748 protein-coding genes, 10 tRNA genes, 20 pseudogenes and 1 other annotated feature (2 of these 779 only partly in view) are annotated in these 922,746 nt (G+C 61.2%); of the genes and pseudogenes, 407 read left to right on the top strand and 371 right to left on the bottom strand.

Annotated features, from left to right (window positions below; all coding sequences use genetic code 11):
* Together A0257_04185 and A0257_04190 are read left to right on the top strand one after the other, a co-directional pair.
* On the top strand, window positions 1-842 hold the final stretch of the coding sequence (locus A0257_04185) for a sugar hydrolase (GenBank protein AMR26379.1). 1,462 nt of this gene lie to the left of the window's left edge; 842 of the gene's 2,304 nt are visible here — the last part of the coding sequence; the start codon falls outside the window, past its left edge; its stop codon occupies window positions 840-842.
* Window positions 843-1,499: 657 nt separating this feature from the next.
* Window positions 1,500-1,808, top strand: a complete 309-nt coding sequence (locus tag A0257_04190; GenBank protein ID AMR26380.1) for a hypothetical protein — start codon at window positions 1,500-1,502, stop codon at window positions 1,806-1,808.
* Between the two features lie 641 nt (window positions 1,809-2,449).
* Here A0257_04190 and A0257_04195 read toward each other — a convergent pair.
* The gene (locus A0257_04195; protein ID AMR26381.1) at window positions 2,450-3,367 is read right to left on the bottom strand and encodes a hypothetical protein; all 918 of its coding nucleotides are present in this window, start codon (window positions 3,365-3,367) and stop codon (window positions 2,450-2,452) included.
* A 141-nt stretch (window positions 3,368-3,508) separates the two neighbouring features.
* On the opposite strand from A0257_04195, the gene A0257_04200 reads away from it, so the two are divergent.
* Together A0257_04200 and A0257_04205 are read left to right on the top strand one after the other, a co-directional pair.
* Complete coding sequence (locus A0257_04200; GenBank protein ID AMR26382.1) at window positions 3,509-3,787, top strand: hypothetical protein; 279 nt, start codon at window positions 3,509-3,511, stop codon at window positions 3,785-3,787.
* A 609-nt stretch (window positions 3,788-4,396) separates the two neighbouring features.
* Complete coding sequence (locus tag A0257_04205) at window positions 4,397-5,569, top strand: hypothetical protein (GenBank protein AMR26383.1); 1,173 nt, start codon at window positions 4,397-4,399, stop codon at window positions 5,567-5,569.
* 152 nt (window positions 5,570-5,721) lie between these two features.
* Here A0257_04205 and A0257_04210 read toward each other — a convergent pair whose 3' ends face one another.
* On the bottom strand, window positions 5,722-6,159 hold the full coding sequence (locus tag A0257_04210) for a hypothetical protein (protein AMR26384.1): 438 nt from the start codon (window positions 6,157-6,159) through the stop codon (window positions 5,722-5,724).
* Window positions 6,160-6,391: 232 nt separating this feature from the next.
* A complete protein-coding gene (locus A0257_04215; GenBank protein AMR26385.1) occupies window positions 6,392-6,586 on the bottom strand; it encodes a hypothetical protein in 195 nt (64 codons plus the stop codon).
* 196 nt (window positions 6,587-6,782) lie between these two features.
* Between A0257_04215 and A0257_04220 the strand changes: the two genes are divergently transcribed.
* Window positions 6,783-8,501, top strand: a complete 1,719-nt coding sequence (locus tag A0257_04220; protein ID AMR26386.1) for a peptidase M28 — start codon at window positions 6,783-6,785, stop codon at window positions 8,499-8,501.
* Window positions 8,502-8,584: 83 nt separating this feature from the next.
* On the opposite strand, the gene A0257_04225 is transcribed toward A0257_04220, so the two are convergent.
* A complete protein-coding gene (locus A0257_04225) occupies window positions 8,585-9,322 on the bottom strand; it encodes a hypothetical protein (protein AMR26387.1) in 738 nt (245 codons plus the stop codon).
* 216 nt (window positions 9,323-9,538) lie between these two features.
* Window positions 9,539-10,588: a DNA polymerase III subunit delta gene (locus A0257_04230; GenBank protein AMR26388.1), complete on the bottom strand. Its 1,050-nt coding sequence runs from the start codon at window positions 10,586-10,588 to the stop codon at window positions 9,539-9,541.
* Window positions 10,589-10,802: 214 nt separating this feature from the next.
* On the opposite strand from A0257_04230, the gene A0257_04235 reads away from it, so the two are divergent.
* Entirely contained in the window at window positions 10,803-12,974 is a 2,172-nt protein-coding gene (locus A0257_04235) for a dipeptidyl carboxypeptidase (protein ID AMR26389.1), read from the top strand.
* A 122-nt stretch (window positions 12,975-13,096) separates the two neighbouring features.
* Window positions 13,097-14,401 carry a tyrosine--tRNA ligase gene (locus tag A0257_04240; protein AMR29616.1) on the top strand — a complete coding sequence of 435 codons (1,305 nt, stop codon included), beginning with the start codon at window positions 13,097-13,099 and terminating at the stop codon, window positions 14,399-14,401.
* 230 nt (window positions 14,402-14,631) lie between these two features.
* Here A0257_04240 and A0257_04245 read toward each other — a convergent pair.
* A pseudogene (locus tag A0257_04245) lies at window positions 14,632-14,814 on the bottom strand (histone H1).
* Between the two features lie 258 nt (window positions 14,815-15,072).
* Complete coding sequence (locus tag A0257_04250; GenBank protein AMR26390.1) at window positions 15,073-16,311, bottom strand: 8-amino-7-oxononanoate synthase; 1,239 nt, start codon at window positions 16,309-16,311, stop codon at window positions 15,073-15,075.
* Window positions 16,312-16,600: 289 nt separating this feature from the next.
* On the opposite strand from A0257_04250, the gene A0257_04255 reads away from it, so the two are divergent.
* Both A0257_04255 and A0257_04260 read left to right on the top strand, forming a co-directional pair.
* A complete protein-coding gene (locus tag A0257_04255; protein ID AMR26391.1) occupies window positions 16,601-18,112 on the top strand; it encodes a biotin carboxylase in 1,512 nt (503 codons plus the stop codon).
* A gap of 185 nt (window positions 18,113-18,297) precedes the next feature.
* Complete coding sequence (locus A0257_04260; GenBank protein ID AMR26392.1) at window positions 18,298-18,480, top strand: hypothetical protein; 183 nt, start codon at window positions 18,298-18,300, stop codon at window positions 18,478-18,480.
* 286 nt (window positions 18,481-18,766) lie between these two features.
* Here A0257_04260 and A0257_04265 read toward each other — a convergent pair whose 3' ends face one another.
* On the bottom strand, window positions 18,767-19,468 hold the full coding sequence (locus A0257_04265) for a hypothetical protein (GenBank protein ID AMR26393.1): 702 nt from the start codon (window positions 19,466-19,468) through the stop codon (window positions 18,767-18,769).
* Window positions 19,469-19,483: 15 nt separating this feature from the next.
* Complete coding sequence (locus A0257_04270; protein AMR26394.1) at window positions 19,484-20,206, bottom strand: pirin; 723 nt, start codon at window positions 20,204-20,206, stop codon at window positions 19,484-19,486.
* A 404-nt stretch (window positions 20,207-20,610) separates the two neighbouring features.
* On the opposite strand from A0257_04270, the pseudogene A0257_04275 reads away from it, so the two are divergent.
* Together A0257_04275 and aspA are read left to right on the top strand one after the other, a co-directional pair.
* Window positions 20,611-22,107, top strand: a pseudogene (locus A0257_04275) (hypothetical protein).
* 480 nt (window positions 22,108-22,587) lie between these two features.
* Window positions 22,588-23,997 carry an aspartate ammonia-lyase gene (gene aspA, locus A0257_04280; GenBank protein AMR26395.1) on the top strand — a complete coding sequence of 470 codons (1,410 nt, stop codon included), beginning with the start codon at window positions 22,588-22,590 and terminating at the stop codon, window positions 23,995-23,997.
* 136 nt (window positions 23,998-24,133) lie between these two features.
* On the opposite strand, the gene A0257_04285 is transcribed toward aspA, so the two are convergent.
* Window positions 24,134-24,706 carry a hypothetical protein gene (locus A0257_04285; protein ID AMR26396.1) on the bottom strand — a complete coding sequence of 191 codons (573 nt, stop codon included), beginning with the start codon at window positions 24,704-24,706 and terminating at the stop codon, window positions 24,134-24,136.
* Window positions 24,707-24,855: 149 nt separating this feature from the next.
* On the opposite strand from A0257_04285, the gene A0257_04290 reads away from it, so the two are divergent.
* From A0257_04290 to A0257_04300, 3 genes are all read left to right on the top strand, one after another.
* Window positions 24,856-27,102, top strand: a complete 2,247-nt coding sequence (locus tag A0257_04290) for an ATP-dependent DNA helicase (GenBank protein ID AMR26397.1) — start codon at window positions 24,856-24,858, stop codon at window positions 27,100-27,102.
* A 122-nt stretch (window positions 27,103-27,224) separates the two neighbouring features.
* Window positions 27,225-27,941 carry a hypothetical protein gene (locus tag A0257_04295; protein AMR26398.1) on the top strand — a complete coding sequence of 239 codons (717 nt, stop codon included), beginning with the start codon at window positions 27,225-27,227 and terminating at the stop codon, window positions 27,939-27,941.
* Between the two features lie 85 nt (window positions 27,942-28,026).
* Window positions 28,027-29,334 carry a UDP-N-acetylglucosamine 1-carboxyvinyltransferase gene (locus A0257_04300; protein AMR26399.1) on the top strand — a complete coding sequence of 436 codons (1,308 nt, stop codon included), beginning with the start codon at window positions 28,027-28,029 and terminating at the stop codon, window positions 29,332-29,334.
* 80 nt (window positions 29,335-29,414) lie between these two features.
* Here the strand turns inward: A0257_04300 and A0257_04305 are convergent, their stop codons facing one another.
* Window positions 29,415-29,753 carry a hypothetical protein gene (locus A0257_04305; GenBank protein AMR26400.1) on the bottom strand — a complete coding sequence of 113 codons (339 nt, stop codon included), beginning with the start codon at window positions 29,751-29,753 and terminating at the stop codon, window positions 29,415-29,417.
* Window positions 29,754-30,092: 339 nt separating this feature from the next.
* Between A0257_04305 and A0257_04310 the strand changes: the two genes are divergently transcribed.
* Window positions 30,093-30,392, top strand: a complete 300-nt coding sequence (locus tag A0257_04310; GenBank protein AMR26401.1) for a hypothetical protein — start codon at window positions 30,093-30,095, stop codon at window positions 30,390-30,392.
* A gap of 170 nt (window positions 30,393-30,562) precedes the next feature.
* Window positions 30,563-30,994: a hypothetical protein gene (locus A0257_04315; GenBank protein AMR26402.1), complete on the top strand. Its 432-nt coding sequence runs from the start codon at window positions 30,563-30,565 to the stop codon at window positions 30,992-30,994.
* Between the two features lie 120 nt (window positions 30,995-31,114).
* Here A0257_04315 and A0257_04320 read toward each other — a convergent pair whose 3' ends face one another.
* Window positions 31,115-32,536, bottom strand: coding sequence for an RNA-splicing ligase RtcB (locus A0257_04320; protein AMR26403.1), 1,422 nt, complete (start codon window positions 32,534-32,536; stop codon window positions 31,115-31,117).
* 1,300 nt (window positions 32,537-33,836) lie between these two features.
* On the opposite strand from A0257_04320, the gene A0257_04325 reads away from it, so the two are divergent.
* Window positions 33,837-34,502: a hypothetical protein gene (locus A0257_04325; GenBank protein ID AMR26404.1), complete on the top strand. Its 666-nt coding sequence runs from the start codon at window positions 33,837-33,839 to the stop codon at window positions 34,500-34,502.
* A 130-nt stretch (window positions 34,503-34,632) separates the two neighbouring features.
* Here the strand turns inward: A0257_04325 and A0257_04330 are convergent, their stop codons facing one another.
* The 4 genes from A0257_04330 to A0257_04345 form a co-directional block, all read right to left on the bottom strand.
* Window positions 34,633-35,205, bottom strand: coding sequence for a glycerol acyltransferase (locus A0257_04330; protein AMR26405.1), 573 nt, complete (start codon window positions 35,203-35,205; stop codon window positions 34,633-34,635).
* A 266-nt stretch (window positions 35,206-35,471) separates the two neighbouring features.
* Entirely contained in the window at window positions 35,472-36,227 is a 756-nt protein-coding gene (locus A0257_04335; GenBank protein ID AMR29617.1) for a hypothetical protein, read from the bottom strand.
* 304 nt (window positions 36,228-36,531) lie between these two features.
* Entirely contained in the window at window positions 36,532-37,380 is an 849-nt protein-coding gene (locus tag A0257_04340; GenBank protein ID AMR26406.1) for an MBL fold metallo-hydrolase, read from the bottom strand.
* A 282-nt stretch (window positions 37,381-37,662) separates the two neighbouring features.
* On the bottom strand, window positions 37,663-38,610 hold the full coding sequence (locus tag A0257_04345; GenBank protein AMR26407.1) for an acetyl-CoA carboxylase carboxyltransferase subunit alpha: 948 nt from the start codon (window positions 38,608-38,610) through the stop codon (window positions 37,663-37,665).
* Window positions 38,611-38,897: 287 nt separating this feature from the next.
* Between A0257_04345 and A0257_04350 the strand changes: the two genes are divergently transcribed.
* The 3 genes from A0257_04350 to A0257_04360 all read left to right on the top strand — a co-directional run bounded on the left by A0257_04350 (window position 38,898) and on the right by A0257_04360 (window position 40,196).
* A tRNA-Asp gene (locus tag A0257_04350) sits at window positions 38,898-38,974 on the top strand.
* A 468-nt stretch (window positions 38,975-39,442) separates the two neighbouring features.
* Window positions 39,443-39,697 carry a hypothetical protein gene (locus A0257_04355; protein ID AMR26408.1) on the top strand — a complete coding sequence of 85 codons (255 nt, stop codon included), beginning with the start codon at window positions 39,443-39,445 and terminating at the stop codon, window positions 39,695-39,697.
* Window positions 39,698-39,812: 115 nt separating this feature from the next.
* Window positions 39,813-40,196: a hypothetical protein gene (locus A0257_04360; GenBank protein AMR26409.1), complete on the top strand. Its 384-nt coding sequence runs from the start codon at window positions 39,813-39,815 to the stop codon at window positions 40,194-40,196.
* Between the two features lie 1,169 nt (window positions 40,197-41,365).
* Here A0257_04360 and A0257_04365 read toward each other — a convergent pair.
* On the bottom strand, window positions 41,366-42,034 hold the full coding sequence (locus A0257_04365; GenBank protein ID AMR26410.1) for a hypothetical protein: 669 nt from the start codon (window positions 42,032-42,034) through the stop codon (window positions 41,366-41,368).
* 152 nt (window positions 42,035-42,186) lie between these two features.
* On the opposite strand from A0257_04365, the gene A0257_04370 reads away from it, so the two are divergent.
* The 4 genes from A0257_04370 to A0257_04385 all read left to right on the top strand — a co-directional run bounded on the left by A0257_04370 (window position 42,187) and on the right by A0257_04385 (window position 47,600).
* On the top strand, window positions 42,187-43,308 hold the full coding sequence (locus A0257_04370) for a hypothetical protein (protein ID AMR26411.1): 1,122 nt from the start codon (window positions 42,187-42,189) through the stop codon (window positions 43,306-43,308).
* A gap of 87 nt (window positions 43,309-43,395) precedes the next feature.
* Entirely contained in the window at window positions 43,396-44,328 is a 933-nt protein-coding gene (locus A0257_04375) for a hypothetical protein (GenBank protein AMR26412.1), read from the top strand.
* Window positions 44,329-44,471: 143 nt separating this feature from the next.
* Window positions 44,472-45,455: an ATPase/protein kinase gene (locus A0257_04380; GenBank protein ID AMR26413.1), complete on the top strand. Its 984-nt coding sequence runs from the start codon at window positions 44,472-44,474 to the stop codon at window positions 45,453-45,455.
* Window positions 45,456-46,004: 549 nt separating this feature from the next.
* Window positions 46,005-47,600, top strand: coding sequence for a hypothetical protein (locus A0257_04385; GenBank protein ID AMR26414.1), 1,596 nt, complete (start codon window positions 46,005-46,007; stop codon window positions 47,598-47,600).
* 230 nt (window positions 47,601-47,830) lie between these two features.
* Here the strand turns inward: A0257_04385 and A0257_04390 are convergent, their stop codons facing one another.
* The gene (locus A0257_04390) at window positions 47,831-48,487 is read right to left on the bottom strand and encodes a hypothetical protein (protein ID AMR26415.1); all 657 of its coding nucleotides are present in this window, start codon (window positions 48,485-48,487) and stop codon (window positions 47,831-47,833) included.
* A gap of 74 nt (window positions 48,488-48,561) precedes the next feature.
* Here A0257_04390 and A0257_04395 point away from each other — a divergent pair, with 74 nt between their 5' ends.
* Window positions 48,562-50,031: a lignostilbene alpha-beta-dioxygenase gene (locus A0257_04395; GenBank protein AMR26416.1), complete on the top strand. Its 1,470-nt coding sequence runs from the start codon at window positions 48,562-48,564 to the stop codon at window positions 50,029-50,031.
* A 170-nt stretch (window positions 50,032-50,201) separates the two neighbouring features.
* On the opposite strand, the gene A0257_04400 is transcribed toward A0257_04395, so the two are convergent.
* Window positions 50,202-51,671 carry a pectate lyase gene (locus tag A0257_04400; GenBank protein AMR26417.1) on the bottom strand — a complete coding sequence of 490 codons (1,470 nt, stop codon included), beginning with the start codon at window positions 51,669-51,671 and terminating at the stop codon, window positions 50,202-50,204.
* 153 nt (window positions 51,672-51,824) lie between these two features.
* Here A0257_04400 and A0257_04405 point away from each other — a divergent pair, with 153 nt between their 5' ends.
* Window positions 51,825-52,475: a hypothetical protein gene (locus tag A0257_04405; GenBank protein AMR26418.1), complete on the top strand. Its 651-nt coding sequence runs from the start codon at window positions 51,825-51,827 to the stop codon at window positions 52,473-52,475.
* A gap of 123 nt (window positions 52,476-52,598) precedes the next feature.
* On the opposite strand, the gene A0257_04410 is transcribed toward A0257_04405, so the two are convergent.
* The 8 genes from A0257_04410 to A0257_04445 form a co-directional block, all read right to left on the bottom strand.
* Window positions 52,599-53,414 (bottom strand): hypothetical protein, encoded by an 816-nt coding sequence (locus A0257_04410; protein AMR26419.1) that lies wholly within the window; start codon window positions 53,412-53,414, stop codon window positions 52,599-52,601.
* A 112-nt stretch (window positions 53,415-53,526) separates the two neighbouring features.
* A complete protein-coding gene (locus tag A0257_04415) occupies window positions 53,527-56,121 on the bottom strand; it encodes a hypothetical protein (protein ID AMR26420.1) in 2,595 nt (864 codons plus the stop codon).
* 99 nt (window positions 56,122-56,220) lie between these two features.
* Entirely contained in the window at window positions 56,221-57,090 is an 870-nt protein-coding gene (locus A0257_04420) for a hypothetical protein (protein ID AMR26421.1), read from the bottom strand.
* Window positions 57,091-57,264: 174 nt separating this feature from the next.
* Window positions 57,265-58,038, bottom strand: a complete 774-nt coding sequence (locus A0257_04425; GenBank protein ID AMR26422.1) for a hypothetical protein — start codon at window positions 58,036-58,038, stop codon at window positions 57,265-57,267.
* A 165-nt stretch (window positions 58,039-58,203) separates the two neighbouring features.
* Window positions 58,204-59,088 (bottom strand): hypothetical protein, encoded by an 885-nt coding sequence (locus A0257_04430; GenBank protein ID AMR26423.1) that lies wholly within the window; start codon window positions 59,086-59,088, stop codon window positions 58,204-58,206.
* A gap of 49 nt (window positions 59,089-59,137) precedes the next feature.
* Window positions 59,138-59,647, bottom strand: a complete 510-nt coding sequence (locus A0257_04435) for a hypothetical protein (GenBank protein AMR29618.1) — start codon at window positions 59,645-59,647, stop codon at window positions 59,138-59,140.
* A gap of 258 nt (window positions 59,648-59,905) precedes the next feature.
* On the bottom strand, window positions 59,906-62,290 hold the full coding sequence (locus A0257_04440; GenBank protein ID AMR26424.1) for a hypothetical protein: 2,385 nt from the start codon (window positions 62,288-62,290) through the stop codon (window positions 59,906-59,908).
* A 22-nt stretch (window positions 62,291-62,312) separates the two neighbouring features.
* Window positions 62,313-62,741 (bottom strand): transcriptional regulator, encoded by a 429-nt coding sequence (locus A0257_04445; protein ID AMR29619.1) that lies wholly within the window; start codon window positions 62,739-62,741, stop codon window positions 62,313-62,315.
* A gap of 262 nt (window positions 62,742-63,003) precedes the next feature.
* Between A0257_04445 and A0257_04450 the strand changes: the two genes are divergently transcribed.
* Together A0257_04450 and A0257_04455 are read left to right on the top strand one after the other, a co-directional pair.
* Entirely contained in the window at window positions 63,004-63,873 is an 870-nt protein-coding gene (locus A0257_04450; GenBank protein ID AMR26425.1) for a hypothetical protein, read from the top strand.
* Window positions 63,874-63,972: 99 nt separating this feature from the next.
* A complete protein-coding gene (locus A0257_04455; protein AMR26426.1) occupies window positions 63,973-64,872 on the top strand; it encodes an NAD-dependent dehydratase in 900 nt (299 codons plus the stop codon).
* Window positions 64,873-64,874: 2 nt separating this feature from the next.
* Here the strand turns inward: A0257_04455 and A0257_04460 are convergent, their stop codons facing one another.
* The 3 genes from A0257_04460 to A0257_04470 form a co-directional block, all read right to left on the bottom strand.
* Window positions 64,875-65,240 carry a dihydroneopterin aldolase gene (locus A0257_04460; GenBank protein AMR26427.1) on the bottom strand — a complete coding sequence of 122 codons (366 nt, stop codon included), beginning with the start codon at window positions 65,238-65,240 and terminating at the stop codon, window positions 64,875-64,877.
* Between the two features lie 162 nt (window positions 65,241-65,402).
* A complete protein-coding gene (locus A0257_04465) occupies window positions 65,403-66,467 on the bottom strand; it encodes a hypothetical protein (GenBank protein ID AMR26428.1) in 1,065 nt (354 codons plus the stop codon).
* Window positions 66,468-66,559: 92 nt separating this feature from the next.
* On the bottom strand, window positions 66,560-67,483 hold the full coding sequence (locus tag A0257_04470; protein ID AMR26429.1) for a hypothetical protein: 924 nt from the start codon (window positions 67,481-67,483) through the stop codon (window positions 66,560-66,562).
* Window positions 67,484-67,690: 207 nt separating this feature from the next.
* Here A0257_04470 and A0257_04475 point away from each other — a divergent pair, with 207 nt between their 5' ends.
* Both A0257_04475 and A0257_04480 read left to right on the top strand, forming a co-directional pair.
* A complete protein-coding gene (locus A0257_04475; GenBank protein AMR26430.1) occupies window positions 67,691-68,377 on the top strand; it encodes a hypothetical protein in 687 nt (228 codons plus the stop codon).
* 41 nt (window positions 68,378-68,418) lie between these two features.
* Complete coding sequence (locus A0257_04480) at window positions 68,419-69,006, top strand: hypothetical protein (protein ID AMR26431.1); 588 nt, start codon at window positions 68,419-68,421, stop codon at window positions 69,004-69,006.
* Window positions 69,007-69,096: 90 nt separating this feature from the next.
* On the opposite strand, the gene A0257_04485 is transcribed toward A0257_04480, so the two are convergent.
* The 3 genes from A0257_04485 to A0257_04495 all read right to left on the bottom strand — a co-directional run bounded on the left by A0257_04485 (window position 69,097) and on the right by A0257_04495 (window position 76,360).
* Window positions 69,097-69,972, bottom strand: a complete 876-nt coding sequence (locus A0257_04485; protein ID AMR26432.1) for a hypothetical protein — start codon at window positions 69,970-69,972, stop codon at window positions 69,097-69,099.
* Window positions 69,973-70,590: 618 nt separating this feature from the next.
* On the bottom strand, window positions 70,591-72,771 hold the full coding sequence (locus A0257_04490) for a hypothetical protein (GenBank protein AMR26433.1): 2,181 nt from the start codon (window positions 72,769-72,771) through the stop codon (window positions 70,591-70,593).
* A gap of 13 nt (window positions 72,772-72,784) precedes the next feature.
* Window positions 72,785-76,360 carry a hypothetical protein gene (locus A0257_04495; GenBank protein ID AMR26434.1) on the bottom strand — a complete coding sequence of 1,192 codons (3,576 nt, stop codon included), beginning with the start codon at window positions 76,358-76,360 and terminating at the stop codon, window positions 72,785-72,787.
* A 148-nt stretch (window positions 76,361-76,508) separates the two neighbouring features.
* On the opposite strand from A0257_04495, the gene A0257_04500 reads away from it, so the two are divergent.
* Window positions 76,509-77,522 (top strand): hypothetical protein, encoded by a 1,014-nt coding sequence (locus A0257_04500; GenBank protein AMR26435.1) that lies wholly within the window; start codon window positions 76,509-76,511, stop codon window positions 77,520-77,522.
* Window positions 77,523-77,846: 324 nt separating this feature from the next.
* Window positions 77,847-79,805, top strand: coding sequence for a hypothetical protein (locus tag A0257_04505; GenBank protein AMR26436.1), 1,959 nt, complete (start codon window positions 77,847-77,849; stop codon window positions 79,803-79,805).
* On the opposite strand, the gene A0257_04510 is transcribed toward A0257_04505, so the two are convergent.
* Together A0257_04510 and A0257_04515 are read right to left on the bottom strand one after the other, a co-directional pair.
* Window positions 79,793-80,350, bottom strand: a complete 558-nt coding sequence (locus A0257_04510) for a hypothetical protein (protein AMR26437.1) — start codon at window positions 80,348-80,350, stop codon at window positions 79,793-79,795. The genes A0257_04505 and A0257_04510 overlap by 13 nt on opposite strands.
* Before the next feature lie 2 nt (window positions 80,351-80,352).
* Window positions 80,353-80,742, bottom strand: coding sequence for a hypothetical protein (locus tag A0257_04515; GenBank protein ID AMR26438.1), 390 nt, complete (start codon window positions 80,740-80,742; stop codon window positions 80,353-80,355).
* 48 nt (window positions 80,743-80,790) lie between these two features.
* Here A0257_04515 and A0257_04520 point away from each other — a divergent pair, with 48 nt between their 5' ends.
* The 5 genes from A0257_04520 (at window position 80,791) to A0257_04540 (ending at window position 88,085) form a co-directional block, all read left to right on the top strand.
* Entirely contained in the window at window positions 80,791-81,243 is a 453-nt protein-coding gene (locus A0257_04520; protein ID AMR26439.1) for a hypothetical protein, read from the top strand.
* Between the two features lie 24 nt (window positions 81,244-81,267).
* On the top strand, window positions 81,268-82,731 hold the full coding sequence (locus tag A0257_04525; GenBank protein ID AMR26440.1) for a hypothetical protein: 1,464 nt from the start codon (window positions 81,268-81,270) through the stop codon (window positions 82,729-82,731).
* Window positions 82,732-82,926: 195 nt separating this feature from the next.
* On the top strand, window positions 82,927-83,514 hold the full coding sequence (locus A0257_04530; GenBank protein ID AMR26441.1) for a hypothetical protein: 588 nt from the start codon (window positions 82,927-82,929) through the stop codon (window positions 83,512-83,514).
* A complete protein-coding gene (locus tag A0257_04535) occupies window positions 83,498-86,938 on the top strand; it encodes a hypothetical protein (protein ID AMR26442.1) in 3,441 nt (1,146 codons plus the stop codon). The genes A0257_04530 and A0257_04535 overlap by 17 nt, the downstream gene beginning before the upstream one ends.
* Complete coding sequence (locus A0257_04540; protein AMR26443.1) at window positions 86,931-88,085, top strand: hypothetical protein; 1,155 nt, start codon at window positions 86,931-86,933, stop codon at window positions 88,083-88,085. Before A0257_04535 ends, A0257_04540 begins: the two co-directional genes overlap by 8 nt.
* A gap of 97 nt (window positions 88,086-88,182) precedes the next feature.
* Here A0257_04540 and A0257_04545 read toward each other — a convergent pair whose 3' ends face one another.
* The 4 genes from A0257_04545 to A0257_04560 are packed head-to-tail and all read right to left on the bottom strand — an operon-like array spanning window position 88,183 to window position 90,905.
* The gene (locus A0257_04545) at window positions 88,183-88,911 is read right to left on the bottom strand and encodes a hypothetical protein (GenBank protein AMR26444.1); all 729 of its coding nucleotides are present in this window, start codon (window positions 88,909-88,911) and stop codon (window positions 88,183-88,185) included.
* Window positions 88,901-89,299: a GntR family transcriptional regulator gene (locus A0257_04550; GenBank protein ID AMR26445.1), complete on the bottom strand. Its 399-nt coding sequence runs from the start codon at window positions 89,297-89,299 to the stop codon at window positions 88,901-88,903. The genes A0257_04545 and A0257_04550 overlap by 11 nt, the downstream gene beginning before the upstream one ends.
* Before the next feature lie 3 nt (window positions 89,300-89,302).
* Window positions 89,303-90,055, bottom strand: coding sequence for a hypothetical protein (locus A0257_04555; protein ID AMR26446.1), 753 nt, complete (start codon window positions 90,053-90,055; stop codon window positions 89,303-89,305).
* Entirely contained in the window at window positions 90,039-90,905 is an 867-nt protein-coding gene (locus tag A0257_04560; protein ID AMR26447.1) for an ABC transporter ATP-binding protein, read from the bottom strand. The genes A0257_04555 and A0257_04560 overlap by 17 nt, the downstream gene beginning before the upstream one ends.
* Before the next feature lie 324 nt (window positions 90,906-91,229).
* Here A0257_04560 and A0257_04565 point away from each other — a divergent pair, with 324 nt between their 5' ends.
* Entirely contained in the window at window positions 91,230-92,543 is a 1,314-nt protein-coding gene (locus A0257_04565; GenBank protein ID AMR26448.1) for a glycoside hydrolase family 1, read from the top strand.
* Between the two features lie 31 nt (window positions 92,544-92,574).
* Window positions 92,575-93,312: an oxidoreductase gene (locus tag A0257_04570; GenBank protein AMR26449.1), complete on the top strand. Its 738-nt coding sequence runs from the start codon at window positions 92,575-92,577 to the stop codon at window positions 93,310-93,312.
* Between the two features lie 90 nt (window positions 93,313-93,402).
* Here the strand turns inward: A0257_04570 and A0257_04575 are convergent, their stop codons facing one another.
* Entirely contained in the window at window positions 93,403-93,807 is a 405-nt protein-coding gene (locus A0257_04575; GenBank protein ID AMR26450.1) for a hypothetical protein, read from the bottom strand.
* A gap of 166 nt (window positions 93,808-93,973) precedes the next feature.
* Here A0257_04575 and A0257_04580 point away from each other — a divergent pair, with 166 nt between their 5' ends.
* The 7 genes from A0257_04580 (at window position 93,974) to A0257_04610 (ending at window position 100,958) form a co-directional block, all read left to right on the top strand.
* Window positions 93,974-94,957, top strand: a complete 984-nt coding sequence (locus A0257_04580; GenBank protein AMR26451.1) for a hypothetical protein — start codon at window positions 93,974-93,976, stop codon at window positions 94,955-94,957.
* 163 nt (window positions 94,958-95,120) lie between these two features.
* Window positions 95,121-96,812 carry a cytochrome ubiquinol oxidase subunit I gene (locus A0257_04585; protein ID AMR29620.1) on the top strand — a complete coding sequence of 564 codons (1,692 nt, stop codon included), beginning with the start codon at window positions 95,121-95,123 and terminating at the stop codon, window positions 96,810-96,812.
* A complete protein-coding gene (locus tag A0257_04590; GenBank protein ID AMR26452.1) occupies window positions 96,802-97,374 on the top strand; it encodes a hypothetical protein in 573 nt (190 codons plus the stop codon). The genes A0257_04585 and A0257_04590 overlap by 11 nt, the downstream gene beginning before the upstream one ends.
* Window positions 97,375-97,550: 176 nt before the next feature.
* Window positions 97,551-98,402 carry a hypothetical protein gene (locus tag A0257_04595; GenBank protein AMR26453.1) on the top strand — a complete coding sequence of 284 codons (852 nt, stop codon included), beginning with the start codon at window positions 97,551-97,553 and terminating at the stop codon, window positions 98,400-98,402.
* A 152-nt stretch (window positions 98,403-98,554) separates the two neighbouring features.
* Window positions 98,555-98,773 carry a hypothetical protein gene (locus A0257_04600; GenBank protein AMR26454.1) on the top strand — a complete coding sequence of 73 codons (219 nt, stop codon included), beginning with the start codon at window positions 98,555-98,557 and terminating at the stop codon, window positions 98,771-98,773.
* A 115-nt stretch (window positions 98,774-98,888) separates the two neighbouring features.
* Window positions 98,889-99,359, top strand: a complete 471-nt coding sequence (locus A0257_04605) for a (2Fe-2S)-binding protein (GenBank protein AMR29621.1) — start codon at window positions 98,889-98,891, stop codon at window positions 99,357-99,359.
* Between the two features lie 207 nt (window positions 99,360-99,566).
* Window positions 99,567-100,958 (top strand): cytochrome B6, encoded by a 1,392-nt coding sequence (locus A0257_04610; protein ID AMR26455.1) that lies wholly within the window; start codon window positions 99,567-99,569, stop codon window positions 100,956-100,958.
* Between the two features lie 5 nt (window positions 100,959-100,963).
* Here the strand turns inward: A0257_04610 and A0257_04615 are convergent, their stop codons facing one another.
* The 4 genes from A0257_04615 to A0257_04630 form a co-directional block, all read right to left on the bottom strand.
* On the bottom strand, window positions 100,964-102,124 hold the full coding sequence (locus A0257_04615) for a hypothetical protein (protein ID AMR26456.1): 1,161 nt from the start codon (window positions 102,122-102,124) through the stop codon (window positions 100,964-100,966).
* Between the two features lie 644 nt (window positions 102,125-102,768).
* Window positions 102,769-104,397 carry a methylcrotonoyl-CoA carboxylase gene (locus tag A0257_04620; GenBank protein ID AMR26457.1) on the bottom strand — a complete coding sequence of 543 codons (1,629 nt, stop codon included), beginning with the start codon at window positions 104,395-104,397 and terminating at the stop codon, window positions 102,769-102,771.
* A gap of 93 nt (window positions 104,398-104,490) precedes the next feature.
* Window positions 104,491-105,510 (bottom strand): hypothetical protein, encoded by a 1,020-nt coding sequence (locus A0257_04625; protein ID AMR26458.1) that lies wholly within the window; start codon window positions 105,508-105,510, stop codon window positions 104,491-104,493.
* Between the two features lie 139 nt (window positions 105,511-105,649).
* On the bottom strand, window positions 105,650-106,381 hold the full coding sequence (locus A0257_04630) for an N-acetylmuramoyl-L-alanine amidase (GenBank protein ID AMR29622.1): 732 nt from the start codon (window positions 106,379-106,381) through the stop codon (window positions 105,650-105,652).
* 244 nt (window positions 106,382-106,625) lie between these two features.
* Between A0257_04630 and A0257_04635 the strand changes: the two genes are divergently transcribed.
* Complete coding sequence (locus A0257_04635; GenBank protein ID AMR26459.1) at window positions 106,626-109,646, top strand: hypothetical protein; 3,021 nt, start codon at window positions 106,626-106,628, stop codon at window positions 109,644-109,646.
* Between the two features lie 167 nt (window positions 109,647-109,813).
* Here the strand turns inward: A0257_04635 and A0257_04640 are convergent, their stop codons facing one another.
* Both A0257_04640 and A0257_04645 read right to left on the bottom strand, forming a co-directional pair.
* On the bottom strand, window positions 109,814-110,353 hold the full coding sequence (locus A0257_04640) for a hypothetical protein (GenBank protein AMR26460.1): 540 nt from the start codon (window positions 110,351-110,353) through the stop codon (window positions 109,814-109,816).
* Between the two features lie 347 nt (window positions 110,354-110,700).
* Entirely contained in the window at window positions 110,701-111,660 is a 960-nt protein-coding gene (locus A0257_04645) for a hypothetical protein (protein AMR26461.1), read from the bottom strand.
* A gap of 242 nt (window positions 111,661-111,902) precedes the next feature.
* On the opposite strand from A0257_04645, the gene A0257_04650 reads away from it, so the two are divergent.
* A complete protein-coding gene (locus A0257_04650) occupies window positions 111,903-114,017 on the top strand; it encodes a hypothetical protein (GenBank protein AMR26462.1) in 2,115 nt (704 codons plus the stop codon).
* A gap of 62 nt (window positions 114,018-114,079) precedes the next feature.
* Here the strand turns inward: A0257_04650 and A0257_04655 are convergent, their stop codons facing one another.
* The 4 genes from A0257_04655 to A0257_04670 form a co-directional block, all read right to left on the bottom strand.
* Window positions 114,080-116,521, bottom strand: a complete 2,442-nt coding sequence (locus A0257_04655; protein AMR26463.1) for a hypothetical protein — start codon at window positions 116,519-116,521, stop codon at window positions 114,080-114,082.
* A gap of 316 nt (window positions 116,522-116,837) precedes the next feature.
* Entirely contained in the window at window positions 116,838-119,381 is a 2,544-nt protein-coding gene (locus A0257_04660) for a peptidase (protein ID AMR26464.1), read from the bottom strand.
* A 163-nt stretch (window positions 119,382-119,544) separates the two neighbouring features.
* Window positions 119,545-120,192 (bottom strand): hypothetical protein, encoded by a 648-nt coding sequence (locus A0257_04665; protein ID AMR26465.1) that lies wholly within the window; start codon window positions 120,190-120,192, stop codon window positions 119,545-119,547.
* 142 nt (window positions 120,193-120,334) lie between these two features.
* Complete coding sequence (locus A0257_04670; GenBank protein AMR26466.1) at window positions 120,335-120,781, bottom strand: hypothetical protein; 447 nt, start codon at window positions 120,779-120,781, stop codon at window positions 120,335-120,337.
* A 132-nt stretch (window positions 120,782-120,913) separates the two neighbouring features.
* Between A0257_04670 and A0257_04675 the strand changes: the two genes are divergently transcribed.
* From A0257_04675 to A0257_04690, 4 genes and pseudogenes are all read left to right on the top strand, one after another.
* Window positions 120,914-121,147, top strand: coding sequence for a hypothetical protein (locus A0257_04675; GenBank protein ID AMR26467.1), 234 nt, complete (start codon window positions 120,914-120,916; stop codon window positions 121,145-121,147).
* Window positions 121,148-121,279: 132 nt separating this feature from the next.
* On the top strand, window positions 121,280-122,455 hold the full coding sequence (locus tag A0257_04680; GenBank protein AMR26468.1) for an efflux transporter periplasmic adaptor subunit: 1,176 nt from the start codon (window positions 121,280-121,282) through the stop codon (window positions 122,453-122,455).
* Between the two features lie 185 nt (window positions 122,456-122,640).
* Window positions 122,641-125,784 (top strand): annotated as a pseudogene (locus A0257_04685) (multidrug transporter AcrB).
* A 159-nt stretch (window positions 125,785-125,943) separates the two neighbouring features.
* A complete protein-coding gene (locus tag A0257_04690) occupies window positions 125,944-127,485 on the top strand; it encodes a hypothetical protein (protein ID AMR26469.1) in 1,542 nt (513 codons plus the stop codon).
* Between the two features lie 5 nt (window positions 127,486-127,490).
* Here the strand turns inward: A0257_04690 and A0257_04695 are convergent, their stop codons facing one another.
* Both A0257_04695 and A0257_04700 read right to left on the bottom strand, forming a co-directional pair.
* Window positions 127,491-127,748 carry a hypothetical protein gene (locus A0257_04695; GenBank protein AMR26470.1) on the bottom strand — a complete coding sequence of 86 codons (258 nt, stop codon included), beginning with the start codon at window positions 127,746-127,748 and terminating at the stop codon, window positions 127,491-127,493.
* Window positions 127,749-127,786: 38 nt separating this feature from the next.
* Window positions 127,787-128,053 (bottom strand): hypothetical protein, encoded by a 267-nt coding sequence (locus A0257_04700; GenBank protein AMR26471.1) that lies wholly within the window; start codon window positions 128,051-128,053, stop codon window positions 127,787-127,789.
* 470 nt (window positions 128,054-128,523) lie between these two features.
* Between A0257_04700 and A0257_04705 the strand changes: the two genes are divergently transcribed.
* From A0257_04705 to A0257_04715, 3 genes are all read left to right on the top strand, one after another.
* Window positions 128,524-129,531: a hypothetical protein gene (locus A0257_04705; GenBank protein ID AMR26472.1), complete on the top strand. Its 1,008-nt coding sequence runs from the start codon at window positions 128,524-128,526 to the stop codon at window positions 129,529-129,531.
* A gap of 130 nt (window positions 129,532-129,661) precedes the next feature.
* Window positions 129,662-130,237 carry a hypothetical protein gene (locus A0257_04710; protein AMR26473.1) on the top strand — a complete coding sequence of 192 codons (576 nt, stop codon included), beginning with the start codon at window positions 129,662-129,664 and terminating at the stop codon, window positions 130,235-130,237.
* Window positions 130,238-130,552: 315 nt separating this feature from the next.
* Window positions 130,553-131,677 (top strand): hypothetical protein, encoded by a 1,125-nt coding sequence (locus tag A0257_04715; protein ID AMR26474.1) that lies wholly within the window; start codon window positions 130,553-130,555, stop codon window positions 131,675-131,677.
* A gap of 330 nt (window positions 131,678-132,007) precedes the next feature.
* On the opposite strand, the gene A0257_04720 is transcribed toward A0257_04715, so the two are convergent.
* From A0257_04720 to A0257_04735, 4 genes are all read right to left on the bottom strand, one after another.
* Window positions 132,008-132,316, bottom strand: coding sequence for a hypothetical protein (locus A0257_04720; protein AMR26475.1), 309 nt, complete (start codon window positions 132,314-132,316; stop codon window positions 132,008-132,010).
* Between the two features lie 149 nt (window positions 132,317-132,465).
* On the bottom strand, window positions 132,466-133,080 hold the full coding sequence (locus tag A0257_04725; protein AMR26476.1) for a hypothetical protein: 615 nt from the start codon (window positions 133,078-133,080) through the stop codon (window positions 132,466-132,468).
* A gap of 181 nt (window positions 133,081-133,261) precedes the next feature.
* Window positions 133,262-133,717 carry a peroxiredoxin gene (locus tag A0257_04730; protein ID AMR26477.1) on the bottom strand — a complete coding sequence of 152 codons (456 nt, stop codon included), beginning with the start codon at window positions 133,715-133,717 and terminating at the stop codon, window positions 133,262-133,264.
* A gap of 241 nt (window positions 133,718-133,958) precedes the next feature.
* Window positions 133,959-134,909: a 1,4-beta-xylanase gene (locus A0257_04735; GenBank protein AMR26478.1), complete on the bottom strand. Its 951-nt coding sequence runs from the start codon at window positions 134,907-134,909 to the stop codon at window positions 133,959-133,961.
* A gap of 85 nt (window positions 134,910-134,994) precedes the next feature.
* Here A0257_04735 and A0257_04740 point away from each other — a divergent pair, with 85 nt between their 5' ends.
* Entirely contained in the window at window positions 134,995-136,863 is a 1,869-nt protein-coding gene (locus tag A0257_04740) for a peptidase (GenBank protein ID AMR26479.1), read from the top strand.
* A gap of 251 nt (window positions 136,864-137,114) precedes the next feature.
* On the opposite strand, the gene A0257_04745 is transcribed toward A0257_04740, so the two are convergent.
* Together A0257_04745 and A0257_04750 are read right to left on the bottom strand one after the other, a co-directional pair.
* Complete coding sequence (locus tag A0257_04745; protein ID AMR26480.1) at window positions 137,115-138,470, bottom strand: oxidoreductase; 1,356 nt, start codon at window positions 138,468-138,470, stop codon at window positions 137,115-137,117.
* 105 nt (window positions 138,471-138,575) lie between these two features.
* Window positions 138,576-139,958, bottom strand: a complete 1,383-nt coding sequence (locus A0257_04750) for a hypothetical protein (protein ID AMR26481.1) — start codon at window positions 139,956-139,958, stop codon at window positions 138,576-138,578.
* Between the two features lie 132 nt (window positions 139,959-140,090).
* Here A0257_04750 and A0257_04755 point away from each other — a divergent pair, with 132 nt between their 5' ends.
* Window positions 140,091-141,245, top strand: coding sequence for an oxidoreductase (locus tag A0257_04755; GenBank protein AMR26482.1), 1,155 nt, complete (start codon window positions 140,091-140,093; stop codon window positions 141,243-141,245).
* A 276-nt stretch (window positions 141,246-141,521) separates the two neighbouring features.
* Here the strand turns inward: A0257_04755 and A0257_04760 are convergent, their stop codons facing one another.
* The 3 genes from A0257_04760 to A0257_04770 all read right to left on the bottom strand — a co-directional run bounded on the left by A0257_04760 (window position 141,522) and on the right by A0257_04770 (window position 144,581).
* On the bottom strand, window positions 141,522-142,400 hold the full coding sequence (locus A0257_04760; GenBank protein ID AMR26483.1) for a 3-beta hydroxysteroid dehydrogenase: 879 nt from the start codon (window positions 142,398-142,400) through the stop codon (window positions 141,522-141,524).
* A 109-nt stretch (window positions 142,401-142,509) separates the two neighbouring features.
* On the bottom strand, window positions 142,510-143,439 hold the full coding sequence (locus A0257_04765; GenBank protein AMR26484.1) for a transcriptional regulator: 930 nt from the start codon (window positions 143,437-143,439) through the stop codon (window positions 142,510-142,512).
* A gap of 92 nt (window positions 143,440-143,531) precedes the next feature.
* Window positions 143,532-144,581 carry a hypothetical protein gene (locus A0257_04770; protein ID AMR26485.1) on the bottom strand — a complete coding sequence of 350 codons (1,050 nt, stop codon included), beginning with the start codon at window positions 144,579-144,581 and terminating at the stop codon, window positions 143,532-143,534.
* 252 nt (window positions 144,582-144,833) lie between these two features.
* Between A0257_04770 and A0257_04775 the strand changes: the two genes are divergently transcribed.
* The 10 genes from A0257_04775 (at window position 144,834) to A0257_04820 (ending at window position 158,916) form a co-directional block, all read left to right on the top strand.
* Window positions 144,834-146,288: an FAD-dependent oxidoreductase gene (locus A0257_04775; protein ID AMR29623.1), complete on the top strand. Its 1,455-nt coding sequence runs from the start codon at window positions 144,834-144,836 to the stop codon at window positions 146,286-146,288.
* Between the two features lie 195 nt (window positions 146,289-146,483).
* Entirely contained in the window at window positions 146,484-147,020 is a 537-nt protein-coding gene (locus tag A0257_04780) for a hypothetical protein (GenBank protein AMR26486.1), read from the top strand.
* 42 nt (window positions 147,021-147,062) lie between these two features.
* A complete protein-coding gene (locus A0257_04785; protein AMR26487.1) occupies window positions 147,063-150,122 on the top strand; it encodes a hypothetical protein in 3,060 nt (1,019 codons plus the stop codon).
* A 203-nt stretch (window positions 150,123-150,325) separates the two neighbouring features.
* Window positions 150,326-151,405 carry an ATPase gene (locus tag A0257_04790; protein ID AMR26488.1) on the top strand — a complete coding sequence of 360 codons (1,080 nt, stop codon included), beginning with the start codon at window positions 150,326-150,328 and terminating at the stop codon, window positions 151,403-151,405.
* Window positions 151,406-151,532: 127 nt separating this feature from the next.
* Complete coding sequence (locus tag A0257_04795) at window positions 151,533-152,045, top strand: hypothetical protein (protein ID AMR26489.1); 513 nt, start codon at window positions 151,533-151,535, stop codon at window positions 152,043-152,045.
* Between the two features lie 530 nt (window positions 152,046-152,575).
* Window positions 152,576-154,879 carry a hypothetical protein gene (locus tag A0257_04800; protein ID AMR26490.1) on the top strand — a complete coding sequence of 768 codons (2,304 nt, stop codon included), beginning with the start codon at window positions 152,576-152,578 and terminating at the stop codon, window positions 154,877-154,879.
* Between the two features lie 18 nt (window positions 154,880-154,897).
* Window positions 154,898-155,584, top strand: a complete 687-nt coding sequence (locus tag A0257_04805) for a hypothetical protein (GenBank protein AMR26491.1) — start codon at window positions 154,898-154,900, stop codon at window positions 155,582-155,584.
* 39 nt (window positions 155,585-155,623) lie between these two features.
* Window positions 155,624-155,983, top strand: coding sequence for a hypothetical protein (locus A0257_04810; protein AMR26492.1), 360 nt, complete (start codon window positions 155,624-155,626; stop codon window positions 155,981-155,983).
* Between the two features lie 127 nt (window positions 155,984-156,110).
* Window positions 156,111-157,211, top strand: a complete 1,101-nt coding sequence (locus tag A0257_04815) for a hypothetical protein (protein ID AMR26493.1) — start codon at window positions 156,111-156,113, stop codon at window positions 157,209-157,211.
* Window positions 157,212-157,494: 283 nt separating this feature from the next.
* Window positions 157,495-158,916: a Tat pathway signal protein gene (locus A0257_04820; GenBank protein AMR26494.1), complete on the top strand. Its 1,422-nt coding sequence runs from the start codon at window positions 157,495-157,497 to the stop codon at window positions 158,914-158,916.
* 137 nt (window positions 158,917-159,053) lie between these two features.
* On the opposite strand, the gene A0257_04825 is transcribed toward A0257_04820, so the two are convergent.
* Entirely contained in the window at window positions 159,054-159,713 is a 660-nt protein-coding gene (locus tag A0257_04825) for a hypothetical protein (GenBank protein ID AMR26495.1), read from the bottom strand.
* Between the two features lie 206 nt (window positions 159,714-159,919).
* Here A0257_04825 and A0257_04830 point away from each other — a divergent pair, with 206 nt between their 5' ends.
* From A0257_04830 to A0257_04855, 6 genes are all read left to right on the top strand, one after another.
* Entirely contained in the window at window positions 159,920-160,168 is a 249-nt protein-coding gene (locus tag A0257_04830) for a hexulose-6-phosphate synthase (protein ID AMR26496.1), read from the top strand.
* 17 nt (window positions 160,169-160,185) lie between these two features.
* Window positions 160,186-160,527, top strand: coding sequence for a hypothetical protein (locus A0257_04835; protein AMR26497.1), 342 nt, complete (start codon window positions 160,186-160,188; stop codon window positions 160,525-160,527).
* Window positions 160,528-160,556: 29 nt separating this feature from the next.
* On the top strand, window positions 160,557-160,826 hold the full coding sequence (locus A0257_04840) for a hypothetical protein (GenBank protein ID AMR26498.1): 270 nt from the start codon (window positions 160,557-160,559) through the stop codon (window positions 160,824-160,826).
* Between the two features lie 90 nt (window positions 160,827-160,916).
* The gene (locus tag A0257_04845) at window positions 160,917-161,210 is read left to right on the top strand and encodes an addiction module toxin RelE (GenBank protein AMR26499.1); all 294 of its coding nucleotides are present in this window, start codon (window positions 160,917-160,919) and stop codon (window positions 161,208-161,210) included.
* A complete protein-coding gene (locus A0257_04850; protein ID AMR26500.1) occupies window positions 161,207-161,566 on the top strand; it encodes a hypothetical protein in 360 nt (119 codons plus the stop codon). Before A0257_04845 ends, A0257_04850 begins: the two co-directional genes overlap by 4 nt.
* Before the next feature lie 77 nt (window positions 161,567-161,643).
* Entirely contained in the window at window positions 161,644-163,635 is a 1,992-nt protein-coding gene (locus A0257_04855; GenBank protein ID AMR26501.1) for a DNA-binding protein, read from the top strand.
* A 105-nt stretch (window positions 163,636-163,740) separates the two neighbouring features.
* On the opposite strand, the gene A0257_04860 is transcribed toward A0257_04855, so the two are convergent.
* Window positions 163,741-164,883 (bottom strand): hypothetical protein, encoded by a 1,143-nt coding sequence (locus tag A0257_04860; GenBank protein ID AMR26502.1) that lies wholly within the window; start codon window positions 164,881-164,883, stop codon window positions 163,741-163,743.
* A 256-nt stretch (window positions 164,884-165,139) separates the two neighbouring features.
* On the opposite strand from A0257_04860, the gene katE reads away from it, so the two are divergent.
* The gene (gene katE / locus A0257_04865; GenBank protein ID AMR26503.1) at window positions 165,140-167,329 is read left to right on the top strand and encodes a catalase HPII; all 2,190 of its coding nucleotides are present in this window, start codon (window positions 165,140-165,142) and stop codon (window positions 167,327-167,329) included.
* Window positions 167,330-167,499: 170 nt separating this feature from the next.
* Entirely contained in the window at window positions 167,500-168,015 is a 516-nt protein-coding gene (locus A0257_04870; GenBank protein ID AMR26504.1) for a peptidylprolyl isomerase, read from the top strand.
* Window positions 168,016-168,088: 73 nt separating this feature from the next.
* Here the strand turns inward: A0257_04870 and A0257_04875 are convergent, their stop codons facing one another.
* Window positions 168,089-168,712, bottom strand: a complete 624-nt coding sequence (locus tag A0257_04875; protein ID AMR26505.1) for a hypothetical protein — start codon at window positions 168,710-168,712, stop codon at window positions 168,089-168,091.
* Between the two features lie 131 nt (window positions 168,713-168,843).
* On the opposite strand from A0257_04875, the gene A0257_04880 reads away from it, so the two are divergent.
* Both A0257_04880 and A0257_04885 read left to right on the top strand, forming a co-directional pair.
* Complete coding sequence (locus A0257_04880) at window positions 168,844-169,356, top strand: general stress protein (protein AMR26506.1); 513 nt, start codon at window positions 168,844-168,846, stop codon at window positions 169,354-169,356.
* A gap of 179 nt (window positions 169,357-169,535) precedes the next feature.
* Window positions 169,536-170,240 carry a spheroidene monooxygenase gene (locus A0257_04885; GenBank protein AMR26507.1) on the top strand — a complete coding sequence of 235 codons (705 nt, stop codon included), beginning with the start codon at window positions 169,536-169,538 and terminating at the stop codon, window positions 170,238-170,240.
* On the opposite strand, the gene A0257_04890 is transcribed toward A0257_04885, so the two are convergent.
* Window positions 170,191-171,849 carry a hypothetical protein gene (locus tag A0257_04890; protein ID AMR26508.1) on the bottom strand — a complete coding sequence of 553 codons (1,659 nt, stop codon included), beginning with the start codon at window positions 171,847-171,849 and terminating at the stop codon, window positions 170,191-170,193. The genes A0257_04885 and A0257_04890 overlap by 50 nt on opposite strands.
* A gap of 289 nt (window positions 171,850-172,138) precedes the next feature.
* Between A0257_04890 and A0257_04895 the strand changes: the two genes are divergently transcribed.
* Window positions 172,139-173,677: a hypothetical protein gene (locus tag A0257_04895; protein ID AMR26509.1), complete on the top strand. Its 1,539-nt coding sequence runs from the start codon at window positions 172,139-172,141 to the stop codon at window positions 173,675-173,677.
* A gap of 116 nt (window positions 173,678-173,793) precedes the next feature.
* On the opposite strand, the gene A0257_04900 is transcribed toward A0257_04895, so the two are convergent.
* Complete coding sequence (locus A0257_04900; protein AMR26510.1) at window positions 173,794-174,912, bottom strand: DNA topoisomerase I; 1,119 nt, start codon at window positions 174,910-174,912, stop codon at window positions 173,794-173,796.
* A gap of 352 nt (window positions 174,913-175,264) precedes the next feature.
* Complete coding sequence (locus A0257_04905) at window positions 175,265-175,636, bottom strand: HxlR family transcriptional regulator (protein ID AMR26511.1); 372 nt, start codon at window positions 175,634-175,636, stop codon at window positions 175,265-175,267.
* A gap of 151 nt (window positions 175,637-175,787) precedes the next feature.
* On the opposite strand from A0257_04905, the gene A0257_04910 reads away from it, so the two are divergent.
* From A0257_04910 to A0257_04945, 8 genes are all read left to right on the top strand, one after another.
* Window positions 175,788-176,774, top strand: a complete 987-nt coding sequence (locus tag A0257_04910; GenBank protein AMR26512.1) for a hypothetical protein — start codon at window positions 175,788-175,790, stop codon at window positions 176,772-176,774.
* 357 nt (window positions 176,775-177,131) lie between these two features.
* Window positions 177,132-178,268 carry a hypothetical protein gene (locus A0257_04915; GenBank protein AMR26513.1) on the top strand — a complete coding sequence of 379 codons (1,137 nt, stop codon included), beginning with the start codon at window positions 177,132-177,134 and terminating at the stop codon, window positions 178,266-178,268.
* Window positions 178,269-178,327: 59 nt separating this feature from the next.
* Window positions 178,328-179,044: a monofunctional biosynthetic peptidoglycan transglycosylase gene (locus tag A0257_04920; protein AMR26514.1), complete on the top strand. Its 717-nt coding sequence runs from the start codon at window positions 178,328-178,330 to the stop codon at window positions 179,042-179,044.
* A gap of 155 nt (window positions 179,045-179,199) precedes the next feature.
* On the top strand, window positions 179,200-179,616 hold the full coding sequence (locus tag A0257_04925; GenBank protein ID AMR26515.1) for a DUF4440 domain-containing protein: 417 nt from the start codon (window positions 179,200-179,202) through the stop codon (window positions 179,614-179,616).
* Window positions 179,617-180,066: 450 nt separating this feature from the next.
* Entirely contained in the window at window positions 180,067-180,705 is a 639-nt protein-coding gene (locus A0257_04930) for a hypothetical protein (protein ID AMR26516.1), read from the top strand.
* Window positions 180,706-180,861: 156 nt separating this feature from the next.
* Window positions 180,862-181,407, top strand: coding sequence for a hypothetical protein (locus tag A0257_04935; GenBank protein AMR26517.1), 546 nt, complete (start codon window positions 180,862-180,864; stop codon window positions 181,405-181,407).
* 85 nt (window positions 181,408-181,492) lie between these two features.
* Window positions 181,493-183,463, top strand: a complete 1,971-nt coding sequence (locus A0257_04940) for a potassium transporter Kup (GenBank protein ID AMR26518.1) — start codon at window positions 181,493-181,495, stop codon at window positions 183,461-183,463.
* Between the two features lie 373 nt (window positions 183,464-183,836).
* On the top strand, window positions 183,837-186,176 hold the full coding sequence (locus tag A0257_04945) for a hypothetical protein (protein ID AMR26519.1): 2,340 nt from the start codon (window positions 183,837-183,839) through the stop codon (window positions 186,174-186,176).
* A gap of 324 nt (window positions 186,177-186,500) precedes the next feature.
* Here the strand turns inward: A0257_04945 and A0257_04950 are convergent, their stop codons facing one another.
* Entirely contained in the window at window positions 186,501-188,384 is a 1,884-nt protein-coding gene (locus tag A0257_04950; GenBank protein ID AMR26520.1) for a peptidase M61, read from the bottom strand.
* 134 nt (window positions 188,385-188,518) lie between these two features.
* On the opposite strand from A0257_04950, the gene A0257_04955 reads away from it, so the two are divergent.
* From A0257_04955 to A0257_04990, 8 genes are all read left to right on the top strand, one after another.
* Window positions 188,519-189,079, top strand: coding sequence for a hypothetical protein (locus A0257_04955; GenBank protein AMR26521.1), 561 nt, complete (start codon window positions 188,519-188,521; stop codon window positions 189,077-189,079).
* A gap of 627 nt (window positions 189,080-189,706) precedes the next feature.
* Window positions 189,707-190,150: an SIGNAL peptide protein gene (locus tag A0257_04960; protein ID AMR26522.1), complete on the top strand. Its 444-nt coding sequence runs from the start codon at window positions 189,707-189,709 to the stop codon at window positions 190,148-190,150.
* Window positions 190,151-190,310: 160 nt separating this feature from the next.
* Window positions 190,311-190,946 (top strand): hypothetical protein, encoded by a 636-nt coding sequence (locus A0257_04965; protein AMR26523.1) that lies wholly within the window; start codon window positions 190,311-190,313, stop codon window positions 190,944-190,946.
* Between the two features lie 337 nt (window positions 190,947-191,283).
* Window positions 191,284-193,014, top strand: coding sequence for a hypothetical protein (locus tag A0257_04970; protein AMR26524.1), 1,731 nt, complete (start codon window positions 191,284-191,286; stop codon window positions 193,012-193,014).
* Window positions 193,005-193,586 (top strand): hypothetical protein, encoded by a 582-nt coding sequence (locus tag A0257_04975; protein AMR26525.1) that lies wholly within the window; start codon window positions 193,005-193,007, stop codon window positions 193,584-193,586. Before A0257_04970 ends, A0257_04975 begins: the two co-directional genes overlap by 10 nt.
* A 259-nt stretch (window positions 193,587-193,845) precedes the next feature.
* Window positions 193,846-195,288, top strand: a complete 1,443-nt coding sequence (locus A0257_04980) for a hypothetical protein (GenBank protein AMR26526.1) — start codon at window positions 193,846-193,848, stop codon at window positions 195,286-195,288.
* A 60-nt stretch (window positions 195,289-195,348) separates the two neighbouring features.
* Window positions 195,349-197,535, top strand: coding sequence for a peptidase S9 (locus A0257_04985; GenBank protein ID AMR26527.1), 2,187 nt, complete (start codon window positions 195,349-195,351; stop codon window positions 197,533-197,535).
* Window positions 197,536-197,745, top strand: a complete 210-nt coding sequence (locus A0257_04990) for a hypothetical protein (GenBank protein AMR26528.1) — start codon at window positions 197,536-197,538, stop codon at window positions 197,743-197,745.
* Between the two features lie 8 nt (window positions 197,746-197,753).
* Here the strand turns inward: A0257_04990 and A0257_04995 are convergent.
* The 3 genes and pseudogenes from A0257_04995 to A0257_05005 form a co-directional block, all read right to left on the bottom strand.
* Window positions 197,754-198,347 (bottom strand): annotated as a pseudogene (locus A0257_04995) (cytochrome c oxidase subunit III).
* A 140-nt stretch (window positions 198,348-198,487) separates the two neighbouring features.
* Window positions 198,488-198,835: a hypothetical protein gene (locus A0257_05000; GenBank protein ID AMR26529.1), complete on the bottom strand. Its 348-nt coding sequence runs from the start codon at window positions 198,833-198,835 to the stop codon at window positions 198,488-198,490.
* The gene (locus tag A0257_05005; GenBank protein ID AMR26530.1) at window positions 198,828-199,082 is read right to left on the bottom strand and encodes a hypothetical protein; all 255 of its coding nucleotides are present in this window, start codon (window positions 199,080-199,082) and stop codon (window positions 198,828-198,830) included. Before A0257_05005 ends, A0257_05000 begins: the two co-directional genes overlap by 8 nt.
* A gap of 154 nt (window positions 199,083-199,236) precedes the next feature.
* On the opposite strand from A0257_05005, the gene A0257_05010 reads away from it, so the two are divergent.
* On the top strand, window positions 199,237-199,470 hold the full coding sequence (locus A0257_05010) for a hypothetical protein (protein AMR26531.1): 234 nt from the start codon (window positions 199,237-199,239) through the stop codon (window positions 199,468-199,470).
* Window positions 199,471-199,630: 160 nt separating this feature from the next.
* Window positions 199,631-201,646, top strand: coding sequence for a DNA ligase (NAD(+)) LigA (locus tag A0257_05015; protein ID AMR26532.1), 2,016 nt, complete (start codon window positions 199,631-199,633; stop codon window positions 201,644-201,646).
* A gap of 92 nt (window positions 201,647-201,738) precedes the next feature.
* On the opposite strand, the gene A0257_05020 is transcribed toward A0257_05015, so the two are convergent.
* From A0257_05020 to A0257_05045, 6 genes are all read right to left on the bottom strand, one after another.
* A complete protein-coding gene (locus tag A0257_05020; protein AMR26533.1) occupies window positions 201,739-202,941 on the bottom strand; it encodes a hypothetical protein in 1,203 nt (400 codons plus the stop codon).
* Between the two features lie 435 nt (window positions 202,942-203,376).
* Complete coding sequence (locus A0257_05025) at window positions 203,377-205,452, bottom strand: transketolase (protein ID AMR26534.1); 2,076 nt, start codon at window positions 205,450-205,452, stop codon at window positions 203,377-203,379.
* A gap of 171 nt (window positions 205,453-205,623) precedes the next feature.
* Entirely contained in the window at window positions 205,624-206,940 is a 1,317-nt protein-coding gene (locus A0257_05030) for a xylose isomerase (GenBank protein ID AMR26535.1), read from the bottom strand.
* Between the two features lie 297 nt (window positions 206,941-207,237).
* Complete coding sequence (locus A0257_05035; GenBank protein AMR26536.1) at window positions 207,238-208,743, bottom strand: carbohydrate kinase; 1,506 nt, start codon at window positions 208,741-208,743, stop codon at window positions 207,238-207,240.
* Window positions 208,744-208,849: 106 nt separating this feature from the next.
* Complete coding sequence (locus A0257_05040) at window positions 208,850-209,122, bottom strand: hypothetical protein (GenBank protein AMR26537.1); 273 nt, start codon at window positions 209,120-209,122, stop codon at window positions 208,850-208,852.
* A 240-nt stretch (window positions 209,123-209,362) separates the two neighbouring features.
* Window positions 209,363-210,304: a polysaccharide deacetylase gene (locus A0257_05045; protein AMR26538.1), complete on the bottom strand. Its 942-nt coding sequence runs from the start codon at window positions 210,302-210,304 to the stop codon at window positions 209,363-209,365.
* 80 nt (window positions 210,305-210,384) lie between these two features.
* Between A0257_05045 and A0257_05050 the strand changes: the two genes are divergently transcribed.
* The gene (locus A0257_05050; GenBank protein AMR26539.1) at window positions 210,385-211,248 is read left to right on the top strand and encodes a 4-hydroxy-tetrahydrodipicolinate synthase; all 864 of its coding nucleotides are present in this window, start codon (window positions 210,385-210,387) and stop codon (window positions 211,246-211,248) included.
* A 197-nt stretch (window positions 211,249-211,445) separates the two neighbouring features.
* On the opposite strand, the gene A0257_05055 is transcribed toward A0257_05050, so the two are convergent.
* From A0257_05055 to A0257_05070, 4 genes are all read right to left on the bottom strand, one after another.
* Window positions 211,446-211,841: a hypothetical protein gene (locus A0257_05055; GenBank protein AMR26540.1), complete on the bottom strand. Its 396-nt coding sequence runs from the start codon at window positions 211,839-211,841 to the stop codon at window positions 211,446-211,448.
* A gap of 59 nt (window positions 211,842-211,900) precedes the next feature.
* A complete protein-coding gene (locus tag A0257_05060) occupies window positions 211,901-212,278 on the bottom strand; it encodes a hypothetical protein (GenBank protein ID AMR26541.1) in 378 nt (125 codons plus the stop codon).
* A 115-nt stretch (window positions 212,279-212,393) separates the two neighbouring features.
* Window positions 212,394-212,753, bottom strand: a complete 360-nt coding sequence (locus A0257_05065; GenBank protein AMR26542.1) for a hypothetical protein — start codon at window positions 212,751-212,753, stop codon at window positions 212,394-212,396.
* Window positions 212,754-214,101: 1,348 nt separating this feature from the next.
* Window positions 214,102-215,658 (bottom strand): 3' terminal RNA ribose 2'-O-methyltransferase Hen1, encoded by a 1,557-nt coding sequence (locus A0257_05070; protein AMR26543.1) that lies wholly within the window; start codon window positions 215,656-215,658, stop codon window positions 214,102-214,104.
* 131 nt (window positions 215,659-215,789) lie between these two features.
* On the opposite strand from A0257_05070, the gene A0257_05075 reads away from it, so the two are divergent.
* On the top strand, window positions 215,790-216,416 hold the full coding sequence (locus tag A0257_05075) for a hypothetical protein (GenBank protein ID AMR26544.1): 627 nt from the start codon (window positions 215,790-215,792) through the stop codon (window positions 216,414-216,416).
* A 149-nt stretch (window positions 216,417-216,565) separates the two neighbouring features.
* Here A0257_05075 and A0257_05080 read toward each other — a convergent pair whose 3' ends face one another.
* From A0257_05080 to A0257_05090, 3 genes are all read right to left on the bottom strand, one after another.
* Window positions 216,566-217,966: a beta-galactosidase gene (locus A0257_05080; GenBank protein ID AMR29624.1), complete on the bottom strand. Its 1,401-nt coding sequence runs from the start codon at window positions 217,964-217,966 to the stop codon at window positions 216,566-216,568.
* Between the two features lie 177 nt (window positions 217,967-218,143).
* Window positions 218,144-219,163: a glycosyl transferase gene (locus tag A0257_05085; GenBank protein AMR29625.1), complete on the bottom strand. Its 1,020-nt coding sequence runs from the start codon at window positions 219,161-219,163 to the stop codon at window positions 218,144-218,146.
* 222 nt (window positions 219,164-219,385) lie between these two features.
* Window positions 219,386-219,631, bottom strand: a complete 246-nt coding sequence (locus tag A0257_05090; GenBank protein ID AMR26545.1) for a hypothetical protein — start codon at window positions 219,629-219,631, stop codon at window positions 219,386-219,388.
* Window positions 219,632-219,807: 176 nt separating this feature from the next.
* On the opposite strand from A0257_05090, the gene A0257_05095 reads away from it, so the two are divergent.
* Window positions 219,808-220,383 (top strand): hypothetical protein, encoded by a 576-nt coding sequence (locus A0257_05095; protein AMR26546.1) that lies wholly within the window; start codon window positions 219,808-219,810, stop codon window positions 220,381-220,383.
* 129 nt (window positions 220,384-220,512) lie between these two features.
* Here the strand turns inward: A0257_05095 and A0257_05100 are convergent, their stop codons facing one another.
* Window positions 220,513-221,028 carry a GDP-mannose pyrophosphatase gene (locus A0257_05100; GenBank protein ID AMR26547.1) on the bottom strand — a complete coding sequence of 172 codons (516 nt, stop codon included), beginning with the start codon at window positions 221,026-221,028 and terminating at the stop codon, window positions 220,513-220,515.
* A 209-nt stretch (window positions 221,029-221,237) separates the two neighbouring features.
* Between A0257_05100 and A0257_05105 the strand changes: the two genes are divergently transcribed.
* Both A0257_05105 and A0257_05110 read left to right on the top strand, forming a co-directional pair.
* Window positions 221,238-222,686, top strand: coding sequence for a DEAD/DEAH box helicase (locus tag A0257_05105; GenBank protein AMR26548.1), 1,449 nt, complete (start codon window positions 221,238-221,240; stop codon window positions 222,684-222,686).
* A gap of 193 nt (window positions 222,687-222,879) precedes the next feature.
* Window positions 222,880-223,353 (top strand): hypothetical protein, encoded by a 474-nt coding sequence (locus A0257_05110; GenBank protein ID AMR26549.1) that lies wholly within the window; start codon window positions 222,880-222,882, stop codon window positions 223,351-223,353.
* A 1,285-nt stretch (window positions 223,354-224,638) separates the two neighbouring features.
* Here A0257_05110 and A0257_05115 read toward each other — a convergent pair.
* Window positions 224,639-225,418: a hypothetical protein gene (locus tag A0257_05115; protein ID AMR26550.1), complete on the bottom strand. Its 780-nt coding sequence runs from the start codon at window positions 225,416-225,418 to the stop codon at window positions 224,639-224,641.
* Window positions 225,419-225,743: 325 nt separating this feature from the next.
* Entirely contained in the window at window positions 225,744-227,498 is a 1,755-nt protein-coding gene (locus A0257_05120) for a hypothetical protein (protein AMR26551.1), read from the bottom strand.
* A gap of 324 nt (window positions 227,499-227,822) precedes the next feature.
* On the opposite strand from A0257_05120, the gene A0257_05125 reads away from it, so the two are divergent.
* From A0257_05125 to A0257_05135, 3 genes are all read left to right on the top strand, one after another.
* Window positions 227,823-229,643: an aminopeptidase gene (locus tag A0257_05125; protein ID AMR26552.1), complete on the top strand. Its 1,821-nt coding sequence runs from the start codon at window positions 227,823-227,825 to the stop codon at window positions 229,641-229,643.
* Window positions 229,644-229,703: 60 nt separating this feature from the next.
* On the top strand, window positions 229,704-230,591 hold the full coding sequence (locus A0257_05130) for a cyanophycinase (GenBank protein ID AMR26553.1): 888 nt from the start codon (window positions 229,704-229,706) through the stop codon (window positions 230,589-230,591).
* 260 nt (window positions 230,592-230,851) lie between these two features.
* Window positions 230,852-233,257, top strand: a complete 2,406-nt coding sequence (locus A0257_05135) for a hypothetical protein (GenBank protein ID AMR26554.1) — start codon at window positions 230,852-230,854, stop codon at window positions 233,255-233,257.
* 192 nt (window positions 233,258-233,449) lie between these two features.
* Here the strand turns inward: A0257_05135 and A0257_05140 are convergent, their stop codons facing one another.
* Window positions 233,450-234,391: an isoaspartyl peptidase gene (locus A0257_05140; GenBank protein AMR26555.1), complete on the bottom strand. Its 942-nt coding sequence runs from the start codon at window positions 234,389-234,391 to the stop codon at window positions 233,450-233,452.
* Window positions 234,392-234,661: 270 nt separating this feature from the next.
* On the opposite strand from A0257_05140, the gene A0257_05145 reads away from it, so the two are divergent.
* Both A0257_05145 and A0257_05150 read left to right on the top strand, forming a co-directional pair.
* Window positions 234,662-235,093, top strand: coding sequence for a hypothetical protein (locus tag A0257_05145; protein AMR29626.1), 432 nt, complete (start codon window positions 234,662-234,664; stop codon window positions 235,091-235,093).
* Window positions 235,094-235,261: 168 nt separating this feature from the next.
* The gene (locus tag A0257_05150; GenBank protein ID AMR26556.1) at window positions 235,262-235,891 is read left to right on the top strand and encodes a transcriptional regulator; all 630 of its coding nucleotides are present in this window, start codon (window positions 235,262-235,264) and stop codon (window positions 235,889-235,891) included.
* A gap of 1,073 nt (window positions 235,892-236,964) precedes the next feature.
* Here the strand turns inward: A0257_05150 and A0257_05155 are convergent.
* Window positions 236,965-237,786: pseudogene (locus A0257_05155) on the bottom strand (esterase).
* A 114-nt stretch (window positions 237,787-237,900) separates the two neighbouring features.
* Between A0257_05155 and A0257_05160 the strand changes: the two are divergent.
* From A0257_05160 to A0257_05185, 6 genes and pseudogenes are all read left to right on the top strand, one after another.
* A complete protein-coding gene (locus A0257_05160; GenBank protein AMR26557.1) occupies window positions 237,901-238,608 on the top strand; it encodes an esterase in 708 nt (235 codons plus the stop codon).
* An 82-nt stretch (window positions 238,609-238,690) separates the two neighbouring features.
* Window positions 238,691-239,629 (top strand): annotated as a pseudogene (locus A0257_05165) (glutathione synthase).
* Window positions 239,630-239,952: 323 nt separating this feature from the next.
* Window positions 239,953-241,056, top strand: a complete 1,104-nt coding sequence (locus A0257_05170) for a carboxylate--amine ligase (GenBank protein ID AMR26558.1) — start codon at window positions 239,953-239,955, stop codon at window positions 241,054-241,056.
* 71 nt (window positions 241,057-241,127) lie between these two features.
* Window positions 241,128-241,952 (top strand): GMP synthase, encoded by an 825-nt coding sequence (locus A0257_05175; GenBank protein ID AMR29627.1) that lies wholly within the window; start codon window positions 241,128-241,130, stop codon window positions 241,950-241,952.
* Between the two features lie 79 nt (window positions 241,953-242,031).
* Window positions 242,032-243,222, top strand: a complete 1,191-nt coding sequence (locus A0257_05180; GenBank protein ID AMR29628.1) for a hypothetical protein — start codon at window positions 242,032-242,034, stop codon at window positions 243,220-243,222.
* 90 nt (window positions 243,223-243,312) lie between these two features.
* On the top strand, window positions 243,313-243,804 hold the full coding sequence (locus A0257_05185) for a hypothetical protein (protein AMR26559.1): 492 nt from the start codon (window positions 243,313-243,315) through the stop codon (window positions 243,802-243,804).
* A gap of 436 nt (window positions 243,805-244,240) precedes the next feature.
* Here the strand turns inward: A0257_05185 and A0257_05190 are convergent, their stop codons facing one another.
* Window positions 244,241-244,477, bottom strand: a complete 237-nt coding sequence (locus tag A0257_05190; protein AMR26560.1) for a hypothetical protein — start codon at window positions 244,475-244,477, stop codon at window positions 244,241-244,243.
* A 641-nt stretch (window positions 244,478-245,118) separates the two neighbouring features.
* Window positions 245,119-245,991, bottom strand: a complete 873-nt coding sequence (locus tag A0257_05195; GenBank protein AMR26561.1) for a short-chain dehydrogenase — start codon at window positions 245,989-245,991, stop codon at window positions 245,119-245,121.
* A gap of 305 nt (window positions 245,992-246,296) precedes the next feature.
* Here A0257_05195 and A0257_05200 point away from each other — a divergent pair, with 305 nt between their 5' ends.
* From A0257_05200 to A0257_05210, 3 genes are all read left to right on the top strand, one after another.
* Entirely contained in the window at window positions 246,297-247,007 is a 711-nt protein-coding gene (locus tag A0257_05200) for a hypothetical protein (GenBank protein ID AMR26562.1), read from the top strand.
* A gap of 39 nt (window positions 247,008-247,046) precedes the next feature.
* Window positions 247,047-248,333 carry a flavoprotein gene (locus tag A0257_05205; protein AMR26563.1) on the top strand — a complete coding sequence of 429 codons (1,287 nt, stop codon included), beginning with the start codon at window positions 247,047-247,049 and terminating at the stop codon, window positions 248,331-248,333.
* Window positions 248,334-248,456: 123 nt separating this feature from the next.
* The gene (locus A0257_05210) at window positions 248,457-248,909 is read left to right on the top strand and encodes a hypothetical protein (GenBank protein AMR26564.1); all 453 of its coding nucleotides are present in this window, start codon (window positions 248,457-248,459) and stop codon (window positions 248,907-248,909) included.
* Window positions 248,910-249,180: 271 nt separating this feature from the next.
* Here A0257_05210 and A0257_05215 read toward each other — a convergent pair whose 3' ends face one another.
* Both A0257_05215 and A0257_05220 read right to left on the bottom strand, forming a co-directional pair.
* A complete protein-coding gene (locus A0257_05215) occupies window positions 249,181-251,172 on the bottom strand; it encodes an RNA helicase (GenBank protein AMR26565.1) in 1,992 nt (663 codons plus the stop codon).
* A gap of 470 nt (window positions 251,173-251,642) precedes the next feature.
* Complete coding sequence (locus tag A0257_05220) at window positions 251,643-251,840, bottom strand: cold-shock protein (protein ID AMR29629.1); 198 nt, start codon at window positions 251,838-251,840, stop codon at window positions 251,643-251,645.
* A 154-nt stretch (window positions 251,841-251,994) separates the two neighbouring features.
* Between A0257_05220 and A0257_05225 the strand changes: the two genes are divergently transcribed.
* From A0257_05225 to A0257_05265, 9 genes and pseudogenes are all read left to right on the top strand, one after another.
* Complete coding sequence (locus A0257_05225; protein AMR26566.1) at window positions 251,995-252,420, top strand: hypothetical protein; 426 nt, start codon at window positions 251,995-251,997, stop codon at window positions 252,418-252,420.
* 431 nt (window positions 252,421-252,851) lie between these two features.
* Window positions 252,852-256,463, top strand: coding sequence for a hypothetical protein (locus tag A0257_05230; GenBank protein AMR26567.1), 3,612 nt, complete (start codon window positions 252,852-252,854; stop codon window positions 256,461-256,463).
* A gap of 684 nt (window positions 256,464-257,147) precedes the next feature.
* Window positions 257,148-258,884, top strand: coding sequence for a hypothetical protein (locus tag A0257_05235; protein AMR29630.1), 1,737 nt, complete (start codon window positions 257,148-257,150; stop codon window positions 258,882-258,884).
* Between the two features lie 129 nt (window positions 258,885-259,013).
* Window positions 259,014-260,759, top strand: a pseudogene (locus A0257_05240) (hypothetical protein).
* 2,085 nt (window positions 260,760-262,844) lie between these two features.
* Complete coding sequence (locus tag A0257_05245; protein ID AMR26568.1) at window positions 262,845-263,069, top strand: hypothetical protein; 225 nt, start codon at window positions 262,845-262,847, stop codon at window positions 263,067-263,069.
* 470 nt (window positions 263,070-263,539) lie between these two features.
* Complete coding sequence (locus tag A0257_05250; GenBank protein AMR29631.1) at window positions 263,540-265,102, top strand: peptidase S8; 1,563 nt, start codon at window positions 263,540-263,542, stop codon at window positions 265,100-265,102.
* 220 nt (window positions 265,103-265,322) lie between these two features.
* A complete protein-coding gene (locus tag A0257_05255) occupies window positions 265,323-266,210 on the top strand; it encodes a hypothetical protein (GenBank protein AMR29632.1) in 888 nt (295 codons plus the stop codon).
* A gap of 111 nt (window positions 266,211-266,321) precedes the next feature.
* The gene (locus A0257_05260) at window positions 266,322-267,146 is read left to right on the top strand and encodes a hypothetical protein (GenBank protein AMR26569.1); all 825 of its coding nucleotides are present in this window, start codon (window positions 266,322-266,324) and stop codon (window positions 267,144-267,146) included.
* A gap of 118 nt (window positions 267,147-267,264) precedes the next feature.
* Window positions 267,265-267,939: a hypothetical protein gene (locus A0257_05265; GenBank protein AMR26570.1), complete on the top strand. Its 675-nt coding sequence runs from the start codon at window positions 267,265-267,267 to the stop codon at window positions 267,937-267,939.
* A gap of 12 nt (window positions 267,940-267,951) precedes the next feature.
* On the opposite strand, the gene A0257_05270 is transcribed toward A0257_05265, so the two are convergent.
* Window positions 267,952-268,575 (bottom strand): deoxynucleoside kinase, encoded by a 624-nt coding sequence (locus A0257_05270; protein AMR26571.1) that lies wholly within the window; start codon window positions 268,573-268,575, stop codon window positions 267,952-267,954.
* Between the two features lie 77 nt (window positions 268,576-268,652).
* On the opposite strand from A0257_05270, the gene A0257_05275 reads away from it, so the two are divergent.
* Window positions 268,653-269,099, top strand: coding sequence for a hypothetical protein (locus A0257_05275; GenBank protein ID AMR26572.1), 447 nt, complete (start codon window positions 268,653-268,655; stop codon window positions 269,097-269,099).
* 238 nt (window positions 269,100-269,337) lie between these two features.
* Here the strand turns inward: A0257_05275 and A0257_05280 are convergent, their stop codons facing one another.
* Window positions 269,338-269,832, bottom strand: coding sequence for a hypothetical protein (locus tag A0257_05280; GenBank protein AMR26573.1), 495 nt, complete (start codon window positions 269,830-269,832; stop codon window positions 269,338-269,340).
* Between the two features lie 136 nt (window positions 269,833-269,968).
* Here A0257_05280 and A0257_05285 point away from each other — a divergent pair, with 136 nt between their 5' ends.
* Window positions 269,969-270,493: a GCN5 family acetyltransferase gene (locus A0257_05285; GenBank protein ID AMR26574.1), complete on the top strand. Its 525-nt coding sequence runs from the start codon at window positions 269,969-269,971 to the stop codon at window positions 270,491-270,493.
* Between the two features lie 118 nt (window positions 270,494-270,611).
* Window positions 270,612-270,842 (top strand): iron-binding protein, encoded by a 231-nt coding sequence (locus tag A0257_05290; protein AMR26575.1) that lies wholly within the window; start codon window positions 270,612-270,614, stop codon window positions 270,840-270,842.
* Between the two features lie 86 nt (window positions 270,843-270,928).
* Here the strand turns inward: A0257_05290 and A0257_05295 are convergent, their stop codons facing one another.
* The 4 genes from A0257_05295 to A0257_05310 all read right to left on the bottom strand — a co-directional run bounded on the left by A0257_05295 (window position 270,929) and on the right by A0257_05310 (window position 273,639).
* Window positions 270,929-271,285, bottom strand: a complete 357-nt coding sequence (locus A0257_05295; protein ID AMR26576.1) for a hypothetical protein — start codon at window positions 271,283-271,285, stop codon at window positions 270,929-270,931.
* A gap of 27 nt (window positions 271,286-271,312) precedes the next feature.
* Complete coding sequence (locus A0257_05300) at window positions 271,313-272,359, bottom strand: hypothetical protein (GenBank protein AMR26577.1); 1,047 nt, start codon at window positions 272,357-272,359, stop codon at window positions 271,313-271,315.
* A gap of 92 nt (window positions 272,360-272,451) precedes the next feature.
* Window positions 272,452-272,706 carry an acyl-CoA-binding protein gene (locus A0257_05305; GenBank protein ID AMR26578.1) on the bottom strand — a complete coding sequence of 85 codons (255 nt, stop codon included), beginning with the start codon at window positions 272,704-272,706 and terminating at the stop codon, window positions 272,452-272,454.
* 66 nt (window positions 272,707-272,772) lie between these two features.
* Entirely contained in the window at window positions 272,773-273,639 is an 867-nt protein-coding gene (locus A0257_05310) for a hypothetical protein (protein AMR26579.1), read from the bottom strand.
* Between the two features lie 212 nt (window positions 273,640-273,851).
* On the opposite strand from A0257_05310, the gene A0257_05315 reads away from it, so the two are divergent.
* On the top strand, window positions 273,852-275,150 hold the full coding sequence (locus tag A0257_05315; GenBank protein ID AMR26580.1) for an amidohydrolase: 1,299 nt from the start codon (window positions 273,852-273,854) through the stop codon (window positions 275,148-275,150).
* Window positions 275,151-275,279: 129 nt separating this feature from the next.
* On the opposite strand, the gene A0257_05320 is transcribed toward A0257_05315, so the two are convergent.
* Window positions 275,280-276,005, bottom strand: a complete 726-nt coding sequence (locus A0257_05320) for a hypothetical protein (GenBank protein AMR26581.1) — start codon at window positions 276,003-276,005, stop codon at window positions 275,280-275,282.
* A gap of 144 nt (window positions 276,006-276,149) precedes the next feature.
* Window positions 276,150-277,289 carry a hypothetical protein gene (locus tag A0257_05325; GenBank protein ID AMR26582.1) on the bottom strand — a complete coding sequence of 380 codons (1,140 nt, stop codon included), beginning with the start codon at window positions 277,287-277,289 and terminating at the stop codon, window positions 276,150-276,152.
* Window positions 277,290-277,740: 451 nt separating this feature from the next.
* Between A0257_05325 and A0257_05330 the strand changes: the two genes are divergently transcribed.
* On the top strand, window positions 277,741-278,220 hold the full coding sequence (locus tag A0257_05330) for a hypothetical protein (protein AMR26583.1): 480 nt from the start codon (window positions 277,741-277,743) through the stop codon (window positions 278,218-278,220).
* A 267-nt stretch (window positions 278,221-278,487) separates the two neighbouring features.
* Here A0257_05330 and A0257_05335 read toward each other — a convergent pair whose 3' ends face one another.
* A complete protein-coding gene (locus A0257_05335) occupies window positions 278,488-278,790 on the bottom strand; it encodes a hypothetical protein (protein AMR26584.1) in 303 nt (100 codons plus the stop codon).
* 31 nt (window positions 278,791-278,821) lie between these two features.
* Between A0257_05335 and A0257_05340 the strand changes: the two genes are divergently transcribed.
* A complete protein-coding gene (locus A0257_05340) occupies window positions 278,822-279,676 on the top strand; it encodes a modification methylase (protein ID AMR26585.1) in 855 nt (284 codons plus the stop codon).
* A 15-nt stretch (window positions 279,677-279,691) separates the two neighbouring features.
* Here A0257_05340 and A0257_05345 read toward each other — a convergent pair whose 3' ends face one another.
* The 4 genes from A0257_05345 to A0257_05360 form a co-directional block, all read right to left on the bottom strand.
* Window positions 279,692-280,498, bottom strand: a complete 807-nt coding sequence (locus A0257_05345; GenBank protein AMR26586.1) for a hypothetical protein — start codon at window positions 280,496-280,498, stop codon at window positions 279,692-279,694.
* 39 nt (window positions 280,499-280,537) lie between these two features.
* Window positions 280,538-281,107, bottom strand: a complete 570-nt coding sequence (locus tag A0257_05350; protein AMR26587.1) for a hypothetical protein — start codon at window positions 281,105-281,107, stop codon at window positions 280,538-280,540.
* 238 nt (window positions 281,108-281,345) lie between these two features.
* The gene (locus tag A0257_05355; GenBank protein ID AMR29633.1) at window positions 281,346-283,397 is read right to left on the bottom strand and encodes a peptidase M13; all 2,052 of its coding nucleotides are present in this window, start codon (window positions 283,395-283,397) and stop codon (window positions 281,346-281,348) included.
* A gap of 258 nt (window positions 283,398-283,655) precedes the next feature.
* A complete protein-coding gene (locus tag A0257_05360; GenBank protein AMR26588.1) occupies window positions 283,656-285,713 on the bottom strand; it encodes a peptidase M13 in 2,058 nt (685 codons plus the stop codon).
* Between the two features lie 258 nt (window positions 285,714-285,971).
* On the opposite strand from A0257_05360, the gene A0257_05365 reads away from it, so the two are divergent.
* Complete coding sequence (locus A0257_05365) at window positions 285,972-287,342, top strand: hypothetical protein (GenBank protein AMR26589.1); 1,371 nt, start codon at window positions 285,972-285,974, stop codon at window positions 287,340-287,342.
* A 170-nt stretch (window positions 287,343-287,512) separates the two neighbouring features.
* Window positions 287,513-287,713: pseudogene (locus A0257_05370) on the top strand (exodeoxyribonuclease VII small subunit).
* Window positions 287,714-287,897: 184 nt separating this feature from the next.
* Here the strand turns inward: A0257_05370 and A0257_05375 are convergent.
* The 3 genes from A0257_05375 to A0257_05385 all read right to left on the bottom strand — a co-directional run bounded on the left by A0257_05375 (window position 287,898) and on the right by A0257_05385 (window position 290,019).
* A complete protein-coding gene (locus A0257_05375) occupies window positions 287,898-288,437 on the bottom strand; it encodes a hypothetical protein (protein ID AMR26590.1) in 540 nt (179 codons plus the stop codon).
* A 129-nt stretch (window positions 288,438-288,566) separates the two neighbouring features.
* Complete coding sequence (locus tag A0257_05380) at window positions 288,567-289,445, bottom strand: hypothetical protein (GenBank protein AMR26591.1); 879 nt, start codon at window positions 289,443-289,445, stop codon at window positions 288,567-288,569.
* Between the two features lie 13 nt (window positions 289,446-289,458).
* Window positions 289,459-290,019: an RNA polymerase subunit sigma-70 gene (locus A0257_05385; protein AMR26592.1), complete on the bottom strand. Its 561-nt coding sequence runs from the start codon at window positions 290,017-290,019 to the stop codon at window positions 289,459-289,461.
* Between the two features lie 207 nt (window positions 290,020-290,226).
* Here A0257_05385 and A0257_05390 point away from each other — a divergent pair, with 207 nt between their 5' ends.
* On the top strand, window positions 290,227-291,618 hold the full coding sequence (locus A0257_05390) for a succinate-semialdehyde dehydrogenase (protein ID AMR26593.1): 1,392 nt from the start codon (window positions 290,227-290,229) through the stop codon (window positions 291,616-291,618).
* 133 nt (window positions 291,619-291,751) lie between these two features.
* Here A0257_05390 and A0257_05395 read toward each other — a convergent pair whose 3' ends face one another.
* Entirely contained in the window at window positions 291,752-292,102 is a 351-nt protein-coding gene (locus tag A0257_05395) for a hypothetical protein (GenBank protein AMR26594.1), read from the bottom strand.
* A gap of 74 nt (window positions 292,103-292,176) precedes the next feature.
* Complete coding sequence (locus A0257_05400) at window positions 292,177-293,934, bottom strand: hypothetical protein (GenBank protein AMR26595.1); 1,758 nt, start codon at window positions 293,932-293,934, stop codon at window positions 292,177-292,179.
* A gap of 216 nt (window positions 293,935-294,150) precedes the next feature.
* Between A0257_05400 and A0257_05405 the strand changes: the two genes are divergently transcribed.
* The 6 genes from A0257_05405 (at window position 294,151) to A0257_05430 (ending at window position 304,595) form a co-directional block, all read left to right on the top strand.
* Entirely contained in the window at window positions 294,151-294,609 is a 459-nt protein-coding gene (locus tag A0257_05405) for a hypothetical protein (GenBank protein ID AMR26596.1), read from the top strand.
* 187 nt (window positions 294,610-294,796) lie between these two features.
* Window positions 294,797-298,657 (top strand): hypothetical protein, encoded by a 3,861-nt coding sequence (locus tag A0257_05410; protein ID AMR26597.1) that lies wholly within the window; start codon window positions 294,797-294,799, stop codon window positions 298,655-298,657.
* Between the two features lie 445 nt (window positions 298,658-299,102).
* Window positions 299,103-299,807: a hypothetical protein gene (locus A0257_05415; protein AMR26598.1), complete on the top strand. Its 705-nt coding sequence runs from the start codon at window positions 299,103-299,105 to the stop codon at window positions 299,805-299,807.
* A gap of 275 nt (window positions 299,808-300,082) precedes the next feature.
* Window positions 300,083-301,378: a hypothetical protein gene (locus A0257_05420; protein AMR26599.1), complete on the top strand. Its 1,296-nt coding sequence runs from the start codon at window positions 300,083-300,085 to the stop codon at window positions 301,376-301,378.
* 253 nt (window positions 301,379-301,631) lie between these two features.
* Window positions 301,632-302,942, top strand: coding sequence for an NADH dehydrogenase (locus tag A0257_05425; GenBank protein AMR26600.1), 1,311 nt, complete (start codon window positions 301,632-301,634; stop codon window positions 302,940-302,942).
* Between the two features lie 168 nt (window positions 302,943-303,110).
* The gene (locus tag A0257_05430; GenBank protein AMR26601.1) at window positions 303,111-304,595 is read left to right on the top strand and encodes a hypothetical protein; all 1,485 of its coding nucleotides are present in this window, start codon (window positions 303,111-303,113) and stop codon (window positions 304,593-304,595) included.
* A 4-nt stretch (window positions 304,596-304,599) separates the two neighbouring features.
* Here the strand turns inward: A0257_05430 and A0257_05435 are convergent, their stop codons facing one another.
* From A0257_05435 to A0257_05475, 9 genes and pseudogenes are all read right to left on the bottom strand, one after another.
* Complete coding sequence (locus A0257_05435) at window positions 304,600-305,607, bottom strand: hypothetical protein (GenBank protein AMR26602.1); 1,008 nt, start codon at window positions 305,605-305,607, stop codon at window positions 304,600-304,602.
* 186 nt (window positions 305,608-305,793) lie between these two features.
* Window positions 305,794-307,425 (bottom strand): peptidase M28, encoded by a 1,632-nt coding sequence (locus A0257_05440; protein AMR26603.1) that lies wholly within the window; start codon window positions 307,423-307,425, stop codon window positions 305,794-305,796.
* A gap of 632 nt (window positions 307,426-308,057) precedes the next feature.
* A pseudogene (locus A0257_05445) lies at window positions 308,058-308,441 on the bottom strand (HIT family hydrolase).
* 135 nt (window positions 308,442-308,576) lie between these two features.
* Window positions 308,577-309,050 (bottom strand): transcription elongation factor GreA, encoded by a 474-nt coding sequence (locus tag A0257_05450; protein ID AMR26604.1) that lies wholly within the window; start codon window positions 309,048-309,050, stop codon window positions 308,577-308,579.
* A 129-nt stretch (window positions 309,051-309,179) separates the two neighbouring features.
* A complete protein-coding gene (locus tag A0257_05455; protein AMR26605.1) occupies window positions 309,180-309,716 on the bottom strand; it encodes a hypothetical protein in 537 nt (178 codons plus the stop codon).
* Window positions 309,717-309,861: 145 nt separating this feature from the next.
* Window positions 309,862-310,800: a phosphoglycerate dehydrogenase gene (locus A0257_05460; GenBank protein ID AMR26606.1), complete on the bottom strand. Its 939-nt coding sequence runs from the start codon at window positions 310,798-310,800 to the stop codon at window positions 309,862-309,864.
* A gap of 11 nt (window positions 310,801-310,811) precedes the next feature.
* Window positions 310,812-311,360, bottom strand: coding sequence for a hypothetical protein (locus A0257_05465; GenBank protein AMR26607.1), 549 nt, complete (start codon window positions 311,358-311,360; stop codon window positions 310,812-310,814).
* Between the two features lie 129 nt (window positions 311,361-311,489).
* The gene (locus tag A0257_05470; protein ID AMR26608.1) at window positions 311,490-312,275 is read right to left on the bottom strand and encodes a 16S rRNA (adenine(1518)-N(6)/adenine(1519)-N(6))-dimethyltransferase; all 786 of its coding nucleotides are present in this window, start codon (window positions 312,273-312,275) and stop codon (window positions 311,490-311,492) included.
* Between the two features lie 135 nt (window positions 312,276-312,410).
* Window positions 312,411-314,072, bottom strand: coding sequence for a peptidase M1 (locus A0257_05475; GenBank protein AMR26609.1), 1,662 nt, complete (start codon window positions 314,070-314,072; stop codon window positions 312,411-312,413).
* A gap of 120 nt (window positions 314,073-314,192) precedes the next feature.
* Between A0257_05475 and A0257_05480 the strand changes: the two genes are divergently transcribed.
* The 15 genes and pseudogenes from A0257_05480 (at window position 314,193) to A0257_05550 (ending at window position 327,318) form a co-directional block, all read left to right on the top strand.
* Window positions 314,193-315,650, top strand: coding sequence for a peptidase M17 (locus A0257_05480; protein AMR26610.1), 1,458 nt, complete (start codon window positions 314,193-314,195; stop codon window positions 315,648-315,650).
* Between the two features lie 147 nt (window positions 315,651-315,797).
* A complete protein-coding gene (locus A0257_05485; protein ID AMR26611.1) occupies window positions 315,798-316,835 on the top strand; it encodes a 4-hydroxythreonine-4-phosphate dehydrogenase PdxA in 1,038 nt (345 codons plus the stop codon).
* Window positions 316,836-316,982: 147 nt separating this feature from the next.
* Window positions 316,983-318,372, top strand: a pseudogene (locus A0257_05490) (amidohydrolase).
* Window positions 318,373-318,600: 228 nt separating this feature from the next.
* Window positions 318,601-319,590 carry a hypothetical protein gene (locus tag A0257_05495; GenBank protein ID AMR26612.1) on the top strand — a complete coding sequence of 330 codons (990 nt, stop codon included), beginning with the start codon at window positions 318,601-318,603 and terminating at the stop codon, window positions 319,588-319,590.
* 97 nt (window positions 319,591-319,687) lie between these two features.
* Window positions 319,688-320,227, top strand: coding sequence for a hypothetical protein (locus tag A0257_05500; GenBank protein AMR26613.1), 540 nt, complete (start codon window positions 319,688-319,690; stop codon window positions 320,225-320,227).
* Window positions 320,228-320,276: 49 nt separating this feature from the next.
* Entirely contained in the window at window positions 320,277-320,510 is a 234-nt protein-coding gene (locus A0257_05505) for a 50S ribosomal protein L32 (GenBank protein AMR26614.1), read from the top strand.
* 122 nt (window positions 320,511-320,632) lie between these two features.
* A complete protein-coding gene (locus A0257_05510; protein ID AMR26615.1) occupies window positions 320,633-321,574 on the top strand; it encodes a phosphate acyltransferase in 942 nt (313 codons plus the stop codon).
* 57 nt (window positions 321,575-321,631) lie between these two features.
* On the top strand, window positions 321,632-322,624 hold the full coding sequence (locus tag A0257_05515; protein AMR26616.1) for a 3-oxoacyl-ACP synthase: 993 nt from the start codon (window positions 321,632-321,634) through the stop codon (window positions 322,622-322,624).
* A gap of 101 nt (window positions 322,625-322,725) precedes the next feature.
* Window positions 322,726-323,289 (top strand): elongation factor P, encoded by a 564-nt coding sequence (locus A0257_05520; protein ID AMR26617.1) that lies wholly within the window; start codon window positions 322,726-322,728, stop codon window positions 323,287-323,289.
* A gap of 135 nt (window positions 323,290-323,424) precedes the next feature.
* Window positions 323,425-323,898, top strand: coding sequence for an acetyl-CoA carboxylase, biotin carboxyl carrier protein (locus A0257_05525; protein ID AMR29634.1), 474 nt, complete (start codon window positions 323,425-323,427; stop codon window positions 323,896-323,898).
* A 150-nt stretch (window positions 323,899-324,048) separates the two neighbouring features.
* The gene (locus tag A0257_05530) at window positions 324,049-325,392 is read left to right on the top strand and encodes an acetyl-CoA carboxylase biotin carboxylase subunit (GenBank protein ID AMR26618.1); all 1,344 of its coding nucleotides are present in this window, start codon (window positions 324,049-324,051) and stop codon (window positions 325,390-325,392) included.
* A gap of 240 nt (window positions 325,393-325,632) precedes the next feature.
* A complete protein-coding gene (locus A0257_05535; GenBank protein ID AMR26619.1) occupies window positions 325,633-326,250 on the top strand; it encodes a hypothetical protein in 618 nt (205 codons plus the stop codon).
* 67 nt (window positions 326,251-326,317) lie between these two features.
* Window positions 326,318-326,593 (top strand): hypothetical protein, encoded by a 276-nt coding sequence (locus A0257_05540; protein ID AMR26620.1) that lies wholly within the window; start codon window positions 326,318-326,320, stop codon window positions 326,591-326,593.
* Window positions 326,593-326,961, top strand: a complete 369-nt coding sequence (locus tag A0257_05545; GenBank protein ID AMR26621.1) for a hypothetical protein — start codon at window positions 326,593-326,595, stop codon at window positions 326,959-326,961. Before A0257_05540 ends, A0257_05545 begins: the two co-directional genes overlap by 1 nt.
* 12 nt (window positions 326,962-326,973) lie before the next feature.
* Complete coding sequence (locus tag A0257_05550) at window positions 326,974-327,318, top strand: hypothetical protein (GenBank protein AMR26622.1); 345 nt, start codon at window positions 326,974-326,976, stop codon at window positions 327,316-327,318.
* Between the two features lie 138 nt (window positions 327,319-327,456).
* On the opposite strand, the gene A0257_05555 is transcribed toward A0257_05550, so the two are convergent.
* Together A0257_05555 and A0257_05560 are read right to left on the bottom strand one after the other, a co-directional pair.
* Window positions 327,457-328,827 carry a signal recognition particle protein gene (locus A0257_05555; protein AMR26623.1) on the bottom strand — a complete coding sequence of 457 codons (1,371 nt, stop codon included), beginning with the start codon at window positions 328,825-328,827 and terminating at the stop codon, window positions 327,457-327,459.
* Between the two features lie 69 nt (window positions 328,828-328,896).
* Window positions 328,897-329,406, bottom strand: coding sequence for a hypothetical protein (locus A0257_05560; GenBank protein AMR26624.1), 510 nt, complete (start codon window positions 329,404-329,406; stop codon window positions 328,897-328,899).
* A gap of 160 nt (window positions 329,407-329,566) precedes the next feature.
* Between A0257_05560 and A0257_05565 the strand changes: the two genes are divergently transcribed.
* From A0257_05565 to A0257_05590, 6 genes are all read left to right on the top strand, one after another.
* Window positions 329,567-330,823 (top strand): hypothetical protein, encoded by a 1,257-nt coding sequence (locus A0257_05565; GenBank protein AMR29635.1) that lies wholly within the window; start codon window positions 329,567-329,569, stop codon window positions 330,821-330,823.
* A gap of 55 nt (window positions 330,824-330,878) precedes the next feature.
* Window positions 330,879-331,901 carry a UDP-N-acetylglucosamine 4,6-dehydratase (inverting) gene (locus A0257_05570; GenBank protein ID AMR26625.1) on the top strand — a complete coding sequence of 341 codons (1,023 nt, stop codon included), beginning with the start codon at window positions 330,879-330,881 and terminating at the stop codon, window positions 331,899-331,901.
* A 39-nt stretch (window positions 331,902-331,940) separates the two neighbouring features.
* Window positions 331,941-333,122 carry a UDP-4-amino-4,6-dideoxy-N-acetyl-beta-L-altrosamine transaminase gene (locus tag A0257_05575; GenBank protein AMR29636.1) on the top strand — a complete coding sequence of 394 codons (1,182 nt, stop codon included), beginning with the start codon at window positions 331,941-331,943 and terminating at the stop codon, window positions 333,120-333,122.
* A 212-nt stretch (window positions 333,123-333,334) separates the two neighbouring features.
* Window positions 333,335-334,276, top strand: a complete 942-nt coding sequence (locus A0257_05580) for a hypothetical protein (protein ID AMR26626.1) — start codon at window positions 333,335-333,337, stop codon at window positions 334,274-334,276.
* A gap of 20 nt (window positions 334,277-334,296) precedes the next feature.
* Window positions 334,297-335,064 carry a gluconate 5-dehydrogenase gene (locus A0257_05585; GenBank protein AMR29637.1) on the top strand — a complete coding sequence of 256 codons (768 nt, stop codon included), beginning with the start codon at window positions 334,297-334,299 and terminating at the stop codon, window positions 335,062-335,064.
* A gap of 6 nt (window positions 335,065-335,070) precedes the next feature.
* Window positions 335,071-335,823: a hypothetical protein gene (locus tag A0257_05590; protein ID AMR26627.1), complete on the top strand. Its 753-nt coding sequence runs from the start codon at window positions 335,071-335,073 to the stop codon at window positions 335,821-335,823.
* Between the two features lies 1 nt (window position 335,824).
* Here A0257_05590 and A0257_05595 read toward each other — a convergent pair whose 3' ends face one another.
* Complete coding sequence (locus A0257_05595) at window positions 335,825-337,720, bottom strand: hypothetical protein (protein AMR26628.1); 1,896 nt, start codon at window positions 337,718-337,720, stop codon at window positions 335,825-335,827.
* 195 nt (window positions 337,721-337,915) lie between these two features.
* On the opposite strand from A0257_05595, the gene A0257_05600 reads away from it, so the two are divergent.
* From A0257_05600 to A0257_05630, 7 genes are all read left to right on the top strand, one after another.
* Window positions 337,916-339,391, top strand: a complete 1,476-nt coding sequence (locus tag A0257_05600) for a hypothetical protein (GenBank protein AMR26629.1) — start codon at window positions 337,916-337,918, stop codon at window positions 339,389-339,391.
* Window positions 339,392-339,400: 9 nt separating this feature from the next.
* Complete coding sequence (locus A0257_05605) at window positions 339,401-340,450, top strand: pseudaminic acid synthase (GenBank protein ID AMR26630.1); 1,050 nt, start codon at window positions 339,401-339,403, stop codon at window positions 340,448-340,450.
* Window positions 340,451-340,541: 91 nt separating this feature from the next.
* Entirely contained in the window at window positions 340,542-341,480 is a 939-nt protein-coding gene (locus A0257_05610; protein AMR26631.1) for a hypothetical protein, read from the top strand.
* On the top strand, window positions 341,467-342,180 hold the full coding sequence (locus tag A0257_05615; protein AMR26632.1) for a hypothetical protein: 714 nt from the start codon (window positions 341,467-341,469) through the stop codon (window positions 342,178-342,180). The genes A0257_05610 and A0257_05615 overlap by 14 nt, the downstream gene beginning before the upstream one ends.
* Before the next feature lie 55 nt (window positions 342,181-342,235).
* Window positions 342,236-343,504 (top strand): hypothetical protein, encoded by a 1,269-nt coding sequence (locus A0257_05620; protein AMR26633.1) that lies wholly within the window; start codon window positions 342,236-342,238, stop codon window positions 343,502-343,504.
* 13 nt (window positions 343,505-343,517) lie between these two features.
* Window positions 343,518-344,903: a hypothetical protein gene (locus A0257_05625; GenBank protein AMR26634.1), complete on the top strand. Its 1,386-nt coding sequence runs from the start codon at window positions 343,518-343,520 to the stop codon at window positions 344,901-344,903.
* Window positions 344,904-344,932: 29 nt separating this feature from the next.
* Window positions 344,933-346,423: a hypothetical protein gene (locus A0257_05630; protein ID AMR26635.1), complete on the top strand. Its 1,491-nt coding sequence runs from the start codon at window positions 344,933-344,935 to the stop codon at window positions 346,421-346,423.
* A 188-nt stretch (window positions 346,424-346,611) separates the two neighbouring features.
* Here the strand turns inward: A0257_05630 and A0257_05635 are convergent, their stop codons facing one another.
* The 3 genes from A0257_05635 to A0257_05645 form a co-directional block, all read right to left on the bottom strand.
* Window positions 346,612-346,893, bottom strand: a complete 282-nt coding sequence (locus tag A0257_05635) for an RNA methyltransferase (GenBank protein ID AMR26636.1) — start codon at window positions 346,891-346,893, stop codon at window positions 346,612-346,614.
* Between the two features lie 98 nt (window positions 346,894-346,991).
* The gene (locus A0257_05640; protein ID AMR26637.1) at window positions 346,992-348,449 is read right to left on the bottom strand and encodes an amino acid transporter; all 1,458 of its coding nucleotides are present in this window, start codon (window positions 348,447-348,449) and stop codon (window positions 346,992-346,994) included.
* Between the two features lie 224 nt (window positions 348,450-348,673).
* Window positions 348,674-348,806, bottom strand: a binding site (SAM riboswitch class I).
* Window positions 348,807-348,871: 65 nt separating this feature from the next.
* Window positions 348,872-349,519: a hypothetical protein gene (locus A0257_05645; GenBank protein AMR26638.1), complete on the bottom strand. Its 648-nt coding sequence runs from the start codon at window positions 349,517-349,519 to the stop codon at window positions 348,872-348,874.
* Between the two features lie 672 nt (window positions 349,520-350,191).
* On the opposite strand from A0257_05645, the gene A0257_05650 reads away from it, so the two are divergent.
* Both A0257_05650 and A0257_05655 read left to right on the top strand, forming a co-directional pair.
* Entirely contained in the window at window positions 350,192-351,199 is a 1,008-nt protein-coding gene (locus tag A0257_05650; GenBank protein AMR29638.1) for a hypothetical protein, read from the top strand.
* A gap of 9 nt (window positions 351,200-351,208) precedes the next feature.
* Window positions 351,209-352,087: a hypothetical protein gene (locus A0257_05655; protein AMR26639.1), complete on the top strand. Its 879-nt coding sequence runs from the start codon at window positions 351,209-351,211 to the stop codon at window positions 352,085-352,087.
* A gap of 227 nt (window positions 352,088-352,314) precedes the next feature.
* On the opposite strand, the gene A0257_05660 is transcribed toward A0257_05655, so the two are convergent.
* The 3 genes from A0257_05660 to A0257_05670 all read right to left on the bottom strand — a co-directional run bounded on the left by A0257_05660 (window position 352,315) and on the right by A0257_05670 (window position 356,244).
* The gene (locus A0257_05660) at window positions 352,315-353,040 is read right to left on the bottom strand and encodes a hypothetical protein (protein ID AMR26640.1); all 726 of its coding nucleotides are present in this window, start codon (window positions 353,038-353,040) and stop codon (window positions 352,315-352,317) included.
* 127 nt (window positions 353,041-353,167) lie between these two features.
* Window positions 353,168-354,703, bottom strand: a complete 1,536-nt coding sequence (locus tag A0257_05665) for a hypothetical protein (protein AMR26641.1) — start codon at window positions 354,701-354,703, stop codon at window positions 353,168-353,170.
* A 107-nt stretch (window positions 354,704-354,810) separates the two neighbouring features.
* A complete protein-coding gene (locus A0257_05670; protein ID AMR26642.1) occupies window positions 354,811-356,244 on the bottom strand; it encodes a hypothetical protein in 1,434 nt (477 codons plus the stop codon).
* A 190-nt stretch (window positions 356,245-356,434) separates the two neighbouring features.
* Between A0257_05670 and A0257_05675 the strand changes: the two genes are divergently transcribed.
* From A0257_05675 to A0257_05700, 6 genes are all read left to right on the top strand, one after another.
* Window positions 356,435-356,896 carry a hypothetical protein gene (locus tag A0257_05675; GenBank protein ID AMR26643.1) on the top strand — a complete coding sequence of 154 codons (462 nt, stop codon included), beginning with the start codon at window positions 356,435-356,437 and terminating at the stop codon, window positions 356,894-356,896.
* Window positions 356,893-357,765: a hypothetical protein gene (locus A0257_05680; GenBank protein AMR26644.1), complete on the top strand. Its 873-nt coding sequence runs from the start codon at window positions 356,893-356,895 to the stop codon at window positions 357,763-357,765. Before A0257_05675 ends, A0257_05680 begins: the two co-directional genes overlap by 4 nt.
* On the top strand, window positions 357,765-358,448 hold the full coding sequence (locus tag A0257_05685) for a hypothetical protein (GenBank protein AMR26645.1): 684 nt from the start codon (window positions 357,765-357,767) through the stop codon (window positions 358,446-358,448). The genes A0257_05680 and A0257_05685 overlap by 1 nt, the downstream gene beginning before the upstream one ends.
* 24 nt (window positions 358,449-358,472) lie before the next feature.
* The gene (locus tag A0257_05690) at window positions 358,473-359,495 is read left to right on the top strand and encodes a hypothetical protein (GenBank protein ID AMR26646.1); all 1,023 of its coding nucleotides are present in this window, start codon (window positions 358,473-358,475) and stop codon (window positions 359,493-359,495) included.
* 131 nt (window positions 359,496-359,626) lie between these two features.
* On the top strand, window positions 359,627-360,445 hold the full coding sequence (locus tag A0257_05695; protein ID AMR26647.1) for a hypothetical protein: 819 nt from the start codon (window positions 359,627-359,629) through the stop codon (window positions 360,443-360,445).
* A gap of 48 nt (window positions 360,446-360,493) precedes the next feature.
* A complete protein-coding gene (locus tag A0257_05700) occupies window positions 360,494-361,081 on the top strand; it encodes a hypothetical protein (protein ID AMR26648.1) in 588 nt (195 codons plus the stop codon).
* 54 nt (window positions 361,082-361,135) lie between these two features.
* Here A0257_05700 and A0257_05705 read toward each other — a convergent pair whose 3' ends face one another.
* The 4 genes from A0257_05705 to A0257_05720 form a co-directional block, all read right to left on the bottom strand.
* On the bottom strand, window positions 361,136-361,981 hold the full coding sequence (locus tag A0257_05705) for a hypothetical protein (GenBank protein ID AMR26649.1): 846 nt from the start codon (window positions 361,979-361,981) through the stop codon (window positions 361,136-361,138).
* Between the two features lie 142 nt (window positions 361,982-362,123).
* Window positions 362,124-362,591, bottom strand: a complete 468-nt coding sequence (locus tag A0257_05710) for a hypothetical protein (GenBank protein AMR26650.1) — start codon at window positions 362,589-362,591, stop codon at window positions 362,124-362,126.
* 50 nt (window positions 362,592-362,641) lie between these two features.
* On the bottom strand, window positions 362,642-363,778 hold the full coding sequence (locus tag A0257_05715) for a hypothetical protein (GenBank protein AMR26651.1): 1,137 nt from the start codon (window positions 363,776-363,778) through the stop codon (window positions 362,642-362,644).
* An 83-nt stretch (window positions 363,779-363,861) separates the two neighbouring features.
* Window positions 363,862-364,584, bottom strand: a complete 723-nt coding sequence (locus A0257_05720) for a hypothetical protein (protein ID AMR26652.1) — start codon at window positions 364,582-364,584, stop codon at window positions 363,862-363,864.
* Here A0257_05720 and A0257_05725 point away from each other — a divergent pair.
* A complete protein-coding gene (locus tag A0257_05725) occupies window positions 364,583-364,825 on the top strand; it encodes a hypothetical protein (protein AMR26653.1) in 243 nt (80 codons plus the stop codon). The genes A0257_05720 and A0257_05725 overlap by 2 nt on opposite strands.
* Window positions 364,826-364,828: 3 nt before the next feature.
* Entirely contained in the window at window positions 364,829-365,971 is a 1,143-nt protein-coding gene (locus A0257_05730; protein AMR26654.1) for an acyltransferase, read from the top strand.
* A gap of 171 nt (window positions 365,972-366,142) precedes the next feature.
* Here the strand turns inward: A0257_05730 and A0257_05735 are convergent, their stop codons facing one another.
* Window positions 366,143-368,446: a hypothetical protein gene (locus A0257_05735; protein AMR26655.1), complete on the bottom strand. Its 2,304-nt coding sequence runs from the start codon at window positions 368,444-368,446 to the stop codon at window positions 366,143-366,145.
* A 447-nt stretch (window positions 368,447-368,893) separates the two neighbouring features.
* Between A0257_05735 and A0257_05740 the strand changes: the two genes are divergently transcribed.
* The 3 genes from A0257_05740 to A0257_05750 all read left to right on the top strand — a co-directional run bounded on the left by A0257_05740 (window position 368,894) and on the right by A0257_05750 (window position 373,104).
* On the top strand, window positions 368,894-370,450 hold the full coding sequence (locus tag A0257_05740) for a hypothetical protein (protein AMR26656.1): 1,557 nt from the start codon (window positions 368,894-368,896) through the stop codon (window positions 370,448-370,450).
* A gap of 208 nt (window positions 370,451-370,658) precedes the next feature.
* Complete coding sequence (locus tag A0257_05745) at window positions 370,659-371,807, top strand: hypothetical protein (GenBank protein AMR26657.1); 1,149 nt, start codon at window positions 370,659-370,661, stop codon at window positions 371,805-371,807.
* Window positions 371,808-371,970: 163 nt separating this feature from the next.
* Entirely contained in the window at window positions 371,971-373,104 is a 1,134-nt protein-coding gene (locus tag A0257_05750; GenBank protein AMR26658.1) for a hypothetical protein, read from the top strand.
* Between the two features lie 148 nt (window positions 373,105-373,252).
* On the opposite strand, the gene A0257_05755 is transcribed toward A0257_05750, so the two are convergent.
* The 3 genes from A0257_05755 to A0257_05765 form a co-directional block, all read right to left on the bottom strand.
* Window positions 373,253-374,323, bottom strand: coding sequence for a hypothetical protein (locus tag A0257_05755; GenBank protein ID AMR26659.1), 1,071 nt, complete (start codon window positions 374,321-374,323; stop codon window positions 373,253-373,255).
* Window positions 374,324-374,488: 165 nt separating this feature from the next.
* Window positions 374,489-377,188, bottom strand: a complete 2,700-nt coding sequence (locus tag A0257_05760; protein AMR26660.1) for a hypothetical protein — start codon at window positions 377,186-377,188, stop codon at window positions 374,489-374,491.
* On the bottom strand, window positions 377,178-378,074 hold the full coding sequence (locus tag A0257_05765; protein ID AMR26661.1) for a hypothetical protein: 897 nt from the start codon (window positions 378,072-378,074) through the stop codon (window positions 377,178-377,180). The genes A0257_05760 and A0257_05765 overlap by 11 nt, the downstream gene beginning before the upstream one ends.
* A gap of 241 nt (window positions 378,075-378,315) precedes the next feature.
* Between A0257_05765 and A0257_05770 the strand changes: the two genes are divergently transcribed.
* Together A0257_05770 and A0257_05775 are read left to right on the top strand one after the other, a co-directional pair.
* Complete coding sequence (locus tag A0257_05770) at window positions 378,316-378,633, top strand: hypothetical protein (protein AMR26662.1); 318 nt, start codon at window positions 378,316-378,318, stop codon at window positions 378,631-378,633.
* Window positions 378,634-378,735: 102 nt separating this feature from the next.
* Window positions 378,736-379,350 (top strand): hypothetical protein, encoded by a 615-nt coding sequence (locus A0257_05775; GenBank protein AMR26663.1) that lies wholly within the window; start codon window positions 378,736-378,738, stop codon window positions 379,348-379,350.
* A 13-nt stretch (window positions 379,351-379,363) separates the two neighbouring features.
* On the opposite strand, the gene A0257_05780 is transcribed toward A0257_05775, so the two are convergent.
* Window positions 379,364-379,624: a hypothetical protein gene (locus tag A0257_05780; protein ID AMR26664.1), complete on the bottom strand. Its 261-nt coding sequence runs from the start codon at window positions 379,622-379,624 to the stop codon at window positions 379,364-379,366.
* A 64-nt stretch (window positions 379,625-379,688) separates the two neighbouring features.
* Between A0257_05780 and A0257_05785 the strand changes: the two genes are divergently transcribed.
* From A0257_05785 to A0257_05795, 3 genes are all read left to right on the top strand, one after another.
* Window positions 379,689-381,359, top strand: coding sequence for a hypothetical protein (locus A0257_05785; protein ID AMR26665.1), 1,671 nt, complete (start codon window positions 379,689-379,691; stop codon window positions 381,357-381,359).
* 265 nt (window positions 381,360-381,624) lie between these two features.
* Entirely contained in the window at window positions 381,625-382,173 is a 549-nt protein-coding gene (locus A0257_05790; GenBank protein AMR26666.1) for a metal-dependent hydrolase, read from the top strand.
* The gene (locus A0257_05795) at window positions 382,170-382,703 is read left to right on the top strand and encodes a metal-dependent hydrolase (GenBank protein AMR26667.1); all 534 of its coding nucleotides are present in this window, start codon (window positions 382,170-382,172) and stop codon (window positions 382,701-382,703) included. The genes A0257_05790 and A0257_05795 overlap by 4 nt, the downstream gene beginning before the upstream one ends.
* 212 nt (window positions 382,704-382,915) lie before the next feature.
* Here the strand turns inward: A0257_05795 and A0257_05800 are convergent, their stop codons facing one another.
* Entirely contained in the window at window positions 382,916-383,770 is an 855-nt protein-coding gene (locus tag A0257_05800) for a hypothetical protein (protein ID AMR26668.1), read from the bottom strand.
* 211 nt (window positions 383,771-383,981) lie between these two features.
* Between A0257_05800 and A0257_05805 the strand changes: the two genes are divergently transcribed.
* The gene (locus A0257_05805) at window positions 383,982-385,376 is read left to right on the top strand and encodes a dihydrolipoyl dehydrogenase (GenBank protein AMR26669.1); all 1,395 of its coding nucleotides are present in this window, start codon (window positions 383,982-383,984) and stop codon (window positions 385,374-385,376) included.
* A gap of 278 nt (window positions 385,377-385,654) precedes the next feature.
* Here the strand turns inward: A0257_05805 and A0257_05810 are convergent, their stop codons facing one another.
* Window positions 385,655-386,293, bottom strand: a complete 639-nt coding sequence (locus A0257_05810; GenBank protein ID AMR26670.1) for a lipid-binding protein — start codon at window positions 386,291-386,293, stop codon at window positions 385,655-385,657.
* 85 nt (window positions 386,294-386,378) lie between these two features.
* Window positions 386,379-386,834: a transcriptional regulator gene (locus A0257_05815; GenBank protein ID AMR26671.1), complete on the bottom strand. Its 456-nt coding sequence runs from the start codon at window positions 386,832-386,834 to the stop codon at window positions 386,379-386,381.
* A 184-nt stretch (window positions 386,835-387,018) separates the two neighbouring features.
* Here A0257_05815 and A0257_05820 point away from each other — a divergent pair, with 184 nt between their 5' ends.
* A complete protein-coding gene (locus A0257_05820; GenBank protein ID AMR26672.1) occupies window positions 387,019-387,588 on the top strand; it encodes a hypothetical protein in 570 nt (189 codons plus the stop codon).
* A 351-nt stretch (window positions 387,589-387,939) separates the two neighbouring features.
* Here A0257_05820 and A0257_05825 read toward each other — a convergent pair whose 3' ends face one another.
* A complete protein-coding gene (locus A0257_05825) occupies window positions 387,940-388,944 on the bottom strand; it encodes a hypothetical protein (protein AMR26673.1) in 1,005 nt (334 codons plus the stop codon).
* Window positions 388,945-389,073: 129 nt separating this feature from the next.
* Here A0257_05825 and A0257_05830 point away from each other — a divergent pair, with 129 nt between their 5' ends.
* The 7 genes from A0257_05830 (at window position 389,074) to A0257_05860 (ending at window position 397,999) form a co-directional block, all read left to right on the top strand.
* Window positions 389,074-390,483 (top strand): sodium:dicarboxylate symporter, encoded by a 1,410-nt coding sequence (locus A0257_05830; protein ID AMR26674.1) that lies wholly within the window; start codon window positions 389,074-389,076, stop codon window positions 390,481-390,483.
* Window positions 390,484-390,825: 342 nt separating this feature from the next.
* Entirely contained in the window at window positions 390,826-391,344 is a 519-nt protein-coding gene (locus tag A0257_05835) for a hypothetical protein (GenBank protein ID AMR26675.1), read from the top strand.
* A gap of 120 nt (window positions 391,345-391,464) precedes the next feature.
* Window positions 391,465-392,055, top strand: coding sequence for a hypothetical protein (locus A0257_05840; protein AMR26676.1), 591 nt, complete (start codon window positions 391,465-391,467; stop codon window positions 392,053-392,055).
* A 72-nt stretch (window positions 392,056-392,127) separates the two neighbouring features.
* Window positions 392,128-394,539 (top strand): hypothetical protein, encoded by a 2,412-nt coding sequence (locus A0257_05845; protein AMR26677.1) that lies wholly within the window; start codon window positions 392,128-392,130, stop codon window positions 394,537-394,539.
* A 44-nt stretch (window positions 394,540-394,583) separates the two neighbouring features.
* Window positions 394,584-395,348: a hypothetical protein gene (locus A0257_05850; GenBank protein AMR29639.1), complete on the top strand. Its 765-nt coding sequence runs from the start codon at window positions 394,584-394,586 to the stop codon at window positions 395,346-395,348.
* Between the two features lie 177 nt (window positions 395,349-395,525).
* Window positions 395,526-397,268 (top strand): GMC family oxidoreductase, encoded by a 1,743-nt coding sequence (locus A0257_05855; GenBank protein AMR26678.1) that lies wholly within the window; start codon window positions 395,526-395,528, stop codon window positions 397,266-397,268.
* Window positions 397,269-397,372: 104 nt separating this feature from the next.
* The gene (locus A0257_05860) at window positions 397,373-397,999 is read left to right on the top strand and encodes a transcriptional initiation protein Tat (protein ID AMR26679.1); all 627 of its coding nucleotides are present in this window, start codon (window positions 397,373-397,375) and stop codon (window positions 397,997-397,999) included.
* A gap of 80 nt (window positions 398,000-398,079) precedes the next feature.
* On the opposite strand, the gene A0257_05865 is transcribed toward A0257_05860, so the two are convergent.
* Together A0257_05865 and A0257_05870 are read right to left on the bottom strand one after the other, a co-directional pair.
* Complete coding sequence (locus A0257_05865; GenBank protein AMR26680.1) at window positions 398,080-398,790, bottom strand: hypothetical protein; 711 nt, start codon at window positions 398,788-398,790, stop codon at window positions 398,080-398,082.
* Window positions 398,791-398,918: 128 nt separating this feature from the next.
* Window positions 398,919-399,000 (bottom strand) — tRNA-Leu (locus tag A0257_05870).
* 202 nt (window positions 399,001-399,202) lie between these two features.
* Between A0257_05870 and A0257_05875 the strand changes: the two genes are divergently transcribed.
* The 3 genes from A0257_05875 (at window position 399,203) to A0257_05885 (ending at window position 402,636) form a co-directional block, all read left to right on the top strand.
* Window positions 399,203-399,961 carry a hypothetical protein gene (locus A0257_05875; GenBank protein ID AMR26681.1) on the top strand — a complete coding sequence of 253 codons (759 nt, stop codon included), beginning with the start codon at window positions 399,203-399,205 and terminating at the stop codon, window positions 399,959-399,961.
* Window positions 399,962-400,140: 179 nt separating this feature from the next.
* The gene (locus A0257_05880) at window positions 400,141-401,928 is read left to right on the top strand and encodes a hypothetical protein (GenBank protein AMR26682.1); all 1,788 of its coding nucleotides are present in this window, start codon (window positions 400,141-400,143) and stop codon (window positions 401,926-401,928) included.
* Between the two features lie 69 nt (window positions 401,929-401,997).
* Window positions 401,998-402,636: a hypothetical protein gene (locus tag A0257_05885; protein AMR26683.1), complete on the top strand. Its 639-nt coding sequence runs from the start codon at window positions 401,998-402,000 to the stop codon at window positions 402,634-402,636.
* Between the two features lie 69 nt (window positions 402,637-402,705).
* On the opposite strand, the gene A0257_05890 is transcribed toward A0257_05885, so the two are convergent.
* Window positions 402,706-403,365 (bottom strand): hypothetical protein, encoded by a 660-nt coding sequence (locus A0257_05890; GenBank protein ID AMR29640.1) that lies wholly within the window; start codon window positions 403,363-403,365, stop codon window positions 402,706-402,708.
* Between the two features lie 196 nt (window positions 403,366-403,561).
* Between A0257_05890 and A0257_05895 the strand changes: the two genes are divergently transcribed.
* The 5 genes from A0257_05895 to A0257_05915 all read left to right on the top strand — a co-directional run bounded on the left by A0257_05895 (window position 403,562) and on the right by A0257_05915 (window position 409,803).
* The gene (locus tag A0257_05895; protein AMR26684.1) at window positions 403,562-404,575 is read left to right on the top strand and encodes a hypothetical protein; all 1,014 of its coding nucleotides are present in this window, start codon (window positions 403,562-403,564) and stop codon (window positions 404,573-404,575) included.
* A 146-nt stretch (window positions 404,576-404,721) separates the two neighbouring features.
* The gene (locus A0257_05900; GenBank protein ID AMR26685.1) at window positions 404,722-406,224 is read left to right on the top strand and encodes a sodium:solute symporter; all 1,503 of its coding nucleotides are present in this window, start codon (window positions 404,722-404,724) and stop codon (window positions 406,222-406,224) included.
* 46 nt (window positions 406,225-406,270) lie between these two features.
* The gene (locus A0257_05905; protein AMR26686.1) at window positions 406,271-406,777 is read left to right on the top strand and encodes a hypothetical protein; all 507 of its coding nucleotides are present in this window, start codon (window positions 406,271-406,273) and stop codon (window positions 406,775-406,777) included.
* Window positions 406,778-406,917: 140 nt separating this feature from the next.
* Window positions 406,918-408,747: a multidrug ABC transporter ATP-binding protein gene (locus A0257_05910; GenBank protein AMR26687.1), complete on the top strand. Its 1,830-nt coding sequence runs from the start codon at window positions 406,918-406,920 to the stop codon at window positions 408,745-408,747.
* An 840-nt stretch (window positions 408,748-409,587) separates the two neighbouring features.
* Window positions 409,588-409,803 carry a hypothetical protein gene (locus A0257_05915; protein ID AMR26688.1) on the top strand — a complete coding sequence of 72 codons (216 nt, stop codon included), beginning with the start codon at window positions 409,588-409,590 and terminating at the stop codon, window positions 409,801-409,803.
* A 1,020-nt stretch (window positions 409,804-410,823) separates the two neighbouring features.
* Here A0257_05915 and A0257_05920 read toward each other — a convergent pair.
* Complete coding sequence (locus A0257_05920) at window positions 410,824-411,771, bottom strand: hypothetical protein (protein ID AMR26689.1); 948 nt, start codon at window positions 411,769-411,771, stop codon at window positions 410,824-410,826.
* Between the two features lie 1,023 nt (window positions 411,772-412,794).
* Between A0257_05920 and A0257_05925 the strand changes: the two genes are divergently transcribed.
* From A0257_05925 to A0257_05935, 3 genes are all read left to right on the top strand, one after another.
* Window positions 412,795-413,667, top strand: coding sequence for an aldo/keto reductase (locus tag A0257_05925; GenBank protein AMR26690.1), 873 nt, complete (start codon window positions 412,795-412,797; stop codon window positions 413,665-413,667).
* Between the two features lie 142 nt (window positions 413,668-413,809).
* Window positions 413,810-414,913, top strand: a complete 1,104-nt coding sequence (locus A0257_05930) for a hypothetical protein (protein ID AMR26691.1) — start codon at window positions 413,810-413,812, stop codon at window positions 414,911-414,913.
* A gap of 47 nt (window positions 414,914-414,960) precedes the next feature.
* Complete coding sequence (locus A0257_05935) at window positions 414,961-415,329, top strand: hypothetical protein (protein AMR26692.1); 369 nt, start codon at window positions 414,961-414,963, stop codon at window positions 415,327-415,329.
* Here A0257_05935 and A0257_05940 read toward each other — a convergent pair.
* The 4 genes from A0257_05940 to A0257_05955 form a co-directional block, all read right to left on the bottom strand.
* Window positions 415,282-416,097, bottom strand: a complete 816-nt coding sequence (locus A0257_05940) for a hypothetical protein (protein AMR26693.1) — start codon at window positions 416,095-416,097, stop codon at window positions 415,282-415,284. The genes A0257_05935 and A0257_05940 overlap by 48 nt on opposite strands.
* Before the next feature lie 172 nt (window positions 416,098-416,269).
* A complete protein-coding gene (locus A0257_05945) occupies window positions 416,270-417,484 on the bottom strand; it encodes a hypothetical protein (protein AMR26694.1) in 1,215 nt (404 codons plus the stop codon).
* A 191-nt stretch (window positions 417,485-417,675) separates the two neighbouring features.
* The gene (locus tag A0257_05950) at window positions 417,676-418,104 is read right to left on the bottom strand and encodes a transposase (protein AMR26695.1); all 429 of its coding nucleotides are present in this window, start codon (window positions 418,102-418,104) and stop codon (window positions 417,676-417,678) included.
* 221 nt (window positions 418,105-418,325) lie between these two features.
* A complete protein-coding gene (locus A0257_05955; GenBank protein AMR26696.1) occupies window positions 418,326-419,303 on the bottom strand; it encodes a hypothetical protein in 978 nt (325 codons plus the stop codon).
* A gap of 243 nt (window positions 419,304-419,546) precedes the next feature.
* Here A0257_05955 and A0257_05960 point away from each other — a divergent pair, with 243 nt between their 5' ends.
* Window positions 419,547-420,638: a magnesium and cobalt transport protein CorA gene (locus A0257_05960; GenBank protein AMR29641.1), complete on the top strand. Its 1,092-nt coding sequence runs from the start codon at window positions 419,547-419,549 to the stop codon at window positions 420,636-420,638.
* A gap of 92 nt (window positions 420,639-420,730) precedes the next feature.
* The gene (locus A0257_05965; GenBank protein ID AMR26697.1) at window positions 420,731-420,961 is read left to right on the top strand and encodes a hypothetical protein; all 231 of its coding nucleotides are present in this window, start codon (window positions 420,731-420,733) and stop codon (window positions 420,959-420,961) included.
* Window positions 420,962-421,078: 117 nt separating this feature from the next.
* On the opposite strand, the pseudogene A0257_05970 reads toward A0257_05965, so the two are convergent.
* Window positions 421,079-421,849, bottom strand: a pseudogene (locus A0257_05970) (5'/3'-nucleotidase SurE).
* Between the two features lie 175 nt (window positions 421,850-422,024).
* Between A0257_05970 and A0257_05975 the strand changes: the two are divergent.
* Together A0257_05975 and A0257_05980 are read left to right on the top strand one after the other, a co-directional pair.
* Window positions 422,025-423,752, top strand: a complete 1,728-nt coding sequence (locus tag A0257_05975; protein AMR29642.1) for a hypothetical protein — start codon at window positions 422,025-422,027, stop codon at window positions 423,750-423,752.
* Between the two features lie 187 nt (window positions 423,753-423,939).
* Window positions 423,940-424,428, top strand: a complete 489-nt coding sequence (locus A0257_05980; protein AMR26698.1) for a hypothetical protein — start codon at window positions 423,940-423,942, stop codon at window positions 424,426-424,428.
* A gap of 272 nt (window positions 424,429-424,700) precedes the next feature.
* On the opposite strand, the gene A0257_05985 is transcribed toward A0257_05980, so the two are convergent.
* Window positions 424,701-425,921 carry a bifunctional 3,4-dihydroxy-2-butanone 4-phosphate synthase/GTP cyclohydrolase II gene (locus tag A0257_05985; GenBank protein ID AMR26699.1) on the bottom strand — a complete coding sequence of 407 codons (1,221 nt, stop codon included), beginning with the start codon at window positions 425,919-425,921 and terminating at the stop codon, window positions 424,701-424,703.
* Between the two features lie 312 nt (window positions 425,922-426,233).
* On the bottom strand, window positions 426,234-427,421 hold the full coding sequence (locus tag A0257_05990; GenBank protein ID AMR26700.1) for a hypothetical protein: 1,188 nt from the start codon (window positions 427,419-427,421) through the stop codon (window positions 426,234-426,236).
* Between the two features lie 149 nt (window positions 427,422-427,570).
* Here A0257_05990 and A0257_05995 point away from each other — a divergent pair, with 149 nt between their 5' ends.
* Window positions 427,571-428,302, top strand: a complete 732-nt coding sequence (locus tag A0257_05995) for a hypothetical protein (GenBank protein ID AMR26701.1) — start codon at window positions 427,571-427,573, stop codon at window positions 428,300-428,302.
* A 93-nt stretch (window positions 428,303-428,395) separates the two neighbouring features.
* Here A0257_05995 and A0257_06000 read toward each other — a convergent pair whose 3' ends face one another.
* The 5 genes from A0257_06000 to A0257_06020 form a co-directional block, all read right to left on the bottom strand.
* Window positions 428,396-429,616 (bottom strand): hypothetical protein, encoded by a 1,221-nt coding sequence (locus A0257_06000; GenBank protein AMR26702.1) that lies wholly within the window; start codon window positions 429,614-429,616, stop codon window positions 428,396-428,398.
* A gap of 93 nt (window positions 429,617-429,709) precedes the next feature.
* A complete protein-coding gene (locus tag A0257_06005) occupies window positions 429,710-430,735 on the bottom strand; it encodes a hypothetical protein (protein ID AMR26703.1) in 1,026 nt (341 codons plus the stop codon).
* 150 nt (window positions 430,736-430,885) lie between these two features.
* On the bottom strand, window positions 430,886-431,926 hold the full coding sequence (locus A0257_06010) for a hydroxyacid dehydrogenase (protein ID AMR26704.1): 1,041 nt from the start codon (window positions 431,924-431,926) through the stop codon (window positions 430,886-430,888).
* Window positions 431,927-432,039: 113 nt separating this feature from the next.
* A complete protein-coding gene (locus A0257_06015; GenBank protein ID AMR26705.1) occupies window positions 432,040-432,936 on the bottom strand; it encodes a hypothetical protein in 897 nt (298 codons plus the stop codon).
* Window positions 432,937-433,050: 114 nt separating this feature from the next.
* Window positions 433,051-435,114: a DNA primase gene (locus A0257_06020; protein ID AMR26706.1), complete on the bottom strand. Its 2,064-nt coding sequence runs from the start codon at window positions 435,112-435,114 to the stop codon at window positions 433,051-433,053.
* Between the two features lie 562 nt (window positions 435,115-435,676).
* On the opposite strand from A0257_06020, the gene A0257_06025 reads away from it, so the two are divergent.
* Window positions 435,677-438,619, top strand: a complete 2,943-nt coding sequence (locus A0257_06025; protein AMR26707.1) for a leucine--tRNA ligase — start codon at window positions 435,677-435,679, stop codon at window positions 438,617-438,619.
* A gap of 61 nt (window positions 438,620-438,680) precedes the next feature.
* Here A0257_06025 and A0257_06030 read toward each other — a convergent pair whose 3' ends face one another.
* The 3 genes from A0257_06030 to A0257_06040 all read right to left on the bottom strand — a co-directional run bounded on the left by A0257_06030 (window position 438,681) and on the right by A0257_06040 (window position 441,576).
* Window positions 438,681-439,013: a hypothetical protein gene (locus A0257_06030; protein AMR26708.1), complete on the bottom strand. Its 333-nt coding sequence runs from the start codon at window positions 439,011-439,013 to the stop codon at window positions 438,681-438,683.
* A complete protein-coding gene (locus A0257_06035) occupies window positions 439,003-439,245 on the bottom strand; it encodes a hypothetical protein (protein ID AMR26709.1) in 243 nt (80 codons plus the stop codon). Before A0257_06035 ends, A0257_06030 begins: the two co-directional genes overlap by 11 nt.
* A gap of 87 nt (window positions 439,246-439,332) precedes the next feature.
* Window positions 439,333-441,576, bottom strand: coding sequence for an ATP-dependent DNA helicase RecQ (locus A0257_06040; protein AMR26710.1), 2,244 nt, complete (start codon window positions 441,574-441,576; stop codon window positions 439,333-439,335).
* A 177-nt stretch (window positions 441,577-441,753) separates the two neighbouring features.
* Here A0257_06040 and A0257_06045 point away from each other — a divergent pair, with 177 nt between their 5' ends.
* Window positions 441,754-442,218, top strand: coding sequence for a hypothetical protein (locus tag A0257_06045; GenBank protein AMR26711.1), 465 nt, complete (start codon window positions 441,754-441,756; stop codon window positions 442,216-442,218).
* An 81-nt stretch (window positions 442,219-442,299) separates the two neighbouring features.
* Here A0257_06045 and A0257_06050 read toward each other — a convergent pair.
* Window positions 442,300-443,442, bottom strand: a pseudogene (locus tag A0257_06050) (hypothetical protein).
* A gap of 104 nt (window positions 443,443-443,546) precedes the next feature.
* On the opposite strand from A0257_06050, the gene A0257_06055 reads away from it, so the two are divergent.
* The 7 genes from A0257_06055 to A0257_06085 all read left to right on the top strand — a co-directional run bounded on the left by A0257_06055 (window position 443,547) and on the right by A0257_06085 (window position 449,162).
* Window positions 443,547-443,756 (top strand): hypothetical protein, encoded by a 210-nt coding sequence (locus A0257_06055; protein AMR26712.1) that lies wholly within the window; start codon window positions 443,547-443,549, stop codon window positions 443,754-443,756.
* On the top strand, window positions 443,743-444,084 hold the full coding sequence (locus tag A0257_06060) for a PemK family transcriptional regulator (protein ID AMR26713.1): 342 nt from the start codon (window positions 443,743-443,745) through the stop codon (window positions 444,082-444,084). Before A0257_06055 ends, A0257_06060 begins: the two co-directional genes overlap by 14 nt.
* Window positions 444,085-444,096: 12 nt before the next feature.
* Window positions 444,097-444,687: a zeta toxin gene (locus A0257_06065; GenBank protein AMR26714.1), complete on the top strand. Its 591-nt coding sequence runs from the start codon at window positions 444,097-444,099 to the stop codon at window positions 444,685-444,687.
* A gap of 157 nt (window positions 444,688-444,844) precedes the next feature.
* A complete protein-coding gene (locus tag A0257_06070) occupies window positions 444,845-445,486 on the top strand; it encodes a hypothetical protein (protein ID AMR26715.1) in 642 nt (213 codons plus the stop codon).
* Window positions 445,487-445,554: 68 nt separating this feature from the next.
* The gene (locus A0257_06075; protein ID AMR26716.1) at window positions 445,555-446,952 is read left to right on the top strand and encodes a hypothetical protein; all 1,398 of its coding nucleotides are present in this window, start codon (window positions 445,555-445,557) and stop codon (window positions 446,950-446,952) included.
* 145 nt (window positions 446,953-447,097) lie between these two features.
* Complete coding sequence (locus tag A0257_06080) at window positions 447,098-448,009, top strand: hypothetical protein (GenBank protein AMR26717.1); 912 nt, start codon at window positions 447,098-447,100, stop codon at window positions 448,007-448,009.
* 244 nt (window positions 448,010-448,253) lie between these two features.
* The gene (locus A0257_06085) at window positions 448,254-449,162 is read left to right on the top strand and encodes a hypothetical protein (GenBank protein ID AMR26718.1); all 909 of its coding nucleotides are present in this window, start codon (window positions 448,254-448,256) and stop codon (window positions 449,160-449,162) included.
* Between the two features lie 165 nt (window positions 449,163-449,327).
* Here the strand turns inward: A0257_06085 and A0257_06090 are convergent, their stop codons facing one another.
* Window positions 449,328-450,971, bottom strand: coding sequence for a hypothetical protein (locus A0257_06090; GenBank protein ID AMR26719.1), 1,644 nt, complete (start codon window positions 450,969-450,971; stop codon window positions 449,328-449,330).
* Window positions 450,972-451,113: 142 nt separating this feature from the next.
* Here A0257_06090 and A0257_06095 point away from each other — a divergent pair, with 142 nt between their 5' ends.
* Window positions 451,114-451,662, top strand: a complete 549-nt coding sequence (locus tag A0257_06095) for a hypothetical protein (GenBank protein ID AMR26720.1) — start codon at window positions 451,114-451,116, stop codon at window positions 451,660-451,662.
* Window positions 451,663-451,813: 151 nt separating this feature from the next.
* On the opposite strand, the gene A0257_06100 is transcribed toward A0257_06095, so the two are convergent.
* Window positions 451,814-452,362 carry an RNA 2'-phosphotransferase gene (locus tag A0257_06100; GenBank protein ID AMR26721.1) on the bottom strand — a complete coding sequence of 183 codons (549 nt, stop codon included), beginning with the start codon at window positions 452,360-452,362 and terminating at the stop codon, window positions 451,814-451,816.
* Between the two features lie 126 nt (window positions 452,363-452,488).
* Here A0257_06100 and A0257_06105 point away from each other — a divergent pair, with 126 nt between their 5' ends.
* Window positions 452,489-453,535 carry a UDP-N-acetylenolpyruvoylglucosamine reductase gene (locus A0257_06105; GenBank protein AMR26722.1) on the top strand — a complete coding sequence of 349 codons (1,047 nt, stop codon included), beginning with the start codon at window positions 452,489-452,491 and terminating at the stop codon, window positions 453,533-453,535.
* A gap of 14 nt (window positions 453,536-453,549) precedes the next feature.
* Here the strand turns inward: A0257_06105 and A0257_06110 are convergent, their stop codons facing one another.
* On the bottom strand, window positions 453,550-456,393 hold the full coding sequence (locus tag A0257_06110) for a hypothetical protein (GenBank protein ID AMR26723.1): 2,844 nt from the start codon (window positions 456,391-456,393) through the stop codon (window positions 453,550-453,552).
* 229 nt (window positions 456,394-456,622) lie between these two features.
* On the opposite strand from A0257_06110, the gene A0257_06115 reads away from it, so the two are divergent.
* The gene (locus A0257_06115; GenBank protein AMR26724.1) at window positions 456,623-457,762 is read left to right on the top strand and encodes a hypothetical protein; all 1,140 of its coding nucleotides are present in this window, start codon (window positions 456,623-456,625) and stop codon (window positions 457,760-457,762) included.
* 173 nt (window positions 457,763-457,935) lie between these two features.
* Here the strand turns inward: A0257_06115 and A0257_06120 are convergent, their stop codons facing one another.
* From A0257_06120 to A0257_06130, 3 genes are all read right to left on the bottom strand, one after another.
* Window positions 457,936-458,313 carry a hypothetical protein gene (locus A0257_06120; protein ID AMR26725.1) on the bottom strand — a complete coding sequence of 126 codons (378 nt, stop codon included), beginning with the start codon at window positions 458,311-458,313 and terminating at the stop codon, window positions 457,936-457,938.
* A 70-nt stretch (window positions 458,314-458,383) separates the two neighbouring features.
* Window positions 458,384-458,956: a hypothetical protein gene (locus tag A0257_06125; protein ID AMR26726.1), complete on the bottom strand. Its 573-nt coding sequence runs from the start codon at window positions 458,954-458,956 to the stop codon at window positions 458,384-458,386.
* 174 nt (window positions 458,957-459,130) lie between these two features.
* Entirely contained in the window at window positions 459,131-461,569 is a 2,439-nt protein-coding gene (locus A0257_06130; GenBank protein ID AMR26727.1) for a DNA mismatch repair protein MutS, read from the bottom strand.
* A gap of 223 nt (window positions 461,570-461,792) precedes the next feature.
* Here A0257_06130 and A0257_06135 point away from each other — a divergent pair, with 223 nt between their 5' ends.
* A complete protein-coding gene (locus A0257_06135) occupies window positions 461,793-463,445 on the top strand; it encodes a hypothetical protein (GenBank protein AMR26728.1) in 1,653 nt (550 codons plus the stop codon).
* Between the two features lie 442 nt (window positions 463,446-463,887).
* On the opposite strand, the gene A0257_06140 is transcribed toward A0257_06135, so the two are convergent.
* The 4 genes from A0257_06140 to A0257_06155 all read right to left on the bottom strand — a co-directional run bounded on the left by A0257_06140 (window position 463,888) and on the right by A0257_06155 (window position 466,594).
* Window positions 463,888-464,574: a hypothetical protein gene (locus A0257_06140; protein ID AMR26729.1), complete on the bottom strand. Its 687-nt coding sequence runs from the start codon at window positions 464,572-464,574 to the stop codon at window positions 463,888-463,890.
* Window positions 464,575-464,800: 226 nt separating this feature from the next.
* The gene (locus A0257_06145) at window positions 464,801-465,559 is read right to left on the bottom strand and encodes a TIGR02757 family protein (GenBank protein AMR26730.1); all 759 of its coding nucleotides are present in this window, start codon (window positions 465,557-465,559) and stop codon (window positions 464,801-464,803) included.
* 142 nt (window positions 465,560-465,701) lie between these two features.
* Window positions 465,702-466,046 (bottom strand): hypothetical protein, encoded by a 345-nt coding sequence (locus A0257_06150; protein ID AMR26731.1) that lies wholly within the window; start codon window positions 466,044-466,046, stop codon window positions 465,702-465,704.
* Entirely contained in the window at window positions 466,043-466,594 is a 552-nt protein-coding gene (locus A0257_06155) for a hypothetical protein (protein ID AMR26732.1), read from the bottom strand. Before A0257_06155 ends, A0257_06150 begins: the two co-directional genes overlap by 4 nt.
* Before the next feature lie 199 nt (window positions 466,595-466,793).
* Between A0257_06155 and A0257_06160 the strand changes: the two genes are divergently transcribed.
* A complete protein-coding gene (locus tag A0257_06160; protein AMR26733.1) occupies window positions 466,794-467,543 on the top strand; it encodes a 3-deoxy-manno-octulosonate cytidylyltransferase in 750 nt (249 codons plus the stop codon).
* A gap of 188 nt (window positions 467,544-467,731) precedes the next feature.
* Here A0257_06160 and A0257_06165 read toward each other — a convergent pair whose 3' ends face one another.
* From A0257_06165 to A0257_06180, 4 genes are all read right to left on the bottom strand, one after another.
* Window positions 467,732-468,310, bottom strand: a complete 579-nt coding sequence (locus tag A0257_06165) for a hypothetical protein (GenBank protein ID AMR26734.1) — start codon at window positions 468,308-468,310, stop codon at window positions 467,732-467,734.
* 324 nt (window positions 468,311-468,634) lie between these two features.
* The gene (locus A0257_06170; protein AMR26735.1) at window positions 468,635-469,057 is read right to left on the bottom strand and encodes a hypothetical protein; all 423 of its coding nucleotides are present in this window, start codon (window positions 469,055-469,057) and stop codon (window positions 468,635-468,637) included.
* A gap of 3 nt (window positions 469,058-469,060) precedes the next feature.
* Window positions 469,061-469,561, bottom strand: coding sequence for a hypothetical protein (locus A0257_06175; protein AMR26736.1), 501 nt, complete (start codon window positions 469,559-469,561; stop codon window positions 469,061-469,063).
* A gap of 152 nt (window positions 469,562-469,713) precedes the next feature.
* On the bottom strand, window positions 469,714-471,135 hold the full coding sequence (locus tag A0257_06180) for a tRNA nucleotidyltransferase (protein AMR26737.1): 1,422 nt from the start codon (window positions 471,133-471,135) through the stop codon (window positions 469,714-469,716).
* A gap of 278 nt (window positions 471,136-471,413) precedes the next feature.
* On the opposite strand from A0257_06180, the gene A0257_06185 reads away from it, so the two are divergent.
* Together A0257_06185 and A0257_06190 are read left to right on the top strand one after the other, a co-directional pair.
* Complete coding sequence (locus A0257_06185; protein AMR29643.1) at window positions 471,414-472,871, top strand: glycoside hydrolase; 1,458 nt, start codon at window positions 471,414-471,416, stop codon at window positions 472,869-472,871.
* A gap of 99 nt (window positions 472,872-472,970) precedes the next feature.
* On the top strand, window positions 472,971-473,951 hold the full coding sequence (locus A0257_06190; protein ID AMR26738.1) for a hypothetical protein: 981 nt from the start codon (window positions 472,971-472,973) through the stop codon (window positions 473,949-473,951).
* 61 nt (window positions 473,952-474,012) lie between these two features.
* On the opposite strand, the gene A0257_06195 is transcribed toward A0257_06190, so the two are convergent.
* Both A0257_06195 and A0257_06200 read right to left on the bottom strand, forming a co-directional pair.
* A complete protein-coding gene (locus A0257_06195) occupies window positions 474,013-474,585 on the bottom strand; it encodes a translation factor Sua5 (GenBank protein ID AMR26739.1) in 573 nt (190 codons plus the stop codon).
* 16 nt (window positions 474,586-474,601) lie between these two features.
* The gene (locus A0257_06200) at window positions 474,602-475,009 is read right to left on the bottom strand and encodes a methylmalonyl-CoA epimerase (protein AMR26740.1); all 408 of its coding nucleotides are present in this window, start codon (window positions 475,007-475,009) and stop codon (window positions 474,602-474,604) included.
* 192 nt (window positions 475,010-475,201) lie between these two features.
* Here A0257_06200 and A0257_06205 point away from each other — a divergent pair, with 192 nt between their 5' ends.
* The 3 genes from A0257_06205 to A0257_06215 all read left to right on the top strand — a co-directional run bounded on the left by A0257_06205 (window position 475,202) and on the right by A0257_06215 (window position 477,417).
* The gene (locus A0257_06205; GenBank protein ID AMR26741.1) at window positions 475,202-476,416 is read left to right on the top strand and encodes a cysteine desulfurase IscS; all 1,215 of its coding nucleotides are present in this window, start codon (window positions 475,202-475,204) and stop codon (window positions 476,414-476,416) included.
* Between the two features lie 99 nt (window positions 476,417-476,515).
* Window positions 476,516-476,932, top strand: a complete 417-nt coding sequence (locus A0257_06210) for a scaffolding protein (protein ID AMR26742.1) — start codon at window positions 476,516-476,518, stop codon at window positions 476,930-476,932.
* A 158-nt stretch (window positions 476,933-477,090) separates the two neighbouring features.
* On the top strand, window positions 477,091-477,417 hold the full coding sequence (locus tag A0257_06215) for a heme biosynthesis protein HemY (protein AMR26743.1): 327 nt from the start codon (window positions 477,091-477,093) through the stop codon (window positions 477,415-477,417).
* Between the two features lie 80 nt (window positions 477,418-477,497).
* Here the strand turns inward: A0257_06215 and A0257_06220 are convergent, their stop codons facing one another.
* The 4 genes from A0257_06220 to A0257_06235 all read right to left on the bottom strand — a co-directional run bounded on the left by A0257_06220 (window position 477,498) and on the right by A0257_06235 (window position 482,538).
* Window positions 477,498-478,784, bottom strand: coding sequence for a hypothetical protein (locus tag A0257_06220; protein ID AMR26744.1), 1,287 nt, complete (start codon window positions 478,782-478,784; stop codon window positions 477,498-477,500).
* Between the two features lie 1,669 nt (window positions 478,785-480,453).
* Window positions 480,454-481,281 (bottom strand): glutamate racemase, encoded by an 828-nt coding sequence (locus A0257_06225; protein ID AMR26745.1) that lies wholly within the window; start codon window positions 481,279-481,281, stop codon window positions 480,454-480,456.
* A gap of 40 nt (window positions 481,282-481,321) precedes the next feature.
* On the bottom strand, window positions 481,322-481,855 hold the full coding sequence (locus A0257_06230) for an acetyltransferase (GenBank protein AMR26746.1): 534 nt from the start codon (window positions 481,853-481,855) through the stop codon (window positions 481,322-481,324).
* The gene (locus A0257_06235) at window positions 481,855-482,538 is read right to left on the bottom strand and encodes an arylesterase (GenBank protein ID AMR26747.1); all 684 of its coding nucleotides are present in this window, start codon (window positions 482,536-482,538) and stop codon (window positions 481,855-481,857) included. Before A0257_06235 ends, A0257_06230 begins: the two co-directional genes overlap by 1 nt.
* 231 nt (window positions 482,539-482,769) lie before the next feature.
* Between A0257_06235 and A0257_06240 the strand changes: the two genes are divergently transcribed.
* The 4 genes from A0257_06240 (at window position 482,770) to A0257_06255 (ending at window position 488,056) form a co-directional block, all read left to right on the top strand.
* Window positions 482,770-483,456, top strand: coding sequence for an ABC transporter (locus A0257_06240; GenBank protein ID AMR26748.1), 687 nt, complete (start codon window positions 482,770-482,772; stop codon window positions 483,454-483,456).
* Between the two features lie 63 nt (window positions 483,457-483,519).
* Entirely contained in the window at window positions 483,520-486,054 is a 2,535-nt protein-coding gene (locus tag A0257_06245; protein AMR26749.1) for an ABC transporter permease, read from the top strand.
* Window positions 486,055-486,458: 404 nt separating this feature from the next.
* Window positions 486,459-486,845, top strand: coding sequence for a hypothetical protein (locus A0257_06250; protein AMR26750.1), 387 nt, complete (start codon window positions 486,459-486,461; stop codon window positions 486,843-486,845).
* A gap of 212 nt (window positions 486,846-487,057) precedes the next feature.
* A complete protein-coding gene (locus A0257_06255) occupies window positions 487,058-488,056 on the top strand; it encodes a carbohydrate kinase (protein AMR26751.1) in 999 nt (332 codons plus the stop codon).
* Between the two features lie 113 nt (window positions 488,057-488,169).
* On the opposite strand, the gene A0257_06260 is transcribed toward A0257_06255, so the two are convergent.
* The 9 genes from A0257_06260 to A0257_06300 all read right to left on the bottom strand — a co-directional run bounded on the left by A0257_06260 (window position 488,170) and on the right by A0257_06300 (window position 493,078).
* Window positions 488,170-488,379 carry a hypothetical protein gene (locus tag A0257_06260; protein AMR26752.1) on the bottom strand — a complete coding sequence of 70 codons (210 nt, stop codon included), beginning with the start codon at window positions 488,377-488,379 and terminating at the stop codon, window positions 488,170-488,172.
* Between the two features lie 7 nt (window positions 488,380-488,386).
* Window positions 488,387-488,602, bottom strand: a complete 216-nt coding sequence (locus A0257_06265; protein ID AMR26753.1) for a PhnA protein — start codon at window positions 488,600-488,602, stop codon at window positions 488,387-488,389.
* 239 nt (window positions 488,603-488,841) lie between these two features.
* Window positions 488,842-489,273 (bottom strand): hypothetical protein, encoded by a 432-nt coding sequence (locus A0257_06270; protein ID AMR26754.1) that lies wholly within the window; start codon window positions 489,271-489,273, stop codon window positions 488,842-488,844.
* Between the two features lie 170 nt (window positions 489,274-489,443).
* Entirely contained in the window at window positions 489,444-489,743 is a 300-nt protein-coding gene (locus A0257_06275; GenBank protein AMR26755.1) for a hypothetical protein, read from the bottom strand.
* 296 nt (window positions 489,744-490,039) lie between these two features.
* Window positions 490,040-491,065 carry a uroporphyrinogen decarboxylase gene (gene hemE, locus A0257_06280; GenBank protein ID AMR26756.1) on the bottom strand — a complete coding sequence of 342 codons (1,026 nt, stop codon included), beginning with the start codon at window positions 491,063-491,065 and terminating at the stop codon, window positions 490,040-490,042.
* Between the two features lie 91 nt (window positions 491,066-491,156).
* Window positions 491,157-491,351 (bottom strand): iduronate sulfatase, encoded by a 195-nt coding sequence (locus A0257_06285; protein AMR29644.1) that lies wholly within the window; start codon window positions 491,349-491,351, stop codon window positions 491,157-491,159.
* Window positions 491,352-491,522: 171 nt separating this feature from the next.
* Window positions 491,523-491,801 (bottom strand): hypothetical protein, encoded by a 279-nt coding sequence (locus tag A0257_06290; GenBank protein ID AMR26757.1) that lies wholly within the window; start codon window positions 491,799-491,801, stop codon window positions 491,523-491,525.
* A 14-nt stretch (window positions 491,802-491,815) separates the two neighbouring features.
* Complete coding sequence (locus tag A0257_06295; protein AMR26758.1) at window positions 491,816-492,418, bottom strand: hypothetical protein; 603 nt, start codon at window positions 492,416-492,418, stop codon at window positions 491,816-491,818.
* A 51-nt stretch (window positions 492,419-492,469) separates the two neighbouring features.
* Window positions 492,470-493,078 (bottom strand): hypothetical protein, encoded by a 609-nt coding sequence (locus A0257_06300; protein AMR26759.1) that lies wholly within the window; start codon window positions 493,076-493,078, stop codon window positions 492,470-492,472.
* Window positions 493,079-493,276: 198 nt separating this feature from the next.
* Between A0257_06300 and A0257_06305 the strand changes: the two genes are divergently transcribed.
* Window positions 493,277-494,035 (top strand): hypothetical protein, encoded by a 759-nt coding sequence (locus A0257_06305; protein ID AMR26760.1) that lies wholly within the window; start codon window positions 493,277-493,279, stop codon window positions 494,033-494,035.
* Window positions 494,036-494,173: 138 nt separating this feature from the next.
* Window positions 494,174-495,106, top strand: a complete 933-nt coding sequence (locus tag A0257_06310) for a hypothetical protein (GenBank protein ID AMR26761.1) — start codon at window positions 494,174-494,176, stop codon at window positions 495,104-495,106.
* Between the two features lie 89 nt (window positions 495,107-495,195).
* Here the strand turns inward: A0257_06310 and A0257_06315 are convergent, their stop codons facing one another.
* Together A0257_06315 and A0257_06320 are read right to left on the bottom strand one after the other, a co-directional pair.
* On the bottom strand, window positions 495,196-495,645 hold the full coding sequence (locus A0257_06315; protein ID AMR26762.1) for a hypothetical protein: 450 nt from the start codon (window positions 495,643-495,645) through the stop codon (window positions 495,196-495,198).
* A gap of 214 nt (window positions 495,646-495,859) precedes the next feature.
* The gene (locus A0257_06320) at window positions 495,860-496,570 is read right to left on the bottom strand and encodes a hypothetical protein (GenBank protein AMR26763.1); all 711 of its coding nucleotides are present in this window, start codon (window positions 496,568-496,570) and stop codon (window positions 495,860-495,862) included.
* 380 nt (window positions 496,571-496,950) lie between these two features.
* On the opposite strand from A0257_06320, the gene A0257_06325 reads away from it, so the two are divergent.
* Together A0257_06325 and A0257_06330 are read left to right on the top strand one after the other, a co-directional pair.
* A tRNA-Ala gene (locus A0257_06325) sits at window positions 496,951-497,027 on the top strand.
* A 109-nt stretch (window positions 497,028-497,136) separates the two neighbouring features.
* Window positions 497,137-497,526, top strand: coding sequence for a hypothetical protein (locus A0257_06330; protein AMR26764.1), 390 nt, complete (start codon window positions 497,137-497,139; stop codon window positions 497,524-497,526).
* Window positions 497,527-497,628: 102 nt separating this feature from the next.
* On the opposite strand, the gene A0257_06335 is transcribed toward A0257_06330, so the two are convergent.
* A tRNA-Lys gene (locus tag A0257_06335) sits at window positions 497,629-497,704 on the bottom strand.
* Between the two features lie 64 nt (window positions 497,705-497,768).
* Window positions 497,769-497,844: transfer RNA gene (locus tag A0257_06340), tRNA-Lys, on the bottom strand.
* A 37-nt stretch (window positions 497,845-497,881) separates the two neighbouring features.
* Between A0257_06340 and A0257_06345 the strand changes: the two genes are divergently transcribed.
* Window positions 497,882-498,697: a hypothetical protein gene (locus A0257_06345; GenBank protein ID AMR26765.1), complete on the top strand. Its 816-nt coding sequence runs from the start codon at window positions 497,882-497,884 to the stop codon at window positions 498,695-498,697.
* 163 nt (window positions 498,698-498,860) lie between these two features.
* On the opposite strand, the gene A0257_06350 is transcribed toward A0257_06345, so the two are convergent.
* A complete protein-coding gene (locus A0257_06350; protein AMR26766.1) occupies window positions 498,861-499,664 on the bottom strand; it encodes a short-chain dehydrogenase in 804 nt (267 codons plus the stop codon).
* Window positions 499,665-499,917: 253 nt separating this feature from the next.
* Between A0257_06350 and A0257_06355 the strand changes: the two genes are divergently transcribed.
* From A0257_06355 to A0257_06390, 8 genes are all read left to right on the top strand, one after another.
* Window positions 499,918-502,197, top strand: coding sequence for a hypothetical protein (locus A0257_06355; GenBank protein ID AMR26767.1), 2,280 nt, complete (start codon window positions 499,918-499,920; stop codon window positions 502,195-502,197).
* Window positions 502,198-502,559: 362 nt separating this feature from the next.
* Entirely contained in the window at window positions 502,560-506,282 is a 3,723-nt protein-coding gene (locus A0257_06360) for a hypothetical protein (protein AMR26768.1), read from the top strand.
* A 555-nt stretch (window positions 506,283-506,837) separates the two neighbouring features.
* Window positions 506,838-508,265: a 23S rRNA (uracil-5-)-methyltransferase RumA gene (locus A0257_06365; protein AMR26769.1), complete on the top strand. Its 1,428-nt coding sequence runs from the start codon at window positions 506,838-506,840 to the stop codon at window positions 508,263-508,265.
* A gap of 307 nt (window positions 508,266-508,572) precedes the next feature.
* A complete protein-coding gene (locus tag A0257_06370; protein ID AMR26770.1) occupies window positions 508,573-509,697 on the top strand; it encodes a hypothetical protein in 1,125 nt (374 codons plus the stop codon).
* Window positions 509,698-509,964: 267 nt separating this feature from the next.
* A complete protein-coding gene (locus A0257_06375; GenBank protein ID AMR26771.1) occupies window positions 509,965-510,180 on the top strand; it encodes a hypothetical protein in 216 nt (71 codons plus the stop codon).
* Window positions 510,181-510,183: 3 nt separating this feature from the next.
* Entirely contained in the window at window positions 510,184-510,537 is a 354-nt protein-coding gene (locus A0257_06380; protein ID AMR26772.1) for a hypothetical protein, read from the top strand.
* A 21-nt stretch (window positions 510,538-510,558) separates the two neighbouring features.
* Window positions 510,559-510,756 (top strand): hypothetical protein, encoded by a 198-nt coding sequence (locus A0257_06385; protein ID AMR26773.1) that lies wholly within the window; start codon window positions 510,559-510,561, stop codon window positions 510,754-510,756.
* Window positions 510,757-511,131 (top strand): hypothetical protein, encoded by a 375-nt coding sequence (locus tag A0257_06390; GenBank protein ID AMR26774.1) that lies wholly within the window; start codon window positions 510,757-510,759, stop codon window positions 511,129-511,131.
* 147 nt (window positions 511,132-511,278) lie between these two features.
* Here the strand turns inward: A0257_06390 and A0257_06395 are convergent, their stop codons facing one another.
* Window positions 511,279-512,307, bottom strand: coding sequence for a thiamine-phosphate kinase (locus tag A0257_06395; GenBank protein ID AMR26775.1), 1,029 nt, complete (start codon window positions 512,305-512,307; stop codon window positions 511,279-511,281).
* Between the two features lie 227 nt (window positions 512,308-512,534).
* On the opposite strand from A0257_06395, the gene A0257_06400 reads away from it, so the two are divergent.
* Window positions 512,535-513,137 (top strand): hypothetical protein, encoded by a 603-nt coding sequence (locus A0257_06400; GenBank protein AMR26776.1) that lies wholly within the window; start codon window positions 512,535-512,537, stop codon window positions 513,135-513,137.
* Between the two features lie 440 nt (window positions 513,138-513,577).
* Here the strand turns inward: A0257_06400 and A0257_06405 are convergent, their stop codons facing one another.
* Entirely contained in the window at window positions 513,578-514,675 is a 1,098-nt protein-coding gene (locus tag A0257_06405; protein AMR26777.1) for a hypothetical protein, read from the bottom strand.
* A 205-nt stretch (window positions 514,676-514,880) separates the two neighbouring features.
* Here A0257_06405 and A0257_06410 point away from each other — a divergent pair, with 205 nt between their 5' ends.
* Window positions 514,881-517,841: a hypothetical protein gene (locus A0257_06410; protein AMR26778.1), complete on the top strand. Its 2,961-nt coding sequence runs from the start codon at window positions 514,881-514,883 to the stop codon at window positions 517,839-517,841.
* Between the two features lie 155 nt (window positions 517,842-517,996).
* Here A0257_06410 and A0257_06415 read toward each other — a convergent pair whose 3' ends face one another.
* The 10 genes from A0257_06415 to A0257_06460 form a co-directional block, all read right to left on the bottom strand.
* Window positions 517,997-518,848 carry a hypothetical protein gene (locus A0257_06415; GenBank protein AMR26779.1) on the bottom strand — a complete coding sequence of 284 codons (852 nt, stop codon included), beginning with the start codon at window positions 518,846-518,848 and terminating at the stop codon, window positions 517,997-517,999.
* Window positions 518,849-518,976: 128 nt separating this feature from the next.
* Window positions 518,977-519,780, bottom strand: a complete 804-nt coding sequence (locus A0257_06420; GenBank protein ID AMR26780.1) for a hypothetical protein — start codon at window positions 519,778-519,780, stop codon at window positions 518,977-518,979.
* A gap of 119 nt (window positions 519,781-519,899) precedes the next feature.
* Window positions 519,900-520,613: a hypothetical protein gene (locus A0257_06425; protein ID AMR26781.1), complete on the bottom strand. Its 714-nt coding sequence runs from the start codon at window positions 520,611-520,613 to the stop codon at window positions 519,900-519,902.
* Window positions 520,614-520,666: 53 nt separating this feature from the next.
* Complete coding sequence (locus A0257_06430; protein ID AMR26782.1) at window positions 520,667-522,766, bottom strand: hypothetical protein; 2,100 nt, start codon at window positions 522,764-522,766, stop codon at window positions 520,667-520,669.
* Between the two features lie 361 nt (window positions 522,767-523,127).
* A complete protein-coding gene (locus A0257_06435; protein AMR26783.1) occupies window positions 523,128-523,517 on the bottom strand; it encodes a hypothetical protein in 390 nt (129 codons plus the stop codon).
* A 72-nt stretch (window positions 523,518-523,589) separates the two neighbouring features.
* On the bottom strand, window positions 523,590-525,911 hold the full coding sequence (locus A0257_06440; protein ID AMR26784.1) for a hypothetical protein: 2,322 nt from the start codon (window positions 525,909-525,911) through the stop codon (window positions 523,590-523,592).
* Between the two features lie 134 nt (window positions 525,912-526,045).
* Window positions 526,046-526,441 carry a hypothetical protein gene (locus A0257_06445; GenBank protein AMR26785.1) on the bottom strand — a complete coding sequence of 132 codons (396 nt, stop codon included), beginning with the start codon at window positions 526,439-526,441 and terminating at the stop codon, window positions 526,046-526,048.
* A gap of 161 nt (window positions 526,442-526,602) precedes the next feature.
* Window positions 526,603-527,235: a hypothetical protein gene (locus A0257_06450; GenBank protein AMR29645.1), complete on the bottom strand. Its 633-nt coding sequence runs from the start codon at window positions 527,233-527,235 to the stop codon at window positions 526,603-526,605.
* Between the two features lie 166 nt (window positions 527,236-527,401).
* The gene (locus A0257_06455; GenBank protein ID AMR26786.1) at window positions 527,402-528,733 is read right to left on the bottom strand and encodes a hypothetical protein; all 1,332 of its coding nucleotides are present in this window, start codon (window positions 528,731-528,733) and stop codon (window positions 527,402-527,404) included.
* A gap of 135 nt (window positions 528,734-528,868) precedes the next feature.
* Window positions 528,869-529,123 carry a hypothetical protein gene (locus A0257_06460; GenBank protein AMR26787.1) on the bottom strand — a complete coding sequence of 85 codons (255 nt, stop codon included), beginning with the start codon at window positions 529,121-529,123 and terminating at the stop codon, window positions 528,869-528,871.
* A 355-nt stretch (window positions 529,124-529,478) separates the two neighbouring features.
* Here A0257_06460 and A0257_06465 point away from each other — a divergent pair, with 355 nt between their 5' ends.
* Entirely contained in the window at window positions 529,479-531,371 is a 1,893-nt protein-coding gene (locus A0257_06465; protein AMR26788.1) for a heat-shock protein Hsp70, read from the top strand.
* A 171-nt stretch (window positions 531,372-531,542) separates the two neighbouring features.
* On the opposite strand, the gene A0257_06470 is transcribed toward A0257_06465, so the two are convergent.
* Both A0257_06470 and A0257_06475 read right to left on the bottom strand, forming a co-directional pair.
* Window positions 531,543-531,890 carry a hypothetical protein gene (locus tag A0257_06470; protein ID AMR26789.1) on the bottom strand — a complete coding sequence of 116 codons (348 nt, stop codon included), beginning with the start codon at window positions 531,888-531,890 and terminating at the stop codon, window positions 531,543-531,545.
* A gap of 234 nt (window positions 531,891-532,124) precedes the next feature.
* A complete protein-coding gene (locus A0257_06475; GenBank protein ID AMR26790.1) occupies window positions 532,125-532,514 on the bottom strand; it encodes a hypothetical protein in 390 nt (129 codons plus the stop codon).
* Between the two features lie 288 nt (window positions 532,515-532,802).
* Between A0257_06475 and A0257_06480 the strand changes: the two genes are divergently transcribed.
* The 3 genes from A0257_06480 to A0257_06490 all read left to right on the top strand — a co-directional run bounded on the left by A0257_06480 (window position 532,803) and on the right by A0257_06490 (window position 538,928).
* Window positions 532,803-534,065, top strand: a complete 1,263-nt coding sequence (locus A0257_06480) for a hypothetical protein (protein AMR26791.1) — start codon at window positions 532,803-532,805, stop codon at window positions 534,063-534,065.
* A gap of 465 nt (window positions 534,066-534,530) precedes the next feature.
* Window positions 534,531-535,052, top strand: coding sequence for a hypothetical protein (locus A0257_06485; GenBank protein AMR26792.1), 522 nt, complete (start codon window positions 534,531-534,533; stop codon window positions 535,050-535,052).
* Window positions 535,053-535,190: 138 nt separating this feature from the next.
* Window positions 535,191-538,928: a hypothetical protein gene (locus A0257_06490; protein ID AMR26793.1), complete on the top strand. Its 3,738-nt coding sequence runs from the start codon at window positions 535,191-535,193 to the stop codon at window positions 538,926-538,928.
* 384 nt (window positions 538,929-539,312) lie between these two features.
* Here the strand turns inward: A0257_06490 and A0257_06495 are convergent, their stop codons facing one another.
* The gene (locus A0257_06495; protein AMR26794.1) at window positions 539,313-540,404 is read right to left on the bottom strand and encodes a hypothetical protein; all 1,092 of its coding nucleotides are present in this window, start codon (window positions 540,402-540,404) and stop codon (window positions 539,313-539,315) included.
* Window positions 540,405-540,454: 50 nt separating this feature from the next.
* The gene (locus A0257_06500) at window positions 540,455-540,712 is read right to left on the bottom strand and encodes a restriction endonuclease (protein ID AMR29646.1); all 258 of its coding nucleotides are present in this window, start codon (window positions 540,710-540,712) and stop codon (window positions 540,455-540,457) included.
* 268 nt (window positions 540,713-540,980) lie between these two features.
* On the opposite strand from A0257_06500, the gene A0257_06505 reads away from it, so the two are divergent.
* Window positions 540,981-541,430, top strand: a complete 450-nt coding sequence (locus tag A0257_06505; protein AMR26795.1) for a hypothetical protein — start codon at window positions 540,981-540,983, stop codon at window positions 541,428-541,430.
* Between the two features lie 15 nt (window positions 541,431-541,445).
* Here the strand turns inward: A0257_06505 and A0257_06510 are convergent, their stop codons facing one another.
* The 4 genes from A0257_06510 to A0257_06525 all read right to left on the bottom strand — a co-directional run bounded on the left by A0257_06510 (window position 541,446) and on the right by A0257_06525 (window position 545,946).
* Complete coding sequence (locus A0257_06510; GenBank protein AMR26796.1) at window positions 541,446-542,003, bottom strand: hypothetical protein; 558 nt, start codon at window positions 542,001-542,003, stop codon at window positions 541,446-541,448.
* Window positions 542,004-542,402: 399 nt separating this feature from the next.
* The gene (locus A0257_06515) at window positions 542,403-543,554 is read right to left on the bottom strand and encodes a hypothetical protein (GenBank protein AMR26797.1); all 1,152 of its coding nucleotides are present in this window, start codon (window positions 543,552-543,554) and stop codon (window positions 542,403-542,405) included.
* A gap of 38 nt (window positions 543,555-543,592) precedes the next feature.
* Window positions 543,593-544,525, bottom strand: a complete 933-nt coding sequence (locus A0257_06520; protein ID AMR26798.1) for a hypothetical protein — start codon at window positions 544,523-544,525, stop codon at window positions 543,593-543,595.
* 23 nt (window positions 544,526-544,548) lie between these two features.
* Window positions 544,549-545,946 (bottom strand): hypothetical protein, encoded by a 1,398-nt coding sequence (locus tag A0257_06525; protein ID AMR26799.1) that lies wholly within the window; start codon window positions 545,944-545,946, stop codon window positions 544,549-544,551.
* A gap of 169 nt (window positions 545,947-546,115) precedes the next feature.
* Between A0257_06525 and A0257_06530 the strand changes: the two genes are divergently transcribed.
* Entirely contained in the window at window positions 546,116-547,189 is a 1,074-nt protein-coding gene (locus A0257_06530; GenBank protein AMR26800.1) for a hypothetical protein, read from the top strand.
* Window positions 547,190-547,346: 157 nt separating this feature from the next.
* Complete coding sequence (locus tag A0257_06535) at window positions 547,347-548,786, top strand: hypothetical protein (protein ID AMR26801.1); 1,440 nt, start codon at window positions 547,347-547,349, stop codon at window positions 548,784-548,786.
* A gap of 59 nt (window positions 548,787-548,845) precedes the next feature.
* On the opposite strand, the gene A0257_06540 is transcribed toward A0257_06535, so the two are convergent.
* The 6 genes from A0257_06540 to A0257_06565 all read right to left on the bottom strand — a co-directional run bounded on the left by A0257_06540 (window position 548,846) and on the right by A0257_06565 (window position 556,999).
* A complete protein-coding gene (locus tag A0257_06540) occupies window positions 548,846-550,096 on the bottom strand; it encodes a serine/threonine protein phosphatase (GenBank protein AMR26802.1) in 1,251 nt (416 codons plus the stop codon).
* A gap of 104 nt (window positions 550,097-550,200) precedes the next feature.
* Window positions 550,201-550,833 carry an ABC transporter permease gene (locus A0257_06545; protein ID AMR29647.1) on the bottom strand — a complete coding sequence of 211 codons (633 nt, stop codon included), beginning with the start codon at window positions 550,831-550,833 and terminating at the stop codon, window positions 550,201-550,203.
* A 473-nt stretch (window positions 550,834-551,306) separates the two neighbouring features.
* A complete protein-coding gene (locus A0257_06550) occupies window positions 551,307-551,564 on the bottom strand; it encodes a hypothetical protein (protein AMR26803.1) in 258 nt (85 codons plus the stop codon).
* Window positions 551,565-551,643: 79 nt separating this feature from the next.
* Window positions 551,644-554,370, bottom strand: a complete 2,727-nt coding sequence (locus A0257_06555; GenBank protein ID AMR26804.1) for a glycogen debranching protein — start codon at window positions 554,368-554,370, stop codon at window positions 551,644-551,646.
* 179 nt (window positions 554,371-554,549) lie between these two features.
* Window positions 554,550-555,794 carry a 3-phosphoshikimate 1-carboxyvinyltransferase gene (locus A0257_06560; GenBank protein AMR26805.1) on the bottom strand — a complete coding sequence of 415 codons (1,245 nt, stop codon included), beginning with the start codon at window positions 555,792-555,794 and terminating at the stop codon, window positions 554,550-554,552.
* Window positions 555,795-555,955: 161 nt separating this feature from the next.
* Window positions 555,956-556,999, bottom strand: a complete 1,044-nt coding sequence (locus tag A0257_06565; protein ID AMR26806.1) for a 3-dehydroquinate synthase — start codon at window positions 556,997-556,999, stop codon at window positions 555,956-555,958.
* Between the two features lie 150 nt (window positions 557,000-557,149).
* Here A0257_06565 and A0257_06570 point away from each other — a divergent pair, with 150 nt between their 5' ends.
* Both A0257_06570 and A0257_06575 read left to right on the top strand, forming a co-directional pair.
* Window positions 557,150-557,623 carry a hypothetical protein gene (locus tag A0257_06570; protein ID AMR26807.1) on the top strand — a complete coding sequence of 158 codons (474 nt, stop codon included), beginning with the start codon at window positions 557,150-557,152 and terminating at the stop codon, window positions 557,621-557,623.
* Between the two features lie 22 nt (window positions 557,624-557,645).
* Window positions 557,646-558,053, top strand: a complete 408-nt coding sequence (locus tag A0257_06575) for a hypothetical protein (GenBank protein ID AMR26808.1) — start codon at window positions 557,646-557,648, stop codon at window positions 558,051-558,053.
* Between the two features lie 15 nt (window positions 558,054-558,068).
* On the opposite strand, the gene A0257_06580 is transcribed toward A0257_06575, so the two are convergent.
* Window positions 558,069-559,202 carry a 3-deoxy-7-phosphoheptulonate synthase gene (locus A0257_06580; GenBank protein AMR26809.1) on the bottom strand — a complete coding sequence of 378 codons (1,134 nt, stop codon included), beginning with the start codon at window positions 559,200-559,202 and terminating at the stop codon, window positions 558,069-558,071.
* Window positions 559,203-559,386: 184 nt separating this feature from the next.
* On the opposite strand from A0257_06580, the gene A0257_06585 reads away from it, so the two are divergent.
* The 8 genes from A0257_06585 to A0257_06620 all read left to right on the top strand — a co-directional run bounded on the left by A0257_06585 (window position 559,387) and on the right by A0257_06620 (window position 571,847).
* Complete coding sequence (locus tag A0257_06585) at window positions 559,387-560,598, top strand: proline dehydrogenase (protein ID AMR26810.1); 1,212 nt, start codon at window positions 559,387-559,389, stop codon at window positions 560,596-560,598.
* Between the two features lie 232 nt (window positions 560,599-560,830).
* Window positions 560,831-561,217, top strand: coding sequence for a hypothetical protein (locus A0257_06590; GenBank protein AMR26811.1), 387 nt, complete (start codon window positions 560,831-560,833; stop codon window positions 561,215-561,217).
* Between the two features lie 520 nt (window positions 561,218-561,737).
* Window positions 561,738-562,304 (top strand): hypothetical protein, encoded by a 567-nt coding sequence (locus tag A0257_06595; GenBank protein ID AMR29648.1) that lies wholly within the window; start codon window positions 561,738-561,740, stop codon window positions 562,302-562,304.
* 605 nt (window positions 562,305-562,909) lie between these two features.
* The gene (locus A0257_06600; protein AMR26812.1) at window positions 562,910-566,272 is read left to right on the top strand and encodes an RND transporter; all 3,363 of its coding nucleotides are present in this window, start codon (window positions 562,910-562,912) and stop codon (window positions 566,270-566,272) included.
* A gap of 273 nt (window positions 566,273-566,545) precedes the next feature.
* The gene (locus A0257_06605) at window positions 566,546-567,697 is read left to right on the top strand and encodes a hypothetical protein (protein ID AMR26813.1); all 1,152 of its coding nucleotides are present in this window, start codon (window positions 566,546-566,548) and stop codon (window positions 567,695-567,697) included.
* A 203-nt stretch (window positions 567,698-567,900) separates the two neighbouring features.
* Window positions 567,901-569,442 carry a hypothetical protein gene (locus tag A0257_06610; GenBank protein AMR26814.1) on the top strand — a complete coding sequence of 514 codons (1,542 nt, stop codon included), beginning with the start codon at window positions 567,901-567,903 and terminating at the stop codon, window positions 569,440-569,442.
* Between the two features lie 163 nt (window positions 569,443-569,605).
* Complete coding sequence (locus A0257_06615) at window positions 569,606-569,974, top strand: hypothetical protein (protein ID AMR26815.1); 369 nt, start codon at window positions 569,606-569,608, stop codon at window positions 569,972-569,974.
* Between the two features lie 91 nt (window positions 569,975-570,065).
* Window positions 570,066-571,847, top strand: a complete 1,782-nt coding sequence (locus tag A0257_06620) for an ABC transporter ATP-binding protein (GenBank protein AMR26816.1) — start codon at window positions 570,066-570,068, stop codon at window positions 571,845-571,847.
* Here the strand turns inward: A0257_06620 and A0257_06625 are convergent.
* The 3 genes and pseudogenes from A0257_06625 to A0257_06635 all read right to left on the bottom strand — a co-directional run bounded on the left by A0257_06625 (window position 571,787) and on the right by A0257_06635 (window position 573,634).
* Complete coding sequence (locus A0257_06625; protein AMR26817.1) at window positions 571,787-572,176, bottom strand: hypothetical protein; 390 nt, start codon at window positions 572,174-572,176, stop codon at window positions 571,787-571,789. The two genes, A0257_06620 and A0257_06625, sit on opposite strands and share 61 nt — an antisense overlap.
* A gap of 149 nt (window positions 572,177-572,325) precedes the next feature.
* Window positions 572,326-572,706 (bottom strand): annotated as a pseudogene (locus A0257_06630) (AraC family transcriptional regulator).
* A gap of 22 nt (window positions 572,707-572,728) precedes the next feature.
* Entirely contained in the window at window positions 572,729-573,634 is a 906-nt protein-coding gene (locus A0257_06635) for a band 7 protein (GenBank protein ID AMR26818.1), read from the bottom strand.
* A gap of 169 nt (window positions 573,635-573,803) precedes the next feature.
* On the opposite strand from A0257_06635, the gene A0257_06640 reads away from it, so the two are divergent.
* From A0257_06640 to A0257_06655, 4 genes are all read left to right on the top strand, one after another.
* Window positions 573,804-574,565: a hypothetical protein gene (locus A0257_06640; protein AMR26819.1), complete on the top strand. Its 762-nt coding sequence runs from the start codon at window positions 573,804-573,806 to the stop codon at window positions 574,563-574,565.
* A gap of 150 nt (window positions 574,566-574,715) precedes the next feature.
* Entirely contained in the window at window positions 574,716-575,039 is a 324-nt protein-coding gene (locus A0257_06645) for a hypothetical protein (protein AMR26820.1), read from the top strand.
* Window positions 575,040-575,334: 295 nt separating this feature from the next.
* Window positions 575,335-576,564, top strand: coding sequence for a hypothetical protein (locus A0257_06650; GenBank protein AMR29649.1), 1,230 nt, complete (start codon window positions 575,335-575,337; stop codon window positions 576,562-576,564).
* Between the two features lie 66 nt (window positions 576,565-576,630).
* On the top strand, window positions 576,631-577,437 hold the full coding sequence (locus A0257_06655) for a hypothetical protein (GenBank protein AMR26821.1): 807 nt from the start codon (window positions 576,631-576,633) through the stop codon (window positions 577,435-577,437).
* Window positions 577,438-577,511: 74 nt separating this feature from the next.
* On the opposite strand, the gene A0257_06660 is transcribed toward A0257_06655, so the two are convergent.
* A complete protein-coding gene (locus A0257_06660) occupies window positions 577,512-577,940 on the bottom strand; it encodes a transposase (GenBank protein ID AMR26822.1) in 429 nt (142 codons plus the stop codon).
* Window positions 577,941-578,321: 381 nt separating this feature from the next.
* On the opposite strand from A0257_06660, the pseudogene A0257_06665 reads away from it, so the two are divergent.
* A pseudogene (locus tag A0257_06665) lies at window positions 578,322-579,221 on the top strand (phosphatase).
* Window positions 579,222-579,655: 434 nt separating this feature from the next.
* Here A0257_06665 and A0257_06670 read toward each other — a convergent pair.
* Window positions 579,656-581,764: pseudogene (locus A0257_06670) on the bottom strand (RNA degradosome polyphosphate kinase).
* A 236-nt stretch (window positions 581,765-582,000) separates the two neighbouring features.
* Between A0257_06670 and A0257_06675 the strand changes: the two are divergent.
* The 3 genes from A0257_06675 (at window position 582,001) to A0257_06685 (ending at window position 583,853) form a co-directional block, all read left to right on the top strand.
* Window positions 582,001-582,354 (top strand): hypothetical protein, encoded by a 354-nt coding sequence (locus A0257_06675; GenBank protein ID AMR26823.1) that lies wholly within the window; start codon window positions 582,001-582,003, stop codon window positions 582,352-582,354.
* Between the two features lie 106 nt (window positions 582,355-582,460).
* Window positions 582,461-583,105, top strand: a complete 645-nt coding sequence (locus tag A0257_06680) for a hypothetical protein (protein ID AMR26824.1) — start codon at window positions 582,461-582,463, stop codon at window positions 583,103-583,105.
* Window positions 583,106-583,109: 4 nt separating this feature from the next.
* Complete coding sequence (locus A0257_06685) at window positions 583,110-583,853, top strand: hypothetical protein (GenBank protein AMR26825.1); 744 nt, start codon at window positions 583,110-583,112, stop codon at window positions 583,851-583,853.
* Window positions 583,854-584,046: 193 nt separating this feature from the next.
* On the opposite strand, the gene A0257_06690 is transcribed toward A0257_06685, so the two are convergent.
* Together A0257_06690 and A0257_06695 are read right to left on the bottom strand one after the other, a co-directional pair.
* A complete protein-coding gene (locus A0257_06690) occupies window positions 584,047-584,661 on the bottom strand; it encodes a restriction endonuclease (GenBank protein ID AMR26826.1) in 615 nt (204 codons plus the stop codon).
* A gap of 24 nt (window positions 584,662-584,685) precedes the next feature.
* Window positions 584,686-586,371, bottom strand: coding sequence for a ubiquinone biosynthesis protein (locus tag A0257_06695; protein AMR26827.1), 1,686 nt, complete (start codon window positions 586,369-586,371; stop codon window positions 584,686-584,688).
* A gap of 80 nt (window positions 586,372-586,451) precedes the next feature.
* On the opposite strand from A0257_06695, the gene A0257_06700 reads away from it, so the two are divergent.
* Window positions 586,452-587,102 carry a hypothetical protein gene (locus A0257_06700; protein ID AMR26828.1) on the top strand — a complete coding sequence of 217 codons (651 nt, stop codon included), beginning with the start codon at window positions 586,452-586,454 and terminating at the stop codon, window positions 587,100-587,102.
* A 46-nt stretch (window positions 587,103-587,148) separates the two neighbouring features.
* Here the strand turns inward: A0257_06700 and A0257_06705 are convergent, their stop codons facing one another.
* Window positions 587,149-587,559, bottom strand: coding sequence for a hypothetical protein (locus tag A0257_06705; protein ID AMR26829.1), 411 nt, complete (start codon window positions 587,557-587,559; stop codon window positions 587,149-587,151).
* 10 nt (window positions 587,560-587,569) lie between these two features.
* Window positions 587,570-588,340, bottom strand: coding sequence for a methyltransferase (locus A0257_06710; protein ID AMR29650.1), 771 nt, complete (start codon window positions 588,338-588,340; stop codon window positions 587,570-587,572).
* A gap of 283 nt (window positions 588,341-588,623) precedes the next feature.
* Here A0257_06710 and A0257_06715 point away from each other — a divergent pair, with 283 nt between their 5' ends.
* Complete coding sequence (locus A0257_06715) at window positions 588,624-589,019, top strand: hypothetical protein (GenBank protein ID AMR26830.1); 396 nt, start codon at window positions 588,624-588,626, stop codon at window positions 589,017-589,019.
* A gap of 69 nt (window positions 589,020-589,088) precedes the next feature.
* On the opposite strand, the gene A0257_06720 is transcribed toward A0257_06715, so the two are convergent.
* The 15 genes from A0257_06720 to A0257_06790 all read right to left on the bottom strand — a co-directional run bounded on the left by A0257_06720 (window position 589,089) and on the right by A0257_06790 (window position 604,563).
* On the bottom strand, window positions 589,089-589,988 hold the full coding sequence (locus tag A0257_06720) for a transposase (protein ID AMR29651.1): 900 nt from the start codon (window positions 589,986-589,988) through the stop codon (window positions 589,089-589,091).
* Between the two features lie 236 nt (window positions 589,989-590,224).
* Entirely contained in the window at window positions 590,225-591,091 is an 867-nt protein-coding gene (locus tag A0257_06725; protein ID AMR26831.1) for a hypothetical protein, read from the bottom strand.
* Window positions 591,092-591,119: 28 nt separating this feature from the next.
* Window positions 591,120-591,830 (bottom strand): thiosulfate reductase, encoded by a 711-nt coding sequence (locus tag A0257_06730; GenBank protein ID AMR26832.1) that lies wholly within the window; start codon window positions 591,828-591,830, stop codon window positions 591,120-591,122.
* 239 nt (window positions 591,831-592,069) lie between these two features.
* Window positions 592,070-593,320 carry an amidohydrolase gene (locus tag A0257_06735; protein ID AMR26833.1) on the bottom strand — a complete coding sequence of 417 codons (1,251 nt, stop codon included), beginning with the start codon at window positions 593,318-593,320 and terminating at the stop codon, window positions 592,070-592,072.
* Between the two features lie 258 nt (window positions 593,321-593,578).
* Window positions 593,579-593,998, bottom strand: coding sequence for a hypothetical protein (locus tag A0257_06740; GenBank protein AMR26834.1), 420 nt, complete (start codon window positions 593,996-593,998; stop codon window positions 593,579-593,581).
* A gap of 105 nt (window positions 593,999-594,103) precedes the next feature.
* Entirely contained in the window at window positions 594,104-594,640 is a 537-nt protein-coding gene (locus A0257_06745) for a hypothetical protein (GenBank protein AMR26835.1), read from the bottom strand.
* A gap of 86 nt (window positions 594,641-594,726) precedes the next feature.
* A complete protein-coding gene (locus A0257_06750) occupies window positions 594,727-596,481 on the bottom strand; it encodes a hypothetical protein (GenBank protein ID AMR26836.1) in 1,755 nt (584 codons plus the stop codon).
* Window positions 596,478-596,714 carry a hypothetical protein gene (locus A0257_06755; GenBank protein AMR26837.1) on the bottom strand — a complete coding sequence of 79 codons (237 nt, stop codon included), beginning with the start codon at window positions 596,712-596,714 and terminating at the stop codon, window positions 596,478-596,480. The genes A0257_06750 and A0257_06755 overlap by 4 nt, the downstream gene beginning before the upstream one ends.
* Before the next feature lie 9 nt (window positions 596,715-596,723).
* On the bottom strand, window positions 596,724-597,626 hold the full coding sequence (locus tag A0257_06760; GenBank protein ID AMR26838.1) for a hypothetical protein: 903 nt from the start codon (window positions 597,624-597,626) through the stop codon (window positions 596,724-596,726).
* Between the two features lie 354 nt (window positions 597,627-597,980).
* On the bottom strand, window positions 597,981-598,238 hold the full coding sequence (locus tag A0257_06765) for a hypothetical protein (protein ID AMR26839.1): 258 nt from the start codon (window positions 598,236-598,238) through the stop codon (window positions 597,981-597,983).
* A gap of 85 nt (window positions 598,239-598,323) precedes the next feature.
* Window positions 598,324-598,875 (bottom strand): hypothetical protein, encoded by a 552-nt coding sequence (locus A0257_06770; protein ID AMR26840.1) that lies wholly within the window; start codon window positions 598,873-598,875, stop codon window positions 598,324-598,326.
* A gap of 126 nt (window positions 598,876-599,001) precedes the next feature.
* A complete protein-coding gene (locus A0257_06775) occupies window positions 599,002-601,221 on the bottom strand; it encodes a penicillin amidase (GenBank protein AMR26841.1) in 2,220 nt (739 codons plus the stop codon).
* Window positions 601,222-601,409: 188 nt separating this feature from the next.
* Window positions 601,410-602,300 carry a xylose isomerase gene (locus A0257_06780; protein AMR26842.1) on the bottom strand — a complete coding sequence of 297 codons (891 nt, stop codon included), beginning with the start codon at window positions 602,298-602,300 and terminating at the stop codon, window positions 601,410-601,412.
* A 15-nt stretch (window positions 602,301-602,315) separates the two neighbouring features.
* Window positions 602,316-604,040, bottom strand: a complete 1,725-nt coding sequence (locus A0257_06785; GenBank protein AMR26843.1) for a GMC family oxidoreductase — start codon at window positions 604,038-604,040, stop codon at window positions 602,316-602,318.
* Window positions 604,027-604,563 (bottom strand): hypothetical protein, encoded by a 537-nt coding sequence (locus A0257_06790; protein ID AMR26844.1) that lies wholly within the window; start codon window positions 604,561-604,563, stop codon window positions 604,027-604,029. The genes A0257_06785 and A0257_06790 overlap by 14 nt, the downstream gene beginning before the upstream one ends.
* Window positions 604,564-605,069: 506 nt before the next feature.
* Between A0257_06790 and A0257_06795 the strand changes: the two genes are divergently transcribed.
* Window positions 605,070-605,522, top strand: a complete 453-nt coding sequence (locus A0257_06795; GenBank protein ID AMR29652.1) for a tRNA-specific adenosine deaminase — start codon at window positions 605,070-605,072, stop codon at window positions 605,520-605,522.
* A gap of 9 nt (window positions 605,523-605,531) precedes the next feature.
* On the opposite strand, the gene A0257_06800 is transcribed toward A0257_06795, so the two are convergent.
* The 5 genes from A0257_06800 to A0257_06820 form a co-directional block, all read right to left on the bottom strand.
* Window positions 605,532-606,056: a GNAT family acetyltransferase gene (locus tag A0257_06800; protein AMR29653.1), complete on the bottom strand. Its 525-nt coding sequence runs from the start codon at window positions 606,054-606,056 to the stop codon at window positions 605,532-605,534.
* 176 nt (window positions 606,057-606,232) lie between these two features.
* Window positions 606,233-608,254, bottom strand: a complete 2,022-nt coding sequence (gyrB, locus tag A0257_06805; GenBank protein AMR26845.1) for a DNA topoisomerase IV subunit B — start codon at window positions 608,252-608,254, stop codon at window positions 606,233-606,235.
* Between the two features lie 194 nt (window positions 608,255-608,448).
* Window positions 608,449-608,523 (bottom strand) — tRNA-Arg (locus tag A0257_06810).
* 387 nt (window positions 608,524-608,910) lie between these two features.
* Window positions 608,911-608,984, bottom strand: a tRNA-Pro gene (locus tag A0257_06815).
* A 93-nt stretch (window positions 608,985-609,077) separates the two neighbouring features.
* Window positions 609,078-609,165: transfer RNA gene (locus A0257_06820), tRNA-Ser, on the bottom strand.
* A 254-nt stretch (window positions 609,166-609,419) separates the two neighbouring features.
* Between A0257_06820 and A0257_06825 the strand changes: the two genes are divergently transcribed.
* The 5 genes from A0257_06825 to A0257_06845 all read left to right on the top strand — a co-directional run bounded on the left by A0257_06825 (window position 609,420) and on the right by A0257_06845 (window position 616,541).
* Window positions 609,420-610,430: a hypothetical protein gene (locus A0257_06825; protein ID AMR26846.1), complete on the top strand. Its 1,011-nt coding sequence runs from the start codon at window positions 609,420-609,422 to the stop codon at window positions 610,428-610,430.
* Window positions 610,427-611,473, top strand: coding sequence for a hypothetical protein (locus tag A0257_06830; protein ID AMR26847.1), 1,047 nt, complete (start codon window positions 610,427-610,429; stop codon window positions 611,471-611,473). The genes A0257_06825 and A0257_06830 overlap by 4 nt, the downstream gene beginning before the upstream one ends.
* A gap of 120 nt (window positions 611,474-611,593) precedes the next feature.
* Window positions 611,594-612,775 (top strand): acetyl-CoA acetyltransferase, encoded by a 1,182-nt coding sequence (locus A0257_06835; protein ID AMR26848.1) that lies wholly within the window; start codon window positions 611,594-611,596, stop codon window positions 612,773-612,775.
* 153 nt (window positions 612,776-612,928) lie between these two features.
* Window positions 612,929-614,362 (top strand): hypothetical protein, encoded by a 1,434-nt coding sequence (locus A0257_06840; GenBank protein ID AMR26849.1) that lies wholly within the window; start codon window positions 612,929-612,931, stop codon window positions 614,360-614,362.
* A 223-nt stretch (window positions 614,363-614,585) separates the two neighbouring features.
* Entirely contained in the window at window positions 614,586-616,541 is a 1,956-nt protein-coding gene (locus A0257_06845; GenBank protein AMR26850.1) for a hypothetical protein, read from the top strand.
* A gap of 35 nt (window positions 616,542-616,576) precedes the next feature.
* Here the strand turns inward: A0257_06845 and A0257_06850 are convergent, their stop codons facing one another.
* From A0257_06850 to A0257_06875, 6 genes are all read right to left on the bottom strand, one after another.
* The gene (locus tag A0257_06850; GenBank protein ID AMR26851.1) at window positions 616,577-619,141 is read right to left on the bottom strand and encodes a DNA topoisomerase III; all 2,565 of its coding nucleotides are present in this window, start codon (window positions 619,139-619,141) and stop codon (window positions 616,577-616,579) included.
* A gap of 147 nt (window positions 619,142-619,288) precedes the next feature.
* On the bottom strand, window positions 619,289-619,807 hold the full coding sequence (locus tag A0257_06855) for a hypothetical protein (GenBank protein ID AMR26852.1): 519 nt from the start codon (window positions 619,805-619,807) through the stop codon (window positions 619,289-619,291).
* Window positions 619,808-620,118: 311 nt separating this feature from the next.
* On the bottom strand, window positions 620,119-620,616 hold the full coding sequence (locus A0257_06860) for a hypothetical protein (GenBank protein ID AMR26853.1): 498 nt from the start codon (window positions 620,614-620,616) through the stop codon (window positions 620,119-620,121).
* A gap of 178 nt (window positions 620,617-620,794) precedes the next feature.
* Window positions 620,795-621,655 carry a hypothetical protein gene (locus A0257_06865; protein ID AMR26854.1) on the bottom strand — a complete coding sequence of 287 codons (861 nt, stop codon included), beginning with the start codon at window positions 621,653-621,655 and terminating at the stop codon, window positions 620,795-620,797.
* Window positions 621,656-621,835: 180 nt separating this feature from the next.
* Window positions 621,836-623,839 (bottom strand): hypothetical protein, encoded by a 2,004-nt coding sequence (locus tag A0257_06870; protein AMR26855.1) that lies wholly within the window; start codon window positions 623,837-623,839, stop codon window positions 621,836-621,838.
* 116 nt (window positions 623,840-623,955) lie between these two features.
* Window positions 623,956-624,858: a hypothetical protein gene (locus tag A0257_06875; protein AMR26856.1), complete on the bottom strand. Its 903-nt coding sequence runs from the start codon at window positions 624,856-624,858 to the stop codon at window positions 623,956-623,958.
* Between the two features lie 227 nt (window positions 624,859-625,085).
* Between A0257_06875 and A0257_06880 the strand changes: the two genes are divergently transcribed.
* On the top strand, window positions 625,086-626,228 hold the full coding sequence (locus tag A0257_06880) for a hypothetical protein (GenBank protein ID AMR26857.1): 1,143 nt from the start codon (window positions 625,086-625,088) through the stop codon (window positions 626,226-626,228).
* A 19-nt stretch (window positions 626,229-626,247) separates the two neighbouring features.
* Here the strand turns inward: A0257_06880 and A0257_06885 are convergent, their stop codons facing one another.
* From A0257_06885 to A0257_06910, 6 genes are all read right to left on the bottom strand, one after another.
* Window positions 626,248-626,919 (bottom strand): carbonic anhydrase, encoded by a 672-nt coding sequence (locus tag A0257_06885; GenBank protein ID AMR26858.1) that lies wholly within the window; start codon window positions 626,917-626,919, stop codon window positions 626,248-626,250.
* Between the two features lie 62 nt (window positions 626,920-626,981).
* Window positions 626,982-627,824: a hypothetical protein gene (locus tag A0257_06890; GenBank protein ID AMR26859.1), complete on the bottom strand. Its 843-nt coding sequence runs from the start codon at window positions 627,822-627,824 to the stop codon at window positions 626,982-626,984.
* A 14-nt stretch (window positions 627,825-627,838) separates the two neighbouring features.
* Window positions 627,839-630,187 carry a collagen-binding protein gene (locus tag A0257_06895; protein ID AMR26860.1) on the bottom strand — a complete coding sequence of 783 codons (2,349 nt, stop codon included), beginning with the start codon at window positions 630,185-630,187 and terminating at the stop codon, window positions 627,839-627,841.
* A 78-nt stretch (window positions 630,188-630,265) separates the two neighbouring features.
* Entirely contained in the window at window positions 630,266-631,537 is a 1,272-nt protein-coding gene (locus A0257_06900) for a hypothetical protein (protein AMR26861.1), read from the bottom strand.
* 150 nt (window positions 631,538-631,687) lie between these two features.
* Window positions 631,688-632,365 carry a DNA-binding response regulator gene (locus A0257_06905; GenBank protein AMR26862.1) on the bottom strand — a complete coding sequence of 226 codons (678 nt, stop codon included), beginning with the start codon at window positions 632,363-632,365 and terminating at the stop codon, window positions 631,688-631,690.
* Between the two features lie 212 nt (window positions 632,366-632,577).
* A complete protein-coding gene (locus A0257_06910; GenBank protein ID AMR26863.1) occupies window positions 632,578-633,369 on the bottom strand; it encodes a hypothetical protein in 792 nt (263 codons plus the stop codon).
* 352 nt (window positions 633,370-633,721) lie between these two features.
* On the opposite strand from A0257_06910, the gene A0257_06915 reads away from it, so the two are divergent.
* The 5 genes from A0257_06915 to A0257_06935 all read left to right on the top strand — a co-directional run bounded on the left by A0257_06915 (window position 633,722) and on the right by A0257_06935 (window position 640,699).
* On the top strand, window positions 633,722-635,413 hold the full coding sequence (locus A0257_06915) for a glycoside hydrolase (protein AMR29654.1): 1,692 nt from the start codon (window positions 633,722-633,724) through the stop codon (window positions 635,411-635,413).
* Between the two features lie 184 nt (window positions 635,414-635,597).
* On the top strand, window positions 635,598-637,514 hold the full coding sequence (locus A0257_06920) for a glucuronyl hydrolase (GenBank protein ID AMR26864.1): 1,917 nt from the start codon (window positions 635,598-635,600) through the stop codon (window positions 637,512-637,514).
* Window positions 637,515-637,694: 180 nt separating this feature from the next.
* Window positions 637,695-638,546, top strand: a complete 852-nt coding sequence (locus A0257_06925; GenBank protein AMR26865.1) for an ureidoglycolate lyase — start codon at window positions 637,695-637,697, stop codon at window positions 638,544-638,546.
* A 159-nt stretch (window positions 638,547-638,705) separates the two neighbouring features.
* Window positions 638,706-639,656, top strand: a complete 951-nt coding sequence (locus A0257_06930) for a pectin esterase (GenBank protein AMR26866.1) — start codon at window positions 638,706-638,708, stop codon at window positions 639,654-639,656.
* A 122-nt stretch (window positions 639,657-639,778) separates the two neighbouring features.
* Window positions 639,779-640,699 carry a pectin esterase gene (locus A0257_06935; GenBank protein ID AMR29655.1) on the top strand — a complete coding sequence of 307 codons (921 nt, stop codon included), beginning with the start codon at window positions 639,779-639,781 and terminating at the stop codon, window positions 640,697-640,699.
* 249 nt (window positions 640,700-640,948) lie between these two features.
* On the opposite strand, the gene A0257_06940 is transcribed toward A0257_06935, so the two are convergent.
* Complete coding sequence (locus tag A0257_06940) at window positions 640,949-641,977, bottom strand: LacI family transcriptional regulator (protein ID AMR26867.1); 1,029 nt, start codon at window positions 641,975-641,977, stop codon at window positions 640,949-640,951.
* A gap of 419 nt (window positions 641,978-642,396) precedes the next feature.
* Here A0257_06940 and A0257_06945 point away from each other — a divergent pair, with 419 nt between their 5' ends.
* The 16 genes from A0257_06945 (at window position 642,397) to A0257_07020 (ending at window position 664,813) form a co-directional block, all read left to right on the top strand.
* The gene (locus A0257_06945; protein ID AMR26868.1) at window positions 642,397-645,705 is read left to right on the top strand and encodes a hypothetical protein; all 3,309 of its coding nucleotides are present in this window, start codon (window positions 642,397-642,399) and stop codon (window positions 645,703-645,705) included.
* Window positions 645,706-645,756: 51 nt separating this feature from the next.
* On the top strand, window positions 645,757-647,277 hold the full coding sequence (locus tag A0257_06950; GenBank protein AMR26869.1) for a hypothetical protein: 1,521 nt from the start codon (window positions 645,757-645,759) through the stop codon (window positions 647,275-647,277).
* Window positions 647,226-647,588 (top strand): hypothetical protein, encoded by a 363-nt coding sequence (locus A0257_06955; GenBank protein ID AMR26870.1) that lies wholly within the window; start codon window positions 647,226-647,228, stop codon window positions 647,586-647,588. Before A0257_06950 ends, A0257_06955 begins: the two co-directional genes overlap by 52 nt.
* Window positions 647,589-647,749: 161 nt before the next feature.
* Complete coding sequence (locus A0257_06960) at window positions 647,750-649,282, top strand: altronate oxidoreductase (GenBank protein AMR26871.1); 1,533 nt, start codon at window positions 647,750-647,752, stop codon at window positions 649,280-649,282.
* 311 nt (window positions 649,283-649,593) lie between these two features.
* Window positions 649,594-651,243, top strand: coding sequence for an altronate hydrolase (locus A0257_06965; protein AMR26872.1), 1,650 nt, complete (start codon window positions 649,594-649,596; stop codon window positions 651,241-651,243).
* 160 nt (window positions 651,244-651,403) lie between these two features.
* Window positions 651,404-652,849, top strand: coding sequence for a uronate isomerase (locus A0257_06970; GenBank protein ID AMR26873.1), 1,446 nt, complete (start codon window positions 651,404-651,406; stop codon window positions 652,847-652,849).
* Between the two features lie 189 nt (window positions 652,850-653,038).
* Window positions 653,039-654,055, top strand: coding sequence for a 2-dehydro-3-deoxygluconokinase (locus tag A0257_06975; GenBank protein ID AMR26874.1), 1,017 nt, complete (start codon window positions 653,039-653,041; stop codon window positions 654,053-654,055).
* A 164-nt stretch (window positions 654,056-654,219) separates the two neighbouring features.
* Window positions 654,220-654,876: a ketohydroxyglutarate aldolase gene (locus A0257_06980; protein AMR29656.1), complete on the top strand. Its 657-nt coding sequence runs from the start codon at window positions 654,220-654,222 to the stop codon at window positions 654,874-654,876.
* 148 nt (window positions 654,877-655,024) lie between these two features.
* A complete protein-coding gene (locus A0257_06985) occupies window positions 655,025-656,395 on the top strand; it encodes an MFS transporter (protein ID AMR29657.1) in 1,371 nt (456 codons plus the stop codon).
* Between the two features lie 66 nt (window positions 656,396-656,461).
* Complete coding sequence (locus A0257_06990) at window positions 656,462-656,938, top strand: hypothetical protein (GenBank protein AMR29658.1); 477 nt, start codon at window positions 656,462-656,464, stop codon at window positions 656,936-656,938.
* Window positions 656,939-657,101: 163 nt separating this feature from the next.
* The gene (locus tag A0257_06995) at window positions 657,102-658,118 is read left to right on the top strand and encodes a fructose-bisphosphatase (GenBank protein AMR26875.1); all 1,017 of its coding nucleotides are present in this window, start codon (window positions 657,102-657,104) and stop codon (window positions 658,116-658,118) included.
* Between the two features lie 138 nt (window positions 658,119-658,256).
* On the top strand, window positions 658,257-659,801 hold the full coding sequence (locus A0257_07000; protein AMR26876.1) for a dehydrogenase: 1,545 nt from the start codon (window positions 658,257-658,259) through the stop codon (window positions 659,799-659,801).
* Between the two features lie 379 nt (window positions 659,802-660,180).
* Window positions 660,181-661,080, top strand: coding sequence for a transposase (locus A0257_07005; protein AMR29659.1), 900 nt, complete (start codon window positions 660,181-660,183; stop codon window positions 661,078-661,080).
* Between the two features lie 102 nt (window positions 661,081-661,182).
* Window positions 661,183-661,401, top strand: a complete 219-nt coding sequence (locus A0257_07010) for a hypothetical protein (protein ID AMR26877.1) — start codon at window positions 661,183-661,185, stop codon at window positions 661,399-661,401.
* A 409-nt stretch (window positions 661,402-661,810) separates the two neighbouring features.
* On the top strand, window positions 661,811-663,862 hold the full coding sequence (locus A0257_07015; protein AMR26878.1) for a hypothetical protein: 2,052 nt from the start codon (window positions 661,811-661,813) through the stop codon (window positions 663,860-663,862).
* A gap of 594 nt (window positions 663,863-664,456) precedes the next feature.
* Window positions 664,457-664,813, top strand: a complete 357-nt coding sequence (locus A0257_07020; GenBank protein AMR26879.1) for a hypothetical protein — start codon at window positions 664,457-664,459, stop codon at window positions 664,811-664,813.
* A gap of 141 nt (window positions 664,814-664,954) precedes the next feature.
* On the opposite strand, the gene A0257_07025 is transcribed toward A0257_07020, so the two are convergent.
* Together A0257_07025 and A0257_07030 are read right to left on the bottom strand one after the other, a co-directional pair.
* On the bottom strand, window positions 664,955-666,364 hold the full coding sequence (locus tag A0257_07025; protein AMR26880.1) for a hypothetical protein: 1,410 nt from the start codon (window positions 666,362-666,364) through the stop codon (window positions 664,955-664,957).
* Between the two features lie 4 nt (window positions 666,365-666,368).
* Window positions 666,369-666,926: a hypothetical protein gene (locus A0257_07030; protein AMR26881.1), complete on the bottom strand. Its 558-nt coding sequence runs from the start codon at window positions 666,924-666,926 to the stop codon at window positions 666,369-666,371.
* Between the two features lie 279 nt (window positions 666,927-667,205).
* On the opposite strand from A0257_07030, the gene A0257_07035 reads away from it, so the two are divergent.
* Window positions 667,206-667,496 (top strand): Clp protease ClpS, encoded by a 291-nt coding sequence (locus tag A0257_07035; protein AMR26882.1) that lies wholly within the window; start codon window positions 667,206-667,208, stop codon window positions 667,494-667,496.
* A 132-nt stretch (window positions 667,497-667,628) separates the two neighbouring features.
* Window positions 667,629-668,243 carry a recombination protein RecR gene (locus A0257_07040; protein ID AMR26883.1) on the top strand — a complete coding sequence of 205 codons (615 nt, stop codon included), beginning with the start codon at window positions 667,629-667,631 and terminating at the stop codon, window positions 668,241-668,243.
* Between the two features lies 1 nt (window position 668,244).
* Here the strand turns inward: A0257_07040 and A0257_07045 are convergent, their stop codons facing one another.
* Genes A0257_07045 through A0257_07060 form a run of 4 tightly spaced genes read right to left on the bottom strand, consistent with a single transcriptional unit; the run spans window position 668,245 to window position 672,628 of the window.
* On the bottom strand, window positions 668,245-668,895 hold the full coding sequence (locus A0257_07045) for a hypothetical protein (protein ID AMR26884.1): 651 nt from the start codon (window positions 668,893-668,895) through the stop codon (window positions 668,245-668,247).
* Between the two features lie 30 nt (window positions 668,896-668,925).
* Window positions 668,926-670,527 carry a hypothetical protein gene (locus A0257_07050; GenBank protein ID AMR26885.1) on the bottom strand — a complete coding sequence of 534 codons (1,602 nt, stop codon included), beginning with the start codon at window positions 670,525-670,527 and terminating at the stop codon, window positions 668,926-668,928.
* Window positions 670,528-670,559: 32 nt separating this feature from the next.
* On the bottom strand, window positions 670,560-671,525 hold the full coding sequence (locus tag A0257_07055) for a hypothetical protein (GenBank protein ID AMR26886.1): 966 nt from the start codon (window positions 671,523-671,525) through the stop codon (window positions 670,560-670,562).
* A gap of 11 nt (window positions 671,526-671,536) precedes the next feature.
* Window positions 671,537-672,628: an aminotransferase DegT gene (locus A0257_07060; GenBank protein ID AMR26887.1), complete on the bottom strand. Its 1,092-nt coding sequence runs from the start codon at window positions 672,626-672,628 to the stop codon at window positions 671,537-671,539.
* A gap of 480 nt (window positions 672,629-673,108) precedes the next feature.
* On the opposite strand from A0257_07060, the gene A0257_07065 reads away from it, so the two are divergent.
* From A0257_07065 to A0257_07075, 3 genes are all read left to right on the top strand, one after another.
* Window positions 673,109-674,494 carry a hypothetical protein gene (locus A0257_07065; GenBank protein AMR26888.1) on the top strand — a complete coding sequence of 462 codons (1,386 nt, stop codon included), beginning with the start codon at window positions 673,109-673,111 and terminating at the stop codon, window positions 674,492-674,494.
* On the top strand, window positions 674,491-675,384 hold the full coding sequence (locus A0257_07070) for a hypothetical protein (GenBank protein AMR26889.1): 894 nt from the start codon (window positions 674,491-674,493) through the stop codon (window positions 675,382-675,384). Before A0257_07065 ends, A0257_07070 begins: the two co-directional genes overlap by 4 nt.
* Window positions 675,385-675,449: 65 nt before the next feature.
* On the top strand, window positions 675,450-677,429 hold the full coding sequence (locus tag A0257_07075; protein ID AMR26890.1) for a hypothetical protein: 1,980 nt from the start codon (window positions 675,450-675,452) through the stop codon (window positions 677,427-677,429).
* A gap of 24 nt (window positions 677,430-677,453) precedes the next feature.
* Here A0257_07075 and A0257_07080 read toward each other — a convergent pair whose 3' ends face one another.
* Complete coding sequence (locus A0257_07080; protein ID AMR26891.1) at window positions 677,454-677,690, bottom strand: hypothetical protein; 237 nt, start codon at window positions 677,688-677,690, stop codon at window positions 677,454-677,456.
* Window positions 677,691-677,994: 304 nt separating this feature from the next.
* Here A0257_07080 and A0257_07085 point away from each other — a divergent pair, with 304 nt between their 5' ends.
* Entirely contained in the window at window positions 677,995-679,233 is a 1,239-nt protein-coding gene (locus A0257_07085) for an aspartate aminotransferase (protein ID AMR26892.1), read from the top strand.
* Between the two features lie 144 nt (window positions 679,234-679,377).
* On the opposite strand, the gene A0257_07090 is transcribed toward A0257_07085, so the two are convergent.
* Window positions 679,378-679,983: a hypothetical protein gene (locus A0257_07090; protein ID AMR26893.1), complete on the bottom strand. Its 606-nt coding sequence runs from the start codon at window positions 679,981-679,983 to the stop codon at window positions 679,378-679,380.
* A gap of 44 nt (window positions 679,984-680,027) precedes the next feature.
* Here A0257_07090 and A0257_07095 point away from each other — a divergent pair, with 44 nt between their 5' ends.
* Window positions 680,028-681,941 carry an ABC transporter gene (locus A0257_07095; GenBank protein ID AMR26894.1) on the top strand — a complete coding sequence of 638 codons (1,914 nt, stop codon included), beginning with the start codon at window positions 680,028-680,030 and terminating at the stop codon, window positions 681,939-681,941.
* 135 nt (window positions 681,942-682,076) lie between these two features.
* Here the strand turns inward: A0257_07095 and A0257_07100 are convergent, their stop codons facing one another.
* From A0257_07100 to A0257_07110, 3 genes are all read right to left on the bottom strand, one after another.
* Entirely contained in the window at window positions 682,077-682,700 is a 624-nt protein-coding gene (locus A0257_07100; GenBank protein ID AMR26895.1) for a restriction endonuclease, read from the bottom strand.
* A 184-nt stretch (window positions 682,701-682,884) separates the two neighbouring features.
* Window positions 682,885-683,304, bottom strand: coding sequence for a hypothetical protein (locus tag A0257_07105; GenBank protein ID AMR26896.1), 420 nt, complete (start codon window positions 683,302-683,304; stop codon window positions 682,885-682,887).
* Window positions 683,305-683,786: 482 nt separating this feature from the next.
* The gene (locus A0257_07110) at window positions 683,787-684,407 is read right to left on the bottom strand and encodes a hypothetical protein (protein ID AMR26897.1); all 621 of its coding nucleotides are present in this window, start codon (window positions 684,405-684,407) and stop codon (window positions 683,787-683,789) included.
* A gap of 415 nt (window positions 684,408-684,822) precedes the next feature.
* Between A0257_07110 and A0257_07115 the strand changes: the two genes are divergently transcribed.
* The gene (locus tag A0257_07115) at window positions 684,823-687,522 is read left to right on the top strand and encodes a hypothetical protein (protein ID AMR26898.1); all 2,700 of its coding nucleotides are present in this window, start codon (window positions 684,823-684,825) and stop codon (window positions 687,520-687,522) included.
* A gap of 102 nt (window positions 687,523-687,624) precedes the next feature.
* On the opposite strand, the gene A0257_07120 is transcribed toward A0257_07115, so the two are convergent.
* Window positions 687,625-688,002: a hypothetical protein gene (locus A0257_07120; protein ID AMR26899.1), complete on the bottom strand. Its 378-nt coding sequence runs from the start codon at window positions 688,000-688,002 to the stop codon at window positions 687,625-687,627.
* Between the two features lie 176 nt (window positions 688,003-688,178).
* On the opposite strand from A0257_07120, the gene A0257_07125 reads away from it, so the two are divergent.
* From A0257_07125 to A0257_07155, 7 genes are all read left to right on the top strand, one after another.
* A complete protein-coding gene (locus A0257_07125) occupies window positions 688,179-689,129 on the top strand; it encodes a peptidase (GenBank protein AMR26900.1) in 951 nt (316 codons plus the stop codon).
* Between the two features lie 166 nt (window positions 689,130-689,295).
* Window positions 689,296-690,054 carry a hypothetical protein gene (locus A0257_07130; GenBank protein AMR26901.1) on the top strand — a complete coding sequence of 253 codons (759 nt, stop codon included), beginning with the start codon at window positions 689,296-689,298 and terminating at the stop codon, window positions 690,052-690,054.
* Between the two features lie 235 nt (window positions 690,055-690,289).
* The gene (locus tag A0257_07135) at window positions 690,290-690,577 is read left to right on the top strand and encodes a hypothetical protein (GenBank protein ID AMR26902.1); all 288 of its coding nucleotides are present in this window, start codon (window positions 690,290-690,292) and stop codon (window positions 690,575-690,577) included.
* A gap of 146 nt (window positions 690,578-690,723) precedes the next feature.
* The gene (locus tag A0257_07140; GenBank protein AMR26903.1) at window positions 690,724-692,169 is read left to right on the top strand and encodes a hypothetical protein; all 1,446 of its coding nucleotides are present in this window, start codon (window positions 690,724-690,726) and stop codon (window positions 692,167-692,169) included.
* A 399-nt stretch (window positions 692,170-692,568) separates the two neighbouring features.
* Complete coding sequence (locus tag A0257_07145) at window positions 692,569-694,590, top strand: peptidase S9 (GenBank protein AMR26904.1); 2,022 nt, start codon at window positions 692,569-692,571, stop codon at window positions 694,588-694,590.
* A 112-nt stretch (window positions 694,591-694,702) separates the two neighbouring features.
* The gene (locus A0257_07150) at window positions 694,703-695,191 is read left to right on the top strand and encodes a hypothetical protein (GenBank protein AMR26905.1); all 489 of its coding nucleotides are present in this window, start codon (window positions 694,703-694,705) and stop codon (window positions 695,189-695,191) included.
* A 194-nt stretch (window positions 695,192-695,385) separates the two neighbouring features.
* The gene (locus A0257_07155) at window positions 695,386-695,874 is read left to right on the top strand and encodes a hypothetical protein (protein ID AMR26906.1); all 489 of its coding nucleotides are present in this window, start codon (window positions 695,386-695,388) and stop codon (window positions 695,872-695,874) included.
* A 78-nt stretch (window positions 695,875-695,952) separates the two neighbouring features.
* On the opposite strand, the gene A0257_07160 is transcribed toward A0257_07155, so the two are convergent.
* A complete protein-coding gene (locus A0257_07160) occupies window positions 695,953-696,342 on the bottom strand; it encodes a cysteine methyltransferase (GenBank protein AMR26907.1) in 390 nt (129 codons plus the stop codon).
* Window positions 696,343-696,551: 209 nt separating this feature from the next.
* On the opposite strand from A0257_07160, the gene A0257_07165 reads away from it, so the two are divergent.
* The 5 genes and pseudogenes from A0257_07165 (at window position 696,552) to A0257_07185 (ending at window position 704,133) form a co-directional block, all read left to right on the top strand.
* Window positions 696,552-697,565, top strand: a complete 1,014-nt coding sequence (locus A0257_07165; protein ID AMR29660.1) for a hypothetical protein — start codon at window positions 696,552-696,554, stop codon at window positions 697,563-697,565.
* A 203-nt stretch (window positions 697,566-697,768) separates the two neighbouring features.
* Window positions 697,769-700,879, top strand: a complete 3,111-nt coding sequence (locus A0257_07170; GenBank protein ID AMR26908.1) for an acriflavin resistance protein — start codon at window positions 697,769-697,771, stop codon at window positions 700,877-700,879.
* A 41-nt stretch (window positions 700,880-700,920) separates the two neighbouring features.
* Window positions 700,921-702,267: a hypothetical protein gene (locus A0257_07175; protein AMR26909.1), complete on the top strand. Its 1,347-nt coding sequence runs from the start codon at window positions 700,921-700,923 to the stop codon at window positions 702,265-702,267.
* Window positions 702,268-702,413: 146 nt separating this feature from the next.
* Window positions 702,414-702,986, top strand: a complete 573-nt coding sequence (locus A0257_07180; GenBank protein AMR26910.1) for a hypothetical protein — start codon at window positions 702,414-702,416, stop codon at window positions 702,984-702,986.
* A gap of 404 nt (window positions 702,987-703,390) precedes the next feature.
* Window positions 703,391-704,133, top strand: a pseudogene (locus A0257_07185) (hypothetical protein).
* 445 nt (window positions 704,134-704,578) lie between these two features.
* Here the strand turns inward: A0257_07185 and A0257_07190 are convergent.
* Together A0257_07190 and A0257_07195 are read right to left on the bottom strand one after the other, a co-directional pair.
* Window positions 704,579-705,616 carry a ketoacyl reductase gene (locus A0257_07190; GenBank protein AMR26911.1) on the bottom strand — a complete coding sequence of 346 codons (1,038 nt, stop codon included), beginning with the start codon at window positions 705,614-705,616 and terminating at the stop codon, window positions 704,579-704,581.
* A 95-nt stretch (window positions 705,617-705,711) separates the two neighbouring features.
* The gene (locus A0257_07195) at window positions 705,712-706,419 is read right to left on the bottom strand and encodes a hypothetical protein (protein AMR26912.1); all 708 of its coding nucleotides are present in this window, start codon (window positions 706,417-706,419) and stop codon (window positions 705,712-705,714) included.
* A 501-nt stretch (window positions 706,420-706,920) separates the two neighbouring features.
* Between A0257_07195 and A0257_07200 the strand changes: the two genes are divergently transcribed.
* Window positions 706,921-709,401: a TonB-dependent receptor gene (locus tag A0257_07200; GenBank protein ID AMR26913.1), complete on the top strand. Its 2,481-nt coding sequence runs from the start codon at window positions 706,921-706,923 to the stop codon at window positions 709,399-709,401.
* A gap of 88 nt (window positions 709,402-709,489) precedes the next feature.
* Here A0257_07200 and A0257_07205 read toward each other — a convergent pair whose 3' ends face one another.
* Window positions 709,490-710,272, bottom strand: a complete 783-nt coding sequence (locus A0257_07205; GenBank protein AMR26914.1) for a hypothetical protein — start codon at window positions 710,270-710,272, stop codon at window positions 709,490-709,492.
* Between the two features lie 271 nt (window positions 710,273-710,543).
* A pseudogene (locus A0257_07210) lies at window positions 710,544-713,108 on the bottom strand (replicative DNA helicase).
* A gap of 343 nt (window positions 713,109-713,451) precedes the next feature.
* Between A0257_07210 and A0257_07215 the strand changes: the two are divergent.
* Together A0257_07215 and A0257_07220 are read left to right on the top strand one after the other, a co-directional pair.
* Window positions 713,452-714,777 carry a peptidoglycan synthetase gene (locus tag A0257_07215; GenBank protein AMR29661.1) on the top strand — a complete coding sequence of 442 codons (1,326 nt, stop codon included), beginning with the start codon at window positions 713,452-713,454 and terminating at the stop codon, window positions 714,775-714,777.
* 387 nt (window positions 714,778-715,164) lie between these two features.
* Window positions 715,165-715,917 (top strand): hypothetical protein, encoded by a 753-nt coding sequence (locus A0257_07220; GenBank protein ID AMR26915.1) that lies wholly within the window; start codon window positions 715,165-715,167, stop codon window positions 715,915-715,917.
* Window positions 715,918-716,112: 195 nt separating this feature from the next.
* On the opposite strand, the gene A0257_07225 is transcribed toward A0257_07220, so the two are convergent.
* Complete coding sequence (locus tag A0257_07225; GenBank protein ID AMR26916.1) at window positions 716,113-716,301, bottom strand: hypothetical protein; 189 nt, start codon at window positions 716,299-716,301, stop codon at window positions 716,113-716,115.
* An 809-nt stretch (window positions 716,302-717,110) separates the two neighbouring features.
* Here A0257_07225 and A0257_07230 point away from each other — a divergent pair.
* The gene (locus tag A0257_07230; protein ID AMR26917.1) at window positions 717,111-718,079 is read left to right on the top strand and encodes a hypothetical protein; all 969 of its coding nucleotides are present in this window, start codon (window positions 717,111-717,113) and stop codon (window positions 718,077-718,079) included.
* A 459-nt stretch (window positions 718,080-718,538) separates the two neighbouring features.
* Here the strand turns inward: A0257_07230 and A0257_07235 are convergent, their stop codons facing one another.
* Together A0257_07235 and A0257_07240 are read right to left on the bottom strand one after the other, a co-directional pair.
* On the bottom strand, window positions 718,539-718,838 hold the full coding sequence (locus tag A0257_07235) for a hypothetical protein (GenBank protein ID AMR26918.1): 300 nt from the start codon (window positions 718,836-718,838) through the stop codon (window positions 718,539-718,541).
* Between the two features lie 170 nt (window positions 718,839-719,008).
* Window positions 719,009-719,308 carry a hypothetical protein gene (locus A0257_07240; protein AMR26919.1) on the bottom strand — a complete coding sequence of 100 codons (300 nt, stop codon included), beginning with the start codon at window positions 719,306-719,308 and terminating at the stop codon, window positions 719,009-719,011.
* Between the two features lie 618 nt (window positions 719,309-719,926).
* On the opposite strand from A0257_07240, the gene A0257_07245 reads away from it, so the two are divergent.
* The 4 genes from A0257_07245 to A0257_07260 all read left to right on the top strand — a co-directional run bounded on the left by A0257_07245 (window position 719,927) and on the right by A0257_07260 (window position 725,105).
* Window positions 719,927-720,301 (top strand): hypothetical protein, encoded by a 375-nt coding sequence (locus A0257_07245; GenBank protein AMR26920.1) that lies wholly within the window; start codon window positions 719,927-719,929, stop codon window positions 720,299-720,301.
* Window positions 720,302-720,491: 190 nt separating this feature from the next.
* Entirely contained in the window at window positions 720,492-722,411 is a 1,920-nt protein-coding gene (locus A0257_07250; protein ID AMR26921.1) for a glucosamine-6-phosphate deaminase, read from the top strand.
* A 388-nt stretch (window positions 722,412-722,799) separates the two neighbouring features.
* The gene (locus A0257_07255; GenBank protein ID AMR26922.1) at window positions 722,800-723,930 is read left to right on the top strand and encodes a hypothetical protein; all 1,131 of its coding nucleotides are present in this window, start codon (window positions 722,800-722,802) and stop codon (window positions 723,928-723,930) included.
* A gap of 275 nt (window positions 723,931-724,205) precedes the next feature.
* The gene (locus A0257_07260; protein ID AMR29662.1) at window positions 724,206-725,105 is read left to right on the top strand and encodes a transposase; all 900 of its coding nucleotides are present in this window, start codon (window positions 724,206-724,208) and stop codon (window positions 725,103-725,105) included.
* A 125-nt stretch (window positions 725,106-725,230) separates the two neighbouring features.
* Here the strand turns inward: A0257_07260 and A0257_07265 are convergent, their stop codons facing one another.
* Together A0257_07265 and A0257_07270 are read right to left on the bottom strand one after the other, a co-directional pair.
* Complete coding sequence (locus A0257_07265; protein AMR26923.1) at window positions 725,231-725,800, bottom strand: hypothetical protein; 570 nt, start codon at window positions 725,798-725,800, stop codon at window positions 725,231-725,233.
* 141 nt (window positions 725,801-725,941) lie between these two features.
* Complete coding sequence (locus A0257_07270) at window positions 725,942-726,739, bottom strand: peptidase M48 (GenBank protein ID AMR26924.1); 798 nt, start codon at window positions 726,737-726,739, stop codon at window positions 725,942-725,944.
* A gap of 196 nt (window positions 726,740-726,935) precedes the next feature.
* Between A0257_07270 and A0257_07275 the strand changes: the two genes are divergently transcribed.
* From A0257_07275 to A0257_07285, 3 genes are all read left to right on the top strand, one after another.
* Entirely contained in the window at window positions 726,936-727,550 is a 615-nt protein-coding gene (locus A0257_07275) for a 2-hydroxyhepta-2,4-diene-1,7-dioate isomerase (protein AMR26925.1), read from the top strand.
* A gap of 112 nt (window positions 727,551-727,662) precedes the next feature.
* Window positions 727,663-729,699: a hypothetical protein gene (locus A0257_07280; protein ID AMR26926.1), complete on the top strand. Its 2,037-nt coding sequence runs from the start codon at window positions 727,663-727,665 to the stop codon at window positions 729,697-729,699.
* 110 nt (window positions 729,700-729,809) lie between these two features.
* Window positions 729,810-730,262: a peroxiredoxin gene (locus A0257_07285; protein AMR26927.1), complete on the top strand. Its 453-nt coding sequence runs from the start codon at window positions 729,810-729,812 to the stop codon at window positions 730,260-730,262.
* Window positions 730,263-730,342: 80 nt separating this feature from the next.
* On the opposite strand, the gene A0257_07290 is transcribed toward A0257_07285, so the two are convergent.
* Window positions 730,343-731,314, bottom strand: coding sequence for a zinc-binding dehydrogenase (locus A0257_07290; GenBank protein AMR26928.1), 972 nt, complete (start codon window positions 731,312-731,314; stop codon window positions 730,343-730,345).
* A gap of 411 nt (window positions 731,315-731,725) precedes the next feature.
* Here A0257_07290 and A0257_07295 point away from each other — a divergent pair, with 411 nt between their 5' ends.
* Window positions 731,726-737,800 (top strand): hypothetical protein, encoded by a 6,075-nt coding sequence (locus A0257_07295; GenBank protein AMR26929.1) that lies wholly within the window; start codon window positions 731,726-731,728, stop codon window positions 737,798-737,800.
* Window positions 737,801-737,905: 105 nt separating this feature from the next.
* Window positions 737,906-738,133, top strand: coding sequence for a hypothetical protein (locus A0257_07300; protein ID AMR26930.1), 228 nt, complete (start codon window positions 737,906-737,908; stop codon window positions 738,131-738,133).
* A 31-nt stretch (window positions 738,134-738,164) separates the two neighbouring features.
* Here A0257_07300 and A0257_07305 read toward each other — a convergent pair whose 3' ends face one another.
* Complete coding sequence (locus tag A0257_07305) at window positions 738,165-738,779, bottom strand: antibiotic resistance protein MarC (GenBank protein AMR26931.1); 615 nt, start codon at window positions 738,777-738,779, stop codon at window positions 738,165-738,167.
* 118 nt (window positions 738,780-738,897) lie between these two features.
* On the opposite strand from A0257_07305, the gene A0257_07310 reads away from it, so the two are divergent.
* Window positions 738,898-739,995: a hypothetical protein gene (locus A0257_07310; protein ID AMR26932.1), complete on the top strand. Its 1,098-nt coding sequence runs from the start codon at window positions 738,898-738,900 to the stop codon at window positions 739,993-739,995.
* 224 nt (window positions 739,996-740,219) lie between these two features.
* Here A0257_07310 and A0257_07315 read toward each other — a convergent pair whose 3' ends face one another.
* Together A0257_07315 and A0257_07320 are read right to left on the bottom strand one after the other, a co-directional pair.
* Window positions 740,220-740,897, bottom strand: coding sequence for a hypothetical protein (locus tag A0257_07315; GenBank protein AMR26933.1), 678 nt, complete (start codon window positions 740,895-740,897; stop codon window positions 740,220-740,222).
* Between the two features lie 650 nt (window positions 740,898-741,547).
* Entirely contained in the window at window positions 741,548-743,485 is a 1,938-nt protein-coding gene (locus tag A0257_07320) for a molecular chaperone DnaK (protein AMR26934.1), read from the bottom strand.
* A 343-nt stretch (window positions 743,486-743,828) separates the two neighbouring features.
* Between A0257_07320 and A0257_07325 the strand changes: the two genes are divergently transcribed.
* The 4 genes from A0257_07325 to A0257_07340 all read left to right on the top strand — a co-directional run bounded on the left by A0257_07325 (window position 743,829) and on the right by A0257_07340 (window position 748,610).
* Window positions 743,829-744,350, top strand: a complete 522-nt coding sequence (locus tag A0257_07325; GenBank protein AMR26935.1) for a hypothetical protein — start codon at window positions 743,829-743,831, stop codon at window positions 744,348-744,350.
* A 144-nt stretch (window positions 744,351-744,494) separates the two neighbouring features.
* Window positions 744,495-746,981: a peptidase M1 gene (locus A0257_07330; protein AMR26936.1), complete on the top strand. Its 2,487-nt coding sequence runs from the start codon at window positions 744,495-744,497 to the stop codon at window positions 746,979-746,981.
* A gap of 132 nt (window positions 746,982-747,113) precedes the next feature.
* On the top strand, window positions 747,114-747,974 hold the full coding sequence (locus A0257_07335; GenBank protein ID AMR26937.1) for a hypothetical protein: 861 nt from the start codon (window positions 747,114-747,116) through the stop codon (window positions 747,972-747,974).
* Window positions 747,975-748,136: 162 nt separating this feature from the next.
* Window positions 748,137-748,610 carry a hypothetical protein gene (locus A0257_07340; GenBank protein AMR26938.1) on the top strand — a complete coding sequence of 158 codons (474 nt, stop codon included), beginning with the start codon at window positions 748,137-748,139 and terminating at the stop codon, window positions 748,608-748,610.
* A 6-nt stretch (window positions 748,611-748,616) separates the two neighbouring features.
* On the opposite strand, the gene A0257_07345 is transcribed toward A0257_07340, so the two are convergent.
* The 3 genes from A0257_07345 to A0257_07355 are packed head-to-tail and all read right to left on the bottom strand — an operon-like array spanning window position 748,617 to window position 754,160.
* Window positions 748,617-749,933 carry a hypothetical protein gene (locus tag A0257_07345; GenBank protein ID AMR26939.1) on the bottom strand — a complete coding sequence of 439 codons (1,317 nt, stop codon included), beginning with the start codon at window positions 749,931-749,933 and terminating at the stop codon, window positions 748,617-748,619.
* A gap of 6 nt (window positions 749,934-749,939) precedes the next feature.
* Window positions 749,940-750,671, bottom strand: a complete 732-nt coding sequence (locus A0257_07350; GenBank protein AMR26940.1) for a hypothetical protein — start codon at window positions 750,669-750,671, stop codon at window positions 749,940-749,942.
* 45 nt (window positions 750,672-750,716) lie between these two features.
* On the bottom strand, window positions 750,717-754,160 hold the full coding sequence (locus A0257_07355) for a pyruvate carboxylase (GenBank protein AMR26941.1): 3,444 nt from the start codon (window positions 754,158-754,160) through the stop codon (window positions 750,717-750,719).
* A 410-nt stretch (window positions 754,161-754,570) separates the two neighbouring features.
* On the opposite strand from A0257_07355, the gene A0257_07360 reads away from it, so the two are divergent.
* The 4 genes from A0257_07360 to A0257_07375 are packed head-to-tail and all read left to right on the top strand — an operon-like array spanning window position 754,571 to window position 757,270.
* On the top strand, window positions 754,571-754,771 hold the full coding sequence (locus tag A0257_07360; GenBank protein AMR26942.1) for a hypothetical protein: 201 nt from the start codon (window positions 754,571-754,573) through the stop codon (window positions 754,769-754,771).
* Between the two features lie 9 nt (window positions 754,772-754,780).
* On the top strand, window positions 754,781-756,382 hold the full coding sequence (locus tag A0257_07365; protein AMR26943.1) for a hypothetical protein: 1,602 nt from the start codon (window positions 754,781-754,783) through the stop codon (window positions 756,380-756,382).
* A gap of 1 nt (window position 756,383) precedes the next feature.
* The gene (locus A0257_07370; protein ID AMR26944.1) at window positions 756,384-756,578 is read left to right on the top strand and encodes a hypothetical protein; all 195 of its coding nucleotides are present in this window, start codon (window positions 756,384-756,386) and stop codon (window positions 756,576-756,578) included.
* A 2-nt stretch (window positions 756,579-756,580) separates the two neighbouring features.
* Window positions 756,581-757,270 carry a hypothetical protein gene (locus tag A0257_07375; protein ID AMR26945.1) on the top strand — a complete coding sequence of 230 codons (690 nt, stop codon included), beginning with the start codon at window positions 756,581-756,583 and terminating at the stop codon, window positions 757,268-757,270.
* A gap of 167 nt (window positions 757,271-757,437) precedes the next feature.
* Here A0257_07375 and A0257_07380 read toward each other — a convergent pair whose 3' ends face one another.
* The 3 genes from A0257_07380 to A0257_07390 all read right to left on the bottom strand — a co-directional run bounded on the left by A0257_07380 (window position 757,438) and on the right by A0257_07390 (window position 760,699).
* Window positions 757,438-758,748, bottom strand: coding sequence for an argininosuccinate lyase (locus A0257_07380; protein AMR26946.1), 1,311 nt, complete (start codon window positions 758,746-758,748; stop codon window positions 757,438-757,440).
* Between the two features lie 110 nt (window positions 758,749-758,858).
* Window positions 758,859-759,926, bottom strand: a complete 1,068-nt coding sequence (locus A0257_07385) for an acetylornithine deacetylase (protein AMR26947.1) — start codon at window positions 759,924-759,926, stop codon at window positions 758,859-758,861.
* Complete coding sequence (locus tag A0257_07390) at window positions 759,914-760,699, bottom strand: acetylglutamate kinase (protein ID AMR26948.1); 786 nt, start codon at window positions 760,697-760,699, stop codon at window positions 759,914-759,916. The genes A0257_07385 and A0257_07390 overlap by 13 nt, the downstream gene beginning before the upstream one ends.
* Before the next feature lie 404 nt (window positions 760,700-761,103).
* Here A0257_07390 and A0257_07395 point away from each other — a divergent pair, with 404 nt between their 5' ends.
* From A0257_07395 to A0257_07430, 8 genes are all read left to right on the top strand, one after another.
* Entirely contained in the window at window positions 761,104-761,664 is a 561-nt protein-coding gene (locus tag A0257_07395; GenBank protein AMR29663.1) for an acetyltransferase, read from the top strand.
* 77 nt (window positions 761,665-761,741) lie between these two features.
* On the top strand, window positions 761,742-762,926 hold the full coding sequence (locus A0257_07400; GenBank protein ID AMR26949.1) for an argininosuccinate synthase: 1,185 nt from the start codon (window positions 761,742-761,744) through the stop codon (window positions 762,924-762,926).
* Between the two features lie 102 nt (window positions 762,927-763,028).
* Window positions 763,029-764,039, top strand: coding sequence for an N-acetyl-gamma-glutamyl-phosphate reductase (locus A0257_07405; protein ID AMR26950.1), 1,011 nt, complete (start codon window positions 763,029-763,031; stop codon window positions 764,037-764,039).
* Window positions 764,040-764,620: 581 nt separating this feature from the next.
* Window positions 764,621-765,766, top strand: coding sequence for an acetylornithine aminotransferase (locus A0257_07410; GenBank protein AMR26951.1), 1,146 nt, complete (start codon window positions 764,621-764,623; stop codon window positions 765,764-765,766).
* Window positions 765,767-765,938: 172 nt separating this feature from the next.
* Window positions 765,939-767,021: a carbamoyl phosphate synthase small subunit gene (locus A0257_07415; protein ID AMR26952.1), complete on the top strand. Its 1,083-nt coding sequence runs from the start codon at window positions 765,939-765,941 to the stop codon at window positions 767,019-767,021.
* 973 nt (window positions 767,022-767,994) lie between these two features.
* On the top strand, window positions 767,995-771,231 hold the full coding sequence (locus tag A0257_07420) for a carbamoyl phosphate synthase large subunit (protein ID AMR26953.1): 3,237 nt from the start codon (window positions 767,995-767,997) through the stop codon (window positions 771,229-771,231).
* Between the two features lie 71 nt (window positions 771,232-771,302).
* The gene (locus A0257_07425; GenBank protein ID AMR26954.1) at window positions 771,303-771,632 is read left to right on the top strand and encodes a hypothetical protein; all 330 of its coding nucleotides are present in this window, start codon (window positions 771,303-771,305) and stop codon (window positions 771,630-771,632) included.
* An 8-nt stretch (window positions 771,633-771,640) separates the two neighbouring features.
* Complete coding sequence (locus A0257_07430) at window positions 771,641-772,084, top strand: hypothetical protein (GenBank protein AMR26955.1); 444 nt, start codon at window positions 771,641-771,643, stop codon at window positions 772,082-772,084.
* A gap of 830 nt (window positions 772,085-772,914) precedes the next feature.
* Here A0257_07430 and A0257_07435 read toward each other — a convergent pair.
* The 4 genes from A0257_07435 to A0257_07450 form a co-directional block, all read right to left on the bottom strand.
* Entirely contained in the window at window positions 772,915-773,340 is a 426-nt protein-coding gene (locus tag A0257_07435) for a hypothetical protein (GenBank protein ID AMR26956.1), read from the bottom strand.
* Window positions 773,341-773,568: 228 nt separating this feature from the next.
* Window positions 773,569-773,988: a hypothetical protein gene (locus A0257_07440; GenBank protein ID AMR26957.1), complete on the bottom strand. Its 420-nt coding sequence runs from the start codon at window positions 773,986-773,988 to the stop codon at window positions 773,569-773,571.
* A gap of 591 nt (window positions 773,989-774,579) precedes the next feature.
* Window positions 774,580-774,933 (bottom strand): hypothetical protein, encoded by a 354-nt coding sequence (locus A0257_07445; GenBank protein ID AMR26958.1) that lies wholly within the window; start codon window positions 774,931-774,933, stop codon window positions 774,580-774,582.
* Window positions 774,934-774,966: 33 nt separating this feature from the next.
* Complete coding sequence (locus A0257_07450; protein AMR26959.1) at window positions 774,967-775,572, bottom strand: hypothetical protein; 606 nt, start codon at window positions 775,570-775,572, stop codon at window positions 774,967-774,969.
* Window positions 775,573-775,734: 162 nt separating this feature from the next.
* Between A0257_07450 and A0257_07455 the strand changes: the two genes are divergently transcribed.
* From A0257_07455 to gltD, 7 genes and pseudogenes are all read left to right on the top strand, one after another.
* Complete coding sequence (locus A0257_07455; GenBank protein ID AMR29664.1) at window positions 775,735-776,679, top strand: acetylornithine carbamoyltransferase; 945 nt, start codon at window positions 775,735-775,737, stop codon at window positions 776,677-776,679.
* Window positions 776,679-777,170 carry an acetyltransferase gene (locus A0257_07460; GenBank protein ID AMR26960.1) on the top strand — a complete coding sequence of 164 codons (492 nt, stop codon included), beginning with the start codon at window positions 776,679-776,681 and terminating at the stop codon, window positions 777,168-777,170. The genes A0257_07455 and A0257_07460 overlap by 1 nt, the downstream gene beginning before the upstream one ends.
* A gap of 67 nt (window positions 777,171-777,237) precedes the next feature.
* Window positions 777,238-777,438, top strand: a complete 201-nt coding sequence (locus A0257_07465) for a hypothetical protein (GenBank protein ID AMR26961.1) — start codon at window positions 777,238-777,240, stop codon at window positions 777,436-777,438.
* 125 nt (window positions 777,439-777,563) lie between these two features.
* Window positions 777,564-777,944 (top strand): hypothetical protein, encoded by a 381-nt coding sequence (locus A0257_07470; protein ID AMR26962.1) that lies wholly within the window; start codon window positions 777,564-777,566, stop codon window positions 777,942-777,944.
* Window positions 777,945-778,082: 138 nt separating this feature from the next.
* A pseudogene (locus A0257_07475) lies at window positions 778,083-779,090 on the top strand (hypothetical protein).
* Between the two features lie 557 nt (window positions 779,091-779,647).
* Window positions 779,648-784,150, top strand: a complete 4,503-nt coding sequence (locus tag A0257_07480) for a glutamate synthase subunit alpha (protein AMR26963.1) — start codon at window positions 779,648-779,650, stop codon at window positions 784,148-784,150.
* A gap of 665 nt (window positions 784,151-784,815) precedes the next feature.
* On the top strand, window positions 784,816-786,285 hold the full coding sequence (gltD, locus tag A0257_07485; GenBank protein AMR26964.1) for a glutamate synthase: 1,470 nt from the start codon (window positions 784,816-784,818) through the stop codon (window positions 786,283-786,285).
* 1,464 nt (window positions 786,286-787,749) lie between these two features.
* Here the strand turns inward: gltD and A0257_07490 are convergent.
* The 3 genes from A0257_07490 to A0257_07500 form a co-directional block, all read right to left on the bottom strand.
* Window positions 787,750-788,505 (bottom strand): hypothetical protein, encoded by a 756-nt coding sequence (locus tag A0257_07490; GenBank protein AMR26965.1) that lies wholly within the window; start codon window positions 788,503-788,505, stop codon window positions 787,750-787,752.
* Window positions 788,506-788,707: 202 nt separating this feature from the next.
* Window positions 788,708-789,535: a hypothetical protein gene (locus A0257_07495; protein AMR26966.1), complete on the bottom strand. Its 828-nt coding sequence runs from the start codon at window positions 789,533-789,535 to the stop codon at window positions 788,708-788,710.
* 220 nt (window positions 789,536-789,755) lie between these two features.
* Complete coding sequence (locus A0257_07500) at window positions 789,756-790,169, bottom strand: hypothetical protein (protein AMR26967.1); 414 nt, start codon at window positions 790,167-790,169, stop codon at window positions 789,756-789,758.
* A 371-nt stretch (window positions 790,170-790,540) separates the two neighbouring features.
* Between A0257_07500 and A0257_07505 the strand changes: the two genes are divergently transcribed.
* Window positions 790,541-792,325, top strand: a complete 1,785-nt coding sequence (locus A0257_07505; GenBank protein ID AMR26968.1) for a 1,4-alpha-glucan branching protein — start codon at window positions 790,541-790,543, stop codon at window positions 792,323-792,325.
* A 92-nt stretch (window positions 792,326-792,417) separates the two neighbouring features.
* Here A0257_07505 and A0257_07510 read toward each other — a convergent pair whose 3' ends face one another.
* Entirely contained in the window at window positions 792,418-793,047 is a 630-nt protein-coding gene (locus A0257_07510; protein ID AMR26969.1) for a hypothetical protein, read from the bottom strand.
* Between the two features lie 148 nt (window positions 793,048-793,195).
* Between A0257_07510 and A0257_07515 the strand changes: the two genes are divergently transcribed.
* The 4 genes from A0257_07515 (at window position 793,196) to A0257_07530 (ending at window position 797,637) form a co-directional block, all read left to right on the top strand.
* Entirely contained in the window at window positions 793,196-795,034 is a 1,839-nt protein-coding gene (locus A0257_07515) for a glycogen synthase (protein AMR26970.1), read from the top strand.
* Between the two features lie 133 nt (window positions 795,035-795,167).
* Window positions 795,168-796,046 (top strand): hypothetical protein, encoded by an 879-nt coding sequence (locus A0257_07520; GenBank protein ID AMR26971.1) that lies wholly within the window; start codon window positions 795,168-795,170, stop codon window positions 796,044-796,046.
* A 127-nt stretch (window positions 796,047-796,173) separates the two neighbouring features.
* A complete protein-coding gene (locus tag A0257_07525) occupies window positions 796,174-796,548 on the top strand; it encodes an anti-anti-sigma factor (protein AMR26972.1) in 375 nt (124 codons plus the stop codon).
* A 171-nt stretch (window positions 796,549-796,719) separates the two neighbouring features.
* Window positions 796,720-797,637 (top strand): ribonuclease Z, encoded by a 918-nt coding sequence (locus tag A0257_07530; GenBank protein ID AMR26973.1) that lies wholly within the window; start codon window positions 796,720-796,722, stop codon window positions 797,635-797,637.
* Between the two features lie 76 nt (window positions 797,638-797,713).
* Here the strand turns inward: A0257_07530 and A0257_07535 are convergent, their stop codons facing one another.
* The gene (locus A0257_07535) at window positions 797,714-798,838 is read right to left on the bottom strand and encodes a hypothetical protein (GenBank protein AMR26974.1); all 1,125 of its coding nucleotides are present in this window, start codon (window positions 798,836-798,838) and stop codon (window positions 797,714-797,716) included.
* A gap of 290 nt (window positions 798,839-799,128) precedes the next feature.
* Here A0257_07535 and A0257_07540 point away from each other — a divergent pair, with 290 nt between their 5' ends.
* From A0257_07540 to A0257_07550, 3 genes are read left to right on the top strand one after another with little or no spacing between them, the layout of a single operon-like run.
* Window positions 799,129-799,875: a hypothetical protein gene (locus tag A0257_07540; protein AMR26975.1), complete on the top strand. Its 747-nt coding sequence runs from the start codon at window positions 799,129-799,131 to the stop codon at window positions 799,873-799,875.
* Window positions 799,876-799,905: 30 nt separating this feature from the next.
* Complete coding sequence (locus A0257_07545; GenBank protein ID AMR26976.1) at window positions 799,906-800,556, top strand: hypothetical protein; 651 nt, start codon at window positions 799,906-799,908, stop codon at window positions 800,554-800,556.
* Window positions 800,557-800,569: 13 nt separating this feature from the next.
* Entirely contained in the window at window positions 800,570-801,544 is a 975-nt protein-coding gene (locus A0257_07550; GenBank protein ID AMR26977.1) for a tryptophan--tRNA ligase, read from the top strand.
* 140 nt (window positions 801,545-801,684) lie between these two features.
* Here the strand turns inward: A0257_07550 and A0257_07555 are convergent, their stop codons facing one another.
* A complete protein-coding gene (locus tag A0257_07555) occupies window positions 801,685-802,752 on the bottom strand; it encodes a hypothetical protein (protein ID AMR26978.1) in 1,068 nt (355 codons plus the stop codon).
* Window positions 802,753-802,922: 170 nt separating this feature from the next.
* The gene (locus tag A0257_07560; protein AMR29665.1) at window positions 802,923-803,597 is read right to left on the bottom strand and encodes a hypothetical protein; all 675 of its coding nucleotides are present in this window, start codon (window positions 803,595-803,597) and stop codon (window positions 802,923-802,925) included.
* Window positions 803,598-804,008: 411 nt separating this feature from the next.
* On the opposite strand from A0257_07560, the gene A0257_07565 reads away from it, so the two are divergent.
* Window positions 804,009-804,350 carry a hypothetical protein gene (locus A0257_07565; protein AMR26979.1) on the top strand — a complete coding sequence of 114 codons (342 nt, stop codon included), beginning with the start codon at window positions 804,009-804,011 and terminating at the stop codon, window positions 804,348-804,350.
* 36 nt (window positions 804,351-804,386) lie between these two features.
* A complete protein-coding gene (locus A0257_07570; protein ID AMR26980.1) occupies window positions 804,387-804,776 on the top strand; it encodes a hypothetical protein in 390 nt (129 codons plus the stop codon).
* 79 nt (window positions 804,777-804,855) lie between these two features.
* On the opposite strand, the gene A0257_07575 is transcribed toward A0257_07570, so the two are convergent.
* The 6 genes from A0257_07575 to A0257_07600 form a co-directional block, all read right to left on the bottom strand.
* Window positions 804,856-808,986: a hypothetical protein gene (locus A0257_07575; GenBank protein AMR26981.1), complete on the bottom strand. Its 4,131-nt coding sequence runs from the start codon at window positions 808,984-808,986 to the stop codon at window positions 804,856-804,858.
* A gap of 709 nt (window positions 808,987-809,695) precedes the next feature.
* A tRNA-Ser gene (locus tag A0257_07580) sits at window positions 809,696-809,783 on the bottom strand.
* Between the two features lie 71 nt (window positions 809,784-809,854).
* Window positions 809,855-809,944 (bottom strand) — tRNA-Ser (locus A0257_07585).
* Between the two features lie 109 nt (window positions 809,945-810,053).
* On the bottom strand, window positions 810,054-811,010 hold the full coding sequence (locus A0257_07590) for a ribonuclease bn (GenBank protein AMR26982.1): 957 nt from the start codon (window positions 811,008-811,010) through the stop codon (window positions 810,054-810,056).
* Window positions 811,011-811,150: 140 nt separating this feature from the next.
* Complete coding sequence (locus tag A0257_07595) at window positions 811,151-811,639, bottom strand: thioesterase (GenBank protein ID AMR26983.1); 489 nt, start codon at window positions 811,637-811,639, stop codon at window positions 811,151-811,153.
* A gap of 433 nt (window positions 811,640-812,072) precedes the next feature.
* Window positions 812,073-813,113 (bottom strand): aminodeoxychorismate lyase, encoded by a 1,041-nt coding sequence (locus A0257_07600; protein ID AMR29666.1) that lies wholly within the window; start codon window positions 813,111-813,113, stop codon window positions 812,073-812,075.
* Window positions 813,114-813,366: 253 nt separating this feature from the next.
* Here A0257_07600 and A0257_07605 point away from each other — a divergent pair, with 253 nt between their 5' ends.
* Window positions 813,367-813,999, top strand: coding sequence for a threonylcarbamoyl-AMP synthase (locus A0257_07605; GenBank protein ID AMR26984.1), 633 nt, complete (start codon window positions 813,367-813,369; stop codon window positions 813,997-813,999).
* 109 nt (window positions 814,000-814,108) lie between these two features.
* Here A0257_07605 and A0257_07610 read toward each other — a convergent pair whose 3' ends face one another.
* Together A0257_07610 and A0257_07615 are read right to left on the bottom strand one after the other, a co-directional pair.
* A complete protein-coding gene (locus A0257_07610) occupies window positions 814,109-814,969 on the bottom strand; it encodes a lauroyl acyltransferase (GenBank protein ID AMR29667.1) in 861 nt (286 codons plus the stop codon).
* A gap of 50 nt (window positions 814,970-815,019) precedes the next feature.
* Window positions 815,020-815,895: a hypothetical protein gene (locus tag A0257_07615; GenBank protein AMR26985.1), complete on the bottom strand. Its 876-nt coding sequence runs from the start codon at window positions 815,893-815,895 to the stop codon at window positions 815,020-815,022.
* 147 nt (window positions 815,896-816,042) lie between these two features.
* Between A0257_07615 and A0257_07620 the strand changes: the two genes are divergently transcribed.
* From A0257_07620 to A0257_07630, 3 genes are all read left to right on the top strand, one after another.
* The gene (locus A0257_07620) at window positions 816,043-816,681 is read left to right on the top strand and encodes a hypothetical protein (protein ID AMR26986.1); all 639 of its coding nucleotides are present in this window, start codon (window positions 816,043-816,045) and stop codon (window positions 816,679-816,681) included.
* Window positions 816,682-816,835: 154 nt separating this feature from the next.
* Window positions 816,836-819,466, top strand: coding sequence for a Clp protease ClpC (locus tag A0257_07625; GenBank protein ID AMR26987.1), 2,631 nt, complete (start codon window positions 816,836-816,838; stop codon window positions 819,464-819,466).
* A gap of 242 nt (window positions 819,467-819,708) precedes the next feature.
* Window positions 819,709-820,320 carry a hypothetical protein gene (locus tag A0257_07630; protein AMR26988.1) on the top strand — a complete coding sequence of 204 codons (612 nt, stop codon included), beginning with the start codon at window positions 819,709-819,711 and terminating at the stop codon, window positions 820,318-820,320.
* Window positions 820,321-820,417: 97 nt separating this feature from the next.
* Here the strand turns inward: A0257_07630 and A0257_07635 are convergent, their stop codons facing one another.
* Together A0257_07635 and A0257_07640 are read right to left on the bottom strand one after the other, a co-directional pair.
* On the bottom strand, window positions 820,418-822,913 hold the full coding sequence (locus A0257_07635; GenBank protein AMR26989.1) for a hypothetical protein: 2,496 nt from the start codon (window positions 822,911-822,913) through the stop codon (window positions 820,418-820,420).
* 278 nt (window positions 822,914-823,191) lie between these two features.
* A complete protein-coding gene (locus tag A0257_07640; GenBank protein ID AMR26990.1) occupies window positions 823,192-824,475 on the bottom strand; it encodes a hypothetical protein in 1,284 nt (427 codons plus the stop codon).
* A gap of 87 nt (window positions 824,476-824,562) precedes the next feature.
* Between A0257_07640 and A0257_07645 the strand changes: the two genes are divergently transcribed.
* The 4 genes from A0257_07645 (at window position 824,563) to A0257_07660 (ending at window position 831,841) form a co-directional block, all read left to right on the top strand.
* Entirely contained in the window at window positions 824,563-825,369 is an 807-nt protein-coding gene (locus tag A0257_07645) for a hypothetical protein (protein ID AMR26991.1), read from the top strand.
* Between the two features lie 354 nt (window positions 825,370-825,723).
* Window positions 825,724-826,800 carry a hypothetical protein gene (locus A0257_07650; protein ID AMR26992.1) on the top strand — a complete coding sequence of 359 codons (1,077 nt, stop codon included), beginning with the start codon at window positions 825,724-825,726 and terminating at the stop codon, window positions 826,798-826,800.
* 2,134 nt (window positions 826,801-828,934) lie between these two features.
* Window positions 828,935-829,366, top strand: a complete 432-nt coding sequence (locus A0257_07655; protein AMR26993.1) for a hypothetical protein — start codon at window positions 828,935-828,937, stop codon at window positions 829,364-829,366.
* 192 nt (window positions 829,367-829,558) lie between these two features.
* The gene (locus A0257_07660) at window positions 829,559-831,841 is read left to right on the top strand and encodes a hypothetical protein (GenBank protein ID AMR26994.1); all 2,283 of its coding nucleotides are present in this window, start codon (window positions 829,559-829,561) and stop codon (window positions 831,839-831,841) included.
* 9 nt (window positions 831,842-831,850) lie between these two features.
* On the opposite strand, the gene A0257_07665 is transcribed toward A0257_07660, so the two are convergent.
* The 4 genes from A0257_07665 to A0257_07680 all read right to left on the bottom strand — a co-directional run bounded on the left by A0257_07665 (window position 831,851) and on the right by A0257_07680 (window position 835,408).
* Entirely contained in the window at window positions 831,851-832,441 is a 591-nt protein-coding gene (locus tag A0257_07665) for a hypothetical protein (protein AMR26995.1), read from the bottom strand.
* Window positions 832,442-833,019: 578 nt separating this feature from the next.
* Window positions 833,020-834,069, bottom strand: a complete 1,050-nt coding sequence (locus A0257_07670; protein AMR26996.1) for a hydroxyacid dehydrogenase — start codon at window positions 834,067-834,069, stop codon at window positions 833,020-833,022.
* 84 nt (window positions 834,070-834,153) lie between these two features.
* The gene (locus A0257_07675; protein AMR26997.1) at window positions 834,154-834,840 is read right to left on the bottom strand and encodes a hypothetical protein; all 687 of its coding nucleotides are present in this window, start codon (window positions 834,838-834,840) and stop codon (window positions 834,154-834,156) included.
* Window positions 834,833-835,408 (bottom strand): hypothetical protein, encoded by a 576-nt coding sequence (locus A0257_07680; protein ID AMR26998.1) that lies wholly within the window; start codon window positions 835,406-835,408, stop codon window positions 834,833-834,835. Before A0257_07680 ends, A0257_07675 begins: the two co-directional genes overlap by 8 nt.
* A 173-nt stretch (window positions 835,409-835,581) precedes the next feature.
* Between A0257_07680 and A0257_07685 the strand changes: the two genes are divergently transcribed.
* Both A0257_07685 and A0257_07690 read left to right on the top strand, forming a co-directional pair.
* The gene (locus A0257_07685; GenBank protein ID AMR26999.1) at window positions 835,582-836,271 is read left to right on the top strand and encodes an endonuclease V; all 690 of its coding nucleotides are present in this window, start codon (window positions 835,582-835,584) and stop codon (window positions 836,269-836,271) included.
* Between the two features lie 229 nt (window positions 836,272-836,500).
* Window positions 836,501-839,194 carry a hypothetical protein gene (locus tag A0257_07690; GenBank protein ID AMR27000.1) on the top strand — a complete coding sequence of 898 codons (2,694 nt, stop codon included), beginning with the start codon at window positions 836,501-836,503 and terminating at the stop codon, window positions 839,192-839,194.
* A gap of 1,683 nt (window positions 839,195-840,877) precedes the next feature.
* Here A0257_07690 and A0257_07695 read toward each other — a convergent pair.
* From A0257_07695 to A0257_07730, 8 genes are all read right to left on the bottom strand, one after another.
* Window positions 840,878-841,159: a hypothetical protein gene (locus tag A0257_07695; protein ID AMR27001.1), complete on the bottom strand. Its 282-nt coding sequence runs from the start codon at window positions 841,157-841,159 to the stop codon at window positions 840,878-840,880.
* A gap of 1,508 nt (window positions 841,160-842,667) precedes the next feature.
* Window positions 842,668-842,856, bottom strand: a complete 189-nt coding sequence (locus A0257_07700) for a hypothetical protein (GenBank protein AMR27002.1) — start codon at window positions 842,854-842,856, stop codon at window positions 842,668-842,670.
* A gap of 33 nt (window positions 842,857-842,889) precedes the next feature.
* On the bottom strand, window positions 842,890-843,090 hold the full coding sequence (locus A0257_07705) for a hypothetical protein (protein ID AMR27003.1): 201 nt from the start codon (window positions 843,088-843,090) through the stop codon (window positions 842,890-842,892).
* Between the two features lie 827 nt (window positions 843,091-843,917).
* On the bottom strand, window positions 843,918-844,241 hold the full coding sequence (locus A0257_07710) for a hypothetical protein (protein AMR27004.1): 324 nt from the start codon (window positions 844,239-844,241) through the stop codon (window positions 843,918-843,920).
* 812 nt (window positions 844,242-845,053) lie between these two features.
* On the bottom strand, window positions 845,054-845,941 hold the full coding sequence (locus tag A0257_07715; GenBank protein AMR27005.1) for a hypothetical protein: 888 nt from the start codon (window positions 845,939-845,941) through the stop codon (window positions 845,054-845,056).
* Window positions 845,942-846,075: 134 nt separating this feature from the next.
* Window positions 846,076-847,137 carry a selenide, water dikinase gene (locus A0257_07720; GenBank protein ID AMR27006.1) on the bottom strand — a complete coding sequence of 354 codons (1,062 nt, stop codon included), beginning with the start codon at window positions 847,135-847,137 and terminating at the stop codon, window positions 846,076-846,078.
* 14 nt (window positions 847,138-847,151) lie between these two features.
* A complete protein-coding gene (locus A0257_07725) occupies window positions 847,152-847,541 on the bottom strand; it encodes a glyoxalase (protein ID AMR27007.1) in 390 nt (129 codons plus the stop codon).
* Complete coding sequence (locus tag A0257_07730) at window positions 847,538-848,554, bottom strand: tRNA 2-selenouridine synthase (protein ID AMR27008.1); 1,017 nt, start codon at window positions 848,552-848,554, stop codon at window positions 847,538-847,540. Before A0257_07730 ends, A0257_07725 begins: the two co-directional genes overlap by 4 nt.
* Before the next feature lie 190 nt (window positions 848,555-848,744).
* On the opposite strand from A0257_07730, the gene A0257_07735 reads away from it, so the two are divergent.
* The gene (locus A0257_07735; protein AMR27009.1) at window positions 848,745-850,223 is read left to right on the top strand and encodes an NADH dehydrogenase; all 1,479 of its coding nucleotides are present in this window, start codon (window positions 848,745-848,747) and stop codon (window positions 850,221-850,223) included.
* A gap of 123 nt (window positions 850,224-850,346) precedes the next feature.
* Window positions 850,347-851,768: an NADH dehydrogenase gene (locus A0257_07740; protein ID AMR27010.1), complete on the top strand. Its 1,422-nt coding sequence runs from the start codon at window positions 850,347-850,349 to the stop codon at window positions 851,766-851,768.
* 42 nt (window positions 851,769-851,810) lie between these two features.
* On the opposite strand, the gene A0257_07745 is transcribed toward A0257_07740, so the two are convergent.
* Together A0257_07745 and A0257_07750 are read right to left on the bottom strand one after the other, a co-directional pair.
* On the bottom strand, window positions 851,811-852,572 hold the full coding sequence (locus tag A0257_07745; GenBank protein ID AMR27011.1) for a hypothetical protein: 762 nt from the start codon (window positions 852,570-852,572) through the stop codon (window positions 851,811-851,813).
* Window positions 852,556-854,382: a hypothetical protein gene (locus A0257_07750; protein ID AMR27012.1), complete on the bottom strand. Its 1,827-nt coding sequence runs from the start codon at window positions 854,380-854,382 to the stop codon at window positions 852,556-852,558. The genes A0257_07745 and A0257_07750 overlap by 17 nt, the downstream gene beginning before the upstream one ends.
* Window positions 854,383-854,655: 273 nt before the next feature.
* Here A0257_07750 and A0257_07755 point away from each other — a divergent pair, with 273 nt between their 5' ends.
* From A0257_07755 to A0257_07775, 5 genes are all read left to right on the top strand, one after another.
* Window positions 854,656-855,246, top strand: a complete 591-nt coding sequence (locus A0257_07755; protein ID AMR27013.1) for a hypothetical protein — start codon at window positions 854,656-854,658, stop codon at window positions 855,244-855,246.
* A gap of 530 nt (window positions 855,247-855,776) precedes the next feature.
* A complete protein-coding gene (locus A0257_07760; protein AMR27014.1) occupies window positions 855,777-855,998 on the top strand; it encodes a hypothetical protein in 222 nt (73 codons plus the stop codon).
* A 489-nt stretch (window positions 855,999-856,487) separates the two neighbouring features.
* Window positions 856,488-857,747, top strand: a complete 1,260-nt coding sequence (locus A0257_07765; GenBank protein ID AMR27015.1) for a hypothetical protein — start codon at window positions 856,488-856,490, stop codon at window positions 857,745-857,747.
* 33 nt (window positions 857,748-857,780) lie between these two features.
* Window positions 857,781-859,730 carry a hypothetical protein gene (locus A0257_07770; protein ID AMR27016.1) on the top strand — a complete coding sequence of 650 codons (1,950 nt, stop codon included), beginning with the start codon at window positions 857,781-857,783 and terminating at the stop codon, window positions 859,728-859,730.
* A gap of 62 nt (window positions 859,731-859,792) precedes the next feature.
* Window positions 859,793-859,993, top strand: a complete 201-nt coding sequence (locus tag A0257_07775) for a hypothetical protein (protein ID AMR27017.1) — start codon at window positions 859,793-859,795, stop codon at window positions 859,991-859,993.
* A gap of 405 nt (window positions 859,994-860,398) precedes the next feature.
* Here the strand turns inward: A0257_07775 and A0257_07780 are convergent, their stop codons facing one another.
* Window positions 860,399-861,778, bottom strand: coding sequence for an NADH dehydrogenase (locus A0257_07780; GenBank protein ID AMR27018.1), 1,380 nt, complete (start codon window positions 861,776-861,778; stop codon window positions 860,399-860,401).
* An 87-nt stretch (window positions 861,779-861,865) separates the two neighbouring features.
* The gene (locus A0257_07785; GenBank protein AMR27019.1) at window positions 861,866-862,519 is read right to left on the bottom strand and encodes a hypothetical protein; all 654 of its coding nucleotides are present in this window, start codon (window positions 862,517-862,519) and stop codon (window positions 861,866-861,868) included.
* 133 nt (window positions 862,520-862,652) lie between these two features.
* Here A0257_07785 and A0257_07790 point away from each other — a divergent pair, with 133 nt between their 5' ends.
* From A0257_07790 to A0257_07815, 6 genes and pseudogenes are all read left to right on the top strand, one after another.
* Entirely contained in the window at window positions 862,653-863,051 is a 399-nt protein-coding gene (locus A0257_07790) for a transcriptional regulator (protein AMR27020.1), read from the top strand.
* 14 nt (window positions 863,052-863,065) lie between these two features.
* Entirely contained in the window at window positions 863,066-863,383 is a 318-nt protein-coding gene (locus A0257_07795; protein AMR27021.1) for a hypothetical protein, read from the top strand.
* Window positions 863,384-863,419: 36 nt separating this feature from the next.
* A complete protein-coding gene (locus A0257_07800) occupies window positions 863,420-864,118 on the top strand; it encodes an HAD family hydrolase (GenBank protein AMR27022.1) in 699 nt (232 codons plus the stop codon).
* 169 nt (window positions 864,119-864,287) lie between these two features.
* Complete coding sequence (locus tag A0257_07805) at window positions 864,288-865,952, top strand: 1-pyrroline-5-carboxylate dehydrogenase (protein ID AMR27023.1); 1,665 nt, start codon at window positions 864,288-864,290, stop codon at window positions 865,950-865,952.
* Between the two features lie 537 nt (window positions 865,953-866,489).
* A complete protein-coding gene (locus A0257_07810; protein AMR29668.1) occupies window positions 866,490-867,362 on the top strand; it encodes an ABC transporter permease in 873 nt (290 codons plus the stop codon).
* Window positions 867,363-867,545: 183 nt separating this feature from the next.
* A pseudogene (locus tag A0257_07815) lies at window positions 867,546-868,394 on the top strand (methyltransferase type 11).
* An 18-nt stretch (window positions 868,395-868,412) separates the two neighbouring features.
* On the opposite strand, the gene A0257_07820 reads toward A0257_07815, so the two are convergent.
* From A0257_07820 to A0257_07830, 3 genes are all read right to left on the bottom strand, one after another.
* Window positions 868,413-869,720 carry a hypothetical protein gene (locus A0257_07820; GenBank protein AMR27024.1) on the bottom strand — a complete coding sequence of 436 codons (1,308 nt, stop codon included), beginning with the start codon at window positions 869,718-869,720 and terminating at the stop codon, window positions 868,413-868,415.
* Window positions 869,721-870,206: 486 nt separating this feature from the next.
* Window positions 870,207-870,830, bottom strand: a complete 624-nt coding sequence (locus A0257_07825; GenBank protein AMR27025.1) for a hypothetical protein — start codon at window positions 870,828-870,830, stop codon at window positions 870,207-870,209.
* 3 nt (window positions 870,831-870,833) lie between these two features.
* Window positions 870,834-871,031: a hypothetical protein gene (locus tag A0257_07830; GenBank protein AMR27026.1), complete on the bottom strand. Its 198-nt coding sequence runs from the start codon at window positions 871,029-871,031 to the stop codon at window positions 870,834-870,836.
* Between the two features lie 491 nt (window positions 871,032-871,522).
* On the opposite strand from A0257_07830, the gene A0257_07835 reads away from it, so the two are divergent.
* A complete protein-coding gene (locus A0257_07835) occupies window positions 871,523-871,930 on the top strand; it encodes a hypothetical protein (protein ID AMR27027.1) in 408 nt (135 codons plus the stop codon).
* A 115-nt stretch (window positions 871,931-872,045) separates the two neighbouring features.
* Here A0257_07835 and A0257_07840 read toward each other — a convergent pair whose 3' ends face one another.
* The 6 genes from A0257_07840 to A0257_07865 all read right to left on the bottom strand — a co-directional run bounded on the left by A0257_07840 (window position 872,046) and on the right by A0257_07865 (window position 875,238).
* Window positions 872,046-872,441: a hypothetical protein gene (locus A0257_07840; protein AMR27028.1), complete on the bottom strand. Its 396-nt coding sequence runs from the start codon at window positions 872,439-872,441 to the stop codon at window positions 872,046-872,048.
* The gene (locus A0257_07845; protein ID AMR27029.1) at window positions 872,438-872,623 is read right to left on the bottom strand and encodes a hypothetical protein; all 186 of its coding nucleotides are present in this window, start codon (window positions 872,621-872,623) and stop codon (window positions 872,438-872,440) included. Before A0257_07845 ends, A0257_07840 begins: the two co-directional genes overlap by 4 nt.
* A gap of 242 nt (window positions 872,624-872,865) precedes the next feature.
* A complete protein-coding gene (locus A0257_07850) occupies window positions 872,866-873,600 on the bottom strand; it encodes a hypothetical protein (GenBank protein AMR27030.1) in 735 nt (244 codons plus the stop codon).
* Window positions 873,600-873,800, bottom strand: a complete 201-nt coding sequence (locus A0257_07855) for a hypothetical protein (protein AMR27031.1) — start codon at window positions 873,798-873,800, stop codon at window positions 873,600-873,602. The genes A0257_07850 and A0257_07855 overlap by 1 nt, the downstream gene beginning before the upstream one ends.
* 141 nt (window positions 873,801-873,941) lie before the next feature.
* A complete protein-coding gene (locus tag A0257_07860) occupies window positions 873,942-874,859 on the bottom strand; it encodes a hypothetical protein (GenBank protein AMR27032.1) in 918 nt (305 codons plus the stop codon).
* A gap of 109 nt (window positions 874,860-874,968) precedes the next feature.
* Window positions 874,969-875,238, bottom strand: coding sequence for a hypothetical protein (locus tag A0257_07865; GenBank protein AMR27033.1), 270 nt, complete (start codon window positions 875,236-875,238; stop codon window positions 874,969-874,971).
* Between the two features lie 120 nt (window positions 875,239-875,358).
* On the opposite strand from A0257_07865, the gene A0257_07870 reads away from it, so the two are divergent.
* Both A0257_07870 and A0257_07875 read left to right on the top strand, forming a co-directional pair.
* The gene (locus A0257_07870) at window positions 875,359-875,538 is read left to right on the top strand and encodes a hypothetical protein (protein AMR27034.1); all 180 of its coding nucleotides are present in this window, start codon (window positions 875,359-875,361) and stop codon (window positions 875,536-875,538) included.
* Between the two features lie 31 nt (window positions 875,539-875,569).
* A complete protein-coding gene (locus A0257_07875) occupies window positions 875,570-876,139 on the top strand; it encodes a hypothetical protein (protein AMR27035.1) in 570 nt (189 codons plus the stop codon).
* Window positions 876,140-876,190: 51 nt separating this feature from the next.
* Here A0257_07875 and A0257_07880 read toward each other — a convergent pair whose 3' ends face one another.
* Together A0257_07880 and A0257_07885 are read right to left on the bottom strand one after the other, a co-directional pair.
* Window positions 876,191-878,809: an ATP-dependent chaperone ClpB gene (locus tag A0257_07880; protein ID AMR27036.1), complete on the bottom strand. Its 2,619-nt coding sequence runs from the start codon at window positions 878,807-878,809 to the stop codon at window positions 876,191-876,193.
* Window positions 878,810-878,943: 134 nt separating this feature from the next.
* Window positions 878,944-879,513 carry a hypothetical protein gene (locus A0257_07885; protein ID AMR27037.1) on the bottom strand — a complete coding sequence of 190 codons (570 nt, stop codon included), beginning with the start codon at window positions 879,511-879,513 and terminating at the stop codon, window positions 878,944-878,946.
* 1,619 nt (window positions 879,514-881,132) lie between these two features.
* On the opposite strand from A0257_07885, the gene A0257_07890 reads away from it, so the two are divergent.
* Complete coding sequence (locus tag A0257_07890; GenBank protein AMR27038.1) at window positions 881,133-881,465, top strand: hypothetical protein; 333 nt, start codon at window positions 881,133-881,135, stop codon at window positions 881,463-881,465.
* A 323-nt stretch (window positions 881,466-881,788) separates the two neighbouring features.
* Here the strand turns inward: A0257_07890 and A0257_07895 are convergent, their stop codons facing one another.
* The 11 genes from A0257_07895 to A0257_07945 all read right to left on the bottom strand — a co-directional run bounded on the left by A0257_07895 (window position 881,789) and on the right by A0257_07945 (window position 887,063).
* Window positions 881,789-882,064, bottom strand: a complete 276-nt coding sequence (locus A0257_07895) for a toxin YoeB (protein AMR27039.1) — start codon at window positions 882,062-882,064, stop codon at window positions 881,789-881,791.
* Entirely contained in the window at window positions 882,049-882,276 is a 228-nt protein-coding gene (locus A0257_07900; GenBank protein AMR27040.1) for a hypothetical protein, read from the bottom strand. Before A0257_07900 ends, A0257_07895 begins: the two co-directional genes overlap by 16 nt.
* A 286-nt stretch (window positions 882,277-882,562) precedes the next feature.
* Window positions 882,563-882,907, bottom strand: coding sequence for a hypothetical protein (locus A0257_07905; protein AMR27041.1), 345 nt, complete (start codon window positions 882,905-882,907; stop codon window positions 882,563-882,565).
* 68 nt (window positions 882,908-882,975) lie between these two features.
* Entirely contained in the window at window positions 882,976-883,215 is a 240-nt protein-coding gene (locus A0257_07910) for a hypothetical protein (GenBank protein AMR27042.1), read from the bottom strand.
* 86 nt (window positions 883,216-883,301) lie between these two features.
* Window positions 883,302-883,577, bottom strand: a complete 276-nt coding sequence (locus A0257_07915; protein ID AMR27043.1) for a hypothetical protein — start codon at window positions 883,575-883,577, stop codon at window positions 883,302-883,304.
* A 107-nt stretch (window positions 883,578-883,684) separates the two neighbouring features.
* Window positions 883,685-884,104: a DNA-binding protein gene (locus tag A0257_07920; protein AMR27044.1), complete on the bottom strand. Its 420-nt coding sequence runs from the start codon at window positions 884,102-884,104 to the stop codon at window positions 883,685-883,687.
* Window positions 884,101-884,340, bottom strand: coding sequence for a hypothetical protein (locus A0257_07925; GenBank protein AMR27045.1), 240 nt, complete (start codon window positions 884,338-884,340; stop codon window positions 884,101-884,103). The genes A0257_07920 and A0257_07925 overlap by 4 nt, the downstream gene beginning before the upstream one ends.
* 394 nt (window positions 884,341-884,734) lie before the next feature.
* A complete protein-coding gene (locus tag A0257_07930) occupies window positions 884,735-885,013 on the bottom strand; it encodes a hypothetical protein (protein ID AMR27046.1) in 279 nt (92 codons plus the stop codon).
* Window positions 885,014-885,109: 96 nt separating this feature from the next.
* Window positions 885,110-885,364, bottom strand: a complete 255-nt coding sequence (locus A0257_07935) for a hypothetical protein (protein AMR27047.1) — start codon at window positions 885,362-885,364, stop codon at window positions 885,110-885,112.
* A 97-nt stretch (window positions 885,365-885,461) separates the two neighbouring features.
* On the bottom strand, window positions 885,462-886,388 hold the full coding sequence (locus A0257_07940) for an NmrA family protein (protein ID AMR27048.1): 927 nt from the start codon (window positions 886,386-886,388) through the stop codon (window positions 885,462-885,464).
* 99 nt (window positions 886,389-886,487) lie between these two features.
* Entirely contained in the window at window positions 886,488-887,063 is a 576-nt protein-coding gene (locus A0257_07945) for a hypothetical protein (GenBank protein AMR27049.1), read from the bottom strand.
* Window positions 887,064-887,188: 125 nt separating this feature from the next.
* Here A0257_07945 and A0257_07950 point away from each other — a divergent pair, with 125 nt between their 5' ends.
* Both A0257_07950 and A0257_07955 read left to right on the top strand, forming a co-directional pair.
* The gene (locus A0257_07950; protein ID AMR27050.1) at window positions 887,189-887,866 is read left to right on the top strand and encodes a hypothetical protein; all 678 of its coding nucleotides are present in this window, start codon (window positions 887,189-887,191) and stop codon (window positions 887,864-887,866) included.
* A 121-nt stretch (window positions 887,867-887,987) separates the two neighbouring features.
* Window positions 887,988-888,998, top strand: a complete 1,011-nt coding sequence (locus tag A0257_07955; GenBank protein ID AMR29669.1) for a glycoside hydrolase — start codon at window positions 887,988-887,990, stop codon at window positions 888,996-888,998.
* Between the two features lie 78 nt (window positions 888,999-889,076).
* On the opposite strand, the gene A0257_07960 is transcribed toward A0257_07955, so the two are convergent.
* The 4 genes from A0257_07960 to A0257_07975 all read right to left on the bottom strand — a co-directional run bounded on the left by A0257_07960 (window position 889,077) and on the right by A0257_07975 (window position 897,337).
* Window positions 889,077-890,588 carry a hypothetical protein gene (locus A0257_07960; GenBank protein AMR27051.1) on the bottom strand — a complete coding sequence of 504 codons (1,512 nt, stop codon included), beginning with the start codon at window positions 890,586-890,588 and terminating at the stop codon, window positions 889,077-889,079.
* Window positions 890,589-890,673: 85 nt separating this feature from the next.
* The gene (locus tag A0257_07965; protein AMR27052.1) at window positions 890,674-892,353 is read right to left on the bottom strand and encodes a hypothetical protein; all 1,680 of its coding nucleotides are present in this window, start codon (window positions 892,351-892,353) and stop codon (window positions 890,674-890,676) included.
* 258 nt (window positions 892,354-892,611) lie between these two features.
* Complete coding sequence (locus A0257_07970) at window positions 892,612-894,159, bottom strand: carbohydrate-binding protein SusD (protein AMR27053.1); 1,548 nt, start codon at window positions 894,157-894,159, stop codon at window positions 892,612-892,614.
* Between the two features lie 142 nt (window positions 894,160-894,301).
* A complete protein-coding gene (locus A0257_07975) occupies window positions 894,302-897,337 on the bottom strand; it encodes a hypothetical protein (GenBank protein AMR27054.1) in 3,036 nt (1,011 codons plus the stop codon).
* 309 nt (window positions 897,338-897,646) lie between these two features.
* Here A0257_07975 and A0257_07980 point away from each other — a divergent pair, with 309 nt between their 5' ends.
* Window positions 897,647-899,020 carry a beta-glucosidase gene (locus A0257_07980; GenBank protein ID AMR27055.1) on the top strand — a complete coding sequence of 458 codons (1,374 nt, stop codon included), beginning with the start codon at window positions 897,647-897,649 and terminating at the stop codon, window positions 899,018-899,020.
* A gap of 45 nt (window positions 899,021-899,065) precedes the next feature.
* Here A0257_07980 and A0257_07985 read toward each other — a convergent pair whose 3' ends face one another.
* Both A0257_07985 and A0257_07990 read right to left on the bottom strand, forming a co-directional pair.
* The gene (locus tag A0257_07985; GenBank protein AMR27056.1) at window positions 899,066-899,974 is read right to left on the bottom strand and encodes an AraC family transcriptional regulator; all 909 of its coding nucleotides are present in this window, start codon (window positions 899,972-899,974) and stop codon (window positions 899,066-899,068) included.
* Window positions 899,971-900,945, bottom strand: a complete 975-nt coding sequence (locus A0257_07990; protein ID AMR27057.1) for an alcohol dehydrogenase — start codon at window positions 900,943-900,945, stop codon at window positions 899,971-899,973. The genes A0257_07985 and A0257_07990 overlap by 4 nt, the downstream gene beginning before the upstream one ends.
* 567 nt (window positions 900,946-901,512) lie before the next feature.
* Between A0257_07990 and A0257_07995 the strand changes: the two genes are divergently transcribed.
* Window positions 901,513-903,720: a beta-glucosidase gene (locus A0257_07995; GenBank protein AMR29670.1), complete on the top strand. Its 2,208-nt coding sequence runs from the start codon at window positions 901,513-901,515 to the stop codon at window positions 903,718-903,720.
* A gap of 188 nt (window positions 903,721-903,908) precedes the next feature.
* Here A0257_07995 and A0257_08000 read toward each other — a convergent pair whose 3' ends face one another.
* From A0257_08000 to A0257_08010, 3 genes are all read right to left on the bottom strand, one after another.
* Window positions 903,909-906,359 (bottom strand): aminoacyl peptidase, encoded by a 2,451-nt coding sequence (locus A0257_08000; GenBank protein AMR27058.1) that lies wholly within the window; start codon window positions 906,357-906,359, stop codon window positions 903,909-903,911.
* A gap of 166 nt (window positions 906,360-906,525) precedes the next feature.
* Window positions 906,526-908,475 (bottom strand): NADH-quinone oxidoreductase subunit L, encoded by a 1,950-nt coding sequence (locus tag A0257_08005; GenBank protein ID AMR27059.1) that lies wholly within the window; start codon window positions 908,473-908,475, stop codon window positions 906,526-906,528.
* A 96-nt stretch (window positions 908,476-908,571) separates the two neighbouring features.
* Window positions 908,572-908,910 (bottom strand): NADH-quinone oxidoreductase subunit K, encoded by a 339-nt coding sequence (locus A0257_08010; protein ID AMR27060.1) that lies wholly within the window; start codon window positions 908,908-908,910, stop codon window positions 908,572-908,574.
* A 303-nt stretch (window positions 908,911-909,213) separates the two neighbouring features.
* Here A0257_08010 and A0257_08015 point away from each other — a divergent pair, with 303 nt between their 5' ends.
* Window positions 909,214-909,828 (top strand): hypothetical protein, encoded by a 615-nt coding sequence (locus A0257_08015; protein AMR27061.1) that lies wholly within the window; start codon window positions 909,214-909,216, stop codon window positions 909,826-909,828.
* Window positions 909,829-909,964: 136 nt separating this feature from the next.
* Window positions 909,965-910,333 (top strand): hypothetical protein, encoded by a 369-nt coding sequence (locus A0257_08020; protein AMR27062.1) that lies wholly within the window; start codon window positions 909,965-909,967, stop codon window positions 910,331-910,333.
* Window positions 910,334-910,493: 160 nt separating this feature from the next.
* Here A0257_08020 and A0257_08025 read toward each other — a convergent pair whose 3' ends face one another.
* The 3 genes from A0257_08025 to A0257_08035 are packed head-to-tail and all read right to left on the bottom strand — an operon-like array spanning window position 910,494 to window position 914,248.
* Window positions 910,494-911,390, bottom strand: coding sequence for a rhomboid family intramembrane serine protease (locus tag A0257_08025; protein ID AMR27063.1), 897 nt, complete (start codon window positions 911,388-911,390; stop codon window positions 910,494-910,496).
* A gap of 14 nt (window positions 911,391-911,404) precedes the next feature.
* Window positions 911,405-912,205 (bottom strand): hypothetical protein, encoded by an 801-nt coding sequence (locus A0257_08030; protein ID AMR27064.1) that lies wholly within the window; start codon window positions 912,203-912,205, stop codon window positions 911,405-911,407.
* A 48-nt stretch (window positions 912,206-912,253) separates the two neighbouring features.
* Window positions 912,254-914,248, bottom strand: coding sequence for a DNA mismatch repair protein MutL (locus A0257_08035; protein ID AMR27065.1), 1,995 nt, complete (start codon window positions 914,246-914,248; stop codon window positions 912,254-912,256).
* Window positions 914,249-914,519: 271 nt separating this feature from the next.
* Between A0257_08035 and A0257_08040 the strand changes: the two genes are divergently transcribed.
* From A0257_08040 to A0257_08055, 4 genes and pseudogenes are all read left to right on the top strand, one after another.
* On the top strand, window positions 914,520-917,492 hold the full coding sequence (locus tag A0257_08040; GenBank protein AMR27066.1) for a glycosyl hydrolase: 2,973 nt from the start codon (window positions 914,520-914,522) through the stop codon (window positions 917,490-917,492).
* 53 nt (window positions 917,493-917,545) lie between these two features.
* Window positions 917,546-918,340, top strand: a complete 795-nt coding sequence (locus A0257_08045; GenBank protein AMR29671.1) for an adenine methyltransferase — start codon at window positions 917,546-917,548, stop codon at window positions 918,338-918,340.
* A gap of 6 nt (window positions 918,341-918,346) precedes the next feature.
* Window positions 918,347-918,589, top strand: a pseudogene (locus A0257_08050) (DNA mismatch repair protein).
* An 18-nt stretch (window positions 918,590-918,607) separates the two neighbouring features.
* Window positions 918,608-918,985 carry a hypothetical protein gene (locus A0257_08055; GenBank protein AMR29672.1) on the top strand — a complete coding sequence of 126 codons (378 nt, stop codon included), beginning with the start codon at window positions 918,608-918,610 and terminating at the stop codon, window positions 918,983-918,985.
* 3 nt (window positions 918,986-918,988) lie between these two features.
* Here A0257_08055 and A0257_08060 read toward each other — a convergent pair whose 3' ends face one another.
* From A0257_08060 to A0257_08070, 3 genes are all read right to left on the bottom strand, one after another.
* Window positions 918,989-920,854, bottom strand: a complete 1,866-nt coding sequence (locus tag A0257_08060) for a peptidase (protein AMR29673.1) — start codon at window positions 920,852-920,854, stop codon at window positions 918,989-918,991.
* Window positions 920,855-921,094: 240 nt separating this feature from the next.
* On the bottom strand, window positions 921,095-921,421 hold the full coding sequence (locus A0257_08065) for a hypothetical protein (GenBank protein AMR27067.1): 327 nt from the start codon (window positions 921,419-921,421) through the stop codon (window positions 921,095-921,097).
* 170 nt (window positions 921,422-921,591) lie between these two features.
* Window positions 921,592-922,746 carry the 3' portion of a peptidase M28 gene (locus tag A0257_08070; GenBank protein AMR27068.1) on the bottom strand. It continues 330 nt past the right edge of the window, so the window shows 1,155 of its 1,485 coding nt (coding positions 331-1,485); its start codon lies off the right edge, out of view; its stop codon occupies window positions 921,592-921,594.

Consider the following 922,746-nt stretch of genomic DNA (forward strand, 5'->3'; position numbering starts at 1 on the left):
AAAGCGGGGCCTCGGTGTCGAAGACCCTGGAGTATGCTTTCGATGACTACTGCATCGCGCAGGCCGCGCAGAAGCTGGGCCGGAAGGATATTGAGCAGGAATTCCGGCAGCGGGCCACCAACTGGCAGCACGTGTATGATGCCCGCATCGGCTTCATGCGCCCGCGCCTGAGCAGCGGCCAGTTCCGCGACAAGTTCGACGTGCTCACCACCAGCGACCCAGCCTACATCGAGGGCAACGCCTGGAACTACAGCCTCTACGTGCCGCAGGACCCGGCCGGCCTCATCGCCAAAATGGGGGGTAGTAAAAAGTTCGTGCCGCACCTCGATTCGCTCTTCACGATGCCTCTGCCCGACCGGTTCTTCGCCGAAACCGAGGACATCACCCGCGAGGGCATCATCGGCAACTACGTGCACGGCAACGAGCCGGCCCACCACGTGGCCTACCTCTACAACTGGACCGACCAGCCCTGGAAAACGCAGCCCCGCATCCGCATGATTCTCAATAAGATGTATCACCAGGGCGCGGACGGCCTCGGCGGCAACGACGACTGCGGCCAGATGTCGGCCTGGTACATCTTCTCGGCGCTGGGCTTCTACCCCGTCGCCCCCGCCTCGGGCGAGTACGCCCTCGGCAGCCCGGCGGTGTACGGCGCAACGCTGCAAGTGGGCGGGGGCAAAACCTTCGTGGTAACCGTTAAAAATCAGTCTGATAAGAACGTTTACGTGCAGTCGGCCCGCCTGAACGGGCAGCTGCTGACGCGCCCGTTTCTGCCGGTGCAGGCGGTGCGGCAGGGCGGCACGCTGGAATTTGTGATGGGGGGTAGGCCGGCGCGGAAATAGGTTGCGCCTATATTTGCCGCAACGCACGGTTAAACCACCTCACCTCGGCTGTCTTGAAAAAGATGAAGCCCCGGTCGGTTGGAACGGCCAGGGCTTCAAGAAGCAGGTGGTAAGAACACCTAACTTCTCCCTCAAATGAGAAATAAGCGTGTGCTAAAACTATTACGGGCAGTCGCAGAGGCTGTTTTGTTGGGTTTAGCGAGTGGTGCAGCGAAGGCCGGTGGCCTGCTGCTGTTTACTCGCTTCTTCCAGCGATAGTTTGGTAAGGGGCCGGGCCGATAGGTTCGGTCCCTTATTTTTTCACGTTAACGCCGCAAACTTACGCTAAGTTGAGCACTTTTCATGAAAATCCGCGAACGCAACGCGCACTTTTCGTGAAAATTCGTGAACGCAACGTGCATTCTCTGTGACAATTCGCGAACTTGACGTGCATTTCTGTGAGCCAGCGAAATAGCAGCTTTTAGCGCCACTATACGAATGACTTACCAGATAGACACCACCACAGAATTATTTTTTTGGTAACAAAATTTCTGTTTTGGTAATTTTGTTACCTATTTTTGATGTATAAAATCTGTAAGGAGGAAGCACGGGCACATGCTTACCAGCCCCTACCCGCTAGTTTTGGTGTGCGTAACTTAATCGCCAGTAGCTACTTAAATGAGGATTTTTAGCCGAAGCGCGATTACTGAGTACGGAAAAAGCAATGCCCAAGCCCGTGAAGAACTAGCTATCTGGTACGCTAAAGCGGAAGCTGCCGACTGGATTGATTTCAATCAGCTGAAGGCCGATATGCCCGCTACGGATTACGTAGGAAACGACAGGTTCGTGTTCAACATAAAGGGTAATCACTACCGCTTGATTGCCATGCTATTCTTTACTACTAAACGTCTTTATATCCGGGGAATTTTTACCCACGCCGAATACAGCAAGTTAAGTAAAAACCAAAAGAAGCTGCTGAATTTATAGCTCCTATCTCGTCGCTGGCCGCGTTACAGCTATCCAAGCTATTATGACTTTATTAAAGAAGCCGGCATCTGTCGAAGCACCCATTGCCCAGCCTTCAATAGCTATCACCAACGCTGCTGAACACGCAGCAGCTATCGACCAAATGATAAGTTGGGAGCAGCAGCCTGGTGCCGCTACGAATAAGAATCTGGATGCGCTGGCCGCTGCCGTTGAGGCATACGAACTAGCTGCTGGTCATACCCCAAGCCCACCAAGTACCCTTCGGGGCATCCTGGAAGTGGAGATGTTCCGGCTCCGAATGCGCCAGAAGCAGTTTGCCAAGCTACTGGGCGTGAGCGAGTCGCGCCTGAGCGAAATCATGAACGGCCGCCGCGCACCCAACCTGGATTTTATCAAGCGCCTGCATTCGACCCTGCACGTCTCGGGCGACAAGCTGCTGGAACTGGTGTAGCAGCAGTTTCCTTCGAGAAATAGGCAAAGCTCCGGCCGGTTAACTGAAGCTTTTTTCGTTACTTGTAGCCACGAATTCCGGCTCCGTCTCACCTGCCCGCCCTACTACCCCCCACCGCCGCCCTGCTCCAACGGACGCAAGGGGCGCTTAGGTTGCAGGGGTAGTAGCAGTCTGGTTAGAACTGCACTTCTTAAGCCTTGATTTTATCGAAAAACTTTTGATATACACCAGATTCATCCACAACAATAAGGTTTTTACGTGCTCGCGTTAATGCTGTGTAAACAAGCTCATCGCCATTTGCATTAGTAGAATCCCGAATAATGAGTACGAGAGTATTAGTTTCCCATCCCTTAAACGAGTGTATTGTTGAAAACTTTATTGTTCCAGCATTAGCCCAAAAGTGAAGTTTTCGTCCACGACGAATGTGATTTATAGCCTGCATGAAAAGCAAGTTACTTTCCGGCTTTTCTACAGCCTCTAACTCATACTCTTTTAAAAGCCGAGAGTATTCTTGTTGTGTTTCGCCTGCAAGTGTAGTTAGTTCGTGAGCAACATACCTAAACCGATGCTCTAAGCCTCTAATAATATCGTAATTAGGTGCAAGTACTACAACATCGTTAGGATGGACTTGTAGGTTAATAATTTCACGTCGAATGAGATTATAGAGAAATATTTGGTCATTAACAGATTCTTTATAATACACTATTTGTCCAGGAGTTTCAAATAAATCTCCTTGCTGCAACTCTACGTCTGCATCAATCTGATATTTACCCTCGAAATAGAAACTTTGAAATGTTTGCGCCACTTTCAGAGTACCCGCATTCATTCGAAATGAATCTTTCAACTCATTCCACCTTCCAGGAACATTTGGAATACCTATTAACTTATCAGCCCCAATCGAGCGATTATAAATGTTTTGTTTTTCGTCGCCGAAGACAACAAACTCTCCATCATTCAGTAAAAAATAACGTTGCAGCATCCTTAACCATTCTGGTTCATAGTCCTGAACTTCATCTACTAAAATCGCTCCGTAACGGGTAATACTATTTTTAACAGACTCAAAGAAGTGCTCGTCGTTAGCATCAACAATAAGGGTATCGTATTCCAAGCCGTAGTTATTAGCTTGAATTTTGAAAAAATGATGATAATTTAGAATCTCAAATTTTGCCCACGGAAAATTCGCTCGAACCTCACTAATTTTATCGTGAATATAATTTCTTAAGGTAATATTGAATGTAAGTACTAAAATTTGACCTTTAGTACGTTCATAGGCATTTACAGCCCTTTTTGCAAGCACCTTTGTTTTACCACAGCCCGCAACTCCCCGTACTTTCTGGCGAATATTTGCGCGGCTTTCAATAAGCTCCTGCTGGCGCTTCGTATATTTGATAGGTTTTCCCATATCCATAGCATGGTCTGGAGGACGAAGAAAACGCAAGAAACTTTGGTACAGTCTTACGTCAAAATGGTAGGATGGCTTATTAAGGCGCGCTTTTTTCAGAATTTCATCCAATCCGTTTTCGTTTAACTTGTCACGACCAAATACATGAGTAAAATGTACATTATGGCAAAATTCATGCGCTCTTAATGTCGTTTCCTCATGAAAATAGACAGCTAATTGGACAGCCGAAAAATATCGTTTATCACGTATATTATATTCAAAAAGTTGGTCTATCTGCAATGAGTATAAGTTACTTTTATACTCTTCTACCTGTGCTATCGGTGAGCGAATAAAAGCGTTATTTTTATTAAGTATCCAAGCGGAAAGTCCTCCCTTAGCATTTGAGTAATGACGAAGATGCCAATCCTTAACTTCAATAATTAGAACTCCCGCATCGGGACGAACAATTACAATGTCTGGCCTATCACCGTTGAGGAAAGGCTGCACATAGATTTCATAATCATCACTCAAGTTCCCGACCAAGAAATCTACGAGGAAGCGCTCACCAGGCTCAAGTGGCACGGGAAGCCTTTCTATCTGTTCGAGCGGGGGAAAAAGTAATGCCATTAGACTATTTGTTAACGCCTTGATTTCGTCTGCAATCTAGGCTATTTCATACTGACGCGCGACGAGCACCACATCAATTTTCAGCCGGGCGGGCTGCCCTTTGCCGAGCTGGAAGCGGCCGGCGGGCGCGTGACGGTGGTCGCCGACCGGCTGATGCACCACAAGTTCTGCGTCCTCGACGGGCGCGACGTGCTCACCGGCTCCTACAACTGGACGCACCGCGCCGCCTACCACAACGAGGAAAACCTGGTGCTCACCACCGGCGATGCCGAGCTGGCCCGGCACTTCCTGCGCGAGTTTGCCCGCCTCACCGGGCAGCCCGACGCGCCGGCCGCCGACCCCTCCGTGCAGCGGGTTCTCAAGCGGCTGGCCGTCATCGAGTCGCTGTTGACGCTCTCCGAAACCGAAGACCTGCCCAAGCACCTCGACCGCCTCGCCGCCGAGCCGCTGGCCGACCCGCGCCTGGCCGCCGTGCTGGCCGCCCTGCGCGCCCACCGCTACGCCGAGGGCACGGCGCTGCTGCGTGCCTTCGTGGCCGCTCACGCGCAGGTGCGCCGTTGGGAAGACCCGCAGCTGGCGGCCTTGCAGCTCGAAATCCGCCGTCTCGAAGCGGAGCTGCTGGCCCTCGAAGCCGAGCGCGCCGAAGCCGGCCGCCTGCTCCTGGCCTTTGAGCAGTGGCACCAGCGCGAGCTGGGCGCGCTGCTGCAAGCCGTGCTGGCCCTGCGCCGCGACGTGGCCCGCTGCCACCGCCAGGAGTCGGCCTATTCGGAAAGCGAGTACCAGCGCGCCGAGCAGCGCTACCAGCAGCAGGCCCACGCCCGCGAGCAGGCCCAAACCACGGCCGCCCACACCTTCGCGCTCGATGCCGACGGCCGCGCCACCCTCAAAAAGCTCTACCGCGAAGCCGCCCAGCTTTGCCACCCCGACCGGATAGCGCCCGCGCACCAACGCGCCGCTACCGAGGCATTTCAGCAGGTACTCAGCGCCTACCAGCGCCAGGACGTGGCCGGGTTGCGGGCCCAATTACTGGATTTGCGGCGCGGCATTTTTACGGCCGATACTACTGCCCCTACCTCCTTGGAAATGCTGCAAGCCCGCCGCGACGCGCTGGCCGCCACACACGCCGCGCTGCTGCACGAGCTGGCCGAACTGCGCGGTAGTGAGGCGTTTGCGTTGGCCCAGGCTGATGAGGCGACGCGCGCAACGTATCTCGCTACCAACCGCGCCGCGCTGCTGGCCGAGCTTCACCGGCTGCAAAGGCAGTACGCGCAGCTCACGCCGCAAGCTGAGGCGGCCGCATGATAACCGGGCGGCGATAAGTAGCGCGAACTTTCCAGTTCATGCGCGAGCGCCAGCGAGCAGGCGGAACTGCGTGGCGCGAACGCCCCTGCTCGCTTCGCTCGCGCACGAACTGGAAAGTTCGCGCTACTACCCCCTCATTTTCTGAGCAGCGTTTAAACAGCCTCCGCAGGTCCGACTGCTTCGCTCGGCATCAGGCGCGTATCGCGCGTATTCTTCTGCACGGCGATGGCCCCGAACAAACTCAGCAGGAAGGACATGGCATAGAAGCCTTTTTCGCTGAGCGTGAGGACAGCATTCCAGAGCCCCACGAGCAGCAGCAGGACGGTCAGCAGCGTGGCAAACCACGCCAAGCCGTAGTAGAGCCCCGTGACGGGGATTTTTTCCAGCTGGTCACGCACGGTTTTTTGCAGGGAGATGACGGCGAACAGGCCGAATGTAAGCACGGTGAAGTAGTAGCCTTTTTCATTGAGCGCCATCGTGGCGTTCCAAAGGCCTACTAAAAAGCCGCCCATGCCCGCGAGCAGGGCAAACCAGGAGGCGGCAATGAAGGCGGCGGAAGGACGGGAGGTAGTAATGGGAGTAGGTGACATGGTTGGAGAGGAGTGAAGTATGGGCCAAAAGTACTAGGCCATCTCACATGGCTGAAAACCAATTTTTTACCTTGTCGGACTTTACAATCGACAAAAAAGCTCTCTTTTTACGACACAAATCCTTATAAACCAACGATAAAACTAAAGTTAACATCTGACATTACAAAGCCCTGCTGCAGCTGGTACGATAACCAGCCACAACAAGGCTTGTAATTTGGGTGGCTTGCGCCACTTAACTTCCGAGAGAAGCTTGCTTATTTTTGCTGCGCTTGTAGAGGTAGGCGACACCGGCGGCTAACAGCGCGCCGCTCAGTACTTTATGCGTGGAAGTGAAGCCGCCGCTGGTGGTGCCGTCGTCGTTGGTTTTGCTGCGGAACAGGCTGGACAGCATGCCGCCCAGGGTGCCGCTTGGTTGGTTATCGCTCATGAGTGAAATCAGGTTGAAGGTGAATACCCGCTTTTTACGGGGGTAGGACGGGCGGTGTTTCCTCACCTACTGCATAAGAAGCCGCAGTGGCTGGCGCAAAAAACCTGCTGCCAAGCGGGCGAGGCTCAGACTTTCACCACTTTTTGCGCCCTACTTTCGCGGGCGCACCCGTTGCGTTTCACTTTAGCTGTTTCCTATGCGTTTTTCCTCCCTACCCCCCTGGCTGGCACCGGTCGCGGCCGGTCTGCTGCTGGCTAGCTGCCAGAGCCATTCTACCTCTTCCGAGACCGCTGCCACTGGCCAGCCCACCGAGGCCGCCCCCACTGACACGGCCAGCGTGCCCACGCCGAATGATGGCATCACGCCGGCCCTTATTGCCCAGCATATCAAGGTTTTGGCCTCGGATGAATACCAGGGCCGGCGGCCATTTACGGCGGGCGAGGAAAAAGCTACTACCTACCTGGCGGGCGAGTTTAAGAAGCTGGGGCTGAAACCGGGTGATAACGGCAGCTACTTCCAGCCGGTGCCGCTGGTGGAGATTACCGGCCGGCCTGACTCCACGGCCACCATTGCCGGCCACGGCAAAAGCCTGACGCTGCACTACCGCACCGACTACATGTTTCTGACCGAGCAGGAAAAGCCGACGGTCGAAATAAAGAATTCGCCGCTGGTATTTGCCGGCTACGGCGTAACGGCCCCCGAGTATAAATGGGACGACTACGCCGGCCTCGACGTGAAGGGAAAAACGGTGGTCGTGCTCATCAACGACCCCGGCAACGCGGGCAACGACACGACGATGTTCAAGGGCAAGGCCATGACTTATTACGGCCGCTGGATGTATAAATACGAGGAAGCGGCCCGCCACGGGGCCACTGGCCTGGTCATCATCCACGACACCAAGCCGGCCTCCTACCCCTGGTCGGTGGTGCAGAGCAGCAACGGCGGCAGCAAGCTGCACCCGCAAACGCCCGACCACGGCGCGGGCAAAGTGGCCCTCGAAGGCTGGATGACCCTCGACGCGGCCAAGCGCATGTTTGAGGCCGCCGGCCAGAACTATGACGCCTTATACGCCGCCGCCAACAAGCCCGGCTTCAAGGGTAAGGACCTGGGTCTGAGCCTGACGACGACGCTGCACAATAAAATCACCTACAAAACTTCCAAGAATGTGGTGGCCGTGCTACCCGGCACCACCCGGCCCCAGGAGTACATTATTTACTCGGCGCACTGGGACCACCTCGGCATTGGCCCGGCCATTGCGGGCGACTCTATCTACAACGGCGCGCTCGACAACGCCAGCGGTTGCGCCGGCCTGCTGGCCATCGCCACGGCTTTCAAGCAGGCCAAGGAGCAGCCCCAGCGCAGCATCGTGTTTCTGGCCGTGACGGGCGAGGAGCAGGGTTTGCTGGGCTCGGACTATTACGCCCAACACCCGATTTTTCCGCTCAAAAACACGGTGGCCGACATTAACATGGATGAGCTGCTGGCCTTTGGGCCGATGCGCGACGTAACCATCACCGGCTACGGGCAGTCGGAGCTGGACGACTACGCCCGCGCCGCCGCCAAGGAGCAGAACCGCTACGTCATCCCCTACCAGCACCCCGAAACGGGCAGCTTCTACCGCTCCGACCACTTCAGCTTTGCCAAGGTGGGCGTGCCCGCGCTCTACGCCAGCGGCTCGTTCGATAGCCGCCTGCACGGCAAGGCTTTCGCCGAAAAAGAGCGTGAAGAATTTGAGGCCAAAAATTACCACCAGCCCTCCGACCAGTTCAACCCCAAATGGGACCTGCGCGGCGCGGCCCAGGATGCCCGCCTGCTCTTCCGCATCGGCCAGAAGCTGGCCGCCGAAACCACCTTTCCGCAGTGGAAACCCGGCTCGGAGTTTCTGGCCGTGCGCCTAAAAAGCCGGCCCCAGTAAAAGCCAGCCCCACGCAAAAGAGCCCCCGGCGAAATCCAGAGATTACGCCGGGGGCTCTTTTTTGAGTCTAACTCCCTACCCCCTTATTTTTGGGCAGCCGTCAGTTCCTTGAGCTTCTTGTAGGTCTTCTTCGACTCGGCAAACTGCTTCTCCACGGCCTTGCGGATGTCGCCTTTTAGGGCTTTGCGGCGCAGGGCTTTTTTGTAGGCCTTAATGGCCCACCGCTCGCCATAGACGTTGGCCGCCAGGATGGTTTTTTCGTCGCGGGCCGTTACCACGGCCTGCGCATCCATCAGCTTGCGGTAGAGTTTGCCTTTCAGCGTAGTACCGGTTTCGCGCTCGCCCCCTTTTTTGGTCAGGTAGTCGTTGAGGGTGCCGGCAAATTCCTTGCTTTGGGCCACCAGCTTCTGGTAGTAGCTTTTGAGCTGGGCGTCTTTGCTTTCAGCCACGGCGCGCTTATAGCCCTCGATGCGGTCATTGACGAAGAGTAGCAACTCGTCCAGCGCTTTGGCAGCGCGCTTGGCCTGGCCTTTTTTCTTGGGGGCTATGAGGTAGGCCAGGCCGGCAGTCAGCAGTGCACCACCCACTACTTTTTGCGTGGTAGTGAGGTTGTTGAAAGCCTGGGTCGTTTTGACACCGGCATCTTTGACGGGGGTAGGCACCTTGTCGAGCAGGTCTTTGCTTTTGTCGGCCGCCTCCTCATAAAGGTCTTTTACTTTATCGGAAGCATTGCCATACAGGTCTTTTGCTTTGTCAGAAGCATTGCCATACAGGTCTTTCGCCTTGTCGGCAGCATCGGATGTAGGTTCGGGCAAGTTCATTGCGTTGGAGTCGAATTAATGGAAAACAGGTGTTTTACGGTAATTCTACCCAATGTGTTAGGCCACCGGTACGACAAGCGTAGTGTTTTAGGCCTTATTCGGTCGTAGAGCGCCGTTTTCAGACTCAAAAATCACCCTGGCCTTCCGCATCGTTCATCTGCGACCGGCGCGCGAACTTCCAGCTTTGCAGTTGTTTAACAACGTAGGGGGCGGCCCCTACCCCACCGCCGCCACTGGCACGGGGTGCAAAATAAGCCACACCAGCTCGCGCAGAATTTCGCCCTCGTCCATGCTGCCGCTTTCGATGCCTTTGCTCTGCGCGTCGGCCCTTCGAATGAGGTGGATGAGGTCGATGGTGCGCTCGGGGCTGAACTGGCGCTGGGCCAGTTGGTATTCCTTTTGGGCAAATTTATTGATGCCCATTTTCTGCAGGTCGGTGTCCGAAGGGTTCGTGGCCTGGTGCAGCATCAGCAGGCGCGTGAAAAAGTTGAAGAGCAGCGTGAGGTTGGGAATCAGCGGGTTGGCCTTGGGGTTGGCGGCGAAGTGCGTGAGAATGCGGTTGGCCTTCAGCACGTCGCGCTGCACCAGGGCCCGTTGCAGCTCAAAAATGTTGTATTCTTTGCTGATGCCCACCAACCGCTGCACCAGGTCCTCATCAATGGCCTGGCCAGCTTTCACATTGAGCAGCAGCTTATTGACCTCGTTGGCCAGCCGGCTTAGGTCCGCTCCAATGTATTCGGCCAGCAGGGCCGTGGCGCCGGGCGTAATCTGCTGCTTGCGGCTGCGCACGTAGCCGCCCAGCCACTGCGGCACCTGGTTGTCGTAGAGCTTTTTGCTCGTCATCAGGGCCACGCCGGGCGCGGTGGCCAGCAGTTTGCCCAGCTTCTTGCGCGAGTCAAGGGTTTTGTGCTTGTAGCAGAAAACCAGCACGGTGCTGGCGGGCGGGTTTTTGAGGTAGGCTTCCAGAAACGGCCAGGCCCGCTCGCTCTCCAGGTCGGCCACGGCCTGCGCCTCCTTCACGATGACGACCGTGTGGGCGCTCATCATCGGGAAGCGCTTGGCCTGGCCCAGCACGCCCGTCACGTCGGTATCCTTGCCGTAGAGCACCGTCTGGTTGAAGCTGCGCTCACTCTCGGGCAGTACCGTAGCTTCGAGCGAATCGGCCACCAGGTCAATGAAATACGGCTCCTCGCCCTGCAAAAAATACACCGGCTGAAACTGCCGCTGCGCCACGGCTTTGAGAATGGTATCGGTATCTTGCTGCAAGAGGGGTAGGGGGCTGCGTGAAGGGGCGGCTGACGCCAGGGGTCAGGGGTCAGGCCCCCGTCAGCAAAGATAAAACCGCTCGGCAGCAGACCTGCGTGCCGGAGGTCCGGGCGCTGGCGCTGGCGGCGGGTAACGTTTCGACCTGGGCGACGGTATAGCGAGCCACCCGACCAGGTTCGCGCCACCGCGAGACCCGTCGGCTCTTGTCTATCCTATGGCTAATTCCTTGTTTTCCCGCGCGCTGGCCGTAGCCCTGGCGGCCCTTACGGGGGCGTGCGGCAGCCCGGACGCCCCCGCTGCGCGGGCCACTACGGCCGGCCGGCCGCAACCGGCGCGGGGCAATCCGTTGCTGGCTGCCAGCTCCCTACCCTACCAGGCCCCGGATTTTGCGCACCTGACGGACCGCGATTTTCGGCCCGCGCTCGCCGCGGGGCTCCGGCAGCAACGGGCCGAGCTGGCGCGGCTGGTGGACAATCCCGCCGCCCCGACTTTCGACAATACCTTGGTCGCCCTGGAGCGCAGTGGCCGCTTGCTAAACCGGGTAACGCTGATTTTCAACCAACTGCTCGATGCCCAAAGCACCCCTACCCTGCGCCGGACGCAGGAAGTGATGGCCCCGAAACTGGCGGCTAGCCAGGACGCTATTTACTTGAATCCTAAGCTATTTCAGCGGGTAGAAGCCGTCTACGCCCGGCGCGGCGAGCTGGCCCTGGACTCCGAGTCGGCGTTCCTGCTCACGTATTATCACCAGCAGTTTATGCTGGCCGGAGCCGCCCTGCCCGCCCCGGCCCGGCAGCAGCTCCAACAACTCAACCAGCAGGAAGCCCGCCTGATGGCCCGCTTCTCCCAGAAAGTAAGCGCGGCCTCGGCGGCGGGCGCGGTGCGGCTGCGCGACTCGGCCAGCCTCGCGGGCTTGTCTGCCAGCGAGCGGCGGGCGGCGGCGCGGCCGGCCCGCGCCCCCCAGGCGGCGGGCACCTGGCTGCTACCCCTGGAAAACTTCACGCAGCAGTCCGTATTGCAGTCGCTCACCAATCGGGCCGTCCGGCAGCGGGTATTTGCTGCCTCCTGGACCCGCGCCGAGCGGGGAGATTCCAACGACACGCGGACCACGATTGCCCGCCTGGCTGCGTTGCGGGCGGCCCAGGCTCACTTGGTGGGGTTTAAAAACTACGCCACCTGGAAGCTGCGCACCCAAATGGCGCAGAATCCCGCCGCCGTCGCTGCCTTTCTGGGGCAGCTGGTGCCGGCCGCCACGGCTAAAGCCCGCCAGGAAGCCACCGCGCTTCAGGCCCTGGTCAGGCAGCAAAGAGGGGGCTTCCCGCTCCAGCCCTGGGACTGGCAGTTTTACGCGCGCCAGCTGCGCCAGCGGCAAGCGGCCGGCCTGTCGGACGACGCGCTAAAACCCTATTTGGAATTAAATAACGTGCTGCGGAATGGCTTGTTCTACGCGGCCAATCAGCTGTACGGCATTACTTTCCGCGAGCGCCCCGACTTGCCCGTGTACCAGCCCGACGTGCGCGTATTTGAGGTCCGGGAGGCGGACGGCCGGGGCCTGGGACTTTTCTACTGCGATTTATTTCAACGCGACAATAAGCGCGGGGGCGGCTGGTCCAACAGCTTTGTTGACCAATCGACCCTCTGGGGCACCAGGCCGGTCGTCTACATCTCGTGTAATTTCCCCAAGCCCCCGCCCGGCCAGCCGGCTTTGCTGACCCCGGACAACATCACGACCCTGTTTCACGAGACGGGACACGCGCTGCACCGGCTGTTTTCCAACCAGCGCTACCGCAGCCTGTCGGCAGCCAACGTAGCCAGCGACTTCGTGGAATTTCCGTCGCAGTTCAATGAGCACTGGGCCTTTTACCCCGCGGTAGTCCGGCACTACGCCGTTCATTTCCAAACCAAAGCCGCCCTACCCCCCGCCCTGCTGGCGCGGCTCACGCGGCCCCCGACGTTCGGCCAGGGCTACGCCTTCACGGAAGCCCTCGCCGACGATGAGTTGGATATGCAGTGGCACACGCTGGCCGCCGGCCAGCCAGTCCAGCCCGTGGATAGCTTCGAGGCGGCCGCCTTGCGCAACACGCACGTTTACCTGCCCCAGGTGCCGCCCCGCTACCGCTCCAGCTACTTCCGCCACATCTGGGCCGATGGCTACGCCGCGGGTTACTACGCCTACGCCTGGTCCGAAATGCTGGACGACGACGCCTACGCCTGGTTTCGGGCGCACGGCGGCCTGACCCGCGCCAACGGGCAACGCTTCCGCGACTTGATTCTGGCGCGCGGCCACACCCGGCCCTACGGCGAGCTGTTCCGCGCCTTCTGCGGCCACGCCCCCACCCTTGCGCCGCTGCTGGCAAACCGGGGGCTAGCCGGCGGTTCGCGGTAGGGCTTGCCAGAGTTTAGTAGCCAGCCAGCAAGTTTAGGAGCTGGCCTACCTTTGCCCTTTCGCCGCGTAGCCACTAAGCTGGCCGAGCGCAGCTTTTCACCCTTTTGCCGGCTATTTTCCGCTTGAACCTCCTTGAAGAACTCTCCTGGCGCGGTATCCTCCACGACGCCATGCCGGGCACGGCCGAGCACCTGGCCACCGCCCGGCCCGTATCGGGCTACGTGGGCTTCGACCCCACCGCCCCCTCGCTGCACATCGGCAACCTGGCCGGCATTATGCTGCTGGTGCATTTGCAGCGTGCCGGCCACCGCCCTGTGGCCCTGGTGGGCGGGGCCACCGGCATGATTGGCGACCCCAGCGGCAAGAGCGCCGAGCGCAACCTGCTCGACGAGCCTACCCTGCGCGCCAACCAGGAAGGCATCCGGGCACAGCTCGAAAAATTTCTGGAATTCAACGACTCGCCCACCGGCGCGGTGCTGGTCAATAACTACGACTGGTTCAAAGACTTTGGGTATTTGCACTTTCTGCGCGACGTGGGCAAGCACCTAACGGTGAACTACATGATGGCCAAGGACTCGGTGAAGCGCCGGGTGGGCGGCAACGAGGAGACGGGCGCGGAGGGCATCAGCTACACCGAGTTCAGCTACCAGTTGCTGCAAGGCTACGATTTCTACCACTTATATAAGGAGCTGGGCTGCACCCTGCAAATGGGGGGTAGCGACCAGTGGGGCAACATCACGACCGGCACCGAGCTGATTCGTCGCCTGGGCGGCCCCGAGGCCAAAGCTTACGCCCTCACCGGCCAGCTCATCACCAAGGCCGACGGCACCAAGTACGGCAAGAGTGAGAGCGGCGCGGTGTGGCTCGACCCGGCCCTGACCTCGCCCTACCAGTTCTACCAGTTTTTTCTCAATAGCACCGATGCGGACGCGCCCCGGCTCATCCGCGTGTTCACCCTGCTCAGCCAGGCCGAAATCGAAGCCCTCGAAGCCGAGCACGCCCAAAACCCCGGCCGCAAAGCCTTGCAAAAAGCGCTGGCGAAGGACGTGACCATCCGGGTGCATTCTGAGGCGGCTTGCGAGGCGGCCGTGGCGGCTTCCGAGGTGCTGTTTGGCAAGGGCGACCTGGCAGCGCTGGACGAGGCGACGCTGCTCGACGTGTTTGCTGGCGTGCCACACCTGCGCGTGCCCCGCGCCGCGGCGCAGGCCCTACCCCTCGCCGTGCTGCTGAGCGAGGCCACCGACAAGAAAATTCTGCCCTCGCGCGGCGAGGTGCGCAAGCTGGTGCAGGCCAACGGCCTGAGCATCAACGGCCAGAAAGCGACTTCCCCCGATTCCTTAGTGGCCGAAATGCCCCTGCTGCTCGACCGCTACCTGGTGGTGAAGAAGGGTAAGAAGGACTACTTCCTGATAGAATTAACTACCTGACCAACAGACCGGAACGCAGGCCAGCCCACAACGCAAAGAGCCCCGCCAATTGGCGGGGCTCTTTAATTAAAGCCGTCCACGAAATCCGATTAATCCGAAAAATCCGGCCGAATCCGTGGTCCAGACTACTTCTTCTTGGCAACGGGAGCAGCCTTTTTGGCGGCGGCCGGCGCGGCTTTCTTCGCAGCGGCGGGAGCAGCCTTTTTAGCGGCGGGGGCAGCGGCAGCACCATCTTTCGACGAGTTCTTCTGGTTCTGCACGGTCAGGCGAATTTCCTGCGCCATGTTCTTAAGCTCCTGCATCCCTTTGCGGACGCGGGTACCAGCGGCCGCGTTTTGCTTGTCGTACGACTTTTCGAAGTCGTCTTCCAGCGACGTAACGAGGTCCTTCAGTTTGTTGAATGGGTTGGCCATGAAAGAAAGTTGAAAATGGGTGAGAAAAAGGGGAATTGTGCTTACGCGGCCCTAATATACAGGGACTTTCTACGTAAGCAACTTTTTCTGGTTTTTTTAAAACCCCATTTCTAGCCTCACAGGGCAGTTTTTAAGTAAAAAATATCGGTTCGGTGAATTTTCAAGCTGGCATTCATCCCTTTAAAATACAAAAACCCTACACAACCAGCGTTGATAACTGGGTGTGTAGGGCTAGTAGTCGGGGTAGCAATCAGCCTCTTAGGCAGCGGCGGGCTGCTTGCTGTAAAGCCCCTTGTCGAGCTTGGCGGCAATGGCTTCGAAGGCAGTGATTGTTTGGCGAACATCTTCGAGTGTATGCACGGCCGTGGGGATGAGGCGCAGCATAATTACGCCCTTGGGCACCACCGGATACACCACGATGGAGCAGAAAAGGCCGTGATTCTCACGCAAATCGAAGGTCAGGGCCGTAGCGTCGGGAATCTGGCCGTTGAGGAACACGGGCGTCACCGGCGACTCGGTGGTGCCGATGTTGAAGCCTTTTTCGCGCAGGCCGCTTTGCAGGGCGCGCACGATGGTCCAGAGGTTTTCGCGGTATTCGGGGTGGTTGCGAATCAGCTCCAGGCGCTTGATGGCACCCACCACCAGGGGCATGGGTAGGGATTTGGCGAATATCTGGCTACGCATGTTGTAGCGCAAATATTCAATAACGCCCTCCTGGCCCGCCACGAACGCGCCGATGCTGGCCATGCTCTTGGCGAAGGTGTAAAAAATAAGGTCTATGCCCTCCTGCACGCCCAAATGCTCGGCCGTGCCGGCACCCGTGGGGCCCAGCGTGCCAAAGCCGTGGGCGTCATCGACGAAGATTCGAAAGTCATATTTTTCTTTCAGCTTCACGATTTCGCGCAGCTTACCGAGGTTGCCCGACATGCCAAACATGCCTTCGGTAATCACCAGGATGCCGCCGCCGGTTTCGTCGGTGAGGCGCTTGGCGCGCTCCAGCTGCTTTTCGAGGTTCTCGATGTCGTTGTGCGGAAACACGAAGCGCTTGCCCTGGTGCAGGCGCACGCCATCAATGATGCAGGCGTGCGACTCGGCATCGTACACGATGGCATCGTGGCGGCTCACCAGCGCGTCGATGATGCTTACTACCCCTTGGTAGCCAAAATTGAGGAGCAGGGCAGCGGGCTTCTTCACGAAGTCGGCCAGCTCATTTTCGAGTTGCTCGTGCAGAGTCGAGTTGCCGCTCATAATGCGCGCGCCCATTGGGTAGGCCATGCCGTACTCGGCCGCGCCTTCCAGGTCAGCCTGCCGCACTTCGGGGTGGTTGGCTAGGCCGAGGTAGTTGTTCAGGCTCCAGGTCAGCACCTCTTTCCCGCGAAAAATCATGCGGGGTTTAATCTCGCCTTCGAGCTTGGGAAAGGTGAAATAGCCGTGGGCGTAGTGCGAGTGCGAGCCCAGCGGGCCCCGGTTGGCCGTAACGCGGTCGAAAATATCCACTGAAAACTAGGGGGGAATAGGTTAAGAGGGCGAAGGCGGCGAACCCAGCCGGCGCGCACGTCTTAAGATTAGCTAAACGACAAAGATAAGCCTACGCAGCCGTTGTACATAATTTGGGCGTAGCCGCAAGATAGGGATTACTTCTTTATTACCGGAGAAGTGATTTAAGGTTTTCTTTGTGGCGATTAAGTAGCGCGAACTTTGTAGTTCGCGTCCTAGTGCCACCACAACGACCGTCGTTTTAAAACGCGATTTACAAAAATCGCGCTACTGCCTTCCCCACCCCTACATGAAGAAAATAGCTAAGCTCCTGGTTGCCAATCGGGGCGAAATTGCGCTGCGCGTGCTGCGCTCGGCCCGCGAAATGGGCATTGCCACGGTGGCCATCTACTCGGAGGCCGACCGCCTCTCGCCCCACGTGCGCTACGCCGACGAGGCCGTGTGCGTGGGCCCGCCCGCCTCGAAGGACAGCTATTTGCGGGGCGATAAAATTATTGAAATCTGCAAAGAATTAGGCGTCGATGCCATTCACCCCGGCTACGGCTTCCTCTCGGAGAATGCCGGCTTTGCCCGCGCCGTGCGCGAAGCGGGGCTCATTTTTGTGGGCCCCAGCCCCGAGGCGATGGAGCTAATGGGCGATAAGCTCTCGGCCAAGCAAACGGTGAAGGCCTATAACATTCCGCTGGTGCCGGGCACCGACGAGGCCATTTCCGACGTGGAGGCGGCTAAGCAGATTGCGGCGGGGGTAGGGTTTCCAATTCTCATTAAGGCCTCGGCCGGCGGCGGCGGCAAGGGGATGCGCCTGGTGCACAGCGTCGATGAGTTTGAGGAGCAGATGCAGCTGGCTGTGAGCGAGGCCACGTCGGCGTTTGGCGACGGGGCGGTGTTTATTGAGAAATTCGTGACTGGGCCGCGCCACATCGAGATTCAGGTTTTGGGCGATGAGCACGGCAACATCGTACACCTGTTTGAGCGCGAGTGCTCCATTCAGCGCCGCCACCAGAAGGTGATTGAGGAAGCGCCCTCGGCGGTCCTTACCCCCGAGCTGCGGGCCGAGATGGGCCGCTGCGCCGTGGAAGTAGCCCGCGCCTGCCAGTACGCGGGGGCCGGCACGGTGGAGTTTTTGCTCGACGACCAGCATCGCTTCTACTTCCTCGAAATGAACACCCGCCTGCAAGTCGAGCACCCGGTGACGGAGATGATTACGGGCCTCGACCTGGTGAAGGAGCAGATTCGGGTGGCCGAGGGCCAGCCCCTACCCTTCCGCCAGGAAGATTTGACCATCAACGGCCACGCCCTGGAGCTGCGCGTGTACGCCGAAGACCCGCAGAATAACTTCCTGCCCGACATCGGCCGCCTCAGCACTTACGTGCGCCCCCAGGGTCCCGGCGTGCGCGTGGACGATGGCTTTGAGCAGGGCATGGACATCCCGATTTACTACGACCCCATGATTGCCAAGCTGGTAGCCTACGGTGCCACCCGCGCCGAAGCCATCGCGCGGATGCTGCGTGCCATCGCCGAATACCAGATTACGGGCATCGAAACCACGCTGCCCTTCGGCACCTTCGTGCTCCGGCACCCGGCCTTCGTGAGCGGCAACTTCGACACGAATTTCGTGCGCGACCATTTCAGCGCCGCCGTGCTGGCCCCCACCATGCCCGACGAGGGCACCGCCCAGGTAGCCGCCGCCCTGGTAGCCATGCTGCTGAGCGAAAAGCAGGCCCCTACCCCCCCAGCCACGGGCGAAGCGCCGGGCGCGCCGGCTTCGGCGTGGCGAAGGAATCGACTGGGGGTAGGGTAGCTGTTCTTAAAAGTATTTTTTTACCATTCTAGGTGCTGATATATTTATATGCACTACTATATCGCCCGCCACATTCTGCACCAGGGCCCGCACGCCACCAACTACTATGGCAGCCGCAACTGGCGCGTAGTGCTAAAAGAAAAGACCGGCGAGGACCTCTCAGCCCGCGCAATGGTCGAGTACCGATGCCCGCCATCCGGCAGCGCTACCGCACTACCCCCGAAACGGCCATCGTGAGCGAGTCGCTGGCGGGCCTCTTCGTGGTCGAAACGTTTTTGCTGGAGCACGATTTATTTCCTACTTGCCTGGCCTTCGGCCCCAGTTTAGGGTGGAACACTAATTACCTGACGTTACGCAGTGAACAGTAGCGCGATTTTTGTAAATCGCGTCCCCGCGCCGTTGGAATGGCTGTAACGGCGCGGGGACGCGATTTACAAAAATCGCGCTACCCCCTAGCGGCGCTTTAGCGAAGGAACCGCGTAACAGCAGTAACTACCCGACCAAGCACGCCAGCATGGGTGCGGCTTCGGCCGGCCATTACGTGGCACTACGCGCCGCTGCCCGCCGGAACGCACCGAGCCATCTACCATCCGGCGGCGCTCCAGGCGTTCCAGACATTCTTTAAGTGTCCCCGGCCCCAGCCGGCAAGTAGTGCTACTTCAGCCGCCGCTCCAGGACCTGCGCTACGCTTTCGAGCCGGCGAATAAGGGGCTGCGTTACTTCTTCATTGCTGAAATCGATGCCCTGGCCGCGCGAGGCGAGGTAGCGGGCCAGGGCCGAGTTTTCGTCCAGGGCTTTGGTGAGCTCCTGCTGGGCGTCGTCCCACTCGGGCACCTGGTCGGTGGCCAGGTAGTGGTAGCGCAGCTCGATGGTTTGGCTCACGAGGTGGGCCAGGCGCGTGAGCAAGTGCGCCTCGGCGGCCGTGAAGTCGCGGACCTCGCGGGCAATAATGGCCAACATGCCCAGGCGGGCCCCGTCTTGGGCAATGAGCGCCGCCCCGGCGTAAAAATTGAGGCCGATGGCCTGCGCCACGTCGGGCTTGATGAGGCGGCAGCTTTCGGGCTTATAATCAGACACTACTACCTGCTCGCCAACCAGAATGGCGGCCGAGCACATGCTCTCGTTGCGCGGTAGGCCCGGAATATCCGAGGCCCCGGTCAGCGCCTTAAACCACACGTAGTCGGCATCGACAAGCGAGATGAGCGAGATGGGCACGCCAAAAAGCTGCGCCGCCCAGGCCACGTAGTCGTCAAAAATCTGCTCCGGCGTCGTGTTCACAATCTGATACTGGTGCAGCGTGCGCAGCCGGGCAGTATCGTGCGCAGGTAGCAGAGAATCAGGAAAATGGGTGGTCATACCGGACATTACTACTCAATAATTTGCCTCACTGCCGGGCAGGTCTATCAAAATGAACTGGGCATCCTTGGTAGCTTCTATTTCCAGCACGTTTTCGGCGTCGATACGCGCCTGGTCATTGGCACCCAGCTCCGTGCCGTTGACCATAATGCTACCCTGCTTCACGTAAATAAAGGTAAGTCTGATTGGGAAGGTTTTAAACGTCAACGCCTTGCCACACTCCAGGTTGCTCCAGTAGATGGTGCTGTTGGAATTCATGTAAACCACGTCTTCCAGCACGCGCTGGCCGGTCACGAGCGGCACCAGCTCGTTGTTTTTGCCTTTCAAAAAGCCCAAATCTTTTTGCTCGTAGCTTGGGGCCAGGCCTTTTTGGCTGGGCATAAACCAGAGCTGGTAGAGGTGCAGGGGCTTATCCTGGCGGTTCATCTCGCTGTGGGCCACACCGGTGCCGGCCGTCATGCGCTGCACCTCGCCAGCCGTGATAGCGGTGCGGTTGCCCATCGTGTCTTCGTGGCTCACTTCGCCTTCGAGCACCAGCGTCACAATTTCCATTTCGGAGTGCGGGTGCTGTGGAAAGCCGTTTTGCGGTGCCACCGTGTCGTCATTGAACACCCGCAACGGGCCGAAGTGCATATTGTGCCGGTCGTAATAATCGGCAAACGAAAACAGGAAATACGAGCTGAGCCAGGCGGTAGGGGCGGCGTGGTGGCGGTCGGCGGCGAGAATGGGGGCAAGCATGTGGAAGGAAGCGTTAAGGAGCAAAAATTGAATGTGGTGAGCAAGGTAATGGCACCAGCAGCCACCGGGCAGTTATGGAGGCCGCGCTGGCCGGAATATCCAGCCCAGGGCTGGTTAATACGTTGCAAACGGCCTGCCGTTTATTATCCAATTTCCAGCGCTGTTGTGGAGCAGACGGAATCCGCAAACGTTTGCGATTTTATTTTTGATTGCAACGTCGGTTTTAAGCCATTCAGGCACTCTAAATAGCTACCTAATTGTTATTAACCGCTTTCTGAATTACGTTCCGGCCAACGAATGCTCATCTTATCTTCACTTAAAAAAATATAAATTTTAGCGCAGTAAAAAGCGCGGGCTCCGGCTTAACATTGCAGCAGCTTTTTCCCACCTTTCTCTACCATACCATGTTGCATTCCCTACCCGGAACCACGCGCCTTGCCGGCGCGGCGGCGCTTTTATTGCTGGCCGGCTGCGCCAAGGAAGTCGCCATTCCAAGCACCAGCCCTACCCCCTCCCCTGCCGCCAACGCCACCGCGACCACCGCGAACGGCGTGCTGATGCAGGGCTTTTACTGGGACGTGCCCCAGACCACCAGCGGCCAGACGTGGTGGCAGGTGCTCGGCGGCAAAGCCAGCGAACTGAAAAGCGCGGGCATCACGGCCCTCTGGCTACCCCCCGCCTACAAGGGCAGCGGCGCGAACGACGTGGGCTACGGCGTGTATGACCGCTACGACCTGGGCGAGTTCAACCAGAAGGGCACCGTGGCCACGCACTACGGCACACTGGCGCAGCTGCAAAGCTGCGTCGCGGCCCTGCACGGGCAAGGTGTGCAGGTGTATGAAGACATGGTAATGAACCACTTGACTTCGGCCGATGCGCAGGAGCAGTTCACGGTGGGCGGCACGAGCTATAACGTGTACACGAGCTTTACCTACCCCGGCCGGGCCAATAAGTACAGCACTTACCAATGGCATTATTATAATTTCAACGGCACTCAGCAGGCCCCCAACAACGGCTGGTACCAGTGGAATGCCTGGGATTTTCAGCCCTACGCCAACGGCGACGCCTACGACAACCTGCTGGGCTCGGAAATCCGCTACGCCGACCAGAACCAGGTAAATGAAACCATTAAGTGGGGCAACTGGATGACGACGACGCTGGGCCTCGATGGCTACCGGCTCGACGCGACCAAGCACATGCTCACCTCGTTCGTGAATTCGTGGCTGGATAACGTGAAGGGCAGCAGCGGCCGCTTCGCGGTGAGCGAGGCGTGGTTCCGCAACCTGAGCGACCTCAACAACTACGCCGCGGCCACGGGCGGCCGCACGAGCTTGTTCGACGTGCCGCTGCACTACACTTTTGCCGATATGAGCAACGGCAACGGCACCTGGGACATGCGGGGGCTACAGTTCGCGGGCTTCACGGAGGCCAACGGCGCGCTGTCGGTTTCGTTTGTGGACAACCACGACACCGACCAGACGGGCGGCGCGCTCTATTCGCCGGTGGCCAACCTCAAGCTGCTGGCCTATAGCTACATCCTGACCCGCGAGAAGGGCTACCCCTGCGTATTCTACAAAGACTACTACAACTACGGTCTGGGCGCGCAGATTAAAACGCTCATCGGCATCCGGCAGGCGCACGGCTTTGGCTCGGGCTACGAGTACACCAGCGCCGACGATGCCGACGTGTATGCCTACTCGCGGGCCGGCGACGCGGGCCACACCGGCCTGCTGGAGCTGCTCAACGACGGCAGCAATGCCGCCAGCAAATCCCTCGCTACCCCCTTCAAAAACGCCATCCTCACCGACCTCACCGGCAACACCACCGGCACCGTCACCACCGACGCCAACGGCCTCGGCACCTTCCCCGTGAATGCCCGCTCGTATGCCGTGTGGGTACCCGGCGGCAGCGGCACGGGCACCACCGGCACCACTTCGGTAACGTTCACTATTAATTACAGCAACACCGTAAGCGGCCAGAACCTGTACCTGGTGGGCAGCACCGCGCAGCTGGGCTCCTGGAACACGGCCAACGCCCTTCAGCTCAGCGGCGCGGCCTACCCCAACTGGACCGTGACCGTGCCCCTGACCACTGGTACTAACGTGCTGTACAAGTACTTCCGCCGGGATGGCTCGGGGAATATTCTGTGGGAAAACGACCCCAATAACTCGCTTACGCCCAGCAGCAGCACGCAGAGCGTGACCGATACCTGGCACTAACCGCGCCGGTAGCTTCCGCGTTTCTTCCGCGCCCTTCGCGGGCAATTTCGTCCGCGCCATCCCCAAAGCCTGCCGCTAACCCGGCAGGCTTTTTTGCCTTGAAATCCTCCCTATCGCAGTCGGCACCGTAAGATTAAGCTCGCTCATTTTTTCCTACCCCCCATGCCGACTCCCACCCGCCTCGAACACGATTTCCTGGGCGAACTGCCCATTCCGAACGACGCCTACTATGGAATTCAGACCCTGCGGGCGCTGGAAAACTTTCATATCACCGGCATTCCGATTAAAGTCGAGCCGTTGTTCGTGCAGGCGCTGGCCTTCGTGAAAAAAGGCGCGGCGCTGACCAATAAGGAGTTGGGTGTACTCGACCCCCGCATTGCCGACTACATCGCGCAAGCCTGCGACCGCGTGGCCAGCGGTGAGTTCGACAATCAGTTTCTGACCGACATGATTCAGGGCGGGGCCGGCACGTCGGTGAATATGAACGCCAACGAAGTAATCGCCAACGTGGCCCTGGAAATGATGGGCCACCAAAAAGGCGAGTACCAGTACTGCCACCCCAACAACCACGTAAACTGTTCGCAATCAACCAACGACGCCTACCCCACCGCTTTTCGCATAGCGCTGAATAATAAGCTGGCCGGCTACCGCGACACGCTCTCGCAGCTGGCCGACGCGTTTTTTGCCAAGGGCCAGGAGTTTGAGAACGTGCTCAAGATGGGCCGCACCCAACTCCAGGATGCCGTGCCAATGAGCATGGGCGACGAGTTCAACGCTTTTGCCACCAACCTGCGCGAAGAGCTGCTGCGCATTGACGACTCGCGCCGGCTCATCGCTGAAATCAACATGGGGGCCACCGCTATTGGCACCGGCATCAACACGCCGCCCGGCTACGCGGGCCTCGTAACCAAGCACTTGCGCACCATCACGGGCCTCGACCTGAGCCTGGCCGGCGACCTCATTGAGGCCACTTACGACACCGGCGCTTACGTGCAGCTCTCGGGCGTGCTCAAGCGCACGGCCGTGAAGCTGAGCAAGATATGCAACGACCTGCGCCTGCTCAGCAGCGGCCCGCGCTGCGGCATTAATGAAATCAACCTACCCGCCTTGCAGCCCGGCAGTAGCATCATGCCCGGCAAAGTGAACCCGGTGGTGCCCGAAGTGGTGAACCAAACGGCCTTCTACGTCATCGGTGCCGACCTCACCGTGACGATGGCCGCCGAGGCCGGCCAGCTGCAACTCAATGTGATGGAACCGGTTATCTCGTTCGCGCTCTTCACCAGCATCTCCTACATGACTAATGCCTGCCGCACGCTGCGCGAAAAGTGCGTGCTCGGCATCACCGCCAACGTCGAGCACGCCGCCAACCTGGTTTACAATAGCATCGGTATCGTAACCCAGCTCAACCCCGTGCTCGGCTACGAAACCAGCGCCAGCATCGCCAAGGAGGCGCTGGCCACCGGCAAATCAGTCCACGACATCGCTGTGACCGAGCGCCAGTTGCTGAGTCAGGAAAAATGGGACGAGATTTTCACGTTTGAAAACCTCATTCGGCCGGTATTTATACAGTAGCCTGCTCTCTGTCATTGCGAGCGTAACGAAGTGGAGCGCGGCAATCTTTCCTTCACGTCAGAATTGCTATCCCAACGACAAAGGAAAGATTGCCGCGCTCCGCTTTGCTACGCTTGCAATGATAAATGACTGATAGTTAAGATATTGTTGGGTTTTCAATCTCCCGGGCCAGCTCGGCGTACCATGCTGCGCCATATTTGCGTTCAAGTGGCTCCTGCAAAAACTTATACACCGGCACGCCCAGCTTGGCCCCAAACGAGCAGGCCGGCGAGCAGATGTCCCAGCGGTCGTAGTTGAGGGCCTCAAAACCTTCGTATTTCGTGACGCGGATGGGATATAAGTGGCAGCTAATCGGCTTCTTGAAGGTTGTAGCCCCCGCCAAGTGCGCCTGCTCGATGCCGCATTTCAGGATGCCGCGCTCGTCGTAAAGCGCGTAAGCGCATTCCCGGTCGTTGATGGTCGTGGTGCTATAATCGCCCTCCCAGTCTTCGATGTAAAGACCTTGGGTCGCAATGGCTTGCTTGCCGGCTTCGGTCAGGAAAGGCTCAATTTTCGGGTATTCGCTCTTCAATATTTCCAGCTCTTCCAGCTCCAGGGGCGCGCCGAGGTCGCCTTCCACGCAACAGGCCCCTTTGCAGGCATCGAGGTTGCAGACGAAGAAGTTCTCGGCCACATCGTCGGAGATAACGGTATTCTGGATGACAATCATGGGATAGGGCGAATTTATCGGTGCTGAAATACGGTTAGCAAAGGACCACCAGGTGGTAGTTCTGCCTAAAAACGGTAGCACAAAGATACCGCCCTACCCCCCTCCAACTTATCTTTGTCAGCTAGCCGCCTTCGGGGCGGCCTTTTCGTATGGCTTTAGATTATCACGCGCTTTTAAACCCCTCGCAGGCCGCCGCCGTCCTCCAAACGGAAGGCCCCTGCATGATTATCGCCGGTGCCGGCTCGGGCAAAACCCGGGTACTCACGTATCGCATCGCGCACCTGCTGGAGCAGGGTGTGGACCCGTTCAACATCCTGGCGCTCACCTTCACCAACAAGGCCGCCAAGGAGATGCGCGCCCGCATTGAAAAGGTGGTCGGCCCCAACGCCAAAAACCTGTGGATGGGCACTTTCCACTCCGTTTTTGCCAAAATTCTGCGCTCCGAGGCCGATAAAATCGGCTACCCCCGCTCGTTTACCATCTACGACACGCAGGACACGAAAACCCTCATCGGGCAGATTGTGAAGGAGTTGGAGCTGGATGACAAGCTCTACAAGGCCAGCACGGTGCTGGGCCGCATCTCGGCCGCTAAGAACAAGCTCGTGTCGGTGCAGCAATACCTCAACGACCCGGTTATCAAGCAGGACGATGAGGCGGCGATGCGCCCCAAAATCGGAGTGCTGTATCAGCAGTACCAGCAGCGTTGCTTTAAGGCCGGCGCGATGGATTTTGACGACCTATTGTTCCAGACCAACGTGCTGTTCCGCGACCACCCGGATATTCTGAATAAATACCAGAATAAATTTCGGTTTGTGATGGTGGACGAGTACCAGGACACGAACTATTCGCAGTATTTAATTACCCGTAAGCTCGCGGCTAAAGAGCGGAATATCTGCGTAGTAGGCGACGATGCGCAGAGTATCTACGCCTTCCGGGGCGCGGATATTACCAATATTCTGAATTTTGAGAAAGACTACCCCGAGCTAAACGTATTTAAGCTGGAGCAGAATTATCGCTCTACCAAAAATATCGTCTGGGCGGCTAATTCAGTTATTAAAAATAACCAGGCGCAGTTGCGCAAGGACGTTTTTTCGGACAACGAGGACGGTAATTTAATCGAGGTGATTAAGGCCGCTTCCGACAACGAGGAAGGCAAATTAATTGCCCAGTCTATTTACGAGGACAAGATGAATCTGCATCTGTCCTACGACAATTTTGCCATTCTTTACCGCACCAATGCCCAGAGCCGGGCGATGGAAGAGGCGCTGCGCAAATTAAATATTCGCTACAAGATTGTGGGTGGCCTGAGCTTTTACCAGCGCAAGGAAATCAAGGACTTAGTGGCGTATTTGCGACTCACGGTGAACCCGAATGATGAGCAGGCATTGCGCCGGGTAATTAATTATCCGAAGCGCGGCATCGGCGACACGACGATTAGCAAATTAATTAATTCGGCCGAGGAAGCCAACCATACGCTCTGGGAGGTAGTGAGCAACGCCGAGCAGTTTTTGCCGGCCCGCGTATCAAATCCGGTGGTGGGCTTTGCCGAAAAAATCAAGAGTTACACCGCCGTTGCGGCAAAGGAAGATGCCTTTGAGGCGGCCAAGTTTATTGCCAAAAACTCGGGCATGATTGAAGAGTTGTACGCCGATAAAAGCATCGAAGGCTTGTCGCGCTACGAGAATATTCAGGAATTGCTCAATGGCATCAAGGAATACGTGGACGACCACGAGCGCGAGGACAAGTCGCTGGGCGCGTTTTTGCAGGATATCGCGCTCGTTACCGACTCCGACCTCAAGGACGCCGCCCAGGAAGGCGAGGCCGTGACAATGATGACCATTCACTCGGCTAAAGGACTGGAATTCCGCAATGTGTACATCGTGGGTATGGAAGAAAACCTCTTCCCCAGCCAGATGATGATAACCTCGCGGGCCGACCTGGAGGAAGAGCGCCGGCTTTTTTACGTGGCCATTACGCGGGCCGAAAAGAAGCTGACGCTCAGCTACGCTACCTCACGCTACCAGTGGGGCACCCTGCGCTCGTGCGAGAAGTCACGCTTCCTGGATGAGATTGACCCGCAATATCTTAACGTGAAATTTGCGGCGGGCCCGGCGGTGAGCGAATCGCCGTTTCAGCACGTATTTGAGCGTCGCTCCAACCTGGTTGCTACCCCCCCTCGTAAGACGGTAGCGACCAAGTACGTGGCACCCGCCGACTTCCAACCCTCCGACACGAGTAACTTGCAGGCCGGCCAGCGCGTGGAGCACGCCAAATTTGGTTTTGGCAAGGTGGCCACGCTCGAAAAGCAGAACGGCACCGTGAAGGCCATCATTCAGTTTGAGGAAGTTGGCGAGAAAACGCTGCTGCTAAGCTTTGCGAAATTGCGCGTGCTATAATTTTTTCGCACAGAGTTCACGGAGTTTCACAGAGTTTTTACTCCGCGTAATTCTGTGAACTCTGTGCGAAATACTCTGACCTACACATGACTCCTACCCCCCCCCTGCCCTTCCATCTGCAATTGCTGGTGCGCGAATATGGGCAAAGCACTTACCAGCTCATTCAGGGCCTGGCTCAGATTGAGGACGTGGCCGAGCGCACGCGCCGCGCTGCCGGCATTGTGCAACTCATGCTGCGCCTGCGGCCCAGCCTACGCGACGTGCCCGAGATTCAGACGCGCCTCTGGAACCACCTGCACGCGCTGGCCGGCACCGACGTGGCCCTCGACGCGCCCGTGCCCCTGGCACCACCGCGCCTGTATCAGGCCAAGCCTCAGCGCCTGGAATATCCGCGCCAGGCACCCAAGCTCAAAGCCTACGGCCGGGGCATTGAGGCCCTCATTGCCAAGGCATTGACCTTGACCGACGCGACCGAGCGCGAACAGGCGGCGGCGCAGATTGGCCGCACGATGAAGTTCTTGTACCGCCAGCATAACAAGGAAAACGCCAAGGACGTGACCATCATTCGGCACCTGAGCGAGCTATCGGGCGGGCAGCTGAAGCTGGACGCGCAGGTGGTGGCCGACCAAGAACTATTTGAATTGGCAGCGCTGCCGGCCACGGCCCCCGCCCCTACCCCCCGCGCCAGTGGCCAAAGCAGCAGCCGCGACGCCCGCGACCGTCGCATCGACCGGCCCGAGGGCAGCACGAGCTTCGGCAACGGTGGTGGCAACGGGAAAAAGCGCGATAAAAAGCGCGGCAAGAAATTTCGCTCCGAGCCTCAGCAGCCACCGCAGTAGCTTATTTTGAGCTGCTAGCTGTTGGCTTTTTTAGCGGCGGCAAAACATTAATCAGAAATCAAAAAAGCTAACAGCTCAAAAAAAAATGGCTGCATTTGAAGTGCGTGGCGGGCGGAAGCTCCACGGAGAAATTGTTCCACAAGGAGCTAAGAATGAGGCGCTCCAGATTCTGTGTGCGGTGCTGCTCAGCGCCGAGCCGGTTACCATCAGCAACGTGCCCAATATTCGGGACGTGAATAAGCTCATTGAGTTGCTGCGCGACATGGGCGTGAAAGTGGGCCGCCTGGCCCCCGACACCTACCGGTTTCAGGCCGAAGATGTGCGCCTCGACTACCTCGATACGCCCGAATTCGTGGCCCAGGCCCGCGAGCTGCGCGGCTCCGTAATGATACTCGGGCCGCTGCTGGCGCGCTACGGCCGCGCCCAGCTGCCCAAGCCGGGCGGCGACAAAATTGGCCGCCGGCCCCTCGACACGCACTTTGTGGGGCTCGAAAAGCTCGGTGCTCACCTCACGATGGAAGGCACCGATTTTTACCGCCTGAGCGTACCCGGCGGCAAGCTGCAAGGCGCCTCGATGCTGCTCGACGAAGCCAGCGTAACCGGCACCGCCAATATCGTGATGGCCGCCGTGCTGGCCGAGGGCACTACTACTATCTACAACGCCGCGTGCGAACCCTACTTGCAGCAGCTGTGCCGTATGCTGGTGCGCATGGGCGCTAACATTCAGGGCATTGGCTCCAACCTGCTCACGATTGAGGGGGTAGGGAGCCTGGGTGGCACCGAGCACCGCATGCTGCCCGACATGATTGAAATCGGTTCTTTCATCGGCCTGGCGGCCATGACGGGCTCCGAACTCACCATCAAGGACTGCCAGATTCCAGAGCTGGGTATCATCCCCGATACGTTTCGCAAGCTGGGCATTCAGCTGGAGTTTCGGGGCGATGACATCTTCGTGCCGGCGCAGGAGCACTATCAGATTGGCACCTACCTCGACGGCTCCATCCTCACGGTGAGCGACCACACTTGGCCGGGCTTCACGCCTGATTTGCTGAGTATTATTCTCGTAACGGCCACGCAGGCCCGCGGCACGGTGCTCATTCACCAGAAGATGTTTGAGTCGCGCCTGTTCTTCGTGGACAAGCTCATCGACATGGGCGCGCAAATTATTCTCTGCGACCCGCACCGCGCCACGGTTATCGGCCTCGACCGCCACAAGCAGCTGAACGGTATTACTATGTCGTCGCCCGATATTCGGGCGGGGGTAGCGCTGCTCATCGCCGCCCTCAGCGCCGAGGGCACCAGCAAAATCCTCAACGTGGAGCAGATTGACCGCGGCTACCAGAACATCGACGAGCGCCTGAACGCGCTCGGGGCCGATATCCGGCGCGTGTAGCGCAGCATAGCTTAACCAAAAAAAGGCCCGCGGTTGCAACCGCGGGCCTTTTTTTTATTGGCTGAGAGTAGCCGGGTAAGCTAGTCGATTACCATGTCTATTACCGTTGTTACCAGCGACAGGGCCAGGCTGAAAATCAGCGTGCTCACCAAGCCAGTCACGGAAAAGCTACTCATTAGAAAGTCGGCCAGCTTGACGATGATAACGTTGATAACCAGCAGGAAAAGTCCCAGCGTGAGGACCGTAATAGGGAAGCCGATTATCTTGAGAATTGGTTTCACCGTGGCATTTAGCAGGCCCATCACGATGACCAGAATGGCCGCGCTACCCACGCCATCGAGGCGCACGTTGGGGAGCACCTGCGCCAGGCCATAGGTTAGGACAGCCGTAAGAATAAATTTGATAAGAATTTTACCCATTTTTATTGTATTGATTTGCTGATTAAGTAGTCAATCGAAATTGATTTCACCTTTTATTCTGACCTAATTCAGGATTTTTGTCAGTAACGTCGCCAGTAGGTCGTGGGTCAAGTAGTCTGGCAAAATTAAACAAATTATCAGAACGTCCTGCTTACTTGATGTCCGCTGTCTAAGTACTCGGCAGTAAATAGTTTATGTTACGTTGATTAGTTTTGCACCATGTCAAGAGTCAACACCCCCTTATTGAGTGAATCCGCTAAATCAGTATTGGAACAAGGCGCAAGAACGGGAAAAACACCCTGTTTTCGAACCAGATGCGAAGTAATTTTGCTAAAAGCGATGGGTCTTACTTCGGAGGAAGTAGGTAAGTTTACGGCGATGACTTATGTGAGTGTGAATGCATGGACAAAACGTTATAAAGAGGCAGGTATTGACGGGCTGAAAACAAAGCCTGGACGCGGGCGCAAAGCCCTCTTAGCTGTTGAGACAGCTAAAGAATCTATTTTAGAAGCTATTAAAGCAAACAGACAACGTACCCAAACGGCCAAAGCGGAATGGGAACAGGAAACGAACAAGTCGGTTAGTCTACGCACATGCAAAGCTTTTTTAAAAGTCTTGGCGGACGATATAAACGCATAAGGAAACGGTGCAAAGGGGAACCCTGCCCGGAGATATACGCGCTAAAAAAAGAGCAACTGGCTGAACTAGAGAATCTTTACGAGCAAGGTTTTGTGGACTTATTGTACGGAGATGAAAGTCATGTTTGGAGTACGGGTTATGTTCCTTACGGCTGGCAATTTCCGGGAGAAGTGGTTTCAACAGGTGTTGAGAAGGGCTATAAAATAAATATCTGGGGACTCCTCAACCGACGCAATGAAACGCATTGGGTAATGACCGAAAAGAATATTAACGCACAGTTCATATTTACGCAATTAGAAGAGCTATCCTTTCAACTTAAAAAGCCAACGTTCAGTGTATTGGATAATGCAAGTATGCACAAAGCCCAGCTTATCCAACAGCAACTACCCTTTTGGGAAGAACGAGGCTTGTACCTATTTTACTTACCTACGTATTCACCGCACTTGAATCTGGCGGAAACGCTTTGGCGCAAATTAAAAAAAGAACAGCTTGACCCAGCTGATTATCATACGAAAGATACCCTGTTCTATGCAGTTAATCGTTGCTTAGCACAAGTAGGAAATTTATGGAAGATAAATTTCTCCAAATTTAACATAATCTAATTAGCGCCGGCTACTTAATCATCTTTACTACAACCAAACCAATCGTTCAACGATGCGAGCGAGATGCTTCGGCAAGCGGACACCAGATGAGCAGGACGTTCAATTAGTACCTATTTCTACCTACGTCGTCACGAACTGCTCCTCGCCGCCCGGCTCCCTGGCCGCCAGTTTGGCCCGGCGCTTGACTTTCCAGGGCGCGTCGTGCTCCCAGTCGCCGGCCATGAGGCAGCCGTAGGGGCGGATTTCATCCACCACGCGGGCCAGGCCGAACTCGGCAATCTGGCGCTTCACTTCTTCGGCGTCTTTGTAGGCGCTGGGCAGCTCCGACACGTCGATGCGGTTGAAGAAGAAGCGGGCGTCGATGCCCTGGGTTTCCTGGCGGTAGATTTCCTCGTCGGTTTGGCCGGCTTGCTGGCGCTTGTGCTGGGTGCGGCTCAGGTTGCGGCCGGCCCCGTGGGGCGCGAAGCCCAGGTTGCGGGCCGTCACGTCGCCCTCCACGATGAGGATGGGCTGGGCCATGTTCAGGGGGATGATGCGGCGGGCATCCTGGGCATCGGGCAGGAAGTGGGCGGCCAGCGGGGTCGCGCCCTTGGCGTGGTAGTACACGTCGCCGTCGCGGAATACGAAGTTGTGCTCGTTCCAGAACCGGGCGGGGGCGGCCACGCCCAGCTGCGCGGCCAGGGCATCGTGCAGCACCTCGTGGTTGAGCTTGGTCCAGCGGCGCACGGTTTGCAGGGCAGCCCAGTACTGCTCGCCCTCGGGCGTATCGGCTGGAATCCAGGCATTGGCGGGCGCGGTTTCGGGCGAGCGCTCCTTGCGGAACTGCTCGGCCAGGTGCATCCCCGTTTTGTAGAGCAGCGCCCCTACCCCCCGCGAGCCGTGGTGCGTCACCAGCACCGTGTCGCCGGTGCTGGCCTGCGTGCCCACGTACAGGAAGTGGTTGCCGTCGCCCTGCGTACCCAGGTGCTCCTGGGCCATTTGCAGGCCGCGCACCGAGTTCAGGTAGGGGTTGGCGGCCAGCTCGGCGCGCAAGTCGGGGGGTAGGGCAAACTGCCGCTCGGGCGGCCGCCCCCCTGGCCCGAAGTGCGTGAGGGCCTGCGCCGCGTCGAGTACGGCGCGCGGGTCCTGCCGGCCCAGGTTGCTGAGCATCACCGAGCAGCAGATGTCGGCCGAGTGCATGCCGGGGTGAATGGCCCGCAGAGCCGCCACCACGCCGCCCACCGGAATGGTGCCCACCGGCCCGGCCGGGCAGGCATCGGGCATCACCGCGCCGGCCACCACCGTGGGCACGCGCATGAGCTGCTGCATCGAACGGCGCACCTGCTCCACGTTCTGCTGCTCCACGGCCGAGCTGGCGCGGATATTCTCGTAAAACGGCAGCGGCTCAGCGCGCAGCGGCAGCGGCGCGGGCAGCTGCCACGGGGCCACGTAGGCGGCCAGCGCTTCGCCCGCCAGGCCGTGGGCGTTGGCGTGGGCCAGGATTTCGGGGAAGTGTTTGCCAGGGCGTAGGCCGAGGGCCAGCAGGTCGTGGCCGGTGAGCATGGGGGTAGGGAGTAAGTTTAAGAGGCGTAAGGATACAAAAAAACCGCGACTTTGGAAGCGCGGTTTTTGGGGTGTGACTGACGAGCAGCTTGGTTAGTCTAATCAGCGGCCTTCTGTGGCTTGAGCTTGGTTTTGTCAAGATATTCCTGCAACTGCTCAAAGGTCATACCCTTGATATCATTGGAAATTTTGTTCTTAATTTCTCTAAAGGTTGCAACGGTGTCAAAATCTTTGACGATTTTATTCTTCGTTTCCATTATTGACAATTTCTTTTGGTGAATGAATTTCTAAAGTTTCATAGTGCAAGTTCGTTTTTAAAGAATTATCCAATTTCATGATTTATCTTAATCGTCTTAGCAAGCGATTCTAAATCATGAAATATATTAAAGTTGTCAACTCCCAATACTTTTAATTGACTCCTTATGTTTTGTTTGTTACCAGCTGGTATTTGATAAAGTTTTAGACTCTTGTTCTGTTTATCTGATAATATCGGATGCTCTGGCACATGAAATGTAAAGCAACCTTTTTGCTGATTTATTCTTATATCTGTTAAATCAGGTCTGACCGGAATTATATAATCAGGGAGCCTGTCTACAGTTAACCATAAAAATATTGCATTTAATGCTTTATCAAAAATTGGGTGCCTGCTAGTTATTACTCCTTCAAACGCATTTTTTGCATTTTGTGTAGCAGAAAGTTCGAAAGCATCCATCATATAGAATTCTCCGTCTTCATCATCATCTGAAAGAGTAGCAAAATATAATGCTGCAAGCGGGCTTGTTGACCAGTCCAACAATCTCGTAGGCATCCCATAATGTTGTTGCACAAAATAACGCTCAACATCTGTTACAGGATTTTTAAATAAATTAGCAGACTGAACTCTAAAATCTTGTGACAGATGTTGTTCTTTTCTTAATCGTTCTTCTTCATTAATAACGTTGAATCCTTTACGGTAAACTCCAGGCTGTAAATCAAAATGACTTGTTTGACCTCTAAACCAATTTCTTAAATACGAATGTGGGCTTTTGTAAATACCAGCCTTGTCGATGATATTTAGTACGTCCTGTATCGATTTTATTGTTCCAGAATAAGAAATTAACATATTTTTAATGAACATTTTTGTAAAAAAAATAATTAAATTAATTATATTTTCATAAGTATTTAAAGCTTCGCGTAGTACACCACTTGCGGCATGTTTGACGAAAGTAGTACTCAAACCCAATACTTCCCCCTACCCTCCCGAACTTTCCGCCCCACCCGTTCCTTTGCAAAACCAGCTGGCCTACCCGGCTGCCCGCCCATGCTGAAACCGCTGCTGCTCGCCGCCTCACTGCTGCTGTCCACCGCCTTTGCGCCGCCCGCGGCCCCCAGCTTCCAGCTGGCCAAGCTGCACTACGGCGGCGGGGGCGACTGGTACGCCAACAAAACCAGCCTGCCCAACCTCATTGCCTTCTGCAACCAGACGCTGCACACCGCCATCGCGCCCGACGAGGCTACCGTGGAGCTGGACTCGCCCGAGCTGCTGACCTACCCCTTCGTGCACATGACGGGCCACGGCAACGTGACCTTCACTGCTGCCGAGGCCCAGAATCTGCGCCGCTACCTCATCGGCGGCGGTTTCCTGCACATTGATGATAATTACGGGCTGGATAAATTTATCCGCCCCGAGATGAAGAAGGTATTCCCCGAGCTAGAATTCGTGGAGCTGCCCTTCTCGCATCCCATCTACCACGAGAAGTTTCAGTTCCCCAACGGCTTACCCAAGGTGCATGAGCACGACGGCAAGCGCGCCCAGGGCTTTGGCCTGGTATATAAGGGCCACCTGGTGTGCTTCTACAGCTACGAGTGCGACCTGGGAAACGGCTGGGAAGACGTGGGCACCTACCCCGAAGATAAGCCCGCTATCCACGAAGCGGCGTTGCGCATGGGCGCTAATCTGGTGGCGTATGCACTGACGCAGGACTGAGTCCGTTTGTCATTGCGAGCGAAGCGCGGCAATCTTTCCTTGTCGTTCGCTTCATAGGGTTAGTAACCCTCGCGTGAAGGAAAGATTGCCGCGCTCCACTTCGTTGCGCTCGCAATGACAGGCGATTGAATTACCGCACGCCCTGCGCCGGGAAGCGGCCGGTCTTGGTGCGGTAGAAGGCTTTGATTACTTCCAGGTCTTTTTCGTAATCGCCGGTGGGCCACACCACCGGCCCTACCCCCGCCTCGCGCTTCTTATAATCGAGGAAGCCGAGCACGATGGGCACGCCGGCTTCGAGGGCGGCGAAGTAGAAGCCCTTGCGCCACTTGGGCTGGTAGGCGCGGGTGCCTTCGGGCGTGATGAGGATAACCAGCTCCTGGTACTGGTCGAAGAGCTGCACCATGCCGTTCACGAGGCTATTGTTGCGGCTGCGGTTGACGGGCAGCGCGCCAATCGCCTTCACCAGCCAGCCCAGCAGCGGGTTTTCGGTCCACTCGCTTTTCACGGTGAAGCGCACGTCCACATCCATGATGTAGAAAGCGGCGCGGGCCATAATGATGTCCCAGTTGCTGGTGTGCGGGGCCGCAATCATCATGCACTTCTTGATTTCGGGCGGAATCTGGCCGGTTTGTCGCCAGCCGGTCACGCCAAAAATGGCTTTTGCGATATAATACCAGAAAGTAGAGGTTTTGCGGGCGGCCATGTATGCAAGGCAGGTTTTGGAACCCCAAAGCTACTTAATTAATGACGAATGACGAATACTACTTGTACTCCCCAGGAAGGGGTGTCTGAAGAGGAACGTCATTCCGAGCTTGCCGGGGAATCTCGCTCGCGTCGTTGCACGCTACCCAAACGATGCGAACGAGATTCCTCGGCAATCTCGGAATGAGGTTCTTTTTCGCAAATGCTTAGCGCCTCCTTCGTCATCCCGGCCGCTGAGGCAAGCTCGGAAACGTTCTTTTTCGCACCCTACCCAAGCAGCGCCCGCAGGGTAGCGGCCTGCGCCAGCGTGTGCCGGTAGCCAATCTCGAACAGCTCGCCGGCTTTGCGAAAATCGAGTGGGCGATATTGTTGCAGCTGCGGCGGCTCCAGCAGCAGCGTGCACTGGGCCTTGCGGGCCGTGGTGTTGGCGCTCAGGGCCAGCTGCAGCGTGCGCTCCATCACGCGGCGCAGGGTAGGCAGCTTGGCCTCGCGGTTGATGGGGTTGCAATGCACCCCCACGATGGGCGCCCCGAGCGGCAGCAGCGGCTCCACGGGCAGGTTATTGAGCAGGCCGCCATCGACCAGCCGCCGCCCCTGGTACTCGACCGGCCGGTACACGATGGGCACCGCCGACGATGCCAGCAGCGGCGGCAGCAGCGGCCCCTGGCTAAAATACACCGATTCGCCCGCCTCCAGGTCGGTCGCCACCAGCGTGAGGGGTAGGCGCAGGTCTTCGAAGCGCAGCGCCGCCCCCAGGTGCCGGGCCAATAGCTGCTCCACGGCCTCCAGGCCCAGCAGCCCGTTGCGCCCAAACAGCGGCCGCGTGAGCCGCGGAATGCTCGTAGTCTGCAACAGCCGCAGCACATCGCGCGGGGCAAAGCCCGCCGCGTAAAACGTAGCTGCGATGGCCCCCGAGCTGGCCCCCGAAAGCGCGCCTACCGGCACTTCCAACTCATCGAGCGCCGCCAGCACGCCCAGGTGCGCAATGCCCCGCGCCCCGCCGCCCGACAGCGCCAGGCTTATTTTTTGGTTCCTGGTTTCTGGTTCCTGGTTCCTTGTTTCCGGTTCCTGGTTGCTGGTTGTCGGTTGCTGATTATTGGTTGCTGACGGGAAAGCCATAGCTTGTACTTCGTAAACTAAGCAGTCAATCAAAAGTAATGGTATAAAAAGAACGTCATTCCGAGCTTGCCGAGGAATCTCGCGTGCGTCGTTGAACGAGGCCCGAATGATGCGAGCGAGATTCCTCGGCAAGCTCGGAATGACGTTCTTTTTATACTTGTCTACTTCTGCACGAGTACTTAAGAACCAGAAACTAAGAACCAGGAACCTATAACTCGCTGATGCGCAGCGTATCGGCCAGCCGCACGCCTTTGTCGGTCAGCTGCACGGTGCAGGCCTCGTGCAGGGGGTCGTGCTCCAGCAGCAATATCCAGTTTTCCTCGGCGGCGCGGCGCAGCACGACCTCCTTTTCGCTGAGGGTAATGAGCGGGCGCACGTCGTAGCTCATCACGTAGGGCAGCGGCAGGTGCGCCACGCTGGGCAGCAGGTCGGCCATGTAGGCCAGGGTGCGCCCTTTGTAATGCAGCACCGGCACCATCATCTTCTCGGTGTGGCCATCGGCGAAAATCAGGTCGCTGAACTGGGGTAGGGCATCGGGCACGCCTTGGGCGGGGTCCACAAATTTCAGCTGCCCGCTTTCCTGAATGGGTAGAATATTCTCGCCCAAAAAGCTGGCTTTTTCGCGCGCGTTGGGGTGGGTAGCCCAGTTCCAGTGCGCCTCGTTGCTCCAATAGGTCGCGTTGGCGAAGGCCGTTTGCAAGGTGCCATCGGGCCGCCGCCGCACCGAGCCGCCGCAGTGGTCGAAGTGCAGGTGCGTCAGAAAAACATCCGTGATATCGGAGCTGCTAAATCCCAACTGGCGCAGCGACTTCTCCAGCGTGTCGTCGCCGTGCAGATAGAAATGCCCCCGGAATTTCTCATCCTGTTTCTCACCAATGCCATTATCGACAAGCACCAGCCGATTGCCATCTTCCACCAGCAGGCAGCGCATGGCCCAAGTGCACATATTGTTGGCATCGGGCGGGTTCAACTTCTGCCACATGGCCTTGGGCACTACCCCAAACATGGCTCCCCCGTCGAGCTTAAACAAGCCGGTATCAATCGCGTGGATTTGCATAGAAGATATGATTTGCACAAAATAGTTTGTCATTGCGAGCGCAGCGCTCGCAATGACAAATGGTGTTAATTATTCACTGCTGTTACGCACTACCTTATTCGAGATGGCAACGGGGAGTAGCGCGAACTTTGTAGTTCGCGTCCAGCTCTGGATTGAATATACTGACTAGATATACCTAGGAGTAGCGCGAACTTTGTAGTTCGCGTCCCCGCGCCGTTATACTGGCTTTAACGGCGCGGGGACGCGAACTACAAAGTTCGCGCTACTCCCCGCTGCGTAACATCAGTTATTAAACACGCCCATTGCCGAGAACTTATCGATGCGCTGCGAAATGCGGTCCTCGGCCGGCACGGCGGCCAGCTCTTGAAGCGTGGCGAGCAGCGTCTGTTTCAGCGTCTCAATCATGCGCGGCGCATCGGTGTGCGCGCCCCCGAGCGGCTCCTGAATGATGCCGTCGATGAGGCCCGCGCCTTTCATGTCAGTGGCCGTGAGCTTGAGCGCCTCGGCAGCCTGCTCCTTATAATCCCACGAGCGCCACAGAATACTGCTGCACGACTCGGGCGAAATAACGGAGTACCAAGTGTTTTCGAGCATCAGCACCCGGTCGCCAATGGCGATGCCCAGCGCCCCGCCGCTCGCCCCTTCGCCAATGATGACGCAAACAACGGGCACTTTCAGCATAAACATCTCCTTGAGGTTGCGGGCAATGGCCTCGCCCTGCCCGCGCTCCTCGGCCTCCAGGCCCGGAAACGCGCCCGGCGTGTCGATGAGCGTCACGATGGGCACGTTGAATTTCTCGGCCAGCTTCATCAGGCGCAAGGCCTTGCGGTATCCCTCCGGGTTGGGCATCCCGAAGTTGCGAAACTGGCGCTGCTTGGTGTTGTGGCCCTTTTGCTGGCCAATAAACATCACCGGGTGCCCATCAATCTCGCCAAAGCCGCCCACCATCGCCTTGTCGTCGGCCACGGTGCGGTCGCCGTGCAGCTCCACAAACTTCTCGGCCATTCCCTGAATGTAGTCGAGGGTGTAGGGCCGCTCGGGGTGGCGCGAGAGCTGCACGCGCTGCCAGCGGGTGAGGTTGGCGTAGGTTTCTTTTTTGAGGGCGTTGATTTTGGCCTCCAGGGCCGTCACCGCCTCCGTTACGTCCACTTCGCTATCGGCGGCCAGCTTCTGCATTTCCTGCAGCTTGCCTTCCAGAGCGGCAATGGGTTGTTCAAAATCAAGCAGCATAGTTCAGGGAGAGAATTCCTGGTTTTGAGAATAAAAAGGCAGTATTCAGAAAAAGGCCGAGGCGATTTACATCGTCCCTACCCCCTCTCAAAAGCCGGGCGACAAAGGTAAACCCAAACCCAGCAGCCCGCTTTGCGAAAATTTTTCAGCTTGAGAAACAACGCGCAAGCTCTCGTTTGCCTTCGGCAAGCAAGAAAAATCGGCCCTATGTTTGCACACGCCGGTTTTATTGCCCTACCTTTGCATCACCAAAAAGGAAAAGCGCATCGCTTTCCGGCTTGGTAAACGGTTTGGTAGTTCAGTTGGTTAGAATGCCGCCCTGTCACGGCGGAGGTCGCGGGTTCGAGTCCCGTCCAGACCGCGAATCGTTTATAAAAAGGGCCTTCCCGGTATCGGGAAGGCCCTTTTTCTTTGACCTAACCGGAAAGAGTGGCACGCCCTTACGTGATTTGGCCGCAGTTTCGGTCGTTGGCAAGGTCGCTGGGTTACTATCCAGCTCCAACGCATCAGCTTGGCTGAGGTAGAGTAACTGGGGTAGGCGGCATTCACGGCGCTGATGGGCAAGTCCTCCCTGACGATGAACAGCAACCGCCGGCACTTCTGGCGTTCAGTCATGGTTCGTGTTTGGTACAGTTCGCCCGGCGTGCGCTTACTTGCACTCGCTCAGCACTGTACATGCCACCAACACAAGCTAATGCCGCCAAGATAGTAGTGCTTCCTGGTTTAGGGAGCAATAGACCTTCACCAATAGGCGGCCCGCCAGTGGCAGCGGCGCTTCTACGTTTCCCCTTATCACTCCCCTGCTGCACGTCAGCTATAACCGCCCTAATCAATGAAAACGTTACCAGCCCTTACCAGTAGTTTCGCGCTGTCAGCACTCCTGCTCACCGCCCAGGCCCAAACACCCGCCAAGCCTCACCACAACCCTACCCCCGCCAAGCCAAGCCAAACGGCCGACCACCGCGCCGCCACCTACCAAGGCCCCAAAGTGGTCAAGGACAGCAAAGGCCTGGGCCAGAAAATGGTGCAAAAAAGCAAGCCTACTGATATGCTGATGCGGGTGCCGACACGACCAATAAAGAAGTAACTCTACGCTACTGCGCGCCAGCGGTAACCCCCAAAACTAAATGGAAACAGCTTTCCTATCTGCCTGCTTAGGTTTCTGCTTATTGACAGGAGTGCAGCGTCCCTTAGTACATGATATGGGGCGCTACACCATAGCCGGTCGCACTAGGCTTGTTCCAGCCGAGGCTAACCTGGTGCCGAACAGGTATGGCAATGGCCGCGACTGGCTAACCGTACGCGTGGGTGAGCGGCATCCCGCTATTGGGGAGGGAACATTTATACTGGATTACGTCAAGCCCTCCAGGGCACCTGAGTCGGCCTACCAGCTCCAACTGCTCTCCTATATCTACTTGCTGAACGACTCCGTTTCGTACAACATCAATTGCACCCACCACTTAACTGGCACGCTCCACAAACTGCGGAAAGGGGGCTATTCAGGCACCTTCGCGGGGACTAGCCAAGCGAAGGAAGGTGAAAAGTATCCTGTGCAAGGCAGCTTCACTAACGTGTTCAGCCAATAGTATTCCAGTAATCAGCTGCGTAACATCAGGGAATTAGTACTTTTTATTCATAACTGAGATGAGCACAATTCTAGATTCTTACCAGAAATTAGCTGAATCAGGTTTCTTTGAGCACTTCGCGACAAAGGTAGAAAAGAGACTCAAAGAATTATTTCCTAATACACTGATAAATTACAGAATTAAATCCAAGGAGAGTCTAGCAGGTAAATTAGAAAGAAAAAATAATAAATATAACTCAATCGAAGAGATAACAGATTTAATAGGATTCAGAATTATTTCTTACCACGCTGAGGAAATACTTCAAATCCAGCGAATGCTGGAACATTTTTTTAAAAAAGATAATGAAAATAGCATAGACAAACGCACCCATATAAATTCAGAATTTGGCTATGCATCATTGCACTTAATTTTATCTATCGCTGAATACAGACCAAATCCGGAAGAAATTAGAAAAGACTTCTCAACCTTTCTAAATCAAAAATTCGAGGTTCAAGTGAGAACAATTCTAGAACATGCTTGGGCAGAAAGTGAGCATGACTTAGGATATAAGCCAGAACTAGTGGCAGGCTTGCCCTTACAGTTGAGACGCAATTTTGCAAGAATAGCTGCCTTATTAGAAACTGCTGATTATGAATTTACAAGATTACGTCAAGATTTAAGAGATTATCAGGCTAGAATAGACGCAAGTGTTGATACTAAAGATTACTCTGCACTACCAATTCAACAACAAGACCCAAGGTCACTAAGGGATTTTTTTTTAAAGAGTAAATTTGTGAGAAGAATTGAGGAAGAAATTAAAAGTGCAACTGGGTTGACGTCGAGTAATGTGCCCGGTGACATTCTAGCAAGTGATGCAGATTTTATGATTGATTATGAAATAACAAGCATTGAACAATTAAGAATTCTTATTTCAAAACACGAAAACGATATTATTAAGACCGCGATAAAATTTGCCGGAACAAATTATGCAAAAATTGAATCAAAGGGAATGAGCATTAGCCTTCCGAGAGATTTCTTATTGCCGTATGTACGCAAATTTATTACTGAAACAATGAAACCAATTAGTAATACTGGGGAGTCATATTGACTGAGGGGGATGAGGTGGTCTGATTAACTGCTGTTGCGCAGTACCTGCTACCGGCTGCGTAGCGTCAGTTAGTCACTCGTCATTAGTCCTTAAAACCCAGCCACTCGCAAAACGGCCGCAGCGCTTGCAGCGCGGCCAGAATGTGTGCCCGAAAGGCCTCGGGTGAGAGGCGGCGCACCTCGGCGTCGGGGAGGCTATGCACCAGCAGAAACTGCTTGTGGCGCAGCCAATTGGCTTCGGGGTGGGTAGGGTCGTAGCCGGGCGGCATTTTCTTGAGCTGCTCACCGGCCAGGCCTCGGGGGAAAAACTGTTGGGCCGCCGGGGCCGCCAGCAGCGCGTGCAGGCCGTCGGGCGCGTAGTCGATTTCCTGGCGGATGGCGGCCAGCTGCTCCTTGGTGGGCTCGTAGATGCCGCCGGCTATTATGGTCTGGCCGCTGGGACCAATTTGTATATAGCGGCCGGGGCCCTCGCTTTGCTTGCCGCCCACGGCGAAATAGGCCGAGAAATGCGTTTTGTAGGGCACTTTCACTTTGGAGAAGCGCACGTCGCGGTAGATGCGGAAGATGCACTTGCGGGGCTCCAGGCCAGCCAGGGCGGGCTCATCGGCGGTCAGCTCGCGCAGCCAGTAGGCCACATCCTGCTCGAAGTCGGCGCGCAGCTGGTCGTAGGTGGGTTTGTGGGCCTGGAACCAGTCGCGCTCGTTGTGCTGGGCCAGGTTTTCGAGGAAAGTGAAGAGGACGGCGGGGTTCATAGCCGCAAAGATGCGAGGTTATTGTCCGCCGAAAATTCCCGCTAACGCGGTGTCGAAGGTCTGGGCTAGCTGCCGGCTGGCGGCAATGAGCGCAACAGACTTAACGGCATGGTTTTTTCGTTTAGGCTATCCCTACCCCCTCTTTTTTATCCATGCGCTACCTTCCGCTACTGGCCTTTTTCACCCTGCTTTTCCTCGCTCAACCCGCTGCCGCCCAGCGCCCTACCGACCTCTGGTATTTTGGGCAGCAAGCCGGCCTGAGCTTCGCCGCTGGTGCCCCTACCCCTCTGCTCAACGGCAGGATGACCACCTATGAGGGCTGCGCCGTGGCCACCACCAAGCGCGGCGAGCTGCTTTTTTATACTGATGGCCAAACCGTGTGGAACCGCCTGCACCAGCCCATGCCCAGCGGCCGCCACCTCATGGGCAGCGGCAGCAGCACGCAGTCGGCGCTCATCGTGCCCGACCCCGGCTCGGGCAATATCTTCTACGTCTTCACGGTGGCGGCGCAGGGCGGGCACGACGGCCTGCGCTACTCAGTGGTGGACCTGACCCGCGCCAACGGCCTGGGCGACGTGCCCCGCGCCAACCTACTGCTGCTGACGCCGGTAGCCGAGAAGCTGGCCGCCGTGCGCCACCCCAACGGCCGCGACGTGTGGGTGGTGGCCCACCGCTGGAACTCCAGCGCCTTCGTGAGCTACCTCGTCACGGCCGAGGGCGTGCAGGCCGGCAAGCCCCTGCTCAGCAACGTGGGCAGCATGAACGCCGGCCCCGGCGGCAACGCCATTGGGGCGCTCAAATTCTCGCCCGATGGCACCCGGCTGGCCGCCGCTTTGTGGCGCGACAACAACAAGTTTGAGGTCTATGACTTTGACCGCAACGCCGGCAAAGTGAGCAACCCGCGCAGCTTCGGGCCCTACGCCGAGGCCTACGGCGTCGAGTTTTCGCCCGATGGCACCAAGCTCTACGGCACCTGCAACGGCAACAGCGCCGGGGCCATCGGCCGCGCCCAAGCCAGCGAAACCCAGATTATTCAGCTTGACCTCAAAACGAAGAAAGCCGAGGTGGTAGGCCATTCTTCCAACCACAAAATCGGGGCCTTGCAGCGCGGGCCCAATGGCAAAATCTACGTGGCCCGCGAGGATAATTCCTTCCTGGGCGTCATTCAAAATCCCAATGCCAGCGGGCCGGCCTGCGGCTACGTCGATGATGGCCTGAACCTGGGCGGCCGCCGCAGCAAGCTCGGCCTGCCCGCCTTCATCACCGAGCCATAGGGTAGGGCGTTCATTTGAGCAATCATTATTCGGCCGGCCACGGAACCTACGGCCGGGTGGGGTTAGTTTTGCACAAAAAAATCACGTATGAAAACATTTTTTTCGGGAAAATCGCGCCGCTTGCCCGTGGCGCTACTAGGGCTGCTAACGGCCGGCCTGCTCACTACGGCTTGTAAGAAAGACGACACCACGGCTACCCCTGACTACGCCGCCGCCGATGACGCCACCATTACCAAATACCTGGCGGCCAATTCTATAACCACCGCGCAGAAGCAAGCCTCCGGACTGTACTACGTGCCACTGGTTACCAACGCATCGGCCACCAAGCCCGTAGCTGGCAACACGGTATCGTTGCTCTACACGGGTAAGCTACTCGATGGCACCACGTTCGATGCCTCCTCGCTGCATAATAACGCGCCCGTTAGCTTTCAGCTTGGCGCGACGCCCCCACAGGTTATTTCGGGCTTCGACGAGGGCGCGTCGCTGATGCACCTGGGCGACTCGGCCGTGTTCGTGATTCCGTCGGGGCTGGCGTATGGGCCGGGCGGCAGCGGGTCGGCCATTCCGGCCAATGCGGTGGTGCGCTTCAATGTGAAGCTGGTGGACATAAACTTCGTTCTCACCGACGACAAGCTCATCAAGAACTACCTGGCCGCCAATTCAATAACTACCGCTCAGAAGCAGGCCTCGGGGCTGTACTTCGTGCCGGGCATCACTAATGCTACTGCCGCTACTACTCCCGGCAAAACGGTATCGGTGCTCTACACGGGTAAGCTGCTTGATGGCACCGTGTTTGATGCCTCGTCGCAGCACAACAACACGCCGCTCCAGTTCGTGGTAGGCGCCACACCCAAGCAGGTCATTCCGGGCTTTGATGAAGGTATCTCCCTGATGCATAAGGGTGATAAGGCCACGCTACTCATCCCCTCCAACCTGGCCTACGGCTTCGCCGGCGCGGGCACCAGCGTGCCAGCCAACTCCGTACTGCGCTTCGACGTGGAAGTTACCAACGTGCAATAATCCCTTGTAGCATTTCCCGCAGAAGGCGCGGAGGAAGGCGCAGAAGCCGCTGAGCGAACGACTCAGCGGCTTCTGCGCCTTCCTCCGCGCCTTCTGCGGGAAATTTCGTTGGGTACGGGGCGCTTCACCCGTATTTTGCGGCCGTGCCCGCTCCTACCCTCTCCGCCGCCGACTATGCCCAGGGCCTCGCTGCCGGGCAGCGCGGCACCCTGGCCCGCGCCATCACCCTAGTAGAAAGCACCTTGCCCGCGCACCAGGCGCTGGCGCAGCAGGTGCTACAAGTGGTGCTGCCCCGCACGGGCGGCGCGCTGCGGCTGGGCATCACGGGCGTGCCGGGCGTAGGCAAAAGCACGTTTATTGAGGCGCTGGGGCTGTACCTGGTTGAGAAGCTGGGCAAGAAGCTGGCCGTGCTGGCCGTGGACCCCAGCTCGCCGCGCGGCGGCGGCAGCATTTTGGGCGATAAAACCCGGATGCCGCAGCTCACGCTGCACCCGCGGGCGTTCATTCGGCCCTCGCCGGCTTCGGGCAGCCTGGGGGGGGTAGCGCGCGCCACCCGCGAGGCCCTGCTGCTGTGCGAGGCAGCTGGCTATGACGTCATCTTCGTCGAAACCGTGGGGGTAGGCCAGAGCGAAGTGGCCGTGCACGGCATGGTCGATTTCTTCCTGCTCCTGATGCTGGCCGGTGCCGGCGACGAGCTGCAAGGCGTGAAGCGCGGCATTATGGAAATGGCTGATGCCCTACTCATTACCAAGGCCGACCAGGGCAACGAGCAGGCCGCCCGCCGCGCCGTCCGCGACTACGCGGGCGCGCTGCACCTTTTTCCGCCCGCCGCCTCGGGCTGGACGGTGCCCGTGCGCACCTGCTCGGCCCTGAGCGGCGCGGGCCTGCCCGAAGCCTGGGCACTGGTAGAGCAGTACGCCGCCCAAACCCAGGCCAGCGGCTACTGGCAGCAGCGCCGCGCCCAGCAGCAGCTTCAGTGGCTGGAAGAAGCCGTGCGCCAGGCGCTGGAGGCACAGTTTTACGGCCGGGAGGGCGTGCAAAGCGCGCTGCCGGGCGTGCGGGCGGCCGTGGCAGTAGGGCAGCTCACGCCGTGGGCGGCGGCGGGGCAGCTGCTGGGGAACGGTTAGCGGATACCTGCTTTAATTGGAGCAATCAGTTTTCATAGTAGGCTTAGCAACACTGCTGCTTTTAGCTGGCTTATTTTTTAAGGGGCGCTACACCGCTTCAACGCCTTTACAAGAATATCCAGAGGCAGTCAGGCGGCTACTGCTTGTTGCACTATTGTAAAGTCCTTTTATTTGTGTACAATTAATTGTCTTTCAGATAATTGTACGGTATAAGATGGTTTTTTTGACATCTAATCTGAGGGACTTTTCTGCTTGTGGCATGCCAGGGGAAGCGTACGTTTACACCACAACAAGCAGTTTTTCTCCACTTTCTTCTTGCTTTGACCTATGGTTGCGCCGCCACGCTACTTGCCTTCCTGTCAAGGAAATAGACTGTTCGCCATTCGAGGTGGGGGCGTGGATTCACTCCGGGTAGCCTGGGCTAATCGGTGGGCAAATGGTAAGTGGGGCTGGGTAGGGCGAAACATAGCACTGGTCTTGCTGCTGCTACTCGGCCGGCTCAGCGCTGGCTCAGCGCAGCCAGCGCTCCCGGTTCCATCCTGGCAGCTTGTGACGGCGCTTGGCGACCCAGTTGCTCCTTTCGCTACGGCTACGGATGACCAGGGCAATGTTTATGTGGCCGGCTCATTTTATGACTCGCTGCGCCTGGGGCCTTTTAGGCTGCGTAGTGCTGGGGGAGAGGACGGCTTTGTGGCCAAATGGCGGGCAGATACGAAGGCCTTTGAGTGGGTGCAGCAAGTAGCAGGACCAGCAAGCGAACAGGTCCTGGCGCTGGCAGTAGCCCAAAACCGGGTGTATATCGTCGGGAGCTTTAGCAGTGCCCAGGCCCAATTAGGTACCCTTTCTATGCCCTATCAGGGGATGACGGGCAACGATAATTTGTTTGTGGCCCGGCTCACGACGACTGGCCCAACGAGTACCTGTACCTGGGCCCGGACGCTGGGTAGCAGCGTCACCACGGCCAGTACGGTGGCGGTGCTCGACAGCAGCATCTACGTGGGGGGGAGCTTTTACGGAACCGCCACCTTTGGTCGCTCCATGCTGCCCGACCGCCACGCCAATCAGCTTGGGCGCGATAATGGCTTCCTGGCTAAATTCACCGACACCGGCCGCACAGCCCGCTGCGAATGGGCCCAGCCCGTTGGGGTGGGCGTCGGTGCGCTGGCCGTGACGACGACGGGCGTGTACCTGGCGGGGCCTTATCAGGGAGGAAAGCCGGAATTTGACAACCTAACGCTGCCCAGTTACGGGGCGGGAAATATGTACATCGCCAAGCTCACGGATGCGGGCCCGCAGGGCAGTCTTACCTGGGTGCAACAGACCGGCGACGTGGAGCTAGCCTGGATAGGTGGGCTGGCAGTAGTGGGCAACAACGTGTACGTGGGGGGAACATTCTTTGGGAGAACAGTACCCTTTGGGACAACGCTTGTCACGAATGTCAACCACGGGCATGGGACGGACATTTTCGTGGCGAAGCTTACGGACGCGGGCCCAACGAGCAGTTTTAGCTGGGCGAAGCAGGCCGGCGGAAACGGGCAAGATGAATGCCACGGCTTGGCCGCCAATGAAACGGGGGTCTATCTGACCGGTACGTTCAACTCTGCCCCAGCAACGTTTGGCGCCTGCCAGGTACGCAATCAGGGCGGAGCCGATGTGTTTGCGACCCAGCTGACGGATGCGGGCACCACGGCAAGCTTCAACTGGGCGCAAAGCGTAGGCGGTCCCGCGAATGATAAGAGTTGGTCAATGGCCCTGAGTGGGACGCGTATATATATAGCTTCTACTTTACTAACCCCGGTTCAGCTGGATGCCGGGGTGGTGGCGCAGGGGGCTTTTCTCGGCGTGCTGGAGTCGCCCTCGGCCAGTACAACCGTGGCCAGCGCTTCGGCGGCCTGGGCCGTAGCGCTCTCCCCTAATCCGGCCCAGGGAATGGTTACCGTGCATCTACCGCCACAACCTAAAGGCCTCGACGCTACCTTTCAACTCTACGACGCGCAAGGCCGCGTGGTGCGCTCGCGCACGCAAGCCGTACCGGTCACGGGCTTGGACCAAGCGTGGTCGCTGGATGGCCTGTCGAGCGGGCTGTATATACTGCGCGTGCAAGCAGGGTCCGCGACAACCAGCCAGCACTTAATCGTAGAATAAGCCTATATAAGGACAAGATGGCCCGCGCGGCAGGAAGGAGGATTGGTGGAGGCAGCACATAGCGAAAGACAGCATCAGCTGAGCCAGTGCAGCTCTTCCCAAATCGCTAAAAAGCTCAGTATAGCCAATCAAAAGCAGAGGGCAGGCAGTAATCTCCTTCTGAAATAAGCCAGCTAAAAGCAGAGGCAGTTATTTGATAATATGAAGTCAACTCTTCCTACCCTGCCTAACTACTGGTCGAGCGTAGCAGGACTAGCCAGCAGGGCGTTCAGCCGCTGCTTCCAAGAACTGGACAAATACGGCGTTGCCAGCAGCGCCCGCACCTTATCTAAGTCGTGCGGGCCGGGCGCGAGGCAGTCCACCATATCCTGAATGGTAACAGGGTAAGGCGAGGCCTGCACCAGCGTAATAGCATCACCCACCTGCAACGTGCCGGGCTGCTGCACCCGAAAGTAGATACCGCTGCGGCGCGCTAACTCAAATTCGCGCACGATGCCCGGCCGCGCCAGGCGAATACCCAACTTGAAGCAGGGCTGGCGGGGCTGCACGGCCATGAGCACGGCCGTGCCGAATTGGAAGCAGTCGCCCACGCGCACCTCCGTTTCTAGCAAGCCCCGCGTGGTCAGGTTTTCGCCGAAGGCAGCGGGCACCAGCTGGGCGGGGGGTAGGAGCTGCCGCCAGTAGTCCCAGTGCTCCTGCGGGTATGCGTATACCGCTTTGTCGGGGCCGCCGTGCACGCGCAGGTCGGCCTGGCCATCGCCGGCCAGGTACTCAGCCAGCACGGCTACCGGCCCCGCGACGGGCTGCTTAAACATGCTGGTGCGCACGGTTTTTCCCTGCCAAGGCACGTCTTGCGGCAGGGCGATATTAACGGAGAGAAGCTGCATGGCGCGAAGTACGGGCGCGGGTGTCACTTATTGCGGCCGGCGCTCGTTAGCCGCGCGCACCTTGTTTCGTTTCCATGCCCGTTCGCCACTACCCTACCCTGCTCACGTACCTGGAAGGCAACCGCCGCCGCACGCCCGAATTTGACGACGTGGCGCTGGAGCTGGTGGAAGGCGCCCTACCCCCCGATTTGGTGGGTACGCTGCTGCGCAACGGCAACGGCCACTTTGAGCAGCACGGTGTACTCTACGACCACCTCTTCGACGGCGATGGCATGGTGGCGCGCTTTCGCTTTGATGGCCAGCGCGTCACGTACCGCAACCGCTACGTGCGCACCGACGAGTTTGTGGCCGAGGAAGCCGCCGACCAGATGCTCTACCGCAGCTTCGGCACCAACCTGCCGGGCGGGCTGCGGGCCAACTTTGGTAAAACGCAGTTCAAAAACACCGCTAATACCAGCCTCATCGCGCACGGCGGCCACCTGCTGGCGCTGTGGGAAGGCGGCTGGCCCCACGCCATTAACCCCGAGTCGCTGGCCACGCTGGGGCGCTTCGACTACGGCGGGGTGCTGCGCAATCCGTTTGGCTGGCTCGACCGGCGCATTACGCCCGAAATGCCCTTTTCAGCCCACCCCAAGGTACATCCGACCACCGGCGTGCTGCACAATTTCGGTACCGTGGCGGGCCGCAAGCACCGGCTGGTGCTATATGAGGTGAGCCCGGCCGGCGCGGCGCGGGTGGCCCACGTGCTGCCGCTGGCCGACGCCCACTTTGCCCACGACTTCGTGCTGACGGCCAGCGGGCACCAGATTTTCTTCCTCACGCCGGTGGCGTTCGATGTGTTTCGGGCCTTCGTGGGGCTGACCTCGCCGGCGGCCTCCATCAAGGTTGATACGGGCCAGCCGACCCAGATTGTGGTGGTGGCCCCCGATGGCACGGTGCACCGGCTGCACACCGATTTTGGCTTCGCGTTCCACTTCGTGAATGGCTACCAGGACCCCGCCGACGGCACGCTGGTGGTCGATGCGCTGCTGCTCGGCAACTACCCCGATTCGGCCAGCATAAAGGCATATCTGGCCGGCAACCTGCCCGACGACCAGCCGCAGGCGCGGTTCGTGCGCTTCCGCCTCGACCTGGCGGCTAGTACCGTAACCCGGCAGTCGTTGGGCGACTGCGAGGGCGAGTTGCCCGAGATTCACCCCGACCACCTGGGCCAGCCCTACCGCTACACTTGGACCATCGGGCGGCCCGCCAGCTCGCCCCTACCCCTGCTCGACCACCTGCTTAAGCTCGATGTGCACACCGGCGAGGTTCGCCACGCCTCCGCACCCGGCACGCTGTGCAGCGAGCCCGTGGTGGTACCGCGCCCCGGCGCAACCCGCGAAGACGATGGCTACCTGGCCTATCTGCGCTTCGACGCCACCACCAACACCACCGACCTGCTCGTGGCCGCCGCCGCCGACCTGCGCCCGCTGGCCCGGCTGCGGCTGCCGCACAATATTCCGCTGGGCTTTCACGGGCTGTGGCAGGGGGGGGTAGGGAAGTAAGGAGAAACAGTTTGCAAAAAAGAACGTCATTCCGAGCTTGCCGAGGAATCTCGCTCGCGCCGCCTGCGACCCGTTCAGGTATCGTTCCACGACGCGAGCGAGATTCCTCGGCAAGCTCGGAATGACGTTCTGCTTACTCGGCTATTTATCCAAGCACTACTTAAATTGAGCTACTTCCCAGCCAATTCAGTCAAATACACTTCCAGCATGGGGTAGCCGCCAGGGCCGATTTTGCTGCGGTCGGCCGCGTCTTTGGGGTTCAGCTGGTGGGCTGTTTCCCAGGCGTCGGGCAGGCCGTCGTGGTCGGTATCGGGGGGGGTAGGGCCAGCGGCCAGCACGGGCCAGGCGTGCTGCGACACGCTGTAGGGCGTGCCGTGGGGATAGCCGCCCTGCACGTCGATAATGCGACCGGTGCGGGTGCGCACCTCGCGCACCATGCGCTGGTCGAGGGTGTCGCGCCGGGGGCAGCTGGCGCCAGCGCCGGCCAGCACAAGGTCGTAGGCTTGGGCGGCGGTCTGGGTCGTGACGGGGCCGAGGTCGAAGGGGGCAGTGACTTTGGAGAGAGCCGTGTCGGCCGGGATGCCCTCGTTCATCACCACGCCACGCCAGTTGTGGGCGGTCACTTCGGCGCTGGCATCCTGGTAGTTGCCGCTGAGGTAGAACTTGCCGTAGGGCAGCGGATTGTTGCCTTTGGTGAGCTTGTAGGGGTTCAGCAGGCGGGCGTGCACGGCGGGCTTGGTGCTGGGGCCGGCCTTGTAGTAATTGTTGACAATGTTGTAGTTACCGCCCTCACCAGCATACACGTTATTCTCGCCCCAGTCGTAGATGACGTTGTTGCGGAAGTCGCAGTTTTCGAAGCCCGCCGGGTGGGTGTAGCGGCTGCCGTTGAAGCGCGGCGTGCGGCTGTTGCAGTGCACAAACAGGTTGTGGTGCATGCTGGCGTGCTGCCCGCCCCAGATGCCGCCGAAGCCGTGACGCTCATAGTCTTTGTCGCCTTCCTCAAAGTGATACGAGTAGTTGAGCGGCGGCCCGATGAGGTTCCAGCTGAGCGTGGTGCTGTCGCCCTCATACACCGAAAACGCCTCGTCGGTGCTCCAGCTCATTGAGCAGTGGTCGATGACGAGGCGGTGGTTGCGGTTGCCGCCGAAGGCATCGTCGCCGCCCGCGCCATCCTTAAAGCCCTGGTTCTGATTCTTATCACCCAGCCGAAACCGCAGGAACCGCACAATCACGTTGTTGGCGTGCACCGTCACGGGGTAGTCGGCCAGGCAGATGCCGCCGCCGGGGGCCGTCTGGCCCGCAATGGTCGTGTTGGCTTTGCTAAAACTCAGCGGCGCGAGCAGGTGAATGGTGCCCGCCACCCGAAACACGATGGTGCGCGCCGGGGCCTTTTTCTCGCTCAGCTGCACGGCGTAGCGCAGGCTACCGGGCAGGTTATCGTCGCGCAAGTTGGTGACTTCGAGCACCGTAGTGGGCACGGCCGCCGTGCCGCGCCCGCCGCTGGTGAAGCGCCCAGCGCCCTCGGCGCCGGGGTAGGCCAGCAGCGGCGCGGGCGCGGGGGGCGCGCCCAGGCGCAGGGCCCAGCCGGAGGCCATCGTGGTCAGCAAAAACACGTGGCGCAGTCCAAAACCCAGCAGCATATAATTCAAAACAAAGAAGGTGGGAAGCAGCAGATAGACTGCAAATACGCCCCACTCGCTCCGCGAATGCGCCCATGCCCGCGCTTTTCTTTGCGCAATCGTTGTCGGCAACGTTGCCGAGCGGCCGCGTCGGTGCGCTACTTTTTTCTTCCCATGCCTATCCCCGCCCCTACCCCGCGCGCGCTCCCTTTGCCGGCGCTCAGCTTCACGCTGGCGCTGGTGGCGCTGGCTGGCTACGTCGATGCCGTGAGCTACCTGCGGTTTGCGGGGCTGTTCGTGTCGTTTATGAGCGGCAACACGACGGCACTGGGCGTGGCCGTGGCTCATGAAAACTCCGCCAAGACTGGCGAGCTGATTGGCGTGGTGGCGTTGTTTGTGGCGGGCGTGGTGGGTGGCAGCCTGCTGCATCGCCGCGCCGGCCGGTGGGGCAACACCTTGATTCTGCTATTAATAGCTGCCTTGCTCTTGTTAGCCCACTTCCTACCCCCCGCCGCCATCGCCAGCCTCGTGCTGGCGATGGGCGCGCTCAACGCCAGCGTGCACCAGGTGGGGAGCGTCAAGGTCAGCCTCACCTTCGTGACGGGTACGCTCGTGCGCTTCGGCACCGGCCTGGCCGACTGGCTCAGCGGCGCGGCCCCGGCCCAGAACTGGCTGTGGCCCGTGGCGCTGTGGCTGGCGTTTGGGGCCGGGGCGCTGGGCGGCGGCGCGGCCTGGCTGCACTGGCTGCCGGGCACCCTACCCCTCGCCGCCACCCTGAGCCTGACGCTGGCGGCGCTGGCGCGGCGCGTGGGCGGCGTGCGGTAGCCGGGCGCTCCCTACCCCCGCTCAAGCAATCAAAGTGATGTAAGACATTAATGAATAAGTTGTTATCATGAGGCGTGTTGGCTACATTAATGAGGTTATCAAAGTAGAGGGAGGTGGCGAGACTTACTCAAAATCTCCCTTCAAGTAGATACCACCGTAGCCCACCCGCATATTATTTTGCTGAAAATCAGTGCCGTAATCACTAATATTTCCCGATGACGACCGATAGTAAGGTATGTACGACGACGTGAGCAGGTAGATGGTACCGTTCGCGTCCTGCTCATATATCTCTAGACCGTAGCCCACGCCCGTGTAGCCCAAGCTGTTCCGGACGGTTGGCAACGTATAGGACTTCAGGGCCGGGTAGTTGATTATCAGGGGCGTAGGCAGCGCGAAAGTATAGGGCAAGCTAGCTTGCGTCAGCGTCACTTTCGGGCTTTGGTAGAGAATGGGCGCCTCGAAGCTGGGGTTGCCACTGGCAGGCCGGGGGTATTGCACGTTGTTCTCACCCAGGCGCACCACCACCCAATACGTCCCGTTCACTAGGTTATGCTGGGGCGAGTTCGCCTCGTCATTCAAGTTTTGGATGACTACCTGCTTAGCTACGCGTTCCAGCACGTGCACGCGCCGGGTGGCGGTGGCCGTTTGCTTAGTGGCATCCTGCACGGTAAGCGTGATAGTGTAGGTGCCCGGCTTCGCATAATGAAAGCGCGGCGCGGCGGTAGTCCGTACACTGTCATTGCCAAGCGTGTAGCGGTACGACGAGGCGCGCGCAGAGCGGTCGATGAGCTGCACGTCGTCGTAGGTGGCCACCGTTACTTCATTAGGGCTGCTGCCAGCAAAAGCAAAGTCGGCAGTGGGGGCCGGGCTGCTGGGGCTGGGGGCTTTCTGGCAGGCTGCCAGGGCCAGCAGGCCGAGGGCTAAGCAAAAAGTTTTCATAAGCAGGAAGTATTAGGCGGGCGGCTATAGCAAGCCGGGCGCACCGAGCTGGCCGCCAGCTCAAATATAGCCTATTCGCCCACTCGCCACTAAGTCTCAGCCACAAAATTCCCTACCCCCTACCGCGGGACCGCAGGCTGAGGTAGTCGAGGTAGTACAAGACCTTAACAGACAGATTGTTATTATGCGGGGTGTTGGCCACGTTGGCGAGGTTATCGAAGTAGAGGGGGGTAGCCGCGTTGCCGAGCAGGTATGAGGCGGTGGCATCTTTATACACCAGGCTTACCTGCGAGCCGGGCGCAAACCACCACACCAAGGAGGCATCGACGTTGAAGGCATTGAAGCTAGTGTCGTGGCTGCGCTGGTAGCCGGGCAGCAGTTCTTCGACCCCGCCGGGGTGCAGGCGGGCAAAATCAAGGTAGTGCACCGTGCTCACGTAGTGCCGCACGCGCATCGTGAACGAGAGCCGGTTGGTGAAGGTGTAGTTGGTAGTCAGCGTGTTGGTGAACGTGGACACGCGGCGGCGGCCCAGCAGCACGTCGGGGCCCAGCAGGCTGCTGTAGAGCTGGTCGATGGGCTGGTTCAGGTCAAACCCATCGTTCACGTAACCTATCTGATTCACTTTCAGGCCATAATCAAACGTGTAGCGGAAGTTCAGCTTGTCGCTCACACGGTAGCGCGGGCTCAGGGTGAGGCCGAAGCCGTAGCGGCGCGGGCGCTCAAACCGGTCGTCGAGGGCGTAGGGCCGAATGCCGAGATTGACGTCGTAGGCCAGCTTCTTGCGGTAGTCCGACGACACGAACGTGCCCAGGTTGAAGCTGGTGGGCACCTGCACGAAGTAGCCGCCCAACGGCGCGGTGCGCGGCTCGTAATAGTCGTGCTTGGCCAGGTCGAGGTTCACGTTAAATCCCGTCGTTAAGAAGCTCTTGGTGAAGGTAGTATTGGCGCTGCCGTAGATGCCCGCGTCCTGGTAGAGCAGCGGCCGGAACAGCAGCGACTGGTACGCGCCCAGCGTGGTGGAGAGGTTATTGACTTTCCAGAAAGGCTGGTATTTATTGTAGTTCACGGTGGCCGACTGGCTCACGTTGTTATTACCAAATAAAATCCCTAAGTCGTTGGGATTATAGGTATTCGACTCGATGCCGTGGTCCACGTTCCAGGTCCAGTTGCCCGAAATCTTGCCGTAGTTGAGGTAGTACTTGTAGCCGTTCTGGTCGCTCACCGGCGTTTCGGAATACATATTCTGGCCGCGCCGCTGCGAGTAGTTGAGCTGGCCATTGAAGGCATACTGGTTCTTTTTGTCCACAAAGCGGAAGAGGCCAGCCGTCACGTTGGCATCGTAGGCGGTGCCGGCGCGCGTCACGTTGGTGTTGATGAGCGACACGTAGGAATTGTGCGGCAGGCTCTGGTCGAGCACCAGGATGTTGTAGTTGGTCAGCGGCTGGGTCAATAGCTGGCGCTGGCGGCCGGTGGCCGAATCCTGCACCGTGGCGTAGCTGGCCGCCGACACGGCATTGAACACCCCGATACCCAGGCCCTTGCTGGTGCGCCCCGATACCTTGGTAGCGTTCAGCAGGCGCGTCACGCCGGGGTTTTGGTACAGAAATTCGCCCTTGCCCAGCTGCCCGGCCGCGTCGCCAAAGCCCAGCGGCTGGGCCCCTACCCGCCGCGAATAAAACAAGCCGCCCTTATTGAACAGCTCGGTGCCCTCGGTGAAAAACGGCCGGTTTTCCTGGTACTGCACCTCGAAGGGCGACAGGTTAAGCACCTGGTTATCACTGATAGTCTGGCCAAAATCGGGTATCAGCGTGGCGTCCAGCGTGAAGCTCTCGTTGATGCCCCACTTGATATCGGCGCCAGCGTTGAAGCTGGTGCTCGTGTTGCGCTTGCCCTCCACGTTGTAGGGGTAGTGATTGGCGTAGGTGCTCACATAGGGCGTGAGGGAGAGGCGCAGCGGCGGGTGCAGGTTTTCGAGGTTACTGAGCTCACCCCACTGGTTCACGAAGCCATCGACGCTGGGCTGAATCGCGTTCCAGAAAAACTGCTGGTTGCTGGCCTTGCGCTGGCGCATAAAGTTGACGCCCCAGGTTTGCACCGGTGCCTGCGCAAAGCGAATGGCCGAGTACGGAATCCGGATTTCAACGCTCCAGCCCCGGCCGTCGGGCAGCGGGGCCACGTGGCTTTCCCACACCGCGTTCCAGGCGCCGTCTTCGCCGTTGGCGGGCGAGTAGCGGGTGTCCATCTGCACGCCGGTGCTCATCACGAAGAACCCGTAGCCATTGAGATGGTCGCGATACGGGTCCAGAAACAGCGCGAAAAAGTAGGTGTTGCCCACGTTGTCGCGCTGCGTCAGCTCGCGCCTGATGCTGTCGGGCCGAATCTCTACCATCTTGGCACCCACGTACATGGCCGCGTCGTCGTAGAGCACGCGCACCTCGGTAGGCAGGCGCTCGGGCCGGCCGGGGCTGGGCCGCCGCTCCACAAACTGGCTGGCCACCGGGGCGCTGGCCCAGGCCGCATCGTCGAGCAGGCCGTCGAGTTTGAGGGGGGTAGCGGGGCGCTGGGCCGCCAGCTGGCGGCGCGCCCCGGCGGGCGCGGGCGGCGCGCCCGCCGGGCTTTTTTGGGCGGCTACCCGCGGGGGGCCGGCCAGATACAGGCAGCTAAGCAGCAGGCCCAAAAGCAGCTGCTTAGCTCGAAAAAATAACATGATGAGTAAATGAAGCAGGGATACAATCGGGCCATAGACGCCCGGCCGGGGCCGGCCGTTGTCTGGCTCCGCGACTATTTTTTTATTCTTGCGTAAGTCCTATTTATCCTTCCTGAAAAACACGTCGCCGCTCACCGATTCCAGCTTCACCAGCGGGCCGCTGCCGCTGCCGTAGCTGCCGTGCAGCTCGTAGCCCACGTAGCTGCGCTGCTTCAGGTTGCTGAAGCTCACGGCCGGGTCGGCGTACACCTCGCCCGTCACGGTGTGCAGGCTCAGTTCGGCGGCTTGGGCGGGCGGCCAGGTCAGGTCCACGTCGCCGCTCACCGATTTGGCTTCTATCGCGTTGCCGCTGAGGTTGTTCAGCTTCACGTCGCCGCTCACGGTGCGCACCGTCACGGCGCCGGCGAGAGCGCTCAGCAGCAGGTCGCCGCTCACGGTTTTGGCCGCGATAGTCCCGCTCAGGCCGCTCAGGTCGATGTCGCCGCTGAGAGTGTTGATGCGCAGGGCCGCGCCGGCCGGCACGGTCACTTCGTAGTCGATTTTCAGGCAGTAGCTGTACTCGCCCTTGTGGTAGCTCACGGTGGGCCGCAGCCCGCCAGTTTTGCCTGAGCGGGTGTAGCCGCCATGCACGCCGCCGCCAGAATTATTGCGGCTACCCCCCTCGCAATCACCCTCGTAGTGGCTTTCGCGCAGCTTGTCTTCGTCCAGCTTCTCCACGACGCTCAGCTCCGTCCCGTCTTTTTCCAGCACCAGGCTGTAGAGGTCATTCTGCTGGTTGTCATTAATGCTGACCCTGGCCTGCACGCTGAGGCTGGCCCCCGGCCGCACCCGGATGGTGTGGGCAAATTTCAGGTCCAGAAACACGCTCTGCCCGGCGGCCAGGGTAGCGGTTTGGGTTACGAGGCGCTGGGCCAGGGCCGGGCGCAGGCCGCTCAGCAGCAGCAGGGTAGCAAGTAGAAAGCGGTTCATAGCAGTAAATTTTTGAGTTGCTGATTATTATATTCTTAGCGAAGTGGACTGCGAGCAAGAACGTCATTCCGAGCTTGCCGAGGAATCTCGCTCGCGGTCGTTCGGGCCTCGTTCACCGATGCGAGCGAGATTCCTCGGCAAGCTCGGAATGACAGATGCCTTCAGCCAGGAACCCTATTTGGCTTTGCGCACGAAAATGTCGCCGCTGATGGTCTTGAGCGAGAAGGTGGCGCCGCCGCCGTTGGCGCGGCCTTCCACGGTTTGGCCGCCCACGTGGCGCAGGCCGTTGCCACCGCCCAGGTTGAGGTCGAAATCGGTGTAGATTTCGCCCGAAATCGAGCGCATCGACAAGCTCACCTTAGCCGAGGGGGGTAGGGTCACGTCCACGTCGCCGCTCACCGAAGCCACGGCGCTGGGCTGCGTAGGCGTGGCGCTAAACTGCACCTTAATGTTGCCACTGATGGTGTTGGCCACCACCGGGCCGCTCACGTTCAGCAGCCGGATATCCCCCGATTTGAGGCTCACCTCGATGCGGCCGGCCAGGTCGCGCAGCGTCAGGTCATCGGAGCCGCCCCAGGTGGCCTGCTCAAACGACACGTCGGTCTGGCGCGGCAGGCGCACCGTGTAGCGGTCGTCGCCGTGCGTGAGGCCCGTAATTCGAATGGTATTATTATCGCCCGGCACCACCGACACGCCCAGGCGGGTGTTGTCGCTGGCCCCGCCGCTATAAATGGCGCGCAGGCCATTGGCCAGGGCGGGCGGCGCATCGTAGTGGCCCGAGCCCCGAATCTGCAGCTCGTCACCGTCGTAGCCCTCCACCGTCACGTCGGAGCCGCGCATGTCGAACACCACCTTGCGGTTGGTCGAGCTGTTGAATTTCATTTTGAATTCCTGGGCGCGCAGGGCGGCCGGCAGAGCCAGCAGGAAGAAAAGAGCTATTTTTTTCATGATAAAGTAAGAGCGAAGGAGAAATTTGAGTAGCAACGGCGGGGATGTAATAAGCAGTTGTCCTTGCGAGCGAAGCGCGGCAATCACACCAGAGCGATGGCCGAACGACCGGCGCGGGTGTCGTTCCGGTGCGATTGCCGCGCTTTGCTCGCACGGACAAATAGGTTAAATCAATTGCCCCAGGCCGCTTTCGGCCTGCTGGCGCACGGCGGGCAGCGCATCGGGCTTCTTGGCCAGCTCTTCGAGGCCGGGCACGGCGCGCTTTTCGCGCAGCGTCACTAAGGCGTCGATGAGGGTAATCTGCACGTTGGGGTCGGTTTGCAGGGGTAGGGCCTCTACCAGGGCGGGGCCCACGCGGGGGTCGGCGCGCAGGCGCACCAGGGCCTCGCAGGCAGCCAGCCGCACGCTGGGGTTGGGGTCGGTGTCGAGGGTATGAATGAGGGTGAGCACGGCCGGGTCGTTGGGCTCCGTCACCAGGGCTGGGGCCTGGCTCACCAACTGCAAGCGCTGGCTGGCCGTGGCTGGCTGCTGCCGCGCGGCGGCCAGCTTCATCGAGAGCGTGGGCTCTGCTGCCGGGGTATTTTGGGCCAGCGACACCGCGGGCTGGCCGCCGCGCAGCAGCAGCCCCAGCACCGCCCCAATGGCCACCAACGCCACGCTGGCCGCCAGGCGGAGCCAGGTTTGGGTTCCTAGTTCCTGGTTCCTGGTTTTGAGGGGGGTAGCAACTGAAACCGGCAGCAACTGGCCGCCGCGCTGGGCCGTTAGGCCGGTGGGCGAAGCCGCGGCCAGCTTCGCCTTTTCCTGCTCCAGCATTGCCTGAAAATCGTCGCGCATTGCCAACGGCGGCAGCTCGGGGGGTAGGGCGTCGAGGTCGTTGAAGAGCTGGCGCAGCTCGGCCAGTTCGGCCTGGCAGGCGGGGCAAGTGGGCAGGTGCGCGACCAGGTGAGTCGCCTCGGGCGGTAGCGGCTGGCCCTCGGCCAGCTCGGGGAGCCAAAGCCGCAGCTCGGCGCAAGTCGGGTCGGTAAGCGGAAGATTATTAGCGGAAGGCATTTTTATAATGATTAATAAGTATTAACTAGTCAGCGGCTTAGTCTAATTCTCAACTCAGGTAAATCTTACGCAGCGCATCCAGCGCGCGGTGGGCTTTTACGCGGGCGGCACCGGCGGTGCAGCCGAGCTGCTCGCCTATTTCGGCGTAGTCGAAGCCCTGGAAGCGGTGCAGCACCAGCACTTCGCGCTGGGCGGCGGGCAGCAGGGCCAGGGCTTCGTGCAGGGCCTGGTGCTGGTCGGTGGCGGCGCGCTGGGCCTGGGCGGCGCGGCCGTGGCTGGCCGTTTGTTCCACCTCCTCCAGGTCAGCGGTGGGGCGCTGGCGCTGGTAGTGGTCGGCCCACACGTGGCGGGCCAGCTGGTAGACCCAGGCCCGAAACGGCTGGCCCGGCTGGTAGCTAGCGCGGTAGCGCAGCACCCGTACAAACACATTCTGGGTCAGGTCCTGGGCCAGGTCGCGGTCGCCATTAGCCAGGCGGGCCAAAAAGCCAAACAACGGCCCGTGGTAGCGCTCAAACAGCCCGGTTAGCTGGTCGAGGTCGCCGGCTTGCACCTGGGCCATCAGGGTTTCGTCGCTGAATGTAGGAGCGGAAACGGCAGGCATCCGGGCGGCGGTAAGGTGGTCGGTAATAGTGGGGTTTGTAGGGAGTACCGGCGGGGTAGCCATACGTTACAGCGGGGAATAAAATAATTTATTAAAAAGACAGCAGGCGGGCGTGCCGGGCACAAAAAAGCGGGCCGGCACACTGGTTTCCCAGGCAGCCGGCCCGCTTTTGAGGTATAATACTGCGGCGCAATAGGGCTCTTGCAGAGCCTCGAATTAGTGTTCGTTGATAGTAGCGTTGTAGGTTGAATTACCGTCGGCTGGCTGGTGCAATAACTGGCGATACTTGGTCAATTGGGCTGGCGTAAGCGCCTTACCATTCACCCATCCGCCTTGCCCGGTTAAAGAAAAGGAAAAGTTATGGTCAGTAGCCCCAATTAGTCCATCGCGACGCAACGTCTTACGCAGTTCGTCGGTGCTAATAAAAAAAGGGGTTGGCGGAGCCGCCCGAGGAAAGCGCGGCACGGCGGGCGCGGGCGAAGCCTGCTGCATCATCGGCGCGCGGGGCGGGCGTGGAGGGGTAGGCAGGCGGGGGCCCCGGCTCTCACTGTGCTCGAGCGCTCGCAGCTCGGCGGCATCGGCGGCCAGGCGGGCGCGCAGCTCGGCGCGGCGGGCAGCTAGGTCGGAACGGTCGCCTTCCAAGTCGGCTTGGGCAGCGTCGCGGTCGGCTTGGGCGGCATCGCGGTCGGCATCGCGGTCGGCCTGCTCAGCGGCCCGGTCAGCCTCGGCTCCTTCTTGAGAATCAGATTTATAGACTTTCATCTTGCCATTTTTTATATAAAAACGGGGATGAGTCGGATGGGCAGCGTCGCCACTGGTCAGCACGCGGGCCCGCACGTCGTAGCGCAGGTGGCGGCGGGCGGTGTTGCGGTCGCTATCAGCCAGGCCATCAATATCCAGGTGCAGCTCGCGCAGCATGGGGCGCACAGCTACTTTCACGCCCTGCTTTTGCACGCGCGCTAGCTCGCGCTCTATTTCGCGGCGCTGCTCGGCGTTGAGGTTAGGGTCGCGCAGGGTTTCGCGCAAGGCCTGCTCAGCTGTCCGGCGCGCCTCGCTATTCAGGCCGGTAGCGGAGAAATTGAAGCTGAACGACCGCTGCTCGGGCCGTTCAGGGCGCTCCGGCCGTTCGGGCATTTCGATGCGTTCCAACCGTTCAAAGCGCTCCGGGCGCTCCGGGCGCTCGGGCACAGTCACTACTTCTACGGTGCGCACGGCCTTGGCACGCTTGGCTTTTTTGCCGGGGGTAGCGGTTTCGATGGGTTGGCCATCCACGCTCAGGCGCACGACGCGACCTTTCTTGTCTTTCTCAATGACTACCGTGCTGGCCTTACCACGGCGCGGCGGGAACGGGCGCAGGCGCGGCGCGGAAGTAGCGTCATCTACTTCCACTTGCACCGTGCGTTCCTGGCGAACCGGCGCGTCGGCCGGGGCGGGAGGTAGCGGGGGAGCGGCGGGCAGCGGGGGCATTGCCACCATACGGCGCGCCGTATCGGCCGGGCTAGCGGCCGGCACCGTTTGGCCGGGCACCGTTTGGGCGGGCCGGGCCGCCAGCACTACCCCGGTGCTCAGGCCCAGCAAGCCCAGCAGCGTGAGCGAGCCGGCCAGCAGCCGCTCGTTCAGCGTGGGCGCCTGGGGCCGGCTCAGCACCAGCCGGCGCACCCGCGCCAGCAGCGAGCCGCGCCCGCCACCCGCCGCGGCCAGCGCTAGGCGCGGCACGGTAGGGATAGCGGCGGTTTCCAATTCGGCCAGGGCGGCCAGGGCACGGGCCACCCGCAGGCGGTCGCCGCCGCAGAGGGCGGCGGCCTGGTCGTCGCAGCAGTTTTCGCGCTCGGCCCGCAGGCAGTGGGCCATAAACCACACCGCCGGGTGGTAGAAAAACAGCACCTCGGCCACCGCCAGACCCAGGTTTAGCAAATAGTCACGCCGCACGATGTGGGCCAGCTCGTGCGCCAGCAGCGCTTCCAGCAAATGGGGGCTAAGGCCGGCCACTGCACCCAGCGGCAGCAAGATGACCGGGCGCAAGTGCCCCAGCACCAGCGGCCCCGCCACCCGCGCCGATTCCAACAGCGCTACCGGCCGGCGCAGACCCGCGCGGGCCGCCAGCGCCGCCAGGCGCTGCTGCCACTCGGCACCCAATGCCTGGGTGCCCGCCCGGCGCAGCCGGCCCGCGTAGAGCAGGCCGCCCGCCAGCCGGCCACTCATCAGCAGCAGGCCCAGCAGCCAGGCCACTACCACCAGGGGCAGATAACGTTCTACTTTATCGCCAGCTACTCGCAGCCAGGCCAGCGGCCGGACCGGCGCGGCACTGGCCGGCAGTGCGGCCACGGGGGCCGCCCCTACCCCCTGCATAGGGGCCGAAGCCAGCTGGCCAGCCACGTAGGCCGAGGCTACCGGCGCAGCCCCGGTGGGCGGCGAGCTGCGGTAATACCAGCTAAACGTCAACCCCACCACCAGCACCAACGTGCCCAGCGCACCGGCCGATAGGGCATAGCGCAGCTCGGCGCGCTGGCGGCGCAGCAGCGGCAGCGCGCCCGCCAGCAGCAGCGCCAGCACCGCGCCCTGCCACAACGAATGCAGCAGCGCAAACCCTACCCCCCGCACCAGCGCGGGCGATACGACATCTCTAAACAGCGGGAACGTTGTCATCAGAATTGGAGGGGGTAGGGTTAGCATTTTGAATCTCAATGTCATTGAGCAGGCGGCGAATCTGGGCCACCTCATCGGCCGAGGTTTTGCGGTTGCCCAGCGCCTGCATCACCAGCTTCAGGGCCGAGCCGCCGAAGGTGGCGGCCACAAACTTGTCGAGCAGCAGTCCCTGGGTATCCTGCTCGCGCACGGCGGCCCGGTACACGTGGCTGCGGCCTTCGTCGTCGCGGCTTACCAGGCCCTTTTCCAGCATCAACTGCATGATTTTCAGGGTCGTGGTGTAGCCGATTTCGCGCAACTGGCCCATCTGCTCGTTCACGGTGCGCACCGTGGCGGGGCCGTGCTGCCAGAGCACGTGCAGGATTTCCAGTTCCGAATCCGTAGGTTTGGGGGGCGCTTTGGGCATGATTTGGGCGAGAAAAAGTTCAGTACGAATTATTTCGTAGGTCAATAGTAGTACGAGAGCCTTCGTAGTTGCAAAAGCAATGTACGAAATTTATCGTATTTCTGCTTAATAGGCTGTTTATCAGCTGAATTATTTTAACCTCCCGCGCAAGACAACTATAGCAGTTCGATACCCGGTATATCATCTCCGCAAAGGCTATGGCGAGCGGCCCTTTCTATGAGCCGCCGCCGGGCGGCCAACCTTTGCTGTTTCTGCCAGATTCATGAACGCGACCATTCCCGTTTTTCCACTAACTGCCCTGACCGAAGCGGAGGCGAGGCCGGCGGTGTTCTTTGTGGGGCCTGATTCTCCGCCGACGCCCCAGCTGCCCCTCGACCGGCCGTACCGCAGCGATTTTTACAAAATCGGCCTCTGCCGGCGCGGCAGCGCCCGCCTGCAAGTCAACCTGGAAACCTACGCCCTGGCCCCGGCTTCGCTGGTCGTGCTCTCGCCCCACGGCATCAAGCAGTGGGGCTTTCGGTCGGCCGACTGCGCGTCGCTCAGCCTTTTTTTTACGAAGGCGTTCGTGGCGGCGGGCGGCGGGCTGAACCCGGATGACTTCGCTTTTTTTGAGCGCGATGCCCGTCCCGTGCTCACCCTACCCCCCGCAGCCGCCGCGAGCCTGGCGGCTCTGCTGCAAACTATCGGGCAGAAATACGCAGCCCCCCACGTGTACCGGGAGGAAATTTTGCGCAGCCTCCTGCATGTTCTGCTGCACGAAACGGCTCCGCTCTACGCTGCGCAGCACCGGGCCGCGCCCGCCGGGCGGACGCGCGGCCAACTGATTGCCGCCGGGTTTAAGCAGCTGGTCCACAGGCACTACGCCACCGAGCGAAGTCTGGCTTTTTACGCCGACCAGCTGTGCATCACCCCCAAGCACCTCGCCGAAACCGTGCAAGCGGCCACCGGCAAAAGCGCCGGGGCGTGGCTAACCGAAGCCGTGCTGCTGGAAGCCCGCGTGCTGCTGCAAAACCCCGCCCTACCCATCGGCCAGATTGCGGCGGCACTGCACTTTGCCGACTCGTCCACGTTCGGGCGGTTTTTTCGCCGCCACACCGGGCTGACGCCGGCCCGCTACCGACAGCAACAGTAGCGGCCACACCACCAGCCGCCGCGCGTTTGCCGCACTTGGGCCTGCTTTTTCCGCCGTTCGGCCCTTTCGCGCCGGGGTGGGCGGGCGGACCTTTGCGCCATGAAAATTATTGTTACTGGTTCCCTCGGGAACATCAGCCAGCCGCTGGCCACCGAGCTGGTGCGGCAGGGCCACGCCGTCACGGTTTTCAGCAGCAGCCCCGCCCGGCGGGCTGCCATCGAGGCCCTGGGCGCTGCCGCCGCCATCGGTTCGCTAGAGGACGCGGACTTTTTAACCGCCACCTTCGCCGGGGCCGATGCCGTGTACGCGATGGTGCCGCCCAACTTTGCCGCGCCCGATTTGCGGGGCTATTTCCAGCGCATCGGCCGTCACTACGCGCGGGCCATTCGGCAGGCGGGTGTGCCGCGGGTGGTGCAGCTCAGCAGTTGGGGGGCCGACCGCGACCACGGCACCGGCAATATCCTGGGCCCACACGACGTGGAGGAAATTCTGGCGGCGGTGCCCGGCCTGGCACTGACGCACTTGCGCCCTACCACCTTCTATACCAATTACTACGGGTTTCTGGGCATCATAAAAAACGCCGGCTTCCCGGGGGCCAACATCGCGGGCGGCCACCGGGGAGCGCTGGTGCACCCGCGCGATATTGCCGCCGTCGCCGCCGAAGAGTTGACTAACCCCGCTGCCGCGCCCGGCCGCACCGTGCGCTACGTAGCCAGCGACGAGCGGACCTCCGACGAGGTGGCGCACGTGTTGGGGGCTGCCATCGGTCGGCCCGACCTGCATTGGGTGGAATTTTCGGACGAGCAAATGCGCGAAAATCTCCTTCGGAACGGCCTGCCCGCGAGCACCGCCGACGGCGTGGTGGACATCTACATCAGCCTGCGCACCGGCCAGTTGGGCGAAGACTATGAGCGCCACAAGCCCGCTCTGGGCCAGGTGAAGCTGGAAGATTTTGCTCAGGAGTTCGCGGCCGCCTACCAACGCGCCGGCCAGCAGTAGCCCTACCCCACTTTGCGCTTGCGCACCAGCGTCACGCGCGCGCGCTGGCAAATGCCACCCAGCGGCGGGTTGAATTTGGAGACGCTCACCTCGGCCCGGCGCACCTGCCCGAACTCCTGCATCACGCGGTCGAGGATGCGGTGAGCCAGGTGCTCCAGCAGCCGCGCCGGGCGCTGCATTTCTTCGAGCACCACGCGGTAGAGCACCTCGTAGTTCACGGTTTCGGCCAGCTTGTCGGAGGTGCCGGCGGCGTGCAGGTCCGTCTTGAGGTACAGGTCAATACCGTATTTATTGCCGATTTTCTGCTCCTCGTCGTAGTAGCCGTGGAAGGCAAAAAACTCCAGTCCTTCGAGCGCAATTTGTCCCATAGCATTATATCTGAACCACGGATTCCTCCGGATTTTTCGGATGAATCGGATTTTGTGGACGATTTTTTATCGTGCTGGCAAAAGTAAAGGGCTGCCCGTTGGGCAGCCCTTATTACGTCCACAAAATCCGATTAATCCGAAAAATCCGGAGGAATCCGTGGTCTAGATATCATCAAAAAACGACTTCTCCCCTACCGTTTCCGGCTGCGCTGCTGGCTTTGATTCAGCTTCAGTAGTCATGCCGGGGTGGGTCATGGGCTCGGGCTGCTGAATTTCGGGGCGGCTGGGGCCGATGGGCTGAATCTCGGGGCGCGCCGGCTCCACGTAGGGCGCGGGCGGCGACGGCACGGTTTCGGGGCCGGGCTGGTCGATGCGCGGGGCGGGCGCGATGCCGGGGTTTTCGCGCGGGGCCTGCGGGCGCTCGATGTCGGGCGTGGGCGACTGGCCGGGGTCGGGCTGCTGGCCGGGCTTGGGGTTGTAGGCCGCGGGGCTGGCGGCCGCGCCGGGGGTAGGCTGCGCGGCGCGGGCCGCGGGGGCGGGGCCGTTGGGGGCCGCGGGGGGGGTAGGCGCCACGGCGGCGGCCGTGGGGCGGGCAGAATCGGTAGTGACGTGCATGGCGGGGGCGGAGCTAGGTTCGGGCGCCGGCACCTCGGCCGGCCGCTTTACCTGTACGCTCGCCGCCCGCGAAAGGATGGCCGCCGGCGCGTTTTTGGGACGGGCGCGGGCGCGCTCCACTTTTTCCAGCGCATCGGAAGCCAGGTGGTGCAGGTCGCGCACCAGGCTGTCGAGCTGCTGCTCCAGGCGCTGGCACTCCTGGCCCAGGCCGGTGACTTCCGTCTGCATGTCGGCCACGGTCTTTTCGGCCGTTTGGTAGGCTTCCTCCACGATGGCGCGGGCGCGCTGGCGGGCTTCGGCCAGGGTTTGCTCGGCCAGCAGCTGGGCCTCGCGGCGGCGCAGGTCGGCATCGCGCTGGGCCTGCTCCGTGATGGAGTTGCCGGTATCCTCGGCCGTTTTGAGGGTGCGGTAGAGGGAAGACTCCACCTCGCGCATCTTCTGCACGTCCTGCTGGGCGTGCTCCAGCTTGAGGCGCAGCTCACGGTTTTCATCGCCCAGGCGCTCCCACTGCTGCGAAACCATGTTCAGGAAGGCCTGCACCTCGTCCTTGTCCACGCCCCGAAAGGACTTTTCAAACGTTTTCTGCCGAATATCGAGGGCGGTAATTTTCATCTTTTCTGGTTCTTAGTTTCTGGTTCCTGGCTCCTGGTTTCTGGTTCCTGATTTCTATTATATGAGTAAACGAAAAACTAGAAACCAAGAACTTAAAAAGTAACCTGCCACACGGCCAGGCTGCGGTCATCGCTGCACGAAACTAGCCGCTGCTGAGTGCCTGGCCAAACCAGCTTATTCACCGACGTGCCGTGGCCGGCGGCCCGCGCCCGGTCCAGCACGCGCAGCAGCGCCAGGCTGGCAGGGTCCCAGAGCTTGATGCTTTTATCCAAAGAGCAGCTGGCCAGATAGCGCCCATCGGCGCTGAAAGCCAGGTGGTTGATGGCGTACATGTGGGCCACTACGCTGTCGAGGAGGGGGTAGCCCGCTTGGGCGGCGTAGCGGCGCAGGTGGGCATCGCGGCCGGCCGCCAGCAGGTGCCGGCCATCGGGCGAGTAGGCCACGGTAAACACGGAGTTGGTGGCGTCGGTGAGCGTGGTTTTTATGGCCAGCGAGTCGAGGTCCAGCACGTAGGTTTTCCAGTCCGACGCGCCCACGGCCAGCTCGCCCCGGCCCTCGTGCAGGGCCAGGCAGCGCAGGCTTTTATCGCTGAGGCGCAGCAGGTTTTCGAGCCGAAAATCGTCGCCGTGCAGCACGGCCAGCGTGCCATCGCCCAGGGCGCAGTACAGCCGCTGTCGGCTTTCCGAATACACGAGGTCGAAGATGGCGACCGGGGGTAGGGCCGTGGCAAAAGCCAGTTTTTTGGTCTGCAAATCAAGGGCCTGCACGCCCTGAAAGTTGTGCCCCAGCAGCAGCAGGCCGCGCGCCGGCAGCTCGCGCAGCGCGTACACCGAGTTTTCGACCCGCGCCAGCAATTCCCCGTCCGCCTCGGGATGGGCGCTGTCCCAGGCCACCACCATGCCGTCGGCGCTACCCGAAAAAACCTGGTCGGAACCGGCCCGGCCGGCCAGCGCGTACACCGCGTCGGAGTGGCCCGCCAGGGTGCCGAGGCGGGTGGCAGTTGGGCGGTGGAGCATAGTAAAGAAAGTGCGGTAAGCTTTAGCTTGCCGGAAGTAGCGTAGGGTAGGCTTTGCCGGCAGCCACGAAGGTAATACCGACCTTTGCGGCAATGGGCGGCGTAGGGTAAGCTTTAGCTCGCCGGATTTGGTAAAAGCCGCCTTGCGCCCAGCAGGCTAAAGCCTACCCTACCCCTGCCCGGCAAGCTAACGCATCCCGCACATCTCATGCCGCTTCATTCGCTTACGCCCCTGCCCGGCGGGGTCACGCTGGGCCGCTGGCACCTCACCGAAACGCCCGCCGACCTCTGGCTCCAGCTCGCCGATGCCCCCGCCTACGCCCCGCTGCTGCCCGCCCGCGCCGATGGCCCGCGCCAGGCGCAGTGGCTGGCCGGCCGGTTGCTGGTGCAGCGGCTGCTGGCCGCGGCCGGCGCGCCCCCGCTGCGCCTGCGCAACGACGCGGCGGGTCGGCCCTTTCTGGAGGGGGTAGGGCCCGCGCCAGCCGTGTCGCTCTCGCACTCAGGCGAGTGGGTGGCGGCGCTGCTGGCCCCGCCCGGCACGGCCCTGGGCATCGACGTAGAAGTGGTGCGCGACAAGGCGCAGCGCATCGCCCGCAAGTTTCTCAATGAGCGCGAATTAGTCGATTTAGAGGAAATTATCCTACCCCCCCTGCCCGGCATCGAGCCGCGCCAGGAGCTGTTCAGCCTGCTCTGGAGCGCCAAAGAAACGCTCTTTAAGCTGGCCGGCCGGCGCGGCATTCTGTTCCGCGAAAACCTGCTGCTCGACCTGGCCCCCGGCACCTGGCCCATGCCCGGCCCGCTGCCCGCCCGGTTGCAGCTGGCGGGCCACGGTTCCCGGCACCAGGTTTGCTATCTTCGGCCGGCAGCGGGCTACGTGCTCACCTACTGCTACTAGTTTTTACGTAGTATTATCGGCGGGCCACCCGCTTTTTTTCCTTGGTTTTTTTTACCCTTGCCATGTCTTTTCGCAAACTCCCGGCTCTGCTGGCGGCCGCCCTGCTGCTGGCTACCGTCACGGTGGGCATCGCCCGCGCCCAGGGCACGGTAGGCGATTTTACCGTGCAGAAAGCCGGCGGGGGTAGCACCTCGCTCAGCGCCTACAACGGTCACAAGGCCGTGGTAGTGGTGTTTATGAGCCCCGCCTGCGCCTACACCCGCCTCTACCAGGAACGCCTGGCGGCCTTGCAAAGCGCCTACAGCGGCCGGGGCGTGCAGTTTATGTTTGTCAACGTGCCCATCAACCTCGACGCGGCCGAGGGCAGCGGCGGCGGCTCGCTGGCCACCTTCACCGACGATGGCGCGGCCAGCGCGGCCCTCGGCGTGAGCAAAACCACCGAGGCCGTGGTGCTGCAGCCAGCTGGTTCGGGCTTCGCGGTGCGCTACCGCGGTGCCATCGATGACAACCCCCAGATTGCCAGCGGCGTGCAGCAGCACTATCTCCAGCAGGTGCTCGACAACGTGCTGGCCGGCCGGCCCGCCGGCGTAGCCGACAAGCGCGCCGCCGGCTGCCTGATTAAAAGGTAAGTGAGTAGCTGATAAAGGGGATGGGTATAAGAGCGAGATGCTTCATCTGGCGTCCGCCTGTCGAAGCATCTCGCTCGCTTTTAGCACGTGCTAGTCTTCGCCTTCTTCCTCTTCCTTCTGCTCCAGCAAAATGGCTAACAACTGCGCAACCTCTTCGGCCTTAGCGGGTTCCTGGAGCTTTTCGAAGCCCACCTGCAGATTGCGCATGGCGCGGCGCAAGATGTCGAGGTGCGTGCAGGGCTCGTAAAAGCTATCCTGCGAGGTGATGCCGAGCTGGCCGATGTAGTGCTCAATATCGGACTTCGACAGGATAATACCCCGGTTGTAGCAGTTGATATAGAACGGCAGCACGGCCTTGCCTTCGTCGTCCTTCTTCACTAAGTAGGTCAGCACAAACAGGTTGGGCAGGTTCACGCCAAACACCGGGAGGTGGAGCCGCTGGGCCACCAACAGATAGATAACGCAGAGCGAGAGCGGATTACCGCGCTTGGTTTCCAGCACCCGGTGCAACATGGAGTTGGCCGGCGAGTGGAAGTGCTGGGTGTTGGCCGCGAACTTATGGGCGCGGAAAATGACGTGGTTCAGTACCTGCACCTGGTCGGCGGGGTGCATTTCGGGGCGCAGCAGCGTCCAGGCTTCAAAGCGCAGCTGCTCAATGGCGCGGTTAAGCGCCTGAAGGTCAGCGTCGGGGTACTGATACGAGTTCAGCAGCCACATGCCTTCGAGCAGGTCCTGCGCCCCGGCGTCGCGCCACACGCGCAGGCGGTGCTGCAAGCCCTCAAACTGAAGCTCGTGAATCAGGTTTTCGAGGCGGCTTTGCTGCTGCGGGTCCAGGGTTTCCTCCCAGGATTCTTCCAGAAAGGGGATAATAGCCTCGCCCAGGTTCTGAATTTCGCCTTGAATCTGGGGAGCGATTTCCGGGTCATCGAGCAGGGAAATAAGGGCTTTGATTTCAGTCGTAGTCATAAATCGCAGATTTTGCGGATTAAGCAGATTTCGCGGATTTTTAGTTGCGGCGGTCAGCGCGGAGTCGCGCGTCGGCTTTACTACTAAACAGCCGATGCCCAAATCGTTCCCGCTGCTGCGAGGAAGCGGTTTATAGAGGCCCAAAAGTCCTCTGCAAATCTCGCCAAGCCGTTTGCAATCAGCGAAATCTGCTTAATCTGCAAAATCTGCGATTTTAGCGCAGCAAGTTGGTTTTGGTTTAGCTCAGCGGCTCGCTACCCCAGCCATTCCTCAGTGCTTTCCCGGCATAAATACCGGAGCCCTTGGCTTGCGCGGCCTTGAAATAAGGCATCATACCCAGTTCCTCGCGGCTGATGATAGCATCGCCAGTTCTTTGGGAGGCGGGCCAGCAACTAAGCGGCCCACATGGCGTTGGGCTTAGTGATTTGCTGGTACCGCCAGGCGAAGTACAGGGAAATCATACCCCGGCGAGGCGGCGGGGACAGTTTGGATGATGAGGTGGCTACTGGCATAGTGTTCCATTACAGCGGAGATTCTGGCCTGGAAACTAGCTGTTTAGCGCCAAAAAGAGGACGAGTCTATTGACTCGTCCTCTTTTTAATTTCTTATTTCTACCCATTATTTAGCGACCATTTCCTGGTGTAGACGGAGCAAATCGAAGGGGTAGGGCCAGACGGTGAATTGCTTATGCCGCACAAACGTGACCGTGAGCAATGCGCGCAGCGTAGCCAGCTGCGCCGCCGACACGGGGCCATACGGATGAATCTGATAGAGGTGATGGCCGCGGGGCTCGGCCAGCTGGCTGGAGCTGGCCCCGCTCACGAGGTAGCGGTGCCCCTGGGGCGTGGCCCACACGCCGCCCGCGTACACGCCCAGCGCGGCCAGCGACTTGGCCGATGCGCCGGGCTCGGCGGCTTTTATCAGCTTGATAACGGGCCAGTTGGGCAGGGCGATGGCTTCGGTCTGCTCGATTTCCAGCGTGGTGCGGCCCACCAGCACGAAATGGGCCTTGCGCAGCGCCGATTTGGCTTTGTCGTCGGTGGGCTCCAGGGAAGCGTACTTCGGCTGGCGGCTCAGGAAACGCTGCCTAATCTCGCTCCAGGGAGCGAAGCGGGCTTTGAGCAGCTGCTTGCCTTCAAGCGTGTCCAAATCGGCAAACTGCAAGTCGCCTTGCTCGAAATAAAGCAGCCAGTTGTTGGTAATGAAGCCCCAGTCGGCGGGTAAATCGGCCAGCAGGGGTAGGCTGGGGCTGCCATCGGCAGCGGCGGCTTTGCCGGCAATTACCCATTTCAGCCACAGCTCGCTCAGGCACACATCCAGCTTAATGGCCAGAGTTTTTGCTTGGCGGACCTGCCTGGCCAGGTGCAGCCGGGCCTTTTTTTCCGCCTCCGATTCGGGCGGCGCGGGCTCGGTAGCTACTGGTTCCATGATGGTTGGCTCGGTTACGGCTTCATCAGCAACCGGCGGCTGGGCCGGGGGCGAAATTGGCGAGGCATACGCTAGAAAATCCGCGGCTACCGTGTATTCCTCCACCTCGTTCGGGTTGACATTCAGCGACTGCTTGACCACGGCCGGGAGGTTTTGGTAGAGAATCCGGTACGGGTCCTGGTAGCCGGCCAGGGCCAGCAGGGCCAGCTGCCGGTCGGTGGTTTCAAAGGCCGGGCGGTCGGCATCGAGCAGGGCCAGCACCGGGCGGGCAGCGTCCACCTTAGCGGCCGCTACCAGCTCAAACGCCAGCGCGTGCGCCGTTTTACCCTGCCTGAACTGGTGGCCGTTTAGCCACGTCAGGTAGTCATCAATGGGCACGGCAGTTGGGTTGAGGCGGTTGTCAACTACCTGCACCACGGGCAGGCGGTGCAGCGGCAGCGTTTCCGGACTGGGTTTCTGTCGCTGCATGGTTTCTTCGGCCAGCGCCACCCGAAAGCCGTAGCGGCCCAGGAAGCTGCTCAGCCGCTCCTGCACGTGCCGCACCTGGTACGAGCGGCTTTCCTGGTATTGCTGCGGGTGTTTGAGGCTGCCGTTGTGGTGCCAGTCGGCCTGCGTGTGCTTGCCCGGAAAAGTCCGCTGCTGGTACAGCTCCCGCGTAAACGTAGCGACCTGGCTGGGCCGCAGCTGCCGCAAATACGTGTGCCCCTGGCTTTCAAACAGCTCAAAAAAAGCCCCCAAATGGGCGGAGTTGCTGGCCTGGGCCGGCTCAATGCGCTCGAAAGTGTTGGCTTCGACTTTCAGCGTTAGCGTGTAGGTTCCGGGCTGTTCCTCCACCACGGGCTGAATTTCAACGGCTGTTAAAAACTTGCCGCTTGGCTGGCCTTTCACCCGCAGGTAAAACTTGCTTTGGCACACGCGTCGGTCTTTGTCATTAGAGCCATTTTCGTAGAAGCACAAGGCCAACATTAACTTCAGCAGCACGTGCGGCTTCAACTCGTCGGGGCTTATCGACTCGGCAATTATTTCTTCGGGCTGCACTTCCTGGGGCTTTCCAAATGAGTAGAGCCAGGGGCGCGGCACCTCGTCGGCGGGCAGCAGCGTGTAAAGTGCCGCGCACGGCTCATCGAAGGTGAAGAAGTAAAAGGGCTGGTCAAATTTGTTTTTGTAGTCGTTGGTGAAGCGGCTGTAAAACCGGGCATCGGCAAAGCGCCGGAACCGGTTTTGCGTCTCCGACAGCCGGTAGCACCAGATGCTATACTTGCGGAGCAGCGCCGACCAGTCGGCCGGCAGACCAATATGCAGTTGGTTGGTGAGAACCTGTATTTCTTTGGTAGCCAGGCGCTTGGGTTGGGAAGAAACGGAAAGAGACATGCGTAAAAGGGGGTTAGAAGTAAAACTTAATGGCTTTCGTTAGGTCCAGACAAGCCTGCGTGAGCAGGTGCTGGGCGTTGGGCGGGTGGGGTAGCAGCGCCCCGGTGAGCACCACGATGCGGGCCGCCGCCCAGTCGGCCACCGGCTCAAATTGCGCATCGTAGTAGCGCAGGGCGGCCTCGTCTTCTTGAACTAAGTTGATGATGAGCAGGCGGCAGGGCTCGGGCTGGCCGGGGGGTAGGGCTTGGTTCAGGCGCTGCCACTTGCGGGCCATCTTCTCCTTAAAGTGCGGCTCGTTGAGCTTGGGGTGGTAGAGGCGGTCGTCGGGGGGTAGGGCGAACTGGCGCTGGGTGCGGATGCCGTAATTTTTGCAGTCGATGAAGATGGGGCGGTTCTGCACCCGCAGGTCGGCCACCTCAAATACCGCGTCGGGAATGCCGTCGCCGCTGGCCGCGATATCCTCCATTTTCAGCACGGCCACCACGGCCTCTTCGCCAATGGCCGCGGTCAGAATGGCCTGCTGCACGTAGGGCAAAAAGTACGCGCCCGCCTCGTGAAACGCCAGCTCGAAGCCCTGCCGCCGGAAGTGGCTGGCCAGGGGCGAATCGAGAAAGCGCGTGAGCGGCCGGTACACCGCGTTCACGTCCCAGGGCTCAAACTCGGCGCTGCGCACCGCAGGCGGCACCAACTGGTAGTCGCGGTTCATCCAGAGCTGGCCACCCTTGGCGTAGCCGGTTCGGAATACGCCCTGGATGGCTTGCAGCTCCCGGCCGTTCAGGTTGTGTTTCAGCACGTCTTCGCGCAGCTGCTGCCAGCGGGCGCGGGTGTTGGCGGGCTGGCCGGTTTGCTTGAACTGCTCAATATCGAGCAACAGCTGCTGAATGTGCTGGCGGGCGGTTTCGTTGGGGCGGTGCAGGTCCTGCAACTCGTCGTCCAGCGCCTGGCGCTCGGCGGGGGCCGTGCGGGCAATGCCGGCCAGCAGCGTTTGCATATTTTTAGAGGCGTAGCGCTCGTAGTTACGGCACGCGCCGGCCAGCTCGGGCTGGGTCGCAAACCGCTCCAGCGCCCCGTACACCGCATCGTCGAGCCACAGCTCCTGGGCGGGCATGGGCTGCCACACGCGCTCGATGCGCCCCAGCGCCTGCACCACCACGCTTACTTGGTTCAGCACGCCATCGGCCAGGGCCAGGTAGGTAGCATTGAAGCGGTTGAGGTGCCGCACGTGCCCCAGCTCGGCGGTGGCCTGGGCCTCTGATAGCAGCTTGGCATACAGCAGCTTCATCACCCCGTACACGTCACGCTTGATGGCGGCCGGCTCCTGGTCCGCTGCTTCGAGCTGGCGGGTGCCGCTGAAGTAGAAGTAGGGCGCTTCGAGCAGATGCAGGTAGCGAAAGTCGCGCTTGCCAGCCTCGTCCTCCGCCTCGTAGCCGGCCGCCGTCGGGTAGTATTGCAGGTTCACGCCGTTGCCGGCCGAGGGGTAGGTGGTGGCCACCAGCACCGGCCGGCCCTGCCAGAACAGCTCATTGTATTGCCGGGCCAGCGTGGGGTCGGCGCGCTTCGCCTGCCCAAACCGCGCATCGTACAGCACTACGTAGCAGGCCAGGCGCTCGTCGGTGGCCTCGTCGCGGTACCACACCTCGTAGCAGGGCAGCTGCGCCGACGAGCCGGGCAGCGGCGCGGCTCCGTACCAGCCATCTTCGTCGCCGCCCTTTTGCAGCAGCAGCGCCACCTGCCGCACCGAGTTCAGGAATAGCAGATGGGTTTGGTCGGCGGGGAGTTCGCCGGCGGCGCTTTGGCAAGCCAGCCGGGCCAGCAGACCGAAAAAATGCCGTACCCGCCGCAGCCGGTGACCAGTGGGGCCGCTCTCGCCAAAGTTGTCGTGGTTGCGGGCAATGGCCGCCAGCTGCGGGCCGAAAGCCACGTCCATATCCAGCGGCGCGGCCTGGTGCAGGGTAATGGTGTTGCCGCGCGCGGCGGCTTTGGCTGCGTTAGCCCGCTCGATATCCTGCTGGTCCTCCGCAGTAGTATCCAGGGGCTGAAAAGAGCTGGTGGGGTCCGAAGGGTGCGCCAGGCCGGCCCAGTCGAAGTTGCGCAGCACCCGGCCAATGTGCGCCGTAGCCGACAGCCCGAACACGAGGTGCGCCCGGCCCATCTCGCGCATCAGCGCCTCGGGGCTGGTGGGCAGCGAGCGGTAGCTGATGGCTACCTCGTGCGGGTCGGTGAGGCGGCTGCGGTCGGCCTCAATTTCGTACAAGCCAAAGCCATTGGCCAGCAGGTTGCCGTAGTTGGTTTCGTAAAACTCGGTCTGGTGGCTGACCGGCCGAATGCGCTGCACCTCGGCCCGGTAGTCGGTGTTGCCGAAGCATTGGCGCAGCAACTCGGGGTACACATCTTCGTGCTCGGTTTTCAGCCAGCTGAATAGCCGGATAATATCCTTTACGGCCCGGTTCACCACGTCGAGCAGCACGAAGGCTTTTTGGCCGTTTTTGCTGGTTGTCAGCTCAAAGGTATTCGGGCGGCTGGGGGTGCGGCTCAGGTACACGGGCTGCTGCACCAGCGAGTAGTTCGACTGGAAAATTGCCTTGCCCCGCAGCTCTTTGTCCTCACTCACGAAGTGCGTGATATTGGGGAAATCAATGTCGTGCTTCTCCCTCAGCACTTCAATCTGAGCGCAGATTTTCGCCAGCCGGTCGCGGATGGGCTGCCAGCGGGCCTCGCAGGCCAGGTAGCCGCTGTAGGCCAGCTTTTGTTCGCTGATGCGCCGGTAAAACGTCTGCACCAGGCCGAAGGGGTCGCGCACCTCGCGGTCGTCGGCCAGCATGGTCAGCAGGTCGTTTTCCAGAAAATCGAATTCATCGAACACGAACACGTAGCGGCCCGTGGCCGGAGCCGCCCACTGGCCCAGCCGCTGGGTCTTTTCGCCATCAAACACCCCGTGGAAAGCCTTCTGCACCGTCAGCAGCAGCAGCCGGCAGGCGGGCGTTTCCCGAAAGTGCAGGTAGGGAAACAGCGCCCGCCACAGCGGCAGCTCTGCCAGCGTGCGGGCTTCCTGCTGGGTGGTCCTTTGCCCCTCGGCCGGGGTAGCGGTGGCGGCCAGCCGGGCCAGGGTCAGCAAGCCCTTGAGGGGCCGCAGCAGCTCGCGGGCCAGCTCGGCCACGTCAAACAGCCCCGCCAGCGCGGCCTCCTCCATTGCCTGCACCCGCGCTAGCCGGGTGGCCCGGCCCCGCAGTCGTTCCAGGGTGGTGGCGGTGAGCGGGTTGCGTTGGTTGTAGTCGGCGAGCAGGGCGGGGGCGGCCGGGTGGTCGAGCAGGCTGGCCAGCAGCCCTTGCGCCAGGGCTTCGCGCAGCTGGTCGGCATCGCGCTTTTGCTGCACGTGCAGGCCCTGGTCTTCGACCTGGGCGGCCATCTCGTCCAGCAGTTGAATGCGGTTAGCGACGTAGATGAACTTGGTATCGGCCGGGAAGTCGCCGGAGCGGAGCAGCGCGGCCAGGCTACTGGTTTTGCCCAGGCCGGTGCCGCCCAGCACCAGCTTCAGGCCCGTATCGTGGGCCAGCAGAGTGCGGCAGTAATAATCAGTGTAAGAACTCATTAGCGAAAATAAGGTGAGTAGACCAGCAGAAAAGCACGGGGTAGCCACTGCTGGTCTCCGGCGTTTTTTCCATCTTGTGTTCGCAAACCTCCCCCACCCCAGTCCAGCCTATCAAAACTGGTAATCTGACTCGAAAATATTTTTCCTGATGCCCGTTACTAAGTTGGCATACCTCCGCTACCAGACCATCGACCACTGCCTGAGAAACCGCCAGCGCATCTGGCAGGAAGCAGACTTGTTGCAAGCTCTTTCGCACGCGCACCGCGAGCACACCGGCTCGGACAAGGGCATTAGTCGCAGCACGCTTTTCACGGATTTGAAGGCTATGAAGCCGGGCGGGGCCACGGGCTTCGAAGCACCTATCGCGCACACCAAAGACAAAGGCTACCATTACACGCGGCCAGGTTATTCCATTTCCCAGTCGCCCGTTTCCGCCCCCGATGTAGTGGTGTTGCACCAGGCATTGCTGGCCCTGCGGGCCATTCGGGGCGTGGGGCTGGCCACGGCGCTGGACGACATTATTCGGCGGGTGGAAAGCCGGCTAGCCCTGACGGGCAGCACCAGCCCAATACCCACCGCCCTGCAATTCGAGGCCGCTCCCGACTACACGGGCACGCAGTGGCTACAGCCGCTCTACGAAGCCATTCAGCAGCGGCAGCCCCTGCGGCTGGCTTATCGGTCTTACCGGGCAGCGGAGGCCTCCCTGCATATCGTGCATCCGCACCTGCTGAAGGCGTATCTGCACCGCTGGTTTCTGGTGGGGCACTCGCCTACGGAGGCTGGCCCGCGGGTTTTCGCCCTCGACCGCATTACTGGCAGTGCGCCTACCCCCCTACCCTACGTGCCGGCGGCCGTGGATTTTGAAACCTATTTTCAGCACGTCATCGGCCCCACAGTGCCGCTTGGCGAAGTGCCGACTACCGTGCATCTGCGCTTTTCGGGGGGCCGCGCGCCCTACGTGCACACCAAGCCGCTGCACCGCAGCCAGTGCCTGGTGGCCGGCACGGCGGGCCTGGAACTGACGCTGCATGTCATTCCCAACCCGGAGCTGGTCACGCAGCTGCTCAGCTTTGGGGCTGATGTGGAGGTGCTGGCTCCCGCCAAGCTACGGGCTACTATGCAGAAGCGGCTAGGGGCTGCTTTGGCCCGCTACGGTAGCTAAAGCTGACACTTAGGCGGCGGCCGGTTTAGTTTAGGGTTTCAAAACAGCATCCCAGCGCTTCGGGAGTCTGTTTTCTTTTTTCCATCTATTCGCATCCTGCTGTGAGTCAATCCTTACCAATTTCTTCTGTATCACCCGCTTTTCAAAACCCTAATGCGGAGCTTGCCGCTGAGATAGCACGGGCCTTTCAGCAGGCGGGCCTCATCAATGCCGACGACCAAGCCCTTTGTGAGCAGATGCTGAATGGCACGGTCCCGGCCAATGCCAACGCCTGGCAGCAGTTGCTGGAAATTCTGCCCTACCCCCCTACTTCTACTCAGCCCGATGCCCTCTAGAATTGCGCAGCTAAAGCTGGCCAACTACCGGGGGGCATCTCAGCCCCTCACAGTCGCGTTCGACCAGCACAAAACCATCATCCTGATTTTTGGTGAAAATGGCACGGGTAAAAGCACCTTGGTTGATGCCATCGACGCGGTAGCAAACGAATCGCTGGGCTCCATCGCGGGGCGGGGGGCGGGGCAGGGGGTTCACCAGTATCTACGGTCTTTAGTGGCGGCGGGTCAGCCAGAGGTTGAGCTTGTTACCAAGGCCGGCCATAGCTGGCGGGCTACCCTCAAAGGCCGCCATATATTCGTGCAGGCCATTGGCAGCCACGGCTTGGCCCGGTCGCCGGTGCATGTGCTGCGCCGCGGCAAGCTGCTAAAACTGTTGGAAGACCGACCGGCCGACCGCTACGCCGCCATGAAGCACTTCCTGGACGTGGCCGCCGTGGAAGCCAGCGAAGCCGTTTTGCGCGCCAGTTATGCCGTTTTAGAAACTGATTATAAACAGCAGGAAACCACGCGCAAAAGCGATGAAATCTTATTGCGCGAAGAGTGGGAGCGCCATAAACTGCCGCACGAAACGGCTACTACCCCCCTGGAATGGGCGCAGGCCCGGCTACGGGTGAATATAGATACTTTACGCAAGAATGCCGCGCAGCTGGGAGCCATCCGGCAACTGCTCCTGAACCTGGCCACCACGACCGACCACACCCTGGCCCGCGGTAAAGAACGGCAGGCGGCCCAGGATGCTTACCAACAAACGCAGATTCAGCTCGCGGCCCTACCCCCCACTACGCAGCCGGCCGCGCTGGTGGCTGTGTTGCGCGATACTCTGCACTACTTGCAGCAACCGGGCAGCCACTCCGCTACCTGCCCGGTTTGCGCCGCTGCTACCGACGAATCTCAGTTGCGCACGCACCTCACCGAGCGCCTGCAAGCCCTGCAAACTACGGCTACCGTGGTAGATGCGGACCTGAACGCTGCCCAGGCGCTCCGGGTAGCCAATGACCGCTTGCAGCAGGCCAGCCGCAGCCTCACCAACCAGCTTGACCAGCTGGCTACTTTGCTGGCAATACGTACTCCTACCGCCCTGGCCACCTGCGCGCCAGCGTGGGCCACTTACCACGCGGCGGCCCCAACCGCCACGAAGCCGAACCTGAAGACGCGGGCCGCTTATAAATTAGCCTGCCAGCTACAAACCCAGCTAGGTGACCTGGAGGCTGAAAGCCAGGCACTGACCACGCAAGTCGGGTTATTCGATTCATTGAAAAGCCGAATTGCCAACTCGGAGCATATTTCGCGCAAGCTGTCCGGGACCGATGCCAGCCGCCGCCGTCTCAAGCAGGCTTTGGACATCGTAACCGAGCAACGCAAACAGTTTACCCAGCGCGTGCTCAACTCCATCACGGCGGAGGTTAATCGGCTTTACGCAGCCATTCATCCCGCTGAAAATATCGGGCTCGACCGGCTCGAAATGGACCCCAATCGCCGGGCTTCGCTTACGCAACGGGTTAATTTCGTGGGCCATAGCGCCGACGTGCCCCCGCAAGCCTATTTCAGCGAGTCGCACCTCGATACGCTGGGCTTTTGTATGTGGCTGGCACTGGCCAAGCTCAGCGGGGCGCAGGAAGCCATTTTGGTGCTGGATGACGTATTTACCTCCGTTGATTTGGAGCACTTTCACCGCATTAGTGACTTGCTCGATGCCGAAGCGCCCTACTTCAAGCAGGTCATCATCGCCACCCACAGCCGCCGCTGGTATGACCGCTACCAACGGCACCGCGACAACGTGCAACTACTGCGCCTGGAGCGTTGGTCGCTCGCGCAGGGCATTCGGGTATTCAGCGAAAAAACCTTTGTGGCCGAGCTGGAAACTTCTTTGGCCCAGGTGCCCCTCAACCGGCGCGATGTAGCCACGCAGGCGGGCATATTAGAGCGGTTTCCAAATCACTGTACATGATAGCCACAATGGTCAAACCAGTTTTTGGCATCCTGTTCGGTTACCCACTCGGCGGCGGCCCGGATAGCTTCCTCCAGCAGGTCGCGGGTGCGGGCCTGGGCGGTGCGCAGCCACGTCTTGAGTTTGCTAAAAGCTAGTTCAATGGGGTTAAAGTCCGGCGAATAAGGCGGCAGGTAGCGTAGCCGCGCCCCGTAGCTTTTCACGATTTCATCCAAGCCTTCCACCTTATGCACCGACAAATTATCGAGCACCACCACGTCGCCCGGCCGCAGGCTGGGGCCGAGCACCTGGTCGAGGTAGGCGGCAAACACGTCGCCGTTAACGGCCCCGTTGACGCTGAGCAACGCCCCGAGCCCGTCCGGGGTCAGGGCGGCGAGGAGTGTCACGTTCGGGCCGTTGTGCAACGGCACAGCTTGGTCCAGGCGCTGGCCGGCCGGGGCCCGGCCGTAGCGGCGGCAATAAGTAAGGTTGGTGCTCGTCTCGTCCACGAACACGAAACGGGTAACATCCTCTTGCTGAATATCTTCCAAAAATAAGCGACGCAAGGCTACGACGCGTTCGGTGTCGCGCTCGGCAGCGTGGATGCTTTTTTTTTGCGGCCCCAGCCTAGGCTTTCCACTGCCCGCCATGTGCTCGTACGGCTCAGGACGGGGCCGTTGGCGGCGAGCAGGGCGGTGCCCAGTTCGGCCAGTGTCGCGTCGGGCTGCGCCACCAGGCAGGCCTGCAATAGGTCCCGGCCCGTCGGGTCCAGGCGCGGTGCCGCGCCGCCGCTCGCGGGCAGGGCCGCCAGTGAACCGCTCGTGCGCTGGCGGCGCAAAAGCTTGTCCACGAAGGAGATGGAAACGCTGAATTGCGCCGCCACTTGATAAATTCGGGCCTGCGGCACGGCACACGCCGCCGCTACCCGTTCTCGCAAATCAATCGAATACGCTTTCATGCACAAAAGGTACGTGAGATTCTGTACACTGACTTGGAAACCGCTCTATTGGAGGAACTACTGCAATCAATTGCTGCCCTGTACCGATGCCTCATGCCGCTGTACGAGACCCCAAAGTTTGTACTTCATGAATTACTAAGCGGCACCACTAAAGTGCTGAAAATAGCAAAAGTGAAGCGCTTGAAACTGGTGCCAACCGGGCTGCCACTCCTCGACCCCAATAGCGTGGATGCGTGGGAAACCATTGAGATTTGGCCCTTATTTGCAGCGGTGAGCCGCCACAGTACCAACCCCCGCAATGCCGGAGTTCACTATAGCCAGCCAGGGCTGGAATTAGCAGATGAGGAAATGGAGGCTTTCGCCACTGCGGCCTTGGCACTGGCGAAAGCCCTGACCTGCCCGATATGCTTCGAGCTTCCCCGCAAAATAGTAGCTGGCAGCTACTTAGGGTGCAACTGCCGAGTGAATAAAATGCAGTTGCTTCCTATTCAACGGCCTTAAGTGAGCTACCCAATAACTTTCCCCATGTCCTACCCACTCTACCGCAGCCTCTTCAGCGCCGACCGCGCCCCGGCAGCGGTGCGGGTGCTGCGCAGCCACGAGGCGGCGCTGGTGCTGTGCTTTTTGCAGGAGAATTTTAAGGCGGGCAGCTACGCGCCGGTGCGGGCCAACGACTGGCTGGCCGGGCAGCTGGCCGACTTTCTGGAAACCTGGGACGTGCGCGGGGACGACGACGCGGGCGACCTGCCGACGCTGGGCCTCTCGTGGGCTGAGCGGGCGGCCCGGCTGCTGCGCGACTGGGTGCGCAAGGGCTACCTCACGCTCTACACTGATGAGCAAGGCGCTGACCAGCACACTCTTACACCCGAGCTAGAGAGTGTGCTCGATTGGGTGCAGTCGCTGCTGAACAAGCCCACGTTCGTGGGTACCGAGTCGCGGTTTCTGGATATTTTGCAGAAGCTGCGCGAGCTGGTGCAAAACTCGGCCGACGACTGGCAGGCCCGGCTGGCCGAGCTGGAAAAGCAACGCAGCGCCCTCGACGCGCAGATTCGGGAGCTGAAGCTGACCAAAACCGTGCGCACCTACGAGAACTACGAAATCGCGGAGCGCTACCAAACGGTGAGCGGCGTGGCGCGGGGCCTGCTGCGCGATTTTCGGGAGGTGGAGGGCAATTTTCGGGACATTACCCAGCGCATCTACCAGCAGCAGGCGGCGGCCGGCCACACCAAAGGCGGCCTGCTGGGCCTGGCCCTCGATGCCCTCGACGAGCTGCGCCTCACGGCCCAGGGCCGCAGCTTTGAGGCATTTTACCGGCACCTGAACGACCCCCGGCAGCGCGCCGAGCTGGATGCGCTGGTGCGCCAGGTGTTTGAGCTACTGACCGACCGGGGCCTGGCAGCCGGCGACGAGTTTCTGCGCAAAATCCGCCCGTACCTGCTCGGCGAGGGGCGCAAGGTGAATGACTCGTTTTATGCCCTGGCCCGCAAGCTGGAAAAGATACTTTCGGAGAAAAACCTGCGCGACCGGCGCAAGTCGCTGGCGCTCATCCACGACATTCGGGCGCTGGCCTTCGCCGTGATGGACAGCCCACCCACCGACCCGGCTTTTCTGGAGCTGGAGGGCCGCGCCGATTACCTCGCCACCGAAAGCACGGTGGCCCTCAAGGAGCGCGAAAGCGCCATTGTGCCCCGCGTGCTGGCCGTGGCCCGGCCCGAAGAGCCCGAGCTGGCGGCCCTGGTAAGCCCCCGCGTGGTGGACAAGGCCCGCCTCGCCGCCAACATCAGCGCCCTATTGCGCGACCAGAGCCAGGTAACGCTGCGGCAGGTGGTGGCCGCCCACGCCCTACGCCACGGCGTGCCCGAGCTGATGGCCTACGGCAGCATCGCGGCCAATTCGCCCAAGCACCTCATCAACCAGCAGCAAAAGGATATTTTTGACCTCGGCGACGGGCGCTGGTGCAAATTTCCCGAGGTTATTTTTTGCCGATAAGGCGTAAGAATAATCAGCTAAAATCTTCATTACCTAAGACTTAAGCAAATCGTCTGTCATTGCGAGCGCAGCGCGGCAATCGCCCCAGAACGAAATCGTTCGGGTGTCGTTCCGGGGCGATTGCCGCGCTGCGCTCGCAATGACGGACGATTTGCTTAAATCATATACTATCACCCTACCAAAATCCCTACCCCCTTGCCCGCTCCCTACGCCTCCGTCATTATTAAGCTGCTGCAAAGCCACGCTCTTTACGACACCGACGACCGCGCGCACTGGCAGCAGCTGGAGACGCACGAGACGGCCGTGCGGGCGCACTTTGCGCAGTTGGGGGTGGTGCTCGACCTGAACCGGGCCGATGGCTACGCCCGCCTCACCCAGCCCGAACCGGCCGACGACGACCCCGCCCCGCCCCTGCGTCTGCTGCGCCGAGTGCCACTCAGCTACGAGCAGGCGTTGCTGGGCGTGGTGCTGCGCGAATGGCTGGAAGAGCACGAAAGCAGCGCCCACGCCGCCAGCCCGCGCCTCTACGCTACCCGCGAGCAGCTGCGCGAGCGGGTGGAGCTGTTTTTTCGGCAGCAACCTAATCAAAAGGCTTTTTTGAGTAAGCTGGACACTATTATTGAGCGCCTGACGGAGCACGGCTTCCTGAAAATAACGCACAAGGACGACCTTCATCCCGACCAGACGCGCTACGAGGTGAAGCCGCTGCTGAAGGCTAAAATCAGCCTCGAAAAACTGAGCGAATTTTTAGAAAAACTACGAAACCATGCCGAGTCTGTTTGAGGCGGTGGCCGGGCCGGCGGGCTACCGGCTCAAGCTGCTGGAGGTGTTCAACTGGGGCACGTTTCACGAGGGCGACGGTGGCCAGGACATCTGGCGGCTGGTGCCCGATGGGCAGAATACGCTGCTGACGGGTAGCAACGGCTCGGGCAAAACCACCCTCGTGGATGGCCTGCTGGCGCTGCTGGTAAACCCCACGAAGCGGTTTTTCAACCAGTCGTCGGGGGCCGAAAGCCGGAGCGGCCGCAGCGAAGAATCTTACGTGGAGGGCCACTACGGCCGCACCCAGGACGAGGAAAAGCAGAACACCAAGCCCGAAAAGCTGCGGCCCAACCAGCGGCAGACCTACTCCATCCTGCTCGGCGTGTTCACCAATCCGCACAGCTTGCCTATCACGCTGGTGCAGGTGCGGTGGTTTGGCACAGGCGGGATGCAGCGCAAGTTTTTGGTGGCCAAAGCCGAACTGAACATTGCCGACCACATTCCCTTTGGCACTAACACGCCCTGGGTGAACGGGTTGAAGAAGCGGTTCGCGCCGGGCGTGGTGGAGGACTTTCCCACGTTCGCGCCCTACGCGGCGGCGTTTCGGCGGCTGTTTGGCATGAAGGAAAAGGCCCTGACGCTGTTCAACCAGACGGTAGGCATGAAGGTAATCGGCAACCTGGACGATTTTATTCGGACCAATATGCTGGAGGAAAGCACCGCCGAAGCCGAATTCAGCAAGCTGATGGGCAACTACCAGACCCTGCTCGTGTCGTACCGGGCGCTGGAAAAAGCCAAAACTCAGCTCGCGCTGCTGCGCCCGGTGCATGAGCGCAACCACGAATACGAGGACTTGCAACAGCGGCTGCGCCAGACGCAGGAGGATAAACGGCGGCTGGAACCGTGGTTTGCCCAGCAGCAAATTCGCCTCTGGACGGCCGAAACCGCCCGCCTCGACCGGGAGCTGGACCGCCTCGGCGGGCTGCTGGCCCAGCAGGAAGCCGACCTGGAAACCGCCGATGAGCAGCGCGTTCGGCTGGCCGGGCAGCTTGACAACGACCAGATTGGCCGCGAAATAAAGGAGCTGGAGCGCCAGATTCGCGAGCTGGAAAAGAGCAAAAGCACCAAAGAGCAAGCCCTGAACAGCTACAACCGCCTGGCCCGGCAGCTGGAGCTGGTGGCCGACCCCGACGCGGGCCTATTCGAGGCCAACATTGCCCAGGCCGGGGCGGCCCGCCAGGCCACGCAGGCGCTTCAGCAGCAGCTCGCGGAGCAGAAATACGCCGCCCGCACGGCCCGCGACGCGCAAAAAGCTGATTTTGAGCGGCTGGAAGCCGACGTGACGCAGCTGCAAAAAAGCACGGGTAAGGTAACGGGCCGGGTAGCCGATATCCGGCAGGAAATCCTGGACGCGGTGGAGGCCAGTCCGGTCGATATTCCGTTCGTGGCCGAAATCATGCAGGTGAAAGCCGAGGAAAAAGCCGTGTGGAACGAGGCGATTGAAAAGCTGCTGCACAGCTTCGGGCGCGACCTGCTGGTGCCGGAGCACCTGTACGCGGCGGTGCGGGCGCACGTGCATCACGAGCGCGACCTGCGTGGCAAAGTCGTGTTTCATCGGGTGGATAACAAAACGCCCCGGCCCATTTTCCCGGATGCGCGGACGGTGGTGGCTAAGCTCGATTTCAACCCCAAAAGCCCGTTTGCGGCCTGGGCAGAAAACGCCGTGGCGGCGCGGTTCGGCTACGTCTGCACCGAGGATTTCACTACGTTCGAGCGGGCGGAAAAGGCAGTGCTGCCGTCGGGCCTTATTCGCAACAAAAACCGGCACGAGCGCGACGACTCGGCCGCCCACCGCCACATTCTGGGCTGGGACAACCGCGAATTATTGCGCGAATACCAGCGTCGGGGCCGCGAGTTGAGCACGGCTATCAGCCAGGCGGAAAGTAATTTGCGGCGAATAGACAAAGAACTGGAACGCGCGGCGAAACGCGAAAAGGACCAGGATGCTTTCCTGCTTTTCAACCAGTTTCCGAAGCTGGACTGGCAGGCCGACGCGCACCACGTTACGCAGCTGACGCGGCAAAAAGAGGCGCTGGAACACGAAAACGCTTCCCTCAAAACGCTGAAAGAGCAGCTGGCCGCGCTCCGGCAAGACATTGATAAACTGAGTAGAGACCGGGAGCAGACCCGCGACGAGTTCAAGGACGCGGAGAAGAGCCTCCAGGCCCTGGCGGCGGAGCAACGGGAACAGCAGCACCTGCTCGAAACCTTCGACGCGGCTGACCTGGCACCGCCCGCCGCCGGCCTGGCCGCGCTGACGGAGCCCGTGCGCGAGGCGCTGACGTATGGGCAGTTTTTCGTACAAAAGGAGCAGCTGGAACGCATGGTAACGCAGCAGTTGGCCGCCCTGCACCACGACAAGGAAACGCAGAAAAAAGCCATTCGGGAGGCCATGCGGGGCTTTTTGCTGCCGGGCGAGGAGGTGCTGCGCAAGTTTGCGGACTGGCACAGCGACACCCGCGAGCTACGCAATGAAATGGACCAACTGGCCGAATACCTGGACCGCTATGCGCAAATCCGCAACGAGCAACTGGCGGAGCTGGAAACCCGCTTCCGCGATGAGTTCAACCGGGGCGTGACCAAGGCGCTGACCGACTACTGCCAGTCGCTGGAGACGCAGCACGAGGCCATTTGCGACACGATAGACGAGATAAACCAGTCGCTGCGCGACATTGATTTTAACCTCAACCCGGATACCTATATCGAGCTGGTCCGCACCGACTCGCGCACGCCCAGCATCCGCGCCTTCCGCGAGGAGCAGCTCAAAAGCTGGGTGCCCGACCTGACGCTACTGGATTTTGCCGCCGACCCCAAGGAGGCGCAGCTGGCGCATTTCGTGGCGCACATTCAGCCCTTCATCACCGAGCTGCAAGCCAGGGAAAACGAGAAATGGCGGCAGCAGGTAGCCGACGTGCGCAACTGGTCCACCTTCAAGGCCCGCGAGTATTACCGGGCCGACAAAAGCCTGAAAAGCGTGTACGAAAGCTCGGGCAGCCTCTCGGGCGGCGAGGGCGCGCAGCTGGCCTACACGGTGCTGGGCGCGGCCATCGCGCACCAGTTTGGCATTGGGCGGCGCGCGGCGCAGGTGGCCCGCTCGTTCCGTTTTATCGTTATTGATGAGGCTTTTAGCAAGCTTGATGAGGACAAGTCGAAGTACCTGCTCAACCTCTGCCGCAGCCTGGGCTTGCAGCTAATGGTGGTGACGCCGCTTACTTCCCTACCCCTGCTGGAGAAGGATGTCGAAGTCATTCACTGGGTAACCAAGGGCAAGCCCGACACCCGCAAGTCGGTGGTCGTGGACGTGCCCATTGGGCGCTACGCGGAGCGGAAAGAAGCCTTGCTGGCCGAATCGGAAGCCGAAGAAGCCGCCGCCGCCCATGATTAGCCTGCCCGAGCTGCGCGCCAAAGCCCTGCGCCGCTACCCCCGCGTGCTGCGGGCGCACCTGGCTGGCGAAGTCCTTTTCCCGCTGCTCATCCCAACCGACAAAACCCTGGACCGCGGCCAGGGCCACGAACACATTCATGCCCAGCAAAGGGAGCTGCTAGCCCACGCGAAAAACCGCACGGGCCACGGGTACTGGCTCACTACCAGGCTAAACCGCAAAACCGGCCAGAGTGAAATCAAGCGCGTTGAGTTTGAAACCCTAACTGACTACCTATCCTTTATGGATAAAACGGCCGAGTTCGCGGTTTTTGAAAGCAACGCGGCCCTAACGGCGGCTACCGTGCCCACGCTGCTCCCGCTACCCGCCCTACCCCCCCTGCTGCTCGACTACGCCGCCGCATGGCCCGATTTGCTGCTGGTGTGCCAGTATTTTCAGCAGCACCCGCAGCCCAATCAATACGTGCGCAACTTGCCGCTGGCGCTGCCTACCAAGTTCATTGAGCGGCACCAATCGGCCTTGCGCCCGCTGCTGGACGCGCTGATTCCCGCACCACTTCGAGCCGACGAAAGCGATTTTTTCCGGCGCTTTCACCTGCTGCTGGAGGAGCCCGGCATCAAGCTGCGCTTCCTGGATGCGGCGCAGCGGCTGCACCCGGCCGTATCGCAGTGCAGCCTGTGGGTCAGCGAGTTTCGGCAGCTAAACCTAGCCAGCCAGCGAATATTTATCGTCGAAAACCTGACGACTTTCCTGTCCTTTCCGCCCGTGCCGGAGGCAGTTGCTATCTGGGGCGGCGGCTTCGCGGTGAGCCTGCTGGCCGGGGCCGACTGGCTGGCAACCAAGCAGTTGTTTTACTGGGGCGACATCGACGTACACGGCTTCCAGATTCTGGCCCGGATTCGGACGCACTACCCGGCCATTCGCTCCTTATTGATGGATGAAGCCACCTTTGCCGCGCATCACCGGGGCGAGCAGGGCGACCAGTTTCAGGCGGCCGCCCTACCCCAGCTCACGGCGGCCGAGCAGCCGCTCTATGATTCTTTGCTGCGCACCAACGCGCGCCTGGAACAGGAAAAACTGCCCCTGGCTTACGTAATGGCGGCCATCGCGCAAGCCACCGGCCACCCTACCCGGCGCGGCGCACCTTAACTTGCGGTGGCCAGCATTTCGTTTGTTTTTATGCCTAACGACCCCGCCGCCGACTCCATTATTGACGTAACGGGTCTTCTTCTGCCCTACCCCCTCCCTACTGCCGCAGGCCCACCAGCGCGGCACCGGTCAGGATGGCTTTGGCACTGTCGGCGAAATGGTACTGTAGCTGCGGAATGGCCAGGTTGTAGAGCTGCAATTCGCTCTGGTGGTTGAGGGCCAGATTAGCCGCCGCGATGCGGTTGTCCTGGCCCATTTGCAGAATGGAGTGGCTGCCGGGGGTAGCGCCCGCCACGACCCGCAGAAACTTCAGGTTATTCTTAATCAGCTCGATGTGCGTCGCATTATCTTGCTGCACACTCAGGCTATCCTGCGTGAAGCCTTCCACGACAACCGGGCTGGCCGCGAAGAAAATCTCCTGCTTATCGCGGTGGCGCGCGCCGTTGAGCGCGTAGTCCGCATTGGCCGTGAGCTGGGTGAGCTGCGGGCAACTGATGACCACCGCCGTCTGCCCCAGCGGCACGCGCTGGTCGGGAAACGCGGCCGTAATTACCAGGCGGCTACCCTGCTGATGCACTTGCACATACTTGGCCGCCCGCGGGCTGATGCGCACCCGGTAGGGGCCGGCGATAATCTTAATGCCCACCACACCGGCGGCCGGCGCTTCTACTTCGGTAAAGTTGCTAAACTTGAGCGTGGCGTAATCGTGCAGCGGGTCTTTGAAGGCGCCCGAGCGATACTCGGCGCGCAGGGCCATGTTGTAGGCCGTGAGCGAGGCCAGCAGCACGAGCAGCGCGGCCAGCAGGAAGGTGGTGCTAGTTTTCATGGGGGGTAGGCGCAAGGGTTGCGGCTTGCGCCGTTTTGAAAGCTTCGTAGCGCTGGGCCAGCTCGGCAAGGCTGATGTCGAGCAGCGAAATAGTGTTGAAAAACGCGGGCAGCTCGTGCTGCAAAAACCGCTCGCGGCGGTGGGCGCGCACCTGCGCCGCGCCGGCCGGAGCCACGAACAGGCCCAGGCCGCGCCGATTATACACCACGCCCTGGCTTTGCAGCAGCTCGTAGGTGCGCATCACGGTGTTGGGGTTGACCTGCAGCTCGGCGGCCAGCTCGCGCACCGACGGGATTTTGTGGTCGGGCGGCCACTGCTGACGCAGCACCTGCTCGCCCACGTAGCTGGCTATCTGGAGATAAATCGCCTCATTATCGTTGAATTCCATGCGCTAGAGCTGTTTTTCGGTGAGGCGGGCGTAGGCCGCCGCCCACAGCAGCGCGGCCAGCACCAGGGGCACCAGCGCCAGCCACTGGAGCTGGTGGTCGGGCACGCTCACTACCCCCGCATCGAGCACCGCCGCGCCGAAGGGAAAAGCCTGGTGCAACTTGCCGCCCAGCATCCGGGCAACTACCTGATAATTAAGCACCCCAGCCAAGAGAGCCAGTCCAAAGCCCAGGAAGGCGACCCTGACCGGCTGGAGGCGCTGGAAGAAAATACTACCCCACAGCGCCAGCCCGTGCAGCACCAGATATAGGCGCACCACCCGATAAATTGGCTCCGAAAACAAGGGCACCAACGTCTTATCCTTCACCCCCATAGCGTTTACTACCAGCCAGTCGGCCAGGTAAAACGCAATAGTAAAAACCACCAGAAAAACCGGCAGCGAAAACAGCCACGCCACCCCAAACTTTTCTAGCTGCGAGGCCGGCAGCGTGAGCGCCAGCGCGGCCTGCCGCCCCGCGCCATACTGCCCCAGCACCGTGCTTGTGAAGAAGCTGCCCGCCGCCAGCACGAACATCGTGAAAAAGACACCCTGCATCTGCTGGTTCAGGCGGCCACTATTGAGATAGGTGATGAAGCCCAGCACCAGCACCATGCCGCCCAGCAGCACGGCCGCGCTCATGAGGTAGGTCTTCCAATGCTCGGCGGTGTGCTTGCGCAGTAGGCGGCCAAAGCGCGCGAGGTTAATGTACTGGCTCATGTTGCAATTGAAGTTGGGTGAGGTAAGTGGCCAGGGTAGTATCGGGGCCGGTGAGGGCGTTGAAGAGCAATTCCAAATCGACTTTGCTACCCCCTCCGCCGTCGTGGTTGGGCCGAATAACTTGCCGACCGCGCACCGACGGCTCGGCGTAGAGGGCTTCGGGCGCGGCCACGCCCACCGGCGCGGTGCCGAAGCTGAGCTTACCGGCCAGCTCGTCGATGCTGGCGTTCAGCACGATGCGGCGCTGGTGCAGCACCAGCACGGTATCAATCAAGCTGTCGAGGTCGCGCACCTGATGGGTCGAGATGATGACGCAGCGGTCCGCGCCGAGCGCGCCGGCCACGAGCTTGCGAAACTGCGCCTTGCTGGGAATGTCGAGGCCATTGGTGGGCTCGTCGAGCACCAGCAGGCCGGTATTGGTGGCCAGGGCGAAGGCGATGAGCGCCTTTTTCTGCTGGCCGTAGGAGAGCGCCGGGAGCTTGGTGAGCGCCGGCACGTCGAGCTCGCGCAGGTATTCGTGGAAGGCTGCCGCCTCGAAGCGGGGGTAGAAAACGCCCGTGCTGGCCGCCAGTTGCGTGGCCGACACGGGCGGCACCTGCACGTCTTCGGGCAGAAAAAACAGGTCTTCGAGCGTGGCGGGCCGGCGCAGAGCGGCAGCGTGGCCCTCCACCTCGCAGCTGCCGCTGAGCGGGAAAGCCAGCCCCACGATGTTTTTGAGCAGCGTGGACTTGCCCGCGCCGTTCTTGCCCAGCAGGCCGTAGATGTGGCCCCGGCGCAGGTCCAGACTGAGATTTTCGAGCTGAAGTACCCGGCGCGAGTACCCGAAGTGCAGGTTACGGATGCGGACCATAGGATAGGTGGTTTGGAGTATTAGGTTTCTAGTACACTACAAATGTATAACACCTGCCGCTGGTTGGCTCACATTCGGCGAAAAATATTCTCAGCCCCCTTTGGCGGGGGTGGCCCCTACCCCCCCTCGGCGGCCGGATGGCGCTGGGACCCCCGACCGCAAAGCAGCACGTGTTATTCATAAATGCTTCATAAACAAGCAAAAAGCTCGGGGATTTTATCGACCGATGGGCAACTTTTGTGCGCATTGCCAGTAAACCCCAAACAGTAGCTGCCCCTACCCCCGCCGGGGGAATCACCTTCCTTTTCCACTTTTCTCCTTCTTATGCCAGCCCAGTTTCTTTTTGCCACCGGCATTGAAAATAGCTACCCTACCATCCACAACGGCAAGTTTCGCCAGGACGAGATGGAAAAATGCGGCCACTATAAATTCTGGAAAAAGGATTTTGACTTGGTGCAGGAGCTGGGTATCGAATACCTGCGCTATGGCCCGCCCATTCACAAGACGTGGATGGGGGTAGGGAAGTACGACTGGTCGTTTGCGGACGAGACGTTTAACGACCTGCGGCGGCGCAGCATCATTCCCATCGTGGATTTGTGTCACTTTGGGGTGCCCGACTGGATAGGAAATTTTCAGAATCCCGATTTTCCAAAGCTGTTCGCGCAGTATGCCGCCGACTTTGCCAAGCGCTTTCCGTGGGTGCAGCTCTACACGCCGGTGAACGAGATGTATGTCTGCGCCGAGTTTTCGGCCCTCTACGGCTGGTGGAATGAGCAGCTGGCCAGCGAGAAATCGTTCGTGACGGCGCTGAAGTACATCGTGAAGGCCAATGTGCTGGCCATGCATTCCATTCTGGCGGTGCGGCCCGACGCGCTCTTTATTCAGAGCGAATCAAGCGAATATTTCCACGCCTCGGACCCGGCCGCCATCAAGCCCGCCGAGCTGCTGAACGCCAAGCGCTTTTTGTCTTTGGACCTGAACTACGGTCAGCGCGTGGACTCCGACATGTATGAATACCTTATGGACAACGGGATGACCCGCGACGAGTATCATTTCTTTTTGCAAAATGACCTGCGTCACCAGTGCATCATGGGCAACGACTACTACCGCACGAACGAGCACCGCGTGCGCGACGACGGCAGCACCGTGGCCTCGGGCGAAATATTTGGCTACCACGTCATTACCACGCAGTACCACAACCGCTACCAGCTGCCCGTGATGCACACCGAAACCAACCTCTGGCAGGGTCCCAACGGCGACGAGGCCGTGAACTGGCTCTGGAAAGAGTGGGCCAACGTGCTGCGGGTGCGCAATGATGGGGTACCCATTCTGGGTTTCACTTGGTATTCGCTCACCGACCAGGTGGACTGGGACACGGCCCTGCGCGAGAACAACGGCACCCCGAACCCGCTGGGTCTCTATGACTTAAACCGCAATATCCGGCCGGTGGGCGAGGCGTATAAAAAGCTCATCAGCCAGTGGAAAGAGGTGCTGCCCACCCAGACCGCGTGCCTGCAAATACCCCTGGTGATGCCCAACCAAGCCGGCCAGAACTGGGTCCAGCAGGCGCATGTCGAAGCGCAGACGCTGCAAGCCGACCAGGCAACCGTCGATGCCAACGATAGAAAGCAAGACTAGCATTAATCTTCGCACCTTTTTATTTAACTCCATGAGATTCAAGGACAAAGTTGTTATTATCACCGGCGGGGCCGGCGGCATTGGGCTGGCCACGGCCCAGCGCCTGGCCTCGGAAGGCGCGCGCATCGTACTGGCCGATATCAGCCAGGACAACCTCGATAAGGCATTGCCCGAGGTGCAGAAAGCCGGCGCGCCCGAAGTGCTGCTCAGCATTTGCAACGTGGCGAAGGAGGACCAGGTGATTGCCACCGTGAAAGCCACGCTTGACAAATTCGGCCGGCTCGATTCCATCGTGAATAACGCGGGGCTGATGCGCTTCAAACCGCTGGAAGAACTAACGGCCGACGACTGGATGGCCACGCTGAATGTGGACTTGCTGGGCGCATTCTACTTCGTCAAGCAGGCATTTTTGAACATGAAGCCTGGCGGCACGGTCGTCAACGTATCGAGCATTCACGCCATCGAAACGGAGGCGCTGGTAACGCCCTACGCCGCGGCCAAGGCGGCGGTGCTCTCGCTCACGCGCTCGGCCGCTATTGAAGGCAAGCCTAAAGGGTTGCGTATCAACGCAGTGCTGCCAGGCGCGATTGACACGCCCATGCTCTGGGACAACCCCAACGTGAAGTCAGGGGTAGAAAAAATCAATCCCAGCGACGTGGGCAAGCCCGAAAACGTGGCTGCCCTCATCGCCTACCTGGCCTCCGACGAGTCGGAGTTCGTGCAGGGCACGATGGTGCGGGTAGATGGTGGCCGATTGGACCATTTGTAGAATGCGGGGCTTGCCCCCGCCCGTCGTTGAACTACTCCTACGTTCGTTCAACGACGGGCGGGGGCAAGCCCCGCACCCTACCTAGGAGCGTTAAGCTGACTGATATACCTGCTTGGTCGCCAGCTTGGCGGGGTCCGCACCCAGCGCCCAGCGCAGGGCTTCGGCTTTCTGGTCGGTCGGAAAGTGCTTGACCTCGGCCGGGGTGATGGTATTCATCACGGAGGATGCGGCGCTGAGCAGCGTGCTGTCGTCGCTGACCACGGCGGCGCGGTTGAAGTCGCTGAAGTGTTTCGCGTCCAGCTTCACTTCTTCCCAAAGCGCAGGCAGCGTTACCGCATCGAGGCTGGCGACTTCCAGGTACACGTTGACCTTGCCGAATCGCTGCACTTTCGCATTCAGAATGGGCACCACGCTGGCGTAGTCTGCTTTGGTGAGCTTGCCGGCGATGGTGAAGCTTAATAGGTTTTGGTCGGGATAATCAACGGCGTTGAACATGAGAAGGGGGGTAGGAAATAAATTGAAAAAGAGAGCGACCAGTCGGCCTACCGGCTTTCATACCCGGAAATCCAATGGGAGGTTGCCTCTTAATGAGCACTAAAGCATTAATTCACAAAGAGTTCATGTGCTTTTTTTAAGCTGGCAGGCTTAACTTAGGAGGCCGGTGATTGCCCCAGCGGGCGGCAACCCCTGGCCTTCGCACTCCCTCTCCGCTATGCGTTCTATCTTTTCCACTTCTACCGTCGAGGCCGAGCGGCTCCACACGCTCGACTTGTATTTTATCATCGCCGCAGCGGTGGTGTTCCTGACGGTGTTTGGGGCCACCACGTATTTCTCGTGGAAATACCGCCACCGCGACCACGACGACCAGGCCGAGCCGCAGCAAACCTCCAGCAACCTCAAGCTGGAATCGGTGCTGGTGGGCGTTCCGACGCTGCTAATCGTGGCATTTTTCTTTCTGAGCTTCAATACGACCAGGGCCGTGCTGCCGCCGGCCGGCGATACCGTGCCGACGGTGCGCATCACCGGGCATCAGTGGTGGTGGCAGGCCAGCTACCCCGGCACCAACGTGCAGACTGCCAATGAGATTCACTTACCCATCGGCCGGCGCTTACTCATCGAGGGCACTTCGGCCGACGTGATTCATGACTGGTGGGTGCCTTCGTTTGGCGAGAAGATGGATGTGGTGCCGGGCCTGCGCAACCACGTGTGGGCCACCATCAAAGAGCCCGGCATCTATGAAGGTGCCTGCAACGAATTTTGCGGGCAGCAACACGCCTGGATGCGCATCCGGGTAGTGGCCCATACCCCGGCCGACTACGCCCGGTGGCTGGCCGCCGCCGCCCGCCCCGCCGCCGAGCCGGCCGACCGGCTGGCGCAAGCCGGCGCGCAGGTTTTCGCGCGGGCCGCGTGCAGCAGCTGCCACCAGATTCGGGGCACCGCCGCCCAAGGTCAGCAAGGCCCCGACCTCACGCACTTCGGCAGCCGCGAAACCATGCTCGCCGGCCTGCTTCCTAATAACCAAGTCAACCTGGCCAACTGGCTCCGCAACCCGCAGGCGCTGAAACCGGGCGCGCATATGCCGCGGTTCATTTTCGCGCCGGATACTATTCGGGCGCTAACGGCTTATTTATCAGGACTTAAATAGTTGAGAAGAACGGTCATGCTGAGCTTGCCGAAGCATCTCTGCCGCGTAAGTAATCCTGACGTTTGAAGTTACTTACGCGGTAGAGATGCTTCGACAAGCTCAGCATGACGGTCTGCTAAAAACTTTCAATAGCTCCTTTATCAAAAATCAGCACCTCAAACCCATGTCTCCGCCCCCCGTTCTCGTGCCCGAACCCGTGGAGGTCCTACCCGGCCTCAGCCTGGATACTGACCAGGGGCTGCTCCAGTGGATTTCGTCCGTGGACCACAAGCAACTGGGTATTATGTACTTGTGGACCGCACTGCTGTTCATGCTGGTGGGCGGGGCTGAGATTCTGCTGATACGCGTGCAGCTGGCGGTGCCACGCAACACGTTTATGGGGCCGGAAACGTATAACGAGCTGTTTACGATGCACGGCACCACGATGATATTCTTCGTGGCCATGCCGGCCATTTTTGGCTTCGCTACCTACTTCGTGCCCCTCATGATTGGGGCCAACGATATGGCCTTTCCGCGCCTGAACGCGCTGAGCTTGTGGCTCACCGTGTTTGGCGGCCTGCTGATGTATTTCAGCTTCGTGGCGGGCGGCGCGCCCAACGCGGGCTGGTTCAACTACGCCCCGCTCAACGGCTACAACTATTCTCCGCAGCCAGGCATCGACTATTATTGCGCGGGGCTGCTGCTGGCCGGCATCGGCACAGTTTCGGCTTCTATCAATCTGATAGTAACCATCTTGCACTACCGCACGGCGGGCATGACGCTGCGCATTATGCCGGTGTTCGTCTGGATGATGCTCGTCACGGCCGGCCTCGTGATAGCCGCTTTTCCGTCCTTGAACGCGGCGCTGGCCATGCTGCTGCTCGACCGCCGGCTGCACGCCCACTTCTTTGACGTGCATGATGGCGGCTCGGCGCTGCTCTGGCAGCATTTGTTCTGGCTGTTCGGGCACCCGGAAGTTTATATCGTAATTCTGCCCGCCTTCGGGATGCTGTCGGAAGTTTTCTCCACGTATTCGCGCAAGCCAGTGTTTGGCTACGCCTTTATCGTGGGCTCGGGCATTGTCATCGGGCTGCTGGCGTTTGGGGTGTGGGTCCACCACATGTTTGCGGTGGGACTGGGCAACACGGCCAATAACTTCTTCGCGGCCAGCAGTATGCTCATCGGCATCCCGACGGGCGTGAAGGTTTTCAACTGGCTGGCAACGATGCACGGCGGCTCCATCCGCTTCACGACTTCCATGAAATTCGCGACTGCCTTTTTGGTCGAGTTCACCATTGGCGGGCTCAGCGGCATTGCCTTCGCCATCGTGCCGATTGACTTGCAGCTCACCGACACCTACTTCGTGGTGGCGCACATTCACTACGTGCTTATCGGCGGCACGCTGTTTGGGCTGCTGTCGGGCTTGTTTTATTGGTTTCCGAAGATGAGCGGCCGGATGCTGAACGAGCGGCTGAGCAACTGGTTTTTCTGGCTGTTCACGATTGGCTTCAACGTCACGTTTATGATTCAGCACGTGCTGGGCACCATCGGGATGCCGCGCCGCGTGTACACCTACCCCGACCTGCCGGGCTGGGGCACGCTCAATCTGCTGTCCACCATCGGTAGCTTTCTGATGGGCGCGGCCACCCTGCTACTGGTCTATATCGTTTTGCGGGCGCTGCGCAGCGGCCCCCGCGCCGGGGCCGACCCCTGGGATGCCTACACCCTGGAATGGACCACGACCTCGCCCCCGCAGCTGCAAAATTTCGACCGCGTGATTCCGGTGGCCAGCGTGCGGCCGTTCCGCGACTTCAAGCGGCCCGATGATGCCGACCACCTAAAACCTGGTAAAAAGAAAGGAGTACATGGCAAATAGCGCCCCCAGCACCCGGCTCCTGATGCAGTTAGTCGTCTTCACCGAATCCCTGTTTTTTCTGGCCTTGCTCATGGCCTTCGTGTTCTTCTCGCTCGCGCCGGGCTTTCGGCAGCAGCAGTTGGCCGCGCTGGATTTGGGCCGCACCGGTGCGTTCACGCTGGTGCTGTTCAGCAGCAGCTTTACATATTGGCGGGTGGAGGTCAGCGCCCAGCGCGGCGCTACCGGCGCGCTCAAGTTCTGGCTGCTGGCGACCATCGCCCTGGGCGTGACGTTTTTGCTGGGTCAAGCCTGGGAGTTTCACGGCCTTTTCGGCCGCCACATTGACTTGGCCAGCAACACCTTCGGCACCAGCTTTTTCACCCTCACCGGCTTCCACGGCCTGCATGTATTCGTAGGGCTCGTCATCCTGAGCATCCTCGCGGGCCTGGCCTTCGCGGGCGATTACAACCGCCCGGCTTCGTCCGTTTTTCACTCCATCGGCATTTACTGGCACTTCGTGGACATCGTGTGGGCGGTCGTGTTCACGGTCGTGTACGTGCTGCCGCACTTTAGCAGGTTTTGATGAGTAGTCGTTCTAGCGTGCGCCTCACGAGACCCCTTTGGGGCCGGCCCCCTCTCCGAAAAAGGAAAGGGGGAGCCAGACGCAAGCGCAAGACCGGTGCCCCTCTCCTTTTCGGAGAGGAGGTCAGGGGGTGAGGCGCTCGTTGAACGATTAAACACTGGTAATCAACTACAACTATGAATCCTTCTTCCATCTGGCTGCAATGGGACCTGAATCCGGCGGCGCTGCTGCTGGCGGCGGGGCTGGCAGCGGCGTATTATGGGCTGGCGGGCGGGCGCTGGCAGCCGCGGGCGGGCTACTATGCAAGCGGGCTGGCGCTGTTTCTGCTGGTGGAGCTGTCGCCGCTGCACTATTTGGGGATGCACGCGCTGTTCAGCGCCCACATGGTGGTGCATATCGTGGTGCTGCTGCTGAGCGGGCCGCTGCTAGTGCTGGGCCTACCCCCCCGGCCCACGCCGAAGGCCGCCCGGTGGCTGGCCGCTTTTTCGCGCTGGCTGGGCGCGCACGTGGGGTTGGCCTGGGCGGCGGGGGTAGGGATTATGTGGCTGCTGCACGTGCCAGCCGTGTTCGATGCGTCTTTTGAGGGGATGCACCAGGCGTTCAGCGCCTGGCCGCTGCTGCACGCGGGCGGGATGCTGCTGGCGGGCGTGCTCTTCAGCTGGCCGATATTCGGGCCGGTGCCAAAGTACCGGCTGCACCCGATGGCGGGGGTAGTGTACCTGTTTACGGCCTGCGTGGGCTGCTCGCTGCTGGGCCTGCTCATCACCTTCGCCCCGGCCGATACCTACCAGCACTACGCCCGTGCCGCCTGGTGCGGCACCCCCGGCCTCGCCCCCGATTTTGCCGCCAACCCCCTGGGCCTCAGCCTGGCCGAGGACCAGCAGGCGGCCGGCCTCATCATGTGGGTGCCATGCTGCTTCATCTACCTCACCGGCTGCCTGGTGCTGGTGGCCCGGTATTTCAGCGAGTCGGAGCCAATTGAAGAGTTAGTTTCTGAGCGGACGGAATTATCCCAAATGAGCCATTGAAAATCGTCCGTCATTGCGAGCGAAGCGCGGCAATCGCACCCGCACGACACCCGCGCCGGTCGTTCGACCATCGTTCGGATGCGATTGCTTCGCAAGCTCGCAATGACGAATGATAATTCATAACTCATCATTTATAATTCATAATTAAAAAAATGCCTACCCCCAATCCCCGCGCCGAACCGCAGCCCGCCGACTGGGCCAAGGCCCGCCCCGAGAAGCTGCCCGAGCCCACCTACTGGCCGTTCGTGCTGGCGCTGGGGCTGACGTTTATATTCTGGGGCCTGCTCACGACCTGGATTATCCTGGCGGCGGGCGTTATCATTTTTATCATCGCCCTCGTGGGCTGGATTAACCTTTTGCGCCATGAGTGAGGAAACGCTCCCTACCCCCCCCACCTCTACCCCCTCGCCCGCGGCGCAGGCCAGTGACCCCGGCGCGGACGCGGATGCCCGCGCCGAGCGCGAGGGCGAGCCGCGCCGCGATTTTCTGGTCAAGCTCACTTTTGGGTTAGGCGGCGTGGCGGCGCTGGCCATCGGCGTGCCCGTGGTGAGTGCCGTGCTGGCCCCGCTGCTGGAGCCCGCCCCCCAAACCTGGCGCAAAGTGGGCACGCTGGCCGATTTCGCAGTGGGCTCCACACATTTGGTCAAGTTCGAGAATGCTAATGCCAAAGCTTGGTCAGGCATGACGAGCGAGTCGGCGGCCTGGCTGCGGCGCGAGTCGGAAAAGGAGTTTATCGCCTTTTCGGTCAATTGCGCGCACCTGGGCTGCCCCGTGCGCTGGGAGCAGGGCGCGGGCCTGTTTATGTGCCCCTGCCACGGCGGCATTTATTACAAAGACGGCACCGTGGCCGCCGGCCCGCCGCCCCAGGGCCTCACGCAGTACCACATCCGGGTGGCCGGTAATGATGACGTGGAGCTTTTGACCGCGCCGATTCCGATTACGAATATGACGAGCTGAGCGGTCTGTTGCAGCTTTATGGTTGGGACCTGGGGCGGGCTGCCGGCTTTTCGCCGGCTGTCCGCTCTCTAAAAGAACAATGGCGCGAACGATGAGCGGACAGCCGGCGAAAAGCCGGCAGCCCGCCTCAACGGCTCCATTAGCGCAGCGTTCCGACGCTTCCTCCCCGAATCCCTACCCCCCTATCCTTATCCTATCCCACAGTCTATGAGTTTTTTACGAAAAGTCGGGGCCTGGCTCGACGACCGGCTGGGCATCTCCGATACGCTGATGCCGCTGGCCCGGCACCTGGTGCCGCCGGGGGCCAAGTGGAGTTACGTGTTTGGCAGCGCCACGCTGTTTTGCCTCATCCTGCAAGTAGTGACGGGGGTAGCGCTCACGCTGCTCTACCAGCCGACTTCGGAGTCGGCGTATAAGTCGCTGGAATTCATCACGCACCAGGCAGTTTTCGGGCGCTTGCTGCGGGGCATTCACTACTTCGGGGCCTCAGGTATGATAGTGCTGGTGGGCATCCACATGCTGCGGGTTTACATCACGGCCTCGTACAAGTTTCCGCGCGAGATGAGCTGGATAAGCGGGGTTTTCCTGCTGTTTCTGACCCTGGCGATGGGCTTCACCGGGCAGCTGCTGCGCTGGGATTCCAATGGCGTGTGGTCGGCAGTGGTGGCGGCCGAGCAGGCAGGTAGGGTGCCGATTATTGGCACTTACGTGGCCCGGCTGTTGCTGGGCGGCGACACCATCGGCGGGCAGTCGCTGAGCCGGTTTTACTCCTACCACACGCTGCTGTTTCCGGCCATGCTGTTCGGGCTGGTGGGCTTTCACCTGTATCTGGTGTTTCGCAACGGCGTGTCGGAGCCGACCAAAGTCGGCCAGCTCGTGGACCCCAAAACCTACCGCAAGTGGTACCAGGACATGCTCGATAAGGTGGGCGTACCGTTCTGGCCCTACGCCGCCTGGCGCGACGTGGTATTTAGCGTGGCCGTGGTAATGGGCATTTTCACGCTGGCCCTCGTCTTCGGCCCGCCCGAGCTGACGCAGCCGCCCTCCCCGGCTACCATCTACACCAACCCGGCCCCCGATTGGTATATGCTGCCCATCTTCGCGCTCTACGCCCTGATGCCGCCGGCCATCGAGTCTTACCTCATCATCATCGCGCCGCTGCTAACCATACTGGCGCTGCTGGCCCTACCCTTCATCTCCAACGCCGGCGAGCGCAGCCCCCTGCGGCGGCCCTGGGCGGTGTTCGGCGCGGGCACGGTGGTGACGCTGGTTATCGCCCTGCTCGTGCTAGGCGAGCAAGCGCCCTGGTCGCCCAAGTTCGATGCCAAGCCCCTGAACACCAAGCTCATCAACTCAAACAACCCGCAGATAGTGGCGGGCGCGGGCTTGTTTTACAATAAAGGCTGCATCTACTGCCACCTCCTGGACGGCCACGGCGGCCACCGCGGCCCCGAGCTAACGGAAGTCGGCCGCCGCCTCAAAACCGACGAGCTGCGCATTCGCATCGTGAACGGCGGCGGCAACATGCCCGCCTACGGCGGCGTAATTTCCGAAAAGGAATTGGCCGACGTTATCGCCTTTCTGGAAACGCGGAAGTAGCGCAATTATAGCTGAATAAACATCGGCCCCGGCCCTTCCTTGGGTATCCGGTAGGTTTTCAGAAATGCCTTCACCGCCGCCGGGTCGTGCTCGAAGGCCAGCACTTCGGCCGCCAGCTGCTTAATTTTCTGCTCTAATTGCTGCTTTTGCAGCCGGTAGTCGTAGTCCAGCGCGGCGGGGGTAGGCGTGAAGTAATACGGCTTGCCGGTGAAGCCCGACAGCTCTTCCTGCTCCTGAAACATGGCTTCGTCCAGCTCGCGCACCTGCTCCTTGAGCAGCTTATTGTAGTAACGCAGCTGGTCTTCAGCCAAGTTTTCGAGGTGGGCCTGGTCAATGCGCTGCAACTCCAGCTGCAAGCGCAGCAGCGTCAATAGCTCGCCAGCCTCATAGGCGGTCGTGACCCGCTTCATCAGCTCGGTTTTGCGGATTTTCTCGGTCTCGTCGGGTTCCAGGTCGGGGTGCAGGGCTTTTACCAGGTCGCGGTAGAGGGTACGCACGGCCTGGGTAACGTTTTGTTCCTCAGCCTGCTTTTTATCGGCGGCGGCCTGCTGCTTAGGAGTTTTTTTACGCTGGGCGCGGCGCTCGGCGCGTTCGGCTTCCTGCTGTTCGTGGGCTTCCTGCTCGGTCGCCAGTTGCCGGTGCAGGTACGCCTGGAATTTCTCGGGCGTGCTCACGTCGGCATCAGCATCGAACTTGATGCCGAACTGCTGGCTGAACATTTGCTTCATCATCTCGGCGGTTTCGGCATCAGCCGCCGCCGCTTCCTCCGCCGATTCGGGGTCCTCGTACTTGTCGAGAATAGCCTGAATTTCGGGGTGCCCTTGCTGGGGCAGGTCGTAGCAGCCATCGAGCAGAATGGACACGATTTTGGCGCGCTCGCCCTTGGTCAGCTTGTAGGTATCGTGCGCGCGGTCGAGCACCCGCGCCAGGCCGGCGCGCGTGTCGTTGTGCCGAGCTTGCAACGGCCGGTACTCGGTTTGCACCCGCTGGCGCAAGTGGGTAGCGGCCTCTCGAAAATCGTGCACGTCTTTTTCGAGCTTGGCAATGCGTTTGGTGAGGCGGTTAAATTCCTTCTGAGCCTTGGAGAGCGCTGAGTTATCGGCGCTGGTAGCAGCAATGTGGACTACTTGCGCTTGGGAAACAACTGTTTTTTTGGCCATGAGCATGCGGGGTAAGAGATGCCGCAAAATAACGCCGTTTCGGCGTTCTATTACGTGACACAGCCTAGCCGAAAAAACAGCAATAGCAACACTGCGCTAAACTCGCGTCTATTATGAACTCAATCCATAACTAACGCCACTAACCCCTGACTACGCCAATTATCAGATAATTGTCGTAGCGCTTGCAATTCGCTGTCTGACTCAATTTTTATTAGATATTTGCTTTCTTCGCTAGTGCCTTTATACACAACTATTACTGTACCATTCCCTGAATGAGGACCACCTCTACCTATTTTTTCTTGACCGCTATAGCCATCTACATTAAATACAATACTTTTAAGTTTAGACATGGGTATCATTTGCATTCCAATTAGCAAAGACTGCTCATTAAAACCGATAATCTCCACATTTCTAGGATAATAAAGGTTTGCGCCTTTTACATAAGACAACAGAGCTAGACTGACCTGAACAAACACAAAAAAGCCAAAAATAATTAATGAATATTTAAAAATAAAGAAATTATTTATTACTCGGCCGAGGAAAGCACCAAAACAAGCCAGTAAATTAATTACTAGACAAGCGATATTCACTTTTCTGACCCACTCCTTTTTTTCTAGGCGGGTAGGCAGGAAAATAGTTGTACTCATATTTCACACCTGAATAACCCCCACATTATACGCCCGCTCAATCGGCGCATGATTCGCCGCGCTTATTCCCTCCGCAATCACTTTCCGGGTTTCCAGCGGGTCAATTACCGCATCGACCCACAGCCGCGCCGCGGCGTAGTAGGGCGATAATTGCTCCTCGTAGCGGGCTTTAATACGGTCGAGCAATTCCTTTTCGGCTTCGGGGGTAATGACTTCGCCTTTCGCTTTCAGCGAAGCCACCTGGATTTGCAGCAGCGTATTGGCGGCCGCCGCGCCGCTCATTACGGCGAGCTGGGCGCTGGGCCAGGCCACGATGAGGCGCGGGTCGTAGGCTTTGCCGCACATGGCGTAGTTGCCCGCGCCGTAGCTGTTGCCGATGATGACCGTGAACTTCGGTACCACGCTGTTGGCCATTGCGTTGACCATCTTCGCGCCGTCCTTGATGATGCCGCCCTGCTCGCTGGCCGAGCCCACCATGAAGCCCGACACGTCGTGCAGAAACACCAGCGGGATGCGTTTCTGGTTGCAGTTCATGATGAAGCGGGCCGCCTTGTCGGCCGAGTCGGAGTAGATGACGCCGCCCATCTGCATCCCGGTTTTCTTGCTTTTCACGATTTTGCGCTGGTTGGCCACGATGCCCACTGCCCAGCCCTCGATGCGCGCCAGCCCGCAAATGAGCGTCTGGCCGTAGAGGTCCTTGTAGGGCTCAAACTCCGAGTTATCCACCAGGCGCTTGATGATTTCCATCATGTCGTAGGGCTTGGCGCGGTCGCTGGGCAGCTGGCCATATAGCTCGACTTCGGGTAGCGCGGGGGGGGTAGGCGCGGCGCGGCTGAAGCCGGCAGTGGGGGTAGCCCCCAGCTTGTCGAAGATGTTGCGGATGTGGTCGAGCGCCTCCTCATCGGTGTCGAACTTATAATCCGTCACGCCCGACACTTCCGAGTGCATGGCTGCGCCACCGAGCGCCTCATTATCAATGGTTTCGCCGATGGCCGACTTCACCAAATACGAGCCGGCCAGAAACACCGAGCCAGTGCCGCTCACTATCATCGCCTCGTCGCTCATGATGGGCAGGTAGGCCCCGCCCGCCACGCACGGCCCCATGATGGCCGAAATCTGCACGATGCCCATACTCGACATCACCGCGTTGTTGCGAAAAATGCGGCCGAAGTGCTCCTTATCCGGGAAAATTTCGTCCTGCATGGGCAGATATACGCCCGCCGAATCCACAAGGTAGATAATCGGCAGCCGGTTTTCCAGGCTGATTTCCTGGGCGCGCAGGTTCTTTTTGGCCGTGATGGGAAACCACGCGCCGGCCTTCACAGTGGCGTCGTTGGCCACCACCACGCACTGCCTACCCTGCACGTAGCCCAGCACGACGACCACGCCGCCCCCTGGGCAGCCGCCTTCGTCCTGGTACATGCCCTCGCCGGCGAAAGCGCCGATTTCGACCTGCGCCGCGTCCTTATCCAGCAGGTAGTCAACGCGTTCGCGGGCGGTGAGCTTGCCCTTGGCTCGGTGGGCGGCGATGCGCTTCTCGCCGCCGCCGAGGGCCACGCGGGCCAGCTTCTGGCGCAGCTGAAAAGTAAGTTGCTTGAGATGGTCTTCGTTGCGATTAAACTCGATATTCATACTCGGTTAGCTGGGTGGGAGGGGGTAGGGAGAACAAAAAACCCACCCCTGTTCGGGGCGGGTTTCAAAGATACTAGGCAGGGTAGCGGCGGCTTAGTTAGTGATGGCCGGGGTAGTGCTCACTTTTTTGGTTTCGGTGGTTACTGAGCCGTCGGGGTTTTTGGTGGTTTCCTGCTTGGTTTTGTCTTTGCCGCCGCCAAAAACCGAGAAATGCACGTAGCGCTTGGGATTGGCCTTCATGTCTGAAATCAACTCATTAGAGCTGGCGGCCGTGGCGTTGAGGTTGCGGTAGAGCGTCGAGTCATTGATGAGCTTGCCGAGCGAGCCCTTTTTGTCGTTCAGCGCCGCGCTCACGCCCTTCAGCGAGGTCTGGGCTTCCACCAACGTCGAGTTCAGGTTGCGCAGGGCCGGGCCCACGGGCGCGGTCTTGAGCGAATCGGAAAGCTGCCCGAAATTGCTGACGATGCGGTCGAGCTTGCCGGTGGTCTTGTTCAGCGCCTTGCTCATCTGGGCAAAATTGCGGGTTATCTCGTTGATATTGGCCTGGTTGGCCACGATGAGCTGCTGCAAGGCCACCGTGCTTTCGCGTGCGCCGACTAGCGTTCCCCGAATGTTAGTTTCGGCATCCTTGTTAATAATACCGTTTACATGTTGCAACGTGGAGTCTAGGCTGGAAATCAGGGGTAGAGCGCGGGCCTGCAAAGCCGCCGCGATGCCAGCGATGCCCGCCGAGGAAGTCGTTTGCAAATCTTCGCCGCCACTGAACTTCTTGGTGTCGCGGCCCAGCGTCAGGTTAATGGTTTTGGAGCCCAGCAACGAGCCACCCAGCGAGGCCACGGTCGAGTCGCCGAGTTGCAGGCCTTTTTGCAGCTCCAGCGCGGCGCGCACGGTATTGTCGTGGGTGGGTTGCAGCTCCAGGTTTTTTACCTGCCCCACTTTGATACCGTTGAGGATAACCGGAGCCCCCACGTTAAGCCCATCCACGTTCGGGTACACGGCGTAGTACGTGCGGTCGCTGGACAGCAAGTTGCTGCCCCGCAAGAAGTTAAACCCAATGGCCAGGGCCACGAGTGCTACCACGGCCAACAGGCCGACTTTTATTTCTTTAGACACAGGAAGGTAGATTTAAGCTGATGTTAGCCACTTAGGGGAGGGGTAGGCGGCCCGCATGGTTGCAGCGGGCGCGCGGAATATTGCTTTTAACGGCAAACGGGGCCCTTATGTTGGGGCGGTGAGTAAGCGCGGCCGTAGCTTACCCGGCCGGCGTGCCCTCCAGGTCGCGCTTATACGCGCGAAAGGCGCGGTAGATGCCATTGGCAATGGCGTGCTGGCCGGCGCTGCTATTGAGGTAGTTCTCCTCAGTGGGGTCGGTTAGAAAGCCGGCCTCGACCAGCACGGAGGGCATGGCAGATTTCCAGAGCACCAAAAAGCCGGCCTGCTTCACGCCGCGCGAGCTACGGCCCACGCTGGTGCGAAACTGCCGGTCAATGCGCTGGGCCAGGCGCAGCGAGTTGGTGATGTAGGCGCTCTGGAAAAGGGAAAACAGGATGTGCGACTGCGGCGAGCGCGGGTCGAAGCCGTCGTAGCGCTGCTTGTAGTTTTTCTCTTGCAGAATAACCGAGTTTTCGCGCTGGGCCACGCCCAGGTTGGCGGTAGTTTTGTGCAGGCCCATCGTCCAAACCTCGGTGCCGCGCGAGCCGCGGGGGCCGGCGTTGCAATGCACCGAGATGAAGAGGTCGGCATGGTTGCGGTTGGCGATGGCGGCGCGCTCATCGAGCCGGATAAACACGTTGGTTTTGCGGGTGTAGATGACCCGCACGCCCGGCATGTTCGTCTCAATCTGGTGGCCCAGGTCTTTGATAATGGCCAGGGCCACGGTGGCTTCGTGGGCGTCGGCCCCGTTGCAGCCAATGTCTTTGCCGCCGTGGCCGGCGTCGAGCACCACGGTGCGCAGGCGGTAGCGGGTGCGGTCGTAGCCGGGCAGGCTATCGGGAGTGCCTTCCTGGCTGAGCGCGCTATCCGGCGGCACCGTTTGGGGTGGCCGGCGTTGGGTAGGCACCGGCCGCTCAGCGGGTGAGCTGGCGGCGAGCAGCTGGCAGCTTAGCGCGAGCAGGAAGGGTGCAATAATCCGCACGTTGGTCGTTGGGGAAAAAACCAGGCCCCTGGCAACCCTTTGGAGGGTAGGCGGCCTCTTATCTTTGTAGGAAGCCTCAAAAGTAATTCACCCGGTGGCTTTAGCTAACTTGCTCCTCTTCAACACGCTGTTTTCGGGTCTTTTTTGCCGCGGCCGCTCGGGCCTGGTGGCCGGGCTGGCGCTGTGGCTGCTGGCGGGCCTGGCGCCGGCCCTGGCCCAGACGACTACGCCTACCCCCACCAGCTCGCCGGGCATCGACCCCGGCAACACCCGGCGGCCCGGCTCGGTGCCGACCCAGCCGCTGCGTAACCTCAACTATGACCGCAACGCGCCCCAGAGCCCGCCGCCGCCCGGCGTGTCCAACCCCGGCCAGCCTTCCATGCCGGGCGTGTCGCGCCGGCCCGCGCCCAGCCTCACGCCCGACAGCACCGGCCTGCTCGCCGACACCAGCCGCCGCGTGCGCGACTCGCTGAACCTGGTGGTGCTGCGCCGCCGCAGCCAGGTCGAAACCAAGGTCAACTACTCCGCCAAAGACTCGATTCAGTTTGACGTGACGGAGAAGATTGCCAAGCTCTACACTAAATCGTCGGTGGACTATGGCAAGATGAGCCTCAAGGCGGCGCTCATCACCGTGAACTACGGCAACAGCACGGTGCAGGCCGTGGGCCGCCGCGACTCGGTGAAGCATAAAATGGCCGACCAGCCGTTGTTTAAGGACGCGGAGGGCACCTACTCGGCGGGCAGGATTAACTATAATTTCAAAACCAAGAAGGGCAAAATCGCGGAGGTCGTGACCCAGCAGGGCGAGGGCTACATTCACGCCGAAGTGGTGAAAAAGCTGCCCGACAACGACTTCTACGGCCTGAACGGCCGCTACACTACCTGCAACCTGGAGCATCCGCACTTCTACATTCAGGCGGGGCGCATGAAGGTGATACCGGGCCAGAAGGTAATAACCGGGCCGTTTCACATGGTCATTATGGACGTGCCGCTGCCCATCGGGCTGCCGTTTGGCTACTTCCCTACCCCCCACGCGGGGCGCGGGTCGGGCTTCATCATCCCCACGTTTGGGCAGGGCGCGCAGCGGGGCTACTCACTCACGAATGGCGGCTACTACTGGGCACCGAACGACTACATCGGCTTGCGCGTGACGGGCGACATCTACGCCGGCAACGCCGACCGCTTTGGCGGCTGGGGCTTATCAACGGAGCTGACGTATCGCAAGCGCTACAAGTACCAGGGCAGCTTCCGGTTTACGTACGCGCAGCAGCCGGTGTCGCCGCTGCTCAGCACCTCAACTATTACGAATACTGATTATCTCTACGCCAACTCTATTAATACCTTTTGGATAAGCTGGAGCCACTCGCCTACCCCCCTGCCGGGCGGCGGCGTGTTCTCGGCCAGCGTGCAGGCGGGCAGCAGCTCGTATAACAAGGTGAATACGCTGAACTCCCGCCAGCTGCTGTCGGCCGCGTTCAACTCGACGGTCAGCTACAGCAAAACCTCGCGGCGGCTGCCCATCAACTACTCCATTCAGCTGGCGCAGAGCCAGAACGTGCAGACGGGCGTGATGGCCTTCACGCTGCCTTCGGTGAACGTGGGCCTGGCGCGGCAGTACCCGTACCAGCTCTTCAAGAAGCAATCGACGGGCGCCTGGTACGAGCAGTTCGCGGTGAGCTACAACCTGGTGGCCCAGAACCAAATCAGCAGCCTGGTGCCGGCCCGCTCGCTCGCCGGCAACATTCCGCTGCTGGGCGGCAGCAGCACGGCCTACAACATTCCGGTTGGCTTTAAGAGCATCACCCAGCTGCTGCGCAATGCCCAAAACGGCATGCAACACCAGTTTCAGATTACGCTGCCCTCGGCGGCGGTGCTGAGCCGCCACGTGCAGATTACGCCCTCGGTGAACTACGGCGAAACCTGGTACTCGCAGCGGCTGGGCTACTCGTTTGTGCCGGCCCCGGTGAATGCCGTGCGGGTTGATACCACGTTTGGCTTTAGCCGGGCTTATTCGTATTCGGCCAACCTGTCGGCCACTACCAACTTTTATGGCCAGGTGACTTTCAAGGGCGACCACTACGTGAAGGCCATTCGCCACAAGGTGACGCCCAGCCTGAGCTACGCCTACTCGCCCGACCTGGCCACCAGGTCGCAGTACGCGGCCTTCACGGGTGGGCAAGCGGACTTCAACAACCTGCAGAGCGCCTACTCGACGCAGTTTCTGGACCCGCGCCAGTTCACGCGCTACCAGGGGGCGTATAACAACTCGGCCTCGTCGCGCGTGAGCCAGGTGTCGCTGAGCGTTCAGAACAGCATCGAAATGAAGGTGCGCAACAGCCGCGACACCACTGGCACCGACCCCTACCGCAAAGTGAGCCTGGCCGACGGCATCGACCTGAACGTGGGCTACAACTTCGCGGCCGACACGCTCAAGCTCTCAAACCTGAACCTGGGCTACCGCGTGCAGATTGCCAAAAAGCTGAATGTGGTGGTGAGCAGCTCGTTCTCGTTTTACCAGCGCGACTCAACCGGGCGTATTCTTAATCGGTACCTGCTTGACCTGGAAAAGAACCAGAATGGTGTTAGAAACTACCGCCTGGCCCGCCTGCTGGCGGCCAACCTGAGCCTGGGCTACCAGTTTAACCCCGCCGCGCGGCCCAAGAGCAAGGCCAATATCCCCAGGACCACGGCCCCCAGCAACGACCCGATACTAGGTTCGCCCCTGCAGCAGCAGATTTACGCCGACTACCTCGACTTCGACATTCCGTGGGAGGCCAATTTGCAGTACACGGCCAGCTACACCACGGCCAACGCGCCCATCCGGCCCATTTTGTACGGCTCATTGCCGCTGCTCTCGGGCAGCTCCGTCACGGCCAGCGGCTCGGTCAAGCTCACGCCCAACCTGCGCCTGAGCACCAGCCTCAACTACAATTTCACCCAGAACACGCTGGTGTACCCCACCGTCAACTTCACCCGCGACCTGCACTGCTGGCAGATTTCGGGCCTCTGGATACCCGTGGGGCCTTATCGGGGCTACAATTTCACCATCGCCGCCAAAAGCAGCCTGCTGCAGGATTTGAAGCTAAACCGGAACAAGACGATTTTGAACCGGTAGGCGGGTAGATAGGTAGCGTGACAAACAAGAACGTCATTCCGAGCTTGCCGAGGAATCTCGCGCGCATCGCTGGACGAGGCCGGACGATGCGAGCGAGATTCCTCGGCAAGCTCGGAATGACGTTCTTGCTTGTCTGTTATTCTGGTAATAAACGCTTCCCTACCCCCCTATCTCCCGCCGAACTCAAACACGTCTTCGCGCACGAACATGTCGCCTTCGGGGCGCAGGATGGCGATGTTGCTGATGGCCAGTTCTAGGTTAAAGGTCTGATTATTCAGGAATTGCAGCACCGGACCCAGCAGCTCGGGCGTGGTGTCGTGCAGGGCCAGTGACACGTGGGGCAGCCACAGGTCGGGGGCGCTGAACTTGTCGGTGCGCGAGCACAGCGGGCCGGCGATGTTGAATATCTGGTGGTGAAGCTCGTTGAGGGCATCGGAGCGCAGCACGGGGATGTAAATCACGGGGCTGTCGCCCGGAAACATGCCCAGCCCGGTGGTGTGCGCGATGAAGGAGGGGGTAGTGGCCGCGATGTCGCGCAGGGCGGCTTTGAGCGTTACCAGATTGGTGGGCTCCACAATCTGGTAGGTGAGGTGCGGCTCGGGCGTGGCCTGCACATCGGTCAGGCCGAATTCCGTTTCCAGGCTTTTGATGAGGGCATTGATGTGGTCGGAAGCCGGCGAGGGCAGCAGCGAAGTGATGGCGAGCATGAGGCGGAGGACGGGGCGAAAACGAGAGGCGCGGGCGCGGCCCTAAAGCTACGGAGCCGAGATTTTGCAGGGGGGTAGGCCGCACGGGAACTTGCACGCGGCCCACGTCCTACAGCTGTTTTAGGGTTGGTATGCAGAATTAAAAATTTAGGGTTTACGCAAATCACCAGTAGCGCTCTGCGCACCTCCGCGTTTTCCTCTGCGCACTTCTGCGGGAACCTAACGTTGAAAGCAATTTGCGTAAGTCCTAAAATTAAAAATGATAAATGATAAATTTGACCGTCGGGTTTTTAATTTATCATTTTTAATTCAAGCAGCGTACGCGGCCCCTACCCCCTCAAATATCCTTAAAACGACACTTTGATGAGGGCAAACTGCGACACGGGCGGCGTTTGCATGGCCTGCAGCGCGTCGAGGTGCGAGGCGAGCACGTAGCTGGTCACGCCGGCGCGCCGGGCCAGCGTGGTGGGATACACCGCGCCGGTGGCGAAACTGCCCAACGCGCTCACGCTGGCAAAATCGTCGGTCGTGACAACCCGGTACACCTTGCCCTGTGAGTTGCAGGAGGCCAGCAGGGTCGTGTTGTCGATAAGCTGCAAGCCGTCGTCATTGGTGAGGTCCACGCCGGTGAGGGTCACTTTGCTAAAGCTCGCGGGGTTGGCCAGCGGCACTTTGAGGAGGGCGCCCTCATCGGACTTGGCCACGAGCAGGTAGCCATTGGGATGGTACACGATGCCGTTGAGGCCAAACTTGCCGGCGGGCGCGGCCAGGGCGATATTTTCCAGAAAAACCGTGGCAACTCCTTGCGCATCAACCTTGTAGATAATGGGTGCATAGCTATCGGTGACGTAGGCATTGCCCTGGGCATCGACGGCAATATCATTGGCGAAGTGGGCGGCGTAGGCGGGGCGCAGGCCGCCGAGGTCCACGTAGCCGGTTTTGGTGCCGGTGCCGCGGTCGAAGCTGGCCAGGGCGGCGAGCTTGCCCTTGGTGGCGGCGGTAGTGCGGGCGGCGTTGTAGCCGGGGTCCGACACGGCCACGAGCAAGCGATTGCGGGCCGCATCGAGGTGGAGGCCGATGGTCGAAATCAGCAGCGGGTCGTCGGCGAAGCTGGCGTAGGTGCCATCGTCCGTTACCTGGCCGATGCGGCCGGCGGTTTGGGAGCTAACCAGAAAGTGCGCCTGCTGGTCGTCGTACTGGGTGCCTTCGGGGTAGAGGCCGGCCTGGGTGAAGGTGACGGCGGCCGGCAGCACGGGCACGTTGGGGCTGTCTTTGTCGCAGGCCGCGAGGGCCAGGCTGCCGCCCATCAGGCCGAGGCAAGCCAGGTGAGAGAGGGAGAATCTGCGCATCGGAAAAGGAAATTTTTGGATATACGAAAGGCTGAGGCTGGCTCCTGTACGGGCTGCCGGGGGGGCAGGGTTGGGTAATGGGCAACCCCTACCCCCCGCTTTTCCGTTTAACAGTACTTCATCTTGACACCTTGGCTGAATCTCCTACCCCCTCCCTTTCGCCCGCCACCCACCACTGGGGCCGCTGGGTACTGCTTGGTTTGGCACTGCTGGTGCTGGCCGCCTTAGGCTGGCTGAAATGGGGCCTCGACCCCTGGCTGCGCGGCAAGCTGGAACGAGCAGTGACCACCCAAACCCACGGCCAATACGCGCTGCACGTGGCCGGCTTGCGCACCAAGCTGCTGGCGCGCAGCCTGCACCTGCGGGGCATTCTACTCCGCCCCTCCACCGAGCAGCTGGCCGATACGCTGCCCCACCTCACGGTCCACCTGGCCCGCCTCGACCTGAGCGGCGTGGGCCTGCTGGCGCTGCTGCGCGGCCGCACCGTGCCCATCGACAGCCTCTCCCTCGACTCACTGCACCTCGACGTGGCGGCCCTGGCCCGGCGGCCCGCGCCGCACCCTACCCCCCCCTTTTACCAGCAACACCCGCTGCGGCTGGGCTACCTGGCCCTGCGCCACGCGGGCGGCAGCTTTGGGCCAGCCGAAACACCTACGGGCCAGCTGCGCGAGGCCACGGTGAGCGCCCGCGACCTGCTCCTTACCAGCGCCGGCGCGGCCGATACCCAGCGGCTGGCCTTCGCGGCGGGGTGGCGGGCGGTGCTGCGGCAGCCCGCGGGCAAGCTGGGTGGGCACACCATCTCGGCGCGGCTGGTTGATTTTTCCAGTGATAAGCAGTTTTTTGGGCTCGATTCGCTGCGCATTGCGCCGCCCGCGCCGGGGCAGGGCAAGCCGGGCGCGGCGCGCGTGTCGTTCGCGGTGCCCAGCCTGTGGGTGCGCGGGCTGCGGGCGGCGGCCTGGCAGCATTTGCACCGCCTGCGCGCCGACTCGGTGCGGCTCACTACCCCCCGCCTCACCTTCGAGCCGCCCGCGCAGGCCCCGCCGCCGGTCTGGAAGCTGCTGAAGCCGCTGTTTGACCAAGCCGATGTGCGGCAGCTGGCCATCGGCGACGGCTACCTGGCCGTGGGGGGCGTGGCTGAAAAGCCGGCGGTGCGGCACCTGTTTGGGGTGGCGCGCGGGCTGCGCATCGACTCGGCGGCGGCCCAGCCGGGCGCGAAACGCGTGCTCTACGCCCGCGGCTGGACGGGCCGCACCGGGCGCATTACGGCCACGTTTCAGCCGCCGGTGTACCTGGCCAGCATCGAGCACGCGCTGCTGAACACGGACGAAAAAACGCTGCGCCTCACGGGGCTGGCGCTGCGGCCCACGCTGTCGGCGGCGCAGCTCAACCGCCGCAGCGGCTACCAGACTACCCTGCTGCGCGTACTTATGCCGGAATTGCGGGCGGAGGGCTTCGATTTTTACCGGCTTTCCGACGACAGCCACCTCCAGATTGCGCGCGTGGTGGCCGAGCGGCCCTACCTCGCCACCCACAGCGACGGCCGCGGGCCCATCAATAAGAGCCCCTCTATCATTACCCCCGAGAATATGCGCAGCCTGCGCGCCCACCTTGACGTGCGCCAACTCGATGTGCGCGGCGGCACCATCGCGGCCGTGTACCGCGGCCCCCGCACGCCGCTGCCGGGCACGTTTACGCTTAACCGCCTGAATATTACGCTGCGCAACGTCAGCAACGACCCGCGCCGCATGAGCCTGGCCCACCCCCTCACCGGCGAGGCCACGGGCTACTTACAAAACCAGTCCCGCGCCGAAATTCACCTCACCACTTCGCTGCTCGACCCGCAGGGCCGCCAGCACCTGTGGGGCACGTTTGGGCCGGCACCGCTCAGCCTGCTCAACTCCATTACTACCCCTACCCGCCTCATTACTTTCAAAAGCGGCCAGGTCCAGCGCATCACTTTTGATGAGCGCCTCGACCGCCAGCGCGTCAGTGGGCCTATCCAGGCCACTTATACCGATTTGAAAATCAATTACCTGGGTTATAAAGATGGCCAGGTGAAGAAGACATTTCTCAACCGCGTCAAGAGCGGGCTGGTCAACGGCCTAGTCATTCGTGACCAGAATCCGCGGCCCGGCGGGCGCTTCGTGGTGGGCCAGATGGCTTCGCGGCGCGAGCTGCAGTTTTCGACCTTCACGGCGTGGCGGCAGGGGCTGCTGTGCGGGCTGCTGCAAAGCGTGGGCGTGCCCGACAAGCTGGCCCAGCAGTTCAGCCAGTCATCGGACCCCACGCCCCTACCCCCCCCCGACGCGCGCTAGCTCTTGAGTCTGAATATTTTGGGGAAATGGCTTTCCATCAGGCTGCACTGGCGCGCGCGGGCCTAATCGTCGTCGTCTTTGCGCTTAGGGGTAAGCTGCAAAAACGCGCCGCGCCGGGGCGCGGGCATGGTCGAATTTTCGCCCTTCACCGACTTCCAGACTACCTCGTTCAGGTCTAAATCGGGCACGGCATCTTCGTGGGCGAAGTCGAATTTGGCCGAGCGCTCGGCGCTGTGGTTCCAGGCGGTGTTGCGGGTGTCGAGCGGAATCTGGTTGGGCTTGGCTTCGTACTTCGCCAGGTTGGGCGTGGCCTGAAACACGCCGAACAGCGGCCGGGCGGCGGCATCGTACTGGCTCATGGGGGGTAGGCCGAGCAGCAGTTCCATCGTGCGCATCACGCCGGCCGTGGTGTAGAGCGTGTGGTCCACGAAATTGTGGCGCACGTGGGGGCCGATGACATAGGCCGGCGAGCGGTGGGCGTCGATGTGGTCGGAGCCGTTCTGGGCGTCGTCTTCGAGCACGAAAACCACCGACTCGCCCCAGATGCTGCTCTGGGCCAGGTGCTCCACGAGGCGGCCCAGGGCCAGGTCGTTGTCGGCCACGGCGGCCGTGGGCCGCACCTTACCCAGGCGCTGACCGCTGGTGTGGTCGTTGCTGAGGCGGATGGTGCTGAACTGCGGCACCGCGTTTTTAGCGAGCAAAGAGTCAAAATCCTGCGCCCAGACGCGCTCACGCTCCTGGTCCGTCACGTCCATATTGAAGCCCGGCGATTTCGGGCAGACGTGCCCGCGCAGCGACTTAAGGGGCGTTTTGCCATCTTCCGCAAACTCGCCGTAGGTGCGGTACGTGAGGCCCGCGCGCTGGCAGTAGTCCCAGATGAAGCCGTCGCGGGGGTAGGCGATTTTGCGGGTGCCCTCAAAGTCGTAGGTGCCGCCGCGCCCGCCGTAGCTGATGGGCCACGACTTCTCCACGTAGTCGGTGGCGTAGGCGGCGGTGCTCCAGTTGTGGCCGTCGGCGCTCACCTCGGCGTTCACGTAAAAATTATCGAGCAACACAAACTCGCGGGCCAGCGCGTGGTGGTTGGGCGTCACTTTCTGGCCAAAAATGCACAGCGCCGTGTCGCCCTCGCCCTCGCGCACATCGCCCATAATCTGGTCGTAGGTGCGGTTTTCCTTGATGATGTAGAAGACGTGCTTGATGGGCGACTTGTCGCCTACCCGGCGCGGCACGGGGTTGCCGGCCTCGCCCAGCGCCAGTTTTTCGCGGGCGGGCGTGAAGGGCGTATTGTCATACACCTGCCGGGTATAGGCCTTAAGGCGCGCCGCGTCGGGACTCGGAATAAAGAGCAGCGTGCCCTTAAACAGGCTGCCGATGTACTGCACCTCGCGCTGCTCAGCGCTGCCCAGCTGGTAGCCGCTGTCGTCTTTTTTGCGCAAGGGCTGCGGGCCGTTGGGATTGGCCAGGCTGGTGAGGCCTTTGCCGCTGGCCACCAGTATTTTACTGCCCTGCACGCGCACGCAGGTGGGGTACCAGCCCGTGGGGATAAAGCCCCGGCTGGCGCTGTGGCCGGGCTGGCGCACGTCGAACACGGCCAGGCAGTTGTTGTCGGCGTTGGCGATGTAGAGCGTCTTTTGGTCGGCCGACAGGGCCAGGCCGTTGGTGGTGGAGCCGGTGAGGCGCGTGGGGTAGAGCGAGGTGGAGATGGTTTCGAGCACCTTCCAGGCCTTCGCGTCGATGACTGACACGGAGTTGTCGTTGGCATTGGCCACGAACAGATAGCGGCCGTCGCGGCGCTGAATCACCTCGTTGGGGTGGCTGCCGGTGGGTAGGCCGGGGCGCAGGCGGCCGGTGGCGCGGTCGTAGGCCAGCAGCTTATCGCCGCCCCAGAGCGTGATATACACCACCTTGCCATCGGCCGACAACAGGCAGCCGTAGGCTTCGGCGCCCAGCTTCACCTTGCTCAGCGTGCGCTTGCTTTTGAGGTCCACGACGTAGAGCGCGCTGTCCTCCTTGGTCACGGTGTAGAGGCGCTGGCCGGCCGCGTCCACGGCCAGGCCGGTGGGGCTGATTTTGGCCTTGGGCCAGGGCCGGCCGAGGCGCAGCGTATCGGGCGCGCCGAGCTTGCGCCCGGCCGTGGGATAGGCCAGAATAATATTGTCGTTGCCGCCCGAGGCGTAGAGCCGCTCGCCCTTCGCATCGAAAGCCAGCCCGTACCACGCCTTGCCGATGGGCCGCTCGTCGAGCAGCTTTTCGGTGCCGGGGTCAATAAGCTGAATGCTCTGCTTGCCCTGCCCGTTGTTGGTGACGGCCAGCATGTTGCCGCCCGGCGCGAGCTGCATATTCAGCGGCAGGTCGCCGAGCGGCAGCGGCCGGCCGGCCGGCGTGAGGCTCCAGCCATTCGGCAGCAGGATTTTCGCCGCCTGCGGGTCGTTGGTAGGGCGTTGGGCGTGGGCCGTGCCGGTGAGCAGGGCCAGGGCCGCCACGGCGGAAAGCAAGCGTTTCATACGTATTCGGAGTAAAATCAGAACGCGGCAAAGGTCGGGCGGGCGCGCGGCTTTGGTGTTACGCGGAAGTTACGAAGCAGGAGACACCTTGCGGGTGCCTCCCATACCTCTCGCTAAAAGAGTGGAAGACGCTGAACTGCTGTTACGCCCTCCACGTCAACCTCACCCCCTAGCCCCCTCTCCTGCGGAGAGGGGGAACTAGCTCTAGCTCTAATTTCAACTTAACTATTTGATTTACAGTCTAAAAATAAACTAGAGCTAGTTCCCCCTCTCCGCAGGAGAGGGGGCTAGGGGGTGAGGTTAACGCGAGAACGACCTACCGCACCACGTCATCCCCCAAAAAACCCATTCCCGGCATCCCAATAGGCGCGCCGGGCGGCTGGTCCAGCGCCGGGGCGGGCGTGAATTTGTTGGGGTCGTCCTCGAACTTTCTGATTTGCGATAAGCCGAAGAGCAGGTTGGCTTTTTGGCGGGGCTCGGCGGTGGGTAAGCGGGTGGTCATCCACTGCTTGAGCTGGTCCAGTTCGAGCAGGCTTTCACCGCGCACGCTCTCCGAAAGGTCGGGGGTAGCGGCCAGCCGGAGCAGCGATTTCAGGGTGAGATTATTCACGACTACCTGAATTTCACCGGGGTAGCCGGCGGCCAGCGGCGTTTTCCAGGTTTGGGCTAACACCTTATCCACCACCGGCATAAAGCCCGGCTGCTGGGCGTCGCGGGCGTGGTACTCAATGAGGCGCGCTGCCCGCTCGGCGTTCAGCAGGGCCGCCAGGGTAGGCGCGGCGGCGGCCTCGGCGGCGGCTAGCGGGTCGAAGGAGATGCCGGTGTGGCTGTCGAAATCCTCCATCGTGCTGGCGTAGCCGGCGGGGTGAGGCGGGAGTTGGGTGAGCAGCTTTTCGGGCAGCGCCAGGGCGGCGGGGGTGATGGTGGCCAGCAGCGCATTCAGGGCGCGCCACTGGTCGGCGGGGGGCACCAGGCGGGTCGGCACCTGGCCGTCATCCTTCACGGCGGGCGTGAAGTAGAGGCCGCCCAGGGTTTTGGCGGTGGCGGCCACCTGGTAGCGGTGCAGCAGGTATATCGGCACCAGCACTTCCTCCAGGGTGGCGAGGGGCGCGCCGGGCGGCACGGCATTAGCCGAGAACGTGTCGAGCACGTGCCGCCGCACGGCCATCAGCTGCGTAAGCTGGGCCACGGGGTCGGCGCCATCGTCCCACTGGCTCGACAGCGGGTGTAGCGCGATGGTGGGGTCGTAGGCAAACAGGTGGCCCTGCGCCAGCGTTTCGCGCATAATGGCCGCCAAGCCAGCCGCTTCGCTAGTGCCCTTCGGGAAGTCCTGGTAGCCCCACAAAATGGCCCGCTTGTCCCAGCTGCCGATGCCGGCGGCGTAGGCCTGCGACACATCCACGGTGCCATCGGGCTTCAGCGTGATGCGCGGGAAGGGGTAGTCCATCACGGAGGTGCGGCCGCGGACGCTAGCAGCGAAGTTGTGGTAAAGCCCCAGCGTGTGGCCGATTTCGTGGGCCGAAAGCTGCCGGATGCGGGCCAGCGCCATTTCCTCCATCGCCTTGGGCACCGGCTGGCCCGGTTTGTAGGGCTGAAGCAGGCCCTCGGCCAGCAGGTAGTCCTGGCGGTGGCGGTCCGAGCCCAGCGTCACTACCCCCTTAATAATCTCGCCAGTGCGCGGGTCGATGTACGACGAGCCGTAGGAAAACGCCCGTGGGTTGCCAGCGCGGGCCACCCAGTTTACCACGTTGTAGCGAATGTCCATCGGGTCAGCCCCCTCCGGCAGCTCCTTTACCACAAACGCATTGCGGTAGCCAGCCGCCTCAAACGCCTGGTTCCACCAGCCGCCGCCCTCGATGAGGGCCCGTTTGATGTCGGGCGGCGCGCCCCGGTCCACGTAGTACACAATGGGCTCGACGGGGTCGCTGATTTTGGCACCGGGGTTTTTCTTGGCCAAGCGGTGCCGCCGGATGGAGCGTTGCGTCAGCGACTCGGTCATGGGGGCCGAAAAATCAAGGTAGGTGAAGGGATTGAAGCCGGCGCGCGGGTCAAAAGGCCGCATTTCGAAGCCGGGCAGGGGCAGCTCCACCAGCGACTGATGCATCCGCACGGTCACGGCATTGGGGTCGGGCGCGAGGCCGGCGCTGCCCTGGCCAAAGTCGAGCCCCCCCGCACCAGGCCCGCCCACGAAGGTGATAAGCGCCTCAAACTCGGTGTTTTTTGGAAAATTCCTGGTGCCATTCGGGTCCACCAGCGAGCGGGTTTCGTCGAAGCGGTAGGGGGTAGGCGGCGGCCCGCCCGCCCCGCTGCGCAGCCCCGCGAAGCTGCGCCGACCCAGCTGGTCGGTCAGCTTCTGGCTGTCGCGCACCAGAAAGGGCGTGAGGTCGAGCAGCACCTTATTGCCTTCCACGGCCACCGGCACGAAGCCCCAGATGACGGACTTGGCAAAGGCGCTTTCCACCGCGCGCTGCTCGTCGGGGTTTTTGCCGGTGGCGCGGTAGCTTAGGTTGGGCTCCAGCAGCAGCACCTTTGGCCCCATTTTCACAAACCGAACCAGGCTGGCGGCCGCCGCGCCGCGCTCCGGCCCGCCCAGCCCTACCCCATCGGTGAGGGAGCTGAAGTAGAGAAAGTCCTGGTCAAAGCGCTCGACCTCCAGGTATATTTTGCCCGTCTTCTCGTCGTAATAAAACGGAAAATAGCCGTCGAATTTCTTCAGCCCCTGCGTAATAGCGCTGAGCGAGGTGGCCACCGGCCTGACTTCGGCGCGGGGGGTAGGGGCCGCGCCGGGCGCGGTGGTTTGGGCGGCGGCCAGCTGGCTGGCCGCCAGCAGCGCCACCAACGCAAGGGAGAGGTGCTTCATGCGGAGAGTATCAGGGTTTAGCTGCCGCAGTATAGCACCTAAATCAGATTCTGTCTGCTTTTTCGAAGAAGTCCTGGTGGTTGGCAGCAGTAGGATGCCCGAAAACACCAAAATTCGGCACTGCTGGCGCAGGCCGGGTAGTGCAATGCCAGGCCGCGCGCGGCTAGCGGCGGCTGCGGCGGCCTTTGGCTCGGCTGCCGGGGGTAGGCAGCAGCGTCACGTTCAGGGGCTGGGCGTCGCGGCTCACAGCCGTTTCGTCCTCATAGCCGCCGTAGCCCACTACGAAGGTATTTTCGCCGGTGGGCACTTCGAGCGAGTAGCTGCCATTGGCGTCGGTGCTGGTGCCTTTGGTGCTGCCGCGCAGCATCACGGTAGCCCCGATGAGGGGGTGGCCGCTCTCGTCGAGCACCCGGCCGGCCTGGGTGCGGGTGGTGGGCGCGGCGGGCACCGGCTCGGGGGCTGGGGCTGCGGCAGCGGGCGCTTCACTAGGGGCCGGTTCGGCTTCCGCTACGGGCAGCGAAGCCACCCGCAACTTGGCAGGGCCTACTTTGGGTTTGCTTACCACCGGAATAGCTACCGGCGCGGACGCTTCGGGGCTAGCAGCAGCGGCTGGGGTAGCCGCCACCACGGGCGCGGTGGCAAGGATAGGCGTGGCGGCCGGCGGGGCGGCGGTGGCTTCCGGCGTGTGGCTGCAACCGGCCAGCGCGGCCACGAGCAGCAGCCCGGCAAGGCCCCGAGCGATAGGTAAAGGAATGGCGGCGGGCGGCGGAGCAGTAGCCAGCAGTTTGCGGAGCGTAGAAAGGGAATTCATAAGAATACTTGGAAAACAGCGCAGCAAGATAAGCGGCTATCGCCTAAGCGCCAAGCGTCCTACCCCCCATACGCGAAATAGCCTCCCGGCCACCGGCCCAAGGGCAGTGGCCGGGAGGCTACTAATAGCCAATAGGGCGTGCTTAGTTGCTGGTTTCGTCCTGGGGCTTGCGGGCGGGGCCGCTGGTGTGGTCGTCGCCGAGCTTCTGGTCGTGCATCCGAATGCCTTCGCCCAGCTCATAGCTGCCCTCTTCGGTGAAGCCGGGTCCCTGGGCCTGCTCGCCGGCGGTGCTGTGGTTGTTGCCGCCCTGGGGCTCGGTTTCGGAGCCGCCGATGTGCAGGTTTTCGAGCTGGTCTTTCTGGTCGCTGCGCTGCGTGTAGCCGTTGGCACCTACGTTGCGGTGGGCGCTGGCGTCGTCGCTGCGCTTGTTGTTGCTCTGGTCTTCCTGGTAGTCGCGCTGCTTGGCCAGCTCCTCGTTGTGGCCGGCCGGAATGCTGTTGGTCGGGTTCTGGTTGGGCGCGTCAACCTGCTGGCCCGGCTTTTTGGGCGTGGTGCCGTCTTCTTCGAATAACTCGTCGCTGAGAATCATGTGGGAGGGTTTACGTAGTTACTAGTTTAGGGTGTAGCCTGCCCGGTGTACGCGCCCCCCAGCCCGAAGTTTGGCCCGCAGCCGCCGGCCTGGCTTTTTCTTTGTCTTTTGATTCACCTCTCCCCTACCCCTATGGATTTCGCCAAGCTCTACCGCCCCACCCTGTTCAACTCCTGGCAGTTCATCGCCTTCGTGGGCTTGCTGATGAGCGGCGGGGCCGAAGTGCTGCTGCGCTACGTGGTGCGGCGGCCGCTGCCGGCCGGCTACGGCTGGCTCTACGTGTGCTGGGTGGCGCTGTTTGTGGTGGGCGCGCTCGTCAACCTATTTGGCAAGCCTACCCCGCCCGGCCACCATCACCACCATTAATACGGCTGTTGCCGGTCCTTAATTACTCACTCAGCAGCGGCCGGATGTGGGGGTTGGCCGGGATAATCACGGGCTTCGTCTCTTTTCGGCCCCAACCCCGACCCTACCCCCCCGCCTTTGCGTTATAAGGCGATGCGAACTCGATTACCAGGCCTCGCGGCCGGGCTCCTGGCCCTTCTCAGCACGGCTGCCTGCGGCTCTAAGAAAGACGCCACCGCCGACGGAAAAGGCGGCAAGGGCGGCCCCCAGGCCGTAAAATCTTACCCCGTGCTGGTGGTCCGGCCCGATACGGTGACGCTCTTTCAGGATTATCCAGCCACTATTCAGGGCCAGCAAAACGTGGAAATCCGGCCCAAGGTGGATGGTTCCGTGGCGGCTATTTACGTGGATGAGGGGGCCAGCGTGACGAAGGGCCAGAAGCTCTTCCAAATCTCGGCCCCGCAGTATGAGCAGGCCGTGCGCACGGCCGCGGCCGGCATCAAAACGGCCCAGGCCGACGTGGACGCTGCCCTCATGGGCGTGAAAAAAGTGCAGCCGCTGGTGGCCCGCGGCATCATCAGCAAGTATGAGTTGGAGGGCGCGCAGTACACCCTGGAGGCCAAGCAAGCCGCCCTGGCCCAGGCCCGCGCCGCGCTCGTCAACGCCCAAACCAACCTCGGCTACACCACCATCTACAGCCCGGTTACGGGCGTGATGGGCACGATTCCGAACAAAGTCGGCTCGCTGGTGAGCAGCACCTCGACCGACCCGCTGACCACGATTTCGAGCATCGGCAGCGTGTACGCCTACTTTTCGCTCAGCGAAAAGGCGCTGCTCAGCTTTGCGCGCCGCCGGGCCGGCAACACCTTGCAGGACAAGCTCGCGCACGTGCCCGACGTGAGTCTGGTGCTGGCCGACGGCAGCCTGTATGGCTACAAAGGCCGGGTCGAAACGGCCATTGGCCAGATAAATACCGAAACCGGGGCCAGCAGCTTCCGCGCCACGTTTCCCAATCCGCAGGGCCTGCTGCGCAGCGGCAGCAGCGGCTCGGTGCGCACCTATCAGCCCATGAAAGATGCCATCATCATCCCGCAGAGCGCCACGTATGAGCTTCAGGGCAAACGCTTTGCCTACGTGGTGGGTGCCGACACGGCCGCCCACGCCCACCTGCTCACCGTGGTGCCTACCCCCGACGGGGCCTCCTTCGTGGTGCAAAAAGGCCTGAAAGCTGGCCAGGAAGTGGTGCTGCAAGGCATCAGCGACCTGAAGGAAGGCATGAAAATCCGCCCAAAAATGACGACCGATGACAAGACGAGAATGGAGGGGTAGCACCGTTTGTCCTTGCGAGCATGTTGCGCATCAAGCAAGGGCGAAGTGGAGCGCGGCAATCTTTCCTGCACGATAGGATTACTAATCTAAATTAAGCGAACTACAAGGAAAGATTGCCGCGCTTCACTTCGTTGAGCTCGCAATGACAAATGCCTTTTAATTAGTATGTTATCTGAAAAAACCTCATGCTGAAAATATTCATTGAGCGGCCCGTGCTCTCCACCGTTATCTCGGTTATTTTGGTGCTGCTGGGCGTGCTGGGGCTGCTGTCGCTGCCCATCGCGCAATACCCGGATATTTCGCCGCCTACCGTGCAGGTTTCGACCAGCTATGCGGGGGCCAACGCCGATGTGGTGCTCAAGAGCGTGATTGTGCCGCTGGAAGAGCAGATAAACGGCGTGGAGGGCATGACCTACATGACCTCCTCGGCCACGAACACTGGCTCGGGTAGCATTCAGGTGTATTTTAACGTGGGCACCGACCCCGACCAGGCGGCCGTGGACGTGCAAAACCGGGTGGCCAGCGCTACCAGCCTTTTGCCGCAGGAGGTGACGCTGGCCGGCGTGACGGTGCGCAAGCAACAGAGTAGCAACCTGTTAATTTTCGCGCTCTACAGCGACAACTCGGCCTACGACCAGACGTTTTTGCAGAACTACGCCCTCATCAACATCGTGCCGCAGCTGCAACGGGTGAACGGCGTGGGCGCGGCCAATGCCTTTGGCTCGCGCAACTACGCCATGCGCATCTGGCTCAAACCCGACGTGATGGCCATTTACGGCCTCACGCCGGCCGATGTCACGGCCGCGCTGGCCGACCAGAACGTGGAGGCCGCGCCCGGCTCGTTCGGCGAAAACTCGGACCAGAGCTTTCAATACGTCATCAAGTATACCGGCAAGCTAATTTCGGCCGAGCAGTTTGGCAATATCGTGCTGCGGAGCACGGCCCAGGGCCAGCTGCTGCACCTGCGCGACGTGGCCCGCCTGGAGCTGGGCGCGCAGTCGTACAGCAGCAACAGCGCCACGTTTGGCAAGGCTTCGGTGGGTATTTCGGTGAACCAAACGCCCGGCTCCAACGCCCGCGAGGTTATCCAGAAGTCTATCGCGGTGCTGGAAACGGCCAAGGCCGACTTTCCGGACGGCATTCACTACACCAACCTGGTGAACATCAACGACTTCCTGGATGCTTCGATTGATAAAGTGCTGCACACGCTGCTGGAATGCTTCGCGCTGGTGTTCCTGGTTATTTTTATCTTTTTGCAGGATTTTCGGTCCACGATTATCCACGGCGTGTCGGTGCCGGTGTCGATTATCGGCACGTTTTTCTTCCTGAAAGTTTTCGGCTATAGCATTAACTTATTGACGCTCTTTGCGTTGGTGCTGGCCATTGGCATCGTCGTGGACGATGCCATTGTGGTGGTGGAGGCCGTTCATGCCAAGCTGGAACACGGCTACACCTCGCCGCGCCGCGCCGCCATCGATGCCATGAGTGAGATAACCGGGGCCATCGTGAGCATCACGCTGGTGATGGCGGCCGTGTTCCTACCCGTCACGTTTATCACGGGCTCGGTGGGCGTGTTCTATAAGCAGTTCGGCATCACGCTGGCGGTGGCCATCCTGATTTCGGCCGTCAATGCCCTCACGCTGTGCCCGGCGCTGGCCGCCCTTTTCCTGAAGCCGCCGCACCACGAGGAAGACAAGCAGGCAGAGAAAAAAACCCTCATGCAGCGTTTCAGCGTGAGTTTTAATGCCGCCTACGACGCGCTGGTGGCCAAATATACCCGCGTGGTGGAGTTTCTGATGAGTCGGCAGTGGGTGGCGCTGCTGGGCGTGGCGGGCTTCGCGGGCGGGCTCTACTGGCTGATGAGCAGCACGCCGAGCAGCTTCGTGCCCAACGAGGACATGGGCACCATTTTCGTGAACGTGTCCCTACCCCCCGCCTCCACCCTGGAGCGCACCACGGCCGTGAACACGGAGGTCGATAGCCTAATTCGGACCATTCCGGCGGTGCAGGGCACGCTGCGCATCTCGGGCCAGAATTTTCTGGCCGGGCAGGGCAGCGCCTACGGCCTGGTGGTGGTGCGCCTCAAGCCCTGGAGCGACCGCCCGGACATGAACAACGAGCAGGTTATCAAGAAAATAACCCAGCTCACTTCCCACATCCGGGCCGGCGACATTCGTAGCATTTCGCAGCCTACCATCACGGGTTTTGGGGCCACGGGCGGCTTCACGTTTCAGCTTCAGGACCGGGGCGGGCACACCACGGCCGAGTTTTACAAAGTGGCCCAGAACTTCCTGGCGGCGCTCAACAAGCGGCCCGAGATTCAGTACGCCAGCACGGCCTTCAACCCCGGCTTTCCGCAGTACCAGATGGCCGTGAACGTGGCCAAGGTGAAGCAGGCCGGCCTGACGGAGGCCAACATCCTGAACGCCATGCAGGTGTATTACGGCGGCTCGTATGCGTCTAATTTCAACCAGTTTGGCAAGCAATACCGGGTGATGGTGCAGGCCGACACGTCCTACCGCGCCAGCCCGGCCGGTCTGAGCCAGATATTCGTGCGCAACGCCAGCGGCGCGATGGCCCCGATTACCGAATTCATCACCATGACGCGGGTTTTCGGCCCCGAAAGCCTGTCGCGCTTCAACCTGTTTACGGCCATCGCCGTGAACGGCTCGCCCCAGGAGGGCACCAGCTCGGGGCAGGCGCTGGTGGCCATCGAGGAAGTGGCCAAGCAGCTGCCGGCCGGCTACGGGTTCGAGTTTTCGGGCATCAGCCGCGAGGAGCAGGGTAGCGGCCGGCAGTCGCTCTACATTTTTGCGTTGTCCTTAGTATTCGTGTATTTGCTGCTGAGCGCGCAGTACGAGAGCTACCTGTTGCCCTTCGCGGTACTGCTGTCCCTACCCATCGGCCTGAGCGGCACGTACTTATTCGCCAAGATTTTTGGCATTGACAATAATATTTACCTCCAGATTTCGGTGATTATGCTCATCGGGCTGCTGGCCAAGAACGCGATTCTGATTATCGAATTCGCGCTGGAGCGACGGCGCGACGGCGGCATGAGCATCGCGGAGGCGGCCTTGGAAGGAGCCAAAGCCCGCCTGCGCCCGATTCTGATGACCTCGTTTGCCTTCATATTCGGACTCCTACCCCTGCTGTTTGCCAGCGGCGCGGGCGCGCACGGCAACCGGAGCATCGGGGCCGGGGCCATCGGCGGAATGCTGTTTGGCACGCTGCTGGGGGTGTTTTTCGTGCCGGCGCTGTTCGTCATTTTTGAAGGCTTGCAGGAGCGCATCAGCGGCCCGCCCAAAACGCAGGCGCAGATTGAGAAAGAGGAAGCCGACGGCGGCCCCCAGGCCCCACCCAAGCCCGGCGAGCCGCAGCCGAAGGAAGGGCCGCAATCGCGCCCCGAGCCGATTGAAGAATTGCTGAATGAGAAGGTCTGAGGGTGGCCCTACCCCCCGCTGCCGCGTACAAGCCTTAAATTTAGTGAGATGACCGCCAGTAATTTATCCCGGTTTTTACTACCCCTGCTCCTGCTCGCGGCCGGCAGCGGCTGCGGCGTGCTGCATCCCTACGGCCGACCCAACACCGCCACCACCGGCCTCTACCGCGACGTGGCCACCACCGACACCACGACCCTGGCCACGCGCCCCTGGCAACAGCTCTTTACCGACCCCTTTCTGCAAAAGCTCATCGCCGAAGGCCTGACCAACAACCGCAACCTGCAAGTGGCCGACGCCCGCATTGCCCAGGCCCAGGCCCTGCTGGCCCAGAGCCGGGCCGCCTTCCTGCCCAGCCTCAACGGGCGCGCCACTACGACCCTCTCGCGGGTGGGCGGTACCCTGGTGAGCACCGGCACGGGCGGCAGCACCACCACCACGGGCGGCACCGGGGGCACGGGCACCCCTGGCACGCCCACTACCCCTGGCACGCCCACCACGCCCGGCACACCGGGCACGCCCACCACGCCCGGCACGACGACCACCGACCAATCGAGTATCGTGACGGGCGGCGCGGCCCACCAGTACTTGCTGGGCCTGAGCAGCAGCTGGGAGGCCGACGTGTGGGGCAAGCTGCGCAGCACCAAGCGCTCCTACGCCGCCAACGTGCTGCAAAGCGAAGCCTACCGGCGCGTGGTGCAAACCCAGCTCATCGCCGACATTGCCGACAATTACTACTCACTGCTGGCCCTCGATAAACAGCTCGAAATAACCAGCCAAACGGTGCAGAACCGCATTAAGGACGTGGAGGTGCTGAAGCTGCTGCTGGAAGGCGACGTGGTGAACGGCGCCGACGTGGCCCAGAGCGAGGCCCAGCGCTACGCCGTCGAAGTCACGGTTCCGGACTTGCAGCGCAACATCCGGCAGGCCGAAAATCTGCTGGCAACGCTGCTTGGCCGCTCGCCCGGCCCCATTGAGCGGAGCACGCTGGCCGCCCAGGCCCCGGCGCCGGCCCTGCTCACGGGCGTGCCCAGCCAGCTGCTGCGCAACCGCCCCGACGTGGTGCAGGCCGAGTACGTGTTTGCCACGACGTTTGAGCAGAGCAACGCGGCCCGCACCTATTTCTACCCCAGCTTCACGGTCACGGCCAACGGCGGGCTGACCAGCACCACGATTCAGAACCTGTTTTCGCCCACCGCCATTTTTGCCAGCGTGGTGGGGGGCCTCGCCCAACCCATTTTCAACCAGGGCCTCAACCGCCTGCGGCTGAACCGCTCGCTGGCCTTGCAGCAGGAATACCTCGCTACCTACCAGCAAACGATGTTTACGGCCGGGCAGGAGGTGTCGAATGCCCTATTCTCTTACCAGAGCGCCGCCGATAAAATTCGGATTCGCGCGCAGCAGCTCGAAGCGCTGGAGAGGGCCGTAGATTATACCCACGAGCTGCTGCGCGCCGGCTTCACCAACTACACCGCTGTGCTCACAGCCCAGCAAAGCCTGCTGCAAGCCCAGCTCAACAGCGTGAACGACGAGCTTCAGCAGCGCCAGGCCGTGACGGACCTCTACCACGCGCTGGGCGGCGGCTGGCGCTAGGCAGCTTAGCCGGGCAGTGCCAGCGCATCGGGGTCGCGGCGCGCATCAACTACGCCCACTATTTCAATAGCCACAGGCTGCACGCGGTAGTAGAGGCTGACCGTGGCCGACACCACGCAGCGCCGCAGCAGCGGGCGCAACGGGGCCACCGGATACATTTCCGGCATCTGCTCAATCAACCGGACTTTGTCGGCAATGGCTACCAACAAATTCGTGCGCGCCGCTGGCGAGTACTGACCGGCCTGGGCGGCCAGCGCCTCCACATTTTCAATCGCACTCGGTGAGAAAAAGATAGGTAAGCTCATACCTTGTCTTCTTGTTGTAACCGGGCGAATACCTCTGCGGCCGGAATGCCCTGCCCAGCATCCAACTGCTGCATACTCTGGTCTAACCGCCTGAGCCAGGCCGGGCTAAGCTCCGGCTCCGGCGCTTCGAGGGCCGTTTGGGGGAGCAGCAGCAACAGGGCCGCCCGTAGCACGGCCTCATCCTGAATCTGGTCGATAACCTGGTGCAGCTGGGCGCGGGAATCGCCCTGGGCAAGCGAGGGGTAAGCAGAGAGGGTTTCCATAGACCTAAAGTAAGCGCCAACTGACTGATTGCAGGCCGTGACTATTTTGCGGCTTTTTTATGGGTCGGAGTTTTCAGTAACCCCATGCAAAAAATCACTTCGAAATCTCTATCTTGACTAACCAAACATTCTGAGTGGCGGTTAAAATGCGGCTAAGGCCAACTGTGTGTTGCATGGCTCAAGATGCATGGCTCACAAAGCCAGCTTTACGAGCCTACTTTTTGAGCCATGTTAGCAGCTAGGAATAGGCGCTTACAGCAGTGGCTCAGCCAGGTGCGCCTTTTTGGCGCAGCTAAGACCTTAAACTGTCTATTCTCTCCCACCCATCTCCACCGTGCTAGTTGTAGTTTTGACTTTCCCTCATTCCAAGGTCAGCTAGCCTTATGCCATCCTCCCGATTACGCACTAGTCGTGTGGCCTCCCTCATGCTTGGCAGGTGGTTAGCGGGGCTCTTACTTGGCGCACTAGGAGTGGCCGGTTTTCTGCCGGCCGTCGGCCAACCCATCACCCCGCCGACTACCGCCCTGCCCTATACCTCCGTCGAGCAGCGGCCCCAACTACCCGGTGGCGGCGGCCTGACCGCGATGGTAGATGCCGTACAACAGCGCATCGTACTGCCCGCCAATGCCCCGCTAGCTGACCGCTCCGTATCCACGCAGTTTGTAGTGGGTACAGCTGGCCAAATTGAAGATGTCGAGGTGGTATCAGGTACCAACCCTATCGTTGATGCGGCCGTGCTGGCGGCCGTACGGCGACTGCCGGCCTTCGTACCGGGTCGGCAGCATGGGCAGCCCGTGCGGGTGTTGTGTACGCTGAGTATTACCCCGCCGAATCGCACGCTAGATGCGCCCCCACCACCGCCCCAGACCACGGACGAACTCGTCGAAACCCGCACGTTGCTGCTGGGCGAGGCTAACCGCCAACCTGGGGAGGCCGACATTACGTTTGTGCAGCGGGTGCTCCCGCTCGCTTTTATTGAATCCAAGGACTTGCTAGCCGCTATGTGGCGGCCGAGCGCCTATGGCAAGCAACTGTTTTTCGCCAGGCCCAGCACGGGAGAGGATGAGCAATCGCTCGATTTAGTGCTGCTGGACCCGTTTGTTCCAGACCACTACGCAGTACACACCTTCACTATCCCCGCGCTGTCTCACTTTATTATTGCCTCGCAGGGCGAGGCGACCAGCCTACTAGCTATTTTCTTTGCCGACGTCAATCAGGATGGTCAAAAAGAGCTACTAATCTTGAGCAAGGGTAGCCAGGTCGAGCCAGAAGGCTGGACAACCCATTACCAAACGCAGGTTTTTCAGTATCTGGGGTTCACTAGTACGGGTCGGCCCCAATACTGCGAAGACACGGCTCCTCATGACTACCTCGATGAGCTCTCTACCGTCAGCGCCGTGCGGCGGGCCTTGGCTCAGCATCAACTCCGCCGCAAAGCTCCGCCTCGCCCAGCCACGGCTAAGTTACCGCGGAAGTAAGAGCTGGCCCGAGTCATTACTTGAACGTTCGTTTAGAAAACGTGACAAGGATAAAAGAGACATTTCTTAGTCGCTCTTTTAACAACTGACTCACTAGTTAGCATCACGGCGCAGCCCTATCTTCAATCCTATGCAGCTACTATTGCTCGAAGATATTAGACGCTTTCTAGAGGAAGAATTTGTTGGCGTTGAGCCGGAGTTCGTGGACGGGTTGCTTCTTAATTCCTTTTGCCTTAGCACCTTCGAAATTCAGCGCGTTGAGCACTTGCTAGACATGGGGGAATTACCGGCCAGTTTCACCGACCTGATTCAGACCTATGATTTTGGGAATTTCTCCCTGTTCAATGCGGAATTTGGCGTTGGCTGTACGGGTTCGCTAGACTGGCTGCTTGCTCATAATGACTTAACACAGTTTGGCTTTGAGTCCTTTTTAGCTGAAGCACACCAGCTAGGCTTGGTCCTCATAGCTAATGGTGACCCCTTTGCCTTTTTTATGCAGGTGCGAACCGGCATTATCACTGCGATGACTTCTGAGCAGTCTTTCGCTACCCTATTGCCGGTTGCTGGTTCCTTTCCGCACTTCATCCAAGGTCTGGGCACAGCCTATCAGGCGCTTAGAAGGAAGCAATTGCCCGGGTTTAGAGAATTAGCTCGCCAGGAGTTTGGAGAAGCTGCTTACCCTTTCTGGCACGAGCTCACGTTGTAATTAATGAGACCAGATGAATAGAACTTTGGAGCTGTAGGGCGGTAATCCTTTTCCCTTTGGTTTCTTGGAAAGGTCGAATTACATAATCCAAGTTACAAGCGCAGTCTTGGAATCGGTATGGGTTTTGGGCCAGCTGGCCGCTATGGCCAGCGTGGTACTTTTATGGGTTACGAGTGCCAAGAGCCGTTAACTATTCTCTTCAAGAGCATGAGCTTTGTAGAAAAATATCCTAGACTGTGGAATTTCTTTGCAGCTTACTTCCCTGATGCTGATTCAGGGCAAAAGCACCAAAAGGTAAGTTAGCGACCTTTGGGGATGGAAGAAGAAGTAGCGGATTTCTTTTGGCAGGTAACGGACTATCGGGTGGAGGGGCGCTGTCTACACGAGCTAAGCGATATTATTTGGCTGGTGCTATGCGGCTTACTGGCTGATTGCGAAGATTTTGAGCAGATTTATGATTACGCCTGCGACAAACAGGCCGTGCTCGCTCAGTTTCTGAGCTTGCCCGCCGGCATCCCCTCGTCTTATACGTTGCAGCGCGTGTTCAGCCGCCTGAATCCCGTCGAACTTGAAGCCAGCCTCACCCACTGGGGGCAGGACATTATGCGGGTCCTGGCTGGGCAGCAGCTGGCCATCGATGGCAAGCAGGTGCGCGGCACCTGCCTGCCCGGCCAGCGCCAGGCCAGCGTGCAGCTGGTCAGCGTCTGGGCGACCGAACAGCGCCTATGCCTGGCCCAGACCCAAGTGGCCAGCAAAGCCAACGAACTCGTGGCCATCCCCCAAGTGCTCGACCTGGTGGAGGTAGCCGGCAGCGTGGTGAGCATCGATGCCATCGGCTGTCAGCGCGCCATTGCCACGACGCTGGTCGAGCGCCGGGCTGATTATGTGCTGGCCCTCAAGCAGAACCAGCGGACCCTCTTCGAGCAAGTGCAGGCCCACCTTGCCCCGCTACTGCGGCAGGAGCCGGCCTTTGTGAGCCGCGAAAAAGACCACGGCCGCGGCGAGGAACGCCGGGTATGGGTGAGCCGGAACCTGAATCTGGTGGAGGAAGCTGCCGAGTGGGCGGGCCTGGCGGCGGTGGTCTGCGTGCAGACCCGGCGCTGGCAACAGGGGCGGGAGCAGCACAGTACGCGCTACTACCTGAGCTCGCTGGCGCAAGCGAGTGCGGGCGAGTTGGCGGGCTATGTGCGCGGGCACTGGGGCATCGAAAACGACCTGCACTGGCACCTGGATGTCACCTTTGCCGAGGATGCCTGCCGGGTGCGCCAGGGCCACGCCCCGCGCAACCTCTCTACCCTACGCAAGCTGGCTCTCACCCTCTTACGACGTGAGCCAACGAAGATGAGTCTGCCACGCAAGCGCAAGAAAGCGGCTCGCGATGATGACTACCTCCGACAATTGCTCCGCCAGCTAGCTCCACAGCCCCCAGACGCTAACTAACCGTTTGGTGCTTTTGCCCTGGATGCTGATTTGGATAATCTAACTGATGAGGTTGTTGTGGCTGAATACAAAGCGGAGATACAAGAGGATGATTTACAGCAAGTAGTAGCGGAATTAGATAAGCTGATAGTCGATACTTCGTGCTGGGAGCAAGCAGCTGATGACGCAAACCGCTATTTTGCTACTCAAGAGGAAAATTTAGCTTGGTTACGAATGGTCAGAAGAGAACTAGCAGGCTAGTGCCGGCTATAGTATCTCGATTTTACGTTCTGGAAACGGTCGTTTACAACACGTAAAACTCGCCTCAGTCAAAATAATCCCATTTCCCCACTACCCCTTCGGCGTGGGCACGGGTTTTTCGGGTTCACCCAGCTGCTTGAAGTGGTGCTTGAAAAACACTAGCAGCAGCGTAAAAAACAGGTTGACGCCGTTGCCGAACAGGATGGGCAGGTTGTGTTCGTAGGCGCCATAGACCAGCCACAGCACCATACCGCTGGCCCCCACCGCCAGCATGGGCCCACTCAGGCCGTTGGAGGAGCGGGTGCGCCAGGTCTGCACCACCTGCGGAAAAAACGTGAGGGCCGATAGCGCGGCGGCTACCAGCCCAATGTCACTGACGAGGCTCGGGGAAAGTTGCATAACTGCCTGATACGCGAAACGGCGCGGGCGGTAGCGCCTACCCCCCACCTTGTTTATAAGCAGCGAATAGGTAGCGTGGACGTTGCGAGTCCGCGTGTGCGAACGGCGAGTTGCCCGCACGCGCGGACTCGCAGCGTCCACGCTACCCGTTAGCGGTACATGAATACCGTGAAATCGCCCTGCCAATAGCCTTGGCGCAACACTACTTTCGGTGCCAGCGTTTCGCAAAAAGCAACGATATCGGCCGGGTCGTAGGCGGCCAGCGGGCCGCCGCCCGGCGGCTCCCAGTCGAGCAGGTTGAAGCCCAGACCCAGGCGGCAGCCCGCAAACAGCAGCTCGATGGCCTGGTACACGAAGCGGGGCTCGCGGTGGCGGTAGCTGAGCGCGCCGCTGGCCAGCACGTAGTCGCTGAGGGGCAGCGGCCCGCGCAGGAAGTCGCCCTGGCTCAGGGTGATGTCCGGGGCGTGGTAGTAGCGGGCCTGGGCCACGGCGAGCAGTTCGGCCATTTGCTCGATGCCGCTGTAGCGCACGCCGGCAAAGCGCTGTTTGAGAAAGGGATACAGGTCGGAGTAACCACTACCCACGTCGAGCACCGAGCAGTGCGCGAGGTCGCCAATCTGGGCCAGAATCTGGAAGCGCACCTGCTGGCCCTCGGGGTGCCAGCCCAGCGCGCCGGGGCTGCCCGCGCCATACTCAGCGATGCGCCCCCGGTGGAAGCGGGAAACGGCGGCATTATCGAGCAGACGGCCCAGGCGTTTGCGCATAAGAAAATGGGGTGAACTGGGGTGGCGGGTTTCATTTATTCGGCCCACAAAGGAAACGCAAAAGAGAACGTCATTCCGAGCTTGCCGAGGAATCTCGCTCGCATCGTTTGGGTATCATCCAACGAAGCGCGCGAGATTTCTCGGCAAGCCCGGAGTGACGTTCTGCACTCCCTACCCCCCTTTAGTTAGCCAACCCGCGCAGCACCTCCTTGGTCTTGCTCACGTGGTTGGTGGCACCGCTCATCGAATCGAAGATGTAGGCGATTTTGCCATCTTTACCAATCACGAACGTGACGCGGCCGGGCAGCAGGCCCAAGAACGCGCGCGGCACCTCGTACTGCTTGCGCAGCTGCCCACCCGTGTCGGCCAGCAGCGGGAAGGGTAGGCGGTGCTTCTGGCTGAACTTCTGGTGCGAGGCCTCGCTGTCGGAGCTGACGCCCACTACCACCGCGCCCAGGTCCAGGAAATCAGCGTATTGGTCGCGAAAAGCGCAGGCCTCGGCGGTGCAACCCGGCGTGTCGTCCTTGGGGTAGAAGTACAGCACCACGGGCTTGCCGTGCTGGTCGGCCAGGCGAAAAGTGTCGCCCTTGTCGGTGGGCAAGGTAAAATCGGGGGCAAGGTCGCCGAGCTGGAGCATTGGTGAACTGGTGAGTTAGTGAGATGGTAACTGCTGTTAGGCACTATCTTATTCGAGATGGCAACGGGGAGTAGCGCGAACTTTGTAGTTCGCGCTACTCCCCGCGCCGTTCTACTGGCTTTAACGGCGCGGGGACGCGAACTACAAAGTTCGCGCTACTCCCCGTTGTGTAACAACAGTTAGTAAATTAGTGAGAAGTGAACAGGCAAGGCTGCATTTGTTCTCCATCTCACCTCCTCCCCTACTTCGTGAGCCAGCCGTTGGCATCCATCCAGTTTTGGAGGAGGTCCATCCACTGGGTCTTGGTGGTTTGGTTGTTCAGGCCGAAGCCGTGGCCGCCCTGGGGGTAGATGTGCATCTCGGCGGGCACGTGGTGGTGGTGCAGCGCCTGGTAAAAAATCAGGCTATTTTGCACGGGCACCGTCTTGTCATCTTCGGCGTGCACGAGGAAGACAGGGGGCGTTTGGGCGCTCACCTGCAGCTCGTTGGAATACTGCCGAATCTGCTCGGCGCTGGGGCTGGTGCCCAGCAAATTATCGCGTGAGCCCTTGTGCATGATGCTGTCGGCGAAGCTGATGACCGGATACAGCAGCACCAGAAACGCTGGCCGCACCGAAGCCGGGCCGGGGTTGTCGCCCACCGGCCGGGCAAAATGGGTGCCCGCCGAAGAAGCCAGGTGCCCGCCCGCCGAGAAGCCCATCATGCCAATGCGCTCGGGATTGAGGTTGTATTTGGGGGCCAGCTGGCGCACCAGGCGCAGGGCCTGCTGGGCATCGAGCAGCGGCGCAATGGATTTGTCGGTCTGGCTGTGGTCGTTGGGCAGGCGGTATTTGAGCACGAAGGCGGCCACGCCCATTTCGTTGAGGCGCTTGGCCACGTCGTAGCCCTCCTTATCAATGGCCAGCCGGGCGTAGCCGCCGCCGGGGCAAATGATAACCGACGTGCCAGTAGCTTTGGCGCGGTCGGGGATGAAGACCGTGAGCGTGGGCTGAATGACGTTGGAGATGCGCACGCCGGCCGCCTCCGTCACGCTGGCTTCCTGCACCTGGCTGGGCTTGGAATCGGGGATGACGCCCGAGTAGAGGGGTAGCACGGGCGCGGCCGTGCCGGCGGCTGTGGTTTGGGCGCGCAGGTGGGCGGGCAGGGCGAGGCTAAAAATCCCCAGGGCGAGCAGCAGGATGGTTTTTTTCATAAATTTCAGGTTGTGGATAAAAGTGCGGGGGTAGGGCGACCAAGGAGTGCGGCCGCACGGCCGGCGCGCCGCCTACCTTTCGGATATGAAAACGCGCTATTCCGAATTTCGTTTTGCCCGGCCCTGGCCGGTGCTGGCCGCGCTGCTCACCGCCTGCGCCCCCACGGCAAAGGTTCCGGTGGCTACTGCCCCCGCGCCGCCGGCCGCCGCGGCCGCCCCTACCCCTCCCGATTACCGCGCCCAGGCCGAGGCCTTTCTGGCAACTTATACGGCTGAGTATGTGCGCCTCTACACGCAGTCGAGCGAGGCCGAGTGGACCAGCAACACGCACATCGTGCCCGGCGACACCACCAACGCCGGCCGCACCGCCCGCGCCAACGAGCGCATGGCCGCCTTCGCCGGCTCGGCCGCAAACATTGCCCGGCTGCGCGAATTACTGGCCCACAAAGACCAGCTGACGCCGCTGCAAACCAAGCAGCTTGAAACGGCGCTCTACAACGCCGCCAACTCGCCCCAGACCGTGGCCGACCTGGTGAAGCGCCGCATCAAGGCCGAGGCGGCGCAGACCGAAAAGCTCTACGGCTTCGACTATAAATACGCGGGCAAGAGCGTCACTACCAACGACATCGACGCGCTGCTGCGCACCGAAACCAACCCGCGCAAGCGCCAGCAAATCTGGGAGGCCAGCAAAGAAATCGGCCCCACGCTCAAGCCGGGTTTGCTGAACCTGCGCGACCTGCGCAACCAGACCGTGCAGGCGCTGGGCTACCCCGATTTTTTCTCGTACCAGGCCAGTGACTACGGCCTCACCCGCGAGGAAATGATGCAGCTCGTGCGCAAGCTCAACGACGAGCTGCGCCCGCTCTACCGCGAGCTGCACACCTACGCCCGCTACGAATTGGCCAAAAAATACCACGCCAAACAGGTGCCCGACTACCTGCCCGCCTCCTGGCTGCCCAACCGCTGGGGCCAGGACTGGGGCAGCCTGGTGACCGTAAAAGGCATTAACCTCAACGCCGCCATCGCCAAAAAAGGCCCCGAGTGGCCCGTGCGGCAGGCCGAGCGTTTTTACGAAAGCCTGGGCTTCCCGGCGCTGCCGCCCAGCTTCTACGAGAAGAGCAGCCTCTACCCCCTACCCCCCGGCGCGGCCTACAAGAAGAACAACCACGCCTCGGCCTGGCACATGGACCTGAACCAGGACGTGCGCAGCCTGATGAGTGTGGAGCCCAACACCGAGTGGTACGAAACCACCCACCACGAGCTGGGCCACATCTATTACTACCTCACTTACACTAACCCCGACGTGCCGCCGCTGCTGCGCCAGGGCGCCAACCGCGCCTACCACGAAGCCATCGGCAGCATGATGGGCCTGGCGGCCCAGCAAAAGCCCTTTTTGGTGGGCCTGGGGCTGGTGGATGCTAAAACCCAGACCGACCAAACCCAGCAGCTGCTGAAGGAGGCGCTGCAATACGTGCCGTTTATCCCGTTTGCCTCGGGCGTAATGAGCGAGTGGGAAAACGCTTTTTATGCCGAAAACCTGCCCGCCGACCAGCTCAACGCCAAGTGGTGGGCGCTCTGCAAGCAGTATCAGGGCATGGTGCCCCCTACCCCCCGCGGCGAGGAATACCTCGACCCGGCCACCAAAACCCACATCAACGACGACCCCGCGCAGTACTACGACTACGCCCTGAGCTACGTGCTGCTGTTTCAGCTGCACGACCACATTGCCCGCCAGATTCTGCACCAGGACCCGCACGCCACCAACTACTACGGCAGCCGCGAAGTCGGCCGGTTTTTGCAGGATATCATGCGCCCCGGCAGCAGCCGCGACTGGCGCGTGGTGCTGAAAGAAAAGACCGGCGAAGACCTCTCAGCCCGCGCGATGGTGGATTATTTTCAGCCCCTGATGACCTATCTGCAAGCGCAAAACAAGGGGCGCAACTACACGATGTAACCGGCTGGTAGCCCGCGCGAATAATAAATTCAGCCCAAGTAGCAAGACAAAAGCAATGCGTGGCGAGGCTGATGTTTCTACTTGATTATCAGCCTGCTACGGTCTAGCTATTGGCTACTTACCTACTTCTACTTTAGCAGGTTAGCGTGTTTTTATCGCAGAAAACACCTGCATTGGAAGCCGTTGCGAGCAGCAGTTTATAGCCTACCAAAGCCAGGGCTTAAAACGTGCGGGGAATTTACTGGACCTCTTCAATACGTGAATGCCCTACCCCCTACCATCACCTCCTGCGTCTGCGCATCGAAAGTGGCTTTGAGGCCGGTGTGGGCGGCTGCCGTGGTCATGATGTTGGCGATGGAGTGGCTGTAGCCGGCCTCCACGGGCGCGTGGGGCGGTTGGCGGCTGCGTATGCACTCCATCCAGTTGCGGATGTGGTTGGAGGTGAGCACGTCGCCGCCGGTATTGGCCGAGGCTACTACGGTTTCGGTGCTGGCCAGGCTGAATTCGGGCAGCAGGTTGGGCGGCAGGTGCATGGCGTCGGCGAAGGGCTTGGTGAGGCCGCCGGTGGGCGACACGCGGTTGGTATTCAGGTTCAGCTCGCCGCCGTTGGAGTAGTAGATTTCGGCCGGATGCTCGTCGCCGTTGTCCATGCGCGAGGCAAACGTGACCTGGAAGCCGGTGCTCGGGTCGGCGGCCGGGCCGTAGTCGAACACCGCCGTGATGGTGTCCCAGTTGCGGCGGCCGTCTTTCCACATGTAGATGCCGCCGTTGGCCACCACGCTGCGCGGGTGGGGTAGGCCCGTAAACCAGTGCACGGTGTCAATCTGATGGCTCATCCACTGACCCGGCAGGCCCGACGAGTAGGGCCAGAACAGGCGGTATTCCAGGTATTTGCGCGGGTCGTAGGCTTCGGCAGGGCGGTTCATCAGGTAGCGTTTCCAGTCCACATCGGCTTCGCGGAGCTGGGCCACCAGTTCGGGGCGGCGCCAGCGGCCGGGCTGGTTCACGTTCCAGGTCAGCTCCACCATCGTGATGGGGCCGAATTTGCCCGACTTGATGAACTGTTCGGCAGCCATATAATTGGCCCCGCTGCGGCGCTGCGAGCCGATTTGCACAATCTGCTTCGACGCCTTGATGGCCTTGAGGGCGGCCCGGTTGTCGGCCATCGTTTCGGCAAAGGGCTTCTCCACGTAGGCGTCGCAGCCGGCCTGCACGGCCTCGATGGCGTGCAGCGCGTGCTGAAAATCGGCGGTGCCCACGAACACGGCATCCACGCTTTTGCTGGCGTAGAGCTCGTCGTTGTTGCGGTAGGCAGCCACGGGGTGGCCGAGCTTTTCCCGCCACAGGGCCACGCCTTCTTCGCGGCGCTTGCTCCAGATATCAGACACCCCTACCACGTCGAAATTCAGCGCTTTATAATGCTGCAAAAAGCAGGGCATGTGCGTGTTGCGGTGGCGGTCAGAAAAGCCCACTACCCCCACCCGCACCCGGTCATTGGCCCCGATGATGCGTTTGTAGCTGCTGGCCGACCAGCTCACGCGGGGCAATAAAGCGCCCGCGCCGGCCAGGGCCACTTGTTGAAGAAACTCACGACGGGGCTGCGACATAGCAAAGGGAGATTAAAAAAAACAGGGTGCGGGGCTTGCCCCCGCTCGGCGTTGCACGATGCGCGCCGGGATTGTTCAACGCCGGGCGGGGGCAAGCCCCGCACCCTACAATTCCTTGAGCTTGATGCTGCGGAATGACACGCGGTTGCCGTGGTCTTGCAGCAGCAGGTGGCCGGTCGGGGCCTCGCCAAAGTTGGGCCAGATGTGGTATTTGCTCTGGGCTACCAACTCGCGAAAGGCGGGCGAACCGCGCTCATATTCAAGCACTTTGGCACCGTTGAGGTAGTGCTCGACGTGGTTGTTGGGATAGACCACCACGCGGCCCACGTTCCACTCGCCGATGGGGTGCACGAAGCGGGCGGGCTTGTCGGCCGTTTTCAGGTCGTAGAGCGAGGCCAGGGTGCGGTCGCCGTCGCGGCCCAGCTTAGCGTCGGGGTGCAGGGCATCGTCGAGCACCTGATATTCGAGGCCGATGGCCGACATGTCGGTTTTTTCGGCCAGCGTCACAAAGTACTTCACCCCGCTGTTGGCGCCCGGCGTCAGCTTAAACTCAAAAGACAGGTCAAAGGCCTTGTACTCCGCATTCGTCACGATGTCGCCGCCGTTGGCCGCCTCCTTGCCTTCGGAGGGCAGCACGCTTATCGTGCCATCGGCAATCTGCCAGCCCTGGGCGGGGAAGGCAGTGCCTTTGGCGCTGCGCCAGCCCTGGCTGGTTTTGCCATCAAAGAGCAGCCGCCAGCCGTGCTGCTTCTCGTAGGCATTCAGGTAGTTGGGCACGAAATTGGCCACGTAGATATCGGCCGGAAACGGGCTCGGCTTCAGGTCTTTGGTCTTGATGCGGATATTCTTGAAATAGACCTGGTGGCCGGCCTGCGCCGCATCGGTTACGGCGTGCACCTGCAAGCCGATGAAGCCTTTGGGGTCGATGGGGTCCACCACGTAGGCTACGGGCACGCCGTTGACCCAGGTTTTCATCTCGTTGCCGAGGCACTCCACTTTCATGTGGTTGTACTGGCCCACTTTGAAGGCCGTTTTGGCCTGCGGGTGCAAATCGAGGGGGTAGAGCCACTGCCGGCGCGCCTCGTCGTAGATGCCGCCCGACCAGCTCCGCGCCGAGGGGTCGATTTCGACCTGCCGACCGTAAACCTTGCCGGGCGTCGCGGCCGCGTCGAAGTGACTGCGCGTCTGCACGCCCGAGTTGCTGGCCGGGTCGTCAATTTTGACATCCAGCTCCAGGTCAAAGTCGCCGTATTCCCTTTCCGTGACCAGAAACGTGTTGCCCGAACCAGCCACGCTCGTGCCCACGATGGCCCCGTTTTCGACCTTGTATTCGGCCGTGCCGCCCAGGCGTTTCCAGCCATTAAGGGTTTTGCCGTCGAAGAGATTTTGCCAGTCATCGGCCACCGGGGCCGGCCGCAGCTGAAACGAGGTGAGCAGCATCAAAGCCGCGCCGGCGGCCCGCACTACAGTCTGGCGAGAAGAATTCATGGGGGAAGGGGGTAGGCAAACTGTAGTTGAGAGGCTAAAAGTAAGCGAAGTTGTTTGTATTTTTCGCGAAGTGAATTCATAATTCACTTCTTCACGAACCTAACTTGCCACCGAATTTTTCCACCTCCTCCCATGTCCAAAACCCTGCTTTCGCTCGTCGTGCTGCTCCTGTTGGGGCTGGCCAGCCATTTGGCCACTGCCCAAGCCGCGCCCCCTACCCCCTTGCGGGTGGGCATCGCCGGCCTCACGCACACCCACGTGCATGGCATTCTGGGCCGGGCCAAGCGCGGCGATATCGTGATTGTGGGCATTGCCGAGCCCAACCGGGAGCTGGCGCGGCGCTACACGCAGCAGTATGGCCTGAGTATGGACTTGGTGTATAACTCCCTGGAAGAGATGCTGGCCAAGACCAAGCCCGAGGCCGTGACGGCTTTTGGCAGCATTTATGAGCACCTGGGGGTAGTGCAAGCCTGCGCGCCCAAGGGCATTCACGTGATGGTGGAAAAGCCCCTGGCCGTGAATATGGACCACGCCCGCCAGATGGCCGCCCTGGCTCAAAAATACCACATTCACCTGCTCACCAACTACGAAACCACCTGGTACGGCTCCAATCGCGAGGCGTATAAGTTGGTGGACCAGGACCACGCCCTCGGCGATATCCGCAAGCTGGTGGCCCACGATGGGCACCAGGGACCCAAGGAAATCGGGGTGAATAAAGAGTTTCTGGATTGGCTCACCGACCCGGTGCAGAACGGCGGCGGGGCGCTGCCCGACTTTGGCTGCTACGGCGCCGACCTGATGACCTGGTTTATGCACGGCGAGCGGCCCTTGTCGGTGACAGCCAGCGCCTTGCATATCAAGCCCGATGTGTACCCCAAGGTGGAAGACGACGTGACCATCCTGCTCACCTACCCCAAAGCCCAGGGCATTATTGAGGCGTCGTGGAACTGGCCCTACGCCCGCAAAGACCTCGAAGTGTACGGCCAGACCGGCTCGGTCATCGCCCTCGACCGCGACCACCTGCGCGTGCGGCGCACCGAAAAAGAGCCCGCTAAAGACGAAACCGTGGCCGCGCCCCCCGCGCCCTACGACGAGCCCTTTGCCTACCTGGCCGCCGTGGTGCGCGGCACCGCGCCCGAAGACGTGCTCTCCTCGCTCCCCACCAACATGCTGGTAGTCGAGATTCTGGACGCCGCCCGGCAGTCGGCCAAGGAAGGCCGCACGGTGCCGCTGCCCCGGCAGGGTGGGCCGCAACTCCCGGCCGGGGGTAGCAAAAGCAGCCAATAGCGCGAGCGGCTTCGTTGCGCTGGTTGGCTGCATTTCCTACCCCCTGTCAAAAGCCTCACTATGATTGCATAGTGAGGCTTTTGACAGGGGGTAGTATTAAAGCTGTTCAGGAAGTCATTAGCCCGTCGTTCCGAGCTTGCCGAACGTCATTCCGAGCTTGCCGAGGAATCTCGCCCGCGCCGTTCGGGTATCATTCAACGATGCGGGCGAGATTCCTCGGCAAGCTCGGAATGACGTTCGGCAAGCTCAGCTAAACAAGCAGTCGCACAACCTACTTTAGCTTTCGAAATAATGCGCCTCCAAATCGGCCAGCAGGCCCGGCTGGGTGGGGTGCCAGCTCAGCCGCTGCTGCGTGAGGGCGCTGGTAGCGGGCATATCGAGGCCCACGAAGCGGGCCATCCAACCGAAGTGGGCGGCGGCTTCCTCGGGCGTTTTGGAAACGACCGGCAGGTTCAGGTGGCGGCCAATGACGGCGGCGATGTCGCGCATGGGAATGCCCTCGTCGGCCGCGCCGTGGTAGCTGACCCCGCCTACCCCCTGCTCCAGCGCCAGCCGGAAAAGGCGGGCCGCATCGAGCCGATGCACGGCGGGCCAGCGGTTATTTCCGTCGCCCACGTAGGCCGCCACGCCCGTTTGGCGGGCAATGTCGATGAGGACCGGCACGAAGCCGTGGTCATTGCGGTCGTGGACGGAGGGCGCCAGGCGCACCACCGACGCGCGCACGCCTTTTGCCGCCAGGGCCAGCGCCGTGGGCTCCGACAAGCGGGGCGAGGTGGGGGCCGGGTCCTCTTCCGTGGCGGCGCGGCCGAGGCTGAAACCCGCCAGCCCACCCGTGACGAGCATAGGCCGGTCGGAGCCGGCCAGCGCTTCGCCGAGGGCCTGAATGGCGAGCTGGTCCGTTTGGCCGGCGGCCTCATATTCGGCAAAGTTGTGATTATAAGCCAGGTGGATGACGCCATCGGCGGCGGCCGCGCCGCGGCGCAGGCTGTCGAGGTCGTCGAGCGAGCCCCGATGGGCCTCGGCTCCGGCCGCGATTAGCGCCTGGGCCGCCTCCTCCGAGCGAGCGAGGCCGAGCACCTGGTGGCCCGCGCCGAGTAATTCCTGCACCACGGCCGAGCCGACAAAACCCGAAGCGCCGGTTACGAAAACACGCATAGTATGGTCCTTTAAATGAAGTAAGTTAGTACCCTACAAAAGTCCGGCAAGTAGCGGCCAGAAGCATTGCGCGGGTCAAACCATCTGCTGAAGAAATCAAACAATTTTCCTACCCCCGGAAATCGCCCGGCGTCAGGCTGGTGTGGCGCTTGAAGAAGTTGCAGAAGTGCGCCACGTCGGCGAAGCCCAGGCCGTCGGCAATTTCGGAGACGGTCCAGCTTGTTTGCTTAAGCAGGATTTTGGCTTCCTGCGCCACCCGGCTACTAATCAGGGCCGTGGTGGTGTGGCCGGTGGTTTCTTTGAGCACCCGGTTGAGGTGGTTGACGTGCACGGCCAGCTGGCCGGCAAAGTCGGTGGCCGTGCGCAGGCGCAGGCGCTGCTGCGGCGATTCCAGCGGAAACTGCCGCTCCAGCAAGTCGGTGAACCGGGCCGCTACCCGCCCCGATGCCGAGTGCGCGGGCACCAGCGCCGGGGCGGGCTGAAACTTCTGCACCAGGTGAATGAGCTCCAGCAAGTAGGCGCGCAGCAGGTCGTATTTGTAGGGGTAGTCGGACGCGATTTCCTGGGTCATCTTCTGAAAAATCGACCCAATAGCCGCATATTCGGCCTCCGTCACCGGGAACAAGGGGTAAGCGCCGGGTTGAAAAACCGGCAGCTCATCCACCACCGTGCGGCCCCTGGCGGGCAGCAAAAACCCCTCGGTGAAGAGGCAGAAATAGCCGGTCTGGTCCTGGTCGTGCGGTAGCCAGCGATAGGGCACGCGCGAGGAGGCAAACCACAGGGCGCAATCGGCCACGTCCACCACCTGGTCGGCAAATTCTATCCGGCTGCGGCCGCGCATGAGGCTGATTTTATAGAACGCCCGCCGGTCGAAGGTCATCGGCGGGCGGTCGCGGTTGGCCAGCATCAGGTCGGCCACGTTGAAGACGTTGAACAGGCCGACTTCCCGCTGCTGGTCGGTCGGCAGCAGGGTATTTGGGGCGCTGCCGGCCTCGGGAGCCAGTTTGGCACGCAGCTCGGCGAGCGGGCGAGAAGTCATAAGGAATTATTGTAAAAATCAAAGGTAAAGCCTTCTGCTCTTCCTTAAGACCCGTGCCTACCCCTCCCCCACCGCCGCAACGCCGGGGCCAGCTAAACCCTAACCGCCAGCTGGCTTTCGGCCTGCGGCACCACTGCGCCGCGCAGCGCCTCGGCCAGCAGCGCGTAGGAATGCACGCGGGCCTCGTGGCTGAAAATATTGGTAACGGCCATGATTTCAGCCACCTGCGTTTGGTCGATAAAATCCTGGAGCTCCTGCCGCAGCGTGGCCGGGCCGCCAACGAACGCGTAGGCCAGCATGTGCTCGACCATTTGCTGCTGAGCGGGGCTCCAGAGCGCGGCCATCGACTCGACGGGCGGGGGTAGCGGGGCCGGCCGGCCCGACACCACGCCCAGCATAAACTGCTGGAGCGACGTGGACAGCCACTGCGCCTCGGCATCCGTGTCGGCGGCCACCACGTTGACGCAGGCAATGACGTAGGGCGCGGCCAGCACCGCCGAGGGCCGGAAATTCTGGCGATAAATCTGTAACGCGTCCATCATCTGGGTGGGCGCGAAGTGGCTGGCAAAGGCGTAGGGCAGGCCCAGGGCCGCCGCCAGGTAAGCGCTGTCGGTGCTCGAACCCAGGATGTAGATAGGAACATCGAGCCCCTCGCCGGGGATGGCGCGCACGGCGCTGGTGCTGTTGCTGGCCGAGAAATATTGCTGGAGCTGCTGCACATCGCGCGGAAAATCCTGCGGCCCGCCAAAGCGGCTGCCCCGGATGGCCTGGGCCGTTATCTGGTCGGAGCCGGGGGCGCGGCCCAGGCCCAGGTCGATGCGGCCGGGGTAGAGCGTGGCCAGCGTGCCCAGCTGCTCGGCCACCACCAGCGGGGCGTGGTTGGGCAGCATAATGCCGCCCGAGCCCACCCGCAGCGTGCTGGTTCCGCCCGCGATGTAGCCAATGAGCACCACCGGGGAGGCGCTGGCCACGCTGGCCATGTTGTGGTGCTCGGAAAGCCAGTAGCGGGTGTAGCCCAGCTTTTCTACCTGCCGGGCCAGGTCGAGGCTGTGGCGGAAGGTATCGGCGGGGGTAGCGCCGGCCACGATGGGGGCTAAATCAAGAACGGAGAAAGCGACAGAAGTAACAGCGGCTGACGACATGGATATGGAATAGCAAAGGGCGATAAGGAGTTGGTATAACCCTTTCCGCAGCAAATTGATTGCTTTTTGCCCCACCCCCCGTTAAGCAGCCAAACACCCGCTCTTGGTCAGGTTTATAAGGAGTGCCGGCTGAGTACCCTCCCGATGCGCCGGCCGCAGCCGGGCATTAACCCGTGCAACACTGGAATGCGCGGCGAATAACCTTTTCCTACCTGTTGATTTTTTCCTTTGATTTTTTCCTACCCCCTGCTTATGAGCACTCCCACGTATGATGCCGTCGTCGTCGGCTCGGGTCCGAATGGGCTGGCCGCCGCCATTGTGATGCAGCAGGCGGGCTTGTCGGTGCTGCTGCTCGAAGGCAAGACGGAGCTGGGCGGCGGCCTGCGCACGGCCGAGCTGACGCTGCCCGGCTTTCGCCACGACATCTGCTCGGCTATTCACCCGCTGGCGGTGGCTTCGCCGTTCTTCCAGACCCTGCCGCTGGCCCAATATGGGCTTGAATACGTGACGCCGCCCGTGGCCGCTGCCCACCCTTTTGATGATGGCACGGCCGCCTTTGCAGCCGCTTCGCTCGCCGACTCGGCGCGCAGCCTGGGTCCCGACGACGCGGCCTACCAACGCCTGCTAGCCCCGCTCATCGAGCGGTGGCCGCGCATTGCGGACGACGTGCTGGCCCCGCTGCACTTCCCCAAGCACCCGCTGGATATGGCCCGGTTTGGCAGTCTGGCGCTGCTGCCGGCTACCGTGCTGGCCCGGCGCTTTGGGGGCGAAAAAGCTAAGGGGCTGCTGGCCGGCATGGCGGCCCACACCATTCAGCCGCTCAGCAACCTAGCTACTTCGGCCGCGGCGCTGGTGCTGCTGGTGGCGGCGCACCGGCGCGGCTGGCCCCTGGCCAAGGGCGGCTCGCAGTCGCTGGCCGATGCGCTGGTGGCGCACTTCCGGGCGCTGGGCGGCCACGTCGAAACGGGCACCTACGTGCGTTCGCTGGCGCAACTGCCGGCGGCGCGGGCGGTGCTCCTGGACGTGACGCCCGCCCAGCTGTTGCAGATTGCCGGGCACCAGCTTTCCAGTCTCTACCAGTGGCAGCTGCGGCGCTACCGCTACGGCATGGGCGTGTATAAGGTCGATTGGGCGCTGGCCGAACCCATTCCGTTCACGGCCGCCGAGTGCCGCCGCGCGGGCACGGTGCACCTGGGCGGCACGCTGGCCGAGATTGCCGCTGGCGAGCAGGGCGCATCGCGGGGCCAGCACCCGGCCCGGCCCTTCGTGCTGCTGGCCCAGCAAAGCCAATTTGACCCCACCCGCGCGCCCGCCGGCCAGCACACCGCCTGGGCCTACTGCCACGTGCCCAACGGCTCGCGCGTGGACATGACGGCCACTATCGAGCGCCAGGTGGAGCGCTTTGCGCCCGGCTTCCGCGCGCGGATTCTGGCCCGCCACACCTTCGACACCGCCCAGATGGAGGACTACAACCCCAACTACGTGGGCGGCGATATCAACGGCGGCTTGCTCGATATCGGCCAGCTATTTACCCGGCCGGTGCTGCGGGCGTCGCCCTACCGCACCTCGTTGCGGGGGCTGTATTTGTGCTCGTCGGCGACCCCGCCCGGCGGGGGCGTGCACGGCATGTGCGGCTACTACGCCGCCCGGCGGGCGCTGCGCGACGTGTTTCGGCTGCCCGCGCCGCCGCTTTACGCAGAACGGTGAGGCAAGCTATACTCGTCGCGAAGTGATTTGCAGGAAGGGCGCGCGACTCGTGCCACGACGGGCGGGGGCAAGCCCCGCACCCTACTTCGCGATAAAGCATTTCGCCGCTGCTGCTAATGCCTGTTTTAGAAGCAGGAATTTATAAGTTAGCGCATAGCGAGGCAGGCTACCTTTGCGACTCATTTTTTCCGTTGAATGACTGCATTTACCGGCCCGCGCGGCCTCGTTTTCTGGTTGGTAGTGCTGCCCGGCGCGGTGCTTGCCCAGGCCCAGCCTGCCCCCGACTCGCCCCTGACCCACCTGCTGGCCGAGCGCCGGGTGCTCACCGAGCGCTACGCCGCGGCCAATGCCCAGCGCCACGGCTTGTTTGGGCTCAGCAACAAGCCCAGCAAGCAGGACTTGCAGGCGGTGGTGGATGCCCTGCAAGGCATCGTGGATAAGGATGAGCAGATTGTGGCGGTGCTCAACCAGACCACCCAGCAGGCCCAAACCACTGCCACTACCCTCCAGAATACGGGCCGCGACGACCGCAACCTCACTGCCCAGCGTCTCAGTGAGCTGCAAAATGAGCAGTTGAACCAGCAGGAACGCCTGCGCCAGGCCACCGAGAAGCAGCGCGCCCTGGCAGCCGAGCTGCGCGAAGCCCAGCAGGGCCGCACCGGGCGCGACGCGCTGCTGGTGGCGTTGGCGCTGGCGTGCGGCGGGCTGTTTTTTTGGCGGCGACGGCGCTAGGCGAGGCCGCGGCAGGCAGTATCTTGGGGGCACTAAAAGCCGTTGACCGCGTTGCTGCGCATGATTTCTTACACCGAAGACCAGGCCACGGCGCTCGTGCCCGATGCGGGCACCCTGAAACGCGGCCATGAGCTGGCTGCGCCGGCCAAGTGGGCGGGCCTGGGCCGCACCGACACGGCCGCCTGGGGCGAGTGCGCGGGCAGCGGCACCAAGCCCTACCTCACGGGCATCGACCTCATGGTGCCGGCCTTCAAGTGCTCGTGTCCGAGCCGGGTGTTTCCGTGCAAGCACGGGGCGGGGCTGCTGCTGTTGCTGGCGCGCCAGCCCGAATTGCTACCCCCCGCCGCGCCGCCCACCTGGCTGGCCGAGTGGCTGGATAAGCGCCAGACCAAGCAGGAAGAACAAGCTGCAAGGCCTGCCGCGGCCCCGGCGCTCAGCGCACCTGCCGCCGACTCCGCCGCGCCACCGGCCGCGCCCGACAAAGCCCGCCTCAAGCGCGAAGCCCAGCGGCAGGCGCGCATGGCGGCCGGGGCAGCGGACCTGGAAACCTGGCTGCTCGACCTGCTGCGCACCGGCTTGGCCGACCTACCCGGCCGGCCCCGCGACTTCTGGGAAACGCCGGTGGCCCGGCTGGTCGATAACCAACTGCCGGGCCTGGCGGCGGTGCTGCGCGAGCTGGCCGCCTACCCCGGCACCGGGGCCGACTGGGCCAGCCGCCTGCTGGGCCGCCTGGGCGAGCTATACCTGCTGCTGCGCGCCTGGGCCAACCGCGCCGCCCTACCCCCCGCCGCCCGGCTGGAAGTGGCTCAGCAAGTGGGCATTATTTTGAAAAAAGACGAGCTGCTGGCCGACCCCGCCGCCCTGGCCGTGGCCGATACCTGGCTGGTGCTGGGCCAGCACACCTGGCCCGAGGACCGCCTCACGGCCCGGCGCAGCTGGCTGCACGGCCAGCACTCGGGGCGGCGGGCGCTGGTGCTGGAGTTTGCCTTTGGGGGCCAGCCGTTTGCCACGGCGCTGCTGCCGCAGGAACGCTACGCGGGCGAGCTGGTTTTTTACCCTGGTCTGCTGCCGTTGCGGGCAGTGGCCAGCGCCGGGCTTGCGCGCCGGGCCGATGCGCCGGGCCCGCGCCCTACCCCCCGCAGCTTGGCCGCCATGCTCGATGCCTACGCCGCGGCCCTGGCCCTGCAGCCCTGGCTGCGCGAGTTTCCGGCCAGCGTGGGGGCCGTGGTGGGGCGCGATGCGGCGGGCGGCTGGCTCCTGCACGACCCCGAATCGGGCGCGGCCCTGCCGCTGCGGCTGCCCGACGAGCGGCGCGGCTGGCAGCTACTAGCCCGCAGCGGCGGGCAGCCTTTGGCCTTATTTGGCGAGTGGGATGGCCGCGAGTTTCGGGTGCTCAGCTACTGGCCGGCAATGACTGACGAGGCTTTGGCGGCGACTGGCGAAGAGCCGGAGCCGGCCGCGGCACCAGCGCCAATAGCCGTTATCCCTACCCCCGCCGCCGAACCTCAAGCCGTCCTACCCCCACCCGCGCCCGCCACCAACCCCTGGCCGGCGCTGCTGCGCGTGGCCCTGCTGGGCACGCGGCAGACAACCGAGACATTGCCAGAACTCCACTTAGGCGAATTTTCGGCGGCGGCCACCCGCGAGCAGCAGCTGTTGGGCGATGCCGGCACGCTGGCGCTGATGCGGAAAGCTGGCTTTCAGCCGCTGACTAGCGCCCTACCCCCCGCGGCTCCGCCCGAAGCCTGGCCGCTGCTGGGGCCGACGGGCCAGGCGCTGCTGCGCCAGCTGCTGAGCCGCCCGCACTACCGGACGCTGCTCAGCAATTATTTAGAGCAACTGGCTCAGCACCAGCGGGTGGTGCCGCCAATATTGCTGGCGGAAGTGCTTAGTTGGCTGCAAGACCAATCCTGGGCCGCGCCCTTTGTGGAGGGGGCACTTGGCGCGCGCGGCCAGTGGCTGGCGGCCCAAAACCCCAACTGGCTCTTTGCCGTGGCGGCGGCGGCCCGGCACGCGCCCACCGAGGCCGACTGGCACACCGGCCCTACCCCCCGTCGCCGGCTGTTCCTCGAAAAATTGCTGCTCACGGACCCGGCCCGCGCCACCCACTTGCTGGCCGACGCGCTGCCCCAGGAAGCCGCCGCCACGCAGGTGGCCCTGCTGGGCGCGCTCGATACCCTGCCCCTGGCCGCGCCGCTGCCCGCCGACTTTGCGCCGACGCTGGTGCCCTTGCTGGCCGCGCGCGGCAAAGAGGTGCGCCAGGCCGCCGCCCGCTGGCTGGCCCGCGTGGCCGACAGCCCCTTGCTGCCCCGCCTGTGGGCTCGCGCCGCGCCGCTGGTGCAGGTGAAGCGCAAGCTGCTGGGCCGCGCCAAGCTCACCATTTCCCTACCCCCTGCCTGGTCGGCGGAGTGGCAGCGTGACGGCATTGAGCAGCGGACCAGCGACTACGCCGGGGGCGAAAAAGCCGGCCAGCTGGGCCAGCTGCTGGCGCTGCTGCCGCCCGGCCGCTGGGCCGCCGCCTGGGGCGTGCCGGCCGCCGAGGCCGTGGCGCTGGCGGCGGCGTCCGACTGGGCGGCCGTGCTGCTGCCGGCCTGGCTGCGCGCCGCCCGCCTGCACCACGACGCCGATTTTGCGCTGGCCCTGCTGCTGCACGAGGCCGGCCAGCCCAGCCTGCCGCCCAAGTCGCGGCTGCTTGTGGAAGCCTCCTGGGTGCTTTCGCCGGCCCAGAAAACCGCCTGGCTGCTGGCCGCGCTGCCGGCCTCGGCCGCTACGCTGCCCGCCAGCAGCGCCTGGGCCAACTGGCTGCCGCTGGCCGGGCAGCCGTGGCCCGCCGCGCTGGGGCAGCGGGCGCTGCCGCTGCTACGCGCGGCCCTGCGCCAGCCGCCTTCGTGGGCGCCCGAGCAAACGGAGCGCGACGCGGCCGTGCGCAGCCTACTCTTTTCATTGGGCGACAGTCCCGACCCTGATTTGCTACCCCTGCTCACCGCTGGCTTAGGCGACTTGGCTGACTTGGAGCCCCGTTTTGCCGACGAGGTAGCCCAGCTGCTGGAGCTGCTGACGTTGCGCCCGCAACTGGCCGCCAGCCTTGCGGAAGCGGCTTGAAATATTTTTATCATACTCACTATCAGATAACAATCAAATAATCCACTCAAAACACCCGAGCAAAGAGAACGTCATTCCGAGCTTGCCGAGGAATCTCGCTCGCATCGTTCGGGTACCGTTCAGCCATGCGAGCGAGATTCCTCGGCAAGCTCGGAATGACGTTCTTTTTCTGCTAATTGCTCCTTACTAACTGCTCCTTGAAAATGACTGCCCTCCGACCCCACGCCGAAGAACTATATGCCGAAGAGCTGGCCGCGCTGCGCGCTGATGACGACCGCCCCAAGCCGCCGGGCTGGCAGCTGTCGCCCTGGGCGGTGGTCACGTATTTGCTGGGGGGTAGGCTCGACAATGGCTTTGAGATTGAGCCTAAGTACATTGGTCAGCGGCGGCTGATGGAAATTGCCGTGGCGACCCTGGCCACCGACCGCGCGCTGCTGCTGCTGGGCGTGCCGGGCACGGCCAAAAGCTGGGTTTCGGAGCACATTGCCGCCGCCATCAGCGGGCACACCAACCTGCTGGTGCAGGGCACCGCCGGCACCGCCGAAGACAGCCTGCGCTACTCCTGGAACTACGCGCGCCTGCTGGCCGAGGGGCCGTCGCTGGCCGCGCTGGTGCCCAGCCCGCTCTACCGCGGCATGGCCGAGGGCCAGCTCGTGCGCATCGAGGAGCTGACCCGCATCCCGTCCGACGTGCAGGATACGCTGCTGACCATGCTCTCCGAAAAAGTGCTGCCGATACCCGAGTTGAGCACCGAGATTCAGGCCACGCAGGGCTTCAACGTGATAGCCACCGCCAACGACCGCGACCGGGGCGTGAACGAGTTGAGCAGCGCCCTGCGCCGCCGCTTCAACGCCGTGGTGCTGCCCCTGCCCGCCACCCTGGCCGAGGAAGTGTGGATTGTGCAAACCCGCGTCGAGAAGCAGGGCCGCACCCTCCAGCTGCCCGCCGAAGCGCCCGCCCTGGCCCAGATTCAGCGCCTCGTAACCGTGTTTCGGGAGCTGCGCCAGGGCCGCACCGACAACGGCAAAACCAAGCTCAAGAGCCCCAGCGGCACGCTCAGCACCGGCGAGGCCATCTCGGTGATGAACGCCGGGCAGGCGCTGGCCGCCTACTTCGGCGATGGCACCCTGCGCGCCGCCGACCTGGCCGCCGGCCTCACCGGGGCCGTCATCAAAGACCCCGCCCCCGACCGCGTGGTATGGCTCGAATACCTCGAAACGGTGGTGAAGGAGCGCGAAGGCTGGCAGGATTTGTATCGGGCGTGCCGGGAGGTGGTGGAGTAGGAAGGTACCACCATATCTACAGAAGCTCCGTACTTTTAGCATAACATTAAACGTACTGAAGCAAACTATCCTACTCATGAGCAAGCAAGACTTTGACCTCTATTTGCGAAGCACCCCAAATTCCTCAATGCCTAATGTGGATTGGAAAAGCGAGTTAGACTTCTGGCTGAGCCAGTTAGAGGTACTTTACTCGAACGTTCAGGGTTGGCTGGAAGATTACATTCTTGAGAAGCAAATCGCTGTCTCTTTCAAAACAGACTTTCTCCAGGAGGATGTTCTTGGTATTTACGCAGTACGTCAGCTAGCAATTTATATAAAGGAGCAAGTTATTAAGTTAGAACCTATTGGAACCTACTTAGTTGGTACAAAGGGTAGAGTCGATATTACAGGGCCAACTGGCACTGTGCGATTACTGTTGGTTCAAAAAGACGCTCAGTCTCCACGCATTGTTTACCGAAAAAGATTGTATGAATCAGCAGACGATGAAGCGCGGGATAAAGCTTTTTTTGAAGATAAAGGACTAAATATTGAGGCTGATTGGGTATGGAAGATTAGTACTAATCCACCTCATATACATTTTTTTGAGCTTAATCAGGAATCATTCCTTGATACTTTACTACGTGTAATTGATGGTCATTAATAGACAATGGCAACAACTCTCAGTTGAGATAGATATCATTGCGGACCAATACAACTATCGCACTGAAGCGTTCAGACTTCTTTTTAGTCAAACGAATCCTGATTATTTCACTAGATTTGGTGCATTCTCTACCGAAGAGATACGGGGAGTTTATGATGAGCTTACTGCACAGAACGAGCATGATAATGGGTTCCGGCTACTGGCAGCAATTGAAGCAGCCTTTAGAGTTGATTACAAAACCAGATGCGTACAAAAGCTGAAGGATAACCTTTCCAAAACTTTTCGCAAGCTTTACCAGGAAAAAGAGAATCAGGTATCACTAACAGATGAATTATTTGAACACTGGAAAAATAGCAGCCTTGTAAGACCCAGTGCATTATCTGAATTAAAATCGGCTTTCAATTATCGCCATTGGCTAGCACACGGAAGATATTGGACGCCAAAATTTGGTCGTAGATACGATTTTTTTACTTTGTACACTTTGGCTAAGGAAATAGAGAGTTTTCCACTTCTAGTTCCTTAGCCGTTAAATGATTAGCCCTCCCACCGACCTACGCCTATTCGGCATTCGCCACCACGGCCCCGGCAGCGCCGCCAGCCTCGTGGCGGCGCTCGACGCGTTTCGGCCCGATATCGTGCTGCTGGAGTGTCCCGCCGAGAGCGAGACCGCCCTGGCCACCCTGCGCGACCCGGCGCTGGTGCCGCCGGTGGCGCTGCTGCTGCACAACCCCAAGCAGCCGAGGCAGGCCACGTTTTTGCCGTTTGCCGAGTTTTCGCCCGAGTGGCAGGCCGTGCGCTGGTGCCAGCGCGAGGGGGCGCACGTGCGCTGCTTCGACCTGCCAATGGCTATTCGCTTCGCGCAGGAAGAGTTGGTGCCGACGGCGGCTGGCTCGGCAGAGGAAGCGGTTGCGGAGACGGCTTCAGAAGTGGCAGCGGAATCCCTACCTCCCGATACTTCTTCCTTCCTCCTGCCCAATTCTCACTTAACCCAGGACCCCGTGGCGTACCTGGCGCGGCTGGCGGGCTACGCCGACCCGGAGCAGTGGTGGGAAACGCACCTGGAGCACGCGCCCGGCAACGCCGACACGTTTGCCCTGGTGCTGGAACTGATGACGGCCCTGCGCGCCGAATCGCAGCGCCCCGAAACCGCCGAAACCCTGCTGCGCGAGGCCTACATGCGCGAAACGCTGCGCGCTACCCTGGCCCAGGGCTACCCCCGCGTGGCGGTGGTGTGCGGGGCCTGGCACGCGCCGGTGCTCACGGACCCCGATTTTCAGCAGAAAGAAGACAAAGCCTTACTTAAAGGCCTGAAAAAGGTGCCCGTCGAGGCCACCTGGATTCCGTGGACCTACGAGCGGCTCTCGACCAGCGCGGGTTACGGGGCGGGTGTGCTGTCGCCGGCCTGGTACGAGCTGCTCTTTACTACCCCCCGCGCCGAGGTCGTGACGCAGTGGATGGTGCGCGCCACCCGCCTGCTGCGCGCCCAGGATTTGGAGGCGTCGTCGGCCCACGCCATTGAGGCGGTGCGGCTGGCCACTACGCTGGCCGCCGTGCGCGGGCTGAGCCTGCCGGGCATTGAGGAGCTGCAGGAAGCGGCCGTGGCGCTGCTGGGCGGCGGCTACGCCGACGGCCTGGCCGTGGTGCGGCGCGCGCTGGTGCTGGGTGAAAAGCTGGGCGAAGTGCCGCCCGGCCAGCCCGCTACCCCCTTGCAGCAGGACCTGAGCCAGCAGCAGCGCGCCATGCGCCTCCGGCCCGAGCCGGAGCGCCGGCCGCTGGCCCTCGACCTGCGCCAGGAAACCCACCTGCGGCGCAGCCACCTGCTGCACCGGTTGCGCCTGCTGGCCATCCATTGGGGCCGGCCGCAGCGCGTGGCCGGGGGCAAGGCCGGCACTTTCCACGAAGAATGGGAGCTGGAATGGCCGCCCGAAATGGCCCTGGCCGTGCTCGATGCCGGCCGCTGGGGCAACACCGTGCTGGCCGCCGCCGCAGCCCGCGCCACCGCCCGCGCCGCCGAGGCCCCTACCCTGCCCGCCGTGAGCCAGCTGCTCGACGAGGCCCTGCGCGCCGACCTGGGGCCGGCCATCGGGGCGCTGGTGGCCCGCCTCGAAACCCTGGCCGCCGACACCCGCGACGTGACGCACCTGCTCGCCGCCCTACCCCCCCTCGCCCAGGTGATGCGCTACGGCAACGTGCGGCGCACCGATACCGGGCAGGTGGCCCAGGTGGTGGCGCAGCTGGTGCCGCGCCTGGCCATTGGCCTGCCCGCCGCCTGCATCGGCCTTGACGCCGAAGCGGCCCAGTCTTTACTAGAGCAAATCGAGGCGACCCACGCCGCCATTCGCCTGCTGGAAGACGCCCGCCACGCCGCCGACTGGTACGCCGCGCTGGCGGCCGTGGGCCGCGGCGCGGCCAGCAACGGCCTGCTGGCCGGTGCCGCCACGCGCCTGCTGTTCGATGCCCAGCAGGCCACGGCCGACGACACGGCCACCGCGCTGGGCCTGGCGCTGGCCCCCGCCCAGCCCACCGCCTACGCCACCGCCTGGATTGCGGGCTTCCTGCGCGGCTCGGGCCTGGTGCTCATTCATCACCGCCCGTTGTTCGACCTGCTCGATACCTGGCTGGGGAGCCTCGCCGAGGAGGTTTTTCGCGAAATCGTGCCGCTGCTGCGCCGGGCGTTTGCCGAGTTTTCGGCGCCCGAGCGCCGGCAACTGCTGGAGCTGGCCGGGGCCGGGCCGGCCGCGCCACGCGCGGCGGCCGAAGCGCTGGCCTTCGACTGGGCGCGCGGCGCGCGGGTGCTGCCCGTGCTGCGCCAATTGGTGGGGGCGTATATTTAGGCTAGCACTACCCCTGCCATGTCCCTGCAAGCCACTTATGATGCCCTGCGCCAAGCGGCTCTACCCCGGTTGGCGCGCGGCGAGGCCGACCTTGACCTGCTGCTTGACTCGCCCCAGGATACCCGGCGCGGCCTTACGCTGCTGGCCCGGCCGCCAGCGGCCATTGCCGCAGCCCTCGTCGAAATGATGGCCGAATTTCAACTTATCGAGCCCGCACAGTACTATTATCCACCCGCTGATATCCACCTCACAATTTTATCACTTATTTCTTGTTATCCGAATTTTAAGCTGAGCGAAATTAACCCCATAAGTTACTGTTCCGCCCTAAGCCGAATTATTCAATTTATTCCTATTTTCAGGCTAACTTATCAGGGACTAACGGCCTCGGCGGGCGGCATTCTGGTGCAGGGCTTTCCGCAGGGCGATGGGTTAGATGAACTACGCGCGACCGTTAGAAGCTTATTTCAACATACTGATTTACACCATTCTATTGACAAACGTTACCGCATTCAAACGGCGCATTCGACCATTATTCGCTTTACAAGCCCGCTGCAAAACCCAGCTAAGCTACTGGCAAACCTCCAAAAATACGAGTGTCACTTTTTTGGCGCTTTTGAGGTAAACAAGCTGGAATTAGTTTATAACGATTGGTACCAGCGCGCCGAAAATACCGTTGTACTGGACGAGTATTTGCTAAGCAGGTAATACCTTTCAACTCTAACCTTTTATTCTTTTTTTTGTCCTATGTCGTCCACTTATCCTTTTAAAGTCGCCACCGCTAAGTCCGATGCTGACTCGACCCGGCAGTTCGTCATTTTGGCGGAGGTGAGCGGCCTCGACGATTATTATCAGCTATTCGAAGACTACGGCTACGGCGGCGATGGCCTGTCGTGGCGCGAGCATATCGAGACGATTATCGAGGAATTTCAGCCCGAGCTGCTTGACCAATTGGAATTTGCGGAGGAAGATACCACGTTCGTGGCCTACGCCGAAAGCCCCGACGCGGTGCGCGATTTTATGACCCTGGTGCTGCCGTATTTCGGCGATTTGGGTAAGCTGAAAAAGTATTTCGCGCAGGCCGACCCGGAGGATTTCTTCGCGTAGCATCCGCTGGCCCGCCCGCCAAAATCACCGCCGCCGCCAGGACAACACGCCTACCAATGCGTATTGTCCTGGCGGCGGCTGTACTTTAGCCCAGCCACATTTTTGACTACCCCTACCCCCGCCGCTCATGGCCAACGCGCCCCGCTGGAAACTGGTACTCGGCGCGGCCGCCGACGCTGATAATAGCATCGAAATGCCCGCCGACTACGGCCCGCTCGACCAGGCCCTGACGGCCCTCTACGATGGCGAGCGCCGGGGCGGCCTCGGCGGCTCGGCCCCGCGCGTGAGCCGCTGGCTGGGCGACATCCGGCAGTATTTTCCGGCCGACGTGGTGGCCGTGATGCAGCAGGACGCGATGGACCGCCTGGGCCTCAAGCAGTTGCTGCTGGAGCCCGAGATACTGCGCACCGTGCAGGCCGACGTGCATCTGGTAGCCACCCTGCTTTCGCTGAGCCGCGTGATGCCCGCCAAGGCCAAAGCCACCGCCCGCGAGGTAGTGGCCAAAGTGGTGCGCGAGCTGGAGCAAAAGCTGGCCCAGCCGCTGCGCCAGGCCGTGCAGGGCGCCCTGAGCCGGTCGGTGCGCAACCCGCGGCCGCGCTACCACGAAATTGACTGGGGCGCTACCATTCGGGCCAATTTGAAACATTATCAGCCGGCTTACCGCAGCGTTATTCCGGCGCGGCTGGTGGGCCACGGCCGGCGCGGCCAGGCCCTAAAGGAAATCGTGCTCTGCCTCGACCAGAGCGGCTCGATGGCCGAATCGGTAGTGTACGGGGGTGTGTTTGGGGCGGTGCTGGCCTCGCTGCGCGCCGTGAAAACACACTTGGTGGTGTTCGATACGGCCGTGGTAAATCTCACCGAAGAGCTGCGCGACCCGGTGGACCTGCTCTTTGGCGTGCAGCTGGGCGGTGGCACCGATATTAACCTGGCGCTCAGCTACTGCCAGCAGCTCATCACCCGGCCCGCCGATACGATTCTGGTGCTCGTGACCGACCTCTACGAGGGGGGTAGCGAAGTGGAGATGGTGAAGCGCGCCACCGCGCTCCAGGCCAGCGGCGTGCAGTTTATCGTGCTGCTGGCCCTGTCTGATGAGGGCGCGCCGAGCTTCGACCGGCGCGTGGCCGAGCAGCTGGCGGCGCTGGGCATTCCGAGCTTTGCCTGCACGCCGGGCCGGTTCCCGGAGCTAATGGCGGCCGCTATTCAGGGCCGCAAGATGACGGTGGACTGACTAAGCCGGGCAGGGAGTTTTCGGCCTGCGAGCGAGCGGCGGGGTAGTAGCGCGAACTTTCCAGTTCGCGCTACTACCCCGCCGCTCGCTCGACGTGCCTGGCCAAGAAATCCGACAACCAAAGTTTCTGACTATCAACTTATTGATTAACCCCGGAATGGCCGGGCACTGCTGGATGTTTTGAATAATGCACGGGAACAGCCACCGTCTCTACCCCCTTTTGAAAGGTCGATGGTGGTGGTGCCGCAGGTATCTTTGCCCAGCTTTTTTCGCTGTGCTACTTATGAATCGTCGCCTGTTTGTGCGGGATGCGGGCCTGTTGGCCGCTGGCTCCTGCCTCGCCCTACCCCCCTTGCTCGCGGCCACGGTGCCGGCCTTTCCGGTGGTGCGGCCGGCGGCGGGCCAGCGCCGCTTCCGCAGCCGGGCGGTCGAAAACGCCATCGCCGAGTTTCAACGGAATGTGAAAGACCCGGAGCTGGGCTGGCTATTTGGCAACTGCTTTCCGAACACCCTGGACACGACCGTGACTTACGCCGAGCGCCAGGACCGGCCCGATACCTACGTCATCACCGGCGACATCAACGCCATGTGGCTGCGCGATTCCTCAGCCCAGGTGTGGCCTTATCTCCAGCTCGTGGCCCAGGACGCGGCCCTGCGCCAGTTGGTGGCGGGCGTGATTAACCGCCAGGCGCAGTGCATTTTGAAGGACCCCTACGCCAACGCGTTTTACAACGACCCGACCAAAGTAAGCGAGTGGAAAGCGGACCACACCGCCATGCAGCCCGGCATTCACGAGCGCAAGTGGGAGGTTGATTCGCTCTGCTACCCCATCCGGCTGGCGTATCACTACTGGAAAACGACCGGCGACACGCAGCCCTTCGACGCCGACTGGCGTCGGGCTATCGCGCTGATTGTAAAAACCTTCCGCGAGCAGCAGCGCACGACCAGCCCCGGCCCTTACCACTTCCAGCGCGAAACGCTGACCTCGGCCGACACCCAGCCGCTGGCCGGCTACGGCTACCCGGTGCGGCCCTGCGGGCTCATTGCCTCGGCTTTCCGGCCCAGCGACGACGCCACGCTGCTGCCTTTTCTGGTGCCCAGCAACTTCTTCGCCGTGGCCAGCCTGCGCCAGGCCGCGCTCATGCTCTACGACATCTACCACGAGCAGGCCGGCTACGACGAGCTGATGGCCTTCGCCGATGAAATCGCGGTGGCCCTGCGCCAGCACGCCGTGGTGACGCACCCCGAGTTTGGGCAAGTGTATGCCTATGAGGTCGATGGCTTCGGCGGCCACATTCTGATGGACGATGCCAACGTGCCCAGCCTGCTAGCCCTCCCCTACCTCGGGGCCATTCCCCTCAACGAGCCCATTTACCAAAACACGCGCCGGCTGGTGCTATCGGCTGCTAACCCGTTCTTTTTCAAGGGCTCAGCGGCCGAAGGCATCGGCGGGCCGCACGTGGGCCTGGACATGATTTGGCCCATCGCCATTACCATGCGCGGCCTCACCAGCACCGACGACGCGGAGATAAAAGCCTGCATCCAAACCCTCAAAACCACCCACGCCGGTACCGGCTATATGCACGAGTCGTTCAACAAAGACGACCCGGCCAAGTTCACCCGCGCCTGGTTTGCCTGGGCTAACACGCTCTTCGGTGAGTTTTTGTGGAAGACCTACCGGGAGCGACCAGAGCTGCTGGGGTAGGCCAGCGTAAGGTAGGCTTCAGCTTGCCGAATGAGGTGTAATTGCCACGCATTTTACCACGTACCCGTTAAACAAAATCGGGTTGCCTCCCTGGCAGGAAGCAACCCGATGAACAGTTGGCGCTAAGCCTTCCGCCCTTAGCTCGGCTTTACCGGGGTGTATGGAAATTTCTTGGAAGCGTTGCGCATCAAGGCATTAACCATGCCTTCGGGCGAGCTGCCCACCGAGCCCGAGGCCACGTAATCGTATTTCCAGAGCAGTTTGCCCGCCGGGCCGTCGTGAATATTGACCGTGATATTGGCCTGGTTGGTGGCTCCCCAGGCTCCTACCAGCACGCCGAGGGCCACGGCGGCGCCGTCGCTCATGGGCTTGCTGGTGTGCACGCTGGTCGTCAGCACGGCATCTACCCCCAGCAGTTTGGCCAGGTCCTGGGGCGACAGCGTGCGCATGTCCTCGTCGGTCAGGTTGGCTTTGCGCAGCATGGAATTGGTCAGGGAAACGTCCTGAAACTGGACCGTGTAGTGCTGCTGCTGCTGGCGGCGCAGCAGCCAGGCATAGATGCGGGACTGAAAATCGAGGGCGCTCTGCTGCTGCATCGTGCGCAGCTGCTCGGCGCTCGTGTTGCGGGCCTGGTTGGGCCGCATGCCAATATTGACGCTAGCCGGCAGAATGGCCACGGTTTTGTGGTTAGGCGCGTAGGTGCGAAAGTCCTGCGCCAGGTAAATGCTCGGCCCGCACGACGAGCACAGCAGGGTTAAGGATAGAACGGCCGCGAGGCCCAGCGTACGAATGCGCATAAAGTGCTAAGTTTTTTTACAGAGAATTGGGAGAGAAAACGTTGGTCGCTCGTTAGCAAAACCGGGGCCACAGGAAACTACTCCAATCAAATTCTTGCTTATTTACCAAATATTCTTAGATGATATTCTACTTGTTTCGTTAGCGGCGGACGCTGATGGGGTAGAGCAACGTATATTTGGCAACTAAATTTCAGGTGCAGTAGTTTATGGCTCAGCTCGACAAGCTCAAAGTGCGCATTTGTGCGAAGCCTAAGAATTTCACCTGGGATGAGCTGGTGAAGTTGCTGACCGCTTACGGTTTTGAGGCCCTGACCAAGGGTAGGACGGCCGGTAGTCGGCGGCAGTTTTATAATCCGGCCACGCAGGTGGCTATTAGCTTGCACAAGCCGCACCCTGGTAACATTCTCAAGGAATACCAGCTCAAGGAAATCATCACCCTATTAGGTATTCGCTAATTTCCCCCTTGCTACTCATGGAAAACGCGCTCTTCTATAAAGGCTACGTCGGCTCGGTGCAGTACAATGCGACCGACGAGGTTTTTCACGGTAAAATCGCGGCCATTACCGACCTCGTGACGTTTGAAGCCGACTCTGCCAAGCAGCTGCGCCTGGAATTTGAGCAAGCCGTGGACGACTACCTGGCGCTGTGCGCGGCCGTGGGCAAGGAGCCCAGCAAAACCTTTACCGGCAGCTTCAACATACGCATTGGGGCCGAGCTGCACCGCAAGGCAGCGCTGGTTTCAACTAGCCGAGGTATTAGCCTTAATCAGCTGGTGAGCCAAGCCGTTAGCCAGTTTGTGGCGCAGGCAGAATAGGCGGTAATTTTTCTAATCCCTTGAATTCTATGACTGAAGCTTGGGTATTTCACGGGGCCGGCGGCCGGTTTACCAGCGGCGTTTTTACTTCGCAGGTGCAAGCCGAAGAATTTATCCATCGCTACCGGCTGACCGGCTGCCTGACCAAATATCCCGTTGGAATAAGTGCCTACGATTGGGCCCTGCAAGAGCAATTATTTGAGCCTAAGAAGTCTGAGCACTACGAAGCCGGCTTTATTCAACGCTTCACCACCGCCAGCCAGGAGCATTATCATTATGACCCTGACGACTTGGGCTGACATTCAAATATTTGTTACCCCAACTATTTAGTAAATCTACTTGCTATTATACTTCCCAATTTGGGAATAATTGCGTATCTTTGCCAGCCGATGCGCATTATTAGCAAAGCCCCTCTTCGGAGTTTTTGGGAACGCTACCCGGCAGCCGCCCTACCGCTGCAAGCCTGGTACAAGGAGACAACCGCCGCCACCTGGGCCACGCCCAACGATGTAAAAGCCCAGCACCGTAACGCCAGCATTATCCCCAGTAGCCGTCTGGTTTTCAACATCAAAGGCAATGACTTTCGGCTGATTGTAGCGATAAACTACGCGGCGGCCATCGTCTATATCCGCTTCATTGGCACGCACGCCGACTACGATAAACTTGACGTCGCCACGATATGAACGCTATCAAACCCATTCGCACTGAAGCTGATTACCAGGCCACGCTCGCCCGCGCCGAGGTTATTTTTCAGGCGCAGCCCGGCGAGCCTGAATTTGACGAGCTGGATATTCTGACGACGTTGATTGAGGCTTATGAGGCCCGCCACTACCCAATCCCGGAGCCCGACCCCATCGAGTACATCAAGTATAAGATGGCCGAGCAGGGCCTGCGCCAACGTGACCTGGCCGTGTGGCTGGGCGGCGAAAACCGGGTCAGCGAAATCCTTAACCGCAAACGTAAGCTCACGGCTAAGATGATGAAGGCGCTGCACGATAACCTGGGGTTGTCGGCGGAAGTGCTGTTGGCTGCGGCGTAGCGGCATTTCTCCTTTATTCGGCCACCTATTTCCCCTTTTCGTTGTTACCCCTCACAACGAAATCAATCCGCTTTCTTTTGTCAACTGAACTCCCTACCCCCCCCGCCGAGCCTTACGCCATCGAGCAGGAATTGCGCCGCGTGCAGGCCATGCTTAAGCTGGAGCAACAAGAAGATTTAGAGCAGTTTAAGCTTAAAAATGCTAAGGCCACTGTGCAGGAGCGCCAAAAGCGCGGGCTGACCTGGTACCCGGTCACGATTACCAAAGAGGACGTGGGCTTCGGCGGCAAGGTGGTGATTGAGCTGGAGCGGCCGGCCGGGCAGCAGGGGCTGCACTTGTTTCAGGTGGGCAAAAACGCGGCGCTGTTTGGCAACATTCCGGGGCGCTCGGCTACCGACCGGCCGACCCTTAGTGGCGTCATTACCAGCGTGCGGCGCAATAAACTGCTGCTGGCCACCACCAAGGAAGACCTGCCCGACTGGGTGCACGAGGGTGGTAAGCTGGGCATCGACCTCACCTTCGATGAGGTGAGCTACCGCGAGATGGACTACGCGCTGGGCAAGGTGATGGGCGCTTACGGCGACCGCCTGGCCGACCTGCGCGACATCTTGCTCGGGGCCAAGCCCGCCCGCTTCCGAGCCGAAAAGGCCGACGATATTTTCTACCCCAGCCCACTCAACGACTCGCAGCTGGCGGCCATCCGGCACGTGATGGCGGCGCAGGATGTGGCCATTATTCACGGGCCGCCCGGCACCGGCAAGACGACCACGTTGGTGCAGGCCATTCTGGAAACCATCCGGCGCGAGCGGCGCGTACTGGTGTGCGCGCCCTCCAACACGGCCGTGGACCTGCTGACCGAAAAGCTGGCCGAGCGCGGCGTCAACGTCATTCGGATGGGTAACCCCTCGCGGGTGTCGGACCTGCTGCTGGAGCATACGCTCGATGCCCAGGTCATGGCCCACAAGCGCTACGGCGAGTTGCGCTCGATGCGCCAGACGGCCGAGCAGTACCGCGAAGAAGCCAGCAAGCACACCCGGCAGTTTGGCTGGGAAGAGCGCGAACAGCGCCGCCTGCTGAAGGAAGAAGCCCGCGCCCTGCACCAGGAAGCTGATGGCCTGGAGCGCTACATCACGGAAGACTTACTCGAACAGGTTCAGGTGATTACCTGCACGCTGGTGGGTGCCAGCAACCGCAATATTCGGCACCTCACCTACGAAACGGTATTTATCGACGAGGCCGCCCAGGCCCTGGAGCCAGGCTGCTGGATACCCATCGCCAAGGCGGGCCGCGTGGTGCTGGCCGGCGACCACCAGCAGCTGCCGCCCACCGTGAAGAGCGAAAAAGCCGCCAAGGAAGGCCTGCGCGAAACGCTGTTCGAGAAGTGCATAACGCGCCAGCCCGCAGCCAGCCGCATGTTGACCGTGCAGTACCGGATGCACGAGCAGATTATGCAGTTCAGTTCCGAGCAGTTTTACGAGGGTAGGCTGGTGGCCGCGCCCACCGTGGCCCACAGCGGCCTCGATGCCTACGACATTCGCTTCGCACCCGACCTGCCAGTGGAGTTTCTGGACACGGCCGGCTTTGGCTTTGAAGAGATTACCATCCCCGAGAGCCGTTCCACGGCTAATCCCGAGGAGGCTGACCTGCTGCTGCGCCGCCTGGCCCAATTGCTGGAACCCTACGACGCACCCGACCACGAAGCCGACCCGCTTAGCATCGGCGTTATTGCGCCCTACCGCGCCCAAATCAACTATTTGAAGGACGCGGTGGAGGAAAATGACGAGCTGAGCGGACTCATGCTGCACCGCCAACTGAGCGTGGGCACCGTTGATTCATTCCAGGGGCAGGAGCGCGATATTATCGCTATCTCCTTGACGCGCAGCAACTCGCACGGCGAAATCGGCTTCTTATCCGACATTCGGCGCATGAACGTGGGCATGACGCGGGCGCGCAAAAAGCTGCTGCTCGTGGGCGACTCGTCCACGCTGGGCTCGCATCCTTTTTACAAGGCCTTTCTGGCGTATGTGGAGGGGGTAGGCGGCTACCGCACGGCCTGGGAATTGCAGTAAATTAGTAGCTGACTGCGTAGTATCAGTGAATAAATAGCTGGGGAGTTATCATTGCGAGACGTGCAAAGCAATGATAACTCCCTAGCTATTTATTCATTTACCCATTTACTCCCCGCGCGGCAGGTCAATCGCCGACTCGGTGTGCGGGGCGTCGGACTTCGTGTTCACGAAGTGCTTGTTGGGGTTGTCGTAGTTGGAGATAATCAACTGCCGACCTTTGAGCAGCACCTCGGCGGGCTGGTCGAGGCGGCCACCCGCGCCGTTGGTATCGCCGTTGCGGGCCAGAATGGTGTGGGCGTTGGTTTTGAGGTCCACCACGTCAATCGAGTTGAGGCGGGCGCTGGTGATGTAGGCCTTGTCCGTTTTGCGGTCAATCACGAACCCGTCGATGCACGGGATTTTGGGCGCGGCTACGGGCACTACTTCCTGGCTGGCATAGCTGCCATCGGGCTTGAGCGTGACGCGGTACAGGTTGCCATCGCCAAAGGAGCCGGTGTAAATGCGGCCCTGGCTGTCGTAGTCGATGCCATCGGCCCCGTTATCGACGCCGGTTTCGTTCACGGTGGTCGTGAACATGGCCAGCACGTGCGGGTCCTTGGTTTTGGGCTTGAGGTGAATGGTGGTGCCGGGCTTCAGCTCGGCCAGCGTGAAATGCATAATGGCGCTGCCCTTGTCGTTGTCGGGCAGGTCCCACTGGCTGTCGGTCACGTAGAGGTCGTTGCCCTTCCACACCGTGCCGTTGGCCAGGGCAAAGTTGTCCACGGCCGTTTCGATGGTGCCGGTGGGCTGGCCGTGCTTCATCAGCACCCGCATCAGGCGCGACTTGAAATTCTTATTGTTTTCGTATTGGTTCTCAGCGTAATATACATTACCATCGGGACCCATCGCCAGGTCCATCGGGGCGGCGTGCTTGGTGGTGGGCTCCACGGGCAGGTGGCGGAGGAAAGGCTTGTAGCCATTGGCCGTCAGCTCCACGATGCGGGCCGGATACTGATTATCGGCCATATTGGGGATAGATAGCAGCACCCGGCCATCGGGCAGCAGGGCCAGGCCGTCGGGCGTGTTCATCGAGTCGGGGAAGGTGGTAATTAGCCGGGGCTTGGCACCCTGGGTGGCGGTATCGGCCAGCTCAATGGCCTTATCGGGGGCCTTCGCAACATCGGTTTTTTCGGCCGTCTGCTGAGAGCCGCAGCCACCGAGCAGGGTAGCGCCAGCCAGCGCGGCCAGCGGCAGGAAATGAATTTTCATGTGGTTTTCAAGGAAGTAGGAGTGCCGGTTTACGACCAGGCGCAAACCAGAGTTGTGCGGCCGCACGCCAGTAACGCGCCCTTTTCAGAGGCCGACTTTTTTTGGAGTATTAGCTCTTCCTTGTTAAAAATATAGGTTTTGACTATCAGTTGATAACTCATCTGAGTGTCCTTGCTTAAGGAAAAATTAAGCCAACCCCGCGGCTTAAAACCCGTTGGTAAAAATCCATTCCCTTTTCCCTATCCAATCTTTGTTTATGAAACAAAAACCACTGGCGAAGCAAAACCATGAAGACATGGTAAGCAACCCCAAAACCGATGAGTTGGCCAAAAACCGCGAGGATGGCTACGGCCAGTTCCTGACCACCAACCAGGGCTTGCGCGTCAACGACGACCAGAATTCACTGAAAGCCGGCGACCGCGGCCCGACGCTGCTGGAAGACTTCATCTACCGCGAAAAGATGACGCACTTCGACCACGAGCGCATCCCGGAGCGCGTGATACACGCCCGCGGCGTGGCCGCCCACGGCTATTTCGAAGCCTACGGCAATGCTACGGACCTGACCCGCGCCGCCTTTTTGCAGCCGGGGGCAGTGACGCCGATTTTCACGCGCTTCTCGACGGTGGCAGGCTCGCGCGGCTCCTCCGACATGGCCCGCGACGTGCGCGGCTTCGCGGTGAAGTTTTACACGGAAGAAGGTGTGTACGACTTTGTGGGCAACGATATGCCGGTATTCTTTATTCAGGATGCCATCAAATTTCCCGACTTCATTCACGCCGTGAAGCCCGAGCCGCACAACGAGATTCCGCAGGCCGCCTCGGCCCACGACACGTTTTACGACTTTATCTCGACCAATCCCGAAAGTATACATATGTTACTGTGGGTGATGTCGGACCGCGGCCTGCCGCGCAGTCTGCGCATGATGGAGGGGTTTGGCGTGCACACCTACCGCATGATTAATGCCGAAGGCAAGTCGCGCTTCGTCAAGTTTCACTGGAAGCCCAAGCAGGGCGTGCACTCGGTGGCTTGGGAAGAGGCGCAGCAGATTTCGGGCAATGACCCCGATTTCCACCGCCGCGACCTCTGGAACTGCATCGAATCGGGAGCTTACCCCGAGTGGGAGCTGGGCGTGCAAGTGATTGAGGAAGAAGACGAAATGAAGTTTGGCTTCGATATTCTCGACTCTACCAAGCTCATTCCCGAAGAGCAGGTGCCGGTGCAGCTCATTGGCAAGATGGTGCTGAATCGCAATGTGGATAACTACTTCGCCGAAACCGAGCAAGTAGCTTTCTGCCTCAGCCACATGGTGCCGGGCATCGATTTTTCGAACGACCCGCTGCTGCAAGGCCGCATCTTCTCGTACCTCGACACCCAGCTCAAGCGCCTGGGCGGCCCCAATTTCCACGAGATTCCGATTAACCGCTCGCTAGCCCCCGTGCATAACAACCAGCGCGACGGCCACATGCGCCAGACCATCAACAAGGGCAATGTTGCCTACGGCCCCAACCTGCTGAACGACAACTTCCCCAAGCAGGCCAAGCAGAGCGAGGGCGGCTTCACCTCCGTTTATGAGCGCATAGATGCCCCCAAAATCCGGCGGCGCAGCAAAAGCTTTACCGATTATTACAGCCAGGCCAAGTTGTTCTGGAATAGCCAGACCGAGCCCGAGAAGATGCACATCGTCAAGGCATTGCGCTTTGAGTTGAGCCACGTGCAAACCGCCGACGTGCGCACCCGCACCGTGTTGCAGCTAGCGCAGGTGGACCACGACCTGGCCAGCCGCGTAGCCAAGGGTCTGGGCATGGAAGTGCCCTCGGCCGATGGCGTAACGCTGAACCTGGGCAGTGCCGGCGCCGACGCTAATCTGGCTGATTATCAGTCTGCTGCGGCTAAAAACACGGACAGCTCACCGGCCCTGAGCCTGTCGGCCGACAGCCCCATCAACGCCGATAAAACCGACATCAAAACCCGCCAGATTGCCATTCTGGCCACCGATGGGGCCGACGTGGCCGCCATCACCGACCTGATGCGCACGCTAATGGAGGCCGGTGCCCAAACCGCCCTCATAGCCACCCACCTAGGTTCGGTGAAGGGCAAGGGCGGCGAGGAGATTATGGCCAACTGGACGTTCCAGACCACTTCTTCGGCTTTGTTTGATGCCGTGTACGTGGCCGGCGGTGCCGACAGCGTGAACATGCTGAAGCAGGACGCCGACGCCGTGCGCTTCGTGAATGAGGCGTTCCGGCACTGCAAGCCCCTCGCAGCCGCGGCCGAAGGCGTGGAGCTGCTCGAAGCCGCCGCCTACCCCGGCGCTACCGACATTATGGAGGCCGAGGGGGTAGTAACCAGCACCACTGCGAAGGGTGCCGACCTTACCAAAAGCTTCATTAAAGCCATCGCGCACCACCGCTTCTGGAGCCGCGAGCTGAAGGCGATGCCTGCTTAGTAAACTGAGCATCGGATAACCTGATTCCCCCGTCGCCCGTTGGGTAAGGCGGGGGAATCTTGTTTTTTATTTGCGTGAGTTGGCGGCAAAAACCGGCTGGCGGCGCTTTAATCAGTCATTTCCGGTCGCCCTACCCCTACCTTTGCCGCCAACATCAACCCACCCTTCTTATGGCCGCCATTGCCCAGAACTCCGTCGTTACGCTGACCTACGACCTCTCCGTGACCGACGAAAATCAGCAGAAAGTATTAGTAGAGCAAGCCGAAGCCGATGAGCCGATGGTGTTCCTGTTCGGCCACAGCGGCTTGCCCGAAGAGTTTGAGAATCAGCTTGATGGCAAGAATGCCGGCGATGATTTCAACTTCTCCCTCACGCCCGAGCAGGCCTATGGCGACTACGACGACCAGGCCGTAGTGGAGATTCCGAAGCAGGTATTTGAAATCGATGGCCAGCTTGACGACCAGATGCTGCAAGTGGGCAACTACCTGCCGATGGCCGACAACGAAGGCAACCACATGCAGGCCAAAGTAATCGAAATCGGCGACGAGCAGATAAAGATGGATTTCAACCACCCGCTGGCCGGCATGGTCATGCACTTCGATGGCAAAGTGCAGGACGTGCGCCCCGCCACCGCCGAGGAGCTGGCCCACGGCCACGCCCACGGCGAAGGCGGCCACCAGCACTAAGCTTCCTTTTTCGCTGGCTTTTTTACGCGGGCCGCACTTGCAACAGCAGGTGCGGCCCGCTTTGCGTAGGTCCCTATCCCCCCTCGCCGGGCTGAGCTTCGGCGGCGCGCCGGGCCGCCACGGCGGCCACCAGTTGCGGCCAGAACTCCTGAAAATCAGCCTCATAGTCGGCATAGTGGCGCACCAGCTCAGTAGTGGCCTGGTCCATGCCCGAGCCGGGGCTGGCGCGGCGACTCAGGCCCAGCAGGGCGCGCCCTACCCCCTCTATTTCGGCGTAGTGCAGCAGCCAGTCGTGCTGCACCAGGTGCGGAAAAAAGCGCTGCACGGCGGCCGGAAATTCGGCTTGCTGAGTCGCCAGCAGCGCGTAAATACGCTGGGTAAACCCGGCCAGGTCTTCGCCCGCGAGCGCCCGGAAATGGCGCGCCAGAAAGTGGTCGTAGAACATATCGGCCACCACGCCTGCGTATTTGCCGGCACTGGCCGCGCGCAGGCGGGCCGTGCTGCGACGCACCACCGGGTGCTGGTCGGTGAAGGTGTCGATGGCGCGGTGCGCCCCAATGCCGGCCCGCACGGCGGCCGGGTAGCGCTCGGCCGGCCGGCCGGGCACCGAGTCGGCAATGAGCTGGCCCACGAGCTGGCCCAGGTAGTCGGGCGCGGTGGGTGGGCCAGCCAGATAGAGATGAGCCAGGAAGTTCATGGCGGCTAAAACGGGGGGTAGGAAGGCCCCGACTTTCCAAACCGGAAAACCAGATGCGGGTTCGGCCGTAAGCTAATGCCACCGCGGGCCGCCAGCCGGGCCGCGCTAGTTTATCCTAACGTTTCCTTCCCATGTCCGATACGAAAACCCCGGTCACCCACGACCTGAATAAGCTTTTTGAAAAAATCAAGGATGTGCGCATCGCTATGCTCACCACCTTCGACGAGGAGCACGCCCTGCACAGCCGCCCGATGGCTACTATTAAGCCCGAAGCCGATGGTTCGCTGCTGTTCTTTACCGATAAAGACTCGGCTAAAGTCTATGAGGTAAATAAGGATAACAAGGTGAACCTGAGCTACTCCGACCCCAGCGGTAACACCTATGCTTCTATCACGGGCCAGGCCAGTACCTACCGCGATGAGGCTAAGATTGCCGAGTTGTGGAGCGAGCCCATGCGTGGCTGGTTCCCGAAAGGCAAAGAAGACCCCAACATCATGATTCTCAAGGTTGAGATTGACAAGGCTGAGTACTGGGACTCGCCCAGCAGCCTGCTGGTGCAAGCCTACGCCTACGCCCGCGCCGTAGTAACGGGCGAGCGCAGCAAATCGGACGACGTGAACGAGCACGCCCAGGTGAAGGTGTGAATAAAATAGAACGTCATTCCGAGCTTGCCGAGGAATCTCGCCCGCGCCGTTCGGGCTTTGTTCCACGATGCGGGCGAGATTCCTCGGCAAGCTCGGAATGACGTTCAAAATAACGCTAAACTAAAAAAGGCCGGACGCGATTCCGGCCTTTTTTTGCGCCCGCTTGTTTGCCTGCTTGAATGCTTACTACCCTCACTATTATTACCCTGAAGCCCGGCGCGGGGGTGGCCCGCTGGGCGCTGGCCCAGATGGCCACGGCCCCGCCCCGGCTGCGCCGGGTGGCGGGCCTGCGCTTTTTCCAGCTGCTGGGCAGCGGGGCCGCCAATGGCTTCGGCTTCTGGCCCAACCTGCGCCGCTACGGCTTTATCGCCACCTGGGACCGGGCCGAAAACGCGGCGGCCTTCTTCGCCGGCCACCCCGTGTGGACCGCTTATACTCAACGCAGCCACGAAACCTGGACCGCCGAGCTGGCCCCCATGCAAGCCCACGGCGCTTGGAACGGCACCAACCCCTTTGCCGATGGCGACCTGACCGCGCCGGGGGGGGTAGGGCCGGTGGCGGTGCTCACCCGCGCCAGCATCCGGCTGCGGCGGGCACCGCGCTTCTGGCGCTTCATAGAGCCCACGAGCCGGGCGCTGGCGGGGGCTGAGGGGCTGCGGCTGGCCATCGGGCTGGGCGAATTGCCGCTGGTGCGGCAGGCCACGTTCAGCGTCTGGGACTCGGCGGCGGCCATGCAGCAGTATGCCTACCGCGACGTGCGGCACCGCGAGGTTATTCAGCTCACACGCAGCGAGGGCTGGTATTCGGAAGAATTATTCGCCCGCTTTCGGGTGCTCAAAAGCAGTGGCACGGTGGATGGCGTTGACCCGCTGGCGGGGGGGTAGGCGCTATCTCTACCCCCCTTATTCTGCCTCTTCGCGGCGGCTGCCCAGCTGCAAGCGGTACTGGCTGCCGACCCAGGCGGCGGCCAGTACCGCTTGCAGCGGAGCCGGGCACCACGCGCACGGTATGGCTCACCTGCACCAGGTCGTCAGCCGGGCCGGGGTAAATGGTAAAGCCATCGCCAGCAGCCGGCATCATATCTTCCTGCAAAAACACGTTGCGCCCCGCCCCGCCGTAGAGATGCACCGCGAAGCCGGGCGCCAGCCGGCCGCGCAGTGTAAACGCATCCTTCCCCCCCAGGCCGTAGATGGACAGCCGCACGGTGCGCCGCACGTCGTAGAGCTGCTCGCCCAGCAGGCTGTCGGGCCGGGCCGGGCGGCGGGCAAACACGCGCAGGCGCAGCTGGCCCGGCCCCAGGCCCGTGAGCTCGAAGTGCTCAGCGGCATCGGTGCCGGTTATTACGGCGGCCTCTTGCAGCACCTGGTAGTAGCGGCGGGCAGCGGCGGGCAGCGCGTCGCGGCGCGCGCGCAGGGCGGGCAGCAGCTCGCGGGCCATGCGGGCGCGCGCCTCGGTGGGCACGGCTTGCAGGGCCTGGGCCAGCACGGCATCGGGCAGGCGGCGGCGCAGCGAGTCGGCCCCGGCCACGAAGGCGGCCTCGGGCAGCAGGGCCAGGGCGGTGTGGTCGAGGGCGCGGGCGGTGGTGGTGAGCGGGCCCACATCGGCGGGCACGAGGTCGGGGTTGAAGGTCTGGTAGCGGGGCCGGAACCAGGAAACAACCCGCGTCAGCCACCCGTCATCAAAGCGAAAAAACGCCTGGTCGCGGTCGCGCGGAATGGGCCGAAACACGGGGCCGCCTACTCCCGCAAATTCGGCCCAGCGCCACTGGTCGGCGCGCCGGCTCCAGTCGCCCACCAGCAGGTCGAGCAGGCGCGCCCGCAGAAAAGCGTGGGGCGCTACGTGCGCCGTCGGGCTGCCCAGCACCTGGCGCAGCATGTTCTCAGAACCCACGACCCGGCCCGCGCCGCCAAAGCTGATTTCGTGACTCTGGTCGCGGTCGGGCCGCTCTTCCAATAGATACAGCGCGGGCTGAAACCGCCCGCGCCACTGGCCCAGCGCGGCGTCGGGCAGCAGGTACACCAGGTGCGGATTGGTGTGAAACACGCCGGCGGCGCGGGCTAGCCGGGCGGCCACGTAGGCCCCGTAGGGCGGGGCGACGCAGGTTTGGTCGCGCAGCACCGGGGCGGCGGCGCGAGCCAGCCAGCTATCATTTATACTGCGGCTCAGGTCTTTATCAACCGAGCGCAGCACGAAATCGCGGCCATCGGGCGAGCGCAGGCGCAGCGAGTTGGTCTGGAAGCTGCCGCCTGCCTTGAGGGGCGTGAGGCCCACCGCGCCTAGGCGCAGCACGGGCACCGTGACGGGCGTGGCCCACAGCAGGCGGTAGTGGCGGCCCCACAGGTGCTGCCACCACCAGCCGCGCCGGGCGTAGTGCGCCCCGGCCGCCACGCGTACCACGCTCGAATCGACGCTGAATACCGGTTCGGCTGCGCCGGAAACGGGCGTGGCCGGCTCGGCGCAGCCGCCCAGCAGTCCCGCCAGGGCGACCAGCAAGGCCCACCTGGTATTTCCCAGTCCTTTAGTAACTACTAGCACGGATACATCGAAGACAGCCGCTGGCGGCCTTCCTTACTGAATATAATAATAGAGATTAAGAAACGGCCACTCGCCCCCATATAGCGCAGGCCGGGCCAGTGGGGTTGCCGCCCGTTGGCACTGAAACAGGACTTATCCTTTCCGGTTAAGCTACGTTAGGGAAGTTGGATTGGCTTTTGCCACCTTGCACCCGTTATTCCGGCCCATCTTGCGCACTGTTATTATACTATTACTTTCCGGGGGGCTGGTGACGGGCCTGAGCGCGGGTTGTGCCCGGCGTCATTTTTTTCAGCCTGATGCCCGGCTGCCCACCGCAACGGGCCAGCCCCCTCCCCCCCCCGACAGCGTGTGGACCACCGCCGGCCGCCAATACAACCACCACAGCGGGCTCTACAAAGTTTTTATGGGGCCGCACCACCGGGCGGTGTGGGCAGCGGCGGTGCGGGTGCCGGTGCTGCGCCTGGCTTCGGCCGTGCCCCAGGCGGGGCCGCTCACGGCGACCAAGCTGGGCGGCGGTTTCCAGAGCACCAGCCTCACGCTGAAAGCCAGCGATGGCCGGCTTTTCGTTATTCGCTCGCTCGATAAAGACCCGGCCAAAATTTTACCAACGTTTTATCAGAAGACCTTTCTGGCCAATGGCTTGCGCGATGGCACTTCGGCCGGCAACCCGTATGGGGCGCTGGTGGTGTCGCCGCTGGCCCAGCAGCTGGGCGTGCCACACACGCACCCGCGCATTTTGTACGTGCCGCTTGAAGAGAACAACCTGGGCTCGGAGGAGGCTAACGAGCGCCTGCGCGGCAAGCTGGTGCTGCTGGAAGAAAAATATACCGGCGACGTGGTAGGTTCGCCGCTCGTGCCCGAGGCGCGGAAGTTTATCGACGATGAGGCTATGCGCCAGCACCTCTACGCCGACCCGCGCAACCGCCCCGACCAGCCTGCCCTGCTGCGCGCCCGCTTGCTCGATGTGCTCATCGGCGACTGGGACCGCCACTCGGGCCAGTGGCAGTGGGGCGAGCTGCCCGACCCGCGGCGGCCCGGCGGCCGGGTGTTCGTGGCCGTGCCCAAAGACCGCGACCAAGTGTTCTTCCGCATGTCGGACGGGGTAGTGCCGTGGCTGATGACGCGCAAGTTGCTGGTGCGTCACCTCGTCACGTTCAAGCGCCGGTTTCACGACCTGCCGGCCCTCACCGGCCAAGGCCGCTTCGTGGACCAGCGCGGCCTGAATGCGCTGACCCGGCGCGACTTTATTGCGGCGGGCCGCTTCGTGCAGGCCCGGCTGCCCGACTCCACGCTGGCCCGCGCCGTGCGCCAGCTGCCGCCCGCCGTGTACGCCCTCGAAGGCCCTACCCTCCTGCGCAACCTGCAAGCCCGCCGCGATGCGCTGCCCGCCGTGGCCGCGCGCTATTACGCGCTCAAAGCCGAGCGCCCCGTGGTGGCCGGCACCGAGCTGCCCGACCATTTCGCGGTGGCTCGCACCCCCGACTCCACCACCGTGCGCGTGTATAACCGCACGCTCGGGGCCGACTCGCTCTTCTACCAGCGCACCTTCTACACCCGCGAAACCGAGCGCCTCACTCTCGAAGGCCTGGGCGGCAACGACACGTTTGAGCTAACCGGCCACGGACTTAAAATCGTCATCCATGCCGGGGCAGGTGACGACGTGCTGCGCGCCACCTCGCCCCGCCGCCTGCGCTACGAGCCCGAATCGAACGGCACGCTCAATATTCCCGCTCCGACCAGGAAAAAGGAGCGGTTTGCGAACTACGACCGGCTTACGGATGAGTAATCGTTTGTCATTGCGAGCGTAACGAAGTGGAGCGCGGCAATCTTTCCTAATCGTCGGGATAGTAATCCTAACGTGAAGGAAAGATTGCCGCGCTTCGCTTGCAATGACAGGTTGCCTCACATCTCCGCCAGCATTTCCAGCACCAGGTGCTCGGTGGGCGACAGGGCATCCTGGTCCTTTGGGTCGGCGTCGTGGCGGCGCAGGTACTCGATGAGGCGGCCCGATTTGAACAGCTCCGTCACCTGTGGATGAATATAGTATTTGGAGCACACCGTGGGCGTGTTGCCCAAGTTGGAAGCCACTTCCTTCGTAGCCTGGCGGATGGCTTTTTCGGGGGCTAATTCCACGTCGCCGTTGAGCGCGTGCTCGAGGCACTCCACCATTTTTACGGTGCCGCCCCAGGTGCGGAAGTCTTTGGCCGAGAGCGCGATGCCGGTGTGCTGGTGCAGGTAGTCGTTCACGTGGCCCGACTCCAGCGGGTGGCGCTGGCCATCGGTGCCATAGAACTGAAACAGGTGCTGGCCCGGAATCTCCTTGCACTTGCGCACCAGGCCGGCCAGCTTGCGGTCGTGAATGGTGACGTCGTGCGCTACCCCCTTCTTGCCCACGAACGCGAAGCGCACGTCGCTGCCCTCAATCTGCGCGTGCTTGTCGAGCAGCGTGGTGAGGCCGTAGCTCTTGTTTTTCTTGGCATATTCCTCGTTGCCGATGCGAATAAACGACTGGTCCATCAGCGTGAGCACCAGCGCTACTACCTTGTCGCGGTCGAGGGCGGGGCGGGCCAGGTCCCGGCGCAGCTGGGCGCGCAGCTCGCCCAGCTTCTGGCCAAACGCCAGCAGCCGCGAAAACTTGGTGAGCGAGCGGGCCGTGTCCCAGGCCGGATGGTAGCGGTACTGCTTGCGGCCGGCCGCGTCGTGGCCCGTCACCTGGAGGTGAAAGTTGGGGTTGGGCGCAATCCACACGTCGGTCCACGCCGGCGGAATCACGAAGCTGTGAATGCGGGCCAGCGTTTTCTCCTCCTCAATTTTATCCCCTTTTGCATTGAAATACACAAAATCGCCTTCGCCGTGGGCCTCGCGGCGCAGGCCGGGGCCGGCGTCGGTGGCGTAGAGCAGGCCCGCCAGCTCGGCCTGCCGGGCGGGGTCTTTATACAGCTCGTGGGCGGCCAGCTCGTGGAGGGGGGGTAGGCTTTTCTTGCGGGTTTTCGGGCGGGGCAGGGCGTGGGTAGCGGTCATGGGAAGAGCGGGGAAAGGTGCCTTCTACGCAAATTTCAGCCGGAGGGAGGTACAGCTTTTTTGGCGGCTACCTGATATATTTACGCAGGGAGTGGAACGTTTCGGACGCTTAAAAAAGGGATGCGCTTACCAGCGCGGCGCATTGTTCGCCACTCGAAAGGTGAAAGGTCAGTTGCTCAGGTAGCTGACCTTCTTTGCTCGCTTATTGAAGCTATTTGGGGCCCGCTCAGAAAACGGAAATATAGCACGTTAAGGAAAGTGCATCAATAGAAAGGTGATTGGCTCGGGTGAAAGGGTAATCGATAGATTTAGTGGCGGTTTTCGGTGGGCGTGAGTTGCTGCTGGTCACCGGCTAAGGTACCGGTTCAACTACGGCCGCAGCCGGGCTCCTTTTGCCGATAATCGTATCGTGGTGCAGGATGCCCCAGGTGCGCATGGCCTGCACTACCTCGTGCAAAGTCCGGCTGTGGTCGGTCAGCTCGTACTCGACCGTAATCGGCCGGGTGTCGCAAACGGTGCGCTTCACCAGCCGGTTCATTTCCAGTTCCTGAAGCTCTTTGGACAGGATGCGCGGCGAAATCTTAATCTCGCGGCTCAACTCCCGAAAGCGCATTTTCTGCTCCATCAGCGCCGTCAGGATGACGAGTTTCCATTTGCCGCTGAGAACTTCGAGGGTATCGCGGACGGCCCGGTGGGCGCTCTTGCATTCGGGACGGGTGGGCATTATGCTATCCTTTTGGTAACCGGTATCCTTTTTGTAATTGATAACAAAGGTAGTTGAGCAGGCCGGTAGCTTTGTCCCACTCAGCCAGAAAATTCATCCCGCTGTTCCCGGCGGGTAGCTGGGCTACCCCTCATTCCCCCCCGTCAAGTACATGACTACCCTGCAGCCCAGCGGCATCGTTCGCATCGAACAACCCGGCCCACCCAACGCCTTGCGCTACCAACTGGAAACGCTTCCGCAACCCGGACCGGGCGAAGTGTTGCTCCACCAAAAAGCCATTGGCGTAAATTTTCTGGATGTTTTCTACCGAAACGGCACGTTCCCGCAGGCGGCCTATCCGGCGCCCATCGGGGTCGAAGCCGCCGGCCTTATTGCAGGCGTCGGACCCGACGTAACGGCGTTTGCCGTGGGCGACCGGGTGGCTTACCAGACCATGAGCCTGGGTGCTTACGCCGAAAAAAGGGTGCTGGCAGCCCATGACTTGTTCAAGCTGCCCGCCGACATCTCGTTTGAGCAGGCGGCTGCCGTCCTAGTCAAGGGGCTGACGGCGCACATGCTGCTGCATCAAGGCCACGCCATCAAGGCCGGGCAGGTCGTGTTGATTCACGCCATGACCGGGGGAGTGGGCACGTTGTTGAGCGACTGGGCCCGCTCCTTGGGCGCGACCGTTATTGGAACCGTCGGGAGCGCCGCTAAAAAAGACCTCGCGCGGGGGCGGGGCTTTGCGCACGTCGTCAATTTGCAAGCCGAAGACGTGGCGGCCGAAGTGCGGGCGCTCACCCACGGCCAGGGCCTGGACGCGGTGTATGACGGTATCGGGGAATCGACGTTCCAGCAATCCGTTGCGCTGGTAAAAGAAGGCGGCAGCGCCGTCTTATACGGCTGGTCCTCCGGGATGCCCGTCGTCGACCAGGAGCTACTGGCACAACGAAAGATTCACTTTGTCCGCCCAGCGCTCAAAAACTACTTGCCCGAACGAGAAAAAATGGACCGGGCGATTGCCGAGGTGTTCGACTTGGTGCGAAGCGGCATCCTGGAAGTGCAAAAACCAACTGTTTATTCCTTGGCTGATGCGGCCACGGCCCACGCCGACCTCGAAGCCCGAAAAACCACGGGCAGCATCATTCTCCAGCCCTAAGCATTGGCTGGAGATACCGCGATGCAGGGAATCGGTTTTCTTATCAATGGCCCACCTTATTTGGCATCAGCTGATTCCTTAACGTGCTGTATTTTCCGTTTTCTGAGAGGGACCCTATTTAGGTAGGGTAGCTAAGCGCCGTTCGGGCGGGCTGCCGGTTTTTGGCAGAACGAGCGGCGCGCCTGACGAGCGGACAGCCGGCCCAGAAGCTGGCAGCCCGCCAACAAGCCCACTTCCGCAACAACTTCATTCTCTCAAGGCTATCTGAGGACGTAACGGGTAGCTTTGGTGGCCAGGGTATAAACCCACCCACGAAATCAGTGCCCGATAATACCCCGACAGCCGTAGGTTTGTCGGATGGATGCAGGGCAATGGTTAGCCGATGGGTGGGAATGGGTCGATGCGGCCATTACGCGCGTGGCGGCGCGGCTGGGGCGCCTGCGCCCGCTGCACCTCGACGTGTACCGCAGCTACGGCACGCCGCACCGCTTCTATGTGAAGGGCCGCCTGCTGGCCGACCGCGGCCTTACCCCCCAAACCAACGCCGACTCGCCGTGGCGCAATTTTCAGGCGATGTACCGGCGCTTCAACAGCCGCGAAATACCAGGGGCCGAGATAGTTATCTCCCTATCCCAGCACCTCGACCTACCCGTGACTACCGGCCCCACCGGCTACTTCACGCTGCGCATCGACCCGCCCGCGCTGCCGCCGGCCGTCGATTATCTGTGGCACCCGGTGCCGGTGCGGCTTAGCCGGCTGCCGCGCCGGTTTCGGGGGCTGCTGGGCCAGGTGGAGGGCACGGCGCAGGTGCTCATTCCGCCCCCCACGGCCGAGTTTGGGGTGATTTCGGACCTCGATGATACCGTGATTGTGACCCGCGCCACGCACCTGCTGCGCATGTTGCGCACGGTATTGCTGCGCAATGCCTACTCGCACGAGACGCTGGCGGGGGTAGCAACTTTTTACCAGGCGCTGCTGCGCGGGCAGAGCGGCCGGCCCGACAACCCCTTTTTCTACGTTAGCTCCTCGCCCTGGAACCTGTACGACGTGCTCGACGATTTTCTGCGCCTGCAAGGCGTGCCGCCCGGCCCGCTGCTGCTGCGCGAAACGCTGCTCGGCCGCACACCCGGCTCGGAGGGTCGCACGCCAAAATCGTCGCCCCATCACGGGCATAAGCTCAAGGAAATCAATCAGATACTTGATACGTATCCTGACCTGACGTTTATCCTGCTCGGCGACAGCGGGCAGCAGGACCCTGACATCTACGCCGAGGTGGTGCGTACGCATCCGGGGCGCATTCGGGTGGTGTATATCCGCGATGTGGGCGTGCCGGGCCGCGCCACCCGCGTGGTGCCCATCGCCGATGCTCTGCGCCGCGACACGGGCGTGGAGCTGCTGCTGGTGCCCGACTACCTGGCCGCCGCCACCCACGCCGCCGCTCACGGCCTCATCCTGGCCGAAGGGCTGGAAAAAGTGCGCGCGGAGCACAGCTAACCTACTTTTGCCCCGTGGCGCAGTCTCTTCAAACCCTCCTACCCCCCTGGCGCACGGTGATGCGCGTGGCGCTGCAAACCGGGGCGGCGCTGTTTCTGCTCACCGTGACCTGGGTGCTGCTGTATCGCTGGCTGGCCCCGCCCGCCACCTGGCTCATGCTCGACCGCCGCGCCCACGCGCCGGTGGGCCTGGGCTACATCGGCATTCAGGCCGACCCGCGCCACGCGCACTACGATTTCACTTCGCTCGATGAGGTGTCGCCGAGCGTGCCGCTGGCCGTGGTGGCGGCCGAGGACCAGCGGTTTCTGATTCACCACGGCTTCGACGTGGATGGCATGTGGCGGGCCGCGCAGTATAACTGGCACCGCGCCGAGGGCAAGCCCGTGCGCGGCGGCTCCACCATCTCGCAGCAGGTGGCCAAAAACGTGTTTCTCTGGCAGGGCCGCTCCTACGTGCGCAAGGCCGCCGAGGCGTATTTCACGGTGCTCATCGAGCTGCTGTGGAGCAAGCGCCGCATCATGGAAATGTACCTGAGCGTGGCCGAGATGGGCGACTGCACCTTCGGCGTGGAGGCCGCCAGCCAGCGCTATTTTCATAAGTCGGCCCGCAACCTGAGCGCCCCGGAGGCCGCGCTGCTGGCCGGCGTGCTGCCCAATCCGCTGCGTTTCCGGGCCGGCCAGCCGGGGCCGCAGGCGCGCGCCAAGCAGCTGCGCGTGCTGCGCAACATGCGTGCGCTGGGCGGCACCGCCTACGTCGCTACCTTGCTGAACCGCTGACCGTAGCATAAGCTAATCGCCTGTCATTGCGAGCCTGCGAAGCAATCTTTCCCTTCCGTTGGGGGTAGTAAACCCAATCATGCGGACAACAAGGAAAGATTGCTTCGCAGGCTCGCAATGACAACCGGGTTTATTATTCCTCTGCTTCTACTCTTATGCTCCTGACTTTCGCCCTTGCCTGCGCGCTGACCGCGCTGCCTACCCCCCGCCAAGCCATCGCCCAGGTGCTGACCACCCAAACGGCGGCCTGGAACCGGGGCGACATTCCCGGATTCATGGCGGGCTACTGGCACTCCGACTCGCTGGTGTTCATTGGCAAAGGCGGCGCTACCTACGGCTGGCAGCCTACCCTCAACAACTACAAAAAGCACTACCCCAACGCGGCCGAGATGGGTAAGCTCGATTTCAGCCAGCTGCGCATCACGCCGCTGGGCACCGAGGTGGCGCAGGTGGTGGGCCACTGGCACCTGGCCCGCCACGGCGCGGCCACCGGCGACGCGCAGGGCCAGTTTCTACTGATTTTCAGGCGCTTTGGCGGGCAGTGGGTCATTGTGGCCGACCATTCGAGCTAGGAGGGGGTAGGATAAGCTTTAGCTTGTCCGTCGTTGCACAGCCAGGCGCCGGACAAGCTAAAGCTTATCCTACATTTACTCGGCATGCCTAACATATTCCGGCGCGCTGGCGTATCTTTGCGCTGCGTTTTTATTATTTAACCACCAGTTCTCATGAAAAAGACCACTGCCCTACCCTCGCTGCTGCTGTTGCTCGGCAGCCTGGGTTCGCTCCGCTACCTGAGGGCGCAGCTGGCTACCCTTAACCTGACCTTCCATCTGCACGGCGAAGAGGACCAGTATTACCTCTAGCTGTTCAGGTTTCCCACCATACTGTTGCCCGAAGCCCCGCCCCCGGCGGGGCTTTTTGCGTAAGAAGCCAGCAGTAGTGCCGACCTTTGCGGCCGGCACTGCCCATTTCTCACGCTGGGCCGGCTCTGGCGAGCCGGCCGCATTATCCTCATTTTTTCCGTGACTCTCGACACCAATCAGCAGCAGGTCAGCTACATCATTGGCCGCGACCTGGCCCGCAACTTCGCCCAGCAGGGCCTGGAGCTCGACATTGACACCCTGGCCGCCGCCCTCCGGGAAGGCCTTTCAGGGCAGCCCAGCCGCCTCAGCCAGGAGCAAATGCAAGCCGCTATGCAGCAGCTGCAAGAGCAGCTCGGCGGCGGCGAAGAAGACCAGGACAACGACGAAACCCCCAACCCCAACTCGATGAACAACAAAGCCGAAGGCGAAGCTTTCCTCGCCGAAAACCAGAACAAGCCGGGCGTGACTACCCTGCCCAGCGGCCTCCAGTACGAGGTCCTGACTGAGGGCACCGGCCCCAAGCCTACCCCCCGCTCGTCGGTGACGACGCACTACCACGGCACCCTGATTAACGGCACCGTGTTCGACAGCAGCTATCAGCGCGGCCAGCCGGCCACGTTCGGCGTAAATCAGGTAATCGCGGGCTGGACAGAGGCACTGCAATTGATGCCCGAAGGCTCGAAGTGGCGCTTGTACATCCCCTCGGACCTGGCCTACGGCAAGCGCGGCGCGGGCCGCGACATCGGCCCCGACTCGGCGCTGATTTTCGACGTAGAGCTGCTGAAAGTAAACAACTGAGCCGGGTCGTCGGCCGGGGCGCTGACGGCGCCTACCACCCCGACTACCACGGCCGCACCCGCCTGGGTGCGGCACAGTACGGCCGTGCCTGTGGCTAGCCCGCAGCCGCCTCCCGCTACGCTTGCATCTACTCCGCCATCGGTTGCTCCCGCGCCGGTGGCGGTTTTGGCAGCCGCCGTTATAGAGGCTGCACCAGCCCTACCCCCTCCGCCCGCGGCCACCGTGGGCAGCACCGATGGCCGCCTCACGCTGACAGCCACTTCGCTCACCGTGCTCGGCCAAACGTTTGGGTTGCGCGAGCTGGAGCGGGCCGAGGTGCAGCTGGTGCGCTGGCTGCTGTGGTACCTGCTGGGCGGGCTGGGGCTGGCAATTGTGCTGATTCTATTTTTGAATAACTGGCTGCGCACCCTGCCCACTATGGCGGGCCTGCTGGCCACCACTCTCATGCTGCTCTACGGCAACCGGGGCACCAACCGGCTGCGGCTGTGGCTGCTGGGCCGCGAGGCGGTGCATTTTGCGCTGCCCGGCGAGCTGGCCAGCTGGCAGCGGCTGGTGAGCGAAGCGAACCGCCGCGTGGCCCGTGCCCACGACCAGGCTGCCGCCGAGGCCTCGGCGCTGCTGGCGGCCCTGGCCGCTGAGCAGGCAGCGGCGGCGGCCGAGGAGCCTGCGGCCAGCCCAGCCATTCCCGACACGCTTGCGTAGGGTTGGCCGTTTTCCTCTCGTATGTTTACCACGTCACCGGGCTTTACTCACTGCTACCTGACCAAGCAATTACTCCGTTATCTCAATGAGTTCTAAATCCTCGCACACCGCCATTTCCGGGGCTGGACTGCTTATCGCGCTGGGCATTATCTACGGCGACATCGGCACTTCACCGCTCTACGTGATGTCATCCGTTTTGAAAAGCGGCCGGGTGCCCGATTACATTGACCCGCTACTGGTGCTCGGGGCCATCTCGTGCGTTATCTGGACGCTGACGCTCCAGACCACCATTAAGTACGTGATAATCACCCTTAATGCGGACAATAACGGCGAGGGCGGCATTTTCTCGCTCTACGCGCTGGTGCGGCGGCGGGGGGCCTGGCTTTCGGCGGTGGCCATCATCGGCGGGTCGGCGCTGCTGGCCGACGGCGTGATTACGCCGCCCATCTCGGTGGCCTCGGCCGTGGAGGGCCTGCGGGCCATTTACCCCACTATTCCCACGGTGCCCATCGTCATTGGCATCATAGCCGGGCTCTTTTTACTACAAAGCTTTGGCACTCAGATTGTAGGCAAAGCCTTTGGGCCGATTATGCTCCTGTGGTTCAGTATGCTGGGCATACTGGGCGCGGCATGGGTAGTGCATAACCCTACTATTCTGCGGGCCATTAATCCCTACTATGCCTACAAGCTGCTGGTCGATTATCCGAGTGGCTTCTGGCTGCTGGGCTCGGTATTTCTCTGCACCACCGGGGCCGAAGCCCTGTACTCTGACCTGGGGCACTGCGGCAAGGGCAATATTCGCATTAGCTGGTCTTTTGTAAAGACCACGCTGCTGCTCAATTACTTGGGCCAGGGCGCGTGGCTGCTGGCCCACCAGGGCCAAACCATGAGCAAGGGCGCGCTGGCCGACGTGGCCAACCCGTTTTATGCGCTCATGCCGCCGTGGTTTCTGCTTTTCGGCATTGGGCTGGCTACGGTGGCGGCCGTCATTGCCTCGCAGGCGCTCATCACGGGCTCATTTACGCTGGTTTCCGAGGCTATTCGCCTCAATATGTGGCCTAAGGTGAAGCTCAACTACCCCACCGACGTGAAGGGTCAGCTCTTCGTGCCCAGCATGAACCGGCTGCTGCTCCTTGGCTGCATCGGGGTAGTGCTGTTTTTCCGCGAAAGCTCTAATATGGAGGCGGCCTATGGCTTGGCCATCACCATCACCATGCTCATGACCACGGTGTTGCTAACCGTGTGGCTGCGCAAAGTGCAGCGGGTAGCCCTGCCACTGGTAATCTTTTTCGCAGTAACCTATGGCATTATCGAGGGTTCTTTTCTGATTGCCAACCTGGTGAAGTTTCCGCACGGCGGCTGGGTATCGCTGGCCATTGGCTCGGCGCTGATGACCGTTATGTACGTGTGGTTCAAGGCTTTCTATATTAAACGACGCCTCACCGACTTTGTGAAGATGGAGCCCTACATCGAGCCGCTCAAGCAGCTCAGCAACGACGACTCGATTGGCAAGTATGCTACCCACCTCGTGTTCCTAACCTCAGCCGAGCGGGCTAGCGAGATTGAGCAGAAAATCATCTACTCCATCTTCCAGAAACGCCCCAAACGCGCTGATATCTACTGGTTTATCCACGTTGATACCACCGATGAGCCCTACACGATGGAGTACACCGTGACCGAGCTGGCCCCCGACGACGTGTTCCGCATTAACTTCCGGCTGGGCTTCCGGGTGCAACAGCGCATCAACCTGTTTTTCCGCAAAGTGGTGGAGGACCTGGTGCGCAATAAGGAGGTAGATATCACCTCGCGCTACGCTTCGCTCAGCAAGCAGCACGTCACGGGCGACTTTCGCTTCGTGGTGCTGGAGAAGTATCTGTCGGTCGAAAACGACTTCCCTACCCAGGAAAAACTGGTGATGCAGGCCTACTTCTACATCAAGCAGTTCATCTCGGGCGAGGCCCAGTATTTCGGCCTCGACACGTCGTCGGTGAAGATGGAGAAGGTGCCGCTGGTGATTTCGCCGGTGCGCGAAGTGGCGCTGACGCGGGTGAAGTAGGGGTTAGTTTTTGGTTGCGATGTAGTTCGCCCGCCGGGTACCTCTATCGAGGTACCCGGCGGGCGAAGTTGTTTTTTGTCTGGAATGACCTACACTATCTTGCGTAATGTTATTTGCTGAATTACCGGCTACTGTTGTGAAACATTCAGTGGCCAAGCCTATCTATCCATCCGAGAAGCCAAGCTCAGTTGCAGCTACACTCAGCGAGCAATACGCTCGCCAGAATACGGGGAGCCACAAAAAGGAGCTAGGGCAATTTTTCACACCAGCATTAATAGGCGAATATCTGGCTGGCTGGGCTACCCCCCCCACTGGCTCAGTAGTAAGAGTACTGGACCCAGGTTTTGGTATGGGTATGCTTAGTTGTTGTCTCTTGGAGCACTTTGCGACCGTCGCGCCTACGCTCCGGCGTATTGAGTTGGATGCCTACGACTTAGACAAACAAATTCAACCTTTCGCCCAAATTATCCTAGCGCACTTAACTACGTGGCTGGCTGAGCGCGGCATTGAGTTGGTTGCCCGCTTGCACCTAACTGATTTCGTACTGGCTCATGCTCTTGTTTGGCAGTTTCCCTTGTCGCCACCGGCTGTTTACGATGTAGTTATTTCCAATCCACCTTACTTCAAACTCGGTCAACACGACCCACGTAATGCGCTGGCTGGTTCAGAGCAAGCACAGCCTAATATGTACGCGTTGTTTGCGGTATTAGCCGCCAAGCTTACCCGGCCAGGCGGCGAGCTATTGTTTTTGGTGCCCCGTAGCTTTAGTTCCGGGCCATATTTCAGCCGGTTTCGGCGTTTTGCGCTGCAACAGTGGCGCTGGACGCACTTTCACCTATTCCATTCGCGGCGGTCAGCCTTTAAGAAGGATGCCGTGCTTCAGGAAACGGTTTTATTTAAGGCGGTGCGCCACGCGGGTGGGGTGCCCACCTCTGCGGTAGCTGAGTCAGTACTTATCACTGCCTCAACCGGCTTGCACGACCTGGCCGAAGCTACCGTATTTCAGCCCCCGCTCGCGGCCTTACTCGGTCCCGAACGCCAAGGCAGTCTGCTTTTCTTGCCAACTGATGCCGATGAGTACGCTTTATTGGCTCGTTTTCGCGCCTGGACGCATCGGCTCGTTGACTTAGGGGTAGGCGTGTCCACCGGGCCAGTCGTTGCGTTTCGGGCGGCCGATTGGCTCCGCGATGAGCCGGCCCCCAATACCTTACCACTATTGTGGATGGATAACGTAGCGCCCACGGGCGGACGGCTGCGCTGGCCGATTGCCGCCCGCACCAAGCCGCAGTATTTAGCGGCGGATACGCCACTGGCCCAGCTAGTACCCAATCGTAACTATGTGCTAATGCGCCGCATCAGCGCTAAAGACGATGCCCGCCGCATTGTAGCCGCGCCTTACCTGGCTGCCAACTGGCCGGCGTCACACGTAGGACTTGAGAATAAGCTTAACTACCTCTACGCTCGCCGTGGCGACTTAACGCTAGTTCAGGCTATTGGCTTGGCGGCACTACTGAGTAGCCGCCCCTACGACCAGTTTTTCCGGCTTTTTAATGGCAATACGCAAGTCAGTGCTACTGAAGCCCGCGAGCTACCAGTACCAGCTTGGCCAGACATTGAAGCATTGGGCACGCACGTCCAAGCGCAAGGCTGGGAGGCGGCCGACGAGTTAGTTGAGCAGTTGCTACACATGCCCTACGTTTCTCATCCTCTTCCTGCCAACCTGATGGCTGAGCCTACTACCCCCTACGAATTACCTACCACTGAGCTGCCAGTTAAAGTCCGCGAAGCACAGGCAATTCTGTCGGCGCTGAGCATGCCAACCGCACAGCAGAACAAAATTTCGGCTTACACACTACTGGCACTGGCCAGCCTCGGACCAGATGATGCCTGGAGCACTGCCAGCGGCGAAAGCAAACGCATTTCACGCGGTATCAGCGACTTTATCGCGGCGCGCTATGGGCAAGTCTACAAGGAGAATACCCGCGAAACATTTCGTCGCCAGGTGTTGCATCAATTTGTGCAAGCCGGTTTAGTAGCCTACAACCCTGACACTCCCAGCCTACCCGTCAACAGTCCAAAGGCTCATTATGCCCTTACGGCCGAAGCCGTCGCGTTGGTACAAGCATATGGCACAGCTGGTTGGCCTGCCCAGCTAGGGTCGTTTCACGCGCGGCATGAGGCGCTGACCTCGCAGTACGCAGTTGCGCGCGACCAACAGCGCATTGCCCTCGCGCTGCCCGATGGCCGAACCGTGGCACTCTCCCCAGGGCTGCATAATGAAGTTCAGCGGGCTGTACTTGAACAGTTTCTTCCTGTCTTTGCGCCTGGTGCTCAACTACTATACCTCGGCGACACAGAGCACAAGCACCTGTTTGAAGCCACTGATACTTTGCAGCGCCTGCGCATCTCACTAGGTCAGCACAGCAAGCTACCCGATGTAGTACTGCTCCAGGCCCGCCCCGATGGCAGCGAGTGGCTCTTTCTCATTGAAGTTGTGACCAGCCACGGTCCAGTTTCGCCCAAGCGTAAGCTAGAGCTGCAGGACATGCTAAAAGACTGCCCCGCCGGCCCAGTTTACGTCACTGCCTTTCCTGATTTTAAGCTATTCAAAAAATATAGTGCTACCCTGGCTTGGCACACCGAAGTCTGGATTCAGGAAATGCCTGATAACATGATTCATTTTAACGGCGACCGGTTTTTAGGGCCGCGGTGAGACTGCCCATTTGATAAGCAGGTTTATTTTAATCAAGTTACTAGAATCATGTCTCGCAGCCGCATCAAAAACCCGTATTTCGGGTGGACCACTGCCGCTTCGGAGAAGCAGGATAAGCGCCAAGCCAATCGCCGACTACGGCGTAATGTACGGGCAGGTAATTGCTACCTGACGCTGCGAGAAGTATCCAATGTGTGGGCTTTTGCTAAGGACGGTAAACGCTATTTACTGGATTGTCCACATACAAACGCAAATAGCTTCCTACTAAATAAAAGCGCCCCGACCTATTGGCCGGGGCGCTTTCGTTTATGAGCTTCCCTACTCCTACTTACCCAGCCACTTAGCCAGCAGCTTCTGCTGCTCGGCCGTAGCCGAGACCACGGGCTGAATCTGGTAGGTGCGGTCGGGGTCGGGTTGCAGCGTCAGGCTCAGGTCGTGGAGGTAGGCGTTGTGCTTGACCTGCATTTTGACGACCGTGCCGGGCGCGGTGGCGAAGAGCACCTGCTTCACCGCCTCGTCGGTGGGGGCGGCGCCGTTGAGCTGCATGATTTCGTCGTTCACGTTGAGGCCGCCGTTCCAGGCGGTGCCGTCGCGCTTCACGTAGGTCACGAGGTAGTGGCCGTTGCGGTTGGTGAGGGTGGCACCCAGGCTGCCGTTGAGGCTGGCGGGCGCGCTGGCGAGGTTCAGGCCCACGTAGCCAAGGGCGGTGGCGTAGTCGAGGGTGCGGGTGCTGTACACGCAGTTCTGGAAAAAGTCGTCGAAGCGGCGGCCGGCCACCTCGGCCACGGCATCCTGGTATTCCTGGTCGGTGAAGCCGCGCTTCAGGCCCTGGTAATATTTAGCGTAGAGCAGGCGAAAAACGTCGTCGATATGCTTCTGGCCGTTAGTGGCCTGCACAATCATCAGGTCGAGCACCATGCCAATCATCTCGCCCTTGTCGTAGTAGCTGATTTCGGAGTTGCGCGAGTTCTCATCGGGCCGGTAGCCGCGAATCCAGGCGTCGAAGCTCGACATGGCGGCGGGCTGGAACTTGTTGCCGGGCTGGTTCTCTACCCCCGTCAGCACGGTCGCCAGCTGGTCGAAGTACTGCTGGGCCGTGTAGAAGCCCGCGCGCTGGGCAATTTGGTTGGCCATGTACTCGGTCTGCCCCTCGCTCACCCACAGCATGTGCGTGTAGTTCTCCTTGTCGTAGTCAAACGGCCCCAACGCGATGGGCCGGATGCGCTTCACATTCCAAAGGTGAAAATACTCGTGGGCCACCAGGCGCAGGAAGTTCTTGTAGCCCACTTCCGACGAATACGTGCCCGGCCGCGCGCCCAGCGTGGTCGAGTAGAGGTGCTCCAGGCCGCCGCCGCCCGCCTCCAGGTGATGCACGATGAAGAGGTAGTGGTCGATAGGATTTTGGCCCACCACGCGCTGGGCTTCCTCCGTAATCTTCTTCATGTCGGCCAGGAAGCGGGGCTCGTCGGGCAGCGTGAAGGGGCCATACATGGCCATCTGGTGCGGCGTGTTGTTGGCGGTGAAATTCAGCACCCGCTGGTTGCCGATTTCGATGGGCGAGTCGGCCAGTTCATCGTAATTAGCTGACTGATAGACGAATTTTTGCATGCCCGGCGCGGCGCGCAACGCCGTGCTCACGGTGGCCCAGCCGGTGGCGGGCTGCACCGTTACCTGGCTGGCCATGTTCTTGGCCGCGGCCGGATACATAAAGATGCTGCTGCCCAGCGCGAAGCCGTGGTCGGCGTCTATATAGCTGGTGCGCACGCTGATTTCGTAGGCATACACCCCGTAATCGACCCGAAACGTGGCCTGGCCGGGGTGATACACGCGCCAGGTATTCTTGTCGAGCTTTTCCACACGTAGGGCCTGGCCGCCGGCCGCCTGGGCCTGGAGGCGCTCCACGTGCCGCTCAAACTCGCGAATCAGGTACGAGCCCGGCGCCCACACCGGCATTTTGAGGTCGGTATATTCCTGGCCGAAGCCCTGCAAATCCATCCGCACCTCGAAGTAGTGGGTTTGGGGCGCGGGCATGGCCAGCGTGTAGCGCAGGCTGCCCCCGGTGACGCTTTCGGCGGCGGCCGGGGCGGCAGCAGCGCTGACGCGGTGCTTTATCTTGGTTTTGACTTTGACTTGGGCGATGGCGGGCCCGGCCGCCAGCAGGCCGGCCACGGCGGCCAGGCGGCAAAAAGCAGTAGTAGATGCGAACATGCGCGCAAAGTAAACGCCCCGGCTGGGCCGGGCAGTCAAATTTTTGTCCTCACCCCACGTTAACCTCTACCGGGCACCCGCCGTTAAGCGGGCCAGGCCCCTGGCTTTACCCTTGCTTTATGCGTAGTATCTGGTTGATTTTTGGCGGCTTACTCATTATTCTGCTGGCGTTTAGGTTCTATCCGCACCAGCCAGCCAAGGCCTTTGTAGCCAGCCGCCCTACCCCCTCCAATCCCGTCATACTGGTGAGCGAGCGGCGGCCGGCCGCCTCGGCGCGGCCCACGGCCGAGGAGGCGCGCCGCGATAGCGTGGTGCGTTATGCCATGCGCCAACTGGGTGTTCCGTACCTCTACGCGGGAATTAGCCCAGTCAGCGGCTTCGACTGCTCGGGCTTTGTGTACTTCGTGTTCGCACATTTTGGCGTGCCTACCCCCCACTCCACGGCCCTGCTCATTGATGTGGGCCAGCCGGTGGCGCGGGCCGACGCCCGGCCCGGCGACATCGTGGTGTTTACCGGCACGGCACCCACCAGCACCACGCCCGGCCACGCGGGCATCGTGATTTCGGCACGGGGCGAAACGCCGCTGCGCTTCGTGCACGCTTCCTCGGCCCAGCGCGAGTCGGGCGTGAAAGTCAGCCAAGTCGAAAACTCGGGGTATGAGCGCCGCTTTATGCAAGTGCGGCGGGTGCTTTGATGAGGGGTAGGGAGGAGGAATTGAGGTAAAAAAACGATACCCGGTTGGCCCACCGCGGAACGCTCACGCGCGCCGTTGGGCCAACCGGGTATCTAATCCTTCAAATCTTACCAAGCGGCAGCGCTGGGGTACAGCGCCGGCGTCTTACAGTAAGACCTGTCCAACGAAAGGGACCACGATACCGCGGTGCCCTCCGCCGAGCTGTGTGTTTTAGGCGAGTACGGCGGTGAGGCGTACTACATTGGACAGGCTCGGCAGGATTTGGTTGGGACTACTAGACATTTTGTACCTCCTTTCTTTATGGTTCCACATAACCCCAGACGCGCTTCCCAGCAATTTAGGGCGGCTTGTAAGGGGCCGTAGCACTCGCTACTGAGGGTTAAAGTTAATTGCTGGCGCGCAGGTTCAAAACTTTCGCCAATAATTCTGGGGCTTCGGGCCAGTCTTGTTAGCATTTAACTGATAGTCAAGCTACTTATTTTGCGAGTGGTGCCTGACTAGTCTTTACTTTTCCGGCTGATGGGCGGCGCGGGCCGCGCTGCACGGCAGAAGTAGGCAGCTAACTTTTCTGGCCGTATAATTGCCCTACCCAATCCATATTTTTCACCACACCTTCACATTTTGACGATGTACAAGTATCTGGTCTTTTTTCTAGCTCTTTGGCTCGGTATGGCAGCCCAGCAGGCGCAGGCGCAAACCTCATCGCCGCTGGGCGTGTGGACCAACGCCGAAAAGAAAGCGACGTTTGAGATTTATAAGTGCGGCGACAAGCTCTGCGGCAAAATCATTACCCTCACCGTGCCCAACGACCCCAAGACCGGCAAGCCTAAGCTCGACACCGAAAACCCTGACCCTAAGCTGCGTACCCGCCCCCGCCTGGGCCTGGACTTCATGCAGGGCTTCAGCTACGACGGCGACAACAAGTGGGACAACGGCAAAATCTACGACCCCGAAACCGGTAAAACCTACTCATGCTACATGAAGATACAATCGGCTAACACGATGGAGGTGAAGGGCTATATTGGCTTTTCGCTCATCGGCAAATCGCAGACCTGGACGCGGGTGAAATAAGCCCGACGGCGGCCTCGTTCCCTCTTAAAAACAGCGTTTCTTCCAGCAGGAAGGGACGCTGTTTTTTGGTCCCTACCCCTCGCCTTTAGGCCCATGCCGCCCGAAACTATTTGCTGAAACCAGTGTTTTTGCCCTGTTCAGCTTGACCGGACTTTCCCTAGTGCTTCAGTTTATTCAACAGCTTTTTCAGCGAGGCGGCGAGGCGGCGGCCGGGTGGCAGCCCGCCGCCGAGCCCACGCCTTCCCAAGTCCAGCGCCACGTGGCCTGGGTGGAGGAGCGCGTGTACCGCAACTGGCTGGGGCCGTACTTCAAAGTCTATCACCTGCGCAAGGTGGGGATAAGGAGCCGGCGGGATTTTCGCGTCGATTTGCTGCACGAGGATGGCCGCCAGGGGGCGCTGTTTTTTTATGACCCCAGCATCGGGCCGGGCAACTTTGGGCACTTGTTTCAGCTGCTGGGTGAGCGCGTTACGGCCCTGGGCTACCACCGCGCCTGCCACGATAGCCGCCTGCGCCGCCACCAGCAGCTGCGCGAGCACACCACCAAGCAGTTTTTCAAGCCCAACCCCACCGACTGCACCGAGAGCGGCCGCTGCGACCAGCGCTACGGCCTCATCACGCTCGACCTGGTGACGGTGAACGACCGGCCGCTGTTTATCCGCCTCAGCACCAACCCGGTGCATGAGCCGCACTTCACCAATCCGCAGCCGTTTGAGGCGCTTCTCCAGACCGTATTTGATGAGCCAATGGCTGACGAAGCCATCGCCCACAAAATAGTGGAGTACTACGAAGAGTAAGGATTACGCATTCCGCTATACTAGCCCAAACCGGCCGGCGTTGGTTTCAGTAATTGAAGCTGTTTAGGAAGTCAGCCGTGTGGCGGGCTGCCGGCTTTTCTGGCGGTTGTCCGCTCGTCGCCAGAATAAGCGGCGCGTCCGACGAGCGGACAGCCGGCCCAAGAGCCGGCAGCCCGCCGCGAGTGCCGCCTACCTGCACTTCCTAAATAGCTTCATTATCCGATGGGTAACCGACTGAGGCAGACTACCTCGGGGCGGTGGCTTTCGGAAAGCCCATTGCCGCACTTATCTTCACCCAGCTGCCCCACACCAGGGGGGTAGTCGGTTTCTTTTTATGATGAAAACTTACTACTGCCGGCTGCTGAGTTGGGGTTGCCTTCTGCCACGGGCCGGGCGGCGGGTGCTGGCCGCGCTGCTGCTGGGCCTGCTGGCCGCGCCGGCCGCGCGGGCTACCCACATCGTGGGCGGCGAGATGGACTTGCAGTACCTGAGCGGCAACACCTACCAGCTCACGATGAACCTGTATTTTGATGCCGTGAATGGTGCCCCCGGTGCGCTGGATGCCTCGCTGACGGCCGGCATTTTTGATAAAGCGACTAACCGCCAGCTGGCCTCGGTTAACCTGCCGCTTGTCAGCAACACGTTCGTCAGCTACACCATTCCGGCCTGCGCGATTGGCGCTCTCAGCACCAAAGCCCTCGTGTATCGCAACACCATTGAGCTGCCGCCGGGCACCTACAATGGCAGCCAGGGCTACTACGCGGCCGTGGAGCGCTGCTGCCGCAATATTTCCATCAGCAATATCGTGGCTCCGCAAGATGCGGCTCAGACCTTCTACCTGGAGTTTCCGGCCGTGGTGCGGGGCGGGCAAACGTTTCGGGATTCGACGCCGCGCGTGTTTCCGCCGGTGAGCGACTATGCCTGCTTGGGCGAGCTGTTTACCTACGATTTTGCCGGCCAGGATGCCGACGGCGACTCGCTGGCCTACGACATGGTGACGCCACTCAACGGCCACGCTACGGCCGTGAATCCTATCCCGAATGTGAGCAGCGCGCCTTACACGGAGGTAATCTGGCAGAGTGGCCGCAGCCAGGCCAGCCAGATTCCGGGCGCGCCGGCGCTCGGCATTGGGGCGCGCACGGGGCGGCTCACGGTGCGGCCGTCGGCCACGGGGCTGTTTGTGTTTGGGGTGCGCTGCCAGGAATTTCGCCAGGGCGTGAAGATTGGCGAAACGCGGCGCGACTTCCAGATTTTCGTCACTACCTGCCCCAAAAACAACCCGCCCAGCCTGCTGCTGCTGCCCAGCCCCAGCGGCAACGTGGCCTACCGGCCGGGCCGCGACACGCTGCGCATCGTGCCCGGCGGCGCGCACTGCGTGCGGCTGCGCTTCACCGACCCCGACCCCAACTCGCGCCTCACCCTGAGCCTGCGCAACGTGGACTATGCCGGCGCCCTACCCACCTTCACCACGGCCATCGTGGGCACGGTGCGCACGGCCGGCCAGCCCGATACGCTGGTGGCCTCGCTCTGCTTCACCGACTGCGTGAATACCAGGGGCAAGGTGGCTCACATCGACGTGCTGGTGGCCGATAATGGCTGTTCGCTGCCCAAGCACGATACGGTGCACGTGGCCTTTATTGGGATGCCGCCGCCCAACGCGCCCCCTACCCTCACCAGCACGGCCGGCCCTACCCTGCCGCTGCATGTGCGGCCGGGCCAGACGCTGGCCTTCGACCTCATCGGCACCGATGTGGAGAGTGACCCCATCCTGTTTACGCTGGGGGGCAGCCCTGGCTTCGCGCCCGCTGCGTTGGGGGCCGTGCTGGTGCCGCAGGCCCAGGTGGGGCCGGTGCGCCGCGCCCGCTTCACGTGGCCCGTGGACTGCCGGGCCATCACGACCCCGCCGGGGCAGGTGCAGCAGCTGCTTTTCACGGCCAGCTCGACCACGCCCTGCGGCGACACGCAGCTTTCGGCCCCGCTCAACATTCCGGTGATTGTGGACTACAGCAACACGCCACCGGTGCTCACCACTTCCCTACCCCCGCCAACGGCACCGTCGTGCCGCTGATTCGGCTGCCGCTGGGCCAGCCTTATTCGGCCACCCTCGCGGGCTTCGATGCCGACACGGACGTGCTCACGCTGAGCGCCGCCGGCCAGGGCTTCGACCTGGCGGCGGCGGGAATGCGGTTCGTGGTCGCGGCCAGTCCGGCGGGCCGGGCCAGCGCCACTTTTGAGTGGCTGCCGGGCTGCGACGCGGCCAGCGTGGTGGGCGGCCAGCCGCAGCCGCTTACCGTCACGTTTCAGTTGCAGGAAGCCACTTGCCGGCCCCAGCCCCAGACCCGCACCGTGCGCTTTGAGGTGGTGAACCCCGACAGCTCGGCCTTCACGCCGCCCAATATTATCCTGCCCACCGGCTCCAACCAGGCCAACCGCGTGCTGACTATGAGCAACTTGCCAGCCGATTTTTGCGACGCGCGCTTCGCGGGCATTAAGATATTCTCGCGCTGGGGCCGGCTGGTGTATGAGTCGGCCGACCGCAATTTCAGCTGGGCCGGCGAGGGCACGGCCGGCACGTATTATTACTTATTAACCTACACCACCGGCCGCCGCTACAAGGGCTGGGTAGAAGTAATGCAGTAGCGCAGTAGCGCGAACTTTCCAGTTCGTGCGCGAGCAAAGCGAGCAGGCGGCCCTGCGCGGCGTGAACGATACTGCTCGCTTTGCTCACGCGCGAACTGGAAAATTCGCGCTGCCGCCCGCTTGCTGAACAGCGGGCCGAGCGGCCGGCCTCCTCTACGAAACGTTTCGTGCAACCTAGGGCGAAGTGGAGGGCTCTTTCTTATCCCCTCCGCTTTTTTGCCGTTTGATGCGAAACGTTCTTTTCCTCTTAGCTGGTCTGTTGAGCAGTGGCACCGCTGACGCGCAGGCTTTTGCCCAGCCACCAGCTGACGCGCCTGTGGTTTATTCCGTGCCGCAGCTGCGAGCGGACCTCACCTTTCTGCGGCAGGCCCTGGAAGAAGTGCATCCCGGCCTCTACTGCTACACGCCCAAAGATTCACTCGACCAGGCGTTTGCGCGCGCCGCCGCGCAGCTTACCCAGCCGCTCGATGAGCCGGCGTTCTGGCGCATTCTCCAGCCCCTGGCGGTGCGGGTGCGGTGCGGGCATACGCGCGTGCAGCATTCGGCCACCTACCGGGCCTGGGCGCGGCGGCAGCCGCACTACTACTTCCCCTTCACCGTCGCGGTGCGCCAGGACCGCCTGTTCGTGGCGGAAAACCAGAGTGCCGACCCTTCCCTGCGGCCCGGCACCGAGCTGCTGGCCATTGAGGGGCACTCCGCCCGCGAGGTGCTACCCCGCCTGCGTGCGCTCATCTCGGCCGATGGCTACGGCACTGGCTTTCAGGATAAAGAACTGGAAGCGGGTTTTTTTGATGACTACTACGCGACGCTCTACGAGGCGAAACCCACCTACCGGCTAACCGTGCGGGATAGCACGGGCCAGGTACGGGAGCTGATTCCCCTACCCCGGCCCGCGCTCTCACTTGGCGCTAGTGCTGCTAGCCAACCAGTTGCGCCCCTACCTGCCGCGCAGGTAGCCGCCCGCCGATTAGCCCGGCTGCATTCAGTTGAGTACCCGGCCAACTTACCCGCGACGGCTATTTTACGCCTGCGCAGCTTCGACTACGAAGCCGACTACCAGGCGTTTCACGCGGCCTTTTTTACCGAGCTGGCGCGGCGGCGTACGAAGCGATTGGTCATTGATTTACGCGGCAACCCTGGCGGCAGCAATGCCCTGGCGGTGGACCTGCTCAAGTACCTGCTCCCGTCGGCTTTCGTGCTGACTAAGAGCGCGCGGGCACGGGTAGTACTGCCGTCCTTTATGTCGGCCGATTCCGGCAGCCGCGCGTATTTCGATACGACGCAGGTGCGGCGCTTGCCGGATGGCACCCTAACGCAAGCCTCGGCGGCGGTGGGCCGGCAGCTGCCTTATCAACAGCACCGGTTTCGGGGGCAGGTGGTGCTGTTAGTCGATGGCGGCACCTTCTCGGCGGCCTCCAGCTTTGCCGCCAGCCTGCGGGCGCAGCGGCGCGTGCTCATCGTGGGTCAGGAAACGGGCGGGACGGAAGCGGGCCTCAACGGGGGCGTCATCTCCCGCGTGGAGCTGCCGCAGACGCGGATGGTTTTGCAACTACCTCATTTTCGGCTGCTAACGGCCTGCCGGGCACCGCACCTGGGCCGCGGCGTGCGGCCCGACGTGGAAGTAGTGCCTACGCCCCGGCAGGCCGCTACCCACGCGGATGCTATTCTGAGTCAGCTTCCCGCGCTGCTGCGTTGCCTATAAATGGGGGGGTAGGGAAAATAGAATCGCCTTTTTCACCGGCAGCGGGGTAATTTCGGCCCCGTGAATTATCCCTCCCTACCCCTGCTCTCACCCGTGGCCTGCCTCGTGGGCGCGGCCCTGCTGCTCACCGTTGCCACCGCCGCGCGGGCACAGGTGGGCCCCGGCACCCAATGGACCAAAGATGGCTACGGCTACTACCAGGTGCGGCAAGACGAAATCGTGCGGCTCGACGCCCGCAAAGCCGGCCCGCCGGTTGTCCTGCTCAACAAGGAGCAGCTGACGCCCGCCGGAGCCACCGCGCCGCTGACCGTGCGGCGCTTTTCGCTCTCCGATGATGGTAAGCAGGTGCTGCTCAACACCAATACCCGCAAGGTGTGGCGCTACGACACCCGCGGCGACTACTGGGTTTATAATCTGACTACCAGGCAGCTAGCCCAGCTGGGCCACGGCCGGCCCGAGTCGTCGCTGATGTTTGCCAAGTTCGCGCCCGATGGCCGCAAGGTAGCCTACGTGAGCGAGCACAACCTGTACGTGGAAAACCTGGCCGACCACGCCATTACCCAGCTCACCCAGGACGGCACCGACCGGCTTATCAACGGCACGTTTGATTGGGTGTACGAGGAGGAGCTGGATTGCCGCGACGGCTTCCGGTGGAGCCCCGACGGGCAACGCCTCGCCTACTGGCAGCTCGACGCTACTAAGACGCGCAACTACCTGATGCTGAACACCACTGCCCAGCTCTACCCCTACACCGTGGCCGTGGAGTACCCGGTGGTGGGCGAAGACCCCAGCCGCTGCCGCGTGGGCGTGGTGCCGGTGGCCGGCGGCCCTACCAGGTGGATGGACATCCCCGGCGACGCCGTGCAGCACTACCTGCCCCGCATGGAGTGGGCCGACAACGGCGAGCTGATACTCCAGCAACTCAACCGCCGCCAGAATGAGAGCAACATCATCGTGGCCAATGCCGCGACCGGCGCGGCCCGGCCCATTTTCAGCGAAACCGACAAGGCCTGGATTGACGCCAAGGACGGGGCCGTGGGCTGGAACTGGGTCGATAAGGGCAAGAGCTTCGTGTGGAGCAGCGAGAAGGACGGCTGGCGCCACCTCTACGCCATCGACCGCGCGGGCCACGAGCGGCTGCTGACGCCCGGCAGCTACGACGTAATCAGTGTGGAGAATATTGACGAGGCCGGGGGCAAAATCTACTTCATGGCCTCGCCCACCAACGCCACTCAAACCTACCTCTACCAGGTGCCGCTGAAGGGCGGCAAAGCCACCCGCGTGACGCCCGCCAACGAAGCCGGCACCAACAGCTACGACATTTCGCCCAACGGCAAAATTGCGCTCCACACCTACTCCAGCGCCGCCAGCTATCCGGCGACCGACGTGGTGAGCCTACCCGCCCACCAGCGCCTGAGCAGCGGCGAAGCCCCCGCGCCGGCCCGCGCCATGAAGCTGCCCAAAACCGAGTTTTTCCAGGTGAAAACGGCCGATGGCGTGACCCTCGACGGCTGGATGGTGAAGCCCACCAACTTCGACCCCAGCAAGAAATACCCCATCGTATTTTACGTGTATGGCGAACCGGCCAGCCAAACGGTGGTGGACCGCTTCGGCACGGGCGCTAACCGCCTCTACCAGGGCAACATGGCCGACGATGGCTACATCTATGCCTCGCTCGACAACCGGGGCGCGCCCGCCCCGCGCGGCCGCGAGTTCCGCAAGGCCATCTACCACAATATCGGTTCGCTCAACATCCGTGACCAGGCGCTGGGCGCGAAGGAAGTGCTCAAAAACAGCTTCGTCGATACCAGCCGCGTGGCGGTGTGGGGCTGGAGCGGCGGCGGCTCCAGCACGCTCAACCTGTTATTCCAGTACCCGCAGATTTACAAGACGGGCATCTCCATCGCGGCCGTGGATAATCAGCTTAATTACGACAACATTTACCAGGAGCGCTACATGGGCCTGCTGCCCGAGGACCGGCGTTTTTTCGTGGATAACTCGCCGCTGGCCCACGCCAAAGACCTACGCGGCAACCTGCTGCTCATCCACGGCACCGGCGACGATAACGTGCACTACAACAACGCCGAGCAAATGATAAACGAGTTGGTGAAGGACGGCAAAACCTTCCAAATGATGTCATACCCCAACCGCACCCACAGCATCTCGGAGGGCGAGGGCACCAGCCGCCACCTCAGCGCCACTTATACCAAATTTCTCAAGGAAAACTGCCCGCCCGGCGGCCGCTAAATGTCGGTTGGCTTCAGCCAAAAGGGAGGGGGTAGGGAACGCAAGTCTGCGTTCCCTACCCCCTCCCTTTTGCCCCAAGCCGGTCGATGGCGCGAACAGAACGTCATTCCGAGCTTGCCGAGGAATCTCGCCCGCATCGTTCGGGCCTCGTCCAGCGATGCGAGCGAGATTCCTCGGCAAGCTCGGAATGACGTTCTGTTCGTCTTCTGAAAACAGCTCTAATACAGGAACAAAAACATGCCGAACAACCCCAGCCACAGCACGTCGATGAAGTGCCAGTAGGTGAGCAGCGCCCGCAGCTGGCGCAGGTGATAGGGGTTGCGGATGAAGACGAGCGTGCGCACGCTGTCGCGGCTGGCGTGCAGGGTGCGCAGCATATTCACCAGCAAAAAGATGAGTCCTGCCACGATATGGGCCACGTGCAGCCCCGAAATAACATAGACGAACGTGCCGCTGCGCTCACCCGTGAACAGCACGCCCTGCTGCACGAGCTCGCGCCAGCCCTGCACCTGCAAGCCGCTAAAAATGCAGCCCAGCAGCAGCGTGGCACCCAGGCAGCGCACCAGGGCGTTGAGGTCGTCGGCGCGGTACAGGCGCGGGGCCTGCGCCAAAACGTAGGACGACACCAGCAGCACGATGGTGCTCAGCGAAAAGTAGCGCGGAAACGGGTGCAGCCCGGTTGGCACGCCGCTTTGGGCCCTGGAAGCCACGTACATAGCCACCAGCGTCACAAACAGCATCGTGATGCCCACGAGCGCCAGGTAGAGCAACATGAGCAGCGGCGGCAAGCGCTCGATGCGGCTAAAAGCCGAGTCGCCGGCCGAGCGGCGGCCAGTGCCGGGAGGAAGATTGCGGTCGTCGCGGGGGACTTGCACGGGGAAACGGATTACGACAAGAGGAACTGCTGGTTTAAGGCGAAAGGGAAGATTTTTGTTCGGCCAAAGGCGGAAGCTTACTTAAAAAAAGAGCCGATTTTACCCAGCACCGCATTCAGCGTAATCTTGGGGCCGCTGCGGTCGGGCAGGCCGAAGGTGACGTACGTTTTGCCGGCCACCCGCAGGTCGAGCACCAGGCCCAGGCGGCGGGCCAGGTGGTGAATCTGCGCCAGCGGGTCGGGACCGGGCTTTTTGGGTGGCTTAGGCGTGCCCGGCGGCTGGGGCGGGCCGCTCGTAATCAGATCGAGCACCTGCTGGCTGGGCACGTTGAGGATGAGGTAAGAGCCCGCCGCCGCTAGCTGAATTTCGTGCCCGCCCGGCCAAGTAAGCGTCAGCCGGGCTTCTACCTCAATGGCGCTAGCCACGCGGCGCGTTGGGGTCGGGCAGGGGCGATACGATGGGCGCGGCGCTGGCCACCGGCGCTTCGCTGCGGGTGCGGATGCGCAGCGCGCCGTTGAGCTTCCAAGTGGCGGGCAGGCCGGCGGGGTTGGCCTGGTTGGGCACTTGCAGCTCAACCTGGTCAAAATTCAGGTTCAATTCGACGCCGCCCGAGAGCTTGGTGAGCAGCGAGGCGGCAGTGTCGGCCCAGGAAGTGGCGGATTGGTCAGGCATATTCTTTTGGAGTTAGAGTTAGGGTTCCTGGTTCCTAATTCGAACGTCAACTAGGAACCAGAAACCAGAAACGAAACTAGCGGGCCAGGGTTGCCGTTGGGCCGGCGGGTGTATTTTTGCCGCAGTTACTTGACTTTGCCGTTTTCCTTCGCTCATGAAATTCTTCCTCTGGTTCGCCGCCGCTACCATCCTCTTCCTGCTCGTTGCCCGCTTCAAGCCCCAGGCCCCGGCCGAGCCCATCATCCCCACCGGCGCTAAAGAGGCTCAGGGCCGCACGGGTGAGGAAAATGCGCCGCCCGCCCGCACCGAGCAGCAAGGTGAGCGCGACGCCCAGAAAGCTGGCAGCACCTACGTGCTGCCCGGCCTGCGCTTATCGAGCGTAGCATAAGGTTTTTTCGATTTCGGATTACAATAGAACGTCATGCTGAGCCTGCCGAAGCATCTCGCTCGAATCGTTGGGCAACTATCCTAACGATTCGAGCGAGATGCTTCGGCAAGCTCAGCATGACGTTCTGTTTATCAGTTAGCTCTTCTGCCCCTACCCCCCTATGAACCCGCAAGCCCGCATTCAGGCCCTCGCCCAGCGCCTGCACCACCTCAACCAGCAGTATTACCAGCACGACATTTCGGAGGTGTCGGACCAGGAGTTTGACCAGCTGCTGACCGAGCTGAATCAGCTGGAGCAGGCCCACCCCGACCTGGCCCAGCCCAACTCGCCCACCCAGCGCGTGGGCGGCACCGTCACCAAGCAGTTTGCGCAGGCCACGCATCGCTACCCCATGCTGAGCCTGGGCAATACGTATTCGGAAGACGACCTGCGCGAGTTTGATGAACGCGTGCAAAAGGGCCTCGAAGGCGCGCCTTATTCGTATGTGTGCGAGCAAAAGTTCGACGGCGTGGCCATGAGCCTGGCTTATGAGGGCGGCAACCTGCACCAGGGCGTGACGCGCGGCGACGGCACCCGCGGCGACGTGGTGACGGCCAACGTGCGCACCATTCGCACCCTACCCCTGCATTTGGCCGGCAACTTCCCGGCCGAGGCGGAAGTGCGTGGCGAGGTGTTCATGCCGAATCAGGTTTTCAACGACCTCAACCAGGAGCGCGAGCAAAACGGCGAAGCCCTGCTGGCCAACCCGCGCAACGCCGCCAGCGGCGCGCTCAAGCTCCAGGATTCCAGCCAGGTAGCGGCGCGGCGGCTGCGGTTTTATGCGTATTCGGTGCTCACGCCGGGCCGGCATTTCGCCAGCCACAGCGAAAGCTTGGAAGCCGCCACGGCCTGGGGCCTGCCGGTGTCGCCCACCTGGCGGCGCTGCGCCAATTTGCAGGAAGTGCTCGACTACATCCACGAGTGGGAGCAGAAGCGCTTTACGCTGCCCGTGAACACGGATGGCATTGTGATTAAGGTCGATAATCTGCGCCAACAGGACCAGCTGGGCCTCACCGCCAAAAGCCCGCGCTGGGCCATTGCCTACAAATACCCAACGGCGGCGGCCCGCACCCGGCTGCGCGAAATCATCTACAACGTGGGCCGCACCGGCGCCGTGACGCCCGTGGCCCTGCTCGACCCCGTGGCGCTGGCCGGCACCGTAGTAAAACGCGCCACTCTGCACAATGCCAATCAGATAGCGGCGCTCGACCTGCGCCTCGGCGACCTGGTGTTCGTGGAGAAAGGCGGCGAAATCATCCCCAAAATTACGGGCGTGGATTTATCGGCCCGACCAATTCATGCGGTACCTATTGAGTATCCGCTTGCTTGCCCAGCTTGTGGTACAATATTAGAACGTCCCGAGGATGAGGTTCACTTCCGCTGCCCTAATGAACGCGGTTGCCCACCTCAGCTTAAGGCACGGCTAGAACATTTTGTGAGCCGTAAAGCGCTGAATATAGATGGCTTGGGAGCTGAAACCGTAGGACGGCTATTTGATTCAGCACTGATACAGACCCCCGCTGATATCTACGACCTAGTAATGCGTAAGGGGGAATTAATAAGAGTAGAGCGGTTAGGCGAAAAATCTATTGATAATATGCTAGCCGGCATTGAACAAAGTAAACAGGTCCCTTTTTCGAGAGTGTTATTTGGCTTAGGTATACGTTATGTAGGCGAAACCGTAGCTCAAAAGCTTGCCGACTATTACCGCAATATTGATACGCTCATGGATGCTGCCAAAGCAGGGGCAATATCCACTGTACCAGAGGTAGGAGGCGTTATTGCAGTGGCTGCTATGCACTGGTTTGAGCAACCTTATAATCTAGAACAAATAGAACGTCTACGGGCTTCCGGCGTGCAACTCGCAGCCAGCGGCGAGCCGCCGCTGGCCGCCAGCGACCGCCTGGCCGGCCTCACCTTCGTGCTCTCGGGCGTGTTTGAAAATTACAGCCGCGAGCAGCTGCAAACCCTCATCACCTCCAACGGCGGCAAAATCACGGGCTCCATTTCCAAGAAGCTGAGCTACTTAGTGGCTGGCGACAACATGGGGCCGGCCAAGCGCGAGAAGGCAGTTGGCTTTAAGGTGCCGATTATCTCGGAGAATGAGCTGCTGGCGCTGCTGCCGGTGAGCGAATAGCGCGCAAGGTTTCGCAGGGTAAAAAGAGGTTTCGCAAGGTTGGTAGAACGTCAACCTTGCGAAACCTCTTTTTACCTCGCGAAACCTTGCGCTTACTTCGTAAAATCCGGCACCACCGCCACACACATGGGCGTGGGTAGGCTCACCGACTGCCCGGTAGCGGTTAGCTTACCCGACTGCTTATCAACCCGATACGTGAAGATATTATCCGAATTCTGATTAGCTACCAGCAGCAGGCGGCCGCTGGGGTCGAGGGCGAAGTTGCGGGGCGTTTTGCCCTGGGTGCTCACGTGCTGCACCAGCGTGAGGCGGCCATCGGCTGGCACTATACTATAGACCATCAGACTGTTATCACCCCGGTTGGAGGTGTAGAGGAAGCGGCCGTCGGGCGACACGTGCACGTCGGCCCCCGAGTTTTCGCCCGTAAAGCCCTCGGGCAAGGTACTGAGCGTCTGGATTTCGCGGAACGTGCCAGTAGCCGCGTCGTAGGCCAGGGCCGTCACGGTCGAGTTCAGCTCGTTTTCGAGGTAGGCCCAGCGGCCATTGGGGTGAAACGTGAGGTGGCGCGGCCCCGCGCCCGGCTTGGCCACAAAGGCGGGGGTAGGGAGCGGCCGCAGCTGCCCGCCGGCCGCATCGAGCTGGTAGCCATATACCTTATCGGTACCCAGGTCCACGGCAAAGGCGTAGCGGTTGGCCGGGTCCGGGATGAAACAGTGGGCGTGGGCGTGGGACTGGTTTTTGTGCGGGCCCAGGGGCGGCTCGTGCTGGTCGGTGGCGGCGGGCGGGGCCAGCTGGCCATCGGCGCGCAGCGGCAGCAGCGCCACGTTACCACCTACATAATTGGCCACCAGGGCATTCCTACCCGTGTGGTCGAGGCTGATGTAGCACGGCGACGCACCCAGCGAGGGCTGCTGGTCGAGCAGGGTGAGCGCGCCGGTGGAGGCATTTACCGCGAACGCGCTCACGCCGCCGCTGTTGGTGCGCCCCTGGAAAGTGCCGGTTTCGCTCACCGCGTAGAGGTGGTGCAGCGAGGCATCCATCGTCAGGTAGCTGGGCTGGCTGCCGCCGTGCTGCACGCTCACGGGCGTGAGCGCGCCGGTAGCCGAGTGCAGGCGGTAGAGATAGATGGTGCTGGCCTGGTCGCCGCTCACGTTGGTGCCCACGTACACGAGGTAGCTGCGGTCAGCTTTGGTACCAGCGCCGGGGCTGGTGCCGGCGCAGCCGCTGAGGCAGGTGGCGAGGGCGAGTCCGGCGAAAGGAGCAAGGAAAAACCGCGAGGCAAATGGCTTGGACATACTGGTAAAGAGTTGGTAGCCGCAAAGATGCCCTTGCCGATTGAAAAACTATTATGGGACTTACGCAAAAGACGTTTGTCATTGCGAGCAAAGCGAAGTAATCGCACCTGAACGAGTCGTGCGCATATCGTTCTGGGGCGATTGCCGCGCTTCGCTCGCAATGACAGACGATTTGCGTAAGTCCTATATTACCAACGGCAAATTACTTACCCGGTAGAGATACTACCCCTACCCCCCGCCCGTGCGGGATGTGCAGGCGGCGCAAATTACTTACCCGGTAGAGATACTACCTCTTGTCATTATGACGTGTTTTTTAACTTTTAGAAATTCCTGAATAGCCTCAAAACCAAAAGATGATAAATTAAGAACCTGGCCGCCAAGTTCTTAATTTACCATCTTTTGGTTTTGAGGCCACCCTCGGCGCTACACCGACCCTTAGTTGCCCTTGGCTACGATTTGCTTCTTCTCTTCTTCCTGGCCTTGGTCTTCGGGGTGGCCGGCGAGCACGCCCTGGGCGCGCTTCACCACGTTCTCCACCGTGAAGCCAAATTTTTCGAACAGCTCCTCGGCCGGGGCCGACGCGCCAAAGCGGTTCATGGCGATGATGCCGCCCTCGTCGGTCGTGTACTTGTGCCAGCCAATGGGCGAACCGGCCTCAATGGCCAGGCGCTTCTTGATGGCCGGCGGAAATACCTGTTCGCGGTAGGCTTTATCCTGATGCTCAAACAGTTCCCAGCTCGGAAAGCTCACCACGCGGGTAGGCGTGCCGGCTTTTTGCAGCTCTATTTGCGCGCCCATCGCCAGCTTCACTTCCGAGCCGGTGGCAATGAGAATGAGCTGCGGCTGGCCGCCCTCCGCTTCGCTGAGGATATAGGCACCCTTGGCCACGCCTTCGCGGGCCGAGCCGAACTTGGTCTGGTCCAGAATCGGTAGTTTCTGGCGCGAGAACACGAGCACGACCGGCGACTTGGGCGTGGTCATGGCGATGCGCCAGGCCTCGGTGCTTTCGTTGGCGTCGGCGGGGCGCAGCACCACGATGTTGGGGATGCTGCGCAGGGCCAGCACCTGCTCCACCGGCTGGTGGGTAGGGCCGTCTTCGCCCAGGCCAATGCTGTCGTGGGTGAACACGAACGTGGCGGTGCTCTCGGCCAGGGCCGTGAGGCGGATGGCCGCGCGCATGTAGTCGCTGAACGTGAGGAACGTACCGCCGTAGGTGCGCAGGCCGCCGTGGTGCGCGATGCCGTTCATGGCCGCGCCCATCGCGTGCTCGCGCACGCCAAACCATACGTTGCTGCGTTCCCGGTGCAGGGGCTGAAACGAGTCGTCGCCCGACTTGTCCATTTCGTTTGAGCTAGCCAAATCGGCCGAGCCGCCGAACATAAACGGCACCGTTTTCTTGATGGCGTCTAGGGCTTTGCCCGATGCCTGGCGGGTAGCCAGCTCGCCATCGGCGGGCGTGTACACCGGCAGGTTCTTGTCCCAGCCCTCGGGCAATTTGCCGTCGAAGGAGAGCTTAAACATATCGGCCTCCTCTTTAAAGGCGGCGGCGTAGTTAGCGAAATCCGTTTCCCACTGCTTTTGCAGCTCGGCCCCTTTCTTACCGGGCTCGCGCAGGTGGTCATACACCTCCTGCGGCACCTGGAACGACTGCTCGGGGTCGAAGCCGTAGAACTTCTTGGTAGCCTTCACGTTATCAACGCCCAGCGGCGAGCCGTGGGCCCTGCTGGTGCCGGCCAGCGGCGAGCCGAAGCCGATAATGGTGCGCACCGCGATAATCGAGGGCCGGTCCTTCACCGACTGCGCCACCCGAATGGCATTCTCGATTTCGTCGAGGCTGTTGCCATCCTGCACGTGCTGCGTGTGCCAGTAATAGGCATCGAAGCGCTTCATCGGGTTCTCGGTGTAGGCGAAGCTGGTAGGCCCGTCGAGTGATATTTTATTATCGTCGTACAGGTAAATCATCTTGTTGAGCTGCAGGTGGCCGGCCAGCGAGGCCGCCTCCGAGGCGATACCTTCCATCAGGTCGCCGTCGCTCACCAGCACGTAGGTGTAGTGGTCCTGCACCGGCGCGTGGCCCTCCTTGTTGTACATCGCGCCGAGGTGCGACTCGCTCATGGCCATGCCCAGGCCGTTGGCGAAGCCCTGGCCCAGCGGACCGGTCGTCACTTCCACGCCGGGCGTAATGTGCGACTCGGGGTGGCCCGGCGTTTTGGAATCCAGCTGCCGAAACTGCTTGAGGTCGTCAATGGTCAGGTCGTAGCCGTAGAGGTGCAACAGGCTGTATAACAGCGCCGAGCCGTGGCCGGCCGACAGCACGAACCGGTCGCGGTTGGGCCACTTGGGGTCCTGGGGGTTGAAGCGCAGGAAGCGCGACCACAGCACGTAGGCCATCGGGGCGCAGCCCAGGGGTAGGCCGGGATGACCCGAATTGGCCTTCTGCACCATATCTACCGACAGCAGACGGATGGTGTTGACGCTCAGTTCGTCAATCGAAACTTGGGGGTTGCTCATGGGGTAGTCGAAATTGGTTGGTAACGCAAAGGAAAGCGGCCGGGCCGCTTTCTATCCTACGAATTTTTTCGCGGAATGTAGGGGCGGGGCTTGCCCCCGCCCCTCGTTTGCGCAATACCGCTGGGCCGGCGCAAACGACGGGCGGGGGCAAGCCCCGCCCCTACTACCCGGCTAAATGTACTGGTTGATGATGCTCTCCAGCCACTCCTGCTTGCCGCTGCGGGGGGTAGGCTCGCCCGATTCATGCGCGATTTTGCGCAGGTCTTCCAGTGTGAGGCTGCCCTTGGCGAAGTCCGCGCCTTTGCCGGAGTCGAACGAGGCGTAGCGGTCGGCGCGGAATTTCTTGTAAGCCGACTTCTCTAGAATGGCATCGGCCGTCACCAAAGCGCGGGCAAACGTGTCCATGCCCGCGATGTGGGCCACGAAAATATCCTCCAGGTCGGTTGAGTTGCGGCGCGTTTTCGCGTCGAAGTTGATGCCACCCGGCGAGATGCCACCGTGCTCCAGAATGATGAGCATGCTCTCAGTCAGCTCATTAATGTTATTCGGGAACTGGTCGGTATCCCAGCCGTTCTGGTTGTCGCCGCGGTTGGCGTCGATGCTGCCGAGCAGGTCGGCATCGGCGGCCACCTGCAGCTCGTGCTGGAAGGTGTGGCCGGCCAGCGTGGCGTGGTTCACCTCCAGATTCAGCATGAAGTCATTCTCCAGGCCATGCGCCCGGAGGAAGCCGATGACGGTGGCCGCGTCGAAATCATACTGGTGCTTGGTGGGTTCGGCCGGCTTGGGCTCGATGAAGAACTTACCTGTGAAGCCCTGCTTGCGGGCGTAGTCGCGGGCAATGCTCAGGAACTGCCCCAGGTGCGCCTGCTCGCGCTTCATATCCGTGTTGAGCAGGGTCATGTAGCCCTCGCGGCCACCCCAGAACGTGTAGCCCTCGCCGCCCAGCGCGATAGTCGCGTCGATGGAATTCTTCACTTGCGTGCCGGCGTAGGCCACCACCGCGAAGTCGGGGTTGGTGCTGGCGCCGTTCATGTAGCGCGGGTTCGCGAACACGTTGGCCGTGCCCCAGAGCAGCTTCACGCCGGTTTCCTGCTGCTGCTGCTTCGCGTAATCCACCAGGGTAGCCAGGTTGCTTTCATACTCGCGCAGCGAGCTGCCCTCCTCCACGAGGTCGGTGTCGTGGAAGCAATAGTAGGGCGTGCCGAGCTTGGTGAAAAACTCAAACGCGGCGTCGGCCTTGTCCTTGGCGCGGCCCACAATGTCGCCCTTGCTGTCCCAGGCAAATTTTTTGGTGCCGGGGCCAAACGGGTCGCCGCCCGTGCCCACGAAGGTGTGCCAGTAGGCCGTAGCGAAGCGCAGGTGGTCCTTCATGGTTTTGCCGGCCACCACGCGGCCGGCATCATACCATTTGAAAGCCAGTGGGTTATCAGATTCTCGGCCTTCGTAGTTAATCTTATTAATGCCTTTGAAATACTCGGAAGTTGCCATGTGGAGAGCTGGTTGGGAGGGTAAGGGGAAATTAAATTCATCTGTCATTGCGAGTGCAACGAAGTGGAGCGCGGCAATCTTTCCTGCACGCATGGGGTAGTAACTCACTGCTGTTACGCACTACCTTATTCGAGATGGCAAGGGGGAGTAGCGCGAACGTTGTAGTTCGCGCTCCTCCCTGTTGCGTAACAGCAGTAACTCAATAAAGCGAACGACCAAGGAAAGATTGCCGCGCTCCACTTCGTTGCGCTCGCAATGACAGACGCGAGGTTTTTATTTTTTATACTGGGTAAGGCTTTACGCCAGCAGCCATGCCGCCGGCCGGGTTTCGCGAGCCAGCAGGGTTTGCCAGTCGCTATACATTTCCTGGTATTGGGCCTGCAAGGGGGGGGTAGGCTCTTCGGTGCTGATGCGGACCAAGCCAGTAAAAGCCTCCCGCGGGCTGGCGTAGATGCCCGCGCCGATGCCCGCGCCGCGCGCCGCGCCCTGGGCCGCGTCGGTGTCATAAAGCTCCAGCGTCACGTTGCCGCAATTCACGAAGGCCTCGCGGAACACGGGGCTCAGGAACATGTTGGCGTGGCCGGCGCGCACGGTTTGCACCCGCACGCCCGCACCACGCATGATGTTCAGGCCGTAGTTGAGGGCGTACACGATGCCCTCCTGGGCCGCCCGGATAAGGTGCGGCTGGCCGTGACTATTAAACTGCAAGCCGTGGAGGCTGGCGGCGGCCGGCCGGTTTTCGAGGATGCGCTCGGCCCCGTTGCCGAAGGGCAGGAACAGCAGGCCCCCGGCCCCGACGGGTGCCTGGGCGGCCAGCGCGTTCAGCTGGTCGTAGGAAATAGTACCCACCATTTTGCGCAGCCAGCTATTGAGAATGCCGGTGCCGTTGAGGCACATGAGCACGCCGTTTTTAGGCTGCTCGGGGGTGCTGTTGACGTGCACGAAAGAGTTGACGCGCGAGCGCGGGTCGGCCGTGGCGGTTTCGTTGATGCCGTAAACTACACCGCTGGTGCCGGCCGTGGCGGCTACCTCGCCCGCATTCAACACATTGAGCGAGAAGGCGTTGTTGGGCTGGTCGCCGGCGCGGTAGCTGATGGGCGTGCCGGCCGCCAGGCCCAGCGCCTGGGCCGCCTCGGCAGTGAGGTGGCCCTGCACCGAAAAGGTATCAACCACCTCGGGCAGCAGGTCGGCGCTGATGCCGTAGTAGTCGAGCAGTTCCTGGGCGATGGCCTGCCGCTTAAAATTCCAAAAAATTCCCTCCGACAAGCCCGACACCGTGGTCTGCATCCGGCCCGTGAGCTGGTAGGCGAGGTAATCGCCGGGCAGCTGAATCTTGTGGATTCGGGCATAAATCTCGGGCTCATTTTCCCGCACCCATTTCAGCTTGGAAGCCGTGAAATTGCCCGGCGAATTCAGGAAATTTTCCAGGCAAAAGTCTTCGCCCAACTCAATAAACGCCTGGTTGCCAATAGCCACGGCGCGGCTGTCGCACCAGATAATAGCCGGGCGCAGCACGTGGCCGGCTTTGTCGAGCAGCACCAGGCCGTGCATCTGGTAGGTGATGCCGATGCCGGCCAGCAGCGCCGGGTCGAAGGGGCAGCTGGCTTGCAGCTTTTTGGTGGCGTTGATAACTTCCTGCCACCAGCGCGCCGGGTCCTGCTCGGCCCAGCCGGGCCGGGGCGCGGCCATCTCCATCTCGGTGCCGGGCGAGGTGGCGGCGGCCACGCAGCGCCCGGTGGCAATATCGAGCAGCGAGGCCTTGATGGAAGAGCTACCAATGTCGTAGCCGAGCAGGTATTTCATTAGTTTATAACTTGTTAACGAAGTAGGGTGCGGGGCTTGCTCCCGCCCATCGCTGCGCAATTCAGGCGGGTTTCGTTCGACGGCGGGCGGGGGCAAGCCCCGCACCCTACTTCACCATCAGCACTGCCGAGGCGGGCCGGGCCGCGCCCAGCGCTTCGTTCCACCAGCTATAAGCCGGAATGCCCAGGCGCGCAATGGCCGGGCTCTGGTCGAGCATCTGCTGGGCTTTTTCTTCCAGCGTGAGTTGCTTGATTAAGTCGTTCACGCGCACGCCGAGCGGCGGCTTCGAGTCGCGGAAAACGGGCGTGGTTCGGGCCTGCGCATTCAGGCTGGCCAGCAGCCCGAGGCCGGGCAGAAAGTGTTTCAGCTTGACAATCATCAGGGTGGGAGATAGAAGGAAGCTGAATTTCAGCAATTATTAAGAATAGAACTTACGCAAAGGACGCTTTTCCTTGCGAGCATATTGCGCATCAAGCAAGGTCGCGGCAATCGCATCAGAACGACTAGCGCAAGTATCGTTCGGGTGCGATTGCTTCGCTTTGCTCGCAATGACAAGCGTCTTTTGCATAAGTCCTAAGGAATCAAAAAAGGGGCATCGTGCTCGCCAGGCCAATCTGCACTAAAAGCTCTGCACCATGTTGTTGTGCAGCGTGCGGGGGCTCCAATAGCCGCTGGCGATGATGCGCCGGATGGTGAAAAGCGGGTCCTGGTGGTCGCGCTTTTCGGCCAGCGAAAAGGCGGCCACGAAGCCGCGCTGCTTCAACTCGGGGAAAGCCTGGGTATTCCAGAGGCCGAAGGGGTAGGCGAAGTACTTGATTTTCTTGCCCGTAATCTCTTCGAGCGTCTTGGTTGGCTTGTCGATTTGGGTCACCCAATCCTGGCCCTGGTACTTTTTCACGTTGTGGTGGTCCCAGGTGTGCGAGCCAATTTGGTTGCCTTCGTCGGAGAGCTGCTTCACCATCGCCTTGGTCATGTAGTGCGGCCGGCCCAGGCTCACGGTCATCACAAAATACACGCCCTTGTAGCCATACTGCGCCAGCGTGGGGCGGGCGATGGTAAACTGGTCGAGGTCGGTGTCGTCAAACGTCAGCATCACCGGCTTGGGGGGTAGGGGCGCGCCGGTGGTGAGGTAGGCGTAGAGCTGGTCGGGCTGAATGCTGTGGTAGCCGCTGTCGGCCAGCATCTTCATCTGGGCTTTGAACGCCGCGATGGGGATAATATAGTCCTTGGCACCCTTCGAGTCGCGGGCCGTCCAGTCGCGAATCTGGTGGTAGCACAGAATCGGCACCTGCGGCCGGGCGTAAATGGCGGCGGCATCGCCAGCCTTGGCGGCCGGGATGGTGCTGGGGTCGGGGCCGGGTTTGGCGTTGGCTTCTTCGGCGGCTACGGCGGCGGTGCCCGAGGTGGGTGCCGCTTCATTGGTTTTGGCCGCGGCGGCCTGGCCGGCTGCCTCGGCGGTAGAGGGCATTTTGGCTTCGCCGGTGGTGGCGGTTTTGGAGTCGCAGGCAGCGAGCGCCAGGGTAGCAGCCACCAGGCTGGCCGCGGAGAATAGGGTTTTCAAGAATGCAGAAAAAAATGCCGGCGGAGCGCGACGGCGGACGAGGAGCGTACTTTTGCACAAAGCAACAACTTCCACAGCGGATGAACAAACTACACGGCACCGGCGTGGCCCTGGTGACCCCCCTCACCCCCACGGGCGCGGTCGATACGAACGCCTGGCTACGGCTCCTCGACTTCACCATCAACGGGGGGGTAGAGTACCTGGTTATCAATGGCACCACGGGCGAGTCGCCCACCGTCACGCCCGACGAAAAGACTGACTTACTGCAAGTTGCGCGCGAGCACGTGGCCGGCCGCGTGCCGCTCGTGTACGGCATTGGCGGCAACGACACGGCCGCCGTGGCGCGCCAGCTGCGCGAAACCGACCTGACGGGCGTAGTGGCCATCCTCTCAGCCAGCCCCGCCTACAACAAACCCAGCCAGGCCGGCCTGCTGGCGCACTACCAGCACCTGGCCGACGCCTCGCCCCTACCCCTGCTCCTATACAACGTGCCCGGCCGCACGGGTTCCAACCTCGCGGCCGACACCACGCTCCGGCTGGCCCGGCACGCCAACATCATCGGCATCAAGGAAGCCAGCGGCAACCTGGAGCAGTGCCTGGCCATTTTGGCCAGCAAGCCGGCCGATTTTCTGTTTTTAAGCGGCGACGATATGCTCACGCTGCCGCTCATTGCCTGCGGCGGCCAGGGCATTATCTCGGTGATGGCCAACGCGTTTCCGCGTAAATTCAGCGACATGACCCGCGCCGCGCTGGCCAGCGACTTTGCCCGCGCCCAGCAGCTGCTCTACGGCCTGGTGCCGCTCAATTCGCTTATGTATGAGGAGGGCAACCCCGTGGGCGTGAAGGCGGCCCTGGCGCTGCAAGGCGTGTGCGGGGCCGCCGTGCGCCTACCCCTGGTCGCGGCAAGCGAGGGCCTGACGGCGCGGATTCAAGCTCTTCTGTAGTCATTTCCTCCTCCCGCTGGCAGAGCGCCGCGCGTGCGGCCCGGCGCTCTGCCAGCGCCGGGCAATTACCTGCGTTTACCAGCTGGTTTCTCCATTAGCTTACAAAGCATCCCCAGCGTCGTAGCGATGCCGGTGGCGGCGGCGGCCCGTAGCCTGTTCCTACTGGCCGCGTAATCGTACATAACCCAAGTTGCGAGCTATAAGCCGGCTTGGTGTAAAGCGTGAGCAAAAACAAAGAGGGCGATTTTCAACGCAAATCCGGCCGCTGTCACGGCATGAATCTGCTTAGGAAAGCGGGCCGTGAGTTGACTAAAGCACGTCTCGATGCCTTTGCGAAAGTACTGTAGCAGAAAGCTTTGCGCCGGATGATGCGGACGTTTGCTGTTTTTCCGACGCGCCGTCTGCTGCTGACTACCGCTGGCCTCGTTGAATAGGTCTTCCGCCACATAGTCCGTGTAACCGGCATCGGTGTAAAGGACACTGCCCGTGGGCAGGTCCAGCGGCAGGCCGCGCTGGCCGGTTTGCTCCGACTCGGCCCCGGCATGGATATAGAACTCGACCGGAATCCCGTCACTGGTGGCCACGACCTGCACCTTCAGGCCGTAGAACCAACTGCGCTTGCTGGCACAACGACCATGATAAGCCTTGCCTCTCAGTAGCTTACAGCGCGGGATGCGCGGCCCAAATGCTTAAAGCGCATTTTATGACACACGGCTACCGGAAAGGAATCGAGCACGTAACGCGCCTCGGTATGCACGTGTTTGAGCAAGTCACCGAAGGTGGCGAACAGGGAGAGCAGCGTGTCGGTGAGGGCGTGCAGGCGGCGCGTGAAGCCACTCTTATCCAGCCGGTTCTGGCCCCAGTGCTGCTCCATGTAGTGCTTGGCCACCACCAGGTTGCCGCCAAAAAAGCGAGCCGCCACCAGGGCCGTGGTCAGTACCTGGGCATCGGTCAAGCGCCGACTGGTCGCCGGCGGTAGCGTGCCGGCGGGGCGAGAGAAGCGGATTAAATCATCGAGTACGCAGTACATTGCAACAGTCTGTTCGCGCATGGTCAGTAGGGCTTGAAGGGGTCAGATACTTCAAACCTAGTCCGCTCACGCCGAACAGACTTTTTTCGGCCCTGCTGATACGCCGCAACTTGAGTTACATATCCTTTTTCCAGGCCTGAAAATTATGGCGGTTCAACTGGTCAAAAATCAGGGATATATTATGGCTGGCCGCGACGGTCGTGTGCCAGATGCCGTTAGGAATAACTATCGTTTCGCCGGGCTTAAGCACTACGTGAAGGGGAGTAGCCGCCCGGTATTTAGGGGATTTTTCGTAATCAGGCTTCAGAATATTTATGGGCGAAAGAAAGCCCAGGCCTTCTGGATAAAGTAATTCTTCCTGCTCCCTGGGAAATAGCACGAATTCTTTTTCTCCGTACAATTGCGTTATCCAGGCGTTTGTGTGGTAAATGTCTTTGTGCAGCGGATATTGATTGCCCGCGCCCCCAATGAACAAGTGAATATTAGACTTGCTAACAACTGATTAGCAAGTTTTTACGTACATAACTAGACTTGCTAACAACTGATTAGCAAGTTTTTACGTACATAACTAGACTTGCTAACAACTGATTAGCAAGTTTTTACGTACATAACTAATAAATTCTACTTACAACAAGCATTTTCTATGCCATCCAGCATTTATCACAACGCTATCAATGATAGGCAGTACAAAGCAGCAACTGGTCTTTCGCTAGTAGAGTTTTCGGCACTTTATGAGCATTTCGCTCCTTTATATATTCCCAAGGAACCCCCACGTTATGCCCGGCAGGTGCAACCTGTTTTAACGGACAAAAGAGAGGCACTTTTTTTGTTTTGCACTATCATAAAGCGTATCCCACTCTTCAAAATATGGGCATGTATTTTGGTACTTCAGACGCAGCCGCCAGCATGTATCTGGAACTCCTTAAGCCTCACTTACAAGCGGCTTTACAACAGCAAAAAGTACAAAATACTTTTATGGAAAGGAATCAGGAGGCCGTTAATGAGCAATTTGCAGGCATAACTGACCTGGTGATTGATGTAACCGAAGTGCCAATCGAACGCGCTGTTAATCAGCAAGTTCAAAAAGAGCATTACAGTGGTAAAAAAAATTTCACACCCTAAAATGGCTAATTATTTGCACCCTTGATAAGCGAATTTTATTCATTAGCAAGGCCTACCCTGGGCATGTACATGATTTTACTATTTTTAAAGATATTTTTGGCGGACTTGATTTGAGTGCGTATCGGCTGCATGTCGATTCTGGCTTTACAGGCATAACAAAAGCAGTCAAATGCAAAGACGTTTGGATTCCGTATAAAGCGAGCAAATATCATCCCTTAACTAAGCTACAAAAAGCAATTAATTCGCTCTTTTCACAGGTAAGAATAGCTGTTGAAAATGCCATTGCTAAGGTGAAATCATTCTTTATATTACGCATCGAAAACCGAATGAGACAAAAGGCTAAGTTTACCGATGCCATACGAATTTGCACCGCATTAGCAAATTACAAAATGACAGGTTTATAAGTCAAGTAATTGATAATAAGTAGTTAGTAACTCTAGTCAAGAAGTACAAAAAATTAGGCAAAAAAGTGGAGGAAGCAGGATTAATTTCAGCTAGAACATTCTACACCAAATTTGGAGGATTCATCAGTGATTTCGGCACAAGCAAGGTAATTCATCCGGTTGAATCAGGTGATTTGCGGAAGCAATTCAACTCAATTAAATTAGAAGGTGAATTTGCTGGTTTTGCAGAGAAGATGCCATTTGAAAAAATGGTAAACGTAATCCCAAAGTCTGACGAAGGTGGTTTTACGCAAAAGATTACGACAGAATTAAAGTAAACACCGCCATCTGCGAGGGCGCCCCTACCCCCTCCATTTCCTCCCCCATGCCCACCAGCCGCACCTGATACCCGTGGCGCGCGGCCACGGCGGTGGCCCAGGCCGCAAACTCGGCGCGCGACCACTCGAAGCGGTGGTCGGCGTGGCGGAAGGTGCCGGCCGCCAGGCGCTCGTAGCGCTGGTTGTAGTCGGCGTTGGGGGTCGTGACGAAAACGTGGGCCGGGCGCGCGTGGCCAAACACCACGGCTTCGAGGGCGGCGAGGCGGCCGGGGTCGAGGTGCTCGATAACTTCGACCAACGCCGCGGCGTCGAAGCCGGCCAGGCGGTCGTCGCGGTACAGCAGCGAGCCCTGGATGAGGTTGAGGCGGGCACGCTGGCGCGGGGGCATCTCGGCCAGGTGCAGGCGGACCGCGGCGCGGGCCAGCGCCTGGTGCGACACATCCATGCCCAGGATGTATTCGATTTTGGGCTGGCGCAGCAACAGGCGCAGGAGTTTCCCCTCGCCGCAGCCCAAGTCGAGCACGCGCTTGGGGGCCAGCTGGTAGATTTCGTGGGCCACTTGCTGGAGGCGCTGGTCGTGGAGGCTCAGGCGTTGGTCGCCCTCCGTGGGGACCTTCCCCCCGGCCGGCACCTCACCCCCTAGCCCCCTCTCCTGTGGAGAGGGGGAACTAGCTTCTAGCTTTAGTTTTTCTAGCTCTGACTTCTGTTCGGTTAGCTCTTGCGAATCGTCCGGCTCTCCCTCTCCACGGGAGAGGGGGTCGGGGAGTGAGGGGTCTGCGGAGGGGTCGTCCACCACCTCTTCCGTCTCCAGCAGCCGGGCCAGCGCCGGGTTCACGTACAGCGCCCGATAGCGCAGATACCGGCGGGTGATGAAGCCGCGCTCGGGGTGGCGGGGTAGCCAGTCGCCGCCGCGGTGCAGCAGTTTTTCGGCCTCGTTCTGGTCCACGTAGTAGTGCTTGTCGTTGTCGAGCACGGGTAGCAGCACGTAGAGGTGGGTGAGCACGTCTTGCAGGCGCAGGCCGTCGTGGCGCAGGTGCAGAGTATAGTATTGGCTGTCGCCCCATTCGGGTTGGGTGGGGTCGAGGGGGTAGGCGTCGGTTTCGACCTCGTAGCCCAGCGGCTCGAAGAGGCGACGCGGCCAGTCGGGGCCGGGCGCGGAAACAACGGCCACCGTGATGGCGAGGGGTAGGGCTTCGGCGGGCAGGGCGGGGCGGTCCTTGCAGGTGCCGTTCATGGCGGTGCCGAAGGCCTTGCTCAGGGCCACACTCAGGAATGAAGAGGCCACGTAGGGCCGGTCGTTTACGTATTCTTCCAGGGCGAAGCCTTCGCCGGGCGCGCCGTCCCGGCCGCGCACCAGCCCGATGGGGTCGAGGTCGAGCAACAGGGCGGCGGTGCAGCGCTCGGCAGTGGCTTCGGGGTAAAACACGTGGGCCTGACCACCGGTGATTTCCACGCTTTGCAGGCGCGCGGGGTTCTTGTGCAGCAGGTAGCCCAGGTCGGTGGCGGGCTGGTGGGTGGTGGAGATGGTGAGCAGCATAGCAGAAAACAGGAGGCCGAAAGTAGCCCGCCGCCGCGCAAGTTCCGGCCCCGGCCGGGACCGGGCACGTGCGGATAAGGCGGCGGCGGGCCAAATTTGCGGATGTATTGTCTTTTTGCGTTTCCTTACTTATGCCGGCCCCTACCCCCTCCCTGCCGCCGCTTACCGAGTTTGCCAGCTTTTACCTCTACGGCCTCAGCCCCAATCCCTATTTGCAGTCCGCTGACCGCGAGCAGTTTGGCCGGCTCTACGCCCTGGTTATCGGCCCGCACGGCGGCGTGAGCCTGGGCAGCTCGTTTCACCCCTACCAGCTCGTGAACCCCTCGGGCATCACGGTCTGGTACGCGGCCTACGCCCAGCTGTACGCGCAGCCCAACCGCGCCGCGCTTTTTGAGGCGATGACCGACGAGCAGGCGCGCTTCCTGGTGGCCCCGCCGGCCTCGTTCGCGGAGTTTCACGTGTGGCCCGACACCCGGCTGACCAGCGCTGAAAACCCGGTTTTCAGCCACTACATCCCGTTCGTGCTGCCCTTCCTGGTGCGCAAAGGCCCCGCCGCCCTGCGCTGGGACGCCCAATTTGCCACCGCCGGGGACGACGCCGCCCGCATTCAGCCCTACCTGGAGGCCGTGACGGCGGCCATCCGCTTCGTGCAGCCCGCGCCGGCCTTCGTGCTGGGCTTTGGGGAGTTCGACGGGCAGCAGCCCGAGCGGTTGATGGAAGAATTTATGAGCTGCCGTGCTATGCTGCTGGTGCGGTAGGCAAACCTCACCCCCTAGCCCCCTCTCCTGCGGAGAGGGGGGACTAGCTCTAGTTTTAAAACTAAAAGTCAAGATTTTAGAGCTAAGATTAGAAACTAGTCCCCCCTCTCCGCAGGAGAGGGGGCTAGGGGGTGAGGTTGACGTTGGCGCTACTGCCCCACCCGCACTTCGGCCCCGCCCAAAAACTCGCCGTACCACCGCCCCGAGTCCTTCACAATCCGCGCCTGAGTTTCGTAATCGACGTGTACCAAGCCGAAGCGGGGGCGGTAGCCTTCGGCCCACTCGAAGTTGTCGGTGAAGCTCCAGGGGAAGTAGCCGTTGACCCGGATGCCCTCGCGGCGGGCGCGCAGCACCTGCCCGATAACCGCCTGGAAATACGCCCGGCGGGCCGCGTCGGCCACGCGGCCGCCTGCCGGCTCGTCGGCAAAGGCCGCGCCCGACTCTGTTATATAAAGCTCAGGCGCGCCGGGGTAGGCGGCGTATTGCTTTAACATTTGGTAAACCGACTCGGGGTAAACCTCCCAGCCCATTTCGGTGGCGGGCACGCCGCGCTTGGCGGCCGGCACCAGAGCCGCGCCTAGCAGCGGCAGCCACGGGGCGGGGCGCACCACCTCGCGGGTGTAATTCTGAATGCCCCAGAAGTCGAAGTCGAATTTCAGCCGCGCGGCGTCGCCGGGCTGGTGGTAGCGGCGCAGCAGCCAGCCCAGCGTGGGCAGTTCGGCGGTGGGGTAGCCCAGGCCCAAAAGGGGCTCCACGAAAAAGCGGTTGAGCAGGGCATCGACGCGGCGCGCGGCGGCCTCGCTGCCCGCGTGGCCGGGCCGGGCGGGCGTCACGTACGAGCACGAAAACGTGGTGCCGATGCGCGCCGCGTCGGGCAGCGCGGCCCGCAGCGCCCTACCCCCCTCGGCCTGGGCCAAGGTGGCGTGGTGGGCCGCCGCCAGAAACGCCGGCAAGCTGCGCCGCCCCGGCGCATGCACGCCCAGCAGGTGCCCGGCCCCCACAAAAACCATCGGCTCATTGAGCACCATCCAGTGCCGCACACGGTCGCCGAGGCGGCGGGCCAGCACCTGGGCGTAGTCGGCCAGCCAGCCCACGGCGGCGCGGTTGGTCCAGCCGCCGCGCTGCTGCAGGGCCAGCGGCAAATCCCAGTGGTACACCGTGAGCCAGGGGCGCAGGTCGCGCTCCAGGCAGGCGTCCACGAGGCGGTCGTAGAAGTCCAGCCCGCGCCGGTTCACGCTGCCGGTGCCCTCGGGCAGCACCCGCGCCCAAGCTGCAGAGAAGCGAAAATCCGTCAGCCCCAGGCCCTGGGCCAGGTCCAAATCAGCTTTGTAGCAGGTAAAGAAATCAGTGCCGACCCGCGCGTGCTCGCCCCGCGCAATGGCCTTGGGCCGGCGCGTAAACTCGTCCCAGATGCTCGGACCCTTACCCTGCTGCTGCCAGGCGCCCTCCACCTGATAGGCCGCGCAGGCCGCGCCCCAGTGAAAATCAGGCCCGAAATCGGCCCGCGAATACGTGGCCGGCGTGGTGGCGGGGTAGAAAGCCGGCGGCAGCACCAGCGGACGCCGGGTGGAAAGGATAACGTCGTCGGGCATCAAATCAGACTACTATATACGTGCGGCAGCGCGACTCCTCGCGCCGCTTGGTCAAATGGCCAGCCAACTTGCTGGCTGGCAACTGGCAACTGGCAAAACAACGACAAGCCGCGAAGGGTCGCGCCGCTACGCCGTTCAGGCCATTTTTATTCCTAATTGCTCGGCCAGCAGCTGGTCGAGCACCGCGCCGGTGCGGTCGGGGTAATCTACGGGCACGGGCTGGCCGCAGTGCAGCCAGTCGTCGAGGCGGTCGAGGTGCTTGTCGCGGAGGCCGCGCACCACGGGCACGCCCATCTTGGCCAGGGCCGCGGCGTTGCACTGCTGCTCATATTGCTGCTTCATGGGCACCACGAGCAACTTTTTGCCCAGGTACAGCGCCTCGGCGGGCGTCTCGAAGCCCGCGCCGCAGAGCACGCCGTGGGCGCGGGCCAGGCTTTGCAGAAAGTCGCCGCCGCTCACCGGCCACACCCGCACGTTGCCGTAGTCGGCCGGCTGCGGGCTGTGCTTCGAAAACACCTCCCACCGCACCGTGCGGCTAAGGTAGCGCAGGCGCTCCACGAGCATCTGCTCCTCAAAAGCTGGCAAATACACCGTGTAGTGCCCCTCGTCGGTGGGCGCTAGCGCGCGCACTTGCCGCCGAATGACGGGGGTAGCGATACTGGGCGCATACGCCTGAAAATGAAAGCCATACTGCGCCGTGTGGGGCGCGTAGTGGCGCAACACGGCGCGGCCGGCGGGGTCCTCGTCGGCGGGCCGCGGCGCGGCCGGGTGCAGCACGGCGCTCTGGTGGCTCAGGGCCACGCAGGGGCGGTGGCGCAGCCGGCAGGCCCAGGCCGACACCGGCTCAAAGTCGTTGATAGCCAGGTCGTAGCTCTCTACCGGCAGGTGGCGAATGTCGTGCACGAACCCGGCCGAATTAAACTGCCGGAAGGTCTTCACGAAGTTGATGTCGCCCTTCTTGCCAAATAAAAACCCCATGCCCCCCACCCGGTACTTCACCGCAAACGGCAGGGGTAGGTCGGCCGGCGGGCCGCTCACCAATATATCGAGCTGCCCGCCCAGCGCCGCCACGCGCGCTTGCAGCAGCGGCACCACGTCGAGGGCGCGCATCAGGTGGCCATTGCCCGTGCCCTGAATGGCATAGAGAACCTTCATTTTTTGCTTGTTGGTTGTTGGTTGCATCGAGGGTACAACGAAGCTATTGCAAGAAGTGGATAAATAGAACGTCATTCCGAGCTTGCCGAGGAATCTCGCTCGCGTCGTTCGAGCCTCGTTCTACGACGCGAGCGAGATTCCTCGGCAAGCTCGGAATGACGTTCTATTTATCCGCTTCTTAAACAACCTCAACTTCAACAGACCATTATAAAACCGACTTCCTCACGCGGCGGAGGGGTAGGCCAAGTGCGCGAGGCCGGAGCGCGGGCGGCCTTTGGGCCGCCGGGGCCTGGTGGGCGGGCCGGCGGTGGAGCCGCCTGCCACTGCGCCGCCCAGGGCCGAGCGCAGATTCCGCCGCAGCGGCCAGCTTAGCACCAGCCACCAACCCAGGGTTAGCAGCCAAGCCAGCCCCGCACCCGAGGGCTGCCAGTCCAATAAAAAGCGCTTGGAATCAGCTAGTTTTAGCATGCCCCAAAGCTCGCCGCTTAGTATTATGCCGGGGTTACGGCAGGCTTACATTTTTGTCAATTTTATACGCTGGCGTGGGTAATTTCGCCGTTAATGCCCGGCATGTGGCGCGACTTACCGTTCTTTGTAGTGGTTCTATACCTGTTCTTCTTACCCTTATTCAACTTCTCTTTATAATGCAATTTTCTACCACGCTACGCATCGGTTTGCTGGCCCTGCTGCTGGGGGGCGCCACGGCCGCGCACGCCCAAAGCCCCAATGGCCCGGCGCGCAAGCGCTATATGTTTGCTCAGAAAAACCCCGAGTGCCCGGTAGTCGCCAACATCACCAAGAATACCGACGAAGACGCCGATATCACCGGCACGTACACCCACGTTTGCTACCGCTCGCCGGCCGAAATGCTATTTGAAATCAGCGAGTTGCGCAAGATTCACAACTGGGCCGACTCTACTTTTCAGCGCCGCCTAAAAGCCCTACCCCCCAACGGCGCGCTGGTGCTCAACATTCGTCGCCAAGGCCCGAAAAACGCCGACCCGTCGCTGCTCACCCTCTCGGCTCGCACCAAGGATGGCAAGGAGGTTTTCACGGCCACGCCCAAGCCCGGCACCGGCCGCTTCTACGGCCGCGATTTATATCAGTCTCAGCAGCTTATCCCCTTCATTAAGCTCGACCCGGCCGTGGGCCCGCTCACGCTTGTGATTACGGACACGCGGCTGCGCCAGCAGTTTGAGTATCAATTGACGCCGCAGTAAAGGCTAGTGTAGGGTAAGCTTTAGCTGGGCGGTTAATTTCTGCTTAGCATTCATAATTAGCTATTTAAGGCACGCTAAAGCTTATCCTACACTACTCACGGCAAGCTAAAGCTTACCGCACAGCCCTTCTTACTTGTGCAGTTGCGCCCATTGCACGGCAATCAGGCTTTTGGCGTCCTGCAATGGCTCTTTGACCAGAGCTTCCCGCGAGAGGCGCACCATTTCAATTTGCTCGTTTTCAGCGGCCAAGCCGCCGCCGGGGCCGGTTTGGCGGCTCACTTCGGCGTAGTACACGGCGATGGTTTCGGCGCTGGTGCCGGGCGAGGGCCACATGGTTACGATGGGCGTGAGCTGGTCGATTTCGTAGCCCAGCTCCTCGTGAATCTCGCGGCGCACGGCAGTTTCGGGGCTCTCGCCTTTGTCAATCATGCCGGCCGCGATTTCGAGTAATTCGCGCTCCGCACCAAATCGAAACTGCCGGGTGAGCACGTATTGCCGGGCCTGGGTGTCGAAGACGAGGGCAGCCACGGCGTGGCCGGGGGCAAACTGCTCGCGGAGTAATTTCTGGCCTTCCGAAGTTTTAACAGTGAGCTTATTGAGCTTAAAATGGCCGTCGTAGGCGCGCTCGCGGTGAACTATCTGCATGGGTTGAGGATTTAAGCGGTACCTTTGCCGCCGAAGGCAGCTTGGCAATCGGACCAGCTGCTGGCCGTGCATATACGGCCAACCGGCCCGCCGCGTCGTCATTCTGGCACCAGGCAAGGGCCTTATTCCTCTTCTTTTCTTGTATTCGCGTGGGCAGCCGATGGCCTCCGCCCCAGCCACTCCCCACCGGGCGGGTGGCTCCTACCCCCATGACTTTCAACGAACTCAACCTGATTGAGCCCATCCTGCGCGCCCTGAGCGAGGAAGGCTACACGACCCCCACGCCCATTCAGCAGCAAGCCATTCCGCAGGTGCTCGAAGGGCATGACCTGCTGGGCGTGGCCCAAACGGGCACCGGCAAAACGGCCGCTTTCTCGGTGCCGATTCTCCAGATTCTGCACCAAACCTCTCTCACCCAGAAGGCCGGCCAGGGTCCCAAAGGCCGCATTCGCTGCCTCGTGCTGACCCCGACCCGCGAGCTGGCCATCCAGATTGGCGAGAGCTTTAAGGCCTATGGCCGCCACCTGCCGCAGTTGCGCTCGACCGTCATTTTTGGGGGGGTAGGGCAAAACCCGCAGGTGCAGGCGTTGCAGCGTGGCGTCGAAATCCTGGTGGCTACCCCCGGCCGCCTGCTCGACCTCATGAACCAGGGCTACGTGCATTTGCAGCACCTCGAAGTGTTCGTGCTCGACGAGGCCGACCGCATGCTCGACATGGGTTTCATCCACGACATCAAGCGCATCCTGCCCAAGCTGCCGGCCGGCCGCCAGAGCCTGTTCTTCTCGGCCACCATGCCGAACGTGATTAAGGAATTGTCGGCCACCATCCTGCGCCCCAACCCGGTGCAGGTGGCCGTCACGCCCGTGTCGAGCACCGCCGACACGGTGACGCAATCGGTGTTTTTAGTGGATAAAAACGACAAGCCCGCCCTGCTCCGCCACGTGCTCAAGGACCCCGCCATGAAGCGCGTGCTGGTGTTTACCCGCACCAAGCACGGCGCCAACAAAGTGACCGAGACGCTGGAAAAAGCCCAGATTAGCGCCGAGGCCATCCACGGCAACAAGAGCCAGAACCACCGTCAGCGGGCGCTCAGCAACTTCAAGGCCGGCACTACCCGCGTGCTGGTCGCCACCGACATTGCCGCCCGCGGCATCGACGTGGATGAGCTGACGCACGTCATCAACTACGAAGTGCCCAACGAGCCCGAAACCTACGTGCACCGCATTGGCCGCACGGGCCGGGCCGGCGCGTTCGGCACCGCGTTTACATTTGTTGAGGAAGAAGAACGCGCGTATCTGCAAGATATTCAGAAGCTTATCCGCCGGCAGCTAGACATTGACAAGGAGCACCCCTTTACTACAAACAGCGTGGCACCGGTTTCGCTGACGGGCAATGAGCGCATTGTGCGACCCAAAGGCCCGGCTGGCCGCCCAGCCCGCGACGGGCGTGGGGGCAGCGGCAGTAGCCAGGGCCGTAACGGCGCGGCGCGCGCCAGCGGTTCTACCTCGGGTGGTGGCCGCAGTGAGCACCGCGGGGGGGGTAGGCCGCAGTCGTCGGGCGGCGGCGAGCGGGCTGCTTCCGGCGGTGGCCAGCGCGGCAGCCGGCCCTTCCAGGCCGGGCGCGGGGGTAGCGAAGGTGGCAGCCGCCGCTCCAGCTAGTCGCCGGGCACAGCTCGTTGCCGGGCGTGGCACATGCCTACTTATAGGTAACTCTTCTATTTTCGAATGCCCCGCGCCGCACGGCACGAGGCATTCGTTTTTTTTAGCCCACCAGGAAACAAATACCCTGTGGACTGGCTTCTCAAGGTAGCTCTCTGGTATTACTTTAACGCCACTTTCGTGGCTCACTAGTATGACATCCCGCGTTTCCTTACCCCTCATTCAGGCCCTGCGCGACACTGCCCGCCGCCTGGCCGCCGAAGCGCCCTACCAGTGGGGCCACATGGGCAGCTGCAACTGCGGGCACCTGGCCCAGACGGTCACCAGCCTCACCAAGGCCGAGATTCATACCCAGGCCCTGCAGCGCTACGGCGACTGGGAGCGCCAACTCGTGGACTATTGCCCCACCAGCGGCCTGCCCTTCGACCAGACTATCGACGAAATGCTGGCTATGGGCTTCTCGCGCCAGGACCTCACGCATCTCGAAAAGCTCGGCGACCCGGCCGTGCGCCATACTATTCCGTTTGAGCGGCGCAACGCCATGCGCCATAATCAACGCGACGACGTGGTGCTTTACCTACGAGGCTGGGCCGACCTGCTGGAGCAGCAGCTCGTGGCCGCCCTACCCCTTCCCGCTTTCGCCGAATTGGCCCTGGCCGAAGCTTAAGATTTTTATAGCGCAGACGCTGAGAGTACGCGCTATCGCACTTTAACGACCAAGCCCCGGCTACGCAGCGCGCGTGGCCGGGGCTTGGTCGTTTTAGATTGGTTGGTGCGCCAGCAAGCGGCTGGCTACTGCTTAATAACTGACGTTGCTGCGCTGGGCCTCGCGGTACTCAGCGGGTCGGTGGTCCCGCTTGTAAGCGGCGTCGGCGCTGGGGTCTTTCTCCGCGTCGGGGGCCGTAGAGCAGGCAGCGGTCAGAAACAGGGCCGCGCTGGCGGCCAGCAGCAGGGAGTAGGTGCGCAAGCTTTTCATACCGCGAAGGTAAGGCTTGGCGGCCTAAATCTGAAAGCTAATGGCCGCCTATTTTATTGTATTGGCCTCGCTTTTGCTACTACCGCCTGGCTACCATCCGCGTAGCGCTTCTTATCATATTCCTATCGTCTATCCCCAACTTGCCACTTCCAATTATTGGCTTATTTACATTTGAAGACGCATGCTTTCAGGTGGCTAAGAAGCCATTGGCAGCAGAGCCAGCAGCGCTGCTTAGTGCGCTTTTTTACCAGGCTACTCCGCTTCGTTCAGGTACGCAAATTTTTAGCAGCTTCGGTTAGGCAGCACCGTTAAATTGGTCACAATCCCTCACTTCAGTGCCTATTATGTTAGCGCGGCTTTTTTAGCTTTTAGCAAGCTTCAGCGCTGGCAATATACTTAGCAAGAATCGGTTGGCTATGGCGCACATTATGACCATTACGGCAGTAGCACTTAAATTATAAACGCGGCAATAAAAATTCAACTTCTTTACCTTTCACAGACTCTTAAATAGGTGATGGATTGTTGGCTGAATAACAATAACATAAGCGTTAAATAACCCCCTGCATAAAAGCTTTCACCTGGTATGATATGGCTTGTAATTAAACCACTTAATGTCGCACACTAGAACCAAGCCGCCGACAACCTAAACGGCACTTTACTGCTGGCTTAACGTGCGATTGTAAGCCCCAGCTGAGATTGAACTTTGCTACTGTACCAGTAGCAAAATCTATTAGTTTAGACCTCGCTAGCGTGAAGACAGCTAATCCCCGCCTTATCTCTAGCAGCGCTACTAAATTTAGCTGACATTCGAGGGACCCGGCAAGCTGGTTTAGCAACGCCTCCCAGGCAGTAGCCAGCGCAGTTGCGCAGCTACCAGCAGCGATACGAGACTAACCTGGGAAAGCCCATAAAAGCCAAAATCCCGCCTCACCGCTCGGCGGCAGAGGTCGGGATTTTACAAGATGCGGAGGGATTACTACTCGGGTTGGTAGTCGGCAAAAGAGCCATCCCGGTAAAAAATAACAATGCGCCGGATAGCTTTGCCTGGCTCCGGCAAGAAGGGAAGCACTGCGGTTTCGACCGGGCTATTGGCGGGGGGTAGGCCGGCCGCTGGCACCTCCGCAGCAGGGGAAACAACCGGAACGGCCACGGCAGCCTTGGCGGGGGGTACCAACGGTAGCGACTCGCTTGGGGGCAGCGCCGGTACCAAGGGGGCAGTTGCCGCCGCAGGGGTAGGAGCAGCCGTAGCCGTCGGCACGAAGCGGGCGGCCCGAAAAGGCTTGGCTAAGGCCACTTCCGCCCCAACAGGAGCCGCTACGGTATTAGGGGCAAGCCCTGTTACTGGCTTGGCGGGCGCTACGGGCGGGGCGGCCGCCGCAAGCGGTGCCTCAACCGGGCTGGCGGGTGGGCTAAGGGGCAGTTCGGCCGCGGGTGGGGGGGTAGGAGCGGCCGGGGCAGGCTGGGAAGCTGGTACGGGCTTCGGAGGGGAAGTAATAGCGGAGTCGTTTTCGCTGGTCGTGCCAGGGCTAGGAGTCGGTGCAACGGCTTCATCCAGCATATCGCCGGTGCCGCTGAGCAGCCAGGGCAGCGAAATCTCGGGGAAGGCCCCGATAATGCGCTGTACTACGTCCAGGCTCGGCTTATTGCGCTCACTCAGGATGTGGCTCACCACCGGCCGGCCAACCCCGATAAAGTCGGCAAACTGAGTAGGCGAAAGCTCTTTGCTGTCCAGCAGCTGCCGAATGCGCGTTATCATAACAAGTCTATTTATTTCACAAATGTGCGAAACAAAATTGAACTACTGGCACCACTAAGTTTAGATAAATCTGTTCACAAAAGTTATCAAAAGGCGTTTACAAGGTATTTACAATTGAGTTGAAGCGGATTTCGCTGCTTATGCCCACCCTTTATTTGACAAGTTTAACACATTTGTAACCAATTTGATTTGAGTACATTTGTTCGCTGCCCTGCTAATAGAGGCTATTTAGGTGCATAAAAAGGCCCCTGCCATCCATGATGGCAGGGGCCTTTTTTAGGTGAGCGGCACTAGCTTGCACTGGGGGTGCGACCCTGGCGGAGCGCTATTCAAAATACTCTTTCGCGAGTGCTTTATCGTGGCCGTAAATGTCATCGCGGAAGTGGGCGTGGCCATCGGCGTCGGCCCAGGCAGTGAGATATACCAGGTACACCGGCAGCTTTTCCTTGAGCGTGATGTACTTCTCGCGGTGCTCGGCGATGGTATCCTGAATGCTGGTCAGGTCCCAGTTGGGATTATTGCGCAGCAGGTAAGTAGCTAGCTTTATAGGCTCTTCCACCCGCACGCAGCCGTGGCTGAAGCTGCGCTTGGTTTGGGCGAACAACTCGTCGTGGGGCGTGTCGTGCAGGTAAATATCGTTTGAGTTGGGGAAGATAAACTTCACGTCGCCGAGGTCATTTTTCGGGCCGGGGCGGCGGCGCAAAGTATACTTGAAGTTATCCTGCGTGACGCCGGCCCAGTCGATAGTAGTAGGGTCAATGACCGTGGCTTTGCGGCCGTAGCCCTTCACCACTTCCATGTCGAGGCGGTCGAGGTAATTGGGGTTAGCTTCGAGCTTCGAGCGTAGCTCCTTGTCGATAATGCTGTAGGGCACGTTCCAGTAGGGGGCCAGCACGACGTACTCCATCTTGTCGGAAAAGACGGGCGTTGCGGTGAGTGCCTTGCCCACGATGACGCGCATGGTGAGAGCTTCCTTGCCCTGCTCGTACACCCGCAGGCGGTACTCGGGGATGTTCACGATAAGATAGTCGGGCTCAAATTTTTTGGGCAGCCAGCGCCAGCGCTCCATGTTCAGGATAACCTGGTTGATGCGCGCCTGGATGGGCACGTTGAGCTGGTGCAGGGTTTCGCCGGTGACCAGGCCAGTCGGCGGCAAGCCCAGGTCACGCTGAAAATTTTTGACGGTCGTCACCAGCGTGGGGTCATAGACGGTGCCGGCGGGGGTAGTAATATTAATTACCGGCTTGGCCGTGGCAGCCGTCGTAGCGGGGGTTTGGCCGGTGGACTCGCCGCCCAGCAGGCGCTGGCGCAGCAGGTTCACCACGGGCAGGTTGTCGCCGGGCTTGAGGTGGGTAGTGCCCGGCAGCGCGGGCCAGCCGCCCGCCGCCTGCCGGGCGCGCAGCAGGGCCAGCGCCTTTTTGAGGTGCTCGTATTCGGGGTGCAGCGGCGCGAAGTCGTAGTAGGGGTACGTGCTCTCGCGCTCCCGCAAAATCGTCATCAGGGCATGGTCGAGCTTGATTTTATTGCGCTTGACTTTCCAGGCGTCGTTCTTAGTATCGCGGGGGTTTGCTACCCCCCGGTAATAGTCCGAAGCCCAGGCAAAATAGCTGCCCGACAGGGTCACGTCGAGCTTACGCTCCAGCTGGTTGCGGCGCGCGGTATCCTGGCCCACGCTTTTGAGCGAGGCTAGCATATCGGTTATCTGCTTGATATCATAGTGCTTAGGGTCCAGGCCATCATCTTTCGCTTTAGCTACTACGCTCAGGAAGGTATTGGCCTGCGGCACGAGCTTGTGCTCCCGGAACCAGCCCAGCCGAAACTGCCGCTCGCGGTAAAACTTGCGGGCCCAGCGCTCCTGCGTCTTAAAGCGGGCGTTGGCCTGCATGGCCCTAATGACAAAAACGCTGTCGAGGTGCGGCTCGGGGCCACTGGTATTGTCGGTGACGACCGTATCGTTTTTGGGGTTCGTCTGCTCGATTTGGCTGCCCTTGCTGCCGCACGAGGCCAGCAGCCCAGGCAGGCCGAGCAGCCCTACAAACAGGGCAAACGAAAGAAAGTGTAGTCGAATTTTAAAAGGCATTTAGAAGGGGAAAATGGCGGGGCCGGGCAAGCTAACGTTAACTGACCAGTGCCCGGCCCCGTGCGAAGCTGATGGCAGGAAATGCTCGTTTTACTGAGCAGCTGCCGGGCGGGTTGCTCCCGGCGCATAACATCGATGCAAATTCCGCTCCTAAAAGTAATCTAAAAGCCCGGACTAAAAGGGGGTAAGTCGCGTACTTTTTAGGCGGGCCTGTTTGCCAATGCCAGGTCCGCTTACCTGGGCTTGCTGCTTCCAAGCGGGGGAGCCCAGGCAATTTTAAAAGTATGTAGCATTTCATTATTTCTGATTTTTCACTTTTCACTTATGCCCACTACTCCTTCCTCTACTCCCCCTCCCGCCAGCGACCCGCACAGCTTCGCGCAGGGACCGGCGCTGGCTCACCTCACCCTGGCCCTGGCAGTTGACTTTGCCCGCCAGACCCTGGCGGGCGCGGCAACCTGGCAGCTGGCCGCCCCACCGGCCGAGCCCACCGAGCTGGTGCTCGACACCCGCGACCTGATTATTGAACAGGTCTGGACAAACGCCGCGGGCACTGGCCCCGAGGCCGCGCACACGCTGGACACCCCCAATGCGACGCTGGGCCAGGCGCTGCGCATCGCGCTGCCTGCGGGCACGGCGGCCGTGCGCATTGCGTACCGCACGAGCCCGCACGCGGCAGCGCTCCAGTGGCTGGCCCCGGCCCAAACAGCCGGCCGGCACCCGTTCCTGTTCACGCAGTCGCAGGCTATTCTGGCGCGCACCTGGCTGCCTTGCCCCGACTCGCCGGGCCGGCGCTTCACCTACGCGGCCGAGGTGGAAATTCTGGGCGAAGAGCGCGGGCAGCTGCTGGCCCTGATGAGCGCCGAGAACCCACAGGCCACCGCCGCCGATGGGCACTACCACTTCCGGCAGCCGCAGCCGGTGCCGGCCTACCTGCTGGCGCTGGCCGTGGGCCGCCTCGACTTTGCCCCACTCAGTGAGCGCACCGGAATCTATGCCGAACCCGCTACCCTCCCCCGCGCCACCCACGAGTTTGGAGAGCTGGACCGCATGGTGCAGGCTGCCGAACAATTGTATGGACCCTACCGCTGGGGGCGCTATGATTTACTTGTGTTACCAGCAAGTTTTCCATTTGGTGGCATGGAAAACCCTTGTTTAACATTTGTAACACCTACTATTATAACTGGCGACCGCAGCCTGACCAGCCTGGTAGCGCACGAGCTGGCCCACTCGTGGAGCGGCAACCTGGTTACAAATGCAACCTGGAATGATTTCTGGCTAAACGAAGGCTTCACGGTCTATTTCGAGCGCCGCATTATGGAGCAGCTCTACGGCCGGCCCTACGCCGACATGCTGCAAGTGCTGGGCGAAGCCGACCTGCACCACACCTTGCAGGAGCTGGGGCCGGCCAGCGCGGCCACTCACCTGCGCCTGCACCTGGCGGGCCGAGACCCTGACGACGGCCTCAACGACATTGCCTATGAGAAGGGCTGCCTGCTGCTGCTGACCCTGGAGCACCTGGTGGGCCGGCCCCGCCTCGACGCCTTTATTACGGAGTACTTCACCCGGTTCGCGTTTCAGAGCATGGACACCGACCGCTTCGCCGCCTACCTCACCCAAACCCTGCTGACACCTGATGAAGCCGCGCGCCTCGACCTGCCGGCTTGGCTCGATGGCCCCGGCCTGCCGCCCGGCGCTCCCGCAGCTACCTCGGCCCGCCTGGCCGGCGTGGATGCGGCCCTGGCCCGGCTGGCCACCGGCACGCCGCCCACCGAGCTGCACCCTATAACTAAGGAGTGGAGCAGCCAGGAGTGGGAGCACTTCCTGCGTGGCCTACCCCCCACCCTGCCCACTGAGGCCGTGGCCCGGCTCGACGCCGCTTTTCACTTCACCAACTCGGGCAATGCCGAGCTGCTGGCCACCTGGTTTCCGCTGGCGCTGCGGGCAGGCTACGCGCCGGCCGATGCCGCGCTCGAAAACTTTTTGCGGCACGTGGGGCGACGCAAGTTTTTGGTGCCCCTCTACCGGGCGCTGCTGGGCACGCCCGGCGGCCGGGCACGGGCGCAGCGCCTCTACCAGCTGGCGCGGCCCAACTACCACTCGGTGGCCACGAGCAGCCCCGATGCGCTGCTGGCGGGGGGGTAGGGCGGGCCGCCCTATCATCCTGCCGTACTTTTGCCTGCTTACAACATCTATCGGTTACCGTTGAAAAATCTTATTCCACGCGGCAAGCTCATTGCCATTGGGGGCAACGAGGACAAAGGCACCTACCCCACCGTCCGCAGCAAGCGCCAGTACTACCTGAATTTTTTCGAGCTGGGCATTCTCAAGCGCGTCGTTTCGGAGTCGGGCAAAACTGACCCGCGCATTGAAGTAATCACCACGGCGTCCATGATTCCGCAGGAGGTGGGTCCGATTTACATCGGCTCGTTTGCCATGCTCAATTGCCACAATGTGGGCATCATGGACATTCGCACGCCCGAGGATGCGCGGCAGCCCGAGTACCTGGCGCGCCTGCGGGCCGCCGATGTGGTCATGTTTTCGGGCGGCAACCAGTCGCGCCTGCGCGATATGTTTGGCGACACCGATTTTCTCGACACCCTCACCCGCCGCTATTTTGCCGAGGAGCATTTCGTGATTGCCGGCACCAGCGCCGGCGCAATGGCCATGTCGCAGCACATGATTCGGGGCGGCTCGGTGCCCGATGCCTTGTTAAAGGGTGCCGTGAAAATGGGCACCGGCCTCAGCCTGTCGCCGCCAGCCATTATCGACTCGCACTTCGTGAAGCGCGGGCGCTTTGGCCGGCTCATTGAGGCGGTAGCGCTCTACCCCAAGCTCATTGGCATTGGCCTGGGCGAGGACACCGGCGTGCTCATCACCGACGGCCACCTGGTCGAAACCATCGGCTCGAACCTGGTCATCATTCTCGACGGCTTTGATATTATGCACAACAACGCCGCCGCCATTAAGAAAGGCACTACCCTCTCCATCGAGAATATCAAGATGCACGTGCTGGCCAAGGGCAACGTGTACTGCATGACCGAGCGCAAGTTTTACGTGAGCAAGGAAGCGGCTAAAAGCGCCGTCTGCTAGCACCAGTTGCTGCCCTACCCCTTGCTAAAAGCGTGGCTTCCCGTTTGGGAGGTTACGCTTTTTTTAGGCCGCTGCTCTATGATATATACCATTTTCCTGGCTAATTGTGCTTATTCTATAAAAAAATGTAATTTATAACTTTTAGCGTATCAACAGCCATTATTGGCCCTAATTTCGAGGTGATTTTAGCTTATCCTTAGTCCACACGATTAAAACCAATCGGCTTTATGAAAAAAAGTTATACTTATCTTCTACTTCTGATGGCTGGCCTGCTGGCGGGGCCGGCGCGAGCACAATATACTTTCAGTGATGCAGCCGGGGGTCTCAATCCTTATAAGCAAGATTTCAACACGCTCTCCGGTAACGTTGCGCTCACAAGCAACCACCTCAGTTCCTTGCCCGAGATATATGCCGAGGCCGAATTTCCAGGCTACCCGGCAGGCTACAATTATTATGCGCCGGGTACCATCTCGGCCAACGACGGCTCCAATGCCACGGGTGATTACTACCACTTCGGCTACGCCAGTGGCATGGGCGCTAGCGACCGTTCTTTTGGGGGTATCGCCTTAACAACCACCGCGAATGGCATTGGCTACGTGGGGATTCGCTTCAAGAATGCGACGAGCGTTACTATCCAGAACCTGGAAGTGCAGTACGCGATGGAGCAATGGTATAACTCGGGCCGCCAGGATGCTGCCCAGGTAGATGTATCGTACCTGACTGGCTCCTCGGTAGCCAGCCTGCTACAGGCTACCGGCACCTGGGTAAGCGTGCCCGCCCTGCAAGTGAAGGCGCCTTCTACCGCCACGGTTATCGCCAGCCGCGATGGCAACTCGGCCGCCAACCGCCGCCAGGTTTCCACCACCATCACGGGCATCAACCTGGCTCCGGGCCAGGAAGTGATGCTACGTTGGGCCTACGCGCTCAACTCCACTACGAATGGCAATGGTCTTAGCATTGATGACGTGGTAGTGACCCCGGAAACGGGTATCTTTTATTCTAACGCGACCGGCGACCTGAGTGCCCTAGGTACCTGGGGCCAGAATACGGATGGTTCGGGCACGGCTCCTACCAGCTTTAGCGCTGATAATCAGATTTTCTACGTCATGAGCGCCAACCCTGGCACTAACCCGACTTACATTTCTGGCACCACCGCCGACCGCATTGGCGGCATGGCGTCGCCGACCACGGCAAACTGGACTATAGGCGGCGCGAACTCTAAAATAGTTGTGGGCACCGCTGGCGCGCCAGCAACGCTGCTGGTAGATTACACAAAGAATATTACTGGTACAATTGATGTTTCGCCGGGGTCATACTTGGTACACTGCCATACTGATACTTCTCCCTATGGTCCGGCTGGATTCACCCTTGGAACGTTGGCTAGCACTAGCACAGTGGAATATAACAGCAGTTCTACCCCCCATTCTATTCAACCCAATCAATACGGCAACCTAAAGGTTACGGGTAGCGGTTCTAACCCTAGTGAAAATCCTAAGAATTTATTTAATACGACTATCGTGACTGGCACGCTCACGGTAGGTGCCGGCTCGAACCTGGTGCTTGGTAATAACGACCTGACAATCATCAGCTCAGGTAGCATCACAGGTTCGGCTACGGGCTACGTAGTAACCAACGGCACGGGCCGCCTGCGAATGTTGGTGCCGCGCGCCAGCTCCACAGCCTTTGGCCCGCAGGTAGCCTTCCCGGTGGGCAGCAGCTTTACTTCCTACACCCCCGTGACGCTGCAACAAACAACGGCCAACAGCGACGACGTGTTTGAGGTGCGGGTTATTGATAACGTGTACGGCAGCTATGATACCAGCAACAACTACGCGCCGAACGGCCCAGCTATTACCAACCAGGTAGTGAATAAAACCTGGCTCGTGAGCAAGGAAGTGCCCGACAATGCGGCCAACGTGACCATGACCACGCAGTGGAACACGGGTGAGAGCAGCAGCAACTTCATCAATGCTACGGCCCATATCAACCACTATACCGGCGGGGCCTGGGACAGCTACAACACCGAGGTAGGCGTCACGGGTCCCGCTGGCGGGCCCTTTGTGGTGAAGCGCTCCAACATCACCTCCTTCTCGCCGTTCGGGGTTTCTTCGCAGCCCGCCGGCCCCCTACCCGTCGTGCTGACGGCCTTCACCGCGGAACGCAACGGCGCGGGCGTGCGCTGCGCCTGGACTACTGCCAGCGAGGTCAACAGCCGGGGCTTCGACGTGGAGCGTAGCCTCGACGGCCACACCTTCACCACCCTGGGCACGGTAGCCGCGGCAGGCACTTCGGCCACGACGCACGCCTATGCCTTCCTGGATGCGCACGCCCCCACTACCACGGCCTACTATCGCCTGCATCAGCTCGATTTGGATGGTACGGCGGCATACTCGCCCGTAGTAGCCGTAGGGCCACTAGCAGGTGTAGCCCCAGCGGCCGGCGCGGCTTTCCCGAACCCTACCGCAGGGCCGCTAACCATCTGGGCCGGGGCCAATGTTACCCAGGCCGAGGTACTAAACGTGCTGGGCGCTTTGGTGCTGAAGCAGCAATTGGCTGAGCCTACCCCCCAGGTAGCCCTCGACCTCAGCAACTTACCCGCCGGGGTGTACCTGGTGCGCCTGGCCACGGCCAACGGGGCGCAAGTTGTGCGCGTCAATAAGCAGTAAGCTTGATTTTCGGACAAAGGCCAGGGCCGGTCAGCAGTGCTGACCGGCCCTTGTCGCGTATGAGCACAGTAGCGCGAAGTTTCCACTTCGTGCGCGAGCACCAGTGAGCATCGTCGTTCGCGCCGGGCGGTGCCGCCTGCTCGCTACGCTCACACACGAAGCGGAAACTTCGCGCTACTGCGCTCCGCGTGCTCAGTCGCCGTAGATGGCAATTTGCTCCTCCCCGGCCGCGTTGCGGCTGGCCCGGTACATGCCTTCCGAATTGAAGGGTAGGGCCAGGTTGCCAGCCGCATCCACCGCGATGAGGCCGCCCTCGCCGCCCACCGGGGCCAGCTTGTCGTGCACCACCACGCGGCAGGCCTCGGCCAGGCTCAGGCCCTTATACGCCATCAGGCAGGCCACGTCGTAGCCCACCACGGCCCGGATAAAATACTCGCCGTGCCCGGTGCAGCTAATGGCGCAGTGGTCATCGGCCCAGGTGCCGGCCCCGATAAGCGGCGTGTCGCCGATGCGCGCGTAGCGCTTGTTGGTCATGCCGCCGGTGCTGGTGGCGGCGGCCAGGTGGCCGCGCAGGTCGCGGGCCACGGCACCCACGGTGCCCTTCTTCCAGTTGGGGTCGGCGGGGGGGGTAGGGCTGGCGGCGTGGTCGAGCTGCATGCGGCCGGCCGCGATGGCTTCCTGAAGTTGGTCGAAGCGCGGCTGGGTGAAAAAATACGCGGGCGGCTGCATCGGCAGGCCGTGTTCGCGGGCCAGCTCGTCGGCACCGGGGTAGGCCAATAATACGTGCTCGGTCTGGTCCATCACGAGGCGGGCGGCGCGGATGGGGTTTTGCACTTCGCGCACGCCGGCCACGGCCCCGGCCCGGCGGGTGGTGCCGTCCATGAGGGCGGCGTCCATCTCGTGGTGGCCTTCGTGGGTGAACACGGCCCCGCGCCCGGCGTTGAAAAGCGGGCAGTCTTCGAGGCTGCGCACGGTAGCCTCTACCGCATCGAGGGCCGGCGCACCCTGGGCCAGCAGCGCCGTGCCCGTAACCAAGGCGGCGGCCAGTGCTGCCCGATAGTCGGCCTCAAGAGCGGGGGTAAGGGTAGCGCGGGCGATGGTGCCGGCACCCCCATGCAAGGCAAGAGCAAACATATTGTGATTAGCTAATTAATTAAGTTTCTGCCGCAAGAACGTCATTTTCCAGCCTTAGCGGCAGTTTATAACCAGAACTCAAGTGGCAATTTGTTCAGGCTCAAAAACTTGCCGCGTGGGTACCAGCCGCTTTTTTTAGCTTGGCTCGCGCCTAACTCGCACAAAATGTCGCCGCCCTACCCCCCACTGCGGCACCCAACGTCAGCTTTCTTCGGTTTTTTTTCGTAGGTTTGGCCTTTGGTTTTCTTCATTTTAAAATTCCCCTTTCTGATGGCATACGACGTAACCGGCCGCCTGCACGAAATCTTTGACGAACAGCAGGTAAGCGACAAGTTCCGCAAGCGCGAGTTCGTCCTCGAAGTACAGGATGGCCAATATCCTGAGCAAATCAAGTTTCAGCTGGTGCAGGACAAAACCGCCCTCATCGACCCCTTCAAAATGGGCGACGAGGTGAAAGTGACCTTCAACCTGCGGGGCCGCGGCTTCAACAAGAACGGCCAGATGCTGTACTTCACCAACCTCGAAGCCTGGCGCATTGAGCCGGCCACGGGTGGCACACCCGCCGGTGGCAGTGGCTCGTCTTACAGCCAGCAGCAGCCCGCTGCCCGCCCGGCGGCGGCCCAAAATCAGAACCCGACCCTGCGCGCGCAGCCCACGGCCCAGCCCATCGCGGGCGACGACGACAACGACCTGCCATTCTAGACCGCAGATTTGACTAATTAAACGGATTGCGCGGATACGCCTGCCTGCGGTGGGCTGCCTGTGCTTTTCGATGTAGTGCGAGCTTTGTAGTTCGCTTTACGAATGCCGATTGTGCCGCTTCCTTTATCGGGGGCGGCACATTTGCGTTTTACCCTGCGTTAAAGCCCCATGAACTTACGCGCACTTATTAGCCAGGGCGAGGGCGAGCGGCTTGAATTCAAGACGAAGACTACCCACCCTACCCGCATCGCGCGCACGTTGTCGTCGCTGGCCAACACGCACGGCGGCCAGGTGCTGGTGGGCGTCGATGACGATGGCCGCGTGGTAGGCGTGCGCGACGCGGAGGAGGAAATGTTTGTGCTGCGCGAGGCCGCCGCGCACTACATCGACCCGCCCCTGACGCTGCACTTTCGCGAAATTGAAACAGATGACGAGCTTATCGTACTGATAGTCGGTGTGCCCGAAAGTCAAAATAAGCCCCACCGCGCCCAGATAGCCCCCGGCGAGTGGCGCGGCTACGTGCGCGTGCGCGACGAAAGCGTGCAAGCCAGCAGCCTCACCGAAAAAATCCTGGCGCGCCAGCAGCCCGAAGCCCACCTCGAAAAACTGCCTCTCAACAAAGACGAGCTGCGCGTGCTCGACTACCTCCAGACCAAGCAGCCGCGCATCACGGTGGCCCAGTTTACCCAACTCATCAACGTGAGTCGCCGCCGCGCCTACCGCACGCTCATCAAGCTGGTGTTGCACGGCTACCTCCGCTACCACGACAAGGAAAAGGAGCCGTATTATACCCTCTAAATCACGGATTACGCAGATTTTAGCGGATTTCACGGATTTCGTGGACGACTAATCAATCATTATTCAATCCAAAAGAGCTGCCTTAACAAGCAGCTCTTTTTGGTAAATAGTGAATCGTCCACGAAATCCGTGAAATCCGCTAAAATCTGCGTAATCCGTGATTTAGTCTTGCTTGCGGGCGCGGGCGACTTTTTTCTCGTCTTTCTCGGCCTTCTTTTCTTTGGTCGATTTAACAGGCTCTTTTTTCTTCTCTTTGCGGGCGTCTTGAGCTTTGGCCATGAGTGAAAATGGTTAGGAATGGAGGGAATAAAAAGAGGATGCTGCGTCAAACTAACGCGATTTCCTGGGTTAATGTTGTGCAATTTCCCGACCTATGCGGGGGGTAGGGCGGGCCAGTAGCGCTCGCGCAAAATGCGCAGGTGATGCTGCTCGTGGCCAGCCACGATATAGAGCAGCGACCGCACCGCCACGGGGCCACCATTGGCACGCCCGGCCCGGTCGAGCTGCCCGCCGTTGAGGCCGCCAAAAAACGCCAGAGTAGCCGCCCGCACGGCGTGATACTCCGTTAGCAAGTCGCTTAGTGGGCGGTCGTTGGCCTCGCTGTTGGCGGCAAATTCATTCTCGTCGAAGCCAGGCAGCTCCTGGGCATCGGCGCGGGCAAAGCGCAGGGCGCGATACGTAAAAATGCGCTCGGCATCGGTGAGGTGCATCAGCACTTCCTTGGGCGTCCATTTGCCGGGGGCGTAGCGCATCAGGGCCTGGGCTTCGGTGAGGCCGGCCAGCTCGCGGTGCAGCTCAGCGGCCTGCTGGCGCAGCTGCGCCAACGGCTCTACATCGGCCGGCACCAGGTCAATATACGCCTGGGTATAAGGCAAGTACGTTCCGGGCGAGGGGCGAACCAGGGTAATAGCGGGGGTAGCGGGCATAGCGGCAAAGGTAGCGGCTCGCCGCAGATACGTAAACTTCCATTTGGCGGCTCCGTGGGGGCGGCGCAGCAGCGGGCGGCTGCCCGTGCGCCAGCGCAAGGGCAGCTTTTCAGTGGCTGCCACAGCAGGCGCGGCCAACTCGCGGGAACCGAAGGCCCAACGCAAAAAATCGGGAAAAATGGCCGCCCAGGTATCGAGGTGGTGGTGGCCGCCGGGTACTTCCACATAGCGCGCGGCGGCGGGGGGTAGCCCCTGCGCGGCAAGAGTAATTAGTAGGTCGAGGGTGTCGTCGATGGCGTCGATAATACCATTTTGGTTGCGGTCGGTGGTTTCGTCGTCGGTGCCGGCTTGCAGCCAGAACTGCTGCCCCGGCCGGGCCGGGCGAGCCAGTACCAGGGTGTGCATCAGGCGGTCGGCGTCGGTGTAGCCGTCGTGCAGCCCCCTACCCCGCCACCAAAACGAGCCGCTGAATGCGCCCGCCCGCAAAAAAGCCTCCGGGTGGTGCCAGGCTAGGTCAAATGCCAGCAGGCCGCCCAGCGACATGCCGGCCACGGCCGCCTCGTCGGGCTCGGCGCTGGCGTGGTAGTGGGCCTGCACGTAGGGCAGCAACTCCTTAAGCATGAAGTCTGTGTAGCGGCCAGCGCGACTGCCGCGGCCCAGGTAGTCGGGGCGGGCGGCCACGCCGTATTCCTGCAAGCGGTCGGCGGCATGAATGGCCACCAACACGAACGGCCGCACCTCGCCCCGCCGGTACAGCCGGTTGAGAGTGGCCGGCAGGCGCAGACGCGCCAGGTCCTGGCCGTCTTGCAGATACAGCACGGGGTAGGGCACGGCCGCGCGGGCCGAAAAGCCCGGCGGCAGCACCACGTCGAGGCGTACTATCCGGCCAAGCGCCACTGAAAATAAATACTCGTCACGCCGCACCACTACGGTGACCCCGCGCGGCGACTGAAACCGGAAAACTTCCATTTCCTCGCAAAGAAACACTTGCGGCTTCATTTCGAAGATATTTGGCCGTTCGGATTTCTTGCTTAGTTTGCGGCCGGTTCCGGCGCGCGCGCCTCCCCCGTCGGACCCTGCCTTTTGCACGAAGAATACCGCCGCTTCTACTCCCATAACCTGGGCACCGACCTCGAAATGATGGTTTTTGGCGACTATGGCTACCCCGTCATCGTTTTCCCCACCTCCAATGGCCGCTACTACGAGGCCAAAGACTTTAAGCTGGTTGACTCGGTGCGCTGGTTTATTGAAAACCGCCTGCTCAAGCTCGTCTGCATCGATAGCGGCGATAAGTGGAGCTGGTATGCCAAGCACCTGCACCCCGGCACCCGCGTGCACAACCACAACCTCTACGACCGCATGGTGAGTGAAGAGCTGGTGCCGCGCTTGCAGCACGAGTGCCAGGTCGAAAAGGTGGGGGTAGCAGGCTGCTCGCTCGGTGGCTATCAAGCGCTTAACTTCGCTTTTCGACACCCTGACCAGGTGGCGCATCTCTTTTCGATGGGCGCGTCCTTCGATATTCGCATGTTTTTGAATGGGCACTACGACGAGCAGGCATACTACCAGAACCCACCCGACTACATGCCTAATGCTCAGAACGATAACTTCTACAAAATGAATATCATCCTGGGTACAGCCGAGCACGACTTCTGCAAAGACGCCAACTACCACATGTCCGATGTCCTGGCGCGCAAGGGCATTCCGCATCGGCTCGACGTGCGGCCCAACGGCACCCACGACTGGCCCGTGTGGCGTGAGATGTTCCCCGAATACGTCTCGACCATCTTTTAGGCGGCCATTCCCGTAAAAGCTTCAGTGCTTTCGCACATCCTACCCTCTCTAAACCCTTAGAACACACGTTCTTCCTACTACCATGAAAAAAATCGGCATCTTGTTCGGCCAGGAGAATTCTTTCCCCCAGGCCTTTGTGGACCGCGTCAATCAAAAAGCCGTAGAGGACATTACGGCTGAGTTTGTTACTATCCAAGAAGTTGAGCAGGCAGTAGCCACCAACTACGCCGTCATCATCGACCGCATCTCGCAGGATGTGCCCTTCTACCGGGCCTATCTCAAAAACGCCGCTCTCATGGGTACGGCCGTGATTAACAACCCATTCTGGTGGAGTGCCGACGAGAAATTCTTCAATAATGCCCTGGCGGTGCAGCTGGGCGTGCCGGTGCCCAAAACACTGCTGCTCCCCAGCAAAGCCCGCCCCGACGACACCAACGAAGGCTCGTTCCGCAACCTCGGCATGTTCGACTGGGAAAAGGCGTTTGAGAAAATCGGCTTCCCGGCCTTTATGAAACCCCACTCGGGCGGCGGCTGGAAGAGCGTATACAAGGTTGATAACCCCTACGAAGCTTACCGCGCCTACGACGAAACCGGCCAGCTGGTAATGCTGTACCAGGAAGCCGTCGATTTCACCGATTACTTCCGTTGCTACTGCCTCGGCGGCAAAGACGTGCTCATCATGCCCTACGAGCCGCGCAACGCCCCGCACCAGCGCTACCAAACGGAAATGAAAACGCAGGGCGAAGCCGGCGAAAAGCTGCTCGCAACGGTGAAGGACTACGTGCTGCGTCTGTGCCAGGGCTTGGGATATGACTTTAACACCGTAGAATTTGCGGTACGCGACGGTATTCCGATTGCCATCGACTTTGGCAATCCCGCCCCCGACGCGGATATTAATTCGGTTGGTCCCAAGAATTTTGAGTGGGTAGTGGAACACGCTGCTAACCTCGCCATTGCGCGCGCCCAGGCCCAAAAGCCCGGCCACGACAACCTCACCTGGGGCACGTTTGTGCAGAAGTCGGCCCCTATACCCACTGCTCCTGGCTCGGCCACGGTTGGCAATGCCATACACGAAACCAATGATTTAGGAGCAAATCCGCCTAAACCCGCTAAAAAGGCCGCTCCCAAAAAAGCCACCGGCCCAAAGCCTGAGCCTATTACGGGGGCTCTACCCACTGACAAAGCGCCGGCCAAGGCTAAAAAGCCCGCTGTTAAAACCAAAGAATAATATGACTTTGCCCGCACCAAGCCAGTTCCACTCGGACTGGCTTGGTGTTGCTGGCATTCTGGCTCGCTGGTTAGGATTTTAGCTTTTCTTTGAACATTACGCGTCTCATCTGCCCTATGTCCCAGCCAGTTTTCACCCTCGGCATCGAGGAAGAGTTTCAAACCATCGACCCCGTCACGCGGGAGTTGCGCTCGCACATGTCGAAAATAGTGGAGGACGGCAAAATAACCCTGCATGAGCAGGTAAAGGCCGAAATGCATGAAGCGGTAGTGGAAGTAGGCACCAATATTTGCAAAAATATTCAGGAGGCACGGCAGGAAGTCAAGCATTTGCGCCGCCAGGTTATTGAGCTAGCCGACCGGGTAGGGCTGAAAATAGCCGCGGCGGGCACACACCCGTTTTCCCGTTGGCAGGACCAGCCCATCACGCCCGACGCCCGCTACGATAAAATAGTGGAAGAATTGCAAGAAGCCGCGCGCTCCAATCTGGTTTTTGGCATGCACGTGCATATCGGCATCGAAAACCGCGATTTGGGCGTGTATATGATGAATGCGCTCCGGTATTTCCTACCCCACCTGTTCGCGCTGAGCACCAACTCTCCTTTCTGGGAAGGCCGCGAAACTGGCTACAAATCTTTCAGAACCAAAGTATTCGAGCGGTTTCCCCGCACTGGTATTCCCGATTATTTTACCAGTGCTTCAGAATATGATGAATTTATTGCGCTGTTAATTAAAACCGGCTGCATCGACAATGGCAAAAAAATATGGTGGGACTTGCGCTTGCATCCGTTTTTTGACACCATCGAATACCGCATTTGTGATATGATGATGCGCTCCGATGAAACCATCGCCGTGGCAGCTGTTATGCAGGCGTTGGTTGCCAAAATTTATAAGCTAAAGTGCCAAAACCTGAATTTTCGGCTCTATCGAAGCGCGCTTATTAAGGAAAATAAGTGGCGGGCCGCCCGCTATGGTATTGATGGCCAATTAATTGACTTTGGCACTGAAGAAGAAAAGCCCGCTCGGCAACTTATTCTGGAGCTTCTGGATTTTGTTGACGACGTACTCGACGACTTGGGTAGCCGCCACGAAGTTGAATACGTGCTGAAAATGCTGGAAATGGGCACTGGCGCCGACCGCCAACTGGCCGTATTTCACCAAACCGGCGATTTAACCAAAGTAGTCGATTATATCCTCAGCGAAACTACGCACGGCCTATAAAATTTGTCTTGAACTATTATTCGTATTTTTACAAAAATCTTGAAAATAATCAATGGCTTAACAGCATTTTTATGAGTGAACTAAAGATTGCTATTTTGGACATGTATGACAATTTCCCGAATGAGGGGATGCGTTGTATTCGGCAGCTATTACGCCGCGCTAGCCAGGAAAACCAGGTAAAATTCTTGGTTGACACCTTCAATGTGCGCGGACAAAACGAGTTGCCTGACCTCACCTATGATATTTATATTTCCAGTGGCGGGCCAGGCAGCCCCCTACCCTCCGCTGAGCCTTGGGAGCCGTTGTATTTCGGTTTTATTGACGCGCTTTTTAATTTTAACAAGCAAAATAAGCGCAAAAAGCATCTGCTATTAATTTGTCACTCGTTTCAATTAATTAGCCGCCACCTTGGCTTGGGTGAAGTCGGTAAACGCAAGTCTACTTCTTTCGGAGTTTTGCCCGTTCATCTCACCGAAGCCGGCCATGCCGACCCGGTCTTCTCACAACTACCCGAGCCTTTTTTTGCCGTCGATTCACGTGATTACCAGCTTATTGACTTGCATCCTGAGCGACTCCTTGAGCTTGGCATAACTATTTTAGGCATGGAAAAAGAACGGCCGCATGTGCCGTTAGCCCGTGCGGTTATGGCCCTGCGCTTTTCAAATGAGATAATGGGTACGCAATTTCATCCTGAAGCTGATGGCGAAGGCATGCTACGCTACATGCTTACCGATGAGCGTAAGCAACAGGTAATCACGGCCTACGGTGAGGAAAAATATCACGAAATGGTGCGTCTTCTTGCCGACCCCAACACGATAGAATTTACCGGGTCCGTTATCGTTCCCGCGTTTTTGCGCCGGGCCGTAGAAGCGCTCCGCGAGCCAGCGCTTGTTTAGCACCAGGCAAAAGAGTCTTTAATTTACCGAAATGGCGCGAATCCCCGAGGTTCGCGCCATTTCTTTACCAATTCCGCTCATGATTTTCGCGCCTCGCCAGTTATTCAATAGCGCCTTTACCCCAGCGCGCTACCAGGAAATGCTAGCTGATATTAGCCGGCAACTGCCTGGCCAGCTCGACTTTAGAGTGGCTGAGACTCCGGTTTTTGTGCCGGCTGGGCTGCGAGATAAATTAATTAAAGCGGGGCAGGATATTATTGACGTACTGCAAAAACCCAATTTCAAAGAATTAACTGACGGAGCTATTCCCAACGGCCAACGCGTACCCAATGAGGATGCCCACGCCGAATTCCTAACGTTTGACTTTGCCGTCTGCCGCGATAAGGCCGGCGAGTTAGAGCCGCAACTCATTGAAATGCAAGGTTTTCCGTCATTATATGCCTTTCAGGCATATCTGCCGGGCATTTTCAGTAAACACTTCCCAATTGACAAATCTGTTTCGCCTTTTTTAGGTGTTGCCGACGAAGCAGCTTATCTGGCTGAAGTGGGAAAATTAATTCTTGGTGACGAGGACCCAGAGAATGTTATTCTCCTGGAATTATTCCCTGAGCAGCAAAAAACCCGAGTCGATTTTGCGCTAACCAAGAAATTCTGGGACATTGATGCTGTTTCCTTGCCAGATATTATTAAAAAAGGGCGGGAATTATTCTACATAAAAGATGGTCGGGAAATTCAGATAAAACGAATTTATAACCGTATTATTTTTGATGAATTAGCTCGCTATCCCAACCTACATCCCGCGTTCAGCCTAACCGATGACGTAGATGTAACCTGGGTTGGCCACCCCAACTGGTTTTTTAGAATCAGTAAATACACCCTACCCCTGGTAAAAAGCGAATATGCCCCGGCTAGTTATTATTTGCAGGATTTGAAGGAATACCCGCAGGATTTAGAAAATTACGTATTAAAGCCTCTTTTCTCTTTTGCCGGAGCGGGCGTGCGGCTGCACGTGACCCGACAGGATTTGGAAGCAATTTCTGACAAGGAGAACTATTTATTGCAGCGTAAAGTCACGTATGAACCTGTTGTGCAAGCGCCAGATGGCTTGATTAAGTGCGAAATCCGCCTACTTTATATCTGGCCCCATTCGGCATCGCAACCCACACTGCTAGCTGGACTGGCCCGGCTGAGCCGAGGCGAAATGATTGGCGTCGATTTCAATAAAAACAAAGATTGGGTAGGTGGCACTACCCCGCTGTTTGAGCGATAAGTATTTTGGCTTTCGAGTTTATGAGAAGGGGTAGGGAACCAAGTTCCAAGCGTATTCGTAACAGAACACCCACTACTTTTCCTGCTTTATATGACAAGCTTAAAGCAACGCGGTCTTAAAATCTCCAAGAACGCTATTTTCAATTTATTTATTAACCGTGCTACTAAGCTATTAGGGCGTCCGTTCAAAGTCGTTACTATTTTGAATGAAACGGCTACTAAATTAGCAGATGAAGAGAGCAGAGACAACAAATTCAAGCAGCTTTTTGACGTTGCACTCACCTTAGTGCGATTAGTACGTAGCTATGCGACTGGCGAGTACCGCGACATAAAAAACAGCACGGTTATTTCGGGCTTCGCTGTCTTGCTCTATATTCTCTCACCCGTCGATTTAATTCCGGACTTTATTCCGGTCGTAGGGTTTTTAGATGACCTCAGTTTGGTGAGTTGGTTTATGGGAAAATTTCAAGGGGAGGTAGTTCGCTTCAGGGAATGGGAAGTGCGTATTGCTCAGCTTCCTGTCCCCGGCTCGGCAGATGGCGACCCCACCCTCCCCGCCGTAGCGGAGCTGGGGCATTCCTAACTACTAAGTAGCTCATCGCTGTTTATCGAATCTACACAGTCATTTTTTTGGTATTAAGTACCTGTTAGTAAACAATTTATGTTGAAATGGATGGTCATGCTCATCTGGTGTCCGCTTGTCGAAGCATCTCTACTGCGTAACTAACTCTAAACTTTTAAATTACTCTCGTGGTAAAGATGCTTCGACAAGCGGACGCCAGATAAGCATGACATGCTTTATAGCAAACTAATTAGCAACGGGTACTTAGCTTAAATTAATTTTAAAGATTTATCACTCGTATTAATTCAATTTTTTTGTGAATTTCCGCTATTTAGTAATTACTGGCTTCTTCTCAGCAGGTGGTGTAGCACAGGCTTTTTCGCGTGAGCCAGTTGAGCCAATTTCTACTCAGCAGTTGGTTAACCGGTTGTTTTCGGCTATTCAATCTTTAAAGACTTTACGCTGCCTTGTTGATACGCAGGAGCGCATTGGCCGCAGCTATACGCCTGGGCGCACGCTGATGAAGTTGTCTTTCAGCCCATTGAAAATATACATAAAAAATCAGAAAAACGTTGAAATACTCTACGTTACTGGCCAAAATAACAATGATGCCTGGGTTTATCCTGGTGCTTTTCCATACATCACGCTCAGTCTCAATCCTACTGGGTAGCTCATGCGTAAGGGCCAACATCATACAGTGCTTCAGGCTGGGTTTGGTACCATAACGGATTTGCTTAGTAATGCAAATGGGTCGGGTAGCACCGTTTTTACCCATTCGTTTCGGTACGCTGGCGATACGCTCGCGCAGGGTCAGCCCGCTTATATTTTACGCTCTGACTATCCTCAATTTCAGTATATTGCCTATAAAGCTGGTCGTAACGAAACCGTTCATTCCATTGCCAACTACTTCGGTTGTGGAGAATACCGGATTATGGAACGCAATAATTTGGAAGTAGCTAGTAAGTTGACGGAGGGGCAAGTTTTACAAGTGCCTAATTCGTATGGGCGGCGTACGATTTTAGTAGTAAACGCCAAAACTTATCTCCCATCATCTGTTACGGTGTATGATGACCGTGGATTATACGAGAAGTATACCTTTCTGAACGTCGTACCCAATCAGCTAATTGCCACCCCTGAATTTACCAAAGATTACCAAGGATATAAACTTTGATTACGACTTATCAGCTAAGCAAACGTAATAGGCATAAAGTTTATTCATAGCTACGCACAAAAGGAGGAGTGGAAATGATTCCACCCCTCCTTTCGCGTAATAAAGCATCGTATAGGCAGGCCCGATTGAGCTTTTCTTAATTCAACGCCTCTCAGCCGTTGCTTTTAACGGCGCATTGTTTTTTCAATTTGGTCCCACATATTCGGGGTCAGGGCTTGGAGCTTATTGAATTCACCGGCACCGTTTAGCCATTCGCCCCCGTCAATGGTTACGACTTCGCCATTGATGTAGGCCGAAAAATCTGACACGAGATAAGCGGCCAGGTTCGCTAATTCCTGATATTGGCCGACGCGCTTGAGCGGCACGCTGGCAGCAGGGTCGAGCTGACTGGCCAGAGGCTCGGGAAACAGTCGGCTCCAGGCACCTTCAGTTGGGAAGGGGCCGGGGGCGATGGCATTGGAACGAATACCGTACTTGGCCCACTCCACGGCCAGCGAGCGAGTGAGCGCCAGCACGCCAGCTTTGGCGGCCGCCGAGGGTACCACAAAAGCCGAGCCCACAGAGGCATACGTTGTAACAATATTAAGAATAGTGCCGGGCTGCTGAGCGGCTATCCAACGCTTCCCCACGGCTAAAGTGCAATTATAAGAGCCCTTTAATACAATATCTACTATCACATCGAATGCTTTATGACTAAGGCGTTCGGTGGGGCTGATAAAGTTGCCGGCGGCGTTGTTGAGCAGGACATCCACCCGCCCAAATTCGTCGTATGTGCGCGCCAGCATGGCTTCTACTTCGTCGTATTTGCGCACGTCGCAGGCCAGAGCTAAAATCCGCCCACCCGTTTGTTGACGTAGTTCAGCCGCCGTTTGCTCCAGTACGGCCAGTTTCCGACTAGTAATAGTCACATTGGCCCCTAATTGCAGAAAATAGGTAGTCATAGCACGGCCCAGGCCAGTGCCCCCCCCAGTCACAATGATAGTTTTACCAGCCAAGGCATTGTCGCGGAGCATGGGTTGCGCGAAGGGATTTGTCATTTTATGGAAGGATAAGCCAGCTCAGACTGGCATGATGAATGCCCTAAGGTAAGTGCCTGCACCTAGTGAGCCCTGATAGTACTGCGTAGCTTTACTCATTCATGTGCAACTTGCAGCTTTGTAACATAGAAAACTAGCGTTCGAAAATACTTTTTATGTCCTCTACTTCCAGTACAAGTTCGGCCGCCGGGCCTTCTACGGTAGCCGTAGTAGGATGTGGCTGGCTGGGTCTGCCTTTAGCCCGCAAGTTATTAGCGCAAGGCTACCGCGTACTAGGCACCACGACTACTGCCGAGCAGCTGCCGTTGTTGGCTGCGGCCGGCATTGAACCCCGCCTGCTTCAACTGGGTAGCGACTTTTCGGCGGCCGATGAAGCCGAGTTGGTGCAATGGCTGCAACAAGCCGATACGCTGGTCATCAACATTCCGCCTCGGGCGGCCGTGGCGGGGGGCTACCCCCAGCTGTTGCGCCCACTGCACCGGGCGGTGGCCGCAGCGCGTATCAAGTCGGTATTGTTTGTATCTACCAGCGGCGTATATCCCGATGAGCCCCGGCTAATGCACGAAACGAACGCCGTGAGCACCCGCGATGCGGCCTCAGACGTGCTGCGTACCGAGGGGCATTTTGTGCCGCGCTATGGCCAATGGCTCAGCACGGTAGTGCGCCTGGGTGGCCTCTTTGGCCCCGACCGGCCGCCGGGGCGCTTCCTGGCGGGCCGCCGCAACTTGCCGCAGGGCGATGCCCCCACCAACCTGCTGCACCTCACCGACGCGGTTGGCGTGCTCAGCGCCATTATTACCCAAAATATCTGGGGGCATACCTTTAACGTGTGCGCGCTTATGCACCCCACTCGGCGCGAATTCTACCCTGCTGCGGCTGCCTACCTGGGTATGGAGCCGCCAACCTTTCAGGCTGAAGGCGCTGGTGGAAAGGTCATTGAATCCACGCTGGTGCGCAGCCTGGTGCCTTATAGCTTTCAGCACGATGATGTGCTGGCTGCCCTGCCTTACTGCTAAAAGTGGGGGGTAGGGATGGCAGGCTGATTATCTTTGTGCATGCCTTTGCCAAACGACTCTCCTACCCCACTGCCCGCCGTAGCTGTGCTGGGCGGCGGGGCGGCGGGCTTCTTCGGGGCCATCGCCTGCGCCGAGGCCAATCCGCGGCAGCTGGTTTATTTGCTTGAAAAAAGCCCCAAGCTGCTGAGTAAGGTGCGGATTTCGGGGGGCGGGCGCTGCAACGTCACGCACGCCTGCGAATCGGCGGCGCAGCTGGTGCAGCACTACCCCCGCGGCGGCCGGCAATTGAAAGAGGCCTTCCGGCAGTTTGGCGTAGCCGATACCATTGCCTGGTTTGCCGAGCGTGGCGTGGCGCTCAAGACCGAGGCCGATGGCCGCATGTTTCCGACCACCGACAGCAGCGAAACCATTGCGCGCGCCCTCGAAGATGCCGCGCGCCGGGCGGGCGTGCGAGTGCTATCCCGCACCGCGGCCGACGAAATTACAGCTCTGCCCGAAGGGGGATTCAGCCTCAGACTCAGCGGGGAGGGTAGCGCCGCCATCGGCCCCGAGCTGCGCGTGGGCCGCCTGCTGGTGGCTACCGGCGGCAACCCCAAGTCGGCGGCCTACGACTGGCTGCGGGCGCTGGGCCACAGCGTGGCGGAGCCGGTGCCCTCGCTCTTTACGTTCAACGTGCCGACGTCGCCGCTGCGCGAGCTGCCCGGTGTGAGTGTGCCGCACGCCCGCGTGGTGCTGGCCGGCGAAAAACTGCAATACGAAGGGCCACTGCTGGTTACGCACTGGGGCGTGAGCGGGCCGGCGGTGCTCAAGCTCTCGGCCTGGGGGGCGCGCCGCTTGCACGAGCTGGGCTATCACGGCACGGCTCTTATCAGCTGGGTACCAACCTATACCGACGACACATTGCGCGCCTGGACGCAGGCTTTCCGCCTCGACAACGGCAAGAAACAGGTGGCGGCGCACCCACAGTTTGGGCTGCCTACCCGCCTCTGGCGCACGCTGGTGGCCGAGGCCGGCATCGGGGCCGAGGCGCGCTGGAACGAGGTGCCGGCCAAAGCCCAAAACCGCTTGCTGGAGCTGCTATTGCGCACGCCATTGCAGGTGCAGGGTAAGACCACGCACAAGGACGAATTCGTGACCTGCGGCGGCATTCCGCTAAATGAAGTGCACTTGGCTACGATGGAAAGCCGCCGCGTGCCGGGCCTGCACTTCGCCGGTGAGGTGCTGGATATTGACGGCATTACGGGTGGCTTCAATTTTCAGGCTGCCTGGACTACGGGCTTTTTGGCGGGAGTAGCGCTGGCGAAAGCGGGGCAGCCGGTAGGTTAGCAACCTGCTCATAGTGCTTGGAAACGGAACAAAATCGGGGCATTCTAATGGCCGGCTGTAACCCTGCGGGCAGTTGGCTAGTAAACTACCTTACCTTTCCAACTTAAATTTCCTTTTCCAATCATGGAAGCCAAAGTCACCCAAGCCGCCCTCAACGAACTTATCACCGTGCTCAAAGATGGCCAGAAAGGCTACGCCGACGCAATGGTCGACGTAAAAGACGCCCACCTGAAGGAGCTATTCAAAAAATACTCGGCCCAGCGTGCTGGCTACGTTACGGAGCTGGAAGACCAGATGTTCAAGCTGGACCTCAAGCCCGACACCACCGAAGGCTCGTCCGTAGTAGGCGCTATCCACCATGTATGGATTGACTTGAAATCGGCCGTTACCGGCCACAATAACCACGCTATCCTCGCTGAGTGTGAGCGCGGTGAGGACGTAGCCAAAAAGGCTTATGCCGAAGCAAGCAAAGCTCAGGACCTGCCTAGCGACCTCAAGTCGATTATTGAAAAGCAGTCGGCTGGCGTTCTCGCTGCCCACAATGAAATCCGCGGCCTGCGCGACTCGTCTAAATAGACCGCAGATTAAACGGATTTCGCAGATACGCTTGTTGCACAGGCTGACTACTCAGGTTTAGAAATAGACTTTGAGAATAACTCGAAAAACCTGCAATAGAAAAGGCTGCCCTCACGAGCAGCCTTTTCTATTGCAGGTTTTTCGAGTTATTCTCAAAGCTTAAAAACGACGACTTAAAAAAGGCTACTCATATGAGTAGCCTTTTTTAGTGTGGATTTCTTTAATCAGCCCGCTTGCAGGCGTATCTGCGAAATCTGTTTGAATCTGCGGTCTATTCGCCTGATTCGCGCTTGCCTTTGTAGCCGCCGCCGTAGCTGCTGCCACCGCCTTGGCCACCTTTGTAGCCACCACGCTGGTAACCACCGCCCTGGCTACTACCACCTCGGTCGCCGCCGTAGCTGCTACCGCCACCTTCGCGGCGGTCACCGCCTTTGTAACCGCCACCATAGGAACTGCCGCCTTCACGACGGTCGCCGCCGTAGCTGCTGCCACCGCGGTTGCCACCACCAAACGGCGGGCGGCCACCTTCGCGGCGGTCGCCGCCGCCGAAGCCGCCGCGACGCTCACCGCCGAAGCCACCTTCGCGGCGCTCGGGACGGTTGGTGCCTTCTTCCTTGGCGGCCGCGTCCTGCACCGGGGTAGCGATGCTGAACGTAACCGGCTGGCCCTGAATGCTGCTGCGACCAAGCTGGCCCACAATCTCTTCGGCAAACTCGTTTGGCACTTCTACGAAGCTGAATTTGTCGTACAGGGCGATGTCGCCCACTTTGTTGCCGGGCAGGTTGGTACTTTCACCAATCAAATCGACTACATCGCGGGGATGCAGGCGGTCCTTCTTGCCCATGCTGATGAACAGGCGGGTGTAGCCGGGGCGGGTAGCACCTTTCTCGCGGCTGGCGTCGAGGCTTTGCTCGTTGCGCTTATCCTCCTTCATGTTCATCTTGAGCAGCGCAGCAGCGATGTCCAGCGAGGTGGTTTCCTCGCTTTGGTCGAGCAAGCGCTGCACGCGGCCGATGTACTTGTCTAGGTTGCCCTTCTCTACTACTTCCTTAATCTGGTTGAGGAAGAGGGTCGTCTTCACTTCCGACACGTCGGCGAACGACGGCACTTGCGCCAGCTTGATGTCGGCTTTGGTGAAGCGCATGATGTCGCGCAGCTTATAGATGTCGCGGCCACTCACGAAGGTGAAGGCGCGGCCACTCTTGCCAGCGCGGCCGGTGCGGCCGATGCGGTGCACGTAGTACTCTTCGTCGGCGGGCAGGTCGTAGTTGAATACGGCCTCCACGTTGTCTACGTCGATACCACGGGCGGCTACGTCGGTAGCAACCAGGATTTCAAGCGTGTTTTTGCGGAATTTATCGAGCGTGTTCTGGCGCTGGACTTGGCTCATGTCGCCGTGCAGGCCGTCGGCGAAGTAGCCTTTGGCTTGCAGGTCGGCCACAATTTCGTCCACCATGCGCTTCGTATTAGCGAAAATGATGGTCGATTTCAGGTTGTACATGTCCATGACGCGGGTCAGGACGTCCTTCTTCTGCGGGCCACGCACTTCGAAGTAGCTCTGCTCGATGTTGGACACCGTCATTTGCTGATGGTTGACCTTCACTACCTGCGGGTCGCGCTGGTACTTCTTGGTCATATCCATAATCGGCTTGCTCATCGTGGCCGAGAAAAACACCGTCTGGCGATTCTCGGGCATCTTGCTGAGCACAAACTCGATATCCTCCCGGAAGCCCATGTCGAGCATTTCGTCGGCTTCGTCGAGGATGATTTTGGTCGCCTTATCGAGCTTCAGCGTGCCGCGCTCGATGTGGTCCATTACGCGGCCGGGCGTGCCGATTACAATTTGCACACCGCGCTCCAGAGCGCGAAACTGCCGGTCGTACGACGAGCCGCCGTAAATGGGCACTACGGCCAGGCCTTTCTTATACTTACCCAACTTCTGGATTTCGCCCGAAACCTGCACGGCAAGCTCACGGGTAGGGCAAAGCACAATCACTTGTACGTCACGGCTTTCGCCGTCCACACCTTCAATGGCGGGAATGGCAAAAGCAGCCGTTTTGCCGGTACCCGTCTGGGCCTGGCCGATAACGTCTTTGCCAGCGAGCAGTACCGGAATGGCGGCTGACTGAATGGGCGAGGCTTCCTCGTAACCCATTTCAGTAATGGCGCGCTGCACTTCGGGCGAGAGGTTGAGCTCGTCAAAACGAACTTTAGGCTTCTCGGTGTTTTTAGCGGGGGTATTTTCTACTTGTTCGGTATCCATGATGGAACGGAATAGGTTGATTTGCTACCTGGTTTATCCAAAACCTGGGCAGCTTGTGGGGGAAAAGAGACTACGCTCTGAAAACAGCCGGCTCAACAGCGGCGGCGCTTCTTCCCCCTCAACCTTCCTGACTAACGACAAGGCGGAAAAAATACGACCGATAAAACGGGAAACTACTCGGCAGCCACTTACTTAACCTGGGCCACCCCGGCCACTCAATGGGACCGTTCTCAAATGCGGGTGCAAAGGTACAAATTTTTTATTGAAAAAGCTAATTTTATTCATAGTTTCAGGTCTTACCCCAGTAGGGAGCGGGGCTTGCCCCCGCCCGGCGTTGAACGAAGCTAGTACAAATCGTTCAACGCCGGGCGGGGGCAAGCCCCGCTCCCTACTGGGGTAAATTCGACATGAAAAGAGCGCCTTCCCGCGGGGAAAGGCGCTCTTTGGGTAGCACGAAAAGCGGCAATTGCTTAGAGCAACGACACTTTTACTGCGTTCGGGCCTTTACGGCCTTGGGCTTCTTCGTACTGAACCTTGTCTTTCTCTTGTAGCGCCTTAGCATCTACGAGGTCGGTGACGTGCACAAAGATATCTTGGCCAGTCTCGTCGTTTTTGATGAAACCAAAGCCTTTGGTCTCATTGAAGAATTTTACCGTTCCGGTCGGCATAATAAAAAAAATTTTGGGTGTCTTCAAAGCCCGGCGGGAAGCTGGGGACCTAAGATGCAAATACACCGGAGCGGACCGGAACAGCACCACAGGGCCTTGAGTTGCGCCAAAGATAAACAAAATTCCCGAACTTCGCCTCGCTCAAAAAAAAGTTATGGACACGCCCGCCGCCCCTACCCACGCTTATGCTCACCTCTTTACTGTGGAGGCGAGCGACATCGACCAGCTCGGCCACGCCAACAATGTAGCCTACGTGCGCTGGGTGCAGGACGTGGCGGCGGCCCACTGGCACCACTTCTTCCCGCCCACCGCCGCCCTACCCCCCCAGGTGTGGGTGATACAGGAGCACCGCGTGCGCTACCTGCGCTCGGCCTACGCCGGCGATGAGCTACGCGCCAGCACCTGGGTCGCCGACGTGAAGGGTGCCAGCTCCCAGCGCCTCACCCGCATCGAGCGCGTGGCCGATGGGCAGCTACTGTGCGCCGCCGAAACACAGTGGGTGCTGCTGGATGCGGGCAGTGGCCGGCCGGTAAGGGTGCCGGGGGAATGGGCGGAAATACTGATGCCAAGTGGTGAGTAGACTTGTTAGCCGTCATTGCGAGCATGCGAAGCAATCGCACACGAACAAAATCGTTTGAATGCCGAGTAGGTGCGATTATTTCGCGATACACATAGCAATTTAACTTCCAATGAATTAACTCAAGCTAAAGCTTGGTCTATTTGGCTCTGCGTCGTTCCACAATCAAGACAAACAAAGACGTTTATTACGCAACAATCCGCTATATCATAGTCATCACCTATTGAGTCTATTGTCGCGTAGCAAGTCATTAGCTGTTTGCATTCTGTACAATTAGGATATTCTACTCGCTCCCCAGTGGCTATTCCCCCAAGCTTGTGCCTAGTGCCAGCGACATCATTCCATTTATAACCGACAGCAGCTTTCGCTTCTTCAGTTTCTGGAACTGTAATTAGTTTAATTTCCGGTATCAGCGCCATATTCTCAAAAAGTTAATGCCTGCCCCCTTCCGCATCTATTCCGCCTCGGCCGGCTCCGGCAAGACGTACCAATTAACGAAAGAATACCTGAAGCTGGCGCTGGGCTACCCCCAGCCAGCCGACCCATCGGGCGAGCGGCTGTATAAGGCTGATTATTTTAAGAGTATTCTGGCCATCACCTTCACCAACGACGCGGCGGGCGAGATGAAGGAACGCATTGTGGGCGCGCTGCGGCGCTTCGCGCAGGACGGGGGGGGTAGGGAGGATGCCTTATTAACGGAGGTGGCGGCCGAGCTGGCGCAGGAAGGGCAATTGCCGAAGAGCCTGCGCACGCCGGCCGAGTGGCAGCGGGAAGTGCGGCTGCGGGCGCAGGCCACGTTTCGGCTGGTGCTGTACCACTACGCCGATTTTGGGGTGAGCACGATTGACTCGTTTGTGCAGCGCATCGTGACGGCCTTTACGCGGGAGCTGGGCCTGCCCGCCACGTTTGAGGTGGAGCTAGATACCGATAGCGTGCTGCGCTCGGCAGTGGCGGCGCTGATTGACAAGGTGAACCGCGACGCCGATAGCAAGCTGCTGAGCCAGACGCTGGCCGACTACGCGCTGGGCCAGGCCGAGCAGGGCCGCAACTGGAACAAGCTGCCCGATGAGCTACTGGACTTCGGCCGGGCCTTGTTTAACGAGAGCGTGCACGAGGCGGTGGCGCAGCTGGGCCAGAAAACAATGGCCGATTTTCGGGCGCTCGACCAGGATATTCGGGCCCGGCAGCGGGCGGCTGAGGAGGCCGTGCAGGCCCAGACCACGCACGCGCTGGACTTGCTGGCGGCGGCCGGCATTGAGGCCGAGCACCTGGCCAGCGGCAGCGGCGGCATCTACGGGCACTTCACGAAGTGGGAGCGCTGGCTGAGTCCGCCCGACAAGGACGCGCTGTTTCCGACGGCCACGGCCCGCAAGACCATTGAGAGCGGCAAATGGTGGAGCGAGAAGGGCAAGAAGGCCGGCCTGGTGCCCGCCATTGAGGCCGCGCAACCAGCGCTGGAAGACGCGTTTGGCGAACTTCTGGCGCTGCGCGAAAAATATCTACCGGGCTACGTGCTGCTGGGCGCGGTGCAGCCGTTTTTATTTCACGCTTCGCTGCTGAGTGAATTAAATAAATTGGTGGAGGAAATCAGCCGCGAGCGCAACGTAGTATTGATTTCGGAGTTTAACCGGCGCATCGCAGCCATTGTGCTCACCGAGCCAGTACCGTTTATCTACGAGCGAATGGGCGAGAAATACCGGCATCTGCTGATTGACGAGTTTCAGGACACGTCGGTGTTGCAGTGGAATAACCTCCTACCCCTCGTGGAAAACGCGGTGGGCAATGGCGGCCTGTCGCTGGCCGTGGGCGATGCCAAGCAGGCCATTTACCGCTGGCGCGGCGGCGAGCTGGAGCAGATTCTGCGCCTCTACCAGGGCGACACGGATGCGCTGGCCGCGCGGGCGCGCGAGCCGGCTATGCGCCGGCTGCTGAACGAGCGCTACCAGACGTTGCAGCAGAATCTGGAGCCGCATTCGCTCGCCATTAATTACCGCAGCGAGCCGGCGATAATTGAGTTTAATAATGAGTTTTTTACTTATGTGCGGGAGCGGAGTGGCGAGCATGAGGTGGTGCAGGGGATTTTTGAGCCGGGGTTTCGGCAGCAGGTGCCCCCAACGCTCACCTCACCCCCTAGCCCCCTCTCCCGTGGAGAGGGGGAACTAGTTTTTAGCTCTAACTCTAGTCTAGAGACTAGTTCCCCCTCTCCACGGGAGAGGGGGCTAGGGGGTGAGGTGCCCGCAGAGGGCGATGCGCTACCCGGCCACGTCGAGCTACTTTTTACCAAAGACGACGCGCCGGCCCGGCGCTACGCCCCTACCCCCGGCCAGTACCTCGAAGCGCCGCTGCCCGGCTACCTGCCCGACTCCGTGCTCGACTATGCGGAAAGCACCTGCTACCTGGCCTTGCAGCTGGTAGAGCAGGCCCTGGCCGATGGCTACCACCTGCGCGACGTGGCGCTGCTGTGCCGCACCCGCCGCCAGAGCCGGCTGCTGGCTAAGTTTCTGAAAGAGCGCGGCTTTCCGATTATTTCGGCCGATTCGCTGGCGTTGCAGTTTGCGGAAGTGGTGAACCTGCTGGTGGCCGTGATGCGGGTGCTGCACCAGGGCAGCGACACGCTGGCGCGGGCCGAAGCGCTGCTGCTCGTGGACCGCGTGGTGCGCCGCCTACCCCCTACCCCGGCGCGGGCGCGCCACATTGCCGACGTGGCCAATGATACGGAAAGCAGCCGGCCGTTTTTTGACGAGCTGCGCGGCCTGGGCTTCGACGTGGTGGAGAAGAGCACCGGCAACCTGGGCTTGTATGAATTGACTGAGAAGCTCATCGGCACGTTTGGGCTGCTGGGGGCCAACGCGGAGAGCGACTACCTGTTTCGGTTTCTGGATTTGACCTTGGAATTCAGCCTGAAATACGGTAATAATTTAGGCAATTTTCTGACGCACTGGGACGAGCGCAAGGGCGTGCTCAGCATTAACGCGCCGGGCGGGGCCGATGCCGTCACTATTACGACCGTGCACAAGGCCAAGGGCCTGGCGTATGGCGTGGTCATTGTGCCGTTTGCCGATTGGGCGCTGGTGCCGCACGCCGGCGAGCTGCTGTGGGGCCGCCTCGACGCGGCCGACAAACCCCTCCCCGAGCTACCCGACGTGGCCGTGGTGCGCCTCAACAAAACGCTGACCTACACGCCCCTGGCCGACCAGGATGCCGAGGAGCGCGAGAAAACGCTGCTCGACGGCCTCAACACGCTCTACGTGGCTTTTACGCGGCCGCGGCACCGGCTCTATATTCTGAGCAAAGCGCCGGCCGAGACCAGGAAAACGACCGGCGAACTGCCGCTCAGCCCTACCCCCCTGCCTGCGGCCGAACAGGGCCCGGCCCGCGACGTGGCCGACCTGCTGGCCGGCTACCTGCGCCAGCTCGGCCGCTGGCAGCCCGAGGCCACGAGCTTCGTACTGAACCCAGGCGCGCCCCACAACCCAAGCACCAGGCACCAGGCACCAAGCATCAACTTCCCCCTCACTAACCTCACGTCCACGGCCTGGCCCGAGCGCTTGCAGCTGCGCCGCCACGCCACGACGGTGTTTGATTTTGATGAGCAGGAAAAGCTGGGCGAGCTAAACCGCAAGCTGCACTACGCGCTGCGCCGCCTGCTCTCGGCCCGCGACCTGGGCCGCACCTTGCGCCAGCTGGTGACCGAAGGCCTTATCAATCAGCAGGAAAGGCCCGCGCTGGAAGCCGGCCTGGCCCGGCTGCTGGCCGACCCGCGCCTGGCACCCTACTTTGCCGACGACCTGGCGGTGGAGACGGAGCGCGAAATCCTGATTGGCGGCCACACGCAGCGCGCCTACAAGCCCGACCGCATCGTGTTTGGGCCCGGTGCCAGCCGCGCCGAGCAGACCGTGACGCTGCTTGATTTCAAGCTGCCGCCGCCGCAGGATATTCATAAAATCCGGCTGCGCGACTACGCTCGCCTATTTCGGGAGTTGGGCTATGCCGACGTGCGCGGGATTGTTTACTACTTCGGGTCGGGCGAGGTGGTAGTGTTATAGCTGGGCGGCGCATAGGGCAGCGGGTGCTCCGACAGGGGGGGGTAGGCACCGCCGATTGGCTGAAAACCTGGGTAGCCCAACGCGTGGCGGCACCTTCGTTTGGCAGGGCGCGGCCGGCTCAGATAGCGCAGCAATTTCGGGTTTTAAGTGCTTGAAACACTAATCAGTTGAGGGTGGGAAGTTTATTTTCAAAATAGTTCCCTTTCGTAAGTCCGAAGCGTACCAATCCGCGTACCTGAACAAAAGACCGTGCCGGCTGGCACGGCCTATTTACCGAAGTCAGCTTTTGACTACCCGACACGCTCGTTTTAAAGACCCACCATTTGACCTGGTTTTTCACTCTCTATTCATGCTGTCGGTGCCTTTGGTAGCCTCTATCTTTAGGTGGGCTACCCCCTTCGCCGTCCCTGAGACTCTCTGCCGCGCTTTTCCGACGGTAGCCGCATCTCTCCCTTTCTAGCTATTTCCTGATGCACCAGCATTTTTTTGCTGGGCTGGCTGCTCTTTGCCGTTTTTCTACAAACTAGTGGCTGGCAGCCTATTGCGCGTTTTCTTCGGTCACCCATTTCCTTTCCCCTTTTTCATTTTCTCATGAAACACCTGTTAACCAAACCATCGCAGTGGTTGGTGGCGGCTTGTGCTGTCACCGCGCTCTCGGTCTGGGGCGCCACGCGCTACACGCCCCTGGAGGCCAGTAGCCACCGCGAAGCCCCACTCATTGCCGACGACCCGTTGGCCGACAACACCGACGTTTACGCCTTCGTGGACCCCAACGACGCGACGCGGGTCGTGCTCATTGCCGACTACATTCCATTTGAGCTGCCGCAGGGCGGGCCTAACTACAACACGTTTGGTGAGAATATCCGGTACGAGATTCACGTCAAGAACAAGACGGCCTCGAATGCCGATGATATCACGTACCGCTTCGTGTTTACGCGCACCAACCAGGACGGCAGCACGTTTTTCAACGTGCGGCTGGGCGCGCAAAACCTGAAAACCACCTATACCTGCTCAAAAAGCACGGATGGCGGCAACTCGTTTACCAACATTGTGACCAATGGCGTGGTGCCCGCCTACAATATCGGGCCGCGCTCTATTAATACGGCTGTGGGCCTGAACCAGGCCTCGTACACCGCTTACCGCCAGGGTGCGGTGACCACTGCCACGGGCGCGGGCGGCGAGCAGGTGTTCTGCGGCTCGTCGGACGACCCGTTTTTCGTGGACCTGGGGGCCATATTTGACCTGGCTGGCCTGCGCCCCAACAAGGGTAGCCGCGACGGCCTGGCCAAGTACAACGTGCATTCGATTGCGCTGAGCGTGCCGATTACTTCCCTGCAAAAAGACGGCAAAGCGGCCTCGGCGGCGAACACCATCCTCGACCCCGACTACGTGATTGGCGTGTGGGCCTCGGCCAGCCGCCCCACCATGCGCACGCTCAGCAGCACGGGCGGCGCTACTACCGACAACGGCACCTACACGCAGGTTTCGCGCCTGGGCATGCCGCTGCTGAATGAGGCCATCAATCCCATCGGGGCCAAGGATGCCTGGAACCGCGCCATGCCCGGCAGCGAGGCCCCCGCTACCGATGGCTACCTCCAGAACCCCGAGCTTGGCCTGTATATGGCCGACGATGTTCCCATGAACGGCGCGGCTCCCAAGCCCGCCGGCCAGACGTATTATGGCGGAGCGGTGCCGGCCCTCACGGCTCTGCGCATCCAGACCAAGTCGCTGGCGGGCCAGGCGCTGCTAGGCGGCGCCAGCTTCGCGGGCTTTGACTTCCGCGACGGTGCCAATGGTTTATATGGCCTGAAAGGCAATGCCGTCTTGGCCGGTACGGCCCTGGCTGGCCCTTATGCCGACTACCTGCTGCCCGGCCCCGGCCAGCCGCGCTCGGTCGATATCAAGCCTATTTTCCATACCGGCGTGCCCAACCAGGCACCTTACCAGCTGGCTACTGGCAAAGCGGGCAACCCGCTGGCGCCTGGCAAGCCGTTCATCAGCAACTTTTTGCCGGTGGTGGGCGACATGCTGCGCCTGAACATGGCCGTGCCCCCTACCCCCCGCAATTCGGCTGACTTCAGCAACCAGGGCCTGCTGGCCGCCGCGGTGCTGGGCCTCACTGACCCGCGCTTCAACAAGAACGCGACTTTGCAGAATATCCCTAATATGGACGGCTTCCCTAACGGGCGCCGCCTCGAAGACGAAGTAGTGAAGATTGAGTTGCAGGCCGTGAGTGGTGCCGTGCTGGCGGCCATTGGCCTGTGGTACGACGACTACACGCCCAGCAGCACCTCGCCGGTGACGCCGCAGTTGAAGGGCGTGCTGAATTTCACGGCCGGAGTCGAGAAAAACGACACGACATTCCGCGCGTCCTTCCCCTACGTGCAAACGCCGTGGCAGGGCTTCCGCATTCGTCGCTAACTCATTGTCTCATTGTTGCTATCTTCTACTCAAATGACTCCCCAACGTTTACGTACCTATGTCGCGCTGCCTGCCATCGCGGCAGCGGCGGTCGGCCTCTCCCTTTGGAGCCAGACTCGCTACACGCCCCTGGAGGCGTCCTCGCACCGCGAGGCCCCGCTTATTGCCGACGACCCGGTGGCCGACAATACCGACCTCTACGCCTTCGTAGACCCCAACGATGCCACCAAGGTGACCATCGTGGCCAACTACATTCCGTTTGAGCTGCCGCAGGGCGGGCCCAACTACTCGACCTTCGGCGAGAACGTGCGCTACGAGATTCACGTCAAAAACAAGACGACAACCACGGCTGATGATATTACTTATCGCTTTGTCTTCACGCGCACCAATGGCGACCCGACCACTTTCTTCAATATCCGGCTGGGCGCGCAGAATCTGAAAACCACCTATACCTGCTCGAAAAGCACGGATGGTGGCGCTACGTTCACAGATATTGTGACTAACGGGGTGGTGCCGGCCAACAACATCGGGCCGCGCTCCATCAATGGCGGGGCGGGCCTGGCCAAGGCTAACTACGAAACCGACGTGCGCGAAAGTGCCATCACCACGGCTTCGACGGGGGAGAAAATGCTGTGCGGCCCGGTCGATGACCCGTTTTTTGCCGACCTGGGAGCCATTTTCGACCTGGCTAATATTCGGCCCACCAACGCCACCGACGGCCTGGCGCGCAAGAACTGCCACTCGATTACGATGAGCATTCCGATTGCCAATCTGCAAAAAGATGGCAAAGCCTTAGCGAGCGCCACTACCATCCTGGACCCCGACTACGTGATTGGTGTGTGGGCCTCGGCCAGCCGCCCCGCCGTGCAGACTTTCTCGGCGGCCACGGGCCCCGGCACCAGCGGTGCCTGGGTGCAGGTTTCGCGCCTGGGCATGCCGCTGACCAACGAGGTTATCAGCCCCATCAGCGACAAAGACGCCTGGAATGCCCGCTCGCCCTACAACGAGTCGGCCCTGACTGATGGCTACCTCCAGAACCCCGAGCTGGGCCTGTATATGGCCGACGACAGCCCCATGAACGGCGCGGCTCCCAAGCCCGCCGGCCAGACGTATTACGGCCAGGCTATTCCGAACCTGGTGGCTCTGCGGATTCAGAGCAAGTCGCTGGCGGGCCAGCCGGGCTTCGGCAACGGCTTCGACTTCCGCAACGGCGCGGCGGGGCTGAGTGCCTTGTATAATCCGGCGGCGGGGTCTAATGCGGGCACGGCTTTCGCGCCGCCCGTTGACGGCGGCTACGGCGCATACCTGCTGAACGGCGGCAACGCGGGTTCGCCGCGTTCGGTTGACATCAAGCCGATTTTCCACACTGGCGTGCCCAATGCCATCCCATATCAGCTGGCCACGGGCAAAACGGCGCTGGTCGCTGGCAAGCCCGCCGTTAACCCGCTCACGGCCGGCAAGCCGTTCATCAACAACTTTTTGCCGGTGGTAGGCGACATGCTGCGCCTGAACATGGCCGTGCCCCCTACCCCCCGCAATTCGGCTGACTTCAGCAACCAGGGCCTGCTGGCCGCCGCGGCGCTGGGGCTTGCTGACCCGCGCTTCAACACGAGCGCGGCCTTGCAGAATATTCCCAACATGGATGGCTTCCCCAATGGGCGCCGCCTGGAGGATGCCGTGGTTCAGATTGAGCTGAAGGCCGTGAGTGGCGTGGTGCTGGCCGCCATTGGCCTGTGGTACGACGACTTTACTACTGCCGCCCCCACCCCTTTAACACCGCAGCTGAACGGGGTGCTGACCTTCACGACGGGGGTAGAGACAAACGACACGACCTTCCGGGCCGCGTTTCCGTTCCTGCAAACGCCGTGGATAGGCACTGGCTCGGCCAGCGGCCCGACCAATACGGTGATTATCCCGGACCTGACGGTGAGCACGGCGATGCCCGTGGAATCGGGCACGTATAACAACGTGACCATTACCGGCACCGGCGTGGCTTCCTTTAATGGCCCCATCGTGGTAAATGGTACCCTGACCGTGCAAACCGGCGGCGTGCTGAGCACCCGCGGCGTGCTGGCGACCAACTGCCTGCCCATCACCGGCCCCGGCAGCTTTGTGCTCCAGCAAGGCGCTACGCTGCGCATTTGCAGCCCCGATGGCATTTCGGCTTCGGGCGCCACGGGCTCGATTCAGTTGGCCGGCACGCGCACCTACGCCGCCGATGCCAGCTACGAGTATAATGGCCTGGAAGCCCAGGCCACTGGCACGGGCCTGCCCAGCATGGTGCGCAACCTGACGGTGAACAACGCCGCCGGCCTGACCGTGAACAACGGGGGGATAAGTGTATCGCAGCTGGTGGCCCTGACCAATGGCAACCTGACGACCAGCGCCAACCAGATGCTGACGCTGCTCTCGACCCCCACCAACGGCACGGCCCTGGTAGTGAACACCAACGGCTCGGTAACGGGCCCCGCTACTATGCAACGCGCCATCGACCCCACCTTCAACGCCGGGGTAGGCTACCACCACTACAGCTCGCCGATGGTGAGCACCACGCTGGGCGACCTGACGACCACGCCGGGCTTCTCGCCGATTTTCAACACGGCCTATAATACCGCCGCCATGCCGAAGGCCACGACGCCCTTCCCCAACGTGTTTGCCTATGACCAGGCCCGCGTGACGACCAGCGGCAACCCCGGCTCGCAGGACTTCGACCTGGGCTTCTTCGTGCCGGCCGATGCCAACACGACCATGACGCCGCTGGTGGGCTACGACCTGAACATCGCGGCCAGCTCGACGGTGGACCTGATGGGCACGCTCAACAACGGCCCGGTAGCCATCAGCAACCTGAACCGGGGCACCCAGACGCAAAGCGGCTGGCAGCTGCTGGGCAACCCCTACCCCTCGCCGATTGACTTCAGCCAGACGGTGGGCGTCGCCAGCACCAACATGGACAACGCCGTGTACGTGTACCAGAGCACCGGCCAGTACGTGGGCCAGTACCGCAGCTACGTGAACGGCATGGGCGGCAGCTCGCAAGTGGCCGCCATGCAGGGCTTCTTCATGCGGGCCACTACCCCCAACCAGATGGCCAGCCTGGCCCTGACCAACGATTCGCGCGTGACCACGTTCGCCACCACGCCGAGCTTCAACCGCACCGCCGCCGACACCCGGCCCCAGGTGCGCCTGCGCCTGCAAGGCAGCACGCCACTCATCGACGAGGCATATGTGTACTTTGAGAAGGGGGCCACGGCCGACTTCGACTCGCGCTTCGATGCCTACAAGCTGCCGAACTCTTCGGGCCTGAGCGTGGGTAGTCTTATTACCAGCAACGAGCTGTCGGTGAATGGCTTGCCACCGATTACGGGCAGCACCACCGTGTCGCTGAACGTGCAGGTGCCCGCCGTTGGCACTTACGCCCTGAACGCGCTGGACCTGCTCAACTTCGACGCCAGCACCCAGGTGTATTTGCTTGACAACCAGACCGGGGCGCGCATCGACCTGAGCAAGCAGCCGCTGTATAGCTTCACGGCCAGCGCCACGGCGCTGCCGGGCCGCTTCGTGCTGCTGTTTGGGCCCAACACGCCGCTGGCGGCTACCCCCTCGGCCCTGGCCCAGCAGGTGCAGCTGTTCCCGAACCCGGCCCACGACAGCTTCACGCTGGTAGTGCCCGCCGAGTTGGGCCACGGCTCGGTGAGCGCCACGCTCTACAACCAGCTTGGCCAGGTGGTGACCAAGCAGACGCTGCCCCTGACCGCCGCCGGTGCCACGGCCCAGTTTGACGTGTCGTACCTCACGGCGGGCGTCTATACGCTCCAGCTGAAGACGGGCGAAAACCAGGTGGTGAAACGCGTGGTAGTTACCAATTAATAAACCGACCGGCAACGCACCCCAGGCCTACTTTGCAGCGCCTGGGGTGTAGCCCGACCGCTTTATCCCTCTCACTCTCAAGTCTCTTCTCCGATGAAAAAATATACCATTGCCAGCGCCGTCGCCACCGTGGCGGTGTGCCTGCTGGGGGCCGCTACCCCCGCCCTGGCCCAGGCCGGTGCCCCCGGCTCGGGTGGCCCTACCCCCACTGGCCCCAGCCCTACGCAGGTGCCCATTGATGGCGGCGCTTCGCTGCTGCTGGCCAGCGGCGTGGCCTTTGGCCTCAAAAAGCTGCGCGACCGCCGCCGCGCGCGGTAGCCACACGCTTTTTTTCCGCTCTAAACCTTACGCCGCGCTAACCACCCGTGAGTTTAAACCGGCCCCTCCTTAGTAAGAGGGGTCGGTTTTGCGTTTGGGCAACTGGCGTTAGCTGGCAGTGAAAGGAACAAAAAGGCCACCGCATTCTTTGGGTGAATTGAGCCTGGCCCGCCCGGCTGCCCACTGTGGCGCAACACCGGGCCGCCCGGCCTCGTCTATAGTTCCCGCGGCCGACCTTTGCGCCGACTCATTCTCCACTGATGCTCCTCACCCAACCTGCTGCCTGGCCGCGCCTGGCCCTGGCTTCCTCTCTTTTGCTGGCTACCGGCTGCCGCGTAGCCCAAACCACTACCCCCGCCCAGGCCGTGGCCGCCACCGTGACCAGCGCGCCCGCCGCGCCGGTGGCCCCCGTGGTGCCCGACGTACCCGCGCCGGCCAGCACTGCCCCTACCCCCCCCGCCGGCCCCACCGTGGCCGAAGCCGCCCAGGCGCAGTGGTACCTGCGCGACCCGCAGCTGGACAAAACGCCCGGCACCGGCACCACCCGCACCTATGCCGAGCTGTTGAAAGGCCGCACGCCCGCGCCCGTTATCGTGGCCGTGATTGACTCGGGCATCGACACCGCGCACGTGGACCTCAAGCCCATGCTGTGGCGCAACCCCGGCGAAATTCCGGGTAATGGCATTGACGATGACCACAATGGCTACATCGACGACGTGCACGGCTGGAATTTTCTGGGGGGTAAGGACGGCCGTAATATCTCGGTCGAAACCCTCGAATCGACGCGCATCGTGGCCAAGTACGGGCCGCGCTTCGCAGGCAAAACCAGCGCCCAGATTAAGCCCACCGAGCGCGCCGACTACTCACTCTATCTCAAGGCCAAGAAGGCCTACGACACCAAGCGCAAGGAGCTAACCGGCGAGGTGAGCCAGTATGACCAGACTAAGGGCTTCATTACGCAGCTTAGCTCCGCTATCAAGGAAAAAGCGGGGGTAGCGAAAGTGGACACGACCACCCTGCGCGTAGCCGCCGCCAACATCCCGAGTGAGGACCTGAAAGGCGCACTCATGAGCCTGTACCAGAACATGAAGCAGGGCGGCATTGGCGACACCGATGCGCTGCTGGCCGAGCTCGATACGGAGATGAAGGACCAGCGCGAACAGCTCGACTACAGCATGAACACCAAGTCCACTGCCCGCGCCGAGATTGTGGGCGACAACCCCGACGACGTGAACCAGCGCAACTATGGCAACAACGACGTGATGGGCCCCGACGCCCTGCACGGCACGCACGTGGCCGGCATTATTGCGGCCGTGCGCAACAATAACATTGGTATTCAGGGCATTGCCGCCACTCCGGTGCAGATAATGAGCGTGCGCACCGTGCCCAACGGCGACGAGCGCGACAAGGACGTGGCCAACGCCATCCGCTACGCCGTGGACAATGGCGCGCAGATTATCAATATGAGCTTTGGCAAGGAATTCTCGCCCCACCGCGCCGCCGTGGAAGCGGCCTATAAATACGCCGCCAGCAAGAACGTGCTGCTGGTGCACGCCGCTGGCAATGAGGACGATAACCTCGACGTGACGGCGCACTACCCCTCCTCGTTCTACCTCAACGGCGCGGTGCCGCCCAACCTGCTCACCATCGGCGCCTCCGGCCCGCAGGACGATGAGAACCTACCCGCCAGCTTCAGCAACTACTCCAAGCGCCAGGTCGATGTGTTCGCGCCCGGCGTGGGCATTTATTCTACCTTGCCCGGCAATAAATACGGCATGGAAAGCGGCACCAGCATGGCGTCGCCCGTCACGGCGGGGATAGCGGCGGTGCTCAAGTCATACTTTCCCAGCCTCACGGCCGTTGACCTCAAGCGCATTATCCGGCAGTCGGCCCAGGTGCACCATACCCAGGTGCTGGTGCCCGGCGAAAATGGTAAGAAGGCTGATTTCAGCACCTTATCCGCCAGCGGCGGCATCGTGGACCTCTACGAGGCCGTGCGCCTGGCCAGCCAGGAAGCCGCCGCCAAGAAATAAATTAAAAAGTAAAAGTGATGAATTAAAAATAGTGGATTCAGCGACTTAAAATGCTGAGCCCACCATTTTTAATTCATCACTTTTACTTTTTAATTCCCTACTTGCGCCAGCTATGGTTCCTCAATTATTCATCCTGGAGCGCCTGCGTCGGCTGCGGGCGGCCCAAGCCGCTGGCCCTACCCGCTCCCTGGCCGGCCACCCCGCCCTTGCCGATGCGTCCCTGGTCGCCGCCCCTCACCCGGCCCGGCCCGCGTGGCGGCGGCAGGCCGGCGGCATTTTATACCTGATAGCCGGCGTTTTTTCGGCGGCCCTGGGGCTGGAGTCCTTCATTCTGCCTAATGGCCTGTTCGACGGCGGGGTTACCGGCATCTCGCTGCTGGCGGCGCGGCTGCTGCCCAGCCTGCCGTTTTCGGTATTTCTGGTGCTGCTGAATTTACCCTTTATCTGGCTGGGCTACCGGCAGTTGGGTAAGACGTTTGCGGTGAAGGCGCTGGCGGCCATTCTGGGGTTGGCGCTGGTGCTGGTGGTGGTGCATTTCCCGGTTATTACCCAGGACAAGATGCTGATTGCCGTGTTTGGCGGCTTCTTCTTAGGAGCGGGCATTGGGCTGGCCATGCGCGGCGGCGGCGTGCTCGACGGCACCGAAATCCTGGCCGTTTACCTGAGCCGCAAGGCCAGCCTGAGCGTGGGCGATTTTGTGCTGGTGCTCAATATCTTAATCTTTCTGGTCGTAGCCCTGGTCATATCAGTGCAAACGGCGCTCTACTCCATTCTCACCTACCTGGCCGCTTCCAAAACCATTGAGTTTGTGGTCAATGGCATTGAGGAATACACCGGCGTCACCATCATTTCAGCGCAGAGCGATGCCATTCGGCGCGCCCTCACCGAGCGCCTGGGCCGGGGCGTGACGGTCTATGCCGGGCACCGCGGCTACGGCTCGCACGGCGAGCAGCCCAGCCCCATCGACATCGTGTTCACCGTAGTCACCCGCCTCGAAGTTAGCCAGGTTACTACCGAGGTTAATCAGCTCGACCCCAAGGCGTTCATCATCATGCACAGCGTCAACGACGCCAAAGGTGGCATGGTGAAGAAGCGGGCGTTACATTAAAGAAGACAGGCCTTGGCCGCGCTAAAGGGGGGTAGGGAGGATTACGCGGGCCGTGGTTTTTCATACCCCCTTCGGTAGGGTCAAATTCTCACCTGGGCTACCTTTGCGGGTATGTCCGCACCCTCTACGCCGCTTACGCTCGCTGGCCTTTTTATTTATCCGGTTAAGTCATTGGGCGGCATCAGCCTGCCGGCTGCCGACCTCACGCCGCAGGGCCTGCGCCACGACCGCCGCTGGCTGATAGTGGACGAGCGCAACCGCTTCCTGACCCAGCGCGAGCACGCCGAAATGGCGCTGCTGGTCGTCGAGCCGGCCCACAACGGCTTTTTGCTGCGCCACCGGCAGCGGCCCGCGCTGCTACCCCTCTACATTCCGTTCGAGGCCACGCCCAAGCGCACGCTTTTCGTCACCATCTGGGATGATATGGTGTTTGCCTGGCGCGGCACCAAGGCCGCCGATGAGTGGCTGAGCGAGGCCCTGGGCCAGCCTTGCAAGCTGGTGTATATGTCGGACATGGCCCGCCGCGAGTGCGAGCCCGAGCGCAACCCGGCCGGCACGCTCGTCAGCTTTGCCGACGGCTACCCCTACCTGCTGGTCACCGAAGAGTCGCTGGCCAAGCTAAACACGCAGCTCACCGAGCCCGTGCCGATGAACCGTTTCCGCCCCAACCTGATACTACGCGGGGCCGCCGCCGACGCCGAAATGGCCTGGTCTAGCCTGCGCATCAACGACTTGCACTTTCGGGCGGTGCGCGGCTGCGGGCGCTGCATAGTCACGACCATCGACCAGGCCACGGCCCATAAAAACCCGGCCGGCGAGCCGCTGCGCACGCTGGCCACCTACCGCAAGCCCGACCAAAAAGTCATTTTTGGGCAAAACGTGACCGGACCCGTTGCCGGCCACCTGCGGGTGGGCGATGAGGTAGTAGTGAGCTAGCTGCTGCCCTTTGGCCCGTTACGTTTTGGCGCCCGCCAGAACGACGCGCCAAAACGTAAAAGCCCTACCCCTCCCATTTTGGCCAACCTCCGGCCCGGCGCGCCGTTTAGGAGGAGCTATGGAAATAGCCTTTGTTCTGGATTTTTTGCGCCGCCTGGCGGCGAATAACAACACGGTTTGGATGCAAGAGCATCGCGCTGACTACCTGCGTGCCCGCGACAACTTCGTCAGCCTCGTGGCTGATGTGCTGCGCCGGGCCACGCCCGCCCTGCCCGAGCTGGCGGGCCTCACGCCGGCGCAGGCCATGTTCCGACTGCATAAAAATGACCGCAGCCAGCGCGACCCCGAGCCCTACAAGGGCCGCTTGGGCGCGGGGCTGGTGCCGGGCGGGCGCCACGCGCTACGCGCCGGCTACTCCGTGGCCCTGATGCCGGGCGGCGGCTCGTGGCTGCGGGCCGGACGCTTCCGCCCTATCCCCGCCGAGCTGGCCGCCATCAGGCAGGAGATTCAGTATGATAGTGCTGACTTTCACCGCATTATTACAGATACGCACCTGCTCCAGCACTTCCCTGCCGGCCTGGACAGGAGTGTAGAGCAGCTTAGCCGACCACCGCGCGGCTACGCTGCCGACGACCCCGACCTGGCCTATCTCAAGCTCAAAAGCTTTGGCATGGTCCGCCTTTTTTCGGATGAAGAAGTGGTTGCCCCGGATTTTATTGACCGCCTGGTGGCGGGAATGGTGGCCGCCCGGCCGTGGGTAGCATACCTCAACCAAGCCCTCCTTACCGAGTAGCGGGCCCGCCGATTAAAACAACCCGAACAGCTTGCCCTCAATGCGCTCGATAATAGTACCCAGGTCCTCGGGGCGCTTCACATAGTCCAGCTCGTTGACATCCACGATGAGCAGCTTACCGTATTTGTAGCCGGCAATCCACTGGTCGTAGTGTTCGTTAAGGTTTTTCAGGTACTCAATGCTGATGGAATTTTCGTATTCGCGGCCCCGTTTTTCAATCTGCCCGATGAGCTTGGGCAGGTCGGCGCGCAGGTAGAGCAGCAGGTCGGGTGGGTTCACCAGGCTGATGAGGCTCTCGAAGAGGGCGTAGTAATTAGTGTAGTCGCGCTCGGCCAGCAAGCCCGACTGGTGCAGATTGGCCGCGAAGATGTGGGCGTCTTCGTAGATGGTGCGGTCCTGAACAACGCTTTTGCCCTGCTGCACTAAGGTCTTGATGTGCTGCGTTTGACGAAAGCGGGCGTTCAAAAAATATACCTGCAAATGGAACGCCCACCGGGGCATATCCGCGTAGAAGTCTTTGAGATACGGATTATCATCAACTTCTTCTAAAAATACTTCCCAACGAAAATGCTGGGCCAGCTTGTGAGCCAGCGTCGTTTTGCCGGCTCCGATATTGCCGACGATAGCAATGTGCATACACTAAAAAACAGTTGGCGGACGAAATGCGGACGCCAAAGGTAAGCTACTACTCTCTCCTACCCCTGCTTCTAGCTATGATATCCCTGCCTACTGACAATACCCAGCTGCTGAGCCTGCCTGACCAACACGGGGCGCTGCTGGCCGATTACGACTTTTACCCGCACCTCGACCTGCTGCACGTGCGCTGGCACGGCCACCTCACGGCCGATAGCCTGGTGCGCGGCATCAAGGCTGGCATGCGCCTGTTTGAGGGCCGCGACCTGCCTCAGCGGGTGCTCAGCGACCACAGCCTGGTATCGGGCGAGTGGAGCGAGGCCCTACCCTGGCTGCACTACGAATGGCTGCCAGCGGCCACCTACAAAGGCCTGCGCGCGGTGGCCCACGTGCTCTCGCGCGACCCCGCCAGCCGCCTCACCAGCTACCCCGGCAACCCCGAATTTATGGCCGCTGTGCAGCAACAGCTCCGGGCCCGGCCGTTTCGCCACGTGGGGCCGGCCTGGCAGTGGCTCACGCACCATTAAGCCTTTAGCTATTGCTGCACAAGGCATTGAATAGTAGGGGGCGGTGAAAGCAGCGCGAACTGGAAAGTTCGCGCTACCAAGTACTCGTGCAAAAGCAAACAGGCATAAAAAGCACGTCATTCCGAGCTTGCCGAGGAATCTCGCGTGCGTCGTGGAACGAGGCCCGAATAACCCAAGCGAGATTTCTCGGCAAGCTCGGAATGACGTTCTTTTTACTCCATTGCTTTTGACTGACTACTTAGCGGTTGCCCTTGCTTTCGTCGATGCGGTCTTTGACGCGGCGCGCGCCTTGCAGAGTGCGGAATTCGCCCTGGTAGCTGCGCACCGTGAGGCGGTCGTCGAGCGGCAGGTCGAGGCGCACGGCTTCGTAGCGGGCGTTGAGGCGGGTGAGCGTGGCGCTAGCCTCGTCCCATTCCTTGCCGTCCCAGCTGCGGCGCTGGTCGCGGGTAGCATCCAGAAAGCGGCTGTATATATCCAACAATTGCGGGGCCGACAGCTGGTTCACATCCACGCTCTCGTGCATGAATTTGGTCAGGCCGGGGTCGGCGTTAGCTACGAAGCGGGGGGTAGGCGCGGCGGGGCGCGGGGCCGGGGCCGCGGGGCGGCCACCGGCCAGGTCGCCCCGGCGCAAAAGGCTGTCTTGGCGTGCGTTTTGAGCCGTGGCCAGCAGCGGCAGCGCGGCAGCCAGCAGCGTAAAAGTGGTGGGGCGCAGGTAAAAAAGAAGCTTATTCATGGGCTTTAATACGGAATCTGGCACTAAACGCTTGGCTAACTCCGGGCCAACCTAACGTGCCGGGGCAGCGTTGCGTATGCCTACCCGGCGTAGAAGTCGGTTTTTTGGCCGACCTTCGCCCCCTCACCCGTTCGTTATGCCCACTCGCGCTACCCCGGCCATTCCGGCCACGCCCCTGCACATTCAGCCTGCCACCGAGCAGGATATTCCTACCATCATCGAGCTGGCCGAAGCCACCTGGGAACCCACCTACCGCTTCATTATCTCGAAGGAGCAGATTGACTACATGTACCGCGTCATCTACACGCCGGCCTCGCTGCAACGCCAGATGCGCGACCAGCACCACCAGTTTTTGCTGGCCTACGTGGAGGGGCAGCCCAGCGGCTTCGCGTCGTTTTCGGAGAAGCCGGAGGGCGTGTATCACCTCAATAAAATCTACGTCCTGCCCTCGCACCAGGGCCAGGGCCTGGGCCAGAACCTGGTGCAAGCCGTGGTGGGTGCCGTGCGCGAAGCCGGCGGCAAAGCCCTGGAGCTGAACGTGAACCGCCACAACCCGGCGCTGGCTTTCTACGAGCGCCAGGGCTTCGCCCAGCACCGCGAGGAAGATATTGCCATTGGCCCGTACTGGATGAACGACTACGTGCTGCGGAAAGAATTATGAATTGATTCGGCTGTTTCGGCAGTGGGCAAGTCAACTCGTTTTCATAGTCTCTTTTTCTTTCATCCGCAACTCCAGTAACAATTCATAATTTCTAATTTCTCATTCATAATTCCCCAAAATGGCCACCAAACTAACGGTTCTTTCCAACGGCTCGCTGCGCGTAGAAGGCAAAGACATTCAGCTCATTGATGCCCAGGGCAATGCCTACGGCCTCGGCGGGCGCGAGCGCATCAGCATTTGCCGCTGCGGGTTAAGCAAGCAAAAGCCCTTCTGCGACGGGTCGCACAAGGGCCATTTTGAGCACGACGCCACGGCGTTTGACCTGCCCGCGCCCAAGCCAGTGGTGTAGCGGCGGGCTCCTGCCACTCACGATGGCACGTCAGGCTGCGCGGTGCGCGGCCTGACGTTCTTTTTTATTTAGCTGATGGGAATTTCCTACCCCTGCCCCAGCAGCCTGATAACCGCCGCCGGGTCTTCGACCTCGATAATGAGGCGGTTGAATTCTTCGGCTTCGAGGTCCACGACCAGCGTGTGGTCGCGGTGCTGCACGTCGAAAAACGTGGGCTTGTGGTCGGGTATGTTGTCGAGGAAGAACGTGCCGGCCGTTATCAGCCCCGGCACGTAGGTGCCCGCGGCCCGAATGCCCGCCAGGTGCGCGGCGGCGGCCGGGTCGTAGCGCACACCTTTGATGTGCACGCGCGGAATGCGCAGCTCGCTGCGAAACGACCAGAGCTTATGCCAGCCCTCAACGGTGAAAACAATGTCGGCGTCGTGTTGGTGAACGGTGACCATGAGAACGGGGGGTAGGGCTGGCGTGAGCTAGGCCGCAATATTACCCAAGGTTTTGGGTCCCAGCATCAGCCAGAGGTTTAGGCGCACCACGTCGCCCATCGAGTCGCAGTGGTCGAACTTTTGGGTGCGGTGGTAGCGGTTGAGGGCGGCTTTGAGCTCATCTACTTTGTCGGGCGGGGCCAGCTCCTGGCGGCGCATCACGTCTAACAAAGCCTTGAGGCGGTGGCGCTCGGCGCGGGCGCGGCGGGCCATGAGGGTGCGCTCCTCGGCCTGGTACTGGCGCAGCGTAGAGGGCTTGAGCAGGCGGGCGCACAGCGCCACCACGGCGTAGTTGTCCTGGAACGACTGGGGCACGTACATGGCCCGGCGGCCCTCGTAGCTCTGCTGGTCGAAGTCGATGGCGCGCACCCGATATTGCTCGTCTTCAAAGTCGGGCGTCACATCAATAACGTAGTTGTAGGCCCGCATATCGCCCAGCAGCCGGGCAAAGCAGCGCTCGTTGAACTTGACAAACTCCTTAGCGATGCGCACCTGGTTGAGGTGCGGCTGGTTGAGCCGCAGCCTGATAAAATCATCGCCCGGAATGCCGGCAATGTGTTCCTCAATGAGCGTATTGCCGGTATCGACGAGGTAGTTCATCGAGTTGGGCGACAGCAAATGCTCCAGCTCCAGGCCGTAGAGGCGTGAGGCATCGGCCTGCTTCACGTAGAAGTAGTCGTAGTTGTCGTTGAGCTGATTGAGGATGCGCACCCGAAACGGGTGCGAGTTGCCGAAGCGGCAGTAGTCAATGCGGTCGGCCAGCAGGTCATCGGCAAACGACAGGTCGCCGGCCGTTTTGAGCAGCGCGTACACCTGCACCAGGCCCTGGCTGAGCGCCAGCAGGTCGTGCGGCTCGTAAAAAACCGTTTGCCACAGCGTGTCCTTCCCCGCCCGGTCGAGCAGCGGAAATGAGTTGCTGAAGCGCAGCAAATCGGCGTAGCTCACCGGTAGCGGTGTCGCGCGGTCGTAGTCGCGCAGGTACTGGCGCAGCGCCGGCGTGAGGGGGTAGCTCGGCTTTTTGCGGGAGATATCCATGTTGGCAACGGGTGACTGGGTGAGTGAGCGAATGGGTAACTGATTTCGGCGGGCATTCACTCATTCGCTCACTCACCCATTCACCCATTGGCCTATCCCGCCAGCTCGGTCACCAGCTCCACGTATTGCTGGCGGGCGGCGTCTTTGCTGAGGCCGGCGAGCTGATGCCAGGCATCGTGTTTGGCGATGGCCTTGAAGTCGAACCCACCGGGGCGCGGGGCGGTAACGTCGCCCTCGGTGCCCTGCTTATAAAGCGCATAAAGCTGAAGCAGCACCGTGTTGGCGGGCTTGGCCGGGAGCTGCTGGGCCTGCTGGGCCGCAGCCTCAAAATCTTGTTGGGTAGTCATGGGATTGGGTAATGGGTAATGGGTAGTGGGTAGTGGGTAAAGAACGTCATTACTTCTCATTACCCATTACCCAGCCAGCGTAGTGAGGGGGGTAGGCGGCGCGGGCCGCGTGGGCACCGAGCCATCGGGGCGGGCCCAGGGCAGCCGCGGGGCCAGGGGCAACGCCAGCAGCCGGGGCACGGTCTGGGCCGCCGGGTCAGGGTAGGCGGGCACGCCGATAGTTACCTCGGCCTGCGGCACATTCAGGCGTAGCGTGCGGTGTAAATAGTCCCATATACTGAGCACTACGCCGAAGTTGCTGTCCGTTTCGCGCCGCACCTGCGAGTGGTGAATGCCGTGGGCGCGGGGCGTGATGAGCAGGCGCGCCAGGGGCGCTTCCACGGCCAGCGGCAGCCGCCAGTTGCTGTGCTGAAACGCCGTGCAGGCCTCAAACACGGCCTCGTAGCTCAGCACCGTGGCCGGGCGCACGCCCAGCAGCGCTGGCAGCGCCGCCCGGTATGGGATGCTGGCCAGCATCTCGCCAAAGTGAAAGCGCCAAGCGGTGGTCAGGTCCATGTCGAGGTCGGCGTGGTGCACGCGGTGCAGACGCCACAGCAGCGGCGCGTGCAGCAGCCGGTGCCAGGTGTAGGCCAGGTAATCGAGCAGCAGCACTTCGGCGGCGGTGCGCAGCGGCTCGGGCAGGCGGGCGAGGGGTAGGCGGCGCGGGGCCAGCGCGGGCGCGAAATGGACCATTGCCGGCAGCAGCGTGAGGCGCATGGCGGGCAGCGCGGGCGCGGCCAGCAGCACGTTGCGCGGCCAGCGCTCGGGGCGCGGGCGGGTGCGGCGGCGCAGCGGGCGGCGGGTTTCGAGCAGCAGCAGGCCCAGGCCCAGCACGGCCAGCGCGGGGCCAGCCCAGCGGTCGAAACGGCGGAGTAGTGTAGCGGGAGTAGGCATGGGAGTTAAGAGTTAAGAGTTGAGAGTTTAGGACTTACGCAAATCGTTTGTCATTGCGAGCAAAGCGAAGCAATCGCACCCAAACGAGTCGTGCGCCAATCGTTCTGGGGCGATTGCCGCGCTTCGCTCGCAATGACAAACGATTTGCGTAAGTCCCAGAGTTGAAAATTCAACCCTACCTTTTAACTCTTAACTCTCAACTCTCAACTCCCATGCCTACCCGTCCGCTGCTACTCCTTGCCGCGCTGAGCCTCACCGGCCCGGCGGCTTTCGCCCAAAAAACGCTGCTGCACTGCGGCCACCTGCTCGACGTGCGCGGCGGCCGCACGCTCAGCCAGCAAACTATTGTGGTGGAAAAGGGCCGCATCACGGCCGTGCAGAGCGGCTACACCGCCGCCGCCGGGCCGCAGGACCAGGTTATTAACCTGGAAGATAAAACGGTAATGCCCGGCTTCATCGACTGCCACGTGCACCTCGAAGCCACGCCCAGCCGCAACTCCTTCCGCGAGCGCTTCACCCTCAACCCGGCCGACGTGGCCTACCGCGCCGAGGTCAACGCCCTCGTCACCCTGCGCGCCGGCTTCACCACGGTGCGCGACTGCGGGGGCTCGGGCGTCAACATCGCGCTGCGCAAGGCCGTGGCGCAGGGGCTGGTGCCGGGGCCGCGCATCTACACGGCGGGCACGGCCATTTCGAGCACCGGCGGGCACATGGACGACACCGACGGGCTTAGCGACTTTATGATTGAAAAGCTGAACCCCGGCACCGCCGAGGGGGTAGCCAACGGCCCCGACCAGTGCCGCCAAGCCGTGCGCGAGCAGTTCCGGCGCGGCGTGGACCTCATCAAAATCGCCAGCACCGGCGGCGTGCTCGACCTGAGCAAGGACGGCAGCGGCGCGCAGTATTCGGAAGAAGAAATCCGGGCCATCGTGAGCACGGCCCGCGACCTGGGCCTGCCCGTGGCCTGCCACGCCCACGGCGCGGAGGGCATCAAGCGGGCTATTCGGGCCGGCGTCACGAGCATCGAGCACAGCTCGCTCATGGACGCCGAAGCCATCCAGCTGATGGTCAAAAACCGCACCTGGTACGTGCCCACCATCATCGCCGGCAAGTCGGTAGCCGACACCACGCGGCGGCACCCCGACTACTTCCCGCCCGTTATCGCCGCCAAGGCGCTCAACATCGGTTCGCAAATTCAGGCCACCTTCGGGCGGGCCATCAAGCAGCATGTGCGCGTGGCCTTCGGCACCGACGCGGGCGTGTACCGCCACGGTCAGAACGCGCTGGAATTCGGTTACATGACCGAGGCCGGCATGGCACCCATCGACGCCATTCGCGCCGCCACCGTCAACGCCGCCGAGCTGGTCGGCGACCCCCAGAATCTGGGCGCGCTCGAAGTTGGGAAGTATGCTGACGTGGTGGCCGTGGAGGGCGACCCGCTGAAGGATATTTCGACGCTGACCCGGCCGAAATTCGTGATGAAAGAAGGCCAGGTGTACGTGGGTCAGTAGCGCGAACTTTCCAGTAACGGGGCGGGCTGCCGGCTTTTTCGGCCGGCTGTCCGCTCGTCGGGCGCGCCGTTCGTTCTAGCAGAGAGCGGACAGCCGGCTGAAAAAGCCGGCAGCCCGCCCCATTGAACGCTACTTCACCACCTCCACTTTCATCCCCACCTCCTCCACCGGCCACTTGTCCTGGGGGTCCACTTTCACCTGGGAGATTTTATCCACCACATCCAGCCCTTCGATTACCTCGCCAAAAACCGTGTATTTGCCATCGAGCGAGGGCACGCCGCCCTGGGTGGCGTAGGCCCGCACCTGGGCCGGGGTGAGGGGCCGGCCGGCGGCGGCGCGGCTCTGGTAGGGCGTCAGCTTTTCGCCCACCACGAAGTAAAAATCGGTGTTTGACGACAAATGGCCGGGGTTCTGGTCGTCGTCGTAGCGGGCCATGCCCAGCGCGCCTTTCACGTGGAAGTGATTGGGCCGCATTTCGGGGGGTAGGCGGTAGCGGCGCAGGCGAATGGTGCGCGGCCCCGTGGTTTGGCCACCCTGCACGGCAAAGCCCTTCACCACGCGATTAAACACCGTTTCGTCGAACACGCCGCGGCGGGCCAGCAGCAAAAAATTGGCCTTGTGCAGGGGCGTATCATCAAACAGCCGCACCCGGATGTTGCCCAGGCGCGTCCGCACCAGCACCTCCGAGCCGGGATATTGGCGGCCGTAGGCCAGCAGCGCGGCCGGCGCGGTGCTGTCGGTGAGGGCCGCGATGTCGGGGCCGGGCGGCTTGGGCGGCGGCGGGGGCGCGGTGGCGGCGGGCTGGTCGGCCGGGCCGCAGGCGGCGAGGAACGCCAGGGGCAGGAGGTAACGCATAAGGTTTAATGACTGATGCGGTGGCGGGGCGGGCTGCCGGCTTTTTCGGCCGGCTGTCCGCTCTCTACTAGAACGAACGGCGCGCCCGACGAGCGGACAGCCGGCTGAAAAAGCCGGCAGCCCGCCCCGCCACCGCATTAAGCCCTACTTCTTCACTTTTATTTTGACCTTCACCCCGGCGGGGGCAGCGGGGGTAGGGGCGGCGGGCGCGATGGGCTCGGGCGGGGGCGGCGGGGCGGCCTCGCCGTCGGTGGCCTTTATCTCGTCGGGGGCGATGACCTTTTGCTGCTTTTGCTGGGCTATGAGCAGCTGCTCACTGGCCAGGGTGTTGTCTTTCCAGGCCTTGAGCTGGGTGGTCAGGTGCTCCTTTTCGTCCTTGCTGAGCTTGGGCGGGGCCATGAGCTTGCTGAGGTCGGGGCGGCCGCCCTCCTGCCAGGCCGTGAGCCACATGGAGGCCACCATCGGCGAAGCGCCCTTGAGGCGGAAGGCCACCTGGCCGCCCACCTCCTTCTCATAAGCATCGGCGAAGGCGTCGGAATAGCGGCGCTGGGTTTTGCCAAAGCGGTGCGAAAACGTGTACTTGGTCTGGGGCGTGAAGCCCTTGCTCACCTTGCTTTCGAGGTCATACGTCTCCGTGAGGAAGCCGTAGCTATTCTGAAGAACGCCCCAGATGCTGGCCAGCGGGTCTTTCAGCACCTTGCCTTCCTCGCCATTAAGCTTGTAGTCTTTCAGAAAACGCTCGGGCAGCTGGCTCTCCCAGAGGGCGTGCAGGCCGGTCTGGCCCGAGAGCTGGCCGTCGTAGTTGACGGTGGTGTGCAGCGGCACGAACGCATCGGCGGTGTAGTGGCTCAGCTCGGCCGAATACTTGATGATGGCCACCGTGTCGAGCGCGCTGAAGGCGGCGGCCAGCTTGTTCTTGGTTTCGATGACCACCCACGGCACGGTGCCGTACTTTTTGAGCGTGTCGGCCGAAAATTTACTTACCGCCTCGTCGTAGTTGCGCGGCACCTTGGCAAAGGGATTATCCTCCGAGTAGTGGTCCAGGTCGATGAAGTGCTTGGGGCCTTCGGTGGGGTCCTGGTTGCGGCGCTCGTCGGGGGCGGTGCTCAGGCGCACCAGCTCGGCCATGTGCCGAAAATAGAAAGCCTGCATGCCGGCCGGCAATTCATAAACGGCCACCTGCGTGATAACGCGGTGCCCCAAAAAGCCCCAGGCGCGCGCGGCGGGGGCGGCTGGGCCCAGCAGCAACGCCGCTAGCCCCAGGCTCAGTACTAGTTTTTTCATACGCAATAAGCGCCGGCCCTACCCCCCTCGGGCACGGCCGGCGGCCCCGAAGGTCGGGCCGGGCGGGCATATTTCCACCGGCCGGACCGCCCGCGCGGCCCAGCGGCCGGCCCGGCCCAGCGCAACTTCCCGAAATGCCCCAATCTTATACTATTCCGGCCCAACCCCCGGCCCGGCAGTTTGCGTACACAGGGTATCTTTCCCACCCACTCCCCCCACGTATGATTTCCTACCCCCCCGACACGGGCTAGCGCCCGCCCTCCCCCCGATAGTTCGTTTCGAAGCTTCGTAAAGCTTCTGGCTGTAGCGGTTACCAAGCCCGGCTTCCTACCCAGGAGGCCGGGCTTTTTCGGGGGGGTAGGCCCGCCGGCCCGGCTTCACCTGATCCTCATTCGGCTCTTTACCCTATATTTAGGCGCGGCAACGCTGCCGCCTATTTTTTTCTGGTTAAATGCCCAACGAGTTTCACCAAAACATTCCGGCCAAAGTGCTCACCGACGTGCAGCAGCACCTCGACGCCATTAAGGCCGCGCTCGCGCCCTACCTCATCTCCCTCACCCCCGACGAGCGCCGCACCATGCTGCGCATGGCCGACAAAACGGTGGCCTTCGTGCAAAAAACCAGCGACTACGCCACCACTACCCCCGCCTTCGTGCCGGCCTTCGTGGACCTGGCCGAATTGCAGCAGGACGTGGCCGGCGTGAACACCCTCACGCCCCTGCGCCAGCAGTTCGAGCAGCTCGCCACCGACACCGACAGCACCGTGATGGTGGCCGGCGGCGAGGCCTACGCCAACTCGCTCACCATCTACAACAACATCAAGTTTATGGCCAAAAACAAGCAGCCCGGCGCGCAGGCCGCCTACGACGACCTGAGCCAGCGCTTCCCCGGCCGGCCCACCAAGGCCGCCGCCGCCAAAACCAAGGCGTAAGCTTCCCAACAAGCAGGTGGGGGGTAGTAAAAAGTGGGTCGGACCTACTTTTTACTACCCCTCACTTACTTTTTAGACCCTCGGTGGGTGCTTTTTGGGCGCGGCGGGCACCTTTTGGGGCCGCGCTGCTACTTGTTAGAGCCTCGCCAGCACCTTTTGGAGCCGGGCTAGGTGCTTTTAGTCCGGCGCGGGGTGCTTTTGCGGGCTCGGCGGTACTTTTTAGGGCCTAAGTGGCACCTTTTAGACCCACGCGGGCTCCAAAAGCCCCTACGCGGGGCGGCGCGGGGCGCGCTGGGGCTTGGCGGGGGGGGTAGGGAGCAGGGGGGCTTGCAGCTGCCGGTAGGCCTGGAACAGAAACTCTAGCCGGCTCAGCTCGGTGGGGAAGGCGGCGGGGCGGCAGCAGGCATCCACGGCGCGGTCGAGGGCGGCGTGGGCGCGCACCAGCGCCGGGGGCATCGTGAGCGGGTCGTAGAGGGTGGCCAGGCTCTCGGTGCCGAACTCGGCGCGGGCCGCCAGCACCGCCTGCGCCGCCGCTTCCACGTTGGCCGTTTGCTTGGGGGTAGGCAGCATTCAGGCGTTAACTTGCTAAAAAATCATTTTTATGCTCTCTTACCAAGAAGACCAAACCAGTACCTGCGATATTATACTTGGCGATGCCCGGACGGTAATGAGCAGCTTGCCAGCTGATTCATTTAATACCTGTGTGACCAGCCCTCCCTACTGGGGCCTGCGCGACTACGGCATAGCCGACCAGATAGGGGCCGAAATGGAGCTTGCAACCTACATTGAGAACCTTGTAAACGTATTTCGGGAGGTCCGGCGCGTCCTACGCCCAGATGGAACGCTCTGGCTGAATATTGGTGATTCCTATACCAGCGGCAACCGCACCTGGCGCGATACAGATAAGAAGAATCCCGCGCGTGGGATGTCTTATCGCCCCCCTACTCCCGATGGTTTGAAACCGAAAGACCTGATTGGCGTGCCTTGGCGCATTGCATTTGCCTTACAAGCTGATGGCTGGTATTTACGCTCAGATATTATCTGGCATAAACCGAATTGTCAACCAGAGTCGGTGAAGGACCGCCCTACCCAAGCGCACGAATACATTTTTCTTTTTACCAAATCAGAAAAGTATTATTACGACTACCTGGCTGTTCAGGAGGCCACGAATGATAATACTACAAAGCGCAATAAGCGTAGCGTGTGGTCTGTAAACACAGAACCCTATAAGGAAGCGCACTTCGCCGTTTTTCCGCCTAGCTTGGTCGCTCCGTGTATTCAAGCGGGCAGCCCGGTAGGCGGACAAGTACTTGACCCCTTCTTTGGCTCTGGCACGGTAGGCGAAACCAGCTTGCGCCTACAACGCAACTGCACTGGCATTGAGCTTAACCCCGAGTACGCGGCCATTGCAAACAAACGCCTGAACAAGGTGCGCCAACCGGCGCTGCATTTGTAAAGGCTGGCCGACAGCCTACGCCTCGTCTAACTCCTTGATAATAAACCTCCACTCGGCGTGCACAAAGCATAATTCCTTGCGAATTTTATGCACCTGTAATTTACGCTCGGTTCCCCCATCAAAATAGAGCCGAAACGCTAATTGACCATCGGGCGTGGTAACCCGGCAGTAACCTGGTTTTGGCATTTGCTTACTGTCAGTCATCATCTCTAACTCTCCTTGCGCCGCTTGCTCAAATAATGCCACAGGAATTTCTACCAGCTCGTAGCACCAATAAGGTGAAGCAGGAGCGGGGTTACTAGTATTACGCAAAACCAAGATTCGGTCGTAGCCAGTTAAATGGCGCATGAACTGGTCACGCAGAAGCATTAAATCCGCTGGTTTATCCGTCCAGTTTCCTTTGCCTAGCTCCATGAATTTGTGCAGGCGGATTTCAGTTAGTCGCAGGTTTCGGTCAGCTTGCGTTTTCAAAGATATTCGCTCGCCCGCTACACTGATATCATGCCCAGGATTGCCGCGTGGAGCCATTGCGGCCACTACACCACACTGTTGCCACACGCGCACTGCGGTATACTCAAATTTATCCTTCGCAAAAGCATCATCCGAAAAGCAATGGTGCAAGCGCAAGGCATCACCAAAGTCTTGCAGAAAGCATTCTGTTATCAATCCACTCATAGGATTGACCCAAAATTCCTTTGGCCGGCGAAATTGCAAAACAATACGCTCCACCCAAATTAATTGCCCTTCGCGCAATTCAGGCAGATAGGTAATAATGCGTTCAATCCGTCTGGTTATTGAATTTGAAGTGCTTTCAGGTTCCATTGCTCAGCTATCAGAGTTGCTACGTTATACCAAAGCTACTTATTCACCTGCCACGAGCAGCACTTCCAGCTTGTGGCCGTGGTAGCCGCCGTGGAGCAGGGCATCGTGCAGCTCGCCCATCAGCTCGGCGGCCTGGGTGTTGGCGGGGTCTTCGGGGCGGTACGCGCGCTTCTGGTAACCCGTGAGAAAGGCGAACAAGTGCAGGTGCTCATGCAACTGCGCCAGCCCGAATTCGTGCTCGGTGCCCTCATCGAGGTCATAAAGCCGAAACCGGGCGAAGTCGGAGACCAGAATATACTTGGGCAGCTCGTGGTCTTTGAGGCCGGGGAAGTAGTCGCGGGCCTGCTGCCCGGCGCGGTTGAGGCTCCTACCCCGGCTTTTGTGCTCCACCAGCAGCGTGCCCTTCCACAAAAGGTCGATAAAGCTCTGCTTGCCATCGGCCTTCTTAATGGGCACCTCAAAGGAGGCGACCCGGCGGCGCTTCACGTCGAAGACGTGGAAAAAGTCAATCCAGAACGATTGGGCATCGGCGCGCTCATCGCCGGCATCCTGCCATTCCTGGGCAAAGCGAATGGCGCGGTCTTTTAATTCGGAGAGGGAAAGGGGCATGGTGGGGGATTTGGGGGGAAGATAAAGCCCTCCGCGTGACCCCACCCCCCGGCCCCCCTGGCCCCTACCCCCTTCGGGAGAGGGGGAGCCGAGGCGGGTCGTTCAACGGCGCACCCCACGAGACCCCTAGGGGGCCGCCCCCTAGGGGTCTCGTGGGGTGAACGCCAGGGGGCAACCCCACAAAAAAAGCCTGGCCGCAGGGCCAGGCTTTTCGTCGGTTAAGGCAGTTGCAAAGACCTTACCAAATGCGCGACCGGTCGGCCGTGGCGCGCACCATCTTGTTGCCCTCCTTGCAGCCAAAGGCTTCGTAGAACTCGGGCATGTTCATGAGCGGGCCGTTGGTGCGGTACTGGCCGGGCGAGTGCGGGTCGGTCTGGATTTGCTGGCGCATGGCCTCGGGGCGTTGGTTAGCGCGCCAGATTTGGGCAAAGCCTAGGAAGAAGCGCTGGTTGGGCGTGAAGCCGTCAATTTTCTTGCCTGCCTTGGCCTCAGCCGTTTTCTGGAACGCCTGGTAGGCGATGGTCAGGCCGCCGATGTCGGCCAGGTTTTCGCCCATCGTCAGCTTGCCGTTCACGTGCACCGAGTCGAGGGGCGAGAAAGCGTCATATTGCTTGCCCACCATGTCGGCCTTGGCGTTGAACTTGTCGTTGTCCTCCTTGGTCCACCAGTCGCGCAGGTTGCCCTTGGCGTCGGAGCGGCGGCCCTGGTCATCGAAGCCGTGGGTCATTTCGTGGCCAATCACGGCGCCGATGCCGCCGTAGTTCACCGCGTCATCGGCCTTGGGGTCGTAGAAGGGCGGCTGCAAAATGCCGGCCGGGAACACGATTTCATTCATGCTCGAATTGTAGTAGGCGTTCACCGTGGGCGGCGTCATGCCCCACTCGCCGCGGTCAATCGGCTTGCCGAATTTCTGGAGGTTGTCCTCGGTGCGCCACTCGGAGGTGGCAAACAGGTTTTGCAGGGCACTCTGGCGCGTGATTTTCAGCTTCGAGTAGTCCTTCCACTTATCGGGGTAGCCGATTTTCACCGCGAAGGCATTGAGCTTCTGAATGGCTTCCTTCTTGGTGTCGGCGCTCATCCAGTCGGTGGCCATAATGCGCTCGCCGTAGGCGCGACGCAGGTTTTCGACCATCTCTTTGGCCTTGGCCTTGGCGGCGGGCGAGAAGGCCTTGTCCACGTAGAGCTGGCCGAAAGCCTCGCCCAGCGCGCCATCGGTGGCGCGCAGGGCGCGCTTCCAGCGGGGCTGCTGCTGCTTGGCCCCCGTCAGCACCTGCTGAAAGCGGAAGCTGGCGTCGCCGTAGGCTTTGGGCAGAGCCGAGGTCACGCCCTCCACCAGGTGCCAGCGGAAATACTGGCGCTGGTCGGCGATGGGCGTGTTGGCCATCAGGTTGCTGGCGGCGGCCAGGTACTCGGGCTGGCCCACGATGATGTCCTGGGCACCGCTCAGGCCGCTGTCCTTCAGCACCAGCGGAATGTCCAGGCTGGGGTAGTCTTTGGTGGCCTGGGCCACGGTCATCTTGTTGTAGTTCTTGATGCGGTCGCGCAGGTCCACGCGGCCCCGACTGGCCTGGGCCATCTTGGTTTCGAGGGCCAGCACGGCGTCGGCGTTGGTGGCGGCCAAGCTCGGCGCGTCGCCCAGCAGCCCGAACACGCTGGTCATGTAGGTCTTGTAGGCGGCCCGGATGGTCTTCGAGCGGCCATCTTCCTTGAGGTAGTAGTCGCGGTCGCCGAGGCCGAGGCCGCCCTGGCCCATGCTCACGGCATACTGGGTGCTGTTTTTGCTATCCTGGCGCACGCCAAAGCTGTACCAGCCCGTGCCGTACGACTTGCGGTCGGCCATGTACTGCTGAATCTCGCCCAGGTTTTTGAGGTTATTAATCTTATCGAGGCGCGGCTGCAAATACTTGAGGCCGGCGGCCTCGATGGCCGTCGTGTCCATCGCGGCGGCGTAGAAATCGCCCACCTTCTGCTCGTTGGTGCCGGCCTTGGCCGAGCGGTCGGCGGCGGCCTTCACCAGGATGCCTTTTTCCACGGCAACGTTGCGGTCCTGCAGCTCATTGAAAGCACCCCAGCGGGTTTCGGCGGCCGGCACGGGGTTGTTTTTTATCCAGTTGCCGTTGGCATAATGGTAAAAATCCTCGCACGGCGACACCGACTGGTCAATATTGGCGAGGCTGATGCCGACGCCTTGCTGCGGGGGGGTAGGGCGCTTGGCCGGCGGCCCAAAGGCGGTGGTAGCAGCCAGGCCGCCGAGGCCCAGCGTCGCCAGCGCCAACCGGGAGAAGGTAATGGTGGTGGACATGAAAAAGATTGGTTAGGAGAAAAAGAAGAAAAGCGAAAGTAAGGGTAATAGATGAAACCGCCGCCGCCTGGTTGCATCAAGTGCGAAGTAGGGTGCGGGGCTTGCCCCCGCCCGGCGTTGAACGAGACGGCCCATATCGTTCAACGCCGGGCGGGGGCAAGCCCCGCACCCTACACAACGAACATAAGAAAGCCCACTCCGGGCCGGAGCGGGCTTTCTAAGCAACGTGGGTTATCCCTACCCCCCCTACCAAATGCGGGCTTGCTCGGCCGTCGGCCGCTCCATCTTGTCGGTGGGCGAGCAGCCGAAGGCTTTGTAGAACTCCGGCATGTTCATGAGCGGACCGTTGGTGCGGAACTGCGCCGGCGAGTGCGGGTCGGTCTGCACCTGCTGGCGGGCCGCTTCGGGGCGAATGTTGGTGCGCCAAATCTGGGCCCAGGCCAGGAAGAAGCGCTGGTCGGGCGTAAAGCCGTCCAGGCTGGTGCCGCTTTTGGCTTCGGCCGTTTTCTGGAACGCTTGGTAGGCGATGGTCAGCCCGCCGATGTCGGCCAGGTTTTCGCCCATCGTCAGCTTGCCGTTCACGTGCACCGAGTCGAGGGGCGAAAAGGCATCATATTGCTTGCCCACCATCGCGGCCTTGGTGTTGAATTTCTCGCCGTCTTCCTTGGTCCACCAGTCGCGCAGGTTGCCCTTGGCGTCGTACTGCCGGCCCTGGTCATCGAAGCCGTGGGTCATTTCGTGGCCGATTACCGCGCCAATGCCACCGTAGTTCACCGCGTCATCGGCCTTGGGGTCGTAGAAGGGCGGCTGCAAAATGCCGGCCGGGAACACGATTTCGTTCATCGGCGGGTTGTAGTAGGCGTTCACCGTGGGCGGCGTCATGCCCCACTCGGTGCGGTCAATCGGCTTGCCAAACTTGCCCAGGTTGTCCTCGGCGGCCCAGGTGCGGGCGGCCAGCACGTTTTGCAGCGCGCTCTGGCGGGTGATTTTCAGTTTGGAATAATCCTTCCACTTATCGGGGTAGCCGATTTTCACGGTGAAAGCATTAAGCTTCACCAGCGCCTCTTTCTTGGTGGCGGCGCTCATCCAGTCGGTGGCCATAATGCGCTCGCCGTAGGCTTTGCGCAGGTTCTCAATCATTTCCTTGGCCTTGGCCTTGGCAGTGGGGCTGAACGCTTTGTCCACGTAGAGCTGACCAAACGCCTCGCCCAGCGCGCCGTCGGTGGCGCGCAGCTCGCGCTTCCAGCGGGGCTGCTGGAGCTTGGCCCCGCTCAGCACCTGCGAGAATTTGAAAGCCGCGTCGCCATAGGCTTTGGGCAAAGCCGAGGCTACGCTATTCACCAAATGAAAGCGCAGATACTCGCGCTGCGTGGCCAGCGGCGTGCTGGCCAGCAGCTTGCTCACTTCCTGCAAAAACTCGGGCTGGCCCACGATAACCTCCTTGGCCGTGCCGAGGCCGCTCTCCTTGAGCAGCAGCGGCACATTCAGGTTCGGAAACTCTTTGGTGGCCTGAGCCACGGTCATCTTGTGGTAGTTGGCTTGCGGGTCGCGCAGGTCCACGCGGCTCTTGCTAGCCTTGGCGAGCTTGGTTTCGAGGTCCATCACGGCGGCGGCGTGCTCGTTGGCCTGGGCCTCGGTGTCGCCGAGGCGCGTGAAGGTGCCCATCAGATAGGTCTGATAAGCGGCCCGGATGTTCTTGGAGCGCGCGTCCTCTTTCAGGTAGTAATCGCGGTCGGGCAGCGTGAGGCCGCCTTGATAAAACTGCACCGCGTACTGGGTGCTGATTTTTTCATCCTGCCCTACCCCCGAATTAAACCACACGCTACCGGCGTGGGCGTGCGGGTCGCCCAGGAAAGCCTGCATCTGGGCCAGCGTCTTGAGGCCCGCGATGCGGTCGAGGGAGGGCTTGAGGTAAGTCAGGCCGGCCTTTTCGATGGCCATCGTGTCCATCGCGGCGGCGTAGAAGTCACCCACTTTCTGGATGTTAGAGCCCGGCTGGGCCGTGGCGGCCTTGCCGGCCAGCTCCTCCAGAATAGACTTCTGGGTGGCGTAGTTGCGGTCGGCCAGCTCATTGAAGCTGCCCCAGCGGCTTTCGGCGGCCGGCACGGGGTTGTTTTTGAGCCAGGTGCCATTGGCATACTGGAAGAAATCGGCGCAGGGCTGCACCGACTTGTCGATGTTGGCCGGGTTGATGCCGACACCCGATTGGGCGGTGGTTTGCGCCAGGGCCGGCGGGCCGGCGGCCAGGCCCAGCGCCGCCACGGCCAGCGCCGCGCCCCGCTGGTAACGAGAGATTTTAGACATGAGAAAGGGAGAGTGGATGAGTTAGGGGATGGGAGTTAGCGCCGGCAAGTTAGGGACGCCCGCCAATTTTGGCACGTCGGCAAGGTACTTTTGCATTCTGAAGTGAAGCGCTTAGAGCTCATCCAAAATCGTTTGTCATTGCGAGCAAAGCGAAGCAATCGCACCAGAACGTCGTCGTTCGGGTGTCGTGTGGGTGCGATTGCTTCGCTTTGCTCGCAATGACATACGGTCTTACCTGATTGTTTCCTACCCCCTCCCATGCCGCTCTACCCCCGCCGCGCCGCCCCTACCCCCACCGAGCCGGCCGCCCCGCTCAGCCTGGGCGCGCTCCTGGCGCAGGTGCGCGCCGCCCTGCACCACCGCTTCCCCGATAGCTACTGGGTAGTGGCCGAGGTGGCCGAAATGACGCGCCCACGCCAGGCCGGCGGCCACTGCTACCTCAGCCTCACCGAGCCGGCGGCCGGGTCCGAGGCCCTGGGCTTCACGGCGCAGGCGCGGGCCACGCTCTGGGGCAGCCGCTATGCTCAACTGGCGCCCGCCTTTGCCGAGGCCACCGGCCAGGAGCTGCGGCCCGGCCTGCGCCTGCTGCTGCGCGTGAAGGTGACGTTTCACGAGCAATACGGCTTTTCGCTCGACGTGCTGGCCCTCGACCCCAGCTACACCGTGGGCGAGCTGGCCCGCCAGCGCCTGGCCACGCTGCGCCGCTTGCAGGAGAAAGACCTGCTGGAGCGCCAGCAGGAGCTGGCCCTACCCCTCGCCCCGCAGCGCCTGGCGGTCATCTCCTCGCCCACCGCGGCGGGCTTCCAGGATTTCGTGCGCCAGCTCGAAGAAGCGCCCTATGACTTCGCCCTCACGCTGTTTCCGGCGCTCATGCAGGGCGAGGGCGCGCCGGTCAGCATCCGGGCGGCGCTCGATGCCATTCGGCCGCGCCGGGGGCAGTTTGAGGTGGTCATTATTATTCGCGGCGGCGGGGCCAAAACGGATTTGCTGGCCTTTGATGAATACGGCCTGGCGGCGGCGGTGGCGGCGTTTCCGCTGCCCGTGCTCACCGGCATCGGCCACGAGCGCGACGAGGCGGTGGTGGACCTGGTGGCGCACAAGGCCCTCAAAACGCCCACGGCGGTGGCGGCGTTTCTGGTCGAGCGCCTGGCCCGGCTCGAAGGCCTGCTGCTCGACCTGGCCGAGCGCGTGGCCGAGCGCAGCCGCCAGCACCTGGCCCGGCACCACGCCCAGGTGCAGCGCCTCGCCGACCACTCGCGCGAGGCCGCCCGCCAGCAGCTGCGCCGCGCCACCGACCAGCTGGGCCAGCGCGGCCGCCAAGCCACCCAGGCCCCGCGCCAGCACCTGCGCCAGCTCGGCCAGCACCTCGAAAGCTTTCGCTACACCCTGCCCCGCGCCGCCCGCCAGGCTGTGGCCCACGAGGCCCAGCGCCTGCGCCGCCGCTTGCGCACGGTGCTTCAGCGCTTTGCGCGCCACCACCAGCGCCGCCGCGAGCAGTTGCTGCGCCAGCAGCTCACCACGCGCTGGAAATTCGAGCTGATACTTAAAAATCGTGAATTAAAAACCGTGAATTATGAGGTGAATATTTTGCGACAAGAAAATAAATTATTGAGGCAGTCCGGGAAGTAGAAAGAATTATCGGAACGTCATTCCGAGCTTGCCGAGGAATCTCGCTCGCATCGTTTGGGCGTCGTTCAGCGATGCGAGCGAGATTCCTCGGCAAGCTCGGAATGACGTGCTGATAATTCCCGAACAGCTTATTTATCAACTCCATTCTTAATTTCCCTACCCCTACCCCCGTGACGTACAACGAAGCCATTCAGGAATTAGAAACCATTTTACGCAGCCTCGAAACCGACCAGGTTGATGTGGACGACCTCACGGCCCGCGCCGAGCGCTCGGCAGAATTAATTCGCCTGTGCCGCCACAAATTGCGCCACGCCGAAACGTCGCTCGACCGCGTATTTGACTCGCTCGACGAGGAAGAAGCAGAGGAACCAGAAGACGCTGAACCAGAAGAGGATGCGCCAGATGAAGAAGACGAAGATGACGCCGATGAGTATCAGTCCGGTGGACCGGGACGGCCCGTTTCTCCGCGCTTATTTTAGAAGGATTAATAGGTGCTAAAAAAACGTCATGCTGACAAAGGAAGCATGACGTTCAGAATTAATTAGTACCCATTTCTCAATTTCGGCGCACGTGAATTTGCACGCGCTCGCCATCTTCGCTGGTAGTAGGCATCACGTCGATGCGGTCGGCCTCGTCGTAATAAATAGCCAGGCCCCGCACGATGCCGACGGCCAGGCCGCCCATGCGGCGCGGCGACACATAGTTAATTAATAACTCACTATCATTCAGGCGCGTTACCTGGAGCACGGGCGGCGCGTTTTCGGGGTGCTCCCGGCGCACCTGGTCGTGCATAGTGTGCTCGGTATTTTCCAGCATTTCGAGGGTGCGCCAGTCGGGGTCCACGTATTTCTGGTACATATACATGAGGTCGGGCACAAGGTATTCGCCGAATTTTTCGTGCAACTCACCAGCCGGAATACCCGTCTTTTCGGCGGCCTGACCAATTAAAGCGTACATATGCGCATCGGGATAGACCTCGCGGTGACTGAAATCGCCCGAATCGATGCCCGCCGCCTCTACCAATTTCAACCAGGTGCTGTGGTCGTATTGCGTCTGAACGTAGCGCTTGAGTAGAGTAAAAATGGTGCCGTGCATAGAAGGAGAAAAGTGCTGTCTGCCTGGGTACAACGCACGGCCCGCCGAAAGGTTGAGTGACCTGACCAAAGCCAAAAAAGGCGTCCGCTTCGGGAAGCGGACGCCTTTTTAAGTGGTTTTCATAACACGCTAAATATTACCACTAACCGTCATGGTGGTGAGGGTAGGCCCGGCGCTGCCGCCGGTGGGCTCCACGGTCATGGCGAAGGTCTGGGCGCTGGCGATGTCCTTCATCTGCTGGAGGTCGCCGCCGGCGGCGGTGGTGGCGGCAAGCAAGCCCGCATCAATAGGCTTGCCCTTATCCAGAGCCCAGAGTTGGTATTGCTTGCCGGCGGGCAGCGGGGGTAGCTCCTGCACGTCGAGGTACACGCGGTGATTGACGCGGTTGAACAGCACGCGGGCGTGGGCCTGGGGGTGGGCCGGCGTGCCCGCCAGGGCCACCGTTTTGAACTGCGGCGACCGGAATACCTGGAGCTGGCTCTGGGTATTCTGGAGGCGGTGCTCCACTACCTGCGAGGTCTGGGCAAAGCGCGCCTGGTTGTTTTGAGCGGCTACCAATTCAGAATTCGCGTTCTGCCAGCGGCTGTACAACAGCGCGTTACCGGCCAGACTCAGGAGCAGCGCCACGGAGGCGGCAATGGCCCAGCCGCTGCTACGCTGCGCCACGGGGGCCGGGGCGTAGGTTTCGGCGGGGGGCGGGTTGGAGGCCGACACGCGCATGACAGGCGGGGCCGCGAACGGCGCGGGGGTAGCAGCTACTGGAGCCTCCTCCACGCTGATTTGGGCCAGCACGCGGCCCAGAACTCGTTCGCGCGCCCCGGCCGGCGGGGCTACGGAGTGGGCTTCGGCATACACGGCAAGGCCGTTTATCAACTCATCTAGCTCCTGGCGAACCTCGGGGGAGCGCGCCGCCCACGCTTCTACCTCGGCCTGGTCGGCCGGGTTTAGTTCGCCCAGCGCATATTGCTCCAGGCGACCTGATTCGATATAAGTTTGAAAATCTTCCACTGACGTAACTATTTTAGCGAATAAGTTTGGCTAGCACTTTCAGAGCGGTGCGGGCGCGGGTTTTCACCGTGCCCAGCGGCAGATTTAGTTCTTCGGCCGCCTCACTCTGCGTGAAGCCACCGAAATAGAGCAGGTCGATAATCTGGCGCTGTTCGGGCACAAGCTTGCGGGTTATTTCCTGCAAGCCAACGTGCTCAGGGCGAAAACTATCCGGGGCAGCCTGGCGCTGAGCGGCCAGACTATCGTCGAGGCCCTGGGTGCGAGAACTTACGCGGTGCTGTCGCGAGCGGATTTTATCAATTGCTAAATTTCGGCTGATATTCACTACCCAGGTAAAAAGCCGTCCGCGGGTAGTGTCGTAGCTGGCCATCGAGTGCCAGATTTTGACCAGCGCTTCCTGCAGCACGTCCTCGGCCTCTTCCTCATCTTTGACGATGCGGTTGATGACGCCGTAGAGCGCCGCCGAGTAGCGGTCGTAGAACTCGGTCATGGCCGACTGGTCACGGTCGCGCAGGCGCCCGACCAGTGCCGCTTCGGCGGCAGTTGGGGTTGATATGAGAGATAAGTCGGACACGAGTGAAAAAGCAGAGGAATACACCAACCGAACTAACCGAAACGAACGACTATTAGCGGCGAATGTAGCCCACATTTAGGGTATGGCGCATACTGCTTCCGCAATACGCACAAATTGCCGGTAAGGGTACGGACTGTAACCCACCGGACCGCGGGGCAGTTTTAAGAAGCAGCCGGCCGCGTCGCGTTTTTCCTACCCCCCTTTCTCATGGCTATCGAATCAGTGAACCCCTACACCGGCCAGCGGCTGCGGCGCTTCCCGGCTTTTTCCTGGGCCAGGACCGAGCGCATTTTGGCCCAGGCCCACGGCGCGGCGGCCGCCTGGCGCGCCACTTCGTTTGCTGAGCGGGCGGCCGTGCTGCGCCGCACCGCCGCGCTGCTGCGCGAGCGCCAGGACGAGCTAGCCTACCTCATGGCCGTGGAAATGGGCAAACCCCTGCGCGACGGCCGCGCCGAAGCCCAGAAGTGCGCCACTTGCTGCGACTACTATGCCACCCACGCCGAAGGCTTTTTGGCCGATGAAGTGGTGCCAACCGATGCCGGCCGCAGCTTTATCAGCCACGCGCCGCTGGGCGTGGTGCTGGCCGTGATGCCCTGGAATTTCCCGCTGTGGCAGGTGGTGCGCTTTGCCGCGCCCGCTCTCATGGCCGGCAACGTGGGCCTGCTCAAGCACGCGGCCAACGTGCCGCAGTGCGCGCTGGCGCTGGAAAATATTTTTCACGATGCCGGCCTACCCCCTGCTGCGTTCCGCACGCTGCTCATCGAAGCGGAGCTGGTAGCGCCGCTGATTGCCGACGACCGGGTGCGGGCCGTGACGCTCACGGGCTCGGAGCGGGCGGGCGTGGCCGTGGGCACCGCCGCGGGCCGCGCCATCAAGAAAACGGTGCTGGAGCTGGGCGGCTCCGACGCGTTTATCGTGCTGGCCAGCGCCGACCTGCCGCTGGCCGCCCGCACCGCCGCCCAGGCCCGCATGCTAAATGCCGGCCAGAGCTGCATCGCGGCCAAGCGCTTTATCGTGGAAAAATCGGTGCAGCCCGAGTTCGTGCGGCTGCTAAAAGGCCACCTGGCGCAGCTGCGCTACGGCGACCCGCTCGCCGACACCACCGACTATGGCCCGCTGGCCCGCCCCGACCTGGCCGATGAGCTGAGCCGGCAGGTGGCCGACTCGGTGGCGCGCGGCGCGCGGGTGGCACTGGCCGGCGGGCAGCCCCGGCCCGGCAGCACGCGGTTTGACCCGATTATTCTCACCAATGTCAAAAAGGGCCAGCGCGCTTACACGGAAGAGTTTTTTGGGCCGGTGGCGCTGGTGCTCACCGCCCGCGACGCGGCCCACGCCGTGCGGCTGGCCAACGACTCGCCCTTTGGCTTGGGCGCGGCCGTTTGGACGCGCGACGCGGCCCAGGGCGAGGCAATGGCCCGCGAGCTGAACTGCGGGGCCGTGTTCGTCAACGGCCTGGTGAAGTCGATGCCCGAGCTGCCCTTCGGCGGGGTCAAAAAATCGGGCTACGGCCGCGAGCTGTCGTATCTGGGCATTCGCGAGTTCGTGAATCAGAAGTCGATTTGGATTGCCAGGGCCGCGCAGTCCGAACCGAGCCTGTGAGCAGCACCGCCGCGCCGGCGGGGGGTAGGGCGGCCAGGGTCACGGACGGCGAAATTCAGACCCACCAGCCACGAGGTGGGCGAAAGCAGGAAGCACATCGTCTGGGGTAGGGTGCGGGGCTTGCCCCCGCACCCTACCCCAACTCAAACGCCCGCAACCGCGCCAATTGCGCCACTACCTCGCTTTCCTCCGTCAGCGCGTCGCACTCCAGCAGGCGGCCCTGGCAGTAGCTGACGAAGAAGGGCGCGACGCGCTCCTTCATCAGTTGCTGGGCCACCGGGTTCTGGTCCGAGTCGAGGCGCACGAAGAGGATGCCCGCGTTGTCGGGCGCGTCCACGAACTTGGCGAAGGGCGGGGCCAGCGCGGCGCACGCGGCGCAGTTGTCCGATGTGAACTTGGCGAACACCTTCAGGTGCTCGTGGATGAGGCGGCGCAGTTGCTCGTCATCGGCATCTACGACGGGCTGGCGGGCTTCTATGGTCATACTTAATGCAGAAGGGGGGGTAGGGAATCAGCGGCTGAAACCAGCCGCCCGGCCCAAAGGTTCGGCCCGCCGCGCTACTTCTTGCGGTTCAGCATTAGCTGGCGAATATACTTCACTGGCGCGCTGCCGTAGCTCAGGAATTGCTCGTTGAAGTTCTTGAGATTAAACTTGCTACCCTCCTTTTGCTTCACCTCTTCGCGCAGGGCCATAATCTCGGTGTAGCCCGTGAAATACGAGCTGAGCTGCACCTGGCTCAGCGTGGCGCGGTGCCACTTGTTGCGGGCCTCGGCCTCCTCCTGGAAGCCCGCGCCGGTGAGCAGCTGCACCACGTCGGCCTCGCTGGCATTTTGGGTTTGGATGAGGTTGTCGGCCACCGCGTTCAGGGTCGAGCGCATGTTCCACTTGTCCCACAGCAGCCACAGCTCATCGGAGTTGTTGCCGTAGCCGCTTTCCAGCATCATGCGCTCCGCGTACACGGCCCAGCCCTCAATCATGGCCCCGTTGCCGAAGATGCTCTTCACCAGCGAGGGCGAGCGGTTGGCGTACACGAGCTGCGTGTAGTGGCCCGGAATGGCCTCGTGGATATTGAGAATCTGCAAGGTGTAGTCGTTGTACTCGCGCAGGTAGCTCTCGGCCTGGGCCGCGGTCCAGGTGGGGGGTAGGGGCTCCACGTTGTAGTAAGTGTTGGCCTTGGTATCGTAGGGGCCGGGCGCGCTCACGCTGGCCCCCGCGCCGCTGCCGCGCATGTAGCCCGGCGTTTCGCGCACCACCAGCGGCTTGCTGGGGTCCTGGGTTAGCAGCTGGTGGTCGTTCACGAATTTGATGAGGGTCGGAATCTGGCGCTTCACCGCGTCCACGAAGCCGTCGCGCGGGGCGTGCTTCAGCGTCAGTTGGTCAATGACTTGCCGGATGAGCCGCATCGTGTCGGTCGGCATCGTTTGGCCGGCGCAATACTTGGGGAAGAGCCGCGCCGCCCGCCGGCCCATGTCGTGCAGCAGCTCGGCTTTGTGCTTTTGGGCCAGCTCAAACACCTGGTCGGCGGAGTAGCTGGACTGAATATCGAGGGCAAATTTTCTATCGAATAATGCTTTGCCAATGCGGAACGAGCGAAAGTCTTTCCCCCCCGCCAGCACGTCCTTCTGCAAAAAATCGAGGTAGCCGCGCACGGCCTGCTGCGCCCCCGCGATGCGCGTGCTGGCCAGCCGCTTTTCATCGGCGCTCAGGGTGGACTTCCGCACCGAGTCGGCCAGCGTGCCGAACACGGCCAGGCCGCCTTCATTCTGCTTCACGGCCAATTCCGTGTGCTCGCGGGTGGGCCGCGCGATGTTGGCCCGCGCCGCCTGGTAGTACGCCTGCGCCCCGGTTATTTTATCCGAAATGTTGCGCAGGCGGCGGTCGAGGGGGTAGTAGCGGCCATTGAGCAAGTCGCCCACGCTGGCCCCCAGGTTGTAGCTGGCCGGGTTCCACTGCCAGTTCTGGAGCGTGTCGGCGTACCAGCGCTCCGAGCGCAGCTCATTCGTAAGCAAACGCAGGTCAATCTGGTTGCCGGGCGACAGGCTATCCAGCCCAAAGCCGCCCAGCGCGCCCAGATTGCGGGCCACGAACGCGGCATCGCTGCGCCGCTGCGCCTCGTTGGGAATCACCAGCAGCGAGTCGTATTTGTGAAAGCCCACCGACGACGCATACTCCGGGTTCTGCCGCCAGAAATCCTGGATGAACTGCCGCTTGAAGCGGTCGAAGCGCGCATCGGCGGCGGGGGCGGCGGTTTTGGAGTCGGGGCTGGTGCAGGCGGGGAGGGCCAGGGCCAGCAGGGGGAGGTAGCGGAGCTTCATGGGGGATGGGGATGGGAATCGTGAACGATGGGCGGTGTAGGGTGCGGGGCTTGCCCCCGCCCGTCGTTGCACGATAACGGCGGGTGTCGTTGAACGATGACGGTGGGCCGAATAAACGACAATAATCCGTTACTTGCGCCCGATACGTTGTTCAACACCGCCCGCCGTCATCGTTCAACGACGGGCGGGGGCAAGCCCCGCACCCTACTTCGTTTTATGGACCGCCGCAGCATTCGCTACGAGGGCTTTGATTATAGCATGGCAGGTTATTATGCCCTCACACTTTGCGCCCGCGATAAAGCGCATCTGTTCGGGGTGCTGCCGCCTGACGAACCCTTGCAGCCTTCACCGTTGGGCGAGCTTATCTCGCACGAGCTGCTGGCTATCCCTATCCACTACCCCACCGTGCGGCTCGATACCTGGCTGCTAATGCCCAACCACCTGCACCTGATTTTGACGCTCACGCGCAACCAAGTGGTGGCGGTGAGCCAGGTAATGGGTAGCTTTAAATCGCGGTGCTACGGGCAGTGGCGGCGGGCGCAGCTGGCGGCCGGGCAGCCCGCGCCGCCTTCGTGCTGGCAGCGCAATTATTACGAGCGCATCGTGCGCGATGCGGCGGAGCTGGACGCGCACCGCCGCTATATCCTCGATAATCCCAGCCGCTGGAATCATTAATTAGCATTGTTCAACACCGGATGTAGGGTGCGGGGCTTGCCCCCGCCCGTCGTTGAACGATGCGTAATAGGTTCGTGCAACGACGGGCGGGGGCAAGCCCCGCACCCTACATCGCTCGTCGCTGAACGATTGGTGCTCGATTCGTTCAACGACGGGCGGGGGCAAGCCCCGCACCCTACTTTCGTTTATGCTTACGCTCTGCCCCGAAACCCCCACCCAAGCCCTCGACCTTGCCTTTCGCCGCCAAAAGCCTACCCGCGCCCAGCTCGACGACTTCCAGCTGGCCCGACAAACGCTGCTGGCCGCCATCAACCCCGACGAAAGCGAGGAGCACCTCAAGAAGCCGCTCATGGATTTTCTGGCCCACCCTGGCGTGCTGGGGCCGGATTATTACCTCAACGTGCGGAAGAAGCGCGACCTCGTGGTGCGGACCGGCCCCAAGGAGGCGGCCCCGGTGGGCGTGCTGCTGGAAGTGAAAAAGGCCGCCAACAAGGCCGAGATGGTGACGCCCCACGACCTCAACCGCAAGGCGTTTCACGAGCTGCTGCTGTACTACCTCCAGGACCGCGCCGACAAAACGGCCGACAACCTGCGCCGCCTCGTCATCACCAACGGCTACGAGTGGTTCGTGTTTGATGCCCTGGATTTTGACCGCCTCTTCTGGCGCAACACCGCCCTCAAAAACGACTTCCTAGCCTGGGCGGGGGGTAAGAAGGACAGCAAAAAGGCCAGCCACACCACCGACTACTTCTACCAGGAAATTGCCTACCCCTGCCTGGCGGGCCTGGCGGCCGAGCTGCCCTTTGCCTACCTCGACCTGCGCACGGAGCCCGCTACCGAGCGCGACCGCATTACGCTGGCCAAGCTCTTTCAGGCTCCGCATTTGCTCAAAGCGCCCTTTGCCCAGGATGCCAACACCCTCAACCGGGCTTTTTACGAGGAATTGCTCTACCTCATTGGCCTGGAGGAGGTGCCCGAGAAGGGCCGCAAGCTCATTAAGCGGGTGGCCCCGGCCGAGCGCGAGCACGCCGGCTCGCTGCTGCGCAATACCCTGGACGTGCTGCGTGGCGAGGACCTGCTGGCCAACCTGCCCGCCGCCGAGCGCACCCCCTACGGCGACACCCCCGCCGACCAGCTCTTCGGCGTGGCCCTGGAGCTGTGCCTTACCTGGATAAACCGCCTCCTGTTTCTGAAGCTGCTGGAGGGCCAGCTGCGCCGCTACCACGCCAGCGGCAACCCGGCCGCCCTCACCGACAAGTTTCGCTTTCTTACCCCCGAGCTGCTGCCCGACTTTACGGCCCTCAACGACCTGTTCTTTCAGGTGCTCAACACGCCCGCCGACCAGCGCACCCCCGCCGTGCAGGCCGCCTACGCCCACCTGCCCTACCTCAACTCGTCGCTCTACGAGCCCAGCGAGCTGGAGCGCCGCACCACCCGCATCCGGGGCCTCAACAGCGCCCGCACCCTACCCCTCTACCGCAAGTCGGTGCTGCCGGCCCAGGCGCAGCCGCCCGCCACGCTGGCGTATCTGCTGCGCTTTCTCGATGCCTACGACTTTGCTTCCGAGGGCGACGAGCAGGTGCAGGAAACCCACAAGCCGCTGATTTCGGCGGCCGTGCTGGGCCTCATCTTCGAGAAGCTCAATGGCTACCAGGACGGCTCCTTCTACACCCCCGGCTTCATCACCATGTACATGGCCCGCCACACCCTGCGCCGGGCCGTGGTGCAGCACTTCAACCGCCGCTCCGGCTACGGGGCCGCCGACGTGGCGGCTCTGGCCGACGCCCTACCCCCCCACAGCCGGGTGGCCGACAGTGCCTACTTCAACACCCTCACTGTGCTGGACCCCGCCGTGGGCAGCGGCCACTTCCTGGTGAGCGCCCTCAACGAGCTGCTCGCCATAAAGGCCGAGCTGGGCCTGCTGCTGGATGAGGACACCGGCAAGCGCCTGCGCTACCGCCTCACCGTGGCCCGCGATGAGCTGGTGGTGGTGCACGAAGACGATGACCCCCACGACCCTAACGCCCTCTTTCAGTACCGCGCCCGCCTCGACCCGGCCACCGGCCTGCGCACCGTGGCCCCGGCCCACACGGCCTTGCAGCGCGCCCTGTTTCAGGAGAAGCGCCACCTCATCGAGCACGCCCTGTTTGGGGTCGACCTCAACCCCAACTCGGTCCGCATCTGCCGGCTGCGCCTCTGGATTGAGCTGCTCAAGCACGCCTACTACCTGCCCGAAACCGGGTTTGCCCAGCTCGAAACCCTGCCCAACCTCGACCTCAACATCAAAGCCGGCAACTCGCTGCTCGCCCGCTTCGACCTCGGGGCCGACCTCTCCGACGTGTTCCGGCAAAGCAGGTTCACGCTCGCTACCTACCGCGATGCCGTGCACGCCTACTTCAACACCCGCGACCGCGCCGCCAAGCAAGAGCTGCAAAAGTTTCTGGGCCAAATCAAGGAGCAGTTCACCCAGGCCCTGCACAAGCGCGACCCCCTGCGCGAAAAGCTGCGCCGCGCCCGCAACGAGCGCACCGTGCTCGAAACCCAGGGCCAGCTGCTGCCCGAAACCCCCAAGCAGCGCGAAAGCCGCGACTTCGACATCCGCCGCCTCACGCTGCTGGTCGAGCAGTACGAAAAGGAGGTGGAGCGCTACGAGCAAGGCCAGCTCTACCGCCACGCCTTTGAGTGGCGCTTCGAGTTTCCCGAAGTGCTGGATGAGAAAGGCCAGTTTCGGGGCTTTGATGTGGTGATTGGCAACCCGCCGTATATCCGGCAGGAAGAAATAGGAGATTTAAAAAAGCACCTCAAAATCCGCTTCACCACATTCATCAGTACGGCTGACCTGTATGTGTATTTTATAGAATTAGGGGTTAGTTTAATTCGTCCAGAAGGAGAATTGTCATTTATTACTCCTAATAAATGGCTACGCTCTAATTATGGCTTACCGCTACGAAATTGGCTAGCAACTCAGCAGCTTACAGAACTTATAGATTTTGGTGATTTACCAGTTTTCCCAGAAGCTGCTACATATCCGTCTATTCTCACGGTACGACGTGACGCTCCAGTAGACACTTTCCGAACTGCTACTTTCTCAATCTTACCTGCACCTGCCAAGTTTGATGAAGAAGTAACCGCGTCTTTAATAGATTTTGATGTCTCTCGCTTAAATACAGAAGGCTGGAATTTAGGTAGAGCTGACCAGCATCTATTGCTTGAGAAAATTCGCGCTTCTGGAACACCTCTAGAGCAGTACGTAAAGGAAAGAATTTATAGAGGCATTTTAACCGGACTAAATCCAGCATTTGTTATCGACAAGACAGTATACAATGAAATATTAACTGCTGACAAAAACTCCGCTCAACTCTTAAAACCCTTCTTAGCTGGCCGAGAAATCAAAAGATACAGACAAGCTCATGCTGACAAGTATCTTATACTAATTCCTAGCGGCTGGACTCGTTTTGCCTTGGGTTGGCAACAAGATGCGAAAGGCCGTTGGCATTCACCTATTCAGGAAAACTATCCTACCCCTTGGGACGCCTTGCGAACAGCCTATCCAGCTATTGCCGCTCATCTCCTACCCTTTGCAGAACGAGCCGAAGCACGTCATGACAAAGGACACTTCTGGTGGGAATTAAGGTCTTGCGATTATTATGTAGATTTTGAGAAACCTAAAATACTGTTAGCAGAAATTGCGGCTAACAATGAGTTCACTATTGATACGCAGGGATTGTATGCTGACACAACTGCCTTTTTTATTGATTCTGATTCTCTCTTTTTACTAGGATTATTAAATTCAAAGACAACTCTTTTCTTCGTTAAACAAACAGGTTCAGAAATAAGAGGTGGTTTTTCAAGATGGAAAAGGCAGTATCTAAATCCTATCCCCATCCCCCACGCCACGCCCGAGCAGCAAGCCGAAATCGCGGCCCTGGTCGAGCAGGTGCTAGCCGCCAAAGCCGCCGGCGCGCCCACCGCCCCCCTCGAAGCCGCCATTGATGCCCTGGTAGCCGCCCGCTACGGCCTCACCCCCGCCGAGGTGGCCCAGCTGTAGGGTGCGGGGCTTGCCCCCGCCCGTCGTTGAACGATGGGCAACGGGTTCGTTCAACGACGGGCGGGGGCAAGCCCCGCACCCTACTTCGGCCTCATGGCAGTCGTCCGGGGTGCGTGCGCGGTCGTCCGGGGGGTGTGCGCGGTCGTCCGGGGTGCGTGCGCGGTCGTCCGGGGGGTGTGCGCGGTCGTCCGGGGTGCGTGCGCGGTCGTCCGGGGTGCGTGCGCGGTCGTCCGGGGTGCGTGCGCGGTCGTTTGGGGTCGTGCGCAATCGTCCGGGGGATAGTCGCGGTTATTCGGGGTGCGTGCGCGGTCGTCCGGGGTGCGCGGTCGTTCGTTCGGGGGATAGTCGCGGTCGTCCGGGGTGCGTGCGCGGTCGTTCGGGGTATAGTCGCGGTCGTTCGGGTATTTGGTGTTAGTTTCACGCTTTCTTCATTTTTTCCTCTCCCATGCTGACTGCCAACCAAGACAATCGCCTCACCGCCGCCGAAAACCTACTCGCCGCCCTGCGGCAAGACCCTACCCCCTACGCTACTGATAAGGCCCTGCAAACCGGCATCGCCCGCCTGGCCGAAATCATCGCCGACATGCAGCCCCTGCGCCAGCAGGCCCAGCGCAGCAGCGCCACCCGCGTGGCCGGCCAGCCCTCCGACAAGCAGCAGGCCCGCCAGCACCTGACCCAGGTGGCGGGCGAAGTGGCCGGCGATGTCTTCGCCTACGCCTCGGAGCAGCACAACGCTACCCTGCAAGCCGTGGCCGATTACAGCCAGAGCGACCTGGCCAAGCTGCGCGGCTCGCGCCTCACCGACGCGGCCACCGCCCTCTACCAGGCCACCCAGGATGCGGCGTATAAAAAGGCGCTGCAAGCCACCTACGCCCTCACCGATGCCCGCCTGCAAGAGCTGCAAGACGCCCTGGCCGCCTTCCACGACCTCAAAACCGAGCCCCGCCAGGCCGTCATCGCCGGCAAAACGGCCCGCGCCAGCCTGCGCGTCGAGTTTTCGGAGCTAAGCACCTTGCTGCAAGACCGCCTGATGCGCCTGCTGCGCAAGTATGAGCGCCAGGCCCCCGCCTTTTATGCCCGCGTGGTGGCGGCGCGCCAGGTGGTGGACCGGCCGGGCTCGGTAACGAGTGCGCCGGTCGGGGCTTTGTGATAACGGCGCGGGCGTTCACCCCACCCCCTAGCCCCCTCCCCTTCGGGAGAGGGGGAACTAGTTCTAGCTCTAATTCTAGAAACTAGTACTAGAGCTAGTTCCCCCTCTCCCGAAGGGGAGGGGGCTAGGGGGTGGGGTCACGCGGAGGGCGACCCGCTGCGCCGCTAGAACGTAACAACTCTACCCCTACCCCCCGAGCCGCTGCCCAGGTAGTGGCTCTTTTTTTGTGGAGACGCGTAAGCCCATTTCGCTTACTTCCGCGCCCGCTGCTTCCGATGAACCTCCTTGCCACCTTCCGGCCCTTGCTGCTGGGCCTGGGCCTGCTGCTGCCCACCCTGCTGCACGCCCAAACGACCACGACCACAGCCACCGCGCCGGCCCCTACCCCCCCTCGCCCGGCCGACGAGACCACCGCGCAGGCCCAGGCCACGGTGCTGCTCCTGACGCGGCGCGTGGACAGCCTGCGCCTGGCCTACCGCCAGCAGCAGCGCCTGTATAGCGACCTGGGCGGCAAGTTCACGAGCTTTCTGGCGGGGCAGCAGCTGAGCCGCAGCACCCGCTTCGCGCTGGCCAAGGGCAACGTGCGGGCCACCGCCGACCTGCTGCTGGTGTGCCACAGCCGCCTCGCGCAGCTGCGCGCCCTCACCCAGGCCCTGCGCAATGCCAACGAGCAGGCGGCCCTCAGCTCGCCCACCGACAGCAACCCGCTGGGCATTTCGCTGGTCGAATACACCAAAACGCTCGTCACCAACAAGGCCGTGGACAAGAGCAAGGGCCGCCGCCTCGTGGACCTGGCTGCGCACCTCAGCCAGAGCTCCTACGTGACGGCGCTGCCCACCGTGGGGCCGATGCTGAACGCCGTGGGCGAGCTGCTGAGCAGCGTGCGCGCCAGCAGCCTGAGCAGCGACGGCTTCACGGCCGCCCAGGTCAGAATTATTGAGGATGGCCTGCGCCCTACCGTCCATTTTTTCGCGGCCCTCGACGCGGCGCGGGCCGACAACCAGGCCTCGCTGCTGACGCTGGATAACGAGCTGCTGGTGCTTCAGCACCAGCTCAGCCAGCTCTACCGGCCCTACGTGCAGCTGGTGGCTTACCAGGAGGATATCGGGGCTTATTACACGGCCCCGTCGCCCGGCCAGTCGGCCACCAATACGTTGGACGTAAGCAATATCAGCCGCATGAGCAACTACGTGGCGAGGCAGCTCAACGCGCGCTTCACCTCGCTCGACCAGTCGTTTGCCCGCGCCCAGAACCAGGGCGACATCCTGGACCCCGACGGCTACCTCACGCCGGCCAACAATTCGGCCGAGGCCGCCGTGCAGCTGGCCGCCCAGCTCCAGAGCCTCACCGACCGCCTGCCCGTTATCACCACTCAGTACAGCGCCGCCATTCGGGCGGCCATCGCGCAGGGCCAGCAAGATGGCCTCATCAAAAGCGACCGCGCCAACAAAGTAATTGCCGACGAAACCGCCCGCGCCAAAGCCGCCGCCGAAACCTACCAGCAGGCCCGCGCGTCCGAGCGCTTCGGCGAGATTCTGGGCAACGTGAAGCCGCTGTTCAAGCTTTATTAGGTAGGTGGTCAAAAGCCATTGAGCAAAGAGAACGTCATTTCGAGCTTGCCGAGGAATCTCGCTCGCATCATAGGATGCTACCCAAACGGGGCGGGCGAGATTCCTCGGCAAGCTCGGAATGACGTTCTTTTATTACCTGAGCACTTCCTCAACAGCGTACCTGAGGGGGGTAGGGAGCCGGAAATAAACCGCGGCGGGCGTGGCGGCCGGGGGCGGCGGCCCGTATAGCCGGGCAGCATTAACCCTTCTTGCCATGTCCGCTACTTCTGAGCTTACCTTGAACATTCCTGCTGCTACCAAACCCCGCGTGGTGGTGGTCGGGGGCGGCTTCGGGGCCGTTAATTTTGTGCAGAGCCTGCCCGGCGACCAATACCAGGTCGTGATGCTGAGCAAGACCAATTACTTCGGGTTCTGGCCGCTGCTCTATCAGGTGGCCACGTCGGGGTTGGAGTCGGAATCCATCGGCGAGCCGCTGCGCCAGCTCTTTGACGGGCACCAGGACTTTCACTTCCGCAGCGTGGGCGTGAACAGCCTCGACCCGGACCAGAAACTGGTGCATACGGCCGTGGGCGACCTGCCTTATGACTACCTGGTGCTGGCCACGGGCACCAAATCCAATTATTTTGGCAACGCGGAGATTGAGAAAAACGCTTTTCCGCTCAAGGACATCGGCCAGGCCGTGGACCTGCGCAACCAGCTGCTGCGCAGCTTCGAGCTGGCCAACCTGACCCAGGACCCGGCCGAGCGCCAGCGCCTGCTCAACTTCGTGATTGCCGGGGCCGGCCCCACGGGCGTGGAGCTGTCGGCCTCGCTGGCCCAGATGCGGGCGCACATTTTGCCCGAAGACTACCCCGACCTGGACATCACGAAGATGAACATTTACCTGGTGGAAGGCGAGGGCCGGGTGTTGCCGCCCATGTCGGACTACGCCGGCGAGCACGCCCTGGCGTACCTGAAGGAGCTGGGCGTGGAGGTCAAGCTCAATCAATTGGTGGCCGCTTACGACGGGCAGACGGTGAAGCTCAAGGCCGGCGAGGCCATCGAAACCCACACCCTGATTTGGGCGACCGGCGTCACGGGCAACCTCATTCCGGGCCTGCCCGATGACCGCGTGGAGCACAACCGCTACCTGGTGAACCAGTTCAACATGGTGAAGGGCTACCAGAACGTGTTTGCCATCGGCGACATCGCGATGATGAAAAGCAAGGACTACCCCAAGGGCCACCCCCAGGTGGCGCCGCCCGCCATGCAGCAGGGCACGCACCTGGCCCAGAACCTGGCCCGCGAGCGCCGGTCGGAAGTCTGGGTGCCGTTTTCGTATTGGGATAAGGGGATGCTGGCCATCGTGGGCCGGGGCCGCGCCGTGGCCGACCTGCCGGGCGGCCTCCACCTGGGCGGCCTGCCGGCCTGGATTACCTGGCTCACGGTGCATATTTTCTACTTATCAGGCTTCCGCAACAAGGTGGTAGTGATGGCCAACTGGGCCTACCGGTTTTTCACGCATCAGCGCGGCACCCGCGTGATTATCGAAACCAACAGCGCGCGCGGGGTAGGAAGGAGTTGAGAGTTAAGAGTTAAAAAGAACGTCATGCTGAGCCTGTCGAAGCATCTCCACCGCGCAAGTAAACTCAACGTCAGGAGTTAGTTACGCGGTAGAGATGCTTCGACAGGCTCAGCATGACGTTCTTTTTAACTCTTAACTCTTAACTTTTAACTCTCAACCCTCAACTCTATGCGTTTCCCCCTCGGCCTGCTGGCCGCTTTCGGGCTGCTGGCCTGCTCTTCTTCGCCTCCGGCGAATACGACCACGGCCGCCGCGCCTCCGGCGAATACGACCACGGCCGCCGCGCCACCGGCGCAAACCCCCGCCAGCGCCTTCCCCGAAACCTTCGAGACGGGCCGCAAAGGCGCTTACGAAACCGCCGACGAGCAGCTGGCTACTGGCCCCTGGCTCTTTACGAATGCCTTAATCGGCAGCACCGAGCAAGACCATAAAGACGGCGCGCACGCCGCCCGCCTGCGGGCCGGCGGCAAGCTCACGATGCAGTTCGACGCGCCGGCCGGGGTGCGCAGAATTAGCCTGCTCGCGGCTGCCTACGGCCAGGACGGCCCCAGCACCTGGGAGTTGTGGGTGAGCCGCGACCACGGCAGCACCTGGCAGCGCAACGGCCAGCCCCAAACCACGAGCGGCCCCACCCTGCGCCCGGCCACGTTTGAGGGGGTAGCCGCCGAACCCCTGCGCCTGGAAATCCGCAAGACGGACGCGGGCAAGGGCCGCCTGAACCTGGACGACATCAGCCTCGAAACGGCCGGCGGGCCGGTGGTGGCCGCGCCCACCCCTACCCCCCCCGCCCCGGCCAATGACTACTTCAAGAACCGGAATAACCCGACGACCAGGAACCGGGAACGAGGAACCAGGAACCAGGAACCGATAACCAGCAGCCAGCAATCAGGCACCGCCGACAACTTATTGCTCGGCAACCCCAGCGGCGCGACTTCGGACCCCGGCAACCCGACCAATTACCTCTATATCCACCCGCAATACACGACGGGCTACAACGCCCAGCGCGGCATCCCGGTCTGGACGAGCTGGCACGTGGGCCGCGGCGACCTCACCAAGAACGCGCCCCGCCAGAACGACTTTCGCCCCGACCCCGGCCTACCCCGGCAGTTTTACCAGGTGACGCCCCAGAGCTACACCGGCTCGGGCTTCGACAAGGGCCACAACTGCCCCAGCGGCGACCGCACGTCCTCGCTGGATGATAATTCGGCCACCTTCCTCATGAGCAACATGGTGCCCCAGGCCCCCCAGAACAACCAGCAAACCTGGGCGCACCTCGAAGAATACACCCGCGCCCAGGTCGAAAACGGCCAGGAAGCCTACGTGATAATGGGCAGCTACGGCCGCGGCGGCACCGGCAAAAACGGCCCCGCCAGCACCCTCGACCAAGGCCGCGTGTCGGTGCCGGCCCGCATCTGGAAGGTAGTAGTCTTCCTGCCCGAAGGCGACAATGACCTCCAGCGCATCATCGCCGGCCAGGCCCGCATCGTCGCCATCGACACGCCCAACGACAACAGCATCAATCCGCAGTGGACGCAGTACCTGACTTCGGTGGATAAGATTGAAGCCGCCTCGGGCCTGGATATTCTCAGCGCCCTACCCCCCGCTACGCAGGCCACGCTGCAACGCGTGGTGGATAGCGGCCGGGCGCGCTAGGACATTAGGGAGCCGCCGCAAACAGCTTAGCTAAAATGCGGCTATCCACTTGCACGCCGAAGAAAAATCCCACTCCAACACTCGTATAGAGCTTGTTGGGAAGCTTACCCGTGAATCTGGATTCCCCAAACGTGAAGTCGTGGTAATCAATACCGAGTATTCTTTGGCGGCTGGCAATATCTGCCCCCGCTACCACCGAGCCACCGATTGCGAAATCGTATTGCAGACCCAGGTAAAGGTTTTGAAAATTCTTGGTGCTCGACGCGATTGTCGTGCCTACCACAATGCCCGCCCGGTCCCGAAAACGCCAACTAGGCATCAGCAAACTGTTCCTCCCCCACGGATATAAAGTAGCCATCAGGGTCAGCGTCACCTTGCCAGTCGCATTATCAGCTATCAGAGTAGAATCCTTGCTGGAGTTAACCAAGGGCACCGCGCGAATATTAGTCGGATTTTTGAGGGTAGAGTAAACGAACCCACTGCCAATGCTGGCGTGAATAGAATTTGCAATACTTATCGTGTGCGTAGCGAGCGGCGGGGTCATTCCATTGCGTTTTACCGTAAATACTACTTGCGTGGTATAAGGTCCGACAAGTGGAAAGTCAAGCCATTTTATTTTTATGTATATCTTCTTCTTATCAGCTTTTGTTAATTTGCCAAAGGCTGTGTCTATAGTAAAAATAGGTTTGTACTCACCATCTGCTTCAAACGAATAAGAGCTTGTATCTGACTCCTCAGTGAGTACGTGTAATTCGAAAAAGTTCTTATCAGTAGCCGTCGTTGGATATCCCTTAAGTAGCAGGCCTCCATCACTGAGCATGAACAAATGAATGGTGTTGGTTTTTTTATTGATAAAAATGTTTCTTTTTGGGTCTTCTTTTATGCCGTTCGTATTATCTGCTACATAATTCCTAACTGTCTGCTCAGCAGCCTCCCGCAAGGCCTGGCCATAGGCCATGCGGATGATTGAGCAGAGTATTACAAAGACGGCGCAGGAGCAGCGTGTTTTCATAAGTGCGCGAACTAGAATATTAGACCAAGCAGCCGGGGCGGGGCGTAGTTATTACTGCCTACCACGTGGCTTCGCTCACCCTCCTTCCTGTTGGACACTGCAAAGGTTCTTTGCTGCTGGCTTTAACGCATCAGTGCCAGCACTGAATTTGAGGAGCGCCCTGACCGCGCCTGCTACGTCCTACCCCTACCGCCCAAACCGCACCCCGAAAAAGTCGCCCTTGTTCCAGTTCGGCCGCCCTACCCCCTGCGCCACCTGGTAGCCGATAAGAAAGTTGAGGCGCACGTATTGCGCGCCCGCTGCCCAGTCGAACGTGCCGCCCTCGAAGTTATCCTGCGGCTTGTGGTAGGTGAGGGCGCGCCACTGCTGCACGGTTTCGCTGAGGTTGTTCTTCCCGTCGGCGGTCCGGTTGCCGTATTTGAGGTGCAGCGCCGGCACGCCCTGCATCACGAAGCTGTACTGGTCGCTGCGGATAAAGCGGTTCTGCGCCAGCTCGGGGTCGGGCTCGATGCTGATTTTCAGGTAGTCGGCGGCCGTTTTCACTTCTTGCATCAGGGAAGAATGGTCGGCCCCGAGCGGCACCACGCTCAGCAGCGGCGCGATGAGCGTGGGCATGTCGGTGTTGATGTCGGCCACCAGCGCGCCCGGCGGCACAGTCGGAAACTTGGCAAAATAGGCCGAGCCGAGCAGGCCCATTTCCTCGCCCGTCACCAGCACGAACAGGATGGAGCGCTTCGGCTTCACCTTCAAACTAGCGTAGAGCCGGCTGATTTCCAGCACGCTGGCCACGCCGGTAGCGTTGTCGTGCGCGCCGTTGTAAATCGAGTCGCCGTTGATGGCCGGCCCTACCCCCAGGTGGTCGAGGTGGGCGCTGTGCACCACATATTCGCCTTTCAGCTTGGGGTCCGAGCCGGTGATTTTACCCACCACGTTGTAGCTGTCCACGTCGTGGTAGCGGCTGGCGTAGCGGGCGCTCAGGCGGCCGGGCAGGGGTAGGGACGCGGGCTGGCCAGCTCGCAACGCACTCAGCACCTGCCCCGTATCGCGGGCCGCGCCGGCGAAGAACTGCTGCAAAGCCACCGCGCTAAGACTACCCACCAGTTGCGCCGAGCCCGCCGCGTAGCTCCTGGACACCGCCACCTGGCTCTCGGGGTTGAGCGCGCTCACGAGTCCCTTGGGAAACTCCGGCAGCTTGGTATCGGCGTGGGCGGCCAACAGCACGCCCGCCGCGCCGTGGCGGGCGGCGGTTTCGAGCACCGTGCGCAGGTCGGCGAAATACTGCCGCTCGTTGTCGGCAAACTGTCGGGCGCGCTGGCGCGTGACGACCACCACTTTGCCGCGAACATCGAGCCCGGCGTAGTCGTCATATTTCAGCTCCGGGGCCGAAATGCCGTAGCCGGCAAACACCAGCGGCGCATCGGCCACGCGCACTTCGGCCTGGCCCGGATTGGGGTAAAACGTAATCTCCGGCCCCACGGCCAGCGGCTGGGCCGCGCCGCCCGCTGGCTGGTAGCTGGCCGCCGCGCCTGCCTCCATGAAGGCGCGGCGCAGGCGCACGGCCTGGATGTAGGTGCCACGCTCGCCGGCCGGCGCTACCCCGTTCTTTTTGAGCTGGCTCACCACGTAGTCCACGGCCAGCTGGTAGCCGGGCGTGCCGGGCAGGCGGCCGCGCAGGCGGTCGTCGGCCAGGTAGCGCACGTGCGCTTCGAGCGCCGTGGGCTGCACGGTGGGTAGGACGGCCAGAGCGGCCGGGTCGATAGTTTGGGCCAGGCTAGCTTGGGCAAGTAGCAGGCCAGCGGCAAAAACAAATTTATTCATCAATCTCCTTTTCAACTGTTTACCACTCTCTAAATTGCTTTCACAAAGTAGCGCGAACTTTCCAGTTCGTGCGTGAGCGCCAGCGAGCATCGTCGTTCGCGCCGCGCGGTTCCGCCTGCTCGCTACGCTCGCGCACGAACTGGAAAGTTCGCGCTACTATGTTACGTCGCCGTCAGCACGGTTTTGAAGCCAGCCAGCCGGCCGGCCACGTCGCGGCCCAGGGCGTAGGCACGGATTTGCGTTCCCTTGCCCACGCGGTACACCTGCGTGCCATCCAGCTCCTGCTTCAGATACAACTGCAAGGCTTTGAAGCGGTTGGCAGTGGCCAGGCTGCCCGTCACGCCGTGGTCGGCGGTGTGGTTGCTCAGGAAGTCGGTCAGCTCCACCTTCGCGACGGGCGTGCCGGCGGGCTCGCCCAGCGCTTGCAGCAGCTGCGCGTTGGAGAGGTCGCCGGTGGGCGCGGCGTAGCTCACGGCCTGGAGCGGCGCGTCGGACTCGCTGATGAAATTCAGGCCCTGCGTCAGCTTTTGCAGCTGGGCCAGGGTGGCATCGTTGGGGTCGGCGGCGGGCGCGGCGGCGCGGGCATCGGGTGCAGCGTCGGGGGTAGGCAGGCCGCTACCCCCCGGCACCTGGGCGGCGATGGCAGTGGCCAGCGCGCGCATCCGGTCGTCGGGCACCTTGATTTTGGGGTTGGCGAAGTTCATGTCGCTCACCTTGTTCAGCGGAATGAGGTGGATGTGGGCGTGCGGCACTTCCAGGCCAATCACGGCCACGCCGACGCGCTGGCAGGGCACGGCCGCCCGCACGCCCTGGGCCACGCGCTGGGCAAACACGGTGAGCGCCGCCAGCGCCTGCGGCGTAAGGTCGAAAATGTAGTCAATCTCCTGCTTGGGAATGACCAGCGTGTGGCCCTCCACCAGCGGCGTAATATCGAGAAAAGCCAGGTGGTCGGCGTCTTCGGCAACTTTGAAGGCGGGCAGCTCGCCCGAAACGATGCGGGAAAAGATGGAAGGCATAAGCGGGTAGGATAAGCGTTAGCTTGCCGGAAGTGGCACCTTGCAAAGAACGCGAAAAACGCAGAAAGGCGAGCCGAAACCGACTCACCTTCTCTATCAATTCCGGCAAGCTAATGCTTACCCTACCCTCCCTGGCTAGCGGCTTACTTCGAGAATCTCGAACTGGAGCTTGCCGGCGGGCACCGTGATTTCGGCCACGTCGCCGGCCGACTTGCCCAGCAGCCCCTTGCCGATGGGCGACTTCACGGAGATTTTGCCGGCGGCCAGGTTGGCTTCTTCTTCGGCCACCAACAGGTAGTCGAGCACCATGTTGTTTTTCAGGTTTTTTAGCTTCACCTTGCTCATAATGAGCACTTTGGTGAAATCCATATTTGTCTCGTCGATGATGCGGCCGTTGCCCAGCACTTCTTCGAGCTTCGAGATTTTCAGTTCCAGCAGGCCTTGAGCATCCTTGGCGGCGTCGTACTCGGCGTTTTCGCTCAGGTCGCCCTTGTCGCGGGCTTCGCGCAGGTCTTCGGCCGCCTTGGCGCGCCCCCGGACTTTGAGGTCCTGGAGTTCGTCTTTCAGCTTTTGCAGGCCCTCGGCGGTGTAATAATTGATGGTAGCCATAAGATTCAGGACTGTTTTCGCGTAGCGGGTGGGTCAGGTAAAAAAGAAAGAGAACGGCTGGCACACTGGCCAGCCGTTCTCCCTCATTGGTCAGGCAAAGATACGGCGTAAATTGGTTTGGCAAGCGCCTTACTTCGCCGGCTTCAAATACCGGAGGGCGACGGCCACTTGCGCTTGCACCTGGGGAATTCGCTCCGCTTGCCTGAGCAGGCTGACCGCTAGCGTCCAGGGAGTGCCGGCCAGCTCATGCGTGGTGTCAGACCAGCCGAGCTGCTGCGGTCCCCGCTGGTCGCTCAGCCAGAAGGTTATGCCCAGGCCATCGCGCCCGCTGCCGAGGGCGGGCCAACGGCTACTTTCCAAGGCATCCAGCTGCGCCCGCAAGGCTCGGAGGACTTTGGTAGCCAAGGGTTTGGTAGTGTTCAAGGTCGTGTGGCACCACGTCAGCGGCGCTACCTCACAGGGCACGGCAGGGTCGTTGGCCCACCACGCCATCACGTGGTTAATCAGCGGCAGCTCCAGCACTGCTACCGATAGTTTGGGCGCTTCGCCCAGGTCGAGCAGCTCGATGAGTAAAGGCGCGTGGTGGGCTGGCCAAAACAGCGCGAGTAGGTGGCGGCCGTTGGCAGGCCGGTAGCCTGGTATTTGCACCCCCAGCAGCTGCAACAAAGCCTGGTCAAATGCTTCTCCCCAATCACTATTTCGCATCGCGTAAGCTATTGACAGTAAATTGATTCGGGACTTCCTCCTAAACGTATCTTACATTTTCCTGCCCAACGTGCAAGTTGCGCCGGTTCGCCAGCGGCGGGCTTGCTCAACCAAGGAGAAGCTTGATTTTCGCCACCAGCACCTCGTTGATGCGCTGGTAGCTCTGGTGCGTCCAGCCGCCGATGTGGGGCGAGAGCACCACGTTGGGCGCGGCGCGCAGGTAGTCGAAGCTGGTCTGCTGGGGGGGGGTAAGGGTGGTGAGCTTTTCGTTGGCGAGCACGTCGAGGGCCGCGCCGCGCACCTGGCCGCTTCGCAGCCGGGCCACCAGGGCGGCCTGGTCCACCACTTCGCCGCGGGCCGTGTTCATCAGCCAGATGCGGTGCTGAAAAGCGGCCAGAAACTCCTCATTCACAACCTCATGATTCGCCTCGGAGTACGGAATATGAATACTCAAAATTTCGGCGCGGGCCTGCAGCTCGGCCAGCGGCACCAGCTCGGCGTGGCCGTCGGTGACCACGGCGGGGTCATTATCGTGGGCCAGCACGAGGCAGCCGAAGCCGCGCAGCCGCCGGGCGAAGGCCCTACCCATGTGGCCGTAGCCGAGCAGGCCCACGGTTTTGGTGCCCAGCTCCTCGCCCCGGTTGGCCTCGCGGTGCCACTCGGCGCGGCGCACCTCGGCATCGGCCGTCACGGTGTGGCGCAGCAGGGCCAGCAGCTGGCCCACCGCGAATTCGCCCACCGCGTCGCGGTTGCCCTCGGGCGCGTTCACGAGCGTGACGCCGGCCGCCGCCAGGGCCGCTTCGTCGATGTTATCGACGCCCGCCCCGGCGCGGGCCACGTAGCGCAGCTGCGGGCCGCGGGCCAGCAAGCTGCTGGTTATCCGCATTTTGCTGCGCACCATCAGGCCGGTGTAGGGCCGGGCGGCCAGCGCGGCGGGCACGTCGGCGGCGAGCAGCTTGGGTTGATAGTCGCCCTCCACGCCGATGCCGCGCAGCATCGGCAAGAGCGAGGGGTGCATGTCGTCAATTATCAGGCAGAGGGACATCACTAAAAAAGCTACCGCGCCGGGGCGACAGTGGTAAAATCAGTAGGTATGAGCAGCATGGGCCGCACGGCAATGGCTTCCCTGGTGGCGGTAATGTCGTGCTCGGCATCGACCAGGATGGTGCGCAGGGGTAGGGTGCCATCAGTGGCTTGCAGCAGCGCGTACCAGCCCCAGGAGGGGCACTTGCTCAAACCAGCTAGGTCAATGCGTAGTTCAGGCGAATAAAAAACCAGGGTCGAAACGCGGTCCTGCGTCAGTTGCAGCACGTGGCAGCGGTAGCCAAGAATGGTAGCGGTGGTGGGCAGGCACTTCAGCGCGGCCCCGGCGGGACGCCGCCGGGCGGTGTCGGCCAGCAGCTTGGACTGGCCCTGCGGAAACGTGTACAACTCATTTTTATCACCCAGGTAAAGCTCGTTCAGCTTTTTATTTTTGTCGTAAAGCTTGTAGTTGCGGCCCTGCACGTAGGGCCAGCTCTTGGGCTTCACAGCGTAGTAGAGAGTTTCGCCGGCCGCCGTTTGGTACTCGCTTTCAAACTCCAGGCTGCCGCTGAAATAGGGCACCTGTTGGGCCGGAGCGCAGCTTATTCCCAATAAAGCACCTACTAGCAGCAACTGACGCAGCATATAAAAAATGTAAGGAGGGAGTTAGAATTGCCGACTTTTTGGCCAGCCGCCACGTTCGGCAGAAGCTCAGGACTGGTTGGCCGTCACGAGCTGCGTCAGCCGTACAAACTCCCCTACCCCCAGCTGCTCGGCGCGCTTGTCGAACAGCTCGCCCGCCATCGCCTCGCTCGACAAGCCCAGCGGTTTGAGCGCGTTGCGCAGGGTTTTGCGGCGGGTGGAAAAGGCCTGCTTCACCACCCGAAAAAACAGCTTCTCGTCGCAATCCAGGCTTTCGGTTTGGTTGCGGGTGAGGCGCACCACGGCCGACTCAACTTTGGGCGGCGGCACAAACACGTGGGCGGGCACCGTGAACAGGTATTCGATGTCGTAATAAGCCTGCAAAAGCACGCTCAGGATGCCGTAGGTTTTGGAGCCGGGCGGCTCGGCCAGGCGCTCGGCCACTTCCTTTTGCAACATGCCCACCACCTCGCGCACCTGCTGGCGCTGGGCCAGCACCTGGAAGAATATCTGGGTGCTGATGTTGTAGGGGAAATTACCGATGATGGCCAGTGACTTATCGGGAAATAACTGCCCCAAATCCTGCTTCAGAAAATCGGTGGCGTAGATGCGGGGCGTCAGCGCCGGGTAGTGCGTCGTGAGGTAGGCCACCGACTCGGTATCAATCTCGACCACGCTGGTCTGGTAGGCCGGGTTTTCAAGCAAATACTGCGTGAGCACGCCCATGCCGGGGCCGATTTCGAGCACCTCCCCGAGTCCCTCGGGCAGGCGCAGGCTCTCCACGATGCGGCGGGCAATGTTGGGGTCGGCCAGGAAGTGCTGGCCAAGGTGCTTTTTGGGGCGAACGGCGTTCATTTTTTAGTACTTGGTTTCAAAGCCTGTCATTGCGAGCAACGCGAAGCAATCGCATCAGAACGAGTCGCTCGGGCATCGTTCCGGTGCGATTGCTTCGCGTTGCTCGCAATGACAATCGCCTTTAATAATGCTTGGTTAATCCATCAGCACGCCGATGTGGTAGTTAAACGTATCGACCTCCACGTTGTCGCGCGTCGCACCGGGCAGGTCGAGGGGCTTGAACTTGGTGGTGGGGGTAAGGAATTTATACTCGCCGCCTTTCAGGCGCAGGCGCACGGGCAGGTCAAAGGCCGGCACGTTGGCCACCCAGCGGCCCAGCAGCTGGCCTTTTTCGACGCGCGTTTCGAGCACCGGCAGGCTGGGATACTGCAAATACTGTGCAAACACGGGGCTGAAATCGCGGCCCGCCTCGCGGCTGATATAGTCGATTACCTGCTGGCCGGTCACGGTCTGGTGGTAGAACGTTTGGCCCAGGCCGCGCAAGATTTGCCGCCATTTGGCGTCGTCGTTGAGGGCCGTGCGCACCATGTTGAGCAGGTTGCTGCCCTTGTCGTACATATCGCTGGAACCCTCTTTATTCACGCCGTAGGGGCCGATAATGGGGCCGTCGTTCTGGATGTTGCGGCGCTGGCCGTGCAGGTATTCCTGGCCGGCCTGCTTGCCATACTGGCTTTCCACGAACAGCGCTTCCGAGTAGGTGGTGAAGCTCTCATGCACCCACATATCGGCAATGTCCTTGGCCGTGATGTTGTTGCCAAACCACTCGTGGCCGCTCTCGTGGATGATGATAAAATCCCACTTCAGGCCCCAGCCGGTGCCCGAGCGGTCGCGGCCCAGGTAGCCGTTCAAGTAGTGGTTGCCGTAGGCCACGGCGCTCTGGTGCTCCATGCCGAGGTGGGGCGTTTCGACCAGCTTGTAGCCGTCCTTATAGAAGGGGTAGGGACCGAACCAGTATTCCATGCTCTTGAGCATGGGCTTCACGTTGGCGGCAAACTGCTTTTTGGCCTTCGCCAAATTTTGGGGCAGCACCCAGTAGTCGAGCGTCAGCGGGCCTTTCTCGCCCTGGTACACGTCCGAAAAATGCGCGTACTTCGCCACGTTCAGGGCCACATCGTAGTTGTTGATGGGGTTGGTCACGGCCCAGTCGAAGCGCGTGTAGCCGCCGGGTAGCTTGTGGGTGCCGCGCAGGCGGCCGTTCGACACGTCGGTGAGGCCCTTGGGCACGGCCACGCTGATGAGCATACTGTCCACTTCGTCAGCCTGTTGGTCCTTGGTGGGCCACCAGATACTGGCCCCTACCCCCTGGCAGGCGGTGGCTACCCAGGGCGCGCCGGTGGTGTCCTGCGCAAACACGAAGCCGCCGTCCCAGGGCGCTTTTTTGGCGATGGTGGGCTGGCCCGAATACGTAACCGTGAACTCGTCGCGGCTGCCCGCCTGGAGGGGGGTAGGGAAGGTCACGAACACCGCGTTGGCCTCGCGGGTGAAGGGCACGTCGCGGCCGTGGTAGGTCACCTTATCCACCGCCAGGTTGGCGAAAAGGTCGAATTGCAGCCGCGTTAAATCGCGCGTGGCCGTGAAGCGAAACAGGTTGGTGCCGCTGATGAAGCGGCGGGCCACGTCGAGCTTCACGTCGAGGTGGTAGTAGTTGATGTCGTAGCAAGTACGCTCGGCCGGCTGGCCGCCGCGCAGCGAATCGGCGCGGGTAAACGTCGTTTTGGGCTGCATAAGCTGGGCCGAGGCCAGCAGCGACGAGGCGAGCAGCGGCAGCAACAGCCGCAGAGTTTTTCGCAGAATCATAACACCTTGTAAAACGAAGTGGCACTCCATTTCCGGTTGGGTCGCTTGCGCAATAGCAAAACGGAGTGCCACTCCGTTCTACATACCTTCACGCCAAAGTTACGCCCCTGCCCGCTCCCTATGTCCCTCATGCTTGCCCACGCCGCCGCCGTGCCGGCCCACGCTACCCAGGTTTTCGTGCTGCCCCTCGGCACCACCGCTCTACCCCCCCTTGCCGCCACCGACCTGCCTGAGGCCGCCCGCCGCTACGTCGAAACGGCCCTGGCCGACGACCAGAAGCTCATTACGCTCAACCACTTTTCGCACCAGCACTACTTCGTGGTGCTCGAAAAAAAGCCTACCCCCGGCCTCCAGCTCGAAGCCCTGCGCAAGGCCGGCCACCAGCTGCAAGGCTTGCTGAAGCGGGAAAAAACGGCCGAGGTTTTCGTGCAGAATCTCAGCGACAACCCCGACGCCGCCCGCACGCTGGCCGAGGGCTTATTCCTGGCTGCCTACCAGTTTGAGGGCTACAAAACGGATGAGAAGTCGCGCGCGGCGGCCGCGCTCACCACGATTAACCTCGTCGGCAACGCGGCCACCGAGGCGCAGGTCACCGAGTTGCAGCACGTGCTCGAAGGCGTCGCCTTCGCCCGCGACCTGGTAAATGCGCCCCTTAATAAGCTCAATGCCCAGCAGTTTGCTGAGCGCTTGGCCGAGGCTGGCGACGACGCCGGCTACACCACCGACATCCTCGACATGGCCCGCATCGAGAGCCTGCGCATGGGTGGCCTGCTGGCCGTGAACCTGGGCTCGCCCGAGCCGCCCACGTTCAGCATTCTGGAGTGGAAGCCCGCAGGTGCTAAAAACGAGAAGCCCTACGTGCTCGTGGGCAAGGGCGTAGTCTATGACACCGGCGGCCTCAGCCTCAAGCCCACGCCCAACAGCATGGACCTGATGAAGTGCGACATGGCCGGCGGCGCGGCCGTGGGCGGCGTACTCTACGCGCTGGCTAAGAACAACATCCCGCTGCACGTTATCGGCCTGGTGCCGGCCACCGACAACCGCCCCGGCGGCCTGGCCTACGTGCCCGGCGACGTGCTCACCATGCACTCGGGCCTCACGGTGGAGGTTAAAAACACCGACGCCGAAGGCCGCCTGCTATTGGCCGACGCGCTGAGCTTCGCCAAAAAATACCACCCCGCGCTGGTCATTGACCTCGCTACCCTCACCGGCGCGGCCGTGCGTGCCTTGGGCACCGAGGCCGCCGCCGTAATGGGCACCGCCGCGCCCGACACCACCGCCCAATTGCTGGCCGCCGCGCACCGCACGCACGAGCGCCTGGTCGAGTTTCCGCTCTGGGACGACTACGCTGACCACATGAAGTCAGATATCGCCGACCTTTCCAACCTGGGCAAGGCCGAGGCGGGCCACATCTCGGCCGCCAAGTTTCTGGAGCGCTTCATCGAAGGCACGCCCTGGTTGCATCTGGACATTGCCGGCCCGGCGTTTTTGACGGCCGCCGACTCGTATCGCGGCAAGGGCGGCACGGGCATGGGCGTGCGGCTTTTGTATGAATTTCTAACCAAGCAGGTAGCTTAATTTCTCAAAAAAGAACGTCATGCTGAGCTTGCCGAAGCATCTCGCGTGGGGTAGTAACTCAATCGTTCAACGGCATTGATTACTACCCCACGCGAGATGCTTCGGCAAGCTCAGTATGACAGACGATTAGGAGCGTCCCTATTTATCATGTCCAAAACCCTACCCCGCCTCGGTTTTTCCGTGGGCGACCTGGCCGGTATCGGCCCCGAAGTCATTTATAAAACGCTGCGCGACGAGCGCATTTTGCAGCAGTGCACGCCCGTGGTGTACGGCACGGCCACGGCGCTTTTCGACGATTTTCCGGTGGAAAAAGGGGCCGAGCCGCTCATGTTTCGGCAGCTGCGCGACGCGGCCGACATCGCGCCCGGCCGCCTCAACGCCGTAACGTGCTGGGACGAGGATTTTCACCTCACGCCCGGCCAGCCCTCGGCCGCCAGCGGGCAGGCCGCCCGCGAAAGTCTGCTCGCCGCCAGCCGCGACCTCAAGGCCGGCCTGCTCGACGGCATCGTGACAGCGCCCATCAGCAAGGAAAATACCCAAGCCGACGACTTTCGCTTTCCCGGCCACACCGAGTTCTTAGCCAGCTACTTCGGCGCGGCCGACAGCCTCATGTTTTTGGTGGATGAGGGGCAAGACCTGCGCGTGGCCACCGCCACCGGCCACATTCCACTTAAGGACGTTTCGACCCGCGTGACCAGCGACTTGCTGCGCACTAAAATTCGCTTGTTGCTCAAGTCGTTGCAGCAGGATTTTGGTATTCTCAAACCCAAGATAGCCGTGCTGGGAATGAACCCCCACGCGGGCGAAAACGGCCTGATTGGCCGCGAGGAGGGCGAGGTGATAACACCCGTCGTCCGGCAGTTTGCGCACGATGGCCACCTCGTGTTCGGCCCCTACCCCGCCGATGGCTACTTCGGTACCGGGCAGTTCCGGCAGTTCGACGCTACCCTCTCCATCTACCACGACCAGGGCCTGATTCCGTTCAAGCTCATGGCGTTTGAGCGGGGCGTGAACTTCACGGCCGGCCTGCCGGTGGTGCGCACCTCGCCCGACCACGGCACGGCCTACGGCATCGCGGGCAAGTTTTGCGCCGATGAGTCGTCGTTTCGGGCCGCCGTGTTTCTGGCCTGCGATGTGGTGCAGGCCCGCCGCCTCGGGGCCGCCGACCCGCGCTCGGTGCGGTGAGTCACTTTGGGGGTAGGGGGTGGGGGGACGTTTGTCATTGCGAGCCTGCGAAGCAATCGCACCCGAACAACACCCACGCCAGTCATTCATCCATCGTTCTGATGCGATTGCTTCGCAGGCTCGCAATGACAAAAACCAATCAATCTTATGCGCCTACCCCTCCTCTTGCTCCTCATCGGCTGGCTGGGTAGCCGGCCGGCCCTGGCGCAGCAGCTGACGCTGACGCACGCCAACGTGGTGGACGTGCGGACCGGCCAGATTCAGGCCGACCAAACGGTAGTTATTGCCGGGTCGCGCATCGTGCGGGTGAGGCCGTCGGCGCGCCCTACCCCCCCTGGGCCGGGCCAAGTGGTTGATGCCCAGGGCCAGTACCTCATTCCGGGGCTCTGGGACATGCACACCCACGTGTATTTCGACGGCACGGCCAGCGCGGGCACCGACCTGATTTTGCCCTTGCTGGTAGCCAATGGCGTAACCGGCATCCGCGACATGGGCAGCGAGCTGGACAGCATCCTACGCGCCCGGCAGGCCGTGGCGGCGCATCAATTGCTGGGGCCGCGCATCGTGGCTGCCGGCCCAATGCTCGACGGCGGCAAGTCGCCCTACAAGGCGGCCATCGCTATTGCGACCCCCGAGGAAGGCCGCCGGGCGGTGGATAGGCTAAAGGCGCGCGGCGTTGATTTCATCAAAGTGCAGTCGCTGGTGCCGCGCGGCGTATTTCGCCATCATGGCCGAGGCCAAAAAAGTGGGCCTGCCGGTCGATGGCCACGTGCCCGACGCCGTGCGCGCCACCGAGGCCGTGGCCGCCGGCCAGCGCACCTTCGAGCACCTCATCGGCATTTTTGAAGCCAGCTCGCCCGACGAGGCGAAGTACGTAGCGGGCGGCCCGAAATCGCCGGGCCGCTTCCTGGCCACCTACGACCTGGCCCGCGAGGCCACTATCATCAAGCTGCTGGCCGCGCGCCAGGTGTGGCAGTGCCCTACCCTCTTCTGGGAGCGCGGCCAGTGGCTGGTCGATGCCATCGACTGGCGGCAGGATTCGGCCCTGGCCTACGCGGGCCGCAGCTGGGTCGAAACGCGCTGGCCCAGGGCCCAAAAGAGCATCGCCCAAAGCCTGGATACCGAGCCGCTGGCGGTGCGCGAAAAGTTCGTGGCCCATGAGCTGGACCTCGTGCGCCGACTGCACGCGGCGGGAGTAGGCTTTCTGGCGGGCACCGACATGCCGGCGGGCGTCGATTTGATTCCCGGCGTGAGCCTGCACCTGGAGCTTCAGCGCTTCGTGGCGGCCGGCTTCACGCCCCTGCAAGCCCTGCAAACTGCTACCCTCAACCCGGCGCGCTTCTACCACCGCCTCCAGGACTTTGGCACCGTGCGGCCCGGCCGGGTCGCCGACCTGGTGCTACTCAGCGCCAACCCGCTCGTGGATATCGCCAATACGCGCCGCATCGCGGCCGTCGTGGCCGATGGCCGCTACCTGTCGCGGGCCGCGCTGGACGAGCTGCAAGCGAAGCTGAAACGCGTGGCGGCGAGGAAGTAATCAGCCGCTGGGGCAGATTACTCGCAACGGACTATCAGACATCTCATTAGAACGTCCTTCCAAGCTTGCCGAGGAATCTCGCCCGCATCATTGCACGCTACCCGAACGGCGCGAGCGAGATTCCTCGGCAAGCTCGGAAGGACGGGCTAGTGAATTTTCATCGGAATGACGTTCTAGCGAATTTCCAACTATCCTCTCTATCTCCAACTACTAGCTTCTCCTTTCATCATGCGCACCTACCGTTGGGGAATTCTGGGCCTGGGCAACATTGCCCGCAAGTTTGCCGCCGACCTGGCGCACGTGCCGGGGGCCAGTCTGCACGCCGTGGCCTCGCGCAGCCCGGACAAGGCGCGGGCGTTTGCCGCGGAGTTTGGGGCCGCCCACGCCGTGGGCAGCTACGAGGCGCTAACCGCCGTGCCCGACCTCGACGTGGTGTACATCGCTACCCCCCACTCCGAGCACCACGCCCACGCGCTGCTGTGCCTGCGGGCCGGCCTCGCCGTGCTCTGCGAAAAGCCCTTTACCGTGAATGCCGGCCAGGCGCGGGAGCTGATTGACGTGGCCCAGGCCCAAGGCGTGTTTCTGATGGAAGCCTTCTGGACGCGCTTTTTTCCGGCCGTGAACCACGCACTAGAACTACTTGAGTCAGGTGCAATTGGCGAGGTGAAGCACCTGGTAGCCGACTTCGGCGGTTTTATGCCTTACGAGCCGCTGGAGCGAATCTTCAACCCGAACCTGGCCGGGGGCTCATTGCTCGATATCGGCGTGTATCCGCTCTTTCTCAGCCAGCTTTTTTTGGGCCCGCCCACGGCGGTCGAGGCCGTATCCGTGGCGGCGGGCACTGGCGTTGACCTGAGCTGCGCCATGAGCCTGGCCTACGCCGGCGGGGCCACGGCCAGCCTGGCTTCTACGCTGGCCGCCCCGCTCGCCAACCAGTGCGTGCTATATGGCACCGGCGGGCAGCTGCGGCTGCTGGGGCCGCTGTATGCGCCGCACGGCGTGCGGGTGCAGCCGCTGGGCCAGGCGGCGCAGGAATTTTCCTACCCCCCGCCCGGCGACGGCTATCACTACGAGGCCGCGCACGTGCAGGAGTGCCTGGCGCAAGGCCGGTTCGAAAGCCCGCTCCTACCCCTCTCCTCCAGCCTGGCGCTGATGCGCCTGCTCGATGCCGTGCGCCAGCGCATCGGGCTGCGCTATCCGGGCGAGGCAGGGGGGTAGGGGGCAGCCTGGCTCGCCTTATTGGCTGGTTGTTGGGTTTGTTGCTTGATAAAGCCAACTAAAACCCATACCTTTGCCCCCCGTTATTCGGCTTACTGTGAAAAAGGACCCGCAATTTGATTTGCCCATCGCCCGGCTTTCCCTCAAGACGCACCACTTCGCGTTTGAGCTGGGCCGCGCCTTTTTTGAGGAGTTCGACCCGCAAGGCGAATTTATTGCCGATGGCAACCTGAACGCCGACGTAACGCTCATTAAAACGGAGCGCGTTATTACTATCAACTCGCACATCGTGGGCACCGTGCGCCTCACCTGCGACCGCAGCCTCGACGAGTTTGACCACCCGCTGGACATCGAAAACCGGCTGCTGGTGCGCTACGGCGACGAGCCCAAAGAGCTGGACGATGACGTGCTGCAAGTGACGCCCGAGACGCTGACGCTCAACCTGGCCCAGCACCTCTACGATTATATTGGCCTGGCTTTGCCCATGAAAAAGCTGCATCCACGCTTCCAGAACGAAGCCGATGACGACCCCGATGCTACTACCAAGCTCATTTTCTCGACTCGCCCGCCGGGCGAAGGCCCGGATGATGACGAGCCAGCCGACCCGCGCTGGGCGGCCCTCAAAAACCTGAATTAGAGGGTTATCTAATTCATAATTTCTAATTCAACCTTCATAATTTTCAAAAATGGCCCATCCTAAACGCCGGACCTCCTCCGCCACCCGCGACAAACGCCGTAGCCACCACAAACTCACCCCTAAGGCCGTAACCATCTGCCCCAACACGGGCGAGCTGCACCTGCGCCACAAGGCCTACGTGGTGGATGGTGACCTGTACCACAATGGCCAGCTGGCCGTCAAGAATTATACCTCCGTAGCTGCCCCCGCAGGGGCCGGCGACACGGACGCGGACGAAGAATAGCCGAAAGCGTTGTTATTTCGCGGTACCATCGGGCCGGACTGCTCTTTTGAGATTGGCAGTTCGGCCCGGTTTGGTTTCCTGCGCTTACGCTTTATGGCTGATTCTATACTTTTTTCGCGTTCATGAAAATTGCCCTCGACGCTATGGGCGGCGACTTTGCCCCCCAGGCCGCTGTGGCTGGTGCCGTGCTGGCGGCCCAGCGCCTGGCCGGCAAAGCGCAAGTGCTGCTTATCGGCTCCGAAGCCGAAGTGCGCCCGCTCTTGCAACAATACGGCCCCAGCGCTGCTGCCCTCCAAGTAGTGCACGCCTCCCAGGTTATCGCAATGGGAGAGCATCCTGCCAAAGCTTTTCAGCAAAAGCCGGATAGCAGCATTGCCGTCGGCTACCGCATGCTGCAGAGCGGCGAGGTCGATGCGTTTTGCTCGGCCGGCAACACGGGCGCTATGCTCGTGGGTGCCATGTTCACGGTGAAGGCCGTGCCCGGCGTGCTGCGCCCGGCCATCGCCAACTTCGTGCCCAAGCTGGCCGGGGGCTACGGCATCCTGGTCGATGCCGGTGCCAATGCCGACTGCAAACCCGAAATGCTGGAGCAGTTTGGCGAGCTTGGCTCGCTCTACGCGCAATATGTGCTGGGCATTGCCCGGCCCAAAGTGGGTCTGATGAGCCTGGGCGAAGAAGAGGGTAAGGGTGCCGTGGTGACGCAGGCCGCGCACCAGCTCTTCAAGGTGAACCCGCACGTGCATTTCATCGGTAATATTGAGGGTAGGGATTTGTTTAACGACAAAGCCGACGTCATTGTGTGCGATGGGTACGTGGGCAACGTGATGCTGAAAATGGCCGAGTCGATGTACGACATTATGGTGACCCGCAACCTGAACGACGAATTTTTTGAGAAAGTAAATTACGAAACCATTGGCGGCTCACCCATCCTGGGCATCAATGATAATGCGCTTATCGGCCACGGCGTTAGCACGCCGCTGGCCATCTGCAACATGATAATCCAAGGCTACCAGATGGCTCAGTCGGGCATCGTGGACCAAATCAAAGACTCTTTCAAATCCTAACTCGCAAAAGTCTGGCCTGGGGCCAGACTTTTGCGTTCGGGCCGCACCTTTGCGCTCATGAAGATTACCGCCGCCATTACCGGAGTCGGAGGCTACGTGCCCGACTACGTGCTCACCAACAAGGAGCTCGAGCAACTGGTCGATACCACCGACGAATGGATTACCTCGCGCACCGGCATCAAAGAGCGCCGCATTCTGAAGGGGAAGGACCAGGGCAGCTCGGTGATGGGCATTAAGGCGGTGCGGCAGCTGCTGGAAAAAACCAATACCGACCCCGCCGCTATCGACCTGGTTATCTGCGCCACCGTGACGCCCGACGTGCTGTTTCCGGCCACGGCCAACATTATTGCGAACGCGGTGGGCATCAAAAACGCTTTTGGCTACGACCTGAACGCGGCGTGCTCGGGCTTTTTATACGCGCTGGCCACCGGCGCGCAGTTCGTGCAGAGCGGCATGTATAAGAAGGTAGTGATAGTGGGGGCCGATAAAATGTCGGCCATTGTGGATTATACTGACCGCTCCAACTGCATCATCTTTGGCGATGGCGCTGGGGCCGTGCTCCTGGAGCCCAGCACCGACGGCTACGGCATCCTCGACCAGGTGCTGCGCGCCGATGGCAACGGCGAGCAGTTTCTGCACCAGAAAGCGGGGGGTAGCCGCCGCCCGCCCACGGCCGAAACCATCGCCAACCGCGAGCACTTCATTTACCAGGAAGGTGCCACGGTTTTCAAGTTTGCCGTGACCAACATGGCCGACGTAGCCGCCCAGGTGATGGCCCGCCAGGGCCTCAGCCACGACGACGTGGCCTGGCTGGTGCCCCACCAGGCCAACAAGCGCATTATCGACGCTACGGCCCACCGCATGGGGGTAGGGCCCGAAAAGGTGATGCTCAACATTCAGCGCTACGGCAACACCACCAACGGCACCATTCCCCTGTGCCTCTGGGACTACGAGAAACAATTGCACAAGGGCGATAACCTCATCTTCGCGGCCTTCGGCGGCGGCTTCACCTGGGGCGCCATGCACATCAAATGGGCGTACGATTCTTAAGTTATGAGTTAAAAGTTATGAGTTAAGAGTTGGCTCCATTGGCCGCCAAAACTCATAACCGTAACTCTTAACTCATAACTCTTAACTCTTAACTGAAACCAATGGCAACCACCGCCGACTTCCGCAATGGGCTCGTGTTGATGTACAACAACGACCTGCACGTTATCACCGAATTTCAGCACGTGAAGCCCGGCAAAGGCCCGGCTTTCGTGCGCACCAAAATGCGTAATATCAAGACTGGCCGGGTCTTGGACAATACTTTTAATGCTGGCGTCAAGATTGAAACGGCCCGCGTGGAGCAGCGCCCGCACCAGTATTTGTTTAAGGACGACTACGGCTACACGTTCATGGACACTGACACGTTTGAGCAGATTGTGCTGAACGAGGCGATGGTACCTTTCGCCGACCTCATGAAGGAAGGCCAGGCCGTGACCATCCTCATGCACGCCGAAACCGAGCAGCCCCTCACCGCCGAGCTGCCCACCACCGTGGACCTGCTGGTGACCTACACTGAGCCCGGCCTGCGCGGCGACACCGCCACCAATACCCTCAAGGCCGCCACCGTCGAAACCGGGGCTCGCATTCAGGTGCCGCTGTTCGTAGATACGGACACCAAAATTCGCATCAAAACCAGCGACTACTCCTACGTAGAGCGCGTGAAGTAAGGTTGTTGCGCGGGTTCGCCGAGTCCGCGCGCGGTAGCAGCCAAACGTTCCAACGCGCGGACTCGCTGAGCCCGCGCTACTTCCCCTCCGATGTCGAAAGATTCTCATAAAACCCCGCCTAAAAAAGACGCTGCCATGAAAGCCAAAGAACTCCAGGAACTGCTCGACTTCATTGCCAAGTCGGGCCTCAATAAAGTCAATATTGAAACCGAAGAGTTTAAAATCTCGGTGCAGCGCGAGCCCAGCACCAAGCAGATTGTGAGCATGAGCGCGGCGCCCGCTGCTCCGGCCCCGCAGCCAGCGGCGGCACCAGCGCCCACCATCGCGGCGGCCCCTACCCCCCCGGCCCCGGCCGAACCCGCCAGCGCCGCCAGCTACACGCCCCTCAAGTCGCCCATGATTGGCACCTTCTACCGCAGCAGCGGCCCCGATTCACCGATGTTCGCGCAGGTAGGCGATATGGTGGAAAAAGGGCAGGTTATCTGCATCATCGAGGCCATGAAGCTGTTCAATGAGATTGAAGCCGAGCAATCCGGCCGCATCGTGAAGGTGCTGGTGGAGAATGCTACCCCCGTGGAGTACGACCAGCCGCTGTTTCTGATTGAATAGTTTTTCTACGTTGGTTTCCAAAAGAACGTCATGCTCATCTAGCGTCCGCTTGTCGAAGCGGTAGAAATGCTTCGACAAGCGGACGCTAGATGAGCATGACGTTCTTTTAATTTTGATTTTCCTTTTTTATAGATTCCGCCACCTTCGGCCATGTTCAATAAAATCCTGATTGCCAACCGGGGCGAAATTGCCCTGCGCATTATCCGTACCTGCCGCGAGATGGGCATCAAAACGGTGGCCGTCTATTCGACCGCCGACAAGGAAAGCCTGCACGTGCGCTTTGCCGACGAGGCCGTGTGCATCGGCCCGCCCCCCAGCAGTCAGAGCTACCTGAACATCCCTACCCTCATCGCGGCGGCCGAGATTACTAACGCCGATGCCATCCACCCCGGCTACGGCTTTTTGAGCGAGAATGCCGAATTTTCGCGCATCTGCCAGGAAAACGGCATCAAGTTTATCGGGGCCTCGCCCGAGATGATAAACCAAATGGGCGACAAGGCCACCGCCAAAGCCACCATGATTACGGCCGGCGTGCCCGTGGTGCCCGGCTCGGTGGGCTTGCTCGAATCGGTGGAGCAGGGCAAGCAAATCGCCCACGAGATTAAGTATCCCGTTATCATTAAGGCCACGGCCGGCGGCGGCGGGCGCGGCATGCGCATCATCAACGGCGACGACGAATTCCAGAAAGCCTGGGACGACGCGCGCACCGAATCCAAGGCCGCCTTCGGCAACGATGGCATGTACCTGGAAAAATACGTGGTGGAGCCGCGCCACATCGAGATTCAGATTGTAGGCGACCAGTTCGGCCACGTGGCGCACCTCTCGGAGCGCGACTGCTCCATCCAGCGCCGCCACCAGAAGCTGGTGGAGGAAGCGCCCTCGCCCTTCATGACCGACGACTTGCGCGAGCGCATGGGCGCGGCGGCCATTGCCGGGGCCTCGGCCATCGGCTACGAGGGGGTAGGGACCATCGAATTTCTGGTCGATGCCAACCGCGATTTCTACTTCATGGAAATGAACACCCGCATCCAGGTCGAGCACCCGGTCACGGAGGAAATCATCAACTATGACCTTATTAAAGAGCAGATTAAGGTAGCGGCCGGCATCCCGATTTCGGGCAAAAATTACTTCCCTAAAATGCACGCGATGGAGTGCCGCATCAACGCCGAGGACCCGCGCAACAACTTCCGCCCCGCGCCCGGCCGCATCACTACCCTCCACATTCCCGGCGGCCACGGCGTGCGCGTCGATACCCACGTCTATGCCGGCTACCAGATTCCGCCCAACTACGACTCCATGATTGCCAAGCTCATCACCGTGGCCCAAACCCGCGAGGAGTGCATTGTCAAAATGAAGCGCGCCCTGAGCGAGTTCGTGGTGGAAGGCGTGAAGACTACTATTCCGTTTCACCTGGCGCTGATGGACAGCGAGGATTTCAAGGCTGGCAATTTCACCACGAAGTTTTTGGAATCGTTTGATTTCTCGGTAGTGTAACTCAATATGCTGCGTAAATTCAGACATTTCAAAGCCGAATCAACAGGTCATTTCAGGATACTCATTGTTCTTATTGTTTTCTCGTGGATTGCGGCTACATCATATACTAGTTATAATTCATCTAAAATCAACGAAATACAAAGTGGTCTAGCAGCAACTTTTTGGGTCAGCTTTCTCTACTGGCTTATCGTAAGAGTAGCACTGTGGATACTTGATGGATTTAATAATCGCTCATAACTTATGCCCGCAGCCCAATCTGCTTATCAGAGCCACTACACCGTCGAGGAGTATTTCGCCTTTGAGGAGCAGTCGGATATTCGCCACGAATACTACCACGGCGAAATCTTTCCGCTCGAAGGACCGGCTTCGGCAGAAGGAATGGCTGGCGGCACCAAGCAACATAACCGACTGATTCAAAACTGTGCGTTTGGATTACGGTTAGGTTTACAAGGGCGAAGCTGCGAGATTTACGCGGAGAATGTGCGGCTTGCTATTGAGGCCGGAGAGCATTATAGCTATCCAGACGTGATGGTAAGCTGCGACCCGCACGATGACGACCCGCGCACGGCGCATTCTCCGTTACTGATAATCGAAGTATTGTCGAAGAGCACGGAGGCCCGCGACCGCGGCTGGAAGTTTGAGCAAAGCCAACTTATTCCCTCTTTACAGCAATACGTGCTGGTATCGCAGTATCGCATCCTAGTGGACAGCTTCGTTCGTACCGACCACGGCACCTGGGAATTGACTAGCTTGCGGAAGCTCACGGACGTTTTGATGTTGCCGTCATTACAGTGTCAATTGTCGCTGGCGGATATTTACGAGCGCATCAACATTCCGCCTTTGCGGTTGGCGGATTGAAAAGAGAGTTCAACTGTTCACGCGTAGCCGAGCAGGTTTTTGTTAATCACGCAATACTTTTAGCGTTATGCAACCGCACATCCTCACCATCCCCGACGACAATGTGTACCAGGAGTTAGTACGGCTGGCGGCAGCGGCCGGCCTGCATATTGCCGATAATGGCTTGGTATCAAAGTCGGTAAGTTTAGCGGCCGAGCACGCCCTACGCCCTGTTTTATCGGCAAGTGAGCGCGAATATCATTTAGAGATTATCAAAAAAGGGGGCGATGGAAAAAGTATTTCCGACCCGCTCGCCTGGCAGCGCGAGGAACGGCGGGACCGCTCACTTCCCGGCCGCGACTAATGGCCTATCTACTCGATAGTAACCTGCTCATCTATTCGGCCAATCCCGACAGTGCTTTTCTGCGGCCATTAGTACTAAATCCTACTAACTTTGTTTCGGCTATTTCTCAGGTAGAAACGCTCGGGTTTCATAAGCTGACGGCAGCTGACGCGGCTTACTTCAATTCAGCATTTACCATCCTGGGTATCCTACCCGTGAGCCAGGCAATTATATTGCGAGCGATAGTTCTACGTCAGCAGCGGCGCATGTCGCTTGGTGATGCGCTCATCGCGGCTACCGCTTTAGAATATAATTTGGAGGTAGCAACTCGCAATACGGCTGATTTTTCGTCAGTTTCAGGCTTATCCGTTTACAATCCATTCGAGTAATAATTTGTAAAGATGAAGCTCCTGGTTTTTATCTATTTTTCTATTATTGCGCTTGCCAGCTGCTCCGCGCCCTGCAATGGCCACATTGAGAGCTCGGTGCTTTATTTTAAGCAAGCGCCGCAAGGCCAATTCGTTTACGCTAATGTGCTTAATGACCCAAGCCTTGGCAACCAGCAAACGCTGATGCGCGAGGACAAGGAATATGGCACGTTTCCGCACGTCATTATTATTAATGACCCGCAAATGAAATACAAAGGCCAAAGCACTATTTGCTTCGATGAGTTTACGAAGCAGCCTTTGCCGGTTGATATTGATTTGCGAGAAAAAGATATTCCGCGCATTTTAATTACCAAGTAGATTCTCACACAAACAAGAAGAACGTTATGCTGAGCTTGCCGAAGCATCTCTACCGCACCGCTGGCTTACCAATGGCGTGGTAGAGATGCTTCGACAAGCTCAGCATGACGTTCTTTTTTACCCGTTTTTCGCGCTGGCTTACCGGCGGCCCATGCCGGGCATTCCGCCGCCTTTCATGCCGCCCATCATTTTGGCCATTTGGGCCATACCACCTTTGGTCTGGCTCATTTTATTCATTTGGCGCATCATTTTGCGCATGTCTTCAAATTGCTTCATCAGGGCGTTCACCTGCTGAATATCGGTGCCGGAGCCGGCGGCGAGGCGGCGGCGGCGCGAACCGTTGATGAGGTCGGGCTGGGCGCGTTCCTGCTTGGTCATGCTCTTGATGATGCTCTCGACCGGCTTGAAAGCGTCGTCGTCAATTTCGACGTCTTTCATCATCTTCGAGGCACCCGGAATCATGCCCACCAGGTCCTTGAGGTTGCCCATCTTCTTGATTTGCTCGAGCTGGCCGAGAAAGTCGTTGAAGTCGAACTGGTTTTTGCGAATCTTGGCGTTGATGCGCTTGGCTTCTTCCTCGTCGAACTGCTGCTGGGCGCGCTCTACGAGTGAAATCACGTCGCCCATGCCCAGGATGCGCTGGGCCATGCGGTCAGGGTAGAAGAGGTCGAGGGCCTCCATTTTTTCGCCCGTCGAGATGAATTTGATGGGCTTTTCGACCACCGCGCGAATCGAGAGGGCCGCGCCGCCGCGGCTGTCGCCGTCGAGCTTGGTGAGCACTACCCCGTCGAAATTGAGGCGGTCGTTGAAGGTCTTGGCGGTGTTCACGGCGTCCTGGCCGGTCATCGAATCCACCACGAACAGTGTTTCGCTGGGGTTGATGGCGCGCTTGACAGCCTCGATTTCGCGCATCATCTGCTCATCCACCGCCAGGCGGCCGGCGGTGTCCACGATGACGACTTTCTTGTTGTTTTGCTTCGCGTAGGCGATGGCATTTTGCGAAATTTCGACCGGATTTTTGTTGTCCGGCTCCGAGTACACTTCGACCCCAATTTGCTCACCGAGCACCTTGAGCTGGTCGATGGCGGCGGGGCGGTACACGTCGCAGGCCACCAGCAGCACGGTGCGGTTTTGCTTTTTGATAAAGCTGGCGAGCTTGCCGGCGAAAGTCGTTTTGCCCGAGCCTTGCAGGCCCGAGAGCAGCACCACGGCCGGGTCGCCCTTGATGACGATATCCTGCTTTTCGCCGCCCATGAGCTGGGTCAGCTCGTCATAGACGATTTTGACCATGAGCTGGCCAGGGGAGATGGCCGTGAGCACGTCGCGGCCCATTGCCTCGTCCTTAATCTTATCGGTTACTTCTTTGGCAACCTTGTAGTTAACGTCGGCATCGACCAGCGCCCGGCGAATTTCTTTGACGGTGGCGGCGACGTTGATTTCCGAGATGCTACCCTGCCCTTTGAGGGTCTTGATAGCCTTATCAAGCTTGGTGGAGAGATTGTCAAACATATAATCGCGGATTGAGCAGATGGCGCGGATTTCGCGGATGCGAACGGCGCGGCTGGTTAAGAGAATGCGCTAGGAAGCGCGGCGTAGCTGGGTTTCGAGGTTGGCAATGCGCTGAAGCATGTCGGCGCTGGTCGTTTCGAGCGTTACCAGCCGGGTTTCCTGCCCGGTATTTTCTTCGGTGAGATGGCCCGCCTGGTCAAAAGTGGCTTGCAGGCGGCGATTGGTGGTGCGCGCTTCGGTTTTCAGGTCCCGTACTTCATCGGTGAGCGTGTCCACGCGTCCGGTGAGCGTGTCCAGGCGGTCGGCGAGCGTATCCACGTGGTCGGTGAGCGTATCCACGTGGTCGGTGAGCGTATCCACGTGGTCGGTGAGCGTGTCCACGCGTCCGGTGAGCGTGTCCAGGCGGTCGGCGAGGATGTCGGTTTTCTTGTCAAATTTATCTTCCAGGCGCACGAAGCCGTTCAGCATGGTTTCGTTAAGCTGCGTGAAGCGGCGCTCGAACGTTTCGCCCAGCCGGTCGGTGGCCTTAATCTGGTCGGCAATCAGAACTAGCAGTTCGTTGGCTTGGTCGTTGGTCATGGCCACAGGGAGGGGGTAGGAAAGCCAAAGTTACGACCGGCGGGCCGGTGCCGGAAGCCGTAGCTTTACCCACCAAATTGCCCTGCCCACCGTGCCCCGCCCTACCCCCCTGCGCCTGCTAGTGCTCACGTATTACTGGCCGCCTTCGGGCGGGGCGGGCGTGCAGCGCTGCCTGAAATGGGTGAAATACCTGCCCGGCCTGGGCGTGGAGCCCACCGTGGTGACCGTGGACGCCGACCAGGCGACCTACCCGGTGCGTGACGAAAGCCTGCTGCGCGAAGTGCCGCCGGGCGTGCGCGTCATTCGCACGGCCACGCTGGAGCCGTTTGGCTCGTACCAAAAGCTGACGGGCCGGGCCGTGCCGCACGGCGGCTTTGCCAACGAGGGCGCGCCGACGCTGACCCAAAAAGCCCTGCGCTTCGTGCGGGGCAATTTGTTTATCCCGGACCCGCGCCGGGGCTGGAATGCCTACGCCCTGGCGGCCGTGGATAAGCTGCTGGCGCAGGGCGAGCAGTTTGACGCGGTGCTGACTTCCTCGCCGCCGCACTCGACGCAACTCATTGGTTTAGAATTGCAACGCAAGCACGGCCTGCGCTGGCTAGCCGACCTGCGCGACCCCTGGACGGATATTTATTACGCCAAAGACCTGCACCGCACGCCCGCCGCCGCCTGGCTCGACGCGCGCTACGAAAGCCAGGTGCTGCGCGCCGCCGACGCCGTGCTGGTGACCTCGCCCGAAACCGAGCGGCTGTTCCGGCGCAAACTGCCCGACCTGGCCAAAGGTAAAATCGTGGTGCTGCCTAATGGCTACGATGAGGCTGATTTTCAGGGCGATTCCCTACCCCCCCCCGACTGCCTGCGCCTGACGCACACGGGCACCATCACGGCGGGCTACCGCATCGAAAACCTGCTGCGGGCGGTGGCCGACTGCGCGGCCGCCTACCCCCTAGTGCCGTGGCGGCTGCGCTTCGTGGGGCAGGTCGATGCGGGCGTGGGCGCGCAGGTGGCGGCGGCCGGGCTAGTCGGGGCCACCGAGTTTATGCCCTTTGTGCCGCACCAGGAATCGGTCGATTTTCTGCTGCAAAGCAGTGCGTTGCTGATGGCTATCCCGGACGTGGCCTTAAATAAAGGCATTCTGCCGGGGAAGGTTTTTGAATACCTGGCGGCGCGCAAACCCATTCTGTGCGTGGGGCCGGCCGGCTCCGATGCCGACAAGATTTTGCGGGAAGCGGACGCCGGGCAAGCGCTGCCCTACGATGACTACGCCCTGATGCGCCGCACCCTGGACGCGCTGGCCGAGCGCTGGCAGCAAAATTCGAACCTCGACCTGCCCCCTACCCCCCTCGTGGCGCGCTATTCGCGGCAGGCGCAGGCGGCGCGGCTGGCCGAGCTGGTGCGCGCCGCCCGGCGGGGGTAGGACCGCGCCAACGCGGCGGGGCGTATTTTTGTGGTTTCAACCCGATAGTAGTTTCATGGCCCTCGACCTCAACGGCAAGTCTTTGCTCATCACCGGCGGCACCGGCTCGTTTGGTAAGCAGTTTGTACGCACCATTTTCAAGCTCTACCCGGAGGTGCGGCGGCTGATTGTGTTTTCGCGCGATGAGCTGAAGCAATACGAGATGAGCCAGGAGTTTCCGCACAGTAAGTACCCGGCCATCCGGTTTTTTATCGGTGACGTGCGCGACTCACAGCGCCTGCAACGGGCCTGCGAAGGCGTGGATATCATCGTTCATGCCGCCGCCCTCAAGCAGGTGCCCGCCGCCGAGTATAACCCGATGGAGTGCATCAAAACCAACATTTTCGGGGCCGAAAACGTGATAAATGCCGCCCTCGACTGCGGCGTGAAAGACGTGGTGGCGCTGAGCACCGACAAGGCCGCCGCGCCCATTAACCTCTACGGTGCTACCAAGCTTTGCTCGGATAAGCTCTTCGTGGCGGCTAATAACATGAAGGGTAGCAGAGACTTGCGCCTGTCGGTGGTGCGCTACGGCAACGTGATTGGCTCGCGCGGGTCGGTGGTACCGTTCTTTCTGCAGCAGCGGCACACGGGCGTGCTGCCCATCACGCACCCCGACATGACGCGCTTCAACATCTCGCTCGAAGAGGGCGTGGATTTGGTGCTGTATGCGCTGGAACACTCGTGGGGCGGCGAGATTTTCGTGCCCAAAATCCCGTCGTATAAGATTACGGAGGTGGCCCGTGCCATCGGCCCCGACTGCGAGCAGCGCATCGTGGGCATCCGGCCGGGCGAGAAGCTGCACGAGGAGATGATAACGCAGACCGACGCGCTAAGCACCGTGGAGCTGGACCGCTACTACGTCATTCTGCCCACCACGTCGCCGGGCTGGAAAGAAGCCGATTTTATCCAGCATTTCAACGCCAAGCGCGTGCCCGAGAACTTCCACTACGACTCGGCCAACAACAGTGAGTGGCTGAGCGCCGAGCAGATTCGGGAGGAAATCCGGCTGCACGTGGACGCTGCTTTTGAGGAGTAGCCCTCCCATTTTTTTCTCGTCTTTACGCCACTTTTGAGCTTGGAAACCGCGCCTACCCCCCTACTGCCCTATGGCCGCCAGCACGTTACGGACGAGGATGTGGCGGCGGTTGTCGCCACGCTCCGCTCCGATTTCTTGACCCAAGGGCCGCGCGTGGCGGAGTTTGAGGAGAAATTCGCGGCCTACGTGGGAGCGAAATACGCCGTGGCGGTGAGTAACGGCACGGCCGCGCTGCACCTGTGCGCGCTGGCCCTGGATGTGCGGCCGGGGAAGCGCGTGATTACGAGTCCCATCACCTTCGCGGCCTCGGCCAATTGCGTGCGCTACTGCGGCGGCGAAGTGCATTTCGCCGACATCGACCCGACTACGGGGCTCCTTGATTTACATGCGGTTAGAAATTTGCTCGAAGCTCACCCGAAAAGGTATTTCGCTGGCCTTATTCCGGTCGATTTTGCCGGGCTGGCCGTGGATATGGCGGCCGCGCGGGCGCTGGCTGACGAGTTTGGCCTCTGGCTGATTGAGGATGCCTGCCACGCGCCGGGCGGTTATTTTATTGACCAGCAAGGCGATAAATACCACTGCGGCAGCGGGCAGCTGGCCGAGCTGGCCATTTTCAGCTTTCACCCCGTCAAGCACATTGCCACTGGCGAGGGCGGCATGATTACCACCAACGACGAGGCGCTTTATCACCGCCTGCGCCGGCTGCGCACCCACGGCATCGAGCGCGAGGCAACGGGCTTGTTGCGCCAGGACGAGGGCGGCTGGTACATGGAAATGCAGGAGCTGGGCTACAATTACCGCATCTCGGACATTCTGTGCGCGCTGGGCATCAGCCAGTTGGCGCGCGCCGAAGCGGGCCTGGCGCGCCGCCGGCAGCTGGCCGCGCAGTACGATGCCGCCTTCGCGGCCATGCCCGGCGTGGCGGTGCTGGCACCCGGCCGCGAGGGCCACGCTTATCATTTGTACGTGATTCAGGTGGCCAACCGGCGCGGCTTGTACGAGTTTTTGCGCACCAAAAATATCCTGGCGCAGGTACACTACGTGCCCGTGCATCGGATGCCGTACTACGAAAATCTGGGCTGGAAATTCGGCGATTTTCCGCACGCTGAGGCTTATTATGCCCGCTGCCTCAGCCTGCCACTCTATCCTATTCTTACTGACGAGGAGCAGGCTTACGTAGTTGACTGCGTGCGCGATTTTCTGGCCCACAACCCAACCTAAAATAATTAAAAATGATAAATTAAAAATCTGTCTGTCTAATTTTTAATTTCTTTAGGACTTACGCAAATCGTCTGTCATTGCGAGCAAAGCGAAGCAGTCGCACCCGAACGATACTCGCGCCAGTCGTTCTGGGGCGATTGCTTCGCTTTGCTCGCAATGACAAACGTCTTTTGCGTAAGTCCTGTTATCATTTTTAATTATTTTTCAAAAAGGTGTTCTGCCTTAAATACGGCCATATCTCCAACTCGGTGAATCCTGCCCCTACCCCCCCCGAAACGGCGGACCTGGCCCGGCGGCTGGTGCTGGGCACCGCGCAGTTTGGCTTGGCCTACGGCATTAATAACACGGCCGGCCAGCCTACCCCCGCCGCCGTGGCCGAAGTGCTGGCCGCCGCCCGCGCCGCTGGCCTCACCCTGCTCGACACCGCCGCCGCCTACGGCAACAGCGAAGCGCGGCTGGGTGAGTTTGATGAAGAAATTGCTGATTTTCAGATTATTACTAAAATAAGTGCCGGGCCGCCCATGCTGGTAGCGCAGCACCTGGCCGAGTCGCTGGCCCGGCTGCGGCGAACGCGGCTGTATGGGATGCTGTTTCACGCCTTTGGGCCGTTGCAGGCCGAGCCGGCAGCCTGGGCGGCGCTGCAAGCGGCGCGGGCCGCCGGGCAGGTGGCGCGCATTGGGGTGTCGCTGTATCACCCGCACGAGGCCGAGTGGCTGCTGGCGCAAGGCTGGGATATTGACCTGGTGCAGGTGCCGTATAATGTGCTCGACCAGCGCTTTGCGGCGGTGCTGCCCCGGCTGGCGGCGCGGGGCGTGGAGGTGCATGTGCGGTCGGCATTTTTGCAGGGCTTGCTGCTGCGCGAGCCAGCATCCCTACCCCCCCTCTTTGGGTCGTTGGTGCCCAAGCTAACGCGGCTGCGGGCGCTGGCGGCCGGGGCGGGCGTGCCGCTGCCGGCCGCGCTGCTGCTGTTCGCGGCCTACGCGCCGGGCGTGGCGCGGGCGGTTATCGGCGTCGATTCAGCTGCGAATCTGCGCGAAAATCTGGCTGCCTCGGCTTACGTTCGCGCCGCCGAAGCGCTGCGCCCGGCCCTCACAGCGCTGGCCGAAACCACCGACACTTTTATCCTGCCCTACACATGGCCGCCGCGCCCCTGACCGACACTTTTTACCACACGATGTTTGACCTCACGGGCCAGACGGTGCTGCTCACGGGCGGCTACGGGCACCTGGGGCGCGCCGTCGCGGCGGGCTTGCTGGCCCACGGCGCGCGGGTGGTGGTGCTGGGCCGCAGCGCCGACTCGTTCACCAAAGCGTTTGGGGAAGGGGTAGCCAACCTGCATTTCGTGTGCTGCGATGTGTCGGAAACGGCCTCCGTGCAGGCGGCTTTCCGCCAGAGCTTCGACCAGTATGGGCCGCCCGGCGTGCTTATCAACAATGCGTTTTATAGCCGGGGCCAGCAGCCCGATGCGCTGCCCGACGCCGATTTCGCGCTGGGTCTCGACGGCTCGGTGGGCACCGCTTACCGCTGCCTGCGCGAGGTGCTACCCTACTTCCGGCAGGCGGGCGGCGGCAAAATCATCAACGTGGCCTCCATGTACGGCGTAGTGGCCCCCGATTTCGGGGCCTACGCCGACGCGCCGCAGTTCCTGAACCCGCCGCACTACGGCGCGGGCAAAGCGGCCATAATTCAGCTAACCAAGTACTTCGCTTCGTATTTAGGTCCCGAGAATATTCAGGTTAACTGCGTGTCGCCGGGCGCGTTTCCCTCCGATAAGGTGCGCGAAAACGCGGGCTTCGAAGGCGAGCTGCAACGGCGCATTCCGTTGGGCCGAGTGGGCGAGCCGCAGGATTTGGCGGGCGCGTTCGTATTCCTCAGCTCAAAAGCCGCGAATTTCGTGACGGGCCACAACCTGGTCGTGGACGGCGGCTGGACCATTCGCTAACTAACTATGCTCCCTGAAACCCCGCGCGTGCTCGCGCTCATCCAGGCGCGGCTGGGCTCGTCGCGGCTGCCGGGCAAGTCGCGGCTGCCCCTACCCCTCGCCGCCGCGCCCGAGGCGCACACGCTGCTGGGCCACGTGGTAGGCCGGGCCCGGCGGGCTACTTCGGTGCAGGAAATCATGGTTGCCACCTCCAGCGAAGCGATGGATGATGAGCTGGCCGCGTTGGCCGCCCGGCTGGGGGTAGGCGTGTTTCGAGGGTCGGAAAACGACGTGCTGGGCCGCTTCGCGGGCGCGCTGGCGCAGACCGGGCCGGCCTGGGCGGTGGTGCGCCTCACGGCGGATAATCCGGCCATTGACCCGGCATTTATCGATGCGGCCGTGGCGCACCACCTGGCCACCGGGGCCGACTACACGCACACCACCGGCCTGCCGCTGGGCACTAATGTAGAAGTACTTAGCGCCGCCGCCCTGCGCCGCGCCCACGCCGGGGCCACGCAGCCCGACGAGCGTGAGCACGTGACGCCCTACCTGCGCCGCCACCCCGAATTATTCCGGCTCGAAACCCTGGCGCTGGTCGTGCCGCCCGCCGTAGCCGGGCTGCGCCTCACCATCGACTATCCCAGCGACTACGCCCTGCTGAGCCTGCTTTTTACGGAGCTGGGGGCCGATTTTTCGCTCACCGACCCAGCCGGGTTACCCGCGCTGCTGGCCCGCTACCCCTGGCTGGCGGCCGTGAACGCGGCCAACGTGCAGCGGTAGCTCAGCTGCCGCGCATCACCTCCACCCAGCCCTGGTAGCGTTCGCCGGTGCTGGCGTTGCTGAGCCGGTAGTAGTAGATGCCGGCCGCCTGGCCAGCTGCATTCCACCCATTGTCGTAGCGGGCCTGGTCATACACCTGCCGGCCCCAGCGGTCGAAAATACTCAGGTGCCAATCGGCTGGCGTTAAGCCCTTCAGCGTAAAAAATTCGTTTTGCGAGTCGCCGTTGGGGGTGATGATGTTGGGAATGAGCACCGGGCAGCTGGCCGCCGCCGCCATCCGCGTGGCCGTGGCCGCGCAGCTGCTGGCCGAAGCTCTTACCTGCACCGCATACTGCCCCGGCCCGTGGGCCACGTAGGTGGGCGCGGTAGAGCCATCCTGCCAGCGGAAGAGGGTGCCAGCCGGCTGCGGGTTGGTGCGCAGCGTCCACACCGCGTTGGCGCACACCAGCGTATCGCCCCCCAGGCTCACCTGCGGCAACGGAGCCACCGTTACGGCCTGAGTCACGGTAAGGGGCGTGGCCAGCCCCGGATACGACACCGCCAGCGTTACCTGGTAGGTCCCCGCCTGGCTATACACGTGCGTCGGCGTGAAGCCAGTAGCCGTGTTGGCACTGCCCGAAGCCGGGTCGCCGAAGTTCCAGGAGGCAGTGGCGGTGGGAAGCACGGGAGTAGTGGTGCCGGCAAAGCTAACGGCAGAATTCGCGCAGCTGGCAGTGCTGGTGAAAGCGGCGGTAATAATTGGGGCGGCAAATGCATTCGGCATATTGGGCAACCCATTTTGGTCTATTTTGCCTCCAAGCAACACTGCGTTAGCCTGGTAGCCACAGGCTGTACCTAATGCGTTAGGATTCGAAATAACATCGAGGTAATTACTGGTGTAAGCCGCTATGTAGATACGGTCGTCGGGTCCCCGTTGCAGGCTGCCAAATCGAAATTTACCCGTACCAACTACTGTGGCTGAAGCCCGTATGGCCGCCGCCGACCCCGCTTGCAAGTTATATTGAACTACCTGCCCATCCAAAATCAAGGAAACATATAGCCGCGAATTATCCGGCGAAAACTCTACTCCGTAGTTATAGTAGCTTGCTTGCAGCGGCATATAATTTGACACCTGCCCCGTGGCATTATCAAAGTCGTAGAGTTCGGTTAAATCATCGCGCTTGGCCAGGGCCAGGTGCTTGCCATCGGGCGACACCTTCATGCAGCCTATCGCATTGCCATCACCGAAGAAGCTACCCCCACCTTGATGAATGGAGCCAACAGCACTGGTTATCGGAGCCGCGGCTATGCCCGTGGGTGAAAGCAAAAAGCTATAGAATGCGTTTGACTGCCAGCCATGCACCACTATCCAATAATCGCGCCCATTGGCGTGGCGCACGGCCGCCATTTTTTCCGTCACCCTACCCCCTACCGCAGGCGTTGGCAGTATAATTCCTTTCGTAGTAGTAACGTCACCTAACCCACCGCGCAACGCAAAATCCAGCACGGAGTAGCGCAATCCGCCCACCAGGTTGTTATCAATGGCATCCTGACAAAAAAGATATACCTTGGTCAGGCTCCCAGGCATAGGCAGCAAGATGGAGCTTTGCGAAGTTGAGTTATGGCCGCCCAGGCCGCTGGCCCCGTTGGGCATAATCTGGTGCTGACTATCCCAGACAGCCTCCCCATTAGAATACGCCAATAGCTGGCCGTTGGGGTCCGACAAAGTGGCGCAGCCCTCATAGCTTACCATCGCGCCATTGGTAAGGGCCACCGGACCGGTAGCGTTGAAGCGCACGGCCGCATGGTCGCCGAAGTACCAATTTTGTGCCTGGCCCTGGGCTCGGCTGACGCTGGGCGCTACGCAAGCAAGCCAGCCTAGCAACATCATGGTAACCTGAAAGTAGGCGTTCTTCATAGATATAAAATAAGCTGCTCACTCACGGCAGCTCAGCAAAATTACGCTGCTACCATCCTTCGTTTTACAATTTTGTGTCTGTTAATTTTTCTCGTAACTTTTCATCTTTCAGTACGATTTCAACGGGAATAATATTCTACCCTACTTTCGCGCCTGGTGTCAGTTTTTAATTCTTTATTTCCTGGTAGCCGCGTAGTGTTTAGGGCTGATGGCAATCCGGCTACCGGTCTGGGCCACGTGGTGCGCTGCCAGGCGCTAGCGCAGGCGTTGTCGCCGGCGGTTGAGAAGATTTTTGTGCTGCGAGACCCCGCGCCGGCACTACAACAGCAGTTAGCAGAAGCGGAATTGGCCGTGCAGCTAGTGCCGCCAGCCATTTCGGCCGGCTTGCCCGAGGCTGGCTGGCTGGCTGGCTGGCTGCGCCCCAACGATATGGTGGTGCTCGATGGCTACCACTTCTCGCCCGCCTACCAACGCCTACTGGCCGCGACGGGGGCGGCTCTGGTTTGCCTGGATGATTTAATTACGCCGCCCAATTGGGCTTCGGTAGTGCTCAACCAAGCGGGGGGGGTAGGGCCGGCCGCCTACGACCGGGTGCCGCTAGCCTGCCTTTGTCTGGGGCCGGCTTACGCGCTGCTGCGCCCGGCTTTTTGGCAACGCGCGCCAGCCCAGTCCACTACCTCGCCGCCGCGCCTGTTTCTTAACATGGGTGGGGCCGACCCTACTGACCAAACGCTGGCGCTGCTGCCACGCCTGCGGGAGCAATTTCCGACCCACCACCTGGAGGTTGTGACGGGCGCGGCCTACCCCCACCAAGCTACGCTGCAAGCCGCGGCCCATACTTGCGGGCCGCTGATATCCCTGTATCAAAATCTGGCTGCCAGCGAGTTAGCTGCCTTGCTGCGGACCTGCCAAGTATTCGTTTGCCCACCCAGCGGCGTGGCCTACGAGTGCTGCGCGGCGGGCGGCGCGGTGCTGCTGCACCCGACGGCTGACAATCAGCGGGCGCTGTTCGACTTTTTAGTGCGGGGCGAAATAGCCCTACCCCTGGCCGAAGGCCTGACGCTGCCCGAATCCGAGTTGGCCGCGCTGGCTGCCCGCCAACTGCCCCGGCAGCGCGCCTTGTTTGATGGTTTGGCCAGCCAGCGGCTGCAAGAAGTTTTCACCGAACTCGCAGTTCGTCAGCGCTATACCGTGCGTCGGGCCACCGCTGCCGATGCAACGCGTTACTTCGAGTGGGCTAATGACCCGGCGGTGCGCCGGCACGCCATTAACCCGGAGCCCATTAGCTGGCCTACCCACATGGCGTGGTTTGGCCGGCGGCTGCAAGATGCTGGCACTTACTTGTATATACTAACTGATGCGGCTGGCGAACCAGTGGGCCAAGTTCGAATTGAGTTTGAGGCACCTGGCCAGCCCGGCCTTATCGACTATTCGGTAGCCGCGGCTTATCGGGGTCAGGGCTTAGGCGGCGTGCTGTTGGCGCGGGCCTTGCAACGGCTGCGCCACGAGCGACCGGCGCTGGCGGGTGGGGCCGTGGTAGGCCAGGTGCAGGCCGGCAACGGGGCCTCAGCGCGGGTGTTTGAGCGGCTGCGGTTTATGCGGCAGGCGGCCGTTACTTTGCACGGGAAAGTATACGACGTATTTCAGCTCGACTTTCCGCTTGATTTTTAACCAGCTAGTATGCAAGAAATTACGTTGGGAGGCCATCGCATCGGGGCCGGCCAGCCGCCATTTATTATTGCGGAGATGTCGGGCAACCACGGCCAGTCGCTGGAACGCGCCCTGGCCATCGTGGATGCGGCGGCCGATGCGGGCTGCCAGGGCCTGAAAATCCAAACCAGCACTCCCGATATGCTGACGCTCGACAGCCGGGAGCCGGATTTTGTGGTGCGCGGCGCCAATCAGGATTGGGAAGGCCATTCGCTCTACGAGCTGTATACCACTAACTTTACGCCCTTCGAGTGGCACGCCGCCATCTTTGCCCGCGCCCAGGAGCGCGGCATGGTGGGCTTCAGCTCGCCATTTGGCATCGAGGCCATTGAGTTTTTGGAAAGCGTGGGCTGCCCGGCCTACAAAATCGCGTCGTTTGAGAATAACTGGCCCGAACTTATTCGGCGGGCGGCCCAAACGGGTAAGCCCATTATCATCTCAACCGGCATGGCCAATTTGGCCGATTTGGAGCGCATGGTCAGCATCGTGCGGGCCGAAGGCAACGAGCAGCTAGTGTTGCTGAAATGCACCAGCACTTACCCCGCCGAGCCCCACAACACCAACTTGCGCACCATTCCGCACCTGCGCGAATTATTCGGCTGCCAGGTGGGCCTCTCCGACCATACGCTGGGCACTGGCGTGGGCGTGGCCGCTACCGTGCTCGGGGCCACTGTTATTGAGAAGCACCTGACCCTAAGCCGCGCTGATGGTGGCCCCGACGCCTCCTTTTCGCTGGAGCCCGCCGAAATGGCCCGCCTCGTGCAGGAGTGCCGCCAGGCGCATCAAGCACTTGGCGACGTATTCTACGGCCCTACCCCCGCCGAGCGCAAGTCGCTGGCTTTTCGGCGCTCTATTTATGTGGTGCGGGAGGTGGCCGAGGGGGAAGTGCTCACCCCTGATAACGTGCGGGTTATCCGGCCGGGCCACGGCCTACCCCCCCATTTACTGCCGCAGGTGCTGGGCCGCCCCGCCCGGCGCGCCCTACGCCGGGGCACCGCCCTGGGCTGGGATATGCTCTAAGAGCCGCACTCGTTGTAGCGCTTAGCCTGCTCAGCGGCTGCCAAATGCTCTAAATTTGTGCCACCTACCCCACTTTAAGCTATCGTACTGCATGCAGATTCACCGCTTTGAAAATGGCAGCTATATCATTGCTAAACACCTCGAACTGGGCCACAACGTCCAGGTTGGCCCACATACCACAATCCGGGCCACGGAATGCGTTATCGGCGATGATGTAACGATTGGTGCCCATAATACCTTTTTGGTAGGGCAGCGCCTCGAAATTGGCGCGCTCACCACCATTGGCAGTCACAATACGCTGACGGCCCGCACCATCAAGCTCGGCGAGTACGTGTTCTGGGACTCGCACGTGACGGTAGGGCACGGGGGTAAATTCAGCCCCGATGCCCATCTTACTGTAGGCTCCTACTCGATGATTTGCGCACGTATTACCCTCAACACCAACCATCGCATTGATATTGGCGAGCACGTGGGCATTGGCGAAGACGTGGCGGTGTGGACTCACGGCTCGTTTCTGCCCATTCTGGATGGCTTTCCGGCTGACTTTGGCCCCGTCAGCATCGGGCACCACGTGTGGCTGCCGGCGCGCTCTACGGTATTGCCCAATCGCCGCATCGGCAACAACGTAGTTATTGGCACTAATACGCTTATCAACAAAGACTTACCCGATGGCTGCCTGGCCGGTGGTATCCCGGTTAAGGTCTTGAAAGAAAACGTGTATCCCAGCTTGGACCCGACCCGTAACGTAGCGCTGATGCAGCAGGTGCTGCACGACTACGGTGAGCTGGCCGCTTACAAAAACCTGCACACCGAACTTCATTACGAGGAAGATAAACACATTATCCGGTGCAATGAGGTGATTTTCAACCTGGTGACGATGAAAACCTACGGCACCTTTACCCGCACAGAAGAAGATTTTCGGGATTACTTGCGGCGGCGGGGCATCAAATTCTTCACCGGCAAACCGTTCTCGTCGGTATTACCCGAGGAATATCGCCTCTTGCTTTATTCGCCTGATGACCTGCCTTAGCCTTGATAGCCAACGCGTTCTGGTGGTAGTGGCCCACCCCGACGATGAGCTGCTGGGCCTGGGAGCCAGTATTCACCGCCTAGTGCAGCGCCACGGCTGCGAGGCGCGGGCGGTTATTCTGGGCGAGGGCCTCACCTCGCGCTCCACCACCCGCGATACCGAGCGCTGGGCGGCCGACCTGGCTACTCACCGCGCCAACATCGGGCGGGCGGCGGCGGCCATTGGCTATGCTTCCACGGGCATCTACGACTTTGCCGACAACCGCTTCGATTCGGTAGATTTGCTGGATATTATCAAAGTGGTGGAGCAGGAGAAGGAATCCTTTCAGCCCACGCTCATTTTTACGCACCACGGCGGCGACACCAACATTGACCACCGCCGCACCTTCGAAGCCGTAGTGACGGCCTGCCGCCCGCTGCCTGGCGAACCCATGCGCACTATTCTGGCCTGCGAAACGCCCTCTTCTACCGAGTGGCAGGCGGCCAGCTACCCGCAGCCTTTTCTACCCAATTTCTTTCTAGCGGTAACGGAAGAAGACGTAGCGGCCAAAATCGCGGGCATGGAGGCTTATGAGTTTGAAAAGCGGCCCTACCCCCATCCGCGCTCGCCGGAGGCCCTGCGCCTATTGGCCCAGCGCTGGGGCGTAGTCACGGGTCAGTCGCTGGCAGAAGCCTTTATGCTGGTTCGGCACATTGGATAGCCCGGCCGCTACTACTCGCCTGGCAACTGACCAACCAGCCGGTTATCTCACCCGTTTGCGGGATATTTTATACGTTCGCTTCACTGACCATTTTGCCAATTTTCCGGCAGCACTGTTAGAAACCATCTCGCCGGCTAGCCCGCTCAGGCGACTGGAGCGGGTGGCTGGCTACGCGGTGCTGCGGCTGGTGGGCAATGTGTTTCAGCCCATCCGCAATCCCGACCAGCTGGCCGGCAAAACATGGCTCTACGTGGTGAGCGCCAATAATTATGAGGCGCTGCGTTTTATTGCCGAGGCGCGGCCCGACGCGGTGCTGGTGGCGGGCCAGGGCAAGAATATCGGGCGCTACGGGGGGGTAGTAAACCGGCTCTCACTGCGGCGCAAAATCCTGTACTACGGGCAGTACCTGGCGGCGCTGCGGGGCCTGCGGCAACTGGTGGGCGGCCGGGCGACGCGGTTTTTCGACCTGGTTTTCTACGCTATTGGCTACTACGAGGTGTACCGGCGGGCCTTGCGGCACTACCGGCCGCGGGCGGTGGTGTTTGCTAACGACCACAACGACGACGCCCGCGCCCTGCTGCTGGCCTGCCGCGCCGAGGGCGTGCCCACGGCTTACGTGCAGCACGCCAGCGTGAGCACCAATTTCCCGCCCCTGGGCTTTGATTTGAGCCTGCTCGAAGGCCAGGATGCGCTGGACAAATACCAGCAGTGCGGCCCCGTGCGCGGCCATGTGGCGCTGGTGGGGATGCCCAAGGCCGACGCTTTTCTGAGCCAGCGCAACACCGCGCCGCAGGTGCGCCGCGTGGCCGTGGCCTGCAACCTACTCGACGAGCTGCCCGCCGTGGCCGACACGCTAACCTACTTGCTGCGCGAGCTGCCGGAGCTGACCTTCACGCTGCGCCCGCACCCCGGCGACCGGCGCGATTTCAGCGCGTTGCGCCAGGCCCTACCCCCCCTGCACTGGTCAGACCCGCAGCAGGAAAACGTGTTTGAGTTTCTGCAAACCCACGATGCATTGGTGGCCGCCGACACCAGCACTCACCTCGAAGCCACGTTGCTCAACGTGGCCAGCGTGTACTACCGCTTCTCGCCGAGCCCCACCCTGGCCGACTACTACGGCTACGCCGCCCACGGCCTCAGCGAGTGGGCGCACGACTACGCCGAACTGGCCGCCGCCCTCGCCCGCCTGGCCCGGCACAAGCCCCTCGACCTCTACCGCCGCGCGGCCTACTACAACGCCAGCCTCGGCACGCCCGACGAGGGCCACAGCCGGGCGCTGGCCCTGCGCCGCCTGGGCGAGTGGTTGGTGGCCGATAGGACGTAAATTCACGGCTATAATGCCAGCCTCCACGTTGCCGTCGCCTGCCCCCGCGCCCGTTTCGGCCGAGGTGCGCCTGGCCTACGTGCTGCGTCACTTCGCCCTGGCCTACCCCGGCGCGCAAGCCGTGACTATCGGCTACGCAGGCTCGCAGCCGCAGGTAGAAATAGCGGACCTGAGCGGCAGTTTTTTCAGCGGTATAAATCCCTACCCCCCCGCTCCACGCTGGCGTGAGTGGCAGGGGCGGCAGATACCCTTTTTTTTCGATAATTTCCCGGAAAAACAATTACTCGTTTTTGGAGAGAATAAAGCAGTTATTTCAGTCGATATTATTTCGGCGGCATTTTATTTATTGAGTGGCTGGCAGGAATACTTTTCCTCCGAGCGCGACCGGTACGGTCGGTTTCCCTACGCGGCGAGCGTGCAACAAAAATATAATTTTGTGACGCTGCCAGTTGTCAATTATTATTTCGACGTGTTGAAAACGGCGGTGGAATACGTGAGCGACCAGCCGCTGCAGCCGCGCCGCTGGGGCAGCCGGCAAGCGACATTTGCAGCCTTTATTTCGCACGACGTTGACAACCTGCGCAGTGCCTGGAAAGCCCCCGCCAAAGCTGCGCTCAAGAGAGGAAAGGCGCGCCTTTTCAGCAAGTTGCTATGGCAGCACGTCACGCAGCCCGATGCATGGAACAACCTCGAAGCCGTGGCGGCGGCCACGGCGCACTATGGAGCCAAGTCAACGTTTTTTATTTTACCAGTAAATTCCCCGGCCACTAACGGCACGCCCAACGCCGACTATCCCATGACTACCAAACTGTGGCAGCGCCTCGATGCGTTGCGCCGGCAAGGCTGCCAGATAGCGATGCACGGCAGCCTGGGCTCAGCTACCAACGCGGAAAAGCTGCACGTCGAATCGGAAGCTAATTATTTAATTGGGGGTATTCGCTTTCATTATCTGTGCTGGGAGCCTCAACTGACCGTTTGCGTAGTAGAAAATACTGGTTTTAAGTACGATAGCACCCTGGGATTTGCCGAGCACATTGGCTTTCGCCATAGCTATTGCCAACCGTTTTACCCGTTTAATTTCCTGGATAGTCGCGCGGCTAAATTCCTGGAAATTCCGCTTACTATAATGGATACGACCTTGCACCACCCGGCGTATTTGCAGCTCGCCCCCGACGAAATTCTTCCCACGCTTCAACCAGTTTTTGCCGAAATAAAACGCTTCGGCGGCGTGGCTTCCGTGCTCTGGCACAACCAGAATTTTGACTCCGCCAACACGCAAAACGGCCCCCGGCAATTTCACGAAATAATGACGCACCTGCAACAGCAAGGCGCGGCTTTTTTAACGGGTCGCGAAATTTGGGAGGAATTTTCGCCAGAAGCTCCCGCGCCCAATTTATAATTCATAATTTTTAATTCATACTTAGAAGCTTGGGTATCGTTCAGCGCCAAAGTCTGCGCAACACTATTATTTCCTACGCCGGGCTGGGCATTGGCTTTGTCAATACCACGCTGGTGCTGCCGCGGCTGCTGGCGCCGGCGCAACTGGGGCTGCTGTCGGTGCTGGTGTCGCTGGCCACGATGGGCGCGCTGGTGTCGGCGCTGGGCTTTACGAATACCACGCTGCGGTATTTTCCCTATTTCCGCAACCGGGAGACGGGGCATTCGGGTTTTTTGCCGCTGCTGCTGGGCGTGCCGCTGGCGGTGTTTTGCCTCGTGGGGCTGGTGCTATGGCTGGGCCGGCCGCTGGTGCTGCGCTGGTACGCCCACGACGCGTCCCTGCTGGGGCCGCACTACGGCGTGATGCTGGGCTTGGCGCTGTGCATTCTGCTCTACAACCTGCTAGAAGCCTACACTAAGTCGCTGTTTCACACCTCGTTCTCCTCGTTTCTCACCGATGTGCTCCAGCGCCTGCTCATCGTGGGCGCGGCGCTGCTATATGGCGCGGGGTTTTGGTCGTTTGATGCGTTTGTGCTGGCCTATCTGGGCAGCTACGCGCTGATTTCGGCGCTGCTGCTGGGGTATCTGGGTTTTATTGGCGAGCTGCATTTGCGGCCCACGCGGGCGGTGCTGCGGGTGCGGCCGGTGGGCGAGTTGGTGCGTTTTGGGGGCTACGCGCTGCTGGGCAATATTTCGGGCACGCTGCTGGTCACCATCGACTCGCTGATGCTGGGCTCACACAGCTTTGCCGACGCGGGTATTTATAACATCGCGCTCAATATCAGCACGGCGCTGGCGGTGCCGTTTCGGGCTTTATACAAAACCGCCTACCCCCTCATCGCGGAGTATTGGAAGGAGGGCGCGGCGGATAAGATGCAGGATTTTTACCGCCGCACCACGCGCCTCACCACGGCGCTGGGTGCTTATTTGGCGCTGGGCATCGGGCTCAATCTGCCGTTCATCTACAGCCTCATTCACCGGCCCGAGTACGCGGCCGGGAGCGTGGCGGTGCTGCTGCTGCTGGCCGGCCGCCTCACCGACGGCATCACGGGCGTGAACGGAATTATTGTGGTCACGAGCCCGCGCTACCGCTACGATTTGCTGTTTAACGTGGGGCTGGCAGTGGGTATTATTGGGCTCAACGCGCTGCTCATTCCGCGCTACGGCCTCACCGGGGCGGCTATTTCCAATGCCCTGGCGCTGGCCAGCATCAACCTGCTGCGCACCTGGTTTGTGTGGCGCAGCTTCGGCTGGCAGCCGTTCGACCGGCGCATCTTGTATATTCTGCTGCTGGCGGGCGGCGCGGCGTTCGTGGCCTGGCTGCTCCCTACCCTCCCCAATAGCTGGCTAACGCTGCTGCTGCGCGGCGGCGTGCTCACGGGGCTCTACGGCACGGGGCTGCTGCTCAGCGGCTGGGTGCCGGAGGTGTCGGCGTTGGCGCGCAAGGTGGGGGTAGGGAAACAGAGGAAATTCGGGGAGTGATAGGAATGTCCTGAAAATTAGTTTGCAATAAAAAGAACGTCATGCTGAGCTTATCGAAGCATCTCGCTCGCCTCGTTGGATGAAGCGAGCGAGATGCTTCGACAAGCTCAGCATGACGTTCGAATGAGTTAGACTAATTTTCTAATTTTCGCGACCTACTTAACAACCCCGAAATTTAGTTTATCTCCTTACCCCCGCTTCGAGATTTTATTGCCCGTTATTACCCGCTGCAAAGTTGATTTAAAGCGGGCGCCTTCTACGGCACTTTTGGCTTGGTGCTTGGTGGCGCGGCCTTGCACGCGGGCACGCCAGCGGCGCCAGGAAGCAGGTTTCAACTCGCGGCGCATGAGGACAATAACTGCCGGTTCGGCCAGACCAAACTGCGCCTGAATGGCCTCGAAGGGCGTGCGGTCTTCCCAGGCCATTTCAATGATGCGGTCAATTTGCTGGGTGGTGAGGGACTCGGTCATGGAATGCTGAAATAGCCGCATCGGCAAACTACCGGGGCGGCTATTTTATAAGGTAATCGGGCGCGTAAATGTTCGCCAGCGGGCTTTTAACTGGCGCTTTATTCCAGTATTTTTCTTTCGGCTGCCTGCCGCAATTTACTGTGTTTTTTTCCGTAGCCATAATAAATAGCCAAGCCGATGGCCAGCCACACGGCCAGGCGCAGCCAGGTTTCCCAGGGCAGGCTGGCCATCATTATCAGGCACGTCATAATGCCCAGAATAGGCACCAGCGGCACCCACGGCGTGCGGAAGCTGCGCGGCGCGTCGGGGTCGGTTTTGCGCAGAATAATAATTCCCAGGCACACCATCACGAAGGCCAGCAGCGTGCCGATGCTCACCATTTCGCCCACAATGGTGATGGGCACGAAGCCCGCGAAAACGGCAATGAACGCGCCCAGCAGGAGGTTGGACTGCACCGGCGTGCGGAACTTGGGGTGGATGCGCGAAAAAGCGGGGGGTAGGAGGCCGTCTTTCGACATGGAGAAAAATACCCGCGACTGTCCCAATAAATCAACCAATATTACCGACGTATAGCCGATGAGAATGGCCAGAATAATAGCCCCGCTGAGCCAGGCGTAGGGCGTTTTTTCGATGGCAATGGCCACCGGCGCGGCGCTGTTTTTAAACTCGGTATAGTTGGCCAGGCCGGTGAGCACGTAGCCGAAAAGCACGAATAAAATGGTGCAAACCACCAGCGAACCCAGAATACCAATTGGCATATTACGCTGCGGATTTTTGGTTTCCTGCGCCATCGTGGCCACGATATCGAAGCCAATAAAGACGAAGAAGATAACCCCCGCGCCGCGCAAAACACCGCTCCAGCCAAACTCGCCAAACTTGCCGGTATTTTCTGGAATAAATGGGTGATAATTGGCCGGGTCAATATATTTCCAGCCCAGGGCAATAAATACTAAAACTACCGCCACTTTCAGGGCCACCACCAGCGCATTAAACCACGCTGAGCCCGAGGTGCCCCGAATGATAACCGCCGTGATGGCCAGCACCACTAGCATGGCCGGCACGTTGGCGTAGCCGTGCACCACCGAGCCATCGTGCAGGGTGGCCGACTCGAAGGGCGACATCACGAAGCGGGCGGGCAGGTGCAGGCCGTATTTTTCCAGGAATTTCAGGAGGTACTGCGACCAGCTGATGGCCACTGTGGCGGCGCCCACCGAGTATTCGAGCACGAGGTCCCAGCCGATTATCCAGGCAAATAATTCGCCCATCGTGGCGTAAGAATAGGTGTAGGCCGAGCCCGCCACCGGCACCAGCGCCGCAAACTCGGCGTAGCACAGGGCCGAGAACGCGCAGCCCACGGCCGCTACCACGAAGGAGAGCGTCACGGCTGGCCCCGCGTGGTTGGCCGCCGCCAGGCCGGTGAGCGAAAACAGCCCCGCACCAATAATAACTCCAATCCCCAGGGCAGTGAGGCTCAAACCGTTGAGCGTGCGCTTGAGGGTACCCGCGCCCGATTCGGCTGCTTCCTGCCGCAGCAGCTCCAATGATTTTTTCAGCATAAACTAACGTAGCGCGGAGGGTTGTTCCGGGCTTGTAACAACCAGCCCGCCCGGTACGCATTCGCGCCCGGCCAGCCTCGGTCAACCCTCTAAAAAATGAATAAAACGTGCCGCCGCACTGCTGGCTTTCAGCAACAACAGCCTACCCCCCACTGCCGGCTCCACGGGGCAGCAACGATAAAAAAGCTACTAAAAACGGGCGAAATAGCAGAAGGAGCCACTGGCTTTTATAGGGGCCGCCATAGTTTGGCAGCCGGTTCGGTTGGCACCGTTCCGCGCGGGGCGGGGGTTGGCTAACGCCTTCTTACGGGTGCCGGCGCGTCGCAGAGCCTATCTCTCAGCGCCTCTTTATAAAAACAAGCGGGACCGGGTAGGCCTGCTCGACGGGGCAAAGGTAGGGCCGGATGAAGGTTTGCTGGTGCTCAGGCGGGCAGCCTACCCTCTTCCCAGGCCGTTAGCTCGGCTTGCAGGTTGCGGCGGGCGGGCGCGTCGAGCTCGGCGCGGAGACTCGGCGTGTGAAAAAGCACCGGCGCGGCGAGCAGCTTGGCCAGCACCTGGCGGCGGCCGGGGCGGTAGAGCAGGTCGGGCACGAGGCGGTACTCGCGGCGCACCTGGCGGGCGTAGGCCCCATACGCCGCTTCGGGCGCGCCCAGGATGCTGAGGTCGGCGTCCAGAAACAGCAGCAGGTCGGCATCGCCGGGCGGCTGGGGCTGGGTGTGGTCCTGGGTGCGGCGGATGAGGTCAGCCACGCGGGCCTGGCGGGCCGGTTCTAGGCTGGTCGCTTGCAGAAACTGCACGGCCCAGTCGGCGCTTTTGGCCTCGTTATCGTGCCGCAGGGCGTTGTACACGGCATCGTGGTACCAGATGGCCAGGTTGAGCACCGTTGCATCCTGCACCGGGAAGCGGGCTATTTGCTGTTGCAGCTTGGCTACGTGCGCCAGGTTGTGGTAGTGTCGGCTGGCGTCTGAGTAGGCGGCAACCAGCTGCTGATACTCGGCTTCGCGGCGAGCGTAGTCGGGTAGCAGCGGGGTAAGGAGAGCGTGCCAGTTAGCGGCCAGGTCAGCGTTCATGCGGCAAGTTAGCGCAGGGCGTAAATGCGCTCGATTATCGCTGCTATTTTCAGGCCTTCGAGCGCGTTGGTGGTGGCGAAGCTGCGCTTTTGCAGGGTATATACTACGTTGTCAACTACCTGCACGTGGGGCCGGTAGCCGTTGCCTGATTTTGTGTCTTATGCCTTACAGTTTAGCTCTACTTTGGCAGGTTAACGTGTTTTCACCGCGGAAGACGCAGCGGGCTTCGCGGAAGAGTCGCAGAAGAACGACCTCTGCGACTCTTCCGCGAAGCCCGCTGCGTCTTCCGCGGTGAAAACACCTGTACTAGAAGCCGTTGCAAGCAGCAGTTTATAACTTGCCAAAGTAGAGTTAGAATGGCTCATTGCCAAGATTGAAAAGAAAGAGCGGGTGAAATTCCTGTTTTTCTGGGGCCACCAGCGAAGCAAAAACGGTGACCTTACGGCGGCTTGTTTTAGCCAGTGGTGGGCAGCGCCGTTTGTTGTGGACAAGGTGCGCTACCCCACCACCGAGGCGCGGCTAGTAGCCAGGCAAGCTCCAGAGCCGTAATTTTGCCCTATGCCTAGCTCCAACCTCCCCACTTCCCTGCTGCTCAACGGCCGCGAATTCAGCTACGAAAGCCTGCAACAAAGCCCTACCCCCCACGCCAGCCTCAATGGCTACGAGGCCAAGGTGCTGGAGCTGCTGCGCCAGTGGCTGACGGGCGCCCAGGAATTTGGGCTGCGCACGTCGGGCAGCACCGGGCAGCCGCAGTTGATAGTGCTGAAGCGGCGGCAGCTGGCGGCCTCGGCGGCCCGCACCGGCGACTACTTCGACCTGGGGCCTGGCGACCGGGCGCTGGTCTGCCTCAACTGCGATTTTATTGGGGGCAAGATGATGCTGGTGCGCGGGCTGGTGCGCCACCTGCACCTGACCATCGTGGAGCCGCACGCCGACCCGTTTGACTTTGTGCCGGCCGACGCCGAGTTCGACTTTGCGGCCTTCGTGCCCTTGCAGCTGCGGGCCGTGCTGGCAGCGGGCCGGGCCGGGCGGCTGGATAAAATGCGGGCCATTTTGGTGGGCGGCGCGGGCGTGGAGCCCAGCTTATTGACGGAGATTCAGAAGCTGAGAGTGCCGGTGTACCTGACGTATGGCATGACCGAAACCGCCTCGCACATGGCCCTGCGGCTGCTGAATACGCCCAAAGCCAGCGCGCACTACCGCGTGCTGCCCGGCCTGCACCTGGGCCAGGACGAGCGCGGCTGCCTCACGGTGCGCGGCGACGTGACCGACGACCAGCTTATCACGACCAACGACCGCATCGAGCTGCTGGATAAACATACTTTTGACTGGCTGGGCCGGGTCGATTTCGTCATTAACTCGGGCGGCGTGAAGGTGCAGGCCGAGAAAGTGGAGCAGGTGCTCGACGTGGCCCTGGCCGAGCTGGGGCAGACGCGCCGCGCCTTTGTGGCCGGCCGGCCCGATGAGCGCCTGGGCCAGGCCGTGACGGCCTACGTGGAGGGCGCCGCCCTACCCCCCCCCACCGAGCGCAACCTGCTCGGCCTGCTGGCCGGGCGCCTCGGCAAATACGAGGTGCCCAAGGCGGTGCTCTACGTGCCGGCTTTCAAGTCAACGGCCTCGGGCAAGCTCGACCGGGCGGCCACGATGCGGGGTGTGGAACCGCCCCGCCGTAAACCTTAATTATTGTTGATGAATAGATTAGCCAGCTTTTTTGGGCAGCGGCGGCGCTGGCGGGCCGGCCTGCTGGCCACCACGAGCCTGGCGCTGCCGGCCCTGGCCCTCGCCCAAACGCCCGACTCGACCAGCACGCACAGCGAGGCCGATACTACGGCCGCGCCGGTGGTGGCGCCCAGCGCCAGCGCGGCCGGTGGCCTGCCCTCCTCCGGGTTTGAAACGTACAATGTGAGTAGCCAGGGCATTCGCTACACGGCGGCGCTCACGGGCATTTATAGCTCGGGCACGGTAGAGCGTATCTACTTCACTACCAGCCACACCGGCAACCTGGCCCTGGGCAAGCACTGGCTGCTGCCGGCGGCCCTCAACTACAGCTACGGCAAGCAGGATGGCCTGCTGCGCGAGCGCGAATTGATGGGCCTGTTCACGCCGGCCTACCGGCGCGGCCGCCTCAAATACTACGCCCTGGCCGAGGGCGAGCAGAGCAACCTGCGCGCCATTGCGCGGCGCTTCGTGGTGGGCGCGGGGGTAGGCTACCAGTTCTACCTCGATACGCTGCGCAATGAGGTGACGGTCAGCCAGATTTTTATCTATGAGCACACCGAATACCTCGAAGGGCTGCGGCGGCAGGTGCCCCGCTCCTCCACGCGCCTCAAGCTGCGGCTCAGCAAGGGGCCGGTAGTGTTCACGGCGCTGGGCTTCTACCAGCCCTCGCTACAGGATTTTGCCAACGACTACCGCATCAATACTACTAGCAGCCTGGGCTTTAGCGTGAGCCGCCACCTGGCCCTCACGGCCGCCTACACGTATTCTTACGAGAGTATCGCGGTTGAAAACCGCAGCTCCCTCAACACCAACCTCACGGTTGGCTTTACTTATTCGACCGGCAAGTAGGGGCGGTGTTCAGTTAAGAGCTGCTGTTACGCAACGGGGAGTAGCGCGAACGTTGTAGTTCGCGTCCCCGCGCCGTTTGGTTGATGCTAACGGCGCGGGGACGCGAACTACAAAGTTCGCGCTACTCCCCCTTGCCATCTCGAATAAGATAGGGCGTAACAGCAGTTAAGAGTTAAGAATCAGTCCACAGGGGGCTTAACTCCTAACTCTTACCTGAATGGCGGGGTTTAGCGCAGGAATTTTTGGCGGGTCTGATTATTTATGCCGTGAATACGCAGGTCTTTTTGCGAAAAAAGCGGCTCGCGGCGGCGCACTACCCGAATGAGCGGGCCGATGAGCAGCTTGGCCCGCACGTAGAAAACGGGGCCGCTGATTTCGCGGCGCACCACTTCGGGCACGAACAGCGGCTGCCGCCAGCCCGCGCCCGCGCCCAGGCTGGCCCACGAGAAAAGCCGCATCTGGGCCGCCATCGAGGGCTCGACGAGCGCGATAAAGTCGCGCGGCGAGCGCACGCGGTTGTAGTCCTCGTTGGTATACTCGATGCGCACCGCGCCCATGCCGCCCTGCAGGTTAGCGCCCAACTCCCAGCGCGGGTTTTCGAGCACGATGTACTCGCCGTAGAGGGCCACGTTGTAGAAGCGCAGGGTGGCATCGGCCTCGTCGGCGGCGTTGTCGGGCGGTTCGAGGCGGGTAGGGATGCGGCTGCTGAGGAAATAGAACGCGGCCCCGGTGCGCACGCGGCCGCGCCATTCCAGCCCCAGCTTGACGCCGTTGATGATGGAAAACTTGCTGTTGATGATGGAGTAGCGCGAGTCAATCTGCACGACCAGGCGGCGGCGGGCAAACACCGGGGCGGGCCGCGCGGTATCGCGCGGGGCCAGGGCCGGCGCGGCCCCGGCCGGCGATGCCAAGGCCGCCAGCAGCCCCAGCACGAGCCAGCTGCGCGCTCCCAAGCAAGCCCGAACTAGCTGATTAGTAAACGTAAACAAACAAATCAATCCTTTCACGAGGCCCATACGCAACGCGCGGCCGGGCCGTTAAAATAGTAATAATATAGAGGAGCTTAACCGGGCGGTGCCCCTAAGGTTTCAACGCCTGCTCGAGGGCGTTATCGATGGCTGGGCTGGTAGAAGGCCGCAACGACGGGTTAGCAAGAATGCGGCCATCGCGGCCAATGAGCCAGTAGCTGGGAATGGACTGCACCGCGAAGGCCCTGGCGGCCGCCCCGTCGAAGGCCGCGCCGTCGTGCAGCTGCACGGCGTTGGGGCTGGCGGGCTGCTTGGTGGCCAGGTAGCGCTGCCAGTCGGCGGCCTTGCTATCGAGCGACACGTAGAGAAACACCACGTCGCGGCCCGCGAATTTCTGGCGCAGGGCCAGGCTGGCGGGCATTTCGGCCAGGCAGGGCGCGCACCAGGTAGCCCAAAAGTCGAGGTACACTACCTTGCCGCGCAGGCTGCTGAGCGCTACCAGCCGGCCGCTGGCATCGGGCAGGGTGAAGTCGGGCGCGGGCTGGCCGGTGGCCAGGCCCAGGTGGGTGCGCACGGCCTGACGCAGGGCGCGGGCAATGGTCGAGTCGTGATTATGAGCCCGAAAATCGGGCAGCAGCGGACGAATGTCGGTGTGCTCGCTTTCCACCTTGCCCAGCAGATACTGACCCACGGTCACGTCGCGCACGCGGCCATCGCCGAGCACGTCGGTGGCCCGCTGGTAGAGGCGGGCACCGGCGTCGCGGCCGGTGGGCAGGTTGCCATCCGGGTCGTTAAACTGAGTGAAGCCGTAGGTCATCAGCACGCTCTGGAAGGCGCTTTGGGTGAGGGCCGAATCGCGCCGGTCGAGCTGCAAATCGCGCATAAACTCGTAATAATCAACGGGCAGCGTAGCATAGCCATCGCGCCGCCGCTGGGCCGACTGCCGCGAATAGTAGCTCAGCAGCGAGCTGGCCCACTCGTAGTCGAGGGCCTGCTGCTGCTGGCGCAGAAAAGCCGCCGGCAGCGGGTGCGCCGCCGCAAAAGTGGCCAGCGCCGCCCGCCGCTGCTGGCGGTAGGCATCGGCGGCGCGGCGCAGCTCGGCGGCGCTGAGGGTGGCGGCGCGGGCGTCGGGCGTGCGGCGGGCCTCATCGTCCTGGCTGGCCAGCAGGTAGCTCTGGGCCAGGTAGTTATTGGCACCGGCCCCGCCGCCGGTGAAGGCAATAGTCTGGTCGAGGCGGCCGGGGTCGAAGGCCAGCCGCAGCTCGTCGCCGGGTGTGAGGTAGAGGGTCGCGAACTCGCCGTCGTAGCCCAGGCGCGCCTCAGTGGGCGCGGCCAGGGGGGGTAGGGCCAGCCGAAAATCACCGGCCGGGCTCACCTTGGCCGTCACCGTCTGGGTGGGGCGCCCGCGCCAGTCGGGCGCGTAGCTGAGGCTGATGGTAGGGGCCGTCACGGCATCGAGGTGGCCGCTCACTACTACGCCATTGCCAATGGCCACTGCGTCCGGGGCCGCCCGAAAAGGCGGCGCCTTGAAGGGCGGCGGGGGGGGTAGGGCGGGCCGGCGCGCCGGCGGCGCCCGCCGCGCCAGCTGGGTTTGGGCAGCGGCGACCAGCGGCCAGGTGCTTAGCAGCAGCCAGGCCAACGTTTTCATTAGCAACCCGGTACGCCTGGCAGCGCGGCAACTCAACGCCATAAGGCAGCGGCCGGGGATGGGGACCGGCTCCGCAAAGATAACCCGCCCTACCCCCGGCCGGGCGGCTAGCGCGCCAGCGCGGCCTCAATGGCGGCCACGGTTTTGGCACCATCGGAGGGGCGCGGGGCGTGCATTTTGATAAAGCGGCCATCGCGGCCCACGAGGTAGTAGCTGGGGTAGCCATTGACCTGGTAGGCCACGGCCTCGCTCGGGCCGGCCGCGCGCAGATGCACGCTGTTGGCGCTGGTAAAGTGCTTATCAGCCAGGGTTTGCTGCCATTTGGCTTCCGGGTCGCCCACTGAGATGTAAAGAAATACGACGTCGCGGCCCTCAAACTGCTTTTTCAAAGCCGGCGCGAATTCGGTCATCTCTTTCAGGCAGGGGCCGCACCACGTGCCCCAAAAGTCGAGGTACACCACTTTGCCCTTGAAATCGCCGAGCGACACTGGCTTGCCCGTATTATCAACCAGCGTGAAATCGGGCGCGGGCTTGCCATCGCCTACGAGCTGCCGGCTAGCGATAGCCTGGCGCAGGTCGCTGGCCACCGTCGAATCGGCATTATGCAGCCGAAAAGTGGGGTAGAGCGCCAGCACGCCCGGCAGGTCGTCGCTCAACTTATTGAACATCAGCATCTCCATCGACATCTTGCGGGCTCGGGTAGTGCCCAGCTCCCGCGTGGCCAGCTGGTAGATACGCGGACCTTCGGCGGGGTCGGTGCTGAGCTTGCCCGAGGGCACCAGGCGGTCCTGGTAGGCATTAAGAAACCAGCCCACCACCGTATTCTCATCCAACCCCCGAAAATGCTGACTAAGCTCGCTCAGCGGCACTTCTTTCAGAAAGCTGAAATAGGCTTCTGACAAGGGCGGCGGCGGACTTGCTTCACTAGGCTGCTGGCCCCGGCGATACCCCACGTAATCGAGTAGCTGCTTGCCCCACTGCACGTTAATCAGAAATTTGGCATCGTGCCGGAAGCTGGCCGGCAGCGGGTGCGCCTGGGCGTAGGCCGCCAGAAAAGCCAGCTGCTTCTGCCGAAACGTGTCGGCATTATGGCGCATTTCGGTGGGGGCAAGGCCGGGATTTTGCCGGAGCTGGTCCATCGGCCGGGGCTCGTCGCCGGGCGGGCTGTACTCAAATTTCCACTGCGCCTGGGCCAGGTAGTTGTTCACGTCGGCACCCTGGCCACTGTAGACCACACTCTTATCGAAATCCTTGAAATCGAGCGTCATCCGCAGCTGGTCGCCGGGCAGCAGGTAGAGGCGGGTGCTTTGCCCGGCGTAGGTAAAATGCACCGGGGTAGTGGCTTGCAGGTCTTTAAACTCAAACTGGAAGTCGCCGCCGGGGCTGAGGGGCGTTTTCACGCGCTGCTCGCCCACGAACAGACGCACCGTATCGCCGGCCGGCGCGTGGTTGAGGTGGCCGCTGAAGCGGGTGATGGGCGGGCCGGGCGCGGCTAGCAGGTGGAGCGCGGTGCCCAGCGTGAGGGCGGGTAGGAGCAGCATTCGCGGCAAATGGCTGAGGTGGAAACAGGTAGGGAAATATACAGAGTCCGGGCGGGTGCTGGTGGTTGCTTCGCCCCGTGCTTTTGGTGAAGTGGCCACCGGGATAGGCGGCTTCACCCCGTTTGGGCTGGCGAGGGGGGGTAGGGAACCCGTAGTTTTGACGCAGCTCCTACCCCTTTCAAACCACCCCATGCCAACGCCCGACTTCCTGTTTTCCCTAGCCAACCCGCTCGCGATGGTGGGTTGGGCCTTGCTGGTGCTGGCCCCGCGCTGGCGGTTTACCAAGCTGCTGGTGCTCAGCGGGGCGTGGCCGCTGGGGCTGGCGGTGGCCTACGCGGCGCTCATCACCACGCACTACCTCAACGGCCACGGTGGCGAGGGCGGCTTCGGCTCGCTGGCGCAGGTGGCGGCCTTGTTCCAAGACCCGTGGGCGCTGCTGGCGGGCTGGGTGCATTACTTGTGCTTTGACCTATTTACCGGGGCCTGGGAGGTGCGCGATGCCCAGCGGCGCGGGGTGCCCCACGGCTGGCTGGTGCCGGCGCTGGCGCTCACGTTCCTGTTTGGGCCGGTGGGGCTGCTGGTGTATTTCGGCGTGCGCCGGATTTTTAGCGACAAATCTTCTGATTCACTCTCAACCGCTTACGCCTCATGAAAACGCTGATGCTTTCCCAATCCCTACCCCCCTCTCTCTACCGCAATGCCGCCGCGCCGGCCGCGCCTGGCCTGGGGCAGCGTCTGGCCGAGGCATTGCGCGTGCTGCACCGCGCGAACCCTGCCCTGAGCTACACCGGCTGGCTGCACGTGGGCCTGGTAGTGGCGGCGCTGGCGCTGCTGCCCCTCGACCACCGCCACGTAACTGGGGCGCTGGTGTGGCTCAAGCCGCTCAAATTCGCAATTTCGGGCTTGGCCTATACCTGGACGCTGGCCTGGCTGCTGGCCGACCTGCCCGCCCCGGCGCAGCGCAGCGTGCGCCGCCTCAGCGGGGCAGTAGCCCTGAGCATGGTGGTCGAGATAATCGTTATTTTCATTCAGGCCGGGCGCGGCGTGGCCTCGCACTACAACGTGAGCAGCCCGGTTAATGGCCTTTTATTCGGTTTGATGGGGATTTTTATTCTTGTCAATACGGTCATGACCATCTGGGCCGGGTACCTGGCCTGGCGCTACCGGCCGCACGGGTCGGCGGGCTACGTGTGGGGCCTGCGGCTGGGGCTGCTGGTGTTTCTGGTGGGCTCGGTGCTGGGCAGCTTCATGATTCATAATCAGCAGCATACGGTGGGCGCGCCCGACGGCGGCCCTGGCCTGCCCGGCCTGGGCTGGAGCACCGTGGCCGGCGACTTGCGCGTGGCGCATTTTATGGGCTTGCACGCCTTGCAGGCGCTGCCGCTGCTGGGCTGGGCGCTGGGCCGCTGGGTGCCGCGCCGGGCGGTGGCCCTCACCTGGGTTGGCACGGCGCTGTACGCGGCGGCGGTGGCCGGGCTGCTGGCGCAGGCGCTGGCGGGGCGGCCCCTGCTGATTTTTTAATGCTTTTAGCTGGTTTTATGGAAGCGTTGCATCGCCTCAACATCTTCACGCACATTGCCTTTGGCACCCTGGCCCTGCTGGTGGGACTAGGCCCGCTACTGGCGCGCAAGGGCGGCCCGGCGCACGGGCGGCTGGGGCGCTGGTTTCTGGGGCTGGTAGTGGTGGTGCTGCTGTCGGCCGGGCTGGGCCTGGCGGTGTTCAACTTCCGGCCTTTCCTCACGGCAATTGTGCTGCTGACCACTTACCAGGCCTACGCGGGCTACCGCACGGTGCCCATTCGGGCCAGCGGCCCCACCCGGCGCGACGGGCTGGCGGCGGCGGCGTTTCTGGCGGGCGGGCTGGTGTTTCTGCTGGCCCTGCCCCGCATCCGGCTGGTGTGGTCGCCGGTGGTGATGTACAGCACGCTGGGCCTGCTGCTGGGCATAACCAGCTATGATTTAAGCCGGTATGCGTGGCTGCCGCGCTGGCGGCGCGGGGCCTGGCGCTACGAGCACATCTGGAAAATGGTGAGTACCTATGGGGCGCTGCTGTCGGCTTTTTCGGGCAATGTGCTGGTGAATTATCAGCCCTACAGTCAGTTTCTACCATCGGTGCTCGGCGTGAGCCTGGCGCTGGGCTTCATGGGGCGCACGTATTGGCAGCGCCGCCGGGTGCCGGTGGCTGCCGGGGCCGTGGTAGCTTAGGGGCCACTTTCTGGCCAGCGCCGCATGAACGACCGCCGCTTTCAGCTCATCGGCATTCCGGCGCTGAGCTTTTTGATTACCCTGCTGACGAGGCCGCTCCGCGGCTTCGGGGCCAACCCGGAGTTTTTTATTAGCTGGGGCATTTCGCTTTATTTCACCACGGCCCTGTGGCTCGGAAACCGGGCGCTGTGGGCGTGGCTGCTCGGCCGGCTGCCCCAGGCCGACCAGACGGCCCGGCGCTTGTCGGCGCTGGTGGGGCTCTCGGCCTTGTTTACGGCCCTGGCCACGGGGCTGCTGCGCGAGCCGTTGCGTCTGCTGCTGCCGGCTTATTTCCCGTTGCGGTGGTCCGACGAGCTGCTGGCCATTGGCTTCAACTTGCTGCCCACGCTCCTGGTCAATATCCTTTACGAAAGCAGGTATTTCTTCGAGCAGTGGCAAGCTAACCTGCGCCGGGCCGACCACCTGGCCCAGGCCCAGCAACAGGCCCAGCTCGACGCCCTGGCCCAGCAGCTCGACCCGCACTTTTTGTTCAACTCGCTCAATACCTTATCGGCCCTCATCGACCCCGAAAACGAGTCCGCCCAGCGCTACGTGGAGGGCCTGGCCGATGTGTACCGCTACGTGCTGTTGAGCCGCGAGCGCCCCACCGTGCCGCTGGCCGAGGAGCTGGCCTTCGTGCAGACCTACGTGGCCTTGCAAAAAGTGCGCTTTCGCGAGAATGTGCAGGTGAGCTACGACCTCCCTACCCCCTTGCTGGCCCGGCACGTGGCCCCGCTCAGCGTGCAGATGCTGGTCGAGAACGCTTTCAAGCACAACGAGGCCTCGCGGGCGCGGCCGCTACACCTGCGCCTGGTGGCCGAGGGCCACACCCTGCGCGTCGAAAACACCTGGCAGCCGCGCGCCGCCGGCCTGGTCCCCGGCACCGGCATGGGCTTGGCCAACGTGCGTCAGCGCTATGCCCTGCTCGGCGCTGCCCGGCCAGTGGCGGTAACGCAGGCGGGCGGCATCTTTGCCGTGGCGCTGCCCCTGCTGCCGCCCGGCCCGTAGTGCGAACTTTCCAGTTCGTGCGCGAGCACAGCGAGCAGTCGGGACCGGACGACCATGCTCGCTGTGCTCGCGCACGAACTGGAAAGTTCGCGCTACTAACTGGCGTCCTTTTATTTCCATTCCAGTCCGCCATGCCCCCGCTGCACATTCTCCTTCTCGAAGATGAATACCCGGCCGCCGAGCGGCTGCAGCGGCTGCTGGCCCAGGCGGCGCCCACGGCGCAGGTGCTGGCCGTGCTCGACACGGTGGCCGGCGCGCTGGCCTGGCTCGACAGCCACCCCGCGCCCGACCTCATCCTCAGCGATATTCAGCTGGCCGATGGCCTCAGCCTCGACATATTTGCCCAAACGCTGGTGCGCAGCCCGGTCATCTTCACCACCGCCTACGACCAGTACGCGCTGCAAGCCTTCCGGGCCAATGGCATCGATTATTTGCTGAAGCCCCTCAAGCTGGCCGACTTACAGGCCGCTTTGAGAAAGTTAAGAGTTAGGAGTTCAGCGTTAAGAATTGGGTCAGAAAGCCCATCTGAATTAACTCCTAACGCTGAGCTCCTAACTCTTAACTCCCCCCTGGAGCGCCTGCTCGATGCCCTGCCCCGGCCCCAGCAGCCGTACAAGACGCGGTTTCTGGTGCGGCAGGGCGAAACGCTGCTGCCCCTGCCCGCCGCCGAAGCAGCCTGGTTTCAGAGCCGCCACGAAACCACCACGCTCGCCACCCACGACGGCCGCCGCTTCGTGGTCGAGTACACCCTGGAGCAGCTGGAGAAGCTACTCGACCCGGCCCACTTCTTCCGGCTCAATCGCCAGCTGCTGGCTCAGTTGCCGGCCGTGCGCCGGCTGGTGCCCCACTTCGGCGGCAAGCTGCTGGTGGAGCTGAGCCCCGCCCCTACCGACGAAATTCTGGTGAGCAAGGAGAAAACCAGCGCCGTGAAGAGCTGGCTGGAGGGGTAGGCACGGGCTCATTTTTTACGTATCTTGGGGCCTGACCCTAGCTTAATTATGGACGCTATCAAACTAAAAACCGCCGTGCTGGACCGCCTCACCGACGCGGAGTTCTTCGAGTTTTGCCAGGACCACCGCGACCTGCGCATCGAGCGCGATACCAACCACCAAATCACGATTATGCCCCCCGCCAGCTCCGAAACCGGCTCTACCAATAGTGAAATCTCGCGCCAACTGGCCAACTGGAATGTTGAGCACGAGTTGGGCATCACCTTCGACTCGTCGGCTGGCTTCACGCTTTCGACCGGGGCCATGCTCTCGCCCGATGCCAGCTGGATTGCGCGGGCTCGCTGGGATGCCCTTAGTGCCGACGAACGGCGGGGCTTCGCCCGCATCTGCCCCGATTTCGTGGCCGAATTGCTCTCGCCTTCCGACCGCCTCACCGACACCATGCGCAAGATGGAGCACTGGCTCGAAGCCGGCGCCCGGCTGGGCTGGCTGCTCGTGCCGGCCAGCGAATCGGTGTACGTTTTTGAGCCCGGCCAGCCCGTGCGGCCCCTGGTGGGTTTCGACCAACTCTTAAGCGGTGAGCCGGTGCTACCCGGCTTTGCGCTGGAATTGAAGAGATTACGCAAAGCAGCGTAAGCTTTAGCTCGCCGCAGCATTCGGCTCCCTACCCGCCCATTTTTATTCCTACCCCTATCTATCGAGCCAGCTTTTGAAGACGCTTACTTTTTCGCGGCTCACCAGCACGGGGCCTTCGCTCGCGGGTGGGACGGGCTTGAGGATGGTTTGCAGGCGCGAGTTGGTGTAGTGAATGATGTCGGCGATGGCGGACTGTTGCGCCAGGAAGGCCCGGTTGAGGCGGAAGAACCGGGCCGGGTCGAGCAGGCTTTCGAGCTGCTCCATCGTGTAGTCAACCACGTACTTACGGCCGTCGGTGCTTTGCAGCAGGGTAGTCTTTTCGAGGCTGAAAAAGTAGGCGGCCTGCTCCACGGGTACCACTTTGAGGTGCTCGCCCACGCGCACCACGAACTGCGTTTTGTAGCTGGCCGTGGGCGCGGGCTGGCGCAATTGCTGAAGGAGCGCCGCCAATGTCGCGGCATCCAGGCCGGGTACATCGGCGAGTTTTGTGCTGGAAACCGAACTTTTTATACTAAAATCCGGGGTTTGAGCGGCAGATGCGCCCAGTCGCCGCGTCAGCTTGTCCACCGCGCCGCGCAATTCTCCCTCGTCAATGGGTTTGAGCAGGTAATCAACGCTGTTGACCTTGAAGGCGCGCAGGGCATACTGGTCGTAGGCGGTGGTGAAGATGACGGGGCAGGTGATTGGCACTTGCTCGAATAGCTCAAAGCTGAGCCCATCGGCCAGGTGAATATCGAGAAAGAGCACGTCGGGCGCGGGGCTGGCTTGCAGCAGGGCCACGGCCTGCGCCACCGACTCGGCCGGCCCGAGTATCTCAAACGGCACGGCTTGCTTGTGCAGCAGATTGGAGAGGCGGCGGGCGGCCAGCGGCTCATCTTCCACGAGTAAGGCTCGGAGCATGGGGTAGGCTTGATGGTTGGGTAACTAGCTGAATCAGTTGTCATTGCGAGCGAAGCGAAGCAATCGCACCAGAACAAAATCGTGCGAGTGCCGTGCGGGTGCGATTGCCTCGCAAGCTCGCAATGACAGACGATTTTACTTCTCAATTGGCCGCATCCACGCTGTCGCGCAGCTGCCGCACGCGCCGGTTGAGCGCGGTGCTTTGACACACGACCGAGCTGTAGGCCCGCAGCGCCACGTCGCCCTCGGCGGCCAGCGCCAGCCGCCAGATGATGGCGCGGCTGTGCAGATGCCACGCCGACGCCAGCTCCGGCCGCAGGCGCACCATCACCGTAGTTTCTATCAGGGGGTTAAACGTCTGTTTATCAACAATAACTGGCCGCATCTGCCGCAACGCCCGCAGCAGCGGGGCAATGGCGGCGGCCGTGCGCAGCTGAAACGGGCGGGCTGGTCGCCCGCGCCGGTCGGGCAGCAGGGGGTAGCAGGTGATGCTTTCCACGTCGGCGGGGCGGGCCTGCCGCAGCGCCCCAGCCACGTCGGGGTAGGCATCGGGGGTAGCGGCCCAGCTGGTGAACAGCCAAATCAGGCCCACTAGCAGCGCGGTGGCCAACCCTAGCAGCGCATACGTCCTTTCTTTTACCATGCTACACAGCCCCGCGCTTACAGCGCCAGCAGCGGCAAAGTAACCACGAACTCGCCGCCCACCGGCCCGGCCGCCACCGGCCGCGGGGTGAGAAAGCCGTAGCGGGCGCGCAGGTTGGCCAGGCCGCGGCCCGAGGCTTCGTTGGCGGGCAGGCGGCGGGGGCGCAGCGTGTTGCGCACGGTGAGGGTCGCGGCGGCGGCATCCACGGTCACGCGCAGGCGCAGCGGGTCGGCCTGGTAGGCAGCGTTGTGCTTGAGGGCGTTTTCGAGCAGCAGCTGCAAGGCCAGCGGCGGCAGGTAGAAGTTGGGGCCTGGTGCCTGGGGCTTGGTGCTTGGGATAGTGAATTCGACTTGCAGGGCTTCGTCGAGGCGGGTTTTCTGCAGAAAAACGTAGGCCTCGGCAAATTGCAATTCTTCCGCCAGCGGCACCAGCTCCTGGCTCTGGCTGTCGAGCACGTAGCGGTACACGCTGCTGAGCTGGCGGATGAAGCGCACGGCGCGGGCCGGGTCGTTTTCTTCTACTAACGAGGTGAGGGCGTTGAGTGAGTTGAAGAGAAAATGCGGGTCCACCTGCCGGCGCAAGGAGTCGAGGCGGGCCACGGCCGATTCTTTTTCCAGCCGCTCGGCCCGCACGGTGGCCTCGCGCCAGGCCAGCAAAAACGAGCGCGAGTGCATAAAGAGCGAGATAATCACCGTCATCAGCAGCGAAAAGGCCGACTCGGACCAGAAGCGGTGCCGCAAGGAGTAGCCCAGCGCGCGGTGGCTAAGCAACATGGAGAAACTCTCCCGCACCACCACTATCACCAGCAGCGAGGCCAGAAACGAAAAACCCACCGTGACCAGCAGCCGCCGCATGGGCTGTTCGCTCCAGCCGGTGCGCACGTTGAGCAGGTCGGCGGTGTAGGCGTTGGCAAACCACAGCCCCGCCGCGAAGCTGAAGGCAATGACCACCGAAATGGCGTAGCTCTTCGGGTCGCGCCAGGGCGGCGGCGCAAACATGGCCGCCGTGCCGAAGCTGGCCAGCACTATCCAGCCCAGCACCCGCCCAAAGGCCCGCACCTGCGAGCGCTCCACCGTGGTGACCCAGGGCGTGCCGGCCGGGGCCGGGTCGGCGTAGGGCGGGGCAGCGGGGGCGGGCGGCAAAAAGGAGGGCACGGCAGGCAGCTAAAAGAATGAGGAGGCCATAAAAATAACGCTTGCCGGGGCGAAGCGGCCCGGCGAGGGGGGGGGGTAGGCGGCTACTTGCTGGTGGCCGTGGCCGCTATCTCGTATTTTTTGAGGCGGCCCAGCACCTGGCTTTGGCCCCAGTTAGGCGCGAGCGGCCCGGCCGGCTGGAAGGCGACAAACCGGGCTTTGGCCTCCTCATAAAGTGGCTTGGCAGCCTCGGCCCCGCCCCCAAACATACTTGGTGTGTAGTACACGTTGTTGGCCCCCACCAGGTAGGGGCGCGGGTTAGCGGGGTTCTGCGCTTTGGCCTGGGCCACGGCTTCGGTTACCAGGCGCGAATATTTCGCGCTGCGCGGCATGGGCGCGATGCCCAGCCGGGCCTGGTACGCGTAGGCTTGCAGCGTTAGCAGCTCGCTTTCGTCGCTCTGCAGCAGGTGGGCCTGGGCCAGCGCGGCCTCGGCCTGGTCGAGGGTTTTGTCCTTGGCATCGCCGTTTTCTTTGCTTTGGAAAACGTTGATGACCAAGGCATACGCCTGGTAGTAGCGCGGCAGCCAGTCGGCGGGGGCCACGGTGGCGGCGCGCTCCAGCTTGGCGGCCAGGGCTTTTAGCTCGGCCGGGTCGCCGGTGCTCATCACCTGCGTAATGGTCGCGCCCAGCAGTTCGGCGTAGCCGGCAGGGGTAGGGGCCGCGGTGGCCACCGGAGCGGGCAAAACCGGGGCGGCGGCGGGCGTCGTTTGGGCGAGGGCGGCCAGGCTAGCGGCGGCGAGGGCGAGGGTAAGCAGCGACTTTTTCATGACTCAGAAAGGGGGCAAGGTGGTTGGTGGTGGAGAATGCGTCAAAGGTGCCGCCGCCCGCCCGCCGCCAAAAATGCCCGTTGCCGAAGCGTGCGGAGCGCCCCCCGAAACCGCCGAAACGCGCGCGGAAGCGTTAGCCGCCGCGCCGGGCCGCCGCCTGGCCTATACTTTTGCCTACCCCTGCCTGGCCAGCCAGGCGCTTGCTCATCGCCCTCCAAACAGCCCCAACTCTTCACCTTAACTCATGCAGGCTCAGCTACTTTCCAATCCCTACCCCCCTACCCTCAGCCCCAAGCCGCACTACGCCATTCTGGACGGCCTGCGGGGCGTGGCCGCGCTGGTGGTGGTGGCGTTTCACCTGGGCGAGGCGCACGCCACGAGCTACCTCGACCAGGTTATTAACCACGGCTACCTGGCGGTCGATTTCTTCTTTCTGCTCTCGGGCTTCGTCATTGGCTACGCCTATGATGACCGCTGGAGCCGCCTCACGCTCAAGGGGTTCGTGCGGGCCCGGCTCATCCGGCTCCAGCCGATGGTGGTGCTGGGCATGGTCGTCGGGGCCCTGTGCTTCTACTTTCAGGCGGGGCCGCTGTGGCCGGGCATCGCGCAGGTGCCGGTCTGGAAAATGCTGCTGGTCATGCTCATCGGGTTTACGCTGCTACCGGTGCCGGTTTCGCTCGACATTCGGGGCTGGCAAGAAATGCACCCGCTCAACGGGCCGGGCTGGTCGCTGTTTTTCGAATATATCGCCAACCTGCTGTACGCGCTCGGCGTGCGCAAGCTTTCCAACGCCGCGCTGGCGGGGCTGGTGGCGCTGGCGGGCGCGGCCCTCGTGCAGCTGGCCGTGACCAGCCCCGACGGCGACGTGGTGGGCGGCTGGTCGCTCACCAGCCTCCAGCTGCGCATCGGGTTCACGCGGATGCTGTACCCGTTTTTCGCGGGGCTGCTGCTGTCGCGCGTGGCGGGCCTGGGCCGCGTCAAAAACGCCTTCAGCTGGTGCAGCCTGCTGCTGGTGCTGGTGCTGGCCTGGCCACGCGTGGGCGGGTCCACTCATTTGTGGGCCAATGGCTTATACGATTCGCTCAGCATCATTTTTGTCTTTCCGCTGCTGGTGTGGATCGGGGCCAGCGGGCACATTGCCAGCGCCGGGGCCGCCCGGCTGAGCAAGTTTTTCGGCGACATTTCCTACCCCCTCTACATTACCCATTACCCGCTCATCTATATTTACACGGGCTGGGTGAGCGCCCACAAACTATCCGGCCAGCAGGGCTGGCCGGTGGCCGTGCTCACGTTCGGGGCCGCCGTCGCGCTCGCCTATGTTAGTTTGAAATTCTATGACGAGCCCGTGCGGAGGTGGTTGAAAAAGCGGCTGCCCGCCACGAGTTGAAGACTATTAAAGCTGCTTAGGAAGCAAGAAAAGTCACCTAAGTGTCATTCCGAGCTTGCCGAGGAATCTCGCCCGCATCTTTCGGGCCTCGTTCGGGCCTTGTTCAATGATGCGAGCGAGATTCCTCGGCAAGCTCGGAATGACGTTCTATCTATTTCCTAGACAACGCCCTTAGTCCGGGGCTACTGACGTGTCGCCGGGCGTCTTTTTATTAATCGAAATAAGCAACGCGGCCACCACCATTTGCGGCGTCAGCGAGCGCACCGGCACGGCGGCGTACTGGCCGCTGGCGTCGAGCGCGGCGGCGTACCGGTAGCCGTAGAGGTTGTCGCGGCCCAGCACGTTGGTCACGGCCAGGTGCATGATGGTGAACTGCCCGGCCAGGTGCGTGAGGTAGCTCAGGCTAAGGTCGAGCTGCTGAAAGCCGGGCGTGCGGCCCTGGTTGTAGCCGGGCTGGTTGGGGTCGTAGTAGGCGCGCGGGCTGCCGTAGCTGAGCGTGCCACTGAGCTGAAGGTGCTGTTTCTCAAACCAATACTTGCCCACCAGGCTCAGGCTGTGGCTGGCGGCAAAGGTGGGCACGGCCGGCGCAAGGTCGCCGCGAAACTGCCGGCGGGTGTCGAGCAGGCCGTAGCTCACCCAATAATCTACCTTTTTGAAGGTCTGGTAGCGGTCGCGCCAAAACACGTCCAGGCCCCGCGCGTAGCCGCGGCCGCTGTTGGCGTAGGCGCTGGCGTTGAGCGGGTTATAGCCGTCGAAGCGCACCAGCTTTTGGTAGTCCTTATAATAGAGCTCGGCGTGCAGGGTGCGGGCGGCCGTGGTGCGCTGGTAGCTGAGGATGTAGTGGGCGGCCTGCTCGAAGCCCAGCCGGGGCTGCACGCGCAGCAGGTCGTTGGTAGGGTTTTGGTAAAATAGCCCGCCGATGGCCGAGAGCTGGCCGCTGGCCCCCAGCTGCCAGGCCAGGGCCAGGCGCGGGGCCAGGCTGGCCCGGCCGAGCAGCGCCGAGTACTCGCCCCGCAGCCCTACCCTCCCCGTGAGGCGCGGGGCCAGGCTCAGGTCGCTTTCGCCAAAAACGGCGGTGCGCTTTTCAAGAAAGCCGGGCGTGTAAACGGGCGCATCGGGCGTGGCCTGGTAGCGCAGGTCGTAGCGCTGGGCGGTGGTTTCGGCCCCCAGCTTGAGATTAAACCAGGTGCTGGCCGAGTCGTTGGTGAGCACCAGGCGGGCGGTGGCGGTTTGCTCGCGCTCGTCAATAGTCTGCGGCTCGGGGCGCACGTCGTTGTGCTCGCGGGCCAGGGCCAGGCCGGTGTTCAGGCTCCAGCCGGCGCGCAGGGCGGTGCGGTAGGTGGCGTTGAGGTAGGCGTTGTCGTTGCGCAGGCCGGTGAGGCGGCCGGTGGCGGCGTAGGCGGCCTCGGGGTCGGGCTGGCGGGTGGCTACCTGCTGGGCGGCGTAGGTGGCGTATATTTTCAACATGCCATACTGGCCGGTGCGGTGGGCCAGGCGCACGGCTCCGCCCAGGCTGCGCGGAGCTTCTTCCCAACGCTGGTCAGGCGCGGTGAGGCCGAAATACGGGGCCAGGTTGGTGTAGTCCACGTTGGCCGACACGGAGGTGCGCGCCCAGCGCTGCGTGCGGCTCAGGCTGCCGCCCACGCTCAGCAGCGAAATGCCGGTCTGGGTTTCGGGGGCCAGGTCCACCGAGTTCAGGCCCACCACCGCGCTCAACGCCTGCCCGTATTCGGCCGAGTAGCCGCCGGTGCTGAAAAGCGTGCCCTTAAAGAGGGTCGGCGAAAACCGGCCCCGCGCCGGCACGCCGCTCACGGCCCCGCCGTAGGGGCTTTGCACGGGCAGGCCGTCGAGGTAGATGCGGGTTTCGGAAGCCGCCCCGCCGCGCACGAACAGCTTACCCTCCTCGCCCACCCGCGTGGTGCCGGGCAGGGTGTTGAGGGCGGCGGCGATGTCAGCGTTGGCCCCGGCCGTGGTCAGAATATCGAGCGGCTTGAACACCGCCGCCCGCCGCTCGTCGCTGGCCTCGAAGGCCCCGCCCGTAATCACGACCGCGCCCAGCGAAGCCCGGCTCGCGCGCAGCCGGCGGGGGGGTAGGGCCAGCAATCCGCCCGGCAGGGCCAGCGGCGTTTCCTGCATTTCGTAGCCAATGAGCGTAGCCACGAGCGGTAGCGTGCCCGTGGCCGTCGTGCTAAAATCGAATTGTCCCAGCGAGTCGGTCGTCGCGCCGTCGAAGGTCGTTTTCAGAAACACGTTGGCACCCGGCAGCGGGCGGCCCGCCGCGTCGAGCACGGTGCCGCTGAGGCGCGTGGCGGCCGGCACTGGGGCTTGGGCCGCAACCGGGGGGGTAGGGACCTGGGCCAACGCCCCGGCGGCGGGGCCGAAACTGAGCAGGGCGGCGAGGAGCGAGTTTTTCATGGGGCCGGGGATAGCAAAAGCGATGGCCCAAAGGTGCCCGCCCCGGCCGGGGTCCTTCAACTAAAAGCTGCCGAAACCGCCAAACCCGCCGCTGAACCGTAGGCAATCGCGCCAGCCGAACAAGCGGGCTATTGGCTTTCTAGCCGGCTGTCCGCTTGTCGTCAGAACAAACGGCGCGAACGACGAGCGGACAGCCGGCCAAAAAGCCGGCAGCCCGCCCATCGTTCCAGTCAAGTAGTCCGAAAGCGCGCCGGCCGCTATTCAAGCAGCTTTCGCGGCCCGCTTAAATGATTTCCAAAGTCTGACTCCCCGGTGTCTTTTTGTGGCTTACGGCAGCATTTGGGGCGGGCTGAAAACGGGTAATTTTTTCAGGCAAATTTCTTATTTACAACTACTTAACTATCAATTCTGTCCTACCTCCTCCAGCTAGCCCAGCCGCCCCAGGGCGGGCAAAACAGCGCGCCGTAAAGTCTGACGCGGGCAACTATCGATTAGCTTCTTGGTGAGTTGAAAACGCACCTTTGGGCCACCTCCCCGCCGCGACCGTCGCGGCCGGGTTTTCCGCCCCTCGCCATGCATCCCAATTTCGCCGAGCGCCTGTTTTCGAGCCTGCTGGCCGACCCGGCGCGCACCGTGCTGCGCTGGCCCGACCCGCGCCCCGGTGCCTCAGCCACCACCCTGAGCGGGGCCGAGCTGCTGGGCCGGGTGCGCGCCTGGCAGCAGGCCCTGGAACGCGCCGGCCCCCTACCCCCCGGCGCGCCCGTGCTGCTGGCCCAGCCCGGCAGCCCCGAGCTGGTGGCGGCCCTGCTGGCAGTGCTGGGTCTGGGCGCGGTGCCGGTGCTGCCCCCCGCCGGCGCCACTGCCCGCCAGCTGCTGGCGCTGCTGCGCGCCGAGCGCATTGGGCACGTGGCCACTACGCCCGGCGCCCGGTGCTGGCTGGCCGGGCCGGGCCGCCTGCTGGGCTGCCGCTGCGTGGCCGCCGCGCCCGCTGCGGGCGAACTAGTTGGCCCGCCCCTACCCCCCCTGCTGCGGCCGGTGCCGCCGGGCCAGGCGGCACTGGTGTCGCACAGCTCGGGGTCGGCTTCGGGGCGGCCCACGGCGGTGCGGCGCAGCCACGCGGTGTTGCAGCAGCAGCACGAGGCGCTGCGGCGGCAGTTTCCGCCGTGGGCGGGGCAGCGCGATTTTCCGCTCTTTCCCAACGTCATTCTGCACAACCTGGCGGTGGGTGCGCTCAGCGTGGTGCCCGACCTGGCACGCGGCCTGGCGCGGCTGGCCCCCGGCCGCGTGCTGGCCCAGCTGGCAGCCGAGCAAGTGCAAACCCTCACCGGCAACGTCTTTTATTTCAATGCCTTGCTGACTGAATTGCACCGGCAACCGGCTACTTTCCCGGCGGTGCGGGCGCTGGGCGTGGGCGGCTCGCCGGTGCCCGAGCAGCTGCTGGCGGCCCTGCGGCCGTGGTTCCCCAGGGCCACGCTGCACGTCATCTACGGAGCCTCCGAGGCCGAGCCCATCGCGGTGCGAAATGTGGTTGATACTGTGCTCGACCCGCGCCGGGGCTACTGCGTGGGGCCGCCCGTGGCGGGGCTGCGCGTGCGGCTGCGGCAGCCCGCGCCGGTGTGGCTGCCCGCCCCTACCCCCCCGCTGCCGGGCGGCCCACTCCCCACGCCGGTGGCGGGCGAAATTCTGGTGGCTGGCCCCCACGTGGCCCGGCCCACCGGCGCGCCCGAATACCTGGCCACCGGCGACTACGGCTACTTCGACGCGGCGGGGCAATTGTGGCTGGTGGGCCGGCGCGGGGCGGCCGGCCTGGTGCGCGGCGTGGGCCACTACCAGCTGGAGCACTACCTGCGCCAGCTACCCGGCGTGGCCCAGGTGGCGGCCCGCCCGCTGGCCCACGGCGGGCAGTTTGAGCTGTTCGTGGTGGGTAGCCGGCCGGCCGCTGCGCTGCGCGACGCCGTGGCCGAGGCCTTTGGCGAGGGCCTGCTGGGGCCGGTGCGCTACCGCCCCCGGCTGCCGGTCGATGGCCGGCATCTTTCTAAAATTCGCTACGACTTGTTGGGTTGATTTTTAATTAGTTGTCATTAATAGCGCAGCGCCGCAATCCTTCCTTAGCTATTTGCGCAGTCTGTCCTTGCGAGCGCAGCAATCGCCCCCGAATGATGGACGAACGAGCTAGCGGAACGAGCGGCGCAGGTGTCGTTCTGGGGCGATTGCCGCGCTGCGCTCGCAAGGACAAAAGCCTCCTACCCCCTCCCACCCTCCTACCCCCGCTATGCACTCCGAATTTGCCCAGATTCCGCTCGACCGCCTGCGCTACGGCCTGGTGTGGGAAAGCGCCGCAACGCTGTACGAGGCCCTCGACTTGCAGCCCGACGACCACGCACTCATCATCACCTCGGCGGGCTGCAATGTCCTCAACGCCCTGCTGGCCGGCCCGGCGCGCGTCACGGCCATCGACCTGAACCCAGTGCAAAACCACCTGCTGCGCCTCAAGCTGCACGTCATTGCCCACCACCCGCCGGCCGTGCTGCGCGGCCTGCTGGGCCTCGATGGGCCGGCCGCCGTGGCCGCCGCCGGGGTGGCCCTGCGCGCCACCCTACCCCCCGCCGAGGGCGCAACGCTGGCCGAATGCCTGCGCCAGCACCCGCGCGGCCTGCTGCTGGCCGGGCAGCTCGAAGGCTACGTCACGGGCTTCGTGCCCAGCCTGCCAGCCGAGTGGCAGCATCGCCTGAACGGACTACTGGCTTGTGAATCAATCCGTCAGCAGCAGGCTTATTTCGCGGGCGAGCTGGACCAGCCGGCGTTTCGGCGGGCATTTGTTGCTTATTTCGACGCGACTAATTTGAGCCGGGGGCGCGACCCGCGCCTGTTTCGCTATGCCACCGACGCGGGCGGGGCTACTTTTTACGAGCGGCTGCGGCAGCACCTGGGCCGGCAGCTGGCCCGCGACAATTTCTTCCTGCGCTTCTTTTTCTTCGGCCCCGAGGGCCTGCCCGAACACCTCCTACCCCCCTGCTACCAGGCGGCCCACCACGCCACCCTGCGCGCCCACCTGCCCCGGCTGCGGCTGCGCACGGGCGAGGCCACGGAGTTTCTGCTGTCGGCGGCGGGGCAGCGCGTGAGCAAGGCGAGCTTATCTAATATTTTTGAATACGTGAGCCCCGCCGAGTTTGCGCGGGTGAGCGCGGCCCTGGCGGCCCGGCCCGCGCCGGCCCGGCCCCTGCGCGCCGTGTTCTGGAACCTGCTGCAAGCCCAGGCTCCCCTGCGCACGGCCGCCGTGCCGCTGCTGGCCGCTGCCTCGGCCCACCTCAGCGCGCGCGATGCCTGCTTCTATTTCGGCGGCGTGCGGGTGCTGGAATATCCCGCGCCGGTTGGCGAAGTGAGCAAAATGGAGTGTCGTGGCGAGTTGGCTTGGCGTTAGAATCGTCCGTCATTGCGAGCGCAGCGAAGCAATCGCACTCGAACGACACCCGCGCCGGTCGTTCAGCCATCGTTCTGGAGCGATTGCCGCACTGCGCTCGCAATGACAAACGTCTTTAGGTAAATTCTTAACTCTAAATTCTTAACTCTTAACTCCCTACCCCATGCTCACGCCCGCCTTTACCCAAAAGCTGCTGCGCCAACACGCCCCCGCCCAGGCCGCCGAGGTGCGGGCCGTGCGCCCGCGCGCGCTCGACAGCTCGGCCAGCATTCTGGCCAACCTCACGGCGGGGCGCACGGCCCGGCCAGTGGGCCTGTTTGGGCTCGATGCGGAACTGCGCACGGCCGGCACCGGCTGGCGCACCGAGCGGCTGGTGCTCAAGGCCAAGCCGCCGGGCCGCGCCATCTGCCAGATGCTCACGGGCCTGGCCCAGGCCTGCGACGGCGCGCTGGCCGAGGTGTATCCGGCCTTCGAGCTGCGCACCGGCTTTGCCGATACGCACTGGCGCGAGCTGGCCGTGTACGCGCCGCCCGCCCCCGGCGCGGCCCCCGCGCCGCTGCTGCCCACCGTGTGGGCCACCCACGCCGACGAGCTCGCCGAAAGCTACCTGCTGCTACTCGAAGACCTCAGCCAGCACGAGTTGCTGAACTCGGCCCCTACCCCCGACCTGTGGACCGATGCCCACCTGCGCGCCGCCCTGCGCCAGCTGGCCGCCTGGCACGCCCGCCACCTGGTGGCCGCCGCCGCCGCGCCACCCGCCGCCGCGCCGTGGCCCGAGCTGCTGCCCCTCTGGGAAGCCCTGCTGGCGAACGCCGCCGCGCGGCTGCCGGCGCTCTACCCCCCGGCGCGGGTGCGGCAGCTGCGCGGGCTGCTCGGCACGGCCGCCGCCAACTGGGCCACCGTGCAGCGACTCCCCAAAACGCTCATTCACAACGACCTGAACCCACGCAACACCTGCTTCGAGCGGCGGCCCGACGGCGCGTTGCGCTTCGTGGCCTACGACTGGGAGCTGGCCACCTGGCACCTGCCCCAGTATGATGTGGTGGAGCTGCTGAGCTTCGTGCTGCGGCCCGCCCGCTACGAGCAGCGCGCTGCCTATATGGAGTTTTATCGCCAGGAATTAGACGCGCTGACCGGCCAGTTTGCCGACCGCGCCGCCTTCGCCGAAGGCTACCGGCTGGCGGCCCTGGAGTTTGGCCTGCACCGGCTCGGGCTCTACGGCATGGCGCATTCGCTCAGCCCCTACCCCTTTCTGCCGGGGGTTATTGCTAGTTATTTTGATGGGTTGACTTTGTGAATTGGGACTTACGCAAAATCGTTTGTCATTGCGAGCGCAGCGCGGCAATCGCCCCGGAACAATGGCCGAACGAGCGGCGCGGGTGTCGTTCGGGTGCGATTGCTTCGCAAGCTCGCAATGACGGACTATTTTGCGTGAAATAATATCACTAAACAGCCTGCTCAAACAGCGCGTAGTGCGCCGTTTCGGCGGGCAAGCCATCGGTGAAGCGCAGGGAAAAATTATCGCTTCGCATGAGGCAGAAAATAACGTCGTCGTAGTGCGCCAGGAAGCTGCGCATGGCGTAGGCGGCCAGCTGCGCCTGCAAGCCCTGGCCCCGAAAATCGGGATGTACGCCCACGGTTTTGGCCAGCAAAGTGCGCGGCGCGGGCAGCTGCGGGTAGTGCCGCGCAAAGTTCGGGGCCGTGGTAAAGGGCAGATTTAAGGGCTGGTAATTGGGCTGGCACAGGCTGAGGGCCGCCAGCCGCCCGCTGGCCCGGTGCCGAAACAGCACCGACGAGCGCGGACACAGCCCGGCCGCGTACTCCGCGTTATACAGCAAATCGAACTGCGCTCGGCTCACGGCGCGGTAGGCCGGGTTTTGACCAAAAACCTGCTGGATGAGCCCGAAAATCTCACCTTGCAGCACCTGCCACACACTGGCATTCAGCGAAATGAACTCGAAGGGTGAGTTGGCCAACTGGCGCAGGGCGGCGGCCTGCTGCCGGTACACGGCGGGCACGATAGCGGCCCGCAGGCGGCGGCTCTCGAAGGTGAGCGCGGGCCGCAAGCCGACCTCGGCCAGCAGTTGGGGGTAGTAGGGCGGGTTCACCGGCTCGCGGTCGAACTGCCCCCACGCGGGCACCGCGCCCAGCCGCAGCCGATAGCGGAAATACGTGCTGAAATGCAGCGGCCCCCGCACCCGGCTAAAGCCGCGCGCCGCCGCCTCCTGCCGCAGCATTTCAAAAGCCAACTTGTTGACTGCTAAATCATCCTTCGTTTCCCAAAAGCCAAAATAAGCCGTGCCGTCCGCCGCTTCTTTGGGGAAAATACCCATTAGCCGCACCGTGCGGAAGTCGTCGGAATAGACCACGATGTCGTGCGTGGCGGCCATTTGTTGGCATAGCTGCTCGGCCTCATGCTCCGCTTCGGGATAGTAGGGCTGGCCCGCGTAGAGCTGCCGGGGCAGCTCGAAAAAGCCGTTAGGGAGTTGGTCAGTGTATTGCCAGCGGTTTAGCATAAGTACAGCAGATAAATTGTCATTGCGAGCAAAGCGAAGCAATCGCACCCGAACGACACCCACGCCAATCGTTCGTCCATCGTTCTGGTGCGATTGCCGCGCTGCGCTCGCAATGACAGACGGGTTCGCAGTGACAGCCACGCCCAAGCACTAAGCACCAAATCCCTACCCCTCCACCACCACCTCACCAGTGCGGCCATCAACCGCCACCACTTGCCCGGTTTGGAGCTGCTGCGTGAGGCCGGGAATATTGATAATGGTCGGAATGCCCAGTTCGCGCAGCAGAATAACCGAGTGCGAGAGCGCCGAGCCGCGCTCGATGAGCACCGCCCGGCACCCCGGAAACAGCGCCGCCCAGCCGGGGTCGGTGCGCAGGGCGGCCACAATACGGCCGCGCACGGCCCCCACATCGGCCAGCGCGGGGTCGGTGATGACGACGACCTCGCCGCGCACTTCGCCGGGGTAGCAGCCAGTGCCGTGCAGGCGGCCCTCGGCGGGCAGCGCGATTTCGGGCGCGGCCGGGCGGGCCGGGTGCAGCAGCCGGCCCGCCGGGGCCGGCGCGGCGCGGGCGGCGGCAAACTCGACCTGCCGGGCGGCTACCAGCGGAGCCCACGCGGGGCCGCCGGCCAGGGCCGCCCGCACTTCAGTTTCGGTGAGAAAAAATACGTCCAAGGGCGCGGCCAGGATGCCGGCTTCGGCCAGGCGCTGGCCCAGGGCGCGGTAGGCCGCCCGGTACATGCCGAAGAGCCGGGTGCGGGCCAGCCGCAGCTCCTCGCGCCGGGCCACGGCCTGCCGCAGCGTGGCCAGGGCCGCCCAGGTGCGGCGGGCGGCGCGGCGGCCGTGCCCGGCCAGCCGGGTGGTTAGCTCGGTGGCGGCGGCGGCGGCCAGCGACCCGGCCGGGGGCGGCAGCGGGGCCGGCGCGCCTTCGTCGGGGGCGGCCAGGTAATTTTGCAAGTACTTGTACACCAGTAAGTCATCGGTGCGCATGGTTTCGGTTTCGAGCTTTAATTCGCCGATGGTGCGGTCACCGTAGTGGGCGATATAGTCCTGCACTTGCTGGTGCAGGGCGGGGGCGAGGCGGGCCACGTCGGCGGGCAGGCGGGGGGTAGGGGCGCGCAGGTGGGGTAGCAGGGCCGGGTGGTCGCGGCGCGCCCAGTCGGCCAGCGCGCGCAGGGCCAGGGCGGGGCGCAGGCTGGCTAGCGGAGCTTCGGCGGCGGCCGGCGCGCCGCCGCTGAGGTAGCGGCTCAGCCACTCCTCGGGGTCGGGCAGGCCGGCTTGGCGCAGGCGGCGCACGGCCGCGCCGTTGGCCATCATCACCCGGAAGTCGTTGATAATGGGGGTAGTCCAGCGGTTGAGCAGCGCGTCGTCGAGGCGTTCTATGGCGGCCAGCAGCGCGGCGGGGGGTAGGGCCGCCAGCGGCTGCTGATAAAAGTGCCGATACTCCTGCTCCACGTGCTGCTCGAAGGCTGTCGCCCGGCGCGGCAATTGCCTAAACGCCCACAGCAGCCGGCCCAGGTTGGCGGCCAGCCGGGGCAGCAGCGCCAGCCGCTGGCGCGGGGTTTTGCGCTGGTCGCGCACGAACTCAACGGGCTCCAGCACGCCCATCATGCGCTCCATATCGGCCTTGCTCTGGCGGAAGTTGGGCAGCAATTGCAGGCCCCGGTACCAGTTATTCAGGTTATAATAAATGCGGCCTTGCTGCAACGCCAGCAGGTTGGTAATCACGGTTTCGTGGGCGGCGATGGTGGCGGCGGGCAGGCCCAGCGTCCGCATCGTTTGGCGGTACACGGTGGCGTAGGCGCGTTGCGCGAAGCTGAAGGTGAGGGGCGTGGTGACCCCGCAGTAGCTCTCCTGAATATTGGCATTGTCGTACACCACCACTTCGGGCACCACCTGGGTCAGCGGCCGGGCCTGCACCAGCCAGAGGCGGCCCGCGGCATCCTGGGCAAACTCCACGTCCTGCGGCTGGCCCAGCGCGGCTTCGAGCTGCTGGCTGAGGCGGTGCAGCTCGGCCAGGGCATCGGGGCTGAGCAGGGGGGTAGGGACTCCAGGCGCGGCGGCAGGGGGGTAAGCGACCAAGGTAACAGCCTCAACCCCGGCACTGCGTGACGATAAATCCCCTTCGCCATTCAACCCTATTAAAGCGTCATCATCGGCTAGCGCTGAGCTTTCATGCCCCGGCTCTTCTGCGGGCAAAACCGAGTGGACCACCGCCCCGCTGGCTTTATTCAAATAATACTCCTGCGGCACGCGCTGGCCGTTCACCAGCCCCTCCCCCAGCCCGGATACGGCGTGGATGGCCATTTCTTGCGGGTACTCGGGGAAAGTGCTGAACAGCACGCCCGCTGCCCGCGCCGCCACCTGGTGCTGCACTACCACGGCGGGCCGCGCCGCCAGCGGCAGGCCCAGCCGGCGGCGGTAGGCCAACGCCCGCTCCGAATAGGCGCTGGCCGCCACCCGCGCCACGGCGGCGTGCAGCTCGGGCCAGGTGCTGACGCTCAGCACGGTATCCATGAGGCCCGGAAAGGCGGCCGCCGCGCCGTCCTCATCGGCCACCGATGAGCGCACGGCCACCGGCTGGCCCGGAAAGCCCCAGGCCGCCAGCACCGGCCGCAACACCATCAGCGCATCGGCCGGCAGTTCGAAGGCCGCGAGGTGAGCGCGACGCTCGGCCAGGCCGGTGGGGGTAGTGGGGCAGCCGGCCAGGACCGGCGCGAATAGGGCGGCGGGCAATACCACGAACTCGGGCACCGGCAGGCGGAGCGCCCGCAGGCGCAGCAGGCCGGCGGCTTTGCCGCCGTAGTGGCGGGCGGCGGCGGCGGGCACGGCCAGGCCGTCTGGGATAAATAAATAGTTAGTTTCCACGGCTGTAGAGTTCGGCCAGCACGGCCAGGTAAGAGGTGAGCATGACCAGGGAGACTACTTTTTCGGCTTGGCGCAGGCGGGGCTCGCGGGGGTGGCGGGCGGCCGTGGCGTAGAGGGCCAGGCCGGCGGCCAGCAGCAGGGCCAGCGCGGCGTAGGTGGCCGGGCGGGCGTGCAGCAGCCGCAGCAGCAGGGCCTGCGCCGCCCCGCTGGCCAGCAGCACGCTCCCCGTGAGGGCCAGCGCCCGGCCGTAGCCCAGCGCCCGCGAATACGAATCGACGCCTGCCCGCTCGGCGGCCGGGGCGTGCAGCTTGCGCGCCAGCTCAAAGCTAAAGCCACCCAGCAAACTCAGCAAAAGCAGCGCCCCGAAGGCCCGGCCAAAGACGGGCGCGGCGCTACCCGCGCAGTAAAGCCAGGTAATAATCAGGGGCATGATGAGCATGTGCGACAGCGCGTAGAGCACTAAATGCCCGCGCAGCCAGCGGCCCACGCCAAACTCGGCGCGCATCAGCAGGCTATACAGCAGCGCCGCGAGCCACGCCAATAGTGCAGTTTGGCCGCTCAGCAGCGACCAACTCAGCTCCAGGGCCGCGCCGGCCCAGGCCAAGCGGCGCAGCTGGGGGAGGGTCACGCGGCCGGTTTGCAGCACCCGGCCGGGGTGGGTAAGCAGGTCCTGGGCGAAGTCTTTTTCTTCGTCGAAAACCCGCAGGCGGAAGAAAAATGACACCGTAGCCACCGCGCCCAGCCCGGCCAGCGGCCAGCCGCCCGGCGGCGGCGGGCCAGCCGCCGCCGCCACGGCCCGCACCGTCAGAAATACCACCCCGAACAGCGCCATGTTGACGGGCGGAAACCGCTCGCGCAGGTAAGCGCCCAAATCCTGAATTTTCATGGGCCGAAGTAACGGCGGCTCACCGGGCTTTCCAGCTAAAGTTTTGCCCGTGCGGGACTTTGGCTTTGATGCGGGCTTTATTTCAATAAACTTTATGCCAATTACTTAACCTAGACCAAAACCAACTTTAGGGCCTCGCTCCACCGGGCTTGCATCTGGCGCGGGCGGCCCTTATTTCGCAGCCGCTGCGGCGGGCCGGGCTGGTATTCTGCCGACATTTTCCCGCCGTGAACTCTCTCTGATGATAACCTTGCTGCACCGCTTGCGCTACCCCCTGCTGGCCGCGCTGGCCCTGGCGATGGCGCTGCGCTGGCCCGGCATGCGCGCCGCCGTGGACAATAACCTCAGCATCTGGTTTTTGGAGGGCGACCCGGCCTTGCGCAGCTACCGCGCCTACCAGCAGCGCTTCAGCAACGACGAGGTAGTAGTGATTGTCGTGCGCGATTCGGCTCAAACGCTGCTCACGGCCGCCAACCAGCGCCGGCTGGGCGGCGTGGGCGTGGTTTATGCCCGGCTCAATGAGCTGTCGCAGCGCGACTTCGGCTTTTTTCTGGGGTAGGCTATTTGCTGATGTTCGGGGTGCTATGTTTGGCGAACTGATTATTCTCCCGCTCCTGCTGGCGCGCTTCGACCCTGAGCCCCAGTCCCCTCCGCCCGCTTTATGATTTTTTACGGCACCAACGGCAAGCACTACGCTACCCACGCGCTGCCCGCTACTTCCTGCCCCGCCTGCCGGGCTCCTAATTTGCTCCAGGTGAGCCTTATCAGCCGGTATGCCCACGTGTACTGGATTCCGCTTTTTCCCTACCAGAAGATAGCCGTGACGCAGTGCCTGAATTGCCAGACTGCCTGGACCGAAAAGGAATTAACCCCAGCCCTGACCCCGGCCGTGCGGGCCGTCAAAAAGCAGAGCTACGCCCCATACTGGAACTGGGCGGGGCTGCTGCTTATCGCGGCGCTGAGCTTGTGGGGCTACCTGCACGGCATCCGCGACAGGCGCACCGATGAGGCCCTGCTGGCTAGCCCCCGCGCCGGCGACATCTACACCGTGCGCTCGGATAGCAGCCACCTGTATTCGCTGCTGAAAGTGAAGCAGGTGGGCGGCAACGTGGTGGAACTACTGCCCAACGAGTATGAAACCGAAGACGCTACCCCCATCAATTCGCTCAACGCCCCGGCCCGCTACGGCAAGAATTCCTTTACGCTCACCTTTCTCGACCTGCAAATTATGCGGCGCAAGGGCCAGCTTACGGATGTGGACCGGCTGGAGGAATGAGGTCGTGGAGACGCTACCCCTCCACTCCTCCCTGGTAGTCCCGAATTGAAATCAGGGGTAGGTAATCGCTTAGCCCGCTGGCTTTTTCAAAGACGTGGATGAAGAGAATGGCCTCCTCGCCGCGGCTGCGCCACACTTCGGCGTAGAAGCTGCCGACGGCGAACAGGCGCAGCTCGCAGCCGTCTTCGTGGCGCTCGGCCAGGGGCTGGCCGTGCCGGGCGAGGTGCTCGGCCTGCAGGCGCTGGTGCAGGTTTTTGAAGGCGGAAAACGTCATAGTGCTTATTCGAAGATACAGCGGCCGGGCTTATCTGCGGCGGCGCGGACGCACCTTTGCGGGCATGAAGTCGCTTCGCTTTCCGCACCCGCTGGTGCTGCTGACCCTGTTTATCATCCTGGCCGCGGGCCTGAGCTACGTGCTGCCGGCCGGGCAGTTTGACCGCCGCCTCAACGCCGCTACCGGGCGCGAGGTGGTGGTGCCCAACTCGTATCACCGGGTGCCGCCTACCCCCGTGGGGCCGCTCGAAGTGGCCGTGGCCGTGCCCAAGGGCCTGGCGGCGGCGGGCGCGGTGGTGTTCATGATTTTTCTGGCCGGCGGGGCCTTCACGGTGGTGGACCAAACGGGCGCGCTGCGCTTCGGCGTGGACTGGCTGCTGCGCCACGCCCACGGCCGCGAGGTGGCCGTGATTCCGGTGGTGGGCCTGCTGTTTGCCACAATGGGCGCGCTCGAAAACATGGGCGAGGAGATTATTGCGCTCGTGCCGGTGCTGCTGGTGCTGATGCGGCGGCTCGGCTACCCGGCCCTCACGGCGGTGGCGGCCAGCCTGGGTATGGCGCTGGTGGGCGCGGCCTTCAGCCCGATAAACCCGTTTCAGGTGGGCATCGCGCAGCAGTTGGCGCAACTGCCGCTGCTGTCGGCGGCGGGCTACCGGCTGGTATTTCTGGTGGTAGCGCTGGGCATCTGGCTGGCGGGCACCCTGCGCCACGCCGTGCGCTACCGCGTGGCCCCTGACACGGGCCTTGCGACCGCCGACATGGGCCTTGGGATTGCTGACGCGGAGCTTGGGAACGCTGACGCAAGGCTTGGGAACGTTGACACAAGGCTTACCCCCGCCGACCCGACCCTTACTCCCGCTGACCCGACCCTTGCCCCCGCCGACCCGACCCTTGCCCGCGCCGACACGACCCTTATCCCCGCCGACACGACCCTTACCTCCGCCGACACGACCCTTACCCCCGCCGACCCGACCCTTACCCGCGCCGACACGACCCTTACCCGCGCCGACACGACCCTTACCCCCGCTGACCCGACTCTTACTCCCGCTGACCCGACCCTTACCCCCGCCGACCCGACCCTTGGGAACGCTGACGCGGGGCGGCACGGCCTGGTGCTGCTGCTGTTGCTGGTGGCGTTCAGCGTGTTTGCCTACGGGGTGGTGCGCCTGGGCTGGGATTTTGACCAGATGTCGGCTTTGTTCTTTATCCTGGGGGTAGGGGCCGGGCTGGTGGGCGGGCTGGGTTTCACGGGCACGGCCGAAGGCTTCGTGATGGGCTTCCGCGACATCGCGTTTTCGGCCATTCTGGTGGGGTTCGCACGGGCCATTTTCGTGGTGCTGGAGCAGGGGCACATCGTGGACACCATCGTGCGGGGCCTGGCCGCGCCGCTGGCGCACCTGCCGGTGGCGGCGGCCGCCCTGGGCATGATGGGCGCGCAAGTGGCCCTGCACCTGCCCGTGCCCAGCGTGAGCGGCCAGGCCGTGCTCACCATGCCGCTGCTGGTGCCGCTCTCCGACCTCATCGGCCTGCCCCGGCAGGTAACGGTGCTGGCCTACCAATACGGCGCGGGCCTCACCGACCTGCTCACGCCCACCAACGGCGCGCTCATGGCCATGCTGGCCGCCACCGGCGTGCGCTATGACCAGTGGCTGCGCTTTGCCGGCCCGCTCTACGGCCTGCTGCTGGCGCTGGGCGCGGCGAGCGTGCTGCTGGGCATCTGGCTGAAGCTGGCGTAGGCGTTAGAACAATTCCCAAGTTGGTGTACGGGGCGGGCTGCCGGGGTTGAGTCGGCTGTCCGCTTGTCGTTCGCGCCGCTCGTTCTTCCGAAGAGCGGACAGCTGATTCAACCCCGGCAGCCCGCACCAGCCAAGCGGTACGCCGACTTGGGAACCGCTCTAAAATGTGCGGTAAGCTTTAGCTTGCCGTTCCAATCAACTTCTTCTCATCTTGCCATTTCAATTGACTTCTTCTCAACGGCAAGCTAAAGCTTACCCTACCCCTATGCCCGAACCCGACGACCACCTGCGCTACCCCATTGGCCGGCCCGCGCTGCCCACTACCCCCCTCACGCCCGCCGAGCGCGCGGCCTACTTGCAGCAACTGGCCGAGCTGCCGGCCCAGCTCACGGCCGCCGCCCGGCAAGTCGGCGGCGAGCGCCTGCAACTCCCCTACCGCCCCGGCGGCTGGACCGGCCGCCAGGTGATTCACCACGTCGCCGACTCGCATATCAACGCCTACGTGCGCTTTCGCCTGGCATTGACGGAAGACAACCCCACCATCTGCCCCTACGACGAGGCGGCCTGGGCCAAGCTGCCCGACGTGGCCGCCACGCCCATTACCGTGTCGCTCAGCCTACTGGGGAGCCTGCACAGCCGCTGGCTAACCCTGCTGCACCACCTCGATGAGGCGCAGTGGCAGCGCACGTTTTACCACCCCGGCAACCAGAAAACGTCCACGCTGGAACAAACGCTGGTGCTCTACGCCTGGCACGGCCGCCACCATTTGGCGCACCTCAACTTATTGGCCGCGCAGGCGGCTGCTGGCGCATGACCACTATCCCTCCCGACGACCCGCTGCGCTTTCCGATTGGGCGGCCCGTGCTGCCCCCTACCCCCCTCTCGCCCGCCGGGCGGGCACCCTACCTCCAACAATTGGCCGAGCTGCCGGCCCGGCTAGCCGCCGCCGCCCAGGCCGCCGGGCCGCGCCTGGAGCAGCCCTACCGCCCCGGTGGCTGGACGGGCCGCCAGGTGATTCATCACCTGGCCGATACGCACCTCAACCTGTATTCCCGCTTCCGGCTGGCCCTCACGGAGGATAACCCAACCGTGCGGCCGTTTGACGAAGCGGCCTGGGCCGAGCTGCCCGACGTGGCCAGCACGCCCATCGAAGTATCGCTGAGCTTGCTGGAAAGCCTGCACGCGCGCTGGGTAAGCCTGCTCCAGCAACTCACCCCCGACCAGTGGCAGCGCACTTTTTATCACCCGCGCTACGACACTACCTCCACCCTCGACCAGGCGCTGGTGCAGTATGCCTGGCACGGCCAGCACCACCTGGCGCATTTGTTAATGATTAATGACTAACTGCTGTTCCGCACTACCCTATTCGAGATGGCAAGGGGGAGTAGCGCGAACGTTGTAGTTCGCGTCCCCGCGCCGTTAGAATGGTTTTAACGGCGCGGGGACGCGAACTACAACGTTCGCGCTACTCCCCCTTGCGTAACAGCAGTGACTAATGAGTGAGTTGGCGCTACCCGATTCTGCCAACTCACTTATTAGTCACTCGTCATTAATCATTACTTCCTCCCTCCCCGCACCATGCTGTTGCTTTTGCCGTAGCGGCGCAGGCTTTTTTCGGCTTCGGGGTTTAGCTTGGCGGCTTTGGTCAGGTCTTGGCGGGCCTCTTTCACGTGGTCGAAGCTGGAATAGCTGATGCCGCGATATTCCAGCGCGTCGGCGTAGAGCGAGTCGATGGCCAGGGCGCGGGTGAAGTCCGACACGGCCGCTTTGTATTGGTACATCTGCATCTTGGCCACGCCCCGGCCGAAGAAAGCTTCCTTGTCATCGGGCCGGAATTTTACGGCCCCGCTGAAGTCGTTGGACGCCGCTTTGTACTCGCGCAGCATCAGCTCGTTCACGCCCTTATTATAGTACACGTCGGGGTTGCCGCGCATGGTGCGCAGGGCGGCCACGTAGTCGAGCTTGGCGTCTTTGTAGTTTTTGAGATTAGAATACGCCTTGGCGCGCTCCAGGTGGGCGCGGGCGTCTTTGGGCTTGGTCTTGAGTACCAGGTTGGCGCGGGCCAGCTGGTATCGATAATCGGCGGCGCTCATTTTGCGGGCGGCGGCGCGCTCGGCGGTGGCGGCGGCGGCCGAAAGCGCCGTGGGGTCGGCCGTGGCGATGGCCGCTTCGGCCGAGGGCGCGTCCAGGGCTTCGACCGAAGCGGGGGGGGTAGGGGCGGCCGTGCCATCGGGGGCGGGCAGGGCCGCCGGGTCGGGAGTGGCGACGGACGCCGTGGTGGGGGCGCTGCGCTGCACGTTGGCCGACGAGCCGGCGCTGGGCCGGTCGGTTTCGGTGGTGGTGGCGCAGCTGCTGGCCAGCAGCAGCAGGGCAAAAGCGGCAGGGTAGGAAAGGGTAGAAACCAGTTTCATCGGACGGAGATAAATAGGAGCTAACTCGGCTGGCAAAAACAGTGCCCGCCGGGCTCTCTACGAAAAACCCGGCGTTGGGTAACACCCCACGCGCCATTTCCGGCCCCCTACCCCCCGCCGAACCGCCAGCCCGGCAGCGGGGTTATCTTTGCCGACCCCGGCCCGCCCGGTGGTTTTTTCCTTAGTTTAATCCTCCGTACAAGTTAACCTCATGGCATTGCAATTTGACCTGGTAGTAATTGGCTCCGGCCCCGGTGGGTACGTAGCCGCCATTCGCGCCGCGCAGCTCGGGCTGAAAGTGGGCGTGGTGGAGCGCGAAAGCCTCGGCGGCATTTGCCTCAACTGGGGCTGCATCCCCACCAAAGCGCTGCTCAAAACCGCCCAGGTATATGAGTATCTCCAGCACGCCCAGGACTATGGCCTCACGGTGAAAGAGGCGGGCTTCGACTTCGAGGCCGTTATCAAACGCAGCCGGGGCGTGGCCGATGGCATGAGCAAGGGCATCAACTTCCTGTTCAAGAAGAATAAGATTGAAACCGTGATGGGCACCGGCAAGCTGCTGGCCCCCGGCAAAGTGGAGGTCACGAAGGCCGACGGCACCACCGAAACCGTGGAGGCCAAGAGCATCATCCTGGCCACCGGCGCGCGCGCGCGCCAGCTGCCCAACCTGCCCATCGACGACAAGAAAATCATCGGCTACCGCAAGGCCATGACCCCCGACAGCCTGCCCAAGAGGATGGTTATCGTGGGCTCCGGGGCCATCGGCGTCGAGTTTGCCTATTTCTACCGCGCGATGGGCACCGAAGTGACCGTCGTGGAGTACCTGCCGCGCATCGTGCCGGTGGAGGACGAGGAGGTGTCGCGCCAGATGGAGAAATCCTACAAGAAACTGGGCATCAACATCCTCACCAACGCCGAAGTAACCAAAGTCGATACCAGCGGCGCGGGCTGCAACGTGTTCGTCAAAACGGCCAAGGGCGAGCAGCAAATTGCCTGCGACGTGGTGCTGAGCGCCGTGGGCGTGCAAACCAACCTCGAAAACCTGGGCCTTGAAGAGCTGGGCATCAAGACCGAAAAAGGTCGCATTTTAGTAGATAATTTTTACCAGACCAACGTGCCCGGCATCTTCGCCATCGGCGATATTATTCCCGGCCCCGCGCTGGCCCACGTCGCCTCGGCCGAGGGCATTATTTGCGTGGAGAAAATCACGGGCCACAACCCCGAGCCGCTCAACTACCAGAACATCCCCGGCTGCACCTACGCCCAGCCCGAAATCGCCAGCGTCGGCTACACCGAGGCCGAGGCCAGGGCCAAGGGCTACGACATTCGGGTGGGTAAATTCCCGTTCTCGGCCTCCGGCAAAGCCGCCGCGGCCGGCGTGAAAGACGGCTTCGTAAAAGTCATCTTCGACAAGAAATACGGCGAGTGGCTCGGCGCCCACATGATTGGGGCCAACGTGACCGAGATGATTGCCGAAGTGGTAGTAGCCCGCAAGCTCGAAACCACCGGCCACGAAATTATCAAGTCGGTGCACCCCCACCCCACCATGAGCGAGGCCATTATGGAGGCCGCCGCCGCCGCTTACGACGAGGTGATTCATTTGTAAACAAACTGTTATTTGCTGCATTCATCAGGAGAGCAATTGTAAAAAAGAACGTCATTCCGAGCTTGCCGAGGAATCTCGCTCGCCTCGTGGAACGACACCCGAACGATGCGGGCGAGATTCCTCGGCAAGCTCGGAATGACGTTCTTTTTTGCGCCTTACTCCACAAAGAATATATTTCTTTTCAATTTCTTATAACAATACCTAACAAAAAAGGTCCCGCTTATCGCGGGACCTTTTTTGTTAAACGAAAAGCTAATCGCCAGTAAATCAGCCAATAATTACTGCTTAGCAACCACGTTGAAAGCCAGCGTAAACTCGTCGTAGATGGCTTTGTCGCCGATGCTGTCGAAGAAAGTTTTCGAGCCGTACTTGAGGCCGAACTTGGTGCGGTCGATGGTCACTTTGCCGGTGGCGGCGGCTATCCCGTCCTTCACGCCCACTTTGGCCGGGAAGCTGATTTGCTGCGTCACGCCCTTAATAGTCATCTCGCCGGTGATGGTGGCGTTATCCACGTCGCCTTTGGCGCCGGCGATAGGCTTCACGCTGGTGATTTTGAAGGTCGAAGTGGGGTACTTCTCCGAGCTGAAGAAGTCGTCGCTGCTCATGTGGCCCACGAACTTGGCATGGTTGGCGGCGTCGGTGATGTCGGTGGCCTTCAGGGTCTTCATGTCCACGATGACCGTGCCGCCTACTACCTGGTTACCATTCACTTGCAGGTCGCCGCTGGCAAACTGCATGGTGCCGGTGTGGCCGTGCGTCACGGCTTTGCCTTCCCAGCCCAGGGTGCTGAGCTGCGGCTGAAGCTTATAAGTTACGATGCCTTTGGCGGCCACCTTGGTGGGAGCTTTGTGGGCGAAGGTGGCGGGAGCAGCGAACAGAGCAGCGCCAAGCAGGGCAGGAAACAGAAACTTTTTCATCAGTACCGAAAAGAAAAAAGGGTATGCGGATAGGAAAGGGGGGTAGGAAAATCCCACGCCAGTTTGGCGGGGCAGGAACCGGTTGTTAGGACCGGATTTTATCGAGGAGCAGATTTAATTGCCGCAATTCGGCTTCGCTGAGCTGGTTGAAGCCGTTGCGGGTGGGGTCGGCCGTGCCCTCGTCGTCAATCTGGCGCAACAGGCGCAGGCCGCTTTCGGTGATGCAGATGTCCACGGCGCGGCGGTTGGCGGGGCACACGTTGCGCGTTACGAGCTTCTTTTCTTCGAGCTTATCCACGATGCGCGAGGCGTTGCTGGTCTTGTCCAGCATCCGCTCAATGAGCAGCGCCACGGTGGCGGGCTTGGGATGCTGCCCGCGCAAAATGCGCAGTATGTTAAATTGCGGCAGCGTGAGGCCATACGGCCGAAACGCCGCAGTTTGGCGGCCCGAGAGCCACCCCGCCGTAAATGCAAGGTTGATGTGAGCTTTCTGGCCCTCATTTTGGAAGGCAGGCTGCTTAATTTCTTCTTCGAGACGCACGGCGGATGGGAATTACGATTGCAAATTTAGTGTACCTACATCAATTATCCACTACATCGTTCCACTTTTTTTACTATTTATTTTTCAGACCGTCCAAAACGGCATACGTTTCTTAGTTCTTAGACTTGTTGTTGAATTACGTTTCTTACCTTCCCTACCCCCCTCCTTCCCTTCAAAACACCTTATGCGTACGTTTCACTTTATTGCCGTAGCTCTGCTCGGAACTGGCTTTTTGCTGACCCCGCACACGGGCGCGGCCCAATCGGGCGGTGAGCCCATTCGCCCCAACCGCAACGCGCAGTTCGTGTTTCGCAACGGCGAGGTAGTGCAGCGCCTCGGCACGCAGGTTACCCCGCTCGCGAAGAATATTCGCCTGCCCAACGGCACGAAAATCAACGTTAAGAGCGGCATCGTGGAGTTTCCGGGCGGCAAAATCACGAGCCTGCACGAGAACGACTACATCAATGCCGAGGGCGGCATCGTGTTTGCCACGCCAGCCAGCGCCGCCGCCGCCCGCGGCGATAACTCGGTGGACCCCACTACCAAGTTCAATAAATACGTGCAGGTGGGCACGGCCCCGACGACCATTCTGGGCAACGCGCCCAACGAGCGCGAGCAGTTGCTGATGCACGAGATTGAGCTGCTCAATCGCAAGGTGACGCTGCTGCAACAAACGCACCCCAACCCGCCCAACACCGAAGCCGTCGATAAGCAGCTCCAGGAATTGGATGCACAGCTCAAAACCGTTAAGTAGCTCTTAGAGCGGTTCCCAAGTCGGCGTACAGCTTGGCTGGTGCGGGCTGCCGGCTTTTCGCCGGCTGTCCGCTCTTTAAAAGAACGAGCGGCGCGAACGACAAGCGGACAGCCGGCGAAAAGCCGGCAGCCCACCCCGTACACCGACTTGGGAACTGCTCTAAGTACTCGTGCAGAGGTAAACAGGTACCAAAAGAACGTCATTCCGAGCTTGCCGAGGAATCTCGCGTGCATCGTGGAACGAGGCCTGAATAAGGCGAGCGAGATTCCTCGGCAAGCTCGGAATGACGTTCTTTTTACTCCATTACTTTTAACTGACCACTTAGTTCCTAGTTGTCGTTCAAAGCAGGGACTAAGAACCCGAAAGAAAGCCGTCTTCCTCGCGTATCAGGCCGAAGGGCTCGTCGCGCACGATGAGCACGCCATCGAGGTCGTGCACGTCGGCCAGAGCGCTCACTTGCAGCGCCGACCAGATGCCGAGCGACGTTTCGACCATGCAGCCCAGCATGGGCAGCAGGCCGTGGGCGCGCGTTTGGCGCAGCAGCTCGATGCCGCGCTGGTAGCCGCCAGCCTTCATCAGCTTCATATTCACGCCGTGAAACTGCCGGGCAATCTCCTCAAAATCAGCCTCATCGGTCACCGACTCATCGGCCAGCAGCGGCACGCTGCTGCGGGGGCGCAGGTAGCGGTAGTCGGCGGCGCGGGCGGCGGGCAGGGGCTGCTCCAGCAGTTGCATGCGCAGGCCGGGCACGGTGGCGGCGGCCTCCAGGAAACGGAGCACACTGTCGGCATCGGGCCAGGCCTCGTTGCCATCCACGAGCAGCGCGCGGCCGGGCAGGGCCGCCGCCACGGCGCGCAGCAGCTCCAGGCCGCCCTCCTGGTCGACCTTGACCTTCAATAAGCTAAACCGCTCGGCGCGCTGCGCCTGAATAAAATCCGCTACCTCGCCCGGCTCCATAATGGGCAGGGTGAAGGCCGTGGCCACGCGCGGGGCGGGCGGCGGCACGCCCAGCCACTGCCACACCGGCTGCCCCGCGCGGGCCGCCAGGCAGTGCGTGAGGGCCGACTCCAGGCCAAAGCGCAGGGCGTGAGCCACGGGCCGGGCGGCCAGCAGCGCCGTGAGGTCTTCGAGGGTGTCGGCGTGGGGCAGGCCGTGGGCCAGCAGGTCGTCGAACTGGGCCTGGAGCAGCGCGGGCGTTTCGCCGTAGCGCACGTTGGGCGCGGCCTCGCCCCGGCCGCTGGCCCCCGCCTGGCTGGCGTGCAGCACGAGGTTGGTTTTGGTGGCGGAAGCGTTGCGCGAGATTTTCCAGAGGTAGCGCAGCGGCAGCTCGTGGGTGGTGAGGGTCCAGGCAGTCATGGGGGGTAGGCGGGCAAATAGGCGGCCGCAAAGGTGGCGCGGGCGCGGGCAATTCGCCCGGCCCGGCGGCAGGGTTTCGGCGCGGCCTGCCGTTCTTTGAACCCCCGTTTATTTTTTCATCTATCGTACATGAAGTTTTCGCACGTTTTTAAGTTGGCCGCGGTGCTGGCGGCCCTGGCCATTATTTTGACGGTACTGGCCGAGTTGGGCACGCTTTCCCTACCCCCCGCCCTGCCCCCGGCCGCCCGCTGGCTGGCCCTGGCCGCGCTGGTCGCCGCCCTGGTGCCGCGCCGCTCGCTCACGCTCTGGATAGTATTCAGTATGCTGGTGGGCATTGAGCTGGGCCACGACGCGCCGGCCGTGGCCATAGACCTGAAGGTGCTGAGTGACGCGTTTTTGCGCTTGGTTAAGACTATTATCGCGCCGCTGGTATTCGCCACGCTGGTCGTTGGCATCGCCGGCCACGCCGACCTCAAGCAGGTGGGCCGCATGGGCATTAAGGCACTGATTTACTTTGAGATAGTGACCACGTTCGCACTCTTTATCGGCCTGGCGGCCATCAACCTCACCAAGGCGGGGGTAGGCGTGGCCCGCAACGCCACCGGCCCGGCCGAAGTGCTGGCCCCCGCCGCCAAGCAAACGGCGGCCGACATTATCCTGCACATTTTCCCCGAAAACATTGCCAAGTCGGTGGCCGAGGGGCAGGTGCTGCAAGTGGTCATTTTCGCCATAATCTTCGCTATTAGTCTGGCGCTCACGCCCGAGCACACGCGCCGCACCATGCTCAATTTCTGTGAGAGCCTGTCGGAAGTGATGTTTAAGTTCACCAACGTGGTGATGTACTTCGCGCCGCTGGGCGTGGGCGGCGCGCTGGCCTACACGGTGGGCAAAATGGGCTTTGCTCCGCTGCTCAATGCCTTTCACTTATTGCTCACGCTCTACGGCGCGCTCACCGCGTTCATTCTGCTGGTGCTGCTGCCGGTGGCGCTGCTCATGCGCATTCCGGTGAGGCGCTTCGTGGCGGCGGTGGCCGAGCCGGTGAGCATTGCCTTCGCCACCACCAGCAGCGAGGCCGCCCTACCCCGCGCGATGGAGGCAATGGAAAGCATCGGGGTGCCGCGCCGCATCGTGGCCTTCGTGATGCCGACGGGCTATTCGTTCAACCTCGACGGCACCACGCTTTACCTGTCGCTGGCAGCCGTGTTCGTGGCGCAGGCGGCGGGCATACCGCTCACGTTCGGCCAGCAGCTGCTCATGGTTTTTACCCTGATGCTGACCAGCAAGGGGGTAGCGGGCGTGCCGCGCGCCTCACTCGTTATACTACTGGCTACCGTGGCGTCGTTTAACTTACCAGCCTGGCCGGTGTTTATTATTCTGGGTATCGACGCGCTGATGGATATGGCCCGCACGGCCGTGAACGTGCTCGGCAATTGCCTAGCTTCGGCCGTGGTGGCCCGCTGGGAAGGTGAGTTTGTGGATAATTACGTGGCCCCGCCCGACCTGCTTACCGCCGAAGCCGCCGTACCAGCTCACCACTAGCCAACTGAGTAAGGTCCTATTTCTTTATAAGTCACTAAACAAAATGATTATCCGGCTCTTAGTAAGTAAAAAGCCAGCTGTCAGAGTTGTAATTGCTCATTATCCAGTAACTTTAGTGCAGATTTAGCCCATTGTGAATTCTTTGTGTATTTAGCGTATAAAGATTTCTCAGCATAATTCAATTACACCCTCGTACACTATCCCTCTATGACCATTAATTTCGGTAGCAGCCGCGTTCTTTGGCTGACAACTTTTGCACTAACGGGCCTCGGCGCTTGTAAATCGGTAAAGGGCACTTTTACTGCGACGCCAACGGCGGTAATTTCCAAGCGCCTACCCCCGATGGAAATCACGGCCGACCCCGGCCCGCTCGCCATGAACGACGGCGCGCTGCCCGAAGACCCCCTGCGCCTGTTCAAGTCCGAACTGCAGCGCAACGTGGTGGAGCCCACCGACACGGCCACCTACGGCTACGCCCGCCTGGTCGTGACGAAGGTAAAAACCGTGCGCACGGGCCGTAGCCTGCAAGCCGCGCAGGTGCTTACCTTCTTGGTGCCCAGCGTCTTTGGCGCGCCGCTGGAGTGGTATAAGACGGATATTCAGGCCGAGGTGCAGATGATGAACTCCAACGGCGAGCTGCTGGGCACCTACACCGGCAAGGGCACGTCCAACGTGAAGGTGGCCATGTACTCGGGCTACTCGCAAACCGAGGCCCCGCGCCTGGCCGACGTGCTGGCCCTGCGCGAGGCGCTGGCCCAGATTCGGCCGCAGCTTGACACGGCCGCGACTCGCCTGCGCCCGCTGCTGCTGGCCGGCGGCGAGGTCAACAACCCGACCTTGCCCGGTTCTAGCAGCCGCTAGCCCTACCGCCGTATTTTTGTCGCCCGGCTCCGGTGCCGTGCCTCCTTGGGCACTGCCGGGGCCGGGCTTTGCGTTACCCCGGTTATGAAGAAATTGCTGCGTTTCCTACCCCTCTCTCCCTTGCTGGTGCTGGCCGCCGGCTGCTGCGCCAACAACGCCTGCAACTGCCAGGATACGCTGGAAGACTCTATCTACCTGACGCTTAACGACGACCCGTCGAAAGGCAAAGCCTTCACGGCGGCGGAGCTGGATACGGTGTACTTGCTGCGCTACAACCCGCTCACGGCGGGCCGCAACTACGATTCCATTCCGCTGACGCGCGCGCTGCTGCTGCATCAGCAGCGGCACACGCCACTATTGTCTTCTAAGCTCGGGATAGCGGGCGTTGACACTAGTAAAGGCAATAATAATCATCCTCTTACAACCCCTAACACCATCGTGCTGAGCAATACTTCGCCCTTTGCCCCCGGCACTACTAGCGGCAAGCTCAGCAGCTACTACTACTCGCTGGTGGTGAAGGATAAATCGGTGAAGCAGACGCAGACGTACACGTTCGCTATCAGTCAGATAAACCTCAAGGGCCAGTACAACGCCGATGGCTGCTGCACGTGTTACAAGAATATTCTGAAGCAGGCGAACATAAATGGCGTAGCAAAGGGCCTGACCGAAACCGGAGGCAACCCAATCCCCGTTATTCTTTACAAGCCTTAAGCCAGCTACGCCGCGCGACTAGCTAGCGTACATTGGCTGGCTATTGCCTATTTTTTTGCTACCCTGCCGGTTATGTCTGGTCCTGCCCCGCTTATTGCCCCGCCCGCTCTCGAAGCGCTGACCCACGCGGCCATCGCCGCGCCCGAGCCGGGGGGTAGCGTGCCGCACCGGTTTCCATTCGCCACGCACCTTAGCCTGGAGCCGCTGATTAGCTATTGGCTGGAGCGCGAGCACGATGCCAACCCCGGCGTGGCCCGCCTGGCCCGCGCCGTGGTGCGGCAGGTGCACGAAACCGATTGCTGCCGCGGCGACCTGTCGTCGCTGCACGTGCTGGACGAGCACCCCGACCTGGTGGCTACCCTCATGCTGGCCGTGTTTCCGCCCGCCACGGCCGCTACGGCCATCGCGGGGGCCGTGGCCCCGTTTCAACGCCAGAGCTTCTACTATACTCCGCGCTTCGCGGAAGTGCTGCTGAACAAGGACCGCATCCTCAAGCAGCCGCTGAATCTGGACCTGGCCACGCTCGAAACCCAGCTGACGCGCATGGCCTACCTGCTCATTCTGGGCCGCGAGTACGCGGCCGAGCTGCGCGAGTACGGTTCCAAAACGCCCGAGCAGAGCAGCTTCATCTTCACCGTGCCCGACTACAGCATTGGGCTCTACCGGCACTACGGCGTGAGCCTCGACTCGACCTTCGTGCGGGTGCGGGTGGTGGGCGAAAAGCCCGTGCTGAGTGCCGGGCAGGTTCAGGTGCTGGTGCGCAACCGCCACCGCCTCGACCTGTGGCAGGAGCTGCTGCCGCCCGAGCACTTCGTGCTCGAAGGCTTCAACCTGCTGCAATTGCTGGACGTAACGACCCAAGAAATATTGTCGGAGCTGAAATATGACCTGCTGGAGCGCGACGTGCTGCAGGCGTCCGACCGGCTGGAGCAGATTCAGGAAAAGCTGCGGGTGCTTTTTGCCCGGCCGGCGCTGCAGGTGGGCGTCGCGGCCTACGACGAGCGCAAGAAATCCTTCGTAGATTTCGGGCGCAAAATCAACCACAGCTTTCTGGCCAAGCAGCTGCAGGGCCAGCAGCTTGAAAGCGAGTTTCGCCAGCTTTATGAGCGGCTGATTGCCGAGCGCCGGCCGCTGGTGCTCGAAGACGTGGCTACCGAGCCGGGCATTCCGGAGGGCCTGCGCCAGCAAATGTTGCGCCTGGGCATCAACTCGGCCATTTTGGCGGTGCTGCCCTACGGCCCCGACACGGTGGGCCTGCTGGAGCTGGGCTCGCCCGAAGCCAACAGCTTCGATGAGTTTGATTTGGAGCTGGTTAATCAGTTCGTGCCGCTGTTTGCGGTGGCCGTGAAGCGCAACGCCGAAGACCTCGAAACCCGCATCCAGGCCATTATCAAGGAGAAATTTACCGCCATTCATCCCACGATGGAGTGGCGCTTCAATGACGCGGCCCGGCGGCTGCTGGCCCGCCAGGAAGAGGGCAACCGCAACGCCGAGATGGAGCCCATCGTGTTTGAAGAAGTGTATCCGCTACACGGCTCCTGCGACATTCGGGGCAGCAGCACGGCCCGCAACGAGGCCGTGCAGGGCGACCTCATCGAGCACCTGACCCTGGCCAACCGCGTGCTCAAAAAGGCTTCGGACGTGCAGCAGCTGCCCATTCTGGACGAGCTGAAGTTCTACGTAACCAAGCACTTGCGCCGCCTGCGCCAGGGCATCATCAGCGGCGACGAGGTGAATATCTACGACTCGCTGCGCACCGAAGTCGAGCCGCTTTTTGAGTACCTGGCCCAGAATAATCCCGAGCTGCGCCCCACCATTGCCCACTACTGGCAGCACATCGACCCGCGCCTGGGCATTCTCTACAACCGCCGCCGCGACTTTGAGGAGAGCGTGACGCGCCTCAACGACACCATCAGCGACTACCTCGATGAGGAGGAGGACAAAGCCCAGCTGATGTTTCCGCACTACTTCCAGCGCTTCAAAACCGATGGCGTCGAGCACAACATCTACGTGGGGGGTAGCCTGGTGCAGGGCAAGCCGTTTGACCTGGTTTTCCTGAAAAACCTGCGGCTGTGGCAATTGCTGGTGATGGTCGAAATCACGCGCCGCACCCACGCCCTCAAGGCCGAGCTATCCGTGCCGCTCGACACCACCCAGCTCATCCTCATCCACTCGCAGCCGCTGAGCATCCGCTTCCGGCAAGACGAGCGGCAGTTCGACGTGGATGGCGCGTATAATATTCGCTACGAGATAATTAAGAAGCGCATCGACAAGGCCACCGTGCTCGGCACCGGCGAGCGCCTCACGCAGCCCGGCCAGCTGGCGCTGGTGTATGCCCAGCCCCGCGACGCCACCGAATACCTCGAATACATCGATTACCTGCAAGACCGCAACCTGCTGGAGCCCGACGTGGAAGAGCTGGAGTTGGAAGAATTGCAGGGCGTGAAGGGCCTGCTGGCCCTGCGGGTGAAGGTGCGCCTGTAGCCGGCCGGCGGCTCCCTACCCCCTCGGATTTGGTAAAGCCGCGCCTGGCCCGTACTATTGAAGCACTTACCGCGTTCGGTTTGGCCGGGCGTGGCTTTCTGCTTTCTTTGAATTCTCCCCAGATGAAGCCTTTCCTCCCTACCCTACTCGCGGGGTTGGCGCTCAGCGCGGCCGCGCCGGCTCCCTACCCCTCCGCCAAAGCCAAGCCCGAGGCGCTGTTTAACGGCAAAACCACCCAAGGCTGGCACACTTATCTGCAACCCACGGTCACGCCCGCCTGGTCGGTAGTAGATGGCGCGCTCCAGCTGGACCCGGCCGCGGCCGGCCAGGGCGACCTGGTAACCGACGGCGAGTACGAAAACTTCGAGCTGGCGTTGGAATGGAAGATTGCCGAGGGCGGCAACAGCGGCATCATCTTCGGTGTGCATGAGGACCCGGCCTTCCAGGCCACCTACGACACGGGCGTGGAGATGCAGGTGCTGGATGATAAAAGCGCGTCCGACAACAAAAAGCCCTCGCGCCGCGCCGGCTCGCTCTACGACATGCTACCCCCCGCCCACGATGTGGTGAAGCCCGCCGGCGAGTGGAACCGCGTGAAGCTACGCAAGGACCGCGGCCACCTCACCTTCTGGCTCAACGGCACCCAAACCGTGGACGTGCAGATGGGCAGCCCCAAGTGGCAGAAGCTGCTGGCCGACAGTAAGTTCAAGGACTGGAAAAATTTCGCCGCCTACCCCAAAGGCCACATCGCGCTGCAAGACCACGGGGCCAAAGTGTCGTACCGGGATATCATGCTGACGCCGCTGTAGGTGGCTGATTGTTAATTGCCAACTGCAAACGCTTGTCATTGCGAGCAAAGCGAAGCAATCGCCCCAGAACGGTAGCCGAACGACTAGCGCGGGTGTCGTTCGGGTGCGATTGCTTCGCTTTGCTCGCAATGACAACTGCCTTCAACCAGAAACCAGAAATCAGGACCCCTAAAGAAAATGGCAGATTTCAAACTCCACCAGCCGGGCACGGTGTACGATGCGATTGTGGTGGGCTCGGGGGCGGGCGGGGGCATGGCCGGCTACGTGCTGGCTCACGCCGGCCTGAAGGTGCTGATGATAGAAGCCGGGCCGTTTTTCGACCCCGTGAAGGACGCTTTGCAATTGAAATTTCCGTATGAGTCGCCGCGGCGCGGCGCGGGCACCGTGCGGCCTTTCGGCGATTTTGACGCGGCCTACGGCGGCTGGCAGCTCGATGGCGAGCCCTACACCACCACCTCCGGCACGGAGTTCGACTGGTTTCGGGCCAGAATGTTGGGCGGGCGCACCAACCATTGGGGCCGTATCTCGCTGCGCATGGGGCCGCTCGATTTCAAGAGCCACCAGCTTGACGGCCTCACCGACGACTGGCCCATCACCTACGCCGACGTGAAGCCGTTTTACGACAAGGTGGACCGGCTCATCGGCGTGTACGGCACCATCGAAAACCTGCCAAACGAGCCGGACGGCATTTTCCTACCCCCGCCCAAGCCGCGGCTCAACGAGCTGTTTATCAAGCGCGGAGCCGAGAAGGCGGGCGTGAAAGTGATTGCCGGCCGGGGCGCGGTCCTCACCGAGAGCCTGCCCGGCAACACCAGCCGCGGGGCCTGTTTCTACTGCGGACAGTGCGGGCGCAGTTGCAAGGTCTATGGCGATTTTTCGGCCTCGTCGTGCCTGGTTATTCCGGCCCTCAAAACCGGCAACCTGCACCTGCTCACCAACGCAATGGTGCGCGAGGTGCTGACCGGCCCCACCGGCCTGGCCACCGGCGTTTCCTACGTGGATAAGAATGACCTGCAGGAATATCAGGTCAAAGGCAAAATAGTTATTCTGGGGGCCAGCGCCGGCGAAACGGCCCGGCTGCTGCTCAATTCCATCTCCCCGAACCACCCCAACGGGCTGGCCAATGGCAGCGGGGTAGTGGGCAAGTACATCCACGACTCGACCGGGGCCGGCGTAGGCGGCTTCCTGCCCCAGCTGCTCGACCGCAAGCGCTATAACGAGGACGGCGTGGGCAGCGTGCACATTTACACTCCCTGGTGGCTGGATAACAAGAAGTTGAATTTTCCGCGCGGCTACCACATCGAGTACGGTGGCGGGATGGGGATGCCCTCCTACGGCTTCGGCGGCGACGTGCCCACCATCAACGGCCTGGTACCCGACCGCGCCGGCCAGATGAAAACGGCGGGCGGCTTCGGCAAGACGCTCAAGGACGATTATCGCCGCTTCTACGGCTCGCAGGTGGGCATGGCTGGGCGCGGCACTGCCATTGCCAGGGTCAGTAACTACTGCGAGATTGACAACAAAGTGGTGGATAAATACGGCATCCCGGTGCTGAAATTCCACTACAAATGGTCGGATGCTGAGGTCAAGCAGGCCAAGCACATGCAGGAGACGTTCCAGAACATCATGCACGAAATGGGGGCCATTGTGACTTCCAAAATTCACGGCCTGGAGACGAATTACGGCCTCGAAGCGCCGGGCCGTATTATCCACGAGGTGGGCACGGTGCGCATGGGCGACGACCCGCAGAAGTCGGCCCTCAACAAGTGGTGCCAGGCCCACGAGTGCAAAAACCTGTTCGTGGTGGATGCCGCGCCCTTCGTGCAGCAAGGCGACAAAAACGCCACCTGGACGATTCTGGCCCTTTCCATGCGCACCAGCGAATATATTCTGGACCAGCGAAATAAATTAAATGTTTGATTATGTGAATAAATTTTTTCATTGCGAGTATGTTGTCCTTGCGAGCATGTTGCGCATTAAGCAAGGACAAATGGCTTCAACCAGAAATCAGAACCCATGAACCCATGAAAAGACGTGAATCACTGAAAGCCATTGGCTTAGGGGCTCTTTCGACCGGTTTGTTATTGGAGGGCTGCCAGCCGGAAACGGCTAAGGTCAAGGTGGCTGACCAGCCCGCGCTGGCTGCCGCCGACCACGCCGGCCGCGAGCCGTTTGAGGTGGCGCGCAACAAGGAACTGGAGGCCGCCACCTTCTTCACGCCGCACGAGATGGCTACTATTACCGTGCTGGCCGATATCATTATTCCCAAGGATGAGCACTCCGGCAGCGCCTCCGATGCCAAGGTGCCGGAATTTATCGAGTTCATCGTCAAGGATATGCCCGACCATCAGGTGCCGATGCGCGGCGGCCTGCGCTGGCTCGATTTGCAGAGCCTGAACCGCTTTCAGCAGCCGTTCGTGGCGTGCGCCACCCCGCAACAACTGGAGTTGATAACCGACATCGCCTACCCCACCAAGGCCCGGCGCGAGATGCTGCCGGGGGTAGCCTTTTTCAACCGGATGCGCAACCTGACCGCCTCGGGCTTTTTCACCAGCAAAATGGGCATCGCCGACATCGGCTACGTGGGCAACGTGCCCAACCAGTGGACCGGCGTGCCGCCCGACGTGCTCCGGCAATACGGCTTCGCGTAGGGCACGGGGCTTACCCCCGCCCGTCGTTGAACGAACGAAACTGGAATCGTTCAACGACGGGCGGGGGCAAGCCCCGCACCCTACAAATTGCTTTCTTCCTTCCAGAACAGCCGGATGCCAGTGCGCAATAGCACCAGCCACGCCGCGCCACCGCAGAAGCCCGCCACGACATCGGTGGGATAGTGGACATGAAAATAGATGCGCGTGCAGCCAATGAGCAAGGCGAAACTGATGAGCGCCGCGGCCACGCCCCAGCGGTGGCGGTGCTGCACCACCAGCCAGGCCAGGCAGCCGTAATAAGCCATGCTCATCATGGCATGGCCGCTCGGAAAGCTGAGGCCATATTGGTAAAAAAGGGCCGTGGTGGGGCGGTCGCGGTGAAAATAAAATTTCAATAACTCATTGAGGGCCAGCCCGCCACCCATCGAGAGCAGCAGCTCCGCGGCGTAGCGGCCGTAGCCGCGCCGGTGCAGCAGCAGCGGCACCAGCAGGCTGGCCGGCACGAAGAACTTGACTGACCCGAAGAAGGTAATAAACTTCATTACCCCGTAGGTCCAGGGTTGGGCGGCCCGCAGGCGGTCCATTTGGGCGAAGCCCCAATTGTCGAAGGTTTGAGAATGCTCCTGAAACACAACCCGCGTGAGGTAAAAAAACAGCCCGAACGCCAGCACGAACAAGATACCGCCCGCGATTACCTCCGTAGTCAGCAGCCCGGCCAGGCCGGCGGCCCGCGTCGCGGGCGTGGAGGTAGGCGGGTCGGGCGGCACGGTGGGAACGGGCATGGCGGACATTGAGCTAGCTGCTGGCTGATAGGCGGACGGAAAGCTGTCAACCAAAAGCTAACAGCTGATTATAAGGCAGTGCGGAGGAGCAAAAAAAAAGCCAGCCCGAAACCGGACTGGCTTTTTAAGCAAAAACGTGCGCTCGGAGAGACTCGAACTCTCACACCTTGCGGAACTGCCGCCTGAAGACAGCGCGTCTACCAATTTCGCCACAAGCGCAAACGTGGGCTCAAAACCCGCTCACCCAGTCGGCGGTGGCTTTTGATGGTGCAAAGATAGGCGATTCGGCGGCCTTCGCACAAACAAACGACGTCAATTTTAATTAGGCAGGCCCCTTCCAGAGCGTCGAAAAATTGTTTGTCAGTTACTTGCGCTGTTGTTTTTTTCTGAAATTTCGCTTTTGCCTGTCGCAAAAACTCGTTTGGACGGAACTTACCGGCGCTTTTCCATCTTCATGGCCTCCTTCTCCGACCTCCCTACCCCCCCCGCCCCCGGCCAACTGCCCGGCATGGACTTTAGCCCGGTCGCCGGCTTCTACGACGCGCTGGCGAGCGTGGCCTTTGGGGGGGCGCTGCGGCGGGCGCAGCGGGCAGCGCTGGCGGCGGGGCTGCCGCCGGGCCCCGGCCCGCGCCTGCTGGTACTGGGCGGCGGCGCGGGCTGGGTGCTCAGCGAAATCTGGCGGCAGCGGCCCCAGGCGCAGGTGCTGTACCTGGAGCTGTCGGCCGCCATGCTGGCGCGCACCCGCGCCCGGCTGCGGCGGGTGCCGCCCCCGCCCGGCGCGGCAGTGGAGCTGCGCCAGGGCAGCGAGGCCGCCCTGCTGCCGGGTGAGCAGTTCGATGCCATCATCACTTTTTTCGTGCTCGACTGCTTTACCGCCAGCGCGCTGCCCGCGGCGCTGGCCCGGCTGGAGGCCGCGCGCCGGCCGGGCGCCCCGTGGCTGATAGCCGACTTCCGGCCAGCGCGTCGGGGCTGGCGGCGGTGGCTCCTGGGAACCATGTACCTGTTTTTTCGCCTCACGGTGGGGCTGCGCACCCGGCAGCTGCCGCCCTGGCCCGCCGAGCTGCGGAAGCTGGGATTACACCCCAGCCATAAACAGTATTTTTTCAAGAAATCAATTGCTACGCTGGTGTGGCGTGATAATAGCTCCGCAGCGCCTGAAGAGAATAAATTCAGCGGGTAAACTGGTTTTCTATTTACTTTGCATCGATTAAATCGCATCCATTCCATTAGTAGATACCTGGTAGTATTATTCAATTGGTTTTTATGAAAAAACTTCTTCGTAAGGGATTGTTAACAGCGCTTGGCAGCGCGGGAGTGCCTATTTTGATTCTGGCACAGGGGGTAGGGGCCGGGCCGGCAGTGCGTTACGCCGTCACTTTTCCCAACGCGGTGCACCACGAGGCCCGCATTGCCGCCACCTTCGCGGGGCTCACGCCCGGCCAAAAGCTCACGGTGCGGATGGCGCGCTCCTCGCCAGGCCGCTACGCACTGCACGACTTCGTTAAAAATGTGTATTATACCGTGGCCACCGATGGCACCGGCAAGCTGCTGCCCGTCAACCGGACCGACCCGTATTCCTGGGAAGTGACGCCCGGTGCCGATGGCACGGTGCAGTTCAACTACACGCTGTACGGTGACCGCACCGACGGCACGTTCGCGGGCATCGACCAGCAGCACGCGCACCTCAACATGCCGGCCGTTTTTTGCTACGCGCAGGGACTGGAGAACCGGCCGGCGGAGGTGAAATTCGACTTGCCCGCCGGTTGGAAAGTAGCTACCCAACTGCGGGCTACCGGCGAGGACAAAACAACCTTCACCGCGCCCAACCTCCAGTATTTTATGGATAGCCCCACGGTGCTGGGCAGTTCGCAGCTGCTGCACACCTGGCAGGATGGCGGCCGCAACTTCGAGATGGCCACCTACTACACCGGCCCCGCCACCGAGGTCGATGCCTTTGTGAAGAAGACCCAGAAAGTGGTGCGTGAGGCGGCCGGCGTATATAATGGCGAGTATCCGGCGTTTGATTTTGGCCGCTATACTTTCCTGGCCGACTACCTGCCCCAGGCCAGCGGCGACGGCATGGAGCACCGCAACTCGACCTCGCTGACCTCGCCCCTACCCCTGCACGACGAGGGCGCGCTGCGCAACCTGGGCACCGTGGCGCACGAGTTTTTCCACTCCTATAACACCGAGCGCATTCGCGCCCAGGGCCTGGAACCGTTTGATTTCCAGCGCGTGAACATGAGCGACGCGCTCTGGTTTGGCGAAGGCTTCACGCAATACTACGGCGAGCTGGTTCTGCGCCGGGCGGGCTTTTACGATGATGAGCAGTTCTTCGCAAAAGTGAGCTCCTGGGTCAATGCCCGCCTCAATTCGCCGGGCGCGCGCTACGCGTCGGCCCTGGAGATGAGCCGGCAGGCGGGCTTCGTGGACGCGGCCGTGTCCGTGGACCCCACCAACCGCAGCAATACCTACCTCTCCTATTATATTCAGGGCGCGGGGCTGGCCCTGTGCCTCGACCTGCAGCTGCGCCAGCGCTACCACACTTCGCTTGATAAGTATATGCAGGCGATGTGGCTGGAGTTTGGCAAAAACCAGACGCCCGCGCTGGCCCCGGCCAAAACCTTCACGGTGGCCGACTTGCAGCGCGTGCTGGGCACCGTGGCAAAGGATACGGCTTTCGCGGGCACGTTTTTTCGGCGCTACGTATATGGGCACGAGGCCCCGCGCTTCAGCGAAAACCTGGCGACGATGGGCCTGGCCGTGGTGCCGGTGAAGGCGCTGGCCGCCGCCCTACCCCGGCAGGTAGAATTTGATGAGGAAGGTCGCTGCATTTTGAACCGCAACACCACCATCGGCTCGGGCCTCTACAAAGCTGGAATTGACCGGGGCGACCAGATTGTGATGCTCGACGGTGAGAAAATCGACAACATGGCTACGCTCGAAGGCATTATGCGCAAGCACACGCCCGCCGACCTCGTGCCGGTGCGCGTGCGCAACCGCGCCGGCCAGGAGCGCAACGTGCAAGTAGTACTCACCGAGGACACCAACGTGCAGGTGCAGGCAATGGAAAGCGTGGACAAAATGACGGCTACCCCCACCCAAAAGGAGCAACGCGCCGCCTGGCTGGCCAGCGCCGCGAAGTAGCAGCGCCGAAAGGTGTATCTTTCGTCAAACTAACGAGTTATGCATCCCGAAACTGCTACTTACCACGTTTTGTATCCGCGCCGCTACCGCCGGTCGGGGCGGGCCAAAGCCCTGGCGCACCTGGTGCCGGCCGTGCTGCTGGTCAGCGGTCTGCTGCCGCTTCTGATGGGGCAGGAGCCGCTGACCGCTTTCCTGCTCCTGGAGGTGCTGATTGGGGCTTGCTACCTGGCCCTGATGGCGCGTGAGCTACGGCACCTGCGGCACCCTACCCCCCACCACGAGCGGGTAGCCTTGCTGGAGCTGGCCGCCGCCGGCATTCTGGGGCTGGAGGGCTACCACATCTGGCAGCGCCACCATGCCCACAACCTGGCGGCGGGCACCCATACGTTCCACGTATTGCCGTGGCTGTATATGGGGGTAGCCCTGGTTTTTGTAGGCTTGGCTTTCGGAATGAGACAGCTGCTGGAACGGCGCTTCCTGGACCTGCACGCCGACGGATTCGCGGGCCGTCTCCAATTGCTGGGCGCGCCGTTCAGCTACCGCTGGGCCGACGTGCGCGCCGTGGAGCCGGCCGACCCCGCGCGGGCGCTGGTTTGGGCCACCGGCGACCAGCCCGCCCGCCCGCTGGCTTTCGGCCACCTGCTGGACGGGCCGGCCTGGCGCGACCGGCTGGTGGCGCACGCGCAGGCTCACCTGCCCTCTTTGTAAGAAACAAAAAAGTCCTGCCCGACGAATCGGGCAGGACTTTTTTTTATGCTTGATTTTCAGCTCCCTACCCTAGCGGCGGCGGCCGAAGAAGCGCAGCAGGAACAAAAACAGGTTCACGAAGTCAAGGTACAGGGTGAGCGCGCCCAGGATGGCGGCTTTGTCGTGCGTCTCTTCGCCCTCCGTTACGCCCAGGAAGGCTAGCTGCTTGAGCTTCTGGGTGTCGTAGGCGGCTAATGCGGTGAAGAGAATAACGCCGACAAATGACACGAGCAGGTTAAGGGTAGAGTTACCCCAGAACATATTGACTATCATGGCGATTACCAAGCCGATGATAGCCATGCTCAGCAGCTTGCCCCAGCCCGAGAGGTCGGCCTTGGTGAAGTAACCGAACGCGCTCATCACCCCAAACATGAGGGAGGCAATAAAAAACGTGGATGCGATGGAATCAAGCTTATAAACTAGAAATATGACGCTCATCGTGAGGCCGTTAAGTAAGGCGTAACCAATGAATGCGGCTTGCGCCTGCGCCCGGCTCCACTTAAAAATGCGGGCCGATAGAAACCCGACTACTACCAATTCGGCAACGATGAGGCCAAAGAACACGAAGCGGCTGCCAAAGATGAAGTCCTTCAGCGTGGGCGAGGCGGCGGCAAACATGGCTACCCCCCCGGTGAGGCCCAGGCCGGCGGCCATCCAGCCATAAACCTGCGCAAAAAACTGCCCCTGAATGCGGGCGGCATCTTCGGCCGAGAGTTGATGGGCAAGGGACCGGTCGGGACCGGATGAAAACTGATTATCGCTCATGGAAAAAAGGTGCTTAACGGGATGACGAACGTTGTGCCTGGCAACTTACGAACTTTGGCCGACAACGTCGGTAGTATAACAACTTTGCGGCCTATTTAAGTTACTTGTTTTCCCTGCCTTTATGTCCGCTCCCGTTCACTACCGCCGCAATGAAGCGTTGCGTACCATTCGCCCCGGCTACGCTGGCAACAAGCTCATCGGTACCGAATTTTGCAACGGCAATGCCCTGTTTGAGCCCCAGATGAGCACCGTGCTGCGCTGGCAGCTCACGACCAACCCGCAGAAGGAGGAAAAAAAGCGCGATACCTGGACGCCCGCCGTAGTGCCCTGCGACGAGGCCTTTTTTTCGACCGACGATATGCTGGTGTGGTTGGGACACGCGTGCTTTTTGCTGCGCATCCAGGGCGTGAGCCTGCTGTTTGACCCCGTGCTGTTCTCATCATTGGGCCTGCGCCGCCGCCACCCCCTACCCTGCCGCCCCGAGGACGTGCGCAATATTGACTACCTGCTACTCTCGCACGCGCACCGCGACCACCTGGATGAGCAGTCTATCAAGCTATTGGCTCGGCAAAACCCGCGGATGAAAGTGCTTTCGTCGCTGGGCATGGCGGGGCTGCTGCGCGGCATTGCGCCGGGCCTGCCCGTGCAGGAAGCCGGCTGGTGGCAGCAGTACGACCTGGGGCCGGACGCGCCGTTTGAAATTTACTACCTGCCCGCCAGCCACTGGAGCCGCCGCGGACTATTTGACCTGAATAAAATTCTGTGGGGCAGCTTTTTGATTAAAACTGCTGACCGGCTTATCTACTTCGCGGGCGACACGAGCTACGCCGACCACTTCGAGCAAATTGAGCAGACGTTTGGTCCGATTGATATCGTGTTGATGCCCATTGGGGCTTACAAGCCGGCTTTTATGATGAGCAAGAGCCATGTGAACCCTCACGAGGCAGCCAAGGCGGCTAACGTGCTGCGCGCCGGTCACGTGGTGCCCATGCACTACGGTACCTTCGACCTGAGCGACGAGCCGGCTTCCGAGCCGCTGCGCCTGCTCACGGAGGTGGCGGCCGGCGGCCTGCTGCGCGGCACGCTGCACGCGCCCGCCGTGGGCGAAATCATGCGCTGGCCGGCCTGGGAGTGAGTTTTTAGGGTAGGAGGGTAAGAGGGCGTGGGGTAAGACAATGTGGGTTAGGAGGATGTGGGGGTAGGAGGGTAGGAGGTATTCTAGCGACCTTTGCCTTCCTACCCTCTTGCCCCTACACCCTCCTACCCCCCTACCCTGCTTGCATGTCGCCTACCCTTATCCTGAGCCTGGTTGCGGGCTACTTCGTTGTTCTCATCATCATCGCGCTGCTCACCTCGCGCGGGGCCACGAGCGAAAGCTTCTTCGTGGCCAACCGCAATGCGCCGTGGTACATGGTGGCGTTTGCGATGATTGGGACTTCGCTCTCGGGCGTCACGTTCATCTCGGTGCCGGGCAACGTGTATAGCAAAAGCTGGAGCTATCTGGCTGTGGCATTGGGCTTTGTGGCGGGCTACCTGGTCATTGGCACGGTGCTCCTACCCCTCTACTACCGGCTGAGGCTGGTGAGCATCTACTCCTACCTGGAGCAGCGCTTTGGCTACTGGAGCTACAAGACGGGCGCGCTGTTTTTCCTGATTTCGCGCTCGCTGGGCTCGGCGCTGCGGCTGTACCTGGTGGCGGGCGTGTTGCAGCTAGCGGTGTTCGACTCGATGGGCGTGCCGTTCTACGTCACGGTGATGGTCAGCGTCTTCTTCATTTATCTCTACACGTTTAAGGGAGGGCTCAAGACCATCCTCTGGACCGACACTTTCCAGACGCTGGCCATGCTGAGCTGCGTGGCGCTGAGCATCTACTACATGGCCGATGAGCTGAACTACTCGTTCAAGCAGCTCATTTCGTCGGTGCGCGCGAGCCCGATGTCGCAGGTCTATTTCTCTGATTTTCGGGACGATAAGTTTTTCTGGAAGCAGTTTGCCTCCGGCATGTTCATCACCATCGTGATGACGGGCCTCGACCAGGACCTGATGCAGAAAAACCTGAGCTGCCGCAGCCTCGGCGAGGCTCAGAAAAACCTGTTCTGGTTTACGCCGGTCATTGTGGGCGTCAACATTTTATTCCTCACGCTGGGCGTGCTGCTCTATCAATATGCCGCCGCCAAGGGCATTGACCTCGCCCACCTGCCGCAGTTGCTCAACGTGCGGGGCACGCTCGATACCGACAAGGTTTTCCCGTATCTGGCCACCACGCAGTTTTCGCTGGCGGCGGGCGTCATCTTTATTCTGGGCATTATCGCGGTTACGTATGCCTCGGCCGATTCGGCGCTTACGGCCCTCACGACGTCGTTTTGCGTCGATTTTTTGAATATCAAACAGTATTCCGAGGCGCGGCAAACGCGACTGCGGCAGCTCACGCACTTGGGCTGGTCGGTGGTACTAGTGGTGATTATTCTCATCTTCCGCGCCCTCAACGAGGAGAGCCTCATTGATGCCGTGTATAAGGCGGCGGGCTTCACCTACGGGCCGCTGTTGGGCTTGTTTGCCTTCGGTATTTTCACCACGCGGCGGCTGCATGAGCGGCTCGTGCTGCCGGTGTGCGTGGCGGGGGTAGGGCTCACGCTGCTCATCGTGTCGCACTCCGTGGAGTGGCTGAACGGCTACAAGTTTGGCTTTGAAATCCTGCTTCTTAACGGCGCGCTCATCTACCTGGGCCTACTCTTGATATCACGGCCCGCCGACCGAACCGAAGCGGCACCGATTTTGTCCTAATCCGTGGCAATGGCCGCCAGGTGGGCGGCGCTTGTTTTTTCGCTCTATGCGCCTTTATATTCTCCTTTTAGCGCTGGCCGCGCCCCTGGCTGCCCTGGCTCAGGCCCGCCCTACCCCCCCCAAAGCGCCCGTAGTGCTCGCGCCCGGCAACATGCAGCTGCAAGCCGGCGGCGGTGCCGAAAATCGCCCCGACCACCCGCCCACCTTTCCCGGCGGCGCGGAAGCAATGGGTGAGTTTTTCAGCCAACACGTGCAGATTCCGGTGAAGGCCAAGCAGGCCCGCGTGACTGGCGACGTGCTGGTGACGGCCACCGTAGGCACCGACGGCAAGCTCATTAACCCCAAGATTGCCAAGGGCCTGACGCCCGAGTGCAACGCCGAGGCGCTGCGCGTGGTGCAGGCCCTACCCCCCTGGCAGCCTGCCACCCGGCGCGGCGTGCCGGTGCCCGTGCTGGTGCAGGTGCCCGTGCCGTTTAACAATGCGGGCGTCACCAAATTTGAGAACGACCGCAAAGTGCCCCGCTCAGCCAAAGACGCGCCGGGGCTGAATTAAAGAAGTTAACTCAGCTGAGTATGACGTTCTTTTCGTGCATATTTAAGCGGACAACCCAAAGCAATTTGGTCTTATTCGCGTTTAGTAGATAAGTGGGCCGGCCCCTAGTCGGCCCCGATTGAATTATGGCCCGTAGTGGAATGAATACCAGTGGCAGCGACGCCACTGCCGACCTGCCCAAACCGAAAGTAAATAAAGAGTCGCTGAAGCGCAGCCTACGGATTTTCCGCTTCGTGCTGCCCTACCGCGCCAAGTTTCTGGTGGGCTTGTTGATGCTGGTGCTCAGCAGCAGCACGTTTATGGCGTTTCCGTGGGTAGCCGGCAAGCTCGTGGACGCCGCCAACCACAAGGCCGTGCTGCTGCCCGGCGGCCTCACGCTCGACATCAACCGCATTGCGCTGCTGCTGTTCACAGTCATCGTGTTTCAGGGATTTTTCTCGTTTGGGCGCATCTGGTTTTTCACGCAGGTGAGCGAGTACACGGTGCGCGATATCCGGCAGGCGCTCTACGCCAAGTTCGTGCAGCTGCCCATTCCGTTTTTTGAGCAAAACCGCGTGGGGGCCATCACCTCGCGCATTACTAGCGACGTGGCCCAGATTCAGGACACATTTTCGCTGACGCTGGCCGAGCTGTTTCGGCAGGTATTCACGCTGCTGGGCGGCATCGCGTTCATCATGCTGGTATCGGTGAAATTGTCGCTGTTTATGCTGGTCACGTTTCCGCCCATTGTGCTGGCGGCTGGGCTGTTTGGGCGCAAAATTCGCACGCTGGCCCGCACCACGCAGCAGGAGTTGGCCCACACCAACACCATTGTGGAGGAAACCTTGCAGGCTATTAATTCGGTGAAGGCGTTCACCAACGAACGGTTTGAAACCGCCCGCTACCAGGTTTCGCTGAACAAGGTGGTGCGGGCCGCGTTGCAAAGCAACCTGTATCGTGGTGGCTTCGTGTCGTTCGTGATTATCGGGCTGTTTGGCGGTATCATTCTGGTACTGTGGCGCGGCGCTACCCTCGTGTACACGGCCGGCCCCGGCCACCTCGAAATCGGCCAGCTGGTGTCGTTTATTATCTACACGGCCTTCATTGGAGCGTCGGTAGCCGGCCTGGGCGAGATGTACGGCAAGGTGCAGAGCACGCTCGGCGCGAGTGAGCGCATCCTCGAAATTCTGGACGAAACACCCGAGCCTACCCTGCATGAGCCGGCTATTGGCCTAGTGCCGGCCCAGATTCGGGGCGACATTCGCTACGAGCACGTGGCCTTTCGCTACCCCACCCGGCCCGACGTGCCGGTGCTGCAAGACATTGATTTTCACATTAAATCGGGCGAAAAAATCGCGCTCGTTGGCCCCAGCGGCGCGGGCAAAAGCACCATTGCGGGCCTGCTCATGCAGTTCTACCCCCTCAGCGGCGGCCGCATTGTCATCGATGGCCACGACGTGCGCGACTACGACCTGACGGCCCTGCGTCGCCACATCGGCATCGTGCCGCAGGAAACGCTACTCTTCGGCGGCACCATCCGCGAAAACATCGCCTACGGCAAGCCCGGTGCCAGCGACGCGGAAATCATCGAAGCCGCCCAGCGCGCCAACACTTGGCAGTTTATCAGTGCCTTCCCCGAAGGCCTCGATACGGTGGTCGGCGACCGGGGTATCAAGCTCTCGGGCGGGCAGCGGCAGCGCGTGGCCATCGCCCGCGCCATCCTGAAAAACCCCGCCATCCTCATCCTGGACGAGGCCACCTCGTCGCTCGATAGCGAGAGCGAAAAGCTCGTGCAAGGCGCGCTCGACGAGCTAATGCAGCACCGCACCAGCCTCATCATCGCGCACCGCCTCAGCACCATCCGCAAGGTGGACAAGATTCTGGTAATTGATGGGGGTAGGATTGTAGAAGCTGGCTCGCACGAGGAGCTGAGCGACCGCGAGGGCGGGCTTTATGCTAACTTGTTGAGGTTGCAGTTTGAGCTGGCGTAATTATGCGCAAGATTATTAGTCTCGCTTATGCAACCAATAATTATTGCTGCTTCTCCGCTGACTTATACTGAGTATCGAAGGTTAAGCTTTGCTGATTTTCGTACTAGATACCCTTTTTATTACATCGGCCTACCTGCTTTTACACTCTTTATACTGCTGATTATCGTAGTAGTGGTTGCTGATGCAGGTATCGCCTCTGTAGAGTGGAAGGATTTACGCGCCACTACCCTGATGTTTGTAGTAGCGGTTATTATTTGGGTGGGTACATGGTATAGTCTGCGGCAGAATTACCGTAAGTCTAATATACTAAGAAATGGGACTGTTTACTACCTTAATGAACAGGGAATAATTCAAGAAGGAAGCCTTTCTGACTTGGTATTGTGGTCCAATATTGCAAGAACGGCAGTACAGTCTGGCCAATGGATTCTATTACGCCAGGCTTCTCCAACTTCAAAAGAAGTCTATTTCTTAAATGCGGCCGGCGTTATGCCCCCTGCTACTCGCGCCGAATTACTTGCTCTTTTAAAGAGCAAGCGTATTAAACCTGTATAACTAATAAATAGAGTTGCTAATAACTAACCAGCAGGATGTTACGTAAAAAAATTATTTTTCAGCTATGGCATCCAGCATGTATCAAAATGCGCGCACGGACTGGCAATATAAAGCAGCAACTGGCTTATCACACGTAGAATTTGCGGCGCTCTACGAACGATTTGCGCCTTTATACAGTCCAAAAGCGCCCCCCCCGTTATGTCAAGCAAGTACAGCCCATTTTAACGGATAAAAAGAAGCATTATTCTTTATTTACATTATCTTAAAGCGTATCATACGTTGCAAAACATGGATACTTACTTCGGTATCTCGGATGTAGCAGCCAGCGCATACATAGAGCTATTAAAACCACTTCTGCAAGCAGCTTTGCACCAGCAGGAAACAGCCAACAAATTGTTAGCTAAAAACCAGGCAGCGGTTGATGCGCAATTCGCAGGCGTAACAGATTTAGTCATCGACATCACCGAAATATCTATTGAACGAGCTGTCAATCAAGTAGTTTAGAAAGAGCATTACAGTGATAAAAAAAATTCCACACCCTAAAATGGCTCCTCGTTTGCACGTTAGACAAACGAATTTTATTTGTCAGTAACGCGTATAGTGGGCATATACATGATTTCACTATTTTCAAAGATACTTTTGAAGGTCTTGATTTAAGTGCCTATCGTTTGCACGTGGATGCCGGGCTCATGGGCATTAAAAAAGCAGTTAAGTTTCAGGCTATTTAGATACCATACAAAGCGAGCAAAAATAAGCCCTTAAATGAGTGGCAAAAACTGATTAATAAATTGTTTGCTCACGTAAGGATAGTCATTGAAAATGCAATTGCTAAGATAAAATCATTTTTTATTCTACGCATTGAGAACCGCACAAGGCAAAAGATAAAGTTCGCCAGTTCTTTCCAGCTTTGTGCCGCTCTAGCAAATTTTAAAATAATGATTTATCAATTAAGTCATTGATTATAAGTTATTAAGTATCCGTTGCTAATTAGTTTGCTATAAAAGAACGTCATGCTGAGCTTGCCGAAGCATCTCTACCACGAGAATAATCTCAACGTTTAGAGTGAGTTACGCAGTAGAGATGCTTCGACAAGCTCAGCATGACCGTCTACTTTAACATAAAGTATTTGCCAACGGGTACTTAGCAACTCTAATGTAATCGATTTAAAAGAGAAAGGTCAAGTAATCGGGATTGAACTTAATGGCAACCCAGAATTATAAAATTCTTGTATTATCTTTTAAAGATAACAATCTGTTTCTCTAACATTGGGAGGACAGAGTGTAATGTGGAGGACCCCCAAGCTGGCGCGAGTTTAGGCGAAGCCGTAACTCGTGATTAACCTTGGCGTGGAGGCTGCGCCTCCACTGCCGCGAAGCGGCAAGGCGGAATTGCGCGCCAGTGTCGTTTTGCTTTCATCGTTCTGATGCGGGGCACAGTCTCGCCCGAAGGGTAGGCACGCGCTACGGCTGCGCCTAAACTCGCGCCTACCCTTCGGGCTCGGTTTTACCCCACCGCCCGCGTCTGTTAGGCCCCATGACATTTCTTGTATTTCTTACCGCTGCCGCAGGGGCACGGGTCGTTGCGGCCAATTTTGGGTTGTGCCGGCCGGGGCTTCGGGCGGGCCATGTCGCGCCGGGCCTGGGCGTATTTCGCCTCCTGCTGCGCCCGGCGCCGGGCGATGCCCACTGCGTCGGGGTGAAAAGCCGAGTAACTATCGGGGTCTTCGCGCAGCTCCTGGTAGCGGGTAAAGATGTCGGGGGTAGGCAGCTGCGGATACGACTCGGTGAAGTCCATATCGTTTTCCCCACCGCTGATGCTCTCATCTACAAAGCCCAGGCGGTGCAGTTCCCGCATCTCAGGCTCCAGCTCGCGCAGGCCCGCTTCCTGCACATCGGCTAGCAGCATTGCCAGGTAGTCTTCCAGCTCGTAGCCATACATACCCGTATCGGCCGTAAAAAACTCCTTTGCCTGGTCGGCGTGCGTAATGATATGGCGCAGGTATTGCTGCAAAAACGCGCTGATGGCGGGCCGTAGCTCGGGCTGCTCTCTGGCTAGCCGCGAAATAGCGCTGGAAACTACCAGCCGGTGCTTAAGAAGTAACGCCTTGTCTTCCAGCATGGCCAGCAGCTCGGGCAGGCGCGTTTGGGCGGCGTGGGCCAGTAGGTTCGGCACGTCCTCAAACAAATCATCCCCAAACCAGAATTCGGTGCTCTCCGAGTCGAGGCGCAGCAGGCGGCGGTACACGTCCAGGGCCTCGGGGGCCTGCAGCTCGTGCAGCAGGTAGAGGGCATGCAAGAAGTGGTAATTTCCCAGCCAGTTATCGCCCAGCAGCTCATCGTTGAGGAAGCCGTCCAGCGTGGTGTCAGTTATCCTCAGCAGCTCGGGCACGGCCGTTTCCGGCCCCAGCGCCAGTAGCTCGCGCAGCACCGCATCGTCAATAAAATAGTCGCGCTCATAGAGTCGCTCGAACATCGGGTGGGCAAAAGTGGGTTGGGTCATTGGTAAAATCTGGTTTGGGGGAAGGGGGCCGGCGCGGCAGCGCGGGCAAATAGCAGTTGTGGAAGCTGGTACTGAAAAGCGGATGGCAACGAGTGCCTTAGCGGCGGGCCGCGTATCCCAGGCGCTAATTTAGGGGGTAGTCCAAACTGTTTACTTACCCTGACGGGAAGGCCCCACCTTCACGGCCGCGAGGCTAGCAAGCAGCAGCACCCAAACCAGGGCGTATTCAGGCATCACCCGTCGGCACTGACCAGCATGCGCGCCAGCAGCTTTTTGGGTGTTCTCAGCCCTGGCCACCCTGAAAAAAGCTGCTCGCCACTGCTTTTCTTCGCTGTCACACTGCCCAGGCGTAACAGCTTACCGCTACGGAGCGCAAAATCGGGACCTCGGTGCGGCAGCATCTGTCGCAGACCGCGCGGCTGCCGGAGCAGGTCGTCAACATCAACAGCGGCCTGCTCAGCGTTTTTGTAGCTCGCGTGTCCGCGTCATTAGGCTGGCCTCGACAAAGCACCTGCGTAACAGCAGCTAAGCAAGCAAAAGGTGAGCCGCACCGTGGCCAAAATCAGGGACAATAGCACGCCCGCGCGGGAAATATACAGTGCGCCGATGGTGGAAGTGGCGGGGCGTATGGAGGCGCATCAGCGGGGTAGGGCGGCGCGCAAGCGGGGTGCCGGCGCTTTGCCCCTACCCCCCCACCCAGCGGCGAGGCGGCACTTTATCCGCGTTTATTTTAGTTTGCGCACTGCGAAACTCCGCAGTCTTTCCCCGCGAAACACTGCGCGAAATGTCCTTTGCTTAAGCCCTCAAAAATAATGGACACTAAGCAGGTTGGCCGGGGGTAGGGCCGTTGGCTGGCCGCGCGGGCGGCTCAACATTCACCCCGCCGGCGGGTTACGCTTGCAGTATTTCGGCCCGAAATACGTCATCTACCGAACGCCATACCAGCCTAACGGGTGGCTCCCGTCAGGCTGACTTTTTTCGCCCTACCCCCTACCCATGTCCACCATCACCATCGCGCCAAATTCGGCCCAGCCGCTCACCGTCAACCGCCTGGGCTACGGCACTATGCGCCTCACCGGCCCCCAAATTTGGGGCGAGCCGGCCGACCGGCCCCAGGCGCTGGAAATTCTGAAAACCGCCGTCGAGCACGGCGTCACGTTTCTCGACACGGCCGATTATTACGGCGACGACGTGACTAACCGCCTGATTTTTGAGGCCTTGCATCCCTACCCCCAGCAGTTAGTTATCTGCACCAAGGTGGGTGCCACGCGCAGGCCCGATGCCAGCTGGGTGCCCTTCAACACGCCCGCCAACCTGCGCACCAGCATCGAGCGCAACCTGCGCACGCTCAGGCAAGAGCAGGTGCAGCTGGTGCATTTGCGCCTGATGGGCCACAGCCAGGTGCCGCTGGCCGAGCAGCTGGGTGCCATGTTTGAGCTGCAAAAGGAAGGCAAAATTCAGCACGTGGGCCTGAGCAACGTGAGCCCCGAGGAGCTGGAAGCCGGCCTGCAGCTGGGCGAAATCGCGACCGTCGAGAACATGTACGGCTACGCCCAGCGCACCACCCTGCGCGACGACCACGGCGAAACCCGCGGCGGCGAAGAGGTGCTGGCCCTGTGCGAGCAGCACGGCATTCCGCTGGTGCCGTTTTTCTCGCTCGTTCACGGCCTGCCCAAAGCGGGTGATAAAATGGCCGAGCTGGCCCGCCGCCGGGGCGTGTCAGCGGCTCAGCTCAACATTGCCTGGCTGCTGCACAAGTCGCCCCTGCTGCTGCCCATACCGGGCACGTCGTCGCTGGCGCACCTGCGCGAAAACCTGGCCGCCGCCGACATTGAGCTCAGTGCCGAGGAAATGGCTTATCTGGGGTAAGGAAAATAACCGCTGAGCGGAGAGTTCAGCGGTTATTTTCCTGATGCGCGAATATGCTCGTCCGAAAAAAGTAAGGCGAGTGCCTGACCCTTGAACCAGGCACTCGCCTTGCTTTTTCGGCCGGTGGCTTATTTTCGCTTTTATGAAACGTAGCTTTTGGTATGGGTTTGGGGCGCTGCTGCTGGCCGGGCCGGGGCAGGCGCAGTCGCTGGCGGGTGCCTGGCAGGGGGTCGAAGACCCCGGCCAGGCGCGCTACTACCCCTCCGTGCTGCGGGTGCAGCGCGGGGCGGGCGAGGCGCTCTTCGGCATTCTCTATGAGCAGGTGGGCGACGTGCCTGCCATCACGGTCACGTTTCAGATGGAAGGTCCGCGCACGGCCGGCGGCTTGCGGCTGCGCCACGTGCGCAAGCTGAATGAGACCGGCCGCACGCTGTCCAACTACTGGTGCGGCAATGGCGAAATCACGTTTACCTACGACGCGAAGGAGGAAAAACCGACCGGCCACGCCACCTACGCCCCCGTGGGCAACTGCGACACGGGCGAATTCACGTTTTACCGCGTCAAGCTGAAGTCGGCGGCCACGGTGCGGGCGGGGGCGCTGAGCACGCTGCGCGTGTCGGGCCGCGAGGTGCGCTGGTTTGCCGACGCCGAGCTGAAACGGCCCGTGGCCAGCGGCAACACCTACCCCACCCGGCTGCGCCGGACCACCACCTTTTACCTCACCCAGGGCTACTACCCCACGCCGGAGAGCCCGGTGGTGCCCATCACCATTCAGGTGAAAGGCACGAAGCCCGCGCCCCGCCCCGCGCCCGTAGCGGCGGCCCCGCCGGCCCCACCGCGCCCTACCCCCCCCGATTCGGCCAGCCGGCCGCAACCGCCCGTGGCCAGCAGCCCCGCCCCGGCCCCTACCCCCCCGCCCGCGCCGGTCGTGCTGCCCACGGTGCTATTCAAGAAAGGTGAGGCCGAATTATTGCCCGAAGCCAGCCCGGCCCTCGATGAGCTGGCGGCCACGCTGCGGGCCCGCCCCGGCCTGCGCCTGCGCGTGGCCGGCCACACCGACCGCGTGGGCGAGCCGGGCAAAAACCAGGTGCTTTCGGAGCAGCGCGCCACCGCCGTGAAGGGCTATCTGGTGCGAGCCGGCATCGGCCCCGCGCGCCTCGAAACCGTGGGCTACGGCGATACGCGCCCGCTCTACCCCTCGCCCAACGTGCGCAACCGGCGCGTGGAGGTGAGCGAAATTCCGTAGGCCGCGCCCGGCAGCCCGGCTTTATCTTTGCCGGCCACCTTCGCTGCATGACGCTTCCTTATCTTTTATCCCTTCCCGCCCACGGCGCGGCCGACAGCGGCTGGCTCACGGTGGCCGAAGACGCCAGCCTACCGTTTGCCGTGCAGCGGGCTTATTGGATAACGGCGGTGCCCGCCGGGCGGGTGCGCGGCCGCCACGCCCACCACACCCTGGAGCAGCTGCTGGTGGCCGTGCACGGCAGCATTCGGCTCACTATCAAGGTAGAAGGCCAGGAAACCGTCCACTTCTGCCTCGACCAGCCCACTCAAGCCCTGTACCTGCCTCCCCACTGCTGGCCCGAAATTCAGTTTGAGCCGGGCGCGGTGCTGCTATGCCTGGCCTCGCAGCCCTACGACCCGGCCGACTATATCCATTAGCAGCTGCCAGGCCGTGCGGGCGGCGGCCCACTGGCGGCGGCGCAGGGCGTGGCGCAGTTCGGCCCGCAGGCGGCGGGCCAGGGCGCGGGTTTCGGCCGGGGTGCGGCACAGGGCCAGGGCCTTGCGGCAAACTTTCAGGGTGTCAACCGTATAGGGGTCGTGGCGGGTAGTCACCTGGGCGCTCATGCTGCGCGGGTGCTTGCGCTTGCGGGTCGTTACGGCATTCTGATACTGAAAGCGCCAGTCGCGGCTGGCCCGCACCCAGAAGTCAAAGTCCTCGTAGCTCAGGGTTTCGTCGTAGCCCCCCAGGGCCAGCAGCGTGGCCCGGCGCATGAGCATGGTGGGCGTGCTGATGAAGAAGCGCCCCAGCACCTCCCCAAACACCCAGCCGCTGGCCGGGCGCGGGTGCAGCCGGCCGCGCGCATCGGGCCGGTGGTGCAGGCCCAGCGACTGGCCCGCCTCGGTGAGCAGCTCGCAGTTGGAATAAACCATGCCGTAGTCGGGCGGCAGGCCCTCAAACAAAGCCACCTGCTGGCTGAGGCGCTGGGGCAGTAGCACATCATCGGTAGCAAAATCTACCACGAACTCGCCGCGGCTTTGAGAAAAAGCCTGGTTGAAGGCCCGGCAGTTGCCCACGTTTGTGGGCAGCAGCAGCAGGTGCCAGGTCGGGTTGGCCTGGGCATATTGCCGCATAATGGCCGGGCTGCCGTCGGTGCTGCCATTGTCCACGAGCCAGACTTCTAGCGGCGCGTAGTCCTGCGCCAGCACGGAATCCAGCGCCTCCCGCAGGTAAGATGCATGGTTATGGCACAGCGCGATAACAGTAACGAGCGGAGCGGAAAGCGCAGGCATCGGAGCGGCGGTTTAAACTTATGAGTAACTTGTAAATTCCCTGCCAGCAGCTTCTTAGTAGTACCTGAAACACTACTACCCAAAAGGGTTAGTTCCACTTCCATTTGTAAAGACCCCCGCAAATAATCAGCAGCAGCAGGTAGTGGAGCGCATGGGCCCACACCACCCCCTGCAGCCCGAAGGCTGGTACAAGCCCAACCAGCGAAGCAATATAGAGCCCGGCCCCTACCCCCTGCATAGCCAGGTAGGGCAGCGGCCGGGCGCGGGCCAAAAGGTAATAGAGCAACACCCAGGCCAGGAACTTGGCCCAGTCGCCGAGCAGCTGCGGGGCCAGCAGTTCGCGGGCGGCCAGCAGGCGCGGCGCAAACAGCAGCGGCAGCAGCACATCGCGCAGCGCATAGACCAGGCCCAGGGCCACGGCCAGCCCCGCCGCCAGCAGGCCCAGCACGGCCCCTAGATAGCGCCGGGCCAGGCCGGGCGTGGCCTGCAGGGCGGCCAGGCGGGGATAAAAAACGGTGTTGAGCACTGCCCCCATCACCAGCGTGTAGTTATCCGAGAGCTTGGCCACGGCCTGCCAGAGGTCGGTGCGGGCGGGTGGGAAGTGGGCGATGAGCCAGGCCCGCAGCGCGTAATCGATAGCCCGGCCGCAGAGCAGCGAGCCCGCCGCCATCAGCACGAAAGGCAGCAGGCCGCGCCAGGCGGCGGCGCTGGGCCGGGGCCAGTGCCAGCCAGGTAGCAGACCCGCCCGCGCCGCCGCCCAGCCCGCCAGCGGCAGCGTGAGCGCCTGCCCGGCCAGGTAAGCCAGCAGCACGCGGGGCAGGGGCCAGCCTACTGCCAGGGCCACCGCCACCGCGCTGGTGCCCACCAGGCTCAGGGCTATGGCCTGGGCCACGTAGGGGCCGCGCCGCCCGGCAGCCAGCAGGGCCGTGCTGAGCAGGGTTTGGGTGGCAAGCAGCAGCATGCCGAGGGTAAAAAGCGCTACCCGGCGGGGCGGCCACGCCGCCCCGCCGGTGGCCAGCAGCACCAGGCCTGCCCCCACAATGGCCACGAGGGTGAGCAGCGCGGCTGCCCCCAGCCATGCCCGGTGCCGCCCCGAGCCGGGCCGCAGCGGGGCCAGCCGCGTGGTGGCTCCCACCTGCACGCCATCGGTGGGCAGGGCCCCAAACAGCCCCATCAGGTTTTGGAACTGGGCCAGTTGGGTGAGGCCGCCCAGGCCCCCGTAGAGCGCAACCAGCTTGTTGAGGGTAAGCGCCCCGGCCGCCCGCGCCACGATAGCCACGCCCGTGGCCAGCGACCCGCGCACAAAGCCTTGCCAAATAATACGAACGGGAGTAGCCATTCGGCAAAGGTCGGGGTGCGGGGCAGCTGACGAGCTAGCTGAGACCTTACAAACAAATGACTAAAAGACTATGGACTGTAAGTCCATAGGTTTAAGGGCGAATGAAATTCGGCGGTTTCGGCTAAAGCCGACTGAAAGCCAGCTACTAAAGTAGGTTATTCCAGAATGAAATTCTCGTCCCCGTTGGGCTGGTCTTTGTGATGGTTTAAATACGCCTCCAAGATGTCATCCGTGATATTTCCTACGCTCCACGCTCCGTAGCCAATACCCCAAAAATGCCCGCCCCAATACCGACGCTTGAGTTCGGGAAATTCCTGCAACAGGAGCTTGGCGCTTCGTCCTTTTAGCCGGCGCATGAGGTCACTCACACTCAAGAAAGGCGGATACGACACATGTAGATGAATATGGTCTTTGCTCACCACCCCTTTGAGAATCTGCACATCCAACGTATTACAGGTTTGCCGCAACAAGTCCCGACAACGCAGTTGCACCTCCCCCACCAAGACTTTGTAGCGGTACTTCGTGCTCCAGACCAAATGCACATCTAGCTTATGAACCGAGTGACTACCTGTGCGCTGCTTCATGCCGCAAAGCTACCCAACTGCCAAAAGGGAGTAGCAACTAAAGTCTTGCCCTAAAGGGCATAGCTTTAACTAGCGTACCTGAAAAGTAAAGGCAAGTTTATTTCAAGCCCAAATGAGTAACATCCCACTCAGCAGTTACCAGGCGTGTTAGCCCGGCATCACGGCGCTCAACACGCCTGGGCTCGCCCTTGGCTATACTACCGCTCTGCCAGCGCGCTGGCTCACAGCTCCTTCGCCCAGCTTAGCTTGAGGCCGGCCACGCCGCCGAGGTGGCGCTTGAAGCGCAGCAGGGAGGCGTTGGGGCCGGCGGGCAGCGTGGAAGTACCCAGGTCGACCAGGGCCAGGCCCGAGGCGCGGGCGTAGGTGTGCAGGCTCTCGTTGAGCAGCACCACGGGGCTGAGGTGGTTGTCGGCCAGCGGGCTGGCGGGGTAAAAATTGTACAGCACCCGGTCGCTCACTTGAATGGCGATGGTGAGCGCCGCCCACTCGCCGCCCGGCTTGCGCACCGAAAACAACAGGTGCTGGCGCGGAAACGCCCGAAATAGCTCCTGCAGCCGCGCCAGGGGCAGCGACAGCGCCTGGCCCCGCTCCTGCCGGCACCGGGCAATGAACTCGTAGGCCCAGGGCAGCAGAAGCGGCGGCTCCTGCTCGGGCACCAGGCCCAGCTGGCGGCAGCGGCGCAGGCGGCGGCGCTCGGAGGGGTGCAGGTGCTCTTGGTAAGCGCGGGCGGGGTCGAGGTGGTAGTTTTCTTCGGCCAGCACCACTTGGTAGTGGCGCTGGCGCAGGGCTTCGGCCAGCTGGGCCGCCCCGGCCGCATCGTAGCAAAACGGGTAGCCGCGCAGATGCAGTCGCCGCTGGCCGCGCTGGCGCAGGGTATTCTCCACTGTTTCGAGGAAAAAAAGCAGCGCGGCCGGGGGCACGCCGGCCGCCAGCTGCACGGCCCCAAACGGGGCCTGGCCGGGCGAGCTGGCCTGGCCGGGCCCGTCAAAACCAAGCACCACGGCCAGCTGAGCCACGGTCAGGCCAGCGGCCGCATCTTCCAGGTAAAAGCTGAGCACCGGCTGGCCGTGCGGCTGCAAGGCCTGGTGGGCGGCCGTCAGGAACAGGAAGGGCGCAAAGGCCAGGGGTAGGCGCGGCGCGGCGGGCGGCTGGCCGGGCGGGGTTTCGACACTATAAACCCGTAGCGCGGCGGGCAACAAGCTTGCTACTGGGGACATTCCGGGAGACTTGAAAACGGCGGAAGCCAAGCCCCCAGGGCAAAGTACGGAACTACCGCCGCACTACCCCCACCTTTGCGGGCAGCCCCGGCCGACGCTGTCTCCGTATCAGGCTTCCGTATGAAGCATCCTTCCCCTACCCCCTCGGCCCCGTCGAACCCTTTGGAAGCACCCACCCGCGATTCCCTACCCCCCGACCCTGACCGCGAGGCGCGCCGCCAGGCGCTGTATGAGCACGTGGGCCAGCACCCCGGCACGCTGCACGTGCAGCCCAATGCCCTCAAGCCGCGGCTGTTTTTGATGTCGTATGACGAGCACACCCACGAGGAAGCCGAATATACTGACCGCTACGACGAGCTGCTCGGCTACCTGCGCGACCACCCCGAATTGAAGCACTGGATTGACGTGCGCGGCTACGGCGACCTCGACCTGATGGAGCGCCTGATGCAGGAATTTGGCCTGCACCCGCTGCAAATGGAAGACGTGCTCGGCGACTACCAGCGGGCCAAAGTGGAGGTGTTTGACGACAACCGGCTGTTTCTGGTGTCGCGCATGACCGAGTTTACGGCCCAGCTCACGGTGCACGACGACCAGCTTTCCATCTTCACCGGGCCCAATTACGTGCTCTCGTTTCAGGACACCTACGACGACTGCCTGGAGGTGCTGCGCAACCGCATCCGGGCCAATTTCAGCCAGCTGCGGCGCAAGCCCGTGGGCTACCTGGCCTATGCCCTCACCGACGTGGTGCTCGACCACTACTACCCCACGATGGCGGCCATTGGCGACTATATTGAGGAGCTGGAGCTGAGCATCTTCAGCGAGCAGCGCGAGCGGCGGCTCCTCACCCGCATCCTGCGCATCAAAAAGGACGTGGTGCGCTTCCGGCGGCTGGTATATCCCGAGCGCGACAAGATGTCGGAGATTCTGCGCCTGCCCGAGGAGGTGGTGCCCGAGGAGCTGAAGGTCTTTTACCGCGATGCCTACGACCACGCCATTCAGGCCCTGGACCTGGCCGAGAGCTACCGCGACAACATCTCCTCGCTGGCCGACCTCTTCCTCTCGGACCAGAGCAACCGCATGAACGAGGTGATGAAGGTGCTCACCATCATCAGCTCCATCTTCATTCCGCTTAGCTTCGTGGTGGGCCTCTACGGCATGAATTTTCAGCACGAAGACGCCCACGGCCACGTGCTGCCCCTCAACATGCCCGAGCTATACTCGCCGGTGGGCTACCCCGTCTTGCTGGGGGTGCTCACGCTCATCGTGCTGGGGCAGCTCTATTATTTCTGGCGGAAGGGCTGGCTCAGCCGCGACTGAGCCGCCGGGCCACTCGCGGGCGGGGACCCGCGCTGGCATTCACGGGGGCTTCACTGCTGGCGTACGAACTTGAAAGCAAATATGTACGCCTTATGAAAACCAGGGTGCTTATATGGAGCCTGAGCCTGCTGCTGCTGATGCTGCTGATGCCACCCGCCGGGCACAGCGCGCACTATCGGCAATCCTACCTGGCAGGTGCCCGCAGCCGCAGTAGTCGGCTGCGGCTGCTGCCGCTACGCGTGGTGCGCACGCCGGCCGTGGCCGAGCAGCATCGACTGGTGCAAACCGTAGGTTCCGACCAAGGTGGTGCTTTTCTCAAATGAGTAATCTTTAGCTTCTACTCATTTGAGAAAAGCGCCGGCCTACTGGTTGGCAAGGCCGTAATCCTTGCCGTTGACGGGCTGAGGGGGGGTAGGCGCTGGCCCTGCGCCAGGCAGCGCGAGCTGCCAGGCCTGGGCCATTTCGCCAAGCGCCTGGTAGCTGGTGAGGTCAAACTGGCAGGGCACCACCGACACGTAGCCTGCGGCCAGGGCGGCCTCGTCGGTGTCGAGGCCGTGGTCCTGGTTCACGAAATCGCCCAGCAGCCAGTAGTAGGGGCGCTGGTAGGGGTCGTGGCGCTGCTCAAAAGTTTCCTGCCACTTGGCGCGGGCCTGGCGGGCCAGCCGGATGCCCCGAATGGGGCCGGCCGCGTGCTTCGGAATGTTCACGTTCAGGGCCGTGCCGGCCGGAATGCCGTGGGCCAGCGCCTGGCGGCACACCGCCAGCACCCAGGGCCCCACGTGCGAAAAATCGGCCTCGTCGCCGTATTCGCAGAGCGAAAAGCCGATGGCCGGCAGCCCCTCGATGGCCGCCTCAATGGCCGCCGACATGGTGCCCGAGTATAGCACGTTCACCGACGAGTTGGAGCCGTGGTTGATGCCCGACACCACGAGGTCGGGGCGGCGGTCTTTCAGGATGTAGTGCTTGGCGATTTTCACGCAGTCGGCCGGGGTGCCGGAGCAGGCGTAGGCCTCCACGTCGGGGCCGAAGCGGTCCGACTTATCGAGCCGCAAGGGGTGGCCGATGGTGATGGCGTGGCCCATGCCCGACTGCGGGCTGGCGGGCGCCACCACCACTACTTCGGCCCCCAGCTCCCGCATGAGTTGCACCAAATGGGCGATGCCGGGCGCAATGAGGCTGTCGTCGTTGGAAATGAGAATGAGGGGACGCAAGGGTTTTGAGTTAAGAGTTAAGAGTTTTGAGTTAAGAGTTGAAAGTTAGGAGCAGCAGGCCAAAAGTTGGGAGTTGGAACTCCTAAGCCCTAACTCTTAACTCTTAACTCAAATCTCCCCCAAAGGTACCTTCGCCCCTATGTTCTTCGCCTCGCTCCTGCTCGCCGTTTCGCTCATGACCTCTGCCCCTACCCCCCCGCCGGTGCTGCTTACGCCCTTCGAGCGCGACCCGCAGCACAACACCACGGCCACCTATGCCGAGTGCCTGGCCTATTATAAAGAGCTGGCCGCCGCCTACCCCGCCACCATGCGGCTGCGCGAGGCGGGTCCCACCGACAGCGGCGAGCACCTGACCGAAGTCGTGCTCTCGGCCGATGGCACGTTTGAGCCGGCCGCCAGCCGGGCCAAGGGCCGGCCCGTTTTGTTTATTCAAAACGGCATCCACCCCGGCGAGCCGGAGGGCATCGACGCCAGCATGATGCTGGCCCGCGACCTGCTGCGCGACCAGCATCTCCTACCCCTGCTGCGGCAGGTGACGGTGGTCGTCATTCCGGCCTACAACATCGGCGGGATGCTGAACCGCAACTCGACCACCCGCGTGAACCAGAACGGGCCGCGCGCCTACGGCTTCCGGGGCAATGCGCGCAACTTTGATTTGAACCGCGATTTCGTGAAGCAGGACTCGCGCAACGCGCGCTCGTTCGCGGCGCTGTTTCAGAAGTGGCGGCCCGAGGTGTTTGTCGATACGCACACCTCCGACGGGGCTGATTATCAGTACACGATAACGCTCATCCCCACGCAGCCCGACAAGCTGGGGCCGGTGCTGGGCAAGTATCTGCAAGACCAGCTCCTACCCGCCCTCTACGCCGGCATGGCGCAGAAAAGCTGGCCCATGACGCCCTACGTGGACTTTGAGGGCGAAACGCCCGAGAGCGGCCTGCGCGCGTTTCTGGAAAGCCCGCGCTACTCGACGGGCTACGCGGCGCTGTTCAACAGCATCGGTTTCATGCCCGAAACGCACATGCTCAAGGCTTTCGGGCCGCGCGTGCGGGCCACTTATGACCTGCTGCTGACCTACGACCAAACCCTGGCCGCCCAGGCCCCTACCCTGCTCGCCGCCCGCGCCGCCGCCGACCAGGCGCTGGCCACCCAACAGACATTTCCGCTGGCCTGGGCGCTGAATGAGCAGCCCAGTGGCACGGTGGAGTTTCGGGGCTACGAAGCCGGGCACCGGCCCAGCGGCGTGAGCGGCCAGCCGCGCCTCTACTACGACCGCAGCCGGCCCTACGCGCGGCCGGTGCCTTTTTATAACGCGGCCCACGCCACGGCCACGGCCACCGCACCGGTGGCCTACGCCATTCCGGCCGCCTGGGGCGAGGTGCTGGCCAACCTGCGCCGCAACGGCGTGGTGCTGCGCCAACTCACCGCGCCCCTCACCGGCCCCGCCGAAACCTACACTATCGAAGACTATAAAACCGCCCCCAAACCCTACGAAGGCCACTACCTCCACTCCCAAGTCAAACTTTTAACTCTCAACTCAAAACTCTTAACTCTTAACTCAGATACCTGGCTGGCCGTGCTGGCCGAGCAAGGCCCCGCCGCCCGCTACCTCGTGGAGGCGCTGGAGCCGCAGGCCACCGACTCGTTCTTCGCCTGGGGCTTTTTCGACAGCGTGTTGCAGCAAAAAGAGCATTATTCTGACTATGTGTTTGAGGATTTAGCCGCTGAGTATCTGACCCAAAACCCCGCTGTGCGCCAGCAGCTGGACGCCGCCAAAAAAGCCGACCCGGCGCTGGCCGCCAGCGGCCCCGCCCAGCTGGAATGGGTGTACCAGCACTCGCCCTACGCCGAGCCTGGGTATCGGCGCTACCCGGTGGTGCGCTGGCTGGGGAAAACGCAGTAGGGTGCGGGGCTGGCCCCCGCCCGGCGTTGAACGTCTCGTTTGGGAATTATTCAACGCCGGGCGGGGGCCAGCCCCGCGCCCCGCCTTTATGAGGAAAAGATTAAGTCAAATCGAGAGGGGGTACGCTATATTGCGGGCGGCTTATGTCACTACCCCCTTTTTCTTTCCCTCTTTTTTCTCTTTTCTTATGCTTCCCTCCGTTCGTATTCTCGACCCCAAGGTGCAGGCCGAAGTCAGCAAGCACCTGCTGGCCGCCCTCGAACTGCTGCAACCCTACCAGCCCGACCTGACCAGGGAGGAGCAAAAAAGCCTCGCCTCAAAGGGCATGGGACGCGAAAGCATCCCCTTTGCGCAGCAGGCGGGCCTGGTGCTCACCAGCTTCAAGCAGGTGCTGAGCCGCACCATCACGGACGAAACCATCGCGGCCTACCCCGACCAGCTGGCGACCTTTGACGCAGCCAGCGAGCTGCAGGTGCCCGCCCAGGCCCTCGTGGACCTGCTCGCCAAAGTGGGCCTGGTGGCCGGCGCGGAGGTGATGGACGTGGCCCGCCTGGTCTATAAAAACGTGCAGGACGACAACGGCTGCACCCCCGGCCTGCGCGACCTCGAAGCCAAGATGGCCGAGCGCTTCAAAGCCAACGGCGTAGCCAAAACTCCCCAGCCCGCTAAAAGCTAGGTACCCGCCCGCCCGACCGCTGTCGTTAAAAATATAACCCCGGCCGTGAGTTTCACGGCCGGGGTTATATTTTTAACGACAGCGGTCGGAAAATTCACGACTGGGATTGTGCGTTTGCCGACCGGGGTCGGGCATTTCTCGACCGCTGTCGTGTTTTTGCCGACTCTACGGGATAATTTCACGACCGGGGTAGGGTGCGGGGCTTGCCCCCGCCCGGCGTTGAACGAAAGCCGACCAAACCGTTCAACGCCGGGCGGGGGCAAGCCCCGCCCCTACGCCGCATCGGGCTTCATGTTACCCAGAATGTCGTGGCCCATCTTGTCGCGCTTGGTGGTGAGGTAGGTTTGATTGTGCTGGTTGGGCGCGATTTCGATGGGCACGGTTTCGACCACTTCGAGGCCGTAGGCGAGCAGGCCGGTGCGCTTCTTGGGGTTGTTGGTGAGCAGGCGCATCTGCCGGATGCCCAGGTCGCGGATGATGGCCGCGCCCACGCCGTAGTCGCGCTCATCGCCCCGGAAACCCAGGTCCTCGTTGGCCTGCACGGTGTCGCGGCCGGCCTCTTGCAGCTTGTAGGCTTTCAGCTTATTGAGCAGGCCGATGCCCCTACCCTCCTGGTTCATATAGACGACCACGCCGCGGCCCTCGCGCTCAATCTGCTCCATTGCCTGGTGCAGCTGGGGGCCGCAGTCGCAGCGGCACGAGCCGAAGATGTCGCCCGTCACGCACGACGAATGCACGCGCACCAGCACTGGAGTCGGCCCGCTCACGTCGCCCTTCACCAGGGCCAGGTGCTGCGCGCCGTTCGAGCGCTGGGTGTAGGCGTAGAGGTCGAAATCGCCGTGAGCGGTGGGCAGCTTCACGGTGATTTCGCGCTGGATGAGGCTCTCCTGCGCCAGGCGGTACTTGATGAGGTCCTGCACCGAAATCAGCTTCAGGCCCCACTGCTCGGCCACTTTGCGCAGGTCGGGCAGGCGGGCCATCTCGCCGTCTTCCTTGAGGATTTCGACCAGCACGCCGGCCGGCTCGAAGCCCGCCAGGCGGGCCAGGTCCACGGCCGCCTCGGTGTGGCCGGCGCGGCGCAGCACGCCTTCTTTGCGCGCTTTGAGGGGGAAAATGTGGCCTGGCTTGCCCAGGTCCTCGGGCCGGGTGGCGGGGTCGATGAGGGCCAGGATGGTCTTGGAGCGGTCGGAGGCCGAGATGCCGGTGGTTACGCCGTTGGTCAGCAGGTCAACGCTCACCGTGAAGGGCGTGGCGTGCAGGGCCGTGTTGCGGCCCACCATCAGGTCGAGGCCCAGCTCATCGCAGCGCTCGGCCGTGATGGGCGCGCACACCAGCCCGCGCCCGTGGGTGGCCATAAAGTTGATAACCTCGGGCGTGGCCGAGCGGGCGGCGCAAATAAAGTCGCCCTCGTTTTCGCGGTCCTCATCGTCCACGACGATAATGACTTTGCCGGCGCGAATGTCTTCAATGGCGGATTCGATGGAGTCAAGCATGATACTAATAGTAAGTCGTTGTCCTTGCGAGCGCAACGAAGTGGAGCGCGGCAATCTTTCTTTCACGCTAGGATTACTAACTGCTGTTACGCCACGGGGAGTAGCGCGAACGTTGTAGTTCGCGTCCCCGCGCCGTTCTACTGGCTTTAACGGCGCGGGGACGCGAACGACAAAGTTCGCGCTACTCCCCGTGGCCATCTCGAATAAGATAGGGCGTAACAGCAGGTACTAACTCAACGATATGGACGACAAGGAAGGATTGCCGCGCTCCACTTCGTTGCGCTCGCAAGGACAGATGGGGTTCAATAAGCTTTAACAATTATCCCGAAACAAGTTCTCTAACCGGGCCGTGGCGGCGGCCCAGTCGTAGGTTTCTGCTACAAAGGTGCGGCCGGCGGCGGCGAGGCGGGCGGCCCCGGCGGGGTCGGCCAGCAGGTCGTCTAGGGCGTCGGCGAGGGCGGGGGCGGTTTCGGCCACCAGCAGGTGGCGGCCGGGCGTGCCGCCCAGGGCGTTGTGGGCGAGGGGGGTCGTGACGCAGGGCAATTGCATGGCCATTGCCTCCAGCAGCTTGTTTTGCAGGCCCGTGCCGACGCGCATGGGCGCCACAAACACCCGCGCCTGGGCGTAGGCGGTGCGGATATCAGGCAGCCAGCCGCTGACCCCTACCCCCGGCCGGCGGGCCAATGCCAGCACGCGGGGCGCGGGCGTGGTGCCGGCTATCAGCAGGGTGGCCTGGGGGTGGCGGCGCTGCACGAGGGGCAGCATTTCTTCGACCAGCCAGCAGGCGGCATCCACGTTGGGGTGGTAGCCCATGTTGCCGCAAAAGAGCAGGTCGTGGGTTTTGGGGACGGCGGGCTGGGGTTGAAAATAGTCAAAGTCGATGCCGTTGGGCACAAGGGTAATGGCCTCGTTTTGCGGGTGCGCGATGAGCTGGCGGTCCTGGTCGCTGATGATGGTGTGGTGCCCAAACCAGCCCCAGGCCGCCGCCTCGTAGGTGGCCAGGCGGCGGGCTTCCAGGGCCAGCACGGGGCGCTGCCAGGCCGGGGCAATAGCTGCCCGCCGCGCCATGCCGGCCGAAAACACGTCCATGTAGTCGAGCGTCATCGGCACGCGGCCGGCGTGGGGCCGCAGGTACTCGGCCATGCGGATGAGCTGGCAGTACACGTGGTCGGGCCGAAAGTCGGCTAGTAGCTTATCGACCAGGCGCTGGGCGGCGGCTTCGTAGAAATAGCCCACTTGCAGGGGCCGGCCGGCGGTGGCCAGCGCCCGCGCCAGGCCCCTACCCTGGCCCAGGCGGCCCAGGCGGTGCAGGTGCAGCCCGCCGCGGCACAGCGGGCGCACGGCCGCCAGCTCGGCCGCGCTCACGGGCACGTCGCTGAGGGCCAGCAGGCACACTTCATGGCCCTGCCCGGCCAGGTAGCGCAGCTGGTGGTAGGCCCGCAGCTTGTCGCCTTTGTCGAGGGGGTAGGGAAAGCGGGACAGGAGCACCAGCAGTTTCATGCGGGCGCAAAGGTAAAGTGTAGGGTGCGGGGCTTGAACGACGCCCGGCGCTTGAACGAAACCGATACGCATCGTTCAAGCGCCGGGCGGGGGCAAGCCCCGCACCCTACTATACCTTTGGGGCCGACTGCCCCTCCGAGGTATTTGTAATGAAAGAGTTTCTCAAGAAAATAGTTAAGAGCTTACCCTTCGCTTTCACCCAAAACCAGCGCTACGACCACCAGACGCGGCAGGTGCTGCGGCGGGTGCTGGGGCCGCAGTCTAACTGCGTGGACGTGGGTTGCCACAAGGGCGAGGTGCTGGAACAGATGCTACGCTACGCGCCCCAGGGCGAGCACGCTGGCTTCGAGCCCATTCCGGTTCTGTATCAGCAGCTGACCATCGACTTTGCCAACCGGCCCAACTGCCATTTCTACCAGTTGGGGCTGGGCGCGGCCCCCGGCGAGGTGTCGTTCAACTACGTGGTGAGCAACCCGGCCTACAGCGGCTTCGTGAAGCGCAGCTACGACCGGCCCAACGAGCAGGATACGCTCATCCTGGTGCGGCGGGCGCGGCTCGACGACGTGCTACCCCCCGGCACGCGCATCGACCTTATGAAAATCGACGTGGAGGGCGGCGAGCTGCAAGTGCTGCAAGGCGCGCAGGCGCTGCTGGCGGCCAGCCGGCCGGTCATCATTTTCGAGCACGGCATCGGCGGCTCGGACCACTACGGCACCCGCCCCGAGCAGATATATGACCTGCTGTGCGGCCCGGCCATTGACCTGCGCATCTCCACGATGGTGCGCTGGCTGGCGGGCCAGCCGCCGCTCAGCCGCGCCGAGCTGGTGCGGCAGTTTGAGCAGAAGCTTAACTACTACTTCATCGCCTACCCCGCCCAGTAGCGCGAACTTTCCAGTTCGTGCGCGAGCGCAGCGAGCAGGCGGGACCGAGCGGCGCTGCTCGCTGGCGCTCGCGCACGAACTGGAAAGTCCACGCTACTGCCCGGCCCCGAGCCGCGCGTATAGCGCCTCGAAGCGCTCGGTGACGCGGGCGTTGGCGTAAACGCTGGCGGCCGTGGCGGCGGCGGCGGCCCCGATGGCGGCCACCGGCAGGCGGCCGTGGTAGTAGTCGCGCAGAGCGGCCTGCCAGGCGGCCACTTCATCGCGCACCACGATATCCCGGCCGTCCACTACTTCGATGCCTTCGGCGCCGATGCCGGTGCTCAGGATGCACTTGCCCAGGGCCATGCCCTCGATGATTTTGACGCGCATGCCGCCGCCGCTCAGCAGCGGCACCAGCATCAGGTCGTACTGCCGCATGAAGGCGGCCGCCGACTCCACGAAGCCGTGGATAAACACGTTATCCTGGCGCGGGGCCAGCAGGTGGGCGGGCGGGCGCAGGCCGGCCACGTGCAGCTCCAGCTCGGGCAGCTCGGCGTGCAGAGCGGGCCACACCTCGCGCAGCAGCCATTCGAGGCCTTCGAGGTTGGGCAGCCAGTTCAGGGAGCCAATCATGAACACGGTGCGCGGCTGGGGCTGCCCGCCGGGGTCGGGCTGGAAAGAGGCCATTTCGACGGCGGCTGGCACCAGGGCAATGGGCTCGGGGCAGCCCAACTCTTTAAGGCGCACGATGTCTTCCTGGGTAATGGCCGCTACCCCGTCAAAGCACCACAGGTATTTTTTCTCAAAGCGGCGCAGCCTGTTAGCCAGGTGGCTTAGGTAGCGACGCCGGGCCAGATTTTTCTCGCCCTGCGCCAGCCGCTCCCAGATGACGTACTCGATATTATGCGCCCGCAGCACGCTCACGGTTTTCTCAGGCGTCAATTCTTCCGAATCCAGCCACTCATGGTACCAGGCTACGTAGGTGCCTTCGTACTGGATTACGTCAAAGTTTTCGGCCTGAATTAATGGCACCAACGCACCAGTAACTTCCGAATTAATAAACCGCGCGATGTTGTATGGCTGACGTGAGAAAAGCAGATTCCACAGCGCCTTCAGCGGCTTGGCGGTGGTGTCCACGTCCACCGTTACGAGCCGGAAATTTGGGCCCAGGTGGTCGAGCACGTCGGCCGGCTGGTGGTGCTTGGGCGTATTGATGGCCAGCATCGTGACGCGGTGCCCCGCCCGCAGCAGCCCCGCCGTGATGTTGTAAATGCCAATCGCGCCGCCATCGTGCAGGGGGTAGGGAACGCGCGGGCTTACTTGAAGGATGTGCATTAGTGGGTTCCTGGTTCCTGACTTTTATAAGTTCCTGGCTCCCGGTTCGAATGTCAACCAGGAATCAGGACCTTGTAAAAGTCAGGGGCTCCTTTACTTGTATTGTTGATGCACGGCCTGAATCTGCTCCTCGTTGCCGAGCACCAGCAGCACGTCGCCGGCCTCGGGGCGGTAGTCGGCGGCGGGGCTCACTTCCAGCTCGCCGCCCTGGCCGCGGCGCAGGGCAATGACCGTGGCCCCGGTGCGCGAGCGCACATCGAGCTCCCGGATGCTTTGGCCGCGCAGGCTGGGCCGCATTTCGCCAAACGACAGCTCTTCGAGGCGCAGCTTATTGGGGTCAAGGCCCGAAATCATATCCAGAAACCGAATGACTTCGGGCCGGATGACGAGGTTGGCCATGTGCGAGCCGCCGATTTCATCGGGCAGCACCACTGAATTGGCCCCGGCCGACATCAGCTTGCTGACGCTGCTGCGGAGGCTGGCGCGGGCAATAATGGTGATGTGCGGGTTCAGCTCGCGGGCCGAGAGGGCCACGAACACGTTATCAGCATCTTTGGGCAGGGCCGTGATGATGGCGCGGGCGTGCTCGATGCCGGCCTGGCGCAGGGTTGCGTCGAGAGTAGCGTCGCCAAATACGGCCGGAATCTGCTGGTCGCGGGCCAGACGCTCGTTGGCGGCGGCTAGCAGCGACTGGTTTTGCTCCACCACCACGGCGCGGGTGCCGCTGTGGCGCAGCTCGTCGTAGGCCTTATAGCCATTGCGCCCGAAGCCGCAGACAATGACGTGGTTACGGAAACTCTTGATTTCCTGGTCGGTGCGAATCATGCGAAAAAGGTGGCGCAGCTCGCCGTCAAAAATATAGGTCGTGAGCACCGACACGAGGTAGGCCACCACCAGCAGGTTGAACAAAATGTAGAAGGCGACAAAGATGCGGCCCCCATCCGAAAGCGGGTGGACCTCGCCGAAGCCCACCGTGGAGGCGGTTATCACCGTCATGTAGAAGGCGTCGATGAAGGAGTAATTCTCCAGCAGCATGAAGCCCCCTACCCCCACCGAAAAGCTGAAGACCAGCAGCCCCAGCGCCAGCCAGAGGCGGGAAAGGTTTAGTTGTTTAAGCATCCGCCAAAATTGCCACTAAAAACCGAAAGCCCGCCGGGCTGAGCCGTGCTCAACCCGGCGGGCCGGTCAGCGCCCCTACCCAGGGCGCGAAGTGGCAGCTAGCCGGCCCCGGCCCAGCCGCGCAGGCCGGGCCGGGGCCACGCCTGCGGCCTAAAGTGTCGCCATATCAATGACAAAGCGGTAGCGTACCTCACCTTTTAGCATCCGCTCGAAGGCCGGGTGAATATCCTGAATGGCAATCAACTCAATGTCGGACACGATGTTGTGCTCAGCGCAGAAGTCCAGCATTTCCTGCGTTTCGGGCAGGCCCCCGGCCCCCGAACCAGTTACCGTTTTATTGCCGTTGGCCAGCGCGAACGATGACACCTGCAACGGCTCAAGCGGCAGGCCGACGTTGATGTAGGTGCCGTTGGTGCGCAGCAGCGGCAGGTACAGGTTGACGTCGTGGCTGGCCGAAACCGTGTCCAGAATAAAATCAAACGCGCCCGTGACGGTCGCCACCTCGGCCGGGTTTTTCGTGACCACGAAGTGGTGGGCACCCAGCACTTTCGCGTCTTCGCGCTTGTCTTCCGAGGTGCTGAGCACCGTTACGTCGGCTCCAAACGCTACGCCGAATTTCACCCCCATGTGGCCCAGGCCCCCCAGGCCCACTATGGCTAGCCGGTGGCCCGGCCCCACCCGCCAGCGGCGTAGGGGCGAGTAGGTAGTGATGCCCGCGCACAGCAGCGGGGCTACCGCCGCCAGGTCGAGCTTTTCGGAAATGCGGTGCGCGAAATCTTCGTGCATCACGTTGTGGTTGCTGTAGCCGCCGTACGTGGGCAAGCCGTCATGGCCCACGCTGTTGTAGGTCTGCACCGGGCTCACCTGGCAAAACTGCTCCTGGCCGTCGCGGCAGTCGGCGCAGTGCCGGCACGAGTCCACCATGACGCCTACCCCGGCCAGGTCGCCTACTTTAAGCTTGCGGGCTTCGGCCCCCACGGCCACTATCCGGCCCACCATTTCGTGGCCGGGCACCATCGGAAACTGGCCCGGCCCCCATTCATTGTTGAGCAGGTGCCAGTCGGTGTGGCACACGCCGCAGTACAGAATTTGCAGCTGCACGTCGTGCGGCCCCAGGTCGCGGCGCTCGAAGTTCCAGGGTCCTAGCGGAGTTTTCGCGGCTGGCGCGGCGTAACCTTTGGCAGGTAACATAAGCAGGTATCAGAAAAGAGGGTGAAGGCAAGTTGAACGCCACAAAGGTCCTCTTTCGACCCGTCGCCGGCCAAGCGCATACCAAACCGGTAGTTGCACAATTCAAACCACCCTTAGCCTGGAGAGCAGAGCGGGGTAGCCCGCTGGCGAAACGCGGCCGGCGACGTGCCGGCGTGCTTGCGAAAGAAGTGGTTGAAGTAGGTAGGGCCGGCAAAGCCCAGGGCTTCGGCCACGTCGGCGATGGGCCAGCTGGCGTGGCGCAGCAACATCTTGGCCTCCTGCGTGATGCGGGCCGCCAGGTGGGCGCTGGTAGGCTTGCCGGTGGTTTCGCGCAGCACCCGGCTCAGGTAGTTGACGTGCACGCCGAGGTGCGCCGCGAATGCTTCGGCGGTGTGCAGTGCCAGCGGGCGGGCGGGCGACTCCACCGGAAACTGCTGCTCCAGCAACTGCAAGAACTCCGTGGCCAGCCGCCTGGCCGCCGGGGAGCCGGCCGGCTGGGGTAAGGCAGGCTGCATCCGCAGGGCCTCGTGCAGCAGCAATTGCACGAAAGTGCGCAGCAGGTCGAGCTTGTAAGGGTAGGTGGAGTCCACTTCCGCCAGCATCTGCCGAAACAGGTGGGTAAGAAACGTCCGCTGCTCGTTGGTGAGCAGGTACGCCGGGTTGGCCCCAAGCTGAAACAGCGGCGTTTCCTGCCACGGGGCCGCGTAGCCCGGCCCGGCCAGAAACTCGGCCGTAAACAGACAACAGAAGCCGCTCAGGGGCGTGAGCTGGTCGCAGGAATACGGGGCCAGGGGATTGCAAAGCAGCAGGGCCGGGCTTTCTACCCGCAGCGTGTGCCCGGCGTAGCGCAGCTCGGTAGTGCCGCCGGTGTAGAGGCAGATTTGGTAGAAATCGCGGCGGCCGTAGGGCAGGCGCGGCGGCGGGTCGGTTTGCTCAATGGGAAAGACCGTAAACGACCGCGGCTCTTCTAGGGCATACGCCTGCAAATGCGCGTGTTGAAACTCCGGCAAAGACTCACGTGGCTGCATAAGAGAAATAGGGCTTACGCCGTTAGACGGTCAAGTATTTGTTAGTAGCGTACTACCTAACCGCGTAAGTTCTGACAAAGTATAAGCTAGCATTGGCTACGCGTTGCGGGCCACCACGGTGCCCAGCATCTGGGCCAGCTGGTTGTCGAGCTTGGTGAGCTCGTTGTAGCGCAGCAACGAATTTAGCTTCTCGTTCTCGTCCAGGCGGGCATCATTAAGCTGGGCCAGACACTGCTGGCGCTCGCGCTGCACGTGGCACTTATTGAGGCGCAGAATGGCATTGTCGCAGGCTAATTGAATGAGGTTCAGCTCGGTGGGCACGTAAATATCCTTGATGCGCCAGTTGGGGCTGAGGTCGTAGCGCTCGGTGGCAAAGTCGGCCAGCAGGCTGCGAATGGCGGCATCTTCGTGGTGGGCCAGCAGGCGCAGGTCGGGCAATTGGCCCTGCAAAAACTGCGCGCGGCACTCGGCCCACAGCTGCGCGTAGAGGGGCGTGCGCAGCGGCGTGCCGTCGAGCTGGCTCAGTAGATAATGCGCCACCGTGATTTCGGGCTGCACCTCGTGGGGGCCATACAGCACCAGCAGGCGCAGCACGGCCTGCTCGCATTGTTGCAGCACGTCGAGGGGCGCGGCCAGCTCCTCAGTGCCCGCGGTGGGGCCGGCCAGCTGGGCTTTTTCCGCCTCCGAGCCGTGGATGGAGCCGTACATGGCCATCTCAATCTCCTCCTCCGGCGTGAGGAGCGCGCCGGGCGCGGTGGGGGTAGGGGCCGCCGCCGGGCGCGGGCTGGCCGCCCTACCCCCCTCGTCGGGCCGGGCCTTGCCGGGCGGGCTGGTCCTGAGCAGCTTGTTGTATTCGGTGATAATCACCTGCTCCTCAAAGCCGAACACGCTGGCCGTCTGCTGCAAAAACACCTGGCGCTTGAGGCCATCGGGCACTTTGGCCACGCTTTGCAGCACTTCGCGAATGGCCTCGGCTTTCTTCACCGGGTCGGCGGCCGCGTCGCGGGCTACCAGCGTGGTTTTGAAGGCGATAAAGTCCTGGCTCTGGTTTTCGATGTAGTCGGCAAAGCGCTGGTCGCCCACCTTGCGGATGTAGCTGTCGGGGTCGTCGCCGTCGGGAAAAAGCACCACGCGCACGTTCAGACCGCCTTCTAGCAGCAAATCGATGCCGCGCAAACTGGCCTTGATGCCCGCCGCGTCGCCGTCATACAGCACCGTCACGTTGTCGGAATACCGCTTGATGAGGCGAATCTGGCCCTCGGTGAGCGAGGTGCCCGACGAGGCCACCACGTTTTTGATGCCGCCCTGGTGCAGGCTCAGCACGTCGAGGTAGCCCTCCACCAAGTAGCAAAGCTCCTGGTTGCGAATGGGTTGCCGGGCCTGAAACAGCCCGTAGAGCACGTCCGACTTATGGTAAATCTCCGACTCGGGCGAGTTGAGGTACTTCGCCATCTTGTCGTCGCGCTTCAGCGTGCGCGCTCCGAAGCCCACCACCCGGCCCGATACATTGTGAATCGGGAACATCACGCGGCCCCGGAAGCGGTCGTAGCGCCGGCCGGTGTCGTGGCCCTGGTCGTCCTGGCGCTGAATGACGAGGCCGGTTTTTTCGAGGTATTTCTGCTGGTAGCCGGCGGCCGAGGCTGCTTTCAGCAGGTCGTCCCACTGGTCGAGCGAGTAGCCCAGCTCGAACGTCTGGATGGTCGTCAGGTTCAGCCCGCGCTCCTTGAGGTACGCGTAGCCTACCCCCATACCTTCCTCCGTATTCTGGAGCAGGCGGTGGTAATGGTCTTTGGCCCAGTTGGATACGATGTACTGCGAGTCGCGCTCGTTCTGGGCCAGCTGCTCTTCGGGGGTGCGCTCCTCTTCCTCGGGTACCGCTACCCCGTACTTTTTGGCCAATGCGCGCAGGGCCTCGGGGTAGCTGCTACCCTCCACGTCCATCACGAACTGGATGACGCCGCCCGCCTTGCCGCAGCCGAAGCATTTGTAGAGGCCCTTGCTCGGGTTTACCGAGAACGAAGGCGATTTTTCGTTGTGAAACGGGCAGCAAGCCCAGTAGTTCTGGCCCTGGCGCTTGAGCTGCACGTAGTCGCCCACCACCTCCAGAATGTCGGCGGAGTGGATAATCTGGTCAACGGTTTCTTTGGGGATGCGGGCCACGGGTTCAGCTTAGAAGCTCAAATTTACGCTTGCTCACGCCCCCATCCCCGCCGATTATTTTCGGTAAAAATGTTGCATCTTTGCGTAACTCCCGGCGGCTGAACCTAGTATCAGCCCCAAGCGGGAAGGGCGCGAACCCTCCCCGCCGGCTGTTGGTTAGTGACGCAGTAGCAAATACATGCTGCCCGCTACTAGCAACCACCGGCTAAGCCGCGCAAGCAGCTTTACCGGGAGCCTGACGGTGATTACTACGTAATCACCGCCGCTGTTTGGTTTTTTCTCCATGACGTGTGGGTCTAATGGGGGAGAAAGAAATCACCCACTTCGAAGCCCGTGGTTTGCCGACCACGGGCTTCACCTTTTTCAGCCGTGGCTGATAAAAGGCACCGTGGTTGGCGGGAGACTACCCTAGCAGTGCGGTAAAAGTAGCGCGGACTTTGCGAGTCCGCACGGCGCGCCGTTGAACAATGGGTTGAATAACGCTCCTATGCGCAGACGCGCGGACTCGCAGAGTCCACGCTACCCGTCTGCTTACCTTTACTTGATTCAACCAGCCAACAAAATGCCCGCTTACCGCCCGCAAGACCTCGAAAAAAAGTGGCAAGACCACTGGCAGCAACACCAGACTTTCCGCGCCGACAACAATTCTACGAAGCCCAAATACTACGTGCTCGATATGTTTCCCTACCCCTCCGGGGCGGGGCTGCACGTGGGGCACCCGCTGGGCTACATCGCCTCCGACATCGTGGCGCGCTACCAGCGCTTGCGCGGCCATAACGTGCTGCACCCGATGGGGTTTGACTCGTTTGGCCTGCCCGCCGAGCAGTATGCCATCCAGACCGGCCAGCACCCGGCCCTGACCACGGATAAGAACATCGAAACCTACATCCGGCAGCTCCAGCAACTGGGTTTTAGCTACGACTGGGAACGCGAAATCCGCACCTCCGACCCCGACTATTACAAGTGGACGCAGTGGATTTTTCTGAAGCTGTTCAATAGCTGGTACAACCTCGACACCAACTGCGCCGAGTCCATCCGCACCTTGCAGGCCAAGTTTGCCGAAGGGGGTAGCGCCGGCATCCGCGCCGCCGGCGACGAGGCCGACCGCCACGACTTCACGGCCGGGCAGTGGCAGGGCTACACCGAGCGGCAGAAGCTGGCCGCCGTTCTGCCCTACCGCCTTGCCTACCAGCAGGATACCTACGTGAACTGGTGCCCCGCCCTGGGCACGGTGCTCAGCAACGATGAGGTGAAGGACGGCCTTTCGGAGCGCGGCGGCTACCCCGTGGAGCGCCGCCTCATGCCGCAGTGGAACCTGCGCATCACCGCCTACGCCGACCGCCTGCTGGCCGGCCTCGACACCCTCGACTGGCCCGATGCCGTGAAGGAGATGCAGCGCAACTGGATTGGCAAGAGCATCGGGGCCGAAGTCACCTTCCCCGTGCAGCACCACCAAGGCACTGCTATTAAGGTCTATACCACCCGCGTGGACACCATCTACGGGACTACGTTCCTGGTGCTGGCCCCGGAGCACGAACTGGTTGACCAGCTCACTACCCCCGCCCAACGCGCGGCAGTGGACGAGTACATCGCCGCCACCAAGCGCCGCTCGGAGCGCGACCGCCTGGCCGACGTGAAGCACGTATCGGGCGTGTTTACGGGCGCGTACGGGCTGAACCCGGTCAACGACGAGCCGGTGCCCATCTGGCTGGCCGACTACGTGCTGGCCGGCTACGGCACCGGGGCCGTGATGGCCGTGCCCAGCGGCGACCAGCGCGACTACCTGTTTGCCCAGCACTTCGACCTGCCCATTCCGGCCATCTCAGATGCGCAAACGGACCTCGACCAGCAGGCCGACCCCACCAAGGAGGGCCGCTACATTAACTCCGGCATCATCAACGGCCTCGGCTATAAAGAGGCCACCGCAAAGCTAATTGCCTTTCTGGAAGAAAAGGGGCTGGGTAAAGGCAAAGTCAATTTCCGCCTGCGCGATGCCATTTTCGGCCGGCAGCGCTACTGGGGCGAGCCGATTCCGATTTACTACAAGGACGGCACCGCCTACGGCGTGGCCGAAGCCGACCTGCCGCTGGTGCTGCCCGAAATTGACGAGTACCGGCCCACCGAAACCGGCGAGCCGCCCCTGGGCCGCGCCCAAAACTGGCTCTACAAGGGCCAGTACCCCTTCGAGCTGAGCACCATGCCCGGCTGGGCCGGCTCCAGCTGGTACTACCTGCGCTACATGGACCCGCACAACGCTGACCGCTTCGTATCGGAGGCGGCCGAAAAATACTGGGGCCAGGTGGACCTCTACATGGGCGGGGCCGAACACGCCACCGGACACTTATTGTACTCGCGCTTCTGGTATCTCTTTTTGAAGGATTTGGGGCTGGTGACGCACGGCGAGCCGTTCCAGAAACTGATAAATCAAGGGATGATTTTGGGCCGGTCGAATTTTGTGTATCGGCTGAATGCTGACACGGGAGGAATTACTAATACAAATTCATTTGGTCCATTTCCACCGGTTTTCGTTTCCAAAAACATTGTAGACGACCTATCTAAATCTCACTCGAAAGGCGATTCCATTATTAAACATTTTGATTTGGCACTTAAAAAAATAGGCAATAAAAATGGAGGACGGGTTCGCCCAGCTAATCATGGTGAAAACTATGCTTATTTCACTCCTTTGCCTGTTGATGTGAGCATCGTCAACAATGACGTATTAGATACCGAAGCTTTCAAGAAATGGCGGCCGGATTACGCCAATGCAGAATTTATTCTAGAAGACGACGGCCGTTATATCTGCGGTTCCGAAGTCGAAAAAATGTCCAAGTCCAAACTGAACGTCATCAATCCCGACGATTTAATTGACAAATACGGCGCGGATGCGCTGCGCCTCTACGAAATGTTTCTCGGGCCACTGGAGCAGTTCAAGCCCTGGAATACCAACGGCATCAGCGGCGTGGCCAGCTTCCTCAAGAAGTTCTGGCGGCTCTTCCACCCCGAAGACGGCCCGCTGGCCGTGACCGACGAGGCCCCGAGTCCCCCGGAATTGAAGGCCCTGCACAAAGTCATCCAGAAGGTGGCGCAGGACGTGGAGAAGTTCAGCTTCAACACCAGCGTGAGCACCTTCATGATTGCCGTGAACGAGCTAACGGCCCTCAGCACCCGCAAAAGGGCCATTCTGGAGCCGCTGGTGCTGCTGCTATCCCCGTTTGCCCCCCACCTCGCCGAGGAGCTGTGGGAGGAGCTGGGCCACGAGTCGGGCAGCATCAGCCAGGCCGCCTACCCCCCCTTCCACGAGGAATACCTGCTGGAAGCCAACGTCACCTACCCCGTGGCCCTCAACGGCAAGGTGCGCGACCAGCGCCAGTTTGCCGCTACCGCTACCCCCGCCGAAATCGAAGCCGCCGTGCTGGAATCGGATTTCCTAAGCCGCTTTGGCGAAGGGAAATCGGCCAAGAAAGTGGTAGTCGTGCCGGGACGCATGGTAAACGTGGTGGTGTAATTAATTCGGAATTAATCGGGCACGAAAAAGCCCCGCTGAAATTAAATTCAGCGGGGCTTTTTTAGTTAATTCCGGCGCTACTTAAAATCGCGTCAATTTCTTTGTCTGATAAGGTAGCCTGGTCTGATTTATCATAAATAGCCAGCAAATAAATTACCTCGCCAACCAGTTTCACGCAAGTAATTGCGCGTGCTCCATCACGTTTGCCAGCATTTTTCGACTTAATTTTTACTCTGACTTTATAACAGCTTCTGCCCAGGGATTCGCCACTTTGCGGATGTTGCTGCAATTCAGCCAGCAACACGGCCAGGTCGTTACGAGCCGAAGCATATTTCTTTTTTAACTCCTTGAATTGCCGATTAAAGTCATCGGTGAAAACTATGTTATACTTCATCAAGCAAATCGTAAGCCGAGCGCAACTGAATTTTGCCTTGCTGATGCAACTCCACTTGCTGGAGCGAGTGCGTTAGCTCAGCCGCTAATTGCTGCTGAGCCGCAGTAAGAGCGAGCGGCATAGCCACCTCCGCACTACGAGGCTTGCTCGCCTTAACTGGAAAATTCATTTTGCTTAGCACTTGCTTCACAAATTCTACTTCGTCGTCGGGCACGGTTACAATCAGGTCCATAGCTTCAAAGTTAGGGGGTAGGGCACTCGCAATAACTACGCTGGCCGGCGGAGTTTTGGCCACTGAATTCAGCGCGGGTGGCACCTGCTACCGCCCGCGCTGCGCCCGGATGCCCGCCAGCCGCAACTGAAAATAGTCGTATTTCTCGCGCAGGTGGTCGAATAAATCGCGCAGGCCCGCGCCGGGGCCAAGCTGGGCACGGGCGGCGGCAATGGCGGCCAGGTCAGAATCGCTCAGAAACTCGTGCAAGCGCAAGTCGAGGCCCTTGGCGTAGGCCCGCTCCAGGTGGCCTTGCACGGTGCTCAGGGCCAAGCCGCGCTGCTGGGCTATCTGCGCCAGATTCAGGCCCTGGCGGTGCAGCTCCACGGTGGCTTCTTCGGTCGCGCCCTTGGCGGGAACCGATTTATCCTTTTTAGGCGCGTAGTCATCGGTGAAAGGCGGAATGCCGGGCAAGTCACCAGCCTCGTCTTCGGTGGGCACCGGGCGCGGCGGGCCGTGCTGGATAATGGCCTCCATAAATGCCTCGCCATAGGTTTCGAATTTCTTCATCCCTACCCCCGACACCGAGAGCATGGCCACGCGGCTGGTGGGCTGTTCGCGGGCCATTTCCTGGAGGGTCGTGTCGGTGAAGACCACGTAAGGCGGCACGCCCTGCTCGTCGGCAATCTGCTTGCGCAGCTGGCGCAGGCGCTCGAAGAGCCGGGCTTCGGGCGTGCCGGCGCCGGCCGCAGCGGCATCGGCGGCGGCTTTTTTAGTGGCGCGGGTTTGCTTCTCGGCCTTTTCGGCTACCTGGAATTTCTTGAGCGACACGGGCAGCTGGCCCTTCAATACCTGCTGGCCGCGCTCGGTGATTTTGAGGGCGTAGCCTTCCTCGTAGGCAATGTAAAAGAGGCCGTCGTTGAGCATCTGATGCACGTAGCTGTGCCAGTCGAGGTAAGGCAAATCCTGGCCCGCGCCGTAGGTTTTGAGCTGGTCGTAACCGCCCTGCAGCACGGCCTGGTTGCGCATGCCGCGCAGAATATCAATGAGCAAATTAATGGCGACCCGCTGCTGGGCGCGGGTGCTGGCCGAGAGCGCCTTTTGGGCCAATAGCGTGCCGTCGAAGGTGGTGGGCGGGTTGCGGCAGATGTCGCAGTTGCCGCAGTCGTGGCCCAGGTCTTCGGAAAAATAATGCAGCAAAATGCGGCGGCGGCAGCTGGCGGCTTCGGCAAACTGCTGCATCCGCTCCAGCTTGGCGGTGTTGAGCTGGGCCTGGCGGGCGGGCACGTCGCGGGTTACCATATCGCGCATGGACATGACGTCGGCGAAGCTGTAAAACAGCAGGGCCGTGGCCGGCGAACCGTCGCGCCCGGCGCGGCCGATTTCCTGGTAGTAGCCCTCGATATTTTTGGGCAAATTATAGTGCATCACCCAGCGCACGTTGCTCTTGTCGATGCCCATGCCGAAAGCGATGGTGGCCACAATGACCTGCATATCGTCCTGCAGGAATTTTTCCTGGGCTTCGGCGCGCTGGTTGGGGCTCATGCCGGCGTGATAGTAGCCGGCCTTAATACCCTTCTGCTGAAGCTTTTGCGCAATTGTTTCGCAGCTCTTGCGCGAGAGGCAATAGATAATGCCCGCCTCGGTGGGGTGGCGCTGAATGTAGTCGAGTATCTGGCCGATGCGGTCCTGGCCGGGGCGCACCACGAGGTTGATATTGGGCCGGTCGAAGCTCGACAGAAATACTTTGGGCTCGTGCAGGTTGAGCTGGGTGCGAATGTCGCGCTGCGTGAGGCGGTCGGCCGTGGCCGTGAGCGCGATGATGGGCACGCTCGGAAAGTGCGTGCGCAGCGCGCCGAGCTGCGTGTATTCGGGCCGAAAATCGTGGCCCCAGCTCGAAATACAGTGCGCCTCATCAATGGCAAAAATGCTGATATTGACCCGCGTCAGAAACTGCAAAAAGCCCTCGCTCAGCAGCTTTTCGGGGCTCACGTAGAGCAGCTTGAGGTGGCCGCTCACGGCGGCGCGGGCAATGTCGTTGGCCTCGCTCTGGCCCACGCTGCTGTTGAGGTAGGCCGCCACGATGCCGTTGGCTTTCAGCGCTTCCACCTGGTCTTTCATGAGGGCGATGAGCGGCGACACCACCACGCACACGCCCTCGCTCACCACGGCTGGAATCTGGAAGCAGACCGACTTGCCGCCGCCGGTGGGCATGAGCACGACGGTATCCCTACCCCCCAGAATATGCTGGATGATGTCGCCCTGCATGGGCCGGAAATTATCGTAGCCGTAGTAGCGCTTGAGGGCCTGGTGGGCGGCGGTGAGAGCAGGAGCAGGGGCGAGTTCGGGCATAGTAGTAACCTCACCCCCCAGCCCCCTCTCCCGTGGAGAGGGGGAGCCTGACGATTGTAACATGGGGAGGTTGGGAGGAGTTAAGTGTTTTTGGATAGTAGCCAGCACCTGTGGCAGGTGGTGGAGCACTTGGTGGTTCGTAAAACGCAGTTCGCGGTAGCCTAATTCCGTTAAGATATGGGTGCGACCCTGGTCGTACTCAGCCTGGCCGGCTTCGGCGTGTACTTCGCCGTCCAGCTCAACGGTCAGAAGGGCTTGGATGCAAATAAAGTCAACGATGTATGTCCCGATGGCGTGCTGGCGACGAAACCGAACGTTAAGCTGCGAGCCGCGGAGCGCTTGCCACAAAATAGCTTCGGCCGGGGTAGCATGCTGACGATTGTGGCGGGCGTATTCCTTCAGGTTTTTACGCCAGGGTTTTGCCTCAGTAGTGAAGACATGGGCAGTGACTTCACCAGGGCTAAGGGGATTGGCAGGCTTTTGCATGATGCAAATTACATTAGCAAAGGGCAGATGAGGGCAGCATGCCCCCGACTGGTTCACCTCACCCCCCGGCCCCCTCTCCCGTGGAGAGGGGGAGCCACGGCGGCGTTAGCATTTACTCACTGGCTTTTTGCTACGCAAAAAGCGAAGTCTTTTTGACTATTCGCTAACGCCGCCGTGGCTCCCCCTCTCCACGGGAGAGGGGGCCGGGGGGTGAGGTAAGTCGCCTGGGGGCAAGCTGCGCCGCGACCCCCGATACAGCTCGTACTTCAGCAGTCGGCAGTCAATCGGCCCATTAAAGAGCGGAATGCGCCGCGACACCTTCAACCCAATCGACTTGGCTGCCTCTAGGTTACCCGTAAAAATAAACGCATCGTAGCCCTGAAAATTCGTCTTGAGCGCGTCGCCGATGGTTTTGTAGAGGGCGTCCATCTGGGCCTCCTCGCCTATGCGCTCGCCGTAGGGCGGGTTCGTGATGACGAGGCCGGGTGGCTGGTCCGGGGGGGGGTAGGCGTCGCGCACGTCGCGCACCGCCAGGCGGATGCACTCGTCGAGGCCGGCGGCTTCGACGTTGGCGGCGGCATCGCGGATAACTTTCGGGTCGAGGTCGGAGCCGGACAGGTAAGCCTGGGGCTCTTCGATGCGCTGGGCCTCGGCGGCGGCGTGCAGGTCGGCCCAGAGCTGGGCGTCGAAATCGGGCCAGTTTTCGAAACCAAATTTGCCCTGGTGAAACAGGCCCGGCGCGATGCGCTGGGCAATGAGCCCGGCCTCGGTAAGGATGGTGGCCGAGCCGCACATGGGGTCGATGAGCGGGGATTTGCCGTCCCAGCCGCTGAGCAGAATCAGGCCAGCGGCCAGCACCTCATTCAGCGGGGCCTCGTTGGTGCCCCGGCGGTAGCCGCGGCGGTGCAGCGAGTCGCCGGCCGCGTCGAGGCTCAGAATCACGTCGTTTTCGAGCATGCGCAGGTGCAGGCGGATGTCGGGGTTGCGGGTGTCCACACTGGGGCGCTCGCCGGTGCGCTCGCGGAACTGGTCCACGATGGCGTCTTTGGTGAGCTGGGCCACATACAAGGAGTGCTCGAAACTCGACTTATTGACGACGGCCGTGATGGCAAATGTCTGGCCGGGCTGGATAAAGCGGCTCCAGTCAATCTGAAAAACCTCGTCGTAGAGGGCGCGCTCGTCGCGGGCGTAGAAATCGGCGAAGGGGCGCAGCAGGCGCATGGCGGTGCGGCTCCAGAGGATGGCATTGTAGAGCAGCTTTTTGTCGCCGCTAAACTCCACGGCGCGGCTGCCCACGTAGTCGATGGTGGCGCCGAGCTGGCTCAGCTCTTCGGCCAGTATTTCTTCGAGGCCAAACTGGGTGGTGGCGGTAAGGTGCATCCGGCAAAGGTCGGGACGAACGGCAGTACCCGCCTACCCCCGCTCATCCTGCCCAAAGCAAAAGCTGCGGTTATCTTGCCCCGTCTCCTGCGTAATTTTAAGCCATGACTCCTACCAGCATTCTGCGTGAGCTTGAACGGCTCCCGCTGAGCGACCAGCTCTTCGTCATTGAGCGAACATTAAAATCCATCCGCACCGACAAGGAAAAGCGCCTCAAGGCCGCCGTTGACAGTTTGTACGAAGATTACAAATCCGACCCGGAGCTGACTGCCTTTACCCAACTCGACACCGAGTCTTTTTATGAGGCAAAGTGAGATTTGGCTGGTTTCGCTGGACCCAACCGTGGGCGCTGAAATCAAAAAGACCCGGCCCGCCATCATCGTCAACGATAACACGCTCGGCAAGCTTCCTTTGAAGATTATCGTGCCCCTCACCGATTGGAAAGACCGGTACGCCATCGCGCCGTGGATGGTCAAGCTCGTGCCCGACAAGCAGAATAAGCTAACTAAAGAATCCGCCGCCGACTGCTTTCAGCTGCGGTCCGTGGCCGAGGAACGCTGCGTGAAAAAAATCGGACAGGTTGATGCTGATACGCTGGACAAGATTCGCCGAGCGTTGGCCTTGGTTCTCACCATTGAATAGCATTGCTCGGCCATGCCCGAAAAAAACCTCTACATCATCGCGGGCTGCAACGGGGCGGGTAAAACCACGGCCTCATTCACCATTCTACCCGAAATGCTGGATTGTAAAGAATTTGTCAACGCCGATGAGATAGCCCGCGGCTTATCCCCATTTCAACCGGGAAAAGTAGCTTTTGAGGCGGGCCGCATCATGCTGCACCGCGTAGAGGAACTGCTGCGCCGGGGCGAAACCTTCGCGCTCGAAACCACCCTGGCCACCAAGATTTATCAGCAAAAAATCCGCGCCGCGCAGCAGCAAGGCTACACCGTGATTTTGCTGTACTTTTGGCTGAACAGCCCGGCGCTGGCCCAGGAACGGGTGAAAACGCGGGTGCTGGAAGGTGGGCATTATATTGCGCCTGAGGTAATTGACCGCCGGTATTGGCAGGGAATTGAACGACTTTTTACGAATTACTTGCCGCTGGTGGATGAGGCGTCACTCTATGATAATTCAAGCGGTGAGCCGATTTTAGTAGCCCGCAAGCTGGTTGACGGCTTTCATGTACTCAACGAAAATCTATACAATCAATTAATAGAATGCTATGAATCTGGAAAAGCAGCTTGAGCGCCAAGAGAAGATTGCAGCTGGCTTAAAAATCGCTTACGAGCGAATGCTGGAATTTAAGCGGCAGAAAAATAGCGTGGTCGTAGTGGCGCGAGATGGGAAGATTGTACGGCTAAAACCGTAGAAATAATCACGAAATTTTAGTAATTGAAATATAATGACAACTGAGCAAAAAATACAGATTAAAGCAGATAACGAAGCGCTAATTAAACAGAAGGGCTACCGTGTTAATGATTGGCTACCGATTCTAGAAGTATCAGAGCTAAGAACAATTAGTGAAATAAAAGGTCGCATGTCCGTTATGAACGCGCTATTAAATATTGCATTTGGAGCACCTATTCCTATTATTAAAAAATGGGTAGAGACCAATAACTTAGGAAACCATTTATCAAATACTGAGAAGGAAATACTCAAAAAGAGCAACGCTAAACTGACCGCGTTAGAAGTTAACTCACTCAATTGGTATTTGGAGGCCTTATGGGGCTTTATGTGGTTGACTGAAATGATTGATACTCTTAGTCCAGAAGAGTATGTGGGAGATAATATGGCGTCCCTTCTACCTAATTTGAAAAATGGTGAGAACAACAAAAAGCTGGAGATTTTATCAGTTACTCGTCCCGTAATTGGAGTCTACAAAACACTTGACTACTACTACCGGCTCCATTGGTATTGCGTGGACGAAAGGCTTAATGGGAGGCAAGCCAAATTAGACGAAGGTCTGATATATCAACGGCGCAAATCTTTAGAGTGGGCTTGCAACAAAACCAATAGTTGGGATGAGGTAGAGATGGGCACCTAGACAATCTTGATAGTAATCCTCTCCCAGCCGGCCCCCCAAGGCCGGCTTTTTTGTACCTTCCGCCCCGTATGGCTACTCCTATTATTACCCCTACCCCCGCTGCGCAAGCTACTAGCACCCGCTCCTACGCCGGGCCGATGGGGCTGATGACCCTGCTGTTTTTGCTATTCGGGGCCGTCACCAATTTCAACGACGTGCTCATGCCCTACCTCAAGGACGTGTGCCAACTGACTGATTTGCAGTCGTCGGCGGTGCAGTCGGCGTTTTTTGGGGCGTATTTTCTGATGTCGCTGCCGGCGGGTAAGGTGCTGGAGAAGCTGGGCTACCAGCGCGGCATCGTGACGGGGCTGCTCGTGATGGCGGGCGGGGCGCTGCTGTTCGTGCCGGCCGCCAATACGCGCCAGTTTCCGCTGTTTCTGGCGGCGCTGGCGGTGCTGGGGGCGGGCATCACGCTGCTGCAAGTGGCGGCCAATCCCTACGTGAGCGTGCTGGGGCCGGCGCGGCGGGCGGCGGCGCGGGTCAGCATCGTGGGGGTCGCCAATAATTTTGGCGGGGCGGTGTCGCCGCTGGTGGGCGGGCTGCTGCTGTTTGGCGGCTCGGTGGCGCTGAAGGCGCAGCTGGCGGTCCTACCCCTGGCCGAGCGCCTCACGCGGGAGGCGCAGCTCGTGAAAGCGCCTTACCTGGGCCTGGCGGCCTTTCTGGCGGTGCTGGCGGGCGTATTTTTTATGCTGCGGCTGCCCGATATTGACGCCCTACCCCAGGAAGAAGCGCTGGTGGCGCAGCCCGTGGCGGCGGGCCGCACGTCGGCCCTGAGCTACCGGCACCTAGTGCTGGGCATCGGGGCCATTTTCGTGTACGTGGGCGTGGAGGTGGGCCTCGGCTCGTTCCTCATTCGCTACGGCGAGAGCCAGGGCATCCGGGCGCTGTCGCCCTTCACCCAGAGCCTGGTGCGGGGGCTGAACGTGGCGACCAACTTCGCGGGCGAATTATTCGGCCAAAGCCCGGCCCCGATTGATACTCAAGCGGGCTTCACCAAGGCGGTGGGCGCGGTGCTGGTATCGTCGTACTGGTTTGGCTCGCTGACGGGGCGGCTGCTGGGCATCCCGCTGCTGCTGCGGTTTAATAACCGAGCCTTGCTGGTGGGAGTGTGCGCGGCGGGCGCGGCGCTAGTGAGCGCGTCGGTGCTCAGCCAGGGCGAAACGGCGCTGTGGCTCATCGTGTTATGCGGGCTGATGAACTCCATTATGTGGCCCGTCATCTTCCCGCTGGCCATCACCGGGCTGGGGCCATTTACCAAGCAGGGCTCGTCGTTTTTGATAATGGCGATTGTGGGTGGGGCCATTATTCCGCCGCTCATGGGGTTGATTTCGACCAGCGGCGGCGGGCTGAGGGGGGCTTTTTTGGTGCCGGCACTATGCTATGCGTATTTGCTTTTTTACGCGCTGCGCGGGTATCGGGTGCGGTGAGGGGGGTAGGGATTATTCCGCTCCACTCTATAAATTAATTAAAAATGATAAATTAAAAATTAAAAATTTGACAACCCAATTTTTAATTTATCATTTTTAATTTTTAATTACCTCTACTGCTTCGCCAGCAAAAGCCTACCCCCCTATGCCCGCCACCTGGCCCAGCGCCCCCGTCATTCCTACTTATTCCCTGGCGCAGTGCAACGCGGCGGGCCACGGAGATTTTTACATCGTACCAACCGATGCGGCCGGGCCGGTGCCGCGGGCGGAATTTCTGACCCCGCACCGCAAAAATTTCTACTTCCTGGTGCTGCTGCGGCGCGACGGCGGCCGGCACTGGGTGGATATGCAGCCCCACGACCTGCGGGCGAATACCCTCTACCTCACGGCCCCGCACCAGGTGCGGCTGCTGGAAACCGAAACCCCCGTGGCCGGCACCGCGCTGGGTTTCACGACCGAATTCTTGGGCCTCGACCACCCGGCCGGCTTCGCGCCCCTACCCCTGCTGGTGCCCGGTGCCCCCGGCTTCGCCCGGCCGCTGGCCGCCGCCGACCTCGCCTTTCTGGAACCCCTGCTGGCCCACATGCTGGCCGAGTACGCGCAGCAGCGCCCCTGGCACCTCGATATGCTGCGCGCCGACCTGCGGGCGCTGCTCATCTACCTCAGTCGCCTACCCCCGCTGCCGCCCACCGGCCCGCCCACGCCCGAGCCGGGCCTGCTCGCCGAGTTTGCGGCCCTGGTCGAAACTCACTACGCCACCCACCACCAGGTGGCGCAATACGCTGAGCTGCTGCACCTGAGCCCCGGCTACCTTAACGAGCGGGTGCGCCAGCTGAGCGGGCAGCCGGCCCTGGCCCACATCCGCGCCCGGCTGGCGCTGGAAGCCAAGCGCTACCTGTTTCACACCCAGCTGAGCGCGGCCGAAATCGGCTTCGCGCTGGGTTTTGAAGACCCGTCGTACTTCGGGCGCTTTTTCCGGCGCGACGCCGGCCTCGCGCCGCTGGCCTACCGGGCGGCCACCCGCGAAATGTACCAGCCAAACGCGGCTGCGTCCTAAGGGTAGAAGGGGGTAGGGCCGGACCTTTGTAGGGTTGTTGGCTGGCGGCGCTCTATCCATCGTTCAACGAGCGCCTCACCCCCCGGCCCCCTCTCCGAAAAGGAGAGGGGGAGCCGAGCGATTACGTTCACGCAAGGCCGGTGTCCCCTCTCCTTTTTCGGAGAGGGGGTCAGGGGGTGAGGCGCTCGTTGAACGATGGATAGAGCGCCGCCAGCCAACAACTAACCCTTAAAAAATTCTACTTATGTCTCAGCAGCAGCTAGTTATTACCGGGGCCACGGGCCACATCGGGACCAAGATTGTCCATGCCCTACTCAGCCAGGGGCACCGCGTGGTGGCCGTGGCCAACCCTAGCCCGCGCCTCGACGCGCTACAACAGGCCGGGGCCGAAATCGCCCCCGGCGACTTCACCAACCTCGATTTTCTTACCCAAATCCTGCGCGGGGCCGAGGCTGCTTTCCTCATGGCCCCGCCCGACGTGAAAGCCGCCGACGTGCTGGCCCACCACGCGAAGGTGAACGAAACCCTGGCCCAGGCCGTGCAGGCCGCCGGCCTGCGCCGGGTAGTGAACCTGAGCAGTGCCCGCGCCGACCAGCCCGCCAACAACGGCCCCCTGTTTCTGGCGCAGGAAAAGCGCCTCAACGGCATCGTCGGCCTCACGGTGGCCCACCTGCGCCCGGCGTACTTCATGGAGAATCTGCTCAACAACGTGCGCCCGATTCAGATGCGGGGAGCCGTGGCCTCGCCCATGAATCCAGATATTAGCATCCCGATGGTGGCGACCAAGGACATTGCCGCCAAAGCCGCTGAGCTGCTCGGCGCGGCCACGTTCGAGAACCACGCGGCGCACTACCTGCTCGGCCCGCGCAACTACTCCATGCAGGAGGCCACGACCATTCTGGGCCAGGCCATCGGCCAGCCGGAGCTGCCCTACCAGCAGCTCAGCTACGATGAGTCCCGCGCCGGCCTGCTGAAAGCCGGTATGAGCGCGAGCATGGCCGACCTCTTCGACGACATGATTCAGCGCCAGAACAACGGTACGGCCCTACCCGACGAGCGCCTGCCGGAGCGCGCCACGCCCACTACCCTCGAAGAATTTGCCCGTACCGTGTTCGCGCCCGCTTTCCAAAAAGCGAGTGAGAAGGCTGGTTAAAAGAGGTTAAAGGACAAAAAAAGGCGGTCATGCTGAGCTTGTCGAAGCATCTCTACCGCGTAACTAACTCCTGACATTGAGTTTACTTACGCAGTAGAGATGCTTCGACAAGCTCAGCATGACCGCCTTTTTTCATCACTTCTAATTCAAGAATAAGAATAAAGGCTACCGCACCAGCTTAACCCCCTTGCTCTTAGGCCGAAGCACCGGCACCGGCTGCTCCGGCCGGTCCCCAATATACTTATCGGTGCGGGCAGCATCCAACAACGTCAGCAGCACGCCATTGGTCCAGCCGAAGCCGTCTTGCAGCGGGTATTCACCGCCCCCGCCGGCGGCGGGGCCGGTGGCTTCCACGTTGTATTTTTCCAGGAGCTTGCCGGTTTGCTGAAAGCCGCGCACGTTCACGCGCACCCAGCGGTGGACTACGGTATCGGCCAGGGCCGTTTGCTGGTAGCGGTTCAGGCCCAGAATGGCCAGGTATTCGAGCGGGGCCCAGGCGTTGGGGGCATCCCACTGCTGGCCGCTGGCGAGGGGGGTAGTGAGCAGCCCGCCAGGTCGCAGAAATTCGCGCCGCAGGTGCCCGGCCACCAGCACCGCCTGCACGGGCGTAGCCACGCCAAAGGCCAGCGGAAACACGGCCGCCAGCGAGCGGGCGGGGGTAGGCCGCCGGGCGTCGAGGTCATAATCCGAATAAAAACCGGCCTTATCATCCCAGCAGTAGCGGCGGATGGCGGCGGCGCGGCCCCGCGCCAACTGCCGGAACCGGGGCGCTTCGGCCGAATCGCCGGCCTGGCGCGCGGCCCGGTCCAGGGTTTGCTCTAGGCTCAGCAGCAGGCAGTTGAGGTCCACCGGCACGAGGCGGGTAGTACGGATGGTACCCAGGCCCTGGCCGGGCGCAAACCAGCGGGTGCTGAAATCCCAACCCGACGCGGCGGCGGCGCGCACGTTGCGGTAAAACTCGGCGAGCGGCTGGGCGCTGGTTTTGGCGGCTTCCACATCCTCGCGGTACGACTCCTCGCGGGGCTGGTCGCTGTCGTCCCAGTAGCGGCTCAGCAGCTCGCCGCCGGGCATCCGCACGGCCAGGCGCTCAGCGGTGCCGGGCGCGGGACGCGCGCCGTTGGCGGTCCAGTAGGCATATTCTTTCAAAAGCTGGGGCCGAAACTGCATATACGCTTGGCTGCTACCCCCTTCGGCCTGCGCCAGCAGCTGCACCATGAGGGCAAAAAACGGCGGCTGCGAGCGGGTGAGGTAGTAGGTGCGCGTGCCGTTCGGAATGTGCCCATAGCGGTCAACGAGCGAGGCAAAATCGGCCACCATATCGCGCACCATTGCCGTGCGGCCGGCTTCGCGCAGGCCCAGCATCGTGAAATACGAATCCCAGTAATACATCTCGCGGAAGCGCCCGCCCGGCACCACGTAGGGCCGCGGCAGCGGCAGCAGCGACGAATAGGGCTGCGCGCTACCCTGCGCCGGCCGGCTCAAAACCGTCCACAGCGTGTCGAGGTGCGCCCGGATGCCGGCTTTAATATTGCTGTGATAATTGCCGCCCACGGCGGCGGGCGGCACAAAATACTGGCCCGCGAAGGCTTTCAGGTCGAAGCCCGGCTGGGTGCGCAGGCGCTCGTAGGCGGCGACAATCTCGGTGGGCGGTGCCGTGGGCAGGGCATCCACGAAGGTCTTGCCGTCGGCATACACGCGCTGCGTTTGGATGGCTTCGAACAGGCCGGGATAGAGCTGGCGCGGCGTGGGCTGGGCCCCGGCGGCGAAACCGGCCAGCAGCAGGCCAGCGCCGAATACGAAGTTTTTCATGGGGGTAGGACGGCGGGTGGGAAGCCACAAAGTTGCTGATTATTGGGCATGTAGCGGACCGGCGTGGTCGTTGGGCGGAGTAAATATTATTGACGCCGCCCGCTTGCTACACTTGTGCACGACTATTGCTAGGGCCTTTTTTATGAAAAATATCCTATCGCCCAAGATGCGGCTCGTCCTACCCCTGTTGCTGCTCGCGGCCATCAGCTGCCAAAAGCTCGTGGGGCTGCTTAATTTCAAAATCAGCGACTCTACCAATTTCACTATTCCAGCCACGGGGCCGCTCGTGAATACGGCGCTTGCGCTGCCCGGCATTCCGGTGTCGTCTAATTCGTCGAGCACCTACGCGGGCAATAACACGACCGCCGACTACGTGCAGGACGTGACCCTCGACCAGCTCACGCTTACCACCACCGACCCCAGCACCCAAACGTTTGATTTTCTGAAGAGTATCAGCATTTATATTGCCACCGATGCGGCCGGCAGCAACAAGGTGCTGCTGGCTTCGCTCAGCCCCGTGCCCACCGGCCAGACGTCTATCAGCCTCACGCCCAGCGGCAACAAGCTCGACCTGTACCTGCGCACCGGCAACTACACGCTCTTCACCACCGCCGAGCTGGCCAAAGCCCTACCCCAGGATACCAAGGTGCGCGCCGACTCGCAGTTCAACGTAAAGGCGAACGTGAAGTAGCAGCATAAACTGCACAGAACGTCCTTCCGAGCTTGCCGGGGAATCTCGCTCGCGTGGTGGAACAACACCCTAACGGCGCGGGCGAGATTCCCCGGCAAGCTCGGAATGACTTTTTTTGTAACGTCTTTCTTGATGTTCTTTTCTTAACCTGCTATTCCGTTTCGCGCACATACTGCGGCGGCACGGCCTCGGTGAGCCACACGCCGTTGCCAGAGCGAAAAAACACGCCGCCGGCCGCGTGTAGGCCCGCTGCATCAATGGCCAGCAACAGGGGGCGGCCGCGGCGCTGGCCCACGCGGCGGGCGGTGGCTTCGTCGGTGGTGAGGTGCACATGGTGGCGGGTCATCTTCTGCAAGCCCGCGGCCCGGATGGCGGGTAGGGCGGCCGGCGCGGTGCCGTGGTAGAGCACGGCGGGCGGGGTAGCGGGCGTGAGCTGCAAATCAACCTCCACGCTGTGGCCCTGCTGGGCCCGGATGCGCAGGCCTGTCTCATCGAAGGCAAAGCGCTGTTTATCATTATCTTCAACAATATCCTCCAGCTCGTCGCGAGTGAGAGGGTGGCCGTAGGCGGCGCAGGCGGCCAGCAAGTCGGCCACGGCTACCCAGCCGCCGGGCACCAGGCGCAGGCCAATGGCTTCGGGCTGGTGACGCAGGTGCTGGCTCAGAAATTTACTCAGGCGGGTGGTGGCTTTGGAGTCCATACGGGTTAAGGTAGCGCGAACTTTGTAGTTCGTGTCCCCGCGCCGCGAGATTGCAACACCGACGGCGTGAAAACGCGAACTACAAAGTTCGCGCTACAGTCCGCCCTACATCCCGACCTTTGCGCCATGCCGCACCTCGAAGAACACGTTTCGCTCCGCCCTTTCAACACGTTTGGCCTCGACGTGATGGCCCGCTATTTTGCCCGCTTTGCCTCGGCCGAGGAGCTGCGCCAACTGCTGGCCCTACCCCTCGTGCAGGCGGGGCCGCTGCTGATTCTGGGCGGTGGCTCCAACCTGCTGCTGACCCAGAACTTTGCCGGCGTGGTGCTGAAGAATGAGATTAAAGGGCTGGAAATCATTAGCGAAGAGGCCGGCACGCACACGGCCCTGGTGCGCGCCGGGGCCGGCGAGAGCTGGCACGGAATGGTGGAATACGCCTTGGACCAAGAGCTGAGCGGCATCGAAAACCTGTCGCTGATACCGGGCACGGTGGGCGCGGCACCGCTCCAGAACATCGGGGCCTACGGGGCCGAGCTGCAAGACACCTTCGAGCGGCTGGAGGCGCTGGCAATCGGCACCGGCGAGCTGCGGGTTTTTACTAAAGAAGACTGCGGCTTCGGCTACCGCGAAAGCGTGTTTAAGGGGCCGCTGAAGGGGCAGTTCGTGGTGACGGCCGTGGTGCTGCGCCTGCACCGGGCCAGCGCCGGGCGGCCGGTCAACGTGAGCTACGGCGCCATCCAGGACACGCTCACTGATTTGGGCATCGAAACCGAGCCTACCTCCCGCCACGTGAGCGACGCCGTGGTGCACATCCGGCGCTCGAAGCTGCCCGACCCGGCCGAAATCGGCAACGCGGGCTCGTTCTTCAAAAACCCCGAAATCTCCCAGCATAAGTTTGACGAGTTGAAGAGTCGCTACCCCTCGCTGCCGGGCTACCCGGTGCCGGGCGGCGTGAAAGTGCCCGCCGGCTGGCTCATCGAGCAGGCTGGTTTTAAGGGCTTGCGGCGCGGGCCGGGCGCGGGCACCCACGGCGTGCACGAGCGCCAGGCGCTGGTGCTCGTGAACCACGGCGGTGCTACGGGCCAGGAACTTCGCGAATTGGCGGAAGAGGTTATTCGGGCCGTGGGCACGCAGTTTGGCATTGAATTACATCCCGAGGTGAACATTCTGTAAAGAGAAACTTCGCACTATGTGGCAAGTCGGGGTGCGCGCCGGAGCCGCCGCCAGCCCAGCCCTACCCCCAGCAGCAGCAGCCAGGGCGCGTAGTCGTCGAGCGGCACGGCCGTCACTTCATTGGGTGCCTCCTGGGCGTCGAGGTTGGCGTTAGCGGCTAGCGTTTGCGCCTGCTTGCGGCGCAAAGCGGCTTTTTGCGACGCGTTTTCGAGGGCTAAAAATGACGTCAACGGCGTGAGAATTCGGTAGGTGAAGCTAGCCTGAACCCAGGCCAGGCGCTGGTCGTCGGCCGCGGCGGGATGCAGCGTTTGCCACTGGTCGTAGCCGCGCAGCAGCAGGCCCGCCAGCCAGCGCGAAGACGAGCCGGCCGGAGCCGGCAGCGCCGCCGCGGGCTCGCGCAGCACCACGGCGGGCTGGCCGGTGGCCGGCAAATAAGCGCGGGCGTGGGCGGCACTCGGCCAGGCCCGCACGGCCAGCGTGGGCAGCGCGGCGGGGGGTAGGGACTGGGCTGCCGCCTGCCCCAGCGCGTGCCGCTCGGCCCGGCCATCGGCGCCCAGCACCAGCCAAGTGTCGCCTTCGGGATAGGCCGGGGCAAAGGCCGCGAAATCGGGCGCGAGCACCGTGGCGGCCAGCGTATCGGTCACGGCCACCAGCACGGGGTAGGTGGGCGCGGGGTGCTGCCAGGCCTCGGCCAGCACGCGCTGCACAGCGCCGGTGAGGTAGCAGCCGCCCGCATTGGGAAAGGCGTCGAGCGCCGCCTGCCAGTCGGCCCCGGCCGGCACGGGCGTGGCATAGGTGTTTACCAGGGTGAAGCGCGGCGGCCCCAGCGCCGCGTGCTGGCGCAGAAAAGTGGCTACCCGTGCTTTGTAAGCCACTTTGCGGCCGGCCTTACCAGCCGATACATCAAGCAGAAAATGATAGTAGGGCTGCCGCCGCACCAGGGGCAGCCGCTGCTGGGCGGCAGCGCTCAGGTACACTACCCCCCCGCCGGGCGTGGCCACGGGCCCGGCCGGCGGGGGAACCTGGGCAGCCGTGCCCAGCGCCAGCGAGCGGCCGTCGATGGTCAGCGTTACGGGTTCCTTGTGCAGCACCTGGAAGCCGGTGCGGCGCTCGGCGGCCAGCGCCACGGGGTACACGCGCAGGCGCAGGCGGTCGGGGCCCACGTAGGTGAGCAAGCCGGGGTCGCGGCGGTCGGTTTGGTGAGTAATCTGGGCATATACCCAGTCAGCGGCTTTTTTTTCGGCCAAAATCCCTGGCTCACGGCGGCCGTTGAGGTCAAGGTAGTAGCCGCCCACCCAGCAGCCGGGGGGTAGGGCAAAGGTGGTCGTGTACTCGGCCGCAGGTTGGGTAGCACTTGGGTTGGCCACGGCTAAGTCAACCCAACTCACCCAGGCTTGCTGGCGGGCATCGTAGGTGCTGCGGGCCGTGAGCTGCCGCAAAGTAGCGGTGGCTGGCGGGTTGCCAAATCCCGCGCCGCCTACTCCCTCGGGTCCGGCCGGACTACTCACAAAAATTCGCTCCAGCGCGTTTATCTTGTCCGCGGATAACGTTAAGTTGTCCAGCACCAGCCAGTTGTAATACGTCGAAAGATAGGGCTGCTGCGAGTTGGTGTAGAACTGCCGGCTGTTGTCTTTGTGCTGGCGCACCACGGCCAGGGTTCGGGCGAGGGCGGCCGCGTCGAGGTCATATTTGCGGGTAAAATCGGGGCTGTAGGCGTAGGCCAGGGCCGCGTGCAACACCCGGCGGTCGTGGTAATAATCGGCCGTGAGCAGCAGCGGCAGCACGGCCGCGCCGCCCAGCAGCGCGGCCCGCGGCACCCAGCGCGGGTAGTGCGCCCGCAGCGCGGCCACATCGTCGGCCAGGGCGTGCAGGTGCACCACCAGCAGCACCAGCGGCGTCAGCATTAGAAAGCCCACGCCGATGGCGACAACGGCCAGCAGCGACAGCGGCAGAAACGGCAGGAACACCACAAAGAAGTAGCCCGTGTAGCTCAGCAGCACGCTGCGGCCCAGCAGCAGCGCCAGCCGCCCGCGCGGCGCGGCGGGGGTAGGCCAGCACAGCAGCACCCCGTTGAGTGCCGCCAGCCCGTAAAACCACGGCCGGTTGAAGTCACCGAAAATGTTGGTTTCGCCAAACTGATTAAGCCATAGTCCCGCGTTCACGGCCAACCCCAGGAGCGGTAAGAGCAAGGTGATGACGACTTTCCAGATTATGCTTAGCTCATCAGTGGCCCGGCGCAGGGTCATAATATAGGCCCCCCGCACCAGCAGAAACAAGAAGAGCAAGGTGCCGGCTACCGCTAAAATCAGTAAAACTGTTTCCGTTACCGCGTTATTCAGCCAGCGCCAGCTACCAAGCGAACCCAGGATTCCACCCATCAATAACCCTCCCAGCGGCACCGCGGCAGCCAACCCCCAGGTGAGCGCCAGGCTGTGCGGCGGGCGGGCCGGGGTAGCGCGCATCACCAGCACCAGCACCGAGTAAGCCAGCGTGGGCATGACGAACGTCCAGATGGCTAGCAGGATATCCGTCGGCAGCAGCCAGCGCGGAATCTCGAATGGCACCAGCGTGCGGTCGTTGCCCGTGCATAGCAGCAGAAATGCCCCGTAGGCCAGCAGCGCCGCGCCCGCGTACCAGGCGCTCACCGGCCGGCCGCGCCGCCCGGCCCAGCCCGCGTAGCTCAGGGTGCCCAGCAGCAGCCCGGCCAGCCCCAGCGCCAATTGCCCCCACAGCGCCACGCTGGCCGGCGGCAGCAGCGTCTTTATCACCCCAAACTCGCCCCAGCACAGCAGCGCCAGCAGCCCCAACGGCAAAACGGTAACCAGCAGTAGCCAGTTGGGTTTGAGTAAGTTGCGCATAGCAGAAATAGGGCGAAGCAGAAGAGTAGCGGTTCCTACCCCACTGGGCAGGCATCAGCCGCAGTTCTGCAAATGTATTGCGAAGAACTTTGCAATTCAAAGCACATTCGCTAAAAAGTTAGCGTCGCGTCAATTGCGAGTTTGTTTTGAACAATGACCAAGCACTATCCGGCTTTTGCTGTTGTGCTAATCGTGCGGTAGCGGCCAGCGCGCCGCACCGCTTTTTTCTATGCTTTCCGAACCTACTTACCTGGGAGCCCGCATGGTGGCCCCGGCCCTCGAAGTCCATTTTGCGCAGCACCGGGCGGCGGCCACCCAGCACTGCGATTCCCTACCCCCCACCCCACCGGCGGCGCTGCTCGAAGCCATTATCGACGTGGCCTTTTGGGCCAGTCTGCGCCGCGAAGAGGGCCGGCCGCCGCGCATTTCGCTGGCGCTGCTCACGCCCGAGGAAGCCGGGCACCCGCTGCTGTTTGGGCACCGGCTGCGCCTTACGCCGCAGGTACTCATTAAGTTAGCGCCGGCCGTGGAGCACCCTGGCATTCACCTGGGGGTAGGGTTTGATGAGGAGGGACTCTACATCTGGGGCACGGCCACGCAGGTGCCGCCGGTGTGCTTCGTGCTCGAAGTGGTGGAGCCGGGCCTGCTGGTGGCCAAGCACCGCCGGGCCGATGGCTTCGGCAAATTTTTGAACGTGGCCGTGCTGCGGGGCGACCACATTCGGGTGGTGGACGAGGACACGCAGGGCCTGGCCGACTACCCTACTTTGCGGGCCGCCCTGCCGGCCATTGCGCAGCCCGCCACGTCCGGCACCGGCCCGGCCGTGGATGTGCGCCTGGAGCTGGCCCGCGCCATGCGGGCGCACGGGCGCGGCGGCTTGCTGCTGGCCGTGCCGCCCGGCTCCGAGGCCTGGCGCGCGTCCATTGTGGCGCCGCTGGGCTACCCGGTGGTGCCGGCCTATGCCAGCATCTCCGATTTGCTGGCCGAGCCCGACCACAGCCGCCGCGACTGGCAGGACGACCTGCTCGAAGCCATTGAAGTACTGGGCGGCTTCACGGCCGTGGACGGGGCCACCATCGTCAACCGGCGCTTCGAGCTGTTGGGGTTTGGGGCCAAGGTGACGCGCCGCGCCGACGGCACCGCCGTGGAGGAAATCCTGCTCAGCGAGCCCGTGGTGGGGTCGAGCCCGACCCGCCTGCACCCGGCCAAAAACGGCGGCACCCGCCACCTGGCCGCCGCGCAGTTCGTACACGACCAGCCCGATGCCCTGGCCCTGGTGGCTTCGCAGGATGGTAACTTCACCGTCTTTTCGTGGTCGGCGGAGCTGCAACTGGTGCACGCGCACCGCATCGACGTGCTGCTGCTGTGAGCCGGGCCTACCCCGCCCGCGGCAGTTGCAGCTGGCTAAGTATACTGTCCAAAAGGGCAGTAGCGCGAACTTTCCAGTTCGTGCGCGAGCGCTAGCGAGCAGGGTCGTTCGCGCCGCGCGGTGCCGCCTGCTCGCTAGCGCTCGCGCACGAACTGGAAAGTTCGCGCTACTCTTCAGCCGGCCACGGCCACCGCGACCGGCGGCTTGCCGACGCGGCCCAGGTGCGTATCCTGAAAGCCGGAGGTGTACTTGAGGCCGTAGCCCAGCACGCGGTCGAGGCTGATGTGGAACAGCAGCACGGTGCCGGCCAGCAGCAGCGCCGGGTGGCCCAACTCCCAGCCGGCGGCGGCCAGCGCCAGGGCCAGCAGCTTGTGGTGCGCAAAATTGTAGCAGTAGGCCCCAACGTGCGGCCCGGCCAGGTAGCCCAGCGCGCTTAGGTCGGGCACCAGAAACAAGGCCGGTAGCCACCACCAGGCGTAGGGCAGGTGGGCAAACACGAGCAGGGCCAGCAGCAGCGAGGCGGCTTCGTCCAGGGTCAGCAGGGTTTTCATGGGGAATTTGAGTTGGTCGATTGACCCCACAAAATTCCCCTACCCCCTCCCCTTGCGGCGATAACAAAAGCTAAGAAATGCCGCCGCCCTCGGCCGCCACCCGCGCCCGGATGCGGCTCAGCGACACCGCCGTAATGCCCAGGTAGTTGGCTACCAGGTGCTGCGGAATCCGTTCCAGAATCTTGGTTTTGCCGCTGCGCAATAGCTGTCGGTAGCGCTCCTCGGGCGAGAGCAGCAGCTGCTCGACCAGCCGCGCGTCGGTGCCCAGCAGATGGTACTCGGCCACCAGCCGGCCAAAGCGTTCGTACACCGGCCACTCGTCGTAAAGCCGGCGCAGCACGGCGTAGTCGAACACCACCAGCTCGCAATCGGCCAGGGCCTGAATGCTGAACTGGCTGGGCTGGCCCGTCAGGCAGGATGGGTAATCGGCCAGCAAGTGATTTTCAAAGAAAAAATACGTGGTGCGCTCTTCGCCGCTGGGGCGGGGGTAGTAGAGGCGCAGCGCCCCGCTGAGCACCAGCCCCATTGCAGCGCGCCGCTGGCCGGCCGCCACGAAATGCGCGTGGCGGGCCAGGTGCACCGGCCGCAACGCGGCGGCCAGCGGCGCCCACTCCGCATCGGTAAGCGGCACGAAACGCTGGATGTAGGCGCGGAGCGGGTGCGTAGGTAGGGAAGGAAGTGAGGTGCGAAAAGAACGTCATTCCGAGCTTGCCGAGGAATCTCGCTCGCATCATTGAACGAAGCCCGGACGATGCGAGCGAGATTCCTCGGCAAGCTCGGAATGACGTTCTTTTCGCACCTCACTTCCTTCCAAATTCTACTTCAGCACGGCCAAGGTCACGCCGTCGCCGCCGCGGTCGGCGTGTTCGTCGCCCACGCTGGCCACGGCGCGGGTCTGGCGCAGGTAGTCGCGCACCACCTGGCGCAGCACGCCGTTGCCGCGCCCGTGCAGAACCCTCATTTCCGGGATGCCAAACATCACGGCATCATCCACATACACCATGAGCTTGGTGAGGGCATCTTCGGCGCGTTCGCCGCGCAGGTCGAGGGTAGGGCTGAAACCGGCCATGCGGCCCGTGAGGTTGAGGCTCGGGCCGCCGTTGTTGGCGGCGGCCACCTTGCGGGCGGTGGCTTCGCGTTCGCGCACTTCGGCCCGACTCAGCTTTTCGAGCTGATTGACTTTGACCAGCGTTTTCATACCGCCGAAAAGGACCTCGGCCGTTTTGCCCTTCACGCTCACGACCTCGCCGTGGCCGTCCTGGCCCAGAATCGCTACCCGGTCGCCGGTCGCCAGCGAGCCGGCCTCGGCCAGTTCGCGGGTGGGGCGGGCCTTGGGCGGCTCCACTTGCAGCTTTTCCCGCACGAAGGTATCGAGCTTCTCGCGGGCCTGCTTGGTCACGTCCTTGTCGGCCTGCGAGCGCCGGATTTCGCCGATGGTGGCCTCGATTTGCTGGTTGGTGTTCTGGAGCAGCTTCTTGGCCTGGTGCTTGGCCTCGCGCAGAGTTTCGGTGCGGGTGTCTTCGAGGTGCTTTTTGAGGTCCAGGTATTCCTGGGTGAACTTGCGGAGGCCGTTTTGCAGCTTTTCGGTGTCGCGCAGCTTGGTTTCCAGCTCGGTTTTGTCCCTTTCGAGGCCTTCGAGCAGCTGGTCGTAGCGGATTTTATCCTTACCCACGAGCTGGGTAGCGCGCTCCACGAGCTGCCGGGGCAGGCCAATTTTGCGGGCAATCTCGATGGCAAAGCTGCTGCCCGGCTTGCCGATTTCGAGGCGATAGAGCGGCTGCAAACGCTCGGGGTCGTAGCGCATGGCGCCGTTCACGAGGCCGTCAGTTTTTTCCGCGAAATTTTTGAGGTTGGTGTAGTGGGTCGTAATTACCCCAAACGCCCGCGCCTGATTGAGCTGCTCTAGCACGGCCTCGGCAATGGCGCCGCCCAGGCTGGGCTCGGTGCCGGTGCCGAATTCGTCAATCAGCACCAGGCTTTTTTTATTGGCCACGGTCACGAACTGCTTCATGGCCAGCAGGTGCGAGGAGTAGGTCGAGAGGTCGTTTTCGAGGCTCTGCTCGTCGCCGATATCCAGCAAAATATCGGCAAACATGCCGGCCTCCGAATAGTCATCGCACGGAATGAGCAGGCCGCATTGCAGCATGTACTGCACCAGGCCCACCGTTTTGAGCGACACCGACTTGCCGCCCGCGTTCGGCCCCGAAATGACGAGAATGCGCTGCTCGGGCGTCAATTCGATATCGAGCGGCACCACTTCGCGCTTCACGGCGTCTTTGCCGGCGGCCTTGTTTTGCTCCTTGAACGTGAGCGCCAGCACCGGGTGGCGCACGCCGCGCCAGCGAATGAGCGGGCGGCTACTCAGCTCGGGCAGCTGGGCATCCAGCTCGCGGGCCAGCCGGGCTTTGGCCCGAATGAAATCGAGCAGACCGAGGTAGTTGTAAGCCTTGCGCAGGTCGGGCAGGTGCGGGCGCAGCTGGTCGGTGAGGCTGGTGAGCAGGCGAATCAGCTCGCGCTGGTAGGCATTTTCGAGGTCCTTGATGTCGTTGTTCAGCTCAAAAACCTCGGACGGCTCAATAAAAACCGTCTGGCCCGAGGCCGACTCGTCGTGAATGAGGCCGCGCACGCGGCGCTTGTGCTCCGCCACGACGGGCAGCACCAGCCGCCCGCCCCGGATGGTGGGCTCGGCATCGCCAGGAATCCAGCCCTCACTTTTGGCGTGGCGCAGCACGGTGGCAATCTGCTTGCGCAGCTGGCCCTGGCGCTGAATCAGCTCCTGGCGCACCTGGCGCAGCAGCGGCGAAGCGTCGTCGCGCACCTGGCCCTCATCGTCCACCACTTTGTCGAGGGCGGCCAGCAGGTTGCGGTCGGCCTGAATGCCAATGCCCAGCAACCGGAGGGTAGGGTACAGATTCTCCGGCGCGTTGGTGAAAAACGTGAGCGCCGACCGGATGGTGCGCAGGCTCATCTTGACCTCGAAGAACGCGGCCACGTCGAGGTAAGCCCCCGGCAGCGAGGCGCGCTTGAGATGCACGCTCACATCGTAGTAGTGCGCGCCCGGAAACTCGCTGCCGCCGGCCAGCAGCTGCCGAAACTCGTCGGTCTGGGCCAGGAGCTTGCTGAGCTGCTCGTAGTCGGTAGTAAACTGCATGTTGGCCACATACTGCCGGCCCAGGGCCGAAAGGCAAAGCTGCTCCAGCAGCTCGCGCAAGGTGGCGAAGCCGATTTTGGCTTCAAAATTCTGGGGTACTAACAAATCGACTAACTGCGGATATAATTGGCTGACTGGCCGCGAAGGTAAAACAGCGAACGGGGCCGGAAGATTCGGCGGGGCAACAGTTGCTTTCTTTTGTAAGTGCCCACGCTTGTAGCCACGGGACAGATTATATCTTGTACGAAAATCAGGCCGAGTCACTATGAGGCATCATTTTGGCTGACCGTTGTGCATGAAACACTTATTACCTTCTACTTGGCAGCTAGTGGTGGCCAGCCTGACTATGCTAACGGTCAGCCAAGCCGGAGCACAGAGCTTTGACGCAGCCAGCCACTACTCTACCGGCACCGACAGCCGGCCGCTGTCCGTAGCCGTGGGCGACGTTACTGGTGACGGTGTTGCCGACTTGCTCACTGCCAACGAAGGCAGCAATACGCTAGGGGTGTTGCCCGGACGGGGCGACGGCACCTTTGGCACGGCCAGTACATACCCGGCCGGTCTGGCCCCTCAAGCCGTTCAATTAAGCGACCTTGATGGTGACGGGTGGCCCGATGCAGTGCTGGCCGGTGTTGCTGGCGTAGCCGTACTAAAAGGGCTGCCTAATGGAAAGTTTGGGCCGGCTACCACCTACCCGGCCAGCATGTCGGACTACCCCGGCTCACTCACGGTAGGCGATGTGAACCACGATGGCCGCCCTGATGTAGTCACGGTGTGCCAGTCCAATAGCACGGCCTATGTCCTGCTTAATCAACCTGATGGCACGCTGACCATAGCTACTTACTCGCTGGGCTATAGCCAGCCCCAAGGCGTAGTGCTAGGCGACGTGACGGGCGACGGACATCCAGACTTGGTAATTTCCGACTCTGAAAGTATTCTGGTGGCTAAGGGCACCGGCACCGGCAGCTTCGAGCCGCCGCAGGCTTACCTGGCTAGCACAGCGGGCATATCGGACACCCTGATAGGCTTAGGATTAAGTGACCTCGATGGCGACGGCTTACTGGATGTAGCCGCCGTTCAGACGGTGGGGGCAACGGTGAATGTGCTGCATAACCAGGGCGGTGGCGTTTTTCACCTCGTGGGCCGCTACCCTACGGCAGGTTTACGCCCTCTCTCACTTGCCTTGGCCGATGTGACGGGCGATGGGCTGCCCGATGTAGTCACAACCAACTTCGCTTCCGCTTCCGTTTCGGTACTGCCGGGCCTGGGCAATGGCCTGCTGGGCAGCCCAGTAGTCTATCAAACCAGCCCAAACGGCTCTCCCATTGTCCTGGCACTGGGCGACCTCAATGCAAATAGCCTACCCGACATTATCGTAGCTAACTTCACCGACTACTCGGTTGAAGTGTTACTCAACTCATTGCCTGCCCTCTATCTCAACAGCCCCCATAATGGCAGTGCGGGCAGCGCCCTCACCCTGCGCGGCAATAAGTTGACCGGCGCAACAGCGGTGGTTTTTTCCCAAGGTTCCCGGATGTCCGCCTCCGTGCCAGCTAGCAGCTTTACGGCCACTAATTATTCGGCAGCACCCCAAACCATCACGCTACCAATCCCGACCATCCTGGCACCAGGACCCTACACAGTGGGCGTGATTACACCAGCCGGGACCACCAGCACATTGCCATTTTCGGTATCAACGCCGCTGGCACAGGTCAGCCCAGCGCCAACGGCTACCGTAGAAATTACTCCCAATCCGGCCCACGGGCTCGTGAACGTGGTTGCGCCGGCCATAGCAGGCGTAAAAGAAGTTGAGGTACGCTTGTATGATGCGCTGGGCCGCGAGGTATTTGCCCGACAGTTACCACTTCCCCTCTCGGGTCTATGCTTTCCTCTGAACGTAGAGGGACTGCCAGCCGGCCTGTATTTATTGCGCACCCAGGCCGGAGAAAAGCAAATCATAAGCCGACTGCTACTTAACTAAAGTCATCTTTCGCCCAAAACAGCTTGATGACTCCGCTGGTTACAAACTTCTAAAGGCACTGCATAAAATTATCTTATTTTTAATAAAATACATAATATTATAATTTCTCCGTAAACAGCGCAAAGTTGTATTTCACCGAGTCATTTGGGTCTAGCAACCACAAGTTAGCCGTCAGTGCCGCCGCCGCTTGCCAGGCTACTTTTTCGCGCTGCAATAATCCCAGCATCCACGCCTGGCGCTCGACGGGCACGTCGGATGGGACAGATTAATTAGCTGGGCGAAAGGCGCGTTCAGAGGCCGAAATCGACGCCGTTAGTGTCGCGTCGCCCCAGCCAGCGCCGGTACGTTGCCGAAGATGCCTTGCTACCGATGGTAACGGGGGTGGCCTCCCTAAATTAAAGGTGCTGCACCAAGGGGTAGTAAGGTGCGGAGCATGCCCCCACTAAGGCGCGTTGCGGCGGGCGGCGGCGGCCCGCCAGGCCACCACGTAGGCCGCATAGCCCCCAATCACCCCAGATACGTTGCCATGAATGCCGCCCCCGTTGCCAAAAATCGCCAGGGCCAACGCGCCTATTATCAGCGTAAAAATCACGAGCAGATAAGTGGAAACAGGCCTCTCGAAGAAGCTTTTTTCGCGGCGCACAGCCACGCCGGTGGGGTTAGGCGCGGCCCCCATCGCCTGCTCGAAGGCGGCCAGCAAGGCACTCAGGTCGGCACCCTTTGCCAAAGCCCCGGCACCACGTAGCTTGAGGGGCGGGGCATCAGCGCGATTCAGGCGCAGCTCTTCGGTGTTGTTGAAGTTGGAGTAGCGGTAGGTGCTGATGTCGGCCAGGCGCAGCGTCTGGGTGAGGCGGGGTTCGGGGCGCAGGTCTTCGATGCGCAGCTCGTTGGGGGTGAGGGTGATAACGGCGGGCACTATGGCCGCTCGCCGGTACGCTCGCCAGCCCAGGTAGCCGCCGCCGCCCACAAGCAGCGCAATAACCAGTAGCTTCACCACATCGTCGGCAATGGTCACCGCCGCCCAAATACTCGCCCCAACCATCGCAAAAAGACCCAGCATCGTCAGCGTCATAATTTGCCCGGTGCGGGTGGTGTCGAAGAGTTTCAGCTCGAAGGTTTGGCTAGGCATGGGCAGGCGACAAAAGCGGCACAAGCTAAGGTGGCAGCCAAAGCTACTGTGGCACTTGCGTAGGCCCGTCCTCCCCTACCGCTGGCAGCGCCACATCAGCCCTGCTACTACGGCCACGGCCAGCAGCGAGCCCAGGCGCAGGGCCAGAAATACCCAGGCGGGTAGCTCGGGGCCTTTCGAGTTTTCCATAAAAGCATGTACGGCAAGCCGCTTACTCGGGATGCCTCTACCCTACCCCCTCTCCAAACAACGCAAAGTCGTACTTCACCGGGTCATTCGGGTCCAGCAAACGCAAGTTAGCCGTCAGCTCCTCGGCCGCCTGCCAATCCACTTTTTCGCGTTTTAGCAGGCCCAAAATCCGCGCCTGGCGCTCGACATGCACGTCGATGGGGCAGATGAGCTCGCTGGGCGAAAGGCGCGTCCAGAGGCCAAAATCGACGCCGTTCTGGTCGCGGCGCACGAGCCAGCGCAGGTACATATTGAGGCGCTTGCAGGCCGAGCCGCAGGCGGGCGTGGCCACGTGCTTGCGGGTGCGGGCGGGCGCGTCGGGCAGGCTAAAAAACAGGTCGTGGAAGTTTATGAGCCGCTCGCGCGTGGTGGTGCCGGGCAGGAAAGCGTCTTCCAGAGAGTTGTGCTCCCCATAAAACCAGCGCAGCCAATGCACGAAATATAGCAGGTCGGTATCGCAAAAAGTGCGGTGGCAGAAGCCGAGCAGCTTTTTCAAGTCGTCGTCCTGGTGCTGGGTGATGAACTGGTAGGGCGCATCGTCCATGCGCGCCAGCAGCTCGCTGGTTTTTTTGAGGATGGTAGGGCGCTGGCCCCAGGCCAGCAGCGCGGCAAAAAGGCCGCTGATTTCAATATCCTGCCGCTGCCGGAAGCGGTGCGGAATGCTCACCGGGTCTTTGGCCAGGAAGGCGGGCTGGTTGTGGCGCTCGGCGCGCTCGTCGAGCAGGGCGCGCAGTTGGGCTAGGTTCAGCTTAGACATTGGTTGGTAAGAGAGGTAAAAAAGAACGTCATGCTGAGCTTGCCGAAGCATCTCTACCACGCCGTGAGGATTACTATTCCAACGGCGCGAGCGAGATGCTTCGGCAAGCTCAGCATGACGTTCTTTTTAGTTAAATTCGGCCCTACGGCACGTAGCTCGTCTCGACCCGAAACTTGCTGTCGGTGGTGCCGAGCTTCTGCACGGCGCGGGGCGAGAGGCGCACCAGGATGTTGTCGTTTTCGCCGGTATCAGGCAATACGCCGATGACGCGCACGTACACCGACTGGCCATTCATCTGGTTTTTGACCTGCATGATGGTGCCAATGGGCGCCGTTTTGTGCAGAGCCAGGTACTTATCGGTACCGCTGCTGGCAATGGGGGCCGCGATGCCCACTTCCGTCCGGCGGCCCGATAGCTCGCTGGCGCGGGTGGGCGATTTAGTTTCGGCTACCTCTTCACGTTTTTCGGCGGGGGTAGCAGCGGTCACGGTGGCAATCTGGGCCTCTTTGGCGGGGTTGATTTTGGGGGCGGCCGGCTCGGGCGCGGCGGGGGGGTAGCGGCCACGGGCGGCGCGCCCGCCTCAGCGTCACGCAATTGCAGCTGCTGGCCCACGCGCACCGCGCCGCCGGCCGGCAGGTGGTTGAGCAGAATCAACTCGGCGGGCGAAACACCAAAGCGCCGGGCAATGCCGAACAGTGTTTCACCCTTGGCCACGGTGTAGCGCTCAGGCACGTTGGCCGGGGCGGAGGGGGTAGGGACCGTCGAAATGCGGGCGGCGGTGGTTTTGGCCGCGCCGCCGGGCCGCGGAATAAGCACGATTTCGCCAATGCCCAGGCCGGCTTTCAACTGCGGATTGGCGGCCGTAATCTGGTCAACCGACACGTGGTAGTGGCGGCTGAGGCCAAACATGGTTTCGCCCTGGGCCACGCGGTGGCGCACGAAGCGCTGGCCGCCGCGCATTTCCTGGCCAATAGAATCGGTGGGTAGGCGGTGGGTGGGCATCTGCGCGGCCACCGGACCGTGCAGCGAGTTCATAATCAAGAAGGAAGCGAGCAGACTCATGCGTAAACCAAAGCTAAAGATGTACCAAAACCCACCACCGGCGGGCCCCGGCGCCAGGCCAGCGGTAGGCAAAGTAACTACGTAGCGGCCGGGCGGCGCTAGTTTCGGGCCAACGAAAGGTTCCGAACTCCCGGTTTTGAGCCCCTACTCCTTGCTCACTGCTCCTTATCCCATGTCTGCCCTCGGTATTATCCCGGCCCGCTTTGCCTCTACCCGTCTGCCCGGCAAGCCGCTGGTGGACCTGGGCGGCCAAACCATCATTCAGCGCGTGGTGGCGCAGGCCCGGCTGGCGGGCCTGGCCCGCGTGGTAGTGGCCACCGACGATGCGCGCATCCTGGACCACGTGCGCGGCTTTGGGGGCGAGGCCGTGCTCACGCGCGCCGACCACCCCAGCGGCACCGACCGCGCCTGGGAGGCGTTTGAGCTGCTGGGCAGCCCGGCCGAAGTTAGCTGCATCGTTAATATTCAGGGTGATGAGCCGTTCATTCAGCCGGCCCAGATTAATGCGCTGGTGGGGCTGTTTACCCAGGTGCAGCCGCCGGCCATTGCCACGCTTATCAAGCCCGTGCTCACGGAGGAGGAGCTGTTCAGCCCGCACCTGCCCAAAGTCGTGACCGACTACCGCGGCCACGCGCTCTATTTCAGCCGCCACCCCCTACCCTACCAGCGCCAGCACGCGCCCGCCGAGTGGCTGCGCCACCACCGCTACTACCGCCACTTGGGCCTGTACGCCTACCAGCCCGACGTGCTGCGCCAGCTCACGCGCCTGCCCCCCTCGCCGCTGGAGGTGGCCGAAAGCCTGGAGCAGCTGCGCTGGCTGGAGGCCGGCTTCACGATTCAAACGGCCATCACGGAGCTGGATGCCTTCGGCATCGACACGCCCGAAGATGTAGCGCGAGCCCGCGTAAGATTGGGGATTTAGTAGGGCGCGGGGCTTGCCCCCGCCCGCCGTTGAACAGCTCGGACTGGCTTCGTTCAACGACGGGCGGGGGCAAGCCCCGCACCCTACTCCTTCCAAATTACCTTACGGCTGCGGCTGCATTCCAAACCACTGGCTTCGTTCAACGACGGGCGGGGGCAAGCCCCGCACCCTACTCCTTCCAAATTACCTTACGGCTGCGGCTGCATTCCAAACCGGATGCGCAGCGTGCAGGCCGAGCGCACGGGTTTGCCGCCGGCGCGGCCGGGGTTCCACCAGGGCATGAGACGCACCACGCGCAGGGCTTCTTCGTCGAAGCCATTGCCGCAGCCCTTCAGCACTTGCGCGTCCAGGATTCGGCCGGTTTCATCGACTACGAAGCTCACGAAAACCGCCCCGGCTATGCCGGCTTGCTGGGCTTTTTCGGGATAATGGGCATTTTGGCGCAGGTAGGCGGTGTAGGCAGTTTCGCCACCGGGAAAAGAAGCTATTTCTTCGGCGTACACTACGCCGTTGCTGCCGGCGCCCACGGCTGGCTCTACGCTGGAAGGCGGCGCTACCCCCACTGCGTACAGCGTAACGGCCACACCACTACGGGCTTGCACGGCTAGCGCCTGCGCCTGGTACCCGGCACAGGTGAAGACCAGTACTGGATTAAGGGCTTCTACGGCAACCAGGAAATTACCGGTCGAATTGGTCGTAGTGACGGTGGACGTGCCTTTCACGGCTACCACTACGCTAGGCAGAGGTAGGCCCTTGTCGTTGAGCACGCTACCAGTAATAGTAACAACGGCCGGGCGCGCCAGTTGGGATGCGCTACCGGGGGCACACCACCCGGCGCGGCTGCCGCCGAGGAGCATAGCTGCCTGCAGCAGTAGCAGCAGGACGGAAGAAGGTAAATTTTGTACCATAGCAAGAAAACAAATAAGATGGGAATGCGCTGGCAAGTTTACGAGACCGCGCGCGAAATCCTATCAAATTTTCAGCCTAACTTACTACTAATCTGCATTCGGCAAGCAAAAACGTTTGTTGCAACACGTTTGCGCTGAATTTCTGTTTTAGGAGAATATTTTTTATGATTATTCTCCTAATTATCAGGTATCAGCTGACTTGCGGGCTGTGTTCACAGTTTGCTGCTCGTCGCCGCTTTCGCGGCGCTCCTGCTGCATCTCCTTAGAGAGAAAGAAATTGAGCGCCGTCCGAATCACGGCAATGGCCCCGAGCTTGCCAATCTGCTCCCAACTCGGCGCGATGGCCGTGGAGAGGATGTCGGCTCCGAGCTGAAACTCCAGCGCCAGGGCCAGGTAGCGCGCCAGCGTGAGCCGGATGGCCGTGAAATCGGCCGTGCGCCGGGCCAGCAGCGCCCGCACCAGCAGCCCGCCCGCCACCAAGATGCCCAGCGAAATAATGAGCGCGCCCACCACCTCCACGCCCAGCTTCAGCCACTGCACGCCGGCTACTACCCCCTCCTCCGTGCGCGAAAAAACAGTGGCGGGTATTTCGGGAATTGGAAGCATGGCTCAAAGAACGGTGGTAAAGCGCCGCAGCAAGTAGGCCGAGCCGCGCTGCACGGCCAGCAACACCAGCACCAGCCCCACGGCCAGCCCAAACAGCGCCAGGCTGCCCTCGCCGCTGCCCGCTCGAAACGCGAAACTGAGCGCCGTGCCCACGGCCGGCGGGTGCATGGTATTGGTGCTTATCATCAACCCGATGATGCCGACCAGGGCCAGCGCGGCGCTCGGGTAGCCGGGACCCAGCCAGGCGTGCAGCCCGTAGCCCAGCACCGCCGCGCCCAACTGGCTCACTACCAGCGTGCGGACGCTGTTGGCTGGGTGGCTGGGGTCGAGGTAAATGAGAAAGCAGCTGCTGGCCAACGAGGCAAACAGCAGCTGCTGGTTGCTGAGCAGCTTGAGGAGCCACAGCAGCCCCAGCACCGTGAGGGTGGGTAGCAACGCGAGGAGCATCTCGCGCTGCCAGCTCAGGCGCGGGCGGCTGAGCGGCGCGCCGGGGGTAGGGAGCATAGGTAAGGGGTAGAAGGGTAAGGGTTTGTCATTGCGAGCACAGCGAAGCAACCGCATCAGAACGACCCGTCTGCGTAACGTCACTTACTGAAACGACTAGCGTGGGTTTCGTTTGGGTGCGATTACTTCGCTGTGCTCACAATGACAAACGCTTACCCTCCTACCCTACTCAAGCCCAGCGCCGCGCCGCGCCGGAGGAGGAGCGCATAAGCGGGCTCCCACTCGTTGGGCACTTCGCCTTCCAGAATAGCCTCTAAGACAGCCTCTTTCAGCTCGCCCACCTGGCGCGAGGGCTTCAGGCCGAAGGTTTCCATGATAACCTCGCCGGTGATGACGGGCTTGAAATTGCGCAGGTGGTCTTTGGACTCGATTTCGCGCAGCTTTTCTTCTACCGTATCGAAGTTTTGGAGGTAGCGGGCTTTGCGCTGGTGGTCCTTGCTGGTGATATCGGCCCGGCACAGCAGCATAAGGCGGTCAATGTCGTCGCCGGCTTCGAAGAGCAAACGCCTTACGGCCGAGTCGGTTACGATGTCCTTGCTGAGCACGATGGGCCGCAGGTGCAGGCGCACCAGCTTCTGCACCAGGCGCATTTCCTCGCCCAGCGGCAGCTTGAGCGCCGTGAAAAGGCCCGGCACCCAGCGCGCGCCCTTGTCCTCGTGGCCGTGGAAAGTCCAGCCCACTTTAGGGTCGTAGCGCTTGGTGGCGGGCTTGGCGATGTCGTGCAGAATGGCGGCCCAGCGCAGCCACAGGTCGCCGCCCGCGGCGGCCACGTTATCAAGCACTTGCAGGGTGTGGTAAAAATTGTCCTTGTGGGCATGCTGGCCCACTTTCTCTACCCCATACAGTTCGGCCATCTTCGGGAAAATGAGTTGCAACAAACCTGTTTGAAACAGCAGCTTGAAGCCGTAGCTCGGCAGCGGCGACTCGATTATCTTATTCAGCTCAATCGTAATCCGCTCCTGCGACATGATGCCAATCCGCTCCTTGTTGCGGGCGATGGCGTCGTAGGTATCGGGCTCGATATCGAAGTCCAGCTGGCTGGCAAACCGGATGGCGCGCAGCATCCGCAGCGGGTCGTCGCTGAAGGTGATATCCGGCCCCAGCGGCGTGCGAATGGTCTTGGCGGCCAGGTCTTTCATGCCCTCGTAGCGGTCCACGAGCGCGCCGAAATCGGCGGCGTTCAGGCTCAGGCCCAGGGCGTTGATGGTGAAGTCGCGGCGGGCCAGGTCGTCGTCCAGGGTGCCGGCCTCCACCTCGGGCTTGCGGCTTTCGGCGCGGTAGCTTTCCTTGCGGGCACCCACGAACTCGATTTCGCCGGCCTCTTCGGTGGGCAGCATGGCGGTGCCGAAGTTCCTGAACACCGTGACGCGGCCCCGCCCCGGCAGCCGCCGGCCCACGGCCTGCGCCAGCCGGATGCCGTCGCCCACCGTCACCACGTCAATATCCTTGCTGGCCCGTTGCAGCGCCAAATCGCGCACGTAGCCGCCGATGACGTAGGCCGGCTGCCCCAGCTCCTGGGCGGCGTCGGCAATGGTGCGGAAAATGGGCAGGTCGGGCAGCGTGGGCGTAGTCATGGGGGGTAGGGCAGTTTTGGTAAAGCGCGGCCCGCAACGGTTAGGCGGCGTGGGAACGCGAGCCGCAAAGTTCGCGCTACTTGGTGCTACTGCCCCGCGCGCCCCAGCCAGGCAGCCTCATTGCTGATAGCGTCTTACCAAAAAATGCGCAGATTCTCAGTGCCCGCCCTGTTGCTCGCAACCGGCCGCGCGTTCCGAAATACCTTGTGCGATTGGCCACGCACCCAGCGGCCTCCTCAATTTATATGCGTATCGCGCTCTTATTCTGGCTACTTGGGCTGGCCGGCTTTATAGCTGGCTGCCGCACGGCACCGCCCACCGCCGCCCGCGCGGCCCCTACCCCCCCTCGGGAGTTTGACGTGCGGGCCTACGGGGCCGTGGGCGACGGCCGCACCGACGACGCGCCCGCCCTGCAACGCGCGCTCGATGCCTGCGCGGCAGCCGGGGGCGGCCGGGTGCTGGTGCCGGCCGGCGGCACCTTCGTGGCCGGGCCGTTTGCGCTGCGCTCGCACGTGGAGCTGTGCGTGGCGAGCGGGGCCACCATCCGGGCCAATCCCGACCCGAGCCGCTACACGCAATCGGCTTTCGCCGCCGACAACCACGGCGAGGGCAGCCGCTGGATTAGCGCCGACAACCTGGAGCAGGTGACGCTGTGCGGCGGCGGCACCATCGACGGCAACGCCCCGGCCTTTCTGGGACCCGAAAGCGGCGACGCCTTCACCGTGAAGCGTGGCCCCAACGGCGAAGACATGCGCCCGCATGTGCTCACGCTGGTGGGAGTTAAAGGCCTGCGCATCCGCGACTTAACCATCGGCAACGCGGCCTACTGGAACATTCACCTGGCGGGCTGCGACGACGTGGCCATTGCTGACCTCACGGTGCGCAACGACCAGCGCGTGCCCAACAGCGATGGCATCGACGTGGACCACAGCCGCCGCGTGCGCATCACCAACTGCCACATCGAGTCGGGCGACGATGCCATCTGCCTCAAAAATCGCCGCGAATTTGCTGACCGCGGGCCGTGCGAAGACATCACCGTGAGCAACTGCACGCTCAGCTCGCGCTCCTGCGCCTTCAAAATCGGCTCCGAAAACGTGGACCACATTGGCCGGGTGGTGGTCGATAATTGCGTGGTGAGCAGCAGCAACCGGGGCCTGGGCATTCAAAACCGCGACGAAGGCACGGTATCCAACGTGCTGTTTTCCAACATCATCGTTGAGTCGCACTACTTCTCGGATACCTGGTGGGGTAAGGCCGAACCGATTTACGTCACCGCCTTTCGCCGGCCCGACCACGGGGCCAGCCGGCGCTACGCCCCCGGCCAGACCGAGGGCCGCGCCGGAGCCGTGCAAAACATTTATTTCAGCAACATAAAGTGTCAGAGCGAAAACGGCATCTACGTGAGCGGCGAAACGGCCGGCCTGGTCAGCAATATTTTCTTTGACCAGGTTGACGTGCAGCTCACCAAAACCACCGACCGGCCCGGCGGCGTGTATGACCAGCGCCCCGCGCCCGGCCCCGGCCTGGTGCCGGGCAACACTTCCGCCTTTTACCTCGACCGGGCCAGCAACATTACGCTGCGCAACTGCTCGGTGCGCTGGGGCGCGAGCCCGCCCGCCTACTTCGCCCACGCTCTGGAAAGCCACGGCGTAACGGGCCTGCGCCTGACGAATGTGGTGGGTGAGTCGGCCTTTCCGAAGCGGTTGCAGGCGGTGCAGGAGTACGCGGCTAAGTAGAGACGCACTATTTTGCGTCTCCTCGCAGACGCTTCGTTCAATGAAGAGACGCAAAATAGTGCGTCTCTACTCCAACTTTCCCTACCCCCCCACCGCGCCATGCTCCGCTTATTGATTTTTTGGCTGGCGCTGCTGCTGCCCACGCGGCCGGACGCGCCGCCGCGCCTGCTGCGGGCGCTGACCTCACCGGTGCTATTACGTGGCGATGCCAAAACGGCCTACCGCGACCCGGCCGTGCTCTACGAAAAGGGCACGCTTTACCTCTACTACACGCTGGTCGAAACCGAGGCCGACGGCCGGGTGTACTCCTACGTGGCCTTTAGCACGAGCCGCGACCTAAAAGCCTGGACGCCCGCCCAAAAGATAACGGAGCGGGACCAGAATCTCGATTTTTCGAGCCCCGGCAATATCATTCGCGTTAAAAACGAGTGGGTGCTGTGCCTCCAAACCTACCCGCGCCCCAATTACACCGCCGACCAGATGCCGCGCTTCGGCACCGGCGACGCCCGCCTGTTCCTCATGCGCAGCCCCGACCTGCGGCACTGGTCGGCCCCCGCGCTGCTGCGCGTGAAAGGCCCCAACGTGGACGAAAAAAGCCTGGGCCGCATGATTGACCCCTACCTGTTGCCCGACCCTAGGCAGCCGGGCCAGTATTCCATCTTCTACAAGCAGAACGGCGTGAGCCGCTCCACCTCCACCGACCTGGTTAACTGGACGTTCGCGGGCTCGGCTGAGTCGGGCGAAAACGTGTGCGTGCTAGCCGAGCCCGATGGCTACTACCTCTTCAACTCGCCCCACAACGGCATCAACATCAAGAAATCCAGCGACTTGCAACACTGGGTAGATTGGCAGCTGCTCATCACCCTGGGCCAGGGCCAGCCCGGCTGGGAATGGGCCAAAGGCCGCCTCACGGCCGGCGCCGCCCTCGACCTGCGCCACGTGCCGGGCATCCGGCGCTACCTGCTATTCTTCCACGGCTCCGGCCCACTCACCGAGGAGCAGGGCGACTTCGACAAAAATGCCTCCATCGGCCTGGCCTGGAGCACCGACCTGCGCACCTGGCACTGGCCGGGCGAGTAATGAGCGGTTGGCCAGTAGCTGATAGGTAATAGCTTGCACCTTAACAATTAGCAGCTTAAACCTACTCCCGCACCACTTCGAGCGCGCCGTTGGCTCCCAGGCGCACGATGCGCGAGGGCGCGGCGCGCGTCTGGTCATTCTGCCGCCAGCTCACCACGTAATCGACTTCGCGCACGATGGCCGGGTCCACTTCGGCGTAAATGGTGGGGGTAGGCTGCCCGGTTTTATTGGCCGAAGTGCTCACCAGGCCGTGGCCCAGGCGGCGCACCACTTTGTGGCAAAATTCATCCTGCACCATGCGCAGGCCCACGGTGCCATCCGGCCCTACCAGGCCGGGCGCCACGGCGCGGCTGGCCGGCAAAATATAGGTAGTGGGCCGGGTCTGGGCGGCCAGCGCTGTTTCCAGCTCGGCGGGCACCTGGGTCACGTAGCGGCTCAGCATGGCCAGGTCGGCCACCAGCACGATGCTGGGCGTGCCTGCGGGACGGCCTTTTAGCTGGTATAATTTTTCGACGGCGCGGGGCACTTCGGCATCGCAGCCCAAGCCCCACACCGTGTCGGTGGGGTAGAGAATAACCTGCTGCGTGAGCAGCACATCAACGGCGGCATCTACTTCCTGGCGAAAGAAATTCATTCGTTTTAACTACTAATCAAAGTTTTATCTCCTGACACAGCTCCACTAATACACCGCCCGCGCTTTTAGGATGCACAAAGCAAACCAGCTTGTTATCGGCCCCGCGCTTGGGCGTTTCATTCAGTAACGTAAAACCCTCGGCGCGCAGCCGGGCCATTTCGGCTTCAATGTCATCGACTTCGAAGGCGACGTGGTGAATGCCCTCGGGCTTCTTTTCTAAGAATTTGGTGATGGCGCTTTCGGGGCCGGTGCCAGCCAGCAGCTCAATCTTAGAACTGCCGATTTGGAAGAAAACCGTGTCCACGGCTTCACTGGGCACGTGCTCCGCTTTGTAGGGCGGCTGGCCCAGCAGGCGCGTGTAAAGGTCGGTGGCGGCGGCTAAGTCGCGCACGGCCAGGCCCAGGTGTTCGAGATTGGTGAGCATAGGGGTAGGAAGCTGGCCCGGCCAGCAACGCAAAGCTACCGGCCACGGTTTGGAGCAAACAAGGTCATACTGTTTTTTAGACAGATTCCAGCTATTTTTGTGGATTCGAAAAAACTGTTTAGGCCAAAATTCTGTTTCAAAGGCAGTCAAAGCTTAACTTTAGACCTTACTAGCAACATCCAGCCCAGCGCCATGCTTAAGCTACCTATCTATTTGGACAATAACGCCACTACGCCGCTCGACCCGCGCGTGCTGGAGGCTATGATGCCCTATCTGACCGACGTATTCGGCAACGCCGCCTCGCGCAATCACCCCTTCGGCTGGGCCGCTGAGGAAGGCGTGGATTATGCCCGCGAGCAAATCGCGCAGCTCATTAGCTGCGACCCCAAGGAGATTATCTTCACCAGCGGCGCTACCGAAGGCGACAACCTGGGTATCAAGGGAATATTCGAGATGTATAGCCAGCGCGGCAACCACATTATCACCACTACTACTGAGCACAAAGCGGTGCTCGATACCTGCAAGCACATCGAAAAGCTCGGCGGCAAGGTGACCTATTTGCCGGTGAACGACAAGGGATTGATTAGCCTCGACGAGCTGGAAGCCGCCATGACGCCCCAGACTATTCTGGTCACCATTATGTACGGCAACAACGAGACGGGCACCATCCAGCCCATCCGCGAAATTGCCGCCATCGCCCACAAGCACGGCGCGCTGTTTATGACCGATGGCACTCAGGCCGTGGGCAAGATTCCGGTGGATGTGCTGGCTGATGGCATTGACCTGATGGCCTTTACGGCCCATAAGATGTACGGCCCCAAGGGGGTAGGCGCGCTGTACGTGCGGCGCAAAAACCCGCGCGTAAAAGTAACCGCCCAGATGGACGGCGGCGGTCACGAGCGCGGCATGCGCTCGGGCACGCTCAACGTGCCTGGCATCGTGGGCTTCGGCAAAGCCTGCGAATTGGCCCGCCTCGAAATGGCGGCCGACACCGAGCGCCTCAGCAAATTGCGCGACCATTTGGAGCAGTCGCTGCTGCCGCTGGAAGAAAGCTACGTGAATGGCTCGGTGGAGCACCGCCTACCCCACGTCACCAACATCAGCTTTAAATACGTGGAAGGCGAAGGCCTGATGATGGGCGTGAAGGACCTGGCCGTATCAAGTGGCTCGGCCTGCACCAGCGCCTCGCTGGAGCCCAGCTACGTGCTTAAAGCCCTGGGCCTGAGCGACGACCTGGCCCACAGCAGCCTGCGCTTCGGCCTCAGCCGCTTCACCACCCAGGAGCAAATCGACTATGCCATCAACCACGTAAAAGAGGCCGTAACCAAGCTCCGCGAAATGTCGCCGCTCTGGGAAATGCACAAAGAAGGCGTGGACCTCAGCACCATTGAGTGGGCCGAACATTAAGGAGTTAAGAGTTAAAAGTTATGAGTTAAGAGTTTTTACTCCTCATGCTTTTAACTGCTTTAACTCATAACTTTTAACTCTTAATTCTTAACTCAACTCATGGCTTACTCCGATAAGGTAATCGACCATTACAGCAACCCCCGCAACGTGGGCACGCTCGACAAAAACAAAAAAACGGTGGGCACCGGCCTCGTTGGCGCGCCTGAGTGCGGCGACGTAATGCGCCTCCAGATTGAGGTGGACGAAGCCACCAACACCATCACCGACGCCAAATTCAAGACTTTCGGTTGCGGCTCGGCCATCGCCTCGTCGTCGCTGGCGACGGAGTGGTTGAAAGGCAAAACCGTGGACGAAGCTCTGGCCATCGACAACATGGAAATCGTGGAAGAGCTGGCCCTACCCCCCGTTAAAATCCACTGCTCGGTATTGGCCGAAGATGCCATCAAGATGGCCATCAACGACTACCGCGTGAAAAACGGCATGCCGGCCCTGGAATTGGAAAAGTCGCACCACTAGGTTAACCTGACTTTCTGCGAAAGACGACCCTTGAAAAAGGGTCGTCTTTTTTTGTTATTTAGAATCCTTCTTAGCGGTATCTTTGTTGTATTATTGCCGCTGGTTTTCGATACGCGGCTGGCCCCTGTTCTTTCCCAGCACCTCAGCTACTTACTTATATGATAACCGTTTCGGATAAAGCCAAGGAAAAAGTGGAGCACCTGATGCGCGACTCGCAGCTCGATGCTACCTATCGCCTACGGGCCTCAGTAGCCGGCGGCGGCTGCTCGGGCCTGAGCTACAAGCTGGACTTCGACAACGAAACCCGGCCGATGGACCAGGAGTTTGAGGACAAAGGCGTGCGCGTGGTGGTCGATATGAAAAGCTTTCTCTACTTGGCCGGCACCGAGCTAGATTTCTCGGATGGCCTGAACGGTAAGGGTTTCCAGTTTCACAATCCCAATGCCTCGCGCTCCTGCGGCTGCGGCGAGAGCTTCTCGGTATAAGGCGAGTAAGCGAATACTTTTAGCCAGCAAAGGCCCGGTGCAAGCTGCACCGGGCCTTTGCTTTTTCCGGCCCTACCCCCCTATTCTTTGCTAAACCGCAGGGTTTGCGCGCCTTCGCTCAGTCGCAGCAGGTAAGTGCCGGCGGGCAGGCTGGCTACGCTCACCTCGCCCGAGGGGGGTAGGAACCCGGTTTGCAGCACGCGGCCCGTGAGGTCGAGCACGCGCACCTGCGTGCCCGCTGGGGCGGGCACTACCAGCCGGTCGCGGGCTGGGTTGGGATACAGTGCGGCGGTAGTGGTGCCAGCCAGTGCTACTGCCGGACTAAAGGTGGTATGGCCATCCGTATCTACCTGCGCTAGGCGGTAATAGAGAACGGCGGCGGGGGCAGCTTGGTCGAGCGCGGTGTACTGGCGTGCTTGCGCGGTGGTGCCCTGGCCGGCCACGATGGCTACCGTTGTAAATAGCTGACCATCAAGGCTGCGCTGCACCTCAAACCGAGCATTGTGCAGCTCAGTGGCCGTGGCCCAGCTCAGCGCCACATTGGCGGCCTGGCGCCGGGCCGTAAAGCTGGTGAGCGCGACGGGCAGCGGATTAATAGTCGCGTCGGCGCTGGTGCTGGCCAGGGCGAAGGTGCTGAACGAGGTGAACGTACCCGACGTGATGGTGCCGCTGGCGTAGCCACCCGTGGGCGCAGCAGTTGTAACGTTTATGGCCGAGTTGCCAATATTTTGCCAGCCGCTACCGCTGTTTTTGCCAATAACAAAACTGGCGTCGTTGGGCGCGTTCACCTGGTCGTCAGCTTCAAAACTCAGCTTAACATTACCACTGAAATTATTGGCCGCCGGCGTGGGCGTGATAGTGTACGACCGCGCTCGCGACACGCGCGTGAGCTGGGGTAGGGCCAACGCGCTGGCTGGCAGGTTGTTATAATCAGGAGCCGGCCCTTCGTTCTGGATTACGAGGTAGGTGGTCGCGTCCTGGGCGGTGGCATTGAGGGTAAGCGGGCGGTAGTTCGTGCCGCTACCGATGGGAAATACCAGAGCAGAGAGCGCGCCGGCATCCGTTTTGCGGGCCAGCGGGCCGTTGACAAAGCTGGTGGGGCTACCCCCTACTATCGAAGCGGTTGAACTTAGCGTAAGCAGGCTAGTCGCCGTGGTGGTGAGCAGGCCGTTGGTGAGTGCGAACGGACCGCTGAGTGAAAGCGGGGTAGCCAGCGTAACGCCGGCGGGGTTGTTGACTGTCAGGCCAATTCCAGGCTCAAAAGAGATATTGCCGCCGATGGTTTGCGAACTGGCTCCGGCCGCTAGTACTTGGCTAGGCGCTCCGCTGCTTCCATTCTTAAATAGCAGTGTCCCTTGCACTTGCACGTTACCCAGTAGCCGTACTTCATTAGTAGTATTTATGGTTGCGGTAACTACCGCGCCAGGACCAATAAGTAAGTTGCCTCGCACAACCAACGAGTTGGCGGAGCCGGGATAATTGGTAGATGTTTGTCCCGGACGGTTTCGAAAAATTAATGTTCCGTAAGTGCGGTTTGCGACAGATAAGGTATAAGAACCTGTGACGTTGCCGGGCAGTCGGAAATCAAAAATTCCTTGTTCCGTTCCCGCTATTGCACTCAGATTTTCCGCTACTTGCTTATGCCCAGCACTACTTGCCTGCCGATAGCTACCACCATTGTATAGGAAAAACGTAGCGGCTGTACCAATTATATCAATTCCTGCATTAGAAGTAAGCCCGCTGGCATTCGTCACTACTCCTTTATTATAGATTTTCAGAGCCGGGGTTGCATCAGTACTACCGAGCGTCAAGGCCGCTGGTGATACGGTATTCGCAGCCGGCACCACTACAAAAATAGAATCCCCTGCCCCAGGGTTCACCGTCAGTGACTTAACACTCACGGCCGTGTTCTGGTCAAAGCTCACGGTGTAGCTGGTGGTGATAACGCGGTGGTCAAGCAAAACGTCATCGTTAGTGCCAGGCACCGCATTGGTGCTCCAATTAGCGGGGTTGAACCAGCTCATGGAACTACCGCCGCCCGTCCAGCGCAACAGCGCAGGCGTGACGGTGAACGTCGTGGCAGGCGACGCTATTCCGCCCGGATTAGTGACGACTACCGAATAGCTACCAGCCGTGGCGACGGCCGCAGCCGGCACCGCAGCCACGAGCGAAGTACCTGAATTATACGTAGTAGCCAGGGCCTGACCGTTGAAACTAACCACCGCGCCGGGCTTAAAACTGCTACCCGTCACCGTGAGGTCGAAGCCGGGCGTACCGGCTTCTATTGTGCTGGGCGAGAGGCTGCCGATGAGCGGGTCCACGGTATTGATGGCCTGCACCTGGAAGTTGTCTATCCGCAGGGTACCGCTGGTATTAATGCTGGTGAGAAGGCGAAAGCTCAGGTTGCTCACGGTACTCAGCACCGGCACTCCCGACAAGTCGTAGCTGACTTCGGTGAAATTACCCGCCCCAGGCGTGTAAACTGTACCAAAACTGGTATAGTTTGTCCCATCGAGGCTGTATTGCAGCATGAGTGTAACTGCCGCTGCTGGTGAGCGGTAGCCTTGAAAGTAAATCTTAAAGGCAGAATACTTTGGCAGCGTCGCTCCCGCCAGCGAAAACTGGAAGTAGCGGGCATTGGACCCACTGTAACTATTCATCGCCAGCGCCAGGCCCGGTGCGTTAGTGGCGTAGGCTCCCGCACCTGTGGGGCTGCCGGTTCCCGTCGTAAACATCTCACTGCTGGTAGCAGCGGAAGTTATACCAGTGGCCGTGGCAGCCGGCGAGGCCGGGTAAGATGCCGCCGTATTAAAATCGTAGTTGACAAGGGTAGTTTGCCCTCGACTCAGTATCGGCAAGCTGACTAGCAGCAGTAAGTTGATGAGTTTATTTTTTAGGCTGCGGGTAAGGAGCGTAGTCATAATTCAGGGAAGAAAAGTTGTAATAAGCCATACTTCGGCGACCCGAAGCTACGACTTCATCTTTTTTTCACCAAAATTTATCCTAAAAAAGATTAGTAATCTGCAAGTTGCTCCCTTATTCCCACAGCGGATAGTGTTCCAACTGCACTTGCTGCCCAAAAAATAATCGCGTGCTTTCCTCGAATGAGCGCGTGAAATCGCTCACGTAGAAGTGGTGCGCCGGCCCTACCCCCCCGGCCGGGGCCAGCAGCTGCCGGGCCGCCAGCGCCTTGGCCACGGCGGCGGCCACCACGTCGGAGGGGTCGAGCACGGCCACGCGGCCCTGGTAATAATCCTCCATCTGGGGCTTGATGAGGGGAAAATGGGTGCAGGCCAGCACCAGGCTTTCGATGCCTTGCAGCTCCTCGTGGGCCAGGTAGGCGCGGATGATTTCCTCCGACACCCGGCCGTTGAAAAAGCCTTCCTCAATCATGGGTATCAGCAGCGGGGTGGCGAGCGAGTGCAGGTCCACGCCGCAGTCGAGGTCGTCAATTTTCTTGCGGTAGCTGTTGGAGCCCACCGTTTGCTTGGTGCCGATGAGGCCCACCGACCGGCCGGCGTAGTGCTGGCCGACGTACTCGGCCACGGGGTCTATCATGCCCACCACCAGTGCTTTAGAGCCTACATACTCGCGCACTAGTTCATAAGCGGCGGCCGAGGCTGAGTTGCAGGCAATGAGAATCAGCTTGCAATGCTGGCGCAGCAGCACATCGCAGATTTTAACGGAGTAAGCCTGGATGGCAGCCGTGCTTTTTTCGCCGTAGGGCAGGTGGGCGGTGTCGCCGAAGTACACCAGCCGCTCGTGGGGCAGGCGCTGGGCCACGGCGCGGGCCACGGTAAGGCCGCCAATGCCGGAATCGAAGATGCCAATGGGCCGGGCGGCCGGGTTGGGAGGAGTCGTCATAGGTGGCGGCAAAGGTCGGGGCGGCCGGGCGTTTTGTGCCCTATCCCCCTGCCGGCCGCCAGCGCTCCAATAGCACGATGGAATGGCCCTTATACACCGTGCGGTCAAACTCCTGGTAGCCACACGTAGCCGCCAGGGCCAGCGATGCCTGGTTACCCACATTGATAAGGCACACCGTGCGGGGCTGCGTAAAATGCGCGTCGCCCCAGGCCAGGGCGGCCCGCGCGGCCTCGGTGGCGTAGCCCCGGCCGTGGGTATGGGGAGTTAGCACCCAACCTATTTCTGGCCAGCCTTTTAGCGAAGGAGTAAGGTCGCGCTGCCAGGCCCCAAAACCGACGGCCCCGATGAACACGCCGGTCGCTTTTTCCTCCACCGCCCAGTAGCCATAGCCTTGCAGGTACCATAGGCCAGCGTGGCGCAGCATCTTGGTCCACACTTCCTCTTCGGGCAGCGGCGCGCCGGTCAGGTGCTGGTAGAACGCAGGCTGCTGCCACATGGCCAGGAAGGCGGGCAAATCAGTGGGGTAGTGGCCGCGCAGGCGCAGCCGCGCCGTTTCCAGAACGGGTATTTCCATTATAAAAGTGGCTGCAAGGTGTGCCACACGGTGCGCGCCACGATTTTGTGGCCCGCGGGCGTGGGGTGAATGCCGTCACGCTGATTAAGCCGGGCGATGCCGCCCACGTTGGCGAGCAGGAAGGGAATGAGGCCGAGGTGGTTCTTCGCGGCCAGCGCGGGGTATATTTTGCGAAACTCGGCCGTGTACTCCGGCCCCATGTTGGGCGGAATCTGCATCCCGGCGAGCACGATTTTGGCCTCGGGGGACTTTTCGCGCACCGTATCAATGATGGCTTGCAGGTTCTGGCGGGTGTCGGAGAGGGGTAGGCCGCGCAGGCCGTCGTTGCCGCCCAGCTCCAGCACGAACACGCTCACCGGCTGGCGGCTCAGCACCCAATTAATGCGCGAACGGCCGCCGGCGCTGGTTTCGCCGCTGAGGCCGGCGTTCACGACGGTGTAGGGCAGGTGCAGGGAATCCACCTTATCCTCAATCAAAGCGGGATACGCCTGGTCGGGCTCCACGCCGAGGCCGGCCGTGATGCTGTCGCCGAAAAACAGGATGGCCGCCTCACCCTTCTTGGCGGCGGGCGCTTCGGCCGTGGCGGGGGGGGTAGGGGCCGATTGGGTTTTGGCCTTGTCGGAGCTGCAGCCAGCGGCGAGCAGGGCCAGCAGCAGGGCACTGGCGGGCAGGTGATAGTTCATGGGAAAACAAAATCAGGCGAAAGTATGAGCCGCCGGAGCGCGTCCTTACGTAGCGATAACCGACGAGGGGACGTTTTTCTTCCCAAAAGGCTTTTGAACGTGAATCGTTTGTCATTGCGAGCGCAGCGTGACAATCGCCCCTAAACGACACCCGAACGATTTCGTTCGGGTGCGATTGCTGCGCTTCGCTCGCAATGACAAACGATTTTAGGTAATTTATAATCAAATTAAATGACTAGTTTACAAGTCGAAAATCTCACGAAAACCTACACCAGCGGCGGGCGCGAGCTGACGGTGCTGCACGAGGTCAGTTTCAGTCTCCAGCCGGCCGATACGTTTGCCATCGTGGGGCCGTCGGGCAGCGGCAAAACGACGCTGCTGGGCCTGTGCGCGGGCCTCGACCGCGCCACCAGCGGCAGCGTATGGCTGCAAGGTATTCAGCTGGATAACCTGAATGAGGACCAGCGGGCGGCGGTGCGCAACCAGCACGTGGGTTTTATTTTCCAGAATTTCCAGCTCCTACCCACCCTCACGGCCCTCGAAAACGTGCAGGTGCCGCTGGAGCTGCGCGGCGAGCGCAACGTGGCCCGCCAGGCCCAAACCCTGCTGGAGCGCGTGGGCCTGGGCGCGCGCGGCCACCATTACCCGGCGCAGCTTTCGGGCGGCGAGCAGCAGCGCGTGAGCCTGGCCCGCGCCTTCGCCAACCGCCCCCAGATTCTCTTCGCCGACGAGCCCACCGGCAACCTCGACCCCGACACCAGCGACACGGTGGTGCAGCTGCTCTTCGACCTCAATAAAGAGGCCGGCACTACCCTCGTGTTGGTGACGCACGATTTAGAATTGGCCGCTAAAACGCAAAGAATCATGCGGATGCGCGGCGGCAAGGTAGTGGAGGAAACCGTAGCGCGGACTTTGTAGTCCGCGCCCGCGCCGCTCGCTTTATATCTCAAACGCGGATTACAAAGTCCACGCTAATTTTCTATGAATTTCAGTTGGTTAGTAACAATGGCTTGGCGCGACTCGCGCCGGAGCCGCTCGCGGTTAGCGCTGTTTATGTCGAGCATCGTGCTGGGCATCGCGGCGCTGGTGGGCATCAATTCGTTTGGCGACAACCTGGCGCGCAGCATTTCGGCGCAGGCCCGCGAGCTGGTGGGGGCCGATTTGGTGCTCTCGTCGAGCCAGCCGTTTGACTCCACGCTGCGGCCTGCCCTGCGGCAACTGGGGCAGCGACGTACCGATGAGGTGTCGTTTGCGTCGCTCGTATCGTTTCCGCGCACGCAGGGCGTGCGGCTGGCGCAGGTGCGGGCGCTGGGCGCGGGCTTCCCCTACTACGGCGAATGGGAAACGCAGCCGGCCGCGGCAGCTACCGATTTTCGGGGGGGTAGGGCACGCGGCGCGTTGGTGGACGACGTGCTGCTCGACCAGTTCAACGCCCGCGTGGGCGACTCGGTGAAGGTCGGCAACCTGACCGTGCCCATTGTAGGGCGGGTGCTGAAAACGCCCGGCCAGAGCGGCTTCAGCGCGGCCATCGCGCCCAAGGTGTTTATTCCCATCGACTTACTGAATAAAACCGGGCTGGTGCAGCGCGGCAGCCGGGTGCAGTACCGCACCTACTACCAGTTTGCGCCCACCGCCGACGTGGCCGCCATCCTCAAACCCTACCAGGTGCGCTTCGACCAGACCGGCATTGATACCGACACCGTGGCCAGCCGCCAGCAGGCCACCGGCCGCGCGTTTAAGGACCTCACGCGGTTTCTGAGTTTAGTGGCCTTCGTGGCGCTGCTGCTGGGCAGCGTGGGCGTGGCGAGCGCGGTGAGTTTATATGTAAAAGAAAAGCTAGCCAGCGTGGCCGTGCTGCGCTGCCTGGGCGCGAGCGGCCGGCAGGCGCTGCTTATTTATCTCATTCAGACTTCGGGGCTGGGGCTGCTGGGCGCGGTCATTGGGGCGGCGCTGGGCGCGGTGGTGCAATTGCTACTACCCAGGGTGTTGGGCAATTTTTTGCCCGTCGAGGTGGAGATGAGCGTGTCGCTGGCTTCCGTGGGGCTGGGGCTGCTGACGGGGGTAGCAATGGCGGTGCTCTTCGCGCTGCTACCGCTGCTGAGTATCCGGCGGGTGTCGCCGCTGCGGGTGCTGCGCGCCTCGCTCGACGAGGACACCGCCACGCCCGACCCGCTGCGCGGGCTGGTGCTGGCCATTATCGGCCTGTTTGTGCTGGGCTTTTCCTACGCCCAAACCCGCGACTGGAAGCTGGCGCTGGGCTTTGCGGCCGGGCTGCTGGCGGCGCTGGGCGCGCTGGCGGCGTTGGGCCTGGGGCTGCGCTGGGCCTTGCGGCGCTTCTTCCCCACCGGCTGGAGCTACGTGGCCCGGCAGGGTCTGGCTAATTTGTTTCGGCCCCAAAACCAGACGGTTACGCTCATTCTTTCGCTGGGGCTGGGCACGTTTTTGCTGGCTACGCTCTACCTGGTGCAGTCGGTGCTGCTGGGCCGGGTGCAGCTGGCGGGCGGCGGGCAGCAGCCTAATTTAGTGTTGTTCGATATTCAAACCGAGCAGGAAAAGGGGGTAGAAAAGCTGCTGACGCAGGAGCATTTGCCCATCGTGCAGCGGGTGCCCATCGTGACGATGCGCCTGGCCGCCATCAACGGCCAAACCGTGACGCAGCTCAAAAAAGACACCGCCAACGGCATCCCGCCCTGGGCGCTCACCCGCGAGTACCGCGTGACCTACCGCGACACGCTCAGCAAAACCGAAAAGCTGACGGCCGGCACCCCGCCGCGCCCGGCCCTGCCCGGCGGCCTACCCTGCGTGTCGGTCGATGCCAGCTACTTCGAGCGCGTCAAGCTGAAACTAGGCGACACGCTGACCTTCAACGTGCAGGGCGCGCCGATTGCCGTGGTCGTGGGCGGCACCCGCGAGGTGGACTGGGGCCGGGTGCAAACCAATTTCCTGGTCGTGTTCCCGAGCGGCGTGCTGGAGCAGGCCCCGCAGTTTCACGTCATCCTCACCCGCACGCCTACTAATGCCGTGCTCGCCGCCGCCCAACGGGCGCTGGTGCGCGATTTCCCCAACGTGTCGGCCATCGACCTAGGCCTGATTCTGCAAACGGTGGACGAGATTCTGAGCAAAATCTCGTTTGTCATCCGCTTCATGGCGGGCTTCAGCATCCTCACCGGCCTGCTGGTGCTGGCCAGTTCGGTGCTCATCAGCCGCTACCAGCGCACCCGCGAAAGCGTGCTGCTACGCACCCTCGGGGCCAGCCGCAGCCAGATTCTGCGCATCACGCTGCTCGAATACGCCCTGCTGGGCTCGCTGGCCGCGCTGGCGGGGGTAGTGCTGGCCGGCCTCGCCGCCTGGGCGCTGGCCTTCTGGGTCTTTGAAACGCCGTTTGCGCTCAGCGCCCTGTGGCCGCTGCCGGCGCTGGTGGTGCTGGTGGCCGGTCTCACGGCCCTCATCGGCGGGCTCAACAGCCGCTCGGTGCTCAGCCAGCCGCCGCTGGCGGTGCTGCGGGCGGAGGGGTAGGGTTGTGAGTTGCCTGGTATCTGAGTGATGGCTAAGTGCTTAATCTTAAATTTAACGTACTTTGCAGTAGGCTGTAAGTACATTACAGCTTGTATCTGAGATTATAAATTATTTTTAAGCCATGACAAAGCTAGTAAAGTACTCGACCTTCGAGGCGTTAAAAGTAGTTTCTAAAGACGCCAAAAAACCAGCTAAAGCAGGTAATAAGGGGCTTTCAGAATTTGAGCAATTATTTAGTTTAGTGAAGAATAATAGCGCCTTGCAAAAAAATACCAAAGCTTCTCGTGGAGAATAATTTAGCCAGTAGTATTCTTCATATTTGCCAAGTTCTCAACCAGCATGATATTCAGTACATGGTGGTTGGGGGCGCGGCGGTAGCGCTGCACGGTTATTTCAGGCATTCAGTGAATTTAGCCGGAATAGTTGCTGACAAGCCTGATTTAGATTTTTGGTATAATCCGACTTACGGCAATTATTTCAAGCTTCTGGATGCCTTAGGCGCTCTTGGTCAGGATGTAGCGCGATACAAAAAGGAAAAATCGCCTGACCCAAAAAAGTCTTTTTTCAAATACGAATTTGAGCAATTTACCCTCGACCTACTTCCTACATTGAAGGCGCCTTTACAATTCACAACAGCTTTTTCTAAAAGAGAATTTGCCACGCTGAACGATATCAAAATTCCCTTTATAAGCTACGCCGACCTGCTTCTTGACAAGCAGGCAACTGCCAGACCAAAAGACCTGACCGATATCGAGCAGTTGAAAAGAAGAAGAGGGCTAAACGATGAGTGAGCTGAAAATTGTTCTCTTATAATAGGACTTACGCAAAAGATGTTTGTTATTGCGAGCGTAGCACGGCAATAACAAACATCTTTTGCGTAAGTCCTATATTCTTTACGTCGGCTTTTATTTTGTTGATTTCTGACTTTAAGCCAAGAGCCCTAAGAGGCCGTCAAAAATATGTTGCTAACAGGCACATCCCCGGCCAGGCCTAATTTTGCCCCATGCCTGCCCCTACTCTCCTTACCAAGCTCTTTACCGATTTCAATAACCTCCAGGTGCTCATCGTCGGCGACGTGATGGTGGATGCTTACGTGTGGGGCCGCGCCAGTCGGCTTTCGCCCGAGGCGCCGGTGCCCGTCGTGAACGTGGACCGCACCGAAAACCGCCTCGGCGGGGCCGCCAACGTGGCCCTCAACGTACAGGCGCTGGGCGCTACCCCCCTGCTGTGCGCCGTGGTGGGCAATGACCCCGGCGGCGACCAGCTGCTCCAGCTACTTCGCGACCACCACCTGCCCGCCGAGGGTATCATCCGCAGCGCGCACCGGCCCACCACGTTCAAGCAGCGCATCCTGGCCCACGGCCAGCAGCTCGTGCGCATTGATTCGGAAGTGGAAACCGACCTCAATGCCGAGGAAGCCGCCCAGCTGCTAGCCGCCTACGACGACCTGCTACCCCGCGCCGACGTGGTGATTTTTGAGGATTACGACAAAGGCGTGCTCAGCGAATCCATTATCAAGGAGTGCATTGCCCGTGCCCGGCAGCGCAATATCCCGACGGTAGTAGACCCCAAGAAAAAGAACTTCCTGGCCTACCGCCACTGCACGCTCTTCAAACCCAACCTCAAGGAATTGCGCGAGGGCCTGAAGCTGGAATTCGGCGCGCCCGACGCTGACCGGCCCGGCTTTGAGGCCGCCGTAGCCCGCCTGCGCGAGGTGCTGATGCCCGAAATTGTGTTGGTGACGCTCTCCGAGCACGGCGTTTTTGCCCAGCAGGGCGAGGAGAAAACTTACCTACCAGCCCACCTGCGCACCATTTCCGACGTGTCGGGCGCGGGCGATACGGTTATCAGCATCGCGGCCTGCTGCGTGGCGCTGGGCCAGCCGGCCGCCTTCACCGCCGCGCTCGCCAACCTCGGCGGCGGGCTGGTGTGCGAGCAGGTGGGCGTGGTGCCCATTGAGAAACAGCGGCTACTGGCCGAAGCGGAGGCGGCAGGGCTGTAGGGTTTTTTCGCACGGAGTTAAAGGAGGAAAAAGGAGTTTCACGGAGTGCGTCGAACATCCGTGAAACTCCTTTTTCCTCCTTTAACCTCGTGCGAAAAACCAGTGCGCAACAGTTATTTCTTAAGCTGCTCGAGCAGCAAGAGCAACGCCAGCAACACTACCGGCGTGGTGATAATGGCGGCCATCGCGGTGGCAAGGACTACCCAGTATTCGGTGCGAAACACGCGCCGAAACAACCGCCGCCACCCAAAAAACAACACGCCCGAGACCACCAGCGACACCACGTAGAAGCCGATACCAAATCCTGTTTTTGCGATTTCCATCGGGTGGCTAGGCTTTCTTAAGAAACTCGGTTTTCAGCACCATCGTGCTACCCCCGGCGCGGCCCTCCACCTCGGCGGGCGAGCTGGTGAGGCGGATATTCTTGACCAGCGTGCCGCGCTTGAGCGTCTGCGACGAGCCTTTTACCTTGAGGTCTTTGATGAGGGTGACCGCGTCGCCTTCGGCGAGCAGGGTACCGTTGCTGTCTTTTACGTCCATATGCAATTAAAGCAAAGGTTTGCTCTATTTATCTGTATTACGGTCGTTAACATACCCAAGAGTTCCAGCACATATTCCCACTAGTAGTGCTCCAAAGAGTGAATTTGCGAAAAATGCCCTATGCATAACCGCAGCAATAAAAGTCGAAAATATGATGAATATTACAAGAAGCCTGATTAAACCCAAAATTGTGATTTTTCCCGATTCTTTTCGTTGTTTTCTTCCAATTAAGTAGCCGGCGCTAATTAGATTATGTTAAATTTGGAGAAATTTATCTTCCATAAATTTCCTACTTGTGCTAAGCAACGATTAACTGCATAGAACAGGGTATCTTTCGTATGATAATCAGCTGGGTCAAGCTGTTCTTTTTTTAATTTGCGCCAAAGCGTTTCCGCCAGATTCAAGTGCGGTGAATACGTAGGTAAGTAAAATAGGTACAAGCCTCGTTCTTCCCAAAAGGGTAGTTGCTGTTGGATAAGCTGGGCTTTGTGCATACTTGCATTATCCAATACAATGAACGTTGGCTTTTTAAGTTGAAAGGATATCTCTTCTAATTGCGTAAATATGAACTGTGCGTTCATATTCTTTTCGGTCATTACCCAATGCGTTTCATTGCGTCGGTTGATGAGTCCCCAGATATTTATTTTATAGCCCTTCTCAACACCTGTTGAAACCACTTCTCCCGGAAATTGCCAGCCGTAAGGAACATAACCCGTACTACAAACATGACTTTCATCTCCGTACAATAAGTCCACAAAACCTTGCTCGTAAAGATTCTCTAGTTCAGCCAGTTGCTCTTTTTTTAGCGCGTATATCTCCGGGCAGGGTTCCCCTTTGCACCGTTTCCTTATGCGTTTATATCGTCCGCCAAGACTTTTAAAAAAGCTTTGAATGTGCGTAGACTAACCGACTTGTTCGTTTCCTGTTCCCATTCCGCTTTGGCCGTTTGGGTACGTTGTCTGTTTGCTTTAATAGCTTCTAAAATAGATTCTTTATCTGTCTCAACAGCTAAGAGGGCTTTGCGCCCGCGTCCAGGCTTTGTTTTCAGCCCGTCAATACCTGCCTCTTTATAACGTTTTGTCCATGCATTCACACTCACATAAGTCATCGCCGTAAACTTACCTACTTCCTCCGAAGTAAGGCCCATCGCTTTTAGCAAAATTACTTCGCATCTGGTTAGAAAACAGGGTGTTTTTCCCGTTCTTGCGCCTTGTTCCAATACTGATTTAGCGGATTCACTCAATAAAGGGGTGTTGACTCTTGACATGGTGCAAAACTAATCAACGTAACATAAACTATTTACTGCCGAGTACTTACATAGTAAATCACTACAATAAGAGCAAGAATAAATTGTATAAGCGCGTTAATTAATAACTTGTCAAGGTTAATATCAAAGAAGCTTGTTAGCAACACCATAAACATAGATACTAAAGAACTACTAAACTACCCCCGCCACGCCTTTACCGTTTCCACAAATACCTTCACGTTGTCGGGGTTGGTATCGGGATAGACGCCGTGGCCGAGGTTGGCGATGTGGGGGCCGCCGGCAAATTCGGCCAGCATGGCTTCGGTGGCGGCTTTAACCTGGGCGGGCGTGCCGTAGAGGGCGCAGGGGTCGAGGTTGCCTTGCAGGGTTTTGCCGGGTGCCTGTTGGCGCACTTGGCGCGGCGACTGGTTCCAGTCGAGGCCGATGGTGCGGCAGGGCGAGTGGGCAAAGTCGGGCACGGCCCACCACGCGCCCTTGGCAAAGACCGTGACGGGCACCAGCGGGGCCAGCGCCGCGCTGATGCGGTTGATGTAGGCCACCGAGAACTCGGCGTAGTGGGTGGGGGGTAGGATGCCGGCCCACGAGTCGAACACCTGCACAAGGTCGGCCCCGGCGGCCACCTGCGCCTGCAGGTAGGCGATGGTCGTGACCGTGATTTTCTCCAATAATTGGTGGGCCAGCGCGGGCTCTTGGTAGAGCATCCGGCGGGCTTTGCTGAAGGTTTTGGAGCCGTGGCCCTCCACCATGTAGGCCAGAATGGTCCAGGGCGCGCCCGCGAAGCCGATGAGCGGCACCCTACCCCCCAGCTCGCGCTTGGTGATGCGCAAGGCTTCGAGCACGTAGCTGAGGTGCTCTTCGGGGTCGGCTACGCGCAGCTTGGCCACGTCGGCGGCGTTTTTGATTACCTCGGGGAAGAGCGGGCCTTTGGCCTCCAGCATCTCGTAGGTGAGGCCCATCGCCTCGGGCACCACCAGGATGTCGGAGAAGATGATGGCGGCATCGACATCGAGCGCATCGACGGGCTGGATGGTGACTTCGGCGGCCAGGGCGGGCGTTTCGACCAGCTCCTTGAAGCCGGAGAGGCGGCCGCGCAACGCACGGTATTGGGGCAGAATGCGGCCGGCCTGGCGCATGAGCCAGACGGGGGTGCGTTCGGTGGTTTCGCCCTGGGCGGCGCGGAGGAGAATATCGTTTTGGAGCATGAGGCGGGGCGGAGCCGCGGCCCAACGTCGGGGCCTAGGCGGCCTGCAAAGGTAGCAGCCGACCAGGCCGGCCCGGCCGCCCTACCCCCCCCTACTGCCGCCGCACGGCGCGCAGCAGCTCTTCTTGCCGGCGGCGGGCGCGGTCCTCATTGAGCGAGGCTACCCCCCAGATAGCGGCCGGAATCCAGCCGATGAGCGTGAGATGCAGAATAAAGCACAGAAAAGCCTTGAGGATGTGGCCATTGAGCAGCATTGAAAGGCTGGGAAGCAGGATGGCGAGGAGCATGGCGATGGGCAGGCTGGTGGCGGGCAGCAAATTACCAGCAATTTAAAGAACGTCATGCTGACGAAGGAAGCATCTCCGTCACGTAAGTAATCCTGATGTAAGGAGTTAGTTACGCGGTAGAGATGCTTCCTTCGTCAGCATGACATTCTTTGAATTCTTCCTTCTTATTCCCTACCCCTGCTCGGGGCCGTGGGCGTCGAATAGCTGCTGCATGCGGGCGCGGGCGGCGGCGGGCAGGGCCAGGTTGGCGGGCACGGCGGCCTCGGCGGCGGGGCGGGCGGCGTGCGCGATGCGGGTGCTTTGCAGGGCGTAGCGGCGGCACTGCGGACACAGGTGCAAATGCGCCCACAGCTGCACGCGGGGACGCAGGGGCAGCGGCGCATCGGCCCGGCGCTCGACGAGCAGCGTGGCCTGCTGGCAATTGAAGAGGGGCGACGGGATGCGACTCATGCGACGGCGGGGGCTTAAAGCCAGTTTTTTTCGAGGCAGCGGCGCAGGTGCAATTTGGCCCGGTGCACCAGCACCCAGTAGTTGGCCGAAGTCAGGCCCAGCTCGTTACAAATATCTTCGGCCGGCAGTTCCTCCACGAAGCGCAGCACGAACACGGCCCGCTGCTGGGCCGAGAGCCGCTGCTGGCACAGCTGCAGAATATGCTGAAACTCCTGCTGCTCCAGGGCCAGGTCGCCGCGGCCTTCGTCGTGGCCCGCGCCGGGCCACTCGGCGGGCATTTGCTCCTCGCGCCAGTGGCCATCGGCGGGCCGAAAAAACTCGGCTTCGGGCGCGTGCTCGGCGCTGGGGTCGAGCGGCACAAACGGCGAGCGGGCCTCGCGCCGGTAATGGTCAATTATTCTGCGCTTCAGAATAACAAACAGCCAGGTGCGCTCCGAGGCCTGGCCCCGAAATGAGGCTAGCGCACCCAGGGCACTCACGAAGGTGTCCTGCACCAGCTCGGCGGCCGCGTCGGCATCGGCCACCCGGCCCAGCGCGAAGCGGTACAGCTCATCGCCAAAACGGGCCAGCCACTGCTGCGGGTCGGGGGCGGGGGTAGGGAGAACGGGAAGGGACATGCGCGCTGGAAACGGACCAGCAAGGTACTAGCGGGCCTACGCAGTCGGCGGCTAGCGGGCCGCCAGAGCCTGGGCCACGGCGCGCACGCTGGCCCGGTGGCGGTAGTCGGGATTGAAAAAGGCGTACTGAATTTTGCCATCGCGGCCGATGACGTAGGTGGCGGGCACGGGCAGCACGTTGGTGGTCGCGCCGTTGGCGGCCTTCAGGTCCACGCCAAAGCCCTGGTATTTCTGGGCAGTGGCATCATCCACGGTGAAGGCCGTTTTGTAGGCTTTCATAATGGCAAAATCCTGGTCGTGCACGATGGGAATGCTGAGCTTGGTCTTGGCCACCGTTTTGTCGATGTTGGTCGGCAGCTCGGGCGTGATGACGACCACCTGCGCCCCTTTACTGGTGAGCGTTTGCAGCGAATCCTGGAGCTGGCTCAGCTGCTTGTTGCAATACGGGCACCACTGGCCCCGGTAAAAATACAGCACCACGGGGCCTTTTTTCAAGAGCTGGCGCAGCTCAACGGGCCGGCCGGCGGCATCCTGCCCTTTGAAGGCGGGCGCGACGGTGCCCACGGCCAGGGCCGAGGCGGTGAGGGGCGTGGCGGGGGTTTGGGCGTGGGCTGAACCAGCGAGCAGCAGCGCGGCGGCCAGGGGGAAGATTTTAAGCATGAAAAAAGAGTTGGGAAAGGTGATGGTTCAGCGGCAGACGCCGGCCGGAGCGCTGCCTTACAAGCCAGGTCATTTTTTATTCCCTACCCCCGTGGCTATCTTGTAACAAGCAGCGTGTAAGGCCGGTCAGGCGGCCGCGTCTGGCTACCCACGCGGCAACCCCGCCGCCCTACCCCCTCCGTTTTTATGAAACTTGCCTTGCTGGCTTTTGCGCCTTTAGTACTGGCTGGCCTGGCGGGCAGCCGGCCGGCCGCCCTGCCCACGCCGCCCCCGGCCGCCGTGCCGGTGGTGGTGGAGCTGTTTACCTCCGAAGGCTGCTCGTCGTGCCCGGCCGCCGACGAGGTGGCGCGCACCCTCGAAGCCACGCAGCCAGTGCCGGGCGCCGAGGTAATCGTGCTGGGCGAGCACGTCGATTACTGGAACCGCCTGGGCTGGAAAGACCCGTTTTCGGCGGCCGGGTTCAGCGAGCGCCAGCGGCAGTACGCCAGCGTGTTCACCGAAGGCAGCTACACGCCGCAGGCCGTGGTGAATGGCCGCTACGAGCTGGTGGGCAGCCGCCGCGCCGAGCTGGGCCAGCGCATTGCGGAGGCCGCCCGCGCGCCCCGCGCTGCAGTGGCCCTCAGCCGGCCCACCGCCACTACGCTGGCGGTGCGCGTGGGCAGCCTACCCCCCGGCACGGCGGCCACCGAGGTGCTGCTGGCCCTCACGGAAACCGGCCTGGCTACCCAGGTGGGCCGGGGCGAAAACGCGGGCCGGCTGCTGCACCACGCCGCCGTGGTGCGGGCCCTGCGCCCGCTGGGGGCCGTGGGGGCCGATGGCACCTTTGCCGTCACGGTGCCGCTGAGCCTGGCCGCGGGCTGGCAGCCGGCGCGCCTGCGGGCCGTGGTGCTGGTGCAGGAGCGTGCTTCGCGGCGCATCGTGGGGGTAGGGACTTTGCCGCTGGCGCTGGCCAACTGAGCGCGTAGCGGCGCGCCGGGGCTTGCTTTTCTTCGTGCCTGAGCAGCAGTGCGGTGAAAATATTTCGGGAGCACGGGGGCTTAAGTGGGTGTGGCCGTTTCTATTTTTACGGCCGCACCATTCTTTTCCCTTTTCCTGATGAAAACACTTTTCCGCACTAGCCTACTGGCTGGACTTTTCTGCGCGGCCCTGAGCGCGGCCCAGGGCCAGGCGCTCGCCAATGGGGACTTCGAAACGTGGGCGGCCCGCAACGGGGTAGATTCGCCCACCGGCTGGCTCACCACCGACGATGTAGTAACGGCCCTGAGCCCTATCGCGTTTGCTACGGGCACGTTCACGAAGACCACCGATGCCCACGGCGGCACCTATGCCGCCCGGCTCGAATCCAAGACTACTCCGCTCGCCGTGCTGCCAGGGGCCGTGGCGGTGGGCACCAAAGTGGGTTCCAATGTGGCGCTGCCCGGCGGCATTCCCTTCACGGGCCGGCCCACTATGCTTCAGTTTTATTATAAGCTTTCGGGACCGCAGCCGGTGGCGGCCAGCGACGGGGCATTCGCGCAAGTGGCCCTCACGCGCTACGTCAACCATACGACGCAAATTCTGGCCACGGGCAAGCAGGTGTTTACCACCCTCACCTCGACCTACGTGCTGGCGCAGGTGCCGCTGACCTACACCTCCTCGGCCACGCCCGACTCGGTGCGCCTGGTGCTGAGCTCGGGGGCCATTATAACGGCCACGGCCGGCCCGGTATCCGGCACCGTGTTTCAGGTCGATGACGTTAGCTTTCTAGGTACGGCTACTGCCACCCGCAATGCCGCCCTGAGCGCCACTCTTACTGTGGCCCCCAACCCCAGCCCCGACGGCCGCTACCTGCTCCACGCGCCCCCTGCCCTGCTGGCGGCCGCCCTGGCCGTCACCGACGCGACCGGCCGCGTGGTGCACCGCGAAGCGGCGCTGACTACCAGCGCCGCCACCCGCGCCCTCGACCTGTCGGGGCTGGCGGCGGGCCTCTACACCTTGCAGCTGGTGGCCGACCAGGGCCTGGTGACCAAAAAACTGGTGGTCGAGTAGCGCCGATTATTCTGCTAAGCGACCCGCAAAAGCGCCCCGTCCAGCTGGCTGAACGGGGCGCTTTTTTTATACCCCGCGCCTACCCCCCGCTACCGGGCCAGCCGGCGGCGCGCCGCGTCGTGCTGGCGGTACAGGTTCATCTCTTGCGAATAAGGGTCGGTGTTCCAGAAAGGGTTGAAAGTTTCGAGGTTGGTGCGCAGGCGGCTGAATTCTTTTTCCTGGGCCACGTCGAGCAGCACGGCGGTCGAATCGGCTTGCAGGGCGGCGAAGCGGCCAGCTAGTAGCTGCTCCAAGGCCGCGATTTCGGTGCCGCCCTTATCGGGCCGGGGCAGCTTTTTGGCGGGCGTGCGCTTTTGCGGAAACGCGTGGGCCTGGTAGGTGGCGGGCGTCACGAAGAGCGTGGCTTTTTGCTGAGGCGCATCGCGGTTGCTGAGCGCCCGCACGCCCAGCGTAACGAGGCTCGCAGCACCGGGCGCATACTGGGCCCGCACCGAAAAAGTGAAGCCAAGCGCGCCAACCAGTAATAAAGTAGATTTCATAAAATTAAAAAAGTTAATTAACTACTTATATAGGAATTATGCAAAAGACGTTTGTCATTGCGAGCAAAGCGAAGCAATCGCACCCGAACGAGTCGTGCGCATATCGTTCTGGAGCGATTGCCGCGCTTCGCTCGCAATGACAGACGCTTTGCGTAAGTCCTATTATAAAAAATCCAGCTCATGGCCGGGCACTACCCAGCCAGCTCGTGGCTACTTAATCAGCGCTTTCGTCTAGTAGCAGTTGCACATCCCGGAGCCGCCGCTCCATCAGGTGCAGCACATCGTCGGGCACGGGCACCAGCGCGCCGTAGCGTTGCAGCAGGTAGCGCATGAGTGTGCTCAGGGAATGGATTTCCTCGCGCACCAGGTCGCGCACCCGCCGCCAGTGGGCGGCACCCAGCGCGGGCGTGTGCAGGCAGCGCTGCCGCACCACCACCAGCCCGGTCACCACGGTGGCCAGCTGCTCCAGCACCTGCTGCTCCTGCGGGCTAAAAGAGCGGGGGGTAGGGCCAACCAGGCACAGCGTGCCAATAGCGTGGTCGGCTGCCGTGCGCAGCGGGGCTCCCACGTAAAAGCGCGCCTGCTGGGCCAGCGCGCTGGCAATGGCCGGCGCATCAACCGGCGTTTGGGTCGCGGCGTTCAGGTCGTGGTAGAGCACCACCCGGTTGTGCCGCACCACCTGGGCGCACAGCACATCCTGGCGCGGCGCGGGCGGCGGCAGCGGCAGGCCGTAGCTGGCCTTGTAGTGCAGGCGGTCGGTATCGAGCAGGGTGATATACGAAATAGGCAGTCCAAACAAGCGGGCGCTCAGGGCCACCAATTCATCAAAAACTTCTTCCTGCAAGGAATGCAAAATATCAGTCTGCCGCAGCGCGTACAGGCGCTCTAGCTCATTAACGGGCGAAAGGTCAGCTAAAATGGGCATCGTCCAATTCAAAATAAGTAGTGTACCAATAAGTTATACAATTATCTTTTCACAGTTTCAAATATAGAAGGCTCCTGCCTTGTTGGTGCTTTTTCTTACGTTTTGCTGGCTGCTCACCTTTAATAATACCGGGGAAATCTCATTTAGCGCAAGCTCAGGATTGGCGTCACGGAATAGCGACGCGCTCCTTCGCGCCGGGCCGCTAAAGCGATATATGCCAGCAGGAAACGCGAAGGGTCACCGCCCTACCCCCTGCATGCTGACTGAGAAACCGCGCTGGCTCTTGCCTCCCGCCACGCCCTACCCCCCCGCCGGGCCGGTAGCCGGCCGCGGCCCGCGGGCGGTAAGTTGCCGAAAATCTGTTATGTTTGCGGTCTCTTGGGGGATTAGCTCAGCTGGCTAGAGCGGTTGCTCCGCAAGCAACAGGTCATCGGTTCGACTCCGATATTCTCCACCAAGCAAGCCTCGGCCCCAGGGTTCGGGGCTTTTTTTTGCGCCGTTGGCTGAAGCGTGCTGGCGGCAACGCACGCTGGGGGCGGGGGTAGGCGCGAATTATATTCGCTGGCATGAAGCTTTTTCTGTTTGCCGCATTGCTGCTTAACGCCCCCGTGGCCTGGGCTCAAACTGCGCCTGCCGCCCCCCCAACCACTGCCCCCGCGCCCTACCGCTATTGCGCGCTGGTGGTTGACGACCGCTATTTCTCCATCCCGGACCGCCTGGCGCTTGACTATGGGCAGGGAGCACCAGGAGCGCTGCCTGACCCCGAAATGGCCGAGATGGCCACCAACATCCGGGGCTCGCGGTCGGTCATCGACGCCCTTAACTACCTCACCCGGCACGGGTGGGAGCTGGTGCAGGTCACGACCGTGCCCTCCGAGACCACTGGGTCCGGGACTGATTACCGGCACTACGTCAGCTCAGAAACCCGGTACCTGCTGCGTCGCCGCAGCCAGTGACGGAGGCCGCACGCGGCGCTGCCGACGCAGGGCCACGATGCGCGTGAATTGGGTGCATGGGGACAAAAAAGCACCCTCGCTCCAGTGGGGCTAGGGTGCTTTTGGTGGCTCCGCTGGGATTCGAACCCAGGACCCGTACATTAAAAGTGTACTGCTCTACCAGCTGAGCTACAGAACCGGCACTCATTCTTGTGTTGCGACCTTGATAAAAAATCCTCCCTAGCAACACGCTCAGGAGGACCTAGTGGCTCCGCTGGGATTCGAACCCAGGACCCGTACATTAAAAGTGTACTGCTCTACCAGCTGAGCTACAGAACCGATAACTTTGTGCTACAATCGCGGTGTGTTACCGTTTTTGTGGGTGCAAAAGTACGGCGCTATTTTGAATCTGACAACCCCGCTGCGAAAAGAAACGCGCGCCTTGCCCTGGCTGGGCCGGCTGGCGTGGTTTATCCGGCTGCCTTTCTGGCTGTTGGCAACGGCCTGCGGCCCGATTAATTTTTCGGCAAGCCCTACCCCTCAGGCCACTGCCGAGCTGCGGCAGGCCGATTTATTGTTTGAGCAGGGCAACTATGCTGCGGCGGCCCCGCGCTACCGGACCCAGATATGGCAGCAGCGGCAGATTTCGCCGCGCCTGCTGCTGCGCATGGCTTACGCCCAGCACCAGCTGGGCCACTACCCCGCCGAGCTGCTGTATCTCAACCTGGCCCAGGCCCAGCAGCCCCGCCTCAGCACCTGGCGCCAGCTGGTGGCCGTGGCCCAGCGGCAGCGGCTGGTGGGCTACCCCAGCACCTGGCAGCAAGAGTTGCGCGTGCAGGCCCTGCGCTACTACTACCCCGGCCTGCAAGGGCTGCTGACCGGGGCCGTGGTGGCGGCCATGCTGCTAGTGCTGCGGCGCGGGCGCAGCGGCCGCGGCACCTGGCTGGCCTACGCGACCTACCTGCTCGGCACCGGGGCCTACCTAGTATTGCTGCGGCCCGAGCCCGTGGGGGTAGTGACGCGCGCCGGCTCGGCCCTGATGGCCGGCCCCGGCGCGGGCGCTACGTGGCTGAGCACGGCCGCGCCCGGCGACCGCCTGCCCGTGCTGGGCCACGACGACATCTGGCTGCGCGTGCGCTGGCAGGAGCGCGTGGCCTACCTGCGCGCCACCGACGCGCTGGTGGTGGAGTGACAAGTGGCTACTGATTAATAGGACTTACGCAAAAACGGTTGTCATTGCGAGCATAGCGAAGCAATCGCACCAGAACGGAATCGTTCGAGTATCGTTCCGGTGCGATTGCCACGCTCCACTTCGTTGCGCTCGCAATGACAATCGTTTTTTGCGTAAGTCCTAATTAAAATTCTCCTTCCTCTTTGCGGAAGTTATTGAGCACCAGCTTATCCATCACGGAGGCGGGCAGCCACTTGTTGAGAAACACCGTCAGTTTGCCCTGAGCCGTGAGCACGAGGGTGCGCTGGCGGCGCGCCACGGCCCGGCGCAGGTGCTGGGCTACTTCCTCGCTGGTCATCATTTTGCCCTCGTCGCGGGGGGAGTCGTTTTGGGTTTGGCCGTTGGCGAGCAGGGCGGTGTGGCGGATGTTGGAGGCCGTGAAGCCGGGCGCGGCCGTGAGCACGTTCACGCCCTCGGGCAGCAGCTCGGTGCGCAGGGCTTCGAGAAAGCCGTTCATGGCAAACTTGGAGGCCGAGTAGCCGGTGCGGCCCGGCAGCCCCCGAAAGCCCGCAATACTGCTGATACCCACAATGGTGCCCTTGCTGGCCAGCAGGTGGGGTAGGGCAGCCTTGGTGACGTACACGGTACCGAAAAAGTTGGTTTGCATGAGCTGCTCGATGACCTTGACCTCTACATCGGCAAACTTGGCCCGCATGCTGAGGCCGGCGTTATTGATGAGCACGTCGAGGCGGCCGAAGGCGGCGAGAGTATCGGCCACGGCGCGGTTAGCGTCGGCCACAATGCCTACGTCGCCCTGCACGGTGCGGTGCTCGATGCCGGCGGCGGCCAGCTCGGCGGCGGTGGCGGCCAACTTGGCGGTGTCGCGGCCCGTGACGACGACGCGGGCACCCGCCCGACCAAACTCCAGGGCGCAGGCCCGGCCAATGCCCGAGGTGCCGCCGGTGATGAGAACTACGCTGTTTTTCATGACAAGTAATGAGGAATAAATGAGCGGCGGGGTGGTGCCCTACCCCCCTACTGGGCCGCAAACCTACGGCCTTGCCCCGGCCCGGCGACGCCAGCCCGGCAAATTTCCGGCAGCGCCCCGGATTAGTCGATTATTCACCAAAAAATGCCAGCTGAGGAGCTTGCTTTGTCTTTACCTTTAGGGGCTTCCCAAGAGTGAGCTGCACTTTACCGGGGTGCGCTTACTACCATTTTTTCCTGCCCCGGCCTTTCGCATGCTTCTACCGCTACATTCGTGGGTTACCAAACTGGCCGGCCTTAGCTTGCTGCTCGCGCCGGCGCTGAGCCAGGCGCAGTGTCCGATTGCCGCGTCCTGCACGCCCGGCAAGGCCACCAGCGCGCTGGCTTCGGCCTATGGCATGGGCATTTTTAACGTGACGCTGGGCAGCATCAATAATTCCAGCGGCAACTACACGGAGGGCTACAAGGACTTTAGCTGCGTGGCTACTGGGGCGGTGAGCACCAGCCTCACGGTGAGCACCTCTACCCCTCTCAGCATCACGAACGGCCCGCTGGCCAACGAGAACGTGCGGGTCTGGATTGACTACAACAACGACGGCGTGTTCTCGACCGACGAACTGGCGTTTACTTCTGACAACAAGAAGCTGCACACGGGCAGCATTACGCCGCCGGCCACGGCCGTGACGGGCCGGCCGCTGCGCCTGCGCGTGGCCTCCGACTTTGCCGATATTCCGGCACCCACGGCCTGCTCTACGCCCCAATACTCGCAGGATGAGGACTATACCGTGACGCTGGTGGCCAATACCGACCGGCCCACGGCGGCCTTCGCGGCCAGCACCACTACGGTGTGCGCGGGCGCGGTGCAGTTTACGGACCAGAGCACGGGCGCGCCCACGGGCTGGCTCTGGAATTTTGGCGATGGCACCACCAGCACCGCCCAAAACCCGGCGCATACTTTCGCCACCGCCGGCACCTACCAGGTGACGCTGACGGCCACCAACGCGGTGGGCAGCAGCACCAGCGCCGCCACCGCCATCACCTACAATGCCAGCGTGCCGGTGGCGGCCAGCTGCGCGGGCCTGGCGGCCACCGCCAATTGCTGCAACTACGGCCTCACGCGGGTGCGGCTCAACACGATTGACAACCCCTCGGCCGACGGCAGCGCGGGCTACCAGGACTTCACTTGCCCGCAGCGCACCAGCCTGATGGTGGGCAAGCAATACACGCTGCTGCTCACGACCGGCGGCACCAACGCCCACGACACCCGCGCCTGGCTCGACCTCAACAACGACGGCATTTTCAGCGCCAACGAAAAAGTGGCCGAGGCGCTGAACACGGTCAGCCCCAGCTTCAGCCTGACGCTGCCCGCCACGGCCGTGCTCAACCAGCCGCTGCGCCTGCGCCTCGTGGCCGATGGGGTGGGCACCAACCCCCAGCCCTGCGTGGCTCCTACCCTGGGCCAGGTGGAAGACTACACCGTGACGGCCATTCCGAACACCAGCCCGCCCACGGCGGCCTTCACCTCGACCTACGTGGCGGGCGTGTGCACCAGCCCGGCCAACACGTTCACGTTCACGGACCAGACTACCGGCTCGCCGACGGGCTGGGCGTGGTCGGTGAGCCCGAGCACGGGCGTGACGTTTGTGGGCGGCACCTCGGCGGCTTCGCAAAATCCGCAGATTGCCTTTGCCACATCCGGCTACTACACCGTGACGCTGCGGGCCAGCAACGCCAACGGCAGCACCACCGCCGCCAGCCCTACCCCCCTGCTGATACAGGCACCCTGCCTCACGTACTGCGCCTCCAATGGCGGCTACGCGGCGGCCACCAGCTCGCTCTGGATTACGGGCGTGAGCGTGAGCGCGGCCACCGGCGCGGCGGCGTTCAGCAACGCGTCGGCGAACTCGGCGGGCGGCTACACGTTTTATGCCGACCAGAGCGTGCCCCTGGTGGCGGGTGCCACCCAGACGATTGCGGTGACGACCAACCAGACCTATACCCACCGCATTCTCATCTGGATTGACTATAACCACGACGGGGTGTTTTCGAATACCACCGGCACCGGCGGCGAGCTGGTGTACAATACTCTGGTGGCCGGCGCTACCAACTCGGTGGCGGTGACCGTGCCCGGCACCGTGGGCAGCACCCGGATGCGCATCGCGGTGAACATCAGTAACAACACGCCCAACGCCTGCGCCACCTTCCAGGGCGAAGCTGAGGTGGAGGACTACCCCGTGAACGCCGGCCAGCCGCTGGCCGCCCGCGAGGCGCTGGCCCTGCCCGCCCTCACGGTGAGCCCCAATCCTACCCCCGATGGCAGCCTGCGCGTGCAGGTGAGCGACGCCCTCGCCGGCGGCCTCTACGACCTCGAAGTGCTGAGCCCGCTGGGTGCCCGCCTGCTGGCCCAGTCGCTGCGTCTGAGCCCCACCGCCCCCGCTGCCCTCGACCTGAGCGCCCTACCCCCCGGCCTGTACCTGCTGCGCCTCACCAACGCCCAGGGCCAGTCGGCGCTGCGGCGCGTGGTGCGGCAGTAAATGAGTAACTACGGTTACGCAACGGGGAGTAGCGCGAACGTTGTAGTTCGCGTCCCCGCGCCGTTCTACTGGCTTTAACGGCGCGGGGACGCGAACTACAACGTTCGCGCTACTCCTCGTTGCCATCTCGAATAAGGTAATGCGTAACATCAATGAGTAAATACCGCCAATGTAGGATAAGCTTTAGCTTGCCGCCAGCAGTGAAAAAACGCGCCCCTTTCTAGTTGTTTGCCGGCTCGTTTGCTTAAAGCCGAGCGAAATCAGCTTACCATTTTATTGCCTGCAACATCTTGTTAGCCAACACAAACCCTTACTGCCTGGTGAATACTACGGCAAGCTAAAGCTTACCCTACACTTTTATTATGCTTGCACTTTTATTCCGCCGCTGGCCGCTGTTGCTGCTCCTGCTGGGGCTGGCGGCCGGGCCGGCCCAGGCTACCCACCTGCTGGGCGGGGAGATGACCTACCGCTACCTCGATGCCAACGGCCCGGCGGCTGCGCCCGTGCGCTACGAGATTACGGTTACGATTTATAACAACTCGAACCCCGGCGCGGCCCAGTCCAATACCAATGCGGAGGTGGGAATTTACAACCCGACGACGGGTGCCAAAGTCCAGCTGGTGCAGGGCACCAACGTGCTGGCGGGCTCGGGCGCCTCCGTGACCGGGGGCTCGATGAATATTACCAGATACACTATTTCGGGCGTGCTCCAGCCGGCTATTCCGGCGGGCTGCACGGTGAGCGGGCCGGCGCAGCCCTTTCGGCTCCAGAAATTTACCGGGGTAGTGAACCTGCCGGCCACGCTCGACGGCTACTACGCCGTGTTTACGCGCAGCGCCCGCAACGTGGACGTGACCAACCTCAACACCTTGGGCAACAACCAGCCGCTGACGCTGTACACCACGCTGGCCCCGGCCCTGCGACCCAACCACTCGCCGGTGTTTTCGGATACGGCCGTGGCCATTGTGTGCCAGAACGATACGACCATTTCGCTCAATAACGCGGTGGACGCCGACGGCGACCGGCTGGTGTACTCGTTTGGCTCGCCCTATGGCACCTTCCCGTCGTCGGGGGGCAACCTGCCGGCGACTTTTCCGCCGCTGCCCAACGCCATTGGGTATTATAACGGCTACTCGATGGCCGCGCCGTTTGGCACGGGCGCGGGCAACTTCGCCCTTCTGAATGCTTCGACGGGCATTGCCACGTATGGGGCCACCACCCAGGGCAAGTACGTGGTGGCGGTGGACGTGAGCGAGTACCGCACCATTAACGGGCGCGAGGTGCTGATTGGCACTACTAGGCGCGATTTGCAGCTTATCGTGGCGCTGTGCCCCTCGACCAAGGCACCGGTGCTGCCCTCGGCGGTGGTCACGCCGCGCAGCTACACCATCGAGGCGGGGCAGGTGCTGAGCATCCCGATTACGGCGACCCAGGCCGACGGCCACCCACTGATAATGACCCTGAACAGCGCCCTGCTCGACGGGCCGGGCGGCTTCGCGGCCACCTTCAACAACAGCCCTGGCAGCGTGGCCACGGGGGCCCTCACGGGCACGGCCACGGCCAGCGGCAACGGCACCGTGACGGGCACGTTCGTGTATAACTCGGCCTGCGCCGATGCCCGCCCTACCCCCTACGATATTGCCCTCACCGTGAAGGACGTGGGCTGCGGCGGCAAAACCGTGGCCGACGTTATTCGGGTGACGGTGACCAAGCCTTCGGGGCCCACGGCCATTGCCGGCGACGCGCTAATATGCAACTTGAACACGGTGAGCACCTACACGGCCAGCGGCGGCACGGCCCCCGGCATCAGCTGGCGCGTGGTGGGCGGCACCTTTGTGAATGGCCGCACCAGCAACCCGGTGCAGGTGAAGTGGGCCACCATCGGCACCGGCCTCCTCGTGGCGCGCGGCGTATCGAGCTACGGCTGCCTCACCGACTCGGTGGCGCAAACGGTGTCGGTGGCGCCGGCGGGCGCGCTGGTCGTCACCGGTGCCCTGAGCGTGTGCCAGGGGGGTAGCACTACCCTCACCGTGGCGGGCGGCACCGGACCCTTTATAGTGACGGGCGGCGGAGCCACCCAGACCGGCCCCGGCCCCTTCACCGTGACGCCGACCCAGAACACGACCTACACCATTACGAGCACCGTTGCCACCGGCGGCTGCAACGGCGTGGGGCAGGCCACCGTGACGGTGCTGCCCCTGCCGGCTGCCGATGCGGTGGTGGGGCCGCAATCGGTGTGCCCCACCATTATGGGCGTGGCGTATGCCATTCAAAAGCCGGGCAGCACGGCTTACCAGTGGGCCGTGACGGGCGGCACCATCGCCAGCGGCCAGGGCACGGCGGCCATCACCGTGAACTGGGGCGCGGCCGGCGCGGGCGCGGTGAGCGCGTATGCCACCAACGGGCAGGGCTGCCCTTCGCAGGTCTTCACGCTGCCCGTGCGCATCAACCCGGTGCTGCAAACGGCCCGGCCCACCGGCCCCGTCAGCGTGTGCCAGGCCGACGGCCCCTACCCCTACCAAACGCTACTGACCAACGGCTCGTCCTATGCGTGGCAGCTTTCTGGCTCGGCGCGGGGCACGCTGGTTAATAGCTTGAATACGACCAGCATCACCTTCACCCAAGCGGGCCTGGCCAAGCTGGTGGTGACGGAAACCAGCAACCCGACCGGCGGCATTTGCCGCGGGGTGAGCGACACGCTCTACATCACCGTGAAGCCCTCGCCGGCCGCCAACCTGGCCATTCAGGGGCCCGACCGCTTCTGCGTGAACAGCGGCGCGCAAACGTATTCCCTACCCGGCGCGGCGGGCTCGACCTACGTGTTTCAGCTCAACGGCATCCCCATCGCCAACGTGAATGGCTCGGTGAGCATTCCGGCCAGCACGGCGGTGGGCACTTACACCCTCACCGCCCGCGAAACCAACGCCGGCGGCTGCGCGGGCATCCTGTACACCCGCACGTTTATCGTGGACCCGCGGCCCGGCGCGCTCACTATCAGCGGGCCGCGCTTTGTATGCCCGTCCACGTCCAGCCTCACCTTCACGGTGGCGAACCCTACCCCCTCCTCCACCTACCAATGGACCGTGACGGGCGGCACCCTCACGGCGGGCCAGGGCACGACCACTATCACGGTGGGCTTCGCGGCCGGCACCACTGCCAGCGCCACGGTGAGCGTGCTTGAAACCTCGCAGTACGGTTGCGCCGGCGCGCCGGTGGTGATTACGATAGTGCCCGACAATGCCCAGGCCCCGCAGCTCACGCTGGCCTCGGTGGAGCCGACTGATAATACGAAAGTGACCCTCACCTTCAGCGTGGCCAACTCCGGCGCTACCCCCAACCCGGTGCGCGTGCTGCGCCGCGACGCGGGCAGCACGGCGGCTTTCGTGCCGGTGGGCACGGTGGCGGCCACGGCCACCACCTACGTCGATGCTACCGCCAACGCCGCCCAAACGGCCTACGAGTACAGCCTGGCCCTCACCAACGGCTGCGGCGACGTGTTCACGGCCCCTGCATCGGTCACCACGGTGCTGCTAAAAGCAGTGGCCATGCCCGGCCCCGGCGGCCGCAACCAGGGCTCCACCAGCCTGAGCTGGTCGGCCTACCAGGGCTTTGCGGTGGTGAGTTATGGTATTTATCAGCAGAATGACAACGCGGGCTATAAGTTACTGGCTACCGTGAGCGGCAGCACGTTACAGTATAATGTGCCCAACACGGCGCAGGGCTTCAACCAGTGTTTTCGGGTGGTGGCTTTGCAGTTCAACGGCGGCGGCAGCTTTTTGCAGCTGCAATCGAACTCCAACACGGCCTGCGTTGATTTTGCCAATAAAACCGCCTTCTACAACATCATCACGCCCAACGGCGACGGGCAAAACGACCTGCTCATCATCGACAACGTGACGCTGTACCCTGGCAATTCGCTCACGATTTTCAACCGCTGGGGCCGTGAGGTTTTTGCCACCACCAATTATAACAACACGACCAATGCCTGGGGCAGCGACCCCAGCATCGCGGCGGGCATTTATTACTACCTCTTCAAGCTGGCCGATGGCACTAGCACCAAAGGCTGGGTGGAGGTAGTGAAGTAAGGAGCGGCGCGGGGCAGGCAGGGTAGGCTGCCGCTTGGCGTTACCGCTAAAAAGTAGCTGCCGCGCTCTAAAAGCTCCCGCCGAGGCACTAAAAGGTGGCTCTTTGGCAGAAAAAGCAGCTGGGTAAAGCTCTAAAAGGTGGCTCAGCAGGAGAAAAAGCTGCTTCGCGGGGAGTAAAAGCTCCTGGCATAGGTCTAAAAGGTGGGTTGGAGGGAGAAGAAGCTCCTTCGGAGGGTGTAAAAGGCAGGTTGGGGGGAGAAAAAGGTGGGTCCGACCTACTTTTTTCTCCTTCTGACCTACCTTTTAGGGCGGGCGGCGCGGGTGTTCACCCCACCCCCTAGCCCCCTCCCCTTCGGGAGAGGGGGGACTAGTCTCTAGCCCTAGTAAACCAGTTATTAGTAGTCTAAAACTAGGACTAGTCCCCCCTCCCCTTCGGGAGAGGGGGCTAGGGGGTGGGGTGAACACCCGCGCCGCCCGCCCTAACCAAAACCTAAAAGGCAACCCGCGGAGGGCGAAAACAGCGTCCGTACCTTTGCCCTACCCCATCAGAAAGCCATGCCCAGCAAAGCCACCAAGCTCGCCAACTCTATCCCGCCCGAAGCCCTTCAGCACGTTGAAATTCAAGACATGGTGGCCGAAGGCAAGTGCCTCGTGCGCATCAATAACCTCGTGGTTTTCGTGAACCAGGTGGCCCCCGGCGACGTCGTGGACCTGCGCATCAGCAAGGCCCACAAGCGGTTTATGGAGGCCATGCCCACCAGGTTTCACACGTATTCGGAGCTGCGCGCTACCCCGTTTTGCCAGCACTTTGGCACCTGCGGCGGCTGCAAGTGGCAGCACATCAGCTATGACGCGCAGCTGCACTACAAGCAGCAGCAGGTGGCGGACCAGCTCGGCCGCATCGGCAAGGTGGCGCTGCCCGAAATAGCGCAAATCATGCCCTCGCCCGAGCGCACCTACTACCGCAACAAGCTCGAATACACGTTCAGCGGCAATGGCTGGCTCACGGAGGAGCAGATAAAGGACGAGGGTGCGCAGTACGACCGCCGCGTGCTGGGCTTCCACACGCCGGGGCGGTTTGATAAGATATTGGACGTGGAGCATTGCCACTTGCAGCCCGAGCCGAGCAACGAAATCCGCCTGTTCATCCGCGACTATGCGCGCCAGCACCGCCTGCCCTTCGGCGATATGGTGCGGCAGACCGGCCTGCTGCGCAACCTCATCATCCGCACCGCCGCGAGCACCGGCGAAACGATGGTGATTTTGCAATGCTACCATGATGACGAGGCCCTCCTACCCCTGCTCGACGCGGTGTACGCGAAGTTTCCGCAGATAACATCGCTCAACTACGTGCTCAACAACAAAGGCAACGAAACCTTCCACGACCTGGAGGTGGTATGCTACCAGGGCAAGCCCTACATCGAGGAAGACATGGAAGGCCTGCGCTTCCGCATCGGCCCCAAGTCGTTTTACCAAACCAACTCGGCCGGCGCCCACAACCTGTATAAAGTGGCCCGCGACTTCGCCGAAATCAAGCCCACCGACCTTGTGTATGATTTGTACACGGGCGCGGGCACCATCGCCAATTTCGTGGCCCGCCAGGCCCGCCGCGTAGTCGGTGTGGAGTACGTGGAGCAGGCCGTGCTCGATGCCCGCGTCAACTCCGAAATCAATGGGGTAGGGAACACCGAGTTCTTCGCCGGCGACATGAAGGACCTGCTTACCGAGGCCTTCACCAGCCACCACGGCCACCCCGACGTCATCATCACCGACCCGCCCCGCGCCGGCATGCACGAAGACGTGGTGCAGCGCCTCGTGGCCCTGCGCGCCCCCCGCCTCGTCTATATCAGCTGCAACCCCGCCACCCAGGCCCGCGACCTGGAACTACTGGACGAGGTGTATAAAGTGACGCGGGTGCAGCCGGTGGATATGTTTCCGCACACGCACCACGTGGAGAATGTGGTGTTGTTGGAGTTAAGGTAGGATTAGCAGATTGTATATAGTATGTTTGAACGTCATGCTGAGCTTGTCGAAGCATCTCTACCACGCAGTTCTGATTGTTCGGTAGAAATGCTTCGACAAGCTCAGTATGACGTTCTAAATTGTTTCAATACGTATCTCAAGATGAGCAAGAATCAAGTGTTTTGGATTTGGTTATTTGCTACGCTAGTAATAGCTATCCGGCTAACCACTGCTGATGCTCACTCCGGTTTGTATGCGGCAGTTGGCTTTTCATTGATATCAACAGCCAGGGCAAAAGCACCAAAAGGTAAGTTAGCGACCTTTGGGGATGGAAGAAGAAGTAGCGGATTTCTTTTGGCAGGTAACGGACTATCGGGTGGAGGGGCGCTGTCTACACGAGCTAAGCGATATTATTTGGCTGGTGCTATGCGGCTTACTGGCTGATTGCGAAGATTTTGAGCAGATTTATGATTACGCCTGCGACAAACAGGCCGTGCTCGCTCAGTTTCTGAGCTTGCCCGCCGGCATCCCCTCGTCTTATACGTTGCAGCGCGTGTTCAGCCGCCTGAATCCCGTCGAACTTGAAGCCAGCCTCACCCACTGGGGGCAGGACATTATGCGGGTCCTGGCTGGGCAGCAGCTGGCCATCGATGGCAAGCAGGTGCGCGGCACCTGCCTGCCCGGCCAGCGCCAGGCCAGCGTGCAGCTGGTCAGCGTCTGGGCGACCGAACAGCGCCTATGCCTGGCCCAGACCCAAGTGGCCAGCAAAGCCAACGAACTCGTGGCCATCCCCCAAGTGCTCGACCTGGTGGAGGTAGCCGGCAGCGTGGTGAGCATCGATGCCATCGGCTGTCAGCGCGCCATTGCCACGACGCTGGTCGAGCGCCGGGCTGATTATGTGCTGGCCCTCAAGCAGAACCAGCGGACCCTCTTCGAGCAAGTGCAGGCCCACCTTGCCCCGCTACTGCGGCAGGAGCCGGCCTTTGTGAGCCGCGAAAAAGACCACGGCCGCGGCGAGGAACGCCGGGTATGGGTGAGCCGGAACCTGAATCTGGTGGAGGAAGCTGCCGAGTGGGCGGGCCTGGCGGCGGTGGTCTGCGTGCAGACCCGGCGCTGGCAACAGGGGCGGGAGCAGCACAGTACGCGCTACTACCTGAGCTCGCTGGCGCAAGCGAGTGCGGGCGAGTTGGCGGGCTATGTGCGCGGGCACTGGGGCATCGAAAACGACCTGCACTGGCACCTGGATGTCACCTTTGCCGAGGATGCCTGCCGGGTGCGCCAGGGCCACGCCCCGCGCAACCTCTCTACCCTACGCAAGCTGGCTCTCACCCTCTTACGACGTGAGCCAACGAAGATGAGTCTGCCACGCAAGCGCAAGAAAGCGGCTCGCGATGATGACTACCTCCGACAATTGCTCCGCCAGCTAGCTCCACAGCCCCCAGACGCTAACTAACCGTTTGGTGCTTTTGCCCTGTATCAACAGCGGCTTACTCTACCTTAACAGTATTTATTCGTTTTAAAAAATAGGATGGACTACTTCAACGACCCCGAGCTAAACGGCAAATACCTGGGCACGATTACTACCAATTTCACCCCCACCCCTACCCCCCGTAAATCAAGCAAGAAGCAGGCACAAACCAAAAGCCGGGGCAGCGCGTTACTTTTGTCACGCGCTGCCCGGACTGCGTAAGCATCTCCGCTACTTCAATCTTTGCTACTCATGGATATTGCCACCGTTTTTGCCGGGAGTATGGCCGTTGCCAGCTTGGCGCTGCTGACGTGGAAGGTAACGCGGGCGCTCAGCCGGCCCACCATCCGCGTCACCCGCGCCGATACCGGCGCGTCGGTGGTGCTCGACCGGCCGACTGCCAATCAGTCGCGCAACGAGCGCTCGGCGCAGGTGCATAAGCTACTGGAACTGGTGAGCGCCGCGTAGCGCATGGCCGACGAATCGCCCAAGCCCGAAGCCACGCCCAGCCCGTCTTTTTCTTCTTATGAAGGCTTAGGCAGCACGGTATTGGTAGCCCTGGCCAACCTGATACCCAGCTCCCAGGGACGCATTGTCGCCACCATCGTGGCCGCGCCGCTGGGAGCCGTCATTGGCCGCTTCATCAATTGGAAAATTCAGCAGCGCAAGCGCGCCGATGTCCGGCTCATTATCAACGAGGAAATTGACGACGTGCGCAAAGAATTGGCCCGCGCTGACCTTACTCCCGAACGGCGCGAAAAGCTCAATGATGAGTTGGAGCGCCTGCGCGGCGTTCGGTTCAAACAGTTGCTACTGGATTCCTGATTAAACCGTTTTCTACTACCTATGGCTACTTCCCCTACCCCCAGCAGGCTGGGCTACGAACCGCCCGGCGTTGACCTTACTATTTATTCCCGTCCCCGTACCGAAGCGGAGGAAAAGGAAATCAGCGCTTTCTTTCAAAAGCTGCGGGCCGAAAACGATAAAAACCCCGAGATAGTGGCCCTGCGCGAAAGACTGGCCCGGCGCTACCCCAAACCGTAAATGGACTACTTCAACGACCCCGAGCTAAACGGCAAATACCTGGGCACGATTACCAAGGATTTTGCCACCGCCTCCGACACGATTCGGGAAGCCTCCTACCAGATTCGCAAAAGAGATATTTCGCGGTATCCGGTGTTCGTGTTTGCCCGCCAAACGGTGCAGCTCGGCAGCCTGCTCATCAACGGCGACGAGCTGGATTTGCAGTGGCACGTCTTCGCCAGCTACCTCGAAATCCTGGCCCAGCAAGGCATCGTGGACCCCGAGAAAATCGCAGATTTTCAGGAAACATGGAAAAACCCCGACGAGTTTTGCTGCCTGTTTGTGGTCGATGAGGAGTTTACGAATTTCGTGTACATTCCTTACCCGGAGGACTAAATCACGGATTACGCGGATTTTAACGGATTACACGGATTTTGTGGATGCAAGAAAGGCTGCCTGAACGGGTGGCCTTTTTCACTAGAACACAGCGTAAGCGCCTTCCACAAAATCCGTGTAATCCGTTAAAATCCGCGTAATCCGTGATTAAAAGTGGTTGAAGCCCTGCGCCCGCAGCGGCACGGCCTGGCCGGCTTTCGTTATCAGGTTCACCGCGTCGTCGTGCTCGGTGAGGTGGCCGATGACGGTGATATCAGGGTGGTTTTTAATCTTGGCGTGGTCGGCGACCGGGATGGTGAAGAGCAGCTCGTAGTCCTCGCCGCCGTTGAGGGCGGCCATGATGGGGTCGAGGTTAAACTCGGCGGCGGCTTCGAGGGTAGGGTTGGCCAGCGGCAGGTATTCGCTGAACACGCGCGCGCCGGTGCCGCTGGCGGCGCACAGGTGCATCACCTCCGAGGCCAGGCCGTCGGAAATATCAATCATGGCGGTGGGGTGAATGCCCAGCTCGCGCAGCTCGTGCACGATGTCGAGACGCGCCTCGGGCTTGAGTTGGCGGTTCACGATATACTCGTAATTATCTAGCTCGGGCTGGGTTTCGGGGTCGGCCAGGAAGGCTTGCTTTTCGCGCTCCAGCACTTGCAGGCCCAGGTACGCGCCGCCCAAGTCGCCGCTCACGCACAGAATATCGGTGGGCCGCCCGCCCGAGCGGCGCACGGCCTGGCCAGCCGCCACCTGCCCCAGCGCTGTCACGCTGATGACCAGGCCGCCGCGGCTGCCGGTGGTGTCGCCGCCCACCAGGTCCACGCCGTAGGCTTCGCAAGCCAGGCGCATCCCGACGTACAATTCTTCCACGGCCTCCACCGTAAAACGGGGGGGTAGGCTCAGGCCGACGATGATTTGAGTAGGGGTAGCGAACATGGCCGCCACGTCCGACACGTTCACGGCCACCGCCTTGTAGCCCAGGTGCTTGAGGGGTGAAAACGACAAGTCGAAATGCACGCCTTCGACCAGCAAATCGGTGCTGACCACGATTTCCTGCCCGGCCGGCGGGGCCAGAATGGCCGCGTCGTCGCCAATGCCCAGGATGGTAGAAACCTGCGTGAGGGTGATGTCGCGCTGCAAGCGGCGAATGAGCCCAAACTCGCCGAGCTGGGAAAGGGGCGTTAAATCAGCCATTTATAGTTAATTTTTGGAAACGTTTGTCATTGCGAGCAAAGCGCGGCAATCGCACCCGAACAATGGCTGAACGACTGGCGTGGATGTCGTTCGGATGCGATTGCCGCGCTTCGCTCGCAATGACAAACGTTTTCTATTACTCCTCACAAAGGTACCCCACCTTTCAGCGGCGTAGCTTTGCGCGCCCGCCGGCATCTTATTATCGCCGGGTTATTCGTTTGGTCGTCATGAAAGCCGTTCTCTTCGCCAGCTTGCTGACCCTCGCCGTGCTGCCCATGTGCAAGCCCGACGCTACTTCCACCACCGCCACTACCACCGAAAGCCCCGCCTCGCCGGCGGCCGTGCGGGCGCAGTTCGATATTCTGCGCGACTCGGCCGATGTGAACTGGCAGCGCATGACGGCCAGCGACGACAAGACGCTCGGCAACCTGCGCGAGCTGCTGCAAGACCTCAGCAAGTATCCGGGGGCAAACCAGCCGAAGCTCGCGGAGCTGCGCGGGGACCGCGCCCGCATCCAGAAACAACGCTACACCCGCGAAACAATGGCCTCCTCGGCGCTCATCGACCGCTACGACGCCGCCCAGGACTCGCTGCTGAAGGCCGTGTACGCCGTGGCCGCGCCCGGCGGCAACGCCCCTTCCGAAGGCGTGCGCGACCGCGTGGAGGCCGTGCAGCTGGCCGATAACAACGTGGTGGGCTACCGCGCGCACTACGACGCGGCCGCCAAAGCTTACAATAATTATTTGCAGCTGCACCGCGAGGAGTTGGATAAAATGGGCGGCAACTACGCCAAACTCCGGCCCCTACCCCTCTTTGAGCTGAGCCAATAGGCTGAGCAGGTTGAAGTTTCGCAGAAAGGTGGTATCTTTTCGGGCAGTACCGGCCAGCCCTCGGGCTTGGCTGTGTTTCTGGTCCCTACCCCCTCTTTTTCCTTCAACCCAGCCCACGTTATGTCCAAATTTTTTACCTACCTACGCCTGCCGCTGCTGGCACTCGCCACGAGCTTTGCGCTCACCTCGTGCTTCGACCACGATAAAAAGTGCGACCCCAAGCCCAAGCCCACCATTTGCCCCAAGCCTACGACTACTATCCCCGCGGGCGGCGCCAACTAGTCGTTGACCATAACTGCGTTAATAGAAAAAGAACGTCATGCTGAGCAAAGCGAAGCATCTCTACCGCTTCATCCAACGAGGCGGTAGAGATGCTTCGCTTTGCTCAGCATGACGTTCTTTTTTATTGACTGACGTTCTTTTCTTTTTTCCTACCCCCCTTATTTTTCTTCCACCGGGCCGGGGTTCAGCTCGCGCACGTCGGGGTGCTGGTAATTGACGAGGATGACCGAGAAGGGATGCGGCTCGCCCTCGCGCTTTTCGAGGCGCACGGCCCCGGCATCGCGGAGCTGGCTCAGGAGCTGGCGGCGCTCCCAGTCGGGCAGCTCGGGCAGCACATCGGTGAGACGCCGCAGGAAGGGGCTGGCCCATATTTCGGGCGTACCCTGCTGACTGCCAAAGCGCTGCACCTGCTCCAACAAAAACTCCAGGCAGCGCCGTTCCGCGTCGCGCGTGATGCGGCGGATGGGCGCAAACGTGGCTGGCGGCTCTTGCAGCAGCTGCTCCATGAGGTTGGGGCGGGCGGCGGGGGTAGGGCGGGGCGCGGGCACCACCGGGCTGGGCGCGACCTCGGCCGGGGTGCCGCCGGTGGTGGCCGCCGCATCCTGGGCGGCCTGCCGGGCGGCGGCCGACTGCACGCCCACCATGCCTTGCTCGCGGAGGCGGCGCAGGTCCTGGCCCAGGCGCAAGCGGGCCGTGCGGTGGTCTTCGAGGGCTTGAAGGCGCTCGGCGGGCATTAATTCGCGGGCATCGATGAAGTGCTCCTGGCCCAGCATCTGGAGCAAGTCGCCGGACACGCTTTCGCGGAAGCCCACCACTTTCACCTGCCGGGCCTGGCGGCGCAGGTGCTGGAGCACGGGAATGTAGTCGCGGTCGCCGGCCACGAGCACAAACGTGCCGATGGCGGGCCGGGTGTAGAGCACCTCCAGCGCGTCGATGCAGAGCTGCATATCGGCGGCATTCTTGTGGTCGGTGCCCAGCACGTTGCGCGTGCTCACGCCCATGAGGTAGAGCGGGCCTTGCGGGCCGGTCGGAATTTTGTCGAAGTCGGCGTAGGCGTTGAGCACCAGCGAGTCGAGCCCTTGGTCGCGCTTGAGCGAGTCGCGCAGGGCGCGCACCAGGTCGAGGGCGTAGTCGTGGGGGTCCTGGGGGTCGAGGTAGTGATTTTTGAGAAAATAATACACGTTCTCAAAATCAATAAACACCGCTGCGTAAGGCGAGGCCGGGGGCGCGGCGGCGAGGGGGGTAGGGGTCAACATGCGTACTTGATAGGAGGATGGCGGCCGGCTGACTAGCCCAGCAAGCGGCGTAGAAAAGAGCGGCTCGGGCAAAGGTCGGGCGTAATCCGGGAGCAGCTACTGCGCGGCCCACCAAAAAATTCAGACCCGCCAGCCGGCGCTGAATCGGACAAATGTGGTCGTTGGGGCTGGGGTGCTGACCTTTGCCGCTTCCTACCCCTGCCTTATGCGTACGTTGTTTTTCTGGCGAGCCGGCTGGCTGCTGCCCATTTTGGTGCTACTTGCTGCCCCGGCCCACGCCCAGCGCGAGGCCGACCAACTGCCCACCCAGGACCCGTTTGCCCGCCGCCCGGTGCTGGCGCGCGAGGTGCCGGGCGGGCGATATTTGTCGCACTCATTTGATGCTGAAAAAAATATTCTCACCATTCGAGCTACCGATGGCAGCACCCGTCAAGTGCGGCCGTGGGCGGATGGCGTGTTGAAAATCAGCTACTTTGCGCCGGGTCGGGTGCCGGTGGCCGACTCGTCGGTGAGTGTATTAGATAATATATTACCTCACGCAGACCGAGCAGCGGCAGCAGATGGGAAACACGTCATGCTGCTGGCCAACCCCTCATCAGTTACGGCGGGTACGGTTCGCTTACGCACCAACCACGGCACTGTTATTATCCAAAAAAACTCGCTGCAAGTCAGTTGGGAATATGGAGGTGATGTTCTGTACAGTGAGGCCAGCGCTGCCTTTCGCCGCCAGCCCCACACCTCCCAATTGCCCCCACGCTCGGACTCGCAGAGTCCGGGCTACAGCGCCGATGAGCTGGCCGGCACGGGCGTGCGGGTGCGCCTCGCGCCGGGCGAGCGGCTCTACGGCACGGGGGCCCGCGCCCTACCCCTCGACCGGCGCGGCTACCGCCTGGAGCTGTATAACCAGGCGCACTACGGCTACCAAAACGGGGAGCAAAACCTGAACGTAGCGCTGCCCGTGGTGCTCAGCAGCCGGGGCTACCTGCTGCTTTTCGACCACTACGCGGCCAGCTACCTCGACCTGGGCAAGAAGAACCCCGACGTGCTCGAATACGGCGCGCTGGGCCTCACCAGCCTGAGCTACTTTGTAATAACGGGCCAGAACCAGGCCGAAATCCTGGACCGCTACACGGCGCTCACGGGGCGGCAGCCCCTACCCCCCCGCTGGGCGCTGGGCCTCATTCAGAGCCGCTTTGGCTACCGCAGCCAAGCCGAGATGCTGGCCGTGGCCCGCCGGATGCGGCGGGCCGATTTTCCGCTCGATGCGCTGGTGCTGGATTTGTACTGGTTTGGCGGCACCACCCGGCAGGGCGATTTTCAGTGGGATAAAACCAATTTTCCCGACCCGGCCGGCATGATGCGCGAACTTAAAACGCAGGGCGTCAACACCATCCTCATTTCGGAGCCTTATGTGATGCGTACCTCCCTGAACGACAGCCTCGTGCGCACGCAAGGGCTGGTGGGCACCACGGCGGGGGGTAGGCCGTTCACGGTGGGCTCGTTCTGGGCGGGGCCGGCGAGTATTTTGGACGTGTTTAAGCCCCAGACCCGCACCTGGCTGTGGGCGCAGTACCGCCGCCTGCACGAGCAAGGCGCGGCCGGCTGGTGGAGCGACCTCGGCGAGCCCGAAAACCACCCGCTGGCCATGCACCACGCGCTGGGCCTCACGCCGCAAGTGCATAACGCTTACGGTATTACCTGGGCCAAAATCTTTCGGGATAATTACCAAAAAGAATACCCGAATGAGCGGCTTTTCAATCTGGCGCGCTCGGGCTGGGCCGGGATGCAGCGCAACTCGGTGTTTCCGTGGAGCGGCGACATCAGCCGCAGCTGGAGCGGCTTGCAGGCGCAGGTGCCCATCATGGTGGGCATGGGCCAAGCGGGCGTGGGCTACATGCACTCCGACGCGGGCGGCTTCGGGGCCAATGCCATTCAGGACCCCGAACTGTACACGCGCTGGCTGCAACTGGCGGCGCTCTGCCCCATCATGCGCCCGCACTCCGACCAGGTGGTGGCGCCCGAGCCCTACACCTACCCCGAACCCTACCAAAGCATCGTGCGCAAGTATGCGCATTTGCGCTATCAGCTCCTACCCTACCTCTATACCCTGGCCGCGCAGAACACGCTGACCGGCGCGCCACTGGCGCGCGCAATGGATTTTGAAGACAGTTATGAGTTAAGAATTAAGAGTGAAGACTTAGCTCAGCCGACAAAATTCTTACCTCTTACCTCTCCACTCTTAACTGAAGACGACCAATACCTGCTCGGTCCCAACCTGTTAGTGGCGCCCATCAACCAACCCGGCCAGCGGCGGCGCAACGTGGTGTTGCCCCCTACTCCCGGCGGCTGGGTTGATTTCGTCTCGGGTCAAACGCTGCCTAGCAGCCGCACGGTGGGCCTGCCCGCGCCGCTGGGCCATATTCCGCTGCTGGTCCGCGCCGGCGCTTTCGTGCCCATGACGGCCTACCAGCGCAGCACGGCCGCCTTCCGGGCCGACACGCTGCAAGTGCGCTATTTCCCCGATTCGGCCGTGCCGGCCTCTTTTTTCACCGTGTATGAAGATGATGGGCATTCAGCCCAAGCCTTAGCGCAAAAGCAATATGCTACTATTCAGCTTACTGGCAAAACAACAGCTAATCAAATCCTTATCACCACTACGGTAGCGGGCTCTTACCCCGGCGCACCAACCCAACGCCTGGTACGATTGCGTGTGGCGCGGGCTGCCGCTGCGCCCACGGCCGTGCTGCTCGGGGGCCAGCCGCTGGCTGCTTCGGCGTGGCAATTCGATGCGGCGCGGCACGAAATCAACCTGGAATTTCTGGTTGAAAAGCGGGCGGTTGTTACGCTAACCGGCTTGCGCCTGCTCACTACCCCCGCCGCCCAAACCGACCCCGAAACGCTGACGCTCACTGCGCCCGACAGCCGCACCTTTTCCGGCTCGGTGGGGCTGCGCTATGAGCGCTACGTGGTGGCCGCAGCCCCTACCCCCCTGCTTATTCGCAACGTGCGGGGGCAGGTGGTGCGCGAGCTGCCTACGGTAGCCGAAGTGGGCGCGCATGCAGTGCATTGGGATGGGCTGGATGCTGCCGGCCGGCCTGTTGCGCCCAGCTTATACGAGGTAGAACTGGGCGGGCAGCACCAGCGACTGGTGCGACTGCCGCAGTAGTTTTTTCACCGCGGAAGACGCGGAGGGCTTCGCGGAAGAGCGCGGAGGTCGTTACTTCCGCGCTCTTCCGCGAAGCCCTCCGCGTCTTCCGCGGTGAAAACAAAAAAGGGCCTTCCAGCGGTGATGGAAGGCCCTTTTTCGCAGGAAGTAATTCTCTATGAATTCGTAGCCGGCTTCAATAACAACGCCGCCAGCGCCACGTTCTGGTTCAAAAACTTCGAGGTATAACCAGCGTTCGACTTGCTCAAAAACAGGCAGCTACCGCCTTGCACGGCATCAATAATCTGCGAATACTGGGCGAGCGGCAGGGCGGGGCAGCCGAGGCTGCGGCCCAGGCGGCCGTTTTGTTTGATGAATTCTTCGCTCACGTAATCAGCGCCGTGCATCACGATGGAGCGAGCGAAGGCGTTGGTATTGAAGCCTTCATCCATTCCTTGCAAGCGCAGCGAGTGACCATGCTTGCCCTCATATTCCTGGCCCGTCACGTAAAAACCCAGGCTGCTCATGTTGCTCTGGTCGGTGTTGGAAAACTGGTCGGCCCCGTTTTCACCCGAGTTGTGGCCGTGAGCTACCAAGGTGTGAAACAGAATCTTATTGCTGTTCAGGTCGAGCACCCAGAGGCGTTTTTCGGTCGAAGGCAGGTCGAAATCCACTACCGTCAGGTGCTGCTGGCTGGCGGCCAAGTGGCCGGTTTCGCGCAGGTTGAGGTAGCCGGTCATGGCCTTTTGAAACACCTCGAAGCGCAAGCCTTGCTGGGCGGCCCCGAGGCGGCTGTACGTTTCACGCAGGGTAGCGTCGAAGCGAGCCAGGGGGGTAGCGGCCACGACAACCCTGGCAGTAGCCGTAATCTTGGCTGGCACGTGCGCCGATGATTTCATTAGCGGGCCAGCCAGCGGCGTAGCCAGAAACAGCGACGCCACGAAGGGCAATACCCGCCGAACCAAGCGCCGCGAGCGGCGACGGCTATCGCGCTGACGCTGCACGACACTGCAATGATGATGCTTCATAACACTTGCGGCTAATTGAAGGGGGGTAGGCGCTCGCCGGGGCGGGCTGCTTAACTTAGTGGTTATTATACGCGGTACACCACGCCAAGGTAGGGTGAAATGGTTTACGAACCAAAAAAATTCCTCACCTAGCGCCAGCCGCGCCGCAGGAAGCGCCGCCCGGCGGCCGGCCCATCGAGCCAGCGCGAGGCCAGGCCCGGCCCGCTCACCAGCAGCATACTACCCGTGCGCAGCGTGCTGATAATGGCTTTATACTGGGCGGGCGGCAGGGCCGGGCAACCCTGACTGTAACCCAGGTGGCCGTGCTGGCGCACGTAGGCGGGGCTGGCGTAGTCGGCGGCGTGCAGCACGATGTAGCGGTCAAACACGTTGGTATTCTCACCCTTATCGTAGCCCTGGAGGCGGCGCGAGTAGCCGTGGATACCGTCGTAAGTGCCCGAAGTGCGATAAAAACCCAGCGAGGTGCATTTCGAGCTTTCGACATTGGAGAAGCGCCGCGCGCGCAGGTGGCCCGAGCCCTGGCCGTGGGCTACCAGGCTGCGGTGCAGCACTTTGGCATTCTGCAAGTCAATTACCCAGAGGCGCTCGGCGGTGTTAGGCAGGTCCATGTCGGCCACGGCCAGCACGCCGGCCCGCTCAATGCGGCCGGTGGGGTGCAGCGTGAGGTAGCCCACGCAGGCCTGCGCCAGCACGGCCGGCCGCAGCCCCACCGTGTCGGCCCCGAGGCGGGCGTAGAGCTGGCCGATGGCCCGCCGCAGTGTATCGGGCACGCCGGCCACGGGCGGCACGGGCGTGAGGCGCAGTGAGTCGGGCAGCGGGGCGGGGGTAGGGAATTGGGCGGCGGCCGGGCGGGCGGCAGCTGGCCGCGCCGGGTGCTGGCAGGCGGCCAGTATTATCCCTACCCCTACAAGCCAACTTAGGCGGCCACCCATCAGCCCCCGAAATACTACAGCCCACCTCATACCCAAAAGTAGGCGCGAAAAGGCCACCCCAGCGCTTTTTTCTGCAAAAAAAAGACGCTGGAGTGGCCTGATTCCGGCGGCCCTACCCCCTACTCGGCCACGAAGACGAGCGCGGCGGTGAGGCTGAGGCGGGTGGCGTCGGGGTCGGCCAGCTGGTTGATGTCGAGGTCATTGGCGAGGCGGTTGATGCCTTTGACCAGCGTCACGGTTACCTCGCCACTGGCGTCGGTGCGGGGGCCTTCCTCGTTGCTGTTGTTTTCGACCATCGCGTTGGCCACGGGCTGGCCATCGAGCAGCAGGCGCACTTTAAAGGACTGGCCGGCCTGGAGCGCGCCGGTGAAGGCTTCGGGCACAAACTCGAAGCGCTGGCCCACGGGCTTGAACATCCAGGGCTGCCAGCTGAGCACGGTTTTGGAGAACTTGAGCGGGTGCGACCCTACCCCCCCCGCGCCGGCCGGCTCGGTGGTCAGGCGCACGTTGCGGCTTTCCTGGTCCTGGGGCGTTTTGGTCCAGTAGCCGTTGTCAAAATCGAGCACAAACATGGCCGGCTTGCCAGTGGGCTTGATGCTCAGGCCCTTCGCCGTTGGCTGGCGAGTATAGGCCAGGAAATGCTGCTGCGCATCGAGCACTTGCAGGGTCGTGACCTTGGCGGCGGGGTAGGCTTCGGGTATTTTGTGGCCGTAAAAAACCTGGTACACGGGGCCGCCAAACGGGTCCACCCAGGCATCGTGGGCCAGCAGGGGTAGGGCGAGCAGGGCGGTGGCGGCCGCCAGCAAAGCCGGTTTGCGGAAAGAGTTTTTCATGCGGAGTAACAGATTAAGCAGAAGATAATCAAGCAAGTAGTAGTTTCAAAAACTCAGAAAGGGATTTTCACGCCGGCCGTGAAGGTGGCTTTGGCCTGGGGCGCGGTCAGCAGCACGCCGCCCGAGACGAAACTCATCTCGTCGAGGCCGTGGCTGCCGTCGGGGTAGATGGTGGTTTCGGCGAAGAAGCGGAAATTGGGCCAGGCCGGGCGGATGTAAATGGCTTTGGCCGAGAGCCGCTGGAAGGTCGGGCTTTGTACGGAGCCGTCGCTGACCAGGTATTTGCGCCCGATAAACTGGTCATAGACCGAAAGCGTCACCTGATTGGCGGCTTGGTTGGCCGCCCCGAAGGTGTAGTCGAAGCCCAGCGTGGCCAGGTCGCGAGGCACGGTCGTCACGTACATGGGCTGGGCGTCGCCGTTGCGCAGCTCGGCCAGCACGTGGGTGTAGTTGCCAAACACGGCCAGGCCGCCAACATTGTCGCCGAAGCGATAGCGGGCCTCCACTTCCACGCCCTGGCGCAGGGTGCGGCCGTAGTTGAGGAGCGCCCCCGACACGGGGTCGTTCTGCACCTCGCCGGTCTGGGTAGAGCGGTACACCGAGGCCAGCATGTGCGTGCGGCCCGTGGCGTCATCCACGGCGATACCCGCCTCGTAGCTCGTCAGTTTTGATACGCCCAGACCCGGATTATCAATAATTTCTTCGTAGCCACTGGGGCCTTTGAAGCCCTGCGCGTAGTTGGCAAACACCCCTACCCCCGGTGTTATGGCGTAGGCCAGGCCCACCTTGGGGCTGAACGCGGCGGGGTGCACCTGGATGTTTTTGTTGGGGTAGTCGGTGTCGAGGGCCAGGCTGTTGATGTCGTAAAACAGCAGGTCGTAGCGCGCCCCGGCCGTCAGCTTCAACTGCTCGGTCAGCTTGAGCTGGAGCTGGGCGTAGGCAGCGGGCGTGTAGGTATGCACCCGGCGGCCCTGCACCTGGGTTATCTCCCGGCGGGCCACCGTCACGAAGCGGGTGGTATTAATGTTATCGCCCCGAAAATAAATGCCGCCCGCGTACTCGGCCGGCAGGCCAAACAGCGTGCTCTGCACGGTGCGGCGCAGGTCGAAGCCCGCCCAGGTGCGGTCGCCTTCCTCGCGGCGCTGCGGGCCGTTGGGCGCGCCAAACTTGGCGGGCTGGTTCACGCGGATGCGCACGAAATCGTGGTGCTGCACGTAGGCCGTGGCCTGCCAGTAGGCCGCGTCGTTGGCCCCGCGGTAGTTGAAAACCAGGTTTTGCTGGTTGGTATTGCCGCCGTCGGTGGGGTCCAGGGCGGCGCGGCGGCTCAGCAGGCCGGCATCCACGGCGGCGCGGTTGAGGTAGTTGGCCGAGCCAAAGGCATTGCTGAACACCTGCGCCCGCACCGAAGCCGTGCCCGCCAGCAGCGGAAACGAGTATTTGGCCAGCCCGTTCAGGCGCTGGTAGCGGTTGTTGTCGCGGTAGGCATCGGAGTAGTTTTCCTCCAATGCCACGTAGCCGCCGGCCTTGCGAAAGTCGCGGCTGCCGAAGCCCGCGATGGCCACGCCGCGTATCGTACCGTAGGTGCCCGCCGAAAACGTGACGCTCGACGCCAGCCGGTCTTCGGTATCGAAGCGGATGGAGCCGCCCAGCGCGTGGTCGCCGTAAAACGGGCTGTTCGGCCCGCGCACCACCTCAATGCGCCGCAGCGTTTCCGGAATGAGCGGATTGAGGTCGGTATAGCCGTTGGTTTGAATATCGGAGCCCTGGTTCTGCGGCACGCCATCGATGCTGAAGGCGATGTCGCGGGCGTGCTCGGTGCCCACGTAGCCGCGCATCTGAATGCCGTAGCCCACCCCGCCCAGCTGGTAGTTGGTCACGTTGAGGCCGGCCAGCGGGCGCAGCAAATCGCCGTAAGACGTAACCGCCTGCTTGGCCACGTAGTCGCGCCCCACCAGTGTCACGGAGGCCGGGCTGGCCGTGGCCTCGCCCGAAAGCGCGGTTTTGCTCGTGGGGGTCAGGGTGCCGCGCACCTCCACGCTGCCGAGGCGCTTGGCTGTGGTGGTGTCGGCGGGCGGGGTGCTCGACTGGGCCACGCCCAAGCCGGGCAGCAGCACGCTCATGGCGGCGGCTGCCCACTTTAGGTAAGTGTTCATTAAGCTGATTGTCAGACGACAATTAACTTAAAACGACATCGCTACCCGGCACTGCGCCTGGTAGCGCGACTGGTCGGCACGCTGCCGGGCGCGCTTATCGACCGGGGCGAGGGGGGTAGGGCGAGCGGCTTTAGCGGCCAGAACTGGCAAGCTGACAGCGGAAGAAGCCAGTTGGGGCAGACACACGGCTACGGGTGCCGCAGGCACGCCCGCGGTCTTAGAAGACAAGAGAAACATAAAAAGTCGGGGGTAGCAGCGGCCGCCCGGCGCACGCCGGGGCCGCGGGTTGCTGAATAAGACACGGCCGGCCCGCGCAACGCGGGCCGGCTACCGGCCGCCGGGCGGGCGGCCAGCGAGTGGCTTATCCCCGACGGGGAGGGGCTTCAATGCGGCCACGCACGCCAAGCGGCACGGCGGCCATAGCCGCGGCCAGGGGCCGGGCAGCGCGCCACCCCACGGGGAGGGCCGCCACTGCTGCCACCAAGGGTAGGCAGTGCAGGTCGAGGCCCTTGAGGGTGGTGAGCAGCTGCTGCAACGGCAGGGGCTTGTGGCCCTTGTGCACGTGGTATTGCACGCCGTTGCAGTCATCGAAGCAGACGCCGCCGCGCCAGGCGTTTTTCAGCTGGCAGTCGGGGCTGTGCACGTAGTCGAAAGGCCGCGCCGCCGCGATGCCGGCCTGCGGGGCCACGCTTGCGCACACTACCAGCAGGTAGTTGAGCAGCAAGAGCAACACGAGTAGCGAACGGGGCATAAGCGGACGAAGGTAGGGAAAGCTACGCAACTAAGCAGCAAGCGGTTTGCCGGAGCCACCGCTCAGGCCAGCTTAGAAAAAAATACTGGCATTGGCCCGCAGATTAAATGGGGTGCCCGGCGTGAAAGTCCGCTCGGTAACGGGGGCAGGCTCGCCGCGCAACTGGGTTTCGGTGGCGTATTGAGCCTCGTTCCAGGCCACGTTCAGCAGGTTTTGCACCGTGAAGCCGAACTGGTAGCGCGGCCGGGTATAAGCCAGCACGGCATCGACTACAAAATAAGGCAGGGCCCGCACGGAGTTGTCTTCATTGGCCGGGCGGCCACCGAGGTAGCGGTAGCGCAGGCTGGCACTCAGGCCACTGGGCTGCTTATAAGTGATGCCCGCGATGCTGGTAAGGATGGGGCCGAGCGGCACGAAGTTTTCGCCCTCCGGTGCGTCGAGCAAGCGCGCGTGGCTGTAATTGCCGTCAAAATCGAGAAAAAAGCGGCTCGTGAGCTGATAGCGGGCCGACAGGTCGAAGCCGAAGCGCTGGGTCGGGCCCACGCTGGTGGTAGTGCCCTCGTCGCCGTTATACACCAGTTCATCCTGAAGGCGCAGGTACCAAAAGGCCGTATTCACGACTAAGTCCGGCAGCGGCTTGAACGTGCTGCCTGCCTCCGCTCCCGTGGCGCGGGGCAGCGCCTGCACGGGGTTAGTACCCCGAACAACTGCCCGCGCATCATTGGAGTGGAAGCCCATGCCAGAGCGCAGAAATAGCTGCACGTTCGGCGACGCCTGATAGTAAAAGTTGAGCTTGGGCGAAATGCGGCCGGCCGTCACGCGCCCCCGCAGCGGCCCGAAGGCACCAGCAGAGTCCGCTATCTGCCCCCGAAAATCGAACACGAACAAGTCGGCCCGCACGGCAGCATTCACGCTCAGCCGCTCGGTCAGCTCCAATGTCTCATCGAGGTAGGCGTTCAGGTTTTGCTCGTGCAGGCGGCCCACGTCAACCGTATCGGTGATAACCCGCTTGGTGGCGTGGCGCAGGGCCAGGTTGGAATCATCAATGCGGGTGCCCACGCCCAAAGTGCTGTGCAGGTTGCGCACGCCCAAGCGGTTATCGCGCTCGTAGGTGCCGGTGTAGCCGTAAAGGTTGCGGCCGGTATCGGTCTGGTTTATCTCATCGCCGTTCACCGGATTTACCTTGAAGAACGTAAAATCAGAAAACAGGCTAAAGTTGTAGCGCGTGTAGTACGCCTGTTGGCGCAGCACCGCGTCGTGGCCTAGCCCAGTCGTGAGAATGGCGTAGGCATTAGCGCGGTTGGTCCTACCCCCCTCGCTGGGGTCAATGCTGCCGAAGCGCGTGATTTGGCCATCTTCCACGGCGCGCGTCGGAATTTCGCCGCTGGCATTCCAGTTAGACGTAAAATAGGAGCCAAACAGCGTGAGCGAGGTTTTATCAGTGAGCTGGCCGGTGTATTTGCCCATGCCATTAAATCGCTTAAAGCGCTGATTATTAACAAACGGCGAGGCGCTGTAATAATACTCACTGGCCACGTAGGCGCTTTCCGGCTTTTTAGAAAACAGGTGGTGGGTACCCAGCAAATCAAGCATCACCAAGGCGCGGTAGGTGTTGTACTGGCCCGCTTCCACCTTCACCTGGTTATGGTCAAGGCTGGTTTTGGTCAGAAACTCGCCTGCGCCGGCCGTGGCCAGGTCGCCGAAGCGCGCCGTGTAGGGCCCTTTATACACCTTGAGCTGCTCCACCGTTTCGGGTATCACGAAGTGAAAATCGGCGTAGCCCTGGCCGTGGGCCTGGCTCACCATGTTCACCGGCAGGCCATCCACACTCACGGCAAAGTCGGTGCCGTGGTCGGCATCGAAACCCCGCAGGAAGATTTGCTCGGCCTTACCGCCCCCGGCGTGCTGCGCAATGAACAGGCCCGGCACCAGCCGCAGCAGGTCCTGCGCCGAGTTAATGGGCCGCAACGTCTGGTCGATGTGGGTAATAGCCGCCAGGTTCTGGTTGAGGTCGCGGGGCTGGTTCACGGTCACTTCAGCCAGGTTGAGGCTGCTGGGAGCCAGCACGATGGTGCGGCCGCGGCTTTCGCCGGCCAGCAGCGTCAGCGGCTGGTTAATCGGCCGGTAGCCCATCGCCGCCACGCGCAGCACCACCGCGCCGGGCCGCAGGTTTTTAAGTTGAAATTGCCCTAGCGCATCGGTAGCCGTGCCCGCCGGCTGGCCCACCAGCCCCACGCTCACCCCCGGCAGCGGCTGCCCCGAAAGCGAGTCCACGACCGTGCCGCGCAAAGCGGCCGCGCCCTGCGCCCGCGCGCTGCCAGCCGCCAACAGCAGCACCAGCAGTAGTCCCCAAGACTGCTGCTTAACCTTCACCCACAAGTAATTAATTGACATACAACTACCTAAAACCCCAGGCCGGGCGTAGCAGCGCAGCCACCGGCGCGGGTGTGAACTCACCAGCCCCCGCGCCGGCCAGCCGGCCGCACGAGGGCACCCAGCGGCCGGGCGGCCACCGGGAGCGGGTAGTTTCAGCCGCGTTGGGGCGGGGGGTAGTCGCGGCCATTGGTACCAGCGAGCAGCCGCGCCGGGACTAGTTCCGGGCGCGCAGCCGCTTGCCAACCAGCCGCTAACGTCGCTTGCACGGCCAGGGGGGGGGTAGGGAAATGCACGTCCAGCCCCTTGAGCTGGGCCAGGTAGTGCAGGCCGGTGCCGGTGGGCAGCTTGTGGTGCAGTTCGTGCTGGTCGCCGTTGCAACGCTCAAAGCAATCGAGGCGCAGGTAATTGCGCTGTTGGCATTCCTTGCTATGCACGTAAGGGTGCGCAGCGGTAAAAAGCGGCTCCGGCGGCCGGCTCACGAGCAGCCCTACCCCCACCACCAGCAGGTAGTTGAGCAGCAAAAGCCAAGTGAGCAGCGTGCGGAGCATTATGTTTTTAAAATTTTATGTAAAAGTAGTTTGTCATTGCGAGCAAAGCGAAGCAATCTTTCCTTCCGTTAGGGGTAGTAAATCCAACGATGCGAATGATAAGGAAAGATTGCTTCGCTTTGCTCGCAATGACAAAGCACTCGCAATGACAGGCGTAGTTTTCAAGCCATTAGCCGGTCCACCGTCCAGTAAGCTGCCACCAGCCCAATGACTACCGAAACCGGGATGACGACCCGCGCCCGGTACCAGGGCCGGTCGGCGGCCCAGCGGCCGATGGCGGCCCAGCAGAGCAAAATTATCGTAATCTGACCCAGCTCGACGCCCACGTTGAAAGAAATGAGCGAGCCAAAGTAGTCTTTGCGCGGCAGCCCCAGCCCGGTGAGCGCGCTGGCGAAGCCCATGCCGTGAATCAGTCCGAAGCCAAACACGATAACTAACCGCCACGGACTCAGCTTAGTAGTGACAATGTTCTCAATGGCCACGAACAGAATGGAGAGCGCGATAATGGGCTCCACCACGCTGCCCGGCGGCTTGATGATGCCGTACATAGCCAGCCCCAGCGTGATGGAGTGCGCCACCGTGAAGGCCGTGGCCTGCCACAGCACCGGCCGCAGGCGCGGCTCCAGAATGTAGAGGCTGACAATGAACAGGATATGGTCGAAACCCAGCGGAATAATGTGCGTGAAGCCCAACTGGATATAAGTCCAGAAAATCTGGGTGCGCGAGAGCTTGCTCAGGTCGGCGTCGATGACGTGGGCGGCGGCGGGTAGGGCCAGCAGTAGGAGAGCGAGGATGAACCACCACCGGTTGTCATTGCGAGCGAAGCGCAGCAATCGCCCCCGAACGATACCCGCGCCGGTCGTTCTAGTGCGATTGCCGCGCTCCACTGCGCCCCTTGCTTGATGCGCAACATGCTCACAATGACTACTTTTTTTCATACTGCTTATTGTCAGTTAGTTTCTACCGCGTAGCCAGCATTTTCCTACCCTCGGCTTCCACCTCGGGGTTGAGGTAGGGGGCCGTGTTCAGGGCTTTGGTGATGAGAGCCTGGCCCTCGGCCACCTGGCCGGTTTTGGTGAGGATGAGGCCGGCGCGGCACAGCAGCACGGGATTTTGGGAATTGGTGCGGCGGGCCACGGTCATGTACTTGGCGGCCTCCTTATAATCGCCGCGCTTGTAGTAAACCCAGGCCAGGGTTTCATTCACGTCGATGTTGTCGGGGCGGCGGGCATATTCGATTTTGGCGTGCTCCAGGGCCTTGTCCATCTCGTTGGTTTTGAGGTAGGCGTAGGCCAGCTCGCGGTCGGTGTAGTGGCCCAGCGCTTCGTTGTTGTTGGCATCTTTGGCGGCGGCGGCCAGCATCTCCACCGATTCGCGGGCCATTTTGTCGGCTTCTTCAGGCTGATTATTAAGCCGGTACACGTCCACCAGCTGGTCGGTAAAGGCGTAGTCCTTGACCGTGGCGCGGGCCAGGTTCAGGTCTTTGATGGCCGTGGGGTAGTCGTGGCGGGCGGCCGCCACCCGCGCCAGCCCGGCCAGGGCGTAGGCGTAGTTGGGGCGCATCACCAGCGCCTGCTGGTAGTAGCCTTCGGCCTTATCGAGCTGCCCGCTCACTTCGTAGAGGTGGCCCAGGGCCACGCGGCTCCACTCAGTTTGCTCCAGCCCGGAGAAACCAGCTTTCACGGCCATATCCATCGCCTGAATGGCACCGGGCACGTCGCCATAAATCTCGCGCAGGTAGCTCACGCGGGCGTAGGCCGTGAGGTCGGGGCGCACCTGATTCATCTTATCGGCCATTTTCACAGCCTGGTCGTAGTGGCCCAGCTCCACGTTGGCATCGGTGAGCAGCCCATAAACATAGCCGCTGTTGGGGTTGACTTCCTGGGCCTGCTGCGCCAGAACCAGCCCCTGCGAGAAGTGGTGCTGCGTGAGGCTCAGCGACGCTTGGCAGCACAAAGCCTCGAAGTTATCGGGGTTGGTCCTCAGCACTTCCTGCAAAAGCTGCATGGCGGCCGCGTCGTAATACGGGTGGTTGCCGGTGATGCGGCCCTCCTGCATGTAGGCCTCGGCCAGCAGCAGGCGGCTTTTCTGGTCGTTGGGATTGGCGCGGAGCTTGGCCAGCAGGCCCTGCATCGCAGCTTTGGTGTTGACCCACTCGCCGCCCAGCGCCAGGCGGCCGATGCGGTCCTTAGGCTCGGGCAGACCGGCCGGGGCTTGCTTTTTGAAAAAAAGAATAGCAGCTACGGCCAGCCCAAAGGCGACCAGCAGCAAAGGGTAGAGATTTTTGCGCACGGCGTAAGTGGAAATGAACAGGTGAAGCTACGCAGCAAAGGCGCTTGCCGGTTTTTAAGCCTAGCCGGCCGGAAGGCAGAGAAGATAAAAGAGCCGCCGCCAGCTCTCTCAGCTAACCGGCGGCTCCATTATAACTCACTCAGCCAGGGCAGTGCTAACTGCGCGATAGGCAGTGCTTAATTGCCGTTCGATGTGCAGCGATTGCAGCCGCATCTTGCCCGCGTAGCGCGCGGCAATGTACTGGCCGGGCACCACCGAAGCAGTGGGCTGCCACGGCATCTCGGTTGCGACCGCCCGCGTCAGCATGAATCTGCGCGCTCCGGCTGGTCGCCAGTCGCGGTGGCTGGCCCAGGCCAGCAGGCCGCCCACGGTAGTGGCCGCAAGCGCCACGTGGAGGACGGGACGAGTAAGCAGTTTTTTCGTGGAATAGGGAAGATAGCAATCGAGCGAGGAATATGTGGAATTACTTCGAGAAATACAAGCAGGAGTCTCGAAAAGGTATATCATTCATAAATCTTTGATAAACAATCGAATGACAGTTATTTTAGGGTTCTGGTTAAACGCACGCGCTACCCGGCCCGCCGGTCCTGATTATCTTCCATAATGTCAGATTTTTGTGCGTTGGCCAGCCTGCCACGCGGCGGCCAACGCAGCCCGCCGGCCCGTGAGGCTACTTTTGCCGGGCCTTTTGGCGCGCATACTTGTTAATTTATTTTTAGCCGCCCGCTTCCCTCCCCCATTCCTTATGGCTAAAGTTGCCATCAACCTCGCCACTGGCGCCATTCAGCAGGAAGAACTCATCGTGGGTATCGACCTGGGCACCACCAACAGCCTCGTGGCCTACGTGCATCCCGAAACCCGCCAGCCGGCCGCCATCAACGACCTGGGCCGGGGCACCATCGTGCCGTCGGTGGTGCATTTCCCAGCCGATGGCAGCTCACCGCTGGTGGGCACCGACGCCCAGGATTTCCTGCTTTCGGACCCCGCCCACACCATTTATTCAGTAAAGCGCCTGCTGGGCAAAAGCTACCGCGACCTGGGCGAGCACGCCGGCCAGCTCGGCTACAAGGTCATCGACGACGACTCCGAAGGCTTGGTGAAGGTGCGGGTGGGCGAGCGGTTTTATTCGCCCATCGAGCTGTCGGCCGACATTCTGCGCGAGCTGCGCCAGCGCGCCGAGCACGCGCTTAAAACGCCGGTGCGCCGCGCCGTGATTACGGTGCCGGCGTATTTTAACGACTCGCAGCGCCAGGCCACCCGCGACGCCGGCCGCCTGGCCGGCCTGGAGGTGCTGCGCATCGTGAACGAGCCCACCGCCGCCGCCCTGGCCTACGGCATCGGCCTCGATCCCGAAGAGGAAAAAACCGTGGCCGTGTATGACCTCGGCGGCGGCACCTTCGACGTGAGCATCCTGCGGCTGCACCAGGGCATTTTTGAGGTGCTAAGCACCCACGGCGACACCTGGCTGGGCGGCGACGACATGGACCGCGCCATTGGCGAGCACTGGGTGGCGCGGGCTTCCCTACCCCCCTCGTTTCGGTCGGTGCCGGGCCAGCGGCAACAGCTGCGCCTGGCCGCCGAAATGGCCAAGCGCTACCTCAGCCAGCACGACGATTTCACGACCCAACTGCTTGACAGCGAAGAAAATGTGTTTGCCGTGACGCTGACCAAGGCAGCATTCAACGCCCTCATCGCGCCGCTCGTGGCGCGCACCATCGACGCCTGCCGCCTCGCCCTCAGCGACGCCAAGCTGACCACCGACGGCCAGTCCGCCACCGCCAAAATCGACGCCGTGCTGCTGGTGGGCGGCTCCACGCGGGTGCCGCTGGTGCAGGAAGAAGTGTCGAAATTCTTCGGCCAGCCGGCTAATAATTCGCTTAACCCGGATGAGGTAGTGGCGCTGGGCGCGGCCATTCAGGCTGATATTCTGGCCGGCAACCGGCGCGACGTGCTGCTGCTCGACGTGACGCCGCTCACGCTGGGCATCGAAACGCTGGGCGGGCTCATGGACGCTATTATTCCGCGCAATTCCAAGATTCCGACCAAGGCCGGCCGCCAGTATACGACCAGCGTGGACGGGCAGGTAAATTTGAAAATTGGCGTCTATCAGGGTGAGCGTGACTTAGTTAGCGAAAATCGTAAGCTGGGCGAATTCGTGCTCAGCGGCATCCCAGCCATGCCCGCCGGCCTGCCCAAGATTGACGTTAATTTCTTTCTCAACGCCGATGGCATTCTGCGCGTGGAGGCCGTGGAGCTGCGCTCCAACACCCGGCAGCAAGTTGATATCAAGCCCCAATACGGCCTCACCGACGACCAGGTGGAGCAGATGCTGATGGACTCGCTCCTCAACGCCAAGCAGGACGTGGCCGCCCGCCTGCTCATCGAGGCCCGCACCGCCGCCGAGCAGCTGCTCTACCAGGTCGGGCGCTTCCTAAAGAAGAACGCCGAGCACCTGGAACCCGCCGAGGTAGCCACCACCACCGGCCACACCGACGCGCTTCGCCAGGCCCTCACCGGCAACAACCGCGACCTGATTCTCAAGCGCATGGACGAGCTGGATGAGCAGACCCGCCCCTTCGCCGAGCGCGTAATGAATATTTCCATCAAGCAGGCCATGAGCGGCAAGCAAATCGGCTAGCCTTACCCCCCTCTTTTCACGGCAAAGCCCCTGGCCGCTTCGCAGCAACCAAGGGCTTTGCCGTGTAGGGTGCGGGGCTTGCCCCCGCCCGTCGTTGCACGATTCGCAGTTGTTTCGTTCGGCGACGGGCGGGGGCAAGCCCCGCACCCTACTAAAGGTGTAGTAAGCGTTTTAGGGCTGGGTGGCGGTAGTCGTGGTAGTACTACGCTTGCGGTTAATACTACGCGTGTTGTAAGAGCCCGACACGGCCGCCTTACCCCCGTAGAGCCGGTTGATGTGTTGCGGGCCAGCATCGACATCGCGGGCCGGCACCCCGTTGGTATATAAAGGCCGGGCCGTTTCGGGCGAGGTGGGGGACGTGGCGCTGGTTGGCACGGGGTTAACCATGATGGTGCGCGGCGCGGTGCTGGGGACCGGCGACGCGGTTGGCCGGCTGCCGGCTGCCGGCGTTTGGGCACGGGCCGGGATAAAGCTGGCCAGTCCCAGCAGGGCGGCTCCAAAGAGAATCTGTATTTTCATAAGTAAGCGGCTAAGCCAGGAGTGGGTGGGTAGGCCGGGTGTAGGCCGGACCAGTAGTTATCCGCTTTTACGGATGAGGGACTAATCCGGTAAACCCTCGACCTGTAAGGAGGCAAAATAATTTCTCTGTTCGCTGGGCCGGCCGGCTATGAAGGTATTCAGTGAATTAAAAACTACACCAAAAAGCCTGGCTACTTGCTGAGTAGCCAGGCTTTTTGGTGTTAAAAACCGTCCTTACGGACGAGCCTTGGTGGTCGAAGTGCGTCGGCCGGTAGTGGTGCGCCGCGTGGTGCTGCCCGGCGTGGCAGCGCCTGGGGTAGTTGACATGGTGCCCGCATGCGTGTTGGTGGGCAGCGGGCTGCTATACAGCGTGCCACCCGTTGGGCTGGTAGTCGTAGTGCCCAGGGGCACCGCGGCACCGCTCGGAGCTACTCCCCCGGAGGGCAACACGCCCGTAGTGGCCCCCGGCACGCCCGGCGCGACGGTCCCGGTGCCGATGGGCGCGGCCACGCCGCCGGGCGTGGCAGGCATGGGCGTGGCGCTGGGCACTGCCACCTGGGCATTGGCCGAAAAGCTGTAAGCCAGGCCCAGCAGGGCGGCTCCCAAGAAATTGCGGGTTTTCATACAGAGTATAAGCTGGTTGAACATTGACCGCCCGACTGGGGGTAGGACGGTTGCGAGCGCCGTTATACGGAATGAGGCTCGGCGCGAACGTGAATTTTCAGTAAAGGCCCCGCGTTGGGCAAGTGCGAACTCGTCTTTCGGGGCCGGTATATTTTTTGTTATCAGGCAGTTGGCGCAAACGATTACAATCGCAAAGAATACTCATCCTCAGCTTGTTGAACTTCTCCGGGAGCCTGGCGCGCGCCGCGCGCGGGCGAGTGGTAATTTTGCGGCTTCCTTTCCGATTCTATGCGCGTACTGCACACCGCCGACTGGCACCTGGGCCAGCATTTTCTCACCGGCCACGAACGCCTGACCGAGCAGCGCGCCTTTCTCGACTGGCTGCTGACTACGGTGCAGGCCGAGGGGGTAGGGGCGCTGGTGCTGGCCGGCGACGTGTTCGACACTACTACCCCCTCGCATGCGGCCCAAGAGCTATACTACGATTTTTTAGTGCGGATGCAGGGCACCGGCTGCCGCGACATCGTGGTGGTGGGCGGCAACCACGACTCCCCCACCCTGCTCAACGCCAGCCGACGGCTGCTGCGGGCGCTGCGCATCCACGTGATTGGGGGCGTGCCCGCCGACCCGGCCGAGCAGATTATCACGCTGGCCGGCCCCGATGGCCGCGCCGGGCTGGTGGTGTGCGCCGTGCCCTTTTTGCGCGACCGCGACCTGCGCCTGGCCGTGGCCGGCGAAACGCCCGACGAGCGCCAACTGCGCGTGCGCGACAGCATCGCGGGCCACTATAAGCTACTGAGCGAGCACGACTTAGTGCGCGGCCTGCGCGAGCAGGACGTGCCGGTGCTGGCCACCGGCCACCTCTATGCGGCCGGCGGCGAGGCCCGCGAGGGGGCCGAGCGCGACGTGCACATCGGTGGACTGGGCGTGATAGCCGCCGAGCACTTCCCGGCCGCCTTCGACTACGTGGCGCTGGGCCATTTGCACCGGCCGCAAGTCGTGGGCGGGCAGGCGCGCATCCGCTACTCGGGCTCGCCGGTGCCGCTCTCCTTCACCGAGGCCGACGACAAGCAGCAGGTGCTGCTGCTGGACTTCGCGGGCGCGGGGCCGCCCGTTATCACGGCGCTGGCCGTGCCGGTGGCGCGCCGCTTGCAGCGCTTTCATGGCGAGCTGGAGGAGGTGGAAGCCGCAATTTTAGCTTTTGATAACGAAGCCTTTAGCCTGGTGGCCTGGGCCGACGTGCTGGTGCGCTCCGACGAGTCGCCCGCCGAGGTGCAGCGCCGCGTGCAGGCCGTGCTGAAGGAGCGCAGCGCCCACGTGCTGGCCCCGCGCGGCGCGCGCCACCAGCGCCTCACTGACGCGCCCGGCCTGGCGGCCGAGGCTGCCGCGCCCATCGAGCACCTGCACGAATTGACGGTGGAGGAGGTTTTTGGCCGCCGCGTGGCGGGCCTACCCCCCGAGCGGGCGGCGGCCCTCACGGCCACCTTCCAAGAGCTGCGCCAGCTGCTGGCCGAGGCCGACCCGCAGGCCTGGGGTGGCGACGCAGCATAAGTAGCTGTTCGGGAATTTATAAGAACGTCATTCCGAGCTTGCCGACGAATCTCGCTCGCATAGTGGAACGAAGCCCGAACGGCCACGAGCGGGATTTCTCGGCAGGCCCGCAGTGACGCGCTTTTTCGCAACGCCCTGCGTGAGGACTGCAAATGCGGGGTTTTGGGTCACCAGACAGCTTATGCCAGATAATATTCTATTTTAGGACTTACGCAAATCGTCTGTCATTGCGAGCAAAGCGCGGCAATCGCACCAGAACGACACCCGCGCCAGTCGTTCTGGTGCTATTGCCGCGCTTCGCTCGCAATGACAGACGTATTTTGCATAAGTCCTATATTTTTTATATATTCATCAGGAAATTAGTTGCGAAAATTGGGCGGAAGCAGAGTCCCACTTCGGGATGGGTATATCTTACCGAAGTTTTGTATTCTCCATTCATTTATAACGCTCAATCATTATTTTAACATGAAAAAATTGGCACTTTCCGTGGCCCTGGCGATTGGCCTGAGTGCGGTGCATCCGGCGCAGGCACAGGTGGGGCCACTGGTCAATTTACTTGGGGCGGGCCTGGGGCTGGGAACCCGCCTGGCGCTGCAACCCAAGCTAACGCCGGAGCAAAAAGCGGCTCAGCAAGCTGCCGCCGACAAAGAGGTTGCCGATAGCAAAGCAACCGAGCGCGTTGGCACGGCGGAACCCGCCGAGCTGGTGATGCATCGCACTCTGGCCGACAAGCTACCCAAGCAGGCTGCCGCCCAAATCACCGACCTCGAAACGCAGCTCGAACAATGCCACGCCGCCATGCTGGCCAGCCCCGCGGGCACCGTGTGCACGGCCGGGCAGCGGGCCGCCATCCAGACTGCGGTCATAAGCGTGGCCCGCGCCAAACCGGGCTTCAACCTATCGCCTTACCAGCAGGAAATGGCCTATTACCTGGCCGAAGACGCGCGCCGCCAGCAGGCTACTACCCCCACTGCGCCCGCCAACTAGCGCGCCCGGCCTCCGCCCTACCCCCGCCCGCCTCCGCCAACTGCGCGGGGGCGAGCGTACTTTTAGGTACCGGCTTTGGCCGGGGAATTCACTAAAACGAAAGCTACAGGCTACCCGCTAAAAGCTAACAGCTAGGAAATGAAGATTATCAGCCTGCGCTTTGCCAACCTCAACTCGCTGCCGGGTCCTTACCTGATTCGCTTCGACGCGGCGCCGCTGGCCGACACGGGCTTGTTTGCCATTACGGGGCCGACGGGCGCGGGCAAAAGCACGCTGCTCGATGCCATCGCGGTGGGCCTGTATGGCCGGGTGCCGCGCCACGACCGCCAGGTGGGCGAGATGGTGAGCCGCCACGCCGACGACGCTTTTTCGGAAGTGGAGTTTGAAGTGCATGAAACCAACCCCGACACCGGCCTGACCTGCCGGGTGCGCTACCGCTCGCGCTGGGAAATCAAGCGCAAGACGCGGGGCAAGGACAAAGGCGGCCTCAACCAGGACGCGATGACGCTGGCGCTGAGCGCTTCCGGCCAGACGTTTTTGAGTGGCAAGGTGGCGGTGCCCGACAAGGTAAGTGAGCTTTCGGGGCTCGATTTTGGGCAGTTTGAGCAGGCCGTTTTGCTGAGCCAGGGCAAATTCGCACGCTTCCTGCACGCGCCGGAGCCCGAGCGCAGCGCCCTGCTCGAAAAGATGACCAACGTGGGCATCTACTCGCGGCTGTCGGTGGCGGCGTTTGAGAAAGCTAAGGCCGAAAAGCAGGCGACCGAGCTGCTGGCCGCCCGCCTCGACGCGACCCGCCTGCTGCCTGACGAAGAGCGCGCGGCCCTCGAAACTCAGCTCGACGCCCTGCACCAGCAGGCCGAAGACCACCACCTGGAGCAGCAGGAGCTGACCGTGGGTCTGACTTGGCGCACCATCCTGGACCAGCTCGATAAGCAGCTGCGCGACACGACCCGCGAGGTGGAAAGCCTGCGGCTGGCCGAAAGTACTTTGCAGCCCGAATTCGTGCGGCTGGCCGGCCACGAGCGCGCCAATGCCCAAGAGCTTGCTACCCCCCTCGCCCTAGCCGAAGTGGCCCGGCAAACCCTGGAGCGCGGCACCGGGCAGCTAACCCGGTTAGCGGATGACCTGCCCCACCTGACGGCCGCCGCCGAGACCGCCGCCACGGCCTCAGACGCCGCCGCTGACGCCCACCTCACCGCTCAAACCAAGGAAAACGACCGGCGCCCGATTCTGGAAAGCGCCCGCGACCAGGACGCGGCCCTGGTTATCACGCGCCAGGAGCTGAGTAAAAAGCAGACGGCCCACGCCCAAAATTTCGGCGCGCACCAGCGGGCGCAGGCGGCCTGGGATGACCAGGCACGCGCGCTGCAAGGGCTGGCCGACCAGCAGACCACGCTGGATAGCTGGCTCATTGACCACAGCCACGAAATTGACCTGAAAAGCCAGCTCAACGAGCTAGGCCGAGAAATTATCGACTTGCAAGGAGCCCAGCGCGAGGTGGCGACCCGTGAGGCGCGCCGGGGAGAATTACTTAAAAATCAACGCCTTGCGGCCGCCGACTTTAGCCGCCAGCAGCAGCTCGAAACCGAGGCCAGCGCCCGCCAGCAAGCTATTAAGGACGAGGGCCAGCCCTGCCGCACCGAGCGCGACGCGCTACTGCGCGACACTACCCCCGCCAATCTGGCCCAGCGCGCCGACGACCTCACCGCCCACTTGCAAGGCCTGCAACAGCTGCTGCCCAAGGCCGAAGCGGCCCACGAGCGGCAGGCGCGGGCGGCGGACTTAGCTGCTCACATCCAGGCAGAAGCGCCGTCCCTGACCACGGCCACTACTGCCGTGGGCCACCTCGAAACCCGGCGTACCGATGGGCAGGAGCTGCTGGAAAGCTACCGGCGCGAGCTGCGCGCCCAGCAGGCCCTGGCCGACCTCAACGCCCACCGCCAGCACTTGCAAGCGGGCCAGCCGTGCCCGCTGTGCGGCGCGCTGGAACACGCATTTGCCGCCGATTTTGCCCCCGATGCCGACGCGCAGGAGCTGCGCGTGATGCGGCAGCAAAAAGCCCTGGCTAACCTCGAAGAGGAGCTGCGCGCCGCCGCCCAGGACCTCACGCGCCGCCAGACCGAGCAGCAGCAGCGCCAGCAGCAGCAGCAAGAAGCGCTTGATGCCGCCGACGCGGCCCGCCGCCAGGCCCAGGAGCTGGCCGCCGCCCTGGCCCCTACCCCCCCCGCGCCGGCCGACCCGGCCGCCGTGCGCGCGCTGCTCCTTGATGCGGCCCAGGCCCAAAATACGGCCGTAACTGACCGCCGCCGGCTCGCCGAGCTGGATGAGAAGCTGGCCGTTTTGCGCGAAAAATATTTGGCTGCTGGCAAGGAAGCTACCGATGCGCAGGGCGAAATGCGCCTGCTAACCCAGCGCCAGGACACCACCGCGCAGGAGCTGCGCCAGCTGGCCGCCGACCTGGAGCACGAGCGCGAACAGGCCGAAATCTACCAAAGCACTATTCGGGAAATCTTGCGGCCTCACCAGCTGGCGCTGCCCGCCCGGCCGCCCTACGACGGCGTGCTGGCCACGCTGGCCGAACGCGCGGCCACCTACGAAGCGCGCCGCGCGGCGCTGGCCGAAGGGCGCGATAAGCTGCTGGAAAGCCGCGTGCAGCACAAAGCCAAGGGCGAAGAATTGCAAAACCGGCAGCAACAGCTGGCGGCCGATAAAGACTTGCTCGACGCCGAGCAGTTGGCCCTGGACGAGCAGCAGGCCGCCCGCCTGGCCCACTACGCCGGCTCCGACCCCGCCGCCGAAACCGAGCAGCTGCGCCGCCTCACCCAGCAGCTGGCCGAAGCCGAGCGGCTCGCCCAGGCCCACCACGCCCAGCAGCGGCAGGCGCTGGCTATCGGGCAGAGCGCCCACGCGGCGCTGCAAGACCAGCTGACCACCGACCGCACGGCGCACGATGAGCGCCAGACCGAGCTGGCCGCCGCCCTGGCCGCCGCCGGCTTTGCCACCGCCGCCGAGGCGCGGGCGCTGCTGCTACCCCCCGCCGAGGCCGAGCGCCTGCACCAGCGCCGCCAGGAGCACCTTACGGCAACTGCGGCCGCCGACCGCCGCCTGGCCGACCTCACCGCCGAGCAGCAGCACCACGCCGAGGCCGGCCTTACCCCCCTCCGCGCGGCCGAGCTCACGGCCCAGCTCACCACGCTCTCCAATGCCGACGATATTTTGCAGCAGAAATTGGGAGCCGTCAGCAACCAGCTGGTGCAGGATGATAGTGCCCGCCAGCAGCTGGCCGAAGGCCTGCGCGAGCTGCAAGCGCGCCGGCAGGAAGAGCAGCGCTGGCAGGACCTGGCCGAGCAAATTGGCTCGGCCAAGGGCGATAAGTTTAGCCGCTTTGCGCAGGGCCTGACGCTCAGCCACCTGGCCCGCCTGGCCAACCTGCGCCTGCGCCAGCTCACCAACCGCTATTCCATTCTGAAAACCCCGAACCAGGACCTGGAGCTGCAAATAATCGACCACGACCAAGCCGACAGCAAGCGCCCAATGGCCTCGCTTTCGGGTGGCGAAAGCTTCCTGGTTAGCCTGGCGCTGGCGCTGGGCCTGAGCGAATTAGCCGGCTACAAGGCGCGCATCGAATCCTTGTTTATCGACGAGGGCTTCGGCACGCTTGACCCCGACTCGCTCAACACGGCCCTCGACGCCCTGGAACGCCTTCAGCATTCGGGCAAGATGATTGGCATCATCTCGCACGTGGCCGACCTCAAGGAGCGCATCGGCACCCAGATTCGGGTGCAGCCCGGTGCCGGCGGCAACAGCACCGTGCGCGTGGTGGACGTAGTAGGCACCGAAACCAGCTGCGAGGTGAGCCGTGAAGTGGTGAAATAGTGACTAAACGACTATGGACTGTAAGTCCATAGGTTTGAAAGCGAATGGAATTCGGCGGTTTCGGCTAAAGCCGACTGAAAGAAGCCACTGAAAGTGGGTCGCTTTAGAATAAAATTCTGCTGGCTAAACGCTGGCGTCGGTCATTGAGCAAATAGCAATAACTAACTGACAATCAAAAATTAAACAGCCTTGCCTGAACAAGACCGGCAAAAGTGAGTAGCAACTAAAGTCTTGCCCTAAAGGGCATAGCTTTAACTAGCGTACTTGAAAAGTAAAAGGAACGTCATGCTGAGCTTGCCGAAGCATCTCGCGTGGGGTAGTAAATCAATCGTTCAACGATGCGGTAGAGATGCTTCCTTCGTCAGCATAACGTTCCTTCATCGCTCACTGCTCATTACTCACCGCCCGCACCTCGGCCCAAGTCCAGTATTTTTTGAGCTGAACGCCGGCGTAGCCTTTTGCCAAAAAGGCCACCACTTCCGCTTCTACTACCCCCGGTGCCAGGCTGGAAGCGTAGATGGGCCGGCCGTCGGGGTCGGCGTAGCGCTCGGCTTTGGAGAGGCGGCGGCCGGCCAGGCGCAGTAGCGGGCCGGTATCGGTGAGCGGGTCGGCAGCCCAGCGGTAGTTGCTCGTTTCCAACTCGTTGAGACGGTTAGCGAGCGCGGGCAGGGGTAGGCGCGGCAGCGTGGGCCGGCTAGCCAGGTCAATCCAGGTGGTGTATTTGCATTCCACTTCGTAGCGCTGGCCATCGTATAAACTCAGCACCCAGTCGAGGCCCGCCGTGGGGCCAAATAAGGCGTAATACGGCACCGGCTCGGGCGTGCGAACGACCACCAGGCCAATTTCGGGGTAGTTGGTGCGCTGCGTGAGCGGGCTTTGCAGCGCGGCCACGGCGGTTTTCACCCGCTCATATTCGGGCTGCCAGGCGGCGCGGCCGGCTTCCGGGTTCAGCAGGATTTCCGCGAAGCGCGGCAGAAACCAGGCAAATTTTTCGGCCGAGGCTTCATCTTCGCGCCGCCGCCGGGCGGGCGCGCCAAAGGGCTCGTAGAAGCGCATTTTCTCCTCCGCGCTCAGCCAGCAGGCCAGCTGCAGGGCGTGGTCGGCCAGCGGGTGTTGCCAGTCGATTTCACGAAAATCGCCCAGCGTGGCCACCAGGCGCAGCATTTCTTCCTGGGCCAGCGCCAGCTCGGGGTTTAGCAGCGCCCACACGCCCACGAAGCCGTCAATATCGAAGTGGTTGGCCGTGACGGCCTGCGCTGCCAGGCCCGGCGTGGCGGGTGCGCGCAGGGCGCGCAGGCACGAGCCGGCGCTGGTATCGTCGCGCAGAACGAGGGGGGTAGGGGCCGCGCGCCAGTGCGCCAGCGTGAGGGCCGCGCCTAGCCCGGTGCTGTCCACCACTATCGTGGGCTGCCGCCGCAACTGCCCAAACGGCACGAAATACCGCTCCGGTTGGTTATTTAACACGCTTTCAATCATTGTTTTACGACTTTTTTTACACTTAAGCAGTTGTTATTAGTCACTCGTCATTACTCCCTGCCGCCCCGCCGGTTACAGATTTTCTCCACTTTGTTTTTACGAATCCAGCCGAGGTAGCCTTGCAGGGCTTCGGCGGCGCGCAGAGCCTCCACGGTGGGATATTGGCGCGCCAGCTCGCGGTTGCTTAAAAAACGGTGGACGCTGCTGTGGCAGGGCTGGCACAGCTCGACGGTGGCGCCGTAGCGCCCGCCCTCTTCGCGAGGCACCAGGTGGTGGCGGGTGGTGTGTTGCACCGTGCGCTGGCACAGGCTGCAACTGGTAGCAGCTGCCGGGCAGGCGCGGGCAGTAGCTTCGGCGTCAGCCTGCTGGCGTTGTTGACGACAGCGCATTATTTAGGATAAAACGAATGATAAATAAACCTATTGCGTAGCTATTGGGAGTACTTAAAATAATTTTTTATTGCTAAAATTTGCGCGCTTGCAAGCAGCATCCTTATCTTGACCCCCGTTTACCAACATTTAAGTACCAGCAAATCAATTTCATCATTTATTCTTTCAAAATTATAATTTTTTTACGATGGCCTTGTTTTTTACTCCGTTCCCTATCCCCACTTGGCTGCGGCCGCTCGCCGGGGGCACTTTGTTAGTAGCACTTTCGCTGGCGGCCCCCACGGCCAAGGCCCAAACCTGGATGGTATCGACTACCCCCTACATCAAGCTTGGGGTGCTCGACAAGTATAATGCGTTGGGCGGCTACACGGCCGTATTCATTGTAACCAGCGAGCGCACCGGGCAGGATTTTATGCTTACCAAGCAAGTGCCCAAGGGCGAGAGTGGCCTCGACATCCTGTTTCCGACCGAGCCCAGCGACCCCGAATATTTCAAAAATCTGCAGGGCCTGTCCGCGCAGCCCGCGCCGGGCCGCTACACCTGGGAGTGCCGCGTAAATGGCAAAAAGGCCGTGAGTGGCCACTTCACTTTCCCGGAAGTGGGCAACGACGTGACGGTAATTGGCAAGAAGGAGTAATGCCGCTTGGGGCCGCTACTCCCGCACGACACGCATAAAGGGCACGTCATCGGGCAAGGGGCCCAGCAGGTCGGCCAGGGCTTGCAGGAAGCGTCCGGCGGTGTCGGGCCGGCCTGCGGGCGGGCCGGCGGCGTGGTGGCGGTGGTGCTCGCCGCGTAGCTCGCCGAGCACGGTGGGCGTGCCGGCTTCGTCGGGGCTGCGGCCCAGGGTGGCTTCGAGCAAAAAATAGCGTGGCACCGCGTCATCGGGCTCGGCGTCGGGGTCGTCGTCTTCCTCATCCTCGTCGGGAATGCGCGAGTGGTCGTTGGGGTCCAGCTCGGCTTGCTCGTACACGATGGCGACGAGGTGCGCCTCACCGGTGGCCTGCGGCGACGGCAATTGGAGCAGGGCGGTGGCCCGCCCGGCCACCCGGTGCCAGCTCAGGTGCAGGCCGCGCGGCGGCACGCGCTCGCGGGGGGGTAGGCTTTCGGCGGCTTTGTCCCAGATGTAGAGCAGCAGCTCGCGGGCCAGCAGCGGGTCGGTTAGCTCGCGGCGCACGGCGGCCGGGCGGCGCCATACCAGCTGGGGCAGCATCGTGCAAGCAAAATGGTATGGGTGCGGACGAGCCATAAATTTTAGTGACGAGTGATTAATGACGAGTGACTAATCGCGGTCTGCCAGAATTGGGGGCGCAAATTAGACTCGTTACGAGGTAAGATGCGAAAAAGAACGTCATTGTGAGCTTGTAGAACGTTCTTCCGGGCTTGTAAAACGTCATTCCGAGCTTGCAGCACGTCATTCCGAGCTTGCCGAGGAATCTCGCGCGCGGTCGTTCGGGCCTCGTTCCACGATGCGAGCGAGATTCCTCGGCAAGCTCGGAATGACGTTCTGCAAGCTCGGAATGACATTCTGCAAGCTCACAATGACGTTCTTTTCGTACCCTATTTCACATTGGACATTAGTCATTAGTCACTCGTCATTAGTCACTTGTCATTAAAAATTAGTCACTGCTACCACTGCCTGCCATAGCACTGCGGCACTATGAGCCCAGCTGTAGCGGGCGGCGTTGGCCAGGCCGGCGGTGCGCAGGCGGGCGCGCAGGGCCTCATCGTGCGCCAGCTGGCGCAGGCCCTCGGCGATGGCGGCCGGCTGGTGCGGGTCGCAGAGCACGGCAGCGGCCGGCCCGCCCGACACCTCGGGCAAGGACGATAGATTAGAGGTGAGCACCGGGCAGCCGCTGGCCTGGGCTTCTATTACGGGCAGGCCAAAGCCCTCGAAAAAGGGCACGTAGGCGGTGGCCAGCGCCGCCGCGTAGAGGGCCGCCAGGTCGGCCTCGCTCACGCGGCCCGTAAACTGCACGGCGGCCCGCACGGCGGGCGGCAGCTGCTGATAGGCCTCGAAGATGGGACCCGTTTGCCAGGCCTCGCGGCCCACCAGCAGCAGGCGCACTTCGGCCGCCCTACCCCCCCCCGCGGCCCGGAACTGCCCGAAGGCTCGCAGCAGATTTGCCAGATTCTTGCGCGGCTGCAACGCCCCGACAAACAGAAAATACGGCTGCCCCTGGCTGAAGCGCGCCCGCGTGGCGGCTTGCTGGGCGGCCGTTTGGGGCGCGAAGTGCGCGGCCGGGGCGTTGGGTGCCACCCGGATACTGGCGGGGGGCAGCCCGTAGTGCCGGGCCACGTCCTGCCGCGTGGCATCAGACACGGCCACCAGCTGCGCGGCGGCGCGGGCCCAGCGTGGCAAAAACCAGGCATAGTAGCGCCGCACCAGGCCGCTCACGTCCTGCGGGCGGTGCAGGTAGGCCAGGTCGTGCAGCACCAGCACGCGCGGCACCCGCGTATTGAGCACCGTGAAGCCTTCGGGCGAGAGCAGCACGGCGGGCCGGTGCTGCCGCAGCCACCGGGCCACGGCTACTTCGTACCAGGCCACCAGCAGCAGCACGTGGCGGGCCGGCGGGGCTAGCACGTGCGGCACTACGTTGGGCGCCAGCAGGTAGCGCGGGTCATATTGCCGGTCAAAGAGGAAGTGAAACGTGCATTCGGGATGCTGCCGCACCAGGCAGCTCAGCGTTTCGAAGGTGTAGCGACCCAGCCCTTCGAGGTGGCCGCCGGGGAGCAGAAAGCGGGTCGTGACGGCGAGGTGCAAAGTGGCCAGCAGGTAGGGCAGGAGAAAAAATGCGGCAGCTACGCCTTTACGAAAACAAAATTATCTGAATCGATGCCGCTTGCCTGAAGATAGGCATCGAGGTCGGGGCAGGCGATGAGCCGGCCCTCGGCACTGATGCGGTGGGGCTGGTAGTTCAGCGCTGCCAGGAGCGCCGCAGCCTGCCGGTGCGCGGCGTTATGGCGCTTGGGCTCCAGGTATTCAAGCACCACGACCGGGGCCGCGCGGCGCAGCAGTTCTGTGGCACCGCTAACGACCTGAAACTCAGCGCCTTCTACGTCAATTTTAATAATATCCGGGGGGGGCGCGGGGGCCGCGAAGCAGCTATCGAGGGTAATGGCGGGCACTTCAATCCTGGTCGCAGGCTCGTTTTGAAACCATTTTTCCTGGGCAAACTGCTCGATACTGAGCGAGTTGTATTCATTATAATGCACCGGAAACTCGTAGAATGCCAACTGCCCCGGCGCGTCGGACACGGCGCAGTGTCGGGCGCGCACGGCGGGTACGGCGGCCACATTGGCCGCCAGCACCGCATAGGTAGCCCGCGAGGCTTCAAAGGCCAACACCTGCCCGGCTTCCCCCACGAGACGGGCCGCCAGCAGGGAAAAATAGCCGAAGTGCGCGCCTACGTCCGCGAACACGTCGCCCGGCGCGAGGTGCTGAATCAGGAAGCGGGCCAGTCGAATTTCGGAGTCGTGCGACTTACCCCCGGTCAGATAAATGTCGGTGCCGGCGGGTAGCACCACGGTCATGGGCGCGTCAAAAAAGGTGCGCGTTTGCCGGGCTACGCCCCGCTTGGTGCGGGAGTAGCGCAGGAGCCGAAACCCAATGGCGTAGATATATGGTCCCGGCCGCCGCAGTAGCCGCCCTAGTTTGGGCAGCGCTGCTAACTGCTCGACGCGCCGTAAAGACCGCAGTAACTCAGCATTTACCAGGGGAAAGGAGGGCAACATAGGAGTAGAAAAAAACAGCCAACTCAGGCTTTGGCTGGTCGGATAAAGGCCCGAATCTCGGCCAGCGGCACCAGCCCCAGCGCCAGACTGATGCCCGCGAAGGCTGCCGTGGCCAGGGCGCTTTCCAGCAACCAAGGTAGCGCCAGCAGGTGCTGCAAGCCGTACCAAACGGCGCAGAGCAGCCCGAAGGCCAGGCTTAGCCGGCCCAGCCAGCCCCACGGCACGGCCACCTGCGCCCGGTGATGCACCAGCCACAGGTAGCCGGCCGCCACCAGGGCCGCACACAGCAGCGTGTTCCAGGCGGCCGCCAAGGCCCCGTAATGCGGCAGCAGCAGCAGGTTCAGCCCCACGTTGAGCGCCAGGCTACCGGCCACGAACCGGCTGACAATGCCCACGTAGTGCGTGCTATTGAGCAAGGCGCTGTAAATAGCAAAAAAAGCTTGTATCAACACGTTAAGAAATAAAATCTTGAGGCAACTCGTCATCACCGCCAACTGGGCGGGAGTGCTGTGCGTGAATTGCCAGAACAGCAACTCGCCCCGAAACAGTACGAACGCGCAAGCCAGCAGCAGCGGCAAGGTTACGACCCGCTGCCCGAACCAGAGCAGCGCCTGCTGCTCGGAGGGGCTGTGCAGGGCCGCCGCGAAGCGGGCAAAAAACAGTGGCATCAGCGTCCAGACATACATCATCACGGCATCAACCCAGCGGTAGGCACCGGCGTAGTAGCTGGCCTCGACCGGTGAAGCCAGTCGCTCCAGCATCACCATATCGACCCGCTCGTTGGCCCCGTAGAGCAGCGTAATGAGTGCGAAGGGCAGGGCTTCGCGCACTACTTGGCGCGCCTGGCCCCAGTGCCAGCGGTAGCGCACCCGCCCAAACAGATACGTCATCAGCCCGTAGAGGAGGGCGGCCGTGAAGGCCGCCGCCACCAGGCGGACCCCCACGTAGGCCCAAAGCGAGAGCCCCGTCGGCAGCAAGACCAGCACCAGGGCCAGCAACAGCACTTTTTCAACTACCGAGAGCAAGGCGTCAGTATTGAATTGCTGGTGCGCCTGGAAGGTGCCCCGCAAAAACTGCCCGTATTGCGTCAGCAGCAGGCCAGCGCCGATGGCGGCCAGTAGCCCCAGCTGCGCCCCCCCATAGCCCAGCAGGCGGCCCAGCGCCAGCAGCACCAGCAGGGCTACCCCGTTGAGCAGCCCGCGCAGGGGCAGGATGGTCGGAAAGTGCGTGGCCAAATACGTCGGCTCGGCGGCCAGGCGCTTCACGCTGTAGTGCGTCAGGCCCATATCGGAGAGCGTGACGAGGATGAGCGCCAGCGAAGAAAGGGCCGTGAACGTGCCGAAGGCGACGTGGCCGATGCGGTCCTGCACCAGGCTTTCCACCACCACCCAGCCGGGCTTCACCAACAGGCTCAGGGCCACGGCCAGACTGATATTTCCAAAAAAGCGTTTGATGCGGCAGGCGGGCAGCGGCCCGTGAGGTAGGCAAAATGAAAACGCAAAGGTAAAGCAGGGCCAGGGCGGGCAGCGGTTTATCTTTGCCCGTTGCCGCGCCAAGCTTCGGCCCACGGTGGGCCTCTTTTCCGCTTCTATGTCGCCCGATTTGCTACCCCCCTTCTCCGCTGCTGGCCTGCGGGCCATTTTTCACCGTTGGAAATATCTGCTGGCCCTGGCCGTGGGCCTGGCCGCCGTGGTGAGTGCTATAGTAGCCTGGACATTGCCCAATATTTATAGCTCCACGGCCATTTTCCTACCCACCTCGCCCCAGAGCACCGACCCCGACCGCCTGGTGGAGGGCTCGAAGCTGGAAGTGGGTGCCCGCTCCGAAGACCTAGACCGCGTGCTCACCATTGGCCAGTCGCTACCCCTGGCCGAGCTGATGATTAAGCGCTTCAACTTCTACCAGCACTACAACGCCGGCCAGCCGGGCTCCGATGTGGTGGAAAACGCAGTGCTGGGCGAGTTTAACAGCAACCTGAGCATTGTGCACAACGAGCGCGACGCCATCGAGCTTACGTTTCAGGACTACGATAAGAAGCTGGCGGCGGCCGTGGCCAATGCGATGGTGGCGGCCATCGACTCGGTGAACCAGCAGCTTACCCTTGGAAACCGCCGCAACGTGCTGGAGCTGTACCGGCAGCGCTCGGCGCAGCTGGGCCGCAGCTTCACCCGCACCCGGCAGCAGCTCGTGGCCGCGCGCCGCCGCTACGGCGTGTTTGGCCTGGAGCAGCAGGAGCGCTACCTCACCAAGACCGTTATCGAAACTGAAAAGGAGCTGCGCGTGGCCGAAGGCGGCGGCCCTGGCAGCGCAGCTGGCCTGCGCCGGGCCCTGAGCGGCCTCACCCACACCCGCGCCGAGGGCGGCAACGTCATCAACCTCGAAGGCTGGAACCAGGGCCTCGACTCGGTGAAGCTGCTCACCGCCCACCTGGCCGACCTGCAGGGCCGCTTCGTGGGCTCGCAGGCCGCTTATGAGCAGGCCGAAACCTCGCTCACCAGCCGCGTTTCGTCGCTCTATCAAATTCAGAAAGCCTACCCCGCCACCCGCAAGAGCAAGCCCTTCCGCGCGGTTATCGTGCTGGGCTCCATGCTGCTGACGCTCGCGCTGTGTAGCTTTTGCATTCTGCTGCTGGAATTATACCGCCGACCAGTGAGCAGGGGGTAGTGTTGTCCTTGCGAGCCTGCGAAGCAATCTTTCCTTCACGCCTTGAGGACGTTCGCGACTGATTAGGAAAGATTGCTTCGCAGGCTCGCCATGACAATACTACCCCATCCCAATTACTCAATTACCCATGCGTCAACTTCTGCTTCGCCTACGCCCCGTGGATGCCAGCCAATGGCTGTTTGTGGGGTTTGTGGGCTTGCTGCTGGCGGGCGGGGCGCTGGCGGGGCTACGGCAGCAGCCGATGCTGCTGCTGCCCGCGCTGGGCGTGTTGGGAGTAGGGATGCTGCTGCTGCGCTGGCAGTGGCTGTATTATTTTTTATTTCTGACGCTGCCCTTTTCGCACGAAATCAAGCTGCCCGGCGGCCTGAGCATGGATGTGCCCTCCGAGCCGCTCATGCTGCTGCTGCTGGGCTGCGTGCCGCTGGCGCTGCTGCTGGGGCCGGGCAGCTGGAGGCAGCTCACGCGCCGCGAGTGGCGGCACCCGCTGCTGGTGCTGCCGGTGCTCATGCTGGTGTGGGCAGCGCTGGATATCTGCTTTTCCGTCAATCAGACCCGGTCCTTTAAGTACGTGCTGGCCAAGTGCTGGTACTTGGTGCCGTTTCTGCTGGGCAGCCTGCTGCTGGTGCGCCGGCCCGCTGACTTCTGGCGGCTGGCGGCTTGCTACGTGGTGGCGGCGGCGGTGTCGCTGGCTTGGGTGCTGCCGCGCCACGCCAGCACCGGCTTCAGCTTTGCGCGCACCAACTGGGCCATTCAGCCTTTCTACCGCAACCACGTTACGTATGCCACCGTGCTGGCCTTGCTGCTGCCGCTGGCCTGGGGGCTGGCGCGGCAGGCCCCTACCCCCCTGCGGCGGCGCATGTGGTGGGTGGCAAGCGGCCTGCTGCTAGTTGGATTGATTGTGTCGTACACCCGCGCCTCGTGGCTGTCGCTGCCGGTGGCGGGCATTTTTTATTGGGTGGTGCGGCTGCGCCTCATGCGGGTAATGCTGCTGGGAATGGCGCTAGCGGCGGCGGGCGGCATGGCGTACTTCGTGCACGGCGACAACTTCATGCGCTTCGCCCCCGACTACGAGAAGACCATCTGGCACGGCAACAACCTCCAGGCCCACCTCGAATCAACCTATACCCTGGAAGACGTGTCGGGCATGGAGCGGGTATACCGCTGGGTGGCGGCCGCCCGCATGATTGCCGATAAGCCCCTGGTAGGCAGCGGCCCGGCCACGTTCTACCCCGAGTATAAGCGCTACACGGTGTCGAGCTTCCGCACCTACGTCAGTCAGAACTTCGAGCAGTCCACGGCCCACAACTACTTCCTGCTCACGCTGGCCGAGCAGGGTATTCCGGGCTTCCTGCTCTTTTGCGCGCTGGTGGCCACGGCCCTGCTCACGGCCGAGCGCCTCTACCACGCCAGCGCCGGGCGGCCCGAGGTGCGCCGGGTGGTGCTGGCCGTGAGCTTATCGCTGGTAATTATCCTCTTTCACTTGTCTCTCAATGAGTTGATAGAAGTTGATAAAATCGGCTCGGTCTTTTTTGTGGCGCTGGCGATGCTCATTCGCAGTGAAACGTGGTTAGAGGTTAATGATGAGATAGTAGGGTAATCGTTTGTCATTGCGAGCGCAGCGCGGCAATGACAAACGATTATTCACCCCCTACCCCCCTACTTCACCCGCAAGCTCAGCATCGTCACGTCGTCGGCGAAGCGGTCGTCGTCGGCGTTGAACTCGTGAATGCAGCGCAGCAGCTCCTGGTGCAGGCCGGGCAGGGGCAGGTAGCGGTTGCGGGTGAGGGCGCGCAACACGCCGGCTTCGCCAAACTCTTCCTGCTGATTATTAAACACTTCCGTGAGGCCGTCGGTGTAGGCGAAGAGCAGCGAGCGCGGCGGCATGGTCGTCAGGCCCACCTTGAGCATGGGCAGCTCGTCCATGATGCCCAGCATCACGGTGCCGTCGTGCAGCAGCTGGGGCGGGCCAACATCGGGCAGCAGCAGCGGGTCGTTGTGGCCGGCGTTCACGTATTCCAGCACCCGCGTGCGGCGGTCGTAGATGGCCAGGAAAGCCGTGATGAACTTCTCGCCGCCCGAATTGCGAAACAGCAGGTAATTTAGCTCGCGCACCGTGGTGGCCAGGTTGGTGCCCTGGCGCAGCAGCGTGCGCAGCCCCGCCTGGAAGTTGGACATCAGCAGCGAGGCGGGCACGCCCTTGCCGCTCACGTCGGCCACGCACACAAGCAGGCGGTGGGCGTCAATCTCCACCACGTCGTAGTAGTCGCCGCCCACCTCCGTGTGCGGCTGGTAGGTGGCGTGCAGGGCATAGTGGGCATTGTTGGGCAGGTGCTGCGGAAACAGCAGCTGCTGCACCTGCTGGGCAATCTCGATTTCGCGGCGCGTAGCAGCTTCGGCCACCAGCAGCGCTTCGCGCTGGCGGGCCAGGCGCAGGTTGGCCACGGCCCCGAGCAGAATGTTGCTCAGCGTTTCCAGAAACGACAGAGCCTCGCTGCTGGCGTAGTCGCCCTGCACGGTGCCCACGAACACCAGCGCCTGCACGCTATCGCGGCGGCGCACCGGCACCAGCAGCTCAAACTGCTGCCAGGCCGGCCCCAGGCCGAGGCTCTGCACGGGGCAAGGCGCATTGGGGCACCAGTGCGCCACCTCGGCGGGCATCAGATGCGCATCGGGGGGTAGGGCGGTGCCGAAGTTTATTTTCAGCTTGAAAGCGCCTTCCTCCAGCACGTAGAGCGCCAGCCGGCGCACCCCCAGCTGCCCAATCAGCGTGAACTGGTAAATCTTGTATAAATCAGCCTCCAGCGAGTCGTGGGTGATGGCTTGCGTAATTTCCAGCAGCGCCCCCAGCTCCCGCTCCTTTAGGAAAAGGCGTTTTTCGAGGCCCGCGACTTCAGCGGTTTGGGGCATAAAAGCAGCGCGAAAGAGTAGTGATTCGGTAATAGGAAGGGCGGCTGAAAAGGCAGCGACAACCACAATAATACGCCCGGCCGACCAACTTTCGTACCACTGTTCTAAGTCAGCTGCGTTTTGGGGTCGAAGGCATCGCGCAGGCCATTGCCCAGCACATTAAAACTCAGCACTAATAAGCTGATGGCCAGTCCAGGTAAAGCAGTTAGCCACAGGCCGGCCTCGGTGCCGAGCAGGTCGTAGCCCTCCTTCACCATGAGGCCCCAGCTGGGCGCGGGCGGCTGCACGCCCAGCCCCAGAAAGCTCAGGCCCGCCTCCAGCAGAATTGCGGCCGCGAAATTACTGGTAGCCAGCACGATGAGCGGCCCGCGCAGATTGGGCAGCAGGTGCACGAAGATGAGCCGCCAGGTGGGCAGCCCCAACACCCGCCCCGCCTCAATAAACGTGGCCGAGCGCAGCCCCAGCACCTGCCCGCGCACCACCCGCGCCACATCGACCCACATAGTCAGGCCCACCGCTACGAAGCTGACCCACACACCCTTACTATCCAGCGCTAGCGAAATGCCAATCACCAGCATAATGCCGGGAATGCTCCAAACCACCGTCATCAAGCCCAGCAGCACGCTGTCTATCCAGCCGCCGAAGTAGCCGGCCACGGCCCCTACCCCCACGCCCAGCGCCAACGAGATGAGCACCGCCACCAGCCCGATGCCCAGCGAGATACGCGTGCCCAGCAGCAACCGGCTCAGCTCGTCGCGCCCGGCCTTGTCGGTGCCCAGCCAATAGTGGCGGGTTAGTGAATAAATGAATGGGTGAATGGGTGAATGGGTGGGAGCAGCAACCTCGTCCTTGAGCTGCGGGGGGCGGCCGTGCAGCCACATCTCCAGAGCGTTGCCGGGGGGTAGGGCATTCGGGTCGGGCTGCTGGCGGATGGCGGCCACGAAGCCGGGCGGCTGCTTTTGCAGCTGCACCAGGCCGTTGTTGGCATCGGGCGAATTGTCGGGCAACACCCAGTAGCCGAGCAGCGCCACCAGCGCGCACAGGCCAATGAAGGCCAGGCCGGCCACCGCCGGTCGGTTGGCCCACAGGCGCTGGCGCACGTAGTAGCCGGGCGTGCGCACCGGGGGCGGCACCACCACCGCCGAGTCGAGGCCGCCGGGCACGGCTTCGGGGTCGTAGCCGACGGGGGCCAGGGGCGCGGCGGCCACGGCTAGCGGGTGTTGTGTTGCAGCAAGCCCTCTTTCGAGGCCAGGTAGCTGGCATCCTGGCCCAGCGCGCCGAACGAGGTGGGCTCGTAGGCCAGCTCAGTGTCGGGGTCGGGCCAGTAGTAGCGCACCAGGCCGCGCTCCAGCAGGTGGCCCAGCACCGGGAGGAGCTCGGCGGCGGGCCGGCCGGTTTTTTCGAGCAATACCCGAAATGGCGTTACGAAATATAGTTCGTCAAGCAGGTCAAATTCAGCGTCCGTCATGGAGAGCAAAAGTAGGAACAAACCCTGGCTGTCTTGTCATAGCTGTCATGGCGAGCCTGCGAAGCAATGACAGGAGATTTTACTTGCCTACCCTTCGCAGGCGCAGGTAGTCGAGCATGGCCTGGTTCACGGCGCCGTTCATGTTGGTATTGGCCGGCTCGTAGGCGAGGGTGAGGGTAGTCGTGCCTTTGGGCAAATGCACCCGCACGGCGTTGGTAAAGCCCCAATTCGACCATTCCTCCACGCCGCGCTGGGGCAGCACGAGGATGCCGAGCTGGGTAGGGCCGTTGCGCAGCGTGCGAATGGCGCACCTGTTATTGGTGTTGATGGGACCGTTGCCGTTGGCGTAGCGAAAATCCACGGCGTAGATACCATCCTCAGCCACCGTCACCGGGATGCGAAGGACGGTATTTTTAGTGGTGCTCGTTTCCACAAAACCCTTGCCGCTGAAACCTTTGTAGGGGTAGGCGGCGGCCGGGGCTACGGTTTCGAGCTGCACCTCTGTAGTGGTCGCGGCCACGGCCAGCGGCTCGCTGGCGAACGACTCCAGGCCCTTGCTATCGATGGCTACTACCTGATAATCAGCATAGACTGGGCCATCGGCCGGCACGGCGTAGGTGAGCGCGCCGGTGGCGTTCACGGGCTGACCATTCAGTAGCACGCGGTAAGTTTGGGCGTCTTTGATGGCGGGCCAGCTGAGGTGGCCGTTGGCGAAAGTCACCTGCGGTGTTTCAGGCGAGTAGGCGTTAGCGACGCGGTTGACTTTGGCCGCGGCCGGGGCCTGGCTGCTGAGCACAATGCGCACCTGGTGGCGGCCGGTGAGCGTGGCCGGCACGGCCGCGCCGGCCAGCTCTTGGCCATCGAGGGTAATTGTTTTTATCATATTGCCAAAGCCTTGCAAATCAATATCCAGCACCGCTTTTCGGTACTTGAAATTGGTGAGCGAGCGGCGGCCCTGGAACGCCTGCGGCACGAAGGGCTGGAACACCAGTCGGTCGGCTTCGTAGTGCATCCCAAACAGGATTTTATACACCAAACCCAAGCTGCCCGACAAGCTCCAGAGCATGTTGCTGCTGTTGATTTGGGTGCCCGCGAAGTCGCCATTGCCGGCCACGAAGTTCTCTTTATTGGTCAGAAATAATGCCGCTGGACGGTAGATGGCGGCGATGCTTTCCGTAAGCGAGGCCTCGTTGCCGGCCCTGGCGGCGGCCAGCGCCCAGAAACTCTGCACGAAGGGCCACACGGCGTCGTTGTGATAGGGCGGAATGCCGGGAATCTGCGGGTAGATGCACGAGATGCCGAAGGGTACGGTCGGCGTGCTGGCCACCACTTGCTGCGCCCGCGTCCCCTCCGCCACGCCGAAGTACACGCTCAGCGCCTCGCCCAGCGCCTCGGCGCGCGGCGAGAGCACCGGAAACAGCCGGCCGTAGCGATACTGCGCATAATAGCCCGCCTTTTCCTGCCATAAGTGTTCGTTAATAGCGGTTTTCAGCCGGGCGGCCGTTTGCTCGTGCTGTGCGGCCACGTCGGCGTGGCCGAGCTGCCGGGCCATGAGCGTCAGCACGGTATTGGCCTGAAAATGAACGGCGTTGGTGCCTAGGTTTTCACTCTCGTAGATGTCGGCCGGCTGCATCCAGCGAGGGTAGGTCTGCTCGCGCCAGTCTAGAAACGACGACTCGCCGCGCGCCAGGCCGGTGGTGGGGTCGTACACGTTTTGCGCGTCGTCGGCCAGCGAGTGCTGGATAATCGGGTACACTTTATTCAGCCAGGCCGCGTCGCCGGTTACCTTGTAGATTTCCCAAGCCGCCACGGCCCAGATAACCCGGTCGGTGGAGCAGGGGTAGGCCCCGCCGGTGCCCGTGTCCTGGATGATGCGGCCCTCGGGGCTCACCTTGCGCAGCAGGCTTTTCATGGCCGAACGCGGCTGCAACGTGGCCTGCGCCAGGATAATAGAGTAGCTGATGTCGCGCGTCCAGACGCCCGCCCACTCCTTGCCGGTGCGAAAAGTGCTGTCGGGCTCCACGGCGCGGCGGGCTTCTTCCAGGGCCAGGTTGTAGAGCGCGTCGGCCAGCGGATAGTCCGATTTATACTGCGGAAAATCGTCGGTTTTGAGAGCTTTTTGCCACTGCTGGGCAGTAGTTTTGGCAGTGGCCGGCGCGTTGAGCGTCAGCGTCACCTCGTAGATGCCGTCGCCGTCAGGGTCGTGCATTTCCAGCTCGGGCTTGTTCACGAGGTTGTCAAAATCCCAGCTCAGCGGGGCCTGCTCGCCGGCCACGAACACCTTTTTAAAGTCTTGTTTATAAAGCTTTTCACCCTTATAAGTGGTGTAAAAGCCTTGCTTTTTGAACGCGTCCAACACCGGCCGCAGGTCCAGCCGAATTTTCAGGGGCATATTGGGGGACAGGTACACGCCGCCGGGCACGGGCCGGGGGTCCACGGAGCGTTGGCCGAAGACGATAACGGGCGTTTCGAGCGTGGTGCCGGCGGCGGAGGATAGGGCCAGAAACGTGTTGTTCTGGCCGGGCAGCAGCTCGTTGTCCTTGCCGTTGAGGCTGAATTTGAAGGTGATAAGCGGGCTCTGCGTCTCGTTGGCCGGGCTGCGGTAGTTCGACGTGAGGGCCGTGGGCAAAAGGGCGCGGGCGTGATTGGTGCCCTGCGTCACGCTGTCGCGGTACAGCGTGTAGGCATCGGAATGCCACACGGCTCCGGCCGGGGCTTCGGCAGTTTCGCCGGTGCCAGGCTTCGACTGGCAGCTGGCCAGCAGCAGGCCGCTGGCTAGCAGCAGGGCAGCAACTTCGTAATTCATTTTGAGAAGATTATAGCTTTTAAACTTCTGTCCTGGCGAGGGTTCAGGGACGGTGTAAAAACGGGTAGTAGCGCGAACTTTGTAGTTCGCGTCCCCGCGCCGTTTGGTCAGTGCCAACGGCGCGGGGACGCGAACTACAAAGTTCGCGCTACGGCCCGCCGCTGATGAAACTGCCCACGCTACTCTGCCATCCCCACGGCTGCTAATGCGCGCCAGAAGCTGGGGTAGGACTTGCGCACCACCAGCGGCTCCTGCACGGCCAGCGGCCCGCGCATGGCCAGCGGCGCGAAAGCCATTGCCATGCGGTGGTCGTCGCAGGTATCAACTACCTGGCCATCAACTTTAAAACCAGCTGATTGCACCTCGAATATATCGGGCTCCACCTCGGGCATATCGGCCCCGAACTTGCGCAGCTCGGTCTGGATGGCCGCGATGCGGTCGGTTTCCTTGATGCGCAGGCTGTGCAGGCCCGTGAGGCGCAGCGGGCGGCCGAGGGCGGTGGCCACCACAGCCACGGTCTGGGCGAGGTCGGGGCAATCGGTGAAATTAATAGTGGGCGCGTGGGCCGGCACCGGGTGGGGGGGCACCTGCGTGAGGCGCGCCCCGCTGCCATCGGCCAAAAACTCGGTGGCCACGCCCAGCGGCCGCATAAGATGCTGGATAATGTGGTCGCCCTGCCACGATTTTTCGCGCAGGCCGGGCAGCACCAGGCTGGAGCCCGCCGGGGCCAGCGCCAGCAGCGCGTACCAGTAGCTGGCCGCCGACCAGTCGCTTTCCACCTGGTAGTCGGCCGGGCGGTAGCCGCCGGGCAGCACCTCAATCTCATCGTGGCCCATCTCGGTGGCAGTAGCGCCAAAGTGATGCATCTGCTTGAGGGTCATCTTAATATACGGCCGCGAACCGACCTCGCCGGTAAGGCGCAGGCGCAGGCCGCCGGGCAGCATGGGGGCCACCATTAGCAGCGCCGAAATGTACTGGCTACTGATGTCGCCGCGCACGGCCAGCTCGGCTGTGGCCGCCGCCCTACCCCCCCCGGTGAAGCGCAAGGGCGGGTAGCCTTGCTTTTCAACATACTCAATATCAGCCCCTAGCGTGCGCAGCGCATCGACCAAAACACTGATGGGCCGCTGCTTCATGCGGGCCGCGCCGGTGAGGGTGCCGCGCCAGCCGGTCACGGCCAGGTAGGCCGTCAGGAAGCGCATGACAGTGCCGGCGTCTTCGGCGTCGAGCAGGTCGGTGCCGGCGGCCTGGCCTAGCAGGCGCTGCATCAGCACGGTATCGTTGGCTTCGGAGAGGTTGGTGAGGGTGCCGCCGCCGGCCAGGCGCTGGAGCAGCAGGGCGCGGTTGGCTTCGCTTTTGGAGGCCGGTAGGTGGGCCGTGCCGCTTAGCGGGCCGCCCGGCCAGCGCAGGTGTTGGATGGTCATGAAAAAAGTGTGGGGTAAGCTTCAGCTTGCCGGGAATGTGCGGTAAGCTTTAGCTTGCCAGATTTAATATAAACCCTTCTTTAAAATAGATTAACTAATTATTAAGTACTTACTTACGGCAAGCTAAAGCTTACCCTACACTTTTACCGGCAAGCTAAAGCTTACCGCACATTCCTATAAGCCCGCAGCGCGGCGCTGATTTCGGCGATGGTGATGGCCTGGTCAAAAATGCCGTGGCCCAACCCGTGCAGCAGGGTGCATTTGATGGTTGTACCGTGGTTTTTCTTGTCGTGCAGGGCGTAAGCAGCGATTTCCGCAATCTCATTTTCCCCAAATTGCAGCGGCTCGAACGACGCATTTACTACCCCCCGCACCTGGGCCAACTCGCCGGCCGTGAGCAGGCCGCGCTCGGCCGAGAGCCAGCTTTCGGCCACCAGGCCCGCCGCCACGGCTTCGCCGTGGCGCACGGCGCGGCCGGGCTGGGCCAGCAAGTAGCTTTCGAGGGCGTGGCCGATGGTGTGGCCAAAGTTGAGCAGCTTGCGCGGGCCGCTTTCGTGCGGGTCCTGGGCCACGATGGCTTCTTTAATAGCCACTGAGTGGCGGATAATGGGCGTCCAATCAGGCACATCCGACACGCGCAATTCGCGCAGCCCGGCGAAGACGGCGGCATCGGCGATGAGCGCGTGCTTGACGACCTCGGCGTAGCCCGAGCGCAGCTCGCCGGCCGGCAGCGTGGCCAGAAACGCGGGCTCCATGAACACCGCCTCCGGCTCCTGAAATACGCCGATGTGGTTTTTAAAGCCCTGAAAATCAATGCCTGTCTTACCCCCCACCGCCGCATCGACCTGGGCCAGCAGCGTGGTGGGCACGCCCACGCAGCGCAGGCCGCGCTTGTAGGTGGCGGCGCAAAAGCCGCCGAGGTCCGTTACTACCCCCCCGCCCAGGCACACGAGCAGGGCATGGCGGTCGGCGTGGTAGTTGGTGAGCCAGGTCCAGACTTCGGTGCAGGTGGCCAACGTTTTATGCGCTTCGCCGGCCGCGATGGTCAGCAGCTCGTGCGGCGGCAGTTGGGCGCGCAGCAGGGGGTAGCAATCGCGCGCCGTGTTGGTATCGGCCAGCACGAAGAGGCGGCTGGGCGGTGCCTGGCGCAGCAGCTCGGCCAGGGCGGGGAGGGCGGCGGGGCCAATGGTGGGCGGATTATTCAAGGCAAAAATGGCGCGGGTGAGCTAAACAGTAAGCAGGTGCAAATAAACGACGGGCCGGCCCAAGCATTTTTTATGGCACGCCGTGCAACGATTTTTGGCCAGTGATGCTCTAGTATATATATCCCGCGCGCTCCTTACCACTGATTTCCTATGAACAAACTTTTGCGCTATGCCACCTTGCTGGCCGTGTCGCAGCTAGCGGCCGGCTGCCAGCACGACGCCGACATTCGGCCCAGCAACTACGATGAGCTGGCGCTGGGCACCGGGCATTGGGAATGGGACCACTCGACGCTGGGCTGGGCCGGCAACCGCAGCCCTGCCACCGAGGGCTACACCCGCCAGCTGGTATTTGGCACGGGCGGGCAGCTGCTATTGCGCCGCAGCGGCCAAAGCGACTACCGCACCAGCTACCAGCTTTCGATGGGACCGCTGCCGCGCTGCGGCTACAAGCAGGCCAGCTTTCCCCTCATCACGTATTCGACCAGCGAGGAAAAACTGCCGAATAACGAGCGCAAAACCTACGCCATCAATCAGCAAAGCGGCCAGCAGGTGCTTAGCATCACGGGCGAAGACGCTTGCGTCGATGGCGGGGCATATGAGACGTATCATTGGGTTGCCGAGTAATTTTCCCTACCCCCCCTCTTTTATGAACAAACTGCTCTACACCAGCCTCTTGCTAGCAGCCAGCCTCAGCGGCTGCCGCCACGACAGCGACTCACCCGCGCCCTCCGATGAACTGGCGGGCACCTGGCGGCTCACCAATGTACAGTGCTACTGCCCTGCTGGCCAGCCCGTGCCCAACGAGGTGCTGACGCTCGATGCAGGCCAGCATTTTCAACTCTTCCGCAACGGCGCCCTGGCGGCCGAGGGCAGCTATGCCACCAGTCAGGGACCCAGCTGCTCGGCCAGCGTGAGCGTGCCGCTTATCACGCTCACGGCGTCGGTGCCCAGCGTGTACGTGCCTAAAGGCGCCTACAGCATCCAGAATAATATGCTGGTTATCGACCAATGCAGCGCGGCCGATGGCCCTAAGTACACCTACCAGCGCCAGTAGCCGCCCTACCCCCGCCTACAGGCCCGGCCCCAGGTTCACGGGGCCGTCAACGGGGCGGCCGTTGAGCACCTCGGTTTGCTGGCGAATGCTTTCGATGTGAATGAGCTTGTAGAGCTCGCCCACGAAGTGCTCGTCGATGTTGAGCTTTTTTCCCCACTCGGGACGGGTTTTGAAGATTTCCTGCCAGCGTTCGAGCTGCAGAATCTTCACATTATTCTCCTTCTTATACTCGGCCAGCTCCTGGATGAGGGCCATGCGGCGGGCCAGCATTTCGAGGATTTCGTGGTCGGCGGTGTCCATTTTCTGGCGCAGCTCCTCGGCCTTGTTGCGGTAATCGACATTGTCGGAGCTGCGGTAGCGGTATTTCAGCTCGCTCAGGATTTCTTGCAGGCGGGCGGGCGTCACCTGCTGGGCGGCGTCGCTCAGGGCGTGGTCGGGGTCGGGGTGCGTCTCGATGATAAGGCCATCGTAATCGAGGTCGAGGGCCTTTTGGGCGATGGGCAGCAGCAAATCGCGGGCGCCGCCGATGTGGCTGGGGTCGTTGATAAGCGGCAGCTTGGGGTAGCGCGTTTTCAACTCAATCGGGATGGCCCAGGTGGGCGCGTTGCGGTAGCGCGAAGGCGCAAACGTGCTGAAACCCCGGTGAATAGCCGCCAAATCGGTAATGCCAGCGCGCTCCAGCCGCTCCAGCGCGCCAATCCAGAGCGCGAGGTCGGGGTTGACGGGGTTTTTGACCATCACGGGCACGCCGGTGCCGGCCAGCGCGTCGGCCAGCTCCTGCACCGCGAAGGGGTTGACGGTGGTGCGCGCGCCAATCCAGAGCACATCGATGCCGTGCTTCAGGGCTTCTTCCACGTGCTTAGGGGTGGCCACTTCAATGCACATGGGCAGGCCGGTTTCGGCGCGGGCGGCTTGCAGCCAGGGCAGCGCGGCGGTGCCGCGGCCTTCGAAGCCGCCGGGCTTGGTGCGCGGCTTCCAGATGCCGGCGCGGTACATGTCGGCCTGGCCGGCCGCCTTGAGGGCACGGGCCACCGTCAGGACTTGCGCTTCGGACTCGGCCGAGCAGGGGCCGGCAATAATGAGGGGTTGACCTTTGGCCGCCAGCAGGCGGGTGAAATACGTGTCGGCGGTAGCGGTACTTTTTTCCATTTATGACTTGTGGCGCGGGCTCTGCGAGCCCGTGCTTAGAACGACTTACGCGCGGCCTCGCAGAGCCCGCGCCACTTTATAACCCTAAAAGTAACCTACGACCGCCGAACGAGGTTTTAGCGGGGGGCGTTACCTTCGTCCTACCCCCTCTCCTCCCCCTCTCACCCGCAGCTTCCTGGCCCCCATGTCTATTATCCCCACCGCGTCGGCCCCGCCCGTGGCCCCCGTCTCGTTTGAAGATACGCGCATTGCCTTCGAAGCCAAGTCGGATGGTGAGCTGCGCAAGATGTACGCCCTGTTCGCGGCCATGAACAATGGCAGCTTGGTGCAGGTGGGCAGCGGCCTGATGCAGTCGGCGCTCAAGCTGGGCTTTCCGGGCACCAAGTTTCTGATTAAGAACAGCATTTTCAAGCAGTTTTGCGGCGGCGAGACGATTCAGGAATGCCAGCCGGTGATTGCCGAATTGGGCCGCTACCGCATCGGCACCATCCTCGACTACTCGGTGGAAGGCACCGGCAATGACCACAGCTTCGACCGCACCCGCGACGAGATTCTGGCCACCATCGCAATGGCCGCGACCACGCCGAATATTCCGTTTTCGGTATTCAAAGTGACGGGCCTGCTACCCACGGCGCTGCTCGAAAAAACGCAGGCCGGCACCGCCCTCACCGCGCCCGAGCAAGCGGCGTTTGAGCGCGGCCAGCAGCGGCTCGATGCCTTGTGCGCCAGCGCCCATCAGCATGGCGTGCGCCTGTTCGTGGATGCCGAGGAGAGCTGGTTTCAGCACACCATCGACGAGCTGACCGAAACCATGATGCAGCGCTACAACCAGGAGCGGGCCATCGTGTGGAACACCTACCAGCTCTACCGCCACGACCGGCTCGAAGCCCTGCAAGCTGCCTACGACCGCGCCACGGCCGGCGGCTACTACCTGGGTGTGAAGCTGGTACGTGGCGCTTACATGGAGAAGGAAGCCCGCGTGGCCAAGCAGCGCGGCCAGGCTACCCCCATTAATTCCAGCAAGCAGGCCACCGACGACTTATACAACGAATCGCTGCGCTACTGCGTAAACCATATTGACCGCATTAGCCTGTGCGCCGGCACGCACAACGAAGCCAGCTCCTTGCTGCTGACCCAGTTGATGCAGCAGGCCAACCTGGTGCCCGGCGACGAGCGCGTGTGGTTTGCCCAGCTCTACGGCATGAGCGATAACCTGAGCTACAACTTGGCCCACGCCGGCTACCGCACCGCCAAGTACGTCCCCTACGGCCCCGTAGAAGCCGTGATGCCCTACCTGCTGCGCCGCGCCAACGAGAACACCGCCATCGCCGGCCAGAGCAGCCGCGAGTTTTTATTGATTCAGAACGAACTGCGTCGGCGCAAGGGCCGCAGCTAGCTCTACCCCCTTGAAAATAGTGGGTGAGGCACCGGCCCGCTTGCAACGTCGGCGCGGTTTTTGGGCTCTTCTGGTGAGTAGTGGTGCGGCCAGCCACCGTGGTTCAGGCAGTAAGTAGTCTGGGGCCGGACGGGCCGGGTAGCAATCCACCCACGTGCTCACCTTCGTATTATATAACGTTGATTACGCGCCTGGTGCGGGTTTTCAACGTTGCCTATCCCCTATATTCTCCATGATTAGTCGTCTTCGCCATTACCTTATTCGCTATGCCCGGCAGCAGGCCGGTACGGTCAGCTACCTCACCCTGGTGCAGGAAACCGAGCTAGGCTTGAATCTGGATATTTCGCACGAGAAATCGCGCCTCAACGAGTTGCTCGCCGAAATCTCGACCGAAGAATACGCCGCCGGCCGGCCCCTGCTGAGCTGTCTGGTGCGCGTGCCGGGCTCCAAAGGGCAGGGCGATAATTTTTACAAGCTATGTGAGCGACTAGGCCTGGGCGAGTGGCGCACGCTGAAGCAAGATGAAAGTTTCCTAAAGAATTTATTAAAAGATTGCCGCGAGTTTTGGCAGGAGGAAGATAACTACGCGCAGTACGGATTAAACCTCGCGGAGCGCTAGCCACCAGCTAACTCGCTCTTAGACTGACTATAAGACCCTGGCCGCCGCCAGGGTCTTTTTTTATGCCCTACCCCCGGCGGCGAGCTAAGCGCAGGCTTATATTTCCTTGGCTCGTAACCAACATTCGGCTAGCACCGTTAAGATGCGAGAAGCCGAACATCTGGTTCTGGCGACCCTTAATCTAATTTCCCCCTTTCCGATGAGCACCAACGATGCAAACAACCCGATGAACTCTGGCACCGGCGCCGGTGCCAATTATGGCACCAGCAACACCGGCACTGGCCTCGGCAACAGCGGCAATCTGAGCAGCGAAAGCACTAGCTACGCAGGCACTGACGAGTACAGCAAGACTGCTGCTTTGGACGGCACTACCCCCACCAACGCGGCTGATACTGGTTCGCGCCCCGGTGATGACTACAGCGCTACTGCCAAGGGTGCCGCAGTAGCCGGCACTGCCGGTGCCGCCGTAGGCCGTGGCGTTGATGCTGTGCAGAACACCACTGACCGCGCTGCTCACGCTGTGAAGGACGCTTTCACGGGCCAGAACGATAGCTACGACTACCAGGCAGGCAGCACGACCAGCGGCATTTTCCGCGACCGCGACAGCGCCGAGAAGGCCTACCAGTCGCTACACGAGCGTGGCTACGGCAAAGACGATGTGAACCTGATGATGTCGGATGACACGCGCAAAAATCAGTTTAACGACCAGTACGATGCGCAACGCACTGAGCTGGGCGACAAGGCTATGGAAGGCGCGGGCGTAGGCTCGGCCATTGGTGGCACGGCCGGCGCTATTATTGGAGCCATTGCCGCCATCGGTACTTCGGTAGCGCTGCCGGGCCTCGGTCTTATCATCGCCGGCCCGCTGGCCGCTGCGCTGGCTGGCGCTGGTGCCGGTGGACTCACGGGTGGCCTGGTAGGCGCGCTGGTAGGCTCGGGTATTCCCGAAGAGCACGCTGCTGAATATGAGCAAGGCATCAAGAATGGCGGTATCGTGATGGGTGTAAAGCCTCGCAATGCTGAAGATGCCAAGTATTTCGAAGAGCAGTTCAAGACCAATAATGCCGATAAGGTGTACCGCTATTAATAGCTGCCTTTAGGTTTTGGAAAAGCCTCTCCCAGCCGGGAGAGGCTTTTTTTGTGCGCGAAGCAGGTGATATAATCTTGATAATCAAAAAGACAAAGACCAAGCGAGCAGGTTCACACCTCTATATCCTGTGCATCGACGCTGAAACTGCCGAAATTAGCCTGTTTACTGCAACGCTGCCGGGGTTTTGGTGTCAATGAGCAAGTCGGCGCGTAGCGCGGCGCACTTAAATTACTGGCCTACCCCGTCTTTCGCATCCCACCCAGCTTACTCGCCCTGGCTAACTCATCTGCTTGCGCTAATGAATTATTAATGAAGTAATTATTGAGTAACTGCTGTTACGCCCTACCTTATTCGAGATGGCAACGGGCAGTAGCGCGAACTTTGTAGTTCGCGTTCCCACGCCGTTCTACTGGCTTTAACGGCGCGGGGACGCGAACTACAAAGTTCGCGCTACTGCCCCTTGCGTAACAGCAGTGAGTAATTTTATCTGGTCGTTGCGAAGCAACTATTTCGAGCCCGAGCGGTTTTAGTGCTCGATTCGGAAGGGAAGGCAGGATATTTTACGTTGAACGAGTGACCTGGGCGCGGCCTGGGGACAACCTATGTGGATAGTAAGACTGGCGCTGGCGCGGCCCTACACCTTCGTGGTGATGGCGCTGCTGATTCTCATTGGCGGAGTGCTGACGATTCAGCGCATGGCAGTGGATATTTTCCCCGATATCCCGATTCCGGTGGTGGGCATTGTGTGGACGTATTCGGGCATCGCGCCTGAGGAGATGAACCAGCGCGTGGTGGTGCCCGTGGAGCGCGCCATTACCACGACCGTGAGCAACGTGGAACACTTGGAAAGCCAGAGCCTGAAGGGCATCGGGCTGATAAAGGTGTTTTTGCAGCCCGGCACCAACCCCGATGGGGGGGTAGCGCAGCTCACGGCCATTTGCCAGACGCTGTTGCGGGTGCTGCCGCCGGGCATTACACCACCGCTCATTATCCGCTACTCGGCTTCTAACGTGCCGATTGCGCAGACCTCGCTCAGCTCCGAAACTCTGGGCGAATCGGACCTCTATGACGCGGCCAATGCCTTCATCCGGCCGGGGCTGGCGGTGGTGCAGGGCGCCTCGGTGCTGCTACCCAACGGCGGCAAGCCCAAGCAGATAATGGTGGACCTCGACCCGCAGAAGCTGGCCGGCAAGGGCTTGAGCGCCGACGACGTGGTGAACACCCTCACGAGCCAGAATATCATTATTCCGGCCGGCTCGGCCAAGATTGGTAACCGCGAATACGACGTGAAACTTAACTCCAGCCCGGAGGCGGTGGCTACGCTCAACGACCTGCCTATCAAGACGGTAAATGGCGTGACGACCTACATCCGCGACGTGGCGTTTGTGCACGAGGGCTCGGCGGTCCAGCAGAATATCGTGCGCCAGAATGGACGGCGCACGGCCATTATTCCCATTCTGAAAAGCGGCGCGGCCTCGACGCTGGACGTTATTGACAAGATTAAGAAAGCGCTACCGAATATCCAGGCCAATGCCCCGGCCGGCCTGAATATCAAGCTGTTGTTTGACCAGTCGTTTTTCGTGCGGGCCTCCATTAAGGGCGTAATTGTGGAGGCTAGCATTGCGGCGGCGCTCACGGCGCTCATGATTTTGCTGTTTCTGGGCTCGTGGCGCTCCACGCTCATTATCGCCATCAGCATTCCGCTCTCGATTCTGGTCAGCATTATTGTGATGAATATTCTGGGCCAGACCCTGAATATTATGACGTTGGGTGGCCTCTCGCTGGCGGTGGGCATTCTGGTGGATGACGCGACGGTGGAAATCGAGAATATTCACCGCAACATGGGCCAGAAAAAGCTGCTCAAGCGCAGCATTCTGGATGGAGCGCAGCAGATTGCTACCCCCGCGCTGGTGGCTACGCTGTCCATTTGCATTGTGTTCGTGCCGGTGTTCTTTTTAGGGGGGGTAGCGTCGGCCATTTTCGCGCCGCTGGCTACGGCCGTGATTTTTGCCATGCTGGCCTCGTACATTCTGAGCCGGACGCTGGTGCCCACGATGGTGATGTACCTGCTGCGCAACGAGTTGCCCATTTACCACGCGCAGGAAGAGGAGCAAGTGCCGAGTGCGCACTTCCGCAACGGCCGCGAGGTGACGCAGGGTGAGCGCGACCTGGCCCGCCTGCACCGCGAGCAGTTTGAGCGCGAGCATCCCAGCGGCACGGCCGAGGAAGAGGCCGAGCGGGGCATTACCGACGAGGAGCGCCAAGCCGGCAAAGCCATTACTAAGACGTGGGTGTGGCGCCTGCACACGGGTTTTGAGCATCATTTTGAGAAATTCCGGCACGGCTACAAGGGCGCGCTCGACTGGGCGCTCGGCAACCGCGGGTTGGTGGTGACGGCCTTCGTGGTGCTGTTCGTGGGTTCGCTGGGGCTGTTTCCGCTGATTGGCCAAAACTTCTTTCCGACCGTGGATGCCGGGCAGCTGCGCCTGCACGTGCGGGTGCCCACCGGCACGCGGATAGAGGAAACGGAGCTACGCTTCCGGCAGGTAGAGGGCGTGATTCGGCAGGTGATTCCGGCCAAGGAGCTGGATTTGGTGCTGGCTAACATTGGCCTGCCGGTAGTATCTATCAACCTGCTGCTGAGCGACAACCCGACCATTGGGGCCGGCGATGGCGAGATATTGGTGAGCATGAAGGAAAAGCACGGCCCCACGGCCGGCTACATCCAGGAAATCCGCCGCAAGATTCACCAGCAGTATCCCGACCTGATTGTCTTTTTTCAGCCGGCCGATATCGTGAACCAGACGCTGAACTTTGGCCTGCCCGCGCCCATCGACATTCAGGTGACGGGCCGCAATACCAAGGCCAACCAGGAAATCGCGGCGCAGCTGAAGAAGCGGATAAACAACGTGCCGGGGGTAGTGGATGCCTTTATATACCAGGCTTTTGACCAGCCGCAGCTGCGCCTGGACATTGACCGGGTGCGCGCCCAGCAGGCCGGCCTGGCCCAGCGCGACATTGCCAACAACCTACTCGTGAACCTGAGCAGCAGCACCCAAACCAACCCCAACCAGTGGCTGAATCCGCAAAATGGCGTGAGCTACACCGTGGCCGTGCAGACGCCGCCCAGCAAGCTCGCTAACCTGAATGAGGTCGGCAACATCACGGTGACGGGCCCCGACCAGCCTACCCCCCAGCTGCTGACCAGCTTCGCCCAGATACGCCGCACCCAGACCTCGGCCGTGGCCTCGGACTACAACATTCAGCGCACCGTGGACCTCTACGCCAGCGTGAGCGGCCGCGACCTGGGCGGCGTGAGCAAGGATATTCGCCGCATTATTGCCGACGCCGAGAAGCACCTGCCCAAGGGCACGACCATCGTGATGCGCGGGCAAGTGGAGTCGATGCGCACGTCGTTTATCGGCCTTGGGCTTGGTCTGGCGGGCGCTATCGTGCTGGTTTACTTGCTGATGGCGGTGAATTTTCAGAGCTGGCTCGACCCGCTCATCATCATCACGGCTTTGCCGGGCGCGCTAGCGGGCATTTTGTGGATGCTGTTTGTGACCCAGACCACGCTGAGCGTGCCGGCCTTGATGGGTGCCATTATGTGCATCGGGGTAGCCACGGCCAACTCCATTCTGCTGGTGACGTTTGCTAATGAGCGGCGCGAGGAAGAGCCCGACCTAAGCCCCCGCGACGCGGCCCTGGACGCCGGCTTCACCCGCCTGCGGCCAGTGCTGATGACGGCCCTGGCCATGATTATCGGTCTGCTACCCATGTCGCTGGGCCTGGGGGAGGGCGGCGAGCAGAATGCTCCGCTGGGCCGCGCCGTAATCGGCGGGCTGATGCTGGCAACCGTTACCACGCTGTTTTTCGTGCCGATTATGTTTTCTTACCTGAAAAAGAAGGAAGAGCAGCCGGCCGAGGCTGAAGCTCAGCCTGAACCGCAGGCGCAAGCCGCTTAATTAGTTACTAATAAGGAAGTTATTATTCCGTCAGTCCGTCAGCCCGTCATTCCGAGCTTGCCGAGGAATCTCGCTCGCCTCGTGGAACGAAGCCCCAACGGCCCGAGCGAGATTCCTCGGCAAGCTCGGAATGACGGGCTGACGGACTGACGTTCTAACGAGCTTATGGACTGACGGGCAGCCCTTTGCCACTTCCCAAACTGCTTTACTTTTTACATGTCAACTGACTCAACTGCACCTACTTCCTCTGGCAAGGGCCGCTTCTGGCTGGTTATGCTGGTTTTGCTGATTGTCTTCGGAATTCTGTTTCTGGTAGGCTTCCTACCCCGCCTCAAGCACAACAAGGCCCGCGATGAAGAATCGCAGACCCAGGCCAGCGCCAAGCCCGTGGTGACGGTGCAGCGTGCCAAGCTGGCCCCCGACACCACCACCATAACCCTGCCCGCTGACCTGCGCTCGAACCACGAAACGTTCGCCTTTGCCCGCGTCAATGGCTTCGTGCAGAGCTGGACCAGCGACATCGGCCAAAAGGTGCGCAAGGGCCAGGTGCTGGCCACCATCGCTACCCCCGAGCTGGACCAGCAGATTGCCCAGGCCCAGGCCAACCTGGCGCTGGCCCGCACCTCGTTTGGCCGCCTCACCAGCGTGACACTGCCGGGCGCCGTGTCGCAGCAGGAAGTGGATGCCGGCCGGGCGCAGTTTGCCGCCCAAGGTGCCGCGGTGAAGCAGCTGCAAGCCCAACGCGCTTTCCGGCAAGTAGTTGCCCCCTTCAATGGAGTTGTAACGCAGCGTAATGTGGACGTGGGCACGCTCGTAACGGGCGGCAACGCCACGGGCACGCAGCTCTTCAAAATCGAGCAAACCGACACGCTGCGCGCCTTTGTGGACGTGCCCCAAAACTTCGTGCCCGGCATCCGGCGCGGGCTGCGGGCCGACGTGCTGGTGCCCGAATTTCCGAACCAGCCCTTCGAAGGCCGGGTGGCCCGCGACGCCGAAGCCCTCGACGCCCAGACGCGTACACTGCGCACCGAAGTAGTGCTGCCCAACCGCGGCACAAAGCGCCTGTTGCGCCCCGGCGTGTACGGTCAGGTGCGCTTCCGCCTGCCGCAAAGCGCGCCGAGCGTGCTCATCTCGGCCAATGCGCTGGTGCCGGGCATCGACCCCAAAGTAGCCGAGGTGCGCGACGGTAAAATTCATTTCCTACCCCTGACTTTGGGCCGCGACTTCGGCTCGACCATCGAAGTAACCAAGGGCCTGAAGGGCGGCGAGAAGGTAGTTATAAATCCTGCCGAAAACCTGACCGAAGGCCTGGCCGTGGATACCAAAGCCGCTCCTAAACCGGCCAAGCCGGCCGGCCCGCCGCCTGCTAAGCCCCGCGCCAACGACCCTGATGCGCCGCGCGTGTCGTCGCCGGTGGCGAAGTAATGTAGTATGCGTGTGGGTCGCCCTCCGCGGGTTACCTCACCCCCTAGCCCCCTCTCCCGCGGAGAGGGGGGACTAGTTCTAGTTTTAGCTTAATAGTCTAAAAACTATGCTAAAGCTAGTTCCCCCTATCCGCAGGAGAGGGGGCTAGGGGGTGAGGTGAACGTGGAGGACGACCGCCGCTCCATCCTCGATTCCAGCAATTAATGCGTATTTCCCTTGTCCTGCTCACCCTAGCGCTGGGCGGCTGTGCCGCGAGCCACTACACCTACGACCCGCCGGCCGTGGCTGTACCCACGGCGTTTAAGAACACGGCGGCCGTTGACTCGCTGGGCCGGGGTAGGGCCGAAGTACCTGCGCCCACCGTGGCCGACACCGCCTCGAAGGCGCGCCTGGCCCAGCAGCCGAGCCTGCCCGCCTGGTGGGCTGTGTTTAATGACACGACCCTGACGCGGCTGGAGGGCCAGGCGGGTAGCCTCAACTTCACGACGCGGGCGGCGCTGGCCCGCCTCGACCAGGCACGGGCACAGTTGCGCGTGGCCGAGGCCCAGCGCTCGCCGGTAATTGCACTGGCACCCCAGGTGTATAATTCGCGGCTTTCGGCGCTGCGACCGGTGCAGTCGGCAATTATTCCGGCGGTGGCGGTGCCGCAGCAGCAGTACTATGTGCCGCTCAATGTGAGCTACGAAGTGGACCTGTGGGGCCGGCTGCGGCGCGGCGCGCAGGCGGCCCGCGCCAACGAGCAGGCCAGCGAGGCCGACGAGCAGGCCGTGCGCCTGAGCGTTTCGGCCGATGCGGCTAACTCGTATTTCAGCCTGCGCGGCCTTGATGCCGAGCTGTTGGTGCTCGACAGCGCCCGCCAGGCGCGGCGCTACAACGTGCAGCTGACCGCCGCCCGCTTCAAGGCCGGCGTGGACAATGAAATCGGCCTGCGCCGCGCTGAAACCGAGCTAGCCAACGTGGAGGCCAGCGCCATTGAGCTGCGCCGCCAGCGCGCCGGGCTGGTGGCCTCGCTGGCTACGCTCACCGGGCGGCCAGCCAGCAGCTTTGTGCTGCCCTCGCTGGCGCCCGACTCGGTGAGCTACCAGAGCGCGCTGCCGACTACGGGCATCAACCCTACCCCCCCCTCGGCGGCCGTACCCGCGCTGCTGCCGCCACTGCCCGCTATTCCAGCCACGCTGCCGGCCAGCCTGCTCACGCGGCGGCCCGACCTGCGCCGCCAGGAGCGCCTGCTGGCCGCCGCCGACCTGCACGCCGACCAGGCCCGCCTCAACCGCCTCCCTACCCTCCTGCTCAACGGCTTTATCGGCCCGCAGAGCAGCCATGTCGGTGACGTGGCCAAGGTGGGCAACGGCCTCACCTACTACGTGGGCGGCGGGTTTAATATTCCGCTTTTTGACGGCGGACGCTTGCGCGGGGCCGAGCAGCTGGCCCGCGCCCAGGGCCGCGAGCAGGTAGCCACCTACCAGGGCACGGCGCTCACAGCCTACCAGGAAGTAGAAACCGCCCTGGCCGACGTGCGCGCCGGCGAGGCCCAGCTAGCGGCCCAGCAGCGGGCGCTGCGCGCCGCCCGCCTGGCCGGCCGCCTCACTCTGGAGCGCTACAAGCGCGGCCTCTCCGACTACTTTGCCGTAGTGGATGCCGACCGCCAGACCCTCGATGCCGCCCGCCTAGTGGTGCAAACCCAGGCTACGCAGCTGCGCGCGGCCGTGGCGCTGGTGCGGGCGCTGGGCGGCGGCTGGCAGTAGCCAAGCTACCTCGGCCGGGTGATTACACTCAGTGTGAAGCAGGGTGCGGAGCCAGCCCCGCACCCTGCTTTTTTTCGCAGTCCACTTCGTGAAGAGTAGTTGGCAACTATTAGGGGGATAGTGGGTTACTTTGTCACTGTTTCACCCATTTTTCTGCTCACTTATGTCACCTACTACTCGCAATACCGTTGCCTGGATTTTACAAGCCCTGCTGGCTTTTGCCTTCATAGCCTCCGGCATCAGGAAGTTTCTGCACTTGTCTGATACCGTGACCATGTTTGCCGGCCTCGGCGTGCCGGGCTGGTTTGCTTACCTCATTGCCAGCAGTGAGGTGCTGGGCGGCATCGGCTTGCTGTTGCTGCGCTTCGTGCGCCCGGCCGCTATGGGTCTGATTATCATTATGCTGGGCGCTGTTTTCATGCATGCCACCAAGATTCCAGGTGGGTTGGCCAAGGGCGTGCCGGCCATCGTGCTGCTAGTGCTTTTGTTTGTAGTGCTGGCACTGCGCCGACAAACTTCGAGAATAGTATAATTTTAATATATTCCAAGTAAACGCCGCTAATTAACCCGCACACGCTGAAGCGTATGCTACAGTTCGCCAGGCCAGCCGCCCGGCGTTTTTTATGCAAATCCTATATTCTTACCTGCGTCGCTACTGGGGCCTGCTGGCGCTGGCGCTGGTGCTGGCGGCCGTCAACCAGGTTTTCTCGCTGCTTGACCCCTACATTTTCCGCAAGCTGGTGGACCAGTTTGCGACGCGCTACCCCGATATGACCGGGATGCGGCGCGTGCCGTTCGCGCCGTTTTTCCGGGAGGCTATTCCGCTGCTGGCCATGATGTTGGGGGTAGCGATGGTGTCGCGCATTGCCAAGAATTTCCAGGATTACTACGTCAACGTCATCACCCAGCGGCTGGGGGCCACCATGTATTCCGACGGCCTGCGGCACTCGCTCGATTTGCCCTACCAGGTGTTTGAAGACCAGCGCTCGGGCGAGACGCTGGGCAAGCTCCAGAAGGTGCGCCTCGACGTGGAGAAGTTGATTCAAAGCTTTGTGAACGTGCTGTTTACGGCGCTGGTAGGCATTATTTTCGTGATGTGGTACGCTATCAGCGTGTACTGGCCCATTGCGCTGGGCTACTTCCTCACCATTCCGCTGCTGGGTATTCTGAGCTTTGCGCTGAGCAAGCGCATCAAGGTGATTCAGAAGACCATCGTGGCCGAAACGACCTCGCTGGCCGGCTCTACTACCGAGAGCCTGCGCAACATTGAGCTAATCAAGAGCCTGGGCCTGGCCCAGCAGGAAACCGACCGCCTGAACGGCATCACCAATAAAATCCTGAAGCTGGAGCTACGCAAGGTGCGCTACCTGCGCTCGCTGAGTTTCGTGCAGGGCACGTTCGTGAACTTGCTGCGCAACATTATCATCTTGCTGCTCTTGTACTTGCGGGTGCAGAACCACATCAGCCTGGGCGAGTTTTTCTCGTTCTTTATCTACTCGTTTTCCATCTTCGGGCCGTTGCAGGAATTTGGCACCATCATCGGCAACTACCGCGAGTCGGAGGCGTCGCTGGCTAATTTTCAGAAAATACTCGACACTCCGCGCGACGTGAAGCCGGCCCATCCGCAACTGGTGGAGCATATTGAAACGCTGGCTTTTGATGACGTAACGTTCAAGCACCTCACGGCCCCGCTGCCGGCGCTGGCGGGCATTTCGTTCCGCGCGAAGCTGGGCGAAACCATCGCGTTCGTCGGCCCCAGCGGCTCGGGCAAAACCACGCTCGTGAAGCTGCTGGTGGGCCTCTACCCCCCGCTGTCGGGCGAGATTCTGTACAACGGCATTTCGAGCAAAAATGTGGACCTGGACCAGCTGCGCGAGCAAATCGGCTTCGTAACCCAGGACACCCAGCTTTTTGCCGGCACCATCCGCGAAAACCTGCGCTTCGTCGCGCCCCAGGCCACCGACGAAGAGTGCCTGCGCGCCCTGCACCAAGCGGCCGCCGACACCCTGCTGGCCCGCGCCCCCAAGGGCCTCGACACCGTGCTGGGCGAAGGCGGCGTGAAGGTGAGCGGCGGCGAAAAGCAGCGCCTCAGCATCGCCCGCGCCCTGCTACGCCACCCTACCCTCCTGGTTTTCGACGAAGCTACCTCAGCTCTGGACTCGCTCACGGAGGAAGAAATCGGGCGCACGGTGCGCGAGCTGTCGGGCTCGCGCCAGCACATTACGGTGCTCATCGCCCACCGCTTAAGCACGATTCTGCACGCCGACCGCATTTTCGTGCTGGAGCGCGGGCAGGTGGCCGAAGCCGGCGGCCACGCCGAGCTGCTGGCTCAAAAGGGCCTCTACTACGCCATGTGGCGGCAGCAGATTGGCGAGCGCAAGGAGCCGGCGCTGCAACAGGCGTAGAGTACAGGGTGTACGGTAAGCTTTAGCTTGCCGGAAGGGAATCGGACGGTAGGAAAGGGTCGCGTCCGCACACTCACCGGCGCGGCCTGGTGCCCGTCGAGGGCCAGCACGTTCAGCACGTCGGTGCCCGCCACGGGTCCTGGCTTACCGTCGAGGTAGGCCGAGGGCACCATGTTGGCATCCGACAGCGCCAGCAGGATTTTGGCCTGAAAGGCATCGTCCGCCGTGGCCGCGGCAGGCATCCCGGTCGGGACTTGCGCCCGCGCTGGGTCGGGCGTTAGCAAAATGTTGATTAACAGCAGAAACAGCGCTGCTAAGCGGTGGCGCATAGGCGGAAAATTACGGGCAGAAATAGTCATTTCGAGAGTTTATTAGGTAAAGACCCTCCCCGTAATTCTACCCGCACTTTTCCTTACCGAATGGGTAGTTCCGGTCGCTTTCCCGTCGGGCGTAGCCGGCCCCGGCCGGTCGCTAATGATTACTGCGCTGAGAAGCGGAAGGCGGCCGGGCTCAGGCCGGTTTTGCTTTTGAAGAGCCGGCTGAAGTAGTGCGGGTATTCAAACCCCAGCCGAAAAGCCGTCTCGTTGATGGAAAGCGAAGTGCTGAGCAGCAGCTGTTTAGCCTGCTCAATTAGATGGTGGTGGATATGCTGCTGCGTGGTTTGGCCGGTGAGAGTGCGCAGCATATCGCCGAGGTAGGCGGGCGACACGTGCAGCGCATCGGCGAAGTACTGCACCGTGGGCAGGGGTAGGGAATCGGCCCGTACGAAATAGCCCCGCAGCAGCCCTTCAAAGCGGCTCAGCAGGTCGTGCTCGGCCGTGCGCCGGGTTAGGAACTGGCGGTGGTAGAAGCGGTTGGCGTTACCGGCGGCCCCTACCCCCCTACTTATCGCCGATGAGCACTTGCGCGCCGTTGCTCTTGCCCATAATAATGACCTTGGCATTGGGCGAGGTAGCGATGGCCTGCTGGGCCTTGATGCTTTCGTATTGCAAGAGCTTGTCGCTCAGCTCGGTGTTCACGATGCGCTGGTAGTCGGCGATGCCCTGGGCCTCCACGCGCTTGCGCTCGGCCTCCTGCTTTTCCTTTTGCAGCACGAATTGCATTTTCTGGGCGTCCTGCTCGGCCGAAATCTTGCTCTCGATGCTGCGCTTCACCGACTCGGGCAGCTGGATGTTGCGAATGAGGAGCTGGTCGAGCTTAAGGCCATTGCTGTTAAAATCCTTCTCGATGGCGGCCAGGATGCGGGTTTGAAACTCCTCGCGCCGCGTCGAATACAGCGCCACCGCGTCGTAGTACACGGCATTGTCGCGGATGCGGGTGCGGGCGATGGCACGCACGATTTTCTCCTGGTAGTCTTCGCCGATGGTGGACAGGATTTTGGGGGCCTCGCTGGGCACCACGTGGTAGAGCACGGTGAGGTCAATCACGACTTCGAGCCCATCGGCCGAGAGCACCCGGATGGCATCGTCGCCGGCCTGCTGCCCCTCGGTGCGCACCGCCGACATGGTGTAGTTCTGAGTGCGGGTGTCGAAGCGCGTGACGCTCACCAGCGGGTTCACCACGCTCAGGCCCGGCTGCAACACCCGGCCCTCCACCTTGCCAAACAGCGTTTGCACGCCCACCTGCCCTACCCCCACCTGCACCACCATACTCGACACCGCGCCCAGCACCAGCAGCGCCGCGCCCAGCACCAGCAGCGCCCCGCGCCACCGCGCAAAGCCCTCGGAATAGCGGTTGGCATTAAAGCCCAGAATGAGCGCGATAAACCCTAAAAAAATAAGCAGCATGAGAAAAAAGGGAATAAAGTAGGGTGCGGGGCTTGCCCCCGCCCAGCGTTGAACGAAGGTACGCGCGGGTGTTTCCGTTCAACTTTTACTCGCTGAATACCAGTCCAGCATTACCCCCACCAAGCCGCCAAACGCAACTTTTCGCCGGCCTCACCCGAATGAAGGGCTTATGCATTTTACCGTCATTACCCCTACCCACCGGCGCCGCGACCTGCTGCCCGAAACCATTGCCAGCGTGCGCGCCAGCATTTCGGCTCCGCTCGATTTCTCGGTTGAGCACCTCATTTACCAGAATGGTCCCGACGATGGCACCACCACCTACCTCGCCGAAGCCGCCGCTCAGCCCTATCCCCCCCTGCGCCACTGGCAGCACCCCGAGCGCCAGCGCCCCGGCTTTGCCCGCAATGAGTTGAGCCGGCACGCACCCGCCGACGCCTGGGTGGTGCCCCTCGACGACGATGACCTGCTATTGCAACGCGCCCTCTATCACTACGGCGCGGCCATTGCGGCGCACCCCGGCCGGCCCTGGCTGGTGGCCGATTTCCTGCGCGTGGATGAGCACGGCCGCTACCTGCCCGGCGAAGACTATTATGCCTGGAAATTTGACTCGCCCACGGCCATGCTCACGGCCATCTTCCAAGCCGAGCATTTCATCCAGGGTAACGTGTGCTATACCAAGCAATTGCTGGACGAAGTAGGCGGCTACGACGCCGAGCTGGCGATGGCCGAGGATTTGGATTTATACGTGCGCTTTCTGCTGGCCGGGCACCTGCCGGTGGTGTGCGCGCACTGCAGCCACCTGCACCGCTTCCACGCGGCCAATACCAGCCAGGGCGTGGACGCCGCCAAGCACAACGCCGATTTACGGGTTATTTATGCTAAGTACGCCAGCCAGTTACGCGCGCTGGGCGTGGCTGCGCCGGGTACGTAGCGGGCCAGCGTGGCACTTTGCACTTAACTAAGATTTTTCATTGTTGAACAGGTAAAAGTAAATATCTAGCTAATAAATAAACATATAATCAAATTAGGTTTCTTAATTTGACTACTTATCCCCGCTCACTCGCCTTTTTCTGCGTCTCTTATGTGCCTACTCGCTACCCCCGCCGTTTCCGTGGTTCACGCCATTGACGTTGACTGTCCGGTGGCCAAAGCATTTGATTTCATGCAGGATGTGCAGCAGTGGCTGCCCTGGGCCATGCCGCAGGCGCAGGTGCTGCTGCCCCTGCACCTAGGCCAACAGCTGGTGAAAACGGCTCATGGCCTGGCCAAGCTGCAACTGCGCGGCAACCAGGCCCTGGGCACGCTGGAATATGAGCTGGTGGCCGCCACCAAGTCCTCAAGCTCGTGCTGGAGCAGGGCTAACCCAGCCGCCGGCTACGACGGGGTTTTTATCTGGCTCCGGTAGTCGAAACGCTGGCCTTTTCCGTATCCTACCAGGTGTCACCCAAAAACAGCCGGGTGCAGTTCGGCCTGGGTTTCCGCACCGATAAGCAAGCGACGTCCCACGCGGCCCCGCCGACGTGGCGGGCCCGCTGGCCGATAATTTGCCCTGCCTGGTGGCCTACCCCCTAACCTTTGCCGGGTTTTGGAGTCTGAGTAGTGAAAGCCTTTCAGCTTTGCTACCTTGGAGGTGCCGACGAGCGGCAGCCGGTTTTCGCAATTTCTTGAATTACATCCATTTTTTATTTCTCAGGCACTGGCTGTCCCGCGTGGCCGGCGGGCTGCTGCTAGTTGTGGCCGCGGCAGCCACGGGCTGGTCGCAGACCATCGTTTCGCCCGGCCTGCACCCGGCCGACGCGCCCGCCCCGCTCGACGTCGCCGACCTTGGCCACCGCCTCTACGCCCGCATTCCGGTCCACGACTCGCTGGGCTTGCAGCGGGGCCGCCGCATGCTGCTGCTGGTGCCCGTGGTGGGCTACTCGCAGCAAACCAGCGGCGTGGCCGAAGTAGCGCTGGACCTGGCTTTCCAGCGGCCCGCGGCCAACGTCTCGACCGTGGTGGGCGCGGCCGAATACACGCTTAATGACCAGCTTATTTTCACGCTGGCTTCGTCTATCTGGCAGCCCAATAATGCCTGGGATTTTGTGGGCGACTGGCGCGTCATGCACTATCCGCAAAGCACCTACGGCCTGGGCATGTTCACTTCCACCACCGGCGGCGTGGTGTCGATGGACTACCAGTATTTCCGGTTTTACCAGAGCGGCCTGCGGCGCGTGGCCCCGGCCTGGTACGTGGGGGTAGGCTACCAGCTCGACGACCACTGGGGCATCGTGAGCCGCAACAGCCGGCGTGAAGTCACCTCTATTTCGCGCTACAGCTACGGCGTGTCGGGTCGGTCCATCTCGTCGGGGCCGGTTCTCAGCTTGCTGCACGACAACCGGGGCAACGCCATTAACCCGGCCGGCGGCTACCTGCTCAACGTGCAGTATCGCCCCAATCTGAAAGGGCTGGGCAGCGACACGAATTACCAGACCCTGCTGCTCGAAGGTCGCTTCTACCTGCACCCTTCGCCCAATTCGCCCAATATCCTGGCGCTGTGGTCATATAACACCTTCACCCTCAACGGTAATCCGCCTTTTCTGGACCTGCCCGCCACGGGCTGGGATATGTACGGCAACACCGGGCGTGGCTTCATCCAGGGCCGGTTTCGGGGCAAAAACTTCGTGTACACTGAAGCCGAATACCGCTTCGGCATCACCCGCAACCGCCTGCTCGGCGGCGTGGTCTTCACCAATGCCCAAAGTGTAACCGAACTGAGTGTGCTGCACGGCCGCGTTATAGATGGCACTTTCGAAAAGGTAGTGCCGGCCGTGGGCGGCGGCCTGCGCCTCAGCCTCAACAAGTCCTCGCGCACCAACTTGGCCGTGGACTACGCCTTCGGGCTCGACGGCTCACACGGCCTAGCCCTGAACCTGGGGGAAGTATTTTAGAAATTGCTTTTGCTAAAGGAAGGGAAAGCTATACCTTAGCGGGCCAATTTTCCTACCCCCCCACCCATGACGCCCGCTACTTCCTCCGATATTCTCCTCTACCAGTCGCCCGACGGACAAATCCAGCTCGACGTGCAGCTCGACCACGACACCGTGTGGCTGACGCAGGCGCAGATGACAGAGTTATTTGATGTTTCCCGGCCAAACGTTACGATGCACCTACGTAATGTTTTTACAGAACATGAATTAGAGGAAAAAGCAGTTAGTAAGGAATCCTTACTAACTGCCGCCGATGGCAAGTCCTACCGTACCAAGTATTATAATCTCGATGTCATTATCTCAGTTGGCTACCGGGTAAAGTCGAAGCGCGGCACCAGCTTCCGCCAGTGGGCCACGCAGGTGCTGCGCCAGTACCTGGTGCAAGGCTACGCGCTGAATGAGAAGCGCCTGCGTGAAAGCGCCCGCCAGCTGGCCGACCTCAAGCGCCTCGTGCAGCTGCAAGCTGAAGTGGCTAGGGGCCAGGAGCTAACCGCCGACCAATCCGACGCGCTGCTGCGCATCCTGGGCGACTACGCGCGCGCCCTCGACGTGCTCGACCAGTATGACCACCAGCGCCTGCGCGTGGCTCGCGACACGGTAGCGCCGGCCGCCGACGCCAACTTTGAGCTGACTTACGAAGATGCCATGCGGGCCATAGACGCGCTGCGCGGGCAGTTTGGCGGCTCCGAGCTGTTTGGACGCGAAAAGGACCGGTCGTTTGAAAGCTCGGTGCGCACTATCTACCAGAGTTTTGGCGGACAGGATATGTATCCGAGCGTGGAAGAAAAGGCGGTTAACCTGCTGTATTTCATACTAAAAGACTATGGACTGTAAGTCCATAGGTTTAAGGGCGAATGAAATTCGGCGGTTTCGGCTAAAGCCGACTGAAAGCCAGCTACTAAAGTAGGTTATTCCAGAATGAAATTCTCGTCCCCGTTGGGCTGGTCTTTGTGATGGTTTAAATACGCCTCCAAGATGTCATCCGTGATATTTCCTACGCTCCACGCTCCGTAGCCAATACCCCAAAAATGCCCGCCCCAATACCGACGCTTGAGTTCGGGAAATTCCTGCAACAGGAGCTTGGCGCTTCGTCCTTTTAGCCGGCGCATGAGGTCACTCACACTCAAGAAAGGCGGATACGACACATGTAGATGAATATGGTCTTTGCTCACCACCCCTTTGAGAATCTGCACATCCAACGTATTACAGGTTTGCCGCAACAAGTCCCGACAACGCAGTTGCACCTCCCCCACCAAGACTTTGTAGCGGTACTTCGTGCTCCAGACCAAATGCACATCTAGCTTATGAACCGAGTGACTACCTGTGCGCTGCTTCATGCCGCAAAGCTACCCAACTGCCAAAAGGGAGTAGCAACTAAAGTCTTGCCCTAAAGGGCATAGCTTTAACTAGCGTACCTGAAAAGTAAAAAATCACTCCTTTTCGGACGGGAATAAGCGCATCGCGGCCTTCCTGTTCGTGTATTTTCTGGACCGTAACGGCTGCCTCTACCTGCCCGACGGCGCGCGGCGGCTGGCCGATAATGCACTCGTGGCCCTCACGCTGCTCATCGCCGAGAGCCGCCCCGAGGACAAAGACGTGATGGCCACGCTGGTCGTTAACCTCATAAACAGCGAAAACTAGCTCCGCGCAGCCAGCCGCGTAGCAATGTATCCGCGAAATCTGCTAAATCCGTTTGAATCTGCGGTTAGCTTTGCGGTATGGAGTATCAGCTAACCAAGCTCGCCGCCATCGATATTGGCTCTAACGCCGTGCGCTGCCAGATTTCGGCGGTGCTTTTTTTTAATGGGCGCTACCGCCTCAAGCGCGTTGAGTACGTGCGCTACCCCCTGCGTTTGGGCGAAGACGTGTTTGCCACCGGCGAAATTCCGCCGCGCAAGGCCGATAAGTTCGTCAAGTTTCTGCACGCGCTCAAGCTCCTGATGGAGGTGCATGAGGTGTCGCACTGCCTCATTTGTGCCACTTCGGCCATGCGCACGGCCAGCAACGGCGCGGCCATTGCCGCCCGCATCAAGCAGGAGCTGGACATGGACATCCACATCATTGATGGCCAGGCCGAAGCCTTGTATATCAACCGCGTGATTGAGCACTTGCTCGAAGACAACCGCCACTACCTGCATATCGACGTGGGGGGGGGTAGTACCGAGTTCAACATCTACCACGACCGCCGCAAGGTGGCCGCGCAGTCGTTCGAAATCGGTTCCATCCGGCGCATGCAGCAGGAGGAAAGCGGCCGCACGGTGGAGGAAATGAATGGCCTGTGGCAGCGCATGGAGGTCTGGGTGCGCGAAAACGCCCGCCGCTACCACGTCACGCGCGCCATCGGCACGGGCGGCAACATCAACAAGCTTTACAGCATGTCGCCGGCCTCGCCCAACAAGCCCGTGACCAAGCGCAGCGTGCAGGCCCTGCTCGACCGCCTCGGCGCCATGAGCATGAACGAGCGCGTGAACGTGGCCATGCTCAACCCCGACCGCGCCGACGTCATCGTGCCCGCCGGCCATATCTACCTCGCCGCGATGGAATGGGCCGGCGTCAGCAGCATGATAGTGCCCGATATCGGCCTGAAAGATGGCATGCTGCAAGCGCTGTTCGAGCAATTTTTCGACGAAATCAGCCCCACCGTGCACCCCAGCATCCTACCGGTGGCCGACGTGGAAAACGGCCCGCTGGTGTAGTCGCCTACCCTCGTCTGTCATTGCGAGCGGAGCAAAGCGAAGCGCGGCAATCTTTCCTTCACGCCAGGATTATTATCCCGACGATTAGGAAAGATTGCCGCGCTTCGCGTTGCTGCGCTCGCAATGACAAAAGCTCCCTACCCCTCGTCCACGACGATAGCGGCGATATCAGCTTCGTTCTCCACCTCATCTTCCATAATGGCATCACCCTGGCCGAAGCTATCGGCCTCGACGTCAATGGCGGTCAGATTGGGTGCTACGACCTCGGCGGCCAGGCGGAGGCGCTGGGCGGCCTGCTCGTGGAGCAGGGCTAGCAGGCCTTCGGGCGTGGCCTGGGCCAGTTGCGCGTCGTCGGGGCGGCGGTAAAAGTCGCGGTGGATGTTGACGGGCGCTTCGCCAACGGCGGGCACCTGCCGGATGTAGGCACCGTCTTCGCGCATGACGTAGCTGTTGAGGTTATCGAGCAGGTTGAGCTGCAAAATCTGGATGGCTTCGCGGCGCAGCTGCGGGTTCACAATCAGAAACAGCGCCTCGATGCGACGGTCGAAGGAGCGCACCATCGCGTCGGCCGAGCCGGCGAAGAGCTTGGCCTCGCCGCCGTGGTAGAAATAGAACAGGCGCGCGTGCTCCAGGTATTCGCCCACGATGCTCTTCACCTCGATATTCTCGCTCAGGCCCGCCCGGCCCGGCCGCAGGCAGCAGATGCCGCGCACGATGAACCGCATGGGCACGCCGGCCTTGCTGGCCTTGTAAAACTCATCGATTAACTCCCGGTCTTCCAGCGAGTTCATTTTCATCACGATGCCGCTGGGTAGGCCTTTTTTGGCATTTTTAGCCTCCTCGCGCACCAGGTGAATGAGCTGCTGGCGCATGTCGCGCGGGGCCGTGATGAGGTACGCGTAGTCGTCGGGCTGCGAGTGGCCAGTGATGACGTTGAAGAATTCTGACACGTCGTGGCCGTACGTGTCGTTGGTCGTGAGCATGCTCAGGTCGGTGTAGAGGCGCGAGGTTTGCTCGTTGTAGTTGCCCGAGCCGATATGCACGTAGCGCGTCACCTTCTCGCCTTCCTTGCGAATAATCATCAGCATCTTGGTGTGGGTCTTGTATTTCCCTACCCCATAGATGACGAAGCAACCCGCCTTTTCGAGCCGCGCGCCTTCGCGGATATTACGTTCTTCATCGAAGCGCGCCTTCACCTCAAACAGCACCGACACGTGCTTGCCGTTTTCGGCCGCCTTAAGCAGGGCGGCAGTCACGCGCGAGTCTTCGGCCAGGCGATAAATCGTCTGCTTGATGCCCAGCACCTGCGGGTCTTCGGCGGCGCGCTCCAGCAGGCGCACCACGGTTTCGATGCTGTTGTAGGGGTGGTGCAGCAGTACGTCGTGGTGCTTGAGGTACTCGAACATGTTGTCCTCGGCACCTTCGGGCAGGCTCAGGGGCAGCACCGGCGCGGGCAGCTTCGCGCCTTTGCCTTTGAAGGAAGGGTAGCGCAAAATCTGGTTTAATCCCTTCATATCCAGCAAGACCGGAATCACGAAGATGTTGCCGTTGTCGATGTTCCAGCGCTCGCGCAGGATGTTCATGAGGTAAGCCGAAGCGTCGGGCTCGACCTCCACGCGCACCACCCTACCCCGCTTGCGGGTCTTGAGGCCGGTCTGAATTTCTTTGATGAAATTGCTGTCGATATCCTCCGATTCTTCCAGTGTAAAATCGCCGTTGCGGGTGATGCGCAGCAGGTCGGCCGACACGATTTCGACGTTGCGAAACAGCTTGGGCAAGTTGGCCCGCACGATTTCCTCGATGGGCACGAACACCACCCGGTCCTTGCGCGTGATTTCGAAAAACCGCGTCAGGTTCTGCGGAATCTGCACGAACGTGAGGCGCTCCTGGCCCCGCTCCAGGTCGGGCAGCATAGTGGCGGCCGGGGCACCTTCGCTACCCCCCACTTCGCGCGTGACCACGCCAAAGGTCAGCACCTGGTTGATGATGAGCGGAAAGCCGTGGTACGAGTCGTACACCATCGGCGTGAGCAGTGGGAAAACCGTGTTTTTGAAGTAGCCTTCGACCTTTTTCAGCTCAATCTCGGTCAGCTCCTCCATCCGCCGAATGCTGAAACCGTTCTTCTCAAACTGCGGCTTCAGCTCATTTAAGTAGGTCAATGACTGGTCATTAACGAAGCGATGCGCAAAGTCGAGCAGCTTGCGCCGAAACGGCAATTCGCGCAGCCCCGAGTAGTCGACGCGCTCCTTGCCATAGTCGAGGTAATTGTAGAGCGAGCCGACCCGAATCATGAAAAACTCGTCCAGATTCGAGCTGGTGATGCTCAAAAAACGCAGCTTATCAAACAGCGAGCGGCCAGGGTCCTTGGCCTGGTCAAGCACACGGTAATTAAAGCGCAGCCAGCTCAGGTCGCGGCTGATGTACTTGCTTTTGCGGATAAGGTCGGCGGATTTAAATAACTTCATAAAATCGCGGATTTAGCAGATGGCGCGGACTTTGCGGATTCGGGCGGCGCGGGGCGTGAGCAATCTACCGGAATAGCTTCCGAATAAACAAAATAACGACGTGGGGCGGGGAGCTGGGCCGTAGCTATACAAGAAAAGTTGGGGGCAAGCTGAAAACGACACGGTTTGACGTAGTGAGGTCGCACTTTTGTCACGCTCCTACCCCTACCTCACTCCTCACCCTACGTTTTTCTCAGATGCGTCAATTAAAGCTATCACGCCGGCCCGCCAACCCCACCTGGGAAGCCGACCGCGCCCAGTTCCTACCCCTGCTCCAAAGCCTCGCCGCCGGCGAGCCCTTGGGCCTACTCGCCGAAGATGAGGAAAAGCTGCTGCAATTTATTGCGTCGGTGGCCTGGCAGTACCAATGGCACGGGGTAGCATGGGAAACATTGCTGCGCGCAGGATATAAAGCAGCAGTTGAACACGTTGCTCATTGCGCTGGCCGAAAGGAGGAGGTTGGCAGGTTTTTGGCTTGGGCGGTGCGGCAGGGAATTTTACGAATACCCCCCAATGATAGAGGGAATTATTATAAAGAAATTGTAAAATAAATTTCTTTGATATTTTATATAATAATTTTTTTACGATATAATCATGACAATTAATCAAAAACTTCACGCTCTTTACGATTCGAAATGGCAAGGGCTAACTTCTGCAATGCAGCCTATTCTGCAGGATGCCAAACCTGAAGAGCTTCCTGCAAGCCCCTTGTTATTAAAAGTTGGTAATGAGCAAGCCCACCAAAACGCCGATATCAAAATTGTCATCTTTGGTCAAGAAACTAACAGTTGGTATGAAAGCTTCCACGGAGATACAGATGCTATTTTGGGTTACTACGACAAGTTTTTTAACAGTGGTGACTATAAAAGATATGGCGGGCAATTCTGGAATGGTGTAGCCCGCTTTATTTCTATGTTGCAGGAACGCTACCCATCCAAGACCATTCATCTACTTTGGAATAATCTCGTAAAAATTGGCAAGGACGCAGGTAGAGGATTTCCCTCTAATATTATTCATGAAGTAGAGCGGCGAGAGTTGGATGTTATTCAAGAGGAACTGTCTATTTTACAGCCAACTATCGCCTTATTCTTTACAGGGCCGAATTATGATAGCATTATTGCTGAGGTGTTTCACAATCCTGAATTTTACCCTATAATGGATAATTTCTCGGTTAGGCAGTTAGCAACCTTAACTATCCCAAATGCTGGACAAGCCTTCCGCACCTATCATCCTGGCTATTTGTGGCGAAATAATATCAACCACTATTTTCAAGCAATTATTAACAAAGTCACCTTAGATTAAGACGATGCCTGCCCACGCGCACCTGCTCCGCCACTATCACCTGATACAGCGGCTTCAGACGACGCGGGGGCGGGCATTTGCTTTCCCGGAAATTCAGCGCTACTTGGTGGAAGAAACCGGGGTAGGCGATTTTGGCGGCTACGAGCTGCGCACGTTTCAGCGCGACTTCTCGGTGATTGCCGAGCAGTACGGCATCACCATAAAGTACGACCGGCGGCTGGGCGGCTATCGCATCACCGCGACAGAGCCGGAGCTAGCCGACCAGCGGCATTTGCTCGAAGCCGTGGCGCGGCAGGAGTTTCTGCGGCTGCCGCAGGCGCTGGGGCAGCTCGTGCAGCCCGAAACGCGCCGGGCGCAGGGCCTGGAGCACTTGCGCCCGCTGCTGCGGGCAGCGCAGGCGGGCCAGCTCGTCACGTTTCAGTACCAGAAATTTTGGGAAGACGCGGCGGTGGCGCGCACCGCGGGGTCGCTGCTACTCAAGGAGTTTCGGGGGCGCTGGTACGTGCTGGCCACGATGGCCGGTAGCGGTTGGCTGGCCTGCTTCGGGCTCGACCGCATTAGCGCGTTGCGCCTGACAACGCAGCCGTTTGGGCCGCCCACTGGCTTCGATGCGGCTGCATACTACGAAAATGCCTTCGTATTATTCGGCCTGACGAGAAGGAGCCGCGGGAAATTATCCTGCGCTTGGAGCCGGTGCAGGGGCGTTATATGCTGGCCTACCCCCTACACACCTCCCAACGCGTGCTGACGCAAAATGACGAGGAAATTCGCTTGGCGCTCACGGTCTTTGACACCCACGACCTGCGCATGGAATTGCTCAGCTACGGGCCGGCGGTGGGGGTGCTGGCTCCGGCTGGGCTGCGCGAGTGGCTGCGGGCGCAGCATACCGCAGCCGCCAGGTAGCTGAGTCGCAAGCCTTCGCCGGGTGCCCTACCCCCTCTCTACCCCACGTTCTCAAACACGTCGGCCCACTGCACTTGCAGCTCCGGCAGGGTGCGGCAGGGCACCAGGCCGGGCTCGTAGTAGTCGCCCTGGAGCTGGTAATCACCGTCTTGCAGCGTGTAAACCGAGATGTTGCGCTCGCCGGGAGACACTATCCAGTACTCATTGACCCCGTTTTCGGCGTAGAGGTCGAATTTAATATGGTTGTCGTAGGCGGCGGTGCCGGGCGAGATGATTTCGATAATCCAGTCGGGCGCGCCGAGGCAGCCGCGGCGGTCCAGCTTGGCGGGGTCGCACACCACGCAGAGGTCGGGCTGCACCACGGTGCGCACCTGCGCGTCGCCGTTGCCGGTGCTGCGGGTCAGCCGCACATCGAAGGGCGCGGCGAAAACGCGGCAGGTTTTTCCTTTGAGGTAAGTGTATAACTCACCGGAGAAATTCATCGAGCATTGCTGATGCGCGGTGACGGGGGCCGACATTTTGCGCATCACCTTGCCGCGTATCAGCTCCACGTATTCCGTGAATTTCCAGCTTAGGTAATCGGCGTACGTGTACGACTGGCTCAGGTCGAGCTGCGAGATGTCGGTGATAACGGGGGGCAGCGTGGGCGTCATATCAGCAAGATAAGCCAAAGAAAGCTACTCGGGCCGGGTGCGGCGGGGTAGGGTTAGCAGCAACAGTAGAAAGGCGGTGGCCCCGAGACTGTACCAGGTAATGACGGGCAGGCCACGATAATAAGGCATTTGGGGGGGGTAGTGGCCCAGCAGGCTGAAGCCCGCGAACATGAGGCTGCCCAGCATCAAGAGCGCCAGGATGGTGCGGCTCACCAGTTGGTCGGCCTTGCGCAGCAGCGTGTTGTAGCCGCTCAGCTCCACCTTCACCCGGAGCTCGCCCTTGCTGATTTTGCGCGTTATCTGGCGCAGGTCGGTGGGCAGGGTCTGGAGCAGGGCCAACAGTTGGGTGCCGGTGTACTCGGCCTCGTTGAGCAGATTGGCCGGCGAGTATTGCTCTTTGAGAATGCGCGCGCCGTAGGGCCGCACGAATTCGAAGGTATTGAAGCTGGGATGCAGCACTTTACCAATGCCTTCAAGGATAACCAGCGCCCGCAGAATGAGGAACACCGCGCCCGGCACTTGCAACTTATACTGGTAAATAATATTCTGGAGCGAATCGGCCAGGTCGCTCATGCTCATATCCTGCACGTCGAGCACCGCGAAATCTTCGATGAGCTGGCCCAGGTCGGCCTCGAAGGCGCGCATATCCGGGATGTCGCTGCTGAGGGCCAGGCGGCGGAAGTTGAGGGCCATGCTGCGCGCATCCTGCCGGGCCATGCCGATAAACACGCCCGCGAAGGCGTATTTCTGCTGTTTGGTGAGCTTGCCCACCATGCCAAAATCGATGAGCACCAGCGTGCCGTCGGGGCGCACGAGCACGTTGCCGGGGTGCGGGTCGGCGTGGAAAAACCCGAACTCAAAAATCTGGGTCAGGTAGATGTCCATGCCCGTTTCGGCCACCACTTCGGGGCTCAGACCCCAGGCCAGCAGCTGCGCCTTATCGGTTATCTTACAGCCATCTATGAACTCGATAACCAGGATTTTGGCCGTGCTCAGCGCGCGGTAGGGCTGCGGAATGTAGAAGGTTTCATAATTCTCGTAGAGCTTGCGCATCTGCTCCATCGAGCGGGCCTCAGACGTATAGTCCAGCTCCTTAGTCATGCTGCGCTCGAAGGCATCCACCACGTCCTGCGGGTTGGCCAGGCCCTGGTTGCGCAGGAAGCCAGCCGTGAGGCGCACCAGCTCGTTCAACAGGCGCAGGTCGCCCTCCACTTTTTCGCGCACGCCAGGCCGCTGAATTTTAATGACGACTTCCTCGCCCGTTTGCAGCCGCGCCCGGTGCACCTGCCCGATGCTGGCCGAGCCAATGGGCACGTTGTCGAACTCGGCGAAGACCTCGGCCAACGGGCGGCCCAGCTCGGCCTCAATTATCTGGCGGGCTTCCTCGACCGGGAAGGGCGGCACGTTGCTTTGCAGCTTCTCAAACTCGTCGATGAGGGCCTGGGGCAGCAGGTCGGCGCGGTTGCTCAGGGCCTGGGCCAGCTTGATGAAGGTCGGCCCTAACTCTTCAATGATGAGCCGGATGCGCTCCCAGCGGGTAGTTTCAAATACCGGACGGTCGTCGTTTTCCAGCCAGCGCAGGCGGCGGCTCTGGCTCACGAGACGACGCAGGGGCGTGGTCGTCACCACGTCCTCGAAGCCGTAGCGCAGCAAGACTTCGGCCACTTGCCGAATGCGCGTGAGGTTGGAAATTGTGTTCTTAAATAGCACGAACGCGGCGCGATTAGCTGGTTTTGAGGCAAGCGGCAGCCCGGCGTAAGTCCTGCCGGGGTTGGCTTGCGTATAAGGACTTGCCTTTTGCCCAAAGCTACGCCGCCGGCCAGCAACCCGAAGCGGAGCGCCGGTGGGCGGAAACCAGTGCGGTTCTTGCCGCCCTACCCCCTCTCTCCTACCCGCCCATGACCAACCGCCTACACCTGTTGTTTGAGCAGCTCGACCTAGCTACCGAGCATGCCCTGGCCACGGCCGAGGCGCTGGGGCCGCGTGCTCACACGCCGCCCGTGCCCGGCGAATGGGCCGCCGCCCAGGTCATTCACCACCTGCTGACGACCGAAAACAGGATTGTGCAGGCGCTGCGTAAAACGCTGGCCGCCGACACCGGCGCGCTGCGCCCCGGCTCGTACAAAAACCGCCTGCGGGCGCTGCTGCTGCGACTGGCACTGCGCCTGCCCGGCCTCAAATTCAAGGTGCCGCCGCTGCTGGCGCCGCCGCCCGCGCCCGAAACTATCGCGCCGCTGCCCGCCCTGCGGGCCGAGTGGGCCGGCGTGCGCCGCGAGCTGGAGCAGGTGCTGCACGAGTTTCCGGGCACCAAGATTAACCACACGGTTTTTCGGCATCCGCGCGCCGGCTGGCTCACCATTGGCCAAACGGTGACGTCGGTGCTCGACCATACGCTGCACCATCAGCAGCAACTCAACCGCATTGGTAAAGTGCTGAAATGAGGGGGTAGGGCACGTTTGTCATTGCGAGCGCAATGACAGGCTGCTTTTACTCCTTTCCTACGGCCAGCGCCTGGGCCAGCTCAGCGGGCGGGGCCGTGAGCTTGCGGCGGTCGAGGTCGAGCCAGGCACCATCGACCTCCACGGTGGCGGCCACGCGGCCATCGGCCTTGTAGATGGTGTGCAGGATAGTCCAGCGGGCACCGTCAGGAGTAGCGGCCGTTACTACCCCTTCCACGCGAATGCTTTCACCGCCGTGCAACTCTTTCAGGAATTTGGTTTCCTCCCGAAAAAGAATGGGGCCGACGCGCAGCTCGGCAAATTTCTGGACGGTGTAGCCCAGGCTGGCGAGCCAATGCACGCGCTGGTCGGCGGCAAAATCGGCGTAGGCCGAGTGGCGCATGTGGCCGTTGGGGTCCAGCTCGGCCCAGCGCACGGTGTAAGTTTGACTATGATTCATAAGAAGTTAGCTAATTAATAACGGGCTCGAAGCCACCAACCAACGTGAGGCGCACCAGGTATTGGCCGTTTTCCTCCTCACCCAAAAAATCGACCTCATAGCCGGCCTGCCGGGCGGCGTCTTCGAGCAGGGAGGCGTCGATAAAGAGCCAGGGAAACGGCTCACCGGTCTGGTCTTTATACTGAAAAGTGTAGCTGATTTCGCCGTAGTACGGCCCGTTGAGGTTGAAAATCAGCGCGCCTTCTTCGTCTTCGTAGAGGTAGCTGATGTCGGATGACGTGGCCAGAATCTGGCCATCGGGTGCGAGCAGGCTGCGGGTGTGCATCAGAAATTTATCAAGCCCAGCGAGGGTGCCGGCCAGGCCCAGGCCATTCATCAGCATCAGAATGGTGTCGTAGGGCCGTTCGTCGGGGCCGCGCGGGGCCATAATGTCGTGCTGGGCCACTTGGCGCACGCCGCGCGCCTGCATCACCTGCACGGCACCGGCCGAGTGGTCCACGGCCCGCACGTCGGCAAAATTGCGGCTTTGTAGCTCCAGAGAGTGGCAGCCGGCGCCGGCACCCAGGTCAAGCACGCGGCCGCGGCATTCGTCGAGGGCCTGGCGTTCCAGCTCGGGCATGGCCAGCAGGGTGCGGAAGAAATAGGCGGCGGGCAGCGGCTCGTCATCGGCGGCGCTGCACTGCACGGTGAGCGTGGCGGCGTGGTGCCCGTGCTGGTAGTCGAGCAGGGCCTGGCCGATGAGGTCGGGGGCGGGGTGGGGCATACGGAGGGGGGTAGGCATGGCCAAAACTGCGCGGTTGAACGTAAACAGCGCCGGGCCGGCCAGCAAAGGTCCGCCAGCTTTTCGCTTTTTACTTTTCCTCATGGTCCCTTCGCAGAAAAAAGGCCAGCTTCCCACCAAAACCTGCACCACGTGCGGCCTCTCTTTCGAGTACCGCAAGAAGTGGCGCAACAACTGGCCGGAGGTGAAATATTGCAGCGAGAAATGCCAACGCAATAAGCCGGTCCCTACCCCCTCTGCCTGACCCCAAGCCCGTTAACTTTCTTATCCCCGCCCCTCGCCAATGGCTTCCAACCTCGACTACCTCAATCCCGACCTCCAGCCCCTCGTGGAGAAAGTAGAAGCCTACCTCGCCGCCAAAGAAGACCTGCGCAAGCTCAGCGTGGCCGAGCGCAACGAGGCGACCCACGATGCGGCCGTGGCGCAGTCGGCCGCCGAATTCGAGCAGCGCCCGCCCACCGGCTCGTTCGACCAGCACGCCGACGAGCTGACCCTGCGCCACCAGGATGCGCAAGATGCGGTAGATAAGCTCACCCAGGATATTCTGGCCCTGCTCCCAACTCGTGACGAGTGGGTGAAAGTCAACCTCGGCTACGGCCCCAGCCGCGTCGGTGCCTGGCGCGTGCCCAACGCGCAAGACCCTAAGGCTGAGCACTACGAGCTACGTGTAGTGATGTAAATATCCCTAAAAGAACGTCATGCTGAACACAGTGAAGCATCTCGTAAGCAGTCGTTAGAGTTATAGGACTTACGCACTCGTCGGTATTAGCGCTGGAATGAGGGGTTTGGCTAGCAACTGGCGCAGATAAGGAGCCCACTGCTGCTGATGGGCTTGGTACAGGGTTTGGGCGGTTTGGCGGGCAAACTGGCGCAAGGACACCCAGGCCAGGTAGCAACAAGCCAAGTGGTTGCGCTGGGCCTGGGCACGGCGGCACTGGCATTTTTCAGCCCCGGTGAGCTGCTTGAAGCTGCGGTGAAACTCTTCCACCTGCCAGCGCGTGCGGGTCGTGACTTCGACGAGTTGCTGGGTCAGGGTGAAGGCGAAGTTATTGGTCACGACCCATTCAATGTCGCCGTTGGCGGCGACCAGCTTGAACAAACGCACCGCAAACGGCACCTGCTTTAAGCGCACTTCCAACCCCGTGCTCCACCCGCCCGGCGGCGGGTCCACTGCGTCCAGGGCTTGATAGCCCGTCTCCTTGTTCGCACTCACCAACCGGTTGCTTTTCAGGGTCGTGAAAAACGTCCAACCGGCGCGGTGAATGCGCTTCAGGTTCTCGCTGCCGCTGTACCAGGCATCGAACAAGAGGGTGCGGGCCTGGATTTTGTCTTCGGCCACCACGTGGGCGAACATGGCCTGGAAATGCTCGTTCTTGCTCAGCGCATCCTGCTGCGGGGCGTACACGCGGTAGTCCAGGGGCAGAAAATCACCGGCCTCCCCACTGCTGTGCACCAGGTTGACCAAGCAGATGCCGGTCACCAAGCCGTGGGCGGCGCCGGAGTACTGGCGCTTGGCCACCTCGATAAAACGGCTGTAGCGCTTGTCCTGCACACTGTCGTCGACGAACAAAAAGGCCTCGGGCGAGTCACTCAACAAGGGTAGCACCAACTCCCGCAACTGCGTGGGTGAGAACGAGCTGCGGCGCAAAAACCGGTTCACTTGGTCGTGGCTCACCTGCGGCAAGTGCTCGGCAAGGTGCGTGCACGTATAATTGCGGGGCGTACTGAGCAGGTACTCGATGTAGGTTGCTTGCGTCACCATTGGGCTAGGCTTTTTCTCAAGTTACCACCAAGTGCGTAAGTCCTAAGTTAATAACCCTATCGATTCAAGCGAGATGCTTCACTGCGTTCAGCATGACGTTCTGCGCTGATTCGTGTTGCAGCTCAGTGGCTCGCGTACCAGTCATAGCCCTGCTCGGCCCAGTAATCGGCGGGCTTGGTGTCGGCGAAGGCGATGGTGCCGATGCGCTTGAGGTGCTTAATGCCGTATTTGAGAGGCGTGACGAGGCGCAGCGGCGCGCCGTGCGGCAGGCTCAGCGGCTGGCCGTTTATCTCGTAGCAGAGCAGCGTTTGGGGATGGATGGCGCTGAGCATGTCGAGACCCACGTAGTATTCTTCGTCGGGGGTAACGAGGCTGACGTAGGGTGCCAGGTCGGCGGGCGGGTTGGTTATATCCTTGACGGGCTGGCCACTACGGCTCGCCAGCGGATACTTGGCCAGGAAGTCGGAGAAGCGCGCGCCGGCCCAGTTCACCACGATGCTCCAGCCCTCGATGCACTTAAGCTCGGTCGTCATTTCGACGCGGGGTAGGGCCTGAATATCGGCCAGCGTGAACTGCTGGGCCGGGCCGCCGCCGTAGGGTTTCACCACCATGCGCCAGGCGGCGAGGTCGAGGTCCGACTCCAGGCCGGCGCTGCCGTTGGTGCGCACCTTCGCTACCCCCTGGCTTTTGGCAAACTCGGGGGCCAGCCGCGTTTCGCGCAGGTAGTCCTGCGTGAGGCGGCCGTTGGCATTGAGCACCCGGCGAAAAGGCGCGGGCACGCCCTCTATCTGAGGCCGGTTGAGCAGGTAGCGCCAGCCCAGCACGCCGCCCAGGCCCGCCAGCCCCAGGCCGATGAACGAGCGCCGGGTGCGGCGCGTGGCCTCGCGGTCGAGGGCCGAGCCGGGCGGCAGCGTCAGGTCTTGGCTATCGGGCGAGACGTGAGGCGGAATGGGCGTTTCGGAGGGGGTAGGCGGGGTTTCTAGAGCCATAATTTCGGGTAGAATAACGGGTTAATGACTACGCCTTGGCGTCGGGCTCGCGCTGGGCCAGCACGGGGCCGGCCGCGCCGCCGGTGGGCACGTCTTCGATTTCAAAGCCAGCTACCATTGAGCGGAAATTGTTCCAGCCGGCACGGCCCACCTGCGCCACGTGCACGATAAAAAACAGCACGTAGCCAATAGTCAACACGAAATGCTCGACCCGCGCCCCGCCGTAGCCACCCAGCAAATTCGTGAGCCAGCCAAACTGCGTGGGCTTGTAAATGGCCAGGCCCGTGAGCAGTGAGCCTACCCCCATCAGCAGCACGGCCGTGTAGGCAATGCGCTGGGCACCATTATATTTCTGCACCAGCGGGGCCGCTTTGCGCAGGCCCAGGTCGTGGAGCGTCACCTCAATGGCTTCGCGGAAAGAGTCGCGGTTGGGCAGCAGGTAGCGCCACTCGCCGGAGAGAAACGTGTAGCCGACGTAGAGCAAGCCATTGATAAAAAACACCCACATCAGTACGAAGTGCCAGGCCATGCCCTGCGCCAGCTTGTGGTCGAGGTGCACAAACTGATAGAATGACTTCGGAAAAAACTTGTAGAGCGTGGTATTCCCCCAGCCAATGCGGTACACGTCGTTGGCCCAGTAAATCCAAAGCCCGCTCCATATCATCAGCATCAGCACCGGAAAGTTGACCCAGTGAAACCAGCGAATGGCCAGCGGGTGTTTTTCAACGAGTTTTTTCATAAAGAGCAGCGGCGCGTAAGCCCTTACGAAGGTAAGAAGCCGGCTGGCAGGAGCATTGACGCGTTACCAGAAGCAACCTTACAGGCCGCGCCCTTATTTACAGGACTTACGCAAAAGGCGCTTGTCATTGCGAGCTCGCGAAGCAATCGCACCTAAACGACACCCACGCCAGTCGTTCAGCCATCTTGCTGGTGCGATTGCCGCGCTTCGCTCGCAATGACACCTGATTGGCCTCGGCCCTAGGGCTGCTTATACAGCACGCCGCCTTTCATTACTAGGCGCACCTGGCGCAGGGCTTCCACCTGCTGGGTGGGGTCGCCGGCCACGGCCACGAGGTCGGCGAGCAGGCCGGGGGCCACCCGGCCGCGGTCGGCGAGGTGGAAGACGCGGGCGTTGCCGCTGGTGGCCTGGCGCAGCACTTCCAGGGGCGCGAGGCCGTAGTCATGCACCAGCAGCTCCATTTCGCGGGCGTTGTCGCCGTGCGGGAACACGCCCACGTCGCCGCCCATCACCAGCGTCACGCCGGCCTGGCGGGCGGCGGCCAGGGCCTGGTGCTTGACCACCACGCGGGCGGGCGCGGGCTCCTGGCCTTTTTTCCAGCCTTTGTATTGCGAGGTGGCGTCGGTGGCGGCCACGGTGGGGCACAGCGCTACCCCCCGCTGCTTCATCAGGCGGAAGACTTCGGGCGTGCCGCCGTCGCCGTGCTCGATGGTTTCGACGCCGGCCAGCACGGCGCGGCGCATGCCCTCGGCGGTGCTGGCGTGGGCCACTACCCCCCGCCCGGCCGAGCGGGCCGTTTGCACGATGAGCGTCAGCTCTTCGAGCGAAAACGTGGGCTCGGCCGCGTTGTTCAGACCCCAGCGGTAGTCGGCATACACCTTGATGACGTCGGCGCCGTGGCCCAGCTGTTCGCGCACGGCCCGCACCAGGTTGTCCACGCCATCGGCCTCCTGGGCACCCTGGGGCAGGTTTTCGACGGCGGCCAGGTGCGGGCCGTAGCTGCCCGTAGCCACCAGCGCGCGGGTGGCCACCAGCAGGCGCGGCCCCGGAATAATGCCTTCGTTGATGGCCTGCTTCAAACCCACATCAGCGTAGCCCGCGCCCTCAGTGCCGAGGTCGCGGCTGGTGGTGAAGCCGGCCAGCAGCGTCTTTTGGGCGCTCACGGTGGCGCGGGCCGTGCGCAGGGCCAGGGGCTCTTTCAGCACCTGGTCGTCCCAGCTGGTTTCATTATAAGGGTGTAAAAACAAGTGCGAGTGCCCCTCAATGAGGCCCGGCAGCAGCGTGAGGCCCGGCAGCTCCAGGGTGCGCGCGCCGGCCGGGGCCTTCACCTGGGCAGCCGGGCCGGCGGCCGTTATTTTGTCGCCCTCAACCAGCACGGCCCAGCCGGGGTGCAGCGTTTCGCCGTCGAACACGGCGGCGGGGTGCAGCAGCGTGGCCGTTTGGGCGGGGCTGAGCAGGGGTAGCAAGCAGAGGAGGAGGAGCAGGCGCATTTTTTTGGCGGGAGTCGGTGGGGGGTAGCAAAGTACGCTTTGTTTGGGTCGCCCTCCGTGGGTAACCTCACCCCCTAGCCCCCTCTCCTGCGGAGAGGGGGAACTAGTTTTTAGTCTTAGCATCTAGTTTTTAGAGCTAGAGCTAGTTCCCCCTCTCCGCAGGAGAGGGGCTAGGGGGTGAGGTGCGCCCCGCGCTGCCAAAAAAAAGGCCGCCCCGGCAAGCGGAGCGGCCTTTCCTAGCCAAAACGACCTGCCAACTTAGTTAGGCAGCGCGGCTTTGCGGGTCGTCACGGCCTGCTGGGCGCTGGTGAGGGTCGCCACCTGGGCTGCTACCTGCTCGGTATCGACGGCGGCCAGGAAGGCGGCGCTGCCGGTGCGGGCCTGGCCGCGCTCGGCTAGGTTATCCTTGCGGTAGTTGGCACGGCGCAGACGGCTTTCGGTTTGCTTTTTCAGCGCGGTCAGCACATTAGGCACGTTGAGCATGGCCGTGTACGAGTCGATTTCGGCCTGCACGCCGGCCAGGCGGGCGGTTACGTCGCCGAGGGTGCGGCCGGCCTGGCTGGCCGCGTAATCGAGGTTGTCGTTGCGGTGCTGGTAGGTTTCCAGCTCGGTGGCGAGGTCGGCGAGGGCTTCGTCGCACTCGGCTTTGGTGGTGAGCAAGGTTAAATCGAGGGCCATTCTTAAAAAAAGTTTGATGAAGAAAAAATGAATACGCTTCAAATGTAGATAGCCGAATACTTCCTATGCAAACTTTTCCAGTATTTTTTTTAGCGACCACCATCCCTAGCCCGCGGGCGGCAGCAGCGCGGCCAGCCCGGCGGCTTCGGCTTCGAGGGCTTCGGCGCGCAGGCGCAGCAGGTGGTAGCGGGCGGCGGTTTCGCCGTCGAGGTCGGCGGTGGCCTGCTCTTGGCGGCGCAGCAGCCAGGCGCGGGCGGGCGCGTCGGGGGCGGCGGCCAGCAGGGGGGGTAGGGCCTGCTGCCAGCGGCGGGCTATGGTCAGCTGCTGGGTTAGGGTTTTTAATTGGCGGCGCAGCTGGCGGGCGTGGTGCTGGCAGTAGGCGAGGCGGGCGGCCAGCGGGGCGGCATCGGGCGGGGCCAGGTGGGCGGCGGGGTCGGCCAGAGCACTGGCCGTTGGCAGCAACGTGGCCAGCGCTAACAGTGGCTGCTCAGTAGTGGACGCAAAGAGATGCCGCCCGGCTTCTACGTGCGCTACTTGGCCCCTGGTGAGGTGCAGCAACTGGCCCAGTTCGGTTTGGGTAAGACCAAAATACCTGCGCACGGTGGCCGCAAGGGAATTGGAGGGAATGGAGCGACGACCCATGAACGTTAGCGCTAGCTTTTTTTTTGAAAATTTAAAAATAAGCTAGCGCTAACGCCATTCACTGTTTAATGCAGAATTGGAATCCGTTAATAAAAATCAAAGCCAAAAAGTCCACCACCGTCAGCATCGGTGAGGTGCGGCGGGACTATATGTTGTTCAATTGCAAGCTGAGTCACCCGATTTTGCGGCGCGGGAAATTGGTCAGAATTCAGCGCAATGATGTATTGAAAGCCTAATTCTCTCGCTAGTTCAGCACCGTATGCCCATGCTTTCTCATTCTGTCGCTCATCTACTGGGTCGAACAAATGACTGTCGTGAACCAGAAAACTAGGGGTTATTCCTTGCTTGCCTGCCACCTGCATCAGCATCATATCGAAGCAGAAAACCTGCATACTATTCACCCCCCGGCTACTGCGCCCTTGAATCGTAATACTAAATTCCGGCCCATTTTCCGATGGATAAATGCTTAGATTGCCGGGGTCGCTATAAAGCGCCTCTGAGGCAGCTTCGAAAGCCAATACTGCTTCGGTCAGCACGGGCTGGTTTTCCCGGAAGTCTCGCTGCAAGCGGAGAGTCAGTTGTCCTTGCTGAATTTTAAGCTCCGCTACGCGCTGAGCCACTTCCTCCAATAGTTGTTGATTTTGTTTGAGTCGTTCGGTTTGCGCTACCGCCTTGCTTAAGGCAATTTGTAATTGAGTGTGGTGTTCGAGGGCACCGTGCGTTTGCAATAGCTGCATCACTTCGCTACGGCGCGTGTCGAGCTTGCTCAATTGCCGCCGCCGCTCCGCTATCCCCACCTCCACCTCCGCAATTTCGCCTTCTAGGTATAGGCGGCGGTTGCGAACAATGGACTCGTGAAATAGCCTAACTTCTTCGTAGCGCACCCGAACCAAGCTTGGTAGTACCAAGCCGGCCTCTTCATATAGCCGTTCTAAATCGGTGGTTGCCGGGGCATCTTCCGACTGCAATGACTGGCGCAAGTCGGACACGTAAAATTGCTGCTGAGCTACCTCGTCGGACAGTTCATTGAATCGGCGCGTCAGGTGATTAGCTTCCTTTTCGCGCTCCATGTAGTCGGGTAGAATGCGGAATTCTAACAGGGCTTTGGTTAGCCGGTCCACATCCTTTTGGGCCAGTGTGAGCTGCGTAAATACCTGCCCTGGGTCGCCTATGACACTGCTCAATCCACCATCCCGCGCCACCTTCTGGAGCTTTTGCGCCCCAGTTATTTCCTGCCGCAGCCGCTCCCGCTCCTGGCTGATACGCCAATCCAAACCTAGTAAGTACGAAAGCCCTACCCGCACATCGGCGGGCTGTTGCAGAGCAGCTTGTTTGGTAGGTTCGGCCAAGCCGCCATTTTCCGACCGCCGAACAAAATAGCTGAAAAGCTGGCTAAAAGTCGGGCCGTAAGTGCCTAGATTCTCAGCTAACCCAAACATAGCTAGGCCCAACACCCCACGCCATTTTGCCTGGGCAATCTTAGCGCTAGCCTGGCCACGCAACGGGTCGTCGGGCCATTGGGCAGTTGAACCCGCCACCAACTCCACTGCTAGCCAGCCAAAAGTCGCGCCGCTTCGGCTTACCCGTACCTGGGCACCCCGCAAGTCAAATTCCAGCGAAAAAGTATAGGCTGCCAGTTCAGGCTTGCGAAACAAAGATTCGGTGCCGCATTCTTTCCCGAATAGAAAATGAATCAGCATCAGCAAACTCGATTTTCCCGATTTGTTGCGGGTCTGCCCATCGTTGGATTGCTCCGACTTAGCCGAGACAATGACGTTCAGCCCCGGCCGTAGTTCGACAGGTTTAAAAGAAGGCAGGTCGCTGGTAATACGGTGAATCACGAATTTTTTTTCTTAATCCGGGTACCATCTAATGAGACAATGCCAGTGCAAGCCAGCAAGTCGAGAGCGAGGATAAACCAATCGAACGGAACTGCTGCTCCCGCCACTGGCTGCACCTTAAAGTCTTCCCACAGCACCGAAACAGTCTTGGGCTTGTCTAATAGGCTAAGCACCTGCCCCCCAATGGTGAGCAAGGCCCGGTCGGCAGAAAGGTGTTTAGTAGGCAGTATCATGGCGCTTGCCTAAGAAGTAAAGGTGGGAGCCGCCTCAAAGATGTCGCACGTTTGGAAGAAGTGCGCTAATACGGCTATCGCCGCCGTTGGCGACTCGCCCCGGTGGTACGATACGAACGAGAGCAGTTCGGCAAAGATTTCGTTCGGGCCGCTACCCGTGGCCTTCAGGCGCAGATACTCGGCACGTAGCGTTGCGGCTACTTTTTGGCCCAATTCGGGGTCGAAAGTATAAGTATCCAAGAATTGAGCTACCCGGCTTGCAGCCCCGTATCCCCATAGGATAATCTGACGGCTTTCTGGGTTCAGGCCATTCGCGTCTAGCTTACCGTAATCCACTGTCCCGACTGATTCGGTAGCCACCGGAAAAACGCGGGCTACGTTTTCTAGCACCACACGAATTTCGTCGAACGTAATCTGGGAGGGGGGCAGGGATTCAAGAGGTGGGCCGAGCACTAGGGCGATATCAGCTGCTCCGAGGGTAAAAACGATTGTGCGCAGGTCATAAGGGGTGAACTGCCCAATTTGCCTGCTCGGATGCTGCTGCCGCAACTCCAAAAACACAGCCAGCACAGCGGGCGGCACCCCATCCAAGCTATTATGCACTAGCGTCCATTTAGTCAAATGAGCGTCCCAGTGCTGAACCGCGCCCGCAAAATCTTCTCTGATTTTTCGAATCGTTACAGCTACTTCTAATTCCGTTGGTGCATAGACCTGGAATAATTCTTTGGTAGAAATAAGATACCCGTCGTTTTTGCGGTCGCCCTCCCGTCCCCACGGCCTCACCCGCACAAAATCGCCTTGGTACGCCAACGTCATGATGGTAGCAAAGAAATCCTGAAATTCCTCGCCGCGCTTTTTCCGAACAGCTAACTCAAATTCCCTCTCATACCAAGTGCGTGTAATAGAGAGCATAGAGAAGCTGATAAGTAGAAGCAAACAAAGGTAGATAATTCACTACAATTTGCGAGCAAGTTTACTAGCTTATTTTTGTATTTTCAAAAAATAAGCTAGCGCCCTTTTTGGTATGTTAAGAAATTTTTTATTGCCCTTATTTCTATGAAAATCGAAGCCGAGCGCGGCTTAATTTGAGTTGCAATCTAGCCCAAACCCAGCGGCAAGTACTGCGAAACCGCCGGCACCGGCGGTTGCACCGAGGATGAGCGACTAATGCAGCCCCATCTGGCACTGTTGCACTACCTGAATATGCTAGCGTAGTGTCTGTTGTGATTAGGTAGAACGGTTTTCAGCAACTCATACTGCCGCCCGCTACTCGGGCAGCGGCAGCGGCGAAAAGCCAGACTGCGCCTTGCGGGCGAAGTGGGCGGCTACGCGCTCGATGCCGGCGCGGCGGGCGGGGTCGGCGGCCAGCTCGGCATCTTCGCGGCGGCGGTCGAGGTGCATAATGAGGCGCATAATGGCTGAAAAAACACTATTGGGAGCCGTGAGCGGTAGGGCGCGCAGTTCTTCGTTTAAGGCAGCGATGATAGCATTCAGGAGAGCTGGGTCATCCTGCGCCACTACCATTTCCAACAGTAAGTCAGCTTCCTGAAGGGGAGCTTTCCGCTGGCTAGCGGCTTCGAGATAAGTGGTGAAGGCAGACATAGGCGCGTTATACTTCCAGTAGTTCTACCTGGGGCCAGGCAGTAGTAAAGTCAATTCCGGTAATTCGGAACGTAGTATTTGGTAAAAATAAGATTTCCTGCTCATTATCATGCGGGTCGTGGCTGTTAGGACCATAGTACGATAGCGACTCAATAGAGCGGCCGCGCAAGGAGTTTAGCAGGAATAAGCAGTTGTGCGGCCTCGGCGGACTGGTATAATTCAGATGGCGCTCGGCAATTGATATGGAGCGGTTGGCTGACAAAAAAGCGGGCCACGTAAGGCTTTCCGCGGTTTGCGGCGTCCCCCCGGTGAACACCGAACGTAAGCGGCTGAGTTCGGGCGGGCTCAGGTGAGCCGCGCTATACGCGCTGCCTTGGTAAACAGGCATTTTTTGCACGACAGCTACCAGCTCTTGGCTTAGGGCATTAGCCGGCACACCCTGGCTATTGCGCAGTAGCCGGTTGATATTCGTGGAGCCGCTGGCAGTATAGTGGTAAATGAGGGCCTTTTCTTCGGCCGTGAGGTGGGGGTAAGCGGCCGCGTAACCACCGGTTTGCATCAAGCGCAGTTCGGTAGGCAGATACTGTCGCGCATAGGCTGGTTGATTCATTGAATTGACTTTACTCCTATCAATACGCCGGCTTGCCTAGCATCACGGGATGAATTGAAAAATTATTCCCTACCCCTACTGCCCCGGCTGGTACTGCTTCTCCACGTGCTTAGCCACGTCTTCGGGATAAAACCACACGTCTTTGAACTGCCCGGTACAATACAGCGGGGCCTGGTCGGTGAAGTGCGGCGAGGCGGGGTGGCTGCTGGCCCCGCCCGTCACCACGGAGCGGGCCACCACGCGGGGGCCAAATTCCACCACGGCCACGAAGCTGTTGCCTACCCCCCCGTAGCGCCGCTTCGTGCCGGGGTACGTGTGCGCGCCAAACGCGGCCAGCGAGCCCCAGGCCGAGGAGCAGAACGCCACTGGCCGGCTCGGCTGCTGGTCGCTGAAGGTCTCGTCAATGCGGCCCGTCAGGCGCTGGTAGCGGTTGATTTCGCCCCAGGGAATCTGCCACTTGCCAAAGTCGCGGGTCAGCTCAGCCAGGGTTTCGCTCAGGGCAGTGGCTTTTTCGTCGGGCGTGGTGTGCTCAATGATGAACTGGGTGAAGCTGATATAATCCATTGGCTGGCCGGCGGGCACGCGGGGCCGCGCCAGGCGCTGGATGCGCTCGCCCCAATAAATGGCCACCGTCTGGGCCACCGAGGTGGTGTCGTAGCGCAGGTTCCAGCGGCGCAGGACGGGGAGGGCCGCCTCCACGCCGGGGGGTAGGGAGCCGCCGGGCTCATCGAGCAGCAGCTGACAGTCGCGCACCAGCGACGGCAGCAGCTTTTCAAAGCCCAGCAAGTGCGGGTCGTCGGCCGCCGCGATGAGCGTGTCGAGGGTAAAGGCTTTTTTGCGGCTCAGCACGCGCACCGCGTTGAGGGCGCGGTAGTTGTCGGCATCGGGGGCCATGTAGGCGGGATACTGCTTTTTGTCGGGGCTGCTACCCTCCCCCGCCACGGTGAAGGGGGTAGAGTTGCAGTTTTGGATGAAGCCGCTGGCGGGGTTTTTCACCTGCACCAGGTCTTCTACCGGGTGCAGGCCCTGCCACTCGGTGGCCTTGGTGCTGCCGTCCACGGGCTGGGCGTAGTCGTAGCCGGCCGGGCGGCGGGGCATAAAATTGCCGTGCCAGTAGGCGATGGTGCCCTGGTTATCGGCAAAAACGGTGTTGTTGGAGGCGTTGCCGTTCAGGCGCATCACCTGCTGGAAGCCGGCGTAGTCGTGGGCCTTGGTGCGCAGGTAGCTCTGCTCCAGGGCTGCGAGGGGCGTGTCCATCATTTTCACCGTCACCCACTTGTCGCCCACCTTGCCTACCACCGGGCCGTGCGGCGTGCGGTAGGTAGTGAAGCGCCGCCGCTGCCGCTGCCCGTCTTTGAGGTACACCAGCGACAGCGTATCGGTGGGTAGGGGCACTTGCTGGCCTTCGTATTGGTAAAAAAACTTGCCATCCTGCTCGCTCACCGTTTCGAGGTATTCGTCCATCGAATCGGCCTGGCTGGAGGTGTGCATCCAGCCGCAGGTGGCATTGAATCCCTGGTAAATAAAAAATTGCCCCCACGTTACGGCTCCGTAGGCGTTGAGGCCGGCGGCGCTGGTCATCTGCACTTCGGAGCGGAAATAAAACGACGTGTGCGGGTTGATGAGCAGCAACGGGTGCCCGCTGGCGCTCTTGCTAGTCCCGATGGCGAAGCCGTTGGAGCCGGTCGGCTCGTCTTCGCTTTTCTCAAAAGCCAGCCGCGTTTCCGCAGGCGCGGGCGCTTGGTAGGAAGTGCCTTTTTGCGCGCTGTAAAAGGCCTTTAGTCGCTCCAGCGGCACCACGCTCACGTTGCCCCCGATGCTGCCCTCGCTGAAAAGCAGCGGCATCCAGGGCTGAAAGCGGTGCAGCAGCCGGGGCCGCACCGTAGGGTGGGTAGCGAGGTAGTAGTTGGTGCCGTCGGCGAAGGCGTGCAGCAAGTCCTTCATCCAGCGCGGGCCGCGGCCGTAAATCCCCACGGCCCGCGCCGAATCCAGGAACAGGCGCTGGCGCAAATCTTCGTAGAGCGCGGCCTCGCCCCGCACCTCGGCCTGCCGGCCCAGCGCGGTGAGGTAGTTGTCCTCGACCCGCGCGAAATCATCTTCGCACTGCGCGTAGAGCAGCCCAAATACCGCGTCGGCATCGGTCTTACCCGTGATGTGGGGCACGCCCCAGGTGTCGCGCACAATAGTAACGCGCTGCGCTTGCTGCCGCCAGCGCGCTACTTCGGCGGGGGTGAAAGCCTGGGCATGGGCCGCGCCGGCGGCCAGCAACAGAAAGAGCGTACACAGTTTTTGCATCGGGTGGCGGGCCGCTTACCTAAGACTTATCCACGAAACGGCTCTGGTGCAAGTTAGGGCAGTTTCAGATTTGGTGACCATACGGCGGCGGGCTGCCGGCTTTTTGGCCGGCTGTCCGCTCTATGGAAGAACAAGCGGCGCGCCCGACGAGCGGACAGCCGGCCAAAAAGCCGGCAGCCCGCCCCGCGCTACCCCCTCCTCAGCGCCGGAAGCAGGGTCTTTTTCATATACGCCGCGCTTTGGGCGATGCTCTGGTAAGCATCCATCCCGAAGTTTTCCTGCTCCATAAAAATGTGCTGGAGCCCGGCCGTGCCGGCCTGGGCGAAGATTTTGCGGAAGTCAATGGAGCCCGCGCCGACTTCCGTGTTCAGCTCCGGCTTCGCCTTATCCATGTCCTTCACGTGCCAGAGCGGGAAGCGCCGGGGGTGCGCCTGCATCAGCTTGATGGGGTCCTGGCCGGCGCGCACCACCCAGTAGATGTCCATCTCAAAATCAACCAGCTTGGGGTCGGTTTCGCGCAGCAGCACGTCGTAGAGCGCGGTGCCGCCGATGGGCTTGAACTCGAAGTCGTGGTTGTGGTAGCCTAGTTTTAGCCCGGCCGCTTTGCACAGCGCGCCCGCCTTATTAAGCCGCGTGGCCACGGTCTTAAAATCGGCCACCGACGTGCGCAGCTTCTCATCGAGGTAGGGCACGATGACGTAGGTCTGGCCGCAGCCTTTGGCCGCCGCGATGGCTGTTTGCAGCTGCTGCTCATTGCCATCGCTCATGAAGCCACCCAGGTCGTAGTGCCCGCTGGAAGTGCTGAGGCCGTTGGCCGCGAGTGCCGCCCGGAACTCGCCCGGCGTGAGGCCCCAAAAGTACTTCTCGGGGCTGTAGCCGTAGGTTTCCACTTCCTGATAGCCCGCCTGGGCCACCTTGGCCAGCGTGCCTTTCACGTCCTGGCCAATAGTTTCGCGCAGCGAATACAGCTGCAAGCCTATTTTGAGCGGGGCCGGCGCGGCGCGCAGCAGCACCGGCCGCACCAGGGCGGCGGCGGAAAATAAACCAGCTTGCTTCAGGAAATCTCGGCGTTGCGTCATGGCAGGGGGGTAGGGCTAGGAAGTTTTCAGGTTTTGCTTTTTCAGCTCGCTCACGGCGTGGTCCACGGCGCGGGCCGCGAAGGCCATGTAAGTAAGCGATGGATTCTGGGTCGAAGTCGAGGTCATGGCCGCGCCGTCGGTCACGTACACGTTGGGGCAGGCGTGCAGCTGGTGCCACTTGTTGAGCATCGACGTCTTGGGGTCCAGGCCCATGCGCACGCCGCCCATCTCGTGAATGTCGAGGCCGGGCGCCTGGTGCGAGTCCTGGGACTTGATATTGGTGAAGCCGGCCTTCGTAAACATGTCGGTAAACTGCTCGAAGAAATCCTGCTTCATCCTGGCGTCGTTGTCGTCGTAAGCCACTGAAATTGACAACAAGGGCATTCCCCACTCGTCCTTGCGGGTGGGGTCGAGGCGCACGTAGTTGGTCGCCTTCGGGATGGTTTCGCCCATCATGCCCGCCGACACGTGCCACGGCCCCAGAGCCGGGCGCTCCAGCTGCTGCTTGAGGTCGGCACCGAAGCCCTGCGCGGGCCGCACCAGGCCACGTGAGGCCCCAAAGCTAGTAGCGTAGCCGCGCAAAAAGTCGGTTTCCTGCTTGAACACGTTGCGGAAGCGGGGTAGGTAGCCGCCGCCCGCCGGGTTGCGCCCGTCGGTGGTAAATTCCTTCAACCCCTCAAACTCGGCAAAAACCCGCGCGCTGTAGTTGTGAAACGCCACGTACTTACCCAGCACGCCGCTGTCATTACCCAGGCCATTGGGGAAGCGACCCGACGTGGAGTTGAGCAGCAACAAGTTAGTATTCAGCGCCCCCGCATTCACAAACAGCACCGGCGCGTAGCACTCGGTCGTGGCCTTGGTGTGCGTGTCGATGACCCGGATGCCGGCGGCGCGGCCCTTCAGCTCATCATATAAAATACTCTCCACCACCTGGTTGGGCGTCAGCGTAAGGTGGCCCGATTTCAGGGCCCACGGAATGGTGGACGAGTTGCTGCTGAAATAGCCGCCAAACGGGCAGCCGCGCTGGCACAGCACCCGGTTCTGGCACTGCACCCTACCCTGCTCATAATGAATGGGCTGCGGCTTCGACAAGTGCGCGCACCGGGCGCTGATAACGTGGCGGTCGGGGTGGCTTTTCTTGAGCTGAAGCCGGAAGTGGTCCTCCACGGCGTTGAGCGGGAAGCCGGGCATAAACTCGCCGTCGGGCAGGGCGGGCAGGCCGTCGCGGTTGCCGCTGATGCCCGCGAATTTCTCCACGTGGCTGTACCAGGGGGCCATATCATCGTAGCCAATGGGCCAGGGCACGGCAAAGCCGTCGCGGGCCGGCCCCTCAAAATCGTAGGTGCTCCAGCGCTGGGTCTGGCGCGCCCACAGCAGCGACCGGCCGCCCACCTGGTAGCCCCGAATCCAGTCAAACGGCTTTTCCTGCACGTACGGGTGCTCGGCGTCTTTCACCACAAAGTGCATGGCGTCTTCCTTGAAAACGTAGCAGCGGCTGGCAATGGGGTTGGCCTCCTGAATGTCCTGCGGCACCTTGCCGCCGTGCGGAAACTCCCAGGGGTTGAGGTTGGTGGTGGGGTAGTCGATGTTGTGCTTCACGTCGCGGCCGCGCTCCACCACCAAGGTTTTCAAGCCTTTGCCGGTCAGCTCTTTGGCCGCCCAACCACCGCTCATGCCCGAGCCAATCACGATGGCGTCAAAGGTGCGGGCTTTTATGCTATCGATGTTAAGATTGGCCATGATGGGGTTTGGATAAATCGACTTTGCTCACTGGAAAATACCCGTCGTAGCGCCCCGGTATCAACTCGTACACTACTTGCTTGGTCATGAAGTACTTACTACCCGTGTAGCCGTCAATGGCCAGCTGCCGGGCCGCCCGATAAAAGGCCACCACTTCTTCCGGAAACGCCTGCGGCTGCTGGTCGATGCGCTGCAACAGGGCCGCACGCTGCACCGCCGGGCTGGCCTCAAACGACTGCCCCAGCTGCTTCTGGGCGGCCTCGTCGAACTTGCCCAGGCCGGCCATAAAGATTTGCTGGTCCTTAGCGGGCGTGCAGTCGTCCAGCATTTTAAGCACGTACAGGTTCAGGCTCAGCTCCTTGGCACCTGGCGTGCTGGTCGTCGGAATAAGGGTTTCGCAGACCTCCGCGAGCAGCTTTTCCTGGCCGGCGCTCATGGCCACGTGCCGGAGGGGGTAGGAAGCTTTTTGCTCTTCCTGGCTCTGCGACAGGCAGCCGGGCAGCAGCGCGGCCGCCCCGGCCAAAATGGTCAGGTGCCTGACCGCTAATCGTCGGTTTATCATGCGGGTGGGGAAAAGGGTAACACTGCAAATTACACGTAGCAGCGCGCCCTACCCCCCCTTTCAGACCCATACCCGGCGCAGACAGCAGTTTTTGTTAAAATACTATCATACCCCCTTCTTCCGCCGCCGCGGATGCCATGAACCGGCCATGACCGCCGGCGCTGCCCTACCCCCGGCGCATTCGTGCGGCGCAAAAGCTTTACTTTTGCTCTTTCAATCCTGGCCTATATTAAAGGCTGGTCGCTTTCCTAGGTGAATTTAATGGGCATGAAAAAAGCCCTACGCCATAAGCGAAGGGCTTTCCAACCAAAACACCTTAAAAAACTATTCTTTCACGTGGATAGAACAAACAACCAGGCAAAAGATTTCGTCAGCGCCGAAAATTTTCTTGTTCTTTTCACTAATAAACTGACTATCAATCTGTGAAAAACACTAACCCTTCACCTACCTCGCCTAGCCCCGACTTCATGCGCGAGGCCATTCGCCTGTCGCTCTCCAACATGCAGGCCGGTTTTGGCGGTCCGTTTGGTGCTGTCGTCGTCAAAGACGGCCAGATAATCGCCCGCGGCTTCAACCAGGTCACCAGCACCAACGACCCGACCTGCCACGCCGAGGTCGATGCCATTCGCAAGGCGTGCCAGGTGCTGGGCTCCTTTCAGCTCGACGGCTGCGACCTCTACACCAGCTGCGAGCCGTGCCCTATGTGCCTGGGTGCCATCTACTGGGCGCGCCCGGCGCGCGTGTTTTATGCCAACACCAAGGCCGACGCGGCAGCCATCGGCTTCGACGACCAGTTCATCTACGATGAGATTGAGAAGCCCCTGGCCGAGCGCACGCTGCCCATACAGCAGCTCTTGCGCGAAGAAGCCCTCGTATCATTCGAAGCATGGGCAGCAAAGACCAGGAAAACTGCGTATTGAGCAGTTTCCCTACCCTCCCACCGGCAACTCAAATAAGCTGACGGTAGAATTCTGATAATGCGTTGGCAAAGCCGCCGTATTTTTAAGCTTAACCAAACCCAAATACGTAAATCCACAGGAGGTATAATGTCGGATAAGTCCTTGATTGTCACCAACGGTATCGAGGCGCACGTATTTTTTGCCGTTCTGCCGCGCGTAGCTAATCGCCCAGGTCACAATTTTTGCTACTAAATCCTGGCCTCGAAAATCGGGATTAGTCGCAATGCGGTGGATATACACAGCGGGGTCAGCATTGCGTTCTTCCCAAATTTCGGGGTCGTCGTCAGTAGTTGCCCAAACGCAGGCAATGACGCCGTTAATAAGCAATTTCCACTGCCGCTTTTCCCGAATTTCCTGCTCCACCAGCGACCGCTCAAAGCCCAGCCAAATAACTGAGTTCGGCTTGGTTTTTTGATAATCGGTAGCAACCTGATACAGCCTGAAAATCTCGTCAACATCAGCGAGCGTACTATTCAATAAGTGTAGCTGGTGCATTGGCTTTAGAGCAAAAGGGCTATCTAAGTGTCTGAACAAAAGCAGCACACTTAGCCAACCCATGCCCACAAAGTATTTCAACCAGTAAAAAGGCCACCCAAACAGACGGCCTTTTTCACTAGCGCGAATCGTCCACAAAATCCGACGAATCCGAAAAATCCGGACGAATCCGTGGTCTAGACATCCAGCTTGGCGTACTTGGCATTTTGCTCGATAAAGTCGCGGCGCGGGGCCACTTCGTCGCCCATCAGCATGGAGAAAAGGTGGTCGGCCTCGGCGGCCGAGTCCACGGTCACCTGCTTGAGCGAGCGGGTGGCGGGCTGCATGGTGGTGGTCCAGAGCTGCTCGGCGTTCATCTCGCCCAAGCCCTTGTAGCGCTGCACATGTACGGTTTCGGGCTTGCCGCGGCCGATTTCCTCCTGGGCCATTATGCGCTCCTCCTCGCTCCAGCAGTAGCGCTCCTCCTTGCCGCGCTTCACAAGGTAGAGGGGGGGTAGGGCAATGTAAATATGCCCCTGGTCCACGAGCTGCCGCATGTAGCGGAAGAAGAACGTGAGGATGAGCGTCCGAATGTGCGAACCGTCGATATCAGCATCGGTCATGATGATGACTTTGTGGTAGCGCAGCTTGCTGAAGTTCAGCGGCCCCGTTTCGTTGCCGTCATCATCGGTGCCGAAAGCCAGCGACTTGCGCTCGTTGAAGGTCACGCCGAGCGCGGTAATCATGTTCTTGATTTCCTCGTTCTCCAGAATCTTGTGCTCCTGAGCTTTCTCCACGTTCAGGATTTTACCGCGCAGCGGCAGAATGGCCTGGAACGCCCGGTTACGGCCCATTTTGGCGGTGCCGCCGGCCGAGTCACCTTCGACCAAATACAGCTCGCACACCTCGGGGTCCGAGTCGGAGCAGTCGGCCAGCTTGCCGGGCAACGAGTTGGAGCCCAGCACGTTCTTGCGCTGCACCATGTCCTTGGCCTTGCGGGCGGCGATGCGGGCCTTGGCGGCCAGAATCACCTTATCCATGATGCGGTTGGCCTGGCCGGGGTTTTCTTCCAGGTACTGGCCCAGAATTTCGCCCACCGCGGCATTCACCGCGCCGCTCACCTCCGAGTTGCCGAGCTTGGTCTTGGTCTGGCCCTCAAACTGCGGCTCCATCACCTTCACCGAGATAACAGCCGTGAGGCCCTCGCGAAAGTCGTCGCCGGTAATGTCCACCTTGGCCTTATCAAAAAGCTGCCGTTTGTCGCCGTAGTTTTTCAGCACCCGCGTCACCGCCGAGCGGAAGCCCGCCACGTGCGTGCCGCCCTCAATGGTGTTAATGTTATTAACGTAGGAATATACGTTTTCCTGATACGAAGTATTGTACTGCAACGCTACCTCCACGGGCACGCCGCCCTTCTCGCTCTCCACGTAAATGGGCTCGGCGAGTAGTGAGGGCCGCTCGGTGCCGTCGAGGTACAGCACGAAGTCGCGCAGGCCGCCCGTGGAGTAAAACTCTTCGTAGCGGAAGCCCTCGGCGTCGGTGTGGCCCACGGCCGCGTCGCCGGTCAGCACATCGCGGCGGTCGGTAAGCGTAATGCGAATGCCCTTGTTGAGGAACGATAAGTCGCGCAGGCGGCCGGCGATGGTGGCGTAGCGGTACACCGTTTCGGTGAAGATGCTGGGGTCGGGCAGAAACTGTACTTCCGTGCCGTGCTCGTCGGTATCCCCAATTTCCTTCACCGGGTAGAGCGGTGCGCCGATGCTGTATTCCTGCTCGTAGAGGTGGCCCTTGCGGCGCACGTTTACTTTCAGGTCAATGCTGAGCGCATTCACGCAGCTCACGCCTACCCCGTGCAAACCGCCCGAAACCTTGTAGCTGTCCTTGTCAAACTTGCCGCCGGCGTGCAACACCGTCAGCACCACTTCGAGGGCCGAGCGGCCTTCCTTGGCGTGCCAATCAACGGGAATGCCGCGGCCGTTGTCGCGGACGGTAACCGAATTATTTTCGTTAATGGTAACCTGAATCAGGTCGCAGTGCCCGGCCAGGGCCTCATCGATGGAGTTGTCCACCACTTCCCACACCAGATGGTGGAGGCCTTTGACACCCGTATCGCCGATGTACATGCTGGGGCGCTTGCGCACCGCCTCCAGCCCTTCCAGCACCTGAATGCTATCGGCCGAGTAGTCGGCGGGGGCTTTCTTTTCTACTACTTCACTCATGCGAGAGAGGGGGTTAAACTGACCGGAAATACGGTCAGGAAGAGAACATCCAAAAGTACTCTTTTTATTCCATTTTGCCTAGTTTTTGTGCATCTTTTCTGGGGTATTTTCGGGCCAAAAAAAAGCCCCATTTGGGGCTGTAGATGGCATTTTCCGGCTTAACCTGACAAGCGGCAATCGGCGCACTACTATATTAGTACCCTGTGAGGGAATCGAACCCCCATAGATGCTTTAGAAGAGCATCGTATTATCCGTTATACGAACAGGGCATGATGACAAAAACCTGCGCAGACTGCAAAGTACTGAAGCCAAGTAGCGACTTCTATTCGCAACGCTGTCATGCGCAGGGAGTAATGTCTTATTGCAAAAAGTGTTTCAACACTCGCTGCCAGCAGCGCTGGGTGAAACGTAAGCTAGAAGCCATTGCCTACCTGGGCAGCGACTGCCGCGATTGTGGCCTAAGCCTAGCCCAAAGCCACTACGCGGTATTTGAGTTTCATCACCTCGACCCTGCGCAAAAAGATGCTGACTGGAGCAAATTACGCTTGGGCAGCATGGCCAAAATACGGACTGAACTTGCTAAATGTGTGTTGCTGTGTGCCAATTGCCACCGCATTCGGCACGCTGCCTAGCCAAGCAACGTGCGATAATTAATGTCGGGGTGGCAGGATTCGAACCTACGACCTTCTGGTCCCAAACCAGACGCGATACCGGGCTACGCTACACCCCGAAAATATAGTTAAGAGTTAAAAGTCAGGAATTAAAGGTTGTCTTTAGGTAAAGAACTCTTAACTCATCACTTTTAACTCTTAACTCAACCATGCGGAGAAGGGGGGATTCGAACCCCCGGTAACCTTTAGAGCTACGGCAGTTTAGCAAACTACTGGTTTCAGCCACTCACCCACTTCTCCGTACAAGTGGCTTGCCAAGGCCCGGTTAGCCTTAGCGGCTGCAAATATACGAGCGATTGGCTGAAATCCGCGCCTTTTTTTCAGGCTGGGGCGCGAAAGTCGGCCGTGCGGCCGCGCCTAGTGCTGACTGTGGTCTGACTGACAGGCGGTAAGAAAATCTTCCCTTGGCCGCATTAGCCCGCTTATTCGGGGCTGCGCGTAGTTTTGTCGGCTCCCGGCGGCGTTGCCGGGGCCATTAGCACCTGCCACGCCTTATGCTCACCTGGGCGTATCCTGATTTCTGGCCGGCAGCCCTGGGGCTGGCGGTGCTAGGGCTGCTGCTGACGCTCTACACGCAGCGCACGGCGCGGCTGGGGCGGCGGCTGGGAGTCGGGGCAGCCCGCTTGGCCTGGAAGCTGCCCGTGCGCCTGCTGGCCGGGGCTTTGCTGGTGCTGGCCTGGCTGGGGCCGGCGCTGGGCGTGCGGCAACAAGCGGTGCGCACGGCCGGGCAAGACGTGTGGCTGCTGGTGGACGTGTCGCGCTCGATGGATGCCGCCGACGTGACGCCGACCCGCCTGCTGCGCACCCAGGCCGCCCTGCGTGAGCTGGCCGCCGCCTTTCCGGCCGACCGGCTGGGGCTCATTGTGTTTGGGGCTGAGGCCTACGTACAATGCCCGCTCACCTACGACCAGTCGGCGTTGGACTTGTTTCTTAACACTTTGAGCACCAAGCTCACGCCGCCCGGCCCCACTACCCTGCGCGCGCCCCTCGACCTACTGCTGAGCCGGCTGGGACCCTCCGGCTCGCCCGCAGCCGGGACCACGGGGGCGGCCCCACCGCACGCCACGGCCGCCGTACTGGTGAGTGATGGCGAGGACTTTGGCGAAAACCTGGAGCCCGTGCTGCAAGCGCTGGCCCGCACCGGGGCGCGGGTGTTTACGGTGGGGGTAGGCACGGCGGCGGGTGGCCCGGTGCCCGCGCCGGGCGGCAAAACGCCGCTGCGCGACGCGCGCGGCGGCCAAGTAATCAGCCGCCTGCGCGAGGCCCCGCTATTGCAGATAGCCGCCCAGACCAATGCGCAATATGCAGCGCTTAATGACAAAGAGAATGGCTTAGGTACCCTCGTGGCCCGCCTGCGCACCCTACCCACGCCCGAGGCCAGCCAGCTTGCGGGCCGCACCGTGGCCGTGGCCGACAACCGCTATCGCTACCCGCTGGGCGCGGCGCTGGTGCTGCTGCTCCTCGATAGCCTTATCACCGTGCGCGTGCTGCGCCCTGACCAATGAAAATCAGCTTCGTAGCTATGTTATTCGTGCTGCTGGGGGCCAGCCTGCCGGGCTGGGACTGGCTGGTGCGGGTGCGCGAGCACAACGTTGCTCAAACGCAGGCCCAGGCTGCCGCGCAGCGGGGCCAGGCCACCGAAGCGGCTTGGCTGTGTGCCCGCGCCGTGGCCCTGGCGGGGCGGGGCGGCCCTGCCCCCGCCCTGCTGCTCAACCAAGCTCAAGCCCAGGCACAAGCCGGGCAGACTGCCGGCGCGCGCGCTACGTACGGCCGCCTGCTGAGCCCAGCGGTGCCAGCGGCCATTGGCAGCGCGGCGCGGCAGCAGCTGGCCGGCCTGCTGGCGACGGAGCATCAGTTTTCGCAGGCCATCGGCTTGCTGCGCCAAGCGTTGCGGCTTGACCCGACTAATGCGGAAGCGCGCTACAATTACGAGCTACTGAGCCAGTACGTGGCGGGCCAGCGGCCACCATCCCTACCCCCCCCCGGCAGCGCCACACCGGCTGGCACTCCGCCTGATAATCAGCCTAAAAAAGACCCAACGGCGCCGCCCGGTGCGGGCCGCAGCCCTACCCCCGCGCCTACTCCTGGCACGGACCAGCCCGGCGAAGTGCCGGACTCTGGCCCGCCGCCTGCGGGTGGCTCCACCGGTGCCCCGCAACCCGGCCCCACGGGCCAGCCCGACCGCCAGCGCCCTACCCCCCAGGCGGGCACCAACGCTGGCGGAGGCACCAAGCCGGGCGGCGCGGGCCCGGCACGCCCCGTGCCCACGGGCCCCGCGGGCGGCCCGCGCCAGGGCCTCGATGCCAGCAACGCAGCTTTGGGCAAAAGCGCCCCGGCGGGCCAGGGGCACCGCCCCGGCACCGAGGCGGCCCCCGAGGCCAACCAGCAGCTGCAAACCCAGCGCGAACGCTTGAAAGCGATGGACTTAACGCCCGTGCAGGCCCAGCAGCTGCTTGATGCGCTGCGGGCCAGCGAGCAGCAATATTTGCAGCAGCGGCCCCGGCCCAGGTCAGGCACCGCGCCGCCGCCCGGCCAGCCCACCTGGTAAGGCGTCTGCGCTACCAGCCGTACTTTTGCAAAAACAAACGAAGGTTCGTTAGTTTTTTGTGCTTCTATTCTCATCGGGCGGCCGGGCTACTTGTTGCCTACCCCCTCTCCCACCCCTTATATGCAAGTAAAAGAAGTAGTTATCGTAGCCGCCGTGCGCACGCCGATTGGCTCATTTGGCGGGGCACTGGCCTCGCTGTCGGCCGTTGAGCTGGGGGCCATTGCCCTGAAAGGCGCGCTGGACAAGGCCGGCGTAGCGCCCGAGCTGGTTGAGCAGGTGATTATGGGCAATGTCATTTCGGCCAACCTGGGCCAGGCCCCGGCCCGGCAGGCGGCCAAGCGTGCCGGCCTGCCCGATACCGTGGAATGCACCACCGTGAACAAGGTTTGCGCTTCGGGCTCGAAGGCTATTATGTATGGTGCTCAGGCTATTATGCTGGGTCAGGCTGAGGTAATTCTGGCCGGCGGCATGGAGAGCATGAGCAACGTGCCCTACTACCTCGACAAAGCCCGTTTTGGAGCTAAGTATGGTAATGGCCAGATGATTGACGGCCTCGTGCGCGACGGCCTCTGGGACCCCTACCACGACTATGCGATGGGCAACGCCGCCGACGCCACGGCCGCTCACTACGGCATCACGCGCGAGGAGCAGGACGCCTTTGCGCGCCAGAGCTACGAGCGTAGCGCTGCCGCCGCGCAGGCCGGCAAGAAGAAGGAAGAGATTGTGCCCGTGACCGTTACGGTACGCGGCAAGGATACTATAGTGAGCGACGACGAGGAATATACCAAGGTACAATTTGAGAAGATGGCGGGCCTCAAGCCGGCCTTCACCAAAACCGGCACCGTGACGGCCGCCAACGCCTCGACCCTCAACGACGGGGCCGCCGCCGTGCTGCTGATGAGCCGCGAAAAGGCCGCCGAGCTGGGCATCAAGCCGCTGGCCCTTATTCGTGGTTTTGCCGATGCCGAGCAGGCACCGGAGTGGTTCACGACCACGCCTTCGCTGGCCATTCCGAAGGCACTAAAAAATGCTGGACTGGAAGCTAAGGATGTTGATTTCTACGAGATTAACGAGGCTTTCTCAGTGGTTTCGCTGGCTAATAATAAGCTGCTCAACCTGGAAGGCAGCAAGGTGAACGTGTACGGCGGGGCCGTGAGCCTGGGCCACCCACTGGGCGCGTCGGGCGCGCGCATCGTGACCACGCTGCTGAGCGTGCTGGAGCAAGAGGGCGGCAAAATTGGCGTGACGGGCATTTGCAACGGCGGCGGCGGGGCCAGCTCGATTGTGTTGGAAAAGCTGTAGGTTTTTTTAGCGCGGAGTTTCGCAAAGTTGGCAGAGTTTCGCAGGGTGCAGGGCCGGCCGCCTCCGCGAAACTCTGCCAACTTTGCGAAACTCCGCGCTAAAAAAATGCCCACCAGCGTTAAGCTTTCTATGCGATACCTGTTGCTTTTCCTTTTGCTGCCGCTGGCCGCGCAAGCTCAACGCTCTCAGCGGATTACAATTTACTTCGACTCGACCAAAATTCATCCGCACGAGATTTACCGGGCGCTCGTGGCCCAGGATACCGTGCTGAACGGGCCGTATAAGCGCTTCTACCCCAACGGCCGCCTCGAAGCCCAAACCCGCTACACCGACGGCAAGCGCGACTCGCTCTACGTGGAGTTTCACGCCAACCACGCCCGGCGCCTGGAGGCCACCTACGTGGCCGGCACGCGCCAGGGGCCGTTCAAAACCTACTATCCCGATGGCAAGGTGGCGCAGGTCGGTACTTTTCTGGATGATGAACCCAGCGGGCCGCTGACGACTTACTACCCCACCGGCGAAATTAAGCTCCAAACCACGCTCGCCAAGGGCCAGCCCAACGGCGCGGTGCGCGAGCTATATGCCAGCGGCCAGGCCGCCGCCGAGGTGATGTACGTCAACGGCCAGCCCAACGGCGCGGTTAAATTTTTCTATCCCAGCGGCAAGGTGCAGAGCGAAGGCATGCTGCGCAATGGCCTGCTGGCCAGCTCCTACAAGACGTATTACGAAACCGGCCAGCTCGAAAGCGAAACGGTAATGAACGACCAGACCGGCAAGGGCAGCTACCGCTCGTACTACCCCGCCGGCCAGCTCCAGACCGAAGGCACCTACGCCCCGGCCGCCCTGCGCGAACGCGCCGTGACCAACAAGCTCGGCGACGACCTCACCAAGCGCGTGGCCCCGCGCACCGGCACCGCCGCCCTCGACGGCCCGGCCACCTCATATTATGAAAGCGGCAAGGTGAAGGGAAAAACCACCTATCGCCTGGGCGTGCCCACTGGCCACGGCCTGGTTTACTTCGAAAATGGCCAGCTGAAGGAGGAAACCGATTATTCGGCCCAGGGCCGCGACCGCAAGGTGGTGCGCTACTACGACGCGCCCGGCCAGCCGCGCCAGGCCGAAGAGCAGTATAAAAGCAACCGCCCCGCCGGCACCTGGCGCGAGCTTTACCCCGATGGCAAGACCCCGCGCCAGGTCGAAACCTACGCCGCCAACGGCAAGCTCGCCGGCGAGCGCCTCACCTATTTCGACACGGGCAAGGTGCAGACGCGCCAGCAGTTTGATATTAACGGCCTGCAAACCGGCGTGGGCCAGGAGTATTTCGCCAACGGCCAGCCGTTCAAGGAAGCCAACTACCTGAAAGGGCTGCTGACCGGGCCATTCCGGGAGTTTCACGAAAGCGGCAGCCCCGCCGTGGACGGCCAGTACAAAAACGGCAAGCAAAGCGGCGAGTGGACCTACTACCGAGCCAACGGCGGCACCGAGCGCCAGGTAACCTACCGCGACGGCAAGCTCCAAAATGCCGGCCCCCGCCTCAAGCTCAACGGCAAGCCCTTCGTGCCCAAAGCCGCCCCTAAGCGCAAGTAAGGGGGTAGGGAAACGAGATTTCTAAAGTCGGATTATCAGCAGATTATTTTGCTGATAATCCGACTTTTACTTTACAAATGCTTCTAAAGTCAACATCCTTTGCAAGGCAAAATCGCGTTGGGAAAACGAGTAGCGCCCCGGTAGCTTTAGGAACGCACCGGCCACGCGGGCCGGACGCGCAACTGCTAGCGCTATGGGGACTTATACTTATGTACTACCGACTTTGCCGGCCACCGTGGGCGGGTGGCCGGCCTACGCCGTTTTTTACCTATTTGGTTTTGGGCTGGCGGGCGGGCTGCTGGTAGCGCGGGGCGGGCGGCGGGGCTACCCGTGGCAGCCGTGGCTGCTGCTGGTGGCGGGCACGGTACTGGCCTTCGTGGCGGGCACCCGCGTGGCCGCCGGCACCGCCGCTGATTGGCACGCCGTGCTGGCCCACGGCCACTGGGGAAGCGGCGCGGCGCTGGGCCGCACTGTGCTGGGTGGCATGGCGGCGGCGGTGCTGGTGCTGGCCGGACTGCGCCGCTGGCTGGGCTTCGGGCGCGAGGCCACCGATGCCTTCGCGCTGCCGCTGGTGCTGGGGCTGGCGGTGCAGGGGGTAGGGTGCCTGCTGGCCGGCTGCTGCTACGGCACGCCGCTGGGGGCCGGGCTGGGGCTGGGCATTTGCTACCCCGCCGGCACCGGGCCGTGGGCAACGCAGGTGGCGCACGGGCTGCTGCCGGCCACGGCGGCGGTCAGCCTACCGGTACACGCGGCCCCGGTTTACCAGGTGCTGTTGTGCCTATGCATCGCGGGGGTACTGGTGGCCAAGCGGCGGCAACTGGCACGACGGTCGGGCCTAGCGCTGCCGCTGCCGCTGGCGCTAGGCGCGTTTGCCGCGGGGCGGTTTGGGCTGGAATTCGGGCGTGACCCGTGGAGCGACGTGCTTGGGGCCGGACTCTGGTACGGCCTTAAGCCGGTGCAATGGGGCCTGGCTGCCGCTGCGCTGGCGTTGCTGGCGGTGGCGGTTTGGCGCAGCCGCTTGATTAATTCTTCTGAAACAACTACTTACGATAACTTAACAAGCCCTACCCCGCCGCCCGTGCCCAACCAGCCGCTGGCCAACCTGGTGCTGGTGCTGGCGCTGCTGGCCCTACCCCCCTGGCTGCTGCCGGGCCAGCTAACGGTGGCCGAAACGCTGGTGCTGCGGGCTTTGCTGCTGCCGGTGCTGGCGCTGGAGGCCCTGCGCTGGGGCCGGGCATTGCGGCTGAGCAACCCGCTGCCGGCCGCGCTGCTCGCCCTGGGCTTCGGGCTAATGAGCCAGGCCCCGGCCCCCACGGCAGCCCCGGCCGGCGCGTTCGCGGAGCCGGCCCGCGCGCTCACGCTGAGCGGCGGCGGGCTCACGGGCAGCAGCTACCAGCTTTATCAGGATTACAGCACCTGCTCGACCCCGCAGGCGAATATTACCACGTTTCCGGGCTACCACCAGCGCTATAATGTGGGCGCGCTGGGCGTGGCTTATTCGCAACAGCTGGGAAGCGAAGGCTCAAAGCGGCTGACGGCGGGGCTCACCGGCTTTCTGGGCCGCACCAGCTTCGACCCGCCCGCCGGGCTGGTCGTGCAAGGCGGGCAGTTTGGCGATTCGACCTACGTGGCGGACCCCGCCACCAGTCGCCGGCTATTCGATGTTAACCCTTATTTGGAATACGCCGCCGTGGGCAGCAAGTCGCGGGGCAAGAATCTGCGGCACAGCTATATGCGCTTCGGCCTGGGCCTGCATCTGAGCAGCGCCCGCGCCTATGATTACGTGGTGGAGCCGGGTCGGGCGCGGGGCGCGGGGGTAGGCGTTTTGGCGGAATACGGCGTGGACCGCGTTGTGTGGCTGCACCTGAGCAATGCCTACGGCCCCGACGCGGTGGGCAACGGCCTGTTTCGGGCGGGCCTGGGCACCGGCTTCGGCCACGACCGCCTGACGCTGCTCGGCGGCATCACCGTCGCCAACAGCAATACCTATAGCACGAACTTTCTGGCTTTCTTCCTGCTGGGCCAACCCAGCTACACGGCCCCTGGCGGCTATTTTTTGCAAGCCCGCTGGCAGGCTACCCCCGCCTGGCTGCTGGAAGGCAGCGCCACCAGCAATTTCAACGACATGAGCCAGCTCACCCTGGGCACCCGCTACCGCCTGCCACTGGGCGGCCGTTGAAACCATGCCACGCTGGCGAATAAACGGCCCCTACCCTACGCAAACACCGGCACCACGCGCCCCTCGTCAATCTTGAGCGCGGCATCGTACTTCTTACCGGTTTTGGCTGAGAGAAAGCCCTTGATGACGCCCGTTTCGCCGCGGCGCAACAGCTGGCGCAGCTGCGTGTCAGTCAGCTTCTTACCCCCCCATTCGAAGGGCACGCGGAACTGGCAGTCTTCGCGGAAGCGCGAGCACCCGAAGGCGCTGCTGCCCTTGAGCATGGTGCCGAGCTTGCATACCGGGCACGGAATCTGGCCGGGGTCGGTGGCGGTGGTGGGCTTGCTTTCGGCGGCGGGCACCAGTTCGGGTTGCAGGTTTTTATCAAGCGTCAACGCGCCGTCCAGCTTCTCGCCCGCGCCGGTCACGAAGCCTTTTATCAGCTGCGTGCGACCCTTGGCCAGCAGGCTTTTAACCTGCGGGTCGCTGAGCTTTTTACCGAGTATTTCGATGGGTAGGCGGAACTGACAGCCCTCGCGGAAGCGGGCGCAGCCAAAGGCCGATTTACCGCGCAGAATGTGGCCGGTTTTGCAGGCCGGGCAGTTTCCTAAGCTGGTTGTCGCCGCTGCCTGGCTGCCAGCCTTTTGCCCGGAAACAGCCGGCTTTTGCGCCCCGCTTGCAGCGCCTTGGCTACCGCCGGCGGCGGGGGGAGTAGGGCTGCCACCCGACACCGCCCGCCCGCTCCTATCCGTTTTCACCTCCTGCACCATCTCGCGCACCAGGCCCTTCAGCTCCTCCAGAAACTGGTCGGAGGGCAGCTCATTGCGCTCAATCTGGCGGAGCTTCTGCTCCCACTGGCCGGTTAGCTCCGCCGATTTCAGGGTCGGGTTTTTGATTAAACCAATTAGCTCGACGCCCGTGGGGGTGGGTAGGAGGCGCTTTTTATCGCGCCGCACGTAGTTGCGCTTGAACAGCGTTTCGATGATGGCGGCGCGGGTGCTGGGGCGGCCGATGCCGCTTTCCTTCATGGCCAGGCGCAGTTCCTCGTCGTCGATGTTGCGGCCGGCCGTTTCCATGCCGCGCAGCAGGCTGGCCTCGGTGTAGTCTTTGGGCGGCTGGGTCATCTTGCTTTCGAGGCGCGGCTGGTGCGGGCCGCTTTCGCCCTTGGCGAAGCTGGGCAATACCGTGCTCACCACATCGTCGTTGTCCTCGGCGCCGGTGGCGCTGGCCCCGACGGGGGGGGTAGGCTTGGGCGCGGTTTGCTGGGCCGGGTCGCCGTACACGACGCGCCAGCCGGGACTGAGAATCTGGCGGCCGCGTACCCGAAACAGGTACTCGGCCGCCTCGGCCAGCACGGTGGTGTTGCTCACCTCGCAGTCGGGGTAAAACGCGGCGATAAAGCGGCGTACGATGATGTCATACACGCTGCTTTCCATGCCGCCGCTCGGCCCACCGCTGCCCGTCGGAATAATGGCGTGGTGGTCAGTTACCTTGTTGTTGTTGAATACCTTAGTTGTCTTCGGAATCTTATTCGCCAGCAGCGGCCCGGTCAGATTCTGATACCCAATGCCGCGCAGAATACCGGGGATTTTGGGGTAAATATCATCGGGCAAAAACGTGGTATCGACGCGCGGGTAGCTCACGGCCTTTTTCTCGTAGAGCGCCTGCACAATCTTGAGCGTGTCCTCGGCCGACAGGCTAAGCTGGTTGTTGCACTGCACTTGCAGCGAGGTGAGGTCGAACAGGCGCGGCGGCGACTCCCTACCCTTCTTAATCTCGACGTTGGTGACGGTGAGCGGCGCGGGTTTCACCGCTTCGAGGGCCTGGTTGGCCTCATCTTCCTTCACAAAATAGCCCAGCGCCCGCAGGCGGCTCTGCTCGTCGGGCGCATCCTGAGCCTGCTTCTGCTCGGCCTCGGTGTTGATGCGCGTGAAAGTGGTGTCGCGGTACTGTGTTTTGAGCACCCAGTACGGTTCGGGCTTGAAGTTGCGGATTTCGTGGTAGCGGTCCACCAGCAGGGCCAGCGTGGGCGTTTGCACCCGCCCGATGCTCAGCAGCTGTTTATCCTGATACGTCGTGTATTTGAGGGTAAAGAGGCGCGTGGCATTCAGGCCCAGCAGCCAATCGCCCACCGCCCGGCTGCGCCCGGCCTGGTAGAGGCTATCGAACTCTTTACCATCACGCAAATTATTGAAACCCTGCCGGATAGCCTCTTCCGTGAGCGACGAAATCCAGAGCCGCTTCACCGGCTTGCGGCACTTGGCCTCGTGAATGACCCAGCGCTGAATGACCTCGCCCTCCTGCCCGGCGTCGCCGCAGTTGATGACTTCGGTGGCCGCGTCGAGCAGGCGCTTAATGGTGTTGAACTGTTTTACTACCCCCTCGTCGCGGCGCATGAGCTTGATGCCGAACTGCTCGGGTATCATGGGCAGGTCGTGCAGGTTCCAGCGCTTCCACTCGGGGCGGTAGTCGTCGGGCTCCTTGAGCTGGCAGAAGTGGCCAAACGTCCAGGTGACCTGGTAGCCATTGCCCTCGTAGTAGCCGTCCATGCGCCGGTCGGCCCCGATAACCTGGGCTATTTCGCGGGCCACACTGGGCTTTTCGGCAAGGCAAACTTTCATTAATCGCGGATTTAGCTGATGGCGCAGATTTCGCGAATTCGGGCGGCGCGCTCGGCAATCAACAAAAATACGGCGTGAAAAGGTCGGACCACGCGGGGGAAGGGGGTAGGCGGGCCGACGGGAAACGGCCTGCCCATCCGAACGCCATTATTCGGCCCGTAGGTTATTCGGGTCGCGGTCGAAATATCGTCCGGCAACGTGGCCAGACTTTCTATCAATCTCCGCAAGGCCGCGCCGACCTAGGCTCACGAATAAGAGTTCCGATGACAGAACCAGCGAATGAATACGGACGGCGGGAATTTCCGCCTGGAAAGGTGCCACCACATCGGTACACCACAGCAAGCTACCGGCCCGGAAAGCCGACAAGCGCCGCCGGTCGGCGCTCACCCAATAAACGATTTGGCCCGCGGCCCGCACCCCCCGGACGCTGGCCGAAATCAGGTGGATAGATTTGAATTTTCCGCTGAAGCCATCTAACTCCTGGTCCGGCTCCGTGTGGCCGGGGGAGTTGAAAGTTTGCGGAGGTCTTTGGGCCAGCAGCCGGCCCGGTAAAAGCAGAACGGCCAGCAGCAGCGGGTAGTAAGAGCGTAGTATCATCAGACAGGAGCTTTGGGGCCACAATAAGGGCGACATCCTTCTGATGCCGGCTACGGGCAATTTTACCATCTGCCCAGTGCGGTCACGGGTAAGTTTTTATCATAAAATATTGATTTACAAGATACTATTTTTAAAAGTATCTTACCCGTAAGTCTGATGCGCCCAACAATAAAGTTGGTGCCCCGCCCTACCCCTCCTTCTTCTGGTGAGTCGTGATGAGCACCACCGAGCCCACCAGCATCTGGGCCGTCAGCTTTTCGTGTAGCATAGCCTAACAATGCCACTGAATCACAGCTTTACGCGGATGCGGATGGCTGACCGTGGCAGGCAATCAGCAAAAATACGCGGGGTGAAAAGGTCAGCTTATTTAATTATCGAGGCTAAAAGCTAGGCTCTAGTTTTTGATTAAAATACTTGGCCTTGAGCTTACGCCTAAGATATTTCGAAAGCTGATGAGCGCGAAAATCTGCTAGGGCCTGCGCTTCATTTCGGCGGCTGAAACTACCGTAGACCAGCAACTCGGTGGTCAATATCGGCACCCCTAGAAAACCTGCTACTAGTCCAGCTTGGTCTGCTGAACTGAACATTGGACCGCTGCTGAGAGCAAAACCGCCGCCGCTGCCACCGTGCTCTTCGGGTTGCATTGCTACTATAATAACACCTGCCAGCACGGCTAGGGTAGTGCCTGCCACTACATAGCTCTGTGTCTGGCGCTTGGCGGCGAACAGCCGATGCAGCGCCGCCACCGTATCAGATGCCGCCGGGGGAGTAGGGAGCAACGCGCCAAGCGAATCGGGCGGGGCTGGCTGGCGGGATTGTTGCGCCGCAACCGGACGAAAGGCCAGCAGCAAGCCTATTAATAAGAAAAAGTATTTCATAGCTTAGGGAGAAAAATCTACTCTGCGAAATACGGCAGCCACTTTCACATCACCTAACCCGAAAACAAACCTCTGAAGTCTGATTTTTCCCTATAAACTCTTGATTTACAAAGTTTAGTTTTTAAAAATATTTTATCTAAAAGTCTGACAAGTTCAACAATAAAGTTGGCGCTCCGCCCTACCCCTCCTTTTTCTGATGGGTCGTAATAAGCACCACCGAGCCCACAATGATGGCCGCGCCCGCCAGCATCTGGGCCGTGAGGGCCTCGTGCAGCAAGGCCCAGCCCAGCAGCACCGCCACCACGGGGTTGACGTAGGCGTAGGTGGCTACCCGCGCCGGCGGGGCGTGCTGCAACAGCCAGCTATAGGCCGTGAAGGCCACCAGCGAGCCGAACACCACCAGAAAGCCCCAGCCCAGCCACGCCGCCGTGCCAAACTGGCCGGGTCGCAGCCCGTGCCACTCGCCGGTGGCCGTGCCCAGCAGCAACAGCAGCGCGCCGCCGCACAGCATCTGCATGCCCGAGGCCAGCACCGGCGAGCGGGGCCGCGGCGCACGCAGCCCGTAGATGGAGCCCGCCGCCCAGCTAAACGCCCCCAGCAGCACCAGCCCTACCCCCACCAGCTGCGCCCGGCCGGAACCGGCCGCCAGTTGCTCGCCCACCAGCAAATACACGCCCGCGAAGCCCAGCAACAGTCCCAGCACTACCCGTCCGCTGGGCCGCTCCTGGCCCAGCCACCACCAGCCCAGCAGCACTATCCAGAACGGCTCGCTGGCAATCAGCAGCGCCGCCAGGCTGGACGGTAGCGCGCGCTCGGACAGTACTACCAGGCCGTTGCCGCCCGCCAGCAGCAGCGCGCCCACTAGCGCGCTCGTGCGCCATTGTGCCAGCGTGGGCCGCTCGTAGGTGGCCGAGGCGCGGCCAGCCAGCGCCAGAATGCCACCCGCCAGCACGAAGCGGCTGCCCGCCATCAGAAAGGGCGGCATCGTGGCAACGGCGTATTTAATCGCCAGGTAGGTGGAGCCCCACAGCACGTACACGGCGGCGAAAGCGGCGATAAGTAACGGTCGGGAAGGCTTCACCTTTTTGAATTATGAATTGAAAAAAACGGTCATGCTGAGCTTGTCGAAGCATCTCTACCGCTTCCTCCGCGCCGTCCAATGATGCGGTAGAGATGCTTCGACAAGCTCAGCATGACAGACGCCTTGTTTAAGCCTACCCTACCTTTTCAACCCCACGCGCACGCCGGCCATGAGCCAGCGGGTCGGCATGGGGGCACCCAGCAGGTCGGAGTAGTGGGCGTTGAACAGGTTTTGGGCCTGGCCCACCAGCCACACGCGCTCGGGCAGCAGGGCCAGCTCCAGGCGGGCGTTGAAGACGGCGTAGCTCGGCGTGAGCACGGCCAGGTTGGTGGTGACGCTGGGCGTGGTTTGCTGAGCGGCGCGCACTTTGTAGAGGCCGCCCACGCTCAGCGTAAAGCGCTGGTGCACAAGGCTCACGTTGCCCGACACCAGGTGCCGCGCCACGTTGGAGAGGTACTGCGACTGCACGTCGCCGGCCACGCCCAGGTGCACCCAGGTGTAACCCACGCTGCCATCGAGGCGCAGGTTATCGGCCAGCCGGGCGCGGCTCGTCACCTCCGTTTCGATGCCCTGGGTAGTCACCGCAAACAGGTTTTCGGCCAGGCGATACGTTGCGCTGGAACTCAGGTTGGTGAAGCCCGTCGTCTCCATCGTCTGGCTGCCCGAGGCGGCCACGTAGTCAATCAGGTTGCGGCCGTAGCGGTTGAAATAGGTGCCGCGCAGCGTCAGGGCCGGCCGGGGCTGGTAGTCGAGGCCAGCCTCGTAGTTCCAGGTGCGCTCGGCGCTCAGGCCGGGGTTACCCACGTTGAAGCCGCTGGGCACCACGCCGGGCCGGATGGCCGAGTTGTACTGCTCCGTAAAATTGGGCGCCCGAATGCCCCTACCCACTGCCCCGCGCACGGTTAACTTTTCGCCCACCTGCTGGCTGGCGTTGAGCTGCGGCACTACTTCGGTGCCGTAGTTCTGGTCGTGGTCGAGGCGCAGAGCGGCCGTGATGTTGAGGCCGGGGCTCGGCGTCAGGGCCGCCACCGCAAACGCGCCGGCGTGCCACACGGCATGGTCGCCGCGGTCGTTGCTCTGCACGGCGCGGCGGTCGGCCTGGCCGCCCAGGGTCATCCGCAGTTTATCAGATAATTGCAATTGGTGCTGGCCCTGCACGTTGAGGTAGTGCATGAGGTGGTCGCTGGCCGCCGTGGTGGGCGTATATACGTAATAATCAGTGCTCGACGTGCCCACGATGGAAAGCTCGGTGCGGGCGCGCTCGTTCCACTCGTAGCGCAATTGGCCCTGGTACCAGTCGCGCGTAGTGGTTTCGCGGGCGCGGTCGCCGCTGTTGGTCGTGTAAAAATTCTGGGCGTTGTAGTCGCGCCTATCGAAGCTGGCGCGGGCGGCGGCGCTGAATTTTTCGGTAAGCTGATACGCGCCCGACAACGAGTAAGTATTCAGTTTGAAATCGTTGCGCCCGCCGCCGGGCAGGTCAAGGAGTTGGCCGCTGGCCGTGTTGTTCAGGATGCCGCCCGCCAGGCGCAGGCCGTGGTCCTGGCCATAGAAGCCAGCGTTAGTACTTTTCAGGCCGTATTCCCCAGCCAGGAACGTGCCGGCCAGCTCGGTGCCATCGGGCCGGTGGGTGGCGGCGAAGGTCTTGGTGACGATGTTGATGAAGCCGCCCACCGCGTCGGGGCCGTAGAGCGCCGCGCCGGGGCCGCGCACCACCTCAATCTGCTCAATCTCGGCCGGCGTGATGGGAAAGTAGCCGTTAAAATGCCCGGTCAGCGGGTCGTTCAGCCGCATGCCATCCAACAAAATCAGGACCTGATTAAACGTCGAGCCACGCAGCGTGATATCGGACTGGGTGCCGAAGCTGCCCCGGCCCTGAATTTCAATATTGGGCAGCAGCCGCAGCAGGTCGTCGAGCGAGGCCACCGGGTAGCGGCTCAGGGTGCTGCCGGGCACCACGGTTACGTAGCGGCCGGTCTGGCCCGCGAGCTGGCCGAGGCGCGTGGCATACACGGTTACTTCGCCCAGGCGGCGGGTAGTGTCGGCGGGCACTGTCAACTGCTGGGCGCGGGCAGCCAGCGGCAGCGCCACACTCGCGGCAATTAGTAAGAATCGGGGCATAGGCGGCAGGTAAAACGGCCGCAAAGGTACCCCGGCGAGCTAATTAAAGTAGGGAGCGGGGCTTGCCCCCGCCCGTCGTTGAATGAGACCGGCGCGCATCGTTCAACGACGGGCGGGGGCAAGCCCCGCTCCCTACCCCCCTACTTGGGCGGCACTTTTGGGTTCTGGCGCGTCAGCAGCAAGCCCAGGCCCAGGCCCTGGCTGAACTGGATATTGGCATCCTGGTCGTGCTGGTAGAGCACCGTGCTCTGGAAATTGACGCTCAGCAGCCCATATACCTTGGCCGTGATGGTGAGGTCTAGGCGCTGGTTGATGTCCTGCGCCCGAAAGCTGCCGTAGTTAGTAAACAGCAGGTAGCGCGCCTTGAAATTGGCATTGGGACCCAGCGGCTGGTCGAGGGTAGCCAGAATCTGGGCCGCCAGAATTTCCCAGCGCGTGGTGTAGCCGGGGTTCACGCCGTACACCACGTCGGTGGGCAGCGTCTGGAAGCGACTCATCTCCCGCACTATCGTCAGGCGCGGCGCGAAGGGCGACAGGCGCAGCGCGAACCGCTTATTGGGGTGAAACTCAAAGCCGTAGGCATTCGTCAGATAAGCCGGGGCCAGGAAGCTCGACACCAGCCGCGGCGCATCGCCGGAGTAGTCGTAGCCGGGCGCAAACTGCGAGAGCAGGTTCAACGACGCGAAGGCATCCCACTGGGGCGAGAGGGCGTGGCCGTACTTGGTATCGAGCCAGAGGCGGTCGTTGGTTTTGCGGTAGCCCTGGCCCCGCGTGTACTGCCCCGCATACAGAAAATCGGCCTCGTTGTCCCAGCTCCGCTTGCCGCGCAGGTAGTGCGCCTGAGCATTGAAGAGCGTGCTCAGGCCCAGCGACGTGGCCCCGCCGCCCTTCCAGTTGTCCGAAATAACGGCCTCGTTGAGGTTGACGCCCGCCTTGAGGCTGGTGCGCCAGTACGACGTGTCGGCGGGGGTAGGCGCGGGAGCCTGAGCCCGCGCCAGCAGCGACCCACAGGCTAACAGGCCGCTGAGGAATAGATTTTTCATGAAAAAGCCAGCTTGGTGCCGGCACGTGAGAGTGAGGCAGCAAAGCTACTGAGCCGCCAATACCTGTAGCCGCCCACGCGGCCCAACCTCGCCTATTGCCCGCCAAACTGCTACCCCTGGCGGACCAGCCAACCACCCGGAGCCGTTTTCAAGTCAGTGGGCCGCCCGTGACTATCGCGCAACCTGGGAACCGCTCTAACTAGCTTCGGCGAGTATTTTGCGCCGTAATGTCGCCTACCCTACCCGCCTCCGCGCGCGCGCCCCGAGCTTACTACCCGGCCCTCACCGGCCTGCGGGCCGTCACCTGCCTGATGGTGTTTTCCAAGCACTTCCGACCCGCCGACACCCCCGAGTGGGCCAACCTGATAATCGAGCAGTTTCACATGACGATGAGCATGTTTTTTCTGCTCAGCGGCTTCGTCATGGCCACCCGCTACCAGGCCGACGTGGAATTTACCCGCCCCTGGTGGCGGCGCTATCTCTGGCGGCGGGTGGCCCGCGTGTACCCTATCTATCTGCTGCTCAACACGTCGGTGCTCATTCACGTGTATTGGCCCGTGCCGGCGGGCCAGGCGGGCCACACGGCGCTGCTGGTATTTCTGAGCGAAACGCTGCTGCGGGGCTTTTCGAGCACGCTCAAGTATGTGGGGCTGCCGCAGGCGTGGTCGCTCACGGCCGAGGAGTGTTTTTATTTTTCCCTACCCCTGCTGCTGGTGCTGTGGCGGCGCTACGGCTACCGGGGCGCGGCGGCGTTTGCGGGCAGCGTGCTGGCTATCGGGCTGGGGCTCACGGCCGTGTGCCGGGGGCATGAGGCGCTGCACGGCTTTTTTGGCTCGTTCCACCACTTGTTCAACTTCACGTTTTTTGGGCGGGTGCTGGAGTTTACGATGGGGGTAGGGCTGGCCCGCTGGTGGGGCGGGCGGCCCACGGCCAGCAGGCCCGGCTGGCCCTGGCGCACCACCCTGAGCCTGGCGCTGATGCTGGCCGGCGGCGTGGTGCTGGTGTGGCTCAACTCGCCCTTCGACTGGTACGACGGCAACCTCAAGCCGGCCACCATCCTGCTCAACGTCGTGTTCTACCCCCTCTGCATGACGCTGCTGCTGGCCGGGCTGCTGCTGGAGGGCAGCTGGCTGCGCACGGTGCTGGGCTCGCGGCTGCTCGATGTGCTGGGCAAGCGCTCGTACTCCTTCTACCTCATGCAGATTGGTCTGCTCAGCATTTGGTGGCGCGCCGAGTTTGGCTGGCGGCAGCACGTGGGCTGGCAGCTGCTGGTGACGATGGTGCTCAGCGAGGTGCTGTACCGGCTGGTAGAAGAGCCCGCGCGCCGCTGGATACTGGCGCGCACGCTGCCGCGCGGCGAGTGGTCGTAGGCGCGGGCCAGCCCTGCCGCTACGCGGGATTTTCCTTGTCCAACTCGTCGTCGGGCATTGCTTTGGTGCCGTAGATGTGGGCCAGGTCGTGGGTCACGGTTTCGCCGTCCACGTTCAGGTCTTTGAGCACGCCGTCGGCGATGTCATACACGAGGCCGTGCAGGCGGGGCGGGTTGTCGCCGCGCAGCGCGTTCTGGATAATGTTGGTTTTGGCCAGGTTGCGCACCTGCTCCGTCACGTTGAGCTCCACGAGGCGGCGCAGGCGCTGGGTTTCGTCCGGAATGCGCAGCAGCTCGGTTTCGTGCAGGCGCACTACGTCGCGAATGTTCACCAACCAGTTGTCAATCAGGCCATATTGCTTGTTGGCCGCGGCTGCTGCTACCCCCCCGCAGCCGTAGTGGCCCACCACCAGAATATCCTGCACGCCCAGCACTTCCACGGCGTATTGCAGCACGCTGAGCAGATTCATATCGCTGTGCACCACCAGGTTAGCAATGTTGCGGTGCACAAACATCTCGCCCGGCCCGGTGCCCGTAATGTTCGAGGACGGCACCCGCGAGTCGGAACAGCCTATGAAGAGGTAGCGCGGCTGCTGGCCGTTGACCAGGCGCTTAAAAAAGTCGGGGTCTTCGGCGTTGCGCTCAGCCACCCACCGCTGATTATTAGCAAGAATATCCTGGATACCGGCCATGTTATTTCTGAAGAAAATGTAAGAAGCGCAGCTTTTAAGTAAGTGCGCGCTCGGCGCGGGGCCTACAGCGCCGGCACCAGCAGCGTGCGCTGCCGCCGCGAGTGCGCGTTGAAGTAGCCCTGCGCCCCGCCCGAAAAGTTGGTTTTCGGGTTGGCCGGCGCGGTGCTCAGCAACGGGTTGTTTTGCAGCAGCAGGTTCAGGGTGCGGAAGTAGTTGTAGGTCGTCGAGTCCACGTTCTGCATTTCCACGCGCACGCTGTCGCCGGTGGCCAGCTTGTTGACGTCGGTATTGTTGTTGCCGTTGTTACCCCCGCCCCCACCGCCGCCGCCCAGTCCTCGGGTGTTGGCCTTGCCATCGGTAAACTCGTCATTCTGCAAAAAAATGGCCGGGTTGAGCAGGCCGTTGCGGTACTGCCGGAACAGGTAAAAATTAGGCATCCCGGCCGGGTCCTGGTACTCGGGCACGAGCTGAATGTTGTTGCCAAAGTTGCTTTTCTGGGCGTGCAGCCCCGTGAAGGGCACCACCGGGCCGGGCAGCGTGGAGGCCGCCACGTAGCTCTGGCCGCTGGCCTGCACGCGCAGCGTGTAGCGCCGGCCGGGCTGGCCCAGCACGGTGCTGCCCCGGTACTGGCCGGGCACGCTGGTTTCGGCGATGGTTTCGGAGTGGCCGGCGTCGTCGCTGAGGGTGATGACGGCCCCGCGCACCGGCGGAAAAGTGTTGGTCTGGGTGAAGTCCACGCTCTGCGAAAGCTGCACCGCGCAGGGGTGGCCATCGTCGGCCAGGTTGGCTTCGATGATGAGCTGCGGGGTCGCGTCTTTCAAATTGAGCGTCACCACTTTCTGGCAGGAAGCCGCCGCCAGCAGCGCGGCCCCGGCCAGCAGGCGGGGCAGGAAATTATTTTTCATACTGATAAGCCGGCTCAGAAGCTGAAATTATACGTGGCCGAGGGCACCATCCGAAACAGGGCTGTTTGCAGGGCCTGGGTTTTGGTGGCGTCGTTGGGGTCTTGCTGAAACGTGATGCTGTAGGCGTTTTCGCGGCCCAGCAGGTTGTAGATGGAGAAGTTCCAGCTGCTGTGGAAGCGGTGGCCCTCCTGGTGCGGGTTGTCGTAGGTGGCGCCCACGTCGATGCGCTCGTAGGGGGGTAGGCGGTCGGCGTTGCGCAGGCCATAGAGGTTCACCACCTGGCCGGCCACCAGGTATTTGCCCACGGGGTAGGTCACGGCCTGGCCCGAGCTGCCCACGATGGTGCCCGACAGGCTCCACTTGGGCGTGAGCTGGTAGATGGCCACGATGGAGAGGTCCACCGGCCGGTCCTGGCGGTAGTTGAACCAGGCCCCGGAGTTGATGTCGGAATATTGGCGCTGCGACTTGCTCAGTGTGTAGCCAACCCAGCCGGTGAGGCGGCCGGTTTCCTTGCGCAGCAGCAACTCGGCGCCGTAGGCCCGGCCCTTGCCGTAGAGCAGGGTGGCTTCCACGTCCTGGTTGGCCTGCAGCTGGGTGCCGTCGCGGTAGTCAATCTGGTGCTGGAGCCACTTATAATATACCTCAGCCGAAAACGAGTAGGTGCGCTTAGCTCCCAGGCGGCGGTAGTAGCCGGCCGAAACCTGGTCGGCCAGCTCGGGCCGCACGTTGAGCGAGGTGGGCACGTAGAGGTCGGTGGGCAGGGTAGTGGCCGAATTGCTGAGCAGGTGCAGGTTCTGCACGTTGCGGGCGTAGCCGGCTTTGAGGGAGGTATTGTCGGTGAGCTGGTAGCTGGCGGCCAGGCGCGGCTCCAGGTTGAGGTAGGTTTTGATGACCTGGCCCGAATTATAGTTCGTGGTGGCCAGGATGTTACCCTGCGGGTCGTAGGTCGAGTAGTTGCCCGCGCCCAGCAGGCTGAACTCCGACAGGCGCAGGCCGGTGGTGAAGTCGAGCTTGTCGGTGGCGCTCCACTCGTGCGAGACGTAGGCCGCCGTTTCGAGCGAGTGGTTGGTGCGGTCGGGCGTGGCGTTGACGGGCGCGGCGGCCGACGCCGTAACGTGGCCCGGCGTGATGGTGTGGGAAATGGCATCGATTCCGAAGCGCAGCGTTTGGCGGGTGCTGGGCGAAAACTCAAAATCCTGCTTGAGGTGAAAATCCTGGATTTTGGAGTCGATGCTGAAATCCTGGTCGTTCGACTGAATCGTAATCTGGTAGCTGTACTTATTGAAAATCAGCGACGTATTGCTAAAGAGCCGGTCCGAAAACAGGTGGTTGAAGCGCAGCGTGGCCGTTTGGTTGCCGTAGTTGTTGCCAAAGTTGTTGACGCCGAACACGTCGCGCCCCAGGTAGCCCGAAAAATACAGCCGGTTGCGGTCGTCGAAGGTGTAGTTGGCCTTGGCGTTGAGGTCGTAGAAATAAAGGCTCGCGCTGCGGGTCGTGGCGTTGTGCGAGAGCTTTAGAAACAGGTCGGCGTAGGTGCGGCGGCCGGTGACCAGAAACGAGCCTTTGCCCTTCACGATGGGGCCTTCCAGGGCCAGGCGCGAGGCGATGAGGCCAATGCCGCCGCTGCCGTGAAAGGCCTGGTCGTTGCCATCCTTCATGCGAATATCGACCACCGACGAGAGCCGGCCGCCATACTGCGCCGGCATGCCGCCCTTAAACACGGTCAGGTCCTTGATGGCGTCGGAGTTAAAAGTTGAGAAGAAACCCAGCAGGTGCGAGGCGTTATAGACGGTGGCCTCGTCGAGCAAAATCAGGTTCTGGTCCACGCTGCCGCCGCGCACCGAAAAGCCGCTGCTGCCCTCCCCGGCGCTCTTGATGCCCGGCAGCAGGGTCAGGGTTTTGAGCACGTCTTTCTCGCCAAAAAGCACCGGCACCTTGGCTATCTGCTTGATGTCGAGCGTTTCGACGCCCGACTGCGCCCGGCTGATGTTGGCCTGGCTGCTGCGGCCCGTCACCACCACCTCGTTCAGCTCCTGGCCCCCGGCGCTGAGGCGAAAGTCCAGGCGCTGGCTTTTGGTGAGCGTGAGCTGGCGCGGCTGGGCCTGGTAGCCCACGAAGGTGGCCTCCACGGTGTAGGTGCCGGCCGGCACGGTGAGGGTATAAAAGCCATAGGCATTGGCTGCCGCCCCTACCCCCGGCAGCTCGGCCAGGTGCACCGAAGCGCCGGTGAGGTCTTCGCCGGTTTTGGCATCTTTCACCGTGCCGCTAATCGTGACGCGGCCCTGCGCCCGCGCGGTTGGCGGGTAGCTGCTCAACAAAAGCAGTAGCAAGCCCAGCCAGCCTAAAGTAAGGAGTCGGTTCATCCTACAAAATTACCTGCCAAGCCAGGGGGTTGGATGAATTTCGGGGTAATCTCCTTAATATAAAATCCGGCCCTACCCCTACCCCACCGGCCGGAACGCAACGCGCAGCGTGTGCCGCGCCCCGGCCGGCGCAAACTCGTAGCTCAGCCCGAAACCGTAGTAGGCGCAAATCTGCTGCACGATGCTCAGGCCCAGGCCCGGCGACTTGGAGGCGGCGTTGTGCTTGCGGAAGCGCTCGAAAAACCGGGCCGGGTCGCCGCTTATCACCGGGCCGGAATTGCTAACTTCCAGTATCTTATCGGTGAGACGCACCGTCACGTCGCCGCCGGGCACGTTGTGCCGGATGGCGTTGTGCAGCAGGTTGTGCAGCAGCGAGTCGGCCAGGCCGGGGTGGAGGCGGCGCGGGGGGGTAGGGGCCAGGTGCAGGTGCGGCGTGAGGCCGCGGGCTTCGAGCAGCGGGGCCAGCTGCCCGGTTTTTTCGCGCACCAGGGCGGCCAGGTCGAGGGGCACGGCGTCGGCGTACTGGCCGTTTTCGATGCGGCTGAGCAGGCCCAGTGCCTGGTGCAGGCGCGAGAGGCGGCGCGTGGCACCGTAGAGCTCGGCCAGCAGCGGGGCGGCGGCGGGGTCGTCGGCCAGGGCGGGCACTTGCAGCAGCTGCTCCAGCTGGGCCTGCATGATGGCCAGCGGCGTCTGGGTTTCGTGGGCGGCGTTGGCCGTAAACTCGCGCAGGCTCTCATAGTCGGCCACCAACCGGCCGCTCAGGTGATTAAGGGCCTGGTTGAGCTGGGCAAACTCCTCAATGGCGGGCACGGGCAGCGCCAGCGGCTGGTGCTGCTGCAAGTCGTAGGCGCGCAGCGCCGCCAGCGTGTGCCGAAACGGTGCCCACAGCCGCCGCGATAAGTAGCGGTGCAACGCCACGATGCCGCCCAGCAGCAGCGCCAGCAGCACCAGCATGCCGCGGAGCACGGCGGCCAGCAGGTCGTCGGTTTCGACCAGCGATTTGCGCAGCGTCACCCACGCCGGGGCTCGCCTTACCCCCCCCGCCACCCGGAACGTGAGCTGCCGGTGTGGCACCAGCTCGTGCTCGTTGAGGTCGAGCAGCAGCGTATCGGAGTAGCCCACCGGGCGGGGGGTAGGGCTGGTGCCGTACTGCTGGCCAAACGTGGCAACGGGCAGCGGCCGGCCGCCGGCCAGCCAGGCTTCCAGCTCCTGGCGCTGGGCCAGCAGTTGCTCTTCCACCTCGTGGCGCACGGCCCGGTCCACACCCCGGTACAGCACCCCGCTCCCCACCGCAAACAGCCCGATGCTGAGCAGCACGTAGTAGCGATTGGTAGCGGCCAGCAGCTTCATTTTCAGTGGGTAATAACAAGTGACTACTATAGGACTTACGCAAATCGTTTGTCATTGCGAGCAAAGCGAAGCAATCGCACCAGAACGACACCCACGCCGCTCGTTCTGGTGCGATTGCTTCGCTTTGCTCGCAATGACAAACGATTTAGTTTACTCCATGCTCAGCTTGTAGCCCACGCCATACATAGTGCGGATGTAGTTCTCCGCCCCCTTTTCCTGAAGCTTTTTGCGCAGGTTTTTGAGGTGCGTATAGATAAAGTCAAATGAGTCGGTGGCGTCCACGGCGTCGCCGCAGAGGTGTTCGGCAATGGCTTCTTTGGTGAGCACGCGGCCGGGGTTGGCGAGCAGATACAGCAGCAGGTCGTATTCTTTGCGGGTGAGGGCGAGGGGTTCGCCGCGCACCAGCACTTCGGCCTGCTCGGGCCACACCAGCAGGTCGCGGAAGGCCACGTGGTTTTGGCCCTGAAACCGCCGCCGCCGGATGATGGCCCGCAGCCGCGCGTTCAGCTCCGAAAGGTGAAAGGGCTTGGCCAGGTAGTCGTCGGCCCCCAGGTCGAGGCCTTTCACGCGGTCGTTGAGGCCATCGCGGGCCGAGATGACGAGCACGCCCGCTGGCGAATTGTCGGCCTTGAGCGCGCGCAGCAGGTCGAGGCCGTTGCCATCGGGCAGCGTGAGGTCGAGCAGCACGCAATCGTAGTGGTAAAGCTTGATTTTTTCGTAGGCCTGGGCAAAATTCGCGGCGACTTCCACCACGTAACCGCCCTGGCTCAGGGCATCGACCAAGGTAGAGCGCAAGGCCGCTTCGTCTTCGACTAACAAGAGTTTCATAGTGCCGTGCGGTAAGCTTTAGCTTGCCGTTTTACGGCCTGATGGGTAGTTTGCGAAAAAGAAGTAGGGTGCGGGGCTTGCCCCCGCCCGTCGTTGAAAAACCTGCGTCAGAATCGGGCAACGACGGGCGGGGGCAAGCCCCGCACCCTACTTCGCGAGGAGTATAACTCCGCTTACTGACAACTGACGGCAAGCTAAAGCTTACCGCACACTTATTTGGGGCGCCACGTAAAGCACAGGCCGGGCGTGTTGCCATAATACGTGGGCATGATGCTCACATCGCGGCCAATGGACTTGCGGCCCCAGCGGTTGCGGTGGGTGAGGTAGGCCAAGTGAGCCGACAGGATGCCGAAGCCCGCGCCGGCCACCACGTCGCTCTGCCAGTGCTTGTTCACAATCATGCGCAGGCCGGCCACGCTGGTGGCCACGGCGTAGGCCCCTACCCCATACCACTGGCTCTTGTCCCGAAACTCGGTGTGTACGATGCTGGCCGCCAGAAACGCCTGCGCCGCGTGGCCCGATGGAAACGAGAGATTATCCGACCCATCGGGCCGCTCCTCGTGGCTCAGCGCCTTCACTAGGTACGTGCTGCCTAGCATGATAACCTCGCTTTTAGCAATGAGCAGCAGCGTGTTGAGGCGGTCGTTGCGGCCCTCCACTCCAAACAGCTCGACGGCGGCCAGCTCGGCATAAGGCGCGAAGATGAGGTAGTCGGCCACGCGGGTATTGGAATTGGGAAACACCCGGTGAATGTCGCGCTGCGCATCCTGGTTGGTGTAAAAGCCGTGGCCGTTGAACGTGTACGCCCCATAGCCAATGAGCACCGCCGGAATGGCGACTGCCTTGAACAGCTTGCTTTTGAAAAACGGCCGCTTGGCCAGCGGCGAAACGCCGGCGGGGTTTTCGTACTTGTGGGTGGTGTCGGCGGGGGTAGCAGGGGCGGGGTTGCGGGGCACCTGCGCCAGCACGGGCGTGGCGCTGCTCAGCAGCAGCCCCAGCAGCAAGGCGCGGGTAGAGGAGAAGAATGAACGCATGGAGTACTAAATTGGTAACAAAACCCGCTCTACGCAAGCCGGTCCGTTTTTGCTGCTATCCGCGAAGCTAGTTGTCGATTCTGGCTGAATTCTGACGCGGTGCTTTTTTGCCCACGGCGCGGGGCGTTGCCGACGCGAGGCGGCCGGCCCCACGCATCGGCAACGTTGCCGGTAACGATAACGCAAATAATTCGCCCCCTTTGCTTGCAGATGCCGCCGAGCCGGCCTAGTATTCCACTGCCGAAGCCCGGTTTGGGCCGGGCTTCGGCTCGTTTCTCTTCTTGTATTGCCTGGCCGCCGCGGCCTTCCCACCCGCTTTTTTATGACCCGTTTTGCGCTGCTTGCCGGCGTAGCGGTGGCCCTGGCCGCCCTACCCCCCACTCTCACCCTGGCTCAGGCCAGCCGCGCGGCCGCCGCCCAGCCCGCGCCTCCTACCCTGCCCGCCGTGCGGCAGGTGCGCTTCAAGGCCGACACGTTCAATATCCAGCAATACGGGGCCGTGGCCGATGGGCAAACCCTGAATACGCGGGCGTTTCAGCAGGCCATTATGGCCTGCACCCAGGCCGGCGGGGGCACGGTGCGAGTGCCGGCCGGGCTGTGGCTCACCGGGCCTATCGTGCTGCAAAACAACGTGAACCTGCACCTGGCCACCGGCGCGCTCGTGCAGTTCACCACCGACCACCGGCAATATCCGCTCGTCAAAACCAGCTGGGAGGGCGAGGACGCCATTCGGAGCCAGGCCCCGGTTTCGGGGGTAGGGCTGACCAACATCGCCATCACCGGCAACGGCACGCTGGATGGGGCCGGCGACAGCTGGCGGCCCGTGAAGAAGAGCAAGCTCAACGAGGGCGAGTGGAAAAAGCTGGTGGCCTCGGGCGGCGTGCTCAACGAGAAAAAGGACTCGTGGTACCCCTCGGCGGCGTCGCTCAAGGGCAATCTGCTGGCCGCCGCCGGCACGCCGCGCAAGAGCCTGAACCCGGCCGACTTCGCCGATATCCGCGATTTTCTGCGGCCTAATATGCTGAGCCTGACCGACTGCCAGCAGATTTTGCTCGAAGGCTTCACCATTCAGAATTCGCCGGCCTGGACGATTCACCCGCTGCTGTGCCAGGATATTACGGTGCGCCGCGTAACGGCCCGCAACCCCTGGTATGGCCAGAACACCGACGCCATCGACGTGGAATCGTGCCGCAACGGCGTGCTCGACGACTGCGTGTTTAGCGTGGGCGACGACGGCCTGTGCATCAAGAGCGGCCGCGACGAGGAAGGCCGCAAGCGCGGCGTGCCCACCGAGAACTTCCTCATCCAAAATTGCAAGGTGTACAGCGCCCACGGCGGCTTCGTGATTGGCTCCGAAATGTCGGGCGGCGTGCGCAACCTGGTGGTGCGCAACTGCACCTTCCAGGGCACCGACGTGGGCCTGCGCTTCAAAACGGCGCGCGGCCGCGGCGGCATGGTGGAGAACATCTGGGTCGATGGCATTACCATGACGGACATTGCCGGGCAAGCCATCCTCTTCGACATGTACTACATGGCCAAAGACCCCGTGCCGCCGGCCGGCGAGGCCGCCGCGCCGCCCGTTATCGCGGCCCAGCCGCTGAATGAGGGCACGCCGCAGTTCCAGCATTTCTACCTCAAAAACGTGGTGTGCAAGGGCGCCGAAACCGCCATTCTGATACGCGGCCTGCCCGAGATGGCCATCAAGGATATCAGCCTCGAAAACGTGGTGATTGAGGCGCGCAAGGGTCTGATATGCCAGGAGGCCGAGAATATTCGCCTCCAAAACGTGACCCTGCTCACCACCGATACCATGCCGGTGATGGAAGTTCAGAACAGCAAAAACATCAGCCTCGACGGCATCAAATACGCCAGCGGGGCCGACCTGCTGCTGCGCGTGAGCGGCGACCGCAGCCAGGATATTCGCCTCACCAACACCAATACCAAGCTGGCTAAGAAAGGGCTGGAGCTGGGTGATAAAGTAGGCAAGAAAGTGGTGCAGGTGGCGGCGAAGTAGGTTTTTTAGCCCTCCACGGGGCACCTCACCCCCTAGCCCCCTCTCCAAAAAAGAGGGGGGACTAATTTTAGCTCTAAAAAACTGGTTTCCGGGAGACTAGAATTAGAACTAGTTCCCCCTCTCTTTTGGAGAGGGGGCTAGGGGGTGAGGTGCCCACCAGAACGACCAGCATAACTTTCCCTCCATGAAATTCCCTACCCCCCTCTTTGCCGCCCTACTCGCCCTGCCGCTGCTGGCACCGGCCCAGAACGCGCCGGCCGCGCTGTCGCAGCGCATGGCCGATGCCTTCATCGCACAGCACCCCGATTCCATCGTGATTGGCAGCCGCAAAACGGCCCGCTGGGACTACGAGCAGGGGCTGATGCTGCGGGCGTTGGAGCGGGTGTGGGAGCGCACCGGCGACGGCCGCTACTTCACCTACATCCAGCAGGATGTGGACCAGTTCGTGCAGAAGGACGGCAGCATTCGGACCTATAAACCCGAAGAATATCAGCTCGATAACCTGGCTACCGGGCCGGCGCTGCTGCTGCTGAGCCAGGTGTCGCTGCCCAGCAATGGCAACGAGAAGTACCGGCTGGCCGCCGCCACCCTGCGCAAGCAGCTGGCCGGGCAGCCGCGCACCAAAGAGGGCGGCTTCTGGCACAAGAAAACCTACCCCAATCAGATGTGGCTCGATGGCCTGTATATGGCCGAGCCCTTCTATGCCCAGTACAGCGGGTTGACCGGCGACGCGGCCGGCCTCGACGACGTGGCCCGGCAGTTTGCGCTCATCGAAAAGCACCTCGTTGACCCCAAAACCGGCCTGCTGCGCCACGGCTACGACGAGGCCCGCGCGCAAAAGTGGGCCGATAAAGCCACCGGGCAGTCGCCCGAGGCCTGGGACCGCGCCATTGGCTGGTACGCGATGGCTTTGGTGGATGTGCTTGATTACCTGTCGGTTGGAAACCCGCACCGCGCCGAGCTGATAAAGGATTTGCAGCGCCTGGCCCCCGTGCTGGCCAAATACCAGGACGCCAAAACCGGCACTTGGAGCTTGGTGATGGGCCAGGAGGAGCAGAAGGGCAACTACGCCGAGGCTTCGGGCAGCAGCATGTTCGTGTACGCGCTGGCCAAGGGCGGGCGCCTGGGCTACCTCGATAAAAAATACGCCGCCGTGGCCCGTAAGGGCTACGACGGGATTGTGAAAACCTTCATCAGCACCGAAAATGGCGCGCTGGCCCTGAACGGCACGGTGAGCGTGGGGGGTCTGGGCGGCCAGCCGTACCACGACGGCTCGTACCGATATTACCTGAGTGAGCCGCTGCGGAAGAACGATTTGAAGGGGGTAGGGCCGTTTATTCTGGCGAGCACGGAGATGGAGATAGCGCAGGAAAACGCCGTGGGCCAGGGCAAAACCGTGGGCCTGGATTACTACTTCAACCACGAGCTGCGCAAAAATGCTTTCACCGGCCAGCCCGAGCAGTGGCACTACACCTGGGAGGAGCGCGCGAACGGCGGCTTCTGGCTGTGGGGCAACGAGCTGCGCGAGCTGGGTGCCCGCACGGTGCCCGTCCCTACCCCCCCCACCGCGGCCAGCCTTAAAGGGCTGAGTGTGTACGTGATAGTGGACCCCGACACCAAGAAAGAATCGCCGGCACCCAACTACATCTCGGCCGCCGATGGGCAGGCCGTGGCCGACTGGGTGCGCGCCGGCGGCACGCTGGTGCTGCTGGCCAACGACACGGCCAACTGCGAAATCCGCCACTTCAACACGCTGGCCCGGCACTTCGGCGTGCAGTTCACCGACCAGAGCGTGAACATGGTGCAGGGCCGGGATTTTGCGCAGGGCCGGGTGGATTTGAGCAGCGGCGCGACGGTATTCAAGCAAGCCAAAATGGCGTATATCAAGGAGTTGGCGGTGCTGGCGGTGCAAGCGCCCGCCCAGCCGCTGGTGACCAATAACGGCCAGGTTATCATGGCCACGGCCACGCTGGGCAAGGGCCGCGTGTTCGCGCTCGGCGACCCGTGGCTCTACAACGAGTACACCGATGGGCGCAAGATTCCGGCCACGTTCGAGAATTTCCAGGCGGGTAAGGATTTAGGGCGCTGGCTGCTGAAGTAATGGATAGCGGGTAATTGGTAATGAGAGAATGTCATGCTGAGCGCAGCCGAAGCATCTCGCGGGCAGCAGTATTCTCAATCGTGCGGACGAAGCGAGCGAGATACTTCGACTCCGCTGCGCTGCGCTCAGCATGACGTTCTTTTGTACCCATTGCTCATTACCTACTACCCATTACATCCCATGCTTCTCATTCGCCACGGCCAGCCCGGCCACGAAAAACCCGGTATCGTGCTCGACGGGCAGCGCTACGACCTCAGCCCTTTTGGGGAAGACTACGACGAGCGCTTTTTTGCCAGCGACGGCCTGGGCCGCCTGGCCGCCTACATCGACGTGCAGCGCGAGCTGCTGCTGCCCGTGCCCGCCACGGCGCGGCTGGGCCCGCCGGTGGCCCGGCCCTCTAAAATCGTGTGCGCGGGCCTCAACTACACCGACCACGCCCAGGAAATGGGCCTACCCCTGCCCACCGAGCCGGTCCTCTTTTTGAAGGCAACTTCGGCGCTGAGCGGGCCGAACGACGATATTATTCTACCCAAAGGCTCGGTGAAAACCGACTGGGAAGCGGAGCTGGCCGTTGTCATTCGCAAGCGCGCCAGCTACGTGGCCGAGGCCGACGCGGCCCAGTATATCGCTGGCTACGTGCTGCTTAATGACGTGAGCGAGCGCGCCTACCAGCTGGAGCGCGGCGGCACCTGGGACAAGGGCAAGGGCTGCGACACCTTCGCGCCGCTCGGCCCCTGGCTCGCTACCCCCGACGAATTGCTCAACCCCGCCCGCCTCAAGCTCTGGCTCGCGGTGAACGGCGAAACGCTCCAGAATGGCAACACGGCCAACCTCATTTTCAGCGTGCCTTACCTCATCAGCTACATCAGCCAGTTTATGACCTTGCTGCCGGGCGATATCGTCTCGACCGGCACGCCGGCCGGCGTGGGCAGCGGCCTCAAGCCGCCGCGCTACTTGGCCGTCGGCGATGTAGTGGAGCTGGGTATTGAGGGCCTGGGCACCGCCCGCCAACTGGTGCGCGCCGCTGAGTGATTGCTGATTATTAGTTGTTGACTCATAATTGTTTGTCATTGCGAGCAAAGCGAAGCAATCGCACCTGAACGATGGACGAACGGGCGGCGCGGGTGTCGTTCGGGTGCGATTGCTTCGCTTTGCTCGCAATGACAGTTGATTTTGCACAAGTCTTATCCCATGAAACTCACACTTTTCCTGTGGCTGCTGGCCGCTGGCACCGCCTGGGGCCAGAGCCGCCGCGTGGTAGTGGCCGCCGATGGCAGCGGCGACTACCGCACCGTGCAGGCCGCCTTCGACGCCGTGCCCGATGGCAACACCAACTGCCTGACTATCAGTATTAAGCCAGACACTTACAAGGAGAAGCTGACGCTGGCCAAGGGTAAAAACCACGTGCGCCTGCAGGGGGAAGACGCAGCCCACACTATTCTTACGTTCGACGACTACCACCAGCGCCTCGACGCCAACGGCAAGGAAATCGGCACGACGGGCTCGGCCAGCATTCACTTGTATGGCGACGATTTCTTGGCCGAAAATATCACTTTTGCCAACTCGGCCGGGCCGGTGGGGCAGGCCGTGGCGGCCTGGGTGAGCGGCGACCGCAGCTGCTTCCGGCACTGCCGCTTTCTGGGGTTTCAGGACACGCTGTACACCTACGGCTACGGCAGCCGGCAGCTGTATGAGGACTGCTACATCGAGGGCACCGTCGATTTTATTTTTGGCAGCAGCACCGCCTGGTTCGAGCGCTGCACGCTGGTGGGCAAGCGCGGCGGCTTCTTCACGGCCGCCTCTACCCCCGACACCACGCGCTACGGCTACGTGTTCAGCCACTGCCGGCTGCGGGGCGCGCCCGATGCCCCGGCCGGCTCCTTTTACCTGGGCCGGCCCTGGCGGCCCTTCGCCAAAGTGGTGTTCCTGGCCTGCGAGCTGAGCGCCGTGGTGCGGCCCGCCGGCTGGGATGAATGGGGCAAGGCCAGCAACCAGCAAACCACTTATTATGCTGAACACCAGAGCTCCGGCTCCGGCGCCAACCCGGCGGCCCGCGTGCCGTGGAGCCACCAGCTTACCCCGGCTCAGGCCGGGACTTACACTCGCGCCACCGTGCTGCGCGGTTGGCAGCCCGGCAAGTAGCGCGCTGCTTTATGAAATCCCTACCCCTGCTTTTGCTGGGCAGTCTGCTGCCGCTAGGGGCCGCCGTGGCCCAGGCCCTGCCGGCGGCCCCTACCCCCCCGGCGGCGGCCAACGCGCCCGACATGCCGCCGGCCCGCCCGGTTCCGCCGCCCCAAAAGCTGCTGCTGACGGTGGCCCCGGATGGCAGCGGCGACTACCGCACCATTCAGGAAGCGGTGCAGGCCGTGCGCGACTTGTCGCAGGTGACGGTTACGATTCGGATTAAACCGGGTATTTACCGCGAGAAGCTGGTGGTGCCGGCGCATAAAACGCGCGTTACGCTGCTGGGCGAAAATGCCGCGACTACGATTATTACGGGGGCCGACCACACCGGCGACGCGGCCGGCCACAACACGTATTCGTCGCAGACGGTGCTGGTGCAGGGCAACGATTTCACGGCCGAAAATATCACCTTCGAGAATGCGGCCGGGCCGGTGGGCCAGGCCGTGGCCCTGCACGTGGCTGGCGACCGCGCCACCTTCCGCCACTGCCGGATGCTGGGCAACCAGGACACGCTGTTTCCGGCCGTCGAGAACAGCCGCCAGTATTACCAGGACTGCTACATCGAGGGCACGACGGACTTCATCTTTGGCATGGCCACGGCCGTGTTTGACCGCTGCGAGATTCGCAGCAAGCGCAGCTCCTACATCGCGGCGGCGGCCACTACCGAGCGGCAGGCGTTTGGCTTCGTCTTTCGCGACTGCCGGCTCACGGCCGATTCGGCGGCGCGCCAGGTTTATCTGGGTCGGCCCTGGCGGCCCCACGCGCGCACGGTTTATTTGCGTTGCGAGCTGGGGGCGCACATTTTGCCCGCCGGCTGGGACAACTGGCGCGCCGCCGCCAACGAGAAAACCGCCTTTTACGCCGAGTATCGGAGCACCGGTCCCGGTGCCAACCCCACGGCCCGCGTGCCGTGGAGCCACCAGCTCACGGCCAAGGAAGCCAAGCGCTATACGCTGGCCAATATCTTCGGCGGCAAAAGCGGCTGGGTGCCGAGGGAGTAGAGTTAGTAGCTGCTGTTAAGCAGTCAGTCAAAAGTAATGGAGTAAAAAGAACGTCATTCCGAGCTTGCCGAGGAATCTCGCTCGCATCATTCGGGCCTCGTTCCACGACGCACGCGAGATTCCTCGGCAAGCTCGGAATGACGTTCTTTTTATACCTGTTTACTTCCGCACGAGTACTCAAGAAGCCCAACCAGTGCTTTCGAGCTTTTCATAATAGCTTGATACACTGACTAGACTAATCGCAAATCCCTACCCCCCCGCCACCGGCCAGGCCGACGACTCCCGCACCACCAGCGTAGTTGGGATGGTGAGCGTGCTAGGGGGCGCGGCGCGGTGCTTCAGCTCAATGAGGTCGAGCAGGCGGCCCACGGCCTGCCGGCCGATTTCGGTGGCCGGCTGCACCACCGTGCTCATCGAGGGCGAGAGCATATCGGCCACGGTGAGGTTGGTGAAACCGATAAGCGACACGTCGCCGGGAATGGCAATGCGACGCTGGCGCAGGGCGGCCAGGCAGCCTACCGCCAGCCGGTCGCTGGCCGTGAAAAAGGCATCGGGCCGGGGCTCCAGGGCCAGCAGCTCATCTACCAGCGGGCCTACCTCATCGGGCCCAAAGGTGCCAAAGCGCACCAGATTTTCATCATACGGCACCCCGTATTGTTCCAGCGCGGCGCGGTAGCCAGCCAGGCGCTCCTGCGTAATGCTGAGCCAGGGCTGAATGGTGAGGTGCGCAATGCGGCGGCGCCCCGACTGCAACAGGTGTTCGGTGGCCGCAAAGGCCCCAGCAAAGTTGTCCGCCACCACGCGGGGCGTATTGAGGTCGGCCGACACGCGGTCGAACTGCACGATGGGGGTGCCCTGCTGCTGCAGCTCCTGCAAGTGGCTTACGTTGTTGGTTTCGCTGCTAAGCGAGATGAGCAGGCCATCGACGCGCCGGGCCAGGGCCTGGCGCAGGTTGGCCACTTCGCGGTCGTAGGCTTCGTGGGTCTGGAAGATGAGCACGTCGTAGCCGCGCTGGTTGGCTACCTCCTCGATGCCATTGATGGCCTGCGAAAAGTAATAATTGGCGATTTGTGGCACGATGACCCCGATGGCTTTGCTGCTGCTCCCTTTCAGGCTGAGGGCGATGGGGTTGGGCCGGTAGTGCAGGCGGGCGGCGCACTCCATCACCAGCCGCTTGGTTTCCGCGTTGATTTCGTAGCTGTCCCGCAACGCCCGCGACACCGTCGAAACGGAGATGTTGAGCTCCCGGGCGATGTCTTTGAGAGTAGCGGGTTCCAAGCTGATTTTGTTAGTAAAATACCATTACCTACTTCCTTCCGGCGGCAGGTTTTCGCGGTTAAAGATAAAGGCTAAATGAACACGGCGGTGAGCGTGGTTCCCTGGCCCAACCAGAACAAAGCAACCTGGAAACGTTGCCGATAACGATTGCGCAAATAAAAAAGCCCTTTGATGGATAGCCCCCACGGTTTAGGGGCTAAACTTCGAGACTACTAACCGCGCTGGGGTTGCCGCCAACCGCTTTTTCTTCTTTCCAAAATCCCAACCTTCGGCTCTTTTTATGGGTATTTCCTCCCGTTCTGGCTTGGCTGGCAAGCGCGCCCTCGTCACGGGCGGCCACCGCAGCCCTGGCCCGGCCGATTTGCGCTAACGATTCACTTTTTTACTTTCCCACCCAACTGCTCCCGGCTGCCTTACTTATGAAAAAACATCTTCTCCTGCTCTGGCTCGTGCTTTGCGGCAGCATTGGCCTGGCGCTTGCCCAATCCCGGACTATCACCGGCACCGTGAAGGGCTCGGACGGCGAAACCCTACCCGGCGTAACCGTCGTGCTCAAGGGCACGACCAACGGGGCCTCCACGGCGGCCGACGGCACGTTCTCGCTGGCCGTGCCGCAGGATAGCAAGACGGCGGTGCTGCGCTTTAGCTTCATTGGCTACGTGAGCCAGGAGGTGGCCGTGGGCACCAAAACAACCATTGAAGTGAGCCTGGTGAGCGACACGCAAAGCCTCGACGACGTGGTGGTTATCGGCTACCAGTCCGTGCAGCGCAAGGATTTGACCGGGGCCGTATCGTCGGTAAACGCGCAGCAAATCAAGGACATCCCCGTTAACTCGGCGGCCGAAGCCTTGCAGGGCCGCCTGGCCGGCGTGCAGCTGAATGCCTCGGATGGGCAGCCCGGCAACCAGGGCTTCCAGGTGCGGGTGCGCGGCGGCAACTCCATCACCCAGGACAATACGCCGCTCTACGTGGTGGACGGCATTCAGGTGGAGAACGCGCTGGGCGTGATTGCCCCGCAGGACATTGCCTCGGTGGATGTGCTGAAGGATGCTTCGGCCACCGCTATTTATGGCGCGCGCGGGGCCAACGGCGTTATCATCATCACCACCAAGGGGGGTAAGGACGGCCGCACTACGGTGACATACAACGGGTTCGGCGGTTTCCGCACGCTGAGCAAGAAGCTGAGCGTGCTGGGGCCGGCCGACTACGTGAACTACCAGTATGAGCGCGCCGCCTCGATTGGCACGGCGGCGGGCGGCCTCACCACGTTCCAGAACTATTTCGGCACCCAGACCTACAACAGCCCGCGCCTCGACAGCGCCCGCAACGCGCCGTTTCAGGACTGGCAGGACCAGGTGTTTGGCCGCAAGGCCGGGCAATTTACCCACAACGTGACGCTGGCGGGCGGCAACAAGGGCACGACCTACGCCCTGAGCCTGACCGACAACAAGGAAAACGGCATTCAGGTGGGCACGAGCTACGAGCGGATGCTCGTCAACTTCCGCTTCGACACCAAGGTGAGCGACCGCTTCAAGTTTGGCGTGAACACCCGCTTCAACAACCAGGAGTCGCTGGGCGCGGGCACCGGCGCGGCCGGCGGCACCAGCGCCACCACCGGCCAGAGCGTGCCCACGGGCTCGACTACTACCTCGCGCCTGCGCAATACGATTCAGTACGTGCCGCTGGTGGTGCCTGCCACCAGCCATAGCACCGCCCTGGACCCTAACACCTTCGACAGCGACTTCTTCACCAACTCCAGCCTGGTGAACCCCCTGCTGGCCATCAACAACGAATATCGCTCGGACAAGCGCCGCACCATCAACATCGCGGCCAACGCGGCCCTGAACCTCACCAAGGACCTGGTGCTGCGCTCGGTGGCGGGCTTCGACATCACGGATTTCAACACCAGCACCTTCAACGGGCACTACTCGCCCACCATCCGGCAGCCGGGCGGCGGCTACCAGAACCTGCCGTTTGCCACCATCACCACCCAAACCCAGACTACTATCAACAACTCGAACGTGCTGGACTACTCGTTTCGGAAGGAGAAAAACGTGCTGAACGTGCTGCTGGGCGAAGAAACCTACCAGCAGCAAACGACCTCGCAGTACCTGCAAACCAACTTCTTACCCCTCGACATTACGGCCGGCCGGGCGCTGGCCAACATCAACCAGGGCGTGCTGCCCGCCGGCACGACCGCCCAGCCCGTGACGCCTACCACGGGCATTCCGGTCAACTACACGCTGCTCTCGTTCTTCGGCCGCGCCAACTACTCGTTTGATGATAAGTACCTGGCCACGTTGACGTTCCGCCGCGATGGCTCGTCGAAGTTTCTCAACTACGACGGCACCGACAACCAGCACCGCATTTTCCCGGCGGCCTCGGTGGCCTGGCGCCTTTCGCGCGAGGGCTTTATGCAGGACCTCAAGCCGATTTCGGACCTGAAGCTGCGCCTGAGCTACGGCCAGGCGGGCAACAACCGCATCGGCGACTTCCTGACCTCGCAGCTCTTCCAGGCCGGCAACTCGTCCTATTATATCAATGGCACGCAGGTGCTGGGCTCGGCGGCCACGACGCTGGCCAACCCCAGCCTGCGGTGGGAAATCACCACCTCGCGCGACCTGGGCATGGACCTGGCCCTGTTCAACAACCGGGTGCAGCTCACGGTAGATGGCTATTATAACACCACGAAAGACCTGCTGGTTAATCAGCCCATTCCGGCCATTCTGGGCTACACCAGCCAGCAGCGCAACGTGGGCAGCACGTCGGGCCGCGGCCTGGAGTTTCATCTGAGTGGCACGGCGGTGCAGACCGATAAATTTACCTGGTCGGTGACGGCCAACGCCGCGCTCAACCGCATTCGCATCGATGACCTGGGGGGCCTGAACGAGATTCCGGGCATCAACTCGGGCTGGGCGGGCACCGCGGCGGGCATCCCAACCGACTACGTGGCCCGCGTGGGCCAGCCGGTGGGCCAGATGTATGGCTTCGTGACCGACGGCTTCTACACCACCAACGACTTCGAGAACTACAACGCCACCAGCCGGACCTGGACGCTGAAATCGGGGGTAGCCAACGACGCCAGCGTGGTGGGCGTGGCCCTGGCCCCCGGCGTGCTCAAGCTGAAAGACCTGAACGGCGACGGCACCGTGGACATCAACAACGACCGCCAGGTAATCGGCAACGCCCAGCCCAAAATTACGGGCGGCCTCAACCAGCAGTTCACCTACAAGAGCTTCGACGCCAGCGTCTTCCTCAACTTCGTGTATGGCAACCAGATTTACAACGCCAACAAGATTGAGTTTACCTCGGGCGTGTACCCGCTCACCAACCTGCTGGGCGACATGGCGGGCCGCTACCGCAACTACGACAACACCGGCACGCTCGTGACCGACAAGGCCGCCCTGGACGCGCTCAACCAGAATGCCACCATCTGGACGCCGCCCCGCCAGCTGTTTCTGCACTCGTGGGCGATTGAAGACGGCTCGTTTCTGCGCATCAACAACCTGACCTTTGGCTACTCGCTCAACAAGGCGCTCATTAGCCGGGCCAAGCTCAACCAGCTGCGCTTCTACGTGACGGTCAACAACCTGTACACGTTCACCAAGTATTCGGGCTACGACCCGGAGGTGAACACGCGCCGCCAAACGGCCCTCACGCCGGGCGTTGACTACGCCGCCTACCCCCGCAGCCGGGCCTTTTTGTTCGGCGTCAACCTCTCGCTTTAATTCCCACCCGCTATGTCTTTGGTATTTATGAAATCTCCTCTTTTGGGACGGGTGGCGGCATCGGCGCTGGTGCTGGCCAGCGCGGCCGGGCTGCTCTCGTCGTGCAAAAACTACCTCGATATCGAGCCCACCGCGCTCAACACGACCGACGCCACCTTTAGCACGGCGGCCGGGTCCACGTCGGCCGTCATTGGCACTTACAACCTGCTGGCCGGCGACAACTCCTACGGCACGCGCCTGGCCATGTACTTTCCGCTCGATACGGATGAGCTGATTGGCTCGGCGGGCATCATTGACGGGGGTAGGCGCAGTATTGCCCGCTACAAGGCTTTTTCGACCAACTCCGAGATTATCAACCCCTGGATACGCCTCTACCAGGGGGTAGAGCGCGCCAATATCTGCATCGCCAACATCCCGACTTCGCCCATCTACAACACCGGCGTGGCCGCCGACACGGCTACTCTGCACCGCCTCTACGGCGAGGCGCTGGCGCTGCGGGCGCAGTTTTACCTGGAGTTGGTGCGCAACTGGGGCGACGTGCCGGCCCAGTTCACGCCCACCGTGACGGGCCAGGACGTGAACCTGCCCAACGCCGACCGCAGCGTGACCCTCAAGCAGCTGATTGATGACCTGGCCGTGGCCGAAAAGCTGCTACCCTGGCGCTCGGCTTCGGGCTACAATAACCAGCGCTTTACCAAGGGCGCGGTGAAGGCCCTGCGCGCCCGCGTGGCGCTGCAGCGCGGCGGCTATGCCCTGCAAGGCACCGTGATGACCCGGCCCGCCGACTACCTGGACTACTACAAGATTGCCCGCCAGGAGTGTCTCGACATTATGAGCCACCGCGCGGAGCACACGCTGAACCCGAGCTTTTTGGAAACCTTCCTCAGCATTAATCAGCTGCGCACCGAGGCCGCCAACGAGGTTATGATGGCCGTGGGCATGGGCGGTGCCAGCAGCGCCACCGACAGCAAGCTGGGCTACTACAACGGGCCGCGCCTCACCAGCTCGGGCACCTACGGCACCTCGCAGGGGGCCGTGAACGCCGCCCCGCCGTACTTCTACGCCTTTGACTCGACCGATACGCGCCGCGACGTCACCATTACGCTCTACGTAATCGGCACCAGCAACCTGCAGGCCGGGGCCACCCTCGCCACTATCACGGACGGCAAGTTTCGGCGCGACTGGCGCACGCCGGCCCTGCCCGGCAGCAGCAACTACCTGGGCTACAGCTGGCCACTTATGCGCTTTGCCGACGTGGAGCTGATGTTTGCCGAAACCGAAAACGAAATCAACGGCCCCACGGCCGACGCCCAGAAAGCCCTGCTCGAAGTGCGGACCCGTGGTTTTGGCGGCAACGCCGCCCGCGCCACCGCCGGCCTGAGCCTCACCAGCAAGGATAATTTTTTCACGGCCCTCGTCAACGAGCGCTACTTGGAGTTTGGCAGCGAAGGCATCCGCAAATACGACTTGCTGCGCTGGAACCTGCTGGCCACCAAGCTGGCCGACGTGAAGGCTAAATCGTGGCCATTCAGCAGGGCACCGTGCCCTACAGCACCGGTGCCACCTCGGTGAAGGTGCCCCAGACGCTCTACTACAAGGTAGTGAGCGGCGTGCTGCAATTCCAGCGCTCGCTCTACAAAGCCGCGCCCGCCACGGCCCCCACCGGCACCACCAGCATGGCCTGGGCCTCGGGCATCAACCCCACTTACGTGGCCAATACGATGCCCGCCGGCGCCACCTACACCGCTAACGGCACCACGGCCGCCAGCACAGGCATGGGCCTGGCCGCCGAGTACGTGACGGGCCAGGGCAAGGAGCTGTTCCCAATTCCGCAGTCAACCATCGACACTGACCCTGCCCTCAAGCAGAACGCAGGCTATTAAATTAATGACTAATGACCCTTTGGTTGGCACACATTTTTAGCCCGCAGAAGACGCGGAGGTTTGCGCTGAAGACGCAGAAGCAAACAGCTGCTTAACCGGCTAATTTGAGATTTGTCATTAGTCACTCGTCATTAGTCATTAATCACTACCCCCTATCCAGCATGTTTATTCTATCCGAAGAATTAGTACGCGGCGGGGCAGCGGTGCCCGGCGTTTCCCTACCCCCCCCCGCGCTGCTCGACCTGCCCGAGAAGGTGCTCCAGTTTGGCACTGGCGTGCTGCTGCGCGGCCTCCCCGATTTTTTGATTGACCAGGCCAACCGCCAAGGCATTTTTAATGGCCGGGTGGTGGTGGTGAAAAGCACCGATGGCGGCGACGCCACCGCCTTTGCCCGCCAGGATAACCTCTACACGGTGTGCGTGCGCGGTGTGGAAGATGGCCAGGCCATCAGCCAGAACGTGGTGTGCGCCAGCATCAGCCGGGTGCTGTCGGCCCGCGGGCAGTGGGCCGAAGTGCTGCGGGTGGCCGCCAGCCCCGCGCTGCGAATCGTGCTTTCGAACACGACGGAGGTAGGCATCGTGCTCGACGAAACCGACGACGTGCGCGCCGCGCCGCCGCGCTCGTTTCCGGGCAAGTTGCTGGCCGTGCTGCTGGCCCGCTACGCGGCCTTTGCCGGCGCGGCCGATAAGGGCCTGGTCATCGTGCCCACCGAATTGATACCCGACAACGGCACCAAACTACACGGCATCCTGCGCGAGCTGGCCGAAAACCAGGTGCCCGACCCCGGCTTCCTGCACTGGCTCGAAACGGCCAACACGGTCTGTAACTCGCTGGTGGACCGCATTGTGCCGGGCGCACCCACCGCCGCGGCCGCCGCCAGCCTGGCTCAGGAGCTGGGCTACGACGACGAGCTATTGCTAATGTCGGAAGCGTATCGGCTGTGGGCCATCGAGGGCGATGAGCGGGTGCGGGCGGTGCTGAGCTTTGAGCAGGCCGACGCGGGCATTGTCGTGCAGCCCGACATTAATCAGTTCCGGGAGCTGAAGCTGCGCCTGCTCAACGGCACCCACTCGCTGGCCTGCGGGCTGGCCGTGCTGGGGGGGGTAGGCACCGTGCGCGAGGCGATGGAGGACGACCACTTCGCGAGCTACATCCGCCACCTGATGCTGACCGATTTGCTGCCCGGCATTCCCTACCCCCTCGATGAGGCGGTGGGCCAGCGCTTTGGGCTGCAGGTGCTTGACCGCTTCCGCAACCCCGCCGTGGAGCACCGCTGGCTGGCCATCACCCTCAACTACTCGGCCAAGCTGCGGCTGCGCGTGGTGCCCGATTTGCTGCATTATTACCAGCGCTTCGGGACCGTGCCGCACTACGTGGCGCTGGGCTTCGCGGCCTACCTGCTGTTTATGCGCGGCGTGCGGCACGCGGACGGCCGCTGGCACGGCACGGCGCGAGGCCAGGAATACCTGATTCAGGATGAGCAGGCGGGCTTTTTCGCTGATTTGTGGCACCACCACTCACCCACCGAGCTGGTGCGGCAGGCGCTGAGCGACACGGGCCTCTGGGACGCCGACCTAACCGCCCTCGCCGGCTTTACGGCCGCCGTGACGCGCTACCTGGGTCAGCTGCAGCTCGAAGGCGCGGCCGCTACTTTGGCCGGCATGTTGACTAAAAACCAGCGCGCGGCGGTTTAATTAAGTGAGGTTGCGCGGAGGGCATCGCCCTCCGCGTTCACCTCCGTTACTAGCTGATGTTACGCAGTCTTACCGCCCTCCGCGTTCACCTCACCCCCTAGCCCCCTCTCCAAAAGAGAGGGGGAACTAGCTCTAGCCTGTTTTAGATTGTAAATCAATTACTTAGATTAGAATTAAAACTAAAAAATAGTTCCCCCTCTCTTTTGGAGAGGGGGCTAGGGGGTGAGGTTGCGCGGAGGGCGATAAGACTGCGCAACCTCAGCTAGTAACACGTTTAATCAGTATTGCTGCCGCGTTTGGCACTCATTTCTATGAAGCACCTGGTTGCTAAAATTCACCCCGCCGATAATGTGCTCGTTGCCCTCACCGACCTGCCCATCGGCACGCCCGTGACCTGGGATGGGGTGACCGTGACGACTACCGAGAAGATACCGGCCAAGCACAAGCTGGCGCTGCAAGCCTTGCAGCCCGGCGACGAGGTGACCATGTACGGCGTGCTGGTGGGCCGCATGGCCGCGCCCGTGGCCCAGGGCGGCCTGCTCACCACGGCCAATATCAAGCACGCCACCGATTCGTATCAGGAAGGCCAGCACCCGCACCGCTGGGCGCAGCCCGACGTGAGCCGGTTCGCGGGCCGCACGTTCCTGGGCTTTCACCGGCTCGATGGGCGGGTAGGCACGGCCAACTACTGGCTGGTTATTCCGCTGGTTTTCTGCGAGAACCGCAACATTCAGGTGCTCGAAGAAGCCCTGGTGAACGACCTCGGCTACGCCCGCCGCAAGAGCTACCAGCCTCAGACCCAGGCCCTGCTGGAGCTGCTGCGGGCCGGCAAGTCGGTGGAGGAAATATTAGCTACCGACCTGCACTCGGCCGAAATGGGCCACCAACAGGTGAAGCCATTTCCGAACGTGGACGGCATTCGGTTTCTCAGCCACGAAGGCGGCTGCGGCGGCATTCGGCAGGATGCCCAGACGCTGTGCGGCCTGCTGGCCGGCTACATCACCCACCCCAACGTGGCCGGCGCCACGGTGCTGAGCCTGGGCTGTCAGAACGCGCAGGTGAGCATGTTGCAGGACGAAATCGCGAAGCGCGACCCGCACTTTGCCAAGCCGCTGTTTGTGCTGGAGCAGCAGAAAATTGGCACTGAGGAAGCCCTCGTGAGCGCGGCCCTGCGCCAGACTTTCGCCGGCCTCATGCAGGCCAACCAGCAGCAGCGCCAGCCCGCGCCGCTCAGCAAGCTCACCATCGGCCTCGAATGCGGGGGTAGCGATGGCTTCTCGGGCATCTCGGCCAACCCGGCCGTGGGCCACGTCTCGGACCTGCTGGTGGCGCTCGGCGGCTCGGTCATTCTGGCCGAATTCCCGGAGCTGTGCGGCGTGGAGCAGGAAATCGTGAACCGCTCGGTGGACCACGAAACGGCCCAGCGCTTCACCTCGCTCATGAAAGCCTACGGCGACCGCGCCGTGGCCGTGGGCTCGGGCTTCGACATGAACCCCTCGCCCGGTAACATCCGCGACGGCCTCATCACCGACGCCATGAAATCGGCGGGCGCGGCCCGCAAGGGTGGCTCGTCGCCGGTGGTGGCCGTGCTCGACTACCCCGAATTGGTCACCAAGCCCGGCCTGAACCTGCTCTGCACGCCCGGCAACGACGTGGAAAGCACCACGGCCGAAGTCGGCTCGGGGGCCAACGTGGTGCTCTTCACCACCGGCCTGGGCACGCCCACCGGCAACCCCATCGCGCCAGTCGTCAAAATCAGCTCCAATACTAAACTGGCCGAGCGGATGCCCGACATTATCGACGTGAACACCGGCACCGTCATCGACGGCGCGGAAACCATCGAGCAGGCCGGCGCGCGCATCCTGGAGTACGTGATTCAGGTAGCCAGCGGCCTGGAAGTGAGCGCCGTGCGCCACGGGCAGACTGATTTTATTCCGTGGAAGCGCGGGGTTTCTTTGTAGTCTTTAAGCATAAAAAAGAACGTCATGCTGAGCTTGTCGAAGCATCTCTACCGCGCCGGTCGCGGGTCGTTCAACGAAGCGGTAGAGATGCTTCGACAAGCTCAGCATGACGTTCTTTTTGCTCATTGCCAAACTGCTCACTGTTAATTGCTAATTGATTATGACTCCTTTCCTCTCCGACGACTTCCTGCTGCACACCGAAACCGCGCGCCAGCTTTACCACTTCCACGCCGCGCCGCAGCCCATTATCGACTACCACTGCCACCTGCCGCCCGACCAGATTGCCCAAAACCGGCAGTTTGAGAACCTCACCCAAATCTGGCTCTCCGGCGACCATTACAAGTGGCGCGCCATGCGCGCTAATGGCGTAAATGAGCGCTTCGTGACCGGCGATGCGTCGGACTGGGAGAAGTTCGAGAAGTGGGCCGAAACGGTGCCCTACACCGTGCGTAACCCACTCTATAACTGGACGCACCTGGAGCTGCGCCGCTACTTTGGCATCACCGAATTGCTGAATAAGGCGAGCGCCCGCCGCATCTACGACCAGTGCAACGCGCTGCTGCAAACCCCCGAATACGCGGTGCAGGGCCTGCTGCGCAGGATGAACGTGGTAACCGTCTGCACCACCGACGACCCGGCCGACTCGCTGGAGCACCACCGGGCGCTGGCAGCCACCGACTTTGGCACGCGCGTGCTGCCCACCTTCCGCCCCGACAAGGCTATGGCGCCCGAGGCCCCCGACTATAACCAGTATCTCGACCGCCTGGGCGCGGCGGCGGGGGTAGGGATTCAGACGTATGCCGACTTGCAGGCCGCCCTGCGCCAGCGCCACGACTTCTTCGCCGCGCAGGGGGGTAGGCTTTCCGACCACGGCCTGGAGCGGCTCTCCGCCGCCGATTATACGGAGGCGGAAGTAACGGCCATCTTCGCCAAGGCCCGCGCCGGGCAGGCACTGAGCGCGCCCGAAGTGGAGCAGTTTAAGTCGGCCCTGCTGATTTTCCTGGCTGAGCTGGATTGGGAGAAGGGCTGGACGCAGCAGTTTCACCTGGGTGCGCTGCGCAACAACAACACCCGCGCCCTGCGCCAGCTTGGCCCCGACACGGGCTGGGACTCGATTGGCGATTTTGAGCAGGGTAGGGCGCTGTCGCGCTTCCTCGACCGGCTCGACAACCAGGACAAGCTGGCCAAAACGGTGCTCTACAACCTCAACCCCGCCGATAACGACCTGTTTGCCACCATGATTGGCAACTTCCAGGATGGCTCAGTGGCCGGCAAGATGCAGTTTGGCTCGAGCTGGTGGTTTCTGGACCAGAAGGACGGCATGGAAAAGCAGCTCAACGCCCTCAGCAACATGGGCTTGCTGAGCCGCTTCGTGGGCATGCTCACCGATTCGCGCAGCTTCCTGTCGTTTCCGCGCCACGAGTACTTCCGGCGCATCTTGTGCAACCTGCTGGGCCGCGACGTGGAAAACGGCGAGTTGCCCGCCGAGGAATTGCCCTGGCTGGGCGAGCTGGTCGAAAAAATCAGCTACGGCAACGCCCGCGACTACTTCGGCTTTGCGCCGGCCGCCACGCCGGCAAGTGCGGGGGACTTTGGCGCTAACTAGCTGTTTATTAGAATTTTATCCTACCTGACAGGTGGCCGCGAAGCTGATTACCGATATCGTTTGCGTTAAAAAAGTGGCGTAAACTATGTTTTCCAGCAACTCAACGGCCTACCTTTCAAATCTTATTCCCGTGGTTAGCGCCCGGCCTACCCCCTGTAAAAAGGGCCAAGCGCTTGCCAATTCTCCTCCCTGATGAAGCAAGTCGTCACCTTCGGCGAAGTAATGATGCGGCTCTCGCCGCCGCTGAACTACCGGCTGCCGCAGACCGCTACCCTCGAAGTAACCTACGGCGGCGGCGACGCCAACGTAGCCGCTGCCCTCGCCCAAATGGGCGTGCCGGCCGCCCACGTTTCGGCCTTCCCGGCCAATGAGCTGGGCCACGCGGCCGCCAACCACCTGCGCCGCTACGGTGTCGATACGAATCATTGCCTCTTCACTGAAGGCCACCGGCTGGGGCTGTACTTCCTGGAAGTGGGGGCCTCGCTGCGGCCCAGCCGCATCGTGTACGACCGCGCCGGCTCAGCCTTCGCCCACCTCGACCCGGCCGCTTTCAACTGGGACGAGATTCTGAAAGATGCCGGCTGGCTGCACTGGACGGGCATTACGCCCGCCATTTCGGCCGCCGCCGCCCAGGCCACGGCCGACGCCATCGCGGCCGCGCGCCGGCTGGGCCTCACCGTCTCGGCCGACGTGAACTACCGCCGCAACCTGTGGCAATACGGCCAACGGGCGCAGGATGTGATGCCTGCACTCGTGGCCGGCTGCGATATCGTGGTCTGCACGGAGGGCGACGCCGACGACCTGTTTGGCATCAAGGCCGAGGCCAATTCGGACAACGGCTTTATTTCGATGAGTCAGCAATTGACCCAGCGTTTCCCCCACATCAAGCGCGTGATTGCGACCCGCCGCCAAACGCAGAGCGCCTCGCATGAGCGCATTTGCGGCCTGCTATGGGACCAGGGCGAGTTTTTTGAGACGCCCTTCTACGATATCTCGCCGGTGGTGGACCGCATCGGCGGCGGCGACTCATTCATTTCGGGCTTCATTTACGGCTCCAATACTTACGAGAGTCGGGCCGACGCGCTTTCGTTCGCCACCGTCGCTTCGGCCCTCAAGCATACTATTCACGGCGACATCAACCTGGTGACGCCCGCCGAAGTCGAGCACCTCATGCAGGGCAACCTGACGGGACGCTTGCTGCGTTGACTTTCAAGTATTAAAGCACCAAAAAGAACGTCATTCCGAGCTTGCCGAGGAATCTCGCTCGCATTAGCGAACGACACCCGAACGATTCGCAAGCGGCGCGAGCGAGATTCCTCGGCAAGCTCGGAATGACGTTCTTTTTGCTCCAGGCTCATTTCTACTACCCTATGCTTTCCTCCCAAAAAGTTATTGCCCGCACGCTGGCCGCGCCGCTGGTGCCGGTTTTTTACCACGCCGACGCGGCCTACGCGCAAGCAGTGGTGCGGGCCTGCTACGCCGGCGGCATCCGGGTATTTGAGTTTACCAACCGCGGGGCCAATGCGTTTGAGGTGTTTCAGGAGCTGGCTAAGCTGACCGAAAGCGACTGCCCCGACCTGGTGCTGGGCATCGGCACTATCTACACGGCAGCCGATGCCGAGCGTTTCATCGCGGCCGGCGCGGCCTTCGTGGTGCAGCCCGTGACGACCGCCGACGTGGCCGCCGCCTGCCAGCGCCACGACGTGGCCTGGCTGCCGGGGGCGCTGACGCCCAACGAGATACACGCCGCTACCCAGCTCGGCGCGCAAATCGTCAAAATCTTCCCCGGCAACTTCGTCGGCCCCGACTATATTAAGGCCGTGCGCGGCCCTATGCCCACCACCAAGCTCATGGTGACGGGCGGCGTCGAGCCCACCGAGGCCAGCCTCACGGAGTGGTTTGGCGCGGGCGTGAACGTGGTAGGCATTGGTTCCCAGCTTTTTAAGGGGATAGGCGACCCGGCCGCCATCACGGCGCGCGTAGCCCCGCTGATGCAGTTTTTACAGCAACAAGTCGCTGTTAACTGATGAACGATAATCGGTTGTCATGGCGAGCGCAGCGCGGCAATCGCCCCAGAACGACACCCGCACGACGCCCAAACGACTCGTTCTGGGGCGATTGCTTCGCAGGCTCGCAAGGACAGGCGATTACCCATTGCCCATTACTCACTACCCTATGAATCCCACCCTTCGCAGCTCGCCGCCGGGCACCGACACGTCGGTTATCGGCCGGTATCGTTGGACTATTTGTTCGCTGGTATTTTTTGCCACGACCATCAACTACCTCGACCGGGCGGTTATCTCGCTGCTGAAGCCGTATCTGGAAAAGGCATTCAATTGGAATTCGGGCGATTACGCCAATATTGAGATTGCCTTCAAGCTGGCTTACGCGGTGGGCATGATTGGGGCGGGGCGACTGATTGACAAGCTAGGCACCAAAATCGGCTACGCGCTTTCGACGGCGCTGTGGAGCGTGGCCGCGATGGGCCACGCGCTGGTGAGCAGCACGCTGGGCTTTGGGGTGGCGCGGAGCGCGTTGGGGCTGACGGAGGCCGGCAACTTCCCGGCCGCCATCAAGACCACCGCCGAGTGGTTTCCGCAGCGCGAGCGGGCGCTGGCCACGGGCATTTTCAACTCGGGTTCCAACGTGGGGGCCATCATCGCCCCGCTTTCGGTGCCGTGGATGGCGGAGCACTGGGGCTGGCAGTCGGCTTTCCTGGTTACGGGCGCGCTGGGCTTCATCTGGCTGGTGCTGTGGATGTTGGTGTACGACACGCCGGCCAACAGTAAGCGCCTGAGCCAGGCGGAGTTTGACTACATCAACGCCGATATTCCGGTGGGCCTGCCGGCCGAAGGCGTAACGGAGGAGAAGCCCAAGGTGGGCTGGCTGCCCCTGCTGGGCTTCCGCCAGACCTGGGCCTTCGTCATCGGCAAGTTCATTACGGACCCCATCTGGTGGTTCTACCTGTTTTGGTTGCCCGACTTTCTAACCAAGCAGTATCACCTCACGGGCACGGCCATCGCGCTGCCGGTGGCGGCCGTGTACGTGCTGTCGAGCATTGGCAGCGTGGGCGGCGGCTACCTGCCGCTGGGCTTTATGCGGCGCGGGATGCCGGCCTTCCAGGCGCGCAAGATGGCCATGCTGCTCATTGCTTTCTGCGTATTGCCGATTGTGTTTGCCGAGTATCTGGGCCACCGCAGCATGTGGCTGGCGGTGTTGGTAATCGGCATTGCGGCGGCGGCTCACCAGGCCTGGAGCGCCAACATCTTCACCACCGTGTCGGACATGTTTCCGAAGCGGGCGGTGGCCTCGGTCACGGGCATTGGCGGCTTTGCGGGCGGCATGGGCGGCATTGCGCTCACGGCCCTGGTGCAGAAGCGCATGTTTGTGCAGTACGAGGCCATTGGCCGGCTCGACCACGCGTATTTCATCATGTTTCTGATTTGCGGCGGGGCCTACCTGCTGGCGTGGGTGCTGATGTTCACGCTGGTGCCGCGCATGGAACCCATCACGCTCGACGCCCCTACCCCCCCTTCCGCCGTCTAACCCACTCCCTTTATGAAACGACTGCCCCTTGCCGGCGCGCTGCTGCTGGCCCTACCCCTGCTCGGCATGGCCCAAACCCCCCAACGCCTCAAGCCCCCACGCTCGCACGGTGCCTTGCTCGCCGCGGACGACAAAATGGCCGGGCGCAACGCCGCCGCCGCCAAGGAAGTGGAAGGGCTGGAGCGCCAGCGCTTCGCCGCCCAGGTAAGCAAAGACTACGCTTTTCTGGAAAAAGCCTTCGCCGACGACCTCGTGTACACGCATTCCAGCGGCAAGCAGAACGACAAAACGGAGTACCTGCAAAGCATCCGCGACGGCAAGAGCGTGTATGATAAGATTGACGTGGTGAACATGAACGTGCGCGCTTACAACGGCGGCACCGTGGCCGTGGTGAATGGGCAACTAGTTATTTACCAGCCCAATAAAGCCGACGGCTCGCCCAACGTGGCCCACCTCAAGTACGTCACCACCCAGATTAAAGACCCCGCAAAGGGTTGGCAGGTGGTGCTGTGGCAGTCGCAGAAGCAGCCGGAAGCCAAGTAGAAAACACTTGTCCTTGCGAGCGCAACGCAGTGGAGCGCGGCAATCTTTCCTTGCCGTTCGCATCCTATCAGTTACTAATCCAACGATTAGGAAAGATTGCCGCGCTCCACTGCGTTGCGCTCGCAAGGACAGTCGATTTAGTTGCAGCAAGCTATTTATAATTATGCCCCCTATCCCCCCTCCTTCGCACGACGACCTGGCTACGCCCGTCGGTACTACCCTGGAGCGCTATATTATGCGTAAGCAGGCCGAGTTTCCGTTTGCCACCGGCGAGCTGAGCCAGCTGCTGCGCGACATTGCCCTGGCCAGCAAGATTATGGTGCGCGAGGTGAGCCGCGCCGGCCTCAGCGGCCTCGCCGACGTGGTGGCGCCCGAGGGCCAGGACACGCCGCCCCGCCACCGCCTGGGCGAGGAAGCGCACGTGCGCTTCGTGCGCGCCCTCACCAACGGCCGCGAGTGCTGCGCCATCCTGAGCGAAGCCAGCACCGAGATGATTGATACCGGCAACCACGACGGCCGCTACGTGGTGGCGCTCAACCCGATGAATGGCTCGGTGAGCCTGGACTTTAACGTGAGCACGGGCACCATTTTCAGCATCTACCGGCGCGTGAGTCGCTACGGCGGGCCGGCGCGGGTCGAGGATTTTTTGCAGGGCGGGCGGGCGCAGGTGGCGGCGGGCTACATCCTCTACGGCTCCAGCGTGATGCTGGTGTACACGACCGGGCACGGCGTGGCGGGCTTCACCTACGAGCCGAGTCTGGGCGAATTTTTCCTCTCGCATCCCAGGCTGACCATTCCGGCCACGGGCGAGGTATTTTCCTGCAACGAGGGCAACTGGTTTGACTTCCCGGAGTTTGCCCGCACCTTCCTCACCACTTGCAAGGAGCGCCGCATGGCCGCCCGCTACGTGGGCTCGCTGGCCGCCGACTACCACCGCAACTTATTCACGGGCGGCATCTACCTCTACCCCCCCACCGGGCAGTGGCCCAGCGGCGAGCTGCGCCTGCTCTACGAGTGCTACCCCATTGCCTTCGTGACCGAGCAAGCTGGCGGCCTGGCAGTTACGGGAGCCGGAGACGTGCTCGACGTGCTGCTCACCGCCGACCTGCACCAGCGCGTGCCGCTGTTTGTGGGCTCCTCGGAGCTGGTGCGCGAACTGCAAAGCGTGGCCGCCGCTTGATTCAATTAGCAGTCAGCACCTATCAATTATCGGCCGAATCGGTTACTGGCTAAGTATAAGCAGTAGGTATATCAACCGCTACCCGCGCGCCGATAAGCTGCTCATTGGTCACCAATACCTGACAACTGTTTTTTCTCCATGCCGAAAATCATCGCACCCGAAGTCGAGTTCAGCCAGCTGCTGGCCGACCTCAAGCAGGCTACCCCCGAAATTTTCACCGCCGAGGGCGGCTACCTCAATCTGCTTGAAGGCCGCTGGCAGGAGCCGGGCCAGCCCAAGCCCTTCCACTCGCCCATCGACGGCACCGACATTGGCTCGCTGCCCATGCTTCAGCACGACCAGGCCCTGCGCGCCGTGCGCGCCGCCAAGGGCGAAGCCGCCGCCTGGGCCGCCACCGACCTCGACGAGCGCAAGCGCCGCGTGCAGGACTGCCTCGACCACCTGCGCCCGCACATTGACCTGGTTAGCAAGCTCTTGATGTGGGAAATCGGCAAGACCTACAAGCTGGGCTTCAACGACATTGACCGCGCCGTGGAGGGCGTGCAGTGGTACGTGGACAATATCGAAGGGATGCTCGGCGACCGTAAGCCGCTGGGCCTGGTCAGCAACATCGCATCCTGGAACTACCCGATGTCGGTGCTGATGCACGCGGTGCTGGTGCAGGTGCTGTGCGGCAACTCGGTGATTGCCAAGGCCCCCACCGATGGCGGCTTTATCTCGCTGAGCCTCACTTTTGCCATCGCGCGCCGCGCCGGCCTGCCCGTGACGCTGGTGAGCGGCCCCGGCGGCGAGCTAAGCGACGTGCTGGTGAAGGACCCCGCCGTGGACTGCCTCAGCTTCGTGGGTGGCCGCTACAACGGCCGCAACATCGCCGACGCGCTGGCTTCGCAAGACAAGCGCTATATGCTGGAGATGGAGGGCGTAAACACCTACGGCATCTGGAACTACTCGCAGTGGGACACCCTGGCCGAGCAGCTCATCAAGGGCTACGACTACGGCAAGCAGCGCTGCACCGCCTACGTGCGCTGGGTGGTGGAGCGCCGGCTATTCCCGGAGTTTCTGGAAACCTACACCAAGGCCATCGGCAGCCTCAAAATCGGCAACCCTACCCTCGTGGATAAGGCCGGCGACAAGCTGCCCGACCTGGCTTTCGGCCCCGTTATCAACGCCCGCCAGGCTGAGGACCTCGACCGTCTTTACGCCGACGGCCTCAAGACCGGGGCTATCCCCTTTTACGAAGGCAAGCTGGATGACAATCTCTTCCTGCCCGGCCAGGACCGCGCGGCCTACCGCGCCCCGCGCGCGCTGGTGGGCCTGCCCCGCCAGGCCGAGCTGTACTTCAAGGAGCCCTTCGGCCCCATCGATTCGGTGGTGCTGGTGGACCGCGTGGAGGAGTTGGTGGGCGAGATGAACATCTCGAACGGCGCGCTGGTGACGGCCCTCGGCTCGGACGATACTCAGTGGGCCACCCGCACCGGCAAGGAGCTGCGCGCCTTCAAGGTGGGCATCAACAAGCTGCGCTCGCGCGGCGACCGCGAGGAAGTATTCGGCGGCCTGGGCGAGAGCTGGAAAGGCGCTTTCGTGGGCGGCAAGCTGCTGGTGGAAGCCGTGACTCAGGGCAACCCAGGGCAGGCCGTGCTCGGCAACTATCCCGACGCTATTCTGCTGCCGGAAAAGGCGTAGGTCATTTAAGTAGCAAACAAAAAGCCCCCAATCACGATGACTGGGGGCTTTTTAATAACGTCGTGGCAACGATTTTACAGTTTATCTAAATCCCCTAATAATAAATCCTCTAATTCTTGCCGTTCAGTATGGTCAGCCCGATAAAGTAGAGAAGTGTATTCATCGGGGTTGGTTTCTACGTCTTTTTTAATAATAGTAAGTGTGCCGTTCGTTTCTTTATTAGGACTTACGCACTTGGTGGTAACTTGAGAAAAAGCCTAGCCCAATGGTGACGCAAGCAACCTACATCGAGTACCTGCTCAGTACGCCCCGCAATTATACGTGCACGCACCTTGCCGAGCACTTGCCGCAGGTGAGCCACGACCAAGTGAACCGGTTTTTGCGCCGCAGCTCGTTCTCACCCACGCAGTTGCGGGAGTTGGTGCTACCCTTGTTGAGTGACTCGCCCGAGGCCTTTTTGTTCGTCGACGACAGTGTGCAGGACAAGCGCTACAGCCGTTTTATCGAGGTGGCCAAGCGCCAGTACTCCGGCGCCGCCCACGGCTTGGTGACCGGCATCTGCTTGGTCAACCTGGTGCACAGCAGTGGGGAGGCCGGTGATTTTCTGCCCCTGGACTACCGCGTGTACGCCCCGCAGCAGGATGCGCTGAGCAAGAACGAGCATTTCCAGGCCATGTTCGCCCACGTGGTGGCCGAAGACAAAATCCAGGCCCGCACCCTCTTGTTCGATGCCTGGTACAGCGGCAGCGAGAACCTGAAGCGCATTCACCGCGCCGGTTGGACGTTTTTCACGACCCTGAAAAGCAACCGGTTGGTGAGTGCGAACAAGGAGACGGGCTATCAAGCCCTGGACGCAGTGGACCCGCCGCCGGGCGGGTGGAGCACGGGGTTGGAAGTGCGCTTAAAGCAGGTGCCGTTTGCGGTGCGTTTGTTCAAGCTGGTCGCCGCCAACGGCGACATTGAATGGGTCGTGACCAATAACTTCGCCTTCACCCTGACCCAGCAACTCGTCGAAGTCACGACCCGCACGCGCTGGCAGGTGGAAGAGTTTCACCGCAGCTTCAAGCAGCTCACCGGGGCTGAAAAATGCCAGTGCCGCCGTGCCCAGGCCCAGCGCAACCACTTGGCTTGTTGCTACCTGGCCTGGGTGTCCTTGCGCCAGTTTGCCCGCCAAACCGCCCAAACCCTGTACCAAGCCCATCAGCAGCAGTGGGCTCCTTATCTGCGCCAGTTGCTAGCCAAACCCCTCATTCCAGCGCTAATACCGACGAGTGCGTAAGTCCTATTTATAATGCTCATGCCAGCGGTTGAATAGCTTATTACGAGCGCGCTGCTGTTTTTTATCTGGAGAACAAACCCATACGACGATAGCGGCAGGATTTTGGGTCAATTCCTGCTCAGCTACTGCCATCATCGTCGCCTCCAGGCGAAAATCCCGGCCATTATCGCGAGCAGTAGGGTCAAGAAGCTCCAAACCCAGTACTACCCCATTGGCTTGGAGCGGTGGTTCGGGAAAATCATAAGTGGTAAACGTAATAAAATACGTGCGGGCTTTATCGTCTATAAACTCATAAATCCTGGCCTCCGGCAGTACCTTTAAGTGGCAATGATAGGGGCGTAATGAAGGTAATATCATTGTTTAATGTATTGTTTTTTGGGTCACGAACGTAGGCTGCGATACGCGCTTTATCAGTCGTGATTTGGTTGATGACTTTTTTCCAGTCCATTTTTTTAGTTTGCGTTGCCACGGCGATAAATTGTAAAAGTGTTTAGGATAGACCAAGTACAAAGGTAATCGGCGACCTGCTTTCAACGTGCTCCTATTGAGTAGAGTTCGGCGGCCTGGGAAGCGCTTTAGTAGGCTGCAAACTGCTCGTGGAGGCCGTGATAGGCAATTACCCCGACGCTATTCTGCTGCCGGAGAAGGCGTAGGATTTCGTTCTAAAATGTATCGGGGCCGTTTTCCAGCTGGAAAGCGGCCCTTTTGCTCTCTACCCCACCCGCCCGTAATGAACAAGCTAATCGCGCTGCTCTTCGTCTTGGCCGCCTTGCGCGCCCACGCCCAGGCCCCTACCCCCGTCCTCGACTGGAAAGCGGCCGCCACGCTGCCCACCTACCTGCTTCAGCAGGTGCACCAGCAGTACGGGCCGCGCCGGGCGGCGCTGGATGCCGCGCTGACCTCGGCGGCGGGCACGGCCGCCTATCGCGACTCGGCGCGGGCGCGGTTCCGGCGGGTGCTGGGGCCGCTGCCGGCGCGCACGCCGCTGCGGGCGCGGGTGGTGGGCACGGTGCCGCAGCCAGGCTTTCGAATTGAGAAGATTATCTACGAAAGCCTGCCTCACCACCACGTTACGGCCAATTTGTACGTGCCGGAGGGCCGGGGCCAAAAGCCAGCGGCGCTGCTGTTTTGCGGGCACGAGAACGCGAGCAAGGCTACCCCCTCGTACCAGCTCACGGCGCGGCTGCTGGCCCGCAACGGCTTCGTGGTGCTGGTTATCGACCCGGTTTCGCAAGGAGAAAGAATGCAGCTGACCGATGCCAGCGGCAAGTCGCTGACGCGCGGCGGCACTACCGAGCATACCTTGCTTAATGCCGAAGCCAACCTAGTGGGCCGCACCCTACCCGCCGAAGAGTTATGGGATAACGTGCGCGGCCTCGACTACCTGCTGACCCGGCCCGAGGTGGACGCCGCCCGCGTGGGCTGCCTCGGCAACTCGGGCGGGGCCACGCAAACCGCCTATTTCATGGGCTACGACGAGCGGGTGAAAGTGGCGGCGCTGGGCAGCTACGTGGCCGCCGGCGAACGCAACCTTACCCTCACCGGCCCCGCCGATGGCTGCGTGATGCTGCCCGGTGCCGGCGCGGCCGGCCTCGACGTGGCCGACTGGCCCATTATGTTCGCGCCCCGGCCGGTGCTGCTGCTCACGGGCCGCTACGACTTTGTGGACCAGACTGATATGGAGGCTGCTTTCACCGACGTGCGCCGGGCCTACGGCGCGCTGGGCCAGCCCGAGCGAGCCGCTATTTTTACGTATGACGACGGCCACGGTATCTCGGCACCCAAGCGGGCGGCGGCGGTGGCCTGGTTTCGGCGGTGGCTGGGGGTAGGCGGCCCGGCTGTGCCCGAAGACGCCACGCCCGCCTTGCCCGAAGCCACGCTGCGCTGCACGGCCACCGGCCAGGTCAACACCAGCTTCCGGGACGAGCAAACGCTGGCCGACCTGCACCGCGCCGCAGCCCACGCGCTGGCCGCCCGGCGCGGCCAGCCCACCGGCGCGGCGCTGGCCGCGCTGGTGCGGCGGCAGTTAGACACTGGTAGTGAAAGAGGCCAAATTACTGGTATCGACGCGGGCGACACGCTGCGCCAGCCTGGCGGCCTGGCCTGGCAAAGCCTGATTTTTCGGCGGGCCGGCGAGCCGCCGCTGCCGGCGCGGCTACTGCTGCCCACCGGCCCTACCCCCCCGGCGCGCCTCGTAGTGTGGCTGCCCGACCGGGGAATGGCCCCGGTGCTGCGCGACAGCGCCGCCCGCCTGGCCGCCTACCAGCGCCAGGGCACGGCCGTGCTGCTGGCCGACCTGCGCGGCCTGGGCGAAACCACCGACCCAGCCGCGTTCAACGACCCTAAATACTACAACCAGGAATACCGCGATGCCCTGCTGGCGCTGCATCTGGGCCGGCCGCTGCTGGCCCAGCGAGTGCTGGACGTCAGCACGTTGCTGACTTTTATCCGCAACGAGGGCTGGTTGGGGCAGCTTCCGCTGCTGCTGCGGGCCGACGGGCGGGCGGCGCTGGTGGCCCTGCACGCGGCCGTGCTGAGCCCGCGCGTGTCGAAAAAGCTTTATACTCTGGTGGCTGATATGCCGCAGCCGCCCGGCACAGCGCCTGTTTGGATACCTCAAATTGACCAGGTGCAGGTGAGCGGCGGGCCGGATTCGTGGCTTTATTACCTGGAAAACCCAACGGTGAAGGATGCTTACTCGGAGCTGCTACCGGACGCGCTGCGCCTCTACGACGTGCCCGACCTACGCCGGGCGCTGGGTATTCGATTGGTAGCCAATTAGAAGGAATAGCTTTAGGGCTTACGCAAGAGACGTTTGTCGTAGTGAGCGCAGCGCGGCAATCGCGTCAGCACGACACCCGCGCCGGTCGTTCTGGTGCGCTTGCTTCGCCCTGCTCACCACGACAGACGTTTTGTGCGTAAGTCCCATAATTTAAAAATCTAAACCCGGTTCCTGATAGAGGGTGAGAACGGAGCCGTGGGTCGCTACCTGCCGCCACCGCCTAACTCTCGCAGAAGCAGCCCAAAACCGTGCAGCAGGCCCTGGGCACCCTCTCATGAGCGAGCCAGCGCTTGCGAGCCGTGCTTATCCCCGCCCAGTGCAACCAGCTACCAGGGCTTCAGACTGGTGCTGCCGCCTGCAAAAACCTTTGCTGCCCGGTCGTGCGCCAAGCCTTTCGCGGCCAAGAATGGCAAGCGGCAAATGAACAGTTTTCGAGTAAAAGAAAATTATTTTTTGAGTAGGACTTACCAATGAGTAATTTGGATTGCTGAAAATCAAAAGTCTGTTGTACCTTTGAATCAGTCAAACGCGGCAGCGGCCTTTTGACGGCTGCCGCGCTTCTCGTTTTTACTCCCTCTTACTCTCCCTTTGCTCATGAAATCACTGCTTACCCCTGCTATTTGCCTGTTAGTTATCGGCCTGTCTGCCAAGCCAGTAGCCGCGCAGAATATCGACGCTGAGCGCGCTACCCCCAGCCTGGGCCTCATTGCCGGGGGCGGCATTAAGGCCAGCCCGCTGGTGCGCTACCTGGCCGCCACGCTCCAGCTTTCGCAGCAGCAGACGGTAGCCGTGCAGGAAGCGGTGCAGAAGCACCGCCGCCTGACGCGCACCCCGGCTTTGCTCACGGAATGCCTGCAAAAAGTGCTGCCCGCCCAGGAGTTTGACCGCTACCTGGCGCTGCAAGACGACGCGGACGCGTTCAAGAATCTGCGCTCCCTGGCAATGTATTAGCTGACTGCCACGGTGGGCGGCCATACGGGGCCAGCCGCGCGGCACGGGTAACAACCTATGGGCGGCTGGTATTTCAGGTGGTAGAGCTAAAGCCTGGGAGCGCGAGCAGACTGTAAAACAACGCGTTACCGGTTCACCGCCCTACCCCGTCACTCGCCGCCGAAACCGCAGGCGCAGCTCCCCGGCGGGCCGCAGGGTGATAAGCGGATTCATGCCCGGTATCGGCGCGTTGGCGGGCTCCACCCGAAATTCGCGCAGGGCCTGAATCAGGACTAATTGCAGCTCGGTGAGGGCAAACTGCTGGCCCACGCACAGGCGCGGCCCACCGCCGAAGGGCAGGTAGCCGTAGGGCGGCGGCACGGGCTCGGCACCGGGCGCAAAGCGCTCAGGCTGAAATACTTCCGCCTCGGGCCACAGGCCAGGGTGGTGGTGCAGGCCGTAGATGTAGAGTGAAAAAATGGTGCCCTTGGCAATGGGCACTCCCTCGAATTCGTCGGCTTCGGTGGCCGTGCGGTCAATTATCCAGGCGGGCGGGTAGAGGCGCATGGCTTCCTGCACCACGTGCAGGGCGTAGGGCAGCCGGGGCAGGTCTTCAAACTCAACCGGCTGGCCACCAGGCAGCTCGCGCTCGATTTCGGCGGCCAGCTTATCCTGCTTCTCGGGGTGGTGGGCCAGCAGCGCGAAGGCCCAGGCCAGGGCATTGGCCGAGGTTTCGTGGCCGGCAATGAGCAGGATATTCAGCTCGTCGAGCAACTGGTTTTCACTCATCGCCGTGCCGTCGTCCTCGTAGCGGGCATCGAGCAGCATTTGCAGCAGGTCATCGGGGGGTAGGGCGTCGGCGGGGGCGGCCGCCAGCGCCGCCTCGTGCCGTAATATGGCCCCGCGCACCAGCTCGCGCAGGTTGCGGGCCAGCTGGTCGTGGCGGCCGTAGCTGCCCCGCACCCAGTGCCAGGGCCGCAAATAAGGCTGCCGGATGGTGCCCACGTAAAATGCCTGAATGGCCGTGAGCCAGTCGCTGAGCCGCGTGAGTTGCTCCTCGCCCAGGCTGTCGCCAAAAACCGACCGCGCTACGATGCGAAACGCCACCCGCGTCATGGCGGCGTGCGCATCCAGCTCCGCTACTGCTTGCTGGTCAGTTAGTTGCGTCGCCAGGTCCTGCACCCATTCGGCGGCCGCCCGGCGCATGAGGCGCGTGAGGCCCGCCAGCCGCTGCCGATGAAAGCCCGGCTGAATGAGCCGGCGCTGGCGCAGCCAGTCGGCACCCTCGTTGGTGAGCAGGCCGCGGCCCAGGTAGCGCACCAGCCCGTGCGTGAGGTCCGACTTGGCGTAGCGGCGGTGGTTTTTTTGCAAGATATGCTGCACCAAAGCCGGGTCGCGGGTCACGACGGAGGGCCGCGCACCACCCAGGAACAGATGCACCGTGTCGCCGTAGTGCGCCAGCAGCTTGTTGAGGTTGCCCACCGGGTCGCGGGCCGCTTGCAGCGAGCTGCGCAGGGTTATGAGGCGGGGTATGCGCGGCCAGGCGGGGGTAGGGAGCGGAGTATCAACCATAATTTCAAGCAGGCAATACGAGTTCGCGGGGCAGCTCAAACTTCAGCTCGCGGCTCTTTTTGCGGCCGTGCAGCTGGGTCAGCAAGTCATCAAGCTCAGGCTTGTATTCGAGCCACAGGTCTTCGTGCAGGTGCTTGGGAATGAGATTGGTGAGGCGCACCACCAGCCGCGCCGCGCCCACGAAAAAACCCTGGTAAACGCTGTCAAACTGCCCGGTGTAGTTCTCAAAAATTAGCCGCAGCGTGTACATGCTCAGGTCAATTTCGAGCTGCTTGCTTTTGGTGACGCGGCGGGCGCGGGCGGCCTCCTGCACGGCGGCGCGCAGGGCCTTCACGAGGCTGCGGTTGAGCAGGCGGCCCGTCACGGCCACGTTGAACAGCTCGTGGATGCGGTCGGCGCTGGCCTCGTACACGGTGGCCACGGTCGCATCGGCCAGCAGCTCAAAGGCATACGTGTCGTAGAGCTCGGCGTCGCGGCGCACGGCGCGCAGCAGCAGCGCCGCCAGCTCCTTGTCGGAAAGGCGGGTCAGCGCTTTTTTAAATTCGGCGGAAGGAACGGGCATTTAGTAGAAAGGAAGAAGTAGAAAGGAAGGATGGGGACTTGTGACCAGCGCACTCCTGGCTCCCACTTCCTGCGTTCTCATCAGCAAAACCGGCGAAATCGGGCCGGAAATTTACGCCCGGCGGCCCCTACCCCCCCGCCGAGCCCGAACGCGCAGGGGCCAGGAACCGGACCGGACCGGCCATTATTACTGTTTTCGACGAAACGAAACCGGCGTGCGTGCGGTTATCAGCCGATACCCACGTACTACCAACGGCCCCGGCCACCGTATTTTTGCGTCATGGCTTTTCCCGCTACCCGCCCACAAACTGACTACCAGGATGACGTGCTGCTGCTCGAAGAAGAGCAGGAGCTGCGCACCCTCATAGTATATAATGACGACGTAAATACGTTCGAGCACGTTATCCAGACACTCATCGAGGTGTGCGGCCACGAGCCCGAGCAGGCTGAGCAATGCACGCTGCTCATCCACCACAAAGGCAAGTGCGCGGTCAAAAATGGCACCTACGAGGAGCTGGAGCCCCGCTGCTCGGCCATTCACGACCGGGGCATTTCGGCGGATATTGTTTGATTATTTACTTGATGGGGCGGTTTTGTCATTGCGAGCAGAGCGAAGCAATCGCACCCAAACGATACCCGAACGGCTCGTTCTGGTGCGATTGCTTCGCTCTGCTCGCAATGACAAAACCGTTTTATTCCCAGAATGGATTTTCCTTCCAAGCTCATTGAAAACGCGGTAGTGGAGCTGTCGCGGCTGCCCGGCATTGGCAAAAAAACGGCGCTGCGCCTGGCCCTGCACCTGCTCAAGGCCGAAAGCGACACCACCGCCAACCTGGCCGAGGCACTGGCCAAAATGCGCTTCGACATTACGTATTGCCGCACCTGCCACAGCATTTCGGACAGCGAAGAGTGCAGCATTTGCGCCAATAAACTGCGCGACCACGCGATGGTGTGCGTGGTGGCCGACGTGCGCGACGTGATTGCCATCGAAAACACGGGGCAGTACCAGGGCGTGTACCACGTGCTAGGCGGCGTTATCTCGCCCATCGAGGGGGTAGGGCCGGCCGATTTGCAAGTCGATTCGCTGGTGGCCCGCGCGGCGGCCGAGGACTCCGAAATCCGCGAGATTATCCTGGCCATCTCGCCCACGATGGAGGGCGACACCACGGCTTTCTACCTGTCGCGCCGCCTGCGCGACTTCGAGAGCCTGAATATCAGCACCATCGCTCGCGGCATCCCGATGGGCGGTGAGCTGGAGTACGCCGACGAAATCACGCTCGGCCGCAGCATCGTGGAGCGTCAGCGCCAGGCCCGCTAGCTTACCCTTGCGGGGCGGGGGTAGGAACCTTTCCAATGACCTTCGCCGGGATGCCCACGGCTACGCTATCGGGCTCGATATCTTTGGTGACCACGCTGCCCGCGCCGATAACCGAGTTGGCCCCAATCCGCACGCCCGGCAGCACGACGGCCCCGGTGCCCAGCACGCAGTTGGGACCCAGCGCCACGTGCCCCGACAGGTGGACGCCGGGGCTTAGCTCGCAGTAGTTCCCCACCACGACATCGTGGCCGATGGTACAGTTCAGGTTAACCAGCACGCCTTCCCCCAGCGTGATGTCGGCGGTGAGCACCGCGCCACTCATTATGTTGCAGCCGGGGCCTAGTGTGGTGCCAAACACGCCAATGGTGGCCCGCGGCGAGAGCGTTGAGGTTAGTATGCCGCCGGCCTGACGCAGCTGGTGGGCCAGCAGCCGGCGCGTTTGGGGGCGGCCGGTGCCCAGGGCAAAGCGCGGGTTTTGGGCCAGCCACTGCCCGGCCGCGGCCGGGGTGCGCAACACCGGGTAGCGCCCGAACAGCAGCGCGGGGGCATCGGGAGTCAGGTCGTCATAAAACGCCAATTTTACCTTATTGTCGGCCTGGTAGATGACTTCCAGCACTTCTTTAGCAAAGCCTTGGGCCCCTGCGATTAACATAAATAGAAAATGCGATGAGTACGAGTGGCTTTATAGCGAGCTAATGGCCGCCAGGTGAGCCGTGAAGTGCTGATTGTGCCACTGCACGGTGCCCGCGTCCTGCCAGCCGGCGGCCAGCTGCTGATTCAGAAAATCGGGCTGCCAGGTGGTGGCTTCGGCAATTTTTTTGACCTTCACCTGAAAGCGGCAGCTGGTTAAATCGACCTGGTGCTGGTGAGCCCAAAAGGCGGTGAAGCTGCGGAGGCTGGCTTCCAGGCGCGGCTGGCTGATGCGCCCCGACACGGTGCCGTAGGTCCATTTGAGCCACACTGCCCCGGAGAGGTAGGCCCCCGGCTGCCCGCTGGGCCGGGTGAGGGGCAGAAACTGCTCGACGCCATCGGGACCCGTGTAGGTAACGGCCACCAGGCGGGTGTAGCCCGCGAAGTGCTCGTCGAGCGCGATGGGATGGTTGGTAATGCCAAAAAAGTTGCGCGCCGGCCCCGCTGTTGCCGCTGACACCCGCGCCAGCCCCCGGCCGGCCCACGTGCCGTCCAGCCCCGACTTGCGCCGCAGCAGCTCCACCAGCGGCGTTTGGTAAGAGGCCAGGCCTTGCAGCAACACCAGCCCCGCCAGCCCCAGCGCCGCGCCCGCCGGCTTAAAATCGCGCCGCGCCTCCCCTGGCGGTAATTGCCCGGCTTCGCCGGGGGTAGGGAAGGCCGGCGCGAAGAAGCCGCGGATGCCCGGCAGGCGCAGCAGCCGCGCCAACGGCCGCAGGCCAGCAGTAGCCGCGGGCCGCAAGCGCTGCCAGCAGCCCGCCGGCACCAGCAGCAAATACAGACTGCCAAAGCCGATGGCAAACAGCGGAAACGGAAACAGCAGCAGAATGCCCAGGTGCAGCCCGACGCCGATGGTCAGCACCACCAGACGGTACTTGCGCCAGGGAAACAGGAAGATAAAGAAAAACTCAAAGGCCAGCGTGAGGTAGCCCAAAAACTTGACCAGAAACTCATTATTCAGGATAAAGGAGCCGTTGAGCCGGGTTTCGTAGGGTAGCGACAGGGTTTTCCACATGCCCAGGCCGGCCAGCCACATGGGCGAGGTCAGCTTATAAAGCGTCGAATCAAGGTACACGAAAGCGAGGCCGAGCACGATGGGCGCGTAGTAGGCCAGCTGGCTGACCGTAGTGGGCGGCTGGTAGCAAAACCGGGTGGTCGAATAGCGGAGTTGGAGCCGCAGCCGGTCGAGCGACAGCCGGCGGCTCAGGGGCAGGAACAGGAAGAGAAAGCTCATGCTGATATACACCGGCGTCATCATGTAGGCGTAGGTTTTCAGTGAGGAAAAAAACACCAGGCAAAACCCATAGTTTACCAGCGCCGCCGGCCCCGTAAACAGCCCGAGCACCAGCAGGGCCAGCGTCATCATCCACAGCAGCAGGGGGGTAGTGAAGCCAATCTCCCCCGTTTCTAGGAAGGGAATTACGTCGAAGACGAGGTGGCGGAAGTAGAAGAGGTGGAGCACCTCGGCCAGCAGCACCAAGCTAAAAACAATGCGAAAAACGGCCAGCCCCGTGCCATCCACCTGCTTGTCATACACCCGCTTAAACTTCTGGTAAAGCGTAGGCCAACGGGCGCGCGGGGGGTAGGAAAACGGCATGGGAGGAAGAGCGAAAATACGGCGGCAGCAAGTTAGCGCGCGGCAGAAGCCTGGGCACCGCGCCGGGCCAGGCCCCTGGCCAGCCGCAGGCCGGCCCCGGCCAGGCTGGCCAGGCCATCGAGGCGGAAGCCTGAGCCCAGGCGCACGGCTTGCCTGATAAAGCGGCTCGCCTCGGCCGGGTAGCCGCTATTGGCGTACACGTTGGCCGTGGTCAGGTACAGGTCGTAGAGGTGGGCGCGCAGTGGGGCGCGGTGGGGCGTGCCGGCGTAGTGGTGCCACAGCTGCTCATACATTCGCAAGAAACTCAGGATGTTGAGGTGGCGCGGGGTCCCCGACCAGATGCCCCCCTGGTGAATGCGGTACACGCCCATCACGTCGGGTAGCCGCTTCACCTTGCCCAGCTCGGCACACAGCACTACCAGCGGAAAGTCGATGGGCTTGACCGCGAACAGCCACGCCGGCCACGCCACCAGCCCGTTGCGCAGCACGATGGAGCCCGTGCTGACCACTGTGTAGATGGGCAGCAGGAAATCAGCAAACGTAAACACGTCCTGCGTCAGCGCGTGGGGCACCGCGTTGGGCCGCGAGCCATCCTCGTACTGGTCAGCCACCGCATGAAAGCACAGCGAAAAGTCGGGGTGCGCGTCCAGCCACGCCACCTGCTTGCGCAGCTTGCGCGCGTCGGTCCAGTAGTCGTCGCCTTCGAGCAGGGCCACGTACTGGCCCCGGCAAGCCGCCAGGCAGGCCCGAAAATTGGCCCCCATGCCCACGTTGCGCGGGTGGTAGATGGGCCGCAGCCGGTCGGGGTAGCGCTGCGCGTAGGCTTGCACGAGGCGGCGCGTGCCATCGGGCGAGCAGTCTTCGCCCACGATTAGCTCGTAGGCAAAGTCCACGTCCTGCGTCAGTACGCTGTCGAGGGCCTGGGCCAGAAATTTTTCGTGGTTGTAGGCCAGCACTACCACGCTCACTTTGGGGATTGGCGAAGCCGTTGGTTGCATAGCGGGCGGCCTTAAACGGGCACGGTGCTACCCACCGCCAGCCGCACCAGCCCGGCAATGCGGACTACCTGCTCGGCCGGGAGCTGGGGGTAGAAGGGCAGGCACAGCACCCGCGCCGCCACGTCTTCCGACACTGGGCAGGGTGCCGCGTCCGGCAGGTAGGGCAGGTGGTTGAGCGAAGGGAAAAAGTAGCGGCGCGTGTCAATGTCGTGTTCGGCCAGCAGGGCCTTCACTTGCAGCAGCTGCTGCTCGTCCTCAAACAAGACCGGAAAGTAGGCGTAGTTGTATTCGGTGTGCGCGGGAATAATGGGGTAGTCCAGCGGCAGGCCCGCCAGCTCGTGCCGGTAGGTGCGGTAAAGCTCGGCGCGGGCCGCTATAAACCCCGTCACCCGCGGCAGCAGGCACAGGCCCATCGCCGCGTGCAGCTCCGAGTTTTTGCCATTAATGCCGACCCGGAAATGCTCGTCGCCCACGTGGCCAAACGACTTCAGCAGGTTGAGCTCCCGCGACAGCGACTGGTTGTTCAGGAGCAGCGCCCCGCCTTCGGCAGTGTGGAAGAGCTTCGTCGCGTGAAAGCTACAGGCCGTAATATCGCCATAGCTCAGCAGCGAGCGGCCCCCTAGCCGGGTGCCAAACGCGTGCGCGCCGTCGTAGATGACCCGGAGCCCGTGCCGCCGGGCAATGGCCGCAATCGCCACCACATCACAGGGGTAGCCATACACGTGGGTAGCCAGAATAGCCGTAGTGCGCGGGGTAATGGCGGCCTCAATCTGGCTGGCATCCAGGCAAAACGTCCGGGGCTCAATGTCCACGAACACCGGCACGCAGTGCTCCCAAAGAATGGCGGAAGTAGTGGCCACGTAGGAAAAGGGCGTCGTAATAATCTCCCCCGTCAGCGCCAGGACCCGAATAGCCAGCTGCAAGGCAATAGTGCCATTAGAGGTGAAATGCACGTACGGAATATCCAGATACCGGCTCAGCTCCTCTTCCAGCTGTAGCAGCAACGGCCCGTTATTGGTCAGCCGGCCGCGCTCCCAGATGCCCTCCAGGTAAGCGCTGTACTCCGCCAGGGGAGGTAGGAAAGGTTGCGTAACAGTAATCACAGCAAGCTGAAAAGTGGTATAATTAAACTAAATTTGGTATTATTCTCAGTAATTTCTATCTCTTACGAAGAAAAGCACTTCAGGGTAAGAAAAGTTCGTATAGTAGCCACGGCAATCTGAACGGTACCAGGCAATATATAGCTACTGGAGAGGTTGCGGAGTTAGTGGGGGTAGGTGCCTGGCTCCCGCTTCCGTTCAGCGACGGGCGGGGGCAAGCCCCGCCCCTACTCGCTCAAGCTCTACCCGGACTTTGAAAATATCTCTTTAATAATATTAGCATTTCATTACTTATACAATTCATTTATCATCACTTCGCTTTGCGCGCAATGACAAACGTCTTTTGCGTAAGCCCTACAGCCGTCGTTGCTGCCGGGCCAACGGGGCAGGATGCCGGCGGGCGCTCAAACCCATTGCCGGCGGTCTGCCGTAGTAGGGCGACCGCCCTCGTAGCAGCGTTGTTGCTCCTCTGCTGCTTACCTCATGAAAAAACCCTGGCTGCCGCAAGCATCTGCCTACCTCAGCAATCACCATGTGCTATCACTGGCGGGCAACCTGCTGGCGTCGGGCCTGAGCATCGTTTCGGTGGCGCTCCTGTTTCGGGCATTATCGGTGCGTGACATTGGGGTATGGGTGCTCTTCAGCTCCACCATCGGGCTGGCCGATTCCTTCCGGGCGGGGTTTCTGACTACCGCTTTCGTGCGGGGCCGCGCGGGTGCCTCGCCCGCCCGCACCGCCGAAGTAACCGGCTCGGCCTGGGCCATTGCCCTGGTCATCACGGGGGCGCTCGGGTTGCTCAACCTAGGGGCCGCCCTGCTATTTGAGGCCGCTTCTCACCCCGAAGCCCTGTTGCTGCTGCGGTGGTTTGGGATAGTGTTGGTGGCCTCGCTTCCCAATTTTATGGCGGGCTGCGTGCTCCAGGCCGAGCTGCGGTTCGACCGCTTGCTCTACCTGCGGCTGCTCACGCAAGGCCTGTTTGTGGCGGGCATTGCGGGGCTGATGCTGACCCACACCGCGAGCCTGGACAAGGTGGTGTACGCCTACGTGGTGGCCACGGCGGCCACGGCCCTGTTCATACTGGCGCGGGGCTGGACGGGGCTGGGCAGCCTGGCCAGCCGCACCAGTGCCTGCGTGCGCGAGCTGGCGCACTTTGGCAAGTATAGTGTTGGCAGCTACTTGGGCTCCAGCCTGCTGCGCAGCTCCGACACCTTCCTTATCAGCCTGCTGCTCGGCCCCGCCGCGCTGGCCGTGTACAACCTGCCGGGGCGCTTTTCCGAAATCATTGAGCTGCCGCTGCGCAGCTTTATCGCCACGGCTACGCCCGCCATGTCCGCCGCTTTTCACCAGCACAAGCTGCCCGAGGTGGCGCGCCTGCTGCGCAAAAACGCGGGCATCCTCACCTGGGCTTTTGTGCCACTCGTGCTGGGTACCATCTTCCTGGCCGATGTGCCCGTATATCTCATCGGAGGCGGCAAGTACCGGGGCACCGAAGCCGCCAATCTGCTGCGCATCGGCATGGTCATGGCCCTGCTGTATCCCATCGACCGGTTCGTGGGCGTGGCGCTCGACGTAGTAAACCAACCCCGCCTGAATTTGCTCAAGGTTTTTTTAATGCTGGCGGTCAACGTGCTGGGTGATGTAGGGGCGCTCCTCCTATTTCATAGCCTCTACGCCGTGGCCCTGGCCAGCATCCCGACTATTCTGATTGGCTTTGGGTTCGGCTATCACCAGCTGAAAAAATTCCTACCCCTCTCCCTTGCTTCCATCCTGGCTACCGGGCTGGCAGAAATCCGGGAACTAGCCCTGCGCTTAGCCGGCAGGCCCACCCGCCCACTGCCGGCCAGCAGCCACGCCGAGCCACTCGCATGACTATCGCCCACCTGATTCTGGCTCATAAAGCGCCGGCCCAGCTCGAACGGCTGGTGCGGGCCTTGGCCCACCCGCAAGACAGCGTATTCATTCACCTCGACCGGAAGACGGATTACCGGCCCTTTGCCCGGCTGGCGACCTTGCCCAACGTGCGGTTTACGCGCCATCGCCTGGATGTGAAGTGGGGTGGCTACAGCCTCACGCGGGCCGCGCTGGAAGGGATGCGCGAAATTCTGCGCGCGCCGGCAACCTATGATTTTATTAACCTGCTCAGCGGTGAAGACTATCCCATCAAGTCTGCGGCAGTCATTCACGACTACTTAGCCCCGCACGTGGGCCGCTCGTTCATGGCCTTTCAGCCGGATGGCGCGGCCTGGTGGCAACACAACCAGCGCCGGCTTACGCAGTATCACCTAACCGATTTTCGCTTCCGGGGACAATACCTTACGCAGCAAGTGCTCAATCACTTGCTGCCCGTCCCCAAGCCGTTGCCCTTGGCCATCCTCAACGGCGACAACGCGGGTGGCTGGTATACCCTAAGCCCTGGCTGCGCCGCCTACGTTATCCGTTTTCTCGACGACCGCCCGGCCTTGCGCAGGGCGGCCCGCTTCACCTGGGGCTCCGACGAGTTTCTGCTCCATTCTATCCTGCTCAACTCTCCCCTGGCTCCTACCCTCATCAACAACAACCTGCGCTACATTGACTGGCGGGCGGGGGGTAGCAGCCCGAAAGTGTTGACCTGCGCCGACTTGCCGGCCCTGCTCGCCTCGCCCCAGCTTTACGCCCGTAAGTTTGACCTCCACCAGGACAGCAGGGTGCTGGACCAACTGGACCGGGCCAACCACCCGCAGGCCTACCCAGTTGCCCCCCCCAGCTGCGCCGCGGCCTAGGCCGTGCGAACGCCGCCACGCGACGGGTTATTACTTAGCAGGCAGCCTCGTAATTTCGCCCTCCCGTGGTGAAGCTCTCCGTCGTCATTGTTAATTACAACGTTTGCTATTTTTTGGAGCAAACGCTACTATCGGTGCGCGTGGCGGCGGCGGCGCTGGGCGAGCCGGTGGAGGTTTTCGTGGTCGATAACCATTCGGCCGATGACTCGGTGGCAATGGTGCGGGCGCGCTTTCCGGAGGTTATTCTCCTTGAAAACCAGGATAATCCCGGCTTTTCCAAAGCCAACAATCAGGCGTTGCGCCGCGCCACCGGCCAGTACCAGCTGCTGCTGAACCCCGACACGCTGGTGGAAGAAGCCACCTTCCAGCGCTGCTGCGACTTTATGGATGCGCACCCGCGCTGCGGCGGCCTGGGCGTGCAAATGCTCGATGGCCAAGGCTGTTTCCTGCCCGAAAGCAAGCGCGGGCTCCCTACCCCGGCGGTGGCGTTTTATAAGATATTCGGGCTGGCGCGGCTGTTTCCGGGCTCGCGCACCTTCGGGCGCTACCACCTGGGCTTTCTCGATAAGGAGGAAGCCCACGAGATAGAAGTGCTCAGCGGCGCCTTCATGCTGCTGCGCCGGGCCGCGCTGGAGGGGGTAGGGCTGCTCGACGAGGACTATTTTATGTACGGCGAGGACATCGACCTCTCGTACCGGCTCACGCGCGGCGGCTGGCAGAACTGGTACTTTCCCAGCGTCCGCATCCTGCATTACAAGGGCGAAAGCACCAAGCGCACGAGCGTCAACTACGTGTTCGTTTTTTACCGGGCGATGGTCATCTTTGCTCGTAAGCACTTCGCTACGGGCCAGGCCGGGCTATTTTCGGGGCTGATAAACGCGGCCATCTGGCTGCGGGCGGGCGCGGCGGTAGCCCAGCGCCTGGCCAGTGCCGCCGCCCCGGTGCTGCTCGACGCAGGCCTGCTTTACGCGGGCATGTTCGCGCTCAAAATATACTGGGAGCGCAACCACAAGTACGTGCCCCTGCCCTACCCCCCCCAGTATATGCTGGTGGCCGTGCCGCTCTATATTATCGTTTGGCTAACAACCGTTTGGCTGAGTGGGGGCTATGACCCGCCGGCCCGCGCCAGCCGCGTGGTGCGGGGCGTGGCCGTGGGCACGGTCCTCATTTCGGCCGTGTCGAACTTCTTCGACAGCTGGCGCTTTTCGAAGGCGCTGATTGTGCTGGGCGGGGCCTGGGCGGTGGCGGCGCTGGTGGGCCGGCGGGTGTTCAGCCACTGGCTGCGCCACGGCAACCTGCGCCTGAGCGAGAACCGCCCCAAAACCCTGGCCATCGTGGGCAGCCGCGCCGAAAGCCAGCGCGTGCGCCAGCTGCTGGCCCAGGCCCAGGTGCCCGTCAAAATCATCGGCTACGTCACCCCTAACACCCCTCCTACCCCCCTACCCCCCCACCCTCCTGCCTCAGAAGACCACCTCGGCACGGTGGCCGAGCTGCCTGCGCTGCTGCGCATCTACGGCCTTAATGAGCTGATTTTTTGCGGCCAGGACCTGCCCGCCAGCCACATTATCGACCTCATGGCCCGGCTGCCGGCCCAGCCGCCGGTGGCCTTCAAGATTTTGCCGGCGGGCAGCCAGTACATCATCGGCAGCAGCCGCAAAGACGCCCCCGGCGACTACTACGCCCTCGACCATTCGTGGCGCCTGGGCCAGCCCGCCCAGCGCCGCAACAAGCGCCTGCTCGACCTGGTTATTACGGGTATAGTAGTGGGAATGAGCCCCGTATTGCTCTGGGGCCAGCGCCGCCCCGGCGGCCTGCTGCCCCACGTGGCCCAGGTGCTGCGCGGCCGCCGCAGCTGGGTGGGCCTGCGCTTCCTGCCCGAAGCCAGCCGCTACCCCGCCGTGCTCTCGCCGGCCGACGTGGCGGCCACTGCCGAGCTGCTCTCCCCCGAAACCCGCTGCCGGCTGGAGCGGCTCTACGCGCAGGACTATGCGCCCAGCTTTGACTTGGAGGTGGTGTGGCGCGGCTGGCGCAGACTGGGGGGGTAGGGAGCGCGCTGTTTGCTACGAAAGCTAGCTGCCGGCGCTGCGCGTAAGCATCACCAGCAGAATTACTTGCGCCGGGTTTTTGGGCGACAACTTGTTCTCGAAGCTGTCCAGCTCGTAGCCTCGGGCCAGCCATTCTTTCACTTCTTTGAAACCCAGCAGCTCCGCTTTGGTGAAGGGCACGGGCGCGACCGGCGACCCGGCTTTTGGCACCTCGGAGAGAAACGTGAGGATTTTGGTAACGGGCAGGTCGGTGGTCGGCATGACTGATTCAGCGAGAATTATTTTGGTGACTTATCAACTGCTGTTACGCAACGGGGAGTAGCGCGAACTTTGTAGTTCGCGTCCCCGCGCCGTTATGATGGCTTTAACGGCGCGGGGACGCGAACCACAAAGTTCGCGCTACTCCCTGTTGCCATCTCGAATAAGGTAGTGCGTAACAGCAGTTATCAGGTAACGCCTAAGAGTCGGACAGCTACGATTGTTGTCTTTACGCGGATTAAGTGCGCAAGAACCAGCGGTTTTCGAATACTTTTGCGACTCGCACCTTCTTTTATCGATTAAGAATATGGTTCCCAGCAACTCTACGGCTACCGCGCCGGCCGACCCGACCGCCTACTTCTCCGACCGCGTGCTCCAGATTGAGGAGTCGGCGACCATCGTGATGGCCAAGAAAAGCCGCGAGCTGGCCGCACAGGGCGTGGACGTGATTAACCTGAGCTTCGGCGAGCCCGATTTTCAGACCCCGCAGTACATCAAGGACGCGGCCAAAAAGGCAATTGACGACGGCTACACCTTCTACACGCCGGTGCCGGGCTACCTCGATTTGCGCCAGGCTATTTGCGACAAGCTGCTGCGCGACAATCAATTGACCTACGCCCCCAGCCAGATTGTGGTGAGCACCGGGGCCAAGCAGGCGCTTAGCAACATCATCATGACGCTGGTGAATCCGGGTGATGAGGTGATTGTGTTTTCGCCCTACTGGGTGAGCTACGCCGCGCAGGTGGAGCTGGCCGAGGGGGTAGTGGTGCCCATTATGGGGTCGCTGGAAAACGACTACAAGGTGACCGCCGCCGAGCTGGCAGCCGCCATCACGCCGCGCACCAAGGCCGTGATGTACTCTTCGCCCTGCAACCCCACCGGGGCCGTGTTCAGCCGCGCCGAGCTGGGGGCCATTGCCGAGGTGCTGGCCCGGCACCCCCACATTTTCGCCATCGCCGACGAGATTTACGAGTACATCAACTTCACTGAGGAGCACGTGAGCCTGGCGCAGTTCGCGCCGGTTAAGGACCAGGTAATCACCATCAACGGCTTCTCCAAAGGCTACGCCATGACGGGCTGGCGGTTGGGCTACCTGGCCGCACACCCCGCCATCGCGGCGGCCTGCGACAAGCTGCAAAGCCAGATTACCTCCGGCACCTGCTCCATCGCGCAGCGCGCCGGCTTAGCCGCCTTGCAGGGGGGTAGGGCCTCGGCCGATGAAATGGTGACCGCCTACCAGCGCCGCCGCGACCTCGTGCTGAACCTGGTAAAAGACATCCCCGGCCTCGTCACGCCGACCCCCGACGGCGCGTTCTACATCTTCCCCGACGTGTCGGCCTTTTTCGGCCGCACCGCGCCCGATGGCACGGCCATTAATACGTCGTCCGACCTGGCGCTGTACCTGCTGCGCGACACCTACGTGTCGGCCGTGAGCGGCGACTCGTTTGGCGCGCCCGCCTGCATCCGTTTCAGCACCGCGGCGGCCGATGCGAAGCTGACCGAGGCGTTTGGACGCATCAAGCGTAGTTTGGGGGAGTTAAAGTAGCCAGGTTTAGCTAAAGAAAAAGAAGTCCGTCCTTGCGAGCGCAGCGCGGCAATCGCCCCGGAACGAAATCGTTCGGGTGTCGTTCCGGGGCGATTGCCGCGCTGCGCTCGCAAGGACGGACGATTTGCGTAAATCCTGCTTTAGCTAAACCTGCTGCCGGGCCCGGTCAACTATCTGCTGTAACACCCCTAGTAGCTTGGCCAGGTCGCTGATGAGGTAGCGGGCTTCATCCAGCGTAAATACCTGGTTCTCGAATTTCAGGAAGCGCCATTCGATGCCCGTGGTGGCGCAGCCGTAGAGGGTAGGGATAATTTTCTTGTCGCGCTCGTTGAGGCGGGAAGCGCCGATGAGCTGGGCCGCGCACTGCGCTGTGCCCCATTCCACGTCCTGCTTCTTGGCTTCGGTAATGCAGAAAATCGGGGCCTTGATTAAGTCCTGAAGGCGAGTGAACGACAGCACGAAATCGCATTCGCCATTTAGGCCCCGCGCCGGCTCCACGTTCAGGTTTTCTCCCGAAATAACGGCGAACTCGTACTGATTGCGGTGAACCAGCTCCATGAGCACGGGGCTCACAATGCGCTCGGAGCGGGATTTTTCGCTGCCGAAGCCGGCCTTGGTGGCTAGCTCGATGGTTTCGGTCAACCAGGCGCTGGGCTCGACCGTCGGGGCGGGGGCAAACAGGTCGGCCCCCTGGAAGTCTACCCCAAACTCGGTGCCCAAGCGCTCCAACGTAAAATCACTGTAAGCCATATCCCAAAGATACGCCCTACCCCCGCCGTACCTTTGCGGCACTTATGAACTTGCTTTCCGCCGAGAATATCTCGAAGAATTACGCCGACCGCTGGCTGTTTCAAAACCTGAATTTTGGCTTGCAGCTGGGGCAGCGCATTGCCTTTGTGGGCATTAATGGCACCGGCAAAACCACGCTCCTGCGGGTGCTGGCGGGCCTCGAAAATCCCGATACGGGGCTCGTGACGCGCCGCCAGGGCATCCGGGTGACCTATTTGGGGCAGCAGCCGGTGTTTGATGAAAGCCTGACGGTGGAGGAAACCATCTTCGCCAGCCAGAACGACACGCTGCGCGCCGTGAAAGACTACGAGCACGTCGTGAACGACCCTAACCACAAGCCCGACGACCTCCAGCGCGTGATGGAGCGCATGGACGCCCTCAATGCCTGGGACTACGAGTCGCAGGTGCAGCAAATCCTGGGTAAGCTGGGCATCCTGGGTGAGCTACTGACGCGCAACGTGAGCAAGCTCAGCGGCGGGCAGCGCAAGCGGGTGGCCCTGGCCCGCGTGCTCATCGAAGAGCCCGACGTGCTGCTCCTTGACGAGCCTACCAACCATCTCGACCTCGCCACTATTGAGTGGCTGGAGAACCGCCTGAACTCGCCCAGCCTCACGCTGCTCATGGTGACCCACGACCGGTACTTCCTGGACAAGGTGGCGAACGAGATTGTGGAGCTGGACAAGGGCACCATGTACCGCTACCAGGGCAACTACGCCTACTTTGTGGAGAAAAAGGCCGACCGCGAAATGCGCGAAACCGTGGAAGTGGAAAAGGCCCGCAACCTGTTTCGCAAGGAGCTGGAGTGGATGCGCCGGATGCCGCAGGCGCGCGGCACCAAGCAGAAGGCGCGCATCGATGCCTTCTACATCACCAAGGAAAAAGCCAGTACCAACCTCAGCAAGCAGCAATTGGAGCTGAGTGTGAAGACCACCCGCCAGGGCGGCAAAATCATTGAGGCCGAGCACCTGAATAAGAGCTTTGGCGATAAGGTGGTGCTGGATGATTTCAGCTACGTGTTCAAAAAAAAGGACCGTATTGGGCTGGTGGGGCCGAACGGCGCGGGCAAGTCCACGCTGCTCAATATGCTCACCGGCAAGCTGAAACCCGACAGCGGCGTGGTGGACGTGGGCCAGACCACCGTGTTTGGCTACTACACCCAGACGGAGCTGGAATTCGACCCTACCCAGCGCGTCATCGACATTGTGAAGGAGGTGGCCGAAGTGGTGGAGCTGGCCAACGGCGACGTGCTCACCGCCAGCCAGTTCCTAACGCTTTTCCTCTTCCCGCCGGCCCAGCAATACACGCTGGTGAACAAGCTCAGCGGCGGCGAGAAGCGCCGCTTGCAGCTGCTGCGCGTGCTGGTACGCAACCCCAACTTCCTCATTCTCGACGAGCCGACCAACGACCTGGATTTGGGCACGCTCAACATCCTGGAGGACTTCCTGCTGCACTTTTCGGGCTGCCTGCTCATCGTGAGCCACGACCGCTACTTCCTGGATAACCTGGCTGAGCACCTGTTTATTCTGGAGCCGGGCGGGGCGGTGCTCAACTTCCCCGGCAACTACACCGACTACCGCGACTACCTGGCCGAGCGCGAAACCGAGGCCGCCCTCGAAGCCGAAGAAAAAGCCGCCAAAGCCGCCCGCGCCGCCGCCCGGCTCACGCCCGCCGCCCCTACCCCCCCGCCCGCGCCCCAGCCCGCCCGACGCCGCGCCAGCTTCGCCGAGAAAAAGGAGTTTGAGCAATTAGGCAAAGACATTGCCGCGCTGGAAACCGAAAAGGAGCAGCTCGTGGCCAGCCTCGCCGCCGGCCGGGGCTCGCGGGAGGAGCTGACGAAGTGGCCCGCCCGCTTGCAGGCCGTGGATAAGGAGCTTGATAATAAGGGGGAACGCTGGCTGGAGCTGAGCGACTTCGTGTAGCGCGAACTTTCCAGTTCGTGCGCGAGCAAAGCGAGCAGGCGGGGCCACGCAGCACTACCGATTATGCTCGCTTTGCTCGCGCACGAACTGGAAAGTTCGCGCTACTGAAACGGCCGCCTGCAAAGTCGGGCGGGGCTAGGCGAGTAGGGTGCTGGGGAAAACCTCCGCCCACTCCAGCCCCAGGCCGGGCAGCGTGGCGCAGGGCACCGGGCCGGGGCCGCCATACTCGCCCGCCAGCTGGTAGCGGCCGGTACCGGCATCGCGCACGAAGGCGCTGATGGCCTGCTCGCCGGGTGTCACAATCCAGTATTCGCCTACTCCGGCTTCCTCGTAGAGGTCGTACTTGCCCTTCCAGTCGCGGGCGGCGGTGCCGGGCGAGAGCACCTCGATGATGAAGTCGGGAGCCCCCAGGCAGCCGCGCCGCTCTATTTTGTCGGGGTCGCAGATAACGCAGATGTCGGGCTGCACCACGGTGTAGATGGCCTGGTCGGCGCTGGTGCCCGGCTGGGGCAGGCGCACGTCGTAGGGGGCCAGGCGCACTTGGCAGGGCTGCCGCCGCAGGTGGGCCTTCAACAAATAGTGTAACTCGCCCACTACGGCCTGGTGGTCGTCGGTGGGTCCGCTCATGCGGCGCATGATTTTACCGCGCCACAGCTCCACCAGCTCCGTGAACTGCCAGCTCAGGTAGTCGGCGTAGGAATAAGTGCCATTCGGGTCGAGGTCGGCCAGGGAGGTGACGGGGGCGGTGAGGGTAGGCATAACTCAAAAATACGCCGCGCCCGGCCTGGCTCCGCTACCAGGCACAAAAAGCCCCGGTGCGGGGGGCACCGGGGCGCTTGCAGTTGAAAAGAGTTAAGAGTGATGAGTTAAGGGAGATGGGTTAAGAGTGATGAGTTAAGAATTCAGTGTCCAAATTCTTAACTCTTAATTCTTAACTCTTAACTCAGACCAGAAGCGTGGCGCGGCGGGCCACGATGGCGGCGAGCACGGCCGTGAGGGTATCGACCTGGGCCTGCACCTGGGCCGCGTCCACGGAGGCGAGGAAGCGGTCGGTGCCGGTGGTGGTGCGGTTGCGCTTGAGCAGCTGCTTGCGCTGGGCTTGCAGCAGCTCCAGGGCATCGGCGGCATCCTGCTGTTGCAGGGCCGTGAGGCCGGGCAGGGTAGCCTGGCCCTGGGCCACCACGATGTCGGCCTCTTTGCGGGCCAGGGCGGCCGCGCCGCTGGCCTGACTGCGGGTGGCGCGGTCGTCGGCCAGGTCGAGGCCGGTGTCGCGGTAGCTAAACGTTTTCAACTCGTAGGTCACGTCGGCGGTGGCGGCATCGCACTCGGCTTTGGTAGTGAGCAGGCTGTAATCGGGGTTCATAAAAAGGTGGGGAAAAAGAGGAGAGATGAAATTCTGGTGAAATATAAAGCATTTTTTTAGCTTCATTAGTTTCCTCCTATTCTTTGGTGGCATTGCCGATACTCCCCTGGCCTCGGCCGCAGGGCTATTAAGTTCTAATGGCGCGGGCATTCATTCCTGCCTAGCCCCTGGCTATCATCGCCCTCCGCGTGCGCCTCACCCCCTAGCCCCCTCTCCGAAAAGGAGAGGGGGAACTAGTTTTTAGTTCTAAAAAAAGCTAAAAATCAGGATTGGATTTAGTCCCCCCTTCTCCTTTTCGGAGAGGGGGCTAGGGGGCGAGGCGCACGCGGAGGGCGATGAGAGCCAGGGGCTAGGCAGGGGTGAACGCCTGCGCCATTAGAACTTAATAGCCTCCCGAGGTAGGGTGCGGGGCTTGCCCCCGCCCGTCGTTGAACGAACCCGATGCGAGACGTTCAACGCCGGGCGGGGGCAAGCCCCGCACCCTACGTCTCCAGGGCGGCGGCCTCGGCCAGCAGGCCGGTGGCCTGCGCCCGCAGCCGGTGCCAGCGCGTGGCGGCGGCCGGGGCCAGGGGCTGGGCGCGTTGCCGCAGCCAGCCGGCCAGCCAGGCGGCGTGCTCGGCGGCGCGTTCCGCATCGGCGGGGTCGGCGGGTGGGTCAGCGGGCGGGGCCTGGGCGGCGGCCAGCAGAGCGGGCAGGGCGGCGGCCCAGCGCTGGGCCACGCGGGCCTGCCGGGCCAGGGCCGCGGCCTGGGCCAGGCAGCGGGCGGCCCGGTGCCGACACTGGCGGCCCCGACCAGCCAGCTCGGCCGCGTCGGGCGCGGGGTAACCGGGCGGGGCAGCAGCGGGCGACGCAGGCATGGCGGGCGCGTCGGCGGCCTCCGCGGCGGCCTCGGCGGCGGCGCGGGCTTCGGGCGGGGGCAGCTGGCGCAGCAGCGGCAGCAGGGCCGCCTGCCCGGCGGGGCCGAGGCGGCAGCGGCCGGTTTCGACGGCGTGCAGCAGCGGCTGGCTTACCCCCAGGTACAGGGCCAGCTCGGCTTGCCCCAGGCCAAACCAGGCCCGAACACTGGCAACTACGTGGGTGGAAGGGGCGGCGCGGCGCGGCATAGAACGGGGGTAAGAAAGAGAAGCCGGACGAAACGGTGGTTATTTATTTTTCAGAAAATTAAGAATAAATTACCAGCTTTTGCTAATATGGGTAATTTATTTTTCGTTTTTCTATAAATAAATTACCACTCCATCTCAAATGTGGGCGGCTTGGGCAGCGGGACCTTTTGCGGGGGCTGCTCCCTACTCTTGCCCAGGCGGCCGCAGAGGGCTCATGCAGGGCCATTGGCCAGGCTGTGCCGGCCGGGCCGCCACCCACGGCAACCTAGTGGGCGCGGGCGGGCGGCCTTGTGCGGACGAATATAATTTATTTGCATAATTCAAATTCGGTGATTATTTTTACGAAGCCTCAGTTTAATAAAAAGACTTTTATTTAAGGTTCATTTGCACTATTCACCAATTTATTCTCACTATTTTGAAAAACATTTTTTATAATTATTCCCTTAACGGCCTACTAAAGCTTTTTATAGTCCTACTTCCCGCCGCCGCCGCCGCCCAGATTTTGCCGGGCACCGTGAGCGCCGGCGGCAGCCACTGCGTGGCGCTGGCCGCCGACGGCACGCTGCGCGCCTGGGGCAACAACAGCTTTGGGCAATTGGGCGACGGCACCACCAGCGCGCACGCCAGTGCCGGGCAAGCCGGCTCGGTCGCCACCTATGCCCAGGTGGCGGCCGGCGGCAGCCACACCCTGGCCCTGCGCGCCGATGGCACGCTCTGGGCCTGGGGCAGCAACGGCTATGGCCAGCTCGGCACCGGCACCCTCACCGATGCCGCCGTGCCCACCCAGGTCGGCTCCGGCACCACCTGGAAGCAGGTAGCGGCCGGCTTTGCCTACAGCGTGGCGCTGCGCGCCGACGGCACCCTCTGGGCCTGGGGCGACAATTCCTACGGCCAGCTCGGCAACGGCGGCACCACCTATCAGACTACTCCCGTGCAGGTGGGCACCGCTGCTACCTGGCTCAGCGTGGCCGCCGGCGACTACCACACCCTGGCCGTGCGGGCCGATGGCACGCTCTGGGCCTGGGGCCTGAACGGCGACGGCCAGCTCGGCAATGGCACCCTCACCGATGCCGCCGTGCCTACCCAGGTGGGCACCGCCACGAGCTGGCGCGGCGCGGTGAGCAAGGGGGTGCATTCGCTGGCGATTCAGGCAGATGGCAGCCTCTGGGCCTGGGGGGGCAATTATTATGGCCAGCTCGGCGACGGCACTACCAGTTCGCAAGCAGCGCCCGAGCAGGTGGGCACCGGCCGGCTCTGGCGCCAGGTGGCCGCCACTTTTCAGACTAGCGCCGCCATCGCCGCCGATGGCACGCTCTGGACCTGGGGCAACAACGGCGATGGCCAGCTGGGCAGCGGCACCACCGCTTCCTCCCTTACCCCCATCCAGGTGGGCAGCGCCACCAGCTGGGTGAGCGTGAGCCTGAATAATTACTACAGCCTGGCCCTGCAGGCCGATGGCTCGGTCTGGAGCTGGGGCTACAACCGCGATGGCCAGCTCGGCGACGGCACCACTGCGCCGCACGGCAGCCCCGCGCTGGTGCCCGGCGTGGCCGGCCTGCCCACCCGCGGCGTGGCCGCGGGCGGGCAGCACAGCCTGGGCATCACCCCCACGGGCCAGCTGATGGCCTGGGGCCTGAACGCCAACGGCCAGCTCGGCGATGGCACTACCACCCCGCGCCCTACCCCCGTCACCATTGGCGCGGCGACGAGCTGGGTACAGGTGGCGGCCAGCGGCGGTGCCCACAGCCTGGCCCTGCGCGCCGATGGCACGCTCTGGGCCTGGGGCCTGAATGCGGATGGGCAGCTCGGCACCGGCACCACGGCCAGCCAGGCGGCACCGGTGCAGGTGGGCACCGGCCAGCTGTGGCAGCAGGTGTGGGCGGGTGCCCGGCATTCGCTGGCCCTGCGGGCCGATGGCACCCTCTGGGCCTGGGGCTATAACACGGACGGCGAGCTGGGCAACGGGGCCATCAGCAGCCAGCCCAGCCCCGTGCAAGTGGGGGCGGCCGCGACTTGGCGCGGCGTGGGCGGGGGCAGCTTTCACACGCTGGCCGTGCGGGCCGATGGCACCCTCTGGGCCTGGGGCCTGAACGCTGATGGCCAGCTGGGCACCGGCTCCACCACGAGCCAGCCCAGCCCCGCGCAAGTTGGCACCGGCACGAGCTGGGCGGCGGCTACGGGCGGCGCGGGCTTCAGCCTGGGGCTGCAGGCCGATGGCAGCGCCTGGGCCTGGGGCGGCAATGCCAGCGGCCAGCTCGGCACTGGCACCACCACTGCCGCCCCGACGCCCGCGCCAGTGGCCGGCGGCGCGGGCTGGACGCAGGTGGCGGCCGGCGACAGCCACGGCATGGGCCGGCGCGCCAACGGCACGCTCTGGGCCTGGGGCCTGAACGCCAACGGACAGCTCGGCGATGGCACTAGTATTCAGCGCCCTACCCCCACCCAGGAAGCCACGCTGGGCACCAGCTGGCTGGCGGTGAGCGGCGGCGGCACGCACGCGCTGGCCCGCACCAGCGTGGGCCCTGCCTTCCCCTCAACCGGCAACAACGCCGCCGGCCAGCTCGGCGACGGCACCACCACCCAAAGCCTGCGCTACGACCGCCTCACCGGCCCGCTGCCCGTGCAGCTGGTGGCTTTCGCGGCCCGGCGCGCCAGCCCCGCCACCGTGGCCCTGACCTGGACCACCGCCGCCGAGCTGCAAAACGCCGGCTTTGGCATCGAGAAATCGGCCGACGGCCTCGCCTTCGAGCGCGTGGGCTTCGTGGCCGGCAACGGCACCAGCAGCCTGACCCACAACTTCAGCTTCGCGGTGAATGAAAGCGCGGCGGCTTATTACCGCCTGGCTCAAACCGACCTCAACGGCACCATCAGCTACTCGCCGGTGCGGTGGGTGAGCGGCGCGGCGGGGGTGCTCAGCCTCTACCCCAACCCCACGGCGGGCGCGGCCACGCTCAGCGGCACCGCGGCGGGCGCGCCCGTGCGCGTGCTCAATAGCCTGGGCCAGCTGGTGGCCACGGCCACGGCCGACGCGGGGGGTAGCGCCCAGCTTAGCCTGCCCACCGGCTTTTACCTGGTGCAGGCCGAAGGCCAGACGCTGCGCCTGAGCGTGCGCTAGCACCGGGGCGGGCCCACGGCAAAGCCGCGCCAGCGGGCGGCGTTCGGGCGATAATCGCTCGAACGCCGCCCGCTGGCGCGGCTTCACTGGTTATAGCTGAGGCTAAGCTTTCCAGAGCTCGTGCTCCTGGCCCTTGCTGGTGGTGAGGATGAAACGGGGCGGGTTGGCGCGCAGCACGAGGCGCACGCGGCCAGGATATTTCTCCGAATCGACCCACACGCCGTCTTCCTTTTGCGGGGTGTCGGTGGCGGGGAGGTAGGCGGTGGGCAGCAGCACGTCGGTGTCAGACTTGAGGTCAACATGCACTTTGTCCAGCACCTCTTCCAGGTCGGTGCCGTAGTCGTCGTTGAAATCATCTTCGAGGTCGTGCAAGGACTCCTCCACGTCATCGTAGCGGGCGTCGTCGTAGGTGAGCGTGTGCAGCTCAGCTTTTTTCTCAATCAGGGCCAGCAGGGCGGCGTTCAGGTCGGCGGCGTTCATCGGGGCGGGCAGTGGAATGACAAAAGGAAGTAGTTGCGCCACAAATTTGCGCATGAAACGCCAAACCGCCCGCCCCGCCCCGGCGCGGGCGGCGCGCGCCGCCGCCAAACCCGCCCGGCGCGCCCCGCCGGGGCGGGCACCAAAACCGCCGGGCCGGGCGGGCCGTTAAGCCGGCCATGTTGCTTCCTTACTCTCTGGCCGGGGCCGCGCTGCTGGCCCTGCTGCTGTTTTTTTACCGCTACCTCACCGCCGACCAGCGCCGCCGCCAGGCCGCGCTCGCTACCCCCTTCCCGGCGGCCTGGCGCACGCTGCTCACCGAAAACGTGGCCTTTTACGACGGCCTGGAGGACGCCGAAAAAACCCGTTTTGAGCGGGCCATGCAGCTCTTTCTGGCCCGCACCCGCCTCACCGGCGTGCAAACCGAAGTGGACGACCTCACGCGGGTGCTTACGGCGGCGGCGGCCGTCATTCCGGTGTTTGGCTTCCCCGACTGGGAATATCCGACGCTGCACGAGGTGCTGATTGTGCCTGACGCCTGGCAGCTCGAAACCCGGCCCGACCAGGAGGTGCAGTCGCTGCAAGGCACGCTGCTGGGCTCGGTGCAGCGCTTCCAGACCTCGCAGTATATGCGCCTGAGCCGCGCCGCCCTGGTGCAGGGCTTCGCCGATGCCGAGGACAAGCACAACGTGGGCGTGCACGAGTTTGCGCACCTCGTGGACGAGGCCGACGGCGAGATTGACGGCGTGCCCAACGCGGGCCTACCCCCCGCCCTGCGCCCAGTCTGGGCCGAGGTGATGCAGCGCGAGCTGGCCGCCATCCGGGCCGGCCACTCCGACATTGACCCCTACGCGGGCACCAACGAGGCCGAGTTTTTCGCCGTGGTGAACGAGTATTTCTTCGAGCGCCCCGAGCAGTTGCAAGAACATCACCCCGAGCTATTTGACCTGCTCAGCCAGGCCCTGCACCAGCACCCCGAGCAGACGCTCACCGCCCACGGCCGCCACCTCGACCCGCGCCAGTGGCTGCGCCAGCTGCGCGCCCAAAAGAAGGTGCTGGGCCGCAACTCGCCCTGCCCCTGCGGCTCGGGCAAAAAGTACAAGGACTGCCACCTGGCCCAGACTACGTAAAGGGTATCAAAACAAAGATTTCAAGGAGTGGTCACCCCCAACAGCGCCTGCTGCATGGGTGCGCCGCCCTCCATACACTGGCTAAGCCACACGGCGATAGCCGCTTCGCTCAGGCCATTTTGATGCAGGCTGCTACGCAGGAAATCGCAGGTAGCGCGGGGGGTGTATGGCTGCGCCACGGCCCGCAGACCCGTACTTTGACGGGTCGGCTAAGGTGCTGGCCAAGATGGAGCAGCAGATGGATGAGCATGGCCTGAGAGCCGAGCAGCGTGTTACGGGAGATAAAAATCTCTACGAGCGATTCAAAGTCAAAAAGGCGCTCTTTCCCGCCCAGCAACAGGCAGCACGGGATGCGCTCTACGCGGCGGACGAAGTGCATAGCTTGCCACCGCTGGAGACAGACCGTTACAGGAAAGTCGAGCTCTCCTTTAAAAAGCAGGATGCGCTAGGCTTTACCGATGCCTACAGCCAGCGCGAAACGGGCAAAGTGTTGATGACGATAGACCGCGAACTGGCCCCTGCCCAGGTAGGCTTAACCATGCTCCACGAAACAGGCCATCTGATTGACTTGATGTATTTCAAGCCGGTAAATGTGCTGGCAGAGTCTGGTATTGTCAAGCCAGAGATTGAAGCCATACTCAGCGCGGCGAGGGAAACGCGCGCCTGGCAGCAGTACGAAGGGCGTTTACGCCTGGACCCGCACGATGACGACGCGCTATACCTGACAAACCCTAAAGAGCTTTGGGCACGGGCCTACGCACAGTATATTGCAGAAAAATCAGGTAACGAAACGTTGCTGGCAGCGGTTAAAGAACAAGCGGCCACTGGCTATAATCAGCTGCCAGAACACTGGTCATCTGCTGACTTCACGCCGGTTCGTCAAGCAATCGACCATTTATTCTACGCAAAAGGATGGCTACGCTAGTAATTTCTCCTACCCGCATGGCGACCCTGCAAGCAAAGTATGAAGCTCGTACGTTGTCGCAGCAGGAGTATATCGAATACCGCCAGGCAAAGGATGGGGTTACGGAAGCGCATGCCATCCGCCTGTTCCGCACGAGCTATCAGTCGTTGAAGATTCCAGCCGACGCGCGCGCCTTGATGGCTGTTTAATAGCGACAAACAGCTTCGAACAATTCGGCCGCGCCCTAAGCACCTACTTGTGCGAACTGGCTGCCATCCGGGCCGGCCACTCCAACATTGATGCCTACGGCGGCACCAATGAGGCCAAGTTTTTCGCGGTGGTGAACGAGTATTTCCTTGAGCGCCCCGAGCAGCTGCAAGAACATCACCCCGAGCAGACGCTCACCGCCCACGGCCGCCACCTCGACCCGCGCCAGTGGCTGCGCCAGCTGCGCGCCCAAAAGAAGGTGCTGGGCCGCAACTCGCCCTGCCCCTGCGGCTCGGGCAAAAAGTACAAGGACTGCCACCTGGCCCAGGCCGCGTAAAGACGAGGGGGTAGGGAGCGGAAAAGGCAAGTGCCCGCGCTGGGCTGAGCGCTGGGCCTTTCGAGTTTGGTAGGGGTAGGGCTATATTTCGTGGCGAAGCCGGCTGCGCCACGGGCGTCGGCTGGCGCTTACCTACTCTTTCTGCTATGAAAACCCTGCTTCTTGCCGGGCTGCTGGCGGCGGCCAGCGCCGCCCACGGCCAGGAATACTACTTCGACCTGCGCAAGGAGCCGCTCGAAGTGCCGGGCCGCACCGTGGCCGTGGAAAGAGTGGTCGACGGCCGCCAAAACCTCCAGATTGGGGTGCTGTATCATGGCGGGCGGACGCGGCCGGCCACGGTTTTTTTTCGTGAAGGGGCAGCGCCCGAGCTCACCGCCTTGCTGCACGCGCGCCTACCCGCCCGGCCCACCGACCACCCAGTGGTGCTGTGTCTGCGCCAGCTGCAGCTGGCCGAGCTCCCGGCAAACGGCGAGGCGTCGCTCGCCCAGGCGGGCCGTTCGGATGCCGACCTGGCGTTCGACGTATATGAGCACTTGCCTGATGGCTACCACTTTGTGCGGCGCGTGGCCGGGCACTGGGCCGGCAGCAGCTACCAAAGCTCCTTATATTTGTCGGCCTGGCTGGCCCGGCTGCTGGGCTACTGCGTGGGCCAGTTGGCGCGGGCCGACTGGCCGGCCGCCGCCCATCGGCCGGGCCTCACCCTTGGCCAGCTGCCAGCCGATGCGCCTACCCCCCGGCCCGCCGCCCAGGCCGGGGCCGGGATGCCCATTCTGCACGAGGCCCCGCGCCGGGGCTTATACTACAGCCTGGCGCAGTTTGTGGCCAACCGGCCCGATACTACCCAGGCCTTCCGGGTCGATACGCTGGCCGAGGCCTGGCGCAGCCGCTTTAGCAGCCGGGAGGTGGCCCGCTGGTGGTGGGGCTGGTGGCACGTGGCGCGGGTGCGCCCGCTGGTGCCGGCCGCTGGCCCCCCGGCCGTGCCGGCGGGCATCTGGGGCTTTTGCGATGGCCAGCAGCTGTTTATCGAGCAGGACCAAAAATTTTATCCCCTGGCCCGGTACGACGATTTTTTCACGTTTGTGGGCGAAGCGCCGCCCAATGCGCGCTACCAGGCGGTGCTGGACCAGAAGCCGGCCCGGCACTTCAGCCAGAACCCGCTGCTGGTGACGCCCCTGCCCGGCGGCGAGCCGCTGGCCCTGGCCCTCGACCCGCGCACCGGCGAAATTGGCTCGTTTCCGGGCCTGCGGCCCCGGCGCGCCGACACCGCCTACGTGTACCTCTACCGCCCGCCCGAGGCCCGCAACCTACAGGCGATGCGACTACTCGTGAATGGCCGCGAAACCGCCCGGCTCTACCCCGGTGGCTATTGCCGGCTCACCTGTCTCAGCACGGTAGCGCCGCTGCACCTGAAGCTCGAAGGCGTCGGCCCGCCCGACGGCCCGGCGCAGCTGCTCATTCCCGACCCGGCCTGCCCACTCTACCTGGAAATAACGCCGCGGGCGGCCGGCAACCGCTACTGGCGCTGGGTGAGCGCGGCGCAGGGCCAAACCGCGCTGCAAGCGCTGCTGCTGCGCCAGCCCGCTGCGCGCTGAGCCCCATCGGCATCGGCAATGTAGTTGTGGGTAGGCAGCTAAATCCCAAGCCTACCAGCTCACTAGAGCGGTTTTCGAGACGTACCTGCGGGCTGCCGGCTTTTTGGCCGGCTGTCCGCTCGTCGCCAGAACGAACGGCGCGCCCAACGAGCGGACAGCCGGCCAAAAAGCCGGCAGCCCGCCGCGCTCAAGCTGCACACTAACTTGGAAACCGCCCTAACTCAGGGTTATTTTTCCCGTCAGTTTGTGCGAATAATTACTATATGCCGGGCAGCGCAGGGGGGGTAGGGTGCTGGCCAGCGTCCCAAAATTTCTTTTAATAAGGATATATTACCCGCCCTTTCGCTTATCTTAGCGGCTGAACCTCAAGCTCTTTCAGCCCATGAAAACTACGACTACCTGGCTCCTGCTCCTGCTGGCCCTAGCGGGTGCGCCCCGCCCCGGCGCGGCTCAGAAATCCCTACCCCCCTCATTGACCGCGAGCTGCTGTTTGGCGACCCCGAAATTTCGGGCGCGCAACTCTCGCCCGATGGCCGGTTTATGTCGTTCATCAAGCCCTACCAAGGCACCCGCAATCTGTGGGTGAAGGGCCTGAGCGAGCCCTTTGCCCAAGCCCGGCCCCTAACCAACGACCAGGCCCGGCCGGTGCGCAGCTACTCCTGGAGCCGCGACGGCAAGTACCTGCTCTACTCGCAGGACAAGGGCGGCGATGAGAACTTCAACATTTACGCCGTGGACCCGGCCGCTGCGCTGCCCGCCGGCCAGGCCGTGCCTACCCCCCGCGACCTCACCGGCCTCAAGGGCGTGCGCGTCGTCATTTATAACGCGCCGCTGACTGACCCCAACGCGCTGTTTATCGGCCTCAACGACCGCGACAAAGCCTGGCACGACCTCTATAAGCTGAACCTGGCCACCGGCCAGAAAACACTGGTGCGCCAGAACAACGACCGGATTACGGGCTGGGTATTTGATTGGCAGGACCAGCTGCGGCTGGCCTCGCGCTCGAACCCCGACGGCAGCACCGAGTGGCTGCGCGTGGCCGGCGACCAGCTCACGCCCTTCTACCGCACTACCCTCAACGAGGAGAGCAACGTTATTGGCTTTGCCAAAGACAACCAGCATATCTACCTGACTACCAACAAGGGCGCGGCCCGCGACCGCTCTGAAATCATGCTGCTTGACCCAGCCACGGGCCAGGAAACGCTCTTTGCCGCCGACCCGCTGCACCGCGTCGATGCCGGCAGCCTGGAGATGTCGGAGAAGACGCACGAGCCGGTTTTTATGGACTACACCGACGACCGGCTGCGGCGCGTGTGGCTGGACAAGAGTATGGAGCAGGACTTCAAAGCGGTGGCCACCCAGCTGCCGGGCCTCGACGTGTATCCGCTATCACACACCACCGACGAGCGCCTGTGGCTGCTGAACGCTACCGACGCCACCCACCCCGGCACGGCGTATCTGTTTGACCGCCAGACCAAAAAGCTCACCCAACAGTACCAGACCCGGCCGCTGCTGCTCACCGCCACGCTGGCCCCCATGACGGTGGTGCGCTACCGGTCGTCGGATGGCCTGGAAATTCCGGCCTACCTGACCCTACCGAAGGGGGTAGCGGCCAAGAATCTGCCGGTCATCATTTTCCCGCACGGCGGGCCGTGGGGGCGCGATGCCTACGGCTACAACACCTACCACCAGTTTTTGGCCAACCGCGGCTACGCCGTGCTCTCGCCTAATTTCCGGGCGAGCACCGGCTACGGCAAGAAATTCCTAAACGCGGGCAACAACGAGTGGGGCCAGAAAATGCAGGACGACCTGACCTGGGGCGTGAAATATCTGGTGGCCCAGGGCATTGCCGACCCCCAGCGGGTGGGCATCATGGGCGGCTCGTATGGCGGCTACGCTACGCTGGCGGGGGTAGCTTTTACGCCCGACGTGTACGCGGCGGCGGTGGCCATCGTGGCCCCGTCGAACCTGATTACTCTGCTCAACTCCATTCCGGCCTATTGGGAGCCGATTCGCAAGCAGTTTTATGAGCGCATGGGCGACCCTGGTACCGAGGCCGGCCGGGCCCAGCTCAAGCGCCAGTCGCCGCTTAACTCGGCCGATAAGATAAAAACGCCGCTCATGGTGGTGCAGGGCCTCAACGACCCGCGCGTGAACAAGGCCGAGGCCGACCAGATTGTCATTGCCCTGCGCGACCGCAACTACCCCGTGCAGTACCTGCTGGCCCCCGACGAAGGCCACGGCTTTGCCCGCCCCATCAACAACCTGGCGATGATTGCGGCCTCCGAAAAATTCCTGGCCCAGTACCTGCACGGCCGCTACCAGCAGAGCATGACGCCCGCCGTGGCCCAGCGCCTGGCCGAAATCACCGTGGACCCCAAAACCGTGACGCTGGCCGCGCCGGGGGTAGTGAGCAAGTAGCGTGGCAGAGGCAGGTATTTCTACCTGTTTTAGGTTATTTCCTTGGCGTCAAGTAGGTTAAGTGCTTGGCCTTCTACTAGATTTGCCGCTCACCTCACCCATTCATCAGTACATGAAAAGCACCCTACCCCTCCTGGCTCTGGCCACGCTACTGGCGTTTGGCGCCGGCAACCCCCGCGTGCCCGCCCCTACCCGCCCCGCCGCGGCCGGGCCGACTAGCATGGTTGCTTTAACTCAACAGTTCGCCGAGGCCATGCAGCAGCAGGATGTGGCCAAAGCCACCGCCTGCCTGGCGAAGAATGCGCGGCTGCTCGTCAACGTGTCGCCGGTGCTAAGCGGCCGGGATTCACTCAGCACTTACTGGCTCAAAAGGTCATTCAGCACCGATAGCAATTTGAAATTCATTCCCCTACAAACGGGTGGCGACGCCACGATGGGTTACTCCACGGGCTATTACACCTATGACCTCAAGCCAACGGCTACCTACCCGAAAGGCGCCTCGGGGCACGGCTCTTTTATGAGCCTAGCCCACAAGGAAGGAGCTACCTGGCAGCTTACCTACGTGCACATAGCCGAAGAGCCTTATAAGGCCAATAAATAACGACTACATTTTTAGCGACGAAAAGCTGCTGGGAGTTCGCCTGCCAGCAGCTTTTTTTCACACGGTTTTAACGGGCCTGTACAAGTAGTGCGGTAAGCCAGGCAGTTTTATGTGGCTTACACATTCGTTTCATGGCTAGCAAGTCAACTTTTTGGTTTTCTGACACTTTTACCACCCACCCCCTTTTTCTACCCATGAAGAACTCCCTACCCCTCCTGGCGCTGACTACGCTACTATGTGCTTGCTCCAGCAACGCGGGCACGCCACCGGCTGAGGCTACCGCCTCTACCAGCACCCTGGCAGCTACCACTGTCGGCGAGCAGTTTTTGGAGGCGCTTACAAAAGAAGATTCTATTAAAGTAAAGGAACTTCTATCTAACCATATAGTGATGCTTGGGTCGTCTGCGAAACAGCGGATAACCGGCAAAGACTCAGTTGCTACTTCCTTTTTTGGGAAGAAAACCGCCAGCAATTTCAAAGCTATGCCAGTAGCCAAGAGCGGTGATGCTAATATGGTCTACTACACCGGCTTTTACTCCCAAGATATATTGCCCTCGGCCAAATACAAACAGGGCGGGGTTGGCACCGGCTCTTATATGCTGATTGCCCGCAAAGACAACAAGAACGACTGGAAGGTTAGCTACCTGCATGTCGCCCAAACTCCCTTGCAACTAAATAAGTAGCACCCGATAGCTACGCTGGCCTGAAGGCTGCTGGTAATTAACTTACCAGCAGCCTTTTGCTTTAAATAAGGGGCGGCCCTACCCCAGCTCCACGCTCGGGTCCCAATATAGCTTTTTAAACTCGACCACTACGTCGTCTTCCACGCGCACGCCTTCGGCTTCGAGGCGTTCCTGCATCGCGGAGGGGGTAGGGAAATGGTGCCGCCCCGTGAGCTGCCCCAGCCGATTCACGACGCGGTGGGCGGGCACGGGCGCGTCTTTTTGGTGGGTAGCAGCATCCAGGTTGGAGGCCATGAGGGCGTAGCCCACGGCCCGCGAGCCGTGCCGGGCACCTAAATAATGCGCGATGGCCCCGTAGCTGGTGACGCGGCCCGGCGGCACCAGGCGCACCACCTCGTGCACGTCGGCAAAGTAGTTGCGCTCGGTGGGGGGGGTAGAGACGGGCGGCGGGGCGGCGGGTTTCTTCATGGGCTAAAAATACGGAGCCGGCGGCGCAACCCGCGGGCCGGGCGGCGCGTCATTGCGCCCGCGCACTGAACCCGACCTTTGGGCTCGCTGTTGACTGCCTCCCACCTGGCCACCCGCGTTTAGTCGCGCTGGCTGCTGCGTATCACCTTCTTCCGTTTATGCGTTTTTTTTCTGCGGCCCCGCTCCTCATCGCCAGCACCGCGCTGGCCCTGCTGGCCGGCTGCCACGCCAAACCCGACGACGCCAAAGGCGGCAAGGGCGGCAAAAAAGATAGTGGCCCCGCCCTGGTCGATGTGCTGGTGGCCCGGCCCACGGCCGTGACCGACTCCATCGAAGCCAACGGCGCGGTGGTGGCCAACGACTACGTGGAGCTGCACCCCGAAGTGAGCGGCCGCCTCACCTTCCTGAATGTGCCGGAGGGCCACCATGTGAGTAAGGGCACCATTATTGCCCGCATCAACGATGCCGACTTGCAGGCTAACCTGCAGAAAACCCACGCTTTGCTGCAAGTGTCGCGCCTCTCGCAGGACCGCCTCGAAAAGCTGCTGAAAGTGCAGGGCGTGAACCAGGCCGACTACGACCTGGCCGTGAGCCAAGTGCGCAGCAACGAGGCTGACGCCGCCTACACCCAGGCCATGCTGGCCAAGACCGTCATTCGAGCGCCTTTCGCCGGCGTTATGGGCCTGCGCCAGGTGAGCCCCGGTGCCTACGTCACGCCCACTACCATCATCGCTACCCTCCAGGCCGATACCAAGCTCAAGGTCGATTTTACGCTGCCTGAGGCCAGCGGCGGCCTGGTGCACCCCGGCTCGGTGGTGACGGTGCAGCTGACTGGCAACCCATCGCGCCGCTACCAGGCCACGGTTATCGCCCAGGAAAGCCAGGTCAACCAAACCACCCGCAACAAGACCGTGCGTGCCCAGCTGCCGGCCGGCGCAATAGCCAGCCCCGGCGCTTTTGCCCGCGTGAGCGTGCCCACCGGCGCGGCCCGCCGCAGCGTGCTGCTGCCCACCAACGCCATCATGCCCGGCGATAAGTCGGACCAGGTGGTGGTGGTTCAACACGGCAAGGCCACGATGCGCGACGTGCGCACCGGCGACCGCCAGCAGGACCAGATTGCCATCGTGAGCGGCCTCGTGGCCGGCGATTCGGTGGTGACGAATGGCGTGCTGTTCACCCAGCCGGGCAAGCCGGTGAAAGTGCGGCAGGCGAAGGGTCAATAAACCGTTCTGGCGTTCGCCTCACCCCCCGGCCCCCTCTCCGAAAAGGAGAGGGGGAGCCACGGAAGAGAAGGAGCTATCTATTGCCTATATATTTAAAGAAAAAGGTTATTCCCAGCAGCTGTTAAATCGTCCAGCTCCCCCTCTCCTTTTCGGAGAGGGGGCCGGGGGGTGAGGCGAACGCCAGAACGACAATTTTATCAACTATGAACATCTCCGAGCTATCCCTAAAACGGCCCGTGCTGGCGACGGTGCTCAACCTGCTGCTGATACTTTTCGGGGGGGTAGGGTTTTCGTTTCTGGCCCTGCGCGACTACCCGGCCATCGACCCGCCGATTATCAGCGTCAATACCGCCTACACGGGGGCCAACGCCGACGTGATTGAAAACCAGATAACGGAGCCGCTGGAAAAGCAGATTAACGGCATTCCGGGCATTAAGTCCATTACCAGCAGCTCGTCGCTGGGCAGCAGCAACATCACGGTTGAGTTTAACCTGGGCGTTGATTTGGAGGCCGCCGCCTCCGACGTGCGCGACAAGGTGGGCCAGGGCGTGCGCTCGCTGCCGCAGGATATTGACGCGCCGCCAGTAGTGTCGAAGTCGGACGCCAACTCCGACTTTATCCTCATTCTGGCCGTGCAGAGCCACACCAAAAGCCTGCTGGAGCTGAGTGATTTTGCCGAAAACAACTTGCAGCAGCGCTTCCAGACCATCAACGGGGTGTCGGCCATCAACATCTTTGGGCAGCAGCGCTACGCCATGCGCCTGTGGCTGGACCCGGCCAAGATGGACGCCTTCCAGGTGTCGTTCACCAATGTGCAGCAGGCCCTGAACGCCGAGAACGTGGAGGTGCCGGTGGGTAAAATCTACGGCGGCAACACCGAGTTGACTATCCGCACGATGGCCCGCTTCACCACCGAGGAGCAATTCCGCAACCTCATTCTGCGAGAAGATTCCAAGGGCATCGTGCGCCTCGGCGACGTGGCGCGGGTGGTGCTGGGCCCCGAAAACTATGAGCAGAGCTGGAAGCTAAACGGCGCCTACGCCGTGGGCCTGGCCATTATCCCGCAGCCGGGTACCAACTACGTGCAGATTGCCGACGAATTCAACAAGCGCCTGGCCGAGGTGCTGAAGGAGAATAAGTCTGACATTGAGATGCGGGTAATTGTGGACAACACCAAGATTGTGCGCAACTCGATTGACGAAGTGATGGAAACCCTGGCCATTTCCTTCGGGCTGGTGGTGCTGGTTATCTTCTTCTTCTTCCGCAACTGGCTCACGGCCCTGCGCCCGCTCATCGACATTCCGATTTCGCTGATTGCCACGTTTTTCGTGATGTATCTGGCGGGCTTCACCATCAATATTCTGACGCTGCTGGGCATTGTGCTGGCCACCGGCCTGGTAGTGGACGACGGTATTGTGGTGACGGAGAACATTTTCCGTAAGCTCGAAGAGGGCATGAACATCAAGGACGCGGCGCGCGAGGGTAGCAAGGAGATTTTCTTCGCCGTTATCGCCACCTCGCTCACGCTGGCGGTGGTGTTCCTGCCCGTCATTTTTCTGGAAGGCTTCACGGGGCGCTTGTTCCGCGAGTTTGGGGTGGTGGTGGCGGGTGCGGTGCTGATTTCGGCCTTCGTGTCGCTCACCATCACGCCGGTGCTCAACGTGGTGCTGCACCGCGAAAGCGGCAAGGAGGGCGGCAGCGGCCACGGCCGGTTTTATGACAAGACCGAGCCGTTTTTCCAGGGCATGGAAAGCTGGTACGGGCGCATCGTGGGCAAGTTTCTGCGGGTGCGGGCGCTGGCCTGGGTGGTGGTGGCGGCCTGCGCGGGCATCATTTTCTTCGTTGGCCGGGGCATTCCAACCGAGCTGGCCCCGCTGGAAGACCGCAGCAGCGTGCGCCTGGTGCTGACCGGGCCGGAGGGCACGAGCTTTAGCGCAATGGAGAAAATCAGCGACCAGGTGGCCGCCTTTGTGCGCGACTCAGTGCCCGAGAACGACTTTGTTTTTTCGCGCACGCCCGCCGGCAGCAGCACCAACACCTCGCAGGTGCGCACCGGCCTGGTGCCGCCCGACCAGCGCAAGCGCACCCAGGACCAGATAGCTAAGTACCTGACCAAGGCCACCAAGCGCTTCAACGACGCCCGCATTTTTGTGGTGCAGGAGCAGACCATTGCCGTGGGCTCGGGCTCGAAGAGCAGCGTGCCGGTGCAGTTCGTGCTGCAAACCACTGATTTGGCCAGTATCCGCGAAGCCCTACCCCGGTTCCTGGCCGCCGCCCGGCAAGACCCGACCTTCCAGAACGTGGATGCCAACCTCAAATTCAACAAGCCCGAGGTGCAGCTGACGTTTGACCGTCTCAAAATCAGGGATTTGGGCCTGACCACGCAAGACGTGGCCGCCGCCGTGCAGGGCGCGTTTGGGGGTAGGCGCATGGCGTATTTCCTGCGCGATGGCCGGCAGTACCAGGTCATTGGCCAGGTGGACCGCGACGCCCGCAGCGCGCCCAACGACATCACCCGCCTCTACGTGACCAACAACCGGGGCGAGAGCATTCCGCTGTCGGCAGTAGTGCATCAGGTCGAAAACTCGAACCCGGCCACGCTTTATCACTTCAACCGTTTCAAGGCGGCCACCATCTCGGCGCAGCTGGCCGAAGGCAAAACCGTGGGCGACGGCGTGAAGGCTATGCAGGCCATTGCCGATAAAGTGCTGGACCCCACCGTTTTTCAAACGGCCCTCACCGGCTCCTCGCGCGACTTTGCCGAGAGCGCGGGCAACACCACGTTTGCGTTTTTGTTGGCTTTGGTGCTGATTTATTTGCTGCTGGCGGCGCAGTTTGAGAGCTTCCGCGACCCGCTCATCATTCTTATCACGGTGCCGCTGGCGCTGGCCGGCGCGCTGCTCAGCCTGTGGGCAATGGGCCAGACGCTCAATATTTTCTCGCAAATCGGGATGATTATGCTGATTGGCCTCGTGACAAAAAATGGCATTCTCATCGTGGAGTTTGCCAACCACCAGCGCGATGCCGGCCTGCCCCTGCGCGAGGCCGTGCGCCTGGCCGCTCAGCAGCGCCTGCGTCCCATCCTGATGACCTCGCTGGCCACCGCGCTCGGCGCCCTACCCATTGCCCTGAGCCTGGGCGCGGCCAGCACCAGCCGCAAGCCGCTGGGCATCGTTATCGTGGGCGGCATTCTGTTCTCGCTGGTGCTCACGCTGTTGGTCATCCCGGCTATTTATACCTTTATCGCTAAAGAGAAAAAACCGGAGGCTTTGGAGGAAGTGCCGGTTTCGGAGCCGGTTGAAGTTACCGCCTAACGGTGTACCTAACCCCCGCGCCAAAACATTGCTACGAATTCATGAAATTCCTACTAGTAAGCCTGTTAGCTCTTTTTACCAGCCTGCTCGGCTTAGCTCAGCAAGCGCCCTCGGTGCCCGCGCCCGCCGTGGCGGCCAACCCGCCCGCGCCCGTGCTTACGCTGCACGAAGCCCTGCAAACAGCGCTCAAGAATAGCCTCGACCTGCAGATTGGGCAAAACACGGTGGAGGTGCAGCGGCTGCAAAATACGCTGGGCTTCGCGGGCGGCTTGCCGACGCTGGCGCTCACGGCCAACAACAACGTGGTTATCAACAATACCCAGCAGGAGTTTAACACGGGCTTGTCGCGCAATGCGACCGGGGCGCGCAACACGCAGTACAATACGGGCCTGGCGGGCACCTACTTGCTGTATAATGGCGGCTACGTGGTGGCCAACCGCAAGCGGCTCGATGAGTTACAGCAAATCAGCGAGCTGCAGCTCAACTCAATTGTGCAGAATGTGCTGGCCGATGTGAGTCTGAAATACTACGCCGTGGTGCAGCAGCAGCGCTATATCCGCACGCTGGAAGCTTCCACGGAAGTATCGCGCCAGAAGCTGCGCCTCATTGACGCCCGGCAGGCGGTGGGCCTGGCCAATAATGCCGATAAGTTTCAGGCGCAGCTCGACCTCAACGCGCAGCTCGAAACGCAGCAGCAGCAGGCCCTGGCTGCCCAGCAGGCCACGGCCGATTTGCTGCGCGCGCTCACCCTGAACCTGGATACGCCCATCGCGGTAGAGGATTCAATTCCGGTGGACCGCAATCTGCACTGGGCTGCTATTGAAACCTCGTTGGTACACAACCCCGCCCTGCTGGCCGCCGACCGCCAGGTGCGCGTGAATGAGCTGCTGGTGCGCGTGGCCCGCGCCAATCGCTACCCCGCCATTGGCCTGAACGCGGGCAGCAACTTTGCCCGCAGCCAGAACGCAGTGGGTACCACGCTCTTCAACCAGAGCTACGGCCCCTACGCCGGCTTTGGCCTGACCCTACCCCTCTACTCGGGCGGCGTGAACAAGCGCCTGGTGGACGTGGCCCGCGTGAACACCAAAACGGCGGAATTGCAGCTCCAAGCCTTGCAGCAAAACTACCAGCTCAACGCCCACAAAGCCTGGGAAGCCTACCAGCAGCAGCTCGCCTCGGTAGCCATCGCCGAGCAGAGCTACGTCACGGCGCGCCAGCTTCTGAAGCTGGTGCAGATGCGCCTCGATGCCGGCCTTTCCACGCTGGTGGATGTGAAGCTGGCCCAGCAGAGCTTCGAGGATGCCGGCTACCGCCTGACGAATTATCGCTACGCCGCCAAGTCGGCCGAGATAACCTTGCGGCAACTGGCGGCGCTGCTCACGCCGTAAGGGGGGGTAGGGAATACTGACGAATGACGCGTGACTAACTGCTTCCAGGCCGCGCCGAGTCCGCGCATTTTACCCCTTTCTTCTGTGAGAATTACGGGGCTGGTCCCCGCCGCCGCCTGGGTTGTTTGATTTGGGTAAGCTTTCGTTTGAAAGGGGTAAGCCGCCCACTAGGACGCGCTGCTACTTTTCAAGCTTTCGAAATCAACGTGTTCGGGGCGCTGAACGTGGTGCGGCGGGCGCTGCCGCACCTGCGCCGGCAGGGGGCCGGCCACATCATCAACCTTTCTTGCATTGCCGGCCTGGCCCCGCTGCCCGGCTGGGGCCTCTACTCCGCCACCAAGTTTGCGCTGGAAGGCTGGTCGGAGTCGCTGGCGCAGGAAGTGGCGTCGTTTGGCCTAAAGGTGACCGTAGTGGAGCTGGGCGGCCTGCGCACCAACTTTCTCACGCCGGAGGCGCTGACGATGGCCCGGCAGCCGCTGCCGGCCTACGCGCACATCCGCACCGCGCACGCCCAGTTGCTCACGAAGAATGGACAGCAAATCGGCGACCCGGACAAAGCGGCCGATGCCATTATGCGCGTGGCGGCGGCGGCGCAGCCCCCGCTCCGCTTAGTGCTCGGCACCGATGCCTACGAGCGGGCGCAGCAGCACTTGCACACGCAGCAGCAGGTGCTTTCGGCCTGGCAAAGCGTGTCCACGGCTATCGGCTTTGAGGAGTAGGCGAAGAAAGCGAAACGCAGTGGTCAGGTCATCCGGCCCGGCTTTCTGTCCTACTTACTGCGGTTAAGCAGGTCATTTCAGTTTCTCCCGCTTTAGGGTAAGGGGGTAGGAGGGGATAATTGGGGGTTCTGCTTTACCAGTTATCCCTTCCCAAATTCCTCCCCTCCTACCCCTACCCCAGAGTCGTTAAGCTCTACCCCCCGGCCCTACCATCAAAATCACCGGTAGCCTGCGTAACGGCAGCTACTTATTACCTGCTGTTATGCAAGGGGGAGTAGCGCGAACTTTGTAGTTCGCGTCTCCGCGCCGTTCTACTGGCTTTAACGGCGCGGGGACGCGAACTACAAAGTTCGCGCTACTCCCCCTTGCGTAACGGCAGCTACTTATTACCTATCCTAGCACCCATGAAAATTGATTTAACTGGTAAAGTCGCCCTCGTGACGGGCGCGGCTGGGGGCATTGGCCGCGCGGTGGTAGCCGCCCTGCTCGAAGCGGGGGCCAGCGTCGTGGCCGAAGACCTTAACCCCGCGGTGCGGGAATTGGAACAGCTGAGCCCCCGCGTGGTGAGCCTGCACGGCCCAGGGGCCGCCAGCGCCACCGCCCAGGCTGCGGTGGCGCTGGCGGAGGCCCGGTTTGGGGCCTTGATATTCTTGTCAACAACGCGGGCCGCACGTCTCCCAAGGCCCTGGCCGACACCACCGATGTCGAATGGGACAGCCTGATGGCCGATAACGTGAAGGGCATGTTTGTGCATGTGCGCGAGGCGCTGCCGTCTCTGCGGCGGCGCGGCGGCGGGGCTATTGTCAACACCAGCTCCGTGTCCGGGTTGGTGGGGATGCCCAACCTGGTGGCCTACTCGGCCTCGAAAGGCGCGGTCAATCAGTTCACCAGAAGCCTGGCGCTGGAACTGGCTCCCTATGGCATTCGGGTCAATGCCGTGGCCCCCGGCGTTATCGAGACCCTCATCCTCGACTCCTGCGGGGCCAATGGGCGGCAGGCGATGCAAGAGGCGGGGGCTAAGGAGCCCCTGGGCCGGGCCGGGCAACCCGCAGAAATCGCCAACGTCATGTTGTTTCTGGCGGCCCCGCAAGCCAGCTTTATGACCGGAGCAATAGTGGCGGCCGATGGCGGCTACACGGCTCACTGAGCAAAACGCCGGCGGGGCGGGGCGGGCTCCCGGCGAGAAACGCCCTACCCCTACCCCCTTCGCTTAACGCCCGGACGGGCCGCAGGAGGCGTCCGGGCAATTGCGGCACCCGGCGCACGGCTTGCGACCACCCAACGAACGATTACGCACCACTGAGTAGAATTTTACCGGACCCGAGTAGGATTTACGGCGACCCGACGAGCGATTGCGGACTACCAAATAGGATTTTCGGGGACCCGAGCAGGATTTGCGGGGAACCGACGAACGAGTGCGAAGGGCTGAATAGAATTTGCGGGGAGCCGAGTAGAATTTGCGGGGAGCCGAGTAGGATTTGCGGAGGGCTGACGGGTAATGTAGGCGGCTACCTCGCCAGGAGTTGGGGGGCTGCCGGCTAAAAAAGCCGGCAGCCCCCCAACGCTCGCCTTCAGTCAGTTATTCAACTCACCTACTCATTATTACGCACCGCCTCTTCCCGGTTCAGCTTCGTCAAAAACGACTGCGTAATCGGCGTTTCGCTCGCGTAGCCCTTGCGGCGCTCGTTGGCGGCGGCGCTCTCGCCGGTGGCGGGCAGGGCGCGGTTTACCCAGGCCAGCATATCGACGGTGGTGCCGGGCGCGATGCCGTGCAGGGTAGCCAGCAGCTTGGCCGGCAGCGACAAAATCAACTCGCCGTCGCCGCGCCGGGCGGCGTTCCAGATGCGACGGGCCGCGTCTTCGGCGCTCATCGTGAAGCCCGGCAGCGCGTCGGCAATGCTAAACCAGGCGTATTCTTTTTCGTGGTTGCCCTTCACATCCACGTGGCCGGTGCTGCCGGTGCGCAGCAGGCCGGGGCACACGGTAGTAACGTAAATGCCATGCTGATTCAGCTCGGCCCGGAAGCCTTCCGAAAGGCCGGTGAGGGCAAATTTGCTGGCGCTGTAGGCAGCCAGATGCGGAATGGCCACCTTGCCGCCCAGCGACGAGATATTGATAATGCGCCCCTCGCCGCGCCGCCGCATTCCCGGCAACACCGCCTGCATGGCGTGAAACGGGGCCCAGAAGTGAGTATCCATCGCGTCCACGAAGTCGCGGTCGTCCAGGTTTTCGAGCGGCCCGCCGATGATAATGCCCGCGTTGTTCACCAGCACGTCAATCCCGCCCAGGCGGCTTTCCACCTCGGCCACCATGCTGCGCACCTCGGCGGCGTTGGTGAGGTCGCGGGCCAGGGCCAGCACGTTGTTTTCGGTGCCGCCGCAGGTGAGCAGGTCCTGGCGGGCGCGGGCCAGCTCCTGTTCGTCGCGGGCGCAAATGGCTACCCGCGCGCCTTCGCGCACGGCGGCGCGAGCCAGCACCAGGCCCAGCCCGCGCGAGCCGCCGGTAATGAGCACGGTGCGCCCCGTGAGCTCATACGAGCCCCGGCGGTTGCGCCAAACGGTGGTGGCCAGGGCAGCCGCGCCGAGGCCGGCGGCCCAAAGCCAGGAAGAAGAGCGGGGGGAGGTTTTCATGCTTCTCTGTATGCGTTTGGGGGTAGAAAGGTTGCATTCAGCCCCCAAATGCACAACTTGGTTTGCAGAAACGCGCGGGGCTATACCTGCATTCCCTACCCCAGCTTATCCTTAAAGAAGGCCAGCGTCAGAGCCCAGGCTTCGGCGGCGGCTTCTTTGTTGAAGCTCGGGCGGGCGTCGCAGTTGAAGCCGTGGTCGGCGGTGGAGATGACGGTGGTGACGTAGGGCTTGCCAGCGGCATCCACGGCGTCAAGTATCGTCTGGATATTGTCCTTGGTAATGTGCTGGTCGAGTCCGCCCCAGAAGAAGGCGTGCGGCGCGTGCAGGTCTGCGGCCAAGTCGGTGCGGGTGTGCAGGCCGCCGCCGTAATAGGATACGCCGGCTTGCACCGGTAGCTTGGCATTGGCCACGAACGCCACCTGCCCGCCCAGGCAGAAGCCGATAGCGCCGATTTTGTCCTTTTGCACGTTGGGCTGAGCTTGCAGCCAGTCGTAGGCGGCCCGCGCGTCCTGGGTCATGGTTTCCAGGGTCACGGCCGAGTAGTGGGGAATCACGCTGGGGAAGTCGCTGTACGAAAATTCCGCGCCCGGCTCGGCGGTGCGGTGAAACAGCTCGGGGGCCACCACCACGTAGCCGGCGGCGGCCAGGCGGTCGGCTACGTCGCGGATGTGCTGGTTTACACCAAAAGCTTCCTGAAAAAGAATGATGCCAGGGGCTGGTTGCTGGTTTTTCGGCTGGGCCACGTAGGCGTGCGCCTGGGTGCCGTCGGCTACGTGCAACACCAGCGAATCGGGAATGCTCATAAAAAAGAGGGGGGTAGGGAAAGGGGACTTGCTGCCAGAAACAAGACAATGAAAGCCGATGTTTTACCCGAGCCTCTCCTCATTTTTTAATTATCCCGCCGGGTCCCCTACCCCCCTCCCCGCGCCTGAGCGTGCTCCACCAGTTTGCCGGTGCGGCCCGGCACCACCGCCCGCCAGGCGCAGCAAGGAAGCCAAGCGGCACGCGCACGCAGCACATCCGGCTGGGCTCGGGCGGCGTGCTGATACTCCACTATTCAACCCTGAAGGTGGCCGGAGCGGCAGAAATAGCTTAGTCGATGAAGTTTATTTAGTATTATTCTAAATAAAACAGAACCCCGTAATGAGGCCTTTTAATTGTTACTTAATTAAAAAACAGCAACTTACAAATTATCAGAAGCCAAGACAACCAATTACGCTACAGTCGTTATTGCTCGATTTATTTGGAATTCATCTAAACTGGCGCTGACCTTTGCGCTACATTGAACGATTCTAAATAAGATAATGCGCCGACTTTTTACTTTTCTGCTGCTCACCAGCGCGGCCCTGCCCGCGCTTAGCCAGGCGCAGGAGTTGCCTATTCTAGCTGCTGCCAGCCGTGCCAATCAGCACACGGGTAGCATTCGGGGCACTGTTCGCACCAGCGACGGACGGCCGGCGGCCTTCGTGAGCGTGGGTATTCCGAAGCTCGGCAAGGGGTCTAATACGGCCGAAGACGGCTCTTTTACCATCGCGGGCCTGGAGCCGGGCGCGCATGAGCTGCAAGTGTCCTTTGTGGGCTTGCAGCCGCAGCGCCAGACCATATCGGTGGCTGCCGGCCAGACGGCCAAAGTCGATTTTACCCTGAGCGAGAGCGCCGCCGACCTGAGCGAGGTCATCGTGACGGGCACCACCACCATCAACCGCCTGGCCTCGGCTAGCAAGGCCGACATTGCGCCCCTCGACCAGCCCCAGAGCGTGGGCGTGGTGACGAGCACCGTGATTGCCGACCAGCAGATAAACCGCCTCGGCGACGCGCTGCGCAACGTGAGCGGCGTGTCGCTGACGCAGCAGCGCGGCGGCGTGGCCGAAACGTTTTCGGCGCGCGGTTCCAGCATTGGGGTAGGCGGCTCGGGCGGCAGCATTTTTAAGAATGGCCTGCTCGCCAACACCCAGGGCTTTCCCGATGCCAGCACCCTGGAATCGGTGGAAGTGCTGAAGGGCGCGGCGGCGCTGCTCTACGGCAACGTATCGGGCGGCCTGATTATCAACACCGTAACTAAAAAGCCGCGCTATAGCTGGGGCGGCGCGGTGGAGATGCGCGCCGGCAGCTACGGCTTCTACAAGCCGATAATTGACGTGTACGGCCCGCTCACCAAAAACCTGGCTTTCCGGGTGGTGGGCACTTATGAGAACGCCAAGAGCTACCGCGACGTGGTGCAAGCGAAGCGCCTGTACGTGAACCCCTCGCTGATATACAAGTTTGGCGAAAAAACCGACCTGCTGGTGCAGGGCGACTACTTACGCTCCGACATCACGCCCGATGCGGGGGTAGGCATCCTCAACCAGAATGTGGATGCGCGCCTGCCCGACGGCATTTCGCGCGCCAACTTCATCAACGCAACGTGGGCCTACAACGTGACCGACCAGGCCAGCGCCTCGGCCGTGCTCAACCACCGCTTTTCGGACCAGTGGCGCGTCAACGCCATTGCGGGCGTGATGGATACCCGCGTGCACGGCCTCGGAGTGGCCGTGCCCAATGGCAACATTGCCACCAACGGCGACTGGACGCGCACGCTGAGCGGGGTGCAAACGGCCGAGCGCGACTACAACGGGCAGCTGAACGTGAATGGCAAGTTTGATACCGGCCCGCTAACCCACCAGCTGTTGATAGGCGCTGATGCCCTGCGTATTATCACCAACAACGCCTCGGGCTATGCCTACCAGGACCTGACGGGTAAGGCCCTCACGGCCTACGACAAAATCAACATTGCCGACCGCACCAAGTACGCGGAGCGCACCGATGCCATCACGTATAGCGCCACGGGCTACACCGTGGCGCCGTCGTACCGCTTCGGCGGCTACGTGCAGGATTTGATTACCATCGTGCCGATGCTGAAGGTGTTGGGCGGCGTGCGCTACTCGTACCAGAACGTGCGGCAAACCACCCTCACCAACAACCTGACCGGGGCGATAACGCCCGGCGTCGCCGCCGACAAGGCCGACCGGGCCTGGTCGCCCAAAGGCGCGGTTATTTTTCAGCCCCTCCCTGCCCTCTCGTTTTACACCAGCTACGCCAACAACTTCCTTACCAACGCCGGCCTGCTCGATACCAACCTGGAGCCGCTGCGCCCGTCCTACGTTAATCAGTACGAGGCCGGGGTGAAAACCGAGCTGTTTGGCAGCCGCCTGTTTGCCAACGCCGCCGTGTATCGCTACCGCAACAGCAACCTGGCCCAAACCACCTTTACGCTGGCCGACGGCACGGCCACTACCCTTACCACTGTGCGCGACCTGACGGGCGAAACCACCAGCGACGGCGTGGACCTGGACGTGAGCGGCAGCTTCTCGAAAGACTTCTACTTCAACGTGGGCTACGCCTACAATTATGCCCGCTACACCCACACCACGGGCATGATAGGCACCCAGCTTGAGGGCGAGCGCCTGACCAACAACCCGGCCCACACCGCCAACGGCTCGGTTTTCTACACCTTTGACCGCGCCGGCCTGCGCGGCCTCAAACTCGGAGCCTCGGCCTTCTACACCGGCCAGCGCCTGGGCGGCAACAACAACACGGTGGGCCAGGCTGGCAACTACAGCCGCCTCATCTCGCTGAGCGGCTTCACCACCATCGACCTATCGGCCGGCTACGCCTACCAGCATTTCTCCGTTCTATTCAAGCTCTCTAACATTACTAATGAGCTGAACTACCTGGTGCATGACCGGTACAGTATCAATCCCATTCCGCCGCGCCAGTTTTTGACTACGGTGGGCTACCGGTTTTAGAGGGGGTAGGGTGCGGGGCTAGCCCCGCCCGGCGTGGCGCGATTCTCTTGCAAGACGTTCAACGCCGGGCGGGGGCCAGCCCCGCACCCTACCGTAGCTCCCAGCCCAGCTTGAGAATAAACACGCTCACGACCCCCAGAAACAGCACCCGCACGAAGCCCGTGCCCCGGCGCAGCGCCAGCCGCGCGCCCAGCGTGGAGCCCAGCACGTTGCAGGCGGCCATCGGCAGGGCGTAATAATACAGCACTTGCCCTGTCGAGATGAAGTAGGCCAGCCCGGTGATGTTGGTGGCGATATTGACCACCTTGGCCGAGGCCGAGGCCGCCAGAAAGTCGTAGCCAAACAGCCCCACGAACGCAAACAGCAGCAGGCTGCCCGTGCCCGGCCCAAAAAACCCGTCGTAAAACCCAATGGCCGCGCCCAGCCCTACCCCCGTCCACAGCTCGCGGCGGCCGTGCAGGCGCGGCGCGTGCAGGCTCCCAAAGTCCTTGCGCCAGAAGGTATAAGCGGCCATCAACACCAGCAGCGCCAGCACCAGCGGCTTCACCAAATCCTTGTTGAGGCCGCTCACGGCCCGCGCGCCCAGCAGCGCGAAGCAGCCCGCCACCACCGCCGCCACCGCCACCGTGCGCCAGTTGATGGAGACGCCCGTCGGCCCTTTCAGGTAGCGGTAGGCCGAGGCCGAGGTGCCCGCCAGGCTGGCTACTTTGCCGGTGCCTAGCACCGTCGGCACCGGCACCTGGGGCAGCAGCAACAGCAGCGCCGGCAGCTGAATGAGGCCCCCGCCGCCCACCATGCCGTCGATGAGGCCGGCCAGCAGCGAGGCCGCGCAGAGGAGGGGTAGGGTGAAAGAATGGTCGCTAAGCGGCATAAAAATGGGTAAGCAGGCTCAAAAAAACGTCATGCAGACCGAAGGGAAGCATCTCGCTCGCGCCGCTTGGGTAGTAACCCAACGATTCGAGTAAGATGCTTCCCTTCGGTCTGCATAACGTTCTAATTAGTCTAGTATAGCCATTGACATTACAATATTAAAAAGGAGCATCGTCACTTTGATTAGGATTCTTGGGAAAAGAGAATGCCTGTGGAGGTGTTTCATTTACTTTGCTACCAAAGCGCATAGTAGTCATTTGAGACTGAGGCTGTTCAGATTCAAATGTAGAAGGTAAAGCGTTGAACCCGGAACCACTACCCAACATATTCTGGCTTCCTGAACCTAGAGAATTAAAATCACCGCCCCCATCAAATCCGTCGAGGTCGGCGAACTTAGTAAAGCGGCCGATGAACTTGAGTTGCACATCTACAAGTGAACCGTTCCGGTGCTTAGCAATAATAACTTCACCCATACCCAAAGTAGAATTACCCATCTCATCCTCCGTAATCTTGTAGTATTCAGGTCGGTAGAGAAAAATAACCATGTCAGCATCCTGCTCGATGGAGCCTGATTCGCGCAGGTCGCTGAGCTGGGGTCTTTTATCGCCGCCTCGGGTTTCGACCGAGCGCGAGAGCTGCGAAAGCGCAATTACCGGGATGTTCAGCTCCTTGGCAATGCCCTTGAGCGCCCGCGAGATGCTGGCGATTTCCTGCTCGCGGTTGCCGCCCGGCCGCCCGGCCTCACCGCCGCTCATCAGCTGCAAGTAGTCGACGATAACCAGTTGAATATCGTGCTGCGACTTGAGGCGGCGGCACTTGGCGCGCAGCTCCCGGATGCTGAGCGCAGGCGTATCGTCAATAAAAATCGGGGCCGACGACAACGCCGAAATCTTATAATTGAGTCTCTTCCACTCATCGTCGCTTAAGTTACCCTTCTTTATTTTCTCCGAATCCAGTTCCGCTTCTGCCGAAATCAAACGGTTGACAAGCTGCAGAGACGACATTTCGAGCGAGAAAATGGCGACCGCCTTATTGAAATCCACGGCCGCGTTGCGCATGGCTGACACCACGAAAGCCGTGTTGTGCGTCACGGTGCAATCGGCCAGCAAGAAGAGGTGGTTGCCGTCAATCTCGAAGCCGTAGTAATCGTCTTCCTGGTCAAACTCCACCGAAATTCCGGTCATGCGCCAATCGACGCCCGAGGCCCACAGATTGGCTTTTTTGCGCGCCACGCGCACCGGCACCCGGTCAATATCGCCATAAATCCGCACGCGGTACACTTCGCTTTCGTAGCCGATTTTATTGATAACGGCCCGCTTCTTTTTCAGCGAGGTGCGGAAGCCCAGCGAGTCGCACAAGAACTTAATCTGGTGGGCCAGCTCCTTGTTTTTCTGGGTAATCTCGTAGCCGTTGCTTACTGAGTCGAGGTGGCCATCCGAGTCGATAAGGCCGGCCAGTAAGCGCAGGCGGTACTCGGTCGAATTAATTAAATAGGCCTGCGGAATGTGCTTGTTATGGAACACGCCCAGCTGGCGCAACTCGTCCTGCACCGAGTACTCGGCAAGGCTACCCCCCTGCCGGCCGCGCGTGATGCCGTAGCTGTTGCAGCGGTTGGCCACTACGCCGGTGGTCACCTGCATTCCCAGCTCGCTGGTATATTCACGCAGATAATCAATGATTTCGACATCCTGACCGGTGATGCGGGCGTTGGCCGACGAGCCATCGCCCAGCCACACGCCCAGGAAATACGGGTCCAGCGGCACGGCCTTTTCAGCAAACTCGATGGCCACTTTGTAGCCTTTGTAATTCGACTGAAACTTGGGGCCTTTTTTCAGCCACTCGCGCACTTCGATGTTGAGCACGTCGCCGTGGCGGTGCGGACCCTCATTGCGCGAGCGCTTGAGCGAGAGGATATGACTCTCGTTCACGCGGTAGTCGTCGCCTTTATTCTGGCGCACCCAGTACATGTTTTCGCGGCCGCGGGCCAGGCTCAGCACCCGGCGCGGCGTCGAGTCGTCGCCCATCAGCAAGTCGCCGGTGCGCATGTCTTCCACGTTGCACAGAGTGCCGTCGTACATCATCACTTTGGTGCCCAGCGCCAAGCATTTTCCCATGCCTGGCCTAGCTGCAACAATCACTAAGTCAGATGGTTGCCAACCGCTAGTCACTTGGTCTAGTGCTGAAAAACCAGTAGGCACTCCTGTAAGACCATCTTTTTGATTACCTTTTTCTTCCAGTTCTTTGAGTGCTTTAACCATCAGGTCCTGCATCGAATCAACTCCCTTCCGCATATTCTCTTCAGACACCTGGAAAACAGCTTTCTCCGTGGCGTCGAGAAGTTCAAATGCATCTGTAGTGTCTTCGTATGCGTCACGCAAGATTTCAAAGGCAGAACTAATTAACTCTCTCTTAATTGCTGCCTCAAGTATTTTTCGAGCATGTGACTCAACGTGGGCTGCTGAGTTAATATGAAGAGTGAGACTGGCTACATAACCAACACCACCAGCTAGCTCTAAATCACCCGTCTCACGCAACCTCTGAACTACTGTGAGCTGGTCAACAGGCTCTTGCTTATCAAATAAGCCACTGATAGCTCTAAATATACGCTGGTGTTCAGGCTTATAAAAGCTATGTTCTTTCAACATATCAATTATTGTCGTAAGCGCATCCTTTTCAAGCATGAGCGCACCTAACACAGCAGCCTCCATCTCCAAGCGCTGAGGTGGCAGTTTGCCAGTGGGCGACATGGGCAACTGTCGCATACCGTTCGCGCTTTTAAAGGTAGCGGCGGCACGGGCAGCAGACTGCTTGACGCGGTCGTCCGAACGGTCGTTCATTATTCAGGGGGTAGGCAGGAGAGAGAGAGAGAGAAACAGCGCGGCGGCCACTTCGCGAAAAGCAGCCAGGCCGCGAAGAGCCTGAACTAACAAAGCTAACTTAAAAGTGCCCGAAATGAAAGCCGGGTGGAGGCAATTGTTTTGGGCCAATTGCCCGGCCCGACCGGGAGCCCGGCCGTACTTTCGCGCCCTGCAACCGGCTGGCAGCGGGCGGTTTAGCCAAGGGCGGCGGGCGGGTTTGCTAGTTGGCATTAGCTCACCAGAGCAACTTAATTTTAACCCTAAGCAGTTAAGCAACAATAACTTGGAAAATATTCATCTTATTGCCGTGGGCGGCAGCATTATGCACAATCTGGCGCTGGCGCTGGCCCGGCGCGGCGCGCACGTGACGGGCTCGGACGACGAGATTTTTGAGCCGGCCCGCTCGCGGCTGGCCGCCGCCGGCCTCCTACCCCCCGCCGAGGGTTGGGACGCGGCCCGCGTGACGCCCGACCTCACGGCCGTGATTGTGGGCATGCACGCCCGCCCCGACAACCCCGAGCTGGCCCGCGCCCAGGAGTTGGGCCTCAAAATCTACTCCTTTCCCGAGTATATCTACGAGGCCAGCAAGGATAAGCAGCGCGTGGTGATTGGCGGCTCGCACGGCAAAACGAGCATTACGGCGCTCATTCTGCACGTGCTGCGGTTTCACGGGCGGCAGTTCGACTACGCGGTGGGCGCGCAGCTGGCGGGCTTCGATTTGATGGTGCAATTGACGGATGAGGCGCCGGTTATCATCATTGAGGGCGATGAGTATTTGTCGTCGCCGGTGGACCGGCGGCCCAAATTTCACCTCTACCAACACCACATCGGGGTGATTTCGGGTATCAGCTGGGACCACATCAACGTGTTTCCGACCGAGGAAATCTACCGCGAGCAGTTCGAGCTATTTGCTCGCCAAACGCCCAAGGCCGGCGTGCTCATCTATGACCGCGACGACGAGCAAACCCAGCTCGTGGCCGTGCCCAGCAACCCTGACGTGACCTACGTGGGCTACGGCCCGCACGAAAACGTAATCCGCGACGGCCGCACCTACCTCATTACCAAGAAGGACGAGGAAGTGCCCATTCAGGTATTTGGGGAGCACAACCTGCGCAACATCTCGGCGGCCAAAGAGGTGTGCAAGCAGCTGAGCATCAAGGGCAAGGATTTTTACAAGGCCGTGGCGACGTTTAGGGGCGCGGCGCGGCGGCTGGAGCTGGTGCGCGAAGGCGCGACGTCGGTGGTATACAAGGACTTTGCCCACGCGCCCAGCAAGCTGCGCGCCACGGCCACGGCTTTCAAGCAGCAGTTCCCCCAGCGGCGGCTGGTGGCCTGCCTGGAGCTGCACACCTTCAGCTCGCTCAACCCGGCCTTTTTGCCGCAGTACGCGCACTGCTTCGACGCGCCCGACGTGGCGGTGGTGTATTTCAATCCCCACGTGCTCGAACACAAGCGCCTACCCCCCCTCGCGCCGGCCGCCGTGGCGGCCGCCTTTGCCCGGCCCGATTTGCGCGTGTTCACCGATAGCCAGGCGCTGGCCGCTTTCCTGCACGCGCAGGCCTGGGCCGACACCAATTTGCTGCTGATGACCAGCGGCACGTTTGACGGGCTGGATTTGCCGGAGCTGGCGGCCGAGGTGGTGGGGTAGGGTTTAGAAACGGCGGCCCGGTGGGGCCGCCGGGGTTTGGTTTTCCGCGCCGCCCGGCCGGGTTGCTCCTCACGGGGCCGCCCGGCCGGGCGGCGCGGCTGCTTTATGGCAGTCCTGTAGTTCTTAGGGTTGCTACCGCTTTATTTCTTCAGCGTTGCGATGTCACAATTCAACTCTTCTTTGCCATTCTGCCCGCAGGCTTAACCGCATCCGCGAATTATGAACGTATGATTAAGTTTTTTGACAGAATAAAATCATATTTTTATAGGATAAGTACTTGTCACAGAAACTACTACTTTGTCCTTTTTATCAGCTAAGCTTATGCGCACATTTGCCTACCTCTTCTGCCGGGGCGTAGCTTCGCCGCTCACCCTTTTTTCATCCCGTATGTTTCCTGTTCAGCGTCTTTTCTCTACTGCTTTTCTGGCTGCTACCCTGGCTGGCCCCGCCCTGGCCCGAACCACCCCGGCCGATACGGCCCGTACCTACCGGCACCAGCTGGGCCTGACGGCCAGCCCACAATTTGGTAATCTTTTCACGACCAACCGGGTGCTACCCGTGGGCCTGCTCTACAAGCGGCAGATGCGGCCGGGCCAGGCCTTGCGCGTGCGACTGACGGGCTACTACTCGCGCCGGGATACGGCCACGGCAGGCGGGGCGGGGTACATACAAGAGAGAGGGCCGGATGCCCGCGTCTGGGAAGTCAACGCGTTCGTGGGCTATGAGTGGCAGCACAAGCTGAGCCGGCACTGGCAATGGTATTACGGGTTGGAAGCGGGCGGGGGATACCGGGACGAGCATCGGGCTTATACCAATTACTACCATAACCCTATCGGGTTTAATGGGGGTGGCCCCTATACCAATACAGATATTGGCTCACGCGACCTCTCCCGCTGGCAGGTGCAGGGCAGGGGCCTCGCGGGATTGAGCTACGCTATGACTTCACAAGTACGTCTGTTTGCGGAAACGGCAGTCGGTGTGAGTTACCGGCACCAAAAAAGTTGGGGCAGCTACACGACTACCGTTGATAACCCCAATTACGGTGTATCACCTGGCGGCGTGTACCACGATAATATAATCAATACGTGGCACTTGAATTACTTCCCGGTTCAGGTACTGGGGCTGGCCGTCTGTTTTTAATCTTTCACCTTTTCCCCTCTTTCCCATGAAAAATACACTTCTACTTATTCTGATGCTCGCTTGCGCCGTTCTGCCGCATTTGATGCAGGCTCAAGGCATTAATGCTTCACCCACCGGCGATGCGTGCCCCAATAAGGACTACACGTACACATACAGCGGCTCAGCCCTTGGGTGCAGTTGGGCAGTGAAAGGGGCCTACACGCTTATTTCAGGCGGCGGGGCGAACAGTACCTCCATCACCGTCCGCTGGAAGGACGTGCCCACCGACGCCACTAACAACCCCACCTCCGTTGGGCTCGGCTGCGGCTCCTCTAGCGGTCCGTCGCCGGTTTCCGTTTTCGTCAGCTCCATCAGCGACAAGACGCCGGGGCCACTGACTATCAACGGAACTCAAATTAATGCCTCCTACAATCTCCCTTTCGGCGATATTACAACGTTCACCCTACGGGTGCCTTTGGTTGAGCTACCGCAAAGCAATGCAAATGCAGTCCCGCTTTTTGCCCTGACTTACGATTGGGTTATTCCTAGCGGTTGGCGTTATAACGACGGCACCAACTACGTATCGGATGGTAGCACAATGCACCGTGTTACCAGTAATTCCTCCTCACAAGGCAACCAGATATCCGTCACACCGTCCTCCGACTCGGGCGGCCTCATCAGCGTGCGGGCCGTTAATAATAACTGCGTGGGCGCTTCCACCGGACCGGTCAACTCCATCAGCAAGACAGCGAACGGCTTCGTAGCCCGCCCTACCCCTCAACTCACCATCATTAGCAATAAAAGCCCCAGCGGCGGCGACTTTTCACTTACTTGCGGCGACCAGAGCGACTACCACTTTCGCAGCAAATCGGACCCCACTCCGTCGGACGGCAGTTTTGACGGCTACGTTTTCAATTTCAGTGGCAATGGTATTATCACGCCAACCGGCAATGTGGCCGGCCAGCAGCCCGCTACCAACTTTACCGGCGCTACGGGCCAGGTAAGCATTAGTCTTCGAGCTCGCTATACCCGCAATGGAGCCAGTATCATGGTAGCTGCTCCGAATGTGAATGCGACAGTGCAACAGCTACCAGCGCCGACTATCGTCACCAACATGCCTACTTCTAGTGGCAACCCGTCCATCTGTTCGCCAGTAAATATAGCGGATTCGCAAACAGTTAAGCCACTATCAGTTACTTGTCGTATTAGCGTTTATGAACCCGTACTCGCTTGATTTACGTACCCGGGTGGCGGCGGCCTGCCAGGAGCCGGGGGCCAAAAAAGCCGCCGTTGCCCGGCGCTTCGATGTGAGCCGCTCCTTTGTCAAAAGCCTGGTTCGCCAGCAGCAACAAACCGGCTCACTGGCCCCCAAACCGGCCAGTAGCGGCCGGGCCCGCTACCTCGATGCCGCCGCCCAAGCCTGGCTCGTGGCCTACGTGGCGCAACACCCCGATGCTACGCTGGCCGAGCTAAACCAGGCCTGGCAGGCCAGCGGGGGCCGCCCCGTGGGCCAAACCTGCCTCTGGCAAGTGCTGGACGAACACGAGCTGCGGCGAAAAAAAAGCCCCCACGCGGCTGAACGCGACACCGAGCGCGTACGCCAGGCCCGTCAGGACCATGTCGAACAGGTCTGCACCCGCCCCGATGTTGCCCGGTTCCATTTTCTGGATGAGACGGGCTTGCGGCTGGATTACGCCCGCACCCACGGCCGGGCGGTGGGTGGGCAACGCGTCCGGGGGGCCGTGCCGCTGCGTCGGGGCCGCTCCTACACCCTTATTGGTACGCTGTCCGTGCGCGGGCTTGGAGCCCTGCAATTGCTCCATCAGCCCCTCAACAAGCACAGTTTCGCCCTCTACGTAGGCCGGTGCCTGGCCCCCACCCTGCGCCGGGGCGATGTGCTAGTGCTCGACAACCTGCCCGTGCACCACCTCGCGGGCCTGCGCGAGTGGCTGGCCAAGCGGGGCGTGGACGTGGTCTTTCTGCCCCCGTACTCCCCCGATTTTTCCCCCATCGAGCAGGCCTGGAGCAAGCTCAAAACCAAGCTGCGCACCTGCGCCGCCCGTTCCTACGAGGCCCTAAAAGAAGCCGTACGTGAGGCCATCGACTGGATTAGTAGTCAGGACGCCCAAAACTGGTTTGACCATTGTGGCTACCACACCAAACCTGCCCAAAAAGCGGTTTAAGCGTTTGCGAATTCGCTATATATCCGCAAGCTACTCTGCAACTAAGTAGCTGGCGCTAATTAGATTATGTTAAATTTGGAGAAATTTATCTTCCATAAATTTCCTACTTGTGCTAAGCAACGATTAACTGCATAGAACAGGGTATCTTTCGTATGATAATCAGCTGGGTCAAGCTGTTCTTTTTTTAATTTGCGCCAAAGCGTTTCCGCCAGATTCAAGTACGGTGAATACGTAGGTAACTAAACGACTATGGACTGTAAGTCCATAGGTTTGAAAGCGAATGGAATTCGGCGGTTTCGGCTAAAGCCGACTGAAAGAAGCCACTGAAAGTGGGTCGCTTTAGAATAAAATTCTGCTGGCTAAACGCTGGCGTCGGTCATTGAGCAAATAGCAATAACTAACTGACAATCAAAAATTAAACAGCCTTGCCTGAACAAGACCGGCAAAAGTGAGTAGCAACTAAAGTCTTGCCCTAAAGGGCATAGCTTTAACTAGCGTACTTGAAAAGTAAAATAGGTACAAGCCTCGTTCTTCCCAAAAAGGTAGTTGCTGCTGGATAAGCTGGGCTTTGTGCATACTTGCATTATCCAATACAATGAACGTTGGCTTTTTAAGTTGAAAGGATATCTCTTCTAATTGCGTAAATATGAACTGTGCGTTAATATTCTTTTCGGTCATTACCCAATGCGTTTCATTGCGTCGGTTGATGATTCCCCAGCTATTTATTTTATAGCCCTTCTCAACATCTGTTGAAACCACTTCTCCCGGAAATTGCCAGCCGTAAGGAACATAGCCCGTACTCCAAACATGACTTTCATCTCCGTACAATAAGTCCACAAAACCTTGCTCGTAAAGATTCTCTAGTTCAGCCAGTTGCTCTTTTTTTAGCGCGTATATCTCCGGGCAGGGTTCCCCTTTGCACCGTTTCCTTATGCGTTTATATCGTCCGCCAAGACTTTTAAAAAAGCTTTGAATGTGCGTAGACTAACCGACTTGTTCGTTTCCTGTTCCCATTCCGCTTTGGCCGTTTGGGTACGTTGTCTGTCTGCTTTAATAGCTTCTAAAATAGATTCTTTATCTGTCTCAACAGCTAAGAGGGCTTTGCGCCCGCGTCCAGGCTTTGTTTTCAGCCCGTCAATACCTGCCTCTTTATAACGTTTTGTCCATGCATTCACACTCACATAAGTCATCGCCGTAAACTTACCTACTTCCTCCGAAGTAAGGCCCATCGCTTTTAGCAAAATTACTTCGCATCTGGTTCGAAAACAGGGTGTTTTTCCCGTTCTTGCGCCTTGTTCCAATACTGATTTAGCGGATTCACTCAATAAGGGGGTGTTGACTCTTGACATGGTGCAAAACTAATCAACGTAACATAAACTATTTACTGCCGAGTACTTAGCACTAACAATGTTACTTTCACATGGACAGCTACCGGGGGGCTAAGTGTTGGCAATCCTGGCACAACTTCTTTCACTACTGCCAGCTCTACAGTTACCATATACCCTGGTGCTACCAATGGGCAGGGGACAATTACAGTTACGGTTGCCAACGCGGGGGTTGCTGGCTGCGCTTCCGCAGCTTCACAACCCGTCACCTTCGTTTTTGGTGCACCCACTGACCGGGGTTACTTCGCTTTCTCATTTTACGGCCAACGCTACGGCTACCCTCCCGAAAACGCGGCTTTGGTGTGCGCTAATGAGGTATTGCACGTTACTACTTCCTATCATAGTCCCAGTATAATTCGCGAAAGCCGCTGGCTGGTCTATCGCACAGATGCAATGAATCAAAACCCGCAGTTGGTGCAAAGCCAACAGGATAATACTGGTGATACAGAGATTGTTATTACTATGCCTAGGCAGATAAACGTTTTTTACCAAGTGCAGTACCAAGAGCGTAACGACTGCGGTTGGGGAGCCATTAGTTACCTCCAACTCCAAACTATCGATTGTGATGGTGGCTATGACCCCTACTTCAAAGCCCCCGACCAGCCAGCAACTGAAGCGGTGGCCTACCCCAACCCCGCCAGCAACGACCTGACGCTGGAGCAGGGCGGCGGCCCCGTGCGCCTCACCAATGCCCAGGGCCAAACCGTGCGTAGCCAAACGGCCCAGCCCGGCCGCCTGCACCTCGATACGCACGCCCTGCCGACTGGCCTCTACTTCCTGGAAATGCGCGATGCCACCGGCCAGCCCGTGCGCCAGCAGATTCGCATCGAGCGGTAACCCGCAACCCGTTTTTCCTGCCTATAAAAAAAGAATCAGCGCCGCGCTGGCTCTTTTTTTATAGGCAGGAAGCACCTGGGTCCTGGTTTTTTGGCCAACCGCCCGCTCGCGCTCCGCGTTGCATCACCGGCCGGCCTATTGCCTATTGCTCGGGTAACTTGCCCGCGCTTCACGTTAGCTTCCTGCTCCCATGCCTACCGCCCCTACCCCCGCCGAGCGCATCGGCACCGCCATTTACCCCGATTCGCAGCAAGCTTCGGCGGCGGTGGCCCAGGAAATAGCGGCCCTCGTGCGGGCGCGGGCGGCCGAGGGGCGGCCCGTGGTGCTGGGCCTGGCCACCGGCTCAACGCCCACCCGCCTCTACGAAGAGCTGGTGCGCCTGCACCGCGAGGAGGGCCTGAGCTTTGAGCACGTGGTGACGTTTAACCTGGACGAGTACTACCCCATGCCGCCCGACTCGTTGCAGAGCTACGTGCGCTTTATGCACGAGTATCTGTTTGACCACGTGGACATTCGGCCCGAGAACATTCACATTCCCGACGGCACGGTGCCGCCGGCGGAGGTAGCCGGTTTTTGCCAGCGCTACGAGGCGGCCATTCGGGCGGCGGGTGGCATCGACCTGCAGATTTTGGGGATTGGGCGCACCGGGCACATCGGGTTCAACGAGCCGGGGTCGGGGCCGGCCTCGCGCACCCGCCTCATCACCCTCGACCACCTCACGCGCACCGACGCGGCCTCCGACTTTTATGGCGAGGAGAACGTGCCGCGCCGGGCCATCACGATGGGGGTAGGGACGATTCTGGAAGCCCGCCAGATTGTGCTGCTGGCCTGGGGCGAGGGCAAGGCCGCCGTGGTGAAGCGCCTAGTGGAGGGCGCGCCCACCGACTCGGTGCCCGCCACGTACTTGCAGCAGCATCCGCACGTGCGGGTGGTGCTGGAGGAGGCCGCCAGCGCCGAGCTCACGCGCGTGAAAACGCCCTGGCTGGCCGGCCTGGCCAGCGACTGGCAGCAGCCCGCCACCGTGCGCCGGGCCGTGACGTGGCTGGCCCGCCAGCTCGAAACCGCCATCCTCAAGCTCACTGATGAGCAGTATAACGAGCACGGCCTCTCGGAGCTGCTGGCCGAGTCGGGGCCGGCTTATAGTATTAATATCAAGGTTTTTAACGAGCTGCAACGCACCCTTACGGGCTGGCCGGGCGGCAAGCCGGATGCCGACGACACCTACCGCCCCGAGCGCGCCCTACCCCCCCGCAAGCGCGTGCTCCTCTTCTCGCCGCACCCCGACGACGACGTGATTTCGATGGGCGGCACGCTGCTGCGGCTCGTGGACCAGGGCCACGAGGTGCACGTGGCGTACCAGACCTCGGGCAACATCGCGGTGTTTGACGACGAGGCGCTACGCTTCGCGGATTTTGCGGCCGACTACGACCGGCGGTTTCAGCAGAACGACCCGGCGGGCGAGCAGTTTTACCACCGCGTGGCCGATTTTCTGGCCCAAAAAGCGCCCGGCCAGGTCGATTCGGCGGAGGTGCAGCAGCTGAAAGGGCTCATTCGGCGGGGCGAGGCGCGGGCCGCCCTGCGCTACGCCGGCCTCGACCCCGACGAGCGCGGGCATTTCCTGGATTTGCCTTTTTACGAAACCGGGCGAGTGCGTAAGAAGCCGCTGGGCGAGGAAGATATTCAACTCACCATCAAGCTATTGAATAAAATTCAGCCCCAGCAGATTTACGCGGCCGGCGACCTCAGCGACCCGCACGGCACGCACCGCGTATGCCTGGCGGCCGTGATGGAGGCCGTGCGCCGGCTACAAGCGGAGGGCAGCGAATGGCTGCGCGACTGCTGGGTGTGGCTCTACCGCGGCGCGTGGCAGGAGTGGGATGCGGACCAGATTGAGATGGCCGTGCCGCTTTCGCCGCTGGAGCTGACGCGCAAGCGCCGCGCCATTTTTAAGCACCAGAGCCAAAAGGACCGGCCGCTGTTTCCGGGGGCCGACCAGCGCGAGTTCTGGCAGCGCGCCGAGGCCCGCAACCGCACCACTGCCCAGCTCTACGACCAGCTTGGCCTGCCCGAATACGAGGCCATTGAGGCTTTCGTACGCTGGCATTTTTAGGATTTTGGCTCTGAGTGATTGCGATTTTAACAGTGTTAGGCAGTCAGTCAAAAGTAAACAGGTATAAAAATAGTACTTACGCAAAAGACGTCTGTCATTGCGAGCGAAGCGCGGCAATCGCACCAGAACGACTGGCGCGGGTGTCGTTCTGGGGCGATTGCTTCGCTTTGCTCGCAATGACAGACGATTTGCGTAAGTCCTAAAAAAGAATGTCATTCCGAGCTTGCCGAGGAATCTCGCTCGCATCGTCCAGGCCTCGTTCCACGACGCACGCGAGATTCCTCGGCAAGCCCGGAATGACGTTCTTTTTATACCTGTTTACTTCTGCACGAGTACTATAGTATGACGTGCTGATGGCCTGGCACGCTACTTTCACCTCCCTTTTTCTATGCGCTACCTGCTCACGCCCTGCACCGTGTACACGGGCACGGAAGTTTTGACCAACCACGCCGTGCTCGTCAACGGCAACCGCATTGAGGCGGTACTGCCAGCGGCAAATGACTTGCCCGCTGATGTGCCCCGGCGCGACGGGCGCGGCCTGAACCTGTGCCCTGGCTTTGTCGATTTGCAGATTTATGGCGGGGGCGGCGGGTTGTTTTCGGTGGCCCCTACCCCCCCCGTGCTGGCCAACCTGCGGGCGCACACGCTGCGCCACGGCACCACCAGCTTTTTGCCCTGCCTGCCCACCAGTCCGCCCGCGTTCATGCGCGAAGCGCTGGCCACCGTGCGGGCCGCGCTGCCCACCATGCCCGGCCTGCTGGGCCTGCACCTGGAGGGGCCGTACATCAACCCCGCCAAGAAAGGCGCGCACCAGGCGGAGTTTATTCAAACCCCTACCCCCCAGGATATTGACGAGCTGCTGGCCGAGGCCGGCGGCGCGCTGCGCTTTATGACGCTGGCGCCCGAGCGGGTGAGCCCGGCCGTGGTGGCGCGGCTGCGGGCGGCGGGTGTGGTGCTGTCGGCAGGCCACTCGGCGGCCACCTATGAGCAGGCCACGGCGGCATTTGCCAACGGCTTCACTACAACTACGCACTTGTTCAATGCCATGTCGGGCTTCGAGAGCCGGGCACCGGGGCTGGTGGGCGCCGTGTATGACCACCCGGCGGCCGGCGCCAGCATCATCGTGGATGGCGTGCACTGCGCCTACGCGGCGGCGCGCGTGAGCCAGAAAGTGCTGGGCGAGCGCCTCTTTCTCATCACCGATGCGGTGGAGGCGGGCACCGTAGGCGCGTACCGCTTTCACCGGCAAGACGACCATTTTGTGGATGAAAACGGCACGCTGGCCGGCTCGGCGCTTACCATGCTCACGGCGGTGCGCAACTGCGTGCGGCACCTGGGCCTGCCGCTGGCCGAGGCCCTGCGCATGGCCTCGGGCTATCCGGCGCGGGTAGTGAGCCTGGACCACGATATCGGTCGCATCGCGCCGGGCTACCGGGCCGATATGTGCTTGTTTGACAACGACTTTCAGACCCACGCCACGGTTCTCGGCGGCGAGTGGCACAGTGGAGTTAAGAGTTGAGAGTTAAGAGAACGTCATTCCGAGCTTGCCGAGGAATCTCGTTCGCATCGTGGAACGAGGCCCGAACGATGCGAGCGAGATTCCTCGGCAAGCTCGGAATGACGTTCTTTTAACTCTAGGACTTACGCACTTGGTGGTAACTTGAGAAAAAGCCTAGCCCAATGGTGACGCAAGCAACCTACATCGAGTACCTGCTCAGTACGCCCCGCAATTATACGTGCACGCACCTTGCCGAGCACTTGCCGCAGGTGAGCCACGACCAAGTGAACCGGTTTTTGCGCCGCAGCTCGTTCTCACCCACGCAGTTGCGGGAGTTGGTGCTACCCTTGTTGAGTGACTCGCCCGAGGCCTTTTTGTTCGTCGACGACAGTGTGCAGGACAAGCGCTACAGCCGTTTTATCGAGGTGGCCAAGCGCCAGTACTCCGGCGCCGCCCACGGCTTGGTGACCGGCATCTGCTTGGTCAACCTGGTGCACAGCAGTGGGGAGGCCGGTGATTTTCTGCCCCTGGACTACCGCGTGTACGCCCCGCAGCAGGATGCGCTGAGCAAGAACGAGCATTTCCAGGCCATGTTCGCCCACGTGGTGGCCGAAGACAAAATCCAGGCCCGCACCCTCTTGTTCGATGCCTGGTACAGCGGCAGCGAGAACCTGAAGCGCATTCACCGCGCCGGTTGGACGTTTTTCACGACCCTGAAAAGCAACCGGTTGGTGAGTGCGAACAAGGAGACGGGCTATCAAGCCCTGGACGCAGTGGACCCGCCGCCGGGCGGGTGGAGCACGGGGTTGGAAGTGCGCTTAAAGCAGGTGCCGTTTGCGGTGCGTTTGTTCAAGCTGGTCGCCGCCAACGGCGACATTGAATGGGTCGTGACCAATAACTTCGCCTTCACCCTGACCCAGCAACTCGTCGAAGTCACGACCCGCACGCGCTGGCAGGTGGAAGAGTTTCACCGCAGCTTCAAGCAGCTCACCGGGGCTGAAAAATGCCAGTGCCGCCGTGCCCAGGCCCAGCGCAACCACTTGGCTTGTTGCTACCTGGCCTGGGTGTCCTTGCGCCAGTTTGCCCGCCAAACCGCCCAAACCCTGTACCAAGCCCATCAGCAGCAGTGGGCTCCTTATCTGCGCCAGTTGCTAGCCAAACCCCTCATTCCAGCGCTAATACCGACGAGTGCGTAAGTCCTAAACTCTTAACTCTTAACTAGCCTAAGGCTTGCGAGGGGGGGTAGGGCGGCCGCTATCGTTGGCGAGTAGCACGGCCAGGGCCACCAGGCTTAGGCGCAGGGCCCATTTGGCGGCGCGGCTCATTTGGTGCGGCGCTTGGCGGGCGCGGCCGTGCCGAATATCTCATTCTCTTGCAGCACCCGGAGGCTGCAGCTGCTACCCCCCGAGTTGTCGTCGCAGGTGGTGCCGATGATGTGGCCGTCCTCAAAATCGAAGTAGCAGTTGGGGCACCCTATCCCCGAAATGATGTAGCGACTGGCCTTGGGCGAGAGGTAGTACGTGCTGTCGTCGGTGCCGCGCAGGGGCAGGGCAATGGCGCGGTAGCTGCCGTTGTTGTGCCCCAGCCCGATGAGGTAATATACCGGGCTGGCGGCCTCGCTACCTGGTGCTTTGCGCACCTGCACGCGGTCGATAACCGTACCATCATTAAACTGCCGGATGAGCGCCGCCGCCAGCGTAGCCTGGCCCATCTTGTACTTCACCGCCCCTTTGTTGTCGAGCCGCATAATCTGGCGGCTGTTGGCCGCGCCCGACAAGGCCGCGCCCGGCACATCGCCCACGCGCTCGGCCTTGCCCGCCGGCGCGTTGCCTTCGCGGCTACGGGTAGTTTCGCACGAGGTCAGCAACAGTAAGCCGCTGAGCACCCCCAATAGCAACAACCCAAACAGACGAGACAAAGCACTCATTACACTACGTATACTGTTGTGAATTTTGCTTGCGGCTTACAGCTAAAGCCGCAATACGACGGACAAACGCCGCCCGCTCCATCTATCGTGCCTAATCTGTTCAGTTTAGCGCGGCTTGTAATATTTCATTGCCTCGGGCAGCAGGCTCTTGATGTCGGCAATGCGGGTGGCGTCGGCGGGGTGGTCCGACAGAAATTCGGGCGTGCCGCCGCTCTGGCTCTGAGCGGCCATGCGCTCCCAGAACGGCACGGCCCCCTCCGGGTTGTAGCCGGCAATGGCCATAAAAATCAGACCCAGGTGGTCGGCCTCGCTTTCCTGGCGGCGGCTAAAGGCGAGCATGCCTACCTGGCTGGCACCACCTACGGCGGTCAGAAACAGGTTTTTGGTAGTAGTTGGGTTTTGTGAGAGCGCCGTTTGCAGGGCTACGCCCCCCACCTGGGCCGCCAGCTGGTCGCTCATGCGCTCGGCACCGTGCTTGGCCACGGCGTGCGAAATTTCGTGGCCCATCACCACGGCCAGGCCATTCTCATTCTGCGTAATGGGCAGGATGCCCGAGTACACGGCCACTTTGCCGCCGGGCATGCACCAGGCATTCACCGTTTTAGGGTCGTCGATGAGGTTAAATTCCCACCTGTAGCCTTCGAGCTGCGCCGACTGTCCCTGCTGTTTGAAATATTGCTCCACGGCGGCGGAAATGCGCTCACCCACGCGCCGCACCATCGCTACTTCGGCGGCATTGGTCGAGAGCTTGGAGGTGGTGAGGGTTTGCTTGTACTGGGTGATAGCCAGCGTGTTCATCTCGCTGTCCGACACCAAGCTGAGCTGGCGACGGCCCGTAATCGGCACGGTGGTGCAGCCGGCGGCGAGCAGAAAAGTGGAGGCAAGGAGGAATTTCTTAAGCATGAAAAAACAGGTAAGGGTATGCAAACGGAAAGAGCGAAGCTGCCCGCTCAAACGTTGGTTCGGGACCATTTTGGCCGCCAGATACTAGCAGCTATACGCAACCGGGCGGGGGAAATGTTTACTTTGTGGTGGCAAGCCCCGCCACCAGGCCCGCGCCGCGCCGCCCTACCCCCCGCTTTTTTCGCTATTCCCGTCCATGAAAATTATCTGCATCGGCCGCAACTATGCCGACCACATTGCCGAGCTGCACAACGAAACGCCCGCCGCTCCCGTCATTTTCCTTAAGCCCGAAACCGCGCTGGTGCAGCGCGGCCAGCCGTTTTTCGTGCCCGCTTTTTCGAAAGACGTGCATTACGAGCTGGAATTGGTGCTGCGCGTGTGCAAAAACGGCCGCCACATTGAGGAGAAATTTGCCTTCACCTACTTCGACGCCATTGGCCTGGGCATCGACTTCACGGCCCGCGACCTGCAAAGCGAGCTGAAGAAAAAAGGCCTGCCCTGGGAGCTGGCCAAGGCCTTCGATGGCTCGGCACCCATCTCACCCACCTTCCGGCCGGTGGCCGAGTTCGCCAATTTGGCCAACATCAACTTCACGCTCGAAGTGAACGGCGAGGTGCGCCAGCAGGGTAATTCGGGGCTGATGCTGCACCCGTTTGCCAAGATTATTGCCTTCGTGTCACAATACATCACGCTCAAGCAGGGCGATTTGATTTTTACGGGCACGCCCGCCGGGGTTGGCCAGGTGCAGCCCGGCGACGAGCTGGCGGGCTACCTCGAAGGCGAAAAAATCCTGGAAGTGCCCGTGCGGTAGCGCGCGTAGGGTAAGCTCTAGCTTGCCGTATCATGCTCGATTCTATTAGTATAAACAGCCGACCTGCGTTCCCAGCAACGGCAAGCTAAAGCTCACCCTACCCGTTATTTTGTTGACTATCAATTTAGTGCGCTGGCTGTCGCTGCCGGCGCTCGGCGGCTTATTATTGCTGGCAACCAGTGGCCGCGGCCAGGACGACACCACCACGCGCCGCGTGAGCGGGCCGATAAAGGCGGCCGCGCCGGCGGGCAAAGTGGACGTGCCGCCCGGTTATTTTCTATTTCCGATTGCGCCGGGGCAGCCGGGCTTTTTGGCGGCCAGCATGGGCGAGCTGCGGCCCAACCACTTTCACGGCGGCCTCGACATCAAGACGGGCGGCGGCGTGAACAAGCCCGTGTTCGCGGCGGCCGATGGCTACGTCTCGCGCCTCAAGCAGTCGGCCTTTGGCTACGGCAACGTGCTGTATATCACCCACCCCAATGGCCTGACAACCGTGTACGGCCACCTCAATAAATTTGGGGGGGCCGTGGGGGCCGAGCTGCTGCGCCAGCAATACGCCAAGCAGACCTACGAGCTGGAGCTGTTCTTTGACAAAGGCCGGTTTCCGGTGCGGCGCGGCGAGGAAGTGGCGCTGTCGGGCAATACCGGCGGCTCGGCCGGCCCGCACGTGCATTGGGAAGTGCGCGACGCCCAGGACCGCCAGCTAAACCCGTTGCAGTGGGGCGGTTTCCCCGAAATTCAGGACCACACCGGCCCTACCCTCCAGGCGCTGGCCGTGGAGCCGCTGGCCATTGGCGCGCGGGTGCGCGGGCGCTTCGAGCGGGCGCTGCTGGTGCCCAAATTGCAGCCGGTATCGGGCGCGGCCACCGTGTGGCCCGATACGATTTCGTGCGTTGGGCCGGTCGGGCTGCTGTTGCAGGGCTTCGACAGGTTTGACGGGGCCTGGAACAAGAACGGCATCCAGCGCGTGACGGTGCGCGTGAACGGCCAGCCGCATTTTCAGTATGTGATTGACGCGGTGCCGTTTCCGAATGGCACGCGGCAGGTCAACAACTTCGTGGACTTCGCCTACGCCCGCACCGCCGGCCGCACCCTGCAAAAGCTGTGGGTGGACGAGGGCAACGACCTGCCCTTCTACACCCCGCCCGGCCTGGGCCAGGGCAAGCTCGACGTGGAGGCCAGCAAAGTCTATAGCATTGATTTTGAGCTGGCTGACGCGTATAATAATAAAGCCACGGCGCGCCTGGTGCTGCGCGGCGAGCCGCCCGCCGACTACGTTCGGCTGCCGGGCGCGGCCCCTACCCCCGGCGCCCGGCCCAGGCTCAGCTACGACATCACCCGCAACCTGCTGCGCGCCACCGCCCTGAACGCGCCCCTCGACACGGCCGGCCGGCCGACGCGGCTGCTGCTGCGGCGCGGCGGCCGGCAGCTGGCGCTGCGGCCCAGCTACTCGGTGGGCGCGGCCACTACCTACCTCTACGACCTGCGCGCCGGCCTGCCCGATTCGCTGCTGCTGGGCAGCGCGCACCTGCTTTTCGACCGCCAGGTGATGATTCCGGCGGACCAGGAAACGAGCTACGCTACACCCTACGCGAACCTAGTTTTCGGCTCGCAAACGCTGTTTTCGCCGCTCTATCTCAACACCCAGCACCGGGCCGACGCCGGGCCGGCCGCCCCCGAAAGCTGGATTATCGGCTCGGCGCTGGTGCCGCTCTACCTACCCCTGCGCCTCACGCTGAAGCCCACTACCCCCCCCGCCGACCGCCGCCGCACCGCCATCTACAGCGTGTCGGCGGGAGGCGGCCGGGCCTACGTGGGCGGCCTCTGGAACGCCGACAGCAGCCAGCTTTCGGCCAATGTGAAGCAGTTTGGCCAATTTCGGCTCTACGCTGACCACAAAGCGCCCACCGCCCAGCTGCTGGGCCGGCCGGGCGGGCAGCTGCTGTTTCGGGTGGGCGATGACATGTCGGGCCTGGCCTCGTATAAGTTGCTGATTGGCGGGCGCTTCCGGCTGCTGCGCTACGAGTACAAGAACGCGACCCTCTTCACCGTGGCCGGCGACACGCTGGGGCCGCTGCTGCACGGCGCTGCCGAGCTGCGCCTCACGGACCAGGTTGGCAATGAGCGGGTTATTCCGCTGAAACTTTGATTGGTTATGCTAAAAAACGTCCTTCCTCGGCAAGCTCGGAATGACGTGCTTTTTTGTAGCCTGCCCCCTCCCATTTGTCAGTAGTCACGCGTCATTAGTCATTAAAACCCATGCTTCCCGAACGCGGCACCGCCGCCCCCGACTTCACTGCGCCCGACCAGCACGGCAACCCCTTCACGCTGAGCAGCCTGCGCGGGCAGCGCGTGGCGCTTTACTTCTACCCCAAAGACGACACGCCCGGCTGCACCGCCCAGGCCTGCAACCTGCGCGACAACGAGGGCCAGCTCGCCGCCCAGGGCATTAAAGTAGTCGGCGTGAGCACCGACGACGCGGCCTCGCACGGCAAATTTGCGGCGAAATACGACTTGAATTTTCCCCTCATCGCCGATGCTGATAAGGCCATCGTGAATACCTACGGTGTGTGGCAGGAGAAGAAAAACTACGGCAAAACCTATTGGGGCACCGTGCGCACCACGTTTTTAATTGATGCTAACGGCTTGATTGAGAAGGTTATCAAGCGGCCTGATACCAAGGAGCACGCGACGCAGGTGATGGGGAGTTAAGAGTTGAGAGTTAAGAGTTAAAAGCACGTCATTCCTCGGCAAGCTCGGAATGACGTGCTTTTAACTCTTAACTCCCCTCCCTACCCCCCATTCACCAGCAAAATCTTGCCGATGTGCGCGCTGCTGGCCATCAGCTGCTGGGCCTGGGCGGCCTCGGCCAGCGGGAAGGTTTGGTAGATGACCGGCCGGAGCTGGCCGCTGGCGGCCAGCGGCCACACGTGCTTTTCGACTGCGGCGGCCAGGGCGGCTTTGAACTCGGCTGAGCGCGGGCGCAGCGTGCTGCCGCTGAGGCGCAGGCGCTTGGTCATGATGTCGAGCAGATTAAGCTCGACTTTCGGGCCATTCATGGCGTTGATATATTGCAGGCGGCCATCGGGGGCGAGCAGGCGCAGGTTTTTGGCGGTGTAGTCGCCACCCACCATATCGAGGATGACGTTGATTTTTTCGCCTTGAAAGGCTTGCTCAAAGTCTTCTTCTTTGTAGTTGACGCAGCGGGCGGTGCCGAATTTCTCGCAGTCGCGGCACTTGTCGGCCGAGCCAGCGGTGGCCAGCACTTTACTGCCCAACGCCACCGCTAGCTGAATGAGCGTGAGGCCGATACCGCTGCTACCGCCGTGCACCAGCACCGTTTCGCCGGGCTGGAGAGCGGCCATCTGGAAGACGTTGGACCACACGGTGAAGGTGGTTTCGGGCAGGCTGGCGGCCTCTTCCACCGACCAGCCGGCGGGCACGGGCAGGCAGTGCCGGGCGTCGATGGCGGCGTATTCGGCGTAGGCCCCGTCGGTGAGCAGGGCGCACACCTGGTCGCCTACCCCCCAGCGCGGGGCCGACGCGCCGACCTCGACCACTTCGCCGGCCACTTCGAGGCCGGGCACCACGCCAGCCACCGGCGCGCCGCCGTACTTGCCCTCGCGCAGGCCCAGGTCGGCGCGGTTGAGGCCGGCGGCGCGCACGCGCACCAGCACTTCGTGGGCGGCCGGCACAGGGCGCGGGCGCTCTTGCAGCTGCAATACTTCGGGGCCGCCGGGGCGGGTAATGACGATGGCTTTCATACGGGCGTGGTGTTTGGTGGGGGTGATTGCGGCTACCGTTACTGCTGTTACGCAGTCAGCGTCGCCCTTCGCGTCAACCTCACCCCCTAGCCCCCTCTCCTGCGGAGAGGGGGAACTAGCTTCTAGTTTTAGCTCTAATAAATTAATTTTTAGAATATTACAGCTAGAGCTAGTTCCCCCTCTCCGCAGGAGAGGGGGCTAGGGGGTGAGGTTGACGCGAAGGGCCGCGAAGGGCGACGTTGACTGCGTACTATCAGTAATATACTACCAGTACGCAGCGGGGGGTAGGGCGGCCTTGGCGGCGCTTGTCCGAAGGCCCCGCGTGGTAACAGCGCTGGTTTTTTTAGCGATTTGAATTTGTGCAAAAAGCGGCGCGGCGGCATCAGGTAGCTAATCCCTACCCCGCCGCTTATGTACCAACTCGTATTCACCCTGATTTTGTGCTGGCTGGCGCTGCCCGTGCTGGCCCAGCAGCAGCTCGCCAAGGCGCGCCAAAGCAGCTACTTCACCAAAGTTTTTCGGCTGACTACGGCCCAGGCGCAGCGCTTGTACGAGCGCGGGCTGCGGGCGGCGCGGCCCGATTTTTTTACGGTGCCGGTCGATTCGTTTCCGACCGATAAGCCGGCCTGGCCGCGCCTGCCGCTGGGCTACTACCTGGTGGCCCACACGGAGGGCCTTGAACTGGTGTACTGGCTGCGCGCCGAAACCTCGCGCACGCTGGAAGTCATTGACAACCAGCGCGACCTGACGCTGGTGGTGCGCGACTCGCTGGGGCAGCTGCTGGCCGGGGCGCGGGTGGCGGTGGGCGGCCAGCCCCTGGCCTACGACCCCGCCACCCGCACCTACCGCCGCGCCCGCGCCAGCCGGGCCGGCATCGTGGCCGTGACGGCCGGCGGGCGCACCACCTTTCACCCCTTGGCCCAAACCTACCGCCGGGCGGGCGGCAATTGGCGGGCGGGCGGCCGCCGCGTGCTTTTCGGCCGGCCGCTGGGCTACCTCACGGGGCCGGTGTGGCGCACGGCCCGCGACCTTCGGCACGCCTCCTCCACCACTACCGGGCTGGTAGGCCTGCTGCGCTCGCCCTTTAGCGAGGACGTGCGCGACGAGCGGCAGAATCGCCGCGAGCAGCGCGACCAGCGCGCGGAGCAAGCCCGGCGGCGCTGGCTGAGCTACTTGCTGGTAAGTCAGCCGCGCTACCGACCCGCCCACGATACCCTGCGCCTGAAGGCGCGGGTGCTGCGGCGCGGCAGCGGCCGACCCAGTACCAAGCCCCTGACGCTGTGGCTGAGCGGCGGCGGCCTGGGCAAGCGCAAGCGCCTGGCCACCCTGCGCCCGGTGCGCCCCGGCTCCTACGAATATTCCCTACCCCTCACCGACACGCTGGGCCTGCGCGTGGGCACCACCGCCAGCCTGACGCTGGAAGACGCCCACGAGCAGACCGTGGCCGAAGGCGACTTTCGGTTTGAAGATTATGAGCTGACTAACAATCAGTTCACGCTGCGGATGCTGGAGAAGGAGCCCCGGCGCGGGCAGCCGCAGGCGGCCTTTATGCGGGGCAGCGATGCCAGCGAATTGAACCTGCTCGATGCTCGGGTGCGGCTGGCGGTGGTGCCCACCAGCGGGCCGCGCCGGGTGCTGGGCCGGCGGCTGTTTGTGCCCGATACCCTGTGGGCGCACACCCAGGCGCTCGACCCGGTGGGCGAAACCCGCGTGGATTTGCCGGCCGGCATTTTTCCGCGCGCCGATTTCAGCTACGAGGTGCGGGCCGAATTTTGGACCACCGACAACGAGCGGCACGTGAAGACCGTGGGCCTACCCTACCAACTTGACCCCGGCCGCCTGCACCTGACGGTGCGCAGCGACTCAGTGCAGATGAGCTACGACTCGCTGGGCGTCAGCCGGCCGCACCGCGCCAAGCTGGACGTTGCCAGGGCGAACAGCGCGCCCGGCGACAGCGCGTATTTCCGGCGCAGCCTCGTGCGCCTACCCCTCGCGTTAGCCCTGAACCCGCGGGCGGCCAGCTACCTGGTGCACGACAGCGCCGGCCGCAGCACCCGCCACGACCTGAGCACCGCCAACGCCGACCTCACGCTCGGCTCGGCCCGCACCGCCGACTCGCTGCGGGTGGCCGTGGCTAACCCGCACCGCCTGCCGTTCTGGTACTACGTGTACCGGGGCAATGAGCTGCGCGACCGGGGCTACGCTACTGATTATCAATTAGCTATTAAGGAAAATAATGAGACTACCTGGCACGTGTCGCTGCACTACGTCTGGGGCGGGCAGCTGCGCGACGCGGAGTATTCGGTGGGGCCGGTGCCGCGCCAGCTGCGCATTGCCACCGAGCAGCCGGCCGTAGCCTACCCCGGCCAGCGCCTGCGCCTGGGCTTTCGGGTCACGGATGAGCGCGGCCGGCCCGTGCCCGACGCCGACCTCACGGCCTACGCGTACACCAGCAAGTTTGAGCGCGGCGGCCTGCCCGAGCTGCCCGTGACGGCGCCGCCGGTGGTGGGCCGGCTGGCGCGCCAGCGCTTCGCCCTTACCCCCGGTTTCAGCCACTACGCCACCCAGCGGCAGCGGCTGGCCTGGCAGCAGTGGCGGCATCAATTAGGATTAGATTCGCTGCAATTCTATCACTTTTTATACCCGGCGGGCGGCGCGTTTTATGCGTACCAGCCGGCGCCGGGCGGGCTCACGCAGGTGGCGGCGTTCGTGGTCGATTCGGGCCGGGTGCAGGCCCCGATTGCGGTGTATGTGGACGGCCAGCCGGCTTATATTCACGACGTTAACCAGGGCCAGCCCTACGTGGCGGTGGCCGATAGCGGCCACCACACGCTCAGCATTCGCACCGCGAACCGGCTCATTACCCTGCGCGACGTGTACCTACGGGCGCAGCACAAGCTCACCCTGAGCCTCGACCCCAACCAGCCCTGCGCCGAGCTGACCGTCGAAAAGCGCCTCCCTACCCTGCTGCCCGCCGAGCTGCTGGCCCTGCGCCGCACGCTGGTGCCCGTGGTGGGCCGGGGGCCGGCGACGCTGCGCCAGGGCAACGTGCTGCGCCCGGTGGCCCCCAGCTATTATGCGGGAGGCCTGGCCCTGGCGGGGCCTTTTCAGCCCGATTCGGTGCTGCTGCGGCCCCTGCGCGACGAGCAGGGCGAGGGCGGCCGGCGCAAGTTTTTATTCGAGCCGCTGTACAGCTACCAGCTCAGCCCCGGCTTGGTCAAAATGACGTGCCTCGACCCCGAGCGCCTGGGCCGCCTCAACGGGGCGGGCCTGCCGGCGCGGCTGCCGCTCGGCGATTTTGCCTACACCGAAGCCGCGCTGCGGCCCTGGCTATACGAGCACGAGGACCCGGCGCAGCCGGCGGCTAAGGGTCGGAAAATCAAGCCCAACCGCCGCGCCGTTCCCTACCCCCTCCGCTACCGCGAAGCTCCCAAGCTGACCTTTCCCAGCCAGACGCTGGCCAGCCAGGGCCGCCTGGAATTGCTGCTGCCCGACAGCCTGGCCCGGCCGCTCTACACGCTGCTCACCCGGCCCGACCAGCCCAAGTTTCGGCGCTTGCAGCCCGCCTACCCCCTGCTGCACGGCCTGCCGCCCGGCCGCTACCGCGTGGCGGTGCTGCTGGCCGATAGCAGCTGCCTGGCTCCCTCCGAAACGGTGCTGGTGCAAGCTAACGGCCAGACTTACTACCACTTGCGGGCTGCTGACCGCCAGCCGGCCGGGCCGCTCAGCCACCGCATCAACCAGTGGCTGTGGCGCGCGTCGCCGCTGGTGCGGGTGCCGGTGGTGGCCCCGCCGCGCCGCGAAATCAGGGTGGAGCAGCCGGGCGGGCGGCGGGCCAACACGCGGCAGGTGCGCGGCCGGGTGGTGGACCGCACCACCGAGGAGGGCCTGCCCGGCGTGACGGTGCTGGTGAAAGGCACCACCGACGGTACCTCGACGGCGGCGGATGGCAGCTTTGCGCTGGCGGTGCCTTTTGCGGCCCAAACGCTGGTTTTTTCATCCGTCGGCTACACTACGCAGGAGCAGGTAATTGACTACCGCAATCAGCTGGAAGTAGTCCTGAGCGAATCGACGGAGGCGCTCTCGGAGGTGGTCGTGACGGGCTACGGCACCATGCGCCGTAGCGACCTGACGGGCAGCGTAAGCTCGGTGGTGGCGTACAGCCTGCAAGGCCGGGCGGCGGGCGTGAGCATCAGCGGTACGCCAGCCAATATACTCATTCGGGGTGTTGCAGCGATAACGGCCGGCGAGCAGCTGCTCTACATCGTAAATGGCGTGCCGCTTACCGGCCGTTTTGATGCTATTAAACCCGGCGACATCCTGGATATAAAAGTACTCAAGGGTGCCGAAGCGATGGCAATTTATGGCGCGCGGGCCAGCGCGGGGGCAGTGCTCATTACGCTGAAAAATGGGGTGGTGTTGGGCCGCTCGCCGGCCGGCAATTTGCTGGATTTACTGCCTACCCCCGACCAGCTGCCCGGTGCCGACCCGCGCCTGGCGCTGCGCCGCCGCTTCCGCGACCAGGCCTGGTGGCGCCCTACCCTCCTCACCGACGCCCAGGGCCGCGCCCACACCGAGGTGGTGCTGCCCGACGACGTGACGAGTTGGGACACCTTCGTGGTGGGCTCCGACCACCACGGGCGGCTGGGCGGCAGCACTGGCCGCGTGCGGGCGTTTAAGTCGCTGCTAGCCACGCTGGCCGTGCCGCGCTTTCTGGTGGCCGGCGACCGGGTGCAGGTGCTCGGCAAAGCCCTGAACTACCTGCCCGACACGGCGCAGCTGACCACGACCTTCCAGGTGGGCGGGCAGGTGGTGCGCCGCCAGGCCCGCCGCGTGGGCTCGTCGTTTATTGACACGCTCAGCGTGACGGCCCCGGCGGCGGCCGATTCGGTGCAGCTGGCTTTTGGCCTGGAACAGGCCAGCGGCTACGCCGACGGCGAGCAGCGCAGCCTGCCGGTGCTGCCGGTGGGCACCCGCGAGCGCGTGGGCACCTACGCCGTGCTGGCCGAGGCCGACACGACCATCGCCCTACCCCTCGACCCCAGCCTGGGGCCAGTTACGCTGCGCATGGAAAGCGACGCGCTCCCGACCTTGTTATCGGAGATTCAGCACTTGCAGCAGTACGCGTACTTGTGCAACGAGCAGGCTGCCTCGCGCCTGCTGGGGCTGCTGCTGGAGCAGCGCATCCGGGCGCGGCAGGGGGTAGCGTTTAAGGGGCAGAAGGTGGCTAACTTTCTCATTAAGAGGTTACTCGATGGCTGCCACCAGCCCGAAGGCATTTGGGGCACTTGGCTCACGTCGGACATCAGCCCCTGGGCCACCGCGCACGTGGTGGAGGCGCTGCTGGCCGCCGAGCGGCTGGGCTACGCCGTGCCGCTCGACCGCAACAAGCTGACTGCCTATCTTTTGCATGAGCTGGATGAAAGCCTGAGCGCCCCTACCCCCACCGGGCACTACTATGGCCATTTCGCGGCCGATGACGACCAGATTCGCCTGCTGAAGCTGCTGCACGACCTTGGCGCGGCGGCGCCCTACGGCACCTACCTGCGCCGCGTGGAGGCCGCCGCCCCGCGCCGCCCGGCCCTCGACCACTACCTGGCCCTCAGCGAATTGCGCCAGCAGCTGGGCCTGTCGTATCAGCTCGATACGCTGCGGCGCTACCGTCAGCGCACCGAGCTGGGCGGCGTGTATTATGCCGATACGCTGCGCGGCGGCACCTATTATCGCTACCTGCTCTCCGACCGGGTGGGCGCTACGCTGCTGGCCTATAAGCTTTTGCGGCAGCAGGGCGGGCACGGGGCCGAGCTAGCGCGCATCCGCACTTTCCTGCTGGGGCTGCGGGGCGGGGGCTACTGGGGCAGCACCTACGAAACGGCCCAGATTCTGGCCACCATCGGCCCCGATTTGCTGGTGCCGGGCACGGGCCGGGCGGCGTGGGTGCGGCTCAGCGGCAGCCCGGCGCTGCCGGCGGGGCCGATTACGCGGTTTCCGCTGGCGCTCACGCTGCCGGCCGGCACCGGGCCGCTCACGCTGCGCAAACAGGGCGGCCTGCCCGTGTATGCCACCGCGTACCAGACGCGCTGGAACCCTACCCCCGCCGCCGTGGCCAAGCCCTTCGTTGTCACGACCACTTTGGCGGGCCAGGCGGGCAGCCGCGTGGCCCTACCCCCAGGCAAACCGGTGGAGCTGGTGGTGACGGTAGATGTAAAAGCCGAGGCTCGCTACGTGCTGCTGGAGGTGCCCATTCCGGCCGGCTGCTCCTACGGCGAGCCGGCCCCGACCAACTCCCTGGAAACCCACCGCGAGTACCTCAAGCACCAGGTTGGTATCTTCCTCGACCGTCTGCCGGTGGGTAAGCACACGTTTCGGGTGGCCTTGCAGCCGCGCTACCGGGGCAGCTACACGCTTAATCCGGCTAAAGCCGAGCTGGTGTATTTCCCCACGAAGTTTGGGCGCACGGGCAGCAAGCGGGTGGTGGTGAAATAGGGAGCGGAGCTGGCCCCACAACCTGCCGGCGCTTGCCTTGGCAAGACCTTCACCCGGCAGCGCGGATTACCGTACACAGCGACAAAACACTTTAGTTATTTTCCCATGAAAATCCTGCTTCCCTTAGCTGCCGCGCTGCTGCTGAACGCGGCCAGCCAACCTGCTTTTGCCCAAAATACGCCTCGTGGTGAGGCCAGGCAGGCCCGCGCCGACCGCAAGATGGACCGCGCCCACACCATCCGGCACGGCAAAAGCCTGACCAAAGAGCCTAAGCTGGTGCGCCGGGAAGACCACCTCGACCACCGCGCCGACAAGCATAAATTTAAGCTATAGCCGCCGGCCGCCGGGGTTTTGGCGCGACGGCCTACTCCACGTGAAACAGCGCCTTCACGGCGGTCACGAAGAAGCTGACGCCGATGGCCAGCGTCAGGAAACCCATGACGCGGGCCAGCGCGGCCATGCCCGGCCGACCCAGAAAACGGGTGAGCCGCAGCGACGACACCAAGATGAGAAACGCCGCCGCCGCCACCAACCCAAAGCCTAGCACCGTGAAGAGCTTATCGGCCACGGAGGGCCGGATGAAGCCGATGCAGAGCGCCATTGAGCCCGGCCCGGAGAGCATAGGCATGGCCAGCGGCGTGAAGCTGATATCGTCTTTCTGCATACTTTCTTCGAGCGCGTCGGGGCCCACGCGGTCGCGGTTGGCACCCGGCGTTAGCAGGTCGAAGGCCGAGCGCATTAGCAGGATGCCGCCCGCAATGCGCAGGTGCTGAATGTTGATACCGAAGAAGTTAAGAATATACTGTCCGCCAAAAAACGCCACCGACAAAATCGCCACCATGTAGAGGCAGGAGCGCAGAGCGATAGCTGTGCGTTCGGCGGTGCTGTCGCTATCGGTCAGGGTCAAAAACACCGGCATGGCACCGAAGGGATTGACGACTGAGAAGAGCGTGGTGAAGGTGAGAATCAGTACTTCCATGCCGTAAAGGTATTGGCCGGGTAATTGAAGGCGGGTAGAGCACCGGTGAAGTTACCCATAACTTCATCGTTCGCTTACCATCTTTACCGTTCTATCTGCCCACCGCTACTCTCACCGCGTGCCCACTTTTTACTACGTACTGCACGGCTTGGGGCTGCTGCTGGGCGGCGCCGGCATCCTGGCCACGCTGCTACCCCTGCTTCGCCAAACCGCCTGGTGGATTCGCATTTGCGACTTTCCGCGCCTTCAGATAGTAGCCGGACTGTTGCTGAGCTTGCTGCTGCTGGCCCTGCCGGGCCAGCAGCTCTGGCTGGCCCATTCGTGGGGGCTGTTAGCCGTGCTGGGGGCAACGGTGGCGTACCAGGCCAGCCGCATCTGGCCCTACACGCCCTGGCACCGCAAGCAGGTACAGGACAGCCAGCGCCGCCCCGACGACCCCAACCACCTCAGCTTGCTGGTCACTAATGTGCTGATGTACAACCGCGACGCCTCGCGCTGCCTGGGCGTCATCCGCGAGAAGCAGCCCGATATCGTGCTGGCCGTCGAAACCGACGACTGGTGGCTGAGCCAGCTGCAAACGCTCACCCGCGACTACCCCCACACCTGCCACGCACCGCTGCCCAACACCTACGGCATGTTGGTTTTTTCGCGCCTACCCCTCTTAGCCAAGGAGATACAGTTTATCCTTGACCCCGGCATTCCGTCATTTCACGGGCGGGTGCGGCTGCCCAGCGGCGTCGAGGCTAACCTGCACTTCGTGCACCCCAAACCGCCGGCACCCGGCGAGTCCAAGACCAGCACCCGGCGCGATGCCGAGCTGCTGCTGGTGGGCCGCGCTATTCAGACGCACGACGGACCGACCATCGTGGCCGGCGACCTCAACGACGTGGCTTGGTCGCACACCTCCGAGCTGTTTCGGCGGCTGGCGCGGCTGCTCGACCCGCGCGTGGGCCGGGGCCTGCTGCCTACTTTCCACGCCGACTACCAGCTGCTGCGCTGGCCCCTCGACCACGTGTTTCACTCGGCGCATTTCCGCTTGCAGCACATCGAGCGGCTGCCCTACATCGGGTCCGACCACTTTCCCATCTTCATTCGCCTCAGCTACGAGCCCCAGGGCTGGCAGGCGCAGGAAGCCCAGCTAGAAGCCCCCGACGCCGAAGACCGCCTCGAAGCCCGCGCCAAAATCCACGACGCGGCGGTGGAAGAGCCAGCCTGAGCGGGCTACTTAGAACGGTTTCCAAATCCATGTCTAGATTGGCTGGGGCGGCTGTCCGCTCTTCGTTCGCGCCGCTCGTTCTGGCGATGAGCGGACAGCCGGCCCCTTACACCGACTTGGGAACCGCTCTAATCACTGCGTAACGTCAGTTAACCGCAATGGCCCGGCTCCCAACCGATTTGGAGGAGGAGCCGGGCCACTTATCCTATTGGCAGTCAGGATTTTTACAAAGCCTGCGGAGCTGGCTTAGCAACCTTGCCGCCCGAATCGGCCTCTACGCTGGCCGGCCCCGCCTTGGCCCGACTAGCCAGGGGTAGGGGGCCGCGCCGGATGAGCGTGCTGAGGCGGCCACGGGCGTTGCGCACGATTGGGTGCAGGCGCAGCGTCACGCGCTGGCGGCGCAGGTCACCAAAGCCCAGGGCAAAATTGCGTAGCGCGGGCAGCGCGTCGGTGCCGAGCAGCTTATAGGTATTCAGCTCAAAGCTGAACGGCACGCGCACCGAGTCGCGGGGCGGCAGCTCCAGGACCAATGGCATTCGGCCCGCGCCCAGCTCCTTGTTATCTACCAGCACCGTGTAGTCGAGGCCGGTGATAACGATAGGTTCCAGGTTGGGGTTATAAACATTGAGCCGCAAGCGCATTTTCAGCGGCAGATTCTTATTAACATATCCGTCAATGAGCTGATTGCGACGGGGCAGGTCCACGTCGGCGGGGGTGCGCAGGGGTAGTACATCGAGGGTCCCCAGGCTGGCCTGCTCCACGGCCCGCACGTTCAGGCGGGGCTCCACGGCAGGAATGCCTTCCTGGCGCGTCTCGCGCAGCGTGCAGCCGGAGGCCAGCAGCAGGCCCGACACGGGCAGCAGCAGTGCAACGCGACGAATGAATAGCCTAAAAATACTCATGGCCTGACCTACGGGATGGCTTAGCTGATTGGTTGGCAAAACAAGGGAATAAAAATCATGCCGGGGAGCACTTTTCGCCAGACCAGGACTGGTGCGGGTCGCAGGCTGCTTTGCACCAGGTAAATCCAGTGGCAGGCAGCACGGCCGCTTTTTAACGGTAGTGGGTCAACCAATTTATTTGTAGGGTAGCAGAATTGTTAGCCAGTTGAAAATTATTTTTGGCAGAACAGAATTATACCATCACGCCTTGGTGATTATTGGGCAAGTTACATATTAACCGCCTTTCAATCGACCTCATACATAAAAAATATGCAAGTTGATAATAGAAGCGTTTTTTGTTAAAGTTCTTTATTTTAAATTTTTATCGATTTTATAGTCGAAAAATTATTGTCATTTTTTTTGCATAATCCTAAATGTTCATCAAACATACTTCTTAGATTAATATTATTTTTTGTGTAGTCAGCAAACATTAGCTGGCACCTTAGCGGTATTTATCCTTTATTTTATTGTATAAAGCTACGCAACAGAATGGTCCCTACCCCTCTTAGGGGACTGAAGACTAGCCGGAGCCTTCGCTACCCTGCCGCAGACACGCAAAAAGGCCGGAAGCTTTCGCTCCCGGCCCTTCACACTAGCTGCCAATTGGTGGCTTACTTGCCGTCCACTTCTTCGTAATCTACGTCGGTAACCTGGTCACCGGCGGGCTGGCCCTGGGACTGGCCGTTCTGGCCATCGGCGCCGGGGAAACCCTGGCCGCCGGGCTGGCCGTCCTGGGCACCCGCCGCGGCGTACATCTCCTGCGAAGCGGCTTCCCAAGCCTTGTTGAGGCTTGCTACGCCAGCATCAACCCCGTTGAGGTCTTTGCTTTCGTGGGCTTTCTTGAGGTCGGCGAGGGCACCTTCCACGGCGGTTTTGTTGCCACCGCTCAGCTTATCGCCAAACTCCTTCAGCTGCTTCTCGGTCTGGAAGATGAGCGAGTCGGCGTCGTTCATCTTTTTGATGCGCTCGGCCTCAGCTTTGTCAGAATCGGCGTTGGAAGCGGCTTCGCTGCGCATCCGCTCAATGTCGGCTTCCGAGAGGCCGCTGCTGGCTTCGATGCGGATTTTCTGCTCCTTGCCGGTGCCCTTGTCCTTGGCCGTTACGTTCAGGATGCCGTTGGCATCAATGTCGAAAATTACCTCAATCTGCGGTACGCCGCGCGGGGCGGGCGGAATGCTGTCGAGGTGAAACTTGCCAATGGTGCGATTCTGGCTGGCCAGCGGGCGCTCGCCTTGCAGCACGTGGATTTCAACCGAAGGCTGCGAATCCGAAGCCGTGGAGAAGGTTTCCGATTTCTTGGTCGGGATGGTCGTGTTCGATTCGATGAGTTTGGTCATCACGCCGCCCATCGTCTCGATGCCCAGCGAAAGCGGGGTCACGTCGAGCAGCAGTACGTCCTTCACCTCACCGGTGAGCACGCCGCCCTGAATGGCCGCGCCGATGGCCACCACCTCGTCGGGGTTTACACCCTTGGAAGGCTTCTTGCCGAAGAATTTCTCCACTTCTTCCTGAATGCGCGGGATGCGCGTCGAGCCACCCACTAGGATAACCTCGTCAATCTGCGCGGCCGAAAGGCCGGCGTCCGACAGCGCCTTTTTGCAAGGTTCCATCGAGCGGCGCACCAGGCTGTCGCTCAACTGCTCAAACTTGGCACGGCTCAGCTTTACTACCAAGTGTTTGGGACCGCTGGCAGTGGCCGTAATATACGGCAGATTGATTTCGGTTTCGTTGGAGCTGGACAGCTCAATTTTGGCTTTTTCGGCGGCTTCCTTCAGGCGCTGGAGGGCCATTGGGTCGTTGCGCAGGTCGAGTCCCTCGTTTTCGCTCTTGAACTGGTCGGCCAAAAAGTCGATGATAACCTGGTCGAAGTCATCGCCGCCGAGGTGGGTGTCGCCGTTGGTGCTCAGCACCTCGAACACGCCGTCGCCCAGCTCCAGAATGGAGATGTCGAACGTGCCGCCGCCGAGGTCATACACGGCGATTTTCTGGTCTTTGTGCTTCTTGTCCAGGCCGTAAGCCAGGGCCGCGGCCGTGGGCTCGTTGATGATGCGCTTCACGTCGAGGCCCGCGATGGCACCGGCTTCTTTGGTAGCCTGGCGCTGGGCGTCGTTGAAGTAAGCGGGCACCGTGATAACGGCTTCGGTCACGGGCTGACCCAGGTAGTCTTCGGCCGTCTGCTTCATCTTTTGCAGAATCATGGCCGAGATTTCCTGGGGCGTGTAGTTGCGGTCGCCGATTTTCACGGCTACCGTATTGTTAGCGCCGGGCGTCAGGTCGTAGGCCACGTACTTGCTCTCGGCCGAAACCTCGGAGAAGTTGCGGCCCATGAAGCGCTTGATGCTGGCGATGGTGTTCCGGGGGTTGGTAACGGCCTGGCGCTTGGCCGGGTCGCCGACTTTGCGCTCGCCCTTGCCATTGTCGAGAAAAGCGACGATGGAGGGGGTAGTGCGGCGGCCTTCGGAGTTGGGAATAACAACCGGCTCGTTGCCTTCCATGACGGCGACGCACGAGTTGGTGGTGCCCAAGTCAATACCGATGATTTTGCCCATAATGCTGGTGGGTGCTAAGGTTGAAAAGAGGAGTGATGTCTTAGGTGGCAATAACGGCTATGCGGCCGCTATTTCCCTTATTACAAGGCCCGTACCAGCCCCTTTTTCCTGCCAGAATGGCCGGGCAAACGGCCTAAGGCTGCCAGCGCGGCCGGCTTGGGGCGCGGGGCCGGGGGTAGGGCTGCCGTCTTAGCAGCCTTGCCACTCATTGGCCCAGCGGAAGCAGAACGACAATAAGCTGGCTGATAACATTTTCCTAAAAAGTTGAGTTTAGGTCTCATCAAGCTGCCTAATCTATTTTTGACAATCAGCTCTCTAATTCAATCATTATATAATAATTTTGATGAAAATCTCTTTCCTTACCGCCACCGCGCTGGCCGCGCTAACCCTGGCTGCGGCCTGCAAAAAGAAGGACGACAATCCTGCTCCTGCTACCCAACAGCTTTCGGGCACGCTGAGTGGGGCGAACTCCATTAAGCCGACGAGCGCCTCAACGGCCACTGGCACCGTAACCGGCACCTACGACCCGAACACGCAGATGCTCAACTACACGCTGACCTTTTCGGGCCTTACCGGGCCGCCGAAGGCTGCCCACTTTCATTACGGTGACCCGCAGCACACTGGGGATATATTTATTCCCCTTAGTAATCTGCCGACTGGTACTAGCGGCACCATTACGGGGAGTACTATGCTGACTACGGTGCCAGCGGTACCGGCCGTGCCGGCAACCGCAACCACCCCGGCCGTTCTGGCTAAGCCAATGGCCGTGCAGTCCGATTCTTTTAAGTTAGGCCACGTGTACGCCAACATTCACACGGCCATGTACCCTGCGGGTGAGATTCGCGCCAACGTCGTCGTTAAGTAAGCTACTGCGTAGTTTTTGCCGAGCCGGCCGCTGTCTTAGCGGCCGGCTCATTGCATTTGGGGCGGGCGCGTAGCAACTTTGCGCGGCGGGCCGGGTCTATGTGCCCTACCCCCCTCCTACCCCTTCGCCCTTTAGTTTTTTTGAATGAAGCTTCTCTCTGCCGCGCTGCTGCCGGGTTGCCTGCTGCTGGCCCTGGCGGCCCAGGCCCAGGCCCCCACTACCCCCACCGCCGCGCCCAACGCGCCCTACCAGCCCTCGGCCACCAAGACCAACGACCTGGTGCATACCCGGTTGGCCGTGCGCTTCGACTACGCCAAGCGCTATCTCTACGGGCAGGAATGGGTGACGCTGAAGCCCCACGCCTACGCCACTGACACGCTGCGGCTCGACGCCCAAGGCATGGATATCAAGAGCGTGGCCATCATGAGCGGCGGGGCGCAGCAGCCGCTGAAATTCGACTACGCCGACAAGAATAACCTGCGCATTACCCTGGACCGCCTCTACAAGCCGGGCGAGGAATACATGGTGTACATTGAGTACACGGCCAAGCCCGATGAGCTGCAAGTGAAAGGCTCCCAGGCTATTACTGATGCCAAGGGGCTGTATTTTATTAACCCCGACAGCGCGGTGGCCAGCAAGCCGGTCCAAATCTGGACGCAGGGCGAGACGCAAAGCTCGTCGGCCTGGTTTCCGACCATCGACCGGCCTAACCAGAAGACGACCGAGGAAATTGCCATGACCGTGCCGGCCAAATACGTGACGCTCAGCAACGGCCGGCTCGTGAGCCAAAAGCCCGCCGGCCCCGGCCTGCGCACCGACACCTGGAAAATGGACCTGCCCCACGCGCCCTACCTGTTTATGATGGCCGTGGGCGACTTCAAAATCTACAAGGACACCTGGCGCGGCAAGGAGGTCAATTATTACCTGGAGCCCAAGTACGCGCCCTTCGCCAAGCAGATTTTTGGCAACACGCCCGACATGCTGGAGTTTTTCAGCAGCCGGCTGGGCGTCGAGTTTCCGTGGAATAAATACAGCCAGATTGTGGCCCGCGACTACGTGAGCGGCGCGATGGAAAACACGACCGCCACGCTGCACGGCGAGCAGGTGCAGCTCGACGACCGCGAGCTGCTGGACCGCGAGTACGAGGCCGAGTCGGTAATCGCGCACGAGCTGTTTCACCAGTGGTTCGGCGACTACGTGACGGCCGAGTCGTGGTCCAACATCACGGTCAACGAGTCGATGGCCGACTTTTCGGAGTCGCTCTACGCCGAGCATAAGTATGGCCAGGACCAGGCCGATGCCCATAACTACCGCTACCGGCAGGCCTATTTGGCCAGCCCGCGCGACGCGACCAAGGACCTGGTGCGCTTCCACTACAACAACAAGGAAGACGTGTTTGACCTGGTGAGCTACCAGAAGGGCGGGGCCATCGTGCAGATGCTGCGCACCTATCTGGGCGACGACGTGTTCTTTGCCGGCCTGCAGAAGTATTTGACTGATAATAAGTTCGGCAACGGCGAGGCCCAGCAGATGCGCCTGGCGATGGAAGCCGTGTCGGGCCAGGATTTGAACTGGTTTTACAACCAGTGGTACTACGGCAGCGGCCAGCCGGTGGTGAGCATCGACTATAATTGGGATGCGGGCAGCAAAACGCAGAGCGTCACCATCAAGCAGACGCAGGGCGAGAAGGTGTTCCGGCTGCCGCTGGCCATCGACTACTACGTGGGGGGTAGGGCCCAGCGCCAGCGCGTGACGATGACCGAGGCCACCCAGACCTTCACTATGCCGCTGGCTGCCCGGCCCGAGCTGGTGAACGTGGACGCCGAGAAATTCACCCTCTGGCAAAAAACCGACAACAAGCCCCTGGCCGAGTACCTCTATCAGTATAGCCACGCTCCGCTGTACGTGGACCGCCGCGAGGCCCTCGACGCCGCCCTGGCCCAGCAAACCAGCAGCTCCGCCGCCCGCGCCGTGGTGCTGGCCGCCCTCAAGGATAAGTTTTACGGCCTGCGCATTGCAGCCATTCAGGGCCTGAAGCTGGATAACAAGACCGTGGCCAAAGCCGCCGCCCCTACCCTGCGCCAGCTCGCCGCCACCGAGGCCGACACCCACGTGCGCGCCGCCGCGCTGCTGGCCCTTGGCGAGCTCAAAGACAAGAAGGACGCCAAAACCCTGGCCGCCGCACTCAGCAGCCAGTCCTACGGCATCCAGGGCGCGGGCTTGCGGGCTTTGGGCGAAATTGATGCCCCGATGGCCCTGGCCCGCGCCAAAACCCTGGAATCGGAGCCGCACCTGGCCTCGGCCGTAACGGGCGTGTACGCCGCGCACGGCGGCCCCGCGCAGTGGACCTACATGCGCACCACGTATGATGCCGCCACTGGCCGCAGCCGCTACGGCCTCATTGCGCCGATGGTGCAGATGCTGGGCCGCCTCGACGACCCCACGGCCTTCGGCGAAGACGTGGACCGCCTTCAAAAAATCGCCCTCACGCCGCAGCTGCGCGCCTACGGCTTCGACAAGCGCATGGTGGAGGCCCTGCAAAAAGGCGCGGCGGCCCAGTCGGGCGCGCACGCGGCCCAAAACCAGGCCACGGCCGCCGCGGCCGTGCAAGCCATTCAGGCCGCGAAGTAGCACTTCGCGCAAAAGGGAGGGGGTAGGGAAATGCCAGCGCGGCGTTTCCCTACCCCCTCCCTTTTGCGTGAGCTTCAAATGAAGCGGCTATATGCGTTGAACTATCTTGGTGGGCCGCGCGTCGGGGAGCCTATGCGCAAGACCACTCCGCTGGTGCTGGCTGCCTTGCTCGCAGGCCGCCTCACTCCCGCCCTGGCCCAAAACACGCCGGATGAAAGCAATGAAAACGCGGAAACGCCTTTCGTGCGGCACATTCGGCCCGACCGCCCCGGCCAGACCATCACGGCCGGCGTGCTGCGGCCGGGGGAGTTTCAACTCGAAACCGGCTGGCAGCACTTCGCGCCCAACGGGGGGGTAGGGAGCAACAGCCAGGCTACTACGCTCCGCATTGGCTTCTTCAACAGCCTGGAGCTGCGCATTACGCAGCCCTACGTGTTCGGCACGCCCGGCACCCCGGCGGTGGGCGAAGGCAGTGCCCCGCGCCGCGACTCCGTAGGCTGGGCACCGCTCACCATCGGCACCAAGCTGATGCTGACGCCCGACCGCGCCAGCCGTTTCCAAGTGGCGCTGCTGGTGGAAGCCGCACTGCCCCACACCGGCCAGAATGGCCTGCGCCGCGGCACCTGGGCCCCCGCCGGACGCCTGCTCGTGAGCCAGCAGCTGGGCCGCCGCGCCGCCCTCGAAGGCAACTTCGGCTTCGTGCAGAGCGGCATAACGCTGACCGATATCTTCAACGGGCAGATTGGCGGGCAGTATATAGGCTCGCTGGCCCTCACGGCACCCATCACCGACCGGGCCGGCTATTTCGTGGAAGGCTACGGCCGCGGCCGCGACAACCTGACGACCGGCGCCAACGCCGGCCTCTACTACCGCCCCTGGACCGGCCTGCGCTTCGATGCCACGGTGGGCCGCATTCTGAGCGGCGTGAGCGCCGGCGCTACCACCGTGGGGGTGGGCCTCGGCTTTCGGCTGGGCGGCAACGGCGGCAATTAATTATTCACTGCCGCCTCATTATTACGCAGGATGTAGTGCAGTGATAGTCATTGCTTTACTATTGTTTCGACGAAAAGAGTCTCAGTCCTGATAGGGCTTTCCACTACTCAGAGCCGACTCGTGACGTATAGTTGCGGGCCAGCTTTTTTTCTGGCTTGTTACATGCATCGCTCCACCTTTTTTCTGTCCTGCCTACTATTAGCCGGCAGCGCCTGCCAGCGCCCGACTGACCGCGGCACTACGGGCCCGCCCGTTACGAATATCACCCCCGATGCGTCGCTGCGCGATACGCGCTGGGTATTGCGCCAGCTTTCCAGCCAGCCCCTGCGCGAAACCTTTCCCGAGGGCCAGGAACCGTTCCTCTTTATCAGCGCGGCCGGCACGGCCGAGGGGCTCGGCGGCTGCAACCGTTTCCGGGGCGGCCTCAAGCCGGTCGAGAACGATGGCGAGCTGCAATTTGCCCCCCTGCTGAGCACCCGCATGGCCTGCCCTTCGCTCGATACCGAGCAGCGCTTTACCCAGGCGCTCGAAGCCACCCGCGCCTACCGCATCGCGGGCAATACGCTGATGCTCTACGGCAACTCGGCGCGCACCGGCGAACCGCTGGCCCAGCTAGAGGCCGTGCATTTGCGCTAGTTTAGGCTACTTTTCGGGTGCCACGCGGGTCGGCGTTTGCTGGCCCGACACGATGCCTTTGGCGCTCTGCGCGATGGCTTGGATGACGGCCGTCATGTTCTTGATATCCAGGCTACTCACCTCGTCTCCCACGCTGTGGTAGAGCTTGTCGGTCGGAATCTGGTCGGTGCTGATGGTGTGGGCCGGCACGCCCAGGCGCGCCAGCGTGGCGTTGTCGGAGCGGTAAAACAGGTTTTGCTCGGGGTAGGGGTCGGGCTCAAACCTGAACTGCGTGCCTTGCAGATTGGCTTGCAGCAGCTGGCCAAAATCCGACTTGTCATAGCCGGTGATGAACGCCGTGTTGGGCCCAAACCTGGCCGGCTTGCCAATCATCTCGATGTTGAACATGGCCGTCAGGTGCTGCGGGTCGAGCTGCTTGGAGAAATAGCGCGCCCCGAAGCCCCCGATTTCCTCGGCCGTGAAGGCCACGAAAATCAGTGAGCGGGCATTCTTTTTCTGCTTCTTAAAATATTGCGCCAGCGCCACTACGGCCGTGGTGCCGCTGGCGTCGTCGTCGGCCCCGTTGGCAATCGAGTCGCCCGCTACTGGCTTGAGAATACCCAGGTGGTCGTAGTGGCCCGAAAAGATGACTTGCTCGGCGGCGTGGGCCGGGTCGCGCCCCGGCAGGTAGCCCACTACATTGCGCAGCGTCAGCGTTTTAGTGGTAGTCGTGGCCGCTACGCGGAACGTGAGGGGGGTAGGCGCGGCACTCGCCAGCAGCCACACGCTCGAAAAGGCATTGCCCGCCGGCTCGGCCCGCAGCTGCGGCTTGCTAGCTTGCGTTACCAGCGACTTGAACTCGGCCGCCCGCGCGGGGTCGAAAATGACTAGCAGGTTTTTTTCGGGCCGGAATAGCTCCCGAAAGTGTGGCTGCAGCTTATCGTCCGGGCCAAGAATCAGCACCTGCACCTCGTCGGCGTCGGTCCAGCTGAGCGCGGGCTGCGACGTGCGGGCAAATACGTGGTCGGCGGGCAGGGCTACCCCATTGAGCGTAGCCTGCGCGCTGGCCAGCATCGATTCATAGGCCGGAAACTCCTGCATGAAGCCCGTGGCACCCGGCAGCGGCTGCAAGCCAATGCGCTTGAACTCAGCGGCCAGAAACTCAGCTGCTTTCAGGTTGCCGGGCTGGCCGGTGGCGCGGCCCTGCATGTTGTCGGCGGCCAGGGTCGTGAGCACCCGCTCGACAGTGCCCTTGGATATTTGCTGCGCGACGGCCGGCACACCAGCGCCAGCCAGCACGCCAACCAGCAGCAAGTTAATTATTGATTTACAAGTATTTAGCATAGAATCTTACTTTCCTGAGACAGTTAGCGAAGGGTCAACAACTGCCAGCGCCGCCGCAAAGTCAGCTTCCGAGCTGAGGCTGCCCTTGCGCGCTTTAAGCGCCGCCAGGGCCGCTGGCTGGCCGGCCAGGGCCTGCTCCAGGCTGGCGCGCTTCAGCCTGAGCGGGGTAAAGTGGCCATCGGCGGGCCAGCGCAGGTAGTAATGCGTCTGCTCTTCCAGCACGCTCATCGTATTATTCGACGCGTAGGAGCCATTGTCAACTGACTTCTTGGTAACCTCCTTATGCACGAATTTCAGCAGCTGGGCGCGCGGGCCATCAAAAAGCACCTCGCCGCAGCTGCCCCCTTCGGTGGGTAAAGCCGCCGAGGAAAAGCACAGGAAGCGGCGCGCCGGACCACTACCCGTCAGGCTGAATTCGCGCACCTGGGCCAGGGGCACCACCACCGAATCGCCCTTGGCCCGGCGCACCCGCAGCTCCTGCCGGTACACGTCATACTTCAGCGGCATCGCAATGGGCTGCGTGGAAGCACTGAGCAGAATCGTAGCCGGCGACCAGGAAGTCAGCAAAAACGGGCTGCCTTGCAGCGTATTTGCCTCGGCGGGCGGCATAGCGTAGCCATTGTTAAAATTGCTCCCTTTATCGCGGGCCAGCTCCGAGCTCTGCGCGGCGGCCAGCAGCGGCAGCCCGCACCCCAGGGCCAGGGCCGCGCCCCTCAAAAACGTGTTTACCGTAGTCATAAATGCAAGTATAAGCCTTGGCTTACGATTGGCTGCCCGCCGCCCCTACGCCACCGTCAGCACCAGGTCGTCGGCCTGCACGCGGGCGCCCTCGCCCAGCGCCAGGGTGCCCACCGTCAGGTCTTCGGGCGCGGTGATGGTGGTTTCCATTTTCATGGCTTCAATGACGAACAGCGGCGTGTTTTTGGCCACCTGCTGGCCGGCCGCCACCAGCACCTTGCTCAGCATGCCTTGCAGGGGCGCGCCAATCTGCTTGGAGTTGGCGCGGTCGGCTTTTTGGTTGTGCACGGTCTTGACTTCCACGTGCCGGTCGCGCACTTCGAGGTTGCGGGTCTGGCCATTGAGGGCAAAGAATACCGTGCGCATTCCTTCGTCATTGACCGGGCCGATGGACTGCAGGCGGATGATAATCGTCTTGCCCCGCGCAATGGTAATGATGGTTTCCTCGCCTTCTTTGAGGCCAAAGAAAAAGACGGGGGTAGGGACCCGGCTCACGTCGCCGTAGCTCAGCCGAAACTTCCAGTAATCAGCAAATACCTTGGGATAGAGCAGACTAGAGAGCAAATCGGTGAACTGCGCGTACGGGTGCTCCTTCTCAAAGGTGGCCCATTCCTGGTCAAAATCAATGGGCGTCAGGTGCTCATTAGGCCGGTCGGTGAAGGCCGGCTCGCCCTTGAGCACCACGCGCTGCATATCGGCGGGCCAGCCGCCCAGCGGCTGGCCAATGTCGCCGCGCAGCAGCTCGCGCACCGACTCCGGAAAGCTCAGACCCTCGCCCCGGCTAATGACCCCCTCGGGCGTCAACTTATTGGAAACCATGAACAAAGCCAGGTCGCCCACGACTTTCGACGACGGCGTGACCTTCGGAATGTCGCCCAGCAGCTGGTTGGCGTCGGCGAAGCGCTGCTTCACTTCCTCAAACTTATCGAGCAGGCCCAGCGCCGCCGCCTGGGGCCGCAGGTTGGAATATTGCCCGCCCGGAATCTCGTGCTCAAACACCTCGGCAGTGCCCGCCAGCAGGCCCGACTCGAAGGGGTAATACTGCTCACGCAGGGCCTCCCAGTAATCACTAAACCCGTTGAGGCTGTGCTGATTGAACTCGCGGTGGCGGGGCGTGTGGCGCAGCATTTCGACCAGCGAGTTGAAGTTGGGCTGCGAGGTGAGGCCCGAGAGGCCGCCCAGCGCCACGTCAATCACGTTCACGCCCGCCTCCACGGCCTTGAGATAAGTGGCGGCTTGCAGGCTGCTCGTGTCGTGCGTGTGCAGGTGAATGGGAATCTGCACCGTTTCGCGCAGCGCCGTTATCAGCTCCTGGGCCGCGTAGGGCTTCAATAAGCCCGCCATGTCCTTGATGCAGAGGATATGGGAGCCGGCATCCTCCAACTGCTTGGCCAGCGTGAGGTAGTAATTAAGATTGTATTTGGGCCGGCTGGGGTCCATAATATCGCCGGTGTAGCAGATGCTGCCCTCGGCCAGGCCGGTGGTCTGCTTGCGCACGAAGTTGATGCACGGCTCCATGCCCTTCATCCAGTTCAGGGAGTCGAAAATGCGGAACACGTCGATGCCCTTGTCACCGGCCTCGGCCACGAAGCGCTCGGTCAGGTTGTCGGGATAGGCCTTGTAGCCCACGCCGTTAGCCCCGCGAATCAGCATTTGCAGCAGAATATTCGGCACCGCCTCGCGTAGCCGAGTCAGGCGCGCCCAGGGGTCTTCGTGCAAAAAGCGCAGCGCCACGTCAAACGTGGCCCCGCCCCACACTTCCATCGAAAACGTTTGGGGGTGCTGGTGGGCGTAGCGGTCGGCCACCTTCAGCATGTCGATGGTGCGCATGCGGGTGGCCAGCAGGCTTTGGTGAGCGTCGCGCAGCGTGGTGTCGGTGTAGTGAATGAGCGGCTCGGCGCGCAGCCACTGGCTGAATTTTTCGGGTCCTAATTCCTGGAGTTTCTGCTTGGTGCCGGCGGGGGGGGGTAGGGAGCAGTCGGCGGCGGGCAGCGGGGCGGGGCGCACCTGGCGGCGCTCGTCCACGCGGCCTTCCACGTCGGGATTGCCATTAATTACCACCTCGCCGATGTAGTGCAGCAGGCGCGTGGCCCGGTCGAGCCGGGTCTTAAACTTCAGCAAGTCAGGATTATCCTTGATGAAGTCAACCGTGGCGTGCCCGGCCTGAAACTCGGGGTCGCGCACGATATTCTGCAAGAACTGCATATTCGTCTTCACCCCCCGCACCCGAAACTCGTCCAGCGTGCGCAGCATTTTCTGGGCCGCGCTGGCCAGGGTGGGCGCGTGGGTCGAAACCTTCACCAGCAGCGAATCGAAAAACGGCGAAATTACCGCACCCTGATACACCGAGCCCTGGTCGAGCCGGATGCCGAAGCCGCCCGCCGAGCGGTAGGCCACGATGGTGCCGTAGTCGGGCTTGAAGTCGTTGGTGGCGTCTTCCGTCGTGATGCGGCACTGCACGGCCACGCCCATGCGCGGCACCGTCACATCGGGACCCAACCCGATTTCGGGCGATTCGAGGGGGTAGCCCGAGGCAATATAAATCTGGGTTTTTACGATGTCCACGCCCGTTATCATCTCGGTCACGGTGTGCTCGACCTGAATGCGCGGATTTACCTCAATAAAATAAATGCGGTCCAGCTCCGGGTTCACCAGGAACTCCACCGTGCCCACGTTATCGTAGCCCACGGCCCGCCCGATTTTCAACGCGTATTCATACAGCCGATTACGCAGCGAATCCGTCAAATCGACGGCCGGCGCGACTTCCACCACCTTCTGGAAGCGGCGCTGCACCGAGCAGTCACGCTCGTAGAGGTGCGTGAGGTGCCCGTGCTGGTCGCCCACCAGCTGCACCTCAATGTGCTTGGGATGCTCCACGAATTTCTCTAGAAAAACCGTGTCGTCACCAAAGGCATTCAGCGCCTCGTTGCGCGCCTCAAAAAAGCCTTTGCGCAGCTGCTCATCGTCGCGCAGCACGCGCATGCCCCTACCCCCCCCGCCCGAAGCGGCCTTGAGCATAAGGGGATAGCCAATGCGGTGCGCCTCGGTCAGGGCCACTTCCACGTCCACCAAATCGGCCTCGCTGCTCTCAATCAGCGGCACTTCGCACTGCAGGGCCACCGCTTTGGCGGCCACTTTGTCGCCGAGCGCTTCCATCACCTCGGGGCGCGGCCCCACGAAGACGATGCCTTCCTCGCGGCAGCGCCGGGCCAGGGCCGCATTCTCGCTCAGAAAGCCGTAGCCGGGGTGAATGGCCTGCGCGCCGTTGTCCTTCGCCACCGCGATAATCGCCTCAATAGCAAGGTAGGGGCGCAGCGGCTCGTCGTCGCCGCCAATCTGATACGCCTCATCGGCCTTGTAGCGATGCAGCGAATTCCGGTCTTCGTAGGTGTAAATACCCACCGTGGAAATGCCCAGCTCGGTAGCGGCGCGGAATACGCGGATGGCTATTTCGCCCCGATTGGCGACGAGCAGCTTCGTGATTTTCATACGGGTTTTAGCAGAAAGAACGGCAGTTTGGCGGCTAAGCTACGCCGGGGGCTGGCTAAGTTGTTCCGGTTGATTACTAACGAGCATCTGGCCGGCAAGCCCGGCACGCTTACCAAAAAAATATTTATAAGTAGTTGATGCTACACAAGCAAACTCAGCTTGCCAGAGATAACAGAATTTTGCTGATTTCTGGTTGATTAGCAATAAAAAACAAGAAGCTATTAAGCAGAATTCAATAACATAAGCATCAGCAGGACTGCGTAACAGCAGCAAGCAACTTTTCAGAACTTATACTTCATAATTTGTTCATTTATACTATCTTCGGCCGGCGGTCGGCTCGCTCTTAGTGGCCTTCTTTACCGGTTCCTGAAAACCGCTCTTTTATTTTTTCACTTTTATCCCTTCTCCACATGCAAAGCAGTACTACCTTTTCGCCCAATCGGGTATTCCCGACCAGGCTCCTAACCGCCCTGGCAGCCATTTTTCTGCTGATGAGTAGCTGCCAGAAGCGCAGCCCCGAGCCAGCTAGCCCAAGCGCCACCAGCGCGGCCGCCGACCAGCAAGGCACCGGCAGCAACCCTTTTGCGGTAGCCACCATGCGGCAAGCTTAAGCCAACCTGATGCTGGATACGCCATCGGACGACATCCCGGTGCAGGCTACTCATCTATATGTGCGCTTCAAACCCGTCAATATCAACCAGCTAGCCGACCTCGACAGCCTGGGCTACCGGCTTTCCTGGGTGCCGATGGATGAGTCGGTGGCGGCCACGACGGTCGTGAACCGCGACACCGACGAAATACCCTGGATTTACACCGTCGTGCCGGTGGGCACGGTGCTCCCGGTGGCCATTCCGCACGAGCAGCTTCAGGAGCTGTTCCTGTTTACGACCGAAGACGGCGACGCGCAGGATGCCGACCCGTGGGAGCCGGCTCCTACGCCCCCACCTTCGCCTTCACCCTGCGGCCCGCGGTGGGACTCTCCGTGCCAATGCTACACCGATGTGTGGTGCCAGCCGATTATTCTGAATAATAGCCTGGCCAGCAGCCAGGACCAGCACAAGCCCGCTAAGCCCGGCAAGCAGGCCGAGGCAACCAAAAAGCTGAAGAAAGCCAAGGTTTCGCCGCACGCCCTTTATAACGAAGCTATGCGCCTGAGCGGGCACCCCAAGGAAATGGTGGCGGCCCCGGCAGGCAGCGCCGCACAGCTGAGCTTGTTTGGCTGGGGCGGCACGCGCTACCACCCACACGGCCGGCTCACGGTGCAGGATACCGACCTGGGGGCGCTCCCGCTGCGCGGCGTCAAGGTGAAGTCGCGGCGCTGGTTCAACTTTGATGATACCTACACCGACGACCAGGGCAATTTTTCCATCAGCTCGGGCTATTTGAGCCAGGTTAACATCAGCATCGAATTTAGGAGCAACCTGGCCACTACCCGCGGCCTCATCAGCGGGCTGCGCTTCTGGGAGGCCGTGCTGCCCATTGAGGCCGGCCTGGGCAACTACCAGAAAGGCGACATGGAAAACATTGCCTACACTATCACGCACCAAGGCGGGCCGAATAACTGGCAAAGCAAAGGCGCCTCGACCTGGGCCGCGGCCACGCTTTTCAATAACCTGGCTGATACCCGTAACTATGCCCTGGCGCGCGGCCTGCCCGGCCCCGCGCGGGGTATCAACGTGTGGCTGTTTCCCACCATTACCGAAAAAGGCAACCGCGCCGGCTCCACGCCCATGCTGCGCACCATCGCCAGTACGTCGCTTGCTTCCCGAGCCATTGACTTTTTGCTCTTAGCCACCGGCCGGGCCGACGTAGCGCTGGTGAAACAGGTGATGCAGCGTCAACTGCCAGACATGACCATCTTCTACGCGAATAAAACCAGCGGCCTCTACAATTCACCTGGCCTTAACGCGCTGCTGTTCCATGAGTTAGGCCACACGCAGCACTACCAGCAGGTGGGCAATAATTTCTGGACGGCCTATATAGGTTATATCGTGCTGCATAATGGCTACGGCGAAAAGTCTACCTCGGGCTCGGGACGTATCGCTGTCAGTGAGGGGTGGGGAGAGTACACTGAGCGACTTTTCACAGACTCTAGGTACCGAGGAACTAGTTACGCATTTCGGGCAAAATATGCCTTAGATGAGTTAGAAAATCAAGTTCCGAGTGATATTGATTACGACGGTGTTAATGATGGGTGGTTCGTCCAAGGCATGTATATATGATATGACGGATAACTCAGTTGAACCAATCGCCACGCACGTAACCGACAACGTAACTGCCTATTATCCCACGCTCATTTTCCGAGGCTTGCAGCCGGACGTGCTTACCGTGCGAGACTATCAAAAACGGGTCATCACCCAGAATAACAGGTTACAGGCACCGGAAATGGAGCAGCTCGTCACTACTTATCGCTGGTAGAGATGCTCACTACTCGTCTTCTGGCAAGCCTGAGTCTACTCTTTTTGCTCAGCGGGTGCCATGACAAGGGACCTTACCCCGTGCTGGTGCGTGTCGGCTTTCTGCCTACCGTTACCATTACCCCAAGTGCTCGCACCCTGCACTTAGGCGATACACTCTGGCTTGAGGCTAATTTTTCCGACTCTTTGCTAGACTTAAACAGCGGGAACCGCTATCGGGTCCGGCCGCAGGACTTGCCATTGCATTCTGCCATTTTTTATGAAAAATTGTTAGGCATTGGCCAGCAATCAGCCGGTATTGCTAGCACGTTTCGTATTGTAGAACGGCTAGGAAAGGCATCGCTGCAAGGCACTTTTACTAGCAGCTTCGAACCGGTATATGATGGCCATTACTACCGCGCTAGAATCGGCCTGATTCCTACCAAAGCTTGCGTCACTTCTATTTCCATGATAATTACGCCTGCTAATGGAGATAAAGACCAGTTGCTACCCTTCATCCAGTTACCACCTGATGCACAAGGTCGCGAACAGAAAGCGCAGCTTGATGATTCGTTCTACATAATCAACGCGGGGAAAGCCAATAACTTTGACTTGTACCAACAATATTTCAAAAGCTATTCGCTAGAGCCTGGAACTCCGCTTAAGCCAATTATTTTCGAGCAGCAAAGCACGTTCACCGTCGAGGTGAAATAGCTTAACTGCTTTCTCCACACCAAAACAGGCGCTGTTCGGTTGAATAGCGCCTGTTTGCTGCTGGTGCCCGTTGTCCCCTCACCATTCAGGAAGGCTTCTTCCCTACCCTTATGCCGACTTCCTCTTTTCTCGCCCGCCTGGGTTTGCTGCTGGCCCTGGGTGGCTGCCTACCCCTCGCTATTAATCCAAGGCAGCCGCGCGCGCACCTCGCGTAGGCGGTCAGCCAGCTCGGCCAGCCCCGGCTGGTGCACGCTGCCCAGGTGCGTGGTGGCAAATTCCTTGTGCGGCACGTATGTGCCAGCATCCACGGCCTGCCCCACTTGCTTATACGCATCCCGAAACGGCACACCCTGCTGAATTAATTGGTTGATATTTTCGACGGAGAAAATAGCGTCGTATTTCGGCTGATTAATTACGCCCGGCACCACTTGTAATTCGGGCACGGCAAAGAGCAGAATATCCAGAATATTCGCAAACTGCACCATCGGCCGGAATAATAGCTCCTTCAGAATCTGAAAGTCGCGGTGGTAGCCGCTGGGCAGATTATTAATGGTGAGAATAATATCGTTGGGCAGCGCTTGCAGCCGGTTGCAGTGCGCCCGCACCAGCTCAAATACGTCGGGGTTTTTCTTGTGCGGCATAATGCTGGAGCCCGTCGTAAATTCCTTGGGTAATTTCACAAATCCTAAATCCTGGCTATTATACAGCACCAGGTCGTAGGCCAATTTACTAAGCGTGCCCGCCACGCCCGCAATGGCAAAAGCCAGCGTCTTTTCAGTCTTGCCCCGCAGCATCTGCGCACCCACTGAGCTGATAGCCAGGCTACTAAAACCCATTTCGCGCGTCGTCTGCTCGCGATTGATACCGAAGCTGCTGCCGAAGCCCGCGCCCGAGCCCAGCGGGTTGTGGTCGGCCACGGTGTGCGCTGCTTCCAGCAGGCTCATATCCAGCAATAAATGCTCGGCATACGCCCCAAACCACAGCCCAAAGCTGCTCGGCATAGCCGCCTGAAAATGAGTGTAGCCAGGCAATAAATCGTTTTTATATTTCTCGCCCTGCCGAATTAACAAATCAGCTAATTCCAGAATTTTCGCCCCGATTTTTTCGGTATAATCCTTAATAAATAATTGAATGGCCGTCAGCACCTGGTCGTTGCGCGAACGCGCCGTGTGAATTTTCTTGCCCGCGTCGCCGAACTTATCAGTCAGGTAATACTCAATTTTGGAGTGCACATCCTCAAATTCCGGCTCGATAACGAACGTGCCGTTCGCTATCTGCGCCAGCAGCTCATCCAGCCCGGTTAATAGCTGCGTTTCTTCTTCTTTAGATATTAAACCAATGCTGGCCAGCATCTTCGCCTGCGCCTTAGAAGCCAACATATCGAAGGGTGCCAGGTATATATCCAGCTCCCGGTCCTGCCCTACCGTGAACTGCTCAATTTTATCGTTGACGGAGAAGCCTTTTTCCCAGATTTTCATAACGCGAGGTTTCGCAAGGTTAAAAGAGGTTTCGCCAGGGTAATCGAAAGGCTAACGGCAAGCGCACTACAACTTTGCGAAACCTCTTTTAACCTTGCGAAACCTCGCGCTCAAAACTTAAAATCAGTTAATAACTCCACATAATCCGCGACGCCAGCGCGAATTTCACTCAATAAAATATACTCATCCGGCGCGTGCGAGCGGGCACTGTCGCCCGGCCCCATTTTCAGGGTAGGAAACCGCATCAGCGCCTGGTCGGAGAGCGTAGGCGAGCCGTAGGTGGTTTTTCCCATCGCCACCGCCTTGCGCACAATCGGATGATTTAACGCAACGCCGGATGACTGCAAATGCGTAGAGCGCGGCGTTATTTCGGCCTGCACATTCGCGCGGATTATTTCCAGAATTTCCTCGTTCGAGTAGCACTCCGTAGGGCGCACATCCACCACGTAGCGGCACTCGTCGGGCACCACATTGTGCTGCGTGCCGGCGCTTATCTGGGTAACCGTCATTTTCACCGGCCCGAGCATTCTCGACACTTTCGGAAACTGGTAGCTGCGCAGCCAGGAAATATCATTCAGCGCCTTATAAAGAGCGTTTTCACCCTCGTCGCGAGCGGCGTGGCCGGTGCGGCCGCGCGCTACCCCATCCAGCACGAGCAGGCCTTTTTCAGCTATGGCCGCGTTCATTCCTGTAGGCTCGCCGACTAGACCGAGGTCAATTTTTCCTAATTCGGGCAGAATACTTTTGATGCCATTCGCTCCCGAAATTTCCTCCTCCGCCGTAATGGCGCAGATTAAATTAAATGCCGTGGGCTGCTCGTAAAAATACCGAAAAGCCGCCAATAAACTCACCGCTGAAGCACCGGCGTCGTTGCTGCCCAGACCAATTAATTTATCACCCTCCCTTACCGCACCAAAGGGGGGGTAGGACCATGCCACGCCCGGCTTCACGGTATCGTGGTGTGAGTTAAGTAAGACAGTGGATTTTGCCGGGTCAAAATCGCGACTTATTGCCCACACATTATTGCCCCGCCGCTGCACCGGAATATTGTGCTGCATCAGAAACGCTTCAAGAATATCGGCGGTAGCAGCTTCCTCCCGCGAAAAAGACTGCGTCTGAATTAATTGAATTAATAATCCAATCGCCTCCTCACTAAGCTGCGCAATTAATTCAGACATAGCACCGTGCGCAAGTTAGAACAAATAGTTAGCGCGTGGCCAATAATCACCTTCGCTACCCCTTGATTTAGCGCTGAAAAGGCATTTTCCAGCTTCGGTAGCATGCCATCAGCAATAATTCCATGCTTCTTTAATTCAGCGTAGGTAATTAAATTAATTTCAGGAATTACCGAATTATCGTCCGCTACGTTGCGCAGTACACCGTTTTTCTCAAAGCAATAATGCAGCGTCACCTCGTTTTCAGCGGCCAGCGCCACGGCTACGGCGGAGGCAATGGTATCGGCGTTGGTATTTAATAACTGGCCGTGTCCATCGTGAATAATGGGGCATAGCACGGGCACAACGTCCGCAGCCAATAAGCTTTGCAGCAGCTGCTTATTAACGCTGGCCGGCGTCAAATCACCCACAAAGCCATAGTCAATATCCTTTACCGGCCGCTTAATGCCCTGTATTACGTTGCCATCGGCACCACTCAGGCCCAGCGCATTTACGCCGAGGCGTTGCAGGTCGGCCACTACCTGCTTGTTGGTTTTGCCAGCGTAGAACATCGTCACGATGTCGAGCGTGGCGGCGTCGGTGATGCGGCGGCCGTTGATAAGCTGCGGCTCCAGGCCGAGTTCGCGCATCATGGTGCTGGCCCCTTTGCCACCGCCGTGTACTAGTATTTTGGGGCTGGCTACCTGGGCGAGCAGTTCCAGAAACTTCGTGAGTTCCGCAGTATTATCAATAATGCCGCCCCCAATCTTATAAATAGTTACTTTCTGCTCGTTCATATTTTATTCATCGTCAGTTCTTCAGCCTGCCGCGAAAAAAAACGTCTTTTCTATTGCGGGCAAAAGTAGGAACTTTTACCTTTGCGACTTCATTATGGTCCCTGGCTTGCTAGTTTACTCACTAGCCCACGGCTGCTTTCTGCAATGACTTACCTGGTTCGCACTAATTTTTCGCTTTCCGCCAAGGCCCGCCTGGGCTTGGGAAGCATGCGCACGATGGTTTGCGCGTTGTTGCGACGACCCTAGCCGGCTTCAACTGCCGGGTGCTGGCTGCGCGCTAGCTTTGCTGAGCCACCGCTAACGCGCTCAGCTACTTACCGATGGATTTCGGGTTTTCTGCCGCTAACTCGCGTGGTGTGAGGGCCGGTGAACTACGTTTCTTTCCTAAGTCTTTCCTTCCTAAAATGACAATACGGGTTGCGACAGCAGCAGACGCGCAGTATGCGGACTTGCTGTGTCAATGGTATATCGAATCGGCTAAGCAGCGGGGCACTGGCATCGCCAAGCGGGAGCCAGAGTACATCAAGGCTAAAATGCAGCAAGGCAACGCCGTTGTCGCCTTGGTAGATGGCGAAATAGCCGGTTTTTGCTACATCGAAACCTTCGAAAGCGGCAAGTTCGTGGCCAATTCGGGCCTCGTAGTAAATACGGAGCTGCGTAAGCACGGCCTGGGTCGTGCCATTAAGCGCGAGATATTCCGGCTCTCCCGCACTAAATATCCAGATGCCAAGATTTTCGGCATTACCACCAGTCTGGCGGTGATGAAAATCAATAGCGACCTGGGTTATAAGCCAGTGACTTTCTCGGAGCTTACTACCAGCGAGGATTTCTGGAAGGGCTGCAAGAGCTGTAAAAACTTCGGCATCCTGACCGAGAATGAGCGCAAAATATGTCTCTGCACGGGCATGGTGTACGACGACCTGACAACCCCGCCGCCCGCAACAGAATTGCCTGGGGAGTTGTAAATACGCGGGCTGACTGGGCACTTGGTAGCCTCCTGTTTAACGATTAACGGAGTATTCCTCCGTTTTATAATTACGCAATGAAAAAAAAGGCAATTGTAGCATACAGTGGCGGCCTCGATACGTCGTACTGCGTGGTGAACCTCTCGCGGGAGCATGACCTGGAAATCCACACGGTTATCGTGAATTCGGGCGGTTTTTCGGCTGAGGAATTGGCGTCCATCGAGAAACGGGCTTACGAACTGGGCTCGGTGAAGCATGAGGTAATTGATATTACCGAGCGTTATTATCACGATTGCCTGCGCTACCTGCTGTTTGGCAACGTGTTGAAGAATGACACTTACCCGCTGAGCGTGAGCGCTGAGCGCATGTTTCAGGCGCTGGCCATTGCCGAATACGCGAAGCGTGAAAATGCCGAGTACATCGTGCATGGCAGCACTGGCGCGGGCAACGACCAAGTGCGTTTCGACGTGGCCTTCGCCGTGATTGCGCCCGACGTGGAAATAATTACCCCTATCCGCGACCAGAAGCTTTCGCGCCAGCAGGAGATTCAGTATCTGCAGGACCAGGGCTTCGAGATGAGCTGGGAAAAGGCGAAATACTCCATCAACCGGGGCATCTGGGGCACCAGCGTGGGCGGCGTGGAAACGCTGACTTCGCGCCAGGCGCTACCCGAAAGCGCCTACCCCACCCAACTCTCCAAGACCGAGCCGACGCAGCTGGAAATCACCTTCGAGCAGGGCGAGCCGGTGGCGCTGAACGGGCAGCGGATGGATGCCGTGTCGCTCATTCAGCAGCTTAATTACCTGGGCGGGCAGTACGCCATTGGGCGCGATACGCACGTGGGCGATACCATTCTGGGCATCAAGGGCCGCGTGGGCTTTGAGGCTCCGGCGGCGCTGCTGCTCATCAAGGCGCATCACTTGCTGGAAAAGCACACGCTTTCGCGCTGGCAGCAGCTGCACAAGGAGCCGGTGGCGACCTGGTACGGCACGCTGTTGCACGAGGCGCAATACCTCGACCCAGTGATGCGCGATTTCGAGGCGTTTTTGTTATCGTCGCAGGCGCGGGTGACGGGTACGGTGTTCGTAGAGCTGCGGCCGTATCACTTTGAGCTGCTGGGCATTGAGTCGAAATACGACATGATGCAGTCGAAGGTGGCTACTTATGGCGAGGAGAATAACGCCTGGGATTCGCGCGATGCGCGGGGGTTCATTAAGATTTTTGGGAATCAGTTGAAGATTCACGCTTCGTTGGGGGAGTAGTGTTTTCACCGCAGAAGACGCAGAGGGTTTCGCAGAAGGAACGCAGAGGCAGTTCTTCTGCGACCCTTCTGCGAAACCCTCTGCGTCTTCTGCGGTGAAACCATATTCAGCCCTTTTAATCAAAGTAAATTGAATAATATAAAAATCGGCATCCTGGGCGGCGCGGGCTACACGGCCGGCGAGCTGCTGCGCCTGCTGCTGCACCACCCGCAGGCCGAAGTAGTGGCCATCGTCAGCTCCACGCAGGCCGGGCAGCCGGTGCATTCCGTGCACGACGACCTGCTGGGCGACACCGACCTGACCTTTGCCAGCGAATTGCGCGGCGACGAGGATGTGGTGTTCCTGTGCCTGGGCCACGGCAATTCGCGCGAGTGGCTGCTGAAAACCGCCCTACCCCCCCGCACGAAGGTCATTGACCTGAGCAACGATTTTCGCCTGGCGGCCGACCGGGCGGCGGGGGGTAGGGAATTCGTGTACGGCCTGCCCGAGCTGAACCGCGCCGTCCTCCGCACCGCCGACAGCGTGGCCAACCCCGGCTGCTTTGCCACGGCCATTCAGCTGGCGCTGCTGCCGCTGGCCGGGGCCGGGCTGCTGCGCGAGGCGGTCCACGTATCGGCCATCACGGGCAGCACGGGCGCGGGGCGCGGCCTGGCCGAAACGACCGGCTTCACCTGGCGCACCGGCAATATCTCGACCTACAAAACCTTCACCCACCAGCACTTAGGCGAAATTGGCGAGACGCTGGGGAGCTTGCAGCCGGGCTTCGGGCAGCCGGTGCGCTTCATCCCCTACCGGGGCAATTTTACGCGGGGCATCTTCGCCTCGGTTTATACTACGTGTGAACTTTCCGTACTGGAAGTACAAAATTTGTACTCCAACTACTACCGCGCTGCTCCCTTTACGGTGGTAGCGGAGCAGGAAATTCATCTCAAGCAAGTGGTGAACACCAACAAATGCCTGCTGCACGTAGCCAAGCACGACGACCAGGTGCTCATCACCTCCGCCCTCGACAACCTGCTGAAAGGCGCATCGGGCCAGGCGGTGCAGAATATGAATCTGCTGTTTGGGTTGGAAGAAACGATGGGGTTAGGGATAAAGGCTTCGTTTTTTTAGGCTAGCAGAACATTAGCAAAAAGAACGTCATGCTGAGCTTGCCGAAGCATCTGTATCACTTTGCATGAATTATTTTTTCTAAAACCAGATGTGTAGAAATTGCTTTCTGAAAGGCATTGACAGCTTCGCTACTTGGCAAGATTTCGAGGCTTTCACTCAAGTCTTACAGGAAAAGTGTGCAGCTGGGAAATTGGTGTTGATAGAGAAACCAGCATCAATATCATCAGCAAATGATTTTACGGCACCAGAAACATACTACCAGTGTAGCAATTGCAAAGAGACGTGGGCACTTTCATCTCCCGACAATGCATGGCGCGGCTATTTCCTTCCTCTAAACATAGCAGATAGGTACATAAACCGAATTAAGGCTTCAGACCGCGCCAAAGGAATTGGTTGTTTGGTTATGGTAGCTGCTGCGCTGATTTTTTTATTGTGGAAAATAGTTAGATGACTACGTTTTATGTATTTTAATTTGTGAAATTCTTTATTTAAACGCTACAATAAAACTAACTATAGCGAACCTGCCAAGATGCTTCGGCAAGCTCAGCATGACGTTCTTTTAAACAACTAATCTACTTAAAATGAACCTATTCAACGTTTATCCGCTGGTGGACATCACGCCGGTGCGGGGGCTGGGCGCGACGCTGTGGGACGACCAGGGCCAGCAGTACCTGGATTTTTACGGCGGCCACGCCGTGATTTCCATCGGCCACAGCCACCCGCACTACGTGCAGCGCCTCACCGCGCAGCTCCAGCACCTGGGCTTCTACTCCAACTCGGTGCAGATTCCGATTCAGCGCGAGCTGGCCGCGAAGCTGGGCGAGGTGTCGGGCTACCCCGAGTACGCGCTGTTCCTGTGCAACTCGGGGGCCGAGGCCAACGAGAACGCGCTGAAGCTGGCTTCCTTCCACACGGGCAAGCGGCGGGTCATTGCGTTTAAGGGCGGTTTTCACGGCCGCACGTCGGGCGCGGTGGCGGCCACCGACAACCCCAAAATCATCGCGCCCTTCAACGCGGGCCACGTCGTTTCCTTCCTGGAGTATGACTTGCCGGCGGTAATCGAGGTGCTGCGCGGTGGCGACGTGTGCGCCGTCATCGTGGAGCCTATTCAGGGGGTAGGCGGCATCATCCGCCCGCCCGATGAGTTTCTGGTGGGCCTTTCGCTGGTCTGCGGGGCGCACGGCGCGCTGCTCATCGCCGACGAGGTGCAGTGCGGCTACGGCCGTAGCGGCCGGTTTTTCGCCCACCAGTGGGCCGGCATCCGCCCCGATATCATCGCGGTGGCCAAGGGCATGGGCAACGGCTTCCCCATCGGCGGCATCCTCATCGCGCCCACACTGCAAGCATCCTACGGGCTGCTGGGCACCACCTTCGGCGGCAACCACCTGGCCTGCGCCGCCGCCCTGGCCGTACTCGAAGTAATTGAGGAGGAAGACCTAGTGCAACACGCCCGCGAAATGGGCGATTACCTCCGCACCGAGCTGCTGGCCCACGCCGGAGCCGTCGAAATCCGGGGGCGCGGGTTGATGCTGGGCATTAAGTACGACTTCCCGGTGAAGGAAATTCGCGACAAGCTGCTGTCTGAGCACCACATTTTCGTGGGGAATGCTTCGGACCCTACGGTGCTGCGGTTGCTGCCGCCGCTGAATATTAGTAGGGACGAGGTGGATAGGTTTTTGGGGGCGTTATATGCGCTTGTGCCAGCGGCCGTTCACCTCACCCCCTAGCCCCCTCTCCCGTGGAGAGGGGGGACTAGTTTCTAGCTTTAGTCTTTATTCTACTTTTATAAACGCCTCACCCAAATACTTTTAGCTTAAAAACTAAAGCTAGAGACTAGTTCCCCCTCTCCACGGGAGAGGGGGCTAGGGGGTGAGGTGACCCGCGGAGGGCGACCCAACCATGAACCAGCAAACAACCCTAATCCTCGAAGACGGCACCGCCATCACCGGCCAATCCTTCGGCGCGCACACCTCCGTGGCGGGCGAAGTCGTGTTCAGCACGGCCATGACGGGCTACCCCGAAAACCTCACCGACCCCTCCTTCGCGGGGCAGATTCTGGTGCTCACCTACCCGCTGGTGGGCAACTACGGCGTGCCCGGCGAAGCGCTCTACGAGTCTATTTCGCGCATCTTCGAGTCCGATAAAATTCATATTGCCGGGCTGGTGGTGAATTATTACTCCGATGAGCACAGCCACTGGAACGCCGATAAAAGCCTGGGCGACTGGCTAAAAGCGTACAACATCCCCGGCATCAGCGGGGTGGATACCCGGATGCTCACCAAAATCCTGCGCGAGAAGGGGGCCATGCTGGGCAAAATCGTGGCCGACGACCACGACCTGCCCCTGCACGACCCCAACCTGGACAACCTCGTGGCGCAAGTGAGCGCGCCCGGCGTGCAGCACTACGGCCAGGGCCAGCACAAAATCGTGCTCGTGGACTGCGGCACCAAAACCAACATCATCCGCTGCTTCCTGACCCGCGACGTGGAGCTGATTCGGGTGCCCTGGGACTACGATTTCACCACCCTCGACTACGACGGCCTCTTCCTGAGCAACGGCCCCGGCGACCCCAAAATGTGCGCCCCCACCATCGCGCACCTCCAAAAAGCCTTGCAGCAGGACAAGCCCATTTTCGGCATCTGCCTCGGCTCGCAGCTCATGGGCCTGGCGGCGGGCGGCGACACCTTCAAGCTCAAATACGGCCACCGCAGCCACAACCAGCCCGTGCGCCGCACCGGCACGCAGCGCAGCTACATCACCAGCCAAAACCACGGCTTCGCGGTCGATACCGCCACGCTCCCCGCCGAGTGGACCATGCTCTTCGAGAACCTCAACGACGGCACCTGCGAAGGCATCAAGCACCAAACCAAGCCGTTTTTCTCCACGCAGTTTCACCCCGAAGCGGCCGGCGGCCCGCAGGATACGGAGTTTCTGTTTGATGATTTTATGGGGGCGGTGAAGGCGTATAAGGCGAATAAGTAGGGGTAGGAGAATCAGAACGAGCAAAAAAGAACGTTATGCAGAGCGCAGCGAAGCATCTTGCCCGCTTCGTTGCAAACTAGTTTTGTCCACCCCTAATCAAAACTCTTCTCTCTCACATGAAATTGCTATTCATTCCGCTCGTAATGATTTTACCTTTCGTTGCAACAGCACAGACTGCAAAGAAGGTTGTTCCTAAAAAGGCAGCAGCAACACAACCAAAGGCAAGCGTTACACAAGAACCTAATTTAAAAGGAATAGGGCCATTTATAATTGGCAAATCATTCGCTTCAATTATAAATCCACTGGAAACTGAATGGAACACTGATATTCGCGTTGCTAATTCAAATATTGACATTGAGTTACAAGGTAGTGCGGAGAGCATCATTGAATTAAAGCCCGCAGCCAATGATTCAATATTTAATGCTTTATACTGCTCAGATAGTCGGGTGTTTGTATTGCCACAGTATCTCGTGCAAATAAATCGGGATGGAACAGTGAGAATGACTGTGAATTTGTATCTCACATTTTATAAAGGGGTATTAGCACGAATTTGGTCTGGCGATACTGAAACTATTCAAGAGTCATTTCAAAATTATTATCATTTCATCGATGGCATCAAAGCTCAAGCCAAAAGCGCGAATGTTGTTGCTTGTTATGACTCCCAAAGCAAAAAAAACGTAACTCTTCCCTTAACTACTACGAAAACTATAACATGGCAAAACGGCGACGTTATAGCTGTATACTATTCAGTAATTAAGTATGAAAAAGACGCAAAAAATTGTAGGCAAAGCCAAGATACTTTTTTAATAATAAAGAGTCGTCGTTTAGATGCTGAATTATTGAGTTGCGAAGCAGCAAGTAAAACCAAGCCGTAGCTGGACCTAACAAAGCGGGCAAGATGCTTCGCTGCACTCTGCATGACGTTCTTTTTTGACACGACCATTTCCAACGGTTTGCCCCCTACCCCCTTAGAATGAACAAACCCACTAAAGTCCTTATCCTCGGTTCCGGCGCGTTAAAAATCGGGGAGGCCGGCGAATTTGACTATTCCGGCTCGCAGGCGCTCAAGGCGCTGAAGGAGGAAGGCATCCGCACCATCCTCATCAACCCCAACATTGCCACCGTGCAAACCTCGGAGGGCATGGCCGACGACGTGTATTTTCTGCCCGTTACGCCCTACTTCGTGGAGCGCGTCATCGAGAAAGAGCAGCCCGACGGCATTCTGGTTGCCTTTGGGGGCCAAACGGCGCTCAATTGCGCGGTAGCGCTGTACCGGGCCGGGGTGTTTGAAAAACACCACGTGCGGGTGCTCGGCACGCCCGTGCAGAGCATTATTGACACCGAGGACCGCGATATTTTCAAGGTCAAGCTCGACCAGATTGGGGTGCTCACGGCTCGCAGCGTGGCCTGCACCACGATGGCCGAGGCCCTGGCGGCGGGCAGAATAATCGGCTTCCCCATCATCGTGCGGGCGGCGTTTGCGCTGGGTGGCCTGGGCAGCGGCTTCGCCCACAACGAGGCCGAGCTGCGGGCGCTGGCCGAAAAATCCTTCACCATTGCCGACCAGATTCTGGTGGAGGAATCCCTGAAGGGCTGGAAGGAAGTGGAGTACGAAGTGGTGCGCGATGCGTTTGATAACTGCATCACGGTCTGCAACATGGAGAACTTCGACCCCATCGGCATCCACACCGGCGAGAGCATCGTGGTGGCCCCGTCGCAGACGCTAAGCAACCGCGAGTACCACAAGCTGCGCACGATTGGCATCCAGACTATCCGGCACCTGGGCATCGTGGGCGAGTGCAATATTCAGTACGCTCTGGACCCGGTGTCCGAGGATTACCGCGTGATTGAGGTCAATGCCCGGCTGTCGCGCTCGTCGGCGCTGGCCTCCAAGGCCACGGGCTACCCGCTGGCTTTCGTGGCCGCCAAGCTGAGCCTGGGCTACTCGCTGGCCGAGCTGAAAAACAGCGTTACGCAGACGACCACGGCGTTTTTTGAGCCGGCGCTCGACTACGTGGTGGTGAAGCTGCCGCGTTGGGACCTGGGCAAGTTTTCGGGCGTGAACCGGGAGATTGGCAGCGCCATGAAGAGCGTGGGCGAGGTTATGGCCATCGGCCGCTCGTTTGAGGAAGCCATTCAGAAGGGCCTGCGGATGCTGGATACCGGCAAGCGCGGCTTCGTGGGCAACGCCCCCGAAACCCTGGATAACGAGACCATTGACCGCCTGCTGAGCGAGCCGAACGAGGAGCGCATCTTCGCCATCAACGAGGCGTTTGAGGCCGGCTATACGCTGGAGCGCGTCCACGAGCTGACCCGGATTGACCACTGGTTTTTGCAGCGCCTGGACCGTATTTTTCAGCTCGGCAAGCAGCTGACCGCGCAACGCGCTACGGGCCTGGACGGGTTGGAAACCAGCCTGTTGCGCGAAGCCAAAAAGGCCGGCTTCTCCGACCAGCAGCTGGCCGTGCAGCTGCTGGGCGCGGGCGACGTGAAGGCCGACGAGCTGCGGGTGCGGGCGCGCCGCCTGGCCCTGGGCGTGCTCCCCGTGGTGAAGCAGATTGACACGCTGGCCGCCGAGTTTCCGGCCAAAACCAACTACCTGTACCTCACCTACCACGGCACCGAAAACGACCTCGCGCCCGAAACCGAACGCTCGATTGCCGTGCTTGGCTCGGGCGTGTACCGCATCGGCTCATCGGTGGAATTCGACTGGTGCGGGGTGAACGCCGTGCAAACGGCCGCGCAGGAAGGCTACAAAACGCTCATTATCAATTATAATCCCGAAACCGTCAGCACCGACTACGACGTGAGCGACCGCCTCTACTTTGAGGAGCTGAGCTACGAGCGGGTGCTGGATATTCTGGAGTTTGAGCAGCCCACGGGCGTGATTCTGAGCACCGGCGGGCAGATTCCCAACAACCTGGCCACCCGCCTCGCCGAAGCCCACGTGCCCATCCTGGGCACCAGCGCCGCCAGCATCGACGAGGCCGAGAATCGCCACAAGTTCAGCAGCATCATGGATGAGCTGGGCATTGCGCAGCCCCGCTGGCGCGAGCTGACTTCGCTGGAAGCCATGCACGACTTCGTAGGCGAGGTGGGCTACCCGGTGCTCATCCGGCCGAGCTACGTGCTGTCGGGCGCGGCGATGAACGTGGTTTCCAATGCGTTCGAGCTGGAGAACTTCCTCCAAACCGCCGCCGATGTAAGCGCCGAATACCCGGTGGTGGTGTCGGAGTTCATTCAGGAAGCCAAGGAAATTGAGCTGGACGCGGTGGCCGACCACGGCGAAATCATCAGCTATGCCATCTCGGAGCACGTCGAGTTCGCGGGCGTGCATTCGGGTGATGCCACCATGTACTACCCCCCCCAAAAGGTGTACGTGGGCACCATCCGCAAACTCAAGAACATTGCCGAGAAAATCGCCCGCCGCTATCAAATCAGCGGCCCCTTCAACATCCAGTTTCTGGAAAAAGACGGCATCATTCGGGTCATCGAGTGCAACATCCGCGCCTCGCGCAGCTACCCCTTCGTGTCGAAGATATCGGGCAACAACCTGATTACTAAAGCCACGCAGGTGCTGCTGGGCAAAAAAGACATCGCCCGCGACGATAGCGAGCGTGTGTACGACCTACCCTTCGTGGGCGTGAAAGCCCCGCAATTCTCCTTTACCCGCCTGCCCGGTGCCGACCCGGTGCTGCGCGTGGACATGGTGAGCACCGGCGAAGTCGGCTGCCTGGGCGACACCGCCGAGGAAGCCCTGCTCAAAGCCATGCTGAGCGTAGGCTACAAAATTCCGGCGAAAACGGTGCTCATCTCGGGCGGCCCCATCAAGTCGAAAGTGGCCTTGCTGGCCGCCGTGGCGCTGCTGGTCAAAAAAGGCTACCTCATCTACGCCACCCAGGGCACCCACCGCTTCTTCGCCGAAAACAGCATCCCCAGCTCGCTCCTCTTCTGGCCCGACGACCACCAGGAACCCAACGTGCTGACGTATTTGCGCGAGAAGAAAATTGACCTGGTAATTAATATCCCCAAAAACCTGTCGAAAGGCGAATTGGATAACGACTACAAAATCCGCCGCACCGCCATTGACTTCGGGGTGCCGTTGCTGACGAATGCGCGGCTGGCGTCGGAGTTTATCCGGGCGTTTTGTTTACTGGGGATGGAGGATTTGAAGATTAAGAGCTGGGGGGAGTATCGGGAGATGGGGTAGGAAGCGCTGGAACAAAGTTAAAGCAAGAGTTCGCAAAATGCGAACTCTTGCTTTAACTTTGGCGTATCGGTATGAAAGTTCACCTTATCAAACGCCAGACGGTAGAAGCTTACGCGACCCGCCACGCCCGCAACCGCTCCTTCACGCTGTGGCTGACGGCGGTGAAATACGCCGATTGGAACACGCCCGCCGACATTCAGCAAACCTTCGGCTCGGCCGATTTGCTGGGCAATGGCAGTAATCGCGTCGTGTTAGACATCGGCGGCAACCATTACCGCCTCATTGCCCGCTACGTGTTTGGGGAGCGTCAGGTCCACCTGTTCGTGTGCTGGGTAGGCACCCACGCCGAGTACGACAAGCTTTGCGCGAAGAGTGAGCAATACACCGTCAATCTTTATTGAGCGTCGCCATGAAAACCCTACCCTACACCGTTATCAAAACCGAGCCGCAGTACCAACACTATTGCCGCGAACTAGAAACCCTGCTCACCGAAGCGCCCGCCACCGCCGTGCAGGACGAAATTGACCTACTCACGCTACTCATCGAAACCTGGGACGAAGCGCAGTCCCGCCTCCCAGCGGCCGACCCCATCGACCTGCTCCGCTCCCTTATGGCCGGCCGCCAGCTGCTGGCCAAAGACCTGGCCGGTATTCTGAAAATCGGCCGCGGCACGGTGTCTGATGTGCTAAACCGCCGCCGGGGGATGTCGAAAACGGTCATCCGCCGCTTAGCCAGCTACTTTCACGTATCACAGGAAGCCTTTAATCGGCCCTATGAGTTGGCGGTAGCGGCAGCCCCACTACCCCGCAATGCGAAAGTGGTGCATCAGCGGCAAGTGGGAGAAGCAGCGTAGCCTGATGCACCGCCATTGACTTCGGCATCCCGTTGCTGACGAATGCGCGGCTGGCCGCGGAGTTTATTCGGGCGTTTTGTTTGCTGGGAATGGAGGATTTGAAGATTAAGAGCTGGGGGGAGTATCGGGCGGGGTAAGTTATTTTTGCATCGCAGTCAAAAATTAGTTACAATTGCCAAATCCTGTAAAAAGCAGGACTTTAAAAGCATATCATTATGATAATTCGTTCGATTGCATTATCAGTTCTATCGATAGCTGTAGGCGTGGCACCGCGCACGAAATATCACGTTCAGTCAGTATCTACTACCAATTTGAGTATAGTCGCCCGATGCACAGGGTCAGCTAACTGCCGAGCTTGCTCTACATGCGAGCATTGTGCTCACTGTGCAGGAGGTGGTGGAAGCTGCGGAGTTTGCTCTAGTTCTGAAAGTAACTACAGCCTACCTACCTACACTGCTCTTGTGCGTTCGCGCCGTAACGCCTATTCCTCATCTGTATCCACACCAAAATACAACTCTTCACCGCCACCCACATCTAAATACAATTTTTCGCTACCGCATATACCAAAACATAATTTACCGCCGACCTATACAGGTGCAGCAATTACAAATAGCAACCAAATTAATGTTCATAATGGCCCTGGCTTAAATTATCGGGTTATTGCAAATATCTCCTCTTCGGAATTGGTTACTATTACTAATAAATCAGGGCTTTGGACAAAAATAATATTTAGTAAATTTATCTTTATTAATGACCATAATTTTTATAATCAAAATGTAATGGGCTGGGTAAAAAGCCAATATCTTCAGAAACTATAAACAGTCAAAATTCTATCTTATATTAAAAATCATATACATAGGAAGCACTTTTTCATCGATTGCTTTGTGAGATATTATCGTCAATGTGCCTTTATCATCGATTTCATTTTGTACACTAACTGGATTTCCATAGCCATATTTCATTATAATAAATTTCCCACCTTTATCGTATCTCATGAAGGATAAATTCATCGTCTGGTATTGCCCTGATTTAGCATCTTGATATTTAATAACGAATGACTCGAAAGAGGCATTGTATTCGATGTTAACTAGTTTACTTACTAGTATTGGCTCACCATTCATTTCGTGTGTACCTATATCCATAAATGATATGTACATTTGAGTGGACACGTAAGTGTTAGTAATTCCCTTCTGCGAGTAAGCAGATTGGCAGACAATCATGAAGCAAAACACGAAAACAATCTTTAGATTTTTCATAGGAAAACTACACTATTTCTGTTCAATCGAGAGAATGGCCAAACCCAAATAAGGGCGCAAGGTAACTATATTTCCTATCGCTCGTCACCCAATCATCTCTAACTGCCGCCGGGCCGGGGTGGCTCCTTGCCTCTTGCGCCCGCCTGCACAAGAAACCCAAGCCGCCCCCGGTGCCAGCGCGGCGCGGGCGGCGGGGGGCGGCGTGGGCGGGGCGCAACTCATGCCAAGCTACTCACGCCGCAGAAAGGTAAACGTGGTACTGGTTAGCGCCACGTCGTAGTCCCGCAAGTCCAGGTGCAGTTGGTAGAGTGCCAAGCGGGTTTCTGCTTGGTAGGGAGCCTTAATAAAATGCTCGACCACGGCGGGCCGCACCTCCACGAAGAACTTACGCTTAATGGCAAAAATGATAGCCCAAAGCTGTTGCTTCGCGGCTTTCGGGTAGCTGCTGAAATCGGCAGGCACGGCCGAGCCTCGCCGGTAGAGCGTGAAGTCGCTGGCGTACACCAAGTGGCCGTCGTGGGTGACGCTGCGTATCTCGTAAGCCTGAATCACCACGTCCCAAGCGGGGTGTAGGTGGCTGATGTCGTATTCCAAGCTGCCACCGGCTTCGTCCCAATCGCAGGAGCGAATGCGGGCTTCTTCCAGCATTTAAGCGGCCCGGTGGTTGCGGCGTAATTCGGCTACCCGCTCGGCCGCATTCTGGCCGGTGAGCTTGTCCAACTCATCGTAGCGGCGGCGCAGGTGGGCCAGCGCGTTCTGGCGGCGGGCCACGGCCAGGGCAGTTTCAACGGGCGGCTGAGTGGTTTTCATGGTTCTCAAAGGTAAGCAATCTGGGAAAGGTTTCCATCACTTGTTAGCGCAGCCTCACGCAGTGAGAGGCTACCTCAAACTCCCAAGTAGCCCCCAGTGCCGACGCGGGCGGCAGCGTTGGCGGGGCGCGTATCTTCGCTCGACCGCACGGTTTTTCCACCTCACCACCCGGCTACCTATGCAACCGTGAAGCTCCTGGTACTGGAACACCAAGGGCTTCAACAAACGACTACTTATCTTTGGCCCCATGACTTGGCAAGCATTCAGCAGCAGCGACGCGCAAATGCTGGGCGGTAAGCCGGTCTTGGGAGGCCCGCGGCTCAGCGGGGAGTTTCGGTTGGAGCGGCTGGCAAGGGGCGGGGCCGGTTAGCTCGGCCCCTTATCTTTCGAGAGTTGCGGGAGCAGGTGTTTAATGCGCCTTAACAAAAGTTACCGCATAGTTTTTATGCCATTCACGTACAATTCTCCGTTTGCAAGCTGTTCCGCCATCATTGGTAGCAGCAGCTTGATATTGCCTTCGTAAACACCTTTGTTATTCCAAAGCTGCTGTAGTTTTTCCCGCGCCAACTCATTGATAAGCAATTCTCCTTCATCGGTCATTAGCAGCATGGCAACATCACCACGATTCTCGGTTACGACGAATAAAAACTCGTCCTTGTCCCGTATCATTCCAGCTTTCCAGTAGGCGATATGTTCTTTGAGTTCATATTCGTAAAGAGCATGGCTCATACCTCCATTTGCAGTCAACGCCTTGTGCAATCTGGCTTGAATAGCTTTTTTCATTACGAGTAAGGTAAATTTCTTCAAGTAAGCCCCCTACCCCAACCGGCGCAACGGGCGCAAGTCCAGCTCGAAGCCGGGCAAAGCCGGTGCGGCGCTGAGGGCCTGGTCGAAGTGGCTGATTTCCTGCGGCTCTTGGCCGGGGCGGTAGATGGTGGCGGTTTCGGCGGTGGGGTCGAGCAGGAAACCGACTTGTACGCCGTTGGCGAGGTAGGTTTCCATTTTGCGACGCAGGGGGGCGAGGCCATCGGAGGGCGAGCGCACTTCGACTACGAAGGCGGGGCACACGGGCGGGAAGCGCAGGCGCTGGTATTCCGGGAGCGCGTCATAAATGGCTTTGGCTACCCACGAGGCATCGGGCGAGCGCACGGAGCCGTCGGGCAGGGTGAAGCCGGCGGAGGACTCGAAGGCGTAGCCTAATTGGTACTGGCGATTCCAGAGCTTTAGCTGGAAAAATACTTCGCCTGAATTATGGCTGGATTCGGAACCGGCGGGGGGCATAAAGACGATTTCGTGGTCGGCGTTGCGCTCCAGGCGCAGGGTAGGGTTGTGCTGGCAGAGGTCGAAGAACTCCTCGTCCGTGAGCCGGGTCAGCTGCGGACCATGCACTACTACCACATTATCAATATCGGCGAACGTCATAGCGGAGGGTAAGGAAGCAGGTTGGTCAACAGGTTGGTCAAATATACGGTCGGGGCGGGGCGGCTTACCTTCGCCCTTTCGCTAAGTCAACTAACGCCAGCGGCAAATAATGCTGGTTTGGCGCTTTATCTCGCGGACTCGCCGGGTCCGCGCCCCTACCCCATGAAAAACTTTCTCTCCTTCGCCGATGCCGGCGACTACCAGGCGCTGCTTAACCAAGCCTTGGCAATCAAGCAGAACCCCTACGGCTACCAGCACATCGGCAAGAACAAAACCGTGGGGCTGATATTCTTTAACCCCAGCCTGCGCACCCGGCTCAGTAGCCTGAAAGCGGCCTACAACCTGGGCGCGCAAGCCTGGGTGCTGAACGCCGGGGCCGACTCGTGGACCCTGGAAATGGCCGACGGGGCCGTGATGAACGGCTCGACGCAGGAGCACATCAAGGATGCCATCGCCGTGATGAGTGAGTATTGCGACGTGCTGGGCGTGCGCACCTTCCCGACCTTAACGGACAAAGCGGCCGACTACAACGAGGCGGTACTGACCAAAATCGTGCAGTACGCCACGGTGCCGGTTATCAGCCTGGAAAGCGCCACGCTGCACCCCCTGCAGTCGTTTGCCGACCTGATTACGGTGGCCGAAACCAAGCGCAAGCCCCGCGTGAAAGTGGTGCTGAGCTGGGCTCCGCACGTGCGCGCCCTGCCGCAGTGCGTACCCAACTCGTTTGCCGACTGGTTTTCGGAAATTGACTGGGTGGATTTCGTCATCACCCACCCCGAAGGCTACGAGCTGGACCCGAAGTTTACGAAGGGCGCGACCATTGAATACGACCAGCGCCAGGCTCTGGCGGGGGCCGACTACGTGCAGGCCAAAAACTGGAGCAGCTACCGCGACTACGGCCAAGTGCTCAGCACCGACCCCGCCTGGATGCTCACGCCCGCGCACATGAATTTGACTGATAACGGCAAATTCCTGCACTGCCTGCCCGTGCGCCGCAACGTGGAAGTATCGGACGCGGTGCTGGATTCGCCCCATTCGCTCATCATTCAGGAAGCCGGCAACCGCACGTTCTCCATGCAAACCGTGCTACATGAGTTGCTGAAATAATGGCCAACGCTATTACTATCCGCCCCATCGCGCCTGCCGATGCGGCGGCCCTGGCCCGCGTCATCCGCGACACGCTCGCCGAACACGGCGCGGCGCGGCCCGGCACGGCCTACTTCGACGCTAGCACCGACCACCTGCCCGCCCTGTTTGCCGCCACGCCGCGCAGCGCTTACTTCGTGGCCGAGCAGAGCGGCGCGGTGCTGGGCGGCGGCGGCATCTTCCCTACCCCCGGCCTCCCGCCCGATACCGCGGAGCTGGTGAAGCTGTATTTATTGCCCGCCGCCCGCGGCCGGGGGGTAGGCAAGGCGCTGATTAATAACTGCCTGGCCGCGGCCCGCGCCGCCGGCTACGCCCGCGTGTACCTCGAAACCATGCCGGAGCTAACCCAGGCCCTACCCCTCTACGAGCAGCTGGGCTTCACCTACTTACCCCAGCCGCTGGGCGACAGCGGGCACTTCGGCTGCCAGCTGTGGATGGCGCGGGCGGTATGAGGCGTACTGCTAATTACCCAAACCAGAAGTCTTCGGTAATTGGCCAGAAATTCAACCAGTTCAGCACGTGAAAAGCTCGGAACTCTATCGTAAGCTAACCAGAGATGGCTGGTATAAAATTGCGCAGACGGGCAGCCACGTCAAGCTGGCGCACACTACCAAGAAAGCTCTCACCCGCAGCGGCTACCTGGAGTTTCCGCTACACGGCAGCGCGGAAGTCGGCAAAGGACTGGCCGCGCTGCTGCTAAAACAGGCGGGGCTGAAGTAACCCCGGAATCACTGTCCACCGCAGTTGGTTTAGGTCAGGCAGGTTGTAGATTTACTACCTGCAAAAACCGAATAAGTAGCCTGCCTCGTGGCCTACCCCATCCAATTAGCCAAACCAGACTAGCGATGAAAAAGTATGAGATGATTGTCGAGCGCACCCCTACGGGCTATAGTGCTTACCATGAAGGCGAAGGAGCCTACACGGTGGGCACCAGTTTCGAGGAGCTGAAAGCTAATATGGTGGAGGTACTCAACTTGGCCCTGAGTGACACGGGCCGCACTATCACCATTGAGGACGTGAAAATCACCTATGACTTAAAATCGTTTTTCGAAGCGTATAAAGTCATTAATGCCGCCGCGCTGGCCAAGCGCCTGGGCATGACCCAAAGCCTGCTCAGCCAGTACATTGCGGGTAATAAGAAACCCAGCCCCACCCAGACGCGGCGGATTCTGGAAGGCGTGCGGGCCGTGGGGCGCGAGCTGGCGGAAATGGATTTCGCGTTTTAAGTTTACGCTTTCTTCACCAGACGGGCGAACGCCGCGCACACGCCAGCAACAGTTGGCTGGCTGGCCCGCTCGCGGAAGCCGGCCAGCAGCAGGCGCTGGGGAAGCTAGGGTAATTTCTAAAACATTTGATTAATTTTTATGGCTCTCAAAGACCGTATACCTCTATACTCGAAGCGCCAGCTTGATGAAGCAGGACAAGTTCTGATAAGAAAATCTTCAAAATTTTCTCTCGTAGAATCTGTTTCAATGCTCAATAATCATAGGTCTTGCCATGCATACCCATTGAATACATTTCAATCAACGCTTCGAGATAAGATACGCTCGTTAAAAATAGAATCAATTGTTTCTCAACGCCTTAAAAGAACTACATCTATTTTAGATAAGCTTGAGCGTTTTTCGCAAATGAAATTATCTAGAATGCAAGATGTTGGAGGATTACGTGTAGTACTAACTAACTGCGACGATGTTTATCGTTTAGCTGGAAAATATAAACACCCTGGATTTCCTCACAGGTTGAAGAGCGAGAAAGACTATATCAATAATCCAAAGGATTCTGGCTATCGCTGCTACCACTTAGTTTACGAATATTCAAACTCGATTAATCGTAATTACGATGGCTTAATGTTAGAACTTCAAATTAGAACTAAACTTCAACATGCTTGGGCTACAGCCGTTGAAACTGTTGGTACTTTTCTAGACCACTCATTAAAATCAAGTCAAGGGCCGCAGGAATGGTTGGATTTTTTCTCATTAGTCAGCCATGCTTTTACTTATGTGGAGAAGACAAATGGACTGGATAAGTTTTCTGATGAGACACAAGAATCCACCTTTAAAAAGGTTAAATCTGAAGCTAGAAGATTAGGTGTAATAAATAAACTTATGGCATTTAGTCAGGTGATTAAGAATGTCACCACCGATAAACGCCAAGGTTCCATACACTTGGTAGTCCTTAACATCGCTGATGCTCAAGTTACAATTAAAACTTATTCAAAAGCAGCTATTGACCAAGCATCCGATGATTATATGCAAGAAGAAGCAACTATTACTCCTGAGAATAAAAAGCAGGTAGTGCTTGTATCATCTGACTCTATCGAACTTTTGAAAAAAGCTTATCCAAGCTATTTTCTGGACACCCAAGAATTTCTTAGCCAGTTACAGCTTATTATAGACACTAGGTTTACGCATAGACAAATCAAACCTTTTGAAGGACATTCTGACTTTTAAAACTCACATCCCTACCCCTCACCCAACAGGCGTATGCCAATATATACGGCCTGACTATGGGTGACTAAGTACATCTAGGTAATTCTAACCTTCTGCTTGAGGTCGAGCGCGATTTTCAACCGCAAGCTTGCAAGATTCGGCCGATATTAGTCGCTATATGCGACTGTCCATTGTAATTTACCTACTCAACGTAGTCCTTCTCTGTACTACCAAGGACGCGCTACCTAATCCGTAGCACCGTATATTACCCCCCGGTTGCCGCCTACCCAAGCGGCAATGTTTAGGCAGAAGCTGACTTTGTTAGCTTGCGCCGCCCTACCCGCGCCCTACCCCTCCCCCCACCCATCACGGATTTGCCGGTTTCCGGCACTGGCCTCGCTGTTTTCAAAAACAGCTTGGGGCCAGCGCCGCCTACTTATGTCCGGCCGGCTTGCGCCAACGCTCCCTACTTGCTCACTGCTTGCTACTTGCTTACTGACATGACCACGCCCACCCTTTACCGGCCCGAGTTTGAGCACGACTCCTGCGGGACGGGCTTTATCACGTCCATCGACGGGCGCAAGAGCCACCAGATGGTGGCCGATGCCCTCACCATGCTCGCCAATATGGAGCACCGCGGGGCCTGCGGCTGCGATGCCGACTCGGGCGACGGGGCGGGCGTGCTCATTCAGCTGCCGCACTGGTTTTTGCTGGAAGAATGCGTGGCCCACGGCATCCGGCTGCCCGAGCCGGGCGAGTATGGCGTGGGCATGGTGTTTTTTCCGAAGCAGGAGCAGCTGCGCGAAGGGGCGCGGCAGCTCATTGCCGACGCGGCGCGGCGGCTGGGTCTGCCGGTGCTGGGCTACCGGCCGGTGCCGGTGCGCACGGCGGGCATCGGCCCCACGGCCCTCTCGGCCGAGCCGGTGATGGAGCAGCTGTTTCTGGGCCGGCCGCCGGGGCTGGCCACCGAGGCCGACTTCGAGCGCAAGCTGTTTGTGCTGCGGCGGCTGGTTATCAAGACCTTGAACGAGCAGCTGCCGGCCGCGCTGGCTGATTTTTACTTCGCCTCGCTCTCGTGCCGCACCATCGTGTATAAGGGGCAGCTCACCACGTTTCAGGTCGGGATGTACTTTCCCGACCTTAGCGACGAGCGCGTAACGTCGGCGTTCGGGCTGGTGCATTCGCGGTTTTCGACCAACACCATGCCCTCGTGGAAGCTGGCGCAGCCGTTTCGCTACCTGGCGCACAACGGGGAGATAAACACGCTGCGCGGCAACCTGAACTGGTTTTTTGCGGGCCTGCCCACCTACACTTCGCCCTACTTTTCGGCCGAGGAAATGGAGATGCTGCTGCCCGTGGTCGATGCCGGGCAGTCGGACTCGGCCTGCCTCGACAATATCGTGGAGCTGCTGCTGCACTGCGGGCGCTCACTGCCCCACGTGATGATGATGCTGGTGCCCGAAGCCTGGGACGGTAACGACCAAATGGACCCGCTCAAAAAGGCGTTCTACGAATTCCACGCCACGTTTATGGCCCCCTGGGACGGTCCGGCGGCGCTCAATTTTACGGACGGTACGCTGGTGGGCGCGATGCTGGACCGCAACGGGTTGCGGCCTTTGCGCTACGCCATCACCAACGATGGGCGGGTGCTGGCGGCCTCCGAGGCGGGCGTGCTACCCCTCGCCCCGGCGAGCATTATCAAGAAGGGCCGCTTGCAGCCGGGCAAGATGTTCGTGGTGGACACCAAAGCCGGCCGCATCCTCACCGACCGCGAAATCAAGGCGCAGGCGGCCGGCCGGCAGCCCTACGGCCGCTGGCTGGAAGACTACCAGATTCAGATGGAGAGCCTGCCCGAGCCGCGCCTCACCTTCACCGACCTGGGCGCGGAGGCCGTGCTCAAGTACCAGCAGGCTTTTGGCTACACCCGCGAGGACCTCGAAACCCTGCTGGCCCCGATGGCGCTGGCCGCCAAAGAACCCATCGGCTCAATGGGCGTGGACGTGCCCCTGGCCGTGCTCTCCGACCAGCCGCAGCACCTGAGTAGCTACTTCAAGCAGTTTTTCGCGCAGGTCACCAACCCGCCCATCGACCCCATTCGGGAGCGGCTGGTGATGAGCCTGGCCACCTTTATTGGCAATAATGGCAATATCTTGGATGAGGACCCGCGCCACTGCCACTGCGTGGCCGCCCGGCAGCCCATCCTGAGCAACCGCGAGCTGGAAAAGCTGCGCAGCATCGACACCGGCTCGTTTCAGGCCAAGAGTCTGCAAACCTATTTCAAGGCCGATGGCAAGCCGGGAGCCTTGCAGCGGGGGCTGGAGCGCCTGTGCCGCTACGCCGAAGACGCGGTGCATGATTGTTTCGAGGTGCTGATTCTCTCCGACCGGGCGATGGACTCGGAGCACGCGCCCATCCCGTCGCTGCTGGCGGTGTCGGCCGTGCATCACCACCTGATAAAGTGCGGGTTGCGCGGCTCGGTGGGCCTGGTGGTGGAGGCCGGCGACGTGTGGGAAGTTCACCATTTCGCCTGTTTGCTGTCGTTCGGGGCCACGGCCGTGAATCCCTACCTGGCGCTGGCCAGCATCCAGACGCGCCACGCGGCGGGGCTGCTGGGCAGTGACTTACCCTACGAAAAGCTGGCGGCCAACTACACCAAAGCGGTGTGCGACGGGCTGCTGAAGATTTTCTCGAAGATGGGAATTTCCACCTTGCAGAGTTACCACGGCGCGCAGGTATTTGAGATACTGGGCCTTAATCAAAGCGTGGTGGACCAGTACTTTACCGGGGCCGTGACCCGCATTCAGGGCCTGGGGCTGGACGAGATTGCCCGCGAGACGCTGCAAAAGCATTTCCAGGGCTTCAAAAAGGAAGGCGCCTTGGGGCCAGAACTGCTGGACGCGGGCGGCGTGTACCAGTGGCGGCGCAAGGGCGAGGCGCACATGTTCAACCCCGAAACCGTCCACCTGCTGCAACACGCTACCCGCACGGGCAATTACCAGACTTACCAGAAGTACGCCAAGCTGCTCAACGAGCACCCCAACCAGCTCTTTACCATTCGGGGTCTGCTGTGCTTTGCGAAGCACCGGCCCAGCATCGACCTGGCCGAAGTGGAGCCGGCCGAAAATATTATGAAGCGGTTTGCGACCGGCGCGATGTCATTCGGCTCCATCTCGCACGAGGCGCACAGCACGCTGGCCATCGCCATGAACCGCATCGGCGGCAAGAGCAACACCGGCGAGGGCGGCGAGGACCCGCTACGCTACGAAGTCATGGAAAACGGCGATTCCATGCGCTCGGCCATCAAGCAGATTGCCTCGGCCCGCTTCGGCGTCACGGCCCACTACCTCACCAATGCCGACGAGCTGCAAATAAAAATGGCGCAGGGCGCGAAGCCCGGCGAAGGCGGCCAACTACCGGGCCACAAGGTAGATGAGTGGATTGCCAAGGTGCGCCACGCCACGCCGGGGGTCGGGCTGATTTCGCCGCCGCCGCACCACGACATCTACTCCATCGAGGATTTGGCGCAGCTGATTTTCGACCTTAAAAACGCCAACCGCGCCGCCCGCATCAACGTGAAGCTGGTGAGCAAGGCGGGGGTAGGGACCATCGCGGCGGGCGTGGCGAAGGCCCACGCCGACGTGATTCTCATCTCGGGCTACGACGGCGGCACGGGCGCGTCGCCGCTCAGCAGCATCCGCCACGCCGGCCTGCCCTGGGAGCTGGGCCTGGCCGAAGCCCACCAAACGCTGCTGCGCAGCCAGCTCCGCAGCCGCGTAGTGCTGCAAGCCGACGGCCAGATGAAAACCGGCCGCGACCTGGCCGTGGCCGCCCTGCTGGGGGCCGAGGAATTCGGCGTGGCCACGGCGGCGCTCGTGGCGGGCGGCTGCATTATGATGCGCAAGTGCCACCTCAACACCTGCCCGGTGGGCGTGGCCACCCAAGACCCGGAGCTGCGTAAGTTGTTCAGTGGCAAGCCCGAGCACATCGTCAACCTCTTCCGCTTCCTGGCCGAAGAGCTGCGCGAAATCATGGCCGGGCTGGGCTTCCGCACGCTGAACGAGATGGTGGGCCGCAGCGAATTCTTGAAAGTGAACCCCGAAGCCGGCCACTGGAAAGCCCGGCTCCTCAACCTCGACGCGGTGCTCAGCCCCGCCCCGAATAGCTCGGGCGGCACCTTATACAACAGCGAAAGCCAGGACCACGGCATCAGTGAGGTGCTCGACTGGCGCTTGCTGGCCCACGCGCAGACCGCGCTGGACCGGCAGGAAGTGGTAACGGGCGAGTTCGACGTGAAAAACACCGACCGCACCATCGGCACGCTGCTCTCCAATGAGGTAGCCAAGCGCTACCACGCCGCCGGCCTGCCCGCCGATACCATCCGCTACCAGTTCACCGGCTCGGCCGGGCAGAGCTTCGGCGCGTTCGCGGCTAGTGGCCTGACCTTCAAGCTCGAAGGCGAGGCCAACGACTACGTGGGCAAGGGCCTGAGCGGGGCGCGGCTGGCCATTTTTCCGCCCGCCGCCAGCACCTTCACGCCCGAAAACAACATCCTCATCGGCAACGTGGCGCTCTACGGGGCCACCTCGGGCGAGCTGTACGTGCGCGGCAAGGCGGGCGAGCGCTTCGCGGTACGCAACTCCGGGGCCACGGCCGTGGTGGAGGGGGTAGGCGACCACGGCTGCGAGTACATGACGGGCGGCCGGGTGCTGGTGCTGGGCCGCACGGGCCGCAATTTCGCCGCCGGCATGAGTGGCGGCCTGGCCTGGGTATATGACCCCGCCGGCCAGTTCCCCGTGAACTGCAATCCCGACATGGTAGCCCTCGAAGCCCTCACCGAAACCGACGAAGCCGAGATTCAAGCGCTGCTCCGGCAGCACGTGGCGCTCACGGGCAGCCACCTGGCTAATTTCCTACTGGGCAATTGGGAGGAAGAAGCCGGGCGGTTCGTGAAGGTGTTCCCGCTGGAGTATAAGCGGGTGCTGGTGAAGGCTTTAAGGGCCTGACGGTGCGCCTCACCCCCCTACCCCCTCTCCGAAAGGGAGAGGGGGAGCCTAGTAATACTTATAAATTATTTCTGCTCTATGTCACCGTTTCAAAAGCTATTAATTTCTTTGTTATATTCGATAGCTATAATAATTAGCAGTACCGTTTACGCTAAGGCTCAAACAGTGACTGAAAAGACCATTGTTACTTATATCGAACGGGATAATAAATATAAAGCGTGTACTTCTACCTCTAAAGGTGATGTACAATTACTGGCTTTTCACGAGGAGTTATTAAAAGTTAATGCAATGTACACAATGTCTTATTTAGATTCAATAGAAAATAAAACGAACAGCCATAGTAAAAATAATGCTTTCGAGCGCAAAATTGGCAAGTGTAACCATGAAATAATCTTTGCAAAACCTGCATTGAGTGGATTCATTATCTGCGAAGTATATCCAAAAGGCAGTCGTGTTTTCACCCAATCACAAGCCTATTTATTTAGAGTATTGGAAGAAAAGCCTGTTTTTTTATCGAAAAAAATAATTTCATATAATTAGTTTCTTTATCAGAGTTGCAAGCTTTTTTTAATAACTTGAGTTAAACTCACGCCGCAAAATCCGCCGTGGCTCCCCCTCTCCTTTTCGGAGAGGGGGCCGGGGGGTGAGGCGCACCGCAAGCACAAATGGGCAATATCACCGGCTTCAAAGAATACCCGCGCACCGCGCCGCCCAAGGCGGCCCCCACCGAGCGCGTGGCCCACTACCAGGAATTCATCGGCCGCTACCCCGCGCCGGAGCTGCACCAGCAGGCGGCCCGCTGCATGAACTGCGGGGTGCCGTTTTGCCATTCGGGCTGCCCGCTGGGCAACATCATTCCCGAGTTCAACGAGGCGGTGTATCAGCAGGATTGGCGGGCGGCGTATGCTATTTTATCGGCCACCAATAATTTCCCCGAGTTTACGGGCCGCATTTGCCCCGCGCCCTGCGAGTCGGCCTGCGTGCTGAGCATTCACAGCGCGCCGGTGGCGATTGAGGAAATCGAGAAGCACATCATCGAAATTGCCTTCGAGAAGGGCTACGTGCGGCCCGTCGCGCCGGTGCTGAAAACCGGCAAAACGGTGGCCGTAGTCGGCAGCGGGCCGGCCGGGCTGGCGGTGGCGGCCCAGCTCACCGAGGCCGGCCACGTCGTAACCATATTTGAGCGCGACCCGCACCCCGGTGGCCTGCTGCGCTACGGCGTGCCCGATTTCAAGCTCGAAAAATGGGTGATTGAGCGCCGCATCCAACTGCTCGAAGCCGCCGGCGTAACTTTCCGCTGCGGCGTAGAAATTGGCCGCGACCTGCCGGCCGACGAGCTGCGCCGCGCCTTCGATGCGGTGGTGCTGGCGGGCGGGGCCTCGGCCCCGCGCGAGCTAAAGCTGCCCGGCCACGAGCTGGCCGGCATCCACTACGCGATGGAGTACCTGACGCAGCAAAACCGCCGCGTGAGCGACACGCCCGTGGACAGCGAGCACATCCTGGCCGATGGCCTCGACGTGGTGGTTATCGGCAGCGGCGACACCGGCTCCGACTGCGTGGGCACCGCTAACCGCCAGCAAGCCAGGTCGGTAGCGCAGTTTGCCATGATGCACCAGCCCGGCGAAGCGCGTCCCGCCCACACGCCCTGGCCGCTCTACCCCACCGTATTCCGCACCAGCAGCTCGCACGAAGAAGGCTGCCAGCGCTATTGGGGCGTGAACACCAAAGCCTACCTCGGCGACGAAAACGGCGACGTGCGCGCTCTGCTCGTGAGCGACGTAACCTGGGAAACCGACGAGTTGGGCCGCCGCGTCCGCTTCGAGGAAGTGCCCGGCTCCGACCGCGAAATCCCGTGCCAGCTGGTGCTGCTGGCGCTGGGCTTCACCGGCCCCGCCAACGCTGGCCTGCTCGGCCAGCTGGGGGTAGGGGCGGATGAGCACGGCAACGTGCACGCCCCCGAAACCACCTACCAGACCAGCGTGCCGGGCGTGTTCGCGGCCGGCGATATGCGCCGCGGGCAGTCGCTGGTCGTCTGGGCCATTTCGGAGGGTCGGGAAGCCGCCCGGCAGGTGGATGTGTATTTGATGGGTAAGACAAATTTGCCGAGCAAGAATGGGGCGGGGATGGTAGGGTAGGGTTTTGGGGATTATGGAAACGGAGAAATCCTGGAAGCTCTTGCTTTTGGGGCTTCTCTTTTAAGATAAAAGCCTAAATCTTAGTTTTTCAAACTCTATACCATAATCTTTCAAAGCTTGTTCATCTATCTCAACCTTTAATGATAAATTAATCTCTATTTTCTTGCCAAGCTCGATAGTATTCTTCGCAGTAATTAAACTATCCATAATGGTTATCGGAAATTCGCCCAAGCTAACTAATACTTTATCTGCCAAAGCTGACATCTTATCTCTAATTCCTTCACAACCATCAGGAACTGATGTACAACTAGTATCAATAGACCAATTTAATAATTCTTGGTATATTTTTGCATATGTTCTAGCAACATAAAGTAGGCCATTTAAATCAGCGGGTACACCTGGTTCATTCAAGAAATTAGCAAATGCTTTGTTAACTAAATTTGATAAAGACTCAACTAGATTTGTTATCGAAGTTATACGATTTGAAATCCAATCTAAGACCTCGTTATTTAAGCGCAGAGTGTATTTTACACCGTAACGAATACTATATTTATAATCATTATAAATATAAATTTTTGACTGCATTTCATCAGTTAATACTTGAGCGAAGAAAAGATGCTCGTATAAATCCTCTTTATCTACGAGTATTCTAATGGCGTCGTCTGACACTCCCAGTCTGAATATTTCAGGAATTCTGCTTTCATACTTATCCCTTATTTTTAGACTATTTTTAAAAAGATAAGACAACTGTATCTTCAATATCGAAGTTATATCTTGTGCCTTTTCGAATTCAAATGTCCATAACTGCGAATCATTCCTAATCTCATTAATAAAATCAAATATTTTTGTAGAATCTACGAATTTTGAAAAATCAGCATTTTTATTTTCTTTCCAGAAAGCCAAAGCTCCGAGGATTTTTTTATCCACAAAAACAAAAACAGGAATTCTCTTCTGCCTAGCTGCTAAAAACTCAGAGTTGGTGATTGACTTGCCAGTATCGGTTAAGCTACCATATCTACTGCCAACTACTAGAACCATTATATCAGCTGATTCTCGAACAGCACTTATGCAGTTCTTAATAGTATTATCCTGCGGGTTTATAGGAAAAGTATTAAATTCTGAAAGAACCGGAGTATGCCCATTGGATTCAATAAACTCCGATAAATCAACTCTAATTTGCGATAGGTCATAGCAAGTGGAACTTACGAAAATATTTATATTATTCATTTTTTACTCGGTTTACGCGCGGGGATGGCTATTTTAAAAAATCTTCAATGTGCAATATAGGTCCAAATCGCGGTCCGCTAAGCAAGCGTATTAAATGTGCTTGTCTATTCGGCGAATGTAAAGCAATATTTGCATCAACGTTCCTTGGGCTACAGTGACGTGCTGACGTACTGCCTTTATCAGGCGATTATAATGAATGATGATAAAAGCTGAAAAATACACGTTAGTCAAGAGGTCTCACACCAAATACCGAAACAACGCCACCATCGCCACCGTGAGCACCACCAGCGGCACCGAAACCCTGTCAATTATCATTGGCGCATCGGTGAGGGCCAGGCGGCGATACGCGCCCCAGGTGCTGAAATAGGTCATCGGCAGGAAGATGGTGGGCAGCAGACTCACCCAGGTGATGATGGGGAAGCTGAGCTGCGTCAGCAGTACGATAACGCTAAAAATAGGGTAGAGAAACAGCTGTTTCTGGGTGGCGGCGCGGTCGAAAACGGGCGCGTTTTTGTAGTATACAAACTGCGTGGCAAACCAGCTATAAAGCCGCTGGCAACCTACAAAAACCACTGCCGCGAGAGCAATGGCCGCATATAAGGGCACTCCGAAATAGGCGAATACCAGGCCCGTATCGCCCTCTTTGGCGATGGGCGCGATGAGCAGATAACCCAAAAATCCCAGAATGCTGTCCATGCCCAGCCACAGCAGAAACAGCTTGGTCAGCGAAGGCCGGGGCAGCCAGACGGCGACCCCGGCCGCCAGCACCCCCAGTAGCAGCGAAAAAACCGGGCCGGCCGCCGCCACCAGCATCTGCTGGCGCGGGGTGCCGTCGAGGACCGAGTTCACGTAATTGTGGTGCAGCGTGGGGCCCAGCCCGAAGTGCGCGCTAACGACGTAGTGCGCCAGCTCGTGCAGCACCGTGCCGATGATGGAGGCGCTAAGCAGAATAAGCACACTGTTGATAGCGAGGCTTTTGTGAAGTAGGCTCATGAGCAGAAGCCCCGCGGCAAACTCAACCGTGGGCTGGGACTAAGGTAGTGACTTTTCCCTACCCCCTACCCCCCCGGCAACCCTGCTGGGCCGGTGCCCGCGTGGGCACCCGTAGTAGCGCCGGGCGCGGTGCTGAGAAGCAGGTGAGCCAGCAATGTGGGCTCTCCACGAAAGGGTAGGAATATTAGGCGGCATGCCAGTGCTAGAGCTGCTTGCTCAGCAGCACGCCGCTATACGAGTAGCCGTTGATATTAACTCCTTGCAACGGCACCAGCGAAATGCCTCGCTGGCTGGCCACTTTGTGCAGCTGCGGCACCACTACGCCCATCGTGGCACCCACGGCGTAGCCCACGATATTGTCGGAGAGGAAGTGTTTGCCGGCCTCCACGCGGAAATACGCTACCACGGCCGGCACGGCCGCCGCCGCGCCCCACACGTAGGGCTGGGCCGGCGAGCCGGGGTTATAATCGTGAAACACCTTGGCGGCGAAGAAGGTAGCGGCGGCCGTGTGCGCCGTGTGGCCGGCAAAAAACGAGTTGGTGGCAACGTGTCCGTTGCGCAGGTCGCCGCCCCCGGTGCCGTAGAGAAAGGGCCGGTAGCGCGGAATATTGCCAATGGAGGTAGTAAAGAGGGCATCGGCAGCCAACACCGTCTGCACATACAGCACCAGCACCTGCCCGTAGTGGCTGCGAATAGTGGGGTTGAGGGCCAGCAGGCCGGGCGCGATAACCAGCGTGGGGTAGCAAATGAGGTCGCTGGCCGTCTGGGCGCTCTGGCTGAAATAGCCGGCCGAAAAGCGGTCAAATCTGGGGATGTCGTTCTTGTTTAGCGCCGCTAGCTGCGTGTTGCTCAGGCCATCGCGCTGCATGGAGCGGTAGAGGCCGAAACCGCTCACGGCTGCTTCGCCCAGGATAACCGAGCCATCGACGGCGAAGCGGGTGCGGTAAGGCGAAGCTGATTGCTGGGCTAGCGCTGGCTGGGCAGCGGCCAGGCTTAATGTGCAGGTGAAAATATATAAAATATTCTTCATGAATATTAAAAAAATAAATTAAACGTAGGCTTCACGGCCAAAGTTGGCCCTGGGCGAGTGGCCGCAGGCAGGCAGATTATCTTCAGAAATTTACTCGCTTCTCGCCTATTCCAGGCCTTATCCCTTTGGCCACCTATTGTTTACGCTGGCTTAGGTCAGAATAGAAAGGCAATCGCCCACAAAATCCGACCAATCCGAAAAATCCGCATGAATCCGTGGTTCAGACAGCCTTGCGCAGCTCGTCGGGCTCGAAAATGCGGGCCACTTTGCGTTTGCGCTCGACCAGCTGGAAGGTGGCGCGGTCCTGGCTTTCGCTCCAATAAATATCGGAGATGAGGCCCCGGTGGGCCGGCTGGCCGGGGGTAGGGCGCACTTCCTCCACCAAATCGCCGAAGCCGAAGGGCGGCTTATTGTAGAGCTCCTTGAACAGCTCGCCGCGCACCAAAAACTGCTGCTCGTCGTAGCGCAGCGTTATCCAGTCGCTGTCGTCGTCGAGGTCACTCACCTTCTCAAACACCTTGCCCACCGGCTCTAGCAACTCAAACGAGCGGCGGTTGGCGGGGTGCAGGTAGCGGTAGCCGTAGTTGGGCGACCAGGCATATAAACCAAAAACAACGGGACGAGGACGGGGCATGTAAGCTTATGGGGGTAGGCGCAGCGCAAAGCTAAAACCCCAAACCCGGCCTGCGGGTTGCCCGGCATCAAAAACCAATCCGCTCCTGGCGGGCAGCAGAAAAATCAGCTTGCCTAATCCCTCAGCCGCGCCTGGTAGTTTTTCTACCCCCGCTTCGGGCGGCCACCAAGCTGGCTAGCATATCCTAATCTGCTTAGCCGCGTAAGAGGGTCATTAATTTGCTGGCCGCGCCAGCTGGGCTCACCATAGAAGCCCGCGCGCGCCGGCTTCTATCTATGCCTCCCTCCACTTTACCTAAAGCTAAACCCGCCGCTAAAGCAGCGGTTTCCCCTACCCCCCCTAAGCCAGCCGAAGCCCCGGCCGCGCCCGTCGTGGCAGCCCCCGTACGCGATGGTTTTGGGGCCCTACCCCACCCCGGCGGCACCACCTTTCGGGTGTGGGCCCCGGCCGCGAGCGCCGTTTCGGTAATCGGCACTTTCAACGACTGGGATAAGACCAAGAACCCTTTGCAGGCCGAAGGCGATGGCAACTGGGCCGCCGACCTGCCCGCCAAGCCCGGCGATGGCTACAAATACGTGCTGCAAACGCCCAGCGGCGAGCTCACCCGCAACGACCCCTACGCCCGGTCCGTGACCAACTCGGCGGGCCATTCGCTGGTGTTTGACCCCGCCGATTTTGACTGGGAAGGCGAAAATTTTCAGATGCCGGCCTGGAACGACCTCGTTATCTACGAGTTGCACGTCGGTACTTTCAACGTGAAAGAAGTGGGCCACCCCGGCACGTTTCGCGACGTGATAGCGCGGCTCGACTACCTGCAGGGCCTGGGCGTGAACTGCATCGAGATTATGCCGGCCACTGAGTTTCCGGGCGCTTATTCGTGGGGCTACAACCCGTCGAACCCGTTTGCGCTGGAAAGCGACTACGGCGGGCCGGAGGCCTTCCGCGAGCTGGTGAAGGCGGCGCACCAGCACGGCATCGCGGTGGTGCTCGATGTGGTATACAATCACTTTGGCCCCGGCGACCTCGATTTGTGGCAGTTTGATGGCTGGAGCGAAAACGACGGCGGCGGCATCTATTTCTATAACGACTGGCGAGGCGAAACGCCCTGGGGCCACAACCGGCCCGACTATGGCCGCCCCGAAGTGCGCCGCTACATTCTGGACAATGCCCTGATGTGGCTCGAAGACTACCACTGCGACGGCCTGCGCATGGATGCTATTGCCTTCGTGCGCAACGTGCACGGCGAGGAAGACCCCGGCGCCGACCTGCCCGACGGCTGGAGCCTGATGCGTTGGATAAACGAGGAAATCAAAGCCCGCCAGCCCTGGAAAATCACCATCGCCGAAGACCTGCGCTCCAACCCCGCCATCACGGGGGAAACGGAGCAGGGCGGCGAGGGCTTTTCGGCGCAGTGGTCGGCCTCGTTTATTTACCCGGTGCACGAGGCGCTCACGGCCTATTCGGATGCCGACCGCGATATGAACGCCCTGAGCCACGCTATTTGCACGGCGTATAATGGCGATGCTTTCCAGCGCATTATCTACACGGAGAGCCACGACGAGGTGGCCAACGGCAAGAGCCGCCTGCCCGAGGAAATAATGCCCGGCGACGCGGAGAATTACTTTGCCAAAAAGCGCACCGTGCTGGGCGCGGCGCTGGTGCTCACCGCGCCCGGCATTCCGATGCTGTTTCAGGGCCAGGAGTTTCTCGCGCCCGGCGCTTTCAACGATACGGAGCCGCTGGAGTGGGACTGGGCAGAGGCGCACGGCGGCCTCACGCAGCTTTACCGCGACCTTATTGCGCTGCGGCGCGACCTGCGCGGCGTGACGCTGGGCCTGCGCGGCCAGGGCTGCCACGTGTTCCACATCAACAACAGCGACAAGATTATTGCCTTCGCCCGCTGGGATGGCAGCCCCGAGGATGCGACGGTCGTCGTCGTCAACTTCGCCAACCAGGCGCACCAGGGCTATACCATCGGCCTGCCAGCCGGCGGCAACTGGAAGGTGCGCTTCAACTCGGACTGGGAAGGCTACGACGCCGATTTCAGCGATTTTCCTTCCCTGGGCACCGATGCCGTGGCGGGAGACTACGACGGCTACGGCCAGCACGGCAGCATCGCCCTGGGGCCATACGCGGCCGTGATTCTATCGCGCTAGCGCAAGGTTTCGCGAAGTAAAAAGAGGTTCCGCAGGGTTTGACATAACGTCAACCTTGCGGAACCTCTTTTTACTTCGCGAAACCTTGCGCGCTAAACCGGTGCCTGGTCGTAGCGCTCCTCGGCGGGCTGGGGCCAGCCGCCCTCAAACATAAACTCGGCCAGCGGCTTGCGGACGCGGGGCGCTGTTTCGCGCTCGCGCAGGGCTTCGGGCAGCTGGTCGGGGTTGCCGGGATAGCCGATGGTGAACACGGCTACCGGGTTGTAGCCGTCGGGAATGGCGAAAGCCGTGCGGGCGGCTTCGGCGGAGAAGCCGGCCATTTGGTGAATTTGCAGACCCAGTTCTACGGCCTGGATAGCCAGCGTTGCCACGGCCTGGCCCACGTCGTGGGTAGCCCAGGCATTGGGGTTGCTGTCGTGCGAGAACGTGGTTTTGGCGATGCTGATGGCCAGCACGGGCGCTTCCTTTACCCAAACCTGGTTGAAGGGAGCCAGCGTGCCCAGGATTTTTTGGTACGCCTCGGGGCTGCTCGCCTTGCTGCCCACGATAAAGCGCCAGGGCTGCTCGCCAAAGCACGAAGCGGCCGAGCCGGCGGCGGTAAAGAGCTGCTGCAACGCCTCGGCCGGCACGGGCTGGGCGGTGTAGGCGCGCGGGCTGCGGCGCTGCGTCAACTGGGGCAGAATGGGGTACTCGGGCGTGAGCACGTTGGTGAAGTCTGACATAAAAAAGGAATGGAATGCACCAGTCTAAAGCGCGGCGGCAAACGTATTGTTTTGGGTCATAACTCCTCGCCCACCGATTTCGGGTTGTTGATTAAACGCGCGGGCGCTTACCTTTCGCCCCTTATTCCTACCCCCCTTCTCCTCGCTTATGCAGCCGCAATCTTCCGCGCCCGAAGCTTTATTCCCCGATTCTTTGCTCATTGAAGTAGCCTGGGAGGTATGCAACCAGGTGGGCGGCATCTACACGGTTATTCGCTCGAAGGTGCCGGCCACGATGCCGGCCTGGGGCGGGCGCTACTGCCTGCTGGGGCCGTATTTTCCGCAGATGGCTCAGGGCGAATTTGAGGGCTACGACGACGACCAGCTGGCCGGCATGAACGACCCCTACGCCACGGCCGTGCGCACGCTGCGCGCTCAGGGCATGGATATTTGCCTCGGGGTGTGGCTCGTGACGGGCCGGCCGCGCACGGTGCTCATCAACCCATTTCAGAAATACGACGAGCTGGCGACGCTGAAAAGCGACCTCTGGCGCGACCACAAGATTCCGGCCCCTGACAACGACGATTTGCTGCACCAGGTCATTGCTTTTGGGCACCTGGCCACGCAGTTTATCGAAACCGTGGCCCGCCAAACGGTGGACCAGTGGCGGATAATCGGGCACTTTCACGAGTGGATGACGGGGGTAGCGATTCCCGAATTGCGCCGCCGCCAGGTGCCAGTGCACTTGCTTTTTACGACGCACGCCACGCTGCTGGGCCGCTACCTGGCCATGAACGACCCCAATTTTTACGACAACCTGATGCTGGTGGATTGGCGCGCGCAGGCCCGGAGCTTCAACATCGAGCCGGCCGTGAGCATGGAGCGCGCCGCTGCCCACGGCAGTCACGTGTTTACCACAGTGAGCGAGCTGACGGTGCGCGAGTGCATCTATTTATTGGATAGAATTCCCGATGCGGTGCTGCCGAATGGCTTGAACATCGAGCGCTTCGTGGCCCTGCACGAATTTCAGAATTTGCACAAGCTCTACAAGGATAAAATCCATGAGTTTGTGATGGCGCACTTTTTCCAGAGCTATTCTTTCGACCTCGACCAGACGATTTACCTCTTTACCTCGGGCCGCTACGAGTATCATAACAAGGGTTTTGACCTGACGCTGGAAGCCCTGGCGCGCCTCAACCACCGCTTGCAACAGAGCGGGCTGACGGGGCAGGTCGTAATGTTTTTCATCACCAAGCGGCCCTACACCAGCATCAACCCGCTGGTGCTGCAAAGCCGCGCCCAGCTGGAGGAGGTGCGCCAGACCTGCCGCGCCATTGAGGAGCAGGTGGGCGAGCGGCTGTTTTATGCCGCCGCCGCCAGCCAGGACCACCGCCTGCCCGACCTCGACAGCATGGTGGACGACTACTGGAAGCTGCGCTACCGCCGCGGCCTGCAAAGCTGGAAAACCTCGGCCCTACCCTCCGTTATTACCCACAACCTGGTGAATGACCAGGACGATGACATCCTGAATTTCGTGCGCAAGGCCAACCTGGTCAACAACAAGCACGACCGGGTAAAAATCGTGTATCACCCTGATTTCGTGAGCACTACCTCGCCGTTGTTTGGCATGGACTACGGGCAGTTCGTGCGGGGCTGCCACCTGGGCGTGTTTCCGAGCTACTACGAGCCCTGGGGCTACACCCCGCTGGAGTGCGTGGCCCGCGGCGTGCCGGCCGTGACGAGCGACCTCTCCGGCTTTGGCGACTACGTGCAGAAAAACGTGCCCGACCACGAGGAAAAAGGCATTTTCGTGGTGCGCCGCCAGGAGCGCAGCTTCGACCAGGCCGCCGAGGAGCTGACCGACATGCTCTGGAACTTCGTGGTGCTGAGCCGCCGCGAGCGCATCAGCCAGCGCAACCGCGTGGAAAGCTCCGCCGATATTTTTGACTGGAAAAACCTGCGGGTTTATTACGACCGGGCGTATGCGCTGGCGCTGGAGCGGCAATAAGCAAGTGGGAATTGGAAATTCTGTCATTACGAGCAAAGCGAAGCAATCGCACCTGAACGACACTCACGCCGTTCGTTCGGCTATCGTGCGGGTGCAATTGCTTCGCTTTGCGCGCAATGACAGACGATTGATAATGCGCAAATCCCTACCCCTCCTGCTGCTCCTGCCCGCCGCCGCCCTGGCCCACGAGTTCTGGCTACAACCGGCCAGCTACCACGTAACCGTGGGCGCGGCTGTGCCTGTCAGGCTATTGGTGGGCGAAAACTTCGCGGGCACCAGTTGGGCGCGGCCCACGCGCCGGGTGCGGCGCTTCGTGCGCTTCGGCCCTACCCCCCTCGATTCGGCCGACCTGCGCCCCGCGCTGCTGGCCGACTCGCTGGCCCCGGCCCTGCGCTGCCCCGCGCCGGGCACGCACGTAGTCGCCCTCACGAGCCACTTGGCTTATATCGAGCTGCCGGCCGCCCAGTTCACCGCTTATTTGCGCGAGGAAGGCCTGAGCCTCGCCCTGCGCCAGCGCCAGGAAGCCGACGAAAGCACCACCAAGCCCGGCCGCGAGGCCTACCACCGCTGCGCCAAGGCGCTGCTATTAGCTACCCGTGGCGCCGCCCTACCCCCCGCTGCCGCCGACACGGGCTATCGCCGCGTGCTGGGCCTGCCGCTGGAGCTGGTGCCCGAGCAAAACCCCTACCGCCTGCGCCCCGGCGCCGCCCTCACGGTGCGGGTGCTGAGCCAGGGGCGGCCGGTGCCGAGCGCGCAGGTGCAGGTGTGGCACCCTACCCCCCTGACGGGGCCGCATCGCACACCCACGCCAGGGCCGCCGACCGTCACCCGTTTCGCTACTTATTCCAATGCCCAGGGGCGGGTGCTGCTGCGCCTGCCCGACGCCGGCCCCTACCTGCTGACCACGGTGCGCATGGAGGCCGCGCCCGCCGCCCTCGCCAGCCGCGCCGATTGGCTGAGTACGTGGGCCTCGCTTACCTTTGGAGGGCCGAAAACAGTAGCCGCCCCCTGAACCCAATTGGTTGATGCTGGTCAATTCGTTCAGGATGAGCCGGGGGCAAAGGTTCATTTCACGTTCTGCATTTTATCGCTACCTTCGCCATCCAGCACGTAATTCTCCATCTCCCGCCGCGGTTTTTATGAAATACTCCATTGATAAGAAAGAGAGCTATACTGTCATCACAATTGATGAAAAGAAGCTCGATACGACCGTTGCGCCTGACCTGAAATCGGAGTTTGTTAAGCTCAACGCGGAAGGCAGCAACAACCTGATACTCGACCTGCAAAACGTAAAATACACCGATTCGTCGGGGCTTAGCAGCATCCTCATTGCCAACCGGCTCTGCAACTCGACAGGCGGGCTGTTGGTGCTCACCGGCCTGCAAGACCACGTGCTTAAGCTCATCACCATCAGCAAGCTCGAGTCGGTACTGCATATTCTGCCTACGGTGGAAGAAGGCATCGACCGCATCTTTTTGCACTCCATTGAGCGCGATTTGACGGACAAGGAATAGATTTATCTGGGCCGCTGCCTTTATGCGGCGCATAGCCGTTAGCTGTTGGCTGTTAGCTTTTTGTCGGTTAGACGAAAGTTGGCGCTGGCAGCTAACGGCTGCTTTTTTTTCATAACCTGTTAGCGCCTGCGAAAAAGCTATAAGCTAACAGCAACTAGCTAGCAGCTGACAATGCCATTCGAGCTTCAAATATTGGGCAGTGGCTCGGCTACCCCTATGGTGGGCCGCCACCCTACGGCGCAGATACTATCGGTGGGCGAGGGCCGCTACCTCATCGACTGCGGTGAGGGCACCCAGCTGCGGCTGCTGGAACACCGCCGCCGCCTTAGCTCGCTGCGGGTCATTTTTATCTCGCACCTGCACGGCGACCACTACTTCGGGCTGTTTGGGCTGCTGAGCACGCTCAGCTTGCAGGGCCGGCAGGAGCCGCTGGTGGTGGTGGGCCCGTCCGGCTTGGAGCTGGTGCTCACCACGCAGGCGCTGCACTCGCGAATGCAGCCCAGCTACTCCATCACGTTTGTGCCCGTCGATACGGAGGCGCACGCCGTGGTGTATGAGGATGCCCTGGTGCGGGTGTGGTCGCTGCCCATGCGCCACCGCATTCCGTGCAGCGGCTACCTGTTTGAGGAGCAGCCGCGCCGCGCCAAGCTGGTGAAAGAGCGCCTACCCCCCGGCCTCACGCCCACCGAGCTAAGCCAGCTGGCGCAGGGCCACGACCTGCCCGCCGACCCTGAAAGCGGCCGCCCGGCCCTGGCCCACGCCGACGTGTCGGTGCCGGCCGCGCCGCCGCGCCGCTATGCCTTCTGCTCCGATACCGTGTACACGCCCGAGCTGGCCGATTTGGTGCGCGGCGTGGACCTGCTCTACCACGAGGCCACGTTCTTGGACGACCTGCGCGAGCGGGCGGCCACTACCTTTCACAGCACCGCCCGGCAGGCGGCTCAGCTGGCCCGCGCCGCCGATGCCCACCGCCTGCTCATCGGCCACTTTTCGTCGCGCTACAAGCAGCTGGAAGCCCATTTGCAGGAAGCGCAGGCCGTTTTCCCGTGGACGGAGCTGGCCACTGAAGGCCTGGAAGTGAGCGTGTAGGGTAAGCTTTAAGCAGTCAGTCAAAAGTAATGGTACAAAAAGAACGTCATTCCAACAGGGCAAAAGCACCAAACGGTTAGTTAGCGTCTGGGGGCTGTGGAGCTAGCTGGCGGAGCAATTGTCGGAGGTAGTCATCATCGCGAGCCGCTTTCTTGCGCTTGCGTGGCAGACTCATCTTCGTTGGCTCACGTCGTAAGAGGGTGAGAGCCAGCTTGCGTAGGGTAGAGAGGTTGCGCGGGGCGTGGCCCTGGCGCACCCGGCAGGCATCCTCGGCAAAGGTGACATCCAGGTGCCAGTGCAGGTCGTTTTCGATGCCCCAGTGCCCGCGCACATAGCCCGCCAACTCGCCCGCACTCGCTTGCGCCAGCGAGCTCAGGTAGTAGCGCGTACTGTGCTGCTCCCGCCCCTGTTGCCAGCGCCGGGTCTGCACGCAGACCACCGCCGCCAGGCCCGCCCACTCGGCAGCTTCCTCCACCAGATTCAGGTTCCGGCTCACCCATACCCGGCGTTCCTCGCCGCGGCCGTGGTCTTTTTCGCGGCTCACAAAGGCCGGCTCCTGCCGCAGTAGCGGGGCAAGGTGGGCCTGCACTTGCTCGAAGAGGGTCCGCTGGTTCTGCTTGAGGGCCAGCACATAATCAGCCCGGCGCTCGACCAGCGTCGTGGCAATGGCGCGCTGACAGCCGATGGCATCGATGCTCACCACGCTGCCGGCTACCTCCACCAGGTCGAGCACTTGGGGGATGGCCACGAGTTCGTTGGCTTTGCTGGCCACTTGGGTCTGGGCCAGGCATAGGCGCTGTTCGGTCGCCCAGACGCTGACCAGCTGCACGCTGGCCTGGCGCTGGCCGGGCAGGCAGGTGCCGCGCACCTGCTTGCCATCGATGGCCAGCTGCTGCCCAGCCAGGACCCGCATAATGTCCTGCCCCCAGTGGGTGAGGCTGGCTTCAAGTTCGACGGGATTCAGGCGGCTGAACACGCGCTGCAACGTATAAGACGAGGGGATGCCGGCGGGCAAGCTCAGAAACTGAGCGAGCACGGCCTGTTTGTCGCAGGCGTAATCATAAATCTGCTCAAAATCTTCGCAATCAGCCAGTAAGCCGCACAGCACCAGCCAAATAATATCGCTTAGCTCGTGTAGACAGCGCCCCTCCACCCGATAGTCCGTTACCTGCCAAAAGAAATCCGCTACTTCTTCTTCCATCCCCAAAGGTCGCTAACTTACCTTTTGGTGCTTTTGCCCTGGTCATTCCAAGCTTGCCGAGGAATCTCGCTCGCGTCATTCGGGCCTCGTTCCACGACGCACGCGAGATTCCTCGGCAAGCTTGGAATGACGTTCTTTTTATACCATATACTTTTGCACGAGTACTTAGCTTACCGTTTTAGAAATGTGCGGTAAGCTTTAGCTTGCTGTCTTAGCAATCACGACTCACGCCCGGCAAGCTAAAGCTTACCCTACCCCCCCCGGCAAGCTAAAGCTTACCGCACTTATAAATGCCCTCCTACGCCCACAAAAAACAGCAGCTTTACCTGGTGCTCAGCGGCATTTTTCTGGTGAATGCGCTATTGGCCGAAATTATCGGCGTCAAGATTTTCTCGGTTGAAAAGACCTTCGGGCTGAGCGGCAATCTCACGGCGGGGGTGCTGGTGTGGCCGGTCGTGTTCATCACCACCGACATTATCAACGAGTACTTCGGGCGCAAGGGCGTGCTACGCATCACCTTCCTCACGGTAGGGCTGATTTTGTACGCCTTTTTGGTTATTCTGGGCACTACCAAGCTGATACCAGCTGATTTCTGGCTCGACCTAAACAAGACGGACGCGCAGGGCCGGCCCTTTAATATTGAGTTTGCTTACCAGAGTATTTTCCGGCAAGGGCTGGGCATTATTATCGGCTCGCTGGTGGCGTTTATTATCGGGCAGATGCTCGATGCCAGCGTGTTCCAAGCATTTCGGCGCGTCACGGGCAGCAAGTATATCTGGCTGCGGGCCACCGGCTCCACGCTCATTTCGCAGCTCGTGGACAGCTTCGTGGTGCTCTACGTGGCATTCTATTTGTTCGGCAACTGGTCGATGACGCAGGTTATCAGCGTAGCCAAGTTCAACTACTGGTACAAATTTGCTGCCGCCATCGTGCTCACGCCAGTACTTTATCTGGCTCATTATGCTATTGACCGGTATTTAGGCCCAGAAGAAACCGTGGAATTGCAAGAAGAGGCGTTTGTGGATAAGAGCGTGTAGATTATCAATTTTCCAATTTTTATTAACTATATGTTTAAAAGAATTACCTGCTACTTGGTCCTAAGTATGTCGTGCCTGACCAGCTACGCGCAAATGCAAAAGAGCCTGTTATTTGGTCATAGGGCCGAGTCCGGATTTTATGTGCTTAGTGATAATCGACTGGTGCGCTACCCTGGTAACATCAAGGTGTATGCGCACGAGTTGGTGGTTAAAGACGAACAAGGCAAACAAATTAAATACACGCCGGACGAGGTGTACAGTGCCCAAATTGGTACTACGCATTACATCGCGGCGAGCGGCTTCAAAACCAAGAGCGGATTCTGGTCCGTTAAGCAGGAGGAAAAGCTGTTTGTAGAAGTAGTGGATAGCGGCAAAATTTCCCTTTATCGTTACTGCTATACGGTAGGTGGCCCCAATTACAGCAGCCGTGAATTAAACACTTATATGCTGTACGACGTGGCACTGGATTCAACGACTACCCTGCCGGTGAGCGCCTACACAGGCAAGGGCAAGCGCTTTCGGGAAGCGCTGGCTCCTTTCGTCGCTGCCCGTCCCGATTTGCTAGCCTTGCTCAACAACGGTAACATTAGCATTGATGAATTACCTGCTTTTATGCACGCGCTCAATACTAATCAGACCTTTATAAGACCCAAGCCAATACCTCCTTTTGGTGTCGATTAATTACGTAATTCCCATGTCCCGCATCCTTACTGGCATTCAGAGCACTGGCCGCCCACACCTGGGCAACCTGCTCGGTGCCATCCTACCCGCCATCGAGCTGTCGAAAAACCCGGCCAACGACTCGCTGTACTTCATCGCCGATTTGCACTCGCTCACGACCGTGCGCGACCCCGCGCTGCTGCGCGCCAACACCTACGCCGTGGCGGCGGCCTGGCTGGCCTGCGGCTTCGACACCGAGAAAAACCTGTTTTACCGGCAGTCCGACGTGCCGCAGGTGACCGAGCTGACGTGGTATTTGTCGTGCTTCACGCCCTACCCCATGCTGGCCAACGCGCACAGCTTCAAGGACAAGAGCGATAAGCTATCGGACGTGAACGCGGGCCTCTTTACCTACCCGGTGCTGATGGCGGCCGATATCCTGCTCTACGATGCCGAAATTGTGCCCGTGGGCAAGGACCAGATTCAGCACCTCGAAATAGCCCGCGACATCGCGCACGCTTTCAACAGCCGCTACGGCGACACGCTGGTGGAGCCCCAGGCCCGCGTCGATGCCGAACTGATGACCATTCCCGGCACCGACGGCGCGAAGATGAGCAAGAGCTACGGCAACATCATCGACGTGTTTGCGCCCGAAAAGGAGCTGCTGAAAACTATCAAAACCATCATTTCAAGTAGCATGCTGCTCGAAGACCCCAAAGACCCCGATACAGACGTCACGTTCCGGCTGTATTCGCTGCTCGCTACCCCCACCGAAACGGCCGACCTGCGCCAGCGCTACCTAGCCGGCGGCTACGGCTACGGCGCGGCCAAACAGGCGCTCTACGAGCTGATTTTGCGGCGCTTTGCGCCGGAGCGTGAGCGCTTTACCTTCTACATGAATAACCTGCCGGAGCTGGATGCCGCGCTGGCTAGCGGCGCGCGGCGAGCGCAGGAATATGGCGCGGGCGTGCTGGCCAAGGTGCGCGAAAAGGTAGGCTATGGTGTCTGAACCACGGATTCATCCGGATTTTTCGGATGAATCGGATTTTGTGGACGGGTAGCGAAAAGTAGGATTAGAAAACAATAAAACGGGTTTAAGAACTTATTAGTCAAGTTCTTAAACCCGTTTTATTGTTTTCTAACTACAATTTAATTCCGGCGCTCGGTTTGGACCAGTCGTTCGCCGGGCGTGGCCTGGAAGCCGCCGAAGCCGGCGGCCAGCGCGCCCAGCACCATGCCAATGAAGGTGTAGATAGCGGCCTTCGACAAGGCTGAGGCGGTGGCCTCGCCTACCTCGCGGGCTTTTAGAGCGGCGGCGTCCTTGGCTTGCTTCAGCTTGGCCTGGGCCTCCTTGGCGGTGTTAATCCAGTTGTCCACGATTTGCTCCGACTCGGCGCGGCTCTTGCCGGTGCGCTTCATCACCACGTTCACGGCGGCGTCGCGGTCGGCGGCGTTGCCGATGTTGTCGGCGCGGGAAGTCAGGTTATCGAACACCTGGTCGAGGGTTTCGCCCGCGTCCTGCGGGTTTGCGGCGCTCTGGCCGGCGGCGGCTTTGGCGTTGTTGCCAGCGGCGCGGGCCTGGCTTTCGAGGGCGCTCGGCTGCAGCTCAGGCTTGCCGGTTTGCTGAAGCAGCGTGCGGGCTTCGTGCTTGAGGTCGTTGACGTCAATGCCCTGCTTTTTCAACTCCCCCTGAATAGCATCGCCAGCCTGCGGAGCCACGGCAGCAATGCCGCTGCCGGCGGCCGTGAGCGTGCGGCCCGCCAGGCCGCCTACCCCGCTAATGATGCCGCCCACGGCCGTCGTGAGCAGGTAGAACGTGAAGAGCGTAACCAGGCACCAGCTCAGCAGGCCGTGCAATAGGCCATCGGCGCGGCGCGGGCTGCCGGCCAGCCGCCCGGCTACCACACCTCCCACATACAGCGCCACCAGCGTGCTGATACCGTACCAGATGATGGCCCCCGTGCCAAGCCCATTGAACGGATTGCCCTCCTGCATAGGGTTCACGGTGCTCAGGCCAATTCCAACGCCCAACATGCTCAGCCCCAACTCGGTAACGAGCGCCAGCAGCGCGCCGCCAAACACCGCGCCCCACGAGATGCGCCGGTGCAGCTTGGGGTCGGCGGTGGTAGTAGTGGCAGAATAATTGGGGGGGTAGGCGGGGGTCACGTCGGCCACAATCGGGCGGGCGGGGTAGTCGGGATTAGGAGTTGGGTTCATGGGAGTGGAGAAGGAAGTGGAAGGAAAATATCAACGAGGAAGATAGTAACCTCCGCCATTGCGGAAATTGAGTTTTACGCTTTACGGCTATCTCTCTAAACAGTTGATTTTCTTATACTTTTCTTCATTCTCGGACGTCCCCGTTGGCCGGCCCTATCCCCGCCAAAACATTAGTACTGCTGCTGATGGGCGAAACTAAAGCCCACCTTACTACCGCGGCTCACCTGCTGGTTTTCCAGCTTTTGCTTCACCGATATTTTCTGAATTTCGGGTAGCGGCGGAGCAATGAGGTCGTTGTTGACGGCGGCAATCATGGCGCTTTCCACGAACAGGCGCAGCGATTCGGCCGTGACGATGCTGCCGCTCATATCGTGGCCGGGCAGCTCCAGCTGCTGCACGCCTTCCAGAAAATAATGGTTGTCGATGTTGATAAACAGGCGGCCCAGTAGGTAGCCGGGGTCGTTCAGGCGCTGATAGCGGATGCTATCGGCCATGAAGTTGTAGGCCATGATGTGGCCAAAGAAGCGCCGCCGGAAGTCGGCCTCCACGTAGGGCGTGTTGAGCGGCCCGAAATCGTCGGCAAACGTGACGATGTTGGAGTGCATCACGAACACCAGCAAGTCGCCCGAGAAGCGGATGTGAAATTCCATCTCGTTAACGGGCAGGCACTCAATCTTTACGCTGGCGTCGGCGTCGGCGGTTACCTTCTGGGTCAGCTCCAGGCACAGCTGCTGCGACACCTGGCGCAGCAGCGTAAATGCCGCCTGCGTAGCCCGAAAAATAGCCTGCTTGGCGCTCGATTTTTCGCGCAGGCCCTGGGCAATGAGGTTGAGGCGGTCGGGCAGCAGCTCCGCAGTAGCCGGGGCCAGGTCGGAGTCGGGGGTCGCTTTGGCACGGGGCGCTTTGGGGCGGGCAGCCAGGTTCGGCTTGGTGGGAGGGGTAGGCGGCGCGGAAGGAGCAGCAGATTTAGCCATTGTAAGCAGGTGGAGATGAGAAGCAAAGAAACACGGCAACCTCCTATTTCAACGGCGGCGGCCTCGCAGAAGTACGCAGGTGAGTGAGTATGCGGCTGCCTACCCCTGTCACTGGTGCGCATGAGCCACACCTGGCGCTCATGTTACGCGCAGGCAATCCTTATTTTACTACCTTCCTGACAAGCGCCAAACCATTTAGCTAAAAAACTGGTTTTGGGTAGGATAATAACACACTGCCGAGTCTATTCGTAAAAGCAGTAAAATCTAATTTCTGTCGCTGCCATGACCGATACCTATCTGCGAAGCCTCGGCTTTGCGCCTACCCGCCAGGAATCGCGCAATAGCCGGGATAATTTCAACCAGACCTGGCGCTACCAGTTCGACCATGCCGCCCGCGATGGGGTGAGTCTTTACATTGAGCACCCGCTGGGGATTGAGAGCTGCCGCCTGAGTACGCTGGCCGCGCCGCTGGCCGCGCAAGACGTGTTTGCCACCATTGGCCTGCACGACCGGGCCGGTTTGGAAATCGCCATCAAGGATTTTTATGCCGCCCACGGCGGCATGGGGCCGCAGGTAGCCTCGTTCGTACCGCACCTGTTCCGGCCTTATCACCGCCAGGAATAACTTTTTTCAGCCACCCGGCCCGCCTACCCCCCCCTCATGGACCAAGAACAGCTTGCCCGCCAAATGCACGGTGTGGTATATACGCAACGTAAGCTATCCTACCTGCAAGAGAAGCTTACCGAGGCCTCCGCTCATAATCCGGTGCCCCTGGTGCCGGGGCAGCGCACGCTGTCCGTTGCCAATGTGGTGGCCGCCAGTGAGCACGAGCGCCGCATGAATGAAATTATCGAAGAGATAAACCAGGAAGAAACAACGGTAAAGCAGCTAACAGAATCGCTGCTGGAGGTGATTCCGGAGATAATTAAAAACCTGATTCGCCAGGGAATGCCGCTCGTAGCCGATTGGCAGAAAGATGGCATTGCCTCGCTGGCGCTGGTGTATGAAAAGCAGCGCTTCATCATTATTCCTGATAATGAGCTGGACTGAGGGTCCGGCAATTGCCAGCCCCTAAAAAAGCCCCGTTTCCAGCTTGGAAACGGGGCTTTTTTAGGGGCTGCGCCGGTGGCTAGTCGATGCGCATGAGCTTTTTGGTTACGACGTTGGTCGCCGTCACCAATTGGAGCAGGTACATGCCGGGCAGCAGGCCGGTGCCCACGAGCGTAAACTGCTGCCGCACACCCGCTTCGACGTTGCCGTTGTAGAGCTGCCGCACGAGTTGATTGCGGGTATCGAAAACCGACAGCTTAACCGGGCCAGCGGCGGGCAGGCTGAATTCGATGGTCGTTTGGCCGGTGAAGGGATTGGGATAGGCCTGGAGCTCCAGCTGGGCATCGGCGGCGGGGGCAGCGCCGTCGTCGGTGGCAAGGGCCGAGGCCGAGGAGACGGCCGAGACGCTGGCCGTCGTTTTGGCCACGCTGCTGGTAGTGGTGAAGGGAATGAGGTGGCTGCCGGCGATGGGCGCTTCTTCCTGGCCCGAGGGCAGCGTCCAGGCCACGGACACGTTGTCGTCGCCGCCCGCCTCTTTTTGCAGCACCTCCACATAGTAGCGGTGACCGGCCAGCAGGTTCACCGCCGCCGACTTCTGGCTGCTGTACTTGTTCCACTCCCGGTAGCTGGTCCAACCGTTTACACTGGCAATCAATACCTTATTGGCAACCGCATCATCCGTGCTCAGCCACAGCTGCGAGTCGTCATCGCCAGAGATATGGAAGACGTAGGCCCCATCCTGGGGCGGGCAGAGGTAGCCGCGAATGCGAGTCCCGTAATTATCGCCGATGTTGCGGCCGCCTTCCAGCTGCGTGAGCGTAGCCGTGACATTGGGCGGCGTAGCCAACGGAATGTTCGCCACGCTCGTGCCCGCCACGTTGGTCCACTGCTCCCAGCCAATGGAGCCCGTGCCTGCGCAGGCCGTAGCCGCAGGGGTAGCCGCAGGGGCCGTGTAAGGAATGAGGTGGCTGCCGGCGATGGGTAGCTCGGCCGAGCCGTCGGGCAGGTTCCAGCCCACGGCTACGAAGTCGGCACCGTTGCCTTCCTTGTGCAGCACCTCCACGTAGTAGCGCCGGCCAGCCACCAGGCTCACCGTTCCCGACTTCTGGCTGCCGTACTTGCTCCACTCGCCGGGGTTAGTCCAGCCGCTGAAGCCGGCCAGCTGCACCTTGTTGGCGGGCGTGTCGTCGGTACTGAGCCAGAGCTGGCAGTCGTCGTCGCCCGCAATCTGGAAGGTATAGCTGCCGCTCTGGGGTGGGCAGATATAGCCGCGAATGCGCGCCCCGTAGTTGTCGCCAATGTTGTAGGCGCTCTCCAGCTTGGTCAGCACGGCCGAGTTGTTGGCCGCCGTGCCCACCGGAATGGCGGCTACGCTCGTGCCCGCGATGTTGGTCCACTGCTCCCAGCCAATCGAGCCCGTGCCCGCGCAAGCTACCGCCGTGGTGGCAGGGGTAGCGCCCCCGCCAGCCAGCACAAACTGCGGCGTCTCGGTTACGGTGAGCGTCACTTTGCCGCCTTGGGTCTTTACGCGGCTGGCCAGCATGCTGGCCTTACCCTCCTGGGGCTGGTAGATGCGGGCCGAGTCGGCAGTGCCCAGGTCGAGAGTGTAAGTAGCGGTGCGCGCTTTCTCATCGGGCACCACCAGGGCATAGATGGTTTTGCCATTCGCCTCATAGCGGTCCACGAGGGGGTCGCTGTTGAGGGTGCCCGTGTAGGAATAGGCCCCCAGCAAGGCATTGGCCTGCCGCAGAAAAGTAGCGGCCGGCTTCGGCGTTTGGTCCGTATTGAGGAGGCCCGACGAGCCAAACTGAATCGGATTGGTCGGATTATCGTCGTGCAGCTCGTAGAAAAACGTGCGCTCTACCCCCCAGCGGGCATAGAGCAGCGCCGTGCGCAGGGTCCAGTCAGCTTCCGTTTGCAGCACCGACCGGCCACCGATGGCGGGCGCGTGCAACGGGCTGCCCTGGTTGGTGTCGTAGCCGGTTTCGGTTACCCACACCGGCATGTCGTTGGCATACTGGTGGGCCATGTTAATAAAGCTCTGAGCTACCTGGCCGGCATTCGAGACTTCGGGCGCCGAGCCGCGGGTGGAGGTGCCATTTTGCGAGGTGCTGGCATCGTTTGAGTAGAGGTGGTAATTAATCACATCCCAGCACAGGTTTACCGAACCGTCGGCCTTGAGGCCCCGGTTTTGGCGGCACCAGTCAATCATGCCGCGCACGTAGTCGGGATTGGGTGAGGCCAGCCCCGCCATCACGACCTGCATGTTAGGGTCAGCATTTTTGACGCCTACCCCCGCGCCCATCGTGTTCTTGTTGCCATCGTAGAAGGCCGACAGGTTGGCCGCATATTCGAAGGCAGTTTGGTAGGCTTTGCGGCCCTTCCACCACTTATCGCGCTCATTATCACACTCAACGTACTTAATATAGCCCAGGCCAATCTTAATCTGGTTGGCCGGGTCGCCAAACCAGCGAGTGCTCGTATCGACGTGCAGCAGGGCCGGGTTCACGTTCAGGTTGGAGCCATAGCGGGCCACGTACTGAAAAGCCATCCGCGCCTGGTCGATGTACGAGTTGGGGTCGCTGAAGTCGCTGCCATAGCGCACGGGCACGTTTTCGGCATCGCGGTCGGCGCTGGGATACGAGGCCAGCATCCAGTCGGGCACCGTCTTGAGGCAGGCCAGCACCTCGATACCTTCGGCCTTAAGGCGCTGGTACATCACGTCGTAGTTCCAGCCGCCACTGTGCACGGGGTTATAGGTGAAGTTCCCCTGCGTCGATTCCAGCTTGCTCCAATCGAGGTAGTGCCGGACGCCGGTGAAGTTTTTTACGGCCGTCAGGCGGGTTTCGTCAATTACCAGCGGGTTGCTTGGGTCTTCCAAATCCCACTCAAAGCCATTCACGCCCATCTCCTGGCCTAATTTAATCTTCTTCTGCACCGCAACGCCGGTCTGGTTGGTAACGGGCAGCGGCGTGCCCGGCACGTAGGTGCCGTATAGCTCTATTTCGGTGGGGTAGCCCCAGGTGGCCGTGATGACCAGCGCCCGGATATTGCTGATGGGCGAGGGCAGCTTGAAGTTGGTTAGCTGGTTGGGGTCGGGTCCTTCCCACTGGTAATTATGCCCGCCTTTATATGTGCCAATGGCCACGCGCTGCCCGGTGTTGGTAATGACCGAAAGCGTCATGGGGTCGCTCATATTATTGCTACCCCCATCATAAAAGCGGATGCTCTCGATGCTCATCGCCTCGCCCGGCTGGAAGGTATAGTACGTATCGTAGCTCGGTATAATCTTGCCCCAGCCCGTAATCGAGCCCGTCGTAATTGAGCCATCAAAGAGCGGCTGAATATTATTGGGCGAGTTGCTGAGCCCATACCAGCGCGTGGCATCAATCGGAATCTTGCCGCTGGTGCTGGCAGTGGTCACTGCGGGAGGGGGGGTAGGCGCTGCCTGCACGAGCTGCGTCTGGCTGGTGCTGGCCGCCAAGTAGTTAGCACTAGCCGCCTGACTTGCCGTGATGGTGGCCGAGCCCGCGCCCACCACCGTAGCCAACCACTGGCCGGTTGCCGCCGACACGCTCACCACGGCGGGCGTCGAGGAGGTATAGCTGATGGAAGCAGCAGTGTTGGTGCTGCTGGCCGCCAGCGCAAAGGGCGCGTTGCCCACCGTGCGGGGGGGTAGGGGCCCAAAGGTGAGTGCAGGCGCCACCGCCTGCACCGCCGCCGCAGTGCCAGCCTTGCCAAACACCTTCACCTTCACCGGAATGTTATTGCTGAATTTATGAATCACGATGGCATCAGCCATCACGCCGCCACTCACTACCATATTCACGTATTGATAATACGTTTCTCCCGTGAAAGTGCCGATAAGCGTGCGCTGCGTGCCATACTGCGCATAAATCGTGGCCGGGGCCGACGTAAACACCCCTTCATAGTCGAAGAGCGCTAACCGGGTTAGCACCGTGGTTTGCTGAAGTTTCAGCGTCACGTCCATGTACTGGAAATTGGTGGGTAGCCAGCAGTTCTGCACCAGGTTGTTGAGGTTATCGTCGCGCCAGGGCGAATAGTCCTGGCCCGTTACAACGCTCTCCGTAATGGTGCCGATGCTTATTGCCTGCTCACCAGCATTAGGCGTAATCTGGGCTACCGCGAAGCTGAGTTTCAAAAAAACGACTACTGGCAACAGGTATTTTTTAACAAGGAACAAGGGCATACTATACTTAAATTTACGAACACGCTACAGAAGAGCGAAAAAAACTGTGGAAACCATTCAAATTTTAATCATAAAATGTTCATTTCATTTTATGCATGTTAAATACTTTGCCTAGGCTGAAATCCTGGTTTTAAGAAGATTGTATTATTAATTTTTGATAAACGCAACGGGCTGACTTGAGTGGAATTACTAAAAAAAATATTTGGTTTAGGAACGCTCCGTGGCGAAGATACAGGCACAATCCACTACCCCAGCAAAAAAAATTCGGGCAACATTGTATTACCCAGGTCACTAAAATAGTTAAAAATCGAAGGCAAAATCAAATTATTTTTCATATATTTTGAATACAAAAAAACCTCCTCTATTCTTTACTTTAAGCTGTAAAAAGCATTCCTTTACCGAGCGCGCCCGCTGGCCGAACTAAAAAATTAGTCGGCAGCAAGGCCACCAAAAGGCTCCGCCAGCGGCGCAAAAACCAGACTGATAAAAAATTCGGGCATTTTTGCCAGCGCCTATCCAGCAGCCCTTTACTACTGGCAATAGCACACCCCATAGTTATTGCCGGGCTTACCCCACCACCAGTTGAGCTTACCTCTCTAGTCGCCCCGCTTTATTCTGTCAGGATTGCTACCTACCCGCCTAGCACTGGCAACGAGCCGGCACTTACCAGCCACAAAAAAGCCCCGTTTCCAGGTTGGAAACGGGGCTTTTGCAGAGAAGGAGGGATTCGAACCCCCGGACCTGTAACAGTCAGCGGTTTTCAAGACCGCCGCAATCGACCACTCTGCCACTTCTCTAGAAATAAAATGGCAAACTGATGAGCGGGCGAAGCGTGGAAGCTACTTCACCAGTTCATTAATTTACCATTTCGTAGAGAGGGGGGGATTCGAACCCCCGATACCGTTGCCGGTATAACGGTTTTCGAAACCGTCGCATTCGACCACTCTGCCACCTCTCTAAAGGTCCCAAATGAGTGGTTGGGGCTGCAAAAGTAAATAAGTAATGACTAATGACAAGTGCCTAATGACTATTTTTTTTGAGTCAGGCGCTAACCAATTAATCAGTAGTCACTTGTCATCAGGCATTAATTTCAGCCTTCCCGCTACGGCGTCGATGCTCACGTTCACTTCGAAGCCGATGATAAGGGTCATGCACACAAATTCCAGCCACACCATGAAGCCTACCAGCGCCCCGATGGAGCCGTAGAAGTGGTTGTAGGAGTTGAAGATGCGCACGTAGAGCGTGAACAGGAACGACACCAGAAAGATGAGCAGCGTGGCCACCAGCGCCCCTGCTGATATAAACGGCCACTTGTCGTGCACGGGCGGCACGAAGTAGTAGATGACGCAGGTAGTGGTCAGGAACAGCCCGATGAGCGAGCCGTAGCGCAGCATCAGAATCATGAATTCGGTGGAGCTTTCGGGCACGATTTCGTAGAACACCAGCCCGTCGATGATGAAGGTGCCGAAGAAGATGCCCGCGATGGAGAGCACCAGAATCAGGGCCAGAATAAACGTTAGCCAGGTGGCAATGAGGCGCTTGTGAAAATAGCCACGGTGCTTGAACCACGGGTATTTTTTTTCAAACGCGTCGAGCAGGGCCATGATGCCGTTGCTGGAAAGCACCAGCGCCGACACAAACCCGAACGAGAGCAACCCGCCGTGCGGAATGCGCACAATGTCCTCGATGGTGCCCGCCGTGGCAGAATACAGCTCGTGAGGCATGATATCGGCCAGAAACTGCAGGATGTCCACATCCAGGTTGGGCACCGGGATGTAGGGAATGAGGGTGAACAGGAAGATGATGGTCGGAAACAGGGCCAGCGTGAGGTTGAAAGCCATGTAGGCGGCGCGCTTTTCGAGCGAGTCGAGGCGTAGCTCGTGCAGCACCCGCTGGCCCACGTCGTAGAGCGACACGTGGCCCCCGCGCAGCCGCCGGCGCTTGCCCCACGCCATAAGCGTGCGGTAGGCGCGGTGGCGGCGCACATCGGGTAGCGCACGGCGGCGAGCGGGGGGGGCGTGCATATTTTGATTAAAAGCTAGTAATCAGCTGTCATTGCGAGGAGGAACGACGAAGCAATCTCTCCTTCGCGTTGCAGTACACAAACCCTACGACAAGGAAAGATTGCTTCGTCGTTCTTCCTCGCAATGACAAACAAAATTAGCTACTTGCCGAATGTGGCCGGGGCCGGGGCATCGCCGGGGTTGGCGCGGCCCGAGCCCAGGGGCCGGTCGGCGTCGGCGTCGGCAAAGTACGGAGCCAGCTTTTCGCGCACGCTGGCCGGAATAGGGACGGGCCGGCCATCGGCGGTGCTCACAAATACCATCAGCGTGTAGCCGACCGTGAGCACCTCCCCGGCCTCGTTGCGGATTTCGTACTCAAACTTAACGCGCGAGCCTTCAGTTAATTCGCGCAGCATCACCCTAATGGTCAGCAGGTCGTCGTAGCGGGCGGGGCGACGAAAGCGGGTTTGCAGCTCGCCCACGGGCATTCCTACCCCCTGCCCTTCGAGGTCTTTGTAGCGAATGCCCAGCTGGCGGAACGACTCGGTGCGGGCCACCTCAAAATAGGCCGCGTAGTTGCCATGATAGACATAGCCCATCTGGTCGGTTTCGGCGTAGCGCACGCGAATTTGGATATCAGCCTGGTACATAGGCACAAATAGAAGGTGGGCTAATCATGCCGCTTTGGTTGCTTAACCAGGAAAAAACATGATTCATCCACGAAAAAACTGCTTTAAACCAAAAACCTCCAACAGTCCGATTTGACTGATTAGCTTTGTGCCTAGTTAAGCTTATCCTAACTTTTATACACCCGGCAGTTGGATGAACACTTCTCCTCATTTTCGCTATTACCTTGCCTTCGTGCTGCTTACGCTGCTTGGCCTGGTGGTGCGCGTGCAAAGCGCGGCTGGGCCGGAAGGCGCGGCAGGAGTTAAACATACCGTGGCGGCAGCACCGCGCGGCAGCTCGCCGGCTACGACCCAGCACCCGCGGTAGCTGCGGCCAACTGGAGAAAAGGAGAAGCTGGATATTCCCTACCCCATCCCAACCAGCAAGCCGGCGCGGAGCGCACTGGTTCGCACCTTACAGGATACCCGCCCGCGTCAGCGCGGCCTGGTAGCGATGGGCATTCACGAGGTGCTGCTGCTGGGTGGCGGCGAAGGCGTGGTAGCCGCTGAAGTCGTCCTTGGCGCAGAAGTAGAGGTAGTCGTTTTGCTCGGGGTGCAGCACGGCGTCGATGCTGGCGATGCTGGGCAAGTTGATGGGGCCGGGGGGTAGGCCAGCGTACTTATACGTATTATAAGGAGAGTCTTTTTGCAGGTGCACGTTGAGCACGCGCTTAATGCCAAAGTCGCCGTTGGCGTACACCACGGTGGGGTCGGCCTGCAATTTCATGCCGCGCTTGAGGCGGTTGAGGTACACGCCCGCGATGCGGGGGCGCTCGTCGGCGTGCTGCTGCTGCTCGGCCTCCACGATGCTGGCCAGGGTGCTCACCTGCACGCGGGTGAGGCCCAGCTTTTCGCGGGCCGCGTCGCGGGCAGGCGTCCAGAACTTATCGTATTCCGACTTCATGCGCTGCATCAGGTTCTGGGCCGAGGTGTTCCAATACAACTCGTAGGTGTTGGGGATGAACATGGTGAGCACCGTAATCGTGTCGAAGCCCAGACTGCGGGTATAATTGGGGCTGCTCAGCAGTGAGTCGATTTGCTGAGGGCGGGCGTCAATCTGCTTGGAGAGCTTGGAGGCCAGCTCGCGGCGCAGGCGCACGTTGGTGAACGTGAGTTTGAGCGGCTTTTGGCGTCCCGACTTCAGTAGGTTGATTACCTGACGGTTGGTGGAGTTGTTGACCAACTCGTAGCGGCCGGGCTTCACGGCGCCGGGCTTGTTGTAGCCCATCATCTTACCCACAAAATACAGCGAGAGGTGGTCGATAACCGCGCCGCTTTTCTCGACGTGGGCCAGCGCTTTCTGCCAATTATCGCCGCGCCGGATATAGACGTAGGTCGGCCGGTCCTTGGTATCGATGTTGGGGTTGAAAAAAACCTGATAGAAATAATAGGAAAAACACACCAGTAGCAGGCCGAGTATCACGCTTATGGTGCCGTAGCGGTTGCGGCGCTTGATGGCCTCCGCGCGATACTCGAAGGCGGACTTTATGACAGGTTCAGACATGGATTGAAAAATAAAGTGGGCGAAATTAACCCCCGGCTGGCTCTCCTACCCCCAGCGCCGCAAATAACTCGCGCGCCGTTGGCTTATAGCGCTTAGCTACTGCCAAGGGGAGCGGCCAAAACCGCCCGCCGTAGTACCTTGCCCACTCGAACGGGCTACGCCGGCTACCTGTTCCTTATTTTATATAAAATCTCTTTTCTGCCTTATGTCCGCTACCCTGCTCCGCATCCACCCCGATAATCCGCCCCAAAACCGCATTTTGCAGGTAGTAGAAGTGCTGCGCAAGGGAGGGCTTATTATTTACCCCACCGATACGGTTTATGGCATTGGCTGCGATATCAACAACGTGAAAGCGGTTGAGAAGCTCTGCCGCATCAAGGGCTTAAAGCCTGAGAAAGCTAACCTTAGCTTTATTTGCCACGATTTGTCGCACATCAGTGACTACGCGCACGGCATTACTACCCCCGTTTTTAAGGTTATTAAGAAGGCCCTACCCGGTCCGTTTACCTTTATCTTCGAAGCTAGCCCCAATGCCCCGCGCTACGGCGGCGTGAAGCGCAGCACGGTGGGTATTCGGGTGCCCGACAATCAGATTGTGCGCCAGATAGTGAAAGAATTTGGTACGCCCATCGTGAGCACGTCGGTGCGCGAAAGCGCGGAGACGCTGGTAGAATACGTGACCGACCCCGACCTGATTTTTGAGAAATACCGCTCGCTCGTGGACCTCGTCATTGACGGCGGCTATGGCGGCAACGAGCCCAGCACCATCGTCGATTGCACCAACGACGATTTCGAGCTGGTGCGCCAGGGCCTGGGCGACATCGAGCAGTTTCTGTAAGCGGTGAAATGGTGAGGTGGTAAGTAACTGCTGTTACGCAGTGAGTAGATGAGTAAGGGTGGCCAGGAGGTAATTAAACGCTTCTAGTTACCCTTACTCATTTACTCACCTACTCATTTACTGGCCGCTTGTGTTTCCAGCGGCGGTGCGTCCAGAGGTACTGCTCGGGGGCGGCTTGAATATCGGCGGCCAGCATCTGCACGAATGAGGCGATAATCGGGTAGTGGGCAGCATCCAGGCTGAGGTCAGTAGTGACCTCGCTACCAGGTAATTCCATAAAGGTGATGGTATAATAGCCGCGCTTCACCCGCCGGGTGCTGGCAAAAAGTACTACGGCGTTGAATTGTGGCGTCAGGCGGTCGATACTGGTGTAGAAGCCGGCCGGCCGATGCAGGAAGTCGGTCCAGTACGGGCGGTCGTCGGGGCCAGCGGCCTGGTCCGATACCAAGCTCAGGATTTGGCCTTGGCCCCGGTGGGCTACCAGGTACCGCAATGTGCTAAGCATTGGGACTACCTCGGCTCCCAGGCGCATGCGCAAGTGGCGCACGAAGTACTCAAAAAACTTGTTGCTCAGCGGCTTATAAACGCCAGCCACCTGCCCTGGAAACCTGGCCGCAGCCCCGGCCAGCACCCATTCCCAGTTGCCCATGTGCGAGCCGACGCCCAACACCTGGCGTCCCTGGGCCAGATAGCCGCCCAGCAATTCAGGATTAGTAAAGTGCATACGGCGTTGCAGTTCGGCCGCACTGATGCTGCCTAGCTTCAGAATTTCGACTACTATCTGCGCGAAGTGCCAGTAAAACTGCCGCCCGATATTCCGGATTTCCGCCGCTGACTTTTCGGGAAAAGCGTGGCTGAGATTATCCAGCACTACTTTTTGGCGATAATGCACCACGTAGGCCAGCAGCCAGTATATGACCCTGGCAACTGCGTAGAGCACACCCAGCGGCAGGCTGGCCACGGCCACCAGCCCGGCGGTGAGCAGCCGGTAGTACCACGGTAGCGAGGGGGGGGTAGGGCTCATCGGGGCACGGCGGCCCCGGCCGGGGCATACTCGGTAAGGCTGCGCGCGCCGCTTTGGCTTTGAGTGGCGAGCACTTTCTTGGTAGCCGCGTCGCGGGCCTCGATGGTGAGGGTGAAGGGCCCGGCCGGAATTGGCCCGAGCGGCAACTGGCCCACCACGGCCGTGGGCCGGCCGGCCTGCGTGGTTACGAGGGGCGCGTCGGCGTCGGCGGCGGTGCCGTCGGGGGCAGCCAGGTGGTAGTGCAGGCGCACCGAGCGGCCGGCGGGCACCTGGTTTAGCTCGGTGTAGAAGAAGACGTTATCGGCCCCGCGGCCGTAGTAGCCGCCGGCCGCGCGGGTCAGCAGGTAGCCCCCGCGGTTGAAAACGCTCTGGGCGCTGGCCTTGGCGGCGGGCCGGGCCAGGAACACGAGGTCGCTGAAAGCGGGGCCCTTCGGCTCAGCAATGACGATGGGCAGCTCCACGGTGGTTTCGCCGTTGGCGGCTTTGTACTGGTCGCGGATGCGCCCACGCAGCGTGTAGGTGCCATCGGGCAGGGCCACGCGCTTGAGAAAGCTCAGCGGGTTTTTGATGGCAATGGTGGTATCGCTGAGCACGGGCGGCTTTAGCGTCACGGTTTCCTGCCAGGCGGTGGTGCCGTCGGCTTTCAAAATGGTCAAATCAACTACCGCCGACGATTGAAACGACCGGGGCGCCCGCTGCCGGTAGGTGAGCGGCTGGGTCGGCACCGATACCGAAATCTCGATTTCGCCGCCTTTCTGCACCTGGTCGAGGTTGCGAAACCTGGCCACCCGGAGCAGCAGCTGCGGCGGGCCGGCCTGGGCACCGAGGCTGGCCGCCAGGACCAGCGAAAGAGAGAGGGGTAGGAAACGCATAGGGACAAAAATAAGCAATTGGTCTGCGCCGGGGCCATTATCGTGCCGCGGCTGCCAGGCAACGCACCCAGCGCCGGGCGCTCCCTACCCCCCTGCGGCGGGCCAAAGCCGGCTGGCCACTCCGCGCGGCGCGGCTACCTTGCGGCCATGTCCGTTGTCCTGACCGAGTTGCATTACCTGCCATCTATTCCGTTTTTTCAGCAGCTGCTCCAGGCTGATGAGCTGCTGCTCGATGCTCACGAGCACTACCACAAGCAGACGTACCGCAACCGCTGCCTCGTGCTCACGGTGCAGGGCCCGCAGCCGCTCACGGTACCGGTAGTTGATGGTGCCCGCGCCGCGAAGGTGCGCACCAGCGAAATCGAGATTGACTACCGCCAGAACTGGCGGCACCGCCATTTTCGCACTCTGCAAACCGCCTACGGGGCCTCGCCGTATTTTGGCTACTACGCTGATTATTTGCAGGATATCTACGCCCAAAAGCCCGCCCGGCTCTGGGAGTTGAACCTAGCTTTTCTCCAACTGTTATTCCGCTGCCTTCGCTGGCCGCTGGCCGTGCAACTCACGCAAGACTACCTCCCCCCAATCTCACTGAATCACTCAATCACGAACTCACCGCTCGACCGGCGCGACTTTCTGACACCCAAAGCTATGCCGGCCGGGTCCGAACCTGACAGACCGTCGCCCCGGCCCTACCCCCAGGTATTTGGTACCGCATTTGTACCAAACCTTAGCGTATTGGACTTGCTATTTATGCAAGGGCCGCGGGCGGGGCAGTTTTTGTAGGCCTGGGAGAAGGTCAATTTTATTTTGTCCGAACCTTCGCTCCCAGGCGCTTGTTTTTCAAATATTCCGCTTTCCTTTACGTATCTGCGTAGCGTAACTATTCAGGCCGTTTTCGGTACAGCTACTATCTGCGTCTTATTTATATCTTGCTTGCATGGAAGCTAAATTTTCAAACCGCGTCAAGGAGGTTATTTCCTTGAGCCGGGAGGAGGCCATCCGGCTGGGCCACGACTACATCGGCACTGAGCACCTGCTCCTGGGCATGATTCGCGAAGGCGAAGGCACGGCCCTGGGACTGCTCAAAAAGCTCGGCGTAGCCACCGATGAGCTGAAGTTTGCCCTCGAGCAAGCCACGCGCAACACGGCCTCCACCCAGGGCACCAGCATTACCGGCTCGATTCCGCTAACCAAGCAGACCGAGAAGGTGCTGAAAATCACCTACCTCGAAGCCAAGATTTTCAAATCGGAAATCATTGGCACCGAGCACTTGCTCCTCTCTATTCTGCGCGATGAGGACAACATTTCTTCTCAAATTCTTTCCAAATTCAACGTGAACTACGAAACCGTGCGCGATTCGCTTGACTATCACGGCGCCGCTCCGAACACGACCGGCCCCAAGGCCGGCCCGGAAGCTGACGACGATGATGACCGCCTCTTTGGGCAAGGCCAGGGCGCTGGCGGCCGGGGCCAGGGTGCCCAGGGCGGTGCTGCTGGCGCTGGGGCCAAGCGGGCCGGCGAAAAATCGCGCACTCCGGTGCTCGATAACTTCGGCCGCGACCTCACCAAGATGGCGGAAGAAGACAAGCTCGACCCCATCGTGGGCCGCGAAAAAGAGATTGAGCGCGTAGCTCAAGTGCTGAGCCGCCGCAAAAAGAACAACCCGATTCTGATTGGCGAGCCGGGGGTAGGCAAAACGGCGATTGCCGAAGGCCTGGCCCTGCGCATTATCCAGAAAAAAGTGAGCCGCGTGCTGTTCAACAAGCGCGTAGTGACCCTGGATTTGGCCTCGCTGGTGGCCGGCACCAAGTACCGCGGCCAGTTTGAGGAGCGCATGAAGGCCGTGATGAACGAGCTGGAAAAGTCGCCCGACGTGATTCTGTTCATTGATGAGCTGCACACGATTGTGGGTGCCGGCGGGGCTTCGGGCTCGCTCGATGCCTCGAACATGTTCAAGCCGGCCCTGGCCCGCGGCGAAATTCAATGCATCGGCGCGACTACGCTGGACGAGTATCGGCAATATATTGAGAAGGATGGCGCGCTGGCCCGTCGCTTCCAGATGGTGATGGTGGACCCCACTACCCCCGAGGAAACGATTGAGATTCTGCACAATATCAAGGATAAGTACCAAGACCACCACCACGTGGTGTACACGGACAAGGCCATTGAGCAGTGCGTGAAGCTGAGCGACCGCTACATGAGCGACCGCTTTTTGCCGGACAAAGCCATCGATATTCTCGACGAAGCCGGTGCCCGCGTGCACATCAACAACATCGTGGTGCCGGAGGATATTCTCAAGCTCGAAGAGCAGATTGAGAACATCAAGGGTGAGAAAAACCGCGTGGTGAAATCGCAGCGCTACGAGGAAGCCGCCAAGCTTCGCGACACGGAGAAGAAGCTATTGGAGCAGCTCGAATCGGCTAAGAAAAGCTGGGAAGACGAGACCAAGAAGAAGCGCTACACGGTGAAGGAGGAAAACGTGGCCGAGGTAATCGCCATGATGACCGGCATTCCCGTGAACCGCGTGGCCCAGAACGAAAGTCAGAAGTTGCTCAACATGGGTGAGGAACTTCAGGGCAAGGTAATCGGCCAGGAAAAAGCCATCAAGCAGTTGGTGAAAGCCATCCAGCGCACCCGCGTGGGCCTGAAAGACCCGAAGAAGCCAATTGGTTCGTTCGTGTTCCTCGGCCCGACGGGGGTAGGCAAAACGGAATTGGCGAAGGTGCTGGCTACCTATCTCTTCGACAAAGAAGATGCGCTGGTGCGCGTGGATATGTCGGAGTATATGGAGAAGTTCAGCGTCTCGCGCCTGGTGGGCGCGCCTCCCGGCTACGTGGGCTACGAAGAGGGTGGCCAGCTGACGGAGAAAATCCGTCGTAAGCCCTACTCGGTTATCCTGCTCGACGAGATTGAAAAGGCGCACCCCGACGTGTATAACCTGTTGTTGCAGGTGCTGGACGACGGCATTCTGACTGACGGTCTGGGCCGCAAGGTGGACTTCCGCAACACGATTATCATCATGACCTCGAACATTGGGGCGCGTGACTTGGCGGACTTCGGCGCGGGCATCGGCTTCGGCACGAAGTCGCGCAACGAGAACATGGATGAGTTGACGAAGGGCACGATTACTAACGCCTTGAAGAAGACTTTCTCGCCCGAGTTCCTCAACCGCTTGGATGATGTGATTGTCTTCAACTCGCTGGAGAAGAAGGATATCCATAAGATTATCGAAATCAGCCTCAGCAAGCTACTGAGCCGTGTGCTAGCGCTTGGCTACAAGGTGGAGCTGACGGAGAAAGCCAAGGATTTCGTGTCCGAGAAAGGCTACGACCCCAAGTACGGCGCACGGCCGCTAAACCGGGCCATCCAGAAATACATCGAAGACCCGATTGCCGAGGAAATCCTGAAAGCCCAATTGTTGCACGGCGACATCATCACGGCCGACTACGAAGAGGGTAAGGAGGAATTGACATTCAGCATCGCCAAGAGCGATGAGGCGCCCAACCTGCCTAGCGACGAGCGGCCCGAAGAAGCGCCCTCGGAGCCGGAGGCTGGCGAGGCCAAGTAAGTGATTTAGGAGTTGAAGAGGCCGGTCCCGCTCTGCGGGACCGGCCTTTTTATTGGGCGTGGCGCGGGACCTTCTTATTCAACCACTAGCTTTATGTATCCTATTGACTTACATAGTTTTGTGAGCAAAAATTTATTCAATCCGTAAAGGCTTGCAACCGGATTGCTGGCGGCGGGAGTAAACTAAATCTGGCAAGTCTCGTTCGTTCAGTTGTTTAACCAACTCATCTTTTCCACTACCCCATGAAAATCACCTCCCTAAGCGTCGCCCTCGTGAGCGGCTTGCTCTTTGCCAGCAGCTGCTCGTCGAGCACCGATAGCAAGAAAATGGCTGATGATGCCAACGATAAGAAGATTGAGAAGACGGATTCGGCCAACACCAACGGCGGCGCGATGGCCACCGCCGGCTCGGAAGGCAACGCCAAAGACGTGTCCGATTACATGGTGGCGCTGGCCAACACCGGCCGCGCCGAGTATGAGATGAGCCAGGTAGCGGCCAAGCGAGCCACCAACCCGGCCCTGAAGGAATTTGCCACCAAAGTAACGGGCACGCACGCCAAGGACGAGGAGGAGATGAAAGGCGAAGCAGCCAAGCTCAACATCACGCTGCCTACTACGCTCTCCAACGACAGCCAGGACATGCTCAATGGCCTGAATAAGGAGACGAAGACAATGGACTTCGAGAAGAAGTATCTCGACAACATGGTGGATATCAACGATAAGGCCATCAGTAAGGAGAAGGATATGATGGGCAAAACCACCAACACCGACCTCAAAGCCTACGCGCAGAAAATGATGGACGACGACCAGAAGCACATGGCCGAAGCCAAAACGCTACGCAGCACGATGAAATAGGCCAGGTGCTAACCCGGCGACGTTAACAAAGCCCCACCGGTGCTCCGCGATAAAAGCGGAGCACCGGTGGGGCTTTGCTGTATCTGCTACTTTGCGCTTAGCCGCCCTGCTTGCTACCCCCGCTTTTGGTGTCGTCGTTGTTAATGCTTTTGCGCTGCTTGGTCTGGCTGGCCTGGCCAAAGCGGTAGGCGAAGCTGAACCGGAAGGCGCGCTGGTAGGAGCGCGACTCGGTGTGTTCGGTAAAGTACTGGGTAGTAGTGGTAGTGCGGTAGGGCCAGTAGGCGTTGAACGGGCTGCCGAAATTGAGCACGAGGTCGGCTTTTTCCTTTAGCAAGCTCTTTTTCACGCCCATCTGGTAGTAGAGGTTGGCGGGGCCGGTACCCTGAATTTCGGGGGTGCGCAGGGATGCATAGATAAATCCCTGCACCGTGAATCCTTTGTTCAGCTTGTAGGAAGTATTGCCATTAATACCCGCCGTGAAGCCTTTGCGCTCCGCGTTGAGGGCCACGCTGCGGCGCACGATGTACTGCACGTCGGGGCCGGCGCTGAGGTCCCACTTGGGCAGCGGTTTGGCCGAGAGGTACACGTTGAACTGGTAGTAGGTGTTGGCCGCCACGTTGGCAAACGTCTGGACCGTCACGCTGGGGTCGGGCACGATGCTGGCGGGCACCGCCACGAGCGGGTTGGTGGTGAGGAAGCGGACTTGCTCGATGGCATTGCCGGTGTGGCGCACCGACAGCGAAGCATTGATGCTCGTGGTTTTGATGTTGGTGTTGTAGCTCAGCTCGTAGGAATCCGTCAGCTCGGGGTTGAGATTGGGGTTGCCGAAAGAAATATTCTTGGCATCGGAGCGGTCGATAAACGGGTTGAGGTAATCGATATACGGCCGGGTAATGCGGCGGCTGTAGGCAGCGCGCAGGCTGGTGGCATCGCTGAAAGCATAGCGGGCGTTGCCATTGGGCAGCGGCGTCACGTAGCTGCGCGTGAAGCCGGGGCTATTCACAAAATCGGCCGCCAGACTGGTGCGCTCCACCCTACCCCCCAGGCTGGCGCTGAGCTTCTTACTCAAGCCAAAACCGTAGGTGGCGTAGGCCGCCTGCACATCCTGCGAATAGTTGAAATTGGTGGAGCGCCGGGCCGAGCGGGTAAAATCGGGCGACAGCGCTGAGTACAGCGTATCGACGTCGGCAATGGAGCCAGTGCGGCGAAAAATGGCTTTGAGACCCATCTCCAGGGTTTTCTTATCGCCGAAGGGCTGCGTGAAATCGGTCTGAAACGTGAAGGTGTGGCCCGGCGTGCGGCCCCGGCTGCGTTCGCGGTAGCTGGCCTGGCTCTGCTCCAGCGGGATTGCCGAGTTGGGGTACTGGTCGAAGTCGTAGCCAAAAGTGCCAGTGTTGAGTGCGTACTGACCCAGGGCGCTCCACTCCTTGCGGGCCTGCTTAAAGGTGCGGGTGTAGGTGCCGGTGCCCTCCACGTTGAGGCCGCCAAAAATATTCTTGGTAGCGCGCGTGTACAGCGGATTACTCACCGGAAAAGCAGCCTGGTCCTGGCTAAAAAGGTTCTGCGTGGTGTTGCCGGCGTAGTGATTTATAGAGCCGGCCAGTGAAAAGCTGTGATGCTCGGCGGGGTCGTAGTCGAGGCCCAGCGTGCCGTATTGCCACATCCCTTTATTATAAGAGGTACCGCTCTGGCGCAGGGTATCGTTGCCGAGGGAAGTGTAGTTGATGCGCTCGCGGCTGAAAGTGCCGGGATTGTACCAGGCACCCGCGTTGGCCGACGAGGTGAAGCCGATTTTCCCCTTCCGAAAATTCAGCGCGGAGTTGAAATTGCTGTTGCGGTTGCCTCCACTGGCCCCCACGCGGCCATTCACGCCCTGGTCCACGCCTTTTTTCAGGATGATATTAATGATGCCCGCCGTGCCTTCGCCATCGTATTTGGCCGAGGGGGTAGTGATAATTTCCACGCTCTTAATCTGGTCGGCCGGAATGCTCTTGAGCGCTTCGGCCAGGTTGCTGGCCAGCGTGGGCGAGGGCTTGTTATTAACGAGCACCTTGAAGTTGGCTGAGCCGCGCATTTTCACGTTGCCATCGCCATCCACGGCCAGCAGCGGGGCTTTGCGCAGCACGTCCTGGGCGGTGCCGCCGGCGTTGCTCACGTCCTGGTCGGCATTATAGACGAGGCGGTCGGGCCGCACTTCCACCATCGGTTTCTGGCCCACTATCACGGCCTCGCCGAGCGCCTGGGCAGCGGTGGGCAGCAGGAAGGAGCCGACCGCCGTGGCCCCTACCCCCACCGTCACGGGGCGGGTGCGGGTGCCGTAGCCCACATAGCTGGCCCGCAGCCGGAAGGTGCCGGCGGCCAGCTTGCTGAAGGAGAAATGGCCCTGGTCGTCGGCCGCTACGCCGGTGATGGGCTTTTCGCCGGCCGCCGGCAGCAGCAGCACCGTGGCGTAGGCCACTGGCTGGCGGCTCAGCGAGTCGAGCACCGTGCCGCTGAGCGAGCCAGTAGCACTGGGCACGGCGGGGGGGTAGGGGTCTGGGCGGCGGCCGGGCCACCCAGGCACGGCAGCAGCAGCAAGGCGGCCAGCCGCCAATACGTAGTTGTTTTCACAAGTGAGCGATAAGAAAGCGCAGTATGGCGATATGGATGCTCCATCCTGCTTGTTGGTTGCTTAAGGGCCGGCTGTTTTTTTTCAGCCGCTGCCCCGCCTACCGGGTCAGCGGCCCAAATGTTACAGCGAGTTGCGCCGGGGGCCAGCATCAGGTTGTTTTTCACCATTAAAAAAGGGGGAGGGGGTAGGAGAAGACCGCAACAAAGGTCCGCCCCTACCCCCTGCCCGGCGCGCCAGGTCATTATCTGAGCCGTCCCAACTTATGATTTGGGCCGCGTCACTTCGCTGGGTGCCTGGCCCAACAGCTTCTTAAACACGCGATTAAACGTTGATTTGGAGTTGAATCCGCTGTCCAGCGCCACGCCTACCAGCGAGTAGTGGCCAAAGCGCGGGTCGGCCAGCTTGCGGCGCGCCTCTTCCACGCGGTAGGTATTCACGAAGTCATTGAAATTCTGCCCGCAGCCCATATTAATGACTTTAGAGAGCACGCCGGGATTGGTGCGCAGGCGCTGGGCCAACTCGGTAAGGGTCAATTCGGGCTCCAGCCAGGGCTGCTCGGTGGCCATGAGGGCCAGCAGCTTGTCGCGCCAGGGCAGCAGCTCAGGTGGCAGCGCGGTGGGGCGCGCGGCGGCTTCGGCCTCAGCGAGGGGGGTAGGCGGGTCGGGGGCAACCGTTGGCAGCGGGGCGGCGGGGGCGGCTGCCGGCACTTGCGTTGCTGCTTGAGGCAGCGCCCCGGCCGGGCCGGGCACGGGTGCCCCGAAGCGCAGTGGCGTAGTAGCGGCGGCATAATTAGCCTGAATGCCGACCACGATGAGCCCGTAAATCAGGATACCATTCAGAGCATAAAAATACCAGGCCGTATCATAGCTGAAATCATACACAATACTAAGCGCCGAATAAAGTAGATTCACGGCTAGTACGGCCAACTGCAGGAGCAATAATTGCCGCAAACCGGCGAAGCGCAGGCGCTCGGGGTCCGAGAAATTATCGTTGAGGTAGTGGCGGTAGCGGCGATAATCAGCTAGTGTCCGTAGGCCGTAGGCTAGCAGCAGCCCATAACCAAGCCAGGCCAGCGAGGTAGTAAGCGAGTCGAGAAACTTAGAAACCGGCCCCTGCGTGCCGAAATGGGCAGGCAGCACCCGCCCCCGCAGGCCGTGGTACCACAGCAAGTCATAAACCGCAGCGCCCGCCCACAGGGCAACTTGCCCTAGACCCAGCCACAGTTGTCGCCCCTTTTGCCAGACAAACTCTTGATTAGTAAGGCTTCGGAAGTATAAGTAGTAAGCGGGTCCCAGGGCCAGGCCCGCCTGCCAGGGTATGTAGAACATGAAGGTGGAGTATCCGTCGTGGCTATCGTACCAGCCGGCGTAGCCCAGCATCCAGTGGGCCACATTTAACGTGGGCAGCAGGATGAGCAGCGCCAGCAGCGCGTCGGGGGCGGCCCCGCGCCGGGCGGCCCGGCCCAGCAGCCACAGCGTAGCCACCGCCCCCGGCACCACAAACAGGAGCAGCAGCGAGCTGCGCGGACCAAAGCTGAAGAGCATAGCCCCAAAAGTACGCCGCGAGCCATAAGGATTTATCGCTATTCTCCCGTAGCTTTGGGGTATCTCCCCCGCTTTTCCGGCTCCGCTATGCACATCCTCCGCCACGTTGAGTTAACGCGTGTTTTCTTCGTCGATATCGAAACCGTGCCGGGCTACGCCACCCACGCTGAGCTACCCGAAGCCCACCAGCCGCTGTGGGAGAAATTTTGTGAGAAGCGCCACGCCCGCGAGCTGGCCGACGGCCAGACCCACGCGGAGCTATTTAGCAAGGGCGGCCTCTACGCCGAGTTTGGCAAGGTGGTGTGCATCTCGGTGGGCTTTTTCCGGCCGCTGAAGGATGAGACATTGGAGTTTCGCACCAAATCCTTCGCCGACGACGACGAGTGCGCGGTGCTGCGCGGCTTTGGGCAGTTTTTGCAGCGCTACGCTCCCTACGGCGGCCGCTACGCCAAGCTCGACACGGCGGGCCCCGACGGCCACTTTCTCTGCGCCCACAATGGCCGCGAGTTCGACTACGCCTACTTGGGCCGGCGTATGCTCATCTGCGGGCAGCCCATTCCGCCCATGCTCGACGTGGCCGGCCACCGGCCCTGGGACCTGCCCCACCTGCTCGACACGATGGACCTCTGGAAGTTTGGCGACAACAAGGGCCACATTTCCCTACCCCTGCTGGCGGGCTTGTTCAACATCCCTTCGCCCAAAGACGATATCGACGGCTCGCAGGTAGCCCACGTTTACTGGGAAGAGAAGAATCTGGGCCGCATCGTGGTGTATTGCGAGAAAGACGTTATCACGACGGCGCGCGTTTACCTGCACTACACCGGCCAGCAAGCGCTTTGGCCCGAAGTGCAGCTCACGCAGGTGGCCTGGCAGGTAACGCCCGCCGCCACCTGATTTATAGTCTCCAGTACCATGCTCCCAGTAGAAGGTCGCCTCCCGGCGGCCTTTTTTTGTATCCAACCGGGTAGCACATCATGCTACGCCAGCAAGCTTAATCACTTTAATCCAATTTGCATAATTTCCGCAATTAGTTTAAAGTTTTATAAACGCCTTTTTTCATTCACTCTAAATCTCGAATTAATTCAATAAAATTGAAAATATTTCTGCTTAATAGCGCTAAAAACGCGCATTTTCGAAATTTTCTCCTACATTTACTATCGCTTAGCTAGCAGTTAAAAGAAAGCAATTGCGAATTATCATTAGTTTATTTTTTAGTAGAATAATTATAATTATCAACTCAACAAGCTATTGTTAGAAAACTACTATTTGGTTAAACCCTTTACCTTTTACTTCATGCGTTTACCTTTATCATTATCTCTACTACTATTAGCAGGTTTACTAAGTAACTTTACCGCCCTGGCCCAAGTAGTAGCGCCCAGCCAGGGCGGTGAGGTTGGCTTGGTCTTGGTAACGTCCAGCACGCTGGAAATAACTTTTGGCACCACCGGCAATGGCCAGGGACGGGTAATTGCCATAGCAGCTACGAAAGATGGGATGCCCGTGAAACTGGCCGCAACCAATGGCACTTTTTACAGCGCCGCTACTGCATATGGGCAGGGTAGCGCCTTGAGCCAGGGGTACGTGGTATATGTTGGAACCGGCCACTCTGCCACCATTACCGGGCTTAAACCGAGCACGTCCTACTACATTACTGATACGGAATACAATACTGATAATACTGATATTTTATACAATACATATGGTGTTAGCATGTCCGTATCTACCAGACCTGCCACAGCACCGATTATAGCCCCTCTTCCTGTTGAGCTAACCACTTTCACCGGCGCGGTTGATATCCGCAATCTGGCTACCTTAAATTGGACTACCGCTACTGAGCAAAACACTGCTTATTTCGCCCTTGAGCGTTCAGCCGACGGCACTGCATTCGCCGAGGTTGGCCGAATTGCGGCGGCTTCTACCAGCAACAAACCGCTTAACTACCAGTGGCCAGACAAGCAGCCGTTGCAGGCAGTTACTTATTATCGCCTGCGGCAAGTTGACCAGGATGGCACAGCTCATTACAGCCAGGTACTCACGCTGCTACCCACGGCTGCTACCAGCTCGGCGAAGTCCGTGGATGTATATCCAAATCCGAGTGCTGGCCAAACCATCCAATTGCTAGTGCAAGGCTATACCGGAGAGCCGCTTCACTTACACCTGGCTGATGCACTGGGCCGTACGGTTATGACTCAGACTATTATTCCCGCCGACGCCCATTATCTTACTGCCCTATCCCTTCCCCAGGACATCGCTTCCGGCACTTATATCTTAACGCTCGCCGGTAGCGGCAGTCCCATCCAAAAGCGCATCGTTGTGTCTGATTAGTTATAAGACAAGGTTAGTTATTTTTATCGCATATTATTTAGTTACCTGAAGAAGGTAAAAAGCTCCTCTTTGCAGAGGAGCTTTTTTATTTGGCCCCGCTGCGTAGAGGCCGATTTCATGCAGGTTTATGGAGCGAATTGGGCGGTTGGTCGTACGTAGCCTGCCAGTCGCCCTTCGCATATACCTCACCTCTTGATGCCGGACTCAGACACCAGAAGATTTTTGTCGAAAATTCCTAAAAATTATGATAAAATAGCACATTAGTCACATTTTTTTTACATTTGGCTAGCTGAACCGGATGTTCGTCGTATATTTGATTGTCGATTTTCTCCTGTTTCTTATTGACATCATGCAAACACTTCTAAACACATATTCATTCGCTTCTCATACCGCATGGATGCGAATGACCGCTAGGGCCAGCTATGGGCTCTTAGCCAGCCTCACGCTACTGCTATTGCTGGGCTTCGGCAATCAGGCGAAAGCAGCCGATTTTGTCCAAAACTCCGTTACGTTCAGTAGCGGTGGGGGCCAATACGGAGGTTCGAATACCACAAATGGCACTTATTATACGAATGTGGCGGGCAGCCCCGGTCCCAAGTTCACTACTTCCGTCACGAACCTGGGCTCGTTCGACCGCGGCACTGGCTTCCTAACGTTGGGGGCCGCGTCGGTTACGACAGAAGCCAGCAACGAAAATATTGTTTCAACGCAGGTATTTTACCGGGTTTACCAGGTTATACCGGGCACCACTACTCCAATAGCTGCAAATCCACCAGCCTCCTCGCCGCTGGTTCTACTGCAGTCAACTAGTCAGCTAAACAGCACTAACGGCGTTACAACCAGGACCTGGCAATCTACCAACGCGGCTGATATCCTGAATGCTACTCCAGGGGAGGGTTCCTACGTGCTGGATTTTTTCTTCCAGTTCACTAATAACACGACCACCACTGACTCTAATGGTAATGTCACCACTACTGCTACCACTAAGAATGATGACAACAGTGGCAATTTTTACAGCACCACTTTTACGGTAACGGGTAGCGTACCAGCAACCTGGACCGCAGCTGCTAACAACAACGACTGGTCTAATGGTAGTAACTGGTCTACGGGAATTCCGCCCGGTAAGACCACCGATGTCACGATTCCTTTTGTTGACCCTTCAGTTAATAAATCTTTTCCTTACCCGGTGGTTGCCGATGGGCAGCGAGTTCAGGCGCGCACGCTCACTTTAACCCCCGACCCCAATAGCCCCTCGGGAGGCACGGTAACTATAAACGGTGGCGAGCTGCAACTGTTTGGTGACCTTAAAGACCCCACCGGGACCGGCCTTTCTCAAAACGGGGGACTGTTCACCCTAGCTGGTGGCAACCAAGCCTTTGACGGTGAAACGTTCACAGACATTGTGATACAGGGACAAGGTGCTAAAACGCTTAAAAATAAAATGTATGTAACTTCCAGTCTGACGTTTGCTCCTTCTGCCGGGGGCAATACACTCATAACTCAAACTGGAAACGCTACTCTTTACAATGTTGAATTAGAATCCGGTGCTGTAGTGAATGGTGAAACTGAGAACAGCTTTGTATTGGGCTACATCCGTGTGACTTCACGACCTATGCTACCGAATACTAGCAATGATTTCGGTAATATCGGGGTTTTTCTAACGACTACATCCGGTAGTAATTTCAATATAACAACAACTCGTTATACTGGGTATGCCTATAAGAGCGCGGATGGACGGAGTGCTAGTGTAAAGAGAAGCTTTACGTTTTCACCCGACAAGGCAACTTCTTTCAGCTATATCATCTCAATTCATTACCTCAATTCAGAACTTAATGGCAACACCGGGTCTAGTCTGGTTGTTTTCAGCTCCCCTTCGCGGACATCTAATTTTACCTATGTTGGTAAAACGGCTTATGACGCGGGCAATCAATTAGTAACGGCTCAAGGAACGGGCACGCTTGCTACTACGTTTATTCTCGCCGAAATCGCCCCGCTACCCGTTACACTTGTCAGCTTCACGGCTACTGCCACGGCGCAGGGCGCGGCGCTGCTACGCTGGGTTACGGCTACGGAAACCAGCAACCGGGGCTTCGACATTGAGCGGCAGCTGAATGCTAACGATACCTGGCAGTCGGTGGGCTTCGCGGCGGCAGGTGCCACCACGGGCAGCACCTACGTGTTCACGGACAAGAGCCTGACGAGCGCGCCGGCTTCGACCCAGGCTTACTACCGCCTGCGGCAGGAAGATTTGGACGGCAAGGTGACGTTCTCGCCGGTGGCGGTTATCAACCGCAACGCGGCCATAGCCTCTACGGAGCTCACGCTGAGCCCGGTGCCGGTTGGCGGCAGCGATAACCTGTCGGTAGGGCTGGCGGAAGCCGGGCAAGCCGGAATTATGGTTGCCGTTATCAACACGCAGGGTCAGCGCCTGCTAAGCTTCACCACGCAGGCCAGCGCCGACGCGGCCCTGAGCCTGCCGGTAACCAGCCTGGCGGCCGGCGTTTACATCGTGACCGTGCAAGTGCCGGGTCAGGCCGCGCGCCACGCGCGCTTCGTGAAGCTGTAAACTTGATTTGATACTAAAAGCAGAACGACCAGCCGGGCTAGCCTCGGCTGGTCGTTCTGCTTTTGGGCTACTGGTGAAACACTTGGATTATCTGGTTTCGTGTCGTTGCTTTGCCGGCTCATCTTGCATAAAGGCACTGTTGGCGGCATGACTACTCCTTTTCTTCGTCGGCTGCCGCTGGTTGGGCTTCTATTGGTTGCCAGCCTGGAGGTATTTCTGGTGCGTCCGCCCCGGCCAGCGCCGGCTACGGCACCGGGTTCCGAGTTTTCGGCGCAACGCGCGCTCCGCGACGTAGCCGTGATAGCGAGCCAGCCGCACCCGCTGGGGTCGCCCGCGAATGCTCGCGTGCGGGACTACTTGCTGAAGCGCTGCCGCGAGCTGGGGCTGACGGCAACTGTGCAGGATACCAGCATTGTATTGGCTGAAAATGGCCAGCTGCTGGCAGGGCGCGTGCAGAATATCATTGCCCGGCTACCCGGCCGGCAGCCGGGCGGCCGGGCGGTGCTGGTGCTGGCGCACTACGACTCGCAGCCCCACGCGCCTGGTGCCGGCGACGATGGCGCGGGCGTAGCCGCGATGCTCGAAACCATGCGGGCGCTCCGGGCCGGGCCACCACTTCTGCACGATGTTATCTGGCTGTTCAGCGACGGCGAGGAAGCGGGCCTGCTCGGGGCGCGGGCCTACGCGCGCGATACGGCCCGCTTGCGGCGTGAGGTGGGGGTAGCGCTCAATTTTGAGGGCCGGGGCAACGCGGGTCCCAGCCTGACGTTCGAAGTCAGCCCGCAAAACGGCTGGGTGATGCGTGAATACGCCCGCGCGGTTCCCTACCCCATCGCCTCGTCGCTGTTCTACGAAGCCTACCGGCACCTGCCGAATGATACGGATTTTACGCCCCTGCGCGCCGCGGGCCTGACGGGACTCAACTTCGCGTTTGTGGGCGGCTACCCCTACTACCACAGCCCCGCCGACACGCCCGCGCACCTCGACCTGGGCTCGCTGCAACACCACGGCTCGTATATGCTGAGCCTGGTGCGGCATTTTGGCAGCATCTCGCTGGCCCAGACCAAGGCCCCCGATGAAACGTTTTTCAACCCGATAGGCCACTGGCTGGTGCACTACCCGGCCGCCTGGAACCTACCGTTTACCCTGTTGTCGCTCGGCCTGCTGGGGCTGGCTATCGTGGTGGCCTACCAGCGGGGGCGGCTGAGCATCGGCAGCCTGCTGGGTGGCGCGCTGGCCTGGCTGGGCGGGCTGGCGCTCATGCTGGGGGTAGGCTGGGGCTTACTCAAACTAATTGCCGCGCTCTACCCGCAATACGGCGCGTTCTATGACCAGGCTTCGTACAACGCGCCGGCTTACCAAACGGCGCTGCTGGCGCTGGGCGTGGGCGTTTTCACGGCCTACTATGGGTGGCTGAGCCGCTACTTGCGGCCGGGCTCACTGGTGGGCGGGGCGCTGCTGCTGGTGGCCTTGCTGGCAGGGCTGCTGCAATGGCAAGCGTCCTCCTCGGCCTTCCTGCTCACGCTGCCGCTGCTGGCCGCTACCCTGGCCTGGGGCCTGCGCCTGAGCCAGGCGGCCAGCCCTACCCGCCAACCTGGCATCGGGCTGGGGCAATGGCTGCTGGCGCTGCCGGCAGTGGCGCTGCTCAGCCAGTTGATAGCCTTGTTTTTCGTGATATTTGGGCTGGGCCTGCTGGTGCTGGTGCCACTGCTGGTGAGCGCGGTGCTGCTGGGTTTGCTGCTGCCCGTGCTGCTGCCCATCGTGAGCCCGCCCGCGGGGCCAAATCGGCGGGCGGCTATCAGCTGGGCTTTGCCGGCGCTGGCTTTTGCCGCGGCGCTGGTAGCGCTGGGGGTAGGGCACATCACCCGCCAGCCCACGGCCGACCGGCCGCAGCAGACGTATCTTTTATATGCCCTTGATGCCGCGCGGCAGCGGGCTTATTGGCTATCGGCCCTGGCCCGGCCCGATGCCTGGACTAGCCACGTTCTGACCCAGCCGCAGTATCAGCCGCTGCCGACGCTCTACCCGCAGTCAACCGTGCCCATTCTGCACCAGGCCGCGCCCGTGCTGGCCCTGTCTCCGCCTACCCTCGTCCTTTTGGCCGATGAAAGCACGCCCGCCCAACGGCGGCTGCGCGTGCGGCTGGCACCCGGCCGGGCAGACGTAAGCAGCTTAGTAATAAGCATAACCACAGCTACCCGCGTGCAGACGCTGCGTGTGGCAGGCCAGGCCATAGCGCCCGCAGACTTGCTTCCCAAGGCCGGCACTACCAGCCTTACGTTCTTCGCGCCGCGCGCGGCGGGGGAGCTTATCGAGCTGAGCACAGCGGGCAAAGGGCCGGTGCAGCTGGCCGTTACGACGCGCAGCCTGGGCCTGCCCCCCGTGCCGGGCCTACCGCCCCTACCCCCCACTACGGTGCCGGAGCCCGGCTACAACAGCTTCACTACCCAGGTGCGGCAGGAGTTCCGGCTGTAAGACGCGCGGCTACCAGTTATCGTCGGCCACTTTGCCGCTCACGCGCTGGCGAATGCTGCTGGCCTGCTGGCGGCCGCTGCGGTAGATGGCGTCGATGGTGGATTGCAGCACCGGGCGGGGGTAGCCGTTGGCATCAAAGGTTAGTGCGTTGGGCGTCAGGTAATTTTCGATGGGCGTAACGGCGCCCTGGCCCTGGCCGCTGTCGAAGGCAAAGTCGGTGATGATGTAGCGGAAGCGGCCGGGCTTCACCTGGATAGTGACGCTGCGCCAGAGCGGCACCTGCACATTGGCCCCCAGCAGATTCTGCATCACCAGCTCGCTGGCCTTGCCGCTCAAAATGCCACCGGCCTCGTCGGCCTGGCTGAGGGTAGGCTTCACGGGGCCGGGCGCGGTGGCAAACCACTCTCTGGCGCGGGCGTAGAGCTGGGCCTGGGTAGCGCCCGGCACCTGCACCACCGCCCGAAACGACACCTTGCCGGTGGCCGAATCCGTGGGCAGCGGGTTGACCCAGCCACGCGGCCGGGGCAGCTTCAACTGGGTTTGCGCGGCGGCAGGTGAGCCCGCGCCCAGTAGCGCGAGCAGAAGGAGAACGTATTTCATAAGCTGGGTTTACGCAAAGCAGCTGCGGCGGGGTTGTGCGGCACGAAGCGGCCGGCAGCCAGGCACTTTGCAACTATCCTTCCAATTCGCAATGCCAGGGCACCAGCGCTGTTTTATACTCCTCGCGAAGTAGGGTGCGGGGCTTACCCCCGCCCATCGTTGAACATTTAGCGCTGGATTTGTGCAACGACGGGCGGGGGCAAGCCCCGCACCCTACTTTTGTTCGCAGACCATTTCGCGACGATTATACCACTAAAAAAGCCCGCCAGACGCAAGGTCCGGCGGGCTTTTTTGGTATTTACTTTTCAAGTACGCTAGTTAAAGCTATGTCCTTTAGGGCAAGACTTTAGTTGCTACTCACTTTTGCCGGTCTTGTTCAGGCAAGGCTGTTTAATTTTTGATTGTCAGTTAGTTATTGCTATTTGCTCAATGACCGACGCCAGCGTTTAGCCAGCAGAATTTTATTCTAAAGCGACCCACTTTCAGTGGCTTCTTTCAGTCGGCTTTAGCCGAAACCGCCGAATTCCATTCGCTTTCAAACCTATGGACTTACAGTCCATAGTCGTTTAGTACGGGCGTTAATTCAGCGACGCCACGTCAATCACGAAGCGGTATTTCACGTCGCCTTTCAGCATGCGCTCGTAGGCTTCGTTGATGTGCTGGATATCAATCAGCTCAATATCCGACATGATATTGTGCTCGGCGCAGAAGTCGAGCATTTCCTGCGTTTCGGCGATGCCGCCGATGAGCGAGCCGACCATGCGGCGGCGCTTGGCGATGAGGTTGAAGGCGTGCAGGTGCGGCGCTTCGGAAGGCACGCCCAGCAGAATCATGGTGCCGTCGAGGCGCAGCAGGTTCACGTAGGCACCCAGGTCAAGTTGGGCCGATACGGTGTTGATAATGAAGTCGAAGTAGTTGCCCACCGCCTTCAGCTGCTCCTTGTCTTTGGTCACCACAAACTTGTGGGCACCCAGGGCTTTGGCATCGGCTTCTTTGCCGGCCGAGGTGCTGAGCACGGTTACTTCGGCGCCGAGGGCAGCGGCGAATTTCACGGCCATGTGGCCGAGGCCGCCCAGGCCCATTACGGCCACGCGGTGGCCGGCGCCTACTTTCCACTGGCGCAGGGGCGAGTAGGTGGTGATGCCGGCGCACAGCAGCGGGGCCACGCGGGCCAGGTCGAGCTTCTCGCTCACCTGAAGAGTATATTTCTCATCGACCACAATCTGCTGCGAGTAGCCGCCGTAGGTGGGCTGGCCGGTGGCGATTTCGCGGGCATTGTAGGTGCCGACCATGCCGGTGGTTTCGCAATATTGCTCCAGACCTTGCTGGCACGATGAGCACTCGCGGCACGAATCGACCATGCAGCCCACGCCGGCTAGGTCGCCCACTTTGAAGCCCTTTACGTGGTCGCCCACGGCCGATACGCGGCCCACGATTTCGTGGCCGGGCACCATCGGGAAAATCGAGCCGCCCCACTCATCGCGAATCTGGTGCAGGTCGGAGTGGCACACGCCGCAGAAAAGGATATCGATTTGCACATCGTGCGGGCCGGGCGCGCGGCGCTCCACGGTAAACGGCTCAAGGGGAATACTGGCGGCGGGGGCCGCGTAAGCTTTAGTGGCAGACATTAATGGCTGGTTTTAGTGAAAAATGCCTACAAAAACGCCGCGACGGCCCGGTGGGCAGCGGCGGCGCTTAGGTAGGGTTACGGGTTAACCAGCCGGGGCGGGCAAAGGTTGGGGCTGGGCCAGGGCTTCGGCCACCAGCCCGCGCATGCGCACCAGCGACTGCCGGGCGAAGCGGCGCTGCAACATGCGCCCGAACACCTTGAAACCCACCCAGTAGAACGGGTTGCGAATCGTGCCCTTCTGCGACATGGCATGAATGCGAAATTGCACCGCGCCGGTCGCCAGGTTTTTATGCACCGAAAAGTTAATCTGCCCCCGCTCGAAGTGGCCTTCGAGGGTGCGGTAGCCGTAGCCCCACACCCGCTCAGCGCCGCCGGAGGAGGGTAGGGCGGCCTCGTCCACCACATCCACGATGCGCACGCCGAAGAAAAAATGAAACACCAGAAACTGCGCCCGCAGCACCATCACGCGCTCGTCCAGCGGCTGGCTGGGGTCAAAATAGCCGGTTATCAGGTTGGGCGGCGGGAAGGCGTAGCGGCGCATAATGTCCTGAGCGGCCGCAAACGCGCCGGCCGGCGCGGGTGGGCCGGGGGCTTCGGCAGGCAGGTCGGTGGCGTAGTCGTCGAGGCGCCAGCCGCTGGCCGCCGTGTAGGCGTGCTGGTCGTCGGTGTCGTAGTTGACCTTGGTATGCGCGTACGTGGCGAGCCGGTCGCGGTATCGCCGCCAGGCAGCGGGGGGGGTAGGGGCGGGCAACGGCAGGGGGCTACTCATGCGAAACCTGCTGACTGGTGGTGCCATCGAGGGCGCGGCGCACGGTTTCGACTACCACCGGGCCCAGCGCCTCGCCGCCGCTGGCCTGGCCCACGCGCTGGCAAAACTCGACCCAGGTGGCTTCCTGCATCAGCCGGCCGCCGCCGAGCGTGTCGTAGGCGAAAGCCACCAGCCCGTCGCGCGAGCGGGCCAGCGAGTGAATCTCGAAGCGCAACGCATCAGGATAATTGTCCAGGGCGTGTACTTCGAAGCGAATGCGCCCGGCCTCGGGATGGCCTTCGAGGGTCACGAACTCAAAAAACGTGGCCCCGACCTCGGTCACGCGCACGCTGCCGTTCCAGGGACCCAGAATTTTGATGTGGAACTCGTCGCCGACGCGCAGCTGGCCGCGCTCGCCGTTGGTTTGCTCAAAATCGGCCAGCAGGCCCGGCGAAAACTGCGGCAAATCGGCCTGCACCAGCGCCATTATCTGCGCGGGCGGGTGATGCGGGCGCGCCACATCGAGGTAGTAGCGGCGCTCCAGGGCCGGGCCATCGCCACGGGCGGCCGGCTGCTCGGGATGAGACATTTTTATAAGTTAAAAATTAAAAATGCAAAATTAAAAGTTGGAATAAGCAGCTGGAAATACCTGTTGATTCGGCTCCAATTTACGTAGCGTAGCCCACGGCAAAAGGTTGTCGGCTACGCATGGCAGCCAGACCCAATTTTTAATTCATAATTCATAATTTTTAATCCAACAGAATGGCCTACTTCCGTCCGCCCGGCCCCGCGCCCGACCCGGCGCTGGTGCGCAGCCTCACCGAGCAGCAGCACGAGCTGCGCCAGCGGGTGCGCATGGAGCCCCTACCCCACCCGCCGCGCCTGATAGCGGGTTGCGACTCGTCCTTTCCGACGCCCGAAACCATTTTATCGGTGTTCGTGGTGCTGAAATTTCCGTCGTTGGAAGTGGTGGAGAAGGTCTATAATTACGGCCCGGTGCCGCTGCCGTACATCCCCGGCCTGCTGTCGTTTCGCGAGGCACCTAATGTTATCCAAACCTTTGCCAAGCTCACGCACCGGCCCGACGTAATTATGGTGGACGGCCACGGCATTGCGCACCCGCGCCGCATGGGCATTGCCGCGCACCTAGGCGTGCTGCTCGACATGCCCACTTTCGGCGTGGCCAAGAACAAGCTGACCGGCACTTTCCAGGAGCCCGCGCCCGAAAAAGGCAGCATCACTCCCCTGCTCGACGCCAAAACCGGCGAGTTGATTGGCGAAGTTATTCGCAGCAAAGACAAGGTGCTGCCGCTGTTCGTGAGCCCCGGCCACCGCTGCGACCAGGCCACCGCCACGCGCCTCACGCTGGCTTGCCTGCGCGGCTACAAGCTGCCCGAGCCCACCCGCCTGGCCGACTACTGGGCCGAGGAATTCAAGAAAGAAGTGCGGTAGGTGGTGAGTGGTGAAATGGTGATTAATAGAACGTCATTCCGAGCTTGCCGAGGAATCTCGCTCGCGCCGTTCGGGTTTCGTGCCGTTATGCGAGCGAGATTCCTCGGCAAGCTCGGAATGACGTTCTTTCGTTTACTGTTCATTGCTCACCGCTCATTACTCATCCGTCCTTAGCTTTACCCAAAGGCTGATTCTAACTTTTTAACAACGCCGGCAAAACGCGTTTTTTATGACAAAATACGCGGCGCTGCTGGCTTGGGTGGGTTTTTGGATGCTTGGCCTGGAGGCCGCGGGCCAGGCCCTGCCCCCCGCCGGCCCGCGCACCTGCGGCACTCAGCAGGCCGATGCCTGGCAGCAGGCCCAGCTGCAACAACGCCTGCCCGGCTACCGCGCCTCCAAACCCACGACCCGCGCCCTGCGCGCGCAACTGCGCACTACGGCCGCTACTACTTACACGCTGCCGGTGGTGGTGCATATCGTGTTCGATGGCGAGGCGGTGGGCACTGGCCTCAACATCAGCCAGGCGCAGGTGCAGTCGCAGCTTGATGTGCTGAACGAGGACTACCGCAACCGCAATGCTAACGGCGCTTCGGTGCCCGCGCCGTTTCAGCCGTTGCGGGCCGATGCGCAGTTTCAGTTTGTGCTGGCCCAGCGCGACCCGGCCGGCCGGCCGCTGGCCGAGCCGGGCATCGACCGCATCGACCGCAATGCCCAGGGCTTCGCGGCTCCGCCCTACGCGCAGGCGTATATCGATGGCACCATTAAGCCGGCTACTGACTGGAACCCCGACCAGTACGTGAATATCTGGGTTACTAATCTGAGCAACAATATCCTGGGCTATGCCCAATTTCCGGACAATACGGCCGGGCTGGCGGGGCTGAGCGCGCTGGGCGGCGCGGCCAACACGGATGGGGTCGTGATACTGTACTCCGCTTTTGGGCGGGTAGGGACCCTCACGACGCCCTACGACCAGGGCCGCACCCTCACCCACGAACTGGGCCACTTTCTGGGCCTGCGCCACACCTGGGGCGACAGCGACTGCGGCGACGACTATTGCGCCGACACGCCCACCCAGCAGGGCCCCGACTACGGCTGCCCCACTTTTCCGCACGTAACCTGCTCGAATGGGCCAAACGGTGACCTGTTTCAGGACTACCTGGACTATTCAAACGATGCCTGCATGGCGCTGTTTTCGCAGGACCAAAAGGGCCGGATGCAGGACGTGATGGCCGCCGGCACGCCGCGCCGGGCCATCTTGCTGACCTCGCCGGCCCTGTGCAGCGGCAGCCCGCTGGCCGCCACCGCCACCAACAGCGGGCCGGTGTGCGCTGGCAGCAGCGCCACGCTCGGCGCCACTGGCCCGGCCGGGGCCAGCTACGACTGGGTGGGCCCCAACAACTTCACCAGCACGTTGCAAAACCCGGTTTTGCCAGCCGCCACCACCGACCAGGCGGGCATTTATACCGTGCGGGTATCCGTCACGACCGGGCAGTGCGCCGGCGCGGCCAGCACCAAGCTGGTGGTGAACCCCGCCCCGCCCACGCCGGTGCTGGCGGCCTCCAGCGCCACGTTCTGCCCCAGCGGGGGGGTAGGGCTCACACTTAGTACTACCAACCCGCCCGCGGGCGGCATTTATACCTGGACGGTGGTGAGTGGCGATGGCTTGCCGGCGGTGGCTACTACCCCCAGTATTTATGTTAATCCTACGCAATCAGCCATTTATCGCTTAACACTGGGCTTGGTGGGTTCAGCGTGCACGTCGTCGGCCACGGTGAGCGTGCAGGCGGTAGCGCCCGTGTGGAGTGGCGCGGCGGGCACCGGCAACTGGTTTGATGCCGCCAACTGGAACGGCTGCGTGCCCAGCCGCTACACCGACGCGCTCATTCCGGCCGGCTTATCAACTCCCTACCCCCTCCTCAGCGGCGGCACGGCCGAGGTGCGCGCGCTCACCCAGCAGGGCAGCCTGGCGCTGAGCGGCGGCGAGCTGGCGCTGTATGGCGACTACGCCGGCCCCGGCCCGCTCACCCAAACCGGCGGCACGGTGGCCACCCGCGGCCCCGGCGCCCAAAGCCTGCGGCCGGGCACTTACCAAACACTGCTCATCGCCGGCGCGGGCACTAAAACCATCGGCGCGGCCACCATCAGCACGGCACTGATAATGGGGGGCGCTATTTTAACTACCGATGTGAATGGGCTTACGCTGGCACCCACGGCCACCCTCACCGAAACCGACGTCAGCTACGTGCTGGGCCAGGTGCAAACCACGCGCGCCGTGGGCACGGCCACGGAGGCTTTTGGCGGCCTGGGCGTGCGCATTACGGCCGCGACCGCGCTCGGCCTGACCACCGTGCGCCGCACCACCGGCCAGGCAGCAGGCACTGGCGGCGGCAGCATCAGCCGCTACTACGACATAACGCCGGCCACGACCAGCGTGGCCGGCACCACGCTCGCGCTGGCCTACCTGCCGCACGAGCTACATGGCCTGCCCGAAGCCCAGTTGACGCTGTTTCACTCGCTCGATGCCGGGACCACTTGGAGCAACGAAGGCGCTTCGCGGCGCGATGCTCCGGCCCGCCTCGTGAGCCGCGACTACGTGGCTGGCCTGGCCGGCCGCTGGACGCTGGCCAGCCCCAACGCCACCCTACCCCCAGCGGCTATCACCTACGCTATCAATGCGTTCCCGGTGCCCTTCGCGGCCGATGGCTTGTCGATTCAGGTAACCACGGCCACCGCCGGGCCGCTCGATGTGAAGCTCTACGACGTGCTGGGCCGTATCATCTACGACCAGCCGGTAGCCAATGTGGAAGTCGGGACGAGCGTGGTCAGTCTGGCCGGCTCGGGGCAATTGCTGGCGGCCAAGTACATTCTCGTTGTGCGCCAGGGCACCCAGGAAATCCGCCTGAACGTAGTGAAGCAGGGGTAGCCCAAGACTAAGAACAGAAATTGCCGCTAAGGTTATGCGCTATGTTCAATAGGTGCCTCACAGGTGCTCAGCGAGCTGTTAACACTTTTCAAAACCAGGCACCGAAACCATCCTGGCCAGCGCCGCCCACGTCGCGGAAGTCAACCGTTACAACCACGACCTGAAAACGGGTAAAGTCAAAGCCAGCCGCAATCCGGGGGCCTGCTGCTCGTGCGCCTGGGCCTGGTCAAGGCCAAAGCCCCTACCACCTAGTGGCTACTTTAACCAGCTAAGGCTTAAAGACAAACTAAGCTGAACGGGTGCTGCTGGCCGTCGAAAATTATTTTTTTGTTAAAGAGTACTGTTATTGAAAATTCCGGCTATATTTGGTCTATCGCTCTTCTTTTTTCCACGCTGTGCAGCCGCCGCACTATCCTTCCGGGTCACCAGCTACTTAGCGTGCGCTTACTCCGACAAAGCTTCATCCGACCTCGGCCAATTCGGTCCTCGTAGCCCCTGCCTCAATGGGGCCTAACCACTGCACCTAGAGCAGTTTCCAAGTCGGTGTACAGGGCGGGCTGCCGGCTTTTCGCCGGCTGTCCGCTCTTCGCCAGAACAAACGGCGCGAACGACGAGCGGACAGCCGGCGAAAAGCCGGCAGCCCGCACCGGTCAATCTGTACACTGACCTGGAAACTGCTCTAGCTCCTCGATAGAGCTCTTTTAGTGCTGCAAATTTGCACTTTCACCCTAAGCGAAGCGTATTATATTTTCCCCTTTGATTCTGGGAAAAGTCACTTCACATTAAGATGGGTTGTCGGACACTTCTTGAGAAAAGGTCAGTTTTTGAGTTTTATCTAGGATACGGTCAGCCTGGTATTTTTGTCAGAATTAGGCAGTCTCTATAGGGTGTTGTTAAACAAATAGTAAAAAACCTCCGGGTCCGTGGCCAACTGACGTAGTTGCTCGTGATAAGGGGCGAAAACGGTATAATAGCATCGAAAATCCGATAGCTTTACACGCTCCTTAACGCAATCGAAATAGGGTATCGAAAACGAACGTTAAGACTATCGTTTTGGCCACATTTTAGGTAACGCATTGGCAAACAAGGCGCTAATCATGAAAATTAGGCAGCTATGCACCCGAGTCGGAGGTTTTCCCTATTTGTTTAACAACACCCTCTATACTAAAAAATACTTTAGGTCTGTTACATAAGTGTTAAGCAATTAAATTTTCCTGTGCTAACTGCCCGCGTAGCCTCTATCTTGCCGACCAATCCTTTTCCTCTTTGCTGCTCTGCATGACTTCACGCCTACTCCTCCCCACTTGCTTGTTGCTACTTGGCCTACGGGTCGCTTACGGGCAAACTACCCCGCCCTACCTGCTCAGCGGTGAAGAAGCCAATGCTACTGCCGAAGAAGCCCTGTTCCCAGGGCTTCATACCGTGCGGCAGGTCGCCCCTCAACTCGCCCACACGGGCCAAGCCGCCGTGCGCCTGGCTGCGCAAACCCTGCCCTCGGCCCTCCTCCCGGTGCAGGCTGGGCAGCAGTTGACCCTAACGGCCTACGCCTATGCGCCCACCCAGCCCATACGCCGCTGGCTCGGTCCCGCTGTCCAGGCAGTCGTTGGTAGCATGCTGGTGGAAGCGAGGTCGCCGATGGGGCCGACCGTGTCCGAGCAGCCTCGCCTGAGCGGCCGCCGGGACCTACCTTACCTGGGTCTGGGGGTCTCCATAGCCCTGCCCCGCCTGCGGCAGTCGGCCCCCGTAGCCCCAGTCGGAACTTACCTTCAGTACCGCCTCTACGACGCAGCCGGCACCTATATGGGAGGTAGCCAACAAATCATGGGAGGCCGAGCTGACGGTTGGCAAGTACTGACCTTGGCGGTACAAGTGCCCCGCAAGGGCTTTGTGCAAGTAGTGCTGGGGAACGCCAGTGCCACCCCCGTTTGGTTTGATGACTTGGCCCTCACGGTGGGACAGACCCAAAAGCTCCCATTATCCTATAAGGAACTACCCGCTCCAACTCACAAGAGTACCATAGGCGGCCCCCCAGTCTGGGACCAGCCTGTAACGAATTATCAATGCAATTGCAGTGGTACCCCGGAAGACCCGGACCCCCCTACTGGCCCTACAGGAGATGGAGGAGGTTATGGCACACCTGTTACTCTGCCAGATATACCGATTTCGGGCACACCTCCCTCCTACCCAGCGCCCCCCACTATCCCTCTTCCTGGCAACCCGACCACACCGCCGCCAAACCCCACTAATCCCTTCCCGACCAACGGCGGGGGTGGAGGAGGGGGAACTCAACCAACCCCTAACCCGCCTCTTACTACTCCAAAAGTAATTGTTGGTGAATGTACTGGCCTTAAGGCTGCATTAGCTTTACAAGCCACAAATCATAAAGAAGTAGCAGGTTTTACTGCTAGTAATGGTACTGTTATCCTATTACCTATGACTGACCCTAGGACTACCGATAGTCACTTTGGAATTACATTCCCTATCTACGATCCTAATGATAGCTCTCACAAAATCACTAATGGCCCTTTCAAGGACGCAACCGGATGGCATATAGAAATTAATAGTTGGGTTAATGGTGTACATGTAATACCAGCTGCCTCTTATGACCTTCTATATTTTTTTCACACCCATCCTATTGGCACCGCGCCGGACGGTAGTACTTACAATCCTTACTTTTTAGATGATGAAGATAAGGCTAATGCTTATTCTGGCATGGGAAACGCTATAATTACAAATGATAGATTTGTGTCGTATAACTCGACGCAAATAATATTTGATCAGCAGAACTCTTGTCCTTAATTAAAAATGAAAATCATTTTTATTTTCGCTTCCATCTATTGGAACTATCTTTCATTTTTAGGTCAACCCTGTCAGCAGGTTGAATTTGAAAGTAAACCTAAAGAGTTTACTATACTAAGACAATACATAAATTCTTGCAGGGAGAAAAGATATTTTTTTGACGATAAAGGAGTTGTAAAACTTGTTATTTATAAAGACTCTAATGGATTGACTTGCTGGCGCTTGAGCGCAATTATTGATGATAGATATTTGACATCACCACCTGAACAGTATGCGTTTGTTGGTAATGATGCTGTATTAGTGTATAGTGGAGATATCAATGGCAACCTGTTGACATTATCATCAGACTTACGTACTCGTAGCGCTTGTATTGAGGAAATACTGGGTACCAGAGTGTACAAGTATACTGCTGGCTCACAATTCGTTTACTCTCGTGATTCTAAGGGCGTAATGCAGAAAACCCCTGTTACTTATTTGTCAGGTGGCAACTCACACAATAATGTTATTATTAAATTTAATTCCGATAATACGACAACTATGTTCAAGCCAACATAATTTTTAAACAATTATCTTACTCATAATCAGGTATTTCTTTTGTCTCAATAAATCAAGTTCCGTGGTTAGCTAGGAATTGCCGCTTGCTAAAAATTCTATCGGTAACGGCAAGTTGGCTCCTACGGGCCTGTCAACACCGCCTGCGTCACCGCCAAGCCCAGCTGATTCTGTGCAGCGCGTCGGCGGACGTGGAGCAGGCGCTGCAGTAAGTTTTCTCCCCTGACGACCTGTGTTTGGTCCTCACCCTTGACGATGCGGTGAATCCCCTGGCTGTCGGCTGCGGGCTGGAGGCTAGTTGAGGTCAGCATATGCAAAGCAGTTCCTGCCTCACCTTCCCGGTGTCACGGGGTAGCAGGGGCCACGTACTTCGGAAAATAAGGGGCGGCTTTGGGAAACTTGGCCCGGTAGCTCTTCACCTGGTCCAAGTAGAAGGTACCTTCCTTGGTCAACCGGGCGTTGTACTGCCGAAGTTGCTCATTTTCAGCTTGTACCTTCTCCAAATCGGCTTTAGGCACCCGCGAAAAATGCCCGGTGCAAAGCATCGTTAACAGTATCAGGACTACCGGACCAAGTGTAAAACCGACCGTCGAGCGCCAGTTTTCAAACACGTTCAAGGGCACCGAATCAAGTATTTGCTGCGCCGTGGCTTTCAAGCTGGTCTCGGCCGCTTTCAGGGCCGCTACGCGCTCATCAAGCGCGGTCGTTAGGGCTTTTTGCCTGTCGTCTCAATAGTTAATCGGCTGATAGCCTATATCCTAAAATACTTTCGCCTGCTGGTCTACTTTGCCGATAAGCTGCTTGGCCACTGCCTCGCTGTCCACATGCAACGTCAGCGGCCGGTCCCGCCCAGCCAGCTGCACCAGGGCCTTCACCTGATCCTCGGTGGCTGGCGCAGGACGTTTGTTGTAAGCGCGTAGCTCCTGGGCAATGCGTTCAATAGAGTTGTTATTGACTAAAAATCAATAACTTGTGTAACATTGCTTGAAACAGGCTAACTCAGTACACAGGGAGAAGGCATCGGCTAATTTTTCCCTCTTTCTCATCCGATTTTCTATCCGCAATACGAAAAAAGCTTTTAGCTGGGCGATGCTATTCTCTACGGCTACCCGAACAGATGCTAAACAGTGATTAATCGTTTTTTGAAAAGTAGTAAGTGGATGATTTTTTCGCGATTTAAATGGAATAAAAACGTACTTACAATCAATAAATTTGGCAATACCCATAAAGCCTAAATCAACATGAACTCGGTAATTTTCTAAGGTTAAGTGGGCAAAGAAGTCTTTAAAAATGGTGAAGTCATGGGTACTGCCATTACACCACTTGCTAACCCACAAAATACGCCTATCAAGCGTACTAATAAGTAACCACTTTACCGGGTGGAATTTTTTTTACCACTGTCATCTTCCTCCTGTACTTCTTGCTTAACAGCACGTTCGATAGGAACTTCGGTTACATCAATCACCAAGTCTGTCACCTCCGCGAAGCGTTGGTCAAAGTCGGCTTGATTCTTAAATAACGTACTTTTATCAATTCCTTGGTCCTGTAAGGCAGCCTTTAAACACGGCTTTATTCGTTCTAAATAGACACTCGCGGCGAAATTAGAAAATCCAAAATACATACCTAGATTTTGCAGGGTTGGATAGGCTTTATAGTAATGCAGGATAAAGAATAAGGCTTCCCTTTTATCTGTCAAAACCGGGCTACCAGAAGTAGTATAAGGATTAAGTTGTTTAGGCTCCTAGTACCGAGCAAACCAGGGATAGAGCGCATTGAATGCCGCTTGACTCAGCCCGGTTGCCGCTTTGTATTGTGCGTCAGTCCGAACGTTTTGATAGATACTAGTTGCCATAGGAAGAGTGAACAACTATAAACCCGTAATGTTTTGGCTAACAAGTAATAACAACTCTAATGCTGGCCTTGGTTAAAAGTTCGGTCCAAAAGTAGCATTTGGCAGCTAGCAGACTCGCTTTGCGTACCGGAAAGCCATTAGGAGCGCCTAAACGGTACTTTGATTGGGTAAACCTGTTTTGGGTACCACTTTTTTACTAGGTGAGGGTCTAAGCTAACGATAAGCTCGCTAGTACCCCAAAGAGCCGTTTTCGTACCTCTCCGACCGTTTTTCAAGTTCGCACATGGGTCAGATGCGACTTTCGGACCAAACTTTTAACCAAGGCCACTAACGCAACTCGGTGTAAAATGGGTAGCCCAAGACCAGGAACAGAAATTCCCGCTAAGATTATGCGCTATGTCCAATATGATTTCAAAGGCATTTTCAGCGGGTACTTGGTTAGAATGCCAGGCTAAAAAGTAGGATTGGCACAGGGGCAGGAAGCGGTAAACAAGCTTACTAACATTTTCTGAACGTGGTTTTGAAAAGTGCTAACAGCTCGCTGAGCACCTGTGAGGCACCTATTGAACATAGCGCATAACCTTAGCGGCAATTTCTGTTCCTGGTCTTGTCCTACCCCAAACAGTAGGAACGTGCTACGGCGCATCCCTACCCCCCTAACTTGTGGCCATGCCGGCTTGCAGCGCCGCCAGCGACTCGCCCGCTTCGGTGGGCAGGCCCAGCAGCCGCGCCACGGCCCGGTACACTGCTGCCGGGCCGGCCGGGTGGGCCAGCACGCCCGCCTCACCAGCTGCCTGGGTTGATTTGCTGAGCTTCTGGCCCGCCGCGTCGGTCAGCAGCGGGTGGTGATAAAACTGCACGCGCGCCGGGTTAAATGCCTGCGTTTCGGGCAGCTGCGCGGCCAGCCAGAGCTGGGCGGCGGTGCTGGGCAGCAGGTCGAGGCCGCGCACGAGGAGCGTGGTGCCCAGCCGCAGGTCATCCACCACGGAGGCCAGCTGGTAGGCCGCTACCCCGTCTTTTTTGCGGACGATGAAGTCGGGTATTTCCGCGCCCAGCGGCACGCTCGCTACCCCCCGCCCGGCATCGGTAAAGGTGATGATGGTGCCGGGCGGCACCTGCGCCCGCCACGCCACGCCGGGCGTGGTGAGGGGCACCAACCCCGCGCCTACCCCCTCACTGGTGCGGGTGCGCTGGCTGCCATATATTAGGCCCGGCCGCTGAGCCAGCCGGCGCAGCATGCGGTTGTAATCAGGCAGGTGTAGCAGTTGGGAATGGTGCGCCAGGAAATCATCGGGACCGCTGGGGCCGTGGTCGTAGTCAATTTCCAGCCAGTCAATTACCCGAAAAATATTCTCCAGATAAACCCGCCGCAGCCGGGCGCGGTCGAGGTCGTCGATGCGCAGGTGCAGGGTGCCGCCGGCCCGGCGCACCAGCAACCAGGTCAGCACAAAGTTGACCGCGTTGCCGAGATGCAGGTAGCCGCTGGGGGTAGGCGCCAGCCGGCCGACGACTAATTGCGGAGCTTTATTTTTAACGTTTGTCATTGCGAGCGCAACGAAGTGGAGCGCGGCAATCTTTCCTTGCCGTTGGGGTTACTAATCTAACGGCAAGGAAAGATTGCCGCGCTCCACTTCGTTGCGCTCGCAATGACAAACGGTTTATTGACAAGCGATTTTATTTACTCCACCACAATCCACGGCTGACCTTCCTGGTGCGGCCGCAGCTCGCCGAAGCTGTGCAGCGCCAGCCCGTGCTGGGCAAAAACTGCCTGGGCCGCCGTTTCGGCCGCGCCGGGCTCTACGCAGACCAGCAGGCCCCCCGAGGTTTGCGGGTCGCAGAGGTATAATTTTTGCTCGTCGGTGAGCGGGCTGATTTTGTGGCCGTAGCTCTGGAAGTTGCGGAGGGTGCCGCCCGGCACCGCGCCTTGCAACAGGTAGCGCTCGGCCTGGGCCAGGCGCGGCACGTCCAGGTAATTGATAACAGCCTTAAAATCACTACCCTCACATACTTCGGCCAGGTGCCCGAGCAAGCCGAAGCCCGTGACGTCGGTCATGGCCCGAATGCCGGGAATCTCGCCCAGCTCGGCCCCGATTTTATTGAGCTGGCGCATCTGGGCCGGGGCCACGTCGGCGTCTTCGGGCCGCAGAATTTCGCGCTTCTGGGCGGTGGTTAGAATCCCTACCCCCACTGGTTTGGTCAGGTAGAGGCGGCAGCCGGCGGTGGCGGTGTCGTTGCGCTTGAGGTTCTTTTCATCGACCAAACCCGTGACGGCCAGCCCAAAAATCGGCTCCGGCGAGTCGATGCTGTGGCCGCCGGCCAGCGGAATGCCCGCCTCGGCGCAGATGGCGCGGGCACCCTCCGTCACGCGTGCGGCCACCTCGGGCGCGAGCTTGTCAATGGGCCAGCCCAGCACCGCGATGGCCAGCAGTGGCCGCCCGCCCATCGCGTACACGTCCGAGATGGCGTTGGCCGAGGCGATGCGCCCGAAGTCGAAGGCATCATCGACGATGGGCATAAAAAAATCGGTGGTGCTGATGACACACTGCCCTGCTTGGCCCGGCAGGCGGTACACGGCCGCGTCGTCGCGGCTGCCGTTGCCCACCAGCAGATTCTCGTAGTTGGGCTGGGGCAGGCTGCTGTGCAGGATTTTATCGAGCACGCTGGGCGCAATTTTGCAGCCGCAGCCCGCGCCGTGGCTGTATTGAGTGAGGCGGATGTGGTCGAGGTCGGGGGTAGTCATAATGAGGGCAGAGTTTAAAAATTCCAGGCAGCTTGGTATAGCACCACCCGATAACCGTCGGGGTCCGCAAAGGTGCGGCCCTGGCGGTCCCAATAGGCATTGTGGGCGGGCACCGCTGCGTACCCGTGCGCTTGCAGCCGGGCTACGGCGGCCGCCCAGTCGGCCCGTTCGGGCAGGTAGAAAACCAGCAGGTTTTCGGCCGTGGGCGCGGGTGGTGCCACGTGGCCCCGCTGCTGCGTAAACTCCAGGTGGTAAGGCGATTGTGGATGCCCAACCATCAGTCCATCAAAGCCATCGTGACCGGCGAAGGCGTAAAGCTCTGTCAGGCCTAATCCTTCCACGTAGAAGCGGCGCAAAGCCAGTAGGTCGTTAGTGGGCCGGGCCACTCGCAGCTTCGGAGTCATGCAACAGGGGTAGCAACCGCCGCCCGCACCCGCGCCGAATTGGCCGCCGCGTCAGTACCCTCAGCGGCCACCGTCACGGCGGGGCGGCCTTCCAGACCGTAGCCGTAGGTTTTGTCATAATAGGCCAGCACCAGCTCCACCATGCGGGCCATGTCGCCGTCGGCGATGGCACCCAGCGCTTCTTTGGTGACGAGGCCGCCAAGGCGCTTGCTCAGGCGCAGCACGGCCAGGGCCAGGCCGCCGGCATCCTGGCGGCCGTAGCTGCCGGCCAGGTACTGCACGCGGGCGGCCTGGGGCACGGCCAGCACCACCAGCGGGGCGGCCTGCATCTGGGTAAAGAAGGGGGTAGGGATGGTGAGGCTGCCAATGTTGCGGCTCTCATCCTCCACCCAAATCGGTTTATCGGGGGGTAGGGCGGCCAGCGCGGCGGCCAGGTCGTTCTCAAACTGCTCCTGGGTGGGCTGCGGCGGCTGGCCCAGCGCCCCAAACGACGAGCCCAGGTGATTGGCCAGGCCCTCGAGGTCGAGCACGGGTTCGCCCTGGGCAGCCAGCGCGTGCAGCACGGCGGTTTTGCCGCTGCCGGTGTAGCCGCCCAGCACCCGCAGCTGGCGCGGGCGCGCAAACTCGGCCAAGGCCCAGTGGCGGTAGTCCTTGTAGCCTTTATCGAGCAGGTTTACCCGGAGGCCGCCCAGCTCCAGCAGCCACTGCACGGCCCCGCTGCGCATGCCGCCGCGCCAGCAGTGCAGGCGCACTTCCTGGCCAGGCGCCAGCTTACGGGCCTGCTCCACCATCGCACGCATTTTGGGGCCGAAGAAATCGAGACCCAGCAAAACAGCCTTGTCGGGATTGACCTGCTTGTAGGTGGTGCCGATGCGCGCGCGCTCCTCGTCGGTGAAGAGGGGTAGGCTGAGCGCGCCCGGAATGTGGCCCTGCGCGTACTCGGCCGGGGCGCGCACGTCGAGGATGGGGCCAGCGGCGGCACTGAGAAAATCGGTAATGGAGTGGCGAGGCATCCCCACAAACTTACGGGAAAGCCGCGCGAGGCGACTGCCCTGCCAGCACGTAGTGCCTACCCCCCAGCCGAAGCTTCGCGCTACTTTTAGCCGCGCCGGGTGCCCACCTTCCCGGCGCACGCAGTAAGTTTGCAGCTAATTCGCGGTTTGGCGCGCCGGGCTTCCGGCCGCGACCGCCCCGTTTGCGCTAATGCTGACAGCTTTTCTAGTTTTTTTCCCGCTGGCCGCCGCTCTGCTGCTTCACTTTGCCAAAGGCAGCGCGGCCCGCATCCTAGCCCTGGGGGCCGCCTTTCTGGAATTAGCCGTGGCCGTGTTCGCGGCCATTACCTACGCCCGCAGCGGGCCAACCGGCTTCGACTTCAACCTCAGTTGGATACCTTCGGCGGGCATCAATTTTCACCTCGGTATCGACGGCCTGAGCCTGTGCCTGGTGCTGCTCACGACGGTGCTGGTGCCCATTATTCTGGCCACCGCGTTCCGCCACGAGGAGTACGAGAACCCCGGCGCGTTCTACGCCCTGGTGCTCTTCATGCAGACCGGCCTGCTGGGCGTGTTCACGGCGATGGACGCGTTCGTGTTCTACTTTTTCTGGGAAGTGGCGCTGATTCCGATTTATTTCCTGGCCGGGGCCTGGAGCCGGAGCGACCGCCGCGTTCAGATTACGTTCAAGTTTTTCCTGTACACCATCATCGGCTCGCTGTTTATGCTGGCCGGCTTCGTGTACCTGTATTTGCAGACGGCCCCGGCCGCCGGCTCGCTGGCCGCGCACTCCTCTGATATTCAGGCGTTCTACGCGGCTGGCAAGCAGCTGGCCGCCTCGCAGCAGGCATGGCTGTTCTGGCTCATCTTCGCGGCTTTCGCGGTGAAGATGCCGATTTTTCCCTTCCACACCTGGCAGCCCGACACCTACACCGAGTCGCCGGCTCCGGCCACGATGCTGCTCTCGGGCATCATGCTGAAAATGGGCATTTACGGCTGCCTGCGCTGGCTGCTACCCGTCGTGCCGCTGGGCGTGACGCAGTGGCAGCAGCTGGTGATGGTGCTGGCCATTATCGGCATCATCTACGGGGCCATTATCGCTATCCGTCAGCAGGATATGAAGCGGCTCATCGCCTACTCGTCGCTCTCGCACGTGGGCCTGATGATTGCCGGCGTGTTCTCGCTCAAAGCCATTGGCCTGCAAGGCGCGGTGGTGCAGATGTTGGCCCACGGCGTGAACGTGGTGGGCATGTTCCTGGTGGCCGACGCCATTGAGCGCCGCACCGGCACGCGCCTCATTGCCGACCTGGGCGGCCTCACGCGCCGCACGCCGCTGCTCAGCGTATGCTTTATCGTCATGCTGCTCAGCACGGTGGCCCTACCCCTCACCGGCGGCTTCGTGGGCGAGTTTCTGCTGCTGGCGGGCGTGTATGAGTTCAATATGTGGGCCGGTGCGGTGGCCGGCCTTACCATTATTTTCTCGGCCGTGTACCTGCTACGCATGTACCAGCGCGTGATGCTGGGGCCTGATTCGGCGCACTCCGACACCATGACTGACCTCACCGGAGCCGAGCTGACGATGTTCGTGCCGCTCATCGCGCTGGTGTTCTGGCTGGGTTTGTTTCCCGGCACTTTCCTGCATTTATCCGAGCCGACCATCAGCAGCATTCTAACCGCGGTTGGCCGCTAATTCATTTCTGTCATGCTGAGTTTGCCGAAGCATCTCGCCCGTTTCGTTGGGGGTAGTAATCCAACGGCGCGGACAAGATGCTTCGGCAAGCTCAGCATGACGTTCTTTTCTTGAGGTTCGCTCATGCTCCCACTAGTTCTCCTCTCCGTCTTCGGCATCATCAACCTGTTCTTCGGCTTTTTGCGCTCCAACCGGGCGCTGCTGCCGTTTGCGCTGGTGGTGTTGGCCCTCGTGTTTGGCATTAACCTGCTCGACTGGAACCACGCCGGTAGCATCACGGGCCTATTCGACTCGCCCTACGTGAGGCAGATGCTTACCGTGGACAACTACTCGGTGGCCTTCAGCGGCATCGTGCTGCTCACGGCCCTGGTGCTGCTGCCGTTTTCGCGCTCCTACGTGGTGGCCGGCGAGCCCAACCTGGCCGAGTACTACTCGTTGCTGCTGTTCTCGCTGGTGGGGGCTATTATGATGGTGAGCTACAACCACCTCATCATGCTCTTCGTGGGTATTGAAATCCTAAGTATCAGCATGTATTGCCTGGCCGGCTCCGACAAGCGCAACGTGCGCTCGAACGAGGCGGCCCTCAAATACTTTTTGCAAGGCGCGTTTGCCACCGGCATTCTGCTCTTCGGCATCGCGCTGGTGTATGGCGCTACCGGCACGTTCCAGCTCAATGAGCTGGCCGCCGCCATTGCTACCCCCGCCAATGCCAGCCTGCAGCCCATGCTCTACGTGGGCGTGCTGCTGATGGTGATTGGTATCGGCTTCAAGGTGTCGGCCGCGCCGTTCCACTTCTGGACGCCCGACGTGTACGAGGGCACGCCTACGTTCTTCACCGCTTTTATGAGCACGGTGGTAAAAACGGCGGGCTTCGCAGCTTTTCTTAAGCTGCTGCTGGTGGCCCTGCCCGGTGCCAGCGCCGTGTGGCTGCCCACCATCGTGGCCATGTGCGTGCTCACACTGCTGCTCGGCAACCTGGGCGCGGCGGTGCAAACCAGCGCCAAGCGCATGCTGGCCTATTCCAGCGTGAGCCACGCGGGCTACCTGCTGCTGGGCCTCGTGGCCGGCCGGGGCCAGCTCGACGGGCCAGCCGCGCAGGCCATTTTTTTCTACAGCCTGGCCTACTCCGTGGCTACGGTGGCGGCTTTCGGCGTGCTCAAGCTCGTGGCGGACCAGCGCCAGCGCGAAGACTACGCGGGCCTCGCCGGCCTGGCGCGCACCAACCCGCTGCTGGCTTTTTCGATGACGGTGGCGATGCTGTCGCTGGGTGGCATTCCGCTCACGGGCGGCTTTTTCGGTAAGTTTTTCATCTTCACGGCCGTGGTGGCGCAGGGCTACATTTGGCTAGTAGTGTTCGCGGTGCTGATGAGCATGGTGGGCATCTACTACTACCTGCGCCCCGTTATCGCCATGTATATGCGCCCCGCCGAGCCGGGCACTACCCCCATCATGGTCGATAGCTTTCAGTCGGCTACGCTGGTGCTGCTGGCCATTATGACGCTGGTGCTGGGTATTTTGCCCGGCTTTTTGAGCGGCTTGCTGTAGGCGCACACGGCCAGTTTTCAGAATCCCTGGCAGCCCCCTGGCCTACTCGCCGCGCAGCTGCTGGTCGGCCATATGGCCGTTCTCGAACTGCAAGCTGCCGCAGTACACGTACTTGTCGTCGTAGCCGTGGATGTGCTGCTGGTTGAGCAAGGTGCTCCGGTTGACGCGTAGAAACTGCCCCCGCAGGTGGTCGGGAATGAGTTGGTAGAGCACGTAGGCGAGCGAGCCCCGGATGGCGTGTACGATTTGCCGCACGGGCGCGCGCAGGGTCACGTAGTTTTTACCAGCTTCGAGGCTGGCCACGTCGTCCCAGTAAATCTTGGTGAGCTGTAACCCCACTTTCACAAAAAAATAGTCGGTAGGCCCCACGCTGGGGTTGTCGGGGTCAAGCAGGAGGTCCGACTGCCGGCTGGTACTGTGCTCGATAGCCGTTTGGATGGCGGCAAACAGGGCCGCATCGTTGGCGGGCTTGATGAGATAGCCGCTGGGGCGCAGCCGGGTGGCCTGCCGGATGGTGTCGAGGTCGTTGTAGGCGGTGAGAAAAATGAAGGGCGGGGGCACGGGGCGCTCGTGCAGCTGCTGGGCCAGGGCCAGGCCGTTGTGGGTCGGGTTGGGGCTGCGCAGGTTGATGTCGAGTAGCACGAGGTCGGGTTGGTACTGGGCGAAAGCCTGCCGGGCTTCGACGTAGGAAAGGCAGGTGGCCAGCACGTAGTAGCCCAGGTCTTGCAGGGTATTGCTCAGCTCTTGGGCTATCAGGGCTTCATCTTCGACTACGATAAGGTTGAGTTTAGGCAATAGCGACATGGGGCAGGCACAGTTCGTAATGGAAGGGCTGGTCGGGGCGGGTGGTGAGGGTAGCGTGGAGCTGGCGGGCCAGTAGCGTAATAATCTGGGTGCCAAGGCCACCCAACTCGTGCTCGGCGCTAACTGGCGCGGAACGGGCAGCCTCGGGCGGGCGGCCGTTGTCGGCATAAGTAATGCAGGTGTTGTCGGCGCGGCGCGCCACGCTCACGTTGATTTCCAGGGCCTGTCCGGCCGTGTCGGCATACTTGATGGAGTTCGTTACCCACTCGTTCAAAATGAGCGAAAGCGGAAAATGGCTGTCGGTGGGCAGGTCAAGGTCGTCGGTGCGCAGGTGCGTCACCACTTGGCGGCCGTTGGCCAGGCAAGCTACCACGGCCGAGATGAGCGCCCGCATATAATCGGCCACGTCCAGGCCGGCGGGGTTGCGCAGCAGCTGGTTGTGCAGGGTGGCAATGCTTTCGACGCGCAGGCGGGCGGCCTGCAGCTGCTCCAGCACCTCGGGGTTGTCGGTGCGGCGCTCCTGCATACGCAGCAAGCTATATATCATGTGTAAATTATTTTTGACGCGGTGCTGGATTTCCTTGTTCAGCAGCTCCACCTGGGCCACTTTGCCATCGAGCTGCTGGTTGGCTGCGGCCACGGCCTGGTTGGCGGTAGCCAGCTCCTGGTTGGCCGCACCCAGCTCCTGGTTCATGGTCGCCAGCCGCCGCGCCTGGCGGTTGGCGCGCGCCCCCTGGCGGGCCAAGTAAAAACTCAGCAGGGAGATAATGACCAACCCCACGCTCAGCCCCCACAGCATGCGGGTGCGAGCCACGTTACTGGCAGCCTCGGCCGCGCTTTGCTGGTTGGCGGCGGCCTCTTCCGAGCGCATCAGCGCCTGCCGCAGCCGGCCCACGTCGGCACTGCCGCGCAGGCTGTCGCCCAGGTGCTGGTAGTCGCTCAGGTAGCGGTAGGCCAGGGCATACTGCCCGGCGGCGGCGGCTAGCCGGGCTAAGTTTTCGGCATAGAAGAGGCGGTCGGGGGTGGGGCGGGTGCGGCGGTAAGCCCCCGCAAGCGAGTCGAGGTAGGGCGAGTGCAGGCGGTGCCGGCCCAGGATGTCGAGGCGGCTGTGCACCAGGTAATAGTGGGTGAGGTGGTCGTAGGTTTCGGGGTCGTTGCGCACCCAGGGCCGGCGCGTGAGGGTAGTGAGCAGCGAGTCGGCCAGGGCATAGTGGCCGACCTCGGTGGCAATGAGGGCCATTTCGACAGTGAAGGGCAGCTGGCGCAGGAGGGCGGGGGGCTGCCTGGCCAGCTCGCGCCGGATAGCCCGCAGCTCGGCAATGGTGCGCAGCGTGTCGGGCACCTTATCGTAGGCGTGGGCCACCAGGTGCCAGGCGTAGTAGTAGCGCAGGCGCTGGGCGGGCACCCGCCGAAACAGCGCCGTGGCCTGCCGCAACAGGGCCACCGTGGTTTGCGGCTCCTTATTCCAGGCATCGTAGATGCGGCCCCTGGCAAAAACGGCCTCGGCCAGCAGCAGCGTATCGTTGGTGGCGGCGGCCAGCGCCTGGGCCCTGGTGTAGTAGTTGAGGCTGCGGGCCAGCGACTCGTCGCCGCGCTTGAGGGCATACACCGAGTCGCCGGCGTGCAGCAGGGCGAAGAAGGGTGCCTGGCTGGCGGTGACGGGCGCGGGCAGGTGGTCGGCCAGCGGCGCGGCGGCCGCACGACCAACCGGGGCGGGCTGGCCGGCGGCGCTGGCTACTGCCAGCAGCCCCAGCAGCAGCCCCAGCGCCGCCCCGCCCCGCCGCTGCCAGCGGATAAAGAATGAAGCCATAGCGGGAGCTGTAAAAAGAAAGCGAAGAAGCCGTTTAGAAAGGCTAGCTGAGCGCCGCTCGCGCCTACTTCCTAAACAGCCTCAAAGGTACCGGCTCCCCAATGGCTTAACCAGCGCCGCCAGCCACAAATTAGCCGGTTGCCGACCTCATTTTTTGAGGTCGGGCGTGTGAAGTATTCTTGTTTTTTATAGAATACTTCACAAATAATAACGACTTGGTGTGAAGTATTTTTGACTTTTATAAAATACTTCACACTTTTTCCCGCTTCCGCAATGCCGCGCCGCGCCCGCCCCTCTGCCCACCTGCTGGCCCGCGTGCGGGCCTGGTTTGGCCTCTCGCAGGCCGAGCTGGCCCTGTACCTGGGCATCAGCCCGGCGCTGCTCAGCTCGCTGGAAGGGGGCAGCCGGGCCTTGAGCGCCACCGTGCGCGCGGCCCTGCTGCCGCTGCTGCCCCACCTACCCGCCGCCCCCGAGCCGGCCCCGGCCCCTACCGCCGCCCTAGCCGTCGGCACCGCCCCGCCCGAAGCTGCCGCCCTGGACCTACGCCGCCGCCAGTGCCAGCAGCGGGCCACTCACCTGCTGGCCCAGGCCGCCGCCCTGGCCGACCAGGCCCAAGTGGCGCGGCACTGGCAGGCCGCCCTACCCGCCCTGCTGGCCACCGCCACTGCCGAGGCCGCCGCCCCTGCCGAGGCCGCCGCCGCCCCCGATGCCGATGCCTTAGCCCGCGCCACCTGGCGCACCGGCTGGCTGCACCGCCACGCCCGCCCCCTGCCCGCCGCCACCGCCACCCAGCACCGCCTGCTGCTGGCCCGCGCCGCCGGCCTGCTCGCCGAAGCCGCCGCCCTGGCCGAGGGCGGCGGCTAGGGGTGGCTTGGTCGCCCTCCGCGTTGTGCTGTCTCGCCCTCCGCGGTGCGCCTCCCACCCTCCGCGTTGCGCTGTTTCGCCTCAACGGTGCGCCTCATCCCCTAACCCCTTCTCCGAAAAGGAGAAGGGGGACTAGCTCTAGCTTCTAGCTTTTTTTAGGACTAAAAACTAGTTCCCCTTCTCCTTTTCGGAGAAGGGGCTAGGGGATGAGGCGCACGCGGAGGGCGAAACTCAACTCTGGGGCAACCAATTAAAGCAGCATTGGCTTGTCCGAATGCTTAGGCGCTCTATATTTACGGCGTGTTCACCAATTTTTCATTTTTTCAGTTCCCCCAGTAGTATGTATTACTCCGCCCTCACCAGCCGCGCCGAGTGCGACACGGCCACCGCCGAAGTTGATTTTGAGTTGCGCACCTACCAGGGCCGCGACGCGGCCGCCGACCTCAGCACCGAGCGAGCCGGCCGCACCCAGGCCAGCACCACCAGCGAGCTGGCCAAAGTGGAGGCCAAAATAAGCCAGCGCCAACGCCGTGCTGGCCGCCCCCGGCATCGATGCCGGCCTCACCGAAACCACCGACGAGCTGGCCGCCCTGCAAGTGCAGCGCACCCGCCTGGCCAAGCGCGGCCGCCTGAGCACGGGCGTCACGCGCTTCCTGGCCGTGGTCGATAGCGAGCAGGTGGCCCAGCAGGTGGCTACCCTCACCACGGTGAAGGCCGGCATTGCCGCCCACCGCGCCACGCTGCCCGCCTAGCCGGCCCGCCCACTCCCGGCCCGCAAAAAGCCCCGGTACCGCCCTGCGGTGCCGGGGCTTTTTGCGGGGGTAGGGGCCAGGCCCCCGCTGCCCGTGGCACTACCCGGCGAAAGAATATTACGATTCTGATTTTGGCCGCCGCCCCGACCTCAAAAGCTGAGGCTGAGGCTCAAATGTCTTGCGGAAGGCGGCGGGCGGTGGGTGCTTTGTACTCCCAATCGCTGCGTGGACCGCCAGAATACCAAACACCATCTTTTACTCACATTTCATATTTTGACTTATTCCCGAATAAAAAATCGGTCATTTTCCAAGCAGTATTTGGAGCTGGAGACGGTGGCTGCACGAAGAACCAGCGGATACCGCCTTAGCCAAGTAAAAAGGTCTTCCCAACTGCCTGAAGCAGCAAGAATTTTCAGCCATTTCTTATTCGGAAACAAGTCTACTCATTCACTCCATTCATTTTTTTCATCACCCCCAATCTCTTTTCTTGTGAAAAAATTTACGCTATCTGCCGCCACCTTGCGTGGCTGGCTGCTGCCCGCCCTGCTCCTCGCCGGAGCTACTACCGCCGCCCAGGCCCAGAATAACATCGGCATCGGCACCACCACCCCCAATGCCTCGGCTGCCCTCGATGTGAGCAGCACCACCCAGGGCCTGCTTACTCCGCGCCTCACGGCCAGCCAGCGCGGCAGCATTGCCAGCCCCGCTACCGGCCTGCTCGTGTACCAGACCGACGGCACGGCCGGCTTCTACTTCTACAACGGCACCGCCTGGACGGCCCTGAGCGGCGGCAGCGGCGGCAGTGGCTCGCAGGGTCCGAAAGGCGATACCGGTGCCGCTGGCCCAAAAGGCGATAAGGGCGACACCGGCGCGGCTGGTTTAGCTGGTTTGGCGGGCGCAAAAGGCGATAAGGGCGACACCGGCGCGGCTGGTTTGGCGGGTGCGAAAGGCGATAAAGGTGACGCTGGCACGGCCGGTACGAAGGGCGACAAAGGCGATGCTGGCACCGCCGGCCCAAAAGGTGACAAGGGCGACACCGGCACGGCTGGCACCGCAGGCGCGAAGGGCGATACCGGCGCGGCCGGCGGCCAGGGTCCGAAAGGGGATGCTGGTACGGCTGGGGCAAAAGGCGATACCGGCGCGGCCGGCTCCAATGGCCAGGGCGTGCCCACCGGCGGCACGGCCGGGCAGGTGCTGAGCAAGGTGGATGGCACCAACTACAATACGCAGTGGAGCACGCCCACCGGGAGCAGCGGGGCCTACCCCAGCATTGAGTTGAACACCTCTGTAGCCTCCTCGCAAGCCGTCACTCCTCTTGCAGGGTCAAACACTTATGTACCCCTTGTTTTTTCAAGCAGTAACGGCACAGGGGCAGCCCTTTCCGGGGGTAATGCCTGGAACGGCAGCGTCTTCACGGTGGGTAGTGCCGGGGCTGGAACCTATCAGGTTACGGTACAAATGATGCCGATAACCAGTACTGGGACGCTTACCAACGTCGGGGTGCAGTATTTTCTCGACAAGAACAACGCTATTGGCAATACCACTTTGGGTACCTATCCCTACGCCCTGAGTACCTATAACCTCAATCCCAGCGGCTTCAACTACCGCTTCAACTCGACCATCAGCACGGTGATTTACCTGGCGGCCGGCGACCAAATTACTTTTCGCGGCGAAAGTATCAGTACCAGCGCCACCGCCTATACCAGCACCGATGGCAGCTCGAACCTGCAAATCGTGCGGCTGAAGTAGCCCCTGGGCTTTATCCCTTAGCTCCTTCCAGCCATGAATCAGTTTCCTACCCCCTCCCGCCGCCTGACCCTGCTGGGGCTGGGCCTGCTGGCGGCCGGCCCACTGGCCGCCCAAACCATCCTGACCAACAACGGGGCCACCCTCTTCGTGAACACCGGCGGCGTACTCACTGTGAATGGCGGCCTTGCCCAAACCGGCGCGGCCCGCCTTACCACCACCGGCACGGCCACCGTGAGCGGCGACGTGAGCAGCGCCGCCGCCAGCACCCTCGACCTGAGCACCGGCCTGCTGAGCGTGGCCGGCAACGTGGCCCAGGCCGGTACCACCGCCGGCAGCACCGGCACGCTGCGCCTGAGCGGCACCGCCGCCCAAAGCCTCGGCCTGAGCGGCGGCACCGTGCCCAACCTCACCGTGGACAAAGCCAGCGGCACCGCCACCCTGGCCAACGCTGCCCAGGTCGCCCGCGTGCTCACCCTGGCCGATGCCGGCGACCTGGCCACCGGCGGCAACGCCCTGACCCTGCTGAGCAGCGCCACCGGCACGGCCCTGGTCGTGAACAGCAGCACTGGTATCGTGAGCGGCAACCTCACGGTGCAGCGCTACGTGGATGGCACCCTGAACGCCGGCGCGGGCTACCGCCACTACAGCGCCCCGGTGCGTACCACCGTGGCCGACCTGGCTACCCCCGGTTTCACGCCGACCCTCACCCAGAGCTACAACACGAGCGCCACGCCGGGCACCACCCTGCCCTTCCCCACGGTGTTTGGCTACGACCAGGCCCGCCTGGCTTCGGCCACCAACAACCTGAGCGCCTTTGACAAGGGCTTCGTGGTGCCGCAAAGCACTGATGCCCTCCCCGCCGGCCGGGGCTACGCCGTGAATATTGACGCGGGCCAGCTCGTGGACTTCGTGGGCACGGCCAACAATGGCGACCTGACCCTGCCCCTGAGCCGGGGCACCGATGCCGCCGCCGGCTGGCAGCTGGTGGGCAACCCCTACCCCGCCCCCCTCGACCTGAGCCAGATGAGCAGCGACCGCACCAACCTCGACGCGGCTACCTACGTGGTGCAAAGCAGCGGGCAGTATGCCGGCGGCTACCGCAGCTTCGTGAATGGCCAGAGCACGACGGGCAGCAACAGCCCGCTCATCGCCAGTAGCCAGGGCTTCTTCGTGCGGGTGAGCAGCGGCCAGACCACCGGCTCGCTCACCTTCCGCAATGCCCAGCGCGTGACCACCTTCGCCGACCAGGCCACTTTCCAGCGCACCGCCGCCGACGCCCGCCCCGCCCTGCGCCTCACGCTGGCCGGCAACGGCCTGGCCGATGCCTGGGTGGCCTACGCCGAAGCCGGGGCTACCCCCGCCTTCGACAGCCAGCTCGACGCGGCCAAGCTGCCCAACACGACCGGCCTGAACCTGAGCAGCGTGGCCGGTGCTGACCAACTCGCCATTGATGGCCGCCCGGCGTTCACGACCGCCACGGCGCTGCCGCTGGCCGTGGGCGTGCCCGCCGCCGGGGCTTACACCCTCACGGCTTCGGCCCTCGACAACCTGCCGGCTGGCCTCACCGCCTACCTGCGCGACGCGCTCACCGGCACCACCACGGCCCTGACCGTGGGCCAGCCCTACAGCTTCTCGGTGAGTGCCACCCAGGCCGCGGCCCCGCTGACGGGTCGCTTCACGGTGGTCTTCGCGCCGAATACGACCCTGGCTGCCACGCCGGCCGCGCTGGCGGCCGCCGTCACGCTCTACCCCAACCCCGCCACCGAGCAGGTGACGGTAGCCCTGCCCGGCGTTGCCGGAGCCAGCGCCGTGCAGGTAGAGCTGCTCAACACCCTGGGCCAGGTGGTGCTGCGCCAGTCGGCCAGCCTGCCCGCGTCCGGCACTACCCTTACCCTACCCACCGCCGGGCTGGCCACGGGGGTGTATGTCGTGCGCCTGACGGCCGGCGCGCAGCTCATCACCAAGCGCCTCACTATTCAATAACTCACCATCGGAGCCAGCCCTGGCCAGGGGCTGGCTCCCCTAATAATTTGTCTTTCTGCGCTATGAAAAACGTCTTTTTCCTACTCTTGTTCCTGGGGCTATCGCAGCTAGCGGCGGCTCAGACCCCCGTCAGCACTGGCCCTACCCCCACCCCGGCCGCCGGCCCCACGGCCGTACCCATCGATGGGGGAGCCTCCCTGCTGCTGGCCTCCGGCGTGGCCTATGGCCTGCGCCGGCTGCGCCGCCGCCAGCAGTCGTGCTAAAAAAGGGCTTACTGCGTAACAGCACTACGTAATTCTCGCTAATCTATCCGCTATAAACACTCTCACGCCTTCTGCTAGCCAAAACAAAGCCTCCGTAGCATTTGCTGCGGAGGCTTTGTTTTGGCTAGCAGTCGAGAGAGGCTAACTTATACTCGCCGCGAAGTGAGTTGCCTTCAACATGCAATTAGTCAGAATAAAATTCGCTGGAACTTGCGCAAAGAGTTATTTTTTCAGCCCCGCTAGGGCTGGCTATTAACCATTTTGCGTAAATCCTATTTGCTTGAAAGCCTCCGATATCGGCTAACAGCTCACTACCTACAGCCCATCCCATTAGGCATTGGGCGATGCCGGCTCAACCCCGGCGGCCGTCCCGTTTGCTTGCCCAGAAGCTGCGCTGACAAGGCGCTAGCGGTTTGCAACCGGCTCCTGAATGGCGGGCGGCGGCGCGTTGTATTCGGGGGTGGAAGCGCGCTCTTCGGCGGCGAGCTTCTCGGGCGCGCTCAGGTCGCGGCGGTGAAAAGGCCGGATGATGAGCCGCAACGCCTGCCCCGAGCTGAAATAGCTGAAGGCCCAGTCCACGAGCGCCACCAGCTTGTTGCGGAAGCCTACCAGCAGAATAAGGTGAATAAACAGCCACGCCAGCCAGCCCAAAAAGCCGTTGAAGTGAATGCTCTTGGGCAGGTCCACCACGGCTTTATTGCGGCTCACGATGGCCATCACGCCCTTGTTGAGATAGGCAAAAGCTTTGGGCTGCTCGCCGCGCAGGAGGCGCTGGAGGTTGTTGGCCAGCAGGCTGGCCTGCTGCTGGGCCACCGGCGCGAGCATGGGCATTCCCTTGGGCATGTCGGGCGTGACGAGGTTGGCCACGTCGCCGATGGCGAAAATATGGGGTTCGCCCTCCACTTGGTTCCAGCGGTTGACGGTGATGCGCTTGTTGCGGGTCACTACCGCGTCGGGCAGGCCGGGCACGGCCGCGCCGTTCACGCCGGCCGCCCAGATTAGATTACCGGCCTCAATATATTCGGTATCAGAATAATATGCCCGGTCGTTCTCGTACTTTTTGATGGCCGTGTTCAGCCGAATCTCTACCCCCAGCTTTTCGAGGTAGCGTTGCGCGTCGCGGTGCGAGGCTTCCGACATCGGGTTCAGCACGGCCGGGCTGGCCTCGACCAGGATGATGCGCATCTGGCTCAGGTCCAGCTCGGGGTAGTCTTTGGGCAGTACGCCCTGGCGCATTTCGGCCAGCGAGCCGCTGATTTCGACGCCCGTCGGGCCGCCGCCCACCACCACTATCGTCAGCAGCGTCTGCCGATGAGCTGGGTCGTCGGTGAGTACTGCCTGTTCCAGATTCTGGAAGATGAAGCTGCGCAGGTTCAGCGCGTTGGGGATGCTCTTAATCTGCATCGCATTTTTTTCGATGCTCTCGATACCGAAAAAATTGGTGAGCGAACCAGTCGCCAGCACCAGGTAGTCGTAGCTGATATCGCCAATGTCGGTGCGCACCGTTTTCAGGGCCGGGTCCACGGCCTGCACGTCGGCCACCCGAAAAAAGAAGTTCTTCTGGCCCGCGAAAATCTTGCGCACCGGATAGGCAATGCTGTCGGCCTCCAGCGCGCCGGTGGCCACCTGGTAGAGCAGCGGCTGGAAATTGTGGTAGTTGTTGCGGTCCACCATCACCACCTGCACGGGCGCGCTGGCCAGCTCCTGCGCCAGCTTGAGGCCCGCGAAGCCGCAGCCGATTATCACCACGCGCGGCTGCGCTGAAACCGGAAGATTTGTATTCATCAGAACGAACAAAAGGTGGCAATTGACTGCCACCTTGCTTAACCCGAAAACCTGGGGTAGGGTTGTAAAAATCCGGCCGCCAGCGAGTTAGTAATCTACCCCCTCTTTTTTCTTGAACGTGCCGTCCTTCACCTGCTTCACGAGCTGGAGCCAGCTGAAGGGGTTCAGCAACGGGTTGTTGCTGTAGGGGTTAGGCGCGGTGCCCATGCGCCGGTCGAGGTTATACTGCTGCTGCGACATGGTTTGGCGGTAGTTGGCCGTGGGTCCCATCGGCTGCGAGTTGAAAATCTTGCGCATCAGCTCCTGGTTGAGGTTGTCGGCGGCGGCCGTGCCTTTTTCGTCGGGTAGGCGCAGGGCCAGGAAAGCGCGCTTAAAATCTTTTTCGGTGGCGTAAGGGAAAATGCGCACCTCGGGCAGCATGGTGGGGTCATCCTGCATCGTCACGATTACCGAAAAGCTTTGGCGCTGATAGTCAGCCGGAATGATGATGGTCTGGTTGCGGTAGCCGAGCGAGCGAAACACGATGCTGTCGCCGGCCAGCACGGGCATCGAGAAGTAGCCGTAGGCGTTGGAGGTGGTGCCGCGGCCGGCCTTGGGCACATAGACCGACGCGCCGGGCACGCCCAGCAGGCTGTCGCCGCTGGCCACGATACCCGTAAACTGCACCACGCGGCGCTTGCCCTGGGCCCAGGCATGGGGCGCGGCTAGTAGTCCGGTCAAGAGTACCAGACTGAGCAGCAAGAGGAAACGACGACTATTCACGGCGGGAAGAGGAATTGGGAGGATGCGTTAACAAATATACGAACCTGCCCGGCCGGACGGTCGTACTTTTGAAGGGCGGAGCCGCGGCCGGCTAAGCCCTTCCTAACGGCAGATGCGCGTAAAACATTTTTCAGTTGCATTCGGGCAGCAGCTTTTTAAAGCTTTGAGTGACGAAAGCCGCGTGCGCATCCTGCATTTGCTGTGGCGCAACCAGGAAATGGTGGTCGGCGACCTGGAGCAGGTGCTCGATTTTACCCAGACCAAAACTTCGCGCCAACTGGCTTATTTAAAGAATGCCAGCCTGGTGAACGTGCGCCGGCTCGATAACTGGATGTATTATTTTCTGCGCGACGAGACGGCCGAATTACTTCCGCAAATTCTGGGTTGGATGGAGCGCGACCCACAGCTGATGCGCGACCAGCAAGTGTACCAAACGCTGTGGAACAACCGCGAGCTGGCGGCCTATAAGATTCAGAACCGCCGCTGGCTGCCCCCTACCCCCCCTCTCTAGCCCCAACTACCCAGATGCAGCGCCGAATATTTGTTTGTACCAACCAGAAGTCGGGCGTCGGCGAAGATGTCGCCAAGGCCCTCAAAAAAGAACTAAAGATTCAGGGCGTAAAAAACCTGCTGGTGCGCGGCGAAAAACTGCACACCCGCGTGCAAACCTGCAACTGCCTGGACCTGTGCAAGCACTGCAAAAAAGGCCCCGGCGCGGCGCTCATCGTGTATCCCGAGGGCGAGGTATATGGCAAGATGACGCCCAAAGATGCCGCCGGCCTGGTGCAGTACCTGGCGGGCACCGCCAGGCAGCCCAGCCAATTATTAGGCGACGAAAGCTAATCTTTTCGGGCCTCGGCCCTACCCCCCCTCCCGCGCATGAAAGCCTATCGCCACCTGTTTTTTGACCTCGACCACACGCTCTGGGACTTTGAAACCAACGCCAATGAGACACTGGAGCAGCTGTTTACGGAGTATGACCTGGCCCGCCACGGGCTGTTTTCGTTTGCCGAATTCAGCGCCCGCTACCGCGACGTGAACCACGCGCTGTGGCGGCTGTACCAGAGCAACAAAGTGACGCAGAAGCAGCTGCGCGAGGTGCGCTTCGTGCGGACGCTGACCCGGCTGGGCGTGGCGGAGGCCGATGTGCCCACCGATATGTCGGCGCGCTTCACCGATATTCTGCCCCACAAGGCGGCCGTGTTTCCGCATACCCACGAGGTGCTGGGCTATTTGCAAGGCAAAGGCTACCGCCTGCACTTGATTACCAATGGCTTTGAGGACGTGCAACATATCAAGCTAAAGTCGTCGGACCTGACGCGGTATTTTGAGGAAGTGATTACCTCCGAGCACAGCGGCCACCTCAAGCCCGACCCGCGCATGTTTGCCCACGCGCTGGCCCGCACCGGCGCCACTGCCGCCGAGAGCCTGATGGTGGGCGATAACCTGGAATGCGACGTGCTGGGGGCTTACAATTCCGGCATCGACCAGGTGTATTTCAACCCCGATAAGCGCCGGCACTTTGCCGAAACGACCTACGAAATCAGCAGTTTAGATGAGCTGCGCGATTTTTTGTAAACGTTGAACCGTTTGTCATTGCGAGCTTGCGAAGCAATCGCACCAGAACGAAATCGTTCGAGCATCGTTCTGGTGCGATTGCTTCGCAAGCTCGCAATGACAAACGCTCAAAACCAAAAAACAGCGATAACCCGCACACGCTAAAGCGTATGCTACATTTCCCTACCCTATGTCCAACGCCTTTTTCCGCGTCCCTACCCCCATCAATGAGCCCGTGAAGGGCTACGCGCCCGGCGCGCCCGAGCGCATCGAGCTGGTGAAAGAGCTCAAGCGCATCAAGCAGGTGGAGGGCGATATTCCGATGCACATCGGTGGCCAGGAAGTGCGCACCGGCCGCACGCTGCCTCTGGCCCCGCCCCACGACCACCAGCATGTACTGGCCCACTTTCACGAGGGCGATGCGGGCCACGTGACGCAGGCCATCGACGCGGCGCTGGCGGCCCGCCCTGCCTGGGCCGGTCTGCCCTGGGAGGAGCGCGCCGCCGTTTTCCTGAAGGCCGCCGAGCTGCTGGCCGGCCCTTACCGCGCCCGCATCAACGCGGCTACTATGTTGGGGCAGAGCAAGAATGCGTTTCAGGCGGAGATTGACGCGGCGTGCGAGTTGATTGATTTTCTGCGGTTTAACGTGTATTTTGCGCAGGAAATTTACCGCCAGCAGCCCGAGTCGTCGCCCGGCATGTGGAACCGCCTGGAGCACCGCCCGCTCGAAGGCTTCGTGTTCGCGCTCACGCCGTTCAACTTCACGTCCATTGCCGCCAACCTGCCGATGGCGGCCGCGCTCATGGGCAACGTGGTGGTGTGGAAGCCCGCCTACCCCCAGATTTATTCGGCGCAGGTGCTGATGGAATTGTTCATCGAAGCGGGCGTGCCGGCGGGCGTCATCAACCTGATTTACGTGGATGGACCGGTGGCCGGCGACGTGATTTTTAAGCACCCCGATTTCGCGGGCATTCACTTCACGGGCTCGACCAAGGTTTTCCAGACCATCTGGCAGGAGATTGGGCAGAATATTCACCGCTATAAGTCCTACCCCCGCATAGTGGGCGAAACCGGCGGCAAGGACTTTATTGTGGCGCACCCGTCGGCCCACGCCAAGGCGGTGGCCACGGCCATCTCGCGCGGCGCGTTTGAGTACCAGGGTCAGAAGTGCTCGGCCGCTTCGCGCGTCTATCTGCCTTCCAACCTGGCCGATGAGATTCTGGGCTACGTGAAGCAGGACGTGGAATCTATGAAAATGGGTGACGTGGAGGACTTTACCAACTTTATCAACGCCGTGATTACCGAAGCCAGCTTTGATAAACTGGCCAAGTTTATTGATGAGGCCAAGGCCAGCCCGGACGCCGAAATCGTGGTGGGCGGCCACCACGATAAGTCGAAAGGCTACTTCGTGCAGCCGACCGTGATTCGGGCCAAAGACCCGAAATACGTGACGATGTGCGAGGAGCTATTCGGACCTGTGGTGACGGTATATGTTTATGACGCTGACCAATTTGAACAGACACTAGAACTGGTAGATTCGACCTCACCCTACGCCCTGACCGGCGCTATTTTCTCGCAGGACCGCTACACCATCGACCTGGCTACCAGGAAATTGGTGAACGCGGCCGGCAACTTCTACATCAACGACAAGCCGACCGGCGCGGTGGTGGGCCAGCAGCCGTTTGGCGGGGCTCGCGCCTCGGGCACCAATGATAAAGCCGGCTCGCTGCTCAATTTGCAGCGCTGGGTGTCGCCCCGCGCCATTAAGGAGACGTTCAATCCGCCCACGGCGTATCCCTACCCCTTCATGGGGGCCGAACCGAAGGAGAATTTGAGCCTGGACAAAGGTCTTTAAGAGGGTAGTACTCACTCGGAAATCCCATTCTTACCCCCGCCATCCGGGGTAGGAAGCAACGGGCGGCTTCTCGAAAGAGGGGCCGCCCGTTGGTTTTACCGCCGGCGTTGTATTTTACCTCAAATTATGGCAACTGACCTGCTTCCGCCCCGGCCGCCAGCCGCTGCCACCCCCCGGCCCCGGTCGGCGGCCGGCGGTCCGCTGCCCGTGTTTCTGGACCTGGCGCAACGGCGAATTTTGCTGGTAGGCGGCGCCAAGGAGGCGCTGGAGCAGCTCACGGCCGTGCTCGACGCCCAGCCCACGGCGGTTGTCACGGTGGTGGCGCCGCAGCTGCTGCCCGGATTGCGCACGCTAGCGGCGCGCCACCCGTCGGTGGTGCTGCTGGAGCGTGCCTTTCAACCCGACGACCTGCCCGGCCACGACCTCGTGCTGGTGGCCACCGACGATGCCGTGCTGCACGGCCTGGTGCGCGCCGGCGCGGCCGCCCGACGCCTGCACGCCGTAGCCGCCCTCGGCCCGCCCGACGAGGCGGCGGCCATTGAGCACTGGCAGCGCGTGGCCACAATTTCGCTGGTGGCGTTCGCAGTCTTCCTGGCTGTCAATATCTTATCGTATTACTTCACCTGGCCGCAGGTGTGGGAGGTAGCGCGCAACTCGGGCACGTTCTACGCTTTCGTGGCGGTGGGCTTCGGGGCGCAGCTCATCGATGGGATGCTAGGCATGGGCTACGGCGTGGTGTCGGCCATCAGCCTGATGTCGCTGGGCCTGAACCCAGTAGCGGTAAGCGCCAGCATTCACACGGCCGAAATGTTTGCCAGCGGCGCGTCGGGCTACCACCACTACCGCTTCGGCAACGTGAACAAGCGGCTGTTCAAGGTGCTGCTCCTACCCGGCATTATCGGCTCGGTGAGCGGCGCGCTGCTGCTGTCTCACTTCGGGGTAAAATATGCCGACTATATCAAGCCGATTCTGGCCGTTTACCTACTTATTCTGGGCCTGCGTATCATCAGCAAGGCGGTGCGCAAGCAGCCGCAGGTGCGCCGCAAGGTGAAAAACGCGGGCTGGCTGGCCGGCGCGGGCGGCTTTTTGGATTCGTTCGGCGGCGGGGGCTGGGGGCCGCTGGTCACGAGCACGCTCATCGCCAACGGCCGCACGCCCAACTTCGTTATCGGCACGGTGAGTCTGGTCGAGTTTTTCGTGACTTTAGCCAGCGCGCTCACATTTTTCTCGCTGGGCGGCCTCTCGCACTGGCAGATTGTGGCGGGCCTCATCGTGGGGGGCGTCACGGCCGCGCCGCTGGCCGCCCGCCTGGCCGGGCGCATCCCTACCCGCCTGATGTTCATCGGCGTGGGGCTCATGGTGGTAGTTTGGAGCCTGTGGGCGCTGCGCAAAGTGTTTATGCTGCTTTAAATGGATTGACGACTATTCGCTCCCTACCCCCTTGTTTGTCGTCATCAGGCGGGCAAGCCCCGCTAGCAAGTGACTGGCGGGGCTTTTTTGCGCGCTTCATTTTCAGGATATTTCATTTTGATTTTCAACTAATTAAGCTTAATTTTCATAACCGTTTACCCACTTACTACCCCCCCTTGCCCTATGGAAGCCGCCCTCGCTCACATCCGCGACCAGCAACAGCAAACCTGGGATTCGTTTTCGCCCGGCTGGCGGAAGTGGGATTCCTAGACGATGGATTTTCTGCGCCCAATGGGCACGAAGATTATCGAAGCGCTCCACATTCAGCCCACCGACCAGGTGCTGGACATTGCCACCGGCACCGGCGAGCCGGGCCTGAGCATCGCGCGGCTCGCGGCGCGGGGTAGCGTAGTCGGCCTCAACCTTTCCGAAGGGATGCTGGCCGTGGCCCGCGACAATGCCGCCCGGCAAGGCCTGGCCAACTACGCCGCCGTGGCCGGCGATGCCTGCGCCCTACCCTTCCCCAGCCAGCGCTTCGATGCCGTGAGCTGCCGCATGGGCTTCATGTTTTTCCCCGATATGCTACTGGCCGCCAGGGAGATGTATCGGGTGCTGAAACCCGGCGGCCGGCTGGTCACCTGCGGGTGGTCGGCCCCGGCCCACAACCCCTGGATAGCCACCATGATGGGCAGCGTGAGCGCCCACCTGACGCTGCCCGCACCCGCGCCGCTGGCCCCCGGCATGTTTCGCTGCGCCCAGCCAGGAATGCTGGCCGGCTTGCTCGAAAAGGCCGGCTTTTCGGACGTGCGCGCCGAAGAAGTGCAAAGCACCGTCGAGTTTGCCAGCCCCGAGGATTACTGGCAAAACATGATGGAAATAGCCGCCCCCGTAGTGGCCGCCATGAGCCAGGCCGATGAAGCCACCCGCGCCGCCATCAAGGCTACCCTCTTCAGCAAGCTGGAGCCGCTGGTCGTGAATGGGAAGCTAGCGCTACCCTTTGGCTCACTGGTGCTTACCGGTAATAAAGCCTGAAATAGACCTGGTTCTTACCTAGCTTGGGCACCGGGCCAGCAGGGTGCGGGCGGCCATTTGGCCGCTCACCAGCGCCGCCTCTACCGTGCCGCCGTAGGGCCCTTCATACACGCCCTCGCCCGCAAAAAACAGCGTATCGGCCACGGGCGCCGCCAGCGCGGCGCGGGCAGCGGATGCCCCTATGGTAGGGTAAGAATAGGCCCCGTACGCGTAGGGCTCCCTACCCCAGTTGTGCACGGAGTGGGCGCGCAGCTGCGCTTGCAGCGCAGCCAGGGGGGTAGCGAGCAGGTAGCTGAGCGACTCCAGCGCCTGCTGCAACACCGTTTCGGGCGGGGCATCGCGCAGGCGGTGCGCGGCGGGTCCGGCCAGCCAGCCGGTGAGCTGGGGGGTAGGGGCCGGCAGCTGGCTCCACCACGTCGGCACCGACGCATCGGAGAGCAGAAACTCCAGCTCGGGCAGCCGGCCGTGCCAGAAGGGCGTTTCAAATTCGAGGATAATCTTGATGACTGACCCAAACCCCAGCTGAGCGGCTGCCGCCCGGTGCGCGGGTATTTCCGGCTCAATGTGCAGGTAGCCCGGCTGGCCAGCAGCGAGTTGCCACACCCCAAGCGGCACCGTGCACAGCAGCTGCCGGGCCTGGTACACCGCGCCGCTTGCCGCCCGCACCAGCACCGAGCCCGGCTGCCAACTGATTTCCTGGATGGGGGTAGCCAAATGCAACGTGGCTCCGGCAGCCTGCGCCTGCGCGGCCAGCCAGTGCAGCAGCGGCCCATAGCCGCCCACCAGACGCGGCGAGTCGTCGGCGCCACCGGCGGCCCACTCGTCGCGCAGGGCCCAGGCGCTTACGCGGCTCGCATCGGCCGCGTCGTAGCCTTCGGCAAACTGGGTGGCAAACGCCCGCAACGCCACGTGTTCATCGCCCGCAAACTCGCGGGCTAGAAACTCGGCCAGGGGCAGGTCGTGGGCCAGCGCGCCCAGCTTTTCGAGCAGCAGGGGCAGCTGCGCGAAGTAGTCGGCATCCAGTTGAAGCTGGCCGTTTTGCACCTGGTAGGTCTGGCCATCAGCGGCCTCCCACCCTATGCCGGCCTCGACCAGCAGGCTGCGGGTCAGGGGCACTGCCCCGTGCAGGAACTCGGCCCCGGCTTCAATGGCCTGGGTGAAGCCGGGGGGTAGCAGCGTATGCACGCGGCCCCCTATTCTATCGCGGGCTTCTAGCAGGCACACGCGCCGCCCGGCGGCAGCCATCTCGCGGGCAGCCAGCAGCCCCGCCGCGCCCGCCCCAATAATAAGAATATCTGCACTGTATTTCGTACTCTCAGCAACCATAGTAACGCAAGAGCCAGCAAAACAAAAAGCCCCGCCAGCATAACGCCCGCGGGGCTTTTTGGTTAAAGTGACTTAGTTGCCCCCGCGCCCCCGGCCCTACCCTGCCGGGCGCGGTTTGGGGTTGTTGGCTCACTTGCCCTGCCTGCACCGACGACCCGACAGCGGCGGGAATTGACGATGGCTTCTTGCTACTACTCTCTGATAATGGTGAGCAGGAATCTTCATGAAGGGCTCTTACTCATGCTTGCCGCATCCAAGCACGGCGAAACCACTCCGGCATCTCTTAGCCCATGCTAGTGAGTTTGCGCGGTTCGTATTCAGCAAACCACCAGATGTTGGCTCCCGAGTTGTCAAATAGCTAGGGCCGGTCAACCAGTTGCATCATTTCGACCAGTAGCCCCAGGCTTTTGATATAGCGGCCCACTATTTTTTCTACCGCAACGCCGTGCCCACCTTTACTTACCCGGTTACTAACCCGGTCAATATTTACCGCTGGCGTTTCCGTTGCGATGTAATACAATAGGACTTACGCAAAAGACGTCTGTCATGGCGAGCGAAGCGCGGCAATCGCACCAGAACGACTGGCGCGGGTATCGTTCTGGGGCGATTGCTTCGCTTTGCTCGCCATGACAGACGATTTGCGTAAGTCCTAGACAAATACGTTCGGTAGCCCTTGGAGGCAGCCAGACGCAGAAAATCCAGCTTCGAGCGGTGCGACATCACCGACTCAAACGTAAAGCTTATGCTGTTTGCTAGCAGCTGATGCCTCAGAAAATCGGCTACCGTGGCTGCTACGTAGGAATCGAGGGCTGCTTCTGGCCGCAACACGATAATATTTTCGGTTATCCGTAGCCCCAGCTTTTCGCTGGTTTGCATGCCTGCCGCCGTCTGGCCGCTCGCCAGAAACTCATCCAGTCCGGCGTGCGACACTTGCAACTGATAATCAGCGGCATGTAAAAATCCCTGCCGATTCAGCAGTTTCTCAATCTCGTCCGCATTTATGTAAACCCCCAGGTTGAACTGCCCACCTAATTCTTCCAGCAAGGCTAACTTCCCTGACCTGTTCGGCCCGGAAAAAAGCTTCACCCGTGGCACCGTTGCCCCTACCATGCGTTACGCCTTACTGGCGGCATCGCGGTAGTTATCGGCCACTACCTCGCGCTGCCCGTTGGCGTGAATACGCACCAGCTTGCCACTTTCATACACCGTCACAGTCAGGCCCAACGCCCGGCTCTCACTCACGGCCCGCAACGATGCCCGGCGCGTCGCCGCCTGGAATATCTCCGCTGGAATATCTTCTGGATTTTTCATTTTGTCGCCGCCTGTTTTGCCAGGTATTTATTCATACAATATATGAACACTCTGCCGCTACGTGTCCCCGGCCCCGCCGTGCCGAGGGCGGCTAGCAGATGATTAAGACTTTGCGCGGTTTGCGCGTTTCCGGCCCCCGCCCCCGGCCGCCACCCCAGCGGCGAGGGTAGCGGGAGTTGCTGTGCCTTGCAGCAAGAGCTTACGATGTATAAGGCACCCTTTTATGATTGGGTGGCGTTATCTTGCTTTGCCATTAGCCTGCTAGAAATTATGTCACCTGCAACTCCAACTCAACCAACCAAGCTCAATAGTCTACAGCTAAGCCTGCTTCGTCTTTTTGACCGGGGCATGAGCGACGAGGATACGTTGGAAATTCGGCGGCTGCTGGTAACACACCTATCCAAGAAGCTGCAAGACGAAGTGCAGCGCATTGATAAAGAACGCGGCTACACGGCCGAAGACTACGAACGGATGCTGAACGAGCCTTCCTGATGCCAAGCGCCGTCATCGACACGAATTGTCTGCTGGTCTTGCTTAACGCCAAAAGCCCCTATTACCGCTTGTATGAGCTGTTTGCTGCCGAAGCATTCGTTTGGGTGTTAAGCAACGAAATACTGACAGAGTACACGGAGGTGTTGACTCGCCATTATTCAGCCAGCACCGCCAACCGGGTACTGGAAATTCTGGTAGCGGCTCCCAATATTCTGCACCAGGAAGCCTACTACAAATGGCAGTTGATAAGCGACGACCCCGACGACAACAAATTCGTGGACGTGGCCATTGCCGCCGGGGCCGACTATCTGGTTACGAATGACCGCCACTTCCAGCCGCTCCTACAACTGGATTTTCCTCGGGTGCCTATCGCCACGCTGCAAGCATTTCTGGCAGCAATGCTGTGAGTTTTCCTACACCGACTCACCGCATAATCAGAACAAAAGCTAACGGCTAATAGCTACCAGCCCCCCCGCCCCCCAGCTGCCACCCCAGCGGCGGCAGTAGCGGCAGTGTCCTGAGCTACTTCACTACGTCCACGCCATACAGATGAAACTTGCCATCCGAGGTCAGCACCGGCAAGTTTTCGGTTAGGGCCTGCGCGATAATGAGCAAATCGAATGGGTCGCCGTGGTCTTTCACCTTTGGCAGCGTGGCAATGTAGAGGAGCTGACTTTGCTTGATGGGCAGTAGGTGAATGCCAAACTTGCGGCGAATGACCGTTGCGAATGTTTCCAGTGAAAGGCCGTTCAGGTCCAGCTTGCCCAGGCGCACTTTGATAGCCATCTCCCAAAGGCTGGCCGGGCTGATAACAAACGCATTGCGCTGGTCAATCAAAATGCTTTGCACCTCTGCCGATAACAACCCAAAATCAGTGCCCAGCACGATTAGGGCGTTGGTATCAAGCAAATACTTCACTTGCCGCTCGGCCAGTTGGCGGGCCGGTCATGCTCATCAAAGAAATCGGGATGCACGATAATCTTACCCTTAAAGTAGTTGGGGATAATATTCGATTTCTTGGCTGGTTTGACAACCGGCTTCTTAATAGCGCTGGCCTTTTTGGCCGGGGCGGCTGTCTTCTTGGGGGCGATGGCAGGCATAGTGGTACGGGTTGAATGAGGTAAAGATAACGCCTGCTCCCGGCATCTGGTTCGCGTTAGGAAAGCGCTCAAGACGGCATGAACGAGAGCAAACTGCCAGCCGCTAAAAGCTGCTGGCTCACTTCTCCTCCGCGCCCCAGCCGCAACCCCAGCGGCGGGGGTAGCGGCAGTTTCTACTGACGATAAAACACCTCGCCCCCGCGCCCCGGCCGCCACCCCAAGCGGCGAGGGTAGCGGGAGTGTTAGCAGGTTCCCATCCAAGCGCGCCGAAACCATTCTGGTATCTCCTCCCCAATCGTCGTCAATTTACCTGGTTCATATTCGGCAAACCACCAGATGGCCGCGCCTGAATTGTCGAACAAATAAGCCCGGCTGACCTGCTGCATCGTTTCGGCCAGCAGGCCCAGGCTTTTCGCGTACCGACTCACAATTTTCTCCGTCGAAACGCCGTGTCCGCCTTTGCTTACCCGGTTGCTTACCCGGTCTACATTTACGGCCGGGGTTTCCGTAGCAATGTAGTAGAGATAGGTGCGATACCCCTGAGTCGCCGCCAGTTGCAAAAACTCTAGTTTTGACCGGTGCGACATGACCGATTCAAACGTAAAGCTGAGCCGGGCGGCCAGTAACTGGTGCCGCAGAAAATCGGCCACCGTGGCCGCCACGTAAGAGTTTACGGCTGCTTCCGGCCGCATGACCACGATGTTTTCCGCAATGTGCAGCCCGGTTTCCTGACTGGTTTGCGCCCCCACGGCCGTTTTCCCGCCCGCCAGAAACGCCGCAAAATCGGCCTGCGTTGCGGTCAGTTGGTAATCGGAGAGATGCAGGAACCGCTGTCGGACCAATTGCTTCTCTAGCTCATCGGCATTCACATACACGCCCAGATTGAACTGTCCGCGCAATTCATCCAGTAGCGCCGATTTGCCCGAGCCGTTGGGGCCTGCGAATAAGCGCAGGCGCGGAGTAGCACTTATCACCATCAGTTAGCCTTGCGGCCAGGGTTCTGGTACTGGTCTGTCACTACTTCGCGCTGCCCGTTGGGATGAATCCGTACTAATTGGCCGTTTTCGTAAACCGTCACGGTGAGGCCCAGCGCCCGGCTCTCGCTCATGGCCCGCAACGAGGCTTGCCGCGTAGCCGCTTGCAGCACTTCGGCGGGTATATCTTCGGTCTTTTTCATGGTATCGTGGCCTGCTTCATCAGGCGTTTGCTCGTCTAAGATACGACGAACGAAAACGAACAGCTAACAACCTCCCCGCGCCCCGGCCGCCACCCCAAGCGGCGGGCGTAGCGGCAGTGGCTATAGGTGAGCGCAAATCATCTAGAAACCAAACTGGTCGCCATTTCCACTTTCCAACCCACGCATTATATTTTCCTCATCATCGTCTCTATCATAATATTTCTCATTATCATAATATCCCTCATTATCATCATCAGAATAATATTCTTGCCTAGAATCAAGGGTCTTTTGGTCTTCTAAGTATTCTGTCAGCTTCCTATAATTTTCAGTTATAGTTCGCTTATCTGCTGATTTGAAATGGACTTTTAAATTCATTTGGAATTCAAAAGAGAAATCGGCCTTTATATCCTTAGTTTTGAACGAGTCAAAGTCAAACATTGGACTCTCATTTAGGCCGGTTATTTCATTCTTATTACCGGGAAGACAAAATCCATCCACATTTCTAATGCACCAATAAATATATTCTGGATTTGGCTCCGCAGCGTTTAGCTTGTCTTCAAAATCGTCGGCTATATAAAATTCAATTCCAGGCCGAAGTTTACCAATTCCATTAACCCAATGCTGTTGAAGGTCACCAGTCATGTATTTGCTTGCTAACTCACAAGCGAATTTTGATAATTTTTTGTCTAGCATCCCTCCTTTACTCACAACTAACTTAACTTTGTTACCGTCGACTATAAAATCGCATTGCGCTCCACGGTAGAAAGCCAAAATAAACTCAACCCAGCCTTCCTCGTCTATACCTTCTATATTTATGTGAGGGCCGGTAATTCTATTATCAACTTCTTTGTAAGTTTCTTTTGAGAATATTTTTTCAAAAGACGCATAAAGCATTTCTCTGTAACGATTTACTAATTCTATGTGATTTCCGCTATACACTCGTGTAACTGATAAGCCTGCGTACTTGCCGAACGCAAAACGGGAATCCAAATTGTAGAGGCCTTGCTTAGGATACATTTCCGCGCTGATTTTTTTATTCGAGATTTTTGGCAGTCGCATAGCGCCGCAACAAGATACACCGTTTAGACGAATTATTCAGATAAACCGGAAACGTAAAAAGCCCCGCCAGCACCACGCCGACGGAGCTTCCCCACAAACATACACCACCCTACACCGTCGGCAGCCCCACGTTCTCAAACCGCACGCCGCCATCCTCCAACACCGCCTCCACGACGGCATCTTTGGACACGCGACCAGATAAAATCTCCTTGCTCAACTCGTTCAAAATCACGCGCTGCAACACGTGCTTGAGGGGCCGAGCGCCGAACTGCGGGTCGAAGCCCTGCTCGCCGAGGTAGTCGAGCACTTCGGGGGTAGCTTCGAGGCTGATGCCGGCTTCGGCCAGACGCTGCTGGATTTGCTTGAACTGGCTGCCCACGATACGGCGGACGCACCTTTTTCCGAAACTTTGGCGTTACTTTACCCATACTGCTTATTGAGCATCCGACCCATGATTTCTCCCTCGCCGCCTTCTGAGTCCGCTACCTTAGCTGCGCAATTGGACAACCTCGCCAACATGGCCGAACGGGTGGCCTCGCCGGAGTTTAAGCGGGGCTTTCAGGAATTTGTGCGGGCGCGGGCCAAAGCAGCCAATTCCTATTTGACTTACCGCAATGCCCAGAGTCAGTTGGTGCAAGAATGGCCCGCAACGGGCCGGATAGATATTCTGGCTGACTAATCTGGCACTGATGCCTGTTTCCGCGCCTACGGTGTATATCCTGGCCGGGCCAAATGGTGCGGGTAAAACGTCGCTTTTTCAGTACGAAGCAGTGGCCGTGCCGCGCCTGAACGGCGATAGCCTGTATCAACAGGGCTTAGGGGCAGCCGAAGTAGATGCCGCGTTGCGGCAGCAGTTGACCACGTGGCTCGCGCAGCGACTATCGTTTGTCATAGAAACCAACGCCGCCAGCGAACGGGATTACGGCTTGTTCAACGCCTTGAAAAAAGCGGGCTACCACCTCGAATTTCGCTACGTTGGGTTGAATTCGGTGGCGCTATGTCAGAGCCGCGTAGCGCAACGGGTACTAGAAGGTGGCCACGATGTGCCATTAGCTTTGATTCAGCAGCGTTATTCCAATGGCCTGTCGCTACTGAAACGGCACTACCAGCTTTTCGACCGGCTCCAACTCTACGATAACACGGGCCCGGTAATTCGGCAACTAGCTGATTTTACCCCCGGTCAGCCATTGCAGCAAATAGGTAAACCCGTTGCCTGGGCATTGCCAGTCGTGGTGCATATTCAGCAAATGGAAGGTATTTACCAGCGTTTTCAAAAATAAAAAGCCCCACCAGCACAATGCCAGCGGGGCTTTACCATTCAAAACCAGCAGTTAAACGGTCGGCATCTCCACGTTCTCAAATCGCACGCCGCCATCCTCCAACACCGCCTCCACCACGGTATCCTTGGATACGCGGCCGGAGAGAATCTCTTTACTCAACTCGTTGAGAATCACGCGCTGCAACACGCGCTTCAACGGCCGCGCCCCGAACTGCGGGTCGAAGCCCTGCTCGCCGAGGTAGTCGAGTACCTCGCCGGTGGCTTCAAGGCTGATGCCGGCTTCGGCCAGGCGCTGCTGGATTTGCCGGAACTGGATATCCACAATCTTGCGGATTTCCCGGCGATTGAGGGGCTGGAACAGCACGATTTCGTCAATGCGGTTCAGAAACTCCGGGCGCATATGCTCCTTGAGGCGGTCCATCACCTCGTCGCGGGTGCGGTCCACGATGACTTCTACTTCCTCCGGGTCGTGCTCGGGCAGGTCCTTGAAATTGCGCTGAATGATGTCGGCCCCCGTGTTCGAGGTCATGATGATGATGGTGTTCTTGAAGTTCGCTACCCGGCCTTTGTTGTCGGTGAGGCGGCCATCGTCCAGCACTTGCAGCAGGATGTTGAACACGTCGGGGTGCGCCTTTTCGATTTCATCGAGCAGCACCACCGAGTAGGGCTTGCGGCGCACGGCCTCCGTGAGCTGCCCGCCCTCGTCGTAGCCCACGTAGCCGGGAGGCGCCCCGATGAGGCGCGACACGGAATGGCGCTCCTGAAACTCGCTCATGTCGATGCGCACCATCGCGTTCTCATCGTTGAATAAGTATTCGGCTAGGGCCTTGGCCAACTCGGTTTTCCCTACCCCCGTCGTGCCCAGGAAGATGAACGAGCCGATGGGCCGCTTAGGGTCTTGCAGGCCGGCGCGCGAGCGGCGCACGGCATCCGAGATGGCGGCGATGGCCTCGCTTTGACCGGCCACGCGCTTACCCAGCTCGTTTTCGAGGTTGAGCAGTTTGTCGCGGTCGGCTTGCAGCATCTTGCTCACGGGGATGCCCGTCCACTTGGCCACTACCTCGGCAATATCCTCACTGGTAACGACTTCCTGGAGCATTCCGCCGTTTTCCTTCTGGGCGTTGGCTTCGTCTTGTAATATTTTGAGGCGCTGCTCGGCTTCCTGAATCTTGCCATAGCGCAGTTCGGCCACGCGCCCATACTCACCCTGGCGCTCAGCCTGCTCAGCTTCGGTTTTGAAGCGCTCGATGTTCTCTTTCTCGGTCTGGATGTTGGTGAGCACGGCTTTTTCGCCCTCCCACTTGGCCTTCAGCTCGTCGCGCTGGCTGCCCAGCTCGGCTAGCTCCTTGCTCAGCACGGCCTCGCGGTCGTGGTTGTCTTCGCGCCGGATGGCCTCGCGCTCAATCTCCAACTGCATCATACGGCGCTGCACCTCGTCCAGCTCTACGGGCATGGAATTCAGCTCGATACGCAGCTTGGCGGCGGCCTCATCCATCAGGTCGATGGCCTTATCGGGCAAAAAGCGGTCGGTGATGTAGCGGCTGCTTAGCTCCACGGCCGCAATCACGGCATCGTCGGTGATGCGCACGCCGTGGTGCAGCTCGTACTTCTCCTTGATGCCGCGCAGGATGCTGATGGCGTCGGGCACGCTCGGCTCATCCACCATCACGGCCTGAAAGCGACGCTCCAGGGCCTTGTCCTTTTCGATGTACTTCTGGTATTCCTTGAGCGTAGTCGCGCCGATGGCGTGCAGCTCGCCACGCGCCAGAGCAGGCTTAAGCAGGTTGGCCGCATCCATCGCGCCCTCGCCGCCGCCGCCGGCCCCAATCAGGGTGTGTATCTCATCAATGAAAAGCAGAATCTGCCCTTCCGAGTCGGTCACTTCCTTGATAACGGCCTTGAGGCGCTCCTCAAATTCGCCCTTGTACTTGGCCCCTGCGACTAGCAGGCCTAGGTCGAGGCTCATCAACACCTTGTCTTTCAAGTTCTCGGGCACGTCGCCGGCCACGATGCGCTGGGCCAGGCCCTCGGCAATGGCGGTTTTCCCTACCCCCGGCTCGCCGAGCAATACGGGGTTGTTCTTGGTGCGACGGCTCAGAATCTGGAGCACCCGCCGAATCTCCTCGTCGCGCCCGATTACGGGGTCCATCTTGCCCTGGCGCACGCGCTCGTTCAGGTTCACGGCGTAGCGGTTGAGGCTCTGGTATTGCTCCTCCGCCGTTTGGCTGGTGACCTTACGCCCGCCCCGCAGCTCCTGGATGGCGGCCTTCAGGTCTTTTTCGGTAAAGCCGTTGTCTTTCAGCAGCGTAGCCACACTATCCTTGCCGCCCAGGATGCCCAGCAGCAGGTGCTCGACGGACACGAACTCGTCGCCCATGTCGCGCATCTGGGTGTTGGCGCGCTGCACGGCGTTGGCCGCGTCGTTGGCGAGGTAGGGCGAGCCGCCGCTCACCTTGGGGTAGGCCGTCACGATGGTATCGAGCCGCTGGCCGAGATTGGCCAGGTTCGCGCCCACCTTCTTGCCCAGGAAGCTCAGGGTATTCTCGTCGTTCTGGAGCAAGGCCTTCAGCAAGTGGCCGGTTTCGATGGCCTGCTGCTGGTTGGCTCCCGCTAGCTCAGTGGCCTTCTGCACGGCCTCCTGCGCCTTGATTGTGAAGTTTTTAAAGTCCATTTTGATGCTAGAGTCTTAGGTGATGCTTCGGGTTAGGAAGCTGTACGTAAGGCGTAGCAAACGGGGTGCTAGAGGGGAAAGCGGACTTTTTGACGGAAAAATGCAATTTATCACCAACTCACTACGCCATAATTTCAGGCTGGTCCGTCCGGCGCAATAGGCTTGCCGTTTTCTATCGCGTCGGGCACAATGTATAAATCCCTGAACATCTGCTCTACCGTAGCCAGCAACTCTGGCTCAGGGTTGGCGCGGCACTCCAGAAAGTACGCGCTGATAGCGAGCAGCGGGTGGTGGACAAAGCGCATCGGACCAATAAAAGCCGTCACCATTTTGAGGTAGACGCGGAATTGTTTCGTACTGACTGACCCCTCCCCTACCAATGCCTCCCCCACAAAACCAGCCGAAGCCAAGACATCGCGCCGGCAGATATCCAGGAAAATCTGCGTGCAGGTAGTCAGGATGCGGAAAGCATCGCCATCATTCACCAGCAGCTTAAATCGATTGGGCGAGGCCTTGAGCGCCAGCGGGTAATATTTCAGCACGTACACATGGTGTTGGTATTGCTCGGCTTCTACCACGTAGCGCCGGTTTTTGCGGGTGCGAAACGTGTAGTAGGGCGTGCAAACCAAAGGGCCATCCTTGTGAGACGGCCCTTTGCGGTAATGAAACGAATAGCCTTCACCTAGCTCGCGCTCAAATGGCATATTTATAGGCGTTACGGCGCAAGCGGATTAAATCCTCCTCCGAAAGCGTGTCAAACTTGAACTGCTTGGCATACTCGCGGGCCTGCGCTAACCGCTCTTCTTTCGTCAGGCTGGCGGCGGTAGCGGACTGCGGCTTTTTGTTGTCGGTAGTACCCATGATTCGGCAGGTTTACAGGTAACTGGTTTTCCTCACTACCACGAAGATACCAGAGAAGGTTCAGCAAGTGGCCGGTTTCGAGGGCCTGCTGCTGGTTGGCCCTGGCGAGTTCGGTGGCCTCCTGCGCCTTGATGGTGAAGTTTTTAAAGTCCATGATTCGCTAGGTTCTGGTAGGTGATTCGGGTTAGGAAGTCTGTACGAGAGGGATAGCAAACCGGGTGCTAAGCAAGTATTTCGGACTTTTTGGCGGGAACACATGGTTCGAAAATTATCCATTCGGACGAAATTTCAGTGGTCGCTTCCACCTCTATACTTTTTAACGCCAAAAAACTTTTCTGAATAGGGCAATGACAGAACATTAAAAGTCCCGGTCTTGTGAGAGCAGAATTTGGCGACTGAGCAATTCACGCACTTAGCCGGATTTAAACTGCCCACGTTAAAAGGTATTTCGTAGCCGGATTTTAGCTTGATGATGCTCTTATAAATATCAGTTATTTCAATTTTAAATTGTTGGGCCTTATCAATCTTGAGCACATTACAATGCTGAACAACAGGTTTTTCGTTTACGTAATCATAGCTCCAATACACTAAGTACCCGTACGCTGCATTTACAGAATCCAACCCAAACAAATATGAAGCTAACTGTAGCTTATGACTTTGTCGAGCGTTTAAATCACTGTTTGATTGTTTAATGTATCGAAACTTTTCTTCTACTATAAATTTCTGCTCGATTTTATTTTTGAAAATATAATCAGGCTGACCCACGAAATTACCCCTGCTACTGAACAAATTCTCAGTTTTTTCCGCGTGCCCTAAATATTCCACTTCTGAAGAGCAAACGTCAGCGAAAAAGAAATTTGTCTTTTCATTTTTAACCGAAACAGCATAAGCATTGTGGCTTAAAGGTGAGCGTTCGCCTTTTTTGGCAACAGTGATAAGCCTATTTTCGAGATGCAAATCGGTACCTAATTTAGTTTCGTTTGTTTCTATCTTTTTAAAGCTTTTTCCTATGCAGAAACTAGCTGGACAAAATGAAAAGTCAGCTATTTCACTTGCTGACACATAAGATGATTCTACATAATCAACAACATGGTCAGAAATCTTGCCTCTATCCAAAACGATGTCTTGTTCAGACACTGGGCTTCTAAAAATGTACTCGGCAGTTAGTTTCCAATAAACTCGTTCTATTTCCAAATTTTTAGAAAGTTCGTTTAAATATCTCTCCCTGACCGTAAGATTGTCAAACCGTAATAAACCCAACAAACGGTTATAAATAATTTCTTGATTCTTCGTAAGCATAATCAGTCGTCTAAATTTTCGCTTTCAGACCAGATGGTTTGCAAATACCATGTCCAGCCATTATTTTTTAGGAACCACCAACCCAAATATCATGTCTACTCCCGACCTCGCAAATGCTAAGTTGCGTTCTAAAAAACGAATTGAAGGACCATATGCAGAGCGAATGGAACGAATCCACGAGGATGTGATGCAGTCTTTCTTTGCCGCTTATCGGCGACTAGAAAACTACGTGACTGATATTCAGCCTGAAAAAGAACTGATTGCAAGACGACTCAAAATTCTGGATGAGCGCATTAACGTTTTCAAACCAGGCACTGTGACTTGGCCTCAGAAGTTTGAAGCTCGGCTGCTAGCAGCCGTTAGTGATGCTCGTTCGGTTGCTGATTTAGAATTTGAGGTGCAAAAGTTAATTGATTATCAGGAGGAGAGGTTCGCCACTCTCCTTAACGCTTACCGAACCCTTCAACCCACTACCCCCGCTTTGGAGCACAAGTAATTGAAGCGCCTGTTTCTTCAGCGGCGGGGGTAGCGGGCGGGGGGGGCGCAGTAGCGGCAGCTACGCCAGCAGCGGTGGTTTCGCGCAGGCGGGACCGGCGGGGCGTGAGGCGGTTTAGCTAAAGCAGGTACGCATACGCACTGCGGCGCATCCGCTGCAAGTCTTCTGCCGACAGCGTTTCAAACTTGGATTGTTCGGCATACGCACGGGCTTGGGCCAGCCGCTCGGCATTGATGGGCGGGGGTAGCACTTCCAGCCAGCGATAGCTTGGCTTGCGGTCAGCGGGGCGTTTCATAGGTGCGGAAAAAGAATGGGCAGCGAGCTTACTTATCGTCGTAGTGGAAGCGGCATTGAGCGATGAAAATGGTATCGCCGCTTAGCCGATACACGAACCGATGTTCCTGCGTGATGCGGCGCGACCAGAAGCCTTTGCGGTCACCTTTCAACGGTTCGGGCTTGCCGCGCCCGGTGAAGGGCGTACGCACGCATTCTTTCAGTAATTCGTTGACTTTCGCCAGAATGGCTTCGTCGTTTTGCTGCCAGTACAGGTAGTCCTCCCAAGCGTAGGTGGTCCAGGAGATGTTTACTGTTGCGGCCATTCCCGAACGGTGGTTTCGCCTCGTTCGATTTCTTCCATTGCCGCTAGCAGTCGTTCCCGGTTGGTTCGGGTACTCATCAGGTACTCGGTCGCGTCCTGCTTTGCCTTCTTGGCGGGCTTCGTTTCCGGCGTAAGCTTTACGTAGGAAAATGCTTGCAGTAGCTCTTTAATAAACTCCTGCTTTTGGTCGGGTATTTCGAGCGTGTAAATCATAGCGGATTAAAGCAAGGTAGTGCGGCTTAGTTCCGGCAACTACCGTCAGAAGCAAAGCTACTAAAGAAGCGCCCGTTTCTTTCAGCGGCGCGGGCAGCGGGCGGGGGGGCGCGCAGGAGCTGAAGCTACGCCAGCAGCGGTGGTTTCGCGCAGGCGGGACCGGCGGGGCGTGGGGTGGCGGCGGGCAGGTGAACTGTGACGAATGTAGGACAATAGAGTATGAAAAGTCACCCAGTGGCTGGGCGGCGCGGTGAGCGTGGGCGCTAGGCGGGTATTTCGGAGGGCGCTACGGCTGGTTTATCCAGTCTTCTAGTATCAAAGTAGCGATGGGCGCAAAGTGACGGGTGTTGCGCGTGACAAGCGTGAGGCTGTGGGCCAACGCCGTGCAGCCTATCATCAGGTCGAACTCATCAACGGGGCGGCCCAAGGCGCGTAGCCGCACTTTCTCCAAGCCATATGCTTCAAAGCAGGTGCCGACCAGCAAAATGCGGCCAGCAAAAAGCTGTTGCAGGATGGAGATTGAATGGCGGTTGGCCGCTTGTTTGGACGGGGCGCTTTTGGCGATGCCGTAAATCAGCTCGGCAATGGTCAACTCGCTGAGAAAGCAATTTTCTACGCCAATCTGCTGCACCTTTTGACGCAAGCTGAATTCATCTTTCGATCAATGAATGCAGATGTTGGTATCGAGCAGGTATTGGCTCACAGTTCTACGTCGCGGTCGCGGAAATAGCGTGCTTCCCGGATTTGGCGGGCCAACTCAGTTCCGTCTTCGTCTGACTGCCAAGAGCCCGCGAATTCATCCAGTAAGCGCGCCTGCTCCGCGTCGGAAGTCTTGAGCGAGGGAGTCGTCGTAACTTTCACGCCTAGGCGCCGAGCCAGATGAAGTAATAAATCCAGGTCAGCATCATTGGCAGATTCTAAAACCAACGTAGTGGGCATAAGTAAATGAAGCTAAAACCGTGGTGGAAAGATAATTAGAATTGCGTAGAGACGCTAACTTACTTCGGTGTCGAGCAGGTAGGGCATTATAAATCTACCTCGCGGGACTGGTCTTGTCGGTCGGCGTAGATGCTTCGTACTAATTCCTCCGCGCTTTCATCCGACTGCCAAGAGCCAAATACTTCGTGCAGTAACTGGTGCTGCTCAGCTACCGATAGTTCCTCCTTGCCTGGTTGCGCAACCAGCCCGTGCGGCTGGCGACTGGTAAAGTGCGCGACGATGTCAGCAGGCAGGCTTTGCAACCACTGAAAAGCAGCAGCGGCCCGTTCAGCGGGAAATTCTAATTCGACGGCAACTTTCATAGCCCCAAGATACTGCAAAGCAACCATAGCTACTCTAGCGCCTGCCGCCGCCCCAGTGGCCGGGCGGCGCGGCGGGCGCGGGCGTTAGGCGAGTATTTCGGAGGGTGCTACGGTTGGTCTATCCAGTTCTCCAGCACCAGATTAGAAAAATTGGTGAAGTGCCGGATGTTGCGCGTGACGAGGGTAAGGCCATGCGCCAACGCCGTGCTCCCAATCAGAATATCAAAATCATCTATCGGCCGCCCGGTGCGCCGCAAGGCGGCTTTTTGCTCGGCGAATATGGCAAGTGCCGGGCTGATAGGTAGTACTTGCTCGGCAAACAGTGCCTGAAACTCTGCTACTTGCTGCCGCTGGCGAGCCTGCCAAACGGACGCACTATTAGCTGCCCCAAATAGCAACTCAGCCACGGTTATTTCAGATACGAAACACTGCGCTAAACCGAGTGAGGCAAATTTGGCTTGGAGTTGGTGCTCGCCGCGCAGAAAGTGTACGCAGATGTTGGTATCGAGCAAATAGCCAGCGCTCATAGTTCTACGTCGGGGCGGTTACTCTGGCGGGATGCTTGCAGCATCTGGTTAATTTCGTCGCCCGTTTCGTCCGATTGCCAAGTACCGAACAGGGCCAGAAAGCGCCGCTCCCGTTCCTCCAGCGACAGGGTAGCCGCTGGGGAGGCAGTAGCTTTCACGCCCAGCCGATGCGCTAGGCTTAGCAGCAAATGCAGGTCAGTATCATTGGTAGGCTCTAACAACAGGGTAGTTGGCATACTAATTCTAGCAAGTGATAATTATGAAAGTGCTAACAACTTATAGCTCAACCTCTTGGGAAGCGTCGCGGCGGGAACCGTAAATCTGGCTCAGCAGGTCTTCTTCGCCTTCGTCCTGTCACCAAGAACCAAATACCTGGTCGAGCAGCGCATGTTGCTCTTGCTATGACAAGCATTCTTTACTGCTGAGTTGGCTGGCAGGCTGCACTAGCGCATCCGTTTTTAGAAAGCGAATGGTCATTTCTGGCAGGCTTTGCAACTGTCGCATTACAGACGCAGCTTGCTCGTCGGGAAACTCTAATTCAAGGGCGACTCTCATAGCACCAAGTTACTAGAAATCTGGGTAGGTCCCTCAGCGCCTATGGCCGCCCCAGTGGCCGGGCGGCGCGGATAGTTATTTTTTTTCTGCCTGCTTCTCCGAGTCAGAGTTATAGTGCATCTTATCCATTTTTCGCATTTGCTTACGGTCCTGGTGGTTCAGGCCGGGCACTTTCTTGTCGTGGCGGGCGGCGCGGGGGCTGTCGCCGTCGCGGGTGGCGGGCGTTGTGGGAACGCCAGTTGCAGGCGATGTCACCCCAGTCGGCGCTACCGCGCCCGATGGCAATACGGTTTGAGCCAGGGCCGCGCTGGTGCTGTAAGCAAGAATGCCGGCCAGAAGCAGGAAAGATTTCATGGAAATATTAGTAAATGATGGGTATTCAGGCGCTGCGCAGCCGCCAGAAATCAGCGACTTAATCATCTATATGAGAAGAGTTTGTGAGAAGCCCGGTTAGTTGGCCGTGGGTTTCATGGGGACGGGTTTGGCTGCTTTGTGGCCCATTTTCCGCAGCCTTTTCTGGTCGCGGCGGTCCAGGCCGGGCACTTTTGCCGCGTGTTTGGGGGCGCGCGGGCTGCCGGCGTTGGTCATGTCGGGGGTAACGACGGGTAGGGAGCCGGGCACGGTGCCGGAGGGCACGGCGGTTTGGGCCAGGGCGGCGCTGGCGGTGAGCGCGCAGGCGGCGGCGAGGAGCAGGAAGGATTTCATAGAATCGGGGAATTGGGGATGAAAACGGGGGTAGCCCCGTGGCAGTTGCGGCGGGCTATGGGTGGACCTGGCGCAATAAATAACTGGATTTCAGGCGCTAGTTACGCGTTGCCAGCACCTCGCGCACTGGTGTCCACTTGATTTCAGGATACCGGTCGTTATCCAGCGAAGTGAATTTGGGCAAGCCGGTGAACATATTGTGCAGGTACTGCATACCCTGCCAGGGCGGAAAAACGTCGTTGGGAGCCGGCACGAGGCGGCGCGTCACCCGAATCATCAGGCGCAGCAGCCACAGGCCGCCGGCGCGCAGGCGGCCGAAGCGCTGGCGGGTGGCGGCGCTGGCGGCGGCTTGCAGGTCGCGCACGGTGGCTACTTCGCCGGCTACGCGCAGGTAGCGGGGGGTAGTAGTATCGAGGGCGGCGGCGGCGGTGAAGGCGGCCGTGTTGGCGGTGGTGGTGAAGTCGAGCGGCTGGTCGGCCGAGCCCCAGTAGAGCACGCGCCGGATTTTGAAGAGGACCACCGGGGCCTGCCCGGTGAGCAGGTCCATGAACATGCCGTTGAGGATGGACGTGGCCCGGATGGGTGCCTGGTCGAGGCGGCGGCCGAACTCACGGCGCAGGTCGAGGTTGCGGTTGCTACCCTCGGGCAGCTTGGTGAAGTCGATGGAAAAATCGGAGGGGATGAAGCGCGGCAAGCCGGCCGCCACAGCCGCATCGAGCAGGTGGGTTTGGGCATCCACTATCACGCTGCGCAGGCCGGAAAGGGCCGATACCACGCAGGCTGCGCCCGCGCAGGCGTAGGTGAGCGCGGCCACGTCGTTGAAATCGACTTCCAAAATCCCTACCCCCTGCTCGCGCAGCAAAGCGACGGCGGGCTTGGTATTGCCGGGGCGAACGAGGGCGCGCACGGTGGCACCCCGCCGGCGCAGCTCCTGAGCGATGCGGAAACCCAGGTCGCCGGTGGCGCCGGCTACCACGATAGTAGCGGGCGAAGTGGCGGGGGTAGGGATGGGCGTATTTTCCAAAATCTGTTAGGTAACGATGAGAGAATATTTTTGCTGCTGAGCGAAAATTCCATTCCCTACACAATGAAATCGTTTTCGAGCAAGTAATTGGTGATTAGGTCATTCGGGCCGCGAGGCGTACACATCGGTGGCCTCGATGGACGCCCGAGCACCGTGGGCGGCGAGGTAAGCCTGGGCGCGGCGCAGGTAGCGCGCCTGGCCTTCGGCACTGATGGCGGGGCTGGCCGCCAGCGCCGCGCTGGTGGGCCGGCCGAAGGAAAAGTGCTCGGCCGGGCCGGGGTCGGGCCAGCGCGGGCCGAAGTTGCGCACGGCCAGGTACATGAGCTTGGCGCGCAGGGGGGCCGTGCCGCCGGCCAGGCAGGCCTGGTAAAACATGTAGTGCACGTCGCGCCAGGGCCGGGTGCGCGCATCGCAGGCCACATCGTGCACGATGGAGGCATAAACGTAGTCGCCGGTGAAGGGCGAGCCCACGAACGACCACAGCACCTGCGGAATGCTGGCCCCATCGACGATGCTGCCGCTGGGCGCGGCCCACACCGCACCATCGTTGGCCTCGGTGAAGGTGAAGTCTTCGATAACGCGCACGTTGCGGTTGGGCGCGCCGGGCGTGTCGATAAACTCAATTTTGGGCGGGGCCGAGAAGCTGCCCGCAGCGGGGTCGTCGGTGAGGGGCATGGGGCAGGAGCGAGGGGTAGGGAGGCTTTTTAGCATCAGGGGCAACAGCTCCTACCTACGTGGTTTCGGTTGTAGGCGGCCAGCATGCGTACAAGGGGGCACGTATTATCAACTTTATCTTTCCGATGTCAACTTACACCGTCGAACGACTTTCCTTTCAGCACCTCGCCGAATTACCCACTGCCTGGCAAAATACGGACTACCTGGCCCTGCTCAAGCAACTCGACTACGACAACCCCGAAGCCCTGGCCCCAGCCGAGCTCAAGGAGATGTGCCAGATGGCCCTCACCGACCTGGAGCCCGCCGCCGCCGCCGAGGCCGTGCTTACCTACCTGTTTGCCGATGAGCTGAAACCCGGCCAGCTGGAGCAGCTGGCTCACCAGATGGAAACCGAGAAGCTGTGGGAAGAAAACCCGCAGCTGCCCCTCCACGAAGGCTTTTTCAACGCCACGCAGCTGCTATACACAGCTTACAATGGCAAGTTTCCGCACCCGCAGGCGGTCGAGTTCAAGGTTAAAATTACGGCCCCTACCCCCTCCGATTTGGCCGTGTTCGACCAAGAGCCGGCGGCACCGCTGCTGCGCCTGCTGGCCCAGGGCCTCACCGACCACGCGCTGCTGCACCGCTTGTTTAGCGAGCAGCTGGCGGGCGGCGACTTTGCCGAGGCACCGTCCATTTTGTGGCAGCTCACGCCTAGCGATAAAACCGCTGATAGCGTGGTGTTTAACGTTATCAGCTCCGATTATTGGCTGGAAGAGTTCAAGTATGCCGACACGTATGAGGCGACGCTGCCGGACGCGTAGGTAAGAATCGTCGCTCTTCGGGGCGTCTCACTCCCGGCCGCGAAGCCGCCTACCCCCTCCTCTGATGCCTACCCGCCGTCATTTTCTAACCGGCTCGGCCGCCGGCCTGGCTCTGCTCTCTATGCGCCCCTACCCCGCCGCGGCGGCCCGCACCTACACCAACCCGGTGATGCGCCGTGATTTTCCCGATCCCTCCGTGCTGCGGCACGGTGGGCATTACTACGGCTTTGGCACCACCGGCCGGGGCCGCACACCCGATGGCCGCATTTTCACGCTACTCACTTCGGACAACCTGGTGGACTGGCGGCCGCTGGGCGGGGCCCTTACCCCCCCGCCGGGCAGCGAAGAATTTGATTTCTGGGCACCCGAAGTTGTTGAGCACCAGGGTACGTTTTATATGTACTATTCGCGGGGCGGCGGGGCCATTGGGGCCACGGTGGGCCACCAGCTGCACGTGGCCACCAGCCAGCGGCCGGAGGGGCCATACACCGAAATCGCGGCCCTGCCGGTGGCCGACAGCCAGTTTACCATTGACGCCCACGCTTTTCAAGATACTGATGGCCAGTGGTATCTGTTCTACGCCCGCGACTTCACCGATACCGACGACGGCTACTACCCCGGCACTGGGCTGGTGGTGGATAAGCTGGTGAGCATGACCCAGCTGGCGGGCCAGTCACGCACGGTGCTGCGCGCCCGCCACACCTGGACGCTCTTCGAGGCCAACCGCACCATGCCACTCTACGGCAACCGCACCTTTGCCCAGTGGCACACGCTGGAAGGGCCGTTTACGCGGCTCCACGACGGCAAATACTACTGCTTTTTCAGCGGGGCCAACTTCCTCACCGACCGCTACGGCGTCGATTATTGCGTGGCCGAGCACATTATGGGCCCCTACGCCGACTCGGGCTCCGATGCCGGAGCGCGGGTGCTACACTCGGTGCCGGGCCACGTGCGCGGCCCCGGCCACCACTGCCACACCATGAGCCCCGACGGCCGCACCGAGTACCTGGTGTACCACGCTTGGAACGCTGCCATGACCGAGCGCGAGCTTTGCATCGACAAGCTGGCCTGGACCAAGGAGGGGCCGCGCTGCCTCGGGCCTACCTACACACCGCAGCCGCTACCGGGGTAATTCCCTACAAGTCAGGACCGTGGCGCACTCGCGACAGCGTTCGGTCCGCAGCCGCTACCGGGGTAATTCCCTACCCCCTCAGTTCAGCCCGACCTTGCCCTGCATCGACTCGAAGAGCTTGGGCGAATCGAAGCCGATGCCGTGCTTGAATACGATTTCCATCTGGCGGAGCTGGCGGATATCCTGCTCGGGGTCGCCGCTCACGAGCACTAGGTCGGCCTGCTTGCCGGGCTCAATGGTGCCGATGTCGCGGTCGCGGCCCAGGTATTTGGCACCGTTCAGGGTGCAGATTTTAATGGCTTGGATGGGCGTGAAGCCGCCTTCGACCAGCAGCTCGATTTCGCGGCGGTTGGCGTAGCCCGCGATGGTGCGGCCCGCGCCGGTGGGGTCGGTGCCGGCCACCAGCAGGCCGCCCGCGTCGTAAAACTGCTTTTCCCAGCCCTGCTCTTTCTTAAACAGCGCCACGCTGGCCGAGTCCTTGCCCTGGTTGGCTTGCCAGGTTTTGGTTTCGCGCTCCTGCAACTGCGGCATCAGCGCGCCGAGGCCGCCGCCCAGCACCACCTCGCGGCCGGTGTAGGGCTCAAACACGGGCAGCGTAGAGGTGAGCGCCACATTCTTGCTAATCAGGAACTTGATGAGGTCAGTTACGGCCGGGCTGTTGGCGGGCTGGCGCAGCAGGCCCTGGTGAGCGGCGGGGTAGTCGCAGGCATCGGTGACGTGGCCAGGCGCGAAGTCGGAGCTGGCCATGAAGCCGTGCTCCAGGTTGTCGATGCCCGCCTCGGCGGCCTCGCGGTAGGTGATGGCGCAGAGGTGGCCGGTGACTTTGAGGTGGCGGGCGTGGGCCACGGCCACCACGGCGGCCAGGTCGGCGCGGGTGGCGTGCATGTACATCTTGAACGACGTGCAGCCCTTATCGGCCCAGAATTTGGTGCTGGCGGCCGCGTCGGCGGGGCCCTTCACGGTGTTCAGGGCCGGAATATCCATGCCCGGCTCCTCCATGTAGGGCGCGGTCACGTCCATGTCGGGCCCAATGAACTTGCCCTCGCTGATGAGGCGCTGAATGGCCAAATCAGTCTGCGGCTCGATGCTGCCGGCCGTGCGAATGGTGGTGGCCCCACCCGCCAGGTAGAGGCGTGGAAACGAATACGGCATCTGGGCGATATTGAAAAAACCGCCCGCCGGCATGGTGTAGTAGAGGTGCTCGTGCAGCATTACCAGGCCGGGAATCAGCGTTTTACCGGCGCAGTTGATGACCTCGGCACCAGCGGGCACTTTCACTTTTTTGCTGGGGCCCACCTGCTCGATGCGGCCATCGCGCAGCACTACTGTTTGGTGCAACAGCGCGGGGCGGCCGGTGCCGTCCATGACCTTGGCATCGGTGAGGGCCACCACGGGCGCGCTCACTTTAATAAACTCCCTAACCTGGGGCGTGAAGGCGGGGGTAGGCGGCGTGGATTGGGCCCGGCTGGCAGTGGCAGGCAGGATGCCCAGGCCCGCGCTGAGCAGCACCGCGATGGTTGTCTTTTTCATAATATCAGCAAAAACCCCTACCCCCGGCAGGTGGCCCAAAGTACGCGCCGAGCCCACCAAAATCTTCTCCCTACCCCATAAAAAAAACCGCCCGCTCCACTAGGGAACGGGCGGCCTTTCAGGTCAGCCAACTGGCTGGAGTCGCTTACTTCTTGTGAGCGGGAGCCTTTTTCATTGGCGCCTTTTTCATCGAAGTCTTTTTCATCGGAGCCTTGCGGCTGCGGGGAGCACCGGTGCCGGTCGTCTTCTTGCCGGGCAGCTTCTTGCCTTCGGCCTTGATATCCGAAACCGTCGGGGCCGGGCCATACTTGGCTTCGGCAGCGTTCGTCTCGCCCGTCAGGTAGGGGTCGAAGTCCACGCGGCGGTTCAGGGCCTGGCCGGCGGCCGTCTTGTTGCTGGCAATCGGCTTGGTTTCGCCATAGCCACGGGCCTCAATGCGGTCGGCCGAAATGCCTTTCTCCAGCATGTACTTGCGGGCGGCGGCGGCCCGCTCGTAGCTCAGGCGCAGGTTGTAGTCGTCGGCACCCTTGCTGTCGGTGTGGCCAGCGATGCTGAGCGAGTAGTCGGGGTACTCGTTCATAATCTGCACCATCTGCTCCAGTTTCGGGTACGACGAGGCTTTCAGCGTGGCCTTGTTGAAGTCGAAGTTGATGTACTTCGTGGCCTCGTTGAGGATTTTCTTGTCCTCCGCTTTAATCTCGGGGCAGCCTTTGTTGGAAGCGGGGCCGGCCCGGTCGGGGCAGCGGTCCTCGTAGTCGGGCACGCCGTCGCCGTCGCGGTCGAGCGGGCAGCCGGTGGCGTCCACTTTTACGCCGGCCGGGGTGCCGGGGCACTTGTCGAGGTAGTCGGGCACGCCGTCACCGTCAGCATCAAGCGGGCAACCCGAGGCATCGACGCGCACGCCGGCCGGGGTGTTGGGGCACTTGTCGTCAGCATCGGCCACGCCGTCGCCATCCGCGTCGGGGCAGCCCTGCAGGGCCGCCAGGCCCTTCACGTCGGGGCACTTGTCCTGGTAGTCGGGCACGCCGTCGCCGTCCGTGTCAAGCGGGCAGCCGTTCATGTCCACTTTCACGCCCGAGGGCGTGTTGGGGCACTTGTCTTTGCGGTCGGGCACGCCGTCGCCGTCCGTGTCCTTGGCTTTGCCGAGCGCTACCGTCAGGCCAGCACCATACACCAGAAAACGGTCGTAGTACTTGCCGGTGCTCGAATTGTCGATGTCGATATTATCGTTGGTGAAGGCATAGTGCTGGCTAGCCGTAATATCGAGGCCTACGGCCGGCGAGAGACGGAAGCGCAGGCCAGCCTGGCCAAACACCTCGGGCCGGCGCACCTGGTTGAAGAACCGGCCAGGCGTGGCCGTTAGGTTCGGGTTGAAGGTGAGGTAGTTGCCACTGCTATTAGCTATGAAGTAACCGCCGCCACCCATCAGGTAAGGCTGAATAAAGGCGTCTTCCTTAATAAACTTGCCGTTGTTGAACTTCAGCTTCAGGCCAAGGTCAATCATGGCAATGCGGGCGTTGATTTCGTTGCGCGGCGCAGCATCTGCAATAAAGCGGAAGCCGTTCTGGTAATTGCCGAGCAGGCTCAAGTCAAACGTAGGCGACAGGTAGCGGGTGATGTGAGCGCCTATCCCCACTTTTGCAGGGAGGTGCAGCACGCCGAAGTCACCGCCCAGGTTGCCCTGGTATTGAAGAAGGCTAGCGTTGGCCCCGATAGCCGTTTTGCGGTCGGGCGTTTGGGCCTGCGCCGGTGTGGCCGCCAGCCCGGCCAACAGCAACGCCGCTCCCGGCAGCAGCCGGCGCAGTGTAGAAGAAAATTGGTGCATGTGCAAAAGAATTGAGTGGAATGGTAAAATGCTAGCAGGGTTTGCTGGTCCCTCGTACGAAAAAATTAATTTAACGGTAATAAAACGTCCGCTTCTAGCCCACAATTTTTTCAACTGTTTTGGCAAGATGCAGCAAGGCAGTGGGTTTAGTTGGGGTCGAGCACGGGCCCTACCCCCCTCAGACGCACAAAGCCCAGCGCTATCCGGCCGAAGAGGCCGGGTAGCGCTGGGCTCCAAACAGGGGGGTAAGGCCGGGCTTTAGTAGCCGGGGTTCTGGGTCAGCACGCCGCCGCTGAGGTCAATCTGGGGCTGCGGGATGGGAAATACTTCGTTTTTGCCTTTCACGAAGGTTTTGCCGTGCAGGGCCATTGCCGGCACGATGGTGCCGGGCTGCACGCTTTCCTGGCGCACGAGGTCGAAAAAGCGGTCGTGCTCCAGGGCCAGCTCCACGCGGCGCTCGTGCCAGATGGTGGCCAGCGAGGGGGGGGTAGGGGCTAGGCCGGCGCGGGTGCGCACCAGCGTGAGGTCGGCGGTCGCCTCGCTGGCTTTACCCAGCTGGAAAGCCGCCTCGGCGTGCAGCAGCAGCACCTCGGCATAGCGCATGATGCGAATGTTCTTGGGCAGGTAGTCGGTGTTGCCGCAGTTGGGTTCCTTGGTGCGGCTGTGGTAGGCTTTGTAGCTGTAGGCCGAACCCTGAACCGAGTCCTGGCTCGGAATGCGAAAGCCGTCCCAGAGCACGGTGCCCGTCGATTTTTGCCCGGCCGGGGCGGTGGGCTGAATGAAGATGATGGTGCCCGCCCGGCGCACATCGCCGGCCTCATAGGTGTTGCTGAGGCTGGCCGAAGGCGTGTTGAAGCCAAAGCCCAGGTCCGACCAGCCATATTTGCCGCCGGCGCGTGGGCCCTGGCACACGGCGTAGAGCTGCACGGCCTCGTTGTTGCAGGAGGCGTTGATGCCCGTTTGCACCTCAAAAACCGACTCCGAGTTGTTGTTGCCCACCGTGCGCCAGATGTCGGCGTAGGTGGGGTAGAGCGAGTAGGCGTTGCTGGCGATAACGGCGCTGGTGAGGTCGTAGGCCTTCTGGTAGTTTTTCTGATACAAGTACACCTTGGCCAGCATAGCCTGGGCGGCCTGCTTGTTGGCGCGGCCCACGTCGGTGCCGCCCTTCACGGGCAGGTTATCGGCGGCAAACTGCAGGTCGTTAATAATGGCCGTGTACACGTCGGCCACCGGGGCGCGGACTTGCAGGGCGGGGTTGTTGGCATCGCTGGCGGCGGGCACGCTCGTGATGAGCGGCACCGGCCCAAAGAGGCGCACCAGGTTGAAGTAGAAGTAGCCCCGCAGGAAGCGCACCTCGCCGAGCTGCCGGTTTTTGGTAGTGGCATCGGCCGGGCTCAGCGGAATTTTGTCGAGCGCCTGGTTGGCGCGGGATACCCCCTGAAAATAGCCGTTCCAGCAGTTGTTGACGTTGCTGTTGGTGGAGGTGGCCGTGAAGTTATCGATGGTGGCCGCGTCGAGGTAGTCGGTGGGCGTGCTGCCTTTGTCGGCGTCGTCGGAGGCAATATCAGTCAGAATAATGTACTGAAAGCCATTGATATCGGCTCCAAAACCGCCGAGGTAGAGCACGTTGTACACACCATCGACCAGCTTCTGGGCGGCGGCGGGGTCGCTCTGGATGGCGGCGGTGCTGAGCTGGCCCTGCGGAGCCACATCCAGAAACTGCTTGCAGCCGCTGGCCAGGGCCAGCGACAGCGCCAGGGCAGCCGTGCCGGCCCGGCGAACGAATGAATAAGGGGTAGGTTTCATCGGATAGATAATTATGGGATTGGTAAGAGTATTTGTCATTGCGAGCCTGCGAAGCAATCTTTCCTTCCGTCAGGAGTAGTAACTGACGACGCGAAAGACAAGGAAAGATTGCTTCGCAGGCTCGCAATGACAAACGCCCAACCTATTTGAAATTGGCAGTCAGGCCCACCGTGAGGGTGCGGCTGGTGGGGTAGGTCGTGTACTCGATGCCCGAATCGAGAGGGCCGCCGGACAGCTCGGGCGTGAAGCCCGAATACTTGGTGGCGGTGAAGATGTTCTGGCCCGACAAAAAGAATCGTAGCGTGGCCAAATGCGCCTTTTCGATGCTGCTCACCGGGAAGGTGTAGCCGATAATCACGTTGTTGAGGCGCAGATACGAGCCCGATTCCAGGAAGTAAGTCGAGTTGGGCATGCTGCTGGTGAGCGCGCGCGGGTTGGTGTTGGAAGGGTTAGCGGCGGTCCAGCGGTTGTTGGCGAAGCTGGCTTCCACGTTGTCGGTGCCGGCAAAGCGGGCCTGCTTCTTGGCGTTGTACACCTCGTTGTTGAGGTTGCCCGAGAATACCAGCGAGAAGTCGAAATGGTGGATGCTGATGCCGGCATTGATGCCGAAGTACATCGGCGGCTGGTACGAGCCGTGGTAGGTACGGTCCTTCAGGTCAATCACGCCGTCGCCGTTGGTGTCGGCATACTTGAGGTCGCCGGGCTGGGGCGCGCCGTTGGGGCCGGTGCCGAAGGTGGACTTAGGCGAGTTGGCGATGTCGGCCGCGCTCTGGTACACGCCAATGGCGTCGAGCAGGAAGAAGCTGCCGGCCGCCTGGCCGTTGTCGGACTTGGTAACCAGGTTCTGGCCCGCAAACAGCGCCTGCCCCCCGTTGAGGTTGGTGATGCGGTTCTGGTTGAAAGTGGCGTTCACGCCCACGTTGTAGGTGAAGCCATCGGCGATGGTCGAGCGCCAGTTCAGGGCGGCCTCTACCCCCTTGTTGGCGATGTTGGCGGCATTGGTAATAAGCTGGTTATCAGGGTCGCCCAGGATGCCGGGAATGTTAATCGGAATGAGCGCGTCGCTGGTAAGCTTGTTGTAATAAGTCACCTCGCCGGTCAGGTGGTTATCCAGAAAGCCGAACTCCACGGCGGCGTCGTACTCGCGGGTGGTTTCCCAATGCACGTTGCCATCCTTGAGCTGGCTGATGACGGCCCCGAGCACCGGCTGGCCATTGAAGACGTAAGGAATGTTGATGTCGGCCGTCGTCACGTAAGAGTTGGCCGGAATCTGGTCGTTGCCGAGGCGGCCGTAGCTGGCGCGCAGCTTTAGGAAGCTCAGGCCCTTTACGTCCTTGAGAAAGTCCTCATCCGAAAGTATCCAGCCCAGGCCCAGCGACGGAAACACGCCCTCGCGGCGGTTGGCGGCAAACTTCGACGAGGCATCGTAGCGCAGGTTGGCCGTGAGCAGGTAGCGGCTGTTGTAGGCGTAGTTGATGCGGCCCAGCACCGAAAAGCGGCGGTCTTTGGAGGGCAACATGCTGGCATCGGGGTTGTTGGGGTCGTAGGGGTTCACCACCGACGTGTTGGGGTCGCCGGTGTTCAGGTACCACTGGTTGGGGTCGGCGGGCACGCCGCGGCGCGAGCCGAAGAGCGGCGTGGTCTGGCCTTCCTCAGTGGTAGTGCCGGCCAGGATGGTCAGGTCGTGCTTCTCGTTGAAAACCCGGTGAAACGTGGCTGTATTCTCCCACAGGTAGCGGTAGGAATTGGTTTGCATCACGCTCAGGCTGCTGGTGGGGCTGCGCTGGTTGCCGCCGGCGATGATAAACGTAGTATTGTCGTTGTTGTACTGGTAGTTGTAAATCGTGCGGTTATTGAAATTCAGGTCCACGTTGATGGCCGAGCGAAACGTGAGCCATTCCACGGGCCGCACGTCGATGCCCACGTTGCCCTGCAAGCGGTTTTCAATCGACCGGTTGTTGTTTTTGTCGATGTCGAGCACCGGGTTGCCCACGTTGCCGTAGGCACCCGTGTTGCCATAGAGTGGCCCTTGCTTGGCCGGAATAATCGGGGCCGCGCGGTAGGCATCGGGGTAGGCCGCGCCCAGGTTCACATCCTGCGTATTGGCGTGGCTGAAAGAGGCTTGCGAGCTAATCGTAACTTTATCGGACAGCGAAAAAGAGGTATTAGAGCGCACCGTGAGGCGTTGAAACTTGTTCTGGGTCACAATGCCGTCGTCCTGCAACAAATTGCCCGAGAAGTAGTAGCGCACATTGTCGGTAGCGCCCGACACGGCCAGGTTGTGGTTCTGAAACGTGCCGCGCTTCAGAATTTCCTTGTACCAGTTGGTCGTGGCCGCCCCGAAGCCGGGGTAGCTCGGAAACGTGGTGCCCGGCGCGGTGTCGGTGATGTAGCTCTTGTACTGGTCGGCGTTGGCCATCTGCACCAGGTGGGCCGCCTCTTTGAAGCCGTAAGTGCCGCTGTAGCTGAGCACCGGCTTGCCTATCGCGCCTTTTTTGGTGGTCACGATGATGACGCCGTTGGCCCCGCGCACGCCGTAGATGGCGGCCGCCGAGGCATCCTTGAGCACGTCGATGGAGGCAATGTCGGCGTTGCTAAGGTTCCGAATATCAGTGGTCTGCACGCCATCCACCACGTAGAGCGGGTTGGCCCCGGCCAGCAGCGTGCCCGTGCCCCGGATGCGCACCGTGGGCTGCGAGTTAGGCGTGCCGTCGCTGATAATCTGCACGCCGGCCAGCTTGCCTTGCAACGCCTGGGTCGGCGTCTGCACCGGCTGGTTCACGATTTCGCTACCCTCCACGCGGGCCACCGCGCCAGTGAGGTCGCGCTTTTTCTGGGTGCCGTAGCCCACTACTACCACCTCGTTGAGTTTGGTAGTGGATTGCAGGGCCACGTTGATGGCCGTTTTGCCGGCCACCGGAATCTCCTGCTGCGCGTAGCCGACGTAGTTGAAAGTCAGCACCGCATCGGCCGGGGCCTGGATGGCATAGCGGCCGTCGATACCGGTCTGGGCATTAAGCGAGGTGTTGCCTTTCACGAGCACCGTCACACCAATCAGGGCTTCCTGGGAGGTGGCATCCGTCACGACGCCCGTTATGGGGGCTTGTTGGGCCAGTAGCGCGCTCGGCAACAGCGCAAAAGCAAAGAGCAGCCAGGTGAGTAAGTGGATGTTTTTCATAAAAAAGCGGAAAAATGTGGAAACTGCGTGAAGAATAGCGTTTTTACCGACGAAATGGTATTTTTTGCCGATAAACTTCGGTAAAAGTAAGCGACTCCCGCAACAAACGTTTGTTGGCGCTCTACTTTAGCGGCTGCAAACTGCTGGCCCGCCGCATCCATTCGGCCGCTCCTACCCGCATAGCGTTATTGCACAATAATTTAAGCCTCGAAAGAAAGTACTACACAGCCGTTCGGCCAGCCAAGTAAGCGCCTCTTTTTCTGACGGGTGGCAATTTTTCCCGGCTGCTTTTTCCCCTCAATTCCCCCCATGAAACGGCTCTTTCTACTGCTAAGCGGCCTGCTGCTGCTACCGGCCCTGGCCCCGGCGCAGGCGGCGCGCAAAGCCCCGGCCAAGGCCCCTACCCCCCCCGCCCGGTTCGACGCCCGCCAACGGCCGCGCCACCTCACCGACGAGCAGCTCCTGGACCAGGTGCAGCGCCAGACGTTTCAATACTTCTGGGTGCTGGGCGAGCGCAACTCGGGCATGGCCCGCGAGCGCAGCAACTCGTCGTTTGATACCGGGCCAGAAGTGGTGACGACCGGCGGCACGGGCTTTGGCATTATGGCGCTCATCGTGGCCGCCGAGCGGGGCTGGATAACCCGCCCGCAGGCAGCGGCGCGGATGAACAAAATCGTCAACTTTTTGTGGAAGGCCGATATGTATCACGGCGCGTTTCCGCACTGGCTTAATGGCGAGACGGGCCACACTATCCGCTTCGGTATCAAGGATGACGGGGCCGATATTGTCGAGACTTCGCTGCTGTACGAGGGGCTCATCTGCGCCCGACAATATTTCACCAAAGACACGCCCGACGAGACCAACGTGCGCAACAAGATTCTCTGGATGTGGGAGGGCGTGGAGTGGAATTGGTTTACTCAGGGCGGCCAGAACGTGCTGTATTGGCACTGGAGCCCCAACAACGGCTGGAGTATGAACCACCAGATTCACGGCTGGAACGAGTGCCTGATTACCTACGTGCTGGCCGCCGCCTCGCCCCGCTATAGCATTGACAAGCAAGTGTATGACCAGGGCTGGGCCACCGGCCCCGAGTACGTGAACGGTAAGAGATACTACGACACGACCCTACCCCTCGGCCCCGAGCTGGGCGGGCCGCTGTTCTTCTCGCACTACTCGTTTATGGGCCTCGACCCGCACGGCCTCCAGGACGCACACGCCGACTACTGGGCCCAGAACCAGGCCCACACCACCATCAACCGCGCCTACTGCGTGGCCAACCCCAAGCAATACAAGGGCTACGGACCCGACTGCTGGGGCCTCACGGCCTCAGATAGTTACCAGGGCTACGCGGCCCACTCGCCCACCGAGGACCTGGGTGTAATTTCGCCCACAGCGGCGCTCTCGGCCCTGCCCTACGCGCCGGCCGAATCCATGCGGGCCATGCGGCATTTTTACGAAGACCTGGGCGATAAAATCTGGAGTCAATATGGCTTCTACGATGCCTTTAGCGAGCAGCATGACTGGGTGGCCGGCTCGCACCTGGCCATCGACCAGGGGCCCATCGTGGTGATGATAGAAAACGCCCGCTCGGGCCTGCTGTGGAAGCTGTTTATGGGCTCACCGGAGGCGCAGCGCGGGCTGAAAAAGCTGGGGTTTGAGAGCCCGCATTTGAAGGGTAAGTAGGTGGTGAAAACCTCCAACGCTACTCTACGCAGCCTTGCTCGGCAGTTACGTGAAGGAAGCTCTGAATTCCAGCGGCGACAGATTCGTTTTGGTCTTAAACAGCTTACTGAAGGAGGGTAAATGTTCAAAACCCAACTCGTAGGCGATTTCGCTCACGGTCAGGGTCGTGGTCGATAATCTTTCTTTGGCTTTGGCAATCAGCTGGGCGTGAAGGTGCTGCTGGGTATTTTGCCCGGTTACTTCACGCAGCAGATTACTCAGATACTTCGGCGACAAGTGCAGGTATTCGGCCACGTACTGCACGGTCGGCAAGCCTCTTTTTGCACCATTAGCGCTGGCAAAATAATCGTGCAGCAGCTCTTCCAGGCGTTCCAGTACCTGGTGGTTGGCTTTTTCGCGGGTAATGAACTGGCGATGGTAAAACCAGTTCGCATAATTCAGCAAACCTTCCAGTTGCGAGATGATGATTTGCTTGCTAAACCGGTCAATAGCAGAACTATACTCCTGCTCAATCGCCAGAATAATATTCAGGATAGTTGCTTCTTCCTTGGCCGAAAGAAATAAGGCTTCGTGGAGCGAATAATCCCAAAAATCGTATTGCTTGATGGTGGTAGCCAACGGCGTATTCCAGATAAAATCAGGATGGATGTAAATCACCCAGCCTGATTTTTCTACTGCCTCGTCTTTGTTCGCGGTCGCCATGCTAAACACCTGGTTGGGCGACATAAAAGACAGGATACCCTCATTGAAATCGAACGGATGCTGCCCATACTTTACCCGGACGTTTCGCATTCTTTTGACCGAGATAGAATAAAAATCCAGCGCCATGCTAACTGGCTCCTCGCCATACTGGTGCGGCACGGTGCCCACATCCAACACGCTGAGGAGCGGGTGCTGCGGCTTCGGTAGCTGCAAAAATTCGTGAAATTCGCTTATCGTTTTAAACTGCCTCATAACGGTTCGTCCTCTTTGCTTATTTCCAATATCAGCTTGCCGCGCACGTGCCACGTTTCGCTTTCGCGGTGGGCCTCCGCTACCTGCTCCAACGAAAATACCTTGCTGGCAAAAATCTTTACTTTACCGGCATCAATCAACTGGGCCATTTCGGTTAGCCAGTCCTGCCCGGAATGACTACCCGAAAGCTCGCCTTTTGCTTGTTTCTTGGCAAGGGCCGCCAGCACTCCCTCACTAAACGGAAAATCCACGTTGACGCTCACCAGGATACCACCCGCCTTCAGGACGGCCACCGATTTCAAGCGCTCCTCGTCGTCACGAAGTGGCGAAGCATCAAATACCACGTCCACGTCATGCACCAACTCTTCAAACTGCTGATTCTGGTAGTCAATTACCTCATCGGCTCCGAGTTGCTTGAGATAATCCAGGTTGCTGGCCGAAGCGACGCCAATTACGTAGGCCCCTTTGGCCTTGGCAAACTGCACCGCGAAGCTTCCTACCCCCCCCGATGCCCCTTTAATTAAGATGCGTTGCCCCGGTTGTAGCCTGCCTTGCTCAAAAATGGACGTCCAGGCCGTGAGTCCGGCCAGCGGCACCCCCGCCGCTTCGTTAAAGCTGATGCTTTTAGGCTTGAGAGCAAATTGACTGGCTTTGGCCACGCAATATTCCGCGTAGCTTCCAGAGCCGGGAAAATTAGGCTCCCCGTACACGGCATCGCCTTTTTGAAAGCCGGTTACATCGCTACCTATTTCCTCTACAATGCCGGCCGCATCCCAGCCTAAGGTCATCGGCAGTTTCAGGAAAGACCTCAGAAAGTCGTTGCCGCCTTGCCGAACAATCCAGTCGGCCGGGTTTACGCCGCTGGCATACACCTTGATTAAAATTTCATTGGCCGCTGGCACCGGCCGCGCTACGTCTTCTAGTTGCAGGACCTCCGGTCCGCCAAACGCATGAATTCTTACTGCTTTCATAAGGAGTTGTTTTCTCGTTTTGTTTACCATGTAAAGGTCGCTCCTGTTTGAAAGCCAGGCTTATCCAGGATGCCCTTTGGCTTAGTCGAAATGACGCTAAGCACCGGCCAGGGGCCTTGGCCTGCCCCACCGAGAGCCGCGCAGCTTTTTTGCGGGATAAAAATTTCGCTGGGTTGTACTGGTTTTCGGCCGGAGCCGCCGCCCGGTTAGGGCACACGCTACCCCCCGGCGGGCGGCGCAAGTGCCCTATTACGTAGTGGCCAGCGGGTAGCTACGACACACGCCCGCCAGCGGCACTGCTCCGGCTGAGGCCCTGGCGGGCTTCCGCGGCGCGCCGCGGCCATTTTTCAACCGCCTGTTCTACCCGCTACCTTTCCGCTTTCCTTCCTACCCCCCTCTTTTTCGATGAAACACCGTCAATCACTTTTTCGGGCCGCGCTGCTGCTGGCGCTGGGCCTGGCCGGCACCAGCGCCCAGGCCCAGGCGCGCGCTAAGGCTTCGGCTAAACCCAAGGCCAAGGTGGCCATTCCGGCCCCTACCCCCGCCTCGCCCACCGTGGACCCGCAGATGCAGCAATTCGTGACAAGCCTGCTGCAGAAGATGACGCTGGAGGAGAAAATCGGCCAACTGAATCTGGTGTCGGTGGGCTTCGACGTGACCGGGCCGGTGGTGAGCCAGAACGTGGACGCTAACATTAAGAAGGGCCTCGTGGGCGGGGTGTTGAACACCTTTACGCCGGTGGCGGCGCGCAAGCTGCAACAGCAGGCTATTCAGGATACGCGGCTGCACATTCCGCTTATCTTGGGCTACGACGTCATTCACGGGCACCGCACCATTTTTCCGATTCCGCTGGGCCTGGCCGCCAGCTGGGACCTCGACGCGATGGAGCGCAGCGCCCGCATCGCGGCCGCCGAGGCTTCGGCCGATGGCCTGAACTGGATATACTCGCCGATGGTGGACATTGCCCGCGACCCGCGCTGGGGCCGGGTAGCCGAGGGCGCGGGCGAGGACCCGTACCTGGGCTCGCGCATCGCGGAAGCGATGGTGCGCGGCTACCAGGGACCAACCAACGACATGACCAAGCCCGAAACCGTGATGGCCTGCCTCAAGCACTTTGCCCTCTACGGCGCGGTGGAGGCCGGCCGCGACTACAACACGGTGGATATGAGCCGCCAGCGCATGTATAACGAGTACCTACCCCCCTACTATGCGGCCGTCAGGGCCGGAGTAGGCTCGGTAATGACTTCGTTTAATGACATCAACGGCATTCCGGCCACGGCTAATAAATGGCTGCTGACTGACCTTTTGCGCAAGCAGTGGGGATTCCAGGGCTTCGTGGCCACCGACTACACGGCCATTAATGAGCTGGAGGCGCACGGCCTAGGCGACGAGAAAAAGGTGTCGGAGCTGGCCATCAATGCGGGCGTGGACATGGACATGGTGGGCGAAGTTTTTCTTAAACAGCTAGCTACTAATCTTAAGGAGGGCACCGTGACCCAGGCCACCATCGACCAGGCCTGCCGCCGGGTGCTGGAGGCCAAGTACAAGCTCGGCCTCTTCACCGACCCCTATCGGGGCGTGACGGAGGAGCGCGCCAAGGCCACCCTGATGAAGCCCTCGTACATCGCCGACGCGCGCGACATTACGCGCCGCACGCTGGTGCTGCTCAAGAATGACCGGCAAACCCTACCCCTCAAAAACTCGGTGAATATTGCCGTAGTCGGCCCGCTGGCCGACCGCAGCCGCGACATGATTGGCAGTTGGAGCGGAGCCGGCGACGGCAAGCAGGCCATCTCTATCTTGCAGGGAATCAAGAACGTGGGCGGCGCGGGCGTGCGCGTGACCTACGCCCAGGGCGCCAACGTGACCGACGACCAGCAGCTGATTCAGCGCCTCAATGCCAATGAAGGCGAGCTGAACATTGACCCGCGCCCCGCCGAAACCATGATTGCCGAAGCCGTGCAGGCCGCCCAGGGCGCCGACGTGGTGGTGGCCGTGGTGGGCGAAAGCCAGGGCATGACCGGCGAAGCCGCCAGCCGCGCCGACATCGGCCTGCCCGGCCGCCAGCTCGACCTGCTTAAAGCGCTGAAAGCCACCGGCAAGCCGCTGGTGGTGGTGCTCGCGAATGGCCGCCCGCTCACCCTGCCCTGGGAAACTCAGAACGCCGATGCCATCCTCGAAACGTGGTTTGGCGGCACGCAGGCCGGCAACGCGGTGGCCGACGTGCTGTTTGGGGTGTATAACCCGTCGGGCAAGCTCACGATGACGTTTCCGCGCGCGGTGGGGCAGATTCCGATTTACTATAACCACAAAAGCACCGGCCGCCCCTACGCCGGCGTGCTGCTCGACAAGTATAAGTCGCGCTACCTCGACATTCCCAATGACCCGCTCTACCCCTTCGGTTTCGGCCTGAGTTACACCACGTTTACCTACGGCAAGCCCACGGTGAGCCAGGCCAGCATCGGCCCCGGCCAGGGCCTGGAAGTGACCGTGACGGTGCAGAATACCGGCCAGTACGACGGCACTGAGATTGCGCAGTGCTACCTGCGCGACTTGGTGGGCAGCAGCACCCGCCCAGTGCAGGAGCTGAAGGGCTTCCAGAAAATCACCCTTAAAAAAGGTGAAAGCCGCCAGCTCACCTTCCACCTCGCGGCCAACGACCTGAAGTTTTACAATGACGACCTCAAGTTCGTGTCCGAGCCCGGCGAGTTTCAGGTGATGACCGGCGGCAACTCGCGCGACGTGCAGAGGACTAGCTTCACGCTGACGAAATAAGAGCGGTTTCGAGGGGGTAGGGCGAACGCCAGGCTGCGATTTATATAGATTATAAAGAACGTCATTCCGAGCTTGTCGAGGAATCTCGCCCGCGCCGTGCGGGTACCGTTCAATGAAACGGGCGAGATTCCTCGGCAAGCTCGGAATGACGTGCTTATTAAGGCGTAGCAGCCAGCCTGCCCTACCCCCTAGTTCACGGCCGGCGTGGGGTTCTTCACGTATTTATTCAGCCACGAATCCATCTCCCAGAGCATGTGGAGCAGGTTTTCGCGGGCGGCGTAGCCGTGGGCCTCGGCGGGCAGCACCACGTAGCGCGCCGTGGCCCCCTGGCCCTTGAGGGCGGCGTAGAAGCGCTCGCTTTGGATGGGAAAGGTGCCCGAATTATTATCAGCCTCGCCGTGAATGAGCAGGATGGGCGTCTTGATTTTATCGGCGAAATTGAAGGGCGACATGGCGTCGTACACGCCCTTGGCCTGCCAGTAGGTGCGCTCCTCGCCCTGGAAGCCGAAGGGTGTGAGCGTGCGGTTATACGCGCCGCTGCGGGCGATGCCGGCTTTAAATAAGTCGGAGTGCGCCAGCAGGTTAGCGGTCATGAACGCGCCGTAGCTGTGGCCCATCACGGCCACGCGGGCGGGGTCCACCACGCCCAGGCGCTGGCCCTCGTCGATGGCGGCTTTGGCGCTGCTCACCAATTGCTCGGTGTAGGTGTCGTTGGGCTCGGCGGTGCCCTCGCCCACGATGGGCACGGTAGCGTTTTCAAGCACCGCGTAGCCCTGCGTCACCCAATACACGGGCGAGGCCCAGCTGATGCGCGTGAAGGTGTAGGGCGAGCCGCTCACCTGCCCGGCATTGGCCTTGTCCTTGAACTCGACGGGGTAGGCCTCCATGAGGGTGGGCAGCGGGCCGTCGGTTTTCTTATAATTCGGCGGTAAGTAGAGGTTGGCGGTGAGGGCCACGCCATCGGCGCGCTTATAGTGCAGCACCTGCTTGCGGAAGCTGCCCCCGAAAGCGGCGTAAGGGTTGGCAAAGTGCGTGAGGGCCAGCGGCTGGCCTTTTTTGCCCAGCTCGCGCAGGTAGTAGTTGGGCACCTGGTCGGCGGCCTCGCGGCGGGTCAGGAGCTCCAGCTGGCCTTTTTTGCCATCAAACAGCGCCACCGGTACCTCGTAGTAGGGCGCTTCGGAGCGCCAGCGGCGGGTAGTCTTTTTGGTGGTCAGGTTTAGCTCATCCACGAAAGGCCGGTCGCCCTCGGGCGAAGCGCCCTGGCCGGTGAGGTAAATAGCCCGACCGCTCTGCGCCAGCCGCAACACGCTACGGCCCTGGGCATTGCGGCGCGTTACGGGCGAGCCGGGGTTATGGTAGGTGTCCTGCGACGAGCCATCGAAGAGCACTTTCAGCGGCTGGCCGGGCGCGGCGGGGTCGAGCTGCCAGGTGGTTTCGTGGCGGTCGGCCCAGCGGTAGCCATCCACCAGGGCCAGGTGGTCGGTGCCCCAGGTCATGCCGGCGTAGCGGAGGGGTAGGGCAGCCAGCTCCTGCGCCGCGCCGAAGGGCGCGGGCAGCAGGTACACTTTGTCGCGCACGTCGGCCTTCACTTTGGGGTCGCCGCCATCCTGGGCCTCGGCGTAGCTGATGGTGGCGGGCGCGTCGCTGCGCCAGCCGTGGTCGCGCGGGCCGGTGGGCACGGCGTCGAAGTTGGTGGGCACGTTGTCGGCCAGCGGCAGGTCGGCAATAGTCTTCACCACGCTGCCTGAGGCCAAATCCAGCACCTCAATGCGCTGTGGGAAGCTGCTGATGGGCAGCGTATAGGAGAAAGGCCGGTGGGCGGTGCGCACCAGCACAAAGCGGCCATCGGGCGAGGGCGACGCCGCGCGCACTACCCCCGGCTGGCCCAGCGGCTGGGCGCGGCCATCGGCCAGCGTCACCCGCACGAGCTGCGCGGTGGCGTAATACTCAAAAATGCGCTCGTCGGCGGGGTTTTTCAGCAAATCCTGGTAGGTGCGGGCACCCGATTTTTTGCCGCCGCCCGTCTCCTGCACGGCCGGGCCGGTGGGCGTGGCGTCGGCAGCCGGGGCCGCGCCGCGCCCGGCGGGCACAGTGCGCGCCAGCAGCGTCTGGCTATCCTGCACCCACTCGAAGGAGCTGCCGAACACGTCATTGAGCGGCGTGGCCAGCAGGCGGCGGGCGGTGTTCGTGGCTACGTCGGCCACCCACAATTCGACCCGGCCCCCTACCCCCTCGCTGGCGGGCGTAGTCAGGGTGAAAGCGAGGTGTTGATTATCGGGCGACCAACTGGGGCTGCTGATGCGGGCCTGGGCGGGCAGGCCCCGCACGGGCGTTTCGGCCCCGCCAGGCAGGCGCTTCAACTGCATTCCCACGGCGTAGCTCACGCGGCTCTGGCCATTGGTGCGCGGGTTGAGGCGCAGGCCGGCCAGCCGCAGCTCGGGCTGACTCAGCTCGGCGATGGTCGGGAAGTCCTGCACCGCTAGAATGGCCAGCACGCTACCATCGCCAGCGAGGCTTACGCGGGGGGTAGGGGGCGCCAGCAGCAGGTCGCGGATGGCAGCGGGCGGCTGCTGATACTGGGTTTCCTGGGCCATTGCGGGGGCCGCTAACAGGAGCAGCACGGGTAAGAGTTTTTGCATGGGAAGCAGCTGGCGTAGGTTGGAAGAAAATGAAAGAACGTCATGCCGAACAAGGTGAAGCATCTTGTTAGCAGGCGCTTAGGGCAATGACCCCAACGCCGGCGGCAAGATGCTTCACTTTGTGCAGCATGACGTTCAATTTTACGTCATACTCAGCTATTTATCCTCATAACCGCCCGAAATTCAGCCCCAGAATGAGCACGATGCCTAGCACCATGAGAATGAGGTAGGTTTCGACCGAGCCGGTTTGCACGTTGCGCAGCAGCTGGCCGCCGGCCAGCGTCACGCGGCCCACGCCATTGGCGATGGGGTCGAGAATGCCGTTTTCGACAAACTTGTAGAGGCCGGTCGAGAGAGCCATTATTGGCTTCACGATGAGGTTGTTATACAGCTCGTCCACGTAGTATTTGTGGTACACCAGGCTGTCGATGGCCGAGCGCTGCGTCTCGTCCTCGGCGGGACGCTGCTTGCGGGCCACGTACATCACGTAGGCCAGCACGATACCCACCACGGCCACCAGCACCGAGATGCCCATGAGCATCAGCTCCGTGTTGTGGTCGGGCTCGGTGGCGAAAGCGGCCGGCAGCAGCTGCCGCGAGTAGGTGAAAATCGGGGCCAGGTAATCGGCCAGGTAGTGCTTGCCCACGAACATCGGCGCACCCATAAAGCCGCCCACGGCCGAGAGAATCGCCAGCACAATCAGCGGCAGCGTCATACTGACCGGCGACTCGTGCAGGTGGTGGCGCTGCTCCTCGGTGCCCCGGAATTCGCCGAAGAACGTGAGGAATAGCAGGCGGAACATGTAGAAAGCCGTCAGGAACGAGGTAAAGACGCCGATGGCCCACATTACCTTGTTGTGCTCATACACGTGGCTCAGAATTTCATCTTTCGAGAAAAAGCCCGCGAACGGCGGAATGCCGGAGATGGCCAGGCAGCCAATCAGCATCGTTAAAAAGGTGATGGGTAGGGCTTTGCGCAGGCCGCCCATGCGGCGCATGTCCTGCTCGTTGCTCATGGCGTGAATAACCGAACCCGCGCCCAGGAAGAGCAGCGCTTTGAAGAAGGCGTGCGTGAGTACGTGAAAGAACGACGAGGTGTATCCCATCACTCCCAGCGCCAGGAACATATAGCCCAGCTGCGAGACGGTGGAATACGCCAGCACTTTCTTGATGTCGTTCTGTGCCAGACCGATAGTGGCCGCAAACAGCGCCGTGGCCAGGCCAATAATGCCCACAACTTCCAGCGTTTGGGGAGATAAGGTGAACAGCACGTTGGCGCGCAGCACCAGGTAAATGCCCGCCGTGACCATCGTGGCGGCGTGAATGAGCGCCGAGACGGGGGTAGGGCCGGCCATCGCGTCGGGCAGCCAGGTGTAGAGCGGCAGCTGCGCCGACTTACCCATCGCGCCCACAAAAAGCAACAGGGTAATGGCCGTGACTACGCCCACACCATAGTTACCAAACTGCCCCAGGCTGGCCTTCTGAAATACTTCGCCGTACTGTACTGAGTTGAAGGTTAGGTATATCAGGAAGATGCCCAACAGGAAGCCCAAGTCGCCGATGCGGTTCATGATGAAGGCTTTCTTGGCGGCGTTGTTGTAGCTGGTATTCTTGTTCCAGAAGCCGATGAGCAGGTACGAGCACAGACCTACCCCCTCCCAGCCAATGAACAGGATAACGAAATTGGCCCCCAGCACCAAAATCAACATGCTGAATATGAAGAGATTGAGAAAGCTAAAAAACTTTCCCACGTTCTCATCGTGCTGCATGTAGCCGATGCTGTAGATGTGAATCAGCGCGCCTACCCCCGTTATCAGCAGCAGCATGAGCAGGCTGAGCTGGTCAATCTGGTAGCTGAACGGAATTTGCAGCGAACCTACTGATATCCAATCAAATAGATTGACAGTGTATTGATACTGGAAATTCAGGAACAGAAACAATGACAGGCCGAACGAGCCCAGCACGGTGAGCGTGCCGATGGTGCCGGCCAGCGTACCTGATAACTTCCTGTTCAGCAAGCCATTGAGTAGAAAACCCAGAAAGGGCAGCCCCGGAATGAGGACGTACAGCAGCGTAGAAAAAGGTGCCGTGGCACCGGGGAGAACAGTTTCTTGCATGAATGTAGGGGCGGGGCTTGTCCCCGCCCGGCTAGCAGAACGAAAAATCGGGAAACAGTAACCAAACAACGGTTGGGCGGGGGCAAGCCCCGCACCCTACCCCTTCAACCGGCTGAGCAGATTGACGTCGGTATTCTGAAAATTGCGGTAAATCATGACGATAATACCCAGGCCCACCGAGACTTCGGCGGCGGCCACGGCCATGATGAAGAACACGAACACCTGCCCGTTGGGGTCGGCGCGGTAGGCGGCGAAGGCCGTCAGCAGGATATTCACGGCATTGAGCATCAGTTCAATACACATGAATATAATGATGGCGTTGCGCCGAACGAGTACCCCCGTAACGCCGATGCAAAAGAGTGCGGTGGCGAAAAACACGTAGTACTGCAACGGCACTTCGTGGATGACGGCGGGAACGATGGAAGCGTTGGTCATGGCAAGAGAACTGCGGGAAAGCCGGCCCGCCTGGGCCGACTTAGCGGGCAAAGTTATTGTCTGAACCACGGATTCGACGGATTTTTCGGATTTTTCGGATTTTGGGGACGATTATTCAGGTGATAAAATACTGGTTAAGCTGGCTGCCAACCGGTATTTTTGAGCAGTATCACCATAAAAAGGGCATTACAGCCAAACCAACGCCAGCCGCGCCAACTACAAAATCCGCGTAATCCGGCGAATCCGATAAATCCGTGGTTCAGACAAAAGTATTGGCGTTGGCCCCGCGTCTGCTTAGGCACGATGGAAGCTTTCGCCCTACCCCTCTCCGCCCTCATGACGACCGCCGCCGGCCAGGACCAGCAGATACAAACGGCGGTGCGCGAGCAGCGCGGCCGCCTGCTGCGGTTTATTGAGCGGCGCGTGCCCGACCCCGCTGAGGCCGAAGATATTTTGCAGGATGTATTTGCTGAGCTGGTGGAAAGCTACCGCCTGCTCAAGCCCGTGGAGCAGGCGGCGGCCTGGCTGTTTCGGGTGGCCCGCAACCGCATCATTGACCGCTACCGCCGCGTGCCGGCCCAGCGCACGGTGTCGCTGGACGCGCCGCTGGGGGCGGCCGGCGAGGGCGACGAGCCCGCCCGCCTGCTGCAAGACGTGCTGCCTGCCCCCGACGACTCGCCCGAAAACCGCCTGCTCCGCGAAACCATCATGGACGCTCTCACCGACGCCCTGGCCGAGCTGCCCGCCGAGCAGCGCCAGGTGTTCGTGTGGCACGAGCTGGAGGACAAGTCCTTCAACGAGATGGTGGTCGAAACCGGCGTGCCGCTCAAAACCCTCATCTCCCGCAAGCACTACGCCGTGAAACACCTGCGCAAGCGCCTGCAAAAGCTTTACGACGAGCTGTTTGATAATTACTAATGACTTAGTGATTAATGACTAACAGACAATGGCTTGCAGGCTCAAAAAACTGCATGTAGAAACCATTTCCTAAGTAGTCATTCCCAATTCGCCCGGCATTAGTCACTCGTCATTAACCATTAGTCACTAAAAAATTATGAACCGCTCTTTCTGGCTGCTAAAAGCCGTCAAATTCGTTTTCCTCGCGGCGCTGTTTGTGACCGTCGCCGTTTTTGCCACCATGAGCCTGTGGAACTGGCTGATGCCGATGATTTTCCACCTGCCCTTGCTCAATTTCTGGCAAACGCTGGGCCTGGTGGTGCTGAGCCGCGTTCTCACCGGCGGCTTTGGCCGCGGCGGGCGCGGCGGCTGGGCGCGGGGCCGCGCCTGGAAGCGCCAGATGACGCAACGCATGGAAGCCTTCTCGCCCGCCGAGCGCGAGAAATTCCGCCAGCAGATGCGCAGCCGCTGCGCCGGCTCGTGGGGCCGCCCGGCTGCCGAGGCCACGGCCGAATCGGCGGTTTAGCTGTTTACTCTTTGTCCATTTGTTCCAGCAAAAAGGCCGTCGAAACGACGGCCTTTTTCTTTGTACTCATCGCGCGGTAGGGTGCGGGGCTTGCCCCCGCCCGTCGTTGAACAACCCATAGCGCATTCGTTCAACGATGGGGGGGGGCAAGCCCCGCACCCTACTGCTGGCTGGCGCGAAACAGTTTTTGCTTCTCGTCTTTCGACAGGCTTTCGTAGCCCGAGCGCGAAATTTTATCCAGGATGAGGTCAACTTCTTCGGGGGGGGTAGCGCTGGGCGACGACTTGCCGGCGGCCGCGCTGGCCGTGGCGCGCGGCGCGGCCACGGTGCTGCGGTGCGTCACCTTCATGGCCGGGCGGCCCTGGAAGAGGCGGCCAAACCAGCTGCCCACGGCCACCACCGGCTGGCCCATATCGCGCCCGGCCTTCATCTGCTTGATGAAGATGAAGCCCAGCAGCGCGCCGCCGAGGTGCGTGATTTCGCCGCCAGGGTTGCCACCCACCGTCGCAAGTGAAATAAGCACTACTGCTACGGCTATCCACTTGATTTTAACCGCCCCGATAATAAACAGCATAAAAGTGTAATCGGGTAGTAGAGTGGCTGCGCCCACAATAATGGCAGTCACTGCTCCTGACGCTCCTATAACTTCTGGGTAGCCATGCGGAATTGGAAGTAAATTAAAAGCTAATAACACAAAAGCTGCCCCAGCTAGCGCACCCAATATATACAGACTTACTAAACGCCTATCGCCTAAATATTCACGAATTATTTGGCCAAACCAGTAAAGGTTTAGCATATTAAACAGAATATGAAAAGGGTTTTGGTGTACAAACGCATACGTTAGTACTGTCCAAGGATGACGAATTACGGTAGCCCAATCAACAGGTAGCGCGATTTGGCGCATAATTAGCGAATACCATCCAAAAGTCTGGGTTAAAAAAGAAATGGCGTATAAAACAGCCAGAATCGCGAAGACTATCCCATTGATAATCAACAACTGATTTAGCGCATTATCGCGGCGCGAAAAAACCTCGCGGATGTCCTGGGTTAAACTCATGAGAAACGTTGGATTTAGTAGAAGCGGGCGCGCCCGTTTTCCCAGAATTTAAGAATAATGAACCCCACCAGCAGCCCGCCGATGTGGGCCAGGTGCGCCACGGTATCGCCGGGCGCCTGGTGCAAGCCACTGTATAACTCGTAAAGCGCGTAGAAAAATACGAGGTACTTGGCCTTAATGGGAAAAGGAATAAAGAGCAGGTATAATTCCGTGTTCGGAAACAAGTAGGCAAACGCAAACATGACGCCGAACAAGGCCCCCGAAGCCCCCAACATGCCCCCAATCGGCTGGGTATGAATGGCCTCGTGCGCCGACTCGACCCGCGCCAGCAAGTCGTGCCGCAGGTTTGGGTCATTGGGATTGCGGGCCAGCGCCTGGGCGGCCTGGTCATCAACCGGCTCTTTAAAGCCACTGGCTTTCATAAACTGGTCGTATTCGTAGGCGGCCGGATTGGCTTTGAAGTCGGTGTAGGCCACTTCTACTTGGTGCGATTGGTACACGCGCACGCCCTGGTACAGCACGCCGGCCCCTACCCCGCACATCAGCCAGAAGGCCAGAAAGCGCTGCCCGCCCCAGCGCTGCTCCAGCATCGGCCCAAACACAATCAGCCCGAACATATTGGAGAAAATATGTCCCCAGCTGCCGTGCATGAACATATAGGTGAAAAACTGCCAGACGTGGAAGAACGGCGACCCGAGCGGGTAGAGACTACCCAGCTGCGTGAGCGGGGGGACGAGCCGGATATTTTCCTGGGCCAGAAAAACGGCCAGGTTAATCAGCAGCAGGTTGCGAACGGTGGGCGTGAAGTTGAACATGAGGGGTAGGCGAAGCGGCCCGAAGCCGCAAAGTTCGCACCGGGCCGGCTACGCGCCGGCTTTACGGAAAAAAGCGGCCAGCTGCTCACCGTCGAGCAAGACCACGGTGGGGCGGCCATCGGGAGTATAACTGGGTACCTGGCAGGCAAAAAGCTTATCGACCAGCGCGCTCAGCTCCACGTCGGGCAGGCGGGGCTGGCTGGTGGCCTGGGCCACGCGCCGGGCCAGGGCGCGGGTGAGCACCTCGCGCCGGTCGAGGCGCAGCGGCGCGGCCCCGCTCCGAAACTGCTCAATGAGGCCTTCGAGCAATTCTTGCTCGCCCTGCGCGGGCAGGTCGGCGGGCACAGCTTCAATGGCAATAGTATGCGGCCCAAACTCCGCGAAGCGAAAGCCCAGCTGGTGCAGCGTGGGCGTCAGCTCGGTTAGCACGGCGTAGTCGGCGGGCGAAAACGTGAGCGGCCTTGGGAACAGCAGCGCCTGCGAGTGGCCGCCGCCGCCCCGCTCCTGCCCGTCCGCATATTGCTCATACAGAATACGTTCGCGGGCCGCTTCCTGGTCAATCAGCATCAGGCCCGACTTCACGGGCAGCAGCACGTAGCGGTTCAGCACCTGCGTGGCTCTCGGTGAGTGCGGGAGGGAATGACTTAGTGATTGGGGGGTAGGGCGCGCGCCTTCGGGCGGGGCGGCGTGGGTGAAGGGCAGCTCGGGCAACGGCGGCGCGGGCGCTTCGACGTTGAGGGGGGGGGTAGGGCCGGCGCGCTCCTCGCCCGCCGGGCGCACGGGCTGGCCCAGCTCGCGGTAAAACGCTTCGAGGTCGCGCTTGGCCTGCTCGGTGGGGCGCGGCGGGGCGGCGTCGCCCGCCGGTTTCCTACCCCCCCCGCGCACGGCGGCGCTCACCGAAGCGGCCAGCGCGTCGGGGTTGAACTCAACGTTGCGAAGGGGGGTAGGGAGCGCCGCGCCCGCGCCGCCAAACGAGCCCGCGCCCGCCGAGGTGCGTAGCGGCCGGATGGGCGCGAAGTTCACATCGCCCTCAAAATCAAGCGATGGCGTGAGGCTGTGCAGGCCCAGCGCCTGCCGCACGGCCGCCCGCACCACGGCGTACACCGTCTTTTCATCCTCAAATTTTATCTCCGTTTTAGTAGGATGCACGTTGATATCGATGGCCTTGGGGTCCAGCTCCAGAAACAGCACGTAGAACGGGTACGTGTCGCGGGCCAGCAGGCCTTCATAGGCCGCCAGCACGGCGTGGTTGAGGTAGGCCGAGCGAATAAAGCGGTTGTTGACGAAGAAAAACTGGTCGCCCCGACTCTTCTTAGCCGATTCTGGCTTGCCAATAAAGCCCTTCACGGTGATAAAGGGTGTTACTTCCTCGCAGCCAGCTAGTTGCTCCTTATAATTGTTGCCCAGTAGGGCCACGATGCGCTGGCTCAGCTTGCCGGCGGGCAGGCCGAATACTTCCAGGTCATTTTGATATAAGGAAAAGGCAATCTGCGGGTTGGCCAGCGCCACGTGCTGAAACTCGTCCAGGATATGCCGCATCTCCACGGCATTGCTCTTCAGAAAATTACGCCGGGCAGGCACGTTGAAAAACAGGTTTTTGACCGCGATGCTAGTGCCGTCGGGGCAGGCGGTGGGCGTCTGGCTCGTCACCTGCGAGCCCTCTACGAGCAGCAGCGAGCCGGTTTCCTGGCCGCGCGGCTTGGTGCGAATCTCGACCTGGGCCACGGCCGCGATGCTGGCCAGCGCCTCGCCCCGGAAGCCCAGCGTACGAATGCGAAACAGGTCCTCCGTCGAGCGAATCTTGCTGGTGGCGTGGCGTTCCAGGCTCATGCGGGCATCGGTGGGCGACATGCCCAGGCCGTCGTCCACGACCTGCACCAACTGCTTACCAGCCTCTTTCACAATCAATTGCACGCTGGTCGCGCCGGCGTCCACGGCGTTTTCGAGCAGCTCTTTCACCACCGAGGCCGGGCGCTGCACCACTTCGCCCGCCGCAATCTGGTTGGCGAGGTATTCGGGCAGGAGTTGGATGATGTCGGGCATAAAAGAGGGGGGTAGGCTGGCAGCGCTACCATATTTTGGACACCGGGCAGGCAATTAGCGGGCGGTACCGGCGTTTTTCATCAACCGCTACTAGCCTGGTGCCTACCTTTGCGGCCAATTTGGGCTAGCTGCCCAGCTTATTTTCGGCTGCCAAGTAGTTCTGTTCTTACGGAACCGCTGCGGGTAGCCGGGGGTTCCAGCGGCATCCTTCGGCAAAAGTAGGCCGGCCGGACCGCCTTTTCTACCTTTCTACACTTCCCGTTCCGGGCTGATGCGCGTCGATTTTCGGTTTCTGTTTCTGGGGTTGCTGCTGGGGGTTGCCGGGTTGCTGCTGGGTTTTTCGGTGCCCCGCAAGCCCTTGCCCGACCCGCTGCCCAGCGGCCCCGCCGAGCAGCGGTGGGTAGATAGCGTGTTCACCTCCCTCACGCCCGACCAGCGCCTGGGGCAGTTTTTTATGGTGGCCGCCTACTCCAACCGCGAGAAGGCCCACGCCGACCGCATCGAGCGGCTGGTGCGCAACCAGGGCATCGGCGGGGTCATGTTTTTGCAGGGCGGCCCCAAGCGCCAGGTCATCATGACCAACCGCCTGCAGGCCGCCGCCAAGGTGCCGCTGCTCATCGCCACCGATGCCGAGTGGGGCCTCGACATGCGCCTCGACTCGACCGCGCACTTCGCCAAAGAAATGACGCTGGGCGCGATGGACGACGACCAGCTCGTGTATCAGATGGGCCGCGACCTGGCCCGCAAGCTGCGGGCGCTGGGCGTGCACATCAACTTCGCGCCGGTCGTGGACGTCAACTCCAATCCTAGCAATCCGGTGATTGGCAACCGCTCGTTTGGCGAAAACCAGGACCGCGTGGCAGCGCTGGGCGTGCAGTACGTCAAGGGTTTGCAGGACCAGCACGTGATTGCCGTAGCCAAGCACTTCCCTGGCCACGGCGACACCGACACCGACTCGCACGTGGCCCTGCCAGTGATTAATATCGACCTGGCCCGACTCGAAAAAGTTGATTTAGTGCCCTTCCAGAAGGCCTTTGAGGCGGGCGCGCTGGGCGTGATGGTGGCGCATTTATACATGCCGCTTTTCGACACGACTAACGCCAAAACTACTACCCTCTCCAAAGCGCTCGTAACCGGCCTGTTACAAGACCGCATGGGCTTTAAGGGCTTGATTTTCACGGATGCACTGAACATGCGCAGCGTGAGCAAGCTCTACAAAGACGGCGAGCTGGACGCGATGGCCCTGGCCGCCGGCAACGATGTGCTGCTATTTTCGGAAGATGTGCCGGCCGCCCTCATCCGCATTAAGGAGGCCGTGGCGACCGGCAAGCTCCAGCAGGCCGACCTGGACCTGCGGGTTAAGAAAATTCTGCGCGCCAAGTACTGGGCGGGCCTCAACCACTACCAGCCGGCCAACGCTCTGACGCTGAGCGACAGCCTCAACCTGCCCGAGTCGCGGGTGCTGTCGCAAACGATTTTTGAGCACGCTGTGACGGTCGTGAAGAACGACGACCGCCTCCTACCCTTCCAGCGGCTCGACACGCTGCGCATCGCGGCCATCACCATCGGCACCCAGCCGGAGGGGCCTTACGCTACTATATTCAATAAATACCAGCCCGGCCCGGTGTACGCCGTGCCCGACCGCTACGCGCCCGACTCGACGTTTAGCCGCATCTACGCCCGGCTCGGCGATGCCAACGTGGTGGTAGTGAGCCTACACCAGATGAATAACACGCCCAGCCATAGCTACGGTCTGGGCGAGGGCGCGCTGAAATTCCTCAAAAATCTGGAGGCTGACAAACGCCGCAAAACGGTGGTCGTGGCGATGGGTAACGCCTACGGCCTCAAGTATTTGGAAGGTGCCCGCACGCTGGTTTGCGGCTACGAGGACCACTATGCGGCGCAGCTCGTGGTGCCGCAGATATTGTTTGGGGCGCTGCCGGCGCGGGGCAAGCTGCCCGTCACGGTGTCGGAAACGCTGAAAGCCGGCACCGGCCTAGCCCTGCCCGAGCTGCATCGCCTGCGCTACGCCGCGCCCGAGCGCGAGGGCCTGGACTCGCGCATCATGAGCCAGATTGACCACATCGCCCTCGAAAGCATCGTGACGGCCGCCACGCCCGGCTGCCAGGTACTCATCGCCAAAAACGGCACCGTGGTCTTCGACCAGAGCTACGGCTACGGCACCTACGACCAGAGTCAGCCCGTGACTAACAGCACGTTGTACGACCTGGCATCGGTGACGAAAGTGGCTGGCACGCTGCAAGCCATCATGTACCTCAAGGACCAGGGCCGGCTGAACCTGGACGACAAAGTATCGGCCTACCTGCCCGAGATGCAGCGCACCAACAAGCGCGACGCCACCGTGCGCGACGTGCTGCTGCACCAGGCCGGCCTCAAACCCGGCATCCCGACCTGGGAGCGCACCGTGCACGACGGCACCCTCAAGCCCAACTATTATTCGAGCAACCGCTCCGATGATTTTCCGAACGAGGTAGCGCCCGGCGAGTTTTCCTTCAAGGCCGCCGACGACTCGGTATGGGCCTGGACGCTGCGCTCGGGGCTGCTGCCCAAGGTGCGCGGCAAGTATCCGGTGGAGTATTCCGACCTCAGCTTTATCATTATGAAGCGCCTGAGCGAGAAGATTTTGGGTCAGCCGCTGGCCGAGTTTCTGCCGAAGGAGTTTTACAAGCCACTGGGCCTGGGCAGCATGACCTATAACCCGCTCACGCGCTTCCCCAAGAGCTGCATCGCGCCCACCGAGAACGACACCTATTACCGCCGCGAGCAGCTGCAAGGCACGGTGCATGACCAAACGGCCGCCCTCGTGGGGGGGGTAGGCGGCCACGCCGGCCTCTTCGCCACCGCCAACGACCTGGCCGTGCTGATGCAGATGAACCTGCAAAACGGCCGCTACGGCGGCATCACGTACTTCCAAAACTCAGTGGTGAGCGAGTTTTCGCGCCCGCAGGTGGCCGGCAACAAGCGCGGCCTGGGCTGGGACCGCGGCGACCCCAGCAAGCCCACCGGCCCCACCAGCCACCTCGCCCCGGCCAGCACTTTCGGCCACACCGGCTTCACGGGCACCTGTGTGTGGCTCGACCCCGACAACCAGATTCTCTACGTCTTCCTCTCCAACCGCGTGTACCCCGACGCGGGCAACATCAAGCTGCGGACCTATAATATCCGCACGCGGATTCAGGAGGTGATTTACAAGGCAATGGAGGCCAAGAGTCCAAAAGGATGAGCCGAATAGTTAACCACCAAACGGCTACTACCGGGCTGCTTTTCCCCGAGTCAGTGCCCAACCAGCCGGTGCCAGCCGTCACGCCAGCCTTGAAGTGGGCCGGCGGCAAGCGGTGGCTGATGCCTCACCTATTGCCCTTGTGGCAGCGCTTTGCTGATTATCGGTTGGTAGAGCCTTTTGTGGGCGGTATGAGCGTAGCCCTGGGGCTACGGCCCAAACAGGCTTATTTAGCTGACCTCAACGAGCACTTGGTAAACTTTCACCAGTGGTTGCAACGCGGTCTCATTACGACCAGCGAACCGGTACACGAGGAAGCGGCTTTTTACGAGGCACGCGCGCGCTTCAATGAATTGATTCGTCAGCAGCAACAGCATAGCGCTGAGGCTGCTACTCTTTTTTATTACCTGAATCGGACTTGCTTCAATGGTTTGTGTCGGTTTAATCGGAAGAATGAGTTCAACGTGCCCTTTGGCCGGTACAAGACGATAAATTACACGCGTGATTTCACGGCCTACCAGCCGCAGCTGGCCGCTTGGGACATCGCGCATCATTCATTTGAACACACGCCCTTGCAGGCCGGGGACTTTGTGTACGTAGACCCGCCTTACGATACGCCTTTTACGCAGTATGCCAAGGAGGATTTTACCTGGGCCGACCAGGAAAAGCTCGTGCGCTGGCTGACTGCGTATGACGGGCCGATTGTGGCAACCAACCAGGCTACACCGCGCATTCTGGAATTATACCAGGATGCTGGTTTTCAAGTGCAAACGCTAGCCGCCCCGCGCCGTATTTCCTGCACCGGCGACCGCACGCCGGCCCAGGAGATTTTAGCCACTAAAAACTGCTGATTTGAGATGGAACGCCCTGAAGCCGTGCGCCTGCTGCGCGAATTATTGAACCAGGATTTGGTGGAAGTGGCGCAACGGCACGGGGTCACCATTTTTGTGGAAGGACGCAAAAACAAGGGTTGGGCCGGCCACACGTTGGAGCGCTATTTAGGGCTGCCGCTCAATAGTTCGCGGGCCCCCAATTTTGGCAGCTGGGAATTAAAATCTACCTCGTTGGTGGCGGGGCGCGATGGCCAGCTACGGATAAAAGAAACCGTAGCCGTTACTATGCTTGACCCAGTTGAGGTATTGGTTAAAGAGTTTGAAGAGAGCCATTTGTACACCAAACTGCGTAAAACGCTGCTGGTAGCCCGCATCCATGAAAGCACCCGGGATGAACGCTCCATCCTCCACAGCATTGCTGAATTTGACCTGACTGACCCGGCCTTGTTTCACGCGCTTAAGGCTGACTACGAAACGATACGGCAGGTTATTCGCGAGGGTGGTACTTTGAGCGGCACGCTCGGCAAGTTTATTCAGCCGCGCACGAAGGGCGCGGGCCACGGCAGCACTTCCCGCGCTTTTTATGCGCGCAAGGAATTAGTAGCCCACCTGCTGAATATTACGCCGCTCCATTTCCAGGCTACCGATGTATCGGCCGATTAATAGCTACTGCGGGGCCGTCCACACGTTATCGGCCGGGTAGCTGTCGGGCACGTAGAGGCTGCCTAACGTGACTTTTTTAATAGTTCGGCCGCTGCGCACGGGCACCGTGACGCTGCGGGCACCGTCTTGCCACACGGCAATGGTGCGGTGGATTTTCTCCTCCGTGCCGTTGTCGAAGGTCACCGTGAGGTCCACGGGCACGGGCTTGGTGCCCTTGGCGGTCACGGTTATCTGGGCGGGCTTGTCGGCGGGGCGCACCACGCTCGTGATGGCCAGGTCGGGGTAGCCGCCGTCGAAAAACCAGCGCTGCCAGAACCAATCCAGGTTCTGGCCCGCGCCGGCGTTCATCGAGTAGAAGAAGTCGTAGGGCATTGGGTGCTTGCCGTGCCAAGCGCGGATGTAGGTGTGTAAGGCCTTAGTAAACAGCTCATCACCCAGCAAATCCTTCACGTACAAATAGCCCAGGCCCGGCTTGGGGTAGGAGTTAAGGAAGAACGGCGCGCCGGTTTGCTGGGTCGTCAGGGTCACGATGGGCAGGTCGTCCTCGGTGTCGGCGGCGCGGGCGTAGGGCACCATGCCGTAGTCGTCCACGAGGCCGGGCTGAATGATAGGCGAGATAATCCACTCGCCGATGGTGGCCCAGCCCTCGTCCATCCAGCCGTATTTCGTCTCGTTGATGCCCATATAAAACGGGAACATCGTGTGAAAAATCTCGTGGTCGGTGAGCGTGATGGCCGCCTCGCGGGTGGGCGAGGGGTTGTCGTTCACCATCATCGGGTACTCCATCTGGTCGAGGCCATCGAACACCGTTTCGTGAGCGTAGGGGTAGGGCCACTTTGGAAAGGTGTAGCTCATGGCCTGCACCGTGCGGCGGGCCATTTCCAGCACGTCGCGGTAGTCGCGGTGGCGCGTATTGTACACGGCATCGACGCGGGTGCGGCGCTTGGTGGCGGGGTCCACCACGAGGCTGCTGGACTGCCACACGTAGTGCTCAGAAGTAGCAAAGGCAAAGTCCGTTACGTCGCGCGCGTCGAAGTGCCAGGTCAGGTCGCCGCGCCCCACTGAGTAGTCGCGTCGCCGCAGGTCGGTGCTGTCGATGACGCTGATAATGCCGTCTTTGGTGCTGGCGTCGTGCAGGCGGTTCACATATTTTTTGGTGAGCACCTGGTGGGCATTGGTGAGGTCGCCGGTGGCCCACACCACGTAGTTGTGCGGCACGGTGATATCGACCGCGAAGTGGCAGAAGTCGTTGTAAAACTCCGGCCCGCCGGTGTACGGCACCTTGTTCCAGCCGTCGATATCGTCGTACACAGCGATGCGCGGAAAGAAGTAGGCGATGAAGGCCGCGCCCGGCTCAATCTCGCCCGTGCGCTGGTGCGAGCCCTCGTTCAACACGTACGAATAGTCCACGCTGACCTCGACCGACTGGCCCGGCCCGAGCGGCTGCGCCAGCGGCACCACCAGGTTGGTATTATCTATCGTCAGGGCCTTCACGGCCAGCGGCTGGCCAGCAATGCTCAGCTTCTCAATCACTACCCCCGCTCCAACATCCTCGGCCCGAAACCTGGTAGAGCGCGGCGCGCCGGCCTGGTAGATGTTGGGGTAGAGCTTAAACCACAGCTCATGCAGCTCATCGGGGCTGTTGTTTTGATACACCACCTTCACCGTGCCATCGACCTTGCGCGAGGCCGGGTTAAAATCGACCTGAATGGTGTAATCGGCCGTGTTTTGCCAGTACTTCGGGCCGGGCTGGCCAGTGGGCGAGCGGGTGCCTTTATCATAGGTGGTCCGCAGGTTGCGGGGCATGGGCAGCGCGGTTTGCGCCTGGGCGGCCGAATGCGTTAGGGCCAGCAGCCACAGCAGCGGCAGGCGGCAAAGGAGGGGTAGGGATTTCAAAAAGGCAGACTAAAATGTAGCGTTTATGAAGCGAAGGAGCCATTTTCAACTGAAAACGCGCCGGGCTTGCCATTGAACGCAAAAAAGGATTTGCCGCTGCAAGCCGACCCGCAAAAATAGCTAAATCGGCAGGTCAGCCCGCCGAATGCGGGCCAACCTGCCGATTTAAAGGCGCGGATAATGCCGCACTATTGGCCCCCTACTCTACCCGTTTCAGGTCAAGGTCTTGGAAGTCGCAGCTGAAAGTTTGTAGCCGCCTACACCAGCTTCATCTTGATGCTGGCGGCGCGGCCCTGCGCATCGAGAGTAAAAGAGCGTATTAGTGTCCATCGGTGCTTTAGCTTTTAGCGAGCGCACGCCGTAGCCTTTGGCCATTACCACCTGCCCGTCTTTTACCACGACTATGGCAATGCCGGGCACGTCGAAGGCCTTAAGGGTGCGGGCCACGGTGGCATCCACAGCCACCACGTCGAGGCGCGCGGTCACGGGCGGGACCGTTTGGGCCAGGGCTACTACGTGCCACAGGCTAGCCACAAGCAACAGTGCTAATACTCTTGTTTTCATTAGAAAGAAAAGTTAACAAAATGGCGAAACACGGAGGCGATTTCACCGCTATAAGGAAAGCTTACTACCTACTACTTCACAAAAAAACGCCATTAAATCAGGTATAGTTATCTGATTTAATGGCGTTTTCGCCGGCAGCCCCTACCCTACCGCTCCAGCTTGAAGCCGGGCTCGCGGGCGGGCGGCGCGGTGCGGTTGGCCACGGCCCAGCCGGTGAGGTACATCCACTGCGTCATGTGCAGCAGCTTGTTGTAGTCGATGCGCTTCGGCTCGTCGCGGGGCGTGTGGTAGTCCACGTGCAGCAGCGAGGTGTACATAATGGCCGGGATGCCCAGGCGCGCATACGGCAGGTGGTCGGAGCGGAAGTACCAGCCCTCGGGGTGGGTAGGCTTGTCCCACTCGGTATCGAGCTTGAACTTGGGGCCGGCCTGGTTGGCCGCCAGGGCGGTTTTCACGAGGTCAGAAGAATTCATGTGGGGCGGAGTCGAGCCCAGCAGGGCGGCCGAGTCGGGGGCGTTGCGGCCCATCATCTCGGCATTGAGCACGGCCACGATGCTGGATTGCGGCACCGTGGGGTGGCCCGAGAAGTAGGTGGAGCCCAGCAGCCCGCGCTCCTCCGAGCCCTGATACACAAACAGCGCCGAGCGGCGGGCCGGCTCCTTCTTGAAGGCCCGCATGATGGCCAGTAGCGCCGCGCAGCCAGTGGCGTTGTCGTCGGCCCCATTGTAGATGGAATCGCCGGCGATGGGGGCGCGCACGCCGTCGTGGTCCTGGTGAGTGCTGAAGAGGACGTACTCCTTTTTCAACTGCGCATCGGTGCCGGGCATCTTCGCCACGAGGTTCACGGACGGGTACTGGAAGCTCTCCACTTTCAGCTCGGCCGTGAGCTGCTGGCCGGGCTGCTGCACCCAGCTGGCCGCGCTGGCCGGCAGCCACATCACGGGCGGCGTGTTCATCACCTTGGTGCTGGCCGCGCCGGGCAGGCTATAGCGCCCGCGCTCAAAAATGTGGCTCCAATGGTCGTAAACGGCCTGCGAGGGCGCATCGGAAATAAACACCACCGCCACCGCGCCGGCCTTCAGCAACTCGCCGGCCTGTCCGCTCCCGCTGAACTTGCCAAACACGTAGCGCCGGTAGCTGATGCCATCGGTGGGCGCGCCCGCAATCTGCACGGCCACGGCCTTGCCTTTGACATCGACTTTAGCCAGCTCGGCCGCCGAGCCGGTGCCCACGTACACCAGCGGCGCGTTGATGCTGGCGTTGGTCGGGGCCACCACCGCGCCCTCTTCGTTCAGCTTAAC

This window comes from Hymenobacter psoromatis (genome assembly GCA_001596155.1).
In the GTDB taxonomy this organism is placed as follows: domain Bacteria; phylum Bacteroidota; class Bacteroidia; order Cytophagales; family Hymenobacteraceae; genus Hymenobacter.

Excerpts from the sequence above, each read along its gene's own strand:
- A0257_04575 (AMR26450.1), bottom strand. The coding sequence starts at position 93,807 with ATGTTCAACGCCGTTGATTATCCCGACCAAAACCTATTAAGCTTCACC.
- A0257_05750 (AMR26658.1), top strand. The coding sequence starts at position 371,971 with ATGCTCACGCCCGCCTTTACCCAAAAGCTGCTGCGCCAACACGCCCCC.
- A0257_07330 (AMR26936.1), top strand. The coding sequence starts at position 744,495 with ATGAAGCTTCTCTCTGCCGCGCTGCTGCCGGGTTGCCTGCTGCTGGCC.
- A0257_04950 (AMR26520.1), bottom strand. The coding sequence starts at position 188,384 with ATGTTCGCATCTACTACTGCTTTTTGCCGCCTGGCCGCCGTGGCCGGC.
- A0257_07555 (AMR26978.1), bottom strand. The coding sequence starts at position 802,752 with ATGAACCCAACTCCTAATCCCGACTACCCCGCCCGCCCGATTGTGGCC.
- A0257_05460 (AMR26606.1), bottom strand. The coding sequence starts at position 310,800 with ATGTCCCTCTGCCTGATAATTGACGACATGCACCCCTCGCTCTTGCCG.
- A0257_05570 (AMR26625.1), top strand. The coding sequence starts at position 330,879 with ATGGCCCTCGACCTCAACGGCAAGTCTTTGCTCATCACCGGCGGCACC.
- A0257_05185 (AMR26559.1), top strand. The coding sequence starts at position 243,313 with ATGACAAGCTTAAAGCAACGCGGTCTTAAAATCTCCAAGAACGCTATT.
- A0257_06895 (AMR26860.1), bottom strand. The coding sequence starts at position 630,187 with ATGAACCGACTCCTTACTTTAGGCTGGCTGGGCTTGCTACTGCTTTTG.
- A0257_07955 (AMR29669.1), top strand. The coding sequence starts at position 887,988 with ATGCGCCCCTACCCCGCCGCGGCGGCCCGCACCTACACCAACCCGGTG.
- A0257_07410 (AMR26951.1), top strand. The coding sequence starts at position 764,621 with ATGAACCTATTCAACGTTTATCCGCTGGTGGACATCACGCCGGTGCGG.
- A0257_06310 (AMR26761.1), top strand. The coding sequence starts at position 494,174 with ATGAAAACACTTTTCCGCACTAGCCTACTGGCTGGACTTTTCTGCGCG.
- A0257_06825 (AMR26846.1), top strand. The coding sequence starts at position 609,420 with ATGCTCACCTGGGCGTATCCTGATTTCTGGCCGGCAGCCCTGGGGCTG.
- A0257_06365 (AMR26769.1), top strand. The coding sequence starts at position 506,838 with ATGCCCAGCAAAGCCACCAAGCTCGCCAACTCTATCCCGCCCGAAGCC.
- A0257_04190 (AMR26380.1), top strand. The coding sequence starts at position 1,500 with ATGAGGATTTTTAGCCGAAGCGCGATTACTGAGTACGGAAAAAGCAAT.
- A0257_05860 (AMR26679.1), top strand. The coding sequence starts at position 397,373 with ATGAAAAGACGTGAATCACTGAAAGCCATTGGCTTAGGGGCTCTTTCG.
- A0257_07590 (AMR26982.1), bottom strand. The coding sequence starts at position 811,010 with ATGCACGCCCCCCCCGCTCGCCGCCGTGCGCTACCCGATGTGCGCCGC.
- A0257_05785 (AMR26665.1), top strand. The coding sequence starts at position 379,689 with ATGAAGTCGCTTCGCTTTCCGCACCCGCTGGTGCTGCTGACCCTGTTT.
- A0257_07350 (AMR26940.1), bottom strand. The coding sequence starts at position 750,671 with ATGACTACGGTAAACACGTTTTTGAGGGGCGCGGCCCTGGCCCTGGGG.
- A0257_05090 (AMR26545.1), bottom strand. The coding sequence starts at position 219,631 with ATGCTAAAACTAGCTGATTCCAAGCGCTTTTTATTGGACTGGCAGCCC.
- A0257_06965 (AMR26872.1), top strand. The coding sequence starts at position 649,594 with ATGAAGCACCTGGTTGCTAAAATTCACCCCGCCGATAATGTGCTCGTT.
- A0257_06350 (AMR26766.1), bottom strand. The coding sequence starts at position 499,664 with ATGAAAAACAGCGTAGTTCTCATCACCGGCGGCACCTCGGGCATTGGC.
- A0257_06190 (AMR26738.1), top strand. The coding sequence starts at position 472,971 with ATGCTCCGCTTATTGATTTTTTGGCTGGCGCTGCTGCTGCCCACGCGG.
- A0257_07090 (AMR26893.1), bottom strand. The coding sequence starts at position 679,983 with ATGGCTTACAGTGATTTTACGTTGGAGCGCTTGGGCACCGAGTTTGGG.
- A0257_07620 (AMR26986.1), top strand. The coding sequence starts at position 816,043 with ATGTCCGTTGTCCTGACCGAGTTGCATTACCTGCCATCTATTCCGTTT.
- A0257_07125 (AMR26900.1), top strand. The coding sequence starts at position 688,179 with ATGTTGCTTCCTTACTCTCTGGCCGGGGCCGCGCTGCTGGCCCTGCTG.
- A0257_06360 (AMR26768.1), top strand. The coding sequence starts at position 502,560 with ATGCTTGCACTTTTATTCCGCCGCTGGCCGCTGTTGCTGCTCCTGCTG.
- A0257_08000 (AMR27058.1), bottom strand. The coding sequence starts at position 906,359 with ATGCAAAAACTCTTACCCGTGCTGCTCCTGTTAGCGGCCCCCGCAATG.
- A0257_05680 (AMR26644.1), top strand. The coding sequence starts at position 356,893 with ATGAAAACGCTGATGCTTTCCCAATCCCTACCCCCCTCTCTCTACCGC.
- A0257_07915 (AMR27043.1), bottom strand. The coding sequence starts at position 883,577 with ATGAAAGTTGCCGTCGAATTAGAATTTCCCGCTGAACGGGCCGCTGCT.
- A0257_05605 (AMR26630.1), top strand. The coding sequence starts at position 339,401 with ATGCAAGAAATTACGTTGGGAGGCCATCGCATCGGGGCCGGCCAGCCG.
- A0257_06850 (AMR26851.1), bottom strand. The coding sequence starts at position 619,141 with ATGAAAGTTTGCCTTGCCGAAAAGCCCAGTGTGGCCCGCGAAATAGCC.
- A0257_07750 (AMR27012.1), bottom strand. The coding sequence starts at position 854,382 with ATGGCTTCATTCTTTATCCGCTGGCAGCGGCGGGGCGGGGCGGCGCTG.
- A0257_05135 (AMR26554.1), top strand. The coding sequence starts at position 230,852 with ATGGCTGGCCTGCTGGCGGGGCCGGCGCGAGCACAATATACTTTCAGT.
- A0257_05415 (AMR26598.1), top strand. The coding sequence starts at position 299,103 with ATGCTGACTGCCAACCAAGACAATCGCCTCACCGCCGCCGAAAACCTA.
- A0257_05450 (AMR26604.1), bottom strand. The coding sequence starts at position 309,050 with ATGGCTACCATCAATTATTACACCGCCGAGGGCCTGCAAAAGCTGAAA.
- A0257_05330 (AMR26583.1), top strand. The coding sequence starts at position 277,741 with ATGCCCAACGAGTTTCACCAAAACATTCCGGCCAAAGTGCTCACCGAC.
- A0257_05050 (AMR26539.1), top strand. The coding sequence starts at position 210,385 with ATGAACAAACTACACGGCACCGGCGTGGCCCTGGTGACCCCCCTCACC.
- A0257_05930 (AMR26691.1), top strand. The coding sequence starts at position 413,810 with ATGAAACGTAGCTTTTGGTATGGGTTTGGGGCGCTGCTGCTGGCCGGG.
- A0257_06690 (AMR26826.1), bottom strand. The coding sequence starts at position 584,661 with ATGACGCCCACGCTGCCCCCCGTTATCACCGACATCTCGCAGCTCGAC.
- A0257_04765 (AMR26484.1), bottom strand. The coding sequence starts at position 143,439 with ATGACTTCTCGCCCGCTCGCCGAGCTGCGTGCCAAACTGGCTCCCGAG.
- A0257_07195 (AMR26912.1), bottom strand. The coding sequence starts at position 706,419 with ATGAGCATTCCCGATTCGCTGGTGTTGCACGTAGCCGACGGCACCCAG.
- A0257_05335 (AMR26584.1), bottom strand. The coding sequence starts at position 278,790 with ATGCTGCCTACCCCCAAGCAAACGGCCAACGTGGAAGCGGCGGCGCAG.
- A0257_07780 (AMR27018.1), bottom strand. The coding sequence starts at position 861,778 with ATGAATACAAATCTTCCGGTTTCAGCGCAGCCGCGCGTGGTGATAATC.
- A0257_06300 (AMR26759.1), bottom strand. The coding sequence starts at position 493,078 with ATGCTTAAAATCTTCCCCCTGGCCGCCGCGCTGCTGCTCGCTGGTTCA.
- A0257_04535 (AMR26442.1), top strand. The coding sequence starts at position 83,498 with ATGCCGAGTCTGTTTGAGGCGGTGGCCGGGCCGGCGGGCTACCGGCTC.
- A0257_06705 (AMR26829.1), bottom strand. The coding sequence starts at position 587,559 with ATGAATCATAGTCAAACTTACACCGTGCGCTGGGCCGAGCTGGACCCC.
- A0257_05280 (AMR26573.1), bottom strand. The coding sequence starts at position 269,832 with ATGAATAAGCTTCTTTTTTACCTGCGCCCCACCACTTTTACGCTGCTG.
- A0257_07540 (AMR26975.1), top strand. The coding sequence starts at position 799,129 with ATGCCCTCCTACGCCCACAAAAAACAGCAGCTTTACCTGGTGCTCAGC.
- A0257_04445 (AMR29619.1), bottom strand. The coding sequence starts at position 62,741 with ATGCCCAAAGCGCCCCCCAAACCTACGGATTCGGAACTGGAAATCCTG.
- A0257_06390 (AMR26774.1), top strand. The coding sequence starts at position 510,757 with ATGGACTACTTCAACGACCCCGAGCTAAACGGCAAATACCTGGGCACG.
- A0257_06800 (AMR29653.1), bottom strand. The coding sequence starts at position 606,056 with ATGCACCAGCTACACTTATTGAATAGTACGCTCGCTGATGTTGACGAG.
- A0257_04550 (AMR26445.1), bottom strand. The coding sequence starts at position 89,299 with ATGGAATTCAACGATAATGAGGCGATTTATCTCCAGATAGCCAGCTAC.
- A0257_06880 (AMR26857.1), top strand. The coding sequence starts at position 625,086 with ATGTCGCCTACCCTACCCGCCTCCGCGCGCGCGCCCCGAGCTTACTAC.
- A0257_07500 (AMR26967.1), bottom strand. The coding sequence starts at position 790,169 with ATGCCCCGTCCTCGTCCCGTTGTTTTTGGTTTATATGCCTGGTCGCCC.
- A0257_05005 (AMR26530.1), bottom strand. The coding sequence starts at position 199,082 with ATGCCTGACCAATCCGCCACTTCCTGGGCCGACACTGCCGCCTCGCTG.
- A0257_06970 (AMR26873.1), top strand. The coding sequence starts at position 651,404 with ATGACTCCTTTCCTCTCCGACGACTTCCTGCTGCACACCGAAACCGCG.
- A0257_05410 (AMR26597.1), top strand. The coding sequence starts at position 294,797 with ATGCTTACGCTCTGCCCCGAAACCCCCACCCAAGCCCTCGACCTTGCC.
- A0257_05645 (AMR26638.1), bottom strand. The coding sequence starts at position 349,519 with ATGAACGCTGACCTGGCCGCTAACTGGCACGCTCTCCTTACCCCGCTG.
- A0257_04235 (AMR26389.1), top strand. The coding sequence starts at position 10,803 with ATGGCTAATTCCTTGTTTTCCCGCGCGCTGGCCGTAGCCCTGGCGGCC.
- A0257_04505 (AMR26436.1), top strand. The coding sequence starts at position 77,847 with ATGCCCTCTAGAATTGCGCAGCTAAAGCTGGCCAACTACCGGGGGGCA.
- A0257_07460 (AMR26960.1), top strand. The coding sequence starts at position 776,679 with ATGGCCAACGCTATTACTATCCGCCCCATCGCGCCTGCCGATGCGGCG.
- A0257_05990 (AMR26700.1), bottom strand. The coding sequence starts at position 427,421 with ATGAAACTGCTGGTGCTCCTGTCCCGCTTTCCCTACCCCCTCGACAAA.
- A0257_07425 (AMR26954.1), top strand. The coding sequence starts at position 771,303 with ATGAAAGTTCACCTTATCAAACGCCAGACGGTAGAAGCTTACGCGACC.
- A0257_06230 (AMR26746.1), bottom strand. The coding sequence starts at position 481,855 with ATGGAAATACCCGTTCTGGAAACGGCGCGGCTGCGCCTGCGCGGCCAC.
- A0257_07705 (AMR27003.1), bottom strand. The coding sequence starts at position 843,090 with ATGCTTTGCACCGGGCATTTTTCGCGGGTGCCTAAAGCCGATTTGGAG.
- A0257_05640 (AMR26637.1), bottom strand. The coding sequence starts at position 348,449 with ATGCTGAAAAAATCATTGGAGCTGCTGCGGCAGGAAGCAGCCGAATCG.
- A0257_06480 (AMR26791.1), top strand. The coding sequence starts at position 532,803 with ATGCGCGTACTGCACACCGCCGACTGGCACCTGGGCCAGCATTTTCTC.
- A0257_07320 (AMR26934.1), bottom strand. The coding sequence starts at position 743,485 with ATGGGCAAAATCATCGGTATTGACTTGGGCACCACCAACTCGTGCGTC.
- A0257_07030 (AMR26881.1), bottom strand. The coding sequence starts at position 666,926 with ATGCCCGTTCCTTCCGCCGAATTTAAAAAAGCGCTGACCCGCCTTTCC.
- A0257_04640 (AMR26460.1), bottom strand. The coding sequence starts at position 110,353 with ATGCTCGCCATCACTTCGCTGCTGCCCTCGCCGGCTTCCGACCACATC.
- A0257_04215 (AMR26385.1), bottom strand. The coding sequence starts at position 6,586 with ATGAGCGATAACCAACCAAGCGGCACCCTGGGCGGCATGCTGTCCAGC.
- A0257_05825 (AMR26673.1), bottom strand. The coding sequence starts at position 388,944 with ATGACTGCCTGGACCCTCACCACCCACGAGCTGCCGCTGCGCTACCTC.
- A0257_06780 (AMR26842.1), bottom strand. The coding sequence starts at position 602,300 with ATGACGCAACGCCGAGATTTCCTGAAGCAAGCTGGTTTATTTTCCGCC.
- A0257_06295 (AMR26758.1), bottom strand. The coding sequence starts at position 492,418 with ATGTCCCTTCCCGTTCTCCCTACCCCCGCCCCCGACCCGCAGCAGTGG.
- A0257_05725 (AMR26653.1), top strand. The coding sequence starts at position 364,583 with ATGACTCAGAAAGGGGGCAAGGTGGTTGGTGGTGGAGAATGCGTCAAA.
- A0257_04265 (AMR26393.1), bottom strand. The coding sequence starts at position 19,468 with ATGACCACCCATTTTCCTGATTCTCTGCTACCTGCGCACGATACTGCC.
- A0257_06745 (AMR26835.1), bottom strand. The coding sequence starts at position 594,640 with ATGGGTCGTCGCTCCATTCCCTCCAATTCCCTTGCGGCCACCGTGCGC.
- A0257_07380 (AMR26946.1), bottom strand. The coding sequence starts at position 758,748 with ATGAAAATCTGGGAAAAAGGCTTCTCCGTCAACGATAAAATTGAGCAG.
- A0257_08040 (AMR27066.1), top strand. The coding sequence starts at position 914,520 with ATGCGCGTCGATTTTCGGTTTCTGTTTCTGGGGTTGCTGCTGGGGGTT.
- A0257_07535 (AMR26974.1), bottom strand. The coding sequence starts at position 798,838 with ATGGAAGAAGAAGTAGCGGATTTCTTTTGGCAGGTAACGGACTATCGG.
- A0257_07925 (AMR27045.1), bottom strand. The coding sequence starts at position 884,340 with ATGCCAACTACCCTGTTGTTAGAGCCTACCAATGATACTGACCTGCAT.
- A0257_06475 (AMR26790.1), bottom strand. The coding sequence starts at position 532,514 with ATGAAAACCCGCAATTTCTTGGGAGCCGCCCTGCTGGGCCTGGCTTAC.
- A0257_07230 (AMR26917.1), top strand. The coding sequence starts at position 717,111 with ATGAACCCGTACTCGCTTGATTTACGTACCCGGGTGGCGGCGGCCTGC.
- A0257_04390 (AMR26415.1), bottom strand. The coding sequence starts at position 48,487 with ATGCAGCTTCTCTCCGTTAATATCGCCCTGCCGCAAGACGTGCCTTGG.
- A0257_06085 (AMR26718.1), top strand. The coding sequence starts at position 448,254 with ATGTCTCAGCAGCAGCTAGTTATTACCGGGGCCACGGGCCACATCGGG.
- A0257_05545 (AMR26621.1), top strand. The coding sequence starts at position 326,593 with ATGGCCTATCTACTCGATAGTAACCTGCTCATCTATTCGGCCAATCCC.
- A0257_05515 (AMR26616.1), top strand. The coding sequence starts at position 321,632 with ATGAAGATTACCGCCGCCATTACCGGAGTCGGAGGCTACGTGCCCGAC.
- A0257_06715 (AMR26830.1), top strand. The coding sequence starts at position 588,624 with ATGGCTTCCAACCTCGACTACCTCAATCCCGACCTCCAGCCCCTCGTG.
- A0257_05025 (AMR26534.1), bottom strand. The coding sequence starts at position 205,452 with ATGAGCAACCCCCAAGTTTCGATTGACGAACTGAGCGTCAACACCATC.
- A0257_06600 (AMR26812.1), top strand. The coding sequence starts at position 562,910 with ATGTGGATAGTAAGACTGGCGCTGGCGCGGCCCTACACCTTCGTGGTG.
- A0257_05730 (AMR26654.1), top strand. The coding sequence starts at position 364,829 with ATGCAGGCTCAGCTACTTTCCAATCCCTACCCCCCTACCCTCAGCCCC.
- A0257_07190 (AMR26911.1), bottom strand. The coding sequence starts at position 705,616 with ATGAAAACCTCCCCCCGCTCTTCTTCCTGGCTTTGGGCCGCCGGCCTC.
- A0257_04725 (AMR26476.1), bottom strand. The coding sequence starts at position 133,080 with ATGCGCAAACGCCTGGGCCGTCTGCTCGATAATGCCGCCGTTTCCCGC.
- A0257_05195 (AMR26561.1), bottom strand. The coding sequence starts at position 245,991 with ATGACAAATCCCTTCGCGCAACCCATGCTCCGCGACAATGCCTTGGCT.
- A0257_06435 (AMR26783.1), bottom strand. The coding sequence starts at position 523,517 with ATGCCCCGTTCGCTACTCGTGTTGCTCTTGCTGCTCAACTACCTGCTG.
- A0257_06370 (AMR26770.1), top strand. The coding sequence starts at position 508,573 with ATGGAAGAAGAAGTAGCGGATTTCTTTTGGCAGGTAACGGACTATCGG.
- A0257_05480 (AMR26610.1), top strand. The coding sequence starts at position 314,193 with ATGTCCCTCATGCTTGCCCACGCCGCCGCCGTGCCGGCCCACGCTACC.
- A0257_06110 (AMR26723.1), bottom strand. The coding sequence starts at position 456,393 with ATGCGCAACTTACTCAAACCCAACTGGCTACTGCTGGTTACCGTTTTG.
- A0257_05555 (AMR26623.1), bottom strand. The coding sequence starts at position 328,827 with ATGTTTGACAATCTCTCCACCAAGCTTGATAAGGCTATCAAGACCCTC.
- A0257_05695 (AMR26647.1), top strand. The coding sequence starts at position 359,627 with ATGCCCCCGCTGCACATTCTCCTTCTCGAAGATGAATACCCGGCCGCC.
- A0257_07370 (AMR26944.1), top strand. The coding sequence starts at position 756,384 with ATGACGGATAACTCAGTTGAACCAATCGCCACGCACGTAACCGACAAC.
- A0257_05100 (AMR26547.1), bottom strand. The coding sequence starts at position 221,028 with ATGCAGATAGTTCACCGCGAGCGCGCCTACGACGGCCATTTTAAGCTC.
- A0257_04755 (AMR26482.1), top strand. The coding sequence starts at position 140,091 with ATGTCCAAAACCCTGCTTTCGCTCGTCGTGCTGCTCCTGTTGGGGCTG.
- A0257_06570 (AMR26807.1), top strand. The coding sequence starts at position 557,150 with ATGAACAAACTTTTGCGCTATGCCACCTTGCTGGCCGTGTCGCAGCTA.
- A0257_07895 (AMR27039.1), bottom strand. The coding sequence starts at position 882,064 with ATGGCCGCAACAGTAAACATCTCCTGGACCACCTACGCTTGGGAGGAC.
- A0257_07745 (AMR27011.1), bottom strand. The coding sequence starts at position 852,572 with ATGTCGCTATTGCCTAAACTCAACCTTATCGTAGTCGAAGATGAAGCC.
- A0257_06375 (AMR26771.1), top strand. The coding sequence starts at position 509,965 with ATGGATATTGCCACCGTTTTTGCCGGGAGTATGGCCGTTGCCAGCTTG.
- A0257_06320 (AMR26763.1), bottom strand. The coding sequence starts at position 496,570 with ATGCCCATTTTAGCTGACCTTTCGCCCGTTAATGAGCTAGAGCGCCTG.
- A0257_05395 (AMR26594.1), bottom strand. The coding sequence starts at position 292,102 with ATGACCATAGAAGCCCGCCAGCCCGTCGTAGATGCCGATGACGAGCAA.
- A0257_07985 (AMR27056.1), bottom strand. The coding sequence starts at position 899,974 with ATGAGGCAGTTTAAAACGATAAGCGAATTTCACGAATTTTTGCAGCTA.
- A0257_07510 (AMR26969.1), bottom strand. The coding sequence starts at position 793,047 with ATGTCAGACTTCACCAACGTGCTCACGCCCGAGTACCCCATTCTGCCC.
- A0257_05290 (AMR26575.1), top strand. The coding sequence starts at position 270,612 with ATGGCCACCAAACTAACGGTTCTTTCCAACGGCTCGCTGCGCGTAGAA.
- A0257_07575 (AMR26981.1), bottom strand. The coding sequence starts at position 808,986 with ATGCCCTTGTTCCTTGTTAAAAAATACCTGTTGCCAGTAGTCGTTTTT.
- A0257_04565 (AMR26448.1), top strand. The coding sequence starts at position 91,230 with ATGCCAGCCCAGTTTCTTTTTGCCACCGGCATTGAAAATAGCTACCCT.
- A0257_04430 (AMR26423.1), bottom strand. The coding sequence starts at position 59,088 with ATGCCTTCCGCTAATAATCTTCCGCTTACCGACCCGACTTGCGCCGAG.
- A0257_04300 (AMR26399.1), top strand. The coding sequence starts at position 28,027 with ATGGCTGCATTTGAAGTGCGTGGCGGGCGGAAGCTCCACGGAGAAATT.
- A0257_07720 (AMR27006.1), bottom strand. The coding sequence starts at position 847,137 with ATGACTACCCCCGACCTCGACCACATCCGCCTCACTCAATACAGCCAC.
- A0257_04815 (AMR26493.1), top strand. The coding sequence starts at position 156,111 with ATGGCCAACGCGCCCCGCTGGAAACTGGTACTCGGCGCGGCCGCCGAC.
- A0257_05665 (AMR26641.1), bottom strand. The coding sequence starts at position 354,703 with ATGAAAACGTTGGCCTGGCTGCTGCTAAGCACCTGGCCGCTGGTCGCC.
- A0257_04585 (AMR29620.1), top strand. The coding sequence starts at position 95,121 with ATGTCTCCGCCCCCCGTTCTCGTGCCCGAACCCGTGGAGGTCCTACCC.
- A0257_05705 (AMR26649.1), bottom strand. The coding sequence starts at position 361,981 with ATGCTCCGAGCCTTACTCGTGGAAGATGAGCCGCTGGCCGCCCGCCGC.
- A0257_05205 (AMR26563.1), top strand. The coding sequence starts at position 247,047 with ATGCCTTTGCCAAACGACTCTCCTACCCCACTGCCCGCCGTAGCTGTG.
- A0257_06445 (AMR26785.1), bottom strand. The coding sequence starts at position 526,441 with ATGCTCCGCACGCTGCTCACTTGGCTTTTGCTGCTCAACTACCTGCTG.
- A0257_07565 (AMR26979.1), top strand. The coding sequence starts at position 804,009 with ATGACCGATACCTATCTGCGAAGCCTCGGCTTTGCGCCTACCCGCCAG.
- A0257_07025 (AMR26880.1), bottom strand. The coding sequence starts at position 666,364 with ATGGTTGATACTCCGCTCCCTACCCCCGCCTGGCCGCGCATACCCCGC.
- A0257_04760 (AMR26483.1), bottom strand. The coding sequence starts at position 142,400 with ATGCGTGTTTTCGTAACCGGCGCTTCGGGTTTTGTCGGCTCGGCCGTG.
- A0257_07525 (AMR26972.1), top strand. The coding sequence starts at position 796,174 with ATGAAATACTCCATTGATAAGAAAGAGAGCTATACTGTCATCACAATT.
- A0257_07820 (AMR27024.1), bottom strand. The coding sequence starts at position 869,720 with ATGGTTGCTGAGAGTACGAAATACAGTGCAGATATTCTTATTATTGGG.
- A0257_08055 (AMR29672.1), top strand. The coding sequence starts at position 918,608 with ATGCTTGACCCAGTTGAGGTATTGGTTAAAGAGTTTGAAGAGAGCCAT.
- A0257_05800 (AMR26668.1), bottom strand. The coding sequence starts at position 383,770 with ATGAAACTGGTTTCTACCCTTTCCTACCCTGCCGCTTTTGCCCTGCTG.
- A0257_04495 (AMR26434.1), bottom strand. The coding sequence starts at position 76,360 with ATGAGTTCTTACACTGATTATTACTGCCGCACTCTGCTGGCCCACGAT.
- A0257_06585 (AMR26810.1), top strand. The coding sequence starts at position 559,387 with ATGTCTATTATCCCCACCGCGTCGGCCCCGCCCGTGGCCCCCGTCTCG.
- A0257_07065 (AMR26888.1), top strand. The coding sequence starts at position 673,109 with ATGAAAAAACCCTGGCTGCCGCAAGCATCTGCCTACCTCAGCAATCAC.
- A0257_06990 (AMR29658.1), top strand. The coding sequence starts at position 656,462 with ATGGCCCAAACCCCCCAACGCCTCAAGCCCCCACGCTCGCACGGTGCC.
- A0257_06875 (AMR26856.1), bottom strand. The coding sequence starts at position 624,858 with ATGAAAAATCTATTCCTCAGCGGCCTGTTAGCCTGTGGGTCGCTGCTG.
- A0257_06225 (AMR26745.1), bottom strand. The coding sequence starts at position 481,281 with ATGACGACTCCTCCCAACCCGGCCGCCCGGCCCATTGGCATCTTCGAT.
- A0257_04845 (AMR26499.1), top strand. The coding sequence starts at position 160,917 with ATGCGCATTATTAGCAAAGCCCCTCTTCGGAGTTTTTGGGAACGCTAC.
- A0257_06420 (AMR26780.1), bottom strand. The coding sequence starts at position 519,780 with ATGGGTGGCCGCCTAAGTTGGCTTGTAGGGGTAGGGATAATACTGGCC.
- A0257_06330 (AMR26764.1), top strand. The coding sequence starts at position 497,137 with ATGAAGCTTTTTCTGTTTGCCGCATTGCTGCTTAACGCCCCCGTGGCC.
- A0257_08005 (AMR27059.1), bottom strand. The coding sequence starts at position 908,475 with ATGCAAGAAACTGTTCTCCCCGGTGCCACGGCACCTTTTTCTACGCTG.
- A0257_04690 (AMR26469.1), top strand. The coding sequence starts at position 125,944 with ATGACCGCCAGTAATTTATCCCGGTTTTTACTACCCCTGCTCCTGCTC.
- A0257_05495 (AMR26612.1), top strand. The coding sequence starts at position 318,601 with ATGCGCACCTACCGTTGGGGAATTCTGGGCCTGGGCAACATTGCCCGC.
- A0257_07170 (AMR26908.1), top strand. The coding sequence starts at position 697,769 with ATGAACATCTCCGAGCTATCCCTAAAACGGCCCGTGCTGGCGACGGTG.
- A0257_05820 (AMR26672.1), top strand. The coding sequence starts at position 387,019 with ATGCGTACGTTTCACTTTATTGCCGTAGCTCTGCTCGGAACTGGCTTT.
- A0257_07205 (AMR26914.1), bottom strand. The coding sequence starts at position 710,272 with ATGCCGCTTAGCGACCATTCTTTCACCCTACCCCTCCTCTGCGCGGCC.
- A0257_06710 (AMR29650.1), bottom strand. The coding sequence starts at position 588,340 with ATGCCTACCCCCCTCCGTATGCCCCACCCCGCCCCCGACCTCATCGGC.
- A0257_07290 (AMR26928.1), bottom strand. The coding sequence starts at position 731,314 with ATGAAAGCCATCGTCATTACCCGCCCCGGCGGCCCCGAAGTATTGCAG.
- A0257_04840 (AMR26498.1), top strand. The coding sequence starts at position 160,557 with ATGACTGAAGCTTGGGTATTTCACGGGGCCGGCGGCCGGTTTACCAGC.
- A0257_06660 (AMR26822.1), bottom strand. The coding sequence starts at position 577,940 with ATGAAGCAGCGCACAGGTAGTCACTCGGTTCATAAGCTAGATGTGCAT.
- A0257_06830 (AMR26847.1), top strand. The coding sequence starts at position 610,427 with ATGAAAATCAGCTTCGTAGCTATGTTATTCGTGCTGCTGGGGGCCAGC.
- A0257_08020 (AMR27062.1), top strand. The coding sequence starts at position 909,965 with ATGAACCGCTCTTTCTGGCTGCTAAAAGCCGTCAAATTCGTTTTCCTC.
- A0257_06995 (AMR26875.1), top strand. The coding sequence starts at position 657,102 with ATGCCCCCTATCCCCCCTCCTTCGCACGACGACCTGGCTACGCCCGTC.
- A0257_07790 (AMR27020.1), top strand. The coding sequence starts at position 862,653 with ATGCGCGTAAAACATTTTTCAGTTGCATTCGGGCAGCAGCTTTTTAAA.
- A0257_07255 (AMR26922.1), top strand. The coding sequence starts at position 722,800 with ATGCGCTACCTGCTCACGCCCTGCACCGTGTACACGGGCACGGAAGTT.
- A0257_04735 (AMR26478.1), bottom strand. The coding sequence starts at position 134,909 with ATGAAAAAAACCATCCTGCTGCTCGCCCTGGGGATTTTTAGCCTCGCC.
- A0257_04795 (AMR26489.1), top strand. The coding sequence starts at position 151,533 with ATGCCTAATGTGGATTGGAAAAGCGAGTTAGACTTCTGGCTGAGCCAG.
- A0257_07085 (AMR26892.1), top strand. The coding sequence starts at position 677,995 with ATGGTTCCCAGCAACTCTACGGCTACCGCGCCGGCCGACCCGACCGCC.
- A0257_04305 (AMR26400.1), bottom strand. The coding sequence starts at position 29,753 with ATGGGTAAAATTCTTATCAAATTTATTCTTACGGCTGTCCTAACCTAT.
- A0257_05030 (AMR26535.1), bottom strand. The coding sequence starts at position 206,940 with ATGGCAACTTCCGAGTATTTCAAAGGCATTAATAAGATTAACTACGAA.
- A0257_05755 (AMR26659.1), bottom strand. The coding sequence starts at position 374,323 with ATGCTAAACCGCTGGCAATACACTGACCAACTCCCTAACGGCTTTTTC.
- A0257_04620 (AMR26457.1), bottom strand. The coding sequence starts at position 104,397 with ATGAATATCGAGTTTAATCGCAACGAAGACCATCTCAAGCAACTTACT.
- A0257_05540 (AMR26620.1), top strand. The coding sequence starts at position 326,318 with ATGCAACCGCACATCCTCACCATCCCCGACGACAATGTGTACCAGGAG.
- A0257_04700 (AMR26471.1), bottom strand. The coding sequence starts at position 128,053 with ATGGAAACCCTCTCTGCTTACCCCTCGCTTGCCCAGGGCGATTCCCGC.
- A0257_07740 (AMR27010.1), top strand. The coding sequence starts at position 850,347 with ATGCTCCCACTAGTTCTCCTCTCCGTCTTCGGCATCATCAACCTGTTC.
- A0257_04745 (AMR26480.1), bottom strand. The coding sequence starts at position 138,470 with ATGTCGCAGCCCCGTCGTGAGTTTCTTCAACAAGTGGCCCTGGCCGGC.
- A0257_04545 (AMR26444.1), bottom strand. The coding sequence starts at position 88,911 with ATGAAAACTAGCACCACCTTCCTGCTGGCCGCGCTGCTCGTGCTGCTG.
- A0257_07515 (AMR26970.1), top strand. The coding sequence starts at position 793,196 with ATGCAGCCGCAATCTTCCGCGCCCGAAGCTTTATTCCCCGATTCTTTG.
- A0257_04285 (AMR26396.1), bottom strand. The coding sequence starts at position 24,706 with ATGATTGTCATCCAGAATACCGTTATCTCCGACGATGTGGCCGAGAAC.
- A0257_04810 (AMR26492.1), top strand. The coding sequence starts at position 155,624 with ATGTCGTCCACTTATCCTTTTAAAGTCGCCACCGCTAAGTCCGATGCT.
- A0257_05105 (AMR26548.1), top strand. The coding sequence starts at position 221,238 with ATGACTTTCAACGAACTCAACCTGATTGAGCCCATCCTGCGCGCCCTG.
- A0257_07385 (AMR26947.1), bottom strand. The coding sequence starts at position 759,926 with ATGTCTGAATTAATTGCGCAGCTTAGTGAGGAGGCGATTGGATTATTA.
- A0257_05275 (AMR26572.1), top strand. The coding sequence starts at position 268,653 with ATGATATCCCTGCCTACTGACAATACCCAGCTGCTGAGCCTGCCTGAC.
- A0257_04860 (AMR26502.1), bottom strand. The coding sequence starts at position 164,883 with ATGAAAATTCATTTCCTGCCGCTGGCCGCGCTGGCTGGCGCTACCCTG.
- aspA (AMR26395.1), top strand. The coding sequence starts at position 22,588 with ATGCCGACTCCCACCCGCCTCGAACACGATTTCCTGGGCGAACTGCCC.
- A0257_06255 (AMR26751.1), top strand. The coding sequence starts at position 487,058 with ATGCCTGCCCCTACTCTCCTTACCAAGCTCTTTACCGATTTCAATAAC.
- A0257_07615 (AMR26985.1), bottom strand. The coding sequence starts at position 815,895 with ATGCGTTTCCTACCCCTCTCTCTTTCGCTGGTCCTGGCGGCCAGCCTC.
- A0257_04770 (AMR26485.1), bottom strand. The coding sequence starts at position 144,581 with ATGTCGTCAGCCGCTGTTACTTCTGTCGCTTTCTCCGTTCTTGATTTA.
- A0257_06035 (AMR26709.1), bottom strand. The coding sequence starts at position 439,245 with ATGGACCTGATTGTAACCGTGCCCGACGACGAAGTAGAATTTGTGAAG.
- A0257_06465 (AMR26788.1), top strand. The coding sequence starts at position 529,479 with ATGGCTAAAGTTGCCATCAACCTCGCCACTGGCGCCATTCAGCAGGAA.
- A0257_06260 (AMR26752.1), bottom strand. The coding sequence starts at position 488,379 with ATGGAAATCGCAAAAACAGGATTTGGTATCGGCTTCTACGTGGTGTCG.
- A0257_05520 (AMR26617.1), top strand. The coding sequence starts at position 322,726 with ATGGCAACCACCGCCGACTTCCGCAATGGGCTCGTGTTGATGTACAAC.
- A0257_04665 (AMR26465.1), bottom strand. The coding sequence starts at position 120,192 with ATGAATTCCCTTTCTACGCTCCGCAAACTGCTGGCTACTGCTCCGCCG.
- A0257_06855 (AMR26852.1), bottom strand. The coding sequence starts at position 619,807 with ATGGTAAAATTGCCCGTAGCCGGCATCAGAAGGATGTCGCCCTTATTG.
- A0257_05610 (AMR26631.1), top strand. The coding sequence starts at position 340,542 with ATGCAGATTCACCGCTTTGAAAATGGCAGCTATATCATTGCTAAACAC.
- A0257_05360 (AMR26588.1), bottom strand. The coding sequence starts at position 285,713 with ATGTCTAAAATCTCTCGTTACCAGCGGGGCGCGGCGCTGGCCGTGGCG.
- A0257_05375 (AMR26590.1), bottom strand. The coding sequence starts at position 288,437 with ATGCACGGCACCATTTTTACTCTACTCAAGCGCTACGTTCAGACGCAA.
- A0257_05140 (AMR26555.1), bottom strand. The coding sequence starts at position 234,391 with ATGTTTGCTCTTGCCTTGCATGGGGGTGCCGGCACCATCGCCCGCGCT.
- A0257_06170 (AMR26735.1), bottom strand. The coding sequence starts at position 469,057 with ATGCTTCCAATTCCCGAAATACCCGCCACTGTTTTTTCGCGCACGGAG.
- A0257_07685 (AMR26999.1), top strand. The coding sequence starts at position 835,582 with ATGGCCTACTTCCGTCCGCCCGGCCCCGCGCCCGACCCGGCGCTGGTG.
- A0257_05745 (AMR26657.1), top strand. The coding sequence starts at position 370,659 with ATGCACTCCGAATTTGCCCAGATTCCGCTCGACCGCCTGCGCTACGGC.
- A0257_05425 (AMR26600.1), top strand. The coding sequence starts at position 301,632 with ATGTCCGCTACTTCTGAGCTTACCTTGAACATTCCTGCTGCTACCAAA.
- A0257_07975 (AMR27054.1), bottom strand. The coding sequence starts at position 897,337 with ATGAAAAACATCCACTTACTCACCTGGCTGCTCTTTGCTTTTGCGCTG.
- A0257_07910 (AMR27042.1), bottom strand. The coding sequence starts at position 883,215 with ATGCCCACTACGTTGGTTTTAGAATCTGCCAATGATGCTGACCTGGAT.
- A0257_04610 (AMR26455.1), top strand. The coding sequence starts at position 99,567 with ATGAGTTTTTTACGAAAAGTCGGGGCCTGGCTCGACGACCGGCTGGGC.
- A0257_04465 (AMR26428.1), bottom strand. The coding sequence starts at position 66,467 with ATGAAAATTACCGCCCTCGATATTCGGCAGAAAACGTTTGAAAAGTCC.
- A0257_05625 (AMR26634.1), top strand. The coding sequence starts at position 343,518 with ATGCCAGCCTCCACGTTGCCGTCGCCTGCCCCCGCGCCCGTTTCGGCC.
- A0257_05505 (AMR26614.1), top strand. The coding sequence starts at position 320,277 with ATGGCCCATCCTAAACGCCGGACCTCCTCCGCCACCCGCGACAAACGC.
- A0257_07270 (AMR26924.1), bottom strand. The coding sequence starts at position 726,739 with ATGCTTAAGAAATTCCTCCTTGCCTCCACTTTTCTGCTCGCCGCCGGC.
- A0257_05040 (AMR26537.1), bottom strand. The coding sequence starts at position 209,122 with ATGATTGTCAAGCTGAAACACTTTCTGCCCGGCCTCGGGCTGCTGGCC.
- A0257_05975 (AMR29642.1), top strand. The coding sequence starts at position 422,025 with ATGACCTCTGCCCCTACCCCCCCGCCGGTGCTGCTTACGCCCTTCGAG.
- A0257_06615 (AMR26815.1), top strand. The coding sequence starts at position 569,606 with ATGTCACCTACTACTCGCAATACCGTTGCCTGGATTTTACAAGCCCTG.
- A0257_05905 (AMR26686.1), top strand. The coding sequence starts at position 406,271 with ATGCGCCTTTATATTCTCCTTTTAGCGCTGGCCGCGCCCCTGGCTGCC.
- A0257_07390 (AMR26948.1), bottom strand. The coding sequence starts at position 760,699 with ATGAACGAGCAGAAAGTAACTATTTATAAGATTGGGGGCGGCATTATT.
- A0257_04425 (AMR26422.1), bottom strand. The coding sequence starts at position 58,038 with ATGAAAAAAATAGCTCTTTTCTTCCTGCTGGCTCTGCCGGCCGCCCTG.
- A0257_06755 (AMR26837.1), bottom strand. The coding sequence starts at position 596,714 with ATGATACTGCCTACTAAACACCTTTCTGCCGACCGGGCCTTGCTCACC.
- A0257_06945 (AMR26868.1), top strand. The coding sequence starts at position 642,397 with ATGAAAAAACATCTTCTCCTGCTCTGGCTCGTGCTTTGCGGCAGCATT.
- A0257_06440 (AMR26784.1), bottom strand. The coding sequence starts at position 525,911 with ATGTCAATTAATTACTTGTGGGTGAAGGTTAAGCAGCAGTCTTGGGGA.
- A0257_07880 (AMR27036.1), bottom strand. The coding sequence starts at position 878,809 with ATGGACTTTAAAAACTTCACAATCAAGGCGCAGGAGGCCGTGCAGAAG.
- A0257_05180 (AMR29628.1), top strand. The coding sequence starts at position 242,032 with ATGATTTTCGCGCCTCGCCAGTTATTCAATAGCGCCTTTACCCCAGCG.
- A0257_08015 (AMR27061.1), top strand. The coding sequence starts at position 909,214 with ATGGAAGCTTTCGCCCTACCCCTCTCCGCCCTCATGACGACCGCCGCC.
- A0257_07890 (AMR27038.1), top strand. The coding sequence starts at position 881,133 with ATGGAACGAATCCACGAGGATGTGATGCAGTCTTTCTTTGCCGCTTAT.
- A0257_06005 (AMR26703.1), bottom strand. The coding sequence starts at position 430,735 with ATGCTTAAACAACTAAACCTTTCCCGCCTCTGGCTGGCGCTGGGGCTG.
- A0257_05780 (AMR26664.1), bottom strand. The coding sequence starts at position 379,624 with ATGACGTTTTCCGCCTTCAAAAACCTGCACCAGCGCCTGCAGGCCGAG.
- A0257_06080 (AMR26717.1), top strand. The coding sequence starts at position 447,098 with ATGCCCGCCACCTGGCCCAGCGCCCCCGTCATTCCTACTTATTCCCTG.
- A0257_04540 (AMR26443.1), top strand. The coding sequence starts at position 86,931 with ATGATTAGCCTGCCCGAGCTGCGCGCCAAAGCCCTGCGCCGCTACCCC.
- A0257_06925 (AMR26865.1), top strand. The coding sequence starts at position 637,695 with ATGCTTCTCATTCGCCACGGCCAGCCCGGCCACGAAAAACCCGGTATC.
- A0257_04255 (AMR26391.1), top strand. The coding sequence starts at position 16,601 with ATGAAGAAAATAGCTAAGCTCCTGGTTGCCAATCGGGGCGAAATTGCG.
- A0257_04525 (AMR26440.1), top strand. The coding sequence starts at position 81,268 with ATGTCCTACCCACTCTACCGCAGCCTCTTCAGCGCCGACCGCGCCCCG.
- A0257_07140 (AMR26903.1), top strand. The coding sequence starts at position 690,724 with ATGAAAACCCTGCTTCTTGCCGGGCTGCTGGCGGCGGCCAGCGCCGCC.
- A0257_06770 (AMR26840.1), bottom strand. The coding sequence starts at position 598,875 with ATGCAAACCGGTGGTTACGCGGCCGCTTACCCCCACCTCACGGCCGAA.
- A0257_05095 (AMR26546.1), top strand. The coding sequence starts at position 219,808 with ATGCAATTTTCTACCACGCTACGCATCGGTTTGCTGGCCCTGCTGCTG.
- A0257_07450 (AMR26959.1), bottom strand. The coding sequence starts at position 775,572 with ATGACGTTCGCCGATATTGATAATGTGGTAGTAGTGCATGGTCCGCAG.
- A0257_06235 (AMR26747.1), bottom strand. The coding sequence starts at position 482,538 with ATGAACTATCACCTGCCCGCCAGTGCCCTGCTGCTGGCCCTGCTCGCC.
- A0257_04780 (AMR26486.1), top strand. The coding sequence starts at position 146,484 with ATGACTGCATTTACCGGCCCGCGCGGCCTCGTTTTCTGGTTGGTAGTG.
- A0257_06045 (AMR26711.1), top strand. The coding sequence starts at position 441,754 with ATGGGTGCGACCCTGGTCGTACTCAGCCTGGCCGGCTTCGGCGTGTAC.
- A0257_04460 (AMR26427.1), bottom strand. The coding sequence starts at position 65,240 with ATGGGACAAATTGCGCTCGAAGGACTGGAGTTTTTTGCCTTCCACGGC.
- A0257_06930 (AMR26866.1), top strand. The coding sequence starts at position 638,706 with ATGAAACTCACACTTTTCCTGTGGCTGCTGGCCGCTGGCACCGCCTGG.
- A0257_04590 (AMR26452.1), top strand. The coding sequence starts at position 96,802 with ATGGCAAATAGCGCCCCCAGCACCCGGCTCCTGATGCAGTTAGTCGTC.
- A0257_07155 (AMR26906.1), top strand. The coding sequence starts at position 695,386 with ATGAAGAACTCCCTACCCCTCCTGGCGCTGACTACGCTACTATGTGCT.
- A0257_07080 (AMR26891.1), bottom strand. The coding sequence starts at position 677,690 with ATGCCGACCACCGACCTGCCCGTTACCAAAATCCTCACGTTTCTCTCC.
- A0257_05670 (AMR26642.1), bottom strand. The coding sequence starts at position 356,244 with ATGCTGCTCCTACCCGCCCTCACGCTGGGCACCGCGCTCCACCTGCTA.
- A0257_04490 (AMR26433.1), bottom strand. The coding sequence starts at position 72,771 with ATGTCTCTTTCCGTTTCTTCCCAACCCAAGCGCCTGGCTACCAAAGAA.
- A0257_04730 (AMR26477.1), bottom strand. The coding sequence starts at position 133,717 with ATGCTCCAGCTCGGCGACCTTGCCCCCGATTTTACCTTGCCCACCGAC.
- A0257_06740 (AMR26834.1), bottom strand. The coding sequence starts at position 593,998 with ATGGCCCTCGATTTAACCTTGCTCACCACCAAAGCCGAGTGCGACGAA.
- A0257_07845 (AMR27029.1), bottom strand. The coding sequence starts at position 872,623 with ATGCCTGCCATCGCCCCCAAGAAGACAGCCGCCCCGGCCAAAAAGGCC.
- A0257_06425 (AMR26781.1), bottom strand. The coding sequence starts at position 520,613 with ATGAAAAACTCTTTCCGCAAACCGGCTTTGCTGGCGGCCGCCACCGCC.
- A0257_04330 (AMR26405.1), bottom strand. The coding sequence starts at position 35,205 with ATGGCCGCCCGCAAAACCTCTACTTTCTGGTATTATATCGCAAAAGCC.
- A0257_04415 (AMR26420.1), bottom strand. The coding sequence starts at position 56,121 with ATGTTATTTTTTCGAGCTAAGCAGCTGCTTTTGGGCCTGCTGCTTAGC.
- A0257_06555 (AMR26804.1), bottom strand. The coding sequence starts at position 554,370 with ATGAATTACGAAGTTGCTGCCCTGCTGCTAGCCAGCGGCCTGCTGCTG.
- A0257_07325 (AMR26935.1), top strand. The coding sequence starts at position 743,829 with ATGAAAATCTCTTTCCTTACCGCCACCGCGCTGGCCGCGCTAACCCTG.
- A0257_05845 (AMR26677.1), top strand. The coding sequence starts at position 392,128 with ATGTCTGGTCCTGCCCCGCTTATTGCCCCGCCCGCTCTCGAAGCGCTG.
- A0257_06655 (AMR26821.1), top strand. The coding sequence starts at position 576,631 with ATGACGCCCGCTACTTCCTCCGATATTCTCCTCTACCAGTCGCCCGAC.
- A0257_06620 (AMR26816.1), top strand. The coding sequence starts at position 570,066 with ATGCAAATCCTATATTCTTACCTGCGTCGCTACTGGGGCCTGCTGGCG.
- A0257_06030 (AMR26708.1), bottom strand. The coding sequence starts at position 439,013 with ATGAAGTATAACATAGTTTTCACCGATGACTTTAATCGGCAATTCAAG.
- A0257_07045 (AMR26884.1), bottom strand. The coding sequence starts at position 668,895 with ATGTTAATCGCAGGGGCCCAAGGCTTTGCTAAAGAAGTGCTGGAAGTC.
- A0257_05915 (AMR26688.1), top strand. The coding sequence starts at position 409,588 with ATGGATACTTACTTCGGTATCTCGGATGTAGCAGCCAGCGCATACATA.
- A0257_04910 (AMR26512.1), top strand. The coding sequence starts at position 175,788 with ATGACTACCCTGCAGCCCAGCGGCATCGTTCGCATCGAACAACCCGGC.
- A0257_04400 (AMR26417.1), bottom strand. The coding sequence starts at position 51,671 with ATGCTGCTGGGTTTTGGACTGCGCCACGTGTTTTTGCTGACCACGATG.
- A0257_05190 (AMR26560.1), bottom strand. The coding sequence starts at position 244,477 with ATGATGTTGGCCCTTACGCATGAGCTACCCAGTAGGATTGAGACTGAG.
- A0257_07375 (AMR26945.1), top strand. The coding sequence starts at position 756,581 with ATGCTCACTACTCGTCTTCTGGCAAGCCTGAGTCTACTCTTTTTGCTC.
- A0257_04405 (AMR26418.1), top strand. The coding sequence starts at position 51,825 with ATGCCTATCCCCGCCCCTACCCCGCGCGCGCTCCCTTTGCCGGCGCTC.
- A0257_04290 (AMR26397.1), top strand. The coding sequence starts at position 24,856 with ATGGCTTTAGATTATCACGCGCTTTTAAACCCCTCGCAGGCCGCCGCC.
- A0257_06380 (AMR26772.1), top strand. The coding sequence starts at position 510,184 with ATGGCCGACGAATCGCCCAAGCCCGAAGCCACGCCCAGCCCGTCTTTT.
- A0257_05390 (AMR26593.1), top strand. The coding sequence starts at position 290,227 with ATGGCTATCGAATCAGTGAACCCCTACACCGGCCAGCGGCTGCGGCGC.
- A0257_06495 (AMR26794.1), bottom strand. The coding sequence starts at position 540,404 with ATGATTGAAAGCGTGTTAAATAACCAACCGGAGCGGTATTTCGTGCCG.
- hemE (AMR26756.1), bottom strand. The coding sequence starts at position 491,065 with ATGCTCCAAAACGATATTCTCCTCCGCGCCGCCCAGGGCGAAACCACC.
- A0257_07550 (AMR26977.1), top strand. The coding sequence starts at position 800,570 with ATGTCCCGCATCCTTACTGGCATTCAGAGCACTGGCCGCCCACACCTG.
- A0257_08030 (AMR27064.1), bottom strand. The coding sequence starts at position 912,205 with ATGTTCAACTTCACGCCCACCGTTCGCAACCTGCTGCTGATTAACCTG.
- A0257_06275 (AMR26755.1), bottom strand. The coding sequence starts at position 489,743 with ATGGGCCTTACTTCGGAGGAAGTAGGTAAGTTTACGGCGATGACTTAT.
- A0257_05995 (AMR26701.1), top strand. The coding sequence starts at position 427,571 with ATGAAAGAGTTTCTCAAGAAAATAGTTAAGAGCTTACCCTTCGCTTTC.
- A0257_06095 (AMR26720.1), top strand. The coding sequence starts at position 451,114 with ATGAAAAATATCCTATCGCCCAAGATGCGGCTCGTCCTACCCCTGTTG.
- A0257_07495 (AMR26966.1), bottom strand. The coding sequence starts at position 789,535 with ATGAAGAATATTTTATATATTTTCACCTGCACATTAAGCCTGGCCGCT.
- A0257_07830 (AMR27026.1), bottom strand. The coding sequence starts at position 871,031 with ATGAAAAATCCAGAAGATATTCCAGCGGAGATATTCCAGGCGGCGACG.
- A0257_06730 (AMR26832.1), bottom strand. The coding sequence starts at position 591,830 with ATGAAAAAACTCGTTGAAAAACACCCGCTGGCCATTCGCTGGTTTCAC.
- A0257_06605 (AMR26813.1), top strand. The coding sequence starts at position 566,546 with ATGCTGGTTTTGCTGATTGTCTTCGGAATTCTGTTTCTGGTAGGCTTC.
- A0257_07470 (AMR26962.1), top strand. The coding sequence starts at position 777,564 with ATGAAAAAGTATGAGATGATTGTCGAGCGCACCCCTACGGGCTATAGT.
- A0257_06960 (AMR26871.1), top strand. The coding sequence starts at position 647,750 with ATGTTTATTCTATCCGAAGAATTAGTACGCGGCGGGGCAGCGGTGCCC.
- A0257_04410 (AMR26419.1), bottom strand. The coding sequence starts at position 53,414 with ATGAAAACTTTTTGCTTAGCCCTCGGCCTGCTGGCCCTGGCAGCCTGC.
- A0257_04570 (AMR26449.1), top strand. The coding sequence starts at position 92,575 with ATGAGATTCAAGGACAAAGTTGTTATTATCACCGGCGGGGCCGGCGGC.
- A0257_06140 (AMR26729.1), bottom strand. The coding sequence starts at position 464,574 with ATGCCTAGCCAAACCTTCGAGCTGAAACTCTTCGACACCACCCGCACC.
- A0257_08035 (AMR27065.1), bottom strand. The coding sequence starts at position 914,248 with ATGCCCGACATCATCCAACTCCTGCCCGAATACCTCGCCAACCAGATT.
- A0257_06385 (AMR26773.1), top strand. The coding sequence starts at position 510,559 with ATGGCTACTTCCCCTACCCCCAGCAGGCTGGGCTACGAACCGCCCGGC.
- A0257_07920 (AMR27044.1), bottom strand. The coding sequence starts at position 884,104 with ATGAGCGCTGGCTATTTGCTCGATACCAACATCTGCGTACACTTTCTG.
- A0257_07120 (AMR26899.1), bottom strand. The coding sequence starts at position 688,002 with ATGAACGCCGCCGACCTGAACGCCGCCCTGCTGGCCCTGATTGAGAAA.
- A0257_06890 (AMR26859.1), bottom strand. The coding sequence starts at position 627,824 with ATGAAAAATAATTTCCTGCCCCGCCTGCTGGCCGGGGCCGCGCTGCTG.
- A0257_05615 (AMR26632.1), top strand. The coding sequence starts at position 341,467 with ATGACCTGCCTTAGCCTTGATAGCCAACGCGTTCTGGTGGTAGTGGCC.
- A0257_05215 (AMR26565.1), bottom strand. The coding sequence starts at position 251,172 with ATGGATACCGAACAAGTAGAAAATACCCCCGCTAAAAACACCGAGAAG.
- A0257_05075 (AMR26544.1), top strand. The coding sequence starts at position 215,790 with ATGCCGGCCCCTACCCCCTCCCTGCCGCCGCTTACCGAGTTTGCCAGC.
- A0257_04515 (AMR26438.1), bottom strand. The coding sequence starts at position 80,742 with ATGAAAGCGTATTCGATTGATTTGCGAGAACGGGTAGCGGCGGCGTGT.
- A0257_07150 (AMR26905.1), top strand. The coding sequence starts at position 694,703 with ATGAAAAGCACCCTACCCCTCCTGGCTCTGGCCACGCTACTGGCGTTT.
- A0257_07855 (AMR27031.1), bottom strand. The coding sequence starts at position 873,800 with ATGAAAAAGACCGAAGATATACCCGCCGAAGTGCTGCAAGCGGCTACG.
- A0257_04320 (AMR26403.1), bottom strand. The coding sequence starts at position 32,536 with ATGCTCACCGGCCACGACCTGCTGGCCCTCGGCCTACGCCCTGGCAAA.
- A0257_05245 (AMR26568.1), top strand. The coding sequence starts at position 262,845 with ATGAAAAAATATACCATTGCCAGCGCCGTCGCCACCGTGGCGGTGTGC.
- A0257_04355 (AMR26408.1), top strand. The coding sequence starts at position 39,443 with ATGAAAACGTTACCAGCCCTTACCAGTAGTTTCGCGCTGTCAGCACTC.
- A0257_07950 (AMR27050.1), top strand. The coding sequence starts at position 887,189 with ATGTCAACTTACACCGTCGAACGACTTTCCTTTCAGCACCTCGCCGAA.
- A0257_05400 (AMR26595.1), bottom strand. The coding sequence starts at position 293,934 with ATGAAGCTCCGCTACCTCCCCCTGCTGGCCCTGGCCCTCCCCGCCTGC.
- A0257_05340 (AMR26585.1), top strand. The coding sequence starts at position 278,822 with ATGCTCTCTTACCAAGAAGACCAAACCAGTACCTGCGATATTATACTT.
- A0257_06610 (AMR26814.1), top strand. The coding sequence starts at position 567,901 with ATGCGTATTTCCCTTGTCCTGCTCACCCTAGCGCTGGGCGGCTGTGCC.
- A0257_06075 (AMR26716.1), top strand. The coding sequence starts at position 445,555 with ATGGCTACTCCTATTATTACCCCTACCCCCGCTGCGCAAGCTACTAGC.
- A0257_07605 (AMR26984.1), top strand. The coding sequence starts at position 813,367 with ATGTCCGCTACCCTGCTCCGCATCCACCCCGATAATCCGCCCCAAAAC.
- A0257_05720 (AMR26652.1), bottom strand. The coding sequence starts at position 364,584 with ATGAAAAAGTCGCTGCTTACCCTCGCCCTCGCCGCCGCTAGCCTGGCC.
- A0257_07455 (AMR29664.1), top strand. The coding sequence starts at position 775,735 with ATGAAAAACTTTCTCTCCTTCGCCGATGCCGGCGACTACCAGGCGCTG.
- A0257_07545 (AMR26976.1), top strand. The coding sequence starts at position 799,906 with ATGTTTAAAAGAATTACCTGCTACTTGGTCCTAAGTATGTCGTGCCTG.
- A0257_05365 (AMR26589.1), top strand. The coding sequence starts at position 285,972 with ATGCCGCTCTACCCCCGCCGCGCCGCCCCTACCCCCACCGAGCCGGCC.
- A0257_07050 (AMR26885.1), bottom strand. The coding sequence starts at position 670,527 with ATGCCGTTTTCCTACCCCCCGCGCGCCCGTTGGCCTACGCTTTACCAG.
- A0257_06100 (AMR26721.1), bottom strand. The coding sequence starts at position 452,362 with ATGGACTCCAAAGCCACCACCCGCCTGAGTAAATTTCTGAGCCAGCAC.
- A0257_05260 (AMR26569.1), top strand. The coding sequence starts at position 266,322 with ATGTCCGCACCCTCTACGCCGCTTACGCTCGCTGGCCTTTTTATTTAT.
- A0257_05530 (AMR26618.1), top strand. The coding sequence starts at position 324,049 with ATGTTCAATAAAATCCTGATTGCCAACCGGGGCGAAATTGCCCTGCGC.
- A0257_04875 (AMR26505.1), bottom strand. The coding sequence starts at position 168,712 with ATGAACTTCCTGGCTCATCTCTATCTGGCTGGCCCACCCACCGCGCCC.
- A0257_06980 (AMR29656.1), top strand. The coding sequence starts at position 654,220 with ATGCTTTCCTCCCAAAAAGTTATTGCCCGCACGCTGGCCGCGCCGCTG.
- A0257_05405 (AMR26596.1), top strand. The coding sequence starts at position 294,151 with ATGGACCGCCGCAGCATTCGCTACGAGGGCTTTGATTATAGCATGGCA.
- A0257_06885 (AMR26858.1), bottom strand. The coding sequence starts at position 626,919 with ATGGCCGGTATCCAGGATATTCTTGCTAATAATCAGCGGTGGGTGGCT.
- A0257_05220 (AMR29629.1), bottom strand. The coding sequence starts at position 251,840 with ATGCCGACCGGAACGGTAAAATTCTTCAATGAGACCAAAGGCTTTGGT.
- A0257_06835 (AMR26848.1), top strand. The coding sequence starts at position 611,594 with ATGCAAGTAAAAGAAGTAGTTATCGTAGCCGCCGTGCGCACGCCGATT.
- A0257_05865 (AMR26680.1), bottom strand. The coding sequence starts at position 398,790 with ATGTCCGCCATGCCCGTTCCCACCGTGCCGCCCGACCCGCCTACCTCC.
- A0257_07000 (AMR26876.1), top strand. The coding sequence starts at position 658,257 with ATGCCGAAAATCATCGCACCCGAAGTCGAGTTCAGCCAGCTGCTGGCC.
- A0257_07825 (AMR27025.1), bottom strand. The coding sequence starts at position 870,830 with ATGGTAGGGGCAACGGTGCCACGGGTGAAGCTTTTTTCCGGGCCGAAC.
- A0257_07945 (AMR27049.1), bottom strand. The coding sequence starts at position 887,063 with ATGCCCCTCACCGACGACCCCGCTGCGGGCAGCTTCTCGGCCCCGCCC.
- A0257_07435 (AMR26956.1), bottom strand. The coding sequence starts at position 773,340 with ATGAAAAATCTAAAGATTGTTTTCGTGTTTTGCTTCATGATTGTCTGC.
- A0257_07345 (AMR26939.1), bottom strand. The coding sequence starts at position 749,933 with ATGCTAAATACTTGTAAATCAATAATTAACTTGCTGCTGGTTGGCGTG.
- A0257_05805 (AMR26669.1), top strand. The coding sequence starts at position 383,982 with ATGGCATTGCAATTTGACCTGGTAGTAATTGGCTCCGGCCCCGGTGGG.
- A0257_04900 (AMR26510.1), bottom strand. The coding sequence starts at position 174,912 with ATGACCGCTACCCACGCCCTGCCCCGCCCGAAAACCCGCAAGAAAAGC.
- A0257_06590 (AMR26811.1), top strand. The coding sequence starts at position 560,831 with ATGATTAGTCGTCTTCGCCATTACCTTATTCGCTATGCCCGGCAGCAG.
- A0257_06290 (AMR26757.1), bottom strand. The coding sequence starts at position 491,801 with ATGAGTCGCATCCCGTCGCCCCTCTTCAATTGCCAGCAGGCCACGCTG.
- A0257_05020 (AMR26533.1), bottom strand. The coding sequence starts at position 202,941 with ATGTCCAAGCCATTTGCCTCGCGGTTTTTCCTTGCTCCTTTCGCCGGA.
- A0257_04750 (AMR26481.1), bottom strand. The coding sequence starts at position 139,958 with ATGAATTCTTCTCGCCAGACTGTAGTGCGGGCCGCCGGCGCGGCTTTG.
- A0257_07335 (AMR26937.1), top strand. The coding sequence starts at position 747,114 with ATGCGCAAGACCACTCCGCTGGTGCTGGCTGCCTTGCTCGCAGGCCGC.
- A0257_05965 (AMR26697.1), top strand. The coding sequence starts at position 420,731 with ATGAAAACCAGGGTGCTTATATGGAGCCTGAGCCTGCTGCTGCTGATG.
- A0257_06540 (AMR26802.1), bottom strand. The coding sequence starts at position 550,096 with ATGCCCCAAACCGCTGAAGTCGCGGGCCTCGAAAAACGCCTTTTCCTA.
- A0257_07755 (AMR27013.1), top strand. The coding sequence starts at position 854,656 with ATGCCGCGCCGCGCCCGCCCCTCTGCCCACCTGCTGGCCCGCGTGCGG.
- A0257_06065 (AMR26714.1), top strand. The coding sequence starts at position 444,097 with ATGCCCGAAAAAAACCTCTACATCATCGCGGGCTGCAACGGGGCGGGT.
- A0257_05270 (AMR26571.1), bottom strand. The coding sequence starts at position 268,575 with ATGCACATTGCTATCGTCGGCAATATCGGAGCCGGCAAAACGACGCTG.
- A0257_06935 (AMR29655.1), top strand. The coding sequence starts at position 639,779 with ATGCCGCCGGCCCGCCCGGTTCCGCCGCCCCAAAAGCTGCTGCTGACG.
- A0257_04805 (AMR26491.1), top strand. The coding sequence starts at position 154,898 with ATGTCCCTGCAAGCCACTTATGATGCCCTGCGCCAAGCGGCTCTACCC.
- A0257_04365 (AMR26410.1), bottom strand. The coding sequence starts at position 42,034 with ATGAACCCCGCCGTCCTCTTCACTTTCCTCGAAAACCTGGCCCAGCAC.
- A0257_04395 (AMR26416.1), top strand. The coding sequence starts at position 48,562 with ATGCCCGTTCGCCACTACCCTACCCTGCTCACGTACCTGGAAGGCAAC.
- A0257_04595 (AMR26453.1), top strand. The coding sequence starts at position 97,551 with ATGAATCCTTCTTCCATCTGGCTGCAATGGGACCTGAATCCGGCGGCG.
- A0257_05120 (AMR26551.1), bottom strand. The coding sequence starts at position 227,498 with ATGCCTTTTAAAATTCGACTACACTTTCTTTCGTTTGCCCTGTTTGTA.
- A0257_04420 (AMR26421.1), bottom strand. The coding sequence starts at position 57,090 with ATGAACCGCTTTCTACTTGCTACCCTGCTGCTGCTGAGCGGCCTGCGC.
- gltD (AMR26964.1), top strand. The coding sequence starts at position 784,816 with ATGGGCAATATCACCGGCTTCAAAGAATACCCGCGCACCGCGCCGCCC.
- A0257_06285 (AMR29644.1), bottom strand. The coding sequence starts at position 491,351 with ATGCTCCTCGCCATCCTGCTTCCCAGCCTTTCAATGCTGCTCAATGGC.
- A0257_04925 (AMR26515.1), top strand. The coding sequence starts at position 179,200 with ATGCTCCTGACTTTCGCCCTTGCCTGCGCGCTGACCGCGCTGCCTACC.
- A0257_04325 (AMR26404.1), top strand. The coding sequence starts at position 33,837 with ATGCTGAAACCGCTGCTGCTCGCCGCCTCACTGCTGCTGTCCACCGCC.
- A0257_06155 (AMR26732.1), bottom strand. The coding sequence starts at position 466,594 with ATGAACTCGCTGCACGGTCCGGTGGCCGCGCAGATGCCCACCCACCGC.
- A0257_05910 (AMR26687.1), top strand. The coding sequence starts at position 406,918 with ATGAATACCAGTGGCAGCGACGCCACTGCCGACCTGCCCAAACCGAAA.
- A0257_06685 (AMR26825.1), top strand. The coding sequence starts at position 583,110 with ATGCCTGCCCACGCGCACCTGCTCCGCCACTATCACCTGATACAGCGG.
- A0257_05920 (AMR26689.1), bottom strand. The coding sequence starts at position 411,771 with ATGTTCGAGCGACTCTATGAGCGCGACTATTTTATTGACGATGCGGTG.
- A0257_04715 (AMR26474.1), top strand. The coding sequence starts at position 130,553 with ATGGAAGAAGAAGTAGCGGATTTCTTTTGGCAGGTAACGGACTATCGG.
- A0257_04905 (AMR26511.1), bottom strand. The coding sequence starts at position 175,636 with ATGCCCACCCGTCCCGAATGCAAGAGCGCCCACCGGGCCGTCCGCGAT.
- A0257_05690 (AMR26646.1), top strand. The coding sequence starts at position 358,473 with ATGAACGACCGCCGCTTTCAGCTCATCGGCATTCCGGCGCTGAGCTTT.
- A0257_07420 (AMR26953.1), top strand. The coding sequence starts at position 767,995 with ATGAACAAACCCACTAAAGTCCTTATCCTCGGTTCCGGCGCGTTAAAA.
- A0257_05175 (AMR29627.1), top strand. The coding sequence starts at position 241,128 with ATGAGTGAACTAAAGATTGCTATTTTGGACATGTATGACAATTTCCCG.
- A0257_05895 (AMR26684.1), top strand. The coding sequence starts at position 403,562 with ATGTCCGCTCCCGTTCACTACCGCCGCAATGAAGCGTTGCGTACCATT.
- A0257_05635 (AMR26636.1), bottom strand. The coding sequence starts at position 346,893 with ATGACCGAGTCCCTCACCACCCAGCAAATTGACCGCATCATTGAAATG.
- A0257_07970 (AMR27053.1), bottom strand. The coding sequence starts at position 894,159 with ATGAAACCTACCCCTTATTCATTCGTTCGCCGGGCCGGCACGGCTGCC.
- A0257_07645 (AMR26991.1), top strand. The coding sequence starts at position 824,563 with ATGCACATCCTCCGCCACGTTGAGTTAACGCGTGTTTTCTTCGTCGAT.
- A0257_04850 (AMR26500.1), top strand. The coding sequence starts at position 161,207 with ATGAACGCTATCAAACCCATTCGCACTGAAGCTGATTACCAGGCCACG.
- A0257_06120 (AMR26725.1), bottom strand. The coding sequence starts at position 458,313 with ATGAAAACCCTGCTGACCCTGGACGAAGCCGCCTCGCTGCTGCTGGCC.
- A0257_04670 (AMR26466.1), bottom strand. The coding sequence starts at position 120,781 with ATGATTCTCAGCGACGAGTTATTCGAAGAAGACGGCACCACGCCCAAA.
- A0257_07520 (AMR26971.1), top strand. The coding sequence starts at position 795,168 with ATGCGCAAATCCCTACCCCTCCTGCTGCTCCTGCCCGCCGCCGCCCTG.
- A0257_07305 (AMR26931.1), bottom strand. The coding sequence starts at position 738,779 with ATGGAAGTACTGATTCTCACCTTCACCACGCTCTTCTCAGTCGTCAAT.
- A0257_05110 (AMR26549.1), top strand. The coding sequence starts at position 222,880 with ATGACATCCCGCGTTTCCTTACCCCTCATTCAGGCCCTGCGCGACACT.
- A0257_05420 (AMR26599.1), top strand. The coding sequence starts at position 300,083 with ATGAACCTCCTTGCCACCTTCCGGCCCTTGCTGCTGGGCCTGGGCCTG.
- A0257_06625 (AMR26817.1), bottom strand. The coding sequence starts at position 572,176 with ATGCGCCACCGCTTAGCAGCGCTGTTTCTGCTGTTAATCAACATTTTG.
- A0257_06550 (AMR26803.1), bottom strand. The coding sequence starts at position 551,564 with ATGACGGACGCTGAATTTGACCTGCTTGACGAACTATATTTCGTAACG.
- A0257_07625 (AMR26987.1), top strand. The coding sequence starts at position 816,836 with ATGGAAGCTAAATTTTCAAACCGCGTCAAGGAGGTTATTTCCTTGAGC.
- A0257_07930 (AMR27046.1), bottom strand. The coding sequence starts at position 885,013 with ATGAAATCTTTCCTGCTTCTGGCCGGCATTCTTGCTTACAGCACCAGC.
- A0257_07680 (AMR26998.1), bottom strand. The coding sequence starts at position 835,408 with ATGTCTCATCCCGAGCAGCCGGCCGCCCGTGGCGATGGCCCGGCCCTG.
- A0257_06575 (AMR26808.1), top strand. The coding sequence starts at position 557,646 with ATGAACAAACTGCTCTACACCAGCCTCTTGCTAGCAGCCAGCCTCAGC.
- A0257_07240 (AMR26919.1), bottom strand. The coding sequence starts at position 719,308 with ATGGGCCTTACTTCGGAGGAAGTAGGTAAGTTTACGGCGATGACTTAT.
- A0257_04340 (AMR26406.1), bottom strand. The coding sequence starts at position 37,380 with ATGCAAATCCACGCGATTGATACCGGCTTGTTTAAGCTCGACGGGGGA.
- A0257_04960 (AMR26522.1), top strand. The coding sequence starts at position 189,707 with ATGTACAAGTATCTGGTCTTTTTTCTAGCTCTTTGGCTCGGTATGGCA.
- A0257_06010 (AMR26704.1), bottom strand. The coding sequence starts at position 431,926 with ATGTTACCTGCCAAAGGTTACGCCGCGCCAGCCGCGAAAACTCCGCTA.
- A0257_06785 (AMR26843.1), bottom strand. The coding sequence starts at position 604,040 with ATGGCCAATCTTAACATCGATAGCATAAAAGCCCGCACCTTTGACGCC.
- A0257_07105 (AMR26896.1), bottom strand. The coding sequence starts at position 683,304 with ATGAACCCCGATTACAGCCTGCTCACTACCAAAGCCGAGTGCGATGCC.
- A0257_05115 (AMR26550.1), bottom strand. The coding sequence starts at position 225,418 with ATGATAACGCGCATTCGGCAGCTGCTGGACAGCAAAGAGCTTTCGCCT.
- A0257_07355 (AMR26941.1), bottom strand. The coding sequence starts at position 754,160 with ATGAAAATCACGAAGCTGCTCGTCGCCAATCGGGGCGAAATAGCCATC.
- A0257_07805 (AMR27023.1), top strand. The coding sequence starts at position 864,288 with ATGTCCAACGCCTTTTTCCGCGTCCCTACCCCCATCAATGAGCCCGTG.
- A0257_04880 (AMR26506.1), top strand. The coding sequence starts at position 168,844 with ATGTCCGATACGAAAACCCCGGTCACCCACGACCTGAATAAGCTTTTT.
- A0257_07160 (AMR26907.1), bottom strand. The coding sequence starts at position 696,342 with ATGAAGAAACCCGCCGCCCCGCCGCCCGTCTCTACCCCCCCCACCGAG.
- A0257_07445 (AMR26958.1), bottom strand. The coding sequence starts at position 774,933 with ATGAAAAAAGCTATTCAAGCCAGATTGCACAAGGCGTTGACTGCAAAT.
- A0257_06635 (AMR26818.1), bottom strand. The coding sequence starts at position 573,634 with ATGCTGCTTATTTTTTTAGGGTTTATCGCGCTCATTCTGGGCTTTAAT.
- A0257_05795 (AMR26667.1), top strand. The coding sequence starts at position 382,170 with ATGACCACTATCCCTCCCGACGACCCGCTGCGCTTTCCGATTGGGCGG.
- A0257_05655 (AMR26639.1), top strand. The coding sequence starts at position 351,209 with ATGAATAGATTAGCCAGCTTTTTTGGGCAGCGGCGGCGCTGGCGGGCC.
- A0257_07965 (AMR27052.1), bottom strand. The coding sequence starts at position 892,353 with ATGCACCAATTTTCTTCTACACTGCGCCGGCTGCTGCCGGGAGCGGCG.
- A0257_04555 (AMR26446.1), bottom strand. The coding sequence starts at position 90,055 with ATGAGCCAGTACATTAACCTCGCGCGCTTTGGCCGCCTACTGCGCAAG.
- A0257_06530 (AMR26800.1), top strand. The coding sequence starts at position 546,116 with ATGTCGCCCGATTTGCTACCCCCCTTCTCCGCTGCTGGCCTGCGGGCC.
- A0257_07595 (AMR26983.1), bottom strand. The coding sequence starts at position 811,639 with ATGTACCAGGCTGATATCCAAATTCGCGTGCGCTACGCCGAAACCGAC.
- A0257_07670 (AMR26996.1), bottom strand. The coding sequence starts at position 834,069 with ATGTCTGCCACTAAAGCTTACGCGGCCCCCGCCGCCAGTATTCCCCTT.
- A0257_06505 (AMR26795.1), top strand. The coding sequence starts at position 540,981 with ATGGCCTTGTTTTTTACTCCGTTCCCTATCCCCACTTGGCTGCGGCCG.
- A0257_07665 (AMR26995.1), bottom strand. The coding sequence starts at position 832,441 with ATGAAATACGTTCTCCTTCTGCTCGCGCTACTGGGCGCGGGCTCACCT.
- A0257_05985 (AMR26699.1), bottom strand. The coding sequence starts at position 425,921 with ATGCTTGACTCCATCGAATCCGCCATTGAAGACATTCGCGCCGGCAAA.
- A0257_06860 (AMR26853.1), bottom strand. The coding sequence starts at position 620,616 with ATGAAATACTTTTTCTTATTAATAGGCTTGCTGCTGGCCTTTCGTCCG.
- A0257_06025 (AMR26707.1), top strand. The coding sequence starts at position 435,677 with ATGCCCGCTTACCGCCCGCAAGACCTCGAAAAAAAGTGGCAAGACCAC.
- A0257_05550 (AMR26622.1), top strand. The coding sequence starts at position 326,974 with ATGAAGCTCCTGGTTTTTATCTATTTTTCTATTATTGCGCTTGCCAGC.
- A0257_06580 (AMR26809.1), bottom strand. The coding sequence starts at position 559,202 with ATGGAAAAAAGTACCGCTACCGCCGACACGTATTTCACCCGCCTGCTG.
- A0257_04485 (AMR26432.1), bottom strand. The coding sequence starts at position 69,972 with ATGACTACGACTGAAATCAAAGCCCTTATTTCCCTGCTCGATGACCCG.
- A0257_06040 (AMR26710.1), bottom strand. The coding sequence starts at position 441,576 with ATGCCCGAACTCGCCCCTGCTCCTGCTCTCACCGCCGCCCACCAGGCC.
- A0257_07850 (AMR27030.1), bottom strand. The coding sequence starts at position 873,600 with ATGGTGATAAGTGCTACTCCGCGCCTGCGCTTATTCGCAGGCCCCAAC.
- A0257_06410 (AMR26778.1), top strand. The coding sequence starts at position 514,881 with ATGCGTACGTTGTTTTTCTGGCGAGCCGGCTGGCTGCTGCCCATTTTG.
- A0257_04800 (AMR26490.1), top strand. The coding sequence starts at position 152,576 with ATGATTAGCCCTCCCACCGACCTACGCCTATTCGGCATTCGCCACCAC.
- A0257_07175 (AMR26909.1), top strand. The coding sequence starts at position 700,921 with ATGAAATTCCTACTAGTAAGCCTGTTAGCTCTTTTTACCAGCCTGCTC.
- A0257_07640 (AMR26990.1), bottom strand. The coding sequence starts at position 824,475 with ATGCTCTTCAGCTTTGGTCCGCGCAGCTCGCTGCTGCTCCTGTTTGTG.
- A0257_07295 (AMR26929.1), top strand. The coding sequence starts at position 731,726 with ATGTACCAACTCGTATTCACCCTGATTTTGTGCTGGCTGGCGCTGCCC.
- A0257_06210 (AMR26742.1), top strand. The coding sequence starts at position 476,516 with ATGGCTTACTCCGATAAGGTAATCGACCATTACAGCAACCCCCGCAAC.
- A0257_07055 (AMR26886.1), bottom strand. The coding sequence starts at position 671,525 with ATGCAACCAACGGCTTCGCCAATCCCCAAAGTGAGCGTGGTAGTGCTG.
- A0257_05700 (AMR26648.1), top strand. The coding sequence starts at position 360,494 with ATGGACGCTATCAAACTAAAAACCGCCGTGCTGGACCGCCTCACCGAC.
- A0257_04500 (AMR26435.1), top strand. The coding sequence starts at position 76,509 with ATGCCCGTTACTAAGTTGGCATACCTCCGCTACCAGACCATCGACCAC.
- A0257_04830 (AMR26496.1), top strand. The coding sequence starts at position 159,920 with ATGGCTCAGCTCGACAAGCTCAAAGTGCGCATTTGTGCGAAGCCTAAG.
- A0257_07835 (AMR27027.1), top strand. The coding sequence starts at position 871,523 with ATGCCAAGCGCCGTCATCGACACGAATTGTCTGCTGGTCTTGCTTAAC.
- A0257_04885 (AMR26507.1), top strand. The coding sequence starts at position 169,536 with ATGCTTACTACCCTCACTATTATTACCCTGAAGCCCGGCGCGGGGGTG.
- A0257_07130 (AMR26901.1), top strand. The coding sequence starts at position 689,296 with ATGGCTGCGCCACGGCCCGCAGACCCGTACTTTGACGGGTCGGCTAAG.
- A0257_05325 (AMR26582.1), bottom strand. The coding sequence starts at position 277,289 with ATGAAAAAACTAGTACTGAGCCTGGGGCTAGCGGCGTTGCTGCTGGGC.
- A0257_07200 (AMR26913.1), top strand. The coding sequence starts at position 706,921 with ATGCGCCGACTTTTTACTTTTCTGCTGCTCACCAGCGCGGCCCTGCCC.
- A0257_05950 (AMR26695.1), bottom strand. The coding sequence starts at position 418,104 with ATGAAGCAGCGCACAGGTAGTCACTCGGTTCATAAGCTAGATGTGCAT.
- A0257_05475 (AMR26609.1), bottom strand. The coding sequence starts at position 314,072 with ATGATTCTGCGAAAAACTCTGCGGCTGTTGCTGCCGCTGCTCGCCTCG.
- A0257_05150 (AMR26556.1), top strand. The coding sequence starts at position 235,262 with ATGAACTTACGCGCACTTATTAGCCAGGGCGAGGGCGAGCGGCTTGAA.
- A0257_07275 (AMR26925.1), top strand. The coding sequence starts at position 726,936 with ATGAAAATTATCTGCATCGGCCGCAACTATGCCGACCACATTGCCGAG.
- A0257_06510 (AMR26796.1), bottom strand. The coding sequence starts at position 542,003 with ATGCTGCCCCAGCTGGTATGGCGCCGCCCGGCCGCCGTGCGCCGCGAG.
- A0257_06395 (AMR26775.1), bottom strand. The coding sequence starts at position 512,307 with ATGGCTGATTTAACGCCCCTTTCCCAGCTCGGCGAGTTTGGGCTCATT.
- A0257_07490 (AMR26965.1), bottom strand. The coding sequence starts at position 788,505 with ATGAGCCTACTTCACAAAAGCCTCGCTATCAACAGTGTGCTTATTCTG.
- katE (AMR26503.1), top strand. The coding sequence starts at position 165,140 with ATGAAACAAAAACCACTGGCGAAGCAAAACCATGAAGACATGGTAAGC.
- A0257_06355 (AMR26767.1), top strand. The coding sequence starts at position 499,918 with ATGCTTCTACCGCTACATTCGTGGGTTACCAAACTGGCCGGCCTTAGC.
- A0257_07900 (AMR27040.1), bottom strand. The coding sequence starts at position 882,276 with ATGATTTACACGCTCGAAATACCCGACCAAAAGCAGGAGTTTATTAAA.
- A0257_05300 (AMR26577.1), bottom strand. The coding sequence starts at position 272,359 with ATGGATATCTCCCGCAAAAAGCCGAGCTACCCCCTCACGCCGGCGCTG.
- A0257_04560 (AMR26447.1), bottom strand. The coding sequence starts at position 90,905 with ATGGTCCGCATCCGTAACCTGCACTTCGGGTACTCGCGCCGGGTACTT.
- A0257_06905 (AMR26862.1), bottom strand. The coding sequence starts at position 632,365 with ATGAAACTCTTGTTAGTCGAAGACGAAGCGGCCTTGCGCTCTACCTTG.
- A0257_05435 (AMR26602.1), bottom strand. The coding sequence starts at position 305,607 with ATGAAAACACGCTGCTCCTGCGCCGTCTTTGTAATACTCTGCTCAATC.
- A0257_04655 (AMR26463.1), bottom strand. The coding sequence starts at position 116,521 with ATGAAACGCTTGCTTTCCGCCGTGGCGGCCCTGGCCCTGCTCACCGGC.
- A0257_05535 (AMR26619.1), top strand. The coding sequence starts at position 325,633 with ATGCCCGCAGCCCAATCTGCTTATCAGAGCCACTACACCGTCGAGGAG.
- A0257_05320 (AMR26581.1), bottom strand. The coding sequence starts at position 276,005 with ATGCGTTACCTCCTGCCCCTGGCGTTCCTCGCCGCCTGCGGCCCGGCC.
- A0257_05685 (AMR26645.1), top strand. The coding sequence starts at position 357,765 with ATGCTTTTAGCTGGTTTTATGGAAGCGTTGCATCGCCTCAACATCTTC.
- A0257_06180 (AMR26737.1), bottom strand. The coding sequence starts at position 471,135 with ATGACTACGCCCACGCTGCCCGACCTGCCCATTTTCCGCACCATTGCC.
- A0257_04435 (AMR29618.1), bottom strand. The coding sequence starts at position 59,647 with ATGGCCCAGGTGCAAGCCGGCGACCTCGACCAGCTAACCGGGCTGTTT.
- A0257_05015 (AMR26532.1), top strand. The coding sequence starts at position 199,631 with ATGAACCCGCAAGCCCGCATTCAGGCCCTCGCCCAGCGCCTGCACCAC.
- A0257_06560 (AMR26805.1), bottom strand. The coding sequence starts at position 555,794 with ATGACCATCCAACACCTGCGCTGGCCGGGCGGCCCGCTAAGCGGCACG.
- A0257_04600 (AMR26454.1), top strand. The coding sequence starts at position 98,555 with ATGCCTACCCCCAATCCCCGCGCCGAACCGCAGCCCGCCGACTGGGCC.
- A0257_07100 (AMR26895.1), bottom strand. The coding sequence starts at position 682,700 with ATGCCTACCCTCACCGCCCCCGTCACCTCCCTGGCCGACCTCGACCCG.
- A0257_05305 (AMR26578.1), bottom strand. The coding sequence starts at position 272,706 with ATGACTACCCAACAAGATTTTGAGGCTGCGGCCCAGCAGGCCCAGCAG.
- A0257_07285 (AMR26927.1), top strand. The coding sequence starts at position 729,810 with ATGCTTCCCGAACGCGGCACCGCCGCCCCCGACTTCACTGCGCCCGAC.
- A0257_06175 (AMR26736.1), bottom strand. The coding sequence starts at position 469,561 with ATGCTCCCTACCCCCGGCGCGCCGCTCAGCCGCCCGCGCCTGAGCTGG.
- A0257_06245 (AMR26749.1), top strand. The coding sequence starts at position 483,520 with ATGAATTTCAGTTGGTTAGTAACAATGGCTTGGCGCGACTCGCGCCGG.
- A0257_06070 (AMR26715.1), top strand. The coding sequence starts at position 444,845 with ATGACAACTGAGCAAAAAATACAGATTAAAGCAGATAACGAAGCGCTA.
- A0257_05560 (AMR26624.1), bottom strand. The coding sequence starts at position 329,406 with ATGACCAACGACCAAGCCAACGAACTGCTAGTTCTGATTGCCGACCAG.
- A0257_07095 (AMR26894.1), top strand. The coding sequence starts at position 680,028 with ATGAACTTGCTTTCCGCCGAGAATATCTCGAAGAATTACGCCGACCGC.
- A0257_06900 (AMR26861.1), bottom strand. The coding sequence starts at position 631,537 with ATGAAGCTGCTGGCCGCTACCAATCGCTACTACGTGCTGCTCAGCATC.
- A0257_05265 (AMR26570.1), top strand. The coding sequence starts at position 267,265 with ATGGAAATAGCCTTTGTTCTGGATTTTTTGCGCCGCCTGGCGGCGAAT.
- A0257_04310 (AMR26401.1), top strand. The coding sequence starts at position 30,093 with ATGGGTCTTACTTCGGAGGAAGTAGGTAAGTTTACGGCGATGACTTAT.
- A0257_06920 (AMR26864.1), top strand. The coding sequence starts at position 635,598 with ATGAAATTCCCTACCCCCCTCTTTGCCGCCCTACTCGCCCTGCCGCTG.
- A0257_05525 (AMR29634.1), top strand. The coding sequence starts at position 323,425 with ATGAAAGCCAAAGAACTCCAGGAACTGCTCGACTTCATTGCCAAGTCG.
- A0257_06205 (AMR26741.1), top strand. The coding sequence starts at position 475,202 with ATGCTTAAGCTACCTATCTATTTGGACAATAACGCCACTACGCCGCTC.
- A0257_06985 (AMR29657.1), top strand. The coding sequence starts at position 655,025 with ATGAATCCCACCCTTCGCAGCTCGCCGCCGGGCACCGACACGTCGGTT.
- A0257_04450 (AMR26425.1), top strand. The coding sequence starts at position 63,004 with ATGAACGCGACCATTCCCGTTTTTCCACTAACTGCCCTGACCGAAGCG.
- A0257_06520 (AMR26798.1), bottom strand. The coding sequence starts at position 544,525 with ATGTTGCCCTCCTTTCCCCTGGTAAATGCTGAGTTACTGCGGTCTTTA.
- A0257_05315 (AMR26580.1), top strand. The coding sequence starts at position 273,852 with ATGCCTACCCGTCCGCTGCTACTCCTTGCCGCGCTGAGCCTCACCGGC.
- A0257_07570 (AMR26980.1), top strand. The coding sequence starts at position 804,387 with ATGGACCAAGAACAGCTTGCCCGCCAAATGCACGGTGTGGTATATACG.
- A0257_05085 (AMR29625.1), bottom strand. The coding sequence starts at position 219,163 with ATGAAGGTTCTCTATGCCATTCAGGGCACGGGCAATGGCCACCTGATG.
- A0257_04615 (AMR26456.1), bottom strand. The coding sequence starts at position 102,124 with ATGCTCATGGCCAAAAAAACAGTTGTTTCCCAAGCGCAAGTAGTCCAC.
- A0257_05810 (AMR26670.1), bottom strand. The coding sequence starts at position 386,293 with ATGAAAAAGTTTCTGTTTCCTGCCCTGCTTGGCGCTGCTCTGTTCGCT.
- A0257_07300 (AMR26930.1), top strand. The coding sequence starts at position 737,906 with ATGAAAATCCTGCTTCCCTTAGCTGCCGCGCTGCTGCTGAACGCGGCC.
- A0257_05285 (AMR26574.1), top strand. The coding sequence starts at position 269,969 with ATGCCCACTCGCGCTACCCCGGCCATTCCGGCCACGCCCCTGCACATT.
- A0257_05345 (AMR26586.1), bottom strand. The coding sequence starts at position 280,498 with ATGGAACCTGAAAGCACTTCAAATTCAATAACCAGACGGATTGAACGC.
- A0257_06090 (AMR26719.1), bottom strand. The coding sequence starts at position 450,971 with ATGAAAAACTTCGTATTCGGCGCTGGCCTGCTGCTGGCCGGTTTCGCC.
- A0257_04940 (AMR26518.1), top strand. The coding sequence starts at position 181,493 with ATGAGTTCTAAATCCTCGCACACCGCCATTTCCGGGGCTGGACTGCTT.
- A0257_07735 (AMR27009.1), top strand. The coding sequence starts at position 848,745 with ATGCTGACAGCTTTTCTAGTTTTTTTCCCGCTGGCCGCCGCTCTGCTG.
- A0257_07250 (AMR26921.1), top strand. The coding sequence starts at position 720,492 with ATGCCTACCGCCCCTACCCCCGCCGAGCGCATCGGCACCGCCATTTAC.
- A0257_07775 (AMR27017.1), top strand. The coding sequence starts at position 859,793 with ATGAAAAACGTCTTTTTCCTACTCTTGTTCCTGGGGCTATCGCAGCTA.
- A0257_07315 (AMR26933.1), bottom strand. The coding sequence starts at position 740,897 with ATGAGTATTTTTAGGCTATTCATTCGTCGCGTTGCACTGCTGCTGCCC.
- A0257_04720 (AMR26475.1), bottom strand. The coding sequence starts at position 132,316 with ATGCAACTTTCCCCGAGCCTCGTCAGTGACATTGGGCTGGTAGCCGCC.
- A0257_05925 (AMR26690.1), top strand. The coding sequence starts at position 412,795 with ATGTCCACCATCACCATCGCGCCAAATTCGGCCCAGCCGCTCACCGTC.
- A0257_05585 (AMR29637.1), top strand. The coding sequence starts at position 334,297 with ATGTTTGACCTCACGGGCCAGACGGTGCTGCTCACGGGCGGCTACGGG.
- A0257_05060 (AMR26541.1), bottom strand. The coding sequence starts at position 212,278 with ATGTACTGCGTACTCGATGATTTAATCCGCTTCTCTCGCCCCGCCGGC.
- A0257_06470 (AMR26789.1), bottom strand. The coding sequence starts at position 531,890 with ATGAAAATACAGATTCTCTTTGGAGCCGCCCTGCTGGGACTGGCCAGC.
- A0257_04990 (AMR26528.1), top strand. The coding sequence starts at position 197,536 with ATGTCGGTTGGCTTCAGCCAAAAGGGAGGGGGTAGGGAACGCAAGTCT.
- A0257_07415 (AMR26952.1), top strand. The coding sequence starts at position 765,939 with ATGAACCAGCAAACAACCCTAATCCTCGAAGACGGCACCGCCATCACC.
- A0257_04645 (AMR26461.1), bottom strand. The coding sequence starts at position 111,660 with ATGGGCGGCAGCCTGGCCCTCGCGGCCTGCGACAAAGACAGCCCCAAC.
- A0257_04470 (AMR26429.1), bottom strand. The coding sequence starts at position 67,483 with ATGCTCCACCGCCCAACTGCCACCCGCCTCGGCACCCTGGCGGGCCAC.
- A0257_04710 (AMR26473.1), top strand. The coding sequence starts at position 129,662 with ATGCAGCTACTATTGCTCGAAGATATTAGACGCTTTCTAGAGGAAGAA.
- A0257_07795 (AMR27021.1), top strand. The coding sequence starts at position 863,066 with ATGCAGCGCCGAATATTTGTTTGTACCAACCAGAAGTCGGGCGTCGGC.
- A0257_07980 (AMR27055.1), top strand. The coding sequence starts at position 897,647 with ATGAAACGGCTCTTTCTACTGCTAAGCGGCCTGCTGCTGCTACCGGCC.
- A0257_04825 (AMR26495.1), bottom strand. The coding sequence starts at position 159,713 with ATGCGCATTCGTACGCTGGGCCTCGCGGCCGTTCTATCCTTAACCCTG.
- A0257_07800 (AMR27022.1), top strand. The coding sequence starts at position 863,420 with ATGAAAGCCTATCGCCACCTGTTTTTTGACCTCGACCACACGCTCTGG.
- A0257_07395 (AMR29663.1), top strand. The coding sequence starts at position 761,104 with ATGACAATACGGGTTGCGACAGCAGCAGACGCGCAGTATGCGGACTTG.
- A0257_05675 (AMR26643.1), top strand. The coding sequence starts at position 356,435 with ATGCCAACGCCCGACTTCCTGTTTTCCCTAGCCAACCCGCTCGCGATG.
- A0257_04270 (AMR26394.1), bottom strand. The coding sequence starts at position 20,206 with ATGCTTGCCCCCATTCTCGCCGCCGACCGCCACCACGCCGCCCCTACC.
- A0257_05935 (AMR26692.1), top strand. The coding sequence starts at position 414,961 with ATGACGCTTCCTTATCTTTTATCCCTTCCCGCCCACGGCGCGGCCGAC.
- A0257_06775 (AMR26841.1), bottom strand. The coding sequence starts at position 601,221 with ATGCAAAAACTGTGTACGCTCTTTCTGTTGCTGGCCGCCGGCGCGGCC.
- A0257_04225 (AMR26387.1), bottom strand. The coding sequence starts at position 9,322 with ATGAACTTGCCCGAACCTACATCCGATGCTGCCGACAAGGCGAAAGAC.
- A0257_06680 (AMR26824.1), top strand. The coding sequence starts at position 582,461 with ATGCAGCCTATTCTGCAGGATGCCAAACCTGAAGAGCTTCCTGCAAGC.
- A0257_07770 (AMR27016.1), top strand. The coding sequence starts at position 857,781 with ATGAATCAGTTTCCTACCCCCTCCCGCCGCCTGACCCTGCTGGGGCTG.
- A0257_08010 (AMR27060.1), bottom strand. The coding sequence starts at position 908,910 with ATGACCAACGCTTCCATCGTTCCCGCCGTCATCCACGAAGTGCCGTTG.
- A0257_07035 (AMR26882.1), top strand. The coding sequence starts at position 667,206 with ATGGCTTTTCCCGCTACCCGCCCACAAACTGACTACCAGGATGACGTG.
- A0257_05125 (AMR26552.1), top strand. The coding sequence starts at position 227,823 with ATGCCCACTACTCCTTCCTCTACTCCCCCTCCCGCCAGCGACCCGCAC.
- A0257_05775 (AMR26663.1), top strand. The coding sequence starts at position 378,736 with ATGATTTTTTACGGCACCAACGGCAAGCACTACGCTACCCACGCGCTG.
- A0257_06055 (AMR26712.1), top strand. The coding sequence starts at position 443,547 with ATGACTCCTACCAGCATTCTGCGTGAGCTTGAACGGCTCCCGCTGAGC.
- A0257_05770 (AMR26662.1), top strand. The coding sequence starts at position 378,316 with ATGATAACCTTGCTGCACCGCTTGCGCTACCCCCTGCTGGCCGCGCTG.
- A0257_04360 (AMR26409.1), top strand. The coding sequence starts at position 39,813 with ATGGGGCGCTACACCATAGCCGGTCGCACTAGGCTTGTTCCAGCCGAG.
- A0257_06735 (AMR26833.1), bottom strand. The coding sequence starts at position 593,320 with ATGCGCCTGCTCCTCCTCCTCTGCTTGCTACCCCTGCTCAGCCCCGCC.
- A0257_07220 (AMR26915.1), top strand. The coding sequence starts at position 715,165 with ATGTTTCCTGTTCAGCGTCTTTTCTCTACTGCTTTTCTGGCTGCTACC.
- A0257_05350 (AMR26587.1), bottom strand. The coding sequence starts at position 281,107 with ATGCCCCTTTCCCTCTCCGAATTAAAAGACCGCGCCATTCGCTTTGCC.
- A0257_05295 (AMR26576.1), bottom strand. The coding sequence starts at position 271,285 with ATGGTCACCGTTCACCAACACGACGCCGACATTGTTTTCACCGTTGAG.
- A0257_06105 (AMR26722.1), top strand. The coding sequence starts at position 452,489 with ATGCCGCACCTCGAAGAACACGTTTCGCTCCGCCCTTTCAACACGTTT.
- A0257_07020 (AMR26879.1), top strand. The coding sequence starts at position 664,457 with ATGAAATCACTGCTTACCCCTGCTATTTGCCTGTTAGTTATCGGCCTG.
- A0257_05210 (AMR26564.1), top strand. The coding sequence starts at position 248,457 with ATGGAAGCCAAAGTCACCCAAGCCGCCCTCAACGAACTTATCACCGTG.
- A0257_05010 (AMR26531.1), top strand. The coding sequence starts at position 199,237 with ATGAAATTCTTCCTCTGGTTCGCCGCCGCTACCATCCTCTTCCTGCTC.
- A0257_06115 (AMR26724.1), top strand. The coding sequence starts at position 456,623 with ATGCTTTCCGAACCTACTTACCTGGGAGCCCGCATGGTGGCCCCGGCC.
- A0257_05230 (AMR26567.1), top strand. The coding sequence starts at position 252,852 with ATGCCTGCCCCCTTCCGCATCTATTCCGCCTCGGCCGGCTCCGGCAAG.
- A0257_04345 (AMR26407.1), bottom strand. The coding sequence starts at position 38,610 with ATGCTGCTTGATTTTGAACAACCCATTGCCGCTCTGGAAGGCAAGCTG.
- A0257_07015 (AMR26878.1), top strand. The coding sequence starts at position 661,811 with ATGAACAAGCTAATCGCGCTGCTCTTCGTCTTGGCCGCCTTGCGCGCC.
- A0257_05980 (AMR26698.1), top strand. The coding sequence starts at position 423,940 with ATGCTTCCCTCCGTTCGTATTCTCGACCCCAAGGTGCAGGCCGAAGTC.
- A0257_06195 (AMR26739.1), bottom strand. The coding sequence starts at position 474,585 with ATGAATTTCTTTCGCCAGGAAGTAGATGCCGCCGTTGATGTGCTGCTC.
- A0257_07340 (AMR26938.1), top strand. The coding sequence starts at position 748,137 with ATGCATCGCTCCACCTTTTTTCTGTCCTGCCTACTATTAGCCGGCAGC.
- A0257_07110 (AMR26897.1), bottom strand. The coding sequence starts at position 684,407 with ATGCCGCGCCGCGCCGCCCCTTCCACCCACGTAGTTGCCAGTGTTCGG.
- A0257_06145 (AMR26730.1), bottom strand. The coding sequence starts at position 465,559 with ATGTCTAAGCTGAACCTAGCCCAACTGCGCGCCCTGCTCGACGAGCGC.
- A0257_05440 (AMR26603.1), bottom strand. The coding sequence starts at position 307,425 with ATGAATAAATTTGTTTTTGCCGCTGGCCTGCTACTTGCCCAAGCTAGC.
- A0257_07730 (AMR27008.1), bottom strand. The coding sequence starts at position 848,554 with ATGCCTCGCCACTCCATTACCGATTTTCTCAGTGCCGCCGCTGGCCCC.
- A0257_06795 (AMR29652.1), top strand. The coding sequence starts at position 605,070 with ATGCGCGAGGCCATTCGCCTGTCGCTCTCCAACATGCAGGCCGGTTTT.
- A0257_07675 (AMR26997.1), bottom strand. The coding sequence starts at position 834,840 with ATGAGTAGCCCCCTGCCGTTGCCCGCCCCTACCCCCCCCGCTGCCTGG.
- A0257_05790 (AMR26666.1), top strand. The coding sequence starts at position 381,625 with ATGCCCGAACCCGACGACCACCTGCGCTACCCCATTGGCCGGCCCGCG.
- A0257_05035 (AMR26536.1), bottom strand. The coding sequence starts at position 208,743 with ATGAAATACCTGCTCGGCTACGACATTGGTAGCTCTTCCATCAAGGCC.
- A0257_06200 (AMR26740.1), bottom strand. The coding sequence starts at position 475,009 with ATGCTCACCAATCTCGAACACCTGGGCCTGGCCGTGCGCGACTTAGCC.
- A0257_04220 (AMR26386.1), top strand. The coding sequence starts at position 6,783 with ATGCGTTTTTCCTCCCTACCCCCCTGGCTGGCACCGGTCGCGGCCGGT.
- A0257_07480 (AMR26963.1), top strand. The coding sequence starts at position 779,648 with ATGACCACGCCCACCCTTTACCGGCCCGAGTTTGAGCACGACTCCTGC.
- A0257_06640 (AMR26819.1), top strand. The coding sequence starts at position 573,804 with ATGCATTTTACCGTCATTACCCCTACCCACCGGCGCCGCGACCTGCTG.
- A0257_04260 (AMR26392.1), top strand. The coding sequence starts at position 18,298 with ATGCCCGCCATCCGGCAGCGCTACCGCACTACCCCCGAAACGGCCATC.
- A0257_04920 (AMR26514.1), top strand. The coding sequence starts at position 178,328 with ATGCGCGTGGCGCTGCAAACCGGGGCGGCGCTGTTTCTGCTCACCGTG.
- A0257_07400 (AMR26949.1), top strand. The coding sequence starts at position 761,742 with ATGAAAAAAAAGGCAATTGTAGCATACAGTGGCGGCCTCGATACGTCG.
- gyrB (AMR26845.1), bottom strand. The coding sequence starts at position 608,254 with ATGAGTGAAGTAGTAGAAAAGAAAGCCCCCGCCGACTACTCGGCCGAT.
- A0257_07725 (AMR27007.1), bottom strand. The coding sequence starts at position 847,541 with ATGACTCCGAAGCTGCGAGTGGCCCGGCCCACTAACGACCTACTGGCT.
- A0257_05310 (AMR26579.1), bottom strand. The coding sequence starts at position 273,639 with ATGCCTACTCCCGCTACACTACTCCGCCGTTTCGACCGCTGGGCTGGC.
- A0257_06430 (AMR26782.1), bottom strand. The coding sequence starts at position 522,766 with ATGAACACTTACCTAAAGTGGGCAGCCGCCGCCATGAGCGTGCTGCTG.
- A0257_04660 (AMR26464.1), bottom strand. The coding sequence starts at position 119,381 with ATGAAGCACCTCTCCCTTGCGTTGGTGGCGCTGCTGGCGGCCAGCCAG.
- A0257_04835 (AMR26497.1), top strand. The coding sequence starts at position 160,186 with ATGGAAAACGCGCTCTTCTATAAAGGCTACGTCGGCTCGGTGCAGTAC.
- A0257_06490 (AMR26793.1), top strand. The coding sequence starts at position 535,191 with ATGAAGATTATCAGCCTGCGCTTTGCCAACCTCAACTCGCTGCCGGGT.
- A0257_05830 (AMR26674.1), top strand. The coding sequence starts at position 389,074 with ATGAAGTTTTCGCACGTTTTTAAGTTGGCCGCGGTGCTGGCGGCCCTG.
- A0257_04915 (AMR26513.1), top strand. The coding sequence starts at position 177,132 with ATGGATGCAGGGCAATGGTTAGCCGATGGGTGGGAATGGGTCGATGCG.
- A0257_05900 (AMR26685.1), top strand. The coding sequence starts at position 404,722 with ATGTCGCCTACCCTTATCCTGAGCCTGGTTGCGGGCTACTTCGTTGTT.
- A0257_05470 (AMR26608.1), bottom strand. The coding sequence starts at position 312,275 with ATGAACGCCGTTCGCCCCAAAAAGCACCTTGGCCAGCACTTCCTGGCC.
- A0257_05070 (AMR26543.1), bottom strand. The coding sequence starts at position 215,658 with ATGCTGCTCACCATCTCCACCACCCACCAGCCCGCCACCGACCTGGGC.
- A0257_06400 (AMR26776.1), top strand. The coding sequence starts at position 512,535 with ATGAAAGCCGTTCTCTTCGCCAGCTTGCTGACCCTCGCCGTGCTGCCC.
- A0257_05170 (AMR26558.1), top strand. The coding sequence starts at position 239,953 with ATGTCCCAGCCAGTTTTCACCCTCGGCATCGAGGAAGAGTTTCAAACC.
- A0257_06485 (AMR26792.1), top strand. The coding sequence starts at position 534,531 with ATGAAAAAATTGGCACTTTCCGTGGCCCTGGCGATTGGCCTGAGTGCG.
- A0257_06315 (AMR26762.1), bottom strand. The coding sequence starts at position 495,645 with ATGAAATCTACTTTATTACTGGTTGGCGCGCTTGGCTTCACTTTTTCG.
- A0257_04775 (AMR29623.1), top strand. The coding sequence starts at position 144,834 with ATGAGCACTCCCACGTATGATGCCGTCGTCGTCGGCTCGGGTCCGAAT.
- A0257_06000 (AMR26702.1), bottom strand. The coding sequence starts at position 429,616 with ATGCACATCCTTCAAGTAAGCCCGCGCGTTCCCTACCCCCTGCACGAT.
- A0257_06645 (AMR26820.1), top strand. The coding sequence starts at position 574,716 with ATGTGCCTACTCGCTACCCCCGCCGTTTCCGTGGTTCACGCCATTGAC.
- A0257_04820 (AMR26494.1), top strand. The coding sequence starts at position 157,495 with ATGAATCGTCGCCTGTTTGTGCGGGATGCGGGCCTGTTGGCCGCTGGC.
- A0257_05485 (AMR26611.1), top strand. The coding sequence starts at position 315,798 with ATGTCCAAAACCCTACCCCGCCTCGGTTTTTCCGTGGGCGACCTGGCC.
- A0257_05430 (AMR26601.1), top strand. The coding sequence starts at position 303,111 with ATGCGTTTCCCCCTCGGCCTGCTGGCCGCTTTCGGGCTGCTGGCCTGC.
- A0257_06760 (AMR26838.1), bottom strand. The coding sequence starts at position 597,626 with ATGCTCTCTATTACACGCACTTGGTATGAGAGGGAATTTGAGTTAGCT.
- A0257_05765 (AMR26661.1), bottom strand. The coding sequence starts at position 378,074 with ATGAAAATTCAGGATTTGGGCGCTTACCTGCGCGAGCGGTTTCCGCCC.
- A0257_06240 (AMR26748.1), top strand. The coding sequence starts at position 482,770 with ATGACTAGTTTACAAGTCGAAAATCTCACGAAAACCTACACCAGCGGC.
- A0257_05225 (AMR26566.1), top strand. The coding sequence starts at position 251,995 with ATGGACACGCCCGCCGCCCCTACCCACGCTTATGCTCACCTCTTTACT.
- A0257_08025 (AMR27063.1), bottom strand. The coding sequence starts at position 911,390 with ATGAGTTTAACCCAGGACATCCGCGAGGTTTTTTCGCGCCGCGATAAT.
- A0257_05835 (AMR26675.1), top strand. The coding sequence starts at position 390,826 with ATGGAAATCACGGCCGACCCCGGCCCGCTCGCCATGAACGACGGCGCG.
- A0257_04740 (AMR26479.1), top strand. The coding sequence starts at position 134,995 with ATGAAAACGCGCTATTCCGAATTTCGTTTTGCCCGGCCCTGGCCGGTG.
- A0257_07070 (AMR26889.1), top strand. The coding sequence starts at position 674,491 with ATGACTATCGCCCACCTGATTCTGGCTCATAAAGCGCCGGCCCAGCTC.
- A0257_06675 (AMR26823.1), top strand. The coding sequence starts at position 582,001 with ATGCGTCAATTAAAGCTATCACGCCGGCCCGCCAACCCCACCTGGGAA.
- A0257_05510 (AMR26615.1), top strand. The coding sequence starts at position 320,633 with ATGAAAATTGCCCTCGACGCTATGGGCGGCGACTTTGCCCCCCAGGCC.
- A0257_05590 (AMR26627.1), top strand. The coding sequence starts at position 335,071 with ATGCTCCCTGAAACCCCGCGCGTGCTCGCGCTCATCCAGGCGCGGCTG.
- A0257_04475 (AMR26430.1), top strand. The coding sequence starts at position 67,691 with ATGCCGCTTCATTCGCTTACGCCCCTGCCCGGCGGGGTCACGCTGGGC.
- A0257_06160 (AMR26733.1), top strand. The coding sequence starts at position 466,794 with ATGTCTGCCCTCGGTATTATCCCGGCCCGCTTTGCCTCTACCCGTCTG.
- A0257_04970 (AMR26524.1), top strand. The coding sequence starts at position 191,284 with ATGAAAACTTACTACTGCCGGCTGCTGAGTTGGGGTTGCCTTCTGCCA.
- A0257_06765 (AMR26839.1), bottom strand. The coding sequence starts at position 598,238 with ATGGTAGTGGCGCAGGATGACCCAGCTCTCCTGAATGCTATCATCGCT.
- A0257_06215 (AMR26743.1), top strand. The coding sequence starts at position 477,091 with ATGATAACCGTTTCGGATAAAGCCAAGGAAAAAGTGGAGCACCTGATG.
- A0257_07530 (AMR26973.1), top strand. The coding sequence starts at position 796,720 with ATGCCATTCGAGCTTCAAATATTGGGCAGTGGCTCGGCTACCCCTATG.
- A0257_07245 (AMR26920.1), top strand. The coding sequence starts at position 719,927 with ATGCCTAGGCAGATAAACGTTTTTTACCAAGTGCAGTACCAAGAGCGT.
- A0257_07690 (AMR27000.1), top strand. The coding sequence starts at position 836,501 with ATGACAAAATACGCGGCGCTGCTGGCTTGGGTGGGTTTTTGGATGCTT.
- A0257_04870 (AMR26504.1), top strand. The coding sequence starts at position 167,500 with ATGGCCGCCATTGCCCAGAACTCCGTCGTTACGCTGACCTACGACCTC.
- A0257_07360 (AMR26942.1), top strand. The coding sequence starts at position 754,571 with ATGCAAAGCAGTACTACCTTTTCGCCCAATCGGGTATTCCCGACCAGG.
- A0257_07430 (AMR26955.1), top strand. The coding sequence starts at position 771,641 with ATGAAAACCCTACCCTACACCGTTATCAAAACCGAGCCGCAGTACCAA.
- A0257_07365 (AMR26943.1), top strand. The coding sequence starts at position 754,781 with ATGCTGGATACGCCATCGGACGACATCCCGGTGCAGGCTACTCATCTA.
- A0257_06415 (AMR26779.1), bottom strand. The coding sequence starts at position 518,848 with ATGAAGCATCATCATTGCAGTGTCGTGCAGCGTCAGCGCGATAGCCGT.
- A0257_06725 (AMR26831.1), bottom strand. The coding sequence starts at position 591,091 with ATGGCTCTAGAAACCCCGCCTACCCCCTCCGAAACGCCCATTCCGCCT.
- A0257_07715 (AMR27005.1), bottom strand. The coding sequence starts at position 845,941 with ATGACAAACGTTAAAAATAAAGCTCCGCAATTAGTCGTCGGCCGGCTG.
- A0257_04675 (AMR26467.1), top strand. The coding sequence starts at position 120,914 with ATGGATTTCGCCAAGCTCTACCGCCCCACCCTGTTCAACTCCTGGCAG.
- A0257_06405 (AMR26777.1), bottom strand. The coding sequence starts at position 514,675 with ATGTTGACCCCTACCCCCCTCGCCGCCGCGCCCCCGGCCTCGCCTTAC.
- A0257_04375 (AMR26412.1), top strand. The coding sequence starts at position 43,396 with ATGAAAACATTTTTTTCGGGAAAATCGCGCCGCTTGCCCGTGGCGCTA.
- A0257_07440 (AMR26957.1), bottom strand. The coding sequence starts at position 773,988 with ATGCTGGAAGAAGCCCGCATTCGCTCCTGCGATTGGGACGAAGCCGGT.
- A0257_07630 (AMR26988.1), top strand. The coding sequence starts at position 819,709 with ATGAAAATCACCTCCCTAAGCGTCGCCCTCGTGAGCGGCTTGCTCTTT.
- A0257_04680 (AMR26468.1), top strand. The coding sequence starts at position 121,280 with ATGCGAACTCGATTACCAGGCCTCGCGGCCGGGCTCCTGGCCCTTCTC.
- A0257_06060 (AMR26713.1), top strand. The coding sequence starts at position 443,743 with ATGAGGCAAAGTGAGATTTGGCTGGTTTCGCTGGACCCAACCGTGGGC.
- A0257_04790 (AMR26488.1), top strand. The coding sequence starts at position 150,326 with ATGACTGCCCTCCGACCCCACGCCGAAGAACTATATGCCGAAGAGCTG.
- A0257_04455 (AMR26426.1), top strand. The coding sequence starts at position 63,973 with ATGAAAATTATTGTTACTGGTTCCCTCGGGAACATCAGCCAGCCGCTG.
- A0257_07700 (AMR27002.1), bottom strand. The coding sequence starts at position 842,856 with ATGCTGACCTCAACTAGCCTCCAGCCCGCAGCCGACAGCCAGGGGATT.
- A0257_07990 (AMR27057.1), bottom strand. The coding sequence starts at position 900,945 with ATGAAAGCAGTAAGAATTCATGCGTTTGGCGGACCGGAGGTCCTGCAA.
- A0257_04210 (AMR26384.1), bottom strand. The coding sequence starts at position 6,159 with ATGTCACCTACTCCCATTACTACCTCCCGTCCTTCCGCCGCCTTCATT.
- A0257_07995 (AMR29670.1), top strand. The coding sequence starts at position 901,513 with ATGCAGCAATTCGTGACAAGCCTGCTGCAGAAGATGACGCTGGAGGAG.
- A0257_07215 (AMR29661.1), top strand. The coding sequence starts at position 713,452 with ATGCACAATCTGGCGCTGGCGCTGGCCCGGCGCGGCGCGCACGTGACG.
- A0257_05855 (AMR26678.1), top strand. The coding sequence starts at position 395,526 with ATGGCAGATTTCAAACTCCACCAGCCGGGCACGGTGTACGATGCGATT.
- A0257_07885 (AMR27037.1), bottom strand. The coding sequence starts at position 879,513 with ATGCCATTTGAGCGCGAGCTAGGTGAAGGCTATTCGTTTCATTACCGC.
- A0257_06915 (AMR29654.1), top strand. The coding sequence starts at position 633,722 with ATGACCCGTTTTGCGCTGCTTGCCGGCGTAGCGGTGGCCCTGGCCGCC.
- A0257_07040 (AMR26883.1), top strand. The coding sequence starts at position 667,629 with ATGGATTTTCCTTCCAAGCTCATTGAAAACGCGGTAGTGGAGCTGTCG.
- A0257_04370 (AMR26411.1), top strand. The coding sequence starts at position 42,187 with ATGCGCTACCTTCCGCTACTGGCCTTTTTCACCCTGCTTTTCCTCGCT.
- A0257_07860 (AMR27032.1), bottom strand. The coding sequence starts at position 874,859 with ATGCGACTGCCAAAAATCTCGAATAAAAAAATCAGCGCGGAAATGTAT.
- A0257_05595 (AMR26628.1), bottom strand. The coding sequence starts at position 337,720 with ATGAAGAACGCCTACTTTCAGGTTACCATGATGTTGCTAGGCTGGCTT.
- A0257_07935 (AMR27047.1), bottom strand. The coding sequence starts at position 885,364 with ATGAAATCCTTCCTGCTCCTCGCCGCCGCCTGCGCGCTCACCGCCAGC.
- A0257_05145 (AMR29626.1), top strand. The coding sequence starts at position 234,662 with ATGGCATACGACGTAACCGGCCGCCTGCACGAAATCTTTGACGAACAG.